This is a genomic window from Micromonospora sp. NBRC 110037 (assembly GCF_001652995.1).
GTDB classification, from domain to species: Bacteria; Actinomycetota; Actinomycetes; order Mycobacteriales; family Micromonosporaceae; genus Micromonospora; species Micromonospora chalcea.
The window spans coordinates 1434239-2338172 of record NZ_BBVA01000002.1; the positions used below are offsets into that span (position 1 = coordinate 1434239).

At 73.6% G+C, this 903934-nt stretch carries 826 protein-coding genes, 1 tRNA gene, 3 pseudogenes and 2 riboswitches (1 of these 832 only partly in view); of the genes and pseudogenes, 370 read left to right on the plus strand and 460 right to left on the minus strand.

Going from position 1 to position 903934, the window contains the following annotated elements:
• Positions 1–54 carry the 3' end of an RNA polymerase sigma factor SigJ gene (gene sigJ, locus A4R25_RS05485; protein ID WP_064445833.1) on the plus strand. It extends 807 nt beyond the left edge of the window, so the window shows 54 of its 861 coding nt (coding positions 808–861); its start codon lies beyond the left edge, outside the window; it ends in the stop codon at positions 52–54.
• Positions 55–90: 36 nt separating this feature from the next.
• On the opposite strand, the gene A4R25_RS05490 is transcribed toward sigJ, so the two are convergent.
• Genes A4R25_RS05490 through A4R25_RS05500 form a run of 3 tightly spaced genes read right to left on the minus strand, consistent with a single transcriptional unit; the run spans position 91 to position 2612 of the window.
• Positions 91–990 carry a GNAT family N-acetyltransferase gene (locus A4R25_RS05490; protein ID WP_064445834.1) on the minus strand — a complete coding sequence of 300 codons (900 nt, stop codon included), beginning with the start codon at positions 988–990 and terminating at the stop codon, positions 91–93.
• Positions 991–1045: 55 nt separating this feature from the next.
• On the minus strand, positions 1046–1369 hold the full coding sequence (locus tag A4R25_RS05495; RefSeq protein WP_043323765.1) for a nuclear transport factor 2 family protein: 324 nt from the start codon (positions 1367–1369) through the stop codon (positions 1046–1048).
• A gap of 10 nt (positions 1370–1379) precedes the next feature.
• Positions 1380–2612 carry an SLC13 family permease gene (locus A4R25_RS05500; protein WP_043323767.1) on the minus strand — a complete coding sequence of 411 codons (1233 nt, stop codon included), beginning with the start codon at positions 2610–2612 and terminating at the stop codon, positions 1380–1382.
• A gap of 108 nt (positions 2613–2720) precedes the next feature.
• On the opposite strand from A4R25_RS05500, the gene A4R25_RS05505 reads away from it, so the two are divergent.
• Positions 2721–8486 carry a TIR domain-containing protein gene (locus A4R25_RS05505; protein WP_064445835.1) on the plus strand — a complete coding sequence of 1922 codons (5766 nt, stop codon included), beginning with the start codon at positions 2721–2723 and terminating at the stop codon, positions 8484–8486.
• A 462-nt stretch (positions 8487–8948) separates the two neighbouring features.
• Here A4R25_RS05505 and A4R25_RS05510 read toward each other — a convergent pair whose 3' ends face one another.
• From A4R25_RS05510 to A4R25_RS05545, 8 genes are all read right to left on the minus strand, one after another.
• Positions 8949–10184 carry a glycoside hydrolase family 16 protein gene (locus A4R25_RS05510; protein ID WP_064445836.1) on the minus strand — a complete coding sequence of 412 codons (1236 nt, stop codon included), beginning with the start codon at positions 10182–10184 and terminating at the stop codon, positions 8949–8951.
• 113 nt (positions 10185–10297) lie between these two features.
• Positions 10298–11578 (minus strand): MFS transporter, encoded by a 1281-nt coding sequence (locus A4R25_RS05515; protein WP_064445837.1) that lies wholly within the window; start codon positions 11576–11578, stop codon positions 10298–10300.
• Positions 11575–12150, minus strand: a complete 576-nt coding sequence (locus A4R25_RS05520; protein ID WP_064445838.1) for a helix-turn-helix domain-containing protein — start codon at positions 12148–12150, stop codon at positions 11575–11577. Before A4R25_RS05520 ends, A4R25_RS05515 begins: the two co-directional genes overlap by 4 nt.
• 61 nt (positions 12151–12211) lie before the next feature.
• Positions 12212–12649, minus strand: coding sequence for a VOC family protein (locus A4R25_RS05525; RefSeq protein WP_064445839.1), 438 nt, complete (start codon positions 12647–12649; stop codon positions 12212–12214).
• 109 nt (positions 12650–12758) lie between these two features.
• Positions 12759–13250 carry an SsrA-binding protein SmpB gene (gene smpB / locus A4R25_RS05530; RefSeq protein WP_064445840.1) on the minus strand — a complete coding sequence of 164 codons (492 nt, stop codon included), beginning with the start codon at positions 13248–13250 and terminating at the stop codon, positions 12759–12761.
• The gene (locus A4R25_RS05535) at positions 13223–13897 is read right to left on the minus strand and encodes a lysoplasmalogenase (protein ID WP_064445841.1); all 675 of its coding nucleotides are present in this window, start codon (positions 13895–13897) and stop codon (positions 13223–13225) included. The genes smpB and A4R25_RS05535 overlap by 28 nt, the downstream gene beginning before the upstream one ends.
• Complete coding sequence (locus A4R25_RS05540) at positions 13894–14721, minus strand: sterol desaturase family protein (protein WP_043323784.1); 828 nt, start codon at positions 14719–14721, stop codon at positions 13894–13896. The genes A4R25_RS05535 and A4R25_RS05540 overlap by 4 nt, the downstream gene beginning before the upstream one ends.
• On the minus strand, positions 14718–15446 hold the full coding sequence (locus A4R25_RS05545) for a FadR/GntR family transcriptional regulator (protein ID WP_043330104.1): 729 nt from the start codon (positions 15444–15446) through the stop codon (positions 14718–14720). Before A4R25_RS05545 ends, A4R25_RS05540 begins: the two co-directional genes overlap by 4 nt.
• A gap of 137 nt (positions 15447–15583) precedes the next feature.
• Between A4R25_RS05545 and htpG the strand changes: the two genes are divergently transcribed.
• Positions 15584–17476 (plus strand): molecular chaperone HtpG, encoded by a 1893-nt coding sequence (htpG, locus tag A4R25_RS05550; RefSeq protein ID WP_064445842.1) that lies wholly within the window; start codon positions 15584–15586, stop codon positions 17474–17476.
• 561 nt (positions 17477–18037) lie between these two features.
• Here htpG and A4R25_RS05555 read toward each other — a convergent pair.
• From A4R25_RS05555 to A4R25_RS05565, 3 genes are read right to left on the minus strand one after another with little or no spacing between them, the layout of a single operon-like run.
• Entirely contained in the window at positions 18038–18736 is a 699-nt protein-coding gene (locus A4R25_RS05555; protein WP_064445843.1) for an SDR family oxidoreductase, read from the minus strand.
• Between the two features lie 33 nt (positions 18737–18769).
• A complete protein-coding gene (locus tag A4R25_RS05560; RefSeq protein ID WP_043323791.1) occupies positions 18770–19246 on the minus strand; it encodes a helix-turn-helix domain-containing protein in 477 nt (158 codons plus the stop codon).
• A gap of 46 nt (positions 19247–19292) precedes the next feature.
• On the minus strand, positions 19293–20855 hold the full coding sequence (locus A4R25_RS05565) for an LLM class flavin-dependent oxidoreductase (RefSeq protein ID WP_064445844.1): 1563 nt from the start codon (positions 20853–20855) through the stop codon (positions 19293–19295).
• 172 nt (positions 20856–21027) lie between these two features.
• Positions 21028–21173: riboswitch (cyclic di-AMP (ydaO/yuaA leader) on the plus strand.
• Between A4R25_RS05565 and A4R25_RS05570 the strand changes: the two genes are divergently transcribed.
• Both A4R25_RS05570 and A4R25_RS05575 read left to right on the plus strand, forming a co-directional pair.
• Positions 21172–21816: a transglycosylase family protein gene (locus A4R25_RS05570; RefSeq protein WP_064445845.1), complete on the plus strand. Its 645-nt coding sequence runs from the start codon at positions 21172–21174 to the stop codon at positions 21814–21816. (Overlaps the previous riboswitch by 2 nt.)
• A 183-nt stretch (positions 21817–21999) precedes the next feature.
• Positions 22000–22449: a YbaB/EbfC family nucleoid-associated protein gene (locus A4R25_RS05575; protein ID WP_043323797.1), complete on the plus strand. Its 450-nt coding sequence runs from the start codon at positions 22000–22002 to the stop codon at positions 22447–22449.
• Positions 22450–22544: 95 nt separating this feature from the next.
• Here A4R25_RS05575 and A4R25_RS05580 read toward each other — a convergent pair whose 3' ends face one another.
• The 4 genes from A4R25_RS05580 to A4R25_RS05600 all read right to left on the minus strand — a co-directional run bounded on the left by A4R25_RS05580 (position 22545) and on the right by A4R25_RS05600 (position 29462).
• Positions 22545–24608, minus strand: coding sequence for a M4 family metallopeptidase (locus tag A4R25_RS05580; RefSeq protein ID WP_064445846.1), 2064 nt, complete (start codon positions 24606–24608; stop codon positions 22545–22547).
• A 404-nt stretch (positions 24609–25012) separates the two neighbouring features.
• A complete protein-coding gene (locus A4R25_RS05585) occupies positions 25013–27331 on the minus strand; it encodes a transglycosylase domain-containing protein (protein ID WP_064445847.1) in 2319 nt (772 codons plus the stop codon).
• Between the two features lie 192 nt (positions 27332–27523).
• A complete protein-coding gene (locus A4R25_RS05595; RefSeq protein ID WP_064445849.1) occupies positions 27524–28189 on the minus strand; it encodes a hypothetical protein in 666 nt (221 codons plus the stop codon).
• A gap of 130 nt (positions 28190–28319) precedes the next feature.
• Complete coding sequence (locus A4R25_RS05600) at positions 28320–29462, minus strand: hypothetical protein (protein WP_231915431.1); 1143 nt, start codon at positions 29460–29462, stop codon at positions 28320–28322.
• Positions 29463–29614: 152 nt separating this feature from the next.
• Between A4R25_RS05600 and A4R25_RS05605 the strand changes: the two genes are divergently transcribed.
• The 4 genes from A4R25_RS05605 to A4R25_RS05620 all read left to right on the plus strand — a co-directional run bounded on the left by A4R25_RS05605 (position 29615) and on the right by A4R25_RS05620 (position 35213).
• On the plus strand, positions 29615–30550 hold the full coding sequence (locus tag A4R25_RS05605; protein WP_064446482.1) for a diacylglycerol kinase family protein: 936 nt from the start codon (positions 29615–29617) through the stop codon (positions 30548–30550).
• A gap of 29 nt (positions 30551–30579) precedes the next feature.
• Positions 30580–31350 carry a hypothetical protein gene (locus tag A4R25_RS05610; protein WP_064445850.1) on the plus strand — a complete coding sequence of 257 codons (771 nt, stop codon included), beginning with the start codon at positions 30580–30582 and terminating at the stop codon, positions 31348–31350.
• Positions 31351–31386: 36 nt separating this feature from the next.
• Entirely contained in the window at positions 31387–34182 is a 2796-nt protein-coding gene (locus A4R25_RS32095) for an FAD-binding and (Fe-S)-binding domain-containing protein (RefSeq protein ID WP_064446483.1), read from the plus strand.
• Positions 34183–34346: 164 nt separating this feature from the next.
• Positions 34347–35213 (plus strand): SDR family NAD(P)-dependent oxidoreductase, encoded by an 867-nt coding sequence (locus A4R25_RS05620; protein WP_043323809.1) that lies wholly within the window; start codon positions 34347–34349, stop codon positions 35211–35213.
• A 105-nt stretch (positions 35214–35318) separates the two neighbouring features.
• On the opposite strand, the gene A4R25_RS05625 is transcribed toward A4R25_RS05620, so the two are convergent.
• Together A4R25_RS05625 and A4R25_RS05630 are read right to left on the minus strand one after the other, a co-directional pair.
• Positions 35319–38303, minus strand: a complete 2985-nt coding sequence (locus A4R25_RS05625; RefSeq protein WP_064445851.1) for a glycosyl hydrolase — start codon at positions 38301–38303, stop codon at positions 35319–35321.
• Positions 38304–38563: 260 nt separating this feature from the next.
• Positions 38564–38926 (minus strand): hypothetical protein, encoded by a 363-nt coding sequence (locus A4R25_RS05630; protein ID WP_064445852.1) that lies wholly within the window; start codon positions 38924–38926, stop codon positions 38564–38566.
• 96 nt (positions 38927–39022) lie between these two features.
• Here A4R25_RS05630 and A4R25_RS05635 point away from each other — a divergent pair, with 96 nt between their 5' ends.
• Both A4R25_RS05635 and A4R25_RS05640 read left to right on the plus strand, forming a co-directional pair.
• On the plus strand, positions 39023–39643 hold the full coding sequence (locus A4R25_RS05635) for an L-threonylcarbamoyladenylate synthase (protein WP_064445853.1): 621 nt from the start codon (positions 39023–39025) through the stop codon (positions 39641–39643).
• Between the two features lie 78 nt (positions 39644–39721).
• Complete coding sequence (locus A4R25_RS05640; protein WP_231915433.1) at positions 39722–41296, plus strand: Na+/H+ antiporter; 1575 nt, start codon at positions 39722–39724, stop codon at positions 41294–41296.
• A 38-nt stretch (positions 41297–41334) separates the two neighbouring features.
• Here the strand turns inward: A4R25_RS05640 and A4R25_RS05645 are convergent, their stop codons facing one another.
• Complete coding sequence (locus tag A4R25_RS05645; RefSeq protein WP_064445854.1) at positions 41335–42267, minus strand: hypothetical protein; 933 nt, start codon at positions 42265–42267, stop codon at positions 41335–41337.
• A 116-nt stretch (positions 42268–42383) separates the two neighbouring features.
• Complete coding sequence (locus A4R25_RS05650) at positions 42384–43835, minus strand: endo-1,4-beta-xylanase (protein WP_064445855.1); 1452 nt, start codon at positions 43833–43835, stop codon at positions 42384–42386.
• 382 nt (positions 43836–44217) lie between these two features.
• Here A4R25_RS05650 and A4R25_RS05655 point away from each other — a divergent pair, with 382 nt between their 5' ends.
• Positions 44218–45063 (plus strand): S1 family peptidase, encoded by an 846-nt coding sequence (locus A4R25_RS05655; RefSeq protein ID WP_064445856.1) that lies wholly within the window; start codon positions 44218–44220, stop codon positions 45061–45063.
• Between the two features lie 52 nt (positions 45064–45115).
• Here A4R25_RS05655 and A4R25_RS05660 read toward each other — a convergent pair whose 3' ends face one another.
• Positions 45116–45448 (minus strand): putative quinol monooxygenase, encoded by a 333-nt coding sequence (locus A4R25_RS05660; protein WP_043323822.1) that lies wholly within the window; start codon positions 45446–45448, stop codon positions 45116–45118.
• A gap of 40 nt (positions 45449–45488) precedes the next feature.
• Positions 45489–46451, minus strand: a complete 963-nt coding sequence (locus tag A4R25_RS05665) for a hypothetical protein (protein WP_064445857.1) — start codon at positions 46449–46451, stop codon at positions 45489–45491.
• 165 nt (positions 46452–46616) lie between these two features.
• Here A4R25_RS05665 and A4R25_RS05670 point away from each other — a divergent pair, with 165 nt between their 5' ends.
• The gene (locus A4R25_RS05670; RefSeq protein WP_043323825.1) at positions 46617–46922 is read left to right on the plus strand and encodes a DUF1330 domain-containing protein; all 306 of its coding nucleotides are present in this window, start codon (positions 46617–46619) and stop codon (positions 46920–46922) included.
• A gap of 7 nt (positions 46923–46929) precedes the next feature.
• On the opposite strand, the gene A4R25_RS05675 is transcribed toward A4R25_RS05670, so the two are convergent.
• The gene (locus A4R25_RS05675) at positions 46930–47673 is read right to left on the minus strand and encodes a hypothetical protein (protein WP_064445858.1); all 744 of its coding nucleotides are present in this window, start codon (positions 47671–47673) and stop codon (positions 46930–46932) included.
• A gap of 72 nt (positions 47674–47745) precedes the next feature.
• Between A4R25_RS05675 and A4R25_RS05680 the strand changes: the two genes are divergently transcribed.
• On the plus strand, positions 47746–48168 hold the full coding sequence (locus A4R25_RS05680) for a thioesterase family protein (protein ID WP_043323829.1): 423 nt from the start codon (positions 47746–47748) through the stop codon (positions 48166–48168).
• A gap of 7 nt (positions 48169–48175) precedes the next feature.
• Here the strand turns inward: A4R25_RS05680 and A4R25_RS05685 are convergent, their stop codons facing one another.
• Both A4R25_RS05685 and A4R25_RS05690 read right to left on the minus strand, forming a co-directional pair.
• Positions 48176–48835, minus strand: coding sequence for a response regulator transcription factor (locus A4R25_RS05685; RefSeq protein ID WP_043323831.1), 660 nt, complete (start codon positions 48833–48835; stop codon positions 48176–48178).
• Complete coding sequence (locus A4R25_RS05690) at positions 48823–50106, minus strand: histidine kinase (RefSeq protein WP_064445859.1); 1284 nt, start codon at positions 50104–50106, stop codon at positions 48823–48825. The genes A4R25_RS05685 and A4R25_RS05690 overlap by 13 nt, the downstream gene beginning before the upstream one ends.
• A gap of 133 nt (positions 50107–50239) precedes the next feature.
• Here A4R25_RS05690 and A4R25_RS05695 point away from each other — a divergent pair, with 133 nt between their 5' ends.
• The 4 genes from A4R25_RS05695 (at position 50240) to A4R25_RS05710 (ending at position 53355) form a co-directional block, all read left to right on the plus strand.
• Positions 50240–50881: a DUF998 domain-containing protein gene (locus A4R25_RS05695; protein WP_064445860.1), complete on the plus strand. Its 642-nt coding sequence runs from the start codon at positions 50240–50242 to the stop codon at positions 50879–50881.
• A 4-nt stretch (positions 50882–50885) separates the two neighbouring features.
• Positions 50886–51173, plus strand: a complete 288-nt coding sequence (locus A4R25_RS05700; RefSeq protein ID WP_064445861.1) for a DUF1905 domain-containing protein — start codon at positions 50886–50888, stop codon at positions 51171–51173.
• Positions 51170–52012 (plus strand): Sir2 family NAD-dependent protein deacetylase, encoded by an 843-nt coding sequence (locus A4R25_RS05705; RefSeq protein ID WP_064445862.1) that lies wholly within the window; start codon positions 51170–51172, stop codon positions 52010–52012. The genes A4R25_RS05700 and A4R25_RS05705 overlap by 4 nt, the downstream gene beginning before the upstream one ends.
• A 104-nt stretch (positions 52013–52116) precedes the next feature.
• Positions 52117–53355, plus strand: coding sequence for a low temperature requirement protein A (locus A4R25_RS05710; protein ID WP_064445863.1), 1239 nt, complete (start codon positions 52117–52119; stop codon positions 53353–53355).
• Positions 53356–53358: 3 nt separating this feature from the next.
• Here the strand turns inward: A4R25_RS05710 and A4R25_RS05715 are convergent, their stop codons facing one another.
• On the minus strand, positions 53359–53904 hold the full coding sequence (locus A4R25_RS05715; RefSeq protein WP_064445864.1) for a hypothetical protein: 546 nt from the start codon (positions 53902–53904) through the stop codon (positions 53359–53361).
• A 70-nt stretch (positions 53905–53974) separates the two neighbouring features.
• Here A4R25_RS05715 and A4R25_RS05720 point away from each other — a divergent pair, with 70 nt between their 5' ends.
• Positions 53975–54553 carry a TetR/AcrR family transcriptional regulator gene (locus tag A4R25_RS05720; RefSeq protein WP_064445865.1) on the plus strand — a complete coding sequence of 193 codons (579 nt, stop codon included), beginning with the start codon at positions 53975–53977 and terminating at the stop codon, positions 54551–54553.
• Between the two features lie 25 nt (positions 54554–54578).
• Here the strand turns inward: A4R25_RS05720 and A4R25_RS05725 are convergent, their stop codons facing one another.
• Genes A4R25_RS05725 through A4R25_RS05745 form a run of 5 tightly spaced genes read right to left on the minus strand, consistent with a single transcriptional unit; the run spans position 54579 to position 61659 of the window.
• A complete protein-coding gene (locus tag A4R25_RS05725; protein ID WP_064445866.1) occupies positions 54579–57323 on the minus strand; it encodes an AAA family ATPase in 2745 nt (914 codons plus the stop codon).
• A 48-nt stretch (positions 57324–57371) separates the two neighbouring features.
• Complete coding sequence (locus A4R25_RS05730; protein WP_064445867.1) at positions 57372–58793, minus strand: hypothetical protein; 1422 nt, start codon at positions 58791–58793, stop codon at positions 57372–57374.
• An 8-nt stretch (positions 58794–58801) separates the two neighbouring features.
• Complete coding sequence (locus tag A4R25_RS05735) at positions 58802–59347, minus strand: hypothetical protein (protein ID WP_064445868.1); 546 nt, start codon at positions 59345–59347, stop codon at positions 58802–58804.
• A gap of 12 nt (positions 59348–59359) precedes the next feature.
• Positions 59360–59911 carry a hypothetical protein gene (locus tag A4R25_RS05740; RefSeq protein ID WP_064445869.1) on the minus strand — a complete coding sequence of 184 codons (552 nt, stop codon included), beginning with the start codon at positions 59909–59911 and terminating at the stop codon, positions 59360–59362.
• A 47-nt stretch (positions 59912–59958) separates the two neighbouring features.
• The gene (locus tag A4R25_RS05745; RefSeq protein ID WP_231915434.1) at positions 59959–61659 is read right to left on the minus strand and encodes a sugar ABC transporter permease; all 1701 of its coding nucleotides are present in this window, start codon (positions 61657–61659) and stop codon (positions 59959–59961) included.
• 114 nt (positions 61660–61773) lie between these two features.
• On the opposite strand from A4R25_RS05745, the gene A4R25_RS05750 reads away from it, so the two are divergent.
• Positions 61774–62703, plus strand: a complete 930-nt coding sequence (locus A4R25_RS05750) for a diacylglycerol kinase family protein (RefSeq protein ID WP_064445870.1) — start codon at positions 61774–61776, stop codon at positions 62701–62703.
• A 5-nt stretch (positions 62704–62708) separates the two neighbouring features.
• Here the strand turns inward: A4R25_RS05750 and A4R25_RS05755 are convergent, their stop codons facing one another.
• On the minus strand, positions 62709–62969 hold the full coding sequence (locus tag A4R25_RS05755; protein WP_064445871.1) for a hypothetical protein: 261 nt from the start codon (positions 62967–62969) through the stop codon (positions 62709–62711).
• Positions 62966–63364 carry a DUF2267 domain-containing protein gene (locus tag A4R25_RS05760; RefSeq protein WP_064445872.1) on the minus strand — a complete coding sequence of 133 codons (399 nt, stop codon included), beginning with the start codon at positions 63362–63364 and terminating at the stop codon, positions 62966–62968. Before A4R25_RS05760 ends, A4R25_RS05755 begins: the two co-directional genes overlap by 4 nt.
• Positions 63365–63499: 135 nt before the next feature.
• Here A4R25_RS05760 and A4R25_RS05765 point away from each other — a divergent pair, with 135 nt between their 5' ends.
• The 3 genes from A4R25_RS05765 (at position 63500) to A4R25_RS05775 (ending at position 66394) form a co-directional block, all read left to right on the plus strand.
• Positions 63500–64252 carry a dienelactone hydrolase family protein gene (locus A4R25_RS05765; protein WP_064445873.1) on the plus strand — a complete coding sequence of 251 codons (753 nt, stop codon included), beginning with the start codon at positions 63500–63502 and terminating at the stop codon, positions 64250–64252.
• A 60-nt stretch (positions 64253–64312) separates the two neighbouring features.
• A complete protein-coding gene (locus A4R25_RS05770; protein WP_064445874.1) occupies positions 64313–65611 on the plus strand; it encodes an aromatic acid exporter family protein in 1299 nt (432 codons plus the stop codon).
• 69 nt (positions 65612–65680) lie between these two features.
• Positions 65681–66394 (plus strand): RraA family protein, encoded by a 714-nt coding sequence (locus tag A4R25_RS05775; protein WP_064445875.1) that lies wholly within the window; start codon positions 65681–65683, stop codon positions 66392–66394.
• A 5-nt stretch (positions 66395–66399) separates the two neighbouring features.
• Here the strand turns inward: A4R25_RS05775 and A4R25_RS05780 are convergent, their stop codons facing one another.
• From A4R25_RS05780 to A4R25_RS05810, 7 genes are all read right to left on the minus strand, one after another.
• Entirely contained in the window at positions 66400–67026 is a 627-nt protein-coding gene (locus A4R25_RS05780) for a response regulator transcription factor (protein WP_043323860.1), read from the minus strand.
• Positions 67023–68240 carry a sensor histidine kinase gene (locus tag A4R25_RS05785; protein ID WP_064445876.1) on the minus strand — a complete coding sequence of 406 codons (1218 nt, stop codon included), beginning with the start codon at positions 68238–68240 and terminating at the stop codon, positions 67023–67025. The genes A4R25_RS05780 and A4R25_RS05785 overlap by 4 nt, the downstream gene beginning before the upstream one ends.
• 9 nt (positions 68241–68249) lie before the next feature.
• Positions 68250–68702, minus strand: a complete 453-nt coding sequence (locus tag A4R25_RS05790; protein WP_064445877.1) for an ABA4-like family protein — start codon at positions 68700–68702, stop codon at positions 68250–68252.
• Positions 68699–69631, minus strand: a complete 933-nt coding sequence (locus tag A4R25_RS05795; RefSeq protein WP_064445878.1) for a hypothetical protein — start codon at positions 69629–69631, stop codon at positions 68699–68701. The genes A4R25_RS05790 and A4R25_RS05795 overlap by 4 nt, the downstream gene beginning before the upstream one ends.
• A 105-nt stretch (positions 69632–69736) precedes the next feature.
• Positions 69737–70924, minus strand: a complete 1188-nt coding sequence (gene dinB, locus A4R25_RS05800; RefSeq protein WP_064445879.1) for a DNA polymerase IV — start codon at positions 70922–70924, stop codon at positions 69737–69739.
• 99 nt (positions 70925–71023) lie between these two features.
• Positions 71024–74209: a penicillin acylase family protein gene (locus A4R25_RS05805; protein WP_064445880.1), complete on the minus strand. Its 3186-nt coding sequence runs from the start codon at positions 74207–74209 to the stop codon at positions 71024–71026.
• Positions 74210–74468: 259 nt separating this feature from the next.
• Positions 74469–75602: an N-acetylmuramoyl-L-alanine amidase gene (locus tag A4R25_RS05810; RefSeq protein ID WP_064445881.1), complete on the minus strand. Its 1134-nt coding sequence runs from the start codon at positions 75600–75602 to the stop codon at positions 74469–74471.
• 212 nt (positions 75603–75814) lie between these two features.
• Here A4R25_RS05810 and A4R25_RS05815 point away from each other — a divergent pair, with 212 nt between their 5' ends.
• The 9 genes from A4R25_RS05815 (at position 75815) to A4R25_RS05855 (ending at position 86568) form a co-directional block, all read left to right on the plus strand.
• A complete protein-coding gene (locus A4R25_RS05815; protein ID WP_231915435.1) occupies positions 75815–76261 on the plus strand; it encodes a thioredoxin family protein in 447 nt (148 codons plus the stop codon).
• Between the two features lie 114 nt (positions 76262–76375).
• Entirely contained in the window at positions 76376–76816 is a 441-nt protein-coding gene (locus A4R25_RS05820) for a DUF4395 domain-containing protein (protein WP_043323868.1), read from the plus strand.
• Between the two features lie 41 nt (positions 76817–76857).
• Positions 76858–78648, plus strand: a complete 1791-nt coding sequence (locus A4R25_RS05825; protein WP_064445883.1) for a hypothetical protein — start codon at positions 76858–76860, stop codon at positions 78646–78648.
• Positions 78649–78940: 292 nt separating this feature from the next.
• Positions 78941–80578, plus strand: coding sequence for a serine/threonine-protein kinase (locus tag A4R25_RS05830; protein ID WP_064445884.1), 1638 nt, complete (start codon positions 78941–78943; stop codon positions 80576–80578).
• A gap of 54 nt (positions 80579–80632) precedes the next feature.
• Positions 80633–81634 carry a hypothetical protein gene (locus tag A4R25_RS05835; RefSeq protein ID WP_064445885.1) on the plus strand — a complete coding sequence of 334 codons (1002 nt, stop codon included), beginning with the start codon at positions 80633–80635 and terminating at the stop codon, positions 81632–81634.
• A gap of 73 nt (positions 81635–81707) precedes the next feature.
• Positions 81708–82712, plus strand: a complete 1005-nt coding sequence (locus A4R25_RS05840; RefSeq protein WP_064445886.1) for a hypothetical protein — start codon at positions 81708–81710, stop codon at positions 82710–82712.
• 203 nt (positions 82713–82915) lie between these two features.
• Complete coding sequence (locus A4R25_RS05845) at positions 82916–84145, plus strand: MFS transporter (protein WP_064445887.1); 1230 nt, start codon at positions 82916–82918, stop codon at positions 84143–84145.
• Between the two features lie 81 nt (positions 84146–84226).
• The gene (locus A4R25_RS05850; RefSeq protein WP_064445888.1) at positions 84227–86089 is read left to right on the plus strand and encodes a transketolase; all 1863 of its coding nucleotides are present in this window, start codon (positions 84227–84229) and stop codon (positions 86087–86089) included.
• Positions 86090–86178: 89 nt separating this feature from the next.
• A complete protein-coding gene (locus A4R25_RS05855) occupies positions 86179–86568 on the plus strand; it encodes a DUF2267 domain-containing protein (protein ID WP_043323876.1) in 390 nt (129 codons plus the stop codon).
• Positions 86569–86665: 97 nt separating this feature from the next.
• Here A4R25_RS05855 and A4R25_RS05860 read toward each other — a convergent pair whose 3' ends face one another.
• Positions 86666–87064 (minus strand): YchJ family protein, encoded by a 399-nt coding sequence (locus A4R25_RS05860; RefSeq protein WP_043323878.1) that lies wholly within the window; start codon positions 87062–87064, stop codon positions 86666–86668.
• 110 nt (positions 87065–87174) lie between these two features.
• Here A4R25_RS05860 and A4R25_RS05865 point away from each other — a divergent pair, with 110 nt between their 5' ends.
• Positions 87175–88176 carry a phosphotransferase family protein gene (locus A4R25_RS05865; RefSeq protein ID WP_064445889.1) on the plus strand — a complete coding sequence of 334 codons (1002 nt, stop codon included), beginning with the start codon at positions 87175–87177 and terminating at the stop codon, positions 88174–88176.
• 3 nt (positions 88177–88179) lie between these two features.
• On the opposite strand, the gene A4R25_RS05870 is transcribed toward A4R25_RS05865, so the two are convergent.
• From A4R25_RS05870 to A4R25_RS05885, 4 genes are all read right to left on the minus strand, one after another.
• Positions 88180–88821 (minus strand): class F sortase, encoded by a 642-nt coding sequence (locus tag A4R25_RS05870; RefSeq protein WP_064446485.1) that lies wholly within the window; start codon positions 88819–88821, stop codon positions 88180–88182.
• A 73-nt stretch (positions 88822–88894) separates the two neighbouring features.
• Complete coding sequence (locus tag A4R25_RS05875; RefSeq protein WP_043323881.1) at positions 88895–89377, minus strand: hypothetical protein; 483 nt, start codon at positions 89375–89377, stop codon at positions 88895–88897.
• A gap of 241 nt (positions 89378–89618) precedes the next feature.
• Positions 89619–90287, minus strand: coding sequence for a response regulator transcription factor (locus A4R25_RS05880; protein WP_064445890.1), 669 nt, complete (start codon positions 90285–90287; stop codon positions 89619–89621).
• The gene (locus A4R25_RS05885; protein WP_064445891.1) at positions 90284–91387 is read right to left on the minus strand and encodes a sensor histidine kinase; all 1104 of its coding nucleotides are present in this window, start codon (positions 91385–91387) and stop codon (positions 90284–90286) included. Before A4R25_RS05885 ends, A4R25_RS05880 begins: the two co-directional genes overlap by 4 nt.
• 169 nt (positions 91388–91556) lie before the next feature.
• On the opposite strand from A4R25_RS05885, the gene A4R25_RS05890 reads away from it, so the two are divergent.
• From A4R25_RS05890 to A4R25_RS05910, 5 genes are all read left to right on the plus strand, one after another.
• Entirely contained in the window at positions 91557–91970 is a 414-nt protein-coding gene (locus A4R25_RS05890; RefSeq protein WP_064445892.1) for a DUF6069 family protein, read from the plus strand.
• 178 nt (positions 91971–92148) lie between these two features.
• Entirely contained in the window at positions 92149–92556 is a 408-nt protein-coding gene (locus tag A4R25_RS05895; protein ID WP_043323886.1) for a YciI family protein, read from the plus strand.
• Between the two features lie 8 nt (positions 92557–92564).
• A complete protein-coding gene (locus tag A4R25_RS05900) occupies positions 92565–93710 on the plus strand; it encodes an RNA polymerase sigma factor (RefSeq protein WP_064446486.1) in 1146 nt (381 codons plus the stop codon).
• Between the two features lie 42 nt (positions 93711–93752).
• Positions 93753–95000, plus strand: coding sequence for an MFS transporter (locus A4R25_RS05905; RefSeq protein WP_043323888.1), 1248 nt, complete (start codon positions 93753–93755; stop codon positions 94998–95000).
• A gap of 48 nt (positions 95001–95048) precedes the next feature.
• A complete protein-coding gene (locus A4R25_RS05910) occupies positions 95049–96233 on the plus strand; it encodes a lycopene cyclase family protein (RefSeq protein ID WP_064445893.1) in 1185 nt (394 codons plus the stop codon).
• Positions 96234–96278: 45 nt separating this feature from the next.
• On the opposite strand, the gene A4R25_RS05915 is transcribed toward A4R25_RS05910, so the two are convergent.
• Positions 96279–97394, minus strand: a complete 1116-nt coding sequence (locus A4R25_RS05915; protein ID WP_197494851.1) for a serine hydrolase — start codon at positions 97392–97394, stop codon at positions 96279–96281.
• 91 nt (positions 97395–97485) lie between these two features.
• Positions 97486–98274, minus strand: a complete 789-nt coding sequence (locus tag A4R25_RS05920) for a tyrosine-protein phosphatase (RefSeq protein WP_064445894.1) — start codon at positions 98272–98274, stop codon at positions 97486–97488.
• Between the two features lie 70 nt (positions 98275–98344).
• Between A4R25_RS05920 and rnhA the strand changes: the two genes are divergently transcribed.
• On the plus strand, positions 98345–98908 hold the full coding sequence (gene rnhA, locus A4R25_RS05925; protein ID WP_043323891.1) for a ribonuclease HI: 564 nt from the start codon (positions 98345–98347) through the stop codon (positions 98906–98908).
• Here the strand turns inward: rnhA and A4R25_RS05930 are convergent.
• The 4 genes from A4R25_RS05930 to A4R25_RS05945 form a co-directional block, all read right to left on the minus strand.
• Positions 98827–99087 carry a hypothetical protein gene (locus tag A4R25_RS05930; RefSeq protein ID WP_043323893.1) on the minus strand — a complete coding sequence of 87 codons (261 nt, stop codon included), beginning with the start codon at positions 99085–99087 and terminating at the stop codon, positions 98827–98829. The genes rnhA and A4R25_RS05930 overlap by 82 nt on opposite strands.
• Before the next feature lie 73 nt (positions 99088–99160).
• Positions 99161–99415: a hypothetical protein gene (locus tag A4R25_RS05935; RefSeq protein ID WP_064445895.1), complete on the minus strand. Its 255-nt coding sequence runs from the start codon at positions 99413–99415 to the stop codon at positions 99161–99163.
• Between the two features lie 189 nt (positions 99416–99604).
• The gene (locus A4R25_RS05940) at positions 99605–100492 is read right to left on the minus strand and encodes a pentapeptide repeat-containing protein (RefSeq protein WP_064445896.1); all 888 of its coding nucleotides are present in this window, start codon (positions 100490–100492) and stop codon (positions 99605–99607) included.
• A 124-nt stretch (positions 100493–100616) separates the two neighbouring features.
• On the minus strand, positions 100617–101009 hold the full coding sequence (locus A4R25_RS05945; protein WP_064445897.1) for an SSI family serine proteinase inhibitor: 393 nt from the start codon (positions 101007–101009) through the stop codon (positions 100617–100619).
• A 410-nt stretch (positions 101010–101419) separates the two neighbouring features.
• Here A4R25_RS05945 and A4R25_RS05950 point away from each other — a divergent pair, with 410 nt between their 5' ends.
• From A4R25_RS05950 to A4R25_RS05975, 6 genes are all read left to right on the plus strand, one after another.
• Complete coding sequence (locus tag A4R25_RS05950) at positions 101420–102451, plus strand: ABC transporter permease (protein WP_064445898.1); 1032 nt, start codon at positions 101420–101422, stop codon at positions 102449–102451.
• Between the two features lie 59 nt (positions 102452–102510).
• Complete coding sequence (locus A4R25_RS05955) at positions 102511–104256, plus strand: ABC transporter substrate-binding protein (RefSeq protein ID WP_064445899.1); 1746 nt, start codon at positions 102511–102513, stop codon at positions 104254–104256.
• A 63-nt stretch (positions 104257–104319) separates the two neighbouring features.
• Positions 104320–105309: an ABC transporter permease gene (locus A4R25_RS05960; RefSeq protein WP_064445900.1), complete on the plus strand. Its 990-nt coding sequence runs from the start codon at positions 104320–104322 to the stop codon at positions 105307–105309.
• Positions 105310–105325: 16 nt separating this feature from the next.
• Positions 105326–106390, plus strand: coding sequence for an ABC transporter ATP-binding protein (locus tag A4R25_RS05965; RefSeq protein ID WP_064445901.1), 1065 nt, complete (start codon positions 105326–105328; stop codon positions 106388–106390).
• Entirely contained in the window at positions 106387–107457 is a 1071-nt protein-coding gene (locus A4R25_RS05970) for an ABC transporter ATP-binding protein (protein WP_064445902.1), read from the plus strand. The genes A4R25_RS05965 and A4R25_RS05970 overlap by 4 nt, the downstream gene beginning before the upstream one ends.
• Positions 107458–107725: 268 nt before the next feature.
• Entirely contained in the window at positions 107726–107956 is a 231-nt protein-coding gene (locus tag A4R25_RS05975) for a hypothetical protein (RefSeq protein ID WP_231915436.1), read from the plus strand.
• On the opposite strand, the gene A4R25_RS05980 is transcribed toward A4R25_RS05975, so the two are convergent.
• Together A4R25_RS05980 and A4R25_RS05985 are read right to left on the minus strand one after the other, a co-directional pair.
• Positions 107894–108601, minus strand: a complete 708-nt coding sequence (locus tag A4R25_RS05980; RefSeq protein ID WP_064445904.1) for a B3/4 domain-containing protein — start codon at positions 108599–108601, stop codon at positions 107894–107896. The genes A4R25_RS05975 and A4R25_RS05980 overlap by 63 nt on opposite strands.
• 13 nt (positions 108602–108614) lie before the next feature.
• Entirely contained in the window at positions 108615–109223 is a 609-nt protein-coding gene (locus A4R25_RS05985) for a LysE family translocator (RefSeq protein ID WP_064445905.1), read from the minus strand.
• Between the two features lie 28 nt (positions 109224–109251).
• Between A4R25_RS05985 and A4R25_RS05990 the strand changes: the two genes are divergently transcribed.
• Positions 109252–110727 carry a PLP-dependent aminotransferase family protein gene (locus tag A4R25_RS05990; protein WP_064445906.1) on the plus strand — a complete coding sequence of 492 codons (1476 nt, stop codon included), beginning with the start codon at positions 109252–109254 and terminating at the stop codon, positions 110725–110727.
• Here A4R25_RS05990 and A4R25_RS05995 read toward each other — a convergent pair whose 3' ends face one another.
• A complete protein-coding gene (locus tag A4R25_RS05995; RefSeq protein ID WP_064445907.1) occupies positions 110728–111711 on the minus strand; it encodes a YafY family protein in 984 nt (327 codons plus the stop codon).
• 45 nt (positions 111712–111756) lie between these two features.
• Here A4R25_RS05995 and A4R25_RS06000 point away from each other — a divergent pair, with 45 nt between their 5' ends.
• Together A4R25_RS06000 and A4R25_RS06005 are read left to right on the plus strand one after the other, a co-directional pair.
• The gene (locus A4R25_RS06000; RefSeq protein WP_064445908.1) at positions 111757–112233 is read left to right on the plus strand and encodes a hypothetical protein; all 477 of its coding nucleotides are present in this window, start codon (positions 111757–111759) and stop codon (positions 112231–112233) included.
• Positions 112233–112688: a hypothetical protein gene (locus A4R25_RS06005; RefSeq protein WP_064445909.1), complete on the plus strand. Its 456-nt coding sequence runs from the start codon at positions 112233–112235 to the stop codon at positions 112686–112688. Before A4R25_RS06000 ends, A4R25_RS06005 begins: the two co-directional genes overlap by 1 nt.
• Here the strand turns inward: A4R25_RS06005 and A4R25_RS06010 are convergent.
• Entirely contained in the window at positions 112663–113343 is a 681-nt protein-coding gene (locus tag A4R25_RS06010; protein WP_064445910.1) for a TetR/AcrR family transcriptional regulator, read from the minus strand. The genes A4R25_RS06005 and A4R25_RS06010 overlap by 26 nt on opposite strands.
• 116 nt (positions 113344–113459) lie before the next feature.
• Between A4R25_RS06010 and A4R25_RS06015 the strand changes: the two genes are divergently transcribed.
• The 5 genes from A4R25_RS06015 to A4R25_RS06035 all read left to right on the plus strand — a co-directional run bounded on the left by A4R25_RS06015 (position 113460) and on the right by A4R25_RS06035 (position 118691).
• Positions 113460–114947, plus strand: coding sequence for an NAD(P)/FAD-dependent oxidoreductase (locus A4R25_RS06015; RefSeq protein WP_064445911.1), 1488 nt, complete (start codon positions 113460–113462; stop codon positions 114945–114947).
• Positions 114940–115854 (plus strand): SDR family oxidoreductase, encoded by a 915-nt coding sequence (locus A4R25_RS06020; RefSeq protein WP_064445912.1) that lies wholly within the window; start codon positions 114940–114942, stop codon positions 115852–115854. Before A4R25_RS06015 ends, A4R25_RS06020 begins: the two co-directional genes overlap by 8 nt.
• A complete protein-coding gene (locus A4R25_RS06025) occupies positions 115851–116690 on the plus strand; it encodes an alpha/beta fold hydrolase (RefSeq protein ID WP_064445913.1) in 840 nt (279 codons plus the stop codon). The genes A4R25_RS06020 and A4R25_RS06025 overlap by 4 nt, the downstream gene beginning before the upstream one ends.
• Positions 116691–116763: 73 nt before the next feature.
• Entirely contained in the window at positions 116764–117414 is a 651-nt protein-coding gene (locus tag A4R25_RS06030; RefSeq protein WP_064445914.1) for a GntR family transcriptional regulator, read from the plus strand.
• Entirely contained in the window at positions 117411–118691 is a 1281-nt protein-coding gene (locus tag A4R25_RS06035; RefSeq protein WP_064445915.1) for a nitrate/nitrite transporter, read from the plus strand. The genes A4R25_RS06030 and A4R25_RS06035 overlap by 4 nt, the downstream gene beginning before the upstream one ends.
• 38 nt (positions 118692–118729) lie before the next feature.
• Here A4R25_RS06035 and A4R25_RS06040 read toward each other — a convergent pair whose 3' ends face one another.
• Entirely contained in the window at positions 118730–119143 is a 414-nt protein-coding gene (locus A4R25_RS06040) for a hypothetical protein (RefSeq protein WP_064446488.1), read from the minus strand.
• A gap of 139 nt (positions 119144–119282) precedes the next feature.
• On the opposite strand from A4R25_RS06040, the gene A4R25_RS06045 reads away from it, so the two are divergent.
• From A4R25_RS06045 to A4R25_RS06060, 4 genes are all read left to right on the plus strand, one after another.
• On the plus strand, positions 119283–120371 hold the full coding sequence (locus A4R25_RS06045; protein WP_064445916.1) for an S-(hydroxymethyl)mycothiol dehydrogenase: 1089 nt from the start codon (positions 119283–119285) through the stop codon (positions 120369–120371).
• A complete protein-coding gene (locus A4R25_RS06050) occupies positions 120368–120997 on the plus strand; it encodes an MBL fold metallo-hydrolase (protein ID WP_064445917.1) in 630 nt (209 codons plus the stop codon). The genes A4R25_RS06045 and A4R25_RS06050 overlap by 4 nt, the downstream gene beginning before the upstream one ends.
• A gap of 613 nt (positions 120998–121610) precedes the next feature.
• Entirely contained in the window at positions 121611–122351 is a 741-nt protein-coding gene (locus A4R25_RS06055; protein ID WP_176722887.1) for a hypothetical protein, read from the plus strand.
• A gap of 326 nt (positions 122352–122677) precedes the next feature.
• The gene (locus A4R25_RS06060; RefSeq protein WP_064445919.1) at positions 122678–123229 is read left to right on the plus strand and encodes a hypothetical protein; all 552 of its coding nucleotides are present in this window, start codon (positions 122678–122680) and stop codon (positions 123227–123229) included.
• Between the two features lie 51 nt (positions 123230–123280).
• On the opposite strand, the gene A4R25_RS06065 is transcribed toward A4R25_RS06060, so the two are convergent.
• Together A4R25_RS06065 and A4R25_RS06070 are read right to left on the minus strand one after the other, a co-directional pair.
• The gene (locus A4R25_RS06065) at positions 123281–124198 is read right to left on the minus strand and encodes an alpha/beta fold hydrolase (protein ID WP_064445920.1); all 918 of its coding nucleotides are present in this window, start codon (positions 124196–124198) and stop codon (positions 123281–123283) included.
• Entirely contained in the window at positions 124195–124536 is a 342-nt protein-coding gene (locus tag A4R25_RS06070) for a hypothetical protein (protein WP_064445921.1), read from the minus strand. The genes A4R25_RS06065 and A4R25_RS06070 overlap by 4 nt, the downstream gene beginning before the upstream one ends.
• Before the next feature lie 71 nt (positions 124537–124607).
• Between A4R25_RS06070 and A4R25_RS06075 the strand changes: the two genes are divergently transcribed.
• Complete coding sequence (locus A4R25_RS06075; RefSeq protein WP_064445922.1) at positions 124608–125165, plus strand: helix-turn-helix domain-containing protein; 558 nt, start codon at positions 124608–124610, stop codon at positions 125163–125165.
• On the opposite strand, the gene A4R25_RS06080 is transcribed toward A4R25_RS06075, so the two are convergent.
• Positions 125138–126568 (minus strand): MFS transporter, encoded by a 1431-nt coding sequence (locus A4R25_RS06080; protein ID WP_064445923.1) that lies wholly within the window; start codon positions 126566–126568, stop codon positions 125138–125140. The two genes, A4R25_RS06075 and A4R25_RS06080, sit on opposite strands and share 28 nt — an antisense overlap.
• 4 nt (positions 126569–126572) lie before the next feature.
• Positions 126573–126809: a hypothetical protein gene (locus A4R25_RS06085; RefSeq protein ID WP_064445924.1), complete on the minus strand. Its 237-nt coding sequence runs from the start codon at positions 126807–126809 to the stop codon at positions 126573–126575.
• Between the two features lie 137 nt (positions 126810–126946).
• Between A4R25_RS06085 and A4R25_RS06090 the strand changes: the two genes are divergently transcribed.
• Complete coding sequence (locus A4R25_RS06090) at positions 126947–128092, plus strand: geranylgeranyl reductase family protein (protein ID WP_064445925.1); 1146 nt, start codon at positions 126947–126949, stop codon at positions 128090–128092.
• 9 nt (positions 128093–128101) lie between these two features.
• Positions 128102–128893 (plus strand): DUF2785 domain-containing protein, encoded by a 792-nt coding sequence (locus A4R25_RS06095; RefSeq protein ID WP_064445926.1) that lies wholly within the window; start codon positions 128102–128104, stop codon positions 128891–128893.
• 10 nt (positions 128894–128903) lie between these two features.
• Here the strand turns inward: A4R25_RS06095 and A4R25_RS06100 are convergent, their stop codons facing one another.
• A complete protein-coding gene (locus A4R25_RS06100) occupies positions 128904–129938 on the minus strand; it encodes an NAD(P)-dependent alcohol dehydrogenase (RefSeq protein WP_064445927.1) in 1035 nt (344 codons plus the stop codon).
• A gap of 95 nt (positions 129939–130033) precedes the next feature.
• Between A4R25_RS06100 and A4R25_RS06105 the strand changes: the two genes are divergently transcribed.
• Positions 130034–130219: a hypothetical protein gene (locus tag A4R25_RS06105; RefSeq protein WP_231915437.1), complete on the plus strand. Its 186-nt coding sequence runs from the start codon at positions 130034–130036 to the stop codon at positions 130217–130219.
• A gap of 40 nt (positions 130220–130259) precedes the next feature.
• Here the strand turns inward: A4R25_RS06105 and A4R25_RS06110 are convergent, their stop codons facing one another.
• On the minus strand, positions 130260–132050 hold the full coding sequence (locus tag A4R25_RS06110) for a bifunctional UDP-sugar hydrolase/5'-nucleotidase (protein WP_064445929.1): 1791 nt from the start codon (positions 132048–132050) through the stop codon (positions 130260–130262).
• A gap of 152 nt (positions 132051–132202) precedes the next feature.
• Here A4R25_RS06110 and A4R25_RS06115 point away from each other — a divergent pair, with 152 nt between their 5' ends.
• The gene (locus A4R25_RS06115; RefSeq protein ID WP_064445930.1) at positions 132203–133105 is read left to right on the plus strand and encodes an SDR family oxidoreductase; all 903 of its coding nucleotides are present in this window, start codon (positions 132203–132205) and stop codon (positions 133103–133105) included.
• 139 nt (positions 133106–133244) lie between these two features.
• Here A4R25_RS06115 and A4R25_RS06120 read toward each other — a convergent pair whose 3' ends face one another.
• Positions 133245–133895 (minus strand): nucleotidyl transferase AbiEii/AbiGii toxin family protein, encoded by a 651-nt coding sequence (locus A4R25_RS06120; RefSeq protein ID WP_064445931.1) that lies wholly within the window; start codon positions 133893–133895, stop codon positions 133245–133247.
• Complete coding sequence (locus tag A4R25_RS06125; protein WP_043323958.1) at positions 133892–134218, minus strand: hypothetical protein; 327 nt, start codon at positions 134216–134218, stop codon at positions 133892–133894. The genes A4R25_RS06120 and A4R25_RS06125 overlap by 4 nt, the downstream gene beginning before the upstream one ends.
• 522 nt (positions 134219–134740) lie before the next feature.
• Between A4R25_RS06125 and A4R25_RS06130 the strand changes: the two genes are divergently transcribed.
• The 9 genes from A4R25_RS06130 (at position 134741) to A4R25_RS06170 (ending at position 144875) form a co-directional block, all read left to right on the plus strand.
• Complete coding sequence (locus tag A4R25_RS06130; RefSeq protein WP_064445932.1) at positions 134741–135331, plus strand: hypothetical protein; 591 nt, start codon at positions 134741–134743, stop codon at positions 135329–135331.
• Between the two features lie 302 nt (positions 135332–135633).
• Positions 135634–138957, plus strand: a complete 3324-nt coding sequence (gene fdh / locus A4R25_RS06140; protein WP_231915438.1) for a formate dehydrogenase — start codon at positions 135634–135636, stop codon at positions 138955–138957.
• Complete coding sequence (locus A4R25_RS06145; protein ID WP_043323965.1) at positions 138950–139993, plus strand: 4Fe-4S dicluster domain-containing protein; 1044 nt, start codon at positions 138950–138952, stop codon at positions 139991–139993. The genes fdh and A4R25_RS06145 overlap by 8 nt, the downstream gene beginning before the upstream one ends.
• Positions 139990–141159, plus strand: a complete 1170-nt coding sequence (gene nrfD / locus A4R25_RS06150; protein WP_064445934.1) for an NrfD/PsrC family molybdoenzyme membrane anchor subunit — start codon at positions 139990–139992, stop codon at positions 141157–141159. Before A4R25_RS06145 ends, nrfD begins: the two co-directional genes overlap by 4 nt.
• A 45-nt stretch (positions 141160–141204) precedes the next feature.
• Positions 141205–141300, plus strand: a tRNA-Sec gene (locus tag A4R25_RS31020).
• 21 nt (positions 141301–141321) lie between these two features.
• Positions 141322–142614 carry an L-seryl-tRNA(Sec) selenium transferase gene (selA, locus tag A4R25_RS06155; RefSeq protein WP_064445935.1) on the plus strand — a complete coding sequence of 431 codons (1293 nt, stop codon included), beginning with the start codon at positions 141322–141324 and terminating at the stop codon, positions 142612–142614.
• 5 nt (positions 142615–142619) lie between these two features.
• A complete protein-coding gene (gene selB, locus A4R25_RS06160) occupies positions 142620–144383 on the plus strand; it encodes a selenocysteine-specific translation elongation factor (protein ID WP_064445936.1) in 1764 nt (587 codons plus the stop codon).
• Positions 144384–144428: 45 nt separating this feature from the next.
• Complete coding sequence (locus tag A4R25_RS06165) at positions 144429–144626, plus strand: hypothetical protein (RefSeq protein ID WP_030503909.1); 198 nt, start codon at positions 144429–144431, stop codon at positions 144624–144626.
• Positions 144627–144692: 66 nt separating this feature from the next.
• On the plus strand, positions 144693–144875 hold the full coding sequence (locus A4R25_RS06170) for a hypothetical protein (protein ID WP_064445937.1): 183 nt from the start codon (positions 144693–144695) through the stop codon (positions 144873–144875).
• 5 nt (positions 144876–144880) lie between these two features.
• Here the strand turns inward: A4R25_RS06170 and A4R25_RS06175 are convergent, their stop codons facing one another.
• Positions 144881–145537 carry a hypothetical protein gene (locus tag A4R25_RS06175; protein ID WP_043323971.1) on the minus strand — a complete coding sequence of 219 codons (657 nt, stop codon included), beginning with the start codon at positions 145535–145537 and terminating at the stop codon, positions 144881–144883.
• Between the two features lie 127 nt (positions 145538–145664).
• Between A4R25_RS06175 and A4R25_RS06180 the strand changes: the two genes are divergently transcribed.
• The gene (locus tag A4R25_RS06180; protein WP_043323973.1) at positions 145665–145865 is read left to right on the plus strand and encodes a hypothetical protein; all 201 of its coding nucleotides are present in this window, start codon (positions 145665–145667) and stop codon (positions 145863–145865) included.
• Here the strand turns inward: A4R25_RS06180 and A4R25_RS06185 are convergent.
• From A4R25_RS06185 to A4R25_RS06195, 3 genes are all read right to left on the minus strand, one after another.
• Entirely contained in the window at positions 145862–146335 is a 474-nt protein-coding gene (locus A4R25_RS06185; RefSeq protein ID WP_043323975.1) for a hypothetical protein, read from the minus strand. The two genes, A4R25_RS06180 and A4R25_RS06185, sit on opposite strands and share 4 nt — an antisense overlap.
• On the minus strand, positions 146332–146541 hold the full coding sequence (locus A4R25_RS06190) for a hypothetical protein (RefSeq protein ID WP_030503913.1): 210 nt from the start codon (positions 146539–146541) through the stop codon (positions 146332–146334). The genes A4R25_RS06185 and A4R25_RS06190 overlap by 4 nt, the downstream gene beginning before the upstream one ends.
• Before the next feature lie 69 nt (positions 146542–146610).
• Positions 146611–147450, minus strand: a complete 840-nt coding sequence (locus A4R25_RS06195) for a universal stress protein (RefSeq protein WP_064445938.1) — start codon at positions 147448–147450, stop codon at positions 146611–146613.
• 128 nt (positions 147451–147578) lie between these two features.
• Between A4R25_RS06195 and A4R25_RS06200 the strand changes: the two genes are divergently transcribed.
• The 15 genes from A4R25_RS06200 to A4R25_RS06270 all read left to right on the plus strand — a co-directional run bounded on the left by A4R25_RS06200 (position 147579) and on the right by A4R25_RS06270 (position 159356).
• Positions 147579–148325 (plus strand): SAM-dependent methyltransferase, encoded by a 747-nt coding sequence (locus A4R25_RS06200; protein WP_064445939.1) that lies wholly within the window; start codon positions 147579–147581, stop codon positions 148323–148325.
• Positions 148326–148414: 89 nt separating this feature from the next.
• Positions 148415–149602: a PP2C family protein-serine/threonine phosphatase gene (locus A4R25_RS06205; RefSeq protein WP_064445940.1), complete on the plus strand. Its 1188-nt coding sequence runs from the start codon at positions 148415–148417 to the stop codon at positions 149600–149602.
• A gap of 48 nt (positions 149603–149650) precedes the next feature.
• Positions 149651–150121: a MarR family transcriptional regulator gene (locus A4R25_RS06210; RefSeq protein ID WP_043323983.1), complete on the plus strand. Its 471-nt coding sequence runs from the start codon at positions 149651–149653 to the stop codon at positions 150119–150121.
• 306 nt (positions 150122–150427) lie between these two features.
• Positions 150428–151066, plus strand: a complete 639-nt coding sequence (locus tag A4R25_RS06215; RefSeq protein ID WP_043323984.1) for a CDP-alcohol phosphatidyltransferase family protein — start codon at positions 150428–150430, stop codon at positions 151064–151066.
• Positions 151063–152019 (plus strand): DUF881 domain-containing protein, encoded by a 957-nt coding sequence (locus A4R25_RS06220; protein ID WP_043323986.1) that lies wholly within the window; start codon positions 151063–151065, stop codon positions 152017–152019. Before A4R25_RS06215 ends, A4R25_RS06220 begins: the two co-directional genes overlap by 4 nt.
• Entirely contained in the window at positions 152016–152348 is a 333-nt protein-coding gene (locus tag A4R25_RS06225; RefSeq protein WP_007071104.1) for a small basic family protein, read from the plus strand. The genes A4R25_RS06220 and A4R25_RS06225 overlap by 4 nt, the downstream gene beginning before the upstream one ends.
• A gap of 10 nt (positions 152349–152358) precedes the next feature.
• Complete coding sequence (locus A4R25_RS06230) at positions 152359–153288, plus strand: DUF881 domain-containing protein (protein WP_043323991.1); 930 nt, start codon at positions 152359–152361, stop codon at positions 153286–153288.
• A 54-nt stretch (positions 153289–153342) separates the two neighbouring features.
• Positions 153343–153723, plus strand: coding sequence for a glycine cleavage system protein GcvH (gene gcvH, locus A4R25_RS06235; RefSeq protein WP_043330119.1), 381 nt, complete (start codon positions 153343–153345; stop codon positions 153721–153723).
• A 216-nt stretch (positions 153724–153939) separates the two neighbouring features.
• Positions 153940–154392, plus strand: a complete 453-nt coding sequence (locus A4R25_RS06240; protein ID WP_030503922.1) for an FHA domain-containing protein — start codon at positions 153940–153942, stop codon at positions 154390–154392.
• A gap of 50 nt (positions 154393–154442) precedes the next feature.
• Positions 154443–155144: a MerR family transcriptional regulator gene (locus A4R25_RS06245; protein ID WP_176722889.1), complete on the plus strand. Its 702-nt coding sequence runs from the start codon at positions 154443–154445 to the stop codon at positions 155142–155144.
• 212 nt (positions 155145–155356) lie between these two features.
• Positions 155357–155821, plus strand: coding sequence for a bifunctional nuclease family protein (locus tag A4R25_RS06250; protein ID WP_043330120.1), 465 nt, complete (start codon positions 155357–155359; stop codon positions 155819–155821).
• Between the two features lie 218 nt (positions 155822–156039).
• Complete coding sequence (locus tag A4R25_RS06255; RefSeq protein ID WP_064446489.1) at positions 156040–156627, plus strand: MerR family transcriptional regulator; 588 nt, start codon at positions 156040–156042, stop codon at positions 156625–156627.
• A gap of 437 nt (positions 156628–157064) precedes the next feature.
• Positions 157065–157454 (plus strand): group 1 truncated hemoglobin, encoded by a 390-nt coding sequence (locus A4R25_RS06260; RefSeq protein WP_064445941.1) that lies wholly within the window; start codon positions 157065–157067, stop codon positions 157452–157454.
• Positions 157455–157456: 2 nt separating this feature from the next.
• Positions 157457–158617 carry a globin domain-containing protein gene (locus tag A4R25_RS06265; RefSeq protein ID WP_064445942.1) on the plus strand — a complete coding sequence of 387 codons (1161 nt, stop codon included), beginning with the start codon at positions 157457–157459 and terminating at the stop codon, positions 158615–158617.
• 55 nt (positions 158618–158672) lie between these two features.
• Positions 158673–159356, plus strand: a complete 684-nt coding sequence (locus A4R25_RS06270; RefSeq protein ID WP_064445943.1) for a DivIVA domain-containing protein — start codon at positions 158673–158675, stop codon at positions 159354–159356.
• Between the two features lie 43 nt (positions 159357–159399).
• Here A4R25_RS06270 and A4R25_RS06275 read toward each other — a convergent pair whose 3' ends face one another.
• Positions 159400–160056, minus strand: a complete 657-nt coding sequence (locus A4R25_RS06275; RefSeq protein WP_043323996.1) for an NAD(P)H-binding protein — start codon at positions 160054–160056, stop codon at positions 159400–159402.
• A gap of 80 nt (positions 160057–160136) precedes the next feature.
• On the opposite strand from A4R25_RS06275, the gene A4R25_RS06280 reads away from it, so the two are divergent.
• Positions 160137–160979 (plus strand): NAD-dependent protein deacetylase, encoded by an 843-nt coding sequence (locus A4R25_RS06280; protein WP_064445944.1) that lies wholly within the window; start codon positions 160137–160139, stop codon positions 160977–160979.
• A 59-nt stretch (positions 160980–161038) separates the two neighbouring features.
• A riboswitch (glycine riboswitch) is annotated at positions 161039–161130 on the plus strand.
• Between the two features lie 72 nt (positions 161131–161202).
• On the plus strand, positions 161203–164025 hold the full coding sequence (gene gcvP, locus A4R25_RS06285; protein WP_064445945.1) for an aminomethyl-transferring glycine dehydrogenase: 2823 nt from the start codon (positions 161203–161205) through the stop codon (positions 164023–164025).
• A 94-nt stretch (positions 164026–164119) separates the two neighbouring features.
• Here the strand turns inward: gcvP and A4R25_RS06290 are convergent, their stop codons facing one another.
• Positions 164120–164320 carry a DUF5999 family protein gene (locus tag A4R25_RS06290; RefSeq protein WP_013286363.1) on the minus strand — a complete coding sequence of 67 codons (201 nt, stop codon included), beginning with the start codon at positions 164318–164320 and terminating at the stop codon, positions 164120–164122.
• A 123-nt stretch (positions 164321–164443) separates the two neighbouring features.
• Between A4R25_RS06290 and A4R25_RS06295 the strand changes: the two genes are divergently transcribed.
• Entirely contained in the window at positions 164444–165640 is a 1197-nt protein-coding gene (locus A4R25_RS06295; RefSeq protein ID WP_064445946.1) for a chorismate-binding protein, read from the plus strand.
• 54 nt (positions 165641–165694) lie between these two features.
• Here A4R25_RS06295 and pip read toward each other — a convergent pair whose 3' ends face one another.
• Positions 165695–166642 (minus strand): prolyl aminopeptidase, encoded by a 948-nt coding sequence (pip, locus tag A4R25_RS06300; RefSeq protein WP_064445947.1) that lies wholly within the window; start codon positions 166640–166642, stop codon positions 165695–165697.
• Positions 166643–166741: 99 nt separating this feature from the next.
• Here pip and def point away from each other — a divergent pair, with 99 nt between their 5' ends.
• Positions 166742–167251, plus strand: coding sequence for a peptide deformylase (gene def / locus A4R25_RS06305; protein ID WP_064445948.1), 510 nt, complete (start codon positions 166742–166744; stop codon positions 167249–167251).
• Here the strand turns inward: def and A4R25_RS32015 are convergent.
• Together A4R25_RS32015 and A4R25_RS06315 are read right to left on the minus strand one after the other, a co-directional pair.
• On the minus strand, positions 167231–168034 hold the full coding sequence (locus A4R25_RS32015; protein ID WP_064445949.1) for a GNAT family N-acetyltransferase: 804 nt from the start codon (positions 168032–168034) through the stop codon (positions 167231–167233). The genes def and A4R25_RS32015 overlap by 21 nt on opposite strands.
• A complete protein-coding gene (locus A4R25_RS06315) occupies positions 168019–168789 on the minus strand; it encodes a TSUP family transporter (protein ID WP_176722890.1) in 771 nt (256 codons plus the stop codon). The genes A4R25_RS32015 and A4R25_RS06315 overlap by 16 nt, the downstream gene beginning before the upstream one ends.
• A gap of 174 nt (positions 168790–168963) precedes the next feature.
• Here A4R25_RS06315 and A4R25_RS06320 point away from each other — a divergent pair, with 174 nt between their 5' ends.
• Positions 168964–169743 carry an endonuclease/exonuclease/phosphatase family protein gene (locus tag A4R25_RS06320; RefSeq protein WP_064445950.1) on the plus strand — a complete coding sequence of 260 codons (780 nt, stop codon included), beginning with the start codon at positions 168964–168966 and terminating at the stop codon, positions 169741–169743.
• Positions 169744–169746: 3 nt separating this feature from the next.
• On the opposite strand, the gene A4R25_RS06325 is transcribed toward A4R25_RS06320, so the two are convergent.
• From A4R25_RS06325 to lanKC, 6 genes are all read right to left on the minus strand, one after another.
• Complete coding sequence (locus A4R25_RS06325; protein ID WP_064445951.1) at positions 169747–170613, minus strand: bifunctional 5,10-methylenetetrahydrofolate dehydrogenase/5,10-methenyltetrahydrofolate cyclohydrolase; 867 nt, start codon at positions 170611–170613, stop codon at positions 169747–169749.
• A gap of 93 nt (positions 170614–170706) precedes the next feature.
• Positions 170707–171738: a hypothetical protein gene (locus A4R25_RS06330; protein WP_064445952.1), complete on the minus strand. Its 1032-nt coding sequence runs from the start codon at positions 171736–171738 to the stop codon at positions 170707–170709.
• A gap of 40 nt (positions 171739–171778) precedes the next feature.
• Positions 171779–172777, minus strand: a complete 999-nt coding sequence (locus A4R25_RS06335; protein ID WP_064445953.1) for a tyrosine-type recombinase/integrase — start codon at positions 172775–172777, stop codon at positions 171779–171781.
• A gap of 457 nt (positions 172778–173234) precedes the next feature.
• Positions 173235–173957: a hypothetical protein gene (locus tag A4R25_RS06340; RefSeq protein ID WP_157538985.1), complete on the minus strand. Its 723-nt coding sequence runs from the start codon at positions 173955–173957 to the stop codon at positions 173235–173237.
• A gap of 134 nt (positions 173958–174091) precedes the next feature.
• Positions 174092–175357, minus strand: a complete 1266-nt coding sequence (locus A4R25_RS06345) for an MFS transporter (protein ID WP_064445955.1) — start codon at positions 175355–175357, stop codon at positions 174092–174094.
• 328 nt (positions 175358–175685) lie between these two features.
• Entirely contained in the window at positions 175686–178301 is a 2616-nt protein-coding gene (lanKC, locus tag A4R25_RS06350; RefSeq protein ID WP_064445956.1) for a class III lanthionine synthetase LanKC, read from the minus strand.
• Positions 178302–178586: 285 nt separating this feature from the next.
• Here lanKC and A4R25_RS06355 point away from each other — a divergent pair, with 285 nt between their 5' ends.
• The 3 genes from A4R25_RS06355 to A4R25_RS06365 all read left to right on the plus strand — a co-directional run bounded on the left by A4R25_RS06355 (position 178587) and on the right by A4R25_RS06365 (position 181230).
• The gene (locus A4R25_RS06355) at positions 178587–179156 is read left to right on the plus strand and encodes a hypothetical protein (RefSeq protein ID WP_064445957.1); all 570 of its coding nucleotides are present in this window, start codon (positions 178587–178589) and stop codon (positions 179154–179156) included.
• Between the two features lie 7 nt (positions 179157–179163).
• Positions 179164–180423, plus strand: coding sequence for a sensor histidine kinase (locus A4R25_RS06360; RefSeq protein ID WP_064445958.1), 1260 nt, complete (start codon positions 179164–179166; stop codon positions 180421–180423).
• A gap of 99 nt (positions 180424–180522) precedes the next feature.
• The gene (locus A4R25_RS06365) at positions 180523–181230 is read left to right on the plus strand and encodes a response regulator transcription factor (protein WP_043324014.1); all 708 of its coding nucleotides are present in this window, start codon (positions 180523–180525) and stop codon (positions 181228–181230) included.
• A 40-nt stretch (positions 181231–181270) separates the two neighbouring features.
• Here A4R25_RS06365 and A4R25_RS06370 read toward each other — a convergent pair whose 3' ends face one another.
• The 4 genes from A4R25_RS06370 to pdxY form a co-directional block, all read right to left on the minus strand.
• Positions 181271–183646, minus strand: a complete 2376-nt coding sequence (locus A4R25_RS06370; RefSeq protein WP_064445959.1) for an excinuclease ABC subunit UvrA — start codon at positions 183644–183646, stop codon at positions 181271–181273.
• 56 nt (positions 183647–183702) lie between these two features.
• Positions 183703–184116 (minus strand): VOC family protein, encoded by a 414-nt coding sequence (locus A4R25_RS06375; RefSeq protein WP_043330132.1) that lies wholly within the window; start codon positions 184114–184116, stop codon positions 183703–183705.
• A gap of 5 nt (positions 184117–184121) precedes the next feature.
• On the minus strand, positions 184122–184586 hold the full coding sequence (locus A4R25_RS06380; RefSeq protein ID WP_043324018.1) for a helix-turn-helix transcriptional regulator: 465 nt from the start codon (positions 184584–184586) through the stop codon (positions 184122–184124).
• A gap of 98 nt (positions 184587–184684) precedes the next feature.
• Complete coding sequence (gene pdxY / locus A4R25_RS06385; RefSeq protein ID WP_043324020.1) at positions 184685–185536, minus strand: pyridoxal kinase PdxY; 852 nt, start codon at positions 185534–185536, stop codon at positions 184685–184687.
• Between the two features lie 178 nt (positions 185537–185714).
• Here pdxY and A4R25_RS06390 point away from each other — a divergent pair, with 178 nt between their 5' ends.
• Positions 185715–187124 (plus strand): OFA family MFS transporter, encoded by a 1410-nt coding sequence (locus A4R25_RS06390; protein ID WP_064445960.1) that lies wholly within the window; start codon positions 185715–185717, stop codon positions 187122–187124.
• Positions 187121–187246: a hypothetical protein gene (locus A4R25_RS32020; RefSeq protein WP_255361250.1), complete on the plus strand. Its 126-nt coding sequence runs from the start codon at positions 187121–187123 to the stop codon at positions 187244–187246. Before A4R25_RS06390 ends, A4R25_RS32020 begins: the two co-directional genes overlap by 4 nt.
• Before the next feature lie 51 nt (positions 187247–187297).
• On the opposite strand, the gene A4R25_RS06395 is transcribed toward A4R25_RS32020, so the two are convergent.
• On the minus strand, positions 187298–188026 hold the full coding sequence (locus A4R25_RS06395; protein WP_043324027.1) for an SDR family NAD(P)-dependent oxidoreductase: 729 nt from the start codon (positions 188024–188026) through the stop codon (positions 187298–187300).
• Between the two features lie 75 nt (positions 188027–188101).
• On the opposite strand from A4R25_RS06395, the gene A4R25_RS06400 reads away from it, so the two are divergent.
• A complete protein-coding gene (locus A4R25_RS06400) occupies positions 188102–188935 on the plus strand; it encodes a patatin-like phospholipase family protein (RefSeq protein WP_064445961.1) in 834 nt (277 codons plus the stop codon).
• 6 nt (positions 188936–188941) lie between these two features.
• Here A4R25_RS06400 and A4R25_RS06405 read toward each other — a convergent pair whose 3' ends face one another.
• Both A4R25_RS06405 and A4R25_RS06410 read right to left on the minus strand, forming a co-directional pair.
• A complete protein-coding gene (locus tag A4R25_RS06405; protein ID WP_082930921.1) occupies positions 188942–190162 on the minus strand; it encodes an RNA polymerase sigma factor in 1221 nt (406 codons plus the stop codon).
• A 19-nt stretch (positions 190163–190181) separates the two neighbouring features.
• Entirely contained in the window at positions 190182–190574 is a 393-nt protein-coding gene (locus tag A4R25_RS06410) for a YciI family protein (RefSeq protein WP_043324033.1), read from the minus strand.
• A 90-nt stretch (positions 190575–190664) separates the two neighbouring features.
• On the opposite strand from A4R25_RS06410, the gene A4R25_RS06415 reads away from it, so the two are divergent.
• Both A4R25_RS06415 and A4R25_RS06420 read left to right on the plus strand, forming a co-directional pair.
• Complete coding sequence (locus A4R25_RS06415) at positions 190665–191129, plus strand: peroxiredoxin (protein WP_304441228.1); 465 nt, start codon at positions 190665–190667, stop codon at positions 191127–191129.
• 65 nt (positions 191130–191194) lie between these two features.
• Positions 191195–191881 (plus strand): hypothetical protein, encoded by a 687-nt coding sequence (locus A4R25_RS06420; protein ID WP_064446491.1) that lies wholly within the window; start codon positions 191195–191197, stop codon positions 191879–191881.
• Between the two features lie 63 nt (positions 191882–191944).
• Here the strand turns inward: A4R25_RS06420 and cydB are convergent, their stop codons facing one another.
• Both cydB and A4R25_RS06430 read right to left on the minus strand, forming a co-directional pair.
• Positions 191945–192943 (minus strand): cytochrome d ubiquinol oxidase subunit II, encoded by a 999-nt coding sequence (cydB, locus tag A4R25_RS06425; RefSeq protein WP_064445964.1) that lies wholly within the window; start codon positions 192941–192943, stop codon positions 191945–191947.
• A gap of 17 nt (positions 192944–192960) precedes the next feature.
• A complete protein-coding gene (locus A4R25_RS06430) occupies positions 192961–194373 on the minus strand; it encodes a cytochrome ubiquinol oxidase subunit I (protein ID WP_043324038.1) in 1413 nt (470 codons plus the stop codon).
• A gap of 177 nt (positions 194374–194550) precedes the next feature.
• On the opposite strand from A4R25_RS06430, the gene A4R25_RS06435 reads away from it, so the two are divergent.
• Positions 194551–195321, plus strand: a complete 771-nt coding sequence (locus tag A4R25_RS06435; protein ID WP_064445965.1) for a 1-acyl-sn-glycerol-3-phosphate acyltransferase — start codon at positions 194551–194553, stop codon at positions 195319–195321.
• Positions 195322–195383: 62 nt separating this feature from the next.
• A complete protein-coding gene (locus A4R25_RS06440; RefSeq protein ID WP_064445966.1) occupies positions 195384–196031 on the plus strand; it encodes a flavodoxin family protein in 648 nt (215 codons plus the stop codon).
• A gap of 73 nt (positions 196032–196104) precedes the next feature.
• Here the strand turns inward: A4R25_RS06440 and A4R25_RS06445 are convergent, their stop codons facing one another.
• Together A4R25_RS06445 and A4R25_RS06450 are read right to left on the minus strand one after the other, a co-directional pair.
• Positions 196105–196473 (minus strand): DUF4180 domain-containing protein, encoded by a 369-nt coding sequence (locus tag A4R25_RS06445; protein ID WP_043324041.1) that lies wholly within the window; start codon positions 196471–196473, stop codon positions 196105–196107.
• Positions 196466–196909, minus strand: a complete 444-nt coding sequence (locus A4R25_RS06450; RefSeq protein WP_223201060.1) for a helix-turn-helix domain-containing protein — start codon at positions 196907–196909, stop codon at positions 196466–196468. The genes A4R25_RS06445 and A4R25_RS06450 overlap by 8 nt, the downstream gene beginning before the upstream one ends.
• An 88-nt stretch (positions 196910–196997) precedes the next feature.
• Here A4R25_RS06450 and A4R25_RS06455 point away from each other — a divergent pair, with 88 nt between their 5' ends.
• From A4R25_RS06455 to A4R25_RS06465, 3 genes are all read left to right on the plus strand, one after another.
• Complete coding sequence (locus tag A4R25_RS06455; protein WP_064446492.1) at positions 196998–197765, plus strand: glycerophosphodiester phosphodiesterase; 768 nt, start codon at positions 196998–197000, stop codon at positions 197763–197765.
• 20 nt (positions 197766–197785) lie between these two features.
• On the plus strand, positions 197786–199177 hold the full coding sequence (locus A4R25_RS06460) for an MFS transporter (protein ID WP_043324045.1): 1392 nt from the start codon (positions 197786–197788) through the stop codon (positions 199175–199177).
• Positions 199178–199260: 83 nt separating this feature from the next.
• Complete coding sequence (locus A4R25_RS06465) at positions 199261–199947, plus strand: thymidine kinase (RefSeq protein ID WP_369799353.1); 687 nt, start codon at positions 199261–199263, stop codon at positions 199945–199947.
• Between the two features lie 3 nt (positions 199948–199950).
• Here the strand turns inward: A4R25_RS06465 and A4R25_RS06470 are convergent, their stop codons facing one another.
• The 6 genes from A4R25_RS06470 to A4R25_RS06495 form a co-directional block, all read right to left on the minus strand.
• Positions 199951–200409, minus strand: a complete 459-nt coding sequence (locus A4R25_RS06470; protein ID WP_064445967.1) for a hypothetical protein — start codon at positions 200407–200409, stop codon at positions 199951–199953.
• Positions 200410–200574: 165 nt separating this feature from the next.
• Entirely contained in the window at positions 200575–201564 is a 990-nt protein-coding gene (locus tag A4R25_RS06475; protein WP_064445968.1) for a tyrosine-type recombinase/integrase, read from the minus strand.
• 104 nt (positions 201565–201668) lie between these two features.
• Positions 201669–202103, minus strand: coding sequence for an Hsp20/alpha crystallin family protein (locus A4R25_RS06480; RefSeq protein WP_030504676.1), 435 nt, complete (start codon positions 202101–202103; stop codon positions 201669–201671).
• A gap of 74 nt (positions 202104–202177) precedes the next feature.
• Complete coding sequence (locus A4R25_RS06485) at positions 202178–202687, minus strand: GNAT family N-acetyltransferase (protein WP_043330134.1); 510 nt, start codon at positions 202685–202687, stop codon at positions 202178–202180.
• Positions 202684–203211, minus strand: coding sequence for a DUF2087 domain-containing protein (locus A4R25_RS06490; protein ID WP_064445969.1), 528 nt, complete (start codon positions 203209–203211; stop codon positions 202684–202686). Before A4R25_RS06490 ends, A4R25_RS06485 begins: the two co-directional genes overlap by 4 nt.
• A gap of 58 nt (positions 203212–203269) precedes the next feature.
• Positions 203270–203758, minus strand: coding sequence for a GNAT family N-acetyltransferase (locus A4R25_RS06495; protein ID WP_064445970.1), 489 nt, complete (start codon positions 203756–203758; stop codon positions 203270–203272).
• Positions 203759–203866: 108 nt separating this feature from the next.
• Between A4R25_RS06495 and A4R25_RS06500 the strand changes: the two genes are divergently transcribed.
• The 3 genes from A4R25_RS06500 to A4R25_RS06510 all read left to right on the plus strand — a co-directional run bounded on the left by A4R25_RS06500 (position 203867) and on the right by A4R25_RS06510 (position 206683).
• Complete coding sequence (locus A4R25_RS06500) at positions 203867–205408, plus strand: glycosyltransferase family 39 protein (RefSeq protein ID WP_064445971.1); 1542 nt, start codon at positions 203867–203869, stop codon at positions 205406–205408.
• 13 nt (positions 205409–205421) lie between these two features.
• Entirely contained in the window at positions 205422–206240 is an 819-nt protein-coding gene (locus A4R25_RS06505) for a TIGR04222 domain-containing membrane protein (protein WP_064445972.1), read from the plus strand.
• A 134-nt stretch (positions 206241–206374) separates the two neighbouring features.
• Positions 206375–206683, plus strand: a complete 309-nt coding sequence (locus A4R25_RS06510; protein WP_013286318.1) for a hypothetical protein — start codon at positions 206375–206377, stop codon at positions 206681–206683.
• 66 nt (positions 206684–206749) lie between these two features.
• On the opposite strand, the gene A4R25_RS06515 is transcribed toward A4R25_RS06510, so the two are convergent.
• Together A4R25_RS06515 and A4R25_RS06520 are read right to left on the minus strand one after the other, a co-directional pair.
• Positions 206750–208318: an MDR family MFS transporter gene (locus tag A4R25_RS06515; RefSeq protein ID WP_064445973.1), complete on the minus strand. Its 1569-nt coding sequence runs from the start codon at positions 208316–208318 to the stop codon at positions 206750–206752.
• Positions 208319–208374: 56 nt separating this feature from the next.
• The gene (locus tag A4R25_RS06520; RefSeq protein ID WP_064445974.1) at positions 208375–208983 is read right to left on the minus strand and encodes a TetR family transcriptional regulator; all 609 of its coding nucleotides are present in this window, start codon (positions 208981–208983) and stop codon (positions 208375–208377) included.
• Between the two features lie 327 nt (positions 208984–209310).
• Between A4R25_RS06520 and A4R25_RS06525 the strand changes: the two genes are divergently transcribed.
• Positions 209311–209847, plus strand: coding sequence for a DUF1062 domain-containing protein (locus A4R25_RS06525; RefSeq protein WP_231915439.1), 537 nt, complete (start codon positions 209311–209313; stop codon positions 209845–209847).
• 39 nt (positions 209848–209886) lie between these two features.
• On the opposite strand, the gene A4R25_RS06530 is transcribed toward A4R25_RS06525, so the two are convergent.
• Positions 209887–211074: a macrolide family glycosyltransferase gene (locus A4R25_RS06530; protein ID WP_064446493.1), complete on the minus strand. Its 1188-nt coding sequence runs from the start codon at positions 211072–211074 to the stop codon at positions 209887–209889.
• Between the two features lie 127 nt (positions 211075–211201).
• Between A4R25_RS06530 and A4R25_RS06535 the strand changes: the two genes are divergently transcribed.
• Positions 211202–211795, plus strand: a complete 594-nt coding sequence (locus tag A4R25_RS06535) for a TetR/AcrR family transcriptional regulator (protein WP_064445976.1) — start codon at positions 211202–211204, stop codon at positions 211793–211795.
• On the opposite strand, the gene A4R25_RS06540 is transcribed toward A4R25_RS06535, so the two are convergent.
• Positions 211775–212521 carry an SDR family oxidoreductase gene (locus A4R25_RS06540; protein WP_064445977.1) on the minus strand — a complete coding sequence of 249 codons (747 nt, stop codon included), beginning with the start codon at positions 212519–212521 and terminating at the stop codon, positions 211775–211777. The two genes, A4R25_RS06535 and A4R25_RS06540, sit on opposite strands and share 21 nt — an antisense overlap.
• Before the next feature lie 253 nt (positions 212522–212774).
• Between A4R25_RS06540 and A4R25_RS06545 the strand changes: the two genes are divergently transcribed.
• Positions 212775–213494 (plus strand): hypothetical protein, encoded by a 720-nt coding sequence (locus A4R25_RS06545; protein WP_231915440.1) that lies wholly within the window; start codon positions 212775–212777, stop codon positions 213492–213494.
• 95 nt (positions 213495–213589) lie between these two features.
• Here A4R25_RS06545 and A4R25_RS06550 read toward each other — a convergent pair whose 3' ends face one another.
• Positions 213590–214354 (minus strand): MBL fold metallo-hydrolase, encoded by a 765-nt coding sequence (locus A4R25_RS06550; protein WP_231915441.1) that lies wholly within the window; start codon positions 214352–214354, stop codon positions 213590–213592.
• A gap of 94 nt (positions 214355–214448) precedes the next feature.
• On the opposite strand from A4R25_RS06550, the gene A4R25_RS06555 reads away from it, so the two are divergent.
• Positions 214449–215225 carry a class I SAM-dependent methyltransferase gene (locus A4R25_RS06555; protein ID WP_064445979.1) on the plus strand — a complete coding sequence of 259 codons (777 nt, stop codon included), beginning with the start codon at positions 214449–214451 and terminating at the stop codon, positions 215223–215225.
• A complete protein-coding gene (locus A4R25_RS06560; protein WP_064445980.1) occupies positions 215222–215788 on the plus strand; it encodes a maleylpyruvate isomerase N-terminal domain-containing protein in 567 nt (188 codons plus the stop codon). Before A4R25_RS06555 ends, A4R25_RS06560 begins: the two co-directional genes overlap by 4 nt.
• Before the next feature lie 4 nt (positions 215789–215792).
• Here the strand turns inward: A4R25_RS06560 and A4R25_RS06565 are convergent, their stop codons facing one another.
• The gene (locus tag A4R25_RS06565) at positions 215793–216263 is read right to left on the minus strand and encodes a DUF1992 domain-containing protein (RefSeq protein WP_064446494.1); all 471 of its coding nucleotides are present in this window, start codon (positions 216261–216263) and stop codon (positions 215793–215795) included.
• 238 nt (positions 216264–216501) lie between these two features.
• Positions 216502–217038, minus strand: coding sequence for a GNAT family N-acetyltransferase (locus tag A4R25_RS06570; RefSeq protein WP_064445981.1), 537 nt, complete (start codon positions 217036–217038; stop codon positions 216502–216504).
• Positions 217039–217238: 200 nt separating this feature from the next.
• Here A4R25_RS06570 and A4R25_RS06575 point away from each other — a divergent pair, with 200 nt between their 5' ends.
• Positions 217239–217889, plus strand: a complete 651-nt coding sequence (locus tag A4R25_RS06575) for a LysE family translocator (RefSeq protein ID WP_043324080.1) — start codon at positions 217239–217241, stop codon at positions 217887–217889.
• A gap of 54 nt (positions 217890–217943) precedes the next feature.
• Here A4R25_RS06575 and A4R25_RS06580 read toward each other — a convergent pair whose 3' ends face one another.
• Complete coding sequence (locus A4R25_RS06580; protein ID WP_064445982.1) at positions 217944–219944, minus strand: beta-galactosidase; 2001 nt, start codon at positions 219942–219944, stop codon at positions 217944–217946.
• A gap of 115 nt (positions 219945–220059) precedes the next feature.
• On the opposite strand from A4R25_RS06580, the gene A4R25_RS06585 reads away from it, so the two are divergent.
• The 5 genes from A4R25_RS06585 to A4R25_RS06605 all read left to right on the plus strand — a co-directional run bounded on the left by A4R25_RS06585 (position 220060) and on the right by A4R25_RS06605 (position 229511).
• Positions 220060–222423 (plus strand): TIM-barrel domain-containing protein, encoded by a 2364-nt coding sequence (locus A4R25_RS06585; RefSeq protein ID WP_064445983.1) that lies wholly within the window; start codon positions 220060–220062, stop codon positions 222421–222423.
• A 48-nt stretch (positions 222424–222471) separates the two neighbouring features.
• The gene (locus tag A4R25_RS06590) at positions 222472–223671 is read left to right on the plus strand and encodes an ROK family transcriptional regulator (protein WP_064445984.1); all 1200 of its coding nucleotides are present in this window, start codon (positions 222472–222474) and stop codon (positions 223669–223671) included.
• 241 nt (positions 223672–223912) lie between these two features.
• Entirely contained in the window at positions 223913–226321 is a 2409-nt protein-coding gene (locus tag A4R25_RS06595; RefSeq protein WP_064445985.1) for a beta-glucosidase, read from the plus strand.
• Positions 226318–227337 (plus strand): LacI family DNA-binding transcriptional regulator, encoded by a 1020-nt coding sequence (locus A4R25_RS06600; RefSeq protein WP_064445986.1) that lies wholly within the window; start codon positions 226318–226320, stop codon positions 227335–227337. The genes A4R25_RS06595 and A4R25_RS06600 overlap by 4 nt, the downstream gene beginning before the upstream one ends.
• Positions 227334–229511, plus strand: coding sequence for a glycoside hydrolase N-terminal domain-containing protein (locus A4R25_RS06605; RefSeq protein ID WP_064445987.1), 2178 nt, complete (start codon positions 227334–227336; stop codon positions 229509–229511). The genes A4R25_RS06600 and A4R25_RS06605 overlap by 4 nt, the downstream gene beginning before the upstream one ends.
• Here A4R25_RS06605 and A4R25_RS06610 read toward each other — a convergent pair.
• The 4 genes from A4R25_RS06610 to A4R25_RS06625 are packed head-to-tail and all read right to left on the minus strand — an operon-like array spanning position 229508 to position 232956.
• Positions 229508–230017: an NUDIX domain-containing protein gene (locus tag A4R25_RS06610; protein WP_064445988.1), complete on the minus strand. Its 510-nt coding sequence runs from the start codon at positions 230015–230017 to the stop codon at positions 229508–229510. The genes A4R25_RS06605 and A4R25_RS06610 overlap by 4 nt on opposite strands.
• Positions 230018–230026: 9 nt before the next feature.
• A complete protein-coding gene (locus A4R25_RS06615) occupies positions 230027–230947 on the minus strand; it encodes an SDR family oxidoreductase (protein ID WP_064445989.1) in 921 nt (306 codons plus the stop codon).
• The gene (locus tag A4R25_RS06620) at positions 230944–232251 is read right to left on the minus strand and encodes an NAD(P)/FAD-dependent oxidoreductase (protein WP_064445990.1); all 1308 of its coding nucleotides are present in this window, start codon (positions 232249–232251) and stop codon (positions 230944–230946) included. The genes A4R25_RS06615 and A4R25_RS06620 overlap by 4 nt, the downstream gene beginning before the upstream one ends.
• Before the next feature lie 54 nt (positions 232252–232305).
• Complete coding sequence (locus A4R25_RS06625; protein WP_227457361.1) at positions 232306–232956, minus strand: TetR/AcrR family transcriptional regulator; 651 nt, start codon at positions 232954–232956, stop codon at positions 232306–232308.
• 73 nt (positions 232957–233029) lie between these two features.
• Here A4R25_RS06625 and A4R25_RS06630 point away from each other — a divergent pair, with 73 nt between their 5' ends.
• Genes A4R25_RS06630 through A4R25_RS06640 form a run of 3 tightly spaced genes read left to right on the plus strand, consistent with a single transcriptional unit; the run spans position 233030 to position 236270 of the window.
• A complete protein-coding gene (locus A4R25_RS06630; protein WP_064445991.1) occupies positions 233030–234382 on the plus strand; it encodes an MFS transporter in 1353 nt (450 codons plus the stop codon).
• Between the two features lie 12 nt (positions 234383–234394).
• Positions 234395–235621, plus strand: a complete 1227-nt coding sequence (locus tag A4R25_RS06635) for a hypothetical protein (protein ID WP_064445992.1) — start codon at positions 234395–234397, stop codon at positions 235619–235621.
• 58 nt (positions 235622–235679) lie between these two features.
• Positions 235680–236270: a pyridoxamine 5'-phosphate oxidase family protein gene (locus A4R25_RS06640; protein WP_043324102.1), complete on the plus strand. Its 591-nt coding sequence runs from the start codon at positions 235680–235682 to the stop codon at positions 236268–236270.
• Between the two features lie 6 nt (positions 236271–236276).
• Here A4R25_RS06640 and A4R25_RS06645 read toward each other — a convergent pair whose 3' ends face one another.
• Positions 236277–237758: a peptide MFS transporter gene (locus tag A4R25_RS06645; RefSeq protein WP_064446495.1), complete on the minus strand. Its 1482-nt coding sequence runs from the start codon at positions 237756–237758 to the stop codon at positions 236277–236279.
• Between the two features lie 224 nt (positions 237759–237982).
• On the opposite strand from A4R25_RS06645, the gene A4R25_RS06650 reads away from it, so the two are divergent.
• On the plus strand, positions 237983–238324 hold the full coding sequence (locus A4R25_RS06650; protein WP_007070998.1) for an RNA polymerase-binding protein RbpA: 342 nt from the start codon (positions 237983–237985) through the stop codon (positions 238322–238324).
• Between the two features lie 181 nt (positions 238325–238505).
• Here the strand turns inward: A4R25_RS06650 and A4R25_RS06655 are convergent, their stop codons facing one another.
• Genes A4R25_RS06655 through lnt form a run of 3 tightly spaced genes read right to left on the minus strand, consistent with a single transcriptional unit; the run spans position 238506 to position 241512 of the window.
• Positions 238506–239051: an FxsA family protein gene (locus A4R25_RS06655; RefSeq protein ID WP_064445993.1), complete on the minus strand. Its 546-nt coding sequence runs from the start codon at positions 239049–239051 to the stop codon at positions 238506–238508.
• Positions 239052–239104: 53 nt separating this feature from the next.
• Positions 239105–239896 (minus strand): polyprenol monophosphomannose synthase, encoded by a 792-nt coding sequence (locus A4R25_RS06660; RefSeq protein ID WP_064445994.1) that lies wholly within the window; start codon positions 239894–239896, stop codon positions 239105–239107.
• Positions 239897–239922: 26 nt separating this feature from the next.
• Positions 239923–241512 carry an apolipoprotein N-acyltransferase gene (lnt, locus tag A4R25_RS06665; RefSeq protein ID WP_064445995.1) on the minus strand — a complete coding sequence of 530 codons (1590 nt, stop codon included), beginning with the start codon at positions 241510–241512 and terminating at the stop codon, positions 239923–239925.
• Positions 241513–241624: 112 nt separating this feature from the next.
• Between lnt and A4R25_RS06670 the strand changes: the two genes are divergently transcribed.
• The 4 genes from A4R25_RS06670 to A4R25_RS06685 are packed head-to-tail and all read left to right on the plus strand — an operon-like array spanning position 241625 to position 247909.
• Complete coding sequence (locus A4R25_RS06670; RefSeq protein ID WP_064445996.1) at positions 241625–242941, plus strand: low temperature requirement protein A; 1317 nt, start codon at positions 241625–241627, stop codon at positions 242939–242941.
• A gap of 51 nt (positions 242942–242992) precedes the next feature.
• Positions 242993–246103, plus strand: coding sequence for a BTAD domain-containing putative transcriptional regulator (locus tag A4R25_RS06675; protein WP_064445997.1), 3111 nt, complete (start codon positions 242993–242995; stop codon positions 246101–246103).
• Positions 246104–246161: 58 nt separating this feature from the next.
• Positions 246162–247130, plus strand: a complete 969-nt coding sequence (locus tag A4R25_RS06680; protein ID WP_064445998.1) for an ATP-binding cassette domain-containing protein — start codon at positions 246162–246164, stop codon at positions 247128–247130.
• On the plus strand, positions 247127–247909 hold the full coding sequence (locus tag A4R25_RS06685) for an ABC transporter permease (RefSeq protein WP_064445999.1): 783 nt from the start codon (positions 247127–247129) through the stop codon (positions 247907–247909). Before A4R25_RS06680 ends, A4R25_RS06685 begins: the two co-directional genes overlap by 4 nt.
• A 417-nt stretch (positions 247910–248326) precedes the next feature.
• On the opposite strand, the gene A4R25_RS06690 is transcribed toward A4R25_RS06685, so the two are convergent.
• From A4R25_RS06690 to A4R25_RS06715, 6 genes are read right to left on the minus strand one after another with little or no spacing between them, the layout of a single operon-like run.
• Positions 248327–249661, minus strand: coding sequence for a glutamate mutase L (locus A4R25_RS06690; protein WP_064446000.1), 1335 nt, complete (start codon positions 249659–249661; stop codon positions 248327–248329).
• Positions 249658–250050 (minus strand): hotdog domain-containing protein, encoded by a 393-nt coding sequence (locus A4R25_RS06695; RefSeq protein WP_030502415.1) that lies wholly within the window; start codon positions 250048–250050, stop codon positions 249658–249660. The genes A4R25_RS06690 and A4R25_RS06695 overlap by 4 nt, the downstream gene beginning before the upstream one ends.
• Positions 250047–250802 carry an OAM dimerization domain-containing protein gene (locus A4R25_RS06700; RefSeq protein ID WP_030502414.1) on the minus strand — a complete coding sequence of 252 codons (756 nt, stop codon included), beginning with the start codon at positions 250800–250802 and terminating at the stop codon, positions 250047–250049. Before A4R25_RS06700 ends, A4R25_RS06695 begins: the two co-directional genes overlap by 4 nt.
• Complete coding sequence (locus A4R25_RS06705) at positions 250795–252357, minus strand: lysine 5,6-aminomutase subunit alpha (protein ID WP_043324125.1); 1563 nt, start codon at positions 252355–252357, stop codon at positions 250795–250797. Before A4R25_RS06705 ends, A4R25_RS06700 begins: the two co-directional genes overlap by 8 nt.
• Positions 252354–253925: an amidohydrolase gene (locus A4R25_RS06710; RefSeq protein WP_064446001.1), complete on the minus strand. Its 1572-nt coding sequence runs from the start codon at positions 253923–253925 to the stop codon at positions 252354–252356. Before A4R25_RS06710 ends, A4R25_RS06705 begins: the two co-directional genes overlap by 4 nt.
• Positions 253926–253929: 4 nt before the next feature.
• A complete protein-coding gene (locus A4R25_RS06715) occupies positions 253930–254991 on the minus strand; it encodes a hypothetical protein (protein ID WP_064446002.1) in 1062 nt (353 codons plus the stop codon).
• Positions 254992–255134: 143 nt separating this feature from the next.
• Between A4R25_RS06715 and A4R25_RS06720 the strand changes: the two genes are divergently transcribed.
• Positions 255135–256541 carry a KamA family radical SAM protein gene (locus A4R25_RS06720; protein WP_043324131.1) on the plus strand — a complete coding sequence of 469 codons (1407 nt, stop codon included), beginning with the start codon at positions 255135–255137 and terminating at the stop codon, positions 256539–256541.
• 59 nt (positions 256542–256600) lie between these two features.
• On the opposite strand, the gene A4R25_RS06725 is transcribed toward A4R25_RS06720, so the two are convergent.
• Positions 256601–256795, minus strand: coding sequence for a CsbD family protein (locus A4R25_RS06725; protein ID WP_043324133.1), 195 nt, complete (start codon positions 256793–256795; stop codon positions 256601–256603).
• A gap of 160 nt (positions 256796–256955) precedes the next feature.
• On the opposite strand from A4R25_RS06725, the gene A4R25_RS06730 reads away from it, so the two are divergent.
• Entirely contained in the window at positions 256956–257567 is a 612-nt protein-coding gene (locus A4R25_RS06730; protein ID WP_064446003.1) for a histidine phosphatase family protein, read from the plus strand.
• Here the strand turns inward: A4R25_RS06730 and A4R25_RS06735 are convergent.
• The 5 genes from A4R25_RS06735 to A4R25_RS06755 are packed head-to-tail and all read right to left on the minus strand — an operon-like array spanning position 257500 to position 260881.
• Positions 257500–258003: an Lrp/AsnC family transcriptional regulator gene (locus A4R25_RS06735; RefSeq protein ID WP_043330145.1), complete on the minus strand. Its 504-nt coding sequence runs from the start codon at positions 258001–258003 to the stop codon at positions 257500–257502. The two genes, A4R25_RS06730 and A4R25_RS06735, sit on opposite strands and share 68 nt — an antisense overlap.
• 59 nt (positions 258004–258062) lie before the next feature.
• Positions 258063–258278, minus strand: coding sequence for a DUF433 domain-containing protein (locus A4R25_RS06740; RefSeq protein ID WP_030502405.1), 216 nt, complete (start codon positions 258276–258278; stop codon positions 258063–258065).
• Between the two features lie 9 nt (positions 258279–258287).
• Positions 258288–259430 (minus strand): acyl-CoA dehydrogenase family protein, encoded by a 1143-nt coding sequence (locus tag A4R25_RS06745; protein ID WP_064446004.1) that lies wholly within the window; start codon positions 259428–259430, stop codon positions 258288–258290.
• Positions 259427–260536, minus strand: coding sequence for a Xaa-Pro peptidase family protein (locus tag A4R25_RS06750; RefSeq protein WP_064446005.1), 1110 nt, complete (start codon positions 260534–260536; stop codon positions 259427–259429). Before A4R25_RS06750 ends, A4R25_RS06745 begins: the two co-directional genes overlap by 4 nt.
• 9 nt (positions 260537–260545) lie before the next feature.
• Positions 260546–260881 carry a hypothetical protein gene (locus tag A4R25_RS06755; protein WP_231915442.1) on the minus strand — a complete coding sequence of 112 codons (336 nt, stop codon included), beginning with the start codon at positions 260879–260881 and terminating at the stop codon, positions 260546–260548.
• Between the two features lie 85 nt (positions 260882–260966).
• Here A4R25_RS06755 and A4R25_RS06760 point away from each other — a divergent pair, with 85 nt between their 5' ends.
• The 9 genes from A4R25_RS06760 (at position 260967) to A4R25_RS06800 (ending at position 271218) form a co-directional block, all read left to right on the plus strand.
• Positions 260967–261347 (plus strand): YccF domain-containing protein, encoded by a 381-nt coding sequence (locus A4R25_RS06760; protein ID WP_051611482.1) that lies wholly within the window; start codon positions 260967–260969, stop codon positions 261345–261347.
• 450 nt (positions 261348–261797) lie between these two features.
• Complete coding sequence (locus A4R25_RS06765; protein ID WP_064446496.1) at positions 261798–262520, plus strand: FkbM family methyltransferase; 723 nt, start codon at positions 261798–261800, stop codon at positions 262518–262520.
• Between the two features lie 228 nt (positions 262521–262748).
• Positions 262749–263750: a LacI family DNA-binding transcriptional regulator gene (locus A4R25_RS06770; RefSeq protein ID WP_064446008.1), complete on the plus strand. Its 1002-nt coding sequence runs from the start codon at positions 262749–262751 to the stop codon at positions 263748–263750.
• 117 nt (positions 263751–263867) lie between these two features.
• On the plus strand, positions 263868–265544 hold the full coding sequence (locus tag A4R25_RS06775) for an ABC transporter substrate-binding protein (protein WP_064446009.1): 1677 nt from the start codon (positions 263868–263870) through the stop codon (positions 265542–265544).
• A gap of 87 nt (positions 265545–265631) precedes the next feature.
• Complete coding sequence (locus A4R25_RS06780; RefSeq protein ID WP_064446010.1) at positions 265632–266738, plus strand: ABC transporter ATP-binding protein; 1107 nt, start codon at positions 265632–265634, stop codon at positions 266736–266738.
• On the plus strand, positions 266735–267712 hold the full coding sequence (locus tag A4R25_RS06785) for an ABC transporter permease (protein ID WP_043324151.1): 978 nt from the start codon (positions 266735–266737) through the stop codon (positions 267710–267712). The genes A4R25_RS06780 and A4R25_RS06785 overlap by 4 nt, the downstream gene beginning before the upstream one ends.
• A gap of 3 nt (positions 267713–267715) precedes the next feature.
• Entirely contained in the window at positions 267716–268762 is a 1047-nt protein-coding gene (locus tag A4R25_RS06790; protein ID WP_064446011.1) for an ABC transporter permease, read from the plus strand.
• Complete coding sequence (locus A4R25_RS06795; RefSeq protein ID WP_043324152.1) at positions 268759–269766, plus strand: ABC transporter ATP-binding protein; 1008 nt, start codon at positions 268759–268761, stop codon at positions 269764–269766. Before A4R25_RS06790 ends, A4R25_RS06795 begins: the two co-directional genes overlap by 4 nt.
• 39 nt (positions 269767–269805) lie before the next feature.
• Entirely contained in the window at positions 269806–271218 is a 1413-nt protein-coding gene (locus A4R25_RS06800) for a GH1 family beta-glucosidase (RefSeq protein ID WP_064446012.1), read from the plus strand.
• Between the two features lie 23 nt (positions 271219–271241).
• Here the strand turns inward: A4R25_RS06800 and A4R25_RS06805 are convergent, their stop codons facing one another.
• Positions 271242–272486, minus strand: coding sequence for an ROK family transcriptional regulator (locus A4R25_RS06805; protein ID WP_064446497.1), 1245 nt, complete (start codon positions 272484–272486; stop codon positions 271242–271244).
• Between the two features lie 146 nt (positions 272487–272632).
• Between A4R25_RS06805 and A4R25_RS06810 the strand changes: the two genes are divergently transcribed.
• Positions 272633–274000 (plus strand): glycosyl hydrolase family 18 protein, encoded by a 1368-nt coding sequence (locus A4R25_RS06810; protein WP_064446013.1) that lies wholly within the window; start codon positions 272633–272635, stop codon positions 273998–274000.
• 81 nt (positions 274001–274081) lie between these two features.
• Entirely contained in the window at positions 274082–275485 is a 1404-nt protein-coding gene (gene sthA / locus A4R25_RS06815; RefSeq protein ID WP_043324162.1) for a Si-specific NAD(P)(+) transhydrogenase, read from the plus strand.
• A 122-nt stretch (positions 275486–275607) separates the two neighbouring features.
• On the opposite strand, the gene A4R25_RS06820 is transcribed toward sthA, so the two are convergent.
• Genes A4R25_RS06820 through A4R25_RS06845 form a run of 6 tightly spaced genes read right to left on the minus strand, consistent with a single transcriptional unit; the run spans position 275608 to position 282823 of the window.
• On the minus strand, positions 275608–277395 hold the full coding sequence (locus tag A4R25_RS06820) for a gamma-glutamyltransferase family protein (RefSeq protein WP_064446014.1): 1788 nt from the start codon (positions 277393–277395) through the stop codon (positions 275608–275610).
• 11 nt (positions 277396–277406) lie between these two features.
• A complete protein-coding gene (locus A4R25_RS06825) occupies positions 277407–278447 on the minus strand; it encodes an ABC transporter ATP-binding protein (protein WP_064446015.1) in 1041 nt (346 codons plus the stop codon).
• Positions 278444–279466 carry an ABC transporter ATP-binding protein gene (locus A4R25_RS06830; protein WP_064446016.1) on the minus strand — a complete coding sequence of 341 codons (1023 nt, stop codon included), beginning with the start codon at positions 279464–279466 and terminating at the stop codon, positions 278444–278446. Before A4R25_RS06830 ends, A4R25_RS06825 begins: the two co-directional genes overlap by 4 nt.
• Positions 279463–280344 (minus strand): ABC transporter permease, encoded by an 882-nt coding sequence (locus tag A4R25_RS06835; RefSeq protein ID WP_043324166.1) that lies wholly within the window; start codon positions 280342–280344, stop codon positions 279463–279465. The genes A4R25_RS06830 and A4R25_RS06835 overlap by 4 nt, the downstream gene beginning before the upstream one ends.
• On the minus strand, positions 280341–281285 hold the full coding sequence (locus A4R25_RS06840; RefSeq protein WP_030502381.1) for an ABC transporter permease: 945 nt from the start codon (positions 281283–281285) through the stop codon (positions 280341–280343). Before A4R25_RS06840 ends, A4R25_RS06835 begins: the two co-directional genes overlap by 4 nt.
• Positions 281285–282823: an ABC transporter substrate-binding protein gene (locus A4R25_RS06845; protein ID WP_043324168.1), complete on the minus strand. Its 1539-nt coding sequence runs from the start codon at positions 282821–282823 to the stop codon at positions 281285–281287. The genes A4R25_RS06840 and A4R25_RS06845 overlap by 1 nt, the downstream gene beginning before the upstream one ends.
• Before the next feature lie 177 nt (positions 282824–283000).
• On the opposite strand from A4R25_RS06845, the gene A4R25_RS06850 reads away from it, so the two are divergent.
• Complete coding sequence (locus A4R25_RS06850; protein ID WP_064446017.1) at positions 283001–284629, plus strand: acyl-CoA dehydrogenase family protein; 1629 nt, start codon at positions 283001–283003, stop codon at positions 284627–284629.
• Positions 284630–284635: 6 nt separating this feature from the next.
• Entirely contained in the window at positions 284636–285460 is an 825-nt protein-coding gene (locus A4R25_RS06855; RefSeq protein WP_064446018.1) for an MOSC domain-containing protein, read from the plus strand.
• Between the two features lie 9 nt (positions 285461–285469).
• On the opposite strand, the gene A4R25_RS06860 is transcribed toward A4R25_RS06855, so the two are convergent.
• Positions 285470–286024 (minus strand): GNAT family N-acetyltransferase, encoded by a 555-nt coding sequence (locus A4R25_RS06860; protein ID WP_064446019.1) that lies wholly within the window; start codon positions 286022–286024, stop codon positions 285470–285472.
• Between the two features lie 34 nt (positions 286025–286058).
• Here A4R25_RS06860 and A4R25_RS06865 point away from each other — a divergent pair, with 34 nt between their 5' ends.
• On the plus strand, positions 286059–287267 hold the full coding sequence (locus A4R25_RS06865) for a MalY/PatB family protein (RefSeq protein WP_064446020.1): 1209 nt from the start codon (positions 286059–286061) through the stop codon (positions 287265–287267).
• 47 nt (positions 287268–287314) lie between these two features.
• On the opposite strand, the gene A4R25_RS06870 is transcribed toward A4R25_RS06865, so the two are convergent.
• Positions 287315–287893, minus strand: a complete 579-nt coding sequence (locus A4R25_RS06870) for a DinB family protein (RefSeq protein WP_064446498.1) — start codon at positions 287891–287893, stop codon at positions 287315–287317.
• Positions 287894–287979: 86 nt separating this feature from the next.
• On the opposite strand from A4R25_RS06870, the gene A4R25_RS06875 reads away from it, so the two are divergent.
• The gene (locus A4R25_RS06875) at positions 287980–288978 is read left to right on the plus strand and encodes a WYL domain-containing protein (RefSeq protein ID WP_064446021.1); all 999 of its coding nucleotides are present in this window, start codon (positions 287980–287982) and stop codon (positions 288976–288978) included.
• A gap of 17 nt (positions 288979–288995) precedes the next feature.
• On the opposite strand, the gene A4R25_RS06880 is transcribed toward A4R25_RS06875, so the two are convergent.
• The 5 genes and pseudogenes from A4R25_RS06880 to A4R25_RS06895 all read right to left on the minus strand — a co-directional run bounded on the left by A4R25_RS06880 (position 288996) and on the right by A4R25_RS06895 (position 291940).
• On the minus strand, positions 288996–289307 hold the full coding sequence (locus A4R25_RS06880) for an NIPSNAP family protein (RefSeq protein WP_043324181.1): 312 nt from the start codon (positions 289305–289307) through the stop codon (positions 288996–288998).
• Positions 289308–289330: 23 nt separating this feature from the next.
• A pseudogene (locus tag A4R25_RS06885) lies at positions 289331–289723 on the minus strand (flavin reductase family protein); the annotation flags it as partial.
• Positions 289695–290915, minus strand: coding sequence for a YeiH family protein (locus A4R25_RS06890; protein WP_082930924.1), 1221 nt, complete (start codon positions 290913–290915; stop codon positions 289695–289697). The gene A4R25_RS06890 and the pseudogene A4R25_RS06885, both read right to left, overlap by 29 nt.
• Positions 290915–291061, minus strand: a complete 147-nt coding sequence (locus tag A4R25_RS31400; RefSeq protein ID WP_166456277.1) for a hypothetical protein — start codon at positions 291059–291061, stop codon at positions 290915–290917. Before A4R25_RS31400 ends, A4R25_RS06890 begins: the two co-directional genes overlap by 1 nt.
• An 87-nt stretch (positions 291062–291148) precedes the next feature.
• Positions 291149–291940 carry a TetR/AcrR family transcriptional regulator gene (locus A4R25_RS06895; RefSeq protein ID WP_064446022.1) on the minus strand — a complete coding sequence of 264 codons (792 nt, stop codon included), beginning with the start codon at positions 291938–291940 and terminating at the stop codon, positions 291149–291151.
• A gap of 222 nt (positions 291941–292162) precedes the next feature.
• Between A4R25_RS06895 and helR the strand changes: the two genes are divergently transcribed.
• Positions 292163–294334, plus strand: coding sequence for an RNA polymerase recycling motor ATPase HelR (helR, locus tag A4R25_RS06900; protein WP_082930925.1), 2172 nt, complete (start codon positions 292163–292165; stop codon positions 294332–294334).
• A 39-nt stretch (positions 294335–294373) separates the two neighbouring features.
• On the opposite strand, the gene A4R25_RS06905 is transcribed toward helR, so the two are convergent.
• The 4 genes from A4R25_RS06905 to A4R25_RS06920 form a co-directional block, all read right to left on the minus strand.
• On the minus strand, positions 294374–295183 hold the full coding sequence (locus tag A4R25_RS06905; protein WP_064446023.1) for an ABC transporter permease: 810 nt from the start codon (positions 295181–295183) through the stop codon (positions 294374–294376).
• Positions 295180–296148 (minus strand): ATP-binding cassette domain-containing protein, encoded by a 969-nt coding sequence (locus A4R25_RS06910; protein WP_064446024.1) that lies wholly within the window; start codon positions 296146–296148, stop codon positions 295180–295182. Before A4R25_RS06910 ends, A4R25_RS06905 begins: the two co-directional genes overlap by 4 nt.
• 65 nt (positions 296149–296213) lie before the next feature.
• Positions 296214–296861, minus strand: coding sequence for a response regulator transcription factor (locus A4R25_RS06915; protein WP_064446501.1), 648 nt, complete (start codon positions 296859–296861; stop codon positions 296214–296216).
• Positions 296861–297979: a sensor histidine kinase gene (locus A4R25_RS06920; protein WP_064446502.1), complete on the minus strand. Its 1119-nt coding sequence runs from the start codon at positions 297977–297979 to the stop codon at positions 296861–296863. The genes A4R25_RS06915 and A4R25_RS06920 overlap by 1 nt, the downstream gene beginning before the upstream one ends.
• Positions 297980–298097: 118 nt before the next feature.
• On the opposite strand from A4R25_RS06920, the gene A4R25_RS06925 reads away from it, so the two are divergent.
• Together A4R25_RS06925 and A4R25_RS06930 are read left to right on the plus strand one after the other, a co-directional pair.
• Positions 298098–298931: an ABC transporter ATP-binding protein gene (locus tag A4R25_RS06925; RefSeq protein WP_064446025.1), complete on the plus strand. Its 834-nt coding sequence runs from the start codon at positions 298098–298100 to the stop codon at positions 298929–298931.
• Entirely contained in the window at positions 298928–299899 is a 972-nt protein-coding gene (locus tag A4R25_RS06930; RefSeq protein ID WP_064446026.1) for an ABC transporter permease subunit, read from the plus strand. The genes A4R25_RS06925 and A4R25_RS06930 overlap by 4 nt, the downstream gene beginning before the upstream one ends.
• 52 nt (positions 299900–299951) lie before the next feature.
• Here A4R25_RS06930 and A4R25_RS06935 read toward each other — a convergent pair whose 3' ends face one another.
• Entirely contained in the window at positions 299952–300830 is an 879-nt protein-coding gene (locus A4R25_RS06935) for an alpha/beta fold hydrolase (RefSeq protein ID WP_064446027.1), read from the minus strand.
• A 97-nt stretch (positions 300831–300927) separates the two neighbouring features.
• Between A4R25_RS06935 and A4R25_RS06940 the strand changes: the two genes are divergently transcribed.
• The 6 genes from A4R25_RS06940 to A4R25_RS06965 all read left to right on the plus strand — a co-directional run bounded on the left by A4R25_RS06940 (position 300928) and on the right by A4R25_RS06965 (position 306897).
• Complete coding sequence (locus A4R25_RS06940; RefSeq protein ID WP_064446028.1) at positions 300928–302889, plus strand: BTAD domain-containing putative transcriptional regulator; 1962 nt, start codon at positions 300928–300930, stop codon at positions 302887–302889.
• A 9-nt stretch (positions 302890–302898) separates the two neighbouring features.
• On the plus strand, positions 302899–304290 hold the full coding sequence (locus tag A4R25_RS06945) for a pyridoxal-dependent decarboxylase (protein WP_064446029.1): 1392 nt from the start codon (positions 302899–302901) through the stop codon (positions 304288–304290).
• 124 nt (positions 304291–304414) lie between these two features.
• Positions 304415–304816, plus strand: coding sequence for a YbaB/EbfC family nucleoid-associated protein (locus A4R25_RS06950; RefSeq protein WP_064446030.1), 402 nt, complete (start codon positions 304415–304417; stop codon positions 304814–304816).
• Complete coding sequence (locus A4R25_RS06955) at positions 304803–305123, plus strand: type VII secretion target (protein WP_043324197.1); 321 nt, start codon at positions 304803–304805, stop codon at positions 305121–305123. Before A4R25_RS06950 ends, A4R25_RS06955 begins: the two co-directional genes overlap by 14 nt.
• Positions 305120–306409, plus strand: coding sequence for a hypothetical protein (locus tag A4R25_RS31735; RefSeq protein WP_231915443.1), 1290 nt, complete (start codon positions 305120–305122; stop codon positions 306407–306409). Before A4R25_RS06955 ends, A4R25_RS31735 begins: the two co-directional genes overlap by 4 nt.
• A gap of 14 nt (positions 306410–306423) precedes the next feature.
• The gene (locus tag A4R25_RS06965; protein WP_043324199.1) at positions 306424–306897 is read left to right on the plus strand and encodes a hypothetical protein; all 474 of its coding nucleotides are present in this window, start codon (positions 306424–306426) and stop codon (positions 306895–306897) included.
• Between the two features lie 54 nt (positions 306898–306951).
• Here the strand turns inward: A4R25_RS06965 and A4R25_RS06970 are convergent, their stop codons facing one another.
• A complete protein-coding gene (locus A4R25_RS06970) occupies positions 306952–307743 on the minus strand; it encodes a class I SAM-dependent methyltransferase (protein WP_064446031.1) in 792 nt (263 codons plus the stop codon).
• 203 nt (positions 307744–307946) lie between these two features.
• On the opposite strand from A4R25_RS06970, the gene A4R25_RS06975 reads away from it, so the two are divergent.
• Genes A4R25_RS06975 through A4R25_RS06985 form a run of 3 tightly spaced genes read left to right on the plus strand, consistent with a single transcriptional unit; the run spans position 307947 to position 310593 of the window.
• Positions 307947–308783 carry a CPBP family intramembrane glutamic endopeptidase gene (locus tag A4R25_RS06975; protein WP_064446032.1) on the plus strand — a complete coding sequence of 279 codons (837 nt, stop codon included), beginning with the start codon at positions 307947–307949 and terminating at the stop codon, positions 308781–308783.
• On the plus strand, positions 308783–309937 hold the full coding sequence (locus A4R25_RS06980) for a sensor histidine kinase (RefSeq protein WP_064446033.1): 1155 nt from the start codon (positions 308783–308785) through the stop codon (positions 309935–309937). Before A4R25_RS06975 ends, A4R25_RS06980 begins: the two co-directional genes overlap by 1 nt.
• The gene (locus A4R25_RS06985; protein WP_064446034.1) at positions 309934–310593 is read left to right on the plus strand and encodes a response regulator transcription factor; all 660 of its coding nucleotides are present in this window, start codon (positions 309934–309936) and stop codon (positions 310591–310593) included. Before A4R25_RS06980 ends, A4R25_RS06985 begins: the two co-directional genes overlap by 4 nt.
• 1 nt (position 310594) lies before the next feature.
• Here the strand turns inward: A4R25_RS06985 and A4R25_RS06990 are convergent, their stop codons facing one another.
• Genes A4R25_RS06990 through A4R25_RS07000 form a run of 3 tightly spaced genes read right to left on the minus strand, consistent with a single transcriptional unit; the run spans position 310595 to position 315266 of the window.
• On the minus strand, positions 310595–311206 hold the full coding sequence (locus A4R25_RS06990; RefSeq protein ID WP_064446035.1) for a hypothetical protein: 612 nt from the start codon (positions 311204–311206) through the stop codon (positions 310595–310597).
• A 4-nt stretch (positions 311207–311210) separates the two neighbouring features.
• On the minus strand, positions 311211–314666 hold the full coding sequence (locus A4R25_RS06995; RefSeq protein WP_064446036.1) for a serine/threonine-protein kinase: 3456 nt from the start codon (positions 314664–314666) through the stop codon (positions 311211–311213).
• A 9-nt stretch (positions 314667–314675) separates the two neighbouring features.
• On the minus strand, positions 314676–315266 hold the full coding sequence (locus A4R25_RS07000; protein WP_064446037.1) for an SAVMC3_10250 family protein: 591 nt from the start codon (positions 315264–315266) through the stop codon (positions 314676–314678).
• A gap of 235 nt (positions 315267–315501) precedes the next feature.
• Between A4R25_RS07000 and A4R25_RS07005 the strand changes: the two genes are divergently transcribed.
• Positions 315502–315837 carry a nucleotide pyrophosphohydrolase gene (locus A4R25_RS07005; protein WP_064446038.1) on the plus strand — a complete coding sequence of 112 codons (336 nt, stop codon included), beginning with the start codon at positions 315502–315504 and terminating at the stop codon, positions 315835–315837.
• 128 nt (positions 315838–315965) lie between these two features.
• Complete coding sequence (locus A4R25_RS07010) at positions 315966–317864, plus strand: DUF2075 domain-containing protein (RefSeq protein WP_064446039.1); 1899 nt, start codon at positions 315966–315968, stop codon at positions 317862–317864.
• Here A4R25_RS07010 and A4R25_RS07015 read toward each other — a convergent pair.
• A complete protein-coding gene (locus A4R25_RS07015) occupies positions 317859–318368 on the minus strand; it encodes a hypothetical protein (protein ID WP_231915445.1) in 510 nt (169 codons plus the stop codon). The two genes, A4R25_RS07010 and A4R25_RS07015, sit on opposite strands and share 6 nt — an antisense overlap.
• A gap of 79 nt (positions 318369–318447) precedes the next feature.
• On the opposite strand from A4R25_RS07015, the gene A4R25_RS07020 reads away from it, so the two are divergent.
• The gene (locus A4R25_RS07020) at positions 318448–319179 is read left to right on the plus strand and encodes a class I SAM-dependent methyltransferase (protein ID WP_064446040.1); all 732 of its coding nucleotides are present in this window, start codon (positions 318448–318450) and stop codon (positions 319177–319179) included.
• A gap of 22 nt (positions 319180–319201) precedes the next feature.
• Positions 319202–320098, plus strand: a complete 897-nt coding sequence (locus A4R25_RS07025) for an arginase family protein (RefSeq protein WP_064446041.1) — start codon at positions 319202–319204, stop codon at positions 320096–320098.
• Here A4R25_RS07025 and A4R25_RS07030 read toward each other — a convergent pair.
• Positions 320095–320508, minus strand: coding sequence for an NUDIX domain-containing protein (locus A4R25_RS07030; protein WP_064446042.1), 414 nt, complete (start codon positions 320506–320508; stop codon positions 320095–320097). The genes A4R25_RS07025 and A4R25_RS07030 overlap by 4 nt on opposite strands.
• Positions 320509–320656: 148 nt before the next feature.
• Here A4R25_RS07030 and A4R25_RS07035 point away from each other — a divergent pair, with 148 nt between their 5' ends.
• Together A4R25_RS07035 and A4R25_RS07040 are read left to right on the plus strand one after the other, a co-directional pair.
• The gene (locus A4R25_RS07035) at positions 320657–321598 is read left to right on the plus strand and encodes a sugar phosphate isomerase/epimerase (protein ID WP_064446043.1); all 942 of its coding nucleotides are present in this window, start codon (positions 320657–320659) and stop codon (positions 321596–321598) included.
• A gap of 73 nt (positions 321599–321671) precedes the next feature.
• Positions 321672–322292, plus strand: a complete 621-nt coding sequence (locus A4R25_RS07040) for a bifunctional 2-polyprenyl-6-hydroxyphenol methylase/3-demethylubiquinol 3-O-methyltransferase UbiG (RefSeq protein WP_064446044.1) — start codon at positions 321672–321674, stop codon at positions 322290–322292.
• Positions 322293–322315: 23 nt separating this feature from the next.
• Here A4R25_RS07040 and A4R25_RS07045 read toward each other — a convergent pair whose 3' ends face one another.
• Entirely contained in the window at positions 322316–322825 is a 510-nt protein-coding gene (locus A4R25_RS07045) for a pyridoxamine 5'-phosphate oxidase family protein (protein WP_064446045.1), read from the minus strand.
• A 39-nt stretch (positions 322826–322864) separates the two neighbouring features.
• A complete protein-coding gene (locus tag A4R25_RS07050; RefSeq protein ID WP_064446046.1) occupies positions 322865–323887 on the minus strand; it encodes a LacI family DNA-binding transcriptional regulator in 1023 nt (340 codons plus the stop codon).
• 104 nt (positions 323888–323991) lie between these two features.
• Here A4R25_RS07050 and A4R25_RS07055 point away from each other — a divergent pair, with 104 nt between their 5' ends.
• The 9 genes from A4R25_RS07055 (at position 323992) to A4R25_RS07095 (ending at position 332673) form a co-directional block, all read left to right on the plus strand.
• Positions 323992–325143, plus strand: coding sequence for a Gfo/Idh/MocA family protein (locus A4R25_RS07055; RefSeq protein WP_064446047.1), 1152 nt, complete (start codon positions 323992–323994; stop codon positions 325141–325143).
• Positions 325140–326303, plus strand: a complete 1164-nt coding sequence (locus tag A4R25_RS07060) for a dihydrodipicolinate synthase family protein (RefSeq protein ID WP_064446048.1) — start codon at positions 325140–325142, stop codon at positions 326301–326303. The genes A4R25_RS07055 and A4R25_RS07060 overlap by 4 nt, the downstream gene beginning before the upstream one ends.
• Positions 326300–327139 carry a sugar phosphate isomerase/epimerase gene (locus tag A4R25_RS07065; RefSeq protein WP_064446049.1) on the plus strand — a complete coding sequence of 280 codons (840 nt, stop codon included), beginning with the start codon at positions 326300–326302 and terminating at the stop codon, positions 327137–327139. Before A4R25_RS07060 ends, A4R25_RS07065 begins: the two co-directional genes overlap by 4 nt.
• A gap of 74 nt (positions 327140–327213) precedes the next feature.
• Positions 327214–328380 carry an SGNH/GDSL hydrolase family protein gene (locus A4R25_RS07070; protein WP_064446050.1) on the plus strand — a complete coding sequence of 389 codons (1167 nt, stop codon included), beginning with the start codon at positions 327214–327216 and terminating at the stop codon, positions 328378–328380.
• A gap of 64 nt (positions 328381–328444) precedes the next feature.
• Complete coding sequence (locus tag A4R25_RS07075; RefSeq protein ID WP_157538988.1) at positions 328445–329029, plus strand: RNA polymerase sigma factor; 585 nt, start codon at positions 328445–328447, stop codon at positions 329027–329029.
• A complete protein-coding gene (locus tag A4R25_RS07080) occupies positions 329026–329838 on the plus strand; it encodes a hypothetical protein (RefSeq protein WP_064446052.1) in 813 nt (270 codons plus the stop codon). The genes A4R25_RS07075 and A4R25_RS07080 overlap by 4 nt, the downstream gene beginning before the upstream one ends.
• A 74-nt stretch (positions 329839–329912) precedes the next feature.
• Positions 329913–330710 (plus strand): ATP-binding cassette domain-containing protein, encoded by a 798-nt coding sequence (locus tag A4R25_RS07085; RefSeq protein ID WP_064446053.1) that lies wholly within the window; start codon positions 329913–329915, stop codon positions 330708–330710.
• Positions 330707–332062, plus strand: coding sequence for a hypothetical protein (locus tag A4R25_RS07090; RefSeq protein WP_064446054.1), 1356 nt, complete (start codon positions 330707–330709; stop codon positions 332060–332062). Before A4R25_RS07085 ends, A4R25_RS07090 begins: the two co-directional genes overlap by 4 nt.
• The gene (locus tag A4R25_RS07095; protein ID WP_064446055.1) at positions 332059–332673 is read left to right on the plus strand and encodes a hypothetical protein; all 615 of its coding nucleotides are present in this window, start codon (positions 332059–332061) and stop codon (positions 332671–332673) included. Before A4R25_RS07090 ends, A4R25_RS07095 begins: the two co-directional genes overlap by 4 nt.
• A gap of 49 nt (positions 332674–332722) precedes the next feature.
• Here A4R25_RS07095 and A4R25_RS07100 read toward each other — a convergent pair whose 3' ends face one another.
• Genes A4R25_RS07100 through A4R25_RS07110 form a run of 3 tightly spaced genes read right to left on the minus strand, consistent with a single transcriptional unit; the run spans position 332723 to position 336129 of the window.
• On the minus strand, positions 332723–334672 hold the full coding sequence (locus A4R25_RS07100) for a beta-propeller domain-containing protein (protein WP_231915446.1): 1950 nt from the start codon (positions 334670–334672) through the stop codon (positions 332723–332725).
• A gap of 48 nt (positions 334673–334720) precedes the next feature.
• Positions 334721–335017, minus strand: coding sequence for a MoaD/ThiS family protein (locus tag A4R25_RS07105; protein ID WP_064446057.1), 297 nt, complete (start codon positions 335015–335017; stop codon positions 334721–334723).
• The gene (locus A4R25_RS07110; protein WP_043324247.1) at positions 335014–336129 is read right to left on the minus strand and encodes a sialidase family protein; all 1116 of its coding nucleotides are present in this window, start codon (positions 336127–336129) and stop codon (positions 335014–335016) included. The genes A4R25_RS07105 and A4R25_RS07110 overlap by 4 nt, the downstream gene beginning before the upstream one ends.
• A gap of 162 nt (positions 336130–336291) precedes the next feature.
• Here A4R25_RS07110 and A4R25_RS07115 point away from each other — a divergent pair, with 162 nt between their 5' ends.
• On the plus strand, positions 336292–336702 hold the full coding sequence (locus tag A4R25_RS07115; RefSeq protein ID WP_064446058.1) for an MmcQ/YjbR family DNA-binding protein: 411 nt from the start codon (positions 336292–336294) through the stop codon (positions 336700–336702).
• 1 nt (position 336703) lies between these two features.
• Here the strand turns inward: A4R25_RS07115 and A4R25_RS07120 are convergent, their stop codons facing one another.
• Positions 336704–337240 (minus strand): GNAT family N-acetyltransferase, encoded by a 537-nt coding sequence (locus tag A4R25_RS07120; protein WP_064446059.1) that lies wholly within the window; start codon positions 337238–337240, stop codon positions 336704–336706.
• Positions 337241–337348: 108 nt separating this feature from the next.
• On the opposite strand from A4R25_RS07120, the gene A4R25_RS07125 reads away from it, so the two are divergent.
• The gene (locus tag A4R25_RS07125) at positions 337349–338227 is read left to right on the plus strand and encodes a S9 family peptidase (protein WP_064446060.1); all 879 of its coding nucleotides are present in this window, start codon (positions 337349–337351) and stop codon (positions 338225–338227) included.
• 67 nt (positions 338228–338294) lie between these two features.
• Entirely contained in the window at positions 338295–338711 is a 417-nt protein-coding gene (locus A4R25_RS07130) for an ASCH domain-containing protein (protein WP_064446061.1), read from the plus strand.
• 13 nt (positions 338712–338724) lie between these two features.
• Here A4R25_RS07130 and A4R25_RS07135 read toward each other — a convergent pair whose 3' ends face one another.
• A complete protein-coding gene (locus A4R25_RS07135; RefSeq protein ID WP_064446062.1) occupies positions 338725–339852 on the minus strand; it encodes a CaiB/BaiF CoA-transferase family protein in 1128 nt (375 codons plus the stop codon).
• Between the two features lie 111 nt (positions 339853–339963).
• On the opposite strand from A4R25_RS07135, the gene A4R25_RS07140 reads away from it, so the two are divergent.
• Entirely contained in the window at positions 339964–341364 is a 1401-nt protein-coding gene (locus tag A4R25_RS07140) for an acyl-CoA synthetase (protein WP_064446504.1), read from the plus strand.
• A gap of 9 nt (positions 341365–341373) precedes the next feature.
• On the opposite strand, the gene A4R25_RS07145 is transcribed toward A4R25_RS07140, so the two are convergent.
• Genes A4R25_RS07145 through A4R25_RS07155 form a run of 3 tightly spaced genes read right to left on the minus strand, consistent with a single transcriptional unit; the run spans position 341374 to position 344084 of the window.
• Complete coding sequence (locus tag A4R25_RS07145) at positions 341374–342474, minus strand: aromatic acid exporter family protein (RefSeq protein ID WP_030502309.1); 1101 nt, start codon at positions 342472–342474, stop codon at positions 341374–341376.
• A 33-nt stretch (positions 342475–342507) separates the two neighbouring features.
• Positions 342508–342885: a sensory rhodopsin transducer gene (locus tag A4R25_RS07150; RefSeq protein ID WP_030502308.1), complete on the minus strand. Its 378-nt coding sequence runs from the start codon at positions 342883–342885 to the stop codon at positions 342508–342510.
• A complete protein-coding gene (locus A4R25_RS07155) occupies positions 342882–344084 on the minus strand; it encodes a D-arabinono-1,4-lactone oxidase (protein ID WP_030502307.1) in 1203 nt (400 codons plus the stop codon). The genes A4R25_RS07150 and A4R25_RS07155 overlap by 4 nt, the downstream gene beginning before the upstream one ends.
• A gap of 52 nt (positions 344085–344136) precedes the next feature.
• On the opposite strand from A4R25_RS07155, the gene A4R25_RS07160 reads away from it, so the two are divergent.
• Together A4R25_RS07160 and A4R25_RS07165 are read left to right on the plus strand one after the other, a co-directional pair.
• Positions 344137–345963, plus strand: a complete 1827-nt coding sequence (locus A4R25_RS07160) for a glycoside hydrolase family 15 protein (protein ID WP_197494852.1) — start codon at positions 344137–344139, stop codon at positions 345961–345963.
• Positions 345964–346012: 49 nt separating this feature from the next.
• Complete coding sequence (locus A4R25_RS07165; RefSeq protein WP_043324265.1) at positions 346013–346750, plus strand: zf-HC2 domain-containing protein; 738 nt, start codon at positions 346013–346015, stop codon at positions 346748–346750.
• 28 nt (positions 346751–346778) lie between these two features.
• Here A4R25_RS07165 and A4R25_RS07170 read toward each other — a convergent pair whose 3' ends face one another.
• Positions 346779–347345 carry a sigma-70 family RNA polymerase sigma factor gene (locus A4R25_RS07170; protein WP_043324268.1) on the minus strand — a complete coding sequence of 189 codons (567 nt, stop codon included), beginning with the start codon at positions 347343–347345 and terminating at the stop codon, positions 346779–346781.
• A 153-nt stretch (positions 347346–347498) separates the two neighbouring features.
• On the minus strand, positions 347499–347975 hold the full coding sequence (locus tag A4R25_RS07175; protein WP_043324270.1) for a molybdenum cofactor biosysynthesis protein: 477 nt from the start codon (positions 347973–347975) through the stop codon (positions 347499–347501).
• A 91-nt stretch (positions 347976–348066) separates the two neighbouring features.
• On the opposite strand from A4R25_RS07175, the gene A4R25_RS07180 reads away from it, so the two are divergent.
• Positions 348067–349308: a hypothetical protein gene (locus A4R25_RS07180; protein WP_082930926.1), complete on the plus strand. Its 1242-nt coding sequence runs from the start codon at positions 348067–348069 to the stop codon at positions 349306–349308.
• 181 nt (positions 349309–349489) lie between these two features.
• Here A4R25_RS07180 and A4R25_RS07185 read toward each other — a convergent pair whose 3' ends face one another.
• The 5 genes from A4R25_RS07185 to A4R25_RS07205 form a co-directional block, all read right to left on the minus strand.
• Complete coding sequence (locus A4R25_RS07185; protein ID WP_043324272.1) at positions 349490–350575, minus strand: PIN domain-containing protein; 1086 nt, start codon at positions 350573–350575, stop codon at positions 349490–349492.
• Between the two features lie 35 nt (positions 350576–350610).
• On the minus strand, positions 350611–350835 hold the full coding sequence (locus A4R25_RS07190) for a DUF3040 domain-containing protein (protein WP_064446063.1): 225 nt from the start codon (positions 350833–350835) through the stop codon (positions 350611–350613).
• A 241-nt stretch (positions 350836–351076) separates the two neighbouring features.
• A complete protein-coding gene (locus tag A4R25_RS07195; protein ID WP_043324274.1) occupies positions 351077–352666 on the minus strand; it encodes a DHA2 family efflux MFS transporter permease subunit in 1590 nt (529 codons plus the stop codon).
• A 312-nt stretch (positions 352667–352978) separates the two neighbouring features.
• Positions 352979–353599 carry a DUF305 domain-containing protein gene (locus A4R25_RS07200; RefSeq protein WP_043324276.1) on the minus strand — a complete coding sequence of 207 codons (621 nt, stop codon included), beginning with the start codon at positions 353597–353599 and terminating at the stop codon, positions 352979–352981.
• Positions 353584–354333: a lytic polysaccharide monooxygenase gene (locus A4R25_RS07205; protein WP_043324278.1), complete on the minus strand. Its 750-nt coding sequence runs from the start codon at positions 354331–354333 to the stop codon at positions 353584–353586. The genes A4R25_RS07200 and A4R25_RS07205 overlap by 16 nt, the downstream gene beginning before the upstream one ends.
• Before the next feature lie 244 nt (positions 354334–354577).
• Here A4R25_RS07205 and A4R25_RS07210 point away from each other — a divergent pair, with 244 nt between their 5' ends.
• Positions 354578–356635 carry a cellulose binding domain-containing protein gene (locus A4R25_RS07210; protein ID WP_064446064.1) on the plus strand — a complete coding sequence of 686 codons (2058 nt, stop codon included), beginning with the start codon at positions 354578–354580 and terminating at the stop codon, positions 356633–356635.
• Between the two features lie 7 nt (positions 356636–356642).
• Here the strand turns inward: A4R25_RS07210 and A4R25_RS07215 are convergent, their stop codons facing one another.
• Together A4R25_RS07215 and A4R25_RS07220 are read right to left on the minus strand one after the other, a co-directional pair.
• Complete coding sequence (locus A4R25_RS07215) at positions 356643–357491, minus strand: phosphatase PAP2 family protein (RefSeq protein WP_064446065.1); 849 nt, start codon at positions 357489–357491, stop codon at positions 356643–356645.
• A gap of 74 nt (positions 357492–357565) precedes the next feature.
• Entirely contained in the window at positions 357566–359206 is a 1641-nt protein-coding gene (locus A4R25_RS07220) for an MDR family MFS transporter (protein ID WP_064446066.1), read from the minus strand.
• 121 nt (positions 359207–359327) lie between these two features.
• Here A4R25_RS07220 and A4R25_RS07225 point away from each other — a divergent pair, with 121 nt between their 5' ends.
• The 5 genes from A4R25_RS07225 (at position 359328) to A4R25_RS07245 (ending at position 365862) form a co-directional block, all read left to right on the plus strand.
• Positions 359328–359918, plus strand: coding sequence for a TetR/AcrR family transcriptional regulator (locus tag A4R25_RS07225; protein ID WP_064446067.1), 591 nt, complete (start codon positions 359328–359330; stop codon positions 359916–359918).
• 79 nt (positions 359919–359997) lie between these two features.
• On the plus strand, positions 359998–361329 hold the full coding sequence (locus A4R25_RS07230) for a low temperature requirement protein A (RefSeq protein WP_064446068.1): 1332 nt from the start codon (positions 359998–360000) through the stop codon (positions 361327–361329).
• Positions 361330–361350: 21 nt separating this feature from the next.
• Positions 361351–362415, plus strand: coding sequence for an SRPBCC domain-containing protein (locus A4R25_RS07235; protein ID WP_064446069.1), 1065 nt, complete (start codon positions 361351–361353; stop codon positions 362413–362415).
• A 261-nt stretch (positions 362416–362676) separates the two neighbouring features.
• Complete coding sequence (locus A4R25_RS07240; protein ID WP_043324289.1) at positions 362677–364104, plus strand: non-reducing end alpha-L-arabinofuranosidase family hydrolase; 1428 nt, start codon at positions 362677–362679, stop codon at positions 364102–364104.
• A 27-nt stretch (positions 364105–364131) separates the two neighbouring features.
• Entirely contained in the window at positions 364132–365862 is a 1731-nt protein-coding gene (locus A4R25_RS07245; RefSeq protein ID WP_043324291.1) for a cellulose binding domain-containing protein, read from the plus strand.
• Positions 365863–365923: 61 nt separating this feature from the next.
• On the opposite strand, the gene A4R25_RS07250 is transcribed toward A4R25_RS07245, so the two are convergent.
• A complete protein-coding gene (locus tag A4R25_RS07250; protein WP_064446070.1) occupies positions 365924–367489 on the minus strand; it encodes a polysaccharide lyase family 1 protein in 1566 nt (521 codons plus the stop codon).
• Between the two features lie 330 nt (positions 367490–367819).
• On the opposite strand from A4R25_RS07250, the gene A4R25_RS07255 reads away from it, so the two are divergent.
• Entirely contained in the window at positions 367820–369031 is a 1212-nt protein-coding gene (locus A4R25_RS07255) for a hypothetical protein (protein ID WP_064446071.1), read from the plus strand.
• Here A4R25_RS07255 and A4R25_RS07260 read toward each other — a convergent pair.
• Positions 368969–369931 (minus strand): DMT family transporter, encoded by a 963-nt coding sequence (locus A4R25_RS07260; protein WP_157538989.1) that lies wholly within the window; start codon positions 369929–369931, stop codon positions 368969–368971. The genes A4R25_RS07255 and A4R25_RS07260 overlap by 63 nt on opposite strands.
• A 40-nt stretch (positions 369932–369971) precedes the next feature.
• On the opposite strand from A4R25_RS07260, the gene A4R25_RS07265 reads away from it, so the two are divergent.
• The gene (locus A4R25_RS07265; protein WP_064446073.1) at positions 369972–371363 is read left to right on the plus strand and encodes a PLP-dependent aminotransferase family protein; all 1392 of its coding nucleotides are present in this window, start codon (positions 369972–369974) and stop codon (positions 371361–371363) included.
• Between the two features lie 223 nt (positions 371364–371586).
• On the opposite strand, the gene A4R25_RS07270 is transcribed toward A4R25_RS07265, so the two are convergent.
• From A4R25_RS07270 to A4R25_RS07300, 7 genes are all read right to left on the minus strand, one after another.
• A complete protein-coding gene (locus tag A4R25_RS07270) occupies positions 371587–375873 on the minus strand; it encodes a discoidin domain-containing protein (protein ID WP_064446074.1) in 4287 nt (1428 codons plus the stop codon).
• Between the two features lie 86 nt (positions 375874–375959).
• The gene (locus A4R25_RS07275; RefSeq protein WP_064446075.1) at positions 375960–378830 is read right to left on the minus strand and encodes a discoidin domain-containing protein; all 2871 of its coding nucleotides are present in this window, start codon (positions 378828–378830) and stop codon (positions 375960–375962) included.
• Between the two features lie 155 nt (positions 378831–378985).
• Complete coding sequence (locus tag A4R25_RS07280; protein ID WP_064446076.1) at positions 378986–380611, minus strand: glycoside hydrolase family 13 protein; 1626 nt, start codon at positions 380609–380611, stop codon at positions 378986–378988.
• A gap of 84 nt (positions 380612–380695) precedes the next feature.
• Positions 380696–381583, minus strand: a complete 888-nt coding sequence (locus tag A4R25_RS07285; protein WP_064446077.1) for a carbohydrate ABC transporter permease — start codon at positions 381581–381583, stop codon at positions 380696–380698.
• Between the two features lie 3 nt (positions 381584–381586).
• Positions 381587–382546 carry a carbohydrate ABC transporter permease gene (locus A4R25_RS07290; RefSeq protein ID WP_064446078.1) on the minus strand — a complete coding sequence of 320 codons (960 nt, stop codon included), beginning with the start codon at positions 382544–382546 and terminating at the stop codon, positions 381587–381589.
• 60 nt (positions 382547–382606) lie between these two features.
• Entirely contained in the window at positions 382607–383983 is a 1377-nt protein-coding gene (locus A4R25_RS07295; RefSeq protein WP_043324313.1) for an ABC transporter substrate-binding protein, read from the minus strand.
• 376 nt (positions 383984–384359) lie between these two features.
• Positions 384360–385361, minus strand: coding sequence for a LacI family DNA-binding transcriptional regulator (locus tag A4R25_RS07300; RefSeq protein WP_064446079.1), 1002 nt, complete (start codon positions 385359–385361; stop codon positions 384360–384362).
• A gap of 199 nt (positions 385362–385560) precedes the next feature.
• Here A4R25_RS07300 and A4R25_RS07305 point away from each other — a divergent pair, with 199 nt between their 5' ends.
• On the plus strand, positions 385561–387555 hold the full coding sequence (locus A4R25_RS07305; RefSeq protein ID WP_064446080.1) for a glycosyl hydrolase family 28-related protein: 1995 nt from the start codon (positions 385561–385563) through the stop codon (positions 387553–387555).
• A gap of 56 nt (positions 387556–387611) precedes the next feature.
• Here A4R25_RS07305 and A4R25_RS07310 read toward each other — a convergent pair whose 3' ends face one another.
• The 4 genes from A4R25_RS07310 to A4R25_RS07325 all read right to left on the minus strand — a co-directional run bounded on the left by A4R25_RS07310 (position 387612) and on the right by A4R25_RS07325 (position 391144).
• Entirely contained in the window at positions 387612–388421 is an 810-nt protein-coding gene (locus A4R25_RS07310; RefSeq protein WP_064446081.1) for a SigB/SigF/SigG family RNA polymerase sigma factor, read from the minus strand.
• Positions 388422–388563: 142 nt separating this feature from the next.
• The gene (locus A4R25_RS07315) at positions 388564–389127 is read right to left on the minus strand and encodes a GerMN domain-containing protein (RefSeq protein ID WP_064446082.1); all 564 of its coding nucleotides are present in this window, start codon (positions 389125–389127) and stop codon (positions 388564–388566) included.
• Positions 389124–390473, minus strand: coding sequence for a HAMP domain-containing sensor histidine kinase (locus A4R25_RS07320; RefSeq protein WP_043324322.1), 1350 nt, complete (start codon positions 390471–390473; stop codon positions 389124–389126). Before A4R25_RS07320 ends, A4R25_RS07315 begins: the two co-directional genes overlap by 4 nt.
• Positions 390470–391144, minus strand: a complete 675-nt coding sequence (locus tag A4R25_RS07325) for a response regulator transcription factor (protein WP_043324324.1) — start codon at positions 391142–391144, stop codon at positions 390470–390472. The genes A4R25_RS07320 and A4R25_RS07325 overlap by 4 nt, the downstream gene beginning before the upstream one ends.
• A 150-nt stretch (positions 391145–391294) precedes the next feature.
• Between A4R25_RS07325 and A4R25_RS07330 the strand changes: the two genes are divergently transcribed.
• The 5 genes from A4R25_RS07330 (at position 391295) to A4R25_RS07350 (ending at position 394418) form a co-directional block, all read left to right on the plus strand.
• Complete coding sequence (locus A4R25_RS07330; RefSeq protein ID WP_043324327.1) at positions 391295–391660, plus strand: STAS domain-containing protein; 366 nt, start codon at positions 391295–391297, stop codon at positions 391658–391660.
• 9 nt (positions 391661–391669) lie between these two features.
• Positions 391670–391981, plus strand: a complete 312-nt coding sequence (locus A4R25_RS07335; protein WP_030504078.1) for a hypothetical protein — start codon at positions 391670–391672, stop codon at positions 391979–391981.
• On the plus strand, positions 391978–392544 hold the full coding sequence (locus tag A4R25_RS07340; RefSeq protein WP_064446083.1) for an STAS domain-containing protein: 567 nt from the start codon (positions 391978–391980) through the stop codon (positions 392542–392544). The genes A4R25_RS07335 and A4R25_RS07340 overlap by 4 nt, the downstream gene beginning before the upstream one ends.
• Positions 392538–392828, plus strand: a complete 291-nt coding sequence (locus tag A4R25_RS07345; RefSeq protein ID WP_043324334.1) for a BON domain-containing protein — start codon at positions 392538–392540, stop codon at positions 392826–392828. The genes A4R25_RS07340 and A4R25_RS07345 overlap by 7 nt, the downstream gene beginning before the upstream one ends.
• A 138-nt stretch (positions 392829–392966) precedes the next feature.
• Positions 392967–394418 (plus strand): cellulase family glycosylhydrolase, encoded by a 1452-nt coding sequence (locus tag A4R25_RS07350; protein ID WP_197494883.1) that lies wholly within the window; start codon positions 392967–392969, stop codon positions 394416–394418.
• A 43-nt stretch (positions 394419–394461) separates the two neighbouring features.
• Here the strand turns inward: A4R25_RS07350 and A4R25_RS07355 are convergent, their stop codons facing one another.
• Positions 394462–395352, minus strand: coding sequence for a diiron oxygenase (locus A4R25_RS07355; RefSeq protein ID WP_043324341.1), 891 nt, complete (start codon positions 395350–395352; stop codon positions 394462–394464).
• 48 nt (positions 395353–395400) lie between these two features.
• Between A4R25_RS07355 and A4R25_RS07360 the strand changes: the two genes are divergently transcribed.
• The 4 genes from A4R25_RS07360 to A4R25_RS07375 all read left to right on the plus strand — a co-directional run bounded on the left by A4R25_RS07360 (position 395401) and on the right by A4R25_RS07375 (position 397884).
• Entirely contained in the window at positions 395401–396117 is a 717-nt protein-coding gene (locus A4R25_RS07360) for a TetR family transcriptional regulator (RefSeq protein ID WP_030504073.1), read from the plus strand.
• Positions 396114–396383, plus strand: a complete 270-nt coding sequence (locus A4R25_RS07365) for a DUF4873 domain-containing protein (protein ID WP_064446084.1) — start codon at positions 396114–396116, stop codon at positions 396381–396383. The genes A4R25_RS07360 and A4R25_RS07365 overlap by 4 nt, the downstream gene beginning before the upstream one ends.
• A 16-nt stretch (positions 396384–396399) precedes the next feature.
• A complete protein-coding gene (locus tag A4R25_RS07370; RefSeq protein ID WP_064446085.1) occupies positions 396400–397038 on the plus strand; it encodes a YdcF family protein in 639 nt (212 codons plus the stop codon).
• Positions 397039–397128: 90 nt separating this feature from the next.
• Entirely contained in the window at positions 397129–397884 is a 756-nt protein-coding gene (locus tag A4R25_RS07375; protein ID WP_231915447.1) for a glycosyltransferase family 2 protein, read from the plus strand.
• On the opposite strand, the gene A4R25_RS07380 is transcribed toward A4R25_RS07375, so the two are convergent.
• The 4 genes from A4R25_RS07380 to A4R25_RS07395 form a co-directional block, all read right to left on the minus strand.
• Positions 397844–398620: an SDR family oxidoreductase gene (locus A4R25_RS07380; protein ID WP_064446087.1), complete on the minus strand. Its 777-nt coding sequence runs from the start codon at positions 398618–398620 to the stop codon at positions 397844–397846. The two genes, A4R25_RS07375 and A4R25_RS07380, sit on opposite strands and share 41 nt — an antisense overlap.
• Before the next feature lie 4 nt (positions 398621–398624).
• Positions 398625–398747 (minus strand): ribosomal protein bL36, encoded by a 123-nt coding sequence (locus A4R25_RS07385; protein ID WP_043324353.1) that lies wholly within the window; start codon positions 398745–398747, stop codon positions 398625–398627.
• Positions 398748–398899: 152 nt separating this feature from the next.
• Positions 398900–400264, minus strand: a complete 1365-nt coding sequence (locus A4R25_RS07390; RefSeq protein WP_064446088.1) for a PHB depolymerase family esterase — start codon at positions 400262–400264, stop codon at positions 398900–398902.
• A gap of 128 nt (positions 400265–400392) precedes the next feature.
• A complete protein-coding gene (locus tag A4R25_RS07395) occupies positions 400393–401478 on the minus strand; it encodes a DUF4037 domain-containing protein (RefSeq protein ID WP_064446089.1) in 1086 nt (361 codons plus the stop codon).
• Between the two features lie 99 nt (positions 401479–401577).
• Here A4R25_RS07395 and A4R25_RS07400 point away from each other — a divergent pair, with 99 nt between their 5' ends.
• The gene (locus A4R25_RS07400) at positions 401578–402501 is read left to right on the plus strand and encodes a 5'-3' exonuclease (protein ID WP_064446090.1); all 924 of its coding nucleotides are present in this window, start codon (positions 401578–401580) and stop codon (positions 402499–402501) included.
• Positions 402502–402509: 8 nt separating this feature from the next.
• Here the strand turns inward: A4R25_RS07400 and A4R25_RS07405 are convergent, their stop codons facing one another.
• Both A4R25_RS07405 and A4R25_RS07410 read right to left on the minus strand, forming a co-directional pair.
• Positions 402510–403397: an MHYT domain-containing protein gene (locus tag A4R25_RS07405; RefSeq protein WP_064446091.1), complete on the minus strand. Its 888-nt coding sequence runs from the start codon at positions 403395–403397 to the stop codon at positions 402510–402512.
• 166 nt (positions 403398–403563) lie between these two features.
• Entirely contained in the window at positions 403564–406344 is a 2781-nt protein-coding gene (locus A4R25_RS07410; protein WP_064446092.1) for an RNA helicase, read from the minus strand.
• 86 nt (positions 406345–406430) lie between these two features.
• Between A4R25_RS07410 and A4R25_RS07415 the strand changes: the two genes are divergently transcribed.
• Entirely contained in the window at positions 406431–407195 is a 765-nt protein-coding gene (locus A4R25_RS07415; protein ID WP_043330167.1) for an HAD family hydrolase, read from the plus strand.
• Positions 407196–407252: 57 nt separating this feature from the next.
• Positions 407253–408209 carry a DMT family transporter gene (locus A4R25_RS07420; protein WP_064446093.1) on the plus strand — a complete coding sequence of 319 codons (957 nt, stop codon included), beginning with the start codon at positions 407253–407255 and terminating at the stop codon, positions 408207–408209.
• Here A4R25_RS07420 and A4R25_RS07425 read toward each other — a convergent pair.
• The 3 genes from A4R25_RS07425 to A4R25_RS07435 all read right to left on the minus strand — a co-directional run bounded on the left by A4R25_RS07425 (position 408172) and on the right by A4R25_RS07435 (position 410666).
• Positions 408172–409089, minus strand: a complete 918-nt coding sequence (locus A4R25_RS07425) for a diacylglycerol kinase (RefSeq protein WP_370446807.1) — start codon at positions 409087–409089, stop codon at positions 408172–408174. The two genes, A4R25_RS07420 and A4R25_RS07425, sit on opposite strands and share 38 nt — an antisense overlap.
• Positions 409090–409205: 116 nt before the next feature.
• Entirely contained in the window at positions 409206–409856 is a 651-nt protein-coding gene (locus tag A4R25_RS07430; RefSeq protein ID WP_231915448.1) for a fasciclin domain-containing protein, read from the minus strand.
• 111 nt (positions 409857–409967) lie between these two features.
• Positions 409968–410666 carry a hypothetical protein gene (locus tag A4R25_RS07435; protein ID WP_064446096.1) on the minus strand — a complete coding sequence of 233 codons (699 nt, stop codon included), beginning with the start codon at positions 410664–410666 and terminating at the stop codon, positions 409968–409970.
• A 184-nt stretch (positions 410667–410850) separates the two neighbouring features.
• Here A4R25_RS07435 and A4R25_RS07440 point away from each other — a divergent pair, with 184 nt between their 5' ends.
• Entirely contained in the window at positions 410851–411735 is an 885-nt protein-coding gene (locus A4R25_RS07440; RefSeq protein WP_064446097.1) for an ABC transporter substrate-binding protein, read from the plus strand.
• 260 nt (positions 411736–411995) lie between these two features.
• Here the strand turns inward: A4R25_RS07440 and tatC are convergent, their stop codons facing one another.
• The 5 genes from tatC to A4R25_RS07465 all read right to left on the minus strand — a co-directional run bounded on the left by tatC (position 411996) and on the right by A4R25_RS07465 (position 415778).
• The gene (gene tatC / locus A4R25_RS07445) at positions 411996–412949 is read right to left on the minus strand and encodes a twin-arginine translocase subunit TatC (protein ID WP_064446098.1); all 954 of its coding nucleotides are present in this window, start codon (positions 412947–412949) and stop codon (positions 411996–411998) included.
• Positions 412950–412970: 21 nt separating this feature from the next.
• Complete coding sequence (gene tatA / locus A4R25_RS07450) at positions 412971–413300, minus strand: Sec-independent protein translocase subunit TatA (RefSeq protein ID WP_064446099.1); 330 nt, start codon at positions 413298–413300, stop codon at positions 412971–412973.
• 216 nt (positions 413301–413516) lie between these two features.
• Positions 413517–413765, minus strand: coding sequence for a hypothetical protein (locus A4R25_RS07455; protein ID WP_043324371.1), 249 nt, complete (start codon positions 413763–413765; stop codon positions 413517–413519).
• Positions 413766–413775: 10 nt separating this feature from the next.
• A complete protein-coding gene (locus A4R25_RS07460; protein WP_043324373.1) occupies positions 413776–414783 on the minus strand; it encodes a YafY family protein in 1008 nt (335 codons plus the stop codon).
• A complete protein-coding gene (locus tag A4R25_RS07465; protein WP_064446100.1) occupies positions 414780–415778 on the minus strand; it encodes a YafY family protein in 999 nt (332 codons plus the stop codon). Before A4R25_RS07465 ends, A4R25_RS07460 begins: the two co-directional genes overlap by 4 nt.
• A gap of 104 nt (positions 415779–415882) precedes the next feature.
• On the opposite strand from A4R25_RS07465, the gene A4R25_RS07470 reads away from it, so the two are divergent.
• A complete protein-coding gene (locus tag A4R25_RS07470; RefSeq protein ID WP_064446101.1) occupies positions 415883–416872 on the plus strand; it encodes a cation diffusion facilitator family transporter in 990 nt (329 codons plus the stop codon).
• Positions 416873–416916: 44 nt separating this feature from the next.
• Positions 416917–418002, plus strand: coding sequence for a DUF3866 family protein (locus A4R25_RS07475; protein WP_043324377.1), 1086 nt, complete (start codon positions 416917–416919; stop codon positions 418000–418002).
• 12 nt (positions 418003–418014) lie between these two features.
• On the opposite strand, the gene A4R25_RS07480 is transcribed toward A4R25_RS07475, so the two are convergent.
• The gene (locus A4R25_RS07480; protein WP_064446506.1) at positions 418015–418563 is read right to left on the minus strand and encodes a carboxymuconolactone decarboxylase family protein; all 549 of its coding nucleotides are present in this window, start codon (positions 418561–418563) and stop codon (positions 418015–418017) included.
• Positions 418564–418802: 239 nt separating this feature from the next.
• Between A4R25_RS07480 and A4R25_RS07485 the strand changes: the two genes are divergently transcribed.
• Positions 418803–419747 (plus strand): hypothetical protein, encoded by a 945-nt coding sequence (locus tag A4R25_RS07485; protein WP_043324379.1) that lies wholly within the window; start codon positions 418803–418805, stop codon positions 419745–419747.
• Between the two features lie 7 nt (positions 419748–419754).
• Here A4R25_RS07485 and A4R25_RS07490 read toward each other — a convergent pair whose 3' ends face one another.
• The 8 genes from A4R25_RS07490 to arc all read right to left on the minus strand — a co-directional run bounded on the left by A4R25_RS07490 (position 419755) and on the right by arc (position 427678).
• Positions 419755–419973 carry a hypothetical protein gene (locus tag A4R25_RS07490; RefSeq protein ID WP_030504132.1) on the minus strand — a complete coding sequence of 73 codons (219 nt, stop codon included), beginning with the start codon at positions 419971–419973 and terminating at the stop codon, positions 419755–419757.
• A 62-nt stretch (positions 419974–420035) separates the two neighbouring features.
• The gene (pafA, locus tag A4R25_RS07495; RefSeq protein ID WP_030504131.1) at positions 420036–421394 is read right to left on the minus strand and encodes a Pup--protein ligase; all 1359 of its coding nucleotides are present in this window, start codon (positions 421392–421394) and stop codon (positions 420036–420038) included.
• Positions 421395–421543: 149 nt separating this feature from the next.
• Positions 421544–422377 (minus strand): proteasome subunit alpha, encoded by an 834-nt coding sequence (prcA, locus tag A4R25_RS07500; protein WP_043324381.1) that lies wholly within the window; start codon positions 422375–422377, stop codon positions 421544–421546.
• Between the two features lie 54 nt (positions 422378–422431).
• Positions 422432–423271: a proteasome subunit beta gene (prcB, locus tag A4R25_RS07505; RefSeq protein ID WP_030504129.1), complete on the minus strand. Its 840-nt coding sequence runs from the start codon at positions 423269–423271 to the stop codon at positions 422432–422434.
• Positions 423190–423876, minus strand: a complete 687-nt coding sequence (locus A4R25_RS30480; RefSeq protein ID WP_197494853.1) for an endonuclease VII domain-containing protein — start codon at positions 423874–423876, stop codon at positions 423190–423192. The genes prcB and A4R25_RS30480 overlap by 82 nt, the downstream gene beginning before the upstream one ends.
• Before the next feature lie 21 nt (positions 423877–423897).
• The gene (locus tag A4R25_RS07515; protein ID WP_030504127.1) at positions 423898–424104 is read right to left on the minus strand and encodes a ubiquitin-like protein Pup; all 207 of its coding nucleotides are present in this window, start codon (positions 424102–424104) and stop codon (positions 423898–423900) included.
• Positions 424105–424211: 107 nt separating this feature from the next.
• Entirely contained in the window at positions 424212–425729 is a 1518-nt protein-coding gene (dop, locus tag A4R25_RS07520; protein ID WP_036344014.1) for a depupylase/deamidase Dop, read from the minus strand.
• A 167-nt stretch (positions 425730–425896) separates the two neighbouring features.
• Positions 425897–427678 carry a proteasome ATPase gene (arc, locus tag A4R25_RS07525; protein WP_043324384.1) on the minus strand — a complete coding sequence of 594 codons (1782 nt, stop codon included), beginning with the start codon at positions 427676–427678 and terminating at the stop codon, positions 425897–425899.
• 177 nt (positions 427679–427855) lie between these two features.
• Between arc and A4R25_RS07530 the strand changes: the two genes are divergently transcribed.
• Entirely contained in the window at positions 427856–428149 is a 294-nt protein-coding gene (locus tag A4R25_RS07530) for a ferredoxin (protein WP_043324386.1), read from the plus strand.
• Positions 428150–428210: 61 nt separating this feature from the next.
• Here A4R25_RS07530 and A4R25_RS07535 read toward each other — a convergent pair whose 3' ends face one another.
• The 3 genes from A4R25_RS07535 to A4R25_RS07545 all read right to left on the minus strand — a co-directional run bounded on the left by A4R25_RS07535 (position 428211) and on the right by A4R25_RS07545 (position 430958).
• Positions 428211–428783 carry a hypothetical protein gene (locus tag A4R25_RS07535; RefSeq protein WP_043330176.1) on the minus strand — a complete coding sequence of 191 codons (573 nt, stop codon included), beginning with the start codon at positions 428781–428783 and terminating at the stop codon, positions 428211–428213.
• A 175-nt stretch (positions 428784–428958) separates the two neighbouring features.
• Positions 428959–429903 (minus strand): tRNA (adenine-N1)-methyltransferase, encoded by a 945-nt coding sequence (locus A4R25_RS07540; RefSeq protein ID WP_043324388.1) that lies wholly within the window; start codon positions 429901–429903, stop codon positions 428959–428961.
• Positions 429900–430958 (minus strand): site-2 protease family protein, encoded by a 1059-nt coding sequence (locus A4R25_RS07545; protein WP_231915491.1) that lies wholly within the window; start codon positions 430956–430958, stop codon positions 429900–429902. Before A4R25_RS07545 ends, A4R25_RS07540 begins: the two co-directional genes overlap by 4 nt.
• A 202-nt stretch (positions 430959–431160) precedes the next feature.
• Here A4R25_RS07545 and A4R25_RS07550 point away from each other — a divergent pair, with 202 nt between their 5' ends.
• The 4 genes from A4R25_RS07550 to A4R25_RS07565 all read left to right on the plus strand — a co-directional run bounded on the left by A4R25_RS07550 (position 431161) and on the right by A4R25_RS07565 (position 436940).
• Entirely contained in the window at positions 431161–432075 is a 915-nt protein-coding gene (locus tag A4R25_RS07550; protein ID WP_043324392.1) for a PD-(D/E)XK nuclease family protein, read from the plus strand.
• Between the two features lie 606 nt (positions 432076–432681).
• A complete protein-coding gene (locus A4R25_RS07555; RefSeq protein WP_064446104.1) occupies positions 432682–433365 on the plus strand; it encodes a response regulator transcription factor in 684 nt (227 codons plus the stop codon).
• A gap of 261 nt (positions 433366–433626) precedes the next feature.
• Complete coding sequence (locus A4R25_RS07560) at positions 433627–434391, plus strand: ABC transporter ATP-binding protein (RefSeq protein WP_043324396.1); 765 nt, start codon at positions 433627–433629, stop codon at positions 434389–434391.
• Complete coding sequence (locus A4R25_RS07565) at positions 434391–436940, plus strand: ABC transporter permease (protein WP_064446105.1); 2550 nt, start codon at positions 434391–434393, stop codon at positions 436938–436940. Before A4R25_RS07560 ends, A4R25_RS07565 begins: the two co-directional genes overlap by 1 nt.
• 52 nt (positions 436941–436992) lie before the next feature.
• Here the strand turns inward: A4R25_RS07565 and A4R25_RS07570 are convergent, their stop codons facing one another.
• Both A4R25_RS07570 and A4R25_RS07575 read right to left on the minus strand, forming a co-directional pair.
• Complete coding sequence (locus tag A4R25_RS07570; RefSeq protein ID WP_064446106.1) at positions 436993–437631, minus strand: HAD family phosphatase; 639 nt, start codon at positions 437629–437631, stop codon at positions 436993–436995.
• Between the two features lie 115 nt (positions 437632–437746).
• Positions 437747–438487, minus strand: a complete 741-nt coding sequence (locus tag A4R25_RS07575) for a neutral zinc metallopeptidase (protein WP_064446507.1) — start codon at positions 438485–438487, stop codon at positions 437747–437749.
• Positions 438488–438652: 165 nt separating this feature from the next.
• Between A4R25_RS07575 and A4R25_RS07580 the strand changes: the two genes are divergently transcribed.
• On the plus strand, positions 438653–439018 hold the full coding sequence (locus tag A4R25_RS07580; protein ID WP_064446107.1) for a hypothetical protein: 366 nt from the start codon (positions 438653–438655) through the stop codon (positions 439016–439018).
• Between the two features lie 9 nt (positions 439019–439027).
• Here the strand turns inward: A4R25_RS07580 and A4R25_RS07585 are convergent, their stop codons facing one another.
• Positions 439028–439207: a hypothetical protein gene (locus A4R25_RS07585; protein WP_030504114.1), complete on the minus strand. Its 180-nt coding sequence runs from the start codon at positions 439205–439207 to the stop codon at positions 439028–439030.
• A gap of 256 nt (positions 439208–439463) precedes the next feature.
• Here A4R25_RS07585 and A4R25_RS07590 point away from each other — a divergent pair, with 256 nt between their 5' ends.
• The 5 genes from A4R25_RS07590 to A4R25_RS07610 all read left to right on the plus strand — a co-directional run bounded on the left by A4R25_RS07590 (position 439464) and on the right by A4R25_RS07610 (position 442604).
• Positions 439464–439799, plus strand: coding sequence for a YnfA family protein (locus A4R25_RS07590; protein ID WP_064446108.1), 336 nt, complete (start codon positions 439464–439466; stop codon positions 439797–439799).
• Positions 439800–439871: 72 nt separating this feature from the next.
• A complete protein-coding gene (locus A4R25_RS07595; RefSeq protein ID WP_373887992.1) occupies positions 439872–440873 on the plus strand; it encodes an RNA polymerase subunit sigma-70 in 1002 nt (333 codons plus the stop codon).
• Between the two features lie 5 nt (positions 440874–440878).
• Positions 440879–441568 carry a DUF6069 family protein gene (locus A4R25_RS07600; protein ID WP_231915449.1) on the plus strand — a complete coding sequence of 230 codons (690 nt, stop codon included), beginning with the start codon at positions 440879–440881 and terminating at the stop codon, positions 441566–441568.
• A gap of 161 nt (positions 441569–441729) precedes the next feature.
• Positions 441730–442131: a hypothetical protein gene (locus A4R25_RS07605; RefSeq protein ID WP_064446111.1), complete on the plus strand. Its 402-nt coding sequence runs from the start codon at positions 441730–441732 to the stop codon at positions 442129–442131.
• A 71-nt stretch (positions 442132–442202) separates the two neighbouring features.
• A complete protein-coding gene (locus A4R25_RS07610; protein ID WP_064446112.1) occupies positions 442203–442604 on the plus strand; it encodes a hypothetical protein in 402 nt (133 codons plus the stop codon).
• A gap of 141 nt (positions 442605–442745) precedes the next feature.
• On the opposite strand, the gene metH is transcribed toward A4R25_RS07610, so the two are convergent.
• Positions 442746–446261, minus strand: coding sequence for a methionine synthase (gene metH, locus A4R25_RS07615; protein ID WP_197494854.1), 3516 nt, complete (start codon positions 446259–446261; stop codon positions 442746–442748).
• A 240-nt stretch (positions 446262–446501) separates the two neighbouring features.
• Between metH and A4R25_RS07620 the strand changes: the two genes are divergently transcribed.
• Together A4R25_RS07620 and A4R25_RS07625 are read left to right on the plus strand one after the other, a co-directional pair.
• Positions 446502–447371 carry a PAC2 family protein gene (locus A4R25_RS07620; protein ID WP_013286081.1) on the plus strand — a complete coding sequence of 290 codons (870 nt, stop codon included), beginning with the start codon at positions 446502–446504 and terminating at the stop codon, positions 447369–447371.
• Between the two features lie 115 nt (positions 447372–447486).
• Positions 447487–448278, plus strand: coding sequence for a GntR family transcriptional regulator (locus A4R25_RS07625; protein WP_064446114.1), 792 nt, complete (start codon positions 447487–447489; stop codon positions 448276–448278).
• A 427-nt stretch (positions 448279–448705) separates the two neighbouring features.
• Here A4R25_RS07625 and mshC read toward each other — a convergent pair whose 3' ends face one another.
• The 4 genes from mshC to A4R25_RS07645 form a co-directional block, all read right to left on the minus strand.
• A complete protein-coding gene (mshC, locus tag A4R25_RS07630) occupies positions 448706–449944 on the minus strand; it encodes a cysteine--1-D-myo-inosityl 2-amino-2-deoxy-alpha-D-glucopyranoside ligase (protein ID WP_043324419.1) in 1239 nt (412 codons plus the stop codon).
• A 67-nt stretch (positions 449945–450011) separates the two neighbouring features.
• Positions 450012–450830: an SCO1664 family protein gene (locus tag A4R25_RS07635; RefSeq protein ID WP_043324421.1), complete on the minus strand. Its 819-nt coding sequence runs from the start codon at positions 450828–450830 to the stop codon at positions 450012–450014.
• Complete coding sequence (locus A4R25_RS07640; RefSeq protein ID WP_043324423.1) at positions 450827–451408, minus strand: DUF3090 domain-containing protein; 582 nt, start codon at positions 451406–451408, stop codon at positions 450827–450829. The genes A4R25_RS07635 and A4R25_RS07640 overlap by 4 nt, the downstream gene beginning before the upstream one ends.
• Before the next feature lie 86 nt (positions 451409–451494).
• Positions 451495–452208, minus strand: a complete 714-nt coding sequence (locus tag A4R25_RS07645) for a histidine phosphatase family protein (protein WP_064446115.1) — start codon at positions 452206–452208, stop codon at positions 451495–451497.
• A 669-nt stretch (positions 452209–452877) separates the two neighbouring features.
• On the opposite strand from A4R25_RS07645, the gene A4R25_RS07650 reads away from it, so the two are divergent.
• Positions 452878–453471 (plus strand): hypothetical protein, encoded by a 594-nt coding sequence (locus A4R25_RS07650; protein ID WP_064446116.1) that lies wholly within the window; start codon positions 452878–452880, stop codon positions 453469–453471.
• A 56-nt stretch (positions 453472–453527) separates the two neighbouring features.
• On the opposite strand, the gene A4R25_RS07655 is transcribed toward A4R25_RS07650, so the two are convergent.
• Together A4R25_RS07655 and A4R25_RS07660 are read right to left on the minus strand one after the other, a co-directional pair.
• Positions 453528–454364 carry an undecaprenyl-diphosphate phosphatase gene (locus A4R25_RS07655; protein ID WP_043324430.1) on the minus strand — a complete coding sequence of 279 codons (837 nt, stop codon included), beginning with the start codon at positions 454362–454364 and terminating at the stop codon, positions 453528–453530.
• Positions 454361–455413 carry an LLM class F420-dependent oxidoreductase gene (locus A4R25_RS07660; RefSeq protein ID WP_043324433.1) on the minus strand — a complete coding sequence of 351 codons (1053 nt, stop codon included), beginning with the start codon at positions 455411–455413 and terminating at the stop codon, positions 454361–454363. The genes A4R25_RS07655 and A4R25_RS07660 overlap by 4 nt, the downstream gene beginning before the upstream one ends.
• Before the next feature lie 163 nt (positions 455414–455576).
• On the opposite strand from A4R25_RS07660, the gene A4R25_RS07665 reads away from it, so the two are divergent.
• Positions 455577–456545 carry an aldo/keto reductase gene (locus A4R25_RS07665; RefSeq protein ID WP_030504007.1) on the plus strand — a complete coding sequence of 323 codons (969 nt, stop codon included), beginning with the start codon at positions 455577–455579 and terminating at the stop codon, positions 456543–456545.
• Positions 456546–456615: 70 nt separating this feature from the next.
• Positions 456616–456807 carry a DUF5703 family protein gene (locus A4R25_RS07670; protein WP_043324435.1) on the plus strand — a complete coding sequence of 64 codons (192 nt, stop codon included), beginning with the start codon at positions 456616–456618 and terminating at the stop codon, positions 456805–456807.
• 54 nt (positions 456808–456861) lie between these two features.
• Here the strand turns inward: A4R25_RS07670 and A4R25_RS07675 are convergent, their stop codons facing one another.
• The gene (locus A4R25_RS07675; protein ID WP_030504008.1) at positions 456862–457515 is read right to left on the minus strand and encodes a hypothetical protein; all 654 of its coding nucleotides are present in this window, start codon (positions 457513–457515) and stop codon (positions 456862–456864) included.
• 62 nt (positions 457516–457577) lie between these two features.
• On the minus strand, positions 457578–458906 hold the full coding sequence (locus A4R25_RS07680; RefSeq protein ID WP_043324436.1) for a M20/M25/M40 family metallo-hydrolase: 1329 nt from the start codon (positions 458904–458906) through the stop codon (positions 457578–457580).
• A 127-nt stretch (positions 458907–459033) separates the two neighbouring features.
• Between A4R25_RS07680 and A4R25_RS07685 the strand changes: the two genes are divergently transcribed.
• From A4R25_RS07685 to A4R25_RS07695, 3 genes are read left to right on the plus strand one after another with little or no spacing between them, the layout of a single operon-like run.
• Positions 459034–459651, plus strand: a complete 618-nt coding sequence (locus A4R25_RS07685) for a hemerythrin domain-containing protein (RefSeq protein ID WP_043324439.1) — start codon at positions 459034–459036, stop codon at positions 459649–459651.
• 47 nt (positions 459652–459698) lie between these two features.
• Entirely contained in the window at positions 459699–460685 is a 987-nt protein-coding gene (locus tag A4R25_RS07690; protein WP_043324440.1) for a LysR family transcriptional regulator, read from the plus strand.
• A 20-nt stretch (positions 460686–460705) separates the two neighbouring features.
• Positions 460706–460942, plus strand: a complete 237-nt coding sequence (locus A4R25_RS07695) for a hypothetical protein (protein ID WP_043324442.1) — start codon at positions 460706–460708, stop codon at positions 460940–460942.
• 47 nt (positions 460943–460989) lie between these two features.
• Here the strand turns inward: A4R25_RS07695 and A4R25_RS07700 are convergent, their stop codons facing one another.
• The 3 genes from A4R25_RS07700 to A4R25_RS07705 all read right to left on the minus strand — a co-directional run bounded on the left by A4R25_RS07700 (position 460990) and on the right by A4R25_RS07705 (position 464122).
• The gene (locus A4R25_RS07700) at positions 460990–461340 is read right to left on the minus strand and encodes a DUF3140 domain-containing protein (protein ID WP_043324444.1); all 351 of its coding nucleotides are present in this window, start codon (positions 461338–461340) and stop codon (positions 460990–460992) included.
• On the minus strand, positions 461340–461510 hold the full coding sequence (locus tag A4R25_RS31405) for a hypothetical protein (protein WP_166456064.1): 171 nt from the start codon (positions 461508–461510) through the stop codon (positions 461340–461342). Before A4R25_RS31405 ends, A4R25_RS07700 begins: the two co-directional genes overlap by 1 nt.
• 62 nt (positions 461511–461572) lie before the next feature.
• Entirely contained in the window at positions 461573–464122 is a 2550-nt protein-coding gene (locus tag A4R25_RS07705) for an ATP-dependent Clp protease ATP-binding subunit (protein ID WP_064446117.1), read from the minus strand.
• A gap of 112 nt (positions 464123–464234) precedes the next feature.
• On the opposite strand from A4R25_RS07705, the gene A4R25_RS07710 reads away from it, so the two are divergent.
• The 5 genes from A4R25_RS07710 (at position 464235) to A4R25_RS07730 (ending at position 469268) form a co-directional block, all read left to right on the plus strand.
• The gene (locus A4R25_RS07710; RefSeq protein ID WP_043324447.1) at positions 464235–464612 is read left to right on the plus strand and encodes a hypothetical protein; all 378 of its coding nucleotides are present in this window, start codon (positions 464235–464237) and stop codon (positions 464610–464612) included.
• A 174-nt stretch (positions 464613–464786) separates the two neighbouring features.
• Positions 464787–465047: a hypothetical protein gene (locus tag A4R25_RS07715; RefSeq protein WP_030504016.1), complete on the plus strand. Its 261-nt coding sequence runs from the start codon at positions 464787–464789 to the stop codon at positions 465045–465047.
• 9 nt (positions 465048–465056) lie between these two features.
• Positions 465057–465935, plus strand: a complete 879-nt coding sequence (locus tag A4R25_RS07720; protein ID WP_043324449.1) for a hypothetical protein — start codon at positions 465057–465059, stop codon at positions 465933–465935.
• The gene (locus tag A4R25_RS07725; protein WP_064446118.1) at positions 465928–468600 is read left to right on the plus strand and encodes an FtsK/SpoIIIE domain-containing protein; all 2673 of its coding nucleotides are present in this window, start codon (positions 465928–465930) and stop codon (positions 468598–468600) included. The genes A4R25_RS07720 and A4R25_RS07725 overlap by 8 nt, the downstream gene beginning before the upstream one ends.
• Positions 468597–469268 carry a hypothetical protein gene (locus A4R25_RS07730; RefSeq protein WP_064446119.1) on the plus strand — a complete coding sequence of 224 codons (672 nt, stop codon included), beginning with the start codon at positions 468597–468599 and terminating at the stop codon, positions 469266–469268. Before A4R25_RS07725 ends, A4R25_RS07730 begins: the two co-directional genes overlap by 4 nt.
• An 83-nt stretch (positions 469269–469351) precedes the next feature.
• Here the strand turns inward: A4R25_RS07730 and A4R25_RS07735 are convergent, their stop codons facing one another.
• Both A4R25_RS07735 and A4R25_RS07740 read right to left on the minus strand, forming a co-directional pair.
• Positions 469352–470626 (minus strand): cupin domain-containing protein, encoded by a 1275-nt coding sequence (locus A4R25_RS07735; RefSeq protein WP_064446120.1) that lies wholly within the window; start codon positions 470624–470626, stop codon positions 469352–469354.
• A 3-nt stretch (positions 470627–470629) separates the two neighbouring features.
• A complete protein-coding gene (locus A4R25_RS07740; protein WP_030504021.1) occupies positions 470630–470932 on the minus strand; it encodes a hypothetical protein in 303 nt (100 codons plus the stop codon).
• Positions 470933–471119: 187 nt separating this feature from the next.
• On the opposite strand from A4R25_RS07740, the gene A4R25_RS07745 reads away from it, so the two are divergent.
• Together A4R25_RS07745 and A4R25_RS07750 are read left to right on the plus strand one after the other, a co-directional pair.
• Complete coding sequence (locus A4R25_RS07745) at positions 471120–471863, plus strand: PIG-L deacetylase family protein (RefSeq protein ID WP_064446121.1); 744 nt, start codon at positions 471120–471122, stop codon at positions 471861–471863.
• A 9-nt stretch (positions 471864–471872) separates the two neighbouring features.
• Entirely contained in the window at positions 471873–472682 is an 810-nt protein-coding gene (locus A4R25_RS07750) for a DUF72 domain-containing protein (protein WP_064446122.1), read from the plus strand.
• Here A4R25_RS07750 and A4R25_RS07755 read toward each other — a convergent pair.
• The 9 genes from A4R25_RS07755 to A4R25_RS07800 all read right to left on the minus strand — a co-directional run bounded on the left by A4R25_RS07755 (position 472667) and on the right by A4R25_RS07800 (position 478603).
• Positions 472667–473095 carry a DUF2267 domain-containing protein gene (locus tag A4R25_RS07755; protein ID WP_064446508.1) on the minus strand — a complete coding sequence of 143 codons (429 nt, stop codon included), beginning with the start codon at positions 473093–473095 and terminating at the stop codon, positions 472667–472669. The genes A4R25_RS07750 and A4R25_RS07755 overlap by 16 nt on opposite strands.
• Before the next feature lie 296 nt (positions 473096–473391).
• Positions 473392–474261: a DUF72 domain-containing protein gene (locus A4R25_RS07765; protein ID WP_064446123.1), complete on the minus strand. Its 870-nt coding sequence runs from the start codon at positions 474259–474261 to the stop codon at positions 473392–473394.
• Positions 474262–474308: 47 nt separating this feature from the next.
• Entirely contained in the window at positions 474309–474707 is a 399-nt protein-coding gene (locus A4R25_RS07770; RefSeq protein WP_043324464.1) for a TraR/DksA C4-type zinc finger protein, read from the minus strand.
• A gap of 182 nt (positions 474708–474889) precedes the next feature.
• Positions 474890–475519 (minus strand): hypothetical protein, encoded by a 630-nt coding sequence (locus A4R25_RS07775; RefSeq protein WP_064446124.1) that lies wholly within the window; start codon positions 475517–475519, stop codon positions 474890–474892.
• A 96-nt stretch (positions 475520–475615) separates the two neighbouring features.
• Complete coding sequence (locus A4R25_RS07780) at positions 475616–476221, minus strand: winged helix-turn-helix domain-containing protein (protein ID WP_030504027.1); 606 nt, start codon at positions 476219–476221, stop codon at positions 475616–475618.
• Between the two features lie 291 nt (positions 476222–476512).
• The gene (locus A4R25_RS07785) at positions 476513–477082 is read right to left on the minus strand and encodes a winged helix-turn-helix domain-containing protein (protein ID WP_064446125.1); all 570 of its coding nucleotides are present in this window, start codon (positions 477080–477082) and stop codon (positions 476513–476515) included.
• Positions 477083–477133: 51 nt separating this feature from the next.
• The gene (locus tag A4R25_RS07790; RefSeq protein WP_064446509.1) at positions 477134–477628 is read right to left on the minus strand and encodes a rhodanese-like domain-containing protein; all 495 of its coding nucleotides are present in this window, start codon (positions 477626–477628) and stop codon (positions 477134–477136) included.
• A gap of 38 nt (positions 477629–477666) precedes the next feature.
• Positions 477667–478119: a cysteine dioxygenase family protein gene (locus tag A4R25_RS07795; RefSeq protein ID WP_064446126.1), complete on the minus strand. Its 453-nt coding sequence runs from the start codon at positions 478117–478119 to the stop codon at positions 477667–477669.
• Between the two features lie 106 nt (positions 478120–478225).
• A complete protein-coding gene (locus A4R25_RS07800; protein ID WP_064446127.1) occupies positions 478226–478603 on the minus strand; it encodes a hypothetical protein in 378 nt (125 codons plus the stop codon).
• A gap of 70 nt (positions 478604–478673) precedes the next feature.
• Between A4R25_RS07800 and A4R25_RS07805 the strand changes: the two genes are divergently transcribed.
• Together A4R25_RS07805 and A4R25_RS07810 are read left to right on the plus strand one after the other, a co-directional pair.
• Positions 478674–479066: an ankyrin repeat domain-containing protein gene (locus A4R25_RS07805; protein WP_064446128.1), complete on the plus strand. Its 393-nt coding sequence runs from the start codon at positions 478674–478676 to the stop codon at positions 479064–479066.
• 47 nt (positions 479067–479113) lie between these two features.
• Complete coding sequence (locus A4R25_RS07810) at positions 479114–480070, plus strand: DUF3500 domain-containing protein (RefSeq protein WP_373888001.1); 957 nt, start codon at positions 479114–479116, stop codon at positions 480068–480070.
• Here A4R25_RS07810 and A4R25_RS07815 read toward each other — a convergent pair.
• The 6 genes from A4R25_RS07815 to A4R25_RS07840 all read right to left on the minus strand — a co-directional run bounded on the left by A4R25_RS07815 (position 480048) and on the right by A4R25_RS07840 (position 486891).
• The gene (locus tag A4R25_RS07815) at positions 480048–480800 is read right to left on the minus strand and encodes a class I SAM-dependent methyltransferase (RefSeq protein WP_064446130.1); all 753 of its coding nucleotides are present in this window, start codon (positions 480798–480800) and stop codon (positions 480048–480050) included. The genes A4R25_RS07810 and A4R25_RS07815 overlap by 23 nt on opposite strands.
• Positions 480801–480852: 52 nt before the next feature.
• Positions 480853–481356 (minus strand): DUF2231 domain-containing protein, encoded by a 504-nt coding sequence (locus A4R25_RS07820; protein ID WP_064446131.1) that lies wholly within the window; start codon positions 481354–481356, stop codon positions 480853–480855.
• A gap of 76 nt (positions 481357–481432) precedes the next feature.
• Positions 481433–482149 (minus strand): GAF and ANTAR domain-containing protein, encoded by a 717-nt coding sequence (locus tag A4R25_RS07825; protein ID WP_205796412.1) that lies wholly within the window; start codon positions 482147–482149, stop codon positions 481433–481435.
• Between the two features lie 192 nt (positions 482150–482341).
• Positions 482342–484636: an accessory Sec system translocase SecA2 gene (gene secA2, locus A4R25_RS07830; RefSeq protein ID WP_043324478.1), complete on the minus strand. Its 2295-nt coding sequence runs from the start codon at positions 484634–484636 to the stop codon at positions 482342–482344.
• 157 nt (positions 484637–484793) lie between these two features.
• The gene (locus A4R25_RS07835) at positions 484794–485882 is read right to left on the minus strand and encodes a zinc-binding dehydrogenase (protein WP_064446132.1); all 1089 of its coding nucleotides are present in this window, start codon (positions 485880–485882) and stop codon (positions 484794–484796) included.
• Positions 485875–486891: a Gfo/Idh/MocA family protein gene (locus A4R25_RS07840; protein WP_064446133.1), complete on the minus strand. Its 1017-nt coding sequence runs from the start codon at positions 486889–486891 to the stop codon at positions 485875–485877. Before A4R25_RS07840 ends, A4R25_RS07835 begins: the two co-directional genes overlap by 8 nt.
• Positions 486892–487093: 202 nt before the next feature.
• On the opposite strand from A4R25_RS07840, the gene A4R25_RS07845 reads away from it, so the two are divergent.
• The 5 genes from A4R25_RS07845 to ctaD all read left to right on the plus strand — a co-directional run bounded on the left by A4R25_RS07845 (position 487094) and on the right by ctaD (position 492796).
• Positions 487094–488125, plus strand: a complete 1032-nt coding sequence (locus A4R25_RS07845; RefSeq protein WP_197494855.1) for a glucosyl-3-phosphoglycerate synthase — start codon at positions 487094–487096, stop codon at positions 488123–488125.
• 19 nt (positions 488126–488144) lie between these two features.
• Positions 488145–489299 (plus strand): glycosyltransferase, encoded by a 1155-nt coding sequence (locus A4R25_RS07850; protein ID WP_064446134.1) that lies wholly within the window; start codon positions 488145–488147, stop codon positions 489297–489299.
• An 87-nt stretch (positions 489300–489386) separates the two neighbouring features.
• Positions 489387–489839 (plus strand): DUF4383 domain-containing protein, encoded by a 453-nt coding sequence (locus A4R25_RS07855; RefSeq protein WP_043330186.1) that lies wholly within the window; start codon positions 489387–489389, stop codon positions 489837–489839.
• 134 nt (positions 489840–489973) lie between these two features.
• The gene (locus A4R25_RS07860; protein WP_064446135.1) at positions 489974–490705 is read left to right on the plus strand and encodes an ATP-binding protein; all 732 of its coding nucleotides are present in this window, start codon (positions 489974–489976) and stop codon (positions 490703–490705) included.
• 87 nt (positions 490706–490792) lie between these two features.
• A complete protein-coding gene (gene ctaD / locus A4R25_RS07865; protein WP_064446136.1) occupies positions 490793–492796 on the plus strand; it encodes a cytochrome c oxidase subunit I in 2004 nt (667 codons plus the stop codon).
• 103 nt (positions 492797–492899) lie between these two features.
• On the opposite strand, the gene A4R25_RS07870 is transcribed toward ctaD, so the two are convergent.
• From A4R25_RS07870 to A4R25_RS07885, 4 genes are all read right to left on the minus strand, one after another.
• Entirely contained in the window at positions 492900–494033 is a 1134-nt protein-coding gene (locus tag A4R25_RS07870) for a SigB/SigF/SigG family RNA polymerase sigma factor (protein ID WP_064446137.1), read from the minus strand.
• Positions 494034–494277: 244 nt separating this feature from the next.
• Positions 494278–495687, minus strand: coding sequence for a hypothetical protein (locus A4R25_RS07875; protein ID WP_064446138.1), 1410 nt, complete (start codon positions 495685–495687; stop codon positions 494278–494280).
• A gap of 430 nt (positions 495688–496117) precedes the next feature.
• Positions 496118–497866, minus strand: a complete 1749-nt coding sequence (locus A4R25_RS07880; RefSeq protein ID WP_064446139.1) for a thiamine pyrophosphate-binding protein — start codon at positions 497864–497866, stop codon at positions 496118–496120.
• Positions 497859–498983: a Vms1/Ankzf1 family peptidyl-tRNA hydrolase gene (locus tag A4R25_RS07885; protein ID WP_030504049.1), complete on the minus strand. Its 1125-nt coding sequence runs from the start codon at positions 498981–498983 to the stop codon at positions 497859–497861. The genes A4R25_RS07880 and A4R25_RS07885 overlap by 8 nt, the downstream gene beginning before the upstream one ends.
• A 142-nt stretch (positions 498984–499125) precedes the next feature.
• Between A4R25_RS07885 and A4R25_RS07890 the strand changes: the two genes are divergently transcribed.
• Together A4R25_RS07890 and A4R25_RS07895 are read left to right on the plus strand one after the other, a co-directional pair.
• Positions 499126–499674, plus strand: coding sequence for a hypothetical protein (locus tag A4R25_RS07890; RefSeq protein WP_176722897.1), 549 nt, complete (start codon positions 499126–499128; stop codon positions 499672–499674).
• Positions 499675–499710: 36 nt separating this feature from the next.
• Positions 499711–500601, plus strand: a complete 891-nt coding sequence (locus tag A4R25_RS07895; protein ID WP_064446140.1) for an alpha/beta fold hydrolase — start codon at positions 499711–499713, stop codon at positions 500599–500601.
• On the opposite strand, the gene A4R25_RS07900 is transcribed toward A4R25_RS07895, so the two are convergent.
• Entirely contained in the window at positions 500582–500923 is a 342-nt protein-coding gene (locus tag A4R25_RS07900) for a DUF3817 domain-containing protein (protein ID WP_064446141.1), read from the minus strand. The genes A4R25_RS07895 and A4R25_RS07900 overlap by 20 nt on opposite strands.
• Positions 500924–501112: 189 nt before the next feature.
• On the opposite strand from A4R25_RS07900, the gene A4R25_RS07905 reads away from it, so the two are divergent.
• Positions 501113–502591, plus strand: a complete 1479-nt coding sequence (locus tag A4R25_RS07905; RefSeq protein ID WP_064446512.1) for a hypothetical protein — start codon at positions 501113–501115, stop codon at positions 502589–502591.
• Positions 502592–502603: 12 nt separating this feature from the next.
• On the opposite strand, the gene bla is transcribed toward A4R25_RS07905, so the two are convergent.
• The 3 genes from bla to A4R25_RS07920 form a co-directional block, all read right to left on the minus strand.
• Positions 502604–503530 (minus strand): class A beta-lactamase, encoded by a 927-nt coding sequence (bla, locus tag A4R25_RS07910; RefSeq protein WP_043324505.1) that lies wholly within the window; start codon positions 503528–503530, stop codon positions 502604–502606.
• 146 nt (positions 503531–503676) lie between these two features.
• A complete protein-coding gene (locus tag A4R25_RS07915) occupies positions 503677–504285 on the minus strand; it encodes a DUF6518 family protein (protein WP_064446142.1) in 609 nt (202 codons plus the stop codon).
• 50 nt (positions 504286–504335) lie between these two features.
• Complete coding sequence (locus A4R25_RS07920) at positions 504336–504626, minus strand: helix-turn-helix domain-containing protein (protein ID WP_043324508.1); 291 nt, start codon at positions 504624–504626, stop codon at positions 504336–504338.
• 66 nt (positions 504627–504692) lie between these two features.
• On the opposite strand from A4R25_RS07920, the gene map reads away from it, so the two are divergent.
• A complete protein-coding gene (gene map / locus A4R25_RS07925; RefSeq protein ID WP_064446143.1) occupies positions 504693–505466 on the plus strand; it encodes a type I methionyl aminopeptidase in 774 nt (257 codons plus the stop codon).
• Positions 505467–505484: 18 nt separating this feature from the next.
• Here map and A4R25_RS07930 read toward each other — a convergent pair whose 3' ends face one another.
• The 4 genes from A4R25_RS07930 to glgX all read right to left on the minus strand — a co-directional run bounded on the left by A4R25_RS07930 (position 505485) and on the right by glgX (position 512470).
• Positions 505485–506132, minus strand: coding sequence for a maleylpyruvate isomerase family mycothiol-dependent enzyme (locus A4R25_RS07930; protein WP_064446144.1), 648 nt, complete (start codon positions 506130–506132; stop codon positions 505485–505487).
• Between the two features lie 183 nt (positions 506133–506315).
• Entirely contained in the window at positions 506316–508049 is a 1734-nt protein-coding gene (gene treZ, locus A4R25_RS07935) for a malto-oligosyltrehalose trehalohydrolase (RefSeq protein WP_043324517.1), read from the minus strand.
• The gene (treY, locus tag A4R25_RS07940) at positions 508046–510346 is read right to left on the minus strand and encodes a malto-oligosyltrehalose synthase (protein WP_064446145.1); all 2301 of its coding nucleotides are present in this window, start codon (positions 510344–510346) and stop codon (positions 508046–508048) included. Before treY ends, treZ begins: the two co-directional genes overlap by 4 nt.
• Before the next feature lie 3 nt (positions 510347–510349).
• Positions 510350–512470, minus strand: coding sequence for a glycogen debranching protein GlgX (gene glgX / locus A4R25_RS07945; RefSeq protein WP_064446146.1), 2121 nt, complete (start codon positions 512468–512470; stop codon positions 510350–510352).
• A 543-nt stretch (positions 512471–513013) separates the two neighbouring features.
• On the opposite strand from glgX, the gene A4R25_RS07950 reads away from it, so the two are divergent.
• The 10 genes from A4R25_RS07950 to A4R25_RS07995 all read left to right on the plus strand — a co-directional run bounded on the left by A4R25_RS07950 (position 513014) and on the right by A4R25_RS07995 (position 525263).
• Entirely contained in the window at positions 513014–513232 is a 219-nt protein-coding gene (locus A4R25_RS07950; RefSeq protein ID WP_113973761.1) for a hypothetical protein, read from the plus strand.
• 94 nt (positions 513233–513326) lie between these two features.
• Positions 513327–514679 carry a glycosyltransferase family 2 protein gene (locus A4R25_RS07955; protein WP_082930928.1) on the plus strand — a complete coding sequence of 451 codons (1353 nt, stop codon included), beginning with the start codon at positions 513327–513329 and terminating at the stop codon, positions 514677–514679.
• 17 nt (positions 514680–514696) lie between these two features.
• On the plus strand, positions 514697–515704 hold the full coding sequence (locus tag A4R25_RS07960) for an ATP-binding cassette domain-containing protein (RefSeq protein ID WP_043324526.1): 1008 nt from the start codon (positions 514697–514699) through the stop codon (positions 515702–515704).
• Entirely contained in the window at positions 515701–516495 is a 795-nt protein-coding gene (locus tag A4R25_RS07965) for an ABC-2 family transporter protein (RefSeq protein WP_043324528.1), read from the plus strand. Before A4R25_RS07960 ends, A4R25_RS07965 begins: the two co-directional genes overlap by 4 nt.
• 7 nt (positions 516496–516502) lie before the next feature.
• Positions 516503–517291 carry an ABC transporter permease gene (locus tag A4R25_RS07970; RefSeq protein WP_223201086.1) on the plus strand — a complete coding sequence of 263 codons (789 nt, stop codon included), beginning with the start codon at positions 516503–516505 and terminating at the stop codon, positions 517289–517291.
• 1 nt (position 517292) lies between these two features.
• Complete coding sequence (locus A4R25_RS07975) at positions 517293–518876, plus strand: hypothetical protein (protein WP_064446148.1); 1584 nt, start codon at positions 517293–517295, stop codon at positions 518874–518876.
• Positions 518869–519750, plus strand: a complete 882-nt coding sequence (locus tag A4R25_RS07980; protein WP_064446149.1) for a TauD/TfdA family dioxygenase — start codon at positions 518869–518871, stop codon at positions 519748–519750. Before A4R25_RS07975 ends, A4R25_RS07980 begins: the two co-directional genes overlap by 8 nt.
• Positions 519747–521651 (plus strand): hypothetical protein, encoded by a 1905-nt coding sequence (locus tag A4R25_RS31410; RefSeq protein WP_064446150.1) that lies wholly within the window; start codon positions 519747–519749, stop codon positions 521649–521651. Before A4R25_RS07980 ends, A4R25_RS31410 begins: the two co-directional genes overlap by 4 nt.
• Positions 521648–523597: a TOMM precursor leader peptide-binding protein gene (locus tag A4R25_RS07990; protein WP_197494856.1), complete on the plus strand. Its 1950-nt coding sequence runs from the start codon at positions 521648–521650 to the stop codon at positions 523595–523597. Before A4R25_RS31410 ends, A4R25_RS07990 begins: the two co-directional genes overlap by 4 nt.
• A gap of 268 nt (positions 523598–523865) precedes the next feature.
• Positions 523866–525263 (plus strand): glycosyltransferase family 4 protein, encoded by a 1398-nt coding sequence (locus A4R25_RS07995; protein ID WP_064446151.1) that lies wholly within the window; start codon positions 523866–523868, stop codon positions 525261–525263.
• A 179-nt stretch (positions 525264–525442) separates the two neighbouring features.
• Here A4R25_RS07995 and A4R25_RS08000 read toward each other — a convergent pair whose 3' ends face one another.
• The 4 genes from A4R25_RS08000 to A4R25_RS31415 form a co-directional block, all read right to left on the minus strand.
• Complete coding sequence (locus A4R25_RS08000; protein WP_064446152.1) at positions 525443–526726, minus strand: citrate synthase; 1284 nt, start codon at positions 526724–526726, stop codon at positions 525443–525445.
• Between the two features lie 176 nt (positions 526727–526902).
• Positions 526903–528948: a sulfatase-like hydrolase/transferase gene (locus A4R25_RS08005; RefSeq protein ID WP_064446153.1), complete on the minus strand. Its 2046-nt coding sequence runs from the start codon at positions 528946–528948 to the stop codon at positions 526903–526905.
• Complete coding sequence (locus tag A4R25_RS08010; RefSeq protein ID WP_064446154.1) at positions 528941–530356, minus strand: methyltransferase domain-containing protein; 1416 nt, start codon at positions 530354–530356, stop codon at positions 528941–528943. Before A4R25_RS08010 ends, A4R25_RS08005 begins: the two co-directional genes overlap by 8 nt.
• The gene (locus tag A4R25_RS31415; RefSeq protein ID WP_166456093.1) at positions 530353–530511 is read right to left on the minus strand and encodes a hypothetical protein; all 159 of its coding nucleotides are present in this window, start codon (positions 530509–530511) and stop codon (positions 530353–530355) included. Before A4R25_RS31415 ends, A4R25_RS08010 begins: the two co-directional genes overlap by 4 nt.
• 179 nt (positions 530512–530690) lie before the next feature.
• Here A4R25_RS31415 and A4R25_RS08015 point away from each other — a divergent pair, with 179 nt between their 5' ends.
• Entirely contained in the window at positions 530691–531092 is a 402-nt protein-coding gene (locus tag A4R25_RS08015) for a VOC family protein (RefSeq protein WP_043324537.1), read from the plus strand.
• An 11-nt stretch (positions 531093–531103) separates the two neighbouring features.
• Here A4R25_RS08015 and A4R25_RS08020 read toward each other — a convergent pair whose 3' ends face one another.
• The 5 genes from A4R25_RS08020 to A4R25_RS08040 form a co-directional block, all read right to left on the minus strand.
• A complete protein-coding gene (locus A4R25_RS08020) occupies positions 531104–531817 on the minus strand; it encodes a helix-turn-helix domain-containing protein (RefSeq protein ID WP_064446155.1) in 714 nt (237 codons plus the stop codon).
• 103 nt (positions 531818–531920) lie between these two features.
• Entirely contained in the window at positions 531921–533144 is a 1224-nt protein-coding gene (locus A4R25_RS08025; protein WP_064446156.1) for a dolichyl-phosphate beta-glucosyltransferase, read from the minus strand.
• 3 nt (positions 533145–533147) lie between these two features.
• Positions 533148–535574 (minus strand): glycosyltransferase family 39 protein, encoded by a 2427-nt coding sequence (locus tag A4R25_RS08030; RefSeq protein WP_064446157.1) that lies wholly within the window; start codon positions 535572–535574, stop codon positions 533148–533150.
• A gap of 45 nt (positions 535575–535619) precedes the next feature.
• Positions 535620–537152 (minus strand): cell wall metabolism sensor histidine kinase WalK, encoded by a 1533-nt coding sequence (locus A4R25_RS08035; RefSeq protein WP_064446158.1) that lies wholly within the window; start codon positions 537150–537152, stop codon positions 535620–535622.
• Positions 537130–537876: a response regulator transcription factor gene (locus A4R25_RS08040; RefSeq protein WP_064446159.1), complete on the minus strand. Its 747-nt coding sequence runs from the start codon at positions 537874–537876 to the stop codon at positions 537130–537132. The genes A4R25_RS08035 and A4R25_RS08040 overlap by 23 nt, the downstream gene beginning before the upstream one ends.
• A 137-nt stretch (positions 537877–538013) precedes the next feature.
• Between A4R25_RS08040 and A4R25_RS08045 the strand changes: the two genes are divergently transcribed.
• Both A4R25_RS08045 and A4R25_RS08050 read left to right on the plus strand, forming a co-directional pair.
• The gene (locus tag A4R25_RS08045; RefSeq protein ID WP_064446160.1) at positions 538014–538907 is read left to right on the plus strand and encodes an SDR family oxidoreductase; all 894 of its coding nucleotides are present in this window, start codon (positions 538014–538016) and stop codon (positions 538905–538907) included.
• Positions 538904–539701, plus strand: a complete 798-nt coding sequence (locus tag A4R25_RS08050) for an alpha/beta fold hydrolase (protein ID WP_064446161.1) — start codon at positions 538904–538906, stop codon at positions 539699–539701. The genes A4R25_RS08045 and A4R25_RS08050 overlap by 4 nt, the downstream gene beginning before the upstream one ends.
• A gap of 3 nt (positions 539702–539704) precedes the next feature.
• Here A4R25_RS08050 and A4R25_RS08055 read toward each other — a convergent pair whose 3' ends face one another.
• Positions 539705–539929 carry a hypothetical protein gene (locus A4R25_RS08055; protein ID WP_043324550.1) on the minus strand — a complete coding sequence of 75 codons (225 nt, stop codon included), beginning with the start codon at positions 539927–539929 and terminating at the stop codon, positions 539705–539707.
• A gap of 130 nt (positions 539930–540059) precedes the next feature.
• Between A4R25_RS08055 and A4R25_RS08060 the strand changes: the two genes are divergently transcribed.
• The gene (locus A4R25_RS08060; RefSeq protein ID WP_064446162.1) at positions 540060–541010 is read left to right on the plus strand and encodes a serine/threonine-protein kinase; all 951 of its coding nucleotides are present in this window, start codon (positions 540060–540062) and stop codon (positions 541008–541010) included.
• An 80-nt stretch (positions 541011–541090) separates the two neighbouring features.
• The gene (locus tag A4R25_RS08065) at positions 541091–541519 is read left to right on the plus strand and encodes an OsmC family protein (RefSeq protein ID WP_013285994.1); all 429 of its coding nucleotides are present in this window, start codon (positions 541091–541093) and stop codon (positions 541517–541519) included.
• Between the two features lie 4 nt (positions 541520–541523).
• Here A4R25_RS08065 and A4R25_RS08070 read toward each other — a convergent pair whose 3' ends face one another.
• Positions 541524–542474 carry an endonuclease/exonuclease/phosphatase family protein gene (locus A4R25_RS08070; RefSeq protein WP_043324556.1) on the minus strand — a complete coding sequence of 317 codons (951 nt, stop codon included), beginning with the start codon at positions 542472–542474 and terminating at the stop codon, positions 541524–541526.
• A gap of 352 nt (positions 542475–542826) precedes the next feature.
• Between A4R25_RS08070 and A4R25_RS08075 the strand changes: the two genes are divergently transcribed.
• Positions 542827–543666 carry a hypothetical protein gene (locus tag A4R25_RS08075; RefSeq protein WP_181373787.1) on the plus strand — a complete coding sequence of 280 codons (840 nt, stop codon included), beginning with the start codon at positions 542827–542829 and terminating at the stop codon, positions 543664–543666.
• A gap of 10 nt (positions 543667–543676) precedes the next feature.
• Here the strand turns inward: A4R25_RS08075 and A4R25_RS08080 are convergent, their stop codons facing one another.
• From A4R25_RS08080 to A4R25_RS08100, 5 genes are all read right to left on the minus strand, one after another.
• On the minus strand, positions 543677–544150 hold the full coding sequence (locus A4R25_RS08080) for a hypothetical protein (protein ID WP_064446164.1): 474 nt from the start codon (positions 544148–544150) through the stop codon (positions 543677–543679).
• 117 nt (positions 544151–544267) lie between these two features.
• Entirely contained in the window at positions 544268–544714 is a 447-nt protein-coding gene (locus tag A4R25_RS08085; protein ID WP_030504307.1) for a response regulator, read from the minus strand.
• Positions 544715–544784: 70 nt separating this feature from the next.
• Complete coding sequence (locus tag A4R25_RS08090; protein WP_043324561.1) at positions 544785–545132, minus strand: STAS domain-containing protein; 348 nt, start codon at positions 545130–545132, stop codon at positions 544785–544787.
• Between the two features lie 77 nt (positions 545133–545209).
• Positions 545210–546256 (minus strand): B12-binding domain-containing protein, encoded by a 1047-nt coding sequence (locus tag A4R25_RS08095; RefSeq protein WP_043330192.1) that lies wholly within the window; start codon positions 546254–546256, stop codon positions 545210–545212.
• Positions 546253–548013 (minus strand): PP2C family protein-serine/threonine phosphatase, encoded by a 1761-nt coding sequence (locus A4R25_RS08100; protein WP_064446165.1) that lies wholly within the window; start codon positions 548011–548013, stop codon positions 546253–546255. The genes A4R25_RS08095 and A4R25_RS08100 overlap by 4 nt, the downstream gene beginning before the upstream one ends.
• A gap of 257 nt (positions 548014–548270) precedes the next feature.
• Between A4R25_RS08100 and A4R25_RS08105 the strand changes: the two genes are divergently transcribed.
• Both A4R25_RS08105 and A4R25_RS08110 read left to right on the plus strand, forming a co-directional pair.
• On the plus strand, positions 548271–548615 hold the full coding sequence (locus A4R25_RS08105; protein ID WP_043324565.1) for an STAS domain-containing protein: 345 nt from the start codon (positions 548271–548273) through the stop codon (positions 548613–548615).
• Positions 548616–548658: 43 nt separating this feature from the next.
• Positions 548659–549006 carry an STAS domain-containing protein gene (locus A4R25_RS08110; RefSeq protein WP_231915450.1) on the plus strand — a complete coding sequence of 116 codons (348 nt, stop codon included), beginning with the start codon at positions 548659–548661 and terminating at the stop codon, positions 549004–549006.
• Positions 549007–549080: 74 nt separating this feature from the next.
• Here A4R25_RS08110 and A4R25_RS08115 read toward each other — a convergent pair whose 3' ends face one another.
• Positions 549081–549395 carry a hypothetical protein gene (locus A4R25_RS08115; protein WP_030504313.1) on the minus strand — a complete coding sequence of 105 codons (315 nt, stop codon included), beginning with the start codon at positions 549393–549395 and terminating at the stop codon, positions 549081–549083.
• 183 nt (positions 549396–549578) lie between these two features.
• Between A4R25_RS08115 and A4R25_RS08120 the strand changes: the two genes are divergently transcribed.
• The 3 genes from A4R25_RS08120 (at position 549579) to A4R25_RS08130 (ending at position 552532) form a co-directional block, all read left to right on the plus strand.
• Positions 549579–550550 carry a DUF2267 domain-containing protein gene (locus A4R25_RS08120; RefSeq protein ID WP_064446167.1) on the plus strand — a complete coding sequence of 324 codons (972 nt, stop codon included), beginning with the start codon at positions 549579–549581 and terminating at the stop codon, positions 550548–550550.
• Between the two features lie 71 nt (positions 550551–550621).
• A complete protein-coding gene (locus tag A4R25_RS08125; RefSeq protein ID WP_197494857.1) occupies positions 550622–551410 on the plus strand; it encodes a spermidine synthase in 789 nt (262 codons plus the stop codon).
• Positions 551411–551449: 39 nt separating this feature from the next.
• Positions 551450–552532, plus strand: coding sequence for an AI-2E family transporter (locus tag A4R25_RS08130; protein ID WP_064446169.1), 1083 nt, complete (start codon positions 551450–551452; stop codon positions 552530–552532).
• Between the two features lie 25 nt (positions 552533–552557).
• On the opposite strand, the gene A4R25_RS08135 is transcribed toward A4R25_RS08130, so the two are convergent.
• Positions 552558–553856: an NAD(P)/FAD-dependent oxidoreductase gene (locus tag A4R25_RS08135; protein ID WP_064446170.1), complete on the minus strand. Its 1299-nt coding sequence runs from the start codon at positions 553854–553856 to the stop codon at positions 552558–552560.
• A gap of 92 nt (positions 553857–553948) precedes the next feature.
• On the opposite strand from A4R25_RS08135, the gene A4R25_RS08140 reads away from it, so the two are divergent.
• A complete protein-coding gene (locus tag A4R25_RS08140) occupies positions 553949–554143 on the plus strand; it encodes a hypothetical protein (protein ID WP_043324577.1) in 195 nt (64 codons plus the stop codon).
• On the opposite strand, the gene A4R25_RS08145 is transcribed toward A4R25_RS08140, so the two are convergent.
• On the minus strand, positions 554133–554648 hold the full coding sequence (locus tag A4R25_RS08145; protein WP_231915451.1) for a GNAT family N-acetyltransferase: 516 nt from the start codon (positions 554646–554648) through the stop codon (positions 554133–554135). The two genes, A4R25_RS08140 and A4R25_RS08145, sit on opposite strands and share 11 nt — an antisense overlap.
• Positions 554649–555475: 827 nt before the next feature.
• On the opposite strand from A4R25_RS08145, the gene A4R25_RS08150 reads away from it, so the two are divergent.
• Together A4R25_RS08150 and A4R25_RS08155 are read left to right on the plus strand one after the other, a co-directional pair.
• Positions 555476–556132, plus strand: a complete 657-nt coding sequence (locus tag A4R25_RS08150; protein WP_064446171.1) for a C39 family peptidase — start codon at positions 555476–555478, stop codon at positions 556130–556132.
• Positions 556133–556295: 163 nt separating this feature from the next.
• Positions 556296–558053 carry a glycosyltransferase gene (locus A4R25_RS08155; protein WP_064446172.1) on the plus strand — a complete coding sequence of 586 codons (1758 nt, stop codon included), beginning with the start codon at positions 556296–556298 and terminating at the stop codon, positions 558051–558053.
• On the opposite strand, the pseudogene A4R25_RS31740 reads toward A4R25_RS08155, so the two are convergent.
• From A4R25_RS31740 to A4R25_RS08170, 4 genes and pseudogenes are all read right to left on the minus strand, one after another.
• A pseudogene (locus A4R25_RS31740) lies at positions 557979–558179 on the minus strand (DUF6510 family protein); the annotation flags it as partial. The gene A4R25_RS08155 and the pseudogene A4R25_RS31740 sit on opposite strands and share 75 nt — an antisense overlap.
• Before the next feature lie 17 nt (positions 558180–558196).
• Positions 558197–558916 (minus strand): ferredoxin reductase, encoded by a 720-nt coding sequence (locus tag A4R25_RS08160; protein ID WP_176722796.1) that lies wholly within the window; start codon positions 558914–558916, stop codon positions 558197–558199.
• Between the two features lie 40 nt (positions 558917–558956).
• Positions 558957–559556, minus strand: coding sequence for a sulfite oxidase-like oxidoreductase (locus tag A4R25_RS08165; protein WP_043324587.1), 600 nt, complete (start codon positions 559554–559556; stop codon positions 558957–558959).
• 50 nt (positions 559557–559606) lie between these two features.
• The gene (locus tag A4R25_RS08170; RefSeq protein ID WP_064446173.1) at positions 559607–560641 is read right to left on the minus strand and encodes a TerC/Alx family metal homeostasis membrane protein; all 1035 of its coding nucleotides are present in this window, start codon (positions 560639–560641) and stop codon (positions 559607–559609) included.
• A gap of 243 nt (positions 560642–560884) precedes the next feature.
• On the opposite strand from A4R25_RS08170, the gene A4R25_RS08175 reads away from it, so the two are divergent.
• Positions 560885–562063, plus strand: coding sequence for a CaiB/BaiF CoA-transferase family protein (locus tag A4R25_RS08175; RefSeq protein WP_043324590.1), 1179 nt, complete (start codon positions 560885–560887; stop codon positions 562061–562063).
• A gap of 10 nt (positions 562064–562073) precedes the next feature.
• On the opposite strand, the gene A4R25_RS08180 is transcribed toward A4R25_RS08175, so the two are convergent.
• Positions 562074–562481 carry a DUF2267 domain-containing protein gene (locus A4R25_RS08180; protein WP_064446174.1) on the minus strand — a complete coding sequence of 136 codons (408 nt, stop codon included), beginning with the start codon at positions 562479–562481 and terminating at the stop codon, positions 562074–562076.
• A gap of 166 nt (positions 562482–562647) precedes the next feature.
• On the opposite strand from A4R25_RS08180, the gene A4R25_RS08185 reads away from it, so the two are divergent.
• The gene (locus tag A4R25_RS08185) at positions 562648–562917 is read left to right on the plus strand and encodes a DUF2795 domain-containing protein (RefSeq protein ID WP_030502657.1); all 270 of its coding nucleotides are present in this window, start codon (positions 562648–562650) and stop codon (positions 562915–562917) included.
• 297 nt (positions 562918–563214) lie between these two features.
• Here the strand turns inward: A4R25_RS08185 and A4R25_RS08190 are convergent, their stop codons facing one another.
• Genes A4R25_RS08190 through A4R25_RS08205 form a run of 4 tightly spaced genes read right to left on the minus strand, consistent with a single transcriptional unit; the run spans position 563215 to position 566123 of the window.
• On the minus strand, positions 563215–563883 hold the full coding sequence (locus A4R25_RS08190) for a hypothetical protein (protein WP_064446175.1): 669 nt from the start codon (positions 563881–563883) through the stop codon (positions 563215–563217).
• Positions 563884–563927: 44 nt separating this feature from the next.
• The gene (locus tag A4R25_RS08195) at positions 563928–564899 is read right to left on the minus strand and encodes a pirin family protein (protein ID WP_064446176.1); all 972 of its coding nucleotides are present in this window, start codon (positions 564897–564899) and stop codon (positions 563928–563930) included.
• A gap of 16 nt (positions 564900–564915) precedes the next feature.
• Positions 564916–565743, minus strand: coding sequence for a hypothetical protein (locus tag A4R25_RS08200; RefSeq protein ID WP_064446515.1), 828 nt, complete (start codon positions 565741–565743; stop codon positions 564916–564918).
• A gap of 56 nt (positions 565744–565799) precedes the next feature.
• A complete protein-coding gene (locus tag A4R25_RS08205; protein WP_043324595.1) occupies positions 565800–566123 on the minus strand; it encodes a MazG-like family protein in 324 nt (107 codons plus the stop codon).
• Between the two features lie 92 nt (positions 566124–566215).
• On the opposite strand from A4R25_RS08205, the gene gdhA reads away from it, so the two are divergent.
• Entirely contained in the window at positions 566216–567547 is a 1332-nt protein-coding gene (gdhA, locus tag A4R25_RS08210; protein WP_064446516.1) for an NADP-specific glutamate dehydrogenase, read from the plus strand.
• A 153-nt stretch (positions 567548–567700) separates the two neighbouring features.
• Positions 567701–569098, plus strand: coding sequence for an alpha/beta hydrolase (locus A4R25_RS08215; RefSeq protein ID WP_064446177.1), 1398 nt, complete (start codon positions 567701–567703; stop codon positions 569096–569098).
• Here the strand turns inward: A4R25_RS08215 and A4R25_RS08220 are convergent.
• Positions 569062–569835, minus strand: a complete 774-nt coding sequence (locus tag A4R25_RS08220; RefSeq protein WP_064446178.1) for a DedA family protein — start codon at positions 569833–569835, stop codon at positions 569062–569064. The genes A4R25_RS08215 and A4R25_RS08220 overlap by 37 nt on opposite strands.
• Positions 569836–569901: 66 nt before the next feature.
• On the opposite strand from A4R25_RS08220, the gene A4R25_RS08225 reads away from it, so the two are divergent.
• A complete protein-coding gene (locus A4R25_RS08225) occupies positions 569902–570594 on the plus strand; it encodes a carbon-nitrogen hydrolase family protein (protein ID WP_064446179.1) in 693 nt (230 codons plus the stop codon).
• 3 nt (positions 570595–570597) lie between these two features.
• Here the strand turns inward: A4R25_RS08225 and A4R25_RS08230 are convergent, their stop codons facing one another.
• The 4 genes from A4R25_RS08230 to A4R25_RS08245 all read right to left on the minus strand — a co-directional run bounded on the left by A4R25_RS08230 (position 570598) and on the right by A4R25_RS08245 (position 574293).
• Entirely contained in the window at positions 570598–572037 is a 1440-nt protein-coding gene (locus tag A4R25_RS08230; protein ID WP_064446180.1) for a serine/threonine protein kinase, read from the minus strand.
• An 84-nt stretch (positions 572038–572121) separates the two neighbouring features.
• Positions 572122–572970 carry an SAM-dependent methyltransferase gene (locus A4R25_RS08235; protein WP_064446517.1) on the minus strand — a complete coding sequence of 283 codons (849 nt, stop codon included), beginning with the start codon at positions 572968–572970 and terminating at the stop codon, positions 572122–572124.
• Between the two features lie 75 nt (positions 572971–573045).
• The gene (locus A4R25_RS08240; RefSeq protein WP_064446181.1) at positions 573046–573933 is read right to left on the minus strand and encodes a helix-turn-helix transcriptional regulator; all 888 of its coding nucleotides are present in this window, start codon (positions 573931–573933) and stop codon (positions 573046–573048) included.
• A 102-nt stretch (positions 573934–574035) separates the two neighbouring features.
• Positions 574036–574293 carry a DUF397 domain-containing protein gene (locus tag A4R25_RS08245; RefSeq protein WP_030502645.1) on the minus strand — a complete coding sequence of 86 codons (258 nt, stop codon included), beginning with the start codon at positions 574291–574293 and terminating at the stop codon, positions 574036–574038.
• Between the two features lie 227 nt (positions 574294–574520).
• Here A4R25_RS08245 and A4R25_RS08250 point away from each other — a divergent pair, with 227 nt between their 5' ends.
• Complete coding sequence (locus tag A4R25_RS08250; protein WP_043324610.1) at positions 574521–575156, plus strand: GGDEF domain-containing protein; 636 nt, start codon at positions 574521–574523, stop codon at positions 575154–575156.
• Positions 575157–575279: 123 nt separating this feature from the next.
• On the opposite strand, the gene A4R25_RS08255 is transcribed toward A4R25_RS08250, so the two are convergent.
• Positions 575280–575774: a type II toxin-antitoxin system PemK/MazF family toxin gene (locus tag A4R25_RS08255; protein ID WP_043324613.1), complete on the minus strand. Its 495-nt coding sequence runs from the start codon at positions 575772–575774 to the stop codon at positions 575280–575282.
• A gap of 146 nt (positions 575775–575920) precedes the next feature.
• Here A4R25_RS08255 and A4R25_RS08260 point away from each other — a divergent pair, with 146 nt between their 5' ends.
• Positions 575921–576433 (plus strand): NUDIX hydrolase, encoded by a 513-nt coding sequence (locus A4R25_RS08260; protein ID WP_043324617.1) that lies wholly within the window; start codon positions 575921–575923, stop codon positions 576431–576433.
• 43 nt (positions 576434–576476) lie between these two features.
• A complete protein-coding gene (locus A4R25_RS08265; RefSeq protein ID WP_064446182.1) occupies positions 576477–577691 on the plus strand; it encodes a hypothetical protein in 1215 nt (404 codons plus the stop codon).
• Here the strand turns inward: A4R25_RS08265 and A4R25_RS08270 are convergent.
• The 11 genes from A4R25_RS08270 to A4R25_RS08320 all read right to left on the minus strand — a co-directional run bounded on the left by A4R25_RS08270 (position 577637) and on the right by A4R25_RS08320 (position 607720).
• Positions 577637–579286, minus strand: coding sequence for a DUF885 domain-containing protein (locus A4R25_RS08270; protein WP_064446183.1), 1650 nt, complete (start codon positions 579284–579286; stop codon positions 577637–577639). The two genes, A4R25_RS08265 and A4R25_RS08270, sit on opposite strands and share 55 nt — an antisense overlap.
• A 95-nt stretch (positions 579287–579381) precedes the next feature.
• Positions 579382–584868, minus strand: a complete 5487-nt coding sequence (locus A4R25_RS08275; protein ID WP_064446184.1) for a non-ribosomal peptide synthetase/MFS transporter — start codon at positions 584866–584868, stop codon at positions 579382–579384.
• Complete coding sequence (locus tag A4R25_RS08280) at positions 584868–587987, minus strand: non-ribosomal peptide synthetase (protein WP_064446185.1); 3120 nt, start codon at positions 587985–587987, stop codon at positions 584868–584870. Before A4R25_RS08280 ends, A4R25_RS08275 begins: the two co-directional genes overlap by 1 nt.
• Entirely contained in the window at positions 587984–588172 is a 189-nt protein-coding gene (locus A4R25_RS08285; RefSeq protein ID WP_043324625.1) for an MbtH family NRPS accessory protein, read from the minus strand. The genes A4R25_RS08280 and A4R25_RS08285 overlap by 4 nt, the downstream gene beginning before the upstream one ends.
• A 1-nt stretch (position 588173) precedes the next feature.
• Positions 588174–589127 (minus strand): TauD/TfdA family dioxygenase, encoded by a 954-nt coding sequence (locus A4R25_RS08290; protein ID WP_043324628.1) that lies wholly within the window; start codon positions 589125–589127, stop codon positions 588174–588176.
• 29 nt (positions 589128–589156) lie between these two features.
• Positions 589157–594604 carry a type I polyketide synthase gene (locus A4R25_RS08295; RefSeq protein WP_064446186.1) on the minus strand — a complete coding sequence of 1816 codons (5448 nt, stop codon included), beginning with the start codon at positions 594602–594604 and terminating at the stop codon, positions 589157–589159.
• A gap of 29 nt (positions 594605–594633) precedes the next feature.
• The gene (locus A4R25_RS08300; protein WP_064446187.1) at positions 594634–598137 is read right to left on the minus strand and encodes a non-ribosomal peptide synthetase; all 3504 of its coding nucleotides are present in this window, start codon (positions 598135–598137) and stop codon (positions 594634–594636) included.
• A complete protein-coding gene (locus A4R25_RS08305) occupies positions 598134–600437 on the minus strand; it encodes a lantibiotic dehydratase (RefSeq protein WP_064446188.1) in 2304 nt (767 codons plus the stop codon). Before A4R25_RS08305 ends, A4R25_RS08300 begins: the two co-directional genes overlap by 4 nt.
• Complete coding sequence (locus tag A4R25_RS08310) at positions 600434–603544, minus strand: thioesterase domain-containing protein (RefSeq protein ID WP_082930930.1); 3111 nt, start codon at positions 603542–603544, stop codon at positions 600434–600436. The genes A4R25_RS08305 and A4R25_RS08310 overlap by 4 nt, the downstream gene beginning before the upstream one ends.
• Positions 603541–606987, minus strand: coding sequence for a beta-ketoacyl synthase N-terminal-like domain-containing protein (locus tag A4R25_RS08315; RefSeq protein ID WP_231915452.1), 3447 nt, complete (start codon positions 606985–606987; stop codon positions 603541–603543). The genes A4R25_RS08310 and A4R25_RS08315 overlap by 4 nt, the downstream gene beginning before the upstream one ends.
• Positions 606988–607327: 340 nt before the next feature.
• Complete coding sequence (locus A4R25_RS08320) at positions 607328–607720, minus strand: DUF2267 domain-containing protein (RefSeq protein WP_064446190.1); 393 nt, start codon at positions 607718–607720, stop codon at positions 607328–607330.
• Between the two features lie 149 nt (positions 607721–607869).
• Here A4R25_RS08320 and A4R25_RS08325 point away from each other — a divergent pair, with 149 nt between their 5' ends.
• Both A4R25_RS08325 and A4R25_RS08330 read left to right on the plus strand, forming a co-directional pair.
• The gene (locus A4R25_RS08325) at positions 607870–609984 is read left to right on the plus strand and encodes a molybdopterin-dependent oxidoreductase (protein WP_064446191.1); all 2115 of its coding nucleotides are present in this window, start codon (positions 607870–607872) and stop codon (positions 609982–609984) included.
• A gap of 95 nt (positions 609985–610079) precedes the next feature.
• Entirely contained in the window at positions 610080–610766 is a 687-nt protein-coding gene (locus tag A4R25_RS08330) for a CBS domain-containing protein (protein ID WP_064446192.1), read from the plus strand.
• Positions 610767–610807: 41 nt separating this feature from the next.
• Here A4R25_RS08330 and A4R25_RS08335 read toward each other — a convergent pair whose 3' ends face one another.
• Genes A4R25_RS08335 through A4R25_RS08345 form a run of 3 tightly spaced genes read right to left on the minus strand, consistent with a single transcriptional unit; the run spans position 610808 to position 613997 of the window.
• Positions 610808–612145, minus strand: a complete 1338-nt coding sequence (locus tag A4R25_RS08335) for a hypothetical protein (RefSeq protein WP_064446193.1) — start codon at positions 612143–612145, stop codon at positions 610808–610810.
• Positions 612142–612960, minus strand: coding sequence for a sugar phosphate isomerase/epimerase family protein (locus A4R25_RS08340; RefSeq protein ID WP_043324649.1), 819 nt, complete (start codon positions 612958–612960; stop codon positions 612142–612144). Before A4R25_RS08340 ends, A4R25_RS08335 begins: the two co-directional genes overlap by 4 nt.
• On the minus strand, positions 612960–613997 hold the full coding sequence (locus A4R25_RS08345; protein ID WP_064446194.1) for a zinc-binding dehydrogenase: 1038 nt from the start codon (positions 613995–613997) through the stop codon (positions 612960–612962). Before A4R25_RS08345 ends, A4R25_RS08340 begins: the two co-directional genes overlap by 1 nt.
• Positions 613998–614118: 121 nt before the next feature.
• On the opposite strand from A4R25_RS08345, the gene A4R25_RS08350 reads away from it, so the two are divergent.
• The 5 genes from A4R25_RS08350 to A4R25_RS08370 are packed head-to-tail and all read left to right on the plus strand — an operon-like array spanning position 614119 to position 618598.
• Positions 614119–615510: an ABC transporter substrate-binding protein gene (locus tag A4R25_RS08350; RefSeq protein ID WP_064446195.1), complete on the plus strand. Its 1392-nt coding sequence runs from the start codon at positions 614119–614121 to the stop codon at positions 615508–615510.
• Positions 615507–616466, plus strand: a complete 960-nt coding sequence (locus A4R25_RS08355) for a carbohydrate ABC transporter permease (protein ID WP_064446196.1) — start codon at positions 615507–615509, stop codon at positions 616464–616466. The genes A4R25_RS08350 and A4R25_RS08355 overlap by 4 nt, the downstream gene beginning before the upstream one ends.
• Complete coding sequence (locus A4R25_RS08360) at positions 616466–617332, plus strand: carbohydrate ABC transporter permease (protein WP_043330209.1); 867 nt, start codon at positions 616466–616468, stop codon at positions 617330–617332. The genes A4R25_RS08355 and A4R25_RS08360 overlap by 1 nt, the downstream gene beginning before the upstream one ends.
• A 22-nt stretch (positions 617333–617354) precedes the next feature.
• On the plus strand, positions 617355–617960 hold the full coding sequence (locus tag A4R25_RS08365; RefSeq protein ID WP_064446197.1) for a phosphatase PAP2 family protein: 606 nt from the start codon (positions 617355–617357) through the stop codon (positions 617958–617960).
• Between the two features lie 32 nt (positions 617961–617992).
• Complete coding sequence (locus tag A4R25_RS08370) at positions 617993–618598, plus strand: bifunctional 2-polyprenyl-6-hydroxyphenol methylase/3-demethylubiquinol 3-O-methyltransferase UbiG (protein WP_043324656.1); 606 nt, start codon at positions 617993–617995, stop codon at positions 618596–618598.
• Between the two features lie 22 nt (positions 618599–618620).
• Here the strand turns inward: A4R25_RS08370 and eccB (A4R25_RS08375) are convergent, their stop codons facing one another.
• On the minus strand, positions 618621–620003 hold the full coding sequence (eccB, locus tag A4R25_RS08375) for a type VII secretion protein EccB (RefSeq protein ID WP_064446198.1): 1383 nt from the start codon (positions 620001–620003) through the stop codon (positions 618621–618623).
• Between the two features lie 201 nt (positions 620004–620204).
• Here eccB (A4R25_RS08375) and trxA point away from each other — a divergent pair, with 201 nt between their 5' ends.
• The 13 genes from trxA to A4R25_RS08440 all read left to right on the plus strand — a co-directional run bounded on the left by trxA (position 620205) and on the right by A4R25_RS08440 (position 631552).
• The gene (gene trxA, locus A4R25_RS08380; protein WP_064446199.1) at positions 620205–620558 is read left to right on the plus strand and encodes a thioredoxin; all 354 of its coding nucleotides are present in this window, start codon (positions 620205–620207) and stop codon (positions 620556–620558) included.
• Positions 620559–620613: 55 nt separating this feature from the next.
• Positions 620614–620883, plus strand: a complete 270-nt coding sequence (locus A4R25_RS08385; protein ID WP_013285930.1) for a metal-sensitive transcriptional regulator — start codon at positions 620614–620616, stop codon at positions 620881–620883.
• 161 nt (positions 620884–621044) lie between these two features.
• Positions 621045–622442, plus strand: a complete 1398-nt coding sequence (locus A4R25_RS08390; protein ID WP_064446200.1) for an MBL fold metallo-hydrolase — start codon at positions 621045–621047, stop codon at positions 622440–622442.
• A gap of 85 nt (positions 622443–622527) precedes the next feature.
• Positions 622528–623112, plus strand: a complete 585-nt coding sequence (locus tag A4R25_RS08395) for a rhodanese-like domain-containing protein (protein ID WP_064446201.1) — start codon at positions 622528–622530, stop codon at positions 623110–623112.
• The gene (locus tag A4R25_RS08400; RefSeq protein ID WP_043324662.1) at positions 623109–624005 is read left to right on the plus strand and encodes a sulfite exporter TauE/SafE family protein; all 897 of its coding nucleotides are present in this window, start codon (positions 623109–623111) and stop codon (positions 624003–624005) included. Before A4R25_RS08395 ends, A4R25_RS08400 begins: the two co-directional genes overlap by 4 nt.
• Positions 623944–624552: a bifunctional 2-polyprenyl-6-hydroxyphenol methylase/3-demethylubiquinol 3-O-methyltransferase UbiG gene (locus A4R25_RS08405; RefSeq protein WP_043324663.1), complete on the plus strand. Its 609-nt coding sequence runs from the start codon at positions 623944–623946 to the stop codon at positions 624550–624552. The genes A4R25_RS08400 and A4R25_RS08405 overlap by 62 nt, the downstream gene beginning before the upstream one ends.
• An 81-nt stretch (positions 624553–624633) precedes the next feature.
• Positions 624634–625344, plus strand: coding sequence for a spermidine synthase (locus A4R25_RS08410; protein ID WP_043324664.1), 711 nt, complete (start codon positions 624634–624636; stop codon positions 625342–625344).
• A 72-nt stretch (positions 625345–625416) separates the two neighbouring features.
• Positions 625417–625596: a hypothetical protein gene (locus tag A4R25_RS08415; protein ID WP_043324665.1), complete on the plus strand. Its 180-nt coding sequence runs from the start codon at positions 625417–625419 to the stop codon at positions 625594–625596.
• Between the two features lie 100 nt (positions 625597–625696).
• Positions 625697–627376 carry a long-chain-fatty-acid--CoA ligase gene (locus A4R25_RS08420; RefSeq protein WP_064446202.1) on the plus strand — a complete coding sequence of 560 codons (1680 nt, stop codon included), beginning with the start codon at positions 625697–625699 and terminating at the stop codon, positions 627374–627376.
• Between the two features lie 47 nt (positions 627377–627423).
• Positions 627424–628515 (plus strand): winged helix DNA-binding domain-containing protein, encoded by a 1092-nt coding sequence (locus A4R25_RS08425; RefSeq protein WP_064446519.1) that lies wholly within the window; start codon positions 627424–627426, stop codon positions 628513–628515.
• 15 nt (positions 628516–628530) lie between these two features.
• On the plus strand, positions 628531–629046 hold the full coding sequence (locus A4R25_RS08430) for an AAA family ATPase (RefSeq protein WP_064446203.1): 516 nt from the start codon (positions 628531–628533) through the stop codon (positions 629044–629046).
• Positions 629047–629065: 19 nt separating this feature from the next.
• Positions 629066–629833: a trans-aconitate 2-methyltransferase gene (locus A4R25_RS08435; RefSeq protein WP_064446204.1), complete on the plus strand. Its 768-nt coding sequence runs from the start codon at positions 629066–629068 to the stop codon at positions 629831–629833.
• A 255-nt stretch (positions 629834–630088) separates the two neighbouring features.
• The gene (locus A4R25_RS08440; protein WP_064446205.1) at positions 630089–631552 is read left to right on the plus strand and encodes a PepSY domain-containing protein; all 1464 of its coding nucleotides are present in this window, start codon (positions 630089–630091) and stop codon (positions 631550–631552) included.
• A 141-nt stretch (positions 631553–631693) separates the two neighbouring features.
• On the opposite strand, the gene A4R25_RS08445 is transcribed toward A4R25_RS08440, so the two are convergent.
• The 3 genes from A4R25_RS08445 to A4R25_RS08455 all read right to left on the minus strand — a co-directional run bounded on the left by A4R25_RS08445 (position 631694) and on the right by A4R25_RS08455 (position 634007).
• Positions 631694–632338: an alpha/beta fold hydrolase gene (locus tag A4R25_RS08445; protein ID WP_064446206.1), complete on the minus strand. Its 645-nt coding sequence runs from the start codon at positions 632336–632338 to the stop codon at positions 631694–631696.
• Positions 632339–632377: 39 nt separating this feature from the next.
• Positions 632378–633352 (minus strand): DUF1152 domain-containing protein, encoded by a 975-nt coding sequence (locus A4R25_RS08450; protein WP_064446207.1) that lies wholly within the window; start codon positions 633350–633352, stop codon positions 632378–632380.
• 73 nt (positions 633353–633425) lie between these two features.
• Positions 633426–634007, minus strand: coding sequence for a carboxymuconolactone decarboxylase family protein (locus tag A4R25_RS08455; RefSeq protein WP_231915453.1), 582 nt, complete (start codon positions 634005–634007; stop codon positions 633426–633428).
• A 62-nt stretch (positions 634008–634069) separates the two neighbouring features.
• On the opposite strand from A4R25_RS08455, the gene A4R25_RS08460 reads away from it, so the two are divergent.
• Positions 634070–634726, plus strand: a complete 657-nt coding sequence (locus A4R25_RS08460; protein ID WP_064446208.1) for an HAD family hydrolase — start codon at positions 634070–634072, stop codon at positions 634724–634726.
• Here A4R25_RS08460 and A4R25_RS08465 read toward each other — a convergent pair.
• Positions 634723–635388, minus strand: a complete 666-nt coding sequence (locus A4R25_RS08465) for an NAD(P)-dependent oxidoreductase (protein WP_064446209.1) — start codon at positions 635386–635388, stop codon at positions 634723–634725. The genes A4R25_RS08460 and A4R25_RS08465 overlap by 4 nt on opposite strands.
• 60 nt (positions 635389–635448) lie before the next feature.
• Between A4R25_RS08465 and A4R25_RS08470 the strand changes: the two genes are divergently transcribed.
• Genes A4R25_RS08470 through A4R25_RS08480 form a run of 3 tightly spaced genes read left to right on the plus strand, consistent with a single transcriptional unit; the run spans position 635449 to position 636916 of the window.
• The gene (locus tag A4R25_RS08470) at positions 635449–635817 is read left to right on the plus strand and encodes a helix-turn-helix domain-containing protein (RefSeq protein WP_223201100.1); all 369 of its coding nucleotides are present in this window, start codon (positions 635449–635451) and stop codon (positions 635815–635817) included.
• Between the two features lie 53 nt (positions 635818–635870).
• Positions 635871–636281 carry a hypothetical protein gene (locus A4R25_RS08475; protein ID WP_043330213.1) on the plus strand — a complete coding sequence of 137 codons (411 nt, stop codon included), beginning with the start codon at positions 635871–635873 and terminating at the stop codon, positions 636279–636281.
• A 29-nt stretch (positions 636282–636310) separates the two neighbouring features.
• Positions 636311–636916 carry a YdeI family protein gene (locus A4R25_RS08480; protein WP_043324674.1) on the plus strand — a complete coding sequence of 202 codons (606 nt, stop codon included), beginning with the start codon at positions 636311–636313 and terminating at the stop codon, positions 636914–636916.
• Between the two features lie 13 nt (positions 636917–636929).
• On the opposite strand, the gene A4R25_RS30490 is transcribed toward A4R25_RS08480, so the two are convergent.
• Positions 636930–637100, minus strand: coding sequence for a hypothetical protein (locus A4R25_RS30490; protein ID WP_231915454.1), 171 nt, complete (start codon positions 637098–637100; stop codon positions 636930–636932).
• Positions 637101–637195: 95 nt separating this feature from the next.
• On the opposite strand from A4R25_RS30490, the gene A4R25_RS08485 reads away from it, so the two are divergent.
• Complete coding sequence (locus tag A4R25_RS08485; protein WP_064446210.1) at positions 637196–637420, plus strand: hypothetical protein; 225 nt, start codon at positions 637196–637198, stop codon at positions 637418–637420.
• A 14-nt stretch (positions 637421–637434) separates the two neighbouring features.
• Here the strand turns inward: A4R25_RS08485 and A4R25_RS08490 are convergent, their stop codons facing one another.
• On the minus strand, positions 637435–637899 hold the full coding sequence (locus A4R25_RS08490) for a transposase (RefSeq protein ID WP_043324676.1): 465 nt from the start codon (positions 637897–637899) through the stop codon (positions 637435–637437).
• A 113-nt stretch (positions 637900–638012) separates the two neighbouring features.
• On the opposite strand from A4R25_RS08490, the gene A4R25_RS08495 reads away from it, so the two are divergent.
• The 3 genes from A4R25_RS08495 to A4R25_RS08505 are packed head-to-tail and all read left to right on the plus strand — an operon-like array spanning position 638013 to position 640128.
• Positions 638013–638789, plus strand: coding sequence for a hypothetical protein (locus A4R25_RS08495; RefSeq protein ID WP_231915455.1), 777 nt, complete (start codon positions 638013–638015; stop codon positions 638787–638789).
• 19 nt (positions 638790–638808) lie between these two features.
• Entirely contained in the window at positions 638809–639573 is a 765-nt protein-coding gene (locus A4R25_RS08500; protein ID WP_231915456.1) for a cyclopropane-fatty-acyl-phospholipid synthase family protein, read from the plus strand.
• A gap of 57 nt (positions 639574–639630) precedes the next feature.
• Entirely contained in the window at positions 639631–640128 is a 498-nt protein-coding gene (locus A4R25_RS08505) for a YcxB family protein (RefSeq protein ID WP_064446213.1), read from the plus strand.
• An 84-nt stretch (positions 640129–640212) separates the two neighbouring features.
• Here the strand turns inward: A4R25_RS08505 and A4R25_RS08510 are convergent, their stop codons facing one another.
• Complete coding sequence (locus tag A4R25_RS08510) at positions 640213–641619, minus strand: alpha/beta hydrolase (protein ID WP_064446214.1); 1407 nt, start codon at positions 641617–641619, stop codon at positions 640213–640215.
• 164 nt (positions 641620–641783) lie between these two features.
• Between A4R25_RS08510 and A4R25_RS08515 the strand changes: the two genes are divergently transcribed.
• From A4R25_RS08515 to A4R25_RS31025, 4 genes are read left to right on the plus strand one after another with little or no spacing between them, the layout of a single operon-like run.
• The gene (locus A4R25_RS08515) at positions 641784–641978 is read left to right on the plus strand and encodes a hypothetical protein (RefSeq protein ID WP_064446215.1); all 195 of its coding nucleotides are present in this window, start codon (positions 641784–641786) and stop codon (positions 641976–641978) included.
• Between the two features lie 13 nt (positions 641979–641991).
• Complete coding sequence (locus tag A4R25_RS08520) at positions 641992–642372, plus strand: VOC family protein (RefSeq protein ID WP_064446216.1); 381 nt, start codon at positions 641992–641994, stop codon at positions 642370–642372.
• Positions 642369–642614 carry a hypothetical protein gene (locus A4R25_RS08525; RefSeq protein WP_064446217.1) on the plus strand — a complete coding sequence of 82 codons (246 nt, stop codon included), beginning with the start codon at positions 642369–642371 and terminating at the stop codon, positions 642612–642614. The genes A4R25_RS08520 and A4R25_RS08525 overlap by 4 nt, the downstream gene beginning before the upstream one ends.
• Entirely contained in the window at positions 642611–642763 is a 153-nt protein-coding gene (locus A4R25_RS31025) for a hypothetical protein (protein WP_157538993.1), read from the plus strand. The genes A4R25_RS08525 and A4R25_RS31025 overlap by 4 nt, the downstream gene beginning before the upstream one ends.
• 4 nt (positions 642764–642767) lie before the next feature.
• Here A4R25_RS31025 and A4R25_RS08530 read toward each other — a convergent pair whose 3' ends face one another.
• The 3 genes from A4R25_RS08530 to A4R25_RS08540 all read right to left on the minus strand — a co-directional run bounded on the left by A4R25_RS08530 (position 642768) and on the right by A4R25_RS08540 (position 644695).
• A complete protein-coding gene (locus tag A4R25_RS08530) occupies positions 642768–643166 on the minus strand; it encodes a VOC family protein (RefSeq protein ID WP_064446218.1) in 399 nt (132 codons plus the stop codon).
• 9 nt (positions 643167–643175) lie between these two features.
• Positions 643176–643964, minus strand: a complete 789-nt coding sequence (locus A4R25_RS08535; protein WP_064446219.1) for a hypothetical protein — start codon at positions 643962–643964, stop codon at positions 643176–643178.
• 194 nt (positions 643965–644158) lie between these two features.
• A complete protein-coding gene (locus tag A4R25_RS08540; RefSeq protein WP_064446220.1) occupies positions 644159–644695 on the minus strand; it encodes a TetR/AcrR family transcriptional regulator in 537 nt (178 codons plus the stop codon).
• Between the two features lie 67 nt (positions 644696–644762).
• Here A4R25_RS08540 and A4R25_RS08545 point away from each other — a divergent pair, with 67 nt between their 5' ends.
• Entirely contained in the window at positions 644763–645167 is a 405-nt protein-coding gene (locus tag A4R25_RS08545; RefSeq protein WP_064446221.1) for a nuclear transport factor 2 family protein, read from the plus strand.
• A gap of 20 nt (positions 645168–645187) precedes the next feature.
• On the opposite strand, the gene A4R25_RS08550 is transcribed toward A4R25_RS08545, so the two are convergent.
• The 4 genes from A4R25_RS08550 to A4R25_RS08565 form a co-directional block, all read right to left on the minus strand.
• Entirely contained in the window at positions 645188–645646 is a 459-nt protein-coding gene (locus A4R25_RS08550) for a hypothetical protein (protein WP_043324686.1), read from the minus strand.
• Positions 645647–645726: 80 nt separating this feature from the next.
• Positions 645727–646095 carry a YciI family protein gene (locus A4R25_RS08555; RefSeq protein WP_043324687.1) on the minus strand — a complete coding sequence of 123 codons (369 nt, stop codon included), beginning with the start codon at positions 646093–646095 and terminating at the stop codon, positions 645727–645729.
• 111 nt (positions 646096–646206) lie between these two features.
• Complete coding sequence (locus A4R25_RS08560; protein WP_043324689.1) at positions 646207–646905, minus strand: class I SAM-dependent methyltransferase; 699 nt, start codon at positions 646903–646905, stop codon at positions 646207–646209.
• Positions 646902–647759: a PhzF family phenazine biosynthesis protein gene (locus A4R25_RS08565; RefSeq protein ID WP_064446521.1), complete on the minus strand. Its 858-nt coding sequence runs from the start codon at positions 647757–647759 to the stop codon at positions 646902–646904. Before A4R25_RS08565 ends, A4R25_RS08560 begins: the two co-directional genes overlap by 4 nt.
• A 72-nt stretch (positions 647760–647831) precedes the next feature.
• Here A4R25_RS08565 and A4R25_RS08570 point away from each other — a divergent pair, with 72 nt between their 5' ends.
• The gene (locus A4R25_RS08570; RefSeq protein WP_064446222.1) at positions 647832–648299 is read left to right on the plus strand and encodes an SAM-dependent methyltransferase; all 468 of its coding nucleotides are present in this window, start codon (positions 647832–647834) and stop codon (positions 648297–648299) included.
• Between the two features lie 15 nt (positions 648300–648314).
• Here A4R25_RS08570 and A4R25_RS08575 read toward each other — a convergent pair whose 3' ends face one another.
• Complete coding sequence (locus A4R25_RS08575) at positions 648315–649112, minus strand: SDR family NAD(P)-dependent oxidoreductase (RefSeq protein ID WP_231915457.1); 798 nt, start codon at positions 649110–649112, stop codon at positions 648315–648317.
• A 77-nt stretch (positions 649113–649189) separates the two neighbouring features.
• On the opposite strand from A4R25_RS08575, the gene A4R25_RS08580 reads away from it, so the two are divergent.
• A complete protein-coding gene (locus A4R25_RS08580; RefSeq protein WP_064446223.1) occupies positions 649190–649594 on the plus strand; it encodes a helix-turn-helix domain-containing protein in 405 nt (134 codons plus the stop codon).
• Between the two features lie 44 nt (positions 649595–649638).
• The gene (locus tag A4R25_RS08585; RefSeq protein WP_064446224.1) at positions 649639–650136 is read left to right on the plus strand and encodes a DinB family protein; all 498 of its coding nucleotides are present in this window, start codon (positions 649639–649641) and stop codon (positions 650134–650136) included.
• 9 nt (positions 650137–650145) lie between these two features.
• On the opposite strand, the gene A4R25_RS08590 is transcribed toward A4R25_RS08585, so the two are convergent.
• On the minus strand, positions 650146–650511 hold the full coding sequence (locus A4R25_RS08590; protein ID WP_176722920.1) for an MmcQ/YjbR family DNA-binding protein: 366 nt from the start codon (positions 650509–650511) through the stop codon (positions 650146–650148).
• Between the two features lie 108 nt (positions 650512–650619).
• On the opposite strand from A4R25_RS08590, the gene A4R25_RS08595 reads away from it, so the two are divergent.
• Positions 650620–651255, plus strand: coding sequence for a hypothetical protein (locus A4R25_RS08595; protein ID WP_157538995.1), 636 nt, complete (start codon positions 650620–650622; stop codon positions 651253–651255).
• A gap of 3 nt (positions 651256–651258) precedes the next feature.
• On the opposite strand, the gene A4R25_RS08600 is transcribed toward A4R25_RS08595, so the two are convergent.
• The 4 genes from A4R25_RS08600 to A4R25_RS08615 all read right to left on the minus strand — a co-directional run bounded on the left by A4R25_RS08600 (position 651259) and on the right by A4R25_RS08615 (position 653987).
• Positions 651259–651744, minus strand: coding sequence for a hypothetical protein (locus tag A4R25_RS08600; RefSeq protein ID WP_231915459.1), 486 nt, complete (start codon positions 651742–651744; stop codon positions 651259–651261).
• A 103-nt stretch (positions 651745–651847) separates the two neighbouring features.
• Positions 651848–652432 carry an SDR family NAD(P)-dependent oxidoreductase gene (locus A4R25_RS08605; protein WP_064446226.1) on the minus strand — a complete coding sequence of 195 codons (585 nt, stop codon included), beginning with the start codon at positions 652430–652432 and terminating at the stop codon, positions 651848–651850.
• A gap of 66 nt (positions 652433–652498) precedes the next feature.
• Positions 652499–653080, minus strand: a complete 582-nt coding sequence (locus tag A4R25_RS08610) for a dihydrofolate reductase family protein (RefSeq protein ID WP_064446227.1) — start codon at positions 653078–653080, stop codon at positions 652499–652501.
• 67 nt (positions 653081–653147) lie between these two features.
• Positions 653148–653987 carry a helix-turn-helix domain-containing protein gene (locus A4R25_RS08615; RefSeq protein WP_231915460.1) on the minus strand — a complete coding sequence of 280 codons (840 nt, stop codon included), beginning with the start codon at positions 653985–653987 and terminating at the stop codon, positions 653148–653150.
• Positions 653988–654098: 111 nt separating this feature from the next.
• On the opposite strand from A4R25_RS08615, the gene A4R25_RS08620 reads away from it, so the two are divergent.
• Together A4R25_RS08620 and A4R25_RS08625 are read left to right on the plus strand one after the other, a co-directional pair.
• Positions 654099–654440: a nuclear transport factor 2 family protein gene (locus A4R25_RS08620; RefSeq protein WP_064446228.1), complete on the plus strand. Its 342-nt coding sequence runs from the start codon at positions 654099–654101 to the stop codon at positions 654438–654440.
• An 81-nt stretch (positions 654441–654521) separates the two neighbouring features.
• Positions 654522–655181 carry a Type 1 glutamine amidotransferase-like domain-containing protein gene (locus A4R25_RS08625; RefSeq protein WP_064446229.1) on the plus strand — a complete coding sequence of 220 codons (660 nt, stop codon included), beginning with the start codon at positions 654522–654524 and terminating at the stop codon, positions 655179–655181.
• On the opposite strand, the gene A4R25_RS08630 is transcribed toward A4R25_RS08625, so the two are convergent.
• The 4 genes from A4R25_RS08630 to A4R25_RS08645 form a co-directional block, all read right to left on the minus strand.
• Positions 655182–656105, minus strand: a complete 924-nt coding sequence (locus A4R25_RS08630; RefSeq protein WP_064446230.1) for an AEC family transporter — start codon at positions 656103–656105, stop codon at positions 655182–655184.
• Positions 656106–656146: 41 nt separating this feature from the next.
• A complete protein-coding gene (locus tag A4R25_RS08635; protein ID WP_231915461.1) occupies positions 656147–656602 on the minus strand; it encodes a hypothetical protein in 456 nt (151 codons plus the stop codon).
• On the minus strand, positions 656592–656810 hold the full coding sequence (locus A4R25_RS08640) for a hypothetical protein (protein ID WP_157538997.1): 219 nt from the start codon (positions 656808–656810) through the stop codon (positions 656592–656594). Before A4R25_RS08640 ends, A4R25_RS08635 begins: the two co-directional genes overlap by 11 nt.
• A 63-nt stretch (positions 656811–656873) precedes the next feature.
• A complete protein-coding gene (locus tag A4R25_RS08645) occupies positions 656874–657575 on the minus strand; it encodes a hypothetical protein (RefSeq protein WP_064446232.1) in 702 nt (233 codons plus the stop codon).
• A gap of 259 nt (positions 657576–657834) precedes the next feature.
• Here A4R25_RS08645 and A4R25_RS31030 point away from each other — a divergent pair, with 259 nt between their 5' ends.
• Positions 657835–658254 (plus strand): hypothetical protein, encoded by a 420-nt coding sequence (locus A4R25_RS31030; protein WP_146074850.1) that lies wholly within the window; start codon positions 657835–657837, stop codon positions 658252–658254.
• A 133-nt stretch (positions 658255–658387) separates the two neighbouring features.
• Here the strand turns inward: A4R25_RS31030 and A4R25_RS08655 are convergent, their stop codons facing one another.
• The 3 genes from A4R25_RS08655 to A4R25_RS08665 form a co-directional block, all read right to left on the minus strand.
• Positions 658388–659137 carry a maleylpyruvate isomerase family mycothiol-dependent enzyme gene (locus tag A4R25_RS08655; protein WP_064446234.1) on the minus strand — a complete coding sequence of 250 codons (750 nt, stop codon included), beginning with the start codon at positions 659135–659137 and terminating at the stop codon, positions 658388–658390.
• Positions 659138–659250: 113 nt separating this feature from the next.
• Positions 659251–659733, minus strand: a complete 483-nt coding sequence (locus A4R25_RS08660; protein ID WP_064446235.1) for an N-acetyltransferase — start codon at positions 659731–659733, stop codon at positions 659251–659253.
• A 43-nt stretch (positions 659734–659776) separates the two neighbouring features.
• The gene (locus A4R25_RS08665; RefSeq protein ID WP_064446236.1) at positions 659777–660403 is read right to left on the minus strand and encodes a VOC family protein; all 627 of its coding nucleotides are present in this window, start codon (positions 660401–660403) and stop codon (positions 659777–659779) included.
• A 24-nt stretch (positions 660404–660427) separates the two neighbouring features.
• On the opposite strand from A4R25_RS08665, the gene A4R25_RS32025 reads away from it, so the two are divergent.
• Positions 660428–660550, plus strand: coding sequence for a hypothetical protein (locus tag A4R25_RS32025; protein WP_255361251.1), 123 nt, complete (start codon positions 660428–660430; stop codon positions 660548–660550).
• Between the two features lie 65 nt (positions 660551–660615).
• The gene (locus A4R25_RS08670; protein WP_064446237.1) at positions 660616–661200 is read left to right on the plus strand and encodes a GIY-YIG nuclease family protein; all 585 of its coding nucleotides are present in this window, start codon (positions 660616–660618) and stop codon (positions 661198–661200) included.
• 2 nt (positions 661201–661202) lie between these two features.
• Here A4R25_RS08670 and pyrE read toward each other — a convergent pair whose 3' ends face one another.
• The 4 genes from pyrE to A4R25_RS31745 are packed head-to-tail and all read right to left on the minus strand — an operon-like array spanning position 661203 to position 662491.
• Positions 661203–661727, minus strand: a complete 525-nt coding sequence (gene pyrE / locus A4R25_RS08675) for an orotate phosphoribosyltransferase (RefSeq protein WP_064446238.1) — start codon at positions 661725–661727, stop codon at positions 661203–661205.
• Between the two features lie 19 nt (positions 661728–661746).
• Positions 661747–661920: a hypothetical protein gene (locus A4R25_RS31420; protein ID WP_166456489.1), complete on the minus strand. Its 174-nt coding sequence runs from the start codon at positions 661918–661920 to the stop codon at positions 661747–661749.
• Entirely contained in the window at positions 661917–662135 is a 219-nt protein-coding gene (locus tag A4R25_RS08685; RefSeq protein ID WP_064446239.1) for a hypothetical protein, read from the minus strand. The genes A4R25_RS31420 and A4R25_RS08685 overlap by 4 nt, the downstream gene beginning before the upstream one ends.
• Complete coding sequence (locus A4R25_RS31745) at positions 662132–662491, minus strand: hypothetical protein (RefSeq protein ID WP_082930934.1); 360 nt, start codon at positions 662489–662491, stop codon at positions 662132–662134. The genes A4R25_RS08685 and A4R25_RS31745 overlap by 4 nt, the downstream gene beginning before the upstream one ends.
• 257 nt (positions 662492–662748) lie before the next feature.
• On the opposite strand from A4R25_RS31745, the gene A4R25_RS08690 reads away from it, so the two are divergent.
• Together A4R25_RS08690 and A4R25_RS08695 are read left to right on the plus strand one after the other, a co-directional pair.
• Positions 662749–663837 carry a helix-turn-helix domain-containing protein gene (locus A4R25_RS08690; protein ID WP_373887993.1) on the plus strand — a complete coding sequence of 363 codons (1089 nt, stop codon included), beginning with the start codon at positions 662749–662751 and terminating at the stop codon, positions 663835–663837.
• Positions 663834–664409, plus strand: coding sequence for an HD family hydrolase (locus A4R25_RS08695; RefSeq protein WP_064446241.1), 576 nt, complete (start codon positions 663834–663836; stop codon positions 664407–664409). The genes A4R25_RS08690 and A4R25_RS08695 overlap by 4 nt, the downstream gene beginning before the upstream one ends.
• A gap of 76 nt (positions 664410–664485) precedes the next feature.
• On the opposite strand, the gene A4R25_RS08700 is transcribed toward A4R25_RS08695, so the two are convergent.
• Positions 664486–669321, minus strand: a complete 4836-nt coding sequence (locus tag A4R25_RS08700) for a tetratricopeptide repeat protein (protein ID WP_082930935.1) — start codon at positions 669319–669321, stop codon at positions 664486–664488.
• Positions 669322–669904: 583 nt separating this feature from the next.
• On the opposite strand from A4R25_RS08700, the gene A4R25_RS08705 reads away from it, so the two are divergent.
• Complete coding sequence (locus A4R25_RS08705) at positions 669905–670126, plus strand: hypothetical protein (protein WP_064446243.1); 222 nt, start codon at positions 669905–669907, stop codon at positions 670124–670126.
• Positions 670127–670148: 22 nt separating this feature from the next.
• Here A4R25_RS08705 and A4R25_RS08710 read toward each other — a convergent pair whose 3' ends face one another.
• The 6 genes from A4R25_RS08710 to A4R25_RS08735 form a co-directional block, all read right to left on the minus strand.
• Positions 670149–671969 (minus strand): acyl-CoA dehydrogenase, encoded by a 1821-nt coding sequence (locus A4R25_RS08710; RefSeq protein ID WP_064446244.1) that lies wholly within the window; start codon positions 671967–671969, stop codon positions 670149–670151.
• Between the two features lie 16 nt (positions 671970–671985).
• On the minus strand, positions 671986–673449 hold the full coding sequence (locus A4R25_RS08715; RefSeq protein ID WP_064446245.1) for a 26S protease regulatory subunit: 1464 nt from the start codon (positions 673447–673449) through the stop codon (positions 671986–671988).
• Positions 673450–673589: 140 nt separating this feature from the next.
• Positions 673590–674792 (minus strand): alanine--tRNA ligase-related protein, encoded by a 1203-nt coding sequence (locus A4R25_RS08720; RefSeq protein ID WP_064446246.1) that lies wholly within the window; start codon positions 674790–674792, stop codon positions 673590–673592.
• A gap of 403 nt (positions 674793–675195) precedes the next feature.
• Positions 675196–676542 carry a glycosyltransferase family 4 protein gene (locus A4R25_RS08725; RefSeq protein WP_231915492.1) on the minus strand — a complete coding sequence of 449 codons (1347 nt, stop codon included), beginning with the start codon at positions 676540–676542 and terminating at the stop codon, positions 675196–675198.
• A 194-nt stretch (positions 676543–676736) separates the two neighbouring features.
• Positions 676737–677876: an acyl-CoA desaturase gene (locus A4R25_RS08730; protein WP_043324718.1), complete on the minus strand. Its 1140-nt coding sequence runs from the start codon at positions 677874–677876 to the stop codon at positions 676737–676739.
• A gap of 14 nt (positions 677877–677890) precedes the next feature.
• A complete protein-coding gene (locus tag A4R25_RS08735; RefSeq protein WP_064446248.1) occupies positions 677891–678982 on the minus strand; it encodes a ferredoxin reductase in 1092 nt (363 codons plus the stop codon).
• 83 nt (positions 678983–679065) lie between these two features.
• On the opposite strand from A4R25_RS08735, the gene A4R25_RS08740 reads away from it, so the two are divergent.
• From A4R25_RS08740 to A4R25_RS31425, 4 genes are all read left to right on the plus strand, one after another.
• Complete coding sequence (locus A4R25_RS08740; RefSeq protein WP_064446249.1) at positions 679066–680289, plus strand: CdaR family transcriptional regulator; 1224 nt, start codon at positions 679066–679068, stop codon at positions 680287–680289.
• A gap of 106 nt (positions 680290–680395) precedes the next feature.
• Positions 680396–681391 carry a nitroreductase family protein gene (locus A4R25_RS08745; RefSeq protein WP_064446250.1) on the plus strand — a complete coding sequence of 332 codons (996 nt, stop codon included), beginning with the start codon at positions 680396–680398 and terminating at the stop codon, positions 681389–681391.
• Positions 681392–681422: 31 nt separating this feature from the next.
• A complete protein-coding gene (locus tag A4R25_RS08750) occupies positions 681423–681680 on the plus strand; it encodes a hypothetical protein (protein WP_231915462.1) in 258 nt (85 codons plus the stop codon).
• A 449-nt stretch (positions 681681–682129) separates the two neighbouring features.
• On the plus strand, positions 682130–682300 hold the full coding sequence (locus A4R25_RS31425) for a hypothetical protein (protein WP_013285860.1): 171 nt from the start codon (positions 682130–682132) through the stop codon (positions 682298–682300).
• Positions 682301–682367: 67 nt separating this feature from the next.
• Here the strand turns inward: A4R25_RS31425 and A4R25_RS08755 are convergent, their stop codons facing one another.
• Both A4R25_RS08755 and A4R25_RS08760 read right to left on the minus strand, forming a co-directional pair.
• Positions 682368–682631: a hypothetical protein gene (locus A4R25_RS08755; RefSeq protein WP_222948895.1), complete on the minus strand. Its 264-nt coding sequence runs from the start codon at positions 682629–682631 to the stop codon at positions 682368–682370.
• A 32-nt stretch (positions 682632–682663) separates the two neighbouring features.
• On the minus strand, positions 682664–684448 hold the full coding sequence (locus tag A4R25_RS08760; RefSeq protein WP_064446251.1) for an N-acetylglutaminylglutamine amidotransferase: 1785 nt from the start codon (positions 684446–684448) through the stop codon (positions 682664–682666).
• Between the two features lie 234 nt (positions 684449–684682).
• On the opposite strand from A4R25_RS08760, the gene glnA reads away from it, so the two are divergent.
• Both glnA and A4R25_RS08770 read left to right on the plus strand, forming a co-directional pair.
• On the plus strand, positions 684683–686107 hold the full coding sequence (gene glnA, locus A4R25_RS08765) for a type I glutamate--ammonia ligase (RefSeq protein ID WP_043324723.1): 1425 nt from the start codon (positions 684683–684685) through the stop codon (positions 686105–686107).
• Between the two features lie 155 nt (positions 686108–686262).
• Positions 686263–687408: a glutamate--cysteine ligase gene (locus tag A4R25_RS08770; RefSeq protein ID WP_064446527.1), complete on the plus strand. Its 1146-nt coding sequence runs from the start codon at positions 686263–686265 to the stop codon at positions 687406–687408.
• A 46-nt stretch (positions 687409–687454) separates the two neighbouring features.
• Here the strand turns inward: A4R25_RS08770 and A4R25_RS08775 are convergent, their stop codons facing one another.
• Positions 687455–688282 (minus strand): PIG-L family deacetylase, encoded by an 828-nt coding sequence (locus tag A4R25_RS08775; RefSeq protein ID WP_064446252.1) that lies wholly within the window; start codon positions 688280–688282, stop codon positions 687455–687457.
• A 73-nt stretch (positions 688283–688355) separates the two neighbouring features.
• On the opposite strand from A4R25_RS08775, the gene A4R25_RS08780 reads away from it, so the two are divergent.
• Positions 688356–689069, plus strand: coding sequence for a hypothetical protein (locus A4R25_RS08780; RefSeq protein ID WP_043324727.1), 714 nt, complete (start codon positions 688356–688358; stop codon positions 689067–689069).
• 52 nt (positions 689070–689121) lie between these two features.
• Here the strand turns inward: A4R25_RS08780 and A4R25_RS08785 are convergent, their stop codons facing one another.
• The 5 genes from A4R25_RS08785 to A4R25_RS08805 all read right to left on the minus strand — a co-directional run bounded on the left by A4R25_RS08785 (position 689122) and on the right by A4R25_RS08805 (position 696193).
• Positions 689122–691932: a glycoside hydrolase N-terminal domain-containing protein gene (locus A4R25_RS08785; protein ID WP_064446253.1), complete on the minus strand. Its 2811-nt coding sequence runs from the start codon at positions 691930–691932 to the stop codon at positions 689122–689124.
• 156 nt (positions 691933–692088) lie between these two features.
• Entirely contained in the window at positions 692089–693105 is a 1017-nt protein-coding gene (locus tag A4R25_RS08790; protein WP_064446254.1) for a hypothetical protein, read from the minus strand.
• Between the two features lie 2 nt (positions 693106–693107).
• Positions 693108–694190 carry a hypothetical protein gene (locus A4R25_RS08795; protein WP_064446255.1) on the minus strand — a complete coding sequence of 361 codons (1083 nt, stop codon included), beginning with the start codon at positions 694188–694190 and terminating at the stop codon, positions 693108–693110.
• Positions 694187–694627: a hypothetical protein gene (locus A4R25_RS08800; protein WP_064446256.1), complete on the minus strand. Its 441-nt coding sequence runs from the start codon at positions 694625–694627 to the stop codon at positions 694187–694189. Before A4R25_RS08800 ends, A4R25_RS08795 begins: the two co-directional genes overlap by 4 nt.
• Positions 694628–694630: 3 nt before the next feature.
• Positions 694631–696193 (minus strand): phenylacetate--CoA ligase family protein, encoded by a 1563-nt coding sequence (locus tag A4R25_RS08805; RefSeq protein ID WP_064446257.1) that lies wholly within the window; start codon positions 696191–696193, stop codon positions 694631–694633.
• 162 nt (positions 696194–696355) lie between these two features.
• On the opposite strand from A4R25_RS08805, the gene A4R25_RS08810 reads away from it, so the two are divergent.
• Together A4R25_RS08810 and A4R25_RS08815 are read left to right on the plus strand one after the other, a co-directional pair.
• Positions 696356–696766, plus strand: coding sequence for a hypothetical protein (locus tag A4R25_RS08810; protein WP_064446258.1), 411 nt, complete (start codon positions 696356–696358; stop codon positions 696764–696766).
• A gap of 7 nt (positions 696767–696773) precedes the next feature.
• Positions 696774–697817: a polyprenyl synthetase family protein gene (locus tag A4R25_RS08815; protein ID WP_064446259.1), complete on the plus strand. Its 1044-nt coding sequence runs from the start codon at positions 696774–696776 to the stop codon at positions 697815–697817.
• Here A4R25_RS08815 and A4R25_RS08820 read toward each other — a convergent pair.
• The 8 genes from A4R25_RS08820 to A4R25_RS08855 form a co-directional block, all read right to left on the minus strand.
• The gene (locus tag A4R25_RS08820; RefSeq protein ID WP_064446260.1) at positions 697814–698785 is read right to left on the minus strand and encodes an acetylxylan esterase; all 972 of its coding nucleotides are present in this window, start codon (positions 698783–698785) and stop codon (positions 697814–697816) included. The two genes, A4R25_RS08815 and A4R25_RS08820, sit on opposite strands and share 4 nt — an antisense overlap.
• Positions 698776–699465 carry an N-acetylmannosamine-6-phosphate 2-epimerase gene (locus tag A4R25_RS08825; RefSeq protein WP_064446261.1) on the minus strand — a complete coding sequence of 230 codons (690 nt, stop codon included), beginning with the start codon at positions 699463–699465 and terminating at the stop codon, positions 698776–698778. Before A4R25_RS08825 ends, A4R25_RS08820 begins: the two co-directional genes overlap by 10 nt.
• Complete coding sequence (locus A4R25_RS08830) at positions 699462–700391, minus strand: ROK family protein (protein ID WP_064446262.1); 930 nt, start codon at positions 700389–700391, stop codon at positions 699462–699464. Before A4R25_RS08830 ends, A4R25_RS08825 begins: the two co-directional genes overlap by 4 nt.
• 2 nt (positions 700392–700393) lie before the next feature.
• The gene (locus tag A4R25_RS08835) at positions 700394–701332 is read right to left on the minus strand and encodes a dihydrodipicolinate synthase family protein (protein ID WP_064446263.1); all 939 of its coding nucleotides are present in this window, start codon (positions 701330–701332) and stop codon (positions 700394–700396) included.
• Entirely contained in the window at positions 701329–702396 is a 1068-nt protein-coding gene (locus A4R25_RS08840) for an ABC transporter ATP-binding protein (RefSeq protein WP_043324745.1), read from the minus strand. The genes A4R25_RS08835 and A4R25_RS08840 overlap by 4 nt, the downstream gene beginning before the upstream one ends.
• Positions 702393–704351: a dipeptide/oligopeptide/nickel ABC transporter permease/ATP-binding protein gene (locus A4R25_RS08845; RefSeq protein ID WP_064446264.1), complete on the minus strand. Its 1959-nt coding sequence runs from the start codon at positions 704349–704351 to the stop codon at positions 702393–702395. The genes A4R25_RS08840 and A4R25_RS08845 overlap by 4 nt, the downstream gene beginning before the upstream one ends.
• Positions 704351–705307: an ABC transporter permease gene (locus A4R25_RS08850; protein WP_064446265.1), complete on the minus strand. Its 957-nt coding sequence runs from the start codon at positions 705305–705307 to the stop codon at positions 704351–704353. Before A4R25_RS08850 ends, A4R25_RS08845 begins: the two co-directional genes overlap by 1 nt.
• 101 nt (positions 705308–705408) lie before the next feature.
• Positions 705409–707031, minus strand: a complete 1623-nt coding sequence (locus A4R25_RS08855; protein ID WP_043324748.1) for an ABC transporter substrate-binding protein — start codon at positions 707029–707031, stop codon at positions 705409–705411.
• Positions 707032–707168: 137 nt separating this feature from the next.
• On the opposite strand from A4R25_RS08855, the gene A4R25_RS08860 reads away from it, so the two are divergent.
• Positions 707169–707900, plus strand: a complete 732-nt coding sequence (locus A4R25_RS08860; RefSeq protein WP_043324750.1) for a FadR/GntR family transcriptional regulator — start codon at positions 707169–707171, stop codon at positions 707898–707900.
• A 187-nt stretch (positions 707901–708087) separates the two neighbouring features.
• The gene (locus A4R25_RS08865) at positions 708088–709839 is read left to right on the plus strand and encodes an exo-alpha-sialidase (protein WP_157538999.1); all 1752 of its coding nucleotides are present in this window, start codon (positions 708088–708090) and stop codon (positions 709837–709839) included.
• A gap of 43 nt (positions 709840–709882) precedes the next feature.
• Here A4R25_RS08865 and A4R25_RS08870 read toward each other — a convergent pair whose 3' ends face one another.
• Genes A4R25_RS08870 through A4R25_RS08900 form a run of 7 tightly spaced genes read right to left on the minus strand, consistent with a single transcriptional unit; the run spans position 709883 to position 717627 of the window.
• A complete protein-coding gene (locus A4R25_RS08870) occupies positions 709883–711475 on the minus strand; it encodes an amidohydrolase (protein ID WP_064446267.1) in 1593 nt (530 codons plus the stop codon).
• A gap of 31 nt (positions 711476–711506) precedes the next feature.
• Positions 711507–711905, minus strand: coding sequence for a monovalent cation/H(+) antiporter subunit G (mnhG, locus tag A4R25_RS08875; RefSeq protein WP_043324754.1), 399 nt, complete (start codon positions 711903–711905; stop codon positions 711507–711509).
• On the minus strand, positions 711902–712165 hold the full coding sequence (locus A4R25_RS08880) for a monovalent cation/H+ antiporter complex subunit F (protein WP_043324755.1): 264 nt from the start codon (positions 712163–712165) through the stop codon (positions 711902–711904). Before A4R25_RS08880 ends, mnhG begins: the two co-directional genes overlap by 4 nt.
• Positions 712162–712764, minus strand: a complete 603-nt coding sequence (locus A4R25_RS08885) for a Na+/H+ antiporter subunit E (protein WP_064446268.1) — start codon at positions 712762–712764, stop codon at positions 712162–712164. Before A4R25_RS08885 ends, A4R25_RS08880 begins: the two co-directional genes overlap by 4 nt.
• Positions 712761–714332, minus strand: coding sequence for a Na+/H+ antiporter subunit D (locus A4R25_RS08890; protein WP_064446269.1), 1572 nt, complete (start codon positions 714330–714332; stop codon positions 712761–712763). Before A4R25_RS08890 ends, A4R25_RS08885 begins: the two co-directional genes overlap by 4 nt.
• A complete protein-coding gene (locus tag A4R25_RS08895) occupies positions 714329–714796 on the minus strand; it encodes a Na(+)/H(+) antiporter subunit C (protein ID WP_064446270.1) in 468 nt (155 codons plus the stop codon). The genes A4R25_RS08890 and A4R25_RS08895 overlap by 4 nt, the downstream gene beginning before the upstream one ends.
• Entirely contained in the window at positions 714793–717627 is a 2835-nt protein-coding gene (locus A4R25_RS08900) for a Na+/H+ antiporter subunit A (protein WP_064446271.1), read from the minus strand. The genes A4R25_RS08895 and A4R25_RS08900 overlap by 4 nt, the downstream gene beginning before the upstream one ends.
• Positions 717628–717805: 178 nt before the next feature.
• Between A4R25_RS08900 and A4R25_RS08905 the strand changes: the two genes are divergently transcribed.
• Both A4R25_RS08905 and A4R25_RS08910 read left to right on the plus strand, forming a co-directional pair.
• Positions 717806–718825, plus strand: a complete 1020-nt coding sequence (locus tag A4R25_RS08905; RefSeq protein ID WP_064446528.1) for a SpoIIE family protein phosphatase — start codon at positions 717806–717808, stop codon at positions 718823–718825.
• Between the two features lie 124 nt (positions 718826–718949).
• Positions 718950–720170 carry a CdaR family transcriptional regulator gene (locus A4R25_RS08910; protein WP_064446529.1) on the plus strand — a complete coding sequence of 407 codons (1221 nt, stop codon included), beginning with the start codon at positions 718950–718952 and terminating at the stop codon, positions 720168–720170.
• 25 nt (positions 720171–720195) lie between these two features.
• Here A4R25_RS08910 and A4R25_RS08915 read toward each other — a convergent pair whose 3' ends face one another.
• Complete coding sequence (locus A4R25_RS08915) at positions 720196–720426, minus strand: hypothetical protein (protein ID WP_043324761.1); 231 nt, start codon at positions 720424–720426, stop codon at positions 720196–720198.
• A 363-nt stretch (positions 720427–720789) separates the two neighbouring features.
• On the opposite strand from A4R25_RS08915, the gene A4R25_RS08920 reads away from it, so the two are divergent.
• From A4R25_RS08920 to A4R25_RS08930, 3 genes are read left to right on the plus strand one after another with little or no spacing between them, the layout of a single operon-like run.
• A complete protein-coding gene (locus tag A4R25_RS08920) occupies positions 720790–721629 on the plus strand; it encodes a rod shape-determining protein (protein ID WP_064446272.1) in 840 nt (279 codons plus the stop codon).
• 2 nt (positions 721630–721631) lie between these two features.
• On the plus strand, positions 721632–721946 hold the full coding sequence (locus tag A4R25_RS08925; RefSeq protein WP_030501973.1) for a TraR/DksA family transcriptional regulator: 315 nt from the start codon (positions 721632–721634) through the stop codon (positions 721944–721946).
• 49 nt (positions 721947–721995) lie between these two features.
• Positions 721996–722943, plus strand: a complete 948-nt coding sequence (locus A4R25_RS08930; protein WP_064446273.1) for an acyltransferase domain-containing protein — start codon at positions 721996–721998, stop codon at positions 722941–722943.
• On the opposite strand, the gene A4R25_RS08935 is transcribed toward A4R25_RS08930, so the two are convergent.
• From A4R25_RS08935 to A4R25_RS08960, 6 genes are all read right to left on the minus strand, one after another.
• Positions 722944–723492 carry an adenylate kinase gene (locus A4R25_RS08935; protein WP_043324764.1) on the minus strand — a complete coding sequence of 183 codons (549 nt, stop codon included), beginning with the start codon at positions 723490–723492 and terminating at the stop codon, positions 722944–722946.
• A 46-nt stretch (positions 723493–723538) separates the two neighbouring features.
• Complete coding sequence (locus tag A4R25_RS08940; RefSeq protein WP_043324765.1) at positions 723539–724762, minus strand: multidrug effflux MFS transporter; 1224 nt, start codon at positions 724760–724762, stop codon at positions 723539–723541.
• Between the two features lie 264 nt (positions 724763–725026).
• Entirely contained in the window at positions 725027–727171 is a 2145-nt protein-coding gene (locus tag A4R25_RS08945) for a 2-oxo acid dehydrogenase subunit E2 (RefSeq protein WP_064446274.1), read from the minus strand.
• The gene (locus A4R25_RS08950) at positions 727168–728070 is read right to left on the minus strand and encodes a thiamine pyrophosphate-dependent dehydrogenase E1 component subunit alpha (protein WP_043324767.1); all 903 of its coding nucleotides are present in this window, start codon (positions 728068–728070) and stop codon (positions 727168–727170) included. Before A4R25_RS08950 ends, A4R25_RS08945 begins: the two co-directional genes overlap by 4 nt.
• A complete protein-coding gene (locus tag A4R25_RS08955) occupies positions 728067–728306 on the minus strand; it encodes an acyl carrier protein (RefSeq protein WP_223201113.1) in 240 nt (79 codons plus the stop codon). Before A4R25_RS08955 ends, A4R25_RS08950 begins: the two co-directional genes overlap by 4 nt.
• Complete coding sequence (locus A4R25_RS08960) at positions 728303–729313, minus strand: 3-oxoacyl-[acyl-carrier-protein] synthase III C-terminal domain-containing protein (protein ID WP_064446275.1); 1011 nt, start codon at positions 729311–729313, stop codon at positions 728303–728305. The genes A4R25_RS08955 and A4R25_RS08960 overlap by 4 nt, the downstream gene beginning before the upstream one ends.
• Before the next feature lie 138 nt (positions 729314–729451).
• Here A4R25_RS08960 and A4R25_RS08965 point away from each other — a divergent pair, with 138 nt between their 5' ends.
• Positions 729452–731674, plus strand: coding sequence for a lantibiotic dehydratase (locus tag A4R25_RS08965; RefSeq protein WP_231915463.1), 2223 nt, complete (start codon positions 729452–729454; stop codon positions 731672–731674).
• Here A4R25_RS08965 and A4R25_RS08970 read toward each other — a convergent pair.
• The 11 genes from A4R25_RS08970 to A4R25_RS09020 form a co-directional block, all read right to left on the minus strand.
• Positions 731642–736969 (minus strand): non-ribosomal peptide synthetase/MFS transporter, encoded by a 5328-nt coding sequence (locus A4R25_RS08970; protein ID WP_064446277.1) that lies wholly within the window; start codon positions 736967–736969, stop codon positions 731642–731644. The genes A4R25_RS08965 and A4R25_RS08970 overlap by 33 nt on opposite strands.
• Positions 736966–741315 (minus strand): SDR family NAD(P)-dependent oxidoreductase, encoded by a 4350-nt coding sequence (locus tag A4R25_RS08975; protein WP_064446278.1) that lies wholly within the window; start codon positions 741313–741315, stop codon positions 736966–736968. Before A4R25_RS08975 ends, A4R25_RS08970 begins: the two co-directional genes overlap by 4 nt.
• The gene (locus tag A4R25_RS08980; protein WP_064446279.1) at positions 741312–743627 is read right to left on the minus strand and encodes a lantibiotic dehydratase; all 2316 of its coding nucleotides are present in this window, start codon (positions 743625–743627) and stop codon (positions 741312–741314) included. Before A4R25_RS08980 ends, A4R25_RS08975 begins: the two co-directional genes overlap by 4 nt.
• On the minus strand, positions 743624–747133 hold the full coding sequence (locus A4R25_RS08985; RefSeq protein WP_064446280.1) for a non-ribosomal peptide synthetase: 3510 nt from the start codon (positions 747131–747133) through the stop codon (positions 743624–743626). Before A4R25_RS08985 ends, A4R25_RS08980 begins: the two co-directional genes overlap by 4 nt.
• A complete protein-coding gene (locus tag A4R25_RS08990) occupies positions 747130–748782 on the minus strand; it encodes a polyketide synthase (protein ID WP_064446281.1) in 1653 nt (550 codons plus the stop codon). The genes A4R25_RS08985 and A4R25_RS08990 overlap by 4 nt, the downstream gene beginning before the upstream one ends.
• The gene (locus A4R25_RS08995; RefSeq protein ID WP_064446282.1) at positions 748779–751142 is read right to left on the minus strand and encodes a non-ribosomal peptide synthetase; all 2364 of its coding nucleotides are present in this window, start codon (positions 751140–751142) and stop codon (positions 748779–748781) included. Before A4R25_RS08995 ends, A4R25_RS08990 begins: the two co-directional genes overlap by 4 nt.
• Complete coding sequence (locus A4R25_RS09000; protein ID WP_064446283.1) at positions 751139–752494, minus strand: DUF6002 family protein; 1356 nt, start codon at positions 752492–752494, stop codon at positions 751139–751141. The genes A4R25_RS08995 and A4R25_RS09000 overlap by 4 nt, the downstream gene beginning before the upstream one ends.
• On the minus strand, positions 752491–753642 hold the full coding sequence (locus A4R25_RS09005) for a hypothetical protein (RefSeq protein ID WP_064446284.1): 1152 nt from the start codon (positions 753640–753642) through the stop codon (positions 752491–752493). Before A4R25_RS09005 ends, A4R25_RS09000 begins: the two co-directional genes overlap by 4 nt.
• Positions 753623–756268 (minus strand): amino acid adenylation domain-containing protein, encoded by a 2646-nt coding sequence (locus tag A4R25_RS09010; RefSeq protein ID WP_231915464.1) that lies wholly within the window; start codon positions 756266–756268, stop codon positions 753623–753625. The genes A4R25_RS09005 and A4R25_RS09010 overlap by 20 nt, the downstream gene beginning before the upstream one ends.
• Entirely contained in the window at positions 756265–757227 is a 963-nt protein-coding gene (locus tag A4R25_RS09015) for a class I SAM-dependent methyltransferase (RefSeq protein ID WP_231915465.1), read from the minus strand. The genes A4R25_RS09010 and A4R25_RS09015 overlap by 4 nt, the downstream gene beginning before the upstream one ends.
• A gap of 212 nt (positions 757228–757439) precedes the next feature.
• Positions 757440–758204, minus strand: coding sequence for a thioesterase II family protein (locus tag A4R25_RS09020; RefSeq protein WP_231915466.1), 765 nt, complete (start codon positions 758202–758204; stop codon positions 757440–757442).
• A gap of 283 nt (positions 758205–758487) precedes the next feature.
• Between A4R25_RS09020 and abc-f the strand changes: the two genes are divergently transcribed.
• Positions 758488–760125 carry a ribosomal protection-like ABC-F family protein gene (gene abc-f, locus A4R25_RS09025; RefSeq protein WP_064446286.1) on the plus strand — a complete coding sequence of 546 codons (1638 nt, stop codon included), beginning with the start codon at positions 758488–758490 and terminating at the stop codon, positions 760123–760125.
• Between the two features lie 16 nt (positions 760126–760141).
• On the opposite strand, the gene A4R25_RS09030 is transcribed toward abc-f, so the two are convergent.
• Together A4R25_RS09030 and A4R25_RS09035 are read right to left on the minus strand one after the other, a co-directional pair.
• Complete coding sequence (locus A4R25_RS09030) at positions 760142–761164, minus strand: sensor histidine kinase KdpD (protein WP_064446287.1); 1023 nt, start codon at positions 761162–761164, stop codon at positions 760142–760144.
• A complete protein-coding gene (locus A4R25_RS09035) occupies positions 761161–761874 on the minus strand; it encodes a response regulator transcription factor (protein WP_082930936.1) in 714 nt (237 codons plus the stop codon). Before A4R25_RS09035 ends, A4R25_RS09030 begins: the two co-directional genes overlap by 4 nt.
• Positions 761875–761958: 84 nt before the next feature.
• Between A4R25_RS09035 and A4R25_RS30500 the strand changes: the two are divergent.
• Positions 761959–762492 (plus strand): annotated as a pseudogene (locus tag A4R25_RS30500) (DM13 domain-containing protein); the annotation flags it as partial.
• Positions 762493–762534: 42 nt separating this feature from the next.
• On the opposite strand, the gene A4R25_RS09045 reads toward A4R25_RS30500, so the two are convergent.
• Genes A4R25_RS09045 through A4R25_RS09075 form a run of 7 tightly spaced genes read right to left on the minus strand, consistent with a single transcriptional unit; the run spans position 762535 to position 768369 of the window.
• Complete coding sequence (locus A4R25_RS09045; RefSeq protein WP_064446290.1) at positions 762535–763464, minus strand: amidohydrolase family protein; 930 nt, start codon at positions 763462–763464, stop codon at positions 762535–762537.
• Positions 763464–764381, minus strand: a complete 918-nt coding sequence (locus A4R25_RS09050; RefSeq protein ID WP_051610992.1) for an MBL fold metallo-hydrolase — start codon at positions 764379–764381, stop codon at positions 763464–763466. Before A4R25_RS09050 ends, A4R25_RS09045 begins: the two co-directional genes overlap by 1 nt.
• Positions 764378–765163, minus strand: a complete 786-nt coding sequence (locus A4R25_RS09055) for an ABC transporter ATP-binding protein (protein WP_064446291.1) — start codon at positions 765161–765163, stop codon at positions 764378–764380. The genes A4R25_RS09050 and A4R25_RS09055 overlap by 4 nt, the downstream gene beginning before the upstream one ends.
• A complete protein-coding gene (locus A4R25_RS09060; protein ID WP_064446292.1) occupies positions 765160–765924 on the minus strand; it encodes an ABC transporter permease in 765 nt (254 codons plus the stop codon). Before A4R25_RS09060 ends, A4R25_RS09055 begins: the two co-directional genes overlap by 4 nt.
• Positions 765921–766682 carry an ABC transporter permease gene (locus A4R25_RS09065; protein WP_064446293.1) on the minus strand — a complete coding sequence of 254 codons (762 nt, stop codon included), beginning with the start codon at positions 766680–766682 and terminating at the stop codon, positions 765921–765923. Before A4R25_RS09065 ends, A4R25_RS09060 begins: the two co-directional genes overlap by 4 nt.
• Positions 766679–767653, minus strand: coding sequence for an ABC transporter substrate-binding protein (locus A4R25_RS09070; RefSeq protein ID WP_064446294.1), 975 nt, complete (start codon positions 767651–767653; stop codon positions 766679–766681). The genes A4R25_RS09065 and A4R25_RS09070 overlap by 4 nt, the downstream gene beginning before the upstream one ends.
• The gene (locus A4R25_RS09075) at positions 767650–768369 is read right to left on the minus strand and encodes a class II aldolase/adducin family protein (protein WP_064446295.1); all 720 of its coding nucleotides are present in this window, start codon (positions 768367–768369) and stop codon (positions 767650–767652) included. The genes A4R25_RS09070 and A4R25_RS09075 overlap by 4 nt, the downstream gene beginning before the upstream one ends.
• A gap of 226 nt (positions 768370–768595) precedes the next feature.
• Between A4R25_RS09075 and A4R25_RS09080 the strand changes: the two genes are divergently transcribed.
• The gene (locus A4R25_RS09080) at positions 768596–769309 is read left to right on the plus strand and encodes a Clp protease N-terminal domain-containing protein (protein ID WP_064446296.1); all 714 of its coding nucleotides are present in this window, start codon (positions 768596–768598) and stop codon (positions 769307–769309) included.
• Positions 769310–769412: 103 nt separating this feature from the next.
• Here A4R25_RS09080 and A4R25_RS09085 read toward each other — a convergent pair whose 3' ends face one another.
• Both A4R25_RS09085 and A4R25_RS09090 read right to left on the minus strand, forming a co-directional pair.
• The gene (locus A4R25_RS09085; RefSeq protein ID WP_124778824.1) at positions 769413–769745 is read right to left on the minus strand and encodes a hypothetical protein; all 333 of its coding nucleotides are present in this window, start codon (positions 769743–769745) and stop codon (positions 769413–769415) included.
• A 104-nt stretch (positions 769746–769849) separates the two neighbouring features.
• Positions 769850–775996, minus strand: a complete 6147-nt coding sequence (locus A4R25_RS09090) for an RHS repeat-associated core domain-containing protein (protein WP_231915467.1) — start codon at positions 775994–775996, stop codon at positions 769850–769852.
• Positions 775997–776630: 634 nt separating this feature from the next.
• On the opposite strand from A4R25_RS09090, the gene A4R25_RS09095 reads away from it, so the two are divergent.
• The 3 genes from A4R25_RS09095 (at position 776631) to A4R25_RS09105 (ending at position 782348) form a co-directional block, all read left to right on the plus strand.
• Positions 776631–777863: a cellulose binding domain-containing protein gene (locus A4R25_RS09095; RefSeq protein WP_064446299.1), complete on the plus strand. Its 1233-nt coding sequence runs from the start codon at positions 776631–776633 to the stop codon at positions 777861–777863.
• Between the two features lie 277 nt (positions 777864–778140).
• The gene (locus A4R25_RS09100; RefSeq protein WP_064446300.1) at positions 778141–780330 is read left to right on the plus strand and encodes a BTAD domain-containing putative transcriptional regulator; all 2190 of its coding nucleotides are present in this window, start codon (positions 778141–778143) and stop codon (positions 780328–780330) included.
• A complete protein-coding gene (locus A4R25_RS09105; RefSeq protein WP_064446301.1) occupies positions 780327–782348 on the plus strand; it encodes a BTAD domain-containing putative transcriptional regulator in 2022 nt (673 codons plus the stop codon). The genes A4R25_RS09100 and A4R25_RS09105 overlap by 4 nt, the downstream gene beginning before the upstream one ends.
• Before the next feature lie 32 nt (positions 782349–782380).
• On the opposite strand, the gene A4R25_RS32100 is transcribed toward A4R25_RS09105, so the two are convergent.
• The 13 genes from A4R25_RS32100 to A4R25_RS09170 form a co-directional block, all read right to left on the minus strand.
• On the minus strand, positions 782381–784705 hold the full coding sequence (locus A4R25_RS32100) for a hypothetical protein (protein ID WP_064446302.1): 2325 nt from the start codon (positions 784703–784705) through the stop codon (positions 782381–782383).
• A 1-nt stretch (position 784706) separates the two neighbouring features.
• On the minus strand, positions 784707–785342 hold the full coding sequence (locus tag A4R25_RS09115; protein ID WP_176722919.1) for a response regulator transcription factor: 636 nt from the start codon (positions 785340–785342) through the stop codon (positions 784707–784709).
• Between the two features lie 119 nt (positions 785343–785461).
• Entirely contained in the window at positions 785462–785761 is a 300-nt protein-coding gene (locus A4R25_RS09120) for a YbaB/EbfC family nucleoid-associated protein (RefSeq protein WP_373888002.1), read from the minus strand.
• 54 nt (positions 785762–785815) lie between these two features.
• Positions 785816–789097, minus strand: a complete 3282-nt coding sequence (locus tag A4R25_RS09125; protein WP_231915468.1) for a right-handed parallel beta-helix repeat-containing protein — start codon at positions 789095–789097, stop codon at positions 785816–785818.
• Positions 789098–789101: 4 nt separating this feature from the next.
• A complete protein-coding gene (locus tag A4R25_RS09130) occupies positions 789102–792308 on the minus strand; it encodes a hypothetical protein (protein WP_064446304.1) in 3207 nt (1068 codons plus the stop codon).
• A 7-nt stretch (positions 792309–792315) separates the two neighbouring features.
• Positions 792316–793671, minus strand: a complete 1356-nt coding sequence (gene eccB, locus A4R25_RS09135; RefSeq protein WP_064446305.1) for a type VII secretion protein EccB — start codon at positions 793669–793671, stop codon at positions 792316–792318.
• Between the two features lie 6 nt (positions 793672–793677).
• Positions 793678–795087: a type VII secretion integral membrane protein EccD gene (eccD, locus tag A4R25_RS09140; RefSeq protein ID WP_064446306.1), complete on the minus strand. Its 1410-nt coding sequence runs from the start codon at positions 795085–795087 to the stop codon at positions 793678–793680.
• 13 nt (positions 795088–795100) lie between these two features.
• Positions 795101–799060: a type VII secretion protein EccCa gene (gene eccCa / locus A4R25_RS09145; RefSeq protein WP_064446307.1), complete on the minus strand. Its 3960-nt coding sequence runs from the start codon at positions 799058–799060 to the stop codon at positions 795101–795103.
• Complete coding sequence (locus A4R25_RS09150; protein ID WP_064446308.1) at positions 799057–799455, minus strand: hypothetical protein; 399 nt, start codon at positions 799453–799455, stop codon at positions 799057–799059. The genes eccCa and A4R25_RS09150 overlap by 4 nt, the downstream gene beginning before the upstream one ends.
• Before the next feature lie 2 nt (positions 799456–799457).
• Positions 799458–802364, minus strand: a complete 2907-nt coding sequence (locus A4R25_RS09155; RefSeq protein WP_064446309.1) for a hypothetical protein — start codon at positions 802362–802364, stop codon at positions 799458–799460.
• 42 nt (positions 802365–802406) lie between these two features.
• A complete protein-coding gene (locus tag A4R25_RS09160; RefSeq protein ID WP_064446534.1) occupies positions 802407–803246 on the minus strand; it encodes a hypothetical protein in 840 nt (279 codons plus the stop codon).
• 135 nt (positions 803247–803381) lie between these two features.
• A complete protein-coding gene (locus A4R25_RS09165) occupies positions 803382–803684 on the minus strand; it encodes a WXG100 family type VII secretion target (protein WP_064446310.1) in 303 nt (100 codons plus the stop codon).
• A gap of 38 nt (positions 803685–803722) precedes the next feature.
• Positions 803723–804043 (minus strand): WXG100 family type VII secretion target, encoded by a 321-nt coding sequence (locus A4R25_RS09170; protein ID WP_064446311.1) that lies wholly within the window; start codon positions 804041–804043, stop codon positions 803723–803725.
• A gap of 252 nt (positions 804044–804295) precedes the next feature.
• On the opposite strand from A4R25_RS09170, the gene A4R25_RS09175 reads away from it, so the two are divergent.
• The 9 genes from A4R25_RS09175 (at position 804296) to A4R25_RS09220 (ending at position 830956) form a co-directional block, all read left to right on the plus strand.
• Positions 804296–804706 (plus strand): YbaB/EbfC family nucleoid-associated protein, encoded by a 411-nt coding sequence (locus tag A4R25_RS09175; RefSeq protein WP_064446312.1) that lies wholly within the window; start codon positions 804296–804298, stop codon positions 804704–804706.
• Entirely contained in the window at positions 804703–805587 is an 885-nt protein-coding gene (locus A4R25_RS09180) for a WXG100 family type VII secretion target (protein ID WP_064446313.1), read from the plus strand. Before A4R25_RS09175 ends, A4R25_RS09180 begins: the two co-directional genes overlap by 4 nt.
• 28 nt (positions 805588–805615) lie before the next feature.
• Positions 805616–826786 carry a DUF6531 domain-containing protein gene (locus tag A4R25_RS31430; protein ID WP_197494887.1) on the plus strand — a complete coding sequence of 7057 codons (21171 nt, stop codon included), beginning with the start codon at positions 805616–805618 and terminating at the stop codon, positions 826784–826786.
• A gap of 39 nt (positions 826787–826825) precedes the next feature.
• The gene (locus tag A4R25_RS09195; protein ID WP_064446314.1) at positions 826826–827149 is read left to right on the plus strand and encodes a YrhB family protein; all 324 of its coding nucleotides are present in this window, start codon (positions 826826–826828) and stop codon (positions 827147–827149) included.
• Between the two features lie 64 nt (positions 827150–827213).
• Positions 827214–827591 (plus strand): hypothetical protein, encoded by a 378-nt coding sequence (locus A4R25_RS09200; RefSeq protein WP_064446315.1) that lies wholly within the window; start codon positions 827214–827216, stop codon positions 827589–827591.
• Positions 827588–828082, plus strand: coding sequence for a type VII secretion system-associated protein (locus A4R25_RS09205; RefSeq protein ID WP_064446316.1), 495 nt, complete (start codon positions 827588–827590; stop codon positions 828080–828082). The genes A4R25_RS09200 and A4R25_RS09205 overlap by 4 nt, the downstream gene beginning before the upstream one ends.
• Positions 828079–829002 (plus strand): hypothetical protein, encoded by a 924-nt coding sequence (locus tag A4R25_RS09210; protein WP_064446535.1) that lies wholly within the window; start codon positions 828079–828081, stop codon positions 829000–829002. The genes A4R25_RS09205 and A4R25_RS09210 overlap by 4 nt, the downstream gene beginning before the upstream one ends.
• Positions 829003–829124: 122 nt before the next feature.
• Positions 829125–830057, plus strand: coding sequence for a hypothetical protein (locus tag A4R25_RS09215; protein ID WP_064446317.1), 933 nt, complete (start codon positions 829125–829127; stop codon positions 830055–830057).
• Positions 830054–830956 carry a GlcNAc-transferase family protein gene (locus A4R25_RS09220; protein ID WP_064446318.1) on the plus strand — a complete coding sequence of 301 codons (903 nt, stop codon included), beginning with the start codon at positions 830054–830056 and terminating at the stop codon, positions 830954–830956. The genes A4R25_RS09215 and A4R25_RS09220 overlap by 4 nt, the downstream gene beginning before the upstream one ends.
• Before the next feature lie 16 nt (positions 830957–830972).
• Here the strand turns inward: A4R25_RS09220 and A4R25_RS09225 are convergent, their stop codons facing one another.
• The 3 genes from A4R25_RS09225 to A4R25_RS09235 all read right to left on the minus strand — a co-directional run bounded on the left by A4R25_RS09225 (position 830973) and on the right by A4R25_RS09235 (position 832520).
• Positions 830973–831389 (minus strand): hypothetical protein, encoded by a 417-nt coding sequence (locus A4R25_RS09225; RefSeq protein WP_064446319.1) that lies wholly within the window; start codon positions 831387–831389, stop codon positions 830973–830975.
• 73 nt (positions 831390–831462) lie between these two features.
• The gene (locus tag A4R25_RS09230) at positions 831463–831927 is read right to left on the minus strand and encodes a hypothetical protein (protein ID WP_064446320.1); all 465 of its coding nucleotides are present in this window, start codon (positions 831925–831927) and stop codon (positions 831463–831465) included.
• Between the two features lie 77 nt (positions 831928–832004).
• Positions 832005–832520, minus strand: a complete 516-nt coding sequence (locus tag A4R25_RS09235) for a hypothetical protein (protein ID WP_064446321.1) — start codon at positions 832518–832520, stop codon at positions 832005–832007.
• Positions 832521–833376: 856 nt separating this feature from the next.
• Between A4R25_RS09235 and A4R25_RS09240 the strand changes: the two genes are divergently transcribed.
• The gene (locus A4R25_RS09240; protein ID WP_064446322.1) at positions 833377–833691 is read left to right on the plus strand and encodes a hypothetical protein; all 315 of its coding nucleotides are present in this window, start codon (positions 833377–833379) and stop codon (positions 833689–833691) included.
• Positions 833692–833768: 77 nt separating this feature from the next.
• Here the strand turns inward: A4R25_RS09240 and A4R25_RS09245 are convergent, their stop codons facing one another.
• The 17 genes from A4R25_RS09245 to A4R25_RS09325 all read right to left on the minus strand — a co-directional run bounded on the left by A4R25_RS09245 (position 833769) and on the right by A4R25_RS09325 (position 849146).
• Complete coding sequence (locus A4R25_RS09245; protein ID WP_231915469.1) at positions 833769–834419, minus strand: SDR family oxidoreductase; 651 nt, start codon at positions 834417–834419, stop codon at positions 833769–833771.
• Positions 834420–834659: 240 nt separating this feature from the next.
• Positions 834660–835694 (minus strand): MBL fold metallo-hydrolase, encoded by a 1035-nt coding sequence (locus A4R25_RS09250; protein WP_064446323.1) that lies wholly within the window; start codon positions 835692–835694, stop codon positions 834660–834662.
• Positions 835695–835751: 57 nt separating this feature from the next.
• Positions 835752–836711 carry an electron transfer flavoprotein subunit alpha/FixB family protein gene (locus A4R25_RS09255; RefSeq protein WP_064446324.1) on the minus strand — a complete coding sequence of 320 codons (960 nt, stop codon included), beginning with the start codon at positions 836709–836711 and terminating at the stop codon, positions 835752–835754.
• Positions 836712–836723: 12 nt separating this feature from the next.
• On the minus strand, positions 836724–837503 hold the full coding sequence (locus tag A4R25_RS09260) for an electron transfer flavoprotein subunit beta/FixA family protein (RefSeq protein WP_064446536.1): 780 nt from the start codon (positions 837501–837503) through the stop codon (positions 836724–836726).
• Positions 837504–837511: 8 nt separating this feature from the next.
• Positions 837512–838390, minus strand: coding sequence for an enoyl-CoA hydratase (locus A4R25_RS09265; protein ID WP_051611025.1), 879 nt, complete (start codon positions 838388–838390; stop codon positions 837512–837514).
• 47 nt (positions 838391–838437) lie between these two features.
• Positions 838438–839454 (minus strand): acyl-CoA dehydrogenase, encoded by a 1017-nt coding sequence (locus tag A4R25_RS09270; protein WP_064446325.1) that lies wholly within the window; start codon positions 839452–839454, stop codon positions 838438–838440.
• A gap of 6 nt (positions 839455–839460) precedes the next feature.
• The gene (locus A4R25_RS09275) at positions 839461–840600 is read right to left on the minus strand and encodes an acyl-CoA dehydrogenase family protein (protein WP_064446326.1); all 1140 of its coding nucleotides are present in this window, start codon (positions 840598–840600) and stop codon (positions 839461–839463) included.
• 1 nt (position 840601) lies between these two features.
• Positions 840602–841852, minus strand: coding sequence for an acyl-CoA dehydrogenase family protein (locus tag A4R25_RS09280; protein ID WP_064446537.1), 1251 nt, complete (start codon positions 841850–841852; stop codon positions 840602–840604).
• A 29-nt stretch (positions 841853–841881) separates the two neighbouring features.
• Complete coding sequence (locus A4R25_RS09285) at positions 841882–842856, minus strand: NADPH:quinone oxidoreductase family protein (RefSeq protein ID WP_104113746.1); 975 nt, start codon at positions 842854–842856, stop codon at positions 841882–841884.
• A 12-nt stretch (positions 842857–842868) separates the two neighbouring features.
• Positions 842869–843657 carry an enoyl-CoA hydratase family protein gene (locus tag A4R25_RS09290; RefSeq protein ID WP_043324815.1) on the minus strand — a complete coding sequence of 263 codons (789 nt, stop codon included), beginning with the start codon at positions 843655–843657 and terminating at the stop codon, positions 842869–842871.
• Entirely contained in the window at positions 843654–844163 is a 510-nt protein-coding gene (locus A4R25_RS09295) for a MaoC/PaaZ C-terminal domain-containing protein (protein ID WP_064446328.1), read from the minus strand. The genes A4R25_RS09290 and A4R25_RS09295 overlap by 4 nt, the downstream gene beginning before the upstream one ends.
• On the minus strand, positions 844160–844621 hold the full coding sequence (locus A4R25_RS09300) for a MaoC family dehydratase N-terminal domain-containing protein (RefSeq protein WP_043324817.1): 462 nt from the start codon (positions 844619–844621) through the stop codon (positions 844160–844162). The genes A4R25_RS09295 and A4R25_RS09300 overlap by 4 nt, the downstream gene beginning before the upstream one ends.
• Positions 844622–844681: 60 nt before the next feature.
• Complete coding sequence (locus A4R25_RS09305; protein ID WP_064446329.1) at positions 844682–845479, minus strand: SDR family oxidoreductase; 798 nt, start codon at positions 845477–845479, stop codon at positions 844682–844684.
• Positions 845472–846347: an SDR family NAD(P)-dependent oxidoreductase gene (locus A4R25_RS09310; protein ID WP_064446330.1), complete on the minus strand. Its 876-nt coding sequence runs from the start codon at positions 846345–846347 to the stop codon at positions 845472–845474. Before A4R25_RS09310 ends, A4R25_RS09305 begins: the two co-directional genes overlap by 8 nt.
• A gap of 2 nt (positions 846348–846349) precedes the next feature.
• Positions 846350–847447: a nitronate monooxygenase family protein gene (locus tag A4R25_RS09315; RefSeq protein WP_051611028.1), complete on the minus strand. Its 1098-nt coding sequence runs from the start codon at positions 847445–847447 to the stop codon at positions 846350–846352.
• A gap of 14 nt (positions 847448–847461) precedes the next feature.
• Complete coding sequence (locus tag A4R25_RS09320; protein WP_205797172.1) at positions 847462–848289, minus strand: CoA-transferase subunit beta; 828 nt, start codon at positions 848287–848289, stop codon at positions 847462–847464.
• Positions 848286–849146: a CoA transferase subunit A gene (locus A4R25_RS09325; RefSeq protein WP_064446331.1), complete on the minus strand. Its 861-nt coding sequence runs from the start codon at positions 849144–849146 to the stop codon at positions 848286–848288. Before A4R25_RS09325 ends, A4R25_RS09320 begins: the two co-directional genes overlap by 4 nt.
• A 172-nt stretch (positions 849147–849318) precedes the next feature.
• Here A4R25_RS09325 and A4R25_RS09330 point away from each other — a divergent pair, with 172 nt between their 5' ends.
• Complete coding sequence (locus tag A4R25_RS09330; RefSeq protein ID WP_064446332.1) at positions 849319–850080, plus strand: enoyl-CoA hydratase/isomerase family protein; 762 nt, start codon at positions 849319–849321, stop codon at positions 850078–850080.
• Between the two features lie 4 nt (positions 850081–850084).
• On the opposite strand, the gene A4R25_RS09335 is transcribed toward A4R25_RS09330, so the two are convergent.
• Positions 850085–850900, minus strand: coding sequence for a sugar phosphate isomerase/epimerase (locus A4R25_RS09335; RefSeq protein WP_064446333.1), 816 nt, complete (start codon positions 850898–850900; stop codon positions 850085–850087).
• 82 nt (positions 850901–850982) lie between these two features.
• Positions 850983–851915 carry an SDR family NAD(P)-dependent oxidoreductase gene (locus A4R25_RS09340; protein WP_082930940.1) on the minus strand — a complete coding sequence of 311 codons (933 nt, stop codon included), beginning with the start codon at positions 851913–851915 and terminating at the stop codon, positions 850983–850985.
• A 191-nt stretch (positions 851916–852106) separates the two neighbouring features.
• Here A4R25_RS09340 and A4R25_RS09345 point away from each other — a divergent pair, with 191 nt between their 5' ends.
• Positions 852107–852694 carry a TetR/AcrR family transcriptional regulator gene (locus A4R25_RS09345; RefSeq protein ID WP_043324821.1) on the plus strand — a complete coding sequence of 196 codons (588 nt, stop codon included), beginning with the start codon at positions 852107–852109 and terminating at the stop codon, positions 852692–852694.
• Between the two features lie 54 nt (positions 852695–852748).
• Positions 852749–853825 carry a phosphotransferase family protein gene (locus A4R25_RS09350; RefSeq protein WP_064446334.1) on the plus strand — a complete coding sequence of 359 codons (1077 nt, stop codon included), beginning with the start codon at positions 852749–852751 and terminating at the stop codon, positions 853823–853825.
• Positions 853826–853911: 86 nt separating this feature from the next.
• Here A4R25_RS09350 and A4R25_RS09355 read toward each other — a convergent pair whose 3' ends face one another.
• The gene (locus tag A4R25_RS09355; RefSeq protein ID WP_064446335.1) at positions 853912–855132 is read right to left on the minus strand and encodes an acetyl-CoA C-acetyltransferase; all 1221 of its coding nucleotides are present in this window, start codon (positions 855130–855132) and stop codon (positions 853912–853914) included.
• 131 nt (positions 855133–855263) lie between these two features.
• Positions 855264–856868 (minus strand): FadD3 family acyl-CoA ligase, encoded by a 1605-nt coding sequence (locus A4R25_RS09360; protein WP_231915493.1) that lies wholly within the window; start codon positions 856866–856868, stop codon positions 855264–855266.
• A gap of 139 nt (positions 856869–857007) precedes the next feature.
• Between A4R25_RS09360 and A4R25_RS09365 the strand changes: the two genes are divergently transcribed.
• Both A4R25_RS09365 and A4R25_RS09370 read left to right on the plus strand, forming a co-directional pair.
• On the plus strand, positions 857008–858159 hold the full coding sequence (locus A4R25_RS09365) for an acetyl-CoA C-acetyltransferase (protein ID WP_064446337.1): 1152 nt from the start codon (positions 857008–857010) through the stop codon (positions 858157–858159).
• A complete protein-coding gene (locus A4R25_RS09370) occupies positions 858159–858965 on the plus strand; it encodes an SDR family oxidoreductase (protein WP_064446338.1) in 807 nt (268 codons plus the stop codon). Before A4R25_RS09365 ends, A4R25_RS09370 begins: the two co-directional genes overlap by 1 nt.
• Before the next feature lie 85 nt (positions 858966–859050).
• Here the strand turns inward: A4R25_RS09370 and A4R25_RS09375 are convergent, their stop codons facing one another.
• The 3 genes from A4R25_RS09375 to A4R25_RS09385 are packed head-to-tail and all read right to left on the minus strand — an operon-like array spanning position 859051 to position 862181.
• On the minus strand, positions 859051–860151 hold the full coding sequence (locus A4R25_RS09375) for an acyl-CoA dehydrogenase family protein (RefSeq protein WP_064446339.1): 1101 nt from the start codon (positions 860149–860151) through the stop codon (positions 859051–859053).
• Between the two features lie 10 nt (positions 860152–860161).
• On the minus strand, positions 860162–861322 hold the full coding sequence (locus tag A4R25_RS09380; RefSeq protein WP_064446340.1) for an acyl-CoA dehydrogenase family protein: 1161 nt from the start codon (positions 861320–861322) through the stop codon (positions 860162–860164).
• Between the two features lies 1 nt (position 861323).
• On the minus strand, positions 861324–862181 hold the full coding sequence (locus tag A4R25_RS09385; RefSeq protein WP_231915471.1) for an SDR family oxidoreductase: 858 nt from the start codon (positions 862179–862181) through the stop codon (positions 861324–861326).
• A 121-nt stretch (positions 862182–862302) separates the two neighbouring features.
• On the opposite strand from A4R25_RS09385, the gene A4R25_RS09390 reads away from it, so the two are divergent.
• Genes A4R25_RS09390 through A4R25_RS09405 form a run of 4 tightly spaced genes read left to right on the plus strand, consistent with a single transcriptional unit; the run spans position 862303 to position 865738 of the window.
• Positions 862303–863535: an MFS transporter gene (locus A4R25_RS09390; RefSeq protein WP_082930941.1), complete on the plus strand. Its 1233-nt coding sequence runs from the start codon at positions 862303–862305 to the stop codon at positions 863533–863535.
• A 35-nt stretch (positions 863536–863570) separates the two neighbouring features.
• On the plus strand, positions 863571–864392 hold the full coding sequence (locus A4R25_RS09395; RefSeq protein WP_197494859.1) for an SDR family NAD(P)-dependent oxidoreductase: 822 nt from the start codon (positions 863571–863573) through the stop codon (positions 864390–864392).
• Positions 864385–864978, plus strand: a complete 594-nt coding sequence (locus A4R25_RS09400) for a nuclear transport factor 2 family protein (protein WP_064446343.1) — start codon at positions 864385–864387, stop codon at positions 864976–864978. Before A4R25_RS09395 ends, A4R25_RS09400 begins: the two co-directional genes overlap by 8 nt.
• The gene (locus A4R25_RS09405; protein ID WP_197494860.1) at positions 864971–865738 is read left to right on the plus strand and encodes an SDR family oxidoreductase; all 768 of its coding nucleotides are present in this window, start codon (positions 864971–864973) and stop codon (positions 865736–865738) included. Before A4R25_RS09400 ends, A4R25_RS09405 begins: the two co-directional genes overlap by 8 nt.
• Positions 865739–865748: 10 nt before the next feature.
• Here the strand turns inward: A4R25_RS09405 and A4R25_RS09410 are convergent, their stop codons facing one another.
• Together A4R25_RS09410 and A4R25_RS09415 are read right to left on the minus strand one after the other, a co-directional pair.
• Positions 865749–866558: an SDR family oxidoreductase gene (locus tag A4R25_RS09410; protein ID WP_064446344.1), complete on the minus strand. Its 810-nt coding sequence runs from the start codon at positions 866556–866558 to the stop codon at positions 865749–865751.
• The gene (locus A4R25_RS09415) at positions 866555–867295 is read right to left on the minus strand and encodes a hypothetical protein (protein WP_051611041.1); all 741 of its coding nucleotides are present in this window, start codon (positions 867293–867295) and stop codon (positions 866555–866557) included. Before A4R25_RS09415 ends, A4R25_RS09410 begins: the two co-directional genes overlap by 4 nt.
• A 211-nt stretch (positions 867296–867506) precedes the next feature.
• Here A4R25_RS09415 and A4R25_RS30515 point away from each other — a divergent pair, with 211 nt between their 5' ends.
• Together A4R25_RS30515 and A4R25_RS09425 are read left to right on the plus strand one after the other, a co-directional pair.
• Positions 867507–868760: a MaoC family dehydratase N-terminal domain-containing protein gene (locus tag A4R25_RS30515; protein WP_082930945.1), complete on the plus strand. Its 1254-nt coding sequence runs from the start codon at positions 867507–867509 to the stop codon at positions 868758–868760.
• A 10-nt stretch (positions 868761–868770) separates the two neighbouring features.
• Positions 868771–869724, plus strand: a complete 954-nt coding sequence (locus tag A4R25_RS09425) for a zinc-binding dehydrogenase (protein WP_043324832.1) — start codon at positions 868771–868773, stop codon at positions 869722–869724.
• A 5-nt stretch (positions 869725–869729) separates the two neighbouring features.
• Here A4R25_RS09425 and A4R25_RS09430 read toward each other — a convergent pair whose 3' ends face one another.
• From A4R25_RS09430 to A4R25_RS09505, 16 genes are all read right to left on the minus strand, one after another.
• On the minus strand, positions 869730–870254 hold the full coding sequence (locus tag A4R25_RS09430; RefSeq protein ID WP_064446345.1) for a nitroreductase/quinone reductase family protein: 525 nt from the start codon (positions 870252–870254) through the stop codon (positions 869730–869732).
• Entirely contained in the window at positions 870251–871720 is a 1470-nt protein-coding gene (locus tag A4R25_RS09435) for an MmgE/PrpD family protein (RefSeq protein ID WP_064446346.1), read from the minus strand. Before A4R25_RS09435 ends, A4R25_RS09430 begins: the two co-directional genes overlap by 4 nt.
• A gap of 3 nt (positions 871721–871723) precedes the next feature.
• The gene (locus A4R25_RS09440; RefSeq protein WP_051611046.1) at positions 871724–872557 is read right to left on the minus strand and encodes an ABC transporter ATP-binding protein; all 834 of its coding nucleotides are present in this window, start codon (positions 872555–872557) and stop codon (positions 871724–871726) included.
• Complete coding sequence (locus tag A4R25_RS09445) at positions 872557–873615, minus strand: ABC transporter ATP-binding protein (protein ID WP_064446347.1); 1059 nt, start codon at positions 873613–873615, stop codon at positions 872557–872559. Before A4R25_RS09445 ends, A4R25_RS09440 begins: the two co-directional genes overlap by 1 nt.
• Positions 873616–873641: 26 nt before the next feature.
• Positions 873642–874580 carry an ABC transporter permease gene (locus tag A4R25_RS09450; protein ID WP_043324834.1) on the minus strand — a complete coding sequence of 313 codons (939 nt, stop codon included), beginning with the start codon at positions 874578–874580 and terminating at the stop codon, positions 873642–873644.
• Positions 874577–875518, minus strand: a complete 942-nt coding sequence (locus A4R25_RS09455; protein ID WP_043324835.1) for an ABC transporter permease — start codon at positions 875516–875518, stop codon at positions 874577–874579. The genes A4R25_RS09450 and A4R25_RS09455 overlap by 4 nt, the downstream gene beginning before the upstream one ends.
• A 138-nt stretch (positions 875519–875656) precedes the next feature.
• The gene (locus A4R25_RS09460) at positions 875657–877234 is read right to left on the minus strand and encodes an ABC transporter substrate-binding protein (protein ID WP_064446348.1); all 1578 of its coding nucleotides are present in this window, start codon (positions 877232–877234) and stop codon (positions 875657–875659) included.
• Positions 877235–877362: 128 nt separating this feature from the next.
• Entirely contained in the window at positions 877363–878544 is a 1182-nt protein-coding gene (locus A4R25_RS09465; RefSeq protein ID WP_064446349.1) for a lipid-transfer protein, read from the minus strand.
• A 1-nt stretch (position 878545) separates the two neighbouring features.
• A complete protein-coding gene (locus tag A4R25_RS09470; RefSeq protein WP_223201125.1) occupies positions 878546–878968 on the minus strand; it encodes a MaoC/PaaZ C-terminal domain-containing protein in 423 nt (140 codons plus the stop codon).
• A complete protein-coding gene (locus tag A4R25_RS09475) occupies positions 878965–880092 on the minus strand; it encodes an acyl-CoA dehydrogenase family protein (RefSeq protein WP_064446350.1) in 1128 nt (375 codons plus the stop codon). Before A4R25_RS09475 ends, A4R25_RS09470 begins: the two co-directional genes overlap by 4 nt.
• Positions 880092–881117, minus strand: coding sequence for a bifunctional MaoC family dehydratase N-terminal/OB-fold nucleic acid binding domain-containing protein (locus tag A4R25_RS09480; protein ID WP_064446351.1), 1026 nt, complete (start codon positions 881115–881117; stop codon positions 880092–880094). The genes A4R25_RS09475 and A4R25_RS09480 overlap by 1 nt, the downstream gene beginning before the upstream one ends.
• A complete protein-coding gene (locus tag A4R25_RS09485; RefSeq protein WP_064446352.1) occupies positions 881114–882298 on the minus strand; it encodes an acyl-CoA dehydrogenase family protein in 1185 nt (394 codons plus the stop codon). The genes A4R25_RS09480 and A4R25_RS09485 overlap by 4 nt, the downstream gene beginning before the upstream one ends.
• A 58-nt stretch (positions 882299–882356) precedes the next feature.
• Complete coding sequence (locus A4R25_RS09490; protein WP_064446353.1) at positions 882357–884054, minus strand: AMP-binding protein; 1698 nt, start codon at positions 884052–884054, stop codon at positions 882357–882359.
• 89 nt (positions 884055–884143) lie between these two features.
• Positions 884144–885292, minus strand: a complete 1149-nt coding sequence (locus tag A4R25_RS09495) for a CaiB/BaiF CoA-transferase family protein (RefSeq protein WP_064446354.1) — start codon at positions 885290–885292, stop codon at positions 884144–884146.
• Complete coding sequence (locus A4R25_RS09500) at positions 885289–886923, minus strand: AMP-binding protein (RefSeq protein WP_064446355.1); 1635 nt, start codon at positions 886921–886923, stop codon at positions 885289–885291. Before A4R25_RS09500 ends, A4R25_RS09495 begins: the two co-directional genes overlap by 4 nt.
• A 62-nt stretch (positions 886924–886985) precedes the next feature.
• Positions 886986–888557, minus strand: coding sequence for an ABC transporter substrate-binding protein (locus A4R25_RS09505; RefSeq protein WP_064446356.1), 1572 nt, complete (start codon positions 888555–888557; stop codon positions 886986–886988).
• A 396-nt stretch (positions 888558–888953) separates the two neighbouring features.
• Here A4R25_RS09505 and A4R25_RS09510 point away from each other — a divergent pair, with 396 nt between their 5' ends.
• From A4R25_RS09510 to A4R25_RS09535, 6 genes are read left to right on the plus strand one after another with little or no spacing between them, the layout of a single operon-like run.
• Positions 888954–889601, plus strand: a complete 648-nt coding sequence (locus A4R25_RS09510) for a PaaI family thioesterase (protein ID WP_051611058.1) — start codon at positions 888954–888956, stop codon at positions 889599–889601.
• The gene (locus tag A4R25_RS09515) at positions 889598–890473 is read left to right on the plus strand and encodes an SDR family NAD(P)-dependent oxidoreductase (RefSeq protein WP_064446357.1); all 876 of its coding nucleotides are present in this window, start codon (positions 889598–889600) and stop codon (positions 890471–890473) included. The genes A4R25_RS09510 and A4R25_RS09515 overlap by 4 nt, the downstream gene beginning before the upstream one ends.
• Positions 890470–891606 (plus strand): TIGR03617 family F420-dependent LLM class oxidoreductase, encoded by a 1137-nt coding sequence (locus tag A4R25_RS09520; RefSeq protein ID WP_197494861.1) that lies wholly within the window; start codon positions 890470–890472, stop codon positions 891604–891606. The genes A4R25_RS09515 and A4R25_RS09520 overlap by 4 nt, the downstream gene beginning before the upstream one ends.
• Positions 891603–892493 (plus strand): TIGR03619 family F420-dependent LLM class oxidoreductase, encoded by an 891-nt coding sequence (locus tag A4R25_RS09525; RefSeq protein WP_064446359.1) that lies wholly within the window; start codon positions 891603–891605, stop codon positions 892491–892493. Before A4R25_RS09520 ends, A4R25_RS09525 begins: the two co-directional genes overlap by 4 nt.
• A gap of 50 nt (positions 892494–892543) precedes the next feature.
• Positions 892544–893062 (plus strand): nuclear transport factor 2 family protein, encoded by a 519-nt coding sequence (locus A4R25_RS09530; protein ID WP_082930946.1) that lies wholly within the window; start codon positions 892544–892546, stop codon positions 893060–893062.
• Positions 893063–893066: 4 nt separating this feature from the next.
• The gene (locus A4R25_RS09535) at positions 893067–893936 is read left to right on the plus strand and encodes a TIGR03619 family F420-dependent LLM class oxidoreductase (protein ID WP_043324844.1); all 870 of its coding nucleotides are present in this window, start codon (positions 893067–893069) and stop codon (positions 893934–893936) included.
• 48 nt (positions 893937–893984) lie between these two features.
• Here A4R25_RS09535 and A4R25_RS09540 read toward each other — a convergent pair whose 3' ends face one another.
• The 5 genes from A4R25_RS09540 to A4R25_RS09560 form a co-directional block, all read right to left on the minus strand.
• Positions 893985–894815 (minus strand): SDR family NAD(P)-dependent oxidoreductase, encoded by an 831-nt coding sequence (locus A4R25_RS09540; protein WP_064446360.1) that lies wholly within the window; start codon positions 894813–894815, stop codon positions 893985–893987.
• The gene (locus A4R25_RS09545; protein WP_064446361.1) at positions 894812–895288 is read right to left on the minus strand and encodes a nuclear transport factor 2 family protein; all 477 of its coding nucleotides are present in this window, start codon (positions 895286–895288) and stop codon (positions 894812–894814) included. The genes A4R25_RS09540 and A4R25_RS09545 overlap by 4 nt, the downstream gene beginning before the upstream one ends.
• Positions 895285–896208, minus strand: coding sequence for an NAD(P)-dependent oxidoreductase (locus A4R25_RS09550; RefSeq protein WP_064446362.1), 924 nt, complete (start codon positions 896206–896208; stop codon positions 895285–895287). The genes A4R25_RS09545 and A4R25_RS09550 overlap by 4 nt, the downstream gene beginning before the upstream one ends.
• A 246-nt stretch (positions 896209–896454) precedes the next feature.
• The gene (locus A4R25_RS09555) at positions 896455–896925 is read right to left on the minus strand and encodes a UPF0158 family protein (protein WP_064446543.1); all 471 of its coding nucleotides are present in this window, start codon (positions 896923–896925) and stop codon (positions 896455–896457) included.
• A 66-nt stretch (positions 896926–896991) separates the two neighbouring features.
• Positions 896992–897708 carry a DUF998 domain-containing protein gene (locus A4R25_RS09560; RefSeq protein ID WP_064446363.1) on the minus strand — a complete coding sequence of 239 codons (717 nt, stop codon included), beginning with the start codon at positions 897706–897708 and terminating at the stop codon, positions 896992–896994.
• 117 nt (positions 897709–897825) lie between these two features.
• Between A4R25_RS09560 and A4R25_RS09565 the strand changes: the two genes are divergently transcribed.
• Positions 897826–898428, plus strand: a complete 603-nt coding sequence (locus tag A4R25_RS09565; protein ID WP_082930948.1) for a TetR/AcrR family transcriptional regulator — start codon at positions 897826–897828, stop codon at positions 898426–898428.
• Positions 898429–898609: 181 nt separating this feature from the next.
• On the opposite strand, the gene A4R25_RS09570 is transcribed toward A4R25_RS09565, so the two are convergent.
• Positions 898610–898978 (minus strand): helix-turn-helix domain-containing protein, encoded by a 369-nt coding sequence (locus tag A4R25_RS09570; protein ID WP_043324848.1) that lies wholly within the window; start codon positions 898976–898978, stop codon positions 898610–898612.
• Positions 898979–899042: 64 nt separating this feature from the next.
• Between A4R25_RS09570 and A4R25_RS09575 the strand changes: the two genes are divergently transcribed.
• Positions 899043–899666 carry an NADPH-dependent F420 reductase gene (locus A4R25_RS09575; RefSeq protein WP_043324849.1) on the plus strand — a complete coding sequence of 208 codons (624 nt, stop codon included), beginning with the start codon at positions 899043–899045 and terminating at the stop codon, positions 899664–899666.
• A 170-nt stretch (positions 899667–899836) separates the two neighbouring features.
• Here A4R25_RS09575 and A4R25_RS09580 read toward each other — a convergent pair whose 3' ends face one another.
• The 3 genes from A4R25_RS09580 to A4R25_RS09590 all read right to left on the minus strand — a co-directional run bounded on the left by A4R25_RS09580 (position 899837) and on the right by A4R25_RS09590 (position 902092).
• Positions 899837–900745 (minus strand): zinc-binding dehydrogenase, encoded by a 909-nt coding sequence (locus A4R25_RS09580; protein ID WP_082930949.1) that lies wholly within the window; start codon positions 900743–900745, stop codon positions 899837–899839.
• Between the two features lie 92 nt (positions 900746–900837).
• Positions 900838–901371, minus strand: a complete 534-nt coding sequence (locus A4R25_RS09585) for a flavin reductase family protein (RefSeq protein ID WP_064446364.1) — start codon at positions 901369–901371, stop codon at positions 900838–900840.
• Between the two features lie 34 nt (positions 901372–901405).
• The gene (locus A4R25_RS09590) at positions 901406–902092 is read right to left on the minus strand and encodes a DUF1684 domain-containing protein (protein WP_082930950.1); all 687 of its coding nucleotides are present in this window, start codon (positions 902090–902092) and stop codon (positions 901406–901408) included.
• A gap of 654 nt (positions 902093–902746) precedes the next feature.
• On the opposite strand from A4R25_RS09590, the gene A4R25_RS09595 reads away from it, so the two are divergent.
• The gene (locus A4R25_RS09595) at positions 902747–903931 is read left to right on the plus strand and encodes a Cmx/CmrA family chloramphenicol efflux MFS transporter (RefSeq protein ID WP_064446545.1); all 1185 of its coding nucleotides are present in this window, start codon (positions 902747–902749) and stop codon (positions 903929–903931) included.
• Positions 903932–903934: the final 3 nt, after the last annotated feature.

A 903934-nucleotide genomic window follows, 5' to 3' on the forward strand; every position in this document is an offset into this window, starting at 1 on the left:
GTGGACGTGATCGCCGATCCGCGCCGGCTGGCCGCGCTCGGCCTCACCGGCTGACCCGGAGCCCGCTCGGTCGGCCGGGACCAGGTCGGCTCAGTCGACCAGGGCCAGGTTGGCCATGTCGACCACCGGCCGGAAACCGAGGCCGGCGTAGAGCCGGTTCGACACCGGGTTGGCCTGGTCGGTGAACAGGCACACCCGCGCGCCCTCGGCCGTGAGCAGCCGGCTGACCTCGGCGACCGCGTTGCCGGCCCAGCCGCGTCCGCGCTGCTCGGGCGGCGTGTAGACCGGCCCGACCCGGGCCACGCCGAACGACGGCGGGTTGGCGGCGGTCAGGTGCACCGGAGCACCCGACCCGTCGGTCCAGAACCAGACCCGACCGTCCCGGATGCGGCGCAGCAGATCGGCGCGGTCGGGCGTCTCGTGGGCGCTCGTGCCGCGCGGGCGGCCCGCCTGCTCGTCGGCGTCGGCCATGAACGCGGCGAACCACGCCGCGACCAGGTCGACCTCGTCGGCGGTGGCCGTCCGCAACGCGCCCGGCGCCGGCGCGGGCGGCGTGAGCCGATCGAGCACGTGCAGCCGGGTGTGCTGGGCGACAGCGACCCGGCCGCCGTCGAGCCGGGCGACCTCCTCGGCGCAGGCGCGCGCGGCGGGCAGCGCGCCGTTCACCGCGCGGACCCGCTCGCCGCGCCGGTGCCACGCGCGGGCCAGCGCCTCGGCGGCCTCCGGCGGCATCGGCAGCAGGAACGCCGGTCGCGGCGGGAACGGCGCGGTACGCATCGCGGCGCCCACCACCGCCCCGGAGGCGTCCCGCACCACCAGCCACCAGTCGTCCTCGGGCAGCGCCATGCCCTCGGCGCGGCGGGCCGCCATCCGGCGCGTGACGCTGGCGACGACGGTGCTCACCACCGGGTCGGCGGCCAGGTACGCCCCGGCGGCGGCGAGGAACTCCTCCGGGTCGGCGTAGAAGCGCAGGGTGGGATCGGCGGTCATGCGGGCACGGTAGCCACTGCCCGCGGCCGGGCCGTAGCGGTTTTCCCGCCCCGGCTCAGGGTGCGATGCGCAGTCGCCGGATGCGGGTGTCGTCGTACTCCTCGAACCGGAACCGCAGCCCGGCGAACGGGCTGCCGGGGAAGTCACCGCTGATCGTGGCGGTCACGACCGTCCCGGCGGGTGTCTGCTCGACGTCGGTGATCTCGTACGACACCAGCGGCGTGCCGTCGCGCCAGGCGCGGATCTCCCCGATCCCGCGGTGGGTGCGGCCCTCGTCCTCGACCACCGCGTCGTCGGCGAACAACGCGAGCCAGGGCTCCTTGTCGGCCTGGCCGGCGAGCGCGAAGTAGCGGCGGACGATCTCGGGCGGGTTGCTCATGGACGCGATGTTAGGCGCCGGGACCGACAAGAAGCGCCGTGACGGTGGCGGTGGTGGCCAGCACGGCCAGCGCGGCGCTGGTGGCCACGAACCGGCCCAGCGGCACGGCCACCCCGGCGGCCCGGCAGCGCTCGTACCAGATCAGTGTCGCCAGCGACGCCCACGGCGTGGCCAGCGGGCCCACGTTCGTGCCGATCAGCAGCGCCAGCAACTGGGTGTGCCGGTCGGCCGCGATCACCGCCTCGCCGGCCAGGTACGCGGGCAGGTTGTTCACCGCGTTGCTGAACAGCGCGCCGACCGCGCCCGCCCGCAGCGCGCCCTCCGCGCCCGGGTCGGTGCCGATGAGCGTGCCCATCACGGAGTCCAGGCCGTACCGGCCGATGGTCTGCACCACCAGGAACAGCCCGGTCACGAAGACCAGCAGCCGCCACGGCACCAGCGCGAGCCGCAGCCGGTGCCGGGCCCGTACCGCGAAGCCGGCGACCAGGATCGCGGCGGCCACCCCGGAGGCGACGCCGATCTCCACCCCGGCGAGGATCCCGGCGACGAACAGCAGGCAGGCGGCGAGCGCGGTGCGGTAGAGCACCCGGTCCGGCGGCACGTACGGCGGCGGCGGGTCGAACGGATCGGCCCCGGCGCGTGCCGGACGCCAGTACCACCACCACAGCAGCAGCGCGGTGACCGCCACGGCGACCAGTTGCGGCCACCACATCCGGGCCGCCCACGGCACCGGGTCCAGGTCGACCCGGTCGCTGGCCAGGATGTTCGTCAGGTTGGACACCGGCAGCAGCAGGCTGGCCGTGTTCGCCAGCCACACGGTGGTCATGGCCAGCGGCGTCGGCGGCACGTTCAGCGCCCGGGCCAGCGCGATCATCACCGGCGTGAGCAGCACCGCCGTGGTGTCCAGGTTGAGCGCGATGGTGGTCACCGAGGCGAAGCCGACGCAGAGCCAGAACAGGGCCCGGAAACTGCCCCGCGCGGTCACCGCCACCCGGGTCGCGAGCGCGTCGAACACCCCGGCCACAGCGGTCAGCTCGGCCAGCACCACGACCGTGCCGAGGAAGATCAGGATCGGGATGATCCGCCGCATCGTGCCCTCGGCGTCGGCGCGCGGCAGCAGCCCGGTGAGCACGCACACCAGCCCGACCGCGGCCAGGCCGATCGCGATCCAGTCCAGCACGTGCAGGCGGCCCCAGCGGGAACGGTCGGGCACGGCGTTCGGCGGATCGCCGGGGGTCTCCACGAGTGATGATCCTCGCACATGCGGGCGTGGCGGCAGGAGCCCGACGCGGGCCCGATCCGGGCTGCCGAGGGTGTCGATCTGTTGACCGTCGGTGGCCATAATGACCACGTGGCTGTAGGCGCGCACCCCACCCGGTCCGACCGCCCCATCGACTTCTTCATCAGTTACTCACCGGCCGACGAGCGCTGGGCGACGTGGCTGGCGTGGGAGTTCGAGGCGGCCGGCTACCGCACACTGTTGCAGGCGTGGGACTTCGTCGCCGGCACCAACTTCATCGACTTCATGGACCGTGGCGTCCGCGAGGCCGAGGTCGTGGTGGCGGTGCTGTCCGAACGCTACCTGCACTCCACGTACGGCAAGCTGGAGTGGCAGGCCGCGCTGCGCGCCGACCCCGACGGCACCGGAAACAAGCTCGTCACGGTACGCGTCGAGGACTGCCCGATCGACGGGCTGCTCGCCACCATCACCTATGTGGACCTGGTCGGTGTGGACGACCCGGCGCAGGCCCGCAACCGGGTGCTCGACCGCATCCGGGAGGCGCTCGACGGCCGGGCCAAACCGATGCGGCAGCCGGCGTTCCCGCACCACCCGGCCGACCCGCACGGGGTGCTCGCCGCGCCCGCCGCCGGAGCGCCCGCGCCGCGCCGCGCCCGGCGTACCCCGATCAACCCGCCGCCGTTCCCGCCGGCCGCGGTGGCGCCGCCGACCGCCCGGGACACCGTCACCGTGCTCCAGGTCGCCGGGCCGCGCTTCGGCCGGGGCGTGATCACCCCCGGCGCGCCGGTCACCCCCGGCGAGGTGCAGGAACACCTGATGGGTGACCTCACGCTGCTGATGAACGACGGCGTGCCCCGGCCGGACCTGCTCGTCGTCGCCGGCAACCTGACCGAGTCGGGCAGCCCGCGCGAGTTCTCCGACGCGCTGAGCTTCCTCACCGGCCTGCGGGTGCTGCTCGGGCTGGAGCCGCACCGCCTGATCGTGGTGCCCGGCCCGCGCGACGTGACGATGGCCGCCTGCCGCGCGTACTTCGCGACCTGCGAGGCCGACGACGTCGACCCGCAGCCGCCGTTCTGGCCGAAGTGGCGGCACTACGCGCGCCTGTTCGACGACCTCTACCAAGGCCTCGAGGACCGGATCTTCGACAGCGAGCAGCCCTGGACGCTGTTCCCCGTCCCGGACCTGCGGGTGGTGGTGGCCGGGCTGAACTCCACCATCGCCATCACCCACCGCGAGGAGGACCGGTACGGCTTCCTCGGCGAGGCGCAGTCCAGCTGGTTCGCCCAGCGGCTGCGCCACTACCAGCAGTCCGGCTGGCTGCGGCTGGGCGCGATGGCGCACGCGCCGGGGGCGCGCAGCCCGTACGCCGACGAGGTGCCCCCGGACCCGGTGTCGCTGCGCGACCGCGGCGCGGTCAACCGGCTGGTCGGCCCGATGCTCAACCTGCTGCTCTCCGACGCCGCGCCGTCGGCCCGGGTCGACCCGGTGGTGCCGCTGGCCGCCGCGCCCCGCGACGGCCGGGCGCAGGTGCTGCGGCTCGGCGGCGACGGGATGACCCGCTGGGTGCTCGGCCGCGACGACCGCCTCGACTCCGGGGCGCTGACGGCGGTGAACTGGCCGCACGCCGAGGCGACGTTCGGCGCGGCCGGCCCGGCCCAGGTGCCCGACCCGCGCCGCCCGGTCGCAGTCGAGGGGGCCACCCAGGGCGTGGCGGTCACCGCCGCACCGGTGCAGCGCCTGCTGGACCGGCTCGCCGAGGTCTGCGAGGCCCGCTACGACCGGGTGGTGGTACGCCGCGTCGACACCGACCCGCCGCACCTCTACATCAGCTACCGCTCCGACGGCGTGGTCCGCCAGCAGCGCGTCGGCGCGCACGTGGGCACCCCCACCGCCGCCGACGTGGACGTCTTCGCCCGCCGGGTGCACGCCACCGATCCGGACATCGCCTCCGAACTGGTCTACGACGGTGACCGGGTGCCGCGCGGGCTGGCCGAGGAGGCGCAACGCCGGGGCGTGCGCGTGCTGCACCTGACCGAGTTCCAGGGCCTGCTCGACCTGCGTGACTACGTCGCGGCGCAGACCGCCCGGCTGCAGGCCGACCGCCTCTACCCGCCCGGGCAGTACGTGCCGCAGCGCTACCGCCATCTCGTCGGCGCCGACCAGCGCGTGCGCGACGACGTGGTGGACGAGCTGCTGGAGACCGTCTCCGCCCCGGACGGCCGGTTCGTGCTGGTGCTCGGCGACTTCGGCCGCGGCAAGACGTTCGCGCTGCGCGAGGTGGCCCGGCGGCTGCCCACCGCCGCGCCCGACCTGATTCCGATCCTGGTCGAGCTGCGCGCGCTGGACAAGGCACACTCCGTCGACGGCCTGGTCGCCGCGCACCTGGCCAACCACGGCGAGCAGGTGATCGACCTCAAGGCGTTCCGCTACATGCTGCGCCAGGGCCGCATCGTGCTGCTCTTCGACGGGTTCGACGAGCTGGTCGCCCGGGTCACGTACGACCGGGCGGCCGACCACCTGGAGACGCTGCTGCAGGCCGCCGAGGGCAACGCGAAGATCGTGGTGAGCAGCCGGACCCAGCACTTCAAGACCAACTCGCAGGTGCTGACCGCGCTCGGCGAACGGGTCGGCCTGCTGCCGCACCGGCGCGTGCTCGCCGTGGAGGACTTCACCCCCGGGCAGATCGAGGCGTTCCTGCGCAACCGGTACGGCGGCGACGAGCGGGCCGCCCGCGAGCGGATGGACCTGCTGGCCGGCGTGAAGGACCTGCTCGGGCTCTCCCGCAACCCGCGCATGCTCGGCTTCATCGCCAACCTGGACGAGGGGCGCCTCGCCGCGGTCGCCGGCGCGGGTGGCACGTTCAGCGCCGCCGCGCTGTATCGGGAGATCCTGGAGTCCTGGCTGGACTTCGAGGAGCGCCGCACCCAGGGCATCCCCGGCGCGCCGGTGAGCCTGCGCCGCCCCGAGCTGTGGCAGGCGGTGAGCCGGCTGGCGTTCCAGCTCTGGGAGAGCGGCGAGGCGTACCTGCGCCTGGCCGAGCTGGCCGAGTCCACCGGCCAGCTCGCCGGGCGCGCCGACTCGCGGCTGTCCGGCCCGCAGGCGGCGCACGCGGTCGGCGCGGGCAGCCTGCTCGTCCGCACCGACGACGGACTGTTCGGGTTCATCCACACCTCGGTCATGGAATGGCTGGTCGCCGAGGGCGTCGCCGAGCAGATCAACCGGGGCGAGGAACCGGCCGCGCTGGCGGTGCGGTCGCTGTCCGCGCTCGCCGTCGAGTTCCTCGGCGACCTCGCCGACCCGGCCCGCTGCACCGCCTGGACCGCTCGGGTGCTCGGCGACGAGTCGGCGGGGGAGACGCTGCGCGCCAACGCGCTGCGGCTGTCCGCCCGGCTGCGCCTGCCCGACCGGGCCGACCTGCGCGGCGCGGTGCTGCGCGGCGAGGACCTGTCGCACCGCGAACTCGCCGGCGCCGACCTCACCGGCGCCGACCTGACCGACGCGCGGCTGGTCGCCACGAACCTGACCGAGGCGCGGCTGGAACACGCCCGGCTGCGCGGCGCCCGCCTGGACCAGGCCCGCCTCGCCGGGGCGGACCTGCGCGACGCGGAGCTGGCCGGGGCGCGGCTGTTCCGTACCGACCTGCGCGGCGCGCGCGTGGGCGGCAGCAGCTGGCACCGCACCGCGCTGATCGACGTCAGCGCCGACGCGGCCATGCTGCGCGCCCCGGAGCTGCGCGGCGCCGTCGTCGCGCCGGGCCGGCCGGTCGCGCCGGGCCTGGCCCCGCCCGCGGTGGGCGTCGCCTACGGCTTCGAGGTGGGCCGGCTGCCGGTGCCGGCGGCGTACAGCCCGGACGGCGCGGTGCTCGCGGTCGGCAGCGACGACGGCGGTGTGCTGCTCTGCGACACCGCCACCGGGCTGCCGGTACGCACGCTCCAGGGACACCGCTCCCGGGTGTACGCGGTCCGCTACGACGCCGCCTCCCACCAGCTCGTCACCGGCGCGGCCGACCTCACCGTACGGCTGTGGGACGCCGACCACGGCGACGTGCGGCACGTCATCGAGGACGTCTTCACCGGCTGGGTGTGGCCGCTGCTGACCGACGGCCGCCGCGGCCGGCTCGTGGTGGGCGACGCGGCCGGCGTGGTGCGGCTGTACGACACGCGCACCGCCCGGCTGCGCCACGAGTGGCCCGGCCACGCCGCGCCGATCTGGGGCACCTCGTTCAGCCCCGACGGCCGGCGGGTCGTGGTGGCCGACAGCGGCGGCACGGTACGCGGCTGGGACATCCCCACCGGCCGGCTGGTGTTCGAGGTGCGCGAGCCGGAAGTCGTCTACCGGCTGGCGCACACGCCGGACGGGCGGCTGCTGGCCGCGGTCGGGCAGCACGGCCGGGTCTGGGTCCGCCGGGCGGCCGACGGCGAGCTGCTGCGCTCGCCGCGCGGCCACGAGGCCGACGTGTACGCCCTCGACATCCACCCCGACGGCACGCTGATGGCCACCGGCGACACGCACGGCGCGCTGCGGCTGTGGGAGACCGAGACCGGCCGGCCGGTACGGGTGCTCGGGCGGCAGCGGGGCGCGATCTACAGCGTCCGGTTCAACGGCGACGGCAGCCTGCTCGCCACCGCCGCCAGCGACGGCGCGATCCAGCTCTGGGACACCGACGACGGGCAGGTCCGGCACGAGCTGACCCGGCACCGCGGCTCGGTCTGGCCGGTGGTCTGGCGGCCGGACCAGAACCAGGTGGCCACCAGCAGCAACGACGGCACCACCCGGCTGTGGGACGTACGCACCGGGCAGCTCCAGCACACGTTGCGCGGGCACGGCCGGCGGGTCACCGCGCTGTCCTTCCGCGACGACGGGGAAGTGCTCGCCGCCTGCGGCAACGACGGCGTGATCCGGCTCTGGGAACCGCGTACCGGCCGCCTGCTGCGCCAGCTCGCCAGCCCCGCCGACCGGCTGCTGTCCGTGGTGTTCTGCCCCGAGGAGCCGCTGGTCGCCTCGCCCAGCGGCGACGGCGGCGTGCACCTGTGGAACACCGACACCGGCGCCGACGAGCGCGAGCTCAACGTGGACACCGACCACGTCTGGGCGGTCGCGTTCAGCCCCGACGGCGACGCGCTCGCCACCGCCAACGACGACGACACGGTACGCCTGTGGTACCGCCGCACCGGCCGCCACTTCGCCACGCTGACCCCGCACCGGGGCCGGGTGCGCACCGTCGCGTTCAGCCCGGACGGCGAGACCATCGCCACCGGCTGCGACGACCAGACGGTACGGCTGTGGGACGCCGCCACCGCCACCTGCCGGATGACGCTGGAACACCACACCGACCGGGTCTACTCGGTCGGCTTCAACAGCGAGGGCACGCTGCTGGCCAGCGCCGGCAACGACGGCACGGCGGTGGTCTGGGACGTGCAGACCGGCCAGCCGCGTGTCGTGCTCACCGAACACGACGGCCGCCTCTGGTCCTGCGCGTTCAGCCCGGACGGCAACCTGCTCGCCACCGCCGGCGACGACCTGGTGATCCGGCTGTGGGACCCGGTCACCGGCCGGCTGCACGGTACGCTGGCGGCACACACCCGGCGGGTCTGGTCGGTGCACTTCAGCCCGGACAGCAGCCTGCTCGCCAGCGCCGGTGACGACGGCACCGTACGCCTGTGGGACGTGGCCGACCCGGAGCACGCCCAGCTGCGGACCACGCTGATCGGGCTGCCGGACGGATGGGCGGCGGTCAGCCCGGACGGCCGGTACAAGCTGGACGGTGACCCCGGCGGCCAGTTCTGGCACGTCATCGGCACGTGCCGCTTCGAGGTGGGCGAGCTGGATCCTTACCTGACCCAGGTCCGCCGACTACCCGTGGACGCCCCCTTCTGACCCCCGCGAATCTCCCCGTGCTCTCCGCGGTGATCAAGGAGTTTGTGTCCCGATCCGCGCCCGATCCGGACACAAACTCCTTGATCACCGCCGTGGGCGCTGCCGGGAGGTGCTCGTCCCGCCGGGCCGCCGTGGGCGCCTCGTCCGAGGGCGGTCCGGAGATCTTGGTAGGAAAGGGTCCCTATGGGGGCCCTTTCCTACCAAGATCTACTGCAGTTCCGGGATGTGGTCCGCGAATCCTGGAATCCGGACACGCGTGGCTGGTGCGGGTGGCCGGGCAGGGGGCGGGTGGGCCGGCCGCACCCCATGCCCGCGATCTTGCACTTTGTGCCCGGGCGAACGGGACATTCGGGGCGCGACTCGGGCCGAAAGTGCAAGATCGCGGGTGCGGGTGCGGGTGACGCCGGGGCGGGTGAGGGCGGGGCGGGCGGGTGCGCCGCCCGCCCCGGGCCGGGACGCCGGTCAGCGGCGCCACTTCTGGTTGGCGGCGCCGGTGCAGTCCCAGATCTGCAGCCGGGTGCCGTCGGCCGAGCTGGGACCGGTGGCGTCCAGGCACTTGTTGGCCTGGGGGTTCACGATGTCGCCGGCCGCGCTGAACACCCACTTCTGCGCACCGGTGCCGTTGCAGTCGTAGAGCTGCACCTTGGCACCGCTCGCCGTGGACCCGGCGGCCACGTCGAGGCACTTGCCGAGCGCGCGTACCGAGCCGTCGGCGTTCCAGCTCCAGCGCTGGGCGGCGGTGCCGTTGCACGTCCAGAGCTGCACCGGGGTGCCGTTCGCGGTGCCGGCGCTGGCCACGTCGACGCACTTGTTGCCGTACCCGGTGATCTGGCCGCCGGTGCCCCCGCCGCCGTTGTCCCAGGCCTGGACCCGGACGTAGTCGATGGTCATGGTCTGCGGGAACGTCGTGCTGCCGTCCGGCGAGCCGGGCCAGTTGCCGCCGACCGCCACGTTCATGATCATGAAGAACGGGTGGTCGAAGACCCACCGGTTGCCGCCGATGTCGGCGGGCGTCTTGCGGGAGTACGCCACGCCGTCGAGGTACCAGGTGATCGAGTCCGGCGCCCAGTCCACGGCGAACGTGTGGAAGGCGTCGGCGAGCGCCTGCCCGCCGGGCAGCGAGGTGGAGGCGCCGACGCCGCTGCCGCCGGAGTAGCCGGGGCCGTGCAGCGTGCCCCAGACGGTCGACGGCGCGTAGCCGACGTTCTCCATGATGTCGATCTCGCCGCTGCCGGGCCACGGGTTCGTGCCGATGTCGTTGCCGAGCATCCAGAACGCCGGCCACAGCCCCTGTCCACGCGGGACCTTGATGCGCGCCTCGAACCGCCCGTACGCCTGGGCGAACGTGCCGTTGGTGAGCAGCCGGGCCGAGGTGTACTGGCAGCTTCCGTACCAGCAGTTGTAGCCGCCGGGGTTCTCCCGGCGGGCGGTGATGACCAGGTTGCCGTTGCCGTCGAGCGCGGCGTTGCGGGTGCTGTTGGTGTAGTACTGCAACTCGTTGTTGCCCCAGCCGCCGCCACCGATGTCGTAGCGCCACTTGCTCGCGTCGGGCGCGGCGCCGGCGGGGCCGTTGAAGTCGTCGGACCAGGTGACCGCGCCGGGGGCGGCGATCGCGGGGGAGTGGGGGACGACGGTGAGGGCGGCGGTGAGGCCGACCGCTGTCACCGCCAGGGCGGCGAGGGTACGGATGGTGCGCACGGGGCGCCTCCTGCGGGGTGGTGGCCGTTTCCGTCACGGCGGCCGGCCCCGCCGAACGGTTAACAAACCATACAAATAGACTTCGATGAAGGTATGAACGAAGTCGGTCGATGTCAAGAGAGCGTTTCCCGCCTGCGCTCCGAGACGGGCTCGGGCTCGCGCTGCCGCACCACTGTGGGCCGGCGCATGTCCCGCCACGGCCCGCCCAGCAGCGGCGTCAGCACCACCAGCAGGTAGCAGGCGCCCATCACGACCAGTGTGGACGTCGGGCCGAACCGGTCCGCGGCGAATCCCGCGCCGACCGCGCCGGCCGGCATGGCCGCCCACGCGCCCGCGCCGATCACGCCGTACACCCGGGCCCGCATGGCCGGCGGCACCCGCTCCAACTGGACCGCGCCCATCAGCGGGTTGAGCGCGCCGGCGGCCAGCCCGGCCATCGCCACCACGGCGGCCACCACCGGCAGCGGCGGCGCGGCGGCGAGCGCCCACAGCGGTGGGGCGCCGCACAGCGCGTACGCGGTGACGAACGTGGCCCGGCGGGGCAGGCGGTGCCCGATCGCGCTGAACACCAGCGAGCCGACCAGCGCCCCACCACCCATGACGCCCACCAGCAGGCCGAACGCGGCCGGCCCGCCGAGTTCCCGTTCGGCGACCACCGGCAGCAGCACCTGGCTCTTGGCCGCGTCGAACAGGTTCGTCACCAGCACCAGCAGGACCATGGCGCGCAGCAGCGGCTCGCGGACCAGGAAGCGCAGCCCGGCGGCGAACTGCCGCCAGTAGCCGCCGGTCTCCGGCTCGCTCCCGTCGTCGGACGGCCGCAGGCCACGCGGCACCAGCAGTGTCACCACGAGCGCCGACACGGCGAACGTCACCGCGTCCAGCGCCAGCACCGGCACCGCCCCGAACACGCCGACCAGCAGGCCGGCCAGGGGTGCGCCGATCATCCGGGCGCCGCGCGAGGTCGCGTCCTCCCACCCGGCCGCCCGCTCGATCGGCACCCCGGCCGCCGCCGCGGCCTCCGGCAGCAGCGCGGTGCGCGCGGTCTGCCCCGGCGTGTCGAGCAGTCCGCTGACGAAGACCAGGGCCAGCAGCGCCGGGAACGGCAGGCCGACGGTGGAGTGCAACAGGGGTACGGCGGCGATCGTCACGCCGGAGACCACGTCGGCGAGCACGCTGGAGCGCCGGTAGCCGATCCGGTCGACGAGCACGCCGCCGAACGCGCCGCCGAGCACCACCGGCGCGGTGGCGAACGCGCCGGCCAGCCCGGTGGCGGCCGGTGAGCCGGTCTCGGCCAGCACGTAGAGCGGCAGCGCGATGAGCGTGAGCACGTTGCCGGTCAGCGAGACGGCGTGCCCGATCAGCAGTCCGGCCAGCGGCCGGCGGTCGCGGGTCACCGCGGCCCCCGGTACGCCTGCCAGATGAGCGTGACCATCTCCGCGCCGGGCCGGCCGGCGGCGCCGCGTTCCCGCCAGCGCCGGCCCAGCTCGGACAGTTCGTCCCGCAGCTCCACCAGCTCGTCGGGGGTCAGGCGCAGCACCGTGTCGCTGCTCGTGGTGCCGCGGACCCAGGCCGGGTCGAGGTCGGCCTCCGATTCCAGGTACGCCTGGTAGCGGTCCACGTAGCGCTGCATGGCGGCCTGGCGCAGCAGGTTGCCGGCGAGCCGGCGCTCGGGGTCGTCGAGCAGTTCGAGCGGATCCCAGTCGGTGGTGGCGTGCGCGGCCCGCCACCACCGTTCGCGCCGGTCCCGGGCCAGTTCGGGGGCCTCGGTCACGAAGCCGTGCTCGGCCAGCTTGCCGACGTGGTAGCTGACCGAGCCGACCGCCTCGCCGGTCCGCTCGCTCAGCATGCCGACGGTCTGCGGGCCGCGCAGGCGCAGCTCGCCGAGCAGCCGCAGCCGGGTGGGGTGGGCCAGCGCCCGCATGGCGCGCGGGTCGCTGAGGCGCCGGTTGCCGGTTCCGTCGGTCATGCCGTCAGGCTAGACCGACAAGAAGTAATGTACAAGGAGTCTTGTCGAATCTCCTCGGGTCTCAGTCGAGGCAGAACTCGTTGCCCTCCGGATCGGTCATCAGCACGTGCCCCGCCTCCAGCGGGGGAGCGGGCTCGAAGCGCCCGACGCGCGTCGCGCCGAGCGGAACGAGCAGGTCGGCCGCCGCCTCCAGCGCCGCCGTCCGGGCCTCGCCGGTCAGGCCGGGCGCGGCCCGGACGTCCAGATGCACCCGGTTCTTGACCCGCTTGGACTCCGGCACCCGCTGGAAGAACAGTCGCGGACCGGCGCCCTCCGGGTCGACCACTGCCGAGGCGTCGTTGTGCCGCTCCGGCGGAACGCCCATCGCGGTCAGCGCCTGCTCCCACGAGTCGAAGCCCTCCGGCGGGCCCTGGACCCGGTAGCCGAGGACCTCGGCCCAGAACGCCGCCAGCTTCGCCGGGTCGGCGCAGTCGATGGTGATTTGCACGTCGCGGGCCATCTCGGCTCACCTTCCGTCGGTCCCGCCGGCGAACCGGCGGCACGTGTGATCGGTCGCCGTCCAGCCTGCCGGAGCCAGCGGACAGCGACTGTCCTCAACACGGGACGGATCAGGTTCGGCGGCCGGTGGCGCGGCCCTTGAGCCGGCGACCCAACTCCCGGGCGATCTCCTTCTTCGCGTCCCGCTCGGCCAGCGCCTGACGCTTGTCGTACGACCGGCGGCCCCGGGCCAGGCCCAGCTCCACCTTGGCCCAGCCGTCGGCGAAGTACATCGACAGCGGCACCAGCGTGACGCCGCCGTCGCGCAGCTTCTCCAGGATGCGGGCGATCTCCACCCGGTGCAGCAGCAGCTTGCGGGTGCGCCGGGGCGCGTGGTTGGTCCAGGTGCCGAAGCCGTACTCGGCGATGTGCAGGCCGTACAGCATGATCTCGCCGTCGCGCTCCTGGGCGAACGCGTCGACAAGCGACACCCGCCCCTCGCGCAGCGACTTGACCTCGGTGCCGGCCAGCACGATGCCCGCCTCGTACGTCTTGAGGATGTCGTAGTCGTGCCGCGCCTTCTTGTTCGAGGCGATCAGCTTGCGCCCGTTCTCCCTGGCCACGCGAGCAGGGTACCCGCGGGCGGCGACTCCGGGCCGGTCGCCGGGCGGGTCGCGGCCACCCAGCCGGTGGTGATCAGCAGCAGCGCCGCGCAGTAGGTGGTCATCACCAGCAGGCCCCGCCCGGGCAGCTCGATCCCGGCCGCGCCCACGCCGATGAGCAGGTCGGAGAGGAGGAAGAACGCGCCGCCGGCGGCGACAGGCGCGGACACCCCGGCCGCGGCGGCGGCCATCAGGCACAGTGCCAGGCTGTAGCCGAGCACCGGCAGCCGCAGCGGCCCGAGCATGCCCCACAGCAGCGCGTTCGCCCCGGCCCAGGCGAGCAGGTAGCCGGCCCACGCCACGACCGGCGCGCGCCGGTGCCGGACGAAGGCGGTGATGAACGCGATCTGGGTGACCAGGAAGAAGCCCATGCCGGCCAGGAACGCGGTGTCACCCTCCAGGAGCAGGGCGACGTCGCCCGCGGTGGCGGCGACCAGGCCGACCGCCACCGCGTCCACCCGGCGGCGGCGCTCCCAGAGGTACGCCAGCAGCACCGGCGCGAGCAGCGGCTTGGCCAGCCACTGGAGCACCGTCGAGTCGAGCGCGACCCCGACCAGTTCGACGGCGGCGACCAGCCCGAACAGGAGCAGCATCCAGGAGCGCCTCATCGGGCCGGCTGCCAGCCCGGGCGGCCGAACAGGTAGCCGAGTCGGTGCCGCCAGCAGTCGGCCCGGCGTACGTCGGACCAGATCGCGGCGAACTCGTGGGTGGCCACCCGCAGCGGGTTGTAGGTGCCGATGTTCTTGGTGAGGCCGTAGCGCGCGGAGGCCCGCTCGGGCTCGAACGTGCCGAACAGCCGGTCCCAGATGATCAGGATGCCGCCGTAGTTGCGGTCCAGGTACTCGGTGTTGGAGCCGTGGTGCACCCGGTGGTGCGACGGCGTGTTGAAGATCCACTCGATCGGCCGGGGCAGCACCCTGATCCGTTCGGTGTGGAGGAAGAACTGGTAGAGCAGGCTGACCGACTGCTGCAGGAAGATCATCCACGGCGGAATTCCGAGCAGGGCCAGCGCGAGCCAGAACGGCAGCGAGGTCATCGGCGTCCAGCTCTGCCGCAACGCGGTCGAGAAGTTGTAGTAGACGCTGGAGTGGTGGACCACGTGGCTGGCCCAGAGCACGCGCACCTCGTGGTGCGAGCGGTGGAACCAGTAGTAGGCCAGGTCGTCGGCGAAGAACAGGATCACCCAGGTCCACCAGTCGCCGGGGGACAACTGCACCGGCGCCACGGTCCACAGCGCCGCGAACAGGCCGACGGTGAGCAGCTTCCACGGGAAGCCGATGATCTGGCTGCCCAGCCCCATGGACAGGCTGGTGGTGGTGTCGCGCAGCTCGTAGCCGCGCTCGTCGTCGTCGGGCAGGAAGCGGTAGGAGACCGCCTCGATCACGATCAGGAGCAGGAACGCCGGGACGGCGTACAGCACGGCGGGGATCATGCGCGCGCTTCCCTTCCGGGGGTGGTGGTGGGGGTGGGGGTGACCGGCGCGGTCAGCAGCTCCCGGGCGTGCCGGGCGGCCGCCGCGCCCTGACCGGAGGCGATCGAGGTGGCGAGACGGCGGTGCCCGGCGACGTCGAGCAGTTCGGCCGCGCGGGCGTCCGGGGGGACGTCACCGACCGCGAACGTGCCGGCCACCAGGCTGTTGAAGGCGAGCTGGTAGGCGGTGTTGCCGCTGCCGCGTACGACCAGCCGCCAGATGGCGATGTTCGCCTCGTTCATCAGGTCCAGGTCGGGGGCCAGGTCGCCGTACTCCTCGGCGGCCCGGACCACGGCGGCGACGACGGCCGCGTCGCCGCGCTCGGCGCACAGCCGGGCCGCGTCGATCCCGACGCACGCCCGCATCTCCAGCATGTCGCGCACCAGCGTCTCGACCGGGAGTACGTCACCGGAGCGGGCCAGTGACAGCGCCAGGTCCAGCCCGGCGTGGACCCGCCAGTCCAGCACCCGGGTCGCGCCGCCCTGGCTGACCCTGACCAGGCCGAGCTGCTGCAGGCGGCGCAGCGCCTCCCGGACCGCGTGCCGGTTGACCGCGAACGCGCCGGCCAGCTCGCGCTCGCCGGGCAGCGTCTCGTCCGGCGCGTACCGGCCGGAGACGATCGCGTCGCGCAGCCGGCCGAAGACGTGGTCGGAGACCGAGACGCGGGGCGCGGGATCGAAGGTCATGCGCAGCAGTGTGGCCCCGTACACATCAACCCGTCAACTGGTTGTACCAGTCGAGTTCCGGGGCGGCCGGTGCGTGCCGCAGCGGTCACCCCTCGTATCCTTTCCGCCGTAGGAGCCGCCAGAGGGAAGGAGCCGGTGTGAGCGACGGGGTCGAGACGTTGGAGTTCCAGGCCGAGGCCCGTCAGCTGTTGCAGTTGATGGTGCACTCGATCTACTCGAACAAGGACGTCTTCCTGCGCGAACTGATCTCGAACGCGTCCGACGCGCTGGACAAGCTGCGGCTGGAGTCGCTCGTCGACAAGGACCTGCCGGCCGACACCTCCGACCTGCACATCGAGATCGAGGCCGACAAGGACGCCCGTACGCTCACCGTGCGGGACAACGGCATCGGCATGACCCGTGACGAGGTGGTCCGCCTGATCGGCACCATCGCCAAGTCCGGCACCGCCGAACTGCTGCGCAAGCTGCGCGAGTCCTCCGACGCCGCCGCGTCCCAGGAGCTGATCGGCCAGTTCGGCGTCGGTTTCTACGCCACGTTCATGGTCGCCGACAAGGTGACGCTGCTGACTCGCCGCGCCGGACAGTCCGGCGGCACCCGCTGGGAGTCCACCGGCGAGGGCACGTACTCGATCGAGGAGGTCGAGGACGCACCCCAGGGCACCTCGGTCACGCTGCACCTCAAGCCCGTCGACACCGAGGACAACCTGCACGACTACACCGCCGAGTGGACGATCCGGGAGATCGTCAAGCGCTACTCCGACTTCATCTCGTGGCCGATCCGGATGACGGTCGACAAGCCCGGCGAGGACGGCGCCACCACGCGCGAGGAGCAGACGCTCAACTCGATGAAGGCGCTCTGGGCGCGCTCGCGGGACGAGGTCGACGAGGCCGAGTACAAGGAGTTCTACCGGCACGTCGCGCACGACTGGGCCGACCCCCTCGAAACCATCCACATGCGCGGCGAGGGTACCTTCGAGTACGAGGCGCTGCTGTTCCTGCCGTCGCACGCCCCGCTGGACCTGTTCTCCCCGCAGGGCCGCCGCGGCGTGCAGCTCTACGTCAAGCGCGTGTTCATCATGGACGACTGCGACGCGCTGATGCCCAACTACCTGCGCTTCGTCAAGGGCGTGGTGGACGCGCACGACCTGTCGCTGAACATCTCCCGGGAGATCCTCCAGCAGGACCGGCAGATCCGGGCGGTGCGCCGCCGGCTGGTCAAGAAGGTCCTCGCCACGCTCAAGGACATGTCCGCCGAGTCGTACCGCACCTTCTGGACCGAGTTCGGCGCGGTGGTCAAGGAGGGTCTGCTGGAGGACCCGGACAACACCGAGACGCTGCTGGAACTGGTCCGCGCCGCCAGCACCCACGACCCGGCCGAGCCCACCACGCTGCGGGCGTACGTGGAGCGGATGAAGGACGGGCAGAGCGAGATCTACTACGCCACCGGCGAGAACCGGGCCACCATCGAGAACTCGCCGCACCTGGAGGCGTTCCGCGCCAAGGGCTACGAGGTGCTGATCCTCACCGACCCGGTGGACGAGGTGTGGGTCGAGCGCGTCGGCGCGTACGACGGCAAGACGCTGCGCTCGGTCGCCAAGGGCCAGGTGGACCTGGAGACCGAGGAGGAGAAGGAGAAGGCCGAGGCCGAACGGCAGGAGTTCGCCGACCTGCTCACGTTCCTCGGCGGCGCGCTCGCCGACAGCGTCAAGGAGGTGCGCCTGTCCACCAGGCTGACCACCTCGCCGGCCTGCGTGGTGGGCGACGCGCACGACATGACGCCGACGCTGGAGAAGATGTACCGGGCGATGGGCCAGGAAGTGCCCCAGGTCAAGCGGATCCTGGAGCTGAACCCGGCCCACCCGCTGGTCACCGGGCTGCGCAAGGCGCACGGTGAGGGCGGCGACACGGCCGCGCTGACCGAGACCGCCGAGCTGCTGTACGGCATGGCGTTGCTGGCCGAGGGCGGCGAGCTGGCCGACCCGGCCCGGTTCACCCGCATCCTGGCCGACCGCCTGGCCCGCGGCCTGTAGCCCGACCCGACCCGGCCCGCTTGATCGACTCCACTACGCCGAGGTGGCGGTATCTGGGTGCCCCCGATGCCTCCACCTCGGCGAGCTGGTGTCGATCAAGCGCCGGGAAGTCGATCCGGGTGGTTGTCGGGTCAGTCCTTCGCCGGGCTCGTGCGGGCGGCTGGCTGCCGCTTGATCGACTCCAGCTCGCCGAAGTGGTGGTATCAGGCGGGCTCTGACCCCGCCACTTCGCCGAGCTGGTGTTGATCACCTGGGGCGTCCCGGAATGAGGAAGATCGATCGCAGTTGGAGGGACGCTCGGGGCTCTAGATGAGTGAGGGCTCTGGCGGAGATGGTCTTGCGGGCCCGCGTCGGCGGGGCGGCCCCAATGCGCAGGTGTCGAGCGGGTGGATCTGACGGAGCGCCGCTTGGCGAGCGTCGGCTGATGTCGGGCTCTTGTCGAAGGCTGTTGATCGGCTGTGTCCGGGCGGTTGTCGTGGCTTGCGCTTGATCGACACCATTGCGCCGAAGTGGCGGCATCGGACGGGTTCTGACCCCGCCACCTCGGCGAGACGGGTCTGTTCAGGGGAGCGCGGGGTAGAGCGCTGCCACCCCACCGGACAGCCCCGCCTGGACCCGGCGGGCGACGTCGTCGGCCAGGATCTCGTAGCTGCCGGACTCGATGCCGTCGGCGGCGAGCCGGGCGACGTCGGCCGGGTGGGCCTTCGGGCCGGGCACGGCGGCGGCCATCTCGGTGTCCATGTAGCCCACGTGCAGCCCGGCGACCCGGACGCCCCGGCCGGCCAGTTCCAGGCGCAGCGCGTTCGTCATCGACCACTCGGCGGCCTTGGCCGCGCCGTACGCGCCGACGCCGGGGATCGTGAACCAGGACAGCGCCGACAGCACGTTCAGGATCGTGCCGCCGCCGTTCGCCGCGATCCGGGGCGCGAACGCGCGTACCACCGACAGCGTGCCGAGGTAGTGCGTCTCCAGCTCCAGCCGGATCTGCGCGAGGTCACCGTCGAGCAGGTCGGCGCCGGTGCTCACGCCGGCGTTGTTCACCAGCAGCGTCACGTCGCCGGCCCGCTCCGCGGCGGCGGCCACCGAGGCGGGGTCGGTGATGTCGAGGCGTACCGGGGTGACGCCGGGCAGGTCGACGGTGTCCGGGTTGCGGGCGCCGGCCCAGACGGTCGCGCCGCGCGCGACGAGTTCGGCGGCCAGGTGCCGGCCGAAGCCACGGTTGGCGCCGGTGACCAGGGCGGTGCTTCCAGCGATCTTCATGTCTCGCTCCGAGGGGTGGGGAAGGAAGGTGGGTCAGGCGGACAGCAGGCCCGGACCGGGCAGGACGGCCAGCTCGCCGGGCGGTACGTCGTGTCCGGCGTCGCAGCGCAGCCGGGCGTGCACGGCCGCGCCGCACTCGTCGTGGGTCAGCCGGACGGCCGGGCCGGCCTCGTCGGCGGCGTACGTGTCGCCCCACTGCCGCAGCGCGACCAGCACCGGGATCAGGTCGCTGCCCTTGGCGGTGAGCACGTACTCGTCGCGGGTACGCTGCCCGGGCTCGCGGTAGGGGCGCCGGTCGAGCAGCCCGTCGGCGACGAGCTGCTTGAGGCGTGCGGCGGCGACGGGCTCGCTGACGCCGACCCGCCGCGCGAAGTCGTCGAAGCGGCGGGTGCCGAACGACGCCTCGCGCAGCAGGAGCAGCGTGGTGCGGTTGCCGACCACCTCCAGCGCCCGGGCGATCGAGCAGTTGGCGGTGGACCAGGAGTCACGCTGGGCAAGGAGGTCCGTCATGGCTTCGACGGTACCCCCTGACTTAGGAAATCAAAAGTCAGCTACCTCACAGCTGGCCGGGGAAGAAGCCGTGCCGGGCCAGCGGCTCGACGATCTGGTGCTCCTCGTACGACAGGTGCGACAGCAGCGTGTCGGTGAGCAGGTCCACCGCCTCCTGGAGCTGCGTGAAGTCGCCGGGCCGGTGGACCAGTTCCACGAGCGCCCGGTCGACGCCCTCCACCACCCCGTGGATCACCACGTGTTCCTCCTCGAGGCGGTCGAGCACGGCCGCCAGCCCGGCCTCGGAGCGGCGCAGGTGCGGGAAGATCGAGGCGTCCTCCAGCCCGTGGTGCTGGGTGACCATGGTGCAGTAGGCCGCGCAGTACGCCCCGAGCGTCCAGTTGTTCTGCCGCATGGTCATCTCGTTGAGCGCCGCCCGCGCCCGGCCCGGCGAGACGGCGCCCCGCTTGACCTGTTCCAGCAGGTCGCGCACCTGGGCCAGCTCCTGGCGCAGGTGGTCGTGCACGTCCACCAGGTGCTGCCCGGCGGCCTGCCCCCGGGGTGGGTAGACCTGGCCGGCCGGAGGCGGCGGGGCGGTCGGCCGGGTCGACTCGTCCCAGGGGCGGCGCGCGCTCAGACGTACCCCCGGGTCGGGGGTGGGGGTGACCGCCAGCGTGGCCGCGCCGCCGGTGGCGGCCGTGTCGTCGGCGACCGCGCGGGCCCCGCTGCCGGGCGCGGTGCGCTCGGCGGCGACGAGCTCGCGGACCGCCGGCGCTACCTCCTGGGCGAAGATCTGGATCGCGCGCGGCTCGTCGCTGCCGAGGATGAACGTGGTGACGCCGTGCTCCAGCGTGAGCCCGGCCAGCTCCTCCACCCACTGCTCCGGCGGGCCGGCCAGGAAGCCGGCCGACGAGCGCGCGAACGTGCCGGTCACGTTGAGCATGCGGCGGATCTCGGCCGGGTCGCGCCCGGCAGCCTCGGCGCCCTCGTCCACGAGCGCGTTCAGGGCGGGCAGCTCGTCGGGGCCCTTGGGCAGGTAGGACAGGGAGGGCAGCCAGCCGTCCGCGGCGCGGCCGACCAGGCGCAGCATGCGCGGCTTGTACGCGCCGACCCAGATGCCCACCCGATGCGCGGGCGCCGGACCGCGCTTGGCGCCGACCACCCGGTAGTGCTCGCCGTCGACGCGGATCATGCCGCGGCGGTCGGTGTCCCAGACCTCGCGGATCACCCGGATCGCCTCGTCCAGGGCCTCGACCGCCGCGCCGGGGGACAGGCGCCGCCCGCCCGTCGCCTCGATCGCGTCCCAGAACGCGCCCGCGCCGAGTCCCATCTCGACCCGGCCGCCGGTGAGCAGGTCCAGGCTGGCCACGCTGCGGGCCAGCACCACCGGCTGGCGCAGCGGCAGGTTGAGCACGTTGCCGGCCAGGCGGATGCGCTCGGTGACGGCGGCCACGTAGGACATCAGCGTCCAGGTGTCCAGGAAGCCCGGCTGGTACGGGTGGTCCTGGAACGTGACCAGGTCCAGCCCGACCTGTTCGCAGAGCGTGGCCAGCGCCACCACCTGGTCGGGTTGCCCGGCGGCGGGCGTGATGAAGCCGCCGAAGGTGAGCTCGTGTCCGTGATCGGTCATCCGTCCCGCCCCTCCCGTGATCTTGCTCGGCCCTGCCACGGTAGCTCCACAGGTGGTAGCCCGGCCGGGTGAACACCGTCACAAGAAGTGGACGATCGTCGCAAACCGTCCTTAGCGTCGGTTTCGCCCGCATTCGCGGGCACCGCGGGCCGGAAACGCCAAATCCCGCCGCCGGCCCCGGTAACCGAACCTCGTGCGGGAGCGGGGGAACCACACGTTCCACGGTGCATCGTCACCTCGGGGTGAAGCCGCCACCGGCGGCCGGGCTCCTCGGCCCGAACCCGACAGCTCACCTCGTCGGCGTGGAGGAATCCACATGGCAACTGCATACTCGGCCCGAAGCCGCCGTACCGCTCTCGGTGCGGTGGTGACCGGCGCCGTCGTCGGCGCCGCGAGCCTGTTCGGCCCGGCCGCTCCGGCCAGCGCGGGCGTCAACTGGGACGCGGTCGCGCGCTGCGAGTCCGGCGGCAACTGGAAGATCAACACCGGCAACGGCTACTACGGCGGGCTCCAGTTCTCCCGCGCCACCTGGAACGGCTACGGCGGCCAGAAGTACGCCGCCCGCGCCGACCTGGCCAGCCGGTCCGAGCAGATCGCCGTCGCGGAGAAGGTGTTGCGCGGCCAGGGCATCGGCGCGTGGCCGGTCTGCGGCAAGAAGGGCGGCTCGGCGAACGCCGCGGCGACCCGGTCCGAGCGGGCGGCCCCGAAGAAGGCCACCTCGAAGAAGTCCGCCCCGAAGCGGGCCGCCACGCGCAAGACCGCGCCGGAGCGGGCCGCGACGACTGCGGCGCCGCAGCCGTCGGCCGGGACGTACGTGGTCCGGCGCGGGGACACGCTGTCGGAGATCGCCGTGGCGCAGCGGGTCGACGGTGGCTGGCGTGCCCTGCACGAGCGCAACCGGGCAGTGGTCGGCGACGACCCCGGCCTGATCTTCCCCGGTCAGCGGCTCCGTCTGCGCTGATCTGGTCCGGACGCCCGGCCGGTTCGCTCCGGCCGGGCGTCCGGCCGTCCGCGACACGCCGCGCCGCCGGTGTCCGGCCTGCTCGCGGCACCGGACGCCACCCGTGACGGCCGCTGACCGCGATTCGTCGGAGCCGGTTGCTAGGGTCACGATGATCGGCTCAGACGTGAAGAAAGCGCGGAAATGACCAACGATCCGTTCTCGGCGGCCGCGAGCATCGACGAACTGCTGACCCGCACGCAGCAGGCGCTCACCGCGATGCGCTCCCGGGCCTCGGAGCACGCCGACGGCGAGCCGGGCGACCTGCTGCGCGCCGAGGGCACCGCAGCCGACGGCCGGGTCCGCGCGGTCGCCGTTCAGGGTGGCCGGCTGGATTCCGTGACGATCGACCCGGACTTGGCCGGCGAGCCCCTCGACGTCCTCTGCGGACATGTCACCGCCGCCGCCAACGCCGCGCTGTCCGAGCTGGACGCCCGGGTCAGCGCGTCGGCGCGGGCCGACGCCGACGCGCTCGCCGCCCGGCTCGGCAGCATGGGTGACCAGGCCGAGCTGTTCGGTCGCGCGATGCACGAGGCGGCCGCGCGGATCCACCGCGACCGCGGCACGGCGTCCCAGGCCGGGCGTCCGGCCTGACCCGACCGCACGCGGCCAGGCGCGACGCGGCACCGCCCGGCACGACGAGGCGGCCGGCCGCCGGGAGGACGACGACCGGCCGCGCTACGCCACGGTCAGCTCAGGGTGACCGCGGTGTCGTCGACGACGAAGGACGTCTGCAGTGAGCTGTCCTCCACGCCGCTGAACGAGATGGTCGCCGTGGTGCCTGCGAGCGACGAGATGTCGAAGGACCGCTGCACGTAGCCGGTGGCCTTGTTCAGGTTGGAGTAGGTGGCCAGCGTGGTGCTGCCGGCCTTGACGGTGAGCTTGTCGTACGCGGTGCCGGTGGTCGTCTCCGCGCTGTCGATGTGCAGCCAGAAGCTGAACGTCGCGCGGCATCCGGCCGGGATCGTCACCGACTGACTGAGCGTGTCGGTGTGCGACGAGCCGTACCCGTCCAGCCACGCCTTGTACGAGCCGCCGTGCGCGGCCTGGCCGCTGTCGGTGGTGATGACGCCGGACGAGGCGGTCCAGCTCACGTTGCCCGACTCGAAGCCGGGGTTGGCGAGCTTGTTGCCGGAGCAGCCGCCCGACGGCGGGGTGGTGGTGGCGGTCGGCGTGGGCGTCGGGGTGCCGCCGGCGCAGGTCGGCTCACCCGACTGGGCCGGTACGCTGACCGCCGCCCAGGCCGCCTTGACCGCGTTGAACTCGGTGCAGCTGCTCGGGTAGAGGTTCTTCGCCGCCTGCAACGTCCAGACGCGGTACTTCAGGTAGGACGAGGACGACGTCTTCAGCAGCATGGCGTTGTACATGATCTTGATGGCCTTCTGGATGCCCAGTCCGCTCACGCTGCTGCTGTTGCAGGTCGAGCTGGACGGCTGCCCGTTGGTCGGGCTGCTGCCGTTGGCCAGCAGGTAGAACCAGTGGTTGCCGGGCCCGGCCGCGGCGTGCACCTCGGTCGACGGGATGCTGCTGGAGTAGCAGTTCGGGTCGCCGAGCGCCGACGGGTTGTACATGTTGCGGATCGGGCCGGAGCCGACCAGGTTGATCTTCTCGCCGACCAGGAAGTCCGGCGCGTCGTAGCTGGACGGCTCGTTGGCGAACCACTCGGTGGCCGCGCCGAACGTGTCCGCCACGAACTCCTGCGTGCCGCCGCCGGAGATGCCGCCGGGGGTGTTGTCGTCGATGCCGTGGCCGATCTCGTGCGCCACCACGTCCAGCGAGCCGATCCACTGACCGGCGGTGTTCTTGCCGATCTGCACCTGGCTGCCGTCGTAGTAGGCGTTCTGGTCGTTGAGGCCCACCCGGATCGGCCAGTAGCCGCCGTTGCCGTTGGCGCCGTTGCGGCCCAGCCACTGGGCGAGCATCTTGTGCTCGGTCTGCGCGGAGAACAGCGCGTCCACGCAGCCGGTCTCCTTGTTCGTGGCGGTGCCGTTGCCCCACACGTCGTCGGAGCCGCTGAACGTGGTGTTGTTCGCCGCGTCCTGGCAGCTCAGGTTCGTGACGGTCGGGTCCTTCATGGTGTACGTGGAGCCCGACTGGGTGGTGTTGAGCGTGAGCGGGCTGGGCCCGTTCCAGGCGCCGGTGCCGGTGCCGCGCACCACGTGCTCCTGCTTGCGCAGGACCGCGCCGGTACGGGCGTCGACGTCGACGGTGAGCCGGCTCGGGCCGTCCGCGCCGGTGCCACGTACCGTGGTCTCCCAGGCCAGCGCCGGTGCGGCGCCGAGCGTGTAGACGACGAGCGTGGTGCCCTCGACGGCGCTGACGGTCTTGAGCTGGGCGCGCGCCGTGGCCGCGGCGGCGGCCTGGGTCAGCGCGGGCGTGGTGGCGAGGGCGCCGATCGGCCGCTGCTGGGCGACCGAGGCGTACTTGAGGTTGCCGGCGGAGTCGGTGGCCAGCACGAAGTCGCCGCCGACCACGGGCAGGCCCTTGTAGGTGCGCTCGTACGGCACGTACTGGGTGCCCTCCGAGGAGATGACCGGCTTCTGGACGAACGCGTCGTCGGAACCGGCCTGGAGGTAGGCGGGGCGGTTCGCGACCAGCGCGCGGGTCGAGTCGGCGGCGGCCGCTCGGGCCTGGGCCGGGTTGGGGGCGGCGGGCCCGGGTGGCGCGGCCTGCACGGCCGCGGCGGTGCCGGCGGCGATGACGCCGGCCGCCGCCGCGCCGGTGAGCGCGGCGAGGCGAGGTGAGAGTTTCACGGAGGTTTGCTCCTGTTCTACAGGCGCGCCGCACGAGCCCGGTGGGGACGGGCGGCGCGGTGGTGCGAGGCAGGGTGACGGCCGGTCACCGGAGCTGCCGGCGTGGCTCCGGGTCGACAGATCGACCGTCGCGATTCGCCGGGGGTCGGCGGTTCGCTGGTGCACAATCACACGCCGCGCGAGCCGTGAGCAATGGGTGACCTGGGCAACGGCTGGCAGTCGGGCGTGTCGCCGCGCGTGTCGTCCCAGGCAACCATGATCTTCAATAGGCCCTGATCAGGGCGAACATCGCCGACAGTGGATGGGGGCCCGTGCAAATTGCGGACGTTGCCTATGTGCGCGAATGGCGCACATAGACGCGAGGACGCCGCCGCACGCGGGCCGCCACCGCGCGGCCGGGTACGTCAGCGCGGGCCGCGGGTCCGCGTCGGCGTGATCGTGGGCGGCGGTGGCAGCGTGGGCGTCAGCGTGGGCCGCGACGTCGGCCGCCCGGTCGGCTCCGGGCTCGGGCTGGGGCTCGACGGGGTCGGGCTCGGGCTCGGGGAGTCCGACGGTGTGGGCGCGGCGGTGGACGGCGGCGGCGCCGACGCGGTCGGCTCCGGGGTGTCGCCGGGAAACTTCGGCTCACCGAAGCGGTACTTGCCCGGGTCGAGCTTCATCGCCTCGGTGGCCTTTGTCATGAACTGCCGCCAGATCGGCGCGGCGCCGGTCGAGCCGTACACGTCGTAGCTGCCGTCGCTGGTCCGCAGCGGCTTGCCGTCGGTGGTGCCCAGCCACACGGCCGAGGCCAGCGCGCCGGTCCAGCCCACCATCCAGGTGTGCACGTTCTGCGTGGTGCTCTTCCCGGCCTGCCAGGTGCCGGTCTTGCCGGCGGAGTCCCAGCCGTTGTCCAGCTTGGCCGCCCGGACCCGGCGCAGTGTCCAGTCCAGCTGGTCGACGGCCTCCCGGTCCAGCCCGAGGTCGGTGGTGCGCAGCTGCTCGGTCCACACCTCCTCGTCGTCCTTGCTCACCGACCGGACGAAGTGTGCGTCGGCGCGCTTGCCGCCGGCTGCGAACGTGGCCATCCCGTTCGCGTGGTCCTGCACCGTGATGCCGTACTGCCCGATGCCGACCTCGGTGGAGAACCGCTTCGCCACCTCGTCGGCGGGGTCGCTGCGCAGGTCGACGCGCTGCGGTCGGGGGTTGCCCCGGACCGTCTCCCACATCGACTCCACGCCCGCCTGCCGGGCCGTCTCGATCACCTTGTCCGTGCCGAGCCGCTCGGTCAGCTCGAAGTAGGTGACGTTGAGCGAGGCGACGGTGGCCTCCCAGAGCGCGCAGTCCGGCTGGCAGGGCGCCCGCTCGGCGTTGCGGATCGGCCCGGCCGCGCTGCCCTTGGTGCGCCCCGAGGCGGGGAACTCCTTGGTGTCCGGCGAGTCGAACCGCTCCTTCACCGAGATCCCGTCGCGCACGGCGGCGGCCAGGTCGTACACCTTGAACGACGACCCCGGCGGATGCTGGCCGAAGCCGCGGGCCTGGCCGTCCTCGTCGGAGTACCAGCCCGCGTAGTCCGCGCCCGAGCCCTTGTCGCCACCGTAGTAGCCGAGCACCCGGCCGGTGCCCGGCTCCACCGCCACCAGCGCCGCCTGCCAGTTCCGCGGCTGCCCGCGCACCGCTCGCGGGGCGGTGTCCCGGCGGATGTCCGCCGCCGCCTCGGCCGCGTCCTGCACGCGCTTGTCGATGGTGGTGACGATGCGGTAGCCGCCGTCCCGGATCACCTCGTCCGGCTTGCCGCGGAACGGCTCGGTCCCGCGCAGCTCGGCCAGCACGTGGTTGACCACCAGGCCGGTCGGCCGGTCCAGGTCGGACCGGCCCGCGTCCTTGTCGATCGGCCGGACCGTGTCCGGGTACGCGAGGTCCGCCGCCTGCTGCGACGTCAGGTAGCCGAGCTTGACCATGCCGTCGCGGATGTAGTTCCACCTGTCGATCGAGTTCTGCCGGGCCAGCGCGTTGCGGCGCGGGTCGTAGCCGGGCGTGCCCTCGGGGTCGGCCGGATCCGCCTCCGGCTGCTTCACCATGGCGCAGAGCACCATCGCCTCGGCCTGGGTGAGCTGCCGCTCGGGTGGGGCGTCCCGGCGGACCGTCTTGCCGAAGTACGTCTGCGCGGCCGCCTCGATCCCGTACGCTCCCCGGCCGAACGGCACGGTGTTCAGGTAGAAGCCGAGGATCTCCTCCTTGGTGTACGCGTCGTCGAGCTTCCACGCGATGACCGCCTCCCGCAGCTTGCGGGAGTAGGTGACGCCGCGCAGGTCGGCGGCGATGCGCGCGTACTGCTGGGTGAGCGTGGAGGCGCCCTGCCGCTGCCCGCCGCTCACGTTGGCCCAGGCGGCGCGCAGCACGCCCTTGAAGTCGATGCCGCGGTTGGTCCAGAAGGTCCGGTCCTCGGCCGCCACGATCGCCTGCTTGGCCGAGTCGTTCATCTGCTCGTACGGCACGATGGTGCGGTTCTGGGCGCCCAGCTTCGCCATCGGCGTGCGGCCGTCGGCGTAGAAGACGGTCGTGGACTCGGGCAGCTTCAGGTCGCTGGGCGTGGGCACGCTGTCGAAGTAGTAGCCGCCCGCGACCAGGCCGCACCCGGCCAGCAGCACGCAGACCGCGAGGACGACCGGCAGGCGCCGCCGCTTGCGCTTCGGGCTCGCGGTCGTGGCGCCGGCCGGCCCCGGGGTCTCTCCCGTTCCTCGCACCGTTACCTCCGGTCGCTCGGCGAAGTCGTGCCCGGCTCGCAGGCTAACCGAGGTGCGGCGCCCGCACCGGCCGACGACGTCGGGGCAACGGATCAACCTCCGGCTCGACGAGGCCGAGCACAGCGACGTCTGCGTGAAGGCGGCGGGCGGGAGCCGGGGCGGCTGGGTGGCCGCCCCGGCCCGGGCAACCGGTCAGCGCGCCGCCCGGTCGGCGGCCCGGCCGTCGCGGTCCGGGCGGCCGAAGCCGCGGTGACGCACCGGCCAGCGGTCGTTGCCGCCCGCACGGAACGGCGTCGACCGCCACAGCGCCCGCAGTTCGGTGCCGTCCGGGGCCGCGAAGGCCTCCCGTGCGGTGTAGCCGAGCCGCCGCAGCAACTCCTCCTGCTCCCCGGCGCACGGGTGCGCGTAGGTGGGCAGGCTGAGGGTGTCCATCCGGCGCTGCGCCCCGGCGAGCGCCTCCGCCGCCCCGCCCCGGGGAGCGGCCAGCAGCGCCAGGTTGTTGTGCGGCTCGACCGGACGCCGGGCGGCGAGCGCGTCACCGAGGCGGCGGAACCGCTCCTCGTCCGGGCCGGCGGCGGCGGCGAGACGATCGGCGTACCGGTGGGGCGTCGGGATCGGCCGGTAGCGGTGGAACCACACGGTGGCGGCGCTGCCGTCGGGCAGCAGGAACGCGTCGCCGAACAGCAGCGCGTGTTCGGTCCAGATCCGCGCCACGGCGGCGAGGACCGGCAAACGGCGCGGCGCGTCGGGGACGAGCCAGGCCGCCAGGGCGGTGGGCATCAGGGCCTCGGCGACGAGATCGGCGATGCGGCCGATGTCGCACCACCGGGCGCGGGCGACGGGCAGGGCTGTGCTCATGAACGAACTCCTGTTTCACAGGCGTGATCGGGTCTGGTGCGGGCGCCGGACGACGGCGCCGCCGCGCAGGCGCGGCAGTCGGGCGGGACACGCCCGTGCTCCGGATCGCATGTGGTCCTGTGAAGTCCGCTCAGGCGGGTCTGGTGCCGGGCCGTGACGTGCGGGAGGCCGGCAGGCGTTCGTGCGACGGGCGCCCGTACTGGTGGGCGAGCGTCGGCAGCCCCCAGCGGCACGCGTCCGCGTCGGCCGCCTCGCTGTGCACCGCGCCGCCGGCATGGCTGGCGCCGTCGTACGGCTGCGGCGCGACGGGGGTCGGGGCGAAGTCGGCCGCCGTGCGGACAGCCTGTGTCGCGCTGCGCGCGGCGGCGCCCCGTTGTTCGACGGCGAAGGCACGCGCCACCGGGCCGGCGGCGACCGTAACGCTGTCGCCCGCGCGGGCCGGCGCAGCCGGGCGGGCCTTCACGGCCGGATCAGCGGTGCCGGCCGGATCAGCCGGACCAGCCGGATCAGCCGGGTCGGCGGGGGCTGTCGGGTCACCGGGGTCGGTCGGGTCAGCGGGGTCGGCCGGGCCCGGCTGCGACGCCGCCGGTGGGTCGAGCAGATCGGTCACCGGGCTGAGCGGGTCGAGCACCGGGTCCAGCGGCGCGACCACCGGTTCCAGGCCCCGCCAGACCGGACCGAGAATCGGGCTCAGCGGCTCCACGACCGGGGACAGCACGTCCGCGACCGGTTCGAGCACGCCCTCCGTGACCGGGCCGGTGAGCGGGCGCAGGGCCTCCGCGACCGGCGTGAGCAGGTGATCGCGTACCGGGTCGGTGGCCGGGCGCAGGCCGTCGGTGACCGGGGTCAGCACGTGGTCGCGGACCGGCGTCACCACCGCCTCGACGACGCGGCCGGTGACCGGCGTCGTGGCGGCCGGGGCCGCCTCCGGGGCCGTCGCCACGGCCTTTCCGGGCGTGGCCGTGCCGGACGTGGGCGTGCCGGGCGCGTCAGCGCTCGGCGCGGTGGCGTCGGCGGCGGGAGCTGTCGTGCCGGATGCCGGCGCGGCGGCGGGTGTGGACTCGACACCGACGGCCCCGGACGCGGGCAGGCCGAGAACCGCGCCGAGTGTGTGGGTCAGAGTCTCCACGGTGGCCGTGAGCGGCGGACGGTCGGCGGCGTGGGCGGCCGAGCCGGCCGCCACCTCGTGCGCGCCCCAGACGGCTGCCACGCCGCCGAGCAGCAAACCGAGGCGCAGCGTGTAGTACGCCACCCACCCGATCCGTCGCGTCATCGCACACCCTCCGGATCCGCGCCCGGCGGCGCGGATCATCGTCCGCACTGTACCGAACGTGGCCGTCCGGGCACAGTACGCCGCGAATCGGTTTCGGGCGCGTCGCGCCGGGCGCAGGCGTGGGACGCGCGCGCTCCGGGTACAGCGGGACCGTGAACACGAGCACGGCCGAGCGCCCGGCCACCGCCCCCGCCGCGCCCCCGGCCGGTGTGGTCGCCGTCGTCGCCCATCGGAAGAAGACGTTCGGGGGAGGGCTCGACGAGCTGCGCTCCCGGCTCGTCGCCGCCGGGGTCGGGCGGCTGCTCTGGTACGAGGTGCCGAAGAGCCGCAAGGCGCCCAAGCGGGTCCGCGCGGCGCTGGACTCCGGCGCCGAGCTGGTGCTGGTGTGGGGCGGCGACGGCATGGTGCAGCGGTGCGCCGACGCGCTCGCGGGCAGCGGCGTGCCGATGGGCATCCTGCCGGCCGGCACGGCCAACCTGTTCGCGGTGAACCTGGGCATCCCGGTCGACCTGCCGGAGGCGGTACGGATCGCGCTGCACGGCCGCCGGCGCGAGCTGGACCTGGGCCGGATCAACGGGGAGCACTTCGCGGTGATGGCCGGCGCCGGGTTCGACGGCGACCTGATCCGGGACGCCGACCGGCAGCTCAAGGGCCGGTTCGGCCGGATCGCGTACGTCTGGACCGGGCTGCGGCACGTGCGCGGCGAGTGCGTACGGACCCGGATCCGGGTCGACGGCGCGGACTGGTTCGACGACGAGGCGAGCTGCGTGCTGTTCGGCAACGTCGGCACCATCACCGGCGGCATCCCGGCCTTCGACGACGCCCGTCCGGACGACGGGGCGCTGGAGGTCGGCGTCGCCACCGCCAGCGGCGCGGTGGACTGGGCGCGCACGCTGGGCCGGATGGCCGCCGGACGCTCCGAGGAGTCGCCGTTCGTACGGATCACCCGCGGTCGCAAGATCACCGTGCGGTTCGACGCGCCGAAGACGTATGAGCTGGACGGCGGCGCGCGGGGCAAGGCGAAACGCCTCAAGGTGAAGGTGGTCCCGGGCGCGCTGACGGTGTGCTGCCCCGACCCGCCGGACTGACCGCTCCCGCTCCAGGGCAGGATGCCGGAATGCGCGACGACATCCGCGACTACCTGGCCGAACTGGTCCGCCGCTCCCGGGACGTGCTCGGCGACGACCTCGTCGGCGCGTACGCCGCCGGGTCGGTCGGGCTGGGCGTGTACCAGCCGGGGCGCAGCGACGTGGACGTGGCGCTCGTGGCCGCCGGGCCGATGCCGGCGCCGGACAAGCGCCTGCTCGTGGACCGGCTGCGGCACGGGTCGCTGCCCTGCCCGGCGCGCGGCCTGGAACTGGTCGTCTGCCGCCGGGACGTGGCCGCCTCCGGCGCCCCGGAGCCCGGCTTCGAGGTCGAGCTGAACACCGGCGCGACAATGCCGTTCCGCGCCACCTACGACCCGGCCGACCGGCCCGCCGCCGACGGGCGGTTCTGGTACGCGCTGGACCGCAGCATCCTGCGCCAGTCCGGCCTGACGCTGCTCGGCCCGCCCGCCGCCGACGTGTTCGCCGACCCGTCACCGCAGGCGCTGCGGGCGCTGCTGGCCGACGCGCTGCGCTGGTGGCTGGCGCTGCCCACCCCACCCGGCGACGCACCGGCTCCCGGCGCGGAGGACGCGGTGCTCGGCGCCTGCCGCGCGCTGGTGCGCCACCGCGACGGCGTCTGGCTGGGCAAGGTCGACGCCGGGCTGCGGGTGGCCGCCGACGACCCGGACGCCGCGCTGATCCGCGCCTCGATCGAGGCCCGCCGCGGCGGCACGCCGCCGTCCGGACCGGCCGCCCGCGCGTTCCAGCGGCGGGTGCTGGACCGGATCACCGCGAACTGAACCGCGACTACTGTGAGCCGGGGAGGTGCGGTGATCATGACGGAGCTGAGCGCGTCCACGCGGGCCGGACTGGAGTCGGTGGTGCCCGGCGGCGTGGCGACCCGGGCCGCGGACCGGCTGCGGATGGCCCACGACGCCTCGCACTATCTGCTGCACCCCGGCGCGGTGATCACCCCGGCCGACGCCGGTCAGATCGCCGCGCTGCTGGCGCACAGCCGCCGCACCGGCACCCCGCTTACGTTCCGCTCCGGCGGCACCAGCCTCAGCGGCCAGGCCGTCACCGACCGGCTGCTCGTCGACGTGCGACGGCACTTCCGCGACCTCACGGTGCTCGACGACGGGCGGCGGGTGCGGGTCCAACCGGGGGTGGTGCTGCGGCAGGTGAACGCGCGGCTCGCGCCGTACGGCCGCAAGCTCGGCCCCGACCCGGCCAGCGAGTCCGCGTGCACGGTCGGCGGCGTGGTCGCCAACAACTCCAGCGGCATGACCTGCGGAACCGAGTTCAACACGTACCGGACGCTGGAGTCGCTGGTCCTCGTGCTGCCCAGCGGCACCGTGCTGGACACCGGCGCCCCGGACGCCGACGCCCGGCTGCGCGCCGCCGAACCGGCGCTGCACGCCGGGCTGCTGCGGCTGCGCGACCGGGTACGCGGCAATCCCGACTCGGTGCGCCGCATCCGCGCCCAGTACGCCATGAAGAACACCATGGGGTACGGCGTGAACGCGTTCCTCGACCACGACGACCCGGCCGATCTGCTCACCCGGCTCGTGGTGGGCAGCGAGGGCACGCTCGCGTTCGTCGCGTCGGCGACGTTCCGCACCGTACCCGTGCACCGCCATGCCGCGACGGGCCTGCTGGTCTTCGAAACGCTGGGCGCGGCGATGGCCGCGATGCCGGCGCTGGTGGCCGCCGGGCCGGCGGCGGTCGAGCTGCTCGACGCCGCCGCCCTGCGGGTCGCCCAGCGGGACCCGAAGGCGGACGCCACGCTGCGCGGCCTGGCCGTGCGCGGGCACGCCGCGCTGCTCGCCGAGTGGCAGGAGTCCGACGCGGCGGCGCTCGCCGACCGGGTCGCCGACGCCGGACCTGTGCTGGCCGGTCTGCCGCTGAGCGCACCGGCGCGGCTCAGCGGCGAACCGGCCGCCCGGGCCGCGCTGTGGCACATCCGTAAGGGCCTGTACGCGGCGGTGGCCGGCGCGCGCCCGTCCGGCACCACCGCGCTGCTGGAGGACATCGCCGTGCCGGTCGAGGCGCTCGCCGGCACCTGCGCGTCGCTGGCCGAGCTGTTCGAGCGGCACCGGTACGCCGACAGCGTCATCTTCGGCCACGCCAAGGACGGCAACCTGCACTTCATGCTCAACGAGCGCTTCGACGGCGGTGCGGCCCCGGCGCGCTACGCCGACTTCACCGAGGAGATGGTCGACCTGGTGCTCGGCCACGGCGGCACGCTCAAGGCCGAGCACGGCACCGGCCGGGTGATGGCCCCCTACGTGCGCCGCCAGTTCGGCGACGAGCTGTACGAGGTGATGCGCGAGCTGAAGACGCTCTGCGACCCGGACGGCGTGCTCAACCCGGGGGTGCTGCTCAGCGACGACCCGGAGATCCACATGCGGCACCTCAAGACCGTGCCGACGGTGGAGGAGGAGGTCGACCGCTGCGTCGAGTGCGGCTACTGCGAGCCGGTCTGCCCCAGCCGCGACCTCACCACCACGCCCCGGCAGCGCATCGTGCTGCGCCGGGAGATCGCCGCAGCGCAGGCCGCCGGCGACACCGCGCTGGTCCGGGAACTGACCGACGACTACGACTACGACGCGGTGCAGACCTGCGCCGTCGACGGCATGTGCGCGACCGCCTGCCCGGTGCTGATCAACACCGGTGACCTGGTCAAGCGGCTGCGCGCGCAGGAGCACGGCCGGGCGGCGGGGACCGCCTGGCGCGGCGCGGCCCGCCGCTGGGGCGCCACCACCCGGGGCATGGCCCGGGGACTCGATCTGGCCGGGGCGCTGCCGCCCGCGCTGCCCGAGGCCGCCACCCGGGCCGCCCGCGCGGTGCTCGGCGCCGACCGGGTGCCGCAGTGGCAACGGGACCTGCCGCGCGGCGGCACTCCGCGCCGCCCCCACCCGGCCGACGACCCGGACGCGGTGTTCGTGCCGTCCTGCCTGGGCACGCTGTTCGCCCCGGCGCAGGGCGGCACCGGCGTGGCTGCCGCGCTGCTCACGCTCGCCGAGCGGGCCGGCGTACGCCTGCTCGTGCCCGACGGCATCGGCGACCTGTGCTGCGGCACCCCCTGGTCGTCGAAGGGACTCACCGAGGGCTACCGGCAGGTGCGCGACCGCGTCCCGCCGGTGCTGCGCGCCGCCAGCCGCGACGGCGCGCTGCCGGTGGTCAGCGACGCCGCGTCCTGCACCGAGGGCTTCGAGCGGCTGCTCGACGGCGCCGGGGACGTGCGGGTCGTCGACGCCGTCGCGTACACCGCCGGCACGCTGCTGCCCCGGCTGACAGTGCGCCGCCGGATCGGCTCGCTCGCGCTGCACCCGACCTGCTCGTCGGTCCGCCTCGGACTCGACGACGCGCTGCTCACCGTGGCCCGCGCGGTCGCCGACGAGGTGGTCGTCCCGGAGGGCTGGCAGTGCTGCGGCTTCGCCGGGGACCGGGGACTGCTGCACCCGGAGCTGACCGCGTCGGCCACCCGGGCCGAGGCCGCCGCCGTCACGGCACGCGCCTTCGACGGGTACGCCTCGGTGAACCGTACGTGCGAGATCGGGCTGGCGCGGGCGACCGGGCAACCGTACCGGCACGTGCTGGAGTTGCTGGCCGAGGCCACCTCGCCGTAGCGACGTCCGCGGAGTGCCGGCTTTTCGCGTGATCGACACCAGTTCGGGGATGAGGGGAGCGGGCGCCGTGAGCTGGGCTGGCGTACCGAGGGCTTGATCGCGGGCGGGGCGGGGACGGCAGGGCTTACGGTGCGGGAGGGGGAGTCCACGGGAGGGGTGACGCGGTGGCTGCGGGCGTGTTGTCGGGGCGGGTCGCTGTGGTCACCGGCGCGGCGCGGGGGATCGGCCGGGCCGCGGCGGTGGCGCTGGCCGAGTCGGGCGCGGACGTGGCCGGGATGGACGTCGCCGGGCCGGTCAGCCCGATCCTGGACCTCCCGCCCGCCACGCCGGAGGACCTGGCCGAGACCGGGCGCCGGGTGACGGCGGCCGGCGCCCGCTGGTCCGCGCACGTGGCCGACCAGCGCGACATCGGGGCGGTACGCGCGTTCGCCGAGGCGGTCGAGCGGGAGCACGGCGGCGTGGACGTGCTGTTCGCCAACGCCGGCATCCAAGCGTTCGCGCCGCTGCTGGAGATGACCGACCAGCACTGGCACGACCAGATCGACGTGAACCTCACCGGCGCCGCGAACGTGCTGCGGGTGTTCGCGCCACTGCTGGTACGGCGCGGCGGCGGGCGGATCGTCATCACGTCGTCCACCCAGGGACAGCACGGCACCACGAACGGGTCCGCGTACTCGGCGTCCAAGTGGGGGCTCATTGGGCTGATGAAGTCCGCCGCGCTGGAACTCGGGCCGCACGGCGTGACGGTGAACGCGGTGATCCCGGGGCTGGTCGACACCGCGCTGACCCGGCACCGGGACCGTTACGTGCAGGCGCTGGTGGAGGCGGGGAAGTCACCGTCGGGTGACCTGGCCGAGGTGGAGCGGGAAGCGGTCGGGGCGCTGCGGGCGAAGACGCCGCTGGGCGTGCCGTGGGTGGAGCCGGAGGACGTCGCGCCGCTGGTGGTGTTCCTCGCCTCCGACGCGGCGCGCATGGTCAGCGGCACGTCGTTCGCCGCGACAGCGGGCGACAGCGCGCACGTGACCGCCTGATCCCGCCGGGCCGCCGGCGACGGCGGTCGTGGCCGGGGACGCATCGAGCCGGCGCCCCGGCCACGAGGGCCGGGGCGCCGGAGTCGCGCGTTCAGGAGCTTCGGGTCAGGAACCGTACGGCAAGGTGACCGTCGAGCTGTTGCCGACGCCGAGGATCGTGGGCGCGCCGCCGATGGCGTTCCACACCTCGACGCGTACCGTGCCGCCGGACAGATTGCCCAGCGTGCCGGTGGCCGAGAGCAGGCCCTGGGTCTGCCGGTAGCGCTCCGCGCCCGGGATCGGATCGGTGGCGAAGTACCGGTAGGTCTCCACCCGCTCGACGCTGCCGTTGCCGGTCAGGTCGTAGGAGACCCGGATCTGGACGCCGTTGCCGATCGCCGTGCCGGCGTCGACGGCCAGGTCGAAGGCGGTCGCTCCGCCGGTGTACGTGCCGGTCAGCCCGGTGGCCGTGAACACCTGCGGGTTGGTCGGCGTGCCGTCGTGGTTGCCGTTCGCCGCCGCCACGTTCACCGTGCCGGCGGTGCCGGCGTTGCCGTCCAGCCCGCCGCCCGAACGCAGGTACCGGACCGGCTTCAGCGCGCTGCCCGTACCCGTCGGGCTGGGGCTGGCGGAGGTCGGCGTGGGACTCGCGGTGGTGGGGGTGGGGCTGGGCGTCGAGGTCGTCGGCGTGCCGGTCGGCACGGTCCCGCCGCCGGTGGCGTTGCCGCCGCTCCAGGTGTACGCCCCGGACGTGGCGGTCTTGCCGGCCGGCACGGCGAGCGTGACGCCGTTGGAGAACGTGACGGTGAGCGGCCGGGCGGTGATGTTCGACGCCACGTAGGTGCGGACGCCGTTCTTGACGAACACCTTCGCCAGCGGGTGGTTGGCGGTGACCGTGGTGTCCACGGTGCCGAGCGCGGCGAGGTTGCGGATCCAGTGGAACGTGTGCGCCTTGCTCTCGCCCTCCTCGCTGGTGAACCCGCTGTTCGTGCGGAAGTTGCGCAGCGCCTGCTCGCCGTCGCCGAGGGCCAGGAACTCCCAGATGATGTCCTGCCACACCGTCGGCGGGCCGCCCTTGTTGGTGACCAGCTCGGCGTAGTTGGCCTTGACGTACTCGGGGAAGTCGCCCAGGTAGAGGTGACCGCCGGTGATCGGCAGCATGTTGATGCCCTGGATCATCTCCGGCGCCGCGGAGAACCAGGTGGAGTACGACCCGCCGTCGCCCCACACCATGCCGACCGTCTTGTGCCCGAACGCGGCCGGGAAGTTCTGGTCGTACACGTCGAACCAGTACTCGGAGATGGCCGCGGACTGGGTGGTCCACAGGTAGACCCCGGCGTCGCGCACGGCGGTGTCGCCGGTGGCCTGACCCCACTGGATCAGCGCGTTGGCGAAGTTCATCCCCTCCGACGAGGACTCCTGGTTGTTGCCGGCGAAGAACGGCGCCAGGCCGGAGGCCCAGTCGTGCCCGGCGTAGATGTCGAAGTCCCGCAGGTAGGGGAAGCGGCTGTCGGCGCGGTCGTAGTTGTTGGCGTCGCGGATGAGCAGGTCGATCATGCCGCCGTAGCGGCTGTCGTCGGCCCAGCCGGGGTCGAACTTGGCGACCGTGGCGGCGGCGGCGATGAAGTAGCCGTAGTGGAAGTGGTGGTCGTTGAGGTCCTCGTCGGAGCCGTACGAGGCGGGGTAGCCGATGAGCGTGCCCCAGTTGCGGTCGTAGTAGAACAGCTGGCCGGTCTCGCCCGAGCTCGCGGTGAGCCAGTTGGTCAGCCGGTTCTTCATCGCGGTCACCGCCGCGTCGCGGACCGAGGTCTGCCCGAGCTGGTCGGCGATCTCGGCGATCCGGGCGGCCCGGCCGAGTCCCTTGCCGGCCCAGTACGTGTCGGTGCCGCTGACGCCTTCCGGGTTGCCCTGCTCGGCGTTCAGGTAGCCGGTGACGGTGGCCAGGTCGGCGCCGCTGGAGTCGCCGACGGCGGGCACCTCGGGCAGCACGCCGGTGAAGCGCATCGTGGTGGTGAACGACGGCACACCGGTGAGCACCCGCATGGCGCCGCGCGCCGAGACGTACGTCGGGGTGATCGGGGTGGCGCCGGTGAGGCTGCGCCACTGGTGCGGGTAGAGCGCCACCACGGTCTTCGTCTCGCTGCCCTCGCGGGGCGTGGTGGTGAACGCGTACGTGGTGCGCACCGTTCCCGCCGACGGGTCGTACGTGTAGCTCATCCGGGTGCCGGTGACGTGGGCGTGGGCGTACCGGCCGTAGGTGTCGGCCAGGGCGGCCCGGTCACCGCCGCCGGGCAGCACCGCCACCGAGAAGTACCCCTTGCCGGCCAGCGTCGAGCTGATGCCGGCGCCGTTGACGGTCCAGGTCGCGCCGGTGGGGGCGTACGCGACGTAGTCGTGGCCGTTGACCGTGAAGCCGATGGTGGCGCCGGAGTTGCGCCACACGGTGGGTGTCGCGGTGGCGGTGAGCTGCGCGGTGCCGCCGCTGACCGTGTAGTAGCTGAACGGCAGCCCGTGGCCGATGGTGGCGCGCATGGTGCGGCTGCCGTCGCTCCAGTCGGCGGTGACCGTCCAGTCGCTCCAGCCGGCGGCCTTGACCACCGGCGCCGACAGTCCGGGCATCCCGACGCGGACGTCCTCGCCGTACGGGTAGTGGAACTCGCCGACGCCGGTCGCGGTGCCGCTGATGGCGGGCGTGGTGGTGTACGACAGGCCGAGCCCGTTGTTCTCGGCCTTGAACGCCAGCGGGTGGGCGTGCAGGTTCTCGCTGCCGGCGCAGTTGTTGCGCTTCCAGATCAGCGACGACCACCAGTCGTTCGTGGGGATGGCGCCGGCGGGCGCGTCGGCGGTGGTGAAGATGCGCGGGTTGGTGCTGATCGCGCCGCAGCCCTTGGGCAGCAGGGCGCCGGGCGGCAGCGTCTCGGTGTAGCTGCCCGCGCCGACGGCGCCGGCGGTGGCGGTGCCGCCGCCGCCGACCACGGCGCCCAGCAGGCCGGCGGCCAGCACGGACGCGGCGACGAGGGCGGTCGCCCGCAGACCGCGACGGCGGGCCGGGGACGGGACGGGCGCGGTCGGGGGTACGGGGTCGGGAGAGAAGTCCCGCAGGAGGGTCATGGAGGTCCCCTTCACGAGGAGAAGGCGGGGTACGGAGTGGTGGTGCGGCAGTCGTGAGAGCGCTCTCTTGAGAAGGGACAGTAAGGTTCGGGTTACGGATCCGTCAATGTCTTGTTACCGAAGAGAGCGCTCTCCCGCACTCGCGATCGACCCTTCGATCACCTCACGAAGCGCGCTGACCAGGCTCGACGGTGCGCACGAGCGCCGCCCCGGGCCGAGGCGGCCGGGGGCTGCGTGAGGACGCGTGTGCCTACGCTGCGTCAGGCGGCGGTGGCGGCGAGGCTCCGCGCGTCGGTCCGTGCCGCGGCCGTGCCCGGCTCACCGGCGGCACCGGGCCGGCTGACGCCCGGCTGTCCGGCGACGGGCCGCGAGGCGGACTGCGGCGAGCCGGCGGACTGCCGGGGCGCGGCGGACTGCCGGGGCGCCCGGGCGGCGCTCAGCCCCGCCTGCGCGTTGTTCCACGCGCCGCAGGGCCAGGCGGCCCCGGCGCAGCTCGGGCTCGCGCAGACACGTTCGGCGTCGGGCTGGTGCGCGTCTGCCACCGCGGCGGCCAGGTCCCACAGCAGCGGATCGGTCACCTCCGCGGGGCGGTCGGTGACGCGGTCTGTGCTGGCTTCGGACATGATTCGGTCCCCCTGTCGTGAACGGCCCCCACATGTTTCCGGAAACCGCCCCGGCCAAACCTGCGCCCGCCAGGTCGCGGGCATAGGCTGGCCGTCGTGGCGAGGTACTACGACCTGCATCCGGACAACCCCCAGCCCCGCGTGATCCGGCAGGTGGTGGACCTGCTGCGCGCCGACGGGGTGATCGCGTACCCGACGGACTCCTGCTACGCGCTCGGCTGCCGGATCGGCAACCGCGACGGCGTGGAACGCATCCGCGAGATCCGGCGGCTCGACGACCGTCACCCGTTCACGCTCGTGTGCGCCGACTTCGCCCAGCTCGGCCAGTTCGTCAAGCTCAGCAACGCGGTCTTCCGCCAGGTCAAGTCCGTCATCCCGGGCAGCTACACGTTCCTGCTGCCGGCCACCGCCGAGGTGCCCCGGCGGTTGCAGGACCCGCGCCGGCGGGTGGTCGGGGCGCGCGTGCCGAGCCACACGGTGACCCAGGCGCTGCTGGCCGAACTGGGTGAGCCGCTGCTGTCCAGCACGCTGCTGCTGCCCGGCGAGGACGAGCCGATGACCCAGGGCTGGGAGATCAAGGAACGGCTCGACCACCTGATCGACGCCGTGGTCGACGCCGGTGACTGCGGGCTCGAGCCGACCACCGTGGTCGACCTGTCCGGCGAGGAGCCGGAGATCCTGCGTCGCGGCGCCGGAGACCCGGCCCGCTTCGAGTAACGATCACCGATTCCGCCCCGTCCGGGCGCCGTCGTGGGGCACGGTAGGGACCCGGGGGAACGGTGACGGGGGTACGGCGTGGAAGCACTCCTGCTGATCACGGTGCTCGGCGCGACAGTGCTCGTCGGGACCACGATCGGCGGTCGCTACAGCGTCGCGCCGCCCGTGCTGCTGATCGCCATGGGCGCGCTGATCGGCCTGCTGCCGCCGTTCGACAACCTGATCCTCGAGCCCGAGGTCGTGCTGGTGCTGTTCCTCCCGGCCATCCTCTACCGGGAGAGCCTGGTCATCAGCCTGCGCGAGATCCGCGCCAACCTGGTGGTGATCATCGGCCTCGCCGTCGTGCTGGTGATCATCACGATGGCCGCTGTCGCGTTCACCGCGCAGGCTCTCGGCGTGGCGGCGTCCGCCGCCTGGGTGCTCGGCGCGGTCCTGGCCCCCACCGACGCCGCCGCCGTGGCCGGCCTGGCCAAACGGATGCCGCGCGGCATCCTCACCACGCTGCGCGCGGAGAGCCTGGTCAATGACGGTACGGCGCTCGTGCTCTTCGCCGTGGCGGCCGGCGTGATCGCGGGCGGGACGGTGCCCGGGCCGCTGCTGCTCACCGGCGAGTTCATCGGCAAGTCGGCCGGCGGCGTGGCCGCGGGACTGCTCGTCGGCGCGGTCGTGGTGCTGATCCGCAAGCACGTCGACGACCCGATGCGCGAGGGCGGGCTGAGCATCCTCACCCCGTTCGTGGCGTTCCTGCTCGCCGACGCGGTGCACGCCAGCGGCGTGCTCGCGGTGGTGGTGTCCGGACTGTTGCTGTCCTACGCCGCGCCCCGGGTGATCCGGGCCCGCTCCCGGGTCACCGCGTTCGCGTTCTGGGACCTCTCCACCTTCATGATCAACGGCGGCCTGTTCGTGCTGCTCGGCACGCAGGTGCCGCGTTCACTGCGCAGCATCACCAGCCACTCGCCGGCCGCGTCGCTCGGCATCGCGGTGCTCGTCGCCCTGGTCGTGGTGATGATCCGGCTGCTCTGGGTGCACCTGTCGGTGTCGGCGCTGCAACGGGCGGACCGGCGGGAGTCGAGCCGGGCGCGGCACTTCGACTTCCGCATGCGTACCGCGGTGGGCTGGGCCGGGTTCCGCGGCGCCGTCTCGCTCGCGGCGGCGCTGGCCGTGCCGGTCACCATGCACGACGGAAGCACGGTACGCGAACGCGACCTGATCATCTTCGTCACCGTGGTGGTGATCGTGCTGATCATGCTGGTGCAGGGCACCACGCTGCCCGCGGTCGTGAGCTGGGCCGGCCTGACCGGCGACCGGGAACGCGACGACGAGGTGCGCTGGGCCCGGATCCGGGCCACCGAGGCAGCCCTGGAGGCGCTGCCCCGGGCCGCCAGCGACGTAGGTGCCACCCAGGACACGGTGGACCGGCTGCGCGCCGACTACGAGGACCACCTGGCCGCCGCGCGCGACCCCGGCGGCGAGGAGGCGGAGGGGGAGCGGCAGATGGCACGCCGGCTGCGGTTGCGGGTGCTCGACCACAAGCGGCAGGAGATCACCCGGCTGCGCAACACCAGGCAGATCGATGACGTGGTGCTGCGGCAGCTCCAGGCGGCCATCGACATCGAGGAGATCCGCCTGCTCGGGCCGGAGATGGAGGAGTGAACCGGCCGCCACCCGGAGAGGGTGGCGGCCGGCGTGGCTCAGCGCGCGTCGACAGCGACGACCGTGTACGGGGTGGTCGGAGTCGGCGGGGTGGTGAACCGGCCGTTCGGCAGGTAGAGCCGGCCGAGCGCGGCGGCCACCGTGGTCGGCACGTCGAAGCCCGGGTCGGTGATGACGCCCCGGGCGACGCCGGCCGTGCCGGCGCGGTTCAGGTCGACCACGGCGACCTGGTTGAGGAAATTCTGCACCACGTACAGCCTGCGGCCGAGCAGCAGCAGGCCGTCACCGTTGAGGAAGGTGGCGCCCGGCACGTCGACGGCGGTGGTGACGCCGGTGGCCGGGTCCACCCGGAACAGCGTGCCGGTGTTCGACTGCACGACGATCAGCGCCCGCCCGTCCGGGGTGGGCGCGATGCCGTTGAGGTTGACGCCGGTGCCGGTCTGCTGGAAGTCACCGGTGAGCGGCAGCGTGGTGAAACCGCCGGCGGGCGGCAGCGTGCCGCCGCGTCCGAGCGGCAGGCGGTAGAGCACCGGCCGGTTCGAGTCGGTGAACCAGGCGGCGTCGCGGGTGAGCGTCACGTCGTTGACGAACGTCGGCGCCTCGGCGAACCGATAGCTCGCGAGCACGGCGCCGGTGCGGGTGTCGACGACCCGGGCGTCCCCGGCGGTGCCGCCGGCGACGAAGAGCCGGCCCCGCGCGTCGACCTTCAGGCCGAGCGACGGGGTGCCGGTGGCGGGGCTGACCTGCTTGCCCGCCCCGGTGATCAGGTCGGCGCGGTAGATCTCACCGGTGGCCCGCGACCCGAACCAGGCGTAGCGGCCGGCGGCGGCGACGCCCTCCGGCTGGAAGCCGTCCGGCAGCGCGATCACGCTCGGACGGCGGTCGTGGGCGGCGGCGGGGGCCGGGGCGGCGGTGGTGACGAGGGTGGCGGCCAGGGCGACGCCGAGGACGGTCCTGATGCGTCGGTTCACTGTGGTCCTTCCGGACGAAACGGTGGAACAGGACCTGCCCCACTGTACGGTCGCCGGCCGGCGACCGCCGGGGACGCGACCCGGCACGGTGCTCCCGTGCCGGGTCGCGCCGACTGTCAGCCGGCCGCGCAGGCCGGCGTGCCGGAGGGCGCCGTGCCGGTGCCCTGGAATCCGAACTCGGTGGTGCCACCGGCACCGACCTGACGGTTGTAGTCCACGTTGCGGAACGTCACCGCGCCGGTGGTGCCGCTGGCCTGGGCGCTCCAGGTGTTCGTGACCGCCGAGCCCGACGGCACGGTGAGCGACACGGTCCACCCGTTGAGCCCGCTGGAACCCGCGGTGATCCGTACGTTGGTGACGAAGCCGCCCGGCCACTGGTTGGTGGTGATCGTGGCGGTGCAGGCGCCGGTCGGCGGCGGCGGAGTCGTCGTCGGCGGCTCACTGGTCGGCGGCGTGCTGGTCGGCGGCGTCGAGGTGGGCGGGGTGCTGGTCGGCGGCGCGGTGGTGGGCGGCGGGGTGCCGCCCTCGTTGAGCGCGTTCAGCACGGCGGTGTACGCCTGCTTCTTGTTGCCGCTGCCGTCGAACAGCAGCGGGGTGCCGCTGGCCCGCCACGAGTCGGTGTCGCGGATGCCCCACACGGTGATGCCGTTGCAGCGCGCCACGGCCAGGCAGTCCCGGGTCACGTTGCCGTACGAGGTGGCCTGGCTGCTGCCGGAGCCCTCGATGTCCAGCTCGGTGATCTGCACGTCGACGCCGAGCGCGGCGAAGTTCTGCAGCGTGGTGCGGTAGTTGCTCGGGTACGGCGACCCGCTGTTGAAGTGCGACTGGAGGCCGACGCAGTCGATCGGCACGCCCCGGGACTTGAAGTCCCGCACCATGTTGTAGACGCCCTGGGTCTTGGCCCAGCTCCAGTTGTCGATGTTGTAGTCGTTGTAGCAGAGCTTGGCGCCCGGGTCGGCGGCGCGCGCGGCACGGAACGCGGCCTCGATCCAGTCGTTGCCGGTCTGCTGGAGGTTCGAGTTGCGGCGGGCGCCGCTGTTGCCGTCGTCGAACGCCTCGTTCACCACGTCCCAGGAGTGGATCTTGCCCCGGTAGTGGGTGGCGACCTGGGTGACGTGGTTGATCATCGCGTCGCGCAACGCGCTGCCGGACAGGCTTCCCGTCCACCCGGGCTGCTGCTGGTGCCAGAGCAGCGCGTGGCCGCGCACCCGCATGCCGTTGGCCTGGGCGTGCGCGACGAGCCGGTCGCCGTTGGTGAAGTTGAACTGGTTCCGGGACGGCTCGGTGGCGTCCCATTTCATCTCGTTCTCGGCGGTGACCATGTTGAACTCGCGGTTCAGGATGCCGACGTACGTGCTGTCGGACAACTTGTTCACCGCCACCGCCGTGCCGAAGTACCGGCCCTGCTCCGCCGCCGACGCGCCGAGCGTCGTGCCGGCGCTGGCGCTGGTCGCCACCGCTATCGTGGCGGCGACCATCGCGGCCCCCGCCACCATCGCGACCACAGCGGTCCGCGGGCGTGACCGGGCTGCCGCGCTCCCGCTGCCGCGGGCGAGCACCTTGTCCATCTGAACGCCTCTCTAGCCTGTCAATGGGATCGGCTCGCCTCGGCCACCGCCCGCCACGATGTCGGCTCCGCGCGGTCGCCCGGTGGCCGCGCCAACTCGGGGAGCGACTCCCCGGCACATCGTGAGTGGATCGAAGCGAATCTCTGCCCGGAGCCTACCGGAAGCGTTCCGAAAACTTAATCACCTCGATGCATCGACATCGGGGCACGCGGTGGCGGGTGGAGGGCGGGAATCCGAGGGCGGGCGCGGGGGGACGGGCGCGCGCACCGCCGGCCGCGACTCCGGAAGTTTCGGGAATCGCCGGTTCTGCCGGTTGAGTGGATCGCGCCCGCGGGCTGATGCTGTGCCAATCGACCGTAGACGATGGAGGAGGTCCCGGAGGATGCGCCGACCCGCGCTCGTCGTACTCGTCCTCGCCGTCCTGCTGACCGGCGCTCCGGCGGTCGCCCGGGCCGGCGTCGCCACTCCACCGGCCGGGCCCGCCGCGCTCGCCGGGATCCGCACGCCCGGCACCGCCTGGGAGCACGACCCGGCCACCGGCCGGCTCACGGTCACCGCCGACGACACGGTACGCGGCAGCGAGCTGGCCGCGCTGCGCCGGACCGCGGCCCGGGCCGGCGCGGTGCTGCGCCACGAACCCGGGCGGCTGCGTACGCTCATCGCCGGCGGTCAGGCGATCTACGGCGGCGGCGGGCGCTGTTCACTGGGCGCGAACGTGCGCAGCGGCGCCACCTGGTACTTCGTCACCGCCGGACACTGCACGCGCCTCGCCGCCACCTGGTACGCCGACAGCGCCCGCACGACGGTGCTGGGCAGCCGGACCGGCAGCAGCTTCCCCGGCAACGACTACGGCGTGGTCCGCTACACCGGAACCGCCGCCCACCCGGGCGCGATCCACACCTACCCGGGGCAGGTCACCGTAACCGCCGCCGGCAGCGCGTACGTCGGGCAGGCGGTCTGCCGCAGCGGCGCCACCACCGGCGTACGGTGCGGCACCGTCACCGGGCTGAACGCCACAGTCAACTACGCCGAGGGCAGCGTCACCGGGCTGATCCGCACGAACATCTGCGCCGAGCCGGGGGACAGCGGCGGACCGCTCTACGTGGCCGCGACCGGCGTCGTCCTCGGCGTGCTGTCCGGCGGCAGTGGCAACTGCACGAGCGGTGGCACCAGCTACTACCAGCCGATCCTGGAGATCCTCGCCGCCTACGGCCTGACCATCCCCTGACCGGCCGCGCGGGCGGCCCGCCGCGCCGCCCGCGCGCAGTTGCGCCGTCCGGTCAGGCGTCGCCGGGTACGGCCATCTCGCCCAGGCGCGACCAGTCCTGCTGCGGCACCGTCACGTTGACGATCCGGGGCGTCTCGGCCAGGTGTGGCGGCAGCGTGCGCTGGGCTTCGCGGAAGTGCTCCGACTGCACGTGCGCCGCGCCCGCCTCGTCGTCGCGGAACGCCTCGACCAGCACGTACTCGGTCGGGTCGTCCAGGCTGCGGGACCAGTCGAACCACAGGCAGCCGGGCTCGGCCCGGGTCGCGGCGGTGAAGTCGGCGGCGATCCGCGGCCAGTTGTCGGCGTCTTCGGGGCGGACCCGGAACTTGGCGGTAATGAAGATCATGGGATCAGGCTACCCAGGGCCGCCGGTGACCCGCGCCCGATCAGCTCTTGGCCGCCGGGCCGAGCAGTTCGGCCGCCCGCCGGTCGGCGAACGCGGTGACCGCCTGCTGCCCGGCGCCGAACACGATGGCCAGGCCCAGCAGCGCGGCGGTGCTGCTCACACTGGTCTCCACCAGGCCGCCGATGACTAGCATGATGCCGACCACCGCCACCAGCGGGCCGACCGCGAGCTTGAGCAGCCCCTGCTGGAACGGCAGCTTGTAGGGCAGCCCGCCGGACCGGGACGTGATCATCGACGGCAGCGCGCTGAGGAACGCGCCGAGCGCCCCGGCGATCAGCACGAAGAACAGCAGCCGCCAGGCCGGTACGCCACCGGCGTCGGTCGGCGCCTCCAGCAGCCGGACGTCGTGGCTGAGCCACTGCACCAGCACCACGAGGATCTCCGCCACCAGCGCGAACACCGACAGCCCCAGCATCCGGTTGCGCAGCCGCCGCGCCGACTCGTGGAACTCGTCGGACGCGGAGTGGAAGCGCAGCAGCAGCGCCTGCACCCGGGCGCGCAGCAACTCCACGGGCACCCCGCCGGTCGCGGTGTCGAGGTCGCTGAGCACCTTGTCGTCGGCCGGCAGCACCTGCGCCGCCGCGCTGCGGTACGCCGGCAGCAGCCCGGCCAGCTCGTCCGGGCTGCGCAACCCCACCATGGCCCGCTCCACCGAGTGGATGGTCTGCCACGCGTACTCCAGGTTGCCGCCGCGCAACCACTCGACCACGCCGCTGCGTCCGAGCACCACCTCCACCCGGGACAGCTGCGCGCGCAGCGCCTCGGCCCGATCGGGGTCGCGCGCGGACAGCACCGCGAGCTGCTGGTACAGGTCGTCGAGTTTGGTCCGTACGCGGACCTGCCACACCGCGCCGGGAACCGGCGTGGCGGGCCGGGACGGCCCGCCCTCCGGCGTGTTCCGGGGCTCGGGTATGGCCTCCGGCTGGGTCTCCTGCTCGATCATCCTGCCCCACCTCTTTCCCCCACGCCGCCCGGACCTGCTACCAGTATTCGCAGGTCAGAGCCATAATGGCTAGAGCACACCGGACAGTCGACCCGGCTCGCGGAGGCGGCGGATCCGGCCCGACGGACGAGGCCGGAGCGCTCGGGCGGTCGGTAGCCTGAGCCGGTGACCGTCTACGCCCTCGCGCAGCTCACCATCCACGACCGGGCGCGCTACGACAGGTATGCCGCCGCCTTCCCGCCGGTGCTGGCCCGCTACGGCGGTCGGCTGCTCGCCGCCGACACCAGCCCGCGCGTGGTCGAGGGGGAGTGGCCGCACCACAAGGCGGTGCTGTTGTCGTTCGACAGCCGGGAGGACTTCGAGCGCTGGTCCACCTCGCCGGAGTACCGGGAGATCTCCCGGGACCGGGAGGCGGCCACCGAGGGCGTGGTCCTGCTGCTCGACGGGATCGGTCACGCCTGGCCGGCCTGACGACCGGTCAGAGCCGGTGGCGTACCCACACGTTGGGCTCCACGTACGCGGCGTGGTCGTGGTCGACGTCGACGAGCACCGGCGTCAACGCACCAGGCACCCGCACCGGCCCGGAGGTGTCGAACGGCAGCCCGGTCCAGCGCCGCCAGTCCGCGAGCGTCCCGGTCACCGTCATCGACCGGGGCGCGACCCGCTCGATCACCCCGCCCGCCCGCACGTGCACCCGCAGCCACGGATCGGCCGGCAGACCGTCGGGGCGGCGGCGGGCCGCGTACTCGGTCATCGGCACGTCCGGGGCGTCGGCCTTGCCGTTCGGGCGCACCGGCGCCACCAGCGTGTCGAACCCGGCGCGGGCCACCGCCGCGCGCATGGCCGCGAGCATCAGCCCGGACACCCCGCCGCCGCGCCGGTCCGGGCGCACGCAGATCTCCAGCGCGGACACCAGGTTGGGGGTGGACCCGGTGAGCCGGCCGAGCGTGGCCCGCTGGATCACCCGGTCCCAGCCGCCGTCGGGCAGCTCGTCCTCCGTCCAGCGCAACGGCGCCGCGTAGCCCCGGGCGACGGCCCGGCCCGGCTCGGCCGGGTCGACGGCGGCGAAGACGAACTCGGGGTACGTCTCGTGTGCGACGCCGTAGTAGAGCGCGCCCATCGGATCCCAGAGCATGAACGGCGGCCAGGCGCCGTCGAAGTCGGTGTCGAGCAGCGGCGCCAGGTCGGGCCGCTGCGCCAGGGTCACGATCTCCAGAGTCACGCCGGGGAGGCTAGAGCCGCGCGGCCCGGACCGCACGCCGATTACCGCCGCGCCGCTGGTTAGGCTGCCGGCATGGCAGATCCGTTCCGGGTGCGCGTCACCGTGCGCGGCTACGAACTCGACACGCAGGGGCACCTCAACCAGGCGGTCTACCTCCAGTACGCCGAGCACGCCCGCTGGGAGTGCCTGCGCGCCTCCGGCATCGGCCAGGACCGGCTGATCGCCGGCGGCGTCGGACCGGTCGCGCTGGAGGTGACTGTGCGTTACCTGCGGGAGCTGCGCGGCGGCGACGAGGTCGACGTGACCTGCGAGTTCCACTGGGGCGAGGGCAAGACGTTCCGGATCGGCCAGGAGTTCACCCGCGCGGACGGCACCCCCGTCGCCTCGGTGTCCGGCGTCGGCGGCCTGCTCGACCTCGCCGAACGGCGGCTGGTGCCCGACCCGCGCGAGCGGTTCCGGGCACTGGCCACCGACCCCGCGCCGATGAGCCTGTAGCGCCCGGTCAGCCCGCCGCGCGCAGGTGGGCGAGCACTGCCAGCACCCGCCGGTTGGTGTCCTCGTCCGGCGGCAGGCCGAGCTTGGCCAGGATGTTGCCCACGTGCTTGCCGATCGCCGCCTCGGTCACGTGCAGCCGCGCCGCGATCGCGCTGTTGGAGTGGCCCTCGGCGACCAGGCCCAGCACCTCCCGTTCACGGGGGGACAGCGCGCCGAGCGGGTCGCGCGGGCGGCGCAGCAGGTGCCGCACCACGTCCGGGTCGACGGCGGTGCCGCCGGCCGCCACCCGGCGCAGCGTCGCGGCGAACTCCTCGACGTCCGCCACCCGGTCCTTGAGCAGGTAGCCGACCCGGTTGCCGTCGCCGCTGTCGAGCAGCGCGGCGGCGTACCCGCTCTGCACGTGCTGGCTGAGCACCACCACGGCGAGGTCCGGGCGTTCGGCGCGCAGCGCGACCGCCGCCCGCAGGCCGTCGTCGCGGTGCTGCGGCGGCATCCGGATGTCGGTCACCAGCAGGTCGGGCCGGTGGGTGCGGACCGCGTCGAGCAGGTCCGGGGCGGAGCCGACGGCGGCGTCCACCGCGAAACCGAACCGGGTCAGCAGGCCCACCAGGCCCTCCCGGAGCAGCACCTCGTCCTCGGCCAGGACGACCCGGATCACGGACGGCACGGCAGCTCCACCCGCACGAGGGTAGGCCCACCGGGCGGGCTGGACAGCAGCAGCCGCCCGTCCACCGCCGCCACCCGGTCCGCGAGCCCGGTCAGACCGGTGCCGCGCGCCGGGTCGGCGCCGCCCCGGCCGTCGTCGCGCACCTCCACCACCAGCAGTCGTTCGTCGCGGATCAGGCGCACCTGCGCCCGGGTCGCCCCGGAGTGCCGGGCCACGTTGCCGAGCGTCTCCGAGACCACGTACCAGGCGGTGGTCTGCACCAGGTCCGGCACCGGGCGGGTCAGGTCGGCGTGCACGGTGACCGGGACGACCGACCGGGCGGCCAGATCACCGACGGCGGCGGCCAGGCCGAGTTCGGTGAGCTGCTGCGGGCGGATGCCCTGGACGATCCCGCGCAACGTCACCATCAGCTCCTTGGCCTGCTCGTGCGCCGCCGCGAGCGGCTTCGCCGCCGGGGAGCCGTCCGGCACGTCGAGGCGGGCCAGCCCGAGCTGGAGGGTGAGGCTGGTCAGGCGCGGCTGCACGCCGTCGTGCACGTCCCGCTCGACGCGGCGGCGCTCGGCCTCGTAGGCGCTCACCAGGCGGGCCCGGGACCGGGTCACCTCGCGCAGCGCCGTCCCGCCGGGCGCGTCGTCGAGCAGCAGGCGAGCCACCGCCGCCTGGGCCGCGACGAGCAGCCCGGCGAGGTAGACCAGCGCGGGGACCGCCAGCAGACCGGCGACCGCGTACGGCACCGCCTCGGCGGGGGAGTCGACAGTGGCCCAGATCAGCACGATGCGGTCCTCGCCGCCGGCCAGCCACGGACCGGCCACCAGCGCCACGTCCAGCAGCACGAGCAGACCGAACATCCCGTACGCCAGCGGCACCGCCACACCCAGCACCGCCAGGTACGCGCCCTCCCGCCACCCGTCGGCGGTGGTGAAGCGGGCGACGAGTCCCCGCCATTTCGGCGCGGTCACCGGGCGGTCGTCGACCAGGCCGAGGCGCCACCGCTCGACCGCCGCCACCGGCGCGCCGGCCAGCGGCGCGAACGCCACCACCGTCAGTGCCAGCACGGCCAGCACCGCCAGCGCCGTGGCGTCGACCGGGCGGCCCCGCCGCAGCGCGCCGGCCACCAGCAGCAGCGGCGCGGCGACCACCGCCGCGCCGAGCGCCGCCGTGCCGGCCAGGGGCAGGGTCGTGACGGCGTACGCCAGGGCCCGCCACGGCCACGCGGACAGCAGGTAGCGGCGGCGGCGCAACGCGCCGGCCAACCCGTGATCAACGGTCATGGCCCGACGCTAGCCAGGCCACACCGTGCTTCCCAGCCGGCTGGACCCCGCTTCCCGGGTAGGTCTGGCCCTACCTCGAACCGGCCCGCCACGCCCCGTGCGCCGGGGCGCCCCGAGACCGTGCACTCGTCGGGTGAGAAACCGTCTCGCGGGCGCCTGCTGGCTGCTCGCCGCCGTGTCGTTCCTGGCCGCCAACGTCCTCGTCGGCCTGGCCTGGGACCAGCCCCGGTTCAGCTGGGCCGAGCACAACATCAGCGACCTCGGCAACGTGACCTGCGGCGTGTGGGACACCAGCCGGCCGCGTCCGGTCTGCTCACCGTGGCACGCGGGCATGAACGCCGTGTTCGTCGCCGCCGGGCTGCTGCTCGCGGTCGGCGCGCTGCTCGCGCGCCGGGCGCTGCGCCCGGGCCGCGCCGCGACCGTCACCGTGGCGTCGGCAGTGGCCGCCGGGTCCGGGTACGTGCTGGCCGGTCTCTACCCGGCCGACGTGGACGAGAACCTGCACGTGCTCGGCGCGCTGCTGGTCTTCGCGCTCGGCAACGCGGCGCTGCTGGCCGCCGCGCTCGGCCGGTCGCCGCTGCTGCGTGAGCTGCGGACCGTCAGCGCGGTCCTGGGTCTGCTCGGGCTGGCCGGCACCGTGCTGTTCCTGGCCCGGGTGGACGCCGGCATCGGCGTGGGCGGCATGGAGCGTGTCGCCGTGTTCCCGCTGTTCGCCTGGGTGACGGCGGCCGGGCTGCGGCTGCTCGGGTTCCGTCGGTCCCGGCCCCTATCCTGACCGGATGGAGCTGGTGTTCAGCGGCGAGGTGTGGTTCTGGCGCGGCCCGGCGCCGTACCACTTCGTCACGGTGCCCGACGAGCAGAGCGCGGCGATCGAGGCCGCATCGGCGTCGGTCACCTACGGCTGGGGCATGATCCCGGTGACGGTCCGCATCGGCGGCACCGACTGGCGGACGTCGCTGTGGCCCAAGGACGGCCGGTACGTGGTGCCGCTGCGGGTCGCGGCGCGCCGGGCCGAGGGCATCGAGCTGGGTGACCGGGTCGACGTGCGGCTGACGGTGGACGTGTGACCGGGCCGGAGCTGGCCGAGGCGGGCCGGCTGCTGGCCGCCGCGCGCCGGCCGGTGGTGTTCACCGGGGCCGGCATGTCGGCCGAGAGCGGCGTGCCGACGTTCCGGGACGCCCAGACCGGGCTGTGGCAACGCTACGACCCGCAGGAGCTGGCGACACCGGCCGCGTTCCGCGCCGACCCGGCGCTGGTCTGGGGCTGGTACGAGGCACGCCGGCGCGGGGTGCGCCGGGCCGAGCCGAACCCGGGGCACCGGGCGGTGGCGGCGATCGCGGCCCGGCTGCCGGACACCGTGGTGATCACCCAGAACGTCGACGACCTGCACGAGCGCGGCGGCGTGCCCGCCCCGGTACGCCTGCACGGCAGCCTGTTCGCGCCCCGCTGCTCGGCCTGCGCCCGGCCCGCGCCGCTGCCGTCGGACCTGCCGCCGTCCGCCGGTCCGCCGGAGCCGCACGGCGGGGCGGAACCGCACGGCGGGGCGGAATCGCATGCGCCGGAGGCGCACGACGGGCCGCTGGACCCGCCCGCGTGCGTCGACTGCGGCGCGCCGGTGCGGCCCGGGGTGGTGTGGTTCGGCGAGGCGCTGCCGTCGGCCGCGCTCGACGCGGCGGTCGAGGCGGCCTCCGGCTGCGACCTGCTGCTGACGGTGGGCACCTCCGCGCTCGTGCACCCGGCCGCCGAGATCCCGCTCGTCGCGGCCCGTCTCGGCGCGCCGGTGGTGCAGGTGAACCCGGTACCGACGCCGCTGGACGCGATCTGCGCGGTGAACCTGCGCGGCCCGGCCGGCGAGGTGCTGCCCGCGCTGGTCCGCGCCGCCTGGCCGGACGACGCGGTCGGCTGAACTGACCGCAGGCCAAGCCCGGCGTGATCCCGGGAATCGCCCGATCGCCCGCCCTGCGCCGCCTACCGTCGGCGCAGGAGGTGGACCGGCGGAGGGCGGCGGGCGTGGGACGCGAACGGGTGCGACGACGGCCGCGCGCGCCCCGGCCGGGGCCGGACGAGCGCCGGGTCACGCCCTTCGAGATCTTCTTCGACCTGGTCTTCGTCTTCGCGCTCACCCGGATCATGGCGCTGATCGAGCCGCACCCGACCCCGGCGGGGATGGCCAAGGGCCTGCTCCTGCTCGTGCTGCTCTGGGTGGCGTGGTTGTCGTACACATGGTTGGGCAACCACACGCCCGCCGACGTCGGGGTGGTGCGCGGCGGGTTCCTGGTCGCGATGGCCGCGTTGTTCCTGGCCGCGCTCGCCATGCCGCAGGCGTGGACGCCGGGCCCGGGGCTGGACGGTCCGTTGATCGTCGTGCTGGCCTACGTGGTGCTGCGCGCGGTGCACCTGACGCTGTTCCACTGGGCCGCGGCGGGTGACCCGGAACTGCGCGCCCGGATCCGGTTCTTCGCGTGCGTCAGCGCCGTCGGCTGGGTGCCGCTGCTGCTCGGCGCGCTGCTGGACGGTGCCGCGCACGCGGCGCTGTGGGTGCTGGGCTTCGCCGTCGAGGTGGCCGGGCAGCGGCTGTCGTACGCCCGCCGGGGCGCCTGGCCGCTGCGCAGCCCGACGCACTTCGCCGAGCGGTACGGCCTGGTGCTGATCATCTCGCTGGGGGAGTCGGTGGTGGCCGCGGGAGTGGGCGCGGCCTCGGCGGTCACCGAGCCGTCGGTCCTCGCCGTGGCGCTCGTCGGTTTCGTGGTGACCGTCTGCCTCTGGTGGCTCTACTTCCGCAGCACGTCCCCGGAGGCGGCCCGGGCGCTCGCCGCCGCACCGGCGGCGCGTCGGGACCGGATGGCCGCGGACGCCTACAGCCAGACCCATCTGCTGCTCGTCGCCGGCGTCATCTACCTGGCGCTCGGCATCGAGCAGGTGCTGGAGCACGTCGCCGACCCGGAGGCCGGGCCCCGGCTGAACCGCTCGGCCGCGGTGGCGCTGTTCGGTGGCGCGGCCGTCTACCTGGCCGGACGGCTGCTGTTCCGGCGGCTGACCGGTCAGCCGGTGGGAGCGGCCCGGCTGGCCGTCGCCGGTGCGGCGTTGCCGCTGGCCGCGCTCGGGACGGCGCTGCCGCCGCCGCTGGCGCTGGCGGCGCTGGCCGGGCTGTTGCTGGTCGCGATCGCCGTCGATCGGCGCGGTGAGCCGTCCGCCGCCGGGCGGTCGGCGAATCAGCCGGTAGGCCGGGTCGCCGGGGGCGGAGGGTGAGCCTCACGCGTCGCGCGGCGCCCGCTTCGGGAAGACGGTGTACGCGACCGGCCAGAACACCAGCCAGCCCGCCATCACCACGGTGAGCCGGCCGGCCCACGCCCACAGCTCGGCGGTGCGCTCGCCGTCGCCGACCAGGGCGATGCCGCCGAGCAGCACGGCGCAGGCGACCGCCCAGCCGATCATGCCCTTGCCCCACTCGCGCCACTCGTGCCGGGCCCGCGCCATCCCGTACTTCGGGGCCCGGCGCGGGGGAGGCCCGCCGGCGAACCGGTGCGCGAACCGCTCGTCGGCCCAGCGCACCATGCTGTGTCCGAACGCCACCGAGAACCCGAGGTACGCGGCGGCGAGGCCGTGGGCGAACGTGGCTGTCGCGCCCCGGCGCAGGTCGATCATCGTGGCGGCCAGCAGCACGAGATCGACCACGGGCACGGCGATCAGCAGCGCCGCGCCGAGGCGGGGCCGGCGCAGCGGGTACCGGGCGATCAGCCCGGCGAGCAGCACCACCCAGAACGCCACCTCGCATCCGACGATCACTGCCACGAGCATGCGGCCTCCTTTTTTAGTACGCTGTGCGATAACCGTAGCAGCGTTCGTCGACCAGGTTCCGGAGGGGCCCGTGCCCAAGATCGTCGACCACGACGCGCGCCGTGCCGAGCTGGCGCGGGCGATGTGGCGGGTCGTCTACCGCGACGGCGTCGGCGCCGCCACCGTGCGCAGCATCGCGGCCGAGGCGGGCTGGTCACCGAGCGCGCTGCGGCACTACTTCACGACCCAGACCGAACTGCTGGTGTTCGCCATGGAGCACGTACAGGCCGAGGCGGCCGAGCGGATCGCCGCCGACGACCGGACCGGCAGCCCCCACGAGGTCGCCCAGCGGGTGCTGGAACACCTGCTGCCGCTGGACCGGCAGCGCGTCCGCGAGGCCGAGGTGTGGCTGCTGCTCGCCGCGCGCGCCCAGACCGACCCGGCCGCGCGATCCCGGATGGCCGAGGCGGACGACGGCATCCGCCGCGCCGCCGAGTTCGCCGTCTGCCTCCTCACCGGGGAACCGGCCCCCGACCCCGAGGCGGTCGCCGGGCTGCACGCCCTGCTCGACGGGCTCGCGCTGCACGCGCTGCTGCACCCCGAGCGGATGCCACCCGCGCGCGCCCGGGCGCTGCTCGGCGCGCACCTGGACACGCTCGCCGCGCCCTGACCGCCCCGGCCGCGTCCTGAGCGACTCAGTCGCCCGGACGCCGGCCCATCGCCGCGCCCAGCTCGGCGCGGCTGGCGATGCCCAGCTTGCGGTAGACCCGGGCCAGGTTCGCCTCGACCGTCTTCGGGCTGATGTAGAGCGCGTCGGCGATGAGCCGATTCGTCTGCCCCCGGGCGGCGAGCCGGGCCACCCGCTCCTCCGTCGCGGTGAGCGCCGTCGGGGCCGGGGTGCGGGCGCCGATGCGGCCCAGCTCCGCCCGTGCCCGGTCGGCGAACGCGGACGCGCCGAGCGCGTCGAACTCGGCCACCGCCGCGTCGAGCGCCGCCCGCGCCTCCCGCCGCCGCCGCACCCGCCGGTACGCCCGCCCGGCCGCGAGCAGGCAGCGGGCCCGGTCCAACGGCAGCACCGCCTCCGGCACCGTGGCCCGGGCCTGCGTCAGCGCGTCCAGCGCCTCGCCCGGGTCCGCGCCCGTCGCGCCGGCCAGCAGCACCCGGCTGCGGGCCAGCCCGAGCGTCGTCCACGGCCGCGGCAGCCGCGCGTGCCGCCGGGCCAGCCGGTCCAGCGCCGCGTGCGCGGTGTCCAGGTCACCGGCGCCCACGCACGCCTCGATCCAGTCCGGCTCGAACCGCTGCCCCAGCGGCTCGACGATGCCCGAACCGTCCAGGTCGGCCGCGAGCGAGCCGTACGCCGCCGCGGCCGTGACCCACTCGCCCGAGGCGAGCGCCACCAGCCCGGTGAGCTGGTGGTGCAGCCGGCGGCTCCACGCGTCGCCGAGGTCGTCGTCGCGACGTAGCCCGGCGGCGGTGGCACCCGCCCGCGCCAGCCGGCCCCGGTGCGCGTCGAGCATGCCGGCCAGCCAGCTCTCGCCCACCAGGCCGGTGCCGAGCTGCTCACCCAGGTCACGGGCGTCTGCGATGTGCGTACCGGCCTCGGCGAACCGCCCGGCGAGCAGTTCCGTCTCGCCGAGGTGGGTGAGCGCCTCGTGCCGCAGCGGGTCGTCCCCGCGCGCCACCGCCCGGTCCAGCATCAGGTGCAGCCGGGCCCGGGCCCGGTCGTGGTCGTCGACGGCCTTCCACCAGATCGCCGGCACCGAGCCGGCCAGGTAGGACGGTTCGCCGGCCTCCAGCGCCAGCGCCCGGTCGAGCAGGCCGGTCGGCGCCTCGCCACCGGCGCGTACCTCGTGGAAGAAGAACAGCAGCAGCGCGGCGGTGAACAGCGGGCGGTGGTCGTCGCGGTCGGAGAGCCGGGCGATCGCCGCCCGCGCGTGCGCCCGCGCGGCCTCCGGCTGGTCGTGGAACATCGTCAGGTGCGTGTGGATCCGCCCGGCCAGGTCCCCGTCCGGCCCGGCCGCGGCGAGCGCCTGCTCGGCCACGCGCACGGCGGTGACCAGGTCGTCGGCGCACCAGGCGACGAGGGCGCGCAACAGCAGCGCCTCACCCCGCTCGGCGCCGGTCAGCTCCTCGGCCGCGGCCTCGGCGGCCCGGCCGGCCGCCGCGTAGTCCCCGCTGTCGATGCGGCACTGCACCGCGTCGAGGCGACGCCGGTTGCGGTCGGCGGTGGCGGCCTGCGGGGTCAGCTCGGCCGCCCGGGCGTACCAGTCGGCGGCGAGCGCGGGCGCGCCGCGTATGCGCTGCCGGGCCGCCGCGGCGGCCAGGTCGGCGGCGACGTCCGCGTCCGGCGCGACAGCGCACCGGGCCAGTTGCCGGGCCCGCTCGTCGGGGTCGGCGACCGCGCGGGCGAGCACCGCGTGCAGGCGCCGCCGGGCTCCCGGCGGGATGCTCTCCCGGACCGCCGCAGCGTACCGGGGGTGGGCGAAGCTGATCCGGCTCGGCGTGACCACGACCAGCCCGGCGTCCTCCGCCGCGTCCAGCGCGCCGGGCGGCATGCCCGCCGCCGTCAGGTCCCGCATGTCCGGCACGGTCAGCAGCGCGGCCAGCCGGACCGCCTCCCGGCTCGGGCCGGGCAGCGCCCGCAGCGTCTCGGCGAGCAGCCGGCGCAGCGACGACGGTACGGGCAGGTCCTCGTCGTGCGCGGGCGGGCGGGGCAGCCGCAGCACCGCCCGGGCCAGTTCGACGGCGAGCAGCGGGTTGCCGTCGGCGTCGCGTGCCAGCCGCTCGACCAGCGGGCGGCTGAGCGTGCCGCCGAGGCGGGCCTGAAGGATGCGGTGCAGGTCGGGCGCGGGCAGCGGCGGTACGTCGGCGCGCAGCAGCGGGTGCCGGCCGGTCGGGTCGTCGTCCAGCCCGAGCGGCACCGGCGTCGCCGGGGTCTCGCCGGTGCGGTGGGTGGCCAGGACGGCGGGCCACCGGGACAGCCGGCGCAGCGCGAACCGCAGCGCCCGGGCGCTCGGCAGGTCCAGCCACTGCGGGTCGTCGACGGCGAGCAGGAGCCGGGGCGCGTCCGTGACCGCCGCGTCGAGCAGGGTGCGGGTGGCGGCGCCCACGGCCCGTTCGTCGACCGCCGCGCCGTCGTGCTCGCCGGTCAGGAGCACCATGTCGGCCGCCGCGCGTTGCGGCGCCGGCAGCCCCGGTAGCGCGTCGGCCAGCGGGCGCAGCACGTCCGCCAGCGCCGCGTACGGCAACGCGCTCTCGGCCTCGGTGGGCGCGGCGGACAGCACCCGCCAGCCGGTGCGCCGGGCGTGGTCGAGCACTGCTCGCCACAGCGTCGTCTTGCCGATGCCGCTGGGACCGTCGAGGAGCACCGGAGTGCCCGCCGCCAGGGCGCGCCACACCCGCTCGACGACCGCGTCGCGGCCGACCAGTGCGGCGTCCATGGCGGGATGGTGGCACAGCCGCGCCCCCGAACCCAGCGTCGGCGCGGCCTAGCCCGGAACCTGTCCGCATATCGAGACGGGCGGGATCACCTCCTGGTTGCGGTAGACGTCGGCGCTCCAACTCGGCCCGCTGGTCGCCGCGATCGGCGGGATCCGGGGCGCCCGGGACGGGCTGAGCAGGCTGAGGAACTTGTTGATCACTTGGACGACGGGTTCCAGGATGCGGTAGCCGATGCCGAACCTCGCCCGTACGCCGAGGCCGACGCCCCGGCACACCGCGTACGGGGCGCCGAGCGCGGACCCGATCGTGGCCCCGTACGAGGTGACCAGCTCGAACCAGATGCCGGCGGTGAACAGGAACGCGCTGATCCCCATGGTGAACCGCACGCCGTGCCGGACGACCAGCCCCATCACGCCGACCGGCACGCCGGTGAGCGAGTCGAGCAGGCTCACCCGGCGCGCGAAGCCCTCCGTCACGCGCGAGCCCACCTGGCCGTTCGCGTAGCCGAACCCGAGCTTGCCGGCGAGGGCGTACTCGCCGGAGCCGCGGAACGTGCCCAGTTTCGCGCCGAACGCGGTGGCCACCTCCAGCGTCTGGCTCACCGTGAACGACAGCGGCAGGCCGGCGACCAGCCCGATCGGGAACGCGATGTCGACCGGGACCGGGAACGTCCTGCGGTGGTTCTGCCCGCCGTCGACGCCGGCGGTGAAGTCCACCTTGATGCCGAAGCCACCGCCGATCTCCAGCTCGGCCCGGGTCACCTTGCCCGCGCCGATGGCCAGGTGGAACGACGCGGCCGGGCGGCCGACTGTGAGCGTGACGGTGCCGGCGAGCCGGACGCCGCCGTCGTCGTACGTGAAGTGCGTGCCGACGCCACCGGCGCAGCAGAACGTCCGTACCCGGTAGCCGTGGGCGCTCGCGGCGGCCTGCCCGCCCGGCGCGGGCGGCGGCTGCGCGGGCGCGACGGCGAGCGGCCGGGATCGGCCGAGCGTGCCGCCGGCCGCCGCGGCGTCCCGGGTCCACGACGGCTCGCCTGCTACGTAGACGGTCGGCTGGTCGAGGGTGACGTCGTCCCCGCCGAACGTGCCGTCGCGGATCACCTCGGTGAGTGTGACCGGGCCGATCGTGACGACCAGGTCGCCGCCTTCCTCGGCCAGGTCGAGCACCCGGCCCACGCCGCGCCCGGTGAGGAACATGACCCGGCCGGGCGCGAGCCGGTCGGCGTCGCGCGCGCCGGGGTCGAGCCGCCAGGTCAGCCCGTCCGGGCTCACCGACCGCACGGTGCGGCTGCCGCCGCCGACCAGCACCACGTCCGGTTGCAGCGTGACGTCCTTCCCGGGCGCCGGCGCCTGCCCGTACCGGGGCTGCCCGTCGTCGGCCGCGTCGGCCGGGCCGGGCGTGGGGCCGCCGCAGCCGGTCACCGCCAGCAGCGCCGCCACGCCGGCCGCGAGCAGCCGACGGCCGCGCACCGGCCGCCTCACATCCGGCCGGCGACGGTACGGGCGAGCCGTTCCAGCGGCGCCCGGTTCTCCTGCGGGTCGTTGAGCCGCACCAGCCGCACCGCGACCCACAGGTCGCCCTTGCGCAGGAAGAACGCCTCCGCGGTGAGCAGGGCCTCGTCGGCAGTGCCGGCCAGCTCACGGATCTCGTGCTCGAGTTGCCGCTCGATGTCGAGGTACTTCTTGGCGCCGTCACCCACGAACACCTCGACCTGGGCGGTCGGCCCGCTCGTCGGCCCCGTGTAGGTGCACGACTGCCCGGCGGCGACCGGCTCGTCGAGGGGCGTGCCGGCGAGACGTTCGGCGTCGGCCTTGGACACCAGCGCGCAGGCGTCCGGCCCGGCGGCGTCGTCCACCGGTTCGGCGCTCGGCTCGGCCGGCGCCTCCCCGGTCGGGTCCGCGACCGGCGAGCCCGCGCCGGGCGCGGCGGAACCGGCGGCCGGCGGTTCGTCGCCGCCGCAACCGGCCGGCGCGGTGAACAATGTCGCGGTCAACGCGAGCGCGATCAGTCGACGGGTTCGCATGCCGGCCCCCGCTCAGGCCGGGATCGCGTCGAGCGTGCGGCGCAGGATCTGCTCGTTGCCGGCGGTGCCGCCGCCGAAGCTGCTGATCGTCACCGTGTACGTGCCCTTGCCGTCGATCAGCACCGCCTCGCCGCGCACGTCCTTGACCGCGAGGTAGCCCCGCTCGCCCCGGTCCAGGTCGATGACCTTCTCGTACTGCTGGCCGGCCTGCTCGTGCTGGTAGTCGTAGGTGGCCTTGCCGGCGGTGGCCGAGGCCGTGGTGACCGCCAGCTGGGCGATGCCGTCGCCGAACGAGCAGTTGCCCTCGTCGCGCAGCTTCCGGTCGACCAGTTCGGAGACCTGGGCGGCGGTGAACGGGCACGGCGGCCGCACGTCGTCCACCGCGCCCGCGTCGGTGTCGCCGCCGTCCTCGCCCGCCACGGTGTCGGCCGCGCCTCCGTCGAGCACGTCGCCGCCGGAGTCGCACCCGGCCGGCGCGAGCAGGGCGAGCAGCAACAGGGGCAGCGCCAGGCGGGCGCGGTGGAGACGGGCGGTCCGGGCCGGTGTGAGCGCGTCAGTTGCCATGCCTGCGACGCTAGGCGCGACGTCACCGCCGGTAATCGGGGGTTTCCCTATGCGGTGACCTTGGCGGCAGGCTCGCGCGCCCCGGTAGGCGGCGTGTCCGGGCCGCCGCGCCGCCCCACCCGGACGGCGAGCCGATCCAGGTAGCCGACCATGAGCGCGACGAACAACACCACGAACAGGATCAGCATGGGCAGCGGCAGGACCAGGCCCAGCGGAAGCTCGCCCCCGGCGCCGAAGGCGCGGCCGGCGATCATCTGCACCAGCGCGGGAGCGGTGAGGCTGTCCGGGCCCCGGCCCACGAGCATCGACCACAACGGCGACTGGGCGTGTGCCAGCCAGGTCGGCAACGCGGTCACGGCCAGCATCGGCAGCGCCGGCAGCAGCAGCGTACGGCCGGCGCCGCCGCCGGAACGCCACCGCTCGTGCTGGCCCCGGAACAGCAGCGTGAACGCGAACAGCGCGGGCACCGACAGCCAGGTCGGCGGCACCAGGCCGAGGAACAGGCCCAGCTGTTCGCGCTCCGTCGTGCGTTCGAAATTGGCGATGGCCAGCGGGCCGGCGCCGACGAACAACCACGGCGCGAACGGCACCAGCAGCAGCTCGCTCCAGCGCCCCAGCGGGCGCAGCGCGCCGATCCCGAAACCGGCCAGCGCCGCGACCGTCACCGCGACGAGTGTGGACAGCAGCGGCGGCACCCAGGTGTTGGCGAACAGGTTCGCCGTCTCTACCCCCTTGGGCAGGGGCCCGGTGTCGGCGGAGAAGTTCCGCAGCCACGGCAGCGACGCCCAGACGGTCACGCCGAGGACGACGACGAGCGCGACAGCGGTCAGCCCGACGAGCAGCGGCCGGCGGCCGGTGAAGGACTCCGCCTCCCGGACGGCCGGGCCGTCCCGCCAGCCGTCGAACTCGATGCGCAGCCGGGTGGCCAGGATGAGCGCCGCCGCGGCCAGCCCGAGCAGCCCGAGCAGCACCAGCAGCAGCGTCGACGTGGCGGACCCGACACCGAAGCGCATCGTCCGGAAGGTGGTCTGCACGGCGGTGAACACCGGCGTCGCAGTGGATTCGCCGCGCGGCCCGCCGCCGGTCAGGATCACCGGGGCGGTGTAGGTCTGCAGGGCGGCGGCGAGGACGCCCAGGCCGAGCAGCCCGCCGACGGTCAGCATGGCGGGCGCGGGCCGCTGGTCGGGGTCCCGCCGGCGCAGGGCGCTCAGGTACAGCGTCGCGGCCACCGCGACGACCAGCCCGAACGTCACCTGTGCCAGCGCCGAGACGAGGAACGTCCGGGGGGACTGCAGATCCTGGGTGAGGGTGCCGTCCTCGATGCCCTCGGCGCGCCGGCCGAGGTACACCGCGACCGGCGCGTACGCGGCGAGCGGCAGCGCCAGCACGCCCCGGGTGACCAGGCGGGCGACCCGGCCGGCCCGGTCGGCGAGGACTGCGAGCAGCGGCGCGGCGAGCAGCGCCACCGCCAGCGGGATCAGGGCGAGCAGCACCGCGAACCCGACCTGCCCGGCGAAGCCGGAGATGAGGGCGGCCTCGTAGTTCGCCGTACCGGCCGACTCGCCCGAGCCGCGCGGCCCGTCACCCTGGAAGCTGCGGGCCACTGTGGACAGGGTGGGCAGGACGTACGACCAGACCCAGGCGATCACGGCCGGGACGATCAGCGCCAGCCCGATCAGGGTCCGCGCCGGGCGGTTCGGCTGGGTGTGCTGGGGTGCTGGCGCCTGCGGTGTTGCCGGCTGATTCATCGGGACATCCACCCTCGAAGATCGACGATCACGGCCGTCGCGACGGTAACCGATGCCGTCCACGTCGGCAGCGCGACCGGACCGCTGCCGGGCGGGGCGGCTACTGTCGCAACCGTGCGGAGCAAGCAGGAGCTGACCACGGCGATCCGGGGACGACGGCGGGCGGCGCTGGTGGTCAACGCCCACTCCCGCCGTGGCCGGCGGCTCTACGACACCGTCCACGCACGCCTGCGCGCGGCCGGGTTCACGCTGCTCGGCGCGTACCCGGTGGACCGGCCCGGCGAACTGGACCGGGTGCTCGCCGAGGCCGCCGACCTGGGCCCGGACCTGCTGGTCACCGGCGGCGGCGACGGCACCGTCGGCGCGGCCGCCCGGCTGCTCGCCCACCGGGACGTCGCGCTGGGTCTGCTGCCGCTGGGCACCACCAACAACTTCGCCCGCACCGTCGGCGTGCCGCTCGACCTGGACGCCGCGATCGCGGTGCTCACCGACGGCAAGGTGATCGACGTCGACCTGGGCCTGATCGGCGACACCCGGTTCACCAACCACGTCGGGATCGGGCTGTCCGCCGACATCATGCAGGCCGCGCCGCCGGGGCTGAAGCGGGCCGCCGGGCGGCTCGCGTACCCGATGACCGGGCTGGGTCTGCTGGCCCGGCACCGGCCGCTGCGCGTGACGGTCCGCGCCGAGGGACGCGAGCACACGTTCACCACCCATCAGGTGTACGTGGCAAACGGCGGTTTCCACGCCGGCCGCCCGATCACCGCCGACGCCACCGCCGACGACCGGCTGCTGGTCGCGTACCCGGTGGGTGGGCCGACCCGGCGCGGGCTGCTGCGCGAGACGGCGCGCAACGCGGCGGCCGGCCACCGCCGCACGCTCGGCGACGAGCCGTTCCTGGCGGTACGCCAACTGTGGCTGGACACCGACCGGCCGGCCCGCATCGAGGTCGACGGCGAGCCGTACGGGCAGACCCCGGTCCGCATCGGTCTGGACCCGAACGCGCTGCGGCTGATGGCCCGGGCGGACAGCCCGGACCACTGAGCCGGTCAGGCCCAGTGCTCCTCGTCGGGCAGCGGGATCTCCGTGTTCTGCTCCACCGCGTCGGCGGCGGTCAGATCGTCGCGCACCGACTCGCCCAGGCCCGCCCGGTCGCTCGGCGGGCGCAGCACGCCCTGCTCGGCCAGGTCCGCCTCGCTCGCCTCGGGCACCGCCCTGTCTACCGTGTCGGGTGGCCCGACGAGCGTCTCGTCCTGCCGCTGTTCCTGCGCGTCGGCCTCGGGCGGGCGGCGCAGCGCGTCCTCGCTCACGCGGTGCGCCGCACGTACGGGGCGCTCTGGTCGGCCACGTCGCCGTACTCGGCGGGAAGCTGCGTGACGACCTGGGTGTACGCGGCCGGGTCGACGGCGTCGCGCAGCACGTCGAACACCGCCGTGATGCCGTCGCGGGCGGCGTCCACGTCCACGTCGGCGCGTCCGCTGACCCGCTCCACGAACACGTCGAGCCCGAACGGCTCGGCCGCCTCGGCCGGGCCGAACGCGTAGGCCCGCAGCGCCTCGGGCAGCTGGTCGGCAAGGTCGCGGGCCTCCCCGCCGTCGATCCGCTCGGCCAGCGTCGTCAACGTCGCCCGGGTGATCGCCGTGGCCTGCTCCGCGGACGCGCCGCACCGCCGGGCCACCGCGCCGATGAACTGATCCTGGTCCATCTCGCCGCCTTCCTCCGCTGGGATTGCCGGATTCCCACGCTGGACGTCGGCAAACGGGTCGCGAGCCCGAGGCGCCGGCGCCGCCGGGCCGGGGGTAGCGTGCAGCCCGGAACCCGCAGCAAGGAGGCCCCGACAGTGCAGCCGACGACCGTGGACGTGCCCACCCCCGACGGAACGGCGGACGCCTACCTGGCGCGGCCGGACTCCGGTGGCCCCTTCCCGCCCGTCCTGCTGTTCATGGACGCCTTCGGGCTGCGGCCCCGGGTGGCGGAGATGGCCGCGACGATCGCCGAGCGCGGATACGTCGTGCTGGCGCCCAACCTGTTCCACCGCGCCGGACGCGCCCCGCTGATCGACCTCGGCGCGCTCGCCGACGACAGCCGCCGCGGCGCCCTGTTCGAGAGCATCGGGCCGATGATGGCCGCGCTGACGCCGGAGACGGTGGCCCGGGACACCGCCGCCTACCTGGACTTCCTCGCCGCCCAGCCGGACGTCGCGCCGGGTCCGGCGGCGATCACCGGGTACTGCATGGGCGGCATGAACGCGCTGCGCGCGATCGAGGCGCTGCCGGACCGGATCGCCGCGGCGGCCGCGTTCCACGCCGGGCGGGTGGTCACCGACGCGCCGGACAGCCCGCACCTGGGCCTCGGCGCGGTGACCGGCGAGCTCTACTTCGGGCACGCCGACGCCGACCCGTCGATGACCGCCGAGCAGATCGCCGTGCTGGAGAAGGCGCTGGACGCGGCCGGTGTCACCTACCGCTCCGAGGTCTATCCCGGCGCCCGCCACGGCTACACCCAGTCGGACACGCCGATGTACGACGAGCAGGCCACGAAGCGGCACTGGGCCGCGTTGTTCGACCTGCTCGACCGCACCTTCGGGCGCTGATCCGGGCGCCGGCCGGGCCGGGCGGACGATTCACCGGCACGGGGGCGGGTAACCGGCGACATGGCCGACCGCCCTCGCGACACCGTCCGCTCGCCCCTGGACCGGGTGGTCGAGCGGGGCGGCAGCGCCCTCGCCCGGGCCCGTGCCGAGGGCGGCATGGCCAGCCGGAACCGGATGCGCCAACTGGAGATCACCGTGGTGATCTCCGCGCAGGCCGGGCTGGCCGCGGCGCTCGCCGCGCTGCTCGCCCAGTGGCTGCTCGGCTCCGGCGGGCACGTCTTCGCCCCGGCCGCCGCGGTCGGCACCATCGCCACCGCGATCGGCCAGCGGGCCCGGCGCACGTTCGAACTGCTCATCGGCGTGGGCCTCGGCATCGTGGTCGGTGACCTGCTGCGCGCCCTGCTCGGCAGCGGCTCCTGGCAGACCGGCCTGGTGGTCACGCTCGCCATCGCCACCGCGCTGCTGGTGGCCGGGCGCGGCGGCGCGCTGGTCGGCCAGGCCGGTGGTACGGCGGTGCTGATCGCCACGCTCGCGCCGGTGCAGCCCGGCCTGGAACTGCCCCGGCTCTTCGACGCGCTGGTGGGCGGGCTGGTCGGCCTGTTCGTGGTGGCGCTGCTGCTGCCGGTCAACCCGATCCGGGTGCTGGGCAAGGCGGTGGAGCCGGTGACCGCCGGGCTCACCGCGCAACTCGACGCCGTCGCGCACGCGCTGACCCGGCGCGACGCCGACGAGGCTCAGCGCGCGTTGGAGGACCTGCGCGGACTCGAGCCGGACATCGGGCGGCTCAACGACGCGCTCAGCGGGGCCGAGGAGGTGGTGACCATCGCGCCCGTCCGCTGGCGCCGCCGGGCCCAGTTCCACAGGTACGCCGAGGCGACGCAGCACCTGGAACGGCTGGTGCTCTACGCCCGGTCGATCGCCCGGCGCTCCGCCACCGCGTTGCAGTACGACGAGCCGATCCCGCCCGCGCTGCCGGACGCGGTGGTCCGCCTCGGCGCGGCCACGCGGGAGCTGAACCGGGCCTGCCGCGGCGGCGACGACGAGGACCTGGAACGCACCCGGGAGTTGGTGCGGGAGGGCGCGGAGCTGGCCGGACGCGCGTGGTCGCAGGGGGTGCGCACCTACGGCGAAGCGATGATCAGCGACCTGCGGACCGCGCAGAGCGAGCTGCTGCGGGCCACCGGCTGCCGGGCCGAGGACGCCAACGGCAGCGTGCGCCGGGCCGCCGGCGCGGGCGAGGCCGAAGCGCGTCCGCCGATCCGGGCCCGGATGAGCCGGCCGGTCCGGCGCCGGGTGGCCGGGCGGGGCGTGCCCGGTCGGCGCCCGGACATGTTCCGCCCGCCGACCCGCGTCGGCTGAGCGCCGCCGAAGGCCACCGGGCGGCAACTGGCACCTGCCCCGGCCGGTCCGGCTCGTTAGCGTCGGCCCATGGACACCCGTCACGCCGCCCTGGTCGCGCGGTTCGCCGCGCTGACCACCGCTCACGTCGCCGACGCCTGCCTGCGCGCCGGCGTCGAGGTCCGGTGCGCTCCGGCCGCCGTACGCCCGGTGCTGCCCGGGCGGCGGCTCGCCGGGCCGGTCCGCCCGGCCCGGCACGTCGGCAGCGTGGACGTCTTCCTCGAGGCGATCGAGCGGGCCGCCGAGGGGGACGTGCTCGTCGTCGACGACGGCGGACGCACCGACCGGGCCTGCGTCGGCGACCTGGTGGTGCTGGAGGCGCGGGCCGCCGGGCTGGCCGGCCTGGTGGTGTGGGGCGCGCACCGCGACACCGCCGACCTGGTGGCGGTCGGGCTGCCGGTGTTCAGCCTCGGCGCCACCCCGAGCGGGCCGCTGGAGCTGGACCCGCGCCCGGACGGGGCACTGGAGCACGCCCGGGTCGGGTCGTTCACCGTCGGCCCGCGGGACCTGGCCCTGGCCGACGACGACGGCGTGCTGTTCGTGCCCGCCGACCGGGCCGGGGACCTGTTCGACCTGGCCGAGTCCATCCGGGACACCGAGCGGCGGCAGGCCGACCGGATCCGGGCCGGCGAGTCGCTGCGGTCGCAGGTCGGCTTCGCCGCCTACCTGACGGCCCGCGCGGCCGACCCGGCGCTGACGTTCCGGGCGCACCTGCGCGCCGTGGGCGGCGCGATCGAGGAGTGAGCCGCTCAGCCGCCGCGCGCCCACAGCGCCAGGCGTACCCGGTTGGGGCTGCCGGTCTTCGTCATCAGGCTGGTGATGTGCGTCTTCACCGTGGTCACGCCGATGTGCAGCCGGTCGGCGATCTCGGTGTTCGACAGTCCGTCGGCCACCAGGTCCAGCACGTCCCGCTCGCGGGCGGTCAGCTCGGCCGCGCGCCGGGGCGCGCCGGCGCGGGCGTGCACCGCGCGTTCGACCAGCCGGCGCAGGATCTCCGGGCTGAACGGGCTGTCCCCGGCGGCGGCGCGGCGGATGCCGTCCAGCAGGTCGGCCGGGGGCGCGTCCTTGAGCAGGAAGCCGCAGGCGCCGGCGGTCAGCGCCGGGTAGAGGTGGTCGTCGTCGCCGAACGTGGTGAGCACCATGATCCGGGTGGCGGGCCGGTCGGCGAGGATCCGGCTGGTCGCGGTGATGCCGTCGACGCCGGGCATCCGCAGGTCCATCACCACCACGTCGGGCCGTAGCCGGGCGGCGAGGGCGATCGCGTCCCGGCCGTTGTCGGCCTCGCCGACCACGTCGAGGTCGGGCTGGGCGTCGCAGAGCATCCGCAGACCGGCCCGGATGAGGTGCTGGTCGTCGACCAGCAGCACCCGGATCACGCCGGCTCCGGCGCGCCCGCGCGGGGGCGGGGCGTGTCGGGGGCGGGCCCGGCCGCCGGCAGCACGGTCCGTACCCGCCAGCCGGACCCGGTGGGCCCGGCCTCCAGCCGACCGCCGAGCACCTCCACCCGTTCCCGCATGCCGACGATGCCGTGGCCGCCGCCGGAGGGCACCCCGGCCGGCGCCGCGCCCCGCCCGTCGTCGGACACCGCCCAGTGCACCGCGCCGTCCTCGACCGACACGGTCAGCTGGGCCCGCGCCGCCGCGCCCGCGTGTTTCGCCACGTTCGTCAACGCCTCCTGGGTCAGTCGCAGCACCGCCTGGCCGCGTACCGCGTCGAGCGCGCCGACAGCCGGGTCGACGTCGGCCTCCACCACGACGCCCGCCTGCCGGGCCCGGTCCACCGCCGCGCCGAGCGCCGCCGGAAGCGCCGACGGCTCGATCGCGGTCAGGGCGGCGTCGCCGCGTACGCCGTCCGGGTCACGCAGCACCGCCACCAGCCGCCGCAGGTCGGTCAGCGCCGCCGTGCCGGTGGCGTGCACGTCGTCGAACACAGCGCCGACCCGGGGGTCCAGGTCGGGCAGCACGTGCCGGGCCACCCCGACCCGCAGCACCATCGACGCGACGTGGTGCGCGAGCACGTCGTGCAGTTCCCGGGCGATGGCGCCGCGCTCGTCGGCGCGGGCCGCCCGGCTCTCCGACTCGCGCCGGCGCCGGTCCGCCTCGGCCCGCTCCTCGGCCTGCCGGCTCAGCTCCCTCGTGGTCCGCACGACCAGCCCGAGCAGCAGGGGCAGGCAGACGGTGACGGCGAGCCCGAACAGCCCGGTCAGCGCTGTGCGGACCGGTTCGCCGATCAAATTGGTCAGGTCGACGGCGGCGAGCAGCCCGGCGCCGAGCCAGATCGTGCGCGGCCGGGTGGCCCGCATGGTCAGCTCCAGCAGCGCCCAGCTCGCGCCGACCTGGTTGATCATCACGTCGTCGACCAGCGGGAACGCCGCCGCGAGCAGCGCCGACTGGAGGAGCAGGTTCAGCAGCGGCCGGCGGTGGCACAACAGCGCCAGGAGAAACGCCGGGACCGCCAGCGCCCACTGCGTTCCGGTGGGCCCGGGGCGGCCGTGCACGCCGACGACCAGGTAGCCGATGCCGCTGAGATCCAGCAGCAGGATCCGCGCGAGCGTGTCGCGTGCGTCGAACAGCCGACCGACCCAGCCCACCGCGTCAGCCTAGGCAACCGGCGCGGCCGGGGCCACCGCGTTGGCTCGCCGCCGCCGGACGGCGCGCAGTCCGAGATGGACGGCCAGCCCGAGCGGGCCGAGCAGGACGGTGAGCAGCAGCACCGGAGCGGTGAGCAGGGCCGGCAGCCCGCGCTCCCGCGCGTCCTGCCAGATCCACCGGCCGACGAACAGGTCGAAGGCGATCATGTGGGCCCAGGCCGCCGCCGCGCCGTCTGCGGTGCCGAGCAGGTCCCGCAGCCCGTCGAGGGTGGGCGCTGTCACCACCGGCAGCACCGTTCCGAGCGACGGGAGCACGAGGACGGCGTAGACCAGCAGCACCGGCGCGACGATCAGCGGTGAGCCGACGATCCGGGCGGTCCAGGACCAGCGCGGCGCGAGGATCATCAGCGCCCAGAACGGGGCGGCGAGCAGGAACGTCAGGTCGAACAGGATCCCGGTCATCCGACGAGCACCACCCCGGCGCGGCGGGCCCGGCGCGCCAGCACCAGCGCGGAGGCGGTTGCCGTGGCCGCCACCAGCACTCCCGCCGCGGCGAGCGTGAGCGCGTCCGGGGCGAGCAGCGGCTGCCCGCGCAGGGCCTGGGCGGTCACCAGCAGCGTGAGTCCCGCGTACGCGGCCCCGCCGACGAGCACCAGCCGGGCCCGGGTCAGCCCGTCCAGCCGCCGGCCGAGGAACCGGTCGAGCAGGATCGCCAGCAGCGGCAGCGCCTGCAGCGCGTGCATCCCGACGAAGTGCCCGACGCGCAGGTCGCCGCCGGTGGTGCTCCAGCCGAGCAGCGGCAGCCCGGGACCGCCGTCGGGCACCCCGACGCTGTGCGCGCCGCTGATCCCGGCCGGCGCTCCGGCGGGCTGCCGCATGACCATCGGGAACGCGACGACCATGCCGAGCAGGGACACGGCGAGGCCGAGCCGTACCGCGTATCCGCCGGCGCGGTCCGCGAGCGACCGGCGGGACAGCACGACCGCCAGCACGAGCTGGGCGGCGAACAGCACGGTGATCGCCGCGCCCATGACGCTGTACAGCATCGCGTCCAGTGTCGTGGCGCCGTTGAAGTGGCTCGCGGTGCCGCGCAGCACCTGGCCCACGATGATCGTCATCTCCAGGACCGCCATGGCCACGATGAGTGTGGCCGCCCGCTCGGCGGCCCGGCTGCGGCGCGGCAGCAGGGACAGCATCCAGGCCAGCGTGACGCCGTAGAGCACGAACGAGATCGCGAACTTCAGCGGCTTGGCCCAGATGGGCGCGCCGGTCAGCACGCGCGGGTCGGCGACGACGCCGACCGCGGCGACGACGGTGAGCACCGCCATCGCGGACACGAGGAGCATCAGGGGGCGGTGCCATCCGGCCGCCCGGTTCCGCACGGTAGTCATGCCTGTAGATGCTGGTGGCGGACCGGGACCCGCGCGCCCGTCCGCAGGCCGCGTCCGTGACCCCGGGTCGGAGCGCGCCTCCTACCGGGGGAGGAGGCGGAGCGGTCAGTCCGGCAGCCGGGGCATCTCGACGCCCGGGTCGCGGCCGAGCAGCACCCCACGGGTCAGCGCCCGTGATCCGAAGCGGTCGCGTACCGCGTCGACGGCGGCGTCCAGCGCCGGACCCGGGTCGGCGGTGAACGGCAGGGCCAGCTGGGTGTGCCCGCCGCCGAGGTTTCCCACCGAGACGCCGAGCAGCGTGACGCCGCGCAGCGCGATCTGCGGCAGCGCGGCGCCCAGCAGGTCACGGGCGGCGTCGCGCAGCGGCGCGGTCTGCGCGGTCGGCTCGTCGAGCGTGTGCGACCGGGTGACCCGCGTGTAGTCGGCGAAACGCAGCCGCAGCGTCACCGTGCGGCCGGTGCGCCGGGCCGCGCGCATCCGCCTGGTCACCCGGTCGACCAGACCGGCCAGCACCGCGTCCAGCTCGGCGGGGGAGTGCGGGCCGCGCCCCAGCGCGTGCTGCGCGCCCATCGAGGAGCGGCGGCGGCCCACCTGCACCGCCCGGGGGTCGCGGTTGTGCGCCAGGGCGTGCAGGTGCCGGCCGGCGCCCGCGCCGAGCAGCGACACCAGCGCCGGCTCGTCCAGCCGTGCCACCTGCCCGACGGTACGGATGCCGCGTTCGCGCAGCCGGGCGGCGGTGACCGGGCCGGCGCCCCACAGCCGCTCCACCGGCAGCGGGTGCAGGAACGCCAGTTCCCGCTCCGGCTCGACCACCAGCAGCCCGTCCGGCTTGGCCACGCCGCTGGCGACCTTCGCCAGGAACTTCGTCCGGGCCACGCCGACGGTGATCGGCAGGCCGACCTCGCGGCGTACCCGCTCCCGCAGCGTGGCCGCGACGGCGGCCGGCGTTCCGGCGAGCCGCCGCAGCCCGCCCACGTCGAGGAACGCCTCGTCGATGCTGAGCCCTTCGACCAGCGGGGTGGTGTCCCGGAAGATCTCGAACACCGCCCGGCTGGCGGCCGTGTACGCGGCCATCCGGGGCGGCACCACGATCGCGTCCGGGCAGAGCCGCCGCGCCTGCCGGCCGCCCATGGCGCTGCGCACGCCCCGGGCCTTGGCCTCGTAGCTGCACGCGAGCACCACGCCGCCGCCGACGATCACCGGCCGGCCGCGCAGCCGGGGGTCGTCGCGCTGCTCGACCGAGGCGTAGAACGCGTCCAGGTCGGCGTGCAGGATGGTGGCCTCGCTCGACACCCCGCCATCCTCGCACACATGTTCGAACAGGCGCGGCTGACCTGCCCGGACGCACGCGACCGGCCGGCGGATGGCTCCCGCCGGCCGGTCGCGTGCGCCTCACCGTCCGTAGACCTCGAACTCGTAGAGCGAGAAGCCGTACGAGGTGGCCCGGGTGACGCCGTACATCCGCACGTAGCGGGCGCTGACCGGGGCGAACGTCACGTTGTCGACGCCGCCGTTGCCGGTGGTGGTGCTGAACACCGGCTGCCAGGAGTTGCCGTCAGCGGAGACCTCGATCCGGTAGCCGGTGGCGTACGCGGCCTCCCACCGCAGCACCGCCCGGCTGATCGTCCGGGCCGAGCCGAGGTCCACCCGCAGCCACTGGTTGTCGTTGTAGCTGCTGGCCCACCGGGTGCCGAGGCTGCCGTCGACCGCCTTGGCCGGGGTGTTGTTGGTCAGGAACTGCGTGCTGGACGCGGTGGCGGTACGGCCCTGCGCCAGGTTGGTCACCGTGTCGCCCCGGCGCGCCGGGAACGACACGACCTGCTGGTACGTGGGCCGGTTCTGCCAGCCGATCAACGGGTGGGTGATGCCGCCGAGCCCGGACTGGGCGATCGCGTCGGCGCACCACTGGTCCCCGGCACCGCAGGACGAGTCACCCGGGTAGACGGTGGCCGCCGGGGCGGCGGTGGCCTGGCCGAGCGTGTCCAGCAGCGCCTGCCGGCACGCGCCCAGGTTGCCGTTGCCGCAGTACGTGCGCCCGAGCCCGCCGGCCACCGGGTCGCCGAGCACCGCGCGCAGGTCCTTGTCGACGTAGCCCCACCAGCCGTACTGGAACGCCGAGCCCTTGTGTGCCTGGCCCTGCGACGCCCAGCTCACGCTGCCGTCGCGCGCCGCGTTCTGCCCACCCGAGGGCGACTCGTTGACCTGCAGCGCGTCGACCAGCGCGCCGTACAGGTCGGGGCCGAGGCCGGGCCGGAACTGCGCCGCCGCCAGCAGCGGCCACCAGGCGTCGAAGATCCGGATGGCGTCGGCGTGCTGGTAGACCTTCGAGCCCGGTGACGTCTCCACCCGGCGGGACCCGGCCTGCTGCCAGGCCCGCAGCTTGGTCACCGCGGCGGCGAGCGCCGGGTCGGTGACCGGCGTGCTGTCCAGCACCCGCAGCAGTTCGCCGAGGACCTGCTGGCCACGCAGGTCGGTGACTCCCGCCTCGGCGGTGATCCGGACGACGTCGGCGCGGCTGAGCTTGCGCTGGGCGATGGCGGCCTTCACCGGGCCGTCGAGCAGTTGACCGCGGTGCACCGCGCCGTAGCTGAAGTTGCCGTCGGCCGCGCCGAAGTCCCGCGCCTGCTTGTTGTTCCAGCTGACGTAGTAGTCCTGGTTGACCGACTGCGGGTGGGCCGACGCCGGTGCGTAGGTGGCGTCGTTGGTGTCCGGGTTCCAGCCGACCCACTCGTACGCCGGCTCGGCCTTGGCCGGCAGGTTCGGGTCGAGCGTGGCCGGGCGGACCGGGTTCGCACCGGAGTTGTAGTACGCCGCCTCGGTCGAGTTGACGTAGAACCAGTTGAACGCGTACCCGACGTTCGCGGCGGACGCCTGGAACGCCGCCGCGCTGCCCATCGCCGCCGGGTCGTTGAACGCCTGGAAGCCGATCGCCGAGTCGGCCTCGTGGCGGTAGGTGGAGCGCAGCTTCGTGAACGCGGTCGGCTGCCCGTTCACCATGCCCCGGTAGGCGACCAGCCCGTACTTGGTGCGCAGCGCGCGCAGCGTGTACGCGCCGGCCGGGGTGGAGTCGGCGAGCGTCGGCGACCACGAGTTGCGCTTCTCCAGCACCTCCATGGCCACGCACTGACCGCGGTAGAGGTAGCGGTTGGAACGCAGCGTCGGCGCGGTGCCGTCGGTGGTGCACAGCGGCACCGCGTACGTGTCGGTCAGGTCCTGGGAGGCGGAGGTGGCGCTCCACGCGTAGTCCTGGCCGCGGCCGAGCAGCACGTAGAGGTTCAGCCCGGCGAACGCCGCGCCGCGCGCGCTGATCCCCGGCCCCTGCAGTTCCTGGAGCATGAGCAGCTGCGGGGCGAAGTAGCCGGTCTGCGGGCCGAACACGGCCACCGGGTTGCCGGTGGTGGTGTGCCGGCCGGAGACCACCACCGCGTTGGACATGCCGTGCGTGCGCAGGGTGGACAGGCCGCCGAGCAGGTCCTTGGTGGCGGCGCTGTTGCCGGTGCGGGCGGCGGCCCCGCCGGTGGCGTCGTACGCGAGCGGCTCGGCGACCACGGTGCCCGCGTCCGGCAGCACCGCGCTGGTGGCGCCGGGCGGTGTCGCGCCGTACGGGAAGCTCTGCCCGTCGTGCAGCGTCAGCACGGTCTCCGGGTCGTTCTGCGAGCGGAACGCCGCCCAGACCCGGTCGCCCTCGGTCGGGCCGTACTTGGCGCGGGCGGCCACCCGGACCAGCGCGGACCGGACCTCGCTGCCGCCGCCTCCGCCGAACAGCCCGCCGATGACGCCGGCGGTGGCGATCAGGTCGGTCATGGTGAAGTGCTTGGGCTTCCCGGCGCCGGTGAGCACGTACTCGCCGGGGTAGTTGTCGTCGGCGATCGACTTGTCGATGTAGGCGTTGATGCCGGCGATGTAGTCGGCCACGTCGGTGTAGAGCTGCTGGCCCCGGGTGCCCTTGAGGCGCAGCGCGTCCACCTGGGCCTGGAGGTCCGCCTCGGTGTAGGGCGAGTTGGCCCAGACGCTCTGCTCCAGCTCGCGGTTGCCGGGGGCGCCACCGGCGAACGAGCTGACGTTGCCGCGGCCGACGTGCCGCAGCAGGTCCATCACCCAGAGCCGGTCCTGGGCCCCGGCGTACCCGGCGCCGAACATGGTGCCGCCGCGGGTGGTGCCGGTGACGTGCGGGACGCCGGTGGCCTTGTCCCGCACGATGGTGACGTCCGAGCGTGGCGAGATCCTGCTCTCGACCTGCGCGTCGGGGACGCCGAACGAGGCGTCGTTGTAGAAGTGGGCGATCTGCTCGTCGGTCAGCCCGGCGTAGTTGTAGACCAGGTTGGCGTACTCGTCGAGCTGGTCGCTGGAGTGCGCGGGCCGGGTGCCGAGCGTCTGGTGGGCGAGGATCGCCACGAGCGTGGCGTTGCCGTTCTGCCCGGGCGGCAGGATGTCGGCGCACTGGCCGAGGCAGTAGTCGTCGGGGGTGAACGTGGTGGCGGCGAGCGCCGGTGACGGCGCGATGACCGTCAGGACGCTCGCGGTGAGGGCGGCGGTGGTGAGCGCCGCGAGGCGGGCACGGATGGCGGGTAATGGCATGGCGATCCTCCGGGGGACGCGGAGTAGGGCCGTTCGGTACGCCCGGCTGACGGCGTCTCGGCCTCCGCGCCCGGGCGTCCTGCCCGGAGGTGAGAATGACTCATATCTATCTGCGGGCAATGATCGGGGCACCACCGCCGTCCGGGATAGCCGTCGTTCACCAGTCGTCAATGCCGACGTTTCGCCGTGATCCCGGCCGTAACGACGCGGTGGGGGTGGCGCCGTTGCCACCCCCACCGCTCTCCCCGCCGGTGCGCCGTCAGTGCTTGTGGAACGACTGGCGCACCACACCCCCCACCAGCGCGCACCAGGTGGTGGTGCTGATCTTGCCGTTGGGCGGTAGTCCGTGCAGGCGCTGGAGGTCCTTCACCGCCGTGCGGGTGGCGTGGTCGTACTCGCCGGTCTCGATCACCTCGGCGTAGCCCTTGGCGGCGAGCATGAACTGCGCCGCGGCCACCGGGACGCCGGTGGACTTCTGGTCCAGCTCCGGGGCGAGGGTCTCCCAGGTCGGCGCGGTCAGCGTGGCGTCGACGTCGACCGGGATGCCGTTGCGCGCCTGCCAGTCCTGCACGGCGGCGACAGTGGCCGCGTCGAACGCGCCGGTGACCGGCACGGTGTAGCCGCGGAACGTCAGCAGGCGCTGGGCGACCTGGACCACCGGGCCGCCGACGAAGCGCCAGATGTCCGGCCAGCGGCGGGCCGGCACGTCGCCGAGCTTGGTGCCGAGCTGCTTGAACACCGCGCGGCGCAGCGCCGGGAACTCCCGGTAGAACATCGCGCCCGGGCAGAGCGTGGCCCGGAAGTCCCAGTGGCCGAAGATGTCGTGGGCGTGCAGCCCGTACTGCCGGCAGATCGCGGCGCACAGCCGGGCGAGGGAGGCGAGCAGCTCCTCCGGCGGCGTCTCGGTGACGTAGGTGCCCTCGTTCTCGATGCCGATGGCCCGCCCGTTCTCGCCGGGGCAGTGCGCGGCGATCATCTGCCGGTCGCCGGCGCGCAGCCGCTCCAGGCTGCCGTGCCGTCCCTCCAGGACGTGGCCGCCGCGGCTGACGGTGAAGTGCTGCCCGGTGTCGGACCAGCCGTTGCCGTCCATGTGCAGGTCCTGGCAGTCGCGGGCGAGCTGCTTGGCGTGCTCCTCGGAGTAGTCCGTGACGTTCGGGAACGCCATGTGGTGCACGATGATCTTGTTGGTGGGGGTCGCGCTCACCGACAGCGGATCGGCCGGCGGGCGGGCGGCCCACTCGTCGCAACCGATGATCCAGTCGAGGTCCGCGCCCGGCGCGGCGTGCGCGGCGGCCGGCCGGACGAGCTCGTTCCCGACGACCGCGACCGCGGCGGCGCCGAGGCCGGCCCGCAGCAGCGTACGGCGGTCCAGCTCGGGGTGGTCGAAGTGCATTCCGCCTCCTCGATGGCCCGGCCGGGGCCGGGTGATGTAAAGGAACTCCAACGGCTGCGCGCGAGGTGGAGAATATTGCCAAGGCGGCGCGGCGCGCCAGAGGACAAAAGCGACGTTCGCCGGGCCGCTCCTACCGCCGGAGTAGGCGATCTCACGTCCGCTGACCGGGACGGACCATGTCGCGTCGTGATCGGCCGTGGCAGCCTGGACCCGTGCAGTCGCCCAGCCCGGCCGGGATTCTCGTGCTCGTCGCGGTGCTCGCGGCCGCCACCGCGTTCGGCTGGTGGCGCCGCCGCCACGACGGGCGGCTGCGCGCCGTCCGGAAGTGCCCATCGGACGCCGCCGCGCCGCACCGGGCCACCCTCACCGCCCTCGGGGTACGCCCCGGCGAGCGCACGCTGGTGCAGTTCTCCGCCCCGGTCTGCGCGCCCTGCCGGGCCGCCCGCCGGGTCCTCGCCGACGTCGCCGCCCGCCTCGACGGGGTCACGGTGCTGGAGGTCGGCGTGGACGAGCACCTCGACGCGGCCCGGGAACTGGACGTGTGGCGTACCCCGACCGTGCTGGTGGTGGACGGCGCCGGCCGCGTCGTGCGCCGGGCCGCGGGCGTGCCCGACCGCGACGAGCTGATCGCCGCGCTCACCGCCGGGGCGGCCCGATGACCGGCGTACGGCTGACCCGTCGCCGGGTGGTGGACCACGGGCGGCTCGCCGCGAGCCTCTGTGCGCCGGTCCGTCCCGCCTGACCGGCCGCCCCCGCACGAACGGACCCACCCCATGCTGCTCGATCCCCGGGGACCGCGCTTCGCCGCCGTCCTCACCACAGTCGTCCTCGCCGTCGTCCTCGTCACCGGCTCCGGGCTGCTCCTGCTCGCCCAGGCCGTCGTGTTCGCGCTCACCGCCCTCAACCCGCGCCTCGGCCCGTACGGCCTGCTGTTCCGCGCCCTGGTGGCGCCCCGGCTGGACCCGCCGGCGGAGCTGGAGCCGGTCGCCCCGGTGCGCTTCGCCCAGCTCGTCGGCCTGGTCTTCAGCGTCGTCGGCGCGGCCGGCTGGCTCGCCGGGATGCCCGCCCTCGGCCTGGCCGCCACCGGCGCGGCGCTGGCCGCGGCGTTCCTCAACGCCGCGTTCGGGCTCTGCCTCGGCTGCGAGGCGTACCTGACGATCCGCCGTCTGACCGGGCGGCCGCTGGCCGGCCGGGTGGCGGCGCCCCCGCGCTGACCGCCCGCCCGTACGCTGGCCCCGGCGGATGGGGGAGGGGCATGGCAGGTCGCGCACGGCTGGACCGGCGCAGCGTGCTCGTCGCGGCGGGCGGACTCGCGGTGGCCGGGATCGGCGTGCCGGTCGGCCTGGCCGCCACGAACGACCGGCCACCGCCGCCCGCGCCGCGCGGACGGCGGCCGATCAGCATGGCGATGCACCTGCACGCCTCGTTCAGCGAGGGCGTGGCCAGCTACGCCGCCCACCTCGACCAGGCCCGCCGCAATGCCGTCGACGTGCTCTGGTGGACCGACCACGACTTCCGGGTCGCCGCCCACGACCACCGCCGGGTCGTCCACTTCGACGGCCCGGAGGAACGCGAGGGCGGGCTGGCCTGGACGTGGCAGCCGGCCACCGAGGGGCGGCTCACCGCGTCGGCCGCCGACTTCGTGGACGTCCCCGACGCCCCCGACGGTCCCGGCCGCGCGCTGCGCCTGGTCGCCGCCGGGACCGGCGCCCACTGGTACGCGGGCAAGGCGTGGAACTGGACGCACACCTCCAACATCTCCGACACCACGCTGCACCTCGACGTACGCCCCGAAGCCGCCGGCCGGGACGCCACGCTCACCGTCGAGATCGCGCTGTCGCACCACCCCGCCGGAACCGGCCGCCCCGCCGGGCAGCTCGTGCTGCGCTACCGCCTCGGCGGCGTCGACACGGTCCGGCACTCCGTCGACGGCCGTTTCGGCACCGTGGAGCGGCCCGCCCCGGCCGGCGCCTGGCAGCGGCACACGTTCGAGCTGCTCGCCGACGTACGGCGGCTCTGGCCCGACCTGGTGGCGGGCGACAACTCGCTGCGCGGGCTGCGCCTCGGCGTCACGGTGGCAGGAGGCGCGCGCGGCGCGTACCTGGTGGACCGGCTCGTCTTCGACCGCGCCCGCCGCGCCGGGCAGGCCGGCGAGGAGATGCGCGCCGAGGTGCTGCGCGGCTACGACGGGGCGTACCCGGGCGTGACCCACCACCGCGCGTACGAGGTGTCGATGGTGCGGCACCTCAACTGGTTCGGCGGCGACGGCACGCTGCCGAGCTTCCCGTCCCCGCCGTACCGGGACAACGACGTCGAGGCCACCGAGAAGATGGTGGAGTTCCTGCACTCGCACGGCGGGGTGGTCTGCTGGAACCATCCGCTGGACACCGAACGCCGCGAGTCACTGGCCCGGCTGCTGGTCAGCCGCAACGCGCTCGGCGTCGACCTGATCGAGATCGGGCGCCGGCCGGTCGAGGACTACCTCTGGGCGTACGACGTGGCGGCCCGCAACGCGATCCCGCTGACCGCCGTGGGCGTCACCGACGACCACGACGGCACCGACTGGCGGGCCGGCCGGGACCGGAACGTCACCTCCGTCTGGGCGGCCTCGACCGGCCGTGACGACCTGGTAGCGGCGCTGCGCGCCGGGCAGGCGTGGTTCGCCGACCTGGCCGGCTACCGGGGCGCGCTGGACCTGGAACTCGGTGGCCGCAGCGGCATGGGCGCGCTCGCCGTGCTCGCCGAGGACACCATCACGGTGCGGCTGCGCGCCACCGACCTGCCCGCCGGGGCCACACTGGAGGTGGTCACCGGCGAGGTCGACCGGGCCGGTGTCGCGGACCCGACTCCGGCGGTCCGGGTCGGGCGGGTCCCGTGGCGGCAGTTGCGGGCGGGCTGGCACGACCAGCCGGTGCGCGTCGGCGCCGGCACGTACGTGCGCACCCAGGTACGCGACCGCGAGGGCGAGATCGTCGGCGCCAGCAACCCGATCTGGCTGCTCCGCACCCCTCCACCCGCAGGCATCCCCCCACCCCGCCGCTTCTGACCGCCACCCTCCGCCTGTTCCGTCGATCATGAAGTTGACGGCGATGTCGGTCCCTTTTGTCCACGCCAACCTCATGATCAACGAGGTGAGGGTGGTTGCCGGGATCTGGTACTCGTGGCGGTGTGTCCGAAACCGACCACCTACCGCGCCGCGCCGTGCCGCGCGGGCGCCCGGCCGCCGACCGGCGGCCGGAAGCAGCCGTTGCGCCGATGGCCGGCCGCCCCGGCCCGGTGAGAATGACCAGCGAGGCGGCATCCGACACCCGCCCGTGGGACGCGGTGGAGTCTGTCGCATGAGCGGCTGGGAACTGTCCGGCTACACGCCGGTCCGCCGGCTCGGCGCCGGCGCGTCCGGCAGCGTCGTGCTCGCCACCCACGACCGGACCGGCACCCCGGTCGCCATCAAGTACCTGGTCCGCGACCTGGGCGAGGACTCGTCGTTCCGGACCGCGTTCCGCGCCGAGGCCCGGCTGCTCGGCGAGATCGACGACCCGCACGTCAGCCGCCTCTACGAGTACGTGGAGAGCCCGCACGGCGCGGCCATCGTGATGGAACTGGTCGACGGCGTGTCGCTGCGCCAGATGCTGCGCGCGCACGGCCCGACCACGCCCGAGGCCGCGCTCTGCGTCCTCAAGGGCTCACTCGCCGGCCTGGCCGCCACCCACGCCCGCGGTGTCGTGCACCGCGACTACAAACCGGAGAACGTGCTCGTCACCGGCGCCGGGCTGAGCAAACTCGCCGACTTCGGCATCGCCATGCCGGTCGGCCAGGGCTCCGACACGACTGTCTCCGGCACGCCCCGCTACATGGCCCCCGAGCAGTGGACCGGCGCCCCCGCCGCCCCGACGTGCGACGTCTACGCCGCCACCGCCACGTTCTTCGAATGCCTCACCGGCCGGCCCCCGTACCAGGGGCCGGACCTGCTCTCGCTGCGCGACCAGCACGCCTTGGCGCCGATCCCCGCCGAGGCGGCGCCCCCGCCGGTGCACGAGCTGCTGCGCCACGGCATGGCCAAGCGCCCCGACGAGCGGCCCGAGTCCGCCGAGGCGTTCCTCGGCCTGCTGGAACAGGTGGCCGGCGCCGGCTACGGCCCGCAGTGGGAGGAACGCGGGCTGCGCGAGCTGGGCCGCCGGGCCGCGCTGCTGGCCGCGCTGTGGCCGTTCCCCGAGCGGGCCGAGGGGGCCACCGCCGTCGCCCACACCGCGATGGCGGACACGGCGCTCGGCGCGGGCTCCGGCCGGCGCGGACTGTTCCGCAAGGGCCGCACCCGTACCGCACTCACCGCCGGAGCCCTGGCCGCCGCCGTCGTGGCCGGCGGCGCCGGCTACAGCTACGCCGCCAACGACGGCAGCGACACCGCCGCCCCCACCGGCCCGGCGAGCGCCGCCCCGGCCACCACGACCGCGCCCACACCGGACCCGACCGCCGCCGGAACGCCGAGCCCGTCGCCGACACCCACCCCGCCCACCGCGTCACCACCGCCCGCGCCGTCCGCCACCCCGGACCGGACCGGGTCGCCGACCCGCGCCGGCACGCCCACCCCCAGCGCGTCGCGCAGCACCACCCCGCCACCGCCGGACGTGACCGCGCCGGTCGTGGACGGGGTAAGCGCCGACCCCGGCGAGCTGGACCCGAAGGGCTGCCCCTACGGCGCGAAGAGCAGCACCGTCACCGCCACCGTCACCGACGACCGCAGCTCCCCGGCCGCGCTGACCGTCACCTTCGGCTACACCCTCGACGGCGCCACCGGAACGGTCCGGATGGCCACCGCCGGCCGTGGCGTGTTCACCGGCACGCTCGGCCCGCTGTCCACGCCCAAGCGCAGCGCCCGCATCCCGATCCGGGTCACCGCCGCCGACGCCGCCGGCAACACGACCACCTCGGCGTCACCGGTGTACGTGACGCTCTACCACGACTGCACCCCTGGCTAGGAGTACGACAGTGCCCGCTGCCCAGCACCGCAGCCCGTTCCGGGGACGTCCGGCGTGACCCGGCCCGACGAGCCCACCGAGGCGCTGCCGACCCGCGCCCTGCCGGTGACCCCGCCCGGGGACGCCGATGCCGCCGAGCCGACAGTCCACCTCGTCGCGCCCCGCGCCGCCGCCGAGGCGGAGCCGACCGTTTCTCTGTCTGCGGTGAGCGGCGAGCCGACGGTGCCGCTGTCCGTGGACGACGCGGAGCCCACTGTGCCACTCGCCCGGCCGGAGGTGGACCGCTCGCCAGATGCCGAGCCGACCGTCCACCTGAGTCCGGCTCCGGCAACGGCTCCGATTCCGGCCCCGGGCACCGTGACCGGGCAGGCGACAGTGCGTCCGCGGCCGGCGCCGCCGGCCAGGGGCCCGGGCGTGGAGCCGACCGTCTCGTGGCAGCCCACCGGCGTACCGCATGGGCACCAGGCCGGCGGGCCGCCGACGGCGACGGGCGCCGGGGCGTACCCGGATCGGACCGTGGGCGCGCGGGCGCCCAGCGGCGTCCCGGCGCCCGCGCCCGGCGGCGAGTTGCGCTTCGGGCCGGGCGTGCCGGTGACGCCGCCGCCCGCGCCGCCCTGGCCGACCGCGCCCCCGATCCGGCCGCGACCGGTCTGGCGGCGTGTCGTCTCGGTGCTGTCCACGCTGCTCACCGCCGCGCTGCTGCTCACTGTCGGCCTGTACCTGTGGCAGCGGCTGCGCCCGATGGAGGTCGAGCAGGTGTCGGTGGCGGCGAACCGGCCGGCCGGTGTCGCGTGCGACGTGACGGTGGACGTGGTGGCCACGGTACGGACCAACGGGCGCGCCGGAACGATCCGCTACCAGTGGTTCCGCTCGGACGGCCCGCCCGGCGCGGTGCTCACCGCGCGGGTCGGCAGCGGGCAGCACACCGCGACCCTCACCCTGGAGTGGACGTTCTCCGGAGTGGGCACGACAGTCGGCACGGCCACCGTCAACATCATCGAACCGGCGCCGATGCAGGCCGGCACCCGCGTCAGATACCGCTGTCCCGGCGGCTGACCGCGTTTCCCCGCGCGCGGGTCCGGGTAGCCCCACCCGAACAAACCTGGACCACGTACGTGGAGGCCCTTCGATGAGAGACAACTTCGGGGACGCGGTGGGCGACGCGTTCCGTTCGGTGATGCTGTTCCTGCCCAAGGCGGTCGCGTTCGTCGCGATCCTGATCGCCGGCTGGCTGATCGCCAAGGCCGTGCTGAAGCTCGTGGACAAGGTGCTGGAGCGGGTCCACTTCGACCGGGCCGTCGAGCGCGGCGGCATCAAGACCGCGCTGGCCCGCTCCAAGTACGACGCCAGCGACATCGTCGCCAAGCTCGCCTACTACGGCGTGCTGCTGGTCACGCTCCAGCTCGCGTTCGGCATCTGGGGCCCCAACCCGATCTCCGACCTGATCGCCGGTGTGATCGCCTGGCTGCCCCGGGCGTTCGTCGCCATCGTCATCGTGGTGGTCGCCGCGGCCATCGCCCGTGCCGTGAAGGACATCATCTCCAGCGCGCTCGGCGGCCTCTCCTACGGCCGGGTGCTGGCGAACCTCGCCTCGGTGTTCATCCTGGGCCTCGGCGTCATCGCCGCGCTCAACCAGATCGGCGTCGCCACCACTGTCACCACTCCGGTGCTGATCGCGGTGCTCGCCACCGTGGGCGGCATCCTGGTCGTCGGCGTCGGCGGCGGCCTGGTCCGGCCGATGCAGAGCCGCTGGGAGAACTGGCTGACCCGGGCCGAGGAGGAGTCGCGCACCATCGCCACGCACGCCCGCGCGTACCAGGCCGGGCGCCGCGACGTCGAGGCCCGCCTGGCCGCCACCGGCCCGTACGCGGACTCCGAGCTGACCCAGCCGGTGAGCCGGGACGCCGAGGCGGACCGTACGCAGCCCGTCCCCGCGTACCCGGCCACCCCGGCCGCCGCCGGTGCGGACTCCACCGAGCCGGTGCCGGCGGAGGCCACGCAGCACATTCCGGCGTACGCGGACTCCGACCGCACCCAGCCGGCCACGCCGCGTCAGCCGACCGCCGAGCAGGCCGCGGACAGCGAGGCCACCATGGTCATCCCGCAGGCCGACGTGGAGAAGTTCCGCCGCTGACCTGGCGGCAGTGACACTCGGGGCGGGACCGCACGGTCCCGCCCCGATCTCGTGCCCGCCGGGGGACCACCGGGGCGCCTCGCGGCGGATAGGATCCGGGCATGACCTGGCGATGTTGATGCCCTACTGAGCGACGAGGCCGCGGGCCGCCGCGGACGCCGTGCATTCCGGCCGGTGTCCGTCACGTCCCGTGGGAAGGTCCCATGCTCGTCGCTCCTGCCCGCGTACCCGCGACCCGCCGCCTGGCGGCGACGCTCTACGGGTACGCGTTCCTCACCGACCTCGTCCTGCTCTACCCGCTCTACGTGCTGCTGTTCGCCGACACCGGGTTGTCGGTCGGGCAGATCTCCTCGCTGTTCGTGCTCTGGGCGGCCGCCGGCATCGTGCTGGAGGTGCCCTCCGGGGTGTGGGCCGACACGGTGTCGCGCCGGCTGCTGCTGTGCCTGGCGCCGCTGCTCGCCGCCGCCGGTTTCGCGCTCTGGGTGCTGCTGCCGTCCTACCCGGCGTTCGCCGTGGGTTTCCTGCTGTGGGGCGCCGGTGGCGCGCTGCGCTCGGGCGCGCTGGAGGCACTGGTCTTCACCGAGCTGGAGCGTCTCGGTGCGGCCGACAGGTACGCCCGGCTGATCGGCCGGGCCCGCACCGCCGAGGTGCTCGGCGCCGTCGGGTCCGGGGTGCTCGCCGGGCCGGCGTACGCGCTCGGCGGCTACCTCGCGGTCGGCGCGGCGAGCGTGGCGACCTGCCTGCTGGCGGCAGCCGTCGCGGCCCGCTTCCCGGAACACCGCCCACGATCGTCCGCGCCGGTTCCAGGTGGCGAGCCGGACGGGCCGCGCGCGAGTGCCGCGCCGGGTGACGACGAGCCCGGCTGGCTGGACAGCCTGCGCCTGGGCCTGCGCGAGGTGCGCGCCGACCGCCGCGTCCGGGCCGCCGTGCTGCTGGTCGCGGCGGTGACAGCGATCTGGGGTGGGCTGGACGAGTACACCGGGCTGCTGGCCGCCGACACCGGCATGGCCGAGGTGGGCGTACCGCTGCTGCTCCTGCTGGTCTGGGCCGGGATGACTGTGGGTGGGCTGCTCGCGCCGCTGGGCGAGCGGCTGTCCCACCGGGGGTACGCGGGCCTGCTGGTGTTCGCGGCGGGCGCGACGGCGGCCGGGGCGCTGCTGCGGCACCCGGCGGGGTTCGTGCTGCTGGCCGCCGCGTTCGCCGCGTTCCAGCTCGCCACGGTGCTCGCCGACGTGCGGCTGCAGGCCCGGATCGCCGGGTCGGGGCGGGCCACCGTCACGTCGCTGGCCGGGATGGCCACCGACCTGACCATCGTCGCCTTCTACGCCGGGTACGGGCTGCTCGCCGGCGCGGTCGGCAACCCGGCTGCCTTCGCGGTCGCGGTGCTGCCGTACCTGCTGGTGGCGCTGTGGCTGTTCACCGGTCGAGCATGAATCACCAGAAAAGGGACCAATGGTCGCGTTCGCGGCCTAGCGTGGGTCCGGAAAATCGGCGACCCCGGGGAGACGATCGCGGTGACGTTGGAAGCAGAGCGCACACTGCGCGACGAGGACCTGACCGGGCTGGCGGAGCTGGCCGCCCAACTCCGGGTGGACGCCATCCGGTGCAGCACGATGGCCGGCTCCGGGCACCCGACATCGAGTCTCTCCGCCGCCGACCTGCTCGCCGTGCTGGTCGCCCGGCACCTGCGCTACGACTGGTCCTACCCGGGCAACCCCGGCAACGACCACCTGATCCTCTCCAAGGGGCACGCCTCGCCGCTGCTGTACGCGGTGTTCCGGGCCACCGGCGCGATCAGCGAGCAGGAGCTGCTGGAGACGTACCGGCAGGCCGGGTCGCGCCTGCAGGGCCACCCCACGCCGGTGCTGCCCTGGGTCGACGTCGCCACCGGCTCGCTCGGGCAGGGGCTGCCGGTCGGCGTCGGGGTGGCGCTCGCCGCCCAGTACCTCGACCGGTCACCCGCGCACGTCTGGGTGCTCTGCGGCGACAGCGAGACCGCCGAGGGATCGGTGTGGGAGGCGCTGGACAAGGCCGGGCACTACGGGCTGCGCAACCTCACCACGATCGTGGACGTCAACCGGTTCGGCCAGCGCGGCCCCACCGAGCTGGAGTGGGACCTGGACACCTACCGGCGTCGTGTCGAGGCGTTCGGCTGCCGGGCGATCGTCGTCGACGGCCACGACCTCGGCGCGATCGACGAGGCGTACGGGCAGGCACGCGAGGCCACCGGGCCGACAGTGGTGCTGGCCCGCACGGTCAAGGGCAAGGGCGTGCCGGAGGTCGAGAACGACCCGGCCTGGCACGGCAAGGCCTTCGACCCGGAACTGGCCGACCGGGCCGTACGGGCGCTCGGCGGCCCCCGCCGGATCCGGGTCGCCGGACCGAAACCTCCCGCCGCGCCGCGCACCGCCGCCGCCGAGCACCGGCAGCCGGAGCTGCCCCGGTACGAGCGCGGGACGAAGGTGGCCACCCGGAACGCGTACGGCGACGCGCTGCGCGCCCTCGGCGCCGCCCGGCCCGACGTGGTCGCGCTCGACGGAGAGGTCAGCGACTCCACCCGGGCGGAGAGCTTCGCCGCCGCGTACCCCGATCGGTTCTTCCAGATGTTCATCGCCGAGCAGCAGCTCGCCGCCGCGGCGGTGGGCCTGGCGGTACGCGGCTACCGGCCGTTCGCGGCGACGTTCGCCGCGTTCTGGTCCCGGGCGTACGACTTCATCCGGATGGCCGGGGTGTCCCGGGCCGACATCGCGCTGGTCGGCTCGCACGCCGGGGTCGAGATCGGCCCGGACGGCCCGTCCCAGATGGGGCTGGAGGACATCGCGGCGCTTCGCGCGGTGCCCGGCTCCACGGTGCTCAGCCCGGCCGACGCGGTCTCCTGCGCGGCGCTGGTCGCCCAGATGGCCGACCACCCGGGCATCACCTACCTGCGCACCACGCGCGGCAAGTACCCGGTGCTCTACGACGACGGCGAGCCGTTCCCGATCGGCGGCAGCCGAATGGTGCGCGACGGCGGCGACGTGGCGCTGCTCGGCACCGGCGTGACGGTGCACCTCTGCCTCACCGCCGCCGACGAACTGACCCGGGAGGGCATCGACGCGCGCGTGATCGACATGTACTCGATCAAGCCGGTGGACCGGCAGCGCCTCGCCGAGACCGTGGTGGAGACCGGCGGGCGGCTGGTGGTGGTCGAGGACCACTACCCGGAGGGCGGGCTGGGCTCAGCGGTGCTGGAGGCGCTCGCCGACCTGGGCGAACCGTCCCGGGTCAACCACCTGGCGGTACGCGGGCTGCCCGGCTCCGGCACCCCCGCCCAGCAGTTCGACCGGGCCGGCATCGGCGTCGGCGCGATCGTCTCGGCGGCGCGGGCCCTGGCCTGAACGCCTGTTCGCCGGGGCCAGGTCAGCGGCGGTGTTTGCCGAGGCCGGCGGCGGGTAGCCACGCTGCCGTTGCGACGGGAGGACAGACGATGGCCGAACCGGAGTTCTACGCGCGGGTGTCCGCCCGCGCCGGCGTACCGGTCGAGACGGCCCGCGCGCTGACCGAGGCGACGCTGCGCACGCTCGCCGAACGGATCAGCGGCGGCGAGGCCGACGACCTGTCCGCGCACGTCGCGCACGAGCTGCGTCCGTTGCTGGCGCGCGCCCGGGTCGAGGACCCGGAGGTCTTCGGGTACGACGAGTTCCTGCGCCGGGTCGCCGAGCGCTCCGGCGCCACACCGTCCGACGCCGAACGGGGCGCCCGTGCGGTGCTGCAGGCGCTGCACCGGGTGGTCGGGCCCGCCCAGTTCAACCGGGCGCTGTCCCAGCTGCCGCGCGAGATCGCCGAGCTGGCCCAGCCCGCCCCGCGCCCGGCCTAGGCGAAAGGAAGGGCCCCTTGTTAACGCCTCCGGTAGAGGAAGGGCCCCTTGTTAACACCCGCCGCCGCAGGCTGCGCGCGTCGGTGCCGGGGAGGCGTCACTCGGGCAGCGCGTCCAGGTAGACCCAGCGGCCGTCCTCGCGGGCGAAGCGGCTGTGCTCGGCCAGCACACCCGCCCGGCCACCCTCGCGGTAGTGCGCCCGGAACCGGACCGTGCCGGCGCTGTCGAACAGGCCGCCCTGACCGGTCTCCACGATCTCCAGCCGGGTCCAGCGCGTGCCCGGGTCCAGCTCCAGCCGGTCGGGCCGGGTGCTGGGGTGCCAGCTGTGCCGCAGGTAGGCGGCGTCGCCGAGCGCGAACGCGCTGAACCGGGACCGCATCAGCGCCTCCGCGGTCGCCGCCGTCGCCTCGCCCCGGTGGACCGGGGCGCAGCAGTCCGCGTACGGCCGGCCGGTGCCGCACGGGCATGCCGCCGTCCGTTCACCCCGTCTCGCCATGCCGCGATTCTCCCAAGCCTCGGAGAGGTGTTAACAAGGGGCCCTTCCTCTACCGGAGGCGTTAACAGGGGGCCCCTCCTTACACCTCAACCCAGTAGGCTCCCCGGACCATGAGCGTGAGTCCGACTCAGCGTGTCCTCGACCCCGATCAGGTCCGCCGATACCTCACCGCCTCGCTCGGGCCCGGCGTCGAGGTGGCCGACTGCGGCCCGCTGACCGGTGGCGGCTTCGCCGCCGTGTGGCAGGTACGCCTCACCGACGGCCGGGACGTGGTGCTCAAGGTCGGTCCGCCGCCGCACGTGCCGCTGCTGCGCTACGAGCGGGACATGGTCGGCGCGGAGGCGCACTACCTGCGCCTGGTCGCCGACCGCGCACCGGGGGTGCCGACGCCGGCGCTGTTGCACCACGGAACCGACCCCGAGCTGGGCGACTGGCTGATCATGGCGCGGCTACCAGGTCGTACCCTCTGGGACCTGAGCCAGGCCGGCGCGGAGGTCGGGCCGCTGCGCGAGGAGTTCGGCCGCGCGCTCGCCGCGCTGCACGCCGTCACCGGCGAGCGGTACGGCTACGACGGCGACCGGGCGCACGGGGCTACCTGGCGGGACGCGTACACGGCGATGGTGGACGACATGCTCGCCGACGCCGCCGACTGGGCGGTGCCGCTGCCGGTGCCGGCGTCCCGGATCCGGGAGCTGGTGGCGCGGCACGCGGCGGTGCTCGACGCGGTACGCCGCCCGGCGCTGCTGCACTTCGACGGCTGGGCCGGCAACGTGCTCGCCGTGGACGGGCCGGACGGCACGCCCCGGCTCACCGGCCTGGTCGACGGCGAACGCTACCTGTGGGGCGATCCGCTGATGGACCTGGTGTCGCCGCTGCTGTTCCGCCGCGCCGAGGACGAGCCGGACGACCCGCTGGTGCGCGCCTACCGGGCGGCGGCGCCGTTCCCGCTCGACGCCGGGGCGCGGCGGCGGCTCGGGTTGTACCGGCTGTACCTCTACCTGCTGATGACCGTCGAGATGCCCAGCCGGAACATCACCGCCGACAACGACCCGGGCCGGGTGGCGCTGCTGGCGAAGCTGCTCGACGCGGAACTGGCCGACCTGGAAGGCTGAGCGTCAGCGGGTAGCGGTGGCGAAGACCACGATGTTTTCCGGGTAGCTGCCGGTCCGCGGGTCGAACCGCCCGCCGCACGTGATCAAACGCAGCCGCGCAGCAGCGTCGCCGCCGTAGACCCGCGCGGTGGGGAAGCGTTCCTTCGGGTACGCCCCGACGCCGTCCACGGTGAACGCCGCGGTCCGGTCGTCGGCGCGCAGCACCCGGATCGTGTCGCCGGGGCGCAGCCGGCCGAGGTCGAAGAAGACCGCCGGGCCGTGCTGCGAGTCGACGTGCCCGACCAGCACCGCGTTGCCGGCCTGGCCGGGGGCGGGACCGGGGTGGTACCAGCCGGTGACCTCCGGGCGTTCCAGCGGCGGGACCTCCAGCGCGCCGTCGGCGTCGGTGGCCACCGGCACGATCTCGGCGTCCACGCCGATGCGCGGGATGGTCACCCGCACCGGTGTGGCGCGGGGGAGCGCCGGGCCTGCCGTACCCGGTCGTTCGGTGGCGGGCGCGGCGGAGACGCCGGGCTGTGGCGGTGGCGTCGACGTGGTGCCGAGCCCGGCCGAGACCAGTCCGGTGCCGGTGGCGGCGGCGACGGTGACGGCGGTGACCACGACGGCGGTGCGCAGCCGCGACCGGCGCTGCGACTCCGACAGCATCCCACCTCCGTCCGACAGGGACGTGCCGCCCGCGCCGGGTGCTCCGGCGCGGGCGGACCGCTCGACGATCCGGTCAGGCGACGGCGCCCGCGCGGCGTCGGCGGATGACCGCGTACGCGCCACCGGCGAGCGCCCCGGCGGCCAGCACGCCCCCGGCGACCAGCACCCCGGTGTCGCCGTCGCGCCCGCCGCCACCGGCCTGCGCGCCGCCGATCGGGGTGACGGTGAACGTGGCGCTGCCGCCGTCGCTGCCGTCGCCGCACGTGGTGGCGACGGTGTACGTGCCGAGCGTGAATCCGGCGGTGAACAGCTCGGCGCTCAGGCCACCGCCCGCGGCCGCAGTGGTGGACCGGACGTTCTGGTCCCGGTCCGGGCCGGTGACCCGGAAGATCGCGTCACCGGCGTTCGGGTTGCACGTGGTGGTCAGCACGACGGTGCCGCCGACCGGGGTGGCGGCGGGTGAGACTCTGGTGTCCGCCAGCGCGGCGGCCGGGAGCAGCAGTGCGCCGAGGCCCACGCCGAACGCCGCCGATCCGAGAAATGACTGTGCCTTCATCCGCGTCTTCCCTCACTTTTCGTCCGCTGTAGGCGTGGGACGTCGTTCGGGTGGCCAACTCCGTGACGAGCACCGGTGTGGCCAACACTAGGAGGGTTGCGGCGGTCACTGGGGGTAATTGAGAAATCTTCGTTGCCGTCCGGTGTGCTCCCTGCCGCCGTCGGAGGGTGGACATGCCGGGCCAGGCCGGACGGCGAGCCGTCCCGCTTCGCCGTGTCTGGGTCCGCTGTCCGTTTCGCGCCTACCGGACGGGCGGTTCCGGCCGGACCAGCCCGGTGTCGTACGCGAGCACCACCGCCTGGATCCGGTCGCGCAGGCCCAGCTTGGTGAGGATCGCCGAGACGTGTGTCTTCACGGTGGCGGTGCTCAGGTGCAGCCGGGCGGCGATCTCCGCATTGGACAGTGCCCGCGCGGTGAGTGTCAGCACCTCCCGTTCGCGGGCGGTCAGCACGGCGAGGGCGTCACCGGTGGGCGTGGGCGCGGGAAGCCGGTCGGCGTACCGGTCCAGCAGCCGCCGGGTCACAGTCGGCGCGAGCAGCGCCTCGCCCCGGGCCACCACGCGTACCGCCTCGGCGAGGTCGGCCGGGCGGGTGTCCTTGAGCAGGAACGCGCTGGCCCCGGCGCGCAGCGCGGCGTAGACGTGTTCGTCCAGGTCGAACGTGGTCAGCATGACCACCTTGGCCGGGTTGCCGGCGGCCACCAGGTCGCGGGTGGCGGCGATGCCGTCGCGGCAGGGCATCCGCACGTCCATCAGCACCACGTCCGGCCGCGTACGCGTCGCGACCGCGACCGCCTCGACCCCGTCGGCGGCCTCGCCGACCACGCTCAGGTCGGGCCGCGCGTCGAGGACTGTGCGCAGCCCGGCGCGGATCAGCTCCTGGTCGTCGGCGATGACCACCCGTACCGTCATCGGGCCGCCTCCACCGGCAGCCGGGCGTGGACCCGGAATCCGCCGGCCGGCAGCGGGCCGGCGTCGAGTGTGCCGCCGAGCAGCCGGGCCCGTTCCCGCATGCCGACGATGCCGCGCCCGGTGGTCGTGCCGGGGCGGCGGGCGGGCGCCGGGCCGTCGTTGACGACCTCCAGCCGCAGTACGCCGTCGCGGTAATCGACGTCCACGTCGGCGCGGGTGGCATGCCCGTGGCGCAGCGCGTTCGTCAGCGACTCCTGCACGATCCGGTACGCCGACAGCTGCACCCCGCCGGGCAGCGCCTCGCCGTCGCCGTCGCGCCGCAGCGTCACCCGCAGGCCCACCGCCCGTACCGCGTCGGCGAGCGCGTCGAGCTGCGCCAGTCCCGGCTGCGGTCCGTCCGGTTCGGACCCGTCGTCGAGGGCGAGCGCGTGCAGCATGGCCCGCAGTTCGGTCAGCGCCGACCGGGCCGCCGTGTCGATCGCGGCGAGCGCGGCGCGGGCCTGCTCCGGCTGCGCGTCGAACACGTCCTCGGCGGCGGCGGCCTGCACCGCGATGACCGCGACGTGGTGCGCCACCACGTCGTGCAGCTCCCGGGAGATCCGCTCCCGTTCGGCGGCGCGTACCTGCCGTTCGCGCTCGCCACGCCGCTGCGCCTGGCCCCGTTGCAGTTCGCCGAGCGTCCAGCTCAGGCCCAGCGCGGTCACCGCCAGCAGCAGGTCCCGCCAGCCGCCGGTGACCAGCTTCCACGGCGTGGGCGCGAGCAGCAGCCCGAGCGCGACGAGCGAGTACCGGGGCGGGCGCAGCCGGGCCACGTACGCCATCGGCACCGCGACCAGGCCGAGCCAGCCGAGCTGCGGGCAGAGCGCCTCGAGGCCGACGCCGGCGAGCGCGGCGACGCCGAGGGCGTACCCCGGGTGGCGCCGGATCCACAGCAGACAGCCGGCCTGCGCGACGGCGAGGCCGACCGCGACGGCGGTCGCGCCGGTCGTGTCCGGGCCGGCGTCGGAGGCCAGCAGCGCGAGCAGGCACACGGCGAGGCTCACGGTGGCGATGCCGCCGTCGAGCAGCAGCAGGAGCCGGGACCGGGACGCGCACCTCATGTCCGGATGCTAGGCCGCGGGCGCACCGCTTCTCATCGGTCGCCAGACCGAGATCCGGGCCGGTGATCGGTCCGGCGACGGAGCCGGGAACCGCTCCGTGGCCCGATCCGCGCAGCGGCCCGCCGGACCTAGCGTCGGCGGCAGTCGTCCCGATGCCGAGGAGCCACCGATGGAAACCACGATTCCGACCGCCGCCACCCGCCCGACCCGCCGCCGGGTGCGGCTGCTGACGGTGCTCGCCGCCACCGTGGCCACGCTGCTGGGCTGGGTGGTCGCGGTGCCGCTGGCCGGGGTGGATCTGACCGCGCGCACCGGTTCGGACGTGCAGCGGGTGACGCCGGTGGCGGTGGCGGTGAGCACGCTGCTCGCCGGGCTGTCCGGCTGGGCGCTGCTGGCCCTGCTGGAGCGGCTCACCGCCCGCGCCCGGACCGTCTGGACGGTGGTCGCGGGCCTGGTGCTGCTGGTGTCGCTGCTCGGGCCGCTAAGCGGGGGAGTGGGGGGTGCGGCGACGCTGACGCTGGTGGCGTTTCACCTGGTCGCGGGCACGGTGCTGATCACCGGTCTGCGCCGCGCCGCCGCCTGACGGGCCGGGCCGCCGCGACGGGGGCAGGCGGCCCGGCCTCCAGAACTAGCCTCCTAGGATGCCTTACGCGATGTGACGCCGGAAATTCCTCCGCCACCGATGTCGAGAACGGGCAGGCGGCTTCGTCCCCGGAGTGAACGCGGCCAGAATGGGTCGCACCCTCCACGAGGAGACACAGATGAAGTACCTGCTCCTGAAGCACTACCGCGGCGGCCCGACCCCGGTCACCGACATGCCGATGATCGACAAGTGGACGCCGGAGGAGATCTCCGCGCACGTGAACTACATGCAGGAGTTCGCCGCCCGGCTGCAGGAGAGCGGCGAGTACGTCGACGGCCAGGCGCTCGCCCCGGAGGGCACGTTCGTCCGCTACGACGGCGAGGGCCGCCCGCCGGTCACCGACGGCCCGTTCGCCGAGACGAAGGACCTCATCGCCGGCTGGATGGTGATCGACGTGGACAGCTACGAGCGCGCGCTCGAACTGGCCGCCGAGCTGTCGGCCGCGCCCGGTCAGGGCGGCAAGCCGATCCACGAGTGGCTGGAGCTGCGCCCGTTCCTGACCGCGCCGCCGACCATCACCGAGTGATCCGTCCGATGGACGAGGTCGCGCTCCGCAGCCTCATCCCGGGCGTGCTCGGTGTCCTCGTCCGCCGCGGAGCCGACTTCGCGGCGGCCGAGGACGCGGTGCAGGACGCGCTGATCGAGGCGCTGCGTGTCTGGCCGGCCGACCCGCCCCGCGACCCGTTGGGCTGGCTGGTCACAGTGGCGTGGCGCCGGTTCCTGGACGCGGTCCGCGCCGACGCCGCCCGGCGCCGGCGTGAGGATCTCGTGGACGAGGAGCCGCCGCCCGGGCCGGTGCCGGCGGTGGACGACACGCTGCGGCTCTACTTCCTCTGCGCGCATCCGTCGCTGAGCCCGTCGTCGGCCGTCGCGTTGACGCTGCGCGCCGTCGGCGGGCTCACCACCCGGCAGATCGCGCAGGCGTACCTGGTGCCGGAGGCCACCATGGCGCAGCGGATCAGCCGGGCCAAGCGCACCGTCTCCGGGGTCCGCTTCGACCAGCCCGGTGACGTCGCCACCGTGCTGCGCGTGCTGTACCTGGTGTTCAACGAGGGCTACTCCGGCGACGTGGACCTGGCCGCCGAGGCGATCCGGCTCACCCGGCAGCTCGCCGCCGCGATCGACCACCCCGAGGTGGCCGGGCTGCTCGCGCTCATGCTGCTGCACCACGCCCGCCGGGCCGGCCGGACCGCGCCCGACGGCAGCCTGGTGCCGCTGGCCGAGCAGGACCGCAGCCGGTGGGACACCACGCTGATCGCCGAGGGCGTGGGCATCCTGCAGACCGCGCTGTCCCGCGACCGGCTCGGCGAGTTCCAGGCCCAGGCCGCGATCGCGGCACTGCACGCGGACGCGCCCGCCGCCGCGGAGACCGACTGGGTGCAGATCGTCGAGTGGTACGACGAGCTGGTGCGCCTGACCGGCAACCCGATCGCCCGGCTCAACCGGGCGGTCGCGGTCGGCGAGGCGGACGGCCCGCGCGCCGGGCTGGCGGCGCTCGCGGCGCTTGACGACACGCTGCCCCGGTACACGGCGGTGGCCGCGTACCTGCACGAACGCGACGGCGATCCGGACCGGGCGGCCGGCCTGTACGCCGACGCGGCCCGTCGCGCGGCCAGCCTGGCCGAACGCGACCACCTCAACCGGCAGGCGGCCCGCCTCAACTCCCGCCGCCCCGGATAAACCGGTCGGCAGGGTTCGTCGCCGCTGGTAGGTTGCCTCGCCGTGACGGGGGAACGGCTCGGCGGGCGCTTCGCCCGACTGTGGACGGCGAGCACGCTGTCCGCGCTGGGCAGCGGGACGGCGACTGTGGCCGCGCCGCTGTACGTGGCGTCGCTCACCGACGATCCGCTGGTGGTGTCGGCCGGGGCGGCGGTGTCGTGGCTGCCGTGGCTGCTGTTCGCGCTGCCCGGCGGCGTGCTGGCCGACCGGGTGGACCGGCGGCGGCTGATGGTGCTCATCGACTGGGTACGCGTCGGCGCGCTCGCCGTGCTCGCGGCGGCGATGCTCGCCGACCGGGCCGGGATCGCGCTGCTGTACGCGGTGCTGTTCGTGGTGAACACCGGCGAGGTGGTGTTCCGTACCGCCGCGCAGGCGGTGCTGCCGGCGGTGGTGCCGCGCTCGCTGCTGGAACGCGCCAACGGGTGGCTGGGCGGCGGCACCCAGGTGATGCAGAACATGATCGCCGGCCCGCTCGGCGGGTTCCTGTTCGTGCTGGCGGCGTCGCTGCCGTTCGCCCTGAACGCCGGCACGTACGCGCTCAGCGCCGTGCTGGTCGGGCTGCTCGCCGGGACGTACCGGGCCGGGCCGGCGCCGGACGGGCGGCGTTCGGCGCGGGCGGAGGTCGCGGAGGGGTTCCGCTGGTTGTGGGGGCAGCGGCTGCTGCGCACCATGACCGTGCTGATCGGCCTGCTCAACGTCACGCTCACCGCCGCCGTGGCGGTGCTGGTGCTGCTCGCCACCGAACGGCTGGGTCTCGGCTCGGTCGGCTACGGCGCGTTGTTCACCTGCATGGCAGTGGGCGGTGTGCTCGGCTCGGTGGTGGGGGACCGGCTGATCGCCGCGATCACGCCCACCTGGACGGTGCGGACCGGGCTGCTGGTCGAGGCGGGACTGCACCTGGCGCTGGCCGCGTCCCGCAGCGCGGCCGTGGTCGGGTTCGCGCTGTTCGCGTTCGGGGCGCACAGCGCGCTGTGGAACATCGTGGCGAACTCGCTGCGGCAGCGGCTCACCCCGCCCGCGTTGATGGGCCGGGTCGGCAGCACCACGTTGTTCGTCGCGGCGGGCGGAAACTGCGTCGGCGCGCTGCTGGGCGGTGTGGTGGCGGCCCGGTTCGGCATCACCGCGCCGTACTGGGTGGGTTTCGTGGTGGCGGTCGCGGTGATCGCCGCGACGTGGCGGGTCTTCGACCGGGCGACGGTGGCCGCCGCCTACGCCCAGCCGGCCCCGCAGGAGCCCGCCCCGGTGGCCTGACGCCGGGTCGGCCGGTGACCGCGCCCGCCGATGTGACAGCGTGGTCGGGTGCACGCATCCTCAGCGGTCGACGTCGACCTCGCGCTGGTCGGCGGCGGCGGCGCCGCGTCCCTGGTCCTGGCCGCGCTGGACCGCCACGGCGTGACCGGGCTGCGGGTCGCGGTGGTCGACCCGGTGCACAAACGCGGCCAGGACCGCACGTGGGCGTTCTGGGGCCTGCCCGGTGACGACCTCGACCCGCTGCTGAGCGCGAGCTGGTCGCAGGTCGACGTGGTCACGCGCGCCGGCCGCCGCGTCCTCACGCTCGACCCGCTGCGGTACGCCATGCTGCGCTCCGCCCCGGTCTACGACCGGGCTGCCGCGGCCGAGCGGCGGCTGGACGCGGTCCGGATCAGCGCTCCGGCGGGGGAGCTGCACGACGACGGTGAGCGGGTCACGGTCCGCGACCCGGAGGGGCGGGACCTGGTGCGGGCCGGCTGGGTGCTCGACTCGCGGCCCCGGCGGCCGAAACGACCGGGGCGGACCAGTTGGTTGCAGCACTTCCGGGGCTGGTGGCTGGCCGCCGACCGGCCGACGTTCGATCCGCAGCGGGCCGTTCTGATGGACTTCCGCACCCCACAGCCGCAGCGCGGCGTCTCCTTCGGGTACGTGCTGCCTGTCGACGACCGGTTCGCGCTGGTCGAGTACACCGAGTTCGGCCCGGCCCTGCTCGACGACGCGGGCTACGACACGGCGCTGCGCGGCTACGCCGACCTGCTCGGGCTGGACCTGACCGCGCTGCGGGTGCGGGAGGTCGAGGACGGCGTGATCCCGATGACCGACGGCTCGTTCGAACCCCGTCCCAGCCCGCGGGTGGTGCGGCTGGGCACCGCCGGTGGGGCGACCCGGCCGTCCACCGGCTTCACGTTCTCCGCGATGCTGCGCCAGGCCGACCAGGTGGCCCTGGCGCTCGCCGCCGGCCGTCCGCCGGTGCCCGCGCCCGCGTACCCGGGGCGGCACCTGTGGATGGACGCGGTGGCGCTGCGCGCGCTGGACCGGGGGCACGTCGGCGGGGTGGAGTTCTTCGAGCGGCTGTTCGACCGCAACCCGGCGGAGCGGGTGCTGCGGTTCCTCGACGGCGTGACCAGCCCGGCCGAGGACCTGGCGGTGATGCGGTCCAGCCCGCTGCTGCCGATGACCGGCGCGGTGCTCGGCGACGCGGCCGGCCGGCTGCGGGCCCGCCTGCGCCGCTAGCCTGCTCGCCTGCCCGGGTCGTGGCCGGCGTCTGCCTTCTCGGCGCTACCGGTGGCCGGTCGCCTCGGCGACGCGGTCGCGCACCAGCACCCGCAGCTGCTCCATCGGGTCGCCGTCGCCCGCGCCGAGCCGGTTGCGCACCGCCGCCACCGTCAACCCCAGATCCGGGTACGCGAACGCGAGGCTGCCGCCGCTACCGGCGGTGCCGAACGATCCGTCGTCCTCGACCGCGTACCCGAGCCCGAACGTGCTCTCCTGGCCGAACACCCACTCCTGGGCGCGTACCGCAGGGGCGGACACCTCCCGCATCCGTGCGGCGGAGATCAGCCGTACCCCGTCGACCGGGCCGAGCAGCGCCGCGTACATCCGGGCCACCGCGCGGGCGCTCATCGTGCCGACCGACGGCACGTCGGCGCGCAGCACGTCGGGGCGGGAACCGATGACGGTGTCGGGGCGTACCGCTGGCGGGGCGACCGCGTCGAAGTGCGGCAGGTTCGCCCCGGCCCAGGTCATCAGCGCGGACAGGCCGGCGTCCTCCAGCCGGGCCAGCCGGGCCAGGTCCGCCTCCGGTACGGCGAGGAACAGTTCCCGGTCCACGCCGAGCGGCCCGGCCACCTCGTCGGCGAGCACCCGCGACACCGGCGCGCCGGCGACCCGCCGGACCACTTCGCCGAGCAGCCACCCCCACGTCCAGGCGTGGTACGCGAGCCGCTCGCCGGGTTCCCACAGCGGCCGCGCGTCTGCCAGCAGCTCGCACATGCGCGTCCAGTCGGTGAAGTCCTCCGGCGTGACGTCGGCGGGCAGCGCGGGCAGGCCGGCGGTGTGGGTGAGCACGTGCCGCAGCGTGATGGCGTCCTTGCCGTGCCGGGCGAACTCCGGCCACACCGCGGCGAGCGGCAGGTCGTAGTCGAGCCGTCCCCGCTCGGCGAGCACGTGCACGACGGTGGCGGTGAGTCCCTTGCCGGTGGAGACCGCGTGCACGGGCGTGTCGGCGGTCATCGGCCGTCCGGTGGTGGTGTCGGCGAGCCCCGCGTGTTCGGAGACGATCGCCACCCCGTCCAGGTACGCGGCCACCTGCACACCGGCCTCCCGGCCGGAGGAGACCAGCTCGTCGATCGTGTCCCGTACCTCGGCCCGCAGGCCGTCCCACCGCGTGTCCACGATCTCGCAGCGTGCCAGACCGCCGCGCCGCCGTCGCTCGCTTTTCGGCCGCCGGTTCTCCGTCGCTGCGTGCTCGGCCGGGCGGCGGCGCTCAGCGGGCGAGTGTCGTCGGCGTGGCGCCGGTGGCGCCCTGGGTCGGCAGCGGGTCCGTGTCGCCGGTGAGCAGCCGGGCGCGCAGCGCGTCGATCGTCTGCGCGTCGACACCGAGCCGGCCGGTCACGTACCCGTGCACGGAACCGTGTGCGGCCCGCAGGTCGGCCAGCACCAGCCGGATGACCTCGGCCGGCGCCCGCCCGTACGCGGGCCAGCCCGGCGTCGCGCCGCCGTTGCGGTCCCGCCACTCGGCGACCAGCCGGTCGGTGGCGTGCTCGGTGAGCGCGAAGTCCGCGGCGATCTGGTCGTCGTCCACCCCCAGCAGGGACAGCACCAGCGCGGCGAGCAGGCCGGTGCGGTCCTTGCCGGACGCGCAGTGGAACACCAGCGGATGCTCGCCGTCCGCGATCACCTCGACCGCCCGGCGCAGCTCGGCCACGCCGTCCTCGGCCACCTCGGCGTACCGGTCGGCCAGGTAGCGCCACGGGTCCACGTCGGGATCGATGTCGGCCTGCACGTACGGCCGGTGCTCGATGCTCAGGTTGTGCCAGGTCACGCCGAGGCTTTCCGGGGCCCGGCCGCGGTCGGCGATCTCCCACGGGTAGCGCAGGTCGATCACGGTGCGGACGCCGAGCGCCGCGAACTGCTGCAGGTCGTCACCGGCGAGCTTGGCCAGCGAGTCGGAGCGGTAGAGGCGGCCCCGGGCGACGGTGCGGCCGTCGCCGGTCCGCCAGCCGCCGAGGTCACGGAAGTTGCAGAGGGTGGCGAAGTCCGGGGGAGCGGTCATACCGGCACGCTAGCCGCGCGCGGCGGGTCGGGTGGTCCCGCGTGCTCGCGTACCCGGTAGGTTGCCGGGCATGGCGGAGGCGGAGACCGGCCGGGTCGTGGAGATCTGGACCGACGGCGCGTGCAGCGGCAATCCCGGGCCCGGCGGGTGGGGCGCGGTGCTGCGCTGGGGCGGGCACGAGCGGGAGCTGTGCGGCGGCGAGGCCACCCCGACCACCAACAACCGGATGGAGCTGACCGCCGCGATCCGGGCGCTGGAGAGCCTGACCCGCCCGGTCACGGTACGGCTGCACACCGACAGCACCTATGTACGCAACGGCATCACCGGCTGGCTGAACGCCTGGAAGCGCAACGGCTGGCTGACCGCCGCGAAGCAGCCGGTGAAGAACGCCGACCTGTGGCAGGCGCTGGAGGCGGCCTGTGCCCGGCACGACGTGACGTGGCTGTGGGTGAAGGGCCACAACGGGCACCCGGAGAACGAACGCGCCGACGCGCTGGCGAACCGGGGCATGACCGAGGCGCGGAGCGGCACGGCCGCCGCCCCGCGCACGCGTCAGCGCAGCGGCCGGCCCTCCTCGATCTCCTCCGGCTCCTCGGACGGGTCGCCGGTTCCGGAGACCGCGTCGACGTCGTAGCCGGCGCGGCTGACCTCCCGCGCGGACCGGCGGTCCTCGGCGGGCAGGTCGGCGAAGTCGTCACCGGTGTCGTCGGTGGTGTGCAGGGACTCGCCCGGCGGGCGCAGGGACGCCTCGTACGCGGTCACGCCGTCGGGTTCGTCGCCGGCCGCGCGGCCGAAGGACTCTTCACTGGTCATGTCGCACTCCTGCCCGCAGCGGGTGACGGCAAACGTTCGGGTGGCCTGGTGTCCGGCCGGTGCTCGCGCCTGCTCAGCCGGCGGCGTCCCGTCCGCGGGCCGCGTCCGGGTGCGTCGGCATCGAGGAGCCGCCCGAGCTGCTGCCGGAGGCGCCACCCGCCATGCCGGAGCCGTCGTCCTCGGTCACCTCGTCCGGTTTCGGCACGCCGGGCGCGGGCGCCGGCACGTCGGCGTCCGCGGCCGTCTGCACCAGCGGCACCTGCCCGGCCTCGTCCTCGGCGTGCGCCGGATCGACCGGCTCCTCACCGTCGCGTGCCCGATATCCCACCGGTGCCCCTCCCTCGACCAACAGTCGTCCGCGACGCCTACCCCACCCCATCCCCACCAAACCCGGCCCCCTCCGCCCTCCGGCCCCCCTTCTCCCCGTTGATCAAGGAGTTTGTGTCCCGATCCGGCCCCGAACCAGCCACAAACTCCTTGATCGTCGCCCAGTGTCCGGACCGGTGGGCCGGGCGGGTCAGCGGCGGCGGCGGGGGCGTGGCCGGGGGCGGGCCGGGGTCAGCGTCAGGGACCAGTGGGCCGGGCGGCGCAGCCCCGGCGGCAGGACCGTGCGGTGGTCGCCGCGCGCGGCGTCGAGCTGCGACTGGTGCGTGAACAGGCACTCGCTCAGGTCTGCGCCGCGCAGGTCGGCCCCGCGCAGGTCCGCGCCGGTCAGGTCGGCCGCGCCGAGCCGTACGCCCCGCAGGTCCGCGCCGATCAGGCAGGCGCCGCGCAGGTTCGCCCCGGCCAGCGGCGTACGGCGCAGGTCCACAGCGATCAGCGTCGCGCCCCGGCGGTCCGGGCCGGCCTTCCCGGCGCGGGCCTGTGAGGCGGCGCGGGACAGGAGCCGGTTGGCCCGGTCCCGGTGCGCGTCGACGTCGAGCGCGAGCAGCTCGTCAGGGGTGCCGTCGGCGAGCCGGCCGGTCTCGTCCAGCGCGGCATTCAGCTCGTCGCGCAGCGGGCCGGGCGGGGTCAGGCGTACCGCCTCGGTCAGATACCAGAGCAACTCGTGCAGGGGCCGCAACACCGCGAAGGTGTCGAACATCCGCGCTGCGGTGGCCGGGTCGGCGCGCCAGTCGCGGCCGGCGAACGTGTGCCGGGTGAGGTGCTGGCCGGCGCCGAAGCAGTCGAACACGGTGCATCCGGGGAAGCCGCGTTGCCGCAGCTCGGTGTGGATGCCGCAGCGGAAGTCGGCGCCCAGGTTCGGGCAGGGCCGTCCGGCGGGCTTGTCGATGGCGAAGTCGGCGGACGCGGTGAACGCCGGCGCGACGCAGCAGACCCCGGCGCAGCGCGAACAGTCCGCCCGCAGCTCCCGCCCGCCACCGACCGTGCGCGCCTCCACAGCACCCCCGTCCACCCGCACCATTCTCCGCACCCACCCCACCCCCACCCCACCCACCCCACCCACCCCGTCGATCATGAGGTTGACGGCGACAAAACGGACGGCAACCGCCGCCAACCTCATGATCAACCAGAACCAGAGGGGAGGGTCAGAAGGTGAAGAGGGAGGCGGTGGTGCGCTGCATCAGGCAGGGGTTGGTGAACGTACGCGTGTAGGAGACCGGGCGGTTCTGCCAGAAGCCTGTGGCGCGGGCGACGACCGGGGCGTACTGGGAGGTGCACGGCGCGCCGTCCACGTCGAGCGCGTCCAGGTCGCCGTCGACGCGGGCGACCAGCCGGCAGGCGGTGATCGGGTCGGGGTGCAGACCGCCGGCCGGCCCGCAGGTCAGCACCGTGGCGCGTACGCCGGCGCCGTCGTCGACGGTGAGCAGCAGCACCGAGGGGGTCTGCGGGCCGGGGTGCGGCGCGGCGTGGGCGGGGGAGGCCGGCGCGCCGAGCGCGGCGACCAGGGCCAGTGCGGCGGTACGTCGGGCGAAGGGCATGGGTGGTCCTTCCGTCGGGGCCCCGGGGTGCGGGGCCGATGGGTGGCCCGGTCCGTCGTGCGAACCGGGCCGCCGAGAACCCTAGGTGGACGGTGTGAACGCGAAGAGTTACGAAGTGTTACACCCGTCGGCCGCGTCGCACGTTCGGTGTGACATCGGCGTACGGGAATGCCCGAACGGCTGACAACCGCTTACGCGCCTCGCGTAAACGCATTCCGAATATGCGTGACGCCTGCCTGAAAGGCTGACAACCAAATCGGCCCGTTATTGCGCCGATGCATTCCGTACGCCGGATAGTTGTCAATGGATGACAACCGGAACGGCCGTTACCGTAACGATTCTTTCCGATGCTCCGTATCCCTTTATCGTCGGGTGGCAGGGCGTTTCCGCCCCCGTCGGAGGGACTGTTCATGAGCGATCTCTCACACCCGCCGCCCCGGACCACGGCCGCCGACGCGACCATTTCCGTCCCGGAGATCCAGGCCGGCCCGGAGCCCGCCGGCCGGACCGCGGAGTTCGTCGGCCGGTCACCGAACCAGCTCGCCTGGCTGCGGCTCAAGCGGGACCGTACGGCCCGGGCCAGCGCCCTGACGCTCCTCGTCGCCGCGGTGGTGGCGCTCGGCGCGCCGCTGCTGGGGCGGCTCACCGGAATCGACCCGACCGACAAGTTCGTCGACCGTTTGAACGATTTCGGAATGCCGATCGGGTATGCCGGCGGGATCAGTTCAGATCATTGGCTGGGCCTTGAGCCGGGCAGTGGCCGGGACATCCTGATGCAACTGGTCTACGGTCTTCGAACGTCGCTGTTCATCGCGTTCACCTCGGCGCTGCTGGCCTCCGGGATCGGCGTCGCGGTCGGTGTGCTGGCCGGATGGGCCAGAGGCTGGCTGGACAGTCTCGTCAACTGGCTGATCGACCTCACGCTGGCGTTCCCGTTCCTCATCTTCGCCCTCGCGGTCATCCCGATCCTGCAGGACCGCTTCTACTCCGACCGGGAGGCGCCGTCGCCGGCGTTCCGGGTGGCGCTGATCGTCGCCACCTTCGGCCTGTTCAGCTGGACGTACACCGCGCGGCTGGTCCGCGGGCAGGTGATCTCGCTGCGGGAGCGGGAGTTCGTCGACGCGGCCCGGGCCGCCGGTGCCGGCACCGCGCACATCCTGCTGCGGCAGCTGCTGCCGAACATCTGGGCGCCGATCCTGGTCACCGTCTCGCTGATGGTGCCCCAGTTCATCGCCATCGAGGCGGCGCTGGCGTTCGTCAACATCGGCGTCACCGAACCCACGCCCGACCTGGGCCGCATGATCTTCAACAGCATCGGCTACGTCGCGAGCGACCCCTGGTACACCCTGTTCCCCGGGTTGACGATCTTCCTGCTGGTCCTGGCGTTCAACCTGCTCGGCGACGCGCTGCGCGACTCGCTGGATCCCCGCTCCACCCGGTAGTCCCCACGGCCATCACACGCCCGGCCGGCGGGGGCCGCCGGGCACGAAGGGAGCACACCGTGCGCGCACGAACCCGGACACTGACAGGTGTCCTCGCCGCGGCGGCGCTGGCCGCCGCCGGCTGCAACCCCACGCCCGACGACAGCGGCGGCGACGACCAGAAGACCAAGACCCAGAGCGGCTCGATCTCGTACGAGGCCGCCGACAACCAGGGCCCGGCGAAGCCCGTCGACGGCGCGTCCCGGGGCGGCACCCTCACCGTCATGCAGCCGGCCGACTTCGAACACCTCGACCCGGCCCGCAACTACGTCAACGTGCAGCAGGTCGCCGGCGGGATGCTCTACCGCCCGCTCAACGGCTACAAGGAGGACGGCACCGGCAAGCTGCTGCTCGTCGGCGACCTGGCCACCAACCCCGGCAAGGACGTCGACGGCGACTGCAAGGTCTGGGAGTTCACGCTGCGCGACGGCGTGCGCTACGAGGACGGCACGCCGGTGAGCAGCAAGGACGTCGCCCACGGCATCGCCCGCTCGTTCGCGGCGAACCTCAACGAGGGCCCGCACTACATCCAGCAGTGGCTCTACCCGGGCGGGGCGTACAACGCCACCTACAAGGGACCGTACGACGGCGGCAAGCCGGTGCCCGACGGCGTCACCACCCCCGACGACCGGACCATCCGGTTCACGTTCCCGCAGCCGCACTGCGACATGCCGTACGCGGCGGCGCTGCCCACCAGCGCGCCGGTGCCCGCCGCCAAGGACACCCGCGCCAACTACGATCTGCGGCCGTTCTCGTCCGGCCCGTACCGGGTGAAGTCCTACCAGCGCGACGTGTCGCTGGAGCTGGAACGCAACCCGAACTGGGACCCGGCGACCGACCCGCTCCGCAACGCGTACCCGGACACGGTCCGGATGACGTTCGGCCTGGAGCAGGCCCAGATCGCCGAGCGGCTGGTCGCCGACGGACCGGCCGACCAGGCGGCGCTGAGCTGGTCGGACGTGCCGCCGTCGGTGCTGCCCCGCACCACCGGCGCCGGCGTCGCCGACCGGGTCGTCCGCGGCCCGACGCAGTACAACTGGGTGCTGAGCATCAACACCCAGCGGGTCACCGACCTGAACGTACGGCGCGCGCTGAACTACGCGGTCGACAAGGACGCCCTGCTCAAGGTCCTCGGCGGCCAGGCCGCCGGGACACCCGCGACCACGCTGATGTCACCCACCACCGCCGGGTTCGTGCCGTACGACGTGTTCAACGCCCCGGTGACCGGCGACAAGGCGAAGACCGCCGAGTTGCTCGCCGGAAAGCGGCCGAAGCTGGTGCTCGCCCACTCCAGCCTGGAACTGCGTACCCAGCAGGCCGAGGCGCTGCGCAAGAACCTCACCGACATGGGGTTCGACATCGTCATGAAGCCGATCGACAACAGCAGCTACTACGACGAGGTGGGCCGCAAGGACAACCCCTACGACCTGTACCTCACCGGCTGGGGCTCGGACTGGCCCACCGGCTCCACAGTCATCCCGCCGGTCTACGACGGACGGGAGATCGTGGCCGAGGGCAACCAGAACCTGTCGTACCTCAACGAGGCGTCGGTCGGCGCGGAGATCGACCGGGTCCGCGCCCTGCCCGCCGCGGAGCAGGACGCCGGCTGGATGGCGCTCGACCGCATGATCATGGAGAAGTACGCGCCGGTGGTGCCCTGCTACTACGACGCCACCTACGAGCTGCACGGCTCGAAGGTCGGCAACGCCTTCCTCAGTGACGCGTTCGGGATCATCTCGCTCAACGGCATCTACGTGAAGAAGTGACAGCCGCGCGGGGGCGGCTGCCACGGCGGCCGTCCCCGCGCCCCATCCGGGGGAGGTGCTCCCGTGTTCCGTTTCGTCGTCCGGCGGCTGCTCGTCGCCGCCCTGACCCTGGTCGTCATCAGCCTCGTCACATTCGGTCTCTTCTTCGCGGTGCCGAGCAGCCCGGCGAAGGTGATGTGCGGCAAGAACTGCACGGCCGAGGACATCGCCCAGGTCGAGCGCCGCCTCGGCATCGACCAGCCGCTGCCCCGGCAGTACGCGGACTTCGTCGGCGGCGTCTTCGCCGGCCGTACCTACGGCGAGGGGGACTTCCGGCAGGACTGCCCGGCGCCCTGCCTGGGTTACTCGTTCCGCAACAACCAGCCGGTCACCGAGATCGTCGCGCAGCGCGCCCCGGTGACGTTCAGCATCGTCCTCGGCGGCGCCGTGCTCTGGCTCGGCCTCGGCATCTCCCTGGGCATGGTGTCGGCGCTGCGCCGGGGTACGGCGTTCGACCGCGCCGCCATCGGCGTCACACTGGCCGGCGCGTCCATGCAGGTCTACTTCTTCGGTCTGATCCTGCTCTACCTGCTCGTCTACTCCACCGGGCTGCTGCCGTTCCCCAGCTACACGCCGCTGACCGAGAGCCCGGCCCGGTGGGCGGCCGGGCTGCTGCTGCCCTGGATGACGCTGGGTTTCCTCAACTCGGCGCTGTACGCCCGGCTGTCCCGGGCGCAAATGCTGGAGACCCTGTCGGAGGACTTCATCCGTACCGCCCGGGCGAAAGGGCTGCCCGCGCGGCAGGTGCACACCCGGCACGCGCTGCGCGCGGCGATCACGCCGATCGTCACTATCGCCGGGCTGGACATCGGCACCAGCCTCGGCGGCACGTTCATCACCGAGACCATCTTCGGCCTCCAGGGCCTCGGCAAGGCGACAGTGGAGGCGGTGCAGTTCCTCAACCTGCCGGTGGTGATGGCGACGGTGCTGCTGGCGGCCGTGTTCATCGTGGTCGCCAACATCGTCGTCGACGTGCTGTACGCGGTGATCGACCCACGGGTCCGGCTGGGCTGAGGAGGAGGAGACGGACATGGTGGAGCTTCCGACGCCGCGACGCGGCGAGGACCCGTACCTGCGGGTCACGGATCTGCGGGTGCGGTTCGACACCGAGGACGGTGTGGTGCGGGCCGTGGACGGGGTGTCGTTCGCTGTCGAGCGGGGCCGCACGCTGGGGATCGTGGGGGAATCGGGTTCCGGTAAGAGCGTGACGTCGCTGGCGATCCTCGGTCTGCACAACGTGAAGCGGACGACCGTTTCGGGGGAGATCTCGGTCGGTGGTCGTCAGTTGGTGGGTCTGGGTGAGGAGGAGATTCGTCGGTTGCGGGGCCGGGACATGGCGATGATCTTTCAGGATCCGTTGTCGGCGTTGCATCCGTACTACTCGGTGGGTCGGCAGATCGCGGAGGCGTACCGGGTGCATCATCCGAGGGCCGGGCGGCGGGAGGCCCGGGCGCGGGCGGTGGACATGCTGGGCCGGGTGGGGATTCCGCAGCCGGCGAAGCGGTTCGATCAGTTTCCGCACGAGTTCTCGGGTGGGATGCGGCAGCGGGCGATGATCGCGATGGCGCTGGTGAACGACCCGGATCTGTTGATCGCTGATGAGCCGACGACGGCGTTGGATGTGACGGTGCAGGCGCAGATCCTGGACCTGCTTGCGGATCTGCAGGCGGAGTTCCGGTCGGCGATCATTCTGATCACGCATGACCTGGGTGTGGTGTCTCAGGTGGCTGATGACGTGTTGGTGATGTACGCGGGTCGGGCGGTGGAGCACGGGAGTGTGGAGCGGGTGTTGCGGGCGCCGCAGCATCCGTACACGTGGGGGTTGTTGTCGAGTGTGCCGTCGTTGCACGGTGACGCGGACGCGGACCTGGTGCCGATCCCCGGCAACCCACCCAGCTTGATCAATCTGCCGTCGGGGTGTGCGTTCCATCCGCGCTGCCGGTGGGCCGGCGTGAACGGTGACCGGTCCCGCACCGAGATCCCGGAGTTGGGCCCTGCTGGTGCGTCGGGTCATCTGGTGGCGTGTCATCTGCCGGTCGCCGCGCGGGAGCGGATCTACGGGGACGAGGTCGCGCAGGTGGGGGTGGCTCGATGAACGGTGTGACGAACGGGCAGGCGGCGGTGGCGGGCGACGCCGGCCGGCTCGCGGGCGAGCCGCTGCTGTCGGTGCGGGGGCTGACCAAGCACTTCCCGGTGCGGCAGGGGCTGCGCGCGCGGGGTGCGGTGCGGGCTGTCGACGGGCTGGACTTCGACGTGCGGCCCGGCGAGACGCTCGGCCTGGTCGGGGAGTCGGGGTGCGGGAAGACCACGACCGGGCGGATGCTCGTGCGGCTGCTGGAACCCACCTCGGGCAGCATCATGTTCGCGGGGCGGGACATCACCCACGGCGGGCGGCGTGAGTTGCGTGCGCTGCGGCAGGACCTGCAGATCATCTTCCAGGACCCGTACGCCTCGCTGAACCCCCGCCACACCGTCGGGCGGATCGTGGCCATGCCGTTGCAGGTCAACCGGATCACCCCACCCGGCGGCATCAAACGCCGGGTGCAGGAGCTGCTGGAACTGGTCGGGTTGAACCCGGAGCACTACAACAGGTACCCGCACGAGTTCTCCGGCGGGCAACGCCAGCGCATCGGCATCGCCCGCGCCCTGGCGTTGAAACCCAAGCTGATCGTCGCCGACGAACCGGTCTCGGCGCTGGACGTGTCCATTCAGGCGCAGGTCATCAACCTGCTGCGCGACCTGCAACGCGACCTGGACCTGGCGTTCGTGTTCATCGCCCACGACCTCGCCGTCATCCGCCACTTCTGCCACCGCGTCGCCGTCATGTATCTCGGCAAGATCGTCGAAATCGGCGACCGCGACGACATCTACACCCGGCCCCAGCACCCCTACACCCGAGCCCTGCTGTCGGCGATCCCCGACGTCTCCACGCTCGGGCCCGCCGGCCGGATCCGCCTCACCGGCGACGTCCCCACCCCGTTGAACCCGCCATCGGGCTGCCGCTTCCGTACCCGCTGCTGGAAAGCCACCGACCACTGCGCCACCGAAGAACCCGCCCTGACCACCCGGGACGACGGCGGGCAGCTCACCGCCTGCCACTACCCGGAGAGCGGACCGGTCGGCATGCCGACCGGCGAACCCGGCAGCAACGAACGCACCTGACCCACGACGGAGCCGGGGACGACCCTGCCCTGAGCAGGAATCAAGCCTGACTGTGCCCTGAGCCGGGCGCGGTCGCCCCCGGCCGCCGATGCCGGAGTCCGCGCCGGTGACGATCGCGACCCGGTCGTAGTGCCCCGTATCGCTGGGGCATGACCGCGCACTACCCGCACGCGGCGACCTCAACCGGGCGGACGACCCCGACTCGGCCGCCGGTTTCGTCGGAGGCGGTGGCTAGGGTACGGACGTGATAGCCGATGAGTCCGATGCCGTGACCGTTCGCTTCCTGCGCATGATGAGCGCCGAGCTGCACGCCGAGCGGGCGGGCGACGACTCGCTCGGCCGCACTGTCGAGCTGGCCCGGCAGTGGTGGGGCACCGCCGACGACCGGCTCGCCGACGCCCTGCGCGAGCTGCACGGCGAGCCGTCCGAGCCGGCGTCAGACGGTCCGGACGGGCACGGCGAACTCCGGGGCCTGCGAGGTGAGCAACGCCGTCCGTGACGGCACGCGCCACTGCTCGGCCAGCGCCGCCGCCAGCTCGTCCAGCATCCGGCGTACGGTCGGCGCCGCCCCGGCGTGCATCGCCTCGATGACCACGAGGACCTCGACGGTGGCGGCACGTACCGCCGAGGCGCCGCTCTGCCGGTGGCACCAGCGCCGGGCGTGCGCGTGCCCGCCCTCGTCGGCGAAGATCACCTCGCCGGGCGCGGGCTGCTCGGACTCCCCACCGAGGCCGAGATACGACTCGGTGCCGTCGGCCGGGCGCACGGTCAGGTCGCCGTCGATCCCGGCCAGGTCGAGCACGGCGACCGGGACCGCGTACCCGACGGAGAGCGCGTTGCCGAGGTCCACCAGCGGGTGCAGCCGGGGCAGGTCGCCGTCGCGGCGCAGCCGGCGCAGCAGCGACTCGGCCGCGCAGCGGTAGCGCGTCGGCGGGCAGCCCATCCGGGTGAACGCGCGCCGCCACGCCTGGATCTCCGGGAAGCCGCCCTCGGGTGCGGCGGCGAGCCGGTCCCGGGCGACGTCGAGGTGACCGGCGAGGCGCGGCGTGACGTCGGGGTCGGGCGTGATCCCGGTGGCGTGCAGGACGCCGCAGGTCAGCTCGGGGAAGGAAGACCAGATCTCGGGGGAGTGCCGGAAACGCACTGATGAACTCCTTCTAGGCGGTGAACGCGAGGCCGAGGCCCAGGGCGAGGAAGCTGCCGGCCACGGCGTGCCGCAGCAGCGCCCTCAGCCGGGGCCGGGCCAGCACGCGGCGGCGCAACGCGCCGGCGAGCACCGCGTACCCGGCGAACACCAGCAGCGTGACCAGCATGAACACCAGGCCGCAGGCGAGCATGCGGACGGGGGCGGCGGGCGTGCCCGGGGGTACGAACTGCGGCAGGAACGCCACGAAGAACACCGTCACCTTCGGGTTCAGCAGGTTCAGCAACACCCCGTCGCGGAACACCGCCGACGCCGGGCGCGGCGGCCGGTCCGCGTCGACGGTGAACGCGCCCCGGTCGCACCACGCCGACCAGGCCATCCAGAGCAGGTACGCCACGCCCAGCCAGGTCACCACCCGGAACGCCGGCGTGCCGGCGCGCAGCAACGCGGCCAGGCCGGTCACCGCGGCGATCACGTGCGGGACGAGGCTGAGCGTGGCACCGGCCGCGGCGGCCAGCCCGGCGCGGCGTCCCGCGGTCACGGCGGTGGCGAGCGTGTGCGTCACCCCGGTGCCCGGAGTGACGGCGACGACGAGTGCGGTCAGCAGGAAGGCGATGGTCACCCGTCCAGCCTCTGGCCATAATGGTCCGGTGGACAGGGCCAAAGCCGTCGTTTCCGAGAGGTCCAAATCGGTCGGCGCGGACTTCCTCCAGCTCGATGTGGGCGAGGCCCCGCCCGGCGGCCGCGCCGACTGGCTGGCCGCCCGGCTGCGCTCGGCGATCGCCGACGGCCGCGCGCCAGTAGGTACCCGCCTGCCACCCAGCCGGGTGCTCGCCGCCGAGCTGGGCGTCTCGCGCGGCGTGGTGACCGAGGCGTACCAGCGGCTGGGCGAGGACGGCCAGGTCGCCGGGCGCGGCCGGGCCGGCACCGTCGTGGTGGCCACCCCGGCCGCCGTGCGCGCCCGGCCACCCGAGCCGAGGAGAGCACCGGAGGTGTTCACCGGCCGGCCCGGCCTCGACGTCTTCGAGGCGCTGCGCGCCGCCCCCGCGCGGGTGGACCTGACGCCCGGCGTACCCGATCTGGCGGCATTTCCCCGCGCGGCCTGGCTGCGGGCCGAGCGGGCCGTGCTGCACCGGGCCACGCCCGCCGCGCTCGGCTACGGCGACCCGACCGGCACGCCCGCGCTGCGGCGGGCCGTCGCGAACTGGCTGGCCCGCAACCGGGGCATCCGCGCCGACCCGGCCGAGGTGGTGGTAGTGGCCGGGGTGTCCCAGGCGCTCGGCCTGCTCGCGCGGGTGCTGCACGAGCGGGGTACGCGCACCGTCGCGGTGGAGGACCCCGGCTCGCTCGGCGTGCGGCAGCACCTCACGTACGCGGGGATGGCGACGCCGCCGGTGCCGGTGGACGACAGGGGCCTGCGCGTCGACGAGCTGGAGCGGTCCGGCGCGCCGGCCGTGCTGCTCACCCCGGCGCACCAGTTCCCGACCGGGGTGGTGCTCGACGGTGAGCGGCGTCGCCGGCTGCTGAGGTGGGCGCGCGACGGCGGCCTGGTGCTGGAGGACGACTACGACGCCGAGCACCGCTACGACCGCCCGCCCGTGCCGGCGCTGCGCGGCATGGCCCCCGACCGGGTCTGCTACACCGGCAGCATCTCCAAGCTGCTCGCCCCGGCCCTGCGGATCGGGTGGACGCTGGTGCCGCCGTCGCTGCACGCCGACGTGGTGGACGCGAAGCGGACGGCGGATCTGGGCAACGCGGCGCTGCCGCAGCTCGTGCTGGCCGAGCTGATGGAGTCGGGCGCGCTGGAGCGGCACCTGCGGCTGCTGCGCCACCGGCACGTACGCCGCCGCGACGCGATGATCCGGGCGGTCCGCGCGTACCTGCCGGGGGCGGTGGTGCACGGCGCCGCCGCCGGGCTGCACCTGACGGTCACGCTGCCCGGCGACGTGGACGACCTGGCGCTCGCGGCGGAGGCGCTGCGCCGGGGCGTCAAGGTCCACCCGCTGTCCTGGCACGGCCAGCGTCCGCAGCCGCCGGGCCTGGTCCTCGGGTACGCGGCGACCCCGCCGTCGGAGATCGACCGAGCCCTGTCCACAGTCGCCGATGCCCTCCACGCCCTTCCTTGATCAACGAGGGAGAGGTGGGGGGTAGAGGGCGGCCAGGGCGGTGGCGGTTTCGGCCAGGCGGGCGCGCAGCTCTTCCGGGGACAGGACCTCCACGTCGGCGCCGAGCCGCAGCAGGTCGCCGTGGGCGTGGGTGAGCGACTCGATCGGGATGACCGCGCGCACCCAGCCGCTGTCGTCGGGCGGGCCGGCGCTCGCCTCGGCGGCGGCGACCACCACGTCGCTGCCGATCTCGCGCAGCCGGGCGAACCCGCGCGGCGACAGCCGGATGTGCGCCTCGTCGCGGTGCAGCCCGGCCCGGAACGCCACCACGTGGGCGCGCCACCAGGCCGGCAGGTCGAACTCGGGCCGCTCGAACGTCTCGTCCAGCGGGGCCAGGTCGAGGATCTGGTTGACCCGGTAGGTGGCCGGTCCGGCGCGGTCCGGGCGGGCGGCCACGAGATACCAGCGCCCGCCCTTGAGCACCAGCCCGTACGGTTCGAGCACCCGGATCGTCTCGCCGCGCCAGCCCCGGTAGCGCACCCGGATCCGGTGCTCCCGCCACACCGCCTCGGCCGCCTCGGCGAGGTACGGCGACGGGTCGCCGTCGGAGTACCAGCCCGGCGTGTCCAGGTGGAACCGCTGTTCCAGCCGGGCGGCCCGGTCGGCCAGCGGCGCTGGCAGCGCGGCCCGCAGCTTGAGCTGTACGGCGGTGACGACCGACTGGTAGCCCAGTTCGGCGGCCGGTCCGGGCAGCCCGGCGAAGAGCAGCCGGTCTGCCTCCTCGGCGGTCAGCCCGGTCAGCCGGGTTCGCCAGCCCTCCACGAGCCGGTAGCCGCCGTCGTGTCCGGCCTCACCGTACAGCGGGATGCCGACGGTGTGCAGCGCCTCGACGTCCCGGTAGATGGTGCGTACCGACACCTCGAGGCGGGTGGCCAGGTCGGCGGCGGTGAGCCGGCCGTGCGCCTGCAGGAGCAGCAGGATGGACAGGAGTCGACTGGCCCGCATTCCGCTGACACTAGCTGTCAGGGGACCGCCCCTACCGTCCCGATCATGGCTTTCCACGACAAGGAGCTGACGGTGCCGGGGACGATCGAGGTCGCCGGCCGGCACGTCAAGCGCTACCACATCGACCAGCCGGACCGTCGCCTCGAACCACGTGTGGTCGAGGCCGCGTACGCGTACCTTCCCAAGCTGCTGCCCGGTCCCGACGGCGGCACCCCGCCGGCGAGCTGGGTGGTGCTGCACCGGGGCGCGGACAGCGGCGCGTACCTGCTGGCGTACACCTGGTTCTTCGACAACGTGGTCGAGTGCCGCATCGCGATCGCCGGGCAGCCCGCGCTCGACTGCCCGGACGACGATCCGGCGCGCTTCGTGGACCTGGAGCGTCCCGGGGTGGGCTGCGTCTGGGAGCTGGGTGTGCTGGAACACGAACGCGCCGCCTGGATCCGGCACGTGCTCGCGCCGGACCGACCGGACCTGGCCGGCTACCTGGCCGACGCCCGGGCCGAGGGGCCGGTGGGATTCTGATGGGCGACTTCGACTTCCTCGTCGGCACCTGGGACGTGACCAACCGGCGCCTGCGGCAGCGCCATGTCGGCAGCGACGACTGGGACGAGTTCGCCGGTGTCAGCGAGGCCCGCTCGTTCTTCGACGGCGCGGGCAGCTTCGACGAGATGCGCTGCCCCGGCCGGGGCTTCTCCGGCTCGTCGGTACGCGTCCTGAACCCGGCGACCGGGCTGTGGTCGATCTACTGGATGCACAGCGCGCGGGGCGTGCTGGAGCAGCCGCCGGTGGTGGGCCGGTTCACCGGCGGTGTCGGTGAGTTCCACGCCGACGACACCGACGAGGGCCGCCCGGTGCGCTGCCGGTTCCTCTGGTCGGCGATCACCCCGGTCTCCTGCCGCTGGGAGCAGGCGTTCTCCACCGACGGGGAGCGCACCTGGGAGACCAACTGGATCATGGAGTTCCGGCGGACGGCATGACCGGCGGGGTGGTGGTCCGGTAGATCGCGGTCAGCCAGACGTCGAGCAGCACGTCGACCACGTCCCGCTCGGCCACCGCCGGGCCGTCCCCGGCGAACGTGGCGTACCAGACCCGTTCGTTCATCGAGTTCAGCGCGATCGAGAGGTCCCGGGCGGGCAGCCCGTCCGGGGCCGCGCCGCGTGCGCGTTCGGTCTCGATCGCGGCCTGCACCGCGCGGACCCAGCGTTCCAGCACCTCGGCCCAGAGCCGCCGCACCTCGGCGTTGGTGCCGCGTACCTGGGCGCAGGCGAGCACCACGTCCCGGTGCCCGCCGAACGTGGCGTGGAACCGGGCGATCAGCTCCCGCCAGTGGGCGCGCGGGTCCTCGGCGAGCCGGTCGAACACGCCGCCGGCCGCCGCGTCGGCCTCCTCGGTGACCCGGTCCAGCAGCGTGAGCAGCACCGCGTCCTTGGACGGGAAGTAGAAGTAGAACGTGGGACGGGAGATGCCCGCGCCGCGCGCCAGGTCGTCGATGGAGATGTCCCCGAACGCGCGCTGCCGCAGCAGCCGCTCGGCGGTGGCCAGGATCGCGGTCTCCCGCTCGTCGCCGGCGGAGCGGCCGGCCCGCCGCCCGCGGCTGGGCGCGGCGCCGGCCGGCGTACGGGCGGTGGTCATGTCGGCTGATGCTACACCCGCTCAACACCCTGTCGATTAAGCTCGACATGGTGTTGACTGCGCTCGACGGCGATGGATAGTGTCCGGTCCACCGCCGGTGCGAACGGGAGAAACCGATGGCCGCAGACCACGTCGACGTCCTCATCGTCGGGGCCGGCCTGTCCGGCATCGGCGCCGCCGTCCACCTCGGACGCGAGTGCCCCGGCAAGACCTATGCGGTGCTGGAGGCCCGGGGCGCCATCGGCGGCACCTGGGACCTGTTCCGCTACCCGGGCATCCGCTCCGACTCCGACATGTACACCCTCGGCTACTCGTTCAAGCCGTGGACCGACCCGAAGGCCATCGCCGACGGCGACTCCATCCGCGCGTACGTGCGCCAGACCGCCCGCGAGTACGACGTCGAGCAGCACATCCGCTTCCACCACCGGGCCGTGCGCGCGGAATGGGACAGCGCCACCGCCCGCTGGACGGTCCACGCCCGCCGCGACGACACCGGCGAGGACGTCACCATCACCTGCGGGTTCCTGTTCACCAACTCCGGCTACTACCGCTACGACTCCGGCTACACGCCGCGTTTCCCCGGCGTCGAGCGGTACGCCGGCACGCTCGTGCACCCGCAGCACTGGCCCGACGACCTGGACTACACCGGCAAGCGGGTCGTGGTGATCGGCAGCGGCGCCACAGCCGTCACCCTCGTGCCGGCGATGGCCGAGCGGGCCGCCCACGTCACCATGCTCCAGCGCTCACCCACGTACGTCGTCGCGCTGCCCTCGCGCGACCCGTTCGCCGACGCCGCGCGGCGCTGGCTGTCCCCGACGGCCGCGTACACGGTGGCGCGGTGGAAGAACGTCGCGCTCGGGGTGGCCAACTTCCAGCTCAGCCGCCGCGCCCCCGGCGTGGTGAAGCGGTTCCTGCGCCGGGCCGCGAAGGGCCGGCTGCCCGCCGGGTACGACGTCGAGCGGCACTTCTCGCCCCGGTACGACCCGTGGGACCAGCGCCTGTGCGTGGTCCCGGACGGGGACCTGTTCACCGCGCTGCGGGCCGGGCGCGCGTCCGTGGTCACCGACACCATCGACACGTTCACCGAGCACGGTATCCGGCTCGCCTCCGGCGAGGAACTGCCCGCCGACGTGGTGGTCACCGCCACCGGCCTGAACCTGCTCGCGCTCGGCGGCATGACACTGGCCGTCGACGGCGCCGAGGTCGACCTCGCCTCGACAGTGGCCTACAAGGGCATGATGCTCTCCGGCGTGCCGAACTTCGCCATGACGATCGGCTACACGAACGCCTCCTGGACGCTCAAGGCCGACCTCGTCGCCACGTACGTCTGCCGGCTGCTGCGCCACCTCGACGACACCGGCCAGCAGATCGTCACGCCGCTCGCCCCGGACACCGACGACCTGGCGCCGATCATCGACCTGAAGTCCGGCTACGTGCTGCGCGCCGTCGACCAACTGCCCAAGCAGGGGCCGCGCGCGCCGTGGCGGCTGCACCAGAACTACCCCCGCGACGTACGCCTGATGCGGCGCGGCCCGCTCACCGACGGCGTACGCTTCGCCCGCGCCGGCGTACCCGCCGCCACCTCGGGAGGAACCGATGCGTGACCTCGTCTTTCCCGGCGGCACCGCGGTGCTCACCGGCGCGGCGAGCGGCATCGGCGCGGCGCTGGCCCACGGCCTGGCCCGGCGCGGCGCCGACCTGGTCCTGCTCGACCGCGACGCCGACGGCCTGACCTCGGTCGCCGCCGCGATCTCGGCGGCGCACCCGGACCTCCGGGTCGAGACGCACGTGGTCGACCTCGCCGACGCCGAGGCCACCGAGCGGATCGCCGCCGAGATCCACCGCGCGCATCCCCGCATCCGGCTGCTGATCAACAACGCCGGGGTGGCGCTGGGCGGGCGTTTCGACCAGGTCACAGTGGAGGAGTTCCTCTGGGTCGTCGAGATCAACTTCCGGGCGGTGGTGCGCCTGACCCACGCGCTGCTGCCCGCGCTCAAGGCCGAACCCGGCGCGCACCTGGTCAACGTCTCCAGCCTGTTCGGCATCATCGCGCCCGCCGGGCAGGCCGCGTACGCGGCGAGCAAGTTCGCCGTCCGCGGCTTCACCGAGGCGCTGCGGCACGAACTCGTCGACGACGGCGTCGGCGTCACGTCGGTGCACCCGGGCGGCATCCGTACCCGGATCGCCGCCAGCGCCCGGGTCGGCAGCGGCGTTGACCGGGCCGAGTACGAGACCGGACTCAGGCAGTTCGAGAAGCTGCTCACCATCGACCCGGCGAAGGCCGCCGAGGCGATCCTGCGCGGCGCGAAGCGGCGTCGCGGCCGGGTGCTGATCGGCTGGTCGGCGAAGCTGCCCGACCTGCTGGCCCGGGTGGCCCCCGCCGGGTACGGCCGGGTGCTCGCCCTGGGCATGCGCCCGTCCCGCCCGGCGGCGACCGTCGCCGGGGCGCCGGCGCCGCGGGCCGAGACGCTCGGCGAGGAGGCCGCGCGGGAACCCGGACGTACGGCGTGACGGTGGCCCTCCCGCCGGTCGACGAGCGCACCGTCGACGGCCGGCGCGTGCGCTGCCGGATCAGCGGCGACGGGCCGCCCGTGGTGCTGCTGCACGGCATCGGCCGTACCCTCGACGACTTCACCGCCCTGCACGCCGCGCTGGCCCGCGACCACCTGGTGCTCGCGGTGGACCTGCCCGGGCACGGCGGCTCCGCGCCGCTGGACGGGCCGCACACGCTGCCCGCCCTGGCCGGCGCGGTCGCCCGGTTCCTCGACGTGGCCGGGGTGACCGGCCCGGCGCACCTGGTCGGCAACTCCCTCGGCGGGGCGGTGGCGATGCGCCTAGCGGTCGACGCGCCGCAGCGGGCGGCCAGCCTGGCGCTGCTCAACAGCGCCGGCTTCGGCCGGGAGGTGACGGTGGCGCTGCGGCTGCTCGCGATCCGCCCGCTGGCGCCGCTGCTGCTGCGCCCGCATCCGGGGATCGCCCGCCGCAGCGAGCGGGCCATCTTCTTCGACCCGGCGTACGTCACCGAGGAGCGGATCGCCACCGCTCTGGCGCTGGCCCGCCGGCCGCACGCCGCCCGGGTGATGCTGGAGCTGGTCCGCGACCTGGGCACCTGGCGCGGGGTGAAGCTGCGGTGGCGCGCCGAACTGCTCGACGCGGTGGCCGCGCTCGACCTGCCCATGCTGCTCGTCTGGGGCGACCGTGACCTGATCCTGCCTGCCGCGCACCTGGCGTACGCCGGCAGCCGGCTGCCGCACGCGCGCCGCCACCTGTTCCGCGACACCGGGCACATGCCGCAGATCGAGCGGACCGCCGAGGTGGAGGCGCTGCTGCGGGAGTTGTGGGCCTGACCCGCGGTGGTCTGCGCCACTGCCCGGGCCCGCGATCGAGCGGCGGGACGAGCCGCGGAGCAAGCTTAGATACATGACGCATCCCAGCCGGACCGCGCCGTCCGCCGCCGAGCGGGCGTACCGGCACCTCAAGCAGGCCATCCTGGAACAGGTCTACCCGGGCGGCCAGCTCGTGAGCGAGGGCGAGATCGCCGACGCGACCGGCGTGTCCCGCACCCCGGTCCGGGAGGCGCTGCTGCGGCTGGAGACCGAGGGTCTGGTCAAGCTCTACCCGAAGCGCGGCGCGCTGATCCGGCCGGTGTCGGCCCGGGAGATCGCCGACGTCATCGAGGCCCGCCGGCTGGTCGAGCTGCACGCCGCCGAGCGGGTCTGGGACCGCCGCGCCGAGTTGCGCACCGACCTGGCCCGCCGGCTGGAGGAGATGCGACGCGCGCACGCCGCCGGTGACATCAGCGCGCTCATGGACGCCGACCGCTCGTTCCACGCCGCCGTGGTCGAGGCGGCCGGCAACGAGATCCTGGCCGAGCTGTACCACCGCCTGCGCGACCGGCAGCTGCGCATGGGCGAGGCGAGCTTCCGGCTCTCACCCGGCTGGGCCGAGGTCGCCCTGGCCGAGCACGCCGGCCAGCTCGCCGCGCTCGACGGCGACGACCCGCAGGCGTGGCGCGACGCTGTCGCCGGGCACATCGACACCGCCGCGCGGATGCTCGGGACGCTGCGGTGAGCGTGTCCCGCCGGCCCGCGGCCCTGGTGTACGCGGTGGCGCTGACCGCGTACCTGACCGCCGTGTTCCACCGCAGCTCACTCGGCGTCACCGGGGTCGACGCGGCGGATCGGTTCCACATCAACGCCTCCGCGCTCGCCACGTTCTCCGTCGCCCAGCTCGCCGTCTACGCCGCCATGCAGGTCCCGGTCGGGGTGCTGCTCGACCGCTACGGCTCGCGCCGGCTGCTGCTGGCCGGCGGCGCGCTGATGGTGGCCGGGCAGATCGTCTTCGCGGTCGCCACCGACGTGCCGGCCGCCGTCGCCGCGCGGGTGCTGGTCGGCCTCGGTGACGCCATGACCTTCATCAGCGTGCTGCGCATCGTCGCGTTCTGGTTCCCCGGCCGCCGCAACCCGCTGCTGGTGCAGCTCACCGGCACCGTCGGCCAGCTCGGCGCGGTGCTCGGCGCCGTACCCCTGGTGCTGCTGCTGCACCGCGCGGGCTGGACCCCGGCGTTCCTGACCGCCGCGGCGCTCGGCGCGACGGTGGTGCTGATGATCCTCGTCGCGGTACGCGACACCCCGCACGCCGAGCACGCCACCGCGCTCGCGCCCGACCTGGCGACCGTGCGCCGCCAGCTCGCCGAGGCGTGGGCCGAGCCGGGCACCCGGCTGGGCCTGTGGACGCACTTCGTCACGCAGTTCTCCGGCTCGGTGTTCGCGCTGCTGTGGGGGTACCCGTTTCTGGTGCAGGGCCAGGGCTTCTCGCCCACGGCGGCGGCCGGGCTGCTCACCCTGATGACGATGGTGACGCTCGTGTGCGGGCCGGTGCTCGCGCATCTGTGCGCCCGCTTCCCGTTCCACCGCTCGGTGCTGGTCTTCGCCATCACCGCCGGCACCGCCGGCATGTGGGCGGTGGTGCTGGCGTGGCCGGGCCGGGCGCCGCACGCGCTGCTGGTGGCGCTCGTGGTGGTGCTCGCGGTCAACGGTCCCGGTTCGATGATCGGGTTCGACTACGCCCGCTCGTTCAACCCGGTGCACCGCATCGGCAGCGCCACCGGCATCGTCAACGTCGGCGGTTTCGCCGCCTCGATCGTGCTGATCCTGGCCGTCGGCCTGGTGCTCGACCTGGCCACCCCGGCCGGGCACGACGCGCCGCCGCTGTCCGCGTTCCGCTGGGCGTTCGCCGTGCAGTTCCTGCTCTGGGCGCTCGGCGCGGCGCAGGTGCTGCGCTACCGCAACGCCGCCCGCCGGATCGCCGCCGACCGGGCCGCCGCGACGGCCGCGGCCCCCGTCTGAGTACGCGGCCGGCCCGGAGCGGCTTCGGCGCGGGCGGCTCAGCGCCGGTGCCGCACCAGCGAGTCGAGCATCAGCGTCAGCCCGGCGCCGACCAGCCACACGTCCTTGGCCAGCCCGATGCCCTCCTGGCTCGGCCGCAGGCTGCTGCCCTCCCGCATGCCGGGCGTCTTCAGGTAGAGCTGCACCAGCCCCGCGCCGAACGCGGTGAGCGCGGCCCCGGCCAGCAACGACGGCACGAACGGGGCGAGCAGCGCCGCGCCGAGCGCCGTCTCGGCCCGGGACAGCAGCACGGCGAACCGGTCCGGCGGGATCTGCCGCAGCTGCGGCATCGCGCCGGCCGCCATGCCGTGCATGCCCGCGGCGGCCTCACCCTCCAGGCCCCGCTTGCCCAGCCCGGAGTTCAAGATGTACGCGCCGATGGCGACCCGCAGCGGCGCATGCGACAGCCTCATGATCACTCCCGTCCCACCTGGTAGAACCGGCACACCGGGTACCCGGTCATGACCAGGACAATCCGGCGGGCTTCATTGGTTCGTGGGTCATGATCAGCGGTAGGTTCGGGGTGCAGAAGCACGCAACAAGGGAGGCACTGTGAGCCAGGAAGTCCGGGGAGTCGTGTCGCGGCGCAAGGGCGCGCCCGTGGAGGTCACCACCATCGTGGTGCCCGACCCGGGACCGGGCGAGGCGGTGGTCCGCATCCAGTCGTGCGGCGTCTGCCACACCGACCTGCACTACCGCGAGGGCGGCATCAACGACGACTACCCGTTCCTGCTGGGCCACGAGGCCGCCGGCATCGTCGAGCAGGTCGGCGACGGCGTCACCGACGTGGCGCCCGGCGACTTCGTGGTGCTGAACTGGCGCGCGCTCTGCGGGCAGTGCCGGGCCTGCCGCCGCGGCCGCCCGTGGTACTGCTTCGCCACCCACAACGCGACGCAGAAGATGACGCTCACCGACGGCACCGAGCTGACGCCCGCGCTCGGCATCGGCGCGTTCGCCGAGAAGACGCTCGTGCACGCCGGGCAGTGCACCAAGGTCGACCCGTCGGCGCGGCCGGCGGCCGTCGGCCTGCTCGGCTGCGGCGTGATGGCCGGCCTCGGCGCGGCCATGAACACCGGCAACGTGACCCGGGGCGACTCGGTCGCGGTGATCGGCTGCGGCGGCGTCGGCGACGCGGCGGTGGCCGGCGCGGCCCTGGCCGGGGCGACCACGATCATCGCGGTGGACACCGACTCCCGCAAGCTCGACTGGGCGCGCAAGTTCGGCGCCACCCACACCGTCAACGCCTCCGAGGACGACGCGGTGGAAGCCATCCGCGCCGCCACCGGCGGCTTCGGCGCCGACGTGGTGATCGACGCGGTCGGCCGCCCGGAGACCTGGAAGCAGGCGTTCTACGCCCGTGACCTGGCCGGCACGGTCGTGCTGGTCGGCGTGCCGACGCCGGAGATGACTGTCGACCTGCCGCTGCTGGACGTGTTCGGTCGCGGCGGCGCGCTCAAGTCCAGCTGGTACGGCGACTGCCTGCCCAGCCGCGACTTCCCGATGCTGACCGAGCTGTACCGGCAGGGCCGGCTGGACCTGGACGCGTTCGTCACCGAGGAGATCGCCCTCGACCAGGTCGAGGAGGCGTTCAGCCGGATGCACCACGGCGACGTGCTGCGCTCGGTGGTGGTCTTCCCGTGACCGCCCGCGTCGACCACGCCGTCACGTCCGGCACGTTCTCCCTGGACGGCCAGACGTTCGACGTCGACAACAACGTCTGGGTGATCGGTGACGACGCCGAGTGCCTCGTCCTCGACGCGCCGCACGACGTCGCGGCCATCCGCCAGGTGATCGGCGACCGGCGGGTGGTGGCGATCGTGGCCACGCACGCCCATGACGACCACGTCCGGGTCGCGCCCGAGCTGGCCCGGGCCACCGGCGCGCCGGTGCTGCTGCACCCGGCCGACCGGGTGCTGTGGGACATGGTGCACCCGGGCACCGCCCCGGACGGCGAGCTGACCGACGGGCAGACCATCACCGTCGGCGGGACCACGCTGCGGGTGCTGCACACCCCCGGCCACAGCCCCGGCGCGTGCAGCCTGTACGCGCCCGACCTGGGCGCGGTCTTCACCGGCGACACCCTGTTCGCCGGGGGACCGGGCGCCACCGGCCGGTCGTACAGCGACTTCGGCACCATCGTCGAGTCGATCCGTACCCGTCTGCTGACGCTGCCGCCGGAGACGGTGGTGCACACCGGGCACGGCGACGACACCACGATCGGGGCCGAGGCGCCGCACCTGGACGAGTGGATCGCCCGGGGCCACTGAGGACCACACACCCGCGCGGGTCCGGCCGGAGCAGTCCGGTCCGGGCCCGCGTGCGGCGTCTTCCGGCCCGTCCGCGCCCGGGCGCCGCCGGGTGTCCGTCCGCTTCGGACGGATCCGGAAAACCGTGTGGGCGTCCCGGAGGGGATCGCCGCGTGGCGCTGCGCTTCCACCCGGCTTCGTGCTGCCGGTGGACGCCGAGTTCCGCGGGCCTGACATCCCGCCGCTCGAGTGCACGCCGGGTTCGCCCGAGGGACAGCAGCTGCACGCCGAGGTGATCGGCCGCGCCGCCGCGTCCGTCGGTGGTACGTGACGGACCGGGGACCGGCCGCGGTGACGCTGCAGCACCTCAAGCAGCTACGGCACGCGCTGGTCCGGTGCGGCGTCTCGCCCTGATCGTCCCGTTCCTCGCCCTTCACCCAGGATGCGGACCGGGTGCCCGGAATCGCGGGTGACCTGGACCGCAGCCTCGGCGCTGCCCGGCATTTCCGGAATGACCGACACTGCGGGCTCGTTGTGTCCCCCATACCGTCGGAACCCAAACACCTACCCGGCGGTAGTCCCCCGAGGGGCGCTCATCCCGGAGCGCGTCGTAACGATCGAAAGGGCAACCATCGTGAAGCAGCACTTCACTCGATGGCTCCCCGCCATCGCGAAGACCGCCGTGGCGAAGACCGCCGTCGCGAAGACCGTCGCCGTCGCCAAGAACCGCCGCGCCGTGCTGAGCGTGGCGGGCGTGGCCGTCCTGGGCGGGCTGGCCGTCGGCCCCACCGCCGTGGCCGCGCCCGTGACCAGTGGCCCGCACGCCGGCGCCAAGGCCGCCATCGACCTGGCCACCGGCAAGCAGACCTCGACCGAGGCGGTCAAGCCCGGCCAGACCACCGGCCTGGACAAGCTGCCGACCAGGGCCGACCGGCCGGCCAAGGAGAAGCTCGTGCCGCACGGCGTCGAGGGCGCGCAGTCGCGCATCCCGCTCGACGACGCGCAGCTCGCCAACGCCAAGGCCATCGTCGAGGCGGCCAAGGAGACCGGCGTGGGGGAGCGGGGCGCCGTGATCGGCGTCGCCACCTCGCTGCAGGAGTCGAAGCTGTACAACCTGGGTCACCTCGGCGCGTACAACGACCACGACTCCGAGGGCCTGTTCCAGCAGCGCCCGTCGTCCGGTTGGGGCACGTCCGAGCAGATCACCGACCCGGAGTACTCCAGCAAGGCGTTCTTCAACGCGCTGAAGAACGTCGGCGGCTGGCACGAGCTGCCGCTGACCACCGCCGCGCAGACGGTCCAGGTGTCCGCCTACCCGTACGCGTACGCGCAGTGGGAGGAGCAGGCGGCGGACATCGTCCAGCAGGTCTGGTGACCCACCCGTAGCGAACGGCCGGCCCTCCGGGGTCGGCCGTTCTCGCCGATCTTGGAATTGTGGTGCCTCGCATACCTCAGATACCGGACATCCTGGGCGCCACAACTCCAAGATCGGCGGGGCGGGGCGGGGGCGGGTGGGGGCGTTGTAAGCCGGTGCGCGACCGGAGTGGCGCCGGCGAGCGCCCCCGGGGAACAAGCCCGGGGCGTCGGTCGTTGCAGATGCACCCGGCACGCCCCGCGCTGCCGGATCCCCCCGAGAACTACGAGCGCCTGACGGTGCCCACGCATCCCCCCGGATGCGTCGACCCCCGAACGGAGCCCACCATGAACACGATCCTGCGCAAGAGCATCCTCGGTATCGCCGGTCTCGCCTTCACCGGTGGCGTGTTCGCCGGTCCGGTCGCCGCCCACGCGGCGGAGACCGCCAAGCCGGCCGCGGCAGCGGTTCAGGGCGTGAGCCCGCAGGGCGAGCAGTCGCACGTGGACCTGAACGACGAGCAGATCGCCAACGCCAAGGCCATCATCGCGGCCACCAAGAAGGCGGGCCTGCCCGAGCGGGCCGCTGTCGTCTCGATCGCCACCGCGCTGCAGGAGTCGAAGCTGGAGAACCTGGGTCACCTGGGTGACCGCAACGACCACGACTCGCTGGGCCTGTTCCAGCAGCGGCCGTCCAGCGGCTGGGGCACGCCGGAGCAGATCACCGACCCCGAGTACTCGACGCTGGCGTTCCTCAAGGGCCTCAAGCAGGTCGACGGCTGGCAGGACATGCCGCTGACCGAGGCCGCGCAGACCGTGCAGGTCAGCGCCTACCCCGACGCGTACGCGCAGTGGGAGAAGCAGGCCGCCGAGATCGTCGCCGAGCACTGGCACAAGTAAGAACCACCGAAAGGCCGGTACCCGGATCGGGTGCCGGCCTTTCGCGTGTTCTCAGCCGCTGTGCGTGGCCAGCCACGACAGCACCGGTTCGACCACCGACGGGTCCAGCGGCTGCTTCGCCTCGTCCCGGTACGCCCGCAGCGACGGCGGACCGGGCTGGCGCCGCAGCACGTGGGTGACGTCCGGCAGCACACCGGTCCGCACCGGCCCGCCCGCGTGCGCGGCGATGACCGGCAGGTCCGCCGGGTCGGTCTGGAGGTCCTTATCGCCGGTGAGCGCGAGGATCGGGGCGTCGACGCGGCCCAGGTCCGGCCGGGGGTCGTAGCGCAGGAACTCCCGGAACCAGCGGGCGTTGAGCCGCTGCCCGCCGACCCACGCCACGTCCTTGTCGGTGGCGAGGATCTTCTCGTGGTTGCGGGCCACCTTCGCCACCAGGTCGGTGCGGGTGAGCCGGAGCACCAGGCGTACCGGCGCGGGCAGCGTGGGCAGCAGTCGTCCGGCCTGCCAGCGCAGCACCTCGGCGCCGCTGCGCCCGGGCGCGGACAGCAGGACCAGGCCGGCCACCGGTACGCCGCGCGCGGCGAGCGCGACAGCGGTGAGCGCGCCCTCGCTGTGCCCGACCAGGAACATCCGTCCGGCGTCCACGGCCGGGTCGTCGCGCAGCGCCGCGAACACGGCGGCCGCGTCGTCGACGTTGTCGAAGAAGCCGGTACGCAGGAACTCGCCGGTGCTCTCGCCGACGCCCCGCCGGTCGTACCGGGCGACCGCGATCCCGGCCCCGGCGAGCGCTGCGGCCAGGTGCCGCTGGATGCCCAGGGGCAGGCGGCGGTGGTCGCCGTCGCGGTTGATCGGCCCGGAGCCGGGCAGCAGCAGCGCCACCGGGTGCCCTCCGGCGCCGTCGGGCAGCGTGAGCGTGCCGGACAGCCGCTGCTCGCCCGAGTCGACGACGAGCGGACGGTCGATCGTCACGGCAGCACCGCCACGGCCAGGGCGGAGGCGTCGTCGGCGCCGATGAGCAGGGAGTCGTACGCCTGGCCGGTGAGGGTGATGCGGACGGCCGGCTGGCCGCCGCGGACGCTGACGAACTCCTTGCCGGCCCTGCCGCGCCAGGTGCCGACGTTGCGCGTGCGGGGCACGCCGAGGCCGGGCGCCCGGATGCCGCGGGTGGCGCGCGCCCCGTCGGGCACGACGACGGCGCCCGCGACGGCGGAGCGGGGGAACGACAGGTCGCCGCGCAGGGCCCAGATCTTCTCGGCGGTGGTGAGCCGGACGTCGATGCGGTCGGGGGTGATGTCGATGGTGGCCATCGGCGTGCTCCTCGGTTCTGTTATCGTCGGTGAGAACATTACCGGATGCGATAACAAAAAGGGGGGCGACTGTGGCACTCGACACCGTGGAGCTGCTGATGCACCCGGTCCGGCTGCGCATCGTCCAGGCGTTCCTGGGCGGCCGCACGCTGACCACCGCCGACCTGCGCAGCGAGCTGAGCGACGTGCCGCCGGCCACCCTCTACCGGCAGGTCGCCACGCTCGCCGAGAACGGCATGCTGCACACGGTCGGGGAGCGGCGGGCCCGCGGCGCGGTCGAGCGCAGCTACCGGCTCCACGAGGCCGCCGCGTCGGTGGACCCGGACGAGGCCCGGGCCATGAGCCCGCAACGGCACCGCCAGGCGTTCCTCACCTTCGTCGCGGGCCTGCTCGCCGACTTCGACGGCTACCTCGACCGCGGCGACCCCGACCTGGCCCGCGACGTGGCCGGCTACCGGCAGAACGCGTTCCACGCCACCGACGCCGAGACCGCCGAGTTCGTCACCCGGTTCCGCGAGCTGTTCGCCGAGTACGCCGCGCTCGGCCCCGGGCCCGGCCGCACCCGGCGGCTGCTCACCACCGTGCTGCTGCCCGGCGCCGATCAGGAGCGGCCCGCCGAGCGCCGGTGACCGGCCACGATGTCCGCCACGGCGGCACCCAGCGCCAGCACGATGATCCCGGCGGCGAGCAGCAGTGAGTGGCGGAACGCCGTACCCCAGTCGCCGTGGTCGTCGGCGATCGTGGAGAAGAACAGCGCGCCCACCGCGGCGATGCCGGCGGCCGAGCCGATGCGCTGCCCGGTCTGCAGCATGCCCGCGCCGCTGCCGGCCATCGGCACCGGCACCTCGGACAGCGTGAGCGTCTGGTTCGGCGCGATCACCAGGCCGCTGCCCAGCCCCGCGACGAGCAGCGGCAGCGCGGTCCGCAGCGGCACGTTGTCGTGCGGCCCGCCCGCCAGCACCAGGTCGGTCGCGATCAGCCCGGCCACCACCGCCAGCAGCCCGATCGCGACGAGCGGACGGCCGTACCGGGTGACCACCCGGCCGCCGAGCGCGGAGGCGAGCGCCGAACCGAGCGCGAACGGCGTGATCGCCAGACCGGCCACGAGCGCGCTGTAGCCGAGCCCCATCTGCAGGTAGAGCGTGAAGATGAAGAAGATCGCGGTGAACCCGGCGAAGTAGATCAGGCCGATCAGCGCGCCGAGCGTGTACGAGCGCACCGTGAACAGCCGCAGGTCGAACAGCGGCTGGGCGCGCCGGGCGTACCGGTGCTCCCAGAGCGCGAACCCGGCGAGCAGCAGCAGGCCGACTGGGATCAGCAGCCACTTGCCCGGGCCCCGCCACTGCTCCCGCTGCACCAGCGGCAGCAGGATCACCGTCACCCCGGCGCCGAGCAGCAGCACGCCGATCGGGTCGAGGCGGCCCCGCCCGGCGGGGTTCGTCGCCCGGGTCGGCATCAGCCGCCAGCCGAGCAGCATCGCCACGATCCCGACCGGGATGTTCACGAAGAACACCCACCGCCAGCCGTGCTCCGCGCCGCCCAGCTGGATGAGCAGGCCGCCGAGCAGCGGCCCCACGGCGGTGGAGATACCGATCGTCGCGCCCAGCAGGCCGAACGCGCGACCCCGGTCGGCGCCCCGGAACAGCTCCTGGATCATGCCGCTGACCTGAGGGTTCACCACACCGGCGGCGGCGCCCTGGACGAGCCGGGCCACCACCAGCCACTCCGGCGAGCGGGCCAGCCCGGCCAGCGCGCTGGTCAGCGTGAACAGGCCCACCCCGACCACGAACGCGGTACGCCGCCCGCGCGCGTCGCCGAACCGCCCGGCCGGCACCAGCACCAGGCCGAACGTCAGCGCGTACCCGGACAGCACCCACTGCAGGTCGCTCGGTGTGGCGTGCAGCGCCCGGTCGATCGACGGCACCGCGACGTTGACGATGCTGACGTCCAGCAGCGTCATGAACGCCGCGATCAGGCCGACGCTCAGCGCGCGCCAGCGACGCCGATCGTCGTACCCGGTGTCCGGCACGATCCGATCACGCCACCTGGCGCGCGCACCACCGCGGCCCGAAGTCCAGGCCGGACATGGGGGAGTCCTCGCGGTGCAGCAGCCCTCGCTCGGTGAGCGAGTGCAGCGGCTCGCGCAGTTCCTCCTCGGTCATCCCGGTCTCCTGGGCGATCAGGTCCGGGTAGGGGACGTGTCCCTGCACCTCCAGCGCGGACACCGCCTGGTACACCCGTTCCTCGATCGCAGACAGCTGGACCTGAGGCATCGCTTCCCTCCTCGGCGTGGACCGTCCGACCCGCGGACGGCCGGCGACCGGCGGTTACCCGGACGGGCCACGATGATGCTCACCCGTTCGACTGTCGTGCCGGGCGGGGCGGCACGGCGGTGCCCTAGGCTGCACCAGTGATCATCTGGGATCTCGTCGTGGTCGGCGGTGGGCCCGCCGGACTCTCCGCCGCGCATGCCGCGGCCCGCTCCGGCGTCCGCACGCTCGTGGTCGAGCGGGCCACCCACCCCCGGTACAAGACCTGCGGCGGCGGCCTGATCGGCACCTCGCTGGCCGAGGTCGCCGACCGCCTCGAGGTGCCCGCCCACGACCGGGTCGACCGGATCACGTTCACCCGCGACGGGCGGCGCGCGTTCACCCGCCGGCACCCGTCGCCGCTGGTCACGATGATCCGCCGGGAGGAGTTCGACGACCGGCTGCGCGCCGCCGCCGTCGCCGCCGGGGCTCAGGTCCGCGAGGGCGTCGCGGTCCGCGCGGTCGAGCAGGACCCCGACGAGGTACGCGTGCGTCTGGCCGACGGCGAGGTGGTGCGCGCCCGTGCCGTCATCGGCGCGGACGGCTCCTCCGGCGTCACTGCACGCCACGTCGGTGTCCGTTTCCGCCAGGTCGACCTCGGCCTGGAACTGGAACTGCCGGTGGACGGTGCCGAACGGGAACGCTGGCGCGGCCGGGTGCTGCTCGACTGGGGGCCGCTGCCCGGCTCCTACGCGTGGGTGTTCCCCAAGGGCGACCGGCTCACCGTGGGCGTCATCTCGGCCCGGGGCGACGGCGACCGTACCCGCGCCTACCTGCGCGACTTCACCGACCGGCTCGGACTGTCCGGGGTGACGCCGGAGCACGACTCCGGTCACCTGACCCGCTGCCGCGCCGACGACTCGCCGCTGCGCCGCGGGCGGGTGCTGGTCGCAGGCGACGCGGCCGGGCTGCTGGAGCCGTGGAGCCGGGAGGGGATCAGCTACGCGCTGCGCTCCGGCCGGCTGGCCGGGGAAGCGGTGGCCGGCGGCGACCTCGGCGCGTACGCCCGGGAGGTCGGCCGGCGGCTGACGCCGGAGATGCGCGCCGGGCACCGGCTGCTGGAGACGTTCGAGCGGCGGCCCGACGTGTTCCACGCGATGCTCGCCAGCCCGCCCGGCTGGCGGATGTTCGTCCGGTTCTGCCAGGGCCGGGCGAGCTTCGCCGAGATGCTCGACCGGCGGCCGGTACGCGCCGGGCTCGCGGTGCTCGACCGTCTGCCCGCGAGGGCGCGGGCCGTGGCCGGTTAACCTGGCGCGGTGACCGACTGGGATCTCGTCTGCGGACGCGACTTCGCGGTGCCGGACGGCCGCGACCTGGACGACCTCGTCGCCGAACTCGCCGCCGCGCTGCGCGACCCCGACCCGGCGGTCCGGGACGGCGCGCCCTACGTGGTGCTGCGCACCTGGATCGCCCGGGACGTGATCGACGCCGGCCGCCGGGCGAAGCTGGGCGCGATCATGGCCGAGCGGTTCACCGACCCGGAGATCCAGGCCCGCACGTTCGCGCCGCTGGTGCTGGACATGATCGTCAGCCGGGGTGACCTCGACCCGGCCTGGCCGGCCGCGTTCCGCGCCTGGTACCCGGCCGAGACCGACCTGCGCGGGTACGACGCGACGCTCGGCTGGCTGCACGCGGTGGCCCACGGCGCCGACCTGCTGGCCACGTTCGGCCGCCACCCGTCGGTCGACCCGGCGAGCATGCTCGACCTGGCCGCGGCCCGCCTCGTCGCGCCGACCGGCCACCTTTTCGCGCAGCAGGAGGACGACCGGTTGGCCCGCGCGATCGCGCTGGTGCTGGCCCGGCCCGGCCTGTCCGGCGCCGACGCGCTCGGCTGGCTGGAACCGGTCGCGGCGAGCTTCGCCGCGCTGCCCCGGGGCACCACGCCGGCCCACGCCTCGAACAGCATGCGGACGTTGCGGGCGCTGTACGTGCTGCTGGACACCGGCATCGGGCCGAGCCGGGACGCCCCGGCGCTGCCGCAGCCGCACCGCGACGCGGTCAAGGCACGCCTGGCCGAGGTGCTCGCCCCGGTCTTCCAGCACGGCTGAACGCCCCCGGTCAGGGGACGATGACCGCCCGCCCGTGCACGTCGCCCCGGCGCAGCGCCTCGTACGCCTGCGGCGCCTCCGCGAGCGGGAACGTCTGCACGTCGGCGTGCAGCCGGCCGTCGCGGGCCAGCGCGATCACCTCGTGCAGTTCGGCCCGGGTGCCCCAGAACGGCACCGCCACAGCGGCCTCGAACGGCACGGGCGGCGGCTCGTCGGCGACCGGCCGGACCGGCAGCGTACCGCCGGCCAGGCCGACCAGCAGCAGCTGACCGCCGGTGGCGACGACCTGCCGGGCGGTGTCCAGGGTCGCCTGGGCGCCGACGAAGTCGAGCACCACGTCCGCGCCGTCCGGCGGCGGCCCGACCAGCTCACGGATCTTCTCCACCGCGTCCGGGCCGGCCTGCACCACGTGGTGCGCGCCGAGCCGCCCGGCCAGGTCCAGCGCCGCGGCGCTGGTGTCCACCGCGACGATCCGTACCGCTGTGGTGGCGAGCAGGATCTGCAACCCCATGTGCCCCAGCCCGCCGATGCCGATCACCACGCAGGTGGTGCCGGGCCGCAGCCGGGGCCGGGCCAGCTCCACCGCGTGGTACGGCGTCAGCCCGGCGTCGGTGAGCGGCGCGGCCTGGGTCAGGTCCATGTCGCCGACCGGCAGCAGCCGGGACGCGGGAACCACGACGTACTCGGCGAGCCCGCCGTCGCGGCTGAGCCCGACGCCGCCGACCGGGGTTACCCGGCAGCGGTTCTCCTCGCCCCGCAGGCAGGCACGGCACCGGCCGCAGCCGATGATCCCGTAGACCGCGGCCCGTTCTCCGGGCGACCAGCCGACCACCCCGGCGCCGACCGTGTCGACGGTGCCGGCGATCTCGTGCCCCAGCGTCATCGGGATCGGGAACACGCCGGCCGGAGCGTCGAGGATGTGCAGGTCGGAGTGGCAGGCGCCGACCGCGCCGACGCGCAGCAGCACCTCACCGGGGCCGGCCTCGGGCGTGGGCACCTCCGTGTGCTCCAGCACCCCGGGCGCTGTCATCCGTACTGCGCGCATGTCTCCTCCACCTCGTCGCCGACGGTCGTCGCGGCGGCATACCCCTGCCGTGGTGGTTGATGCGCCGACGGGACGGGCGGGCGCACAATGCGGTCATGAGTGAGCCGGCCGAGTCGTTCACCGACGAGGAGTACGCGTTCCTGCGGCACGTCCGCTTCGGCGAACTGCCGGCCCGGGTACGCCCGGAGGACCTGACGCGCTCAGTGGAGACCGAGACCCCGCCGGACCGGCCGGACCCGGTCGGCGGGGAGTCGGAGTGGCACCTGCGCGCGGGCGGCTGACGGGGTCCGGGCCACCGGCCCGGACCCCGTCGCCGCACGGTCAGAAGACCGGCACGCCGTCGCGCACCAGCTTCCAGTTGGGTACGAAGAAGTCGGCCGGGTCGATGACGCCCTTGGCCTGCGCCCAGTCGATGAGCAGCTGGCGGATCTCCTGCTGGGCGTTGTAGACCTGGGTCTTCACGATGCCCGGGAAGTTGCCGCCGCCGCTGCGCCGGTAGTTGTTCACCGCCACCACGAACCGGGCGTCCGCCGCGACCGGGGTGTCGGTGCCGGCCAGCACCAGCCGGGTGATCCGCTGGCCGACCGGCTTGGCGATGTCGATGTCGTAGTCGACGCCGGAGAACACGTCGTAGTTGTAGTCCGGCACCGCCGGGTCGCTGATCGTCTCCGGGTTCACCGGCGCGCCCGCCGGCAGCGTGACGAAGTACTTCGCCGAGTACTCCAGGTACGCCTTCACCTCGGCGCCGGTCAGCACGACCGCCTCCAGCGTGTTGTCGTACACGTAGAGGCCCGCCACGTCGCGGATGCGCACGTCGCCCTGCGGGAACACCGCGGTACGGCTGAACGGCGCGGCGATGGACAGCACCGGCAGGCCCGCGTACTCGCCGCCCGCGAGCGCCTCGGTGACGACCTCGGTCTGGACGTGGTTGATGAAGTCCAGGATCGGGGTGTCCTTGTACCGCGACTCGGCGGCCGACAGCTCCACGCTGGACTGCGCGACGACGCGGTTGACGTACTCGACGGTCTTGGCGTGCTGGCCGCGCACGGCCGCGAGCACCGCCGGGTCCTCGACCACGGTGTTGGTGTTGAGCGTGGTGGCCGACTTGGCGGTGACCGTCCAGCGGCCCTTCTCCCGGGTCAGCGTGAAGTCCATCCGGGTCAGCCGCTGGCCCCACTTCGACGGCTCCGAGGTGAGGACCCGCTCGCCGGTGGTGAGGTTGGTGACGAACTTCTCCGGCACCTCGTTGTGCGCGTGGCCGAACAGGATCGCGTCGATGCCGGGGACCTGCTCGGCGATCAGCGCGGTCGGGTTCTCGTTCGGCAGCTCCGGGCCGTAGCTGGAGGTGCCGCTGTCGCCGCCGTGCGCCGAGATGACGACCAGGTCGGCGCCGCGGCGGCGCATCTCCGGCACCCACTTCGCGGCGGTGGCGACCATGTCGGCGAAGACCAGGCGGCCCTCGACGTTGCCCTTGTCCCAGATGGCCACGCCGGGGTTGGTCAGGCCGAGGACGCCCACGCGCAGCTTCGGCGCGCCGTGCCCGCCGAGCTTGACCTCCTTGATCACGTACGGGAGGAACGCCGGCTTGCCGGTCTTCGCGTTGAGCGCGTTCGCGGCCAGGGCCGGGAAGCCGAGCTGCTCGATCCAGGTGGCCAGCAGCGGCAGGCCGTAGTTGAACTCGTGGTTGCCGAGCGTCACCGCGTCGTACTTGAGGATGTTCATGGCGCGTGCCATCGGGTGCGTCTCACCGGTGCTGGTGATCGGCTCCTGCTTGGCGTAGTACGTCGCCAGCGGCGTGCCCTGGATGGTGTCGCCGGCGTCGAGGACCAGCGTGGCCCTGCCCTTGCGCTCGGCGCGGATCTGGTTGACCAGGGTGGCGAGCTTCGCGACGCCGACGTCGTTCTGCTTGCTGTCGTCGAATTCCGCGTCCTTGTAGTAGTCCCAGTTGTAGACGTTGCCGTGGGTGTCGGACGTGCCGAGGATCGTCAGGTCCCAGGTCTTCGGTTGCTTCGGCTTCGCCTCGGCGGGCGCGCCGGCCAGCAGGGGAGCGGTCGCGGCGGCGGCCGCGACGGCCAGCACCTGGCGCCGGGAGGCGCCGGAGGAGGAAGTCATGAGGTGCCTTTCCAATGGGGGGTACGCGCCTCGTGGGCGCCGTTGCGCACCATAACCACCACATGTCGCGTGCGCCACACCGGCCCGTTTTGTTTCCCCTACGGTCACGGTGCTGCTGTTTCCCCTCCGGTCACCGGGGTAGGGGCGCAGACATGAGCGAGGACCAGTTCACCCAGCAGCACCCGGCCGAGCAGTACGGACAGCGCGAGGGACAGCCGTCGCAACAGCAGACGCCGCCCGGCAACGAGCAGGAGATGGGGCCGAAGCCCGACCACGGCGAGCAGTCGTACCGGGGCAGCGACCGGCTCACCGGCAAGCGCGCGATCATCACCGGCGGCGACTCCGGCATCGGCCGGGCCGTGGCGATCGCCTTCGCCCGCGAGGGCGCCGACGTGCTCGTCACCTACCTCGCCGACGAGGAGGAGAAGGACGCCCGGGAGACGGTCGCCCTGATCGAGCAGGCCGGGCGCACCGGCGTCGCGGTCCGGTGCGACCTGCGCGAGGAGGCCAACTGCCGTGCCCTCGTCGACCAGGCGATGCGCGACCTCGGCGGCGTCGACATCCTGGTCAACAACGCGGCGTACCAGATGTCGCAGGACAACGGCCTGCTCGACATCACCACCGAGCAGTTCGACCGGGTGTTCAAGACCAACGTGTACGCCATGTTCTGGCTCTGCAAGTTCGCCGTGCCGCACATGAAGGAAGGCTCGACGATCATCAACACGTCGTCGATCCAGGCGTTCGACCCGTCGCCGCAGCTGCTCGACTACGCCACCACCAAGGCCGCCATCGCGAACTTCACCAAGGCGCTCGCGCAGAACCTCGCCGAGCGGGGCATCCGGGTCAACGCGGTCGCGCCCGGTCCGATCTGGACGCCGCTGATCCCGGCCACCATGCCGGAGGAGAAGGTGAAGCAGTTCGGCACCGACACGCCGCTGGGCCGTCCCGGTCAGCCGGCCGAGCTGGCGCCCGCGTACGTCTACTTCGCCTCCCAGGAGTCCAGCTACGTCACCGGCGAGATCCTCGGCGTCACGGGCGGCCGCCCGACGAAGTGAGCGTCCGGTCCGGCTGCGTCTCTGGTCCCGGCTCGCCCATCCGGCCGGTCCGGCTTGTCCCGGCTCGGTCGTCTGGTCCGGCGCGACTCGGGCGTCTGTCGGTCCGGCGCGGCGCGGCGGGGTCGTCTGGTTCCGTTGCTCAGCGGGGCCAGACGACCATCCGGCGGCGCACCTCGGCGATGCGCGGCGCGTCCAGGCCGTAGCGGGTGAACCGCCGGTCGGCCAGCCCGTCCAGGTAGCGGCCGGCGGCGCGCACGTCCTCGTCGTCCAGCGCCGGGTCCACCTGCCGGGCCAGCTCCAGCAGTTCCGCCACGCTGTACCGGTCCAGGGCGGCGGAGACGTCGATGTAGTCGCGTACCTCCCGCCGGTTCACCAGCGCGGCGGTCTTGTTGGCGATCAGGTCCCGCACGTCCATCACCGGGCCGAAGTCCATCACCACCGGGCTGCGGTGCCGGTCCAGGCGGGCCAGGCTGAGGCGGATCTGCCGGCCGTCCCGGCTCACCACGAAGTCCCGCAGGTCCCGGTCGAAGCCGTCGAACACCTCGCCCAGGCCGCCCGGATCCGCCTCGGCCACCCGGTAGCCGGCCCGTTCCAGCGCCGCGCGTACCCCGTCGGCCGCGGCCGCGGCGGCGCCCTCCACGTCGGCGAACAGGTCGACGTCCTCGGTGGGGCGGGTGACCAGGCCGTGCGCGGCCCAGGCGACACCGCCGCCGAGCACGAAGCGGTGCGGGCCGGCGGCGGCGAGCGCCACCCGGGCCACCTCCCGGTAGAAGTCGTGCGGATGGGTCACGCCGGGCGCAGGCTCCGGTGCCGGCCCTCCCAGGCCAGGCGTACGCCCCGGGGCAGGTTCAACAGCGGCCACAACCGGCGCAACGTGCCCCCGTGGATCAGCTCGCGCAGATCCTCCACCCGGGTCGTCTCGCGCAGCACGTTCTCGTACATCCAGAGCAGTTCGTCCGGGTCGGCCAGGTCGAACGCGCGCTCGCTGCTCCACATGAGGCGTACCGGCAGTTCGACGATGCCGGTGGTGGGGCCGGTCAGCTCGTCCAGGGTGCGCGCCACCACGGCGGGTCGCCCGGGCCGGGCGAGGTACGCGTGCGCGGTGGCCGACATGGCATCAGGGTAACCCCAACCCGGCCCATCACCCCCCTCCCTTCCCGCCCTTGTCGCGTCGGGCGGGCCCACCCCAGCCCGTTGATCAAGAAGTTTGTGTCTGCCTCAGGCCTCACGGGTGACCCAAACTCCTTGATCAATGACCGTTCACTCGAGGCCTGATCGATCATGAGGTTGGCGGCGACAAAACGGACACGAGGTGCCGTCAACCTCATGATCGACGCTTCCGGGTCACGGGAGGGTGAGCCGGGGTGTCGGGTGGGGTGGGTGTCGGGTTTCGGGGTGGTGGGGGACACCCGGGTGGCGGAATCGGTGGCGGGGCGGGGGCGTTATACCTGGTGAACGACCGCAGCAGCGTCCCCCGGCGCCCCCGGAATGATCCCGGGGCGGCGGTCGTTGGACATGTCTCCGGCCCCCGCAGTCACGGGCAGCGAGCCGGATCCCCCCGAAGACTTCTCTGAGCGCCTGACGGTGCCCACGCACTCGCCCCCGGGTGCGTCGACCCCCGAATGGAGCCCCCTCATGAACACGATCCTGCGTAAGAGCATCCTCGGTATCGCCGGTCTGACCGTCGCCGGTGGCCTCGCCGCCGGCCCCCTCAACCACGACACCAGCACCCCCACCACCCGCAACGCCGCCGCGGTCACCACCACCCAGGCCGCGAAGCTCGACAGCGCCGCGCTGATCCCGCACGGCGTGCAGGGCACCCAGTCCCGCATCGACCTCGACGACGAGCAGACCGCCAACGTCAAGGCGATCATCGCCGCCACGAAGAAGGCCGGCATGGATGAGCGCGCCGCCGTCGTGTCCATCGCCACCGCCCTGCAGGAGTCGAAGCTGGAGAACCTCGGCCACCTCGGTGACCGCAACGACCACGACTCGCAGGGCCTGTTCCAGCAGCGCCCCTCCAGCGGCTGGGGCACGGTCGAGCAGATCACCGACCCCGAATACTCCACCACCGCGTTCCTCAAGGGCCTCAAGCAGGTCGACGGCTGGCGCGACATGCCCCTGACCGTCGCCGCCCAGACCGTCCAGGTGAGCGCGTACCCCGACCACTACGCCCAGTGGGAGCAGCAGGCCGCCGACCTGGTCGCCGAGCACTGGAACAGCTGACCCGGCGGTGACCGGGGTCACGAGGAACGAGCGGAAGAACCGTGACCCCGGTACCGTTGTGCAGAGCGTCGGTGTGTCCAGTGTCCCCGGGCCTCACCTAAATTGCCTTCGCGGAATACCGTTCGGCTGGAGCCGCGTCGCGCCACTCGCCGAGAGGCGACATGCACACCGACGCCCAGAGCCGCCCCGGCCGAATGGCCGGGGCGGCTCTGTCTGTGGGCTCGACTCGCACGCCTCCGGCGGCTGGCCTAGGGTGAGAAGGAAGAGGTGAGAGCCGTTCTCGACGCGGAGGGGGTGCCCGGGTGGGTCTGAAGACCTTCATCCAGGGGTGGCCGGTCTACCGGCAACTCACCGGCACCGATCCGCTCGGTCGCGGCGCCGCCGCCCAGTCGGCGCGCTCCGCCGCGCTGACCGCCCGCACCGAGACCGCCGACGGCATGGCCCGCTCGGTCTGCCCGTACTGCGCGGTCGGCTGCGGGCAGCGCGTCTTCCACTCCGACGGCAAGGTCACCCAGATCGAGGGCGACCCGGACAGCCCGATCTCGCGCGGCCGGCTCTGCCCGAAGGGCTCGGCCAGCAAGAGCCTGGTGACCAGCCCGCTGCGCCAGACGAAGGTCCGCTACCGCCGGCCGTACGCGACCGAGTGGGAAGACCTGGACCTCGACGTCGCGCTCGACATGATCGCCGACCGGATCCTCGCCGCCCGCGCGGAGACCTGGGAGGACGTCGACGACGAAGGCCGTCCGCTGAACCGGACGCTCGGCATCTCCAGCCTCGGCGGCGCGACGCTGGACAACGAGGAGAACTACCTCATCAAGAAGCTGTTCACCGCGATGGGGGCACTCCAGATCGAGAACCAGGCCCGTATTTGACACTCCGCCACCGTCCCCGGTCTGGGGACCAGCTTCGGTCGCGGCGGCGCCACGGACTTCCAGCAGGATCTCGCCAACGCTGACGTCATCATCATCCAGGGCTCGAACATGGCCGAGGCCCACCCGGTGGGTTTCCAGTGGGTGATGGAGGCGAAGAAGCGCGGCGCGAAGGTCTTCCACGTCGACCCGCGGTTCACGCGCACCAGCGCGCTCGCCGACACGTACCTGCCGATCCGGGCGGGCACGGACATCGCGCTGCTCGGCGGCGTGGTGCGCTACATCCTGGAGAACGAGCTCGACTTCCGGGAGTACGTGCTGGCGTACACCAACGCGGCCAACATCGTCAGCGAGCGGTTCGCCGACACCGAGGACCTGGACGGCCTGTTCTCCGGCTACAACCCGGACACCGGCTCCTACGACCACGCCAGCTGGCAGTACGAGGGCCAGGAGGACAACGCCAAGATCCGGGGTACCGGCAAGGAGCGTGACTCGGCTTCCGGGCTGGAGCACGAGTCGCACGGCGAGCCGGTGCCGGCGCAGGCCCCGCGGGACGAGACGTTGCAGCATCCGCGCTGCGTCTACCAGATCCTGAAGCGGCACTTCTCCCGCTACACGCCGGAGATGGTGGCCCGGGTGTGCGGCATCCCGGAGGAGAAGTTCCTCGAGCTGGCGCGTGCCTGGACGGAGAACTCGGGGCGGGAGCGCACCGGCGCGCTCGTCTACTCGGTCGGCTGGACGCAGCACAGCGTGGGCGTGCAGTACATCCGCACCGGCTCGATCATCCAGACGCTGCTGGGCAACATGGGCCGTCCGGGCGGTGGCATCCTGGCGCTGCGCGGTCACGCCAGCATCCAGGGCTCCACCGACATCCCGACGCTGTTCAACCTGCTGCCCGGCTACCTGCCGATGCCGCACCACGCCGACCACCCGACGTTCGACAGGTGGGTGGACAGCATCCGGCACCCGGGCCAGAAGGGCTTCTGGGGCAACTCGCGGGCGTTCGCGGCGAGCCTGCTCAAGGCGTACTGGGGTGACGCGGCGACGCCGGAGAACGACTTCTGCTACGGCTACATGCCCCGGATGACCGGCGACCACGGCACGTACCAGCAGGTCCTGAACATGATCGACGGCAAGGTGAAGGGCTACTTCCTGCTCGGCCAGAACCCGGCGGTCGGCTCGGCGCACGGCCGCGCCCAGCGCCTCGGCATGGCCAACCTCGACTGGCTCGTGGTCCGCGACCTGTTCATGATCGAGAGCGCCACGTTCTGGAAGAACGGCCCGGAGGTCGCCACCGGTGAGATCGTCCCGGAGGAGTGCCGTACCGAGGTGTTCTTCCTGCCGGCGGCCTCGCACGTGGAGAAGGAGGGCACGTTCACCCAGACGCAGCGGCTGCTGCAGTGGCGGGAGAAGGCCGTCGACCCGCCGGGCGACGCCCGCTCCGAGCTGTGGTTCTTCTACCACCTCGGTCGCGTGCTGCGGGAGAAGCTGGCCGGCTCCACCGAGCGCCGCGACCGGGCGCTGCTGGACCTGGCCTGGGACTACCCCACGCACGGTCCGCACGCGGAGCCGAGCGCCGAGGCGGTGCTCAAGGAGATCAACGGGTACGAGGTGGCGACCGGCCGCCCGCTGAACGCGTTCGGCGAGGCCCGCGACGACGGCTCGACGGCGATCGGCTGCTGGATCTACTCCGGCGTCTACGCCGACGGGGTGAACCAGGCGGCCCGCCGCCGGTCCCGCCACGAGCAGGACTGGGTGGCCGCCGAGTGGGGCTGGGCGTGGCCGGCGAACCGCCGCACGCTCTACAACCGCGCCTCCGCCGACCCCGAGGGCCGGCCGTGGAGCGAGCGCAAGAAGTACGTCTGGTGGGACCCGGATGCCGGCGAGTGGACCGGCTACGACGTGCCGGACTTCGAGAAGACGAAGCCGCCGTCGTACCGGCCGCCGGAGGGCGCCTCCGGGCCGGCCGCGCTCGCCGGTGACGACCCGTTCGTCATGCAGGGCGACGGCAAGGCGTGGCTGTACGCGCCGAGCGGCGTCCTGGACGGCCCGCTGCCGACGCACTACGAGCCGGCCGAGTCGCCGATGCGCAACCCGCTCTACGGTCAGCAGGCCAACCCGACCCGCAAGATCTACGAGCACCCGATCAACCGGATGAACCCGAGTCCGCCGGAGCCGCACAGCCAGGTCTTCCCGTACGTGTTCACGGTCAGCCGCCTCACCGAGCACCACACCGCCGGTGGGATGAGCCGTACCGTGCCGCGCCTGGCCGAGCTGCAGCCGGAGATGTTCGTCGAGGTGTCCCCGGAACTGGCCGGCGAGGTCGGGCTGGCGCACCTGGGCTGGGCGCACCTGATCAGCGGCCGCGCGGTGATCGAGGCGCGGGTGCTGGTCACCGACCGGCTCACTCCGCTGCGGGTGGACGGGCGGATCATCCACCAGGTGTGGCTGCCGTACCACTTCGGCACCGAGGGTCTGGTCACCGGCGACTCGGCGAACGACCTGTTCGGCATCACGCTGGACCCGAACGTGCTCATCCAGGAGAGCAAGGTCGGCACCTGCGACATCCGGCCCGGCCGTCGTCCCACCGGTCCGCCGCTGCTGGACCTGGTCGGCGACTACCAGCGGCGGGCCGGGATGACGCCGGACCGGAAGATCCCGCTGGTGACCACCGACGCGGCCGGCGGGGACGACGCCGCCGGCAGCACCGACGAGCAGTCGCCCGCCGCGCACCAGGACGGGGAGCCGGATGCCTGACGCCAACAGCCTGTACGGTCCGCTGGACCCGGCCCCCGACGCGGGTTGGGTCGAAGCGCCGCCCCGGATGGGCTTCTTCACCGACACCAGCGTCTGCATCGGCTGCAAGGCGTGCGAGGTGGCCTGCAAGGAGTGGAACGGCGTCCCGGACTCCGGGTTCGACCTGCTCGGCATGTCGTACGACAACACCGGCGCGTTGACCGCGAACTCGTGGCGGCACGTCGCGTTCATCGAGCAGCCCCGGCCGGCCGGGCACCGCACGCCGCCGTTCGCCGGCGACCCGACCGGCCCGGCGACCAGCCCCGCGTCCGCGGCGGTCGGCGCGGGCACGGCCCCCGACACCGGCACGAATCCCGGTCTGCCGCCGGGGCGGCCGGAGGCGGCGGCACGGATGGCGGCCGGTCCGGAGTTCCTCGGCATGCCCGGCGCGCAGCCGCCCGGGCGGGACAGCGGCGCGGAGACCCGCACCGACTTCCGCTGGCTGATGATGTCCGACGTGTGCAAGCACTGCACGCACGCGGCCTGCCTGGACGTGTGCCCGACCGGTTCGTTGTTCCGCACCGAGTTCGGCACGGTGGTGGTGCAGGAGGACATCTGCAACGGCTGCGGCTACTGCATCTCCGCCTGCCCGTACGGCGTGATCGACCAGCGCAAGGGCGACGGCCGGGCGTGGAAGTGCACGCTGTGCTACGACCGGATCGGCGCGGGCATGACGCCCGCCTGCGCGCAGGCGTGCCCGACCGAGTCGATCCAGTACGGCCCGCTCGACGAGCTGCGGGAACGGGCCGCCACGCGGGTCGCCGCGCTGCACGAGCGGGGCGTGCCGGAGGCGCGGCTGTACGGGCACGACCCGACCGACGGCGTGGGCGGCGACGGCGCGTTCTTCCTGCTGCTCGACGAGCCGGAGGTGTACGGGCTGCCGCCGGACCCGGTGGTCACCACCCGGGACCTGCCGAAGATGTGGAAGCGGGCCGGGTTCGCCGCGCTGGCCATGGCGGCGGCTGCCGTCGCCGCGTTCGTCGGAGGATCGTCGTGAGCCCGGACCGCCCGGTCGGTGACCTGTTCCGCCGCTTCCGCGAGCGCCTGTCCACGGGACCGGAGGACCGCGGCGCCGCCGAGCGGGAGAACGGCAGCCGGGCCACCGCGGCCGGTCCCGGCGTGGGACGCACCGACGCGGGTTCCCGCGACGCGCGGCTGGCCCCGCACCCGCCCCGCGACGCGGCCCCGCGCCGGCGCGGCAAGGGTGGTGGTGAGCAGCTCAACGTCCCGCCGGCCGAGTTCACCTCCTACTACGGCCGGCCCGTCCTCAAGCCGCCGGTGTGGCGGTGGGACATCGCCGCGTACCTGTTCACCGGCGGTCTCGCCGCCGGCTCGTCGCTGCTGGCCGCGGGCGGGCAGCTCACCGGCCGCCCGGCGCTGCGCCGCGCCGGCCGGGTCACCGCCCTGGCGGCGGTGGGCGCGAGCACGTACTTCCTGGTCAACGACCTGGGCCGGCCGTCCCGGTTCCACCACATGCTGCGGGTGGCGAAGGTGACCTCGCCGATGTCGGTGGGCACCTGGATCCTCAGCGTGTTCGGCCCGGCCGCCGGGCTCGCCGCGATCGCCGAGGCGGCGCCGCTGCTGCCCGAGCGCGGCGTGCTGGGGCTCGGCCGCCGGCTGCTGCCCCCGGCCGGGCACACCGCCGGTGTGGTCGCCGCCGTCACCGCGCCCGCGCTGGCCACGTACACCGGGGTGCTGCTGGCGGACACGGCGGTGCCGTCGTGGCACGAGGCGTACCCGGAACTGCCGGCCATCTTCGCGGGCAGCGCGCTGGCCAGCGGCGCCGGTGTCGGGCTGGTGGCCGCGCCCTGCGCCCAGGCCGGTCCGGCGCGGCGCCTCGCGGTCGCGGGCGCGGCGATGGAGCTGTGGGGTTCGCACCGGGTGGAGAACCGGCTCGGGCTGCTCAGCGAGCCCTACACGCAGGGCACACCCGGCAAGCTGCTGCGCGCGGGCCGCGCGCTGACCGCCGCCGGTGTGGTCGGCGCGCTGGTCGGTCGCCGCAGCCGGGTGCTGTCCGCGCTGTCCGGCGGCGCGCTGATCGCCGCGTCGGTGTGCACCCGGTTCGGGATCTTCCACGGCGGCGTCGCCTCGGCACGCGATCCGCGGTACACGGTGGTGCCGCAGCGCGAACGCGCCGACCGGCGGGCCGCCGACCAGGTCTGACACCTCCCCGGGCGGCCTCCCGTCCGCTGTGGTTGACTGCTGCGTGGAGGCGTTCAGGCGGCTGGTGCCCCTCCCGGTCTTCAAAACCGGTGTGGTCCGGGACCCGGGCCAGGCGGGTTCGATTCCCGTCCGTCTCCGCCAAACCGTTCCCGGGAGTGCGCGATGCGTGAGGTCGACCCGCGACGGCGGGTGCCGCGCACCGACGCGCTGCTCGCCGATCCCGCGCTGGCCGCCGCCGCCGTGACGCTGGGCCGCGACCGGGTCAAGGCCGCGATCGTCAGCGCGCAGGACCGCGCCCGCCGCGGCGAGCTGACCCCCGATCAGGTACGCGACGCGGCGCTCGCCGACCTGCCCGGCCGTACGCCACGCGCCGTGCTCAACGCCACCGGCGTCGTGCTGCACACCAACCTGGGCCGTGCCCCGCTCGCCCCGTCCGCCGTGGACGCGCTCGTGGCCGCCGCCGGGCACACCGACGTGGAGCTGGACCTGCGTACCGGACGGCGGGCGCGGCGCGGCCGGGAGGCGCTGGACGCGCTCGCCGCCGCGGTGCCCGACGCCGGGGCGGTGCACGTGGTGAACAACGGCGCCGCCGCGCTGGCGCTGGCCGCGACCGCGCTCGCCGCCGGCCGGGAGATCGTGGTCAGCCGCGGTGAGCTGGTCGAGATCGGCGACGGGTTCCGCCTGCCCGACCTGCTGGCCAGCACCGGCGCGCGGCTGCGCGAGGTGGGCACCACCAACCGCACCACGCGCGCCGACTACGAAGCCGCGATCGGCGAGCACACCGGGTTCGTGCTGAAGGTGCACCCGTCGAACTTCGTGGTCACCGGCTTCACCTCGGCGGTGCCGGTCGCCGAGCTGGCCACGCTCGGCGTACCGGTGGTGGTCGACATCGGGTCGGGCCTGCTCGTGCCCGACCCGCTGCTGCCCGACGAGCCGGACGCCGCCACCACGCTGCGCGCGGGCGCGCACCTGGTCACCGCCAGCGGCGACAAGCTGCTCGGCGGCCCGCAGGCCGGTCTGCTGCTCGGCGACGCCGACCTGGTGCACCGGCTGCGCCGGCACCCGCTCGCGCGGGCGCTGCGCGTCGACAAGCTCACCCTCGCCGCGCTCGCCGCCACCCTGTACGCCCCGACCACGCCCACCCGCGACGCGCTGCACGCCGACCCGGTCCGGCTGCGGGAGCGGGTGGAGCGGCTGCGTGACCGGCTCGGTGCGGACGGCTGCAAGGCCGAGGTGGTGCCCAGCGCGGCAGTCGTCGGCGGCGGCGGGGCGCCCGGCGTGGAGCTGGACTCGTGGGCGCTGAGCCTGCCCGAGCGGTACGCCGAGCCGCTGCGCGCCGGCGACCCGGCGGTCCTCGGACGGGTGCTGCAGGGCCGGCTCCTGCTGGACCTGCGCGCCGTGCCGGAGGGCGCCGACGACCGGGTCCGCGTGGCCGTGCTGAGCGTGGAGGACTGACCGGCATGTGGGTGGTGGCCACCGCCGGGCACGTCGACCACGGCAAGTCGACGCTGGTGCGGGCGCTGACCGGGATGGAACCGGACCGGTGGGCGGAGGAACGCCGCCGGGGCATGACCATCGACCTCGGCTTCGCCTGGACCACGCTGCCCTCCGGCGGCACCGTCGCCTTCGTCGACGTACCGGGGCACGAGCGGTTCGTGCCGAACATGCTCGCCGGTGTCGGCCCGGTCCCGGCCGCGCTGATCGTGGTGGCCGCCGACGAGGGCTGGATGCCGCAGTCCGCCGAGCACCTGGCCGCGCTGGACGCGCTGGGTGTGTCGTACGGGCTGCTCGCGGTGACCCGCGCGGACCTCGCCGACCCAGGGCCGGCGACGGCGCGGGCCCGCACGGAGATCGCCGCGACGTCGCTGGGCGAGGTGGAGGCGGTGCCGGTCTCCGCGGTCACCGGCGCCGGACTGCCCGAGCTGCGCGCCGCCCTGGACCGCCTGACCGCCCGGCTGCCCGACCCGGCCGCTGACGCGCCGGTGCGGCTCTGGGTGGACCGCGCGTTCACGGTACGCGGCAGCGGCACCGTGGTCACCGGCACGCTCGGCGGCGGCCGGCTGCGCGTCGGCGACGAACTGGAGCTGGCCGGCACAAGCGAGGCGGTGCGGGTACGCGGGCTGCACTCCCTCGGCGCCGCGCACACCGCCGTCGAGGCGGTGGCCCGGGTCGCGGTGAACCTGCGCGGCCTGCCCCGGGACCGCGTCGGGCGCGGCGACGCGCTGCTCACACCCGGCCGGTTCGGGCGTACCGACCTGCTCGACGTGCGCCTGTCCGGCGACCCGGCCGCCGACCTGCCGGCCACGCTCATGCTGCACGCCGGCTCGGCGGCGGTGCCCGCCCGGGTCCGGCCGCTGGGCCCGGACACGGTCCGGCTGCGCCTGGCCCGGCCGCTGCCGCTGCTGATCGGGGACCGGGCGCTGCTGCGTGACCCCGGCCGGCACCACGTCTGCGGTGGCGTCACGGTGCTGGACGTGGACCCGCCGCCGCTGCGCCGCCGGGGCGCGGCAGCGGCCCGCGCGGCCGTGCTCGCCGGGCTGGACGGGCGCCCGGACCTGCACGGGGAGCTGCGCCGGCGGCTGCTGATCCGGGCCGGGGACCTGACCCGGATGGGCGTGCCGCCGACCGCGACGCCGGTGGCCGGGCAGTGGCTGGCCGACCCGGAGCACTGGCGGGACCTGGGCCGCCGCCTCACCGAGGAGGTGACCCGGTACACCGCCGAGCATCCGCTGGCCGCGGGCGTGCCGGTCGACGTGCTGCGGCACCGGCTCGACCTGCCCGACCGCGCGCTGGTCACGGCGCTGCTGCGCCCGCCGCTGCGGCTGCGCGACGGCCTGGTCACCGCCGCCGGGCAGCACACGCTGCCCGATCCGGTGGCGCGGGCGGTGGACCGGGTCCGGGCCGAGTACGGCGACCGCCCGTTCCAGGCGCCCGAGGCGCACCACCTGGCCGACCTCGGGCTCGGCCCCCGCGAGATCGGCGCCGCCGTCCGGGCCGGCGCGCTGCTGAAGCTCGCCGAGAACGTGGTGCTGCTCCCCGGCGCCCCGGACGACGCGGTGCGCGTGCTGGCCGGGCTGCCGCAGCCGTTCACGCTCAGCGCCGCCCGGCAGGCGCTCGGCACCACCCGCCGGGTGGCGGTGCCGCTGCTGGAGCTGCTGGACCGGCGCGGCGCCACCCGGCGGCTGCCCGACGACGCCCGCGAGGTGCTCCGCCCGCCGGGCTGACGCAACAGGCGTCGCCCGCCCGCTCCGGTCACCTACCGTGACGCCATGGACCCTTCCGCGGTCTGGCGGGACAAGAACCACAAGTGGCGGATCGAGGCGTACCGCGCACCGGACCTGAGGTTCGCCATCTACGCCACGAACGGCCCCACCGAGTCGGCGCCGCTGTGGCTGTTCGGGATGGCCGCGCTGGCCCGCTGGCTGATGACCCACGCGATCTCCCTGGACGACCTGGAGACGGACTGACACCCGGACGGGGGACGGCCGCCCGATCCCCGCCCCGGGCGGCGCCGCCGGTCGTACGGTGCGGGCGTGAAGGACAGGGGACTGCGTACGTTCATCACCGTGCTGGCCGGACTGGCCGTGATCTACTTCGGCTTCTCGGGCAGCCGCGACAGCGGCGGGGAGGGCGGCGTCTCCGGCGGCGTGGTGCTGCTCGCGCTGCTCGCCTCGCTGCTGGCCTGGAACCTGACCAAGCCCGGACCGGCCAAGTAGCACTCTCAACGGGCAGTGGCGGCGCTGCGGCTCACCTCGCCGGCCGACTCCTCGCCCAGCGCCACCCGCACCAGCGCCGACGCCAGCCGTCCGAAGTCGGCCTCGCCGACCAGCCCGACCAGGTCGCCGGGGCTCGCCGGCAGGCCCAGCCGCTTCGCCCCGGCCAGCGTGCGCCGGTCGGCGTACGGGCGCACGTCCGGCCACACCGACTGCGCCTCGCGCAGGAAGATGTCCGCCCCGGTGGGGCCGATGCCGGGGAACTCGGTGAGAAACCGGCGCAGCGCGGCCCGGTCGGCGCCGGCTTCCTGGTGCAGCCGGCGCAGGTCGCCGTGCCAGCGGTCCAGGCAGAGCCGGGCGCCGGTGCCGAGCATGGTCGCGGTCCGCTCGTCGTAGCGCCGGTAGTGGCCCCGGCCCAGCGCGTCGACCCGGTCCTGCCAGCTCGCCGCCTCCATCGTCTGCGGGGTGCGGTAACCGGCGGCGAACAGCTCCCGGGCGGCGGCCACCGCCACCGACGCCCGGATCCGGGTGCTCAGCAGCGTGGTGAGCACCAGCAACTGGTAGAGCGGGCCGGGCCGGTCGGCGAGGGTGATCCCCGCCTCCTCCGCGTACGTGCGGGACTGCCGGTCCAGCAGGGCGCGCGCGACGTTGCGATCGTCTGGCATCCATCCGGCTTACCCGTCCCGGCCCCGGCCAGACCCCCGCGCCGATCCGGAATGCGCCGGGCGGCGACGGGTACGCCTGTCTGGTGCGCGGCCGACGGCCGTGCGCCCCACCGGGAAGGAGAGAGCCGTGGTCAAGCCGCAGCAGGAGGAACTGCGCCGGAACGATCTCGGCGCCACCAGCCAGGACAGCCGCAAGACGGCCACCCAGGCGGGCGGCCGTTCGCGGAGCCGGGGCACGTCGAACGCCGACGCGGGACGGCCCGTTCCGAAGGGTCAGGTGTCGCCGTACGGTCCGGCCGGTGAGCCGGTTGCCGACGACGAGAGCTAACCGCGAGCCGACGCCGGCCGCAGCCGCCGCCAGGTGGCTGCGGCCGACAGCCCGTACGCCAGGTGCGGGATCAGGTCGGAGACCCAGTCGGCGCGCCGCCAGGTACGCGGGTCGGTCACGCCCAGCACCGTCATCGAGCCGTCCGAGGTGGCCATCACCCCACCGCCGAGCAGCACCGTGGCCAGCGGCAACGGGATCCGCCGTTGTCCGGCGAGCAGACCGAACGCGGCCCCCGCGGCGATGCCTGTGGCGTACCCGAGCAGTGGCCCCAGACCGGAACGGCGGTTCGCCGCCTCGTCGCCGGGGCCCAGGTCGACGTGCGTGACGTCGGCCAGCCGTCCGGCCACCGACTCCGGGGTGCTGCTCGCCGGCCGCGCCCGCAGCGCCATGTCGAGGTAGGAGACCGCGTTGAGCACGGCGCTGCCGACGGCGCCCGCGATGGCGCCGTCGACGGCGGATGCCGCTCTCACTTCGGGTCACCCGGTTCCCGGTTGCCCTTGGGGCCGTAGGTCCGTTCGCCCCGGACCACGCCGCGTTGCCCACGGTCGTCCTGCAGGATCCGGTTGGCGACCTGGTTGGCCTCCTTGTCGGTGGCGCGCCCGGACTGCTCGACGAGGTCGCGCAGCCGTGCCCGTTGCTTGTCGTACGCGTTGCTGCCCGGACGGGGTCCTGCCATCACTGCCTCCTCGGGTCGCCGTCGGCTGACGAACCCGTCTACCCGCCCGGGCCGGGGCCAACCGTGCGCTCAGGCCGGGGCGCGGACGACAGCGACCGGGCACGCGGCGCGGTGCAGGATCCCCTGGCTCACCGAGCCGAGCAGCAAGCCGCTGAGCTCACCGCGGCCTTGCCGGCCCACCACGACCAGTTGGGCGTCCCGGGACGCCTCGGTCAGCGCTGTGACCGGGCGGGCCCGCACCGCCTCCCGGTTGATCGGCACGTCCGGCCAGCGCTCGGCGACGCCGGCGACCGACTCGGCCAGGACCCGCTCCTGCTCGTCGGCCTGCGCCGACCGGCCGCCCGGGTGGGCGTGCAGCACACGCAGCGGGGCGCCGCGGTGGGACGCCGTTTCGGCGGCGAACTCGACGGCGGCGCGGGACAGCGCGGAGCCGTCCACCCCGGCCACCACCGGGCCGGTGTCGCGGGCGGCGCCCCGGGCCACCAGCACCGGGCAGTCGGCGTACGCGGTGACCTGCAGCGCGACCGAGCCGATCACCAGCGAGGCGAACCCGCCGAGACCCCGGTCGCCGAGCACGATCAGCGCGGCGGTGGGGGACTCGCCGATCAGCACGGCGGCCGCCTCCCCGTCGATGATCTCGCCGGTGATGCGCAGCCCGCGCTCCTGCGCCTGGGCCGCGTTGACCGCGTCGGCGACCAGTTGCTCGGCCTGGTGACGCAGGCCGGCGTGCGGCGGCGCCCCGGCCGGAGCGGCCACCGGTACGCCCAGCAGCGGCCAGATGAATCCGTGGACCACCCGCAGCGGCCGGTTGCGGCGGGTGGCCTCCCGGGCGGCCAGGAGCACGGCCCGGGTCGCCGGCTCGGAGCCGTCCACCCCGACCACCACGGCCGCACCGTCAGCGGAGTTCACCAGGTACCTCCTCGTGGCCGGCGCTCCCGCGGCCAGTATCGCGGCCGGCGGGACCGGCCCGGGGCGATACCGCGCCGGTCGCCCGGTCGGTACGCTGGCGGACAGCGCCCAGGGAGGGAGGCCCGTCGATGGATCAGCCGGACGGACCGAGCACCGCCCGCATGATCGACTACTGGCTCGGCGGCCGGCACCACCGTCCGGTCGACGTCGCCGCGGCCGCCGCGTTCGAGGCGGCGTACGGGCCCTGCGCGGCGATCTTCCGCTCGCTGCGCGGTTTCCTGGGCCGGACCGTGCGCGCCATGGCCGGCGACGGCGTGGACGGCTTCCTGGTCTTCGGTGCGGGCGTGCCCACCTGCGGAAACGTGCACGAGGTCGCACCGGAGGCGACGGTCCTCTACACCGACGTCGACCCGGAGACGGTCCGGCTCGGCCAGCGCCTGCTCGCCGGCAGTGACCGCGCCGGTTACGGCTACGGCGACGCCACCGACATCGGCACCGTCGACCGGGCGCAGCTGCACCGTTTCGTGCCGGGGTGGGGGAGACGGCCGGTCGGAGTGGTGTTCCTCGGGCTGGCCGCGTTCCTGGACGACGACACGCTCGCCCGTACCCTGGACGAGTTGTACCGGGCGGTCGCGCCGGGCAGCCGGCTGGCGATCGACTTCGACAGCGAGGAGCTGGCCGGGCACCCGCAGGCGCTGGCCATGATGGGCCCGGCGTTCCGGATGCGCGCGCCCGAGCGGTTCGCGCCGCTGCTGGGCCGCTGGCGTCCCACCGACGAGGGCGTCGTGCCGGTGGCCCGGTGGCGGCCCGAGGGTGAGCCGGAGCCGGTGCCGGACGCGTTCTACGGCGCGTTGGCGCTGCGGCCGGCGGACTGAGCCGCGCCGGTCGAGGCGGGCCGTTCGGCGGTCGGGGGTCCTTCGTATGATGTTTGCTCTGTAGCAATAGTCGTCATCGGAGGATGAGCATGCCGGAGGCGTCCGGATCGGTGTCACGTGCCCTGCGCACGGCGCCACCCGACCAGCTGGTGGAGACCGCGGACGCGGTGCTGCGCCAGACGCTCGGGGCCGCGCGGGCGGAGGTGTTCGTCGCCGACTACCGCGCCAGCGGCCTCTGGCCGGTGCTCGACCCGGACGTGCCCGACGGTGGCCCGTTGCCGGCACACACCGTGGCGCAACGCTGCTTCAGCAGCCAGGAGCCGGTCCTGGACATCATCGACGACGGCCGCTGCCGGGCCTACCTGCCGCTGTCGGTGTGGGGGGAGCGGCTCGGCGTCCTGATGGTCGAGCTGCTCGGTGACCCGGACGCGGCCACAGTGGAGGCGGCGCGGGACGCCGCCGGCGAGCTGGCCGTGGCCATCCGCGCGGCCGACCGGGAGACCGACAGGTACCGCCGCGCCCGGCGGCGGGAACGGCTGAGCATGGCTGCGGAGATGCAGTGGGACCTGTTGCCGGGGCGCAGCGTGCGCCACGGCGACGCGTTGCTGGCCGGGCAGCTCGAACCGGCGTACACGGTGGGCGGTGACCACTTCGACTGGTCGGTGGACTGTGAGCGGCTCACCCTCACCGTGCTCAACGGCACCGGCAGCGGGCTGGCCGCGTCGCTGCTCACGGCGATGACGGTGAACGCCATGCGCAACGCCCGGCGTTCCGGCGGCAGCCTGGTCGAGCAGGCGGAGCTGGCCTCGGACACCATCTACTACCAGCACCGGGGCGGCCGGCACGTGGCCACGCTGCTGCTGGAGCTGGACAGCCGCCGGGGCGTGGTGCGGGCGGTGGACGCCGGTTCCCCGCAACTGCTGCGGCTGCGGGGGAGGCGGGTCACCCCGATCGCGTTGGAGCAGCAACTGCCGTTGGGCATGTTCGCCGAGACCCGGTACGACGTGCAGGAGTTCACTCTGGAGCCGGGCGATCGTCTCTTCGTGGTCAGCGACGGGGTGTACGCGGCGGAGCCCGACGGCCAGGAGCCGTACGGCGTCCGGGCCATGGCGCGCGCGATGCGGGCTACTCGGCTGCAGCCGGCGACCGAGGCAGTTGGTACGGTGATGCGCGAACTGCATGCGTACCACGCCGACGCGGATCTCCGTGACGACGCGGTCGTCGTCTGCCTGGACTGGCGCGGTTCCGGCCGGTCCGACGACGTCACGGGGCAGTGATCGGGGCGGCGGAGCGAACACGAGCGGGACGATCGCAGGGGACAGCGGGTGGAGCGACCTCCGAATCTTGCCGCGGCCATCGAGTCGGCTGCCGAGGCGCTCATCGGTGTGCTCGACTCCGCGACCTCACGGCACACCGTCAGCGTCTCGCCGACCCAGCTGCGGGTGCTGTCGCTGATCGTGTCCCATCCGGACACCAACGTGAACCGGCTGGCCGAGCTGCTGGACGTGGTCCCGTCGTCGGCGAGCCGGCTCTGTGACCGCCTGGAGGCCGTCGGCCTGCTGCGCCGGGTGGCCGACCCGCGTGACAGGCGAGAGGTGCGGCTGATCCCGACCGCGGCGGCGGACACGTTGCTGCGCGACCTGCAGCAGCGCCGGCACCGTGCGGTCCAGGCGGTGCTCGACCGGATGCCCAACCGTGCGCAGCACGAGCTGCTGCTGGCGCTCGTGGCGTTCAGTCAGGCCGCCGCGGCGGTCGCGCCGCAGGCGGGCTCCGACTCCACCGCCCGGACCGCCTGAGTCCCACCCCGGCGCTGATCCTGACCAACAGCCCGTGATGGTCAGCTAGTGTCCTAGGATGCCATAGCGGTTGTGACGGTCCCCACCCTCACAACACTGAGCAACGGCGCAGCGCGGCCAGCGGCCGGAGCGGGGGAGCCCGATATAGTGGCAGCGCAACTGAGCGGCCGGTGATCACCGGCCGCGTCGGGGGAGGTCCCAGCCCGGGATCACAGAGGGCGCCGGCGTCTGACCGGCCGGCAACGCGCACGTCCCTCCAGCGGCGGCTCGTCCGGCTGCCGGACCGTGCTGCGAAGGGAGGGTTCGGTGTCGCGTCGGCCGGCTCCAGCGGAGCACCCGGATTCCGGGGACGCCACGGTCGTGGGAGACCGCGTCCTCACGCTGCCCAACCTGATCAGCTTCGTCCGGCTCGTCGGCGTGCCGATCTTCCTCTACCTGTTCCTCGTGGTCCGCGCCGACGTCGCGGCCATCGTGGTGCTCGCCGTGGGCGGCACCAGCGACTGGGTGGACGGCTGGATCGCCCGCCGGCTGGGGCAGGTGAGCCGACTCGGCGAACTGCTCGACCCGCTGGCCGACCGGCTCTACATCCTGGCCACGCTGCTGGCCTTCACCGCGCGGGAGGTGGTGCCCTGGCAGTTCACCGGGGCGCTGCTGGCCCGCGAGTTGCTGCTGCTGGTCTCTCTCGGCGTGCTGCGCCGCTACGGCTACGGCCCGCCGCCGGTGCACTACGTGGGCAAGACCGCCACCTTCCTGCTGCTGGCGGCGTTCCCGATCCTGCTGCTGGCCGACGCCGTGCCGGACATCGGCACCGCGGCCGGCGCGATCGGCTGGGGCCTGGGCTGGTGGGGTCTGGTCCTCTACTGGGTGGCCGGCGCGATGTACGTGGTGCAGGCGAGCCGTCTCGTACGGCAGATGCGGGCGCGGCGCGCGGAGGTGGCGGCGTGACCGGGCCGGCGTCCGGCGACGCGGAGAAGGAGCGCGACCCGTCGAGCCGGGTGTACGCGCCGGACTTCCTGACCGAGCTGTTCCGCAATCCGCTGGACCCGGGGTACGGGGACGCGGCGGCGCGCCGGGCGGCGGGTGGCATGTCGCGGGTGCGGCAGGTGCTGGGCCGCCCGGTGAGCCTGCTCGTCCTGGCGGTGATCGGGTTCCTGTTCGCGGTGGCGTACCGGGAGACGATGGCGGAGGAGCCGAGCCGGGCGACGGCGCGGGCGGGGCTGATCGCCGAGATCAAGGGGCGTGAGGCGGCGACCGACCGGTTGACCGAGCGGGCCGAGCAGTTGCGCGAGGAGGTCGGCCGGCAGCGGGACGCGGCGCTGAGCGGTTCGCAGGCGTCCCGGTTGCGCACGCTGGAGGCGGGCACCGGTCTGGCTCGGGTGCGCGGTGACGGCGTGGTGGTGCGGCTGGCCGACGCGACGGCGGACCAGGACGGCGTGACCAGCGGGGACGCGGGCCCGTCCCGGGTGCTGTACTCGGATCTGCAGAAGGTGGCCAACGCGTTGTGGGCGGCGGGCGCCGAGGCGGTGGCGGTGAACGGCCAGCGGTTGACCGCGACGTCGACGATCCGGTCGGCGGGTGAGGCGATCCTGGTGGACTACCGGCCGGTGACGGGCCCGTACGAGGTGCAGGCGATCGGGCCGCGGTCGATGCGGGACCGGTTCAACGAGAGCCGGGCGGCGGCGCTCATGCGTGAGGTGGCGCGGACGACGGGGCTGTCGTTCGGGGTGAAGCGGGTCGACGACCTCACCTTGCCGGCGGCGCCGCAGCCGCGGCTACGCTACGCCGAGCCTTCGGTCAGTCCGAGTCCGCGTCCGTCGGGTTCGGGGGCCGCCGGTTCGTCGAGTCCCGGGTCGTCCGGCCCGGGTGGTTCTTCCAGCCCCTCGGGAGGTGGCCGATGATCGCGGTGCTGGCGTTGCTCGCCGGTGTGGTGCTCGGGGTGTATCTGGACCCCACGGTGCCGGCGGCGTTGCAGCCGTATCTGCCGATCGCGGTGGTGGCCGCGTTGGACGCGGTGTTCGGTGGGGTGCGGGCGAAGCTGGACCGGATCTTCGACGACAAGCAGTTCGTGGTGTCGTTCATCTCGAACGTTCTGGTGGCGGGGCTGATCGTGTACCTGGGTGACCAGTTGGGCGTGGGTGGTCAGTTGTCCACGGGTGTGGTGGTCGTGCTCGGGGTGCGCATCTTCGGAAATGTGGCGGCGATCCGTCGGCACCTGTTCCGGGCGTAGGTTTGTGGCGATGAGTGAGGAACACAGGGAGACGGGGACGGGGTGGCCGCGTCCGGTGGAGCCGGAGCGGCCGTCGGGTCCGGCGGGTGAGCCGGATCCGCGCCCGGACGCGCCCGATCCGGACGAGTTGAGCCCGTTGGCGCCGGTGGAGCCGGCGCCGGATGAGTCGTCGGAGCCGGCGGAGCGGGAGGCGGTGCCGGAGTCCGAGCCGGAGCCGGGTGCGGTGGCGCGGCCGTCGCGGTCGCGGCGGTTCTCCTCGGCGGGTCTGATGATCGCGGTGCTGCTGGCGTTGCTGGGTTTCACGCTCGTGGTGCAGTTGAAGACGACGTCGACGGATCCGACGCTCGCGGCGACGCGGGAGGAGGATCTGGTGCGGATCTCGTCGGATCTGGATTCGCGGGAGCGGCGGCTGCGTCAGGACATCGACGCCCTGGAGGAGAGTCAGCGGCAGTTGCGCTCGGGTGAGCAGGGCCGGCAGGCGGCGCTGGAGGAGGCGACGCGGCGGGCGGACGAGCTGGGCATCCTGGCGGGTACGTTGCCGGCGGTGGGTCCGGGGCTGGAGGTGCGGTTCTCGGGGCCGGCGAAGGCGGTGTCGTCGACGCGGATCCTGGACGCGGTGCAGGAGCTGCGGGGTGCGGGCGCGGAGGCGATGCAGATCCAGGGCGCTGATGGTTCGGCGGTGCGGATCATCGCGTCGACGTATTTCGTGGACGGGGCCGATGGTGTTCTGGTGGTGGACGGGCGGCGGCTGACGGGTCCGTTTACGATCATGGTGATCGGGGATCCGGCGACGATGCGTACGGCGTTGAACATTCCTGGCGGGGTGGTCGCATCGGTGCGGGACGGCGGCGGTAACGTGACCTCCGAGGATCGTGAGGTTGTGGAGGTTTCGCAGCTGCACGCGCCGATCAAGCTGGACCACGCGCGGCCGGTTTCCTGACCGGGCGCGGCCGCGCCGGTTTTTCCGGTGCACCGATGACGAAGGACGCAGTTGGTGATTCCTGAGGATCTGCGGTACACCGCCGAGCACGAGTGGGTGGTCGGTGGTGACGGTGGTGTCGTCCGCGTCGGTATCACGCACTTCGCGCAGGACGCTCTGGGTGACATCGTGTTCGTGCAGCTGCCGGATTCCGGTTCGGTGGTGGCGGCGGGCGAGTCGCTGGGCGAGATCGAGTCGACGAAGAGCGTGTCGGAGATCTACGCGCCGTTGAGCGGCACGGTGGCGGCGCGCAACGAGGCGCTTGCCGACACCCCTGAGGTGATCAACACGGATCCGTACGGTGCGGGGTGGTTGGTGGAGATCACTCCGGATGATCCGGCGGCGGTCGAGGGGTTGTTGACCGCTGATGCGTACCGCGAGCTCACCGAGAGCTGAGTTCGTGCTGTTCCGGGCGGCGGCGTGGTTCCGCGCGTCCGGTTGCCCTGCATTTCGGCGCTGGCTAGGCTCGCCCAGTCGACCGAGAACCAATAGTTTGAGCGTTGCGGAATGCGCCTTCCCGGGCACGGGGAGCCAGCCGCCGGGTGTGGTGTTGCCCGGCGGCCAGACCCGCCATTTCCTGACGCCGACCGAACAGATCCGTGAGGTGGTCCCATGACGCGCCCAGACGACGAGTTCCCCCCGCTCGACGTCACTTCGACGCTCAATCTCGGTTCGCTCGACGAAGTGCTGGAGGGGCCGGACACCGATGTGGTGCCGAGCCGGATGTCCGGTTCTTTGCCGCCGGGTATGGCGTTGCTGGTGGTTCGCCGGGGTCCGAACGCGGGCGCCCGGTTCCTGTTGGACCACGACGTGACGACGAGTGGGCGGCACCCGGACAGTGACATCTTCCTGGACGACGTGACGGTGTCGCGTCGGCACGCGGAGTTCCACCGGGACGGTGGGACGTTCACGGTGCGGGATGTGGGCAGCCTGAACGGCACGTACGTGAATCGTGAGCGGGTCGAGGCGGCGACGTTGAGCAACGGTGACGAGGTGCAGATCGGTAAGTTCCGGGTGGTGTTCATCGCCGGTCCGCGCCCGGAGGGTGAGGCCGGCCGGGGGTGAACGAGCCTGCGGCTTCGACGCCGTCCGGGGCTGGGCGGGCGCCTGCGCTGATGAGTATCGGCGAGGTGCTGGCTCAGTTGCGGCCGGAGTTTCCGGACGTCACGATCTCGAAGTTGCGGTTCCTGGAGGCCGAGGGCCTGGTGGAGCCGCAGCGGACGCCGGCGGGTTATCGCAAGTACGGCTGGGACGATGTGGCGCGGCTGCGGTTCGTGTTGACCGCGCAGCGGGATCAGTATCTGCCGTTGCGGGTGATCCGGGAGCAGTTGGCCGAGTGGGACGGTTCTGGTCCGTCGCCGGGGCGGGGGCGGCCGAATCTGGTGGCTGTGGGTCCGGGTGGTGAGGTGCCGGGCCGGGAGCCGGTGGATTCGGTCGAGTCGTCGGAGGTGCGGCTGGACCGGGCGGGGCTGATCTCGCGTAGCGGCGTGGACGAGTCGACGCTTGCGGAGTTGGAGCGGCTCGGTGTGCTGGTGTCGGATCCGCCGGGGTGGTACGACGCGGATGCTTTGATCATCGCGAGTGCGGTGGCGGGTCTGGCGGCGTACGGGTTGGAGCCTCGGCATCTGCGGGCGTACCGGTCGGCGGCGGATCGTGAGGTTGGTTTGTTCGCGCAGCTTGTGGCGCCGTTGGCGCGGCAGAGTGATCCGGCGGCGCGGGCTCGTGCGGCGGAGACGGCGCGGGAGCTGGTGGCGTTGTCGCAGCGGTTGCACGCGGCGTTGGTGCGGGTGGGGCTGCGGTCGACGTTGGGCCGGTGAGGTTGTCGGTGGAGGGCCGGGTGTCGTGGACGCCCGGCCCTTCGTCGTGGGGTGGCGCGGAAAGATCTGGTCGGGGGAGCGTGTCGTAGGCTTGCCGGGGTAAGCCCCTCCGGCGAGGCGTGGTGCACGTAGCGTGTGGGACTCCTGTGTCCTGGTCCGTGTACCGTGCAGGGAGGGGCGCGGTGCAAGGTGACGACGACACGGAGGCGGCGGTGCGCGAGCTGAGCGTGGTCGGAGTTCGGGTGGAGTTGCCGAGCAACCAGCCGATCGTCCTGCTGCGGGAGGTCGAGGGGGACCGCTATCTGCCGATCTGGATCGGCGCGGTCGAGGCGACGGCGATCGCTTACGAGCAGCAGGGGGTCAAGCCGGCCCGGCCGTTGACGCATGATCTTCTGCGGGATGTGCTGGCGGCGTTGCAGGCGCCGTTGCGGGCGGTGGAGATCACCGAGTTGAAGGACAACGTGTTCTACGCGGATCTGCTGCTGGGTGACGGGGTGCGGGTGTCGGCGCGGCCGAGTGACTCGATCGCGTTGGCGTTGCGGGTCGGCGCTCCGATTCGTTGTGCGGAGCAGGTCCTCGGCGAGGCGGGGATCGTGATTCCGGACGAGCAGGAGGACGAGGTGGAGAAGTTCCGGGAGTTCCTGGATCAGGTGCGTCCGGAGGACTTCGCGGGTTGAGGTGTGCCCGGCCGGGTGGCCGGGGTCGGCGCGGCGGTGGTTGTCACTGTGGGTGATGGCTGGCCGCCGTGTGTCGTTGGTGCCGGGCGGTCGCGCGGCGTGTCGCGGTGTCTCCTGCGGGTGAAGTGCGGGCGGCGGCGATAGGGTTGCCGTGTCGAGGGGTGCGCGTGACGGGGAGTCGGCGCGGCACCGCCACGGACGCGGGGAGGTTGGTCCGGATGCACGAGCCGCGGGATCCTGGTCCGGGTGCGGAGCAGCAGGCGGGTGTGGGGCCTGAGTCGGTCGGTGACGGTGAGGTCGGCTACCGGGGTGTGACCGCGTGTTCGGCGGTGGGCATCAGTTACCGGCAGTTGGACTATTGGGCGCGTACGGCGCTTGTGGTGCCGAGTGTGCGTGATGCTTCGGGTTCGGGGACGTCGAGGTTGTACTCGTTCCGCGACCTGGTGGTGTTGAAGGTCGTGAAGCGGCTGCTGGACGCCGGGGTGTCGTTGCAGAACATTCGGAAGGCGATCGAGGCGTTGCGGTCGCGTGGGGTGGATGATCTTGCGGGCATCACGTTGATTTCCGACGGGACGACTGTGTATGAGTGCCGGTCGCCGGAGGAGGTGGTCGACCTGTTGCAGGGCGGCCAGGGCGTGTTCGGCATCGCGATCGGTGGGGCGTTCAAGGAGATCCAGGGTTCGTTGTCGCATCTGCCGGCGGAGCCGGTGGGTGGGCAGGAGCCGGCTGCTCCGGCGGTGGAGCCGGAGGCGGACGCGGTGGGTGACGAGCTGGCGGCGCGTCGGGCGCGGCGCCGGGCCGGGTGACCTGCGTCGCGTCTCGTTGACGGGATCGCGCCGCGCCCGAAAAGGGTGCGGCGCGATTCGTGTTTTGGTGACGGGGTGTGCCGTGCGGGGCCCGGGCGGGCCCGGTCCGGTGGTCGGGCGCGGCCCGGTCGGTGTATCCGCAGGTCGCGGCTGGTCGGTGCGCAATGTCCGAAAGGGACGGTACGCGCTGTGGGTTGACCGGGGGTGCTCGGCTGACTGCGGTGTGTTCATCGTATTCGCGGCTGTTGTTGACTGTCCGTAGTTGACGGTTCTCGGGATCGGGACAGGGGCGGCGTGAAGCGTGGTGGGGGGCGCGCTATCGTCCGTTCCGATCGTCGGCGTGTCGACGTCACGGTGGAACGCTGTGTGACTTCGCGCGCCGGACGGTGAGCCCCTGACGCGGCGCTGCCCGCGGACCCCTGGTGGAAGGACCGAGCATGACGGTGACGAGCGAGACCACCCCGATCTCCCATTACGAGCGCATCGGCGGCGCGGCGGCGGTGAAGGCCGCTGTGGAGTCGTTCTACGACAAGGTGCTGGCCGATGCGGATCTCGCGGGCTACTTCACCGGGGTGGACATGGTGGAGCAGCGGCGGCACCTGGCGCTCATGCTGGCGGTGGTGCTCGGTGGGCCGAACGAGTACGCCGGCCGTGGGCTGGCCGAGGCGCACCAGCCGTTGAACATTCCGGGTGAGCACTACGCGAAGGTCGGTGAGCACCTGACGGCGACGCTGGTGGAGCTGGGCGTGCCGGCCGACGTGATCGCCGACGTGCAGGTCGTGCTCGGGCAGGTCCGCGATCAGGTCGTGTCGGCGGGGGATGCCTGAGCGTGGACGCGGCACGGCTGAAGCAGAGCTGGTCCCTGGTCGCCGCGCACGGCGACCAGGTGCCGCTCTACTTCTATTCGACGCTGTTCCTGGCGCATCCGGAGACCCGGCAGATGTTCCCGACGAACATGGCCGGGCAGCGGGATCGTCTGGTGGCGGCCCTGGGGCATGTGGTGTCCCACGTGGACCAGGTGGATCAGCTGGTCGGGTTCCTGCGGGACCTGGGCGCGGATCACCGGAAGTTCGCGGTGCGCGCGGAGCACTATCCGGCGGTCGGTGAGGCGCTGCTGGCGACGTTGCGGCATTTCTGCGGTGAGGCGTGGACCGACGAGCTGGCGGCCGACTGGACCGCGGCGTACGGCCTGGTGGCGCAGGTGATGACCGACGGCGCGCAGGCGGCGGAGTCGCAGTCGCCGCCGTGGTGGGTGGCGGAGGTGCTGTCGCACGAGCAGCGCACGTTCGACGTGGCGGTGCTGACGGTGCGCCCGCAGTATCTGCTGCCGTTCAGGCCGGGGCAGTCGATCGGGGTGTCGCATCCGGCGGTGCGGTCGTGGCGGTACTACTCGCCGGCGAACGCGCCGCGTTCGGACGGCACGGTGGAGCTGCACGTGCGGGCCGCGCCGGGTGGCGTGGTGTCGTCGCGTCTGGTGTACGGGTGCGCGGCGGGTGATCAGATCCATCTGGCGTCGCCGGTGGGGGAGCGGTTGACGTTGTGGCAGGCCGGGTCGTCGGATCTGCTGCTGTTGGCCGCCGGGACCGGCTGGGCGCCGGTGAAGGCGCTGGTGGAGCAGGTGGCGGCGGAGGGTTCCGGGCGGCGGGTCGACCTGTATGTGGGGGCCCGTTCGCGTACGGAGTTCTACGACAGTGAGGCGATCGACAAGTTGGCGGCGACGCATCCGTGGTTGCGGGTGTCGTACGTGGCCGGATCGGATCCGCAGCGGCCGGGGGAGATGGTGCGGCTGGCCGACCGGGTGCTGGCCGACGGGGACTGGCGGTCGAGGCACGTGTATGTGTGCGGGTCCGACGAGATGGTCGGTGATTCGGTGGCGGCGCTGACCGCGGCGGGTTACCAGCCGGGCCAGCTGCACCACGAGGGTTTCGGCAAGCACTGGTACGGCCCGTCCTGGCGGACGGTGGCCGAGGGAACAGAGGTGATCCGGTGAGCGCGAGGAGTGAGCCGGGGTTGCGAGCCCCGCAGTCGCGAACAGAGGTGATCCGGTGAGCGCGAGCCCGATCAGCAGCTATGACTCGCAGCACGTGTCGGGTCCGGTGCAGGTGCGGCTGACCGCGGACCGGGTGCGTCGGTGGGAGTTCGGGTCGGCGGCGTTCACACGGCGCGGGTACGACCCGGCGGACGTGGACCGGTTCCGGTTGCAGGTGGCCGACGAGCTGGATCTGCTGGCAGCGCAGGTGGGGGACCTGCGGGCGGAGAACGAGCGCCTCAACGACCATCTGGAGCTGCACCGGCACGGGGTGATCCCGAGCGCGGAGAAGGCGCCGGCGGCGCCGGCGGCGAAGGAGGTCAACCTGCTGTCGGCGGCGCAGCGGGAGGCCGAGCAGATCATCGCGCAGGCGCACGACTACGCGCGCCGGGTGGCCGAGTACGCCCGTACCCAGTACGAGAGTTACATGCGGGCGGCGGCGGAGGAGGCGAAGCAGGAGGCCGAGCGGGCGGTGGCGGAGTACCGCAGCGCCGCCGGGGGCAGCTTCGACGACTCGGTGGCGACGCGGGAGGCGTTGCGGATCTTCGGCGAGATGATGATCTCCCACATGCAGGCGGCGGCGCGGCATCTCGACGACGGTAGTGAGCAGTTGGCGCGCACGATGGAGCGGATCTCCCGGGAGTTGCCGGCGGCTGGTGGCGGCGCGCCGCAGCCGGCGTTGCCCCGGCATCAGCGGTGACCGTACCGCCCGGCCTGCGGTGCGGCGGGCCGGGCGGTACGGCTCAGGTGGTGACGGCGGTGATCGCTTCGGCGATGGGCGTGTCGCCGCCGACCAGTTCGAGGGTGTGCCCGGCGGTGCCGGGGGCGTAGAGCAGGGCCAGCAGGACCCGGGCGACGTCGGCGCGGCTGATCGCGCCGCCGGTGACGTGCCGGGCCAGCGTGATGCGGCCTTCGGGTTCGTCGTCGGTGAGCCGGCCGGGCCGCAGCACCGTCACGTCGAGGTCCCGGCCGGTGATGTCGTCCTCGGCGGCTTTCTTGGCCCGCAGGTACGCCGCCCACACGTCGTCGGTGCCGTCGGCGGGTGCGTCGTCCACGCCCATGGAGGAGACCAGCAGGTAGCGGCGTACGCCGGCTTGTGCGGCGGCGTCGGCGAGCAGCACTGCGGCGCCGCGGTCGACGGTGTCCTTGCGGGCGGCGCCGCTGCCCGGTCCGGCGCCGGCGGCGAACACGACGGCGTCGGCGCCGGCCAGGTGGGCGGCGAGGGTGTCGACGTCGGTGTGTTCCAGGTCGCAGAGGACCGGTTCGGCGCCGGCGGCACGTAGCGCGGCGGCGTGGTCGGGGTTGCGGATGAGCCCGAGCGCGGTGTCTCCGCGTCCGGCCAGTTCCCGCTCCAGCAGTTTGGCGATTTTGCCGTGCCCTCCGGCGATGACGACGCGCATGCGATCAACGTAGCCCGGCCGGGCGCGCCCCGCCGGGCGTCCGGGTGGGAGGTGCGGGTCCGGCGAGGGACCATGGACGGGTGAGTGAGGCGTTCGAGGCGTTGGCGCGGCTGGTGGCCGCCGGGGACGTGGTGGTGCTCAGCGGCGCGGGCCTGTCCACCGAGTCGGGCATTCCGGACTACCGGGGGCCCAGCGGCGCGTCCCGCCGGCACACCCCGATGACGTACCAGGAGTTCACCCGGGATCCGCTGGCGCGGCGGCGGTACTGGGCGCGCAGCCACCTGGGCTGGCAGACCATCGCGCGGGCGGCGCCGAACGAGGGGCACCGGGCGGTGGCGCGGCTGCAGGCGGCCGGGCTGCTCGGCGGCATCATCACGCAGAACGTCGACGGGTTGCACACCGCCGCCGGCGCCACCGGCGTGATCGAGTTGCACGGCCGCCTCGACGAGGTGACGTGCCTGGACTGCGGCAACGCCACCGGCCGCGAGGAGCTGCACCGGCGCCTGTCGGAGGCGAACCCGGGTTTCGACGCGCGGGTGGCGCACGTCAACCCCGACGGCGACGTGGACCTGCCGGACGAGGCGGTGGCCGGGTTCCGCACGGTCGACTGCGCGCTGTGCGGCACCGGCATGCTGAAACCGGACGTGGTGTTCTTCGGCGAGACGGTGCCCGCGTCGCGGGTGGCCGACTGTTTCGCCCTGGTGGAGGGGGCCCGGGCGCTGCTGGTGCTGGGGTCGTCGTTGACGGTGATGTCGGGGCGGCGGTTCGTGCTGCGCGCGGCCCGCCACGGCATCCCGGTGGCGATCGTCAACCAGGGCGTCACCCGCGGCGACACCTACGCGGCGCTGCGCCTGGACGCGCCGCTGGGCGCCACCCTGCGCGCGCTGGCGGACCGGTGCGCGGCGGCCCCGGCGCCGGTGTGATCGACAACCCCGGGACATGAGCCGGAAACACGCCCGCTGGTAGCGTTGGGGGTGCCGGTACCACCCACGTGGGAGAGACCGCCGATCCCGGCGGCGCCGAAGGGGCAGATTCTCCCCGGAACCTCTCAGGCAAAAGGACCACGTGGGCAGGCGCTGTGGAGCGCGTCAGCGCGACTCAGGGGGAGGCCGACCCGTCGACCTCGCCCCCCAAGGAGCGCAGCGCATGACCGCAGAGCAGTTCGCCGACCGGCACATCGGCCCCGGCCCGGCCGACGAGCGCCGGATGCTGGAGGCCGTCGGTTACGGCTCCGTCGACGAGCTGATGGACGCCGCGATCCCCGAGGTGATCCGCTGGCACGGCACCCTGGACCTGCCCGCCCCGGCCAGTGAGCGGGAGGCGATCGCCGAGCTGCGCGCCCTCGCGTCCCGCAACACCGTCGCCGTGTCCATGATCGGTCTGGGTTACCACGGCACGCACACCCCGGCGGTGATCCGCCGCAACGTGCTGGAGAACCCCGCCTGGTACACCGCGTACACGCCGTACCAGCCGGAGATCAGCCAGGGCCGGTTGGAGGCGCTGCTGAACTTCCAGACCATGGTCACCGACCTGACCGGTCTGGCCACTGCGAACGCCTCGATGCTCGACGAGGGCACCGCCGCGGCCGAGGCGATGACCCTCGCGCGCCGCGCGTCCAGGAGCAAGAGCCCGGTGTACGTCGTCGACGCCGACGCGCTGCCGCAGACCGTCGCGGTGATCACGAGCCGCGCCGAGCCCCTCGGCATCGACGTGCGGGTGATCGACGTGGAGCGTGACGAGCTGCCGGCGGAGTTCTTCGGCCTGCACCTGCAGTACCCGGGCGCGTCCGGCGCGGTCCGCGACGACCGGGCGCTGGTCGACGCGGCGCACGGCGTGGGCGCGCTGGTGACGGTCGCCGCGGATCTGCTGGCGTTGACGCTGCTGCGCCCGCCGGGCGAGATCGGCGCCGACATCGCCGCCGGCACCACCCAGCGGTTCGGTGTGCCGATGGGCTTCGGCGGTCCGCACGCCGGTTACCTGGCGGTGCGCTCCGGCCTGGAGCGGATGCTGCCGGGCCGCTTGGTCGGGGTGTCCCGCGACGCCGACGGCAACCCGGCGTACCGGCTGGCGTTGCAGACCCGCGAGCAGCACATCCGGCGGGAGAAGGCGACCAGCAACATCTGCACCGCGCAGGTGCTCCTCGCCGTGATGGCCGGCATGTACGCCGTCTACCACGGCCCGGACGGGCTGCGCGCCATCGCCCGGCGTACCCACGAGGCGGCGGCGCGGCTCGCGGCCGGGCTGCGCGCCGGCGGCGTTCAGGTCGCGGACGTCGCGTTCTTCGACACCGTCACCGCGACCGTGCCGGGCCGGGCCGCCGACGTGGTGGCCGCCGCCGCGGCGCGCAACGTGAACCTGCGGCTGGTCGACGCCGACCGGGTCGGCATCTCCTGCGACGAGACCACCACGCCCGCGCACCTGCAGGCGGTGTGGGCGGCGTTCGGCGTCGACGGGTTCGACGGCGAGGTGGACGCGGCCCTGCCCGGCGGGCTGGCCCGCACGTCGGACTTCCTCACCCACCCGGTGTTCCACAGCCACCACTCGGAGACGGCGATGCTGCGCTACCTGCGCCGCCTGGCCGACTTCGACTACGCGCTGGACCGCGGCATGATCCCGCTGGGGTCGTGCACGATGAAGCTCAACGCCACCACCGAGATGGAACCGATCACCTGGCCGGAGTTCGCGCACCTGCACCCGTTCGCGCCGAACGCGCAGACCACCGGGTACCGGGAGCTGATCGCGCAGCTGGAGGGCTGGCTGGCCGAGGTCACCGGCTACGACGCGGTCAGCGTGCAACCCAACGCCGGGTCGCAGGGTGAGCTGGCCGGGCTGCTGGCGATCCGCGGCTACCACCGCGAGCGCGGCGAGGCCCACCGCGACGTGTGCCTGATCCCGTCGTCGGCGCACGGCACCAACGCCGCGTCCGCCGTGATGGCCGGCATGCGGGTCGTGGTGGTCGGCTGCGACGCCGACGGCAACGTCGACCTGGTCGACCTCGACGCGAAGATCGACAAGCACCGGGACGCGCTCGCCGCGATCATGGTGACGTACCCGTCGACGCACGGCGTGTACGAGACCGGCATCGCGCAGTTGTGCGCGAAGGTCCACGACGCCGGCGGTCAGGTGTACGTCGACGGCGCGAACCTCAACGCGCTGGTCGGGTTCGCCAAGCCGGGCCGGTTCGGCGCGGACGTGTCGCACCTGAACCTGCACAAGACGTTCTGCATTCCGCACGGCGGCGGCGGCCCCGGCGTCGGGCCGGTGGCGGTGCGTTCGCACCTGGCGCCGTTCCTGCCTGGCGACCCCCTCGGTGCCCGCGCCGACGGGCGGCCGGCGATCTCGGCGGCCAACCACGGGTCGGCGGGGATCCTGCCGATCCCGTGGGCGTACCTGCGGATGATGGGCGCCGACGGGCTGGCCCGCGCCACCGGCGTGGCCGTCCTGGCCGCGAACTACGTGGCGGCGCGGCTGCGTAACCACTTCCCGGTGCTGTACGCCGGCAACAAGGGCCTGGTCGCGCACGAGTGCATCCTGGACCTGCGGCCGCTGACCAAGGCCACCGGCGTCAGCGTCGACGACGTGGCGAAGCGGCTGATCGACTACGGCTTCCACGCGCCGACGATGTCGTTCCCGGTGGCCGGGACGCTGATGGTGGAGCCGACCGAGAGTGAGGACCTGGCCGAGCTGGACCGCTTCTGCGACGCGATGATCGCGATCCGGGCGGAGATCGACAAGGTCGGCTCGGGGGAGTGGCCGGCGGGGGACAACCCGCTGTCCAACGCGCCGCACACCGCGGCGATGGTGTCGGCCGACGAGTGGCCGCACCCGTACCCGCGGTCGGTGGGCGCCTACCCGGCGGGCGTGGACCGGGCGGGCCGCTACTGGCCTCCGGTGCGGCGCGTCGACGGCGCGTACGGCGACCGGAACCTGGTCTGCTCGTGTCCCGCGCCGGAGGCGTTCGAGGACTGAGCGGCGAACGCCGGGGCGGTGGGCTCTCGCCGCCCCGGCCGGCGCGCCGGCCGGTCATGACCGGCGCGTACGCTCACTGACGCTGCGTGATGGCTCAGGCCACGAGAGCGTGACGGGCCGGACCCCGGTGCGGGGCGATGGTGCGTCCGTCGGGGAGCAGCTCACCGGTGTCCTCGAAGACGATGACACCGTTGCAGAGCAGGCTCCAGCCCTGCTCAGGGAAGCAGGCGAGGACGCGGGCGGCCTCGCGGTCGGTCGCGTCGGCGGAGGGGCAGGTGGGCTGGTGCTGACACATCGGGTTCTCCGGACTGTGGGGGCACTGTGTCATGGTTCACATGACCAGTGACGCACAGTACCAAGGAAAACTGAGCGGCAACGAGCAAGGATGCGTCTTGTTCACCGAGAATGGGCTGAACGGATGACCCGTAACGGGCCAGACGTTGTGGAAGCGCTCCCACAGGTGGAGGTCGATACCCCCGGCGCCCCGCCCGGATGCCGTCGCCGACTGGTCGAGACGGCCCGCCTGCACTGGTCCGCCACCGACGGCGGCGACCCCGCCGACCTGGCACAACGCTTCCTCGCCGCGCACGGCGTCACCCGCGACGACCTCACCCGCCCCGGCCGCCACGACCCCGACGACGCGGTCTGCGGCGCGGCGCTCTACCTGTCCGCCGCCGCCGGCGCGTACACCCTCGGCGTGTCGCCCGGCGCGCCGAGCCCCGCGCCGACGCTGCCAGACCTGGTCGTGGTCGTCTACCACCACACCGACCGGCCCACGCCGACCCCGCCACCGGCCCACGCCGGCGGGTGGCGGCTCGGACCGTGGCGCGACAGCTGGACCCCGGCCGCGCACGCCGCCGCCGTCGACGTGGTCCGCGCCGCCATCGCCCGCGGCGACGTCTACCAGACCAACCTCGTCGGCCACGCCGCCGCCCCGTACACCGGCGACCCCCGGCCGGCGCTGGCCCGCCTCGCCGCGCTGCCCGGCGCCCGCTACGGCGGCACCCTGCACGGCCCCGGCTGGGCGCTCGGCTGCGCCTCCCCGGAAACCCTCATCGCCGTCGAACACGGCCGCCTGGTCACCCGCCCCATCAAGGGCACCCGCCCGGCCACCCCCGCCGGCCGCCGCGAGCTGCTCGCCTCCGCCAAGGAACGCGCCGAACACGTCATGATCGTCGACCTGGAACGCAACGACCTGGCCCGCGTCGCCCGCACCGGCTCGGTGCGCGTCGACGAGCTGTTCGCCGTACGCCGCTGGTGTGACCTGTGGCAGGCGGAGTCCACGGTGTCCGCGGCGCCCGCCGACGGCCTCGGCCTGGCCGACCTGCTGCGCGCGGTCTGCCCCGGCGGCTCGGTCACCGGCGCGCCCAAACGCGCCGCGCTGGCGCAGATCGCCGCGCTGGAGCCGGTCGGACGCGGCGCGAGCATGGGCGCGCTCGGCTGGGTCGGACCCGACCGCCTCGACCTGGGCCTGACCATCCGCACCGCCGCCGCCGACGGCGACCTGCTGCACCTGTGGGCCGGCGGGGGCATCACCTGGGACAGCGACCCGGCCGCCGAGGTCGCCGAGGCCGCCGCCAAAGCCGCCCCGATCCGCGCCCTGCTCGCCGGCTGACGGCCGGCCCGCTCGCGGCGGCTCCGCCGGCCGGTAGCGGCCGTGCGCGGCGGCTCAGCCGGCGGCGAACGCGTCCAGGGCGGCGACCACCCGCTCGCCGATGCCGTGCCCGCCGCCGTGCCCGCCGGACTCCACGATCTCCAGCCGCGCATCAGGCCAGTCCCGGGTTAGCAGCCACGCGATGTCCGGCGGGCCGCTGACATCCAGCCGGCCCTGCACCAGCACCCCCGGAATGCCCGCCAGGCGGCCCGCGTCGCGCAGCACCTGCCCGTCCGGCTGGAAACCCCGGTTCGCGAAGTAGTGCGTCACCAGCCGGGCGAACCCGTACCGGAACACCGGATCGGCGAACCGCGGATCCGGCGCGTACCCGCCCGCGAGGGACACGTGCACGTCCTCCCAGTCGCACCAGTCCCGCGCCGCCCGCTCCCGCACCGCCGGGTCCGGGTCGTCGAGCAGCCGCGCGTACGCCGCCGACAGGTCACCGTCCCGGTCGGCCTCCGGCACCCCGTCACGGAACCGCGCCCACTCCTGCGGGAACACCCGGCCCATGTCCCGGGTCAACCACTCGATCTCCCGGCTGGTGTTGGCGACCACGCTGAACAGCACCAGCGCGGTGACCCGCTGCGGGTGCCGCTGCGCGTACGCCAGCGCCAGCGACGACCCCCACGACGCGCCGCACAGCAGCCACCTGTCGATCCCCAGGTGCGCGCGCAGCGCCTCCATGTCGGCCAGCAGATGCGCGGTGGTGTTCACCGACAGGTCCGTGGCCGGATCCGACGCCAGGGGAGTGCTGCGCCCACAGCCACGCTGGTCGAACAACACGATCCGGTACGCGGCTGGGTCGAACAGCCGCCGCCACCCCGCGCCCGCGCCCGAACCCGGACCGCCGTGCACCACAAGCGCCGGCCGGCCGTCCGGATTGCCGCACGTCTCCCAGTACACGCGCTGCCCGTCCCCGACGTCCAGCATCCCCTGGGCGTACGGCTCGATCGGCGGATACATGCGGCGGCCTCCCAGCGTCGGTGTCCGCACACCCTACGAGCGTCGCCGCCCCGGCGGGTGCCCCCCACCGCGCGGTAAGCAACGGATAGCCTTCCGGACATGACTATGCGCCCGATCCGGATCATCGGCGACCCCGTGCTGCGCACCCCCAGCGAACCCGTCACCAGCTTCGACGCCGAACTGCGCGCCCTCGTCACCGACCTGATGGACACGCTGCTCGGCGCACCCGGACGCGCCGGCGTCGCCGCGCCCCAGATCGGCGTCAACGCCCAGGTGTTCGTCTACGACGCCGACGGCCGGCGCGGCCACATGATCAACCCCACGTTGGAACTGTCCGACGAACTCCAGGACGACGACGAGGGCTGCCTGTCCATCCCCGGCCTGTACTTCCCGACCCCCCGCGCCCTGCACGCCACCGCCCACGGCTACGACCAGCACGGCGAACCCCTCACCATCACCGGCAGCGGCTTCCTCGCCCGCGCCCTGCAACACGAGACCGACCACCTGCGCGGACGCCTCTACGTCGACACCCTGCGCGGCGACACCCGCCGCCGGGCCCTGCGCGAGATCCGCGCCGGCCGGTTCGACTCACCCAGCCGCGGCCGCTGACGTCAACGCGCACTCGGTGAACCCGGCCACCCGGGAGAACCCCAACCGCTCGTACAGCCGCACCGCCGCCGCGTTGTCCGCCCGCACGTTGAGCGTCACATGATCCACCGACGTGCGCAGCCGCGCGCACAACGCCGCCACCACCCCCGCGCCCAGACCCCGACCCCGCACGTCCGGATGCGTCGTCACGTTCCCCAGCGCCGCCACCCGCCACCGCGGCGAGAACACGTGCACGCCCGCCACCGCCACCAGCCGGCCGTCCTCCCGCACGCCCACGTACTGGCCCGTGTCCAGCATCCGCGGATCGAACCAGTTCCCCGGATACGCCACCGCGTACAACCCGGAAAGCTCCGCCGCGTCCGCCGGCCCCAACGGCTCACCCACCGCCGGCGCCGCCGCCAACCGACCTGGATCCGTCAACGCCATCCGGTGATGCGCCGCCGCCTCCGACACCACGAACCAGCGGCCCACCACCGCCTCCAGACCGGGGGACAGGTGCGCCCACATCCGCGCCGGCAACACCGGCGCCGCCTCCGCCAGCAACCCCGCCAACTCCGGCACCCGATCCGGCGCCGCGAACGCCAGCAACGTCGGCAACTCCACCCCGTGATACAGCAACACCACCTGGTCGCCACGCCGGAACCACGACGTGTACGGCCAGAAGAAATCGTCCAGATCACCCAACTGGTACGCGTGCAACACCGGATCCCGGCCCAGCAGACCCGCCAGCACCGCCCGATCGTGCTCCGCCCGCACCGCCACCGCGATCAGCCCGCCAACCACTGGTCGTAACCCAACCGGGCCACCAACGCCAGCACCACCACCAGCAGCACCACCCGCACGAACCCCGCACCCCGCCGCAACGCCATCCGCGCGCCCACCGCCGCCCCCACCACGTTGCACACCGCCATCGCCGCACCCAACGCCCACCACACGTGCCCCGTCAACCCGAACACCACAAGCGCACCCAGATTCGTACCCGCGTTCACCACCTTCGCCATCGCCGACGCGTGCACGAAATCCGAACCCAGAATCGCCGTGAACGCCAACACCAGAAACGTGCCCGTACCCGGCCCGATCAACCCGTCGTACAGGGCGATGCCCAACCCGGCCACCGCCACCGCCACCACCACCCGCCCCGGCGTGCGCCGCGGCGACGACACCACACCCAGCGACGGCCGCGCCATCACGAACACCGCCACCGCCACCAGCACCACAAGCACCACCGGCCGGTACGCGCCACCCGGCACCGCACCCGCAAGCGCCGCACCCAACCCCGCCGTCAGCACCGCCAACCCCGCCGCCGGACCCGCCACACCCCAGTCCAGCTTCGTCCGCCGCGCATACGTCACCGCCGCCGTCGACGTACCGAAAATCGCCGCCAGCTTGTTCGTGCCCAACGCCGTCGCCACCGGCACACCCGGCGCCGCCACCAGCAACGCCGGCAACAACAACAGACCACCGCCACCCACCACCGCGTCCACCCACCCCGCGACAAGGGCAGCGGTCAGCAACGTCGTCAACGACAGGGCATCCACCGCCGCATTCTGCCCACCCCGCCACCAGCGACAACGCCACCTGTGGCAAGCCTCACCGGCCCCGACGACGCCGCAACCACACCCCCACCGACCCCACCGCCACGAACACCAGCATCGAACAGCACAACAGTCTCAGCACCCGGCAAGACTGCCACGACGACGTAGGGTGTCCAGGTGCGCCTGGCCACCTTCAACCTGCTGCACGGCCGATCCCTCACCGACGGACTCGTCGACCCCGACCGGCTCACCGCCGCCGTCACCGCCCTCGACGCCGACGTCCTCGCCCTCCAGGAAGTCGACCGCGACCAGACCCGCAGCGGCAAACTCGACCTCACCGCCCTGGCCGCCCGCGCCCTGCACGCCGACCACCACCGCTTCGCCGCCGCCGTCGTCGGCACCCCCGGAGAACAGTTCCGCCCCCTCACCCACGACGACGACGGCCACGGCGAACCCCTCTACGGCATCGGCCTGATCAGCCGCCACCCCGTCCGCTCCTGGCAGGTCACCCGCCTACGCGCCGCCCCCGTCCGCTCACCCATCTACGCACCCGGACCCGGCGGCGGCCTCATCCTGCTCCGCGACGAACCCCGCGTCGTGCTCGCCGCCGTCCTCGACACCCCCCACGGCCCCCTCACCGTCGCCGCCACCCACCTGTCCTTCGTCCCCGGCTGGAACATCTGGCAACTACGCCGCGTCATCCGCGCCCTGCGCACCCTGCCCGCACCCCGGATCCTGCTCGGCGACCTCAACCTGCCCGCCGGACCCGCCGCCGCGCTCACCCGCTGGCGACCCCTCGCCCGCCGCCCCACCTACCCGGCCGGGCAACCCCGCGTCCAACTCGACCACATCCTCGCCGACCGGCACGCCCTCGACCGGCTCCCACCCGTCACCGCCGTCCACACACCGCTGGCCACCATCTCCGACCACCGGCCCCTCGTCGTCGACCTCGGCTGACGCTCAACCCAGCCCGGCCTGCCGCCGCGCCGCGTCGACCGCGTTACGGAACAACATCGCCACAGTCGTCGGACCCACCCCGCCCACACGCGGCGTGATCGCACCCGCCACCTCGGCACACGACTCGTCCACGTCCGGCAACAACCGCCGCCCCTCGTACCGCACCCCACCACCGACCACCACCGCACCCGGACGCACATGCTCCGGCCGCACGATCCCCGGCACCCCCGCCGCCGCGATCAGGATCTCCGCCCGCCGCGTGTACCGCGGCCAGTCCGCCACCCCCGTGTGCACCACAGTCACCGCAGCGTTCGCCGTCGGCCGCTTCTGCGCCAGCAACATCGCAAGCGGCCGACCCAACGTCGCACCCCGGCCCAGGATCACCACCTCCCGGCCCGCCACCGGCACACCGTGAAACGCCAGCAACGCCTCGATCCCCGCCGGCGTACACGGCAACGGACCCGGCAACCCCAACGCCAGCCGGCCCATGTTCACCGGATGCATCCCGTCCACGTCCTTGTCCGGATCCAGCACCGCCAACGCCCGGTCGTAGTCCAGATGACCCGGGATCGGATACTGCACCAGCACCCCGTGGACCGTGGCGTCCGCGTTGAAATCCGCCAGCACCGCATGCAGATCCGCCTGCGACGCCGACGCCGGCAGATGCACGTGCGGCGACACGAAACCCAACTCCGCCGCCTGGCGTTGCTTGATCCGGATATAACCCGCGCTCGCGTCGTCGTCACCCACCAGCACCGTCGCCAGCGCCGGCGTCACCCCCGCCGCACGCAACTCGGCCACCGACGCGGCGACCTCCGACAACACCCGCTCCGCCACCGGAGCACCCGGCAACAACCGCGCAGAAGACATACGACACCTCGCCCGCAGGGGCCCAGGCGGTCGACCCCCACGACGAGCTCCCCGATGGTTCACCCATCCCCGTGCCGCCAGTCGCGTTCCCCCTCAGCCTGCCACAGCCTCCGCCGCCACCGCATCCACCACCACCTGCCACCCCGGCAACGCCGCCAGCAGACCGTCCGCCCGCCGCCGCCGATCCGCCGCCGACGCCACACCCAGATCCGCCAGCACCGCCTGGAACGCCGGCCGCAACGCCCGCTCCCGCTCCGGCGCCACCGCGCCCAACACCACATGACACCGCGCGTACGTCACCAGCACCCAGAACATCGCCTCCCGATGCCGGCCCGCCCCGATCAGCTCAACCGCACCGTCGAACACCACCGGACGCCCCGCCGCACCCAGATCCGCCCCGAACGCGAACCCCTCCCGCGGCAACCGCGCCACCTCGTCGAACACCACCGCCAACCCGGCCAGATGCGCCCGCACCCGCGCCACGTCCACACCCGCCCCGCCGCCGTCGAGCGTGTCCAGCAACCCCGGATACCGACCGGCGAACCCGAACCGCGACAACACGCGCTCCGCCCGCACGTACCGCCGCCGCACCGTCGGATCCACCAGCCCCGCCACCGCCGGCCACACCGCCAGCAACGACGTCGGAAACACCCACGCCAACACCTGCTCCGCGGTTGGCAGCTCGGCGTCGACCGCCCACAACCCGGCCTCGATCCGCCGCCGCACACCCGCACACCGCGCCCGCACCCACACCGGATCCGCGAACCCCGCCGCCACCCGCTCCCGCACCGCGCTCAACCGGCCCGACGGATCCGCGATCACCCCATCGGTACGCAACATCGGCGCGAACACCCACGACCCCAGCACATCCTCCGGGCCGCCCAACTCCGCCCACGTGATCGTGCTGACCTCCAGCAGCACCCCCCGATACACGAACTTGCCCACCTTCACGCCGGGCTCCCGGCGCACCAGCAACACGTCCACGTCCGACCACCGCGGCAACAACGCGTCGTCCGGCAACCCCACAGTCGACCCGCTGAAGAACGCCCCCTCGATCGCCGGATCGACGCGCATCCGCTCCCGTACCCACCCGGCCGCCACCGCCCGCGCCGCACCCACCCGCATCCGCCCGATCCTGCCAGCCCGGCAGACCGCCGCGCGGCCCTCACCGCCGCGGCGCCAACCCCGACAACGCCCGATTGGTGCGGTTCGCCGCCACCGCCGCCCGCTGCTGACCCGCCGTCACCTCGATGTACGTCTGCGACGACGCCAACGACGCATGCCCCAGCAACCGCATGATCTCCGCCGCGCTCGCCCCGTCCTCCGCCAACCGCGTTGCGAACGTGTGCCGCAGCGCGTGCAACCGCGCGCCCCGGGGCACCCGGTCACCGATGCCCGCCCGCCGGTAACACGACTCCACCAGGTACTGCAGCCCACCCCGCCGCAACGCCTCACCCTGGCGGTCCACCAGGAACGCAGAGTCCGGCCGCACACTGCGCGCCCCGAACCGGAGCCGCCGGCTGTCCAGATAACCCGTGAGCACCCGGTCCACGGCATCCTCGATCGGCACCGTACGCGGCCGCCCGCCCTTGCCCGCCACGTCCACCCGCCGCTCGCCGTCGCGCCCCGCCACCGACGACACCCGCAGCGCCAGCAGCTCCGACAGGCGCAGCCCCGCGCACAACGCCAGCGCCAGCACCGCCAGGTCGCGCTCCGGCCACGGGTCACGCTGCCGGCCCTCCGCGCGCGCCACCGCCGCCAGCAGCTCCTCCGGGGTGTCCTCACCCCGGAGCGGCTTGGGTCGGGGGAGCGGCGTACGGGGCCGCCCCACCGCCGGCATCGGATTGCCCGGTACGACGCCCTCGGCCACCAGGAACGTGAAGAAGCTGTTCCACGTCGACCAGGCACGATGGACCGACGCGGCCGCGCGGGGAGCGGCGAACCGCGCGAACGCCGCGCGCATCACCCTGGGGGAGAGGGAGCTGACCGCGACCCGGTCCAGGGGGAGGGGAGTGGCGTCGCCGTCGGCGGCGATCAGCTCGGCCACCGCGGTCAGATCCCGCCGGTACGCGGCCAGGGTGTGGGGGGAGGGCTTGCGGGTGGCCCGGGCGGTCAGGAACTCCTCGATCAGAGCGCCTACCGTTTCGTCCGGTTTGTCATGCATAAGGGATATTATGCATGATTCTCGCGTTCCCGCCAGGTTCCCGCCAGGAGGCTTTCCCCGGGGGGCGAGGTCGATCGGTCGATGATCAACTCCACTTCGCCGAAGTGGCGGCAACCAGGCGCTCCGATGCTGCCACCTCGGCGAAGTGGCGGCAGTGACGCCCGTCGACACTCGGTCGGTGCCAGGGAGAGCGGGCGAAAGAGGGCCGGCGCCCTCTCTGCTCCGGCGATCATGAGGTTGGCGGCGACAAATGGGACAGCATTCGCGGTCAACCTCATGATCGCCGGAGCGGTGGATGGGTTGAGAGTGCGGCGTCGCCGGGGCTGCGCCTAGGTGTGCGGTGCGACGGGGCAGCCGGCCGGACCTCCAAGTCCCGGAAGGTCAGCCGCCTCGCGAGGACGTCCGGGGAGGCCCGCCGGAGCTCTACTTGACATAATGTACATTATCGAATCACGGCTCAGGAGGGCTTTACGTCTTCGCCGAGGGTGTCCGACATGACCTTCAGAAGCGCGGCCAGCCGTGGCTGGTGACCTCCGGCCCGCAGTCTCGCGAGTGCCGCGTCCACCTCTGCCTTGACCGCCTGCCGCTGCGACACCTGCCCCGAGTCGAGCGCCTTCTGGACTCGCGGTGTCAGGTCGGCCAACAACGTCAGGGCCTCCGTGTCCGGCGTATCCGCGTCGTCGGACAGTTCCGGGGCCTGCTGCCGGACGTCCGCGAATCGCCCTGCCCCGAACCGGGCCAGGGCGTCCGCCACGTCGTCCGCCGGCTGCCGCACCTGATCGAGGTCGAGCAGCTTCAGGGCCGGCCGCCCGTCGACCGGGCTCCGGCTGGTGAGCGGACGGTCGATCGTCGCGGCGGTGGCCGGCACCAGCAGCACCTTTGCGGCTCTCTGGTTCCGGCCACGGGACGGTAGCGGCTGGTCGAGCACGACAGCGTCGATCTCGGCCCATGCCACGAGCCGGTTGAGCCCGGCGACCCGCAGGTCCAGTCCGTCGGCTCCGATGCGGAACCGGAACGGCCTGAGCTGGTAGGCGACGAACAGGCCGGCCGACACCAGCCAGAGGCCGAGAAGGATCCATCGTCCGGTCGACGCGGAAGTGTGGTACAGCAGCGGGAGCACGCCGACTCCGAAGACCGTGAGGCCCCTCCACAGCTTCTCTCGGCTCCTACGCAGCTCCATGCCGGCACCTCGTCCCTTGTGGCCTGTCCTGGGAGGGGCCCTACATGGTGGCACGGGCGAGGCGCTCTCGTGATCATCCGAACGTCCCCGGAAAGACCAGCACCTCTCCCCTGCCTGCCGGCACGAAGATCAGCTCAGACCGGCTGCGGGTCGCGGCGCTCGGCCTCGCCGGGCTCCGGGGCTTCCTCGACGGCCCGCAGGTCGGGCATGGCGCGTACGGCGGGCGCGACGGCCGCGCCGACGGCGAGCGCCAGCATGACGGCCGCGAAGCTGCCGAACACCACCGGCGCCGGTACGCGGTCGATCAGCAGGCCGGACAGGGCCGGGCCGAACGGCGCCACGATCAGCGCGATGAAGCTGGTCGCGGCGTTCGCTCTCCCCTGCAGGTCGCCGGGGGTGAGCAGGGTCTGGAGGGTCAGCATGCTGATGTTGGCGGCCGGTACGACCAGGACGCAGGCGCCGGCCAGCGCACCGAGGACCAGTCCGTTGTCGGTGGTGGCCATCGCGGCGGTCAGCACGGCGCAGGCCCAGACGACGGCGAGGATCAGCCAGCGGGTGGGTACCCGGGCGGTCAGCCAGGACGCGACGAGTGATCCGGCGACGGCGCCGAGGCCGACGCATGCCATGACGGTTCCGGCGGACAGGCCGGAGGCGCCGTTGCGGACCGGCACGACGATGATCGCCAGCAGGACGCCCGCGAACGCGAAGTTCAGGACGGCGCCGCAGAGCAGCGTGAACCGCAGCGACGGTTGCCGCCACAGGAACCGGACCCCGGCGACGGCCTGCCGGGGCAGGGACTCCCCCGGCGTGGTCGCCGACCGGCCGAGTGGGCCGCGCAGCAGGGCCACGGCGACCAGGGAGACGGCGTACGAGATCGCGTCGACGAGGAACGGCAGTGCCGGGGCGAGGCCGAACAGGAAGCCGCCGAGCGGCGGGCCGGCGAGGTGGACGACGCCGTTGCGGGTCTCGTTGAACACGGTGGCCGTACGCAGGTCCCGGGCTGGGACGACGGCGCGGGTGGCGGCTGCGGCGGCGGGTTGCAGCGCGGCGCCGAGGCCGGCGGTGGCGGCGGCGAGGACGGCGATGAGCAGGACTGGCGCGTGTCCGACGAGGGCGAGGACGGTGACGCCGGTGACGGCGAGCAGCGCGCCGGCGTCGCAGCAGAGCATGAGGATGCGCCGGTCGCGGCGGTCGGCGAGCAGGCCGGCGGGCAGGAGTACGAGGACCAGGGCGATTCCTTCGGCGAAGGCGACGAGGCCGGCGTCGGTGGCGGAGCCGGTGGTCAGCAGGACGAGCAGCGGCGTGGCGACGGCGGTGACCTGGGTGCCGAGTTTCGACGCGGTGCGGGCGACGGTGATGAGGAGGAAGTCGCGGTTGTGTCGTAGGCCGGTGGGCGGCATGGGGGCTCCGTGTGCGTGGTGGCGGGCGGGATGCCGGCTTCACCGGGCCGGGTTGACGACGGACCCGGGCGGGCGGTGGCCGCCCGCCCGGGTCGCCAGGCGGATCAGGTGTGGCTGGGGCTGGTGGCCCGTTCGCCACTACCGTCTCAGCCGTTGCAGCAGGCGATGCTGATGCTGCTGGACTGCGGCGGGACCGCGTGGCGGGTGCCGTTCTGCGTGGCCATGGCCTGCAGGTTGAGGAGCTTCGTCATGGGGGTTCACCTCCTTCTCGGGTGTGGTGGGTTGGCCGTCGGTGGTTCCGACGGGGTCTGTGGGCGCCGGGCGGGGTTCAGCTCGCGGCGAGGAGGTGGCCGTTGGGTGCGACGTGGGTGGGCGCGTCGAGGAAGGGCAGCGTCACGGCGGTGCGGTGCAGCGCGGCGTGCATGGCGGACAGGATTCCGGCGCCGCCGGCGGCGAGGTCGGTGGAGATGCGCAGCAGGGTGTCGCCGGGGAACGCGAGGTGGCCGTCGAGGGCGTAGGCGTGCCAGGCGAGGCGGGCCAGGTGCGCGGGGACGTGGTGGGGCGCGTCGTCGCGGACGAGTCCGATGGGGCCGTGCGGGGTGGCGCGGCGCGGTGGGTCGTCGGTGAGCAGGGCGGCGGTGGCGAGGAGTCCGGCGCGGCCGTGGAAGAGGCCGGGCAGCAGGACGAATTCGACGTCGATGGTGCGGCGGACGGTGGTGACGATGTCGCGCAGCCACTGGCGTTCGCCGTGGCGGAGCAGTGTGTGGGCGGCGACGGCGATGCCGGCGCTGCCTTCGTCGAGGTAGAACAGCCGTCGTGCGCCGTCGCGTACGTGGAGGTTGCCGTTGTCGTCGCGGACGGTGTGTTGCAGGTCGCGGCGCAGGGCGGTGCGGGCGGCGCGGAGCCAGGCGGGGTCGCCGGTGGTTTCGTGCAGGCGGGTGAGGAAGGTCGCGGGGCCGGACCAGCCGTGGAGCAGGCCGGGGCGGGTGGGTTCGGGTACGGGTTGCGTGGTGTCGCCGGTGAGGGTGCGGGCGAGTCGGTCGCCGATGTGCAGGGCGTCGTCGGGGGCGGGTCTGCCGGGGCGCAGCAGGGCGAGTCCGATGCCGGCGAGGCCGCTGTGCAGGCCGGGGCCGTAGCGGTGGTGCAGGCCGGTGCGACATCGGTCGAGCAGTTCGTCGGCGTCGTCGTGGCGTCCGGTGCGGTCGAGGAGGGCGGCGATGCCGGCGAGGCCGTCGTAGAGGCCGAGGTGGGCGGCGGGCAGGCGGCGGGCGGCGCGGGTGAGCCAGTCGAGGTGTTCGTCGCGTTCGGGGTAGTCGACGCCGCTGGTGACGAGTGCCCAGATGATGCCGGCGGCGCCGTGCGCGAGGGTGGCGCCGCCGTGCGGGAACTGGCCGGGGTCGCCGGGGAAGAGCCGGTCGGTGCGGTGTGGTGTGGCGGTGGCGCGGATGCCGGCGGCCAGGGATTCGATCAGCTGGCGCGGGTCGGCGGACCACTGGTGGCGGGTGACGCGGCGGCGGCCGGGCGTGGGTGGGTGCAGTGCGGTGCGCAGGTCGTCGCGGATGCGGTCGAGGTATCCGGGTGGTAGCGGGAAGCGCCGGGCGATCGTGAGGAGGTCGTCGAACTTGTCGTCGCTCAGGGCGGCGAGTGGTGTCAGTGGTACGAAGACGGCGAGGCGCAGGCAGGCGAGGGCGTAGGTGTCGACGGCGGTGCCTCGGCGGATGCGGGGGGTGGCGAATCCGGGGTCGCCCAGTGAGGGGGTGAAGTCCTCGTCGGCGAGGTACGCCTGTTCGAAGTCGACGAGCACGATCCGGCCGTCGGGGCGGATCATGATGTTGGCGGTGTGCAGGTCGCCGAAGACCACTCCCCTGGCGTGTATCCGGGCCAGGGCTGCCTGGACCTGGTCGATGACGTCGAGTGCCCAGGTGGTGTAGTCGGTGAGGTCCTGCTCGGTGGGGTCGGGGTGGATGAGTGGGTGTCGCATGGCGAGGTGGTGTTGGAGGGTGTCGCCGTCGACGTGCTCTTCGACCAGGAACTGGTGTTCCCACCAGGTGAGGCGGTCGAGTAGTTGGGGGACGCAGTCGAGGCCGGCGAGGCGCCGCAGCATGGTCTCTTCGCGGCGCAGGCGGGTGAGCGCGTCGGTTCCGGCGCCGTCGAGTCCGGCGTGCGGGCGGGCTTCGCGCAGGACGACGGTGCGGCCGTCGCGTAGGTCGGTGGCGCGGTAGACGCCGCCGGCGTTGGAGTGGTGCAGGGCTTCCTCGATGCGGTAGGGCGGTTCGTCGTCGGTGTGCGCGTCGACAGCGGCGACGGCGGCGATGTGTTCGGCGACGAAGTCGGGCACGGGGGCCCAGTCGGGCACGGTGAAGACGGGTTCGCGGCGGTCGGGGACGAGGGTTCCGTCGGGGCGTGCGACGGCGGGGACGGGCTGGTCGCCGTCGACGCACCAGAGTTCGGCGAATCCGCCGTAGCGCAGGTAGAGGGGTCCGTCGTGCCAGCGCAGGTCGCTGAGGACGTAGGGGCCGCGGTAGCCGGCGAGGCGGGCGCCGAGGTCGTCGAGGACGCGGCGCAGGGCGGTGTCGTCGGCCGGGTAGAGGGCGGCGAGTTTGCCGCTGCCGGCGCGGTGGGCGTACTTCTCGTTGTTGACCAGGGCGAGGCGGCGGCTGCGTTGGAACTTGAAGGCGACCCGGTGGGTCACGCAGTGTTCGCGTACCAGGTCGAGGACGTCGGCGGCGTCGTCGAGGTTCACCGAGACGTGGACTTTCCAGCCCTGCTGGGGCAGCTGCGCCTGCGGCGGGTGCCACATGATCCAGCCGCCGTGTTCGGCGACGCGCCAGCCGTCGGGCGGGGTCTGGTCGGCCAGCGGGAACCGGCTCGCCGTGTCGGCGACGTACGCCGGTGAGTCGACGTGGACCGGGTCGGCGATCAGGAACGCTCCGGGCGTGGGCATGGCAAACCTCGCGGCCGTGACGATGGGTTGGGTGTCCGGGACGGGTTCGGTGTGTTGCCGTCGTCGTCCGGACTGGTTCCATCGTGGTGGTAGCCGGCCGGTCCTGGCGTCCGGCCGTGGGGCGAGGTTCGGGGTCCGTCCCGGCCCGGTGGTGGACGTCGGGGGTCCGTCTGGAAGTGGACACCGGATGTCACCCGGTACGGGGACGTCCGGCGGGCCGGTGTGGACCAGAATTTCTCGCGTACGCGGGCTGTTCGCCCGCATTTCCTTCTGTGGAGGTCTGTGATGAGGACCGAGGTCCAGTCGCCGCCGGTGGTGGTGTTCCTGCAGGCGCAGCGGCCGGCGGGGTGGGTGACCGTCGCGCGTGGGGTGCCGTTGGACGGGCGGCGGTGTCTGCTGAGGACGGTGGGTGCGGGCCGGGCGCGTTCCGGCGACGCGGTGCGTCTGGTGGGGGTGGCCGGCGGGGACGCGCGGTCGCTCGGTGTCGCCGAGGTGTCGGTGTTGCACCGTGACGAGGCGGACCTGGTGATGGTGTCGCTGGCCGGCGCGACGGTTCCCGGTGGCCACGGCACGGACGCTTCGTCGGTGCGGCGGGTGCTGGCGTTGCTCGCCGACGACGCGGACGGGCGGTGGCGGGTGGCCGCGGACGCGGCGGCCGACGTCGTGGCGCCGGTCGTGCTGGTGGGGGCGGGCCGGGCGGGTGCGCCGGGCCGGACGGCGGTGCCGGTGACCACGCACCGGGTGGGCGCGGCCACGCCGTCGCCGGACGGTGACGGCGGCGGTGACGACGACGGCTCGCCGCTGTCCTGGACGTGCCGGTTGTTCGGCATCGGCTGCCCTACGGAAAACTCCTGATCCGCTGATGACGTCGGTGACCGGTGCGGTGGCGCCGTCCGCCCCGGCGCGGGCGGCGAGATGGTGGCGTCACGATCTTCTGCTGTTGCCGGTGCTGGGCCTGCTCGACCTGTTCACGGCGTCGTCCGTGGTGATCCAGAGCGAGCCGGTCGGCCCGGCCCGGCAGTGGCTGCAGGTGCTCGCCGCGGTGTTGTCGGTCGGCGCCCTGTGGTGGCGGGCCCGCGCGCCGGTGGCGGTGTTCGCGTTCGAGTGCGTGCACGGCGTGGCGATGTGGTTCCTGCTGCACGACTACCGGCCGTGGGTGGGCCTGATCGTGGCGTTGTACACGGTGGCGGCGTTGCGGCCGCTGGTGGTGTCGGCGGCGGCGTACGCGGCGGCGTGCGCGCGGAGCCTGCTCAGCGCGTTCGACTCGTTCCGGGTGGAGCCGAGTGCGGGCGCGCGGGCCGGGGAGTTCGTGGTGACCGCGTTGATGTTCGCGCTCATCTACGCGGCTGCGTGGGCGGCCGGGTCGGTGGTGCGGCGGCACCGGCGGCGGGTGGCCCAGTTGGAGCGGGAGCGGCGGGTGGCGCGGGCGGAGGCGGTGGCGTTGGAGCGTCGCCGGATCGCCGCGGAGCTGCACGACGTGGTGTCCCACTCGGTGACGGTGATGGTGCTGCAGGCCGCCGGCGCGGCGCGGATCAGCGCGTCCGATCCGGAGCGGACCCGGGAGGCGCTGCTGCACATCCAGCAGGCCGGGCAGCAGGCGATGGCGGAGTTGCGGCGGCTGCTGGCGGTCATGCGGGCCGAGTCGGGGCCGGTGGGCGACGGTGAGCCGGGTCCGCAGCCGCGGCTGGACGACATCGAGGTGCTGCTGACGTCGATGCGGTGCGCGGGGCTGACCGTGACGATGTCGGTGTCCGGCAGCCCTCGGCCGCTGGATCCGAGCATCGAGCTGGCGGCGTACCGGACGGTGCAGGAGAGCCTGACGAACACGCTCAAGCACGTCGGCCGGCGGGCCTGCGCGACTGTTCATTTCGGGTGGCAGGAGCGGGTGCTGTTGCTGCGCGTCGACGACGACGGCTCGGGCCGCGAGCCGGGCGCGGCGGCGGGGCTGTCGACCGGTAACGGGCTGGCCAGCCTCGCCGAGCGGCTGGAGCGTGTCGGCGGTCGTCTGGTCGCCGGGCCGCGTGCCGAGGGCGGGTTCCGGGTGAGCGCGACGCTGCCGGTCGCGCAGCACGGCGACCTCGTGGCGGCCTCCGGTGACGGCGGGGCGCCGGCTGTCGGGTGAACGGCGTGTCCGCTGTGCGACATCAGGGTGGCCGCCGCCGCCGGCGTCGATGATCATGTGGTGGGGCCACTGTCCCGGCCGCCGACGACGGGAGCCTTCATGATCCGGGTGCTGCTCGCCGACGACCAGCCGCTCGTACGGGCGGGACTCGCGATGCTGCTCACCAACGAACCTGACATCGAGGTCGTCGCCGAGGCCGACGACGGGGCGCAGGCCGTGGAGGTCAGTCGGCGGCTGCGCCCGGACGTGGTGCTGATGGACGTGCGGATGCCCGGCACCGACGGGTTGGCCGCGACCAGGCTGATGGCCGACGAGCAGCTCATCGACGACCCGCAGCAGCCGGTGCGGATCATCATGCTGACCACGTACCACGTGGACGAGGCGGTGCACGCCGCGTTGCGGGCGGGCGCGTCCGGTTTCGTGCTCAAGGACGCCGCGCCCGCCGAGCTGGTGTCGGCGATCCGGGCGGTGGCCGACGGCGAGGCGTGGCTGGATCCGGCGGTGGCCCGGCGGCTGCTCGACGACCTCGCCGCCCGGCCCGACCCGGGACTGCCCACCCCGGTGCAGATGCGCCGGCTCACCCCGCGGGAACGGGAGGTGCTGGTGCTGATGGCGTACGGGATGTCGAACCGGGAGATCGCCGAGCATCTGGTGCTGGGCGACGCGACTGTCAAGACGCACGTCAGCCGGGTGCTGACGAAGCTGGGGCTGCGGGACCGGACGCACGCGGTGGTGGCCGCGTACCAGTGCGGCCTGGTGGAGCCCGGCACGGCGCCGCCGGCCCGGATGGCCGGTCTGTCCCGCTGAGGTCCGCGGCGCGGCCGGGGGTCTCAGCGGGGAACGGCGGTCAGGCGCCGACGTAGTCGGCGAGGTGTTCGCCGGTGAGCGTGGACCGGGCGGCCACCAGATCCGCCGGGGTGCCCTCGAAGACGATCCGGCCGCCGTCGTGACCGGCGCCGGGGCCGAGGTCGATGATCCAGTCGGCGTGCGCCATGACCGCCTGGTGGTGTTCGATCACGATGACGGACTTGCCCGCGTCGACGAGCCGGTCGAGCAGGCCGAGCAGCTGGGCGACGTCGGCCAGGTGCAGGCCGGTGGTGGGTTCGTCCAGGACGTACACGCCGCCCTTGTCCCCCATCCGGGTGGCGAGCTTGAGGCGCTGGCGTTCCCCGCCGGACAGCGTGGTCAGCGGCTGGCCGAGCGTGAGGTAGCCGAGGCCGACGTCGGCGAGCCGGTCGAGGATGGTGTGGGCGGCCGGGGTGCGGGCCTCACCGTCGCTGAAGAAGATCTCGGCCTCGTCGACGGACATCGCGAGGACCTGGCTGATGTCGCGGCCGCCGAGGTGGTAGTCGAGCACGGCGGGCTGGAACCGTTTGCCTTCGCAGTCCTCGCAGGTGCTGGCGACGCCGGCCATCATGCCGAGGTCGGTGTAGATGACGCCGGCGCCGTTGCAGGTCGGGCAGGCGCCTTCGGAGTTGGCGCTGAACAGGGCGGGTTTGACGCCGTTGGCCTTGGCGAACGCCTTGCGGATCGGGTCGAGCAGACCGGTGTAGGTGGCCGGGTTGCTGCGGCGGGAGCCACGGATGGCGGTCTGGTCGACGCTGACGACGTCGTCGCGTCTGGCCAGTGAGCCGTGGATGAGGCTGCTCTTGCCGGAGCCGGCGACGCCGGTGACCACGACCAGGACACCGAGGGGGATGTCCACGTCGACGTCGCGCAGGTTGTGGGTGCGGGCGCCGCGGATCGGCAGCGCGCCGGTGGGCGTACGCGGCTTGTCCTTGAGGGTTGCGCGGTCGTCGAGGTGGCGGCCGGTGGTGGTGCCGCTGGCGCGCAGGCCGGCGACGGTGCCCTCGTAGCAGATGGTGCCGCCGGCGGTGCCGGCGCCGGGGCCGAGGTCGACGACGTGGTCGGCGATGGCGATGGTTTCGGGTTTGTGTTCGACGACGAGGACGGTGTTGCCCTTGTCGCGCAGTTGCAGCAGGAGGTTGTTCATGCGGGCGATGTCGTGCGGGTGCAGCCCGATGGTGGGTTCGTCGAAGACGTAGGTGACGTCGGTGAGGGACGAGCCGAGGTGGCGGATCATCTTGGTGCGCTGGGCCTCGCCGCCGGAGAGGGTGCCGGCGGGCCGGTCGAGGCTGAGGTAGCCCAGGCCGATCTCGACGAACGAGTCGAGGGTGTCCCCCAGCGCCTTGAGCAGCGGGGCGACGGAGGGTTCGCGCAGGTCGCGTACCCAGGTGGCGAGGTCGCTGATCTGCATGGCGCAGACGTCGGCGATGCTGACGCCGTTGATCTTCGAGGAGCGGGCTTCGGGGGCCAGGCGGGTGCCGTCGCAGTCGGGGCAGGTGGTGAACGTGATGGCGCGTTCGACGAAGGCGCGGATGTGCGGCTGCATGGCGTCGACGTCCTTGGCGAGCATCGACTTGCTGATGGCGGGGATGAGGCCGGTGTAGGTGACGTTGATGCCGTCGACCTTGATCTTGGTGGGTTCCTTGTGGAGCAGGTCGCTCAGTTCCCGCTTGGTGTAGTCGCGGATCGGCTTGTCCGGGTCGAACAGGCCGCTGGAGCGGAAGATGCGGCCGTACCAGCCGTCCATGCTGTAGCCGGGAATGGTGATGGCGCCCTCGTTGAGGGACAGCTTCTCGTCGTAGAGGACGGTCAGGTCGAAGTCGGTGACCGCGCCGCGGCCCTCGCAGCGGGGGCACATGCCGCCGAGGCGGTTGAAGGTGCCCTTCCTGGTCTGGGTCTTGCCGGGGCCCCGCTCGACGGTGATCGCGCCGGCGGCGCGTACGGAAGGGACGTTGAACGAGTAGGCGTTGGGCGGGCCGATGTGGGGGTCGCCGAGGCGGCTGAACAGGATGCGCAGCATCGCGTTGACGTCGGTGGCGGTGCCGACGGTGGAGCGTGGGTCCGCGCCCATGCGTTCCTGGTCGACGATGATGGCGGTGGTGAGGCCCTCCAGGACGTCGACCTCGGGCCGGGACAGGGTGGGCATGAACCCCTGGACGAAGGCGCTGTAGGTCTCGTTGATCAGGCGCTGGGACTCGGCGGCGATGGTGCCGAAGACCAGTGAGCTCTTGCCGGAGCCGGACACGCCGGTGAACACCGTGAGGCGGCGTTTGGGCAGCTCGACGTGGACGTCGCGCAGGTTGTTCTCGCGGGCGCCGAGGACGCGGATGACGTCGTGGCTGTCGGCGCGGTGCAGGCCGGTGGTGGCCTCGCTCATGATTTCTCCGTCCGGGTCGGGTGTTCCGGTCGAGCCAGCGTCCGCCGCGGGCGCCGTCAGCGCCGCTCGTTGATGCGGATGAGGTTGCCGGTGGGGTCGCGGAACGCGCAGTCGCGTACGCCGTAGGGCTGTTCGGTGGGTTCCTGGACCACGTCGGCGCCGCTGGCCGCCAGCCGGTCGAACAGGCCGTCGAGGTCGTCGGTGGCGAGGGTGAGCGCACCGTAGCTGCCCTTGGCGATGAGTTCGAGGATGGTGCGGCGCTCGTCGTCGCTGATGCCGGGGTCGACGGCCGGCGGGTGCAGGACGATGCCGGTCTCGGGCTGGTTCGGTGGGCCGACGGTGAGCCAGCGCATGGTGTCGCCCTGGCCGACGTCGTTGCGCAGTTCGAAGCCGAGGGTGTCGCGGTAGAAGGCGATGGCGGCGTCGGCGTCGGTGTGCGGCAGGAACGTGTAGTGAATGGTGATCGTCATGGTGGTCACGCTAACGGTGGCCGGCCGGTGCGGGCTTCTCGATTCCTGATCGGTCGGGTCGCCTGTTTGGTCAGGCACGGGGGCGGCTCGGCGGTGTCGGGGGCGTGACGGGCGCGGTAGGCGCTGGGCGGTTCGCCGACGAGTTCGGTGAACCGGGTGCTGAAGGTGCCCAGGGACTGACAGCCGACGGCGAAGCAGACATCGGTGACGCTGAGGTCACCACGGCGCAGCAGGGCCATCGCGCGTTCGATGCGGCGGGTCATGAGGTACGAGTACGGGGACTCGCCGTAGGTCTGGCGGAACTGGCGGCTGAGGTGGCCGGCGGACATGTGCTCGCCGCGGGCGAGGGCTTCGACGTCGAGGGGACTGGCGTACTCGCGGTCGATGCGGTCGCGGACGCGGCGCAGCCGGGTCAGGTCGCGCAGCCGTTGGGCGAACGCGGGGTCGTCGGTGCCCTGGTGCGGTGACACGTCCGCATCCTGCCTGCTGGGCGGTGGTGTCGTCCACCTGTTCGAGCGGCGAGTCGCCGCCCGGGTGCACCTGGGCGGCTGGTGCACCCGGGCGGCGGTCAGCGCAGCCGGCGGGCGGTGAACCGGGTGGGCGGCTCGGCGATGGCGTCCTGGGCGGCGACGAGTTGCAGCTCCCGGGTGCCGGCGTCGAGGGTCGCCTCGAGTACCGCGTAGATCGAGTTTGTGGTGCGTTCCAGCGCGGTCTGTGGTGAGCCGGTGGTGGCGAGGTGCGCCAGGTAGAGGGCGGCAGTGACGTCGCCGCCGCCGTTGGGGGCGATCGGCAGCAGCGGGGTGGTGACGGCCCAGGCGCCCTCGTCGGACACGGCGACGACTTCCAGGTGCCCGGCGGGCAGGTCGCCGTGCAGGACGCTGGTGACCAGGACGTGCCGGGGGCCGGTGGCGCGGACGGTGTCGACGGCGGCGAGCAGGTCGTCGAGGGTGTCGGTGGTGCGGCCGGCGAGGAACTCCAGCTCGAACTGGTTGGGGGTGACGATGTCGGCGCGGGGGACGACGGTGTCGCGGAGGTACTCGGGGATGCCGGGGCGGACGAACATGCCGCGGCCGACGTCGCCCATGACCGGGTCGCAGCAGTAGAGGGCGGCCGGGTTCGCGGCTTTGACCTGGGCGACGGCGTCGAGGATGACCGCGCCGACGGCGGGGTCGCCCTGGTAGCCGGAGAGCACGGCGTCGGCGGTGCCGAGCACCCCGCGGTCGGCGATGCCGGCGATGACGTCGGCGACGTCGGTGGGGGCGAGCAGGGGGCCGCGCCAGGCGCCGTAGCCGGTGTGGTTGGAGAAGTGCACGGTCAGGACCGGCCAGACCTCGTGTCGGAGGCGTTGCAGCGGGAACACGGCGGCGGAGTTGCCGACGTGGCCGTAGGCGACCGACGACTGGATGGACAGGATCTTCACCTGCTCATGGTCGCATCCCCGGCGAGGGCTGACGGCCCGTGGTGGGGTGATGACGGGCCGGGACCGCGGTGACCGTTCGGCTCAGGGTTTCGACCGCCGGGCGCGGGGCGGGTTTGGGCGCAGCGTGCGGTGGGGGCATGAACGGGCTGTTCTCGCCTTCTGGACGGAGGAAGCAACGATGCTTTCCGCACTCGATCGTCGGCACACCGTCGCGCCGCCGGGGTACAGCCGCTGGCTGATTCCTCCGGCGGCGCTGGCGATCCATCTGTGCATCGGGCAGGTGTACGCGACGAGCGTGTACAAGAACTCCCTGATCGCGCATTTCGACACAAGTCAGACGGCGATCGGGGTGATCTTCAGCATCGCGATCGTGATGCTGGGGTTGTCGGCCGCGGTCGCCGGTACGTGGGTGGAGGCGAACGGGCCGCGTAAGGCCATGTTCGTGTCGGCGTGTTTCTGGGCGGCGGGATTCCTGGTCGGGGCGCTGGGCATCGCGACCGGGCAGCTGTGGCTGCTGTACCTGGGGTACGGGGTGCTGGGCGGGATCGGTCTGGGGATCGGGTACATCTCCCCCGTCTCCACGTTGATCAAGTGGTTCCCGGACCGGCCGGGGCTGGCGACCGGGCTGGCGATCATGGGGTTCGGTGGCGGGGCGATGGTGGCATCTCCCCTGTCCCGGCAGCTGCTGTCGTTCTACGACGCCGGGTACGACCCGTCGGACAGCGGTTCCACCGCGTCGGGCTCGGCGCTGGTGTGGCTGTTCGTGACGCTCGGCATCGGCTACTTCGTGATCATGATGTTCGGGGTGTTCAACGTGCGGGTGCCGGCGCCGCACTGGCGGCCAGCCGGTTTCGACCCGTCGACGGTGGCGGAGAAGCCGCTGGTGACCACGGCGAACGTGTCGGCGGCCAACGCGCTGAAGACGCGGTCGTTCTGGCTGCTGTGGGTGGTGCTGTTCTGCAACGTGACGGCGGGTATCGGCATCCTGGAGCAGGCTAGCCCGATGATCCAGGACTTCTTCCGCGACAACGGGACCTCGGCCGTGTCGGTGGCGGCGGCCGGCGGGTTCGTGGGAGTGCTGTCGCTGTTCAACATGGCGGGCCGGTTCGTGTGGTCGTCCACGTCGGATGTGATCGGCCGTAAGCCGATCTACGTGGTGTACCTGGGTGTGGGCATGGTGCTGTACCTGCTGCTGGCGCTGGTGGGGCAGACCTCGACGGCGTTGTTCGTGCTGCTGGCATCCGTGATCCTGTCGTTCTACGGCGGCGGGTTCGCGACCATTCCGGCGTACCTGCGGGACCTGTTCGGCACGTTCGAGGTGGGCGCGATCCACGGCCGGCTGCTGACCGCGTGGTCGGCGGCCGGGGTGGCCGGGCCGCTGATCGTCAACGGATTCCTCGACGCGCAGGGCGAGCCGGGCACGTTGACCGCGGCGGCGTACCGGCCGGCGCTGTTCACGATGGTCGGCGTGCTGGCCGTCGGCCTGGTGGCGAACCTGCTGGTGCGGCCGGTGCCGGAGCGCTACCACGAGCCGGCGTCGGGACGGGACGGGACAGCGCAGGGGCCGACGGAGAGGAGCGGATCGTGAACGAGCACAGCGGTGGCGGGCAGCGGACCCGCCTGGTGGTGTCGTGGCTGGTGGTGTCGGTGCTGCTGGGCTACGGGGTGGTGCAGACGGTGATCACGGCGGCGAAGCTGTTCACCCAGTAGCGCAGAAGGCGAGGCGGCGGCCCGGGGCGAACACCCCGGGCCGCCGTCGTGTCAGAGCCCGCCGCCGACGCGCAGGACCGCGCCCGTGGTGTACGAGGCGTCCGGGCCGAGCAGGTGGGCGATCGCGCCGGCGACCTCCTCGGGTTCCCCGGCGCGGCCCATCGGGATCCGCCCGGCGGCGGAGTCGGGGCGGTCGGGCACGCCGGAGCGGGCGTGGATGGTGGTGCGGATGATGCCGGGGGCGACGGCGTTGACGCGGATGCCGTGCGGCGCGAGTTCCTTGGCGAGCCCGACGGTGAGGGTGTCGGTGGCGGCCTTGACGGCGGCGTAGTGGACGTACTCGCCGGGTGAGCCGAGCGTGGCGGCGACGGAGGAGACGTTGACGATGGCGCCGCCACGGGTGAGCCGCCGGGCCGCCTGCTGGGCGCAGAGCACGTACCCGATGAGGTTGACGTCGACGACCTCGCGCAGGTCGTCGACGCGCAGGTCGGTGAACGGGCCGATCGGGCTGGTGACGCCGGCGTTGTTGACCAGGCCGGTGAGCGGGCCGAGCTGGTCGGCGGCGTCGAAGATGCGGCGTACCTGGTCCGGGTCGGTGGTGTCGGCGGCGACGGTGACCGCGCGGCGGCCGGCCGCGCGCACGTCGGCGGCCACGGATTCGGCGGCGGTGTGGTCGGCGCGGTAGCCGATGACCAGGTCGTGGCCCTCGGCGGCGAGCCGCCGGGCGGTGGCCGCGCCGATGCCGCGTCCTCCCCCGGTGACGATGGTGACGGAGGTCAATGCAATTCTCCCCTGCCTTGCGGTGGGGGCGACGTTACCGTGGGCGGGACCATCCGGGGTGGAGAGGACTGTCACATGGGGCGCGCGTTGGTGCTGGGTGGCGGCGGGGTCACCGGGGTGGCCTGGGAGCTGGGTCTGCTGGCCGGGCTGGCCGGGCACGGCCTGCGGTTGGACGAGGCGGAGCTGGTGGTGGGCACGTCGGCCGGGTCGGTGGTCGGGGCGCAGGTGCGTTCGGGTACGCCGGTGACGCAGTTGTACGAGGCGCAGCTGCGGCCGCCCCGCGAGGAGGTGCCGGCGCGCCTCGGGACGGGGGTGCTGTTGCGCTGGGCGTGGGCCGGTGGGCGGGGCCGGGACGCGGCGCGGGCCCGGGCGCGTATCGGCGCGATGGCGTTGTCGGCGCGTACCCCGTCGGAGCAGTCGCGGCGGGCGGTGATCGCGGCGCGGCTGCCGTCGTCGGACTGGCCGGCGGCGCGGCTGCTGGTCACCGCCGTGGACGCGGCCTCCGGCGAGTTCGTGGTGTTCGACGCGGACAGCGGGGCGTCGCTGGTGGACGCGGTCGGGGCCAGTTGCGCGGTGCCGGGGGTCTGGCCGCCGGTGACGATCGGTGACCGGCGTTTCGTCGACGGCGGCGTCCGGTCGCCGGTGAACGCGGACCTGGCGGCCGGGTGCGAGCGGGTGGTGGTGCTGGCGCCGACCCGTGCGGCGGTCGGACCGATGCCGCGGCTGTCGGCGCAGGTGACGGCGCTGCGGGAGGCGGGCGCGCGGGTGGCGGTGGTGTCGCCGGACCGGGCGGCACGCACGGCGATCGGCCGTAACGTGCTGGATCCGGCGCGGCGGGCCGCGTCGGCGCGGGCCGGGTTCGCCCAGGCCGACACGGTGGCCGCCGAGGTGGCCGGGGTGTGGCGGTGACCGCGATCAGGAGTCGCTGGTCAGGCGCGCCAGCCGCCGGTTGAGGTAGCGCTGTTCGGGCAGGCTGCCGGTGAGCCGGGCGGCCAGCCGGTAGTGCTCGGCGGCGGCCTGCGGGTCGCCGTGCAGCTCCAGCAGGTGGGCGCGGACGGCGTGCAGCCGGTGGTGGCCGCGCATGGCCGGGTCGGTCAGCAGCGGGCCGAGCAGCGCCAGCCCGACGTCGGGGCCGTGCGCCATGCCCACGGCGACGGCCTGGTTGAGCGTGACGAACGGGCTGGGGGCGACCCGGCTCAGCATGTCGTAGAGGACGCTGATCTGCAGCCAGTCGGTGTCGTCGAACGTCGGGGCCTCGGCGTGGACGGCGGCGATGGCCGCCTGGAGCTGGTAGCGGCCCACCGGGCCGTGGGGCAGGGCCCGGCCGAGCAGCCCGACGCCCTCGTCGATCAGGTCGCCGCGCCAGCGGGAGCGGTCCTGGTCGGCCAGCGGCACGAGGTCACCGGCGGCGTCGGTGCGGGCGGGCGACCGGGCGTGGGTGAGCAGCATCAGCGCCAGCGCGCCGGTCACCTCGTGGTGCTCGGGCAGCGCGGCATGGACCTGGCGGGTGAGCCGGATCGCCTCCTCGGCGAGTGCGACGTCCAGGAGCTGGTCGCCGGAGGTGCGGGTGTAGCCCTCGCTGAACACCAGGTGGCACACGTCGAGCACGGCGGCCACCCGGGCGGGCAGCGCGTGCGGCGGCGGCATGGTGAACCGGGCGCCCGCCTCGCGCAGCGTCGCGCGGGCCCGGCTCAGCCGCTGCGTCATGGTCCGGGCCGGCACCAGGTAGGCGGCGGCGATCTGCTCGACGCGCAGGCCGGCCACCGCGCGCAGGGTCAGCGCGACCTGTGAGGGGCGGCTCAGCGCCGGGTGGCAGCACAGGAACAGCAGCCGCATCGTGTCGTCGGCGCCGGTCACCGGCGTGTCGTCGACGGGCGGTACGCGGCCGGCGTCGGGTTGCCGGGCCGCGTCGAGCCGCTCGCGGCGGGTACGGGCCGCGTCGGCGCGGATCCGGTCGATCAGCCGCCGCGCGGCGACCCGGATCAGCCAGGCGCGGGGGTCGTCGGGGACGCCGGTGCGCGGCCAGTTGGCGGCGGCCGCCTCCGCCGCGTCCTGCAGGGCGTCCTCGCAGGCGTCGGGGTGCCCGTAGCGGCGCAGCAGCGCGGCGCGGACGTGCGGCGCCTCCCGGCGCCACACGTCCGCCAGCGCTGTGGCGCTACTGATCGGAGCCGCCCGGCCACATCAGGGGCCGCAGCTCGACGGTCTCCCCCGGGCCGGCGAACTTCGCCGCGACGGCCTCGGCGCGGGCCTGGTCCTCCACGTCGATCAGGAAGAACCCGGCGAGGTGTTCCTTGGCTTCGGAGTACGGGCCGTCGGTCACCAGCGGCGCGCCGTCGCTCCACCGGTACAGCCGTGCGGTGGCGGGGTCGGCGAGCGCCTCACCGACGACGAGCTCACCGTTGGCGTGCAGCTCGGTCAGCACCTGCTCGAAGTCGGCGTTGAGCCGGTCCCGTACCTCGGCGGGCAGCTCCTGGTAGGAGGCCAGATACTCGGAGGTGGGGTGGCCCCACGGCTCCGGGTTGGAGTGGATCATGATGACGTACTTCACTGTCGGTCCTTCGCGTCGTGCGGCGGTGCCTCCCCGCCGCTCGCCGGGTACGACGGAGCCGGATCGCCGATGTCTACATATCCTCGCGTCATGAGTAACGCGTTGGGTGTCGGTGACCTGGTCGAGGATTTCACGCTGCCGGACGAGACGGGGACGCCGCGTCGCCTGTCGGAGTTCCTGGCCGCCGGGCCGGTGGTGTTGTTCTTCTATCCGGCGGCGATGACGCGGGGCTGCACGGCGGAGAGCTGTCACTTCCGGGATCTGGCGGCGGAGTTCGCGGCGGTGGGCGCGCAGCGGGTGGGGATCAGCCGTGATCCGGTGGAGCGGCAGGCGGAGTTCTCCCGCCGGCACGGGTTCGACTATCCGCTGCTCTCCGACGTCGACGGCGCGGTGGCGGACGCGTTCGGGGTGCGGCGGCGGCTGCCGCTGGGGCCGCTGAGCACGCGGCGGATGACGTTCGTGATCGGCACGGACCGGCGGGTCCTCGCCGTGGTGCGCAGCGAGCTGAGCATGAACGAGCACGCCGACGCGGCGTTGCGGGCCCTCGGGGGCTGATCATCGTGGTGTCGCAGCCGGCTGGTATCAAGGCTGCGTCAAACAGGTGTACGGAAGAGGGCGTGATGGCGGGTCAGGGTTTGTCCACTGACGAGGTTCAGGGGATCCGGGAGGCGCTCGCGGCGGGCCGCAAGCCCCGGGTGGTGTTCACCGAGGCGGCCGGGCAGATCGCCGGGCAGATCGGGCAGGTGGTGGAGCTGACCGACCCGGAGGCGTCGGAGGAGTTCGTGGTGGTGCGGTTCGGCCGCGACGAGCTGCCGTTCTCCCCCGCCGACGTGGCGGTCGCGCCGAAGGGCGCCGGGCGGCGTCCGGCCGCCGAGGCGAAGCCGGAACCGGAGCAGCCGCCGGCCGCGCCGGAGCCGGAGTTCGTGCTGGACACGCCGCGGGTGCCGGCGCCACGACGGGAGGAGCCGAAGACCGAGGCGCCGCAGGCGGAGCCGAAGCCGGCGAAGCGGGCGGTGAAGGCCGCGAAGCCGAAGACCCCGCCGGGGCTCACGGTGACGCTGGCCTACGCCGAGGGCGAGTGGACGGTCGCCGCGCAGCAGGGCACGAAGGCGCTGGCCCGGCCGTACGTGGTGAAGCCGGCCGAGGCGCTGCGGATGGTGGCGCTGGTGGACGTGCCGGGGGTGCAGGAGGCGGTGGAGCAGATCCTCGCCGCCGAGCGGGCCGAGGCGGAGCAGCAGGCGGAGAAGCTGCGCGCCGAGCTGGCCGAGATCGAGGCGCGGCTGGCGGAGCTGCGCGAGGCGCGCTGAACGCCCCGCGGGGCCGGTGCGACCCCCTCGCACCGGCCCCGCGCCCCTGCGCCCACAGGTCGATCAGTGTTGCGGAATGTTCTGTACCCCGATCCGGCGGCGGAACACCCAGTACGTCCAACCCTGGTACGCCAGCACGATCGGCGTGAAGATCACCGCCACCCAGGTCATGATCTTCAGGGTGTACGGGGTGGACGCGGCGTTTGTGGCGGTGAGCGTGCCGGCCGCGTCGAGCGTGGACGGCATCACGTTCGGGAACAGCGCCGCGAACAGCGTCGCCACGGCCAGCGCGATCGCCACGGCGGTGCCGGTGAACGCCCAGCCCTCCCGGCGTACCTTGGCCGCGGCCAGACCGCCGAGCAGGGCGAGGGCGGCACCGACGGCGAGCACGACGGCGGCGGCGCTGGAGCGGATGGTCAGCGACCAGCTCAGGAACGCCACGGCGGCCACGGCCGTGCCGACGCCGAGCTTGACGGCGAGGGCGCCGGCGCGCTCGCGGATGTCGCCGGTGGTCTTGAGCGCCAGGAACACCGCGCCGTGGGTGAGGAACAGCCCCAGCGTGGTCAGGCCGCCGAGCAGCGCGTACGGGTTGAGCAGGTCGAGCAGCCCGCCGACGTACTGGTGGTCGGCGTCCAGCGGCACGCCGCGGAAGATGTTGGCGAACGCCACGCCCCACAGCACGGCCGGGATCGCCGAGCCCCAGAAGATGGCCTGGTCCCAGCGGCGCTTCCAGGACGCCTCGGGCCGCTTGTGGCGGTACTCGAAGGCGACGCCGCGGGCGATCAGGGCCAGCAGGATGAGCAGCAGCGGCAGGTAGAAGCCGGAGAACAGGGTGGCGTACCACTCGGGGAAGGCGGCGAACATGGCGCCGCCGGCGGTGATCAGCCACACCTCGTTGCCGTCCCAGACCGGGCCGATGGTGTTGATCAGGACACGGCGCTGCCGGTCGTCGCGGCCGAGCACCGGCAGCAGCATCCCGACGCCGAAGTCGAAGCCTTCGAGGATGAAGTAGCCGGTGAAGAGCACTGCTACGAGGAGAAACCAGACGGTCGTCAGTTCCACGGTTGGGCTCCGGGGTGTCAGTAGGCGAACGCCAGCGGGCGCTCGGCGTCGTCGGTGTCGTCGTCGTCGGTCTGCGGGGTGACGTCCGGGACGCCGGCGCGGGCATAGCGGACCAGCAGCTTGAACTCGACCACCGCGAGGACGGCGTAGATGAGCGTGAACGCGGTGAAGGAGGTGAGGACCTCGGTCAGGGAGACGCTGCGGGACACGCCGTCACGGGTGAGCATCTCGCCGAAGACGATCCACGGCTGGCGGCCCATCTCGGTGAAGATCCAGCCGAAGGAGTTGGCCAGCAGCGGCAGCACGGGCATGACCAGGCCGGCGCGCAGCAGCCACTTGCTGGTGGGGGTGCGGCCCTTGCGCTGGCTCCAGAGCACCAGCAGCGCGATCGCGGCGGCGGCCAGCCCGAAGCCGATCATGAAGCGGAAGCTCCAGTAGGTGACCGGGATGATCGGGGCGTAGTTGCCGGGGCCGTACTGGCTGGCGTACTGGGCCTGGAGGTCGTTGATGCCCTGGACGGTGCCGTTGGGGTCGCCGGTGCCGAGGAACGACAGCAGGTACGGGATCTTGAGAGCGAAGATCTCGCGGCTGCCGTCGAGGCTGCCGACGGTGAGCACGGAGAACGAGGCGGGGCTCTCGGTGGTGTAGAGGCCCTCCGCGGCGGCCATCTTCATCGGCTGCACCTCGGTCATGATCTTGCCCTGGATGTCGCCGGTGAGGATCACCAGCGCCGAGGAGATCAGGACGACCCAGGAGCCGAGCTTGGTGGCGAAGCGGTACGCGCCGGTGTCGGCGCTGTCGCGGTTGCGCATCACGTGCCACAGGCCGACGGTGACCATCAGCGACCCGGCGACCAGGAACGAGCCGGCCAGCGTGTGCGGGAAGGTGACCAGGGCGACCTTGTTGGTGAGCACGGCGACGAAGTCGGTCAGCTCGGCGCGGCCGCTCTCCGGGTTGATCCGGAAGCCGACCGGGTTCTGCATGAACGAGTTGGCGGCGAGGATGAAGTACGCCGACAGGTTGGTGCCGATCGCGGCGGCCCAGATCGCGGCCAGGTGCAGGCGTTTGGGCAGCCGGTCCCAGCCGAAGATCCACAGGCCGATGAACGTGGACTCCAGGAAGAACGCGACAAGGGCCTCGATGGCCAGCGGCGCGCCGAAGATGTCACCGACGAAGCGGGAGTAGTCACTCCAGTTCATGCCGAACTGGAACTCCTGCACGATGCCGGTGACCACACCCATCGCAAAGTTGATCAGGAAGAGCTTGCCGTAGAACTTGGTGAGTTTGAGGTACCGCTCGTTGCCGGTGCGGTGCCACATGGTCTGGAGGATCGCCACCAGCACGGACAGGCCGATGGTCAACGGCACGAACAAGAAGTGGTAGACGGTGGTGACACCGAACTGCCAGCGGGCGACGTCCAACGCGTCCACCAGAAAACCCCCAGCTGTGCATACTACGAGACGTAGTAGATACTACTCGGCGTCGTAGCGAAAGCAGCAGGGCCGCAGGGCCCCACCCGGCCCGGGACCAATGACCCTGATCACCCTTGCCGGAGGACCCCCACCGGCTCCCGCCGCCACCCCTGCGCGTGCGACCATCCAGCACTGATGAACAGCACCCTCTGGCGCGCGCCGCTGCTGTGGCGGGGCGCGCAGACGCTCGCCCGCGCCGCCGTCGGGCTGGTCGGCCGGCTGGAGGTCACCGGCGACGTGCCCGACGCGCTGCGCCGCGGCCCGCTGATCCTGGCCGCCAACCACATCAGCCCGTTCGACCCGGTCGTGCTCGCCGCCGCCTGCCGGGTCCGCGACGTCGCGCCCCGGATCATGGCCACCGGCGGCCTGTTCCGCACCCCGGTGATCGGGGCGCTGATGCGCCGCGCCGGGCACATCCGCGTCGACCGCGGCACCGCCGCCGTGCACCGCTCGCTGGAGGTCGCCGCCCAGGCCGTGGCCGGCGGCTCGGTGGTGCTCGTCTACCCGGAGGGACGCATCGGGCTCGACCCGGGCATGTGGCCCGAGCGGGGCAAGACCGGTACGGCCCGGCTCGCGTTCGCCAGCGGCGCCGCCGTCGTACCGGTGGCGCAGTGGGGTTCGCACGAGGTGCTGCCGTACCGCGCGCCGAAGGGGATGCTGCGTGGGGTGGCCCGCGCGCTCGTTCGCCGGCCCGCCATCCGGGTGCACTTCGGCGCCCCGGTGCCGATCGACGACCTGCGGTCGGGCTCTCCCGGCGCGGCCCGGCACGCCACCGACCGGATCATCGACGCGATCACCGACGACCTGGTCCCGCTGCGCCCCGACGAGCCGGACCTGCCGCGCCACGTCGACCCGGGCCGGCCGGTCGACACCGCCCGCGCCCACCGCCGCCACCGCCCCGGCTGACGCATCCCGGCCCCGGAGGCGGGTATCAAGTCCCGCAATCCCGAGGCGGAGAGGATCCGGCCATGACCGCTGTTCGAGCACTCGTCCTCAACTGCACCCTGAAGCGCTCACCGGCGACGTCCAGTTCCCAGGTGCTCGGTCAGGAGGTGCTCGACGCGCTGGCCGATCAGGGTGTCGACGGCGAGATCGTCCGCGTGGTCGACCACGACGTGCGCTTCGGGGTCTCCGTGGACGAGGGTGCCGGCGACGGCTGGCCCGCCATCCGTGCCAAGCTGCTCGCCGCCCAGATCCTGATCATCGCCACGCCCATCTGGCTCGGTCAGCCCTCGTCGGTCACCAAGATGGTCCTGGAACGGTTGGACGCCGAACTGTCCGAGACCGACGACCAGGGCCGCCTGCGTACCTACGGCAAAGTCGGCGGGGTGGCAGTGGTCGGCAACGAGGACGGCGCGCACCACACCATCGCCGAGGTGCAGCAGGCCCTCAACGAGGTGGGGTTCACCTGTCCGGCCGCCGGGGCCACCTACTGGGTCGGCGAGGCGCTGCACAAGACCGACTACGTCGACGCCCGCCCCAAACCCGACACGACCGGCCGCACCACCGCCGCGCTTGCGCTCAACAGCGCCCACCTGGCCCGGCTGCTCGCGGAGCAGCCGTACCCGCCGCCGGGAACCCGCGACGCAGCCACCGCCCCCGCCCGCCCCCGTTGATCTTGCAGTTGCGGCCCGGCTGAACCCGGCAAACCGCCCCGAACGAGGGCCGCAAGCGCAAGATCGACGGGGGTCAGGGGGTGGCGCGCAGGCGGGCGTCCAGGGCGTCGAGGTCCGGTACGAACCACACCTGGTCGTGGCGGTTGGACTCGGCCACCAGCGCGCGCAGCGCGCCACTGCGCTCCATGTGGTCGGAGATGTCGCCGACAATCGCCAGGCGCAGCCGGTAGTTGACGAACTTCTGCATCACCTCGCCCGCGAAGCGGGTGCCGAGCGTGAAGAAGCCGGGGTCGAGCCGCTCGGCCGGCACCGCCACCACAGTCGCGCCGAGGAACGCCGCGCCGATCAGGTCCAGCGCGTCGCGCTCGGTGGCGATCGGCGGGCCGTCCGGATCGCAGACCAGCACCGCCACGCCGGCGCGCTCCTGCATCAGGTCAGTCACGGCCGCCGCCGAGCAGGTCGTTGCCGCCGCCCAGCACACCGTCGACCAGGCGCAGCAGGTCGGCGGTGGCGGTGAGGTCGCCCAGGATCATGATGGTCATGCGTTGCCGCTCCTCGTCGTGGACCGTCTGCACCCGCAGCGGACGGTCCGGGTCGTGGTGGGTGTTCACGCCGGCCAGCACCAGCGTCGCGAGCCGGTCGGCGGCGGTCCGGTCGACGCCGTCGAGCCGCAGGACGCTCGACACCTCCGCCGCCGGTCCGGTGGCCGCGACGGCCGGCCGGCCGGTCAGCGCGTCCAGGTCCGCGCGCGCGATCCGGTACTGCTTGCCGATCCGGGTGGCCCGCAGCCGCCCGGACCGGATGTAGCCGCGCACGGTGCGCACGTGCAGCCCGAGCAGGTCAGCGACCTGCTCGACCGAATACATGTCGTTACTCATCGCACCCTATCTTAGTCACGATAGGGAACGATAGGTAATTTCATCGCCCGGCCATGTGCGCGCCACCCGGGCCGGGCATACTGCCCGCGTGCAGCCCCGTCACGGCTACCTCGACGCGCCCGCGCCGCTGGCGTTCGCCCACCGCGGCGGCGCGGCCGACGGCGACGAGAACACCGCCGCCGCGTTCGCCCGTGCCGTCGCCCTGGGCTACCGGTACGTGGAGACCGACGTGCACGCCACCGCCGACGGCGTACCCGTGGTCTTCCACGACCCGACGCTGCGCCGGGTCACCGGCGAGCCCGGTCGCATCGCGGACCTGCGCTGGGCCGACCTGACCTCGGTGCGCGTCGGCGGGGCCGCCCTGGTGCCCCGGCTGGACGACGTGCTGAACGCCTGGCCGCAGGTGCGGTTCAACATCGACGTCAAGTCCGACGGCGGCGTGGCGCCCACGGTCGCCACCGTCACCCGGGCCGGCGCGGGTGACCGGGTGCTGCTCGCCTCGTTCAGCGACGCCCGGCTGTCGCGGCTGCGCGCGCTGGCCGGCCCGACGGTCGCCACCAGCCTCGGCATGCGCGGCGTGGCCCGGCTGCGGCTGGCCTCGCTGCACGGGCGACCGGTGCGGCTGCCCCCGTCCGTGGTCGCCGCGCAGGTCCCGGTCTCCTTCGGGCGGGTGCCGGTGGTGGACCGGCGGTTCCTCGCGTACTGCCGCCGGATCGGGTTGCACGTGCACGTCTGGACGATCGACGAACCCGCCCAGATGCACCACTTACTTGATCTTGGTGTGGATGGCATCATGACCGATCACGTCAGCGTGCTCCGCGACGTCTACCGCAGCCGCGGCCACTGGGCCGCCTGACCCCCCGAGGACGACCCCCGATGGCCGATACGGTCACCCCCGCCGTCGCCGACCCCGCCGGACCGGGCAGCACCCGCCGCGAGCGCACCGGCTGGTACTTCTACGACTGGGCGAACTCCGCGTTCCAGACCACGGTCATCACGGTCTTCCTCGGGCCGTTCCTGACCACCGTCACCGAGCTGGCCGCCGGCTGCGAACTGGGCGCGGACAGCTGCGACGGCGCGGTGTACCCGCTGGGCGTCAAGGTCGCCGCCGGCTCGTTCTACCCGTACCTGATCTCGCTGTCGGTCTTCCTCACCGTGTTCGTGCTGCCGGTGATCGGCGCGATCGCCGACCGGTCGGCGCACAAGAAGCGGCTGCTCGCCGCGGCGGCCTTCACCGGCGCCGGCGCGACCATCGCGTTCGCGTTCGTCACCGGCGAGCGCTACCTGCTCGGCGGCGCGCTGTTCCTGGTCGCGAACATCTCCTTCGGCGCCGCCGTGGTCGTCTACAACTCGTTCCTGCCGCAACTCGGCGGCCCGGACGAGCGCGACGGCATCTCCAGCCGCGGCTGGGCCATCGGCTACCTCGGCGGCGGTCTGCTGCTCGCGCTGAACCTCGTCGCCGTCACCATGCTCAGCGAGGAGGGCAACGCCCAGCGCACGCTGGACCTGGCCCGCTGGTCGATCGTGTCCGCCGGCGTGTGGTGGGCGGCGTTCACCCTGGTCCCGCTGCGCTGGCTGCGCGAGCACCCCACCGCCGCCGCCCTGCAGGCGGGCGGCAATGTGCTCACCGACGGGTTCCGGCAGCTCGGGCGCACCCTGCGCGAGCTCAAGACGTACCCGCTGACGCTGTTCTTCCTGCTCGCGTTCCTGGTCTTCAACGACGGCATCCAGACCGTCATCACCCTGGCCAGCCAGTACGGCACCGAGGAGCTGCGACTGGACCAGAGCACGCTGATCGTCACCATCCTGCTGGTGCAGTTCCTCGCGTTCGGTGGCGCGCTGGCCCTCGGCGCGCTCGCCAAGCGCATCGGCGCCTGGAAGACGGTGCTGCTGTCGCTGGTGCTCTGGACCGGTGTGATCATCGCCGCGTTCCGGCTGCCGGCCGAGGCGCCCGTGCCGTTCATGATCCTCGGCGGCTGCATCGGCCTGGTCCTCGGCGGCAGCCAGGCGCTGAGCCGGTCGCTGTTCAGCCAGCTCATCCCGGCCGGCAAGGAAGGCGAGTACTACGGCTTCTACGAGATCAGCGACAAGGGCACCAGCTGGCTCGGCCCGCTGGCGTTCGGCCTGGTGTTCCAGCTGACCTCGTCGTACCGGGTGGGCCTGGTGTCGCTGTTGATCTTCTTCGTGGTCGGCTTCGCGCTGCTCGCCGCCGTGCCGATGCGCCGGGCCATCATCGCCGCCGGCAACACCCCGCCCCGGGTGCTCTGACGGGTCGATCATCGCGGACCGGATCCGGCGGCGTCGATGGACTAGGCTGCCCCGACGTGACCGACGACGCCGCCCCGACCTGCCTGGCCCGTCCCCTGCCGGGGCCGGGCGACGACCGAGCCGCCGGCTGCGCCGCCGCCCGCGGCGTCGACGGCCGGCCGCTGCACGCCGCCGCCCTGAAGTTCTTCTGGGGGCCGATGGACTGCGGCAAGTCCACCATGGCGTTGCAGATGAACCACAACCACGCCCGCCAGGGCCGCCGCGGCCTGGTCACCACCCGCATCGACCGCTCGCTGGGCCCGCAGGTCACCACCCGCATCGGCCTGGCCCACGAGGCCGTCGAGGTCACCGACGACCTGGACCTGCGCGACCTGGTCCGCGACGCCTGGGCCGAAGGGGTACGGGTGGACTACCTGATCTGCGACGAGGCGTCGTTCTACAACCTCGAACACGTCGAGCAGATGGCCGAGCTGGTCGACCGGTTCGACGTCGACGTCTACGCCTTCGGGCTGGCCACCGACTTCCGCTCCTGCCTGTTCCCGGCCGCGCAGCGGCTGTTCGAACTTGCCGACGAGGTGGCCCGGATCCAGGTCGAGGTGCTGTGCTGGTGTGGGCGGGAAGGGCTGCTCAACGCCCGGGTCGTGCAGGGCGCGGTGGTCCGCGAGGGCGCCCAGGTCGTCATCGGCGACACCGTGGATACCGCCGACGTGCGCTACCAGGTGTTGTGCCGGCGGCACTACCGCTCCGGGGACCTCGGCCCCCGCGCCTGAGCCTCAGAACGGGTCCCCGCACACCCGCCACGACCCGCCCTCCGACACGATCGGCAACTCACGTTCCTCGCTGCCGCCGCCGTCACGGTTGATCCGCACGATCACCGTCCCGGTCGGCTTGCCGGAGCGGGTCGCCACCGACACGTCGACGATCTCGTAGCCGCTGACCTGCGGCGGCGTACGCACCCAACTGCCGAAGCCGGCCTTGCTCCACCTGCCCCGGGCCTCGGCGCACAGCCGCTCGTACGCCGCGTCGGTGTCCCCGGCGGCGACGTCGCGGAAGAACCCGTCGGCGGTCTCCCGGACCGGCCCGTCGGACTGGAGCACCACCTGCGCGTTCCACACCGCCAGCCCGGCCACCCCGATCAGGCAGGTGCCCACGCCGAGACCGGCGATCAGCACGCCCGCGCGTAGCGGCCGGCGCCGCCGGGCCGTGTGGTGCCACTCCTGCTGCCTGCCCATCACCGTCGACGGTAGGCAACCGGAACGCGCCGCGCAGGCGGTTGCGCCGCGCGCCCGTGACGGGCCGAAGATGTCAGGGGGCGGCGGCAGACTGCCGGTACGCCCGATCGGGCAGCCGTTCTGCCTCTGCCCCCGCCCGCAGGGCTGACCGGTCCGCGCGACGGCTCAGCCGCGACGGCGCGCGCGGGCCGCCCAGATCGCGTACGCCGGATCGCGGTCCAGGTTGTGCCGGTCCCGGTCGTAGCGGCGGGTGGTACGCGGATCGGCATGCCCCATCGCGTCCTGCACATCCTCCAGCGGCACCCCCTCGGAGCGGGCCGTGGTGGCGAACGCGTGGCGCAGCGAGTGCGGCGACAGTTTCGCCCAGGCGGCTATCCCGGCGCGCTGCGCGAGGCGGCGCACCAGCCGGAACACGGCATGCCGGTCCAGCCGGCCGCCGGTCGCGGTGACCAGCAGCGGACCGGTCAGCTCCGGCACCGTCACGCCCTGCGCCTCGGCCCGCGCGGTCAGGTAGGCGTCGAGGGCGTACGCGGTGCCCGGGGTGAGCGCGCGCCGGCGTACCTTGCCGCCCTTGCCGACGAAGCGGACGCTGCGGTGACCGCGCTCGGTGCCCAGGTCGGACACGTCCAGCGCGACCAGTTCCCCCACCCGCAGCCCCAGGTCGGCCAGGAGCGCGACGGCGGCCCGGTTGCGGGCGGCGGTCGGGCCGGTGTCCGTCTCGGCGGCGGCGATCAACGCGTCGACCTCCTCCGGCGTCAGGCCGACGGTGGCGGAGTGGTCCCGGTCCACCCGCGGCCGGTCCGCCGCCGACACCGGGTTGGCGGTCACCGCGCCCAGCTTGGCGAGGAAGTCGTACCAGCTCGACAACGCGGACAACCGGCGCGCCACGGTGGCCGGCGTGAGCGTCCGGCCGTCGCGCCCGCGCGGCGTGGACTCCAGCTCCCGGCCGTAGGCGTTGACGTCGAGGAAGGTGGCCCGCAGCGGGTCGAGCCCCCGCTCGGCGCACCAGCTCAGCCAGCCGGTGACGTCACGGCGGTACGCGTCACGGGTGTGCTCGGACAGCCGCCGGTTGCGCAGCCACGCCTCGGTGACGTCGGCCGGGCCGGCGGGCAGGGCGGCGGTGCGGGCGCGCGGCAGCACCTCGGGGCGAAGCATGTGAGAAAGGCTCTCAGCCCGCGGATGGTTTGGCGATCAGGCGCGCTGGTACGACAACGCGGGGTCGGCCGGCGCTCCGGCCTCCCCCGCGTCGGCGTGAACGATCAGGCGGTGGTGAGCTGGCGGCGGCCGTTGCCCTCGGCGGGCGTGGCCACGGTGATCCGGCGCGGCTTGGCGCGCTCGGCGATCGGGATGCGCAGCGTCAGCACGCCGTTCTCGTAGCCGGCCTCCAGCCGGTCGGTGTCGAGCGTGTCGCCCAGGAACAGCTGCCGGGTGAACGTGCCCATCGGACGCTCGGCGGCGACCAGTTCGACGTTCTCGCCGCTGGGGCGACGGCGCTCGGCGCGGACGGTCAGCACGTTGCGCTCGACGGTGCAGTCGATGCTGTCCGGGTCGACGCCGGGCAGGTCGAACGCCGCGTAGAAGTGGTCACCGTCGCGGTAGGCGTCCAGGTGCATCACGGCGGGCCGGGCGGCGGTGCCGAAGAACTGCTCGGCGATCCGGTCGATCTCGCGGAACGGGTCGGTACGCATCAACATGGCTCTTGCCTCCTCGGTTCTCCTGGCCCAAGGTCTCAAGTTGAGTCTTGGTGACTCAAGTTCCTGGTTCTGTTTTAACGCGCCCGCGCCGCGTCGTCAACTCGCGCCGGCAGTGACTTCTCGAACCAGTGCTGCGCGTACGGGCCGCTGGTGAAGGCGGGGATCTCCCGGTAGCCGTGCCGGGCGTACAGGGCCCGCGCCTCGACCAGGTCGGAGCGGGTGTCCAGCCGGATCCGCGTCTCCCCGCCGCCGACGGCGTACGCCTCGACCGCGGCGATCAGCGCCGCTCCACCACCGGCGCCACGGTGCTCCGGGCGCACGTACACCCGGGTCAGCTCGGCCCAGTCCGGCTGCCACCGCAGCCCGGCGCACCCGGCGAGGCGACCGTCGCGGCGGGCCAGCACCAGCAGCCCGCTCGGCGCGACCAGGTCGTCGCTCGGGTCCTCGGCCAGCGCGGCGTCCACCTCACCCGGCTGCTCCGGACGCCCGTACCAGCGGCGCACCATCTCCGCCATGTACTCGCGCAGCACCAGCGTCGCGTCCGGCTGCTCCGGGCGTACGACGTGCGTGCTCCAGCCGCTCACGGCCCGGTCCGCCAGTAGACGCCCTGCTCACGGGTGAGCAGCATGTCGTCGATCAGGTAGCGGCGCAGCGTCACGTGGTCTGCCTCGCCGCCCTCGCACCACCGGCGCAGCGCGTCGTCCACCTCCCGCTCCGGATAACGAAGTCCCGGCTCGAAGGTGCGTTCGGTGATGTGTTCCAGCAGCACGCGGCGGCGTCCGCGCTGCGCGGGCAGCCGGGTCAGCGCGCCGTCGCGCAGGAACGTGCGCAGGATCATCTCGCGCGGGTTCGCCGCCGGGGCTACCGGCGACGCCGCCCCGGCCCGGGCGAACTCGCGCAGCCGCTCGGCGTCGACCCGCAGCCCGCCCCCGTCGTCGGCGAGCACACCGGTGTCGGTGAGACGGCGTACGGCCACCGCGGCGTCGCGGGCCGGCAGCCCGGTGCGGGCCACCACGGCAGACAGGTCCCGGGCACCGAGCACGATCGCGGCGAACACGGTCCGGCGGCGCTCGTCGGCGAGCGCCCCGGCGAGGGCATGAGCGGTCATGGCGGGCAGCCTGTCAGCAACCCACCCGGTCCGGCCAGGCGTTTTCCGGCCGCCGATGTCACAGCCGCCGGTGCATGACGTGCAGCCCGACCCGGCCCAGCGTCGGGTGGGCGAACGACTCCGGCACGGTGCCGATCACCGTGAAGCCCAGCCGCCGGTACAGCTCCACCGCCGCCGTGTTGGTCTCCACCACGGCGTTGAACTGCATCGCGGCGAAGCCCTGCCGCCGCGCCCAGTCCAACGCGTCCTCGCACAGCGCACGGCCCACGCCCCGGCCGCGCGCGTGCGCCGCCACCATGAAGCTCGCGGTCGCCACGTGCGACCCCGGCCCGGGCCGGTTCGGGCCCATCTTCGCGGTGCCGCGCACCGTGCCGTCGTGGTCCACCGCGACCGAGGTACGCCCCGGCGGCCGCTCCACCCACACCTCGCGCGCCGTCTCCGGCGACCATTCCGGGTCGTACGCGAACGTGTCGGCGGCGGCCACGACGTCGGCGAAGATCGGCCAGACCTGGTCCCAGTCGGCGTCGGCGTAGTCACGAATCCTCATCGCCGGGCACGCTAACCGTCGCCCCGGCCGTCCGGCCACCGGTTTCCGTCCACCCGGCCGAGGGTCACGGGGCATCGACGGCCCACCGGTGCGGTCCATCATGGGCAGGTGGCCGAATCAGTCGCCGACGTCGATCGGAGCCAGGCCGCCGCGCCCGGTGGCCCGCCGCCCGCCGGTCCGCGTACCGCAGCGCCCATGGTGGTGGGCGCGGTCCTCACCGTCGTGCTGCTGTCGCTCGCCGGCCGCTACGGCTACCACCGCGACGAGCTGTACTTCCTGCTGTGCGGCCGGCACCTCGACTGGGGCTACGTCGACCAGGGGCCTCTCGTGCCGGCGCTGGCCCGGCTGGCCGACACGATCGCGCCGGGCAACCTGGTGGTGCTGCGTACCCCGTCGGCGTTCATCGGCGGCGCGGCGGTGGTGCTGGTCGCCGCCATCGCCCGGCAGTTCGGCGCCGACCGCGTCACCCAGACGGCCGCGGCGGTGCTCGCCGCCGCCTCGGGCATCGTGCTGGCCGGCGGCCACCTGCTCAGCACCACGAGCGTCGACCTGCTGGTGTGGCTGGCCGCGGCGCTGTGCGTGGTGCGGATGCTGCGCACCGGCGACAGCCGGTGGGCGCTCGGCGCCGGGCTCGCGCTCGGCGTCGGCCTGCTCAACAAGCCGCTGCCCGCCCTGCTCGGCGTCGGCCTGGTCGCCGGGGTGCTGATCGCCGGGCCACGCCGGCTGCTGAGCGACCGGTGGGTGCTCGCCGGCACGGGCGTCGCCGTGCTGCTCGCCGTGCCGTACGCGGCGTGGCAGGCCGCGCACGGCTTGCCGCAGCTCGACGTCGCCGCGTCGATCGCCGACGGCGACAGCTCCTACAGCGGCCGCATCGACGCGCTGGTGCTCCAGTTCCTGATCATCAGCCCGTTCGCGGTTCCGGTGTGGGTCGCCGGGCTGGTCGCGCTGCTGCGCCGGCCGTCCTGGGCGGCGTACCGGTCGCTTGCCTGGGCGTGGCTGGTGGTGGTCACGATCGTGGTGGTGGCCGGCGGCAAGGGCTACTACGACGCGCCGCTGCTGCTGGTGCTCACCGCCGCCGGGGTGGTGCCGGCCGTCGTGTGGGCGCGGCGGGGCACGCCCCGGGTCCGGCAGGCGCTGCTGGTCACCGCCGCCGTGCTGATGGCCGCGAGCAGCGCGGTGCTGCTGCTGCCCACGCTGCCCGCCGACCGGCTGCCCGGGTTCGTGGTCGCGGCGAACTACGACGCGGGCGAGACCATCGGCTGGCCCGAGTTCGCCGACTCGGTCGCCGCCGTGCACCGCGCCCTGCCCCCGCCCGAGCGGGACCGGGCGGTGGTGCTGACCGGCAACTACGGCGAGGCCGGCGCGCTGGCCCGGTACGGGCCGCAGCGGGGACTGCCCCGCGCGTACTCGGGGCACAACAGCATGGCCACGTTCGGCCGGCCGCCCGACGACGCCGACGTGGTGATCGTCGTCGGCTGGTCCCGCCCGGACCGGTTGCGCGCCTGGTTCACCGAGGTCACCGAGGCCGGCCGGGTCGACCAGCGGGTCGACGTCGACAACGACGAGAACGGCGAGCCGATCTTCGTCGCCCGAGGGCTGCGCCGCCCGTGGTCGCAGATCTGGGACTCCGAGGTACGGCACGGCTCCTGACATACTTGCCGCCATGCTCTGGGGAGTCAGCGGGTCGATCTTCCTCCTCGACTACCTCGGCGCGGTCGCCGTGGCCGTCGCGATCGCGATCGCGGTACGCGAACTGACCGGCCGCCGTACCCGGGGCGCGACGCCCGACCGGGTCGAGCTGGCGTACCTGACCGACCGGGCGCTGCTGGCCTGCCAGCTCGGGGTGGCCGCGCTGCGCCGCGCCGGTGGCGTCGAGATCGGCGAGCTGGCCACCCTGCACGCGCAGGGACCGCCCCCGCCCGGTTCGCCCGCGCTGGTGCGCGCCCTGCACAGCGCGCTGCGCCGCCCGCAGACCTGGGCCGCGGTGCTCGCCGACCCGGAGGTGGGCCGGGCGCTGCGCCGTACGGTCGGGCGGCTGGTCCGCGACGGCTGGCTGCTCACCCGCGCGCAGCGACGGCGGATCGCGCTGGGCACGGTGCCGCTGTTCGCGGTCGCCGCGGTCGGGCTGACCCGGCTCGTGGACAGCGCCGTCGAGGGGCGCTCCGCCGGTGGTCCCGCCTCGGTCGCCGGGCTGCTGCTCTGCTGCCTGGCCACCGCGCTCGGCGGCTGGTGGCTGACCGAGGTACCGGAGACCGGGTCCGCCGCCCGGCGCCTGCTGCGGCGGCTGCGCCGCGAGCACGCCGACCTCGACCCCGAGCGCCGCCCGGTCTGGCAGGGCCGCGACACCGACACGCTGCTCACCGGAATGGCGCTGTTCGGCCCCCGCCCCCTGCTCGCCGTGGACCCGGCCTTCGCCGTCCAGGTGGGGATCGACCCGGACCGGGACCGCCCGCGCCCCGACCGCAAACCCGCCCGCCGCTGACCGAACCTCCCATTTCGCGTCGATCATGAGGTTGACGGTGTCCGGCGCCCGGTTTGTCCGGTACAACTTCATGATCGACCCGGCGGTGGCAGGCCCGCCGGTTTCCTTGTCTTGAGGGGCGGGAAGGCTCGGGCATGGCCGAGACATTCGTGAGCGAAGACCTGAAGACACTGCAGGCGATTGCGCGCGGGGCCGGGATACAGGAGGTCGACCGCCTGTCGCCGGACCAACTGGTCGAGGCGCTGCGCCGCGCCGGGGTGACCGACGGTACGCAGGACCAGTGGCCGCCCCAGCCGATCGAGGACCCGGCTCACCTGGCCGGGCTGCCCCGCAGTTCGCTGAAGCAGGGCGACGAGAGCACCGGCGGCCGGGCCGCCGAGGAGTCGATCGGTGCCATGCCCGGCGAGTCCGGCACCGAGATCAACGACCGTACGGAACGCTGACCGCAATCGCACAAGGGGCCGCCCCCGGTGACTCCCGGGGGCGGCCCCACGCTCGACCGTGCGGGGTCAGTGCATCCCGGCGGCCGCCGCCTCCTCACGGACCCGGCGCTCGTCACCGCTGAGCGTGTTCAGCGGCTTCTCCTTGATGAACAGCACGACGACCAGGGCGAGCAGCGCGAACGGCGCGCCGATGAGGAACATCTCCGACGTGGCGGTGCCGTAGACCTCCTGCACGATCCGCAGCACCGGCTCCGGCAGGGCCGACAGATCCGGCACCTCGGCCGATCCGCCGCCGGTGGCCAGCGGCCCGAGCTTCTCGGTGGTCAGCGACGTCACCCGGTTGGCCAGGACGGCGCCGAGCGCGCTGACCCCGACCGCGCCGCCCATGCTGCGGAAGAACGTCAGCACCGAGGTCGCCGCGCCCAGCTCGGCGGCGGGCACGTCGTTCTGCGCGGCCAGCACCAGGTTCTGCAGCAGCATGCCCACACCGACACCCAGCACCGCCATGTACACCGAGAGCATCGGCACGCTCGTGTTCGCGTCGATGGTGCTCAGCAGCAGCATGCCGACGGTCATCACCGCGGCGCCGGCGACCAGGAACATCTTCCACCGCCCGTACTTGGTGATCAGCTGACCCGCCACGGTCGAGGAGACCAGCAGGCCGAGGACCATCGGCAGGCTCATCAGGCCGGCCACCGTCGGCGACTTGCCGAGCGAGGTCTGGAAGTACTGCGACAGGAACACCGTGCCGCCGAACATCGCCACGCCCACCAGGATGCTGGCCACCGTGGTGAGGCTGACGGTGCGGTTGCGGAAGATGCCGAGCGGGATGATCGGTTCGTCGGTGCGGGACTCGACGAACACGGCGAGCGCGAGTAGCGCCAGCCCGCCGCCGACCAGCAGCGCGGTCCAGCCGGACGCCCAGTCGAACTTGTTCCCGGCCAGCGACGACCAGATCAGCAGCGTGGACACACCGGAGGTGATCAGCAGGGCGCCGAGCCAGTCGATGCGGACCCTGCGGCGGACCACCGGAAGGTGCAGCGTCTTCTGCAGCAGCGCGATGGACAGCAGGCTGAACGGCACACCGATCAGGAAGCACCAGCGCCAGCCGAGCCAGGACGTGTCGACCAGGACGCCGCCGATCAGCGGGCCGGCGATGGTGCCGACACCGAAGACCGCGCCGAAGATGCCGGCGTACCGGCCCAGCTCACGCGGCGGGATCATGGCCGCCATGACGATCGTGGCGAGCGCGGTCATGCCGCCCGCGCCGATGCCCTGGATGACCCGGCTGAGCAGCAGCACCTCGACGTTCGGGGTGAATCCGGCGACCAGCGAGCCGACCACGAACAGGCCGAGGGACGACTGGATCAGCAGTTTCTTGCTGTAGAGGTCGGCCATCTTGCCCCACAGCGGGACCGTCGCGGTCATCGCCAGCAGCTCGCTGGTGACGATCCAGGTGTAGACGGTCTGGCTGCCGTTGAGGTCGGCGATGATCCGGGGCAGCGCGTTTGCCACCACCGTCGAGGCGAGGATCGCCACGAACATGCCGACCATCAGGCCGGACAACGCCTGGAGAACCTCCCGGCGTGACATCCGCGTACCCGTCTCGGCGGGCGGAACAGTGGCGGTGGTCATCGAACTCCTTGTCGTGTGCGCGGGCGGGCGGCCGCGGCCGGTACGGATGGGAGGGGTCAGGAAGGATCGGGCAGGCCGGCGGCGACGGCGGCGAACGCCTCGGCGGTCAGCTCGCGCAGCGTCGTCGTGTCGGGTCGCTCGACCCACTGCATCAGGGCGGTGCGCAGAATCGCGCCGGCGACAGTGGTGACGAGCGTCGGGTGGCCGTGGCACGGGTCGAGGCCCAGCCGGGCGGCCACCGCCGCGACGATCACCTGCTCGGTCTCGGCGTTGCCGCTGATCAGACGCGGAAGAAGCGACGGGTTTGCCGCGATCACCCGCAGCCGCAGCAGCCACACCTCCCGGTCGGCCTCGACGGCTTCGACAACGTCGTCGAAGGCCAGCCGCAGCGCGTCGAACGCGGACACCTCCGGCGGTGCGGCGACGATGTGGGCGGCCAGCACCTCGCGGTCGGTCGGCTGGTCGCCGAGCAGCGCCTCGTCCTTGCTGGGGAAGTAGTTGAAGAAGGTGCGGGCCGACACGTCGGCGGCCTCGCTGATCTCCTCCACCGTCACCTGGTCCAGGCCGCGCTCGGCGACCAGGCGCAGCGCGGCGGCGCTGAGGGCGGCGCGGGTCTGCCGCTTCTTGCGGTCGCGCAGGCCGGGGCGGCTCTGATCCGTGGTCACGCCACGACCCTACGAGCGATCTTGCAGGGACTGCAAACTTTTAGTCAGTGAAGTGATGCGTGACGCAGCGGTGCCGGAAAACGGGTTGAGAGCGGTTCCGCACGTCCCGTACGTTTCCCGCACTCCTGTCGCAGCGAAGAAGGACGATTCCGCGTGACCCCTCCTGCTCTCTGACCCTGACACGTTCCCCACGCCTGTAGCCGTCGCCTGCGCGACGGCTCCCCGGGCTGCCCTCGCGCGCCCGGCCACAGCGTCCGAGGCCGCGCGTAATCGGCCTCGCGTCAGGTCTTCAGAGATCAGGTCTCCATGTCATCCCAACCTCATATCGTGCTGCCCTGGGTCGTACGCCGGACCCGCCTTCCGCTGCTGTCGCTGCGCTGCGTCATCTGCCGGGCGGAGACGGCCACCGCCGCCCGGGGCCGGTTCCGCGTCAACGCCAATGGCAAGCTGCTGGACGTCTGGCTGCTGGTGCACTGCGTGTCCTGCGGCCGGACCAGCAAGCTCACCGTCCGTGAGCGGGCGGCGGTCAGCTCGTTCGATCCCACCGATCTGCACGGCCACCAACTCAACGATCCCGACCTGGTGGCGGCCACACTGCTGGACCCGGCGTTCGCCCGGCGCTGCCACTTCACCCTCGACTGGACCGGAGCGTGGCGCCTGGACGCGCCGGTCGTACCGCTCGACGGGTGGCCGGTGCAGGTGAACGTCACGTTCGACGACCCGGTGCCGGTGCGCCCGGACCGGCTCATCGCGCACCGGTTCGGCCTCACCCGGTCCGAGGTGCTGCGCCGGGTCAAGTGCGACATCCCGCTGAACCGTCCGACGAGCACCGCATTCACCTTCACGGTGCTGGCGGAGGACTGACCGGGCGTGGTCGCGGCGGCATCCCGCCGCGACCACGCCTCACCCGCCGCTCGCGGCGCCGCCCCGTACCGCGGCCAGTTCGGCCTCGATCAGGTCGGCGGCCCGGTCGGCACCACCGGCGGCGCGGGCCTGCCGCTTCAGCTCGGCGCTGCGGGCCACCACGGCCGGGTCCGACGTGAGGGCGAGCAACGTCTCGCGCAGCTCCGCGGCGGTGACGGTGCCCGAGTCGACGACCCGGGCGACGCCGAGCGCGGCCAGCTGCTCGGCGTTCGCGAACTGGTCGGCCGCCTGCGGTACGGCGATCATCGGCGTCCCGCAGTAGAGACCTTCGCTGCTGCCGCCCATGCCGGCGTGGGTGACGAAGGCATCCGCCTGCTCCAGTACGGCCAGCTGCGGCACCCACCGGTGGACCTCGACGCTGTCCGGGACGGGACCGAGTTCGGCCGGGTCGACGTGCTCGCCGATCTGCAGGACGGTGTGCCAGCCGGGCAGGTCGCCGAACGCGGCGACGCAGCGGCGGTAGAACTCGGGCTGCCGGGTGAAGGCGGAGCCGAGCGAGACGAGCAGCACCTTCCCGGCGTGCTCCGGTCGTACCCAGGAACCCTGCTCGGCGCGGTCGCCCAGCACCGGGCCGACGAAGCTGTAGACCGACCGGTCCACGCGGTCGGCGTTCGGCTGGAGCGCCTCCGGCGGCAGGACGAGGCTGCGGGGCGGCCGCCCCTGGAACGCCATGCTGTCGGTGACCGAGGAACCCTCGGCGGTCAGCCATGCGGTGAACCGCCGGTAGTAGTCGGCGCCGCGCGGATCGGCCCGCATCGCCTCCACAGCGGATGCCATCTCCTGCTCGTAGCCGTCCCAGGCCACGAACGTCGAGGACAGTTGAACGGCCGGAATCCCCCACTGTTCGCCGAGCAGCCGGGCCGGCGCGCCGGCGATGTCGTAGAGGAACAGGTCCGGCCGGTCGTCGGCGTATGCGGCCCGCAGCTGCGGCAGCATGGCGATCGCGTCGTCGAGGAAGAGCGTGAGCTGCGCGACCGGGTCGTCGATGCCGGCGCCGCCGTCAGCGGGCAGCGTCGAGGCGTACGGCTTCAGCTCCGCCCCGGTGGCCCGGATGACCTCGGCGAAGGCGGGGTCGTTGGCGTACGTGACCCGGTGGCCGCGCCGCACCAGGGTACGGATGATCTCCAGGCTCGGGTTGACGTGGCCGTGGAACGGGATGCTGACCATGGCGATGTGCGGCAAGTGATCTCCTGATCTCTGCTGAGACGAGACGTCCCGTCTCGCTTGCCCAGCAGAGCATGGCACGACCACCTCCGTCAAGACGATACGTCTCGTCTCGCGGTAGGCTGCCGCTGTGACTCCGCAGCCCACCCGCCGCAACGAGCAGTCCCGCCGCGCGATCCTCGCCGCCGCCCTGGAGCTGCTGACCGAGACCGGCTATTCGGCCCTGACCGTCGAGGCGATCGCCGCCCGCGCCGGGGTCGGCAAGCAGACCATCTACCGCTGGTGGCGCGGCAAGGGCGCGGTCATCCTGGACGCGCTCGCCGACGACATGCCGGAGGTGATCGCGCTGCCCGACACCGGTGACCTGCGGGCTGATCTGCGTGCGGTTCTCCGGGCTACAGTCGCCGAGTTCGCCGATCCCCGGCTGTCCGCCACCACCCGTGCCATCACCATCGAGACGCTCGCCGACGAGGACCTGGCCGCCCAGGCGCGCGACCGGCTGCTCCGCCCTCAGTTGAACGCGGTCCGCGCCCGGCTGGAGGCCGCCCGCGAGGCCGGCCAGGTACGCCCCGACGCTGCCCTGGACCTGGTGGTGGAGCTGCTGTTCGGTCCGCTGTACCACCGCTGGCTGCTGCGCAACGGCCCGCTGACCGACGACTACGCCGACGGGATCGTCGACCTGGTCGTCGCCGCCGTCACCCCGTCAGCGCGCACCAGCGGCTAGCCAGTCGTCGAAGCTGGTCGGCGCGATACGCGCGCCGTCGCCCGGCAACAGCACGTCGCCAGACATCGACGTGCCGAACACGCCGGACCACGTCGGGACGAGCCGGACCCGGCGACCCCGCGCCTCATTGGTACGCCGAGCCATGTCCACGAGGTCCTCCGTCGCGGGCCCGGCGATGTCCACGTGGCGCCCCCGCGGTTCGCCGACGGCGACCTCGGCGAGGATGTCGGCGACGTCCCGGGGTGCGATCGGTTGCACCAGCAGCGGCGCGACGGTGGCGACGCCGTCGCGTTCGGTCCAGCTCGTGACCATGGCGGCGAAGTCGTGGAACTGGGTGGCCGGAACGATCGTCCACGGCACCGGCCCGCATTCGACCAGTCGTTCCTGCTCCCTCTTGCCCGCGTAGTGGGCGTTGTCGTCGACCCGGTGGATGCCGACGATCGACAGCAACACGTGGTGCCGCACGCCGGCGCGCTGTTCGGCTGCCAGCAGGTTGCGGGTGAGGCCACCGAGGTACGCCGTCGTCTCGGAACGCTCCCCTGCCGCCACATTGGTCGTGTCGACCACCGACTCGACGCCGGCGAGCGCCTCGTCCAGCCCGTCGCCCGTCATCACGTCCACGCCCAGCGAGCGGCTGATGCGTACGACGTGGTGACCCTGCCGCTGCAGCGCGGCGACGGTGAGGGCCCCGATGCGGCCCGTCGCTCCGGCAACCGCAATCCGCATTGCCATCGACCTCCTCCCGGACGCGATCGCCTCACCGTAGTCGTTCGAGGACCGAGAGGTGGTCCCCCGCCGCGCATCTCGCGCCACACCCACCGCGCGCACATAACTGTCATTATGGTGTAGCGCCGATTCGTCCTATTTGACCGGCCAGGAAGGTCGATTACTGTTACCGGTAATCCGATAATAGTCGCGGCACCGACAGTGTTCGGCGAGCCGAACACCGTCGGCTCCCGGCCTGCTCGACAATCCACGGGTGACGACGACATCCCCCGCGCGCCAGATGGCCGGCTCACCTCCCGCACTGCACTACTACGTGCTGCACGACGCCGCCGGCGCGCCGGAAGGACTGCTGGCCGAGGAGTTCCTGCTCGCGGCGGACTACTCCTCCGCCGGCCTGGTGAGCGGTGGTTGGATCCGGTCCGAGGGGCGTTGGCACGAGGCGTCGGCCACCAGCCGGCGGCTACGTGCGGACGCCGGGTTACGCGAGCGGGTGACGCCCGTCGACCGCGGCGCGGCGGCGGCGCTCTATCGAGATCTCTGCGGCGCGGACCTGCCGGACGAGGACACGCTGCGGGAGTGCTTCGGCGCCCCTCCGGCTCAGCCGCCCCCTCTGCGCCTGGGCGACTCCGGTCCCCGGCCGGGGTTCCGCGAGACGCGCGTCTACCGGATCCTGTTCGCCGGCGAGTTGAGCCCGGACGGTCTCACGGCACTCGGCGAGGCGTGGCAGATGCCGATCACCGGCGACCCGGCGGATCCCGGCACGCGTGTCCTGGGAGCGGCGCGCCGACAGGTCCGCGGCGACGCCTTCCGCTGGGATCTGCGCCGCGTTGCCGCGGGTGCCGCCTGGGGACTGGACGTGACCTGCGACCTTCTCGGCGACCGCGATGAGGCCGTCGGTGTGCTTCTGTACGGTCTGACGACTCGGATGCGCGAGCAGGGGATGCTTCCCGTCACCGTCGACCGGTTCCGCTGACGCCTACCTCGCGAACAGCCTGGTCACCTCGAAGGGCTCGGGGAACCGTACGGGGATCCGGGCCTCCGCACTCCTGCGGTCGAGGAACGCCTTCGTCACGGCGAACCTGTCGAAGACGGGCGGCAGCGGGCGGAGCCTGCGGTCCAGCGACACGAAGAAGTTGTCCCAGTGGATCGGCACGATGAGGCCGGGCGCGTCGCTTCCACCACGTGCCGCCAGTAGTCGTCCTGGAACCGCCGCGGCTGAACACCCAGAGCGCCTGTCGCGAGGTAGAGGACGTCGACGTCGAGCCCGTCGAACTTGCCGGGTACGAAGTTGGCGCTCGGATGGATCAGCAGCGAGCCGCCGGGATGGGTGATGAGGAAGGAGAAGCACCCGCCGTCGCGGTAGCTGCTCGCCCTGACCGGTGGGACGAGCGGTTCGTCGATCGTGCCCGGGAACCTGTTGCCGGGGCTGTGGACGGCGGCGAGCACACGCACGGTGAACGCGCCGACCGTGTGCTCGCCGCCGTCCGCGATGCGCGTCATCGACTCCTCGGCGAGGCCCGCGCCACGCCCCACGTTCAGGGTCGACTCGGAACCGAAGAGCCTGCCCCCGAGATGCTTGACGACCTCGGGGGCATCCATGGCGTGGTCGTAGTGGGAGTGGGCGACGAAGAGCGCGTCGAGACGGGTCACCCCGGCCCGGGCGAGAGCACTGGTGATCCGCCCGAGGTCGGGAGCGACGCGACCGAACGCGACGCGGAGCAGCGAGGGCCTGCTCAGGAAGCCGTCGATCAGGATGCCGGACGTCCCGTCGGACAGCCAGACGGTCGTGGTGCCGAAAAAGATGGCCTCGACAGACGTCCCGCTGGAGTCCATGCGCAGATGGTAGTGCGCCCGTTCTCGCGCTGGTGGCTGTCCGAACGGCGCCGTGAGGGCCGCAGCCGAAGGCGCCCGTCGATAGGGTGACCCGATGGACGAAGACGCACGACGCCGGCACTCCTCGTCGTTCGGCGCAGCGGCCACCGCGTACGCCGAACACCGTCCCGACTACGCGCGGGCCGCCCTGCGGTGGGCGCTCGAACCCGCACCCGGCGCGCGGGTGCTCGACCTCGGTGCGGGCACCGGCAAGCTCACCGCCACGCTGGCCGAGGTGAGCGACGACGTCACGGCCGTCGAGCCGGACCCGGCGATGCTCGCCGAACTCCGCCGCACCCTGCCTGGCGTACGGGCGCTGTCCGGCAGCGCCGAGGCGATCCCGCTGCCGGACGCCTCCGTCGACGCCGTGGTCGCCGGCAACGCCATGCACTGGTTCGACATGGCAGTGGCCGGGCCGGAGATCGCCCGCGTCCTCTCCCCCGGCGGTGTCCTGGCCGGACTGTGGAACGTCGTGGACGACCGGGTCGACTGGGTCGCCGGGCTCGCGACGGTCAGCGGCAGCGCCGCCATCGGCCCCCGGGACACGCCCGCGAGCTGGCGCGACGCCACGGCGACCATGCACCTGCCGAAGACCGGCGAGGCCCGGTTCGGCTCGCCCGAGCAGGCGGAGTTCCCGCACGGGCAGCGCCGGACCGCCGACTCGCTCGTGGCGACGCTCGCCACCCGGGCCGGGATGCTGGTCATGCCGGAACGGGAGCGCACGGCGGCGCTCGACCGTATCCGCGCGTACCTGGCGAGCCGGCCGGAGACCGCCGACGGCGAGTTCACGCTGCCGATGCTCACCTGTGTGCTGCGCGTGCGGCGATTGTGAACGGCGCGGACCTCCGCGCCGCCGCCGCGGCGACGACCGCCGTGCTGCGGCCCGCCGCCGGCCGGGACTGGACGGTACGCGCGGGAGACCTGGACTGGTCCTGCTGGACCACCGCCGCGCACATCGCGCACGACCTGATCGCGTACGCCGGTCAGGTGTCCGGCCGGCCCGACGGCGGCTACCTCCCGTACGACCTGCGGGTACGCGCGGACGCCGCGCCCGCCGAGGTGCTCACCGTCGCGGCGGCCGCGGCCGGGATCCTGGCCGCCACTGTCGACGCCGCGAGCCCGGACGACCGGGCGTGGCACTTCGGCCCCTGCGATCCGGGCGGCTTCGCCGCGATGGGCGTGGCCGAGATCCTGCTGCACACACACGACCTGACCCGAGGGCTCGGCCTGGACTGGTCGCCACCCGCCGAGCTGTGCGCCCGGGTGGTGAGCCGGTTGTTCCCGGATGCGCCCGACGGCAGGCCGGCGCCGGTGCTGCTGTGGCTGACCGGCCGCGCGCCGCTCGACGACCGGCCACGACGCACCTCGTGGACCTGGCAGGCGGCGCGCCCCTGAACGCTCAGCGGCGCCACCAGCGCCAACGACGGCGCGGACGGGCCGACGCGGCACGGGGTGGCTCCGGCGTCGTGACGACCGGCGCGGCCCGTTCCCGATCGGCACGCCAGCCGCGCACCGCGTCCTCGACGTTCACCGGGCGGACCACCACACGTGGCCCGGTCGGGGTACGCAGCCAGGCCACCACCTCGGTGTTGAGCGCCGCCACGTACGACCGGACGGCTTCCTCGGTGGGCAGGTCACGCAGCTCGACCGGAAGCTGTTCGATGCGGCGGCGCAGCTGCAGCGGCGTGGGCAGCAGCAGGTCGGACGGGATCTGCTCGCGCTCCATGAAGCTGCGGATCCACCAGCCCTCGTCGTAGGGCGTGTCGCGCCCCGGGATGGGCTTGCCGGCGCCCGGCAGGTTGTCGAACTCGCCGCGTTCCTGGGCCGAGCGGATCTGCGCCTCGACCGCGGCCTCCCAGGCTGTCGTCACCGCCGTCACCTCCCGTACCCACGGTAGCCGCCGCCGTCCGACAAGAGTCAGCGTCGCGCGGGGCCGGGCTGTTCCCGCGCGGGCCGCCGCGTAGCGTGCCCCCCGGGGTGAGGGGGCGCCGGCGTGCGCGACTGGCTGATCGGCCTCGCTGTGGCGACGGCCTGCCTGGTCGGGAGCTGGGCGGTGCTGCTGCGCCTGCTCGGCTCATGATGAGAGCAGCGGCGGGCCGGACCCGGCGTCAGGGCAGGTGGCGGACGTGGCGGTGGCCGTCGCGGGGAAACGGCGCGCGGGCCGGCAGGACCTCGGCGAACGCGTACCCGCTCTTTTCCGCCACGCGGCAGGACGCCGGGTTGTCGACCTGGTGCAGCAGCTCCAGGTGGGTCAGCCCGGTGGCGGCGAACCGGGCGAACGCCCATCCGGTGACCGCCTCCACCGCGCGTGGCGCGACGCCCCGGCCCCGTGCCGGCGCGGCCGTCCAGTAGCCGACCTCGGCGGCCGGGCGGCCCGGGCGGACGTCCTTGAGCACCACACAGGCCGCCACCCGTTCCTCCTCCAGCACCGCGAACATGAACCGGTGCCCGGCGGCCCAGCCCTGGTGGCTGCGGCGCAGGAACACCCGCGCCTGCGCCGGTCCGGTCACCGGATGTCTGGTCCAGGCACGCAGCACCGGATCCCGGTACGCCTCGATCAGCGCGTCGGCGTCGCCGTCGCGCCACGGTCGCAGCAGCAGACCGGGCGCGGTCGCGGTCGCCGGCGCGGACAGCACGATCGACATGCGACAAGTATCCCCACCGCCCCCGCCCCGCGCTGACCCCCCGACTCCGGCGATCATGAAGTTAGCGGCCGTCGGTGACCGATTTGTCGCCGTCAACCTCATGATCGCCGGAGTGGGAGCAGGGGTGAGGGCGCGGCGGGGCGGTGGGTGTCGGCGGGTGGGCGTAGGGTCCGGTTCACGGTCGGCAACGGGGAGGCGACATGGTTACAGTCGGCGCGGTGATGGGGATCGCCCTGGTGGCGCTCGGTCTGGTGCTCACGCCCGGGCCGAACATGGTCTACCTGGTGTCCCGCTCGGTGACCCAGGGGCGGCGGGCCGGACTGGTGTCGCTGCTCGGCGTGGCAGCCGGGTTCCTGGTCTACCTGGCCGCCGCGGTGGCCGGCATCGCCACCGTGTTCGTGCTGGTCCCGCCGCTGTACACGGCGGTGAAGCTGGCCGGCGCGGCGTACCTGCTGTGGCTGGCCTGGCGCACGCTGCGCCCGGGCGGCACGTCGGCGTTCACCCCGACGCCGTTGCCGCCGGACCGGCCCCGGCGCCTGTTCACGATGGGCCTGGTCACCAACCTGCTCAACCCGAAGATCGCCATCCTGTACGTGTCGCTGCTGCCGCAGTTCGTCGACCCGGCGCGCGGGCACGTGGCGGTGCAGAGCCTGCTGCTGGGCCTGACCCAGATCGTCGTGGCGCTCACCGTGAACGCGCTGATCGTGCTGAGCGCCGGTTCGGTGTCGGCGTTCCTCACCCGGCGGCCGGGCTGGGCGCGCCTGCAGCGGTGGGTGATGGGCACGGTGCTTGCCGCGCTCGCGGTGCGGATCGCCGCGGACCGCTCCCGCGCCGCCGTCGCCACCCCCTGACCGGGGTACGCGCACCCAAGCCGTCCGTCACGAACGCATGCCGCCGGGGCGGCGTCACGACGGCTCCTCGCGCACGACCGCAACACCACCCGGCGGCACCGTCAACGAGCCGTCGGCCGTCGTGCCGGTCAGCAGGTCGAGCCCGGTGACCGGCACCCGCTGCGGCCGGTCGGTGTGGTTGAGCAGGTAGAGCAGGCCGTCGTGGCGGCGTACCGCCTCGACGCCCTCGGGCGCTCCGGGACAGGTCGGGGTCACACCGGCGAGCCCTGCTGCCTCGGTGAGCAACCGCCGATAGGTGTCGTCGTCGGGGCGGGTGGAGACGTACCAGGCGTGCGCGTCGCCGATCCGGTGCCGGGTGATCGCGGGACGGCCGTCAAGCACTCCCCCGGCGTACGCGCTGATCGTCTCCGCGCCGGCCGGGTGCACCGTCTCGGACCAGATCCGGCCGGTCCCGCCGCCGGTCAGCGGCACGTGTTCGTCGTCGGCGAGCGGGTGGAACTCCTCCACCCGTACGCCGAGCAGGTCCCGGTACGCGCCCGGGTAGCCGCCGAGGCGTATCCGGGCGTGCTCGTCGGCGACACCGCTGAGCCAGGTCACCAGCAGGTGCCCGCCGGCGTGGACGTGCCGGCGTACCCAGTCGACTGTGGCGTCCGAGGCCAGGTAGAGGGCCGGGAGCACGAGCAGCCGGCAACCGTCGAGCGGGGCGCCGGGCGGCACCACGTCGGCGGTGACGCCCGCGTGCCACAGCGCCCGGTGCGCGGCAGCCGCCTCGCCAGGGTGGTCGAGTCCGGCGCGGGGCATCCCCGGGTGCCGCAGCGCCCAGCCGCTCGCCGCGTCGTACGCGATGGCCACCGCCGCCTCGACGCGGCCCGGCGCGGTCCCGGCGAGCCGGGCCAGCGCGGCGCCCAGGTCGGTGGCCTCGCGGAACACGCGGGTGTCCGCGCCGGCGTGCGACACCACCGCGGAGTGGAAGCGTTCCGCGCCGCCGGCTGGGGCGCGCCACTGGAAGAACATCACCCCGGCGGAGCCGCGTGCGACGTGGGCAAGACTGTGCCGGGTCATCCGGCCGGGTTCCTTGGTGTGCATCCGCCCGGCGACGTGGATCTGGTTGGGCGCGCTCTCGGCCAGCAGCCACGGCGCCGGCCGCCCGGCGCCGTGGCGGGCCCAGCCGCGGGCCACGTCGGCGGCGAACGCGGTCTGCTCCTGCGCGTCCGAGCCGACCGCGGACGGGTAGTGGTCGATCGCGACCACGTCCACCTCGCGCGCCCAGCGGGCGTGGTCCACCGGCACCCAGTCGCCGAGCACGTAGTTGGTGGCGACCGGCACCGAAGGGTTCGCCGCCCGCAGCAGGTCACGCTGCTCGGTGTACGCGGACAGCAGCGTGTCGGACCAGAAGCGGCGGAAGTCGAGCAGCTGGCCGGGGTTCGCGAGATATTGCGTGGCGCGGGGCGTGCCGACCTGCGCCCAGTCGGAGTAGTGCTGGCTCCAGAAGCTGGTCACCCAGGCGTCGTTGAGCGCGTCGAGGTCGCCGTAGCGGGTGGTGAGCCAGTGGCGGAACGCCGCCTCGGTGTGCGGGCAGTGGCAGGTGGTGCCGTACTCGTTGTGCACGTGCCACAGCGCGAGCGCCGGGTGGTGCGCGTACCGGGCGGCCAGCACCTCGGCGATGCTGCGGGCGGCGTCGCGGTACGTGGGCGCGGCGGCGCAGTAGGTGTCGCGGCTGCCGTGGGTCAGGCGGACGCCGTCGGCGGTGACCGGCAGCGCGTCCGGGTGCCGCAGCGAGAACCACGGCGGCGGCGACGCGGTCGGGGTGGCCAGCGCGGCCCGGATGCCGTTCGTGTGCAGCAGGTCCAGCACGCGGTCGAGCCAGTCGAACGTGTGGCGGCCGGGTTCGGGTTCCAGCCGGGACCAGGCGAACACGCCGACGGTGACCAGGTTGACCCCGGCGGCGCGCATCAGGGCGACGTCCTCGCGCCACACCTCCGGCGGCCACTGTTCCGGGTTCCAGTCGCCGCCGTAGCAGAGCCGCCCGTCGCTCCACGGCGCTTTAGTTGTCATCCCGGCCAAAATAGGAACAGGTGAGAAGGAAAGTCAATGGCGTCGATCATTGACAGTTAGTTGGGCTTCCAAAGAAACTGGCGGGACCGCCCGTGGACGCCGCGAGGAGACGCCCATGCCGTACCGCCCGCCGCTGGTCCCGTACGAGACCTTCGTGGCCGACCCGCCCGACCTGCCGGTCCGCGCCCCCGGCGAGGAGGGCGCCGACGACGTGCTGCGGGCCGAGGTCGCCGCAACCGACGCGCACGGGGTCACGCTCACCGCGACCTGCGCGTCCGGCCGCACGCTGGTCACGCGCGTCGAGGCCGCCGGGGACGGGATCATCCGGGTACGCCTCGCCGACGACCCCTCGGTACGCAGCCGGTCCGCACCGGCGCTGACACTGGTCCACCCGCAACCCCACCCGGCCACCGTGACCGTCGCCGACGGGCAGGTCCGGGTGGCGGCCGGTGGCATGGTCGCCGAGCTGAGCCTGGACCCGTGGGGACTGCGGTTCCACACTCTGGACGGACGACTGCTGCTGGCCTCCGACGCCGGCACCCGCGACATCAGCGGCCGCCGCCGCACGCTGCCGCTGGGCCGTTCCACAGTCGACGGGGAGCCGGTGGCCTGGCACGAGAGCTTCGTCGCGCCGGGCGACGAGCGGTTCGTCGGCTTCGGCGAGAAGTTCACCCCACTGGACAAGCGCGGCCAGCGGCCGCTGATGTGGAACTTCGACGCCTTCGGTGGCGAGTCCGACCGGTCGCACAAAAACGTGCCGTTCTACCTGTCCGACCGCGGCTACGGCGTACTCGTCGACAGCGGGCTGCCGGTGCAGTTCGACATGTGCGCCAGCACGCACAGCAGCGTGCAGATCCTCGTCCCGGACGACCTGCTCGACTACTACGTGCTCGCCGGACCCACCCCGGCGCAGGTGCTCGACCGGCTCGACGCGCTGACCGGCCGGCCGTACCTGCCGCCGAGGTGGGCGTTCGGCGCGTGGATCTCCTCCGGCTTCTTCCCGGACAGCCAGCAGCGCGTGCTGGAACGGGCCCAGCGCATCCGCGCGGACGACATCCCCTGCGACGTGCTGCACCTGGACTGCTACTGGCAGGTCGCCGGACACTGGTCGGACCTGCGCTGGGACACCGACGCCTTCCCCGACCCCGACGGCATGCTCAAGGACCTCACCGAGCAGGGCTTCCGGGTGTGCCTGTGGATGAACCCGTACCTGATGACCGGCAGCCCGCTCTACGCCGAGGCCGAGGCCGCCGGCTACTTCCTGCGCCGCCCGGACGGAAGCACGTACGTCGCCGACACCTGGCACGGCAGCTACCCGGCCTGCGCGATCGTGGACCTCACCAACCCGGCCGCGGTGAGCTGGTTCCAGGACCTGCTGCGCCCGCTGCTCGCCCAGGGCGTCGCCGTGTTCAAGACCGACTTCGCCGAGGGCGTGCCCGCCGATGCCGTCGCCCACAACGGCATGACCGGCGTCGAGCTGCACAACGTGTACGCGCTGCTGTTCAACGACGCGGTCGCCGACGTCACCGAGGAGGTGGCCGGGCACCGCACCGTGTGGGCGCGCTCGTCGTACCTGGGCGGCCAGCGGCACAGCGCCCAGTGGAGCGGCGACGTCAACGCCACCTGGCCCGGCATGGCCAGCACGCTGCGCGGTGGTCTGTCCCACGGGCTGTCCGGGGTGCCGTTCTGGAGCCACGACACCGGCGGCTTCCACGGCACCCCCGAACCGGACCTGTACGTGCGCTGGACCCAGTTCGGCGCGCTCTCACCACTGGTACGGCTGCACGGCACCACCAGCCGGCTGCCGTGGGAGTTCCCGCCCGAGGCGCAACGGCACGCGGTGGACGCGCTGCGGCTGCGCTACCGGCTGCTGCCGTACCTCTGGTCGGCGGCAGTGGACAGCGCCCGCACCGGCAGCCCGATGATGCGCGCGTTGCTCGTCGACACCCCGGAGGACCCGGCCGCCTGGACCGCCGACCTCCAGTACCGCCTCGGCCCGGACCTGCTGGTGGCGCCGGTGCTCGACAGGTCCGGCGAGCGCACCGTCTACCTGCCGACCGGCGACGACTGGCTGGACGCGTACACCGGGCAGCGGCACACCGGCGGACGGCACCTGCGGGTGAGCGTGCCGCTGGACCGCCTGCCGCTGTACGTGCGGCACGGCGCCCTGATTCCCACGGTGGCGCCCGCGACGACGGTCGGAACCGGCCCGTTCCGGGACGTCACGCTGGTGGCCTGGGGCGGCGTGGACGGCGTGAGCGTGGTGCGCGACCCCGACGGCGACACCACGGTCACCGCCGTGCGCGACGGCGACACGCTGCGGGTACGCGTCGACGGGCCGCTGGACGTACGGCGGGTGAGCGTGGTCGGCACGGACCCGCCGCGCCGGGTGGTGCTCGACGGCGAGCCGGTCCCGGTGACGCCGTTCGTGCCGTGGTTCCCCGGCCGGGCCCACCCGGCCGGGATCGCGCCTATTTAGTTTAAGCTTTAGCCGAACCCAGGGCCGGGCGCAGGAGGCGGGCAGTACGTGATCAGCATCGACCGGCCGACGGCCGACCTCGGCGACGTGCGGGTGACGAACCGGGCCGCGGTGCTCCGGCACGTCCGCCGCCACGCCCCCTGCTCCCGGGCCGACGTCGCCGCACGCACCGGGCTGAACAAGGCCACCGTCTCCAGCCTGGTCGGCGAGCTGATCGAACACGGGCTGCTGCGCGAGACCGGGCTGACCGAGAACCGGGTGGGCCGCCCCGCCACGATGCTCGTCCTCGACGGCGCCCGCTACGTCGGGCTCGGGCTGCGCGTCGGCGCGGACGAGCTGGTCGCGGTGGCCGCCGGGCTGGGCGGCGACCCGGTGCTCACGTGGCGGCGCGCGTTCCCCGCCGCCACCGCCGGTGCCGAGGAGACGGTGAAGGCGCTGGCGGCGCTGACCCGCCGCGCCGTCACCCGCGTCACCGGCGCCGAGCGCACCGTGCTCGGCCTCACCGTGGCCGTGCCCGGGCTGGTCGACGCCGACGGCGACGTGCCGGCCGCACCGGCGCTCGGCTGGCGCGGCGTACCGCTCGCCGCCGCGTTGCGCCGCGCCCTGCGTGATCCGGGTTTCCCCCTCACCGTCGACAGCGAGGCCAACCTCGCCGTCCTGGCCGAGCAGCGGCACGGCCCGTACGCCGGCACGGCCGACCTGGTGCACCTCACCGGCGGGCCGGTGATCGGCGCGGGCCTGATCAGCGGCGGGCGGCTGCTGCGCGGCAGCAGGGGCTTCGCCGGCGACATCGGGCACCTGCCACTGGCCGCCGACGGCCCGCCCTGCGCGTGCGGGCGGCGCGGCTGCCTCACCGCGCTGCTCGGCGTGGACGCGGTGATCGGCCGGCTGCTGCCGGACGCCGGCCCGGTCACCGACCACCTGCCGGAGATCGAACGGATCCAGGCGCTCGCCCGCGCCGGGGACGAGCCGGTACGCACCGGGCTCACCGAGATCGGCCGGCTGCTCGGCCAGGCGGCGTCGGTGCTGGCCGGGCTGCTCGACCCGGAGGTGGTGGTGGTCGGCGGGCACCTGGCGGCGCTCGCGCCGTGGCTGCTGCCGGCCGCCCACGCCGAACTCGCCGCCCGTACACCGGTCCCGCCCGGCGTACGGCTGGAGGCCAGCACGCTCGGGTCCGCGGCCGGCGCGCTGGGCGGGGCCACCGCGGCGCTGGCCACAGTGGAGGCGGGACGCCTGCCCGCCGGGTGACCCCTTGACCGCACCGGCCGGAAGGTGTCAACCTCGGTAGCGCCGCGTTCCGGGACCGGGCAACCTGCGAAAGCGGCGTGTTTTTCGGCGGTTGTCGAAGCGCTTCACCACCGCTCCGGGCCGACCCTGCCGACACCGACCACCACCCTTTTTCGCGTACGCGCCGCCCCGTCACCGGCACGGTCGTCGAAGCGCTTCGACGGCTGGGCGACGGCCCGTACGCCGACCGGAGGCGCCCACCATGACCGACCCCGTCCCCCACCGTCTCGACGACCTGCTGGCCCGGCTCACGCTGCCGGAGAAGCTCGGCCTGCTGCACCAGTGGCAGGCGCCGGTGCCCCGGCTCGGCCTGCGCGCGTTCCGCACCGGCACCGAGGCGCTGCACGGCGTCGCGTGGCTCGGCACCGCCACCGTCTTCCCGCAGGCGATCGGCCTGGCCGCGAGCTGGAACCCGGACCTGATCCGGGCGGTCGGGGCCGCCGTCGGCGACGAGGTACGGGTCAAGCACCGCGCCGATCCGGTCCGGGTCGGCCTCAACGTGTGGGCGCCGGTGGTCAACCCGCTGCGCGACCCGCGGTGGGGACGCAACGAGGAGGGCTGGTCCGAGGACCCGTGGCTGACCGGCAAGCTCGCCACCGCGTACGCGCTGGGGCTGCGCGGCGACCACCCGATCCGGCTGCGCACCGCGCCGACGCTCAAGCACTTCCTCGGCTACAACAACGAGACCGACCGGGCCACCACGTCCAGCGACCTGCCACCCCGGGTGCTGCACGAATACGAGCTGCCGGCGTTCCGCGCCCCGCTGGCAGCGGGCGCGGCGGTCGCGGTGATGGCGTCGTACAACCTGGTCGACGGCGTACCGGCGCACCTGAGCCCGCTCATCGAGGGCGAGCTGCGCGGCTACGCCGACGACGACATCATGGTGGTCGGCGACGCCGGGGCGGTCGGCAACATCGCCGGAGTGCAGGAGTACCTGCCCGACCACGTGGCCGGGTTCGCCGCCGCGCTGCGCGCCGGGATCGACAGCTTCACCGAGGACGACGAGGACAGCGCCCCCACGGTGGAACGCCTCACCGAGGCGCTGGCCCGCGGCCTCATCGAGCCCTCCCACGTGGACCGGGCGGTACGGCGGATCCTGTCCGTCCGGTCGCGCCTGGGCGACCTGGACCCGGATCCCCACGACGACGTGCCGCCACACACGCTCGACAGCCTCGCCCACCGGGAACTCGCCCGCGAGGCCGCCCGCCAGTCGGTCGTGCTGCTGCGCAATGACGGCCTGCTGCCGCTGCGCCCCGGCACCCGGGTCGCGGTGCTCGGCCCGCTCGCCGACACCGTGCTCACCGACTGGTACAGCGGCACCCCGCCGTACACGATCAGCGCCTACGCGGGGCTGCTCGGACGGCTGCCGGAGGTGACCACCCACCCCGGCACGGACCGGGTCACGCTGCACGTCGGCGACCGGGCGGTACGCCTCGACGGCGACGGCCCGCTGGCGCTCGGCGACACCGCGGCCGAGTTCGAGGTGGTCGACTGGGGACAGGACGTGGTGGCGCTACGCGCCGTGGACACCGGCCGGTACGTCGGCGCCGACGACGCCGGGGCCCTGGTTGCCGACCGCGAGGGACCGGGCGGCTGGGTGGTACGCGAGACGTTCCGCCTGGACCACCGGCCCGACGGCACGGCGCTGCTGCGTCACCTGGCCACCGGACGGCACGTCGGCGTCGCACCTGACGGGCGGCTGAGCGTCGCCACCGGCGACCCGGCCGTGTTCACCGTGACGCTGCGCGCCGACGGGGCCGCCGACGCCGCCGCGCTCGCCGCCGCCGCCGACGTGGCGGTGGTGGTGCTCGGCAACCACCCGATGGTCAACGGCCGGGAGACCGAGGACCGGGCCGACCTGGCGCTGCCCACCGGCCAGGAGGAGCTGCTGCGCGCGGTGCACGCCGCGAACCCGCGTACCGTGCTGGCGCTGACCAGCAGCTACCCGTACGCGGTGGGCTGGGCGCAGGAGCATCTGCCGGCGGTGCTGTGGAGCGCCCACGGTGGACAGGAGCACGGCAACGGGCTCGCCGACGTGCTGCTCGGCGCCGCCGACCCGGGCGGGCGGCTCACCCAGACCTGGTACGCCGACACGGCCGAACTGCCCGACCTGCTCGACTACGACGTCATCGGCGCGGACAGCACCTACCTCTACCACCGGGGTGAGCCGCTGTACCCGTTCGGGCACGGGCTCAGCTACGCCGAGTTCGACTACGCTGACCTACGGTTGAGCACCGCCACGGCACGTGCCGGCGAGGAGGTGGAGGTGAGCGTCGAGGTCACCAACACGGGCCGCCGCCCGGGCACCGAAGTGGTGCAGCTCTACACCCGGCAGCGGCGTTCCCGGGTCAAGCAGCCGCTGCGGCAGCTGCGCGACTTCGCCCGCGTCACGCTCGATCCGGGCTGTGCGGCCCGGGTGACGATGCGCCTGCGTACCGCCGATCTGGCCTGGTGGGACGAGACCCGCGCGGCGATGGTGGTGGAGGACACCGTCCACTCGGTGCTGGTGGGCCGGTCCGCTCGCGACATCCGGCTCGTCGGCGCGCTCGCCGTGACCGGAGACGCCACGACGGTCGCCCCGGCCGACCGCAGCTGTGGAGCCGCCCGGTGAGCGGGCGCGTCCCCGGCGAGCAGGTCACCATCGCCGACGTGGCCCGGCACGCCGGAGTGGCCGCCAGCACCGTCTCGTACGTGCTCAGCGGCAAACGCACCATCTCGGCCACCACCCGGGGACGGGTCCTCGACAGCGTCCGCGCGCTGGGCTACCACCCGCACGCCGGGGCGCGCGCCCTGGCCAGTCGCCGCGCCAACGTGATCGCGCTGGTGCTGCCGCTGCGTACCGGCATGCAGGTGCCGGTGGTGATGCGGTTCGCCACCGCAGTGGTCACCACCGCCCGCCGCTACGACCACGACGTGCTGCTGGTCACCGCCGACGAGGGCCCGGCCGGGCTGCACCGCATCGCCGGCAGCGCGCTCGTCGACGGCGTGCTGCTGATGGACGTCGAGCTGGAGGACTCCCGGGTGCCGCTGCTGCGGGAGCTGGCGCTGCCGGGTGTCCTGATCGGGCACCCCGCCGACAGCACCGGGCTGGCCTGCGTGGACCTCGACTTCCGGCGCGCCGGGGAGCTGTGCGTGGAACACCTGGCCGCCGCCGGGCACCGGCGAATCGCGCTGCTCGGCGCGCCCGCCGCGGTCTACGACCGGGGCACCGGGTTCGCCCACCGCACCCGCGCCGGGGTACGCGCCGCCGCCGGGCGGCTCGGCGTCGACGCGGTGACCCGCTCCTGCGAGGAGGGACCGGCTGCGGTACGCCGCGACCTGGAGGCGCTGCTCGCCGACCACCCGGACGTCACCGGCCTGGTGGTGCAGAACGAGTCGGCGGTCGGGCCGGTGCTGGCCACGCTGCCGCTGCTCGGCCGCCGGGTGCCGCGCGACGTGTCGGTGGTCGCGATCTGCCCGGACGAGCTGGCCGAGCAGTCCGGGCTCACCTGCGTACCGGTGCCCGCCGAGGAGGTCGGCCGGCAGGCGGTGGCGTTGCTGATGCGGCGGCTGAGCGGCGAGGGAGTGCCCGAGGTGACGTTGCTGGAACCGCACCTCACCGTGCGGGACACCAGCGCCCGCCGGTGACCGTGCACCGCGTCCACGACACCGCGCCGGCCGCCGACTGGACCGACGCGTTCCTCACCGGCAACGGCGAGCTGGGACTCATGGTCCACGGGCAGCCGTACGCGGAACGGATCGTGGTGAACCACCACCGGCTCGTCCTGCCGAACGGCACCCGGGACGCCCGCGCGCCCGAGCTGGCCGCGCTGATGCCGGACATCCGCGCGCTGGTGCTCGCCGGGCGCCGTGCCGAGGCCGCCCGGCTGCTCACCGGCGGCCGGGAGCTGGAGTGGACCCAGTCGTTCCACCCCGGGTACGCGCTCACCGTCGACGCACCGCCGGGCCCGGTACGCGGCTACCGGCGCGACACCGACTTCACCACCGGGGAGGTGGAGGTGCAGTGGTCGGGCGGGCGGCGGCGTTGCTTCGCCTCCCGCGCCGACGGCGTGGCGGTGCTCCACCTCGACCAGGGCGACTGCGTGGTCGGTGTGACCGGTGAGCTGCCCGGCCGGCCCGCCGACGTGGTGTACGAGCAGGCCGCGTACCGCCGCGACGGGCTGGTGTTCCTGCGGGTACGCGCCCGCTACCCGCACGCCGGCGGCGCGTACGGGTTCGAGGGGTTGACGCTGCTGCGCGGCGACGTGAGCGTCGACGGCGACCGGGCGCGGGTACGCGGACCGGCCCTGCTCACCACGCTCGTCGACCGGCCCGACGCGCCGCCGTGGCGTACCCGGGACTCGGAACGGCGGCTCGCCGCGCTGGCCGGGGACTACGACGCGCTGCTGGCCCGGCACGCGCCGCGCCATCGCGGGCCGTACACCCGGGTCGGCCTGGACCTCGGCGTGCCCGCCGCCGACCGGGCGCTGCCGGTGGGTGAGCTGCTGGCCCGGCAGGCCGCCGCGCCGCACCGGCTGGACCCGGCGCTGCTGGAGCGGCTGTTCCACTCCGGCCGGTACCTGCTGTTCAGCGCCAGCGGGGTGCTGCCGCCCCGGCTGACCGGGCTGTGGCTGGGCTCCTGGGACGCGGCGTGGGCCGGTGACTTCACCACCGACGCGAACCTGAACCTCCAGCTCGCCGGGGCGAACGTGGGCGCGCTGCCGGAGGTGACAGCGGCGCACGCCCGGCTGGTCGCCGCGCAGGTGGCCGACTGGCGCGCCAACGCCCGAGCCGTGTACGGCGCGCGCGGGCTGCTCGCGCCCAGCCGCACCGACGGCGAGCACGGGCACCTGTTCCACGTCCACCCCGACTGGCCGTTCACCGCGTGGCTCGCCGGCGCGGACTGGCTGCTGCACCCGCTGCACGAACACCACCTGGTCACCGGCGAGCCGCTGGGTCCGGTGGCCGGCTGGCTGGCCGAGGTGGCGGACTTCTTCGCCGACGTGCTCACCGATGTGGACGGGCAGCCGGCGCTGGTGCCGTCGTACTCGCCGGAGACCGGCCCGTACGACGACACCGGCCGGACCGCGCCGGTCGCGGTCAACGCCACCATGGACGTCGCCGCGGCCCGGCACGCGCTGCGGCTGGCCGCCGAGGTGACCGGCGAGGACCGGTGGGCCGGGGTACGGCCGCCCGGCTACCTGGTGGACGGGCGCGGCGCGCTCGCCGAGTGGGCGTGGCCCGGCAGCACCGGCGACGAGAACCACAGGCACGTCAGCCACCTGTATCCGGTGTGGCCGCTCGACGAGATCAACCCGGACGACACCCCGGAACTGGCCGCCGCCGCGCACCGTGCGCTGACGCTGCGCGGCGACGAGGACGGTTCCGCGCACGGCAGCCTGCACCGGGCGCTGGCGGCGGCGCGGCTGCGCGACGGCGACCTGGTCGCGGCGAACCTGGGCAAGATCCTCGGCGCGGACATGTTCTTCCGGTCGCTGATGAGCGCGCACAACCCGGGCCGGAGGACGTACAACGCCGACGCCGCGCACACGCTGCCGGCGGTGCTGATCGAGTCGCTGGTGCAGTCCCGCCCCGGGGTGCTGCGGCTGCTGCCCGCGCCGCTACCTGAACTGCCCGCCGGGACGCTGCGCGGCGTCACCTGCCGGGGCCGGGTCACCGTCGAGGAGCTGACCTGGGCGCCGGGCCGAGTCCGGGCCCGGCTGGTGTCGCCGGTGGCGCAGCGCGTGGTGGTGCACGCGCCCGGCGACCGCCGTGCGGTGGATCTGGCGCCGGACCGGCCGTGCGAGATGGCGTTCGGCTAGAGGTTGTCGGGCTGGTGCAGCGCCGGGTGGCTCTCGCCCGGCGCGGTGAACCACGGCGGGGCGTCGTCGGTCAGGGCGGTGCCGATCCGCAGCCGCGCCCAGTCGTCCAGTTCGGGTAGCGCGTCCGGGGCGAACCAGGCCACCGCCAGCGACTCGTCGCCGTCGGCCGTCGGCGCGCCACCGATCGCCCGGCAGCGGAACCAGACGTTCAGGTATTCGCAGGCGTCCCCGTTGGGGTACACCACCGGGTGGGTGGCGACACCTGCCAGCCGGTCGATAGCCACCTTGACGCCGGTCTCCTCGTGGACCTCGCGCACCAGCGCGTCGGCTGGTTGCTCGCCCGGGTCGACGGTGCCGGCCGGGATCGACCAGCGGCCGTTGTCGCCCCGGCGGGCCAGCAGCACCCGTCCCGCGTCGTCGGTGACCACGCCGCTGACGCCGTACAGCATGAGCAGGTCGTGGCCGATGTGGCGGCGCAGCCGGGCGATGTAGGGCGAGACGGCCATGCGCGCACGCTACCCGCCGGCCTGCCGGTGCCGCCGGACCATGCCCTCGGCCAGCGCCGCACCGTCCAGGTCACCGGCGGCCAGCCTTCCGGCAACGGTACGGCGCACGATCCGGTCGGCCAGCGCCGGAGCGTGCCGGGCCAGCGCCAGTTCGATCCGGCCGCGCCGGGTGGTGGCCACGTCCCGTGGCGCGCGGCGGGCGGTCGCGGCGCGCAGGATCGCCGCCACCACTCCCTCCACGGGTTCCGGGCGGGACACTCCGCTCAGCGACAGCCCGGCCGCCACCGTGCTGTCGTGGATCGGGGAGGCGACCATGCTCGGGTAGACCACGCTGACGCCGACGTGGGTGCCTACTTCGTGGCGCAGCGCGTCGGCGTATGCGACGAGCGCCCGCTTGCTGACCCCGTACGCGGCTGCGAGGGGCAGCGGCAGCACGGCCATCCGGCTGGCCACGAAGATCACCCGTCCGCGGGCGGCCTCCAGGGCGGGCATCGCGGCGGCGGTGGTACGCCAGGCGGCGAGCAGGTTCACCTCGATCTGGCGGCGTACCACCTCGTCCGGCGGCAGCTCGGCGGGTGCGGGCCCGCCCACACCGGCGTTGTTGATGAGCAGGTCGAGTCCGCCGAGCCGGTCGATCGCGGCGGCCACGGCCGGTGGCGTCGCGGCCGGGTCGGTCAGGTCGACGCCGAGCACCGCAGGGGTGGCATCGGGGTCGGCGTGCAGGTCCAGCCCGACCACGTGCGCGCCTGCGGCGGTGAGCGCGGCACCCAGGTGCTGCCCGAACGTGCCGCGCGCGCCGGTGACCAGCACGCGTCGTCCGGCCAGGGCGCTGCGGCCCGGCGTGCCGGATCCGGCGGCCGAGCCTCGGCCTGCCGCGCCGGATCCGGTCCGCTGCGCGTCCTCGGCCGGGGGCCGTCCCGGGGCGTTCATCGTGCCGCTCCGGCGCGGCGCCGGCCGGCGGCCAGTTCGCGGCCCAGTTCGGCCAGGTAGACGTCGAAGTCGACGCGCATGTGCGGTCGGCGTTGCCCCCACCGGGCGGTGGCGGCGCGCAGCTCGTCGCGGCAGGCGGCGGCCTGCCGGGCCGCGTCCGGTGGCGTCCAGGTGCCGGCCAGCCGCGCGGCGACCAGCCGGGCCTGCGCCTCGACCAGGGGGAACGCGGCGCCGGTGGACTGCATGAGCCCGACGAATGCCAGCCCGGGGGCGTCGAGGTGGAACACGTGCCGGTACAGCGGAAGCCGGTCGGGGCCGTCGCCGAGCAGCGCCGGGTCGAGGAACGGCATCTCGACGCGGTAGCCGGTGCACCAGACGACCAGGTCGATCTCGTCGTGGCGGCCGTCGGTGAACTCGACCCGGTCGCCGTCGAAGCGGGCGATGCCGGGCCGGGCCTGGATGTCGCCGTGGGTGAGGCGGGACAGCAGCGCGTCGGACAGCGTCGGGTGGTCCTGGAGGAAGCCGTGCGCCGGTGCGGGCAGCCCGTACCGGGTGGGCGGGCCGACCGCGGTGGTGATCATGGTTTGGCTGATCCGCTGCCGCAGCCGCCACGGCAGCCGGCGGGCCAGCGCGCCGTTGAGCGTGTCCGACGGGCGGCCGAGCAGGTACTTCGGCACCACCCAGACGCCGCGGCGCAGCGACAGCAGCGTGCGTGCGGCGGCGTACGAGGCGTCGACGGCGATGTCCATGGCGGAGTTGCCGCCACCGACGACGAGGACCCGCCGCCCGGCGAGCTGTTCCGGCCCTCGGTAGTCGTGGCTGTGCATCTGCTCGGCGGCGCACTCGCCGGGGTACGGCTCGGGCCGCTTCGGCACCCGGTTGTGTCCGTTGGCGACCACCACCGCCTCGACGTCGACAGCGACCGGGCCGTCCGGGCCGGTGGCGCGTACCCGCCAGCCGTCGCCGGTGCGGGTGACCCGCTCGACGGTGTGGCGCAGCCGTACCGCCTCGCGCAGGCCGAACCGGTCGGCGTAGTCGGCGAGGTAGCCGGCGACGCGGGTGTGGTCGGGGTAGTCGGGCCAGTCGGCGGGCATCGGGTGGTCGGCGAACTCGGTGCGCCCCTTGCTGGTGTTCAGGTGCAGCGTCCGGTACGCGGGCGAGCCGGGTGCGCCGTACACCCAGAGGCCGCCGAGCGTGTCGGCCGCCTCGAACGCGACGGCCGGGACGCCGGCGTCGGCGAGCGCCTTGAGCGTGGCCAGCCCGGCGGCTCCGGCGCCGACGACGGCCACCCTCGGTGTGGCCATACCCGCCTCCTTAATCCAACGACCGATGGATAATCCCCGGAGTGCGGGCCGGCGTCAAGGCCGGGCGCCGCCGTACAGCGCGTCGAGGAAGCGGTGCACGAACGCCCGGAACTCCCGCCGCTCGCGCGCGCCCGAGCCGGTGCCCGCCGCCAGGGCCACCACGTGCCCGTGCACCGTCCAGACCAGGGAACGCACCGTCACGTGCGGCGTCGGCTCGGTCAGCGCGCCCGCCTCGGCCGCCGCGACGAGCAGCTCCTCGACCAGCCCGTACAGCGGCGCGGCGTAGCGGCGGTCCAGCTCGCCGTGCCGCTGCGGCTCCAGCCAGCGGCGCAGCCACAACGCGGTGGTCTCCGGCCGGTCCTCCAGGAAGTCGACGAACACGTCCAGCAGGTCGTGCAGCGCGCGCAGCGCGTCGTGCGGCCCGGCGGACAGGGCCGCCCGGGCGCGCTCCCCGGCTGCCTCGATGACCTCCCGCTCGGCGCTGAACACCCGGGCGAAGCAGGCGTCGTAGAGCTGCGCCTTGGTGCCGGTGTGGTGCACCACGGTGGCGGCGTCCACCCCGGCCGCGGCGGCGACGTCGCGGACGCTGACCGCGTCGAAGCCCCGCTCGGCGAACAATGCGGTGGCGGCGGCGAGCACCAGGTCACGGGTCGGGCGCTGGTCGTCGCGGCGTGGCCGACCGGGCCGGCGGCGAGGCATGGTCATCCGGCCATTGTTCCCCCTACAATCCAGCAACCGTTGGATTGGGGGCGGCGTGCCCCGAGGACAGGAGGCCGCGATGACCGGGCTGGATCAGCGCTCCGACGCGCTCACCCTGCCACGCGGCCCGCTCGCCGGGTTCGCCACCGGCTCACTCGGCATGGGCGTCTGGGTGACAGTGCCCGGGCTGCTGCTGCTCTACTTCCTGACCGACGTGCTGGCGGTCGCCCCGTGGCTGGCCGGGCTCACCCTGCTGCTGCCGAAGATCGCCGACGTGCTGCTGCACCCGTGGATCGGGCACCTCTGCGACGTCGAGCAGGCCCGCCGGGGTCACCGCCGACGGCTGCTGCTGGCCGGGTGCGCGCTGCCGCTGGCGTTCGCCGCGCTGTTCGCCGTGCCCGGCGGCCTCACCGGCGCCGCCGCGGCCGGCTGGGTGGCGGTGTTCTTCGTCGCCGGCAACCTGCTGTTCGCCGCGTACCAGGTGCCCTACCTGGCGACCCCTGCCGATCTGCGGATCGGCTACCACGAGCGGACCCGGCTGATGGCGTTCCGGATGGTGGTGCTGACGCTCGGCATCCTGGTCTCCGGGCTGCTCGCGCCGCTGCTGGCCGGCGGCGACGACGCCACCCGCGACGGTTACCTGCTGATGGGCGTGGTGCTGGCGGCCGGGATGCTCGCCGCGATGCTGGTCGGCGTCGCCGGGATCGGCCGGTTGCGCCGTACCGCCGCCGACACGGCCCCGCCGCACGGTCCGGGCGGGTGGCGGGCGCTGGCCGCGAGCCTGCGGGACCGGCAGTTCCGCTGGCTGGTCGGCGCATACCTGGCCATGTCCACCACCACCCACCTCGTGCTGGCCGGCGTGCCCTACTACGCCGAGTACGAGCTGGGCCGCCCCGGACTCACCACAGTGCTCGTGGCCGCGTTCGTCGCGCCCGCGCTGCTGGTGACCCCGGTCTGGCTGGCGGTGGCGCGGCGGATCGGCAAGCAACGCGCCCTGCTCGCCGCGCAGGCCGCGTTCGCCGCCGGGTCGCTGGTGCTGGCGATCGGCCGTCCCGCCGGACTGCCGGTGCTGGTGGCCGCCGTGGCGGTGCTCGGGGTGGCGTTCGCCGGCATGCAGTTGCTGCCGTTCTCGATGCTGCCCGACGTGATCCGCGCGGGCGGCGGCGCCGAGCGGGCCGGCACGTACACCGGGGTGTGGACCGCCACCGAGGCCACCGGCGCGGCGCTCGGCCCGTACGCGTACGCGCTGTGCCTGACCGCCGGCGGGTTCGTGGCCTCGACCGCCGGGCAGACCGTGACCCAGTCCCCGGCCGCGCTGGACGCGCTGCGCTACGGCTTCGGGCTGCTGCCCGCCGCCGTGATGGTGGTAGCGGTGCTGTTGCAGCGCCGCTACACCCTCGACGGCGCGGCCCGCGCCGACGCCGCCGGATAGACTTCGCCCCCGATGGACGCCGAGCCCGCCACCGACACCCGACCCTGCGCCCACTGCGGACGCGACGTGCCGCAGCGCGTCGGCGCGGGCCGCCCGTTCCGCTACTGCCGGGACAACGACGGCGCCTGCCAGCGGGCCGCGCGCAACTCGCGGATGCGTCACCGCAACTCCCCCGGCCTGCCCGGGCAGGTGGCGCGCACCTGGGAGGCGGTGGACCGGCTCGACCAGATCGTCGAGACCCTCACCGAGGCGCTGCACGCCGAGCTGTCCCCGGCGGGTGTGGAACGCCAGCTCGCCGAGCTGCGCGCGGAGACGTCCGCGCAGGTGGCGGCCGCGCACGCCGAACGCGACGAGGCCCGCCGCGAGACCGAGGACGCGACCGCGGCAGCGGCCCGCGAACGGCAGCAGGCCCGCGCCGCGTACGCCGAACGCGACGCCGCCGCCGACCGGGCCGAGCGGGCAGAGGCGGCGGCCGCGACGGCCGCCGAGCGGGTCGCCGCCGCCGAGGACGCCCGCGACGCGGCCCGTGCCGAGGCGGGCGCGGCGCAGGCGCTGCGGGTGCAGGCCGAACGCGACCGCGACGCCGCCCGGCACGACCTGCGCACGGTACGCGCCGAACGCGACGCCGAACGCCGCCGCGTCGCTGAGCTGACCACCGAACGGGACACCGCCCGCGCCGACGCCGAGCGGGCCACCCGGTCCGCCGCCGAGGCCCTGGACCGGGCCGAACAGTCCCGCGCCGACGCCGACCGGGCGCGCGCCGACGCGCAGGCCGCGCAAGGGCGGGCCACCGAGGCCGAGCGCGCGGCGCGGACCGACGCCGAACGCGCCGACGCCGAGGCCACCGCCGCGCGGGCGGCGCGCGCCGAGCGGGACCGGGCCGACGCGGTACGTGCCGACGCCGAGGCGGCGCTGGAGCGGGCCCGCGCCGAGGCGAGCGCGGCGATCGAGGCGGTCCGCGCCGAGGCTGCCGCTGCCGTCGAGCGGTTCCGGGCCGATGTGGCCGCCGCGGTGGAGCAGGCCGCGGCCCGTACCGCCGAGCGGGACGCGCTCGCCGCGGAGCTGGCCGACGTGCGGCGTGCCGCGAGCGCCGCCGAGGCGCGGGCGGCCGACCTGGCCGCGCGCACGGCCGTGATCGAGGCGGACCGGGACGCCGCGCAGCGGCGCGCCGGGCAGCTCGCCGACCAGGTCAGTGACCTGGCGACGGCGCTGGCGCGGCTCGGCACCCGCACCGGCTGACCGCCACGGGCTGGGAAGGGGGCAGCGCCGGACCCGTGCCGGCGGCGAGGATCGGGGCATGGGAAAGACATACGAGCGCATCGACGGCCGGCTGCGGGACTTCATCGAGGCGCAGCCGATGTTCTTCGTCGCCACCGCCCCGCTGTCCGGTGACGGCACCGTCAACCTGTCCCCGAAAGGGCTGCGCGGCTGCTTCGCGGTGCTCGACGAGCACACGGTGGCGTATCTGGACTTCGCCGGCAGCAACGCCGAGACCATCGCCCACCTGCGGGAGAACGGCCGGATCACGCTGATGTGGTGCGCGTTCGCCGGCCCGCCGAACATCGTGCGGGTGCACGGGCGCGGCGAGCCGGTGTTCCGCGACGACCCGCGCTGGCCCGGCCTGCTGCGGCACTTCCCCGACATCGACCCCGGCCCGCACGGCCTGCGGGCGATCATCGTGGCGCACGCCGAGCTGATCCGCGACACCTGCGGCTACGCGGTGCCGTTCATGACCTACGACGCCGACCGCGACCTGCACGAACGCCGGTTCGCCCGGGAGGACGACACGTCGCTGAGCGCGTACTTCGCCGGCAAGGACCACGTCGCCACCAGCATCGACGGGCTGCCCGGCCTGCCGCTGCCACTGCCGCCCACTCCGTCGGTGTGAGCCAGGTCAGTGGATGCCGGCCATCAGGGTCCGGATCTGACGGGTGAACATCACCGCGGCCAGGCCCAGCACCACCGAGGCCAGCCCGAAGGTCAGGAAGTACACCGGCTGCGACCAGGCGCCGGCCAGCCGGGCCACCTGGCCGCCGATCGCGTCGCCGACGGCGGTGGCGAGGAACCACAGGCCCAGCATCTGACTGGCGTACTTGACCGGGGCCAGTTTCGTGGTGGCGGACAGGCCGACCGGGCTCAGCGACAGCTCGCCGGCCACCTGGATCGCGTACACCGCGACCAGCCACAGCGGTGAGACCAGGTCGCCGCCGACGGCGGCCCGCGCGGCGGCGGCCATCAGCACGAACGACAGACCGTTGAGCACCAGGCCGACCGCGAACTTCGTGGGCGTGGACACCCGGTGCCCGAGCTTGAGCCACAGCGCGGCGGCCAGTGGCGCGCCGATGATGATCAGGATCGGGTTCACCGACTGCAGCCAGGACGCCGGGAACGTGAACCCGCCCACCGAGCGGTCGGTCTGGTCGGCGGCGAAGATGTTCAGCACCGATCCGGCCTGGTCGTAGATGAGCCAGAACGAGGCGGCGAACACGAACAGCCACACGTACGCCTTCATCCGGCTGCGTTCGGTGCCGCTGATCTCCCGGTCGGTGAGGATCCGCGCGAAGTAGCCGACTGTCACCAGCACCGTCACCACGGTGAGCAGGTTGACCACGGTGTCGACGGTGAACCAGCCGGCCAGCAGCAGCACCAGCAGCACCGCGAGCAGAATCCCTGTGGCCACGCCGATGCGGGTCAGCGCGCGTCGCCGGTCCGCGCCGAGCAGTGGGTCCGCCGGGCGGGCACCGGCGTCGCCGAGGTTGCGCCGGCCCAGCACGTACTGGAGCACGCCGAAGGTCATGCCGACCGCTGCCGCGCCGAACCCCAGGTGCCAGTTGATCTTCTCGCCGAGGAAGCCGGTGATCAGCGGCGCGATGAACGCGCCCAGGTTGATGCCCATGTAGAAGATCGAGAACCCGGCGTCGCGGCGCGGCGAGTCCCGCTCGTACAGGTCACCGACCATGGTGGAGATGTTCGGTTTGAGCAGGCCGGTGCCGAGCACGATCAGCGCCATGCCGGCGAACACGCTCCACCCGGCCGGGATCGCCATCACGTAGTGGCCGGCGGCGATCACCACGCCGCCCCACAGCACGCTGCGTCGCGCGCCGATCAGCCGGTCCGCCACCCAGCCACCCGGCAGGGCCATCAGGTAGACCATGGCGTTGTAGGTGCCGTACACGGCGTTGGCGCTGGACTCACCGATGTCGAGTCCGCCGTCGGCGACCGCGGCGGTCAGGTACAGCACCAGGATCGCCCGCATGCCGTAGAAGCTGAACCGCTCCCACATCTCGGTGAGGAAGAGCGTGGACAGCGCACGGGGATGACCGAAGAAGGTCTTGCCCGCGGGTGGCCGGGCCCCGACCGGCGCGTCACTGCTCATCGTCACCTCCGGCACGCAAACAGGTGGGTAACATCCCCATTGACAGGCGAAACACTCCACCGATTCGGCCCGGCCGGGGACGACCCCGCCGGGCAGCTGTCATGGCCGGTTACCCTTGGTTCTTCCGACCCGCGTACGGCCCTGCCGACGTGGGTGGGGAATGGGCGAACGGTGACCGGCCGTTACACCTGAAGACCAGCACCACGGACGAGGGGAAGTCGATCATGGGCGAGCGCATGCTGCGCGGTAGCCGGCTGGGCGCGGTCAGCTACGAATCCGACCGCAACACGGAGCTCGCGCCGCGCCAGACCCGCGAGTACCTCTGCGCCAAGGGCCACCAGTTCGAGGTGCCGTTCGCCGTCGACGCCGAGGTCCCGACGACCTGGGAGTGCAAGTTCGACGGCAGCGTCGCCCGCCTGGTCGACGGCACCGAGCCGGAGCAGAAGAAGGCCAAGCCGCCGCGTACCCACTGGGACATGCTGCTGGAGCGGCGCTCGATCGCCGAGCTGGAGGACATCCTCGCCGAGCGGCTCCAGGAGGTCCGGACCCGTCGCGGTCGCGCCTGAGCATCTCCCGCATTACCGAAAACGCCCCCGGGATCACCCGGGGGCGTTTCCGTTGCCCGGGCGGGGCGCGGTCGCCACTTCGGGGTGGTGGCGGGGTCGGGCGCGGTCTGATGCCACCACCTCGGCGAAGTGGAGTCGATCAAGGCCGTGGCGTGGCACCGCGTGGGCGCAGCGCAGCGCGTCAGCGGTCTACGATTTCGCCCTCGATGGCCTTGCCGGGGTCGGTGACCGGCTGGGGCGACGGCGAAGGCGCAGGACCCGGCGACGGTGACGGCGCGGTCTGCTGGGTCGGCTGCGGCGCGCCCCGGTACACCCGTACCCGGCGTGGCCCGAACAGGTCACCGGCGACCATCGACGACACCCGCCGCTCGGTGGCCCGGCGCACCCCGCCACCGGCCAGCCGGCGCATCGGCGGCAGCAGCAACAGCAGGCCCACCACGCCGCTGACCAGGCCCGGCATCGCCAGCAGCAGCGCACCCAGCAGCCCGACCAGCCCGTCGGTCACCTCGGGGCCCGGTGGACGGCCGGCCTGCGCCGCCGCGCGGAATCCGCGCCACGCCCGCATGCCCTCGCGGCGCAGCAGCACCAGCCCCAGCAGGGACGCGCCGAACACCAGCAGCACCGCCACGCCGAACCCGACAGCCCGGCCGACCAGCACGAAAACGGTCAGCTCCAGCAGCGCCAACAGCAGCAGGGCCGGTGGTACGTACTTCAGTCCTCGGCGCATCTCACCTCATCCGCCCGGGGTCATCACGCCCCTCAAGCATGACACGCCTCGGCTCAAGGCCAGCGGGCGAGCGCGTCCGGGCGGGCGGACGCGGTCGCCAAACGGTCCCGTACTCCCCACCGGGTGACCCGCCACAGCGCCTCGGCCACGATCAGCGGGCTCATCTTGCTGTCGCCGTGTTCCCGCTCGGCGAACGTGATCGGCACCTCCACGATGCGTACCCCGGCTCGGTGCGCCAGCCGGGACAGCTCGACCTGGAAGGCGTACCCCTGGGAGCGCACCGAGTCCAGGTCGATGGCGTCCAGCGCGCTGCGCCGGTACACCCGGTAGCCGCCGGTGGCGTCGCTGACCGGCATGCCCAGCGCGAGCCGCGCGTACAGGTTGCCGACCCGCGACAGCAGCAGCCGCTGCCACGGCCAGTTCAGCACCCGCGCGCCGCGCGTCCACCGGGAGCCGATCACCACGTCGGCGTCGCGGGCGGCGTCCAGCAGCGCCGGCAGGTCCTCCGGCGCGTGCGAGCCGTCGGCGTCCATCTCCACCACGGCGTCGTAGCCGCGTGCGCGGGCCCAGGCGAAACCGGCCAGGTAGGCCGCGCCGAGCCCTTCCTTGCCTTCGCGGTGCAGCACGTGCACCCGCGGGTCGTCCCCGGAGAGCCGGTTCGCGATCGCGCCGGTGCCGTCGGGGCTGTTGTCGTCGGCGACGAGCACGTCCACCCCCGGCGCCGCCGCACGTACCCGGGCGACGATCCGCTCGACGTTGTCGGCCTCGTTGTAGGTGGGGATGACCACCAGGACCCGCCCCACCCCGGGGTGGCCGGCCGTCCGCCTGTCGGCTGTCACCGCCACCGTCGCACCGCCTCCCGCTCGTCGGCTCAGCCGGGAGCGACCTCCCGGCGGCGGCGCAGCACGGCCGCGCCGGCCAGGGCCGCGACCGCCAGCGCCGTGAGCGCCACCTCCGGCCACACCCCGGCCGTCGTCGCCGGGGTACGCCCGTTGCCGAGTTCCATCTGCCGCACCACCACCGCGGCGGTGTTGAACCCGGTCGCACCGTCTACCCGCCCGTCGGGGGTAACGAACCCGGACACCCCGACCGTGGAGGCCATCAACGCGGCCCGGCCGTGCTCCACCGCCCGCAACCGCACCATGGCCAGCTGCTGGCGGGCCTCGGCCACGTCGAACGTGGCGTTGTTCGTCTGCACCACCAGCAGCTGCGCGCCGCCGGTCACGGTGTCCCGGACGATCCCGTCGTAGGCGACCTCGAAGCAGATCACGTCGCCGAGGACCGCCGCGCCGGCGTCGACCACGCCGGGCCGGTCACCGGGGACGAAGTCGGAGCTGACCCGGTCGACCTGCGAGCTGACCATGCGGGCGAGGGATCGCAGCGGCACGTACTCGGCGAACGGCACCGGATGCCGCTTGACGTACGTCTGGTCCAGGTCGACGCCCGTGCCGGGCCGCCACAGCAGCCCCACGTTGCGCACCTGCCCCGGTTCCGGGCCGGCGAGCACCGCGCCGACCAGGATCGGCGCGCCGATCGCGTCGGCGGCCTGCCCGATCCGTTCCCCCGCGGCCGGGTTGCGCAGCGGGTCGATGTCGCTGGAGTTCTCCGGCCACACCACCAGGTCGGGGCGGGGCTGCCCACCCTCGGTGACCCGTTCGGCCAGCTCCAGCGTGGCGTCGACGTGGTTGTTCAGCACCGCCTGCCGCTGCGCGTTGAAGTCCAGCCCGAGGCGCGGCACGTTGCCCTGCACGATCGCGACGGTGACGGTGCCGTCCGCGCCGCGTACCTCGGCGGGCACGGCCGGTCCGGCGGCGAGCAGCGCGACCAGCGCGGCGGTGAGCCCGGCCACCGGCCGCCACTGCCCGGGCGCGCGACGCCAGTCCCGCCACGCCACCGCGACGAGGATCCCACCGGCGACCGCTACCGCGAACGTGACCAGCGGCGCGCCGCCGAGCGCGGCCAGCCGCAGCATCGGTGACGTGTCCTGGCTGAACGCCAGCCGCCCCCACGGGAACCCGCCGAACGGGGTCCGGTCGCGCAGCGCCTCCTGCCCCACCCACAGCGCGCCGGTGAGCAGCGGCCACGCCGCCCGGTGCCGGTCGGCCAGCGGCGACACCCAGGCGGTGGCGGCGCCCAGCAGCGCCAGGTAGGCGGCCTGCAGCAGCGACAGCAGCGCCCACGGCAGGTAGCCGGTGTGCAGGTTCGTCCACTCCAGCAGCGGCGCGAACAGAGCCACCCCGGTGAGGAAACCCAGCCCGGCGCCGGCCCGCAACCGCCGCCGGTGCGCGGCGGCCGCCAGCAACGCCACCCCGACCGGGGCGAGGGGCCACATCCCGTACGGCGGGAACGCCAGCAGCAGCGCCACCCCGGCCAGTACGGCGGCCGGCACGGCCAGCGTCAGCGGCAGGGGACGCGCCCCGTCGGCGACGGTGCGCGACTGCTCCTGCTCCAGCGTCGTCACCGGCTTCTCCCCACGATCACGGGCCGAAGGCTACCCGCCCGTACCGGCCGTCGGCCCGCGCCCCTGCGCCACCGATCGGGCAACTGCGCCTCGGCGGGCGGGGCCCGCTGCCATGCTCGGCAGCATGAACGCTGAGCGGGGACGGGGTCGTGTCCTGCCGACCGCGCCCGGCTCGCGCGTCACCCGGGTGGAGTTGTTCTACGACCTGGTGTTCGTGTTCGCGTTCCTGAACGTCACGAACGTCCTCTCCGAAACCCTGAGCGGCAGGTCGTTGCTGGCGGGACTGCTGTTGCTGTTGCTGCTGTGGTGGTGCTGGGTGTCCTTCGCCGCCCTGGGCAACGTCGTCCGCACCGACCAGGGGGTGATGCCGCTTGTCGGCTCGGTGACGGTGGCCGCGCTGTTCGTGCTGACGCTGAGCACACCGTCGGCGTTCGCCGAGGAGCAGGCGCAGCAGCAGTCCGGTCCGCCCGGTCTGGTCTTGTTCGCCTGCTGCTACCTCATCATCCGGGCGGCCCAGGTGCTGGTGTTCCTGGCCCGCAGCAGCCGCCGCGGACGGACCGCCCTGCGCCTCGGTCTCCCACCGCTGACCAGCGTGGCGTTGATCCTCGCCACCAAGGCACTGCCCGAGTCACCCCAGCAGCCCTGGGGGAGGTGGCTGCCGCTGGCGCTGTGGCTGGCCGCGGTCTCCGTCGAGTACACCTCCGGGGGCCTCGCCCCCAGCGCCGGGCTGACAGTCGTGTCCGCCGCCCACTGGGCCGAGCGATACGCGCTGATCCTGCTCATCGCGCTCGGCGAGTCGATCATTTCGCTCGGGCTGGGACCGAAGCTGAGCGCCGGCTTGCCGGCCACGTGGCCGGTGATCGTGGCGTCGGTGCTCGGCGTCACCATCATCGCGTCCCTGTGGTGGCTGTACTTCGACACTCTGGCACCCGCGCTGGAGCAGCGGCTGCATCGCACCCGCGACGTCCGGGCACGGGCGGCGCTCGCCCGCGACGCCTACGCCTACCTGCACCTGCCGCTGATCACCGGGATCATCCTGTTCGCCCTCGGGCTCAAGCGCTACCTCACCGTCATCTCCCACCCGCACGGCGATCCCTGGTGGGAACACGCCGCCGAGCTGGACAGCCGGGTGCTGTTCGCCGGGGTGGTCATCTACATGTTGGGACTGCTGGCGCTGGCGGTGCGGGCGACCCAACGGATTCCGGCGGTCGCCACCTGTGTGGTGCTCGTGCTGGCGGTGGGGCTGCCGTGGGCGGGCCGGCTGCCGGTGGTGGCCGCTCTGGCGATCCTGGCGGCGGTCAGCGTCTTCCTGGTGCTGTTCGGTCTGCGCGCGGGTGACCCGTGGCGTCGTCAGGTGCGCCGGACCGCGTTGGACGAGCAGGTCGCCGCCGAGCGGGAGCAGTCCGAATGGCGCCGGCGTCACCTGTGACCGGCGGGTGGGGAGTGTGGGCGGTACCGGCGACAGGCGACAATCGGGCCCATGCGGTTCGGTGTGCTCGGCGCGACCCAGGCGTACGCGGCCGACGGCAGCGCGCTCCCGGTCGCCGGTGAGCGGCTGCGTGCCCTGCTGGTGCTGCTGCTGCTCGACGCCGACCGCACGGTGCCGCCGCGGCGGCTCATCGACGGCGTCTACGGCGACCGGCCGCCGGAGCAGGCCGCGAACGCGTTGCAGTCGCAGGTGTCGCGGCTGCGGCGGCTGCTGCCCGGGGCGCGCATCGAGTTCGGTCCGGCCGGTTACCGGCTGGCCGTCGACCCGCAGCGGGTGGATGTGCACCGGTTCACCCGGCTGGCCGGGGCGGGACGGGCGGCGCTGGCCGACGGTGATCCGCGCGGCGCGGCGGCGCTGCTGCGCGACGCGCTGGACCTGTGGCGCGGTGAACCCCTCGCGGATGTCGCCGGGGCGCCGTTCGCCGACGTCGAGGCGGCCCGGCTGCGCGAGCTGCGCCTGGCGGCGATCGAGGACCGGGTCGAGGCGGACCTGGCGCTCGCGCCGCCCGGGGCGCCGCTGATCGCCGAGCTGCGGACCCTGGTGGCGGCGCATCCGCTGCGGGAGCGGCTGCACGGTTTACTGATGCGCGCCCTGCACGGCGCGGGCAGCCGCGCCGAGGCCCTCGCCGCGTACGCCGACGCGCGCCGCGTGCTGGCCGAGGAGCTGGGCGCCGACCCGTCGGCGGAGCTGGTCGCGTTGCACGCCACGCTGCTGCGCGACGACCCCGCGCCGCCGGCGCGGCTGCCCGCCCCGCTGACCAGCTTCGTCGGCCGGGAACGGGAGTTGCGGCGCGTCGAGGAGCTGCTGGCCTCGGCGCGGCTGGTGACGTTGCACGGCCCCGGCGGCGCCGGGAAGACCCGGCTGGCCACCACCGCGGCGTCCCGGCACGACGGGCCGGTGTGCCTGGTGGAGCTGGCCGCTGTCGCGCCCGGCTCGCCTGTGGCGCCGGCGGTGCTGACCGCGCTGGACCTGCGCGACGCCGGGCTGCGCGCCCCGGGCGGGCCCCGGGACCTCACCGACCGGCTGGTGGCGGCGCTGGCCGGCCGGCGTCTGCTGCTGGTGCTGGACAACTGCGAGCACGTGATCGACGACGCGGCCCGGCTGGCCGCCCGGCTGCTCGCCGCCGCTCCCGGGCTGCGGGTGCTGGCCACCAGCCGGGAGCCGCTGGGCCTCACCGGTGAGGCACTGTGCCCGGTCGGTGGCCTGGCCGTCCCGGACGCGCCGAGCGCACCGGAGACGGCGGCCGCGTACCCGGCGGTGCGGCTGTTCGCCGACCGGGCCGCCGACGTGGCGCCCGGGTTCACCCTCGACGCCGACACCACCCCGGCGGTGCTGCGGATCTGCCGTACCCTCGACGGGCTGCCGCTGGCCCTGGAGCTGGCCGCGGCGCGGCTGCGGGCCCTGCCGGTGACGCAGGTCGCGGCCCGGCTGGACGACCGGTTCCGGCTGCTGCGCCGCGGCGACCGCGCCGCCGCGCCCCGCCACCGCACGCTGGAGGCGGTGGTGGGGTGGAGCTGGGACCTGCTCGACGCCCCGGAGCGGCTGCTGGCCGCCCGGATGAGCGTGTTCGCCGGCGCCGCCGACCTGGCCGCCGTGCAGGCGGTGTGCGGCCCGGACGCCGCCGACGTCCTGGACACCCTCACCGGCCTGGTCGACAAGTCGCTGGTGGAGGCGGCCGGCGGGCGCTACCGGATGCTGGAGACGATCCGCGAGTTCACCGCCGCCCGGCTGGCCGAGCACGGCGAGACCGGGCGGGTGCGCGACGCGCACGCCGCGTACTTCCTGGGTCTGGCGCAGGCCGGCGACGCGGGCCTGCGCGGCGGCGGCCAGGAGCGGTGGCTGCGCCGCCTCGACGCCGCCCGCGACGACCTGCACGCGGCGCTGCGCCACGCGGACACCGCGACCGGCCTGCGGCTGGTCGCGGCGCTGGCGTTCTACTGGTGGCTGCGGGGCCTGCGTGGGGAGGGCGCGGCGCCGGCCCGGCGGCTTGTCGACCGGCTCGGCGGCCCGCCCGACGGCCTGGCCGAGGAGTACGCGCTGGCCCTGCTGATCGCCACGCTCGCCGGTGGCGGCGAACGCAGCGAGGTCGACGCCGCGTCGCGGATCCTGTGGACCATGGCCCGGCCGCCCCGGCATCCGTTCCTGCTCTACCTGTCCGGCATGGCCAGCGGCCCCCCGTCGCCGCAGGACGCGGCGGCGCTGCACGAGCGGGCCGTCCGGGACCGGCTGCTCGGCACCGACCCGTGGAGCCGGGCGCTGGGCCGCCTGGGCACCGCGATGGTCGGTCTGCTGCACGGCCGTCACGCCCAGGCCCACGCCGACCTCGACGGCGCGCTGGCCGGTTTCCGGGCGCTCGACGACCGCTGGGGCATGATCGTGACGCTGTCCACCCGCGCCGAGGCCGCCTACCGCACCGGTGACGTCGCGTCGGCGGCCGCACCGATGGCCGAGGCGCTGGAGCTGGCCGAGCAGCTCGGCTCCACCCTGGACCTGGCGGAACTGCTGCGGACCCGCGCCGACGGGCGGCTCGCCGCCGGTGACCTGACCGGCGCGGCCGAGGACTTCCGGCGGGTGCGGCGCATCGCCGGTCCGGCCGGCGCGCCGGAGCTGGTCGCCGCCGCGTACCTGGGGCTCGGCGAGATCGCCCGCCGTGACGGCGACCCGCAGCGGGCGCGGACGTTGTGCGAGCGGGCGGTCGCGGAGTGCCCGTCGGGCTGGTTCGGCGCCGATGTGGTGCGGCTCGCGGCGCTGGTGACGCTCGGGCAGCTCGCCGACGCCACCGGCGACCCGGCTACGGCCCGCGCCCACTACCGGCAGGTCCTCACCGCCGGCGTCGGTGTGTGGGACGTGCCGGTGGTGGCCGCCGCCGCGGACGGGCTGGCCGGGCCGCTGCTGCGCGACGGCGACCCCGAGTCGGCGGCCCGCCTGCTGGGCGCGGCGGCGGCGCTGCTCGCAGGCACCGGCGCGGCCGACGCCCCGGCCGGCACACCCACCGCCGTCGAGCTGCGGGAACACCTGGGTGAGGCGGCGTTCGCCACCGCGTACGCCGGGGGCGCGGACCTGCCCCGGCAGCGGGCGCTGGCGCTGGTCGACGGGCGCTGACCGGCCCGGTGCGCGCGCGGTGCGCGCCCGGTCAGCGGCACCGGTGACGCTTGCCGGCATGAGCGACGACACGACGGCCGTGCTGGCCGACGGGATACGAAAACGGTACGGCCGCACCACCGCCCTGGACGGCTTCGACCTGGCCGTGCCGGCCGGCACGGTGTACGGGGTGCTGGGCCCCAACGGCGCCGGCAAGACCACCGCGGTGCGGATCCTCACCACGCTACTGCGCTTCGACGCCGGCCGGGCCCGGGTGGCCGGGCACGACGTCGCCTCCGACCCGGACCGGGTGCGTGCGGCGATCAGCCTGACCGGGCAGTACGCGGCGGTCGACGAGGTGCTCAGCGGGCGGCAGAACCTGGTGCTGTTCGGCCGGCTGCGCCGGCTGTCCGCGCGGCGGGCCCGCGACCGCGCCGAGGAACTGCTGGACCGCTTCGGCCTGACCGAGGCGGCCGACCGGTCGGCGGGCGGCTACTCCGGTGGGATGCGCCGCCGCCTGGATTTGGCGGCCAGCCTGGTGGTGCCGCCGCGGGTGTTGTTCCTCGACGAGCCGACCACCGGCCTGGACCCGCGCAGCCGCAACGGTCTGTGGTCGGCGGTGCGGGAACTGGTCGCCGACGGCACCACGGTGCTGTTGACCACCCAGTACCTGCAGGAGGCCGACCACCTCGCCGACCGGGTGTGCGTCATCGACGCCGGCCGGGTGGTCGCCGAGGGCACGCCGGAGCGGCTGAAGGCCCGTATCGGCGCGGACCGGCTGGAGCTGGTGGTCCGCGACGCGGCGGACCTGCCGGCCGCGGCCGCCGTGGTGGAACGCGCCACCGGCACGGCGGTGACGGTGGACGCCGAGCTGCGCCGCGTCGACGCGCCGGTGACCGACCGGATCGCCGTGCTCATGACCGTGCTGCGGGCCCTGGAGGACGCCGGGGTGGCGGTGGAGGACGTGCTGGTGCGCCGGCCGACGCTGGACGAGGCGTTCCTGCGCCTCACCGGCGCCGACGCGCAGCGGGTGGGGGTGGCGTCGTGAGGGCGCTGACCGACGGGTGGCTGATGGCCGGACGGAACATGCGCCACGTGGTCCGCGCCCCGGAGGAGATCATCCTCTACTTCAGCCTGCCGATCATGTTCGTGCTGGTGTTCGGCTACGTGTTCGGCAGCGGCATGGCCGTGCCGGGCGGCGGCAACTACCGGGAGTTCCTGCTGCCCGGGGTGTTCGTGATGACGATGCTCTACGGCCTCGGCGCGACCGCCTCGGCGATCGCGGCGGACGCCGGCCGGGGCGTGGTGGACCGGTTCCGGTCGCTGCCGATGGCCCGCTCGGCGCTGCTGTCCGGCCGCGCCGGCGCCGACCTGGTACGGGCCTGTCTGGAGATGACCACGCTGGTGGTGTGCGGGCTGCTGGTGGGCTGGCAGTGGCGCGACGGCGTCGGCCCGGCGCTGGCCGCGGTGGCGCTGATCCTGCTGCTGCGCGTCGCGATGACCTGGGTGGGCATCCTGTTCGGGCTGCTGGTGCCGAACCCGGACACGGTGGCGGTGGTGGTGTTCCCGCTGGCGTTCCCGCTGACCGCCCTGTCGAACGTGTTCGTGGCGCCGGAGCTGATGCCGGACTGGCTGGGCGCGATCGCCGCGTGGAATCCGCTGTCGGCGACGGTGGCGGCGGCCCGGGACCTGTTCGGCAACCCGGGCCTGGGCGGCGACTCGTGGCCGGCCCGGCACGCGCTGGAACTGGCGGTCGCCTGGCCGCTGGCGCTGATCGCGGTGGCCGCCCCGGCGGCGGTGCGCCGCTACCGGCGGCTGGGTCACTGACACGGGGAACATCGGGGGGATGAAATCGGGGCGCGGCCGAAGCCGCGCCCCGATGCTCCCAGGCCCTTCCCGGCCGGTGGGGCGAAGACGATCGGCGCCGACCTTCGGACCGACCCGACGTGGACTGGCTGCCCCCGCCTGGCCGTTGTCTACTGGCCGTGCCTCTCACCTTGCCCGTACACCGGTAACCGCGGCCGGTTCGCGCCGCCCCGCCGACCCCCGCCCGCTGGACCTGGCCGCCGCAACCTTCCGGTCGCTCGGCCAGCGGACGAAGGGACGAAGCGAACAACAGCCGCTTCCCGTGGTAGGACTCAAAGACGGTACGGCGTGGACCCCCGCCGCTGTCAACCCACCCGGGCCTGTCGTGTGTTGCGACACGGCGTGTCGCGTCGGCGCGTCTCGATTCCTGAGCGCGGTTCAGGTGCCGAGGTGGTGCCGCAGCATCGCCGCCGCCGCACCCGGATGATCGTCGGCGAGCAACCCGGCCGCGGCCAGCACGTAGTCCACGTCGACGACCGGGCGGGCCGCCCGCGGCAACGCCCACCCGCCCGCGTGGTCGGTGAGCACCGCGTCGAGCACCGCCGCCGCGTCGCCCGGTTCGGCGTGCCGCAGCACCCCGCCGGAGCCGACGAGCAGCTTCACCTCCCGCAGGTCCCGCCCGGCCCGCTCCCCCGTCGCCGCCCCCCGCGCGTGCCGCCGCAACGCCACAGTCGCGGCGAGGGCCGCGATGCGCCGGTCCGCGGCCCGGTCCGCGTCACCGGCGGGCAGGAACCCCGGGTCGGCGGCCCGTACCGCCGCCGCGGCCGCCAGCTCCGCCTCGCCGGCCGCATCGAGCAGCCGCTCCTCGACCGCGGCGCGCACCACACCCGGCGCGCTCCACCGCATACCCAGGTCACCCTCGACGGTACGGGCCCGCCACAGCGTCCCGGCGACCTCCTGACTCGGGCCGCTGTCCCGCTCGTCGGGCGTGAGCACCGAGTACACGTCGGTGGTGGCGCCACCCACGTCCACCACTGCGAGGTCACCGCCGAGGGTGCCGGCAAGCACCTCCACACCGGTGAGCACCGCGTCCGGGGTGGCGGCGCGGACCAGCCGCGCGAACCGCGTACCCCGGGACAGCTTCTTGCCGCCGATGACGTGCCGCAGGAACACCTCCCGGATCGCCGCCCGCGCCGACGACGGCTCCAGCACCCCGATCCGGGGCAGCACGTTGCCCGCCACCGTCACCGGCACCCCCGCGCCGGCCAGCAGCGCGTGCAGCTCGTCACGCACGTCGGCGTTGCCCGCCAGGACCACCGGCACCCGCAAGCGGGCCTTCGCCAGCCGCGTCGCGTTGTGCGTCACCGTCTCGGCATCGCCGCCGTCGGTGCCGCCGACGAGCAGCACCACGTCCGGGCGGACCGCCCGCAACGCCGCCACGTCCGCCCCGGACAACCGCCCCGCCGCCACGTGCACCACGTTCGCGCCCGCCGACAGACCGACCCGCCGGCCCGCCTGAGCGGTGACGAGGGGCTCGTAGCCCACCACCGCCAGGCGCAGCCCACCCCCGGCCGACGAACACACGTACCAGGGCGCCTCAGCGACCCCGGCCGACGCGGTGGCCGCGCCGACCGCGGCGTCCAGGCCGTGCAGCACGTCGGTGCCCACAGTGGTGGGCGCCGACGCCGCCGCGACCAGCCGGCCGCCGTCGAGGTCCACCACCGCGGCCTTCGTGTACGTCGACCCGACGTCCGCGCAGACGACGACGCTCATGGCCGTTGCGGGACGACCACCGTGCCGGTCGCGGTGACCGCCACGATCGGCTCGTCGAGCACCTCGGCGGCCGACTCGCCCTTGTCCGGGCGGCCCCGGCACACCACGGTCGCGGCGAAGTCGATGGTGCGGCTGCGGGTGCCCACCCGGGTCACCGTCGCCGTCACCTCCAGCACGTCACCGGCCTTCATCGGCGCCCGGAACTGCACATCCGCGTACGAGGCGAACAACCCCTCGTCGCCGTCGGTGCGGATGCACACCTCGGTCGCCACGTCCCCGAACAACCCCAGCGCGTACGCCCCGTCGACCAGGTTCCCCGCGTAGTGGGCGTGGGAGTACGGCACGTACCGGCGGTGGGTGACTGTCAGACCGACACGCGGATCGCTCATGCGACGTTCGCCTTCCTGGAGGTGATCAAAGCGTGGACGAGGTAACTGGCCACCTCGCCCGGGGTGGTGCCACGCCCGAAGATCCGGTCCACGCCCAGCTCGCCGGTCATCGTCTCGTCGAACCGCGGCCCACCGACGATCAGCAGCGGCCGGCGCCCGGCCGGCATCGCCTCCCGGAACGCCGCCGACATCTCCCGCGTGTTGTGCAGATGAGCGTCGCGCTGCGTCACCACCTGCGACACCAGCACCGCGTCGGCGCGCTCCCGCCGGGCCGCCTCGACCAGCTCCGGCACGCTCACCTGCGCGCCCAGGTTCGTGACCTTCAACTCCCGGTAGTACTCCAGGCCCTTCTCCCCGGCGATGCCCTTGACGTTGAGGATCGCGTCGATGCCCACGGTGTGCGCGTCCGTGCCGATGCAGGCGCCCACCACCGACAGCTTGCGGCGCAACTGCCGCTTCACCACCGCGTTGACCTCCTTGGCCGACAGCAGCGGATAGTCACGCTCCACCACCTGCACCTTCGCCAGGTCCACCAGGTGGTTCACCCGCCCGTACACCACGAAGAACGTGAACCCGTCACCGATCGGTTTGGCGTGCACCAGCATCGCCGGGTCCATGCCCATCTTGTTCGCCAGCTGCACCGCCGCGCCCTCGGCCCGCTTGTCGTGCGGCACCGGCAACGTGAACGACACCTGCACCATGCCGTCACCGGTCGTGTCCCCGTACGGCCGCACAACCGTCTTCTCACTCATGGGGCTGCTCCAGGATCTCCGTGGCCGGGTTGTAGTAGTCCGCCTCGTGCCGGGCCACGCCGTCCAGGCCCTTCCCGCGGTCCGCCGGCCGCTTCATGATCCCGAACGTGCCCTCGGCGATCGCCGTCAGCAACGACTGGTCCCCGATGCGCTCCAGCAGGTCCACCGCCTCACCGAGCACCCGGTGCGCCCGCGCCTGGATGAACCCGCCCGGCGCCGGCACGAAGTCCTCGTGCAACCCGCCCGCCGCGCCCAGCACGTACCGCACGTTCTGCAGCGCGATGTCCCGGTCCGACAGCCACGGCGTCACCACCGCCTCGGTCATCATCCCCACCAGCAGAATCCCCTGCCCGGTCATCGTGCCCACCAGGTTGAAGAACCCGTCCAGCAGGTTGCCCCGGAACACGTCACCGGTCATGTGCTTCGTCGGCGGCATCCACTTCAACGGCGCGTCCGGGAACAACTCCCGCGCCAGCAGCGCGTGCGCCAACTCCAACCGGAACGACTCCGGCACGTCCGGGTTGATCTCGAACGCGTGCCCCAGCCCCAGCTGCCAGTCCGCCAGCCCTGCCTCGTGCGCGAAGAACTCGTTCAGCAGCTGCGACACCGTAACCGTGTGCGCCTCGTCCACCGCGTCAGCGGTGGTCAGGTAGTTGTCCTCGCCGGTGTTGATGATGATCCCCGCCCGCGCGTGCACCTGCCGCGAGAACCGCTGGTCCACGAACGTGCGGATCGGGTTGATGTCGCGGAACAGAATCCCGTACATCGAGTCGTTGAGCATCATGTCCAGCCGCTCCAGGCCGGCCAGCGTCGCCATCTCCGGCATGCACAGACCCGACGCGTAGTTCGTCAACCGCACGTACCGGCCCAGCTCCTTGGACGTCTCGTCCAGTGCCGCCCGCATCAGCCGGAAGTTCTCCTGCGTCGCGTACGTGCCCGCGAACCCCTCCCGGGTCGCCCCCTCCGGCACGTAGTCCAGCAGCGACTGCCCCGTCGACCGGATCACCGCGATCACATCGGCGCCGGCCCGCGCCGCCGCCTGCGCCTGCGGAATGTCCTCGTAGATGTCACCCGTGGCCACGATCAGGTAGATCCACGGCCGACGCGCCGGATCCCCGAACCGCTTCACCAAGCGGTCCCGCTCCGCACGCCGCCGGTCGATGCTGCGGATCCCCGCCGCGACCGCCTTACGCGACGCCCGCCGCGCCGCCGTCGCCGCCTTCCCCGACGGCTGCGCGAACCGCACCGACCCGGCCGCCGCCTTCTGCGCCAGCAACGTCACATCGGCGATGCCCTCACGCGCCAGCGCGTCGAACACCGGCGCCGCCACCCCGTGCCCCAGCCCCACGTCCGCGACCACCGCGTCGACCAGCCGGTTCACCCACGGAATACCGTCCGGGTCCGCGCCGGTCACCCCGGCCAGCCGCAGCACCGCCCGCTCCACCGACACCGTGGTGTGGCTACGCGCCAGATCCACCACCGGCTGCCCGGCCCGGCGCGCCAACTCCCGCGCCCGCGCCACCAACGCCGGATCCAGCCCAAGCTTCCCTGTCACGAAGACCCTTCCTGATAGATCACGTCACCGCGCAACACAGTGGCCCGGCACACCGGCAGCGGCGTCGGATCCTCCGGCCCCCGCAACTCCGGATCCTCGGCCAGCACCACCGGAAGCCCCCGCTCCACGCCCGCCGGGGTGTCCCACACCGCGAACGTCGCCGGCGCCCCCAACGCCAGCACACCCTCGTTGTCCAGGTGCACCGCCCGCCACCCGCCGCGCGTGTGCGCCGCGAACGCCGCCCGCACACTCATCCGCTGCGCCGGGTTGTGATGCGCCGCCGCCGCCCGCACCGACCCCCACGGATCCAGCGGCGTCACCGGCGAATCCGACCCGAACGCCAACGCCACCCCGACACCGTGCATCGCGCCCATCGGATTCGACTCCAGCGACCGCGCCAACCCCAGCCGCGACTCGTACATCCGGCCCGCGCCGCCCCACAACCTGTCGAACGCCGGCTGCATCGACGCCACGATCCCGTACTCCACGAACCCGGCGATCAACGCCTTGCTCATGATCTCCGCGTGCTCCACCCGGTGCCGCGCCGCCCGCAACCGGTCCACACCCACCGACCGCGCCGCCAGCCCGAAACCCTCCAGCACCGTGCCGATCGCCGCATCCCCGATCGCGTGGAACCCGCCCTGCAACCCGTGCGCCGCACAATCCAGCAGATGATCACGAACCTGCTCCGCCGACACGTACCCGTGCCCGCACGCCCCCGCCTCACCGTCCAGGTACGCCGCCGACACGTGCGCCGTCCGCGACCCCAGTGCCCCGTCGGCGAACAGGTCACCACCCGCGCCCACCGCGCCCAGCTCCCGGGCCTTCGCCGCACCCAGCAGCTCACCCCAGTACCCGTACACCTCCGGCACCCCGGCCCCCGAGACCGCCAGCAGCCCGGTGAAGTCCTCCTCGTCGGAGATGTCCGGCCCACCGCACTCGTGCACCGCCGCGACACCCAGCGACGCCGCGTGCGCCAGGGCCCGCCGCTGCGCCGCCACCCGCTGCGCCCGCGAAACCGACGCGAACGCCGCCGCCCGCACCACATGGTGCGCGTCGCGCCGCAACCACCCCGACGCCTCGTACCCGGCCGCCGACACCACCTCCGGGCACGCCGCCAGCAACGCCGCCGACACCAGCGCCGAATGGATCGACGCCTGCGACAGATACACCCGCCGCCCACCGGCCGCCCGGTCCAGCGCCGCCGCATCCGGCAACGCCGGATCCGCCCAGCCCGACTCGTCCCAGCCGTGCCCCAGCACCACCGCGTCACCCGGCAGACCCGCCGCGAACGCCGACACCGCCTCCAGCAGCCCACCCGCCGACCGCACCGCCGACAGATCAAGCCCCGACAACGCCAACCCGGTATCAGTCGCGTGCACGTGCGCGTCCACGAACGCCGGCGTCACCAGCGCACCGCCCAGCTCCACCACCCGGTCCGCCCGCGGCGCCTCCGCGTCCGTGCCCAACCAGGCGATCCGCCCGTCCCGCACCAGCAGCGCCGTCGCGCTCGGGTCGGCCGGACAGTGCAGCACTCCACCGCGATACAGCGTCGAGGGGTTCGTCATGGTCTCAGTCTGCCGCCAGACGCGCCTCGAACAGACCGCGCACCCCCGGCTCGGTCCGCAACAAATCCAGCGCCAGCGCCGCGTGCCCCGGCACGTACCCGTTGCCCACCAGCATCGTCACGTCCGCCGCCAGGCCCTCCGCACCAAGCGCCGCCGCCGCGAAGCTCGTCGCCATCGAGAAGAAGATCACCGTACCGCCGTCCGCCGTGGCCAACACCGCGCCGTGCTCACACCCCGGCACGTCCACGCACACCACAGTCACGTCCGCCGGCACCCCCAGCGCCGTCGTCACCGCCGTCGACAGCCCCACCGGATCCCGCGCGTCGGCCAGCGCCACCACGTCGGCCAGCCCGGCCGCCGCCAGCGCGTCCCGCTCCGCGGCCACCGGAACCACCCCGACGGTACGGGCGGCGCCCGCCCGCCGCGCCGCCGCCAGCGACAGCGACCCGCTCTTGCCGGCCCCACCGATCACCGCCACCGACACCGGACGCGGATCACCCTCACGTGAGCGCCGCGCCACCTGCTCGGCCACCACCCGCGCGGTGAGCGCCGGCGCCCCGCACACGTCCAGCACGGCGAGGGACAACTCGGGGTGCAGGTCCGCCGGCAGCACCGCCGCGATCGACCGCGCGAACAGGATCGCGTACCCGTCGCACGGCACCTGCTCGCTGCGCCCGTCCCAGCGGGCCAGCCCGTCGAGGATCGTCAGCGGCGTCAGCGTCAGCGACACGAGCGTCGCCACCCGGTCGCCCGGCTTCAGCCCCAGCGGCGACCGGCGGCCCGCCTCCTCGACGGTGCCGATCAGCATCCCGCCGGAACCGGTCACCGGGTTCTGCATCTTCCCCCGGGTCGACACGATCTCCAGCACCTCGGCGCGGACCTTCTCCCCGTCGCCGCCGTGCTTCTCCGCCAACTGCCGGAAGCTCGCCGCGTCCAGGTTCAGCCGCTCGACCCGGATCCGCACCTCGTTCGCCGCGATCCGCGGGTCCGGGTCCAGCCGCCAGGCCGCCTGCGGGAGCACCCCCGCCGGTTCCACGACTCGGTGCAGTCCCACCGGTGACGTCACGCCGACCCCCTATGTCCAGCCGCCCGAACCCCTGGTCAGGACTCGCATCGCGGGAAAACTTACGGCAGACTAATTTCTTCACCGCAGATTTTCCAGTAGCCTACGCATCCGTTGATCAACCCGCACACTGACGAGGAGGGGCCGTGACCCAGACCCAACCGGTGGAGACCATCCCGACGCCCCGCCACGCGCCGGTCGCCGTCCCGGCCGCCGGACAGCCCTACGAATACCGCCGCGCGCCCCTCGTCGAACCCGACTGGACCCGCTTCCCCGGCTGGCGCCACGTCACCCGCGACCAGTGGGAGAGCGCCCAGTGGCAGCGGGTCAACTGCGTCAAGAACATCAAGCAGCTGCGCGCCGTCCTCGGCGACACCGTCGACGAGACCTTCTACGCCGACCTGGAGGCCGACCAGAAGGCCCTGGCCACCATGTCCATGCTGGTGCCGCCGCAGATGCTCAACACCATGGTGCCGTTTGAGCCGATGAGCACCGAGGCGCTGCTCGCCGACCCGATCCGCCGCTACATGATCCCGGTCGCCTCCGACCGCCGCACCGACTGGCCGTCGCACCCGTACGCCAGCCGCGACAGCCTCCACGAACACGACATGTGGGTCGCCGAGGGCCTCACCCACCGCTACCCCACCAAGGTCCTCGCCGAACTGCTCTCCACCTGCCCGCAGTACTGCGGCCACTGCACCCGCATGGACCTCGTCGGCAACTCCACCCCCGCCGTCGACAAGCTCAAGCTCACCCTCAAGCCCGTCGACCGCTACGACGCCCACATCACCTACCTCAAGGCCCACCCCGGCGTACGCGACGTGGTCGTCTCCGGCGGCGACGTCGCCAACGTGCCGTGGCGCAACCTCGAGTCGTACCTGATGCGCCTGCTGGAGATCGAGACGATCCGCGACATCCGGCTCGCCACCAAGGCGCTCATGGGCCTGCCCCAGCACTGGCTCCAGCCCGACGTGGTCGAGGGCCTGGAACGGGTCGCCCGCACCGCCGCCCGCCGCGGCGTCAACCTGGCCATCCACACCCACGTCAACCACGCCCAGTCGCTGACCCCGCTGGTCGCCAAGGCCGCCCAGACCGCGCTCGACGTCGGCGTACGCGACGTACGCAACCAGGGCGTGCTCATGCGCGGCGTCAACGCCACCAGCGCCGACCTGCTCGACCTGTGCTTCGCGCTGCAGGGCGAGGCGGGCATCCTGCCGTACTACTTCTACATGTGCGACATGATCCCCAACGCCGAGCACTGGCGGGTCCCGGTGTGGCACGCCCAGCAGCTCCAGCACGACATCATGGGCTACCTGCCCGGCTACGCCACCCCGCGGATCGTCTGCGACGTGCCGTTCGTCGGCAAGCGGTGGGTGCACATGCTCACCGACTACGACCGCGAGCGCGGCATCTCGTACTGGACGAAGAACTACCGCACCTCGATCGAGTCGGCCGACCTGGAGGCGCTGAACAAGCGCTACGCCTACTACGACCCGATCGACACGCTGCCCGAGGCCGGCCAGGCCTGGTGGCTCGCCCACCGCGACGACTGACCCCGGACACCCGAACGGCGGGCTACCTCTGCGATGAGGTGGCCCGCCGTTCCGCGTACTCACTTGTTGAAGGCGTCCTTGACGTCGCGGCCCGCCTGCTTGGCGTGCTCCCCGGCCTGCCGGGCCCGGGCCGCGCTCTGCTCGGAGGCGCCCTCGGCCCGCAACCGCTCGTTGTCGGTCACGTCGCCGATCCGCTCCTTGGCCATTCCGCTCATCTCCTGGGCCTTGTTCTTCGCCTTGTCGGTGAAGCTCATGTCGCCCTCCTCGTTCCGGCTGAGCGTTGCCCTTGTCGCGTCCCCGGTGACTGTCGGGTGAAACGCTGTTGTGCTGCGCACATCGCGTAATGCGTCCTAGGACAATAGGTTGAAGGCTGGACGCCCGGCCGACGCCGACCCACCGTGGTTGACTGGGCCGGTGAACGAGATCCTGCTGATCCGGCACGGCGAGACGACCTGGAGCGCCGCCCACCGGCACACCTCGTACACCGACCTGGAGCTGACCCCCGACGGCGAGCGGCAGGCCCGCGCGCTGGCTCCCCTGCTCGCCGGCCGGCGCTTCGCCCGGGTGCTGTCCAGCCCCCGGCAGCGCGCCACCCGCACCGCCGCTCTGGCCGGGCTCGCCGTCGACGCGATCGAGCCCGATCTCGCCGAATGGCACTACGGCGAGTACGAGGGACGCACCAGCGCGGACATCCAGACCGAGCGGCCCGGCTGGTCGATCTGGACCGACGGCGGCCCCGGCGGGGAGTCACCGGAACAGGTGGGCGCCCGCCTGGACCGCGTGCTGGACCGGGTCGCGACGCTGCTGGAGCAGGGCGACGTGGCGCTGGTCGGGCACGGCCACAGCCTGCGGGTGCTCGGGGCACGCTGGATCGGGCTCCCGCCGTCGGCCGGCGGGCTGCTGCGGCTGGACACCGCCACGCTCAGCGTGCTCGGGCACGAGCACGGCCGGCGGGTGATCAGGCGGTGGAACCTGCCGGCTCCGCCGACGGGCGCGGACGACCCCGGCCGGTCAGCTCGCCACTGATCTTCGGCGGCCGGTTCTCGTACGGCGTCGACAGCACCACGGTGGTGCGCGTGGTGACGTTCGCCGAGGTGCGGATCTCCTGCAGTACCCGCTCCAGGTCGGCCGGACCGGCCACCCGCACCAGCAGGAGATAGAAGTCCTCCCCCGCCACCGAGTAGCACGAGTCGATCTCGGGCAGGTGGGCGAGCCGCTCCGGCGCGTCGTCCGGCTGGGACGGGTCGAACGGCCGGATCGCCACGAACGCGGTCAGCGGCAGGTCCAGCGCCTCGAACGACACCCGCGCGGCGTACCCCTTGATCACCCCGCGCTGCTCCAGCCGGCGGACCCGCTGGTGCACGGCCGACACCGACAGGCCCACCCGCTCGGCCAGGTCCGTGTACGACAGCCGACCGTCCCCGGTCAGCGCGGCGACGATGGCGCGGTCGATCTCCTCCACGCGCTGCACAGTAGCCGGTAAAACGCTCTCCCGCCGCACCCGGCCCGCCGTGGTGACGCTCAGCGCGCCGTCCGGTCGCGTACCGCGTCCGCGGCGTAGTTCAGGACCTCCGCCATGTCCTCCTCGTCCAGGAACGGCAGGTCGGTGAGGATGTCCGTGACGGACATGCCCTCGGCCATCATGGCCAGCAGGGTGGCCACGGGGATGCGCGACTGCCGCACGCAGGGCGCACCCCCCATGACGTCGGGGTCGGCGGTGATCCGGGGGAAGGTCACCGCGACAGGCTAGCCCTTGGCCAGCGCGCGCGAGATCACCAGCCGCTGGATCTGGTTGGTGCCCTCCACGATCTGCAGCACCTTCGCCTCACGCATGTACCGCTCGACCGGGTGGTCGACGACGTACCCGGCGCCGCCGAGCACCTGCACCGCGTCGGTGGTCACCCGCATCGCCACGTCGGTGGCGAACAGCTTCGCCTTCGCCGCCTCGATCGAGTACGGGCGGCCCGCGTCGCGCAGCCGCGCGGCCGCAAGCGTGAGCGCCCGCGCGGCGGAGATCTGGGTGGCCGCGTCGGCCAGGTTGAACCCGAGCCCCTGGAAGTCGATGATCGCGCGGCCGAACTGGCGCCGCTCCCGGGCGTAGCCGACCGCGTAGTCGAGCGCGCCCTGGGCCAGGCCCACCGCGCACGCGGCGATGCCCAGCCGGCCCGAGTCCAGCGCCGACATGGCGATGGTGAACCCGGCGCCCTCGCCGCCGATCAGCCGCTCCGCCGGCACCCGGGCGTCGTCGAACGCGATCTGCGCGATCGGCGAGGCGTGCAGACCCATGGTGCGCTCGGCGGCCTGCGGATGGATGCCCGGCGTGGCCCGGTCGGCCAGCAGGCAGGAGATGCCCTTCGGGCCGGGACCGCCGGTGCGGCAGAAGATGTTGTAGAAGTCGGCGACCCGGGCGTGCGTGATCCACGCCTTGGTGCCGGTGACCACGTACTCGTCGCCGTCGCGCACCGCCCGCGTGGTCAGGGCCGCCGCGTCCGAACCACCCTGCGGCTCGGAGAGACAGTACGCCCCGAGCAGTTCCCCACCGATCATGTCCGGCAGCAGTTTGCGCTGCTCGTCGGTGCCGAACCGGGCCACCGGATAGCAGGACAGCGTGTGCACGCTGACCGCCTCGGCCACTGCCAGCCACCGGCTGGCGAGGATCTCCAGCACCTGCAGGTACACCTCGTACGGCTGGGCGGCGCCGCCGTGCTCCTCGGCGTACGGCAGGCCGAGCAGCCCGGCGCGGCCCAGCGTGCGCAGCACCTCCCGGGGGAACTCGGCGCGGGCCTCGAAACCGGCGGCGGCCGGGGCCAGCTCCCGGTCGGCGAGTTCGGTGGCGAGGTCCAGCAGGTCGTGGGCCTCGTCGGTGGGCAGGATCCGGTCGACGTTCATAGCGCGATGAGCTCCGTGGGGGTGGTGTTGAGCCGTTGCCCGCCGTCCGTCGTGCAGACGACGATGTCCTCGATCCGGGCGCCGTGCCGCCCGGCGAGGTAGATCCCGGGTTCGACCGAGAAAGCCATGCCGGCCTCGAGGGGCCGGGGGTTGCCGGTCACCACGTACGGCTCCTCGTGGCCGTCGAGGCCGATGCCGTGACCGGTGCGGTGCAGGAAGGCGTCGCCGAAATCGGCGGCGGTGATGACGTCGCGGGCGACCGCGTCGAGGGCCTCGGCGGTCACGCCCGGCGCGACGGCGGCCACGGCGGCGCGCTGCGCCTCCCACAACACCGCGTAGTAGTCCACGAACTCGGCCGGGGCCGGGCCACCGGCCACGTACGTGCGGGTGCAGTCGGAGCGGTAGCCCGACGGCATGGTGCCGCCGATGTCGACCACCACCGGCTCGCCGACGCCGATCGGGCGGTCCGAGACACCGTGGTGCGGGCTCGCGCCGTTCGGGCCGGCGGCGACGATGACGAAGTCGACAGTGGCGTGCCCGGCGGCCCGGATCGCGGCGGCCAGGTCGGCGGCGACCTCCCGCTCGGTGCGGCCGGGACGCAGCCACTCGGCCATCCGCCGGTGCACCGCGTCGATCGCGGCGCCCGCCTCGGCCAGCGCGGCCACCTCGGCCGGCGACTTGCGGATCCGCATCTCGCGCAGCACCTCGGAGGCGAGCCGCTGCGCCGCGCCGGGCAGCACGTCGCGCAGCGCGAGGACCTGCTGCGCCCACATCCGGTCGGCCAGCCCCACCGCGCGGACCGGGCCGGGCAGCGCCGCGCGCACCAGCGGCCACGGGTCGGCGCCGTCGGCGTGGTCGACGATCCGGTACCCGGTGCCCGGCGCGGCCTCGGCGTCCGGCCGCTCCAGCACCGGCACGATCAGCGTCGGCTCACCCTCGGCGGGCAGCACCAGGCAGGTCAGCCGCTCCCCCTCGCGGGCGTCATAGCCGGTCAGGTAGCGCAGGTCCGAGCCCGGGGTGAGCAGCAGCGCATCCAGGCCCGCCGCTGCGGCGGCGCGCTGGGCCTCGGCGAGTCGCCCGGCCGGGTACAGATCGTCGGTTCCCACAACCGAAGCTTAACGGTCGTTTGGGCCAGCGCGGGAGTCCGGTTGATGCTCGCACACACCCGCCATCCGGTCCGCCTCGACCTTCGTCATCCCGGATGCCTGCAACAACTCCCCCACCACGATCAGCAACTGTGACGCCACGATCGTCCCGGAGAAGCCGAGGCCCGCCGCCCGGGCCCGGCCGGCCTGCTCGGCGGCCTCCCGCGCCCGGGCCCGCGCGATGTCCGGCAGGCGACCGGCCAGGAAGTCGCGGTGCAGCAGCGCCACGATGAAGTACCGGCGCAGCCGCTCGTACGACTCCCGGAACTCCCGGCGCGCCGCCGGAGCGACAGGGGTCACAGGCACGACGGCTCGGGCTCGATCACGCCCTCCTCTACCCGCCGCTCGCGCCGGTATGCGCGCGCTTGCGGGCACGAGCGACCATGGAGTGGTGATCCGCTTTCTGCTGAACCTGCTGTGGCTCGTCTTCGGCGGCGGCTTCGTCCTGGCCCTCGGCTACGGCGTCGCCGCCCTGGTCTGCTTCGTCCTGGTCGTCACCATCCCCTTCGGTGTCGCCTCACTGCGCCTCGCCTCGTATTCGCTGTGGCCGTTCGGCCGCACCATCGTGCGCAAGCCGGGCGCCGGGCTTCCCTCCGGCCTGGCCAACGTGCTCTGGGTAGTGCTGGCAGGCTGGTGGCTGGCCCTGTCGCACATCCTCGCCGGCGTCGCGCTCTGCGTGACGATCATCGGTATCCCGTTCGGCGTGGCGAACTTCAAGCTGGTCCCGGCGGCGCTGTGGCCGCTCGGCCAGGAGGTCGTCGAGAACCCGTAACCCCTCCTCGCCACGCGGGTCCACCCGCCACTGGAACGCCATGGGTGTCTCCGGCCCTGTTTGACACCCATGGCGTTCCACTCCACGACGGTTACGCGGCGAGTTGACGTTCGCACCCGAGGACGACCGCCACGATCTCGGCAACCGAGATCGGCGTCCCGCGCCACGGGACGGCTTGGAGATCTTGGTACGCAGTCGCCCCTCCGAGGGCCATCTCGTACCAAGATCTCGCAGGTAACGAACGCGAGCGCCGAAGGCGCGCCGCAGCGGCCAGCTCCCCGTTCGCGGTGAGCGGCCGGCCTCACCATCCCTACAGCATCCTAGGAGGATGGGGTGTTGGCGGGCGCTGGCCGCCGGAAGGATGCGAATGCGGCTCGCATCAACGCCTCGCTGGCTAGCGTCGGGAGGGTGCGGGACGGGGTGATCGAGACACTGAAGGCGGACCCGGCGATGTCGGGACTGCGCCGGTCGCTGGACTTCTACCACGGCGACCCGGCGCGCGACGCCGCGCTCGACCGGTTCTACGCCCCGCTCGTCCGCGCCGGTGACCTGGTCTTCGACGTCGGCGCGCACGTGGGCGACCGGTTGGGCAGCTTCCGCCGGCTCGGCGCGACGGTGGTGGCGGTCGAGCCGCAGCCGCTGTGCGCGCGGGCGCTGCGCGAGCTGTACGCGGGCGACGAACAGGTGACTGTGGTCGAGGCGGCGTGCGGGCGTACCGCCGGGCCGGTGCGACTGCACGTGAACTCGGCCAACCCGACGGTCTCCACCGCCTCCCCCGGGTTCGTCCGCGCCGCCGACGGCGCGCCCGGCTGGGCGGGCGAGACCTGGGACGCGCAGATCGTGGTGCCCGGCACCACGCTCGACGCGCTGATGGCCGCGTACGGCGTGCCGGCGTTCGTGAAGATCGACGTGGAGGGCTTCGAGGACGCCGTGCTGGCCGGGCTGAGCCGGCCGGTCCCGGCGCTGTCGTTCGAGTTCACCACCATCGCCCGGGTGGCGGCGGCACGCTGCCTGGACCGGCTCACCGCGCTGGGGTTCACCCGCTTCACCGTGGCGATCGGTGACGAGACGACGTTCGCGCTGCCGGGCTGGCGGCCGGCCGCCGAGGTGGCCGCGTACCTGGGGACGCTGCCGGACGAGGCCAACTCCGGCGACGTGTACGCCCGCCCCTGAACCTCCACTTCGGACCGGCGACGGACGGGCCGGAAGGCATCGACCCTGCTCATCGCGCGGATCGGCGCAGACGCAGCCCGGGCGCTTTTTTCACGGCTCGAACTTAGCTATACATCGTTACCCATCTGTGATTGACGTGACCCGCGCCACTTGGGTTGACTGCCACGGAACCGCTTCCGCAACCGGTTCCGGAACATCCCGCTCATCCCTTCGACCCGGGAGCGCCACGTGCCGATCACGATCGCCGACGTCGCCGCCCGCGCCGGGGTGAGCAAGACGACGGTGTCCCGGGTCCTGAACGGCAAGGGCGAGGTGCACCTGCGCACCGCCGACCGGGTGCGTGCCGTGATCAGCGACCTCGGGTACGTGCCGAGCGCCCGCGCGGTCGGGCTGGCCCGGGGGCGTACCCGGGTGGTCGGCATGCTGGTGCCGGCGCTGACCTGGCCCTGGATGGGCGAGGTGCTCCAGGGCGCGGCCGACGTGGTCGAGGCCGCCGGCTACGGCATGCTGCTGTTCACCTGCACCCACGGCGACGAGTCGATGCGCCGCTTCGCCTCCCAGGTGTCGGCCAAGTCGTTCGACGGGCTGCTCGTGGTCGAACCAGAGGGGACGCTGGACTACATCACCGAGCTGCACCGGCGCGGCCTGCCGGTCATCCTCATCGACGACCGGGGACACCAACCCGGCTTCCCGTCCGTGCGCACCACGAACGAAGCGGGGGCGCGGGCCGCCGCGACGCACCTGCTGGCGCTCGGACGGCGGCGGCCGCTCGTCGTCACCGGCCTGCGCCGGTTCGGCTGCACCCGGGAACGGCTCGCCGGGTTCGCCGGCGCGTACGCCGAAGCCGGCCTGGCGATCGACCCGGGCCGGGTGGTCGAGGGTGACTTCACGTTCGAGTGCGGGCGCGCGGCGGTGCGGCGGCTGCTCGCCGACGGCGTACCCTTCGACGCCGTCTTCGCCCACAACGACCTGTCGGCCGCCGGCGCGCTGCAGGCGCTGCGCGACGCCGGGCGGCGCGTCCCGCAGGACGTCGCGGTGGTCGGCTTCGACGACCTGCCGCTGGCCGGGCACACCCACCCGCCGCTGAGCTCCGTGCGCCAACCGCTGCGGGAGATGGGTACGGCCGCCGCCCGGCTGCTCATCGCCCACCTCGCCGGCACCCCGCTGCCGGAGGGCCCGACCGTCATCCCCACCGGCTTCACCACCCGCGACTCGACCGGCGTCACCTGACCCACCCCGCCGTACCCGGCGACCACGCCGGCGGGCCCGCCCGCCGGTGGCTCCACCGCACACCCTCCATCCACCACATCCCGCCCGAGGAATGCGGGACCACCGAGGGAGACCTCCATGAGAAGACGGCAACTCCTCGCCCTCGCGCTGGCCGGCGCGATGGTCACCACCGCCGCCGCGTGCGGCGACAGCCCGAACGCGAACAAGAAGAGCGGCCAGGCCGCGACGGTGCTGAGCGTCGGCATGCCCAGCGGCCCGCAGGCCGAGAACAACAACCCGTTCCTCACCACCTCGGCCGCCGCCTCGCTGGGCTACCGGTGGCAGATCTACGAGCCGCTGATGATGTGGAACCCGGTGAAGCCGGCCGAGCCGTTCAAGCCGTGGCTGGCCACCAAGGCCGAGTGGTCGTCGGACTACAAGTCGGTGAAGGTGACCATCCGCGAGAACGCGACCTGGTCGGACGGGCAGAAGGTCACCGCCGAGGACGTCGCGTTCACCTACAACCTGGTGAAGAAGTTCCCCGCCATCAACGACCAGGGCGTGCCGTACACCGACGCCGTCGCCAGCGGCAACGAGGTCACCATCTCGATGGCCAGCCCGCAGTTCGTCAACCAGCAGAAGGTGCTGTGGCGGGTGCCGATCGTGCCCAAGCACCTGTGGGAGAAGATCGCCGACCCGGCCAGCGACCCGGTGAAGCAGCCGGTCGGCAGCGGCCCGTACACGCTCAAGTCGTTCACCCCGGCGAGCATGACGCTGGCGGTACGCGAGAGCGGCTACTGGCAGGACCTGCCGAAGGTGAAGGAGCTGCGGTACACGTCGTACACCGACAACAGCGCGCAGACCACCGCGCTGGCCAACGGCGAGGCGGAGTGGAGCTTCGTCTTCATCCCGAACTACCAGACCGTGTTCGTGGCCAAGGACCAGAAGAACCACAAGATGTGGGCGCCTCCGGTGCTCGGCATCCACGGTCTCTACCTGAACACCACGAAGAAGCCGTTCGACGACCCGACGCTGCGCAAGGCCATGAACATGGTGATCGACCGGGCGGACATCTTCACCACCGCCGAGGCCGGCTACTTCCACCCCGAGGTCAAGAGCGTGACCGGCCTGCCCAGCCCGGCCGGTGACTCGTTCATCGCGCCCGAGTACAAGGGCCAGGAGCACAAGGTCGACGTCGAGGGCGCCAAGGCGCTGCTCACCGGCGCCGGCTACAAGCTGGACGGCAACACGCTGAAGGACCGCAGCGGCAAGGCCGTCACGATCCGGCTGACCGACCCGGCCGGCTGGTCGGACTACCAGACCAGCCTGGAGATCGTGAAGGGCAACCTGGCGAAGATCGGCATCGCGGCGACCATCGACAAGGCCAACCAGGACGCCTGGTTCCGCAACGTCGAGCAGGGCAACTTCGAGGCCACGTTCCGGTGGACCGAGAGCGGCGCCACGCCGTACGACATCTACCGGACCATCATGGACGGCCGCGTGCTCAAGCCGATCGGCACCGCCTCCCCGGCGGGCAACTTCGGCCGGTTCGACAGCAAGGAGGCCACCGACGCGCTGGTGTCGTACGCCAACGCCACCGACGACGCCACCCGCGCCACCGCGCTGGCGACCCTGCAGAAGATCTTCGTCGAGCAGATGCCGATGATCCCGGTCGGCGCGGACAACATCGGCGGCGCGTACAGCACGAAGAACTGGGTCGGCTGGCCGGACGACTCGAACCCGTACGGCGCTCTCCAGCCCACCCAGCCCAACGCGGTGGACGTGGTGCTGCACCTCAAGCCGGCCAACGGCTGACCCGGCGCCGCCGGCCCGGCCACGATCGCCCGGCCGGGCCGGCGGCGCCCGCCCCTCGCTACCGGCAACCCCAGACAGGAATTCGGCATGACGTTGACCGAGAGCGCACCGGCGCCGGCCGACGAGGTGGTGCTGGAGGCCGTCGGCCTGACCAAGCACTTCCCCGTCCGCCGGCGGCTGCGTGACCTTCTCTCCCGGACCCCGGCGGTGGTGCACGCCGTCGACGACGTATCGATCGAGTTGCGCCGTGGCCGGGTGACCGCGCTGGTCGGCGAGTCCGGCTCCGGCAAGTCCACAGTCGCCCGGCTGCTGGCCCAGCTCTACCCGCGCACCGGCGGCGACATCCGGCTGCACGGCCGCTCGACCCGGGTACGCGGCGGACGCCGGTTCCGGGCGTACGTGCGGCGGGTGCAGCTGATCCTGCAGGACCCGTTCGCCTCGCTGAACCCGGTGCACACGGTCCGTTACCACCTGACCCGGTCGCTGCGCATCCACGGCAACGCCGGTACCGGGCCGGACGGGCTGGACAAGGCGCTGGCCGACCTGCTGACCCGGGTCAGCCTGACCCCGCCGGAGCGCTACCTCGACGCGTTCCCGCACGAGCTGTCCGGCGGGCAGCGCCAGCGCGTCGCGATCGCGCGGGCGCTCGGCGCGGACCCGGAGGTGCTGCTCGCCGACGAGCCGGTGTCGATGCTCGACGTGTCGATCCGCCTGGGCGTGCTCAACCTGCTGCAGGACCTCAAGGACCGGCTCGACCTGGCGATCCTCTACATCACCCACGACATCGCCTCGGCCCGCTACTTCGCCGACGAGACGATCGTCATGTACGCCGGACGGATGGTCGAGGGCGGCGACAGCGAGACCGTCACCCAGCGCCCGGCCCACCCGTACACCCGGTTGCTGATCGAATCGGCGCCGGACCCGGAACGGATCACCGGCGCGGGCGGCGACGGCGCGGCGGCGGGCGAGCGGGGCCACGGCGAGCCGCCGAGCCTGATCCGCCCGCCGGCCGGCTGCCGGTTCCACCCGCGCTGCCCGGCGGCCATGCCGCGCTGCGCCACCGACCTGCCGCCGCCGATACCGGTCGACGACGCGCCCGGGCACTGGGCCGCGTGCTGGCTGTTCGACGCCGAGACCGTCACGGCGGAGAAGGCGGAGAACGCGGAGCAGGCCGGAACGGAGACGGCCCGGTGAGGTTCCTGCTGCAACGGGTGGCCTTCTACCTGTTCACCGCCTGGGCGGCGATCACGCTGAACTTCTTCATCCCGCGTATGGTGCCGGGCGACCCGGTCCAGTCACTGATCTCCCGCAACCAGGGCCGGATCAGCGCCGACGCGATCGCGTCGCTGCGGGTGCTGTTCGGGCTGGACTCCGACCGCTCGCTGTGGGAGCAGTACGTCGCCTACTGGGGACAGCTGCTGCGCGGCGACCTGGGACTGTCGTTCACGTTCTTCCCCGCGCCGGTGTCGGAGGTGATCGGCAGCAGCCTGCCGTGGACGGTGGGCCTGGTCGGCGTCACCACGATCGTCAGCTTCCTGCTCGGCACCGCGCTCGGCGTCGGCGCGGGCTGGCGGCGCGGCTCCTGGATCGACGGACTGCTGCCGGCCACCACGTTCCTGTCCTCGATCCCGTACTTCTGGCTGGGCCTGGTCGCGATCGCGTTGTTCGCCGGGCCCGGCAGCTTCTTCCCGTCCTCCGGCGGCTACGAGCCGGGCCTGGTGCCGGCGTTCGACGCGTACTTCATCCCGAGCGCGATCCAGCACAGCATCCTGCCCGCGGCGACCATCCTGGTGTCGTCGATGAGCGGCTGGATCCTCAGCATGCGCAACATGATGGTGACTGTCGCCAGCGAGGACTACATCACCGTGGCGCACGCCAAGGGGCTCTCCGAGCGCCGGGTGGCGCTCAGCTACGCCGCCCGCAACGCGCTGCTGCCGAACGTGTCCGGGTTCGCGTTGTCGCTCGGTTTCATCGTCGGCGGCACGCTGCTCGTGGAGATCGTCTTCTCGTACCCGGGTCTGGGGTTCCAGCTCTTCCAGGCCGTCGGGTCGAAGGACTACCCGCTCATGCAGGGCATCTTCCTGATCATCACGATCTCGGTGCTGGTGGCGAACCTGCTCGCCGACGTGGCGTACCTGCTCCTCGACCCGCGGACCCGAAAGAGCTGAGCGATGACACTCTCCCCGTCCAGCATCGAGCAGGTCATCCCCGGCCAGGGCGCGATGGCGCAGCCCTCGGCCCGGGCCCGCCGCCGCCGGTTCCGCTTCGTCGCCAACGGCAAGGCCGCGACCGGCCTCGCCGTCCTCGGGGTGTACGTGCTCCTGGCGGTGATCGGACCGTGGATCGCGCCGTACGACCCGGACGCGCGCAGCGCCGACGTGCTGCAGGCCCCCTCGGCCCGGCACTGGTTCGGCACCACCCACCTCGGGCAGGACATCTTCAGCCAGATCCTGGTCGGCGCGCGCAGCGTGATGGTGGTGGGCCTGACCGCCGGCGTGCTCGCCACGATCCTGTCCATCCTGATCGGCGTGACCGCCGGTTACCTGGGCGGCGCGGCCGACGAGGGCCTGTCGGCGGTGTCGAACGTGTTCCTGGTGATCCCGGCGCTGCCGCTGATCATCATCGTCACGTCCCTTGTCGACCAGGCCAGCGACACGCTCGTGGCGCTCATCATCGGCCTCACGTCGTGGGCCTGGGGCGCCCGGGTGCTGCGCGCCCAGACGCTGTCGTTACGCCGCCGCGACTACGTCGAGGCGGCGCGGGCCACCGGCGAGCGGACCTGGCGGATCATCGGCTTCGAGATCCTGCCCAACCTGACCGCGATCATCGCCTCCGGCTTCGTCGGCACCGTCATCTTCGCGGTCATGTCGGAGATCACCCTGGCGTTCATCGGCGTCTCGTCGGTCTCGTCGTGGAACTGGGGCACGATCCTGTTCTGGGCGCAGGGACAGCAGGCCCTCGCGCAGGGCGCCTGGTGGTGGTTCGTGCCGGCCGGGCTGGCCATCGCGCTGCTCGGCACCGCGCTCGCGCTGATCAACTTCGGCATCGACGAGTTCGTCAGCCCCCGGCTGCGCACCGGCGGCCGGACCCGGATCCGGACCGCCGACGGCCGGACCGTCGCGATGCGCGTCGGGTTCACCCCGGTGCTCGCGCCGAACCCGGCGCCGGTCCCGATGCGGCGGCCGGCGGACCCCACCCGAGAGGACGCGACCTCATGAGCGACCAGGTGCTCCAGATCCGCGGGCTGTGCGTCGACTACGGCGTCGGCGCGGACGCGGTCCGCGCGGTCCGCGACGTCGACCTGACACTGCACCGCGGCGAGGTGCTCGGGCTGGCCGGGGAGAGCGGCAGCGGCAAGTCCACGCTCGCGTACGGGCTGACCCGGCTGCTGCCCCCGCCCGGCGTGGTCAGCGGCGGCCAGGTCATCTACCACCCGGCCGACGGCCCGCCGGTCGACGTGCTCACGCTCAGCCCGGCGAAGCTGCGCGAGTTCCGCTGGGCGGAGACGTCGATCGTGTTCCAGGGCGCGATGAACTCGCTGAACCCGGTGCACAAGGTCTCCACCCAACTGCTCGACGTGATCCGGGCACACGAGCCGAAGAGCACGGCGGCGAGCCGGCTGGCCCGGGCGAAGGAGCTGCTGCGCCTGGTCGGGATCTCCGCCGACCGGCTGGACAGCTACCCGCACCAGCTCTCCGGCGGCATGCGGCAACGCGTCATGATCGCCATGGCGCTGGCTCTGGAGCCGCAGGTGGTCATCATGGACGAGCCGACCACGGCGCTGGACGTGGTGATGCAACGGCAGATCCTCGGCCAGCTCGCCGAGCTGCGCGAACGCCTCGGCTTCGCGGTCCTGTTCATCACCCACGACCTGTCGCTGCTGGTCGAGTTCTCCGACCGGATCGCGATCATGTACGGCGGCCGGATCGTCGAGGAGGCGCCCGCCGCCCGGCTGTACGCCGAGCCGCTGCACCCGTACACCGAGGGGTTGCTGCACTCGTTCCCGGCGCTGCACGGTCCGCGCCGGGAGCTGACCGGCATCCCCGGCTCCCCGCCGGACCTGCGCGCCATGCCGTCCGGCTGCGCGTTCCACCCCCGCTGCCCGAAGGCGTTCGACGGGTGCGACGAGCAGGTGCCGGTGCTCGGCGCGCCGTACGTCGACGACCCGGCGCGGGCCGTCGCGTGCCGGCTGCACCCGGCCGTCGCGCCCCTGTCCCGCTGACCCGCCCGACACCACCACCCGCTACCCGCGAGGAGAGCCATGGACACCGACCTCACCCGCCCGTCGTCAGTCGCCGGCGCGGACCCGATCGACACGCTGCCGCCGACCTTCCGGTGGGGGGTGGCGACGTCGTCGTACCAGATCGAGGGCGCGGTGGCCTCCGACGGCCGTACGCCGTCCATCTGGGACACGTTCTGCCGTGTGCCGGGCGCGGTGGCGAACGGCGACAACGGCGACGTGGCGTGCGACCACTACCACCGGATGCCGCAGGACGTCGCGCTCATCGTCGACCTGGGGCTGGACACGTACCGGTTCTCGGTGGCCTGGCCGCGGGTGCAGCCGGGCGGGCGCGGCCCGGCGAACGTGGCCGGGCTGGCCTTCTACGACCGGCTGGTGGACGAGCTGCTCGGCCGCGACGTCGAGCCGTGGGTGACGCTGTACCACTGGGACCTGCCGCAGGAGCTGGAGGACGCGGGCGGCTGGCCGAACCGGGACACCGCGTACCGGTTCGCCGACTACGCCGAGCTGGTCTTCGCCGCGCTCGGCGACCGGGTCCGCACCTGGACCACGCTCAACGAGCCGTGGTGCTCGGCGATGCTCGGGTACGCCTACGGCGACCATGCCCCCGGCCGGCGGAACCTTGGTGACGGCATCGCCGCGGCGCACCACCTGCTGCTCGGGCACGGGCTGGCGACGCGGCGGCTGCGCGAGGCGGCCACGGCGCCGATCGAGCTGGGCCTCACGCTGAACCTGGCCACCGCCGACCCGGCGACCGACAGCGCCGCCGACCGGGACGCGGCGCGGGCCGCCGACGGGCTGGGCAACCGGCTCTACCTGGACCCGGTGCTGCGCGGGGAGTACCCGCAGGACGTGATCGCGGACCTGGCCGCCGAGGGCGTGCGGATTCCGGTGGAGGACGGCGACCTGGACGTCATCGCCACCCCGATCGACGTGCTCGGCGTGAACTTCTACTTCGGGCAGCTGCACTCCGGCGTGGACGAGCAGGGCCGCGACCGCGACGACGACGGCAAGCCGGTACGCCGGGTGGTCCGGCGTGACCTGCCACGTACCGCGATGGACTGGGAGATCGTGCCGGAATCCTTCACCGACCTGCTGGTGCGCCTGCACCGCGACTACCCGGGCACGCCCATGGTGATCACCGAGAACGGCGCGGCGTTCGACGACGAGCCGGACGCAGACGGGTTCGTCGCCGACGACGACCGGGTCGGCTACCTCGCCGAGCACCTGCGGGCGGTGGCCCGGGCCCGGGCGGCCGGGGCCGACGTGCGCGGCTACTTCGCCTGGTCGCTGCTGGACAACTTCGAGTGGGCGTACGGATACGACAAGCGGTTCGGCATCGTCCGGGTCGACTACGACACGCAGCGCCGCATCCCCAAGCGCAGCGCGCTGTGGTACCGGGACACCGTGCGGCGGGTACGCGGCCGGCGCTGACGCCGGCGTGGGGGCCGGGCCGGTCAGTGACGGCGGGCCGGCCCCCACGCCGGGGACGGGCGGGCGGCCGGGTCGCGGGGCACGCCGCCGTCGCGCAGCAGCCGGGTCATCGGCAGGGTGGCCGCGCCCATCGCGACCGCGTCCGGTCCGAGCCGGCACAGCTCGATCGAGGTCTGCGCGTACGGCTGGCGCAGCGCGTGCCGCGCGGTGGCCTCGCGGATCGCGGGCAGGTGCCGCTCGCCCAGGGCCAGCCCGGCCCAGCCGCCGAGCACCACCCGCTCCGGGTTGAACAGGTTCACCAGGTTCGCCACCCCGGCGCCCAGGTAGCCGACCGTCTCGTCGATCACCTTCGCGGCGGTGCCGCTGGTGGAGCGCAGCAGCTCACCGAAGGCGGTCTCCTCGTCCGCGCCCGGCGCCGGGCGGCCCCGGTTGGCCTGGCGGAACCGGTCCAGCACCGCCTCCGCGCCGACGTACGCCTCCAGGCAGCCGAGGTTGCCGCAGCGGCAGCGGCGGCCCCCGTACACGATGGTGGTGTGGCCCCACTCCCCGGCGCTGCTGTGCGCGCCGCGGTAGCCGACGCCGTCGGCGACCACGCTCGCGCCGACGCCGGAGCCGACCAGCGCGACCACCGCGTGCCGGACGCCGCGGCCGGCGCCGAACCACATCTCGGCCTGGCCGAGCGTCTTCGCGCCGTTGTCCACGTGCACCGGTACGTCGCTGCCGGCGCGCAGCATCGCGCCGAGCGGGACGCCGTCCCAGCCGAGTGTCTGGGCGTGCACCACGGCGTCGGCGGTGCGCTCGACCGTGCCGGCGACGGCGACGCCGAAGCCGAGCACCGCGGCCGGGTCGACGCCCGCCTGCTCGGTGACCGCGGCGAGGCCGTGCCGCAGGTGGGCGGCGACCCGCTCGGGGTCGGGCCCGGTCGCGGCGATCGGGTACTCGGCCTTGGCCAGCGCGGTCATGCTCAGGTCGAACAGCTCGACCTGGACGCGGGTTTCGCCGACGTCGGCGCCGACCAGGTAGCCGTAGCCGGGGGCGACGCGCAGCAGCACGCGGGGACGGCCGCCGTCGGACTCGACCGAGCCGGCCTCCTCGACCAGGCCCTCGTTGATCATCTCGCCGACCAGGTTGCTGACGCTGGCCAGGCTGAGCGCCGTGGACTGACCCAGCTCGTGCCGGCTGAGCGGGCCGTCCAGCCAGATCCGGGTCAGCAGCACCGACCGGTTGGCCCGGCGCATGTCGCGCACCGTGGTGCGTCTGGCGTCCACGTCCGCCGCCGTCCCTTCCCGGCCGCCCACGGCGACCTGCGTTCGTCTGCGTTCACGCCGTGAACCAAGCGGTGACAGCGTACTGCGCATTTACACTTAACAAAGTTAACTGATAACCTCCGGCGCATCGATGAGGAGGTATGTCAATGCGACTCGGACGCGGGATGACCGCACTGCTCGGTGGCGTCGCGCTGCTCGCCGCCACCGCCGCCGCCCTGCCCGCCACCGCCGCCACCACGACCGGCGCCGTCGGCGCGCTCGTCGCGTGTGACGCGCCGGCCTGGGCCGAGGGCGTCACCTGGACCGCCGGCAGCCGGGCGACCTACGGCGGCCGGCTGTACCAGGCGCTCGTCACGCACACCCCGCCGGCCGGCGCGGGCTGGAACCCGGCCGCCGTGCCGGCGCTCTGGACCGACCTCGGCGCCTGCACCGGCGGCACGCCGTCGCCGAGCCCCACCACCCGCCCGCCGTCGCCCACGCCCTCCGCCTCCCCTTCCCCGAGTGCTTCTCCCACGCGGACGCCGACCGCCTCCCCGACCCCGACGACGCCCGGTGGTGACACCTGCGCGCTGCGGTCCCGGCCGACCGGGAAGGTGCTGCAGGGCTACTGGGAGAACTGGGACGGCGCCGCCAACGGTGTGCACCCCGGCCTCGGCTGGATCCCGATCACCGACTCCCGGATCACCGGCCACGGCTACAACGTGGTGACCGCCGCGTTCCCGGTCATCCGCGCCGACGGCACCGTGCTCTGGGAGGACGGCATGGACGCCGGCGTCAAGGTGCCCACCCCCGCCCAGGTGTGCCAGGCCAAGGCCGCCGGACTCACCGTGCTGCTGTCCATCGGCGGCGCCACCGCCGGCATCGACCTCAGCTCCAGCGCCGTCGCCGACCGGTTCGTCGCCACCGTCGTGCCGATCCTCAAGCGGCACAACTTCGACGGCATCGACATCGACATCGAGACCGGCCTCACCGGCAGCGGGAACATCAACCAGCTCTCCCCCTCGCAGGCCAACCTGATCCGGATCATCGACGGGGTGCTGGCCCAGATGCCCGCCGGGTTCGGGCTCACCATGGCGCCGGAGACCGCGTACGTCACCGGAGGCAGCGTCACCTACGGCTCGATCTGGGGCGCGTACCTGCCGATCGTCAAGAAGTACGCCGACAACGGGCGGCTCTGGTGGCTCAACATGCAGTACTACAACGGCTCGATGTACGGCTGCGCCGGTGACTCGTACCCGGCCGGCACCGTCGCCGGTTTCGTCGCGCAGACCAACTGCCTCGACGCCGGCCTGGTTATCCAGGGCACCACCATCCGCGTACCGCTGGACCGGCAGGTCCCCGGCCTGCCCGCGCAGGTCGGCGCCGGCGGCGGCTACATGAGCCCGGCGCTGGTGGCCCAGGCGTGGAACACCTACCAGGGCCGGCTGAAGGGCCTGATGACCTGGTCGGTGAACTGGGACGGGTCGAAGGGCTGGACGTTCGGCGACAACGTCCGCTCCCTGCAGGGCCGCTGACCCGGCAGGGCTCCGCGTTCCACCCCCGGCGCGGAGCCCTGCCGCTGGCGCGGGTTGCGAGACCCTGCGAGGCTGGCGCTCGTGTATGACTACGACCTGCTGGTGCTGGGCTCCGGACCGAGTGGACAGAAGGCGGCGATCGCCGCTGCCAAGCTGGGCCGCCGCGTCGCCATCGTCGATCGCCGCGACATGCTCGGCGGAGTGTGCATCAACACCGGCACCGTGCCCTCGAAGACGCTGCGCGAGGCGGTCCTCTACCTGACCGGGCTGAGCCAGCGCGACCTCTACGGCAGCAGCTACCGGGTCAAGGAGGACATCACCGTCGCCGACCTGGCCGCCCGCACCCAGCACGTGATCACCCGGCAGACCGACGTGATCCGCGACCAGCTGGCCCGCAACAAGGTCGCGCTGATCACCGGCACCGGCCGGTTCGCCGACGCCCACTCCGTCTGGGTGGACGCCGGCTCCGGCCGGGAGACCCGGATCAGCTTCGACAAGGCGGTCGTCGCCGCCGGCACCCGCCCGGCCCGACCGGACAGCGTCGACTTCGACGACCGGACCATCGTCGACTCCGACGGCGTCATCAACCTGCAGGCCGTCCCGCGCAGCATGGTCGTGGTCGGCGCCGGGGTGATCGGGATGGAGTACGCCTCGCTGTTCGCCGCGCTCGGCACCAAGGTGACGGTGGTCGAGCGCCGCCCGCGGATGCTCGACTTCTGCGACGAGGAGATCGTCGAGTCGCTGAAGTACCACCTGCGGGACCTGTCGGTGACCTTCCGCTTCGGCGAGGAGGTGGCCGCCGTGGAGAAGCACCGCACCGCAGCGCTCTGCGTCCTGCGCAGCGGCAAGAAGATCGTCGCGGACACGGTGATGTACTCGGCCGGGCGGCAGGGACAGACCGACGACCTCGCGCTGGACGCGGCCGGGCTCACCGCGGATCACCGCGGCCGGATCGCGGTCGACGCGAACTACCGCACCGCCGTCGACAACATCTACGCGGTGGGCGACGTGATCGGCTTCCCCGCGCTGGCGTCCACGTCGATGGAGCAGGGCCGGCTGGCCGCCCAGCACGCCTGCGGCGAACCGGCCCGCGGCATGTCCGACCTGCAGCCGATCGGCATCTACACCATCCCGGAGATCAGCTTCGTCGGGAAGACCGAGGAGGAGCTGACCGAGGCGTCCACTCCGTTCGAGGTGGGCATCGCCCGCTACCGGGAACTGGCCCGGGGGCAGATCGTCGGCGACTCGTACGGGATGCTGAAACTGCTCGTCTCACCGGAGGACGGGCGGCTGCTCGGGGTGCACGTGTTCGGCACCGGCGCCACCGAGATCGTCCACATCGGGCAGGCGGTGATGGGCTGCGGCGGCACCGTCGACTACCTGCTGGACGCGGTGTTCAACTACCCGACCCTCGCCGAGGCGTACAAGGTGGCCGCCCTGGACGCCGCCAACAAGATCCGCAACATAACCCGGATCAACGACTGACCCCTGCTGCCCCGCCCTCGCCTTGTTGATCTTGCACTTGCTGCCCCGGGAGCGCCCGTTATGACCGCTGTGCCCGGGCCGCAAGTGCAAGATCGACGAGGGAGGGAGGGGCGCGGGAGGGGTCAGCGGCCTACGGCGTAGCCCTGGGCGCCTCGGGGGTTCGCCGCTGCGGACAGGACTCCGGTGCGGGGGTCGCGGGTGACCGCGCACATGCGGCCCAGGCTCCACGGGTCGGACAGGCGGACGGTGTGGCCCCTCGCGCGCAGGCCGGCCAGCACATCCGCGTCGATCCGGTCCTCCAGCACCAGCACGCCGGGCTCGACGCCGCGCGGGTAGAACGACGCCGGGAAGCTCGTGGTGTGCCACGTGGGGGCGTCGATCGCCTCCTGCAGGTCCTGCCCGCCGGCCAGGTGCCGCAGCAGGAACAGCAGCTGCCACTGGTCCTGCTGGTCGCCGCCCGGCGTGCCGCACGCCATCACCGGTTCGCCGTCGCGCAGCACGAGCGTCGGGCTGAGCGTGGTACGCGGACGCCGCCCCGGCCGCAGCGTGGACGCGAGCCCCTCCTCCAGCCAGCACATCTGCAACCTGCTACCGAGCGGGAAACCCAGTTCCGGGATCGTGGGTGAGCTCTGCAGCCAGCCGCCGCTTGGCGTGGCGGAAATGATGTTGCCCCACCGGTCCACCACGTCGACGTGGCAGGTGTCGCCGCGGGTCACGCCGTCGGCGCGTACCGTGGGTTCGCCGGTGCTCGGGTCCTGCGGGACGGCCCGGCCGGCGGCGTGGGTGTGCAGGTGCGACGGCAGCCGGGGCGGGCTGCCCGCCGGGCTGCCGGGACGCAGCGTCGTGTCGGCGCGGTCGCCGACCAGCGCGGCGCGGGAGCGCGCGTAGTCGGCCGACAGCAGCGCGGAGCCCGGCACGTCGGTGTCGCCGTACCACGCCTCCCGGTCGGCGAACGCGAGCTTCAGCGCCTCGGCCTGCGCGTGGATGCCGTCCAAGCTGGACGGATCGTAGACCGCCGGGTCGTCGAGCGCGTCCAGGACGGCCAGGGTCTGCAGCAGCACCGGGCCCTGCCCCCAGAAGTCGGTCTTGGCGATCGTGTGCCCGCGCCAGTCCAGCGTGACCGGCGCCTCCCAGGTGGCCGAGAACCCGGCCAGGTCGTCGCCGGTGACCAGCCCGGCGTGTGCGCGCCCGCTGGAGTCGCGGAACGGCAGCCGGCTGAAACGGTCGATCGCCTCGGCGACGAAACCCTCCCGCCAGGCGCGCCGGGCCGCCTCGATCTGCGCCTCCCGGTCCGCACCGGCGGCCCGTCCGGCGTGGACGAGGCGGCGCAGCGTGTCCGCGTACGCCGGGTTGGTGATCATCTCCCCCGGCGCGGGTGGGCGGCCGTCGCGCAGCCAGAGCCGCGCGGAGGTCGGCCAGTGGTCGGTGAACAGCGACCGGACCCGCGCGACTGTCTGCCCGGCCGCGCCGACCAGCGGGTGACCGGCGGCGGCGTAGCCGATCGCCGGTTCCAGCACCTCGGCGAGCGTGCGGGTGCCGTGGTCGCGCAGCAACAGCAGCCACGCGTCGACAGCGCCGGGCACCACGGCGGCGAGCGGGCCGGCGCCGGGCACAAGGTCCAGGCCCAGCGACCGGAAGTGCGCGACGGTGGCGGCGGCCGGGGCCGGACCTTGGCCGCACAGCACCCGCGGCGCCGGGTCGGCGGCGGTGGCGAGGATCGCCGGCACCTCGCCGGCCGGGCCGTTGAGGTGCGGCTCCACGACGTGCAGCACGAACCCGGCCGCGACGGCGGCGTCGAACGCGTTGCCGCCGCGCTCCAGCACGCCCATCGCGGACTGGCTGGCCAGCCAGTGCGTGGACGAGACCATGCCGAACGTGCCGCGCAACGTCGGCCGGGTGGTGAACGTCATCGGCGGTGAGCCTACGCCGTGCCGGCGACGTCGGCGCGGTCCGTCGCGCCGCCCTCCTCCCCCGGGCTGCCGTCGCGCTCGCCGTCTAGCGGGAACAGGCACGCGGCCTCGTGGCCCGGACCCACCTCGGCCAGCGCCGGATCGGTCTCGGCGCACGCGGGGCGGGCCTGGGGGCATCGGGTACGGAAGCGGCAGCCGCTCGGCGGGTCCACCGGGCTGGGGATGTCGCCGGTGAGCACGATGCGGCGGCGCTGCCGCTCGACCCGGGGATCGGCCACCGGCACCGCCGACAACAACGCCGCCGTGTAGGGGTGCGCCGGGCGTCGGTAGATCCGCTCCGGTGGGCCGGTCTCCACGATGCGGCCCAGGTACATGACCGCGATCCGGTCGCTCATGTGCTCCACGGCGGCCAGGTCGTGCGCGATGAACAGGTAGGTCAGCCCGAGGTCGCGTTGCAGGCGGCGCAGCAGGTTCATGATCTGCGCCTGGACGCTCAGGTCCAGCGAGGCGATCGGCTCGTCCAGGACGATCAGATCCGGCTCGCCGGCCAGCGCCCGCGCCACGCCGACGCGCTGGCGCTGGCCGCCGGACAGCTCGTGCGGATGCCGGCCGGCCGTGTCGGCGCGCAGGCCGACCAGGTCCAGCAGTTCGGCCACCCGCTCCCGCCGGGCGGTGCGGGACGTGGCGAGCCGGTGCACGACAAGGGGTTCGGCGATGCTGTCGCCGACGGTGCGGCGCGGGTCCAGCGACGCCTGCGGGTCCTGGAACACCATCGCCACGTGGCGGCGCGTCGCCCGCAGGCGGCGCCGGGACCAGCGGGTCACGTCCGCGCCCGCCACCCGGACCCGCCCGGCACTCGGGTCGACCAGCCGCAGCAGCGCCAGCCCGGCGGTGGACTTGCCGCTGCCCGACTCGCCGACCAGCCCGAGCGTCTCGCCCCGGTGTACGGCGAGCGTGACGCCGTCCACGGCGCGGACCGTTCCGGCCGGGGTCGGGAAGTGCACGGCGAGGTCGTCCAGCTCGGCGATCACGTCGGGGGTGTCGTCGCTCATCCGGCCTCTCCACTGTAGAAGGTGCGGACCGTGTGCCCGTCGCCGACCGGCGTCAGCGGCGGCAGCTCGTGCTCGCAGCGCGGGTCCGCGCGGACCGGGCAGCGCGGCCAGAACGCGCAGCCGGCCGGCAGGTCCAGCGGGCTCGGCGGCGCGCCGGGGATGGCCACCAGGTCCTCGCCGCGCCGGGACGGGTCGGGCCGGGCCGCCAGCAGCGCCCGGGTGTACGGGTGGGTGGGCGTGTCGAACACCGCGTCGACCGGGCCCTGCTCGACGATGCGTCCCCCGTACATGACCGCGACGGTGTCGGCGATGCCGGCGACCACGCCCAGGTCGTGGGTGACCCAGACGACTGCGGTGCCCAGCCGCGCCTGGAGGTCGGCGACCAGCTCGATGATCTGCGCCTGGGTGGTGACGTCCAGCGCGGTGGTCGGCTCGTCGGCGATCAGCAGGTCCGGCTCGCACGCCAGCGCCATGGCGATGGCGACGCGCTGGCGCATGCCGCCGGAGAACTGGTGCGGGTACGCGTCGACGCGCCGCGCGGCCGACGGGATGCCGACCAGCTCCAGCAGTTCCACCGCCCGGTCGCGGGCGGCGCGGCGGGTCAGCCCGAGGTGTTCCTCGGCCGCCTCGGTGACCTGCCGGCCCACCGGCAGCACCGGGTTGAGCGAGGTCATCGGGTCCTGGAAGACGAACCCGACGTGCCGGCCGCGCAGCCTGCGGCGGCGGTCGTCGGGCAGCGCGGTCAGCTCGTGGTCGAGCAGCCGCACCCGGCCGGTGACCGTGGCGGCGCGCGGGGCCAGGCCGGTGGCCGCGAGCAGGGTCATGCTCTTGCCGCTGCCGGACTCGCCGACCAGGGCGAACGTCTCCCCCTGCCGTACCTGCCAGGACACGCCGGCCACGGCGCGGGCCGGGCCGCGGCGGGTGCCGATCGTGACGGTGAGGTCGTCCACGGACAGCACCGTCGAGTCGGTCCTGGGGCGCTGGCGCTGGCTCGGCATGCGTTCGGTGCGCTCGCTCATGGGGTGCTCCGGCGGGCCTCGGCGAGGGTGAGCTGGCGCGGGTCGAGCACGTCCCGCAGCGCGTCGCCGACCAGGTTGAACGCCAGCACGGTGAGGAAGATCGCCGCGCCCGGGAACACGCCCAGCCACCAGGCGTCGGTGACGAAGCCGCGCCCGTCGAACAGCATCCGGCCCCAGGCCGGTGCGGGCGGCTGGATGCCGAGGCCGAGGAAGGACAACGCGGCCTCGGAGAGGATCGCGAACGCCAGCGACAGCGACGTCTGCACGATCAGCGGCGCGGCGATGTTCGGCAGCACGTGGCGGCGCATGATGCGCAGGTCGGACGCGCCGATGGACACGGCGGCCCGGACGAACACCTGCTCGCGTACGGACAGCACGCCGGCGCGGGTGATCCGGGCGAAGATGGGTGTGTAGACCACGCCGATGGCGACCATGGCGGTGAGCAGGCCGGGGCCGAGCACCGCCACGATGGCAACCGCCAGCAGCAGCACCGGGAACGCGAACAGCACGTCCATGCAGCGCATGAGGATGCTGTCCAGCCAGCCCCGGTAGTAGCCGGCGAGCAGCCCGAGCGTCACGCCCGCTACCAGCGCGATGCCGACGCTGACCGCGCCGACCTGCAGTGACACGCGGGCGGCGACGAGCACCCGGCTGAGCACGTCGCGGCCCAGCTCGTCGGTGCCGAACGGGTGCGCGCCGCTGGGCGGGCGCAGCATCTGGTCCACGTCGACGTCGTTGACGCCGGCCGGGGCCAGCCACGGGCCGGCCACGCCGACCACGACCAGCAGGACGAGCACGATGGTGCCGCCGACGGCGAGCGGGTCGCGGCGCAGCGCGTCCAGGACGCGGCGTCCGGTGCTCTCGGTCGTGGCGCTCACTTGACCGTGATCCTCGGGTCGAGGCGGGCGTAGAGGATGTCCACCAGCAGGTTTACCAGCAGGAACAGGGCGGCCACCAGCAGCACCGCGCCCTGCAGGACGGGATAGTCGCGGGCCTGCACGGCGTCGAAGGTGAGCCGGCCGATGCCCGGCCAGGCGAACAGCACTTCGATGACGATGACGCCGCCGAGCAGGCTCGCCAGTTGCACGGCGACCACAGTCACCACCGGGATCAGCGCGTTGCGCAGCACGTGCCGCACGATCACCACCCGGTTGCGCAGCCCTTTCGCCTCGGCGGTCCGCACGTAGTCGGCGGAGAGCACCTCCAGCACCGAGGAGCGGATGAACCGGGTGAGGATGGAGGCGGTGACCAGGCCGACGGTGACCGCCGGCAGCGCCACGTGGGTGGCCCACCGGCCGGGGTCCTCGGTCAGCGCCACGTAACCCGACGGTGGCAGCCAGCCGAGCACCCCGGCGAACAGCAGGATGCCCATGATGCCCATCCAGAAGTCCGGCACCGAGACGCCGAACTGGCTGAACACGCGGGCGGCGTGGTCCACGGCGGAGCCGCTGCGTACCGCCGCGACGATGCCCAGCGGGAACGCCACCAGCAGCGCGAACAGCACCGCGGTGACGGCCAGGGACAGCGTGGCGGGCAGCCGTTCCAGCACGATCTGGCTCACCGGCTGGCCGGTGCGGAAGCTGACCCCCAGGTCACCGGTGAGCGCGTGCCCGAGGTAGCTGGCGTACTGCACCGGCAGCGGCTGGTCGAGGCCGGCCCGTTCCCGCAACGCGTCGTACGTCTCCTGGTCGAACCGGGTGCCGAGCGCCACCCGGACCGGGTCGCCCGGCACGAGTTGCAGCAGCAGGAACACCACAAGGGTCACGCCGATCAGCACGACCGCCGACTGGAGTGCCCGCCGCAGGACGAAGCGGGCCATCACTTGGCCAGGGCGACCGACCGGAACCGGATCGCCCGGTCGGTGCGCACCTCGTAGCCGGAGACCTTCTTCGACCAGCCCTGCACCACGTCCGGGTTGTAGAGGTAGAGGTAGCTGGCGTCGTCGACGATCTGCTTCGCCGCCTGCTCGTACGCCTGCTTGCGGGCGCCCTGGTCGGTCTGGGTGCGCGCGTCGTCCAGCAGCTTGTCCACCGCCGGGTTCTTGTACTTGTGGAAGTTGAACGTGCCGCCGCTGTGGTGCTGGGCGTAGTAGAACTCGTCCGGGTCGATGTTGCCGAGCCAGCCCAGCATGAACCCGTCGAAGTTGCCCTTGGCCTGCTCGTCGAGCCACTGGGCGAAGTCCAGCGTACGGATCTTCACGGTGATGCCGACGTCCTTGAGCTGGGCGGCGATGACCTGGGCGGCGCTGACCGTCTCCGGGTACTCGCTGGTGACCATCAGGTCCATGGTCAGGTTGCTCACGCCCGCCTGGCCGAGCATCTGCTTGGCCTTGCCCGGGTCGTGGCTGTAGGGCGCGTAGTCGTAGTAGAACGCGCTGTCCTTCGGGATGGCGGTCTGGTTCACGGTGGCCAGGCCGAACTTCGCCGCCTTGGTGATCGCCTCCCGGTCCAGGGCGTACCCGATGGCGCGCCGCACCTCGGGGTTGTCGAACGGCTTGCGGGCCTCGTTGAGCGCCACGTACCAGTAGTCGGTGGAGGCCGCCGACTTCACCACCGGGTCGTCGCCGTCCTGCAGCGACTTGACCTGCTGCGGCGGCAGGTTGTCGGTCCACTGCACCTGGCCGCTGCGCAGGTTCTGCAGCGCCACGGTGGGGTCCTTGACGAAGGTGAACGTGACGCCGTCGAGCTTCGGCTTCTCACCCCAGTAGGCGTCGTTGCGCACCAGCTTGATGCTGTCGCCGGAGGTGTAGCCGGCCACCGTGAACGGGCCGCTGCCCACCGGCGCGGTCTTCACCTTGCCGGACTCCACGTTGGACTTCTCCACGATCGCGACGCCCTTGAACCCACCGAGGTTGGCGAGCAGGTTCGGCGTGGGCGCGCTGAGCGTCACCACCACCGTCGCGGGGTCGGGCCCGGTGACCGACTTGACGGTGGCGAACTTGTACGCGTTGTTCAGCTTCTCCTTGATGATCCGCTCGAAGGAGTAGACGACGTCCTCGGAGGTCAGCGGCGACCCGTCGGAGAACTTCACGCCCTCGCGCAGCGTGAACGTCCAGGTGAGCTGGTCGTCGCTGGTGGTCCACTTGGTCGCCAGCGACGGCACCATCTTCAGGTCGGCGTCCGGCTCGACGAGCGTGTCGTAGACGTTCTCCAGCACCTGGAAGCTGTAGTAGGCCGAGGTCTTGTGCGGGTCGAGCTGGTCGGGTTCGCCGCCGATCGCGGCGTTGAGGATTCCGCCTTCGCCGCCGGCGTTCCCCCCGCCGCCGACGTCGACCGCCTCGCCGCCGGTGCATCCGGACAGGACGCCGACGGTGAGGATGAGTGCGGCGCCGAACGCGCCGAGCTTGTTCCTGGACACAGGCCCCCCTTGCCACTTCCCGGACAAAAGAAAGTTTCGGCGAGTCTTGTCTCCGAGCCGGATGATGTCAAACGAATCCAGCCAAAATGACTGGTCGATCGGTGTTGCCGGTGCGGAGTGAACGGTGGTTCAATCCGGGCCCCGACCCGATCCGCCACCGCGCTGGGAGTTGCCGCCGTGACCACACACGAGGTCGTCAACCAGGTCCCCCCGATGGTCGGCCACGACACCGCCGACGACCCGGCACTGCGCGACGGCGTGACCCGGGAGGGCGCCGAATGGGCGCTGCCCGGGCTGCACGAGCTGGGCCGTCTCGCCGGTGGTGAGGAGGCGGCCGAACACGGGCGGCTCGCCAACGAGCACCCGCCGGTGCTGCGCACCCACGACCGGTACGGCAACCGGATCGACGAGGTGGAGTTCCACCCGTCCTGGCACGAGCTGATGCGTACCGCCGTCGGGCACGGCCTGCACGCCGCGCCGTGGACCGACGACCGACCCGGCGCGCACGTGGCCCGGGCGGCCGGCTTCTACCTGTGGCGGCCCGACGCCGGGCACGGCTGCCCCGTCTCGATGACCTACGCGGCGGTGCCCGCGCTGCGGCACAGCCCGGAGCTGGCCGACCGCTACGAGCCGCTGCTCACCACCCGCGATTACGACTTCGGGCTGCGCCCGCCGCAGACCAAGCGCGGCCTGCTCGCCGGCATGTCGATGACCGAGAAGCAGGGCGGCTCGGACGTACGCGCCAACACCACCACCGCCCGGCCCGAGCCGGACGGCAGCTACCGGCTCGTCGGGCACAAGTGGTTCACCTCCGCGCCCATGTGCGACCTGTTCCTCACGCTCGCCCAGGCGCCCGGCGGCCTCACCTGCTTCCTGGTCCCCCGCGTGCTGCCCGACGGCGCCCGCAACCCGATGCGGCTGATGCGGCTCAAGGACAAGCTCGGCAACCGCTCCAACGCCTCCGCCGAGGTCGAGTACGAGCACGCGGTGGCGTGGCGCGTCGGCGACGAGGGCCGGGGCGTGCGCACCATCATCGACATGGTCAACCTGACCCGGCTCGACTGCGTGATCGGCGCGGCGGCCGGGATGCGTCACGGCGTGACCACCGCGGTGCACCACGCCACCCACCGGCGGGCGTTCGGCAGCTACCTTCTCGACCAGCCGCTGATGCGCAACGTGCTGGCCGACCTGGCCGTGGAGTCCGAGGCCGCCACCGTGCTGATGGTCCGGCTGGCCGGCGCGACGGACCGGTCGGCGCGCGGCGACGACGGCGAGACCGCGTTCAAGCGCCTCGCCCTCGCAGTCGGCAAGTACTGGGTGTGCAAACGCTGGCCGGGGCACGCCGCCGAGGCGCTGGAGTGCCTGGGCGGCAACGGCTACGTGGAGGAGTCCGGCATGCCGCGGCTGTTCCGCGAGTCGCCGCTGAACTCGATCTGGGAGGGCTCCGGCAACGTCGCCGCGCTGGACGTGCTGCGCGCGCTCACCCGGGAACCGCAGGTCCTCGCCGTGTACGAGGCGGAGGTGGCCGCCGCGGCCGGCGCGGACGCGCGACTGGACGCCGCGGTGCGCCGGGTGCGCGACGAGCTGGCCGACCACACCGACCTGGAGCTGCGCGCCCGGCGCGTGGTGGAGCGGCTGGCGCTGGTGCTGCAGGGCGCGCTGCTGGTACGCCACGGCCACCCCGCGGTCGCCGACGCGTTCTGCGCGTCCCGGCTCGGCGGCGACCACGGCCAGGCGTACGGGACGCTACCCGGCGGACTGGACCTGTCCGCGATCATCGACCGCGCCACCCCGAAGATCGGCTGAGCGGCGATGACGCGTCTGGTCTCGGCCCACCTGTATCCGGTCAAGTCCCTCGGCGGCGTCGACGTCGACCGGGCCGTGGTCGAGCCGTGGGGGTTGCGTCACGACCGCCGCTGGGTGGTGCTGCGCCCCGACGGCGGCAAGGTGGGCTCGACCGCCCTGCCGGCGCTGCTCGGCCTGACCGCCGCGCCCGGGCCCGGGTCGCTCACGCTCACCGCCCGCGACGGGTCGTCGCTGACAGTCGCCGAGCCGGTGGACGGGCCGCTCGTCCCGACGGACGTGTCCCGGCTGGACACGGTCCGGCTCGCCGCCGACGAGGCCCACGACTGGCTCTCCGCGCGGCTGGGCCGTCCGGTGCGGCTGGCCTGGCTGGACGACCCGCGCCGCCGCCCGATGTCGGCCGAGCACGGCGGCCGGCCCGGCGACCCGCTCAACCTCTCCGACGCCGGACCGCTGCTGGTCGCCACGGCGCCGTCGCTGCGGCGGCTGCGGGACTGGATCGTCGAGGGCGCGCTGGAACGCGGCGAACCGGCCCCGGAGCCGCTGGCGATGGCCCGGTTCCGGCCCACTGTGGTGCTCGACGGGCCGTTCGAGCCGTTCGCCGAGGACGGCTGGACACGGGTGCGCATCGGCGCCGTCGACTTCCGGGTCTCCGAACGCTGCGACCGCTGCTCGGTGACGCTCATCGACCCGCAGACCCTCGCCAGCGGGAAGGAACCCATCCGCACGCTGGCCCGGCACCGGCGCCACGACGGCAAGACCTGGTTCGGCATCCGGCTGGTCCCGGAGACCACCGGCGAGATCCGCGTCGGCGATCCCGTCACCGTCTCCTGATCCGGCCGCTCAGCGGCCACGCCACTCGTCGGCCAGGATCGCGTGGACGAGCTGGTCGGCCCACCCGCCCCGGAACCGGTAGCTGCGCACGTGCCGCGCCTCCCGCCGCATCCCGAGCCGGGCCATCAGGCGCGCCGACGGCTCGTTGTCCGCGTGGCAGCGGGCCACCACCCGGTGCAGCCCGAACTCGCCGAAACCCCAGTCCAGCAGCGCCCCGGCCGCCTCCGTGGCCAGCCCCCGGCCGCCGTGGTCGGGGTGGAACACGTACCCCAGCTCGGCGGTGCGGTCCGCCGCGCTGCGCCACACCAGCTCGACCGCGCCGATCATTCGCCCGTCGCGCACCACGGCGAGCGTCAGGCAGTCGCCCTCCGCGCGCAGCGCGTCCTCGCCGGCCATCGCGGTCACCGACGCCAGGGACTCCGCCCGGGTACGCGGGGCGGCGCCCGCCATCCAGCGGACCACGTCCGGACGGCGCTGCCAGGCGTGCACGTCGTCGAGGTCGTCGAGCATCACCGGGCGCAACAGCAGCCGGGCCGTGCGCAGCGGGTACGCCGGGTGGGCCATCGGGCGATGGTAGGAGGAACCTAGGGTGAGCCGCATGGTCGTTTCCGCCGACGACGGCAACCCACTCACCCAGCTCACACTCGACCAGCTCCGGGCACGCACCAGCGTGAAGTGGCGGCTGTACCCGCCGGACGTGCTGCCGCTGTGGGTCGCCGAGCAGGACGTGCCGCTGGCGCCGCCGGTGGCCGAGGCGCTGCGCCGCGCGGTCGACCTGGGCGACACCGGCTACGCGTACGGCACCGCGTACGCCGAGGCGGTCGGCGGGTTCGCCGCGCAGCGGTGGGGCTGGGCCGACTTCCCGGTCGGCCGGACCACGCTGGTGCCCGACGTCATGATGGGCACGGTCGAGGTGCTGCGCCTGGTCACCGGGCCGGGCGACGCGGTGGTGGTCACTCCCCCGGTCTACCCGCCGTTCTACGCGTTCGTCACGCACGCCGACCGGCAGGTGCTCGAGGCGCCGCTCGGCGCGGACCTGCGGCTCGACCCGGCCGCGCTGGAGGAGGCGTTCCGGCGCGCCCGCGCGATCGGCGACCGGCCGGCGTTCCTGCTCTGCAACCCGCACAACCCGACCGGCGTGGTGCACCGGCCCGACGAGCTGGCCACCGTCGCGGAGCTGGCCGCCCGGCACGGCGTCCGGGTGGTCTCCGACGAGATCCACTCGCCGCTGGCGCTACCCGGTGCGCGGTTCACCCCGTACCTGACGGTGCCCGGCGCCCAGAACGCGTTCGCGCTGCTGTCGGCGTCCAAGGCGTGGAACCTCGCCGGGCTCAAGGCGGCGCTGGCCGTTGCCGGGCCGGACGCGGCCGACGACCTGGCCCGGATGCCGGAGGAGGTGAGCCACGGCCCGAGCCACTTCGGCGTGCTCGCGCACACCGCCGCGTTCCGGGCCGGCGGGCCGTGGCTGGACCGGCTGCTCGACGGCCTGGACGCCAACCGGGCACTGCTCGGGTCGCTGCTGGCCGAGCACCTGCCGGCGGTGTCGTGGCGGCCGCCGGAGGGCACGTACCTGGCCTGGCTGGACTGCCGCGCCCTCGGCGTGCCCACGGAGGCGGGCGACGGCCCGGGGGTCGCCAGCGATCTGGACGGACCGGCGCGGATGTTCCTCGACCGGGCCCGGGTGGCGCTCAGCTCCGGGCACGTCTTCGGCGCCGGCGGCGCCGGATTCGTCCGGCTCAACTTCGCCACCTCCCCCGCCGTGCTCACCGAGGCGGTCACCCGGATGGGCCGGGCGGCGACCGGCTGACGGCCGGGCCGGCACCGGCGCCCCGCGGCGCCGGTGCCCCGGCCGGCTCAGGTGGTGGTCTGCCCGTCGATGCTCTCGCGCAGGATGTCCGCGTGCCCGGCGTGCTGGGTGGTCTCGGCGATGACGTGGATCAGCACCCGCCGGATGCTGCGGACCGAGCCGGGCTCGTTCCACGGCGCGTCCGGCACCGGCCAGGTCGCCGACAGGTCCTCGACACCGGCCACGATCTCCTCGGTACGCGCGGCGACGCGCGCGTAGCGGTCCAGGATGGCCGGCAGCGTGTCCCCGGGCAGCATCTGGAAGTCCCGCCCCCGCTCGATCGCCCACTGCGGCAGCTCGCGGGCCTTGCCGGCCATGAAGTCCTCCCAAGTGACGCCCTCGGGCATGGCGAAGGACATCGCCGACGGGCCTTCGACCACGAACCGCAGCCACGCCTCCTCGGTGGACGCGACATGCTTGATCAGGCCGCCCAGGCAGAGCGCGCTGACCGTCGGCTTCTGCCCGGCCTGCTCGTCGGTCAGGCCGCGCACCGTGTTGGTCAGCATGTTCCGGGCCTCGGCGAGCTCGGCCAGCAGGTCGGCCCGCTCGGCGTCGAGGGTGGTGGAGGTCGTGGTCGTGCCGGTCATCGTCATCTGTTCCTTCCGGTCCTGATCGGGTACGGGCCCACACTCGCAGGCATAGCGGTCAGGATGTGTCCTCTTCTGCGGGCAGAATGCATGTCGTGCCGACGACTTCCGCGCGACTGCTCTCCCTGCTGTCCCTGCTTCAGGCCCGCCGGGACTGGCCGGGCGCGCTGCTCGCCGAACGGTTACGGGTCAGCACGCGTACCGTGCGCCGCGACGTCGACCGGCTGCGGGAGCTGGGCTATCCGATCGAGAGCACCAAGGGCCCGGACGGCGGCTACCGTCTCGGCGCCGGCTCGGCGCTGCCGCCGCTGCTCTTCGACGACGAGCAGGCGGTCGCGCTCACCGTGGCGTTGCAGACCGCCGCCACCGGCGTGACCGGCATCGAGGAGGCCGCCGCGCGGGCGCTGACCACGGTCCGGCAGGTGATGCCGCCCCGGCTGCGCCACCGGGTCGACGCGCTGCGGGTGATCGCCGTGGAACGGGCCGGCACGCCCGCCGCGGCCCGCGTGGAGCCGGGACTGCTGATGACGCTCAGCGCCGCCGTGCACGCCCGGGAGGAGCTGCGCTTCGACTACGACTCGGTGTCGGCGTCCGCTCCCGACGCGCCGCCGCGCCGCGCGCAGCCGCACCACCTGGTCACCTGGGGCGGGCGCTGGTATCTCGTGGCCTGGGACCTGGACCGCGACGACTGGCGCACGTTCCGGGTCGACCGGATCAGCCCGCGTACGCCCACCGGCCCCCGGTTCACGCCCCGCGAGCTGCCCGGCGGGGACGTCGCGGCGTACATCGCCGGCCGGTTCAAGGGCGCCACCGGGCCGGGTGACTGGCCCTGCCGGGGCGAGGTGATCCTCGACCTGCCCGCCCGGACGGTCTCCGCGTGGACCCGCGACGGCATCGTCGAGGAGCTGGGGCCCGATCGCTGCCGTCTGACCCAGGGCGGCTGGTCGTGGGCCGGGCTGGCCGCCCTGCTCGGCCGCTACGACGCCGACATCGAGGTGGTCGGGCCGCCCGAGTTGCGGGAGGCGTTCGCCCGCCTGGCCCGCCGCTACGCCGCAGCAGCGGAGGGCCCGAACCCGCCTCGGTAGCCGGGCCGGCCGGGGTGTCAGTCGGTGGGCAGGAGGGGGCGCATGAACGTGCGCTCGTACCGCAGGACGCAGCCCGACTCGTCGCGGATCCGGTCGGCGGCGACGAACTCGGGGTCCACTCCGAACCGGGCACGATACTGCTCGTACGCCGCCAGGCTCTCAAAGCTGAACAGCGCCTCGGCCCGGTCGCTGGCGCCCTCGGCGGGCAGGAAGTAGCCGTGGTGCACGCCGCCGTGCCGTGCCACCAGCCGCATCCAGGTGCGGGCGAAGCGCTCGAACGCCTCGATCTGTGCGGGATCGATCGTGTAGTGCACGACGCAGGTGATCACGCGGCCACGATAGCGACGGTAGGTCAGGCGGCGCAGCGGCGGTCGCCGGGGTCGGTCGTGTCGGCCAGGTCCGCGTACCGGCCCCGGTGGTAGAGCAGCGGCGACCCGACGTCGGCGTGCCGCAGCAGCTCCGGCTCGGCCAGCACGACGGCGTGGTCCCCGACGACGACCCGGTCCACCACCCGGCACAGCAGCCAGGCCAGTGTGTCGTCGAGGACCGGCACCCCTTCCGGGCCGGGCCGCCAGCGGGTCGGCTCGGCGAACCTGTCGATCCCGCTGGCGGCGAACGTCCGGGCCACCTCGTGCCGGCCGTGCCCGAGCAGGTGCACCGCGACGTGCCGGGCCCGGGACATCACCGGCCAGCTCGACGAGCCCAGGTCCAGCCGGTCAGACCGTGAAGCCGTGGAACAGCACCGACGCCAGCCCGAGCGCGAGCACCAGGTTGAACACGGTGGCCGCGCCGAACACGGTGACCGGCCGCCAGCCGGCCTCGCGCAGCGACGACACGCGGACCTCCAGGCCGATGCTGACGAAGGCCACGATGAGGAACCAGACCCGCAGGTCGGTGACGATCGCCAAGGTGGCCTTGCCGTCCGCCCCGGCGACGTCGAGGTACCAGGTGGCGATCACCGAGGCGGCGACGAACCCGAGGACGAACTTCGGGAACCGCCGCCACAGCTCGCCGAGCCCCGGCCGCGGGGTGTCCGGGCGGCGCTCCACGCGCAGCGCGAAGTACGCGGTGAGGGCCACCGCGACCACGCCCATCAGCGCGTTCTGGGTGACCTTGACGATGCTGGCGATCTGGAGCGCGTCCTCACCGGCGAGCGCGCCCGCCGCGGTGACGGCGGCGGTGGTGTCGATGTTGCCGCCGATCCAGGCACCGGCGACCGCGTCGGAGAGGCCGAGCACGTCGGCCAGCCACGGCAGCAGGAAGATCGACGGCAACGCGAACGCGATGACCAGGCTGGCCGTGTACGCGAGCTGTTCCCGGCGTGCCCGGACCGCGCCGGCGGCGGCGATCGCGGCGCTCACCCCGCAGATCGACACGGCCGAGGCGAGCAGCGCCCGCAGTTTGTCGTCCAGGCCGAAGCGCCCGGCCAGCCACCAGGTGAACAGGAACACGCCGCTGATCAGCAGCAGCGCCTGGGCGATGGCGGGACCGGCGGCGCTCGCGATGACGGCGAGGTTGATCGAGGCGCCGAGCAGCACCAGGCCGGTCTTGATGAAGAACTCGGTCCGGAACGCGGCGGAGATCCGGTCGCGCAGGCCGGTCACGGTGACCACCAGGTTGCCGAGCAGGCCGAGCAGGATCGCGTAGACCGGGTACTCGATCGCGGCGGCCACCTCCTCGACCGCGCTGCCCTCGGCCCAGACCGGCACGTTCTGTTCCAGGTAGCGGGTGAGCGCGGCCAGCCCGAGCACCACCAGCAGACCCACGGCGGTCCAGGCCCAGAACGCGCCGGAGCGCAGGTCGGCCGGGGGCGGCGCGTCCGCGCGCGTACCGTCCGGTCGGTCCACTGAGGTCGCGGCGGCTGGGGCGTCCGCGGTGGAGGCCGCGGACGGCCCGGCGGCGGTGCTGCGAACGGCGGGCTCCGGTGCGGCGGCCATCACGGCACCAGCCCGGCGGGGATGGCGCCGACCAGCACCAGGAGCAGCAGCGCGAGGCCGAGGACAGTGGCGGCCCAGTCCTCGCTGAAGGCGAGCCGGGACGTGCCTGCGGTGGGCGGTTCGGGTGGCGTGGGCGCGTTGCTCATGGAGGGCTCCTACGGGTACGCGCGGGCGAGGGAGGGCAGCCGAGGGCTCATCGACCCCACGGAGAGTTTCCTACTTAACAAGTAGGATTACAAGGTCTTCCTGGGCTCCGGCTCACCCGCGGCACGTTCGGCGACCACCACCGAGATGCCGTCGAGCACCCGCTGCAGACCGAACTCGAAGGCGTGATCCGGCCCGTACGCCGCGCCGTGCGCCATGCCCGCGGCCGTGCCGACCCGCGCGGCGAGCGGGAAACTGCCGGCGGTCATGAACTTCTCCAGCCAGGGCCCGTGCGTCTGCCACCACTGGTCGTCGGTCATCCCGGTCTCACGTTCCAGCTCGGCCACGTCCAGCGCGACCCGCGCCGCGCTCTTGGCGTGCCCCAGCACGAGCGTGAGCACCGCGTCCATCTCCACGTCGTCGAGCCCGATGTCCGCGACGGCGCGCAGCTCGTAGTCGTACTTCGCGAGCACGTTCGGGCCGAGCACCGGCCGGGTCGTCTCGGCGCGCAGCAGCCACGGGTGGGACCGGTAGAGCGCCAGATTGTCCCGCGCGATCCGTTCCAGCCGGCCCCGCCAGCCACCCGGCACGTCGGCCGGGCGTGGAAGGTCACCGAGAACGGCGTCCACCATGACGTCGAGCAGTTCCGCCTTTCCCGGCACGTACGTGTAGACGGACATGGTGCCCACGCCGAGCGCCTCGCTGACCCGGCGCATGGTGAGCGCGTCGATGCCCTCGGCGTCGGCGATCTCGATCGCGGTGCGCACGATCCGGTCGACGCTGAGACCGGGACCGGCGCCACGGCTGGCCGGTTCCCGGGTGCGCCAGAGAAGGGCCAGGCTGCGGGCGGGATCGGCCTTGCGCCGGCGCTCCTTCGACATGGTGCCGTCATCCTACCGGCCACGCCGGTCGCGGCCCGTCGGCGGGACGCCGGGCAAAAGCCACGAGAATTGTTCGGGCAAAAAGAATGGCGGGTTCTCCCGCCACTACCAACATATAGCGCACCCCCGGTCTTGCGGCAAGCCCCGGGTGGTGGCGCAGAATTGCCGGCCGTAACCCATTGCCGAGGCATTCGAAAAGCCGCGAAGAGCGGAGGCTCGGCCGTGCCCGTGATCGGAGACGAGTTGAATCTGCCTGCCACCAGCGTTTTCGATCTTCCCGAGCGTCTGTCGGCCAAGGCCGACCCGGATCTGATCGCCGCCGACGAGCGGCACTTCGCCGTCATCGCGGACAGCCTGCGCCGCTCGATCGCCGAGTTGACCGACCGGCTCGACGCGACGCGCCGGTCCGCCGGCGGCCGGGGCCGGCAGGCCGTCGACCGGGACCAGGAGGTCCGGCGGCTGAGCGCGCGCCTGCGTACGCTGCGCCGTTACGGCCTGGACCTGTGCCTGGGCCGGATGGTCGGCGCGGACGGCGGCGAACCGGTGTACGTGGGCCGGCTCGGCCTGACCGACGGCGCGGGCGGCCGACTGCTGCTGGACTGGCGCTCCCCCGCCGCCGAGCCGTTCTTCGGCGCCACCCACGCCGACCCGATGGGCCTGGTCAGCCGCCGCCGGTACCGGTGGAGCCGAGGGCGGATCACCGACTACTGGGACGAGGTGTTCACCGCCGACGCTCTGGCCGGGCACGCCGCGCTGGACGACCAGTCGGCGTTCATCGCCAGCCTGGGCGCGACCCGGTCGGCGCGGATGCGTGACGTGCTCGGCACCATCCAGGCCGACCAGGACGCGATCATCCGGGCCGGTTCCCGGGGCGCGCTGGTGGTGGACGGCGGTCCCGGCACCGGCAAGACGGTGGTGGCGCTGCACCGCACCGCGTACCTGCTGCACGCCGACCCGCGCCTCGGCGAGCGCCGCGGCGGGGTCCTCGTCGTCGGGCCGCACCAGCCGTACCTGAACTACGTCTCCGACGTGCTGCCCAGCCTGGGCGAGGAGGACGTGCAGATCTGCACCCTGGCCGACCTGGTGCCGGAGGGCGCGGCGGCGGCGCCGGAGACCGACCCGGAGGTGGCCCGGCTGAAGGCGTCGGCGGACGTCGTGCGGGCTGTCGACGCCGCGGTCCGGTTCTACGAGGAGCCGCCCGCGACCGGGATGACTGTCGGGGTCGGGGACGCCGAGCTGCGGCTGACCGCCGACGACTGGGCGACGGCGTTCGAGGCGGCCGGCCCGGGCGTCGGGCACAACGAGGCCCGCGACGACGTGTGGGAGGAACTGCTCACGATCCTGGTGGAGAAGTACCGCGGGGACGAGCCGGAGGAGGCGGTCCGCCGGGCACTGGGACGCGACCGGGAACTGGTGACCGCGTTCGGCCGGGCGTGGCCGCTGCTCGACCCGCTCGACGTGGTGGCCGACCTGTGGTCGGTGCCGGCCTACCTGCGCCGGTGCGTGCCCTGGCTGAGCGTCGAGGAGATCCGTACGCTGCGGCGGGCCGACGCCCGGGCCTGGACGGCCGCGGACCTGCCGTGGCTGGACGCGGCCCGGCGGCGGGTCGGCGACCCGGAGGCGTCGCTGCGGCGGCGCCGCGACGAGGCGGTGCTGGCCGCGCAGCGCGCCGAGATGGACACGGTGGTCGACGCGCTGATCGCGTCGCACGCCTACGACGACGGCGAGGGTCTGATGACCATGCTGTACGGCGAGGACATGCGCACCAGCCTGGTCGACTCCAGCGCGTTGAGCGTGGCCGATCCGGACCTGCTGGCCGGGCCGTTCGCGCACGTGGTGGTGGACGAGGCGCAGGAGCTGACCGACGCGCAGTGGCAGATGCTGCTGGCGCGCTGCCCGTCGCGCAGCTTCACAGTGGTCGGCGACCGGGCGCAGGCGCGGCACGGGTTCACCGAGTCGTGGCCGCAGCGGCTGACGCGGGCCGGGTTCGACCGGGTCGAGGTGGCGACGCTGACCGTCAACTACCGCACCCCGGCGCAGGTGATGGCGGCGGCCGAGCCGGTGATCCGGGCCGTGCTCCCGGACGCCAACGTGCCCACGTCCATCCGCGACGGCGCCCCCGTGCGGTACGGCGACCGCGCCGAGCTGCGCGCGGTGGTGGACGGCTGGCTCGCCGCCCATCCCGAGGGCGTCGCGTGCGTCATCGGCGATCCCGGGTTCCCGGCGACGGACCGGGTCCGGTCGCTGACGCCGGAGCTGGCGAAGGGGCTGGAGTTCGACCTGGTGGTGCTGGTCGACCCGGAGTCCTTCGGCGACGGCATCTCCGGCGCGGTGGACCGGTACGTGGCGATGACCCGGGCCACCGGCGAGCTGGTCGTGCTCACCGGGCCGTGACCCGTGCCCCGGGGGCGACGCACGCCCCCGGGGTCCGGCTCAGCGGCTGAGCGCCCGGTAGCGGCGCAGCGACAGCGGCAGGAACACGGCGATCAGCGCCAGCGGCCAGAGCACCGCCAGCAGCGGGTGATGCGCGGCCACCCAGGAGTCGCCGCCCCAGCCGGGGTTGCCGAACAGCTCCCGGGTGGCGCCGACGGTGGCGGACAGCGGGTTCCACTCGGCGACCGCGCCCAGCCACGCGGGCATGGTGGACGGCGCCACGAACGCGCTGGACAGGAAACCGAGCGGGAACTCCAGCGTCTGCACGGCCGTGACCGCGCTCTGTCCCTTCACGGTCAGGCCGAGGAAGACGCCCACCCAGACCAGCGCGATCCGCAGCAGCAGGATCAGCCCGAACGCGGTGAGCGTGTCGCCGAGGTCGCCGCGTGCCCGCCACCCGACGGCCAAGCCGACGAGCAGCATGACGGCGAGCGTCACCACCGCGAACATCAGGTCGGCGACAGCGCGGCCGAGCAGCGGCGCCAGCCGCGACACCGGCATGGACCGCAGCCGGTCGGTGACACCGCGCTCCAGGTCCGCCGCGACCGCCATGGTGGTCATGCTGATGCCGAAGACCATGGTCATGGCGAACATGCCGGGCATCAGGAACTCGCGGTAGCTGCCGCCGCCTGGTACCTGGAGCGCGCCGCCGAACAGGTACGCGAACATCAGCACCATCAGGATGTCGAAGCCCAGCGAGCCGATCAGCGGGCCCGGCTCGCGCCGCCAGTGCGCCAGCGCACGCCCGGTCAACGTCAGGCCGTCACCGGCCAGCGACGCACGCCGGGCCGGGTTCACCGTCGCGGTCACGCGGTCACCTCCACGCCGGTGCGGGCGGCTGACGACGTGGCGGTGAGCTGGAGGAACACCTCGTCCAGAGTGGGCCGGCGCAGCGCCACGTCGGCGACGCCCACGCCGTCGGCGTCGAGTGCGCGCAGCACCTCGGTCAGCGCGCCGGCCCGGTCGCCGACCTGGGCGCTGACCGCCCGCCGGTCCGGATCGACAGCCGGTTCGGAGCGGGCCACCGCGCGCAGCCGACTCGCGGCGGCGGCGAGGTCGGCGGCGTCGCGGACGACCAGTTCGATCCGGTCGCCGCCCAGGCGGGACTTGAGCGCGTCCGGGGTGCCCTCGGCGATCACCCGCCCAGCGTCGAGCACGCAGACGCGGTCGGCGAGCTGGTCGGCCTCGTCCAGGTACTGCGTGGTCAGCAGCACCGTGGTGCCGCCGCGCACCAGGTCCCGTACCGCCTCCCACACCTCGTTGCGCCCGCGCGGGTCCAGCGCCGTGGTCGGCTCGTCCAGGAACAGCACCGACGGCGCGAGGATCATCCCGGCGGCCAGGTCGAGGCGGCGGCGCATGCCACCGGAGTACGTGCGTACCGGCCGGTCGGCGGCGTCGGCGAGCCCGAACCGGTCGAGCAGTTCGGTCGCCCGCCGCCGCGCCCCGGCCCGGCCCAGGTGGAACAGGCGGCCGAAGATGACCAGGTTCTCCCGGCCGCTCAGCGCCTCGTCCACCGCCGGATGCTGGCCGACCAGGCCGATGCGGTGGCGTACCCGGTCGGCCTGCCCGGCCACGTCGTAGCCGGCGACCTCGGCCCGCCCGGCGTCGAAGCGCAGCAGCGTGGCGAGGATGCGTACGGCTGTGGTCTTGCCGGCGCCGTTCGGGCCGAGCAGCCCGCACACGGTGCCCGGTGGCACGCGCAGGTCGAATCCGTCCAGCGCCACGTTGCCCCCGTACCGCTTGCGCAGGCCCTCCGCGAGGATCGCGTGTTCCACGTCTGTCCCCCTCCGTTGACGACAGTCACTAACGTACAACGTACGGTATGGCGTCCGCCAACGGTTCAGTCGACCACGCGGTGCTCCCACGCCCAGACCGCGATCTCGGTACGGTTGCGCAGGCCGAGCTTGGTCTGCACGGCCGAGACGTGGCTCTTTACGGTGCTCAGCGAGATGAACAGCTCCGCGCCGATCTCCAGGTTCGTACGGCCCCGGGCGATCTCGCGTACCACCTCGATCTCCCGCTCGGACAGCGCCGGGCGGCGCTCGTCGCGGGGCGGGGCGGGCGGGGCCAGGTGCCGCAGCAGCCGGACCGTCACCGACGGGGACACGAGCGCGTCGCCCTGGTGCGCCGCCCGCACCGCCTCCACCAGCAGCGCCGGACCGGCGTCCTTGAGCAGGAACCCGGCCGCTCCCCCGCGCAGCGCGCCGTAGACGTACTCGTCCAGGTCGAACGTGGTGACCACGACGACCCGCAGCGGATCGGCCACCTCGGGCCCGGCGAGCGCCCGGGTCACCTGGAGGCCGTCGAGCCGCGGCATCCGGATGTCCACCAGGCAGACGTCCGGGCGCAGCCGGCGGGCCTGGGCGACCGCGTCGACGCCGTCAGACGCCTCGGCGACCACTGTGATGTCGGGCTGGTCCTCCAGGATGAGCCGCAACCCGCCGCGGACCATCGCCTGGTCGTCGGCGAGCAGCACCCGGATCGCCATCACGGCCTCCCGCACGGCACGGAGGCCCGCACCGACCATCCGCCGTCGGGGCGGGGACCGGCGCGCAGCGTCCCGCCGAGGGCCTCGACGCGCTCACGCAGGCCGACCAGGCCGTATCCGCCCCGGTGTTCGGCGGGCCCGCCGGGCGCGTCGTCGGTCACCTCGACCACCACCGCGTCCGGCTCCCGCGCCACGTCCACAGTGACCTGCCCGGCGTGCGGGGCGTGACGGGCCACGTTGGTCAGCGCCTCCCGGACGATCCGGTGCACGGTGCTGGTGACCTCCGGCGGCCAGGCCGTCTCCCCCGGTAGGCGCAGCCGCACCGGCGGGCCCTGCCGGCGGAACCGCTCGACCAGCTCCTCGATCTGCTCGGTACCGGCCGAGGCCGGCGGCGCGTCATCGGTGTCGCGCAGCACCCCCACCACGCGGCGCATGGCCCGCAGCGCCTCGCCGCCGGCCTCCTCGATCCCGGCCAGCGACTCCGTGACGCGCGCCGGATCCCGCCGTCCGACCAGGTGGGCGGCCTGCGCCTGCACCACGATGCCGGTGACGTGGTGGGCCACCACGTCGTGCAGCTCCCGGGCCAGCTCCAGTCGCTCGTCGCGGCGTACCCGCTCGGCAGTGGCCCGGGCCCGCTCGTCGAGCAGCCGCAGGCTCAGCCCGGTGGCGACCCCGCCGAGCCAGCACAGGCAGCTGAGCGCCACCACCCCGGACCCGCCCGCGCCCGGTCGGGCCACCGCCCACGCCCCAGCCGCCACCACGAGACCACCGGCGGCGATCAGGCCGGCGGGCAGCGGCGGCAACGCGCGTACCGCCGATCCGACCAGGACCGCCGACGCCAGCGCCAGCGTGGGCCCCGGCTCGGTCGGCAGGTCGAACAACCGGGCGGCGGCGACGGCCGACCCGGCGACGACGAGCCCGGCAGTGGCCGTGACGACGCGCTGCCTGTCGCGTACCAGAGCCAGCACGCCGACCACGACGGCGGCCGCGCCGCCCACGAGCCAGTACCGCAGGCCCCAGCTCGCGGCGATCGCGACCGCCTGGACGCCGATCGCGGCGAGCAGCACCACGGCGAGTCCCGCCGTCGCCGCCACCCGGGGGAACCGTTCACCAGCCATGCCCAGCACGCTAGGAGATCGCGGGCCGCCGCGAACCGGCCGAAAGTAGGGTCGGCCGCGCGCCGGACCGTGCTCCGGACCGATGCCCGCCGGTCCCGCCGTGCCCAGGATGAGCCGCATGCATCCACCACTCGCCCTGCACGCCGAGCGGCTGACCAAACGGTACGGCCGCCGCACCGCGCTTGCCGACTGCGACCTGAGCGTGCCGCGCGGCCACGTGGTCGGCCTGGTCGGCCCCAACGGCGCCGGCAAGTCCACGCTGCTGCAACTCGCCTGCGGGCTGATCGCGCCCACCTCCGGCACGTTGACGGTGCTCGGCGCACCACCGGCCGCCGACGCCGCGCACCTGGCCCGGGTCGGATTCGTCGCCCAGGACACACCGGTCTACGCCTCCCTCACCGTCGCCGAGCACCTGCGGATGGGCGCCTGGCTCAACCCGTCCTGGGACGCGGCGCTGGCCCGGCGGCGGATCGACGAGGTCGGCCTCGATCCGGCGCAGAAGGCGGGCCGGCTCTCCGGCGGCCAGCGGGCGCAACTGGCGTTGGCGCTGGCCGCCGCGAAGCGCCCCGACCTGCTCATCCTCGACGAGCCGGCCGCCGCGCTGGACCCCCTCGCGCGCCGCGAGTTCATGCACGGCCTGGCCGGCTTCGTGCGGGAACTCGGCGCCGGCGCGGTGCTCTCCTCGCACCTGCTCGGCGACGTGGCGCAGGTCTGCGACCACCTGGTCGTGCTCTGCGCCGCCCGGGTCCAGGTGGCCGGGCCGGTCACGGACCTGCTCGCCACCCACCACCGGACCGCCGCCGCGCCCGCCGGGGCCGAGGTGGTCTGGGCCGAGCCCGGCCGCGTCGTGGTCCGGGGCCCGGCGGTACGCGACGACGCGCCGGTCACGCTGGAGGAGCTGGTGCTGGCGTACCTGTCCCGGGCCGCCGCCCACCCGGTGGTGACCGGATGATCCGGATGACGCTGCGGCAGTTCCGCCTCCCGGCGCTCGCCGGCGCGGTCCTGCTGGTGCTGGCCGGGGCCTACCTGCTGCGCCTCGGCGCGGACATCCGGGCCGTGCCCGACCCGGCCCGGCTGCCCGACCGGTACGCGCAGACCATGCTGTTCCTCGCCGGTGGGTTCGCGCTGCTGCCCGCACTGATCGGCGCGTTCTGGGGCGCGCCGCTGGTCGCACGGGAACTGGAGCAGGGCACGCACCGGCTGGTGTGGAACCAGAGCGTGCCGCGCCGCCGCTGGCTGGCGGTCAAGCTCGCCGTGCTGTCGGCCGCCGCCGCGCTCGTCGCCGGGCTGCTCGGCGCGCTGCTGACCTGGGCGGCCTCGCCCGTCGACCGGGTCGCGGGCGACCGGTTCAGCACCGTGCTGTTCGGCGCGCGCGGCGTCGCACCGGTCGGGTACGCCGTGTTCGGCCTCGTCCTCGGCGTCGTCGCCGGGCTGCTGCTGCGCCGCACCCTCCCAGCCATGGCAGTGGTGTTCCTGGCCGTGGTGCTGGCGCAGCTCGCGGTGCCGAACCTGCTGCGCCCGCACTACTTGCCGCCGGAGCGGGTCACCGTGCCGATGACCGCCGACACTGTCAACCGGGCCCGCAACCTCGGCAGCATCACCGGCTCGCCGGTCGTCGGCGGACTGGACGTGCCGGGCGCCTGGGTCACCGACATCAGCCCGCTGCGTACCGCCGACGGACGGCAGCTCTCCGACGCCGTGTTCGGCACCTGTTTCCGCGACCCGCCGCGTACCGGCGCCACCGGCACGTTCGGCGACACCGCGGTCTGCCTCGGCAAGCTCGACCTGCACGTGGACCTGGCCTACCAGCCGAACCACCGGTTCTGGACGTTCCAGTGGATCGAGCTGGCGCTGCACCTCGGCGCGGCCGGTCTGCTGGCGGCGCTCGGCCTGTGGCACGTCCGGAGACGGGCCGGCTGAGCGGACGGGGGCGGCCGGTCCGGGCGCGTGGCGCGCGCCCGGACCGCCGTACCTAGCGCTTCAGCAGCGCGCGCAGCGCCTCGGCGATCTCGCCCGGCGCCTCCTCGGCCATGAAGTGCCCAGCGGTGGTGGTGCGGTGCTCCAGGTCCGGCGCCCAGGCCCGCCACACCGCCGCCGCGTCGTAACCCAGCGCGGCACCCCAGTCCTGCTGGATGACGGTGACCGGCATGGCCAGCCGCCGCCCGGCGTCCCGGTCGGCCCGGTCGTGCGCCACGTCGATCCCGGCCGACGCCCGGTAGTCGGCGACGATCGAGTCGACCGCCTCCCGGGAGGCCCGCAGGTACTCGGCGCGCACCTGCGCCGGCATCGCCGCCGGGTCACCCGCCCAGGCGTCGAGGAAGTGCCCGAAGAACGCGTCCGCGCTGGCCGCGATCATCTGCTCGGGCAGGCCGGGCGGCTGCGCCATCAGGTAGAGGTGGAACGCCACCGACGCGTGCACGCCGTGCAGCACGTCCCACATGTCGAGGGTCGGCAGCACGTCGAGCGACGCCAGGTGGGTGACCGTGTCCGGGTGGTCGAGGCCGGCCCGGACCGCCACCAGGGCGCCCCGGTCGTGCCCGGCGAGCGCGAACCGCTCATGTCCGAGCGCGCGGGCCAGCGCCACCACGTCGGCGGCCATGGTCCGCTTGCTGTACGTGTCCTCGGTGTCCGCGGCCGGCTTGTCGCTTTCGCCGTAGCCGCGCAGGTCCGGGCAGATCACCGTGTGCTCGCCGGCCAGGTCGGCGGCGACGTGCCGCCACATCAGGTGGGTCTGCGGGAAGCCGTGCAGCAGCACGACCGGGCTGCCGGAGCCGCCCACCGCCACGTTCAGCGTCACGCCCTCGGCGACCGGAACGCGCTGGTAGTCGAATCCCGCGATGGTGGTGCTCATCTCGATCCCTCTTTCGTCTCGTCGTACCCGACCAGCGTGGCGGCGCCCGATGAGCAACCGATGAGCGCGATACGGTGACCGCTGTCGAGGAGGGTCGGTGCCTGTCGGTTTCGGTGTGCTGGGTCCGGTCACGGCCTGGGACGACGCGGGTGAGCCGGTCGACCTGAAGGGGCCCCGGCACCGGGCCGTGCTGGCCCGGCTGGTCGCCGCCCGGGGCCGGGTGGTGCCGGTCGGGCAGATCGTCGACGACCTGTGGGACGACCCGCCGGCCGGCGCGGTGGGCGCGGTCCGCACGTTCGTCGCGGCGCTGCGCCGCCGCCTGGAACCGCGCCGTCCGCCACGCGAGCCGGCCCGGCTGCTGGTCACCGAGGGACCGGGGTACGCGCTGCGCGCCGACCCGGGCGCCGTCGACGCCTGGCGGTTCGAGGACACCGTCAACGCGGCAGCCGACGCGCTGCCCCGGGCCGCGCTCGACCGGCTCGACGAGGCGCTGGGCTGGTGGCGCGGACCCGCGTACGCCGACTTCGACCAGCCGTGGGCGCACGCCGAACGGTCCCGGCTCGACCAGATCCGGCTCACCGCCGTCGAGCGGCGGGCCGAGGCGCTGCTGGCACTGGACCGGGCCGCCGACGCCGTACCCGATCTCGACGCGTACGTCGCCGCGTACCCGTGGCGGGAGGACGGGTGGGCGCTGCTGGCGTCGGCGCTCTACCGCGCCGGGCGGCAGGCCGACGCGCTCGCCGTGCTGCGCCGCGCCCGGGAGCTGCTGCGCGACCAGCTCGGGCTGGACCCCGGACCCCGGCTGCGGCGGCTGGAGACCGACCTGCTGCGCCAGGCCGAACCCGAACCGACCGGCGCGGCGCGCGTCTGGGCCGAGACCGCCGCGGCGTACGAGCGCAGTGTGGTGCCCGGCGCGCGGGCCCGGCTGGAGTCCACTGTCGGGCTGCTGCGCAGCCTCGCGGTGACCGGGCCGGGCGGACTGGAGGCCGCCCGGGACCACCGCGAAGCGGCTATCAGCGCCGCCGAGCAACTGGGCGACCCGGAGTTCACGGCGCGGGTCATCGGCGGGTACGACGTACCCGCGATCTGGACCCGCTCGGACGACCCGGCGCAGGCGGCCCGGGTCGTCGCGGCGGCACAGCGGGCGCTCGCCGGGCTGGGCCCGGACGCGCCGGAGGCGACCCGCGCCCGGCTGCTGGCCACCGTCGCGATCGAGTCCCGAGGTACGGCGTCACCCGGCCCGGCGCAGTCCGCGCGGGAAGCGGAGGCGATCGCCCGGCGGGTGGCCGACCCGGCGCTGCTGGCCCAGGCGCTCAACGGCGTCTACATGCAGACGTTCCAGCGGGCCGGGCTCGCCCCGCAGCGGGACGCGGTCGGCGTCGAACTGGTCGCGCTCGCCGCCCGGCACGGCCTGGCCACAGTGGAGATCCTCGGGCACCTGATCCGCGTGCAGGCGCGCAGCGCGCTCGCCGACTTCACCACCGCCGACGCGCACGCCGACGCGGCGGACCGGCTCGCCGCCCGGCACGAGAGCCCCCTCGTCGGTGTGTTCACCGGTGGCTACCGGGCCATGCGGACCGCCGCCACCGGCGCCGCGTACCCGGATGCGGAGGCGGCGTACCGGTCGTGGGCGACCGGGCTGGCCGGCTGCGGGATGCCCGGCGTGGAACGCGGGCTGCTGCCGCTGGCGCTGCTGTGCCTGCGGGTGTGGCACGACCGGCCCGCCGACTTCCCGGCCGACACCGACTGGGGCCCGTACGCGCCCTGGACGCGCCCGCTGCTGCTGCTCGCCGCCGACCGGCGCGACGAGGCAGCCAGGGCGTTGCGCCGCACCCCGGCGCCGCCGCGTGAACTGCTGCAGGAGGCGCTGTGGTGCCTCACCGGCCGCGCCGCTGTGGCGCTCGGGGACCGGGACGCGACGCTCCGGGCGCGCGACGCGCTCGTCCCGGCGGCGGGCGAGGTGGCCGGGGCGGGCAGCGGTCTGCTCACCGTCGGGCCGGTGGCCGCACACCTGGACCGCCTCGACGCCGCCCTCGAAGGGAGCGGCGACCGGGGCTAGGGTGCGGCGATGGACGAGCTGAGGCACCTATTGCGGCGCGCCGCCGACCATGCGGCTGACTACCGGCTGTCGCTGCCGGACCGGCCGGTCGGCGTACCCGTGGACCAGGCCGCGCTGACCGAGGCGTTCGCCGGTCCGTTGCCGGACGCGCCCACCCCGCCCGGGCAGGTCCTCGCCGACCTGGTGCCCGCCGCCGAGCCGGGCCTGGTCGCCACCGCCGGCCCCCGTTACTTCGGCTTCGTCGTCGGCGGCGCCTCGCCCGCCGCCACCGCCGCCGACATGCTGGCCGTCGGCTGGGACCAGATCGCGTTCAACGCGGTCACCTCCCCCGCCGCCGTGGCCGCCGAGACGGCCGCCGGCGGCTGGCTGAAGGACCTGCTGGGCATCCCGGCGACCGCGTCGGTCGGCTTCGTCACCGGCGCGCAGGCGGCGAACACCGCCGGGCTCGCCGCCGCCCGCCACCAGGTGCTCGCCGACGCCGGCTGGGACGTGGAGCGGCGCGGCCTGTCCGGCGCGCCGGCGGTACGCGTGTTCGCCGGGGCTGAGCGGCACGCCACCATCGACAGGTCGCTGCGCCTGCTCGGCCTCGGCACCGACGCGCTGCACGCGGTGCCGACCGGCCCGCAGGGCGCGATCGACCCGGACGCCCTGGAAGCCGCGCTGCGCGACGCCGGTCCCGGCCCGACCATCGTCTGCCTGCAGGCGGGCAACGTGAACACCGGCGCGTGCGACGACCTGCGCCGGGCCTGCGACCTGGTCCACCGGTACGGCGGCTGGGCGCACGTGGACGGCGCGTTCGGGCTGTGGGCGGCTGCCAGCCCGTCGACCCGGCACCTGGTCGACGGACTGGAGAACGCCGACTCGTGGGCCTGCGACGGCCACAAGTGGCTGAACCTGCCGTACGACAGCGCGTTCGCGTTCTGCGCCCGGCCCGACGCGCATACGGCGGCCATGTCGCTCGCGGCCGCGTACCTCGTGGGTTCCGGTGGTGTGCCGGCGGGCGCGGACCTGACCGCGGAGTCCTCGCGCCGCGCCCGGGGTTTCGCGGTCTGGGCGGGCCTGCGGGAGCTGGGCCGCGACGGCGTCGGCGCGCTTGTCGAGCGGTGCTGCGCGCTGGCGCGCCGGTTCGCCGACGGGCTCGCCGGAGCCGGGTTCGAGGTGGTGAACGACGTGGTGCTCAACCAGGTGCTCGTCGGGTTCGGCGACGACGCGCGCACCGACCGGGTGGTGGCCGCCGCGCAGGTCGACGGGACGTGCTGGGTGGGCGGGACGACGTGGCGGGGGCGGCGGCTGATGCGGATCTCGGTGTCGAACGCGACCACGACGGAGGCGGACGTGGACCGGTCGGTGGCGGCCCTCATCCGGGTGGCCCACCGGGACGGCGGCGACATGGTTCACTGAGGACGGTTACCGGCCGCGGCGGCAGTTGCCTGGCCGAACCGCTTCACATGCCTCGGCGGGGCACACACGCAGCGCGATCGGTTGGTAGCGTGGCGCTCACCACTGTCCCCTGGGGAGGGTCGTGATGTGGGCGGACGAGGCCGCGCTGGACGCGGCGGCACGACGGCTCGACGAGTGGGAGTCGTCCCTGGCCGATCGGGCGGCACGGGCCCGCGACCTGTCCGCCCGCACCCAGACGCTGACCGGCATCGCGCGCAGCGCCGACGGTCTGGTCGAGGTCACCGTCGACTCGTCCGGGCTGCTCGCCGACCTGCGGCTGGACGAACGCGTCCGGCAGCACTCCGCCGCACACACCGCCCGGCAGATTCTCGCCGTCACCCGGGACGCCCGCGCCGACCTGCTGCGACGGCTCACCGAGGCCACCACCGCGGCACTCGGCGCGGACGACCCGGCCGGGCAGGCGATCGTCGAGTCCCACCAGCGGCGGCTCGGCCCCGACCCGGGCATGCCGGATGCCGCCCGGTGACGGCCTCCAGGTCGACCCCGACGACCTGACCGCGCACGCCGCACACCTCCGCCGCTGCGCCGACAGCATCGACACCGCCCGGCAGGCCGGCCAGCACGTCAGGCTGGGCGCCGACGCGTACGGGCAGCTCTGCGCGATCATGCCGGTCCTGCTCGACGGTCTCCAGCGGACGCTCACCGACGGCATCGGCACCGCCGCCACGTCGGTCCGCGACACCGCCGGGAAGCTGCGGTCCAGCGCCGAGCGCTACCGCGCCTCCGACGCGCACGCCGCCGACCTGCTCGACCGGGTACGGCAGCGGCGGTGACCACGAACCCACTGGTCGCCGCCGCGGCGGACTCCGGTCCGAGTCCCTGGGCCGGCGTGTGGATCTGCGAGGACATCGAACTCATCGCCCAGGGCGTCCGCACCGGCAGCTGGATCGACGGCAGCCTCGGCGTGGTCAGCGCCGGCCTCGACGCGCTCGCGCTCGTGTCCGACCCGGCCGGAGCACTCCTCCAGTACGGCATCGCCTGGCTCATCGAACACGTCAAGCCGCTCAGCGAAGCCCTCGACTGGCTCGCCGGCGACCCCGCCGAGATCACCGCGCACGCGCAGACCTGGCGCAACGTCGCCGCGTCCCTGCGCGAGGACGCCGCCGATCTGGCCCACGCCGTACGCACCGAGGTCGCCGGCTGGACCGGCGCCGCCGCCACCGGCTACCGGCGCTGGGCGGGCGAACAGCAGCAGGCAATCACCGGGCTCGCGCAAGGCGCCGAGGCGATGGCCGCGATCACCGAAGGCGCCGCCGGCCTGGTCGCGGCCGTGCGGCTGCTGGTCCGCGACGCCATCGCCGCCTGCGTGTCCCGCCTGATCGTGTACGCGGCCGAACTGGTCGCCACGGCGGGGCTGGCGACGCCGCTCGTGGTGGAGCAGGTGACGACGACAGTGGCGTCGTGGGCGGCGCGGATCGGGAGGTTGCTGCGGGGGTTGCTGGCGAGTCTGCGGCGGCTGATGCCGGAGATGCGGCGGCTGGGTGAGCTGATCGGGAAGCTGAAGGAGGCACTGAGCCGCCTTCTGGGTCGTCGCTCGCCTGAGGCTCCGGGTGGCGGATCCGCCAAACCGGACGGACCGCACGGGTTGAGGCCCACCGACTTCGATCCGGGCCGACACCACGGCCCACTCGGCGACGAGTTCCGCCCGGGGGTGCACGATCCGCGCGGGTTGTTCGAGGACAAGGAGCGGGCCATCGCGGACCGCCTCGCGGTCGAAGGTGACATGGTGCACCCGAGAGAACGAATCGACGACGCTCACAAGATGAAGAATCCCGATGCGATGGTGCGGACTGGTCCGGAGGATCCCGGCGTGATCACCGAGTTCAAGACACTGGTCGGGTCAGGCAGCAGTAGCGTGCGGCGGAATATCCTTGAGGCGGGTGAACAGGCAGGATCGGACGGGGTCGCGGTTCTCGACGGTCGTAACGTCGGTTTGACCGAGGAGGATGCGCGACGAGGCTACGGCCGGGCGGCAGGACAGGCCCGTGTTCATGACCAGCAGATGCCGGCGACTGTGCGCATCATTCTCGGCAACGGCCACATCATCGATCTTCCCTAGGAGCCGGGCGGCGCATGTCCACCTTCGAGCACATCTTCATTCACACCGACCTGGCCCCCGAGGGTGTGGCGGCAGAGCTCGCCAGCCGCATGCACGTGGAGTTCAGCCGAGACGACGAGGGCAAGGTGTACCTCAGTCGGCCGGCCTCGGACGGGCGGCCCGGCGTCGTCGGCGGCGAGTTGTCCGTCAACCGTTACAGCTATCCGCTCGACGAGCCGGAGGAAGAGTCCGTCATCGACGGGTACAGCGTCGTGTGGGACGTCGGATACAGCCGACGGGACGGCGAGGTGCAGCGTGACGAGGCGCGACGGTTGTTCACCGAGTTGACCGCGGTGAGCCCTTGGCCGGTGCTTCTCCTGCACGGCCTGGACCTGCTTGTCGCAGCCTGGGAGCCCCGGTCGGGTTACCGGGACTTCCCGCCCGGCACCACGCCCGACTTCATACACCGCGCGCTCTGGGAGAAGCACCGCCGGCCGTCGGCGGGTTGAACGGGCTGGTGGTGCGGCGTCGTGGGCATCGTGCTGAACCCCGTCGGGAATCGGCTACGAGCCGAGGATCCCGCACTGCAGCCGGACGGTGACGCGCTCGGTCACCACGTCCACCCCGCCGAGAGCCTCGCGTACGTCGGCGGCGAACTCCGCGCGTTGATGCAAAGTAGGCAGCCGTTCGGCCGACATAGCGGAGAAGACACCGCCGACCATGTCGTCGACAGTGAGCGGGGCGTCGTACCGCACCGACGTCTCCTCGTACCGATATCCGGCCCCCACGAGCGCCTCCCGGTTGCGCCGACGCCCATCCTCGTCGGTCTGGCATCTTCCGGTGACCGGGTAGCCGACCATCCGCTCCAGGCATCCGCGCAGCCCGATCGACCACTCGGTGTCCTGCATCCACAGGGGTTCGCCGTTGGTGACGACCGCGATGCCACCGCCGGAGCGCAACAACGGCCGTGCCGCCTCGAAGAGGGCGTCGCGGTCCATGAAGTGAATGGCGACGGCGACGGTCAGCGCACCGACACTCCCCTCGCCGAGCAGCCGGGACAACGCGGGCACGTCACTGTCGCCGCCGAGCACCCATGTGGCGTTGGCGGTCCCCTGGTCCAGGGCGGCACGCCGGGCGATGGCCAGCATGTCCGGTTCCTGGTCCATGCCGACGACAGCGCCCACCCGGTCGGCGAGCGGGATGCTCAACTGACCGGTGCCGCAGCCGAGGTCGACGACGGTGTCGTCAGGACCGAGACCGAAGACTGCCGCCAGCGCGTCGACCGCCTCGGGCGGATAGCCGCGCCGATGCCGTGCGTAGTAGGTCGCCACCTCACCGCCGAAGCCCGTCGCCATGCCGGCAGCCTGCCCGCCGCGACCGTCGCGAGGCCAGCCGTTCTGCTCAGGGCACGCCCTCGAAACGCCGCGACCGCCGCGCCTGTCCCCCGTGCGAGCTACCCGCAAGTGTCCACCGCGCGGTGACGTTTCCCGGCCTGCGAATCCATAGCGTTCCAGGTGAACCGCGGCGCTCCGGCCGCGGACCTTCCGAAGGAAACGTCATGCGTGTGGTGAAGCAGTTCCTGGCCGTCGTCGCGGTCAGTGTCGTCGGCAGCCTGGCGGTCGTCGCGGCACAGGACAACGCCGGGCTCAGCCTGATCCTCGGCGCCGCGACCGCCGCGGCCGCGATCATCGTGTACGGGTGGGTGGTGCGTCGTACCGAACGGCGCGAGGTCACCGAGCTGGCCCGGAACGGCGCGGCCGCCCGGCTCAACCGCGGGGTGCTGATCGGGTTCGCCATGTTCGCGGCGGTCATCGGCAACATCGCCCTCATGGGCGGCTACCACGTACACGACATCGGCTCGGTGTCCGGCGCGGTGGGCATGGTCGGGTTCATGGCCGCCGCGGCGGTGACCGAGGAGCTGATGTTCCGCGGGCTGCTGTTCCGCCTGGTCGAGGAGCGGCTCGGTACGTGGCTCTCGCTGCTGCTGACCGGCGTACTGTTCGGCCTGATGCACCTGCTGAACCCGGACGCCAGCCTGTGGGGTGCCACCGCCATCGCGATCGAGGCCGGGTTCATGCTGGCGGCCTGCTATGCCGCGACCCGCAACCTGTGGGTACCCATCGGCCTGCACTTCGGCTGGAACTTCGCCGCCGGCGGCGTCTTCGGCGTCGTCGTCTCCGGCAACGGCGAATCGGAAGGGCTGCTGGACGCCACCACGTCGGGTTCGACGCTGCTCAGCGGCGGCGACTTCGGGCCGGAGGGCAGCCTCTACACGGTGGCTGCCGGGGTGGCGCTGACAGTGGTCTTCCTCTGGCTGGCGCACCGCCGTGGTCACATCGTGACGCGGCGCCGCCGCGCGGCCGAGGCCCCGGCGGAGAGCGTTACGGTCTCCTGATGATCACCCGACGGATGCTCCAGGACTCGTGGCGGCGCTGGCCCGTCACGGTCCGGGATCTCCCGCTGGCGCTGGTGATCGCGCTCGCAGCAGTGACCCCGCCGCTGCGCGGCATCGGTACGCAGCTCGGCGATCTGCCCGCCCGGCCGTTCGACGCGCTGACAGTCGTGGTGATCGCCCTGGAGTGCCTTCCGCTGGCGCTGCGCCGCAGCCGCCCGGCGCTGTCCCTCGCCCTGGTGTCACTCGGCTTCGCGCTCGACCAGGTGCGCGCGTACCACACCTTCGCGGGCGCCGCGCTCGCCGTCGCGCTGGTGAGCGCGGGCGCCAACCTGGACCGAGGCCGCCGTACGACGGTGCTCGCCGGCTCCCTCGCGTACATCGGTCTGGCGGTCGTGCTGGATCGGCAGGGGTCGACCGAGGGCGTGGTCGGGTTCACCACGTTCTACCTGCTGCTGGCGCTCGCCTGGGGCACCGGGGCGTGGCTGCGGCAGGACCGCGCCGCCGAGACCGAACGCCGCCGGCACGTCGCCGACACCGCCCGCGCCGCCGAACGCGCCCGCATCGCCGGTGAACTCCACGACGTGGTCACCCACCACGTGACGGCGATGGTGGTGCAGGCCGAGGCGGCCCGCTACCTGACCGCCGCGCCCGACCGCCTCGACACCACACTGACCGCCATCACCGACACCGGCCGCCGTGCCATCGGCGACCTGCGGCTGCTGCTCGACGTGCTCAACCCCGACCACGGTACGGAGCCACGCGCACCATCGGTCGGCGAGCTGGACACCCTGGTGGAGCAGACCCGGCAGGCCGGGCAACCGGTGGAGTTCACGCAGCAGGGCACCCCGGCGGAGGTGACCGGCGGCGCGGAGATGGCCGCGTACCGGGTGGTGCAGGAGGCGCTGACGAACGCCCTCAAACACGCGCACGGCCGCCCCACCGCTGTCCACGTACACCATGGAGACCGGGAGATCACGGTGGAGATCAGCACGGACGGCCCGGGCCCGCGCGCCGCGGGTCCGGGCGGAAGCGGACGCGGCCTGGCCGGGCTGCGCGAGCGCGTCTCGTTGCTCGGCGGCGAGTTCGACGCGGGACGCCGGGCGGGCGACGGCTTCGTCGTCCGGGCGCGCATCCCCACCGGGAGCGCGTCGTGACCGCGCCGATCCGGGTGCTGGTCTGCGACGACCAGGCGCTGATCCGTACCGGATTCACCACCATCATCGACGCGCAGCCGGACATGACGGCGGTGGGCGAGTGCGGCGACGGCCACGCCGCGGTCGACCTCGCCGGCCGCCTGCGGCCCGACGTGGTGGTGATGGACGTACGCATGCCGGTGCTCGACGGCATCAAGGCCACCCGCCTGCTGGCCGGCGCGGGCGTCGCCCACCCGGTCAAGGTGCTGGTGGTGACGACGTTCAACCTCGACGAGTACGTCTACGAGGCGCTGCGCGCCGGCGCGAGCGGGTTCCTGCTCAAGGACGCCCCGCCGGCGCAGCTGCTGCACGGCATCCGCACCGTCGCCTCCGGCGCCGCGCTGCTGGCGCCCGAGGTGACGCGGCAGCTCGTCGGCCGGTACGCGGCGCGGATCCGCCCGGCCGAGGGCGCACCTGCGGACGTGGGGCTGACGCCGCGTGAGCTGGAGGTGCTGCGGCTGATCGCCGACGGGCTGTCGAACAGCGAGATCGCGGCAAGGTTGGTGATCAGTCAGGAGACGGTGAAGACGTACGTGTCACGGATCCTGACGAAGCTGGATCTGCGGGACCGGGTGCAGGCGGTGGTGTACGCGTACCGCACCGGCCTGGTCACCTGATCTACCCGCCAGGAACCGACACACCATCGTCGTCGAGAGGTGAGCCGTCCAGGGCGCGATCGGTCTCCGCGGCGGTCAAACGCACGATCACGTCGCCGTCGGAGGTCGGGAAGCGGGTGAAACGCAACAGGACGAACCCCGAACGGTTGCTGCCCCGCACGCCGTTGCCGAGGGGCATCGTGTGCACACCCTCGACAAGCCATTGATAGAGCGGCTGCGCGTCCGTGTCACGCCAGCCCTTCAAGCCGGCGTGGTGAACCGCCAGGGTCAGCTTCTCCGCCAGGTACTCGGGGTCGCAGACGCTGGTGATCGTCAGGTCGAGTTCCGCGAACCGGTGTGCCGGCCCGAAGTGCCACAGTGCCCGCACCTCGCGGACCCCCGGGGTCAGCGGCCGTCCGACGAACAACCAGTCGTACGCGTCCAGGAAGGGTGCGTGGCGCTTGAGCCAGCTCTCCCTGTCCTGCTCCCGCACGACCCAGGGCAGAGGGATCTCGTTGAACTCGTCGGTCCACACGACTTCGGGAATCTCCCAGGCGTCGAGCCAGGTTCTGACGCGCTCGCGGTTGGCCAGGAACGCGGCTCGCAGTTCATCGCGCTGGCGCCGTCCCCTCATCGGATCACTCTCCGTAGTCCCAATCGAGGCCCCAGATGCGGACATTGCCCTGGTGGTCGCCGGTGACGACGGTGCCGAACGCGGCGTCGACGCGTATCGCTGTGACCTGGGCGTGGTGACCGTGCAGTGAGCGGATCCGGCGTCCGGCGCGCAGGTCCCAGACGTCAACGGTTTGCTCTCCCGGGTCTCCGGCGACCGCGAACCTCCCGTCGGGCGACACCACCACCTCCTCGACCCCGGAGAGGCGTCCAGCCGGGTCGTCGAGAGCCCTCCCGTCGAACACCAACTCTCCGCTCGTGGCGTCCCAGACGACGAAGCCGGTCAGCCCGGCGATGACGGCGAGCCGACGGGAGTCCGTGAAGGCCAACGCCGCCGACGAGCTGTGCTTGACCCGGTCGAGCTGGTACGACGGGCGCCTGTCACCCGGTCGCCACGCGGTCAGGCGGGTCATCCCGGCCAGCAGCAGCATCCCGGAGGCGAACCGGATCTCCGTGTGCGGGTCGACGTCCGCAAAGGTCTTCACGGGCTTTCCGGTGTCCATCGACCGGACCTCCACGGCGGCCGTGTCGTGGGTTCGCAGCTGCACGGCGATCGAGCGGGACGCCTCGTCGGCCGTGACGCCGACGATCGTGCCGGGTCCGGTGCGGACCGTCGCGACGCAGGCAGCCGCCTCCAGCGACCACACCGTCGCCAACCCGTGGCCGAAGCCGACCGCCAACAGGTCGCCCGTGATGTCGAGCGTGGTGTTCCCGTCGTCGCGAGGCAGGGCGCCGGCGACCTTGAACCGGGGCTCGAAGGTCCTGGTGTCGTGGCAGGCGACCGATCCGTCGGAGTAGCTGATGATCATGTCCCGGCCGCCCCTGGCGAAGGACAGGCTGGTGGCGGGGTTCCGCCGCTTGGTGACCGCGCCTGCCTTCTCCAGCGTCTCCAGGTCGAAGATCTCGACCTCGTCGACATTGGCCGGGAAGGCGAACAACCGGCCGGAGGCGCCGATGTCGAAGGTGCCACGGGTGAGCATGACATCGGACAGCTCCTGCTCCAGCCAGATGCCGGTCAATCCGGTGCGCCGCAGGTTCCGGCCCAGGGCCCTGGAGGCCCGGCGTAGCCGCGGATGACGTTCGTGGCCGGGAACGGCACGCGCCTCGCGGATCGCGTCCGCTGCGCGCCGATCCTCTCCGGCCGCGATCATCGCCTCGACGCGTTCCATGACCTGGTCGAACGCCCGCTCGTCGCGCGCGAGGGCACCGACCGGGCGGGGCGGCGCGTACGACCGCGGAGCGAGGTGTCCGCTGAGTGGCATGGGAAGTCGGGAGAGCGAGGTCTGGCCACTGTAGCCGTGCGATTCGGCGATGACGGCGTAGCCGCAGTCCCCGCTGAACGCCGTCGCGTCGCGGCGTGAGCCCCGCGCCCAGTCCTTCGGGAAGGTGCGGACGCATCGGCGGATGGCGAGTTCGAGGACCTGAAGGTCTCCGGTCCCGGGGTCGAGCAGAGCCCAGCCGGCCCGGCCGGAGACGCCGAGCATGCGGTATCCGGTCAGCCAGGGGATCTCCCACCGTCGCGGTTCGTCCCAGACCCGCATGTCCACCACTGTCAGGGACTGGTAGCCGGTTCTCAGGACGGTCGACCCGTCCGGCGCCAGGGCGACCTTCTGGCCGTCGCCGTCCATCTCGTCGGTGGGTATGTGCAGGCCCCGCATCCTCGTGTCCCGCAGGGGCCACCACTGCTCCACACGGTGGTCGACGGCGGAGCCGGGACGACCCAGTGAGGCGGAGACGCAGACCTCGGCGTCCGGGCCGAGGATCACCCGGGTGACAGTGCCGTCGTGGGGGCGGATGCCGGCGACCGGCTTCCACGCGTCGGTGCGGAAGACGAGGACGCGGCCGTCGCCCGTACCCACAGCCGCGAAGCCACCCTCGGGGCTGAGCGCCACGGCTGTTCCTCCGTCCAGCCGGCCTTCGAGGTAGGCCGTGCCGCCGGCGAGCAGCCACCGTTCGACGCGGGAGTCCTGGTAGCAGACGAGGATCCGCGCTCCGGCGTGGTCGATCGCGACGTCGACGGGAGCCGGGCCGGAGGCGGCGAGTTCCGCGACCACCCGGCCCGCGAAGGCGTCCCAGACCCGCACCCGCCCTGACCTCTCGGCCACCACCACGTGTTTCGCGTCGTGATCGCAGGCCATCGCGACGACCTGGCCGGACAGCTGCCCGAACACCTCGAGCGTGCCCCTCGGCTCCAGTCGGGCACAGCGCTCCCGCGCGGCCGCGATCTCCGGCGATCCCGGATGCTTGCGGTCCGCCTCAGCCAGGTGCCGGGCCGCGAGGACGCCGTCACCGCGTTCCATGTGCACCATCGCGGCCAGGTAGTCCGCCTCCCAGGAGTCGCCCGTGGCGCGCAGTTCCGACAGGAGGATCTCGTCGGTGACCAGGCCGTCGGCCCATTTGAGGAGCCCGTGGTTGTAGACCGCGCGGACGTTGTGCGGGTCGATCGCCTTGGCCCGCTCGAACATCTCGATCGCGCGGCGTTGGTCGCCGAGGTCCCACAGGGACAGCGCCTTGTTGGACAAGCCGTCGGCCTGGAGAGACGGCGACACCTCGTCGGGGCGCGGGTAGGGACCAGATGCGCAGTCCGCGTAGACGCTGAGCAGGACGGCCTCCGCCTCGGCGATGTCGCCGATCCTCGACCGGGGGTCGCGCACCAGGCAGCCGGACAGGAGGTCGCGCAGCGGCCGCGGGAGATCACCGCGTAGCGACGCCAGCGCATCCGCACCGTCGTGTCCCCACTTCCAGAGCCGGCGCCCGTGCAGCAGCTCGATCACCGTCAGCGCCCAGGACCACATGTCGCTGGCCCGGCCGATCCGGCCCTCCGGATCGACCTGTTCCGGCGAGCAGTACTGCGGTGTGAAGCCGCCGAGCGTCGCGTACGAAATCTCGTCGCCACCCTGCGGGGGCGCGGAGACGGACGCCTTCGCCTTGGCCGTGCCGAAGTCGGTCACCCTCGCCGTCTCGCCGTCGTACATGACGTTTGAGGGCTTGATGTCCTGATGCACCAGGCCTGCCGCGTGCGCGTGGCCGATGCCGCGCAGCATCTGGATCGCGACGTCCAGGGCCCGCGGGAGGTCGCGGCACTGCCCGTCCCGGACCGCCGCGGTCAGGTCACCGCCCGCGACCCATTCGGCGAAGATCACCGGGTACGCGCCGACGCGCTGCACGTAGTTGCAGCCGACCACGTTCGGATGGGGATCGAGATCGGTCCAGGCCTGCGCCTCCTGCGCGAGCAGATCGAGGATCCCGGGCGCCGCTGCAAGGTCGGGGCGCGGCGTCTTCACCGCGAGGTCGACGCCCCAGGCGAGGTGATGGGCGCGGTACACGAACCCGGTGCCGCCGGTCTCGACGACCTCCTCGATGCGGAACGTGTCGAGGACGGTCTCCCCCGGCCGCCACCGGATGACCTGCCCCGCGTCCACGCCGAGGCCCTAGTCGACGAGCGCCACGTAGATCGGGCTACCCAGCAGCGTGCCGTCCGGGCCTGGCTTCTCGGCCAGTCGCTTCGCGACGAACTCGACCCGTTGCGCCGGCCCGGGGAGCGCGGCCCCGATCTGCGCCAGCGACTCGTGGAAGCGCTCGTCGTCGAACTCGCCCGGGTCGGCTCGCAATTCCTGGAGCTTGCGGAACAGGTACGGCGGGACCGATCCGACCGGTTCGGCGTCACCTCCACCGACCACGTGCGACGCCGACCCGCCGAGGACGATGACCTGGTCGTCGAGCATCCCCGCGAAGACCACGATGCCGGCGGTGGGGAAGACCTGCCAGCGCATCTCCAGGCAGGCCTGGACGTAGGGGCGTTCCTCGTCCGCGGCGCCGATCTGGTCGGCGTCCTGCAGGTGCCGGATGACCTTCTCCAGCTTGTCGAGGTCGTGGCGCTCGGGCAGGACCGCCTTGCGGCTGTAGCGGACGATCTTCAGGTCCACGGCGAGCTCGGTCTCGTGCTGCGCGGAGGAGGCGACCTGTGCCGCAAGGAGCCCGATCTTGAGATGCGACAGGTAGAGGTAGTACTTGAGGCTCAAGATGCACTCCGGTTACGGGGAGACGTCCGAAGCCCACCCTACGTGGCGCACGCTCGCGCCGCCGACCCTCGATCGACGATGATCGGTGTCCGCCACGCCACCAACCACGACATCCTCCCCTTCGCCGACGCCGGCACCGCCACGGGGGAAGCCGCGGAGATCCGGGCGCTCGCCGCCGCAGGTAGTGGGGCGAAGCCCGTTCTCGGGCTACCGAGAGCGGTGTCAGACTGCGGGGATGGAGGACTTGACGGCCCGCGTTCGGGCGTTCGCGGAGGAACGAGACTGGCAGCAGTTCCACACGCCGAAAAACCTCGCGATGGCACTGGCCGGCGAGGTCGGGGAACTGGTCGCCGAGTTCCAGTGGCTGACCCCGGAGCAGGCCGCCACGGTGATGGACGACCGCGAGGCGGGCGCACGCGTGCGAGCGGAGATCGGCGACGTCATGATCTACCTGACGAGGCTGGCGGACGTCCTCGACATCGACCTGACGCAGGCCGCCCTCGCCAAGTTGACCGAGGTCGCCGTCCGCTATCCCGCCGAGGATGTCAGAGGCTCCGCGGCCAAGCGGTAGCAGGGCGTGCCATGCGGATGATCTCTCCGCTACAGTCCACCCGTACAAGCGCGTAACGACGGGCTTCCGGTCGTCGCCGGACACGCCCCCCATGCGCACGATCATTTCGTGCTGCCCGGGGGCAAGTCGTGTCAGCCTTTCGCACCTCCGCCGACGGACTGCTGCGCTACGCGGCCGGTGGCGCCCTCGCCGACCGGATCGCGGAGCACATCGGGCACAACGTGAGCGCCTCCGAACGGCGGTCCTGGGAGCGGAGCCTGCCGGTGCTAGCCCAGGATCTCGCCGACGCGGGTCTGGGCCAGGTCGAGATGCTGGTGGAGTACCAGCTCCCGCTGACCAGCAAGCGGATCGACGTCGTCCTCGCCGGGACACATCCGAGGACGGCCGAGGACTCCTACGTCGTGGTGGAGTTGAAGCAGTGGTCGCGGGTCGAGTCGTACGAGGGGTCCGAGAGCCTGGTCCTGGTCGAGCACGCCGCCACCCCTCGGCTGCATCCAGGCGTGCAGGTCGAGGACTACTGCGGATACCTCGCGGACTTCCTCGGGGTGCTCGCTCATTCGCACAACCCGATCGTCGGGGCCGCCTACCTGCACAACGCCGTCGACCGCGACATCGACGACCTCTTCGCCCGGCGAGCGACGGAGCAGAGCCGGATCTTCACCAAGCAGCGCCGCGGCCGGTTCCTCGACTACCTGCGCAGCCACCTGGCCCCCGGCTCCGGCGCGGCCGCCGCGGATCGCTTCCTCACCAGCTCGGTACGCCCCAGCAAGCGCCTGTTGTCCTACGCCGCCGCCGAGCTGAAGGACCGGTCCCACTTCACCCTGCTCGACGAGCAGCGCCTGGCGTACGAGCTGGTGCTGCACGCCGTGGAACGTGCGCGCAGCGCCGACCGCAAGTCGGTAGTGGTGGTGGCCGGCGGGCCCGGCAGCGGCAAGAGCGTCATCGCACTCTCGGTGCTCGGTGAGCTCGCCCGGCAGCAGCGCTCGGTCATGCACGCCACGGGCTCCCGCTCGTTTACCCAGACGCTGCGGCGTTACGCGGGCAAGGGCTCCACCCGGTTGAAGAACCTGTTCGGTTACTTCAACAGCTTCATGACCGCCGAGCGGAACGGCCTCGACGTGCTGATCTGCGACGAGGCGCACCGGATCAGGGAGACGTCGGTCAACCGGTTCACGCCGAAGGCGAAGCGGGACCGTGCCCGGCCGCAGATCGATGAACTCATCGCCGCGGCCCGGGTACCGGTCTTCCTGCTCGACGAGCACCAGGTGGTCAAGCCGGGCGAGCTGGGGAACGTCGACGTCATCTCCACGTACGCGAAACAGCTCGATCTGGACATCGAGGTGGTGTCACTGCACGACCAGTTCCGGTGCGGCGGCAGTGAGGCGTACGAGGAGTGGGTCGTCGACCTGCTCGGCCTCGACGGCGGCAAGCCGTCGGTGTGGGCCGGAGACGGACGCTTCGACCTGCGGCTGGCGGATTCGCCGGAGGAGATGGAGGCTTTCCTGGCCGCGAAGCAGGAAGCCGGGGAGACGGCGCGCATGTCGGCCGGCTACTGCTGGCCGTGGAGCGATCCACGGCCGGACGACTCGCTGGTGGCCGACGTACGGATCGGTGGTTGGGCGCGTCCCTGGAACGTCAAGAGCGACCGCAGCGTCGGCGACGCGCCGGGCAGCGCGTTCTGGGCCACCGACTCGCACGGTTTCGGCCAGGTCGGTTGCGTGTACACCGCACAGGGCTTCGAGTACGAGTGGTCCGGTGTCATCCTCGGACCCGACCTGGTCGCCCGGGGCGGACGGCTCGTCACCCAGCGGGCGGAGTCGAAGGATCCGGCTTTCCGTAGCCGCAAGTCGCTCAGTGACGCGGAGGCGGACCGCCTGATCCGTAACACCTACAAGGTGCTGATGACGCGAGGCATGCGCGGCACGATCCTGTACTCGACGGACGCCGAGACCCGTGCATGGCTCGGCTCGCTGATCCGCGTGGAACGCGGCCTCGAGACGATCTACGAGCGGCTCGGCGGTTCATAATTCCCTGGGAATTGCCGGTTCGGGGCACGGCCGGGTCACCGGTCGCGGGCCCCAGTCCGGCGGCGGTACGACGGCGAGCTGCGGCTCCCCGCTGATCGGTTCGAGCGCGTGCACGATCCGCAGGTCCCCGTCGGCGGCGGCATCCTCGTCGGTCAGCACCCGGCCGCTGCTGCCGTCGGTGCTCACCAGCACCCACCGGTCGGGGTGGATACCGCCGTCGTCGACGAGCGCCCGTACGCCGAACTCGCGGGCGAGGGTGACCGCGAGATCACGCTCGCCGTGGTCGGTGGCGGCGGCCAGTTCGGTGTCGCCGGTGAGGATCCAGCCGAATCCCTCGTCCGCGTCGGGCGGCGTCAGCATCGCCACCGGGCGCGGATCGTCCACGGCGCGGTCCTCGACCCGCCCGACGTACACGCTCTCCGGCGCGACGCCGTACTCCGTCAGCAGGAACCGGCGGAGGGCGTCCGCCGGCAGCTCGGCCTCGAAGTGGATCCGATATCGCACCCCTGCCCCTCTCCGAAGCCGAGCCCGATCCGCCACAGTGTCTTGCCTCGGCGGCCCGCCGGGGAGTTGGCTGTCGAGTATGGCCCGCATTGCGTACCACGACGCTGACGCCGAGGCGTTCGCCGCGACCCGGCACCTCACCGACGACGGTCTCACGGCCTGGCGGGCCGCCGTCGCCCGGCATCTCACCCCGCGCTCCGGGATGCGACTGCTCGACCTGGGTGCCGGGACGGGTAGCTGGGCACGCGCGTTCACCGACTGGTTTCCCGGCGTCGAGGTGGTCGCCGTCGAGCCGTCGGCGGCGATGCGCGCCCGCTGTGTGTTCGCGCCACTCGTCGCAGGCGACGCCGGGCACCTCCCTCTGGCCGGCGGCAGTGTCGACGGCGCCTGGCTGTCCACGGTTATCCACCACGTGCCCGACCTGGCCGCGACGGCACGCGAGCTGCGCCGGGTGCTGCGTCCCGGCGCCCCGGTGCTCATCCGGTCCGCGTTCGCCGGTAGGCACGAGGCGATCACGCTGTTCGACTACTTCCCGGAGGCGGTCCGCGTGCTGGACACGTACCCGAGCATCGCCGACGTCGGGGCCGCCTTCGCCGCCGCCGGCTTCGCCACCGCGGCGGTCGAGGCGGTCCCGCAGGTCACCGCACCCTCGCTGCGGGAGGCGGCGGCCGGCCTGCGCCGGGAGGCGCACACGCCGCTTCAGCTCATCACCGATGCGGAGTACGCCGCCGGCATCCAGCGGCTACGCGAGGCAGCAAGGACGGTCGACGGCCCGGTCGTCGACGCCCTCGATCTGCTCGTGCTGCGCTGAAACACGCGGTTAGGGTGAAGTGATGGATCATCGTCAGTGGACGGTCGTCGGCGCGCCGTCGAGCGCCGGCGCGCACACCCCGGGTGTCGAGCGCGCCCCGGCCGCCCTGCGCGCCGCCGGCCTGCTCGACCTGCTGCGCGACGGGGCGGACGTCGAGGACTGCGGTGACGTGCCGGGCTTCCGGTGGCGGCCCGATCCGGCGTACCCGAGGGGGCAGAACGCGGGCGCGGTGGCCGCCGTCGCGTCGGCGGTGGCCGACCGGGTCGCGGGCGCGCTGGGCCGCCGCCGCGTGCCGCTGGTGCTCGGCGGCGACTGCACAGTGACGGTCGGCCTGGTCGCCGGGTGCGCGCGGGCCGGGCTGTCGCCCGCGCTGGTGTACGTGGACGGCGGCCCGGACCTGTACACGCCGGTGACCCGCGCCAACGGCAACCTGGACGCGATGGGGCTGGCGCACATGCTCGGTCTGCCGGGGACGCTGCCCGAGGTGGCGGGCGTCGGACCGGTGGTGCCGCTGCTGTCGCCGGAGCGCGTGGTGGTGTACGGCGACTCGCTGCCCCGGGGTGACCACGAGCGGGATCTGGTGGCGGAACTGGGGCTGGCGTACGTGCCCGCCGACGAGGTGCACGCCGACGCGCGGCCGGCGGCGCGCCGGGCCCGATCGGTGGCCGAGGCCGCGGCCGACGGGTTCGTGGTGCACTTCGACGTGGACGTGCTGCGTTTCGTGGACGCGCCGCTGGCGGACGTGCCGGAGCCGTCCGGGCTGAGCCTGGACGAGGCGGCGGCAACGCTGGCGGAGCTGGTGGCGAGCCCGAAGTTCGCCGGGTTGTCGGTCACCGAGATCAACCCGCACCATCTGCCGGACGACGAGCTGCTCCCCCGGTTCGCCGGTGTGTTCGCCGGGGCGCTGACCGAGGGCTAGGCCGTCTCCGCGAGGTGCAGCGGCAGCACCTTCGCCGCGCTCACCGCCAGGTCGCGGTCGAGCACCTCGTCGCGGGGCACGAAGAGCATCGCCTGTCCCTCACCGAGCACCACGTCCTCCTGGCGCGCGTCGGTGGTGCCGCGGAAGACGTACACGGTGACGGTGTGCGCAAAGCCGTCCTCGTGCGGGCGGGGACCGCTCCACAGCAGGTGCAGCTCCCCGGCGGTCAGCCCGGTCTCCTCCAGTAGCTCGCGCCGGGCGGCCTGCTCCGGTGTCTCGCCGGGTTCGATGCTGCCGCCGGGCAGGCTCCACTGGTACGGAGACACCGGCGCGTTGCCGTCGCGGTGCTGCATGAGGATCGCGCCGGTCCGGTCGACGAGCAGGACGAGGGCGACGTCGTATGCGGCCACTCCCCGAGCCTGCCACGCGGCACCGGCGACACGCAGCCCCCCACTTTCTGCAGCATCGACCGAAAGTTCGATTCAGAGCACCAGAAGCCATAGACATATCGACATAGCTTTTGTAGCGTCAGCGCGCAGGCGACGAAGGAGTGCGACCATGTGCTACGGACATGACGGACACGCCGCGCTGCAACAGTCACTTGACCGGCGTGGCCTGCTGCGCGGCTCCCTGGCGGCGCTCGCCGGGATCGGGCTCGCCACCGGGCTCGGCGCGACGGCCGCCCAGGCCGGCGGACACCACCACGGCCGGCGTCCGGTGCCGAAGGAGTTGATCAGCCTCCAGCTCTGGACGGTCCGCGACGCGCTCAACGGCTCCCCCGGCTACGACGCGACGCTGGCGCACCTGGCCCGCATCGGCTACCCCCGGGTCGAGCTGGCGCTCGGCTACTTCGGCCGTACCGCGCGGGAGCTGCGCCGCTTCCTGGACGGCATCGGCGTCAAGGCCAGCTCCAGCCACGACGGCATCGCCGCCGACGCCGGCGCGCTGGAGCAGAAGATCGCGAACGCTCGGACGCTGGGCCAGCGGTTCATGGTGGTGCCGTACCTGAACTCCGACCGCGAGGACGACTGGAAGCGCTGGGCGGAGCAGATGAACGTCGAGGCCGCCGCCGCGCGCAGGGCGGGCCTGCGGTACGGCTACCACAACCACGCGCACGAGTTCACCATCGACTTCGGCAACGGCCGGCGGCCGTGGGACGTGCTGACCGAGGAACTCGACCCGCGCCTGGTGCACCTGGAGATCGACATCTACTGGGCCGTCACCGGCGGCATCACCTCCGGCGAGGGCGTCGACGACCCGGAGGGCTTCACGCTCGACGTGATCCGCTCCGCGCCGCAGCGCGTGTTGCAGTACCACGTCAAGGACCGCGACCCGGCCACCGGCGACATGGCCGACCTGGGCACCGGGATGATCGACTTCGCCCGGATCTTCCGTGGGCACCAGGTGCTGGAGTACATCGTGGAGAACGACACGCCGGACGTGACGCCGCAACGGACCGCTGAGGTCGGCTACCGCTACCTGCGCCGCCTGCGGTTCTGACCCGCGGCGGGGCACGGACGGCCGCCGGGCGTGACACGCTCGGGGGTGGCCGCGCCGACCGAGGGGGTACGCGATGACCGACGAGCCGGACGACGTCCACTACGACCACCTCTACCGGGACACCGAACGGCCGCCGTGGGAGATCGGCGGTCCGCAGCCGGCGCTCGCCGCGGTCCTCGACACCGGGGTACGCGGGCCGCGCGTGCTCGACGTCGGCTGCGGCACCGGCGAGTTGGCGCTCGCGCTTGCCCGCCGCGGTCTCGACGTGACGGGTGTCGACATCTCGGCGGTGGCGATCAATCAGGCGCGGGCCCGGGCCGCCCAGGCGGGACTGCCGGCGCGTTTCGAGGTGTGCGACGCCACGGCGATCCCGGTGCCGCCGGTGCCGTACGACTCGGTGTTCGACTCCGGGCTGCTGCACTCGCTGGACCGGCGGGGCGCCGCCGTACGCGACTACCTGGCGCTGCTGCCGCGCCTGACCGCGCCCGGCGGGGTGGTGTTCGTGCTGGCGGTGTCGCCGGAGGCGGGCCAGGGCTGGGGTCTGGACGCCGACGCCCTGCGCGCGGCGCTCCCGGAGCCGCTGTGGTCACACGTCACGGTGGAGCGGATCGACGTGCTGGCCCGGGTCGAGGGCGCGGACCTGCGGCTGGCCGGCAATCTGCTGCGCGCCACCCGCTCCCCCGTCGGTCCGTAGCGGGACCGGTCCGGCGGGCGGCGTCAGCGGTGCCAGTGCTGACGTGGGGCGTAGCCCTCGCGGCGCAGCCAGTGTTCGGTGTAGACGATCCGGTCGGCCTCGATCACGACGAGCGGGTCCTCGGGCGGCTCGGACAGCGACCGGCCGCGCTCGGCGTGTTCGCTCTCCCAGCGGAACGCGGCCCAGTGGTGGGCCCGGTCCGGATGCTCCGGCCCGAGCACCCGGGCGGTGCCGAACACCTGCGCGCCGCGGCTGCTGGCCAGCCCGACCAGCGGCGCGAAGACGCCGACCGACACGCGCGGGTCGGCGGCGATGTTGCGCATCTTCGGCGAGCGCGGCGCGGCGGTGAACATCAGCGTGAAGCCCAGCGGGTAGTAGCGCACCGGCGTGGCCAGCGGGCCGTCCGGACCGACTGTGGCGAGCACGCACATGTTCTGCGACGACAGCAGGTTGAGGATGCGTTCGGCGAGGCGGTCCCGGTCCAGCTTCCTCGTCGGCGCCGGCCCGGTCAGCCAGGGGTTCGTCAGCGGCACGGGGCATCCTCGATCATGACGGCACCCTACCGGCCGGGTTCAGGCGCGGGCCGGCGCGGTGCTGGCCCGCAGCACCACCTCTGCGGGCAGGCGGGTGATCCGCCGGCGGCGGCCCGGGTTCTCGGTGAGCGCCAGCTCCATCGCCTTCTCGCCGAGCTGGCGCAGCGGCAGCGCCACTGTGGTCAGCGGTGGGGTGAGGTCGCGGACGATCGGGATGTCGTCGAAGCCCGCCACCGAGATGTCGCCGGGCACGGACAGCCCGTGGTCGCGCAGCGCCGCGTACGCGCCGACGGCCATCACGTCGGTGAGCGCGAACACGCAGGTGGCGTCGAGGCCACGGCCGAGCAGCTCGGTCATCGCCTGGTAGCCGCCGTCGCGGGTGAACTCCGCCTCGGCCACCGCCGCCGGGGACAGCGTCACGCCAGCGGCGGCCAGCTCGTCGCGGAACCCGCCGAACCGGTCGGCGACGGTGGTGAGCTCGGACGGGCCGGAGAGCACGGCGAAACGGCGGTGCCCGAGGCCGAGCAGCGCGCGGGCCAGCGCGGCGGCCCCGGCCCGGTTCTCCGGCAGGACGCTGTCGACCTTCAGGTTGCGGTGCCGGCTGACCACGGCGACCCGGCCGCCGCCGTCGAGGTAGGGCGTCAGCTCGGCGGCCAGCGCGCGATCCCAGCGCGGGTCCTCGAAGCCGGAGCCGATGAGCAGGATGGCCGGGGCGCGTTCGGCGCGCAGCATCGACACGTACGCGATCTCGCGTTCCGGGTCGCGGAACGTGCTGGCGAGCATGACCAGCAGGTCGTTGTCGGCGGCGACCCGCATGACGCCACCGGCGACGGCGGCGAAGTAGGGGTCGGTGACGTCGTGGCAGATCACGCCGACGCTGCGGTGCGACGCGCCGGCCAGCGCGCGGGCGTGGGCGTTCGGGGTGTACGCGAGCCGCGCGGCGGCGGCCAGGACGCGGTCGTGCAGGTGCGGGGTGACCCGCCGCCCGTTGAGCGCCCGGGAGGCGGTGGCCAGTGAGACGTCGGCCGCTCTGGCCACGTCTTCCAGCGTCACGTGCGGCATCGATGAGTCTCCCTGCGGAACGTCTTGACCCGGTGTTCCGGCGTGGCTACGGTAACACCCTGAAAGCGCTTACTGAAAGCGCATTCACCGCTGGGAGGGGCACAGTGGAGCGCACACCCGTCGGGATCATCCTCAACGGCGTCACCGGGCGGATGGGCTACCGGCAGCACCTCGTCCGGTCCCTGCTGGCCATCCGCGACCAGGGCGGCGTGCCCGCGCGCGACGGCAGCCGGATCTGGCCCGAGCTGACGCTCGTGGGCCGCGACGCGGGCCGCCTGGCCGAGATCGCCGAGCGGCACGGGCTGTCGGCGTACACGACCGACCTGGACGCGGCGCTCGCCGACGACGCCCACCAGATCTACTTCGACGCCCAGGTGACCGCCGCGCGGGAGAAGGCGATCCGGGCGGCGATCGAGGCCGGCAGGCACGTCTACACCGAGAAGCCGCTCGCCGAGGACTTCCTCGCCTCGCTGGAACTGGCCCGGCTCGCCGCCGCCAGGGGCGTCCGCAACGGCGTCGTACAGGACAAGCTGTTCCTGCCCGGCCTGCGCAAGCTCAAGCGGCTGGTCGACGGCGGCTTCTTCGGCCGGATCCTGTCGGTGCGCGGCGAGTTCGGCTACTGGGTGTTCGAAGGCGACTGGCAGGCCGCGCAGCGTCCGAGCTGGAACTACCGCGCCGAGGACGGCGGCGGCATCACGCTGGACATGTTCCCGCACTGGCACTACGTGCTGGAGCAGATCATCGCCCCGGTCACCGCCGTCACCGCCGTCACCGCCACGCACATCCCCGAGCGCGTCGACGAGAACGGCGGCCACTACCGCGCCACGGCCGACGACGCCGCGTACGGCATCTTCGAACTCGCCGGCGGCATCGTCGCGCAGATCAACTCCTCCTGGGCGGTGCGCGTGCACCGGGACGAGCTGGTCGAGTTCCAGGTCGACGGCACGCACGGCAGCGCTGTCGCCGGGCTGCGCGACTGCCGTATCCAGCACCGGGGCACCACCCCGATGCCGGTGTGGAACCCGGACCTGCCGGTCACCGAGCCGTTCCGCGCGCAGTGGCAGACAGTGCCGGACAACGGCGAGCACGACAACGCGTTCAAGGTGCAGTGGGAGGCGTTCCTGCGGCACGTCGTCGACGACGAGCCGTTCCCGTGGGACTTCCTGGCCGGCGCGCGCGGCGTGCAACTGGCCGAGGCCGGGCTGCGCTCGGCCCGGGAGGGGCGGCGGGTGCAGATCGAGGAGATCCCCCGGTGAGCACGCGCATCATGCTGCCGGCGCCGGACGGCGGCTCCGAGCGGCTGACGCTACGGGAACCGCCCGCCTGGCAGCGGCCGTCCGCGCCGCCGGCCAGCCGGATCGCGTACGCGGCCGCGCACGTCGTCGCCGACCCGTACGCCGACAACTCCCCCGGCCGCCCGGCGGGCCTGGACTGGGACGCGACGCTCGCGGTGCGGCGCGACCTGTGGTCCTGGGGGCTCGGTGTGGCCGAGGCGATGGACACCGCGCAGCGCGGGATGGGGCTGGACTGGACGGCCAGCCGCGAGCTGATCCGGCGCAGCGCCGCCGAGGCCGCCTCCTGCGGCGGGCGGATCGTCGCCGGGGTGGGCACCGACCAGCTCACCGGCGTCCCGCGCACGCTCGACGAGGTCGTCGCCGCGTACGCCGAGCAGCTCGCGGTCGTGCAGGGGTACGGCGCCACGCCGGTGCTGATGGCCAGCCGGCACCTCGCCGCGCTCGCCACCGGCCCGGAGGACTACCTGCGCGTCTACGAGCGGGTGCTGCGGGAGGCCGGCGCGCCGGTGGTGCTGCACTGGCTCGGCGACATGTTCGACCCGGCGCTGTCCGGCTACTGGGGCTCGACCGACCTGGACGAGGCCACCGCCACGTTCGCCGCGCTGGCACACGCCCACGCCGACCTGGTCGACGGCGTGAAGATGTCGCTGCTCGACGCCGGGCGGGAGGTGCGGCTGCGGGAACTGCTGCCGCCGACGGTGAAGGTCTACACCGGCGACGACTACCACTACCCGGAGCTGATCGAGGGCGACGGGAAACGGTTCAGCCACGCGCTGCTCGGCGCGTTCGCGGCGATCGCCCCGGCCGCGTCGGCCGCGCTGGCCCGGCTCGACGCGGACGACAGGGCCGGGTTCCGGGCGATCCTCGACCCGACGGTGCCGCTGTCCCGGCACCTGTTCGCCCCGCCGACGCCCTACTACAAGACCGGCATCGCGTTCCTGTCCTGGCTCAACGGCCGACAGCCCGGCTTCACCATGGTCGGCGGCCTGCACGGCGGGCGCGGCGTCCCGCACCTGGTCGAGGCGTTCCGGCTGGCCGACGCCGCCGGGCTGCTGCTCGACCCCGAGCTGGCGGCACGGCGGATGCGCGCGTACCTGGACGTGGCGGGCGTGCCCGGATGACCACCGATGCGCGGCTGGCGAAGCTGTCGCTCAACCAGCGCACCACGCAACGCTGGTCGGTGGCGCAGGCGGTCGACGGCTGTGTGCGCGCCGGCATCCCGGCGATCGGGCTGTGGCGCGAGCCGGTGGCCGAGATCGGCGTACCGGCCGCGGCGCGGCTCGTCACCGACGCCGGGCTGCGGGTGTCGTCGCTGTGCCGGGGCGGGTTCCTCACCGCCGCCGACGACGCTGGACGGGCCGCGGCCCTGGCGGACAACCGGCGCGCGATCGACGAGGCCGCCGCGCTGCGCGCCGCCTGCCTGGTGCTCGTCGTCGGCGGGCTGCCGCCCGGCTCCCGTGACCTGGCGGGCGCCCGGCAGCGGGTCGCCGACGCGCTGGCCGAGCTGGCCCCGTACGCGGCTGCGCGCGGGGTACGCCTCGCGCTGGAGCCGCTGCACCCGATGTACTGCGCCGACCGGGCCGTGCTGTCCACGCTCGGGCAGGCCCTCGATGTGGCCGAGGCGTTCCCGGCCGAGCAGGTCGGCGTCGTGGTGGACACGTTCCACGTCTGGTGGGATCCGGACGTGTGGCGGCAGATCGCCCGGGCCGGGACGCGGATCGCGAGTTTCCAGATCTGCGACTTCCTCACCCCGCTCCCGGCCGACGTGCTGCTGGGGCGCGGCATGATGGGCGACGGGCACATCGACTTCCCGCCGCTGCGCCGCGCGGTGGAGGCCGCCGGATACTCGGGCGACGTCGAGGTGGAGATCTTCAACGCCGAGGTGTGGGCCACCGACCCGGACCAGGTGCTCGCCACCATGACCGCCCGGTACGTGGATCTCGTGCTCACCGACTGACTCAGTGTCACGAGTCCGGCCTGTCGGATAAATCAGGTGGCCCGTCCCCCGGATCCGGGGGCAGGATCGGGATCATGGCATCCCCGCACCTCACCACTCCGATCACCTCCGACCTGCTGCGCGGCGCGCTCGACCTGGAACAGACCGCCGACGGGGTGCTGCCGCACCGGCTGCCCGCGTGGGCCCGGGCGCAGAACATCGACCCGCAGCTGACGACGGCGGAGGCGATGCCCTCGGGCGTACGGCTGGTGTTCCGCACCCGCGCCACCACCGTCGAGCTGGACGTGCTGCCGATGAAGATGGTCTACCGGGGCACCGGGCCGCGTCCCGACGGCCGCTACGACCTGGTCGTGGACGGCCGCCTCGCCGGTCAGGCCACCGCCGGTGGCGGCAAGGTGCTCACCATCGACCTGGCCACCGGCACGTCCGGCATCGAGCCCGGGCCGGTCGGCACGGTGCGCTTCACCGACCTGCCCGCCACCGACAAGGAGGTGGTGATCTGGCTGCCGCAGCGGGAGATCACCGAGCTGGTGGCGCTGCGCACGGATGCGCCGGTCGAGCCGGTCGACACGGGTGACCGCCGGGTGTGGCTGCACCACGGCAGCTCGATCAGCCACGGCTCGGACGCGGAGAGCCCCACCGGCACCTGGCCGGCGGTGGCCGCCACGCTGGCCGGCGTGGAGCTGGTCAACCTGGGGTTCAGCGGCAGCGCGCTGCTCGATCCGTTCACCGCCCGCGCGATGCGCGACACCCCGGCCGACCTGATCAGCGTCAAGATCGGCATCAACGTGGTGAACGCCGACCTGATGCGGCTGCGCGCGTTCGGCCCGGCCGTGCACGGCTTCCTGGACACCATCCGGGAGGGGCACCCGCACACGCCGCTGCTTGTCGTGTCGTCGATCCTGTGCCCGATCCAGGAGGACACGCCCGGCCCGGGCGCTGTCGAGTTCGTCGACGGGAAGGTGCGGTTCCGGGCCACCGGCGACCCGGCCGAGGTGGCATCCGGCCGGCTCACGCTGCGCGTCATCCGCGCCGAGCTGGCCCGGATCGTGGCGTCCCGGGCCGGCGCGGACCCGAACCTGCACTACCTCGACGGGCTGGAGCTGTACGGCGAGGCCGACTACGCCGAGCTGCCGCTGCCCGACGAGCTGCACCCCGACCCGGCCGCCGACCGCCGCATCGGCGAGCGGTTCGCCGCGCTGGCGTTCGGACCGAAGGGACCGTTCGCCGCCGCGCAGTGACGGACACCCGCCCACGGCGCGGTGTGACCCAGGTCACGCCGCGCCGTGATCCGTCGGAGGGGCCGTGAACGACCATCTAGGCGTGGGAGGAAGCAAACAGGACGAGGAGCGGCTGCTGCGGCGGGTCGCACGCGGCGACCTCGACGCGTTCGACGAGCTGTACCGGCGTACGTCGCCGTGGCTCGCGATCCGGCTGCGGCGGCGCTGCGCGGACGACGGCATCGTCGCCGAGGTCCTCCAGGACACGTACCTGACGGTGTGGCGGGCCGCCGGCTCGTTCTCCGGCATCCGGCGCTCCGGTGGATCGGACGCGCCGGGCGGTTCGGCCGCCGGCTGGATCTGGACCATCGCGGCCCGGCGCCTGGTCGACGCGCTGCGCCGCCGCGCCCGCATGCAGGAGGTGCCCACCGACGTGCTTCCGGTACGCAGCGCGCCGGCCGCCGAGGACGAGGCGCTCGCCGGGTCGTTCGGCTCGGAGGTAGGAGCCGCGCTGGACGCGCTGGCCCCGGAACTGCGGGCGGTGCTCGCCGCGATGGTCCTGGACGGACTGACCGTCCGGGAGACATCGGTCCTGCTGGGGGTGCCGGAGGGCACCGTGAAGAGCCGGGCGCGGCGTGCCCGCAACGCGCTACGGGAGGCACTGGCATGACCGCTCACGTTCCCCCGCCGGCACTGGTCGCGTACGCGGCGGGCAGCCCCGACGACGCTGCCGCCTGGACGATCGAGGTGCACCTGGAGGGCTGCGCCGAGTGCCGCGACCGGCTCGGCGAGCTGGCCGCGCCGCCGCTGCGGGCGCTGCTCGGCGACGCCCGGGAGGCGATCCTGGCACAGGCCCGCACCGGGCCGCGACCGGTGCCCCGGCGACCGCTGCGACGGTGGTGGCTGCGCTGGACCGACTGGTCGCTGCTGGCCTGGGCGGCGATGACGTGCACGGCGATCCTCGCCGCGGTGCTGCTGGACCGCAACTACCCCGAGCAGCCCTCGACGGTGCTGCTGCTCGCGCCGGTCGCGCCGCTGGCCGGGCTCGCGGTGGCCTGGTCCCGACGCGCCAACCCGAACTGGGAGGTGGTCGCCGGCACCGCCCGCGCCGGGCTGGAACTGCTGCTGCGCCGTACCCTCGCGGTTCTGCTCCTGGTCGCGCCCGTGCTCGCGGTGGCCGGGCTGGCGGTCGGCCGCAACCCCGCGCTGTGGCTGCTGCCCTGCCTGACGTTCACCGCGGCGACGCTGCTGCTCGGCAGCCGCGTCGGCGTGCCGCTGGCCGCCGCCGTCCTCGGCGGCGGCTGGCTCACCGCGGTCGCGGCCGCGTCGTTCACCGGCGACGCCGACGCGGCCCGCGCCGCCGCCGTCACCGAAGCCCTGCTCCGGCCCGCCACCATGCCCGCCTGGGCGGCGGCCGCCGCCGTGCTCACCGCGCTGACCGTGCTGCGCGCCGACCACCTGCGGCGGCCCGCCGGCTGACGCCGGCCCTCCGGAACCACGCCACGGCGCCCCGCCGGCGCCGCGGACGACCCTGCCCCGAGAAGGAGACGACATTGGTACGCGCAGTGAGCGCCGACGAGGTGGCGCCGACCCGGCACGCCTGGCGGATCGAGGCGGTGGGACTGTCGGTGAAGGCCGGACGGCACCTGGCCGTCGACAACCTCGGCCTGACGCTGGGCAGCGGCGTGCACGGGCTGCTCGGCCCCAACGGCGCCGGCAAGAGCACGCTGATGCGCGCGCTCGCCACAGTGGTCAAACCACACGGCGGGGTGCTCCGGCTGCTCGGCGCGGACGCCACCGCGTCCCGCGAGCTGCGGCCGGTGCGCCGCCGGCTCGGCTATCTGCCGCAGCAGTTCGGCTACTACCCCCGGTTCACCGTCCGGGAGTACGTCGAGTACGTGGCCTGGCTGCGGGAGATGCCGGCCTCGGCGGTGCCGGGCGCGACCCAGCGGGCCATCGACCGGGTACGCCTCACCGACCGGGCCGACGCCAAGCTCAAGTCGCTGTCCGGCGGCATGCTGCGCCGGGCCGGCATCGCCCAGGCGATCGTGAACGAACCGGACCTGCTGCTGCTCGACGAACCGACAGTCGGCCTGGACCCGGAACAGCGGGTCGAGTTCCGTGAGCTGATCCGCGAACTCGGCGCGGACGCCTGCGTGCTGGTCTCCACCCACCTGGTGGAGGACGTGGTGGCGGCCTGCTCCGACGTCATCCTGATGGACCAGGGCACCCGCGTGTTCCAGGGCCTGCCCGCCGACCTGGTCCGCCACGGCGAGACCGGCGGTGTCGGCGACAGCCCCGCCGAGCGCGGCTACTCGTACCTCCTCCAGCAGCACCGGAGCGCCCGATGATCCGACAGGTACGCGTCGAACTGCGCCGCTCCAACGCGCCGGTCGTGGCGGTGCTGCTGATCGCCGTCGGCGTCCTCGGCACCGCCAGCATGTACGACTTCTGGCAGGGACAGTGGCTGCGGCTGGGCTACGTGCACGCCTCCAACGTCTTCCTGCTGATGCCGCTCGCGCTCGCCGGTGGCGCGGTGCTCGGCCGCCGGGACCGCCGTACCCGCGCCGACGAGCTGATGAACAGCACCGGCCGGCCCCGCTGGCAGCGCGCGCTGCCCGCGATGACCGCGCTCGGCGTCGCCGTCGCGGCCGCGCACCTGCTCGTGGTCGCCGCCAGCGCGGCGGTGATCGCCACCGGCGGCACCTACCTCGGCCTACGCGGACTCGCCGGGCCGCTGATCGACGTGCTGGTGCTGGTGGGCGCGGCCTGGGTCGGTGTGGCAGCGGGCCGGCTGTGGTCCTCACCGCTGCTGCCGCCGCTGCTGGCCGCCGCCGGCCTGGTGGCGCAGGAGGGCACCGCCATGCTCGGCGGTCCGGGCAGCACCAGCCGGCTGTCGAACGCCTCCCTGATGATCTCCTGGCCGCCGGACACGCCGTGGGAGACGCTGTCCGACCGGCTGCTGCTCAGCCGCCTCGCGCTGGGTGTCGGGCTGGTCCTCGCCGGACTGCTGCTGACGGCGGGCCGGTCGTGGCCGCTCCGGGCCGGCGCGGCGGCGAGCCTCGCCGCCGGTGTCGCGGGACTCCTGCTGATCAGCACACCGGGTCCGGCCGGCATCTGGCAGCTCGACCAGTCTGCGCGCCGTTACGTCTGCGCCGACGGCACGCCGCAGGTGTGCGTCACCGCGATCAACGCGCACCTGCTGCCCCAGATCACTCCCGAGGCCCGCCGCGGGCTCGACGCGCTGGCGAAGCTGCCGAACGCACCGACCCGCGCGGTGGAACTGCGGCTGGACACCATCGGCAGCAACGACAGCGAGCAGTGGCACCGGCCCAAGCCGGCACCGGACAGCGTGCAGTTCCTCCTGGAGGTCGACCCGGACAGCGGCCGGGTCGCCGACGTGGCCGAGCGCATCGCCCTGGGCGGCGGCACCATGTGGTACGGCTGCGGGCGCAGCGGCGACGACATCGCCCCGGCGATCGCCGCGGCCTGGCTGCTCGACGCCGAGACGGTGCGGCTGTGGGACTCCTGGACCGGATACCGGTACGCCGACGAGAAGCAGGAGGAGATCCGGGACGGGGTGCGGCAACTGCGCGCGCTGCCCGAGCCGGAGCAGCTGCGGCGCATCACCGCGCTGCGGGACGCCGCCGCGCGCTGCGAGCCGGACCTGATGCCGGCGCTCACCGGACGGGCCGCGCCGTGACCCGCTGGCTGCCGCTGTACGTGCGGTCCCGCCGGCTACCCGCCGCCCTGGCCGGATCCGCTATCGCCGTCGCCGTGATGGCCGTCGCCTGGGCCGGCTTCACCGACCGCCCCGAGGTGCCCGCCGGCCTCGCCGTGCTCACCACCGCCCTGGCGGTGGCGCCGCTGGGGCCGACGCTCGCCGGCACCGACCCGGCGCTGGAACGGACCGCCGCGTGGCAGTGGGCGCCGCGCCGGGCCGGGCACCTGCTCGGGTACGCCGCGGCGGTGGTCGGGCTGCTGGCCGCCGCCCGCGTCCTCGGCGTCGACTTCGGACCGCTGTCCGTGCTGGCCCGCAACACGGCCGGGCTGATCGGGCTGGTCGGCCTCGGCGCGGCGCTGGCCGGCGCCCGGGCCGCCTGGCAGGCGCCGACCGCCTGGGCCGCCATGGCGTCCTTCATGGCCGCGCCGGGCGGGCCGGAATGGCGGCAGGCGGCGCTGTGGATGGCGCAGGAGCCGGGCAACCGAATCGCCGCGGTCACCGCCACGACGTTCCTCCTCGGCGGCGTCGTCGCGTACGCGGCGCGGGTGGGACCGCAGGTGGCGGCGGCCGAGGCGGCGCTGGAACAGTGACGTGCCGGGCCTCGTCGCACGCCTACCGCGCGGCGAGGCCCGGCCGCTGTCAGCTCAGCGGCACCCAGGCCAGGCTGGTCATGCCGGCCAGGGCGGTCGCCTTGAGACCGGCGTCGGAGACCGTCCAGAGCACGCCGTCGATCATCAGCGAGCGGCGGATCGGCGTCCGCTCGCCGCCGTCGGCCAGGCTCCCCGGATGGTCCACCGCGCCGGCCACTGTGAATCCCTTGTCGCCGAGCCGCAACGCCAGCACACCACCGAACGGCGGGCGCTTCGTGCCGTCGGGCCCATCGGTGTCCACGCCCGACTGCATCACCGGGATCACCACCAGCCGCTCCGGCGGCCAGTAGAGGAACGCGTGCGGGTCGTGCTCCGCCTCCGACCAGCCACGGGCGACGTGGTGCTGGGCGATCCGGGTGGGCCGGGCCGGGTCGGCGACGTCGAACAGCGACACCTGGGTGCCGGTCACCTGCCCCTGGCCGGTCGCGTCCTGGCCGACGCCGATCAGGCGGCCGTCGCCGGCCGGGTGCAGGTACGCCGAATACCCGTTGATCTTCAGCTCGCCGGTCACCCGGGGCGCGGCCGGGTCGCGCAGGTCCACGCCGTACAGCGGGTCGGTCTGCCGGAACGTGACCACGTATCCGGTGCCGCCGACGAACCGCACCGCGAAGATCCGCTCGCCCTTGCCGAGGCCGGTGACCGCGCCGACCCGCTTGAGCGTGGGACCGTCGGCGCGCAGCACGTAGACGCCGGACTGGGAGGACCTCTCCCGCCTCCACGTGTCGCCGCTGGTGGTGGCGACCCGCAGGTGACCGTCCCACTCGGACAGCGCGTACTGGTTGATCAGCCAGCCGGGCACCGACCCGGCGGCGACGAAGCGCGGCGTGCCCGCGGCGGTGTCGAACTGATAGATCTCGGTGCTGACGTCGCGCGCCTCCGGTGACGCGGCGCGCCACGTCCGCCAGCGCTGGTCGGCGGCGACGTAGAGGCGTCGACCGTTGCTGTACACGGTGTCGCCGTCCGCGAACACGGTGACCGGGTCACCGGCGCCGAGCGCGGGCGCGCCCAGGTCGAAGCTGAGCACGGTGAGCGTCGAGGCGGCGGAGAAGCCGGCCGGCCGGCTCACCCGATCGCAGCCGACCCGACCGCTGCCGACAGTGCGGACGCTGTCGCGGATCTCGTAGCGGGGCAGCCAGTCGTCGAGCGTGGCCTTGTCGACGACCGCGCGGTTCGCGGCGATCCGCTGCGCGTCGGTACGCTCCCCCGGCTGCTGCGGAAACTCGAGCCGGTGACCGGAGCTGATCACGATGCGGGCGGTCGCGCCGACCTGCCGTGCGTCGACCATCCGGCCGTCGATCCGGTACTCGCCGACGACGCGCGGCGCTGCGGCGAGGTCGACCAGGACCAGCCGGGCCTGCCCGACCACGCCGGGTGCGGGACGCCGACCGGGCACCGTGGACTCGGGGGCCCTTCCGGCGCGCAGCAGCACGAGCGCGCGGTCCCCGTGCAGCAGCAGGCTGCCCTCCTGCCCGGAGAACCGGTCGGCGGCCGGATCGAGCGCCAGCCGGCCGGTCTGCCGGCGGGTCGCCGGGTCGACGACCGTCAGCACGCCCCGGCCGTACGTGACGATGCGCCGGCCGTCGGTCTTGACCAGGTCCGGCTCGTCCACGCCGGCCTCGTGCACGTTCGTCCCGGAGAAGTCCGGAGTGGACGCCGGCCCGGCCGCCTTCTGGGCGCCGCTGTCGGCCCCGGCCTCCGCGCCGAACCGGAGCAGGTCGCGGCCCGGCCCGAGACCCCACGGTCCCACCGCCGCCCGAGCGGCCGCCCGGATCTGCCGTAGCGCCTCGTCGCAGGAGTCGAACGCGACGAGCCGCAACCCACCGGCCGGAACGGGCCGGCCGGTGGGCGGCGGATCGGCCGAGGGTGACGCGGTGCAGCCACCGAGGGCCAGCGCGGCGGCCATCGTCCATCCGATCGTCCGGAATCTGCGAAAGGTCATGGGCCGTCAGACGTGGCCGCGGCGAGCACGGTTCCCGGCCGAACGCGCTCAGCCGCCGGCCATCGCGCCGAGCACGATGAACGGCTCCTTGCCCTTGACGACCTCCTCGGGCAGCGGATCGTCCGGCGACTCGTTCGACAGGTCCAGCTCGCAGGCGTAGAAGCGGACGAACGGCCGGCGCTTCCCGCTGTGCCGGTCGCGGATCGTGCCGAGCAGCATCGGGTACGCGGCCTCCAGCGCGTCGAGCACCTCCCGCTGGGTCGGCGGCCCGGCCACCTCGACGCGTACCTCGCCGGTGACGTGCGCCAGGTTCTTCAGGTGCGCCGGCAGCACCACCCGGATCACGGCAGCACCTGGACCTCGACCGAGAGCACGGCCGGCAGGTCGCGCACGATCGGCGCCCAGGTGTCGCCGCCGTCGGCCGAGTGATAGACCTGACCGCCGGTGGTGCCGAAGTAGATCCCGCAGGGGTCGAGCGTGTCGACGGCCATCGCGTCGCGCAGCACGTTGACGTAGCAGTGCGACTGCGGCAGCCCTTCGGTCAGCGGCTCCCAGTGCTCACCGCCGGTACGGCTGCGGTAGACGCGCAGCTTGCCCTCCGGCGGGTAGTGCAGCGAGTCGCTGGTGATCGGCACCACGTAGACCGTCTCCGGCTCGTGTGCGTGCACCGCGATCGGGAAGCCGAAGTCCGTCGGCAGGTCGCCGCTGATCTCCCGCCAGTTGCCGCCGGCGTCGTCGGTGCGCATGACGTCCCAGTGCTTCTGCATGAACAGCGTGTCCGGCCGGGACGGGTGCTGGGCGAGGCGGTGCACGCAGTGCCCCACCTCGGAGTCGGTGTCGGGGATCTCGCCGGAACGAAGTCCCTTGTTGATCGGCAGCCAGCTCGCGCCGCCGTCGTCGCTGCGGAACGCGCCCGCCGCCGAGATCGCGACGTAGATCCGGTCCCGGTCGGCCGCGTCGAGGATGATCGTGTGCAGGCACATCCCGCCCGCGCCGGGCTGCCAGGACGGGCCGGTCGGGTGCTGCCGCAGCGCGGTCAGTTCGGACCACTTCTGGCCGCCGTCGGTGGACAGGTAGAGCGCGGCGTCCTCACCGCCCGCGTACACGGTGTCGGGGTCGTGGCGGGACGGCTCCAGGTGCCAGATCCGCTTGAACTCCCACGGGCGCGGGGTGCCGTCGTACCAGAGGTGCTGCCCGACCTCGCCGCTGTAGGCGAAGTCGTTGCCGACTGTCGTCCAGTTCCGGCCGCCGTCGTCCGAACGCTGGATCAGCTGCCCGAACCAGCCGCCGGACTGGGACGCGTAGAGCCGGTCCGGTTCGACGGGTGAACCTGTGAGGTGGTAGATCTCCCATCCGCCGAAGTGCGGTCCGTCGACGGTCCAGTCGTCGCGCTTGCCGTCCGACGTCAGAATGAACGCGCCCTTGCGCGTGCCGACAAGTACCCGTACGCCGCTCATGTTTCGTCCTCCATCCAGGTGTCTTCCCTGCACTGACCGCGGGCCTCGCCGAAACTCATCGTCGTGGTACTCCCAGGCTTGACATTTCTCCGCCGGACGCGCGGCGACCGGGCGCCACGCCGGTACGGCGGGAATGTCGGGGGCTGCGGCTAGCGTGCGGGCATGACCGGTCCCGGAGACGTTCCGCCCGAGCACCTCGACCGCCTGCGCCCGGTCTGCCTCGGCCTGCCCGACGCCTACGAGGAGCCGGCCTGGGTGGGTGTGCGGTGGCGGGTGCGCGGCCGCACGTTCGCCCACGTGCTCACCGTCGACCCCGGCCACCAGGCCGCGTACGCGCGGGCGGCGGCGACCGACGAGCCGGTGTGCGTGATGACGTTCCGCTCCCCCGGCGACGAGATCGCCGGGCTGCTCGCGGCCGGGCCGCACTTCTTCAAGCCGGACTGGGCCGCCGACGTGGTCGGCCTGCGACTCGACGCGGACACGGACTGGACCGAGGTCGCCGAGCTGCTCATCGAGAGCTACTGCGTGCTGGCCCCGAAGAAGCTCGTGGCGCTGGTCGACCGGCCCGGTTGAGTCAGCCGAGCTTCTTGCGCAGCGTCTCGAACGCCAGGTCCGGCCGCAGCGGCACGCCGAAGCGCTCGTCGCCGTACGGGAACGGGCTCAGCTCGCCGGTGCGGACGTAGCCGCGCCGCTCGTACCAGGCGATCAGGTCGTCGCGCTGGACGATCACGGTCATCCGCATCTCACCGGCGTGCCACTGCTGCGTCGCGTACCGCTCGGCCTCGGCCAGTAGCTCCCGGCCCAGGCCGCCGCCCTGCCGGCCGGGGGCCACCGCGAACATCCCGAAGTAGACGTGGTCGTCGCGGCGTTCCAGCTGGCAGCAGGCGAGCAGGTCACCGTCCTGCTCGGCGACCAGCACCACGCCGTCCGGGGCGGTGACCGCCGAGGCGACCATGTCCGGGTCGGTGCGCTGCCCGGCCAACAGGTCCGCCTCGTGGGTCCAGCCCTGCCGGCTGCGCTCACCCCGGTACGCCGACTCGATCAGGTCGACGAGGGCGGCCACGTCGCCGGGGCGGGCGACCCGGACGGTACGGGATGCGGGGCTGGTCATGGCGGTTCTCCACGGTCGCGGCTGCGTACCTGGTCAGCGTACGCACGCGGGCGTTGCGGGCGGCGGCCGGGACCACGGGGCGGGACGGCTGGTGGTTCACTGCCCGGCATGGAGACGACGATCGGCACGGCGGGCCTGCCCGCGGTCCTCGACCTGCCGGCCGCGCCGGTACGGGGAGGCCTGGTGGTGCTGCACGGCTCGCACGCCGGGCAGCGTTCCCATTTCCTGTACGCGCACCTGGCCCGGCTGCTGCCCAGGGCCGGGATCGCGGTGCTGCGCTACGACCGCCGCCCCCGCGTCGACGGGCACGACGTGCCGCTGGCCGACCAGGCCGAGGACGCGGTCGCCGCGCTCACCGAGCTGCGCCGGCACGTCGGGGCGGTCCCGGTCGGGTTGTGGGGGTTCAGCCAGGGCGCGTGGGCGGCGGCGCTGACCGCCACCCGGCACCCGGTCGACTTCCTGGTCCTGGTCGGGTGCAGCGGGGTGAGCCCCGCGAGGCAGATGCGCTACGGCACCGCTGAGCAGTTGCGCCGGCACGGGTACGGGCCGGCCGACGTGGTTGAGCTGACCCGGCTGCGCGCGCTCGCCGAGGACTATCTGCGCGGTGACGTGCCACGCGCGGTGGCGCAGGCGGAGCTGGACGTCGCCGTGCGCCACCCCTGGTTCCCACTGGCGTCCCTGCCCGAGGAACTGCCCGCCACGCCCGGCACGTGGACCGACATGGACTACGACCCGGCACCGGTGCTGGCGCGGCTGACCTGCCCGGTGCTGCTCTGCTGGGGCGAGACGGACGCCTGGATCCCGATCGAGGACAGCCTCGAGGTGTGGCGGCGGGCGGCCCGCGACGCCGAGCTGACGGTGGCCCGGCTGGCGGGCTGCGACCACGCGCCCACGCTCGGCGAGGGTGAGGACCTGGACAGTGTCAGCCCGCAGTACGAGCGGGTGCTGTTGGGCTGGCTGGACCGCCTGCTGCCGCCGGCCGGCTGAGCGGGCTGCCGGTTCCGCCTCCAATTCTCCGCGCGCCGCGCCGCCGCCGACGGCTAGCCTGCCGGGCATGGATGCCGCGCTGCCCACCTTCGAGTTCGCCTTCCCCGGCCCGCTGCGCGACCAGCTCGTCGCCGCCGTGCTCGACGGGAGCAAGACCACCACTACCGCGCTGGTCCAGGACTACGAGATCGACGGCGAGCCGCTGCCGGCCGTCGGTACCCGCTCGGCGGTGATCGACTCCGACGGCCGGCCCGTGGCGGTGATCGAGCTGGTCGAGGTCCGCGTCGCCCGCCTCGGTGACGTCGATCTCGACCACGCGCGGGACGAGGGCGAGGGCTACGAGTCGGTCGCCGCCTGGCGGGCCGGCCACGAGCAGTTCTGGCACGGCGAGGACTACCGCGGCTGGCTCGGCGACCCCACGTTCACCGTCGACGACGACACCATGGCCGTGCTGGAACGCTTCCGCCTGGTCGAGACGCTCTGACCGCGCGCCCGGCTCAGGGGGCGGCGAGCCAGGCGCGCAGCTGGTCGCCGTGCTCGTCCAGCTCCGGGGGCGGCAGCTCGTAGCGCGGCGGGGTGCCGGACAGGCCGATCGGGTTGCGGATCCCCGGCACGCCGCCGGTCGTCACCACCGGCTCCAGGCCCAGCCCCTGCGCCAGCGCCACCCCCTCGGCCACCGAGTTGATCGGGCTGCACGGCACGCCCGCCGCGCGCAGCTCGCCGAACCACTCCGCGCTGCCGCGCCGGGACAGCGCCGCCACCAGCAGCGGCCGCAGCTCGTCGCGGTGCGCGACGCGGTCGGCGTTGCGCCGGAACCGCGCGTCGCCGGCCAGTTCCGGCACGCCCAGCACCCGGCAGAGGGTACGGAACTGCGCGTCGTTGCCGGCGATCACCACCAGTTCGCCGTCGGCGGTGGGCAGCGGCTCGTACGGCACGATGCTCGGATGCGCGTTGCCCATCCGGTGCGGCTGCGCGGCCCCGGCCACGTGCGCGCTGGTGTGGTTGACCAGCCCGGACAGCGCCGAGGAGAGCAGGTCCACCGTGACGTGCTGCCCGCGCCCGGTCGACTCGCGGTGCCGCAGAGCGGCCAGGATCCCGACCGCCGCGTGCAGCCCGGCGATCACGTCGAACACCGCGACACCGGCCTTGTAGGGCGGGCCGTCCGCGTCCCCGGTGAGGCTCATCAACCCGGCGGCGGCCTGCACCATCAGGTCGTACCCGGGCAGGTCGGCGCCCCCGGCAGCGCCGAAACCGCTGATCGAGGCGTACACCAGGCGGGCGTTGCGGGCGGTGAGCGTGTCGTGGTCGAGGCCGAAGCGGCGCAGCGCGCCCGGACGGAAGTTCTGGATCAGCACGTCGGCCCGGTCGGCCAGCCGGTGCGCCAGCGTCAGGTCGCCGGGGTCGGTCAGGTCGAGCACCAGTGAGCGCTTGTTGCGGTTGACCGCCAGGTAGTAGGTGGAGACGTCGTCGCGGACCGGGGGCCGCCAGCCGCGGGTGTCGTCGCCGCCCGGCGACTCCACCTTGACCACGTCCGCGCCGAGGTCCGCCAGGAGCATCGTCGCGTACGGCCCGGCGAGGATCCGGGAGAAGTCGGCGACCAGCACCCCGTGCAACGGACCCGACATGCCGACCCCTCTCTCGCCGCCGACCACGATGACACATTCCTGACGGCCCACCCGGCCGGGGTGGCCCGTCCGGCTACGGTCACGTCAGGGACGTACCGGAAAGGGGTGCCCGTGCCGCTGCTCAGCCGGCTCGCCGAGGCCACCGACGGGCGCCCGGGCGCGATCCGGGTGCAGGACCGCTCGCTGTCCTGGGTGGAGCTGCGCCGGGCGGCCGCCGCGGTCGCCGACGACCTGCGCGGAGCGGCCCGGGTGGCGGTGCCCGCGACGGCGACTCTGGAGACGGTGGTCGGCGTGGTCGGCGGGCTGCTCGCGGGCGCGGCGGTGGTGCCGGTGCCGCCCGACGCCGGGCCGATGGAACGCGACCACATCCTGCGCGACTCCGGCGCGGAGGTGCTGCTGGCGGCGCCGGGCACGCGGGAAGCCCATTCGCCGCCGCTCGTGCCGCTGGATCTGGCCCGGCGCTCGGACACCAGCCATCCCGAGCCCGACCCGGCGGCCACCGCGCTGATCCTCTACACCAGCGGCACCACCGGCGCGCCCAAGGGCGCGGTGCTGTCCCGCCGCGCGGTCGCCGCCTGCCTGGACGGGCTCGCAGACGCCTGGGCCTGGACACCGGACGACGTGCTGGTGCACGGGCTGCCGCTGTTCCACGTGCACGGGCTGGTGCTGGGCGTGCTCGGCCCGCTGCGCGTCGGCAGCCGCCTGCGCCACGTCGGCCGTCCCCACCCCGAGCGGTACGCGGCGGCGGGCGGCTCGCTGTACTTCGGCGTACCCACGATCTGGTCGCGGATCGCGGCGCAACCCGCGGCGGCGCGGGCGCTGCGCGGCGCCCGGCTGCTCGTGTCCGGCAGCGCGGCGCTGCCCGATCCGGTCTTCGCGGCGCTGGCCGGGCTGACCGGGCACCGGCCGCTGGAGCGGTACGGCATGACCGAGACGCTCGTGACGGTGAGCGCCCGCGCGGACGTTCCCCGGCGGCCCGGCACCGTGGGTGTGCCGCTGCCCGGCGTGCACACGCGGGTGCGGGACGAGCACGGCGACCCGCTGCCGGCGGACGGCGCGGCCATGGGTGAGCTGCAGGTACGCGGCGGCACGCTGTTCGACGGTTACCTGAACCGGCCGGACGCCGACGCGGCCACCCGCACCGCCGACGGCTGGTTCCGCACCGGCGACGTCGCCACGGTCGACCCGGACGGCGTCCACCGCATCGTCGGCCGGGCCGCCACCGACCTGATCAAAAGCGGCGGGTACCGGATCGGGGCCGGCGAGGTGGAGGACGCGCTGCTGGCCCACCCGGGTGTGCGGGAGGCGGCGGTGGTCGGCACGCCCCACCCCGACCTGGGGCAGCAGGTGACCGCGTACGTGGTCGGCGACGGCGTGGCCGAGGCCGAGCTGATCGACTTCGTGGCGCGGCACCTGTCCGCGCACAAGCGCCCCCGGCAGGTACGGCTGGTCGGCGCGCTGCCCCGCAACGCGATGGGCAAGGTGCAGAAGACCCTGCTGACCGAGGCGTGAGCGGCCCTCTCAGCGGGCCGCTGCCGCGCGGCGGACCTGACGGCGGGCCTCGTCCGCCGGCACGCCTGTGGCACGCAGCAGGTCGTTGGCGACGGTCCGCAACTGCGAGACCACGATGGTGCCGGAGAAGCCGATCTCCTGCCGGCACGCCTCGCCCGCGTCGCGGACCGCGCGCAGCACCCGCTCCCGGGCGGCGGCCGGCTCCTCGGCGGCCAGGAACGCCCGGTGCAGCAGCCGGATCGCCTCGCTGAAGTGCTCCAGCGCGGCGGGCAGGTGCGGCGGCACCGGCTCCCGGTCCCGTAACGCGGTGCCGATGCGGCGCACCATGCCCCGGCTGTTGCGGAACGCCCGGTCCAGGTGCTCGGCGCCGTGCCGATACGCGGCCAGGGCGCGTCGTCGCCGCCAGCGCACCGGGGAGAACCGGACCACCTCGTCGGCGGCGCCGACCATCTCGTCGATCCGGTCCAGTTCCGTCTCGGCGGCGCGCATCCGGGCCAGCACCTCGTCGGCCGCGCGCACGTCGGCGTGTGCAAGCGCCTCCGCCGACGCGGTCATCTGACTGGCGAACGTGTCGAGCGCCGGGTCTGCCACGCGGCGGACCGCGCGCAGCGGGTTCAGCGGCGCGATCACCAGCACCACGAGCAGGCCGACGGCGCCGCCGACGAGCGCGTTGAGGGTCCGGGGCAGCTCCAGGTCGGGCGACACCGGGGTCAGCGTGGCGACCAGCACCGCCGTACCGCCGGCCTGGGTGACGAGCGCGCCGGTACCGCGTACGAGCACCGCCGCGGAGACCGCCAGGAACACGATCACGCCGGTCTGCCACGGCCCGGTGCCGAACAGATGCACCAGCAGGTCACCGACGACGATGCCGAGGACCACCCCGACCACCAGCTCCACGGTCCGCCGGGTGCGGTTGCCGAGCGAGGCGGCGATGACGCTGACCGCCGCGGCCGGCGCGAACGTCGGGTCGGGGTTGCCGAGCACCTCGCGGGCCACCGTCCAGGCCAGCGTGGCCGCGAGGCCGGCCTGGACCGCCACGATGAAGTACGTGCCCAGTCGCCGGCGGCTGGACCGCCCGGCGTCGCGTACCCGGTCGACGGCATCCCGCATGCGGCCGGGTACCCGCGGTCGCCCGCCCGAACCTCACCCGGGGTACGCCATCGTGCCGGTCAGCGCCACCACGCCGGGCAGCCGGGTGTCCTGGCGCAGGAACTGCACCACCACCGGGACCGGGGAACGCAGCACGCAGCCGTACGGGCGGTCCAGTCGCACCGCCTCCGGGTCGATCAGGTCGTTCACCCGTACGTGCCGGATCCGGCGGGCGCCGACCAGTAGCCGGTACGGTCCGACCGGTTCGACGTCCTGGTAGTAGAAGTCCAGCTCCAGCTCGGCGTCCTCGTCGGCGGCGTTGAGCACGCAGAGCTGGTCGAAGGCGGTGAACGCCGGTTCCGGGCCGTGCGCGGGGAACGGCACGTGCCCGCCCGGCACCACCCAGACCCGGGCGCCGACCGGCGCGCTCACGACTCCTCCAGCAGCCGGGCCAGGTCCGGGGTGAGGAACACCCCGTCCGGGTCGAGCCGGCGGCGCACCGCCTGGAAGTCGTCCCAGCGGGGATAGAGGGGACGCAGCTCCCGCGCGCCGAGCCAGTGCTTCTTGCCCCAGTGCGGGCGTCCGCCGTAGTGCCGGAACACCGCCTCCATGTCCCGGAAGTACTCGTCGTACGGCAGCGAGGTGTTCTGCAGGCAGGCGATCGTGGTGGTGGGGCGGCCGTAGGCGTTGCTGAGCCAGATGTCGTCGGCGGCGATGGTGCGGACCAGGACCCGCCAGGCGGCCACCCGGCGGTGCCGGTCGCGCACCCGGCGGCGCACCTCGGCGAAGCAGGCCGGGAACGCCTCCGACGGCAGCATGTACTCGATCTCCTCGAAGCGCAGCTCCCGGTGCCGGGGAATGGTGCGGTGGGTGGGCCCGACCTGGCTCTGCCGCGGCTCGCCGTCCGGCAGCCGGGGCTGTGCCCGGTCCGGCGCGGCGTCCGTGTCGGTGCGGTTGATCACCCGGATCTGCGTCTGGTCGCTGCGCGGGTACCAGTAGAAGTCCATGTTGCGGTTGGTGTGCTGCAGCACGGCGAGGTGGTCCAGGGTCCAGTCCAGGTGCGCGCACCAGGAGCGGCGGTGCAGTTGGTAGGTCGGCTGCACGTCGAGCGTGACCTGGGTGACCACGCCGAGCGCGCCGAGGGAGAGGCGCACCGCCGGCAGCAGCTCCGGGTTGCGCCGCGCGTCGACGTCCAGCACGTCGCCGGTGCCGGTGACCAGGCGCACGCCGGTGACCTGGGTGCTCAGGTTCCCAAATCCGATGCCGGTGCCGTGGGTGCCGGTGGCGGTCGCCCCAGCGATCGACTGGTAGTCGACGTCGCCCAGGTTGTCCATGGCCAGCCCGGCGTCGTAGAGCCCTTCGCCCAGCGCCCGCAGCTTCGTGCCGGCCCACGCGGTCGCGACCCGCCCGTCGTCGGAGATCACCCCGGCCATCCGGTCCAGGCTCAGCAGGATCCCGTCGGTACGCACCAGCGGGCTGGACGAGTGCCCCGAGCCGACCGGCCGGACGGTCGCGCGCGTGGCCCGGGCACGGCGCACCAGGTCGCACACCTCGGCCTCGTCGGCCGGCTCGGCCCGGTCCGCCGGTGTGAAGCGGAGACTGCCGGACCAGTTCACGAACTCGCGTGTCACAGCGGCCCCTCCCCGGCCCGCTTACCCGTGCCCGCGCCGGGTAGTCACCGCCGTGTCCGAGCCGCCGCTGTCGTTCCCGCCGATCGACGCGTACGCGTTCCTGTCCGACACGCACACCACGGCGCTCGTCGCACCGGACGGGGCGGTCGAGTGGTTCTGCGTACCGGACGCGGCGGGCGACGCGGTCGCGGCCCGGCTGCTCGACCGGGACACCGGCGGCCGGTTCACGCTCACCGTCGCCGGCTGCCCGGCGCCGCGGCGCCGCTACCGGCCGGACACGCTGGTGCTGGAGAACGACTGGGCCGCCCCGTCCGGCGCGGCGGCCGGCGAGGACCTGCTCGCGGTCCGGCCCGGCGCCGCCGACCGGCCGATCCACGCCGAGCGGGCGCTGGTGCGCCGGCTGCGAATCACCGACGGTGTGCTGCGGGTCCGCGCCGAGCTGACGCCCCGGCCCGGGTACGGGGCACGCCCGGTGCGCTGGCGGCGCGACGGTAACGGCTGGCACGCCGACGGCACGCCGCTGCGGCTGCGCACCGACCTGCCGGTCACCGTCGAGGACGGCACGCTCGTCGCCGAGGCGGAGCTGCGCGCCGGGCAGGACGCGACGCTGCTTCTCGGGTACGCCGACCCGGTGCCCGCCCTCGCCGACGCCGAGGAGCTGACCGAGCGGACCGCCGACAGCTGGCGGGCGTGGTCGGCGCGCGGCGACTACACGGGCTTCGCGGCCGGCGCGGTCCGGCACAGCGCCCTGGTGCTGCGCGGCCTGTCCTACGACGAGACCGGCGCGCTGCTGGCCGCCCCGACCACATCGCTGCCCGAGGAGATCGGCGGGGTCCGCAACTGGGACTACCGCTTCACCTGGCACCGGGACGCGGCGCTGCTGCTGCTCGCGCTGTTCCGCCTGGGCCACGCCGAGGAGGGCCGCCGCTATCTGCGGTTCCTGCTCGGCATCTGCGCGCGGCAGCATCCGCTCGCGCCGCTCGTCGGCATCCACGGCCACGCCACCGAGGAGCGTGAGCTGCCGCACCTGTCCGGCTACGCCGGCTCGGCGCCGGTGCGGGTCGGCAACGAGGCGGCGAACCAGATCCAGTTCGACACGTACGGGCACATCCTCGACGCGGCGCTTGCCTACCAGCTGCTCACCGGCGAGCTGACCGGCCCGCAGTGGGCGCTGCTGCGGCGGCACGTCGAGACCATGGCGGAGCGCTGGCGGGAACCGGACCACGGGGTGTGGGAGATCCGCGGCCCGTGCCGGCACTACGTCTACTCGAAGGTGATGACCTGGGTCTGCCTGGACCGGGGCATCCGCCTCGCCGGGCTGCTCGGCGACGGCGCCGCGCCGGTGGACCGGTGGCGCCGGGAACGTGACGCGCTGCACGCCGAGGTGCTCGACCGCGGGTACGACGAGCGCGCCGGCAGTTTCGTCATGGCGTACGGCGGGACCGAGCCGGACGCCTCGCTGCTGCGGATGCCGCTCGTCGGGTTCCTGCCCGGCGACGACGCCCGGGTGGTCGCCACCGTCGAACGGATCCGCGCCGACCTCGCCGTCGCGCCCGACCTGATCCGGCGCTACCGGGCCGACGACGGGCTGCCCGGCACCGAGGGGGCGTTCCTGCTCTGCTCCTTCGAGCTGGTCTCGGCGCTGGTACTGGCCGGCCGGCACGGCGAGGCGCGGGACATCTTCGACCGGCTGGCCGGCCGGGCCGGGCCGCTCGGCCTGCATCCGGAGGAACGCGCGCCCGACGGCACGGCGCTGGGCAACTTCCCGCAAGCGTTCACCCATCTGGCACTGATCGAGGCTGCGCTGAACCTGGACTCGGCGGGCGACCGGGACGCGCTGCACGCGTGGGCGGAACGGTCAGCGGCCGCGGCGGCGTGACCGGCACCCCGCCGGGAACCAGCGCGCCGGTCCGGACGACTATCCCTGTATGGCGTGTGAGCAGTGGCGGGAAATCCTGTCGGCACAGCTGGACGGTGAGGCGTCCCGCTCGGAGATCGAGGCGGCCGAGGCGCACCTGACCGGCTGCGCCGGCTGCCGGGGCTGGTTCGACTCGGCCGCGGCGGTCACCCGGCGGGCCCGTACGCAGCTCGCCCCGCGCGTACCCGACCTGGTCGACGCGGTGCTCGCCGCCGCGCCGCCGCCCCGGCCGAGCCGCCGCCAGCGGATCGCGCTCGGACTACGCGGGGCGCTCGGGTTGCTCGGCGCGGTGCAGCTCGTACTCGGGCTGGCCCAGATCGGCCGGGAGGCGGTCGTCGCGCACGCCCACACCTCCGGCCAGCACCTGTGGCACGAGTCGGCGGCGTGGAACGTAGCAGTCGGCGCCGGGTTCCTCTACGTGGCGGCACGCCGGACCACGCCGTCCGGCCTGCTGCCGATGCTCAGCGCGTTCGTCGCCACGCTGGTGCTGCTGTCGGTGAACGACCTGATCACCGGTCAGGTCGCGATGACCCGGCTGGTCAGCCACGGCTTCCTGCTGGTCGGCTGGGCCGTGATGCTGGTGCTGTCCCGGCCGGGCTGGCGCCCCGGCGACACGCCGCCCGGGCGGGGCCGGTCGAGCGGATCGCGGTGGGCGCTGCGCACCGAGGAACCGGCCGCGCCGGCGCCGCTGCGGCTGGTGCAGCCGGGCCCGTACCCCGCACAGGCCCGCAACCGGCGCGCGGCCTGAACCGCCGGACGGCCGGGGCCCGCGGGTGTCAGCGGGCGCGGCGGTCACGGACGTCGCCGGACCAGGCGGCGGCCAGGTCCTCCCGGGCGCGGGCGACCCGGGACCGGATCGTGCCGACCGGGCAGCCGCACACCTCGGCGGCCTCGGCGTAGGACAGGCCCAGCACCTGGGTGGCCACGAACGCCTCCCGGCGGTCCGGGGCGAGCGCCGCGATGAGCCCGCGCAACACCACCCCGTCGTCCCCGCCGCGGGTCACCGCCCCGGCCGCCTCGGCGGCGGCCTGCCAGTCCGCCAGCGCGGCCGTGCGGGGCCGCGCGGTCGCCGCCCGCACGTGGTCCACCGCGACCCGGCGGGCGATGGTGAAGACCCAGGTACGCGCCGACGACCGGCCCGCGAAGCCGGGCAGGCTGCGCAGCGCGCGCAGGAACGTCTCCTGGGCCAGGTCGTCGGCCTCGGCCGGCCCGGCCAGGTGGGCGAGGAACCGCCACACCGGCGCCTGGAGGGCACGGACGAACGCGGCAGCGGCCAGCCGGTCACCACGGGCGGCGCTCCGGGCCCACCCGGTCACCTGCTCGTCGTCGGCGTCCGGGCTCATCCTCGGCCGGCCCGCGGGCCCGACATCGTCATGCCCGACGGTACGGATCCGCTGCCCGCTCGGTTCATCCCTGGCGTCCCTCCTGCCACCGGGCCTGACTGTCGGCGACCTCCGGTTGGTCGGCCGGCGGGCGGGAAAAGTTCCCGAACCGGGTCAGTCGTCGTCGACGGAGACGGTGACCGGCCCGACCCGCAGGACGCCGTCGGTGAGCGGCGCGCAGCGCACACCGCCCCGGCGACGCATCGCCTTCCAGGTGCCGGGCGCGACCACCACGTCGAGCCAGGCGCACGGCGGCGCGGCCCGGTGCACCCGCAGGCGGACCGGACCGTCGCCGGAGTCGAGCGTGAGCACCCGGCCGACCAGCTCGTCCACCGGGATGCCGTCGGTCAGCACGTTACGTCGCAACTGGGTGAGGTCCGCCCCGGGCGGCAGCGACTCCCGCGCGATCAGCGTGACGCTCGCCTGGCGGTGCGCCGGGCGGCCGAAGTAGCGGTCACCGACGATGCCGAGACCGGCGCGCACCTCCACCCGCTCGACCAGTTCACCCGGCGGCGCGGGGGCGGGCCCGTCCGCGGGGCGGCCCACGTACCGGTGCACGGGCGAGGCCAGCAACTGGACGATCCGCGGCATGCCCCGAAGTGTAATCGCGGGCATACCACCGCCAAACCGGACGATAGCCGCGCTCACGTATCCGCGGCTTACGCAGGGCGTTGTACCAGGTGTGACGGCGAGGCGACCCGACGCGATCGGGGCTCATCCCCGGCGGCGGCTGGCCTGGGCGCGGCGCGAGAACGAGCGCCGGCGCCAGGCGTACGAGACGGCGGCGCGGGCCTGGCGGCGGCGCGCGGAGCACCTCGACCGGCTGCGGATCGAGGCGGCCGGCTTCCACGGGTGCGTCCTGGCCGGCGCCCCGCTACCGGTGCCACTGGACGACGGAGAGGTCGTCTACCGCATCCTGCCCACCGTCGACCTCGTCGAGGCCGCGGCCCGGCACCTGCCCGGACTGCCGGTGCCGGGCGGCACGCTCGCCGGATGTCTCGACCCGGCCGAGGGCCCGCTACCGGCCGGGCTGCGCGTGATCGCCAGCGGCGCCGCCGTGGTGACCGACCGGCGGGTCGCCTTCACCGGGCCCGGCGTCGGCCGGGAGTGGCCCCTGCGGACTCTGCGCGGACTCGGGCACCACCCCGGCCGTCCGGTCACCCTGCTGCACGGCACGGACGGCGGCGCACCGGCGGGTCTGCGCGTGCCGGCGCCGGGCGCGGCGAACGCCCGGTTCTACCTCACCCTGGCCCACGCCGACGCCACCGGTACGCGCACCGCGGTGGTGGAGGACGTCGAGGCGCTGTGGTCCGCCCACCGGGCCGCCCGGCCCCGCCCACCCCGGCCACTCGGGCCGTGGGACGCCCCCGCCGAACGGGCGCTCCCCCAGCGGCTGGCCGCGGCGGGCGTCGCAGCGATGGCCGTACTGCTGGGCGTCACCTCCGCCGGCACCTGGACCGCGACCGCCGGGCAGACCGACCCGGCAGCCCGAACCGCGACCCACCCGGCGACCGCACCCCCACCGGCCGTTTCGTCAGTGCCGCCCGTGGCGACCCCGGTCAACCCGTCGTCTCCCCCTGCGTCCCGGCCGCCCCGGCCCGCGCCGCGACCTCCGGCCGCCGGTTCGGGTGATCGGGTCCCCACCACCGCGCCACCTGCCGCCGGATCCCCGTCGACGCGCGTGAGCGGCCGTACGCCCGTGATCGTCGAATCGTCCGGCCCACCCGCCGCCGGTCCGGCGACGCCGGCGCCGAGCGTGAGCCCGACGGCTGATCCGGTTCCGACCGGCGAGCCCGATCCGACAGCGGAGCCGAGCCCGTCCGCCGCATCCGCCGAGCCGAGCGTCCTGGACCTGGTGGGCCTGCACCTCGGCCTGGCTGTCGGTTCCGGCGCAACAGCCCAGCAAGACGCAACCCTCCCCTGACCCCGCCCCACGCTCGCCGCTCTCCCACTTCCCCGCCGTCCCGCCCTCGCGGTCACCCCGCCTCACCCTCGCCGTCGATCTTGCACTTCGCGCCCCGCAGATGCCGGATTAATCCCGCTTTAGGCGGGCCGCAAGTGCAAGATCGCGGGAACGAAGGGCGAGGGGCGGGTGGGGTGGGGGGTCAGGGGGTGTGGGGGGTCAGGAGGTAGTCGCCGTCTTCTGGGCTCCAGCGCAGCTCGACCGCGCCGCCCGTCGCGGCCGCCTTGCAGAACTGCAGGAAGCTGCGATATCCGAGCTTCTTCTCGCTGAAGTCGGGCCGGGCGCGCCGGAGCTGGTCCTTCAGCCCGGACAGCGCCACCGCGCCGCCCTCGCCGGCCAGGTCCACCACCACTGATCGCAGCAGCCCGAACGCGACGTCGCGGTCGCCCTGTTCCGGAAGCGACACCTCCGGGTCGCCCTTCGCCGGCCCCGCCGCCAGCTCCACCACGTTGCGCGCGGCGAGGTGGCGCAGCAGCTCGCCGAAGGTACGGAAGCCGTAGTCGGACTCGCTGAACGTCGGGTCCTTGCGCAGCAGCGCGCGCTTGAGCGCGGACGCGGTCACGTCACCGCTGGAGCTGCCCTGCATGCCGGCCACCGTCTGTACGAGCTGGACGGCGAGCGTGTCGACGTCCCGGGCCCGCCCCTCCTCGGCCGCAGCGGCTTCCGGCGCGACCTCCGCCACCGGTTCCGCCACCGGCCCGGGCGGCGCCGTCCGGGCCGGACGCGACCGGCGGGCGGACGGCGGCGGCACGTCGACGCCTTCGAGGCGGTCGTAGTAGAGGAACTCGTCGCAGGCCGGCGGCAGCAACGCCGAGGTGGACTTCTCCACCCCCACACCGATCACCCGCTTGTTGAGTTCGCGCAGCTTGTGGACCAGCGGAGTGAAGTCGCTGTCGCCCGTGCAGATCACGAACGTGGAGATGTAGCCGCGTTCGAACGCCAGCTCGACCGCGTCCACCGCCATCTTGATGTCCGCGGCGTTCTTGCGGGAGGCGCCCATCCGCTGCGGGATCTCGATCAGCTCGACGTGCGACCGGGTGAGCATCCGCCGGTCCTCGTCGAAGTACGACCAGTCCGCGTACGCCCGGCGCACCACCACCCGCCCCCGCTCGGCGAGCGCGTCGGCGATCGGCCGGAAGTCGAACGCACCACCACCGTGGTGGTCGCGTACGCCCAGGGCCAGGTTCTCGTAGTCGAGGAACAGCGCGATCCGGTCTTCGTGATCCACACTGGCAGCCTAGCCCGGCCGGACCGCTCCGCCGGTCAGCGCCGCTCGTCGCGGTAGACGGTCTCGCGGCGGGCCAGCCGCTGGATCGCGTAGCTGCTGACCAGGAGCAGCAGCGCCAGCACCACCTCGACGCCGGCGACGGTGCCGCTGGCGACGGTGAGGCCGAGCAGCAGCAGGATGAGCCCGACGACGGCGAGCAGGCCCGCGAGCAGCATGCGGTTACGCCGTCGCGCCGACCGCTGCGCGTCGTCTGCGCTCACGCTGCCCGCCTCTCCCCGGCTCCCTGTGCCGATCGTAGGCGCTCGTCACGGCCGCGGTGGCGGGTTGGCCCCGCCGGCACGGCCCCGGTGGCGAAAGCCACGCCGACACGGCCGGGCGGGCCGACAGCGCGAGCACACCGGCGGGTGGCCGACAACGCGCCCACCCGGCACGGCGGGCGGCACCGCACCGATGTGGCGCGGGGCCGGACGCTCAGGCGTCCGGCCCCGGTCACGGCGGCGGTCAGTGGATCGGCAGCGCCATCGGCTGCTTGTCCTCGCCCGTCTCGCCGTCGAGCAGGTGCGACGGCTCACGCCGGCGCGGCAGGAAGGCGGCCGGGACGAAGGTGAGCAGCACCAGCCCGAACGCGACCCAGAACGTGGTCGAGAAGGCGCCCGCGGCGTAGTCGAGCCCTCGCTCGATGAGCGACGGCGGCACCGGGAACTGCTGGATCAGCTCGGGCCGCTGCTGTGCGGCGATGGCGAGCTGGGATTCGGTCAGCGGGGCGCCGGTGCCCGGGTCGGTCACGCCGGGGATGGGCCGCGAGCCGTTCAGCTCGCTGGTGAGGATGACCGACATGATCGCGGCGCCGATCGATCCGCCGATCTGCTGGAGGATGTTGACCAGCGTGGAGCCGCGCGCCACCTCGGCGGCGCTGAGCGTCTTCAGCGCCGAGGTCATGATCGGCATCATCGTGCCGCCCATGCCGAGGCCCATCACGAACAGCGAGCCGCAGAGCAGCCAGTACGAGGTGTCGGTGCCGAGCTGCGTGAAGGTGAAGAACCCGGCCGCGATGAGCACCAGCGCGAAGGGCACCGTCCGGCCGACGGGCACCCGGTCGGCGAGCGTGCCCGCGATCGGCATGGTCAGCATGGCGCCGATGCCCTGCGGCGCGATCAGCAGGCCCGCGGCGAGCGTCGTCTCACCCCGCACCTGCAGGAAGTAGCTCGGGAACAGCAGGCCCGCGCCCATGAACGCGATGATGAACACGAACATGGTGATCGAGGCGATGGTGAGGTTGCGGTTGCGGAACAGCCGCAGGTCGAGCAGCGGATGGCGGGGCCGGAACGAGTAGGCCACGAAGGCGACCACGAGCGCGCCGCCGGCCAGCATCGGCAGCCAGACCTTGGTGTCGGCGATCGTGCCGGTCTCGGGCAGCGTGGAGATGCCGTACAGGAACAGGGCCAGACCCGGCGACAGCATCAGCATGCCGAGGAAGTCGAACGCCTGGGACGGCTCGGCGTTGTCCTTCGGCAGCGCGAGCTGGGCGTAGATCAGCGCGACCACGCCGATCGGCAGGTTGATCAGGAAGATCCAGTGCCAGCTGGCGACGTCGATCAGCCAGCCGCCGAGGATCGGTCCGGTGATCGGGCCGAGCAGCATCGGGATGCCGAGCACTGCCATCAGGCGGCCGATGCGGTGCGGGCCGGCGGCCCGGGTCATGATCGTCATGCCGAGCGGCATGAGCATGCCGCCGCCGAGGCCCTGGACCACACGCCAGGCGATCAGCTCGCCGATCGAGTCGGCGGTGGCGCAGAGCCCGGAGCCGATGGTGAACAGCGCCAGCGCCACCATGTAGAGGCGTTTCGTGCCGAACCGGTCGGCGGCCCAGCCGCTGAGCGGGATCACCGTGGCCAGCGCGAGCGTGTAGCCCGTCATGGTCCACGCGACGCGCGCGTACGAGGCGTCGAACTCGCTCTGGAACGTCGGGAGCGCCACGCTGACGACTGTCACGTCGAGGATCGACATGATCGCGCCGAGCACGACGACGCCGGCCACCTTGAGCACCGCGGCGTCGAGCTTTGTCGACGTCGCGACGGGTTGCTGGGTCACTAACGGTCTCCTGGATCCGGTTCGGCTGCCGAAGGCGGTGGGGGTCGCCACGCACCGTCCGGGCGCGGGCGGAACGCGCGGCGGGGCGACGTCCGGCGGGAAGCCTAACCACGACCGGCGACAGACCGGGGCGGATTATGCCGACGGACGAGGCGTCCCGGGCCTGCGCACGGCCGTACGGCGGGCCGGCGGCTCACGGAAAAGGGCGGTTGCGCGCCGATTCGTGAACCTCGGCGGGCCGGTGGGCGCGACGTCGACGTGACGAAGGTCATGGCGCGTCCGGGCAGCTCCGGGGCGTGCGGGCGCGCCGTTTCAGCCCATCCGGCCCATCAGTTCGATCTCCGCGGTCCGGGAGCGCTCGATCCGGCGGGCCAGCTCGCGTACCCGCTCGCTGGTGCCGGCGGCGACCTGGGCGCGGGCCAGGTCGGCCGCGGTGCGCTGGTGCCGGCTCAGCACGTCGACCAGCACGCGGTCGGCGTCGGCGGGCGCGGCGGCGCGCAGCCGGGCCAGTCCGGCGGCGGCGTCGCTGTGCCCGGAGTGGTCGTGCCGGGCGGCCGCGGCGGCGGCCGACGGCCCGGCGTCGCGCAGCCATTCGCGCATGGTGGCCAGTTCGTCGGTCTCGGTGGCCCGCACGGCGGCGATCAGCGTGCGGATCCGCGTATCGGTGGCGCGGTCGAGACCGAGCCGCACGATCTCCAGCGTCTGCTCGGTGTGGGCCACCATCATGGCCAGGAACAGCGCGTCGATCCCGCTGACCGTGGTGTCCGGGGCCGAGGCCGTGGCGGACGGGACCGGCGGGGACGGATCGGCCGCGGGCGGGCCGCCGCAACCGGCCAGGGTCAGCATCACGCCGAGCAGGGCCGCGGACGCGCGGCGGAGCCGGGGACCGGCCGGCTCCGCCGCGCGGGTACGCGGGCTCAGATCTGCTGCCACAGCGCCGGCACGTTCGGCGGCTCCCAGCCGGCGATGGCGGTGTGCGCCTGGCGGCAGCGGTAGCTGCGGCCGTCGTAGGTGACCGTGTCACCGACCTGGTACGCCCGTCCGGCCGTCCACGTGCCGCCCGGCGCCGGCGTGCTGGTCCGGGTGGGCGTGGGCGAGGGCGCGGGGGTGGTCGGCGCCGCCGTCGGCGTGGGCGACGGGGTCGGGTTGCCGCCACCGCCGCCGATCTGCAGGTCGACGCAGGAGTAGAAGGCGTTGGCGGTGTCGGAGATGTTCCAGATGGCGAGCAGTTTCTGCCGGCCGGAGAAGCCGCCGAGGTTGACCGTGTGCGACACGGTCGCGCCGGGCTGACGGCCACCGCCGTCGACCACGGCGACCCGGGTGCCACCGATCCAGTACTCCCAGTTGGCGGTGGCGTGGCGGGCGGTGTTGACCCAGGTGAACGTGACGGTGCTGCCGACCGAGGTGGCCGGCCAGTTGCGGCTGTCGTCGTTGAGGACCGCGAACTGGGCGATGCCGGCGTGGCAGCTGCGCAGGCCCTTGGGGCCCTCCACGCTCTGCGGCTCGTACTTGATCTGGCCGCAGTCGGGCACCCGGTTCTGCGCGCACAGCGCCTGGCGGCTGGGCGGTGAGGAGACGTAGCCGTGGGCCTGCGCGGGCGCGGCGAGCGCCAGCGTGCCGGTCACGGCGCCTGCGGTGAGCAGCGGGAGGGTGATTCTTCGACGCATGGTGGCAACTCCTTCGGGGGGAACGGAAGGTGCCCCGAACATAAATTAAACATTGTTAACAGTAAAGACTCCTGTCTATAAATTAAGCCCTGCACTCCCCGACGCCGGGCGTATGATCCTCGTCGATGGCTCGCCGCGCGGAGCCGATCGTCGTTCCTGGGCATCCCGCCGCCGCCAGGCGTCCGGGAGGACGACGCAGACCGGGCATCGCCTCGTCGTCCCACTCCCCGGAGGACACCCCCGCATGAGGAGAACCACCGCGTTCGCGGCCAGCCTGCTCCTGCTCGCCACCGCGCTCAGCACCGTCGGCGGACCGGTCGCCGCCGCCGACCCCACCGACCCGGTCACCGTCACCGTGAACACCCGCGCCGGGCTGGCCACGGTCCCGGAGACCGCGCTCGGCGTCAACCACGCCATCTGGGACTCGCAGCTCGGCAGCGCCGAGACGTCCGACCTGCTCAAGGCCGCGGGTGTGAAGATGCTGCGCTACCCCGGCGGCTCGTACGCCGACATCTACCACTGGGAGACGCACACCGCGCCCGGCGGCTACGTCGCGCCGAACACCGACTTCGACACGTTCATGGCCGGCGCCCGCCGCGTCGGCGCCCAGCCGATGATCATCGCGAACTACGGCACCGGCACGCCCGCCGAGGCCGCCGCCTGGGTCCGGTACGCCAACGTCACAAAGGGCTACGGCGCCAGGTGGTGGACCGTCGGGAACGAGAACTACGGCAACGGCCACTACGGCTCGGCCTGGGAGGCCGACGACCACCCGGACAAGAGCGCCGCCCAGTACGCGCGGCTGGTGATCGAGTACGCCGACGCGATGAAGGCGGTCGACCCGAGCATCAAGGTCGGCGCGGTGCTCACCATGCCCGGCAACTGGCCGGACGGGATCACCGCCGGCTCCGACCCGGGCCCGTGGAACCAGACCGTGCTCTCCCTCGCCGGCCCGAAGATCGACTTCGTGGACGTGCACTGGTACCCGGGCGGCAACGCCGCCGACTCGCTGGCCCGGACCAACCATTTGCCCGACGCGGCCTGGCTGCTGCGCCAGCAGATCGCCAGGTACGCCGGCCCCGGCGCGGACCGGATCGGGATCAGCTTCACCGAGCTGAACGTGGACGCCGGCCGCACCACCGCGCCCGGCGCGCTGTTCCTGGCCGACGCCTACAGCGGCCTGCTGGAGCAGGGCGTCTTCACGGTGCAGTGGTGGAACGTGCACAACGGCATCGGCACCGTCTCCGAGGTGGCCGGGCAGACCGACTACGGCGACTTCGGGATGCTGTCCAGCGGCAACTGCACCAGCGACGGTGAGGTGTGCCAGCCGGCGTTCAACACCCCGTTCGCGCCGTACCACGCGCTGTCCATGATGAACCTGTTCGCCCGGCCCGGTGACCAGCTCGTCCGCGCCGGGACCGACGAGCCGCTGGTCGCCGCGCACGCGGTCCGGCGGCCGGACGGCAGCGTCGCGGTCCTGCTGCTGAACAAGGACCCGGACAACGCCCACCCGGTGGCGCTCGACTACGCCGGTTTCACCCCGGCCGACGAGGCCCCGACAGTGCACACGCTCGCCAACGGCGCGACCGGGATCAGCACCGGCCGCTCGGGCAGCGCCACCGTGCGCACGCTGCCGCCGTACTCGCTGACCACGCTCGTGCTGCGACCGGCCGGCAGCTCGGCCGGGCGGCCCGGCGCCCCGGGCCGGCCGACGGCGGGCGCGGTGACCGACCGTGCGGCGACCATCTCCTGGCCGGCGGCCACGCCGGGCGCGTCCCCGATCGCCAAGTACGAGGTGCACCGGCAGTACGGCGCGGTGAGCGAGCAGCTCGGCGAGACCGCCGGCACGTCGCTCACGGTCGGCAACCTCGAACCGGGCGCCCGCTACACGGTCAACGTGCTCGCCCGGGACACCGCCGGGCGGGTCTCCTGGTCGTCCCCGCCGCTGACCTTCGCCACCGGCAGCCCCGCCGAGAGCTCCTGCGCGGTGCGGTTCAACGACGACAACGACTGGGGCAACGGGTACGTGGCGAACGTCGAGGTGATCAACACCGGCGCGAAGGCCATCGACGGCTGGACGCTGACCTGGACCTGGCCGACCGACTGGCAGCAGGTGAGCAGCGGGTGGAGCGCCACCTGGGACCAGCAGGGCCGCAACGTCCGGGTGACGCCCACCGCCGACAACCGGCGGCTCGCCGCCGACGGCGGGAGCACGACCGTCGGGTTCGTCGGCGCGTACAGCGGGCCGAACGTGCCGCCGGGCGCGTTCCGCCTCAACGGGACGGTCTGCACGCTGCGCTGACCGGCCCTCAGCCCCGCCCGGGAGGGCGCAGCCGCGCGTCGGCCGCCGCCGGGACCCGCGGGTTCCGGTGGTGGCCGGCGCGGCGCGGCGCCGGCACCACGTGCGGGCGCACCGGTCCGGCTGCCTCGACGAGCGCGGGCCGGTCCGGCGCGGGCCGGGGCAGCACGGCCAGGATCGCCACGAGCAGCGCGACCGAGACGAGCCCGTCGAGCCAGTAGTGGTTGCCGGTGACCACCACCACGAGCGCTGTCGCCAGGGGGTGGAGCAGCCAGAGCCAGCGGAGGCGTCCGGTGGTGACCGCCATCAGCGCCAGCGCGATCGCCAGCGCCCAGCCCACGTGCAGCGACGGCATGGCCGCGTACTGGTTGCTGAGCTGGTCGGTGTCGGGCGGTCCGTAGACGCTCGGGCCGAACCGGGTGCCGGTGTCGACCAGACCGGTGAGCTCGGTCAGCCGGGGCGGCGCGAGCGGGACGCACACGTGCAGCACCAGCGCCACCGCGGTCAGCGCCGCCAGGGCGCGCCGCAGCCGCAGGTAGTGGGCCGGGCGGCGCAGCCAGAGCCAGACCAGGCAGAGCACGGTGGCCGGGAAGTGGACGAAGGCGTAGTAGCTGTTCGCCAGCCGCATCAGGATCTCGTGCGACAGCAGCGGCCCCTGCACCGCCGCCTCGGCGGGCAGGCGCAGCAGCCGCTCCAGCCGCCAGATCCACTCGCCGTTGGCGAGCGCCACCTCGGCGTGGTCGGCCACCACCTGCCGGCCCGCCTTGTAGGCGAGGAAGAGCACGGCGACGAGCGCCAGCTCACGCGCGGCCCGCCGCCATGCGGCCAGGCGCGGCGGCGCGGCCCGCGTGATGTCCACGACTCCTCCTTCGGTGCCTCCCGGCACGGATCAGGGCCGCCGCCGGGGTCGGCGACGGCCCTGGGGGTACGGGCTCAGCGGCGGGCGCGTTCCTCCCGCCCGGCCGAGTCCACGCTCACCTCGTCGAAGGCGGGCGCGCCGTCGACGGCGTCCGCTCCCACCGCCACCGACCGGCCGGTGTCCGGCAGGTCGAGGCTGGAACGCAGGGTGACCGGGCGCAGCAGCAGCGCCGCCACGATACCCACCACCGCGATGGCGGCCGAGATCAGGAAGATGTGCCCCGTTGCGTCCCCGTACGCGGCCCGCACGATCTGCCGGACCGGCTCGGGCAGCGCGTCGAGGTTGAGCGTGCTGCCGCCGCCTCCGCCGGTGGTGGGGATGCCGGCCGCGGCGAGGTCGTGAGTGATCCGGTCGCTGACGCGGCGAGCGAGCACCGCGCCGAGCACCGACACGCCGATGGTGCCGCCGAGCGAGCGGAAGAACGCGACGCTGGCGCTGGCCGCGCCGATGTCCTTGAGAGCCACCGTGTTCTGCACCGCGAGCACCAGGTTCTGCATCGTCATGCCGACGCCGACGCCGACGATGAACATGGCGAGGCCGACGAAGACCAGCGACGTCTCGTGGTCGATGGTGCCGAGCATGGCGAACCCGACGACCAGCACGACCGCGCCGAACACGATGTACGGTTTGATCTTCCCGGTCGCTGTGATCATCCGGCCGGCCACGATCGAGGAGATCAACACGCCGACCATCATCGGGATGGTGAGCAGGCCGGCCTCGGTCGGGCTGTAGCCGCGGCCGATCTGGAAGTACTGGCCGAGGAAGACCGCGCCGCCGAACATCGCCATGCCGACCGCGAGGCTGCCCAGGATCGCCAGGGCGGTGGTGCGCTCGCGGACGATGTGCAGCGGCACCACCGGCTCGGCGGCCCGCGCCTCCACCCAGACCGCGAGCGCGAGCAGCAGCACCGCGCCGCCGACCATGGCCCCGGTCTGCCAGGAGGCCCAGGCGAACGAGTCGTCGACGAACGAGATCCAGATCAGCAGCACGCTGACGCCGGCGGCGATGAGCGTGGCGCCCAGATAGTCGATCTTGACGTTCTTCCGGCGCACGGTGGGCAGGTTCAGGGTGACCTGGAGCAGGAACAGCGCGACCACCGCGACCGGTACGCCGACGAAGAAGCACCAGCGCCAGCCGAGCCAGGAGGTGTCCACGATCAGGCCGCCCAGCAGCGGGCCGCCGACGGTGGCCAGCGCCATGACGCCGCCCAGGTAGCCGTTGTAGCGGCCCCGCTCACGCGGCGGGATCATGGCCGCGATGGCGACCTGGACCAGCGCCTGGAGACCGCCGACGCCGATGCCCTGGAACGCGCGGGCGGCGATGAGCTGCCCGGCGCTCTGCGCGAAGCCGGCCGCGATCGACCCGACCAGGAACACCACGATGGCGATCTGGATCAGCAGCTTCTTGTTGAACAGGTCGGCCAGCTTGCCCCAGATCGGGGTGGTCGCGGTCGCGGTGAGCAGGGTGGCGGTGACCACCCAGGTGTACTGCGTCTGCGATCCGTTCAGCGCTCCGATGATCTTCGGCAGGGCCGTCGAGACCACGGTGCTGCTCAGCATGGCCACGAAGAGCACGAGCAGCAGACCGCTGAGCGCCTCCAGCGTCTTCCGCTTGCTCATCGGGGCGGCCTCAGCCGTCACGGTGGGTGCGCTCATGCGCGCGTCCTCCAGATGTGTCGATGCGGGTTGGCCGCTTCGTTGCCTCAAGCAATCAACACTAAACCTTGCCCGTCGGGCAACTTTGCCCATTGAGAAATGGGTCACCTAGGCTTGTCGCATGGAGGAGTGCACCGGGCTGCGCGAGCGGAAGAAGGCGGCCACGCGGCAGGCGCTGCACGAGGCGGCGCTGTCGCTCGCCGTCGAGCACGGCCCCGACCGGATCACCGTCGAGGCGATCGCCGACGCCGCGAACGTCTCCCGGCGCACGTTCTCCAACTACTTCAGCGGCAAGGAGGAGGCCCTCTTCCACGGCGACACGCTGCGGCTGCGCCGGCTCCTCGCGCTGGTCGCGCAACAACCGGCGCAGCTGCCACCGTGGGCCGCGCTGACCCGGGCCGCCCTGGCCCAGGCCGAGGACGGTTACGACGACCCGGCCGAGCCCTGGCTCGACCGGCGCCGGCGACTGCACGGTCACCCGAGCCTGGCCGCCCACCAGGTCACCGCGTACGCGGCGCTGGAGCGGGAGATGGCCGCGGAGCTGGCCCGCCGGCTGACCGGACCGGACGCGGCGCTGCGGGCCCGGATCATCGCCGCGACGTTCCTCGCGTCCCTGCGGATCGCCGCCCACGAGTGGCTGGAGCGCCCCGGGCGCCCGTTGCGCGACGTGCTGCGCGACGTGCTCGCCCTCGCCGCCCCCACGGCGGGCTGAGCGCGCCGCTCCCCATCGGACCGGTGGAATGGCCGGCGAAAGCAGCATCCGGCCTGACCTGGGCTGACACACTCGCCCGGTGGGTGGCGACCGGTGGCGCAAAGGGCTCGGGCCGGCGACCGGCGTCGCCCCCGCCACCCGGGTCGACCGATTCGAGATCTTCTTCGACCTCGTCTTCGTGGTGTCCTTCTTCATCATCACGCGGGCCACCGCCGCCAACGTGACCCCCGGGGAACTGCTGCACGCGCTGCTGGTGCTCGCCGTGCTGTGGTGGTGCTGGGTGGTGCACAGCGCGGTGGCCGCCCGGCTGCGCCTCGGCGAGGGCTTCGTGCCGATCCTCATGGTGGTCGGCATGATCGCGCTGTTCACGTTCGCGCTCGCGCTGCCGCAGACGTTCGGCGACCTGGACAAGGGCAGCGCCGGGCCGATCCTGGTCACGATCAGCTACGTGGTGATCCGGGCCGTGCACACCGCGCTGTACTGGTACGCCACGCGCGACGACCCGCCGGCCCGGCACAAGCTGCGGCTGTTCCTGCCCGAGGCGCTGGTCACCGCCACCCTGCTGCTGGTGGCGGCGCTGCTGCCGCCGCGCGTGTCCCCGGAGGTCGGCCCGTGGCTGCGCGACGGACTGTGGATCGCCGTGGTGGCCATCCAGTACAGCAGTGGCCTGCTGGCCGGCACCGACGGCTGGAAGATCACCTCGGCCGAGCACTGGACCGAGCGGTACGACCTGATCCTGATCATCGCGCTCGGCGAGTCGGTCATCTCGGTCGGCGTGGGCGGCAACCTGCTCGGCCAGCCGGTGACCTGGCCGGCGATCCCGGCGGCGATCTTCGGCATCCTGTTCACCGCCGCGCTCTGGTGGGCGCACTTCGACATGATCGGCCCGGCCGCCCGGATCGCGCTGCACGCCGCCCAGGGTCACGCGCGGGTGGCGCTTGCCCGCGACGCGTACGCCTACCTCTACCTGCCCATGATCGCCGGGGTGATCCTGTTCGCGATCGGCGCCGAGGAACTGGTCCGCATCGTCACCGACCCGGCCGGCGGCCCGATGGAGCGCGGCCACGGCCCGGCGGTGCCGCTGCTCTTCGGCGGCGTGCTCGTCTACTTCGCCGCGAACATGGCGTTCCAGTGGCGCGCGCTGCGGACGCTGTCCTGGACCCGGGTCGGCGCCGTGGTCCTGCTCGCCGTGGCGCTGCCGGTCGGGCGGCACCTGCCGGCGCTCGGCGCGCTGGGTCTGCTCACCGCGATCTGCGTGGCGCTCGTGGCGGCCGAGCTGGTGATCTTCGCCGATTCCCGGATCGCGTTGCGCCGGCTCATGCACGAGGAGAAGTCGAGCGCCGAGGAGAGCGAGGCCGCCTGGCGGGCCCGCTGGCACGACGGCGGCGACAGCGCCCCGCACCGACCTTGACACAGGCCCTAGAGTCTCCGCGTGATCGAGATCGTCACCGAGGTCGACCTGTTCCACCCGCCCGCCCGGACCTGGCGGGCGTTGACGGAACGCGCGCTGCTGGCCAAGTGGTTCACCGACAGCGCGCCCGGGTCCGACCGGTGGATCCTCGCCACCGCCGCGCTGCCGGGCTACGACACCGACACCGAGGTCGAGACCGTCGAGCTGCGCGCGCCGCACCGGCTGGTCGTCCGCTGCCGGGAGGCCGACCGGGCCACCCGCCTGGCCTGCGACCTGGCCCCCACCGCACACGGCACCCGGCTGTCCGTACGCGAGGTGCTCGAAGAGGGCGACTGGGACGCCGACGCCCGCGCCGAGCAGCACGAGCAGGCGGTCACCGGACGGCTGCCGGCCATTCTGGACTGGCTGGCGTTCCAGAACGTGGACCTGCGCCGGGCCGAGGGCGGGCTGACCGCCGAACTGCCTGTGGTCCGGCTGCTCGGCGACGAACCCCGCCGGCCCGGACGGCGCCGGGCGCTGCTCGCGGCGGGCGCGGTCACGCTGCTGGCCGCGGCAGCCGGAGCAACGGTATGGACCACCGGCGACGAGCCGCCCGCCCCGGCCGCGCCGGCCCCCACGACGTCACTCGTCATGCCGTCCACCGCGACGCCCTCCGCGCGCCCCACGACCGCGCGGCCCACGCCCAGCGCCAGCCGCCGCAGCGAGTCACCCTCGCCGACGCCGTCACCCACCCCCAGCCGTACGCCGAGCGCGACGCCCTCGACCGTGGCGGCGACGCCGCTGAGCGCCACCTACGAGACGGTGAACGACCGGATCTTCGGCTACCGGGGCGAGGTGGTGCTGCGCAATCCCGGCCCGTCACCGCGTCCGGGCTGGACGGTCACCGTGACGCTGCACGAGGGCGCCACTGTGGGCAGTGTCAGCGGAGCCGAGGCCACCCAGGACGGCACAGTGGTCACCTTCACCGGGGGCGCGTTGCCGGGCGGCGAGTCCGCCACCATCCGCTTCGACGTACGCGACCCGGACCCCCAGCACGACGCCCCCGTCGCGTGCACCGCCGACAACACCCCCTGCACCCCCGCCTGACGCCCCCATCCCTCTCCCCCTCCCCTTTTACCCCGTTGATCATGAAGTTAGGCCGCGGATTTGTCCGCATTGGACGCGGTCAACTTCATGATCGTCGCGTCCGGGGCGGGCGGGTGGGGGCCGCGCTGATTCGGTGCGTGCGGAAATGGGTTGTTGAGCGCATGGGAGCGCTCCCGTAACATCCCTGACGCGGCTGTTAACGCTCACAAAACAATCGCCACCGCCAATGCCAGAGCCGCCGCCCCCGCAGGAGGTCAATTCATGTCCAGATCCAGGTCAGTCAATGCCATATTGGCGTCGGCCGGCGCCGCGCTGCTCGCGTCGGCGTCGGTCGCCGTGGCGCAGCTGCCCGCCGGGGCCGCCGCCGCGGGCTGCTCCGTGAACTACGCGATCTCGTCGCAGTGGCAGGGCGGCTTCGGCGCCAACGTCACTATCACGAACCTCGGCGACCCGGTGTCGAGCTGGACGCTGACGTGGTCGTTCGGCGCCGGGCAGACGGTGACCCAGTCGTGGAACACGAGCCTGACCCAGAGCGGGTCCGCGGTCACCGCGCGCAACGTCGACTACAACGGGTCGATCCCGACGAACGGCAACACGTCGTTCGGCTTCAACGGCTCCTGGACCAGCAGCAACCCGGTGCCGACCAGCTTCGCGCTCAACGGCGTGAACTGCACCGGCGGCACCACGCCGACCGGCGGCCCGACCGGCTCACCCACCACCGCGCCACCCACCACGGCACCGCCGACCACGGCGCCACCCACCACTCCGCCGCCGGGCAACACCTGCAGTCTCCCGTCGTCGTACCGGTGGTCCTCGACCGGCGCGTTGGCGCAGCCGCGGTCGGGCTGGGTGTCGTTGAAGGACTTCACGGTGGTGCCCTACAACGGGCAGCACCTGGTCTACGCCACCACCCACGACACCGGCACGAGGTGGGGGTCGATGAACTTCGGTCTGTTCTCCAACTGGTCGCAGATGGCGTCGGCCAGCCAGAACGCGATGTCGTCGGGGACCGTGGCGCCGACGTTGTTCTACTTCGCGCCGCGCAACATCTGGGTGCTGGCGTACCAGTGGGGACCGACCGCGTTCTCCTACCGCACCTCCAACGACCCCACCAACCCCAACGGGTGGTCGTCGGCGCAGCCGCTGTTCACCGGCAGCATCTCCGGCTCCGGCACCGGCCCGATCGACCAGACGCTGATCGCCGACGACCAGAACATGTACCTGTTCTTCGCCGGTGACAACGGCAAGATCTACCGCTCCAGCATGCCGATCGGAAACTTCCCCGGCAGCTTCGGCTCCAACTACACCACCATCATGTCCGACTCCACGAACAACCTGTTCGAAGCCGTACAGGTCTACAAGCTGCAGGGCCAGACCCGCTACCTGATGATCGTCGAGGCGATCGGCTCGCAGGGCCGCTACTTCCGGTCCTTCACCGCCACCAGCCTGAACGGCTCCTGGACCCCGCAGGCCGCCACCGAGTCCAACCCGTTCGCCGGCAAGGCCAACAGCGGCGCCACCTGGACCAACGACATCAGCCACGGCGAACTCATCCGCACCACCGCGGACCAGACCTTCACCGTCGACCCCTGCAACCTCCAACTGCTCTACCAGGGCCGCTCCCCCAACTCCGGCGGCGACTACGGCCTCCTGCCCTACCGCCCCGGACTGCTCACCCTCCAGCGCTGAGCCGGACCGTCCAGGAAGGAAGGTCGCATGAGAAGGCACAGAACGACCCGTACCGCGGTGTTGTCGGCCGGCGCGGTCCTGCTGGCGTCCACCGCGATGGCCGCGGCGCTGCCGGCCGGAGCGGCAGCCGCCGGATGCGCGGTCACCTACGCCGTGTCGTCGCAGTGGCAGGGCGGCTTCGGCGCGAACGTGACGGTCACCAACCTCGGTGACCCGGTCAACGGCTGGACGCTCACCTGGTCCTACGCCGCCGGCCAGACCGTCACCCAGGCGTGGAACGCCACAGTCACCCAGAGCGGAGCGGCGGTGACCGCCCGCAACGTCGACTACAACGGGTCCATCCCCACGAATGGCAGCACGTCGTTCGGGTTCAACGGGGCCTGGACCAGCAGCAACCCCGCGCCGACGAGCTTCGCGCTCAACGGGGTGACCTGCACCGGCGGCACGACGCCCACGTCGCCGTCCACCTCGCCGTCCACGTCACCGACGAGTTCGCCGACCACCTCGCCCAGCACCCCGCCGCCGACCGGGGCGGCGGACATCACCGTCAACACCGCCAGCCGCTACCAGACGATCGACGGGTTCGGCGCCGCCGTGTCGATCTGGGGCGGCGCCTGGTCGACGGCCGAGACGCAGACGCTCGTCGGGCTCGGCCCCAACCAGCTCGGCCTGTCCATCGTGCGTACCGGCATCTCGCCGGTGTCCGGCGAGTGGGGCACCCAGGTCAGCGCGCTGCGCACGGCGAAGTCGTACGGGTCGAACGTGAAGATCATGGCGTCGCCGTGGACCGCCCCGGCGGCCTGGAAGACGAACAACAGCCGGATCAACGGTGGCAAGCTGCGCACCGACTACTACGACGACTACGCCAACCACCTCAACAGCTACGTCCAGTACATGCGCAACCAGGGTGTGACGATCGACGTCACGTCCGTGCAGAACGAGCCGGACTGGCACCCTGACTACGACTCGATGGACTGGAGCGGCACCGAACTCCAGACCTTCGTGCGGGAGCAGGGCGCCAAGGTGCAGAACACCAAACTGATGGTCGCCGAGGCGGTGAACCTGAACTACGGCTACACCGACCCGACGCTCAACGACGCGGCCGCCCGCAACAACATCGGCTACATCGGCGGGCACCTCTACGGCACCGAGGCGTCCGGCCGGCTGAAGCCGTACACGCTGGCGCAGCAGTACAACAAGCCGGTGTGGATGACCGAGTGGAACCTGCACGAGGCCGACGGCGGCGGCTCCAACATCTGGGGCAACCCGGCCAACGCCGCGGCGTGGAACGAGACGCTCGACGACATCATGCGCACCGTGCACAAGTCGATGGAGTCGAACTGGAGCGCGTACGTCTGGTGGTACGGCAAGCGCTACTACTCGTTCATCGGTGACGGCGAGTCCGCGTACGGCACCGTGGCGGGCGCGCCGCTCAAGCGCGGGTACGCGTTCTCGCAGTACGCGAAGTACGTGCGGCCCGGCTACCAGCGGGTCGCCCTGACCAAGAGTTCCAAGGCGTCGCCGCTGGAGGTGACCGCCTATTCCGGCGACGGGAAGGTCACGCTGGTGATCCTCAACCGGTCCACCAGCGCGGTGAACAACGCGATCATCCAGGCGCCGCAGAACGTCAGCCGGGCGGAGTACGTGGCCACGTCGCAGAACGCGAGCGCGGCGAGCCAGCCGGTCGGCGTGAACGGCAACCAGGTCACCGTGAACGTCGGCGCGCGGAGCATCTCCACCGTCGTGCTCACCCTCTGACCGGGGACACGCAACAAGGGCGGGGGCGGCCGGATCGGCCGCCCCCGCTCGTGTGTGACTGCTAGCTGGCGTACGTCTCGAACTCGCCGACTCTCGGCGTACCGTTGGAGCTGTTGATCTTGAAGTTGATCTTCTTCAGCGAGGTCGCGCCGAAGGTGATCTGGCCGGCCCCGTTGCCGGAGGCCAGCACCGCGCCGGTGTCGTTGTTGACGAGCTGCCAGGACCCGATCGAGCCCGAGGTGCCGGACGGCTCGCGGATGACCACGCGGGAGACGGTGGTGGCCGAGCCCCACTTGATCGAGACGGTGCCGGTCGACCCCGACGGCGACCAGTAGGTGCTCAGGTTGCCGTCGCGCACGTTGCCGTAGCTGGTGCCGTCGGCCTTGCTGGACCCGTCCGCGCCGGCGCCGGAGACGAGGCTCAGGTTGGTCCCGCCGGACGGCGGCGGGGTGGTCGTCCCGGGCGGCGGCGTGGTCGGTGCGGGCGTGGTCGGCCCCGGCGTCGTCGGCGCCGGGGACTGCGGCGTGCAGTTGCCGTCGGACACCCGCAGGCCGGTGTTCGCGCCCGCCGTCTGCCGCACGATGTCCGGCACACAGCTCGCCGCGTCGAGCCGGTACGAGTACGGGACGCTCACGGTGGTCGTCGAGGTCACGTTCGGACCCGCCGGGTAGTTGTCGCTGCCCGGCGAGGACCAGGTCACGTTGTCGAAGATGTTGCCACTGACCTGCCAGGTGCCGCGCTCGCTGGTGTAGAACGTGCCGAGCACGTCCTTGGAGTTGCGGAAGTAGTTGTTGTCCACCTTGGCCCGTGCGCCGGCCCGGGAGTTGATGCCCGACTCGTGCAGCCCGTTGTAGTGGTTGTTGAACATGTGGGCGATCCCGCCGCGCAGCAACGGCGTACGGGAGTCGATGTTCTCGTACAGGTTGTGCTCGAACGTGATGTAGCCGTTGCCGCGGTCGCTCTCACTCGATCCGATCAGGCCACCGCGGCCGGAGTTGCGCAGGATGCTGTACGACAGCGTCACGTACTGGGTGTCGTCCTTCATGTCGAACAGGCCGTCGTAGCCCTCCGACTCCCCGCCGGACGCCTCCAGCGTCACGTGGTCGACCCAGACGTTACGGACGCTGCTCTCCATGCCGATCGCGTCACCACCGTTGGAGGTGGGCGAGCCGGACTTCTTGACGTTGCGCACCGTCACGTTGCGGATGATGATGTTGCGGGAGTCGCGGATGTGGATGCCGAGCTGGTCGAAGACGGCGCCGCTGCCCACCCCGATGATCGTGACGTTGCTGATCTGCTTCAGCTCGATCACGCCGTCGGCGGTGTTGCAGCTCGATCCGGAGACCTTGCTGGTGTTGCCGTGGTTGATGGTCCCGGTCACCTCGATGATGATCGGGGTGCTGCTGCTGGCCCGGCCGCAGAGCGCGGCGTGGATGGCGGTGCCGGTGGTGGCGCGTACGGTCTGCCCGCCCGCGCCGCCGGTCGTGCCGCCGTTCTGGGTGGCGTAGCCGGTGGCGCTGCCGGCCGCCGCCGACGCCTGCGGGGACGGCAGCGCCACGGCGACGGCGATACCGACGACCGCCGTGGCCAGTGCCGCGTGGAGTCGCAGCGCGACTGGTCTTCTCATGTCGCCTCATTCCTTTTTCGAGCACGCGGGAATTGCCGCCGAGCCGCGGCAGCAACCGAATGGGAATAGTGCGGAGCCGCGACGCGATCAGGCGCGTCGCCGGCGGATGTCGTTCATCTGCGATGCCCGGGCCGCAAACGAAACATCGATGTAACGCGATCGTATGAAAGCGCTTTCGCTCAGGGCAAGAGGTAGCGTTTGCAGGTTTTTTGCACTGCTCAGGGCGGCCGGACGCCGGGGACGCCACCTTGACGGGCGGCGAGATCGATGGTTGCCTGCACCTCACCCTCGCATCGACATCCGTCTAACTCTGCCCCCACGAGGAGCGCCATGTCCCGATCCCGCAGGACCTGCACCCCGGCGGTCGTCGCCGGCGCGGTCGCCGCCGTCCTGGCCGCCTCCCCGGCCCCCGCCGCGCCCCTGGCGGCACCGGCCACCGGCAACACCTGGAGCGCCGACCTGGCCGTAGTCGACTCCGACGACGTCAACGTCCGCTGGACCGGCACGGAACTGCGCCTCGCCGACCCGGCGTACCGGCCCGCGGCCCGGCGCGGCATCGCGGCCGAGGGCACGCTGCTCGTCGCGCCGCATTCACTCGCCGCACCGGCCAACCGGGTCCGGGCCGACGTCGTCGCAGTCCCCGCCCGCGACGGCGCCGTCGAGGTGGCGGCGCGCGGCTGGCGATCGGGCGCGTGGACCGAATGGCGGGCCGTGGCCGGCGCCGCCGTCTTCGACCAGCCGGTCACCCGGGTGCAGATCCGGGTGGTCCTCACCGCCGACCAGCCGTCCGCCGCGCCCAGCCTGCGCACGGTCCGGCTCACCGCCGACTCGGTCGCCGCCGTCACGGCCGCCACGCCCGGCCTCACCTACCGGGTGTACGCCACCCGCGAGGGCCTGGTCGGCGGCACCACCGCCAACGGGCACGTGATCGTCTCCCGGGACCACTTCGTCGCGCTGCCCTCGTTCCGCGGACTCGCGCCGAAGAACACCGGCGACTACACCGTGCGGGTCTGCACCACCACCCGCAGCCGCTGCGAGTACGCGCCGGTCTGGGACGTCGGACCGTGGAACACCAAGGACGACTACTGGAACCCCAGCAGCACCCGGGAGATGTGGAAGGACCTGCCGCAGGGCCGGCCCGAGGCGCAGGCGGCGTACCAGAGCGGCTACAACGGCGGGCGGGACCAGTTCGGACGTGTGGTGGGCAGCCCGGCCGGCATCGACCTCGCCGACGGCACGTTCTGGGACGGCCTGCTGCTGACCGACAACGCCTGGGTCGACGTCGCCTACCTCTGGACCGGCACCGGCACCCGCGGCCGCATCGGCAGCGGGCCGCTCAACATCCGCTCCGGTCCCAGCACGAGCAACCCGGTCGTCGGGCTGGCCGCCACGTACGCCGACGTGCCGATCGAGTGCTCGGTCAGCGGCCAGTCGGTGAGCGGCCCGTACCGGACCACCACCCAGTGGAACCGCCTCGCGTCAGGACACTTCGTCAGCCACGCGTACGTCTCCAGCGTGACCGGCACCATCGCGCCCTGCTGAGGGCGACCGGCCCGGGGCGCGCGACGGTGTCGCGCCGCCCCGGGTGCGCTGGATGAGCACGACGCAGGCGAGCACCGCGCCCGCCACCACGAGCGCGCCGGGCGTGACCGCCTCGCCGAGCAGCAGTGCCGACCAGATCAGCGTGAGCACCGGCTGGACGAGCTGGATCTGGCCGACCTTGGCGATGCCGCCCCGGGCCAGCCCGGCGTACCAGGCGAAGAAGCCGAGGAACATCGACACCACTGTGAGGTAGCCGAACCCGGCCCACGCGGCGATGCCGCCGTGCGGCGGGTGGACGAACGCGGCAACCGCCGTGACCGGCGCGGTGACCGGGAGTGACAGCAGCAACGCCCAGCAGATCGTGCGGGCGCCGCCGAGTTCGCGGGCGAGCCGGCCGCCCTCGGCGTACCCGAGTCCGCAGAGCACCACGGCGGCGAGCAGGTACAGGTCGGCGGGCGCCAGCGTCCCGCGGATCGAGCCGCCGGCGGCGAGGAACGCGAGCACCAGCGCCAGTCCGGCGACGCTGGCGATCCAGAACAGCGGCGGCGGCCGTTCCCCGGCCCGCAGCACCGCGAACACCGCCGTCATGGCGGGCAGCACGGTGACCACCACCGCGCCGTGCGCCGATGTCTGTGTGGTGAGCGCCAGCGAGGTGAACAGCGGGAAGCCGACCACGACGCCGAGCGCGACGATGGACAGCCGTCGCCACTGGTCCCGGGTGGGGCGTGGGGCGCCGGTGAGCCGCAGGTAGGCCCACGCGAGCAGCGCCGCGCCGACGGCCCGTCCGAACGCGACGAACCAGGGGTCGAGTGTGTGCACCGCGACGCGGGTGGCCGGCAGCGACATGCTGAAGGCCAGCACGCCCAGCGCGCCGAGGGCGACCCCGCCGCCCGCTCCCACCGTTACCCTCGTTGGTGCAGTAGCGCTACTCTGTGCCGTCATGAATGATGGTAGCGCTATCGAGCGTGTCGTCCGGCATCTGGGTGCGCTGGCGGCGGACGCCGTCCCCGGCACGCGACTGCCGTCGGTACGGGAGCTGACCGCCCACCATCACGTCTCCCCCGTCACCGTCGCCGAGGCGACCCGGCGGCTCGTCGCCGACGGCCTGATCGAGACACGGCCGGGACGTGGCGCGTACGTGTCGAACCGGCGCGCCGACCCACCACGGCCGGACCTGTCGTGGCAGACCGTCGCGCTGGGCTCACGGCGCGACGGCGAGGAGGAGATGCAGGCGCTGCTGTCGCTACCGCCGTCGGGCGCGATCCCGCTGACCGGCGGCTACCTGGACCCGGACCTCCAGCCGGCCGCCGCGCTCGGCGCGGCGCTCGCCCGCGCCGCCCGGCAACCGGCGGCGTGGCAGCGCGGCCCGGTCGAGGGACGCGCCGACCTGCGCGCCTGGTTCGCCCGAGCGGCCGGCGGGGGCCTGCGCGCCGAGGACATGGTGATCTGCCCGGGCGGGCAGGCCGCGCTCTCCACCACGCTGCGGGCGCTCACCACACCCGGCGACACGCTGCTCGTCGAATCCCCCACCTATCTGGGCGCGCTCGCCGCCGCGCGCGCCGCCGGACTGCGGGTGGTGCCGGTGCCCGCCGACACCGACGGGGTACGCCCCGACCAGCTCGCCGCCGCGTTCGCCCGCACCGGCGCCCGCCTGTTCTACTGCCAGCCGCTGCACGCCAACCCGCACGGCGCGACGCTCTCCCCCGCACGGCGCGCCCAGGTCGCCGAGGCGGTACGCGACGCCGGGGCGTTCCTCATCGAGGACGACTACGCCCGCGACCTCACCATCGACGGGGAGGCCCCGCCACCGCTGGCCGCCGACGACCCCGACGGGCACGTCGTCTACCTGCGCTCACTCACCAAACCGGCAGCGCCCGGCCTGCGCATCGCCGCGCTCGGCGCGCGCGGACCGGCCGGAGCCCGGCTGCGCGCCGCCCGCCTGCTCGACGACCTGTTCGTCGCCGGGCCGCTGCAACAGGCGGCGCTGGAGTTCCTGACCGCGCCCACCTGGGACCGGCACCGCCGCAGCCTGCGCGTACAGCTGCGGGCCCGCCGGGAGGCGCTGCTAGCCGCACTGAACCGCCACCTGCCGCAGCTGGCGCCGCGCGACGTCCCGCGCGGCGGCCTGCACCTGTGGGTACGCCTGCCCGACAACACCGACGACGTAACGGTGACCACGGCTGCCGCGGCAGCGGGGGTGACAGTCTTCCCCGGCCGCCCCTGGTACGCCGCCGAACCCCCCGCCCCGCACCTGCGCCTCACGTACGCCGCCGCCCCACCCGAGCAGATGGACGAGGCGATCCGCCGCCTCTCCACCGCCCTCCCCCACTGACCGGCGGACCTACCTCCCCCGTCGATCTTGGACTTGTGGTGCCACAGCTTGTCGGCTTCGCCCCACTATCAGAGGCGCCACAACTCCAAGATCGCCGTGCCGCCCTCGACGCCCGCCCCGTCCCGTCCCGCGATCTTGCAGTTCGCGCCCCCTGATACCAGGAGTAATCCGGCATCGCGGGGGCCGAAAGTGCAAGATCGCGGGGGTGGGAGAGGCCGCGAGGTTAGTTGCGGGTGATGGTGAAGGTTGTGGTGGTGTTCTTGATGTCCTGGGCGTTGTCGGTCAGGCGGAGGTTGGTGAAGGTGGCCGCGCCGACCGCGGGGCCCTGACCTGCCTCGGGCATCTCGTTGACCCAGATGCCGAAGCCGGACTTCGCATCGAACGCGTCACCGCTGCGCCGCGCGCCGGAGATCGATACGTTCGTCAGCACCGTGTCGGTGATCGGGTTCTCCGGCTGGCTGCCGTTGTACTTGGTCTGGAACATGATCCCCGAGTACGTCGGATCGACGATGTCCACGTCGCTCACCCGGATGCCACGGAACTCCTTGGACGCGGAGAACAACCACATCGCCGGGAACGTCTGCGCGCCCCAGAAGTGCCCGCCGGAGCGGATCAGCGAGATGTTCTCGAACCGGGTGGGCGGGCTGGCGCCGAACCCGACGAACGGGTAGCCGAAGTCCAGCGAGCTGATCGTGATGCCCGAGTACGTGAGCTGGTCGGCGATGTACAGGTTGCGGAACACGTTGTCGTAGCCGCCGTACACCGCCAGCCCGGCTGCCCGCCAGGTCAGCGTGGCGGTCAGGTTCTCGAACACGTTGCCGTGGTTGCCGCCTGAGCCACCCTGGTCGGTGGCGGAGAACAACGCGAACGCGTCGTCGCCGTTGGACCGGCCCTCCGAGTTGGTGACCAGGTTGTTCGTGCTGCCGTTGGTCATGTTCACGGCGTCGGCGAAGGTGTTGCGGAATCGGCTGTCCCGGATGGTCAGCCCGTCCACGCTCACCCCCCAGTACGCGCAGACGGTGTGCTCCACCCAGACGCTGTCCAGCGTCAGGTCGTCCACGTCCTTCAGTTCGCCCCACACCTTGCCGGGACCGTCGATCCGGTTGGTGTAGTTGCCGAAGAACGCCAGGTGGGCGAAGGTCGAGCCGCTGGCCGAGGACTCGACCCGGAAACCGGCGTCGGTGTTCTGCTGGTTGCGCGGCGTCTGGAACCGGGTGAACCACATGCCGGCGCCGACGACGTTCACCGCCTTGCCGTACACCTGGAACTTCTGCGCCGTCTCGTACGTGCCGGCGGGCAGGTAGACGCCGACCAGCGTGCCGGTGGTGTCCATCCGTACCGCGTCGAGCGCGTTCTGCACGTCGGCGTGGCTGAACCCGGTCGGAACCTTGTAGCGGGCCGGGTCGGGGTTGGCGCGCGGCGACACCAGTTCGGTGTCGACGAAGTCGATCGCGTACGTGGTGCTGTTCGCCGGGTCCTTCTGGAGCCGGATCCGGCTGCCCGCCGGGACCGTGGTGTCGAGCAGCACGTTCGCCTCGTCGTACAGGTGCCGGGGCGCGCCCGCGCTCGGCGAGTCGCTGGGACCGGCCTCGGCGCCGTAGAGCCAGATGTGCTTCGAGGTGAGGCTCATCGGCTTGTGCAGCACACCGTTGACGTACACGTTGATCGTCGAGTCGATCCCGCCGCCGCCCGGCGCGTCCGGGATGGAGTAGCGGGCCACCAGGGCGTTCGCGGCCGAGCGGGTGGTCCACTCGACGTACGCGCCGGTGGTGTTGAGCGTGACCGCGCGACGCCCGGACGCCTCCCCGGCGAGGTCGCCGATGGTGCGGTTCGGGCCGATGACCTGCGCGCCGCCTCCGGTCGTGCCGTCCTCGGCCTCGTACGCGTCGTACGGCAGGTTCGCCCCGCGGCCGACGAACAGCGCCCGGTCGCTGGTGTTGTTCTGCCGCTTCACCGGCAGCTCGTTGCCGTCGTCTGCGAGCACCACCCGCACCGTGTACCGGCCGTTGGCGGCGGTCCACGTGCCGAGCGACACCGGTCCGGCGGTGGCACCGGCCGCGATCGTGCCGCTGTACGAGCCGGTGAGCGTACGGACCACCGCCCCGGACTGGTCGCGCACTGTCAGCGTGATGCCGTGCGCGCCGCTCGCCGACGCGATGGTGCCCTGGTTGCGCAGCGTCACCGCGAAGGAGACGGTGGCGCCGGCGCTCGGCGTGCCGGGTGACCAGGTGACGGCGGAGGCGACCAGGTCGGAGCTGGCGACCGGGCTGACGGTCAGCGGGGTCGGGCTGGTGTGGGAGTTGTTCGCCTCGTTCTGCTCGATCACCGCGTTCGACTCGTCGACCTTCGCGGTGAGCTGGTAGCTGCCGGCGTCGCGTACGCCGATGGTGGCCGAGACGGTGCTCGACGCGCCCGCGGCGAGCGCGCCGACGGCGGCGGTGCCGACCTTCGTCGTACCCAGGTAGAGGTTGACGTCGGTGGCGGCGGAGGCCGCGGTGCCGGCGTTGCGCACGGTGGCGGACAGCGTGATCGCGTCGGTCTCCACCGGCGCGGACGGCGCGGCGGTGACGGCCGTGACGGTGAGGTCCGGGTTCGGCGCCGGGACGCCGATGACCTGGAGTTCGGCGACCTGGCCGTTGGCGGAGCCGGAGTTCGCGGTGAACTGGAGCCGGACGTCGGCTGCGGTCGCGGAGACCGGGACGGTCACCGTGTTGGCGCTGTTCGGGTTGAAGGAGTACGTGGCGGAGCCGACCAGGCTGGTGAACCCGGACGCGGACTGCTCCCGCCCGAGCACCTGGAACGTCTGGGTGCGCGCGCCCCACGCCGGGTCCGGGTTGAGCTTCACGACGACGGCGCTGATCGCGGCGTTGGCGCCGAGCGCGACGGTGAGCGTGCTCGGGTACGCGCCGGGCGCGCCCTCCCAGTACGTGGTGACGTCGTTGTCGACGGCGTTGGCGGCGGCGAACACGTGCACCATCGACGACGCGGTGGCGGGCTTGCCGACCGCCAGGTTCGTGCCGCCGGTGCTGCTGCCGGTACGGGTGACGGTGTTGCTGTTCGCCGACACGTTCCCGGCGGCGTCGCGGGCCCGCACGTGGTACGAGACGGTCGCGCTGTCCGGCTGGCTGTCGGTGTAGGTGAGCGTGGAGCCGCTGACCGTGGTGCGCAGCGTGCCGTTGGCGTACACCTCGTAGCCGGTGACGCCCACGTTGTCCGTGGACGCGGTCCAGGTCAGCCGGATCTGCCCGCTCGCCGGCTGGGTGTAGGCCAGGTTGCCGGGCGCGGTGGGCGCGACAGTGTCCCCGGTGTTGCCGGTGCGGGTGACCGTGTTGCTGTTCGCCGACACGTTCCCGGCCGCGTCCCGCGCCCGCACGTAGTAGGAGACGGTGGTCCCGGCGGGCTGGGTGTCGGTGTACGTCAGCGTGGTGCCGCCGACGGTGGTGCGCAGCACGCCGTTGGCGTACACGTCGTAGCCGGTGACGCCCACGTTGTCGGTGGACGCGGTCCAGGTCAGCCGCACCTGGTCGGTGGCGGGCTCGGTGAACGCGAGGTTGCCGGGCGCGCTCGGCGCCTGGGTGTCGCCGGTGACCGGGCCGTAGACCTCCAGCTCGCCGAGCTGCCCGGCGGGCCAGGCGCTGTTCGCGGTGAACAGCAGCCGCACGTACCGGGTGGACGCGGTGGGCACGGTGACCGTCACGGTGTTGCCGCCGCCCGGGTCGAACGCGTACGACGCGGACCCGACGAGCGTGCCGAACGCAGAACCGTTCGTGCTGCCCTGCACGGTGATCGTCTGGGTGCGTGCGCCCCAGCCGGACGGCAGCCGCAGCACCAGCCGGTTGACGCTGGTGGCGGCGCCCAGGTCGGCCTGGATCCACTGCGGGAACGCGTTGTTCGGGCTCTCCCAGTACGTGGCCGCGTTGCCGTCGTTGGCGTTGCCCGCGCCGTACACGTCGGCGTGACCGCTCTCGGTCATGGTCCGGCCGAGCGCCAGGTTGGTCGAGGAGGTGGCCGCGCCGTACACCTCCAGCTCGGCGAGCTGAGCGGCGGCCCAGCCGGTGTTCGCGGTGATCACGACCCGCAGGTAGCGGGCGTCGGTGGCGGTGAAGCCGAGCGTCACGGTGTTGGCGGCGGCCGGGCTGAACGTCCGGGCGGCGGACGCGACGACAGTGGTGAAGCCGCTGCCGTCGGCGCTGGCCTGCACGGACAGCGTCTGGTTGCGGGCCTCCCAGGCGGCAGGGAGCTTCAGCACTACCTGGTCGACGGCGCGGCTGGTGCCGAGGTCGACCTGCGCCCACTGGGGCAGCGCGCCGCTGCTCTCCCAGTAGCTGCCCTGGTTGCCGTCGGTCAGGTTGGCCGCGACGTAGGGGCCGTTGACGCTGCTGGCGGTGGCGGTGCGCCCGGCGGCGAGGTTCGGGCCGCCGGCGGCGAGGGCCGGTGGGGCGGGGGCCGCGGTGACGACCAGGCCGATCGCGGCGAGCACCGCGACGATTCCGGTACGGAGTCTGGACATGGTGGACGGACACCTTCTTCCCGGGGGAGGTGGAGAGGCGTTCGGGGGTGCGGTGGCGCGGCGGGGATGGTCCCCGCCGCGCCGGGTCAGGAGGCGTACACCTCGAACTCGGACAGCTGGCCGGCCGGCCAGCCGGTGTTGCCGGTGAACGTCAGCCGCACGAAGCGGCGGTCACCGGCGGGCAGCGCGATCGACACGCTGTTGCCGCCCGCCGGGTCGAACGTGTAGCCCGCCGCCGCCTTCAGCGTCGAGAACGACGAGCCGTCGGTGGAGCCGAGCACCGCCACGGTCTGGGTGCGGGTCTGCCAGGCCGCCGACGGGGGCAGTTTCAGCACCACCCGGGCGACCGGCCGGGCGCTGCCCAGGTCGACCGTCACCGACTGGGGGAAGGCGTTGTTGGCGCTCTCCCAGTAGGTGTTCGCGTTGCCGTCGACGGTGTTGGCGGCGCCGTACACGTCGGCGTGGCTGGTCTCCGCGACCGGCCGGCCCGCCGCCAGGTTGCCGGTCGGTGGCGCGGTGGTGGGCGGCGGGGTCGTGGTGGGCGGCGGTGTGGTGGTGCCGCCGCCGTACACCTCCAGTTCGGCGAGCTGGCCCGCCGGCCAGCCGGTGTTGCCGGTGACGGTGACCCGGACGAACCGCCGGTCGCCGGACGGCAGCGCGATCGGCACGGTGTTGCCGACGGCCGGGTCGAAGACGCGGCCCGCCGACGCGGCGAGCGTCGTGTACGAGGAGCCGTCGGTGGAGCCGAGCACGGACAGCGTCTGGGTACGCCTTTCCCAGCCGGGCGGGAGCTTCAGCACCACCCGGTCGACGGTGCGGGACGTGCCGAGGTCGACGGTGAGCGACTGCGGGAACGCGTTGTTGGCGCTCTCCCAGTAGCTGGCCGGGTTGCCGTCGACGGCGTTGCCGGCGGCGTACGTCTGGGTGGTGCTGGTGGCGGTCGCCGGGCGGCCCAGGGCAAGGTTCCCGCCGGCCGGCGGCGGTGTGGTCGGCGGCGCGGTGGTCGGCGGGGCCGTCGTCGGCGCTGCCGTGGTCGGCGCCGGGCTGGTCGGCGGCGGGCTGGACGGTCCGTTGCCCCACTGCGGCTGCGGCCACGGCCCGCAGTACGGGGTGGGCGTGTACCAGCCGGAGTTGCCGGCGCCCTGGGTGATCTGGAAGCCGCTGCCGACGCAGTTGTGGATCGGGTTGGACTGGGCGATGCCGGTGGCCCGCACGTTGGTGAACCGGACCTGGCTGGGCGCCTGCACCTGGAGCGCGTACGTGCCAGCACCGTCGATGCGGACGTTGTCGAACGAGATGCCGCTGGTCTGCCCCTCGATCCAGTGCAGCGCCGCGTACGAGCTGTCCAGGATGTCGGTGTCGGTGACGTTGATCGTGGCGCCCTGGATCGGCTCGTTGAGCGCGGAGAACCAGATCGCGCCCACGCCGAACTGCCAGTTGTAGTCGGAGTTGCCGTTGCGGATCAGTGTGTTGCGGGCCACCGTGATCGTGCCGGCCACGGCGGTCGGCCCGGTGACGCCCGGATAGCGGTTCGCCACGTGGATGCCGCCGCCGTTGGTGACCGAGTCGGCGGTGACGTTGTCGGCGATGGTGATGTCCCGCCCGCCGTACGTGACCAGGTGGTTGGCCAGGATCGTCACGCCGATGGTGTTGCGGGTGAAGGAGTTGCCCACGTTCGGCACGCTCTGCGCCCACATGGCCAGCGCGTCGTCACCGGTGTTGCGGACGAACGTGTTCGTCACCGTGGAGTTGGTGACGCCCCAGTGGAAGTTCACCCCGTCGGCGGTCTGGTCCAGGATGCGGCTGTTGCGGATGGTGAAGTTGTCCATCGGCCCGTCCATCCAGGCGCCGACCTTGGTGTGCTGCAACCACAGGTTGTCCACCACCGAGTTGCTCATCGCGCCGCCGATGGCGTTGACCTGGTCCTCGTCGACGCGTTCCCGGATGTCGCCGATGATGGCGAAGTCCCGCAGCGTGACGTTGCGGCTGGGCCCACCGGCCTCGTGCGGACGGATCTCGCCGGAGTAGCCGCCGCCCGGCACGTACTTGCCGTAGATGCCGGCGGCACGTTTACGGTCGGTGGGGTGCCGGCCGCCGAGCACCGAGTACCAGGGCCCGGCGCCGCGCAGCGTCACGCCGTCGACCACCACGTGGTCCCAGAGCGTGAACGTGCCGGCCGGGATCCACACCGCCCGGCCCTGCGCCTTGCCGGCGTCCACCGCGGCCTGGAACTTCGCCGTCGAGTCGGTGGCTCCGGTCGGGTCGGCGCCGAAGTCGGTCACCACGTCCAGCACGCCGGACGGCTTGGTGATCTGCGCGCCGACCAGCTCGAAGTCGGCCAGGTCGATGGTGAACGTGGGTGACTGGGCGGTCGAGGACACCTGGAGGCGGATCTTCGTGCCGGCCGGGTACGTGGTGCCGAACATGGTGCGGGTCTCGTCGTAGAAGTGGTGCGGGTTGGTGTCGCCCGGGTTGTTGTTGAACGGGTAGCCGCCGTAGTACCAGCCGTACCGGGAGGTGACCGGCACCGCCTTGACCAGGGTGCCGTTGGCGCGCAGGTCGATGGTGGCGTCGCGGCCGGTGCCGGCGGCGTTGTCCGGCAGGCTGTACCGGAACGTGACCGCGTTGGCGGGGGCGGTGAGCGTGAACTCGACGTACTCGCCGACGGCGTCGAGCGTGACCGCCTCCCGGCCGGACGCCTCGGACGGCAGCGTGCCGTAGCGCCGGTCGGGGCCGATCTTCGTGCCGTTGTGGGTGGCCTGTTCGGCTTCCTGCTCGCGGAACGGCACGGTGGCGCCGCGTCCGGTGATGTCGAACGGGGACAGTCCGGCGGCGTACGCCGGGGTGGCGGTCGTGGTGAGCGCCACGACGACGAGTGTCGAGGCGGCGAGCGCGGCGGCGGCCAGGACGGCCACGCCGGTGCTGCGGTGGCGGTGCGCGGTGCGGTGCTCGGCCATGCGGGGTGTGCTCCCTTTCGTCGGTGGCCAGATCCCCCCCGTGCGGCGTTGCCTCTCCTTCCTCCTCCCCAGGTGCGCGGCGTCTGTGGCGGCCGGGACGGGCCGCCGGGTGGTTCGGCGGCGCCGGCGGCGGGACGGGGCCGCCGGCGCCGCGGTCAGGCCGATCGGGTACGCAGCCAGACCGCGGTGTCCGGTGGCAGCCGGTCGTCGTCGAGTGGGCCGCTGGCGAGCAGCAGCTCGTCGTGCGCGGGCAGCGGCACGGCGGCGTCGCCGAGGTTGACCAGGCAGGTGAAGCCGGGTTCGCGGGCGAACGCGAGCACGCCGTGCGGTGCGGGCAGCCACGCCAGGGTGCCGTCGCCGAGCGCGGGTTCGGCGCGGCGCAGCGTCAGCGCGGCCCGGTACAGCTCCAGCATCGAGTGCGGGTCGCCGGTCTGGGCGCGGACCGTGCGGTCCTTCCAGTCGGCAGGTTGCGGCAGCCACGGCGCGGCTGCGGCGCCGTCGGGGCTGAACCCGAACGGCGGCGTGTCGCCCTGCCAGGGCAGCGGCACCCGGCACCCGTCGCGGCCGGGGTCGACCCGCCCGGACCGCTCCCACATCGGGTCCTGCCGCAGCTCGTACGGGATGTCCTCGACCTCCCAGAGGCCCAGCTCCTCGCCCTGGTAGACGTAGGCGGCGCCGGGCAGCGCGAGGGACAGCAGCGCGGCGGCGCGGGCCCGGCGGGTGCCCAGTTCCAGGTCGGTGGGGATGCCCTCGCGCTTGGCGGCGAAGCTGAACCGGGTGTCGGCGCGGCCGTACCGGGTGACGTGCCGGGTGACGTCGTGGTTGGACAGCACCCAGGTGGCGGGCGCGCCGACCGGGGCGTGCGCGGCCAGCGTGCCGTCGATGCTCTCCCGCAGCGCGGTGGCGTCCCAGGCGCAGCCGAGGAAGTCGAAGTTGAACGCGGTGTGCAGCTCGTCCGGGCGCAGGTAGTTCGCGAACCGCTGCCGGTCGGGCAGCCACACCTCGCCGACCAGTGCGCGCCCGCCCGGGTACGAGTCGGCGATGCGCCGCCAGGCGCGGTACACGTCGTGCACGCCGTCCTGGTCGCGGAACGGGTGCGGCCGGTCCGGGTGGACCTCGGGCAGCGTGCCGTCCTTGACGAGCAGCCCGGCCGAGTCGATGCGGATGCCGTCCACGCCCCGCTCGAACCAGAACCGCAGGATGTCCTCGAACTCTTCGCGGACCCGGGGGTGGTCCCAGTTGAAGTCGGGTTGCTGCGGGGCGAACAGGTGCAGGTACCAGTCGCCGGGGGTGCCGTCCGGGTCGGTGGTGCGGGTCCAGGTCGGGCCGCCGAACTCGCCGGTCCAGTCGGTGGGCGGCAGGTCGCCGCCGGGCCCCCGGCCGGGGCGGAACCAGAACAGGTCCCGTTCGGGCGCGCCCGGCCCGCCCGCGAGCGCGGCCTGGAACCACTGGTGCGCGTCGGAGCAGTGGTTGGGCACCACGTCGACGATGCTGCGGATGCCGAGCGCGTGCGCCTCGGCGATCAGCGCCTCCACCTCGGCGAGCGTGCCGAAGACCGGGTCGATGTCGCGGTAGTCGGACACGTCGTAGCCGGCGTCGGCCATCGGCGACGGATACCAGGGGCTGAACCAGATGGCGTCGACGCCGAGCGCGGCGAGGTGGTCCAGGCGGGACCGGATGCCGGCGACGTCGCCGATCCCGTCGCCGTTGCCGTCGGCGAAACTGCGCGGATAGACCTGGTAGATCACCGCGGAGCGCCACCACGGGCTGTTGTCGGCCATGGACACGGGCACCTGCTTTCTGCGGGGTCGGTTCTGCGGCGGCGGGCTGGGCGGCCGGCTTGCGGCGGGCCGCGGTTCGCCCGGTCAGCCCTTGAGGCCGCCGGTGGTCAGGCCGGACATGATGTTGCGCTGGAAGATCAGGAACAGCACGACGGTGGGGATGGCGGCGATCACCGACGCGGCGATGACCACGTTCATCGGGGTGCCGCCGGCGAAGGCGTAGATGCCGACGCTGACGGTCCGCGTCTCCGGCGACGGCATGACCAGCTTCGGCCAGAGGAAGTCCTTCCAGACCGCCGTCACCGCGAAGATCGCCACCACGCCGAGGATCGGGCGGGACATCGGCAGGACGATGGACCAGAGCGTGCGCAGCGGGGAGGCGCCGTCCATCACGGCGGCGGCCATCAGGTCCTCCGGGATCGAGTCGAAGAACCGTTTCAGCAGGAAGATGTTGAACGCGTTCGCCACCAGCGGCAGCCAGATCGCGAACGGCGAGTCGAGCAGGTTGACGTGCACGATCGGCAGGTCGATCACCGTCACGTACTGCGGGACGACCAGCACCATCGCCGGGATCATCAGCGTCGCCAGCATCATGCCGAGGATCAGCCTGCCCAGCACCGGACGCAGCTTCGACAGCGCGTACGCGGCGGCGGTGTCGAACACGAGCTGGAACACCACCGCGCCGGTGGCGTAGTAGAACGTGTTGAACAGCAGCTTCGCCAGATCCAGGTTGGTCCAGGCGTCGACGTAGTTACCCGGCTGCGGGTCGCGCGGGAACAGCGTCGGCGGGGTCTGGGCGATCTCCTGGCCGGACTTCAGCGCGCCGGTGACCATCCAGTACAGCGGGCCGAGGAACACCAGCGTGAACCCGGCCACGACCACGGTGAGCACGGCCCAGTAGAGGACGCGGCCGCGACCGCGGCGCAGTTGGGCGTGGGAGATGAGGGTACGGGTGGTGCTGTCGGCGGCCATGTCCTAGTCCTGTTTCGCGGTCAGTCGCAGGTAGACGGCGGAGAACCCGGCCAGCACCACCAGCATGATCACGCCGAGCGCGGCGGCGCCGTTGAGGTCGTTCTGGAAGAACCCGTGCTGGTAGATCAGGTACGCCACCGAGGTCGCCGAGTCCTGCGTACCGGCGCCGTTGGCGAGGATCAGCGGCTCGATGAACAGCTGCATGGTGGCGACGATCTGGAGCATCGCCAGCAGCGCCAGGATCAGCCGGGTCTGCGGGACCGTCACGTGCACGATGCGCCGCCACACCCCGGCGCCGTCGATCTCGGCGGCCTCGTACAGCTCGCCGGGGATGTTCTGCAGCGCGGCCAGGTAGATCAGCACGGCGCCGCCCATGTTCATCCAGGTCGACGCGATCACCATGGCCGGCATCGTCATGGTGGGCGACTGCATCCACTCCGACGTGGGCAGTCCCAGCGCGGTGAGGACCGCGTTGAACAGCCCCGCCTCGCTCGGGTCGTAGGCGTAGAACTTGAACAGGAACAGCGCGGACGCCGGCGGCAGCATCACCGGCAGGTAGACGAGCACCCGCAGGTAGCCCTTGGCGTGGCGCAGCTCGTTGAGCAGGATCGCCACGAAGAACGGCACGGCGTAGCCGAGCACCAGCGCCAGGCCGGTGAAGACGAACGTGTTCTTCCAGGCGGTCCAGAAGCTCGGATCGGCGATGATCCGGCTGTAGTTGTCCCAGCCGACCCAGGTGGTCTCGCCGCGGCGGGTGCGCTGGAAGCTCATCACGACGCCGCGGACCATCGGGTACCAGGAGAAGACGGCGAAGCAGACGACAGCGCCGATGAGGAACGTGTGCCCGGTGAGGTTGTCCCGGACCTTGCGGCCGAGACCGGCGCGGCGTCCGGCGGTACGCGACGACGGCGGCGCGACGGGGCCGGGACGGCGGGTGGCACCGGGGGCGGTGGTGAGCGCCAAGGCGACTCCTGCGGTGCTCGGGGAGGTGGGGCCGGTGCGCCGGCCCCACCTCCGGTCGGGTCAGCTGTCGGCGGCCAGCAGCTGGTTGACCTTGTCCTCGGCGGTCTTGAGCAGCGCGTCGATGTTCGCGTTCGGGTTGGTCAGCACACCGGACATCGCCGCGTCGAGCACCGCGTAGATCGCCTGCGCGTTGCGCGGCTCACCCTTGATCGGCACCGGGTTGGCCTCGAAGACCGCGAAGTTCGTGGTGTCCACGTTCGCGTTCGCCTTGCGCAGCTCCAGTTCCTGCTTCTGCGCGTCGCTGCCGTTCGTGAACAGCAGCGGCTGGGGCAGGCCGACCGGGTAGTTCTGCGGCTTGGCGCGCACGTAGTCGAACTGGCCCTTACCCGGGGTGAGCTTCTGGTAGGCGAGCCACTTCAGGCCGGCCTTGACCTGCTCGGGGCTCAGGCCCTTCTTGAAGAAGTAGCCCTCGCCGCCGCCCAGCGTGGCCTTGGCCGGGCCGTCCTGGCCGGGCAGCGGGCCCATCGCCCAGTCCTGGTACTTGCCCTGGAACTGGCTGACGATCGCCTGGGTCGCGTCCGGCGCGCCGATGAACATGCCGACCTTGCCGGCGCCGGCGTTGGTGAGCAGGTCACCCCACTGGAGCAGCTGCCGGGCACCCATGCTGTTGTCGCCGTAGCGCATGTCCTTGAGGTTCTGCAGGACCTGCTTGCCCATCGCGTTGTTGAAGTCGGCCTTCTTGCCGTCGGCGCTGAGCACCTGCCCGCCCTGCGAGTAGAGCAGCGACGTGAAGTGCCAGCCGCCGGTGTTGCCCGCGCTGTACTCGGCGTACCCGGCGATGCCGTCGCCGAGCGCGGAGATCTTCTTGGCCGCGGCCCGCACCTCCGGCCAGGTCTTCGGCGGGTTGTTCACGTCGAGCCCGGCCCGCTGGAACAGCGCCTTGTTGTAGATCAGGCCCATCGAGTAGTTCTTCACCGGTACGGCGTAGAGCTTGCCGCCGTCGGTGAAGACCTCCTTGAGCGCCGGGTCGACGCTGTCCCAGGTGGGGATGGTGTCCTTCGTGGCGTACTGGCCGATGTCCATCGCCTGGCCGGAGTCCAGCACCTGCTGCAGGTCGGTCATGTAGCCGTAGAACACGTCGGTGACGGTGCCGCCGGCCAGGCGGGCGGTGAAGTCCGGCGGGTTGTTGCACTGCTCGCCGACGCTGACGCTCTTGACGACGATGTCCGGGTTCTGCCGCTGGAACTCGGCGACGTCGTCGTTCCAGTTCTTCAGCAGCTCCTTCTGCGCGCCGACCGGCTGGCAGTCGACGGTGATGGTGACCTTGCCGCCGGCGTCGCCGCTGTCGTCGCTCTTGGTGGAGCACGCCGCAAGGCTGAGCCCGAGGCCGGTCGCGAGCGCGAGCGCCGCGACCTTCCGATACTGCGGTACGGACATCTGTCCATCCCTTCGGGAACGGGTGTATCCATGGCCTTCACTGATGTGCGGTGACCGCGCGGCTGCCTCTGGTGGTGGAACGGCAGCCGGCACGCGCCCTGCCTCCGGAAACCGCGCCCCGGGTCAGGTGTGAGTGGAGTCACTGTAGCGACGCGAACCGAACCCAGCAAGATGCCGACTGACAAACGCAAGAATTCGACTTGGTCTCGGAAGGACGCAGCTCCAGTCGGCCGCATCCGTCGATCTTGGAGTCGTGGCGCCTCAGATACCGGCATCAGTGCCGCATTCCGGGCACCACCACTCCAAGATCGACGGATGCGGTGGGGTGGGGTGAGGCGGCGTGGGGGGCGGCGTGGGGGCGGCGGGGGCCCCGGGGTCAGCGGCGGGGGGCGGGGGCGGTGGAGCCGCGTACCACCAGCTCGGGCTCGAACAGCAGCTCGTCGTGCAGCACCCCGGCGCCCTCGATCTGGGTCACCAGCAGGTCCACGGCGGCCTGGCCCATGGTCTCGATCGGCTGGCGCACCGTGGTCAGCGGCGGGTCGGTGCAGGTCATGAACGCCGAGTCGTCGAAGCCGACCACCGAGACGTCGGCCGGCACCGCGCAGCCCAGACGCCGGGCGGCCCGGATGGTGCCCAGCGCGAGCACGTCGCTGGCGCAGACGATGCCGGTCGCGCCGCGCTCGATCAGCTTCGTGGCGGCGACCCGCGCGCCCTCCATGGAGAAGCTGGACCGCTCCACCATGGACTGGTCCTCGCCCCAGCCGGCGGCCCGGACCATGGCGTCGAGCTTGCGGCGCGAGGGCACGTGGTCGGCCGGGCCGAGCACCATGCCGATCCGGTCGTGGCCGAGCGAGCGCAGGTGGCCGTACGCCTGCTCGACGGCGACCGCGTCGTCGGTGGACACGCGCGGGAAACCCAGCTCCTCGACGCCGGCGTTCACCAGCACCACCGGCAGGCCCCGGTCGGTGAGGCGCCGGTAGTGCTCGTGCGAGGCGTCGGCGAGCGCGTACGAGCCGCCGGCGAAGATGACGCCGCTGACCTGGTGGTCGAGCAGCATCTCCACGTACCCGGACTCCGGTACGCCGCCGATGGTGCGGGCGCACAGCGCCGGGGTGAAGCCGCGCTGCGCGAGCGAGCCGGTGACCACCTCGGCCAGCGCCGGGAAGATCGGGTTCTGCAGCTCCGGCAGCACCAGGCCGACCAGGCGGGCGCGCTCGCCGCGCAGCTTGCTCGGGCGCTCGTAGCCGAGCACGTCGAGGGCGGTCAGCACGGCGGTCCGGGTCGCCTCGGACACGCCGCCGCGGCCGTTGAGCACCCGGCTCACCGTCGCCTCGCTGACGCCCGCCTTGCGGGCCACCTCGGTCAGGCGCTTCGTCACGGCGGCAATCGTACGTCGGATTCTTGCAAGAAATGAACAACCGGAGCGGTCAGTTGTTGCCGTCGGACGCGGCAATGGGCCCGAAAGATGCGAGCAGCTTGATGCTTGAAAGGCAGCAGAGGGCCGGAATAACATGAGGTCCCTTGTCGATGGCCTGCGCCGCCGAGGCCACCCGTCCCCCGAGAAAGTGGGTGCTCCGATGTCGCGGAGCGTGCCGAGGATCCTCGCGGCGGCGCTCGCCGCCGCCCTGCTCGTACCGCCCGGCGCCGCCACGGCCGGCCCGCCGCGCGGACCGGCCCCCGTGGTGACCCGCGCCGGGCTGGACCCCGCGCTCGTCGCCGGTCGCGGTGCGACTGTGGACTACGTCGAGCAGGAGGCGGAACACGGCCGGACCACCGGCACCGTGATCGGGCCGGACCGGTCGGCGTACACACTCGCCGGTGAGGCGTCCGGCCGCCGGGCCGTGCGCCTGCTGCCCGGCCAGCACGTCGAACTCACGCTCCCCCGGCCCACGAACGCGCTGACCGTGCGCTACAGCATCCCGGACGCGCCGGGCGGCGGCGGGATCACCGCGCCGCTGCGGGTGTCCGTCGGGCACGCGCCCGCCCGCACCATGACGCTGACCTCGCAGTACGCCTGGCTCTACAACCAGTACCCGTTCACCAACGACCCCGGCTCCGACCTGCTGCACCCGGACTGGTGGATCACCGAGTGCGCCTGCGTGCCGGCGGCCACCACGCCCGCGCCGGTGATCAGCAAGCCGTTCCGGCCGCACCACTTCTACGACGAGCAGCGGCTGCTGCTCGGCCGTACCCATCGGGCCGGTGAGGTGGTCCGGCTGACCGCGCCGCGCGGCACCGCCGCCGCGTGGACGGTGATCGACCTGGTGGACGCGCACCTGGTCGCGCCGCCGCGCGTGGTCCCCCGCGCGGTGAACGCGCTGTCCTTCGGCGCCGACCCGACCGGCCGGCGGGAGTCCGCAGACGCCCTCGACCGGGCCGTCGCGTACGCCCGGCGGGTGGACCGCCCGCTCTACCTGCCGCCCGGCACCTACCAGGTCAACCGGCACATCGTCGTGGACGACGTGACGATCGCCGGTGCGGGCAGCTGGTACACGATCGTGCGGGGACGCGAGGTCACGCTGGACACGCCCGCGCCCGACGGCTCCCGGCACACCGGCGTCGGCTTCTACGGCCGCGACGCCGCCGACGGCGGCAGCAGCGAGGTGCACCTGTCCGGCTTCGCGATCGAGGGCGACGTACGCGAGCGGATCGACACCGACCAGGTCAACGCCATCGGCGGGGCGCTCAACCACAGCACGATCGACGGCCTCTATCTGCACCACACGAAGGTCGGCATGTGGTTCGACGGGCCGATGACCGGGCTGCGGGTCACCAACACCGTGATCGCCGACCAGATCGCCGACGGGCTGAACTTCCACACCGGCGTCACCCGCTCCTCGGTGACGAACTCGGTGGTCCGCAACAGCGGCGACGACGCCCTCGCCATGTGGTCGGAGGGCACGGCGAACGCGTCGAACACGTTCGCGTACAACACGGTGCAGTCGCCGGTGCTCGCCAACGGCATCGCGCTGTACGGCGGCGCGGACCTGACCGTCGCGCACAACCTGATCGCCGACCCGGTACGCGAGGGCAGCGCGATCCAGGTGGGCTCCCGCTTCGGGGCGGAGCCGTTCACCGGCCGCCTGCGGATCACCGGCAACACCACGGTCCGGGCCGGCACGTACGACCTGAACTGGAACATCGGCCTCGGCGCGATCTGGTTCTACGCGCTGGACCGCAGCATCGACGCGGACATCCTGGTCAGCGGCGACGCGTACCTGGACAGCACCTACAACGCGATCATGCTGGTCAGCGACTGGCCGGTGAAGGACAGCGTCCGCATCGACAACGTCCGCTTCCGGGACATCCGGGTCGACGGCGCCGGGACGTCGGTGGTCAGCGCGCGTACGGCGGGCGGGGCGAGCTTCGCGAACGTCGACGCCCGCAACGTGGGCGCGGTCGGCGTGAACAACTGCGGGTCGTTCCACTTCACCCCGGCCGGGTCGGAGTTCGCCCTGACCGACCTCGGCGGCAACGACGGCGGCTGGCTGGCCCCGTGGCTGCTGCCGAACACCATCACCTGCGACGACCGTCCGCCGCTGGTGCCGCCGCCACCGCCGTCGCGCTGGTGACACACGACGCGACCCCCGCCGTCACGGGCCGGCGGGGGTCGCGGTACGTGTGTGGCTCAGGCCTCGGTGAGCTGGCCGCGCAGCTTGGTCAGGGCGCGGGCGAGCAGCCGGGACACGTGCATCTGGGAGACACCGACGCGGGCCGCGATCTCGCTCTGGGTCAGGTTGCCGTAGAAGCGCAGCGTGAGGATCTTCTGCTCCCGCTCGTCGAGCGAGGCCAGCGCCGGGCCGAGGGAGGCGCGCAGCTCGGCCAGCTCGTACTCGTTGTCCTCGGCGCCGAGGGTGTCGCCCAGCTCGGTGGCGCTGTCGCCGTCGCCGATCGGGGTGGACAGCGACACCGCGTTGTAGGCGCGGGCGCCTTCCAGGCCTTCGAGCACCTCTTCCTCGGTGACGTCGAGGTGGGCGGCGATGTCGGCGACGGTCGGGGCCCGGTTGAGCGTCTGGGTCAGCGTGCTGTTCGCCTCGGAGATGCGCAGCCGCAGCTCCTGCAGGCGGCGCGGAACCCGGATGTTCCAGGTGCGGTCGCGGAAGTGCCGCTTGATCTCGCCGAGGATCGTCGGGATGGCGAAGCCGGCGAAGTCGACGCCGCGCGAGGCGTCGAACCGGTCCACCGCCTTGATCAGGCCCAGCGCGGCGGTCTGCGCGAGGTCGCCGGCCGGCTCGCCGCGCCCGCTGTAGCGGGCGGCCAGGTGGTTCGCCAGCGGCAGCCACGCCTCGATGACCTGGTTGCGCAGGGCGGCCCGCTGCGGGTGGCCGGCGGGCAGCGCGGCGAGCGCCGCGATCAGCTCGCTGGCACGGGACTCCTCACCGGTCTGCGGCGCGCGCTGCACCTCGGTCGCGGTCGATGCCATGGTCATCGTGGTCATGCTGCCCTTCCTGTCCTCGGAGAACGGGTGGCCTCCCACACCGGTCGTGCCAGCCACACTAGACCAAAGGCCATGGCCAAATCAACCGAACGGACGATGGAGATTTAGTGTCATATCCGGACATAGAGGCGAGCAACGGCGATCAGCGTGGCATCAACGGGCGGTAGTCGGCAGCCGTGAGCGGCAGCACCGAGAGGCTTCCGTCCGCGCGCGGCACCTCTAGCGGCTGCCCGCCGCGGCGGAACGCGACGCTGTACACGTCCGGTCGCTGCGTGAGGCTGCACACGATCTGCCCGAAGGCCAGCACCTCGTCGTTGCGGCCGGTCTCCTCACCGGCCTGGCGCACGTCGACTGTCGCCACGGTGCCGGCCAGCGTGGCCCCGGCCACCGCCACCGTGCCCGGCAGCGCCGTGGACAGCCCCTGGCGGCGCTCCCCCGGACCGGGACCGGCCAGCAGGTGCTGAAGGTGCGTGTCCACCCCGGGCAGCCCGTCCACCCGGCGGTTGACCACGACCAGGCCGTCGTCCCGGACGAAGCAGAACGGCTCGTCCACCCGCCCGTCCCCGTCGGCGGTCGAGGACACCGCAGGCGTCGGGAAGGCCCCGGGCGGCGTCTGCACGAGCCGGGGCTCGTCGTCCACCGGTACCCCGCAGCCGGCGAGCAGCGCCACGGCGAGCAGGGCGGGCGCGAGCCGCCGCCGGCTCACCGGAGCGCTCCGGGCAGCTCGACCCGGAAACGGGCGCCGGGCGCGCGGTCCAGCACCCGCGCCGACCCGCCGTGCGCGTCGGCGTGCTGCGCCACCAGGGCGAGGCCGAGTCCGGTGCCGTCGGTGCCGGCGCGGTCGTGCGCCGCCCGGCCCCGCACGAACCGGTCGAAGATGATCTCCCGGTCGCCCGGCGGCACGCCCGGTCCGTCGTCGTCGACCTCCAGCACGCCCACGCCGTCGCCCCCGCCCAGGCGTACGGCGACCGGGCCGCCGCCGTAGCGCTCGGCGTTCTCCACCAGGTTCAGCAGCGTCTGCGCGAACCGGCGCCGGTCGACCCACCACTCGTGCGGGACGTCGCCTGCCACCTGCACCAGGCTCTCCGGCAGCGATCGTTCCCGGCAGGCGGCCCGGGCCAGCTCCACCACGTCGACCGTCTCGCGGTGCGCCGGCTGCTCGGTGCGGGCCAACTGGATCAGGTCGTCGACGAGGCGCTGGAACCGGGTCACCTCGTCGGCCACCAGGCCGGCGGCGGTGGCGGTGCGTTCGTCCTGGTGCTCGCGGCGGCGGTGCAGCACGCTCGCCGCCGCGGCCAGCGTCTGCAACGGCGAGCGCAGCTCGTGGCTCACGTCGGCGGCGAAGCGCCGGTCCCGCTCGATGCGGTGCACCAGCTTGTCGACCATCTCGTTGAACGAGCTGGACAGGCGGGTGAGGTCGGGGTCGGTGGTCGGATCGAGCCGGGTGGCGAAGTCCCCGCCCGCGATCCGTTCCGCCGCGTCGGCGACCGCTGTCAGTGGCCGCAGGCTGTGCCGGGTGGCGTACCAGCCGAGCGCCGCGCCCGCCCCGGCCACCATGATCGCCACGGCGATCAGCGCCAGGCCCACCACCTGGAACGTCTCCTCGACCTCCCGCAGCGAGGTCAGCTCGTAGTAGCCGAGCGCGCCGGGCAGCGGCACGCCGACCAGCAGCGCGGGCTGCCCGTCGAGGCGGATCCGCTGCACCGCGGGCTTGCCGTCGGCGACCATGCGCTGCAACTCCACCGGCACGGAGCTGGCGCCCACGTCGGCGGTGCGGGCGTACCAGCCGTCGGGCAGGTGCAGCAGCGGGCGGCGGGCGCTGCCGGTGTCGAGCGAGCGCAGCACCGCCACCACGTCCGGCGTGCCGGTGTCCAGGCCGGAGCGGACCACCGCCGCGTCGTAGTAGGCGGCCCGCACCGCGGTGCGCTCCCGCTCGTCGAGCAGCGAGCGCCGAGTCAGGTCGTACGAGAAGAGGGCCATCAGCGCGGACAGCAGCAACGCGCCGACGGCGAACGCCGCGGTGACGCGGGCGCGCAGTCCGGGACGGGTCATCGCTGCAGCTTGTAGCCGAGGCCGCGGAGGGTGACCAGGTGGCGGGGGTTCGCCGGGTCCGACTCGATCTTCTGCCGCAGCCGGCCGACGTGCACGTCGACGAGCCGCTCGTCGCCGGTCTCGTAGCCCCAGACCCGGCTGAGCAGCTGCTGGCGGGACAGCACGCGGCCGGCGTGCTCGGCCAGCTCGCAGAGCAGCCGGAACTCGGTGCGGGTGACCGGGACCGGCCGTCCGGAGCGGCGCACCTCGCCGGCCTCGGCGCTGATCTCCAGCTCGCCGAAGAACTGGGCGGGGGCGGGCCCGGACACGGTGCGGACCCGCCGGCGCAGCGCCCGCAGCCGGGCCGACAGCTCCTTGATCGCGACCGGCTTCACCACGTAGTCGTCGGCGCCGGCCTCCAGCGCGGCGACGATGTCGTGGGTGTCGTCGCGGGCGCTGATCACCACGACCGGCACGTCGTCGTCGCGGCGCAGCTGGCGGATGCAGTCGAACCCGTTCATGCCGGGCAGCATCAGGTCGACGAGCACGTAGTCGGACGGCTTCTCCCGCTGCCGTCGCAGCCCGTCCTCCGCGGTCGGGGCGCCGTACGCCTCGTAGCCCTCCTCCTCCAGGGCGAGCTGCAGCGCGAGCCGGATGCGGTCGTCGTCCTCGATCACCAGTACGGCCGTCATATGGGCATCATGACCGGCCCGGCACGGGTAGCCCAACCGCGTGGGCCGTTCGTGGTTTTTGTCATCGAACCGTCATACAACCGTCCGGGGACCTCCAAGATCGCTGCGCAGAGTGGGGATCGACACTGAACCCGCCACGGAAGCGACCTGATGCCCGCTACCCTGCCGTCCCCGCCGGAGTCCGCCGTGCCGCACGTGCGGGTGGACATCACCGACGAACTGGACCTCGCCGGGCTGCCCGAGGTCGCGCACGTGCTGGACCGCATCCTCGCGCTGCGCCCCCGCGAGCTGACGATCGACCTCGCCGGGTGCCGACATGTGGACGCCGCCGCGGTCGCGCTGCTGCTGGACGTGCACCGGCGGCTGGCGCGGCAGGACGGCGTGCTCACGCTGAGCAACCCGCACCCACGGATCCGGCGCATCCTGCAGACCTCCGGGCTGGGCGCCGTACCCGTCGTCGACACGCCCCGTCCGGCCGCGCGCGGCCGGGCCCGGGTCGCGTCCGCACCCCGCTGAGGAGGGGCCGTGACCGGAAGCACGCTCGTCGGAGCACTCGTGGTGGGTCTCGCCGTCGGTGGCGTGGGCCGGCTCGTCGTGCCGGGACGCAAGGCCGTCCCGGTCTGGCTGACGCTGGCGCTCGGCGTGGCCGCCGCGCTGCTCGGCGCGATCGTGGTCGGGCTGGTGGACCGCCGCCCCGACGCCTCGCCGCTGCTGTCCCTGGTGACGCAGACCGCGTTCGCGGCCGTGGCGGTCGTGCTGGCGGTGGTGACGGCGGGCGGCACGGGCGCGGACCGGCAGGCGCCCGATCCGGGCGCCCGACGGAAGGAGGAGGTGTGACAGTCGTCCCCGCGGACCACCTGATGATGCTCATCTGCGACGGCTGCGGCGACAGCGTCACCGGCGCGGGCGCGACGCTGCCCGACGCCGAGGTGGTGTGGACGCTCGTGTTCGAGCACGACTGGGTCGGCTCGCCCTTCGCGTCCGGCCCGCACCACTGCCCCCGGTGCAGCGTCCGGGCCACGGTCGCCGAGGACGGCCTGGGCACCGAGGACCTGGAGCAGGTGGCCGGCACCCCGGCAGCCGCCGACGTCGATCCCGCCGAGGCGGTACGCCGGGCGCTCGCGGAACGCTCCGTGCGCGGCGACCGCGAACTGGTCGACCTGTCCGCGCTCGAGGTGATCGACTCGGCCGGGCTCGGCCTGCTGGTGCGCGCGCACCAGGACGCCCGGCGCGACGGACGGCGGCTGTGCCTGCTGTCGCCGTCGCGCTTCGTGCTCACCGTGCTGCACACGATGCGGCTCGACGGCGTCTTCACAGTCGTCGACGGCCGCGCCCCGGCGCCGGGGCCCGCGTCCCGGCGCGCGGTAATGACCGAACAGAAGGAGCCCTCCCCGTGGTGATGCCCTGGCCGTACCCCGAGTTCCCGTACACCGGCCGTGAGCCGGAGCCCGACGACGCGGACACCCGGCTCGCCTCGCTCGTCGCCCAGCGGCTCAGCGCCGACTGGACCACCCGGCGGCAGCAGATCACCGTCACGGTGCAGAACCGGGTGGTGATCCTCGCCGGCCTGGTGGCCGATCCGGAAACCCGCCTGGTCGCCGCCGAGCTGGCCTGGGACGTGCCGGGCGTGTTCGACGTCTGCAACGCGCTGCGGCTCTACGGTGGGCGGCGCGGCGGCCGCTGAGCCACCGGCTGTTGCACGGATCGACATCCGCCTCTACGCTCGCCCTGGGAGCGCTCCCCCAAGCCGCCGCGTCGGGCTTTCCGGGCAGGTTCACGACGGGCACCGTCCGATCACCATCAAGCGATGGGACCTTCCCGTATGTTCTCGATTCCCCGCCCGTCCCGGCGGCACCTGCTCGTCGGCGGCGCGGTCGGCGCGCTCGCCCTGGCCGCGACGGCCGTCCTGCCGTCGCCGAACGCGATGGCCGCGACCGGCTGTGCCGTCACCTACACCACCAACTCGTGGCCCGGGGGCTTCACCGCCACCGTCGCGGTGACGAACCTCGGCGACCCGGTGAGCAACTGGACGCTGGGCTTCACCTTCCCCGACGGGGGCCAGCGCGTGGTGCAGGGCTGGTCGGCCACCTGGCAGCAGAGCGGCTCCTCGGTCACCGCGCGCAGCGCGGACTACAACGGCGCGCTCGGCACCGGCGCGAGCACCACTGTGGGCTTCAACGGCTCCTGGACCGGGTCGAACCCGAGCCCCACCTCGTTCACGCTCAACGGCACGGTCTGCACCGGCGGCACCGGCACGCCCCCGCCGAGCACCCCGCCGCCCAGCACGCCCCCGCCGCCGACCACTCCCCCGCCCACGACGCCGCCGCCGACCGGCACCACCCCGGTCGCGATCAACGGCCAGCTCCAGGTCTGCGGGGTCAACCTCTGCAATCAGTACGGACGGCCGATCCAGCTGCGCGGCATGAGCACCCACGGCCTGCAGTGGTTCGCCAACTGCTACACCGACTCCTCGCTCGACGTGCTGGCCGACGAGTGGCAGTCGGACCTGCTGCGCATCTCGATGTACGTGCAGGAGCAGGGCTACGAGACCAACCCGGCCGGCTTCACCGCCCAGGTGAACACGCTCGTGGACAAGGCCGAGGCCCGGGGCATGTACGCGCTCATCGACTTCCACACGCTGACCCCCGGTGACCCGATGTACAACCTGGACCGGGCCAAGACGTTCTTCGCCAACGTGTCCGCGCGCAACGCGGCCAAGAAGAACGTGATCTACGAGATCACCAACGAGCCCAACGGGGTCAGCTGGTCCACCATCCGCAACTACGCCGAGCAGGTCATCCCGGTGATCCGGGCCAACGACCCGGACGCGGTGATCATCGTCGGCACCCGCGGCTGGTCCTCGCTGGGCGTGTCCGACGGCAGCAACTCCGACGAGATCGTGAACAACCCGGTGCGGGCGCAGAACATCATGTACACGTTCCACTTCTACGCCGCCTCGCACCAGGACAACTACCGCAACGAGGTGCAGCGGGCCGCCTCCCGGCTGCCGCTGTTCGTCACCGAGTTCGGCACCGTCACCTACACCGGCGACGGCGCCGTCGACGTCGCCAGCAGCAACGCCTGGCTCGACCTGCTCGACCGGCTGAAGATCAGCTACGCCAACTGGACGTTCTCCGACGCCCCCGAGGGTTCGGCCGCGCTGCGGCCGGGCACGTGCGCGTCCGGCTCGTTCAGCGGGACGTCGGTGCTGACGCAGTCCGGCGCGTACATGCGCGACCGGATCCGCACCCCCGACAACTTCCCGACCTCCTGACCGGGCGGCCGGCGGCGATCCTTCCCCTTCGGGTCGCCGCCGGTCAGCCCTCGATCAACCCGGCCCGGCGCCACAGCAGCCGGCCCGGCCCGGCCACCAGACCCAGTTCGGTCAGATGCTCGGCGATCCGCTGCGCCGACCAGCGCAGCGTGGCCCGCCAGTGCGGGTTGGCCCGCGCCGCGGCGTGACCGGCCGCCGGGTCGATCCCGACCGACGCGTACGCCCGCGGGTGCACCAGCCGCCGCGTGATCGAGTACGCGGCCCGCCCGATCACCAGCCGCGCGTACGTGAGCGCGACCGGCCCGGCCGCCTCCACCTGCCGGGCCAGCTCGTCGCGGGCGAAGCGCACGTGCCGGGCCTCCTCCACCACGTGGATGCGCGACACCATCCGGATCAGCGGCTGCAACGACTCGTCGGCCATGATCTCGCGCTGGAACGAGTCGAGGATCTCCTCGGCGATCAGGATGGCCGCGTACATCTGCGGGCCGGTGGCGGTGGCCTTGAGCCAGCGCCCGAGCAGGTGGTCGACGGGCTCGGCGCGGTAGACGGGCGCGCCGGTGGCCTCGATGAGCCGGCCGAACATGATGGAGTGCCGGCACTCGTCGGCGACCTCGGTCAGCGCGTACTGGGCGTGCCGGCTGGTCGGATCCGCGTCGTAGTAGTGCCGGATCAGCATCTGCATGAGGATCGTCTCGAACCAGATCCCGGCGCTGGCGGCGCTGGCCACCTCGTGCTTGGTCAGCTCGACCCGCTGCTCCTCGGTCAGCCCGTCCCACAGTGGCGTGCCGTAGAGGCTGCTGCGCGACGGCGGCAGCCAGTACGCGCCGGGCACTGGCGGCGCCGACCAGTCGACGTCCACCAGGGGGTCGTAGCTGGTACGCACGGAGGCGGTGAGGAGGCGGGCGGCTACCGCCTCGCGCGGGAATCCGGCCATGACCCCTCCATATTGACGTAACTTCCAGTAACTGTTACGAGTGGTAGCATGCGACGCACCACCACCGATGTCAATGGCCCCGACCCCTCGCCGGAGCCGTCCCCGCCACGGTCCGGAGGGCGGCGTGACCGCTGGGCGGAGCACCGCGAACAGCGCCGCCAGGAACTGATCGCCGCCGCCGTGCAGGCGCTGCTGCGGCACGGCCCGAACGTCGACATGGACCAGGTCGCGGCCACCGCCGGGGTCAGCAAACCGGTGCTCTACCGCTACTTCGCCGACAAGGCGCAGCTCTGGCTCGCGGTCAGCGAGGTGGTCGCGGCGCGCGTGGTGGCCGCCGTCGCGCCCGCCGTGGAGCAGGTCCGCGAGGAGCGGGCGCTGGTCGAGGCGACGATCGACGCGTACCTGAGCGTGGTGGAGTTCGAGCCCTCGCTCTACCGGTTCCTGGTGCACGAGTCCGGCCATCCCGGCATCCAGCAGGTGGTCGCCGGCACCAGCCGGCAGGTGGCCACCGGGCTGGCCCGGGTCATCGGCGACCGGCTGCGCGCGCTCGGTCTCGACGCCGGGCCGGCCGAGCCGTGGGCGTACGGGCTGGTCGGGTTCGTGCAGGCGGTCGGCGACTGGTGGACCACGCACGGGCAGCCGATCCACCGGTCCGCGCTCACCGAGTACCTGACCACGCTGCTGTGGAGCGGCATCGAGGGGGTCCGCCGGGGCGCGGACCTGCCGCCGGAGCTGACCCGCGCGCACGAACGGATCGACAGGTGACCTGGCAGGGCACGGCCGAGATCGCCGGCACCCCGGTACGGCTGCACGCCGGCGGCCGGTTCGAGCCGGTCGACGGCCGCTACCACTGGGCCGGGCGCGTCGAGCCGGAGCCACGCCTGGTGCGGCTGCTGCGCTCCGGCCGCCGCGACGTGGAGATCCGCATCGGCGAGCGCGTCACCCGGGCCCGGCTCACCGAGGTGGACCCGTGGGGCGGGGTGCGCGTCACCGGCGTCGGCACGCCGCCCTGGCCCCCGGAGGAGGAGTGACACGTACGGTGAGGGAATGACACCGACCGCCACCGTGCTGCTGGTCTTCGGCCGTGGCGTGGTGGCCGGCGACGACGGCTACCGGCTCACCGCCGAGAGCGTCGCGCGCACCGAGGCCGCGGTGGCGTACGTCCGCGCGCACGCCGACGAGTTCCGCCGCGCGCCCGGCGCCCGGGTCGTGTTCACCGGCGGCTGGCCGCACGGCCCGGCCGGGGCGCCCGGTCCGCCGCCCGGATTCCGGGAGGGCGAGCTGATGCGGGCGCTGGCGCGCGAGGCCGGCCTCGACGCGTACGCCCGGTCGGCGGCCGAGACCCGGTCCCGCACCACGCTGCAGAACCTGGCGCACACCGTGCAGGACGGGCTGCTCGGCTCGGCCGAGTTCACCGCGCGGCGCCCGCTCGGGCTGGTCACGCACCCGTGGCACCTGCCCCGCGTCCGGCTGCTCGCCGCGCGCGTGCTCGGCCTGACCGGCCCGGCGCTGGCCGACGTGCCGGTGACCGCGCCCGACCCGGTGCCGGCCCGGCGCGAGCGGGCCGTCCGGGCGCTCAGCCGGCTCGGCTATCTCGGTGTGCGTACCCCGGAGGCGTCGCTGCGCCGCGAGCGCGCGCTGACCCGCGCGGCCGACCGGATCGGACGCCTCACGCCCCGGCGGTGATTCGCGGTCGCGGGCCCGGGGTACGACGCTCCTCGATCGACCCGGCGGACCGTGCCGGCGGGCGAGTCCACCCCGGGAGGTCCAGTGATCGTGCTCGTGCCCGTGTACCGGCCGGGTGACCGGCTTCCGCCGCTGGTCACCGACCTGCGGGCCGCGCTGCCCGGGGCGCGGGTGCTGGTCGTGGACGACGGCAGCGGCCCGGCCGCCGCCGGGGTGCTGCGCGCGGCCCGCGACCGGGGCGCCGAGGTGCTGCGCCGCCGGGTCAACCGGGGCAAGGGCGTGGTGCTGCGCACCGGTTTCCGGTACGCCGCCACGCGCCACCCGGGACACGATGTGACCTGTGTGGACGCCGACGGTCAGCACCGCGTGGAGGACGTGTGCCGGGTGGCCGGGCGGATGCGCGCCACCGGCGCGATGACGCTCGGCGTGCGCCGGTTCGACGGCGAGGTGCCGGCGCGCAGCCGGTTCGGCAACGCCGCGACCCGGGTCGCGTTCCGGCTGGCGACAGGCCGGGACGTGCGGGACACCCAGACCGGGCTGCGGGCGTACCCGGCCGGGCTGCTGGACTGGCTGGTCACCGTCCCCGGCGACCGCTTCGAGTACGAGATGGACGTGCTGCTGCGCGCGGTGGGCGCCGGGCTGCCGGTCGAGCAGGTGGACATCGCCACCCGCTACCACGCGGGCAACGCGGGTTCGCACTTCTCCGCGCTCGCCGACTCGGTGCGCATCTACCGTCCGCTGGTCGGCTTCGCCGCGGCCCGGCTGACCGGCGGTGCCCACCCGGGGCGGGTCCCGGACGCCGCCGTCACGACGTCGCGTCCCACACCTGCGACTCGAACTCCCTGAGCTGCTCGCGCAGCGACGGCGGGCACGTGGTGCGGTACGGGTGCCCGTCGTCGGCGGGCACCGCGCGGACCATCTCGTCGATCATCTCCTGGGGGTCGCGCTGGTGGCCCAGGTAGTCGCCGAAGTCAGGGCGCGGCAGCAGCGCGGTGGACTCGTCCCACCACTGGGACATGGTCTCCACGCCGGTGTCGTTGTAGCCGGTCCGGTACGGGCCGGGGTTGATCACCGCAACGCGGACGCCGCGCGGTTCCAGCTCTCCCTTCATGGCCCAGGCGAGCGCCTCGATCGCGTGTTTGGTGGCGGCGTAGACGCCGATGAACGGCCGGGTTCGTACGCCGACCGCCGAGGACACCCAGACCACCTTGCCGGCGCCCCGGGCCAGCATCGGCGGCACCAGGTCCTGCGCCAGGTGCAGGTGGCCGAAGACGTTCACGTCGAACGAGCGGCGGACCCGCTCCATCGGGATCTCCACCACCGCGCCGGCCTCCTGCAGGCCCGCGTTGAGCACCAGGATGTCGACACGGTGGCGGGCAGCCGCGGCCCGGTCGGCCGGGTCGGTGACGTCCAGCTTGATCGCGTCCAGCGCGACGCCGGCCCGTTCGGCCTCGGCGCGCAGCTCGCGGACCTGCGGCCAGATCTGTGCCGCGGCGATCACGTGGTGGCCGGCGCGGGCCAGCCCGAGCGCCGCGCCCCGGCCGAGCCCGCTGCCGGCCCCGGTGATCAGGATGTCCGCCACCGGCTCAGCCCTGCCGGGCCTTCTGCCGCCGGTCGGACTTGTTCAGCACGAACAGCTTGCCCCGGCGCCGGACCACTATCGAGTCGGCCTTGCGCTTGAGTGCGCGCAGGGAGCTTCGGACCTTCATATCCGCTCCTTCGGTTCCCGCCGGTGTCCGTCCGGTACGGGTACCCGCCGCGGCGGTGCTCATGCCCGGTCCCGCGTGGTCGCCACCGCTTCGCCGAGGTGGCGGCATCACCGTGTCCGGGATGCCGCCACCTCGGCGTACTGGCGTGCGGATCAGGCGGCCGTGCAGGGGCTTCCGTTGAGCGTGAACGAGCCGGGTTTACCGGCGTTGCCGGTGTGGGTGGCCTGGAAGCCGATGTCCACCGAGCCGCCCGGTGCGATCACCGGGTTGTAGGAGACGTTGCGGGCGGTCACCGCGCCGCTGGTGGGGCTGTAGGTGGCGTTCCAGCCGCCGGTGATCGTCTGGCCGCCCGGCAGCGTGAACGCGAGGCTCCAGCCGTTTATCGCCGTGGTGGACGTGTTGGTGATCGTCACCGAGGCGGTGAGGCCGTTGTTCCAGGCGTTCACCACGTACCCGACCCGGCAGGCCCCCGACGGCGGCGGCGTCGTGGGCGGCGGCGCCGTGGTGGGCGGGGGCGTCGTCGGCGGGGGCGTGGTGGGTGGCGGCGTGGTGGGGACGGCCGTGGTGGGCGGCGGGCTGGTCGGCGGCACGGTGTCCAGGCCGAAGAAGCGGATCGCCTGGGCCGCGTCCACCGGCAGGTTGTGCGTGACGCCCTGCATGCTGATCGCCTCGACGGTCGCGGTGCCGCCGGTGCCGCCGTAGCGGGTCCGGGTGTAGCCGGACTGCGGGCTGTCCGTGTAGTCGGGCGTCTGGCTCAGCCCGTGCACGTTCGTCCACTGGTCGATCTGCTCGCCGAAGTTCGGGTAGCGCAGCGTCTCGTCGTTGGTGCCGTGCCAGATCTGCATCCGCGGACGCGGGCCGGTGTAGCCGGGGTAGGCGTTGCGCACCAGGTCGCCCCACTGCTGCGGGGTCTTCAGCACCTGGCCGTTGGCGCACTCGCTGTTCCACTCCGAGCCGTTCGTGGTGGCGAAGCAGCCGAACGGCACCCCGGCGAAGGCCGCCCCGGCGCGGAACACGTCCGGGTAGTCGCCGAGCAGCACGTTCGTCATCATCGCGCCGGACGAGGTGCCGGTGGTGAAGATCCGCTGCGAGTCGACCGGGTAGCGCTGCCGCACGTAGTCCACCATGGACTTGATGCCCACCGGGTCGCTGCCGCCGTCGCGGCGCAGCGCCTGCGGTGAGGACACGTCGAAGCACTTGCTGCTGCGGGTCACCGACGGGTAGACGACGATGTAGCCGTACCGGTCGGCCAGCGACGCGAACTGGGTGCCGGAGTACATGGCCGGGCCGCTGCCGGTGCAGTAGTGGTTCACCACGAGCAGGCCGGGACGGGCCGCGACGGTGTCCGGGACGTACAGGTACATGCGCAGGTTGCTCGGGTTGGTGCCGAAGTTCGTCACCTCGGTCAGCGCGGCGGCCGAGGCCGGCCCGGGGACGGCGAGCGCCGCTCCGACGGCGAGCCCGGCGGCGGCGAGCGCCGCGCCGAGCAGCCGGAGTCTGCTCCTTTTGGACAGCATGCTGTTCTCCTCGGTGGTGGGAACGCCGCACGGAGCGGCGTTCTCGCCGGCGAGGCGCCTGCGACGGGCGGCCCGGACCCTCGGAGACGAGATAGACAGTCGCGGATCGATGCGACTCGAATCGGAGTCTAGGCCGCGCCCGGCGGACGGACAACCGCCGCGGCCACCCGGCGGGCGCGGTCCGGGTGGGTGAGCACGTCCACGCTGTCGACGTACTGGTCCACCGCGCCGATCGGCGGCCGGTCGCGCAGCCGCGGGTCGGTGATCGCGGCGCGGAGCGCCTCGACGAAGCGGCCCGCGTCGAGCACCAGGAACGGCCGGCCGTGGAAGGGCCGGGCGGCCGGATCCACAGCCGGCGCCAGCGCGACGTCGTTGGTCCAGCCGGCCACCGTCTCCAGCGCCCGGACCAGGCCCGGCTCGCGGACCGCCCACTCGCCCGGACCGAGCGCGGCGGCGAGCCCGTCCACCACCGGCGCCGCGCCCGGCAGCGTCGCGAACACCGTGCCGAGCCATTTCGCGTACGGGGGCCAGCGGCGACGCAGCAGCAGCCCGAGGCGCATCAGGTCCCGGGCCAGCCCGGCGGTTACCACCCGGCTGCCCAGCTCGTCGCCGACCTCGGCGCACCGGCCCGCCAGGTGCTCGGCCTGCGCGACCCGCTGCCACCCGGCCGCCAGCACGTGCCGCCACACGTCGTCCGGATACCAGGCCAGCGCGGCGCGGGCGGCGGTGAGCGCCCCGTCGAGCCCGTCGTGGAACACCGCTCCCCCGGTCAGCTCCGCCAGCCGCTGCGTCGGTGTCGCCAGCCAGTCCGCCACCGACATGCCGGCGCGCGGGTCGGCGCCCAGCCGGTCCCGCCACCACGCGCCCAGCTCGTCCACGCTCACGCCGTGCCGGTCGCCGTCGGCGTGCACCGTGCCGAGCCGTACCGCCGGGCCACCGGCGTACCGGGTCGGCCAGCCGAGGAACCGCGCCGGCAGGTCCGCGTCCAGCGCCGCCCGTACCGGCGCCACGTCGTGCGCGCTGTCCACGAAGACCTGGGTACGCGGACCCCAGTCGTGGTCGGTGGAGCGGGGCGTGTCGAGGCCGAGCAGCTCGGAGCCGCCGTCGAGCAGACCGGCGGCGTACCGCAGGCCGGGCAGCCGCCGCGCCAGCAGCGGACCCACCACCTCGTCGTGGAACCGGCGGGCCAGGGTCAGGCCGGGTACGAAGCTCACCCCGCCAGTCTGCGCATCCGGGGACCCGCGCGCGCCCGGGTTTCCGCTCCCGCGGTCGCCTCCCCCATCTCGTCAGAGGGCTGTGGAAGGCTTGTCGCCGTGGCACACCGACAGCCGATCCTCCTGATCGACTCCCCCAGCCTCTACTTCCGCGCCTACTTCGGCATTCCCGAGTCGGCCGCGAAGACCAGCGACGGCCAGCCGGTGAACGCCGTGCGCGGCTTCCTCGACATGCTCGCCCAGCTGGTCCGCACCCGCCGTCCCGACCGGATGATCTGCGCGATGGACCACGACTGGCGGCCGGCGTGGCGGGTCGAGCTGCTGCCGTCGTACAAGGCGCACCGGGTCGCGCCCGAGGGCGGCGAGGTCGTGCCGGACACGCTGTCCCCGCAGGTGCCGATGATCCTCGAGGTCCTCGACGCGCTCGGCATCCCGGTTGTGGGCGCCACCGGCTACGAGGCCGACGACGTGCTCGGAACGCTCTCGGTGACCCAGCCCGGCCCGGTCGAGGTGGTCTCCGGCGACCGCGACCTGTTCCAGCTCGTCGACGACGCGCGCCCGGTGCGGCTGCTCTACGTCGGGCGGGGCGTGGCCAAGCTGGACGACTGCGACGACGCGGCGGTGCGGGCCCGCTACGGCGTGCCCGCCGACCGGTACGCCGACTTCGCGGCGCTGCGCGGCGACCCCAGCGACGGCCTGCCCGGCGTGGCCGGGGTGGGTGAGAAGACCGCCGCCCGGCTGATCGACCGCTACGGCGGGCTCGACGGCATCCTGGCCGCGCTCGACGACCCCGGCTCCGGCTTCGCCCCGGGGCTGCGTGCCAAGCTCGACGCCGCCCGCGACTACCTGGCGGTGGCGCCGAAGGTGGTCCGGGTCGCCACCGACGTGCCGCTGCCCGAGCTGGACCCGACGCTGCCGACGTCGCCCGCCGACCCGGAGCGGCTGCTGGAGCTGGCGCAGCGCTGGAACCTGGCCGGGTCCTGCCGCCGCCTGGTCGACGCGCTGGCGGGCGACCGATCGTGATCAGTTGATCACGAAGGGCGGTCGGTGCTCCGGCGGCTCGGGAACTGGGCGCCGGGCTGCGCCAGCGTCGACCGGGCACGCAGGCCCACCGGGTCCGGCGCTGGCTCGGCGGCGACCGTCCGCGGCGCGTCACCGAGCCGCGAGCTGACGTACGCGGCCCCGGCCCGGTCGTCGTCCGAAGGCGCGGCGAGCAGCGCGTAGACGAGCCCCACCACGCCGAAGACCACCGCCAGCACGATCGGCACCAGCAGTCCGCTCACCTCGGTGCCGGAGGCCGGGCCGCGGCTCTCGTGCAGGTGCACCGACAGCGCGCTCATGCCGGTGAAGTGCATGCCGTTGACAGCGATGCCCATGACCAGCGCCGAGGCGGCGATGGCGAGCCCGCGCCGGACGGTCATCGCCAGCCAGAGCGCGACGGTGGCGGCCACGATCGCGATGACCACCGACAGCGTCACCCGCAGCGGGTCGTAGCCGAACGAGCCGTCCAGGCGCATCGCGGCCATGCCGGTGTAGTGCATGGCGGCCACCCCGGCGCCGGTGAAGAACCCGCCGGCCAGCAGACGCGGCGCGGCGAGCCGGCCGGTGCCCACGATCGCCAGCCCGATGCCGACCGACGCCACCGCGATCGCGGTGCTGGCGGCCGTCAGCGGCACGTCGTAGCGGATCCGGGTGCCGGAGACGGCGAACCCGAGCATCGCCATGAAGTGCATGGCCCAGATCGCGGTGCCACCCAGCGCCCACGCGGCGAGCAGGCCCCACCAGGCGCGCTGGCCGCCGCTGGTGGCGGTCCGGATCCGCCCGGCGCAGACCAGTCCGAGCGCCGAGCCGAGCACTGACAACGCGTAGCTGAGCGCGGGTGTGATCCACCCGTACTCGAAGTGATTGATCTCGCCCACGACGCCCTTTCCTCACCATCGACGCAGCGCGACCCACGGCGCCCCGGGGCAATGATGGGATAGGCCCTGACCAGGGCATGCATCGACCCCCCGACAATTCGCGGGGTGTCAGCGCGGTGACGCAGCGATGCGTCGGTTTCCGGAGATCGGTGACCGAAAGTGACCGTTAGGCGGAGGCGTGGTAGGCCAGCACGCCCCGGTTGACCGCCGCGATGGCCTGCCGTGCGGTGCCGCGCAGCTCGGCCGAAGCGCCACCCGAGTCGGCGACCTGCCCGAGCAGGTCGACCACCTGTCGCGCCCACCTGACGAAGTCGCCGGCCGGCATCTCCCCGTCGATCTGGTGCCCGCTGGCGAGCACCTTGGCCAGCGCCTCGCCGCGCGCCCACCGGTAGATCGGCCAGGCGAACCCGAGATCCGGCTCGCGGGTCACCGCCAGGCCGCGCGCCGCCTCGTCGGCCTCGATGTCGCCCCACAGCTTGAGCGTCTCGTCGACCGCGTCGGCGACCCCACCACGCGGCAACGACGCCCGCTCGTCGACGTCCCGCCGGGCCTCGAAGACCACCACCGACACGGCGGCGGCCAGCTCCGCCGGGGACAGGCCGTCCCACACCCGGCGGCGCAGGCACTCGGCCACCAGCAGGTCCGCCTCGGTCCAGATCCGGGCCAGCATCCGGCCGGCGTCGGTGACCTCACCGTCGGCGGCCAGGTAGCCGCGCGCGGTGAGCAACGCCACGATCCGGTCGAAGGTACGGGCCAGCGAGCCGGTCCGCCCGGACACCCGCTGGCGCAGCTCCTCGGTGTCGCGTTCCAGCCGGCGCCGCCGCTCCGCCCAGCGGGCGTGCTCCTCCCGGTCCGGGCAGGCGTGACACGGGTGCGCGCGCAGCTCGACGCGGAGCTGGCTGAGGCGGTGGTCCTCCCCCGCCGCCTGACGGGACCGGCCACCCCGCCGGCCGCCGTGCCGGTCCAGGCCGGTGCCGCTGACCGCCGCCGCCAGGTCCCGCCGGGCCGCGGGCGAACGGTGGTTGAAGTGCTTCGGCACCCGGATGCGGGTCAGCACCTCCGCCGGGGTGGTGAAGTCACCGGGGGTGACCCGGCCGGCCCAGCGGTCCTGGGTGAGCACCAGCGGCCGGGGCTCGCCGAACCCGCCGGTGGCCGGGTCCAGCACCACCGCCAGGCCGGCCCGCCGCCCGGACGGCACCCGGATCACGTCACCGACCCGCAGCCGCTCCAGCGAGGCGACAGCCGCCGCCTTGCGCTGGCTCTGCCCCTGCCGGGCGATGGCGCGTTCCCGGTCGGCGATCGCCACCCGCAGCGCGAAGTACTCGTCGAAGTCGCCGTGGTGGCAGGCGGCCTCCGCGCCGTACGCCTCGATGGTCTCGGTGTTGCGCTGCACCTGCCGGGCCAGGCCGACCACCGACCGGTCGGCCTGGAACTGCGCGAACGAGGACTCCAGCAGCTCGCGGGCCGGCGCCGCGCCGACGCTGCCGACCAGGTTGACGGCCATGTTGTACGACGGCCGGAAGCTGGAGCGCAGCGGGTAGGTGCGGGTGGAGGCGAGCCCGGCCACGTGCCGGGGGTCGGTCTCCGGCGACCAGACCACCACGGCGTGGCCCTCGACGTCGATGCCCCGGCGGCCGGCCCGGCCGGTGAGCTGGGTGTACTCGCCCGGGGTGAGGTCGACGTGCGCCTCGCCGTTGAACTTGACCAGGCGTTCCAGCACCACGCAGCGGGCCGGCATGTTGATGCCCAGCGCCAGCGTCTCGGTGGCGAAGACGGCCTTGACCAGCCCGCGGACGAACAGCTCCTCGACGACCTCCTTGAACGCGGGGAGCATGCCGGCGTGGTGGGCGGCCAGCCCGCGCTCCAGCCCGTCGAGCCACTCCCAGTAGCCGAGCACGGACAGGTCCTCGCCGGGGATGGCGGTGACCCGGGACTCGACCACCCGGCGGATCTCGGCGCGTTCCTCCGGGGAGGTCAGCCGCAGCCCGGCGGCCAGGCACTGCTGCACTGCGGCGTCGCAGCCGGCCCGGCTGAAGATGAACAGGATCGCCGGCAGCAGCCCCTCCCGGTCGAGCCGGTCGACGATGTCCGGGCGCATCGGGCCGCGCCAGCGTGGGCCGCGCCGCCCGCCGCCGGGGCCGGCGCTGCGGCCCTCGCCCAGCTCCAGCCGGCGCATCGTGTCCCGGGTGTAGCGCAGCAGCTCCGGGTGCACGTCGTGCTTGCGGGCCGCGTCGGCGTCGTGGAACAGGTCGAACATCCGCTTGCCGACGAGCATGTGCTGCCACAGCGGCACCGGGCGGTGCTCGGAGACCACCACGGCGGTCTCGCCGCGTACGGTGACCAGCCAGTCGGCGAACTCCTCGGCGTTGGAGACGGTGGCCGACAGCGACACCAGCGTGACCGACTCGGGCAGGTGGATGATCACCTCTTCCCAGACCCCGCCACGGAACCGGTCGGCCAGGTAGTGGACCTCGTCCATCACCACGTACGCCAGGCCCTCGAGGGTGGCCGAGCCGGCGTAGAGCATGTTGCGCAGCACCTCGGTGGTCATCACCACCACCGGCGCGTCGCCGTTTATCGCGTTGTCGCCGGTGAGCAGGCCGACCTGCTCGGCGCCGTAGCGGTCCACCAGGTCGTGGTACTTCTGGTTGGACAGCGCCTTGATCGGCGTGGTGTAGAAGCACTTGCGGCGGGCCGCCGGCGCGTCGCCGCCGGGCCGTCCGCGCAGCGCCAGGTGCACCGCGAACTCGCCCACCACGGTCTTGCCGGCGCCGGTGGGCGCGCAGACCAGCACGCCGCTGCCCCGCTCCAGCGCCTCGCACGCCTCGCGCTGGAAGTCGTCGAGATCGAACCCGAGATCCAGGGAGAATTCGTCCAGGGCCGGGAAGGCGGAGGCCTGCGCGGCCCGGCGGCGCGCCGCGGCGTACCGCTCGGCGGGGCTCGACATGGATCCAAGATTAATCGGTACGGCCGACGAGTACCGGTCAAGGCCATCCGGCAGGACGGTCGGAGCGGGTCGGTAGGGTGCACGACGTGCCGGACCGTACCGAACTGCCCCATGCCGCCAGCGGCGCCGACGACGTCGTGGGCCCGCGCCCGTCCCGCCGGCCCGTGGAGGCGGTGCTCTTCGACTTCCACGGCACGCTCGCCCAGGTGGAGGAGCCGCTGACCTGGGTGCTCGCCGCGGCGTCCGCCTGCGGCGTCGAGCTGGACCGGATCCGGGCCACGTCGCTGGCCGACCGGCTGCTCACCGCCGGGCGCGCGGGTGGCCCGCTGCCGGCCCGGGTGCCGCCCCGGCTGGCCGAGCTGTGGGCCGACCGCGATCTCTACCCGCAGGCCCACCGGGGCGCGTACACCGGGCTGGCCGAGACGGTGGACACCGGCATCGACGGGTTCGCCGACGCGCTCTACGAGCGGGTGCTGGTGCCCGAGGGCTGGGTGCCGTACCCGGACACCGAGCCGGTGCTCGGCGCGCTGCGCTCCGCCGGGGTGAAGGTGGCGGTGGTCAGCAACATCGGCTTCGACCTGCGACCGCTGTTCGCCGCCTGGGATCTCGACGGGCTGGTCGACGCGTACGCGCTGTCGTACGAGGTGGGGCGCTGCAAGCCGGACCCGGGCATCTTCCTGCGCGCCTGCGGAATGCTCGGCGTCGACCCGGAGCGCACGCTCATGGTGGGCGACACCCCGGCCGACGCGGGCGCGGTCGCGGCCGGGTGCGGGGTGCTGGTGCTGCCGTGCGCCGACGCCGGCCGCCCGAACGGGCTCGGCGCGGTGCTCGACCTGGCCGGGGTCGGCTGAGCGCACACCCCGCCAGCGGCGCGAACCCGTCCCGGCGCACCGGCTACGGTCAGGGGCATGACCGGTGTCCACCCCTTGCCGCCGCGTGCGCCGGGCCGGCTCGGCGGCGTCGCGCTGGTGCTCGGCGGGGCGCTGTCGGTGCAGTTCGGCTCCGCGCTGGCGGCGCTGCTCTTCCCGCGTACCGGGGTGGCCGGGGCGGTGACGCTGCGGCTGACCATCGGCGCGCTGGTGATGCTCGTGGTGTGCCGCCCCCGGGTGCGCGGGTACGGGCGCCGGGACTGGGCCGCAGTGGTCGCGTTCGGGCTGGCCCTGGCCGGCATGAACTCGATCTTCTACCAGGCGATCGAGCGGATCCCGCTCGGTCCGGCGGTGACGCTGGAGGTGCTCGGCCCGCTGGCGCTGTCGGTGTTCGGCGCGCGCCGGGCGGCGGCCTGGTTCTGGGCCGCGCTGGCGCTGGGCGGGGTGGCGCTGCTCGGGCAGGGCGGGTTCGACCGGCTCGACCCGGTCGGCGCGGCGCTGGCGCTGACGGCGGGCGCGATGTGGGCCGCCTACATCGTCTGCTCGGCGCGGATCGGCGCGCGGTTCCCCGGCGCGGACGGGTTGGCCCTCTCGCTGACCGTCGCGGCGCTGCTGACGCTGCCGTTCGGGCTGGCCGACGGCGGCGGTCGCCTCGCCGACCCGGTGGTGCTGGGGCTCGGTACCGGGCTGGCGCTGCTCGCCTCCGTGCTGCCGTACAGCCTGGAGCTGGCGGCGCTGCGGCGGCTGCCCACCGCGACGTTCGCGGTCATGATGAGCCTCGGCCCGGCGATCGCCGCGGTGGCCGGCTGGCTGGTGCTCGGCCAGGCGCTGCACCCGGTCGAGGTGCTCGCGATCGGGCTGGTGGTCGCCGCGAGCGCCGGCGCGGTCCGCGCCGCCGCCCCGTCCACCGCGCCGCCGCCCGTTCCCGGCCCACCGGACGCCGAGGGCGTGGCGGCGGTCAGCGCAGCAGCCGCAGCGCCGCCGGCACGGCCGTGACGGTCACCGGCAGGTCGAGGGAGCGTTCCCCGTCGGCGTACGAGGTGATCCCCTCGGCGGCCAGCTCCACCGTCCGCGCCCGGTAGACGCGCGCCAGCGGGTGCGTGACATGGGTGCCCCGGTAGATCTGCGGCTTGACCCGCATCAGCGTGCGCCTGTCGAACCGCCCGCCCACCACCACGTCCAGCAGGCCGTCGTGCGGGTCGGCGTCCGGGCAGATCCGCATGCCGCCGCCGTAGCTGGCCGTGTTTCCCACCGCGACCAGCACCGCGTCGACCTCCTGCGCCACCCCGTCGAGAACCAGCCGGTAGCGGCGTGGCCGCAGCCGGGCCAGCTCGACCACTATCGCCAGGTCGTACCGGCGCGGGCCGCGCGGCCAGCGCATCCGGTTGGCGCGTTCGTTGACGATCGCGTCGAAGCCCGCCGCGAGCACCGCGCCGAACCAGCGGTCGGCCTCGCCGGGCCGGGACAGCCGCGCCAGGTCCACCGACCGGGCACGGCCGGCGGCGAGCGCGTCGGCGATCACCTCGACCGCGGCCACCGGGTCGGCCGGGAAGCCGGTGTCCACCGCGAAGTCGTTACCGGTGCCCGCCGGTACCGGCCCGAACGGCACATCGGTGCCGGCGACCGCCTGCAACGCGCGGTGCATCGTGCCGTCGCCGCCCACCGCGACAAGCGCCCCGGCGCCGCCGGCGACCGCGGCGTGGCACGCCGCCTCCGCCTCCTCGGGGGTACGCGCGCGCAGCAGCTCGACCGGGCGGCCCGCTCCGGCGAGGCGCTCCAGGATCCCGGGCAGCAGACCGCGGTGCCGCCCCCGGCCGGCGGTCGGGTTGGCGAGCACGGCGACGGGGCCGGGCGGGACATGATCGTGCGCGGTCACGGCGAGCACCGTACGGCACCGCTCACGCCGCCCACCAGAGCCAGGTCACACGGCGGGTGGGCGGCACACGCCGACGGCGCCCGGCAGGGGGTGCCGGGCGCCGTGGCGGGGGTGGATCAGGGAAGGTCGATCGGGCGCAGCACCCGGTCCACCGCGTGCGCGATCTGCTTGTTGCCCTTGTTGATGTCGTACCGCACCACCTTGGCGTTGCGGTCGCTGGTGTCGGCGTCGACCAGGCGCACCTCGCGGCCGTACCAGCAGCGCTTCACGTCCACCTCGACGGTGGCGCCGAGCGCGGTGGTCAGGTCCGCGCCGTCCGCCTTCAGCGCCGCCTTCCGGTCGATCGTCGCGCCCGGCACGACGTGGTAGAGCAGGACGTCCTCCACCGTGTCCACGCCCAGGCCGGCGACCGCGTCGAACGCGGCCTTCTCCCCGGGCAGCTTCTTCGCGGCGGTGATGTCCCGGACCAGCTCGCGGAACGCGTAGTCGTTCGGCACGAACGCGGTCAGCGCGACGGTACCGTCGGTGAGCACCTTCACCGGCGACTCCGGCTTGGCCTGCAGCACCGTCAGGACCGCCTTGGTGAGCACGTCGAAGTCCCGCGAGTTGCGGTCGAAGCCGCTCTTGTCCGCGGTGAGCACGGCGGCCAGCGACCGCGTGCCCGGCTGCTTGGCGCCGGCCTGGGCGGGCACGGCGACGGCGGTGGTGGCCACCGCCGCCGCGGTGGCGCCCACGGCCAGCCGGGCGGCGAGACGAGCGATGTTCATCGGGGAGCCTTTCGTCGAAGCGACCAGGTCCGTGACTGTCGTCACGACCAATGCTTCGCCCGCACCGTCCCCGGTGGATGCAGCCGGATCGATGGTGTTTTCGCGGCCGCCTCAGCGCACCACCAGCCGCTTGCTCACCGACGGCACGCCGTCGCCCTTGACCTTCAGCGACCAGTCCCCCGCCGCGCCGAGCGTCACCACCGTCTCGGCGGTGCCGTTGGCCTCCGCCTTCATCTCCGCGACCCGCTTGCCGTCGGGGTTGAGCACGTACAGCGTCCGGGCCCCGGCGGTCTTGTTCGTCACCTTGAACGCCAGCTTCTCGCCCGGCTCGGCGATCAGGGCGTCCACCCCGGTCATCGCGTCGTCGGTCAGCTCGATCGTCACCGACCGGTCGTACGCCACCTCGGCCGCGGCGCTGGCCAGGTTGCCGTCGTCGGACACGGTGATCTTCGTACGCACGCCGTCGCCCTGCCGGCCGGGCTTGCAGGCCACCTCGTACGTGCCGGTCTGCAGCGAGGCACGCAGGTCGCCGGTGCGGCCCGCCGGCACGTCCGCCACCTCGGCGATCACCTTGGTGAAGGCGTCGCCCTCGCGGCCGTAGACGTAGACCCCGGTGGCCTGCTGACCCCGGTTGGTCACGGTGAACGTGACGGTGCCCGGGGTGAACAGCGTGGTGGTGACCTCACAACTGGTGTCGGTGGCGGTCACCGGCACCTGCTGGCCCTTCGGCGCGGGCTCGTCGTCACCGCAGGCGGTGAGCGCGGTGGCCGCGCAGAGGACGGTCAGGACGGCGGCGGTACGGCTCTTCATCGGGTTCTCCGGAGCGCAGGTCAGACGGACTGACCGGAACGGGGCGCCGACGCACCCCGGCACACCGCCCGGGGGGCTCGGCGGAGTCAGCAGAGTCTAAGCGGGTACGGCGTCGCGGCAAGGCCCGAGGGCGGCCCGATGTGCCCGCGCACCGGGCGGTCCGCGGGACCGGCATGATGGCGGCATGCGGCTGGTCTCCCTGCTTCCCTCCGCCACCGAGATCGTGTACGCGCTGGGTCTCGGCGACGACCTGGTCGGCGTCACGTTCGAGTGCGAGGTGCCCGCGTCGTACCGGGCGGGCACCACTGTGGTCGTCGGCGGCCGGGACACCCGGGGCATGAGTCCCGGCGACATCGACGCCTACGTCAGGGCGCAGGTCGCGGCCGGGGCCGACCTGTACACGCTGCACGCCGGTGCGCTGGCCGGGCTGGACCCGGACCTGATCCTCACCCAGGACCTGTGCCGGGTCTGCGCGCTGCCCTCGGGCCGGGTCGCCGACGCGGTGGACCACCTCGGGTGCCGGGCCGAGGTGCTGTCGCTGGACCCGTACACCCTGGACGACGTCCTGGAGTCGATCCGCGCGGTGGGCGCGGCGGCCCGGGTGCCCGACCGTGCCGAGGCCCTTGTCGACGGCCTGCGCGCCCGGCTCGCGGCGGTCCGCGCGGCGGTGGCCGGCCGGCCCCGGCCCCGGGTCGCGGTGGTCGAATGGGTGGACCCGCCGTTCGGCGCGGGACACTGGATTCCCGACCTGGTCGACGTGGCCGGCGGCGAGCCGGTGGGCACCCATCGCGGCGCCCGGTCCGGCCCGACCACCTGGGACGCCCTGCGTGCCGCCCGACCCGACGTGGTGCTGGTCGCGCCGTGCGGCTTCCACCTCGACGGCGCGGCCGTGCAGGCCGCCGGCGTGGCCGGGCACTTCCCCGGCGCGCAGGTGTGGGCGCTGGACGCGGACGGCCTGATCGTGCGCGCCGGCCCGCGCCTGGTCGACGGCGCCGAGACCATAGCCGCCATCCTCCACCCCGACGCGCTCCCCGCCGCCGCTCCCAACGCAGCCCGCCGCATCACCTGACCCCCCGGCCCCGGCCCGGCCCCGGCCCCGGCCCCGGCCCCGGCCCCGGCCCCGGCGATCTTGCACTTCCTGCCCGGGCAAAGTGCGGAAACCGGTCATCCGAGGGGCAGCAAGTCCATGATCAACGTAAGGGCGGGCCGTCGCGCGGGCATCGAGTTCAAGGTCGGCGGAGGGCACTCGGCGCGGCGGCGAGGGGCGGCTGCGGAAACGCGGACGCCGCCCCCGTGAGGTGGGGACGGCGTCCGGGTGAGTGGGGTCGGTCAGGTCATGTCGTCGTAGCGGCGTTCGATCGGCTTCGGGGCGACGACGGGCTCGGGCGCCCCGATCGGCTCGGACGCCTCGATCCGGCCCCCGGCGGGCACCGGCTCGGTCGACAGGTCCAGCGGTGACACCTCGTCGTCGGCGATGCCGGCGTACACCTCACGCCCGCGACCGCGCCGCTTGTCGTTGATGAACGCCACCCCCACCGCGGCGAAGTAGAGCGCGCAGAGGCAGATCGCCAGCGCGGTCATGCCGAACGGGTCGGGCGTCGGCGTGACCACGGCGGAGAACGCGAAGAACACGAACACCGCCACCCGCCACCAGCTGAGCAGCCGCTTGGCGCTGGCCAGGCCGACGAAGTTGAGCATCAGCACGATCAGCGGGAACTCAAACGCCACCCCGAACAGCAGGATCAGGTTCGTGACGAACCCGACGTAGCGGGTGATGTCGAGAGTGGTGGTCACGTCGCCGCCGCCGGAGACGTTGAGCAGGAACTCCAGGCCCTTGGACGTGACGAAGTACGCCAGCACCGCGCCGGCCGCGAACAGCGGGGCCGCCAGCGCGGTGAAGAAGTACGCGTACCGCCGCTCGTGCCGGTGCAGGCCGGGCGCGATGAACGCCCAGAGCTGGTAGAGCCAGATCGGCGCGGCGATGATCAGGCCGACCCAGAGGGCCACCTTCATCTGCAGCAGGAACAGGTCGGCGGGACCGAGCTGGACGAAGTTGCAGTTGCCGTCGATCAACCGCGCCTTGGGCAGGTCGCAGTAGGGCTTCTGCAGGATGTGCAGCACCGGCCCGGACAGCCAGACGCCGAAGCCGAAGCCGACCAGGATCGCCAACGACGCGCGGAACAGCCGGTTGCGCAGCTCACGGATGTGCTCCATGAGCGTCATCGAGCCGTCGGCGGCCCGCACGAAGTTGCTCGGGCCGCGCTTCTTCAACCCGAAGGCCACGGTGGTTGGGGCCCTCTCGGATCAGTTCTCGCGGACGCGCTGCACCGGGTCGGCCGGCGGCGCGACCGGCTGCTGCGGCTGCGGCGCGTACGGCTGCTGCGCGTACGGCTGCTGCTGCGCGTACGGCTGCCCCTGCACCGGCTGCTGCGGCGGGAGCGGCTGGTAGCCGGCCTGCGCGTCCGCCTTCTCGGCGAGGTTACGGTCGTCGTCCTGCAGGCTCTTGGTCTCGGCCTTGATGATCCGCAGGGATCGGCCCAGCGAGCGGGCCGCGTCGGGGAGCCGCTTCGCGCCGAACAGCAGGATCAGCACGACCACGAGTACGGCGATGTGCCACGGCTTGAGGGCACCCATGGGAAGCTCCAGTCGCTCTGTGTCGGTGAGGGTGGGTCGCCGCCCATCGTACGTGCGTCGCAGCGGCTTGCCACCCCGGTGGGCCTGCTGGTGCGGGCCCGATCGGTGAAGTTTCGACCAACCCGAAGTGTCCCGTCAACCGTCCAGGTCCGCGCATTTCTGCGCGCAACCGCCCGGTTACGCGCAAACGACGCTCACCGGGCCGGGGGCCGTCGATCAGTCGCCGCGCTTGGCCTTGATCAACGTCATCCGCTCCTGCGCGACGACGATCCGTTCCTGGAGCGACTCGGCCCGCGCCTGCAGCTGTTCGGCGGCGGTCCGCAGCGACTCCGCCTCGGCCGCCCGGCGCTGCAACGCCAGCGCGGAACGGCGCAGCCCGGACAGGCGGCTCACCACCGGACGGACCGCCAGCGCCAGGACGACAAGCGCGAACAGCACGACTCCGAGCACGATCCACTTCACCACGGCGGTCAGCCTATCGGGTGACGCCGGCGGCCGCCGGGTCGGCGGTGCCGGCCGGGGTCGCGTACGCGTCGAGCGCGGCCACGGCCTGGGCGCGTACCTGCTCGGCCAGCTCGGCCGGGGCGACCACCGTCACCTCCGGGCCCAGCCCGAGCACGAACCGCCGGGCCCACCCGAGGTCGGTGACGCGCAGCGACACCAGCCACTGCTCGCCGTCGGCCTCGACGCGCTCGCACGGATAGTATTCGGTGATCCACCGCTCGCCCCGACCGATCCGCAGCGTGATCAGCGGCAGGTCGGCCGACGGGCGGAACACGCCGTCACTGAGGTCGTGCGGGCGGGCCTGCGGCGGCACGACCGCCTGCTCCGGCAGCTCGGCCACCGCGTCGATCCGGTCGGCCCGGAACAGCCGCACCGCCTCGGCACGGCGGCACCACGCCTCCACGTACGCCCGGCCGCCGACCATCAGCATCCGCAGCGGGTCGATGGTGCGCTCGGTGGTCTCGTCCCGCGCCGCGGTGTAGTAGGTGATCCGCAGCGCCCGGCCGCGCTCGACGGCGGCGCGCAGCTCGCGTACCCGGGCGCTGTCGCCGGGCAGGCGGACCTCCACCGGCGCGCCGGCCAGGTCACCGGCGGCGTTCTCGATCTTGGCGAGCGCCCGCTCGACCGCCTCCCGGTTGGCCACCCCGGGCGTCTCGGCGATCATCCGCAACGCCACCACCAGGGCCAGCGCCTCGTCGGGGGTGAGCCGCAGCGGCCGGTCGATGCCGGCGTCGTAGGTGATGGTGACCCGGTCGCCGTCGAACGCCATGTCGATCAGGTCACCGGGGCCGTAGCCGGGCAGCCCGCACACCCAGAGCAGTTCCAGGTCCTCCCGGAGCTGCTTCTCGGTCACCCCGAGGTCGTGCGCCGCCTCGGCGATCTCGATGCCGGGGCGGGCCAGCAGGTAGGGCACCAGGTTGAGCAGCCGGGCCAGCCGGTCGGCGGAGGCACGGCCGGCGCGGGCCGCCGGGCGGGTCACCGGGCACCCCCGGCGGTCGCCAGCTCGTCGTGCCGGGCGGCGACCTCCTTCAGCCGCTGGATGACCGCCTCCCGCACCTCCGGTGGCTCCAGCACCCGCACGTCCGGGCCGTACCCGACGATCTGGCCGGCGAGGTAATCGGCGTCGGCGTACGGCAGCACCAGCCGGTCGCCGTCCGGGCCGGCCTGGCACTCCACCGCCCAGCGGCGCAGCCCGGCGGCGCGGCCCGGAGTGGCCAGCACCGTGGCCCGGCCGGTGCGCTCCACCGGCCCGGACCAGCGGGCCACGTGGCTGATCAGGTCGACGCCGACGGGCGGCTCGTAGGCGCCCGGCTCGCCGGTCGCCCGGACCGCGCCGACCACCCGGGACAGCCGGAAGCAGCGGGTCGCCGCGCGGTCCAGGTCGTGACCGACCACGTACCACCGGCCGCGCCAGCAGACCACGCCCCACGGTTGCACCCGGCGGCGGGTGGGCGCGTCCCGGTCCGGCACCCGGTAGTCGAAGCTGACCTCGCGGCGGTCCCGCGCGGCGGCGGTCAGCGGCGCGAACGCCGGGTCGACCGTGACCATGGGCTCCAGGCCGAGCGTGGCCTGCGGGTCCACGTCGATGCCGGCGGCGCGCAGCTTCGCCAGCCCGGACGACGCGGCGGCGGCCAGCCCGGCGTGCTGCCACAGCCGCGCGGCGATGCCCACCGCCGCGGCCTCGTCCGGTTCGAGCGGAATGTCGGGCAGCGCGTAGGCGCGCGGCGCGATCCGGTAGCCCGGCTCGGCGTCGAAGACGCTCGCCGTGCCGGTCTCCAACGGCACGCCCAGCTCACGGAGCTCGGCCTTGTCGCGCTCGAACTTGCGCTGGAACGCCTCGTGGTCCTTGGCGTCGTCCGGGTCGTGCTCGTAGCCGGGCACGGTCGCGGCGATCTGCGCGGCGGTCAGGAAGCGTCGCGTCGACAGCAGGCAGATCACCAGGTTGACCAGGCGTTCGGTACGGGTCCGGGACACGTGCAAACGCTAGCAGCCCGCGCATGGCGCGCGGGCACCCGCGCGGCGCGGCGCAGAGGTCTTCCCGACCGGCGACGGGCATCGACCGGTCATAGGGTGGGCGCATGGTGGAAGCGGAGGTCAAGACCGAGAGCGTCGGCACCGTCGTGGTGGCCGGCGCGGCGAACCTCGCCATCGCCGTCGCCAAGCTGGTCGCGGGCCTGATCTCCGGCTCCGCGGCGATGCTCTCCGAGGCCGCCCACTCGCTCGCCGACACCACCACCGAGGTGCTGCTCTATCTGGCGCTGCGCCGGGGCGCGCGGCCCGCCGACACCCGGCACCCCTTCGGGTACGGCAAGGAGAGCTACGTCTGGGCGTTCCTCGCCGCGCTGTTCACCTTCGTCGCCGGGGCCGGCTTCGCCATCACCCACGGCGTCACCACCATCCTGGTGCACGAGCACAGCGGCGAGTACCTCGTCGCGTACGTGGTGCTGGCGGTCTCGTTCGCGATCGAGTCGGTGTCGCTGGCCCGGGCGGTGCGGCAGGTGCGCGGAGAGTCGCGCCGCTGGGGCACCACCCCGCGCCGCTACCTGCGCCTGACCGCCGACACCACGGTCAAGGCGGTCTTCCTGGAGGACAGCGCCGCGCTGGTCGGCCTGCTGATCGCCGCCGCCGGGCTCACCCTGTCCCACCTCACCGGCGACGAGCTGTACGACGGGATCGCCTCGATCCTCATCGGCGTGCTGCTGCTCGTGGTCGCCGTCGTGCTGGCCCGCAGCAACATCTCGCTGCTGGTCGGCCGTTCCGTCTCCGACCGGCTGCACCGGCGCATCGAACGGGAGCTCGCGGACGTGCCGACGGTGGACCGGATCGACACGCTGATGACCATGTTCCTCGGCCCCGACGACATCCTCGTCGCCGCCAAGGTCGACTTCCACGACGACGCCACCGGCGCCGACATCGAGGCCGCCGCCGACGAGGCCGAACGCCGGCTCACCGGGCGCTTCCCGGAGATCGCGTTCGTCTTCCTCGACCCCACCCGCTCCCGCACGGCCGGGCGGCCCGCCCGCACCACCCAGGACGAGACGGGTCGCCCGCTCGACGGCGACACCTGACCCGCCCCCGGCCCGCCCGCACCCCGGCCGATACCGTGCACCGCATGGTGCGATGGCGGTCCGGCACGGTCACGGCGGTACGGCGACGGTGGTCCGGCGCCGTCGAACTCGACGTCGACCTGCCCGACGGCGTCCGGATGCGCGCCCTGGCCTACCCGGCGCTGGTCGGCGAGCCCGAGCCCGGCGACCGGGTGCTGCTCAACGCCGGGGCGCTGCTGATGGGCCTCGGCACCGGCGGCTACGCGCTGGTCGTCGCGCTGCCCGACCGGCTGCCCGCCGACCCGCCGCAGGCCGGCGACAGCCGCGACGCCGGCCACCTGGTCAAGGCCCGCTACACGCCGCTGCAGCCGATCCTGCTGGGCGTGGACGAGGAGGCGTCGCCTCACCACGAACTGCTCGCCGCCGCCGAGTCGGTCGACGGCATGCCGGTGGTCACCGCCGACCTGCACTCCGCGCTGCCGGCGATCCTGGCCGGGGTACGCGCCGACGCGCCCGACGCCCGGGTCGCGTACGTGCTCACCGACGGCGGGGCGCTGCCCGCCTGGTTCTCCCGCACCCTGGCCGGCCTGGCCGGTCACCTCGTGGGCACGGTGAGCGTGGGCCAGGCGTTCGGCGGCGACCTGGAGGCGAGCACACTGCACAGCGGCCTGCTCGCCGCCCGGCACGTACTCGGCGCGGACCTGACGATCGTCGCCCAGGGCCCCGGCAACCTCGGCACCGGAACCCGCTGGGGCTTCTCCGGCGTCGCCGTCGGCGAAGCCGTCAACGCGGTCGCCACGCTGGGCGGGCGCCCGGTCGGCTCGCTGCGCATCTCCGACGCCGACGCCCGGCCCCGGCACCGTGGCGTCTCCCACCACAGCCTGACCGCGTACGGCCGGGTCGCGCTGGCCCCCGCGGAGCTGGTGGTGCCGGACGGCCTCGACCCCGCCCTGGCCGCGGAGGTCGCCGCGGCGCTCGCGCCGCTGGCCGACCGGCACACGATCGTCACAGTGCCCACCGACGGCCTCGACGCGGCGCTGCGGGCCGGCCCGGTCGGCCTGTCCACGATGGGCCGGGGCCTGGACGCCGACCACGCCTACTTCCTGGCCGCCGCTGCCGCCGGCCGCCACGCGGCCCGCCTGCTGGGCTGAGCCCCGCCGCCCTCAGATCGCCAGATAGCCGTTCGCGACCAGGTGGTCTGCGGCCCGCGCGAACACCTCGGGATCCTGCGGCGTCCACGTGCCCAGCCCGTCGACGTAGCGGTTGAACATGCAGAACGCCGCCGCGATCAGCACCGTGTCGTGGATCTCCAGGTCGGTGGCGCCCGCCGCGCGGGCCGCCTCCACCAGCTCGGTGGTGACCTCCCGGCCGCTGCGCCGGACCGCGGCGGCGATGTGCAGCAGCGCCCGCAGCTTCGCGCCGACCGGCGCGGTCGCCACGTCCGCGCGCACCCGGTCGACGAACTCCATCCCCGTGGGCAGCTGCGCGGCGGCGAACGCCGCGTGTGACGAACAGCAGAAGTCGCAGTCGTTGAGGCCGGAGACGTACGCCGCGATCAGCTCCCGCTCCCCCGGCGTCAAGGTCGGATGCGGAGCGCGCAACAGCACCTCCGCCAGCTCGCCCAGCGGCTTCGCCGTCTCCGGACGGAACCGCAGCGGCCCCTGGATGCCCGGATAGGCCTTCTCGTCCAGCCCGAGATCGATGTGTGCGATGACGTCACGCTCCCCTGTCCGTGCCGGCCCGGTCACGCCGGCGGCCCGCCGTCCAGAGTGCCGCCACCCCCGCCGCCCGGGCCAGACACCGGAGACAGGTCAGCATGATCGAAGAACCAGGGCCCTGCGCGGCCTCCCCATACTGTCCGGGAAATCGACTCCGGCCATCCCGTCACCGCCGTCCGCGCCAGGCAGCCGCGCGGGAAACGCGGCTGGCCGCCGTTAGGAGGCGACCCCCCATGGCACTGCGACAACTCCCGAACGCGGCCCCCGACGCCGGGATCTCCACCCACCGCCCGCCGCATCCCCTCCGACTCGCCCTGATCAGCGCGGCGGCCGGCGTGCTGCTGGCCGTCCTGTGGTCCTTCGAGCTCGTCGACAAGGTCATCGGCGACAACGTCGCCAACACCGTGCTCGGCCACGACGCCAAGGAGACCGCCATCACCGGCGCCGTCGCCGGGATGCTCTTCGCCTTCGTCTCCGGCTTCGCCGGCACCTTCACCGCCTGCAACATCGCCGTGGCGGCCTCGGTCGGGCCGATGAGCCAGGTCTCCGGCGCCGACCCCGCCGGCGGCACCCGGTCCGCGCTGCGCGCCCTGCTGCGCCCGGTCGGCTGGCTCGCGCTCGGCATGGTCGTCGTCTCGGCCGCCTACGGCATCATCGGCGTCCTGCTCGGCGACCGGCTGCCCCAGCTGTCCACCGAGACGGTCGGCACCGTCCCGGTACGCCTCATCCAGTCCTCGGTCGTCTTCGGCGTCATCGGACTCGCCCTCACCTACCTCGGGCTCGCCGCGCTCAAGCTCGTGCCGGACATCTTCGCGCACCGGCCCGTCGCCCGGGTGATCACCATCGGCGCGCTCGTCGGCGGGTTCCTCGTCGGCCGCCCCTACCCGATGTTCAACAAGCTGTTCCACTGGGCCGTCGACACCGGCAACCCGCTCTACGGGGCGCTGGCGTTCACGCTGCAGTCCCTCGGGAACATCCTGCTCGTCACGGCCGTCTTCGCCCTGGCCGTGGCGATCAGCCGCGGACGCTTCCTCGCCTGGATGGCGGACCCCCGCCGCGCCGCCGCCGTCACCGGAGCGCTGCTCGTCGCGCTCGGCGTCTTCACCGTCATCTACTGGGACATCCGGGTGCCGGCCATGTTCGGCTTCGGCTGGTTCCCCCGGATGCCGTACAACTGAGCCGAACTCAGCCGAGCAGCAGGATCAACGCCAGCCACCCGCCGACGATCAGCACCAGCGCCGCCGCCAGCACCCACGTCGGGACCGTGTAGTCACCGCGCCGGTTGCGCTCGATCTCGGCCCGGATCTTCTCCCGGCGGCGATCGATCCAGTTGAGCTTCTCGCCGCCGTCGCGGCCGGAGGACGTCTCACGGTCGGGGCGACCGGCGGATTCGGAAGTGTTCATCGCGACGACAGCCTACCCGTGCCACGGGCGGCCGGTGCCGGGCACCGGCCGCCCGTGGGCGGTCACATGCTGGCGATCAGGCGCTCCACCCGCTCGTCGTAGGCCCGGAACGGGTCCTTGCACAGCACCGTGCGCTGCGCCTGGTCGTTCAGCTTCAGGTGCACCCAGTCCACCGTGAAGTCACGCCGCTTCTCCTGGGCGTGCCGGATGAACTCGCCGCGCAGCCGCGCCCGGGTGGTCTGCGGCGGCGTCTCCTTCGCCTCGAAGATCTCCGGGTCCGTGGCCACCCGGTCCACCTCGCGGCGACGCTCCAGCAGCCCGTACAGGCCGCGCCCACGCCGCAGGTCGTGGTACGCCAGATCCATCTGCGCCACCCGCGGGTGCGACAGCGGCAGGTCGTGCTTGCGCTGGTACCGCTCGATCAGCTTCAGCTTCGTGACCCAGTCGATCTCCCGGGCCACCGGGTCCAGGTCGCCGGTCTCGACCGCGCGCAGCACCCGCCCCCACAGGTCGACCACCCGCTTCGCGGTCTGGTCACCGCCCCGGCGCTCCACGAACTCCGTCGCCTTGGCCAGGTATTCCTGCTGGATCTCCAGCGCCGAGACCTCCTTGCCGGCCGCCAGCCGCACCTTGCGCCGGCCGGTGATGTCGTGCGACACCTCGCGGATCGCCCGGATCGGGTTCTCCAGCGTGAGGTCCCGCATCACCACGCCCGCCTCGATCATCCGCAGCACGATGTCGGCGGTGCCGACCTTCAGCAGCGTGGTGACCTCGTTCATGTTCGAGTCACCGACGATCACGTGCAGCCGGCGGTACCGCTCCGCGTCCGCGTGCGGCTCGTCCCGGGTGTTGATGATCGGCCGGCTGCGGGTGGTCGCCGACGAGACGCCCTCCCAGATGTGCTCGGCCCGCTGCGACAGGCAGTAGACCGCGCCGCGCGGCGTCTGCAGCACCTTGCCCGCGCCGCAGATCAACTGCCGGGTGACCAGGAACGGGATGAGCACGTCGGCGAGCCGGCCGAACTCGCCGTGCCGGGACACCAGGTAGTTCTCGTGGCAGCCGTACGAGTTGCCGGCCGAGTCGGTGTTGTTCTTGAACAGGTAGATCTCACCCGCGATGCCCTCGTCGTGCAGCCGCTTCTCCGCGTCGACGAGCAGCCCCTCCAGGATCCGCTCACCGGCCCGGTCGTGCGCCACCAGGTCGGTCACCGAGTCGCACTCCGGAGTCGCGTACTCCGGGTGCGAGCCCACGTCCAGATAGAGACGGGCGCCGTTGCGTAGGAACACGTTGCTCGACCGGCCCCACGACACCACCCGCCGGAACAGGTACCGCGCGACCTCGTCGGGGGACAGTCGGCGTTGCCCGCGATAGGTGCAGGTGACGCCGTACTCGGTTTCGAGGCCGAAGATTCGCCGCTCCATGATGAGACATTAGCCGCCCGGAGCCTCCGATGGGCATCGCCGACGCTCACCGCTTGCGATCTTCCCCGCGCGGACCGCAAAGCCGGCGGCCTCCCGTACGCGAAAGACCCCGCCACCGCGACGCGGCGACGGGGTCTTTCGCGTAGGTGTCACTCGGCGGGCTTGTCCTCCGCGTTGCCCTCCAGATCGGCCGAGCCCGCCGACGTGGTCGGCTTCTTCGCCTCCTCCGTCGGCACCGTCGGCGTCTTCGCCCGGCCCGGCGCGGGCGCGGTGTCGGCCTCCGCGTCACCGTCCAGCAGCGCGGTCAGCGCCGCGCCGGTGACCCGCCGGAACGTACGCCCCACCCGGCGCCGGTCCAGGACCGCAACCTCCAGCTGGTTCGCGGCGATCGTGCGGGCCGCGCCGCCCTCGCCGCCGACGCTGCTCAGCGCCTTCATGGCGGCGCGGACCGCCTCCGACAGCGACATCTCCGGCCGGTGCTCGTTCTTCAGCACCCCGCTGATCGCCTCGGCCTGGCCGCCCATCGCCATCCGGCCCGGCTCGTCGTTCACCGAACCGTCGTAGGTCACCCGGTAGAGGGAGTCGTCCTCGGGCGTGGCGCCCACCTCGGCCACGCAGATCTCCACCTCGAACGGCTTCGACTGCTCGGTGAAGATCGCGCCCAGCGTCTGCGCGTACGCGTTCGCCAGGGCCAGGCCGGTCACGTCCCGCCGGTCGTAGCTCAGGCCGTTGAGGTCGGCCATCCGCACGCCCGCGCGACGCAGGTTCTCGAACTCGTTGTACCGGCCGACGGCGGCGAAGCCGATCCGGTCGTAGATCTCGCTGACCTTGTGCAGCGTGCTGGACAGGTTCTCGGCGACGAAGAGCACCCCGCCGGCGTAGCTCAGGACCACCGCGCTGCGGCCCCGGGCGATGCCCTTGCGGGCCAGCTCGGAGCGGTCGCGCATGATCTGCTCGGGCGAGGCGTAGAACTGCATGGCCACGGCGGCGGTTCTCCTTCTGCGGGACTGCTGACTCGGTGGACGGTGGGATCGGCCTCAGCCGCCGGGGTTCTCCATCCGGCCGGCCACCACGCTCTCCGCGATCGCCGCCGTCTCGGCGTCGGTGAGCCGGTGCGTGCCCTCGGCGGTAGCGGTCATCACGACCGGGTAGATCCGCCGGGTCAGGTCCGGACCGCCGGTGGCGGTGTCGTCGTCCGCCGCGTCGTAGAGCGCCTCGACCGCCAGCCGCGTCGCGTCCTCGACCGACAGGCCGGTCCGGAACCGCTTCTTCAGCGCCGACTTGGCGAACAGCGAGCCGGAGCCGATCGCGTCGTAGCCGGTCTCCTCGTACGGGCCGCCGGTCACGTCGAAGCTGAAGATCCGCCCGGCCCGCGCCGGGTCGCTCGCCGCCAGGTCGAAGCCGGCGAACAGCGGGACCACGGCCAGGCCCTGCATGGCCGCGCCCAGGTTGCCGCGGATCATCGAGGCGAGCCGGTTGGCCTTGCCGTCGAGCGAGAGCATCGCGCCCTCGATCTTCTCGTAGTGCTCCAGCTCCACCTGGAACAGTCGCATCAGCTCGATGCCGATGCCCGCGGTGCCCGCGATGCCGACCAGCGAGTACGCGTCGGCCGGGTGCACCTTCTCGATGTCGCGCTGGGCGATCAGGTTGCCCATCGTGGCGCGCCGGTCGCCGGCCATGACCACGCCACCGGCGGCCGAGATGGCCACGATGGTGGTCGCGTGCGGCGCCATGTCGGCGGCCATGCCGGGCGGCAGCGGCCGACGGCCGGGCAGCATCTCGGGGGCCACCTTGCTCAGGAACGCTGTGAAGGAGGACGTCCCCGCGTTGGTGAACACATCTGGAAGACGCCCGGATGGATCAAAACCCGCTGCCACGTGGTTCCTCTCAGGTACGTGATCGCCCTGGCCAGGACGTCGGCGTTGTCCTTGAACTGGCCAAGACCACCGTTGCAGTTGAAGCAGAGTATCCCGCGCACCCATCCGGTGCGATGATCGTGGTCCAGATGTTCCGGATCGGGGCGCCGACAGATCGCGCACACGCCGCCCTGCTCGGCCAGGAGCTCCTGGAACTCCTTCTCCCCGACCCCGTAGCGGCGGCGCAGGTGGTACTCGCGATTGCCGCCGTAGAGTCGCTGCTTGGTCTCACGAGTCCGGAGGTTGTGGCACGGCTTGCAGTAGGTCGCATAGCCCGTGCTGTCAGAGCGGTTACGAGGGAAGTCGGCTAGGGGCTTGACGGTTCCGCAGTCGGCGCAGAAGCGATGGCCGTCCGGGACTTCCCTCGGCGTTTTCACCTCACGGTCGTACCGCTGCTTCACCCGCTTCGCATAGCTCGCCTTCGAGCGAGCGTTGAAGCAGGGCTTGCAGTAGCTGCCGCGGCCGCTGGGACGTTTGCTGCTCGCACAGAACTCATCGAGCGGCTTCCAGTCACCGCAGTCGCGGCAACGACGTCGGCCATCCTGATCGTCAAGGGGAACCGGCATGTCCGTTTCAGCCCTATTTGATCACTGACCTCCCTTTTGTACGTATCCCCTCACGAACTCCTCTGCGTTCTCCTCCAGGACGGAGTCGATCTCGTCGAGCAGGTCGTCGACGTCCTCGGTGATCTCGGCGTGCCGCTCGGCCACCTCGGGGTTCGCCTCCGCGGTGACCTCGTCGACCTCCTCGCGGGACTTGCCGGACTGGGTCTGCCCACCCTCTTGGGTCGCCATGGTGGTGCCTCCTCCACGATCGCCTGCGATCAACTTACCTCGCGGGAGCGACGAAAGGCCCGCCGCGCGCCCGGTTCCGGCACCCGACGGGCCTTCCGGCATCCGGGTCACCCGCCGGTGAGCGTCTCCAGCAGATCCTTGGCGCTCTCGCAGCGGTCGAACAGCTCACCGACGTGCGCCCGGGTGCCCCGCTCGGGTTCCATCATCGGCACCCGCACCAGCGACTCCCGGCCCACGTCAAAGATGACCGAGTCCCAGCTCGCGGCGACCACCTCGGAGGCGTACTGCGCCAGGCAGCGGCCCCGGAAGTAGGCCCGGGTGTCCTCCGGCGGCTCGGTCATCGCGGTGCGGGTCTGCTCGTCGCTGAGCATCGTCTTCATCGAGCCACGCTGCACCAGGCGGTGGTAGAGGCCCTTCTCCGGCCGCACGTCGGAGTACTGCAGGTCGACCAGCTGCAGCTTGTGCGAGCCCCAGCCGAGCTTCTCCCGCTCCCGGTAGCCCTCCAGCAGCCGCAGCTTCGCCACCCAGTCCAGCTCGTCTGCGCACTCGAACGCGTCGCGGCCGAGCCGGTCCAGCACGCTCTCCCAGCGGCGCAGCACGTCGGCGGTCTGCGCGTCCACGTCCTTGCCGTAGCGGTCGTCCACGAAGGAGCTGACCCGTTCCAGGTACGCCCACTGCACGTCCAGCGCGGTGAGCTTGCGGCCGTCGCGCATCCGCATCAGGTGCTTCAGCGACGGGTCGTGGCTGACCGCGCGCAGCTCCCCCACCGGGTCGGCGATGCCCAGGTCCGCGCCGAGCGCCTTCTCCTCGATCATGGTGAGGATCAGCGCGGTGGTGCCGACCTTGAGGAACGTGGAGATCTCGGAGAGGTTGGCGTCGCCGATGATGACGTGCAGCCGGCGGTACTTGTCGGCGTCGGCGTGCGGCTCGTCGCGGGTGTTGATGATGGGCCGCTTGAGCGTCGTCTCCAGCCCCACCTCGACCTCGAAGAAGTCGGCCCGCTGGGAGATCTGGAAACCGGTCTGGCCGCCGTCCTGGCCGATGCCGACCCGCCCGGCGCCGCAGACGATCTGCCGGGTGACGAAGAACGGCGTCAGGTACGCCACGATGTCGGCGAACGGCGTCTGCCGGCGCATCAGGTAGTTCTCGTGCGCGCCGTAGCTGGCGCCCTTGTTGTCGGTGTTGTTCTTGTACAGGTGGATCGGCTGGGTGCCCGGGATGGTCGCGGCCCGCCGGGCCGCCTCGGCCATCACCCGCTCCCCCGCCTTGTCCCACCGGACCACGTCGAGGGGGTTGGTCACCTCGGGCGTGGAGTATTCCGGGTGGGCGTGGTCGACGTAGAGCCGCGCGCCGTTGGTGAGTATGACGTTGGCGAGGCCGAGGTCCTCGTCGGCGAGCGCCTCGGCCGGGTCGTACGCGGCGCCGGAGTAGGTGAACCCGCGCGCGTCGCGCAGTGGCGACTCCTCCTCGTAGTCCCAGCGGGCCCGGCCGCCCCGGTTGAGTTCCGGCCGCGCCCCGTAGGCGTTTACCACCTGGGAGGAGGTGACCATCGGGTTGGCTCCGGCCTGACCGGGCACGGAGATGCCGTACTCGACCTCGGTGCCCATGATCCTTCTGACGCTCATCGACCTGCCCGCTCCCGCTCGCCGTCCCGGTCCCCGTCATGTCGAGCGTAGTCGGCGTGACGCGCCGAGGGGGCGTGGCGGCAGCGCCGGGTCCGGTGTGGCGGCTTCCCTGCGTACGCGCGAAGGCCCGTGGCGGGTGCGCCACGGGCCTTCGTCGCAGGGTCGGACTACAGGTACTGGCCGGTGTTGCTGGCGGTCTCGATGGACCGTCCGGCCTCGGCGCCCTTGCCGCCGGAGACGAGCGTGCGGATGTAGACGATCCGCTCGCCCTTCTTGCCGGAGATGCGGGCCCAGTCGTCGGGGTTGGTGGTGTTGGGCAGGTCCTCGTTCTCCCGGAACTCGTCGACGCAGGCGTCGAGCAGGTGCTGCAGGCGCAGCCCCTTGCGGCCGGAGGTGAGGAACTCCTTGATGGCCATCTTCTTGCCCCGGTCGACGATGTTCTGGATCATCGCGCCGGAGTTGAAGTCCTTGAAGTAGAGGACTTCCTTGTCGCCGTTGGCGTAGGTGACCTCGAGGAAGCGGTTCTCCTCGGTCTCGGAGTACATCCGCAGGACCACCGCGTCGATCATCGCCGCGACGGTGGCCTGGGCGTCGCCGCCGTGTTCGGCCAGGTCGTCGGCGTGCAGCGGCAGGCCGGCGAGGATGTACTTGGAGAAGATGTCCTTCGCCGCCTCGGCGTCCGGCCGCTCGATCTTGATCTTCACGTCGAGCCGGCCGGGACGCAGGATCGCCGGGTCGATCATGTCTTCCCGGTTGGAGGCGCCGATGACGATGACGTTCTCCAGGCCCTCCACGCCGTCGATCTCGCTGAGCAGCTGCGGGACGATGGTGTTCTCCACGTCCGAGGAGACGCCGGAGCCGCGGGTGCGGAACACGGAGTCCATCTCGTCGAAGAACACGATCACCGGAGTGCCCTCACCGGCCTTCTCCCGTGCCCGCTGGAAGATCAGCCGGATGTGCCGCTCGGTCTCGCCGACGTACTTGTTGAGCAGCTCCGGGCCCTTGATGTTGAGGAAGAAGCTGGTGTGCCGCTCCTTGCCCTCCCGCTCGGCGATCTTCTTGGCCAGCGAGTTGGCCACCGCCTTGGCGATCAGCGTCTTACCGCAGCCGGGCGGACCGTAGAGCAGGATGCCCTTCGGCGGCCGGAGCTGGTGCTCACGGAACAGGTCGGAGTGCAGGAAGGGCAGCTCCACCGCGTCGCGGATCTGCTCGATCTGCGCCTGGAGGCCACCGATGTCCTCGTAGTTGACGTCGGGCACCTCCTCCAGGACCAGTTCCTCGACCTCGCTCTTCGGGATCCGCTCGTAGGCGTACGCCGAGCGGGGCTCGATCATGAGCGAGTCGCCGGCCCGGATCGCGCTGCCGATCAGGGTCTCGGCGAGGTGCACGATCCGCTCCTCGTCGGAGTGCGACACCACGAGCGCCCGGTCACCCGGCGCGCCGTCCGGGCCCGCCAGGATCTCCTTGAGCATCACGACCTCGCCGACCCGCTCGAAACCGAACGCGTCGACGATGTTGAGCGCGTCGTTGAGCAGGACCTCCTGGCCACGGCGCAGCTCGTCGGCCTCCAGCGACGGCGAGACCGCCACCCGGAGCTTGCGCCCGCCGGTGAACACGTCCACCGTGCCGTCGTCGTGCTTGGCCAGGAAGACGCCGTAGCCACTCGGTGGCTGGGCGAGCCGGTCGATCTCCTCCTTGAGCGTCACGATCTGCGCGCGAGCCTCCTTGAGGGTGCTCACGAGCCGTTCGTTGTTCTCGGTCAGCCGCGCCAACTGGGCCTGGGTGGCCGCCAGCCGCTCTTCGAGCTGCCGGACGTGTCGAGGGCTTTCGGTCAACTTGCGCCGCACCAGAGCGAGTTCCTCTTGCAGGAACGCGACCTGCGTGGAGAGATCGTGGGCTTCCTTTTCCCACCGTGCGGCGCGCGAGTCCGCGTCGTCGCTGCGTGCCACGTCCCACCTCCCCGGGGGGCTTGAACGTTCTGACCTAACACTAGCCGCTATGAGCCCGATTCGGTCCACAGCAACGCGCTCGTCACCGAAGCTTGATCGCGAAGGGCTGGTCGCGGGGTGGGTACGGGCGTTCGGGTACCGTCGGAGCGTGGGACGGGAGAACATGGGGGGTGCTTCGTGACCGACGTCGCGACCGACCAGTTGCAGGTCTGGGTCGACCAGGACCTCTGCACCGGTGACGGGCTCTGCGTGCAGTACGCGCCGGAGGTCTTCGAGTTCGACGTCGACGGCCTGGCGTACGTCAAGGGCCCCGACGGCGAGCTGCGGCAGGCCCCCGGCGCCCGGGTGGACGTGCCGGAGCACCTGCGCCTCGAGGTGATCGACTCGGCGAAGGAGTGCCCGGGCGAGTGCATCCACGTGGTGCGCGGCAGCGACGGCGTGGAGGTGGCCGGCCCGGAGGCCGACGACTGAGGCCCGGACAGCTGCACGGCGGGCCGGGGACCACACGTCCCCGGCCCGCCGTTCGTCCGCCTCAGAGCAGGGGCCGGCCGACCACCGAGGCGACCAGCCGGGCGAACTCCTCCAGCCGGGCGATCTGCCCCGCCCCGCCGTCGTCGAGGGTCTTGCCGAAACGCAGCGCGTCGTGCCGGGGCGCGCCCGCCACCTCGTCGCTGGGCGGCGCCTCGTCCAGGGAGCTGAGCAGCAGGTACACGTCGATGCTGTCGACCCGTACGGTGCCGTTCTCGGCCCGCATGAGCCGCCGCCGGCAGCCGACCTCGGTGACGGTGGACAGCGGCACCACCCGCAGCGACGAGGTCATCGCGCCGGGCGGCCCCTCCCCCGGTGGCACGTCCTCGCCGTGCCAGAGCACCAGCCGGCTGCCGTCGCAGACGACGACCTCCTGCCACACGCCGTTCACCTCGTTGACGAACCGTTCCAGCGTGAAGCCGAGCACGGAGGCGCCGCGCAGCACGCCGTCGAGCGCCTCCAGCGCGATGTCCGGGTCGCGCAGGTACGCGCGGGCGGCCGACTCCAGGTCGGTGTAGGGCGACCAGTCCGGGAAGACGGCGGGCAGGTCACCGTTGCCGTAACCGGGGTTGCTCACGCCGCCTCCCACCGGGCCGCGCCGCCGTGCTGCCACCGGTCCAGGTCACCGGCACGGGCGCGCCGCCCGACGCGCGCCCCGATCCGCTCGCTCATGCCACCGTCTCCACCCGCTCAGGTGTCGTGCCCACCGGCACACATGATCCGCCCGTACGCGCGCGCCCGCGCGTCGGGGGTCAGGACTCCTGCGGCTCCTGCTCCGCGCGGGCCGCGGCGGCGGCGCGCAGGGCGTCGCGGCGCTGCGCGTACGCCTCGGCGCCCTTGCTGGGCTTTCGGCGGCGCGGCGGCGCGGTGACCCCGGGGGCGAGCTTGCGGGCGGAGACCAGGAACGCGGTGTGGGCGATCATCCGGTGGTCCGGGCGGACCGCCAGCCCTTCGGCGTGCCAGTCGCGCACCAGCGACTCCCAGGCGCGCGGCTCGGTCCAGCCGCCACGCTCGCGCAGCGCCTCGACCAGCTCGGACAGCTGCGGCGTGGTGGCCACGTAGCCGATCAGCACGCCGCCGGGCACCAGCGCCCGCTCGACCATGTCGAGCATCTCCCACGGGGTCAGCATGTCCAGGATGATGCGGTCGAAACCGGTCTCGGCGCAGTCGGCGACGTCGCCGACGTGCAGGTTCCAGGCCGGGTGCGGGCCGTTGAAGAACGCCTCCACGTTGCGGCGGGCGATCTGGGCGAAGTCGTCGCGCAGCTCGAACGAGTGCAGCTCGCCCTCGGTGCCGACGGCCCGCAGCAGCGAGCAGGACAGCGCGCCGGACCCGGCGCCGGCCTCCAGCACCTTGGCGCCGGGGAAGATGTCGCCCATGGCGACGATCTGCGCCGAGTCCTTCGGGTAGATCACCTGGGCTCCGCGCGGCATGGAGAGCACGTAGTCCGACAGCAGCGGCCGCAGCGCCAGGAACGCGGTGCCGCCCCCGGCGGTGGTGACCACGCTGCCGTCGGGCAGGCCGATCAGGGTGTCGTGCTTGAGGATCCCCCGGTGGGTGTGGAACTCCTTGCCGGGCTCCAGCGTCACGGTGTGCATCCGGCCCTTGGGGTCGGTCAGCTGGACCCGGTCGCCCGGCCGGAACGGCCCGCGGTGGACCGGGGGCAACGCCGGGACGGTGGAGATCTCTACGGTCACGTGTTCGTCTTCCGTTTGGGTTCCAGGAGCTGGGCGAGATCCGCGATGTGCAGCACGCCGACCACATCTTCGCCTGCCGTCACGACGTACTGCGCGCCCGGGTGGGTGCGTACGGTCTCCAGGACCCGCTCGCCGTCCGCGCCGACCGGCAGGGCCGGCACCGCGGACAGGTCGCGGGCCACCTCGTCCACCGCGACCCACGGCCTCCGTTCCGGGGGTACGGCGGCGGCGCGCGCCGGGTCGACCACGGCGACGGTACGGCCGGCGGAGTCGACGACGCCCAGCGCCGCGTGCGGGGTGGCCACCTCGTCGCGGCGGCGCTGGGCCTCGGCCAGCGGCGTGCCGGTGGGCACCGGCAGCAGCGGGCGGGCCAGCCGGGCCAGGTCGACCAGGTGCAGGCGCCGGCCGATACGGGCCAGCCGGATGGACTGGCCGGCGCCGCGCCACAGCGTCAGCGCGACGAGCAGCAGCAGCGGCAGGGCCAGCGGGGCCAGCGCCCGGCGCATGGTGAGCACCACGACCAGCGCCAGCGTGCCCAGCGCGACGGCCCGGCCGACCCAGCCGGCCACCTCGGTGCCGCGGTGCCGGTCGCGGGTGAGCGCCCACACCGCGGCGCGCAGCGCCCGCCCGCCGTCCAGCGGCAGACCGGGCAGGCTGTTGAAGATCGCCACCACGACGTTGCTGACCGCGAGCTGGAAGGCGAGCTGGTGGCCGAGAGTGCCGGCGGGCAACGCGAGGGTGGCGGCGACCGCGCCGGCGCCGAGTACGGCGGACACGGCCGGCCCGGCCAGCGAGATCAGCAGCTCGATCCGCGGCGTGGGTGCGTCGCGGTCCATCTCGGTGTACCCGCCGAGCAGTTCCAGCGTGATCCCGCGCACACCGATGCCGTAGCGGCGGGCGGTCAGCGCGTGCCCCAGCTCGTGCAGCAGCACCGAGCCGAGCAGCGAGACCACGAAGCCGAACCCGACCAGGTAGCCGCCGAGCGGGCCGAGGTCGAGCTGGCGGCGGGCCAGCGCCGCGTACAGCACCGTGACGACGACGGTGAGCAGCAGCATCGAGGCGTCGACGCGCAGCGGCACCCCGAGCACCCGGCCGAGGCTGAGCCCCGGCCGGCGGGATCCTCGGCTCCGCTGCTGCACCGGCCCGATGCTACGTGAGCGTGCGCGGCGGGCCGCCGCGGTCACTGAGAGGGAGATCCGATCATGCTCCGGTGCGGCGACGGTGGCGGTGTCACAGGCGTGGCCTAACCTTCCGGGCATGACGGCGGAACCGATGATCGACAGCCACGGCGACCAGACGGCACCGGCGCCGGTCACGGTGCGGGCGTCGCTGTCGCCGTCCCGGGCGGCCGACTTCAAGACCTGCCCGCTGCTCTACCGGTTCCGCAGCATCGACCGGCTGCCCGAGCGGCCGACTGTCGAGCAGGCCCGGGGCACGCTCGTGCACGCCGTGCTGGAGCGGCTGTTCGACCTTCCGGCCGCCGCGCGCACCCCGGAGTCGGCCGGTGATCTGGTCGCGCCGCAGTGGGACCGGCTGGTCACCGAGGAGCCGGAGCTGGCCTCGCTGTTCGCCGACGGCGACACCGCCGGTCCGCAGGAGTTCCTCCGGTCGGCGACGGCGCTGCTGGACGGCTACTTCGCGGTGGAGGACCCACGCCGCTTGGAGCCGGCCGAGCGCGAGGCGCTGATCTCCGCGGTGGTGGACGACGAACTGCTCATCCGGGGTTATCTCGACCGGCTCGACGTGGCGCCCGACGGCGCGCTGCGAGTGGTCGACTACAAGACCGGCGGCGCGCCGCGCGAGGCGTTCGAGGCGCGGGCGCTGTTCCAGCTCAAGTTCTACGCCCTGGTGCTGTGGCGCACCCGGGGCGTGGTGCCGCGGGTGCTGCGCCTGCTCTACCTCAAGGACGCCGAGGTCTGCGACTACGCCCCCGACGCCGACGAGCTGGTGCGCTTCGAGCGCACAGTGGTGGCGCTGTGGCGGGCGATCGAGCAGGCCACCGCCCGGCAGGACTTCCGGCCCCGCCCGAGCCGCCTGTGCGACTGGTGCAGCCACCAGGCGCTGTGCCCGAGCTACGGCGGCACGCCGCCGCCGTTCCCGGTGGCCGCCGCCGCGCCCGACCCGCTGGTGGACGCCCGCTCCCGCCCGGTGGCGCCCGGCGCCGACGAGTAACCTCCGTTCCCGCCCGAGGCGGGCAGAGCGCCGTGGAGGGGACCGACCACACCGCGGTGGCCTGCTCGGTGGTGGTAGAACTGACCGCCCGCCCCCGCCGCCGGCCCTTCCGGTCGGGGATGACCGGGTACGCGCACCACTTCGGCGAGGTGGCGGGGTCGGCGGGGGTGCGATGCAACCACCTCGGCGCAGTGGAGTCGATCATGCGGGCGGGCGTGCACCACCAGCCGGGACGGGTTCGCCGAGCGCGGCGCGCGGCGCTCCCCGGGCCGGGTGAATCCGGCGCCGGATCGCCGTGGGACGAATCGGGTATCGGATCGTCCCACGGACGATCGCGGTGCCGGGCCACCGTGGAGCGCCCGCGAGCCCGGCACACAGACCGCCCACGATCCGCGCGGACCCGGCGCGCAGAGCGCCTGCGATCCCGCGCGGGCCTGAGCGCGCGGAGCCCGGCCAACCTGCGGGATCGGGGCGGCCTGATCGGCGACCGCGCGACCGGTGACCTCTACGGTGGTTACCGCGGCCCGGCTCACGCCGGGCGGATCGCGCGCGTGCCGGCGCCGACGGGTCCCGGCCGGACCGCCGCCCGGACGACGAGGGGGACGCATGACCGACGGGGCCGTGTCCCGGCCGGTGCGGGTTCTGCTCGCCGACGACCAGCCGCTGCTGCGTACCGGATTCCGGATGGTACTGGGCGCGGAGGACGACCTGGACGTGGTGGGTGAGGCCGGCGACGGCGCGGAGGCGGTGGACCTGGCGCGGCGGCTGCTGCCCGACGTGGTGCTGATGGACATCCGGATGCCGCGGATGGACGGGGTGACCGCGACGCGCGCGATCGTGTCCGCGCGGCTACCGGTTCGGGTGCTGGTGCTCACCACGTTCGAGCAGGACGAACACGTCGTCGGGGCGCTGCGGGCCGGCGCCAGCGGGTTCCTGACCAAGGATGTGCCGGCCGAGGACCTGGTCGCGGCGATCCGCACGGTGGCGGCCGGGGACGCGGCGATGTCCCCGCGCATCCTGCGCCGGCTGCTGGACCGCTTCGCCGAGCTGCTGCCCGATCCGGCCGCAGCGCCGGCGCGGGCGCTTGATCCGCTCACCGACCGGGAGCGGGAAGTGCTCACCCACATGGCGCGCGGTCTGTCCAACGCGGAGATCGCCCGGGTGCTGTCGGTCAGCGAGACGACTGTGAAAACCCATGTCGGGCATGTGCTGACGAAGCTACGGTTGCGCGACCGGGTCCAGGCGGTCGTGCTCGCGTACGAGACGGGTCTGGTTCGTCCGGGGCGGTGAGGTGGCCCGGGTCACCTACCGTGACCAGCGGCGGGGCTGATGTGTTGACCATCACGCCGGGTGAGGCTCTAGCGTCGGCGTCGCCTGCCGGTCAGGGGTCACCCTGAGCCCGGATGGGGGTCGACCCTCACCGGAAGATCGGCACGGATTCCACCCCAGGTCGGAGGGCTTTCGGGCTCGCGACCCCGAGGATGGATTCCGCCGCACCGACCAGCGGGGGCGGTGCGGCATTGAGAACGACAGACGGAAGAGGTACATGACGTGACCGCGACGGTAGGCCAAGAGCAGGCCGCGGCCCGGGCGAACGATGTGTGGAAGGTGTACGGCAGCGGCGAGGCGCAGGTCGCCGCGCTACGGGGGGTGAGCGCCGAGTTCGAGCGCGGCCGGTTCACCGCGATCATGGGGCCGTCGGGTTCCGGGAAGTCCACACTGATGCACTGCCTCGCGGGTCTGGACACGGTGACCAAGGGCACCGTGATGATCGGCGACACCACTGTGACCGGTCTCAACGACGCCGGTCTGACGAAGCTGCGCCGGGACAAGGTCGGCTTCATCTTCCAGCAGTTCAACCTGCTGCCGACGCTCACCGCGCAGGAGAACATCCTGCTGCCGCTGTCGATCGCCGGGCGCAAGCCCGACCCGGCCTGGTACGACGTCGTGATCGACACGGTCGGCCTGCGGGAGCGGCTCGGGCACCGCCCGGCGCAGCTCTCCGGTGGCCAGCAGCAGCGCGTGGCGTGCGCCCGGGCGCTCGTGGCCCGCCCCGAGGTGATCTTCGCGGACGAGCCGACCGGCAACCTGGACTCCCGCTCCGGCGCCGAGGTGCTGAAGTTCCTGCGCAACTCGGTACGCGAGCACGGCCAGACCATCGTCATGGTCACGCACGACCCGACCGCCGCCGCGTACGCCGACCGGGTGGTCTTCCTCGCCGACGGGCAGATCGTCTCGGAGTTGATCGAGCCGACCGCCGAGACGGTGCTGGACACGATGAAGAAGCTGGACGCCCCGGTCGAGGTGGGCAACTGATGCTGCGGGCAACGCTCAAGAGCCTGCTGGCGCGCAAGCTGCGCCTGCTGCTGTCCGGGCTGGCGGTGGTGCTCGGCGTCATGTTCGTCTCCGGCGCGTTCGTGCTCACCGACACGCTCGGGCGTTCCTTCGACGCGGTCTTCGCCGACGCGTACGCCGAGGTCGACGTGAGCGTCGAGGCCAAGCCGAAGATCGACGTCTCCACGGCGGAGGGGATGCCGCTGAGCACCCCGATGCCGGCGTCGGTGCTGGACCGGGTCAAGGCGGTGCCCGGCGTCGCCGACGCCGAGGGCGTGGTGGCCGCCGAGGGCGCCCGGATGATCGGCAGCAACGGCAAGGTGGTCACCTCGTTCGGCCCGCCGCAGCTGGGCCAGAACTGGCTCGGTGAGAGCGACCTGCTGGAGCTGCGCGAGGGCCGCGGCCCGCAGGCCGACGACGAGATCGTGATCAACGCCGCGCTGGCCGAGGCGGGCAAGGTCAAGGTCGGCGACCGGGTCGGCGTGCTGACCCTCGCCCCGAAGAAGGAGTTCACGCTCGTCGGCGTGTTCGGCTACAGCGGCGGCCGGGACTCGATCGGTGGCGCGAACGAGGTCTACTTCACGACCCCGGTGGCGCAGCAGCTGATGCTGGGCAAGCCGGACGTGTTCAGCAACATCAGCGTCCAGGCCGCCGACGGCACCACGCCGGCCGCGCTGCGCGACGAGCTGGCCCGCACGCTGGGCGCCGACTACCAGGTCAAGACCGGCGAGCAGCTCGCCGCCGACGCCTCGGCCGGCCTCAAGGAAGGGCTGTCGTTCTTCAACAAGATCCTCCTCGGGTTCGCCGCGGTGGCGCTGCTGGTCGGCACGTTCCTGATCCTCAACACGTTCTCGATCATCGTGGCGCAGCGCACCCGTGAGCTGGCCCTGATGCGCGCGATCGGGGCCAGCGGCAAGCAGGTCATCGGCTCGGTGGTGCTGGAGGCACTCGCGGTCGGCCTGATCGCCTCGGTGCTGGGGCTCGCCGCCGGCATCGGCGTGGGCGCGCTGCTGGCGTACCTGTTCGGTCAGCTCGCCGGGGGTCTCACCCTGGCCGGGCTGGGCGTGCCCGCCTCGGCGGTGATCGGCGCGTTCGCGGTCGGCATGCTCATCACTGTGGTCGCCGCGCTGCTGCCGGCGCTGCGCGCCTCGCGCATCCCGCCGATCGCCGCGATGCAGGACGTGGCCACGCCGGACCGGCCGCTGACCAAGGTCACCATCGGCGGTGCCGTGGTCACCGGCATCGGCGCGGTGCTGCTGTTCCTCGGTCTCGGCGGGCACGCCGGCGACAGCACCCTGGCGACCATCCTCGGCGGCGTGCTGTTCGCGTTCATCGGGGTGGCGCTGCTGACCCCGATCATCAGCCGGCCGGTGGTCTCGCTGCTCGGCGCGATGTTCTCCTGGTCGGTGCCGGGCAAGCTGGGCCGGCTCAACTCGGGCCGCAACCCGCGCCGTACCGCGATCACGGCCGCCGCGCTGATGGTGGGCATCGCCCTGGTCACCGGCGTGACGGTGATCCTGGACTCGGCCAAGGGCAGCATCGGCGCGCTGGCCGAGGACACCATCAAGGCGGAGCTGGTGATCTCCGGGTCCACGTCCGGGCCGCGTCCGGCGAGCTTCGACCCGGCGGTCCTGGAGAAGGCCGCGGCGATCCCGGGCGTGCAGATGGTCGACGGCGAGTACGGCGACATGGCAGTGGTCGGCGGCGAGCGGACCTGGGTGGCCGTGTCGAGCAACGTGGCCGCGCTGCAGCAGATCTTCGGGGCGAAGGCCGCCGCCGGTGACATCAGCAAGCTGGCGCCGGACCAGATGCTGGTCAGCTCGGACACCGCGAAGGCACGCAACCTCAGCGTCGGTTCGACGGTGCCGGTGCAGCTGTCCCGTGGCGACGCCCGCACCTACACGGTCAGCGGCATCTACGAGAGTTCACAGCTGACCAACCCGGTGACGCTGCCGCCGCAGGCAACGGCGGACTTCGCCATCCCGCAGCCGATCCAGGGTTTCCTGCAGCTCGCCCCCGGCACGTCGGTGGACGCGGTGCAGCCGCAGATCGAGCGGCTGCTGGCGGACAGCCCCGAGGTGTCGGTGGCCGACCGGGCCGGGTTCATCGAGCAGCAGACCGGTCAGCTGGACTCCCTGCTCCAGATGATCCAGATCCTGCTGGCGCTGGCCATCGTGATCGCGGTGCTGGGCATCATCAACACGCTCGCGCTGTCGGTGCTGGAACGCACCCGGGAGCTGGGTCTGCTGCGGGCGATCGGCCTGCGTCGCGCCCAGACCATGCGCATGATCACGGTCGAGGCGGTGGTGATCTCGATCTTCGGCGCGCTGCTCGGCGTGGTGGTCGGCACCGGTCTCGGCGCGGCGGTGGTGGAGGCGCTCAAGGACGAGGGCATCACCGACCTGATCCTGCCGTGGGGTCAGATGGTGACGTTCCTGATCCTGGCCGCGATCATCGGCGTGGTCGCGGCGGTGCTGCCGGCGATCCGCGCCGCGCGGATCAACGTCCTGGGCGCCATCGCCCACGACTGACGTGAAAGGAAGGGCCCCTTCTTAACGCCTCGTGCATAAGAAGGGGCCCTTCCTAACGGTTGAGCAGCGCCGCGAGCAGCTCCAGGTCCGCCCCGAGCAGGCTCTCCATCTGGTGTACGCCGTCGGCGGGCGCCAGCGGCACCTCGGCCGGAACGGCCAGCACCGCCGCACCGGCTGCCAGCGCGCTCGCCACTCCGGTCGGTGAGTCCTCGATCGCCACGCACCGCTCGACCGGTACGCCCAGCAGACGCGCGGCGGTCAGGTACGGCTCCGGGTGCGGCTTGGCCGCGTCCACCTCGTCGCCGCAGACCACCGCGTCGAAGCTGTCCCGGCCCAGCGTGTCCAGGGCCACCTCGACCAGGGACCGGCCGCTGGAGGTGACCAGCGCGGTGGGGATGCCGGCGTCGCGTACCGCCCGCAGCAGCGCCAGCGCGCCCGGACGCCACTGCAGCCCGGTGCGGAACAGCTCCAGGATCCGGGCGCTGATCCAGTCGGCGCTTTCCTGCACGTCCCGCTCCGGCTGGCCCAGGTCGTCGTGCACGATCCGCATCGCGTCGGCCATCCCGGTGCCGACGATCGCGCGGCGGGCGTCGTCGGACAGGACACCGCCGTACACGGCGGCCAGTTCCTGCAACGCGACGTCCCACAGTTTCTCGCTGTCGACCAGCGTGCCGTCCATGTCGAAGAGCACGGCGGCGGGGTGCTTGCTGCTCAGCGGGGGCCTCCTTCGATACGGGTACCCCGCCGATCCTGCCAGCCGCGCCGGGCCCGCCCGTCACCGTCCCCGCCCCTGGTGACCCGCGGCATCACCCGAGACCGCACGCGCCCAGCGACTTCTCGTATCCCCGGAAGAACGAATCGCTGCGCTGCTCGGCGGTGCCGTGCGAGCCCTCGGCGAACCACGGCTGGTCGGGGTCGTCGCCGACCGCCAGCAGCCCTTCCCGGAACTCCTCCAGGTCGCCGTCCTCCAGCTCCAGCACCCCGGCGCGCACGCTGTCCCCGAGGTACGCCCCGGCCATGCAGTCGGCCTGCAGCTCCTGCTGGATGGTGAAGTTGTAGCGGATGCCGAGCCGCACCTGCATGCCGTGGGCGTACTCGTGGCCGAGCAGGTAGAACAGGAACGCGTCGCCGATCTGCCGGAACGCCGCCACCGACCAGTTCACGTCGTAGGCGATGAAGTCGCCGGCCGAGCAGTACACGGCGTTGTTGCGCGGCAGGCCCTGCCCGGCACAGGCCACCTCGCCCTCCCGGCTGTAGGGCACCACCCGCCGGATCGGGGTGAACCGCTGACCGGAGGCGCGGAACTGCTGCGCCCAGTAGCGTTCGGCCAGCCGGACCGCGTCCTCGATGTCCTGCTTGAATTCGGCGACGCTGGTGGTGCCGTCCGCCCGGGTGGTCTGCGACTCGGGCTGCCCGCTGCTGCGGGGTGCGGGCTGCTGCGGCTCGCCCTGGTCGACGCCGCCGGCCATGCAGCCGGCCGCGACCAGCGCGGCCACCACCAGCCCGGCGATCGGCCCGCGCCCCTGACGTCCCGCCCTGTCCCCCACCATGACCTCCCGGTTTTCGTACCCGTGTCCCGCAGCAGTACCCCCGGCGGACGCCGGTGATGCTCACCGGCTCACACGCACGGCCGCCGGGAAACGTTCACCAGGCGACGGCGTCCCGGGCGCCCACGCCGGTCGCGCTGGATCGGCCCGGGTACCGTCGCCGGGATGGAGCCGCACCCGTCGTACGCCGGAATTGTCTACTGGCGACGTAGCCTCTGGAACGGCCTGCGGTGCGTGCCGGTGCTGATGACCCTCGACGAGGGCTGGCTGCGGGCCGGCGACCGGCGCGGCGCGGAGGTGTTCGCCGCGCCCGTCGGGCAGGTCGAGGCCCGGGGAACGATCTTCGGCACGATGCTGCTCACCGTCGGCGGCCACCGGTACGCCCTGGTCGGCGTGGGCGCCACCGTCTCACCGTCACCGAGCAGGGAACAACTGCGGCGGCTGGACGAGCTCAGCGCCCGCGCCGAGCCGGTGCCGGACCTCGCGTCCTGGTGGGAGACGCTGGCGCGGGCCGGCGTGACGGTGCGCTGAGCGGCGTGGTCAGTCCAGGCCGCGCATGATGTGCGGCTCGCCGTCGTCGTCGCCGAAGCAGCGGTGCAGCACCTGGGCACGCGCCCACAGGTCCAGGCTGCTCGGCGGTCCGACCGGCCCGGTGCCGGCGGGCACGCTCAGCACGGGAGCCGGGTCCGGCGGGACCTGCGACGTCACCTCGTCGGTCATGTCCGCCCCTTTCGTCGTACCCATGCTCGCCCTCGGGCGTTTCCGCCACGTCAACGCCGACGGCGGGGGCGTGGACGCGCCGCCTGGTCCGGCGTCGGCCCGTACTCCGGTGACGGTAGTCCGCCGGGCCGCCAAGCACAGCCGTATTCCCGACGTCGCCGCAGGTGGCGCTGGTGATCACGCCTGCGGACCGGGCGGGCCGCAGGTGTCGCCGCGCCGGGCGTCGCGACCCTCGCGCCCGGCTACGGTCTGACGCATGACTGTCGTCCGGTCCATCCTGCTGTTCCTGCTCGCCGCGCTCGCCGAGATCGGCGGCGCCTGGCTGGTGTGGCAGGGCTGGCGGGAGAACCGCGGCCTGCTCTGGGTCGCCGCCGGGGTGATCGCGCTCGGCGCCTACGGATTCGTCGCCACGTTCCAGCCGGACCCGAACTTCGGCCGCATCCTCGCCGCCTACGGCGGCGTGTTCGTCGCCGGGTCGCTCGCCTGGGGCATGGTCGTCGACAAGTTCCGGCCCGACCGCTACGACCTCGCCGGCGCGGCCATCTGCCTGGTCGGCGTCGCGATCATCATGTACGCGCCGCGCGCGAGCTGACGGCGCGGTGATGAGTTTCCGCGCCCGTACCCGTCACACCTGCGACAGACCACGACGAGGCGGGAGGATGACGTGATGGGTGCGGAGCCACGGCGGGCGGAGCTGGGCGTACGCGATCTGGGTGAGGTCGACGAGCCGGCGTTCGCCGGGCTGGCGCAGCGGCACCGGCGGGAGCTGCACGTGCACTGCTACCGGATGCTCGGATCGTTCGAGGACGCCGAGGACACCGTCCAGGAGACGTTCCTGCGCGCCTGGCGGCGGCGCGAGACGTTCGCCGGCCGCTCCACGTTCCGGGCCTGGCTGTACCGCATCGCCACGAACGCCTGCCTGGACCTGCTGGCCAAGTGCCGTCCCGAGCCGGCGACCGGCGGCGAGGTGCGGTGGCTGCAGCCCTACCCGGACCGGCTGCTCGACGAGCTGCCCGCGACCGGCGCGGACGAGCCGGAAGCCGTCGCGGTGGCGCGGGAGACGATCGAGCTGGCGTACCTGGTCGCGGTGCAGCACCTCGCGCCACGCCCGCGTGCCGTGCTGATCCTGCGCGACGTGCTCGGCTGGCCCGCCAAGGACGTCGCGGAGCTGCTCGGCGACTCGGTCAACTCGGTGAACAGCGCGTTGCAGCGCGCCCGCGCCGGCATGCGGGAACACCTGCCCGCGCAGCGGCAGGACTGGACCGGCGACGAGGCGGACACCCGCACCCGCGAGCTGGTACGCCGCTTCACCGACGCCGCCGTCGCCAAGGACGTCGCCGCTCTCGCCGCCATGCTGCGCGACGACGTGCGCTGCTCGATGCCCCCCACCCCGGGGCTGCAGATCGGCCGGGACGCGGTGGTCGCCGACTGGGTCGCGGACGGCTTCGAGAGCCTGGGCAGCATGCGGGCCGTGCCCACCGCCGTGAACCGGCAGCCCGCCGTCGCGTTCTACCTGTGGCAGGAGAGCGACGGCGCGTACCTGCCGCTCACCGTCGACGCCCTGCGCGTCACCGGCGGGGCGATCACCGAGATCGTCACGTTCCACGCCGACCAGTTCCCGCGCCTCGGGCTGCCCGGGCGCCTGCCGGCCGACCGTACCCCGTAGTGCCGGTGCGGACGCTCGCGCTGCCCGGCGGCGCGCGCGTCGCGGTGGTCGCGGCCCAGTGGCAGCACGCGTACGGCGTGGTCACACGCGGACGGGTGCAGCTGGAGCTGCGCGACGGCGCGCCCGGGCCGGTCCTGCGCCGCGACGCCGGTTTCTGGCTGCGCGACACCGGAGTACGCGCGCTGCGCAACCCCGGCCGCCGCACCGCGACGGTACGAGTCCTGACCCCCGACTTCTGGAGGAGCGACATGATCAGCAGCACCGGCACCGGCGTGGGCTCTCGCCGTTCGCACGGCTTCCGGCGGCTCGCCGTCACCGGCGTCGTCGCCACACTCGTCGCGATGACTGCAACCACGCTCGGCGCGGCGCTCGCGCGGGCCGCCGGCGTCGACTTCGCGATCCCGGACGGCGGTGACGAGGCCATCCCGCTCGGCGGCTTCACCGTGGTGACCGGATTCTTCTCCCTCGTCGGGGTCGTCATCGCCGCCGTACTGCTGCGGTTCAGCGCGCGTCCCGCGTCGCGGTTCGTGTGGACGGCGGTGGCGCTGACCGCGCTGTCGCTGGCGCCGCCGTTCCTCGTCGGGGCCGCCGCCACGACGAGCGTCACGCTGGTCGCGCTGCACCTGGTCGCGGCCGCGGTGATGATTCCCGCCCTGACGCGAAGCCTGCGCGCACTCCCTCCGGGACGTGCCTGAGAGCTGCCCGGCCGTCCGCGAGGGAGGGCGGCGTGGGCCGGGCCACAGAACATTATCGATTCGCAGGGTTCGATCGAAAACGTGCGGGCACTCCGATATGGACCGAACGCCGGGCGCCGCCAGTCGGCGCCCGGCGCCACGTTCGACCGAGAGGTGACACCATGACCTTCCGCGCCAGGCTCGTCGGAGCCGCACTCGTCGGGACGCTCGCCGCCGGCGCATCGGCACTGGCTGGGGCCTCCGCGGCCAGCGCGCAGGCCGAACCCTGCGTTCAGCGCATCGCCGTGGTGAACAACGCCGCCTTCGTGATGTCCTTCAGTGTTCAGGCGAGCAACGGCCTGGAGACGGCGAACACCGACAACTACCCGATCAACCAGTCGCGGACGATCGATCTGACCACCACCGCGCTGCCGGTCGGCGCCGACGTCCGCCCGGTGGTGGACGCGGTGGCCGGCGCGACGCGGACCCCGAGCAGCTTCGTGTCGTACTGCGAGAACGGGCAGACCGCCACGTACTCGGTGACCGGGACGACGTACGACTACTCGGTCACGCTGATCGGCTGACCGGCACGTCGACGCTTCGGGGCGTCCGCCGTCGCGGCGGGCGCCCCGCGCTCGTGCGCTACGTTGATCGGGTGCCCGTACCCCGGCTGATTCCCATCGCGCACGAGCCCGGCCACCGGACGGACACGATCGGCCGCTACGACGAAGGGCTGTTCCTCGCCTCGGCGTGGGACCACCACGCGTACGTGCACCTCTTCGACCACCACGGGACGTACCGGAGCTCGACCATCACGCGGGTTCCGGATCGAGGCGCGCTGAGCGAGGCACTCGACGGGCTGCTCGCGAGCCTGCCCGGCAGGTCGTACGGCGACATCGCCGTACAACTGTTCCAGACCCGTCAGGACGGCGTCGTGTTCGGTCTGGTCGACGAGTCCGGCGACCGGGCGGGCGACGGCAGCCACGTCGACTGGGTCGAGCTGTATCCGGATCGCCTAGGGTTCCACGAGCCGTGGGACGGCCTCTACGACACGTGACGGCACACCGACCACATGAGTAAGGGCGGCGTTGTTCCGCCGGTTCGAGGCTGCATGGTCACGGTTCGGCACCGTTGGTCCACCTCTAACGGCTGGAGCTTGCCGTAGGCGCTCCACCGGAGGTCAGAGCGCCTACGGCGATCACTTGGCGTTGAAGTAGTTCGCCTCCGGGTGGTGCACCACGATCGCGTCGGTGGCCTGCTCCGGCACCAACTGGAACTCCTCGGACAACTGCACCCCGATCCGCTCCGCGCCCAGCAGCTCCACGATCTTCGCCCGGTCCTCCAGGTCCGGGCAGGCCGGGTAGCCGAACGCGTACCGGCAGCCCCGGTAGTCGGTGCGTAGCAGACCCGCCAGGTCGGCCGGGTCGTCGTCGGCCACGGTGCCGCCGCCGGGCAGCACCAGCTCGGCGCGGATCCGCCGGTGCCAGTACTCCGCGAGGGCCTCGGTGAGCTGCACCGACAGGCCGTGCACCTCCAGGTAGTCGCGGTACTCGTTGCCGGCGAACATCTTCGCCGTGTACTCGCTGATCGGCTGCCCGACGGTGACCAGCTGCAACGCCACCACGTCGAGCTGGTCGCCCTTGGGCCGGAAGAAGTCGGCCAGGCACAGCCGCCGCTCCTGCCGCTGCCGGGGGAAGGAGAACCGGGCCCGCTCGCTGTGCCCGTTCTCGTCCAACACCACCAGGTCGTTGCCCTCGGAGTACGCCGGGAAGTAGCCGTACACCACGGCCGCCTCCAGCACCTGGTCGGAGATCAGGCGGTCCAGCCAGTACCGCAGCCGGGGCCGGCCCTCGGTCTCGACCAGTTCCTCGTACGACGGGCCCTTGCCGCCGCGGGCGCCGCGCAGCCCCCACTGGCCCAGGAACGTGGCCCGCTCGTCCAGCAGCGCCGCGTAGTCGGCCAGCGGCACGCCCTTGACGACGCGGGTGCCGAAGAACGGCGGCTTCGGCACGGCAACGTCCACCGCCACGTCGGAGCGGACCGAGGCGTCGTCCAGTTCGGGCAGGGCCTCGCGCACCTGCGCGCGCTGCCGCTCGCGGCGCTCCCGGCGGGCCGCCAGCGCCGCCTCGCGCTCCGGGTCGACCACCGGCGCGCCGCCGCGCTTGGCCGCCATCACGCGGTCCATCAGGGACAGCCCTTCGAACGCGTCGCGGGCGTAGTGCACCTGACCCGGGTAGATCGAGCGCAGGTCGTCCTCCACGTACGCGCGGGTCAGCGCCGCGCCGCCGAGCAGCACCGGCCAGCGCTCGGCCACGCCGCGGGAGGCCATCTCGGCCAGGTTCTCCTTCATGATGACTGTGCTCTTGACCAGCAGGCCGGACATGCCGATCGCGTCGGCGCGGTGTTCCTCGGCCGCGTCGAGGATCGCGTTGATCGGCTGCTTGATGCCGATGTTGACCACGTCGTAGCCGTTGTTGGACAGGATGATGTCGACCAGGTTCTTGCCGATGTCGTGCACGTCGCCCTTCACCGTGGCGAGCACGATCCGGCCCTTGCCGTCGTCGTCGGTCTTCTCCATGTGCGGCTCCAGGTACGCCACCGCGGTCTTCATCACCTCGGCGGACTGGAGCACGAACGGCAACTGCATCTGGCCGGAGCCGAACAGCTCGCCGACCACCTTCATGCCGTCCAGCAGCAGGTCGTTGATGATGGACAGCGGCGTACGCCCCTGCGCCATCGCCGTGTCCAGATCGGCCTCCAGGCCGTTGCGCTCACCGTCGATGATCCGCCGCTTGAGCCGCTCGTCCAGCGGCAGCGCGGCCAGTTCCTCGGCCCGGGTGGCGCGCGCCGACGCCGCGTCCACGCCCTCGAACGCCTCGATGAACCGCTGCACCGGGTCGTAGCCCTCGCGGCGCCGGTCGTACACCAGGTCGAGCGCCACCTCGCGCTGCTCGTCCGGGATCCGCGACATCGGCAGGATCTTGCTGGCGTGCACGATCGCCGAGGTCAGCCCGGCCTGGGCGCACTCGTGCAGGAACACCGAGTTGAGCACCTGCCGGGCCGCCGGGTTGAGGCCGAACGAGACGTTGGAGATGCCGGCGGTGAAGTTGACGCCCGGATAACGGGCCGCGATCTCCCGGATCGCCTCGATCGTCTCGATGCCGTCGCGGCGGGTCTCCTCCTGCCCGGTGGCGATCGGGAACGTCAGCGCGTCGATGAGGATGTCCTCCCGACGCATCCCCCACCGGCCGGTCAGGTCGTCGATCAGCCGGGAGGCCACCCGTACCTTCCACTCGCGGGTGCGGGCCTGGCCCTCCTCGTCGATGAGCAGCGCCACGACGGCGGCGCCGTGCTCCTTGACCACCGGCATGACCCGCGCGTAGCGGGAGTCGGGGCCGTCGCCGTCCTCGAAGTTGACCGAGTTGACCACGCACCGGCCGCCGAGCATCTCCAGGCCGGCCTCGATCACCGCCGGTTCGGTGGAGTCCAGCACGATCGGCAGCGTCGACGCGGTGGCGAACCGGCCGGCCAGCTCCCGCATGTCCTGCGTGCCGTCGCGGCCCACGTAGTCGACGCAGAGGTCGAGCAGGTGCGAGCCGTCCCGGGCCTGGCTGCGGGCGACCTCCACGCAGGCCTGCCAGTCCCCGGCGAGCATGGACTCGCGGAACGCCTTCGAGCCGTTGGCGTTGGTCCGCTCCCCCACCATCAGGATGCTGGCGTCCTGGGCGAACGGCACGTGGTGGTAGATCGAGGAGACGCCGGCCTCCGGCTTCGGCTCCCGCGCCACCGGCGCCCGCCCGCCGAGGCGCTCCACCAGCACCCGGATGTGCTCCGGGGTGGTGCCGCAGCAGCCGCCGATCAGGCCCACGCCGTAGTCGGTGACGAACCGCTCAAGCGCGTCGGCCAGCTCGTCCGGGCTGAGCGGGAAGTACGCCCCGTCGGCCGTGAGCACCGGCAGGCCCGCGTTCGGCATCACCGAGATCGGGATACGCGAGTGCTGCGCCAGGTAGCGCAGGTGCTCGCCCATCTCCGCCGGGCCGGTCGAGCAGTTGAGCCCGATCAGGTCGACGCCGAGCGGCTCGATCGCCGTCAGCGCCGCGCCGATCTCGCTGCCCAGCAGCATCGTGCCGGTGGTCTCCACCGCCACCTGACAGATGATCGGCACGTCCCGGCCCGCCTCGGCGCGGGCCCGCTTCGACCCGACCACCGCCGCCTTGACCTGGAGCAGGTCCTGGCAGGTCTCGATGATCAGCGCGTCCGCCCCGCCGGCGATCAGACCGGCGGCGTTCTCCTGGTACGCGTCACGCAGCGAGGCGTAGCTCGCGTGCCCGAGCGTGGGCAGCTTGGTGCCCGGACCCATCGAGCCGAGCACGAACCGGGGGTGCTCCGGCGTCGCGTACTCGTCGGCGGCCTCCCGCGCGATCCGCGCGCCCGCCTCGGACAGCTCCCGGATGCGGCCGGGGATGCCGTACTCGGCGAGGTTGGGCAGGTTCGCGCCGAAGGTGTTGGTCTCCACGCAGTCCGCGCCGGCTGCCAGGTAGGCGTCGTGCACGCCGCGGACCACATCCGGCCGGGTCACGTTGAGGATCTCGTTGCAGCCTTCGAGGCCGTCGAAGTCGTCAAGGGTGAGGTCGGCCGCCTGGAGCATCGTCCCCATCGCGCCGTCCGCGATCAGGATCCGATCGGCCAGGAGGTCACGCAACGAAATAGGCACATGGCCCAGGTTAGTGCGCCCGAGTACGGCAGACTCACCCGAACCGGGCCTTCCCACATACTGCCCGGCGGACCGCGTACGCCTTTGCGCCGGTTCGCCCGGGTGGTCGGGCTCGGCGACCGGCGCGGCCGACGGGCCCGCTCCGGCGGCGGCACGTAGGCTGGCGGACGTGAAGGACAACAGGGGTGCGACAGTGCGACGGGGCGACGCCGCGCCCGACGAGCAGGGTGAGGTGACGGCGTGACCGAGTTCGACGGGCTGCCGGTACTGCGCTCGCCGGTCGCCATCGCGGCCTTCGAGGGCTGGAACGACGCCGCCGACGCCTCCACCGCCGCCGTGGAACACCTGGAGCAGGTCTGGCAGGCCCGGGAGGTGACCGAGCTGGACCCGGAGGACTTCTACGACTTCCAGGTGAGCCGCCCGACGATCACCATGGCCGACGGGGAGACCCGGCGCGTCGAGTGGCCCACCACGCGGTTCATGGTGGCCAGCCCGGAGGGCACCGAACGGGACGTGGTGCTGATCCGGGGCATCGAGCCGAGCATGCGCTGGCGGACGTTCTGCGAGCAGGTGCTGGAGATCTGCCACAGCCTGGAGGTCGAGCGGGTGGTGCTGCTCGGCGCGTTGCTCGCAGACGTGCCGTACACCCGGCCGCTGCCGATCAGCGGCAGCGCGTCGGACGCCGACGCCGCCAAGCGCTACCAGCTCACCCCCACCCGGTACGACGGGCCGACCGGCATCGTCGGCGTGCTGCACGACGCCTGCACCCGCGCCGAGGTCGACGCGGTGTCGTTCTGGGTGCACGTGCCGCACTACGCCAACAACCCGCCCTGCCCGAAGGCCACGCTGGCGCTGCTGCACCGGGTCGAGGAGGTACTCGACCTGCCGGTGCCGATGGCCGACCTGGCCGAGGAGGCAGCCGAATGGGAGCAGCGGGTGCGCAGCGCCGCCGAGCAGGACGCGGAACTCGGCGAGTACGTGCGTGAGCTGGAGGAACGGGTCGGCGACGCCGGCATCACCCCGTTGACCGGGGACGAGATCGCCCAGGAGTTCGAGAAGTACCTGCGTCGCCGCGGCGGTTCCGCCGGGCCGACAGCGGGTTCCTGGTAGCCGTTTTCCGTCGAAGCCGGGTCCCCCTGCCGGGGCCCGGCTTCTGCGTGTCCGGGGTGGCGCGGTCACACCCTCTAGGGCATCCTAGGAACCTAGCTGTTCTGAGGAGGCCCGGATGCAGATCAACCCCGGCGCGGCCGAGTTCCCGCACCGGCAGATCGCCGCGCAGCTCAAGGCCCAGGTGCGCCGCGGCGACTGGGGCCCCGGCGAGCGGCTGCCGTCCATCCCGGCCATCGCCGAGATGTTCGGCGTGGCGAAGCAGACCGTGCAGCGCGCCGTCGACCAGCTGCGGGTCGAGGGCATCCTGATCACCAAACCCGGCTCCGGTACGTACGTCCGGGGCACCCGGCGCCGCCTCAACCGCCTGTCCCGGGGCCGGTACGGCGGCTTCCGCGGCTACCACACCGACCTGGCCGCCCGGTACCGCCAGCAACTCGTCTCGGTCGGCCGCTCCCCCGCCCCGGCCGAGGTGGCCGACGCGTTCGGCGTCGCCGACGGCACCGAACTGCTCTGCCGCCGGCACCTGGTACGCACCGACGACTCCCCGGTCGAGGTCGGCGCGTCCTGGTTCCTGCCCGCCGACACCGCCGGCACGTCACTGGAACGCGCCGAGGCGTTCGGCCGCCCGCTCTACCAGGAGGCCGAGGAGGTCACCGGCCGGCGGTACGTCACCGCCACCGACACGATCAGCGCGCGCCAGCCCAGCCGGGAGGAGGCGGAGATCCTCCAGATCCGCCCGGACACGCCGGTGCTGCACCTGCTGCACGTGGCGTACGACGAGCGACGCAAGCCGATCGAGGTCGCGCAGGCGACCTGGCCCGGCCCGATGACCACGCTCACCGAGGAGTACAGGATCCCCGCCCCGGCTCCCGACCAGGACCCCGACCCCGGCCTGGTCCTGGGCTGACCGCTTTGCCCCCGCCCCGGCGATCTTGCACTTTCCGCCCCGGCAGACGGCGCATTTCCGACGCTCCAGGGGCCGCGAGTGCAAGATCGCCGAGGCGTGCCGGCGGGGCCGGCGCACACATGCTCCCGGAACGGCCACGCCCGGGCGGAGCCCCCCGGGTCGGGTCGTGCCGGGTGGAACACCGTGGGTGTCAAACCGCCCTCGAGACACCCGTCACGTTCCACCCGCCCGCCGAGCGACGCGATCTTGCGGTTTCGAACCCCGCAAACTGGGGCGAAACGGCGAGAAGGCCGGCCGCAAGTGCAAGATCGGCGAGGCGAGGCGAGGCGGAAGCGAGGCGAGGCGAGAGCGACGCGAGGACGAGGCGCGGCGCGGGGGCGGGGACGGGTGAGCGAGGGACGGGTGCGCGGGCGGCCGGGCGGAACGGCTACAGGGCGATGCCCAGGAGCGCGTCGACCGTGTCGGTGAACAGCACCGGGGCCTCCGGGTCGTCCGTGACGCCGTTCAACGCTCCGTCGGCCCAACGGTCAGCCGCCGCCAGAGCGCCCGGCGTGTCCAGATCGTCGGCCAGGCGCTCGCGTACCTCGGCCAGCAACGCCGCCCCCGACGGCCCGGCCGGCGCGGCGGCGGCCCGCCGCCAGCGGCCCAGCCGCTCCCGCGCCTCGGTGAGCAGATCCTCGGTCCAGGAGCGGTCGCTGCGGTAGTGGCCGCTCATCAACGCCAGCCGCACCGCCATCGGGTCGACCTTGTCGGCCCGCAGCCGGGACACGAAGACCAGGTTACCCTGGGACTTCGACATCTTCTCGCCGTCCAGGCCGATCATGCCGGCGTGTACGTAGTGGTCGGCGAAAGGCGCCTCGCCGGTGAGCCGCTCGGCGTGCGCGGCGGAGCACTCGTGGTGCGGGAAGATCAGGTCGTTGCCGCCGCCCTGCACGTCGATCCGGTCGCCGAGCAGGTTCAACGCGATGACCGTGCACTCGATGTGCCAGCCGGGACGGCCCGCGCCGAGTTCGCCGCCGGGCCAGGACGGCTCGCCCTCGCGGGCGCCGCGCCACAGCAGCGGGTCGAGCGGGTCGCGCTTGCCGGCGCGCTCCGGGTCGCCGCCGCGCTCGGCGAACAGTTCGAGCATCTCCTCGCGGGACAGGTTCGACTCGTAGCCGAAGCGCGGGGCGGCGGAGATGTCGAAGTAGACGTCGCCGGTGCCGTCGTCGAGCCGGTACGCCGCGCCGTCCTTGAGCAGCACCAGCACCTTCTCGGCGATCTCCGGGATCGACTCGACGGCGCCGACGTAGTGCGCCGGCGGGATCATCCGCAGCGCCTCCATGTCCTCGCGGAACAGCGCGGTCTCCCGCATGGCCAGGACCTTCCAGTCCTCGCCGTCGCGCTCGGCGCGTTCCAGCAGCGGGTCGTCGATGTCGGTGACGTTCTGCACGTACCGCACGTCGAGGCCGGCGTCGCGCCACATCCGCTGCACCAGATCGAACGCGATCATGGTGGCGGCGTGCCCCAGGTGCGTGGCGTCGTACGGGGTGATGCCGCAGACGTACATCGAGGCCGCGCCCTCGGGCCGGCTGGGATGGGCGCCCTGCCGCGCCGAGTCGTACAACCGCAGCGGCACGCCCTCGCCGGGCAGCCGCGGCACCTCGTGTCCCGCCCAAGACTCCATGACGGCCAGCCTAACGATCCGTCAGACGCTCGGGTGCCGCCCTACGGGTGATCAACGCGACAGCGGCTCACATCGGCGGCCAGGGCATCGCCGGCCACTCCTCGGGAGGCAGCGGGAACCGGCCGGTCCCGCGCAGCCGCTCGACGCGGGCCGCCAGCGCCGCCGTCTCGCCGATCGTCAGGTGCTCGGCGAGCTCCTCGCCGAGCGGGCCGCGAAGCTGACCGGCCAGGCCGTCGAGCATCTCCACCGCGTCCGGCGGCAGCTCGCGGCCGGCCCAGCCCCACAGCACCGTACGCAGCTTCTCCTCGACGTGGAAGCTCACGCCGTGGTCGACGCCGTAGATCCGGTCGTCCGGGCCGACGAGCACGTGACCGCCCTTGCGGTCGGCGTTGTTGATCACCGCGTCGAGCACGGCGAGCCGGGCCAGACGCGGGTCGTCGGCGTGCGCCAGCGCGTACGCGGCGCCGTCGTCGTCGCGGGCCGCGGCCACCGGGAACCAGCGCGGCGGGATCTCCCGCGCCGGCACGAACCCGACCAGTGGCTCGGCGTCGTCCGGCTCGTCGATCCAGAGCTGGCAGGAGCCGGGGCCGAACGGGCCGTCCCGCAGCACCGTGGGGGGCACCAGGTCCCAGCCGGTGGCCCGGGACACCAGGTAGGCGGCCACCTCGCGGCCGGCGAGCGTACCGTCCGGGAAGTCCCACAGCGGGCGCTCACCGCGTACCGGCTTGTAGACACAGTGGGCGGTGACGTCGCCGAGCGCGACGACGGCGCGCAGCGTGGCGTTGGAGGCGTCGACAAGCCGCCCCTCCAGGGTCAGCTCACCGTCGGCGAGCAGCCGCAGCGCCTCGGCGCCGTCCTGTCGGGGCTGCAGTTCCGACGACGTCACCGGTGATAGCCGTTGTTCCGGGGGCAGAGGTGACCGGCCGGGTCCAGCGGCTGCCCGCACAGCGGGCAGGGGGGACGGCCGGCGTTGACGACGCGCTTGGCCCGCTCGATGAACTCGCGGGTCGCCTCCGGGGTCAGTCGGACCCGGAGCCGGTCGAGGTCGTCGTCCGGCTCGTCCGGTTCCTCGTCGGCGTCGTCGTCCGCGTCGCCCAGCTCGACCTCGACTTCCGCCTCGCCCACGGCGATCGCCTCGATCACCACTGTCGCGGTGTCCACGTCGAAGGCCAGGCCCAGCGTGCCGACGCGGAACTCCTCGTCCACCGGGGTGTCGAGCGGCTCGTTGTCGCCGCCCGTCGGCGGCGCGGCCTCCGGCAGCTGCACGCCGAAGCGGCGCTGCGCCTCGGCGAGCAGCTCCTCGAGCTTCTCGGCGAGCAACGACACCTGGACCTTCTCCAGCGACACGCTGACCAGCCGGCCGCCGCCGCGCGCCTGGAGGAAGAACGTGCGCTCCCCCGGCGGGCCGACCGTACCGGCGACGAACCGCTCCGGCGGCTCGAAGGCGTGCACCTGGTGCGTCATACCCACGACCCTATCCGGCGCGTGGAAGTGCCGCGCAGCCCACCGACGCCGAATCCGCCCAGAGCGAACGCGCCGCGCCGGGCCGGCTATCCGGCCGCGCCCGCGCCCCCGCCGACCGCCGCGTCCGACTCGGCCGGCCGCGCCGCGCGCCGGCGCCGCTTGCGCGGCGGCGGGACCAGCGCCGACAGGTCGCCGCCGGTGTCGTTGAGCCGGACCAGGAACGGCCGCAGCGGCGTGTAGCGGATCGCGGTCACCGACGCCGGGTCGGCCACGATCCGCTGAAAAAGATCAAGGTGTACGCCGAGCGCGTCCGCCACGATCGCCTTGATCACATCACCGTGGCTGCACGCGAGCCAGACCGCCTCCGGTCCGTGCTCGGCGGTGACCCGCGCGTCCCACGCCCGTACCGCCGCCACCGCGCGCGCGGACATCGCCGCCATCGACTCCCCCTGCGGGAACGCGGCGGCGCTCGGATGCTGCTGCACCACCGGCCAGAGCGGCTCCTTCGCCAGCTTCTTCAGCGACTGCCCCTCCCAGTCGCCGTACCCGCACTCGATCAGCCCGTCGTCCACGACCGGTTCGGCGTCCGGCAGCGCCAGTTCCAGGGTCTGCCGGCAGCGGATCAGCGGGCTGGTCACCACCGCCGCGAGCGGCAGCCCGGCGAGCCGCCCGCCCACCGCCGTCGCCTGCGCCCGGCCGGTGTCGTCCAGCTCGACCGGTTGCCGCCCAGCCAGGCCGCCGTCGGCGTTCGCGGTGGTCCGGCCGTGTCGCAGAAGCAGAAGGGTCGCCACGCAGACCACCCTAGGCGGTACGCCCCGACGTTGATCGTCCCGCCACGACGCCGACCTTCCCCGCCCTCACACCCCGTCCCCGCCCTCACATCCCGTCCGCGTCGATCGTGATCGCCCGTCGCATTGCGCAGCTCGTTCGTCTCGCGCGGCACTCCGCCGGAGATCTTGGAAGATTTGGGCCCCTATGAGAGCCATTTCCTTCCAAGATCTCCTGAGGTAGCGGCGCACGCCGGAGATCTTGGTACGTTCCCGCCCTTGTAAGGGCCGCTCCGTACCAAGATCTCCGGCCAGCCCTGCCGTCGGCGACCCGACCTCCCACACGATCATGAGGTTGACGGTGACAAACCGGACACGAGGTGCCGTCAACCTCATGATCGACGCTTCCGGGTCACGGGAGGGTGAGCCGGGGTGTCGGGTGGGGTGGGTGTCGGGTTTCGGGGTGGTTGGGGACACCCGGGTGGCGGAATCGGTGGCGGGGCGGGGGCGTTATACCTGGTGAACGACCGCAGCAGCATCCCCCGGCACCCCGGAATGATCCCGGGGCGGCGGTCGTTGGACATGTCTCCGGCCCCCGCAGCCACGGGCAGCGAGCCGGATCCCCCCGAAGACTTCTCTGAGCGCCTGACGGTGCCCACGCACTCGCCCCCGGGTGCGTCGACCCCCGAATGGAGCCCCCTCATGAACACGATCCTGCGCAAGAGCATCCTCGGTATCGCCGGTCTGACCGTCGCCGGTGGCCTCGCCGCCGGCCCCCTCAACCACGACACCAGCACCCCCACCACCCGCAACGCCGCCGCGGTCACCACCACCCAGGCCGCCAGCAAGCTCGACAGCGCCGCGCTGATCCCGCACGGCGTGCAGGGCACCCAGTCCCGCATCGACCTCGACGACGAGCAGACCGCCAACGTCAAGGCCATCATCGCCGCCACGAAGAAGGCCGGCATGGACGAACGCGCCGCGGTCGTGTCGATCGCCACCGCCCTGCAGGAGTCGAAGCTGGAAAACCTCGGCCACCTCGGTGACCGTAACGACCACGACTCGCAGGGCCTGTTCCAGCAGCGCCCCTCCTCCGGTTGGGGCACGGTCGAGCAGATCACCGACCCCGAATACTCCACCACCGCGTTCCTCAAGGGCCTCAAGCAGGTCGACGGCTGGCGCGACATGCCCCTGACCGTCGCCGCCCAGACCGTCCAGGTCAGCGCGTACCCCGACCACTACGCCCAGTGGGAGCAGCAGGCCGCCGACCTGGTCGCCGAGCACTGGAACAGCTGAGACAAGCGAAAGGCCGGCACCCCGAACATCGGGTGCCGGCCTTTCGCATGACAGCGTCAGGTGGCGCTGATCGTGCCGGTGGCCAGCAGGCAGATCACCAGGCTGCCCAGCGCGACCCGGTAGAGCACGAAGACGTACAGCGTGTGGTGTGCGACGTAGCGCAGCAGCCAGGCGATGGCCGCGTACCCGACGGCGAACGCGATCAGCGTCGCCACCACCATCTGCGCCACGCTCGGCGCGGCGGTGCCGGGCGCGGACGGCTCGAAGACGTCCGGCAGGCTGAACACGCCGGAGATCACCACGGCCGGGATGGCCAGCAGGAACGAGTAGCGGGCCGCGGTCTCCCGGGTCAGGTTGAGCAGCAGGCCCGCGGTCAGCGTGCCGCCGGAGCGGGACACGCCTGGTACGAGCGCCGCGGCCTGGGCGAAGCCCATCACCACGCCGTCGCGCATCCGGAAGTTCTCCAGCGTACGGGTCTGCCGGCCCCAGTACTCGGCGAAGGCCAGCAGCACGGCGCCGATGATCAGCGTGCAGGAGATCAGCCAGAGGTTGCGGCCGGCGGTGCGGATCTGGTCCTTGAAGATCAGTCCGAAGATGCCGATCGGGATGGTGCCGACGATGACGTACCAGCCCATGCGGTAGTCGAGGCTGGAGCGCACCGAGCGGTCGAACAGGCCCAGGCACCAGGTGCGGACGATCCGCCAGATGTCCTTGGCGAAGTAGATCAGGACGGCGGCCTCGGTGCCGAGCTGGGTCACCGCGGTGAACGACGCGCCCGCGTCCCGGCCGAAGAACAGCTCCGAGGTGATCCGCAGGTGCCCGGACGAGGACACCGGAAGGAACTCGGTCAGCCCCTGGACCAGGCCCAGGACGATGGCCTCGATCCAGGTCACTCCCCGACTCCGGACAGCTCCAGCGCCTCGGCGACGGTCCGCAGGGTCTGCACCCCGCTCTCCCGGTCGGCCACGAACAGCGACACCGACAGCGTGGTCACGCCCGCGGCGGCGTACTCCCGCATGCGCTCGGCGATGCGCTCCTTCGGGCCGAGCAGCGAGGTGCGGTCGATGAACTCCATCGGTACGGCGGCGGCCGCGTCGCGCTGCCGCTTGGCCAGGTAGAGGTCCTGGACCTCGCGGGCCGCGTCGCCGTAGCCCATCCGGGTGGCGAGCTGGTTGTAGAAGTTCTGCTTGCGGCTGCCCATGCCGCCGACGTACAGCGCGGCGTACCAGCGGACCAGCTCGGCGCAGGTGGCGACGTCGTCGCCGACCACCACCGGCACGGACGGCACCACGTCGAAGCCGGCCAGTTCCTTGCCGGCGGCGGCGCGGCCGGCCCGGACCGAGGCGAGGTGCTCCTCGGCGAACTCCGGGGAGTAGAAGACGGCCAGCCAGCCGTCGGCGATCTCGCCGGCCAGCTCCAGGTTCTTCGGGCCGACGGCGGCCAGGTAGATCGGGATGTGCTCGCGCGGCGGGTGGAAGCCCAGCCGCAGCGCCTTGCCCGGGCCGTCCGGCAGCGGCAGCGTGTAGTGCTCGCCGTCGTACGCGACCTCCTTGCGGGCCACCGCCAGCTTGACGATGTCCACGTACTCCCGGGTGCGGGCCAGCGGCTTGGCGAACCGCACGCCGTGCCAGCCCTCCGAGACCTGCGGGCCGGACACGCCCAGGCCGAGCCGGAACCGGCCGCCGGAGATCGTGTCGATGGTCGCCGCGGTCATCGCGGTCATGGCGGGCGAGCGGGCCGGGATCTGCATGACCGCCGACCCGACGTCGATCCGCTCGGTCTGTCCGGCGATCCAGGACAGGATGCTCGGCGAGTCCGAGCCGTACGCCTCCGCGGCCCACACGACCGAGTAGCCGAGCCGGTCCGCCTCCTGGGCCAATGCCAGGTGGTCGAACGGCGTGCTCCACGCCGTTTGGTATCCGAGGTTGAGCCCGAGTCGCACTGATCCTCCCGCCATCCGCACCACAGGTCGCATCAGGTTACGCAATGAGCGTGGCGCCCTCGACGTCCGGCTCACCCGAACATGTCACACCGGTCTGATGTCGCGCGGGAACTTGACTGCGGCGAGGATATCCGTGACGCCGGGTTCGAAATAAGGTTCACGCATGCAACAGCGACCGCTCGGCCGAAGCGGGCTGGCGGTATCGCGGCTCGCGCTCGGCACCATGACCTGGGGACGCGACACCGACGCCGACGACGCGGCCGCCCAGCTGAAGAGTTTCCTCGACGCGGGCGGCAACCTCGTGGACACCGCGGACGTGTACGCCGACGGCGACGCCGAATCGGTGATCGGCTCGCTGCTGGGCAGCCTGGTGGACCGCGACGAGCTGCTGATCGCCACCAAGGCGGGGCTGCGGCCGGGCAGCCGCCGCCGGGACGGCTCGCGCGGGCACCTGCTGCGCACGCTCGACGCCTCGCTGCGCCGGCTCGGCACCGACCACGTCGACCTCTGGCAGGTGCACGGGTACGACCCGGACACGCCGCTGGAGGAGACGCTCTCGGCCCTGGACCATGCCGTGTCGAGCGGGAAGGCCCGCTACGTCGGCGTGTCGAACTTCTCCGGCTGGCAGACCGCCCGCGCCGCCGCCTGGCAGGCCGCCTGGCCGGGGCGCGCCCCGGTGGTCGCCGCGCAGGTGGAGTACTCGCTGCTGGAGCGCGGCGTGGAGCGGGAGGTGCTGCCCGCCTGCGCCGGGATGGGGCTGGGCGTGCTGCCCTGGTCGCCGCTGGGCCGGGGCGTGCTGACCGGCAAGTACCGCAACGGCCGCCCGGCCGACTCGCGGGCGGTGTCGCCGCACTTCGAACGGTTCGTCGCCACCTACCTGGAGCCGCGCTGCTCCAGCATCGTGGAGGCGGTCGCCATCGCGGCCGGCGGGCTCGGCGTGTCGCCGCTGGAGGTGGCGCTGGCCTGGGTGCGGGACCGGCCCGGCGTGACCGCGCCGATCCTGGGCGCCCGGACCGTCGGGCAGCTGCTCGGCGCGTTGCAGGTGGAGCGGATGACGCTGCCGGAGGAGATCGTCACGGCGCTGGACGACGTGTCGGCGGTGCCGGTGGGCTACCCGGAGCGCGACGGATGAGCCGCGGCGGGGCGGTCCGGGTCACCGTCAGGGGGTGGCGGAGGGCCCGCGACCTGGGCAGCATAGGGGCATGGACTACGAATACGCGCCGCTGCGGTTGCCTTCGAACGTCGATCGGCTGACCGCCGCGGCGCAGCTGGCGATCCAGGCCGAGTTCTCCGGCTGGGAGCTGGCCCGGGTGCGGCTCTACCGGGACGGCACGCGGCAGGTGGTGCTGCGGCGCCGCCTGGTGAACAAGCCGCAGCCGGGCCTGTCGTACTGACGGGCCCGTCCCCGGGGCCGCGCGACGCGGCGCCGCCCCGGGGACGCGCACGGCCTAGTGCGCGTGGTCGTGCTCCTCGTCGAGCTCCATGAACGGGTGCTCGTCGAGCCGGCCGACCAGCCGGTCGTCGGCGGCGGGCTGGAACGGCCCGACCGGGTCGTCGTCGTCGAACGACTCCAGGTCGACCGGGGTGCCGACCTCGCTGACCATGACCACGCCGTCGAGCGGCTCCAGCTCCGGCACGTCCAGCGCGGACAGCGAGCCGTCGCCGCTCTGCAGCAGCTCCAGCACCGCCTCGCCGACGCCCTCCACCGGGGCCGGCTCGTCGTCCTCCGGGGTGCCGTCGCGGCGGGCCGCCTCGGCGGCACGCAGCAGCGCGGCGACGCTCGGCACCCGGTAGTCGCGCCGCTGCCGCACCGAGATGACCCGCGGGTGCGGGTCGGTGGGCTCGCCGCCCTCCACGGCGCCGAAGCGCTCGTCGGCCTCGTCCGGGTCGATCGACTCCACGTCCCAGGGCGTCACCTCGCCGAACGCGTCGAGCAGCTGCTCGTCGTAGGCGAACGAGGCGTTGTTCAACGCGACGTACGCCTGCCAGACGGCGTCGTCGTCGATCCGGCCCTGAGCGGCCCGGACGGCGGCCAGGTGGGCGCGAGCGGCGTCGATCACCCGCTCGAGGGCGGCATCCAGCTCACCGTGCTGGTCGGTCATGTGTGGCAGTCCCTTCGCGATGGGGGGAGGGTTCCGTGCCGACGGCGCCGCTGTGGGCGCGGTCAGCAGGTACGCAGGAAGCGGTCCAGAACCCGCACGCCGAACTGTAGTCCGTCCAGCGGAACCCGCTCGTCGATGCCGTGGAACAGGCCGGAGAAATTGAGGTCGGCGGGCAGCCGCAGCGGCGCGAAACCGAAGCAGCGGATGCCGAGCCGGGAGAACGCCTTGGCGTCGGTGCCGCCGGAGAGCATGTACGGCACCGGGTGGGCGCCGGGGTCCTCGGCGCGCAGCGCGGCCGACATGCCCGCCACCAGGTCACCGTCGAACGTGGTCTCCAGGGCCGGCTGGCGCTGGACGTACTCGATGGCGATGTCCGGCCCGACCAGCTCGCGCAGCTGCCGTTCCAGCTCCTCGCTCTGCCCGGGCAGGCTGCGGCAGTCGATGGTGGCGGTGGCCCGGCCGGGGATGACGTTGTCCTTGTAGCCGGCGGCCAGCCGGGTCGGGTTGGCGGTGTTGCGGATGGTCGCGCCGATGATGTTGGCGATCGGGCCGAGCTTGGCGATCGCGGTCTCCGGGTCGTCCGGGTCGATCTCGATGCCGAGCACGTCGGACACCTCGGCCAGGAAGGCGCGTACGGTGTCGGTCATCACCACCGGGAAGCGGTGCCGGCCGATCCGGGCGACCGCCTCGGCCAGCGCGGTGACCGCGTTGTCGTCGTGCATCATCGAGCCGTGGCCGGGCCGGCCCTTGGCGTGCAGGCGCAGCCAGTCGATGCCCTTCTCGGCGGTCTCGATCAGGTAGAGCCGGCGCTGCTCGTCCACGGAGTAGGAGAAGCCGCCGACCTCGCCGATCGCCTCGGTGCAGCCGTCGAACAGGTCGCGGTGCCGCTGGGTGAGGAAGTGCGCGCCGTAGTCGCTGCCGGCTTCCTCGTCGGCGGTGAACGCGAGCACGATGTCGCGCCGGGGGCGGACGCCGGCGCGCTGCCAGCCGCGGACCACGGCGAGGACCATGGCGTCGAAGTCCTTCATGTCGATCGCGCCGCGGCCCCAGAGGTAGCCGTCGCGGATCTCGCCGGAGAACGGGTGCACCGACCACTCGTCCGGGTCGGCGGGCACGACGTCGAGGTGGCCGTGCACGAGCAGCGCGTCGCGGCCCGGCTCGGTGCCGGGGATGCGGGCGACCACGTTCGCCCGGCCGGGGGCAGACTCGTGGATCTCGGCGTCGACGCCGGCCTCGGCGAGCTTCTCCGCCACGTACTCGGCGGCGCGCCGCTCCCCCACGCTCGTGTCGTTGTCGCCGGTGTTCGTGGTGTCGATGCGCAGCAGGTCGCGGCAGAGGTCCACGACCTCGTCGGTGGCGTCGGGCCGGGCGGGGAGGGCGTCGCTCGTCATCGCTTCCTTATATCAGCAGGCGGGGTCGTCGCGGCCGTCGGTGCGCGCCGCGGTTTCGTGGATCTCCCGGCCGGGTACCGGCGGAGGCGCCCGGGACATCGACCCCGGCCGTCACGAGGAGGGCCCCATGACCGTCCCGCTGCCGCCGCTGCCGCCCGCCGCCGACGACGCGTACCGGCCGGGTGGGCGAAGCGTGGCCGACCTCGTGGACACCGAGCACCGGGCGCTGCTGGGGCTGGCCGACCGGGTCAGCGACGCGGCGCTGACGGCGGCCGAGCGGCGCGACGTGCTGGACGTGCTGACCGCCGCGGTGTCCCGGCACCTGTCGGCCGAGGAGCAGTATCTGTTCCCGGCGGCCCGGGCCGCCATGCCGGACGCCGTCGAGCTGGTGGAGCGGGAGATCGAGGCCGACGCCGGGCTGCTGACCGCGCTCAAGGAGCTGTCCGGCGCGGACGACCCGGCGGTCGCCGACGTGGCCGAGCGGGTGCGCCGGCACGTCAGCCGCGTCGCCGCGCTGGTCACGCCGCTGCGGGAGGTGGCGAGCGACGCGGAGCTGATCCGGCTGGGCAACCGGTGGGAGATCGCGGAGGAGGCGGCGCCGACCCGGCCGCACCCCGGCACGCCGGCCACCCCGCCCTGGAACAAGATCGTCGAGCCGGCGGTCGGGGTGCTCGACAAGGTGCGCGACGCGGTCTCCGGACGGCGTACCCGGCTGAGTGACCTGGAACACCGCCGCCAGAGCTGAGCCGATCGCCCCTTTCGCGTATCGGTTCGTGGTCCTACCGTCACGGTATGGATCTGGAGCTGCGACACCTGCGTGTGGTCTGCGCGATCGCGGAGACGGGGAGCGTCACCAAGGCCGCCTCGGCGCTCGGCCTGGCCCAGCCGGCGTTGACCGCCCAGCTTCAGCGGATCGAACGGGCGCTGGGCGGGCCGCTGTTCGAACGGGACCGCCGCGGCGCCCGCCCGACCGCGCTGGGCGAACTGGTGCTGGACCGGGCGCGGGTGCTGCTGCCGGCGATGAAGGGCCTGCGGGACGAGGCGGCCCGGATGGCCGGCGCGGGCGACCCGCTGCGCCGCTACCGCTTCGGCGGGGTGAACAGCCCGATCATGGGCCGGCTGGTGCACCGGCTCGCCGCCGAGCGGCCGGACGCGCAGATCACCACGTACGCCTCGTGGTCGGTGGACGAGCTGGCGCAGATGGTGGCCGGCGGCCGGCTCGACTTCGCCCTCACCGGGGTGTGCGGCGACTCGACGCCGTCGGCGGGGTTCGGGCTGAGCTGGCGGGAGGTGGCGGTGGAGCCGATCTGCGTGCTGCTGCCGCAGACCCACCCGCTGGCCGGTCGCGCCGAGATCGACCTGGTCGACCTGAGTCACGAGCGGTGGGTGGCCGCGCCGGGCGACGGCTGCTTCGGCGACTGCTTCGCCGCCGCGTGCGCCCGCGCCGGCTTCACCCCCAAGAAGGTGTACGAGGCGGACGTGCGGGCCGCCCTGGAGCTGGTGGACGCGGGCGAGGCGGTGGCGTTGTGCCAGGCCACGTTCCGGCCGGTCGCCGGGCTGGTCACGCGGCGGCTGGCCGGTTCACCGCTGCGCTGGCGGCTGCTGCTCGGCTGGCACCCGGACGTGCCGGCGGCCGCGGTGGCCGACCCGGTGCTGGCGGCGGCGGTGGCGGCGTACACGGACGCGCTGGCCAACCATCCCGACTATCTGGGCTGGTTGCTGGCGCACCCGGAGTTCGGCGTGCAGCCCAACGGCACCGGCGGGGTGCGAATCGCCTGAACCCGGGTAACACCGGCGACATGACTGATCTGTATCCGGCCGCCGACCAGCGGGAGCTGCTGCGTCAGGCGGCCACCGCGCACACCACCGCCGCCGCCGAGGTGGAGGCGTTCCTGCGGCGGCTGCCGGAGGTGCCGGACCCGGCCGACGTCACCGAGTACGCCAACCTGCTCAGCCGTGCGGAGCGGGCCCGGGACGACCTGCTGGCCGCGGCGGACGCGGCCGGGCTGCGGCTGCCCAGCCTGGAGTCGGAGTAGACGCCGGCGCCCGGGTGGGTGACCCGCCCGGGCGCCGGCGTACCGGCTCAGCGTTCGATCAGGACGTCGTGGCCGAGGTCGAGCAGGGCGTGCCGCCACTCGTCGTCGGCGTTGCCCCGGCGTGGCCGCTGCGCGGTCAGCTCCCGGATCCGGGTGATCGCCTCGCGCATCACCTCGATGTCCTCCGGCGTGAGGTCCACCTTGCGCTTGCGCAGCACGGCGAGGATCTGCCGGCCGGGTTCGGGCAGGTCGAGGTCCGGGCCGGGGCCGAACGCCTCCTCCCCCGAGCCGCGGGTCAGCAGCCACTGCCGCAGCGTCTCGGAGGACACGTTCACCTCGGCGTGGAAGTCGTCCCAGATCACCTCGACCTCGGGGTCGAGTCGCGCCTCGCGTGCCATCACGCCTCCTCTGCCGGCGGCGGCCCGGATGCCGGCTCGCCCTCGTTCGGTGTGTGCTGCTTCAGGCCCTCCGGCGGCACCCGCACCCGGGACGGGTTCGCCGTCGGGGCCGCCTCGATCGGCTCACCGGCCCCGATGTCGCCGTCGGGGACCTCCTCGGGTTCGGTCATGTCCGCCCTTTCGATCCGTCGGTGACGAGGCGGTCCGGCCCGTGGGAACGGACCGTCGCCGGTCATCGGGGATGAGACGTGGTGGCTGCCGCGTGCCCGCGTTCACCGGCGGTGACGTCGAATACCAGCTGGTCGTCGCGGGCGTCGACAATGACCTTCTGCCCCGGGGATATCTCGTTCTCCAGCAGCATCCGGGACAGCCGGTTGTCGACCTCGCGCTGGATCACCCGGCGCAGCGGGCGGGCGCCGAACTCCGGCTGGTAGCCGTGCTCGGCGAGCCAGTCCACGCCGGCGGTCCTGAAGTCGACCTGGATGTCCTGGGCGTGCATGCGGCGGCGGGTCTCCTCCAGCAGCAGCCCGGTGATCTGGCGCAACTGCTCGGCCTCCAGCCGCTGGAAGATGATCACCTCGTCGATGCGGTTGAGGAACTCCGGGCGGAAGTTCTCCTGGAGCCGGCGCATCAGCCGTTCCCGCAGCTCGTCGCTCTCCTGCTGGCCGGGCGCGCCGCTGGCGAAGCCGACGGTGCGCTGGGCGCCGGTGATCAGCTCCGAGCCGAGGTTGCTCGTCATGATCAGCACGGTGTTCTTGAAGTTCACCGTCCGGCCCTGGCTGTCGGTGAGCCGGCCGTCGTCGAGCACCTGGAGCAGGATGTTGAACACGTCCGGGTGTGCCTTCTCGATCTCGTCCAGCAGCACCACCGCGTACGGGCGGCGGCGGACCGCCTCGGTGAGCTGGCCGGCCTCCTCGTAGCCGACGTACCCGGGCGGCGCGCCGACCAGCCGGCTGACCGTGTGCCGCTCCTGGAACTCGCTCATGTCCACCCGGACCATCCGGTCCGCCTCGCCGAACAGCGCCTCGGCCAGCGCGCGGGCCAGCTCGGTCTTGCCGACGCCGGTCGGGCCGAGGAACAGGAAGCTGCCCATCGGCCGGTTCGGGTCGGCCAGCCCGGTACGGGAGCGGCGCACCGCCTCGGAGACGGCGCTGACCGCGTCGTCCTGGCCGATGATCTTCTCGTGCAGGTGCCCCTCCAGGCGCAGCAGCCGGTCGCGTTCCTCCTCGGTGAGCTGGGTGACCGGGATGCCGGTGGCCCGGGAGACCACCTCGGCGATCTCCGTCGGCCCCACCTCGGGCACGTGGTTGGGTCCCTCGTCGCCGCGGGCGCGGCGCACCTGGTCCTCCAGCTCGGCGACCCGGTCGCGCAGCGCGGAGGCCCGCTCGTACTGCTCGTCGGAGACCGCCTGCTCCTTGTCCCGGCGCGTGTCCTCGAGCTGCTGCTCCAGCTCGCGCACGTCCTCGGCGGGAGTGCGCGTCCGCAGCCGCACCCGCGCGCCGGCCTGGTCGATCAGGTCGATCGCCTTGTCCGGCAGGAACCGGTCGGTGACGTACCGGTCGGACAGCTCACCGGCGGCGATCAGCGCCTCGTCGGTGAACCGGACCTGGTGGTGCGCCTCGTACCGGTCGCGCAGCCCGCGCAGGATCGCCACGGTGTCCTCCACGCTCGGCTCGGGCACCAGCACCGGCTGGAACCGGCGGGCCAGCGCGGCGTCCTTCTCGATGCTGCGCCGGTACTCGTCGAGCGTGGTCGCGCCGATGACCCGCAGCTCGCCGCGGGCCAGGGCCGGCTTGAGCATGTTCGACGCGTCCATCCCGCCCTCGCTGCCGGCGCCGCCCGCGCCGACCAGCGTGTGGATCTCGTCCAGGAAGATGATCAGCTCGTCGCGGTGGGCGCGGATCTCGTCGATCACCTTCTTCAGGCGTTCCTCGAAGTCGCCCCGGTAGCGGGTGCCGGCGACCAGGCCGGACAGGTCGAGCTGGATCACCCGCTTGCCGATCAGCGTCTGCGGCACGTCGCCGTCGCAGATCCGTTCCGCCAGCCCTTCCACGATCGCGGTCTTGCCGACACCGGCCTCGCCGATCAGCACCGGGTTGTTCTTGGTCCGCCGGGACAGGATCTCCACCGCCTGCTCGATCTCGTCGGCGCGGCCGATCACCGGGTCGATCTGGTCCATCCGGGCCAGCTCGGTGAGGTCCTGCCCGTACTGGTCGAGGGTGGGGGTGCCGCGGTCCGGGCGCGGCGTGCCGGCCGCGCCCCGCTCGGCGCTGGCCGCCTGCAACGACTCCGGCTGGATCCGGCCGGCGGCGAGCATCCGGCCGGCCGGCGACTCGGGGTTCAGTGGCAGCGCCATCAGGATGTGCTCGGGACCGATGTAGTTGGCGCCCATCGCACGGGAGAGCTGGTGCGCGTCCAGCAGCGCCCGCTTCGCGGCCGGGGTCAGCGACAGGTTCGGCGGCACCTCGCCCCGGGGCGCGCCCTCACCCCGCCCGCCGAGCGCGTTGACGAGCGTGTCCGGGTCGGCGCCGGCCCGGCGTACCAGGTCGCGCAGCGGCTCGCGCTGCAACGCCGCCCAGAGCAGATGGTCGGTGTCCAGGTCGTTGCTGTGCTTCTGAGCGGCCCGGCGGGCCGCGTCGGCGAGCATCTCCCGGGCGTCGGCGGTCATCAGTCGGGTGATGTCGACCCGGTGCGCCGGTCGGCGTCCCCCCTCGCCCCGGCCGAAGTATCGGGCCAGGAACTCGTCCCAGGGGTCGTTGCCGAAGTCACCCGGTCCCATCATCATCGTCCTCCGCAGTCGGTCGGCACGACCGGTACCCGGCACGCGCGGCACGGTCGGCGGTGGCTACCCGGCGGTCGGCGCGACAAACGCGACCGGATGGCAGGCTGAGGGCATGGAGAGCAGACCGCTGCTGGTCGTGGACGGCGCGAACGTGGTGGGCTCGCGCCCGGACGGCTGGTGGCGGGACCGGGCCGGCGCGGCCGCGCGCCTGCGCGACGCGCTGGCGTCCGTCGGGGAGGCGGGCCTGCCGCCGGAGCTACCCCCGCCGGTGCAGGTGGTGCTGGTGGTGGAGGGCGCGGCCCGGCACGTCACCTCGGCGCCCGGCGTCGAGGTGGTGTCCGCGCCCGGCTCCGGCGACGACACGGTGGTGGAGCTGGTGGCCGCCGCGCCGCAGCGGCGGCGGGTGGTGGTCACCGCCGACCGGGAGCTGCGCGAGCGGGTGACCGCGCTCGGCGCGGAGGTACGCGGCCCGCGCTGGCTCGGCCGCTAGATCATCCGGTTCCGTCAACGGGACCGGCGGGCTCGCCGACGGGACCGGCGGCGAGGTCTTCGCGCACGTCAGGGCCACAACCGGACACGCGGGCGACAACCGCCTGAGGGTGGATGCTCGCCCACTCGTTCCGATGGGTTGTAATGGAGATCTCTTTTGCCCCCAGGAGGTTCCGTGGCGAGCGTCGCCGAGCTGAAGGCCGCCATCGATGTCGCGCTCCAGCAGATCGGTGACGGCCAGACAGCGGTGCAGGCAGCGGGCGAGAAGCTGGCCGAGGCACAGCAGACCCTGGCCGGCGCGCTGGAGGGCAGCGGCCACGAGACGGTCGAGGCGGCCCAGGCCTCGCTGACACAGGCCAGCCAGGAGCTGGAGGAGTGTCTCGCCGCGACACTCGTCGCGGTCGAGCAGGCGCAACTCTACGTCGCGACGCTCTGAGGCCGGGCCGTGTCCATCGTCGAGGACATCGGCGCCCAGGTCCGCGCCGCCGCCGAGGACCTGCCGCTGGCACAGCTCGCCGCCGCGCTGGAGAAGCTCGGCCAGGCGCAGGAGCGGCTGCGCTGGGTACGCCAGGAGTCGGCCGACCCGATGGGGGTGCCGGAGCTGTCCTCGGCCACCGAGCACGCCGAAACCGCCGGCTACGCGCTGCGTGTGGCGCAGGAGCAGCTCACCGCGTACCTGGCCGCGATCGGGCTGGCCCCCGACGGCGCGCCGCCGGCCCCGCCGGGCGAGCGGCCGCCCAAGCACGACACGCCGCGCGGCGAAGCGCCGCCCGCGCCGGGCGCCGCGCCCGAGCCGGGCGAGCAACCCGCGGTACGGCGCTGGTGGGCGGTACGGGTGGCGGAGCTGACCGGCGGCCGGGAGGGTACGCCCGACGAGCCGGACGAGCGCGTCGGGGACTCCCGGGAGCTGCTGCGCCGGGTGGTCGCCGGGGTCCGCTCCGGTGACCGGGACCGCCTGCACCGCGACCTGCGCGGCGCGCACGCCGACGTGGGGCTGGGGCTGGCCGCGATCGCCCCGCCGCTGCTGCGCGAGCTGGCCGGTGAGCTGCTCGGCCACCCGCCCCGCGCGGACGACCTGCCCCGGCTGCGCGGCGCGCTGGAGTCCCGGGTCCGTGACCTGCTGCCCGGCCTGCCGCGGCCGGTGCTGGACACGCTGCTGACCCGGGTGTGCCGGATGCCCCCGCCGCGCCGCGACGACGACGCGGAGCAGCCGCACGCGGCCGACCCGGCGGTCACCGCCGGCGTGCTCACCGGCGTGCTGCTCGACCGGCTCGGCCGGGACCTGCCGAAGGACACCGACGAACGGGAGACGTCCCGTGGCTGACGTCCGCACGCAACTGGTGACGCGGGTCCGGGGGATGCTCTCCGAGGCCCTGGGCGCCACCCGTACCCGGCTCGCCGCCGCCGAGGCGGAACTGACCGCGAGCCGGGAGCGGCTGGCGCGTACCCGCAAAGCCGCCGCCGCAGTGCCCGCCCGGGTGGGCGCGGCCCGCGACCGGCGCCTGGCCGAGATCGACGCCCGGCACACCGCCCGCCTCGCGGAGCTGGCCCGCCGGGCCGCCGCCGCGGCGCAGCGGGAGGCGCCGGGCGCGGCGTCCGCGCCCTGGGACCGCTGGCAGGCCACCCCCGCCGGCCGGTCCGAGCCGCCCGGTGCGTTGCGGGTCGGCACGGTACGCCTCGACGGCGCCGAACCGGTGCCCGCGCTCGTGCCGCTGCTCGACGCCGGGCACGCGCACCTGGCCGGCGGCGACCGGGACGGCCTGGCGGCGGTGGTGCCGGCGCTGCTGCTGCGCTCGGTCGGCCGCGCCGACCCGGGCGCGGTGCGGCTGTACGGCTACGACCCGGAGCACCTGGGCGGCGGGCTGGCCGGATTCGCCCCGCTCGGCACCGCCGGGCTGCTCACCTTCGTCGGACCGGGTGGCCTGGGCCGGCTGCTGGACGACCTGGTGGAGCAGATCCGCCGGATCAACGCCACGGTGCTGGCCGGTGAGTACGCCTCGCTGCGCGACCTGGCCGCCGCCACCGGACGCCGCCCGGAGCCGTGGCGGGTGGCGGTGCTGCTCGGCGGTGACGAGCTGTCCCGGCACGAGCGCGGCCAGCTCGACCGGGTGGTACGCACCGGCGCCGCGTGCGGCGTGCACCTGGTGGTCCGCGGCATCGAGCTGCCCGACGACCCGACCGTCACCCGGATCGTGGTCGAGCCGGACGACGCCCGGGTGGCCGGGCTGCCGGTGCGGCTCGACGCGCCGCCGCCGCCCGCGCTGGTCACCGAGACCTGCCGCGCGGTTGCCTCCCGGGTCGCCGCCGGCCCTCCCCCGACGCCGTTCACCGACCTGCTCCCGCCGCCGGACGAGTACTGGCGGGAGGACTCGTCGCACGGGCTCAGCGCGCCGGTCGGCGAGGGCCCGCACGGGCGGCAGGTTCTGCTCACGCTCGGCGACTACCCGCCGCACGCGCTGATCGGCGGCCCGTCCGGCACCGGCAAGACCAATCTGATCTTCGCCTGGATCGGCGCGCTCGCCGCCCGCTACTCCCCCGCCGAGCTGGAGTTCTATCTGCTGGACTTCAAGGAGGGCGTGTCCTTCGCCCGGTTCGCGCAGGGCCGGCGCGACCCGAGCTGGCTGCCGCACATGCGGCTGGTCGGCATCAACGTCAACACCGACCGGGAGTTCGGCCTGGCGCTGCTGCGCTTCCTCGCCGAGGAGCTGCGCCGCCGCGCCGACGCGGCGAAGAAGCACGAGGTCACCAAGCTCGCCGAGCTGCGCGCGGTAGACCCGGACGGGCACTGGCCACGCATCGTGGCCGTGGTGGACGAGTTCCAGGCGCTGCTCGCCGGCCGGGACGTGGTCGCCCGGGAGGCCGCCGACCTGCTGGAGGACCTGGCCCGGCGGGGCCGGTCGCAGGGCATCCACCTGGTGCTCGCCTCGCAGGACGTACGCGGCATCGAGGCGCTGTGGGGGCGGCCCGCGCTGGTCGCCCAGTTCACGCTGCGGATCGCGCTGCCGAAGGCGCTGCGCATCCTGGCCGAGCGCAACGACGCGGCGCAGTCGCTGCCCCGCCACCACGCGGTCATCAACGCCGAGTCGGGCCTGGCCGAGGGGAACGAGGTGGCCCGCATCCCGTCGGCCAGCGACTGGGAGACGTGGAGCGAGCTCCAGCACCGGCTGTGGCGGATGCGCCCGCAGGACGCCGCGCCGGCCCGGCTGTTCGACGGCGACGCGATCCCGAAGCTGGCCGACGCGCCGGACTTCCGCGCGCTGACCGCGCCGGAGCAGGGCGTCCCGCGCAACCCGGTGGCGCTGCTCGGCGAGATCATCGACGTGCAGGCCCGCTCGGCGGCGCTGCGGCTGCCCCGCGCCCCGGGCCGCAACCTGGCGGTGCTGGGCACCCGGGTGGACGAGGCGTGCGCGGTGCTCGACGCCGCCGCCCGCTCGCTGGCCCGGCAGTACCCGCCCGGCGCGGCCCGCTTCTCCATCGCCTGCCTGGACCCGGACGCCGACCCGGCCGCCCGCGCGCTCTACGAGGACCTGGCCGGGGACGCCTCCTGGTACGACGAGGAGACGGTGCCGGAGCTGATGGCCGAGGCAGGTGACGGGCTGGGCGCGCCGGGCGCGCCGCGTACCCCGCACTTCCTGCTGCTGTACGCGGTGGACGCGGCCGCGGCGGCGCTCGCCGGCAAGGCCGGTACGCGCACCGGGCTGGAGCAGCTGCGCCGGATCCTGCACGACGGGCCGGAACGGCGTACGCACGTGCTGGCCTGGTGGCGGGGCGTGGCCCGGATGCGGGCCGACCTGGGCGGCGCGGGCGCGCGCACGGATCAGATCGGCGCCTGGGTGGCGCTCGACGTGCAGGGCGGTGAGCTGGGCTCCTCGCTGTATCCGGGCAGCGGAGGGCCGGACTGGTATCCCCGGCCGTGGCGCGGTCTCTACTTCGACCGGGCGGTGCACCGCACCGGACAGGTGATCATCCCTTATGGTCCGTCCCGATGAACGAACCGGTTACCAGTGAGACGTACAGCGCGCAGATCCGCCGGCTCGCCGAGCTGACCGCCCGGGTGGCCGCCCAGCGGGCCGAGGCGCACACCTGGTACGACCAGCAGGTGGCCGCCGCGGACCGGGCGGTCGCCGAGGCCACCGAGCAGATGCGGCAGGCCGAGACGGAGGTGGCCGAGGCGTCCCGGATGGTCGAGCGGGTCGACGGCGAGGTCACTCACCTGTGGACGCAGTTGCGGGCCCGGCTCGGTGTGGGCGCCCGGCGGCTGGGTGACCCGCCCGGCCCGGTACGCGGGGCCGCCGGTGACCCGGTGCCGCTGCTGCGCGCGGTCCGGGACCTGCTGGAGCGCACCGGCGCCCCGGGTGAGCTGCCCGGCTCGGTGAATCCGCTGCTGATCGCCTGCGGCATCGGCGGGGCGCTGGTGGCGTACGCGCTGGGGGTGGCGGCGCGAGCGCTGGCGGCCGGCGCCAGCGGTGACCTGGCGGTGGGTCTGCCGGTGCTGGCGCTGGTGGTGACGCTGCTCGGCCCGGTGATCGGGCTGGCGCCCGCACGGCTGCTGGCCGACCGCCGCCACGCCGTGCTGACCCCACGCCCGATGATCCTGGTGGCCGTCTCCGGCCTGGCGACGACCCTGCTCCTGCTGACGGTGACCTACACCCGCTGACCGCCGCCCCTCACCCGCCGCCGATCATGAGGTTGGCGGCGCGACACGCCGTCGCGCCGCCGGTCAACCTCATGATCATCGGGTCAGGCGGGAACCAGGACTGCCTCCTTGAGCAGTCGGCGGGCCAGCACCAGGCGGTCGGCGTCGTCGTCGAGGCCGGGCAGGTCGCCGACCCTCGTCACCTCGCCGGTGAGCAGCGCGCGCAGCGCCGCCTCGCAGGTGCCGGGCAGGGTGAGCGTCCGATCGGGCACGCGCAGCGTCACCCGTCCGTCGGCGGCCGGGGTGAGCTGCCAGCGCAGGCCGCCGCGCACCGCGACCTCGCTGTCCGCGTTCAGCCGGGCCAGCGCCTCGGCTTGGGCCAGCGGCCGGATCGGCGCCGGGCGGGCGGCCGGCCAGACCCGGGCACGCAGCCGGCCGGCCACCGCCGCCGGGTCGGCCCGCAGCAGCCAGTCGCGCAGCGCCTCGACGGTCTCGGTCAGCTCCGGCTCGATCGCGTCCGGGTCGGCCAGGTCCAGCCCGAACGGCAGGCTCGCGCGCAGCCGCGCGTCCTCGGCGGCCAGCGCGAGCAGTTCCTCGACCACCGCGTACCGGGTCAGCGCCCGGATGCCCACGGTCAGGTGCAGCGAGCTGGACTCCTGCGCCTGGGCGCTGTGCAGCCAGCCGCGCGGCAGGTAGAGCGCGTCGCCCGGAGAGAGCACCACGTCCAGCTCGGGGCGTCCTTCGGCGGTCGCGGAGACCTCGTCGGCCCGGCCGCCCCAGGGCTGGCGCTCCAGCGGGTCGGCCAGCACCGGCGGGTGGATGCGCCAGTGCTTGCGTCCGTCGACCTGGAGCACGAACACGTCGTGGGTGTCGTAGTGAGTGGCGAAGCCCTGGCTGCCCGCCGGGGTCAGGTAGGCGTTCACCTGCAACGGCTGGGCCAGCGCGGCGCCCAGGTCGCGGGCGAAGTCGACGATCGCCGGCCAGGTGCGGTGCAGGCCCTGCAACACCAGCGTCGCGCCGTCGGCGTAGAGCGCCAGCACCTTCTCGTCGAGGACCTGGTCGCCGATCTCGGCGCCCGCGCCACCGCCGCCGGTGTACCGCGCCGCCGGCACGAGCTGGCCGTCCTTGGCGACCCGCAGGAACGGGGTACGCAGGCCGCGGCGGCTGAGCAGCTCGTCGGCGTCGGCGGGGCTGAGCAGGTCGGTGAAGCCGTCCGGGCTGGGCAGCTCCGCGGCGCGGGACAGCAGCGGGCTTCGCCCCCAGTGGTCGGCGGCGAACTTGGCCGGCTCCACCGTTACGCACCGGGCCAGCGCCTCGGCGGCGGAAAGCGGAACCGCCGGGCGGCCGTGGCCACCCGGCGGGTCGACGTGCGTGCTCATGTGTCAGGCGCTGCCGTCGGCGCCGCCGTCGTGCTGACCGGGGGTCGCGCCGCCGTCGGCCGGGCCCTCCGCGCTGCCGTCCGCGCCACCGTCGTGCTGACCCGGAGTCGCGCCGCCGTCGGCGGGACCCTCGGCGCCGCCGTCCGCGCCACCGTCGTGCTGACCGGGGGTCGCGCCGCCGTCGGCCGGGCCCTCCGCGCTGCCGTCCGCGCCACCGTCGTGCTGACCCGGGGTGGCACCGCCGTCGGCGGGGCCCTCCAGGCCGCTGCCGCCGCTGCTCTGGATGTCGTCGTCGTTCAATGCCATGGGTGCTCCCTCGGTGTGCCGCCCCGCGTGGTGCCGGGGTCCGTGTGCAGCGGGTGGTACCCCACGCCCGATCTTCTCTAACCACACCGTAGACGCCCGGACACCGTCGTACGGACGGTTCGCGGGGCAAGCGTCCGGGACCGGCGGATGCCAGGATGGCGGGAGGACGACGTGCGAGGAGGTCCACGTGACGCAGCCGGAGCCGCTCACCCCACTGGCCGAGGACTGGCAGCGGGCGCTCGCAGTGGTGGCGCACCCCGACGACCTGGAGTTCGGCGCCGCCGCCGCGGTGGCGCGCTGGACCGCCCAGGGCAAGGAGGTCGTCTACTGCCTGCTGACCAGCGGCGAGGCGGGCATCGACGGGATGACGCCGGAGCGCGCCCGGGTGGTACGCGAGGAGGAGCAGCGCGCCTCCGCCGCCGTGGTCGGGGTGTCAGTGGTCGAGTTCCTCGGCCTGCCCGACGGGCTGCTGGAGTACGGCGTGCCGCTGCGCCGGGCCATCGCCGCTGTGGTGCGCCGGCACCGGCCGGACGTGGTGCTGACGAACAACTTCCGGGAGACCTGGGACGGGGCGTACGCGCTGAACCAGGCCGACCACATCGCCTGCGGCCGGGCCACGCTGGACGCGGTCCGCGACGCCGGCAACCGGTGGATCTTCCCGGAGCAGCTCACCGACGGCATCCAGCCGTGGTCGCGGGTCCGCGAGGTGTGGGCGGCCGGGTCGCCGGCCGCCCGGCACGGGGTGGACGTGACCGACACGTTCGACAAGGGCGTGGCGTCGCTGCGGGCGCACGGGGCGTACCTGACCGGACTCGGCGACGGCGGTTTCGACGCCGAGGAGTTCCTGGAGGGCATGGCCCGGCCGGCCGGGCACCGGCTCGGCGCGCGGTTCGGCGCCACGTTCGAGGTGTTCCAGATCAACCTTCAGTAGGGCGCGGCGATGTTCCTGGTCGGCACGTCGGGCTGGCAGTACCGGGACTGGCGGGAGCGGTTCTACCCGGCCGGGCTGCCGCAGCGGCGCTGGCTGGAGCACTTCGCCTCGCGGTTCGCCACGGTCGAGGTGAACAACGCGTTCTACCGGCTGCCCGAGCGGGACACGTTCGTGGCGTGGCGGGAGCGTACGCCCAGCGACTTCTGCGTGGCGGTGAAGATGAGCCGCTACCTGACCCACGTGAAACGGCTGCGCGACCCGGCCGAGCCGGTGGCCCGGTTCCTGGACCGGGCGTCCGGGCTGGGCGACCGGCTCGGGCCGGTGCTGGTGCAGCTGCCGCCGACGCTGCGCGCCGACCCGGACGCGCTGGCCGACGTGCTGCGCCGGTTCCCGGCCGACGTGCGGGTGGCCGTCGAGCCGCGGCATCCGTCGTGGTGGACCGAGGACACGAGGCGGGTGCTGGAACGGCACCGGGCCGCGCTGGTCTGGGCCGACCGGCTCAGCCGGTCGATCACGCCGCTGTGGCGCACCACCGACTTCGGCTACCTGCGGCTGCACGAGGGCCGCGCGCGGCCGTGGCCCCGCTACGGCCGGGCCGCGCTGGCCGGCTGGACGCGCCGGCTCGCCGAGGCGTTCGGCGACGGCGAGCCGGCGTACGTGTACTTCAACAACGACCCGGGCGGCGCGGCGATCGTCGACGCCGTCGCGTTCGCCGGGCTGGCCCGGCGGGCCGGGCTGCCGGTGTCCCGGACGCCGTCGGCCCGCCCCGCCGAGGGGGCGGGACGGGCCGGGCCAGCGCCGGGTCAGGGAATGAGCTGACGCAGATCCTTCGGCATGGTGGACTTCACGTCCTGCCACTCGCCCTGGGTGACGTGCCGGCGCAACGTGTCCAGCACGACCTGCACCACCCGCTGCGCGCCGCCCTCGACGTCGTACGGGAAACCCTGGCGCACCTCGTACAGGAAGTCGTCCCGGTTCAGCTTGATCGGCACGTTCTCCGGCTGCCAGCCGTCGAAGTAGACGCCCCGCACCAGCACCGGCAACTGCTGGGCGAACTCGACGCTCTCCTGCACCGGCATCCGGTCCCGCAGCAGATGCAGCACCGTACGCAACGCGGCGTAGGACTGGTTGCGCTGCTCCTTGGGCCAGCCGTACGCGGACTCGATCTCCTTGAGGATCACGTTCGTCTTGTCCAGCGAGGACTCGAACGCGGACAACATCTGTTCGGCCATCAGGATCACCCCCGTGCGTCGGTCTCCCAGCGTCGGTCTTCGGCGCGGCGCGGCGGTCCGCTGGGCCCCCGCCACAGCCGGGTCGGACGGAACCGGCCGGCCCGTTCGGCCCGCCGAGGCGCCTCGGAGCTGCCGACCACGTGCAGTACGCCACCGCGGCGCCGATCCGCCACCACCCGTACCGTCATGACCCACCTCCTCGTCGCGGCGCCTCCGCCCGGCCGGCGGAGCGCGTCCACGGTCATGCTGCGGCGCGGACGGGTGAGCCGGCCTCACCCGGAGCGGGTGAGGCCGGCTCAGGCGCCCAGCAGGTCGGCGAGGGTACGGGCGTTGCGCTGCGCGTTGTCCCGGTAGCAGTTGTTCATCAGGACGTGTGTCTGCTCGGCCTCGCCGGCCAGCTCGCGCAGTTTCGGCGCCCAGTCGCGCAGCTCCCGCTTCGAGTAGTCGTAGCCGAACTTCTCGTGGATGTCCTTGCTGGTCCACTTGTCGCTGTGCCCGTGGAAGCGGACCATCGCGAGGTCCGCGGTGGCGGCCAGCACCGGCGGGACGGACGACTTGTGTCCCTGCGGCATGTCCACGCAGACGAACGGCAGCGCGTGCTCACGCAGGAAGCCCAGCGTCTCCTCGGCGTTGTCGCCGTCGAACCAGGAGGCGTGCCGGAACTCGAAGACCGGGCGCAACGGCACGCACCGGCGGGCCACCTCCAGCAGGTACTGCTTGTTGTCCCGCTTGATGGTGAACCAGGGCGGGAACTGGAACAGCAGCGCGCCCAGCTTGCCCGCCTCGACGAGCGGGTCCAGGGCGGACAGGAACCGCGTCCACACCTCCTCGTACGCCTGCGCAGGCAGGTCGTCCGGGTAGACGTTGCGCTTGTCCGTGTCCGGGCGCAGGTCCTTGTAGAGCGCGGAGACGCGGGTGGGGTGGCCGGTCAGCAGGCTGAACGCCTTGACGTTGAACGTGAACCCGGCCGGGGTGCGTTCGGCCCACAGCCGGGCGGTGCGCTCGGCCGGCGGCGAGTAGTAGGTGGCGTCCACCTCGACCAGCGGGAACTGCCGGGCGTAGTAGGACAGCCGGCGCTCCGGCGTGTCGGCGCTGTCCGGATACCAGCCGGAGTCGAGTAGGGTCCGGTCGGTCCACGAGGCGGTGCCCACCTTGATCTCACCCATGGTGGGAGTTCATCGCGTCGGCGGACCGACCGGCAACCGCATCGGCGTCAGGCCGCCCGCCGCTCCCGGGTCTGCTTGCAGGCCACGCAGGAGGTGGCGGACGGGAAGATCTCCAGCCGCTCCACCGGGATCGGCGCGGTGCAGCCCTCGCAGAAGCCGTAGGTGCCCTCGTCCAGGCGGGTCAGCGCGTGCTCGAACTGCGCCCGCCGGTCCAGGATGGTGCGCAGCAGCGACTGCGCGGTGTCCCGCTCGGCGGTCTTGGTGCCGCTGTCGGCCTGGTCGTCGCCGGCGGTGTCGCCGACCTCGACCAGCCGCAGCACGTGGCTCTGCGCCAGCGTCTGCTCGTACTCGGCGGTCAGCTCGTCGTACCGCGACCGCAGGGACTGCCGGATCTGGTCGACCTCCGCCTGGGAGCGGCCGGTGGCTGTCGTGTCGTGGACGAGCATCGCTGCCTGCCTTCCTACGTCCTCATACCGGACCGGGGCGGCCAGCGCCCCGGACCCCGGTCCGACTGTGGATGCGCGGGCGACGAGATCACCCGTGCTCTGTGAGCCGGGCGATTACCCCCGCCCACGGCGGGCCAAACCGGCTGTTTCCTGAGTGTTTCCGGTGAGTCCGTAGCCGCTGGTCAGGCCGCCTCGACCAGCGCGGGGCGGCGCGGGTCGTCGGCCCGGACCACCACGTCGGCGAAGGACGCGGGGTCGACCTCGTCGGCGTAGCGGGCGAAGGCGGGCAGCGTCCAGCGCAGCGCCGGGTCGGTACGCCGGTCCAGCGCCGCCGGGGACAGCACGAGGTGGACCGTGACGTCGAACGGCAACGCGCCGCCGAGCAGCAGCGCGCCGCTGACCACTACCACCCCGTCGGGCGGCAGATCCACGTACGCGGCCCGGCTGGCCCGATCGGCGGCGGCGTCCCAGAGCGACGGCAGCAGCCGGCCCGAGCCGTCCGGGCCGGCCGGGTCGAGCACCTCGCGGCGCAGTCCGGGTTCGTCGAGCCAGCCCTCGTAGTACGCGTCGGGGTTGGTGCGGCCGTGCTCCAGGCGGACCGAGGCGGGGCGGAGGAAGTCGTCGGCGCGTACGTGCAGCACCGGCCGGCCGGCGGCGCGCAGCGGGGCGACGAGGGCTTCGGCGAGCGTGTCCGGTGCGGCGGCGGGCGGGCCGTCCACGGCGACCCGCAGCCGGCCGGGCGTCCCGGTGCGGGCGAGACGCCCGGCCAGCTCGGTGACGAGCCGGTCGGGGCTGATCGGGCGCACACGCATCGGACCATCGTGCCGCGCGGGCGGGCGGGTCACCACCTGATCCCTCCGGGCGGTCGGGGCTCCGTCCGGCGACGATCGGCGCGTGGGTGTCCCGGGTCAGCCGGTGCGGTCGATGGTGACGCGGGCGTCGTCGGCGAGCCGGTAGCCGACGCCGTAGACGGTGGTGACCAGCGGGACGTCCACGCCGACCTTGCCGCGCAGCCGGCGGACGTGCACGTCGACGGTGCGGACGCCGGCGTGCTCGTACCCCCAGACCGCGTTCAGCAGTTGCAGGCGGGTGAACACCCGGCGGGGGTGGGCGACCAGGTGCAGCAGCAGGTCGAACTCCAGCCGGGTCAGCGGCAGCGGCTCGCCGTCGCGCAGCACCGACCGGGACGAGGCCAGGATGTGCAGGGTCGGGATGGTCGGGGCGAGCGGCCGGGACGGCGCGCGGCCGGCCGGGACGGCGTCGGGCCGGCGCTCGGCCGGAACCGCGGCGCTGACCACCGCGTCGCCGCGTTCGAGCATCTCGCGGGCGGCGTCGAGCAGCCGGCGCGCGGCCGGGGTGAGCGACTCCTCACAGGCCAGTGGGATGTTCAGGGTGACGGTGAGCATGGGCGCGGCGGTGTTGGCGGGACGACGCTGGCCGCCGGGGGGACGACCGGGGACCGCGGGTTGGGACGTATGCCATCCGGCGCGCGACGAGGCGGGGCTGACCGACATGGTCCTCCTTGGGCTGGTCCGGGTATCTCCCCACGGCCCGGGACGCCGCCTCATCGATGCTTCCCGGCGTCTCTGCGAGGGTCAAGAGGCGGCTGCGTTGCATGAATGTGACATTTGACGAACACATCGGAGCCGTGCGCTCGCTCTGCGTGCGAGGCCCGTTGATTACAGCAGAGCGTCGTTTCGGGCTGGTACGGGGGGTCTCCCCGGCGGTTCACAATGGCGGATGCGTCCTGAACGTGAACGCGGCGCACCCGGTTCTCCGGGTGCGCCGCGTGCGGGAAGGGCGGGTCAGGCGTCGCGGTCCACGGTGATCGCGGCGTCGTCGGCGAGGCGGTAGCCGACGCCGTAGACGGTGGTGACCAGCGGCGTGTCCGGCCCGAACTTGGCCCGCAGCCGGCGGACGTGGACGTCGACGGTGCGGGCCACGGCGTGCTCGTAGCCCCAGACGTTGGCGAGCAGTTGCAGCCGGGTGAACACCCGGCGCGGGTGCTCGGCGAGGAAGAGCAGCAGGTCGTACTCGATGCGGGTGAGCGTGATCTCGGTGTCGCCGAGCCGGACCCGGCGGGTGCCGGTGAGGATGCGCACGCCGCCGCCGGCCGGTGGCGGTGGCGCGGCGGCGGCGCGGCGCAGGTCGAGCACGGTACGGGCGACCCGGTGCTCGTCCGGGCTCACCAGCGCCTCGCCGGAGGCGGCGAGCTCGTCCAGCAGCTCGGCCAGGCGGGCCAGGCCCGGCGTCAGTGGGCCGGCGCCCAGGTCGAGGGTGATGGTCACGGTCGGCGCGGTACGCGGCCGGGGCGGCACTGCCCGGTCGGGGCGGCCCGATCGGGCCGGACGGGTGGTGAGGGCGACGACGGACATGGGAGCCTCCTGTGCGGGCGGTCGCCCCGCCCCGCCGGTGCGGCGGGACGGTCAGCGGAGCGCCCCACCGGCGGTGACCGGGGGCGCGGCGGACGAGGGTCGGGTCGGCGGGGTGGGACCGAGCGTGGGCAGGCCGGCGATGTGCCAGGCGGCGAAGCCGCCGACGACGTCGGTGGCCCGGTGCAGGCCGATGTCCTGGAGCGCGGCGGCGGCCAGCGACGAGGTGTAGCCCTCCTGACAGAGCACGATCACCGGCACGTCGTAGTCGACAGCCTGTGGCAGCCGGGCCGCGCAGCGCGGGTCGAAGCGCCACTCCAGCACGTTGCGCTCGACGACGAGCGCGCCCGGCACGGTGCCCTGTGCGGCGCGCTGGGCGGCCGGGCGGATGTCCACCAGCAGCGCCCCGGCCCGGCACGCCAGGTGCGCCTGCTCCGGATCGAGGCGGCGCAGGCGGGCCCGGGCGGCGGCGAGGATCTCGTCGATGCCCCGCGAGCCCGGCGGCGGAGCCGGACAGCGCTCGGTTGCGGTGGTGGGGATCTGCGCCATCGTGGCGTCCTTCCGTTCGTCGGGGTTGCGGGGGTGGGTCACCAGGCCACGCCGGCCTCGGCCACCTCGGCGACCCGGAGCCGGCCGGCGACGAGGCGGTAGCGGGTCATCCGGGTCAGCGCCGGCCGGTAGACGTGCACGCTCACGGCGGGCTGGTCGCCGTGATTGGTGACCTGGTGCACGTGCCGTACGCCGAAGCGCCGCCCGGCGCCGGCGGCGAGCCGGTGCGGGCGCAGCCGCGCGCCGCTGACCGTCTCCTCGGTGAGCACGCCGGCCACGACCAGGAACGCGCCGGCGCTGCCGCCGTGGTCGTGCAGGCCGGTGCCCTGTCCGGGCAGCCAGCTCAGCGCCCACACCTCGTGCTCGTCGCCGGCGTCCAGGCGGGCGTACCACCGCTCGGACGCGTCGAAGCACAGCGGCACCGGCCAGCCGTCCGGGTCGGCCCAGCGGGCGGCGACGGCGAGCAGATCGGCGGGAGCGGTGCTGGTCATCGGCGGGACGTCCTCACGGTGCGGAGCGGATGTACCCGCACAGCTTAGACGGCAAAGCCTATCGGTTAAGTAGGTAATACCAGATGCTGGGACGCCGGCCCGCGGCTCAGCGCAGGACCGGCGGATCCACCTTGTAACCGGGCACCGACGGCCAGCGGACGGTGAGCACCGTGGACTCCCGCTCGGCGTACCAGGAGTGGTCCACGCCCCGGCCCCACACCACGTAGTCACCGGGCGCGCGCAACACCACCGTGCGGTCCGGCAGCTCGATCCGGAACGCGCCGCTGATCAGCACCAACAGGGCGGTACGCCGCTCACCCGTGGCCCACCGGGACCGGCTCTCCCCCGCCGGGTGCACGCCCCACTTCACCTCGACGTCGGTGCTGTGCCGCACGTCCCCGGCCGGCTTGAAGTGGCCCAGCAGCCAGCCCGCGTCGGTCGCGCCGTCCACCGCCGCGTTGCCCACGTACACCCGATCGTCCATGCGCGCGCCTCCCGTGCCCGGCTGCGCAAGCTACCAGGCGCGTCCGGCCGCGACGCCATAGCCTGGGCGGATGCCCGACGAACTCGACGACGAGACCATCGCCTTCGCCCACCGGATGTTCGACCTGGCCCGGGCCGGCGCCACCGAGGAACTGGCCGCCAACGTGGACGCCGGGCTGCCGGTCAACCTCACCAACGCCAAGGGCGACACGCTGCTGATCCTCGCCGCGTACCACGCCCACCCGGACACGGTGGCGGCACTGCTGGCCCGGGGCGCCGACCCGGCCCGGGTGAACGACAGGGGGCAGACCGCGCTCGCCGCGGCGGTGTTCCGGCGTCAGGAGGCGGCGGTCCGCGCGCTGCTGGACGCCGGCGCCGACCCGGACCACGGCGGCCCGTCGGCGGTCGAGACCGCCCGGTTCTTCGAGCTGCCGGACATGCTGGCGCTGCTGCGCCGCGAGTGAGCCCCAGGCGGTATACAGAGACGGTGGAGGATCCCGTACCCGAGCAGATGCGCGCGGCCGCGGCGGCGTTCCTGGCCGCGCTGGACGAGCCGGCCCGCGACGCCGCCCGGCACGCCTTCGACGACGAACCGGCCCGGCGCTGGCTGGAGTACCGGCCACGGCCCCGGCCCGGCGTCGCGCTCACCGGCCTGGACGTCGACGCCCGCAAGGCCGCCCACCGGCTGCTCGCCACCGCTCTCAGCCCGGCCGCGTACGCGCAGGCCATGACCGTGATGGCGCTGGAGGAGGTGCTGGACCGGGCCGAGGACTGGCGGCGCGGACGGCACAGCGGCGACTACTGGGTGGCCGTCTTCGGCGACCCGGACCGCGACGACGACTGGGCCTGGCGGTTCGAGGGACACCACCTGTCGGTGAGCATGACCGTCGCCGACGACCGGGTCTCCCCCGCGCCGGTCTTCCTCGGCGCGAACCCGGCCACCGTCCGGCACGCCGGCCGCCCGGTGACCCGGCCGCTCGGCCCGGAGGAGGACCTGGCCCGCGAGCTCCTCGACGCGCTCGGTCCGGGCGGCCGGTCCGCCGCGATCATCGCCGACGAGGCGCCCGCCGACATCATCAGCGCCACCCGGGCCACCGCCCCCGGCCGGCTCGACCCGCCCGGCGTACCCCGGGGGCGGCTGCGGCCGACCGGCCGGGCGCTGCTGGACCGGCTGGTCGCGCTCTACCTGGACCGGCTCCCGCCGGAGCTGGCGGCCCGGGAGGCCGACCGGCTCGACGGCGGCGAGCTGCACTTCGCCTGGGCCGGTCCGGTCGAGCCGGGCCGGCGGCACTACTACCGGGTGCAGGGCGAGGACCTGCTGATCGAGTACGACAACACCACCGACGACGGCAACCACGCGCACACAGTGCTGCGCCGCCCGGCCGGTGACTTCGGCGCCGACGTGCTGGCCGCGCACCACGCCGCCGCCCACCGGCCCGGCCCGCTCAGCCCCGGCGCGCCTCGATGAGGAAACGGCGGGCGTACGCGACGAACGGTCCGTCGGCGCGGATCCGCTCGTCCAGGCGGCGCAGCTCGTCGGTGTAGCGGCCGACGGTGAAGCCGGGCACCGTCCAGACCACCTTGCGCAGGAACCAGACCACCGCGCCGATGTCGTGGAAGACGGTACGCAGCGTGGCCTCGCGCAGGTCGACGACGTTCAGCCCGGCGGCCCGCGCGTCGGCGACCGCCACCTCCGGGTGGCGGTGCTCCGGCGGCGGCAGCGGCCCGAGGATCGCCTCGCTCAGCTCCCGCATCGTGCCGGGGCCGATCTGCTGGGACAGGTAGGCGCCGCCGGGCCGCAGCACCCGGGCCACCTCGTCCCACCAGGTGTGCACCGGGTGACGGCTCACCACCAGGTCGAAGGCGGCGTCCCGGAACGGCAGCGGCGGGCGGTCGCCCACCCGCACCACTGTCGCGCCGAGCGGGCGAAGGTTGCGCCGGGCCACCGGCACGTTCGGCGGCCACGCCTCGGTGGCGACCAGCAGCGGCGGCGGCGCGGGCACCTCGGCCAGCACCTCTCCCCCGCCGGTGTCGATGTCCAGCGCCGCCTTCACGGCGGCCATCCGCTCGCCGACCAGTCGCGCGTACCCCCAGGGCGGGCGCTCCTCGGTGGCGCGGCCGCGCAGCCAGTCGAAGCCCCAGCCCTCGACCGGCGCCGCCTCGGCTTCGGCTACCAGTTCCTCGAACGTCCCGACCATGCCCGCGAGCCTGCCGCTCCGCGCCGACCGCGGCAACGGAATTCGGCCGGCGTCAGTACGGGCGCGGGCGGGCGATCTCGACTGTGGAACCGGCGGGCACCTCGGCGAACGGCTCGAACCCGGCCGGCTCGGTGACCCGGTCGAACTGCTGCATCAGCCGCGCGCCCAGGGCCACCCCGACCGCGCCGACGGCGAGCGCCACGAGTTCCGCGGCGAGCAGGACACCGGTCGCGCCCCGCTGCGGCGCGCTCGCCCGGATCAGGCAGGAGAGCAGGAACAGCGCCGCCATCACGGCGTTGACGAGGTTGAACATCAGCACCGTCCGGCTGGTCCGGCCGGCCCGCACGTCCCACAGGTCGACCATTCCGGCGACGGTGGTGAGCCCGGCCGCGACGAGCGCGGCCACCGCGGTCCAGTAGCCCACCTCACCGAGGAACGCCGGGCCGCCCGCCACGTCGGCCAGGTCGAAGACCGCGGCACAGACGAACAGGCCGAACGGGAACGTCACCAGCATCGGTTGGATGGGGTGCCCCTGCACCCGTAGACGGCTCTGCATCGCTTCCTCCCCAGGTCCGCGCAGCTCACCAGTCCAGAGTGCTACCCGAGGCGCCGCGAGGCGAAACGACTGTCGCTCAGTTGTCCCGGGGCCGTGAGACGGTCAGCACGAGCCGCTCGGCGACCTCGCGCAGCGGGATGTCCAGCGAGGACGCCGCGCTGCGCAGCACCCGCAGGGCCTCCGGGGCGGGACAGCCGCGCTGTGTCATGATCACGCCGACGGCCTGCCCGACCACCCCCTCGGCCAGCAGCGTGTCGTCGAGCTGACCGGCGCGGGTGGCCGCCCGCTCGCGGTCGCGCGCGGCGGCCAGCAGCAGCCCGGCGTGCTCGGCCAGGAGCATCGCGGTGAGCTGGTGCCGGGGCGTCAGCGCGTCGGGCGAGTCGGCGTAGAGGTTGATCGCGCCGATGACCTGTTCGTCGATGTCGACCGGCGCGGAGATCACCCCGTGCACCCCCAGGGCGCGGGCCCGCTCGTTCCAGACCGGCCAGCGCGGGTCGCCGGACAGCCCGCCCGCGGTGATCATCTCCCGGCGGCGGATCGCGGTCATCGCGGGCGTGTCCGGGCCGTGCCGCAGGTCGTCCAGCTCGGCCCGCTCCGGATCGGAGGCGGCCACGCCGGCGGGCTCACCGGCGCGCAGCGCGGTGAAGCCGCAGCTGTCCACGGCCGGTACGGCGTCGCGGGCGATGCGGACCAGGCGGTCCAGCGCCTCGTCGAACCCGGCCGCGCCGATCAGTCCGGCGGTCAGCTCGCGCAGCAGCGCGGCGGTCTCCAGCACACCAAGGTTGTCGATCATGGGTTGGCGCGTGTCGAGGTTCACCGGGCCGTGGCCTCCACCGTCCACCCGATGTCCCCGCTCCGCGCCGTTGCCTGTCCCATGTCCGTCCCTCCTGTGGCCGGGCCTCGGCCTACTACCCTCCCAGACCGCGGGCGAAACCGCGCAAAAAGGCCCCTCCCGGTCGCGCCGGGAAGGGCCTTTCCGCGCGGGTCAGCGCGACCCGGAGATGAGCCGCCGGCCCACCGAGGCGATCAGCCGGTCCAACTCCGAGCCGAACGGGTTGTCGTGCACGAGGTACGTCCAGGTGGCGCTCGGCCGCACCAGCTTCGACGAGTCCGGCTCCCAGCCCTCGTCGAACTCGGTCTCCTCGAACGTGGCCACGGTCCGCGTCTCGATCTCGGGCACCAGCGCGTTGAACGCCGGCACCGCGCTGCGGTGGAACTCGTCGAGCGGGTCGAGCCGGCCCAGCGCCCGCAGGTGCACGCCCTCGCGGACCTCGGACAGCTCGGCCAGGTGGTCGGCCCAGAGCCGGTCCAGGTGGTAGAGGGCGATCTTGCGGGCCACGTCGGCGAGCAGGTCCTCGTCCATCTCGCCGGCCTTCTCCGGCACCCGCTCCAGCAGCATCAGCGCGGCGATGTCGCTGGTCAGCAGCCGCTCCCGGCGCTCGGCGAGCGCCTTGCGCTGCTGCTCGATCACCTGGCTGTAGCGCCACGTGTTGCGGTGGATCTCGTGGTTGACGCCCTCGGCGACGCGCTGGGCGTGCTCCACCGCGTAGTCGACCTGCGGGTCGGTGACCAGGCCGTCGGCGTTCATCCGGGGCGAGGCCGGCACGGTGTCGCCGGCGTGCCGGACCACCAGGTCGTCCTCCAGGCTGACGAAGAACACCGACCCGCCCGGGTCGCCCTGCCGCCCGGCCCGGCCGCGGAGCTGGTCGTCGACCCGGCGGCTGTCGTGCCGGCCGCTGCCGATCACGTAGAGACCGCCCAGCTCGGCCACCCGGTCCCGGTCGGCCTGGTCGCTGCCGCCCAGCCGGATGTCGACGCCCCGGCCGGCCATCTGGGTGGAGACCGTCACCGCGCCGTACGCGCCGGCCTCCGCGATGATCCCGGCCTCCTCGTCGTCGTTCTTGGCGTTGAGCACCACGCACGACACGCCGGCGGCGTTCAGCGCGGCGGCCAGCCCCTCGGACTCCTTGACGTCGAGCGTGCCGACCAGCACCGGCCGCCCCGCCTCGTGGCAGCGCGTGATCTCGTCGACCAGCGCCTCCTCCTTCTCGGCGCGGGTGGCGTAGATGCGGTCCGGCTCGTCCTCGCGGACGCAGGGGGTGTTCGGCGGGATCACCGCGACCTCGAGGCCGAAGAACTCGCGGAGCTGGTCGCCGACGAGCACCGCGGTCGCTGTCATCCCGCAGACCGTCGGGTAGAGCGCGATGTACGCCTGCACGGTGATCGTGCCCAGCACCTCGCCCTCGGCGGTGGCGTCCAGGCCCTCCTTCGCCTCGACCGCGGCCTGCAGCCCGTCGGGCCAGCGGCGGCGCTGGGCGACCCGGCCGCGCATCTCGTCGATCAGCTCGACCGAGTCGTCCCGGACGATGTAGTCCACGTCGCGGTGCAGCAGGGCGTGCGCGTGCAGCGCCACGTTCACCGCGGAGAGCTGCCCGACGTGCTCCTCGTCGTACAGGTCGATGCCGCCGAGCTTGGCCTCGACGGTGGCCAGGCCGACCGAGGTGAAGGCGACGCTGCGGCCGTCCTCGGCGACCGTGTAGTGCTTGCCCTTGCGCAGCCCGCGTACGAGCGCGGCGGCGGCGTGCACCGGGTCCTGCTCGCCGCCGACCGCCCCGGCCAGCACCATCGGCACCCGGGCCTCGTCGATCAGGATCGAGTCGGCCTCGTCCACGATCGCGGTCTTCAGCGGCGGCTGCACCCGGTCGGCCAGGTCGGTGACGAGCTGGTCGCGCAGGAAGTCGAAGCCGGCCTCGCTGACCGAGACGTAGGTGACGTCGCAGGCGTACGCGGCGCGCCGCTCGTCGGGCGTGGACGCCTCGTTGACCCAGCCGACGCTGAGCCCGAGCAGGTCGTAGACCGGCGTCATCCACTCGGCGTCGCGGCGGGCCAGGTAGTCGTTGACGGTGAGCACGTGCACCGGGCCGTTGCCCAGCCGCACGTGGCCGTACGCGGCGACGGTCGCGGTGAGCGTCTTGCCCTCACCGGTGGCCATCTCGGCGACCTTGCCGGACAGCAGCGCCATCGCGCCGAGCAGCTGCACGTCGTAGGGGCGCTGGTCGAGCCCGCGCCGGGCCGCCTCGCGCCCGATCGCGCAGATCTCCTCGTACCCCGACGCCTGGCCGGCGGCCTCGGTCAGCTCGGCGTCGGAGAGCTTCTCCAGGTCAGCCTCGCGCGCCTCGATCGCCGGCAGCAGCTTCTCCAGCGGAGCCAGGTCGACAGTCGTCCCCGGGCGCTGGAGGAACCGGCGGAACCTGGTCTTCAACCGTTGCGACACACCCATGAGCGGCAACGGTACGCGAACCGGAGCCGATTGTGACCCCCGCCCGCCGCGCGCCGGGTTCCGCCCGCCCCGTCCGCTTCCGTCGATCATGAGGTTGGCGGCGTCCGGCGCCCGTTTTGTCGCCGCCAACCTCATGATCGACGCCCTGAAAAGGGGGTCAGGGGGTCAGGATTGCCTGGATTTCTGTGCGGCGGCGTTGGGCCAGGTCGGTCAGCAGGGCGGGGGCCTCGTCCAGGGGGACCACTGCCGAGATCAGGTGCTTGCGGATCATGTCGCCGTACTGGCGCAGCAGCTCCACCATCTCCGCGGACAGCCGCTCGCGGTCCCAGGTGGGGGCCAGGCCGCGCGGCACCCGGCCGATCTGCGCGCACCGCAGCGACAGCCCGTTGTGGTGGAACTCCTCGCCGAGGCGGACCGCGTCCGCACCGGCCTGGTAGAACGCCAGGTCGACCACCGTGCCCTGCGGTCGCAGCAGGCGCAGCGCGAGTTGCAGCGCCCAGTCCTGGCCGCGGCACTGGAAGACCACGTCCGCGCCCCGGTCCCCGGCCGCGTGGTTCCACCGGGTCTTGAGCACCACCGCCGGGTCGTCCGCGTCCGGGTCGAGCGTGTCCAGGCCGAGCGCCTCGGCCACCTGCCGCCGGGCCGGCGTCGGGTCGACCACGACCACCGAGGCGGCGCCGTGGCGGCGGGCGAACAGCGCGGTCAGCAGCGCCACCACGCCGCCGCCGACCACCGCCACCCGGCGACCGCGTACGCCGTCGCCGAGCGTGCGCACGTCGGCGCCGCACAGGTCGGCGGCGGCGTGCAGCAGCCCGTTGGCGCAGATCGGGCCCATGTGCGCGACGTACACGCCGAGCAGCGGGTCCAGGTCGTCGGGCAGCGGCACGAACCGCTCGGTGAGCGGGTCGGCGACCCAGCCGCTGCGGTGCCCGTACGTCATGGCCCCGACCTCGCCCACCGCGACGGCCGGGGTCCGGCTCTCCACCACCCGCCCGACCTGCATGTAGCCGAGCCGGGTCACCGGGTACGGCGTGCTCGCCCCGCCGGGCCGGAACAGCCCGAGCGCGGCGTCCCAGGTGACGTGCAGGTACGGGTTGGTGCCCTTGACGAAGCTCAGCTCGGTGCCGGCGGACACGCCGCTGTAGAGCGTCTCCACCCGGAACGTGCCCTCGCGCAGCTCCGGCGCGTCCAGTTCGGTCAACTCGACCCGGCCCGGGCCGCCGACCACCACCACGCGATCACGCATCGACGCCCACCCCCGCGTCCGCGACGGGCCGCCGGGCCGCCGGGCCGTTCGGCAGCGCCACCGGCCGGCCGGTACGCGCCGACTCGGCCACCGCCAGCGCCAGCCGGTGGGTGCGCAGCGCCTCGGCGTACGGCACCCGGACGTCGTCGCCGAGACCACGAACGGCGTCGACGAAGGCCCGGTCGACGGCGATCCGCGCGCCGTCCGGGTCGGCGGGCAGGTGCCGCTCGCCGTCGCCGTCCCGGACGGTCAGGCCGTCCTCGGCCAGCCACAGCGCCAGCCCGTCGGCGAGGATCTCCACGCCGGCCCGGTGCTTCCAGCCCAGCACGCACGACGCGGCGAGCGTGCCGACCGCGCCGGAGCCGAAGCGCAGCGTGGCCGCGGTCACCGAGTCGATGTCGGCGCCGTCGACCGGCGGCGGGCTGCCGTCGCCGTACGCGCTCACCTCGACCGCCTCGCCGGCCAGCAGCCGGACCAGGTCCAGCACGTGCGCGGCCTGCTCGACCACCGGGCCGCCGGAGCGGTCCCGCCGCGCCCACCAGGCCACCGGCGGCACCTTGTCCAGCCAGGCGCCGTTGACCATCCGCACCGGGCGGCCGGCGAGCAGCCGCCGCGCCTCCGCCACCACGTGCAGGTAGCGCCAGTGGTGCCCGACGCCGGTGAGCAGCCCGCGCTGCTCCACCAGCGCCGCGACCCGCTCGGCGGTCTCCAGGTCCAGCGCCACCGGCTTCTCCACGAACATCGGCACCCCGGCGGCGACCACCGCCTCCTCGACCGGGCCGTGGGCGAACGGCGGCACGCAGACGTACACCGCGTCCGGTCCGGCCGCGAGCAGCTCCTCCACGTCGCGGAACACCCGGCCGCCGTACGTGCCGGCGAGCGCCTTCGCAGCGTCCGGCGCGACGTCGGTCACGCCGAGCAGCTCCACGTCCTCGAAGCCGGTGAGCACCCGGGCGTGGCGTTGCGCCACCCCGCCGGCTCCGACCAGACCCACCCGGCAGGTACGCATCCGACCAACCCTCTCGCCACGACTGGAAGACTGCGGTCACCACTCCCCGCGGCGGCCGCGCCCGAAACGCCGCCGAGGGGCGCAACGCAACGTTCATCTGCCCGGAACCGCCCGGTACGCACCTGGTGATCAGGTTGTCAGGCAAGATCCGGTTAGCGCGGATGCGGGATTGGGAAAACCATGGTTCGCGATTCCACCACTAATGGGGGTGCCCGTGCGGGAATCAGATTCGACCGTCTCACCTGTGGTGGAGGCGTGGGCCACGTACCGCACCAGCACCGCCGCCGACTGGCCGGCGCAGCGACTGGTCCGGGCAAAGGGAAACAGCCGGGTCAGCGTGGTGCTGCCGGCACGGAACGAGGAGGCCACAGTCGGCGCGATCGTGGCGACGGTCCGGGAGCACCTGATGGACCGGGTGCAGCTGGTCGACGAGCTGATCGTGGTCGACTCCCGGTCCACCGACCGGACCGCGCAGGTGGCGCGCGCGGCCGGCGCCGAGGTGGTCAGCCAGGACGCGATGACGCGCGGGCTGCCCCGGCTGACCGGCAAGGGCGACGCGCTCTGGGCCGGGCTGGCGGCGGCCGAGGGGGACGTGGTCGCGTTCGTCGACGCCGACCTGCGCGAGTTCCGGCCACACTTCGTGACCGGGCTGCTCGGGCCGTTGCTCACCGATCCGAGCGTGGACTTCGTCAAGGGCTTCTACCACCGGCCGCTGGTCGGCGCCACGAGCGTGGAGCCCGACGGCGGCGGGCGGGTGACGGAGCTGATGGCCCGGCCGCTGCTCAACCTGTTCTGGCCGGAGCTGGCCGGCTTCGTGCAGCCGCTCGCGGGCGAGTACGCCGGTCGCCGCCAGGTGCTGGAGCGGGTGCCGTTCGTCACCGGGTACGGGGTGGAGACAGCCATGCTCATCGACCTGCTGGAGCTGGTCGGGCTGGACGCGCTGGCCCAGGTCGACCTGGGCGAGCGCAAGCACCGGCACCAGGACACCGCGGCGCTGGGCCGGATGTCCGCGCAGATCATGCTGACCGCCTGGTCGCGGCTGCAACGGCGCGGCTGGGCGGCGCCCGGGGTGATGCCGGGCGCGCTGCTGACCCAGTTCCGCCGCGGCGGCTCGGAGGCGCTGCCCAACCTGGACCGCGAGGTCGTGGTCAACGACGTGTCGGTGCAGGAGCGCCCGCCGCTGGCGCAACTGCGGCACCGCATCCCGCGCCGCCGCCGGGTCGCGGCCGCGTGAGCGCGAGGAGGAACAACGCATGACGCTCACCGTGCTGATGAACGCCGGTCCGTGGCTGTCCGTGCCGCCGCCCGGCTACGGCGGGATCGAGAACGTGGTGGCCACGCTCGTGCCGGAGCTGCGCCGGCTGGGCGTACGGGTGGTGCTGGCCTCGGTGGAGAGCAGCACGCTGCCGGTGGACGAGAAGATCGCGGTCTTCCCGGACGGCCAGTTCCACGCGCTGCAACGGCCGTACAACCAGGTGTGTGGCGTGTCCCAGGCGCACCTGTCCGGGGTGGTGCGGGCGCTGCACGCCCGCGACGACATCGACCTGGTGCACGACCACGTGGAGGCGGTCGGGCTGGCCACGCTCGCGGCGATGGGCCCGGACGCCCCGCCCGCGCTGCACACGTTGCACTGGGACCTGGCCAAGCACCCCGAGCTGTACGGCAACCTCGACGGCGGCGACCGGGTACGGGTCAACGGAGTGTCCGCGTCGCAGCTGGCCCGCGCGCCGGAGGCGCTGCGCGCGCACGCGGTGGGGCACGTGCACCTGTCCACCCCGCTCGCGGTGGACGCGGACCGGCACGCCTCGGTGGCGAAGGGCGACCACGTGGTGATCCTCGGCCGGATCAACCCGGGCAAGGGGCAGGACCTGGGCGCGCGGCTGGCCCACGAGGCCGGTTTCCCGCTGGTGCTGGCCGGGCCGGTCGGGCCGTACCACCGGCCGGAGGATCTCGCCGCGGCCGGCGACGAGGCGCGGCAGAACCCGGACGTGCGCTTCTTCCACGACCACGTCGCGCCGTACGTCGACGGCGACCGGGTGCGCTGGGTCGGCACGGTGGCCGGGCGGGACCGCGACGACCTGGTCGCCTCGGCGCGGGCGTTGCTGTTCCCGCTGCGCTGGGAGGAGCCGGGCGGCACCGCTGTGGTCGAGTCGCTGGCGCTGGGCACGCCGGTGGTGGCCACCGCCCGGGGCTGTCTGCCGGAGCTGGTCGAGCACGGCCGCACCGGCCTGCTCACCGGCGTCGAGGAGGAACTGGGCGACCTGGTTCTCGCCGCCGGCGGCCTGGAGCCGGACGAGTGCCGGCGCGAGGCGGCCCGGCGGTTCACCCCGGCCCGGATGGCGCAGCGCTACCTGGAGCTGTACGAGCGGGTCCGCCAGGGCGCGGCGCAGCCGTTGCAGCCCGCCTGACGTACGCCGCCGGCCCGGCGTTTGCCCGCGCCGGGCCCGGGAAACCGTCGCTCCCCGCGTGGCGAGGAGGCCGGCGTGACGAACTCGATGGCGCACTCCCGGGCGCGCCGCAACCCGGCCGACGGCCGGGCGCCGGTGCGCCGGATCGCCTCCGGGTTCGCCGTGCTCCTGCTGCTGCTCGGCGCGCTGGGCTTCGTGCCCGGCATCACCAGCGACTACGCGGACCTGCGCTTCGCCGGCCCGGGGTCGGGCGCCCGGCTGCTGGGGCTGTTCCAGGTCTCGGTCGTGCACAACCTGGTGCACCTGGTCCTCGGGGTGGCCGGGCTGGCGCTGGCCCGTACCGTCGCCGGGGCCCGCGCGTTCCTGGTCGGCGCCGGGGCGGTCTACCTGGCGCTGTGGCTCACCGGCCTGGCGGTCGACCGGCGCGACGCGGCGAACGTGCTGGCGGTGAACCGCGCCGACGCCTGGCTGCACCTGCTGCTGGGCGCCGCCATGCTGGTCCTGGGGCTGCTCGCGTCGCGACGCGGCGACCGCCGCTGACCTGCGCCCCGGCGGCCCGGATGCCCGGTTTCGGGGGCCGGGGGCCCGGGTACGTCCGTAGTCCTCCGGCTGCGGGAGGCGGCGACCGCCGCGGCCGGGCGACCCTCCCCGACGAAACGGAAACGAGGACGGCGATGGTGACCCGGATCAGGTGCGAGGTCCGCGACGAGTCGCCGGTCACTGTCGTACGGCTGGCCGGCGCGCTCGACCTGGGCACGATGCGCGCGGTGCACGAGGTGCTGGACCGGTGCCTCGCCGCGCAGCCGGACGCCCTGGTGGTCGACCTGGAGGAGATCGAGGTCGGCGAGCCGCTGGCGCTGTCCGTCTTCGCCGCCGCCGCGCGGCGCGCAGCCGACTGGCCGGCGGTGCCGATGGTGCTCGCCGCGCCCTGCGCCGAGACGGCGGCCTGGCTGAACGAGACCACCGCCTGCCGGGTGGTGCCGGTGCGCCGGGACTGCGCCGAGGCGGCGGCGCTGGCCGGCGCGGATTCGGCGCCCCGGCTGCGGGCGCGGCTGGAGCCGGTGGCCGGGGCCTGCCGGCGGGCGCGGGAGCTGGTCACCGAGGCGTGCGGCAGGTGGAACGTGCCGGAGCTGGCCGGCCCGGCCTCGCTGGTGCTCAGCGAGCTGGTCGGCAACGTGGTGCGGCACGCCGGCACCCCGATGCAGGTGACGCTGACGCTGCGCCGGCCGTACCTGCGGGTGGCGGTGATGGACGGCAGCCCGGCCGACGCGCGCGCCGCGAGCAGCCGCGATCCGCGCGCCGAGGGGGGCCGCGGGCTGATGCTGGTCCGCGAGCTGACCCAGCGCTGGGGCAGCACTCCGGTCGGCGCCGGCAAAGTCGTCTGGGCCATGCTCCCGGCTAATTGACCGAATTCTCCGCTCTCGCCTGGTTACATGGGCAGAGGGCCGGGTACGCCCGCCCGTCCTGTCTGTCGTCACACGGGGTGAGATGCCATGCCCAAGCGGGTAGTCACGGAACCGGCACGAGACCGGGGGCCCGCGATCCTCGCGCCGGCCCGGTTCGGGGGATTCCCCGGGCCCGTACGGGAAGCGGTGAAGGGCAACGCGCTGTGGCGGTTGCTGCGCACCACCGACGCCAAGCAGATCGGCCTGCTCTACCTCGTCACGTCGTTCGCGTACTTCATCGTCGGCGGGATCCTGGCGCTGGTCATCCGGGCGGAGCTGGCCCGGCCGGGGATGCAGATCGTCTCCCCGGAGCAGTACAACCAGATGTTCACCATGCACGGCACGGTCATGCTGCTGCTGTTCGCGACGCCGCTGTTCTTCGGGTTCGCCAACTACCTGGTGCCGCTGCAGATCGGCGCCGCCGACGTGGCGTTCCCCCGGCTGAACGCGTTCGCGTACTGGCTCTACTTCCTGGGCGCGCTGATGGTCGTGGGCGGGTTCGCCACCCCGGCCGGCGCGGCGGACTTCGGCTGGACCGCATACACGCCGTTGAGCACCGCGCAGCACTCCCCCGGCGTCGGCGGGAACCTGTGGGTGGTCGGCCTGGCCGTGTCCGGCCTGGGCACGATCCTCGGCGCGGTCAACCTGATCACCACGATCGTGACGCTGCGGGCCCCGGGCATGACCATGTTCCGGATGCCGATCTTCACCTGGAACGCGCTGCTCACCAGCGTGCTGGTGATCTTCGTGTTCCCGCTGCTGGCGGCCGCGCTGATGGCGCTGGCCTCGGACCGGCTGCTGCACTCGCACGTGTACGACTCGACGACCGGCGGGCCGATGCTGTGGCAGCACCTGTTCTGGTTCTTCGGCCATCCCGAGGTCTACATCATCGCGCTGCCGTTCTTCGGCATCATCACCGAGATCATTCCGGTGTTCTCCCGCAAGCCGATCTTCGGCTACACCGGCCTGGTGCTGGCCACCATCGCCATCACGGTGCTGTCGATGACGGTGTGGGCGCACCACATGTTCGCCACCGGGCAGGTGCTGCTGCCGTTCTTCAGCATCCTGAGCTTCCTGATCGCGGTGCCGACCGGCGTGAAGTTCTTCAACTGGATCGGCACCATGTGGAAGGGACAGATCACGTTCGAGACGCCGATGCTGTTCGCCGTCGGCTTCCTGGTGACGTTCCTGCTCGGCGGCCTGACCGGGGTGCTGCTGGCCAGCCCGCCGCTGGACTGGCAGGTCACCGACAGCTACTTCGTGGTGGCGCACTTCCACTACGTGATGTTCGGGACCATCGTGTTCGCCGCGTTCGGCGGGCTCTACTTCTGGTTCCCGAAGATGACCGGGCGGCTGCTCGACGAGCGGCTGGGCAAGATGCACTTCTGGACCATGTTCGTCGGCTTCCACGCCACGTTCCTGGTGCAGCACTGGCTCGGCAACGAAGGCATGCCCCGCCGGTACGCCGACTACCTGCCCGGTGACGGCTTCACCACGCTGAACACGATCTCCAGCATCGGCTCGTTCGTCCTCGGCGCGTCCACCCTGTTCGTGATCTGGAACATCTGGAAGTCGTGGCGGTACGGCGCGATGGTCACCGTGGACGACCCGTGGGGTTTCGGCAACTCGCTGGAGTGGGCCACCACGTGCCCGCCACCGCTGCGCAACTTCGACCGGATGCCGCGCATCCGCTCCGAGCGGCCGGCGTTCGACCTCAAGTACGGCCCGCTCGTCTCCGACCTGGGCCGCGACCTGCCGCAGCGCACCACCAAGCCGCCGCAGAGCTTCCGCGAGGAGCTGCGCCACGAGCGGCACCTGCCGGAGTCCCCGTCGGCCGGCGGCGCGTACGGGGCGCCCGAGGCGGTGGACTACCAGCCCGCTCCGCAGTCCGGCGCCCGGCCGGTGGAGGTGCCGGTGCCGGAGGAGGTACGCCGGCCCAGCTTCGAGGAGACCGACGAGCCGGAGGACAGCGCGCTCAACGCCGAGCGCGACGACCAGCCCAACGACAGGTGGCGGCACCCGCGCGGGCACGGGGACACCCCGGAGAACTGAGACACCCGACGGGGGCCGGCGCCGTGCGGGTGCTGGCCCCCGTCGCGTACGCCGCGCGCCGGCTCCCGTGGTGGGAGCCGGCGCGGTACGTGCGTGCGGCGGGTCAGTCGGCGGCCGGCAGTCCGGCAGCGGTCAGCGAGCGGCGCACCGCCGGCTGCACCCGGGTCAGCCGCAGCGGCACCCCGGTACGCGCGGCGGCGTCCCGCCCGGCCATCAGCGCGGCGATCCCGCCGGCGTCGAAGCCACCCGCGCCGACCAGGTCCACCACCACCTCGCGGGGCTGCCCGGTGACCGCCTTGAGCACGGCCCGGCGCAGCTGGTCCGCGCCGGCCCGGTCGACCTCGCCGCCGACCTCGACCACCACCCGGTCGCCGTTCTGCTTCACCGAGATGCGGGCCTTCGCCGGCTCGGCCTCGGCGGCGCCGTTCTGCCAGGGCGGCGGCGCCTCGGCCAGCATCGCCTGACGCAGCCAGGTCAGCGCCCGCGACAGCAGCCGGGACACGTGCATCTGCGAGATGCCGAACCGGGCGGCGATCTCCGCCTGGGTCTGGTTGCCGTAGAAGCGCATCGCCAGGATGCGGCGCTCCCGCCAGGGCAGCCGGTGCAGCAGGCCGCTGACCGTGACCCGGTCGTCCACCGACTCCAGCGCGTGGTCGGACTCGCCGACCAGGTCACCGAACTCGGCCGAGCTCTCCCCGCCGACCGGCGCGTTCAGCGACGCCGGGCTGTAGCCGGCGGCCGACTCCAGCGCGGCGAGGATCTCCTCCTCCGGCGTCTCCAGCCGGGCGGACAGCTCCGCCACCGTGGGGGCGCGGGACAGCTCGCTGGTGAGCGTCGCCGTGGCCTGCCCGACCTCGAGGATCAGGTCGCGCAACCGGCGCGGCACGTGCACGCCCCAGGTGCGGTCACGGAAGTGCCGTTTGATCTCGCCGACGATGGTGATCGCCGCGTACGCGGTGAACGAGCCCCGTTCCGGGTCGTACCTGTCGACGGCGTTGACCAGCCCGAGACGGGCCACCTGTTCCAGGTCCTCCAGCGGCTCGCCGCGTCCCCGGTAGCGCCGGGCCAGCCGGCCGGCGAACGGCAGCGCGAACCGGACCAGGTCGTCCCGCGCCTCCTGCCGCCGTTCCGGTGGCAGTCCCTCGATCCGGGCCGCGTACGCGAGCGCCGCGGCGTCCAGGTCCTCCAGACCCCGGTCGGTGGTCGGTGGTGTGGGTGTGGTGGTCTGTCCGAACATCCGCGCCCCCCTCGCCGAAGGTCCCCGCCCGGTCGTAACCGGTCGTGCGCGTGGTCGGACCACGCACCGGGTGAGGAAGTTGGGTTACGTGACGGAGTACGTCGAAGGCGGTGGCCGTCCGCCGCACGGCGTCGTGGGCCGTTCCGCGGCGAGCGGTCTTCCCGCTCCGTAGGTACTCAATCACGGACCGCAGGATCGCGAGGAAGTTTCGCCAGGTTGCCCGGCAGCCGGTCCCGGCGGCGGTTCAGCAGACCAGCAGGCCCTGGTGCGCGCCCGCGTCACGCAGCGCGGTGAGGGCCTCGGCCGCCCGCAGCGGCGGCGGCGTGGGCAGGTCGCAGGGCTGGTTGCGCAACACCTCCGTGGCACGTCGGGTGGGTACCGAGGCGACCGGGTAGCCGCGGGCGGCACCCCGGTCCAGGGCCCGCCGCTTGCGCCCGAAACCGGCCACCGCCAGCCACTGGGGCAGGCCCGCGTGCGCGGGCGAGCGCAGGCCGGGCGGCTCGGGCAGCACGTCCACCGAGCTGAACGGCTCGCTGCCGGCCAGCCACCACTCGACGCCGGCGACCCGGCGCGCGGTGGCGTTCTCGCACCAGTAGGGCACCAGGCCGGCCCGCAGCACCTGCCCCGGATCGAGCAGCCGCCCGCACTCCACCACCAGCCGGTCCCCGGTCTTGCCGGCCCGCCGCAGCCAGCGCCGGTACAGGTCGGCGGTCACCGCGCTCAGCGCGTCCGGCTGCGGCACCACGACCCGGTGCAGCGGGTGCCCGTGCCGGTCCCCCGCCGATCGGGCGTCGTGCTCGAAACCGGACTCCACACCGTGCTCGGCGAACGCGCCCGCGACAGTGACCTCCGGCGTGACCCAGCGCGACTCGTCCCCGCCGGCGGCGCGCAACACCTGACCCAGCGCGCGGGCGTCCGGGTGGAAGTCGACCGGGTCCAGCCCGCCGGCCGGGCAGCCGGTCTGGAAGCTGTGCCCGTCGCCGCCGTCGCGCACCGGCCAGGTGCGGGCGTCGTGCAGCAGCAGCACCGGCGCGGCCGGTTCCAGCCGGTCGGCCAGGAAACGCGCGTACGCCTTCGGCAGCGTGCGCCAGCGCACCGCGAACGTCACCACCGCGCCCGCCGCCGCGCCCCGGCTCGCCGGGCAGTGCACCTGGCGTACGTGCACGCGCGGATTGGCGTCGAGCAGCCGGGCGGCCAGCGTGGCGCCGTGCGCGTACGCGGCGTCCGGGCGGTCCACCGCCCCCCGGCTCCACCGGGCGGTGATCTCGAAGCCGGCCGGCAACCACGGCACGCCGAGCGCCACCGCGAGGTGGGCGGCGGCGCCGTGCGGTGAACCGAGCACCACGCCGGGCCAGCGCCGGTCCGGGTACTGTCCGGTGAACCATCCGGCCACGCGCTCGGCGTCCACGGCGGCGATCTGGGCGGCGGTGAGCGCGGCCCGCCCGGCGGCCCGCGACGCGGCGGCCCGGCGTACCGGCTCGGGCGCGCCACCGAGGCGCGACAGCGCGCCCGGGTGGCCGAGGTCGCCGCAGTCGTCGCCGCGCAGCGCCCGGGCGGTCGCGGCGACCAGGGTCCGGGCGGCGCTGCCGGCCGCCACCACCCGCTCGGCGGGCAGTCCCGCGCCGCCGGCCCGTTCGACTCGTTCGCTCACCACGCGGCCCGGCTTCCCGTCCCTCTGGGGTCTAAACGGGGCATCTCCCCACGGGGCAGGACCAAGGCCCGCCCGGTGGCCGCACCGCCCGCGGCACCCAGGTACGCCGTCGCGCCGCGCGCCCGCCGTCACGGGCGGGTATGGGCCGGACCGGGACGGGCACTGCACGGCGCATGCCCGACGACGGGAGCACCCCGGCGGCGACCATCACCCCGTACCGGGACGGACCGCCGCGGGAACGCAACGACTTCGCGCTGGTCACGCCCGAGTATCGAGACGTCTCCGGGCCGCCCGGCGACCGCGAGCGCTGCCCCCCTGCCACCTCCCCCGCGATCTTGCACTTCGGTCCCCGGAAAACCGTCCTGAACCGGGCACTCGGGGGGCCGGAACTGCAAGATCGCGAGGGAAGAGAGGGTGGGCCGCCCGGATGCCGCTAGACGATCTCGTCGGCCGCGATGGCCTCGGTCTGGATCACCCGTTCCCGCACCCGGCGGGCGGCGTCCCCGTCGGCGACCAGGCCGCGCAGGTCGGCCAGCGCCGGCTCGGGCACGTCGAGCGGCGTGGACGGGTCCACCACCGCCTCCAGCACGGCGGGCCGGTCGGCCGCGAGCACCTCGTCCCAGGCAGCGCCGACCAGGTCCGGCCGGTCCACCCGTACGCCGTGCAGCCCGAGCAGGCGCGCCCACCCGGCGTACGGCACGTCGGAGCGTCGTCGCCCGGGCGTACGCCCGCCGCCCACACCGGACTGGTCCCGGTTGTTCAGCACCAGCACGATCAGCCGGGGATCGCGCCACCGCGTCCAGTGGTGTGCCACCGTGATCAGCTCGGCCAGGCCGTTGAGCTGCATCGCGCCGTCGCCGAGCAGCGCGATCACCGGCTCGTCCGGGCGGGCCAGCTTGGCCGCGACCGCGTACGGCAGCGCGCAGCCCATCGAGCCGAGCGTGCCGCACAGCCGCGCCTGCACCCCCGGTGGCAGCTCCAGGTGCCGGGCGTACCAGTAGACGACCGAGCCGACGTCGACGGCGACGGAGGCGTGCCGGGGCAGCCGGGCGGACAGCTCGTGGAGCACCAGCCGCGGGTTGACCGGCTCGGCGGGCGTGGCGGCCCGCTCGGCGGCGGTCTCCCGCCACCGGTCCACCATCTTCTCCACCATGCCGCGCCACTCGCGGTGGGGCTGGTCGGGCACCCGGGTCAGCAGTGCCCGCAGCGTCTCGGCGGTGTCGCCGACGAGCGGCACGTCCACCGGGTAGCGGGTGCCGACGCGCCGGCCGTCGATGTCGATCTGGATGGTGCGTACCTGGCCGGGCATCGGGAACCAGTCGGTCCACGGATCGTTGGTGCCGATCATCAGCAGCGTGTCGCAGCCGCCCATGAGTTGCGCGGCGGCGGTGGTGCCGACCTCGCCGAGCACGCCGGTGTGGAACGGCAGCCGCTCGTCCAGCACCGGCTTGCCCAGCAGCGACGTGGCCACGCCCGCGCCGAGCCGGTCGGCGAGCGCGACGATGTCCTCGGCCGCGCCGTGCGCGCCCTGGCCGACGAGCATCGCCACCCGCTGCCCGCTGCCCAGCAGCGAGGCGGCGGCGTCCAGGTCGGCGTCGTGCGGCAGCACCCGGGCCAGCGGCTCGCCGGGCGTCGCGGTGACCACTCCGGCGGTCTGCGGCAGCAGGTCCGGTACGGCGGTGACCTGCAACGCGCGCGGCAGCACCACGCAGGTCGGGCTGCGCGTCGCGGCGGCGGTACGGAACGCCTGGTCCAGCAGCGCCGGCACCTGCTCCGGGCGGCGGCCGTAGCGGACGAACTGGTTGCACACGTCGCCGAAGAGCCGGCTCAGCCCGATCTCCTCGTGCGCGCCGCCGAGCGGGCCGGTGACGTCCTCGCCGACGATCGCGACGACCGGCTTGCTGTCCAGCTTGGCGTCGTAGAGCCCGTTGAGCAGGTGCACCGCGCTGGGCCCCTGGGTGGCCAGGCACACCCCGACGCCGCCGGTGAACTTCGCGTGCCCGGTGGCCATGTACGAGGCGGTCTCCTCGTGCCGGGCGGGGACGAACGCCGGGTCCCCGCCCGCGTCGTCGAGCGCGCCCACGAGCGGGGCGATCGCCGCGCCCGGACAGCCGAAGACCCGCGGCACCCGCCAGGCCCGCAGGCGTTCGACCACCAGGTCGGCGACGATGCGCTCAGCCATTACCCCGCCCGGGCGTGCTCGCGTCGACGTAGCGCAGAACCGCGCCGACCCCGTCGGTCAGCTCCGGCGCCTCCTCGGGCGCGAGCACCGTCAGGTCCGCGTCGGTGCCGATCAGCGCGCGCAGCAGCGCGGCGTCGGCGCGTACCCGCTGGGGGTCGGCCACCGACATGTCCGACAGCTGGCCCGGGTCGGTGGCGATCTCGGTCGGCTCGGGGCCCACCCACAGCTCGCCGTCGGCGGACGGGTCGTCCACGATGAGCATGGTGTCGACCTGGTTGCGTTGCAGCGCGGAGACCACGGCGTCGAGGCCGGCGCCGACGTCCTCCTGCACGCCGAAGCGGTCCAGGGCGGCGGTGACGCGCCGGTCGGCGACCTCGGCGACGGTCTGCGCCGTGATGTCGTCCATCAGCGTGTCGTCCGCGCCGACGTCGCGGGCGCCGGCGTCGGTGCGGACCAGCACGTCCTGCCACCGTTCCGGCAACTGGGCGGCGATCATGCCGGTGGCGCGGATGTCCCCGGCCACCACCACGACGTCCGCGCCGACCCGCTCGGCCAGGTCTGCGGTTGCGGCGGCGGCGTCACCGGCGTTCTGGTGCCACGCCTCCATGGCGGCGCGCTGGTAGCGGGACTGTGACCAGCCGCCCGGCTGTACGCGCCGCAGCTGCCGGCTCTGTCCGCCGGTGACGTGGGCGCGGCGCGGCACGCCGCCGGCGCTGACCGCCATCGCGTCCGCGCCGGTACGGTCGGCCAGGACCCGCACCCAGGCCACCTGTTCGCCGCGCTGGGCCACGAGCGGCATGGTGTGCGGCAGGGCCGACCAGCTCGCCAGGTCACGCAGCGGCGGCGCGGACAGGTACTCGGTGAGCACCACGCGGCCCCGGGTGGCGAACACGGCGATCCCGTAGTCACCGGGCATCGGCTGGTGCCGGCGGACGACCTCCTCCACCGCCTCGACGGTGACCGGGTCGGCGCCCTGGCTCAGCAAATCGCCCTTGAGGGCCCGCCAGCGCAGGTCGACCTGCGCTCGCGCGTCCTGGGTGTCGCGGGAGGCGTCCATGTACACCGAGCACCAGGGCCCGGGACGGTTGTAGAGCGGGCGCAGGAAGGACAGCTGCATGCTCGACCCCTTTCCGGCTCGGCCGCACGCATACCCGCGCCCCGGCGGAGTTCACCTGCCGGCCGCCCGGGCGTGACCGGTGTTCATTCACGTCGTTCAACTCCACGGGTCGATACCATCTGTGCACGGATCGGAACTCTCGGTGGTGAACATGGACACGGAGCTGCATACCCGTCGCGTCGTCCACCCGGCGGAGCGCGTCGTCACCGGACGTCTCGTCCGGTTGATGGAGGGCTACGCCCGGGAGGTACGGGTCGGGCAGCCGGCGCTGGTCGCGGTGCTGACCGCCGCGGGGGTGGTGGGGCTGCTGCTGAAGGTGGTACGCGCGTTGCTCAGCAGCGGTGGCGGCGGGGCCCGGCGCAGTTTCAAGGAGCTGAAGAAGGGGCCGGAGTTCCTGGTCACCCCGGTCCGGGTCCGCGACGCCGCCGGCCGGCTGGTCGAGGTCGAACTGCACGGCCACCTGCCGCAGAGCGCGCTGCACCCCGGCGACCACGTCCAGCTCACGCTGCGGGCGCAGCGCGACGAGGATCTGCCGCCCCGGATCGAGCGGATCGTCAACCTGACCACCGGGCAGCTGCTCACCCCGCGCACCGCCACGCTCTGGTCGCACCTGGGTCCGGCGCTGCTGCTCCAGGCCGTGCTGGGCGCCGTGCTGCTGTTCGGCGTGGCCGCCTGCTCCGCGCTGACCTAGGTTTCCCCGTCGCCGGTGGCGGGCACCGCTGCGGCCATGTTCGCCGGATTCACGCTCACCGAGATCGACGCCGGCGCGGTGCGCCTGCGCGTACGCCACGGCGGCTCCGGGCCGCCGGTGGTGCTGCTGCACGGGCACCCGCGTACCCATGCGACCTGGCACCGGGTGGCGCCGCGGCTGGCCGCGCGCCACACGGTGATCTGCCCGGACCTGCGCGGCTACGGCGGCTCGTCGAAGCCGCCGAGCGACCCGGAGCACACCGTCTACTCCAAGCGGGCGATGGCCGCGGACGTGGTCGGGCTGCTCGACGCGCTCGGCCACCGCCGGGCCGCCGTCGTCGGACACGACCGCGGGGCGTACGTGGCCATGCGCACCGCCCTGGACCACCCGGACCGGGTGAGCCGCCTGGGTGTGCTGGACGGGGTGCCGATCGGTGAGGCGCTGGCCCGCTGCGACGCCCGGTTCGCCGCCCGCTGGTGGCACTGGTTCTTCCTCGGCCAGCTCGCCAAACCGGCCGAGCGGGTGATAAACGCCGATCCGCACGCCTGGTACGGCGGCTCACCGGAGGAGATGGGCGAGCAGGCGTACGCCGACTACCGCCGCGCCATCCACGATCCGGCCACCGTGCACGCCATGTGTGAGGACTACCGGGCCGGGCTCGGTCCGGACCGGGCGGCGGACGACGCGGACCGCGCCGCCGGACGCCGGATCGGCTGCCCGGTGCTGTTCGCCTGGTCCGAGCGCGACGACATGGTCGACCTGTACGGCGACCCGGCCGCGATCTGGCGGGACTGGGCCGACGACGTGCGGACCGCCTCGATCCCGTCCGGGCACCACATGGCCGAGGAGGCGCCGCGGGAGCTGACCGACGTGCTGGCCGGTTTCCTCGCGGAGGACCTTGCCTCGGTCAGCGACCGGCGGGGGTGAGCGGTCGCGCGACCGGGGCCGGCGCGTCGAGCAGGCCCCGGCGGCGCGCCCAGCGCTCGAACAGCACGGTGGCGAACGGGGGCACCGCGCTGACCAGGGCCAGCCCGGTCTGCACGAGCGTCCAGCGGCGCCGCCGGGCCACCACGAGCGTCAGCAGTCCGTAGACCACGAACAACGCGCCGTGGATCGGGCCGAAGATCTTCACGCCGATCTCGTTTCCGGGCGGCCCGTACTTGACCGCCATGCCGGCCAGCAGCGCCGCCCACGAGCAGCCCTCGGCGAACGCCGCCACCACGAACGCCCGGATCCACCCGTCGCGCATCAGCCACTCCCCTTCGCGCCGTCGGCGGCCATGCTAGCCGCCCGGGCCGGGCGGCCCGGACGGAACCCGCTGCCCCGCGACGGGGATCACCGGGGCCGCCACGGGGTACAGAAAAGGGTCTGGCGGACCTTTCCTGACCCGCCACTCCGTGCGAGGTTGGGGAGAACCAACGGTGACAGGGTGGTGACCATGGGCGAGGACGTCGGCGTGCGTACCTTCAGCCGGGAGGACCGGGCCCGCTATCGCGAGAAGGTCCGGCGGTGCCTGGACGTGTTCGCCGAGATGCTGCGCGAGTCCCGGTTCGACGTGGAGCGGCCGATGACCGGCCTGGAGATCGAGCTGAACCTGGTCGACGACGACTTCGACCCGGCCATGCGCAACGCCGACGTGCTGGAGGCGATCGCCGACCCGGCGTTCCAGACCGAGCTGGGCCAGTTCAACGTCGAGATCAACGTCGAGCCGCGCCGGCTGGCCGGCACCGGCACCGCCGCGTTCGAGGAACACGTGCGGGCCAGCCTGAACGCCGCCGAGTCCAAGGCCCGCACGGTCGGCGCGCACATGGTGATGGTCGGCATCCTGCCGACGCTGCGCCCGGAGCACCTGACCGCCGAGACGCTGTCGGCCAATCCCCGGTACGCGCTGCTCAACGAGCAGATCTTCGCCGCCCGGGGCGAGGACCTGCCGATCGCGATCAGCGGGGTGGAGCGGCTGGCCACCACCGCCGACACGATCACCCCGGAGGCGGCCTGCACCAGCACCCAGTTCCACCTCCAGGTCAGCCCGGCGCAGTTCGCCGACTACTGGAACGCGGCCCAGGCGATCGCCGGCATCCAGGTGGCGCTCGGCGCGAACTCGCCGCTGTTCTTCGGCCGGGAGCTGTGGCGCGAGACCCGGGTGCCGCTGTTCCAGGAGGCCACCGACACCCGGGCGGAGGAGATCAAGGCCCAGGGCGTACGCCCGCGGGTGTGGTTCGGGGAACGCTGGATCACCTCCGTGTTCGACCTGTTCGAGGAGAACGTGCGCTACTTCCCGGCGCTGCTGCCGGTCTGCGACCCGGAGGACCCGGCCACCACGCTGCACAGCGGCGGCGTGCCGAAACTGGCCGAGCTGCGGCTGCACAACGGCACCATCTACCGGTGGAACCGGCCGGTCTACGACGTGCTGAAGGGCCGCCCGCACCTGCGGGTGGAGAACCGGGTGCTGCCGGCCGGGCCGACGGTGCTGGACACCGTCGCCAACGGCGCGTTCTACTTCGGCCTGGTCCGGGCGCTCGCCGAGTCCGACCGTCCGCTGTGGTCGCAGATGTCGTTCAGCGCGGCCGAGGAGAACTTCAACGCCTGCGCCCGGCACGGCATCGACGCCCAGGTGTACTGGCCCGGCCTGGGCTACCTGCCGGTGACCGAGCTGGTGCTGCGCCGGCTGCTGCCGATGGCCCACCACGGGCTGGACCGGTGGGGCCTCGACCCCGCCGAGCGGGACCGGCTGCTCGGCATCGTCGAGCAGCGCTGCCTGACCAGCCGCAACGGCGCGACCTGGCAGGTGGAGACGCTGCACCGGCTGGAGTCGGCCGACCACCTGGACCGTCCGGCGGCGCTGCGCGAGGTGGTCCGCCACTACGTCGACCTGATGCACAGCAACCGGCCCGTGCACGAATGGCCCATCCCCTGAGCCGGCCTCCCGTCAGCGCAACGCGGTCACCGTCGCCCGCGCGGCCTGGGCGACCAGGGTGTCGTCGGGCTTAGCGTCGCGGCTGCCGCGACTGGACATGACCGCCAGCACGATCGGCGCGGAGTCCGGCGGCCACACCACGGCGATGTCGTTGCGGGTGCCATACCCGCCGGTGCCGGACTTGTCCGCCACCTGCCACCCGGCCGGCACGCCGGCCCGGACCAGCCCGCTGCCGGTGGTACTGGCCCGCATCCAGCTCAACAGCAGGTCCCGGTCCGCGGGCGGCAGGGCCTCACCCAACGTGTACGCCCGCAGCGAGCCGGCCAGCGCGCGGGGCGTGCTGGTGTCGCGCTCGTCGCCGGGCGTGGCCGCGTTGAGTTCCGGCTCGGTACGGACCGGCCGGGTGACCCGGTCACCGACATCCCGGAGCGCCCGCGCGAAGCCGGCCGGGCCGCCGAGCGCGTCGAACAGCAGGTTGCCGGCGGTGTTGTCGCTGTACCGCACCGCTGCCTCGGCGGCGTCCCGCAGCGTCATCCCGGTCTCCACGTGCCGTTCGGTCACCGGTGAGTGCGCCACCAGGTCGGCGCGCCGGTAGCGGACCACCCGGTCCCGGTCGGCGTCGGACGTGGCGGCCAGCATCGCGCCGGCGGCGAGCGCCTTGCACGTCGAGGCGTACGCGAACCGCTCGTCGGCCCGGTGTGCGAGGGTGCGGCCGGTGCCGGTGTCGACGGCGTAGACGCCGATCCGGGCGCCGAAGCGCCGCTCCAGCGCCGCCAGCTCGGCCGGCGCGGGCACCGGCTCGGCGTTCGGCGTCGCCGACGTGGCGGGTGCGGTCGGGGCGCTGGTGGGCGGCGCGGCTTCGGGCCGGTCCTTTGTGCAGCCGGCCACCAGGGCCGTCGCCGTGAGCATCGCCGCCGTGAGCACCTGCCGTCGGATCATCCGTTTCCTCCCCCGTCATCCGGACCACGCCGTTCTCGGGTCATTGTCGCCGATCCCGGTCGGGCCGGTGGTCCGCCGCCTCGGCCGACGCGGTGGCCCGCATCCTCGGCCGGCGGGGTGGCTCGCAGCCTCGGCGGCGGGGCAGGTCAGCTCCCCGCGACGGCGGCGAACGTGAGCGCGCCCGCCGCGGCCAGCGGCAGCGCCACCGCGGCGGCCAGCAGCCGCACCCGGGCGGACCGGCCGATCAGCACCACGAGCAGCGCGGCCAGCCCGAGGTCGATCGCCACGTTCCACCAGGCTCCGGGGTAGGACCCGGACTTCAGCGCGAACCGCAGCGCCTCCTCCACGAACACGGCCACCGGCAGCGCGGTCCCCACGACGCGCCGCCATCCCTCGGTCCGCGCCCAGATGCCGGCGACGCCGAACACCACGCCCGCCACCACGCCGAACGCCATCCAGACGAACGAGGTGAGCGCCCAGATCACGGCGAGGTCGTCGCCCTGGAGCAGCGTCGCCGCCAGGTAGTAGCTGGGCACCGCGACGATCAGCAGGACGCTGGCGGCCACGGCGGCACGCACCGCGCCCGACCGGATCCAGCAGCCCAGCGCGAACGCGGCCACCGCCCAGGTGGCTGTGGAGTTGCCCAGTTCGGCGAACGGGAACGGCACCCACTTGATCCAGACGAAGTCCAGGAAGCCGAGCAGGAAACCGGCGACGGGAACGACAAGCGCGACGGCGCGACGCGAGGGTGGCATGCGCGGAATCTTACATACTCGGTATGCTCGACCCCGTCGAGAGGGCTGCCCTACGAGGCGAGGCGCCGCTCGGACGGCGCGAGACGCGCCACCTCGTCGGAGTGGTTGATCTCCGACCAGACCGCATCCAGGGAGAGGCCGAGGACGTCGGCGATGGCGGCGATGGTGGGAAACGCCGGGGTGGCCACCCGGCCGGACTCGATCTTGCGGAGCGTCTCCGGGGAGACACCCGCGTCGAGCGCGGTGAGCAGCATGGATCGCTCACCCCGGGCGCGGCGCAGGAGCGCGCCGAGGCGCTGCCCGCGCTCGACCTCGGCGGGAGTGAGGGGCAACCGGACCATGCCGAGATTCTAATACCGGGATAACATGACCGGGATACTTATTGGTCGCGTGAGGAAGGCGCCCGCATGATCGAGATCCTGAGCCCCACCGACGTACGGCGGGCGCGGGACACCGGCGCCCTGGTCGCCCACATCCTGCAGACCCTCCGGAGCAGCACCACCGTCGGCACCAACCTGCTCGACATCGACAGGCAGGCCCAGCGCATGATCGTCGAGGCCGGGGCGCAGTCCTGCTACGTCGACTACGAGCCGTCCTTCGGGCGCGGGCCGTTCGGCCACTACATCTGCACGTCGGTGAACGACGCGGTGCTGCACGGCCTGCCGCACGACTACACGCTCGCCGACGGCGACCTGCTGAGCCTCGACCTGGCCGTCAGCCTCGGCGGAGTGGTGGCCGACTCCGCGATCAGCTTCCTCGTCGGTGACGCCCGGCCCGCGGAGAGCGTCGCGCTCATCGACGCGACCGAGCGGGCGTTGCAGGCCGGGATCGCCGCCGCCGGTCCCGGCGCCCGGATCGGCGACCTCTCGCACGCCATCGGATCGGTCCTCACCGCGGCCGGTTACACGGTCAACACCGAGTTCGGCGGGCACGGCGTCGGGTCGACGATGCACCAGGACCCGCACGTGTCGAACACCGGCCGCCCCGGACGCGGGTACAAACTGCGCCCCGGGCTGCTGCTGGCGCTGGAGCCGTGGGTGATGGCGGACACCGCCACGCTCGTCACCGACGCCGACGGGTGGACGCTGCGCAGCGCGACCGGCTGCCGCACCGCGCACAGCGAGCACACCATCGCCATCACCGACGACGGCGCGGAGATCCTGACGCTGCCGAAGCCGTGACCCGGGCACCCGCCGTGGTCACACGGGCGTGCAGCGCTCCCGCAGCGTGGGGACACCGGGCCCGGTGAGGTCGTCGCAGTACGCGGCCCGCCCGGCCATCGCCATCGTCAGCGCCAGCGTGGTGCCGCTGACCAGCGGGCCGTCGCCGGCGGTGAACGGCCCGTCGGTCGCCTCCACTCGCAGGCCGTCGATCGCGCTGCGCCCGGCCACCGTGAAGTCCCGCCCGGCGTAGAACCGGGCGACCGGCGTCACCGCCTCGACCGGGGGCGTCCGGGCCAGGCCGAGCGGCCGCCGGATGTCCTGGGCGTGCACCACCACCTCACCGAGCCACGCCTCGGTCGGGCCGAACGTCGACGTGGTGCTGCCGATGATCCGCCGGAACCGATCGAGCGTCTCCCCCGGGTCGGCGCCCCGGTGCTCGGCCAGCCGGCGGTCGTTGTGCAGGTCGAAGTCGAGCCGGGCGCCGAGCACGCTGGCGACCCAGCGGGCCCGGCCGACGCTCGCCGCCGCCGACATGTGCGCGAGCGTCTCCTCCACCGTCCACCGGCCGCACAGCGAGGGTCGGGCCCACTGCGCCGCGTCGATTCCGGCGAGGTCGTCGGCCAGGGCGGCGCGCTCGGCGTGCGCGAGCGCCCACAGCTCACGGCGGGTCAGCGTGTCGGACATGAAACCTCCAGGGGCCGGGTCGTCGGAGTTAGGACCCCGCCCCGTCGACGAACTCACCGCTCCCACCCCGCCGATCTTGGAGTTGTGGTGGTTCGCAAACCCGGCATGCGCGACCTTCGAGGCGCCACAACTCCAAGATCGGCGCCGAGGGCCGGAGGCCCGGGAGCGGGGCCGCGGGAGCGGTCAGAGCGCCGCGATCGCGGCCGACTCCGGCGGCAGCTCGATCCCGTCGCGCATCACCGTGACGCCCTCGGACGTGGCGAGCAGCACCCGGCGTACCACCCCGGGCAGGTTGATCCGCTGCGCCCGGCCGGCCAGGTTCGCCACCACGAGCGTGTCGCCGCGCCGCATCACCAGGAACCGGTCGCCGTGGCGGACGTCGACCCGGTCCAGCCGGGGGTCGGACAGGTCGGCCCGGGAGCGGCGCAGCGCGATCAGCCGCCGGTAGAGGTCGTACGTCTCGCGGTGGTCGGGCTTGTCCAGCTCGGCCCAGTCCAGCCGGGACCGCAGGAACGTCTGCGGGTCCTGCGGGTCCGGCACGTCGTCGGTGGCCCAGCCGTGGTCGGCGAACTCGCGTCTGCGGCCGGTGGCGACAGCCGTCGCGAGTTCCGGCTCGGGGTGGCTGGTGAAGAACTGCCACGGCGTGGCGGCAGCCCACTCCTCCCCCATGAACAGCATCGGCGTGAACGGCGCGGTCATCAGCAGCGTCGCGCCGACGCGCAACAGGCCGGGCGACAGCGTGGCGGAGATCCGGTCGCCGGTGGCCCGGTTGCCGATCTGGTCGTGGTTCTGCAGGTACGCCACGAAGCGGTGGCCGGGCGTGCGCTGCCTGTCGACCGGGCGGCCGTGGCTGCGGCCGCGGAAGCTGGACCAGGTGCCGGCGTGGAAGAACCCGCCGGTCAGCACGTCGGTGAGGCACTCCAGGGAGCCGAAGTCGCCGTAGTAGCCCTGCCGTTCGCCGGTGAGCAGCGTGTGCAGCGCGTGGTGGGCGTCGTCGTTCCACTGGGCGTGCAGGCCGTACCCGCCCGCCTCGCGCGGCGTGATCAGGCGCGGGTCGTTGAGGTCGCTCTCGGCGATCAGCGACAGCGGCCGCCCGAGGTGCGTGGACAGCGCCTCCACCTCGGCGGCCACCTCCTCCAGCCAGTGCACGGCCCGGCCGTCCGGCATGGCGTGCACGGCGTCCAGCCGCAGCCCGTCGACGTGGTAGTCGCGCAGCCAGCCCAGCACGCTGTCGGCGATGTAGCGGCGTACCCCGTCGGAGTGCGGGCCGTCCAGGTTGACGGTGCGGCCCCAGGTGTTGCTCTGCTCGGTGAGGTACGGCGCGAACCGCGGCGCGTAGGCCCCGGAGGGCCCGAAATGGTTGTAGACGACGTCGAGGATCACCCCCAGGCCCTTGGCGTGGGCGGCGTCGACGAACCGTTTCAGGCCGTCCGGGCCGCCGTACGGCTCGTGCGGCGCGAACCAGCAGACGCCGTCGTAGCCCCAGTTGTGCTCGCCGTTGAACGCGTTCACCGGCAGCAGCTCGACCATGTCCACGCCGAGGTCGACGAGGTGGTCGAGCCTGGCGATCGCCCCGTCGAACGTGCCTTCCGGGGTGAACGTGCCGATGTGCAGCTCGTACAGCACGCTGCCGGGCAGTTGCCGGCCGGTCCAGGCGGCGTCGGTCCAGGCGAACGCGGCGTGGTCGTAGAGCCGGCTGGGCCCGTGCACCCCGGCCGGCTGCCAGGCCGAGCGGGGGTCGGGCAGCGCCTGGGCGTCGTCGTCGAGCAGGAACGCGTAGTCGGTGCCGGGCCCGGCGCCGGGGACCTCGACCCGCCACCAGCCGTCCGGCGCCTGACGCATCGCGTGGTCGGCGACGCCGGGCAGGCGCAGCCGCACCCGGGCGGCCTCGGGCGCCCACACCGTGAACTCGGTCATGCGGCGGCCTCCACAGAGTCGGTGGGTGCGAGGAGGGCGACGGGGTAGGTGCTCAGCAGATCATGAAGGAGCAGCTCAGAACCACTGTAGACCCGTCCGGTGAACAAGTCGGTGCACTCGTGAACGGGAAGTGACAGCGCCGTGTCCCGCCAGCCGCCGGAGCGGGCCAGCCGCAGCGGCAGCCGGGTCGCCACAGCGACCGCCCCACCCCTGTCGAAGGCCACCGCGTGCGCGGCGGCCGGGCCGCGCGCGGGCACCGGCCGGTAGCCGCCGAACAGGTCCGGGCGGTCGCGGCGCAGACGCAGCGTCCGGGACACCACGAGCAGCTTGGCCGCGCCGTCGGCGGCCACCGCGGGCCGCCAGCCGGCGTCGAGCCGGGCCAGCAGGTCCCGGCGTACGGCGAAGTCGACCGGCCGCCGGTTGTCCGGGTCGACGAGCGAGTTCTCCCACAGCTCGGTGCCCTGGTAGACGTCGGGCACACCGGGCATGGCGAGCTGGACCAGCTTCTGCCCGAGCGCGTTCGACCAGCCGGGCGGCGTGATCTCGGCGGCGAACGCGGTGATCTGGGCGTGCAGCTCCGGGTCGTCGTACATCCGGTCGACCAGGGCGTGCAGCTCGTGCTCGAAGCCCGGGTCCGGGTCGGCCCAGCTGGTGGTGACGGACGCCTCCCGGGCGGCCTTCTCGGCGTACCCGTGCAGTCGTTCCCGTTCGATCGGCCACGCCCCGACGGCGGTCTGCCAGAGCAGGTGGGCCAGCGCGGGGTCGGCCAGCGGCGCGCGCGACATCCAGTCGGTGACCCGTTCGGCCCAGCGGCCGGGCAGCTCGGACAGCACCGCGAGGCGGGCGCGGACGTCCTCGCCGCGCTTGGTGTCGTGGGTGGACAGCGCGGTCATGCTCGCCGGCCAGCGCACGTGCCGGGCGGCGGCGAAGCGGTGCAGCTCGGCCGCTGGCACACCGAAGTGGGCCGGGCTGCCGCCGACCTCGTTGAGCGCGACGAACCGGCTCCACCTGTAGTACGCGGTGTCCTCCACGCCCTTGGCCATCACCGCGCCGGTCAGCTGCGGGAACCGGGCGGCCAGCTCGTGGCCGGGGTCGCGCAGCCGGGCGGTGACCTGGTCGAGCACGCCGGTCAGGTCGGGACGGCGGCGGCCTGCCTCGCTGCGGGCGGCGGCCAGGTGCCGGGCGCCTTCGGGCGGGTATCCGCGGTAGACCGGGAAGCACGCGGCCAGCTCGGCCAGGGCGGCGCGGACCTGCTCGCCGGGCAGCTCCGGCACGAGCGCGGCCAGCCGGGTCAGCTCGGCGGCGAGCAGCCGGGTGGCGGCCTCCAGCTTGGTGGCGCGCGTCAGGTCCGCCCAGGACGTGTGCCGGCCGGTGAGCCGGCCGTCGAGCGCGGTGAAGTCCGCCTCGGCGTCCGGGTCGACGAACAGTCCGGACACGGCGGCCAGCGCGTCGTAGCCGGTGGTGCCGTCGACCGGCCAGTCCGGCAGGTCCTCGCCGTACTCCAGGATCTTCTCCACCACGAGCCAGCTCTGCGGCGCGGCGGCGCGCAACCGGGCCAGGTAGCCCGCCGGGTCGCGCAGCCCGTCCGGGTGGTCGACGCGGATGCCGTCGACCTCCCCGGCGTCGACCCAGCGCAGGATCTCCGCGTGGGTGGCGTCGAACACCTCCGGGTCCTCCACCCGCAGGCCGGCCAGGTCGGACACGGCGAAGAACCGGCGGTACGTCAGCTCGGCGTCGCCGCGCCGCCAGTTCACCAGCTCGTAGTGCTGCCGGTCGTGCACCTGCCGGGGCGTCCCGTCACCGGTGCCGTCGGCGACCGGGAAGCGGTGCTCGTGGTAGCGCAGCTCCCCGTCGACGAGCTTCAGGTCGTCGAGCGCGTCGGCGCTGTCGGCGAGCACCGGCAGCAGCAGCCGCCCCCGGTCCCAGTCGATGTCGAACCAGCGCGCGTACGGCGATTCGCGTCCCCGCCGCAGCACGTCCCACCAGGCCGGGTTGGCCTCGGGCCGGGCGACGCCGGCGTGGTTGGGCACGATGTCCACGACCAGGCCCAGCCGGGCCGCGCGCAGCGCCCGGACCAGCCGGGCCCGGGCGGGCTCGCCCCCGAGCTGCGGGTTGACCGCGCGGTGGTCGACCACGTCGTAGCCGTGCGTGGAGCCGGGCGTGGCGGTGAGCAGGGGCGCGGTGTAGAGGTGGGTGACGCCGAGCGCGGCGAGGTAGCCCGCCAGCTCGGCCGTGGCGTCCAGGTCGAAGCCGGGACGCACCTGGACCCGGTAGGTCGAGCGGGGGGTGTCGGGCATGGGTCAGGCCGTCCTCTCCAGGACCAGCAGCGAGCGGTCCGGTACGCAGACCGTGCCGCCCGCCTCGACCAGTGTCGTCTTCTCCGGGTCGGGTTCCGCGGTGCTGATCACCAACTCCCACCGGCTGCCGAACTCCTCGCCGGGCAGCGTGAAGTCCAGCGGCGCGTCGTGCGCGTTGAACAGCAGCAGGAACGAGTCGTCCCGGTGGCGCTGGCCGTACTGGCCGCGTTCCCCGATGCCGTCGCCGTTGACGAACAGGGCCACCGAGCGGCCGAAGTCGTTGCCCCAGTCCTCGCCGGTCATCTCCCGGCCGTCCGGGGTGTACCAGGCCAGGTCCGGCAGTCCGGAGCCGGCGGCCCGGCCGCCCACCGGCAGGCCGGTGAAGAACCGGCGGCGGCGGAACACCTGGTGCCGGTTGCGGAAGTCGGTGAGCCGGCGGACGAAGTCCAGCAGCTCGTCGTCGGCCCGGTCCCAGTCCACCCAGGCGATCTCACTGTCCTGGCAGTAGGCGTTGTTGTTGCCGCGCTGGGTGCGGCCCAGCTCGTCGCCGTGGCCGAGCATCGGCACGCCCTGGGACAGCATCAGCGTGGCCAGGAAGTTGCGCCGCTGCCGGGCCCGCAGCGCGCGTACGCCCGGGTCGTCGGTCTCGCCCTCGACGCCGCAGTTCCAGGACCGGTTGTGGCTCTCCCCGTCCCGGTTGTCCTCGCCGTTCGCCTCGTTGTGCTTGTCGTTGTAGGAGACCAGGTCGGCCAGCGTGAACCCGTCGTGGCAGGTGACGAAGTTGATGCTGTGGAACGGGCGGCGGCCGTCGTCCTGGTAGAGGTCGGCGGAGCCGGAGATGCGGGAGGCGAACTCGGCGAGCGTGGCCGGCTCGCCGCGCCAGAAGTCGCGTACGGTGTCGCGGTACTTGCCGTTCCACTCGGTCCACTGCGGCGGGAAGTTGCCGACCTGGTAGCCGCCGGGGCCGACGTCCCACGGCTCGGCGATGAGTTTCACCCGGCCGACCACCGGGTCCTGCTGCACCACCTCGAAGAACGTGGACAGGCGGTCCACCTCGTAGAACTCGCGGGCCAGCGTGGCCGCCAGGTCGAACCGGAAGCCGTCGACGTGCATCTCGGTGACCCAGTAGCGCAGCGAATCCATGATCAGCTGAAGTGAGTGCGGGCTGCGGACGTTGAGGCTGTTGCCGGTGCCGGTGTAGTCGACGAAGTAGCGCCGGTCGTCCTCGGAGAGCCGGTAGTAGCTGGGGGTGTCGATGCCCTTGAAGCTCAGCGACGGCCCGAGGTGGTTGCCCTCGGCGGTGTGGTTGTAGACCACGTCGAGGATGACCTCGATGCCGGCGGCGTGCAGCGCCTTGACCATGCCCCGGAACTCCTGCACCTGCTGGCCCAGGCGGCCCAGCGCGGAGTAGCCGTGGTGCGGGGCGAAGAAGCCGATGGTGTTGTAGCCCCAGTAGTTGCGCAGCCCCAGGTCGGCCAGGCGGTGGTCGTGCACGAACTCGTGCACCGGCATCAGCTCCACCGCCGTGACGCCGAGCCGCTTGAAGTGCTCGATCATCACCGGCGAGGCGATCGCCGCGTACGTGCCGCGCAGCTCCTCCGGGATGCCCGGATGGCGCATGGTCAGCCCGCGCACGTGGGCCTCGTAGATCACCGAGTGGTGGTACGGGGTGCGCGGCGGCCGGTCGTTGCCCCAGTCGAAGTACGGGTTCACCACCACCGACTTCGGCATGTACGGCGCCGAGTCCTCGGTGTTCATCCGGTCCGGGTCGCCGCCGACCTCGTAGTCGTACACCGACGGGTGCCACATGATCTCCCCGTCGACCGCCTTCGCGTACGGGTCGAGCAGCAGCTTGTGCGGGTTGCAGCGCAGCCCCTCGGCCGGGTTCCACGGCCCGTGCACCCGGTATCCGTAGCGCTGGCCGGGCTCGACGCCGGGGATGTAGGCGTGCCAGACGTACGCGTCGACCTCGCGCAGCTCCACCCGGCGCTCGGTGCCGATGTCCCACTCGTCGAACAGGCAGAGCTCGATCTTCTCCGCCACCTCGGAGAAGATCGCGAAGTTGGTGCCCATCCCGTCGTAGGTGGCGCCGAGGGGGTAGCTCTCGCCCGGCCAGACCTGCATGTCGCTCCTTCGGCCCATGATCGTGAGCGCAGCGGACAGGGGGCCGCCGATGCGCACGCCGGTGATGCCCAGTCGTACGCCTCGTCAATCCACCCGTTCGGACGGTAACCGAAATCCGCCCTCGTGGGGCCGGATGTCACGTTCGGGCCCGCCTGCGGCGATCGGGGCCACCCGTCCCGGCATTCCATAGCCGGGGTCGGCGAATAAGCAGGTCACTTCACAATAGAGGGTCGCCCGCATTCATTGACACCTTCCCCTACTTTATCTTCTCGTTACATCGGCTTCACGCGATCGGAGAAGGAGGCAATTGATGCGGTGATTCATCGTTCGACCCCACCTGACCTGGGCGTCTCGAATAGTGGATCCCGGAACTACGCCGCGTCACCGCCCGGAATCTTTCCGTTCCCAACCGGCCTTCACCTGCGCGAATTGACGGTTCCGCCTCGCTTTATCTCCCTGTTACATCAGCGCGGTGCGAATCCCGCCAGGACCGGCCTACGCTTCGTTCCACTGTCCACATCGATCCGAAAAGAGGATGAATCGATGGGTGAAAGCAGGAACTTGTCGATCGACCTGTCCGACCTGGACACCACAGCGGTCTCCTGGTCGGGCGCCGGCGACGAGGCGTCGGCAGGGCTGTACGCCATGCCGACGGGCGGCGGGATCACGCTGACCGACCCGTCCGCCATGGGCAAGGGCTCCTGCGGCGGCGCCGCGTGCCAGGGCCGGCCGATCCAGTGGTGCTGCGTCAACTGCCACTGATCATCGCGGAGCCGCCGGCGATCGCCGGCGGCTCCGTCCCATCGTCAGCGCGGCCGGTGGCCCGGCTCGTGGGACAAGCGGAGAGGTACGTCAGATGAGCGTTGAACCCGGTCGAGCCGTCGAGCTGAGCGTGGTGATCCCCACCCACGCGGACGCCCCCTGCCTGGAGCTCACGCTGCGGTCGCTGCGGCGTCAGACGCTGGACCCGGACCGCTTCGAGGTCATCGTCGTCCGCGACGGCGGGGACGGCAGCCAGTACTCCGGCATCGCCGACGCCGGCAAGGGGCTGCGCCTGCACTTCGTCGAACGGCCCGAGCGCGGCGGCCGGGCGGCGGCCCGCAACGAGGCCGCGCGCCGGGCGACCGCGCCGCTGCTGTTGTTCCTCGACGCCGACTCGTACGCCACGCCGGACCTGCTGCGCCGCCACCTCGACCACCACCGCGACCCGTCCGCGCCGGCGGTGCTGATGGGCCGGCGCGACGAGACCGGCATCGAGCACGTGCACGCGGCGCTGGCCGACCAGCCGACCATGCCCGTACCCCGGCTGCGTGGGCGCGGCGGCGGCGACATGCGGTTCGGGACCGAGGAGGGACCGTCCGGCGACGACTGGCTGCTGGCCGGGTGGCTGTTCTGCTTCACCCACAACGCCTCGGTGCGCCGGGACGTGTTCGAGGCGGTCGGCGGCTTCGACGAGGGCTTCGGCCTGCGCTGGGGCCTGGAGGACATGGAGCTGTTCTACCGGGTGCACGCGCACCTCGGCGTACTCAACCGCAACTTCGCCTACGACGACCTGGCCGCCGTCTACCACCTGCCGCACCACCGCAACGTCATCCAGAACTGGAACGACTTCATGGACAACCTGGATCGGGTCGCGCTCAAGTACCCGGTCGTGGAGTGGGAGTTCGCCGGGCCGGTGGACGTGGCCCGCGCGGCCGAGCGGGTGGTGCACTACCGCCGGGCGATGGACGACTGCGTACGCCGCTCCTGGTGCCGGATCGGGCCGGCGGTGCAGCGGCTCGCCGGTCGCCTGCCCGGCGACCGGGTGCTGTGGGTCGGCACCGGCAGCGCCGAGGCCGGGCTGCCCGACGGCGCGCTGACCTACGACTACGGGGCGCCGGCCGGTCCGGCCAACTTCCACCTGGTCGGGATCAGGCCACCGGTCGCCGCGGACAGCCTGGACGCCGTGGTCAGCGTCGACTTCTGGCGGTACCTCTACTGGGAGGACCTGTGCCAGTTCGTCAACGTCGCCGGTGCCCTCGCCGACGAGGTGCACCTGGTCTCCACCGGCGCGGAGCTCTCGGCGCGGTTCGACCCGGACCCGGCGAGCCTGGGCTACCTCGGCCGGGTCATGGGCGCCGCGTTCGAGACCACCCTGACCGAGGTCGACGGCCTCGGCACGGTGCTGCGGCTGCGCCCGCACCACCGTGCCGCCGTCGCGGCCGGCTGACCGGGACGACAACGCCGATGCCAGTGATCGAGGCCAGTGGCCTGACCAAGCGGTTCCGGATCGCCGACAAGCAGCCGGGCCTGCGCGGCTCGCTGCGCCACCTCGTACGGCCACGACACGTCGAGCACGTGGCGGTCGACGGCGTCGACCTGTCGATCTCCTCCGGCGAGGCGGTCGCGTACGTCGGGCCCAACGGCGCCGGGAAGTCGACGACGGTCAAGCTGCTCACCGGCATCCTGCACCCCACCGCCGGGCGGGTACGCGTCTGCGGCCTCGACCCGCACCGCGACCGGCACGCCAACGCCCGCAACATCGGCGTGCTGTTCGGCCAGCGCAGCCAGCTCTGGTGGGACCTGCAGGTCCGCGACTCCCTCGCGCTGCTGCGCGACATCCACCGCATCCCCCGGGCCCGGTACGCGGCACGCCTGGAGGAGTTCGACGCGCTGCTCGGGCTCGGCCGGCTGCTGCCGGTGGTCGCCCGGCAGCTCTCGCTCGGCCAGCGGATGCGCGCCGACCTGGCCGCCGCGCTGCTGCACGCACCGCCCGTGGTGTTCCTCGACGAGCCGACCATCGGGCTGGACATCGTCGCCCGGCAGGCCGTCCGGGACTTCCTGCGGGCCCAGCGCGCGAGCGGGACCACGGTGCTGATGACCACGCACGACATCGGTGACATCGAGCAGGTCTGCCGCCGGCTCGTGATCATCGACGGGGGCCGGATCATCTTCGACGGCTCGATCGACGCCGTCCGCCGGCTGGTCGCCGACCAGCGGACCGTGCACCTGACGCTCGGCGCCGACTGGCACGGCGACCTCGACGCCGACCTGCCGGGCGTCCGGCTGGTCCACGACGGGTCGGCACGGCAGATCGCCGTCACGTTCGACCACGGCGCGTACGGCGCGGGCGAGATCGTCTCGGTGGTCGCCCGCCGGGCGCCGGTGGTGGACATCCGGATCGACGAGCCGTCCATCGAGGACGTGGTGCGCCGGGCGTACGCCGGCGAGCTGAGCCCGTCGGTGCCGGCATGAGGGCGTACCTGACGCTGGCGCGGATGTCCTGGTCGACGCTGCTGATCTACCGGGGCGAGTTCCTCCTCCAGCTCACCGGGGTCGTGGTGCAGACAGTGGCGCTGTTCGCGGTCTGGCAGGCCGTCTTCGCCGGCGCGGCCGGCGGCGAGGTGGGCGGATTGTCCTGGGAGCAGATGAAGGGCTACCTGGTCGTGGCGTTCCTGACCGGGGGGCTGCTGTCGAGCTTCACCGACGCGCAGATCGCCGGCCCGGTGCTGCACGGCACCGTGGCGCTCGACCTGGTCCGGCCGATCGACTACCAGCTCTCGCGTTTCGCGCTGTCACTCGGATACGTCGTCGGTGAAGTGCTGACGGTGGCGGTGATGGCGGCGACGCTGGTGTCGGCGTTCGGCGGCGCCGCGCTGCCCGCCGCCGGGCAGGCCGGGCTGTTCCTGCTCAGCCTGCTGGCGGTGGTGCCGCTGAAGTTCGGCCTGGTCTACCTCGTCGGGCTGCTGTGCTTTTGGACCGGCAACTTCCACGGGCTGAGCCTGTCCCGGGTGGCGGTCACCAACATCCTCTCCGGGGCGCTGGTGCCGATCGCGTTGTTCCCCGGCTGGCTCCAGGTCGTCTGCCAGCTCTCCCCGTTCCCCGGCATCGTCTCCACCCCGGCGCTGATCTACCTGGGGCAGGCACGTGGCGCCGAGGCGGTGACGCTGATCGGCGTACAACTGCTCTGGGTTCTGGTGTTGTGGGGCGCGGCCCGGCTGCTGTGGTCCGCGGGCGTGCGGCGGCTGACCGCGCACGGCGGGTGACCGGCCGATGATGCACGAGGCACGGATCTACCGCCGGCTGCTCGGCGCGCATCTGCGGGCGGTGCTCGAGTACCGCGCCGACGCGCTCCTGACCATCGGGGCGACGGTGCTCGGTCAGCTCGCCGGGCTGGTCTTCGTGGTGATGGTGTTCCGGCAGGTGACCGCGCTCGGCGGGTGGACCCGCTGGGAGGTGCTGTACGTCTGCGCCATGGTGATGCTCGCCGAGGGCGTCGGCTCCCTGCTGTTCGAGGGGACCTGGCATCTCGGCGGCCTGGTCAACCTCGGCCTGCTGGACTACCTGCTGGTCCGGCCCTACCCGGTGGTGCTCCAGGTCACCGGCAACGCGGTCGGGTTCAACGGCCTCGGCAACGTCGGTTTCGGCGCGGCGCTGCTCGGCGCCGCGGCCGTCCACCTCGACCTGGCCTGGACGCCGCTGACGGTGCTCTGGGCGGTGGTGCTGCTCGCCAGCGGAGTCCTGGTCAAGCTGGCGGTCAACCTGGCCACCAACGCTGTCGTCTTCTGGCTGCTGAGCCCGTCCAGCTCGCTCGCGGCGAGCGTGCACACCCTGGGCGACCTGGCCCGCTATCCGCTGACCCTGTACGGCACCGGCCTGCGCTCGCTGCTGACGCTCGTACCCGTCGCGTTCGTCGGCTACTTCCCGACGGCCGCGCTGCTGGACAAGGGCGCCTCGACCACGGCGGGCGCGCTCACCCCGGTCGTCGCGGCGGCCTGCGCGGCCGGGGCGTGGGCGGTCTTCCGGGCCGGGTTGCGCCGGTACGAGAGCGCGGGCAGCTGAGATGGCAGCCACGCGGGCCGGCGTCGCCGGCCGGTACCTGGCGGCGGTGCGGGACGACACCGGGCAGCCGACGGCGTACCTGCCGCCGTGCGGCAAGCGGTACCCGGGCGCGACCCGCCGGCCGCTGCGGTGGCCCGGCCCGGGGTCCGTGCCGCTCGGCGACGGCTGCCTCGACCGGCTCAGCGCGATGCTGCTCGGGTACGCGCCACGCCGGGCGGAGACGATCACGCTGGCCGGACTGTCCGCGTTGACCGGCGCCCCGTCGGACACGCCCACGCCGTCGCGGCTGCTGCCCGGCTGGCACACGCTGCGCCGGTCGGTGCCCTCCGGCGGGGCGTTCCACCCCAACGAGATCTACCTCGCCTGGGCCGGCTCCCCCGACCTCGCGGCCGGCGTCTACCACTACGACCCGCCGCACCACTGCCTGGAACTGCTGCGCCCGGGCAGCCCGGCCGCCCGGCTCGACCGGCTCCTCGGGGTCGCGGCGGCGCCCCGGCACGCGCTGCTGCTGACCCACCGGCCGTGGAAGAACACCAGCAAGTACGGGGCGTTCGGCTACCGGCTGGGCATCGTCGACTCCGGTGTCCTGCTGGCCCAGCTGCTCACGTCGCCGGTGGACGCGACACCGCGCCTGGACCTCGATCCGGCGCTCGCCGGTGAGCTGCTCGGACTCGACGCCGAACTGGAGGCCCTCTACGCGGCGATCGAGTTCCCCGCGCACGCGGACGTCCCCGGGACACCGCTTGCGTCCGGCGGGCCGCCCCCGGCGACCGGGCTGGACCACGACCGGCTCGGCCACGAGGCCGCCCACCCGAGCGCGGTGGCGCTGCACCGGGCAAGGTACGACCGGCACGCCGACGCCGAGCCACCCTCGGCCGGCCGTCTTCCGGCCGACGGCGTCCCGGCCCAGCGCCTCCCGGCGGACCGCCTTCCGGTGGGTCCGGCGGCGGGCCGGGCGCTGGACCTGCCGCCGGCCCGGCCGCTCGACCTGGTCGCGGCAGCCGCCCGCCGCGCCTCCGCCGCGAACCTCGGCCCGGGGCTGACCGCCGGGCAGGTCGCCGACATCCTGGCCTGCGCCGCCGGCCGGGCCGGTTCGCCGGCCCTGGCGGCGCTGGCCCGGCAGCCGCTGTACCCGGAGCTCTGGTGCCTCGCCCGGACCGTCGACGGCATCCCGGCGGACGCGTACCGCTACCAGCCGCACCACCACCGGCTGGTGCCGACCGGGCCGCCGGGAGCGGCCGACGACGCGGCGGCGTACCCGCACCGGGTCGACCGCCGGATGGTCACCCGCGGCGCGACCCTCTACCTGGTGCACGCCGGGAGCCGGCCCGTCGACCAGCTCTCCCCGGCCTCGTTCCACCGGCTGCACCTGCTCGCCGGTGTGGCCCTTCACCTGGCCGGGCTCGCCGCCACCGCGACCGGCGCGGCGAGCCGGGCGCTGGGCGGCCTCACCGCCGACGCCGTCGCCGCCCGGCTCGGCCTGCCGGACGGGGCGTCCCCGCTGACACAACTGCTGGTCGGCACGCCCGCGCCGCGTCCCGGGGCGCTGGCGGCCCATCTCACCGAAGGGAACCCTCATGGCTGAACAGGACGTTCCGGCGCTCGTCGGCACCCCCACGCCGGACGCGGTGCTCGCGGCGGTCGCCGAGCACGGCGCGGTGCTGCTGCGCGGCGGGTGGCGGCACGAGGACTACGTCGCGCTCGGCGACGCGCTGATGACCGCGTCGCCGTACCAGGGCGGGTTCCACGACGAGCGGGACGTGATCGGCGGTGACCCGACGACGACCACAGTCACCCGGGGAACGCAGGGCATGCCGCTGCACCGGGAGGCGTCGTACGCGCCCGGCGCCCCGGACCTGCTGATGTTCCGGTGCGAGCGGCCCGCCGCCGACGGCGGGGCCACGACGCTGTGCGACGGTCTCGCGCTGCTGGCCGCCCTGCCCGCCACGGTCCGCGCCGCCTGCGAGGAACTGACGCTGCGCTGGGAGAGCGAGCTGCCCACACCGGTGTGGCAGCGGATGTGCGGCACGACCGACCCGGAGGCGGCGGAGCGGATGCTGCGGCAGTGGGAGCCGTACCTGCGGCCGTGGGAGTCGATCCACATCGACGTGGACGAGGACGCGATGACTGTCGGCTTCGGCACCCGGTGCACGCCACCGACCCTCTTCGAAGGTGTGCCGGCGTTCTGCAACTCGCTGTTCATCAGCCGCCCGCAGCCCGGCGAGTACCACGACCGGCGGCTGCGGGTGCGCTCCGGTACCGGCGCGCCGGTGCCCGAGGACCTCGTGGCCACCGCCGCGGACGTCGCCGCGCGGCTGACGGTGGCGGTGCCGTGGCGGTCCGGTGACGTGCTGGTCGTGGACAACTCCCGGTACCTGCACGGCCGGCAGGCGTTCACCGACGCCGGACGCGCGGTCGCGGTGCGGATGGGACACCTGCGGAAGGAGACGGCCGCGTGAGGGTCAAGCTCCGCGACGACCTGATGTACGTGCCGGTCGACGACGGCGTGTACCTGGAGACGGGACTCGCCGGCACGCACCTGGCGGGCGCGTCGGCGTACGGCCTCGTGCAGCGGCTCGCCCCGCATCTGGACGGCACCCGCACGGTGGAGGCGCTGACCGCGGGTCTGCCCCCGGCGCAGCGGCAGCTCGTCACCGACCTGGTCCGGATGCTGGTGCGGCGGGGCATCGCCCGCGACCTCGACAGCGAGCCGCCACACACGTTGCGGGACTGGGAACTCGACACCTACCGGGACTCGATCGCGTTCGCCGAGCACGTCACCGACGCGCCGCTGAGCCGCTTCGAGGCGTTCCGCGACGGGCGGGTGCTGCTCGTCGGCGCCGGCGCCGGCATGCTCGCGCTCGTCCAGACGCTGTTCGAACTCGGGCTGCGTACGGCCTCGCTGGTCGAGACCACCGAGACCGGCACCGAACGCGACGGCTTCCGGCGGATCGTGCAGCGGCGTCGAGCCGAGGATCCGACGACCGGGCTGACGCTGCTGGACGCGGCCGCCGCCCTCGACACCGACGAGGGGCTCGCCGGCCTGCTGACGGGGTACGACGCGGTGCTGCACTGCGCCGCGCGTCCGATGGCCGGGCGGGCGACGCGGCTGAACCGGGCGGCCCGGGCGATCGGGGTGCCGGTCCTGCACGCGGTGCCCGGCGGCGCGGAGGCGTGGATCGGCCCGACCGGCGGCGGCGTCACCGGCGGCTGCTGGGAGTGCGGCCTGCTCAGCCGGCAGGGCGCCGGGCTCCCCCCGGGTGACGCCGACGAGCCCGACACGACGTCCGAGTGGCTGTCGGCGCCGGTCTGCGGCCTGATCGGCGCGGCGCTCGGGTTCGCGTACCTGCGCCACCGCGTGGGAGCGGAGACCACCGCCACGAACCGGATGACCCGCGTGGACCTGGAAACCGCTGTGACCAGCGAGCATCTGCTCGACGTGCACCCCCGCTGCCGCTCCTGCCGGCCCCCGGCCCCGTACGCCGATCTCGCCGCGCACGTCGACGCGATGGCCGCCCGCACGCCGGTGGGCGTCGAGGAGTTCGTCGCCCGGATGCCGTTCCTGGTCGACGCGCGGCTGGGCCCGCTGCTGGCCATCGACACCGGCGCCCACTCGCAGATCTCGGTCAGCTGCGTCGAGGCGACGGTCGTGGACCTGGCCGGCGGCGCACCGCGGCTGCTCACCGCCGTCGGCGCAAGCCGGGAGCAGGCGCTGCTGCGCGCCGCCACGGCGGCACTGGAGACGCTCGCGGCGCGGGCCTGCGCCGGCGACACCGCCACGGTGTGGTGGGACACCGCGCGTGGCGCTGTCGTCGACGCACAGCCGGACGGCGTGGTGATCGCCGGCGGTCACACCTGGGCGGAGGCGCGCGGCCGGGCGATCCTGAAACTGCGACGCGCGGCCGCGACCCCACCCGAGGTCGCCGACGGTGGGCCGCCCGGTGGCTGGCTCGACCGGGCGCGGTGGCCGGAGCCGACCCGCGTCATGGCACACGAGCTGGCCCTCCTCGGCCACGAGCCGCGGGCGTGGCACGACGGATCGAGCACCCCGACCGTGTTCGTCGCCGTCGGCGGCGGATGGGTCGCCCGCAGCTGCGCCACCGACACGGACACCGCCCTGGCGAACGCGATGCAGGCGGCGGTCGCCGTCCTGACCGGACGCCGCCCGGACGGCGCCGAGATCGGGCCGGACGTGGGCGGCCACGACTGGGATACGGCGCTGCCGCCGCTGCTGCGCGAGCTGGCACGGGACGGACGGTCGCTGCTGGTGCGGCCCGCCGACTCGCTGCCCGGGGCGCAGCGGGTGATGCCGTTCATGATCAGGGCGGCGTGGTCGCCACGAGCGGGGAGCAGCGCATGACCGACGTCACGACCACACCGGCCGTCCCCGCCCCGTCCGACGTGGCGCCGCGTCCCGGCCTGCGGATCCTCGGCGTCGGCGCCCTGCGCCGGGCGGTGGAACAGGCGCTGGGCGCCGCCCCGGTCACCGACGTCGACGTCTTCGTCGTCGACGGGCCACCGGAGGACGTCGACGTGGCCGCCCGGGCTGCCGCCGACGCCGGCCGGTCCTTCCTGCCGGTGTACACCACGCCGCGCGGCGTACGGATCGGACCGTTCGTCACACCCGGCCGGCCGGGCTGCCACCACTGCCTCCAGGTGCGGCAACGCCGGGCGCGGACCACCGGGACACCGCACCGGTCCGCGCTGTGGCAGGGGCTCTACGACGGCACCGTGCAGCCCGCCCGGCCCGTCCTCGGCCCGCCGGTACGCGCCGCGGTCGCCGCGCTCGTGGCCGACGAGCTGAGCCGGGTCGCGCAGGGCGGCGACGGCCGGTGCGCGGAAGCGGTGCTGGAGGTCGCCACGGCCTCGATGGCCGTCAAGCGGCACCGGTTCGTCCCCGAACCCGGCTGCCCGGTGTGCGGCCCGTTGCCGGACGACGGCCCGGGCGCCGGCACCTTCACGCTGACGTCCCGGCCGAAGCGGGCACCGGACGACTACCGGGCCCGCAGCCTTCCCGACGAGCACCTAGCCCTGCTGGCGGCGCTGCACGACGAGGAGACCGGGCTGCTGTCGTCGATCACCGTCCACCACAACCATCCGATGGTCCTCGCCGGCGCGATCGGTGGCCCGTTGTGCTGTGGTGAACTGGCCGGCTACGGCCGGACCTTCACCTACCCGGCGAGCGTGGCCGTCGCCGTCGCCGAGGCGCTGGAACGGCTCGGCGGCAACGTGCCACGCGCCCGCCGTACCGTCACCCGCGCCTCGTTCCGCGAGCTCGGACCGCGGCGGGCCGTCGAGCCGACGGAGTTCGGGCTGCCGCCCGCGCCGCCCGACGACCACGCGGTCGCATACGACCCGGACCGGCCCGTGGAATGGGTGTACGCCTACTCGTTCCGGCGCGGCGGCCCGGTGCTGGTGCCGGAGACCTTCGCCTACTACGGCTCGCACGGCACGGGTTTCGGTCCGGAGTGCTCAAACGGCTGCGCGCTGGGCGCGAACCTCGAAGAGGCGATCCTGCACGGCATCTTCGAAGTCGCCGAACGGGACGCCTTCCTGTCCACCTGGTACGCCCGGCTACCGGTGCCGCGCGTGGACCCGATGACCTCCGCCGACCCGATGACCCGCGTGCTCGTCGACTGGATCCAGCGCACCACCGGCAGCCGCCTGGACGTCTTCGACATCACCATGCCCGAAGGCGTCCCGGCGGTCTGGCTGATGCTCGTCGACGAGGAGGTGCGGCCGGGACGTCCCCGGGCGTTCTGCGGCGCCGGGGCGCACCTGGACCCGGAGCGCGCCCTGTGGTCCGCGCTGGTGGAGCTCGCCAGCGTCGCCGAGGCCACCCGGGAGATGGTCGCCGAGGACACCACCGCCCCCGGCCTGGTCGCCGACTCCGACCTGGTCCGGACCATGGAGGACCACCTGCTGGCGGCGGCCGACCCGGACGCCTGGCCGCGCTTCGCGTTCCTGTACGAGCGCGACGAGATCCGGTCCATGGCGGAGGCGTTCCCACCGGCGGCGCGCTACCGCCCGGCCGCGGACCTGCTCGACGACCTGCGGCACGTGACCGGCCGCTACCTCGACGAGGGCCTGGACGTGGTGGTCGTCGACCAGACCGCCCGCGAGCAGGAGGCCGTCGGCCTCACCAGCGTGAAGGTGCTGATCCCGGGGCTGCTGCCGATGACGTTCGGTCACCGCAACCGGCGCGTCGACCTGCCCCGGCTGCGCGAGCTGCCGGTCCGGCTCGGACACCGGGCCGAACCGCTCGCCCCGGAGGAGATCAACCCGTATCCGCACCCGTTCCCGTGACCGTCCCATGTGCGCGGAGGCGTCGGAGAGTGATGAGGATCGCTCACCGCGCGCGAGAGGATCCGGCACAGTAGGTTGGCAGGGTGACTGGACGGTTCCGGTTGCCGATCGACGTCAGCACCCTCCCGGTGGCCCGCGATCGGTATCCGGCCAGGCCGTCGTCGGCGAGCTGGTGCCGGCGCCCGGCCGGCCGTCCGGTCGCTCCTGACCACCGCTCGACGCCGCCACCGCTGCCGGCGTGCCTCACCCTGCATGGACGGAGATCGACGTGACCACTCTGCGGGTCGGCGCGCAGCCCGCCACCGCGACGGACCGGCTCCACCGGCCCACTCTCACCTCCCGCCCGGCCCCGCCGTCGCCGGCCGGGGCCGGGCCCCGGACCCGGCGCATCCTGATGCTGTCGTGGGAGTACCCGCCGGTGCTCGTCGGCGGGCTCGGCCGCCACGTCCACGCGCTGTCCGTGGCGCTGGCCGCCGCCGGGCACGAGGTCACGGTCGTCACCCGCCACGCCGAGGGCGCTCCCCTGGAGGAGTACGCCGACGGCGTCCGTATCGTCCGCGCCGCTGAGGACCCGGTCACCTTCCCCCTGGCCACCGGGTCACTGCTGGCCTGGACGATGGCGTTCAACCACACGCTGACGCGGGCCGCGCTGCGCGCCGCCTCGTCCGGCGCCTACGACGTCATCCACGCCCACGACTGGCTCGTCGCGCACACCGCGATGACGCTGCGCGAGCACCTGGACGTGCCGCTCGTGACCACCATCCACGCCACCGAGGCGGGCCGGCACCAGGGCTGGCTGCCGGAGGAGATGAACCGCACCATCCACGGCGTCGAGCACTGGCTCGCCGGCGAGTCCGGGCGCGTGATCGTGTGCTCCGGCTACATGCGCGACGAGGTGGGCGCGCTGTTCGGCGTGGACGCCGCCCGCGTCGACGTGGTGCCCAACGGCGTCGAGCCGCACCGCTGGCGGGTGCCCGCGTCGGCGGTCGCCGCCGCCCGGGCGCGGTTCGCCGCCGACGGCCCGCTGGTCACGTTCGCCGGCCGCCTGGTGTACGAAAAGGGCGTACAGCACCTGCTGGCCGGGCTGCCCCGGCTGCGCGACCGGCACCCCGGCCTGCGCGCGGTGATCGTCGGCGACGGGCCGTACCGGGCGGACCTGGAGGCCGAGGTGCACCGCCTCGGGCTGGGCGGCACAGTCAGCATGCCCGGGTTCCTCGGCGGCGCCGACCTGCCCGCGGTGATGGCCGCCTCGGACTGCTTCGCGGTGCCCAGCATCTACGAGCCGTTCGGCATGGTGGCGCTGGAGGGGGCCGCCGCGGGCGCGCCGCTGGCAGTGGCCCGCACCGGCGGCCTGGCCGAGATCGTCGAGCCGGGCGTCACCGGGATGACGTTCGCCCCGCACGACCCGGACGGGCTCGTCGAGGCGGTGCACGCGCTGCTGTCGGACCGGGACCGGGCCCGCGTGCTCGCCCGGCGGGCCCGCGCCATGGTCCACGAGCGGTACGGCTGGGCGGCCATCGCGTCCCGCACGGCTGCCGCGTACGCCGCCGCGATCGCCGGCGACCCGTCGTTCACCGCCGCCCGCGCCCAGCACCGCATGACACACGGCCGGCCCACGCCGCGCGTCCCCGAGGGCAACCTCCTCACCGCCGCCGGCCTGCGGTGAAGGAAGGGCCCCCTGTTAACGCCTGCGGTAGAGGAAGGGCCCCTTCTTAACGCCCCGCACCCCCGCGCACGCGACGAAGGCCGCCGACCCTGCTCGGGTCGGCGGCCTTCGTGGCCCGCGTGTTAAAAGGGGGCCCCTCCTCTACCGGAGGCGTTAAGAAGGGGCCCTTCCTTGCACGCTCAGCGCTGGTCGGCGGGGACGTACGCCCGCTCGGTGGCGCCGGTGTAGATCTGCCGCGGGCGACCGATCTTGGTCTCCGGGTCGTTGATCATCTCGCGCCACTGTGCGATCCAGCCGGGCAGGCGGCCCAGCGCGAACAGCACCGTGAACATCTTCGTCGGGAAGCCCATGGCCTTGTAGATCAGGCCGGTGTAGAAGTCCACGTTCGGGTAGAGCCGGCGGGACACGAAGAAGTCGTCGGCGAGCGCGATCTCCTCCAGCTGCACCGCGAGGTCGAGCAGCGGGTCCGGCTTGGACATCCGGCCGAGCACGTCCTGGGCGGCCTTCTTCACGATGGCGGCACGCGGGTCGTAGTTCTTGTAGACCCGGTGCCCGAAGCCCATCAGCTTCACGCCGTCCTGCTTGTCCTTCACCTTCTGCACGAAGGAGCGGACGTCGCCGCCGTCGGCCTGGATCTTCTGGAGCATCTCCAGCACGGCCTGGTTGGCGCCGCCGTGCAGCGGGCCGAACAGCGCGTTCACGCCGGCCGAGACCGAGGCGAACAGGTTGGCGTTGCTGGAGCCGACCAGCCGCACGGTGGAGGTGGAGCAGTTCTGCTCGTGGTCGGCGTGCAGGATGAACAGCATGTCCAGCACCCGGGCCACCACCGGGTCGACCTCGTACGGCTCGGCCGGCACACCGAACGTCATCCGCAGGAAGTTCTCGACGTAGCCGAGCGAGTTGTCCGGGTACAGCAGCGGCTGCCCGATCGACTTCTTGTACGCGTACGAGGCGATGGTCGGGACCTTCGCCATCAGCCGCACCGTGGACATCTCCACGTGCTCGGAGTCGAACGGGTCCAGGCTGTCCTGGTAGAAGGTGGAGATGGCGCTGACGGCCGAGGAGAGCACGGCCATCGGGTGCGCGTCACGGGGGAAGCCGTCGAAGAACCGGCGCATCTCCTCGTGCAGCAGCGAGTGCCGCCGGATCCGCTCGCTGAACTCCGACAGCTGCGCCTGGGTCGGCAGCTCGCCGTAGATCAGCAGGTAGGAGACCTCCAGGAAGGAGGACTTCTCGGCCAACTGGTCGATCGGGTAACCCCGGTACCGCAGGATGCCGGCATCACCGTCGATGTAGGTGATGGCGGACGAGCAGGACGCGGTGTTCACGAAACCGGGGTCGTACGTGGTCATCCCGGTTTCCTTGAGCAGCTTGCTCACCCCGATCCCGGCGGGGCCCTCAACCGCGGACTGCACCGGCATCGACAGCTGCCCACCGGGGTGGTCGAGCTTGACTTCCGTCATCTGTTCCTCGCTTCGCCGGCAAGATCTTCGTTGAATTGCCTTCGCTTCTACCGTAATCACGGCGCGGAGAACACCGCTCGTCATGGTTTCGGGGTGAGGTGTGCGTCACCTGTTTCCCGGCCAGGCGGTCCGGAAACCGGTTGGGAGCGCGACCATGGGCGCCGGCCAGGGGCCCGTCACGACAGCGTGAGCCGCCGCAGCGCCCCGTCGTCGCCGACCCGGTAGAGGTCGAGCCGGTTGGCGCCGGCGGCGAAGAGCCGGTCGTCGGGGAGGAACGCCGCGAACCGCCGGCCACCGGCGTCCGGGGGCACCACCGGCGCCACCGCCCCGACCGTGCCGTTCACCGCGACGGCGAGCCGTGTCCCGTCGGGCACGTCGTCCGGGACCGTCCCCCAGACCAGCGCGGGCAGGCCGCCGCGCGCCGGGTCGACCGCGTCGAACGCGTCCCGGTTCGCCACCGTGGCGGACCCGCCCATCGGCACGTTCCCGACCCGGGTCCCGACGAGCGGATCAGCGGCCGGCGGCGGGAGCGGGGCGGGCACCCCGCCGGTGATCGTCACCGGCTGGCCGGGGCGGTCGTAGAAGCGTTTGTCGGCTCGCTCGCGCGGAGCCGCCTTGGCCGACCGGCCGTCCATCTGCCAGGGCACCCGCATGTGGGTCTCGTCGGCGATCGTGGGCAGCAGGTCCACGTGCTCCCAGTTGCGGTCGTCCACCCGGCCGGCGCGCTGGCCGGGTTCCTTGACGAACATCGGCACCCAGGCCACCTCGTTGGCGGCGTGCTCGATGGCGTCCATCCCCCGCCCCTGCCAGTCCCGCCGGAAGCTCACCCCGTGGTCGGCGGTGACCACCACCAGCGCCTTGTCGTAGAGGCCGGTGGCGCGCAGCGTCCGCAGCGTCTCGCCGATCAGCCGGTCGGTGTAGCCGAGCTGGGCCAGGTGCCGGGCGCGGGCCAGGTCGACCCAGCCGGTCCCGTCGTTGGGCAGGTCCTCCGGCGCGAAGTAGTGCGCCCCGGACGGCAGGTACGCCCACGGCGAGTGCGGCATCAGCAGGTGCAGGAAGTGCAGCGTGGGCCGGGGGTCGGGGCGCAGCCCGGCCAGGAACGAGGTGAACCGGGCCGGCTGGTTGTCGTCGAGGGTGTCCCAGCGGAACTTGGGGTCGTCCGGCACCGGCTCGGCGGCGTCCAGCCCGGCCTCGGCGGCGGTCCGCTCGCGGTAGGAGTCCTCCGGGTCGACGCGGCTGTCCACCGGCGCGGCGATCCGGCCCATCAGCTTGCCGCTCTCCCGGACCAGCACCCCGAGCCCCTGTTCCGGCGTGGTGGCCTGCTCGCAGCGGCTCGGCGGACAGAGCCGGGTGATGCTCTCCTCGGCCTTGATCCGGTAGAGGCCCCCGAGCGCGGTGAACAGGTTGTCCGGGTACTGCGAGTAGTGCGGCGCCGCGCCCTGCTCCGGGTAGCGCCCGGTGAGCATCGCCGGCAGCGCGTAGGGCGTCCAGCCGCTGACGCCGGTCGCGTTGGGGTACCACGTCGACCCGGCCGCGAGCGCGGCGAAGTTCGGGTAGCGTTCGGCGTCGATGCGTCCGTCCGGGCCGAGCAGCGAGACCAGCGGCAGCTCGTCCAGCACGATCATGACCACCGGCGGGTGCGCGCCCGCGCCGGCGATCCCGGCCGCGCCGCCCTCGCCGCGCGGCAGCACCACCGCCGAGGCGGGCGAGGCGAACAGGAACAACCCGACGAACACCAGCGGCCCGGCGGCGGCCACCCGCAGCACCCGCCGGGGCGCCCGCCACCGCCGGTGCGCGGCCGCCCCGGCGGCTCCGGCCACACCGGCGGCGACGAGCAGGGGTACGCCCCGGAGCGGCGTGACGTGCCGGCCGGCCTGGACGGCCAGCGCGGCGAGCAGCAGGCCGACGAAGGTGGTGTGCACGGCGGCCCGGATAAGGCGTCCGGCGGGCACTGCCAGCGCGCCGAGCAGCGCGAACGGTACCGTCGGCGCGAGCGCGATCAGGGCGACCAGGAGCAGCACGTCGCCCCGGGACGCGCGGTGGAACAGGAAGAAGTCGGGGCTGCGGCCGAGCACGTCGAGCAGCGGCTGGGTCACCACCAGCCCGACCAGCGCGGTCACCTCCGCCAGCCGCGCAAGCTCGGACCGCCACCAGGGCGGGCGTTCCCGCCGGTCCGGGCCGGCCGTGTGGTCCCGGGGTGGCGCGAGGGTGCGCTCAGCCACCCACCACCACCTGGTAGAGCGTCCGGGTGCCGGACGGCAGCTCGGTGCGGGCGACCACCCGGCCCCGGCGGGCCAGCAGCGCCTCGAAGGCGTCGCGCCGGTAGTCCGGGAACAGGCCGTCGGGCTTGTTGGCGAGCAGGCGGCGGGCCATCGGATCGTCCGGGTGGACGAACTCCACCACCAGGCTGCCGCCGGTGGCGGTGAGCGCGGTGAGCTGGTCCAGCACCTCGGGCAGCGGCACGTTGCGCCCGATCGCCAGGTGGTGCACGACGGCCAGGGCGAGCACCACGTCGGCGCGGGCCCGGTCGGCGAACGCGGCCCGCTCGACGCCGCGCCAGCCGCCGCCGGGCGACGGGTCGGCCAGGTCCATCACCAGCGGCAGGATCCGCGTCTCGCCCTCGTCGCGCAGCGCGCGGTAGAGCGTGTCGACCACCGCCGGGTCCTGCTCGACCGCGACGACGTGCGCGGCGTGCCGGGCGGCGATGCGGGCGTACCGGCCGTCGTTGGCGCCCAGGTCCAGCGCCGAGCCGCCGCCGGTGGCGGCCACCGCGCGGTCGACGAACTCCTCCTTGGCCTGCCGGTCCGGCACCGAGTACGCGCAGGTGCGCTGGTAGTCCGCCCAGTGGCTGTCGCCGGGCCGGTGGTCGAGGCGGCGGACCAGTTTCGTCAGCCCGCGTACCGTGGCCAGCGCCAGTTCGCGGGAGAAGCCGGCGGCGCGCAACTGGGCGCGGACGTCGGTGGTGCTCGCGGCGGAGTTGCGGGCCTGCATCGCGCCGTGCAGGTGCACGTGGGTGGGCACGCCGGCGCGCCAGCGCCGGGCGCCGCCGAACAGCCGGCGCATCTGGTCCGGCTCGACGCCGTCGACGCGGGCCCGCAGGAACGGCTGGAAGTCCAGCCCGAGGTGGGCCTGGATCAGCAGCGGGTAGAGCAGCGTCTGGCAGAACTGCCGGTAGCCGGCCCAGGGTTCGCCGTCGCGCAGCGCCTCGAACGAGCCGACGTCGATGAAGACGGGTCGCGCGCCGCGCCACTGCACGTTGTACGCCGAGCCGTCCTTGGTGGTGAAGCCGGCCTCCAGGGCGGCGCGCAGCACGTCGAGGTGCAGCAACGCGGCGTCGCGCAGCATCGCGTACGACCACTCGTAGGGGTGCGAGACGAACGGGATCCGCTCGTGCCGCAGCACCGCCGCCCACTGCGTGTCGACGGGGGTCGGGGTCAGCTCCTCGGTGGCGACGATCTGCCCCCGCTCGGCCGCGCGGCGGAAGAAGTCGGTGACGGACAGCGCACGCCAGTCCCGGGCGGAGCGCTCGTCGAGCCCGCGCAGCACCTCCTCGCCCCGGTGGAACACCCGGTTGCCGGGGTCGCGGAAGGAGCCGGGCTCGACGCGGACGCCGGTGTCGGGGACCGTCACGCCGTGGGGCCCTGGTCGCTGGGCTGACGGCGGAACCGGGACACCAGGCGGCGCCAGTAGAGCTTGGCGGCCACGGCCACTCCGGCCACGCCGCCGACCACCGCCTGCACGATGAGACTGCCCGATCCCGCGTCCAGGTAGGCCAGGTGGGTCACGGCTGCTTCCTTCCGTCGCCGGTCGTCAGTGCGCGCCCGGAATGCGAGCTTTCGTGCTTCGCGCCGGACTTGTCCCCCACCGTAACGCCTCGGGCGTCGCACGCGGGGCCACACCGGCCACTCGTCCCCCGTCCGATCCGTTCAAGACGGGCCGGACCGGTCGCGCCTACCGTGACGCCATGACACCGCAGTTCGATCTGGTCGGGGCCGTGGTCACCGACATGGCCCGCACACTCGACTTCTACCGGCGGCTGGGGCTGCCGATCCCGGCCGGCGCCGAGACGGAAGGGCACGTGGAGGTCACCCTGCCGAACGGCGTACGGCTGGCCTGGGACACGGTCGAGGTGATCCGCAGCTTCCACCCCGACTTCGACCCGTCCGGCGGCAACAACCGGATGAGCCTGGCCTTCCGGTGCGCCGACCCGGCCGAGGTGGACCGCTGGTACGCCGAGCTGACCGCCGCCGGCCACCACGGGGAGCTGCCCCCGTGGGACGCGTTCTGGGGCCAGCGGTACGCGGTCCTGCACGACCCGGACGGCAACGGCGTGGACCTGTTCGCCCCGCTGCCGGCGGGCGACTGAAAGGCGGCCGGTCAGGCGGTGGTCGGGGCGAGCAGCCGCGACGGGGGCAGCCCGGCCAGCTCCCGCACCTCGCGGGTCAGGTGGGCCTGATCGGCGTACCCGCTGCGCGCGGCCACCTCGGCGAGCGGCGCGCCGGCGCGGGCCAGGTCCAGCGCCCGGCGCATCCGCAGGATGCGGGCGAGCGTCTTCGGGCCGTACCCGAACAGGGTCAGGCTGCGGCGGTGCAGGGCCCGCGCGCCGAGGCCGACCTCGGCGGCGGTCGCGGCGACGGTGGCCCCGGCGGCCAGGCGGGCGGCGACACGCGCGCCGACCGGGTCGGGGCCGCCGGCCGCACGCAGCCGGTCGCGGGCGACCCGGGTGAGCACCCCGGCGGCGCTACCGGCGCCCGGCGCGGCCAGCGCCGCCTCGACCCGCTCGGTCACCTCGGCGGCGGCGCGGCCCCACAGGTCGGCCAGCGGGACGCGGCGGTCGCGCAGTTCCTCGGCGGGCACGCCGAACACGGCCGGGCCGGTGCCCGGCGGCAGGCGCAGCCCGATCCACCGGTCCCCCGGCGCGGACCGCGACAGGTGCGCGGTGCGGTCCGGACCGGCCACCAGCAGCCCGGACCGGCTGGACCAGAGCAGGTCCAGGCACCCGTCCGGCAGCACCCGCGTCTCACCCCCGCCGGACACGCTGCCCCACAGCACCGCGCCCGGAACCCCCGCCGCCCCCCACTCCCGGTACACACCCCCAACCCTGCCACCCGCCCCGTCGATCATGAAGTTGACGGCACCGGCGCCCGGCGCGTCGCGCCGCCAACCTCATGATCGACGGGGTGTTCGGGGTGGGTCAGGGGCGGTGGTGCATGGCCAGGCGGAGCAGGAGGAAGCGCAGGGCTGTCGCGGCCAGGTTGGCCGCCACCAGCACCACCAGCTCCAGGCTGCGGCTCGGGCGTGTGGCGGCGTGCAGCAGGGCCAGTGAGCCGCTGGTCAGGGCCAGGCCCAGCGCGAACGCCAGCAGGCCCTGGAGGTGGTGGCGGCCGGCGTGCCGGCGCCCGCTGACCCCGAACGTGAGCCGCCGGTTGGCCGCCGTGTTCGCCACCGCCGTGAGCAGCAACGCCAGCAGGTTCGCCGGCTGCGCCCCGAGCGGTCCGCGGGCCAGCAGGAACAACAGCAGGTACGCGAGCGTGCTCGCCACGCCCACCGCGGCGAACCGGACGAGCTGGCGCGGCAGTCCGGCCGGCACGCGCGCCGGCGGGGCCGGCAACGGTCCCCGGCCGAGCTGGGCGCGCAGCTGCGCCAGCGGCAGCGCCCCGGTGGCCAGCGCCCGGCCCAGCCGGCCGATGCCCCGCAGGTCGGCCAGCGCGGTGGCGACGATGTCGACGCGGCTGTCCGGGTCGTCCACCCAGTCCACCGGCACCTCGTGGATGCGCAGCCCGGCCCGCTGCGCCAGGACCAGCAGCTCGGTGTCGAAGAACCAGCCGGTGTCGCGTACCAGCGGCAGCAGCCCGGCCGCCACGTCGGCGCGGATCGCCTTGAACCCGCACTGGGCGTCGGAGAACCGCGCCGCGAGCGTGCCGCGCAGCAGCAGGTTGTAGCCGCGCGAGATCACCTCCCGCTTCGCGCCCCGGACCACCCGGCTGGTCCGCGCCAGCCGGGTGCCGATGGCCAGGTCCGAGTGCCCGGAGATGAGCGGCGCCACCAGCGGCAGCAACGCGGCCAGGTCGGTGGACAGGTCCACGTCCATGTACGCGAGCACCGGCGCGGGCGAGGCCGACCACGCGGCGCGCAGCGCCCGCCCACGGCCCTTCTCGTCCAGCCGCAGCACCCCCACCTCGGGCAGCTCGTCGGCGAGCGCCCGGGCAACCTCCGGGGTGCCGTCCACGCTGGCGTTGTCGGCCACCGTGATCCGGAACGGGTACGGAAAGTGCGCGGTCAGGTGCGCGTGCAGCCGCCGGACGCAGGGACCGAGGTCGGTCTCCTCGTTGTAGACCGGGACCACCACGTCCAGCACCGCGCTGCCGGCGGCGGGCCGGGCCCGCACGGCGGCCCGGGGCGCGTACGTGTCAGTCATCGCTCAGCCCTGCTTTCCGCTGCTCAGGTCGTACACGGTCACGCCGTCGACGGTGGTCGCGGTGAAGTTCTCGGCGACCCAGGCGGCGATCTCGGCCGAGGCGTTGCTGCCGCCGTTGGCCCGGAACCCGCCGCCGCCGAGGAAGTAGTGGATCCGCCCGTCGGCGACGTACCGCTGGAACTGGGCGAGCGTCGGCGACGGATCGCTGCCGTTGAAGCCGCCGATCGGCATGACCGGCCGCCCGGTGGCCAGCTGGTAGCCGGAGGCGTTGTTCGAGCCGACCGTGGCGGCGACCCAGGTGTAGTCGTCGGCGTCGGCGGTGAGCAGCGCGGTCATCTCGGCGCTCGGCTCGCGGGCGTCGAGCAGCCCGCCCATGCCGCCGCCGCGCTGCCCCCGGCCGTCCGGTCCCGTGCCACCCTCCGGACCGGCGCCGCCGTCCTGACCGGTGCCGCCGGGCGCGCCCGGAGCCGAACCACCGCCCGGGAAGCCGGGGAATCCGCCGGCGTTCGCTCCGCCGCCCGGGCCGGTGCCGTCCGGACCCGTGCCGCTGGAGCCGGTGCCGTTCGGGAAGCCCGGGAAGCCCGGGAACTGCCCGTTCCCGCCGCCCGGGCGACCGGGGAACTGCCCGTCCCCGCCGCCCGGCATCCGCCCACCCGGGCCACCCGGGCCGCCGAAGCCCCCCGCTCCGGCCGGTCCGGCGCTCGGAATGGCGCCGCTGTGCGGGGTGGAAGCGGTCTGCATCGCGTACGCGGCCGGCCCGGCCAGCGCCACCGCGATCCCGGTGACGGACAGCACCGGCATCAGCCACCGCACGACCCGCCCGGCAAACCCGCCCCGGTGCCCCGCCGCCACACCCATGCCGGAGTTGACCAAGGAGTTTGCGTCAGCCTGAACGCCGTTCCCGGACACAAACTCCTTGATCAACGGGGTGGGCGGGGAGGCGGGAGGGGGCGGGGAGGCGGGAGAGGGCGGGGTGGGCGGGACGGGCCGGCGGGGGCCGGTGGTGAGGAACGCCGGTGCGGCCAGGAGGACGGCTGCGGTCAGGCCCACTGCGAGCACCGTGGGGCGCAGCCAGGGGTACCAGTCGGGGGTGCGGCCGAGCAGGTGCCAGGACCACCAGGCGGTGACCGCCAGCGTGGCGGCCAGGACCAGCGTGGCGGCGAACCCACGCCACCGGGCCGCTGCGGCCGGGCCAGGTGCAGCCGAAGCAACGCCGGCACGGGCCCGCCACAGCGCTGTGACGCCGATGCCGACCAGCGCGCCGACCGCCGGAGCCAGGGCGACCGTGTAGTAGGCGTGGAAGATCCCGGACATGAAGCTGAAGATCAGTCCGGTGACCAGCAGCCAGCCGCCCCAGAGCAGCAGACCGGCCCGGGTCCGGTCGGTACGCGGTGCCCGCCCGGCCAGCCACAGCCCGGCGACCAGCAGGATCAGCGCGGCCGGCAGCAGCCAGGAGATCTGCCCGCCGACCTCGGTGTCGAACATCCGCAGCAGCCCGGTCTGACCGGAGAACGGTCCACCGCCGCCGGGCCGTCCGCCGCCACCGCCGACGCTGCCCACCTCGTCGCCGGTGATCCGGCCCAGGCCGTTGTAGCCGAGCGTCAGCTCCAGGATGCTGTTGTTCTGCGAGCCGCCGACGTACGGGCGGGCGCTCGCCGGCACCAGTTCGACGATCGCCACCCACCAGCCGGCGGAGACGACCACGGCGAGCCCGGCCAGCAGGAGCTGGCGGATCCGCCGTCCGAGGCCGGTCGGCGCGGCCAGCAGGTAGACCCCGGCGAAGACCGGGATCACCAGGAACGCCTGGAGCATCTTGGTGAGGAAGCCGAACCCGACGAGCACGCCGGTCAGCGCGATCCACCGGGTGCTCGCCGTCTCGACCGCGCGCACCGTCGCGTACGCGGCGGCGACCAGCAGGAACACCAGCAGCGCGTCCGGATTGTTGAACCGGAACATCAGCGTCGCCACCGGGGTGAGCGCGAGCACCGTCCCGGCGAGCAGTCCGGCGGCCGGGCCGTACCAGCGGCGGACCGTCACGTACAGCACGCCGACCGAGGCGACGCCGAGCAGCGCCTGCGGCACCAGGATCGACCAGCTGCTCAGGCCGAAGATCCGCACCGAGAGCGCCATCAGCCAGAGCGAGGCCGGGGTCTTGTCCACCGTGATCGAGTTGGCCGCGTCGGACGAGCCGTAGAAGAACGCGGTCCAGTTCTGCGACCCGGCCTGCACGGCGGCCGAGTAGAAGGCGTTGGCCCAGCCGGAGGCGCCCAGGCCCCACAGGTAGAGCAGCGCGGTGGCGGCCAGCAGGCCGAGCAGCGCCGGGCGGGCCCAGCGGTCGGCGCGGGTCTCCTCCGGTACGGGCGCGGGGGCCGGCTCGGCGCCGGGTGGACCGGCCGTGGGCGGGGTCGGCAGGCTCTCGGTTCTGTCCATGCCGGCAAGCCTCGGAGCGTCCGCTGGCCCGCTGCCGTGAGTGACCTATGCGTCTGCTGTGGATCCGGGCAGCCAGACCGTGAACGCGGTGTGGCCGGGCCGGCTGACCACGTCGACCCGGCCGTGGTGGGCCTCCACCACGGCGGCGACGATGGCCAGGCCGAGGCCGGTGCTGCCCTGCGCGCGGGAGCGGGAGCTGTCGCCGCGGGCGAAGCGCTCGAAGACCTCCGGCTGCAACTGTTCCGGGATGCCCGGTCCGTCGTCGGTGACGCGCAGCTCGACGCCGCCGGCGGCGGGCGCGAGCCGGACCGTGACGGTGGTGCCGGCCGGGGTGTGCACCCGCGCGTTGGCGAGCAGGTTCGCCAGCACCTGGTGCAGCCGGTGGGCGTCGCCGGTGACGGTGAGCGGCTCGTCGGGCAGGTCGAGCTGCCAGCGGTGGTCGGGGCCGGCGACGTGGGCGTCGCTCACCGCGTTCACCGCCGTGGCGGTCAGGTCGACCGGTTCGGCGGCAAGCGGGCGGCCGGAGTCCAGCCGGGCCAGCAGCAGCAGGTCGTCGACGAGGCTCGTCATCCGGGTGCTCTCCGACTCGACGCGGCGTAGCGCGTGCGCCACGTCGGGCGGGACCTCCTGGCGGCCCCGGCGGGCCACCTCGGCGTACCCCCGGATGGCCGCGAGGGGGGTGCGCAGCTCGTGGCTGGCGTCGGCGACGAACTGGCGTACCCGGGTCTCGCTGGCCTGCCGGGCGGAGAGCGCGGCGGCGACGTGGCCGAGCATCCGGTTGAGCGCGCCGCCGACCTGCCCGACCTCGGTGCGGGGGTCGGTGTCGGCGGCCGGGACCCGCACCGACAGGGCGACCTCACCGCGATCGAGCGGCAGTTCGGTGACCCGGGCGGCGGTGGCGGCGACCCGGTTGAGCGGGCGCAGCGTGACCCGGACGATGAGCAGACCGAGGGCGCCGGCGATGACCAGGCCCGCGCCGATCACCCCGGCCTGGGCGACGATCATCCACATGACGGTGTCGTCCACCTGGGCCGTCGGGATCGCGAGGACCAGCACGTCGCCGTCGCCGCGCGGCGAGGGCAGCGCGACCGCGCGGTAGTCCCCCCGGTCCCCGACGACGACGGTGCGCGGGCGGTCGCCGACGGGTACGCGGGCCAGCGCGGTCAGGTCGGCGGCGGGCACCTCCTCGCTGCCGCCGCTCTCGGACCGGACCCGGCCGACGGGTTCGGCGGCGCCGGGCACCCGGACCGCGATGGAGCCTGGCGGGAAGCCGCCCGGGGGGTCCGGCGCGACCTCGTCGGAGTTCGGCGGGGTGGGCCGCTGGTCCGGGCGCGGCGGGTCGATGCCGCGCCGGGCCCAGCGTTCGAAGTCGGCGGGCCGCCGGTCGCCGAAGGTGAGCTGGTTGTCGATCTGGTTGATCAGGAAGTGCCGCAGCGCGACTGTGGTCAGGCCGCCGATGCCGAGGCTGACCAGCGCGAGCAGCGCCACCACGGAGAGCACGAGCCGGCGGCGCAGTGACCAGCCGGCCAGGCGGCGGCGCAGCCGGCCGCGGGCGTCACTCGGCGGGCTTGAGGACATAACCCGCCCCGCGCAGCGTGTGGATCATGGGCGCGCGGCCCGCGTCGATCTTCTTGCGCAGGTACGAGATGTACAGCTCGACCACGTTGGCCTGGCCGCCGAAGTCGTAGTTCCAGACCCGGTCGAGGATCTGCGCCTTGCTGAGCACGCGGCGCGGGTTGCGCATCAGGTAGCGCAGCAGCTCGAACTCGGTGGCGGTGAGCGTGATCAGGTCGTCGCCTCGGCGTACCTCGTGGCTGTCCTCGTCGAGGGTGAGGTCGCCGACGGTGAGCACCGCCTCCTGGCGGGCGGCGACCGCGAAGCCTGAGCGGCGCAGCAGCGCACGCAGCCGGGCGATGACCTCCTCCAGGCTGAACGGTTTGGTGACGTAGTCGTCGCCGCCGACGGTGAGCCCGGCGACGCGCTCCTCCACGGCGTCGCGGGCGGTCAGGAACAGCACCGGCACGCTCGGCGACTCCTCGCGCAGGCGACGCAGCACCTGGAAGCCGTCCAGGTCGGGCAGCATCACGTCGAGCACCACGGCGTCCGGGCGGAACTGGCGGGCGGTGCTGATCGCCGCCATCCCGTTGCCGGCGGTCGCGACCTGCCAGCCCTCGTACCGCAGGGCCATGGCGAGCAGATCGGTGAGCGTCGGCTCGTCGTCGACCACGAGCACCCGCACCGGCTCGCCGTCCGGTCGGTGCAGCTCGATGCGGCCCTGCGCGGCCTGCCCGTTCATGACCATGCCCCCATCGTGGGCGGACCCGCTGTCGCCGGGCTGTCCCGATCCTGTGTACCAGCTGTGCGCGCCGGCCGACTTCGAATCCGGGCAGGTCCGGCCGGGTCTTCCACACCCGGGCTACCCGGTGGTAACTTCCCGGCATGTCCATCGACGGTCGTTTTTCCGGCCGGTTGGCCGGCAAGGTGGTGCTGGTGACCGGCGCGGCCCGGGGCATCGGCGAGCACACCGCCCGCCTCGCCGCCGCACGCGGCGCGCGGTTGTCACTGGTCGGGCTGGAACCCGACCGGCTCGCCGCGCTCGCCGCCGAGCTGGGTCCCGGGCACGCCTGGTTCGCCGCCGACGTCACCGACCAGCAGGCGCTGGCCGAGGCGGTCGACGGTACCGTGGCGGCGCTGGGCGGGATCGACGCGGTGGTCGCGAACGCCGGGGTGGCCAACCGCGGCACGATCGCCGTCGGCGACGTCGAGGCGCTGGTGCGTACGGTCGAGGTCAACCTGATCGGGGTGATGCGCACCGCCGCCGCGACCGTGCCGGCGCTCGTCGACCGGGGCGGCTACCTGCTGATCGTGTCCTCGGCCGCGGCGTTCGCCGCGCTGCCCGGCATGGCCGCCTACTGCGCCTCCAAGGCCGGCGTCGAGCAGTTCGGCAACGCGATCCGCCTGGAGCTGGCGCACCGGGGCGTGGCGGTGGGCACCGCCCATCCGTCGTGGGTGGACACCGACCTGGTCCGCGAGGCGCGCGCCGACCTGCCGGCCTTCGAAACGGCGCTGACGAAGCTGCCGTGGCCGCTGCGGCGTACCACGACGGTGGCCGAGTGCGCCGAGGCGTTCGTCCGGGCGATCGAGCGGCGCAGCCGCCGGGTGTACGTGCCACGCGCCGTCGCCGGCGTGCAGGCCGTACGGTCGGTGCTGGTCAGTCCGCTGGCCGACCGGCTGGTGGGCCGCACCGCCCGGGCCACCGTGCCGCTGATCGAGGAACAGGCCCGCGCGTTGGGGCGGGGCTTCGGCCCCAGCACGCCGCAGGGACGGCCGTGACCGCGCCGGTGGAGGTCGTCTACGAGCGGCGCGGCGCCGGGCCCACGCTGGTGCTGCTGCACGGCATCGGTCACCACGGCGGCGCCTGGCGGCCGGTACTGGACCGGCTCGCGCAGGCGCACGACGTGATAGCCGTCGACCTGCCGGGCTTCGGCCGCTCCCCGGTGCCCGCCACCGGGCTGCCCGCCGACATGCCCGGCCTGACCGCGGCCATGGTCGAGCTGTTCGCCGCGTTCGGGCTGGAGCGCCCGCACGTCGCGGGCAACAGCCTCGGCGGGGCGATCGCGCTGGAACTCGCCGCGCTCGGCGCGGTCTCCTCGGCCACCGCGCTGTCCCCGGCCGGCTTCTGCACCGCCCGCGAGCTGCGCTGGGCGCTGACCGTGCTCGCCCTGCACCGCAACGCGGCCCGGCTGCCCGAGCCGGTGCTGCGCCGCCTGTTCGCCGCGCCCGCGCTGCGGATGCTGGCGATGGGCATGATCCTGGCCCGGCCCAACCGGATGACCCTCGACGACGCGGTCGCCGACGCCCGCGCGCTGCGCCAGGCGCGGGCGTTCCGCGCCGTCGCGCGCGCCGGCCGGGGGTACGCCTACGCGGGCGCGCCGACGGTGCCGGTCACCGTGGCATGGGGCACCCGGGACCGGATCCTGCCCTACCGGCAGGCGGCGCTGGCGCGTACCCGGCTGCCCGCCGCGCGGCACCTGGACCTGCCCGGCTGCGGCCACGTGCCGATGCACGACGATCCGGAGCTGGTCGCCTCGGTCATCCTCGGCACCACCGGCGTCCGGGCGGGCTGAGCCTCACTCGGTCGCGCCGAACGGGAACGTGTGCACGTACCGCATGGTCCAGCCGCCCGCCGCGGCGTGCTCGTCGCGTTCGTAGAGGTGGTCGGCCACCCCCTCGGCCGGCTCCTCGGGATGCCGCAGCACCCACCGGGGCGGTGGCCCGCCGTCCGGCCCCGCGGGCAGGTCCCGGGTCAGCTCGTCGGCCGGACCGCCGACGAACCGTACGCGCACCGAAGCCACCGCTGTCCTCCCTGTGTCGACCCCTCGCCGCGAAGCTACCCCGCCGGAATGGAAACCCCCGCCGGTTTGCACAGCTCCGGGGCCGGGTAGCGGGACCGGAGGGCACACCGGACGAGGCGAGGAGTGGGCGATGCGGACGCTGGGCGGGCGGTACGAGCTCGAACAGCGGGCCGGCCTGGGTGGCATGTCGGAGGTCTGGCGGGCGCACGACCGTGTGCTGGACCGGACCGTCGCGGTGAAGCTGATCTCGCCCCGGCTCGACGGCGAGGCCGGCTCGGTGGAGCGGATCCGGGCCGAGGCGCGCTCGGCGGCTCGCCTGGTGCACCCGAACGTCGCGAGCGTGCACGACTTCGGCACCGCCACGCTGCCCGACGGCCGGCCGGCGCCGTACATCGTGATGGAGCTGGCCGAGGGCGAGACGCTCGCCGCGCACCTGCGCGCGGGGCCGCTGGACTGGCGGATCGCGGCGCGGGTCTGCGCTGAGGTGTGCGCCGCGCTCGCGGCCGCGCACGCGCACGGCATCGTGCACCGGGACGTGAAGCCCGCGAACGTGATCCTCACCCCGTGCGGGGTGAAGGTGCTCGACTTCGGTATCGCCACCCCGGCCGGCGCGCCGGACCACACTCCGGACGGCGTGGTGGTGGGCACCCCCGCCTATCTGGCGCCGGAGCAGCTCGACCGGCAGCCCGCCACCCCGGCCGCCGACATGTACGCCCTCGGCGTGCTGCTCTACTACTGCCTCACCGGTCACCTGCCGTACGAGGCGGACAGCACCACCCGGCTGCTCGGGCCGGGGGGACGCCGGCCCGAGCCCCGGCCGCTGCCCGACGTTCCCGGGCTGCCGCCCGAGGTGGCCGACCTGTGCCGCAGCTGCCTCGACGCCGACCCGGCGGCCCGGCCGACCAGCCCGATGGCCGCGCTGCTGCTGGCCGAGGCGGTGGACGCCCGGGTGTACGTGCCGATGAGCGCGGTGCTGCCCCGCCAGCGCGCGGAGCAGGTCTCGCCGTGGACCAGCCGGGCGGCCGCCGAGGCCACCGAGGCGATGGCCGTCGACGCCGCGCCGAGCGGCCGGGTCGGCTGAGCGCTCCTACTGCCCACCCGGGCGCGGTTTCGCTGCTCGGGGTCCGGGAACGCGGTCCGGTGAGTGACGGGAGGAACGCGATGCCGGATCCGAGTTCCTGGCTGGCCGAGACGGCCACGGCGACCGCGGCGGGCGGTCACGTACGCACCGACGACGGCGGTCTCTCCTCCGCCCTGGCGTCCCCGCTGGCGCCGCACTGCACCGGTCTGACGCCGGAGCAGCTCCTGGCCGCGGCGTTCGCCTCCTGCCTGCACCACGCGGCTGTGGAGGCGGCCGGGGAGATCACCGACGAGGCGCACACCGTGCAGGTGACCGCAGAGGCGAAACTGGGCCGCGACGACGACGGCCGTTACCGGGCCGACGTGCACGCCGAGATCTCCTCGGCGGGACTGACCCGGGATCAGCTGGCCGACCTGGTCGCGTACGCCGACCGGCTCTGGCCGTTCTCCAGCGGCGACCCGAGCCGGCACCGGCTCACGGTGACCCCGGCGGAGAACGGCCGGCACTGAGCGCTCACCAGCGGAAGCCGGCGGTCACCGCGCGGTGGTCGCTGTCCGGGGTGTGCAGCACCCCGGCAGTGGTGGGGGTGAGTCCCCGGTAGAGGACGTGGTCCGGTCGGGTCACCGGTAGCTCCGCCGGCCAGGTGAAGCCGAATCCCTGCCCGGCCTCGGCCTGAGCGTCGCGCAGCAGCCGGGTCAGCGGGTCGAAGACCCGGTCGGTGGTGGCGGTGTTCAGGTCGCCGAGCACCACCAGCCGCTCCGCCGGGTCGGCGCGTACGGCGTCGGCCAGCGCGGCGACGGTCTGGTCCCGGGTGGCGGTGTGCCCGGCGCGCGCGGAGCCGAGGTGGACGACGTACACGGTCAGGTCGCCCCGGGGGGCGGCCACCACGGCGCGCAGCGCGCGGTCCCAGCCCAGCCCGGTGTCGATGCCGTGCGCCTCCCGGATCGGCCACCGACTCCACAGCGCGACCGTCGACACCACCGCGCGGTGCGGGTACCGGCCGGCGAGGACCGGCGCCACCCGGTCACCGTCGGCGACCTCCTGGAGCCCGATCAGGTCCGGTCCGTCGCCGGCGAGCGCGCCCACCGTGGCGGCCGGGTCGGGGTTGCCGACACGCAGGTTCTGGCTGGCCACCCGCACCGAGGCGCCCGCCGCGCCGGCCGCCGGGGGCAGCCACGCGCGCCCGTACAGGCCGGCCCAGACCAGCGCCGGCAGCAGCACCGCCAGCAGCGCCGGGCGGGAGCGGCGCAGCAGCGCCGCGAGCGCGAGCACCGGTACGCCGAGGCCGAGCAGCGGAACGGCGCTGTCCAGCAGGCTGCCCAGCCCGTGCACGTTCGGCACCGCCCGATGGCCGGCGAGCAGCGCCGCGAGCAGCCCGGCGCAGGCGATGACGACGAGTCCGCGCCGCCTCCGGCGGCCGGACGGCTCTCCGGGGCCACGCTCGTCGGCCTTCTGCTCGGTCACCGTCGGAATCGTAACGAGCGTCCGGGTCGCCGCGCCGGGGCCTCACCATGATCCACAGCTACCGGGCGCATCCGGCGTGGTCGATGCCGGTGGTCGACGGACCGCCGCGCCGGGCGGGTCGGCCGACCAGGCCGGCCTCCCCCGAACGGTGGAGGCCGGCGCGCGAGGCGGGACACGCGCGCTCGCGTCCGAATTCCGGTTCTTAAACCGACATGAGGCATCTTCCGGGTACGCGCGGTTCACTCGATTCATGATCTCCCGCACGGATTGTCGGCCGCGAATCCGGCAGATTGTGGCGCATGCCACCAATCACCCCGATGGCAACGGCCCGGAAGCTCTCTAGCCTCGGCGGGTGCCTCCCGACCACCCCTCCCACCAGCCGCTGCGCGCCAACCGCCCGGTTCGCCGAACGATTGACCCGGCATCAGCCGAACGGAGAGTGGGGCGTCACCGCGCCCCGGAGCCGCCCCGGCGCGGCCCGGCCCGCTCCGTACCGGGCCGGATCGCCGTCGCCACCGGCGTCACCTGCTGCCTCGGCCTGATCGGCGTCGCCGGCGTCGGCGAGACCGGCCCCGCGCGGCTGGACGTACGCGAGGCGGTCGCCGACCGGGCCGCCGCCGAGCAGCGGGCCTCCCGCGACTTCAGCCGCCTAGCGCCACCAGCCGCCGCCGCGCCGGTCCTGCCGGCCCCGGCCGTCACGCCGAGCCCGTCCGCGTCGACGAAGAAGCCGCCGCGCAAGCCCGCCCGCCCGAAGAACCCGCGGCCGGTCGCCGGGCTGGACCAGCGGCAGATGAACAACGCGAAGATCATCGTGGACGTGGGGCGGGACATGGGCATGCCGCGCCGGGCGCTCGTCGTGGCGGTGGCCACCGCGATGCAGGAGAGCAACCTCTACAACCTGGCCAGCGACGTGCTCCCGGAGTCGTTCGACCACCCGCACCAGGGCAGCGGCTCCGACCACGACTCGGTCGGGCTGTTCCAGCAGCGCCCCAGCAGCGGCTGGGGCACCGTCGCACAGCTCATGCGGCCCTCGTACGCGGCCCGCGCCTTCTACACCGCCCTGCGCGAGGTGCCCGGCTGGGCGGACATGAGCGTCACCGCCGCCGCCCAGGCGGTGCAGGTGTCCGCGTACCCGGACGCGTACGCCCGGCACGAGGACCGGGCCGCGACGATCGTGGCGGCGCTGACCTGACCCGGACCGGTCAGGCGGCGCCGGGCCGCACGCCCGCGGCGGCGGTCGGGGTGTCCACCGGCACCCGCTCGCCGCGCGCGCCGGCCAGGATCTCGTCCACCCGGGACTCGCGGCGACGCCGTGCCAGCAGGGCCGCCTCGAACTCGCGGCGGGCCCGCAGAGCGTCGGCGTACGCCTCCTCCCGCAACCGGCGGGCCTCCTCGCGGGCGGCCTCCAGCTCGGCGCGGGCGGTGGCCAGCAGCTCGGCGGCCTCCCGCTCGGCCGGCGACGGGCGGGCCGCCTCCGGGCCCTCGACCGGCGCGGTCCGCCGGTGCAGGAAGTCGCACAGGTGCAGGGCGTCGGACCGGATCTGATCCCACTCCCGGCCGGCCCCGGCGGCGCCCTCCGCCCGCGCCGCCAGCCGCCCCAGCCGCAGGCTCAGCTCGTCGAGGCAGGAATCCACCTGACGCCTGTCGTATCCGGTCTCCACCACCGAGAACCTCATGCGTCGCCCCCCAGGCAGCCGGTGTTCGTCCCCACTGCCGATCCTGCGGGCCGGTCGCTCACGGGCGGGGCCGTTCCCACAAAATGTTCAGGATGCGGAGGCCCGGACTTCCCGCACCTACTGGTGCTTCGGGAGCACGACCACCCGGCCGAAGAACTCGTCGATGCGGCGTACCACGTCGTTGAAGTCGTCCAGGTCGATCGGCTTGGTCACGTACGCGTTGGCCTGCAACGTGTAGCTGCTGACCACGTCGGTGTCGGCGTTGGAGGTGGTCAGCACCACGATCGGGATGGTCCGCAGGCTCTCGTCGCCCTTGACCTCGCCGAGCACCTGCCGCCCGTCCATCCGGGGCATGTTCAGGTCCAGCAGGATCACGTCCGGACGCTGCGCCTCGGCGTGCCGGCCCTCGCGCCGGAGGAACTCCATCGCCTCCTGACCGTCGGCGACCACGTCGATGACCTTGTCGACGTCGGAGTCGGCGAGCGCCTCCTCGATCATCAGGACGTCACCCGGATCGTCGTCCACCACCAGGATGCGAACCGGGCTCGGGCTGCTCTGACCCATCGTCTTACCTGCTTGTCTCGAGGAGGGCGGCCGGCCGCACGGCCGGTTGCTGGCGGGGAAATGTACCGGATCAGGAGGCGGCCGGCGCGGCCGGGTCGACGGTGTCACGGGCGTACCGGAGCACCTCGGCCAGCCCGGTCACCTGCAGCACCCGGGCCACCCGGCCGGTCGCCCCGGTCAGGCGCAGCCAGCCGCCGTCGGCGGCGACGAGATTGTCCCCGCGCACGAAGGCGGCGATGCCGGTGGAGTCGCAGAAGGTCAGCTCGGCGAGGTCGAGCAGCAGCTCGCGTTGTCCCTCGGCGATCAGCCGGTCGATCGCCGAGTTCAGCTCGGGGGCCGTGCCCAGGTCGAGCTCACCGGCGAGCCGGAGGCAGACACCGCCCCCGTCCCGCTGGGCGTACGTGACGGTGAACGTCACCCTGGCCCCCCTCGCTCCCCACCGCAGGCGAACGCTTGCAGTAGTGCAAGTATATGGGACGGCCCACCCGGGTGCCGTCAGCGGCCCGCCGCAGACAGGCCGCCGACCAGAGCCCGGGACCGGTCGAGGAAACCGGCCGCGCGCGGGAAGTCGCGCAACTGCTGTCCATAGTGCTCCAGCGTCAGGCCGACCGCCCCCGCCGGCACCCCGCGGCTGACCAGGATCTCCACCAGCCACTCGACGAACGCGGTGAACAGCGTCCCGTCGTCCACATAGAGCGCGGCGGCCAGGAAGTCCACGATGTAACCGAGGTCGCTGATCGTGGAGTCGAGCTGCGCCGGGGTGTAGCCGGACACCGACGGCACCCGCTCCCGCAGGTCGGCCAGGGCGCTGTCGATCAACTCGCCGCGCCGCTTGACCAGGCTGGCGTACTCGTCGTCGGCCAGGTGGTCCAGCCGGGCCGGCGGCGCCGCACGCAGCGCCCGCTCGTCGGCCACCAGGTCGGCCGCGGCCGGCGCGTCCGGCGCCCACGGCACACCCAGCACACGCGCCCAGCGGCCGTCCTCGCCGAAGCCCCGGCCACCCACCACCACCGGCACGTCAGAGCGGCGGCACGCCTCCACCATCCGGTGGGCGTGCGGCAGCCGCATCGGCAGCGCGCAGGCCAGCGCCACCGCCTCCGCGTCGTAACGGTGCAGGTAGGAGACCAGGTGGGCGGCGGGCACGCTGGCGCCGAGGAAGACGACCTGCCAGCCGCGCAACCGCAGCACCTCGGCCACCAGCCGGGCCGGCAGCGCGTGCCACTCGCCGTCCATGCAGGCCATCACGATCCGTCCCCGCGTCGGCCGGGGATCGGCGTACGCGGCCACCGCCGCCACCACCCGCTCGCTGATGTGCGTGGCGGCGTGCTCCTCGGCGACGCTCCACTCGTTGCGCGCCCACCGTTCGCCCACCTCGGCCTGCGCCGGCGCGACCAGGTCGAGCAGCACCCGCTCGGCGGGCACGCCCGCCTCCAGGAGCCCCACGGCCACCGCCACGGCGGCGGACTCGTCCGCGTCGGCCAGGCACTCCAGGTAGCGGGCGAAGGCGTGACCCGCATCGACCCCGACAGTCGGCACTGTCACGCGGACCACTCCCTCGTCAGCTCGGCCGCGGCCGGTTCCGGCACCGCGTGCAGGTGCCGGGGCGCCCGCCCGGCCGGGCCGGTCGCCCGCAGCGCCAGCACCGCTATGTCGTCGTGGTCGCCGTGCGCGAGCCAGTCACAGGTCACCTGCTCGACCCGTTCGGCCAGCGCGGGCGCCGGCATCCGGTTACAGCCGGCCACGGCGTTGAGCAGCCGCTCGGCGCCGAACTGCTCGTCGCCGCGCCGGCCGCCCCGCGCCTCGGTCACGCCGTCGCTGTAGAAGAGGCAGGTCTCCCCCGGCGCCAGGCGCACGGTGACCTCGCCGATGCGGGGATCGGGCACAACGCCGATCAGCATGCCGCGCAACGGCACCACCTCGACGTCACCGGACTCCCGCAGCACCAGCGGGGGCAGGTGCCCGCCACCGGCCAGGGTCAGGGTCTGGCCGCCGTCGCGGTGCGGACGCGCCACGCCGAGGACCATGGTGGCGAACCGGCCCTGCCCGTGTGCCTGGGTGGTCTCCAGCAGCGCGTCGTTGAGCAGCTTCAGCAGCCGCCCGGGCTGGCTCTCGACCCGGTGCAGCGCCTGCAGGCACTGGCGCAGCTGGCCGGTGAAGACGGCCGCCTCCACGCCCTTGCCCGACACGTCACCGAGAAAGAAGACCGACCCGCCGTCGGTGAGCTGGTGCGAACCGTAGAAGTCGCCGCCGATGCGCAGGCCGGCCTGCGCGGGCCGGTACGCGGTGCCCCACTGCACGCCGGTCGCGGGAGCCGGCTCGACCGGCAGCAGGCTGGCCTGCAGCGTGTCGGCGACCTCGGCCTGGTCGCGGTAGAGCAGAGCGGTGGTCAGCGCCGCGCCGGCCCGTGCCGCGAACGCGCGGATCAGGTCCACATCGGCCTCGTCGTACCAGCGGTCGGCGCGGCGGGCCACCAGCAGCGCGCCGGCCGGCGCATCCCGGCCGGGCAGCGGCACCACCCGGGCGACGGCGCCGGAGGTGTCCAGACCGGGCAGCCAACCCGCCTCGGCGGCCTGCTCGACCAGCCAGTCCAGCTCGTGCGGCTCGGCGCCGGACAGGCCGGCCTCGATGGCCACGGGCAGCGCCGGGGCGGGCAGCACGCCGCTGTCCACCACGGGCGCCTGGTCGTCCGCGCGTACCGCCCGCCACCACCGGGACCGGCCGGAGCGGGGGGCGAGCACCAGGACCGCCACGTCGGCCGTCGTCGGCACGGCGAGGCGGACCACGGCCGCGGCCGCCCGGTCGGGGTGCAGCGGGTTGCCGAGCTTCTCGCCGACCACCGCGAGGAACGCCGAGCGGGCCCGCTCGGCCAGCAGCGCGTCGGCCCGGCTGACGCTCTCGGTGACGTCCTCGACGTACCAGCAGCGCCGGTGACCGGACAGCGCGACCGGCCGTACGCGCAGCCGTCGCCCGTGGTGGGTGAACTCCGCCGGGCCGTCGCCGCGCAGCGCGTCCACGCCCGCCGCGGCGAGCAGCTCTCCGGCGGTCACCTCGGGGACCAGGCGCTCCGCGACGGGGCTCACGTGCCGCACGACACCGTCGGCGTCGCAGACGACAAGGCCCTCCCGGAAGTGCTCGACGACCTCGGACCAGTCCGGGACGGCGGGGCCGCGGTCGGCTGCCAGCGGCGGCAGGGCAGGCGTCGCCGCAGCGGCGGCGGACCACGCCGGGACCCGTGCGGCACTCGGCGTGGAGATCCGTCCGTCGCCCGGGTCGGCACCCCTGACGTCGGCAGCAGTCACCAGCTGAGCCCCACTCTCCTCGTCGGCACCCCCGGGGCGCCGCACGGCGCCTGTGGCCACATCTCTTCGCCCCACACTACGCCGGTATGCCGGTACCGCCACCCAGCCGACGCTGCTGGGGCGGCCCGCGCGCGCCCAGCGGGGCGGTGCCGCTGTTGTTACGATCCAGGCATCCCTGCCCGACCGGCAGCGTGCGGAAAGGCGTGATGGTGGTTCCTCAACGCAGAAGGTCCGAGGCGACCCCGCTGAGCATCTCCGTGGATCGTTCCGACCCTGCCGTCCCGGTGATCGGCGTCGGCGGCGACCTGGCCTACGCCACCGCGGCGCCGCTGCGCGCGGAGGTCGACCGGCTGCTCGCCGGGCGTCCCGCGACGCTCGTGCTCGACTTCGCCGACCTGCTGTTCCTGGACAGCACCGGCCTGTCCGTGATCGTGCACGCCTGGCGGGAGGGGCAGCAGGTCGGCACCCGGATCGAGCTGCGCGCGGTCCCGCGGTTCCTGGAGACCATTCTCGACCTGACCGGCGTCACCGGCCTGCTCGACCGTGCGCCGGTCGACGACCGGACCGGGCCGCCCGCCACGGGTTCGGCCGCCTCCGCGTGACCCCGGGGGTTTCCCGCCGGGGTCCGGCTGGGAACATGGGAGCGTGCCCTCCCAGATGCTGACCATCGAGGTGGACCGGCTCGACGCCGGCGCCGTCCGGGTGCGGCTGGCCGGTGAGCTGGACTACGACACCGCCCCGGAACTGGTCGAGGCCGTTGCGCGGCTTCGCCGCGACGGCTGCCAGGAGGTGGAGCTCGACTTCGGCGGCGTGGTCCTCTGCGACTCCTCCGGGCTGAGCGCGCTCGTGGTGATCCACCGCTCCGGCACCGGCGCGGTCCGGCTGCGCAACACCAATCCGCAGGTACGGCATCTGCTGGACCGCACCGGCCTGGCCGAGCTGCTGGCCGCCCCGCCCCGCGACGTGACCGGCGACGCCCGCGAGGTGGGCTGACCGCGCGGCACGCCGTTGCCGGGAAGGGGTGGCCCCCGGCCCTGGGACCAGGGGCCGGGGGCCGGGAGGATGGCTCAGGCGGCGGGCGCGGCCTGCCGGCGCGGGCCGGTGGTGTGCGGCTCTCCCACGATCGGGGCCTCGGCGTCCTCCGGCGCGCCGGAATCGGGCGTCTGGAACAGGTAACGGACGAAGTCTCCGGTAGCACCGTCGTCGTCCGCGCCCGGCCACTGCCCGACGCAGTCGACGCCGATCACCTCACGCCCGGTGCCGTCGTGGTGCTCCAGCAGCGCCCAGAGGGTCACCGGGTAGCAGCGGGTGACGTCCGGGCCGATCCGCCAGCGGGCGTACCACCCGGGACGGGCGGGGACGATCTCCACGATCCGTTTCATGTCGACCTGCCCTTCCGCGTGCGTCGGAAGTTGTCCGGTCCATCCGATCCTGCCGCCCGCCGGGGTGAGCGCTCCTCACCCGCAGCGAGTGAAGCCTCCGCCGGGCGGGCCTCCCGTTAGCTTCCCGGCAGCGCCGGGAACGCGGTCGGCGCAAGCGCAACCGACCAGGAACGAGGTGCGACGATGCGCAAGCAGATGGAGGGCGACAACCAGCGCCGCCGGGCTCTCGCCCGCGAGGCCCGCGAGCGAGGGCTGCGGCCGAGCCAGACCGGCGCCAGCCTGAGCGCGTCCAAGCAGGTCACCTCGCTGGACCGGCACGACCGGTCCGGCCCGCCGCCGGCCGGACGGCACAAGCCGGACACCACGCGCGGCGGTCCCGCGCCGCCGCCGGTCGCCGTCGCGGAGCAGCAGCGCCCGCTGCCGGACCCGACGCCGTCACCCGGGGTCTCGATGAGCTACCGGGATCTCGTCGACGACGTGAGCCGGCGCGCGGGGGTGGACTTCACCACGGCCAAGGTCGCCGCGGAGGGCACCGTGCTGGCCCTGGCCCAGGCGCTGGACGAGGTGGAACGGGAGCGACTGCTGGAGGCGGTGCCGCTGACCCTGCACGACGTGGTGCCGGTCTACGGCATGGAACCCCGCCGCGACCTGCCCGGGTTCCTGGCCGAGGTCGGCCGCTACAGCCGCCTCACCCCGGAGCAGGCGCGCTACCAGGCCGAGGCGACGCTCGCCGCGCTCAATGAGGCCGACGCGGAGCTGGTCGAGTCGCTGCGCGTACCCGACGAGTTGCGTGACCTGCTCGGGCCGACCGACTTCGGCGGCGGCCTGGTGGGCGCGTCCTCGGCCACCGCGCCACTGACCGAGCCGGAGCTGCGTGACGCGCTCGCGGCGCTGCCCTACTGGTCCAGCGACCGGCGGTCGCTGGTGCGCACGATCGAGTTGCCCGGCGGCAACCTGGACCGGGTGCTCGACCGGCTGGACCAGCTCAAGTCCGAGGCCGGGCGCGCGCCGCAGATCGGGCGGCCGGACCCGGACAACGCCGTGCTGACGGTCCGCACACAGCAGGTCGACGGCGTGACCGCGGCGGACGTCGACCTCGCGCACCGGGTGGACGCGGCAGTCGACGAGGCCGGCGCCGGGATGGCGGCCGGCTGACCCGGCGGCGGAACGGTCCCGGTCCCCCGCGGGCCGGGGCCATCCGTGGCCGGGCGGTACCGTGTCCCGCCGTGGATCACGACGACACCGAGACCCTGGAGATCGTGGTGGACCCGGCCCGCCCGTCCGGGCGCACGCTGCTGGCTGACGGGGTCGAGCAGTCGTACGTGGACGTGGCCGACGCCCGGTACCTGCACTTCGAGTACGTGCGGCGGATCGCCGCCGCGATCGACCTGGCCGCCCCGCGGGGCGCGGCGCTGACGGCGCTGCACCTGGGCGGGGGCGCGCTCACGCTGCCGCGCTGGCTCGCGCGCACCCGGCCCGGTTCCGCGCAGCGGGTGATCGAGCGGGATCCGGGCGTGGTCGAGCTGGTCCGGCGGAAGCTGCCGCCGCTGCCGCCGGAGGTGGTGGTCGCGATCGGTGACGCCCGGGAGGCGGTCACCGAGGCGCCGTCCGGGGCGTACGACGTGGTGGTGGCCGACGTGTACCGGGCGGCCCGGATGCCCCCGCAGGTGGCGGCGGTCGAGTTCGCGGCGCAGGTGGCCCGCGTGCTGCGCCCGGACGGCATCTATCTGATCAACCTCACCGACCTGCCGCCGCTGGCGCACACCCGGGGGCAGGTGGCCACGCTGCGGGCGGTGTTCGCCGACGTCTGCCTGGTGGCCGACCGGCGGATGCTGCGCGGACGGCGGTACGGCAACGTGGTGCTGGCCGCATCGCCCACGCCGGGACGGCTGCCGGCGCGCCGGCTCGCCGCCCGGGCCGCCGCCGATCCGGTGGCCGGAACCGTGCTGCACGACGCGACGCTCGACGCGTTCGCCGCCGGCGCCCTCCCGGTCACCAACGCCGACCTGGGCTGAGCCGGGTTTTCCGGCCCGCGCGGCGGGTAGCCGCGCCGGATGAGCACCGCCGACGACCGGTCCACCGCGCGCCGGACGCTTGTCGTGATCGGGCTGGTCCTCGCCACGGTGGTCGGGCTGGCGCTGGTCTGGGCGACCCGGCGGGTGCTGATGTGGGGTCTGGTGGCGGTGTTCTTCGCGGTCGCGCTGAAACCGCTCGTGGACCGCCTGCAGCGGCGGGTACGCCGCCGCGCGCTGGCCACGCTGCTGGTGTTCCTGGCCGCGTTCGCGCTGTTCGCCGCGGTCGGCGCGCTGATCCTGGTGCCGCTGGTGGACGAGGTGGCCCGCTTCGCCGACCGGTTGCCGGAGCTGGTGCGCGAGGCCCAGGCCGGGCGGGGACCGGTCGGGCGGCTGCTGGATCGCTTCCACCTGCTCCGGTACGCCGAGCCGGGCCAGCTGCGCCGGTTCGGCTCGCGGCTCGGCGACCCGACGGTCGGGGTGGTCCGCAGCGTGGCCCAGGCGGTGACCGCGCTGGTCACGGTGGTGGTGCTGGCGTACCTGATGGTGCTGGAGGCGCCGAAGATCGTCGCCGCGACGCTGCGGCTGGTCGGCGACGGCCCGGCGCGGCGGCTGCGGCGCATCGGCCGTGACTCGTCCCGGATCGTCACCGGCTACCTCAGCGGCAACGTGCTGATCAGCGTGATCTGCGGCGGCCTGACGTTCGTCGTGCTGTTCCTGCTCGGCGTGCCGTTCGCCGCGGTGATCGCGCTGACGGTCGCCGTGGTGGACCTGATCCCGCTGGTCGGCGCCACGCTCGGGGCGATCGCCGCGGCCGGGGCGGGATTCGTGCACTCCCCCACCGCCGGCATCGTGGTGCTCGTCTTCTTCGTGGTCTACCAGCAGGTGGAGAACCATCTGCTGCAGCCGGTCATCATGGCCCGCGCGGTGCGGCTCAACCCGTTGACGGTGCTGGTCAGCCTGCTGCTGGCGGTGGAGCTGGGCGGCCTGGTCGGCGCGCTGCTGGCGATCCCGGCGGCCGGCATCGCGCAGGTGCTGCTGCGCGAGTTCGTGCCGGCCGGGCGGCAGGCCCTGCCGGAGCCAGCCGACGGCGAGCCGGCGCAGCGGCCGCCGGCCGGCGGGTGAGGGCCGGCCGGCGGGTGCGCGGCGCTCAGCGCCGCCGGGCCAGCTCCGGTGACTCGCTCTCCAGCGGCACCGCGTTGGCCGGGACCAGGCCCAGTTGCACGGCGGGGCGGGGCAGCGTCGCGTCGAGCGCCCAGTCCGCGGCGACCCGGGGCCGGTTACCGGGCATGGCGAGCAGGTGGTAGCCGCGGGTGACGGCCTTGGCCGGCAGCCCGGCCAGCGGGACCTTCAGCGGGTTCGCCGCCGCGTCCTTGCCGCCCAGGTCCACCACCCAGCCCAGGTCGTGGTGCTTGTACGACTTGCGCACGCCCTGACCGTAGGAGGCGGCGATGTTGTGCGCGGCCAGCTTGCCCTGCCGCTGGGCGTGCTGCGCGGTCATCGCGCACACCTGCCCGGGGCGGGTCGGATCGGGCACGGCGGCGGCGTCGCCGCAGGCGAACACCTCCGGGAAACCGGGGACATTGAGGAACTCGTCGACCACCAGCCGGCCCTTCTCGGTGCGCAGCCCCAGCTCGGCCACGAACGGGTCGGGGCGTACGCCGACGCACCAGACGAGGCTGCACGTCGGGACGTACTCGCCGTCGGTGAGCATCACCCCGTCCGGGGTGGCCTCGGCGACCGAGGTGTTCATCCGCACGTCCACGCCGCGCTTGCGCAGCACCCGGTCGGCGGTGACCGACATCCGGCGGTCCAGTTCGGGCAGCACCCGGGGCGCGAGGTCGAGCAGCATCCAGCGCGGCCGGACCTTCAGGTGCGGGCGCTGGGCCATCAGCCGGTCGGTGAACAGCTGCCCGTGCGCGGCCACCTCGGTGCCGGTGTAGCCGGCGCCGACCACCACGAACGTGGCGCGGGCCCGCTGCTCGGCCGGGTCGTCGGTCAGCTCGGCCAGCTCGATCTGCCGGACCACGTGATCGTGCAGGTACAGCGCCTCGGGCAGGCCGCGGAAGCCGTGGGCGTACTCGGTCACGCCGGGAATCGGCAACAGCTTGTTGACGCTGCCGACGCTGAGCACGAGCCGGTCGTACGCGAGCTGACCGTGGTCACCCTCGATCGAGCGGTAGCCGACCCACCGGTTCTGCAGGTCGACCCGGTCCGCCTCGCCGACCACCACGCGGACGCCGTCGAGCGTGCCGGCGAGCGGCACGGCGATCCGGGTCGGCTCCACCACGCCGGCCGCCACCTCGGGCAGCAGCGGCAGGTAGAGGAAGTAGTCGGTCGTGTTCAGCAGGACGATCTCGGCCCGGTCGCGGGCCAGTCGGCGCAACGTCTTGGCCGCGTGGTACCCGGCGAACCCGGCCCCCACGATCACCACACGTGGTTTCGTCATGCCTGCTGCCGTTCCCGGGCAGACCTGCGACAAACGTACCCAAGATCCATCCATCAGCGGCTATTTGGACATTCCTCGCGACCGACGCGAGGATGTACCGCCTCCGCCGCGGGGTGCTGCCGGTCGGCGACGTCACCGAGGTGACCGTCGACCTGTCCAAGGACAACGTGTTCTTCGGTGTGCGAGCGGTGGACCGGGCCGGGCACCACAGTCCGGTCGCCTTCCCGAAGCCGGGCAGCTGGGGCTGCTCGGTTCGGCGGTGGCGCGGCTCGGGCGTCAGGCGGTGATCGCCCAGCGTTCGTGGTCGCGCCACGCGCCGTCGATGAACAGGTAGTCCGGGGAGAAGCCCTCCAGCCGGAAGCCGAGCCGACGCGCCAGCCGCTTCGACGGCTCGTTGCCGGGCTGGATGTTCGCCTCCAGCCGGTGCAGCCCCAGCGGCCCGAACGCGTACCCGATCACCAGGCGCACCCCGGCCGAGGCGTGCCCGGTCCCGGCGTACGGGCGGAACGCCGCGTATCCGAGGTAGCCGCCGCGCAGCGCGCCCCGCACGATGCCGCTGATGTTCGCGTACCCGGCGATCTCACCGCTCTCCCGGTCGCAGAACAGGAACCCGGAACTGTCCCGCCGCCGGATCTTGCGTAGGTACGCCGCGTACAGCTGCGTGTCGTCCGGCGCGGACAGCCACGGATGGTGCAGATCACGGCTGCGCCGGGCGGTGGCGACGAACTCCGCCTCGTCGGCGGGGCGGGGGCGGCGGATGGCGACGCGGCCGTCGCTGCGCAGATATCGCACCGTCCCACTCTCGGCCACCGCCCCCACTCCGCCCCACCCGGGTCAGCTCCGCCACCCGCTGTCCTACTCACCGGGAGCGCTGTTCCACCTCTCAGGACCACAAGAGATCTTGGAAGGAACGCGCCCCTACAGGGCCCATTTCGTTCCAAGATCTCGCCCAGCACGAGGTCTCGTCCCGATCGGCAAGACCGCCAATCCGCCCTTCGGACGCGCCCACGCCCACGCGATCTTGCAGTTACCGCCCAAGGCTTGCCTGTTTTGCGAGGTTTGCCGGGGCAATAAGTGCAAGATCGCGCACACATGGTGGATCTTGAGGGCTCTTGAGCTAGCGGACCCGTCGGCGATGTGCGGGCCGGGTCGTTTGGCGGTCGGTGTCCGGTTCGCTGTGTTGCGGGACTGTGGTCGGTGCCACCGTCAGGGTGGAATCGGTGGCGGGCGCGGGGCGTTGTACATGGCTGGCCCCGGGACACCGGGACGAGCGCCGAACATTAGCCGCCCGGCACCCCCGCGCGGATCGCCAGGTCAGGGAATCGGCCCGGCCCGGACGTCGTTACATCCCCGAGCGACGGGCACGCCGCCGTCCCCGGGAATGGCCCCGGTCCCTTCGTGGTTACATCCCCAGACCCACGCCACCGGTCACCCCCCGGCTGGCAGCCACGGTCGGCGGGAATCATCCCCGGCCCGCAGGTCGTTACATCCCCCGAGCCGCGACGAGCAGGCCCCTTACGGGTCGCCCGCGTGCCAGCCCGCTCGACGGGCGCCCCCCAAGACTTTCCCCCTTCGCGGCACCCCCGCCGCGTATCCCCCATTTCAGGGAGGCAACCATCATGGCTACCACTCTGCTGCGCAAGACCGTTCTGACCGCTGCCGGTGTCGTCGCCACCGCCGGTGGGATCGCCGGCCCCGCCGTCGCCGCCCAGGCCACCCCGGCCGAGCGCGCCGCCGCCCAGGTCACCACCGACCGCAAGGGCCACGGCGAGCGGGAACTCGACGTCCGCTACGAAGCCCAGCCCAACTTCTACTTCTGCGGCCCCGCCGCCGCCCGCAACGCGCTGAGCGTGCAGGGCAAGAACATCGACGTACACGCCATGGCCGAGGAGATGGGCACCACCGAAGCCGGCACCAACTCCATCAACGACATCACCCCCGTGCTGAACAAGGAGACCGGTAAGGACGTCTACAAGTCCACCGAGATCCCCGTGGACAAGGCCCGCGACCGCGACAAGGTCGACAAGCTGCGCGCCGACGTGGTCAAGACCGTCGACGACGGCCGTGCCGTGGTGGCCAACATCGCCGGCACCGCGACCGACACCGACGGCAACGCCCACTCCTTCGAGGGTGGCCACTACATCAGCGTGGTGGGCTACCGCGACGGCGGGAAGGTCGTGACGATCGCCGACTCGGCCAACCCCAACCAGGCCTCCTACCGGATGGACGTGGACGAGCTCGCCCGCTGGATCGCCAGCCGCGGCTACAGCTCCTGACCGATGACGAAGGGCCCGACCTCCACCACGGGGTCGGGCCCTTCGGCGTATCCAACGGCTGCCGTCCGGTCACCTCGTCGTCACGCCGGCGTCGTCACCCGGACGGGTCGCTCCACCACGCTGGGTCGCGCCGGATCGCCCGGGCGAGCGCGAAGGAGCAGCAGTGACAGCCGAGGAGGCGACGAACCGCCCCGACGTGAGTGTCGTCGTACCGGTCTACAACACGCTGCGCTACCTGCGGCAGTGCCTCGACTCGCTGCTGCGGCAGACGATCGGTCCGGACCGGATGGAGATCGTGGCGGTGGACGACGGGTCCACCGACGGCAGCGGCCGCCTGCTGGACCGGTACGCCGCGCGGTACCCGGGCACCGTACGGGTGGCGCACCAGCCCAACTCGGGTGGTCCGGCCGCGCCGTGCAACCGGGGACTGGACCTGGCCACCGGCCGGTACGTCTTCTTCGTCGGTTCCGACGACCGGCTCGGCCCGGAGGCCCTCGAACGCCTGGTCGCCGCCGCCGACCGGTACGGCTCGGACGTGGTGCTCGGCAGGGTGGTGGGCGTCAACGGCCGGCACGTCTTCTCCGACGTGTTCGCCGACGGCAACGCGGTCGACGTGAGCCTGTTCGACTCGGCGCTGCCCTGGTCGCTGGCGAACACGAAGCTGTTCCGGCGCGAACTGGTCGACCGGCTGGGGCTGCGCTTCCCGGAGGACATGCCGGTCCTCAGCGACCAGCCGTTCACGCTGGCCGCCTGCTACCACGCCCGGCGGATCTCGGTGCTGGGCGACTACGACTACTACCACGCCGTGCGCCGCCTGGACGCCCGCAACATCACCTACCACAGCCGGGTCGAGCAGCGCCTGGTCAGCGTGGAGCGGCTGTTCGCGTTCGTCGCCGGCCTGATCCCCGCGGGACCGCGCCGGGACGCGGTGCTGTGCCGCCACGTCGGGCTGGAGCTGGCGAACCTGGTCGGCGACGACTTCCGGCACCTGGACCGGGCCACGCAGGAACTGGTGCACAGCAGCGTCGCCCGGCTGGTGCGGCAGCACGTCACTGACGGCGTGCGGGACCGGCTCGGCATCGAGGCCCGGCTGCGGCTGGGCGCGGTGACCGCGGGCGGGGTCGACGAGTTGCTGGCGGTCATCGAGCAGGACACCGGCCTGGGCGTGCCGGCGACGGTCTTCGCCGGGGACCGGTGGCACGCGGGCTATCCGGGCGCCCCGGCCGGCTGGTCGGACGTCACCGACGTACGCGCCGCCTGGCTGGCGCGGCTGGACGCCGTCGACGTGAGCTGGACCGACGGGGACACGCTCACGGTGACCGCGCGCAGCCCGTACCCCCGGTTCGCCGCGGAGGCCGGGCCGGTGCGGCTGCTGGCCGGTGCGGTCGTGGGCGCCACCCGGGTCGACGCCGGCGACCCGACCGGCCGCACGGTCCGCACGGAGTTCCCCCTCGACCGGCTCCTGGCCGCGAGCCGCGCGGGCGGCCGGCGGCATCCGGTACGCGCCGAGGTGGACGGCGGCCACGGGCGCGGCGGGGCCGCGGTGCGCGCGCCCCGGCTCGCCGCCGGGCGGCCCCGCCTGCTGCGGCACGGCGCCCGCCTGTACGCGGTCGCGGCCACCGTCGACAGGCGCAACGGTCAGCTCGTCCTGTCCGTGGTGCCGGTGACCGTCGGGCAGCTCGTCGGGCGGCTGCGCCGGCGCGGCCCAGCCGCCGCACAGACGTCAGCGCGCAGCCCGGCCGCCGCGCAGACGTCAGGGCGCGGCGCGGAAGGCCAGCTCGGCCGGCATGGGCACCTGGAGGTACGTGGTGCCGCGCAGGTCCAGCCAGGCCCGCTGCGGCGCGCGGACCAGGCGCACCATCACTCCGGAACAGGCGGGACATCGCCCGACCAGGCCCGGGGCGTGCGAGTAGACGTGTAGCCCGGCCATCGGGCCGGTCATCCCGCAGGTGTCGCAGCGCCCGGTGGTGGCGCTCAGGTCGACGGCGAACACCTCGCGCAACGGCCCGTCGAGCATGTTGCCATCCAGGTAGGACAGGTCGGTCATCCGCTCTCCTCGGGTCGTCAGCCGGTCGGGCCGAACCGTTCGGTCCGCACGCGCCGGGTCGGGTGGCCCAGCCCCACCAGCAGGTCGGCCACTGTCTCCACGAATCCGGTGGGGCCGCAGACGTAGCAGAGCGGCTCCAGGTCCGGCGGCCAGCCGTGGCTGTTCACGTCGGCGAGGCCGATCCGGTGCGGCTCGCCGCGCCAGCCGTCGGGCGCCGCGCGGGTGTAGACGTACGCGACGTCCAGGCCCTGGTCGTCGCGGGCGCGGCGGCGCAGCTCGTCGGCGTAGATGACGTCGTCCGGGGTGCGCACCGAGTAGACGAGCCGGAACGGGGTGCGGCTGCCGGCGGCCCGGCGCGCGCGGATCATCGCCATCAGCGGCACCACTCCGGATCCGCCGCCCACCAGCAGCACCGGCGCGGTCTCGTCGGTACGCCAGACGAACCAGCCGCCGACCGGCCCGCGCACCTCGATCGGGTCGCCCTCGGCGTAGGTGTCGGTCAGGTACGGCGACACCTCCCCGTCGGGCACCCGCTGCACCGTCACCTCGATCCGCTCACCGTCGGCCGGGCCGGCCAGCGAGTACGACCGGGCCGCCTGGTAGCCGTCCTCGGCGGTCAGGCGCAGGTCGACGTGCTGCCCGGGCAGGTGGCCGGGCCAGCCGGGCACGTCCAGCACCAGCGTCTGCGCGGTGGGCGTCTCGATCCGCCGCTCGACCAGCCGGGCCACCCGCCACATCAGCGGCGCGACGCGGCGGCCCTGCGCCTGCGCGGTCACCTCAGTCGCCCTGGTAGCGCTGCTCGCGCCACGGGTCGCCGTAGTCGTGGTAGCCGGCGGTCTCCCAGAAGCCGGGCCGGTCGTCGACGAGCAGCCGGATGCCGTGCACCCACTTCGCCGACTTCCACAGGTACAGGTGCGGCACGAGCAGCCGCGCCGGGCCGCCGTGTTCGGCCGGCAGCGGCCCCCCGTCGTACGTGTGCACCACCCAGGCCCGCCCGCCGCGCAGGTCGTCCAGCGGCAGGTTGGTGGTGTAGCCGCCGTAGGAGTGCGCCAGCGCGTACCGGGCGGTGGTGTCGACGCCGTCGAGCAGCGTGTCCAGGGAGACGCCCTGCCAGGTGGTGCCGAGCTTGGACCAGCGGGTGACGCAGTGCAGGTCCACCGTCGGCGTGTCCTGCGGCAGGCCCATCATCTCGTCCCAGGACCAGCGGTACTCCGCGCCGGTCTCGCTGGTCAGCACGAACTCCCAGGTGTCGAGCGGCACCCGCGGCGTCGGGCCGGCGGAGAGCACGGGAAAGTCCTCGGTGAGGTACTGCCCCGGCGGCAGGTCGGTCGCGGACGAACGGGGCCGGCCCTGGAAGCCCGGCGAGACGATTCCCACCCGTCAGTCGTACCACCGCCGGCCGTGCCGGGGCAGCGGTTCCCACCGAGTCAGGCGCCGCCTCCGCCCTGCACCTCGTGCACGACGGTGCGCTGGCCGTCGCCGCTGTTGCGGGTGGCCCGGAGGCTGGTGATGGTGACGATCACCAGGACGCCGATGATCACGCCGAGCGAGGCCAGCGTCGGAATCTCCGGCACGCCCTCCCAGATGCCGTGCGCCCAGTGCAGGCCCAGCTTGAGGCCGATGAACGCCAGGATGACGGCCAGGCCGTAGCTGAGGTGCACGAGCCGGCTCAGCGCGGCGTGCAGCACGAAGTAGAGCGCCCGCAGGCCCAGCAGCGCGAAGGCGTTGGTGGCGAAGACCAGGTACGGGTCCTCGGTGATGCCGTAGACGGCGGGCACCGAGTCGACGGCGAACACGATGTCGGTGGCCAGCACCGCGACCACGACGAGCGCGAACGGGGTGAGCGCCCGGCGGCCGTTCTGCCGGATGGTCATCCGGGTGCCGTGGTATTCGTCGACCACCGGCATGACCTTGCGCAGCAGCCGCACCGACCGCATCTTGTTGATGTCGACCTCCTGCTCGTGCCCGCTGAGGGCGTCGCGCAGCAGCTTCACCGCGGTGGCGACGAGGATGAGCGCGAAGAGCAGGAAGGCGAAGTCGAGCGTCTTGAGCGCGGCGGCGCCGAGCGCGATGAACACACCGCGCAGCACCAGGGCGCCCGCGATGCCGTAGAGCAGCACCCGCTGGGCCAGGACGGAGGGCACCGCGAACGCGGCGAGCAGCAGCATGAAGACGAACAGGTTGTCGACCGACAGCGACTTCTCGACCAGGTAGCCGGTGAGGTACTCGATGCCCTGCTGGCTGCCCCAGCGGGACCAGATCCAGGCGCCGAACGCCAGCGGCAGCGCGATGTAGAAGGCCGACCAGCCCAGGGCCTCACGGATGGAGACCTCGTGCGGCTTGCGGGTGACCAGGAAGTCGAGCACCAGCAGCACGAGCACGCCGACGATCGTCACCGCCCACAGCGTGGGCGTGCCGACCGACGACAGTTCGGCCGCAGCCAGCGGGGACAATTCGGGCATGGAACCTCCTCGAACACCGTGTCATGTTCGAGGTCTCCTTCACCCACGTTTCCGTGGGCAACCACCCGGGGCTCGCCTCGGCGGCTTGCCGTACTGACCGGAATGATTTTTGGGAAGTACTCCCCTCGCCTGGACAAGGCTAGGTCACCGCCGGACCGGACGCCAAGTCGGGACACGGATGCTTGCCCTGGTCAACAGACTGGGCGGCGGCTCAGGGCATGGCGCCTGGTCACCGCGGCCCCTATGGTGACGCAGGTGACAGTCCAGGGACCGCTGACCGGCGTACGGGTGATCGAGCTGGCCGGGATCGGCCCCGGGCCGTTCGCGGCGATGATGCTGGCCGACCTCGGCGCCGACGTGGTGCGCATCGACCGGCCCGGCGGCGGCGGGTTCGGCGCGTTCCCGGGCGACCTGCTGAACCGCAACCGCCGCTCGATCGCGGTGGACCTGAAGCAGCCCGCGGGCCGTGACCTGGTGCTGGCGCTCGCCGCCCGGGCCGACGCGCTGGTGGAGGGCTTCCGGCCCGGGGTGACCGAGCGGCTCGGCCTCGGCCCGGACGACTGCCTCACCGCCAACCCGCGCCTGGTGTACGGGCGGATGACCGGCTGGGGGCAGGACGGCCCGCTCGCGCACAGCGCCGGACACGACATCGACTATCTCGCGCTGACCGGGGCGCTGCACGGGGTGGGCCGGGCCGGTGAGCGTCCGGTGCCGCCGATGAACCTGCTCGGCGACTTCGGTGGCGGGGGCATGATGCTGGCCCTGGGCGTGGTCGCGGCGCTGTACGCGGTACGCGGCGGCGCGCCCGGCCAGGTGGTCGACGCCGCCATCGTGGACGGCGTCTCGGTGCTGGCCACCCAGATCCACGCGCTGCGCGGCATCGGGCTGTGGCAGGACCCGCGCGGTGTGAACCTGCTCGACGGCGGCGCGCCCTTCTACGACACGTACGAGTGCGCCGACGGGCGGTACGTGGCGGTCGGCGCGCTGGAGCCGCAGTTCTACGCCGAACTGGTCCGGCTCACCGGTTTTCCGTTGGACGGCGACGACGGCCCGGACAGCGGCGACGCGCTGGACCGGGACGACCCGGCGAACTGGCCGGCGTTGCGGGCCGCCTGGGCGCGGCTGTTCCGCACCCGTACCCGGGACGAGTGGACGCAGCTGCTGGCCGGCACTGACGCCTGCGTGGCGCCGGTGCTCGACTGGGCCGAGGCGCCCGAGCACCCGCACCTGCGCGCCCGGGACACCTTCGTCGCGCCGGACGGGGTCACCCAGCCGGCGCCCGCGCCGCGTTTCTCGGCCACCCCGACAAGTGTGCGGCGCCCGCCGCCGGGGCCGGGCGAGCACACCGACGAGGTCCTCGCCGAGGCGGGGGTGGACGCCGCCCGGATCGCCGCGCTGCGGGCGGACGGTGTGATCGCCTGATCGTGGGCGGTCAGCGCCGGCGCGCGGCGGCCGGGGCGAGCGCCGGTTCCACCATGTCGCGGTAGTCGCGCGGGAACTGGACCACGACGTCCTGGAACTCGCCGCCGCCGATCGCCTCGCGCATCGTGGTGAACACCGCGCGTACGGCGTCGCGGGCGGTGTTCTCGTCGCAGTCCGCCCGGCGGGCGACCCGGGCCACGAACTCCGCCGCGCCGAACCGCTCGGCCGCCTCGTCCCGCGGGTACGGGCTGAGCAGCCCCTGCAGCGGTTTCGGCAGTTGCGCGGCCAGGTCAAGCACCTCGCCACCGGTCAGCCGCTGCGCGAACGTCTCCAGGGTGGCCGCGGTGAGCGTGGCGGCGCGGTCCTCGCTGGTGCCGGTGAGCCGGGCGACCCGGCCCACGAACGTCAGGTAGTGCATCGGTGGTACCCCCTTCGGTGCGCCCAGCGCGGCTACCCGCCCCGGCGCGGCGGAAACGGTTGCGACGGGGCGGCAGGTTTTCCGGTGGCGGCGGGCGTGAGCGGCGGCGCGGCGGGTAACCGCCGCCCGGTCGTGACCCCAACTACTGCCGCGAGGAGCCCGACTGATGGCGAGTTACTCGGATGTCCTGGAGTACCTGTCCGCGCTGGACTACCCGGCCGGGAAGGACGACGTCATCCGCGAGGCGGAGCGGGAGGGCGCGCCGCCGGACGTGTTGCGGGCGTTGCGCGCGCTGCCCCCGGTGGACTACGCCAACGGCACCGAGGTGGCCCGCTCGGCCGGCATCGACGCGGCCCCGGAGGTGAGCCGCTCGCAGCGCGCGGCGCAGGCCCGGGACAACCACCCGCGCGTGTCGCAGCACCTGCGCGGCATCTGAGCACGGCGGGAGAGCCGGCGGGCGACACGGCCGCCGGCCTCTGCGCGTGCGGAAAAGCTGGGCTCCTCTGTGGCCGGTCGCGCAGCCCGGACAGGCGAGCGCCCCGGGTCACGAACCGCGACCTGGGGCGCCACGCAGCACCTGTCCCCCGCGGTTCACGCCCGAACCGGGTCGCGACCGCGAGGCGGTGAGATGTTCGCCCGAACCGGGCGGGCATCGCTGCCACGATCATCATACGACGCAACATCAGCCGAACGGGTGAGATTCGCGGAACTGTGTCCGGGCGCACGTACGCGCTCAGGCGGTCACCTCGGCGTACCGGCGTTCCAGCTCCACTCGCGCCAGCGCTCCGACCAGCCACGACAGTTGTTCCGACTCACCACTGCCGGCCAGCCCGGCGAGGTCACCGGCGGTACGGCCCAGGCCGAGCCGGCGGGCCGCCGCGAGCGCTCGACGGTCGGCCACCGGCGCCGCCTCGCGCCACAGCGCCTGCGCCTCACGCAGGAACAGGTCGCACACCTCGTCGTCCACTCCGGGCAGTGCGGTCAGCAGCCGCCGCTCCCCCGCCGGGTCCTGACGCGCCGCGGTGCGCAGCCGGCGCAGGTCGCCCCGGTACGTGTCGACGACCGTGCGGGCCAGGTCGCCGAGCGTGTCGGCGAGCCCGGCCAGGTCGCCGCGCAGCCCGGCGGCGCGCAGCACGCGTACCCGGTCCTCGTGGCGCGAGCGGGCCATCCGCGCCGCCGTGTCCCACCCGGCGTCCCGCAGCGCCGTGGCCGCGTCGATCGCGCGGTGGAAGTCGCCCCGGCGGGCCAGCAGGACGGACAGGTAGAGGACCTGGAACAGCTGGGCCGGGTTGTTCGTCACCCGGAACCCGAAGCACTCGGCGAACCCGCGGCCGTCCCCGGCGAGCCGGCGGGCGAGCCGCTTCTTGTCCGCGACGTCGCGCGGGGCGGTCTTTGTCGGCATGCCGCCGACTACCCAGGCGACGGCCCGGCATTCGGGTACGACGGTCAGCGGGACACGCCGCCGCTGCGGTCGCGGGCCTTGAGCCGGGTGGTGGGCAGCGCGGGCGCGGGCAGCGGCGGCGCCGCGTCGTCGGCGACCACGCCGAAGCGGCGGCCGGCCATCCAGTCCTCCCGGGCGGCCACCACCTCCTCGTGCGAGCGGCCGACGAAGTTCCACCACATCACCAGCGGCTCGTCGAACGGAGTGCCGCCGAGCAGCAGCAGCCGGGTGCCCGGTTCGGCGCTCAGGGTCAGCGCGCTTCGCCCGAGGCCCAGGTAGAGCAGCGCGCCGGGGGCCAGCGCCACGCCGTCGCAGTCGGCGGCGCCGGACATGGCCAGCAGCGCGTACTCGAAATCGGGGCGCAGCGGCAGCGTGGCCGGCGCCGCGCCGCGGGCCTCGAGCTGCGCGCCGACGAGCGGGGTGTGCACGACCGCGGGCGAGCGTTGCCCGCCGAACTCGCCGACGAGCACCGTGACATCCAGGTCGCCGTCGCGCCGGCGGGGCAGGTCGGCGTGGTGGGCGAAGTCCGGGTCGCCGGCCCGCGCGGGGTCGGGCAGCGCCACCCAGAGTTGTACGCCGTGCATCAGCGGCGGGTGCACCAGCGGGGAGCGCTCGGAGTGCGCGATGCCGCGCCCGGAGGTCATCACGTTGAGCTGGCCGGGGCGGATGGGCTGGACGTTGCCGAGGCTGTCGCGGTGCAGGATCTCGCCGTCGAGCAGCCAGGTGACGGTCTGCAGGCCGGTGTGCGGGTGCGGCGGCACCTCCATGCCGGGCCGGTCGGCGACGTCGTCGGGCCCGAAGTGGTCGACGAAGCACCAGGCGCCGACCATCCGGCGCTGCCGCTGGGGCAGCAGCCGGCGCACCGTGGTGTAGCGGCCGAGGGGGACGTCGTGCCCGGGCAGCAGCACGCTGCCCGGGTCGGTCGGGCCGACGCCGGGCGGGAGCGTCTGCGCGGGCAGGGATTCGGTGCGGTCCACCGCCCCGACTGTACGCTCAGTCCGCCGTGACGCTCACCGCGTTCGCGCCCGCCGCCAGATCGAGGTAGAGCCGTTCGGCCGCCCGGTCCCAGCCCGGTGAGCTGACCAGGTCACCGGCGGCGATCCCGCCGTGCCGCTCGTCGTAGACGGTCAGCGAGCCGGCCCCGGCGGCGACGCGCACCCGCACCGGCGGCCCGCCGGGCACGGTGACGGTCAGCTCGCTGACCCCGCCGGTCATCCGGACGGTGAGCGACCCGTTCAGCCGGGGCAGCAGCAGCCGGGTCCGCGACGCGCCGCCGACCAGGTCGATCCCGGCGAGCCGGGCGTCGCCCAGGTCGAGCCGCTGCTCGCTGACGCCGCCGACGAGCCGTAGCCGCCAGGTGACCCGGGAGTTGAGCACGACGTCCACGGCGGCCGGACCGCGACGGCCGTTCTCCTCGACCCGCAGGCGGACCCGGTCGCCGACCATCTGCGGGCGCGGCGTGACGCCGCCGTCCTCCGGCACGTCGATGCGGTAGAGGTCGTCGCCGAGGTCGGCGGCCCGCAGGGTGAACCTGGTCAGACCGTCGGCCAGCTCGAACTCGGCGCGCTGCCGGCCGCCCCGGGGCTCGGCGAGCGTCTGCGCTCCGGCGGCCTCGGCCGCGCCGACACCTCCGGCGCCGGTGGCGGGCGACGGCGGCGCGCCGCCGGAGAAGACCACGCCGAGGCGGCCCGGGTTGGACAGCGTCACCGCCACGGCCACCCCGCCGAGCACGACCACCAGCGCGGCGGCGGCGGCCAGCAGGCGGGCCGCGCCGGACCAGCGGGGTCGGGTCCGGCCGGGCTCATCCTCGGATGTGGTCATGGTCATCCCCTCTCGCCGGTCCCCAACGGGTCATACGTGTCCGTTTCCCGGTCGGTTCACTCCTTTTCCGTGGCAGCGGTACGGGAGCGCACCTTGTCGGCGCACGTGGTCAGCACGGCGTGGGCGTCCAGGCCGAGGCTCTCGATGGCGACGAGCGCGGTGAACGCCACGTCGGCGAGTTCGGCGGCGACCTCCTCGCGGGTGTGCGTCACCCCCTTGCGCGGGTTCTGCCCGAGCATCCCGATCCAGGCGGCGGCGACCTCGCCGGCCTCCTCGCCGATCTTGAGGATGCGACAGGTCAGCTCGGTGTCGCCGCGGCCGTTCGCGGCGTCCAGCCAGGCGCGCGCGTCCCGCGCCGTTGTCCAGATGGTGGCGTCCACGGCGACCAGTGAACCTGATCGCGCAGACCGTTCGTATCCTGGGGCGACGCAGGCCAGCAGGTCTGCGGCCCAGGCGAGAGGAGGTGCCCGTGATGCCGGAGACCGTCGAGTCGGTGTTCGCCGGCGTGGTCGCCCGGAACCCGGGAGAGCCCGAGTTCCACCAGGCGGTCCGTGAGGTGCTGGAGAGCATCGGTCCGGCCCTGGCCCGGCATCCCGAGTACGCCGAGGTGGTCGAGCGGATCTGCGAGCCCGAGCGGCAGGTCATCTTCCGGGTGCCGTGGGAGGACGACCAGGGCCGGGTGCGGGTGAACCGCGGCTTCCGGGTGGAGTTCAACAGCGCGCTCGGCCCGTTCAAGGGCGGGCTGCGCTTCCACCCGTCGGTCTACCTGGGCATCGTGAAGTTCCTCGGCTTCGAGCAGATCTTCAAGAACGCGCTGACCGGCCTGGCGATCGGCGGCGGCAAGGGCGGCGCGGACTTCGACCCGAAGGGTCGCTCCGACCGCGAGGTGATGCGGTTCTGCCAGAGCTTCATGACCGAGCTGTACCGGCACATCGGCCCGCAGACCGACGTGCCGGCCGGGGACATCGGGGTGGGCGGCCGGGAGATCGGCTACCTGTTCGGGCAGTACAAGCGGATCACCAACCGGTACGACGCGGGCGTGCTCACCGGCAAGGGCCTGGCGTACGGGGGCGCGCAGGTGCGCCGGGAGGCGACCGGGTACGGCGCGGTGTTCTTCGCCGACGAGATGCTCCGCCAGGCCGGGGACAGCCTGGAGGGCAAGCGGGTGGTGGTGTCCGGCTCCGGCAACGTGGCCATCTACGCGATCGAGAAGGTGCACCAGCTCGGCGGCACGGTGGTGGCGTGCTCCGACTCCGGCGGCTACGTGGTCGACGAGAAGGGCATCGACCTGGCGTTGCTGCGGGAGCTGAAGGAGCAGCGCCGGGGACGGCTGGCCGAGTACGCCGGGCACGCCCGCAACGCCGTGGCGGTCCCGGACCGCAACGTCTGGGAGGTGCCCTGCGACCTGGCGCTGCCCTGCGCCACGCAGAACGAGATCGGCGGCGCGGAGGCCGCCGCGCTGGTCGCCGGCGGCTGCGTCGCGGTGGTGGAGGGGGCGAACATGCCCACCACGCCGGAGGCGGTGCGGATCCTCGGCCGGGCCGGGGTGCGGTTCGCGCCGGGCAAGGCGGCCAACGCCGGCGGCGTGGCGGTCAGCGGGCTGGAGATGCAGCAGAACGCCAGCCGCGACACGTGGACGTTCGGCGAGTCGGAGCAGCGGCTGCGCGAGATCATGCGGGACGTGCACGACAGGTGCTGGGCGACCGCCGAGGAGTTCGGCCTGCCGGGCGACTACGTGGCCGGGGCGAACATCCAGGGGTTCCGGCGGGTGGCCGAGGCGATGCTGGCGCACGGCGTGGTGTGAGCGGCACGCGGGACGGGCGCTGACCGAGCGGTCGGTCAGTGATTGACAGCTCTCGACGCCCGGCCTAGGTTCAGGGCGCTACCGGCCGGTAGGCATCCGTCCCGCGTCGTCACCCCCGTCCCGGGGTGGCACCGTCCCCCCGGGGGAGCAGCGATGCAGCCCTCACCCGTGCGCCGCCGGCTGCTCGCCGTCGGCGTGGCCCTCACGTTGACGCTCGGCCTCACCGGCGCGGCCCCCGCCGCCGCCACCGGACGCGACGACGGCAGCGGCCCGCTGCCCGGCTACACCATCGTCAACCCACCGCTGCCGCCACTGGTCGTCGGCGGCGCCGCCACCACCGTGCGGCAGGGCGTGCACGCCAACGCCGGGTACGTCATCGAGATCCCCGAGCACTGGAACGGCGACCTCGTCATGTGGGCGCACGGCTACCGCGGCCAGGGCACCGAGCTGTCGCCGGAGCCGCCCGGCTTCGACCTGCGGCAGCGCCTGGTGACCCAGGGGTACGCGTGGGCGTCGTCGTCGTACGACCGCAACGGCTACGACGTGCGCTCCGGCGTGCGCAGCACCCGCGCCCTGGCCGACCTGTTCAGCCGTACCGTCCGGCGCCCGCACCGGGTGCTGATCGCCGGGGTGTCGATGGGCGGTCACGTCATCGGCCGCTCGCTGGAACAGTACCCGGGCTTCTACGCCGGTGCGCTGCCGATGTGCGGGGTGCTCGGCGACCAGGAGCTGTTCGACTTCTTCCTGGACTACAACCTGGTCGCGCAGGCCCTCGCGGGGGTGCGCGCGTACCCGACGCCGCCCGACTACCTGACCTCGGCGGTGCCCCGGATCCAGGTCACGCTCGGCCTGGCCGGACTGGCTCCGGGCGGCCCCGACACCACCAACGACCTGGGCAAGCAGCTGCGCGCGGTCACCGTGGAGCGCTCCGGCGGGCCGCGGCCGGGCGCCGACGCCGCGTTCGCGGTCTGGAAGGACTTCCTGTTCGGCATCGCGGTCAGCGAGGCGGACGGCTCCCCCGCCCGGCGGCCCGGCCAGCTCGCCACGAACCTGTTCACCAGGTACGCGCCGAACCAGCCGGTCGACCTGAACGCGACGGTGCAGCGGGTCGCGCCGGAGAACCTGCGCCAGCGGCTCTCGCCGAGTCTGACCGAGGTGCCCCGGATCGCCGGGCGGCCCACCGCGCCGGTGCTGAGCCTGCACGGCCTCGGTGACCTGTTCGTGCCGTTCGGCATGGAGCAGGCGTACGCCCGGGACGTGGCCCGGCACGGCCGGTCCCGGCTGCTGGTGCAGCGGGCCGTGCGTACCGCGCAGCACTGCGAGTTCAGCCCGGCCGAGGCCGGCGCCGCCTGGGACGACCTGACCCGCTGGGTCCGCACCGGCAAGCGCCCGGCCGGCGACGCGGTCACCGACCGGCGCGCGGTGGCGGCGCCGGACTTCGGCTGCCGGTTCAGCGACCAGGCCGCCCGGGCCGCCGGGGCCGGCACCCGCCCGCTCTATCCGCCCTGCCCGGCTCAGTCCTCCTCGCGGCCGTACCAGCCGCCGCGGTAGACGGTGCCCTGCCGGGCCGACTCCGGCGCCGATTCCGGCGTCGGCGCCGCCTCCGCCGCGAGGGCGCTCCGGCGCGAGCGGCGGACCCGGCTGACCACGAACCAGCAGAACCCGGCGACCACGGCCACGATCACGATCTTCTGGAACGTGCCCGCGTACGCCTCGACCACGTGCCACTGCTCGCCGAGGAAGTACCCGGCGAGCACGAACGTGGTGTTCCAGATCAGGCTGCCCAGCGCGGTGTAGAGCAGGAACACCGGCACCGGCATGCGTTCCACCCCGGCCGGAATGGAGATGAGACTGCGGAAGATCGGAATCATCCGGCCGAAGAACACCGCCTTGACGCCGTGGCGCAGGAACCACGCCTCGGTGCGGTCCACGTCCTCCAGCTTGATCAGCGGCAGCCGCTCGGCCAGGGCGCGCATCCGGTCCCGCCCGAGGGCCGCGCCGATGTAGTAGAGCGCCAGCGCGCCCACGATCGACCCGATCGTGGTCCAGACGATCGCACCGACCAGGCTCATCCTGCCCTGGCTCGCGGTGAAGCCGGCCAGCGGCAGGATCACCTCGCTGGGAATGGGCGGGAACAGGTTCTCCAGCGCCACCGCGAGGCCGGCGCCGGGACCGCCGAGCCGTTCCATCAGGCCGGTGACCCAGCCGGTCACTCCGTCACCGGACGGCTCTGCCGCCCGCGCGGCGCTCACCCGGGGGCCGGCGAGCAGCTGTGCGTTTCCGATCATCCGACCAACGTTACGGGGCGAAGCTGCGGACGACCACGCGTCATGGAAACCATTATCGTGTACGCCATGCGTACGCCGTTGCGGATCGCCGTCGCCCAGCCGCTCACCCGCTCCGGCGACGTCGCGGGCAACGCGGCACGGCACGCCGACGCCGTGCGCGCCGCCGCGGCCCGCGTGGTGCTCTTCCCGGAGATGTCACTGACCGGGTACGAACTGGACGCCGCGCCGCTGGACCCGGACGATCCCCGGCTCGCGCCGCTGCGCGCGGCGTGCGCCGAGACCGGGACGCTGGCGCTGGCCGGCGCGCCGGTGCCCGGACCGCACATCGGGGTGCTGGCGGTCGACGCCGAGGGCGTGCGGGTGGCGTACCGGAAGATGTGCCTGGGTGGCGCGGAGCCGCAGCACATGCGGCCGGGCCGGGAGCCGGCGGTGCTCGATGTGGACGGCTGGCGGCTGGGCCTGGCGGTGTGCAAGGACACCGGCACGCCGGAGCACGCGGCGGCGACGGTGGCGCTCGGCGCGGACGCCTACCTGGCCGGGGTGCTGGAGTCGGCCGACGACGCGGCGGTGCCGGACGAACGCGCCCGCCGGGTCGCCGCCGCGCACGGCGTGTGGGTGGCGACGGCGAGTTTCGCCGGGTCGACAGGGGGCGGGTACGCGCGCGCCGCGGGTGGTTCGGGGATCTGGTCACCGGCGGGTGAGCCGGTGGCCCGCGCCGGCACGGACACCGGCGAGGTGGTCACCGCCACGCTGCGGTGACACTCAGCCCTCGTCGCCGCCGCGCAGCCGCTCGTAGCCGTCGAGCAGCTTGCGCAGCGCGGTGGCGGTGACCGGGTCGATCTTGTCGTCCTCGGCGGCGTCGTCGATCTTCTCGCGCAGGTCCTCGACCCGCTTCTCCCGGTCCTTCGGCTTGCCCCGGTCCAGCTCGGCGACCTTCTTGCGCAGGTCGTCGGCGACCTTGCGCTCGATCAGCCCGATCGACTCGGCCCGGTCGAGCAACTCGTCGAACCGGTCGCCGAGCTGCCGCAGCGTCACCGGTTCGGCCGCCGTCGACGGCGGCGCCGCGCTGCTCGGCTCGGGCGCGGGCGGCTCGGCGGCGCCGGTCGTGGGGCCAGTCGTGGGCGCGGCGGCCGGCGGGGCGCCGGAGCCGTCACCCCACACCAGCGAGCCGACCACCGCGAGTAGCAGCACCACGGCGCCGGCGACCAGCAGCCCGAACAGCCGGTTCGAGGAGACCGCCGGACGCGGCGGCGCGCCGGGACGCCCCGGCGCGACCGGGCGGGCCGTGGCGGCCGGAACCCGCTCGACCAGGGTGGGCGAATGCGTCACCGGCGCCACGGTGGGCAGGATCGCGGTCGGCGGATCCACCGGGCGGCCCGCGCCGAGCCGCTCGGCGAGCCGGGCCGCGCTCGGCCGCCGCGCCGGGTCCACGTCCAGGCAGGCCAGCACCAGGTCGGCGATCTCCGGCGGCAGGCCGGGCACCCGCGGCAGCGGCACCGGCGGCCGGGTGCGCCGCACCTCCAGCACGTCGTCCCAGCTGCGCACCGGCAGCGGGGCCCGGCCGGTGAGGCTGCGGTACAGCAGCACGCCGAGCGCGTACACGTCACCGGCCGGATGCGCCGGGCCCGGGTCGAGGCGTTCCGGGGCGAAGTAGGCGGGGGTGCCCATCAGCAGCACACCGGTCTGCCCGGTGACCGGATGCGGGCCGGCGGGCGCGGCGATGCCGAAGTCGAGCACCTTCGCGCCGGTCTCGGTGAGCATCACGTTCGCCGGTTTGATGTCGCGGTGCACCACGCCGATGCGGTGCGCCGCGGCCAGCGCCCCGGCGACCTGCCCGGCCGTGCGGACCGCGTCCGGCCAGGCCAGCGGCCCGCCGGCCAGCCGGTCGGCGAGCGTCTGCCCCTCCACCAGCTCCATCACCAGGTACGGGACCACGACGCCGCCCGCAAGCGTCGCCTCGGCGTAGTCGTACACCTGGGTCACGTGCGGGTGGGTCAGCCGCGCCGCCGCGCGGGCCTCGCGCTGGATGACCGCGCGCAGTTGCGGGTCGGCGGCGAGCTGCCCGGCGAGAACCTTGACCGCGACGGGCCGGTGCAGCACCTCGTCGTCGGCGCGCCACACCTCGGACATCCCGCCGAGGCCGATGCGCTCACGCAGGACGTAGCGGTCGTGCAGGCGCAGGGCGGGCGTGAACGGCGACATAATTCACCAGGCTGCCATGCGCGGCACCGGCCGCACCAACCCGCGCCCCCGTTTCGTCCGTGTTCCGGCGTTCTTCCGCCCGAGTCAGGGCTTGCGGGCGACCCCGCCGTACATGCTGACGTCGACCACGGACGGCCGCGGCTCCGGCTCGCCGTCGGCGCGCCACTCGGCCACCGAGCAGATGCCCGGCTCGACCAGTTCGAGGCCGTCGAAGAAGCGTACGACCTCCTCCCGGCTGCGCAGGTTGATCACGCCGTGCGGGCCACCGCCCCGGGCCGCCGCCTTCGCCTCGGCGGCCACCTCCGCGGGAAGGTAGTCGTGGGTGGCGTGCGAGGCGGCCAGGTAACTGCCGGCGGGCAGCGCGTCGAGAAGCGTGTCGACCAGCGCGTACGGGTCTTCGCCGTCGGGCACGAAGTGCAGCACCGCCAGCAGCATCAACGCCACCGGCTGGGACAGGTCGAGCGTGCGGCGCAGGTCCGGGTGGGCCAGGATCCGCTCCGGGTCGCGCAGGTCCGCGTCGAGGTAGGCGGTGACGCCGTCGGCCGAACTGGTCAGCAGCGCGCGGGCGTGGGCCAGCACGATCGGGTCGTTGTCGACGTACACCACCCGGGCGCGCGGGTCGATCGCCTGCGCCACCTCGTGGGTGTTGTCGGCGGTGGGAATGCCGGTGCCGATGTCCAGGAACTGCCGGATGCCCGCCTCACCGGCCAGGTGACGCACCGCGCGGCGCAGGAACCGCCGGTTCTCCAGCGCGCTGATCCGGATGGTCGGGAACCGGGCGGCCATCGCGTCGCCGGAGTCCCGGTCGGCCTGGAAGTTGTCCTTGCCACCGAGCCAGTAGTTGTACCGGCGGGCGGGGTGCGCCACTGTCGTGTCGATCCGGTCGCCGAGCGGCCCGGAAACGGGCGCCGTCCCTGCTGCGTCGCTGGTCAAGGCCACCTCCACGACTCGGGTCCCACCGTCCACTGTCTCCGGTGCGGATCATGGTACTGCCCGGCGCCGGTCCGGTCAGGCCGGGTACAGCTCGTCACGGAGGCGGGCCAGCAGCTCACGGGTGCGCTCCGGCGGCGCGGCCTCCACGCACAGCCGTTCCATCGCCTCGGCGTAGAACTCGAGGTCGTCGCGCTTGTCCAGGTAGATCGCGCTGGTCAGCTGCTCGATGTAGACGATGTCCGGCAGGTCCGCGTCGCCGAAGCGCAGGATGCTGAAGGCCCCGCTGGCCGCGGCGTGCCCGCCGGCGGAGAACGGGACGATCTGCAGCCGTACGTGCGGCGCGGCGGTCGCCTCGATCAGCGCGTCCAGCTGCTCGCGCATCACCGCGGCCCCGCCGATCGGGCGGCGCAGCGCCGCCTCGTCGAGCACCGCCCACAACTGCGGCGGGTTGCTGCGGCGCAGCAGCTCCTTGCGCTGCATCCGCAGCTCCACCCGCCGGTCCAGCTCCGCCGCCGACGCGCCGCGGTGCCCGAGCAGGATCACCTGCCGGGCGTACGCGGCGGTCTGCAGCAGCCCGGGCACGAACTGCACCTCGTACGTGCGGATCAGCGCGGCGGCGGCCTCCAGGCCCAGGTACGCCTGGAACCACGCGGGGAGCACGTCACCGTAGCGGTGCCACCAGCCCGGGCTGTTCGCGTCCCGGGCGAGCTTGAGCAGCGACTCGCGTTCGCCGGCGTCGGTCACGCCGTAGAGCGTGAGCAGGTCGGCCACGTCGCGCTCCTTGAAGCCGACGCGGCCCAGCTCCATCCGGCTGATCTTCGACTCGGAGGAGCGGATCTCCCAGCCGGCCGTCTCCCGGCTGACCCCGGCCCTCTCACGGAGCCGCCGCAGCTGCCCACCGAGCAACATGCGCAGCACGGTGGGCCCGCTTGTCGGACCACCCTCGACGGGCACCGTCACCACCTGACCGCCCTCGCATCCCGACTGCCCCGGCCGGGCGCCCCCCGGCCGACGAGTAAGCATGCCATGAACCGACAGTGAGGTGAACTCCTCCGGAGCGGTTAATCAGTCCCGTGTGCGGGACGGCGGGATCAGGTGGTCGAAGTCGCCGTCGCGCGCGCCGAGCACGAAGGCGGCGATCTCGTCCACTGTGTAGATCAGCGCCGGGCCCTCCGGGTGCCGGGAGTTTCGGACCGCGATTCCGGTGCCACCGGGCAGCTCGGCCAACTCGACGCAGTTGCCGCTGGGGTTGCTGCGACGACTCTTCGACCAGCGCATCGGGGGCAGCTCGGGCACGGGCACACCGTTCGGCGGTTGTTGCATGGGCGTCCTTCGGGATGAGCCAGCCGAGGCCGCGGGGAGGAGCGGTGGGTGGCGACGTCTGTCGACTGAGGAGTGAGATGCACGTGCATCTGCTATTGCATCTGCAATGGACGGAGAGCATGATAGCCGAAACGTACGGTGTGCCGGGTCGCTCACATTCGGTGACCCGAACCCGGCCTCCGGATGCCGCCGCGCGCGGCTAGGGGACTGCGGTGAGGAGGACGCGCGTGCCGGATCCGATGACCGTCGCCTCCGGCATATCCGCCGCGGGGGCCCTCATCTCGGCCTGGCAGTTGCGCCGCCGCGCCGTACGCGCCGAGGCCGAGATCGAGCTGCTCCAGGCCGAACTGGCCGCCGAACGGCACGCGGCCAGCCACGACCCGCTCACCGGCCTGCCCAACCGCCGCGCGTTCTTCCGGCTCGCCGCCACCCTGCTCACCGACCCGGCCGGCCAGCCACTGGTAGCGGTCGTGCTCGACCTGGACAACTTCAAGCAGGTGAACGACCGCTACGGGCACGCCGCCGGCGACCAGGTGCTGATCAGCGTCGCGCAGCGGCTCGCCGCGTTCGCCGGCAACAACCTGGTGGCCCGCCTCGGCGGCGACGAGTTCGCCGGCCTGCTGGCCAGCCCCACGGCCGACCGCCGGTGGATCGAGCACGCCACGCGGCGGCTCTGCGAGGCGCTCGCCGCGCCCATCCCGCTGGGCGCGCGCAGCATCCAGGTCACCGCCTCGGTCGGGCTCGCGCCGGTGCACTGCCCGACGCAGCTCACCGACGCGCTGTGCCGCGCCGACGCCGCCATGTACGAGGCGAAGACGCTCGGCGCGGCCCGCCCGACCCGGCAGCTCGTCGCGGAGTACTGACCGGCCCGGCCCAGGGCGCCCACGTGCCCGGCCGGTCCGTGTGCTCAGCCAATCAGCGTGGCCGGTCGGTCCGCGTTCCCGGCCGGCGCGGCTACCTGACTGGCGCGGGTCCCGGGCGCGCGGTCAGCGCCAGCCGTAGCCGGCGCGCAGCGCCTGCCCGACCCGGTCGAACCGTGGCCGGTCCAGCACCGCGCCCTCGCGGCGGATGCTGTCCTCGCGCATGGTGAGCACCCGGTCCAGGCGCACCCAGGAGGGCCGGTTGTCCCGGTCCCACTCCCCCGGGCCGAGCGCCAGCCAGTGCCGCTGGCCGTCCCGGTCGCTCTGGCTGGACAGCATCAGCCCGAACAGGGTGCGGCTGTGCCGTCCGACCACCAGCACCGGGCGGTCCTTGCCCTGGCGGGGGTCGTCCTCGTAGGGCACCCACGTCCAGACGATCTCGCCCGGGTCGGCCTGGCCGTCCGGCTCCGGCGCGTACGACAACTCGCGGCGCTGCAGCGCGTTGACCTGCCGGCGGCGCGCGACCTGAGCCGGGATCGGCGCGCCCGGGCGGGGCGGGGCGGGCACAGCCCGGGTGATCCGGCCGAGCCGCGACGCCACGTTCTTCAACAGACCTGCCACGGCGGGCAGCCTATCGGCCGGGGTACGACCGCCCGGGAATCGGGTCGCCCGGTCGGGTGGACGGTGCCGTGCGGGATGCCCCTGTTAATAGGGGGCCCCTCTACTACCGGAGGCGTTAATAAGGGGCCCTTCCTTACGCTGGGGGCGTGCGGCTACCCGATGATCTGCCGGTGTTCGAGCGCAGCGCGGTACGGCTGGTGGTGCTCGACGCCACCGACCACCTGCTGCTGTTCCACACCCGCGACCCGGACCACCCCGACCTCGGCGTGTGGTGGGAGCTACCCGGCGGCGGGCTGGACCCGGGCGAGACCTACCGGGAGGCGGCGGTCCGCGAACTGCGCGAGGAGACCGGCATCGCGATCGGTCCGGACGAGGTGGGCGCGCCGACGTGGCGGCGGCGGGCCAGCTTCCGGCACCGGCAGCGCCGCCACCTCCAGGACGAGGTGATCGTGGCGGTACGGCTGCCCGGCCCCGGACCGGACGTGGACGAGGCGCTGCGGCTGGACTACGAGGTGGAGGACTACTTCGGGTTCCGCTGGTGGCCGCTGGCCGAGGTGCTCGCCGAGCGGCCGCGCTGCTATCCCGGGCGGCTGCCCGAACTGCTGCCCGCGTTCCTGGCCGGCGAGGAGATCGACGAGCCGTTCGAGCTGTGGTCCTGAGCGCGGGCGTGCCACCCGGCGCGTGAGCGGGCAGAGTGGAGCCGTGACTCCCCTGCACGCACCACTGGCCCGTTACGCCGAGCGGCTGCACCGCGCCGCCGGCGACACCCACCACGTCGCCTCGCCGCTGGGCGCGTGGCTGCTGCTGGCGCTGACCGGCCCGGCCGCCACCGGCGAGACCCGGGCGGCGCTGGCCGAGGCGCTCGACGCCGACCCGGACGACGCCGCCGCGGAGGCCCGGGCGCTGCTCGCCGCGCCGCACCCGATGGTCGCCGCGGCCACCGCGCTGTGGGAGCGCGCTCCCGCGCCGGAGCTGACCGCGTGGCGGGCCGCGCTGCCGGAGAGCACCGAACGCGGTCCGCTGCCCGACCAGGCCACGCTGGACGGCTGGGCCCGGGAGCGTACCGGCGGGCTGATCGACAGCTTCCCCGTCGACGTCACCCCGGACACGCTGCTGCTCCTGGCCAACGCGCTGGCCACCCGCGTGTCGTGGGCCGACCCGTTCGACACCGTCCCCGGCGCGGAGCTGGGTGCGGACAGCGCCTGGTCGGGCCGGCTGAGCCGGGTGCTGCGTACGCCGCCGTTCGGGCACCGGTGCTGGGTGGCGGCCACCGACCGGGCCGGTGACGTGGCGGCGCACGCGGTGCCGGCCCGCACCGGCGACGACGGCGCCGGAATGCTCGTGGTGTCGGTGGCCGCCGCGCCCGACGTGCCCGCCGCAGACGTGCTGGCCGCCGCGCAGGAGCTGGCGAGCGCCGCCGCGCTCCTGCCGGACGCCATGCCGGGCCGCCGGTCGCTGTTCGACCTGCCGCTGGGCGAGACGCCGCTGTGGACGCTGCGGGAGGAGCCGACCCGGACGTACGCGGACGACGGCCGGGAGGAACGCGCCACCGCGGTGCTGCCGTGCTGGTCGGCGCAGAGCCGACACGACCTGGCCACGCCCGGGTTCGGCTTCGACGCGGCGGCGCAGGCACTCGGCGAGCTGCTGGGCCTGGCCGGGCCGAGGTTCGACGCCGCGCAGTCCGCGGTGGCCCGGTTCGGCCGCTACGGCTTCGAGGCCGCCGCGGTGACCGCGTTCGGCCGGGCGACAGCGCTGCCGCCGGAGGGTGTCGCCCGCGTCGCGGAGCTGCGCTTCGGTCACCCGTACGCGGTGGTCGCGGTGACCACCGACCCGGCCGGCGGCCCGTGGCACGCGCTGCCTGTCTACTCCGCCTGGGTGGCCGACCCGGAGGAGCTGCCCGCCGACGAGGCCGGATAGGCGGGAAGCGCGCTCGCGAGCTGGTCCAGTCCCAGCGAGCCGAGTTCCAGCGCCCGGTTGTGGAACGCGCGCCGGTCGCCGGGGAACGCCGCGCGTCCGTCCCGCCACACCCGCTCCCCCACCTTGTAGGTGAGCGCCTGCCCGGGCCGGCCCAGGTACCGGGCCACTTCCAGTGGCGCGTACGGGCCCTGGTGGCAGCGGTCGCGCAGCAGGTCCAGCGCGGCCTGCGGCGTCCACGGCGTGCTGCCCGACGGCTCCGGCAGCTTCAGGTGCAGGCCGATGTCGAGCACCACCCGGGCCGCCCGCAGCAACTGCATGAACAGGTGGCCCAGCCGGGCGCCCGGCTGCTCGTAGAGTCCGAGTTCGTCCATCAGCCCTTCGGCGTACAGGGCCCAGCCCTCCTGGGCGCCGGAGAGCCCGCCGAGCAGGTTCAGCCGCTGCCCGGGGCCGCCCCGGCACGCCTCCGAGCCGAGGTGCAGGTGGTGGCCGGGGACGCCCTCGTGGTACGCGGTGCTGTACGCCCACCAGGTCGGAAAGCGCTCCTGACCGTCGGGCAGCAGCCACGAGACCCGGCCCGGCCGGGTCAGGTCCCGCGACGGCGCGATGTAGGCGGTGCCGCCCGACGTGGTGACCCGGGACTCGATGCGGCGCAGCGGCGCGGGGATGTCGAAGTGCGTGCCGTGCATCCGCTCGGTGGTGGCCTCCAGCAGCTCCTGGAGCCAGGCGGCGAACTCGTCCCGGCTGCGCAGCACACCTGGCGCGTCGGGGCGGTCGAGCCGTTGAAGCACCTCGGGCACGGCGCCACCCAGGGTTTTCGCCTCCGCGACCAGGTCCGCCTCGATGGCGGTGAACTCGTCCCAGCCCCACTCGTACAGCTCGCGCAGGTCCGGTTCCGTGCCGAGGAAGGTCCGCACCCAGAGGGCGTACCGCGCCGGGCCGAACGCCTCGTCGTCGCGCGCGAGCGGCGCGAGGTCCGCGGTGAGCGTCGTGGCGAACCTCCGGTACGCCTCCCGCGCGTCCCGCGCCGCCGCCTGCAACGACGCGCGCTGCGGGCCGTCGCCGTAGCGCTGCACGAGCGCCGTGTCCTCGTCGATCCAGGTGCGGCAGCGCTGCGTCACCAGGTCCACCTGGCGTCGTGTGGGCAGGTGACCGCGTTCGGCGGCGACCAGCAGGCTGCGGGCGTACCCGTCGAGTGCCGCCGGGATCGCGGCCTGGCGCGCGCCGACGCGGGCCCAGCCGTCCTCGTAGGCCGCGCGCCCGGCGTCGCGGCCCGGGACCGCTGATTCGACGCACTGGCGGATGAGCTGGAGCGGGCCGGTGGCCGCGACGTGCAGTTCCCGCAGGTCCTCCCCGGCGTCGTGGAAGGCGATCCGGGCGCGCAGCCGTTCGGCGAGGTGCTCGTGCAGCGGGCTCGGGGCGGGCAGCGCCTCGATCCGGCGCAGGGCGCGCGCGGCGAGATCGGCGCGGGCCTGGTGACCCTCCGGGCTGTAGTCGGTGAGCCCGTCGACGTCCTGCTCACCGGCCTCGACCACCGCCACACACGGATCGAGGCGCCCCATCTCCCGCAGCAGCGCGTCGGTGACGTCCTCGCCCATCGCACCGATGCTACCCCCGGTGATCAAGGAGTTCGTGCCGGCCGGAAGGCCCGGAAAGGACACGAACTCCTTGATCAACCGGATGGGGGGCGGGGTCAGACCGAGACGAGCTCCTTCTTCTCCGCCTTGGCGGCCAGACGCTTCTCACGCTCCTGGGCGCCGATCAGGTCGTCCGGCAGGGAATCCTCCACCTCGATGTCGAAGCGGCGCAGCAGCCGGATCGCGAACCCGCCGAGCGTGACCAGGACCAGCGCCGCGCCGAAACAGATGTACGCGAACCCGATGCCCCGGCCCGGTCCGGTGCCGATCACCGCGCCCACCGTGCCGGCCAGCGCTCCGCCGGGCGCGAGCATCGGCTCGAACAGCGCGGTGGCGCCCGGCGCCAGCAGCGCGAACCCGATCGGCAGCGTGGACCAGGAGATGGTCTGGTTGAGGCTGAACACCCGGCCGTGGAAGCGCTGCGGCACCTTCACCTGGACGATCGTCGCGTAGATCGACTGCGCGGTGGTCATCGACATGGCCAGCCAGCAGAACCCGACGCAGATCATCGCCACCGAGGCGTCCAGGCCGATCAGCATGCAGCCGATCGCGGTGCCCAGGTTGCCGATCAGCACGCCGATCATGCGGCGCTTGCGCGGCCCGCCCCACAGCGACATGAGGATGCCGCCGAGCACCGCGCCGACCGCCTCGGCCAGCGCGACCTGGGCGACCTGGGTGGGGCTGCCGAACGACAGCACCAACGGGGTGATCAGCACCAGCGCGGGCGCCAGGAAGATGTTGCCCAGCGCGAAGTAGCCGAGCATCAGCCGGAATCCGCGGTGCCGCCAGGAGTAGCGCATGCCGTTGGCGATGGCCACCAGCAGCCGCTCCCGGGGCCGCCAGCCGAGCGCGTCCGGGAAGCGGACCACGGCGAGCGTGAGCACCGCGAGCACGTAGCTGGCCACGTCGACGAGCAGGATGCCCTTCAGGTCGATGGTGGCGAGCAGGCCGGCCGCGAACGCCGGCATGAGCAGCGTGGCCACACCGGTGGACAGCTGGGTGATGCCCATGGCGTGCCCGAGGTAGCGCTTGGGCACCAGCTGCGGCACCGCCGACTGGAACGCGATCCGCTGGAACGACCCGGCCACCGAACTCAGTGCCACCAGCAGGTAGATGTGCCAGAGCACCAGGTTGTCGGTCCACAGCAGGCTGGCCAGCACCAACTGGATGGAGCCGGCGAAGCAGCTGGCCGTCATCATGATCCGGCGGCGGCTGACCCGGTCCACCAGCGCGCCGGCCACCGGCAGCATGAGCACGCCGCAGATCAGCGCCAGCGCCCACAGCAGACCGAGGTCGGCCACCGAGCCGGTGCGGTTGAACAGCCAGATCGGCAGCGCGAACGCGGTCAGCGCGGAGCCGGTGCTGGAGACGAGCTGCCCGACCGTGATGGCCAGGAAGCGGCCCATGCTCGGCTTGACCGCGGTGCTGGCCTTGCGGGCCACGCCCACGCGCAGCGTGTCCGCCACCGCCCAGCCGGCGTCCTCACCCCGCGCCTGCGGGCTCAGCGCGCCGATGTCACCGGCGACCACCGCCGGGTGCGCCTGCGTGACGATCTCGGCCAGCTCCTCGGCGCGGTACTTCAGGAAGAAGTGACCGGCCTGGTCGAGCACGACCAGCCCGAGCGTGTCGCTGAGGAACTGCCACTCGGTGTACCGCTCGCGGTAGTAGTCGGTGACCGGGTCCTCGGAGCCGACCACCGAGATGATCGGCGCGCGCAGCTTCGTCGCCTGCTTGTCCAGCAGCCGGGTGAAGTACTCCTCCGAGGCGCGGGAGTCGGCCCGCATGTTGCTGATGATCCGGTCGGCCTGCTCCGGGTCCAGCTCGTCGGTGTCCACGCCCATCGACTTGAGCCAGCTCGCGTAGTGCTTGTTGCTGCGCAGTTGCTCCAGCTTGTTGCGGGCCGCCGAGAAGACGCCCTTGGGGCGGGCGAACGGGAACATCGCGCCGATGTAGACGGCCTCCAGGTCCCGGCCGGCCGCCTCGACCTTGCGGGCCACCTCGGCGACGATCGCGCTGCCCACGCCGCAGTGGCCGTACAGGGCGATCGGTCCCTCGACCCGCTCCAGGATCTCGTCGGCGACCCGGCTGGTCAGCTCCTCGAACGGCAGCGCGTCCTCGGTGAGGCCGACGTCGTGGCCGGGGATGGCCAGCGACCACAGCCCGTACCCGGCCGGCAGCGCGTCGGCCAGCGGCTGGTAGACGATGGCGCTGCCGCCGCCGTACGGCACGCAGACGTACGTCAGCACCCGCTTGCCCGCCGGGATCGGCTTGGTCAGCTCGTAGAGCAGCCGGCGCGGCCCCTCCTGGGCGGCGTCGCCGGAGATGAACGCGGCCAGGTCGCGGATGGTGCGCTGCTGGAACAGGTCCATCACGCCGACCGCCCGGCCGCCCAGCTCCGCCTTGCGGATCTTCGCGACCACCTGGGTGGCGAGCATCGAGTGCCCGCCCAGGTCGAAGAAGTCGTCGTCGATGCCGAGCGTGTCCACGCCGAGCACCTCGGACCAGATCGCGGCCAGCGCCCGCTCGGTGTCGTCGCGCGGCTCGACCAGCGCCACCGACGCCTCGCGGGTGACCACCGGCGCGGGCAGCGCCTTGCGGTCCAGCTTGCCGTTCGGGGTCAGCGGCAGCGCGTCGAGCGTGACGAACGCGGCCGGCACCATGTACTCGGGCAGCGTGTCCTTCAGCGCCGCCTTCAGCCCGGCGTGCTCGGCCGCCCCCACCAGGTACGCGGTGAGCCGCTTGTCGCCCGGGCTGTCCTCCCGGACGATCACCGTGGCCTCGGTGACGCCCGGCTGCTCGCGCAGCGCGCTCTCGATCTCGCCCAGCTCGATGCGCAGGCCGCGCAGCTTGACCTGGTGGTCGATGCGGCCCAGGAACTCGATCACCCCGGCGCCGTCCGGGCCGATCACCCAGCGGGCCAGGTCGCCGGTGCGGTAGAGGCGGGCGCCCGGCTCGGAGGAGAACGGGTCGGGGACGAACTTCTCCGCGGTCAGCGCCGGCCGGCGGTGGTAGCCGCGGGCCAGCCCGACACCGCCGATGTGCAGCTCGCCGGCCACCCCGACCGGGCACTGCGCGCCGGACGGGTCGAGCACGTGCAGCCGCAGGTTGGCGATCGGCGCGCCGATCGGCACGCTGGTCACCTGCGCCAGCCGGTCCGGCTCGCACGCCCAGGCGGTCACGTCGATGGCCGCCTCGGTCGGGCCGTACAAGTTGTGCAGGCCGCACCAGGGCAGCCGGGCGGTGAAGTCGGCCGCCGAGGCCAGCGGCAGTTCCTCGCCGGAGCAGATCACCCGGCGCAGCGCGGTGGCCGCCTCCACGCCGTCCTCGGCGAGGAAGACGGTGAGCATCGACGGGACGAAGTGGGCGGTGGTGATCCGCTCGGACACCAGCAGGTCACGCAGGTAGCCGGCGTCCTTGTGGCCGCCCGGCTTGGCCAGCACCAGGCGCGCGCCGGTGCGCAGCGGCCAGAAGAACTCCCACACCGACACGTCGAAGCTCGCCGGGGTCTTCTGGAGCACCGCGTCGTCGGCGCCGAGGCGGTACGTCTTCTGCATCCAGTCGAGCCGGTTGACGATGCCCCGGTGCGTGTTCGGCACGCCCTTCGGGCGGCCGGTGGAGCCGGAGGTGTAGATGACGTACGCCAGGTGCTCCGGCCCGGCGGCGGGCGCCGGATCGGTGTCGGGCTGACCGCTCCACACGGTGGCGTCGTCCAGTTCGAGCACCGTGGCGCCGGTGTCGGGCAGCACGTCGCGCAGGTGCGACTGGACCAGCACCACCGGCGCGTCCGCGTCGCCGACCATGAACGCGAGCCGGTCGGCCGGGTACTCCGGGTCCAGCGGCAGGTACGCGCCGCCCGCCTTGAGCACACCGAGCAGGCCGGCGACCAGTTCCACCGAGCGTTCCGCGCAGACCCCGACCAGGGTCTCCGGGCCGACGCCAGCCGCGCGCAGCCGGTGCGCGACGCGGTTGGCCTGCGCGTTCAGCTCGGCGTACGTGCGGCTGTGGCCGTCGATGGTGACCGCCACCGCGTCCGGGGTGGCCGCGGCGCGCTCCTCGATCGGGCCGTGCAGCGTCTCGGCGCGCGGGAAGTCCGCGCTGGTGTCGTTCCAGGCGGCCAGCAGCTCCCGCTCGGCGGCGGGCAGCAGCGGCAGCCGGGAGACCGGGGTGTCCGGCGCGGCGACGACCGCGTCCAGCAGGGCGGTCCACCGCTGCGCCATCCGCTCCACGGTGGCCCGGTCGAACAGGTCGGTGTTGAAGACCAGCTTGCCCCAGAGCCCGTCGACGGTCTCGACCGCGTGCAGCTCGAAGTCGAACCGGGTGGCCCGCAACTCCATCGGGGTCCAGGTGAACGTGACCTCGTCGGTACGGGACACGCCGGTGAACCGGCCCATCTCGTAGTTCTGCAGCACGAACATGGCCTGGAACACCGGGGAGCGGCTGACGTCGCGCGGCAGGCCCAGCTCGTGCACGACCTTGGCGAACGGCACCTCGGCGTGCTCGAAACCGTCCAGCACGGTGCGGCGGGTGCGCTCCAGCAGCTCGGCGAAGGTCGGGTCGTCGCCCAGGTCGGCGCGCAGCGGCAGCATGTTGATGAACATGCCGACGAGGTTCTCCAGCTCCGGCGCGGACCGTCCGGCGACCGACGCGCCGATGGCGAAGTCGTCCTGGCCGGAGTGCCGGGCCAGCAGCACCTGGTACGCGGCGAGCAACGTCATGAACAGCGTGCCGCCGCTGTCGCGGGTGAGCGTGTTGAGCGCCTCGGTGGCGGCCGGGTCGAGCTGGAACTCGACGAAGTCGCCCCGGTAGGTCTGGGTGGCCGGGCGGGGCCGGTCCAGCGGCAGTTCCAGCGGGGTGATGCCGGCCAGCCGCTGCTTCCAGTAGTCGACGTGCGCCCGCGCCTGCGGGCCGTCCAGCTCCTGGGCCTCCCAGACGGCGAAGTCGCCGTACTGGATCGGCAGGGCGGGCGGCTCGCCGCCCCGGTAGAGCGTGATCAGGTCACGCAGCAGCACGTCCACCGACCAGCCGTCGCCGACGATGTGGTGCTGGGCCAGGAACAGCACGTGGTCGTCGGCGGCGAGCCGGATCAGCAGGGCCCGCAGCAGCGGCCCCTCGGCGAGGTCGAACGGCTCGGCCGCCGCCGCCTCGACCAGCACCTGCGCGGCGGCCTCGTCGGGCGCGTCCACCACCGTCAGCGGCACGTCCGCGGTGTCCGCGATCACCACCGTGGGGCGGCCGTCGGAGTCGGCCGGGAAGCGGGTGCGCTGCGACTCGTGCCGGTCCGCGAGCGCGGTCAGGGCGGCGCGCAGCGCGTCCACGTCGAGCGGTCCGCGCACCCGCAGCGGCACCGCGATGTGGTACGCCGCCTCGCCCGGGGCGAGCTGGTCCATGAACCAGACCCGCTCCTGGGCGTAGGACAGCGGCACCTCGGCGCCGGCCGGGCGGGGGGTGATCCGGGCCGCGGTTGCGGTCTGGCGGGCGCGTAGCCGTCGGGCGATCAGCGCCTGCCGGGCCGCCTCGCGGGCCGGATCCTTCAGGTCGGTCATCAGTTGGTTCCCTCTTCCGCCGCGAGCAGCGCGGCGACCTCGGTGTCGGAGAGACCGTCGAGCTCGGCGGCGATCCGCTGTTCGATCTGGGCGGCCAGGTCCGCCACCACGGGGCTGCTGAACAGCGCCCGCATGGGCAGCTCCACGTCCACCTCGGCGCGGATGCGGGCCATCGCCCGCATGCCGCGCAGCGAGTTGCCACCGAGGGCGAAGAAATCGTCGTGCGCGCCGACCTTCTCCACCTGGAGGATGTCGGCGTACACCTCGGCGACCAGGGCCTCAGCCTCGGTGCGGGGCGCGACGTAGCTGTCCTGCGCCGTCTCGGCCGTCGCCGGGGCGGGCAGCGCGGCGCGGTCCAGCTTGCCGTTCGGGGTCAGCGGCAGCGCGTCCAGCCGGACCAGGGCGGCCGGCACCAGGTGCGCCGGCAGCTCGCGGGCCAGTTCGGCGCGGACCGAGTCCTCGTGGGCCGGGCCCACCAGGTAGCCGACGAGCATCGGCTCGCCGCCGTCGGCGCGGACCGCCGCGGCGGCGGCCCGTACGTCCGGGTGGGCCAGCAGCGCCGCCTCGACCTCGCCCAGCTCGATCCGCATGCCGCGCACCTTGACCTGGTCGTCGCGGCGGCCCAGGTAGTCCAGCGTGCCGTCGGCGCGCCAGCGGGCCAGGTCGCCGGTGGCGTACATCCGGGCGCCGGGCGGGCCGTACGGGCAGGGCAGGAACCGCTCGGCGGTCAGGCCGGGCCGCTCGTGGTAGCCGCGGGCGAGCTGCGTGCCGGTGACGTACAGCTCCCCCACCACGCCCGGCGGCACCGGGCGCAGCGCGGTGTCGAGCAGCAGCGCCCGGGTGTTCCAGGTGGGCGTGCCGATCGGCACCGGGCCGGCCGGGACCGGCTCGCCGGGGGCGATGCGGGCCGCGACGCAGCCCACAGTGGCCTCGGTCGGGCCGTACTCGTTGATCACCGCCACGTCGGGGTGCGCGGCCCGCCAGGCGGCGAGCTGCTCCCCGGTCAGCGCCTCGCCGCCGATGACCAGGTCGGTCGTCGGTGACAGCTCGCCGTCGAGCAGCGGCAGGTGGCTCGGCGTGACCTTGAGGAAGGTCGGCCGCCCACCGGCGCGGGCGGCGGGCTCGTCGATCGCGGCGAGCCGTACCGTGCCGCCTGCGGTGAGCGTGCCGAGCAGGCCGGTGACGGTGAGGTCGAACGAGGCCGGCGAGTGCAGCAGCGCCACCCCGGAAAGCCCCGGGTAGGTGGCCCGGGCCCAGGCCAGGTACGCGGTCACCGCCCGGTGCTCGACCACCACGCCCTTGGGCCGGCCGGTGGAGCCGGAGGTGTAGAGCACGTACGCGGGGTGCTCGGGGCGCAGCGGGGCGCCCCGGTCGGCGTCGGTGAGGTCGTCGCCGGGCTGGTCGGAGCCGACCTCGCCGTCGAGCACCAGCGCGTCGCCGGGCACCAGGGCGGCGGTGTCCGGGTCGGCCACCACCAGCGCGGGCGCGGCGTCGGTGAGCAGGTACGCGATCCGCCCGGCCGGGTACGTGGTGTCCACCGGCACGTACGCGGCGCCGGCCTTCAGCACGGCGAGCATCGCCACGACGAGGTCGCAGGAGCGGGGCAGGGCCAGCGCGACCCGGGTCTCCGGGCCGGCCCCGCGCGCCACCAGCAGCCGGGCCAGCCGGTTCGCGGCGGTGTTCAGCTCGGCGTAGCGCAGCGTCGCGCCGTCGCAGACCAGCGCCGGCTCGTCCGGGGTGGCGGCGGCCTGCCGCTGCACCTCGTCGACCACAGTGGTCGCCGGCACGTCGTGGGCGGTGTCGTTCCAGGCGCCCAGCACCAGGTCATGTTCGTCGTCGGTGAGCAGCGGCAGCGCGGCGACGGTGCGCTGCGGCTCGGCGACGGCGGCGGCCAGCAGCCGCACGTAGCGGCGCACCACCGCCTCGGCGGTCTCCCGGTCGAACAGCTCGGTCCGGTAGACCAGGCGGCACTCCCCGGTGGTGATGTCGAAGGCCAGGTCGTCCTTCGTGGTGCCCAGCTCCACCGGGTCGAGGCCGGAGTCCGGAATCCAGTTCAGGGCGGTCTGGAAGATCGGCTGCACCGACGGGTCCCGCTGCGGGTCGACCGCCTCGACGATCTTCTGGAACGGCGCCTGGCCGTGCTCCATGGCGTCGATCAAGCCGTTGCGGATCCGGCCGAGCAGCGCCGCGAACGCCGGGTCGCCGGAGACGTCGCAGCGCAGCGCCACCGGGTTGACGAACATGCCGATCAGCGGCGCCAGCTCCGGGTTGTCGCGGCCCGCGGTGGCCACCCCCACCACCACGTCGGTGTCGCCGGAGATCCGCGACAGCAGCGCCGCGAAACCGGCCAGCAGCACCATGTACGGGGTGGCCTGCGCGCCGGTGGCCAGCGTGCCGATCCGGTCCAGCAGCCCGTCGGGCAGCGTGAAGCGCACCTCGTCACCGGCGAACCCGAGCTGGCCCGGACGGGGCCGGTCCAGCGGCAGGCCGATCACCGGCGGCGCTCCGGCCAGGTGGCCGGTCCAGAAGGCGAGCTGCCGGTCCAGTTCCTCGCCGGTGAGCTGCTGGCGCTGCCAGACCGCGAAGTCGGCGTACTGGATGGGCAGCTCGGGCACGGCGGGCTCGGCGCCGGTGCGCGCGGCCTCGCAGAACGCGACCAGTTCGTGGTGGAACAGCACCGCCGAGTGGCTGTCGAAGACGGCGTGGTGCGCCACGAACGCCAGCGCGAGCCCGTCCTCCATGCGGATCAGCCGGGCCCGCCACAGCGGCGCGGCGTCCATCGGGATCGGGGCGCGCGCCATCTCGCCGCGGATCCGCTCGAACTCGCCGCGCTGCTCACCGGCGGGCAGATGGGTGACGTCGGTGACGGGCAGCGGCGCCGGCTCGTGGGCGCGCACGACCTGCACCAGCGCGCCGTCGTCGACCCGCAGGTGGGTACGCAGCGCCTCGTGCCGGGCGATCACCCGGTTGACCACGTCGCCGGCCGTCTCGGCGTCCACGTCGGCGGGGAACATCCACGGGAAGGAGACGTTGAACACCGGCGACCCGGCGTCGAGCTGGTTGGCCATCCACACCCGCTCCTGGGCGTAGGAGGCCGGGAACGTCCACTCCTGGGTCATGAGAGGGCCTCGCGCACCGAGCGGGGACGCATGTCGGTCCAGACCTCGTCCACGTGGGCCAGGCACTCCTCGCGGCTGCCGGCGAAGCCGGTGTCGTGCCAGCCGGCGGGCAGCTCGCGGTCGGCCGACCAGATCGAGTACTGCTCCTCGTCGTTGCGGACGACCAGGAATCGGGATTCGGCCATGTCAGTTCGCTCCTGCGGTGTCGGGGGTGTGCGGCTCGGCCATCGCCACGGCGATCTTGCGGGGGCCGGTGAACGGCTCCCGGCCGTGCGCGGCGGTCATGTTGTCCACCACCAGCACGTCGTCGCGCTGGTAGTCGAAGCGGACCGTGGCCGCCCGGTAGGCGGCGCGCAGGTGGTCCATCACGTCGGCGGGGATCTCGCCGCCGTCGCCGTAGTAGGTGTTCGACGGCAGCCCGTCGGCGCCGAACATGGCCAGCAGCCCTTCCTGGTAGTCCTTGGGCAACGTGCTCAGGTGGAAGAAGGTGGCGTGGTTGAACCAGCGCGGGGTGTCCGATCCGGGCCGGTGGTGCACCACGTCCCGGACCGCGCGGGTACGCAGGCCGTCCTTGCCGACCCATTCCACGGTGATCCCGTTGTCCGCCGCGTACGCCTCCACCTCGGCGCGGCTCTCGGTGTTGAACACCTCCTGCCAGCGGGTGCCGAAGTCGCCGTGGAAATTGCGCACCAGCATCCAGCGGCGGCGGACGAACTCCTCACGTACCGCCGGGTCGATCAGCTCGTACACCCGGCGCACGTCGGCCAGCGGCGTGGCGCCCTGGCTGTCCGGCGGCGTGACGCAGTAGAAGAACAGCGTCAGCGGCCAGCGCGCCTGGTACGAGTTCTCGTTGTGCAGGAAGATCTCCTCGTCCGGCGGGTAGTCGGTCGAGGTGTAGACCCGGCCCTTGATCGAGTGCCGGGGCGAGGAGCGCTCGGTGTAGGTCAGCGGCTCACCGGCCAGCGCCCGTACGGCCTGGTCGAAGCCGTCCACGCCACCCACGTCGAAGCCGCGGAACAGCAGCCCTCCGCTGGCGACGAGGGTGTCCCGCAGCTCGGCGCGCCGGGCGGCGATGAGGTCGGTCAGCGGCCGGCCGTCGTTCTCGACGACCACCGGCAGCGTCGCGGTTGTCTCGCTCATGGTGCGGTGTCTCCTTGTTCCGTCGGATGTCAGCCGCGGGGCAGCCGCGGGATGGCCGGGATCGCCGCCGGGGCGGCCGGTTGGTCGGCGGGCGCCTCGGCGCGCAGCTCCTCGATCCGGGCGGCCAGGCCGGCCACCGTGGGGGTCTCGAAGAGGCTGCGCATCGGCAGCCGCACCCCGGTCGCCTTGCGCATGGCGGCGATCAGCTGCACGGCGACCAGCGAGTTGCCGCCGAGGGCGAAGAAGTCGTCGTCCACGCCGATGTCGGTGACGCCGAGACCGTCGCGCCACACCTGGGCGATGGTCTTCTCCAGCTCGGTGCCCGGTGCGGCCGAGCCGCCGCCGGTGGCCGCGGTCGCGCCGGCCGCCGCGTCGGTCTCCTCGGCGATGCTGTCGGTGGTGACCCGGGCGGCCCGGCGACGGATGTCGGCGACGGTGCGGGTGGCGATCACCACCTGGGCGCCGAGCCCGGCGGCGAGGCTGCGCCGGAACGCCTCCGCGCCGTCGACCGGGCGGATGTCCTCGGTCACCGGCGCCGGGGCGTCGGCGTCCGCCGGGGCTTCGGCCAGGTTGCCGGTGACCGCGTCCTGGTCGACCCGGCGCAGCACGAAGTCGCTGATCGCGACCAGTTCCCGCCCGTCCGGGTCGCGCAGCGACAGGTCGGCGGCGACCACCTCGTCGGTGGCGGCGGGCCGGTGCCGCAGGTGACTGTGGAACGTCGCCGGCAGCGCGCCGCGCACCACGATCCGGCCGTACGACAACGGCAGGTAGGTGCCGGAGCCCTGGCCGCGGCCGAACGCGGTGGCCACGTCCAGCAGCGCCGGGTGCAGCCCCCACGAGGGCAGGTCGCCGAGCGCGGCGGCGGGCGCCTGCACGCGGGCCAGTTCCTCGCCGTCGGCGAGGTGGTGCTCGGCCAGCGCCGCCCAGCGCGGGCCGAACGTCAGCATGCTGGTGCGTCCCCGGCCGAACGAGGCGTCGTCGTCGACCCGCCGTCCGGCCACGGCGGGCACGGCGGCCGGCGGGGCCGCCTCGGTGGTCCACCCGGCGCTGCCGCGTACGTGGGCGCGCGCCTGGCCGGCGGCGAGGCTGGCGACGGTGAAGTCGGTGCCGTCCTCGGTCGGGGTCAGCTCGACCCGGTACTGGGCCACGGTGCCGTCCGGCACCGAGAACGGCTCCAGGAACACCACGTCACGCAGCTCGACAGCGGCGTCAGGCCCCGGCGCGGGCAGCGCGGCGGCCACCGCCGCGCGTACCGACTCCAGGTGGGCGGTGCCCGGCACCACCGGCACGCCGCCGATGCGGTGCTCGTCGAGCAGCCAGTGGGTGTCGGCCGCGACCAGGCCGTGCAGCACCGTGCCGTCCGGCCCGGCGACCATCGTGGTCAGCACCGGGTGCGTGACCGTGGTGGTCACGGTGTCCCGCCCGGCGGCCCGGAACGCGGTCGGCGCGGCGGTCTCCACCGCCATGCCGACCTCGGCCCAGCCGCCCCAGTTCTGCGACACGACCGGGGCGCGGAACCCGGTGCCGGAGCGCGCGAAGGCGTCCAGGAAGTTGTTCGCGGCGCAGTAGTCGACCTGGCCGAACCCGCCGATCACCGCGGTGATCGAGGAGCACAGCACGACGAAGTCCAGCGGCAGGTCGCCGAAGACCTGGGCCAGCGCGAGCGTGCCGGCCAGCTTCGGGGCCAGCACACGCTGCGCCTCGTCGCGCTCCTTGATCTCGGCCATGCCACCGCCGGGCAGGCCGGCGGCGTGCACGATGCCGTCGAGCCCGCCGAACCGCCGCTCGGCCTCGTCGCGGACCCGGCGCAGGTCGTCCGCGTCGGTGACGTCGGCGGCGAGCACCAGCACCTCGGCGCCCGCGGCCTCCATCCGGCGGATCGCCGCGATGGCGCGTCCGGCCCGGTCGGCGCCGCCGTGCACCGCCAGGTGCGCGTCCCACTCGTCGCGCCCGGGCAGCCCGGAGCGGGCCAGCAGCACCAGCTTGGCGCGGGCCCGGCGGGCGAAGTCCTCGGCCAGGGTGACGCCGATGCCGCCGAGACCGCCGGTGATCAGGTAGCGGCCCTCCTCGCGCAGCACGCCCGGCTCCGCCTCGGCCGCGACGCTCACCTGCTCGTAGCCGCCGAGCCAGCGGCGGTCGCCGCGCAGCGCCACCTCCGGGTGCTCGGCGTCGACCGGGCTGCGCAGCTCGGCCACCAGGGCGGCCACGCCGCGCGCGGCCGGATCGGTGTCCAGCAGCCGCACGGTCAGGTCGGGCAGCTCGGCCGGGAGCACCCGGGCCAGGCCGGCCAGCGTGGCGTGCTCGGGGCGGACGAGGTCGTCGCCGCGTACGTCGCCGATGCCGGCGGTGACCAGGTCCAGGCGTACGCCCGCCTCGTCGGCGGTCACACCGGCGCCCGCGAGCGCCTGCACCAGGTGCAGCGCGCCGAAGAAGCCGCGCTCCTGCGCCGCCCAGGCCGCCGCCGGGTCGGTGCCGGCCGGCTCGCCGTCGAGCGCGAACGCGTGCACGATCCGGCGGGGCACGTCGGCGCCGAGCGCGACCAGAAGCTCCTCGGCGTCGGCGCGTACGCCGGGGCGCAGCCGGAAACCGCTCGCGGTGGCGGTGAACGCCTCGCCGGCGCGTACCTCGACCGGGTCGTCGCCGGCGGCGCGCAACGCGGCCACGAGCGCCTCGCCGCGCGGACCGTCGGCCAGCACCAGGCAGCGGCCCAGCGGCTCCACGGCGCGCGCCGGGGCGGCCTGGCGCCACACCGGCACCGCGAACCACTCCGGCAGCGGCCGCGGGCCGGTCTCGACGGGCGCCGCGGCCAGTTCCTGCTCCGGGTCCGGGTCGATCCAGTAGCGGCGCCGCTCGAACGGGTACGTGGGCAGCGGCACCCGCCGCGCCGCCGGGTCGGCCGCAAGGCGCACCGGCACCCCGGCGCACCAGAGCGCGCCGGCCGTGCCGAGCAGCGCGGCCAGGTCACCGGTCTGCTCGCCCGCGCCGGGCAGGCTGCCCAGCGGGGTCAGCGCGCGCTGCGCCTCGCCGGCCTTGGCGACCTGCATCCGGGCCAGGTTGGCCAGTTGCCGGCCGGGGCCGCACTCGACGAGCGCCCAGGTGCCCTCGGCGAGCAGCGTGGCCACGCACGCGCCGAAGCGGACCGGGCGGCGCAGGTGCGCGGCCCAGTACGCCGGGTCGGTGGCCTGCGCCTCGGTGATCCAGGTTCCGGTCACGTTCGACAGGAACGGCACCGCCGGGGCGCGCAGCGGCACGGTGGCCATCAGCGCGGTGAACTCGTCCAGGATCGGGTCCATCATCGGCGAGTGGAACGCGTGCGAGGTGCGCAGCAGCTTCGACTTGTTCTTGCCGCCCAGGCTGACGGCGAACTCCTCCACGAGCGCGGTCTCGCCGGCCACCACGCAGGTGCCGGGGCCGTTGACGGTGGCCACCGACAGGCCCTGAGGCAGCCGGTCGGCCACCGCCGACTCGTCGAGCGTGACCGCCAGCATCGAGCCGGCGGGCAGGGAGTGCATGAGCCGGCCCCGGGCGGCCACCACGCGCAGCGCGTCCGCGAGGTCGAGCACGCCGGCGAGCGTGGCGGCCACGTACTCGCCGATGGAGTGGCCGATCATCGCGGCCGGGACGACCCCGGCGGCCCGCCACGCGACGGCGAGGGCGTACTCGACGGTGAACAACGCGGGCTGGGTCCACCGGGTCTCGGTGAGCTTGTCCGCCGCGTCCGGGTCGCGGCCGAGGATCAGGTCCCGGATGTCCAGGCCCAGCTCGGGGCGGAGCAGGTCGGCGCACTCGTCCACGGCGGCGGCGAACGCCCGGTCCTGGGCGTACAGTTCGGCGCCCATCCCGGCGTACTGCGAGCCCTGGCCGCTGAACAGGAACGCCACCCGGGGGGCGGGTCCGTCGGCGACGCCCCGGTGGCCCTTGCGCCGCTCGCGCAGCGCGGCGGCGGCGGACGCCGGGTCACCGGCCACGACGGCGGCGCGGTGGGCGTACGTCTGGCGGCCGACGCGCAGCGTGTGCGCCACGTCGGCGAGCGCCACGTCGCTGCCGCCCTCCAGGTGCTCGGCGAGCCGGCGCACGGCGACGTCCAGCGCGGTCGGCGTCTTCGCCGACACCTGGAGCAGGTGCGCCGGGCGGGCCGGCGGCTCGTCCCGCTCCGCGGCCGGCGCCTCCTGGAGCACGACGTGCGCGTTGGTGCCGCCGATGCCGAAGGAGCTGACCCCGGCCCGGCGCGGCCCGCCGTCGGTGTCCCACTTGGTCAGCGTGTTCGCCACGTAGAACGGGGTGTCGGCGAAGTCGATGGCCGGGTTCGGCGCCTCGTAGTTGATGGTCGGCGGGATCAGCCCGTGCTCCATCGCCAGCACCGTCTTGATCACGCTGACGATGCCGGAGGGCTGGCTCAGGTGGCCGATGTTCGACTTCACCGACCCGATGCCGCACCAGCCGCGCTCGTCGGCGTCCTTGGCGTAGACGGCGGACAGCGCGGCGACCTCGATCGGGTCGCCGAGCGCGGTGCCGGTGCCGTGCGCCTCGACGTAGCTGATGCTGCGCGGGTCGACGCCGGCGAGCGCGACGGCCTGGGCGATGGCCTCCGTCTGCCCGTCGATGCTGGGGGCGGTGAAGCCGACCTTCCCGGCGCCGTCGTTGTTGATGGCGTTGCCGAGCACGACCGCACGGATGTGGTCGCCGTCGGCGATCGCGTCGGAGAGCCGCTTGAGCAGCGTCACGCCGACGCCGCTGCCCCACACCGTGCCGTTCGCTGCGGCGTCGAACGGCCGGCACCGCCCGTCCGGCGAGGTGAAGCCGTCCATGCCGAGGTAGCCGACGTGCGGCAGCTCGATGTTGACGCCGCCGGCCAGGGCCATGTCGCACTCGCCGTTGCGCAGCGCCTCGCAGGCCAGGTGGAACGCGACCAGCGAGGTGGAGCAGGCGGTGTGCACGGTCATGCTGGGTCCGCGCAGGTCCAGCCGGTACGACACATTAGTGGCCACGTAGTTCGGCGAGTTGCCGGTGGCCAGCGACACCGCGCCGTGCGGGTTCCCGCCGACCCGCTTGTTGCGGTACACGTTGCGGTGCAGGTACGTGTTTCCGCCGGTGCCGGCGTACACGCCGACCGCGCCGTCGTAGCGGCCCGGGTCGTAGCCGGCGTCCTGCAACGCGGTGTAGCAGGTCTCCAGGAACAGCCGGTGCTGCGGGTCGGTGATCTCGGCCTCGCGGGCGGTCATCCCGAACAGGCCGGCGTCGAACTCGTCGTAGCCGTCCACCAGCGGGGCACGGTTGACCCAGCCCGGGTCGTCGACCTCCTGCGGCTGCGCGCCGCGGGCGAGCTGCTCCTCGCGGGTCAGCTCGGTCGTCGACTCCACGCCGTCGACCAGGTTGCGCCAGAACTCGTCGACGTCGGCCGCGCCGGGCAGGCGGGCGGCGAGCCCGACGATGGCGATGGGCTCGACGCCGTCGTCGGCGGGAATGTCGTTCTGCATGGGGGTTCCTTCATTCACAAGGGATCGCGTCACGGGTGAGGTCGGCGTGGCGGCGGGGTTCGGCGGGCGCGGCCCCGCCGCGCGGCGGCGCGCAGCGCGGCGCGGGCCAGTTCCGGCCGGTCGGCGGCCCCGTCCAGGCTGGCGGCGAGCGCCCGCACGGTCGGGTGGCGGAACAGGTCGAGCATGGTGATCGAGCGGCCGGTGGCCTCGGTGAGCCGGGCGTACACGGCGGCCAGGGCCATCGAGTGGCCGCCGATGTCGAAGAAGTTGTCGGTGACGCCGACGGTGTCCCGGCCGAGCACGTCGCGCCAGATGCCGGCGATCAGCTCCTCGGTGCCGGTGAGCGCGTCCGAGCCGGTGGGCAGCGGCGCGCGGGCCGGTTCGGCGGTGGCGACGGTCATCGCGCCGAGCGCGGCCACACGCACCGCCGGGCGGGGCAGCTCGGGCGCCACCTCGGCGGCCGGCGCGTCCGGATCGGCGGCGAGCGCGCCGACCAGGGCGGCCAGGTCGGCCAGGAGCGCGCTGATCCGCTCGGCGGTGAACAGGTCCGGGTTGTGCACCACCTCGACGCCGGCCCGCCCGTCACGCTCCACCACGTAGACGGTCAGGTCGAACGGCGAGCCGGGCTTGGGCACCGACACCGGCTCGGCCGCCAGGCCGGTCAGCGCCAGCCGGGGCGGGGCGAAGTTGAGCACGTTGAACAGCACCTGCACCAGCGGGGCGCGGGAGGTGTCCCGGCCCACGCCGAGCGCCTCCACGATGCGTTCCAGCGGCGCGCCCGGGTGGGCGGTGACCTCGTGCAGCTCGGCGGCGGCCCGGTCGACCTGCTCGGCGAAGCTCGCGCCACCGGAGCGGACCCGCACCGGCACGGTGTCGATGAAGAACCCGATCACCTCGTCGAACGCGGCCAGCCGCCGGTCGGCGACGATCGCGCCGAGCACGTGCTCGTCGCCGCCGGTGACCCGGCGCAGCAGCTCGCCGAACGCGGCCAGCAGCACCGCGGCGACTGTGGTGCCGCGCCGCGCGGCCAGGTCGCGCACGTCCCGGTCGGCGGCCTCGTCCAGCCGTACCGCGGCCTCCGCGCCGGCGTACGTCTGCACGGCCGGGCGGGGCCGGTCGCGGGGCAGGTCCAGCACCGTCGGCGCGCCGGCCAGGTGCGCGGTCCACCAGGCCAGGTCGGTCTCGCCGCGGCGCCGGTCCCGGTCGGCGCGCCACACCGCGTAGTCGGCGTACGTGGCGGGCAGCGGCGGGCGGCCCGGCACGGACCGGCCGAGCGCGCGGGCGTACGCGAGCGCCAGCTCGTCGTAGAGCAGCGCCTCGGACCAGCCGTCGAAGACCGCGTGGTGCACGGTGACCGCGAGCACGTGCTCCTGCGCGGCGAGCCGGTACACGGTCACCTGCCAGGGCGGGCCGGTGGCCAGGTCGAACGCGTGCCCGGCGCCGGCCGCGAGCATGCCGGCCAGCTCGGTGTCCGGGTCGGCGGCGGCGGTCAGGTCGACCACCGGCACCGCCACGTCGGTGGGTTCCTCGCGGACCGCGTACGGCACGCCGCCGTTCTGCGGGATCCGCCAGCGCAGCACGTCGTGCCGTTCGGCGACGGCCCGCAGCGCGGCGCCGAGCGCGGCGACGTCCAGCGGCCCGCGCAGCCGGTGCGCGACGGCGATGTTGTACGGCGCGCTGGACGGGGCGAGCTGGTCCATGAACCACAGCCGCCGCTGCGGCGGGGACAGCGTCGGCGGGTTGCCGGTGGTCAGCCCGTCGGCGTCGGCCGGGTCGGCGGCGCGGACCCGGTCCACCAGCGCGGCGAACGTGCGGTCGGCGAACAGCACCCGGGTGTCCACCTGCCGGCCCAGCTCCGCGCGCAGCGCCGCGACCAGCCGCATCGCGGCGATGGAGTTGCCGCCGGCGGCGAGGAAGTCGCTGTCCGGGGCGGGCGCGGCGCCGAGCAGCCGGGTCCAGACGCGCCGGACCGCCGCCGTCACCGGGTCGTCGTCGGCGGACGCGTCGGCGACTGCGGCCGGGGTCGCCGCGGCCAGTTCGCGCAGCGCCGGCCGGTCCAGCTTGCCGGTGACCGGGCTGACCGGCAGCGCGTCCAGCCGCACCGTCCGGGCCGGCAGCATCGCGGTGGTCAGCCGCGTCTGCGCGTACGCCCGCAGCTCGTCGTCGCCGGGCGCGCCGGCCGGGGTGAGGAACGCGACCAGCTCGGCGCCGGCCGGGCCGGGCACCGCCTCCACCGCGACGCGCTCGACGCCGGGGCAGGCGGCCAGCACCGCCTCGATCTCGCCCAGCTCGATGCGCTGGCCGCGCACCTTCACCTGCCGGTCGGCGCGGCCCAGGTAGACGATCCGGCCGTCCGGGCCCTGCCGGACCAGGTCGCCGGTGCGGTAGAGCCGATCGCCGGGGACGTCGCCGAACGGGTCGGGCACGAACCGCTCGGCGGTCAGGCCGGGCCGGTTCAGGTAGCCGTCGGCCAGGCCGGGCCCGCCGATCAGCAGCTCGCCGGTCTCGCCCGCCGGCACCGGCCGCAGGTCGGCGTCGACCACGTACGCCCGGTGGTTGGGCAGCGGCCGGCCGATCGGCATCGGGTCGGTGTCGGCCGGGGTGAGGTCGCAGGTGACCGCCAGCACCGTGGTCTCGGTGGGGCCGTAGCCGTTGAGGAACCGCCGGCCCGGCGCCCAGCGGGCGACCAGCTCGGCCGGGACCGCCTCGCCGCCGCAGAGCAGCACCCGCCATGACGGGAACCCGGCCGGGTCCAGCAGCGACAGCACGGTCGGGGTGATGAAGCCCCAGGTGACCTCGTGCTCGGCGACGAACCGGGCGAGCCGGACCGGGTCGGCCCGGTCGTCGGCGCCGAGCAGCTGCACCGCGCCGCCGAGCGTCAGCGGCACGAACAGGTCCATGGTGGCGGCGTCGAAGCCGAGCGAGGCGATGCCGAGGCTGCGCACCGAGGCGTCGGCGCCGGTCAGCGCGCTCACGCCGGTGACGAACTCGACGGCGTTGCGGTGGGTGGTCAGCACGCCCTTCGGGCGGCCGGTGGAGCCGGAGGTGAACAGCACGTACGCCGGGTCGCCGGGGCGGGCCGGGCAGGGCGCGAGCGGGGCCGGGCCGGGCAGGCCGAGCGCCGTCACGCCGGGCTCGTCGCCGAACTCGGCCGCCGCCGCGTCGCCGACGACGACCCGGACGCCCGCGTCGCGGACGATGCCGCGCAGCCGGGCCCGGGGGCCGCCCGGCTCCAGCGGCACGTACGCGGCGCCGGCGAGCAGCACGCCGACCACAGTCGTCACCAGGTCGGGGGTACGCGCGCCGCACACGCCGACCCGGTCGCCCCGGCCGACGCCGTGCTCACGCAGCGCGGCGGCCACCCCGGCGGCCCGGTCGACGAGCTGCCGGTAGGTGAGCCGGGTGTCCCACTGGCGCACCGCCACCGCGTCCGGGGTGCGGGCCGCCTGCGCGGTGATCAGGTCGGCGAGGGTGGCGTCCGGCCAGGGCAGGTCGGTGCCGTGGACGGCGCTGACGGTCAGGGTGTCGGTCACCGGAGTGCTCCAAGGTGCTCGGCCGGGTCGGTGATCTGGAGGCGCAGTTCGCTGACGTAGCCGCGGCCCTGGGCGTCGGGCACCCAGGCCTCGGCGGGGGCGGGCAGCAGTTCGGAGACCACCACCGGCACGTCCGGCCCGGTCCGCAGCGCGGCGTCGACCATGGCGCACAGGGACTGCGCGTACAGCGGCCCGGTCAGGTCCACGTAGCAGGGTTTGATCTCGGTGCCGACCTTGACGAAGACCCGCTCGGGCAGGCCGGTCTCGGCGCGCCAGCGGCGTACCGCCAGGTAGCGGGCGGACTCGTCGGGGTGGCCGCCCAGCCCGCACGCCCCGGCCGTGGTGCGCCAGGTGCGCCGTGCCACCACCAGCCGGTCGATGGTGATCCGGGGCGTGTACGCCGCGGCGCCGAGCAGCTTGAACGCGTCGAGCAGCAGCGAGCCGAGCAGCGTGGCGAAGACCTCCATCAGCGGCCAGCGGGCGCCGTCGGGGAAGACCGCGGTGAGCGTGTCGCCGGTGCGTTCGACCAGCACGGCGGTGGCCGGGACCAGGCGGTCCACGTCGGCGCCGTGCGCCGTGTCGATGCCGAGCTGGCGGTCCGCCGGGCCGGTCAGCGCGTACGTGGTGCGGGTGGTGCGGCGGGGGAAGCTGTCCGGCCACAGCACCCGCAGCCGGACCGGGCCCAGGTCGGCGTCGAGGTCGGCGCGCAGCGCCGCCGGGTCGGGGTGGAACGGGCTGAGCACCGCGCTGTCGAACGCGACCGACGCCGGGTGCAGCTCGCCGAGCACGAGCAGGAAGTCGCCGCGTTCGACGGCCTCCGGCGAGGCGGCGCACAGCTGCACGTCCGGGTTGTGCAGCCGGGCCGACGGCCAGCCGGGTCGGGTCGCCGGGAACAGTTCCCGGACCCGGTCGGTCAGGTCCGCGGCGCGCAGCCGCAGCTCCGGCTGCCCCTCGGGCAGGTCGGCCAGGCCGAACAGCTCGGCCCAGCGTGCGGTGAGCGTGGCGCCGGCCCGGCCGATCGGGCCGTCCGGGGAGACGAGCGTGCCCTGGGCCAGCAGCCACAGGTCGGCCAGCCGCACGGGGCCGTCGGCGGCCAGTTCCTCGTGCAGTTCGGTGAAGACCTCACCGCAGCGGGCGGCCACCTCGCCGGTGAACCAGCGGGCGGTACGCAGCACCACGGCGAGGGGCTCGGCGAGCGCGTCGATGACCGCCGACCCGATGCGGAACTCCAGGTCGCGGGCGGTCTCCTCGTAGCAGACGGTGCGGGCGGCGTACATCTGCCCGCTGTGCCGGGTGGCCGGTCGGCCGGTGACGGCGGTGAACTCGGCGTTGAGCGCGGCGAGCGCGGCGCCGAGCCGGTCCGGGTCGCCGGCCGACGCGGCCACCTCGTCGCGGGCGGCGCGCAGCCGGCCGAACTCGGCCGCTGTGGCGGCGCGGACCGGCTCGTCGCCGATCGCGGCGATCCGCGCTTCGAGCACCAGCTCGGCGTCGGGCGCGATCGGCAGGTTCGCGCCCCAGCTGAGCTGGCCGCGCTCGACCCACCGGTCCAGCAGCAGGTAGACGTCGTCGGCGCTGTGCACCTCACCGGCGTCGCACAGCCGCTGCGCCAGCTCCACCGCGGGCGTACGCCCGTCGCAGGCGCCGAGCACCAGCGCCTCGACCGGGGTCAGCGCGATCGGCGGGTGCAGCGGCCAGCGCAGCTCCCGGCCGGCGACGGTCAGGTGCGGTTGCAGGGCCGGCGCCCACCAGCGGCGCACCGCCAGGTCGTCGGCGAGCCGGTCGGCGTACGCGATGAGCGCCCACGCCTCGAAGTACACCCGCCGCCCGTGCACCAGCGCGGCACCGGGCACGGTGTGCACGCCGGGCCGGGTGGTGTCGAACGTGCCCCAGCAGACCGGGCCGAAGAAGCCGATGGTCTCGGCCTTGCCGCAGTAGCGCTGCCAGTAGCGCAGCAGGCTCAGCTCGCGCTTGCGGCGGCGCACGTTGCGGACCTGCGGGTCGGTGCGCAGCAGCCCGTCCAGCGCGATCAGCATGTCCGGGTTCTGCCAGGTCACCGCCTCGCGCAGCAGCAGGTCGGCGGCCAGCTCGCCGGCCACCGCGGAGGACTCGGCGAACGCCTCTCGCAACGTCTTGTCGAACACCTCGGCGCCGGTGTCGCCGGCGAGCAGCGCGTCCGCGACGGCGGCGCAGTCCGGCGCGGCGAACCGGTCCAGCCCGGCGGCCGGGAAACCGGCGGTCCGCAGGACCACGTCACGCCACACCGACCAGCCGGTGTCGCCCAGGGGCACCAGATGGCTCACCGGTGGTCCTCCCGCCGGGCGTCGGTGATGTGCAGGCGCAGCTCGCTGAAGTAGCGGCGGCCCTGTCCGTCGGGCACCCACGCCTGCTCCGGGGCGGGCAGCATCTCGCTGACGGTGAACGAGACGTCGTCGCCGCCGTCGACGCGGGCGGCGCGCGCCATCGCGCAGAGCGTGGTGGCGAACGCCGGCGCGGACAGGTCGACGAAGCAGGGCTTGGTCTCGGTGCCGAACTTGACGTACACCTGTTCGGGCAGGCCGAGGCGGCGGCGCCAGTCCCGGACGGCGAGGAAGCGCTCGCGCTCCCCGTTCGGGACGGCCAGGCCGCTGGCGCCCACTGTGGTCCGCCACGTCTGCCGGGCCAGCACCAGCCGGTCCACGGTGATCCGGGGCGTGTACGGCGCGGCGGCGACCAGCTTGAAGCCGTCCACGGCGTGCGCGCTGAACGGCTCGGCGAAGATCTCGGTGAGCGGCCAGCGCTGCCCGTCCGAGGCGGTCGCCACCAGTTCGCCGTCGACGTCGTCGACGACCAGGTCGACTGTGGGCAGCACGCGGGCCGGGTCGGCGCCGGGCGCGTCGAGGAACGCCAGGTGCCGGTCGGTCGGGCCGGTCAGCGACTCGGCGGTACGGCTGGTCCGGCGCGGCCAGTCGGCCGGGAACAGCAGCCGGACGCGCCGCTGCCCGAGGTCCGCCGCCAGCGCGTCGCGCAGCCGCTCCACGTCCGGGTGCGACGGGGTGAACACGGCGCAGTCGAACGACGACCAGGCGGCGTGCAGCTCGCCGAGCACCACGGTGTAGTCGCCGCGCCGCAGCGCGTCCGCGTCGGTGGCGCAGATCTGCAGGTCGGGGCTGTGGATGGCGGCGTTGGACCACTCCGGGCCGGCGCCGGGGAACACCGCGTCGATCCGGTCGGCGAGGTCGGCCGCGCGCAGCCGTACGTCGGTGCTGCCGGCGGGCAGCGTGTCCAGGCCGAACAGCCCGGACCAGCGGGCGGCGAACTCCGCCGCCACCGCGTCGACGGGCCGCTCGCCGTCGCCCCAGAACATGCCCTGGGCCAGGAACCACAGGTCGGCCAGCGGCACCGGGCCGCCGGACTCGGCGCGCAGTTCCTCGTACAGGCCGCGCAGCACGTCGAGGTAGGCGCGGGCGAGCGCGTTGGCCAGCCAGCGGGCGGCGCGCAGCAGCACGTCCAGCGGGGCGGCCAGCTCGGCCAGCAGCGGCGCGCCGAAGACCACGTCCAGGTCCCGGGCGCTGTCCTCGTAGCAGACCGTGCGCCCGGCGTACATCTGTCCGGCCCGGCGTACCGCGGGCACGCCGGTCAGCTCGGTGAACGTGGCGTCGAGCGCGTCCAGCGCGGCGCGCAGCCGCTCCGCGTCCCCGGCCGCCGCGGCCACCTCGTCGCGCGCGGCGCGCAGCCGGTCGAACCCGGCGCGGGCGGCGGCGCGGGCCGGCTCGTCACCGATCGCCTCGATCCGGTCGGCCAGCACCCGTTCGGCGTCCGGGCTCACCGGCAGGGCCGCGTCCCAGGTGATCAGTTCCCGCTCCACCAGGCGGTCGAGCAGCGCGTAGCCGTCCTCGGGGCGGCGCAGCCCGATCGCCGGGTCGGCGACCAGGTCGGCGGCGGGGCGCCGCCCGTCGGCCGCGCGCAGCAGCCCGGCCTCGACCGGGGTCAGCGTCAGCGGCGGACGTCCGGGGCGCAGCACGGCCCGGTCCCGGACCGCCAGGTGTGGCCGGAGCATCGGTGGCCACCAGCGGCGGACCGCCAGGTCCGCGCCGATCCGGTCGGCGTACGCGGTCAGCGCCCACGACTCGAACCACACCCAGCGTCGGCGGGTCAACCGGTCGCCGGGGTTGACCCGGGCAACTTCCGGCTGTGCCGGATCGACTGTGACCCAGCAGCTGGGCCCGAAGAAGCCGACCGTCTCGTTCTTGCCGCAGTAGCGCTGCCAGTACTTCAGCAGCGCCCGTTCCCGGTCGCGGCGGCGTACGTTGCGGGCCGCGTCGGCGCCGCCGCGCACCAGCCCGTCGAACGCGACGAGCGCGCCCCGGTTCTGCCAGGTGACCGCCTCGCGAAGCAGCGGATCGGCGGCCAGCGCGCTGAACCGCTGCGCGCCGGAGCGCAGCGCCTCCTCGAACTCCTTGTCGAACCGGTCCGCGCCCGCGCCGGTGGCGAGCAGCTCGTCGGCGGCGGTGGCGGCCCGGGGCGCGCTGAACAGCTCCAGCCCGTCGGCCGGGAACCCGGTGGTACGCAGCACCGCGTCGCGCCACACCGACCAGCCGGTGTCGCCGAGGGGGACCCGGTGCGCGGCGCCGGCGGTCCCGCGGCCGGCGGCGCGCACCGGGTCCGGACCCGCGTCCGGCGTGCCGGCGCGGGGGTCCGAGAGCGCGGCGGTCAGGTCGGCGCGGATCAGCGCGGCCAGCTCGGGCAGCCGGTCGTGCAGGAAGAAGTGCCCGCCGTCCAGCTCGTGCAGGGTGAACCCGGCCGCGGTGTGCTCGGCCCAGGCCGCGTTCTGGTCCCGGGTGACCGCCCGGTCGGTGCGGCCGGCGAACGCGACGATCGGCACCGGCAGCGGCTCGCCGGGCACGTGGCGGTAGTCGTCGACCCGGCCGAAGTCGGCGCGCAGCAGCGGCAGCAGCAGTTCCACCAGCTCCGGGTGGTCGAGCAGTTCGGCGGGGAGGCCGCCGCCCTCGCCGAGGCGGCGCAGCAGCTCGTCGTCGCTCGCCCGGGACAGCCCGTCGAACGGGCCGGGGGTGCGTACGTGCGGGGCGCGGGCACCGCCGACGTAGAGCCGCAGCGGCAGCGGGCGGCCGGTGCGGCGCAGCTCGCGGACCACGTCGAAGCCGAGCCGTCCGCCCATCGAGTGGCCGTAGATCGCGTACGGGCGGTCGGCCCGGGAGGCGATGGCGTCGGCCACCTCGGCGACGCTGAAGCGCGGGTCCTCGGTGATCCGGTTCTCCCGGCCGGGCAGTTGCACCGGCGTCACGTCGACGCTCTCGCCGAACTCGGACGCCCAGCGCCGGAACGCGCTGGCGCCCGCACCGGCGTAGGGCAGGCAGAACAATCGCACCGGGGCCTCGGGTCGGCTTCCGGCGGAGACGAACCAGTTCACCGCGGACCTTTCTGCACGGGGTCGATCCAGTGCCGGCGGCGCTGGAACGGGTAGGTGGGCAGTCCGGTGCGACGCACCGTGCCGTCGGGGTGCAGCTCGTGCCAGTCGACGTCACGCCCGGCGACCCAGTCGGCGGCCGTCTCGCGCAGCGGACCGCCGTCGCCGGCGATCCGGGCGTCGGTGTCCAGCAACACGTCCAGGGCGGACAGCGCGGCCGGCAGGTCGGCGGCGACCACCGCCGCCCGGTGCGCGAACGCCCGCCGGCCCAGCGCCAGCGTGGCGGCCACGTCGGACAGTGCCGGGGCGGCGCCGGCCAGGTGGGTCCGCAGGCGGGTCAGCGCGGCCCGCAGCGCCGCCGGGGTACGCGCGGAGACCGGCAGCAGCCACGGCCCCTCGCCGGGCGGGTCGGCCGGCTCGGCCGGTGGCGGCTGTTCCACCACCACGTGCGCGTTGGTGCCGCCGAGGCCGAACGCGCTGACCCCGGCGACCCGGCGCGCGCCGTCCGGCCAGTCCCGCGCCTTGGTGGGCACGTAGAACGGTCCGGCCGTCAGGTCGATCTCCGGGTGCGGGCGGGTGAAGTGCAGGTTCGGCGGGATCACCCCGTGCCGGACGGCGAGCACCGTCTTGATCAGCCCGGCGATGCCGGCGGCGGCGTCGAGGTGACCGATGTTCGTCTTGACCGAGCCGAGCGCCGTGGACTCGGCGGGCGCGGCGCCCGCGTACACCTCGTGCAGCGCCGCGACCTCGATGGCGTCACCGAGCGGCGTGCCGCTGCCGTGGCCCTCGACGAAGCGGACCTCGCCCGGCGCGACCTCGGCGGTGGCGAGCGCGCCCGCGACGGCGGCGGCCTGCCCGGCCGGGCCGGGCACCGCGAAGCCGGCCCGGTCCGGGCCGTCGTTGGTGACCGCCCAGCCGGGCAGGATCGCGTAGATGCGGTCGCCGTCGGCCTGCGCGTCGGCGAGCCGGCGCAGGGCGACCACGCCGGCGCCGGAGCCGAAGCCGGAGCCGGCGGCGGCCTCGTCGAAGGCGCGGCACCGGCCGTCGGGCGAGACGAGCCCGCCTGCCCGGTGCCGGGGCCACATCACGGTGGAGCCGCCGGCCAGGGCCAGGTCGCACTGGTAGTCGGCGAGGCTCTGCGCGGCCACGCACACCGCGACGAGCGAACTGGAGCAGGCGGACTGCACGGCCATCGCCGGGCCGGTCAGGCCGAGCCGGTAGGCCACCTGCCCGGGCAGGTGGTCGGTGAGCTGGCGGCCGACGAGCCGGGCCTCCCAGTCGTCCGGGTCGACGTCGCCGACCACCGCCGGGTTGTCCATCAGGTGGAACAGGAAGTAGCGGTTTGCCGAGGTGGCGGCGTAGACGCCGACCAGCCCGGGGAAGCGGGCCGGGTCGTGCCCGGCGTCCTCCAGCGCCTCCCAGGCGGTCTCCAGGAACAGCCGGTGCTGCGGGTCGGTACGGGCGGCCTCGTCGGCGCCGAAGCCGAAGAACTCGGCGTCGAAGTCGGCCACCCCGTCGAGCCGGCCGGTGGCGCGCACGTGCCGGGGGTCGGCGAGCAGGCCGGGCCCGACGCCGAGCGCGGCCAGTTCCTCGTCGGTGTGGTCGTGCACCGAGTCGACCCCGGTGCACAGGTTCCACCAGTACGTGGCCACGTCGGGCGCGCCGGGGAACCGGCCGGCGAGGCCGACCACGGCGATCTCGTCGCCGGTGTACTCGCGGGCGGCGCGTACCGGCGCGGCGGGCGCGGGCAGCACCGGGGCGCGGACCGCCTCGGGCGGGGCGTCGAGCAGCGCCGCCTGGGTGGCGACGGTCGGGTGGTCGAACAGGCGCAGCATCGGCAGGCGGACGCCGAACCGCTCGGCGAGGCGCTGCTGAACCTGGCCCAGCAGCAGCGACTGCCCGCCCACGTCGAAGAAGCTGTCGGTGCGGCCGACCGCGTCGCGGCCGAGCACCGCGCACCAGATGTCGTGCACGGCGCGCTCGGTCTCGGTGGCCGGCGCCGCGTCGGCGGGCACCTCGGTCACCGGGTCGGGCAGCGCCCGCTCGTCGACCTTGCCGGTGACGGTGAGCGGGAACTCGTCGACCACCACCGCGCGGGGCACCGCGTAGTCGGGCAGCTCCGCGGTCAGGGCGGCGCGCAGCGCCGCCGGGTCGGGGCGGGCGCCGGCCGGGCGGGCGTACGCGAGCAGTTCGCCGTCGCGCACGATGGCGCGGACGCCGGCGACGCCGGGCTGGGCGGACAGCACCGCTTCGATCTCGGTCAGCTCGACCCGGTGTCCGCGTACCTTGACCTGACGGTCGAGCCGGCCGAGGCAGACCAGTTCCCCGCCGGGCAGCAGCCGGCCGAGGTCACCGGTGCGGTACGACGGCACCCCGTCGGCGTCGACGCCGAACCGGTCGCTGTCCTGGTTGAGGTAGCCGGGGGCGAGGTGCCGGCTGTGGACGACGATCTCGCCGGTGTCCGGGGCGAGGTCGAGCCGGTAGCCGGGGAACGCGGTGCCGACCGGCAGCGGCCCGCGGGCGTCCGGGTCCACCTCGGACAGCGGCAGCAGATGCCGGGCGGCGAACGTCATCTCGGTGGCGCCGTAGCCGTTGACCAGCACGCACTCGGGGGCGAACCGGTCCCGGCCGCGGGCCGCGTCGGTCCAGGTGGCCTGTTCGCCGCCGAGCAGCACCGCCCGCACCGTGGCCAGCCGGCGCGCGCCGAGCGTGTCGAGCAGGAAGCGGTAGACGGTGGGCGTGCAGTGCAGCACGGTGGCGCGGTGCCGGTCGAGCTGCTCGACGGCGTACGCGAGTCCCTGGCGGCGCAGGTCGACCGGGACGACGGCGGCGCCGGTGAGCAGCGCCGGGTAGAGGTCGGGGATGGCGGCGTCGAAGCTGAACGACGCGAGCAGGCTGAGCCGGTCGTCCGGTCCGACGCCTAGTGCGGCGATCTGGTTGTCGACGACGTGGGCCAGGTTGCGGTGGGTCTGCCCGACCGCCTTGGGCACGCCGGTGGAGCCGGAGGTGAACAGCACGTACGCCAGCGCGTCCGGCTCGGCCGGAACCGGGCGCAGCGGGGCCGGCGGCACCTCGTCCAGCGGCACGACCGGACGCTCGCCGGCCAGCGCCGAGGCCAGGTCGCGGTGCTCGGCGGCGCACGCGACGGCGGTGACGCCGGCGGCGTCGACCATGTGGCGCAGCCGGGCGACCGGGAAGCCCGGGTCCAGTGGCACGTACGCGCACCCGGCGGCCAGGGCGCCGAGCAGCGCCGCGACGGTCGGTGCGCCGTGCGCGGTGAGCAGCGCGATCCGGTCTCCGGGACGCAGGCCTGCGGCGGCGAACACGGCCATGTGCCCGCCGGCCGCCCCGGCCAGCTCGGTGTAGGTGACCTCGTGGGTCTCACCGAGAAGTGCCGGACGTCCGCCGTGTACTGCCGTGATCGCGCCGAAACGATTGATAATCATCGGCTCCGCCATGTCAGGAAGCGGGATACGCTCCACAGAGGACAGGCACGCAGCAATCGACGAATGTGATCATTGATCCCCCCCAGGACTTCACATTGGAAGCAGAATATTGCTCAATCACCGCACCGGAAGAGCATCGATGCGGCTTGAGCCGAAGGGAGGAAGACGTCCTGGAACCTCGGACGGAGGAATCCGTCCGATCATCCCTCTAGCGCGTAGACGTTTTACAGCGTACGCGAACGCCGACGAGTTATTTTACGGTGAAAATACTTTCTGGCAGTCGAATCTTCGTCGGAGCGGCCCCGGTGCCGCAGCTCAACCCGGATCGCGGGGAGCCTGCTCAGACATCGTAGGGTGGCCGCGGGATCGGGTCCACCATCGCGTCGAAGCCCTTCGGAAGCTGCGCGACGAGGTCCTGGAACTCCCCCACCGTCACCGTGTCGCGCAGCGTGGCGAGCACCGCCACCGCGCCCACCTCGGCGACCGCCGGATCCACCGCCGCACGCTCGGCCACCCGGTACAGGAAGTCCACCGCGCCGCCGGTCACGGCGATCCCACCCGGCTCCAGATAGCCGCCGACGTCGTCCGGCAACTGCGCCGCCAGGTCGGCCGTCTCGTCCGCGGTGACCCGCTCGGCGAGGGCCTGCAACACCGCCCGGGAGATGGTCGCGGCCTCGTCGGACGGCAACTCGGACCGCCGCGCCACCGCCTCGACGAACAGGGGGAACCGCATCCCACCCCTCCCCTCGCCGCCGGCGGGCACCACGCCCGCACCGGTCGGCCCCGGCGGGTACCCGCCCCCACCCCGGCCAAACGCCCCCGGCCCGCGGCCGGTCACCACGAGTGGCTGCCGCACCACGAACCGGGAGTAACATCCGGCCCATGGCCCCCGTCACCACCCACCCCGGCGCCTGCCCGCTGGACTGCCCCGACACCTGCGTCTGGCAGCTCACCGTCTCCGACGGCGTCGCGGTCGGGCTGCGCGGCGACCGTGACCACCCGTTCACCAGGGGCGCGCTCTGCGGCAAGGTGAACCGCTACCTGGACGCGGTGAACGGGCCGGACCGGCTCACCACGCCCTGGGTCCGCACCGGCCCGAAGGGCGCGGGACGGGTCGCGTACCGGTCGGCGAGCTGGGACGAGGCAGTCGAGCGGGTGGCCGCCGGACTGCGCGCGAGCATCGAACTCCACGGCCCGGAGTCGGTGCTGCCCTACTACTTCGCCGGCACGATGGGCCTGGTCCAGGGCTGGACCATGGGACCCCGGCTCTTCGCCCACCTGGGCGCGTCCCGGCTGGACACCACCATCTGCACGGCGGCGGCGCGGGCGGCGCTGCGCTCGCTGTACGGCGCCTCGGTCGGCTTCGAACCGGAGTCGATCGTCGAGGCGGAGCTGATCGTCCTCTGGGGCGCCAACCCGCTGGTGACCAACCTGCACCTGTGGCCGTTCGTGCAGCAGGCCCGCGAGCGCGGCGCGTACGTGGTGACGATCGACCCGCTGCGCACCGACACGGCGGCCCGCAGCGACGAGCACGTCGCGCCGCTACCCGGCACCGACGCGGCGCTCGCGCTCGGGCTGATGCGCCACGTCCGCGACGCCGGGGCGGCCGACGAGGCGTGGCTGGCCGCGCACACCACCGGCTGGCCGGAACTGGCCGCCCGGCTCGACGACTGGCCGGTGGAGCGGGCCGCCGCCGAGTGCGGCCTGCCGCCCGAGGTGGTACGCCGCCTCGGCGAGCGGATCGCCACCACCCGGCCCACCGCAATCCGCGTCGGGCTGGGCCTGCAACGGCACCACGGCGCCGGGCAGGCGATCCGCGCCATCTGCGCGTTGCCGCTGGTCACCGGCGACTTCCGGTACCCCGGCGGCGGGGCGCTGGTGACCACCAGCGGCCACCACCGGGTCGACAACGGTCCGGTGATCCGGCCCGCCGGCATGCCGGCCCCACCGGCCCGGACGCTGAACATGAGCCGGCTGGCCACCGTGCTCACCGGGGAGGCCGACCCGCCTGTCACCTCGCTCGTGGTGTTCAACGCCAACCCGGCGGCGACCGCGCCGGACCAGGCCCGGCTGCTCACCGGGCTGGGCCGCGCCGACCTGTTCACAGTGGTGCTGGAGCAGCGCTGGACCGACACCTGCGACTACGCCGACGTGGTGCTCCCGGCCACCATGCAGCCCGAGCACCTGGACCTGCAGACGTCCTACGGGCACCACTACACGACGTTGAACCTGCCGGTCACCCGCGCGCCGGGCGAGGCGCTGCCGAACACCGAGATCTTCCGGCGGATCGCCGCCGCGCTCGGGATCGACCACCCGGCGTTCTCGGACAGCGACGAGGACCTGGCCCGGCAGTTGCTGGCCGGCGCGCCGATCACGTTCGAGGAGCTGCGCGAACGCACGTACGCGCGGCTCACCGGCGTGCCGGTCGGTTCCGCGCCGTACGCCGCTGGTGGTTTCCCCACAGCGGACGGGCGGGCCCGGCTGCACGACCCGGCGCTCGCCGCGCTCGGGGTGGACCCGCTGCCCGGGTACACGCCACCGGCCGAGGCGGCCGACCCGGAACTGGCCCGCCGGTTCCCGCTGACGCTGCTCACCCCGGCCAACCGCTACCTGATGAACTCCACGTTCGCGTCGCTGCCCTGGCACACCCGCCGGGCCGGGCCGCCGCGGCTGCACCTGCACCCGGCCGACGCGGCGGCGCACGGGCTCGCCGACGGCGACGCGGTACGTGTGCACAACGACCGGGGCGCGTTCCTCGCCGCGGTGGCGGTGGACGAGGCGGCCCGGCCGGGGTGCGCGTTCACGTACAAGGCGTACTGGGCGGGGCGCAGCCCGGGGCGTTCCACCGTCAACGCGGTCACCGGCGTCCGCGACACCGACCTGGGCGAGGCGCCGACGTTCCACGACTGCCGGGTGGCGGTCGAGCCGGTGCCGGCCGCCCTGCTGACCGCCGAGCCGCCCCTCGACGAGGTCGCCGAGCCGGCAGCGGCTGGGTGATTCGGGACCTCCGGCCCCCTGACCTGGTCATTGCGCCCCTGCTCCTCCCCCGTCGCCGCCGCCTAGCGTCGGGGGCGGACACAGGGAGGTTCGCCATGCGTACGTGGCAGGTGCAGGACGTGATGACCAGGGACGTGGCGTCGGTACGGGAGGGCACGGCGTACCGGGAGATCGTCGACGTGCTGACCGACCGGCACGTGACGGCGGCGCCGGTGGTGGACGAGACCCGGCGGGTGCTCGGCGTGGTGTCCGAGGCGGACCTGATGTACAAGGTGGAGCTGCTGGGGCAGCCCCGGGAGCGGCGGATCCTGCCCGACCGGCACCGCCGCGAGGCGCAGGCGAAGGCCGGTGCGACGCTCGCCGCGGACCTGATGACCGCTCCGCCGGTCACGATCACGCCGGACGCCACGATCGTGGAGGCGGCCCGGCTGATGGACACGCGCGGCGTGAAGCGGCTGCCGGTGGTCGACGACCTCGGCCGCCTGGTCGGCATCGTCACCCGCGGTGACCTGCTCAAGGTGCACCTGCGCCCGGACGCCGGCATCCGGCGCGACGTGGTCGAGGAGGTGCTGTGGCGCAGCCTCGGCGTCCGCGACGGCGTGGTCGACGTGACGGTGCAGCGGGGCGTGGTGACGCTGACCGGGCAGGTGGAGCGACGTTCCACGGCGCAGCTCGCGGTGCGGCTGGCCCGGCAGGTCAGCGGCGTGGTAGAGGTGGTCGACGCGCTCGGCTACGCGATCGACGACGCCCCGATGGCGGCCCTGCGCGTCGGCGTCGCCTGAGCCTGGCCGGCCCGCGTCGGTCCACCCGGCGTCCACCGGTATCACTCCTGGGCGAGCGCGTCCAGCACCAGCGCGGCGGTCCAGCTGAACGCCGGCGAGCCGAGTCCGGCGCCGGTGTCCGGGTGGAAGTACTCGTGGCAGCCGGCCCGGTCGACCAGGTCGAGCAGCGACTCGCGCAGTCCGGCGGCCAGGTCGGCCCGGCGGTGGGTACGCAGACCCTGCCAGAGCAGCCAGCCGGTGTTGATCCAGCTCGGCCCGCGCCAGTAGCGCAGCGGCTCGAAGTCCGGGGCGGTGCGGTCGTACGTGGGCAGCGGCCGGTCCATCCGGGCGGCCAGCCCGAAACGCGGCGAGCACGCCTCGGCCAGCACCGCCGACACCTGCGCGGCGGGCAGCTCGGGCAGCGCCAGCGGCATCAGCCCGAGCACGGTACGGGCCGGCACGAGGCGGTCGGCGCGCACGTCGCGGGGACGGAACGTGCCGGTGACCGGGTCCCAGAGCCGGGTGACCATCGCCTCGGTGATCCGGGCCCCCCGGTCCCGGTGCGGCCCCGGGTCGGCGCCGATCACCGAGGCGATGCGCGCGAGGGCGTACTCGGAGACGCCGAGCGCGGCGTTCACCAACGGGCACTCCACCAGGAACGGGTGCCGCCCGAGCAGCCCCTCGTCCCGGTAGCGGCCGGCCCGGTACGACTCCACCAGCGCGACGTAGCGCGCGTAGTCCAGGTCGGTGGGGCGCTGCGCCGCGTCGGCGTGCGCGGTGTCGTGCCGGCGGTACGCGCGCATCACCGCCTCGTCGGCGGGCACCCCGGCCAGCGGCGCGTCCCAGGCCGGGCTGTTGTCCAGTCCGGACTCCCACGGGTGCACGATCGCGGCCAGCCCGCCGCCGCCCGCGTCGCGCCGCCCGGTCAGGTAGCGCTGCTGCGCGACGAGCCTCGGGTAGAGCCGGCGCAGCGCGGCCACCGACGCCTCGGAGGAGGCGCGGCGGTGCACCAGCCAGGCGGCCGGGGCGTGCACCGGCGGCTGGACGATGCCGGAGGTGGCGCGGGCCGGGGCGCCCTCGGCGCGGGCCGAGTCCCAGAACTGGGGCCCGGGGAAGTACGGCCCGGCACGGGAGGCGGGGTTGAACACGATGTGCGGCACCCGCCCGTCGATCCACTGCGCGGCGAACAGCGTCCGCAGCTCCCGCCAGGCCCGGTCGGGGCGGACGTGTGCCAGGCCGATCGCGATGAACGCCGAGTCCCAGCTCCACTGGTGCGGGTAGAGCGTGCGGGAGGGCACCGTGTGGTCCTGTTCCCAGTTGGCGTCCAGGGTGGCCAGCGCGAGGCGGCGCAGCCGGGCGTGACGGTCGGCGTCGGCGCGTACCCCGGTGGTCAGCGTCATGCGGCGGCCCGCCGGGGACGGGCCTGGGCCAGCGCGGTGGCGGCCTGGCGCAGCGCGGCGACCGGCTCGCCGCGCAGCCGGCACTCCAGCGCGAGCCAGCCGGTGTAGCCGATCGCGTCCAGCGTGCCCAGCAGCGCCGCCCAGTCGAGGTGCCCCGCGCCGGGCTGGTGCCGGTTGGAGTCGCTGACCTGCACGTGCCCGAGGTACGGCGCGGCGGCGCGCAGCGCGGCGTTCGGGTCGTCCTCCTCGATGTTCATGTGGTACGTGTCGGCGGCCACCCGCAGCGCCGGTGACCCGACCGCGCGGCACAGCTCGACGGCCTGGTCGAGCCGGTTGACCATGTGGTCCTCGTACCGGTTGAGCGGTTCCAGGAACACGGTGACCCCTTCGGCGCGGGCGTGCCCGGCCAGCTCGCCCAGGGCGTCGACGAGCACCCGCCGGTCGTCGTCGGCCGAGCGTGGTGGTTCGAACGGGGGCAGCCGGCGGGAGAACATGCCCCACGCGGCAGGGGTCATCGCGCCGACGCCGCCCAGCTCGGCGATCACCGAGAGCTGGGAGCGCAGGTTGTCCACCGCGTCGCGGGAGCGGCCCGGGTCGAAGTCGCCGACGAAGTGGTCCATCTCGACGCAGACGGTCGGCATGACCACGCCGGCGGCGCGGGCGCGGCGCAGCTCCGGCAGCCGCCCGGCCAGCGCGAGGTCACCCCGGCCGCGCAGCTCGATGCCCTGGTAGCCGAGGGAGACGGCGAGGGCGTACTTCCCGATCAGGTCGGCGCCGGGGAGCAGCTGCTCCTGGCAGGCGAGCGGAATGTCCATCAGAACCTCAGCACCACTTGGAGGACGTCACCGTCACCGCGGTCGAGCAACGCCAGCGCGTCGGCCACCGCGCCCGCGTCGACGACGTGGCTCACCAGCGGCAGCGGGTCGACGCTGCCCTCGGCCACCAGGTCCATGAACGTGTCCGCGATCCGGGTCCCGGACCACCGGCCGGCCGTGCCGGGCGCCGGGTCCGGCCCGGAGACCTGGGCGGCCACCAGCTGGATCCGGTTGTGGTGGAACTCCTCGCCGAGTTCCAGCCCGTGGGCGTACCCCTGGTAGAAGCCGGCCGCGACGACGCGGCCGGCGTGGGCGGTGGCCCGGATCGCCTCGTGCAGCGCCGGGTACGACCCGGACAGCTCCAGGCACACGTCGGCGCCCCGGCCGCCGCTCTCGGCGCGCAGCGCGGCGGCGGGCGACTCGGCGGCGGCGTCGACCGTCCGGCGGGCGCCGAGCCCGGTGGCGTGCGCGAGCCGCCCGGGCATCCGGTCGACGGCGACCACGCGGGCTCCGGAGAGCACCGCGAGGCGCGTGCCGAGCAGCCCGATCACGCCCTGCCCGAAGACGCCCACCCAGTCGCCCAGGTGCAGGTCACCGGCGAGCACGGCGGTCAGCGCGATGGCGCCGGGGCGGGCGAAGACGGCGGCGAGCGGGTCGATGCCGGGCGGCAGCGGATGCGCCGCCGCCGCGGGCAGCACCGCTTCGGCGCGGTGCCCCCAGATGCCCCAGACGAGCTGGCCGGGCCGCCGCCCGGCGACGTCGGGGGCGACCTCGACGATCTCGCCGACCTCCTCGTAACCGAAACCCACCACCGGGTACGCGGACCCGGCCTGGCGGGGCACGAACATGCGGGCGCCGGCGTCCCAGTCCTTGCGCAGTCGCGGGTTGCTGCCCCGGTAGAGCGTCAGCTCGGTGCCGGCGGAGATGCCCGAGTAGTGGGTGCGGACGCGGACCTGGCCCGGACCGAGCCGGTCCGCGGGGCAGGGCTCCAGGCGTACGTGCCGGGGCCCGGCCAGAGAGACAACCCAGTTGCTCATGGCGTCGCTCCGAAGAAAGTGCCGACCTCGATTCTAACCCAAAAAATGGGCATATGTGATTACATTGACGAATCGATGGGTATTAGCGGCAGGCCGTACTCTTTCGAGAGGAGTGCCACCGATGTCATCACCCTCCACACGGCGGCTCGCAATCAGCCTGATCCTGGCACTGGCCGGGACCGGCGTGGCCGCATGCAGCGACGACGGGCAGAAATCCGACAGTTCCCGGATCACCGTCTGGAGCCTGGAAGACGTGGCGGACCGGGTCGCCGCCACCAAGGCGATCATCGCCGACTACACCGCCAGGACCGGCGTCCAGGTCAACCTCGTCACCGTCAACGAGGACCAGTTCCCGTCCCTGATCGCCTCCAGCGCCGCCGCCGGCGACCTGCCCGACGTGGTCGGCTCGGTCTCGCTCGCCGGGGTGCGCACGCTGTCCGCCAACGAGCTGGTGGACGCCGACGCCAACGGCGCCGTCGTCGAACGGCTCGGCCGGGACACGTTCACCCCGCGCGCGCTGGAACTCACCAGCGACGGCGGCACGCAGCTCGCCGTACCGAGCGACGGGTGGGGCCAGCTGCTCGTCTACCGCAAGGACCTGTTCGACGCCGCCGGCCTGCCGGCGCCCGACACGTACGAGAGGATCGCCGCCGCCGCGGCGAAGCTGAACACCGGCGGCGTCGCCGGCATCACCGCGGCGACCGCCCCCGGTGACGTGTTCACCCAGCAGACGTTCGAGCACCTGGCGCTGGCGAACAACTGCCGGCTCACCGACGACTCCGGCAAGGTCGTTCTCGACTCCCCCGAGTGCGTCGAGGCGTTCCGCTTCTACGGCGACCTGATGCGCAACAACTCGGTGAAGGGCGCCCAGGACGTCGACACCACCCGGGCCACCTACTTCGCCGGCAAGGCGGCCATGCTGATCTGGTCGCCGTTCATCCTCGACGAGCTGGCCGGGCTGCGCGCCGACGCCCGTCCCACCTGCCCGCAGTGCCAGTCCGACCCGGCGTGGCTGGCCAAGAACAGCGGGTTCGTCACCGCGATCAAGGGCCCGAACGGCACCGAGCCCGCCCAGTACGGCGAGGTCAGCTCCTGGTCGGTGCTCGACGGCGCGGCCGACCCGGCGAAGTCGTTCGTGGAGTACATGCTCTCCGACGGCTACCCGCGCTGGTTCGGCATGTCCCCCGAGGGGCGCTTCCCGGTGCGCACCGGCACGCCGGAGGACAAGCAGAAGTTCCGCACCGCCTGGAACACCAGCCCGGCCGGCGTGGACACCAAGAAGCCACTGTCCGAGGTCTACGGCGGGGACGTGCTCGCCACGCTGCGGCGCAGCCCCGACACGTTCCAGCGCTGGGGCCTGACCGAGAACCAGGGCAAGCTCGTCGGCGCCATCCTGGGTGAACTACCAGTGCCCAAGGCGCTCGCCGACGTCGTCGGCGGCAAGTCCGACGCCCGCGCCGCCGCCGAACGCGCCCGCAAGGACGTCGAGGCGATAGCCAAGGGCGTCAATTGACCACCACCGCGCCGGAGGCCGGCCGCTCCCCCGCCCCGGAGCGGTCCCGCCGACCCGGCCGACGCCCGCTGACGCTGCGCCGCCGCGAGTCCCGCGCCGGGCTCGCGCTGGTCGCCCCGACCCTGCTCGTCGTGCTCGCGGTGATCGGCATACCCATCGTCTGGACGGTGGTGCTGGCCTTCCAGCGGGTACGCCTGGCGACGCTGCGCAAGACCGGCCTGTTCGGCGAGCTGACACTGGACAACATCGACCGGGTGCTGCACACCCCCGGGTTCGCCGACACGCTCTGGACCACAGTGCTCTACAGCGTCGGCGGCACCGCCGGCTCGATAGTGGTGGGCCTGGTGGCGGCGCTGGCCGTACGCGGGCCGTTCCGGGGCCGCACGCTGGTCCGCGCGTCGATGCTGCTGCCGTACGTGGCGCCGGTGGTCGCCATGACGTTCGTCTGGCAGGTGATGCTGGACCCGCAGCTCGGCATCGTCAACGACTGGGGCAAGCGCTTCCTCGGCTGGGATCAGCCGGTGCCGTTCCTGTCGCAGGAGTCCACCGCGCTGTGGACGGTGATCGCGTTCGAGGCGTGGCGCTACTTCCCGTTCGCGTTCCTGTTCCTGCTCGCGCGGCTCCAGGCGGTGCCCGGTGAGCTGGAGGAGGCCGCCCGGGTCGACGGCGCCACACCCACGCAGCGGTTCCGGCACATCCTGCTGCCGCAGCTCATGCCGGTGATCGCGCTGATCGGCGTGCTGCGGTTCATCATGACGTTCAACAAGTTCGACGACGTCTACCTGCTCACCGGCGGCTCGGCCGGCACCGAGGTGGTGAGCGTTCGCGTCTACCAGTTCCTCACCGCCCGTACCGACATCGGCGCGGCCGCCGCCCAGGCCGTCGTGCTCGCCGTGGTGCTGCTCGTGTTCGTGGCGATCTACCTGCGCTTCTTCGGCGCGCGACGGGAGGCGTGATGGACCGGGACCGGATCGAGACGGTCAGCCTGCGCTGGCTGCGTCGGCTGGTGATCGCCGGGTTCCTGGTGGTCACGCTGCTGCCGTTCTGGTACATGCTGGTGCTGTCGGTACGCCCGATCGAACGCCTGCTGCTCGACCCCGGCTCGCTGTGGGTGCCGTTCGGCGAGCTGACCGTCGCCACGTACGCGGAGGTGCTGAAGTCCGTCTCCGACGGCGGCCAGGGCTTCCTCACGTTCATCCGCAACAGCGGCCTGGTGGCGCTCGCCGCCACCGCGCTCACCCTGGTGATCGCCATTCCCGGCGCGTACGCGGTGTCCCGCCTGCGGTTCTTCGGCCGACGCCAGGTCAGCGCGCTGTTCCTGGCGGTCTACCTGTTCCCGTCGATAGTCATCGCGATCCCGCTGTTCGTGGTCTTCACCCGGGCCGGGCTGCGCGGGTCGCTGACCGGCCTGGTGCTCGTCTACATCTCGCAAACCCTGCCGGTGTCGGTCTACATGCTGAAGAACTACTTCGAGACCATCCCGGTCAGCCTCGAGGAGTCGGCGGCGATCGACGGCGCCGGCCGGCTCGGCATCATCCGCCGGGTCAGCCTGCCGCTCGCCGCGCCGTCGGTGATGGCCGTCGCGCTGTACGACTTCATGATCGCCTGGAACGAGTACCTGTTCGCGCTGCTGTTCCTGGTCGACCGGCCCGACCGGTGGACCGTGTCGCTGGGGCTGTCGCTGCTCGCCGACGGCGTCGAGGTGCCCAAGACCGTGCTGATGGCCGGCTCGGTCATCCTCACGCTGCCGATCGTGGTGCTGTTCTTCGCCGGGGAGCGAATGCTCACCGAGGGACTCACCAGCGGGGCCGAGAAGGGCTGAGCGTCCGTGCCAGGATGATCGGGTGCGAGCATCACGGGAGGACCGACCGGCCGGCACCCGACTGGCCCGGCTGCTCACCGAGGCGCTCGCCCCGACCGTCCTGGTCACGGCGCTGCCGCTGATCGCCGCCGCCCGGGTCAGCCGCTCGGCGGGCCAGTTCCTGCTCTGGGGCGGCATCGCGCTCACGTTCTGCGCCGTCATCCCGATCGGCGTGCTCGTCCACGGCGTACGCCGGGGGCGGCTCACCGACCGGCACGTCGGCGACCGCACCCAGCGGGCCCGGCCGCTGTCGATCGGGCTGGCCTCGGTCGCGGCCGGGTTGCTGATGCTGGCGGCGGTCCGCGCGCCCGCCGAACTGTTCGCCGTGATCGTGGTGGTCTTCGTGGTCGGCGCGGCGTGCGCGCTGGTGAACCACTGGTGGAAGCTGAGCATCCACGCGGCGGTCGCCGCCGCCGCCGTCGCCGTGCTGGTGCCGCTGGCCGGGCCGGCGGCGAACCTCGGCTGGGCGCTCGTCGCGGCGGTCGGCTGGTCCCGGGTACGGCTGGTCGACCACACCTGGCCGCAGGTGCTGGCCGGCGTCGCGCTCGGCGGACCGCTGGCCGCCGGCACGTTCCTGGCGCTCGCCTGACCCGCCGCCACAAGATCAGCTACGGTGGCCTCATGGGCAAGCCGACCCGCTGGGTGACCGACACGAAGCCCGGCCACTCGCAGTGGTACGTGGACCGCTTCCGCCAGCTCGCCGCCGAGGGTGCCGACCTGTCCGGTGAGGCGCGGCTGCTGGACGCGCTCGTACCGCCGGGCGCGCGCGTGCTGGACGCCGGCTGCGGCACCGGCCGGGTCGCCGCCGCGCTCGCCGCACGCGGGCACGACGCCGTGGGCGTGGACGCCGACCCGACACTCGTCGAGGCGGCCCGCGCCGACCACCCCGGCCCCCGCTTCCTGGTCGCCGACCTGGCCGAGCTGGACCTGGCCGCGCAGGGTGAGGCCGAGCCGTTCGACGCCGCCGTGCTCGCCGGCAACGTGATGGTCTTCGTCGCCCCCGGCACCGAACGCGACGTGCTGGCCCGCGTCGCCGCCCACGTGCGCCCGGACGGCCTGGTGGTGGTCGGTTTCGCCACCGACCGGGGCTACCCGGTCGGCGACCTGGACGCCGACGCGGTGGCCGCCGGACTGCGCCCCGAGCACCGTTTCGCCACCTGGGACCTGCGCCCCTGGCGCGACGACGCCGACTTCGCGGTGAGCGTGCTGCGCCGCCCCGCCGACTGACCCTTCTCCTGCCGACCAGGGCTCACGCGGGTGCGGCGACGGTGCGGGCGGCCTCCGGGTCGAGCGGGCTGCCCGCCGGCAGGAGGTCCACCAGGCCCGCCGGCAGCCGCGCCGGACGCACCCCGGCGTAGCCGAGCATGCCCGGCACGTCCGCGCCGGTCAGCGCGTACCGCCGCCCCAGGTCGGTGACCACGCAGACCGTGCCGCCGCTCGCGCCCGGCGCGGACACCGCCTCCACCAGCGCGCCACGTCCCGGCTCCACCAGCACCTCGTCGGCGAGCCCGGCCCGGCCGCCGGGCGTCCGCGTGGCGGCGGCGAGGTCCGGCGCGGTGACGCCCACGCGGATCTCGCGTACGCCGGCGTCGTCCCCGGCCCGCGCGCAGATCGCGCCGTTCTCGGCGGCGGCCAGCCGGGGCGGTACGGCGGGCGGCGCGGTCGGCCCGCCGGGCACCAGACCGGGCAGCTTCGGCAGCGCGGCGAACCGGCCGAGCGTGATCGGTTCGGGCTCCCCCTGGCCGGTGCGGGCCAGCAGCAGCGCCGCCTGCAACTCGGTGATGCCGGCCAGCCCGCCGCGCTGCGCCACCGCGTACTGCCGCCCGCCACCGGAGTTGCGCACCAGGTACACGTCACCCACGCTCGCGCCGGTGACCCGCTCGGACGGCTCACCGAGGGCACCGACCGGCGGCGGAACCAGGTCGGCACCGGCCGGCAGCGTGTTGAGCAGCGCCGCCGCGACCGGCACCGCCCGTTCCCGCGTGGCGGCCAGCGCGGCGAGCACCCGGTCGGTGTCGCGCAGCAGGTAGCGCCGGTCGTGCCAGAGCAGGTGCAGGCCGCCGTCCGGGTGCCGTGCCAGCAGCCCCTGGTCGCCGAGCGCCCGGCCGCCGGTGGCCTGCCGCCCGATCAGCAGCACCGACCGGGCCGCGCCGCGCCCGGTCTCGCCCTCATCCGTGGAGCAGAGCGTCCACGCGTCGCGGACGAGCCGGTTCGGCGCGGGCAGCGAGTCCGGCGCGTCGGCGATGCCCAGCGGCAGACCGCGCGGCACCCCCTCGATGGCACGGCGGCCGACCAGCACCGTCTTCGGCTGCTCCGCCCCGATGATCAGCAGCGCGGAGGCGTAGTTCAACACCGGGTGCAGCTTCTCGTCGCGGTAGACGAACCGTGCGCCCGACTCCTTCTCCACGATCACCGCGCCGGTCTCGCGCCACGAGTCACCGCCGCCGGTGAACAGGCCGTAGAGGGCGACGCCGCCGAGCGCGATCGCGGCGACCAGGACGCTGGCCAGACCGGCGCCGGCCAGCCGGCGGAACGGGGACTGCGGCGGGTCCGTCTCCCGCATGACGAGCGCGGCGACCGCCCGCTGGACGGTGAACTGGTACGAGTGCAGCTGGTCCTGCCGCGACGCCATCGTGTCCCTTCCCGCCGGGATGGTCGGCGCACAGGATAAGCGCTCCGTCGATGCCCCGGCGACCCTGCGTGTCCCTCACCGGCCCGGACCCCACCACCTCCCCGAGCTGGAGTCGATCAAGGCGGCCAGGACCACCCCACCCGGAATGGATACCCCCGGGGGTGTGTTACACATGCAGAACCCGAATCAACGGAGGTACCGATGGCCAGCGTGGCGTTGACCACCACCGACTTCGCGGAGACCGTCAACCGGGACGGCATCGTCCTGGTCGACTTCTGGGCCGCCTGGTGCGGTCCCTGCCGGGCGTTCGCGCCGGTCTACGAGAAGGCCAGCGAGCAGCACCCGGACATCGTCTTCGGCAAGGTCGACACCGAGGCGGAGCCCACCCTCGCGGCGGCCGCCCAGATCCGGTCGATCCCGACGCTCATGGCGTTCCGGGACGGCATGCTGGTGTTCGCCCAGCCGGGCGCTCTGCCGACGGCGGGGCTGGAGGAGCTGATCCGGGCCGTGCGTGACCTCGACATGAACGAGGTCCGGGCCCAGGCCCGCGTCTGATCGGGGTGGCGACAGTGGTACCCCCTGGGGTATGTTCGAACGCAGGAGGTGGGACGTGAATCTTCGACCCGAGATGACCGGCGAGGCGCTGACCCGGCTGAAGCGTGCCCGGGGGCAGCTCAACGCCGTCATCGAGATGATGGAGAACGGCGAGGACTGCCGCGCCGCGCTGACCCAGCTCGCCGCGGTCTCCAAGGCCATCGACCGGGCCGGCTTCAAGATCATCGCTTCCGGCATGCGCTACTGCGACGCCGCCCGCCAGGCCGGCGAGGAGCCGGAGATGACCGAGGAGGAGCTGGAGAAGCTCTTCCTGTCCCTGGCCTGACGGCGCCCGACCGACCGACTGAGTCCCGCCCGCCCGACCGGCTGAGCCCCGCCCGCGCCGTGTGACCACGGCGCGGGTGGGTAGACCACTGCCCGGAGAACCCGGGCCGCAGACTGTCCCACACATACCCCCCGGGGTATATAGGCAATGAGAGGAACGACATGACTCTCGACGTGTCCGTCATCGCGACCTCCTCGCTCGGCGACCGCAGCTACCTGGCCTCCGACGGCCGGGTGGCGATCGTGGTCGACCCGCAGCGCGACATCGACCGCATCCTCTACCTGGCCGGCGCCAAGGGCGTACGGATCACCCACGTGGTGGAGACGCACATCCACAACGACTACGTCTCCGGCGGCCTGGAGCTGGCCCGGATCACCGGCGCGCAGTACCTCGTGGCCGCCGCCGACACCGTCGAGTTCGACCGCACGCCGGTCTCCGACGGCGACACCGTGCCGGTCTCGGACACCATGCGGCTGCGGGTGCTCGGCACCCCGGGCCACACGTTCCACCACCTGTCGTACGTGCTCGACGAGCGCGACGGCGACTGGACGCCGGCCGGCGTGTTCACCGGCGGCTCGCTGCTGTTCGGCACCACCGGCCGCACCGACCTGCTGGGCCAGCAGTACGCGCACGAGCTGGCGCACCACCAGCACGCCTCCGCGCGCAAGCTGGCCGACCTGCTGCCCGACGGCGCGCAGGTGTGGCCCACGCACGGCTTCGGCAGCTTCTGCTCGGCCAGCCAGGCCGACGCCCCCGAGTCGACGATCGGCCGGGAGAAGCAGGCCAACCCGGTGCTGCGGCTGGCCGCCGACCAGTTCGTCACCGAGACGCTGGCCGGGCTGGACGCCTACCCGGCGTACTACGCCCACATGGGCGTGGCGAACGCCGCCGGTCCCGCCCCGGTGGACCTCACTCCGGTGGCCCGCGCCGACGCCGACGAGCTGCGCCGCCGCATCGCCGCCGGCGAGTGGGTGGTCGACCTGCGCCACCGCAAGGCGTACGCGGCCTCGCACCTGGCCGGCACGGTCAGCCTCGGCCTGGACGGGCCGATGTCGACATGGCTCGGCTGGCTGATCGACTGGGGCGTGCCGATCACGTTCCTGGCGCAGACCCCGGAGCAGGTCGCCGACGCCCAGCGGGAGCTGGTCCGCATCGGCATCGACCGCCCGGCCGCCCAGGCCACCGGCGAGCCCGAGCAGTGGACCGGCGACCCGTCGCGGCTGCGCGAGATGGCCGTGGCCGACTTCGACGCGCTGGCCGCCGCGCAGGCCGGGAAGACGCCGGCCGGGCTGCCCGAGCCGCAGGTCGTCCTCGACGTGCGGATGACAGGCGAGTGGACGGCCGGGCACATCGACGGCGCGGTCCACGTGCCGCTGCCGGACGTGCCGAAGCGGCTCGCCGACATCCCCGCCGGGACGGTCTGGGTGCACTGCGGCTCCGGCTACCGGGCCACCGCCGCCGCGTCCCTGCTCGCCAACGCCGGCCGCGACGTGGTGCTGATCGACGACTCGTACGGCCGGGCCGAGGCGGCCGGCGTACGCATGGCGCCCAGCGCCTGACCTCTCCCCGAGCGCCCGGCCGGCGTGCCCCTGCGCCGGCCGGCGTTCGACCCTGCCCGAAAACACCCGCTGAAGGAGACAGAGCATGACCACGACCACCCCCACCACCATCGACGCGGCGACGCTGCGCGAACTGATCGCCGCCGGCCGTACGCCCCGGATGCTCGACGTGCGCACGCCCGGTGAGTTCGAGGCGGCGCACATCCCCGGCGCGTACAACGTGCCGCTGGACCTGCTCCGGGAGCACCGCGCGGAGCTGCGCAGCCACCTGGACGAGGACGTGGTGCTGATCTGCCGCTCCGGCGTCCGGGCCGGCCAGGCCGGTCAGGCGCTCGGCACCGTCGGCCTGCCCAACGTCAAGGTGCTCGACGGCGGCATGCTGGCCTGGCAGGCCACGAACGCGCCGGTCAACCAGGGCCGGGCCCGCTGGGACCTGGAGCGCCAGGTACGTCTCGTCGCCGGTTCGATCGTGCTCGCCGCGATCCTCGGGTCGGTGTTCGTGCCGGGCCTGAAGTGGGTCGCCGCGTTCATCGGCGCGGGCCTCACGTTCGCCGCGCTCACAAACACCTGCGCCATGGGCATGCTGCTGAGCAAGCTGCCGTACAACCGGGGCGCGAGCTGCGACCTGGACACGATCGTGGGGCAGCTGCGCGACGGGAGCCGCAGGTGACCACCCTCGCGCTGACGCTCGCCGGCGCGGTGCTGATCGGCGTGACGCTGGGTCTGCTCGGCGGCGGCGGTTCGATCCTCGCCGTGCCGCTGCTGGTCTACGTCGCCGACCTGCCCGCGAAGGAGGCCATCGCCACCTCGCTGCTCGTCGTCGGCGTGACCAGCGCGGTGGGCGTGCTGCCGCACGCCCGCGCGAACCGGGTCCGCTGGCGCACCGGGCTCATCTTCGGCGTGGCCGGCATGACCGGCGCGTACGCGGGCGGCCGGCTGGCCGAGTTCGTGCCGGCGAGCGTCCTGCTCACCGGGTTCGCGCTGATGATGCTGGCCACCGCGGTCGCGATGCTCCGGGGCCGCCGGTCCACCGAGGGCCGGTCGAAGCCGCACGAGCTGCCGATGCTGCGGGTGGTCGGGGACGGCGTGGTCGTCGGGCTGGTCACCGGCCTGGTCGGCGCGGGCGGCGGCTTCCTGGTCGTACCGGCTCTGGCCCTGCTGGGCGGCCTGCCGATGCCGGTGGCGGTCGGCACCTCGCTGGTCGTCATCGCGCTGAAGTCGTTCGCCGGCCTGGCCGGCTACCTGTCCAGCGTGCAGATCCACTGGGGGCTGGCCGGCGCGGTCACCGCCGCCGCGGTCGTCGGCAGCCTGCTCGGTGGCCGGCTCGCCGGGCGGATCCCGGCCGACGTGCTGCGCCGCGGCTTCGGCTGGTTCGTCGTGGTGATGGGCGTTTTCGTGCTCGCCCAGCAGCTGCCGCTGATCTGGGGACTCACCGTGGGAGCGCTTGCCGCGGCCGGTACGGTCACCATGGCGGTGTGGGCCCGCCGAGGAAGGGGACACAGTGGACAGCAGCACCTGGGACAGCCGGTACGCCGACACGCCCGGGCTGGTGTGGAGCGCTGAGCCCAACCGTTTCGTGGTCGAGTCGGTCGCCGGGCTGACTCCCGGGTCGGCGCTGGACATCGCGGCCGGCGAGGGACGCAACGCGGTCTGGCTGGCCGGTCAGGGCTGGCGGGTGAACGCGGTGGACTTCTCCACCGTGGCCGTCGAGCGGGGGCGGCAGATGGCCGCCGCGCGGGGCGTCACAGTCGACTGGCGGGTAGCGGACGTGACCGCGTACCGGCCGGTGCCGAACAGTTACGACCTGGTGCTGATCAGCTACCTGCACCTGCCCGCCGCCGAGTTCGCCGGCGTGCTCGCGGCGGCGAAGTCCGCGCTGCGCCCCGGCGGCACGCTCGTGGTGGTCGGGCACGACCTGGCCAACCTCACCGGTGGCACCGGCGGCCCGCAGGACCCCGCCGTGCTGCTCACGCCCGAGGCGGTGGTCGACGGGCTGGCCGGGCTGCGGGTCCAGCGCGCCGAGACCACCCGCCGGCCGGTCCCGACGAGCGACGGCGGCGCCGTGGACGCGCTGGACACGGTCGTGGTGGCCACCCGCCCCGCCGACTGAGCGCCACGCGCCGTGGTTTCGCCGGGCCGGGCCGGCACCGGCCGGTAGCATCCGGGGACGGATCGGCGGAGAGGACACCGGGTGGGCGCGCGCTTCGAGGAACTGGCCTGGCGGGAGACGCCGATCGGCGAGATCAGCCTGCGGCGGCGGCGCGACCCGGCGCTGGGCGCCGAGGTGTACGAGGTGAAGCTCGATGACGAGTACCTCATGTCCAGCGCCTTCCCGGTGGCGGAGATCGAGCTGGCCCGGCTCGGACTGGCCGCGCTGACCGGCACGGAGCTGGACGTGGTGGTCGGCGGGCTCGGCCTCGGCTACACGGCACGGACCGCGCTGGAGGATCCCCGGGTGCGTTCGCTGCTCGTGGTCGAGGCGATCGAGGACGTGATCGACTGGCACCGCCGGGACCTGCTGCCGTTCACCGCCGGGCTGGCCACCGATCCGCGTACCCGGTTCGTCCGGGCGGATTTCTTCGCCGCGGTCGCCGACGGCGGTTTCGACCCGGACGAGCCGGGCCGCCGCTTCCACGCGGTGCTGCTGGACGTGGACCACTCCCCCCGTCAGGTGCTGCACCCGAGCCACGCCGCGTTCTACACGGTCGACGGGCTGCGCCGGCTGGCCGCGCTGCTGCACCCGGACGGGGTCTTCGCGCTCTGGTCGAACGACCCGCCGGACCCGGAGTTCCAGCGCACTCTCACCGCTGTGTTCCCGACCTCGGTGGCGCACGTCGTCCGGTTCCCGAACCCGTTGCAGGGCCGGGAGGCGGCGAACACCGTGTACGTGGCCCGGCACTGATCCACCGGGCCACGCATGGCCGTAGGGCCAGCGGGAAAGCGGGCGGCCGACCGTACGACGGGAGGCTGGGACATGCGTGCGTTGCTCTGGGTGGTCGGCGTGGTCGCCGGTGTGATCATCCTGCTCGGGCTGCTGCTGGAGGCGGTCCGCTGGCTCGTCATCATCGGCGTGATCGCGCTCGCCGCGGTGATCATCGTCGGCATCGTGAAGGGCCGGCGGGTGGTGCACCAGCATTCGACACGCCGGCACTGACCTGCGCAGGTGTGACCTACCCGGCAACCTACGTTAGCGTAGGTTACCGCCCGGTCACGTTAGGCTGGGGTCGTCATCCGCGCGACGAGGAGTAACGGCGATGGACGCGACCGCCCAGCGACCCTGGACCCGTAGCTACGCGCCGGGGGTACCGGCCGAGATCGCCGAGCCGGACGGCTCGCTCGTCGACCTGCTCACCGAGGCGGCCGGGCGGTTCGGGCCCCGGGTCGCGCTCGACTTCTACGGCGCCACCACCACGTTCACCGAGCTGGCCGACCAGGTGTCCCGCGCCGCCGAGGCGCTGCGCCGCCTCGGCGTCGGCCCGGGCGACCGGGTGGCGCTGGTGCTGCCGAACTGCCCGCAGCATGTGGTCGCCTTCTACGCCGTGCTGCGGCTCGGCGCGGTCGTGGTCGAGCACAACCCGCTCTACACCGCCGACGAGCTGGACCGGCAGCTCACCGACCACGGCGCAGGCGTCGCGATCGTGTGGGACAAGGTCGCGCCGCTGGTGGCGGGACGCGGCGCCGTGCGTACCGTGGTGGCGGTCGACCTGACCGCGGCGCTACCGCGGCTCAAGCGGTGGGCGCTGCGGGCGCCGCTTCCGAAGGTCCGCGCCGCCCGCGCCGCGATGACCGCCCCCGCGCCCGGCGCTCTGGCCTGGTCGGACCTGGTCGCCGCGGCGGGGCCGCTGCCCGCCGGGCATCCCGCGCCGGAGGCCGGCGACGTGGCGTTGCTCCAGTACACCGGCGGCACCACCGGCGAGCCCAAGGGCGCGGTGCTGACCCACCGCAACCTGCGCGCCAACGCCGCGCAGGGCCGGGCCTGGGTCCCCGGCCTGCGCGACGGCGAGGAGACCGTGTACGCGGTGCTGCCGCTGTTCCACGCCTACGGGCTGACGCTCTGCCTCACCTTCGCCGTCAGCATCGGGGCCACCCTGGTGCTGTTCCCCCGCTTCGACGCCGACCAGGTGCTCGACGCGGTCCGCCGCCGCCCGCCGACGTTCCTGCCCGCGGTGCCGCCGGTCTACGCGAAGCTCGCCACCGCCGCCCGCGAACGCGCCGTCGACCTCACCTCCATCCGGTACGCGATCTCCGGCGCGATGTCGCTGCCACCGGCCACCGTGGAGCTGTGGGAGCAGGTGACCGGCGGCCTGCTGGTCGAGGGGTACGGGATGACCGAGACGTCCCCGATCACCGTCGGCAACCCGGTCGCGCCGACCCGCCGGCCCGGCACCGTCGGCGTGCCGTTCCCCTCCACCGACGTGCGCATCGTCGACCCGGAGGACCCGAGCCGCGACCGCACCCCGGGCGAGGCCGGTGAGCTGCTGGTCCGCGGCCCGCAGGTGTTCTCCGGCTACTGGCACCGGCCGGAGGAGACGGCGAAGGTGCTGCTGCCCGGCGGCTGGATGCGCACCGGCGACATCGTCACCATGGACGCCGACGGCTTCATCACGGTGGTCGACCGGATCAAGGAGCTGATCATCACCGGCGGCTTCAACGTCTACCCGTCCGAGGTGGAGGAGGCGTTGCGCCGCGTCCCCGGCGTACGCGAGGCCGCCGCCGTGGGAATGCCCACCGACGACGGCGAGGAGGTCGTCGCCGCGGTGGTGGTCGACCCGGCGGTGGCCGCCACGCCGGAGGCGATCCGGACCTCGTGCCGCACCCACCTGGCCGGCTACAAGGTGCCGCGCCGGGTCGTGATCGTCGACGAGCTGCCGTACTCCCAGATCGGCAAGATCCTGCGCCGCGAGGTCCGCGAACGGCTGCTCGCCGCCCGCTGACCCGTCGGACCGCGGGAAGTGTCGGTGCCGGCGCCTACGCTGTGGCGATGGTCGACAGACGTCAGGTGCTGGCCTTCCGCGTGCGCGCCCAGCAGCTCGACCGGGCGCAGGGCTCGCTCGCCGACACCGCCGTGCTCGACATCGGCGTGCAGGACACCGGCCCCGACGGCGGCCGCTGGGCGCTGGCGACGCGCGGGGTCGACGTGACCTCGCTGACCGGTGACGACGTGGTCATGCTCTGGACCGTACGCGGCGCCCCACACCTCTACCGCCGCGCCGACGTGGGCGCGGTGGCCGTCGCGGTCGAGCCGTTCTCCGACGCCGACGCGGGCAAGCGCATCTACGACGCGACAAAACCGTTGAAGGCCGCCGGCATCGGCATCGTCGCCGCGCTCGACGAGGTGGCCGCCCGGATGCGGGAGATCGTCCGCACGCCGACGGTCAAGGGCGAGGTCTCCGGGCGGCTCGCCGAGGTGATGCCCGAGCCCTACCTGCGGCACTGCCGGCCGTGCGACGCGATCCACCTCTACGAGATGCCGTTCCGGCTCGCCGCCGTACGCGCCGGGCTGGAGCTGCGCCTCGACACGTCACCGCCGGTCCTGGAACGCATCCGCGGGTTCCATCCGGCCGCCGCGCCCGGCGACCGGTTCGAGCTCATCCGCGCCTACCTGCGGCTGCTCGGCCCGGCCACCCCGAAGCACGTCGCCGACTACCTCGACGCCCCGGTCAAGGAGGTCAAGGCCCGCTGGCCGGGCGACGCGGTCGAGGTGAGCGTCGACGGTGAGACGCGCTGGCTGCTCGCCGCCGACGAGGCGGCGCTGGCGTCGGCGGACGCCACGACGACCCGCCTGCTCGGCCCGTTCGACCTGTTCCTCCAGGCGAAGGACCGGGCGACGCTCGTGCCGGACGCGGCCCGCGCCAAGGAGTTGTGGCCGGTGCTGGGCCGCCCTGGCGCCGTGCTGGCCGACGGGGAGCTGGCCGGCACGTGGCGGCCCCGCAAGTCCGGCCGGTCGTTCACCGTCGCCGTCCAGCCGTGGCGAAGGCTCACCGGCAGCACCCGCGACGCGGTGGTCGCGGAGGCCGAGCGCCTCGCCGCGTACCGGGGTGTGCCGCTCGCGGGTGTCGACTTCGCCGCGTGATGGCATCATGATCGCGTGATCGTCTGGCTCAACGGCGCGTTCGGTGCCGGCAAGACGACCACCGCGCGGCTGCTCACGGAGTCGCTTCCGGACGCGCGGCTGTTCGACCCGGAGTTCCTCGGCTCGATGCTCACCGCGTTCGTCACCCCGCCGACCGGCGACTTCCAGGACCTGCCCCTGTGGCGTCACCTCGTCGTGCAGACGGTCACCGGCCTGGACCGGCACCACCCGGGCATCTGGATCGTGCCGATGAGCCTGCTCGTCCCGGCGTACCGCGCGGAGATCCTCGGCGGCATCCGCGCCGCGGGCGTCGACGTCCGCGAGGTCGTGCTCACGCTCCCCGAGGACCGGTTGCGGGCCCGGATCGACGCCGACCAGGTCGAGTCCGGCGCGCGCGGCTGGCGGCACGACCACGTCGCCCGGGCGCTGGACACGTTCGCGTCGGTGACCGACGCCCACCTGATCGACGCCACCGTCCCGCCCGAGCAGGTGGCCGACGCCGTCGCCGCGCACGTCACGGGCGCAGCCTGATCGTGGGAGGATGCTCGGCATGCCGGATCGCGCGTTGAGCTTCGGAGCGGCGGCGCAGGCGTACGAGCGGTTCCGGCCCGGCTACCCCGAGGAGCTTGCCGACCTGGTGCTGGCGTACGCGGACCGGCCGGTCCGGACCGCCCTGGAGATCGGCGCCGGGACCGGCAAGGCCACCCGGCTGTTCGCGCGGCGCGGCATCGCGGTCACCGCCACCGACCCGGATTCCGCGATGCTCGCCGAACTGCGCCGGCACGTCCCGGCCGGGGTGCGGGTCCGGCAGGCCGCGTTCGAGCAGTTGCGCGCCGGCGAGCACCACGACCTGGTGTACGCGGCGGCGGCGCTGCACTGGACCGACCCGCACCGGCGGTGGGAACGGATCGTTGGGCTGCTCGCGTCCGACGGTGTGTTCGCCTCGTTCGGCGGACCGCTGCGGCTGGCCGACCCGGCCCTGCGCGACGGGGTGGCCGCGGCCCGAGCCGAGTTCATCGCCGACGACGAGATCCCGTCGCCGGACGGGACGCCACCGGAGGCCGGCATGCAGTGGCCCGGCACGGAGCTGCGCGCCTCCGAGTGGTTCACCGACGTACGCCAGTCGGAGATCGCGCGGCGGATCACGATGAGTGCCGACGACTTCGTCGGTCTGCTGTCGACCGTCTCGGCCTACCTCGAACTGCCGCCACATGTCCGTGAGCAGGTGTTCCGCCGCGTCCGGGATGTACTGCCCGGCACGGTCGAGGTCACCGCGGACGTCACGGTCCACCTGGCGCGGCGGACGTCGCAGCCCTGATCAACCGGCACCGGGTGATCCCTTGACGGCACCCCTGGCGCGAGTCGGCCCGCCACGGCGCCCCTTCGCCGCCGTCGGCACGCGGAGGCGTCCTGGCACCGCGCCGGACGACAACCCGAAGATCTACGCGGACGAGGGAACTTCCTGACACACCTGACCGACTACTCGATCGGGACACGGCAGCCGGGCAGCCCACGGCTCGACGGGCACGAGCCACCCCGAACCAAAAGCCGATATTTTCGATCGGAGTAGTCGATGTCCGTCACCGAACTGTCCGGCGACCCCGCGCCGGACACCTCCACCGCCGCGCCGGCCGCTCGGCCGGGCCGTCAGCCCACGCCGTTCGCCGCGCTGCTGACCCGGCTTCATTTCTACGCCGGCATCCTGGTTGCCCCGTTCCTGCTGGTCGCCGCCCTGACCGGCCTGGCGTACACCATCACCCCCCAGCTGGACCAGGCCCTCTACGGCGACCGGCTGACCGTGGCCACCGTCGGTGACCAGCCGAAGACCCTCGCCCAACAGGTCACCGCCGCGCGGGCGGCGCACCCCGACGGCACCATCGCCGCCGTGGCACCCGGCACCGGCGACCGGACCACCCAGGTGGTGTTCTCGCTCGAGGAACTCGGCGACAAGCAGCACACCGTCTACGTCGACCCGTACACCGGCGAGGTGACCGGGCGGCTCACCACCTGGTTCGGCTCCACCCCGGCCACCACCTGGCTCGACGACCTGCACCGCAACCTGCATCTCGGCGAGGTCGGGCGGCACTACTCCGAGATCGCCGCCAGCTGGTTGTGGGTTCTCGTTCTCGGCGGGGTAGTCCTGTGGTGGCGCCGCCGCAGCGCCACCCGCGCCCGGACGACACACCTGCTCGTACCGGACCTGACCGCCCGCAAGGGAGTTCGCCGTACCCGGGGCTGGCACGCCACCACCGGTGTCTGGCTCGCGGTCGGCCTGCTGTTCCTCTCCGCCACCGGCTTGACCTGGTCCCGGTACGCCGGCGCGAACTTCAGCACCGGCCTGGACACCCTGCGCGCCGGCACTCCGGAACTCTCCACCACCGTCGACGGCGTGGCCCCGCCCGCGGGCGGCGGTGAGCATCAGCACGGTGGCGCGGCGACCGGCACGGCGGACAATCCGGCGTCCTACGACAATGTGCTGGCCTCCGCGCGCAGCGCCGGACTCTCGGGACCGGTGGAGATCAGCCCCGCCGCGGAGCCCGGCCTGGCCTGGACCGTCGCCCAGGTCGACAACGCCTGGCCGGTCGCGAAGGATCGAATCGCCGTCGAGCCCACCACCGGCGCGGTCACCGCCCGCAGCGACTTCGCCGACTGGCCGCTGCTCGCGCAGCTCAGCAGCCTCGGCATCCAAGCCCACATGGGAATCCTGTTCGGGCCGATCAACCAGATCCTGCTCGCGGCGCTCGCTCTCGGTCTGCTCTGCGTCATCGTCTGGGGCTACCGCATGTGGTGGCAGCGCCGCCCCACCCGCGCCGGCCGTCGCGCCCCGCTCGGCTCACCGCCCGCCCGAGGTGGCCTCCGCGGGCTCCCGTGGTGGGCGCTGCTGCTCGGCGTACCGGTCACCCTGGCACTCGGCTGGGCACTGCCCTGGTTCGGCGTCACCCTGCTCGGCTTCCTCGTCGTCGATCTCGTCCTCGGCCTGCTCGCGCGTCGGCGCCGCCGGCCCCTACCCGTCTCACCCGCGCCGGCCGGCATCTGACCCCGGTGGCTATCCGGCCGTCACCGCCTCGGAGAGACCGGACAGCCGCCGTGAACCCTCAGTCGCGGATCCGCGCGGCGCCTCGCCCCTCCTGATCAGCATGTCGTCGGGAGGGGCCGGACGGATCACGGCGAGGCGGGATCAGGACACCAGGTAGGCGGTCAGTCGGTCGGCGAGCGGGCCCGGGCGGCTGAGCGCTACCGCGTGGCCGCCGTCGATCTCGTCCGGCACCACGCCGAGCCGGTCGGCGGCCACCCGGCGCTGGAAGTCGGCGGGGAAGAACCGGTCGTCGCGGCCGATGAGCACCCTCGTCGGCACGGCCGGCCAGGCGGCGAGCGGCCACGGCTCGTCCCACTCCGCGCTGACCTGCTCCCGGCCGTGCGCGGGCGCCTCGGCGACGATCCCGGCCGGCACGCCGTTGTAGAACTGCTGTTCCTCGCTGAGCCCGTCCGGCTCGCGGTAGCCGGTGTTGCCCCACCAGTCCCCCGGCCTCTCGCCGGGCCGCGGAATCATCGGGGTGAGCAGGACCAGGAGGCGCACCGGCAGCCGGTCGGCGACCAGCGGTGCGGTGAACGCGCCGTACGAGTGCCCGACCACCACGAGGTCGTCCCGGTTGCCGACGGCGTCGATCACCGCCTGGTGGAAGTCGGTGAACCCCGCCGACCGGTCTCCGATCGGCAGCTCCGGCACCACCGCGTCGTGACCCCGGGCGGCCAGCTCGGGAACCAGCAGGTGCCAGTCCCACGCGCTGCCCCCGCCGCCGTGGATGAGCACGAACGTCGTCATGCCCGGACCCTCCCACACCGGTACGACAAGCCGTGACTGTCAGTGCGGATACGCCCGGGGCACGCGGGCGGCCCGCAGCTCGTCGCGGAACGCCTCGATGCGGGTGATGACCTGGCGCCGCCCGATCGTGTTCTCGATCCGGTCGAGGTAGAGACAGCGGGCGGCGAGCCGGGGCAGGTCGACCGAGAAGTAGATCGCCATCAGGGGGTTGACGAACAGGTCGCCGTCGCCGGTGCGCCGACTGAACCGTACGTCTCCGAACGCGCCGCCGGTGGCGGCGGCGATCTGCCCCTGGACGATGCTCGGCCGGTGCGGGGTGGCGGCCTGGGCCTGCGCGACCGCCTCTCGGTAGAGCACCGCCTCACGGCTGGAGCCGGGAATGGACAGCGCGCCGAGGTAGCCGCCCTCCCGGTCGAGGGCGGCCAGGTTCTCCAGCACCTCGACGTGGTTGACGCCGTCGTGCGCGTCGATGCCGAAACCGAGGCTGCTCACCAACCGGATCGGCACGTCCAGCCCGGCCACGGCGGCCAGGCTGGTGATGTCCTCCACCGGGGTGCCCAGGCCGCTCTCGTCGCCGCGCAACAGGATGTCGGTGCCGCCGTCGACGAGCACGATCGCGTCGACGTCGAGCCGGTCGACCAGGTGCCGGTACGCCTCGCGCAGCGTCTGCACGCCCAGCGGCGGGAAGGCGTACACGGTCGACGGCAGGTCCCGGCCCGCCAGCCAGCGGGCCAGGTGCCCCTCCGGGAAGTACCAGTCGGGGCTGAGGGTGTCCGGCCGGATCGCCGCGACGTGCTCGTCCACCCACACCTGCCGGTCGAGCAGTTCCAGCTCCGAGAAGGAGAGGCTGGCCAGGTGCACCCGCTTGCCGGCCTGCCACAGGGCCAGGGCCAGCGGCAGGCCGGCGTAGACGTCGAAGCCGCCACCGGCGCCGGCGATCAGGACGTCGCGCGCCGGAGCCAGTGCGGCGAACAACGGCGGAACGGCCAACGTGTACGCGGCGGTGTCGGTCACCAGATGATGATCTCCGCTCGCGCGCGGGCTCGCTGCCCCGTGGCCGGCCGGTCGAGGGCCGGGACCCGCTCGTTCAGGCCGGGCGGCCGAACGTGACCGCCTCCCGGACCAGCTCCGGCGCGTTCTCCACCAGTTGCACGTCCGGCCGCGCGCCGAGCGCGTCGTTCACTGTGGAGAAGGCGAGCCGGAAAGCGATCAGCGTGGTGGCCTCGAAGATCTCCCGGTCGTTCAGGCCGGCGTCGCGCAGGCGTTGGGTGTCGGCCTCGGTGGTGGCGTTCGGGTCCGTCACGACCCGGCGGGACCAGTCGGCCAGCGCCGTCTCCCGCTCGGACAGGGCCGCCTCGTCGCCGCGCAGAACCGCGGCGGCGGTCTCCTCGTCGCTCATCCCGGCCAGCCGCACGCCCCAGGCCAGCGAGCAGTACGAGTCGCCCCGCGCGGCGGCGGTGGCGGCGACCAGCACCGCCACCTCACGCGCGGACAGCGTGGACGCGGACAGCAGTTCGGCGCGCGTGTTCTGGAACGACATCAGCACGTCGGGTCGCCAGCACCAGACGCGGGTGAGGTTGTTGACGTAGCCGTCGGAGGAGAGGTCGTCCTCGTACGCGGCTTTCGCCGCCGGGCTCTGCGGCGGTTCGGGGAGGAAGGCGGCGCTCATGCGGGCAGTCTGCGCCACCCGGGCGCCCCCCACTGGCTGATCAACGACAGTACGATCCGCTGATGATCCGGGCGGTCTTCTTCGACGTGGGCGGGACGATCCTCGACGAGACGCGCGAGTTCGCGACGTGGGCGGACTGGCTGGGCGTGCCCCGGCACACGTTCTCCGCGGTCTTCGGCGCGGTGATCGCCCGAGGGCTGGACTACCAGGAGGTGTTCCGGGCGTTCCGGCCGGACTTCGACCTCACCGCCGAACTCGCCCGCCGGGTCGCGGCCGGTGACCCGGAGTCGTTCGGCGAGGAGGATCTGTACCCGGACGCGCGGGCGTGCCTGACCGCCCTGAAGGACCAGGGTCTGCGCGTCGGCCTGGCCGGCAACCAGCCGGAGCACGCCGAGGCGACGCTGCGGACGCTGGACCTGCCGGTGGACGTGATCGGCACGTCGGCGGCCTGGGGCGTGTCGAAGCCCGCGCCGGAGTTCTTCGACCGGGTGGTCCGCGAGAGCGGCGGCGACGCGGCGGCGATCCTGTACGTCGGTGACCGGCCGGACAACGACGCCGCGCCCGCGATGGCCGCCGGCATGTCGGCGTGCCTGATCCGGCGCGGACCGTGGGGGCACATCCTCGACATGCCGGACGTGGCCGACCGGTGCCTGTTCCGCATCGACTCGCTGCACGAGCTGCCGGACCTGGTGGCGCGGCACAATGCGGCGGGCGGCTAGGCCGGGGCGTCACCGGTCACGGAGACCCGCGTCCGATGGTGGCGCGGCGACTCGATCTCGTCGACCACCGCCACCGCCAGATCGGCGTACGACAGGGGCGCCGACGCCGGGGCGCGCTCGCCGCCGAGGCGGTACCGGCCGGTGCGGGTACCGGCCACGTCCAGCGCGGCGGGTGGGGTGAGCACCAGCCAGTCGACTGTGGTGTCCGCCGCGCGGAGCCGGTCCAGGCCGGCGGCGTGGCTGAGCGCGAACGGCCGCAGCTCGGCGGGCAGCACGGCCGGGTCGTCGTAGAGGGGCCGGCCGTGCGCGTCGATCAGGGTGGCGAACAGGCCGATCGCCACGAGCCGGGGCACGTCCGCGCGGGCCAGGCCGTGCAGCAGCGCGTCGGCTGCCCGGACGAAGAACTCCGGATCGAGGCCGGCGGCGGCGAGCGCGTCCGGCCCGGAGGCCGGGCTGACCGCGTGGACGACGGCGTCGTGCCCGTATCCGATCGAGGTGACGGCCTCCGGGTCGGTGACGTCGCCGCGTACCGCGGAGGTGAGGTCGGGATGGCGGGCGGGGTCACGGACGACGGCGGTGACGCGGTGGCCGCGGCGGTGGGCCTCGGCGGTGACGGCGCGGCCGGCCCGGCCGCCCGCGCCGAAGACGGCGATGCTGGTCATGGCGCGACGGTAGGACGCGGGGTGCCGGTTACCGCAACGGTACCGGGTTACGCTCGGGCGGTGACGCCGCTCGATCCGGACATGTTCCACCCCGCCTGTCCGTCGCGGATGATGCCGTTGCAGATCGGCGACAAGTGGACCGCGATGGTGGTGCTGTGCCTGGAGCACGGGCCGCGCCGGTTCACCGAGTTGCGGGCGCCGCTGCGCACGATCACGCCGAAGGTGCTGGCCGAGACGTTGCGGGCGATGGAACGCGACGGGCTGGTCACGCGGACCGCCTACGACGAGAACCCGCCGCGCGTGGAGTACGCGCTGACGCCGCTGGGGCGAAGCCTGCTGACGCTGGTCGCGGCCGCCCGGTCGTGGAGCGAGGCGCACCTGGACGAGTTGCTGGCGGCCCGCCGGTCGCACGATTCGCGGACGTCGTGACGGCGCCGGCCGGCACCGGGCGTGGCGGACTGCGGAGGTTCGTTGCGAACGTGATGACGAACGTGCTCGCGAACCTCATCGCGGCGGCGATCATCTACGTGCTCGCCGCGGCCGCCGGGCTGCTCCCCCGCGACCCGGCGCTGATCCTCGCGGCGTTGTTACTCGTCGGCCTCGCCGCTGCCATGATCCTGATCTTCCTGATCAGTACGAACGCCTTCGCCGACAAGGAGGACATCCTCGGCGGGTGGATGGCGATCTCCCTCGGTGCGCCGATCCTGACCGCGGCCGTGGCGTACGCGTTCCGTGAGGGCGATCCGGCGGCGGGGGTCGCGGGCGGGCTGATGGGCGCGGGGCTCACCGGCGCAGGCGTGGCTTTGCTGGTGGCCGGACGGCGGCTGCGGCGGGCGGCCGATCCGTCGCCCGACGGCGAGCAGCAGGCGGCTGAGCCGCACGCCCGGCCTTAGCGTCGTACCCGTGGCATAGCCTTCCGGCCATGGGAACCGCCGAGCTGGACGAGCTGATCGTGCCCGACGCGGAGGCGCTGCGCGCGTGGTTGTCCGCCCACCACGACACGTCGCCCGGCGTCTGGCTCGCCCTGACCCGCAAGGGCGGCACGCTCACCACACTGACCTGGCAGCAGGCGGTCGACGAGGCGTTGTGCTTCGGCTGGATCGACGGGCAGGCCCGCAAGCGTGACCACGAGAGCTCCTGGATCCGGTTCACCCCGCGCCGGGCCCGCAGCTCCTGGTCGCAGCGCAACGTCGCGCACGTGGCCCGGCTGGAGGAGCAGGGGCGGATGACACCCGCCGGCCGCGCGGCGGTGGAGGCCGCGAAGGCGGACGGCCGGTGGGCCGCGGCGTACGCTCCTCCGTCGGAGGCCGAGCTGCCGGCCGACCTGCTCGCCGCCGTCGCCGCCGAGCCCGCCGCCCAAGCCATGCTCGACGTCCTCACCAGCGCCAACAGGTTCGCGCTCATCCACCGGCTGAACGCGGTCAAGCGCGCGGAGACCCGGGAACGCAAGATCGGTGAGTTCGTCGCCATGCTGGCCCGCCACGAGACGTTCCACCCGCAGAAGGCGAAGCCGCCGGCCACGCCGTGACCCGCGTCCCGGCTCACGAGTGGTCCCGGACGAACGCGCGCAGGAGCGCGGCGCACTCGGCCGCGTGGGTCTCCACCAGCAGGTGGCCGCCGTTGAAGAGGTGCGCGTCCATCCGGTCCAGCGCGCGATGCTGCGCGAGCACCTCGTCCACGTCGAAGTAGGCGTCGTGCCGGTCCCACAGCACGAGCGCCGGGGGTTGGTGGGCGCTGTGGTACTCGGCGACCGGCGGGTCTGACCGGGCGTACGCTCGAACGAGCCGACGGTGGGAGGTCGCCCGCGATGATCCCGTTGCTGATCCTGCTCGGGCTTCTCCTCGGACGCTGGTGGCGGTTGTCGCTCGTCGCCGCCGCGCTGGGCTGGCCGGTCCTGCTGGTCGCGACCGGCGTGACGGACGTCGGCGCGGGGCTGCTCGGCGCGGCCGTGCTCGCCGCCGCGAACACCGGTGCCGGCGTGCTGCTCCATCAGGGGGCCCGCCTGGCGATCCGCAGGCTTCGGGCGTCCTGAGCCGGGCACCGGCGCTACACGGCGCCGCCGGTGTTGCGGATCATCCGCCGGAGCACCTTGAGGGTGGTGACGTAGTCGGCGTCGTCGACGCCGTCGTGGATGCGGGCCCGGATCCCCGGCGCGTGCTGCTTGAGGCGGAGCCGGGCGTCCTCCCCCGCCTCGGTGATCCGTAGCCGGCCGTCCGCGTCGCGGGTCAGCCAGCCGCGTTCCCGGAGCACCTCCGCCTCGGCGTCCAGGTCGTCCTCGGCCCGTAGATACGAGCGCATCGCGTGTCGCAGTTCGGGGACGGTCAGTCCGCCGCCGCCGGGCAGGAGGTCGTTCGGGGACAGGTTGCGCAGCAGCCAGAACTGGGGCTGGGTGAAGCCGTGCGTGGCGTGCTGGGCGCGGGTGAAGGCGATGAGCGACTCGTACGCGACGCCCGTCCAGTAGGCGGCCGGCTGGCCAGCGAGTTCGGCGTCGGACAGGTGCTGTGTGGTCATGATGCTCTACCTCCGGCGGTGGTCGGGTGAGCACGACGCTAGGACCTCAACCACGCTTCAGATCAAGCCGCGAGGGACATCGCGTTCCGGTCGGCCCGGGCATGATGAGGCGCATGCGGGTAGCGATGGCGACCGACGCGGGACATCCGGGCCGTACCAATGAGGATTTCGCCGGCGCCGTCCCCTGCGGCCTGGTCCTGGTCGACGGCGCGGGCGGCATCACCGGCGCGGACGAGGTCTGCCGTCACGGCATCGCCTGGTACGCGACCCGGCTCGGCGGCGCGCTGCTCGGCGCGCTGGCGCAGGAGCGGAGCCTGCGCGACGTGCTGGCCGAGGGCATCGAGCGGGTCACCGACCAGCACCGTGACACCTGCGACGTCGCCCACCCGATCAGCCCGTTCGCCGCGGTGGCGATGCTGCGGTTCTCCGGCGGGACTGTCGAGCACCTGGTCCTCGGTGACGCGGTCGCGCTGGTCGGCCGGGCGGCCGGTGATCCCGTCGTCGCCCACGATCCGCGTGAGGTGGTGATCGCCCGCGCCTTCGAGGAGCGGCTGAAGGACGTGCCGGAGGGCGGCGACGAGTACCGGCGGCTGCTGATGGAGCTGCGGTCCCGCCGCAACAGCCCCGGCGGCTTCTGGGTCGCCAAGGACGATCCGGCGGTGGTGGCCGAGGCGGTCACCGGCGAGTGCCCGGCCCACGACGTGACCGGCGCGGCGCTGCTCAGCAACGGCGCGAGCCGTCTCGTGGACACGTTCGGCCTGACCGACTGGCCGGGGCTGTTGCGCCTGCTGGAGACCGCCGGCCCGGCCGAGGTCATCGCCCGGGTTCGGGCGGCGGAGGCAACCGGGGGCGTCGCCACCGACGACGCGACGATCATCTGCCGCGCCTGACCGGCACGACAATCCGGCTGTGCTCGTGTTGACTGCGGCGATGGACCGTCAACGGCTCAGCAGCATCGCGCACTCGCACCACCCGATCGCGGCGCCGCTCTCCGGCGTCAACGTCAACCGGCTGCTGCGCCGGGCCGGTCGCCGGCCGGCGGCCCGGATCCTCGACCTGGGCTGCGGGGAGGCCGCCTGGGCGTTACAGGCCCTCGCGCACCACCCGGACGGGCACGCCGACGGCGTGGACCTCAACCCGTACGCGCTGGAACGCGCCACGGAGGCCGCCGCCGTGCGCGGCCTCGCCGACCGGCTCACGCTGCACGAGCGCGACGCCCGGTCGTACGTGCCGGACGGCGACTACGACCTGGTGCTCTGTGTCGGGTCGACGCACGCGTTCGGCGGGTTCGGCGAGACGCTGGAACTGGCCGGGCGGCACGTGAACGCCGACGGCGTCCTGATGGTGGGCGAGGGATTCTGGCAGGTGCCGCCGACGCCGCAGGCGCTGGCGGCGCTGGGCGCGAAACCCGACGACCACACCGACCTCGCCGGTCTGGTCGCGGCCGCCGAGCAGGCCGGCTGGACCCCGGTGTACGCGCACGTCAGCGACGCCGCCGAGTGGGACGACTACGAGTGGTCGTGGACCGGTTCGCTGACCGAGTGGGCGCTGGACAACCCGGGTCATCCGGATGCCGCCGGCGCGCTGGCCGCCGCCCGGGAGCACCGCGACCAGTGGCTGCGCGGATACCGCGGCGTGCTGGGGTTCGTGACGCTGGTGCTGCGCCGGATCTGACCGGCCGCCGCTGCGGGTCCGGCCCGGGACAGGCGGGCGGGGCACTATCGTTCGGGCGTGCAGATCCGTTTCGCCGTACCGGCCGACCCCGCCTATCCGGCCCGCGTGGCCGCCGCGCTGGCCGCCGCCCGGCTGCGCCGCTTCGGCTACATCGGCGCGGTCCTCGCCGCGATCGGGGTGATCGGCTGGGTCGCTTCGCAGGCCTCGGAGCGGGGTGGCCGCTTCGCGTCGCTGTGGACCGCGTTGATCGTGGCCGGCGTGCTGTCGATGCTGTACGCGCCGTGGGTGCGGTGGCGGGCCCGGCGCCGCTCCGGCGGCTACGCGGTCGAGGGCGGCTACGACATCGACGACCGCAACATCATGATGCGCAGCGGTTCGGAGTCCGGCGGCATCGCCTGGGACGGCGTCGAGCGGGTCACCGAGACCCCGGATTTCTGGATCGTGTACGTGGGACGGATGCCGGCCACGGTGATCCCCCGGTGGCTGATGTCCGCCGAGGACGCCGGGACGCTGCGCGCCTTCATGGCCGGACGCGGACTGCTCGGCGACCGTTGACGAGGTTCTGATCGGCTGTACGTGTTGCGTCGCCGGCCTGTCCGGCGGTCGCGTCAACCTGCCGCACCGGCGGACCCGCAGCGGTCAGCTCGCCGAGCATCGTGTGCCCGGGGCGGGCACGGTCAGGTCGACGAGGTACCGGTCCACCACCGCAGTCGTGCAGTCGGTGCGCTGGTAGGTGCCGTGGCCCCAGCCCTCGTAGGTGACCAGGCGTCCGTGCCGGCCGAGTTGCCGGGCGACGTTCACGGCCCAGGCGTAGCCGGTCCGGGGATCGTGCCGGGCGTTGAGCAGCAGCAGCGGCGTGCGGGTGTGCACGTTCAGCTCGTGCGGCGGGTTGCGGACCGGGGACGGCCAGCCCAGGCACGTCTGCACGGCCAGCAGGCCGGCGCCGTACCGGACGTCCGGGGCGACGGCCCGGGCGTCCCGGACCACGCCGGCGTACGCGGCGTAGTCGCTTACCTGCGCCGGCCAGTCCGCGCAGAACGCCGCGACGGAGACCGGGAGATTCACCTGCGGTGGCGGCGTACCGGCGGCCATGTCCCGCACGATCACCGCGAGTTGCGGCCAACGCGGACCGGCGAGCAGGCCGAGCGCCACAGCGGTGACGTCGAAGGCGGTACGGGGGGCGTACTCGCCCCGGTCCGCGCGGGCCAGCGCCTGCGCCCAGACCGCCCGCACGTCGCGTGCGTGGAGCACGCACTCCGGCGACCTGTCGCACCAGGACACGAACTCGTCGAACGAGTCCTGCAACGCGGCGGCCTGCGTCCGCACGAAGGAGCGCACGTCGAGGCTGTGGTCGAACACGCCCTCCAGCACGACAGCCCGCACGCGGCCGGGGTACCGCTCGGCGTACTGCTGGCCCAGCAGCGTGCCGTACGAGCTGCCGTGGAAGGACAGCTGCCGCTCCCCCAGCGCCCGCCGCAACGCGTCGAGGTCACGGACGGTGCTGAGCGTGTCGGCGTGGTCGAACACCGGGCTGGTCGGACGGCACCTGCGCCACAGCGCCTGGTTGTAGGCCACCGCGGCGTCGAAGTCGGCCTGACCGGTCAGCGGGACGGCCGGCTTGCGCAGCGCCGGATCCGGGGCGCAGACCGGCGCGGCGGTGCGGGCGACCGTACGCGGGTCGAAACTGACCAGGTCGAACCGGTCCAGCAACTCGTCGCTGAACCGGTCGCCCTTGCGGATCCGTTCCACTCCCGAGTCGCCGGGGCCTCCCGGCCCGAACACCAGCGTGCCCACCCGCTGCTCCGGCAGGCGCGCGGACCGGCGTGCCACGGCGAGGTCGACCGTCGGACCGTGCGGCCGGGCCCAGTCCACCGGCACCCGCAGCCGGGCGCACCGCACGCGTTCATCCGGCGGGACGTCCGGCAGGTCGTCGGCGCACTCGCTCCACACGAGCCGCTGCGGCGGAAGCCCGGCGCGCGCCGCGCCGGGCAGTCCCGCCAGGACGGTGAGCGCGGCCAGAGCGACGGCCACGGTACGTCGGAACACGGCACCTCCCGGTGTCTTGGATGCCTGTCGATTCTTCAGCGGCGTCCCACCCGAGTCCCATACGGAAACGCCCCGATATGCCCGTCGGGTCTTTCCCCCATTCCGTCCCTGACGGGCCGAAGGACGGGCAGGCGAGCCGCACCGTGGCGGTCTAGCATCGGGCGATGACGTCGTCCCTGGACCGCCTGCCGAAGATCAGCGCGCCGGCCACGCGGGCGCTGACCGCGGCCGGCTACACCACGCTGCGCCGGCTCGCCGGTGTACCGCGCGCGGAGCTGGCCCGCCTGCACGGCATGGGACCGAAGGCGCTGGGCGTCGTCGAGGCCGCCCTCGCCGAGCACGACCTGCGGCTGAGCTGACGAGGCGATCGCGATGCCGCTCGGCAGGCTCCACCACCTGATCGTCGACTGCCCGGATCCGATGACCGAGGCACGCTTCTGGAGCGCGGTCCTCGGCGACCCGATCACGTACGCGGACGACGACTTCGCCGTGGTGTCGGCCGGTACGGCGGCGTCCGGGCTGGCGTTCCAACGCGCCCCCGAGCTGACGCCGCCGACGTGGCCGGAGCCGGAAGTGCCGCAGCAGATGCACCTCGACGTGATGGTCGACGACCAGGAGGCGGTGGGTACGGCGGTGCTCGCGCTGGGCGCGCGGCGGCTGGCGGGCGACCACGTGTACGCCGACCCGGCCGGTCACCCGTTCTGCCTGATCCGGCGCCCGACCTGGGCGCCGCCGGTCGGCGGGCTCGCGTGACCGACGACCGACGCGTACGCCGGGTCCGCCCATACCACTGGGGTGCCGTCTACCTCAGCGACGCCCTCTGCGAGACCGACTTCGACATCGACTTCCACGCCGGGGACGCGCCGGTGTTCGCCACGACGCACCACGTCGCGGTCGTGGTCGCCTCCGCCGCCGTGGCGGACGAGGGAGAGGCAGATGTCACCCTCGACATCCGGGTGACGTCGCAGCGCGTCACGGGCACCCGCACGAGGTGACACTGGACGTCCCGTCCGGACGGCTCTACGTCGGCGACGCCGACGACAACGACGAGATCGAGTTGGCGCCGGGCCGCTGGCTGCTGCAGTTCGCCGTGGACGACGCGACGGAGGCCCGGCACGTCGAGCTGGTGGTGTCACCGCTCTGACCGGTCACGGCCTCTCCTGGTAGGAGATGAACTCCAGCAGGCTTCCGTCCGGGTCGCGGAAGTAGACACTCGTCCCGGCGCCACCGGCGCCGGCCCGCCGGACCGGTCCGGTCTCCACCTCGACGTCGTGCCGCCGCAGATGCGCCACCGCCTCCTCGATCGGCCCGGCCCAGACGAAACAGATGTCGCTGTTGCCCGGACGGACGGGAATCCGGGCCACGTTGCCGCCGAGGTCGAGACCCGGCCCGTGCACGCTCAACCGGTGGGGGCCGATCCGGAAGGCGACGCGGTCGCCGCCGACGCCGATCACCTCGGCGCCGACGACGTCGCGATAGAAGTCGGTGGCGGCCCGCCAGTCGGACACGGCGATGACGACGTGGTCCAGTCCGGTCACGGGCGCCATGCGATCACCCTACGGACCGGACGGCGTCCCCTCCCCCGGATCCGCCGAGACCGCCACCGGCGGGCCCGCCTTCAGGTGCCGGGCGAAGAACCGGTTCGCGGCGTCCCCCTCGAACCACGGCACGCCGGTGTGCCCGCCCATGTTGGCGTGCAGCGTCTTCTCCGACGAGCCGAAGGCGTCGAACAGGTCCAGTGCCATCCGCCGGTCGTTGCCCTCGTCGTCCCACTGCAACAGGACGTGCAGCGGAATGGTGACCCGCCGGGCCTCCTCGATGATGGCGCGCGGCACGAAGCTTCCGGCGAACAGGAGCGCGGCCACGATGCGCGGTTCGACCACCGCCAGCCGTACGCCGATCGAGATCACCCCGCCGGCGTACCCGACCGGGCCGCCGACCTCGGGCAGCGCGAGGAGTGCGTCCAGCGCGGCCCGGCACTCCGGTACCGCCTCCTCCACCAGCGGCAGGACGAGCCGGTCGACCACCTCGTCGGCGACCCGCTCGCCGGCTGCCAGCGCCCGGCGCAGGTCGGCGCGGGCCCGCTCGGCGGCGGCGGACGCGGGCCGGTCGCCACCGCCGGGCAGTTCGATGGTGGCGGCGGCGAAGCCCTGTTCGACGCAGCCCTGCGCCCGGGCCGCCAGGCGGGGATACATCCGGCGCAGTCCGCCGGGGTGGCCGAGCAGGATCAGCGGGGCCGGCGCCGACGTGGAGGCGGGCGTCCACAGGATGCCCGGGATCTCGCCGAGGGTGAACTCGCGTTCGCGGACGCCGTCGGCGAGGCGCTGTTCGGAGGTGAAGCGCATGGTCGTGCCTTTCGGGAGTGCGACGGCGCTCCCGGACGACCTATCGCCCGGCCGTGACCCCCGAGGGGAGCACCCATGTCGATACTGCGGTCACGGGTACCACCTCCCTCGTTCTCCGGCACGGCCACCGGCAAGGTAACAGCGCTCGCCGGGCGGGCCAACCGGTTTATCGCGGCGTGATCCGCGCCGGACCGTCAGCCGCGCTCGAAGCCGGCGAAGACGACCGCCAGCGTCCGGGCTTGCAGGTGCTCGTCCCATCCGCCGTGCAGCGCGCCCTGGCACATGCCGGTGAGCAGCGCCATCACCTCGGGGAGCCGCACCGAGTCGGCGACGGTTCCGTCGGCCCGGGCCTGTTCCAGCAGCCTGCCCACCGCCTCCTCCAGGTGACCTACCGCTTCCGGAAGCCGGATGTCCACCCCGGATCCGGCGAGCAGTTCGACTGCCGTCTTCTTCGCGGCGGCCTGTGCCACCGTGTGTCTGAAGAACCCGAAGAGGTCGTGTCGTCCCGCCTCCTCGGCGAGCTGCGCGAGCAGTCGCTTCATGAGCGCGGCGAGCAGGTCCTCCTTGGTGGGGAAATGACGGAAGACCGTGCCGATGGCGACGCCGGCCCGGCGGGCCACCTCCTCGGTGGAGGCCCGGGCGCCGAACTCGGCGAAGACCGCCTCGGCGGCGTCCAGGATGCGTACCCGGTTGCGTTGCGCGTCGGCGCGCAGGGGCGGACCCTCTACCAAAGTGAGTCTCCACTCATTATTCTCGGAGCCACAAGTCGAGTCATGACTCATTATCGCGGAGGCCGACGTGACACCACAGCAGATCTTCGAGAGCATGCGCGCCAGGTGGCTGGCGAACCTGCCCACCTTCGAGGCGGATTCGCTGGCCGACGACGTGGTGATCGAGACGCCCTTCGCCGCGCCCGGCCACCCGACCCGCACCGAGGGGAAGCAGTCCGTTCTCGAGTACACGCGAGCGGGCCGGGCGTCCTTCCCGGTGCGGTTCGACGAGTGCCGCGGCGTGGTCGTACACGAGACCGCCGATCCCGAGGTGATCGTGGTCGAGTACGAGCTCGTCGGCACGCACACGGTGACCGGGGTGACCGCGTCCGCGCCGTTCATCGGGGTGTTGCGGACCCGGGACGGCAAGCTGGCCCACTGGCGCGAATATCAGCACACACTCGCCATCGCCGGGGCCGCCGGCCCGGCATGAGCCGGCATCAGCGCCGCGGCTCAGGTGGTCGGTGTCGGCGACGGGGCGAACGGCCACGGCTGCGGCCCGAACAGCGCCGTACACGCGGACAGGAGCCCGCGCTGCGCCTCGGCCATACGCGCGTCGACCGGGCCGGTGTCCTCGTTCGGGTCGTTGCGGACGAACATGTCCCCGGATTCCTTCGCCGCCACCGCCAGCCGTTCGCCGGCGTCCCGGACGCCCGGGTCGGCCGCCTTGCGGGCACGCATGGCGATCGGCGAGTTCGAGGTGAAGCGGACGTCCTGCTGCTCGACCACCCGGGCCACCATGTTGCACGCACCGGCCGCGACCTTGTCCGCGGGCGCGGTCGAGCCGGCCTGAGGAGCGGCCGAGGCCGACGCGGACGACGACGGGGTGGCGGACGTCGACGGCGTGGGTTCCGAGGGCGCACACGCGGAGACGACGAACAGCAGGGAGAGCGCGGCGAGTTCACGTTTCATCGCACGAGGCTAGCGATCATGGTAGGCATGGCCTCCGTCCGGGTGCCCCGCCCACCGTCGTCGCGTCGACATCGGACCGGTCAGCGGCCCGCCGCGCGGAGCATCGCCTCCGTCTCGGGGTCGGGCATGACCTCCCGGACCTCCTGGGCGCAGCGGCACGAGACGGCGATCTTGGCGGCCCACTTCAGCGCCTCGTCGCGTGAGGCCACGTCGAGGACCACGAACCCGCCGATGACCTCCTTGGTCTCCGGGAACGGCCCGTCGGTGACCACCCCGTCCGTGTCCACGATGCTGGCCTGCTGGCGTTCGAGCCCGGTGCCGTACACGAACACGCCAGCGTTCACGGCCTCCTGGATGACCGCGTGCGCGTCCTTGCCCACCTGGGGGATCTCCTCCGCGGGGATGTGGTCCATCGCGCCGTCGTTGAATGAGATCAGGTACCGCGGCATGCCATGACTCCCTTGTCCGGGCGGCCGGTCCGGCCGCCTCTCACCCGTCCTACGAACGAGCCGACCCGGATCCGACGTTATACGCCGCTCGACGTTATGCGCCGCTCGGATTCAGTGCGCTTCGAGAACGAAGAAGATGAAGCAGAGGAAGGCCGTACGGCCGTCGAGTTCCGGGGGCAGCAGCTCGCGCGGCGTGTCGGGCGAGAACGGCGGTTCGCTGATCACCGAGAGCCGGAAACCCGCGTCGGTGAACGCCGCCGTCATCGCGTGCAGCGGCCGGTGCCAGTAGGTGAGCGTGGCGCGCTGCCCGTCGAAGTCGTACTCCTCTGACCAGCTCGCGACGGCGAAGTAGTCGGCGTCCGGGAACGCCACCTCGTACCCGATCGGATGGTTCACCGACACCAGGAGCCGGCCGCCGGGACGCAGCACACGGCGCAGCTCGGCCAACGGCGCGGTCCAGTCCTCCAAGTAGTGCAGCACCAGCGACACGATCACGTCGTCGAACGCGCCGTCGGCGAGCGGCAGCGGCGCGCCCAGGTCGGCCACCAGCAGCGTCGCGTCCCCGCCGAGCCGCTCGCGGGCCAGCTCCACCATCGCCGGGCTGCCGTCGAAGCCGGTCACGACGGCCCCGCGCGCGGCGAGCGCCTCGGACAGCGGGGCGGTGCCACAGCCCGCGTCGAGGATCCGCCGGCCCCGCACGTCCCCGGCGAGTTCCAGCATCGCGGGCCGCTCGTAGTAGGCGTTGAACAGGCTGGACTCGTTCTCCGCGGCGTACCGCTCGGCGAAGCCGTCGTAGTGGTCCGGCCTCACCGGGCCGCCTCAGCGGGTGGAATGGGCACGGCGGTGCCGGTCACCGCGATCCCGGCGCCGGGATCGGCGGGGATGCCGACGGTGAGCAGGCTCGGGCGGCCCATGTCCTCGCCCTGCCGCACGGTGACTGTGGCGGGCGGCCGCACCAGGCCCATCTCGCGCAGGTAACCGCCGAACGCGGCGGCCGCCGCGCCGGTCGCGGCATCCTCGACCACGCCGCCGGGCGGGAACGGATTGCGCGCGTGGAACACCAGCGGGGACTCGCGATGCACCAGGTCGATCGTCGTCCAGTCCCGCTCGGCCATGAGCGCGCTCAGCGCCGCCATGTCGTAGTCCAGGTCCGCCAGGCGCTGCCGGGTCGCGGCGGCCACGATCGGATGCCAGGCCCCGGCGTACGCGACACGCGGCGGCAGCGTCGCGTCGAGATCGTCCGGCGACCAGCGCAACGCGGCGAGCAGCGCCGCCAGGTCGTCCGCGCCCAGCGGTACGGTGCGCGGCGCGACGCTGGTGAGCGTGGCGGTGGTGGTGCCGTCGGCCTGCGCGCTCGTGGCGACCTCGACCAGTCCGGCGCGGGTGTCCAGGTGCAGCGCGCCGGGGCCGTGCCGCTCGGCGAACGCGACCGCGGACGCGATCGTCGCGTGCCCGCAGAACGGCACTTCCGCCTTCGGGCTGAAGTAGCGCACCGTGAACCGCCCGCCCTCGCCGGGCAGGAGGAACGCCGTCTCGGAGTAGCCGACCTGCGCCGCCACCTGCTGCATCTCCGCGTCATCCACCCCGGTGGCGTCGAGCACGACACCGGCCGGGTTGCCGCCGGCCGGGTCGGCGGTGAACGCCGCGTATCGGAGAACGTCCATGATCATGAACCTAGCGCCGGTGGCCCGGCTCGTGGGCCCCCGTGACGAGCCACGCGGAACTACTCTCCGGGCATGCCCAGCTTCGAGATCACCCCCATCGGCACGGTCCGCAACGACCGGACGGACATCCAGCACAGCGACAACTGGGGCGCCGTCCGCAGCACGATCGTCGTCGACGAGCGCTTCGGCGAGGCGTGCCTGCAGGGCCTGGAGGAGTTCTCGCACGTGGAGGTCGTGTTCGTCTTCGACCGGTTCCCGGACGGCGGCGACCACCGCGAGCCCCGTCCCTACCGGGGCCGGGCCGACCTGCCGCCGATGGGCGTGTTCGCCGGCCGTGGTCCCCGTCGGCCGAACCGGATCGGCGTGACGTGCTGCCGCATCGAGTCGGTCCACGGCCGGGAACTGACGGTGGTGGGCCTCGACGCGGTGTCCGGCACGCCGGTCATCGACCTGAAGCCGGTGCTGGTGGAGTTCGTCCCCACGAACGTCCGGCAGCCGGAGTGGGTCAGCAGCATGATGTCCGACTACTTCCGGCCGTAGCGTCGGCGCGGCGCCTCACCGCAGCAGCCTCTCCGTGAGGTCCATCAACCGCTCGGCGTCATGAGGGTCGAGGGTCGGGAAACCGGGCGGAAGTTGCTTCCCCCGGTCGACGGCGGTCACCGGCGCGGTCGGCGGCGCGTCCAGGAACCGGTGAATCGGCGCCACCGCGTCCGCGACGGACCGGGCGGCGACCGCCGCCGCCACCGCGAGCAGCCCCCTTACCACGAACGGGAGCGCGCTACGGTCACCGCTCCTGGTGAACCCGGGATGGTAGAGCACGTATCGGGCGCGGCTGCCGGACCGCTGGGCGAAGCCCACGCCGAGCAGGTCGTTGGCCCGCCCGGCCTGCAACTGGGCGGCGACGGCCGAGTAGCCCTCCCCCATCTGCGGATCGGCCCAGCGCACCTCGCCTCTCGTGACCCCGACACCGGCGACGTTCACGATCACCGGCGCGACCGCCCGGTCCAGGGCCGGACGCAGACCGAAACTGAGCAGGTAGCGACTGACGTAGTAGAGCGCGAACGTACGCTCCAGTCCCTCCACCGTCTCGACGCGACGCGGCGCCACCGCGTTGGCGAACAGCGTCAACGCGTCCACGACCTGGTGCTCGCCGAGGATGTGCTCGATGACCTGCCGCGTCTCGGCCGTGCTGGACAGGTCGACGGGAAGGAAGGCGATCAGGCCGCCGGCCATCGCCTCGCCACGTGCACGGTTGCGGCCGAGCACCAGGACGCGGTCGCCACGTTCGGCCCGCCCCAGGGCGAACGCACGCCCCATTCCGTTCGTGCCGCCACTGACCACCACGACGCCCACGTCGCCCCCTTATCGTGTGCTCATCGACCTGCCCCATCCTGGGCAGCAGGCCGGCGGAGGCGAAAGAAGGCACTTTCATGTCCACAGGTGACACCGATGTGAGTGCCTCGCTGCTCGATCATCGGCTGCCGGTGCCGGTTCCGGCCGGCGAGTACGACCGCTGTCCGGTCACCGACCTGCTGCGGCGGGTGAGCGACAAGTGGACGCTGTTGCTGATCACCCTGCTCGGCCGGCATCCGCACCGGTTCAACGAGTTGCACCGCGCCGTGGAGGGCATCAGCCCGCGCATGCTCAGCCGGACACTGCGTGCGCTGGAAAGCGACGGCCTGGTCGAGCGTGAGGTGTTTCCGACGGTGCCGCCGGGCGTCGAGTACCGGCTGACGCCACTCGGTGTCAGCCTGCTGGAGCCGCTTTCCGCGCTGGCCGACTGGGCGGTCGCTCACCACGCCGAGATCGTCGCGGTTCGTCAGCGACCCGCCTGATACACCCCGCGCTCATCCGGCCGCCGATCTGGAATGCTGCGTCCATGCCGTCCTTCCCGCCCACCTTCTCCGCCGAAGTCGTCGCGCAGCCGGTCCAGGCCCAGTTCGAGGCGTTTCTCGACGAACACCGCGACGCGCTCGACCGCTGCCTGGACGGACTGACCGAGGAACAGGCGCGCCGATCGTTGGTGGCCTCCCGCACCACGCTGCTGGGTCTGGTGAAGCACGCCACCTTCGTCGAGAAGGTCTGGTTCGACGAAGCCGTCACGGGTCGGTCTCGCGCCGAGATCGGCATCCCGGAGCGGTCGGAGGACTCGTTCCTCCTCGACGACGGCGACACGATCGCCGGGGTCCGGCAGGCCTACCGCGACGCTCGGGACGCGTCACGCCGGGCGACCTCCACGCGAGGTCTGGACGACATGCTCACCGGGCACCGACGGGGGCCGCTTCCGCTGCGGTGGGTGTATCTCCACGTCCTGCGCGAGTTCGCCCAGCACTGCGGGCACGCGGACATCCTCCGGGAGCAGATCCTCGACGGATAGCGTGCGGGGTCACGCGCCGGGTTCACCGGTGAGCGAGCCGGGGGCACGCATCCGCCACGCGTCGGTGACGAGTTCCGTCAGACGCTCGACGCCGACGCGCGCCAGCCGCAGCATGACCAGGGGCAACCCGTCGTACGCGGGGGTGGTGAAGAAGAGGTCGGGCTCGCCGAGGAGCAGGGCCTGTTTCTCCGCCTCGTCGCCCACGTACAGCACGGCGATGTCGGTGCGGATGCGCCGCGGCTTCCCGGGCGTACGTTCGGGATAGGACCAGACGAACCCCTTGCCGGCGACCCGGAAGTCGAAGCCGTCACTGTCGATCTCGACCACGTCGGGCAGCGACAACGCCACCCGACGCACGTCGTCCGCGTCAACCATGACGGTCACCCCGGGACCCCGCCTTCCGCACCGGCACAGCCTAGCCACCGCGCCGCCCCGCAGCAGTCAGGTCCGGGCTGCGGCGCCTTGCCGCCGGGTGCGATGGTCGTGGCGGACATCGAAGCGTCTCGGCTGCGGGGGTGGAGCGACGTGAGTACCGACATCTGGGGTGGGGTGGAGATCCGGCCGCACGGTACGGGTTCGCCGTGGGAGCTGACCGACATCAGCCTGCGGGAGGTCTCCACCATTTACGACGCCTTCGGCCTGCTGTTCGGTGTGCGCAACTTCGCCGGGTTCGAGCCGGTCGCGCCCGGCCGTGGCCTGCCGGACGACGTCAGCGCGAGCCTGCGCGCTCGTCACTTCACCGAACGCCATCACGACCCCACCTGGGTGTCGTGGGCGGAGGTGGCACGCATCGACTGGAGCGCGCCATCGCCCCGGGTGGACGACCGGATCCACGTGTACGACCTGACGGCCGAAGGACCGCGCTACCGGAGCAAGGCCACCCGGCACGGGCGATCCTGGCGCGAGGTAGCCGGCGAGCACGCGGATCACCGGGGCAGCAGTTACCCGGAGGGCACCGAATGGCGCTCGGGAAACGTGATGTGGCGGGTGGAGCGCCTGTCCAACAGCGATGCGCTGCAGCGTGACCCGGCGCTGCGCGCGGTGCTGGAAGGCATGCGCGAGCTGGCCGAACGGCACGGCGAGGACAACGTACGACTCGTCGTCTGGTTCGACAGCTGACGCCTACCCGTACAGGTGCACGCGGTGGTCGACGTCGCGGTCCGGCGCGCCGAAGGATGCCACCGCACCGTGTCCGACGTGCACCAGCCACTCCTCGTAGTGCCAGCTCGGATCGCACCCGCAGCCGGTGAACCGGAAGTTGGCCCGGTAGCGGCCGACCTGCCCGGGGGCGAGCGTGAACAGCCGTGCCGACGCCGACGGGCGCGGAAACGCCGCCGACCCGGGCAGCCGGTCCACGACGATGCACGCCTGGTCACGCCCGAGCCAGAGCCCGGCCTCGCGGGTCAGCGCGACGTCTCCGGCGCGTACCCCGTCCCGGTGTTTGTAGCCGGCTGCCCGGTCGGCTAGCACGTCGTGGACGACCACCTCGCCCTCCGGCAGTGCCCGGGGCAGCGGCATCGCCCGGACCAGTCCACGGCGGGCGTTCGCCGCGGGCGCGCCGCGGGCGTCGGCGGTCCACCGGACGCGGAACCGCTGGATGAGGATCACCGCCCAGGTGTACCCGCGCTGCCCGGCGCGCGCCAGCGGAAAAGGGAGAACTCTCCCCCGCCGCAGCCGTCCTTCCGGTCATCACCCTGGCCGTTCCCGATGGTCAGATGGTGAATCCGCCGTCGACGTTCACAGTCGCGCCGGTGACGTAACGCCCGTCCGGGCCGGCGAGGAACGCCACCGCGGCGGCCACGTCGGCCGGCTGCGCGTAGTGGCCGAGGGCGGTGAACCCGTTGATCGTGTCCGCGTTCGGGCCGTCGGCCGGGTTCAGCTCGGTGTCCGTGGCGCCGGGGTTCACCAGGTTCACGGTGATCGCTCGACCGCCGAGTTCGCGCCCGAGCGCCTTGGTCAGACCGATCAGGGCGGTCTTGCTCATCGCGTAGAGCGAGAAGCCCGGGAAGACCGCCCGCTCGGCCGTGTTGCTGCCGATGTTGACGATCCGCCCGCCCGCCGCCATGTGGCGCACCGCGGCCTGCGAGGCGACGAACGGTGCCCGGACGTTCACCGCGACTGTCTGCTCGAACTCGTCGAGACTCAGCTGCTCCAGTTGTCCGAGCAGGAACGCGCCCGCGTTGTTGACCAGGATGTCCAACCGGCCCAGTTCCCCGGCCGCCCGGGCCACCGCCGCGCCGATGCCACGGCCGCCACCGGTGACGAGAGCTACCTTGCCGTCGAGTGCGTTGTTCACGGGAGGAAGCCTGGTTGACGTCGGGCCGTCTGTCCGGCGGGGATCGGACGCCGCGTTCGCGCTCGGTCAGCGGCGCACCCGGTACCGCAGGTGAAGCACCCGCTCGCCCGGGAGCACGACGTCCGGATCCTCCAGCAGGTGCTGCGCGTCGACCGACCCGAAGAAGCGCTTGCCGGAGCCCAACACGACGGGTACGACGTCCATGCGTACCTCGTCGACCAGGCCCGCGGCGAGGGCCTGGCCGCCGACGTCACCGGCGGCGACCTCGACGATGCGGTCCCCCGCAAGTTCCTGCGCCCTGGCCACTGCCGCCTCGACGCCGTCGACGAAGTGGAACGGCGCGCCGGGGTTCCAACCCTCGGGCGGCGGCCGGTGCGTCACGACGACCACGTGGGCGATGCCGCTCGGCGGCGTCCCGTCCCAGCCGTCGGTCCGGTCGAACACGTGCCGGCCGACGACGGTCACCCCGATCCGGTCCCAGTACGGCCGGACGTAGTCGTGGGACGTCTGCGACACCCGCAACGCGCCGCTGTCGTCCAGCGGAACGTCACCGCTGGTCAACCAGTCGAACAGCGGCCCGGGCTGGTCGTTGTCGTCCGCGACGAAGCCGTCCACCGACACCGAGCTGTACAGGACCACAGTGCCCACGCCGGTTCTCCCCTTCCTTGGGTGGTCCCCAAGTTAGCGGGTCGCGGGCCGCCGTTCTTGTAGGAAATCAATCGGCCGGCAGTGACCAGCCGTCGATCACGTGGCCGGGGTGTTCGCGCAGGAACCGCCGCCGGACCTCGACGTACCGGGTGGGTGTGAGGCCGGTGAAGGCCCGGAACTCGTGGCCGAAGTGGGCCTGGTCGAAGTAGCCCGCGTCGCTTGCCAGCTCGCCCCAGTCGACCGGCCGGGTGGGGTCGATCGCGAACACGGCGGCGGCGAAGCGGTAGGTGCGGGCCAGCCGCTTCGGTGTGACGCCGACGAGTTCCTTGAACCGCTGCGTCAGATGGGTGCTGCTCACGCCGGCTGCCGTCCTCAGGTCGCCGATCGGCACCGCGCCGCTGGTCGCCGCGATGACGCCGCTCGTGTGCCGGACCAGCCCCAGCCCGGTGGTCTCGGACAGCCGTCGCCTCAGCTCCTCCTCCAGCAGCGCCAGCATCTTGTGCGGCCCGTCGGCCGTGGCCAGCCGGTCGCGCAGGTCGGCGACGGCGGGCCGGCCCCAGACCTGCTCCAGCGTCACCGGCCGGTCGCGCAGCTCGGCCGCGGGCACCGGCAGGAACGGCGCCAGGCCCCACGGCTTGACGTGTACGCCGACGGACCGGGTCGGGCGCGGGTAGCCGAACTCGAACGCGCGGGTGGGCGTGGTGATCACGCAGCCGTCGGCGTACCCGGTGGTCTCGACGTCGGTGCCACCGCGGACGCGGAACGGCGCGCCGAGGTTGACGATGAGCAGCGCCGCCGGCATCGGCGGCAGCGTCAGCCGGGGGTACGGGGGCGTGCCCTCCAGGTAGTAGAGGTCGTCGATCAGCTCGTCCAGCGGCGGTCGCGGCACTCTGGACACGTACTCCACGCCCACAGCATCGCGGACGCCCCGCCGTCGTCACCGACGCCCCGCCGGGGCCGATTCTGCTGACCGCGAATAGGTCGTCACGATGCCTTGTCCACCGGCCATGCTGGCTCGATGGACTCGCCGCTGCTCACGAACCTCTACGCGGCCTTCAACAGGCGTGACATCCCCACGCTGCTGGCCGCCATGACGCCGGACGTCTCGTGGCCCAACGGCTGGGAGGGAGGCGTCCTCAGCGGCCGGGACCAGGTAAGTGCCTACTGGCGGCGGCAGTGGGACCAGCTCGAACCCGTCGTCACACCGACGGCGTTCCGCACGGAGCCGGACGGCCGGATCGCCGTCACCGTTCATCAGGTGGTGCACGACAAAGCCGGAACGAAGCTCGCCGACCACACCGTCACGCACGTCTACCGCCTCGACGACGGCCTGGTGGCGGCGATGGAGATCCGCGAATGACGCGACGCGCGTGGCGATGAGTTTCGATGCGGTGCCCGGTCTGCATTCCCGTGCACCCAGCCGCTACTACCGGAGGTAGGCGTGAAGCTTCTTCTCACATCCGCGGGCGTCCAGAATCCGAGCATTCACGATGCGCTGGTCGGCCTGCTGAGCAAGCCGATCGCCGAGTCCCACGCGCTCTGCATCCCCACGGCCGCCTACCCGATGGGCGGGCCGGCCTCGGCCTGGCGTTTCATCACCGGTCAGACGCCGTTGCCCATGACCGGGCTGGGCTGGAAGTCGCTGGGCGTCCTGGAGCTGACCGCGCTACCGAGCATCGGCCAGGAGCGGTGGGTCCCCTGGGTCCGCGAGGCGGACGTCATCCTGGTGCACGGCGGCGACGCGACGTACCTGTGCCACTGGATGCGGCAGTCCGGGCTGGCGGACCTGCTGCCGTCGCTACCTGACACCGTCTGGGTGGGGTTGAGCGCGGGCAGCATGGTGCTGACCCCGCGCGTCGGGACGGACTTCGTCGAATGGCAGTCCGCGCCTGACGACCGCACGCTGGGGCTCGTCGACTTCTCGATCTTCCCGCACCTGGGCCTCGAACCGGACAACACCATGGCGAACGCCGAGAAGTGGGCGGCCGAGGTCGCCGGTCCGGCGTACGCGATCGACGACCAGACGGCGATCACAGTGGTCGACGGCACGGTCGAGGTCGTCTCCGAGGGGCAGTGGAGGCGGTTCCCCGCCGAGCGGTAGCTACCCGAGCAGCGCCGCCGCCGCAGCCAGCGTGGCCAGCGACAGCGTCGTCGTCACCACCACCGCCCGGTTGGCGACCGCCTCGCCGACGCCGTACTCCTGGGCGAAGATGAACGTGTTCTGCGCCGTCGGCAGGCCCGCGCACACCACCACGGCGAGCAACTGCGGCGCGGACAGGTGCAGGGCCAGGCCGGCCGCGTACGCGATGACAGGTTGTGCGACAAGCTTCAGCGCGCTGATCGCGGCCAGCTCTCCGGGCCCGGTCGGTTCCGCCCGCGACGGTGCCGCGGGGTGCAGCGACGCGCCGAGCGCGACCAGGGCGGCGGGCGCCGCGGCGCCCGCAAGCAGCGTCAGCGACGCGGCGGCCGCCGCCGGCAGACGCACACCGGCAGCGGAGCACGCGACACCGAGCAGCGACGCCAGGATCACCGGATTGCGTACGGGCAGCGAGGCAACCCGGCGCACCCGGACCCGCCCGGCCGGGTCGCTGCGCCGGTCCAGCACGACCACGATCACGGGTGCCACCACCAGCACCTGCAGCAGCACCACCACCGCCAGGAACGACACGTCGCCGAGAACCTGCGTCGCGATCGGGATGCCGAGGTTCGCCGAGTTCACGTACCCGGCGGCCATGCCCCAGATCGGCCGCTCGCCGGGCTTACGACCGAACAGCCGGCTCGCGCCGGCCCACCCGAACCCGACCACGGCGACGGTGCTCACCCCGAAGGCGAGCAACGAGCGGCCCGCGAACCCGGACAGCGGCATCCGGGCCAGTGCCAGGAACAGGGCGGCCGGCATCGCGAGCTGGAACACGAACCGGCCGAGCACCGACGCCGCGGCCTCGCCCAGCAGGCCCCAGCGACAGGACGCGTAACCGACAGCGGTGAGGATCCAGATCGGTACGAACGCCGACACCAGGCTCATGCGGGCGTCACCGGAGGGCGGGCGTTCGGTAAGCCACGCGGTCAGCCTCGCATCCCGTCCGGAACGAGCAAACGGGGTGCGGCACCGTAGAGGGCGACGAGGACGCGGTCCCGCAGGATCTCGTACTGCCTGCGGCACCGGACGGGTGGGCCCGGCGGGCGTTGCTGAACCTGACCGCCGACGACGACTTCCGACGGCTGGAACTGGTCGGCAGTCAGGTCCACCTCGCGGCCGTCGGCCAGCCGGTTCCAGTAGTGGTGGCCGACCTTGGTGTCTCCGGCGTGGACCTCGCCGAGGATCAGCTCTCCGCCGAGCAGGTCCTGAATGATCAGCGCGGTCACCCCGCACTGCCCACGGGCTGGGTTGCCGGCGTGCCAATCCTCCAGGTCGTGCGGGTCGCAGGTGTCCGCTCCCCAGCCGGCGCGCAGCACCGGCCGCAGCATCTCCAGGTCGATCGCGAGCGGGACTGATCTTTGGTCGTGCTCCTCATACGTCACTCGGGAAGGGTCGGCCCTCGACCGGGTCGAGAGTCAAGAGATCCGACCCGTTCGACCCGGAAGGCGGCCTGATCACTTCGGACAGGTCGATGGCATCCGCGATGCCCTGGACGACCTTCAGCTCGCTTCGAAACAGCCGCTCACGCACGGATGCTGGCTGCTCGGTGAGCATGTCCGGCACACGTCCGTCGTTCGGTACGAACACCATCGTCCCGGAGTACTCACGGCAGCTCGATCACCACGCCGAGCCGACACCGCGCTCGTAAAGACGTCAGACGGTGCGTAGCAGCGGTACCTGTAGGAGTAGATCCACCGGCACATGCATCGGCGTTCCCAGCACGAGCCCCCTTCCCCGGGCTGCCAAGCGGGCCGCCATACGGATCTGCCGCGAGTTGCGTGCCGTGGCCGGCCACTGCCGGACCCCCGGCATCACCGGCGTGCCTGGCATGCGAGCGCGATGGGCGGGGCACTCCTCGGCCAAGGCGCGGACCTGGTCGGCTTCCAACTCGAACGCTTCACGGCTGCCGGTGAGCACCAACGTGTCGGCGGCGATGTCCCACCGCAGATGATCGCGGAACTCTCGATACCGGACTCGCCGGTGATCGGCGGTCAACCGCGCCGGCCACGCCTGAGCGGGTAGCACCACGGTGTGTGGCCGGCCGGTCCCCAACCGGGAGCGGACCTGCTTCCACCGCGACAGCGGGAACGCGAGGCGGTGATGCAGCAACACCAGGTCGAGCGGGCGCCCCCAACTGTGATGGTGGGGACGTGTCGCGACGAAGGGGAAGATAGACCATCGTGTGCGGCGACCGGGCAGCCAGTCCCACGCCAGAGCGAACAGCGTCGCTGTTTCCTTGTCGAGGCAGAACTGGGCTCCAAGAGGGCCCTCGTACAGACCGGCGAACCCCGGCGGTCGTGCCTGCCGCATGACCCGGTACCGATGGCGCCCGAGGTGAACGGTGCTGACCATCACCGGCCATTCGCGTCCGCCCAACCGTCGACCCACTCCAGCAACACCCTTCGACCCTCGTCGTATCGCTGTCCTGTGACCATTGTCGCCAGGCCCGGCACGACACGGCGACAGAGTTACCTGACGGCGGGGAGCCCGGCTCAAGACCGGGGGTGTACTCATGCCGCCGACGTGCCGCACCAACCGTCCGAATACTTTCGCGCCCGAGCCGCCGGACGTAGACGGAAGCTGTTTCGAGGGTCAGCGCCAGTAGGGTCAGCGGGTGAGCAGATCGTCCGGACGTGCCGGGACCTTTCGCACGCTGTACCACGGGCAGGCCAAGGCCGACACCTCACGAGGTTACGGCCTGTTCCTGATTCGTCGATCGGGATCGTGGGCGCAGCACTGGGCATCGATCAATGCCGGACGGCAGCCTGTCCCACCGCCGCCGCCGGTAGACCTCGCGAAGGAGACGGTCGTCATTCTCTCGGTCGGGGACCGTCCTGTGCTCGGCTATGACGTCACGATCGAGGACGTGACAGTGCGAGAGACGACTCTGGTGGTGACCGGCGTCGAGAGGCGTCCCGTGGGCGACGTGACGCTGGACATGGCGTGTTCACCGGTGCACATCGTGGCGGCACGATTCGGACCCGAGGCCTTCGAGGACATGCTGCTGAACCTCCGTATCGTGCCTGCGGAATGACGTGAGCCGGTGATGTGGGGGGCTGTACCGCGCCGCCTGCCGCTTCCCCGCCTGTCTCACCCGTCCGGGTCTGTCGACGAGCGGATGGGACCACGGTGGGCGGCACCGGGCTGACCTCGCCGGGATGACGGCGTCACTTCCAGGTGATCGTGGCCTTTGCCCGCCAGAGATCCAAGACGGCCGCGTCCCCGCGTAGTTCGAGGCGCTCGGTCCCACTCCGGTTCCACAGCAGGAGGTAGAGCTCGGACGCAGGTCCCACGACGGTCAACTGGGCCGGCATCTCACCGGCTACCAGGCGGCGCCCGGCCGGCTCGATGGAGAGCGTCCATCCCGCGTCGATATCAGTCGGCACAAGAGCCATGCTGACGGGTGGATCGGCCACCAGAAGCCCACCGGGCCGCCCGAAGAAGCCATTGAGCAGTTCGTCGATGCCGTCAGCGGCGAAGGAGGGGGCCCAGGAGGGAACCGTTGAGACAGCCGACTCGGCATCGGCACGGTGTACCGCGGTTTCGTGAGCCTGGCGACGTGCCCAGAACGCCAACGGCGAGGGCGCGGGCAGAAACGTCCAGCATTCAACGCTCTCGTCAGCCGCTGCCAGCGTGTCCACGAGTGCGCGGTGGCCCTCCCGAAACCAGTCCAGCAGCTCGTCGTCCTCGACTGCGGCGAAGAACTCCGCCTCCTCGCGACTGGAGTAAGGCTGATGGCGCCCCGTGATGACGTGGCCCGTGGCCCAGCGATGGACGCCGCTGACATGGCGCAGCAGATCACGGACCTGCCATCCAGGGCAGGTGGGCACGGGTGCGTCCAGGCCCGCCCGGTCCGCCGCCTCTGCCAGTCGGGCGCCTTCCTCATCCAGCGCGGCAATGTGCTCGGCGATACGCATGACGGGAGCGTCCCACGCACCACCGACCCTCTACCAGGCGGAAAGGGCCGGCGCACCCTCGTACTCCGCAAGCAGCTCCCGCCGCCGCGTCGCGCAAGGCCACGGCGCGACGTCTAGGCCCTGTCTCCCGGATCTTGGAGGGTGGGGTCGAAGGTGAGGTTGAGTAGTTCCAGGCCGGTGACGGGCTTGAAGCCGATCTCGGTGTAGAGCGCCAGGGCGGGGATGTTGTCGGTCTCGGTTTGGAGCGACACGCGATGCGCGCCGGCGGCACGGGCGTTGCGGATGACGTGCTGGAGCAGGGCCTTCGCGATGCCGCTACGGCGATGGTGCGGGGCCACGTAGAGGTCGCGGATCGACCACGAGGTGCCCAGCCTGAGCGATGCCGGCGTGACCGTGACCGTGATGAAGCCGCGGACGTGATCAGCTCGGATGGCGGCAGCGGCGGAGATCCGGTGTTGTGCGATCTGGTCCTGCAGCCAGGAGCGGGTTGTCTCCGGGGCCGACGGTTGGCCGTAGTGCACCCGGTAGTCGTCGAACAGAGCAGCTACCTGATCGAACGCCGGATGGGCGGCGCCTATGGGCACGACCGTCGTCATGCCGTCAGTGTGGCCGATGGTCCAGCCTTCGAGAGGGCCACCACTATCGGCCGACCCAGGTGGCGACGCACGCTTCATTGCCCTCGACGTCGGCCAATACCCACCACTTCGGTGCGTGCGCATCGGAGACCAGCCGGCCACCCGCAGCCAACGCGGCGGCGATTCGGGCCTCGGCCTGATCATGTGGGACGGCGACATCGAGGTGCATGCGGTTGCGTTGTGGGCGCCCGGCGTCCATCGGCTGCAGCCCGAAGCCCGGACCCCGACGCGCCGGGTCGGCCAGATAGTCGTCGTCGATCTGGCGGTAACCCAGCAGCGCCCGCCAGAACGGCAGCACGTCCGCGCCGACCAGCGCGTCGAGAGTGACGTTGACGAGCTGCACGGCGGTCGGGTCGGCGGGGATGTCCAGATCCCTGGCGGCAGCCGAGATCCGCCGGGCCAGCGCGACGTCGCGCGACAACAGGGACACCGTGACGCCGACATGACGCAGATCGACGTTGACGTACTGCTGCTCCGCGCCACCGGCGAGCCGGCCGATCTCATCGACGAACGCTATGCCCTTCGTTAGCGAGCCGGTGCGGAAATACGCCGAGACCACGTGGTAGAGGCAGCGCCAGTCCTCGACACCGTCGGCCGCGTGGAACTCCCCGGCCGTGATCTGCACCGTCATGCCGGCGAACCTAGCATCGGCTGCGTGACGCAGCGCACCGTCGCGCTCGCACGCACAGGCCGGCAGCGCACTCCTGTGCCGCAGATCGGGCGGGCGCTCGGTCCCTCGGCACCGCCGGCTGAGCAGGTCATGAAAGTCGCCTGCTGATCACCCTGCCGGTGTCCAGGTGCGGAGCGCATCCCCACCCGATCTCGACCGGTCGAGCGCCTAGGATGGTCCCGGTGACCTTCCCCGAACGGCGACCCGCCGACGTCCCGACCGACGAAGAGCGGGTCGACGAGGCCCTGCGGTTGCTGACCGGCCCGCCGGTCGCGCTCGACGTCGCCGTCAAGCGGCTCGCCCGTGGTGGCGGCGTCTACGCCTGGTGGGCTGCTCCTTCGGTCCTCCCCGACCTCCCCGGACCGCCGAACGACACCGATCCGTCATGGCGGATGCTCTATCTGGGCCGGGCCACCAGCCTGCGGGGCCGGATCCTGCGCAACCATCTACGACGGTCGGGCAGCTCGACGCTGCGCCGCACGTTGGCCGGTCTTCTCGTGTCCGAGGGCTTCCGGACCACTTGGACCGACCGCGTCGTCCTCATCCCCGAGGACGAGAAACGGCTGACCGCGTGGATGCACGAGCACCTGCGCCTGACCTGGGCGGAGGATGCCGAGCCAACGGTCATCGAGGCCGAACTCGTCCGGCGTCTGCACCCGCCGCTCAACGTCCACGGCGTCGACCCCGAGCACATCCAGGCGGCAGTGGTCGCCGCCAAGAACTCGTACAACGCCAGCAGCGGCCCGGAGCAGCCCTAGCTTCACGCCGTCAGCGATGCCTCAAGATCACGACGGGTGAGGGCGGCGCGGAGGTGCAGCCCCTCGGCCGCCAGGTTCTCCCGGCCACCCTGCTCGCGGTCGATGGCGCAGACCACCGTCTCGACCTGGGCACCGACGGACCGTAGTTGTCCGCACGAGGTCAGGAGCGCGCCTCCGGTGGTCACGACGTCCTCGACCACCACGACCCGCAGACCGCTCACGCGACCGCCCTCGGCCAGTTTCGCGGTCCCGTACTCCTTGGCCTGCTTACGCACGAAGACCGTCGGCAGCCCGGTCAGCTGCGACATCACCGTGGCGATCGGGATGCCGCCCATCTCCATCCCCGCCAACACGTCGCACTCCGGAAGCAGAGCCACCATCGCCTCGGCGACCTCGCGCAGCAGCTCCGGCTTCCCCTCGAACAGGTACTTGTCGAAGTACTCGTCGCTGACCTGCCCGGATCGGAGATGAAACCGGCCGGTGAGGTGGCAGGTGTCGTAGACGCGGCGCGCGAGCGGGTGAGTCACCGGCCCACTCTCGCACCCGTCACCCGATTCGGCGGATGCGTACCCTTGGACGCTCGTTGCGCAGGTGCCCCAGCTTGTGCTGGCGGACCTGCTCCTCCCACACCTCCTGGTCGTACTCCGGATCCGGCGCCGTCCACCGGTGCGACCCGTCGCTGTAGTGGAACTTCTCGTCCCCGGCCCGCAACACGCTCACCGCAGCCACCCCAGGAACCGCCGGTACAACGTCCCGGCCGGCGCCCAGCTCAGATCCGCCGTCGCCCGCACCAGCTGCGCCCCCAGGTACACCGCCAGCGACACCGGCGCGCCCTCGTACTCCGCAAGCAGCTCCCGCCGCCGCGTCGCGCACGGCCACGGCGCACCGCACCCGCCGCACGTCCAGACCGGCAGCACCGGCCCGTGGGTGCTCACCCGCGCACCCCCAGGAAGCGGGCGACGCTCGCGCGCGCCTGCCGGCTGGTCGCCCACGCGACCTGCCAGCAGGGGTACGGAGTCAGCCGCGCCCACCACAGCCGACAACCCACGCACATCCCGTCCAGACCCCGTACATGCACCGCCAGGATCGCCTGTTCCGCAGTCCTCACTGGTCCTCCTGCGGCGGCCAGTGACCGCGATTGATCGGTACGCGGTGGCGGTTCCGGCACGGCAGGTCCGCACCACAGCGGCACACCCACCGCCACTTCCGCCACGACCATTTGGGGCGATGCCGACGTGCGAGCGTCAAAGCAGCAGCGATCACGTACTGGTCGTAGGTGACTCGTCTCCACGGTGGTGTCCTCTCCCGCATCGCCGTTTCCTCCGCAGGGCAGCGGAATTCGACCGGCCACGAATCGCGGACCGGATCTGGAACGTTCGGTAACTGCGACGCTACGATCACGGCGTCGATCATTGGACTCACCAGCGGTACGAGTGAGCCGACCAGGAACGCCACCTCGCGGTCCGCGTCCGGCGAAACGTCGACCACCGGTCAACGTAGGGATGTCAGTTGGCAGGTCACCGCAGTTCCACGCCGCATCGAGGCGAGGTGACGGGCTATCTCCTGAAGCTCGTTCGGGAATCCGTGCCGCTCACCCAAGAACAACTCGCCGCGCATCTGGACGTGGACCGGGTGACCGTTCAGAGCTGGGAGTCGGGGCGCAGACCGTTCACCGCCGTGCCATTCGGTCAGGCCGTTGCGATTCGCCAGCGGCTCGGACGGCTCGGAGCGAACACGAAGCTGCTGGCCGCTCTCGACGATGCCGCCGAGGCAGACCTCATCCTTGCGGCGCTCCTCCGGGACGACGCCGGCCGATCCCCCATCGCCGAACAACCTCTCGGCTGGTCGGTGCTGACGCACCGTCTGACCGACCTGATCCTCTGGAGCGTTCTCGGACAGACGCCGACCTTCATCAGAAGCCTCCCCACAACCCGCCGACGCGGCCCCGTGGCGACCGCCCCGCTCCTGTCCGCCGACGAGAGACGGGCCTTCTTCGTACGCCTGCGCGTGCTCGCTGAACGCTCCGCCTTCGAACGCGACCCGGATGTCCTGCTGCACCGGCAAGCCTGCTTCCTTGCCGGCATGGATCCCACAGGCGCGTCCGCGTCATGGATCGCCGAAGGCACCACCCGGACAACTCGCCAGATCACCCGCTTCCACACCTGGTCACCGCTGTGGCCCGACATCCGGTCGATGGTGACTTCCCTCGCGAACCAGGGAGACCCCGAGCCGCTGAGAGACTTCATCACCCGCGCCCACCCGGACGATGCCTGCGAGCGGGCCGCCCTCAACTACTCCGCCTACTGGGTCGGTGAGATTCCGTACCGGCATCGCGACGACTCGTTCATGCCCACTGCTCTCGGCGACTGGCGAGGAGTCGTACTGTTCCGGCACCTGGTTGACCGCCTCACCATCGGCCACCCGTTCGTCGACCTCAACGTGCACAACCTCTGGGCTCTACTCATGGCGAGGCGCGGTCTCACCCACGATGACCTCGCCACCGGGCAGGCACTGGCCGACCGGTGCGCCGCGCTGCTCGACAGCGACCAGGTATCCACGCAGTCACGACAAGAACTAACGTCTATCCTCTACAGCCTCCGTGCTGACGGAGTCACCGGTACAGGGACGGGCAGATGAGCGAGGACCAGGACGCCGCAGGAGCCATGAGCTTCATCTTTGAGGCCGGCGTGCTCAAGCGCGCCGCCCGTACCGGCTGGTGGTTCGCCGGCGTGAAGCACCCCGAGTCGATCGCCGAGCACTCGTTCCGCACGGCGCTCATCGGCATGATGCTCGCGGCCATGGAGGGCGCCGACCCGGCTCGCGTCTCGATGTTGTGCGTCCTGCACGACACTCAGGAAACCCGGATCACCGACATCCCGCACATCGCCAAGCGCTATCTCACGGCCGCGCCCAACACCGCCGTCACCGCCGACCAGGTAGCCGATTGCCCACCCGCCGTTGCCGATGTGATCAACGCTGCCGTCGCCGAGTACGAGGCCGGCGAAACCTGGGAAGCCATCGTGGCCCGCGACGCGGACAAGTTGGAGTGCCTCGTCCAAGCGGTCGAATACCGGCACCAGGGAGTCGCAGACGTTCAGCGCTGGATCGACAGCTCGCGGGCGGCACTTAAGACAGCGTCCGCTCATCGCCTCGCCGACGCCGCCCTCACCGGCGCACCGATGGCGTGGCTGAGCCCACCGCACGCGTAACGCAGTTGCCGAACGACGACCTTCCCATCTAGCTTTCCGCGTCGCCTGTCGCACACATTCTCTCGCTGGGCGTGGGTCATCTTCGGTGACGGTCCTCTGAACGTCGATGATTCGGCGCGTGGCCGACAGGACCGGTGCTGATTGCGAGGTTGCCCGGCCGGATTACTACCTCGCCGGTGGGCCCGGATGTGATTTGTCCCAGCCCTGCCTGAAGGTCGGCTTCGAAGCCCGGTAGCTTCAGCCGTATGAGCGACGGTAGGAGCACGGCGACCGCGACTAGCCCTACCAGGATGGGCGTGATGGTCGTGATCATGACGACCGTGACGCGGCTCGAGAGGAAGAAGGCGGTCCACATCACGGCGAGCAGGCCCAGGGCGACAGTAGCCACGGTGGCCGTACCAAGCGCGGCGGTGCGGGCTGCTCGGTTCTCCCGATCGAGCAGCTGCACCACCCGCTGCGCGTCCACGTGCCCCTCCTCGATGCTCAAGCAGCGGTTCAAGTGCCGCAGCGCTTGTCGCCGCGAGTGGGCATCGCCCAGCGCGCCGGCTGTAGTCGTCGCACCCAGCCGTACCTTGCACACGGCCGCAACGTAGTAGGGGTCGGGTTCGTTGGCGGGCGCTTCTTTGATTGCTTCGATGGCCTCGGCGTATGCCTCGGCGAAGACATCGTCGTTCTGTGTCGCGTCCGCCTGATGGAACAGCAAACGCGCTAAGGCCAGATGCAATCGCCAGGGTGTAGCCGCCGTGCGTAGTCCTTCCCGCAGTACGTCCTCCGCCTCGCGCGGTTGACCCAGCGTGGCCAAAGCCTCTGCTAGCCCGAGTGCCGCAACCTGAATCGACGGGTCCACGCGTAGTACCGTTCGGAATTTTCGGGCCGCCTCCTGCGGTGCCTTGGTCAGCAGATGGAGGTGTCCCAGTTCGACCTGAGCCGCCGCGTTGTATGGGTCTTGTGTGATGGCGATGCGCAGGTGCGCTTCTGCTTCCTCGTATCGACCGAGCTGCGTGTACAGGGCGGCAAGGTCCGTGTGGCTGCCTCTGTATGGGTCAACATCGAGCGCCTTCGCTAGATGGTACTCGGCCGCGGGCAGCCGGCCGAGCCGGTAATCGATGACGCCTGCGCACACCAGCACTGCGGCGTCCTGCTGCTCGTCGAGCAGCTCAAGGCACATCTGCTCGGCCTCTTCCCACTGAGCTCGTTCGTCGTGCCGTACCAGCGCCCATGCGCGAGCCAGCCGGTATTCGCGGTCCTTTGGCATTAGTGCGATCGCCCGGCCGAAGTGCTCCTCGGCGGCCGTGTAGTCGCCACAGGCGAAGTCGACCCAACCCAGCCCAGCGATTGACTCCGCACGTTCATCGTCCGACAGCGCCTCGCGCTCGAGCCGAGCGAAGGACGCTCGTGATTCTGGCAGGCGTCCTGAGTCGTGCTGGATCCACGCCAGTTCTACCGTCAGTGCACGCAGATGTGGCTGCTCCCGTACCACGGGGGCGATTAACCGTTCGGCCTCTGTATAGCTGCGCAGTGCCCGAAGCGCTGCTGATTGTCCGATCAGCGCACGGGGATCGCGCGGGTTGCAGCGCGCGGCGGCCTCGTAGCAGGCGAGCGCCTCCCGTGGTTGAATGCGATCTTCGAAGACTTGTCCCAGGCTTATGTGCAGTGACTCGGCTGTCGGCCGCAACATGATCGCTACGCGCGCGCACTGCTCGGCGTCCAGATGCCGTTGAAGTCGCTGAAGTGCAGCCACCCGGCGTTCGACTACCTGCGCATGGCCCGGGTCGATGGCCAGTGCTCGGTCAAGCACCTCCAGAGCCCGCCGGTCCTCAAACCGGGCAGCGTGCAATTGCGCCAGTTCGACGAGCACTTCCACGCTGTCTGGTCGAACGTCGACTGCTCTTTGGGCTGCTGCCAACGCACCCACCAGGTCGCGCGACACCCGCATGACCCGAATCTGTGCCGTCAACGCCGACTCGTTGCTTGTGTCGAGGGCGAGGGCGTCGTGCACGGCGGTCAATGCATCGCTCCAATTGCCCGTGTCTTCGGCGATATTCGCTAGTTCGAGGCGCAGTGCCAGCGAGTCGGGTCGTTGGGTGATTGCTTCCCGGGTGGCCTGCTCAGCTTGGTCGAAGCGTCGCAGCTGTCGTAGTTCGGTGATGCGCCATGCGAGGGCCCATTCATGCTTCGGGTCGATCGCGAGGGCTTGCTCGAAGGCGCCGAGGGCGCGCTCGTAGTCGTGCTGGTCGTCATACAGGTAGCCGAGTCGAAGGTGCAGCGCCAACGAGTCGGGTCGTTGGGTGATTGCTTCGTGGGCGGCCTGCTCGGCTTGGTCGAAGCGTCGGAGCTGTCGTAGTTCGGTGATGCGTCCTACGAGGGCCCATTCATGCTTCGGGTCGATCGCGAGGGCTTGCTCGAAGGCACCGAGGGCGCGCTCGTAGTCGTGCTGGTCGTCATACAGGTAGCCGAGTTCGAGGCGCAGCGCCAGCGAGTCGGGTCGTTGGCTGATTGCTTCACAAGTGGCCTGCTCAGCTTGGTCGAAGCGTCGCAGCCGCCGTAGTTCGGTGACGCGCCATACCAGGGCCCATTCATGCTTCGGGTCGATCGCGAGGGCTTGCTCGAAGGCGCCGAGCGCCTGTTGGTAGTCGTAAAGCTCGTCGTACAGATAGCCGAGTTCAATACGCAAATTGGGCGTGTCGGGGCGTTGGGTGATTGCTTCGTGGGCGGCCTGCTCAGCTTGGTCGAAGCGTCGCAGCCGCCGCAGTTCGGTGATGCGCCACTCGAGAGCCGTCTCGTGCTTCGGGTCGATCGCGAGGGCTTGCTCGAAGGCGCCGAGGGCGCGCTCGTAGTCGTAAAGCTCGTCGTACAGATAGCCGAGTCGAAGGTGCAGCGCCAATGAGTCGGGTCGTTGGGTGATTGCTTCGTGGGCGGCCTGCTCGGCTTGGTCGAAGCGTCGGAGCTGTCGCAGTTCGGTGATGCGTCCTACGAGGGCCCATTCATGCTTCGGGTCGATCGCGAGGGCTTGCTCGAAGGCACCGAGGGCGCGCTCGTAGTCGTGCTGCTCCTGGTGTAGGTAGCCGAGTTGGAGGCGCAGCGCCAGCGAGTCGGGTCGTTGGCTGATTGCTTCACAAGTGGCCTGCTCAGCTTGGTCGAAGCGTCGCAGCCGCCGTAGTTCGGTGACGCGCCATACCAGGGCCCATTCATGCTTCGGGTCGATCGCGAGAGCTTGCTCGAAGGCGCCGAGGGCGCGCTCGTAGTCGTAAAGCTCGTCGTACAGATAGCCGAGTTCAATACGCAAATTGGGCGTGTCGGGGCGTTGGGTGATTGCTTCGTGGGCGGCCTGCTCAGCTTGGTCGAAGCGTCGCAGCCGCCGTAGTTCGGTGACGCGCCACTCGAGAGCCGTCTCGTGCTTTGGGTCGATGGCGAGGGCTTGCTCGAAGGCGCCGAGGGCGCGCTCGTAGTCGTAAAGCTCGTCGTACAGATAGCCGAGTTCAATACGCAAATTGGGCGTGTCGGGGCGTTGGGTGATTGCTTCGTGGGCGGCCTGCTCAGCTTGGTCGAAGTCTCGCAGCCGCCGTAGTTCGGTGACGCGCCATACCAGGGCCCATTCATGCTTCGGGTCGATCGCGAGGGCTTGCTCGAAGGCGCCGAGGGCGCGCTCGTAGTCGTGCTGGTCGTCATACAGGTAGCCGAGTTGGAGGCGCAGCGCCAGCGAGTCGGGTCGTTGAGTGATTGCTTCACAAGTGGCCTGCTCAGCATGGTCGAAGTCTCGCAGCCGCCGTAGTTCGGTGACGCGCCACTCGAGAGCCGTCTCGTGCTTTGGGTCGATGGCGAGGGCTTGCTCGAAGGCGCCGAGGGCGCGCCCGTAGTCGTGCTGGTCCTGGTGCAGGTACCCGAGCTCCAGGTACAACTCGGGTACTTCCGGCCTCCGAGCAATAGCTTCTTGAGCAGCCTGCTCCGCTTCCCTCCACCCGTGCATACGTCTGAGCGCTGTGGTGCGCCACTCAAGCGCTTCGGCATCAGTCGGATCGACTGTGAGGGCTTTATTGAACGCGGCTAGAGCCTCTTCGAGACGGTGTCGATCACCGAAGACCCAACCCAGTTCGATCCAAAGCCGAGGATTTTCGGGTCGACGGTCGAGGTTCTCCTCGGTGAGCCGCTGGGCCTCGTCGAGCCGGTGCAGACTGCGCAGTGCCTCTAGTCTTGTCTGCAGTGCCGGCACCTCCATGCGCTCGTCAGTGACCTCGCTCAGTCCCGCGAGTACACACTCAAACTGATAGCGGTCAAGCTGACTTCGCGCATACTCGATCTGAGGCATGCCGGCCAGCTCAGTCATGGCGGCCAAGGCCTCGACCTCGTCGAAGCGGCGAGCGCGGCGGAGCCCATATAGCAGCCAGCGCAGTGCTCTGGGGTCTTCCGAATCGAGTGTGAAGGCTTCCCGGAAGTAGGGCAGCGCCTCTTCGAATCTGTACTGGTCAAGTAGGAAACGCCCGGTCGCGATGCGTACGAGGGCATTACCGAAGAAGCGCTCACAAAGATCCGCAGTCAAAGCCGCGGCGTCGTCATAGTGCCGGCCTCGGCTCAAGCTCGCGATCAGCCAAGCGGACACGTCAGGGGATCCATCGTCCAGCTCGTACGAACGACGAAGTACTTCGGCCGCATCGTTAGGCCGGTGCAGGGCGAGCAGTATTCGCCCATGTGCGACCACGAGTGCTACGGGTGGATCGGACATCTGTGCCAGCGCATCTTCGATCAGCCGCAACGCTTCGGCGCCTCGTAGGGACCGCCGAAGATCGTCAACGCGCCGCACCAAGTCGTCTACCGACCGGAGGAGGTCATCAGGGCAGGTTGGCTCGCCCGTTGCTCGGTCGGTGGAATGTTGTGCTTGAACGGGTACAGCGTCAGCCAGCCGCTTCTCAAACATCGGTATCTCCTCCGTCCGCCCCGAAACGGCGAGGCGACAGCCAATAATTCACGCTGCCGAATAGAGACACTGTCGGGTACGCGACCCGCCGCGTCAGAGGCTGAGGTGCAGCAACTACCGGTGCTCCCAGGCCGCCAGCTGCCGCATGCCGCCCGGAAGATGTCGGAGCCTCGGGACGGCGACCGTCGAAGCGTCTGCTGGAAATGTCAGCGACCCGCATCCGGTGGACATGTCGGTACCGCAGCGCGGGTTGCCTCCCCGTGAGTGGTGCGCCACACCACTCCATGGCCGTCTCTTGCCACAGCACGGAAATGACTGGTCGTCTGCATGACACCAGGCCGTCCCTGCGCGTACTGACCGACAACGACACTGTCGGCTGGTCAAATTCTCGCCGGTTCACGGACGAGGGCCAGGCGGCGCGCATCTGCCGCGAGACGTCCCTCACGACTCGTAATCGGGTCGCGGTGGCGGCATCAGGACGGTTGAGAAGCGCCCACCTCGGAGGGCCGTCGGTCGGCGTACGCTTCGCGGAGCAGACCTCATACGTGAGACGGTCGTCATGCTCTCGGTAGGCGACCGTCCTGTGCTGGGCTACGACGTCACGATCGAGGACGTGACAATGCGGGACACGACCCTGGTGGTGACCGGCACCGAGAAGCGCCCCTTGGGCAGCGTGACGCTCGACATGGCGTGTTCGCCGGTGCACATCGTGGCGGCAGGCTTCGGGCCCGAAGCCTGTGAGGACGTACTGCTGAATCTGCGTATCGTGCCCGCAAGAATTGACGTGATCCGATGGTGTGGGTGACAACGAAGGACTTGTCGACTGCTCAGAACCAGCTCTCGCGCATGTCCAGCGTGGTCCGGTCCAGCCCTTCCAGCAGGTCGAACTGCGCCCCCACCTTCGGCAGCTCCCACCTGTAGAAGTACCGCGCCGCCTGCCTCTTCCCCGCCAGGAACTCCCCCTCGGCCCCGTCCGGCGACCCCAGCGCCTCCACCGCCAGCACCTGCTCCAGCCACATCCACGCGATCACCACGTGCCCGACCGCCTCCAGGTACACCGAGGCGTTCGCCAGCGCCAGCTCCGGGTCGCCCGACGCCCACAACCGCCGCGTCACCACGGCGATCCGGTCCACCGCCGCGCCGAGCTGACCGGCCAGCTCGGAGGCGAACCCCTCGGCCTTCCACGCCCGGGTCACGGTGCCGCGGATTGTCTCCAGCAGGAGTTCCAGCGCGGCGCCGTCGCGCATAATGACCTTGCGGCCGAGCAGGTCGAGGGCCTGGATGCCGTGGGTGCCCTCGTGGATGGCGTTGAGCCGGTTGTCGCGCCAGTGCTGCTCGACGTCGTAGTCGCGGGTGTAGCCGTACCCGCCGTGCACCTGGATGGCCAGGTCGTTGGCGGCCAGGCACCACTGCGCCGGCCAGCTCTTGGTGATCGGGGTGAGCAGGTCCAGCAGCAGTTGCGCCCGTTCGCGGTCGGCCTCGGCGGGCGCGGTCTTCTGCTCGTCGAGCAGCCGTCCGCAGTAGAGCACCAGCGCGAGCGCGCCCTCGACGTAGCTCTTCTGGGCCAGCAGCATCCGGCGTACGTCGGGGTGGGCGACGATCGGCACCTGCGGCGTGGTGGGGTCCTTGTCTGCGACCGGCCGTCCCTGCGGGCGCTGCCGGGCGTACGCGACGGACTTCAGGTACGCGGTGTAGCCGAGCGCCGTGGCGCCGGCCCCGATGCCGATGCGCGCCTCGTTCATCATGTGGAACATGACCGCGAGCCCCTGGTGCGGCTGCCCCACCAGGTAGCCGACCGCCCCGGCCCGCCCGTACGGCCGGTGCACGCCCTCGCCGAAGTTGAGCAGCGTGTTGGTGGTGCCCCGGTAGCCGAGCTTGTGGTTGAGGCCGACCAGCACCACGTCGTTGCGCGGCCCGAGGCTGCCGTCGTCGTCGAGCAGCACCTTCGGCACGATGAACAGCGACAGGCCCTTCACGCCGGCCGGCGCGCCGGGGATGCGCGCCAGCACCAGGTGGACGATGTTCTCGGCGAGTTCGTGGTCGCCGCCGGAGATCCACATCTTGGTGCCGACGATCCGGTACGTGCCGTCGTCCTGCGGCTCGGCCCGCGTGGTGAGGTCGGTCAGGGAACTGCCGGCCTGCGGTTCGGACAGGCACATGGTGCCGAAGAACCGGCCCTCGACCATGGGGCGTACCCAGGTGTCGATCTGCTCGGCGCTGCCGTGGGCGAGCAGCAGGTTGGCGTTGCCGAGGGTGAGCATCGGGTACGCGGACGTGCCCACGTTGGCGGCCTGGAACCAGGCGAACGCGGCGGCGGCCACCACGTGCGGCAGTTGCAGCCCGCCGACCGACTCGTCCATGGTGGCGGCGAGCAGCCCGGTCTCGGCGAACGCCTCCAGCGCGGCCTTGACCTGCGGGATGGTCCGTACCCGCTGCCCGTCGAACGTGGGCTCGCCGGTGTCGGCGGCCCGGTTGTGCGGGGCGAACCGCTCGGCGGCCACCTGGGCGGCGAGGTCCAGCACCGCGTCGACGGTCTCCCTGGTGTGCTCGGCGTAGCGGGGGCGCTCGGTCAGCCGGGTCACGTCCAGCCAGTCGTGCAGCAGGAACGTGAGGTCGCGGCGGGACAGCAGCAGATCGGACGAGGACAACGTGGACTCCTTCCGGTCAGCCGCGGCGCAACCCGGCGACGGCCTCCCGCACGTCATCCTGACCGATCGGAGCCGGCGGCGCACCCTCCGCCGCTTCCCGGAGCGCCTTGGCGAGTTGCACCCGGCGCAGCGCCTCGCGAAGGTCCGCGCCGGTCAGCCCGGCCGTGTCGGCCGCGAGGGCGGCCGGGTCGAGGTCGTCGGCGAACATTGTGAAGCCCGGCCGTTCGTGCCGGTCGATCAGCTCGCGGATCATCTTGGTGAGGATCTCCGCGCGTCCGTTCTCGTCCGGCGCCGGAATGGCGATCTTCAGGTCGAAACGGCCGGAGCGGATCAGCGAGGCGTCGACGCGGTGCGGGAAGTTGGTGGTGGCGACCACGATGACGTCGGGGTTCTCCTCGAACAGCGTGTTCATCTCCTGCTTGAAGATGCCCGCTACCGCGTTGACGGCCTGGCTGGCCGCGTCGCCGCCGGCGCCGGCGTAGCTGATGATCGAGTCGAACTCGTCGAACAGCATCACGGTGGGCCGCCGGTAGCGGCGTGCCTCCCGGAAAATGCGCTTGATGTTGCGTTCCGAGCCGCCGAGGTACTTGTCCAGGATCTCCGGGGTGCGGATCTCCACGAAGTCCGCGCCGATCTCGTTCGCGAGGGCCCGGGCCAGCATGGTCTTGCCGGTGCCGGGCGGCCCGTACATCAGGATGCCCTGCGGCCGGCGCGCGCCCCAGCGGGCCATCGCCGCCGGGTGCCGGAACGACACCGCCACCTCCCGGAACTGCGCGACCACGTCGGGCAGGCCGCCGACCTGGTCGAGGGTCACGGTCGCGCTGCGCGGCCCCGCCGCCGCCGTCACCGGTCGCCGCCCCACGACGTACGTCCGTCCGCGCAGCACGGTCGGCTCGTCGCTGTCGCCGGACAACTCGCGTACGGCCTGGAGCAGCAGGCCGAGCATCGCCGTCAGGTGCGCCGGACCCACGTCGGCGCTTGGTACGTCGGCGTGGATGCGTACCGTGCCGTTGTCCTGGTCGACGCGGGGCCGCAACCCGGCTTCCCGGGCCGCGCGCAGCACCTCCCGGCCCGCCTCGTCGCCGGGCGGCGCGGCGAGCGTGGCGACCGGCCGCGGCCAGATCCGCCGTCCGGCCTCCGCGGCCATCCGGCCCACCGCGGCGGCCGGGCCGTCGCCGCCGCGGGCGGCCAGCCGCTCGGCGAGCAGCACGCCGACCGGCCCGGCCAGACCGAGAGCGAGCAGGCCCGCCGGGGTGCTCTCCACCCGCAGGTACGCCTCGAAGCGGTGCGCCGGCGGCCCGTGCGCGGTGTCGGCGCGCACGGTGCAGAGCACCTCCCGCACCGGGGCCGGGAAGTCGCCGTCGACCAGCAGCTCCACCGGCCCGTCGACGGCGGCGGCGAGCAGGCCCGCCGCGTCGGCGATGCGCACCTCGGCGCCGAGCAGCGGCACCGTCTCCTCGTCCGGCCGTACCTCGGTCATCGGCTGCCCTCTCCTCACGGCGGCGTCCGCTTCCCTCGCGTCCGCCTCCGAGTCTGGCACCGGCCCGGCCGGGCGGCCACCGCTGAGCCGGCTGCTGCTCCCCGGCTGGTGCCCGCCCGGCCCGCTCCCCCGGCCGCTGCTCAGCTCGTCTCGGCGAGCAGGCCGTCGACCAGGTCGCGGGGCAAGCCGTGGGTGTCGTGCAGCCAGTGGTAGTCGTGCTCGGTCAGCGGCCCGCGCTCCCGTACCCGGTCCACGAGCGGCCGTCCGCGTCGCAGCAGCCCGCGGAAGCGACGTTCCTCGTCCACCAGCGTGGCGTGCAGCGAGCCGACGTCGACCGGTCGCTCGCCGGGCGGCGTGCCCGGATCGGGCAGCTGACGGAAGCGGCGCAGCGTGTCCGCGTACAGCTCGGGCGGCAGCCCGTCGAGGCTGCGCGCCGGGTCGTCGCGCCACAGCACCGTGAGCGCGCGGCGCAGCAGCCGCCGCAGCACGTACCCGCGGCCGGTGTTGCCGGGGCGTACCCCGTCACCGAGCACGACCACCGCGGACCGCAGGTGGTCGGCGACCACGCGCAGGTCCGTGCCGCGCAGGCCCCAGTTGCCTACCTCGTCCACCCACCGGCGCAGCCCGTCGCCGGTGAACACGGACCGGTCGCCGCGCAACACCATCTCCAGCCGTTCCAGGCCCATGCCGGTGTCGATGCTGGAGTGCGGCAGCGGCGTGAGCCGCCCGTCGGGGTGCCTGTGGTAGCGCATCTGCACGTGGTTCCACACCTCCACCCACCGCGCGTCGCTGCTGGGCGTGCCGGTGGGCGGGCCGTCGCCGGTCCACACGAAGATCTCCGAGTCCGGTCCGCAGGGGCCGGTCGGGCCGTTGGACCACCAGTTGTCCTCGCCCAGCGCCTCCACCGGCACACCGAGCCTGGTCCAGGTGTCCCGCGCGGTGTCGTCCGGTCCTTCACCGTTGCCGCCGCCGAAGACCGTGGCGTGCAGCCTCTCCACCGGGATGCCGAACCCGTCGGTGAGCAGGTCGAAGCCCCAGCGCAGGCTGGTCGCGATGTCGTAGTCGCCGAGCGACCAGGAGCCGAGCATCTGGAACACCGTCAGGTGGGTGTCGTCGCCGACCTCGTCCAGGTCCGTGGTGCGCAGGCACCGCTGCACGTTCGCCAGTCGCCGCCCGCCCGGGTGCGGGCGCCCCAGCAGGTACGGCGTGAGCGGGTGCATGCCGGACGTGGTGAACAGCACCGGGTCACCGGGCGGCGGAATGAGTGAGCTCTCCGGCGCGCGCTGATGGTCGTGCCGGTGGTAGTGGTCCAGGAACGTCCGGGTGATGTCGTCGGGTGTCATGGCGGATGCCTTCCGGGTACGGGTGACCGGACGGCCCGCCGCGCGCGTTGGCGTCGACACGACGACGCCGGCGGACCGTTTCCGGTCGCCGGCGTGGGTGTGGGGCAGGTCAGGCGGCGGCAACCGGCGAGCGGGAAGCTCGCGCGGCCGCGGCGGTAAGACTGCGCCTGCTCTGCATACCTCGACGCTAGCCCGGCCGCCCCTGTCCCGCCCACCCCTTTTCCCCCGCCCCGCCCTCGCCCTCGCATGATCAACACCACCCCCCCGAAATGGCGGGGTCACCGGCACTCGGATCCCGCCACTTCGCCGAGCTGGAGTTGACCATGCCTCCCGAAGGGCGGGTGGAACGCCATGGGTGTCAAAACGGGCCGGAGACACCCGTGGTGTTCCACCCGGGCGGGCGTCAGCGAATGGGGGTGAGCAGGCGGCGGTAGAGGGCGTCGAGGCGTTCGGCCTGCGCCTCCCACGTCCACCCCGGGAGCGGGGAGTCCTCACCCTCGTACGCCGCGCGGTAACGGGCCGGATCCGCGAGCACCGCCCGCACGGCATGGGCCAGGTCGGCGGCGTCGCGGGCACGGAACACCTCGCCCTGCCCGGTGGCCCGGACCGTCTCGGCCATGGTGCGGACGTCGCTGACCACGATCGGCAGCCGCGCGTGCGCGTACTCGAAGAACTTGGTGATCAGCGCGATCTCGTGGTTGGGCCAGTGGTGCAGCGGGATCAGCCCGATGTCGGCGGTGGCGAGGAACGCGACGAGCTGGCGGTGCGGCACGTACGGCAGCACGTGCACCCGGTCCCCCACCCCGTGCCGGGCCGCCCGGGCGACGACCTGGCGGACGTAGGCGGCGGCCGGGTCGGCGACGACAAGCGCCAGGTGTGCGCCGGGCAGCAGCGGCAACGCCTCGACCACCGTGTCCACGCCGCGCTGCACGGCCATCGCCCCGCTGTAGACCAGCAGCGGCGTGTCCGGTGGCAGACCGCAGCGCTTCCGCAGATCGGGAGCGGATGTCTCCGTGGTGGCGGCGATCGGGGCGTTGAGGATCACGGTCGGGCGTTCGGGCAGGGCGTGGTCGCGTACCAGCAGGTCGGCGAGCGTGTCGGAGACGGTGACGACCGCGTCGGCGTGACCGACGTACTCGCGGACGTAACCGAGGTGGGCGGGCAGCCAGCGGGCGTTGTCCCGACGCGGCCGCGCGCCGGGCAGCCACTCGTGCGCGTCCCAGACCAGCTTGACGTCACGTCCGGCGGCGCGGGCGCGGTCGACGGCGCGGGCGGCCACGCCGAGCATCCGGAAGTCGTGCGCGTGGATCAGGTCGGGGCGCAGGTCGTCGACGACCGGTCCGGCGACCCGTTCGTAGTCCCAGAGGCCCGGCTCCAGCCGCCGCCAGGCCCCGTCGCGCAGCCGGGCCCGCCAGAAACGGACCTCGGCGTGCTCGACGGGCCGGCGGGCCAGCCGCGCCGCGTGCAACGGCAGTCCGCCCCGGGCCACCAGCCGAGCCCGCAGACCGGACACACCGCGCAGACCGGACACGCCGCGCAGCCCGGAGCCGTCGCGTGAACCAGCGTCACGGCCCGAGGCGGCAACGGCGGCGAGCGGCAGGACGCGTACCTCGGCGTCGCCGAGACGCCAGCGGCGTTCGGCGTCGACGTGGGCGCAGCCGATCAGCGTGACGTCCCAGCCGGCGTCGGCGGCCGAGCGGGCCGCCTTCTGCACCCGCGAGTCACCCTCGACCGCGTTGTCGACGAGCATGACCACGCGCCGGCGGAGTCGCATCGTCGAACACCCCTTCACCCGTACACCCGCAACGGGCGCGAGTGTACGGGGACGCGGGGCTGTCACGACGGCCGCGAAACCCGCTCTGAGCTGGGCGGATTCCGACTGTGCAGCGGCTGGTCGGGTGCCGGCCGGTGGAAGTTCACCGGCCGTGCACCGAACGGTCGCGGTCAGGCCGTGCCGGAGGAGACCAGCGGGGCCGGGGCGACCGGCTGCCGGCTGTCGTTGCGGTTGGGCAGCGACAGGCGGATGACCTTCCACCACGCGGAGGCGACCTGCTTGGGCAGGGGGCCGGTGGTGTAGTGCAGGCCGTACCTGTCGAACAGCGCGCGTACCTGCGGCGCGATCTCCTGGTAGCGGTTGCTGGGCAGGTCGGGGAAGAGGTGGTGCTCGATCTGGTACGACAGGTTGCCGGTCATGATGTGCAGCAGCCGGCTGCCGCTGATGTTGGCCGAGCCGAGCATCTGGCGCAGGTACCACTCGCCGCGCGTCTCGCCCTCGATGGAGGTCTTCTCGAACGTCTCCACGCCGTTCGGGAAGTGCCCGCACATGATCACCGAGTGGCTCCACACGTTGCGCAGCAGGTTCGCGGTGAACGTGGCGGCGAGCGTGGTCAGGAAAGACGGGCCGGACAGCAGCGGGTGCACCACGTAGTCCTTGAGCACCTGGCGGCGGATCTTGCGGCCGACGGCCCGGGCCTTGGCGCGGAACTTCGGGTCCTTGAGCTTGCGCTGCTTGAGGTGGTCGCCGAGTTCCATGTCGTACGCGGCGATGCCGTACTCGAAGAACATGGCGTTGATCAGGTTCCAGAGCGGCTGGCCGAGGTGCATCGGGTGCCACGGCTGGTCCTCGTCGACGCGCATGATGCCGTACCCGAGGTCGTTGTCCTTGCCGACGACGTTGGTGTAGCGGTGGTGCAGCTCGTTGTGCGACTGCTTCCACTGGTCGGCCGGGGAGACGTGGTCCCACTCCCAGGTGGTGGAGTGGATCTTCGGGTCGCGCATCCAGTCCCACTGGCCGTGCAGGACGTTGTGCCCGATCTCCATGTTCTCCAGGATCTTGGCGACCGTGAGGCCGGCCGTGCCGACGATCCAGGCCGGCGGGAACAGCGAGAACAACAGCACCGCGCGACTGCTCATCTCCAGTGTCCGCTGGGTCTTGACCACCTTGCGGATGTAGCGGGCGTCCCGCTCCCCCCGGTCGGCGAGGACCCGGTCCCGGATCGCGTCCAACTCCTTGCCGATGATCTCGATGTCCTCGGCGCTCAGGTGGGCGATCGGGTTGACGGCCTTCTTCTGGATGACGGTCACGTGGGTGGCTCCTGTCAGAGATCGATGTCGCAGGTACCGGCGGCGGCCGACACGCACGTCTGGACGAGCACGCCGTCCCCCGGTACGGCAGTGGTGACGTCGCCGTTGCGCAGGTCACGGACGGCGCCCTGGCGCAGCGGTACGACGCAGCCGAAGCAGATGCCCATCCGGCACCCGGAAGGCATCAGCACTCCGGCGTTCTCCCCCGCGTCGAGCAGGGTGGTGGCGCCGTCGGACTCGACGGTCACCCCTGCTCCGGTGAAGGTCACCGTGCCTCCCTCGCCCGGTGTGATCACCGTCGGGCGGAACCGCTCGGTGTGCAACCGTTCGACGAGGCCGTTCGAGGACCAGTACCCCTCGACCGCGTCGAGCATGCCGATCGGGCCGCAGGCCCACGCCTCGCGGTCGAGGTGGTCGGGCACCAGGGCGGCGAGTTCGGCGACGTCGAGCAGGCCGTCGGTGTCGGTGTGCCGCTCGACCAGCCGCAGCGCGCCGCGGTCGGCGAGCGCGCGCAGTTCCGTACCGAAGATGACGTCGTCGCGGGTGGGCGCGGAGTGCACGAGCACCACGTCGGCCCGGTCGGCCAGCCCGGAGCGCAGCATCCCCATGACCGGGGTGATGCCGCTGCCCGCGGTGAGGAACAGGACGCGCTCGGGCGTCGTGGCGGGCAGCACGAACTCGCCCTGGGCCTGGTCGAGGTGCACGATCGTGCCGGGCCGGAGCCGGCGTACGAGGTGGTTGCTGACCTTGCCGTCGGGGATGGCCTTCACGGTGACGCTGATCCGGCCGTCGGCGGCGTCCGGCGCGGAGGTGACCGAGTACGCGCGCCACTGGCGCACGCCGTCAACGTCGACGCCGAGGCGGATGTACTGCCCGGGCAGGTGGCCCTGCCAGGCGCGGCCGGGCTGGATCACCAGCGTGGCCGCGTCCCGGGTCTCCGGGCGGACGGCGACGATCCGGCCGCGCAGCGGGGCGCCGGCGCGCAGCGGGGCGATCAGGTCGAGGTAGTCGTCGGGCAGCACCGGCGTGGTGACCGTTCCGGCCAGCCGCAGCAGCCTGTCCCGGAAGGTGACCTTCTGAGGGCGGCGGGAGGCAGTTGTGGTCATATGACCAGCGTGACCGCCCGATCGCATAACATCTTGACCAGCAAAGGTGAAAAGGTCGCGGGTTTTTGTTCGGAGGGAACAACATGACGTTGGAGGCCGGCACTGGGCAGCGCGCCGCGCACCTCAACCTCGAGGCCGGCATGGCCGCGACGCTGCGCGACCGGCTGCCGATGGTCGCCGAACGGACCGTCTCCGCGATCACCGCCGAGGTGCCGGACTACTCCGGCGCGCTCACCGGCGCCATGCGGGCGAAGATCGAAAACGCGGTACGCATCGCGCTCGGCACGTTCCTCCAGCTCATCGAGGGTACCCAGGCGTTCGACCCGAGCACTCCCCTGGCCCCGGCGCTGGAGGCCGCGTACGCGCTGGGCAGCGGTGAGGCCCGCTCGGGGCGCAGCATGGACGCGCTGCTGGCCGCGTACCGGGTGGGCGCCCGGGTGGCCTGGCGTGAGGTGTCCACCACGACGGTGCGCAGCGGGCTCGCCGCCGAGACGGTGGCCGAGTTCGCCGAGTTGATGTTCGCGTACATCGACGAGCTGTCCGCGGCGAGCGTGGCCGGGCACGCCGACGAGCTGGCCAGCGCCGGCCGGATGCGCCGCCGCAGCCTGGAACGGCTCACCCAGCAGTTGCTGGCCGGTGAGCCGGAGGAGTCGCTGCGGCGCAGCGCGGAGCGCGCCGACTGGCCGCCGCCGCAGACGCTGACGGTGGTGCTGCTGCCCCGCCGGCACCTGCGCGCCGTTCTGGCGCTGCTCAGCCCGCACACGCTGGAGAGCGGCGAGGACCTGCCCGGCATGAACCCGGTCGAGGAGCTGGCCGTACTGCTGGTGCCGGACATGCACGGCGGCCGGCGCCGCCAGCTCACCCGGCTGCTGCACGGGCACCGGGCGGTGCTCGGCCCGGCCCGCCCCTGGCACCGGGTCGCCGCGTCGTACCAGCGGGCCACCCGGGCGCTCGCGCTCGGCCTCGGCGAGCCGGACGCCGGACCGGTCGACACCGAGCGTCACCTGGCCACGCTGCTGCTCAGCATGGACCCGGAGGCCCTGGCCGACCTGCGCGCGCAGGCCCTCGCGCCGCTGGCCGCGCTACCCCCGGCCACCGCGCACCGGCTGGCCGAGACGCTGCGGTCGTGGCTGCTGCACCAGGGACGCCGCGACGACGTGGCCGCCGACCTGTTCGTGCATCCGCAGACCGTCCGCTACCGGATGGGCAAGCTCCGCGAGCTGTTCGGCGACCGGCTGCTCGACCCCGCCGCCGTCCTCGACCTCACGATCGCGCTGGCCGTACCCCCGGAGGCGGACGCCGTCTGACGTCGCGCCGGGGCGCACGGCCCGGTGCGGCCGGGACCTCCGGCCCTGTCCGCCCGCCACGGCGGCGGGCAGGGTCGGAAGGGGACGAGCAACCAGGAGGGCCGCCATGACCAGCGCACCGACCCGCACCGACCAGGACCCGAGGGTACGGGTGCTGGAGGCGGCCGCCCGGCAGTCCCTGCACGCCCCGTCGGTGTTCAACACCCAGCCCTGGCGGTGGCGGATCACCGCCGACGCGCTGGAGCTGCGCGGCGACCCGGATCGGCAGCTCACGCATACCGACCCGGACGGCCGGCTGCTGATGCTCAGCTGCGGCGCCGCCCTGCACCACGCGCGCGTGTCACTGGCGGCGTTCGGCTGGGCGGCGGTGGTCGAGCGGCTGCCCGACCCGTCGGACCCGTCGTTGCTGGCCCGGATCCGCACGACCGGCCCGATCGACCTGGACGTGCCGGCGGGCCGGCTGGTCGACGCGATCCCGCGCCGCCGCACCGACCGGCGGGCGTACGGCGACCGGCCGGTGCCGGAGGCGGTGCTGGCCCGGCTCGGGGAAGCCGTCGAAGCCGAGGGCGCCCACCTGCACGTGGTCCGGCCGGACCAGATGCCGATGCTCGCCGTGTCCACCGGCCGCGCCGCCGAGGCGGAGCTGGCCGACCCCGCGTACCGGGAGGAGCTGAACCGGTGGACCAACCGGCCGCCGGGCAGCGGCGACGGAGTGCCCGCAGCCACCGCCGTGCGGCCCTCCCCACGGCGGGTGCCACTGCGCGACTACGCGCCCGGCGGGGCGGCCGGCCTCAGCGCGGGCACGGACTTCGACCGCGGCGCGGCGTACCTGATCCTGTTCGGTGAGGACGACGAGCCGGCCGCCTGGCTGCGCGGCGGCGAGGCGCTGTCGGCGCTGTTGCTCACCGCCACCGCCGAAGGGCTGGCCAGCGCGCCGCTCAGCGACGCCGTCGAGCTGGCCTGGCCGCGCCGGATGATGCGTGACCTGCTCGCCGGCATCGGCAGCCCGTACCTGATCGTGCGCGTCGGCTGGGGCCCGGAGGCCGAGCTGCCGCCGGCGCCGCGCCGCGCGCCGGGCGACGTCATCGAGGTGGTGGACTGACTCCGGCCTCTACGACTTCGATGCCCGCCGCATGTGGCTGATCGACCTGGACGAGTACCGGCGGGGACCGCTCGTGCTCGACTCCGGCCGGCTGCCCGGGTCCCGCCGCTACCTGTCGCCGGAGGAGCTGACCCGCGGCGCGACCGTCGACGACCGCCCCACGGCCCACGCGCTCGGTCGCACGCTTCGCCACCCGCTCGACGGCCTGTCCGGCTGGCGGAACGCGCGGTCGTCGCCCGGGCCACCCGCGCCGATCCGGCCGCGCGGCACGCCACCGTGGCCGCCCTGATCGGCCCCTTCGGCGACCCGAGCCCAGGCCAGGTGGTGACTGTCCGTCACCTCGATTCCGACGCAGCGCATCGTCACAGTGAGTGAGGAGCGGCTTCCCGGACGAATGCACCACCTTTCCGCGCACACTGCATCTGAGCAGCCAAAAGGCTCAACTGGCCGTTGACGATGCTGTTGCCTCTCCGCCGACTTTGCTCTGCAGCCTCATACGCGGCGGTAGCCGTGAGTCACCGTCGCGTCGATGGCTGCAGAGCAAAGTGGCCCGAGGTCAACCATGCGGGCTCAGCTTCGGCGCTACCGTACGTGACGGCGAGGGGGTCGGCATGTCGGGACGACCAGGGCCGGGTGCGGGGCGGCCGTCGGGCGGAAACCCGCTCCCGGGGCCCGTCCGGCGCATAGCGTGGGGCGAGGTGGCCTGCCCGGGGCGCCGGTGAGCGGAGGGAGAACGCGGTGACTGAGCCGGAGGAGGAGCAGGAGAAGACCCGCAAGACCGATCGGGTGCTGTTCTCGCCCGACGGCGACCCGCACCACACGCTGGCCGAGGCGCCCCAGCCGGACGAGCACCTCCCGCCCACCGTCACCCGCGACGGCCACACGGACGTGCTCGACGACGAGCAGTGAGCGCACGAACCCGCCCGGCCGACCGGGCGGGTTCCAGCCGCCCCGGAGGGCGGCCACGGAAGCAGCCTCAGACCGGCGGGATGCCGGAGCGGCCGATGTCCGACATGTCGTCGCCGATCTCGGTCCGGGTGCCGGCCACCGGCCCGGCGGTCGCCCCGGTGCGGTCCTCGATGCAGGCTTCACCCAGCCCGTGCATCAGCTCACCCACCGCGGCCAGCGCCGCGCCCTTGTCCGGGCAGGGCTGCCCGGTGGCGAGCACCCGCCCGTCGCCGCCGACCACGGTGAACCCCACGGTGCCGTCGGCTTCGCTCTCGATGACGAACTTCACCATGCTCCTCTCGCCGCCCCGGGCCGGGCGGCCCTTCAGCTCACGCCGTGCGACTGCAGCCACAACTCCAGCAGGCCCAGTTGCCACAGCTTGTTGCTGCCGGCGGCGGCCTGCGCCCGGTCCGGCTCGGCCAGCAGCTCGTCGACGTACTCCCGGCGGAACAACCCGCGCCGGCGTGCCTCGGGCGCGCTGAGCGCCTCGACCACCAACTCTCGCACGGGCCCGTCGACGTTGCGCAGCGCCGGCACCGGGAAGTAGCCCTTGGGCCGGTCGATGACCTCGGCCGGCAGCACTTCCCGGGCCACCTCCTTGAGCACGCCCTTGCCGCCCTGGGCCAGCTTGTGCTCGGGCGGGCAGGCCGCGGCGAGCGTCACCAGGTCCTGGTCGAGGAACGGCGTCCGCACCTCCAGCCCCCAGGCCATGCTCATGCTGTCGACCCGTTTGACCGGGTCGTCGGGCAGCATCAGGTGCGTGTCCAGGCGCAGCACCGCGTCCACGGCGGTCTGCGCGCCGGGCGCGGCCAGGTCCGCGGCGACCAGCTCGCCGCTGGCGTCGCGCTCACAGGTGTACGCGGGGTCGACCACCCGGTTCAGCTCGGCGTGATCGCGGTCGAAGAACGCGGCGCTGAACTCGGCTGCGGCGTTCTCCCGCGCCGCGTCGGCCAGCCGGTGGTGGTAGCCGTAGCCGGCGAACACCTCGTCGGCGCCCTGGCCCGACTGCGCCACCTTCACGTGCCGGGCGACCTGCTCGGAGAGCAGGTGGAACGCCACCACGTCATGGCTGCCCATCGGTTCGGTCATGGCCGCCACGGTGGCGCGTACGGCCGGGCCGAGATCGCCGTCGGAGAGCTGGATGCGGTGGTGGTCGGTGCCGAACGCGCGGGCGACCAGGTCGGAGTAGTGGAACTCGTCGCCGGCCTCGTCGCCGCGGCTGTCGAACCCGATGCTGAACGTCTGGAGGTGGTGCTGCCCGGCACCGTCGAGCAGCGCGACGATCATGCTGGAGTCGAGGCCGCCGGAGAGCAGCACCCCGACCGGCACGTCGGCGACCAGCCGGCGGCGTACGGCCGTGCGCAGCGCGTCCCCGACGGCGGCCCGCCAGTCGGCGGCGTCCATGCCGTCGTGGGCCCGGTCGCGCCGGTACTCGGGCCGCCAGTAGACGCGCTCGCGGCTGTGCCCGTCGGCGTCCACCACCCGGACGGTGGCCGGGGGCAGCTTGCGGATCCCGCGCAGGATCGTGCGGGGGGCCGGCACGATCGAGTGCCAGGACAGGTAGTGGTGCAGCGCGACCCGGTCGATGCCGGTGTCGACGTCGCCCCCGGCCAGCAGCGCCGGCAGCGTGGAGGCGAACCGGAGCCGGCCCGGGGACTCGGCGAGGTAGAGCGGCTTGATGCCGAGCCGGTCGCGGGCCAGCACGAGCCGGCGGCGACGCCGGTCCACCAGCGCCACGGCGAACATGCCGACCAGGTGGTCGACGAACCGCTCCCCCCACTGCGCGTACGCCACCAGGATCACCTCGGTGTCGCTGGTGCTGTGGAACGTGTGCCCGGCGGAGATCAGTTCGTCGCGCAGCTGCGGATAGTTGTAGACGCAGCCGTTGAACACGAGCGCCAGGCCGAGGTCGTCGCGGACCATCGGCTGCGCGCCGGCCTCGGACAGGTCGATGACTGTCAGCCGGCGGTGCCCCAGCGCGATCCAGCCGTCGTCCCACGCGCCCTCACCGTCCGGGCCGCGTGAACGCATCGCCGCTGTCATCCGGTTCACCGCGTCGGTGTCGGGGGTGGCCCCGTCGAACCTGGCCTCACCGCTGATCCCGCACATCTCAGCGCCCACCGGTCAGTCGCGGAGCACCCACCATGCCAACCTCCCGCCGCGTCGTCTCCCCGGGCGGTCCGCCGGGTACGGCGACTACCCGGCCTGTGGCGAAGGAAACCCGGATGGGCGGTTGGCGAGCCGGGCACGGCGCGCCGTCGTACGGTGGCGGTACGGGCCATGTCCCCGGGCGGTCCGGCCACGGGACGTGGCCAGGATCAACGACGCCTGCCAGGAGGACGTGTGTTCGCCAATTCCGAGGAACTCCTGCGATACCTCACCGACGAGGACGTGAAGTTCGTCGACGTACGTTTCTGTGACCTGCCCGGCGTGATGCAGCACTTCAACCTGCCGGTCGAGTCGTTCGACGACAGCGTGTTCACCGACGGCCTCGCCTTCGACGGCTCCTCGATCCGCGGCTTCCAGTCGATCCACGAATCGGACATGCTGCTGCTGCCGGACGTGGCGACCGCGTTCGTGGACCCGTTCCGCGCGCAGAAGACCGTCGCGTTGAACTTCTTCGTCCACGACCCGTTCACCAGGGAGGCGTACTCCCGGGATCCGCGCAACGTGGCGAAGAAGGCCGAGGCGTATCTGGCGGCGAGCGGCATCGCCGACACCGCGTACTTCGGCGCGGAGGCGGAGTTCTACATCTTCGACTCCATCCGCCACGAGACCTCGGCGCACCAGTCGTTCTACTACATCGACTCGATCGAAGGCGCCTGGAACACCGGGCGGATCGAGGAGGGCGGCAACCGCGGCTACAAGACCGCCTACAAGGGCGGCTACTTCCCGGTGCCCCCGGTCGACCACTACGCCGACCTGCGCGACAGCATGGTCCGCCGGATGGTGGACGCCGGTTTCACAGTGGAGCGTTCGCACCACGAGGTGGGCACCGGCGGGCAGTCGGAGATCAACTACAGGTTCTCGACGCTGCTGCACTCGGCCGACGACCTTCAGCTGTTCAAGTACCTGATCAAGAACGAGGCGTGGGCGCACGGCAAGACCGCGACGTTCATGCCCAAGCCGGTGTTCGGTGACAACGGCTCCGGCATGCACACCCACCAGAGCCTGTGGCGCGGCGGCGAGCCGCTGTTCTACGACGAGACCGGCTACGCCGGCCTGTCCGACACCGCCCGCTGGTACATCGGCGGCCTGCTGCACCACGCCCCCTCGCTGCTGGCCTTCACCAACCCGACCATCAACTCGTACCGCCGTCTCGTCCCCGGCTTCGAGGCGCCGGTCAACCTGGTCTACTCCCAGCGCAACCGCTCCGCCTGCACCCGCATCCCGGTGACCGGCAGCAACCCGAAGGCCAAGCGCGTCGAGTTCCGCGTGCCGGACCCGTCCAGCAACCCGTACCTGGCGTTCGCCGCCATGCTCATGGCCGGTCTCGACGGCATCAAGAACAAGATCGAGCCGCCCGCCCCGATCGACAAGGACCTCTACGACCTGCCCCCGGAGGAGTGGGGCGACGTCAAGCAGGTGCCCGGTTCCCTCAGCGAGGCGCTGGCGGCGCTGGAGACCGACCACGACTACCTGCTCGACGGCAACGTCTTCACCGCCGACCTGATCTCCACCTGGGTCGACTGGAAGAACGCCAACGAGGTCGACCCGGTACGCCTGCGTCCGACCCCGCACGAGTTCGCCATGTACTACGACTGCTGAGCGACGTCCTGCTGAGCGACCCCACCGCCCCCGCGCCACCCGCGGGGGCGGTGGTCGGCGGAAACAGCCTCGGGACGGCCCCCGGCCTCGTACCGTCGAGACATGATCCCGCCTCACGACGAGCTGCCGACCGTTCCGTGCCGGTGGAGCCGTCGGTGAGGCCGCGGCCCACCACCACCGCCACCACCCCGACACCGGAGATCCCCACCGTCCTGACCCTCGGGGTGGAAGAGGAGTTCCTGCTGCTGGACCCCGTCACCGGCGAGAGCATGCCGGTCGCCGACCGGGTCCGCGACGCGCTCTCCGGGACCGCACGCGAGCAGAGCCGGCAGGAGTTCCGGCACAGCATGGTGGAGATGGTGACCCCGGTCAGCCCCGACCTCGGTCAGCTCCGCGAGCACCTGGTCACGCTACGCCGGGCGGCCGCCCGGGCGGCCGACGCGGCCGGGGCGCGCCTCGTGGCGGTCGGCGCCACCCCGGTCTGCGAGGCCCACCGCACGGTGCCCGACGAGCAGCGCTACCACGACATGTCCCGCCGGTTCGGCCCGGTGGCCCACGACCCCGCGGTCTGCGGCTGCCACGTGCACGTCGGCGTACCCGAGCGGGAGCTGGCCGTGCAGGTGTGCAACCACCTGCGCCCGTGGCTGCCGGTGGTGCAGGCGCTCACCACCAACTCGCCGCTGCACGACGGGCGGGACACCGGGCACGCCAGCTGGCGCTCGATGCAGTTGGAACGGTGGCCGAGCATCGGGCCGACGCCGCACTTCCACTCGGCCGCCGACTACGACGCCACGGTCCGGGACCTGATCACCGCCGGCATCATGCTCGACGCCGCGATGGTCTACTGGTACGCCCGCCCGTCGGCGGCGTACCCCACAGTGGAGATCCGCGTCGGCGACGTCTGCCCCACAGTCGACGACACCGTCCTGATCGCCGGGCTGGTCCGGGCGCTCGTCGCCACCGCGATCGACGACATTCGCGACGGCGTGCCGGCCCAGCGCATCCGCGACTGTCTCGTCGCCGCCGCGCACTGGCGGGCCGCGCACGACGGCGTGGACGGTGACCTGGTCGATCTGCGTACCGGGCGGCCCCGGCCCGCCTGGGACCTCGTCGACGACATGCTCGGCTTCGTCACGCCCGCGCTGACCCGCCACGGCGACTTGGACCTGGTCCGGCGCGAGATCGACCGGGTGCGCCGCGAGGGCACCGGCGCCACCCGGCAACGTCAGGTCATGGCCGACACCGGCGGTGACGTCCGTGTCGTGCTCGCGCACCTGGCCGCGCAGACCGTCGCGGCCTGAGATGAGCGGCCCGGCCGACGACACGCCGGACCGGGCCGGCGGCCGGTCAGCGCAGCCCGGCGAACAGGTCGTCCTCCGGCGTCGGCGCGCCGGTGGTGTCCCGCACCCGCACGAACGTCTCCATGCCCATCAGCTCGGTGAACCGCTCCTGCCCGAGGCGCAGGAAGAAGATGTTCTCCGCCTGGCTGGCGTGCGCGGCGAGCGACGCGAACTTCTGCCCGCCGTAGCCGCTGGTGTTGACCCAGGTGGTGATCTCGTCGTCCGGCAGGCCCAGCGCCGGCATCTCGTCGGTCGCCTCCGGCTCGGGGAACTCCACCCCGATCTCGCGCATGACGGTGCCGAACTGCTGGAACGCGCTGCGCGGCACGGTGGTCCAGTAGACCTTGGCCGGGATGCCGGTCTGCTCGACGGCGGCCATGGTGATGCGGTGGGCCTGGATGTGGTCCGGGTGGCCGTAGAAGCCGTTCTCGTCGTAGGTGACGACGACGTCGGGACGGTAGCGCCGGATCAGCTCGGCCAGCCGGCCGGCCGCCTCGGCCACCGGCGTGTTCCAGAACGCGCCGGGCGCGTCGTTCGTGGCCCAGCCCATCATCCCGGAGTCGCCGTAGTCGAGCGTCTCCAGGTGGGTCACCTTGAGCGCCTCGCAGCTCGCGGCCAGCTCGGCGCGGCGCATCTCGACCACGGCCTTCGGGTCGTGCCCGGGGTCGCCCGGCTTGGTTCCGCCGGGGCCGTCGCCGCACCCCCCGTCGGTGCAGGTAACGAGCACAGTGGTCACGCCCTCGGCCGCGTAGCGCGCCAGGATGCCGCCGGTGCTCGTCGCCTCGTCGTCGGGGTGCGCGTGCACCGCCATCAGGGTCAGGGATCGATCGGTCACCCCGTCACCATACGAGCATCGGCCGACGAACTAGCATTGCCCGGTCCGCAGACGGCGACGGAAGCGAGGCGCGATGGGTTGGCTCCAGCGGTTGCTCGGTGGCGGACGGGTCGAACTGGACCCGACACGTCAGCAGGAGCTGCTGCGGGACGTGCGGCAGTCCTACGGGGCGCACGCCCGCCTCCGGTTCCCGGAGCAGGCCGACGCGATCACCCGGCTGCTGTCCGATGACGACGGTCTCGTGGTGGCCGCCGGGATCGTCTGCGAGGCCGCCGACCAGGCGCACGCCGACCTGCTGGGCCAGGCGCACGAGGTGTTCCGGCGTACCGGCCGGCGGCTGCTGGTGCACCGCCGCAACTACCGGCCCCTGTGGAAGGAGGCCGGGCCCGCGCTGCGCTGGCCGCTCGGCGCGCTGCCCAGCGGGCTGCACCCGTACGCGCAGGTGGCCGGCGCCGTGGCGGCGGTCGGCGGGCGGGCCGACCGGCTGGACAAGGTGACCGATCCGCAGCCGTTCGTGACGCGCCTGTTCGAGGTGCTCGACCTGACCACGGCCGGCTGGGAGTTCGGCCGGGTGCGTGTGGACACCGACAGCGCGTCGCTGGTGGAGCGGCTGATGGGCACCGGCGCGCGGGTGCTCGCGACGATGGACGACCCGCCCCGGCTGCCGCCGGCGGTGCGGGAGATGATGCGCCGCAACCACCGCATCGCCGTGTACGACCCGGCCGGTCCCCGGGTGGTCGGCGAGTTCAATCTGGGCGCGCGGCTGCGCGAGACGCTGCTGGCCTGACCGTCGGCACGCCCCGCCCCGGCCGGGTTGCCGCGGCGGGGCGCGTCAGCGGTCAGGTGGTGGTGCAGGTGAGGTTCGTCGGCGGGTTGTTGGTGCCGCCGGCCGTGCCGATGAAGCCGAACGTGGTGGAGCCGCCCGCCGGCACCGAGCCGTTGTAGTCGACGTTGCGCACCGTGACGTTCGCGCCGCTCTGGGTGTGCGTGCCACTCCAGATCTGGTTGATCACCTGACCGTTCGGGAACGTCCAGGACACCGTCCAGCCGCGGATCGCGGTGGCGCCGGCGGTCACCGTGACCTCGGCCTGGAAGCCGCCGGACCAGGAGCCGGTGATCGCGTACGTGGCACGCGCGCCGGACGGCGCCGGGGAACTGGTGGTCGGGGTCGGGGTCGGTGACGGCGTGGACGTCGGCGTCGTTGTCACTGTCGGCGAGGGGGTCACGCCCGGCCGGACCGCGCGGTAGGTGTGGCCGGCGCGGACGGTGAGCGCCACGACGTCGGACTCCGGCCGGGTGGTGGCCGGTGTGCTGCCGTCGGTGACGTCGGTGAGGGTGAAGGCGCCGGTGAACAGCCGGGACCGCAGTCGCAGCGTGCCGTCGCGGTCGGCGCGGACGCTGATCTCGTCGGCCTGGCTGTTGCTCCAGGTCAGCGCCACCGTGTAGCCACCCCGGCCGCGCAGTCCCGCGACCTGCCCGGCGGGCCAGGCGCTGGGGAGCGCGGGCAGCAGGTGCAGCTCCCCGGTGTGGCTGTGCAGCAGCATCTCGGCGATGCCCGAGGTGGCGCCGAAGTTGCCGTCGATCTGGAACGGCGGGTGCAGGTCGAACATGTTCGGCGCGAGCCGGTCGGTGCGGACCAGGTCGCGCAGGAGCTTGTGGGCGCGGGCGCCGTCCTCCAGCCGGGCCCAGAAATTGATCTTCCAGGCGAGGGACCAGCCGGTCCCGTCGTCGCCGCGCAGCTCCAGCGTCTTGCGGGCGGCCTCGTACAGCGCCGGGGTGCCCCGCCTGGTGATCTGGTTGCCGGGATGCAGCCCGTACAGGTGGGAGACGTGCCGGTGGGTGCGCTCGGTCTCGACCCAGTCGGCGAGCCACTCCTGCACGTTGCCCCGCGAACCGACGCGGCTCGGTGGCAGCCGATCCTTGGCCGTACGCACCTGGGACCGGAACGTGGTGTCGACGCCGAGCACCTCGCTCGCCCGGGCCGCGGCGTCGAACAGGTCGCGCAGGATCTGGTTGTCCATCGTGGGTCCGGCGCAGACGCTGGCGTTGGCGTGGTGCGCCAGCTCCGGCGAGTTCGACGGGTTCGTCACCAGGTAGCCGAGCGTCGGGTGGGCGACCAGGGTGTCGAGGAAGAACTGGGCGGCGCCCTTGAGCGCCGGGTAGTTGGCCTGGAGGAAGCCGAGGTCGCCGGTGAACAGGTAGTGGTCCCAGATGAGCGTGCTCAGCCAGGCCCCGCCGGTCTGCCACATGCCCCAGAACGCGCCGTCCACCACCGATGCGCCCCGCCAGGCGTCGGTGTTGTGGTGGGTGACCCAGCCACCGGCGCCGTACTGTGCCTGGGCGACCCGCGCGCCGGTGACGGTGAGGTCCTTGACCATGTCGAAGACCGGCAGGAAGCACTCGGACAGGTTCGTGGTGTCGGCCGGCCAGTAGTTCATCGGCAGGTTGGCGTTGACCGTGTACTTCGAGTCCCAGGACGGCGTGAGCGAGTCGTTCCAGATGCCCTGCAGGTTCGCCGGCTGGGTGCCCGGCCGCGACGAGGAGATCAGCAGGTACCGCCCGAACTGGAACAGCAGCGCGGCGAACTGCGGGTCGTTCGTGCTCGCGTGCTGCGCGATCCGCACGTCGGTGGGCTGGTCGGCGGCGGCGGTGCGGCCCAGGTCGATCGTGACCCGGTCGAACAGCGCCTGGTAGTCGGCGCGGTGGCGGGTGCGGAGCTGGTCGACGTCGACGCTCTTGGCGGCGTTCAGCCGGTTGCGGGCGATGCCCTGGTAGTCGCCGTTGACGGTGCGGTAGTTGACGTAGCTGGTGCCGATCGAGATCAGGACCGTCACGCTGGTCGCGCCGGACACCCGCAGCGTGCCGCCGGAGCTGCTCACCGTGCCGCCGGTGACGGCGGCGTTGGCCAGCGCGAGGAACCGCACCGAGCCGTTGACCCCCTCCATCGAGCCGGAGATGCCGTCGAGCGCGACTGTCGCGCCGTCCGGGCTGGACACGGTGGTCCGCTGCGGGCTGTCGAACGCGGCGGAGAACGTGATCGCGTTCGCCCGGTCGGCGGTCAGCCGGAGCACTATCACCTGGTCGGGCGCGCTGGCGAACACCTCCCGCTGGTACCGGACACCGTTCAGCACGTACGTGGTGGTGACGGTGGCGGTGGTGAGGTCCAGCGTCCGGTTGTACTGCGTCGCCCCGCTCGCCGACCCGAAGGAGAGCCGCAGGTCGCCGACGGTCTGGTAGGCGAGCTGACCGCCGGGGCTGCCCATCATGGTCTGGTTGATCAAATCCTGGGCCGAGGTCCACTGGTCGGCGAAGACGCGACGCCGGATCTCGGCCAGGTTGGCCGCGCCCCGGGTGTTCGCCGAGTCGTACGGGCCGCCGGCCCAGACGGTGTCCTCGTTGAGCTGGAGCCGTTCGGTGTCCACGTTGCCGAACACCATCGCGCCGAGCCGCCCGTTGCCGATCGGCAGGGCGCGCAGCCAGTCGGTGCCGGCCGGTTCGTCGTACCAGAGCGCCAGGTCGTTCGCGGCGAGCACCTGCGCCGGCGCCGCCGAGCCGGCGCGGGCGGCGGCGCTCCAGGCGGCCGGCACCAGCGCGGCGCCGGTGCCGGCCGCTGCGGCCTTGATGACGTTGCGTCGTGTCACTTCAGACATGCTTTTCTCCCAACCGCGCGGATCAGAGGCGGGTCCGGATGCGCGGCGCTGCCCTGTTATCGCTAACAGATTGCGCCTCGCACACCCGGACGCCGCGTTCCTGCCACTCCGCGCCCAGGGCTCCCGACCGGGCGACACGTCGGCCAACATGGACTCTCATGGATGAAGTGACATCGCGTCAAGGGGTGTTACCGCTAACAGACGCGATCCGTGGCGCACTCGCCGGGCCGAGCGGGGCGCGGGCGCGGCCGGCCGGCCCACCCGGGCCACGTGCACGATCCGCTCCGGCGCCACGTCCAGCAGCGTGCCGAGCGCGCCACGGGTGGCTGCGACGTCGACGAGCTGACTGAGCGGGTGCGCGGCCAGCCCGGCCGTGTGCAGCGTCAGCCACATCCGCATCAGCACGCGTCCGAACTCGACCTGCCCGGCCGCGTCCAGACCGGGCGGCGCGATCAGCGCCAGCACCCCGCCGCCCTGCGCCAGTGGATCACCGCCCGCGGTGGCGAGCAGCCGGGGCAGCCCCAGCGGGCGCAACGCCGGGTACGCCGCGAGCGCCGCCCGCAGTCCGGTGGCCGCCGCCCGGCCCAGCCCGAGGCAGCTGTCACTGAGCCCGTCGCTCCGGTAGCGCGGGCACGCCCGGTCCAGGCGCAGCCAGCGGCGCAGCTCGGCGACCACCGACGGGTCGGCGTACACGTGCCGGTCGGCCGTGCGCAGCAGCGCGCGCAGCCGCCCGGCCGCCGGCACCACGCGGGCCGCGCCACCGGCCCGGCGGGCGACCGCGTCCACGGCCGCGACCACGTCGGCGTCCGGGCCGCCGGTGAACCGGCCCCGGTGGGTACGCCGGTCCCACACGTCGGCGGCGCGAAACGGCGTCCGGTACGGCTGCCGGGCCGGACGCAGCCGCCCCACCCGCCGGTCCGACTCGTCGTGGTCGGCGGCCCAGTCCAGCCGCAGCCCCGCGTCGGCGGCGACGATCAGGCAGGTCTCCACGAACGCGCCGAGCGACAGCCGCAGGTCCCGCCCGGTCGGGTCGCCGGCGGGCAGCGTGTCGGCCGGGTCCCAGCCGACGGTGATCGCCCAGCGCTCGTAGCGCAGCCGCCACGGCTGGGTGTTGTGCGCGCTCGGCGCCCGCCAGCACAGCGGCTCCAGCGCGCGGAACGCGGCGAGGTCCATGCTCACCGCTCCCTGGCGTAGAACGTGTAGCCGTGCAGCGGGCGTCCGCCGAGGCGCCGGTACTGGGCGGCCGACGCCGGGTTGTCCCGCCCGACGTACGTGCTGCGCAGCGCCGTGTATCCGCCCTCGTGCAGGTTGCGGTGCAGGTGCTCGGACAGCAGCCGCTGGTAGCCGCGCCCCTGGAACCGCGGCACCACACCCTTGACGATCAGCACCGCCTCCCGGCGGTACCGGCGGCGGGTGGCCAGCAGCCGCAGTTGGTTGACCGGGTTCAGGTCGCCGCGCACAGCGACCAGGAAGTCGCTGATGTCCGGTACGCAGAGCACGAACGCCACCGGGTGCCCGTCGCGGGTCAGGTAGAGCAGCAGCGAGTCATCCAGCAGGTACGCCAGCCCGTCGGTCTGCCGCCGCAGCTGCGCCGCCGAGATCGGCGTGTAGTAGCCGAGCTGGGCGAAGGAGTCGTTGAGCATCCCGCGCAGCAGGCCCAGCTGTTCGTCGAGCCGCCGGCTGTTCCCCCGGTGCAGGTCCAGCCGGGAGCCGTCGGGCTGGACGCCCAGCGCGGGCGGCGGCCCGGTCGGTGGCGGCACCGGGCAGATCCAGGTGTCGGAGACGAACCGCCCGGTGAACCCGTTCTCCTCGTAGGCGTCCGGGTAGTACGGCGGGTTCCACGCGCTGTCCACGAAACCCCGGTCGGCGTACCCGGAGGTGATCACGCCACCGGCCTGGTTGGGCAGCAGCGCCACCGGCCCGAACAGCAGGTCCCGGCCGGGTGTGGCGTACGTGGCGATCGCGTCGAACAGCGGCCGGGCGGCGTGCGGCGTGAACTCGGTGAGCCCGAACAACTGGCACCGGCGGCCGAGCTTGGCGTCGAGGTCGGCGTCGGTGTGCAGCGTGGTCCGCCCGACCACCGCGCCGGTGGCGTCGCGCAGCACGTACATCGGCACGCCGTCGCGCCACCAGCGGCGGATCTGCTGCCGGGGCGTCGGCACGTAGCGGGACTCGTCCGCGTACAGCCGGTCGGTGAGCGCGAGGAAGTCGCGCAGGCCGCGCCGGCCGGTCACGCGCTCGAACCGGTGGCCGGTCACCGGCGCACCGCCGGTCCGGTGGTCTCCGCGCCCAGCGGCGTGAACCGCTCGATGTGGCCCATCGCGCCGTCCTCGGCCCGCCACGCGCCGTTTGAGTAGCCGTCCGGGGAGGCGGTGTAGAGGCGGATGAACCCGGCCGTGGCGTTGCGGTTGCCGTCGGTCAGCCACATCATCAGCTTGCGGTGGTGCCGGGTCCGGGCGAAGCGCAGCAGCGCGTCGCGGTCGGTGAAGAACGCGATGGTGCCGAGCGTCAGCGGGAACTGCCAGTAGACGGTGTGCCAGCAGTAGCCGGACATCCGGCGCATGTCGCGCACCATCCGGATCCAGTCGGGGGCCAGGCGCAGCAGCACCAGCGGGTTCGCGTACCGGGTGCCGCCGATGAACATGGCGCCGGCGCGGGCCTGGGCCGGGGCGCGGGAGAAGTCACGGGTACGCATCGCTCACCTCACCAGGTAGACGTTCTTGATCTTCTGCATGGCGGCGAACGGGCCGCAGTCCGGTTCGTGCAGTTCCACCCGCAGGTCACCGGCGGTCGGGTCCTCCACCAGGGACTGCGCGAAGTCCCGCGACACCGAGGTCAGGTGCGCGCGTACCCCGTCGCGGCAGGCGTCGGCGAGCGCCGCGCGGGCCGCGGCGTCCAGCGGGCGGCGCAGCTCCACGTGGATCACCGGCCGGGTCTCCAGCGCCGCGTCCTCGTGCAGCGTGAGACAGAACCTGTTGATCTCGGCGGCGTACGGGTTGCCGGTGTAGAGGCCGTACTCGACGTCCTGCGGGTAGAGGTTCGCGCCCAGGTAGGACACGGTGGAGTCGCTGCGGCCGAACAACAGCAGCAACGGCAGCGTCATCCGCTCCTCGGCCACCGCGGTACGGAACTCGGCGCGGCGCACCGGGTCGGCGTGGGCCAGCTCGACGATCCGCCGGTACGGCACCAGCAGCGCCTCGTCGCCGACGTTGTAGCGCAGCCGGGGCTGGAGCACGTGCGGGCCGGTGACGGTGCAGAGCAGTTCCCGCCGCTCGTTGGTCTCCAGGTAGGTGGCGAACGGGTTGTACTGGAACACCATCGGCAGCCGCTGCTCGCCGCGGCCCAGCAGTTCCGCGCGCAGTCCCGCGTCGGTGCGCAGCCGCCGCCGCAACCAGACCGTGAACCGGGTCTCCGCGCCGATGCCGATGGTCAGGTCCGACGCCCCGTACGCCGACCGCACCCGCACGAACCGCTGCTCCAGGTAGTCGCGCAACGCCTCGGTCATCCCCTCGCCGCCGCAACTGGCGAAGATCCGGTACCGCGACCACGGAAAGTCCTCGGCGTCGAGCCGGTCCCGCAGGTGCTTGAGGAACGGCGGGTACGCGGTCACGAGGTAGTCGTGGCCGGGGCCGAACTCGCGCAGCGTGTCGACGATCTTCCCCAGGTCGGGGCCGGTGTTCTTCACCGTCGCGATCCGGGCCATCGCCGCGCCGGTCGTGGTGCCGGTCGCCCAGGCGCCCATCGAGTACGCGTTGATGACGAACGGTCGGCGCATCGGGAACGCCAGACCGGTGTACCCGGCGATGTCGCGGTGCACCGCCCGCAGCTCCCGCTCGCCGCGCGGCCAGTTGAACGGCCGCCCGGACGAGCCGGCCGACTCGTCGACCACCACGCCCCGCTCCGGCATCCGCCCGTCCCGGCACCGGGCCGAGGCGTCGTACGCCATGACGTACCCACGTTTGTCGGTCTCCGGGAAGTCCCGCAGCCGGCGGCGCAGCCCGCCCGGGCGGGCCCGCAGGAACGCCTGGTACGCGGGCACCCGCCGGGCGGCGCGGACGCAGGTGGACCGCGCGTTCGCGGCGGCGAGCCGGTCGAGGACCGGGTGGTGGCGCCGGGCCAGCCACCTCCAGCCGGCGGGGTGGTGGGCGATGAGCCGGGCCAGCGCGGCGACCGCGCGGCCGGCGGGGGCCAGCGCGGCCTCGGCGGGCAGCGGCGTGTCGACGGTACGCAAGGCGGCGTGTCGGTGCAGCGTCTCGGCCATGACAAGGATCCTGTCGACGCCGCGACGCGGACACATGAGCGACGGGACGGTACTGCGCTGAGTACCCGTACCCAGTCGCGAAAGCTGCCCGGGCTGGCCACGCTCAGTCACCATGGCGACACTCGCCTGGTGCGTCGTGCCTGGTCCGGTGACACTTCGCCCATGACAGACGGCAAGCGTGAGCGCACGAACGAGCGCTTCGAGAAGGTGGCCGAGGAGACCTCGGAGAGCGTGACCCACGCGGCCACGGTGCTGGAGGAGGAACTCGCGGCGGGGCTGGCCGGCGCACGGCGACTCGAGGAGAAGCTGACCGAGAGCCGCCGGGTCGACCCGGAGGCGTTCGACGAACTCGTCGCGCGGGTCCGCACCGACGGGCACGCCCTGATCGACACCGTGGTCGGGCAGCTGAAGATGGCCGACGACCAGCGCGGTGAGGTGATCCGGCGGTACACGTCGGACGCGCACGACGCGCTGGACACCGTACTCAATCTGGCGCGGCTGGCCCCCGAGGTCGCAAACGGGCTCGCGGACCGGCTGGCGTCGCCGGCCCCGAAGCGGCCGACGGACCGGTAGCCGCGCGATGGCGCCGACCGCCGGGGTGGCCGGCGGGCACGTGGAACGGATGCTGGAGCGCTATCGCGGGCTGGCCCTCGGCGCGCTGCTCGACGACGTGCCCGACGGCGGCCCACGCTACCTCTACGACCTGGTCGCGGAGTATCCGCGCCGGTGGGGCAAGGGGCTGCGCGCCGCGCTGTGCCTGGCCACGTGCCGGGCGTTCGGCGGCGGCGACGCGGTGGGCCTCAACGCCGCGGTGACAGTGGAGCTGTTCCACAACGCCTTCCTCATCCACGACGACATCCAGGATTCCAGCGAGCAGCGGCGCGGCGGGCGGACGCTGCACGCCGAGTACGGCGTGGGCGTGGCGCTGAACGTCGGCAACATGACGAACCTGCTGGCGTTGCGGCGGCTGGCCGCGAACCGGGCGGCGCTCGGCTCCGGGATCGCCTGGCGGCTGTTCACCGAGACCGAGCTGATGATGCGCCACTCGCTGGAGGGGCAGGCGATCGAGATCGGCTGGATCCGCGACAACGTGTGCGACCTGGACGCCGACGACTACTACCGGATGTGCCTGAAGAAGACGTCCTGGTACACGTGCATCTACCCGTGCCGCACCGGCGTCCTCGTGGCGACCGGCCGGGAGAACGCTGTCGACGTGCTGGACCGGTACGGCTGGTATCTGGGCGCGGCGTTCCAGATCCAGGACGACGCGCTCAACCTGACCGGCGACTACGCCCGGTACGGCAAGGAGATCGCCGGTGACCTGTGGGAGGGCAAGCGGACGCTGATCCTGATCGACTTCATGCGACGGTGCACACCGGAGGAACGCGAGCGGCTCGTGCGATTGCTGAGCCGTACCCGCGCGCAGCGCACCGACGCCGAGGTGCGCTGGCTGCACGGGCGCCTGCTCGCGTACGACTGTGTGGAGTCGGCGCGGCGCAGCGCCCGGGATCTCGCGCTCGCGGCCCGGCGTGAGGGTGAGCGGGCGCTGGGCGCCGCCGCCGACACCGAGGACGGCCGTTTCCTGCTGGAGCTGACCGACTACGTGGTGGAACGGGCCCGTTAGCCGCCCAGGATCCCGCGCAGCCAGGTGAGCTGTTCGCCCTGGTGTGCCGCCTCGCCGCCCTCGTGGTCGTTGAACTCGTACACCCGCACGTCCTTGTCGCCGCCGTAGCGGTGGTAGGCGGCGAAGCAGGTCGACGGCGGGCAGACCTGATCACGCAGGGCGATGGAGAACAGCGCCGGCGCGGTGGCGCGCGGCGCGAGCACTGCGGCGTCCAGGTAGGACAGCGTGCGGAACACCTGGTCGGCGCGATCGCGGTGCAGCGCGAGGTACTCGACGACCTCGGCGTACGGGCTGTCCGGGCCGGCGACGCGCACGCCCCGGCGGATGTCGCACAGGAACGGCACGTCCGGCATGACGGCGGCGACGTCCGGGCACAACGCGCCGACGGCCAGGGCGAGGCCGCCGCCCTGGCTGAAGCCGGTCACCGCCACCCGCGCCGGGTCGACGGCCGGGTGCCGCCGGGCGGCCTCGGCGAAGCGGACCGCGTCGGTGATGAGCCGCCGGTAGTAGTGCTCGGCCGGGTCGGCGACGCCCCGGGTGAGGAAGCCGGGCACGGTGCCGGCCGGGTAGGGGTGCGGGTCGGGCGTGCCGCCGGTGGCGGCGCTCCACCCCTGGCCGCGGCTGTCCATGATCAGGTGCGCGAAGCCGGCCGCCGCCCAGAACAGCTTCTCGTGCGGCAGGCCGCGGCCCCGGCCGTAGCCGAGGTACTCGACCACGCAGGGCAGCGGCCCGTCGGCACCGGCGGGCAGGTGCAGCCATCCGCGTACCGGCTCACCGGCGAAACCGGGGATCGTGACCGCGTACGTCCGGATCTGGGTCAGCCCGGTGTCGACCGGCTCGTAGACCGCCGCCGCCGGGTCGCCGCCGCCGTCGAGCGTGCGCGCCCAGAATCCGTCCAGGTCCGCCGGCACGTCCAGCTCCGGCCGGTACGCGAGGCAGCCGGCCAGGTCGAGGTCGGTCAGCGGCACGACGCGGCCTCCCGTACGGCGGACGCGAACCAGCCGGTGATGGTGCTCGGGTGGGTGATGGCGGTGCCGACCACCACCGTCCACGCGCCCGCCCGCAGCGCCTGCGCGGCCTGCTCCGGGGTGTGGATGCGTCCCTCGGCGACCACCGGGACGTCGACCGCGGCGGCGAGCCGGGCGACCAGGTCCAGGTCCGGCCCGTCGCCCTTGGTGGTGTACGCGGTGTACCCGGAGAGCGTGGTGCCGACCAGGTCGGCGCCGGCAGCGGCGGCGGCGATGCCCTCGTCGAACGTGGAGCAGTCGGCCATCACCAGCGCGCCGGTGCGCTCGTGCACGGCGGCGATCGTCTCGGCGAGCGTACGGCCGTCGGGGCGGGGCCGGGACGTGCCGTCGAGCGCGACGACGTGCGCCCCGGCGTCGGCGACGGCCAGCGCGTGTTCGAGCGTCGGGGTGATGAAGACGTCGTCGTCGCCGTCCTTCCAGAGCCCGATCAGCGGCAGGTCCACCGCCGCGCGGATGGCCGCGATGTCCGCCAGGCCCTGGGCGCGGATGCCGGCGGCGCCGCCGCGGGCGGTGGCGAGCGCGACCCGGCGCATGGTGTCCGGGTCGCGCATGGGCTCACCCGGGTACGCCTGGCAGGAGACCACCAGGCGGTGGCGGAGCTGGTCGACGAGGGAGTTCATGAGACCTTCCAGGCGAGCGAGGCGGCGCCGAGCAGCGGCGCGTCGGGGCCGAGGGTGGAGGCGAGGACCGGCACACCGGCCAGGGCGGGCAGCGTCTCGGCGGGCACCGCGTCACGCAGCGCCCGCCACCACGGCTCGCCGAGGCCGGTGACGCCGCCGCCGATCACCACGGCGGCGGGGTCGAGCACGTTGACCAGGCCGCCGACGGCGGACCCGACGGCCGTGCCGCCGAGCCGGACGACGTCGCGGGCCGTCTCGTCGCCACCTGCCGCGAGCGCGGCGACGGCCCGCAGGTCGGCCACCGGACGGCCGGTACGCCGGACGTACTCGGCGGTGAGCGCGGGCCCGGCGGCGATCGCCTCCAGGTGCCCGCGCCCGCCGCAGGTGCAGGGCAGCGTTCCGGCGTACGCCGACGGCTGGTGCCCGGCGTGCCCGGCCGCGCTGTGCGCACCGGCGAGCACTGTGTCGCCGAGGACGAACGACGCGCCGACACCGGTGCCCACGGCGACGTAGAGCACCGTGTCGTGCCCGGCCGCGACGCCGTGACGCGCCTCGCCCAGCGCGTGGGCGTGCACGTCGTTGACCACGGTGACCGGCACACCGAGACACCGAGCCAGGTCGCCGCGCAGGTCCGTGCCGGCCCAGCCGGTCAGCACGTCGGTGGCGGACAGCACCAGGCCGGAAGCGCTGTCGATGACGCCGGCGCTGCCGACGCCGAGCGCCCGTACGACGTCCGGCGCGTCCGCCCGCAGCTTCTCGACCAGGCCGGCGGCGGTGTCGAGCACCGCTGCGGCGCCGGAGCGACCGGGTGTCGGCGCGGTGTGCCGGCCGACGACCTCGCCGGCGGCGGTGACCAGCGCGGCTGTGGTCTTGGTGCCGCCGATGTCGAGCGCGGCGACCAGGCCGGTCGTGCTCACCTCGGGCATGGTCAGAGCAGCCCGGCCAGTTCCAGCTGGGTACGCACGCGGCCCGTCTCGGCGTCGTCCAGCGGCCGCAGCGGCAGCGACACCGCGTTGCCGGCGATGACGCCGAGCAGGGACAGCGCGGTCTTGAACGCGCCGACGCCCCGGGTGGCGCCCGCCGAGGTGGCCGGGTCGGCCGCGTCGACGATGCGGAACAGCCGGGTCAGGCGGTCCTGTTCCCGGCGGGCCGCGGCCCAGTCGCCGGCCAGGCAGGCGCGGTGCAGCCGCACGTATCCGGCCGGGTCCACGTTGCCCAGTCCGGGCACCGAGCCGGAGCCGCCCGCGAGCATCATCGCGTCGACCACGACCTCGTGGCCGGTGAGCAGGCTGAAGTCGCGCTCCGGCGCGTGCTCGGCGATGGCGAGCGCCAGCTGGCGGAACGCGACGTCGTCGCCGCTGGAGTCCTTGACGCCGGCCAGCACGCCCTCGGCGGCGAGGCGGGTCAGCAGGTCGACGGAGAGCTTGCTGTGCACGCAGACCGGGATGTCGTACGCCAGCAGCGGAAGCTCGACCGCCGCGGCGACGGCGCGGAAGTGCCGCTCGATCTCGTGCGGGCCGACGATGGCGTAGAACGGGGCGGTCACGACGAGGCCGTCCGCGCCCAGCCGGGTGGACGCCTCGGCCCGCTCCACGACCCGGCGGGTGGTGGGTTCGATGCAGCCGGCGAGGACCGGCACGGCGCCGCCGGCGGTCTTGACGATGGTCTCCAGCGCGAGGTCCCGCTGCCGGTCGGTGAGGAAGACCGTCTCGCCGGAGCTGCCGAGGGCGAAGATGCCGTCGACGCCGGCGTCGAGCAGCCATTCGACCAGCCGTTCCAGGGAGTGGACGTCGACCTCGCCCTCTTCGGTCAGGGGGGTGACGGCCGGCGGCACGACTCCGGCGAACCGCGGGGCTGGGGTGGTCACAGGTTCTCCTCGACAGACTCAGTTGTGGTGCGGCCGGTCGCCGAGGTGGCGAGCGCGACCAGTTCGGTGTTGGCGGTGCCGGCGGGCACCGGGTGGTGGCAGCGGAACTCGTGGCCCGCGCCCTCGGCGGGGCGCGGCGCGGGCATGTCCACGGCGCAGCCGTCGGTGGCGGCCCAGCAGCGGGTCCGGAACGGGCAGCCGCTCGGCGGCCGGGTCGCCGACGGGACCGGGCCGACCAGCGGAATGGGCTCGATCGGTGAGAGCAGGCCCGGCGTGGCCGAGAACAAGGCCCGGGTGTACGGGTGCCGGCCGCCCTCGGGCAGCAGGTCGGCGGGGGTCTGCTCGACGATGCGGCCCAGGTACATGGTGACGACCCGGTCGCTGACCCGCTTGACGGTCTGGATGTCGTGCGACACCAGCACCATGGCCAGGCCGAGCCGGTCCTTGAGGTCCAGCAGCAGGTTGAGGATCTGCGCGCGGACCGACACGTCGAGCGCGCTGGTCGGCTCGTCGGCGATGACCAGCCCCGGTTCCAGGGCCAGCGCGCGGGCGATGGACACCCGCTGGCGCTGGCCGCCGGAGAGCTGGCTGGGCAGCACGTCGGCGACCGAGCGGGGCAGGCCGACCAGGGCCATCAGCTCGGTCACCCGCTGCTCGCGCTGCTGCCGGGTGCCCCGGCGGTGCACGTCGAGCGGGTCGCGCAGGATGTCGCGTACCGGCATCCGGCGGTTCAGTGAGGTGGCCGGGTCCTGGAAGATCATGCCGACGCCGGCGCCGATGTGCTCGCGCCGCTCGGTGGCGGTCATCGACCACACGTCCTTGCCGGCGAAGGACACCGTGCCGGCGGTCGGCCGTTGCAGGCCGACGAGCACCTTGGCGAGGGTGGACTTGCCGCAGCCGGACTCGCCGACGATGCCGACCGTCTCGCCGGCCCGGATGACCAGGTCGGCGCCGGTGAGCGCGTAGACCTTCTCCCGGCTGAACATGCCGCCGCCGCGCGCGGCGTGCACCACGTGCACGTCGCTCAGCTCGGCGATCGGCCGGTGCTCGGCGGTGGCGCTCATCGGGCCGGCTCCTTCTCGCTGACGGTGACGGCGGGGTGGTGGCAGGCGTACCCGTGGCCGTCCGTGCCCGCCATGGTGGGCGCGGTGTCCCGGCAGATCTCGGTCGCCATCGGGCAGCGGTCGGAGAATCGGCAACCCTTCGGGAAGTCGGCCGGTGAGGGCACCACGCCGCGGATCTGGGTGAGCCGTTCCGCGCCGGTCTCCAGGGACAGGACGGAACCGAGGAGCCCGCGGGCGTAGTGGTGGGCGGGCGCCTCCATCACGTCGGCGGTCACGCCGGTCTCCACGATCTGCCCGCCGTACATCACCACGACCCGGTCGCAGACGTCGCTGACCAGGGCGAGGTCGTGGCTGACCAGGATGAGGGCGAAGCCGAGCCGCTCGCGCAGCTCCAGCAGCAGCGCCATCACCTGGGCCTGCACGGTGACGTCGAGCGCGGTGGTCGGCTCGTCCGCGATGATCAGCTTCGGGTCGCGGGACAGCGCCATGGCGATCACGACGCGCTGCCGCTGCCCGCCGGACAGCTCGTGCGGGTACGCGGCGAGCGTGCGCCGCGGGTCCAGCCCGACCAGCCGCATCAGTTCCTCGGCCGAGCGGGTGCCGCCGCGGCGGATCATCTGGGCGAGCTGGGCGCCGACGCGCAGCGCCGGGTTCAGCGCCGACAGCGCGTCCTGGTAGACCATGGCGATCTCGCGGCCCATCAGGGCGCGGCGGCCCTTGGCGTTGAGTTTCAGCAGGTCCGTGTCCTGGAAGCGGATCTCGCCGCGTACCCGGGCGCCCTGCGGCAGCAGGCCCATGACGGCGAGGACGCTCAGCGACTTGCCGGAGCCGGACTCCCCCACCAGGCCGACGACCTCGCCGGGGCGTACGTCGAAGGTGAGCCCGTCGACGATGTCGACGCCGCGGTGGCGGCCCTCGAAGCCGATGGACAGGTCGCTGACCTGAAGGACCGGCTTGCCCTGCGGCAGCGGGCGGGCGCGCTCACGCAGCCGCTGCGCCGCCTCGGCCAGGCCGGGCAGCTCGACCACCTCGCCGGTGCCGGGCTGCGCCTGCTCCAGCGCGTCACCGCTGGTGGTGGACGTGGCGCGGCGCGCGGCCGGGGCGGCCCAGGCGTCGGACATGCCCTCGGAGAGCACGTTGAGCGCCAGCACGGTGAGCAGGATCAGCAGGCCGGGGAAGAACGTGGCCCACCAGCCGCCGATCTGCACCATCTCCTTGCCGAAGGCGATGACCGAGCCCCACGAGGAGGCCGCCTCCTGCGGGGCGAGGCCGCCGCCGATGAAGGACAGGGACGCCTCGAAGACGATCGCGTCGGCCACCATGACGGTGACGAAGACGAGGATCGGGGCGGCGCAGTTGCGCAGGACGTGCCGCCAGAGGATGTGCGGGCGGCGGGCGCCGATGATGCGCTCGGCGGCCACGTAGTCCTCGCCGTACTGGGACAGCACGTTGGCGCGGACGATGCGCGCGACCGACGGGGTGAACACGAACCCGATCGCGATGACGAGGACCAGCAGGCTGTTCTTGCCGAACGAGATGATCAGCAGCGCGGAGAGCACGATCGTGGGGAAGGCCATGACCACGTCGAGGCAGCGCATGACGACCTCGTCGACGACGGTGCGGCTGCTGCCGGCGAGCGCGCCGAGGATCGCGCCGAGCACCAGCGCGATGCCGGCCGCGCCGAAACCGACGATCAGGGAGCGCCGGGTGCCGGCGACCAGCCGGGAGAAGACGTCGCGGCCGAGTTTGTCCAGGCCGAACCAGAAGTCGCCGTTCGGGCCGGTCAGCGCCGGTCCGAGACCGGTCTGGGTGGGGTCGTGGCGCAGCAGCAGCGGGGCGAGCACGCCGACCACGACGATGAGCGCGACGAAGCCGAGCGCGAACCGGGCCGCGAGACCGAGCCGGGCGAAGGCCATGCCGGGGCGGGACAGCCGCGTGGTGAGGGACCGGCGCATCAGTGGCCTCCGCGCAGTCGGGGGTTGGCGAAGAGGTAGAGGATGTCGACGACCAGGTTCACCAGGACGAAGCACAGCGCGATGGTGAGCACGGTGCCCTGGGCGAGCGCGGTGTCGTTCTGCTGGACGGCGCTCATGATCTGGGTGCCCATGCCGGGCAGCGAGAAGATGGCCTCGATGACGACGGTGCCGCCGATGAGGTAGCCGATCCGCAGGCCGAGCGCGGTGAGCGGGTTGACCAGCGCGTTGCGCAGCACGTTGCGGCCGATCACCACGCGCGGTGGCAGTCCGGCGCCGACGGCGGTGCGGACGTAGTCCTTGTCGAGTTCCTCGACCATCGACGTGCGGACGATGCGGGCCAGCGAGCAGCCGACCGGTACGGCCAGCGCCAGCGCGGGCAGCGCGAGGGACTGCAGCCAGAGGCCGACCGAGTCGGCGGGGTTGACGTATCCACCGGTCGGGAAGATCGGGCGGCGGACCGAGAACTCCTGGATGAACAGCAGGGCCAGCCAGAACGAAGGCGTGGCGATGCCGGCCATGGAGACGATCCGGATGACCTGGTCGGGCCAGCGGTCCCGGTACAGGGCGGCCGGGATGCCGAGGGCCAGCGCGATGACCAGCGCGCCGACGACGCCGAGCGCGGTGAGCTGGATGGTCAGCGGCAACGCCATGGCGATCTTCTCGGCGACCGGGACCGACGGCGGGAACGTCATGCCGAGGTCGCCGCGGACGAGGTCGCCGAGGAAGTGCAGGTAGCGCAGCGGCAGCGGGTCGTTCAGCCCGTTCGCGGCGCGGAACGCCTCGACCTGCGCCGGCGTGGCCTGGTCGCCGAGGACGGACAGCGCCGGGTCGATCGGGGAGAACTGCATGATCACGAAGACGAAGAGCGTGATGCCCAGCACCAGGGGGATCAGCGTCAGGAATCGTCGTGCGACCAGGTTCAGGACGGTCAGCATGGATTCTCTTTCTCGTGGCGGGGCGCCGGGGCGTCCCGTCCGGCCGCACGGGTCACGTGCGGCCGGACGGGACGGAGGCGGGGGCGGAGCCCCGAGTGGGCTCAGCCGGTCCGGCCGGTGCCCAGGAAGTACAGGCCGGTGGTCGAGGCGCCCGAGAAGCCGTCGAGCTTGGCCGGGTCGTACGCGGTGACGACCTTGGTGTGCAGGATCGGGTAGAGCGGGGCGTCGTCCGCCACCATGTCCAGGGCCTGCTTCCACAGCGCCTTGCGGGCCGCCTCGTCGGAGGTCTGCGCGGCCTTGTCCAGCAGGTCGCCCATGGCCTTGCGGTTGGCGTCGCTCCAGCGGTAACGCTGGCCCGGCCAGGTCTCGCCGAAGTAGTACCAGCGCATCAGCAGGTCGGTGTCGACGCCGAAGACGCTCGGGTCACCGGTGGCCATGAGCACCCGGAACGTGTCCTTGGGGACGATGTCGCCGTAGATGGCCGAGGACGGCACGGTGTTGAGCGTGGCGTTGACGCCGATCTTCTTCCACTGCTCGATGACCAGGGGGGCGACGTCCTTGACCACCGAGTTGTCGGTGGTGTCGAGCCGGAACGACAGGTTGGTGACGCCGGCCTCCTGGAGCAGGGCCTTGGCCTTGTCCGGGTTGTAGTCGTAGACGGTGGCGGCCTTCTGGTACGCCTTGTTGCCCTCGTCGAGGTAGCTGGTCGCCGGGCTGCCGTAGCCGTTGAGCGCGGTCTTGATGACCGCGTCCTTGTCGATGGCGTAGTGCAGGGCCTGGCGGACGCGCTTGTCGCTGAACGGCGCGGCGGCGTTGTTGAACATGAGGAAGACCTGGTTGAAGGCCTGCTTCACGTCGATCGTGTACTTGTCCTTGAGCGAGTCGACGTTCAGGTACGGCACGGCCTCGATGGCCTGCACGCGGCCGCCCTGCAGGTCCGACACCCGGGCCGACGCCTCGGTGGTGGTGTTCCACGTCATCGTCTCGACCTTGGCCGGGCGCGGGCCGTTGTAGGTCTCGTTCTTGCTCAGCTTGATGCCGGATTCCTTGGACGCGCTGTCCACCTTGAACGGGCCGGACCCGATCGGCGCGGTGTCGAACGCCTTGGCCGCTGCCGCGTCACCGGTCTTGGCCTTGGGCACGACCTTGATGACCGAGATCCGCTCGCTGAACAGGGCGAACGGGTACTTCAGCTTGAACTCGACGGTGGCCGCGTCCTTGGCGGTGACGCTGTCGAGGAACGAGACGAAGCCCTGCATCAGCGGCGGCGCCTTCGGGTCCGCCGGCTTCAGCACGCGGGTGAACGACCAGGCGACGTCCTCGGCGGTGACGGGGGTGCCGTCGGAGAACTTCGCGCCGTCGCGCAGCGTCACGGTGTACGTGAGGCCGTCGGCGCCGGGCGTCGGGTCGCTCTTGGCCAGCGCGTTGTAGGGTTCCCGCGTGATCGGGTCGAGGTCCACGAGACCCTCGAAGACGTGCTGGTTGACGGCGGTCGCCACGGCGGAGGAGGCGTTGCCCGGGTCGAAACCGCTGGAGAGCGTGAACGCCAGGGTGGCCTCGATCGACGTGCCCGCCTTCCCGCCGCTGACCGCGTTGGTCGAGGCGGGACCGCCGCTGCAGGCCACCAGCCCGAGGGCGAGGGTCGCTCCGAGGGAGGCGACGGCCAGGGGGCGGACGCGGCGGCGCGGCACGCGCCAGCTCCGCGACTTACCGGTGGTGCTCACGTAGATGCCTCCATAGGCTCTTCATGCGCTCGCGTCGCCGCTCGCGCCGGGGATGTGAAGTGTAAGGTGTATGACGTCTGACGTCTGATGCCGGTAGGGTGAGGGTGTCAGATTCGGGAACGAAGGGCAAGGGGCAGATGACGACCATTGACGCCAGTCCGCTACGCGGCGCCGAGCGGCCGAGCCCTCGCCGGCAGGAGGTCGCCACCAGGATCAAGGAGTACATCCTGCACAACCGCCTCAAGCCGGGCAATCTCCTGCCCACCGAGACGGAGCTGTGCGAGGCGGTCGGCGCCAGCCGCTCCAGCGTCCGCGAGGCCGTCAAGATCCTCTCCGCGCTCGACATCGTCGAGGTGCGCCACGGCCACGGCACGTTCGTCGGCCGGATGTCCCTCAACGCCCTGGTGGAGAGCCTGACGTTCCGGGGCCTGCTCAGCGGCGAGGACGACCACCACGTACTGGCCCAGGTCGTCGACATCCGGCAGACGCTGGAGCAGGGGCTGGCGGCCACCGTCATCGACGCCCTGGACGAGGAGCACCGGTCGGAGCTGTCCGCGCTCGCCGACGAGATGCGCAGCCGGGCGGCACAGGGCGAGGACTTCCTCGACGTCGACCGGGCCTTCCACCTGAAGCTGATGGAGCCGCTCGGCAACGACCTGCTGGTCCAGCTGACCGAGGCGTTCTGGCAGGTGCAGGCCATCGTCGCGCCGACCCTGCGCACCGAGCCGGAGGACCGGGTCATCACCGCCCAGCGGCACCAGGCCATCGTGGCCGCCCTCACCGCCGGGGACGCGGCGGCGCTGCGCTCGGCCATCGCCGAGCACTACGCGCCCATCCGGGCGAGCATCGCCCGCGCCGCCCAGGCCTGACCCGGCAACCGGACACCGGCAGGCCGGCCGCGGACCGGCCGGCCTGCGCGCGCCCTTTGTGCACGGTCCACATCGTCCGATTCCTTGACGGGTCCCATCGATCGGCTTAGCGTACGTACCCAACATCGGACGTCCGACGTCTGATGCTATCGCTCCGATCCCCACCCCCGTCCGGAAGGAATCCCCCGTGCCCCCTGTCCGTGCGATACCACGCCGGGTGACCGCCGTACTGGCCGTCCTCCTCGGCCTGCTCACGGTGCTCCCCGCCACCCCGGCCCAGGCCGCCCCCACCGGCGTGAGCGCCACCGTCGGCGCCGACTGCACCACCGGCCGGCTGCTCCTGCTTCTGGACAACCGCAGCACCACGGCACAGACGTACACAGTCACCTGGCCCGGCCGGTCCGGCTCGCCCTGGACCCGCACCGTCGCGGCCGGCAGCGGCGCCGAGCTGTACTGGACGCTGTCCCCCGGCACGCCGTACACCCTGCGCACGACGACCCCGACCGGCCTGGACGACACCACCTCCGGCCTCTTCCACTGCGGCACCGGCATGTCCGCGCTCACCAGCTTCGACTGCACCAACGGCCGCCTCCAGCTCGCGCTGGAGAACCGCACCACGACCGCCCGGGACTTCACCGTCACCTGGCCCGGACGCACCGGCTCGCCGTGGACCCGCACCATCGCCGCCGGCGGCAACTACCTGCACTACTGGACCGTCGGCGCCGGCGCCCCGTACACGCTGCGGGTCACCGCCCCCGGCATCGACACCACGCTGCGCGGCACCACCTCCTGCGACCTGGCCACCGGCACCCCGCAGATGACCAGCACCACGCTGCTCACCACGCAGACCGTGATCCGCGACCTCAACGGCACGGGCGGCCGGTACGACGGCACCGTCGCCTCGGTCCGCATCCCCGGCCTGGCCGTCACCAACAACGGCACCGTCATCGCCGTGGCCGACGCCCGGGTGAACGGCTCGTACGACCTCGGCGGCGGCACCAACAACATCCAGATCGTGATGATCCGCAGCACCGACGGCGGCCGCACCTTCGAGCAGCCCCGGGTCATCCACGCCCCGCCCACCACCAGCGAGGGCGTCGGCGACCCCAGCCTGCTCGTGGACCGCGCCACCGGCGTCGTCTACTGCTTCTTCACCTACTCCCCCCGGCCCGGCATCAGCTTCTGGTCCGGCGGCTCCGGCCTCAACACCGCCGACGACCCGAACAGCATGCACCTGCGCTACATCACCAGCCGGGACAACGGCGCCACCTGGAGCGCCCCGGTGGAGCTGAACCCGGCCGTCAAGGACCCCACCTGGCGGCAGGTGTTCTTCTCCTCCGGCCACGGCATCCAGACCAGCACCGGACGCCTGATCCAGCCGATCGCCTACCGGGACTCGGCCGGCACCAGCCACGCCGCGAACATCTACAGCGACGACAACGGCGCGACCTGGCGCCGTGGCGGATCCGCCGGCGGGAACATCAACGAGAGCAAGGCCATCGAGCGCGGCACCGGCGCGATCGTGCAGAACATGCGGCACAACTCGACCCGCAGCCGCTTCTACGCCACCTCCACCGACGGCGCCGCGACGTTCGGCCCGGCCACGGCGAGCGCCCTGCTGCCCGACCCGCTCTGCAACGCCGACGAGATGTCCTACCTGCGGCCCGCCGAGGTCGGCGCGAACCGGGCGCCGGTGCGTACCCGCACGGCCTTGTTCAGCAACAACGCGCACCCGAGCGCGCGCAACGACCTCACCGTACGGCTGTCCACCGACGACGGCGCGAGCTGGCCGGCGCGGGCACTGGTCAAGCCCGGCGGCGCCGGCTACTCGACGATGGCGGTGCTGGCCGACGGCACGGTCGGCAACCTGTACGAGGTGGGCGACACCGGCGGCATCTACTTCGCCCGGTTCAGCCTCGGCTGGGTGAAGGGCGCCTGAGAGCCGTGTCCCGCCCGGACAGCGGCGTCCGGGCGGGACACGGTCAGCGCTGCCAGCGCACCACGCCGCCGACCACGGTCAGCGCCACTGTCAGGTCCCGCAGTCGCGCCGGCTCCACCCGGTACGGGTCGGTGGGCAGCGCGATGAAGTCGGCGAGCATGCCGGGGCGCAGCCGCCCCTTCAGGTGCTCCTCGTAGGAGGCGTACGCGCCGGCCCCGGTGAAGCAGCGCAGCGCCGTGTCCAGGTCGAGCCGCTCGTGCGGGTCGACGCCGCCGGGCGGGGTCCCGTCGGGCTGCTGCCGGGTCACCGCGGCGTGCACGCCGAAGAACGGGTCGGGGTCCTCCACCGGGGCGTCCGACCCGAACGCCACGACGGCCCCGGCGTCGAGCAGGCTGCGCCAGGCGTACGAGGCGAGATCCCGGCCGGCGAGCATCCGGCTGGTCAGCGGAATGTCGCTGGTGCAGTGGGTGGGCTGCATCGAGGCGATCACCCCGGAGCGGGCGAGCAGCGGCACGTCCTCGGGCAGCAGGTGCTGCGTGTGCTCGATCCGGTGCCGCAGCCGCGCCGCCGGGCCGGGCCCGGCCGAATCGCGCCAGCGCGCGTACGCCCGCAGCACCATCCGGTTCGCCGCGTCGCCGATGGCGTGCGCCGCCACCGCGATGCCGGCCCCGGCGGCGGTGGCCAGCAGCCGCTCGAACTCCTCGGCCGGGGTGACGGCGATGCCGTGGTTGCCGGGCTCGCCGTCGTACGGCTCGCTCATCAGGCAGGTGTGCGAGCCGAGCGCGCCGTCGGTGAAGATCTTCACCGGGCCGGTGCTCAGCCACCGGTCCCCGTCGCCGGTGGCCCAGCCGCTGTCGATCGCCTCGTCCAGCGCCGTGGCCGGGATCGTCTTGTGCACCCGCAGCGGCAGCTCGCCCCGGGCGTACAGCGTCTCGTAGGCGGCGCGGGCGTCCTGCCCGTCCAGGTCGTGGATGCCGGTCAGGCCGGCGGCGAGCAGCCGGGGCAGGTGGACGCGCAACTGCGCGACCAGGTCACCGGCGTGCGGGGAGCGCACCACCGCGTACGCCGCGTCGGCGGCCGCCTCGCGCAGGATGCCGGTCGGCTCGCCGTGCTCGTCGCGTGCGATCTGCCCGCCGGGCGGGTCGGGGGTGGCGGCGTCGATGCCGAGGCGGGCCAGCGCGGCGCTGTTCACCCAGATGGTGTGGCCGTCGACGCTGGGCAGCGCGGCCGGGCGGTCCGGGCAGACCCGGTCCAGGTCGGTACGGGTCGGCTGCGCCGGCCGGGTCCACCTGTTGCTGTCCCACCCGCCACCGAACAGCCAGGCGTACGGCGGCAGCGTGGCGGCGTGCCGCGCGATCCGGGTCAGCGCCTCGTCCAGGCTCGCCGTGCCGCGCAGGTCCACCTGGTCCAGCCCTCGTACGTAGGACGCGGCGTGGATGTGACTGTCGATCAGCCCGGGCAGCACGGCCATCCCGCCGAGGTCGATCCGGCGTGCGCCGCCGCCGGCCCGGTCCCGGCACTCGGCGAGGTCGCCGACGGCGACGATCCGCTCGCCGCGGACCAGCATCGCCTCGGCGTGCGGGCGGGCCGGGTCGAGCGTGTGGATGCGGGCGTTCTCGTAGACCGTGCCGCTCATGGGCTCCCTGCCTCGACGCTGGGGCGGAGTCTCAGGACGTGCGGGCCGGCGACGTGTCCTGCGGCTCGCCGGCCCGGTCCGCCCGGATCCGGTCGATGTCGCCGGCCAACTCGTCGGTGATCAGCAGGTCCCGCCGGATGTCGTCGTGCGGGTACGCGGTCCGCCCGACCATGTGCGCGGCGACCGGGGCGGTGGCGAGCTGGAACAGGCCCACCAGGACCAGCGTGGTGATGTCCACCCCGGTACGCAGCCGCAACGCGCAGCCGAGCAGCACCAGCAGCAGCCCGAGCACCTGCGGCTTGGCCGCCGCGTGCATCCGCGACAGCACGTCCGGGAAGCGGATCAGCGCGATGCCGGCGGCCAGGCAGAGCAGGGCGCCCGCGATCAGGCAGACGCCGGCGACGGTGTCCAGGATCGTGTCGAGCGTCATTTCGGGTTTCTCCGAGCCGCGAAGCGGGCGACGCTCACCGAGCCGACGAACCCGACCAGGGCGAGGACCACGAGTACCGGCAGCGCGGTGGCGTCCCGGCTGTACGCGGCCTCGGTGGCGATGGCCGCGACCGCGACGGCGAGCAGCACGTCGGTGGCGACGGCCCGGTCGAGGATCGACGGCCCACGGATGATGCGGACGAGGGTGAGCCCACCGGCCGCGACGAGCAGCGCGGTGACGATCACGGCGACGACGGTCACGTCGGTGCTCCTTCCAGCTCGACCGACCCGGACGGGCCGGTGGGTGCGGATCGACGGATCAGGTCCAGTTCCTCGGCCGAGCCGACGGCGGCGACGATGCGCCCCTCCAGTTCCAGCACGCTCTGCCGGAAGCGCTCCACCTCGTCGAGGCTGCGGATGCCGATGACGTGCACGTAGAGGGTGCCGGTACGCCGGTCGGCCTCCAGGATCAGGCTGCCCGGCACCAGCGACAGGGCTTCGGCGTTGAGGGTGAGGTTGAGGTCGGTGTTCACCCGCAGGGGCACCGCGATGATCGCCGAGTGCGGGTGTCTGGACCGGACGGCCAGCCAGGCGATCTGGACCGACGCGACAACCAGGTCGCGCAGGAAGCGGGCCAGGAATCTCAGCAGCGGCACCGGCCGGATCCGGCCGGCGAAGGTCACCGGGGGCAGCGGGAAGACCACGAGCAACACGGCGGCGACCACCAGTCCGCTTATCACGTTCGCCCAGCTGAAGGTGCCCCACAGCAGCACCCAGACGGTGACCAGGCCGGTCACGGCGATCGCGCGGTTGCGCCAGCGGTCGCGGGGGGTCAGCGGCGCTTTCGGCTGACTGGTCACGGCGGTCCCTCCGGGAACACGGCCTCCACGTACGGGGCACGGCGCAGCAGGTCGTCGGCGGCGTCGGTGCTGATCTCGAACAGCGGCCCGGCCACCACTGTCAGCGCCAGCCCGAGCACCACCAGGGCGGCGGTCGGCACCGTCATCAGCCGGGGCAGCACGGCCCCGGCCGGCGAGGCGCCCTCGTGCGGCTGCTCGGCGCCGCCGGTGCGGGCGGCCCGGTCGGCGTCGCCGGGTTCCGGCATGTCCGGGTGCGGCGCCCGCCAGAACGCCAGGTTCCACACCCGGGCGATGGCGTAGAGGGTGAGCAGGCTGGTCAGCAGCCCGCCCGCGACGAGCGCCCAGGCCAGGAACCCGCCGTCGTCCACCCCGGCCTGCACGAGGCCGAGCTTGCCGAGGAACCCGGAGAACGGTGGGATGCCGGCCAGGTTGAGCGCCGGTACGAAGAACAGCAACGCCAGCAGCGGTGACAACCGGGCCAGCCCGCCGAGCCGGTCCAGCGCGGTGCTGCCGCCGCGTCGTTCGACCAGGCCGGCGGCGAGGAACAGCGTGGTCTGGATGGTGATGTGGTGCACCACGTAGAAGATCGCCGCGGACAGGCCGAGCGGGGTGGTCAGGCCGACCCCGAACAGCATGTAGCCGATGTGGCTGACCAGCGTGAACGACAGCAGTCGTTTGATGTCCGACTGGGCCACCGCGCCGAGGATGCCGACCACCATGGTCAGTGCCGCTATCACCATGAGCAGGTCGGCGGTGCGGCCGCCGGGGAACAGCAGCGTCTCGGTGCGGATGATCGCGTACACGCCGACCTTGGTGAGCAGGCCGGCGAAGACGGCGGTCACCGGGGCGGGCGCGGTCGGGTAGCTGTCCGGCAGCCACGCCGACAGCGGGAACACCGCCGCCTTGATCCCGAACGCGAGCAGCAGCATGCCCTGCAGGACCAGGCGCATGTCGTCGGGCAGCGCGTCCAGGCGGTCGGCGAGCTGGGCCAGGTTCAGCGTGCCGGTGGCGGAGTAGACCAGGCCGATCGCCACCAGGAAGATCAGCGACGAGAGCAGGCTGACCACGACGTACGTGGTGCCGGCCCGGATCCGCGTCTCGGTGCTGCCGAGCGTCAGCAGCACGTAGCTGGCGACCAGCAGGATCTCGAAGCCGACGTAGAGGTTGAACAGGTCGCCGGAGAGGAAGGCGTTGCACACGCCGGCGGTCAGCACGAGATAGGTCGGGTGGTAGACCGACAGCGGCGTCTCCTCGTTGCCGTCGGCCATGCCCTGCCCGATGGAGTAGACGAGCACGCACAGGGTGACCGAGGCGGACACCACGAGCATCAACGCGGCGAGCTGGTCGGCGACGAGCACGATGCCCATCGGCGCGACCCAGCCGCCCACCTCGACCACGAGCGGGCCGTCCAGCGACGACTGGACCAGGAGCAGTGCCGCCACGGCGACGGTGGCGGCGAGCACGACGATGCTGACCCAGCGCTGGGCGCGGGCCCGCCGGGCGAGCAGCAGCGTGAGGGCCGCGCCGAGCAGCGGCATCACCACCGGCAGCGGGACGAGCCAGGTCATCGGCCGCCCTCCGCCTCGGCCAGGACCCGCGCCTCGGGGCCGCCGTCCGCGGGGCCGCCGTCCGCGGTGTCGGCGTCGGCGGTGCCGGGGCCCTCGTCCCGGTCGGCCAGTTCCATGATGCGGCGGTCCTCGACGTCGTCCTGCACCTCGTCGTGGCCGTTGAGGTGCCAGCTGCGGTAGGCCAGCGCGAGCAGGAACGCGGTCATGCCGAGCGTGATCACGATCGCGGTCAGCACCATGGCCTGCGGCAGCGGGTCGGCCATGTCCTCCTGGGCGGAGGTGCCGACGATCGGCGGGCCGCCGGCCCGGCCGCCGGTGAGCAGCAGCAGGTTCGCGCCGTTGCCGAGCAGGATGACCCCCATCAGGACGCGGGTGAGGCTGCGTTCCAGCAGCAGTGTGACCCCGGTGGCGAACAGGACGCCGATCACCAGGATGTAGACCAGGTTGGGAATGTTCGGGCTCATACCAGCTCCTCTTCCCGTACGCCGGCCGGCTCGGTCTCCTGCTCGTCGTCCTCCTCCTGGCGGTCCATCTCGGCGCCCAGGCTGCGCAGGATGTCCAGCACCAGGCCGACCACGATGAGGTAGACGCCCACGTCGAAGAAGACGGAGGTGACGAAGTGGACGTGGCCCAGCAGCGGGAGGTGGAAGTCGAGCGTCGCGCTCTGCAGGAACTCGCCGCCCAGCAGCATCGCGGCGACGCCGGTGCCGACCGCGACGAACAGTCCCGCGCCGAGCACGAAGCCGGCGTCCACCGGTGCGGCGCCGTTGAGTTCGGTACGCCCGCCCGCCAGATACCGCACCGCGAGCCCGAGACCGGCGACCAGCCCGGCGGCGAACCCGCCACCCGGCGCGTTGTGGCCGGAGAAGAGCAGGTAGATGGAGAACAGCAGGATGGCGTGGAAGAGCAGCCGGGTGACGACTTGGAGGATCACCGACTGCTGCCGGGACGTCGCGCCGCTGGTGAGCCAGCGTGGGCGCGACGACTGCTGCCGGCCGACGCCGGGGATGCCGCTGCGCAGGTCCAGGGCGCGGGTGCCGCGGAAGATCAGGCTGGCCACACCGGTGGCGGCCACCACCAGCACCGCGATCTCGCCCATCGTGTCCCAGGCCCGGATGTCGACGAGCGTCACGTTGACGACGTTCTTGCCGCCGCCGTAGGAGACCGCCTCGTCCGGGAAGCCGACCGAGATCGGCGTGGCGACCCGGCTGCCCGCCGCCACGTACGCCATGCCGGCGGTGACCACGCCGACGGCCACGCCGAGCGCCACGCGGAACTGCCGGGTGGCACGGATCGGGCGGGCCGAGAACCGGCGCGGCAGGCGGCGCAGCACCAGCACGAACATCACGATCGTGACGGTCTCCACCAGGAACTGGGTGAGCGCCAGGTCCGGCGCGCCGTGCAGGATGAACAGCAGCGCCGTGCCGTAGCCGGTCACCCCGACCAGGATCATGGCGGTCAGCCGGCGGCGGGCGCGTGCGGCGACCAGCGCGGCGACCACGACGACCGCTCCCGCGACGGCCTGCAGCGGGGTGTCCCAGAGCTGGAACCGCTGCGCCCAGGGCAGGCCGGCCAGCACCGCCCCGCCCGGCAGGATCACCAGCACCAGCAGGATGACGCCGAGGTAGAACGGCAGGGATCCGCGCTGGGTGGCGCCGGTGAGCTCCACCGCCGCGCGGTCGACCGCGCTCGCCAGCCGCTCGTAGCCGGTGGCGCCGTCGAAGGGCAGCCGCAGCAGGCGCGGGCGGCGGCGCTGCAGCAGCAGGAACAGCCCGACGCCGCCGGTGACGGCCAGCGCCGACAGGCCGAGCGCCGGCGTCAGGCCGTGCCACAGCGCGAGGTGGTAGCCGGGGTCGGCGGTCGGGAACTGGTCGGCGTACGGGGCGAGCACCCGGTCCACCGCCGGAGCGGCGATCCCGACCACGAGGCCGGCGAGGGCGAGCACCGCCGCCGGGCCGAGGAAGGCCGGCTCGATCCGTTCGACAGGGGTGTCGGGCACGTCGGGCTTGGCGGCGAACGCGCCCCAGAGGAAACGCAACGTGTACGCGACGGTGAGCGCCGAACCGGCCACCACGCCGGCGAGCACCAGCAGCTCGACCGGCCCGCCGTGCAGGAACGCCTCCAGCGCTGCCTCTTTGGCCACGAAGCCGAACAGCGGCGGCAGCCCGGCCATGGAGGCGGCGGCGAGCCCGGCGACCGCCGCGAGCACCGGCGCACGGCGGCCCAGCCCACTCAGCTCGCGCAGGTCCCGGGTGCCGGTGACGTGGTCGACGACGCCGACGACGAGGAAGAGGGTGGCTTTGAACAGGGCGTGCGCCAGCAACATCGCGGCGCCGGCCAGCGCGGTGTCGCGGGTGCCCGCGCCGAGGATCACCATGAGCAGGCCGAGCTGGCTGACCGTGCCGTACGCCAGCAGCAGCTTGAGGTCGACCTGCCGCAGCGCCGTCCAGCCGCCGAGGAACAGCGTGATCAGGCCGCCGCCGAGCAGGATGGCGCGCCACGCGGTGGCCTGGCCGACCGCCGGGCCCATCAGCGCGGCCAGGAACACGCCCGCCTTGACCATGGCGGCGGCGTGCAGGTAGGCGCTGACCGGCGTGGGCGCGGCCATCGCGCGCGGCAGCCAGAAGCTGAACGGGAAGATCGCCGACTTGCTCGTCACGCCGAGCAGGACGAGCACCAGCGCGGCGGTGAGGTATCCGCCCTCCGGCAGGTTCCCGGCGATCTCGGACCACCGGTACGAGCCGGCGTGCTGGCCGAGCATGACGAACCCGGCGAGCATCGCCAGGCCGCCCAGCGTGGTCACGAGCAGCGCCTGCATCGCGGCGCGCCGGCTGGCCCGCTTGGTGGGGTCGCTGCCGATCAGCAGGTACGAGAAGACCGTGGTCAGTTCCCAGAACACGTACAGCAGCAGCAGGTCGTCGGAGACCACCAGGCCGAGCATCGCGCCGGCGAACGCGACGAACACCGCGGCGAACCGGCCGAGGCTCGGGTCGTCGGAGTGGAAGTAGCGCGCGCTGTAGACGAGCACGAGGGCGCCGACGCCGCCGACGAGCAGCACCAGCAGCCAGGACAGCGTGCCCATCCGCAGCGCCAGGTCGAGGCCGAGCTGCGGCACCCAGGTGACCGTCTCGACGACCGGCCGGCCCGCGCGGACCTCCTCGGTGCGGGTCAGTGCCCAGACTCCCGCCGCGGCGGGAACGGCGGCGAGGACGTAGAGAGCGCGTCGACCGAGTAGGCGTACCAGCACGGGGGCGATCACGGCTGCGAGCGCATGGACCGCCACCAGAACCAGCACACACACTCCTCAAGATCGACGCTCGGTACGTCAACCCTAACTGGCCAGGCGGCACGACGGTATGTCGAGAGAATCACGCGCTCGTGTCGTGTCGTCCGGGTCCCGCACAGGGTAAGGAGTGAGGTTGGGTCTCGGCCGGTACGGCGGGGGCCCCGATAGAGTGGTGGGCGTGCTGCCGATGCGAGCCGCCCTGGCGGGCACCACCGGGAACGCGGTGCTGATGGGCGTCGCCGAGGTCGGCACCCCGATCGGCTGGGTGCTGCTGCCCGGCCTGCTCGGCGTCTCGGCCCGGCCCCGGGTGGCGGCACTGGTGTCGGCGTGGGCGGGCGTGCTGGTGGTGGCGTCGGTCCTCGTACCGGTGATCCCCGGCCACCGCAGCGACCCGCAGGCGCTGCTCGCCTCCACGCTCAGCCTGACCGCTGTGCCCCTGCTGGCGTGGGCCCGCCGACGGACCCGGACCGCGTCGGTGACGCGCGCCGCCGGGCCCACGGACGTCGCGGTCTTCACCGTGCCGGCCGGCCCGGGAAGCGCCGCGCTGGCGGTCTGCGGCTCGCCCGGCGAGATCGGCGCCGCCGTCCCGCTGCGCGGCGGCGGGCTTCTCGCCCTGGTCGGCACCGTCACCGGCGCCGCGCTGGACACGCCCGCCGGGCGGCGGGCGATCGAGCAGACGTTCCGCCGGCACGCCCGGCCGGCAGCGTCGCCGCAGCGCCTCGCCGGGGTGCTCGACCAGGCGGTACGCGACCTCGCCCCGGCGGGTCACCTGCGCGCCACGATCGTGCGTGTGGACCGGTCCGGCGCGGTGGAGGCGGCGCGCTGCGGCTCGCCCGACCTGATCACCGTCGCCGCAGACCGGGCCGCCCTCGCCGGAGTGCCGGCCGGTCCGGCGCTCGGGTCCACTCGACCGGCCGGGTCCCCTGCCCGGGCCGGCTCTGCTGCCCGGACTGGCTCTGCTGCCCGGGCCGGGTCCGCGTCACCGGGCGGGGGCGCGACGCCGTCGCCGGTCACCGGCCGGCGGGTCGCCGTGGTCGCCGCCGCGTTCGCCGACGCGCACGGCGAGCGCTGGGTGCGCGTACTCGATCAGGTGGCGGCCGACGACGACCCGGCGGGGGCGGCGCGGCGCCTGACCCGCGGCCCCCGGGGTGGGCGGCGGACCGGTCCGGCGCTCGTGGTCGACCCGGGCCCGCCGTCGCGGGCATGACGCCGGGCGCGCCCGCTCCCGGACGGACCGCGCGGGCCGGTCGCGCCCGACGGCGCCGGACCCCCGGCCTACGCTGGGCGCAGTGGGCCGGCATCGGGTGCCGGCCCGGCACGGGGAGACCGCGATGACCGACAACGTCCGCCGGCCGGCGCCGGCCGCGGGCGGCGAGGACGAGCAGTGGCTGGCCGAGGTGGCCCGCGCGGCGAGCGCCGACGCCGGTGGCGTACCTGTGGAACTGCTCGGCGACTACCTGCGGCTGCTGACCGACGCGGCGGTGACCGGCCGCCGTCCGCGCCGCGCCGAACTCGACGCGGTGGGCGCCCTCGGCCGGCGCGCAGCCGAGCAGGGGGTGTCCGCCGGACGCGCGGTACGCCTCTACCTGTCCGCGGCGCGGCGGGTGTGGCGGCAGTTTCCGCACCTGGACCGCTCCGACGACAGCGAGGCGGTGCGCGCCGCCGCCGACGCCGTGCTGCAGGTGGTCGACACCGCCGTCGCCACGCTCGCCGAGGGCTACGCCGTGGCCAGGCGGGAACTGGTCCGGCGGGAGGAGTCGCTGCGCCGGGAACTCGTCGACGACCTGCTGCGCGGCGACTCCGACCTCGGCGGGCTGGTGGAACGGGCCGAGCCGTTCGGGCTCGACCTCGCCCGCGTACACCAGGTGGCGCTCGCCGCGCCCGGTCGCCGCCTGCCGGACACGGAGGCGGCGATCAGCGCGCTGGAACGGGCCGTGTTCGACCGGCTGGGCGACCGGGACGTGCTGGTGGCCACGAAGGAGGGGCTGCTCGTGGTGATCGCCCCGGCCGACCCGGTGGCCACCGACCGGGGCCGCGGGCCGGCCGGCAACCTGGGCACGCTGATGCACGGCGAGCTGGACCGCCTGGTGCGGGGCCGGCCGTGGCAGGTGGCGGTGGGCCGCCCGCACCCCGGCGTGTACGGCATCGCCCGCTCCTACGAGGAGGCGCGGGAGGCGCTGACCACGGCGCGGCGGCTGCACTCCGAGACGTCCGTGATCGACGCGCACGACCTGCTCATCTACCGCGTGCTGCTGCGCGACCAGCCGGCCATGGTGGACCTCGTCCGGGCGGTGCTGACGCCACTGGCCCAGGCGCGCGGCGGCGCCGAGCCGCTGCTGGACACGCTGAACGAGTACTTCGCCTGCGGCGAGGTGAGCACCGAGGCGGCCCGGCGGCTGCACGTCTCCGTCCGCACCGTCACCTACCGGCTGGCCCGGGTCCGGGCGCTGAGCGGGTACGACCCCGCCGACGCACGGGACCGGTTCACGTTGCACGCCGCCGTCCTCGGCGCGCGGGCGCTGGACTGGCCGCGCAAGCCGCTGCCGGCGTGACGCTCAGGCGCTGTCGGCGTGACGCTCAGGCGGGAACGGCCACCAGTTCCGGGAAGCCGAGCAGGTTCGCCAGGGCCGACGCCTCGTCGCGGGTGAGGCTGAGAGCCACCATCCGGTCCGGGTCGTCCGGGTCGTCGTGGACGATGTCGCGCCGGCCGCCGGTCTGGTAGTCGATCACTCCGATGCGGCGGCCCTCGTCGGTGGTCAGCGTGTGCCGGACCCCGATGCCGGGGAGGATCGTGCGTTCGATGATCACGGGAACCTCCTCACGTCAACCATAGCTCCGGGGGGTACCCGGACCGGTTGTCCAGTGACCGGCAATCATTCGGCCCTTTGTTGGCCGGTCGTGCGCAATGCCGAGCGCCGCATTCCGGGCGAAGCTGGAGGTCCGAGGCGGTACCCGAGTAGCGAGGAGGTGGTGACCATGACCCGCACGTCGATGGCTTCACCACCGGTGTTCGCCGGTTTCGTCGCGTCCCGGTCCGCGAGCGGCGACCCGCGGCGCGCCTGAGCCCCGGCCGCCGGCGCCGTCGAGCGAATACCGGCCCCGGCCCCCGGCCACGCCCCTCCCCCGCACCGTCCACCGCCCGGTTGGGCACCTGATCCGAAAGAGGTCGGTATGCCGCATCCCGTCACCGTCGTCCGTTCTCCGGCGCGTACCGGTCTGCTGATCGGCCGCTCCCACACCACCCGCCCGCCGGTGGGCGCCGACGCGGCGCCGATCGCCGTGGACCTCGGCAGCAGCCTGCTGCGGATCTGGCTGGGTCCGGGCCGGACGCTGAGCGTCCCGCTCGGTCACGGCCTGCGCAGCCCGGTCGTGCGGCGCGGACGGATCGTGGACGGTCCGGCCTGCGTCACCGAGCTGCGACGCATCCTGCGTGACCACCGCGCGGCGGTACCGGTCGGCGCGCTCGTGGTCGCCTGCCGGCCGGTGCTGGCCGCGCCGGCCGAGCAGGAGGCGACGCGCCGCGTGCTCGCCGCCGTCCTCGCGCCGTCCCGGCTGCTGTTCCTCGACAGCGTCCGGGCGGGCGCCATCGGCGCCGGCGCCGCCGCCGGCACCCTGCTGCTCGCCGACATCGGCGCGCAGCTCACCGAGGTGGCGCTGCTGGAGGACGGCCGGGTCGTCGCCGCCCGCCGCGCCGAGGTCGGCACCCGCGACCTGAACCACGCGACGACCGCCGGCATGCTCGCCGACGCCGCCGCCCGGCTGGTCCGTGAGCTGCGGCAGGACCCGGCGCTGCGGCCCCTGGTCCGCACCGCCCTGGCCCGCGGCGCGATCGTCATCGGCGACGGCGCGACCCGGCCGGACGTGACCGCGCGCCTGGTCGCGAGGCTCGGCGCCGCCGTCCACCGCGCGGCCTCACCCCGGACCGCCGCCCTGACCGGCGCCGGCATGGCCGCTGTCTCGGCCCTGCGCCACCCGCACGACACCCAGCGCCGCCCGGAAAGGAGCGCCTGATCATGACGCACGCCCTGAACGACCGCACGGACACCCTGCGGGAACTGCTGGACCGGCAGTTCAACGAGTACACCGACCAGCTCACCGAGCTGACGCTGCACACGCGGCAGCCCGACCACGGCGGTCACGACCCGGACACCCTGCGCCGGCTGATCGAGGCCGCGCGCCAGGGCGTCGCGGACACCGCCCAGGCGCTCAAGCGCATGTCCGACGGCACGTACGGCGTCTGCGAGCGCTGTGGCCAGGACATCCCGACCGCCCGCCTGGAGATCCGCCCCGCGGCCCGCTTCTGCGTGCCGTGCCAGCAACGGCGCTGAGCACCGCACGGGGCTGTCGGCGCGCGCGCCGGCCGGTAGCGTCGTCCCCATGGACGTGGACGACGTCGCCGGCCGGCTCGGCGTGCCCGCCGAGGAGATCGACCGGGTGCGCCGGCTCGCCGGCGACCGGCCTTCCGCGCCGCTGCCCGCCCGGGCGGACGCGCCCGCGCTGCTGCGGCGGCTCGCGGTGCGCCCCGACGACGCCGCCGAGATCATGGCGGGCTGGCCGGACCCGGAGTCCCCACTGTGGACCCCGGAGCTGCGCTGGCTGCTCGACCGCTCGATCGCCCTGGTCCGGGCCGACCTCGGCGGCTTCGCGTGGCTGCCGCCGGGCCCGGCGCTGCCCCGCGACCGGGGACCGGCCTGGCGGCACCTCTACGCCTACGCGTACCTGGCACTGGTCGACGTCGTGCGGGCGTACCACGACGACCACGGCGTGCCCGACGAGGTTTCCTGGGCGACGCTCGCCGACCTGGGCAACAACCTCGCCGTCGACCGGCGGATGCACGGTGAGGGCTGGCCGGTCATGCAGGCATGGCTGACGCTGCACGCGCGCGGCGGCCTCTACGAGCTGGGCCGCCTGCAGCACCAGCGCGGCGACACCGGCGCCCTCGACCTGCACATCCCCGACTCGGGGCCGCTGACCCCGGCGGCGGTCGACGCGTCGCTGGAGCGGGCCCGGGCGTTCTTCCCGCGCCACTTCCCCGACGAGAGCTACACCGCCTTCTCCTGCGGCTCCTGGCTGCTCGACCCACAGCTGAGCGAATACCTACCGGAGGACTCCAACATCGTCCGGTTCCAGCGGCGGTTCACGCTGGAGCCCTACCAGCAGATGGACGGGCTGGACGGCGACGTCGAGGTGCTGCGCTTCGTCTTCCGCAGCCTGAACACGCCGCTGGACCGGCTGCCCCGCCGCACCGTCCTCCAGCGCGCGGTCATCGACCACCTGCGGGCCGGCCGCCACTGGCAGTGGCGTCGCGGCCGTTTTCCGATGTAGTCACGTCCCGCGCCGGTCCGGCACCCGGCTGCCGCGCGCCAGCCAGTCGTCGAGGGCGGCCGGGTCGGTGAACAGCAGCACCGGCGGTCCGGCCGGGTCGGCCGCCCAGGCCCGCAGGCGCCGGCGCGCCCGGCCGAACCCGGTGACGTGCCACACCAGCACCGAGTCGAGGGACAGCACGCTTCCCCACGACTCCCGGTTGCCGTTGCAGATCTCCTCGCCGCTGGCCAGCCGCTGCCGCGTACGCCGCAGCAGCCGCCGGAACGAGACCCCGCGCGGGTAGTCCAGGCCGATCACCAGGTCGGCGCGGCCGAGCACCACGTCCCGCCAGCCGTGGTAGGCGCCGTCGAGGATCCAGCGGTCACGTCGGCAGATCTCCGCGATCCGCCGTCGCTGCTCGGCGACCGGCACCTCCACCCAGCCCGGCTCCCAGAGCAGATCGTCCACCGGATACCAGGGCAGGCGGTAGCGCTGCGCCAGCAGCGCGGCCAGCGTCGACTTGCCGGACCCGTGGATCCCCTCGACCAGGATGCGGGCCGGGGCGGTCATGGCAGCAGCGTAGGCGCTGCCCGCATCCCGCGCGCCGGGCGGTCCGTCAGTGCGCGACCGCGACCGCCGGATCCGCCTCCAGGCCGGCGAGCTGCGACGGCCGCACCACGACCAGCAGCACCGCCAGCGCCGCCACCATCCCGCCGGCCACCACCAGCGCCATCGCCACCGCGCCGGTGCCGAGCACGCCCACCAGCGGCGCCGCCACCGCGCCCACGCCGAACTGCACCGCGCCCAGCAGGGCGGACGCGGTGCCGGCCGCCTCGCCGTGGCGGGACAGGGCCAGCGCCGGGGCGTTCGGCATGGCCAGACCCGCCGCCGCCAGCACCAACCACAGCGACACCAGCAGCGCGGGCAGCCCGCCGAAGCCGGTCGCGGCGAACACCAGCAGCGCCAGCCCGGCCACCGTGCCCCCCGCCAGCGAGGCCACCAGGATCCACTGGGAGGAGTAGCGGCGCAGCAGCCGCACGTTGTACTGGGTCGCGCCGATCAGGCCCACCGCGCCCGCCCCGAACGCCAGCCCGAACTCCTGCTCGTTGAGGCCGTACCCGTCCTGGAGGACGAACGACGAGCCGGCCACGTACGCGAACAGCGCCGCCATGGCCAGGCCGGCCACCAGGACCAGGCCGACGAAGACGCGGTCCCGCAGCAGCCCGCCGTAGTTCATCACTGTCGCCACCACTCCGCCGCGCTGGCGGCGCGCGGGCGGCAGCGTCTCCGGCAGCGCGAGCGTGGCCAGCACGACGAGCAGCACCCCGAAGACGGCCAGGACCACGAACACGCCACGCCAGTCCGTCCACCGCAGCACACCGCCGCCGAGCGTCGGGGCGAGGACCGGCGCCGCGCCCATCACCAGCAGCAGCCGGGACAGCATGGTGGCGAACGCCGACCCGCTGAACAGGTCGCGCACCACCGCCATCGCGACCACTGCGGTCGCGGCGACGCCGAGGCCCTGCACGACCCGCAGGACGCCCAGGACGGCGACGTTCGGGGCGACCACGCACAGCGCCGAGGCCACGATGTGCAGCAGCAGACCGGCGATCAGCGGACGGCGCCGCCCGACCGCGTCCGACAGCGGCCCGATCAGCAACTGGCCGACGGCGAGCCCGGCGAGCGTCCCGGTGAGCGTCAACTGCACCGCCGCCGACGTGGTCGCGAAGTCCGCCACGATCGCGGGCAGCGCGGGCAGGTACATGTCGATGGTCAGCGGACCCACGGCGATCAGCGAGCCGAGGACGAGCACGAGCCTCAGGCGCTGGCTGCGGCTCATCAGGTCACCCGGGGTGGGCGTCGGGGTGGCATCGGTCGTCTGGGGCGTCCCGGCCCGGTCGTGCGACCGGGCGCGGGAGGGTGCGGCACTCACACAGTGAGTCAAATGCGCCCCCGGTGATCACATTCCCGTCTCGGCGAGAGGTAACGCAGGTCACGCGCCTGCCCACCGGTGCGGCACGCCGCCGGGGCCGACGTCGCTGCCGGCGCCGGACGGGGACGAGGCGGCTGCGACGACCGCACGGCGGCCGATCCGGGGTGCCGGTCAGCGTTGCAGCACCTCGCCGAGCGCAGCCAGGTACGCCCCGGCCTGCGCCCCGTTCACGAGCCGGTGGTCGTACGCCAGCCCCAGGTCCGCCACCGCCCGCTCGCGTACCCCGCCGTCGCCGTCGAGCACGACCTCGCGGTGCACGTCCGGCACCGAGAGGGCGCAGGTGACGCCGGGCGGGATGATCGGCCGGGACACCGTGACGCCGGGTGTGTCGTTGAGCGCGACCAGGAAGTTCATGCCGGCCATGTCCTCCTCGCGGAGCCGGCCGCGCAGCGCCTTCATCCGCAGCGCGACCACGGCGTCAGCGAGGTCGCCGAGGTCCAGTCCGGCCGCGTCGCGGATCACCGGCAGGAACAGTCCGGTGCCGACGTCCACGGTGAGCCCGATCGACGGCGCTTCCGCGTCGACCACCAGCCCGTCGCCGGTGAGCCGGGCGTAGAGGGCACCGAACCGCTCGTGCAGCGCGGCCACGGCGGCGATGACGACCTCGGTCAGGCCGACCGTGGCGCCGGTCTCGTCGGCGGCGCGGCGGGCATAGGCGAGCGCTGCCGTCACGTCGACGCGCACGGCGGTGAAGGCCACCGGGATCTCCCGGTGCGAGGTGGACACCACGTCGGCGATGCGGCGCTGCGCCGGTGGCAGCGGCCGTCCCGGCGTCGCCGTCCGCGTCCCCACGGCCTCCACCTGCTCCGGGTACGCCGCAGCGGGCGAGCCCAGCGGCTCTGGCGGGGCGGGCACGGCCGACTCGGGCAGGATCCGGCCGATGGGAGCGCCCGGGGCGCAGTCGGCGCCGGCTGCCACGTCCTGACGCAGCACGCCGGCCCGCGTCGCCGCGAGTTCCTCGATCGCCTTGGACGTCTCGACCGCCGCGACCGGCTCGCCGGCCTCCACCGTGGCGCCGTCCGCGACCAGCCATTCCAGCAGCACGTAGCTGTCGTCGTTGGGGTTGAGCCGCGGTACGTCCACCGGGACGCCCGCCTGCGCCGCCGTCGTCGGAGCGGAGGGCGGCGGATCGACGGGTGACGGATCGGTGCGCGGAACCGGAACCGCGCCGGGCACGCCCGGAGACACGCCGGCCGGAGTCGCCGGGGCGTCAGCCGGTCCGCCCCGGTCGCCGGTCGTCACCGGCGCGGCGGGCAGGCGCATGATCCGGTCCAGGATCGCGTCGGTGCCGAGCAGCACCGCCTGTTCCAGGTGCGGCGCGGACGGGATGACCCGGTCGGCGGAGCTGACCAGCTCGACCGGGCCGCGCAGCAGCGGCCACGCCTCGGCGTGCAGGCGGGCCGCGACCTCGCTCCCCCACGTGCCGCCCGCGGTGCTCTCCTCGGCGACGATCACGCCGTGCGCGCCGGCGAGCAGGTCGCGCAGGCCGTCCACGTCCACCGGGTAGAGCCGCGCCGGGACCAGCACCTCGACCGTACGTCCCCGCTCGGCGGCCCGCGTGGCGGCGGCGATCGCCCGGTTGGCGACCCCGCCCGGCGCGATGACGAGCGTCGGCGCGCCGGTGGCGTCCGGGTCGTGGACGCGGGCCCAGTTGCCGTCCGCGCCGCGCAACTCGAAGGCGAGGCGGTCGTCGACGCGGCCGTCCACGTACCGCCGCTGAGTGTAGAGGATCTTGTCCTCGAACAGCATCGCCGGTTCGTCGCGGCGCAGCGCGGCGGCCAGCACGTCGGCCGCGTCGTGCAGCGGGGACAGCTCGTACAGCGCGAGGTGCGGGATGCCGATGAAGTGCTTCTGCGGGCTCTGGCTGTGCGTCGCGCCGTAGCCGCGCCCGCCGCCGACCGGGCAGCGGATCACCACCCGCATCGGGGTGCGCTCGCCGTACATGGCGACGGACTTGGTGATCAGGTTGAGGATCGGGTCGAAGGCGAGACCGGCGAAGTCCCCGAACATGATCTCGACGATCACTGTGTCGCCGCACAGCGCCAGGCCACCCGCGACGCCGGTGATGCCGTTCTCGCTCAGCGGCGTCGACAGCACCCGGTCGGGGTAGGCGGTGGAGAGGCCCTGGGTCACCTTGAACGCCCCGCCGTACGGGTCGGCGACGTCCTCCCCCAGCAGCCAGGCCCGCTCGTCGGCGGCGAACAGCGCGTGCAGGGCACGGTTGAGGTTGCGGCTCACCCGTTCCGCGCGCGTCACGCCGCCGCTCCGCGCGCGAGCGGCCGGGCCAGCACCTCGGCCGAGACCTCCGCGACCCGCTGCCGGGCCCGCGCGTCGGCGGCCGCGAACCGCTCCGGGTACGCCTCGGCGTACCGCTGGAGCCAGTCGAGGCGGCGCAGCCGGTCGAGTTCGTCGGCGGGCCGGGTGTCGTCGCCCTTGCTGTGCGGGCCGAGCCGGACCGTGTGCTGCACGAGCACGTGCGGCGTCCGGGTGGCGCGGACCCGCTCGACGTGCGGCGCGGCGGCGGCGCGTACCTCGGTGAGGTCGAACGAGCCGGACTCGCTGACGGTGATGCCGAACCCGGCGACCCGGCCGGCGATGGTGCCGGCGAGCTGCGCGGTGGTCGGGGTGGACTGGGCGATCCGGTTGTGCTCGACCACGACGAGCAGCGGCACCCGCCACAGCGCGGCCATGTTCAGCGCCTCGTAGACAGCACCCTCGCCCCAGGTCCCGTCGCCGATGTACGCCACCACGATCGCGTCCTGCCCGGTGCGGTTGAGGTGCAGTCCCACGCCGACAGCGGCGGGCAGGCTCTCCCCCTGCACGCCGGTGGACAGGAACCGGTCCCGGCGCAGGTGCTGGCTGCCGCCGTACCCGTGGCACACCCCGCCGTCGCGGCCGAGTAGTTCCGCCAGCAGGCCCTCCGGGTCGCCGCAGTGCGCCAGGTAGTGCCCGTGTCCGCGGTGGTTGCTGAACACGAAGTCCCCGGTCAGCAGTGGGGCCAGCGCTACCGGGACGTACTCCTGGCCGAGGCAGGTGTGCGTGGTGCCGGCGAGGTGACCGTCGGCGTACAGGCGCAGCAGGTGCTCCTCGAATCGGCGGATGAGCAGCCCCGCGTCGAGGTCGGCGTCGTCGAGCGGGGCCGGCGCGGCGCTCACTCCGGCACGCCCCGCTGGGCGAGCAGCGCGCGCAGGTCGCCCACCGACCGCACGGTCCGGATCTCCCGGGGCGTCAGCGAGATCCGGTACGCGTCCTCGACGGCCACGACGATCTGGAGGTGACGCAGGCTCACCCACGCGGCGGTGGTCGCGGGACCGGTCTGCGCGTCGACCTGGTCGACGGGCAGTTCCAGCACGTCGGCGACGAGCCGCACCAGCCGGCTGGACATGCTCATACCTCGATGATCGTACAGGCCCAGTGGGTGCCCCGGCCCAACGAGATCAACGCGACCCGGTCGCCGTCGCGCAGCTCACCGGCGTCGAGCAGGCGGCTCAGCCCGAACAGTTGGTCCGCCGCGCCGAGATGCCCGTACTCGGCGGCCAGTGCCCGGTTGGTCCGCTCCGGCGGCACCTTGTGGGCCTCGGCGAGCGACGTCATGGCGCGTTCGTTGTCGGCGACCAGGATCAGCCGCGCCAGGTCGGCGACGGTGACGCCGGCCCGCTCGCAGGCGCGTTCGGTGACCCGCACCATCCGCTCGTCGAGGTGGCGGGCGTACTGCGCGAACTGCTCGGGGTCGTAGTCGAAGAACTCCATCACGTGCCACACGTCGCGGGCGGCCGGCGGCTCGGCGCCGGGTGCGAACGGCGCCGCGGCGCCACCGCCGTCGAGCCGGTAGAACCCGGCGTAGCGGCCGTCGGTGGCGGCCTCGGTGACCTGCCACCGCAGCCGGGGGTGCCCGCGCCGGGCCACTGTGGCCACCGCGCCGTCGGAGAACACCATCGGCTGGGTCTCCATCCGGTTCCAGTACGCCTCGCAGGTCCGGTTGGCCGCGATCACGAGCGCGGTGTCGTACTCCGGGTGGGTGGCGAACTTGCCGGCGACGGTGTCGAGGCTGAGCACGCCGGTGGTGCACGCCTGGGTGAGCAGCACCGCTTCGGCGCCGGCCGCGCCGAGCCGGTACGCCAGGTCGGCGGCGGCGTCCCAGTAGAGGTGTTCGGTGAGGTCGGTGACGGCGAGCACCAGCAGGTCCACCCGCGCGGCGGGCAGCGTGGCGGCGTCCAGGGCGCGGCGGGCGGCCCGCTCGGCGAGGTCGGTCAGGCCGACGTCCGGCGCGGCGCGGTGCACCCGCCGGTAGCCGTAGCCGAGGACGCGGTTGACGTCGTCGGTGTACTGCGCCACCACGTCGGCGACGGGCGCCGGGTCGCCGAGCGCCTCACCGAAGGACACCAGCCCGAAGCTCATGCTCGACCGTCCCGCCGCAGATCCGCCGCTGCTTACCATTCCCCCATGCCCCGAGAGCATCTCACGTCCCTGCCCGGAACCCGTTGGCACGTATGGCGTTCCGCGTTGCTCCGGTCGGCCGGTTTTCCAGCCGGCGGGATGAGCCGGTTCGCCGCTCCGGCGCTCGCGGAGGCGGCCGACCGGCACCTGCGCGGGGACGACGACGCCGCGGAGTTCGCTGCGGCGTTCGACGCCGCCGCTGCCGACCTCGGGCAGGCGGTCTACGGCATCGCCTGCGACGACGCCTTCCGTACGGCGCTGACCTGGCAGAACCCTGCGGTCCTGCTCGCCGTCGACGCGATCCGGCGCGACGGCCCGCACGCCCCGCGCAACCTGCGCCGGCGGCACCGGGAGGAGGTCGTCGCGAAGTACTGGCAGCGGTACTGCCTGAAGAACGACACGGTGGGCTTCTTCGGCCCGATCTGCTGGACCGAGCTGGGCGGCAGCGGTCCGATCGCGACGGTGCGTCCCGGCGCGGCGTTGACGCGTACCCGGAAGGTGTTCCTGGAGCGGTGGGGCCTGGACGCGCTCGCGGAGGCCTTCGCCCGCGTACCAGGCGTGCGGGACTGGCTGCCGGTGCGGCTGGCCCCGCACCTGAGCCTGCGCGACCGGGTGCTGCGGCGCCCGCACCATCCACCGCAGACGCTCCCGGCGGCGACCGCCGCGCTGCTCACGCTGGCGCGGCGCGGACCGCGCGTGGCCGACCTGGTCGCCGCGCTGCTCGCGGACCCGGCGAGCGGCTTCCGCCGGGCCGCTGACGTGCACGCGCAGCTCGACGACCTGGCCGGGCGCGGCGTGCTGCGGATCGGCTTCGACCTGCCGGTCGACCTCACCGCCGAGGACGCGTTGCGCGAGCAGCTCGCCGCGATCGGCGACGACACAGTCCGCGAGCGGGTGCTCGGCGACCTCGCGACGGTGAGCGACCTGCGCGACGCGGTGGCCGCCGCCGACGGCCCGGACGCGCTGGCCGCGGCGATGTCCGCGCTGGACCGGCGGTTCGTGGAACTGACCGGCCGGGACGCGCGGCAGCAGCCCGGCGAGGTGTACGCCGGGCGCACGCTGTGCCACCTGGAGACGGTCCGCGACCTGGACGTCCGCTTCGGTGACGCGCTGCTGGCACGGCTCGCGCCGCTGGAACCGCTGCTGCTGTCGGCGCGGTGGCTGACCGCGGCGATCGGGCAGGCGTACGCCGACGCGCTGGCCGCCCTGTACCGCGACCTGGCGGCGGAGTCGGCCACCGCGGACGTGCCGGTGACCGACCTGTGGTTCCTGGCGCAGGCGGTGGTGTTCGGGGCGGACCCGCCCGCCGCCGCCGTCACCGCCGAGTTCCTGGCCCGGTGGTCGACGGTGCTCGGCCTGGCCGACGCCGACACCGACGCCCGGGAGCTGCGGTTCGACGCCGCCGCGCTGACCGAGCGGGTCGCCGCCGCGTTCCCCGCCGACGCGCCCGGCTGGGCCGCCGCCCGCATCCACAGCCCGGACGTGCACGTGTGCGCGCCGGACGAGGCGGCGCTGCTGCGCGGCGACTTCACAGTCGTGCTCGGCGAGCTGCACGTGGCCCTGGCCGCGTTCGACACGCACTTCTTCGCGTACGGGCACCCGGACCCGCAGCGGCTGCGCGACGGGATGCGCGCCGACCTGCCCGGCGGCCGGGTCCGGCTGCTGCCGCCGGTGGACTGGCCCCGGCACACCGCCCGGATCGCGGAGTGGCTGCACGGGCCCGCCGACGCCCAGCTCGGGTTCGTCGACGCGCCCGGCGCCGACCCGGACCGCCTCGTGCCGATCACGACCCTGACCGTGCGGCCGGACGACGACGGCGCTCTTTCCGCGCACGCCGACGACGGGCGGCGGTGGCCGCTGCTGGAGGTGTTCGCGCCGCTGTTCGACTACCAGGTGTTCGACACGTGGAAGCTGGCCGGCAACGCCGGGCGCACGCCGCGCGTCACCGTCGACGACCTGGTGCTGGTCCGCGAGACGTGGCGCACCACTGTGGGCGAGACCGGCCTGCACACGGTCAAGGGCGAGCGGGAACGCTACCTCGCGGTACGGCGCTGGCGGCTCGCGCTCGGCCTGCCCGAGCGGATCTTCGTGCGGGTCGACACCGAACTCAAACCCAGCTACGTGGACCTGACCAGCGGCGTCTACACCCGGCTGCTGTGCACGCTGCTGCGCGGCGCGCACGCCAAGGGCGGCGACGGCGTCGGGCTCACCGTCACCGAGCTGCTGCCCGGCCCGGACGACGCCTGGCTGACCGACGGGGCCGGCCGGGCGTACGCCTCGGAACTGCGGCTACAGATCGTCGACCCGGCGCAGGTGCGGTAGCCACTCGGTGGCGTCCGCCGGCGCGTCGGGGGTCTCGGTGTCGAACCGGCGCAGCCGGCGTACGCCGTAGGCGCCGAGCGCCACCACGGCCAGGGCCAGCCCGGACACCACGAACGCGAACCCGAGTCCCCGGCCGGGGCCGGTGCCGATCAGCGCGCCGACGCTGCCGGCCAGCGCGCCGCCGGGGACGAACATCGGTTCCAGCAGCGACCCGCTCAGCGGCACCAGCACGGCGAAGCCCAGCGGCAGCGTCGCCCAGGTCAGCGTCTGGATGATCGCCAGCACCCGGCCGTGGAACCGCTGCGGCACCTTCACCTGGATGATCGACAGGTAGATGCCGTTGTGCAGGCCCAGGCCCAGCCCCACGCCGAAGCTGCCGAGCGCCACCAGCAGCAGGCTCGGCCGGACGCCGCTGAGCACCAGGCTGACCGCCACGCCGAACGCGATGGCGATCAGCGCGGGCATCCGGCGCCGGGTCGGGCCGCCCCACACCGCGATGGCGAGTCCGCCGAGGACGGCGCCGAGCGCCTCGGCGAACGCCACGGTGCCGACCTGGCCCATCGTGCCGAACGCGAGCACCATCGGCGGCACCAGCAGCAGGCTCGCCAGGCACAGGTTGTAGAGCGAGAAGAAGCCCAGCATGGCCCGGAAGCCCGGCTCGGCCCACGTCATCCGCGCGCCGCCGATCAGCTCCGCCAGGAACGGCTCCTTGCGCCGCCGGCCGAGCAGGTCGGGGAACCGCACGGCGGCCAGCACACCGATCGCCACCACGTAGCTGACGATGTCGATGACCAGGACGCCGGCCAGGCCGATCGCGGCCAGCAGACCCGCAGCCAGCAGCGGCACCGCGAGCGAGCTGAGCCCGACCGCGAGCTGCGCGATGCCGTTGGCGTGCCCCAGATAGCGCTTCGGCACCACCTGTGGGATCGCGGCCAGGTAGGTGATGCGTTGGAACACCGACGCCGCGCCGAGCACGCACACGAGCGTGTAGACGGCCGCCAGCCCCAGCCGGTCGGTCCAGAGCAGCAGCGCCAGCAGCGCCTCCGCTGTCACCGCCGTCGCGCACGCGGCCAGCAGCACCCGGCGCCTGTCGAACCGGTCCGCGACCGCGCCGGCGACCGGCAGCGTCAGCAGCGCTGGCAGGTACGCGATCACCCCGGACAGGCCGAACCACAGCATCGAGCCGGTCTCCAGGTAGACCCAGACCGGCACCGCCCACTGGGTCAGCGCCGACCCGGTCGACGAGATGAGCTGGCTGGCGGTGATGGCCAGGAACCGGCGTACGCCCGGTTGCACGCCGGTCTCGGCGGTGACCGGATCGGTGCTGGTGGCCGCCAGTGCCCAGCCGTCACCGGCGAGCTGTCGTGGCGCGGCGGACGGCGCGGCGGACGGCTCGGCGAGCCGGGGATGGGTGCGGGTGAGCACCTCGGCGAGCGCCTCGGCCCGCTGCTTGACGAAGTAGTGCCCGGCCTCGTCCAGCACCACGAGCGCTGTGGACTCGCCGAGGAAGCTCCACTCGCGGTACCGCTCCTCGTAGTACTCGGTGAGCACGTCGTGGGTGCCGACGACGGAGATCACCGGTGCGGGCACCCGGACCGGTTCGCCGTCCAGCCACTCGGTGAACCGCTCCTGCGCCTCGGCGGCCTCCCGCCGTACGTGGTGGACGAACCGGTCGACCTGCGCCGGGTCCAGGTCGGCCAGTTCCGCGCCGATCGAGCGCAGGAACGTCTCGTACCGCCGGTCCGCGCCCCGGGAGTCGGCCCAGTCGACGAGCCGGCCGAGCATGTTGTCCGGGCGGGCGGTCGGGAACACGCCCCCGGCGTAGATCGCCTCGATGGGACGTCCGCGCTCGTGCAGCCGCCGGGCGATGCCGGTCAACAGCGCGCCGCCGACGCAGTGGCCGTACAGGACCAGCGGGCCGTCCACCCGCTCCTGGATCTCGGCCACGCACCGCTCGACCAGCTCGTCGAAGGGCAGCTCGGTGTCGCGGACGCCGACGTCGTGGCCGGGGATCGCCACGGAGAACAGCGTGTGCCCGGCCGGCAGCGCGTCCGCGAGCGGCTGGTAGATGCTGGCGAGCCCGCCGCCGTAGGGCACGCACACGTACGAGCGCACCCGCTGGTCCGCCGGGACCGGCCGGGTCAGCTCGTACAGCAGCGGGCGCTGCCGCTCCCCGTCCGCCGGGGCGTCGATCAGCGCGGCCAGCCCCTGCACCGTCGGGTGCGCGAACACGTCCATCACGCCGACGTCGACCTGCCCGTACGCCTCGCGCAGCAGCGCCAGCATCCGGATCGCCAGCAGCGAGTGACCGCCCAGCTCGAAGAAGTCGTCGTCCAGGCCGACCTCGGGCACGCCCAGCACGTCGCGCCAGGTGGCGGCAACCGTCTGCTCGACCGGGGTCACCGGGGGACGGCGCTGCGCGGGGGCGACGCCGGACGAGGGTGCGGGCAGCGCGGCGGTGTCGAGTTTGCCGTTGGCGGACAGCGGCAGCGCGTCGAGCGTCACGAACGCCGACGGCACCATGTACTCGGGCAGCCGCCGTCTCAGCGCCGCCCGCAGCTCCGCCGGGTCCGGGGCCTCCCCCGTCAGGTACGCCACGAGACGCTGCTCGGCGGGCGTGGCGCCGCGCACGACGACGGCCGCGGAGCCGACGCCGGGCTGTTCGCGCAGCACCGCGGCGATCTCCCCCAGCTCGATCCGCAGGCCCCGCAGTTTCACCTGGTCGTCGATGCGGCCGAGGAACTCCAGCGTCCCGTCGGTACGCCAGCGGGCCAGGTCACCGGTGGCGTACAGCCGGCCGCCGGGCTCGCCGAACGGGTCGGGGACGAACGCGCCCGCGGTGAGTCCGGGGCGGTTCAGGTAGCCGCGGGCCACCTGAACGCCGCCGAGGTGCAGCTGCCCGGCCACGCCGACCGGCACCGGGCGCATCGCCTCGTCGAGCACGTACGTGCGGACGTTGCGGATCGGCCCGCCGATCGGCACCCGGGTCACGCCGGCCAGCGCGTCGGGCGTGGCCGCCCAGGCGGTGACGTCGATCGCCGCCTCGGTCGGTCCGTACAGGTTGTGCAGCGCCGCCGACGGGATCGCGGCCACGGCGCGGCGGGCCAGGTCGGCGGGCAGTTCCTCGCCGCTGCACACGATCCGCCGCAGCGACCCGCAGCGGGCCGGGCCGGCCGGGGCGGCCGGGGCGGCCGTGGACAGGAACGCGTCGAGCATCGACGGCACGAAGTGGACCGTGGTGACCCGCTCCCGCTCGATCAGCTCCCGCAGGTACGCCGGGTCGCGGTGCCCGCCCGGCGCGGCGAGCACCAGCCGCGCGCCCACGAGCAGCGGCCAGAACACCTCCCACACCGACACGTCGAACCCGATCGGTGTCTTGTGCAGCACCGCGTCGTCCGGTCCGAGCGCGAAGGCGTCCTGCATCCAGTCCAGCCGGTTGACGATCGCGGCGTGCTCGTTGACCACGCCCTTCGGCCGTCCGGTGGAGCCCGACGTGTAGATCACGTACGCCGCGTTCCCCGGCCCGGCGGCAGTGCCGGCGGCGGTGGGCGGCCGGTCCGGCGCGGTCAGCGGCAGCACGGTGCCCGGGACGGTCAGCCCGTCCGGCAGCTCGTCGGCCAGCAGCACCCCGGCGCCGGCGTCGGCGAGCATGAAGGCCAGCCGCTGCGGCGGGTGGTCCGGGTCCAGCGGCAGGTACGCCGCGCCGGCCCGGTGGATGCCGAGCAGCCCGGCGATCAGGCGGCGGGAGCGGGGCTCGTGGATCGCGACCACCGACTCCGGTCCCACGCCGTGCGCTACCAGCCGCGACGCCACCTGCTCGGCGGCGTCGGACAACTGCGCGTACGTCATCCGGGTGTCGCCGTCGACCAGCGCGACCGCGTCCGGCGTGCGCCGGGCCTGGGCGTCGAACAGCTCCGCCAGCGTGGTCCGGCGAACCGGGGCGGCGGTGGCGTTCCAGCCGGTCACGACCGCCGCGTGCTCGGTGTCCGGCATGACCGGCAGCGCGCTCACCCGGGTCCGGGGCGCCGCCACCGCGGCGGCGAACAGCAGCAGGTAGCGGTCCGCGAACGCCTCCATCGCGGCGCGCTCGAACAGCGCGGTGCGGTACTCCAGCCGCAGCTCGTCCCCGGCGATCTCCAGCGACAGGTCGTCCATGGCGCCGCCGAACGCCTCGCCCCGGCCGGTCGGCAGGTGGTGGAACGTGAGCTGGTAGAGCGGCGGCACACCGGGGTCGCGCCGTACCGCCAGCTCCTCGACGAGCTTCTGGAACGGCATGTCCTGGTGGTCCCAGGCGTCGAGCACGACCCGGCGGACCCGGCGCACGAGCGTCAGGAACGGTGGATCGCCAGACACGTCGACGCGCAGCACCAGCATGTTCATGAACATGCCGAGCAGCGGTTCCAGCTCGGCCCGGTCCCGGCCGGCCACCGGCATGCCGACCACCACGTCGTCGCTCCCGGACAGCCGGTGCAGCAGCGCCACGTAGGCGGCCAGCTGCACCATGAACGGAGTCGCGGCGGCCTGCTGGGACAGCTCCGGCAGCGCCGCCGTCACGGGCCCGGGCAGCGTGCGGCGGACGTCGGCGCCGTCGAACGTGAGCGTCGCCGGGCGCGGCCGGTCGGTGGTCAGCGCGTGCACGGCGGGCAGGCCGGTCAGCTTCTCCCGCCAGTGGTCGCGCAGCTCGTCCCACCGGGGGCCGTCGAGGCGGTCGCGTTCCCAGGCCGCGTAGTCGGCGTACTGGATCGGCAGCTCGGGCAGGTCCGGCGCGCGGCCGGCGACGGCGGCGGCGCACAGCTCGGTCAGCTCGGCGCGCAGGTGGAGCAGGGACGTGCCGTCGAGGACGACGTGGTGCCCGGCGAACAGCAGCCACCAGGTGTCCGGGTCGAGCCGCAGCAGCCGGCCCCGCCACAGCGGGGCAGCGTCCATCGGCAGGTCGAGACCTGCGTACTCGGCGACGATCCGGGCGCGGGCGGCGTCCCGCTCCGGCTCGGGCAGCGCGGACAGGTCGGTGACCGGCAGCTCCACCGGGACCGTGGAGTGGATGTCCTGGTAGAGCCGCCCGTCGTGCAGGCGCAGCGTGGTGCGCATGGCCTCGTGCCGGTCGGTGACCGTCCGCAGCGCGGCGAGCGCCTGCTCCGGCCCGGCGCCCGCCGGCAGGGTGACCGCGTCGGTCATGGTGAACAGCGGCTGCCCGGGGCTGAGCTGGGCGGTGAACCAGACCCGCTCCTGGGCGTACGAGGCGGGAACGGTGTAGACGTCGTCCACAGGCGTGACGTCGTGGCGCGACTCGGTCATCCCGGCCGTCCCGGTCGGCGCAGACGCGGGATGGGCGCCTCGGCAGGTGCGGAGGCGGACGGGGCGGCGCGCAGCGACTCGATCCGGGCGGCCATCGCCGCGACGGTGGGCGCGTCGAACAGCACCCGCATGGACAGCCGGGCGCCCACCGCCTGCCGGATCCGCAGCACCAGCTGCGCGGCCACGAGCGAGGTGCCGCCGAGCCGGAAGAAGTCGTCGTGCGGGCCGACCTCGGCCACGCCCAGCACGTCACGCCAGATCCGGGCGACGGTGTCCTGCAGGTCGCCGTCGGCGGCGGTCACCGTCGAGGCGGTGGCCGCCGTGGTCGCGGCGAGCCGCCGCTCGTGCCCGGCGACCGCCCCCACCGTGTAGGCGCCGATCGCCACCGAGCCGGTCCGCCCCTCGGCGAGGACCCGGCACGCCGCGCGCACCGCGGCGTCCGGGGCCAGCCCGTCGTGGTCGGGTACGCCCTCCTCCCGCCACGCGCCCCAGGCCACCGACAGCACCGGCGCCCGCCAGCCGTGCGGGCTGCGCGCGTACGCGTCGAGGAACGCGTTGGCGGCCGTGTCGTCGGCGCGGCCCAGGCCACCGGCGAGCGCGGTCACCGAGGAGCTGAGCAGCACGAAGTCGAGCGGCATGTCGCCGAAGACCGCGCGCAGCGCCAGCGCGCCGGTGACCTTCGGCAGCAGTTCGGCTGTCGCCTCGGCCGGCCGCGACCCGGTGGACAGTCCGGTGTCGGGCAGCCGCGCGGCGTGCACGATGCCGTCGAGTCCGCCGAGGTCGTCCTCGATGTCGGCGCGTACCGCCCGCAGCGCGTCCACGTCTGTCACGTCGGCGCGCACGTGGCGGACCTGCGCCCCGGCCCGTTCCAGCGCCTCGACCAGGTCCGGCCGGGCGGTCCGGCCGACCAGCACCAGCCGCGCGCCCCGGCGGGCCAGTTCGGCGGCGAACGCCCCGCCGATCCGGCCCAGTCCGCCGGTGATCAGGTAGCGCCCGCCGTCGCGCAGTGCCGACCCGGTACGCCGGCGCGCCGGCGCGGCCGTGAACCCTCGTGTCCAGCGGCGCCCGCCCAGCCGCAGCGCGACCGCCTCGGCCCGCTCGGCGCCGAGCAGTTCGTCCGCCAGCGCGTCCGCGCCCGGGTCGGCCGGGTCGGCGTCGACCCAGTGGCAACGCAGTCCCTGACGTTCCAGCGGCACCGAGCGCACCACCCCGGCGACTGTGGCATGTTCCGGGCGCAGCAGGTCGGATCCGGTCACGTCGGCCGTCCCGGCGGTCACCACGTCCAGCGCCACGTCGGCGGCAGGCAACGCCTCCAGCAGCGTCAGCAGCGCGAGGTACCCGTGTTCCTGGGCCGCCGCCACGGCGTCGGCGTCCGGGCCGGCCGGGTCGCCGTCGAGCGCCCACGCGTGCACGATCCGGGCGGCCCGGCCGTCGTCGGCGCACTCGTCGAGCAGGCGCTGGTGGTCGGCGACGCTGGCCGGGCGCAGCCGGTAGCCGTCCGGGCGGACCGCGAAGGCCGGTCCGGGACGTACCACCCTGACGTCCACGCCGCGCTCGCGCAGCCGGTCCGCGAGCGCCGTGCCGCGCTCCCCTGCGGCGAACAACAGCAGCGGGCCGGGCGCCTCGACGGGAGCGGCGTCGGGCAGTTGACCCCAGACCGGCACCTCGACCACGCCGTCGTCGTACCGCTCGTCGGTGGCCGGTCCGGCGGGCGCGGCCGCCGGCTCCGGGTCGATCCAGTGCCGGGCGCGCTGGTACGGGTAGCCGGGCAGCGGCACCCGGCGCGGCGTGCCGGAGGCGGGCAGTCGCACCGGCACCCCGGCCGTCCACAGCCGGCCCGCCGCCTCGTACGCGGTCTGCCTGCCGGTCAGCCGCTCCCCCGGCGCGGGCAGCGTGCGCAGCGGCGCCCGGGCTCCCGCCGGCAGGCTCAGCCGGGCCAGACCGGCGAGCTGCCGGCCGGGGCCGCACTCCAGCAGCAGCCAGTCGTCGGCGGCGCCGGTCGCGGCGAGCGCGGCCACCGTGGCGCCGAACCGCACCGGCCGGCAGAGCTGGTCGGCCCAGTACGCCGGGTCGGTGATCTGCTCGTCGGTGAACGGCGCGGCGGTCGCGGCCGAGAACACCGGCAGGTCCGGCGCCCGGCGCGGCACCGCCGCCACGAGCGCCGCGAACTCGTCGCGCACCGCCGTCAGCAGCGGCACGTGCATCGCGTACGGCGACCGCAGCGGCGTGCAGCCGATGCCGCGTTCGCGCAGGAGGACCTCGGCGGCGGCGACCGGTTCCGGCGCGCCGCCCACCACGCAGGTGTGCGGGCCGTTGCTGATCGCCACCGCGACACCGTCGGGCAGCAGCGGCGCGATCTCGTCGGCGCCGCGCTGCACGGCGAGCATCCGGCCCTCCGGCGCGGCCTGCACGAGGCGGCCCCGGGCGGCGGCGAGCCGCAGCGCGTCCGGCAGGTCGAACACCCCGGCCACCGTGGCGGCGACCAGTTCGCCGACGGAGTGGCCGATCATCGCGGCGGGCGTGACGCCCCAGTGCCGCCACAGCGCCGCGAGCGCGTACTCGACGGCGAACAGCGCGGGCTGCGCCACCGCCGGTCCGGCCAGCCGCTCGTCCGCGCCCGGTCCGGCGTCGAAGATCATCTCGCCCGCGTCCCAGCCGAGGATCGCGGCGCACTCGTCCACGGCGGCGGCGAACACCGGCTCGGTAGCGGCCAGGTGCGCGCCCATGCCGGGGTGCTGCGCGCCCTGCCCGGGCAGGAGCAGGCCCACCCGGGGCGGCGTCGCGGCGTCCCCGGCGGCCCGGCGCTTCGGGTCGGTGAGCGCCGCCGCCGCCCGGGCCCGGTCGACAGCGACGACGGCGGCCCGGTGCCGGTACGCCGGCCGGCCCTCCCGCAACGTGTACGCCACGTCGCGCAGCCCCACATCGGGCCCGCCGGTGAGCCGCTCGGCCAGCCGGGCACAAGCAGCGGCCAGCGCGTCGGGCGTCGCGGCGGACACCTGGAGCAGCTCGCCGCCGCCGTGATCCGGCTCCGGGGGTACGCGCGGCGGCGCCTCCTGGAGCACCAGGTGCGCGTTGGTGCCGCCGAGGCCGAGCGAGCTGACGCCGGCCCGCAGCGGCCGCTGGTCCTCGGGCTCCCACTTGGTCAGCGTGGACACCACGTAGAACGGGCTCGCCTCGATGTCGATGTCCGGGTGCGGCCGGTCGTGGTTGACGGTGGGCGGGATGAGCCGGTGCCGCATCGACAGCACGGTCTTGATCAGGCCGATCACGCCGCCGGCCGCGCTGAGGTGACCGATGTTGGCCTTCGTGGAGCCGACCCCGCACCAGCCGCGCTCGGCGGTGCGCCGCCCGTACGCCGTGCTCAGCGCCGCCAGCTCGATCGAGTCGCCGAGGACGGTGCCGGTGCCGTGCGCCTCGACGTACCCGACCGAACGCGGGGCGACGCCGGCCACCGCGAGCGCCTGCGTGACCACCTCCACCTGACCCGTGACGCTCGGCGCGGTGAAGCTCGCCTTGGCCGAGCCGTCGTTGTTCACCGCGTTGCCGATGACCAGCGCCCGGATGTCGTCGCCGTCGGCGAGCGCGTCGGAGAGCCGCTTGAGCACGACCACGCCGACGCCGCTGCCGTAGACGGTGCCGTCGGCGTCCGCGTCGAACGGGCGGCAGTGCCCGTCGGCGGAGGTGTAGCCCTCGTCGGCGACGTACCCGACGCCGTGCGGCAGTTCCACGCACACGCCGCCGGCCAGCGCCGTGTCGCACTCGCCGCTGCGCAGCGCCTCGGCGGCCAGGTGCACCGCGACGAGCGACGACGAGCAGGCGGTCTGCACCGTCATCGCCGGGCCGCGCAGGCCGAGCCGGAACGCGACGGTGCTGGCCAGGTAGTCCGGCTTGTTGCCGAGCGACACGCGCAGCTCACCGGCGTCCGCGAGCGCCCGCGGGTTCCGCCGGACGTTGAGCCACTGGTACAGGTCGGCGTTGCCGCCCGCGTACACGCCGATCTCGCCGTCGTAGCGGGCCGGGTCGCAGCCCGCGTCGGTGAGCGCGGCGTGCGCGTGCTCCAGGAACAGCCGCTGCTGCGGGTCGGTCAGCTCCGCGTCGCGGGGGCTCAGCCCGAACAGCTCCGCGTCGAACCGGTCCACGCCGTCGAGCACGGCGGCCACCGGCACGTACGCCGGGTCGTCGAGCTGCTCCGCCGGGACGCCCCGGGCCAGCAGCTCCGCGCGGGTGAACCGGGTGAGCGACTCGGCGCCGACGACCAGGTTGCGCCAGAACTCCTCCGCCGACGCCGCCCCCGGCACGCGCAGGCTGAGCCCGACGATCGCGATCGGCTCCACTGTCTCGTTCACGCCATGACCTCCGGCTCGGCCGAATCGCTGATGTGCAGGCGCAGTTCGCTGACGTAGCGGCGGCCCGCGCGGTCGGGCAGCCACGCCTGCCCGAGCGCGGGCAGCAGCTCCGACACGGTCACCGTCACGTCGTCGCCGCCGGACCGCCGGGCGGCGCGCAGCAGCAGGCAGAGCCGGTTGGCGTAGAGCGGGCTGGTCAGGTCCACGTAGGTGGGCTTGAGTTCGGTGGCCACCCGGACGAAGACCCGCTCCGGCAGGCCCAGCGCGGTCCGCCACCGGCGTACCGCGAGGTAGCGCCGCGCCTGGTCGACGGCGTCGGCCAGGCCGGTCGCCCCGACCGTGGTGCGCCAGGTCTCCCGCGCCAGCACCAGCCGGTCGACTGTCACCCGGGGGCTGTGCGGGCGGTCGGTCATCAGCTTGAACGCGTCACCGGCGTGCACCGCGATCAGGTCGGAGAACACCTCGACCAGCGGCCAGCGCGTGCCGTCCGGGCCGGTCGCCACCAGCACGCCGTCCACCTCGGACACGATCGCCGCGTTCGCCGGCACGAGCCGGTCGCGCGGCGCGCCGGGCGCGTCGGCGAACGCGAGCCGGTGGTCGTCCGGCCCGTGCAGGGACGCGGACAACCGCCCGCCGACGCGGGGGAAGTCGACCGGGTAGAGCGGGCGCAGCCGTCCCGGGCCCAGGTCGGCCGCGTACGCGCGCCGCAGCCGGTCCACGTCGGGGTGGCAGTGGGTGAACAGCTCGGCGTTGAACGTGGCGTACGCGGCGTGCAGCTCGCCGAGCACCGCCCCGACCTCGCCGGCGGCCAGCGCCTCGGGTGACTCGGCGAACAGTTGCAGGTCGGGGCTGTGCACCCGGCCCGCGCTCCAGCCGGGACGGCCGGCCGGGAACGCGTCGGCCACCAGGGGCGCCAGCTCGGCCGCGGCGAACTCCACCCGGGTCGTTCCCTCGGGCAGTCCGGCCAGTCCGAGCACCCGCTCCCAGCGGGCGGCGAACTCGGCCGCGACCCGGTCCACCGGCCGGTCACCGGGCCCGAACAGCGGCCCCTGCGCGACGAACCACAGGTCACCGAGCCGGACCGGCCCGTCGCCGCCGAGGTCGTCGTACAGGTCGCGCAGCGCGTCGCCGTACGCCGTGGCCAGTTCGGCGGTGAGCCAGCGCGCCGCCCGCAGCGGCAGGTCCAGCGCCGGGGCCAGGGAGTCGAGCAGGCCGCCGCCGACGGTGAGGTCCACGTCGCGTGCGGTCTCCTCGTGGCACAGCGCCCGCCCGGCGTAGTTCTGCCCGGCCCGGCGGCGCGGCGGCAACCCGGTGAGCGCGGTGAACTCGGCGTCCAGCGCGGACAGCGCGGCGGTGAGGGCGGCCGGGTCACCGGCGGCGTCGGCGACCCGGGTGCGGGCGGCGGCCAGCCGGTCCAGCCCGGCCAGCGCCCGCGCGCGGCACTCCCGGTCACCGATCGCGGCGATCCGCTCCCGCAGGTGCTCCTGCGCGGCGAAGCCCTGCGGCAGGTCGAAGTCCCAGCGCAGCAGCCCTCGCTCGACGAGCTGGGCCAGCAGCAGGAACCCCTCTGCGGCGCGGCGCACGCCGGTCTGCCCGTCGCGCACCAGGTCGTCGACGACGTCCCGGGCCGGGCGGGTGCCGTCGCACCGGCACAGCGCGATCGACTCGCTCAGCGACACCGGTTCCGGGCGCTGGGCCGGCCGGTGCACGACCCGGTCCGCCAGGTGGACGTGCGGCGCCCGGACCGGGGCCAGCCACTGCCGGACCTGCGGGTCGGCGGCCAGCCGGTCCGCGTACGCGGCGAGCGCCCAGTGTTCGAGGTGGACGGCGCGGCGGCGGAGCAGTCCGGGGCCGGGCACGGCGGTGACGCCGGGCGCACCAGGTGCCACGGTGCCCCAGCACACCGGCCCGAAGAAGCCGATGGTCTCGCACTTGGCGACGTAGCGCTGCCAGTACCCGGCGACGACGTTCTCCCGGCCCCGGCGGCGCACGTTGCGGGGTGCGTCCGGGCCGTCGCGGAGCAGCCCGTCCAGCGCCACCAGCGCCTCCGGGTTCTGCCAGGCGACGGCCTCGCGGAACAGCGGGTCGGCGGCGATCCCGCACAGCGCCGCCGACGACGCCCGGACGGCGGTGGCGTACGCGGCGCTGAAAGCCGTCTCGTCCAGCTCGCCGGACAGATGCCGGTCGGCGGCGTCGGCGCAGTCCGGCGCGGCGAACCGGTCCAGTCCGTCGGCGGTGAACCCGGCGCTGCGCAGCAGCACGTCCCGCCACACCGACCAGCCGGTGTCGCCGAGGGGGACCAGGTACGTCACCGCGGCTCCTCCTCCACCACTGGGCGGCGCTGGACCCGCTGGCGGCGTAGCGCGCCCCGGCGCGCGGCCCGTGCCACCGCCTCGTCCTCGGCGTCCTCGCCGGACGAGGGCGCACCGAGGCTGTCCAGGTGCGCGGCGAGCGCGCGGACGGTCGGGTGGTGGAACAGGTCCACGACCCGCAAATTCGTGCCGAGCAGCCGGTTGAGCTGCCGTTGCACGACCGCGACCGCGAGCGAGCCGCCGCCGACGTCGAAGAAGCTGTCCGTCGCGGCCACCTCCGGTACGCCGAGCACGTCGCACCAGACCGAGGCGATCCGCCGCTCGGTGGCGGTGGCCGGGCGGGCGGCGGGCACCCCGGCGCGGCCTCCGGCCCGGTTCACCCGGGCGGCCCGGGGCACGTCGTCGGCCGTTCCGGCCGGGACGGCGGTCCAGGCGGGCAGCTCGGCCACCGGCCGCTCCGGGTCGGCGACGCCGGCCCGCAGCAACCGCTCGACGTCGGCGAGCACGTCGGTGATCAGGGCCTCGCCGTAGACGTCCGGGTTGAAGACGATCTCCACGCGCAGCCGCCCGTCCCGGGTGATGCCGTAGAGCGTGAGGTCGAACGGTGAGCCGGGTGCGGGCACCGGCACCGGCTCGGCGGACAGCCCGGCCAGGTCCAGCCGGGGTTCGTCGAACGTGTACATGTTGAACAGCACCTGCACCAGCGGGCTGCGGTCGAGCAGGCCGCCCAGCCCGAGGCCGCCGACGATGCGTTCGACAGGCGCCTCCGGGTGGGCGAGCGCGGCGAGCAGTTCCTCCCAGGCGGCGCGGACGTGCGCGGCGAAGCCGGCCCCGGGCGTCCGGCGCAGCCGCAGCGGCGCGATCTCGATGAAGAAGCCGACCATCGCCTCGAAGTCGGCGGCCCGCCGGTCCACGGTGGGGGTGCCGACCACCAGGTCGGGCAGGCCGGTACGCCGGGCCAGCACCAGCGCGAACGCGGCGAGCACGGCGGCCGCCGGGGTCGCGCCGAGCCCGGCGGCGAGGTCGGTGAGCGCGGCAGTGGCGGCCCGGTCCAGCCGGGTACGCACCGTCGCGCTGGTGTACGTCTGTTCGGCCGGCCGGTCCCGTCCACCGGGGAGCCGCAGCACGACCGGCGCCCCGGTCAGGTGGTCCAGCCACCAGTCGAGGTCGGCGGCGGCGCGACGCCGGGCACGGTCGGCGCGCCAGGCCACGTAGTCACCGTACGTGGCGGGCAGCGGCGGCAGCGGCGGCCCGTCCCCGAGCGCGGCCCGGTACGCGGCGGCCAGGTCGGCGTAGAACAGCGACTGCGACCAGCCGTCGAACACGGCGTGGTGGGCGTAGACGGCCAGCACGTGCTCGCCGTCGCCGGTGCGGATCAGCTCGGCCCGCCACAGCGTGTCGGTGCCCAGCGCGAACGGTGTGGCGGCGCTCGCCGCGAGGTGGCCGGCGAGGTCCGTGCCCGGGGCGAGGTCGCGTACCGGCAGCGGCACCGGTGTGGACGGGTCGGCGACCGCGTACGGCACGCCGTCGCGCTCCGGGATGCGCCAGCGCAGGATCTGCTGCCGGTCCGCGACGGCGGTGAGCGCCGTGGCGAGCGCCGCCACGTCGAGCGGGCCGGTGATCCGTTCGGCGAACGCGACGTTGTACGCCGACGCGGCGGCCGGGAAGTAGCGGTCGAGGAACCACAGCCGCTGCTGTGCCGGGGACAGCGCCGGTGGCCGTCCCCGGACGACCGGGGCCGGGCCGGTTCCGGCGGCTGCGTCGGCGCGGGCGGCGATGCCGCGTGGCGTCCGCCCGACCAGCACGTCCTCGATGGCGAGGTCGCGGCCCAGCCGCTCGCGCAGGTCGGCGACCAGCCGCATCGCGGTGATGGAGTGCCCGCCCTGGTGGAAGAAGTCGTCGTCGCGGCCGACCGCGGGCACGTCCAGCAGCGCCGCCCACGCCTGCGCGACGAGGCGTTCGGTGTCGGTGGCGGGCGGCTCGCCGGACGGCACGGGAGCCGGTCCGGCCAGGTCGAGCGCGGCCAGCCGCTCGGTGTCGATCTTGCCGTTGATGGTGATCGGCAGCGCGGGCATGGTGTGCATCCCGGCCGGTACGGCGGCGGGCGGCAGCAGCCGGGCGCAGTAGTCACGCAGCTCGGCGGTGTCCAGGCCGGTCGCCACGTACGCGACGAGTTCCTGACCGCCGGCGCCGGCGCGGACCTGGACGCTGGCCAGGTCGACGTCCGGGTGGCGGCGCAGCACCGCCTCGACCTCGCCCAGTTCGATCCGCTGCCCGCGGATCTTCACCTGCCGGTCGGCCCGGCCGAGGAACTCCAGGCTCCCGTCCGGCAGCCACCGGGCCAGGTCACCGGTGCGGTAGAGCCGCTCCCCGGGCTTGCCGGAGAACGGGTCCGGGAGGAACCGTTCCGCCGTGCGGGCGGCGTCGAAGAGGTATCCGCGGCCGAGCCCGGGCCCACCGGCGAGCACCTCGCCGATCTCCCCCGGGCCGACCTCGCGCAGCTCGTCGTCGACCAGGTGGATGCGGTGGTTGGCGGCGGGCCGGCCGATCGGGATGGGCCGGGTCCAGTCGCCGCTGCCCTCGAACCAGGTCACCAGCACCGTCGCCTCGGTCGGGCCGTACACGCTGATGAAGCGGCGCCCGCCGGCGGTCCAGCGGCCGACCTGTTCCGGGCCGGTGGCCTCGCCGCCGGTGACGACCAGCCGCACGCCGGGCAGCCGGACCGGGTCCAGCAGCGGCAGGATCGGCGGCGGCAGCACCACCACGTCGACCGCCTGCTCGGCACAGATCCGGTAGAGCCGGGTCGGGTCGGCCCGCTCGGCGTCACCGGCGAGCACGACGGTGCCCCCGGCGGCGAGCGGGGCGAGCATGTCGACCACCGACGCGTCGAACCCGATCGAGGCGAACGCCAGGCACCGGGTCGCCGTGTCGAACCCGGAGAACTCCGCGATCGAGGTGACCTTCTCGGTCAGCGCCCGGTGCTCGATCACCGCGCCCTTCGGCTGCCCGGTCGACCCGGACGTGAACATCGCGTACGCGGTGGTGCCGAGCGTCGCCGGGGTCGGCTGCCAGGGCGCGGTGCCGGTGGGGACGTCCAGCACGGTGCGTCCGGTGAACGCCTCGGCGGCGGGCGTTCCCACGACGACGCGCAGCCGGGCCTCGGCGGCCAGCTCGCGCAAGCGCCCGGGCGGCAGCGCCGGGTCGAGCGGGACGTACCCGGCGCCGGCCGCCTGCACGCCGAGCAGCGCGACCACCAGGTCCGGGCGACGGTCCACGCAGACGCCGACGAGGTCGTCCGCGCCGATGCCGTGGGCGCGCAGCGACGCGGCCAGCGCGGCGGCCCGGCCGACCAGGCCGGCGTAGCTGAGCGTCAGGTCGCCCTGCACCACGGCCGGGGCGCCGGGACGCCGCCGGGCGTGCGCCGCGACCAGGTCGGGCAGGCACACCTGCGGGTAGGGCAGCTCGGGACCGACCTGCTGGTCGCGCTGATCGTCGCGGACGGTCATCGTCGGGCCTCGATCCAGTGCCGGGTCCGCCGGAACGGGTAGCCGGGCAGCGGCACCCGCCGGCCCGGCGGGACGGCCGGCTCGTCACCGGCGCGCCAGGCGCGGACTGCGGCGTCGTCGTCGGAGGCCGGGTCGCCCGCCGCGAGCGCGGTCAGCCGGCGCACCGCCTCCCCCGCGTCGGCGCAGGCGACCGCGTCCCGGTATGCCAGCCGCCGCCGTCCCACCGCGAGCGTGTGCGCCACGTCGGCCACCGCCAGGTCGCCGTCGGCCAGCCGGAGGGCCAGCCGCCGGGCCAGTTCCCGCAGCGCCGCCGGGCTGCCCGCGGACAGTCCCAGCACCACCGGGCCGGGTGCCCCGGCGTCCGGCGCGTCCGTCGCGGGCGCCGGCTCGACCAGCACGTGCGCATTGGTGCCGCCGAGACCGAACGAGCTGACGCCCGCGCGCCGCTCGTAGGCCCACGGCCGAGTCTGCGCGTCCACCTCGGCGCCCGCGGCGGCCAGGTCGACGTCGTCGTGCGCGCCGGTGAAGTGCGCGGTACCCGGCACCTGCCCGGTGCGGACCGCGTACACGGCCTTGATCAGGGAAATCACGCCCGCCGCGGCGTCCAGGTTGCCGAGGTTGCCCTTCACCGAGCCGAGCAGCAGTGGGCCGCGGGCGCCCCGGCGTACCCGGGCCAGCGCGTCCACCTCGATCGCGTCGCCCACCGGCGTGCCGGTGCCGTGCCCCTCCAGGTAACCGACGTCGACCGCGTCCCAGCCGACCGACGCCAGCGCCTCCGCCATCACCGCCGCCTGCCCGGACACGCCCGGCACGGTGAAGCCGGGCCGGTCGGCGCCGTCGTTGTTCACCGCCCACCCGGCGAGCACGGCGTACACGTTGTCGCCGTCGGCGCGGGCGTCGGCGAGCCGCTTCAGCACCACCGCCCCGGCGCCGTTGCCGAACACCTGCCCGGTGGCGGCGGCGTCGTACGGGCGGCACACCCCGTCGGTGGCCAGCAGCCCGCCCGGCCGCAGCCGGTAACCGGCCTGCCGCGTCGAGACCACCGCCGCGCCGCCCGCTATCGCCACGTCGCAGCGGTAGTCCAGCAGGCTCTGCCCGGCCTGGCACACCGCGACGAGCGAGGTCGAGCAGGCGGTCTGGACCGCCACGGCCGGGCCGGACAGCCCCAGCGCGAACGCGGTGCGCGTCGGCAGGTAGTCGCAGCCGGAGCCGGTCAGCGCGTCGTCCCAGTCCTCGGCGAGCGTGCCGGCCGCCGGGGCCAGCGCGGGGTTGCCGAGCAGGTGGTGGTGCAGGTAGCGGCTGGGCGCGCATCCGGCGAACACGCCGATCTGGGCCGGGTCGCGGTCCGGGTCGATCGCGGCGTCCTCCAGGGCGTGCCAGGCGACCTCCAGGAACAGCCGGTGCTGCGGGTCGAGCAGCGCCGCCGCCGCGGCGGGATAGCCGAACAGGTCCGCGTCGAAGCCCTCCAGGTCGTCGAGCCGGCCGAACGCCGACACCCAGTCCGGTCCGCCCGGCGCGCCCTCCCCGGCCGGGACCCGGCGCACCGAGTCCACCCCGGACAGCAGGTTGCGCCACAGCGCCGGTGCGTCGTCCGCGCCGGGCACCCGGCAGGCCAGGCCCACCACCGCGATCCGGTCGTCCTCGCTCACGCCCGTCCCTCCCCGCCGCCGGCGGCCCGCGCGGCGGCACGGCGGGCCATCCGGCGTCCGACCGCGGTCAGCCGGCCGTCCTCCGGTACGCCCGCGGCGTCCCCGGCCGTCTCCAGGTACGCGGCCAGCGCCGCCACCGTCGGGAACTCCACCAGCCGGGCCAGCGGCACCCGGCGGCCGAGGTGTTCCTCCAGGTACCCCTGCACCAGGGCGAGCTGGAGCGAGTGCCCGCCCGCCTCGAAGAAGTTCACCAGGCGGCCCACAGTGGTCAGTCCGAGCACCGTGCGCCAGCCCGCCGCGATGGTCTGCTCGACCGGCCCGGCCGGCGGTCCCCCGGCATCCGGGCGGTCGGCGGCCGGCTGCCCCGCGTGCGGCCCTCCGGCGGCCGGGTGGCCGGCGTCCGGGTCGGGCAGGGCGGCCTGGTCGAGCTTGCCGGTCGGGCCGATCGGCAGCTCCGGCACCGCCACCACCGCCCGGGGCACCATGAAGTCCGGCAGCACACCGGCCAGCCGTTCCCGCAGCGCTCCCGGCTCGACGACCGTACCGGCGGCGCCGACCACGTACGCGACGATCTCCTGCTCGCCCGCGCCGGACGCACCGCGTCGCGCCACCACCGCCGCGTGGGCCACGCCCGGCAGCGCCGCCAGGCACGCCTCGATCTCGCCCAGCTCCACCCGGTAGCCGCGGATCTTCACCATCCGGTCACCGCGGCCCAGGTAGACGAGCGTGCCGTCGGGCAGCCGCCGCGCGATGTCACCGGTCCGGTACGCGCGCACCCCGTCGTGCTCGGTGAACCGGGCCGCGGTCAGCTCCGGCAGGCCCAGGTAGCCGAGCGCGACGTGCGGGGTCCGCACGACCACCTCGCCGGTGAGGCAGGCGGGGCGTCCGGCCGGGTCGGTCAGCACCACCTCGACGCCCGGCAGCGGGTGCCCGATCGGCACGACTGCGCGCCCCGGGTCGGCGTCCGGCGGCAGGTGGTGCTGCGCGGCGAAGCTGATCTCGGTGGTGCCGTACCCGTTGACGAACACCACGCCCGGCGCGAACGACCGCCGGGCCAGCGTCACGTCGTGCCGGGTGACCTCCTCGCCGCCGAGGACGACAGCGCGGACCGACGGCAGCCGCCCGTGCTCGCCGAGGCTCGCCATCACGTACCGGAAGACGGTCGGGGTGGAGTGGTAGACGGTGACGCCCCGGTCGGCGAGCGCACCGGTGAGGTGGCCGAGGCCGTGCGTGCGGACGTCGACCGGGACGGCGGCGGCGCCGGACAGCAGCGCGCCGAACGTGTCGGTGACCGCCATGTCGTAGCCGAACGAGGTGAGCACGCTCGTGCGGTCGTCCGGCCGGACGGCGAAGTTGCGCACGTGGTTGCGGACGCCGAACAGCACGTTGCGGTGGCTCTGCACCACGCCCTTCGGCTTCCCGGTGGACCCGGAGGTGTAGAGCACGTACGCCGGGTCGTCCGGGCGCGCGGGCCCGGCCGGCACCGGCACGCCGGGGTCGCCCCGGCGCAACGACACGACCGGCAGCTCCAGCCCGGCGTCGGCCGCGAGCGTGGCGGCCCGCCCGGCGTGGCCGGGGTCCGCGACGATCGCCCGGACGCCTGCGTCGCGCAGCATCGCGGCCAGCCGGGCCGCCGGGTACGCCGGGTCCAGCGGCACGTACGGCGACCCCGACGCCAGCGCCGCCAGGATGCCGGTGATCGTGGCGACGCCGTGGCGGCACAGCACCGCCACCGGCGCCGTGACGTCACCCGGCCCGGCCAGCGCTTCGGCGGTCGCGGCGACTGCCGCGCCGAGTTCCCGGTAGGTCACCGTCGCGTCGTCGGCGAGCACCGCCGGCCTGTCCGGGTACGCCCGCACCGCCGCGGCGAACGCGGCCGGGATGGTGTCGCCGCGGACCCGATCGGCCTCGGTGCCGTCGCCACCGTGCAGCCGCCACAGGTCCGGCGCCGGACGCCGCTCGTAGCGGGCCGACGGCAGCAACCCCGCCGACGAGGCGGCCGGGTCCAGCGTGGACAGGACGTCGGCCAGGTCGGCGCGGAGGTCGTCGGCGTACGCGGCGGGCAGCCCGGAGACGGTGACGCCGGCCAGGTCGGGGCTCACCTCGACGGTGGCGTCGACCGGGTGGTCCGGCGGCGCCGGGCACAGCGACCGGCACAACTCCCGGATCGGCGCGTCGGCGGTCAGGTCGAGCGTCACCGGGTCGTCGCCGTGCCGCAGCGTCACCGCGGGGGCTCCGGTGTACCGGCGTACCACCAGGGCGGTGGCGGTGAGGACGACGGCGGCCGGGTCGACGCCCGCGGCGCGCGCCCCGGCGGCGAGCCGCGGCGGCAGGCCGAGCGGCTGCGGAGACGGGCTCACCGCTGGTCCAGGACGGCGGCGACCACGTCGGCGAGCGTGGACACCTCGGCGTCGGCCTCGGCGATCCGGAAGTCGTCGCAGTAGCTGCCGGTGCCGTGCACCACGATCTCGTGCCCGGCCGGCACCAGGCCCCGGTCGACGGCGTTGCAGACGCCGGTCAGCGCCATCAGGATCGACCACTCCCGCAGCCGGGCCGGGTCCTCGGGCAGCGTCAGACCGGCGGCGGCGAGCCACTGCCGGGCGACCGGATAGCGCCGCACGCACTCGCGCCGCGACACCACGATGCCGTCGCCGCCGTGCCGTTCGATGAGCGCGTTCATGGCCGGGGAGGTCACCGGGCGATGGGTGTAGAACGTCGGGTCGAGCACCTCGGCCGGGTCGTCGGTGACGGCCGGGAAGCGCAGGTCGGCGTCCTGCGTCCAGACGCCCCGGCTCTCGTCGAACGTGTACGCCGGGCAGTGGTCCCGCTCGAACGAGCCGTGGCGCAGGCTGAGCACCATGTCCGGCGTGCCGAGGTGCTGCACGAGCAGGAAACCGGGCCGGTCGGCCGGGTCGGCGTCGCCGGCCGCTTCCAGCACGTCGCGGCCCAGGTTGTAGCCGAGCAGGCCGAACGCGCTGGACACGGCGTGCGCGTGCCAGCGGGAACCGGCGGCGGGCGACACGTCGGCTTCGAAGGCGGCCCGGGCGGCGTCGGCGACCAGGTAGTTGCGCAGATCGAGCGTGTACCAGAGGGTGACGCCGCGCTTGTCGTACGCGGTGGCCGCGTACTCGTCGACGAACGCGCGGCCGAGCGCCTTCACGCCCTCCGGGTCCGCGCCGGTGTACCGCAGCAGCGGGTTCACCGCACGGGTCGCGGGATCGTCGGCGAGCGCGTCGTGGCGGAACTTGTGCCGGGTCGCCGCCGGCGCCAGAACCACGATGGACAGCTGCTCCGGGGTCACCAGCCCGGCCGCGTACGCGCGGGCCACCGAGTCGCGCAGCGCGACGCCCTTGTTGCCGGAGGTCGGGGTGACGATGCACAGCCGCTCGCCGGTACGCCGGATGTGCTCCACCGCGCGGGCGACGATCACCATCGAGGCGAACGTCTTCGTGGTCCGGGTGCCCGGGTTGGCGGTCAGGTCGAGCATCGTCAGGTCGTGCCCGCCGTAGTGGCCCAGCGGGGACCAGCTGACCGTGGCGGCGGCGTAGAACTCGCGTACCTGCGGGGTCAGCTCGGGCAGGTCGAAGCCGGGCGCGAAGCCGGGCGTGCCGGGCGCGTCGCCGGGGACCGCGCCGCACTTGCGCACCGCCGACGCGACGACGTCGTAGTAGTCGGTGATCATGTTGCGGGTGGCCGGGGTGGTCACGGTCATCGGGCTTCCTCCAACACACTCCGGGCCGGCGCCGGCGGCACCGTTCGCAGATGGTCACGCAGGGCGGTGAACCGGCAGGCGATCTCGGGCAGCTCGCTCGCGTGCCAGCCGCCGGCCAGGTCCGGCCGGTACGCCGCCAGTGCCGCCCGGGCGCGCTCCGGGTAGCGGACGTGGCCGCCGCCGACCTCGACGCCGTCGCGGCGTCCGGCGGCGGTGTTCCAGGCGACCGCCTGCGCCATGGGCAGCTCGGCCGGCAGCCGCAGCTCGGTCCGGCCGCCGGTGAGCCGGACCGGATAGCCGCCCGGCAGTCCCAGTGGCCCGGGCAGGCTCGCCGTCACCTCGTCGCCGGTGGCGAGCGCCGCCACCAGGGCGGCCCCGGCGTGCCCGGCGAGCGCGTTCAGCTCCGGCCGGGGCAGCGCGCGGTAGCCGGCGAGCAGCCCGGTGACGTCCGGGACGGGCCGGCCGTCCAGCCAGGCGCGTACCTCGGCGGTGTCCTCGTCGTCCGGGCCGGGCGCGGCGAGGTGGGCGTGGTGGCCGAGCACCGCCAGGCGGCGCTGGCCGGGACGGCCGAGCGCGGCGTCCAGGCACGCGGCGAGCGTCGCCACGTTGCCGATGCCGCAGCGCACCGGCAGGTCCCGTGCGGCGAGCAGCGGGTTGACCGCGTCCGGGAACGCGCCGTTGACGAGCGTCGCGCCGGGCGCGCCGCAGGCCAGCGCGGCGGCCAGCCGGGACACCAGCTCGGCCTGCAATGCCAGCGTCACGCCGAAGCCGGCCGCGGCGATCAGGTCCGTCCAGGCCGACGGCGCCGCCGCCCGCTCGTACGGCGACTGCGCGGACGCGGCGCAGACCAGCACGTCGGGCCGGAGCCGGGCCATCGAGGCGGCATCGGCGGCGTACCGCTCCCCCGGGTCGGCGCCGGGTTCGGCGGTGAACGGCCGGGCGGTGACGGCGACGGGGGTTCCGGCGACTGTGGCGCGCACCCGCGCGGCGCGGGCGAGCGCGAGCGCCGCGTCCGGGTCGCGGGCCAGGACCGTCACGCGCAGCGGCGCCGGGGTGGGCGTCGCGGCCAGGGCGTGGCACAGCGAGCGGGCCAGCCGGCCGGCGCCCACCACGACGACGTGCCGCGTGTCAGCGGACCGGGCTGACATCGCGTCCCGCCTCCGTGACCCGGTCGACCCAGTCGGCGAACGACCCGGCGCGCAGGCAGCTCGCCGGGGACACCTCCAGCCCGGCCATCTCCCGTACCCGCAGCGCAATCCGCAGCGCGGTCAGCGAGTGCCCGCCGAGCGCGACGAACGTGTCGTCGTCGTGCACCGCGTCGACGCCGAGCGTGGCCCGCCACGCCTCGCGCAGCCGGTCGGTGAGGGCGCCGTCGCCGGGTTCCGCAGCAGGCCCGGTAGGCCGGGGCGGTGGTGGTGGCAGCTCCAGCCGCGCGACCTTGCCGTTGGGCAGGCGGGGCAGCCGGTCGACCAGGACGATCTGGTCCGGGCGCATCGCGGGAGGCAGCGCCGAGGCTAGGTAGCCCTGGAGCAGCCCGGTGGTCAGCAGGTGGTCGGCGGGCTCGTCCCGGGGCGTCGCCGCGGGCGGCGGGTCCTGCGGCCGTACGGCGTAGACGTAGCTGACGTCGGCGTCCGCGCCGACGTTCCAGTCGCCGATGTCGTTGACCTCGAACCCGGCAGCGCACAGCATCTCGCGCACCAGCGGGGTGGTCACGCTGCTGCGCTCGACCTCCAGGCAGACCTGGCGGATGCGGGGCCAGTGCTCGGGGCGCAGCCCGCGCAGCACGCTCAGCTCGGCGCCCTCGGTGTTGATCTTCAGCAGGTCGACGCGGTCCAGCCCGAAGCGGTCCAGCAGGTCCGACAGCGTCACCGTCGGCACCACGTGCGCCACCGGGGCGAGGCGGCGGCGGGCGTCCGCGAGTAGCGCCGCCTGTTCGGTCTCGTCGGCGTCGCCGCCACCGTTGCGGTAGTGCGACCGGACCAGGTCGGAGGCGACGCCGGCCCGGTCGGCGCCGAGGCCGGACAGGTAGCTCAGCTCGGGGAACGAGGTCAGCTCGGCGGTGCCCGCCGCGTCGGTCACGGCGGCCTCGACGACCGACGCCGACCCGGCGTAGAGGCCGAGGTTGGCGCGCAGGTACGGCAGGGTGTCCGGGTTCGGTTCGACCGCCACCAGTCGCACGTCGCGCGCCTGCCGGGACGCCCAGAGCGAGAACAGCCCGATGTTGGCGCCGACGTCGACGACCACGGCGCCGTCGCCGACGCGGACGCCGAAGCGGGCGTACTCGGCCTGGTCGAAGATCTGCCGGTAGAGGAAGACCGCCTCGTCCGGCGACGCCGCGGTGACCGCCATGCCGTTCGGCAGCGGGAAGCGCGGCAGCCCGCCGACCGCCGGGGCCTGCCGGGGCTGCGGCACCACGTACCCGACCAGGCGGGGGCCGTCGTCGGTGTCCGGGACCGTCACCACCACCGCGTCGTGCACGGCCGGATGCTCGCGCAGCACGGCGGCCACCTCGCCCGGCTCCACCCGGACCCCCCGGATCTTGACCTGGTCGTCGGCCCGGCCGCGGAACTCCAGGAAGCCCTGCGGCGCGATCCGCACCAGGTCGCCGGTGCGGTAGAGCCGCGCGCCCGGCCGCGCCGGGTCGGCGCGGAAACGTTCCGCCGTCCGCTCGTCGTCGCGCAGGTAGCCCAGCCCGACCGCGACCCCGCCGATCCACAGCTCGCCGGTCCCGCCCTCGGGCACCGGGCGCAGATCGTCGCCGAGCACGTGGGCGGTGACGCCGTCGATGATCCGGCCGATCGGGGCGATGCTGCCCGCGTACGGCTCGGCGCAGTCCCAGTAGGACACGTTGATCGACGTCTCGCTCGGGCCGTACCCGTTGAACAGCCCGCACGGCAGCACCTCGCGCAACCGCCGGACCAGCCGCATGTCCAGCGCCTCGCCGCCGCACAGCACCCGCCGCAGCGTGAGGCAGCCCGCGAACTCCGGCACGTCGAGCACGTGCCGCAACATGGTCGGTACGAAGTGCGCGGTGGTGACCGCCTCCCGCTGGATCAGCCGGACAAGCCCGAGGCTGTCGAACTGCAGGCCCGGCCCGGCGACGACCACGGCGCCGCCCGCGATCAGCGGGGAGAGGATCTCGTGCACCGACGCGTCGAATCCGATCGACGCCTTGTGCAGCACCCGGTCGTCGGCGCCGAAGCCGAACCACTCGTGACCCCAGGCCAGCCGGTTGACCAGCCCGGCGTGGTGCAGCACCACGCCCTTCGGCCGGCCGGTGGAGCCGGAGGTGAACAGCACCAGCGCGGCGTGCTCGCCCGGCGGCAGCCAGCCGGTGCGATCGGTCAGGTCGGCCGTCGACCCGGCCCGCGCGGTACGCACGTCCCGCCACCCGGTCGACGCGGGCGCGGCGACGGCGGGCGGACGGTCGGCGTACAGGACGAGCCGGGGCGCGGCCGCCGCGAGCATCTGCTCGGCCCGGCCGGAGGGCAGCTCGGGGTCGACCGGCACCGCCACCGCGCCCACCGCGAGCGTCGCCAGCAGCGACGTCACATAGTCGGCGGACCGGTGCAGGTAGAGACCCACCAGGTCACCCGGCCGCACGCGGGCGCGGCGCAGCAGCTCGGCCGTCGCGCCGACCCGCTCCCACAGCGCGGTGTAGCTCAGCTCGCCGTCCGGGCCGACGATCGCGGGCCGGTCGCCGCCGGCGCCGGCGGGCCGGTGCACCAGGTCGGTCAGGTAGCGCGGGCCGGTCAGGTGGCTCGGGCCGGTCACGGCGCTACCTGCGCCCTCGTCGCGACCGCGACGATGGCCATCCGGGGCACCTCGGCCACGAACTGCCCGTCGGCCCGGTAGACCAGCGGACGGGCCGGCACGTCATCGCGGCCGATCCCGGCCAGGTAACGGGTGTGGTCGAAGTGGCGGGTCAGCAGCTGCCACACCTCGTCGTCGGTGAGCGTCGCGAAGTAGTCGCGCACGCCGTACATGTCGCCGACGTAGTCGCGCATGCCCGCGGACGCGGACTCGGCGCTGTCGGCGCGCACGATCAGCGGGTCGTACAGGTCGAGGACGCGTACCGGCAGCCCGGCCGCGGTGAACAGGCCGGTCAGCTCGGCGCGGCTGAAGTGCCGGTAGTCGTGGCCGCCGGCGGCGTGCGGGTGCACCACTTCGCCGAAGAACCCGGCCATCGGGCTGGACTCGTCGAAGTCGTGCAGCACGATCCGGCCGCCGGGTCGGACCACCCGGGCCGCCTCCGCCACCGCCTGCGGCCGCCGGGCCGCCGGGATGTGGTGCGTGCCGTACGCCAGCAGCACCGCGTCCACGCCGGCGTCGCGCAGGAACAGGAAGTGCGCGGCCTGGCGGACGGCGGGCAGGCCGTGGGCGAGCGCCTTGTCGACCATGTGGCCGGACAGGTCGCCGGTGATGAATGCGAGTTTGGACTCGAAGCAGGCCGACTGGCTGCCCGCGGCGCGGGCCACCGTGCCGTCGCCGCCGAGTACGTCGAGGATCAGCGTGACCGGAGCGGCTGCGTCCGGCGTGGCGAGGTCCAGCAGCCGCCGCATACCGGTCCAGCGGACGAGCGTGTCCCGCTGAGCCCGGCGATAGGAATCGCCCCGGCCGGTGGAGTCGGTGTCGAACTCGCTGACCGTGCCGGCCAGTTCCGCGAGGGCCGCGTCCGCGCCGGGACGGCCGAAGTCGAGCAGCTCGCGCAGTTGCGGGTGGAGGGTCGCCACGGTGTGCAGGTAATCGCGTAGGACCAGGGACGGAAGGTACGGCCGGCTCATGAACACCTCGGCGCACGCGACAGTATGCCGCCTCGTCAGCGACGTCCCTTCGGCGAACGGATGGCGAACTTTAACACCGCTTCTCGGCCACTCACCAGGTCGAATACCGGACATTGTGGAAGGTCCGGCGCGGGTACGAGTCCTTACCTGCTCTTTGTCGCTTATTCCGCCACAGGGGTGTGACTGACGACGATGTGTCGCATTAGGTCGATGATTTCCGGCAGATGGTCGGTAAGGAAGAAATGCCCGCCGGGAAACACGTGCCATCGCGGCTCGGTGACACATTCCCGGGCCCACCCCGCGGCCCGTTCCGGGTCCACGTGCTCGTCCCCGTCGCCGAGCAGCACGTGCACCGGCACCTCCAGCGGCGGCCCCTGGCGATAGGCGTACCGCTCGGACAGCGCGAAGTCGGCCCGCACCCCGGGCAGGATCAGCTCCATCAGGTCGCGGTCGGCCAGCAGCGCAGCCGGCGTGGCCCCGAAGTCGCGCAGCGCGTCGATGAGACCGGCGTCGTCCAGGTCGTGGACGCGCCGCCGTACCAGCCGGGTCCCCGGCGCCTCCGCGCCGCCGACCAGCAACGCCAGCGGTGCGGGCGCGCCCCGGCGGCGCAGCTCCCGGGTCACCTCGAACGCCACCAGCGCCCCCAGGCTGTGGCCGAACAGCAGGAACGGCCCGGACGCCCGCTCGGCGACGGCCGTCGCCAGCGCGTCCACCAGCTCCGCGAGGTCGTCCACCGGTGGCTCGTGCAGCCGGACGCCCCGGCCCGGCATCAGCGCGACCTGCACCAACAGCTCCGGCGCGGCCAGTTCCCGCCACTGCGCAAAGGAGGCGGCGACGCCGCCGGCGTACGGGAAGACGAACACCTGGGCGTCGCCGGTCGAGGATCCGGCCGGCCCGAACCAGCGGCTCGCAGTCACCTGGGACATGGCCAGGAGCATAGGGCGCACGGCGCGGCGGACCGCCGCGCGGACGCCGGTCCGGCACGCCCGCGCCGGGCACCGGCCGGTGCTACGGTGGACCGGAGTGATCCAGTGGCGATCAGGCAGGCAGGGAGACCAGACATGGCGGGTGACGACGACATCTCCGGGTGAGACCGGACATGTGACCGACCACAGGCAGGCGCCGTGGTCGCGTCGTCGTACCCCGAGACCGTGTCCCCCGCCGGGCGGCTGAGGTCCGCCCGCCCTCATCTTCGAGGTCGTCTTCCTGATGTCCGATTCCTTCGTCGTCTGCTCGAACCTGACCTTCTCCTGGCCGGACGACACTCCGGTCTTCCAGAACCTCTCCTTCACCCTCGGCGCGGGCCGGACCGGCCTGGTCGCGCCGAACGGCGCCGGCAAGAGCACGCTGCTCAAGCTGATCGCCGGTGAGCTGCGGCCCGCCGCCGGGTCGGTCACGGTGCACGGTGTGCCGGGCTACCTCCCGCAGAGCCTGCCGCTGTCCGGCGACCTGACCGTGGCGCAGGTGCTGGAGATCGCCCCGCTGATCGCGGCGCTGCACGCCATCGAGTCCGGCGACGCCGACGAGCGGCACTTCACCACCATCGGCAACGACTGGGACATCGAGGAGCGCACCCGCGCCCAGCTGGACCGGCTCGGCCTCGGCGACCTCGCGCTCGACCGGCGGCTGGACACCCTCAGCGGCGGGCAGGTCGTCTCGCTCGGCCTGGCGGCGCAACTGCTCAAACAGCCCGACGTGCTGCTGCTGGACGAGCCCACTAACAACCTCGACCTCGACGCCCGGCACCGGCTCTACGACGTGCTGGAGCAGTGGACCGGCTGCCTGCTGCTGGTCAGTCACGACCGGGCGCTGCTGGACCGGATGGACCGCATCGCCGAGCTGGACCGCGGCGAGGTGCGGTTCCACGGCGGGAACTTCACCGCGTACGAGGAGGCGGCGCGCGCCGCGCGGGAGGTGGCGGAGAAGAACATCCGCAACGCCGAGCAGGACCTCAAGCGGGAGAAGCGGGAGCTGCAGGAGGCCCGCGAGCGGGCGGCCCGCCGGGCCGGCAACGCCGCCCGCAACCTCAAGAACGCGGGGCTGCCGAGGATCGTCGCCGGCGGCATGAAGCGGGACGCGCAGGTGGCCGCCGGCAAGGCGAACGAGATGCACTCCGGGCGGGTGGACGACGCCCGGGCCCGGCTCGACGAGGCCGAGCGGGCGCTGCGCAACGAGCAGAGGATCTCGGTGGAGCTGCCCGCCACCGAGGTGCCGGCCGGCCGCACGCTGCTCACCGCCGAAGGAGCGCAGATCCGGTACGGCGACCGGCAGCTGTTCGCCACCGGTGGCGTCGACCTGACGATCCGGGGACCGGAGCGGATCGCTCTGCTCGGCGGCAACGGCGCGGGCAAGTCCACGCTGCTGCGCCTGATCAACGGCGACCTGGAACCCGAGCAGGGCCGGATCAGCCGGGCCGACGGCCGCATCGCGTACCTGTCGCAGCGCCTCGACCTGCTGGACTCCGACCGTACGGTGGCGGAGAACCTGGCCGCGTTCGCGCCGCAGGCCCCGGATGCGCAGCGGATGAACCTGCTGGCCCGCTTCCTGTTCCGCGGCCCGCGGGCGCACCTGCCGGCCGGGGTGCTCTCCGGCGGCGAGCGGCTGCGGGCGACGCTGGCCTGCGTCCTGGGCGCCGAGCCGGCCCCGCATCTCCTGCTGCTCGACGAGCCGACGAACAACCTCGACCTGCTCAGCGTCGCGCAGTTGGAGAGCGCGCTGAACGCGTACCGGGGGGCGCTGCTCGTGGTCAGCCACGACGAGCGGTTCCTCGCCGCGATCGGGGTCGACCGCTGGCTGCGGCTCGCCGACGGGCGCCTGACGCAGACCGGTCCCCCGAACGCCGCCTGACCGGGCGCGGCGGCTGTCAGGCGGGCGGGAGGCGGACGACGAACCGGCAGCCGCCGGTGACGTTGTGCGCGTGCACCCGCCCGCCGTGCGCCTCGACCAGGCCGCGCACGATCGCCAGGCCCAGCCCGCCACCGGCCGGCGCCGGCTGGTCCGCGCCGGCCGGTGTGCGGGCCCGGGTCCCCCGGAACGCCACGTCGAACACCCGGGGCAGGTCCGCCTCGGGGATGCCGCCGCAGGTGTCGGAGACGGCGAACCACACGTCGCCCTCGTCGTGGCCGGTGTCGACGCGCACCGTGCCGTCCGGCGGCGTGTACCGCACCGAGTTGACGAGCAGGTTCGTGACGACGCGGGCGAGTTCGGCCTCGCCGGCCCGGACCGTGGGCCAGCCGGTCTCCGGGGCGAGCACACGCACCCCCCGGTCGGCGGCCAGCGGCGCGGTGGCGGCGATCGCGTCGGAGACGACGTCGCCGAGCGGCACCGGGGACAGCGCGGGCCGCAGCGCGCCCGCGTTGATCCGGGACAGCTCGAACAGGTCGTCGACCAGCCGCGTCATCCGGTCGGTCTCGACCCGGACCCGGTGGTGGTACTCGGCCACCGTCACCGGATCGTCCACCACCCGGTCCTCCAGCGCCTCCGCCATCGCCCGCAGGCCGGCCAGCGGTGTCCGCAGGTCGTGGGAGACCCAGGCGACCAGTTCGCGGCGGCCGGCCTCCAACTGCCGTTCCCGCTGCCGGGCCTGGTCGGCCCAGACCGCCGCCCGCGCCAGCCGGCGGGCGAACGCCACACCGACGGCCAGGCTGACCGCCGCGGACGCCGCGACCGTCACGAGAACCACCTGCAGGTCGTGCGCGGACAGGAACATGGCCTGCGCGACAGCGGTGACGCCCGCCGTCACCGAGGCGATCGTGACCGCGAGCAGCACCGCGATGTGCGCGAGGATCGACCGGCGGCGCACCAGCCGCAGCGCGCCCACGCCGAGCGCGCCGACGACCGCGCCGGCCAGCAGGGCGTAGGACCCGATGACCAGCAGCTCGCTCACCGGGACTCCAGCGGCTCGTAGCGGTAGCCGACGCCCCACACGGTGACGATGCGGCACGGCTGCGCCGGGCGGTCCTCGATCTTCTCCCGCAGCCGCCGGACGTGGACGGTGACGGTCGACTGGTCGCCGAAGCGCCAGCCCCACACCCGGTCCAGCAGTTCGGCCCGGGACCACGCGCGACCCGGGTTCGCCAGCAGGAACGCGAGCAGGTCGAACTCCCGCACGGTCAGCGCCAGCGGCTCCCCGCCTCGCTCGGCGACCCGCCGGCCGGCGTCGACGGTCAGGTCGCCGTCGCGCAGCACCCCGGCCGGTCCCCGGTCGTCGCGCGCCGTGCGCCGCAGCACCGACCGGATGCGCAGCACCAGTTCCCGGGGGGAGAACGGCTTCGTCACGTAGTCGTCCGCGCCGACCTCCAGCCCGGCGACCCGGTCGGCCTCGTCGCCGAGCGCGGTGAGCATGACGACGGGCAGCCCCGGCAGCCTCCGCCGCAGCCGCCGGCACACCTCGATGCCGTCGAGGCCCGGCATCATCAGGTCGAGGACCACCAGGTCGGGCGGCTGCTCCCCGGCCGCGACGAGCGCGTCCGCCCCGTCGAAAGACAGCCGGACCCGGTAGCCGTCCTGTTCGAGATAGCGGCGGACGACATCGCTGACCGTCCGGTCGTCGTCGACGACGAGCACGTAGCGCTCCATGGGCCCGACGCTACCCATCGGCGTCCCGGCGCGGCGGCCCGCGGTCGGGCCGTAAGCGGACGGAAAGATCCTCCGGCCGGGAACGGCCCTACGGTTCACGGCATGGGCAGAAGACGTGTGGTGTTGTCGGTGCTCGCCGTCGTGGTGGTCGCCGGTCTCGGGGTGAGCCTGTACCTGTTCCAGCCGTGGCGGCTGGTGACCGACCGCGAGGTGCGCGAGGCGCTGCCGTCGGTGACGGAGCCGCCGACGGCCGGCACGAGCGGCCCGCCGGCCACCGGCGGGCCGCCCGCCGACGTGGTCCTGGCCGCCGGTGACTTCGTCACCCACGAGCACGACACGTCCGGCCGGGCGCAGCTGGTCCGGCTCGCCGACGGCCGCCGCCAGTTGCTGCTGCGGGGCCTGAACACATCGGACGGTCCCGACCTGCGGGTCTGGCTCACCGACCGGAAGGTGCAGCAGGGCCGCGCGGGCTGGCAGGTGTTCGACGACGGCCGCTGGGTGGAACTGGGCCGTCTCAAGGGCAACATCGGCGACCAGGCGTACGACATCCCGGCGTCGGTGGACCTGGACGGGCTGCGCAGCGTGTCGATCTGGTGCAAGCGGTTCGCGGTGTCGTTCGGCGCGGCCCCGCTGGCCGGCCGTGGCGGGGACGGGATCGGCGCCGGCCTGATCGGCGCGTCAGCCGCGGCCCAGCAGGCGCAGCGTGTTGCCGCCGGCCACCAGGGCGCGCTCGTCCGGGTCGAGGCCCGCGCCGCGCAGCGCCGCCTCGACCCGCTCCCGGGTGGTCTCCCGTTCGGCGACCGGCCAGTCCCCGCCGACGACCACGTGGTCGACCCCGAGCAGGTCGGTGGCGAAGCGGATCGCCGACGGCGCGAAGCCCATGGTGTCGGCGTACACGTGGGCGCGGCGGCCGGGCGCGCTGAGCAACGCGCCCTCGTCGGTGGCGGCGGCGAGCGCCAGGCCGGCCACCCCGAGCATCGGGAAGACCACGTGCAGGCCGGGCAGCGCGGCCAGGGCGCCGCCGGTGAGCAGGGACAGCAGCGCGGCGGCGTTGATCGTGCCGCGGGCCAGCGACGTGCCGAGCCGGCCCAGGCCGGCGAACTCGGCGGTCAGCGTGGACCTGCTGATCGGATGCGCGAAGACCGGCACACCCAGCTCGGCCGCGGCGGACAGGGTGGGACGGGCGGCCGGGTCGCCGAGCAGCCGCCCGTCCGCGGCGGCGCAGTCGACGACGACGCCCGGCAGGCCCAGCTCGAGGACGGCCCGGACCACCTCCCCGGCGGCCGCGTCGCCGCCGAAGGCGTCGATCGTGGCGAGCCCGGCGAGGCGGCCCGGGTTCGCGGCGACCACGGCGGCCAGGTGGTCGTTGAGCCGCCGCAAATCGTCCGGCCGCGTCCGTTCGCCGTGCGGGGTGACCATCGCCGGCGGGGCGCTCAGGACGCGCAGGTCCACGCCGTGCCGGCCGGACTCGGCGAGCAGGCCGTCGAGGTCGGCGACGCGCCGGGCCGTGTCGGCCCAGCGGGCGGCGAGCACGCCGGTGGCGTTGTGCGGCAGCACCGCGGGATAGTCCGGACAGGCGTGGTGGGTGTGGAAGTCGGCGATGAGCATCAGACGTCGAGGAACGTGTAGGTGAAGCCGCGCTCGGCCCGGCGCACGTACCCGGCCGCGGGGAACGGGAAGTGCGCCGGCACGAGCAGGTCACCCGAGTCGGCGGCCCGTTCCAGCAACCGGCGGCGCTGGTCGGCGGAGTCGCCCGGCACCACGCAGTAGCGGATGCTCCACTCCGGCCGTTCCAGCTGGACGCCGTGGTGCAGCATGTCGCCGGCGAACAACGCCCGCTGCCCGGCCGACTCGACGACCAGGTAGACGTTGCCGGGCGTGTGACCGAACGCGGGCACCAGGTGCACGTGCGGGGACAGGACGTGGTCGGCCTCGATCAGGTCGAGCACCCCGGCGTCGCGCAGCGGCAGGATGCTGTCGGCGATGTAGTCGCCGGTACGCTGCATGGCCCGCGCGCCGTCCGGGCCGGTCCACCAGTCGAACTCCTCCCGGACCACAAGGTACCGGGCGTTGGGGAAGGTCGGCTCCCAGCCGCCGCGGCCGTCCGCGCTGGTGGCGAAACCGACGTGGTCGACGTGCAGGTGGGTGAAGACGACGGTGTCGATGTCGCCGAGCGACACCCCGGCGCGGGCGAACTGTTCCAGGAACGGCCGGTCCGCCCGGTCGAACACGCCGCCGTTGCGCGGTTTGCCGTTGCCGCCGCCGGCGTCGACCAGGATCAGCCGGTCCGGCGTACGCAGCAGGTGGGCCTCCTGGTTGAGCAGGATCCGGCCGTCGTGGGTGAACGGCTCCCGGGTGTAGAACGCGCCGTCGGTCCACGACTCGGTCGCCAGCTGCGGGAAGAACTCGGCCGGGTCCACGAAGTAGTCGACCTCGCGGATCGGGAAGACCTCGACCTCACCGACTCGGAAGGACCACAGCGGGCCCTCGCCGCCGCCGGTGTCGGTCCATCGGGCGTTGCTCATACCATCTCGCTCTCGGGGGTACGGCGGACCTGCGTCCACACTCGGGTGCGCAGCTCGCCGAAGCGGGCGGAGGAACGGGTGCCGATCTGATCCCGGTCGGCGGGCAGGTCGACCGGGATGTCGGCCTGGACGCCGGAGACGCCGGCGCCGAGCACCACGACGCGCTGACTGAGGTAGACCGCCTCGTCGATGTCGTGGGTGACGAACACGATGGTCATGCCGTAGCGCTTCCACAGCGTGGCCACCAGGTCCTCCAGGTCGGCGCGGGTCTGCGCGTCGACGGCGGAGAACGGCTCGTCCATCAGCAGCAGCCGGGGCCGGTAGGCGACCGCGCGGGCGATCGCGACGCGCTGCTGCATGCCGCCGGAGAGCTGCCAGGGGTACGCGTCGCCGGCCGCGCCGAGTCCGACCGCGTCGAGCGCGTCGGCGACGAGTTCCCGCCGCCGCGCCCGGCTCAGGTCCAGGTGCCGCAGCGGCAGCTCGACGTTCTGCCGGACCGTCTTCCAGGCGTACAGGCTGCGGCCGTACTCCTGGAAGACGACGCCGAGGCCGGGCGGCGGTTCGGTGACCGGACGGCCGCCGAACCGGACCTGCCCCACGGTGGCCGGCAGCAGCCCGGCGACGATCTTGAGCAGGGTGGTCTTGCCGCAGCCGGACGGGCCGACGAGCGCGACGAACTCGCCCTCGGACACGGTCAGGTCGATCGCGGTCAGCACCTCGACGGTGCGTTCCCGGGCCCGGTAGGTCTTGCCGATCCCGGCGATCTCGAGCAGGGAGGTCATGGTCGCTCCGTGAGTTGTCCGGTGTGGCCGCGATGCCAGCGCAACGCGCGCCGCTCGACGAGCTCGAAGAGTTTGGCGAGCCCGAACCCGAGCAGGCCGATCAGCAGCACCCCGCTCCACATCTGCGGGATGGCGAAGCTGCGCTGGAACTGCACCACTGTGAAGCCGAGCCCGTCGGTGCTCATCAGCATCTCGCTGACCACCATCAGGATGATCGACAGGCCGAGGGCCTGCCGGGCGCCGGCGAAGATCTGCGGGCTCGCACCGCGCAGCGCCAGCAGGTGCCGGGTGCGGCGCGGCAGCCGGTACGCCGCGGCGGTCTCCAGCCCGACCTCGTCGGCGGCGCGGACGCCGTCGGCGGTGTTGAGCAGGATCGGCCAGACCGCGCCCACAGTGATGACGACCAGCTTGGTCGTGTCGCCGATGCCGACCGCCACCAGCAGCACCGGGATCAGCACCGGGGCGGGCAGCACCCGGAAGTACGCCAGCAGCGGGCCGGTCAGCGCGCGGGGCACCGCCCACCGCCCGATCACGAAGCCGAGGACGACGCCGGCGGCGAGCGCGATCGTGTAGCCGGCGGCGAGGCGCCACAGACTGGGCACCACGTCGCGGGCGAACGTGTCGGAGAACCACACGTCCCGGAACGCCTCGACGATCGTGCGCAGCGGCGGCAGGAACACGTTGGTGCTGCCGTCGCTGGCCACCCACCAGGCGGCCACGAGCGCCGCGGGCAGGCCGAGCGCGTACCCGAGGGCCTTCATGCCAGGGCCTCCCGGCGGGTCGCCACGTGCCAGTGCAGCAGCCGCCGCTCGGCCAGCCGGGCGAGCTGGTCGAGGCCGATGCCGAGCCCGCCGGTGAGCAGCACCAGCGCGTACATGCCGGTGGACTCGCCGGACTCCTGGCTGCTCCAGATCATCTCGCCGAGCCCGGCGGCGCCCATGACCAGCCCGCCGGTCAGTGCGAGGGCCAGCGCGACCGAGACGATCAGGCGCAGCGCCGTGCCCAGGTACGGCAGCACCGTGGGCCAGGTGACGTGCACGATCCGGGCCAGCCGGCCGAGCCGGAAGGCGCGGGCGGTCTCGACCGCCACCCGGTCCACGTCACGCAGGCCGTAGAGCACCTGGAACACGACGATCCAGAAGCAGGACACGGCGACCAGCAGCACCGTGATCTGCCGGACGTCGAGCACGAGCACCAGCACGGGGATCAGCACGATCGACGGGACCGGCCGCAGGAAGTCGAGAGTGGAGGAGGTGGCCCGGCGCACCTGCGGCACCGAGCCGAGCGCGAACCCGGCCAGGATGCCGGCGGCCAGCGCGATGACCAGGCCGACCGCCACCGCCGCCAGCGTACGGCCGGTCGCCGCCCAGAACCGTTCCTCGGTGAGCAGGCGCAGCGCCTCCGGAACCACGGCGCTCAGCGGCGGCACGTAAGCCGGGTCGAAGAACAGGCGGGCGAGGATCTCGTAGGCCGTTGCAGCGCCCGCCAGGCCCAGGGCGCCGAGCCACCCCCTTCTCACTTGAGGATCAGTTCGTCGAGGTCGGGTGTGGTGGTGATGAGCCCGTCGCGCTGGGCGTAGCCGGCGAGCTTCTCGGCGGCCTGCCGGCTGACCTCGTCACGCAGGCCGGTCAGGGTGATCTTCGCGGCCACCTCCGGCTTGATCTCGGTGAACGTGGGGATCTTCGCGCGCACCTCGTCCTCGTGGTCGCGGGCGTACGCGTACGCCTCCCGCACCGCGTCCCGGAACGCGGTGACGGTCTTCGCGTTCTTCGAGGTGTAGGAGCCGGCCGCGTACCAGGCGGAGACCGTGAGGTCGGGCGCCAGGTCGGTGAAGCCCCAGCCGACCGGCACCGCGCCCTGCGCCTTGGCCGCCGACAGGAACGGCTCGACCACCCAGGCGCCGTCCACCCGGCCGGTGCTGACCGCGGCGGGCGCCTGCGGGAAGGGGATCTCGACGAGCTTGACCTTCGTCGGGTCGCCGCCGTCGGCGCGGACCGCCTCGCGGGCCGCCGCGGCGGCGATGTTGGTGAGGACGTTGACCGAGACGGTCTTGCCTTCGAGCTGCTTGGCGCTGGTGATGCCGGAGTCGCCCTTGACCACCAGGGCGCCGTAGTCGGCGCCCTCCTTGCCGGTGGACGCGGACGCCGGCACCACTGCCTTGACGTCGAGGCCCTTGGACCGGGCCACGATCAGCGTGGTGAGGTCGCCGGTGGCGAAGTCGACCTTGCCGGCCAGCACGGCCGGCACGGAGGTCAGGTCGGAGGTCTCGGTGTCGACCTCGACCTTGAGGCCGTGCTTGGCGAAGATGCCGCGCTCCTGGGCCAGGTAGATGGGCGCGAGGTGGCCCAGCGGCGACGAGGCGAGCCGGACGGTGGTGAGGCCGTCGGCGCTCGCCGCGGCGGGCTCGTCGTTCCCGCCGCAGGCGGCGAGCGACGTGGTGAGCAGGACGGCGGCGAGGGCGCCGGCGATCCGGCGGCTACGGGTGGTCATGCGGTCGGCTCCTCAAAGCGCAGGCGCAGGTCGAGGTCGTGGACGTGGTCGGGGAACGGCGCCGGGCCGCCGAGCGGCTCGGCGCCGATGCTGGAGACGGCCGCCTCCTCGATCGCCACGACGAGGCTCGCGGCGTGCCGGGCGGAGTCGCCGGCGACGAGCAGGCCGTGGTTGCCGAGCAGGATCGCGTACGTGCGGGGGTGCGCCGCGAACGTCTCGGCGATCGACCGCACCGCCTCCTCGGTGCCGCGTGGCGCCCACGGCGCGACCGGGATGTCGACGGGCTGGCCGTGCACCAGCAGGGCCTCGTACCGGGCCGGCAGCGACACACCGGCGAGGGCGTAGCTGGTGGCGTACGGCGAATGGGTGTGGATGACGGCGTTGACGTCGGGCCGGGCCTGGTAGACGCCGATGTGCATCTTCAGGATCGCGGCCACCGACGGGCTGGGCGTTCCGTCGTGGACGGTCCCGTCGAGGCCGACCACGACGACGTCGTCGTTGACGGTGCGCAGCGCGGGCGCCGCGACCCGCAGGTCGTCGGCGGGCCACGGGCGCAGCAGTTCCCCGGCGTTGACGAGGAGGCGGTCGTCGTGGCCGGGGATCCGGACGCTGATGTTGCCGTGTCCGCTGGCCGACATGGCCGAGGCGGCGAAGAGCTTGTTGATGCCGGCGGTCAGGTCGACGCGGGCTTTCTGGACAGGGTCGTGCTGAGTCATGGCGTGTCGGGCCTTAAGGAGTCGGCCGTGCCCAGGAGGGCACGACGAGGCGACGTGTGCGAAGCGAGCCGGTGGGGCTCAGCGGCGACAGAGCGCGCTGGAGGTACGGCCCTGGTCGAGGGCTCGTCGGGTGGTCAGCAGCGCGGGCATAACCCTACTATAACCCTAGGGAATGTAGGCGATCAAGGGGTGCCCGGCCCGGCCCCCGCGTGACAGGATCGGTCAGGTGCCCAAGGTCAACGTTTATCTACCCGACGCCCTCGCCGACCGCGTCCGAGACGCCCGGCTGCCGGTCTCCCGGATCTGCCAGACCGCGCTGACCCAGGCGCTGGACGGCGCCGTGGGCGCGACTCACGAGACACCCACCACCCGGGCGCTGCCCGCCGGGCTCACCCTGACACCGCCCGCCAACCACCACGTGGCGGCGATCCTGCACCAGGCGTACGCCCTCGCGTCCGCCTCCGGCGCGGGCACGGTGGAGCCGGTCCACCTGCTGCGGGCCTTTCTCGACGAGGGCGAGAGCCTGGTGTTGAACACCGTCGAACTGCTCGGCTTCCCCGCCGCCACGATCCGCGCGGCCCTGGGCGAGACCCCCGCCGTCACGGCGACGCCCACCGAGCCGGCCACCTCGCCGGCCACCCGGGCGGTGCTGGCGGCCGCCGCCGAGCAGGCCACCGCGCACGCCTCGGCCGTCACCACCGGCAGCCACCTGCTGCTCGGGCTGCTGCGCGACGACGGCGAGGCGGGCGCCGCGCTGCGCCGCACCGGGGTGAGCGCCGTCGTCACGCCCGCCGCGCTCTCCGCCCTCTACTACGGCGTCGCGTTCGGGCGGATGCTGCCCGGACGCGACGCCGACACGACGGTCCTGCGCGTGATGATGCACGACGTCCTCGACCGCCTCGACCGGCTGCAGAAGCGGCTCGACGCGACCGACGCCTGACGGCGCCGGGCGGAACGTCGATGCTGAGCGCGCGGGCGCCGGCCGAGACGCGACGCGGGTGCGGTCGACGACCGCACCCGCGCCACTGCCTCTGTCCTCCCCGTTACCCCTCGAGCTGGTACAGGGTGGTTCCCTCGTCAGCACCCACCGGCGCCCGGCGGCACCGGCGAGCTTCTTCCGGGCGTGGCGGCCAGTCCCGGTAGGGCAGCAGGGTCAGGCGCCACGCCAGCCGTGCGGTCAGGAGCAGACCCAGCGGCGGTAACAGCCAGGCGACAGCGTCGCGACGGCGGTAGGAGACCAGCGGGGCGACCGCGACGACGAACAGGGACGGAACAACCACCCCCAGCACGTCGCTCAACGGGCCGCTGCCGAACACCGGATCGTAGATCAGGGCCTCCAGCGACACGTATGCGAGGAGCACCAGAATCAGCACCACTCCGGTCAGGGCCACACGGGCCCTCGGTGAGCGAGGGCGTCGAGGCTCAGGAGCGTCACCCTGAACCGTCGGCGAACCCGTCGTGGTCGTCCTCCTGGCCATCATCACGTCCAATAGTATCCAGTGTGGTAATTACGATAGTGATTCGACCGGTAGGTCAGCCACCAGCCGTAGAACCACGGCGTGATCCACTTCGTGTACTTGTACCGGTACTTGATCCGTGCCCGATACTGATAGTCGGTGTAGGTGAAGCGCACGGAATACACCTTGAAATCGCCCCAGCCGTACCTCTTGACCACGACGCAGTTCACCCGCTCCACGTCGCGGGTCCGGTACTGCATCTGCATCCGGTGGAAGTCCAGCCACGCCTCGTCGCCGATGACGTCCATGAGCGCACGACCGAGCCAGTTCAGCTGGCTCTCGTACCAGGGAGACGTGTACAGGACCCTCGACCACCGGATGTACGACGCACGGTATCCCGTCCAGGCCCAGCCGGGGATGTAGCAACGGCACACGGCCAGGCCGGAGGTGTCCGACTCGTTGACCGGATCCTGATTCGCGTACTCGTACGCGTTCGCCGACCCCGCGTAGACCCGGTCGGCCGTCAGGAAGCGCCCGGTCGCCGGGTTGAACAGCCGCACGCCCATGAGCACGAGGCCGGCCGGGTTCCCCCCGTCCCGGAAGGCGGCCCCCAGCCAGCCGTAGCGGCCCGCCGACACGCTGCCGGTGCGCGCCATCCCGAACTCGTCGGTCTCGTGCACCGCGGAGATGCCTGTCGCGGCGCCCTGGATGGTGGCGACGAAGTCGCCGTGCAGGTTGCGCAGCTTCCAGTCGACGGTGCCCGAGGCGCCGAGATAGATGCCGACGGCATCACCGAGACCGGAGAGGTTGCGCGTGTACGACGTGCCCTCGGAAGTCCAGCTCGGAGCGTCGCTGTCGTCGGCGTAGTGATGCGTCTGCACCGTCACGACCGCGCCTGACGTGGTCTGGACCCTGCGGAACCTCGTCAGCATGACGTCGAGGGTGTACTCCGCCTGCGTGGTTCCCGCGACGATCTGCCGCACCATGTCGTTCGTGTAGTAGCCGACCGTCGCGGCGGTGCCGGTGGTGGTGTCGGCGGCCGCCACCGCTGTCGTACGACCCAGCAGGTCGTACGACGTGCCCGAGGAGATCAGCCGGTCCGCGTCGTCGTACTCCCAGGTCCGGGTCGACGCTGCCGTGCTGCTCTGGCACACGCCACCGCCACCGGCGGCGTAGTTGTCCCGCTGGGTCCGGTTACTGGCGTTGTCGAACTGGTAGACCCGGGTGGAACAGGCGCCCGAGACGGTGTCGCGGACGGTCGACAACCGGCTTGCCTGGTCGTAGTCGTAATGCTGCTGGGAGAACGTCGACGTGCTTCTCCGCTGCTGCTTGTGCGGGCTGAACGCCGCCGTCTCCCGGTAGACGGTGCAGTCGGCCTGCCCGCAGCCGGGGCGGCGGTAGGAGACCTCCACGGTGTTACCGGCCTCGTCGCCGGCCGTCTCCGCGACGATGCCGTTCGGCCACGTCTCGCTGATCAGCTCGCCGTCCGGGTCGTACTGACCGGTGAACGTCCCCGCCTGGCTGTCGATCAGCTTCGTCGCCAGACCGCGAGCCTCGCCGGCTGTGCCGTACTCGAACGTCTGAGTGGCCTTGCCGTCGTCGGCGACGGCCACCCGCGACATCACGTCGTACGTCCTGGTGGACACGTTGCCGTCACTGTCCTGGTAGGAGGTCTCCCGGCCGAGGTTGTCATAGCCGCGGACCACCTCCGCGAGGACTGTGGACCCCGACATCGACTGGGTACGCGCCAGCAGGCCGCTCTGCTGGTGGTACTCCAGCCGGGACGTGTCCACCGTCGTACCGAGACCCGCCGCGGTCGTGACCGTCGTGCCCCGCACCCGCCCCGCGGCGTCGTACGTCACCGTCGTGGTGCGGAGCTGGGCACCCGCCTTGGTCTTCTCGACCAGGGTACGGACCTGCTGGTACAGGTCGTAGGTGCGGACCGTCACCCGCAGCGGAGCCGAGGCCGGCGACGTGCCGGCGTGCTCCGTCCGGCACAGCAACCCCGCCCATTCGGCACGGTTTCCGCATTCCGGGTACGTCGAGTTGGCCGCCGAGGTGTAGTACGTGCTGGTCTTGGTGGCCGCGGTGGTGTCGACGCTTCCGCCTGACGGCATGGTGCTCGACGTCACCCTTCCCGCGGAGTCGTATCGGGTCCACGTCGTCAGATCCAGACCGTCCGGGTCGACGGTCGATCCGATCGCCTTCCGCAGATCCCAGTCGTACTGCGTGGTGGTGGTGCGCACGTCGGCGTCGACGGTCTGGCCGGCGTTGACGTAGCTGACGGAGGAGCTCGTGGTGGTGGTCAGGTTGAAGGGGATGTCGGTGGCGGGCGCGCCCTCGTCGTACGTGTGCCGGCTGTGTGCCCGGCCCCGGACGACGACGTTCGACGACAGCAGCACGTCGTGCTCAGGTCCGAACGTCTCGACGAGCTGCTGTCCGTCCTCGGAGTAGACGCTGACGGATGAGAGCGAGGCGGCTGTCGCCGCCTCCACCGTGGCGGTGTCGGACGCCGAGGCGTCGAGGGCGCGACGGCGGTTGCCGGCACTGAGTTGACGTACCGTGTTGCCGTAGTCGTCGTACCAGGTGGTGGTCAGGTGTCCACCCGGCTGCGCGACGTTCACCATGCGGGCGTTGGCGTCGAGGTACGTCACCGAGGCGCGCTCGTAGGAGGCGGGTAGCGTGCCGGTCGCCGGGTTACCCGTCGGCAGTTGGGTGGGTGGGAACACCGCTGTGGCATCCGTGGGCTGCTCGGTCTGACCCCACCGGTTGGTCTGGGTGGGCGACAGGTCGTACGGCGCTCCGCTGCCGGAGACCGGCACTCGGTAGACGACCGTCTCGACCGCCGTTCCCGCCGTCAGGGCCGAACGAGTGACCTTCGACAGCCGGCCCGCTCCCGGGTCGTCCGGCAGGGTCGTGTAGGTGAACTGCCAGGGTTCCAGCGCCGGCGGCGCCAGCGAGGTGATGACTCCGTTCGAGTCGTAGGCGTACGTGGTGCGCAGTGAGTGGGCGCCACTGCCGTCGGTCCAGTCCACGCGGGGGTCCCACGCGGCACGAAGACGCCCGGCGCTGTCGTAGGAGTAACGCGCGAGGGTCACCGTGCGCATCGCAGGGGTGGCGAGGTCCGGATCCCACGCGGTGAGGCTGATCTGCGTCACCCGCCCGGTGTAGTCGCCCCAGGCGCCGTCGGCCGTTCCCGTGGCGGTCGTACCGGTGGCATAGGTGAAGTTCAGCGCCCGGCAGCCACGCACCAGGGTGGTACAGGTGACGCCGTCGGCCACGGGGGCGAGCACCCGGGTCGGCCGCATGACGTCCTGCCCGCCGACGGTGACCTTCTGCCACGAGTACGTGGTGGTGGTCCCCGACCCGGGCGACCGGGAGGCGGTCGGGGTGAACACGCCGGCCGGGTCGGTCGAGCTCCGCCCGAAGGTCACCACGTTCCCGTTGCCGTCGGTCAGCGTGTAGACGTTACCCGTCGTGCTGTAGGTCAGCTTGTAGGACTCGGCGCCGATCTGTGGCTCGAACGTGGTGCCGGCGCTCGTCGCCTTGGCGAAGCCGATCGTCGAACCGTCGGGCATCCCGACCTGGACGATGCTGCCGTACACCGTCAGCCGGGTGTACGGCGCCTCCGAGGTCGAGACCGCCGTGCTGGAGACCCAGCCGGGGCCGAACATCGGATCCACCCCGCCCGGCTGGCGGCTGTTGTAGGTGCGGGTGACCGAAAGGTCGTTCACCGAGGCGTCCTGCTGGCTGATCTGGTAGTTGCCGGTGACCAGGTTGACCGAACCCGGACCGACCTGAGCGGTGTCGGCGGAGGCGAGGTTCCGGTCGAACCGGAACTTCACGTTGTCGGCCGGCGCCCCGTTGCTGCTCAGATTGAAGTAGGCGCGCACCTGTACCGGCCCGTCCCGCGGGATGCTCGCCGGGTCGACCGAGGCGAGGGTGGCGGCGACGTCCCAGTTCAGTTTGGGGGCCACCCCTGCGGAGAGGGCGACGGGCCAGGTGACGGCGCCACCGCCGGCGGCGTAGGTCACGTGGGCGGCGGGGATGGCGACCCAGGCGTCCGAGCCGGCACGCCGCCACTGGTACGTGGCGTCCCCGAACGACGGCGCGGCAGTCGAGCCGAGCGCCACCCTGGCCCCTGTGACGTCGCCGACCTTCGGCGAGGTGACCGCGCCGTTGCCCACCTTGAACGGGTAGCTGCGCACCTCGGTCACGTTGTTGGCCGAGTCGCGGGTACGCGCCCACACGTTGTGCCAGCCCGGTGTCAACGGGGTGATGCTGACCGTCGCGCTGGCGCCCGGCGTCGCGGTGTTGACGACCTTGTTCAGGGTCTGCAGGTCGAGGCTGTACTCGTAGGCCGCCGCGTCGGCGACGCCATTGGCGTCGAAGGTGAAGCTGCCGGCGACGTTCGCGTCACCGCCCCACTGGTTCTCCGGGTACGTGGTCGAGCTGACGATCGGCGGGCTGCCGACCGAGGTGTCGACGGTGAACTCGCAGAATGCCGACCAGGCGCCGTTGACCGTCCCGTCATTGCCACGAACCCGCCACTTGTACGAGGTGTTGTGGGTCAGGGCGGCGGACGGCACGGTGGTGGCGAACGTCGAGCCGGAGGCGGCGGTACCGGTGATCGCGCTGCCGAGCTTGGTGGTGCCGGCCAGCGTCCACCACTCGAACTCGGCCTTGACCGTCGACCCCTCGGCGTCGGCGACGACCGACCGAAGCTGCGGAGTCGCGGTGTTGACCTTCGGCCGGGAGGCGCCGGTCACGCAGGCGGTGGCCGGCACCGTGGAACGGGTGCCGACGGTCGGGTACGAGTTGTAGTTCACCACCGCGTACGGCACCTGGCTGCTGTCGGTCGCGTTGCGGGAGCGGAACTGCTTGAAGCTGTTCAGGCTGGTCTCGTCGGTACCGCGGACGCCCATGTAGGCGGTGGACTGGTTGGCGTTGGCCGCCCGCTGGAAGAAGGACGTGCCGCTGATGCTCACCCAGCCGTCGGCACATGCCGTGCCACCCTTGGTCTGGTTGGAGGTGGCCTCCTGCTGCACCCAGGTCGGCTGGGATCCCCACCGGGTCGCCGAGGAGGCGGCACCCGTGGTCCAGATCTCCCACGAGGTGGCGGTGCAGGTGTGCGACCAGAAGTTCCAGAAGTTCACAGTGGCCGAGGTGATCTGCTTGCCCTTCAGGGCGGACACACCCCAGTGGACGAATGACCGGGCCTTGACGTTGGGCGAGCCGGACAGAAGACCGAGCTGAAGATCGTTCGCTCCGCCCCGGTCGACGTTGTCGCCCTCCTTCACATACGTGTCGAACGTCGTGTAGAGCGGGTTGATCTGCGGGTCGATCGTCACCGGGTACTGGGTGGCCGGATCCTTCAGCCACGCCAGGTCCGGGTTCAGCCGCATGACCAGACCGCCGGTCGCACGGGCCAGGCGGCTGGCGGGCCGCTCCGACTTGGCCGCCACGACCGCCCGCCGGACCGGTTCGTCCGTGCCGGGAGTCCGCCGGGCGTCCCACATCTCCGGCGCCGGTACGGCAGCGACCGCCCGGCCTCTGGCGTCCTTGAGGACCAGTCCGCCCGAGGTGTCCTGGGTGAACGAGGAGAATCCCTTGCCGGTCAGCGGAAACGTCAGCGCGGGCAGCCGGTCCACGGCCTCCCGGTTCTTCACCGTGAGGAACTGGGCGAAGCCGGTCCGGGTCGCCTCGACCACCAGATCGACACCGGCGGCCACCTCCGGATAGGTGGCGCGGTTGCCGGTCAGCATCGGCGCCGGCAGCGCACCCGGCCAGCCCATGGTCAACCGGCCGTCGCCGACGCCGACCGCGGCCAGCTCACCACCGTCCTTGCGGGCGCCGGAGATCCGCAGATCCGCGGGGTGCGCCCGGGGCCGCACGGAGCCGTCCGCCGCCGTCTGGAGTGTGAGGTCGACCGGAACCCACGTGTCGTTCTGCCGGATCCGCACCGGGCCGGCGTGAACCTTGGCCTCGACATGGCCGTCGGGATGGGCGACGTACTCGGCGGTCTCCGTGGTCATGCCGGTGACGCGGACCTGCTGGCCCGTCATCCGTGCGGTGACCAGGGCGGCCATCTCGTCCGGTCGTTCCAGCACCTCGGCTGGCGCCTTCGGCGACGGAGCCGCCTCGGCCCGTCCGGCGGGGACGTCGCTCATGGTGACGGTCAGTACGGCCACCATGGCGAAGGCCGTCAGGCGGCCCCATCGGGCACTTCTCGGGTTGGCGCAGTCCTTGACTGCACCGGATTTCGGCACGCGCGCAGGAGCCACTACTGGCCCTCCCCCGTGTTAGACGGCCTATGGAAAGGCGAACAGTACGGCGCGCAGGAAATTGACGTCAATGAAAACTTTTCGTTATACCACCGGGCGCACGAAGGCAAGGCGCCCGTGCGTAGGGATTTGAGCGCTTCAGGCGATTGCGACGAGTTGAAGCGGCCGGTCCGGATTCGTCTGTTGCGGCGCGGAGGGGCGGGCAACGCCGGCACGACCACCGGGCGGGCGAACGCGATCCGGAAGACCGATAATTCGGCAATTGAGCCGGGTGGACGCCTCGGCGTATTAGGCGTTCCTCGATATGTGCCGACGTACCCGGAAAGGCGAAGCGAGTCGAGAGGATCTCCGCCTCTCGGAGCGGACCGCGGCATGCGTCACTCAGGCCGCCGCCCCGGTCGACCAGCGCGAAGTCGCGTCCACACAGCGGACGTTACATTGACACTTTTCGTTACGCCGGTGATAGTAACCGCACACCGACACCACCAAGGGCGCCTACGCGTCAGTCGCTGGAGGACCCATGAGAAGGAGATCGAGAATCTACGCGGGACTGGCCGCCGCCGTCGTTTTGGCCGCCTCTGTGACCATGACGTTCGGCGCGGCGCCCGCGGGTGCCGCGATCGGCGGCTCCGGCCCCTACCCCGCCGACTACGAAACCTCGTCCACCCTGGCCAACCACACCATCTTCCGGCCCCAGACCCTCCCGTCCGAGCGCCTTCCCATCCTGGTGTGGGGCAACGGCGCGTGCTCCGCCAACGGCCTGTCCCAGGGCAACTTCCTCCGTGAGATCGCCTCCCACGGCTTCCTCGCCATCGCCAACGGCGCGCCGAACGGCTCCGGCTCCACCAACGCCCAGATGCTCACCCAGTCCATCGACTGGGCGGTGGCGGAGAACTCCCGGTCGGGCAGCAAGTACTTCAACCGGCTGGACACCACGAAGATCGCCGTGGCCGGCTTCTCCTGCGGCGGCGTGGAGGCGTACGCCGTCTCCAACGACCCGCGCGTCACCACGACCGGCATCTTCAGCAGCGGGCTGCTCAACGACGCCGACGACTACCAGTTGCGCCGGCTGACCAAGCCCATCGCGTACTTCATCGGCGGGCCCAGCGACATCGCCTACCCCAACGCCATGGACGACTGGGGCAAGCTGCCGTCCGGGCTGCCCGCGTTCATGGGCAACCTGAACGTCGGTCACGGCGGCACCTACGACCAGCCCAACGGCGGCGAGTTCGGCCGGGTGGCGGTGCTCTACCTGAAGTGGCGCCTGAAGGGCGACGTGGGCGCCGGGGCCAACTTCGTCGGCCCGGACTGCGGCCTGTGCCGCACCCAGTGGACGGTCCAGCAGAAGAACCTGACGCTCGACCCGCCGCCCACCACCACGCCACCCCCGACCACGCCACCCCCCACCACGCCGCCGCCCACGACTCCCCCGCCCACCACGCCGCCGCCCGGCGGAGGCCCGTCCTGTTCGGCCGCCTACGTGGTGCAGGACCAGTGGAACGGCGGGTTCGTCGCCACCGTCACCGTCACCGCCGGCACCACCGCGCTGACCGGCTGGCGCGTGACGCTCGCCCTGCCGGGCGGCGCGTCGATCAGCTCGTTGTGGAACGGTGTGCCCAGCGGCACCAGCGGCACCGTCACCGTGGCGAACCAGAGCTACAACGGGCAGGTCGGCGCGAGCCAGACCACCACCTTCGGATTCCAGGGCGCCGGCAACGGCAGCGGCGCCACCGTCACGTGCGCCGGAAGCTGAGACGCGACTGACACGGCGGCGACCGGCCCGGCGGGAGGTGAGTAACGTCTCGCCGGGCACCGGGCGGGTGCCGGGCCGCCGGCACGGCCGGTGCGCGCCCGCCGCCGGAAGGCCCCTGCTAGCGCGATCGGCAGGGGCCTTCCGCGATCGCGCGGCGCACCGGAATGCCATGTGCCGTAAGGGTTCCGGCCATGTCGACGAAGTTGACATAGTGGATGGGTGAGCTAGGGTTCCGCCCGGATGGTTGTCACCGGGACAGGGTCACCACGAGGACGGCATGACGGCACAGTGCAGTGGCTTCGACATCCGCTTGCTGGGCCCCCTCCGGGTCACGTACGCCGGGCAGGAACTGACGCTGCGGTCGGCCCAGCGCCGGGCCGTCTTCACCGCGCTCGCCCTCACCCCGCAGCGGGGACTGTCCAAGGACGAGCTGATCGCCGCCGTCTGGGGCGACCGACCGCCGGCCAGCGCGCAGGGCAACCTCTACACGTACGTCTCCGCGCTGCGCCGGGTGCTCGAACCCGATCGCGACCGCTGGTCCTCCGGCGGCGTGCTCACGTCCGAGGGTGGCGGTTACCGCCTGCACGTCGCGGCGGACGCCGTCGACGTCCACCGCTTCGAGCGCCTGCGCGAACGCGCCCGCACGCCCCGCGCCGCCGGTGACGTGGCCGGCGAGCTGGCCGCGCTCGACGCCGCGCTCGCCGAGTGGCGCGGTGACGAGGCGCTGGTCGGCGTCCCCGGGCCCCGGGCGGCCAGCCAGCGTGTCCGGCTCGGCGAGCTGTACCTGACCTCGGTGGAGCGGCGGGCGGAGCTGATGCTGGGCCTCGGGCGCGCCGCCGAGGTCGTCGACCGCCTGCTCTCGCTCGTCGAACGCCACCCCGGCCGGGAGAGCCTGTACGCGGTGACCATGCGGGCGCTCGCCGCGCAGGGCCGCACCGCCGACGCACGCGCGCTCTACGCCACTCTCCGGGACCGTCTGGTGGCGGAGTCGGGCACCGAGCCCGGCGCCGCCGTCCGCCAGATCCACGAACAGATGCTCGGCACCGATCCCACCGCGACGCGCGGACACATCCCGGCGCCGCCCTCACTCCCCTGCTTCCAGGGGCGTAAGGCTGCGCTGGCCCGGCTGCGGCAGGCGGTCACCGCGCTCGCGGCCGGGCGCGGGGGCAGCGTCTGGATCAGCGGCGAGGCGGGCATCGGCAAGTCGGCACTGCTCGCCGAGGGGCTGCGCGACGCGGCGCCGCTCGGCGTCCAGGTCGGCTGGGGCGTCGGCGACGAGCTGGCGTACCGGATGCCGCTGAGCATCATGCTGGAGTGCCTGTCGCTGGGCGACGACGCCGGCCTGCCCGCCTCGCTGCACGACTGCTCCGGCGGGGCGCCACCGACCATGACGGTCGTCGACACGGTCCAGCGGTTCGTGGTGGCGCGCTGCGCCGAACGGCCGCTGCTGCTCGTCCTGGACGACCTCCAGTGGGCCGACGACCTGTCCCTGCTGGTCTGGCACGCGCTGCACAACCTCACCGGGCGGCTGCCGTTGCTGCTCGTCTCCGCCTGCCGCCCGGTGCCCGCCGGCTACGAGGTGCGGCTCCTGCGCAGAGTGCTGCCCCGCAACGGCACCGCGCTCGTCGAACTCGGCCCGCTGGACGACGACACGGCGACCCGGCTGGCGCGTTCCTGGACCCGCCCGCCCGGCCCGGGCGCGGACACCGTACGCGCGCTCGTCGCGGCCGCCGCCGGCAATCCGTTCTATCTCCGCCAGCTCGTGCTCGCCGACCGCGACGGCCGGACCGCCGACACGCCCGGGCCCGAGCTGACCGAAGCCGTCAACCGGCACCTGCAACCGCTTGCCGACGACACCCGGCAGCTGCTGCGGGCGATCGCGTTCCTGGGCAACAACTATCTGGTCACCGACCTCGCCGCGGTCACCGGCAAGTCGGCGCCGCAGCTCGTCCCGGCGGTGGAGGAGGCGCTCGCCGCCGGGGTGCTCGTCGAGGACGGCCGCCGCCTGCGGTTCCGGCACCCGGTGATCCGCCGGGTGCTGCGCGGCGCGATCCCGACCGCGCTGCGGGTGCTGATGCACAGGCAGTTCGCGCAGCGGATCGCCGAGGCCGGCGGCGACCTCGGCCGGGTCGCCGGCCAACTGCTGGCCGGGCCGGTGCCGGTCGACGCCTGGGTGCAGGGGTGGCTGACCGCCCACGCCGCGCAGCTCAGCGCCGCCGCCCCCGCGCCGGCCATCGCGGTGCTGCGGCACGCCGTCGCCTCACCGGGCCTCTCCGCGTCGTCCCGCGAGTTGCTCACCGCGCAACTGGCCCGGGTGCTGCACCGCTGCGGCCTTCCCGCCCGGGCCGAGGCGACCTGGGTGTCGGCGCACACCGGGGACGCCGCGACGCGCGCCGAGATGAGCCGGATCGCCGGCTCCGACGACCCGCCCCGCAGCGCCGGGCAGGCCGTCGTCGGCCGCTCGTGACGGACCTGCGCGTCAACGTCCTGGGGCCGGTACGCGCCTGGCGCGGCGAAGCCGAGATCGACCTGGGACCGGCCCGGCGGCGGGCCCTGTTCGCGATGCTCGCCGCCAACGCCAACCGGCCGGTCACCCGGGGCGAGCTGATCCGGGCGCTGTGGGGCGGCTCCGTGCCCCGCGCCGCTGCCGGCAACGTCTACACGTACGTCTCCGGCCTGCGGCGCAGCCTGGGGACGGCCGGCGGGCGGCTGCTGTCCGGCCGGGCCGGTTACACGCTGCGCCTCGACCCGGGCGCGCTCGACGCCGACCGGTTCGTGTCGCTGTGCGAGGCGGCCGAGGCGCCGGCCGCGGGGGGCCGGCCCGGCGAGGCGGTGGCGCTGCTCGACGAGGCGCTCGCGCTGTGGCACGGCGACGCGTACGCCAACGTGGCCGCGCTGTTCGCGGAGCTCGACCGGCACCGCCTGGCGGAGCTGCGGATCGCCGCGGCGGAGCGGCGGGCCCGGCTGATCCTCGACGGTGGGTGTGACGAGAGCCCGATCGCCGACCTGACCGCCCTGGTCCGCGACCACCCGCTGCACGAGCCGTTCCACGAGCTGCTGATGCGCGCGTTGCACCGGGCCGGTCGCGGCACCGAGGCGCTCGACGTCTACCACGCGGCGCGCCGGGTGCTGGCCGACGAGCTCGGCGTCGAGCCCGGTACGGCGATGCGCGAGCTGCAGAGCCGGATTCTCACCGAGTCGGGACCGACCGCCGCGGTCGCCGTCGTCGCCCGTCCGGTCGCGCCGCGTCGCCGCCGCCTCGTCGGACGCGACGGCGAGCTGGAGCTGCTGCGCGGCCTGCTCGGGACGGCGCGCGAGGGACGCAGCGCGATCGTGTGGATCGAGGGTGAGCCCGGCATCGGCAAGTCCGCGCTGCTGGACGCGGCGCTGCACGAGGCGCGGACCCTCGGCCTGCGGGTCGCGCGTGGCGTCGCCGAGGAACTGAGCAGCCGTATCCCGCTGCACGTGATGCGGGCAGCGCTGGGCGAGGAGGCGGTACCGCACGACGAGCCGGGCGCGGCGCTCGACCGGGTGCTCGCACACGTCCGTCGGCTGACCGCCGCCGGTCCGCTGGTGCTGGCCGTCGAGCGCCTCCAGTGGGCCGACGAGGCGAGCCTGCTGGCCTGGGAACGGCTGGCCGCGCTGACCCGGTGGCTGCCGTTGCTGCTCGTCGCGACGACCCGGCCCGAGCCCGGCCGCCGCGACCTGGCCCGGCTGCGGCGGGGCGTGGCGACACGTGACGGGCACCTGATCCGGCTCGCTCCCCTGCCCCGGGCGGACATCGAGCAGATCTTCGGCACCGCGGTGGGTGTCCCGCCCGGCGCCACGCTGCGGTCGCTCGCGCCGCTGACCGGCGGCAACCCGCTGTACGCGCGGGAGCTGGTGAGCGGTCTGGTGGCGGAGGACGGCGTACGGGTGGTCGACGGGCTCGCCGAGGTCGACGCGCGGGCCGACGGCATGCCGCGCTCGCTCGTGGACACCGTCCGGGCCAGCCTCGACCACCTCTCCCCCGGCGCCCGGGAGGCGCTGCGGTACGCGGCCCTGCTCGGCGACGAGTTCGCCGTCGCCGACCTCGCCGCGGTCACCGGGCGGACGCCGTTCGACCTGATGGCCGACCTGGAGGAGGCGGTCGCCGCGACAGTTCTCGTGGGCGCGGGCCGCGAGCTGGCGTTCCGGCAGCCGGTGCTGCGGCGGGCGCTCGCCGGGAGCATCCCCGCCGCGCTGCGGCCGACCCTGCACCGGTACGCGGCACAGGCGCTCGCGGACAACGGCAGCGCCGCCGCCCGGGTCGCCGGACACCTGCTCGCCGGGCCGCCCGAGGTCGACGACTGGCAGGTGGGCTGGCTCGTCGCGCACAGCGAGGAGGTGTTCCGGCAGGCGCCGGGGCCGGCCCGCGAGTTGTTCCGCCGGGCCCTGGCGAGCGGCCGGTGCGCGCCGGAGCAGCGGGAGACGCTCGCCGCGTTCCTGGACGGCCTGGGCGGCTAGCGCCGTTCCTCGACGGCCTGGGCCGCTAGCGCTCAGCGCAGCCCGGGGACGCCGACGAAGCGGCGCGCCGCGGCCGGCGGGACCGGCGTGCCGGGGCCTGCGCCGCCCGCGACGTGCCGGTCCAGGGCGGCCAGGGCCAGGGCGTCGTACCGCGCCCGCCCGTCGGCCGCCGCGTCACCGGCGGACAGCTCACGCAGCAGCAGCCGCCCGGGAGCCCCGGCGGCCGGCTCCCGCACCTGGAGCACCGCGAAGGCCGTGCCGGGCAGGAAGAGGACGCGGGACGGCACGCCGTCGCCGGTCTCCAGCGCGCCCGTGCACCGGCCGGTGGCCGACCAGATCAGCACCTCGACGTCTCCCGGCAGGTCGGCGGGCGGTTCGGCGAGCGCGTTGGTGAACCCCCAGTCGGTCAGCACCCGGCGCTGCGCGATCCGGCGCAGGTCCGCCCGGGTCAGGTCGGCGGCGGCGTACGTGACGCCACTGTGCACCGGCAGCGGGCGCGTACCGGCGGCCACGCACCTGGCGAACGGCACGTGACCACCCGGCTCGGCGGACCGCAGCGCCTGGTCGACGCCGTCCCCCGCGGCGGTCAGGTAGAGGCGGACCGCTGTGGCGTACTCCAGCGCGTCCGCGCCGTCGGGCAGGGCCGGGTGCGCCGCGAGCACGCGGGCGACGTCGGCGGCGAGCGCGGCGATCTGGCGCCGGAACGCGCGGCGGAACCAGGCCCGCTCCTCGTCGAGGTCGGGACCGGGGCGTACGCCCCGCGCCTCGTCGACGGGGGTGCGCTGGAAGCGGGCGGGCGCCACCGTCGGGCGGTGCACCGGCAGCGCCATCGTCGGAGCGCTCGCCCAGGTCACGCCCCCGCCACCCGCCCCGGCCACGCCGAGGAAGGCCGCCTCCGCCCCGGCCAAGGCGGAGAAGGCCGCGGCCGCTCCGGCCACGGCGGGACGGGGCGCGTCTCCTCGGGACACTGCGGGTCGGGCCGCATGTGCGTCAGTCACTGCGGACACGGCCACCTCGGGGGCCACCGGCGCGGCGACCGGGCCGGCCACGGTGAGGTCGACCGGCGGTGGGGCGGGAACCGGGGGCACGAGGGCCTGAACCGCCGCGTGCCGGCGCGCCCCGTGCGGCGGGGCCGGTTCCCGGGCCGGCGCCACCGACGAGGACGGACGCACCGCCGTACGCCCGCGGGTGGCCGGGTCGAGCCGTGCGGCCAGGTCGGCGGCCAGTTCCCGGTGGCGGTCGGCCACCGCCGGCGCCGGGTCGTCCACGACCAGCCGGGCCTGCGCCGGGTCCAGCGGGACGGCACGGATCCGGTCGGCGTCGCGGGACGGCAGCGGAGCACGCAGCCAGAGCCCGGACGGGATCACCTCGACCACCGCGTCGTGGGCGTACTGGTAGACGCCGGGACCGACCGGCTCGCCGAGTTCCGCTGGCGCGCGGTGGCTGAGGATGCGCGGCGTCGCCGCCGCCCCGAGCGCCGTCCGGGGACCGTACGCCAGTTCCCGCGCGAAGACCTGCCAGCCGGGACCACCGTCGGCGGTGACGGTGAACATGGCCGGGTCGTCCGGGCGGCCGGTGGGCACGCCGGTGAAGACCCGCACCGCACAGCCCAGCACCTCGGCGAGCGCCTGGCCGAACTGCTCGCCGTCGGGCAACGCTACCGGCCCGTACTGGATGAAGCGGGCGTGCTCGCGGCCCTGCGGCGCGAGTCCACGCCAGAACCGGGCGACGTCGTCGAGCCGCAGCGGGGCGGTGCCGGGGCAGCCCACCAGGACCGGCATCGCGTGCGGCAGGCACGCCATGGCCGAGGTCAGGCGGCCGCCGTGGGCGGCGATCGTCGCCTCGTCGCGGCTGTCGCGCAGCCAGACGCCACCCGGCAGCGGCTCCACGGCGCAGGTGGAGCTGATGGTGAGGTGGTCGGTGGCGGCGCCGTCCCAGGCCGGCGCCGGATAGCGCTTCGACTGCCAGGCCGGCGCCCGGCCCCGCCGGTAGCAGACCCAGCCGCCGAGGTCCGTGCCGTGCACGAAGAGCAGCCCCGCCGCGCCCGGGATCATCCGCCCGAACGGCGCGATCACCGGTCGTCCCAGCCGGTCGGAGAGCCACTGCCCGGCGAGCGCCCCGGTCTCCGGGCGCGCGCCGCAGACCACCAGCCGGATGCCCCGGCGCAGGCGCTGCCGGCGCAGCTCGGTCGCGACCGTGTCCCAGACGTCGAAGGGCAACTCGTGCTGCAGGTCGAGGATCACGATGTCGTTGTCCGGATCCGGGTCCACCGACAGCGCGACCGTACGGGCCTCCGGGCTGATCCGTTCCCGGGGGTGCAGCACCAGGGCGTTCCCGACGGTGTGGCGGGTGATCACCTCAGATCATGCCGGAGCGCAGGGCGTAGGCGACCGCGTGCGAGCGGTTGCGCAGCTTCAGGCGGTGGTTGAGGCCGTAGATGACGTTCTTCACGGTACGTTCGGAGTAGCGCAGCTCGTCGGCGATCTCGTTGGTGTCGAAGCCCTCGGCCATCAGCCGGAGCACGTCGATCTCGCGCGCGGTGAGCCCCGAGGCGTTGAGCCCGTTCGGGTTGAGCACGTCGCGCTGGAGCCGTTCGATGTGCTTGAGCAGTTCGCCCACCAGGTTCGGGGGCAGCACGCCGCCGCCGGAGGCGGCCGCCAGCACGCTGTGCGCGAGGCGTTCGGCGGTGACCGCCGCGCGTGGCAGGACCGCCACCACCCGGCACTCCACGGCGGTCAGCAGCTCTTGCTCGCTGATGTCGGTGGTGATCAGCACGACGGGCGCGCCGATCTCGGTCGCGGCGAGGCGCAGCATGGCGATCACGTCGGTGGTGAGGCGGTCCGCCGCGACGATCAGCACCTGCGCGCGGGTCCGGTCCGCGCTGTCCAGCAGCGTGACGTCCGACCGCGACCGGAGGTGGGCGGTCAGCCCGGTGTGGGTCAGCGGGTCCGGCGCGTGCACAAAGACGGCAACTTGCTCCACAGCCATCTCCATCACTGTCAGTAGGGGCTGACAGTCTCGTGGAGACTCCTTCAGGAAATCTCCACAGTGGTGCCGCGAGGCGCGGCAACCCGTGAAGATAGGCACGTAATCGCTGGTCAGACTTTTTTCAGTCAGTGAAGATTGATTTCGACGGGACCCATCTTCTCCGTGGCGAGCTTCCCGGCGTTCGCGCCAGCGGCTTGGATCGCCTCCATGATCGCCGTTTGCAGTGACGCGGCGTCACGCTGCTCGTACACCCGGGGGTCGACCCGGACGGCCTGGACCTTGCCCAGGCCACTGGCCATGACCACGACCGTGCCGTCCTGGGAGCGGCCGGTGACGATCGCCTTCTCCAGCTCCGTCTGCGCGGCGCGCATCTGGTCCTCGAGCCGCTGCGCGTTCTCCATGAACTCCTGGAACGAGGGCGGGATCGGCTTGGCTTCGGGCTGCATGCGAGGACCTTTCTACGGGAAGCGGGCGTACCGTCAGCCGACGGCGGCCAGGCCGCCGAGACGCTCGCCGACCGCGGGCGGCGCCACGGCCAGGTCGGCGAGCGCGAGCGTGCGGGAGCCGGTGCGCCGGGTCAGGGCGAGCGAGAACTGGTGGGCGGCGTGGACGGTGCGCCCGGGCAGCTGACCGGCCATCCGGGCCAGCGCCTCCCGGACGTCGTCGGGGACCTCGTGGCCCCGCCGCACCAGGTGCCGCAGCACGATCTCGGCCAGCTCGTCGGTGCTGAGCTCGGGCACCGACCACTGCTGGCCGAACACCTCGTTCACCGCGGGCACCGCGGCACGCAGGCTCGCCAGCGCCGGCTCCTCGCCGGTCAGCACCACCACCGGGTCGCCGAGCCGGGAACGCATCTGCGCGACGAGCGCCTCGGCGATCTCCGGCGCCACCCCGGAGCCGTCGTCGACGTAGTCGAGCTGGAGCACGCCCCCGGCCGCGTCGTCGAGGACCGCGGTCACCAGGCTGGCGGCCTGCCCCGGCCACTGCGGCGCCAGCTCCCGGCGGGTGCTCACCCGCACGAGCTGGCCGACCGGCACCAGGCCCAGCTCCGACAGGCAGGCGGCGTAGAGCCGGGCGTACTCGCCGCGGCCGCTGCCGGCCGCGCCGCCGATCAGCACGTTTCCGGTACGGCCCGGGCCCCGCCTGCGGTTGCGTCCCTCGCACAACTGCAACAGCGTCTGCCCGGCCGCCTCCTTCACCCGCTGCCCGCCGACCAGCCCGCAGATCCGCTTCCAGCTGCGGGCCGCGTTGATGGCGCCGGTCGGGTCGGTCGCCGCGTCGGGCTGCTCACCGGGCTCGACCGGCAGGTCCTCCAGCAGCGCCAGCTCGGGCTCGACGTCGGCGGCGGTGAGCCGGTTCAGCTCGTTGTCCTTCGTCGGCGGGTGGGCCGCCAGCCGGGACGCCTGGTTGTTGATCAGCGCCTCGAACAGCTTGCGGGCGACCCGGCCGTTGCCGAACGTCGCGTTCCTCGGCACCCGGGTGAAGTACGCGGTCAGCGCGTCAACCGCGTCGTCGGTCAGCTCGTAGTAGTGCTTGCTGACCAGGTTGGAGGTGATGGTGACCAGTTCCTCGACGGAGTAGTTCGGGAACTCGATGGTGCGCGTGAAGCGCGACGCCATACCGGGGTTGGAGGCGAGGAACTGCTCCATCAGCTCCGAGTACCCGGCGACGATCACCACCAGCTCGTCGCGGTGGTCCTCCATCATCTTCATCAGCGCGTCGATGGCCTCCTGCCCGAAGTCCGGGCCCGAGCCGCCCGAGCCGCTGGACAGCGTGTACGCCTCGTCGATGAACAGCACGCCGCCGAGCGCCTTGGTGACCAGCTCGGTGGTCTTGATCGCGGTGGAGCCGATGTACTGGCCCACCAGGTCGGCCCGCGCCGCCTCCACCATGTGGCCCTTGGACAGGATGCCCAACTCCTTGAGCACCGAGCCGTAGAGGCGGGCCACTGTGGTCTTGCCCGTACCGGGTGGGCCGGCGAAGACCAGGTGCCGGCTCATCGGCGGCATCGGCAGCCCCATCTGGAGCCGCACCTGCGACATCTTGATCAGGTTGATCAGCGCGGTGACCTCCTGCTTCACCCCGCGCAGACCGATCAGGCCGTTCAACTGGCGCAACGGCTCGCTCAGCTCGTCGCCGCCGCTCTCCTCGGCCGTACCGTCGTCGCCGGCCGGCGGGACGGGCGCCGGGCCGGGGACCGGCGGCGGCGTGGCCTGCTGGCGGCCCACCGTCAGCGCGTCGACGGTCAGCGTGGCGCCGGGCGAGCGGCGCACGTCCTCGCCGCCGCTGTCGCGCACCACGCAGCGGGTGAGCGCCACCGGCTCCTCGGTGTCCACGCCGATGCCGGCCGCGCCACTGCCCAGCACTTCGCCGTCGGTGACGGACCCGTGGGACCCGGCCTCGAAGACCACACCGTCCGCTCGGGCGTTGCGCACCCGGACCTGGGTGACCGCCGCCGCGCCGGTCACCCGCAGGCCGTCCCGGGCCGCGTCGGCGATCTCGCTGTCGCCCATCTGGAGAGCACCCTCGACGAGTACGCCGGAGCCCCGCAGCAGGGCCGCGCGCAGCGTCAGGTCGGCGCCGGCGCCCACCCGCACGCAGGCGGCCCCCGTACCGGTGAAGCGGGCTTCCCGCACGACGGCCCGCGCGGGACCGGTGAGCGCGAGCGCTGTCGCGTCCCCGGCGTCGACGGCCAGGTCGGTGCCCTCCAGCGACGCGCCGTCCTGGACCAGGACCCCGGCGCCCGCGGTGATCTCGGCCCGCAGCCGCTGCAGCACGACCGTCGACTCACCGGCGAGCACGGCGACGTGCTCCCGCGTGCCCCGGACCGTCAGCCCGAGGAAACGCGGTGCGCCGCCGCTGACCGCGACGCCGACCGGCGAGTCCAGGACCGTGCAGTCGGTGAACGTCGGCCGCCCGGCGCCGAGCACCTGCACGGCGGTGTGCCCGGCCCCGCCGAACACGCAGTTGCGGAACGACGGCGACGCGCCCTCGGCGATGTGCGCCGACTGCACCGCGGCGCCGGTGAACGTCGAGTCGCTGATCTGCACGTCGGCCTCGCCGCGGACGAAGACGTCGACGTTCCCGCTTCCGGTGACGGTCAGGCCGCGGATGCGGGCCCAGGCCCGCTGCTCGACCACGAGAGCCGGCTTGCCCGCCCCGGCGATCTCGCACTGCTCGACGGTGAGCCGGGCGTCGCCGCCCACGCAGACGCTGTTCGCGCCGGCCGTGCGCAGGCGGCAGCGGCGCAGCGTCAGGGCGCTGCTCTCCCCGGCCACGACACTGCTCGTGGCGACGTCGTGGACGACGGTGTCCTCGATCGTGCTGGACCCGGCCGACATCACCACCACGCCCGCGCCGGCCGAGCTGGTCACGTCGCAGCCGCGCAGCGCCACGGTGCCCTGCATCCGCGCCAGCAGCGTGACCCAGGAGGAGCCGCTGACCCGGCAGTCGTCCAGCGCCACCTCGCCCGCGTACACGTCGACCGCCGCCAGCGTCGTGTCGGCGCTGCTGAGCGTGATGCCGCGCAGCTGGGCGCCCTCGCCACGGACGACGAGGACGCTGCCCTCCTCCACGTGCACCTCGACGGTGCCGGGCTGGACCGCGCTGATCGTCACCCGGTCGCCGACCACCAGCTTCTCGACGTACCGGCCGGGGTGGACGTCGATCGTGGCGCCGGGCTCGGCCCGGGACAGCGCCGAGCCGATGGTCGGATAGGAGCCCGCCTTACGGTCTCCCACCACGAGAACCTGCCGACTCACGGCGTCACCCCTTCCGGTCCAGTCCGGGCAGCACCCGGAGGCGGCCACGGGCCCCGGCGCCGATCCGCTCCCGGGGCTCGGCCGTGGCCCACCGGTCCAGGCTGCGCCGCAGCGACGTGACCGCCAGCTCGTCGAGCGACACCCGGTTGGAGTCGACCCGGCCGGTGTCGTCGATCTCGTTGGCGCCGATCTCCCGCAGCAGGACCGCGCCGCGCTCGCCCGCCGCGGGCCGGCGCTGGTCCAGCACCTTGAAGTTCGTGCCCGGAAGGAACAGCACCCGGTCCTCGACGTGCTCGTCCCCCTCCGGCTCCAGCAGGCTGGTACGGCGGGCCGTCATCGACCAGATCAGCACGTCGGTGTCGCCGTCCTCGGTCGCGCACGGCTGGGTGAGCGCGTTGACGAAGCTCCAGTCGGTGACCAGGCGGCGGTCCTGGTAGAGCTCCCACTCCCGGTCGGTCGGGGACAGCCGGTAGACGGTCGTCCCCCGGAAGGACGGCATCCGGGAGACCCCGGCGACCACGCAGCGCGCGAACGGCACGTGCGGGCCCTTGCGGCCGGAACGCAGGCCGGCGTCGACGCCCGGGCCCCGGCCGGTCAGGTAGAGCCGCAACGCGACCGAGTCGGCGAGCACGTCCTCAGTCGACACGCCGGAGCCCTGCATGCCCGGGTGCTGCGACATGATCCGGGACACCGAGCTGGCCATCACGTCGAACTCGCGGCTGAGCGTACGGCGCAGCCAGGCCCGCTCGTCGGCGAGCCCCTTCTTCTCCGACAGCAGCGCGCCCGCGCCGGCGGAGGGGACCGGCTGCACCCGGGCCTCGGCGCTGTCGACCGGCTCGGCCTCGCCGGGCGGCCCGGCCTCAGCGGCCGATGGTTCGACCTCTCCCGGCGCGGTCGCCGGAGCCGAGGTAGTGGCCGGAGTCGCCGCTGCGGGAATCGGATCGACGGCGTGGACCGTCAGCGACGGCACGGTGGGCGCGACCGGCCCGGGCGCCACCGGTGGCGGCGTCGCGAGCGCCTGGCCGAAACCGGCCGGCATGGTCGGCGGCTCCGGCTCGCCGAAGCCGGCCGGCATCGTGGGCGGCTCGGGGATCGGGTACGCGCCGGGCGCGGCGTCCTGTCCGCCGGCCGCCGTGAGCCCTCCTCCGATGGCCTCGGTGTGCGCCGACGGCTCGGCGCGGACCAGCGGATCGGCGTGCTCCACCGGCTCGGGCGGTCCGGCTCGCTCGGCCAGGGCGACCGACCCGACCGGCGGGACCGGCCCGAGCGACCCGACCGGCTCGACGGGCTCGACGGGCTCGACGGGCTCGACGGGCTCGACGGGCTCGACCGTTACCACCGGATCGGCGGCGACGATCGGCTCAGGCAGCGCGGGCCGCCCGTTCTGCCCCGCCGACTCCCCCGAGCCACCGGACGGGACCGGACGGCCGGCGGGGACCGGCCCGGCCAGGGCGGCAGGCGGGACGGGTGCCGGGCCGGCGGCAGCGGGCACGGCGGGGGGTGGACCGGAGACGGCCCGCTCGCCAGGGACGGCCGGCAGCACCGGCTCGACCGGAGGCGGCACCACGGGCGGCGCCGGCAGATCCGACGCGAACGCCACGGGTGGCGGCGGCAGCTCCGACCCGGACGGCACCACGGGAGGGGCCGGCAGCTCGGACGCGACCAGCAGCACCGGCGGAGGCGGCAGCATGGGGAACGCCGGGACCCCGGGCGCGACCGGGCGCGGCACCGCCGGAGGCGGCGGCAGCGTGGGCGTGCTCGCGAGCGGGTCCCGCTCGGACGTCACCGGCGCGGGACCGGCGACCACCACGCTGTCCGCCGACGCCGGGGCGACCGGCGCGGGCGGCGCCACCTCCACGTACGCCGGCATCGGAGCGGGGCCGACCACCACCGCGCGCGTCTCCGCTTCCAGGTCGACGACCACCTGCGCCCGGCTGGACGGCTTCGCACCGGGCACGAGCACCGACGCCGGCATCAGCGTCCGGGCGGTGCCGGCCATGCCGTCCACCCGTGCGGCCAGGTCGGCCGCCAGTTCCCGCATCCGCTCGGCGGCGGCGTGGACGGTGTCGTCGAAGACGAGCGTGCCGCTGCGGGCGTCGAGCATCGCGGCCCGAACCTGCTCGGCGTTCTTCGGCTCGGCGGTGGCCCGTACCCAGAGCCCGCTCTGCACCACCTCGACCACCGCGCCCGGGGCGAACCAGTAGACGCGGGGCGCGAGCTCCTCGGCGCCGGTCAGCGGCGGACGGTGGCGCAGCACCGTGGGACGGCGGGCCCGCGAGTTGGGGTGCGCCCGGGGCGAGTAGGACAGTTCCAGCGCGTACGGGGCCCAGCCGAACGCGCCGTCCGGCAGCACGGTACGGATCTCGTACTTCTGCGGGCTGCCGATCGGCACGCCGGTGTAGCAGGTGACCTCGGTGTTGAGCAGGTCGGCGAGCGCCTGCCCGAACGCCTCGCCCTCCGGCATGCGGATCTCGCCGAACTGCACGAAGCGCACCCGCTGCCGGTGCTCCTCGTCCAGTCCGCGCCAGAAGCGCACCACGTCGTCGAGCGACAGCGGCGGTGTGCCGGGGCAGCCCAGCAGCACCGACATGGTTTCCGCCTGGCACGGCACGTACGCGGTCAGCCGCCGCCGCTGCGGGTCGACCACCTGCGGGTCGCGGTTGCTGTGGATCCAGACCCCGGCCGGGATCGGCTCGATCTCGGCGACGGCGCTGGACGGGCGGGTGTCGACGGCGGCCCGGTCCCACGCCGGCGTCGGGTAGCGCTTCGCGTCCCAGGCCGGCGGGCGGCCGGGCCGGAACCGCACCCAGCCGCTGCCCGGTACGGAGTGGACGAACAGCGTGCCGGCCGAGCCGCGTACCAGGTCGCCGTCCGGGGCGATGACGGTGCGGTTGAGCCGCTCGGAGAGCCACTGCCCGGCCATCGCCGCGGAGTTGCCGTGCCGGCCGCAGGCGACCAGGCGGATGCCGCGGCGGCGGCGCGGCAGCACCCCGGCCATCGACTCCCACGCGCTGATCGGCATGCCGTCGCCGAGGTCGAGCACGACGACGTCGTTCTCCGCGTCCTCGATCATGGACAGTGCCAGCGACTGCGCCTCGGGGCTGATCGCGTCCTCGGCGTGCACCACGAGTGCGTTGCCGACCGTGTGCTGCACGACGCCGCCGGGGCGGTCCTTGCCGCCGCCGAACAGGTCCCGGATCCGGGTCGCCATGGTCGACCTACCCCACTTCCGCGGCCGCGATGGCCCTCAGGCTCAGCGCCGGGCCCTGCGGCAGCAACGCGAGCAACTCCTTCGGGAAGGGCACGTGCGGGACCCGGTCGAGCTTCAGCGCCTTCGCCGAGTCCTGGTCGCCGACGGGGTACGCCTTTCCGTCGTCCGCGATGTAGGTGGGCAGGGGGGCCACCCTGTCCGAGTCGAAGGGCGCCGGGAGCACGGCCATGCCGCTGCCCGGCCGGGTGCGTACCGACGCCTGCCCGGCGGGGCCGACGCCGGAGCGGTCCAGCGGGACGAGGACGGCGGTGCTGGCGAACCGCGTGCCGTCCACCGCGCTCTGCCGCAGGCACAGCGCGTTCGGGGCGGGCTCCTGCGGGGTGAGGCCGGTCAGGTCGGGCAGCCGGGTCAGCAGCGACCGGTCGGTCGACATGCGCGCGGCGGCGAGGTCGGCGGCGGTCAGCTCGATCGCCTTCGCGCCGGTGGTGGCCGTGGCGAGCAGGAACTCGGTGCGGCTCAGCGGGGCCAGGCCGTCGCTGCGCAGCACCAGCAACTGCTCCGCGCCGGTGTCGGGCTGCTGGCGGAACAGCGTGCCGACCGGGTACGTGCGGTCGCCGACCCGGCCGGACCGGCCCTCACCGGGGATCGTGGCCGGCGTCAGGGCCGGCCCGTCGGGCAGGAAGGCGAGCCAGTTCTCCGGCGCGGGCACCCGGCGGGTCGTGGTGGCGCCGAGCGCGACGAGCACGGCCGGGTCGCCGACCCGGAACTTGCGATCGGCGGTCACCAGGTAGGTCGGCCCGGCGGCGTCGCGGACCACCACGAACCGGTCGGCCGGTACCGCGGTGGCTTCCGCACGCGGGTCGAGGTTGAGGCCGAGCCGGTCGCCGGGGGTGTCGGCGACCGATCCGGGCAGGCAGGCGAGCCACGGCCCGGCGACCATCGCGCCGGTGGCGATCGACTGCGGCGCGCCGTCGATGCCGATGGACGGTCCGCGCGGCACGTCCTTGATCGACTCCTGGGAGATCAGCTTCACGGTGGCGGAGCCGCCCTGGATCAGCATCGCCGAGGTCAGGTTCGGCGTCGGCCGCAGCATCCCGTCGAGGTAGACGTATCTGGTGCCGCTCTCCTTCTCCACCAGGATCACGCCGGCCTTGGTGTACGCCTTGCTGCCGCCGGGCACGATCCAGCCGTAGACGGCGAACCCGGCCACGACCAGGACGCTGATGAGCACGCCGAAGGCCAGGCCGGTGACGGCGCGCCGACCGGGGATCTCCGCCGTCGACGGGTCGCCCTGCACCAGGGCGGAGCTCAGCCGGCCCATCATGAACTGGTGGGCGTGCACATGGTCGCGCTGGGTCTGCACGGTCGGCTACCCGAACAGTCCGCGGGCCCAGGCGTAGAGCCCCAGCACCTGGGCGAGCACCGGCAGCACGACCAGGCCGGTGGCGACGTCCAGCCCGCCCGCGGTGTACTCCCAGAACGGCAGCATGCGCCGCGGCCACGGCCGCAGCGCGGCCATCACCAGCGGCACCAGGAGGGCGACGAGCCCGCCGAGCAGCACGTACCGGCCGGTCGGGGCGAGCGTGTCGGAGAACATGAGGGCCACCATGAGATAGCCGACGGTACCGGCCGCCACCAGGGCGATCCGCTGCCAGAAACCGAAGAAGGTACGCGAGCGCAACAGGATTGCACTCGATGTCACGAGCACCAGCGTCCAGCCGGACCAGCCCGGTACCTGCATGGTGTGGTGCAGCAGCACCGGCAGGACCAGCGCGGACGCGGTCATGCAGGCGGTCAGGTAGGTGTCCGCCTCGTCGGCCCGCGCCTTGACCAGGTCGGAGTCCTCCGGCTCGATGTCGTAGGACATGTCGGCGCCGGTCTTGGGCAGCTGCGGGCCGCGCAGCCGGGCCAGCTTCACCGCCGCCCGGGGCGCGATCACGATCAGCACGAGGATCACCGAGACGGCGACGGCGGAGACCTTCGGCGCGGTGAGCTGGAACCCGGCGCCGGCCAGCAGCACGAGCACCACCATCGCGGCGGTCAGCGCGACGATCAGCAGCGGGGCGTACGGCATGACCGGCGTGACCGTACGCTGCGCCACGAGCAGGAACGCGGTGACCGTGACGATCGCGACGGCCGCGGCCAGCGCGGCGTCGCCGTTCCAGGCCACGCCGTCGGGGTCGCCGTCGACGGCGCTGGACGCGGCGACCGCCGCGAAGAACGCCGCGCCGCCGCCGAACAGCAGCGGGAAAGCGCCGTCGGTCTGCTGGCGGGCGCTGACGATCGCGGCGGTGAACAGGCCGGCGGCGAGCACCGCGCCGGCGATCACCTGGGGCAGCACCGGGCCCCGGTCCACGAGTACGGCGGCGATCAGGCCCATCGCCACCAGGGAGAGCACCAGGAACAGCACCCGACGGTACTCCGGCTGCCACCTGTCGGCCCGCCGGTTGACCACTGTGGCGACGCCCTCGGCGAGATCGTCGAAGTCGAGTTCGGGCAGCGGGTCCTGCGCGGGGCGCAGGTGCAACTCCTCGCCCTCCAGCCAGTCCAGGCTCTCCGGCGTGCCGGACAGCTCGAACGGCGCCTGGCCGAGGCGTTGCAGCACCCACGACTCGTCGGGCACGTCGCCGTCGGGAACCCGGGACAGTTCGGTGGTGTGCCGCACCAGTAGCGGCATCAGGTTCGCCACCGGCATCCGGGCCGGCACGGCCAGGTCGGCCCGCCGGGCCGGGCCGACCACGGTGATCCGGCACAGTTGGTCGTTCAGCGCTGCGCTCACCAGCGAGCCTCTCTCATCGGGCCGTGTCCGACACGAAACCGGTCTGCATCAGACGTACGCCGCGCCGGGTGACGAGCTGGGCGCGCCCCGGCGGCAGTTGGCGGGCCTTCGCCTCGCCCAGGAACTTGCCCTCCTCCTTGGGGTAGGAGAAGAGCGTGGCGGGCGTGCCCAGCTCCCACATGCGCCGGATCACCGGGTCCATCATGGCCCGCATCGCGCCGGAGGTGCTCCGGGCCACGATCACGTGCAGGCCGATGAAGGTGCCCTGGGCCAGCAACGGCAGGAGGGGGTCGAGCGTCGAGCCCATGCCGGTGCCCTTGGTCATCAGGTCGTAGTCGTCCACGATGACGAACAGCTCCGGCCCTTCCCACCAGTCGCGTTTGCGCATCCGCTCCGACGAGACGTCCGCCCCCGGCAGCCGCCGGTTCATCGAGACCGACGTCTGGCCGGCCAGCTCGAACATCTTGTCGCCGGTGAACGCGAAGCCCACCTGGTACGCGGCGCCGATCGCGGTGTCCAGGTCGCGCCGTGAGTCACCGAGCACGACCTTCGCCCGCTCCGGCGGGTAGTGCTGCTGGATGGCCCGCAGCACGAGCCGGAGCATGTTGGTCTTGCCGGTCTCGCTGTCGCCGAAGACCAGCATGTGCGGGGTGGCCATGAAGTCGTGCCAGACCGGGGCGAGACGCTGCTCGTCCTGGCCGATGACGACCTTGAACTCGGACTCGGGCGGCGGCAGCGTCTCGACCATCAGGTGCGCCGGGAGCATCCGTACCGGCGGGGCGGTCGGGCCGGGCCAGAACGTGCCGATCTCCTCGACCACCGACTTGGTCGCCTCGGCCAGGTCGCCCACCGCGGAGCTGCCGTCCATCCGGGGCAGCGCGGCCAGGAAGTGCAGCGCGCCCCCGGTCAGGCCGCGACCGACCTGGTTCGGCACGGTGGCCGCCTTGCGGGAGCCGTGCTCGGACTCCATCGCGTCGCCGAGCCGCAGCTCCAGCTTGGTGCCGAGCAGGTCCCGCATCCAGGTGCGCAGCTCCGACCAGCGGGTCGCGGTGACGATCACGTGCACGCCGAAGGACAGGCCGCGCGAGGCGAGTTCCTGGAACTTCTGCTCCAGCTCCTGGAAGTCCTGCTTCATCGTGTACCAGCCGTCGATGACCAGGAAGACGTGCCCGAAGCTGTCCTCGATCACCCCCTCGGCGACCTTGGCGAGGTAGCTGGACATGGAGTCGAGCCCGTGCCGGGCGAACTCCGCCTCCCGCTTCTCCATGACCTGGAGGACCTCTTCGACGGTACGGACGACGCGGTCGCGTTCCATCCGGGTGGCGACCGAGCCGACGTGCGGCAGGCCGGAGATCGAGGCGAGACCGCCGCCGCCGAAGTCGAGGCCGTAGAACTGCACCTCGCGGGGCGTGTTCGCCAGCGACAGCGCGAGGATCAGGCTGCGCAGCAGCGTCGACTTGCCGCTCTGCGGGGAGCCGGCGATGCCGACGTGGCCGTCCGCGCCGTTGAGGTCCACCACCAGCAGCTCGCGCAGCTGCTCGGCGGGCCGGTCCACCACGCCGACCGGCACCCGCAGACCGCCCTGGACGAGCGGGTCGTCGATGGTCATGCCGCGCACCGGGTCGGGCAGCACGCTCGGCATAAGCGAGTCCAGGCTGGGCGCACTGGACAACGGTGGCAACCAGACCTGGCGGGCCGGCGGGCCGGAGCCGGCGAGCCGGTCCAGCAGCACCTCGACCAGGCTCGGCCCGCCCGCGTCCACGCCGGGCTCCTCGGCCTGCTCGGCCGGGCGGTCCCGGCCGGGGTCGTGGCGCGCGGCGACCTGCCGGGTGGTGAACGGCACCACGTCGGCGGCCAGCTCGTCGTCGGCGTCGGCGACGCCGCTGAGGCGGCCGGTTCCGGTGTACGCGCCGGAGACGTACGCCGCCTTGAAGCGCACCAGGTTCGTGGTGTCGACCTTCAGGTAGCCGTTGCCGGGCTCGGGCGGCAGCTCGTACGCCGCGCCCACGCCGATCACCGACCGGGACTCCATCGAGGAGAACGTGCGCAGCGCCAGCCGGTACGACAGGTGCCCCTCGACCCGGTTGATCCGCCCCTCGTCCAGGCGCTGCGAGGCGAGCAGCAGGTGCACGCCGAGCGACCGGCCGAGCCGCCCGATGGAGACGAACAGGTCCATGAACTCGCTCTTGCTGGACAGCAGCTCGCTGAACTCGTCCACGATGATCAGCAGCACCGGGAACGGCACGAGCTGCGCGCCGTTGCCGCGCGCCTTCTCGTAGTCGAACAGCGAGGCGTAGCCGCTGGCGCGCAGCATCTCCTGCCGCCGGGTCATCTCGCCGTTGAGCGCGTCCTGCATCCGGTCGACGAGCGGCAGCTCGTCGGCCAGGTTGGTGATCACCGCCGAGGTGTGCGGCAGCTTGTCCATGCCGAGGAACGTGGCGCCGCCCTTGAAGTCGACGAGCACCAGGTTGAGGATCTCCGAGCTGTGCGTCGCGGCTAGGCCGCAGACGAGGGTACGCAGCAGCTCCGACTTGCCCGAGCCGGTGGCGCCGATGAGCAGGCCGTGCGGTCCCATGCCGCCCTGCGCGGACTCCTTCAGGTCCAGCTCGATGACCTCACCCTCCTCGGTGACGCCGATCGGCACCATGAGGCGGTTGCGCTGCGGGGTCCGGGTCCGCCACAGCGCCTGCACGTCGAAGGTCATCGCGTCGCGGATGCCGAGCAGCGTGGTCAGCTCGAAGCTGGTGTCCAGCGGCTCGTCGGAGACCTCCAGCGTGCCGCTGGTCCGCTTGGGCGCGATGATCCGGGCCAGGGCCTCGCACTGGGTCTCGTCGAGCCCGTCGCGCCTGGCCGTGCCGGTCGTCGCGCCGGCCGGGAACTCCACGGTGTCATCGGTGACGGTCAGCCTCAGCACCTTCGGGCCGCCGGGCATCGCGCCGGTCAGGTCGAGCAGCACCACGTTGCGGATGCCCGCGCCGAGCAGGCGGGAGCTGTCCGGCAGGTCCACCAGGTGCGCGACGATCACCAGGAACGGCTCGCTCGTGGTCGGCTTCACGGCCCGGTCGTGGTCGCCCCGGTCGGTGATCTCGGGGCCGAGCATGTCCATCAGCGCGTCGTGGCTGCCGGCGAACATCCGGACCGGGCCCGCCGCGTCGTACGCGGTGGGGTGCGCGTTGTGCGGCAGCCACTTGACCCACTCCCAGGGGCCCCGGTGCACCTCGGCGGCGAGCACGGCGATCCGCAGCTCGTCCGGGGCGTGGAAGGTGGCCAGCTGCGCCACCATGGCGCGGGCCAGGTCGATCGCCGGGTCGATGGCGCCCTCGAACTCGACGCTGGTGAAGCTCGGCAGTCCGACGGAGGTGGGGATGCCGGACACCGTGCGGTACGCCTCGGAGAAGCGCCGCAGCGAGATCGACGACAGCGGCTCCAGGTCCTCGATCGGCTTGGTGGAGGGCGGGTTGAACTTCAGCATCGCGGCCTGCCGGCCGAGACCGATGCGGACCCGGCCGAAGTCGTCGTGGCTGGGCCGGCGCTCCCACAGCCGGCTGCCCATCGCGATCGACCACAGCCAGCCCGGCTGCGGGTTGTTCCACAGGACGTGCCGGCGCTGCTGGTCGGCCGCGTCCCGGGCCTGCTTGCGCAGCTGCCCGATGTAGCGCAGGAAGTCGCGGCGCTCGCCGCGCATCTTGCGCTTACGCTCGGCGGCCGCGCGGCCGATCTGCATGACGCCCATGAGCAGCATGCCGCCGGCCATCGCGCCGCCCATCACGTACATGATCGGGGCGCGGTTGTAGAGGCCGAACATGGCGAGCATCGCGCCCATGCCGAGGCCCATCGGCACGACCATCGCGAACGAGCGGAAGTCGAGCGGGGCCTCCTCGGCCATCAGCGGCGGCTCCTGGAGCTCGATCGAGCCCTCCGGCGCCTCCGGGCCGGTGGCGCGGGGCGGGCGCTTGACGGTGACCGTACTCATCCGAGCCGCCCCACCCCGGCGTCGTCGCCACCCCAGGCGGTGTTCTCCTGGCGCAGCAGCTTCACGGCGTACCGGTCGTTGCGGTAGCGCTCGGTCACCTTGACGTCGTCGTCCTCCTCGGCCTGGCGCTTCTTCTCCTTCTCCGCCCGCTCCTGCTCCTCCTTGCGGCGCCGCTCCTGCTCGGCCCAGAACGCCTCGGCGCGTTCGGCCTCCTCCTTCTCCGCCGTCGCGAGCGCCTCCATGAACTCCGCGTCGCTGGCCGCGGGCTCGCCGCAGCGGCGCATCTTGTCCAGGTCGGCGCTGAAGAAGTCGGACGTGCCGTCGGCCGGCCGGGTCGCCTTCGCAGGCGGGACCCGTCGCCACACGGCACGCCGGGGCCCCGGTGTCTCGGACATGCTCACCTTTCCGTGCCCTGGTCGGCGGGCGCGCCGGTCAGCCAGTCGGCGTCGCTGAGGTCGTCCCACCCGGCCTTGTCGTCCGGGTCCTCGTCCGGCCGGACCAGCGGGACGTGGTCGTCCGCCGGGTGGTGGCGGGTGTCGCCGTCGCCGCCCCAGACGGAGTCGTCCTCGCGCAGCCCCGCGGCGGGGTCGGCGCTCTCCGCGGGCTCCCGGTCCTCGTCGCGGCCGGAGCGACGCCGCAGCGTGCCGGCCCGGGCCGGGTCGGCGGGGCCGCCCGCCCGTGGGCTCCGGCCGGCGAGACCGGCCACCGCGCCCGCGGCCGCCGGCCCGAGCGCCCCGGGGAGCACGACGGTCTCGACGTCCGCCACCGGGACGCCGCCGCCGGTCTTGCGGCGCGCCTCGTCCGGTTCTCCGCCGCCCGCCTCACCGGTGGGCGGCTCCACCGCCGTCGGCGCCTCCATCACTGTCGGTGGCGCGACCGCCTCGGGTACGGACGCACGCGGCGGCTCGGCGCCGTCGCGCGATTCCCCCGCCGCGACGTCCGCGTCCGGCGAGCAGCCCGCTGCTGCGGCCGGGGTCCGGCCGGCCTCGCCGGGCCGGACCGGACCGGACGCGCCGGGCCTGGCCGGGGGTGTGGTTCCGGCGGGCGTGGGCGGCAGCGTCCCGACGGCCACCGGCGTCGCCTCCGTCCGGCCGGGCAGGACCACCACCTCGGGTACGGCGACCCCGTCGGTGGACGAGTCACCAGCGACCGGCGGCGGCACGTCCGGCGCGGATTGGACCGCCGTCTCCAGTCCCGCGCCACCGGCTCCCGCGCCCGACGGCGCGTCCGGCGCTCCGGTGTCCGGGGCCGGCGGGCTCCAGTCGCCGGGATCCGCCTCGATCAGCCCGGAGGCGTCCGGCGCGTCCGGCACGCCACCGGCGGGCGCACCCGTGCCGGGGGCGCCTGGCGCTCCGGGCATCATCGGCATGCCGGCCGGCGCCGCCGCCACCGGCGAGTCGACGCCGACGTCCGAGGCCACTGGCAACGTGGCGGGAAGCTGCGGCCCGTCGACGCCGCCGAGCCCGTCGCCACCGGCCGGCGCGCCCCCGGACCCGTCCGGCACGCCGGCGTCGACGCCGGGCCGCCAGTCGTCGGCGTCGCCGCTGACCAGCCCTCGGGCGTCGGGCGACTCGGTGGCGCCGGAACCGTTCGCGCCTCCTGCCGGACCCGGCATGCCGGGCATGGCCGGCATGGGCGCGCCCAGCCCGGCGCCGCCGGACGACACGCCGGACGGCGCGCCGGGAACCTGCACGCCGTCGAACCCGGGCGACTGCCAGTCGGCCGCGTCACCTTCCACCAGGCCCTTGGCGTCCGGCGCCTCGGGAACGGCGGGTGCGCCGCCGCCACCGGCGCCGGGAGCACCGGCGCCGGGCATGCCCGGCATCATCGGCGACTGGAAGCCGCCGCCACCGGGTACCGCGCCGCCCGGGGCGGCCGGGATGTCCACGCCGCTGATCGCGCCGGGAGTGAAGTCCTTGCCGTTGCCCAGCAGCCCGTTCGCGTCCGGTTTCTCCGGCAGGCCGGGGCTGCCGCCGGCGCCGTTGCCGGCGCCGCCGGGTGAGCCGAGTCCCGGAACGCCGGGCGGGGTGAACCCGCCGCCGGCGGCGCCCCCGCCGACTCCGCCTCCGGGCTTCGGACCGCCGACCTCGCCCGGGCCGGAGAACGACGGCGGCTTCACCGAACCGCCGCCGCCGAGATTCGCCGAGCCCGGTGGCTTGATCCCCGGCGGCACCGCCCCGGGGACGAACCCGCCCGGTACGCCGCCGCCGGGCAGCCCGCCGCCGATACCGCCCGGGCCGTTGAACGCCGGGGCGTCGAAGCCGGGCAGCCCGCCGCCGACGCCACCTCCGCCCGGGGTGGGGCCGCCGATCTCGCCCGGGCCGGAGAACGACGGCGGGGTGACGGTCCCCGGGCCCTGGCCGGGACCCGGCCCGCCGATGCCGCCGAGGTTCGGCGGCGTGATCGTGGGGACGGTGATGTTCGGCGGCGCGGTGAGGGGCGCGGTGGTGATGCCGCCGATGGAGGGCGTGGTGAACACCGGCGGGGTGAGCGTCGGAGGCGCCGACAGGTTCATCGTGGTGATGTTCGGCGTCGGGAACGGCGACGTCGCAGGCATGCTGATGCTCGGCGTCGGCATGGTGACCCCGGCCGTCTTCGCCTTGTCGGTGGTGATCCGGTACTGCTCGGCGACGGTGTGGACGACCTCGGCCATCTGCTGCGCCATCGGCTTCTCGTACTCGGTGCCGCTGATCGGCACCGGGCCGCTGCCGCTGCCGACGCCGTTCTGGGAGGCGATCCTCGCCCACTCGCCGTCCAGGTAGGCGATCGTCTGCTGGGCCCAGGAGAGGTGGTTGGCCGCGTCGTAGAGCTGCGACGGCAGCGACGTGAGGTTCGGGGAGGAGTTGATGGCGTTCGACGCGGTGTCGGAGTCCGGGACCTTGCCGCCGGCGAGGTGCTCGGCCTGCTTGCCGAGCAGGTCCGCGTAGAAGTTCATCTTGTCGCGGAACGCGCTGGCCGCGGGTCCCTGCCACGCCTTGTCGTCACCGACCATCGAGGCGACAGCGGTACGGATGGTCTGTTCCAGCCAGATCAGCAGGTCCTGCGTCGCCTGGAACGCCCGCGCCGCCTCGACCACCGACGCGACGTTGACGCGGGAGGCTGCGTACTGCAGTCCCGCCTCGCTGAACACCGCGGCGCCCCCGTTGACCGCGGCCTCGAGTTTGCGCCAGCCCCGGGTCTCGGTCGCCCAGGTCCGGTAGTCGTACAGGTCACCGACGGGAATCACCTTCGGCGGGAAGGTCCCTGCCTCCTCCGCGGGGTCGTTCCACCCGTCGAGTTTGCTCTCACCGAGACCGTTGCCCATGCCCCGTCCCTCTTCGCGAGCGGCGAGAACCGCCCGGCCGCGCTAGTTGCCGTCGGTCTTGATGATCTTCTGGCCGTACGTGCTCAGGTTGTCGAGGCCCTTGAAGGAGTCACCCATGACCTCGTTGAGCTTCTCCGTGGTCAGCGAGTTCAGCTCTTCGAGGTTCTTGTACTGGGCGGCCATCTTCAGCAGGGCGTGCTGCACGGCGAGGAGGGCCGTGTTCATGTCGACGAGCATGTCCTTCGTGTCGCCCTTGACGCCGCCGTCCTGGGCGGTCGCCCCGACCACCGCCTGCCGCAGCACCTCCGCGCGGGCGAAGGCCCCGGGCCGCGGGTCGACAGCGTTCAACTGGTCCACGGTGGTGAGCAGGATGTTCCCGGGACCGGTGATCCGGCCCAGCACCTCGTTGGCGAACCACTCCAGCGCGGCGGTGTTCACGGCCACGCCGCTGGTCGAGGCGGTGTCACCCTTGAACGTCGGGCTGATGCCCGGCGGGGTGAAGCCCGAGTTCGTCGGGGTCTTCGTCTCGTCGATCCAGTCGGGCTTGTCGGTGAACGCGGGCGGCTTCACGTTCGACGGGTCGGTGATGTTGGCCTTGTACTCCTTGACGAGGTTCCGCCAGCCGTCGATGTCGAGGATGTTCTTGTCGTACCACTCGCGGGCCTCGATCCACTCCGGGTGCTCGGCGCGGACCTCGTCCTTCCACCTGTCGAAATCCACGCCGGTGCGCCGGTTCTGGTGCTTGTTGTAGAAGGCCATCCAGGAGTCGTACGCCGCCTGAGTGGTGCCTTCCGGCTTCCCGATGGCGGCGTCGCCCATGCCGTAGGCGTTCATCGCGGCGATGGCTTCGGGGCTGGCGTATCCCCAGTCAATGCGGGCCAAGGAGATCACTCCACTCGAGAGTCGACGGCGGCGGGACGAAGGCGCAGACCCCAGCGGCCCGGGTCGTCTAGCTCACCGGGCCGGGGACGGACGACGGAGACTGCCGCGCCGCGTCCGCGGCAGCCGCCCGGCGGATCAACCGCCGCGGACGTCGTTCCAGATCATGGCGTGACGCTGCTCGGTGGTGCCGTAGTTGTCCGAGATCCGCAGCAGCGTCTGCCGGGCCTGCTCCAGGTAGCCCACCATCGAGTCGGCCGCCTGGTTCCAGGCCACCTTCGAGACGTGGTACTGCTGCTGGGCGGCACCGGTCCACTGGGCGAGGCTCGCCTCGACGGTGCGCTCCATCTCCTCCAGCGACGACTGGATCTGGCCGTTGATGCGGTGCATGTCGGTCAGCACGGCGTCTGCCTGCACGAAGTCGAAGGTGTAGTTGGACACGTCAGTCCTCTCGGGAGATCAGGGATCGGGGGTACGGCTCAGATGCCCGGCAGGGCCGCGCCGAAGGAGCTGGCCACGCTCGACGCCTCGTCCTCGGCCGCCTGGTAGCCCTTGGTGGTCACGCCCATGACCTCGAGCATGTTCAGCAGCTCGTTGATGACCCGCTGGAACGCGTTCTCCCAGTTGTCCATGGCCTGGTTGAAGCCCTGCGACGCCTGGCCGGTCCAGGAGGAGATCAGGACGGCCATCTGCCCGTTGACCGCGCGCAGCTGGCTGGTGAACTCGGTGGCCTTGTCGGAGAACTCCTGGGCAGCCCGCTGCATACCCGCTTCGGTGGTGCTGACGCTCGGCATCGTCACGGCCGGACTCCTCATGTCAGGGAAAGGTGGCAGGGAAGAGTGTTGATCCGCCGCCCCGTGCGGGCGCAACTTCGTCGCGCCGCCATGTCCGAACGTCACCCAACATTGCACGGCAGCGCCCCCGCGCCCGGCGGCGACGGCCGGGAGGCCGGGAAAAGTGGTTGCACTTTCATGCACTGATGCCCGGCCGGAGTTCCGGCGCGACGGCCGCGCCGTCTTCACTTGACGGCGACGTCGAGGGAGTGGTCCGTCGTGAACTACAGCGAGCGCATCGAAGGCCTGTTCCAGGAGTACGAGCGGCAGCGCAACAGCCTCACGGAGATGCAGGCCCGGATGAGCGCGCTCTCGGCCACCGCGTCGTCACCGCGCCGCGAGGTGAGCGTCACCGTCGGCCAGAACGGCGTGCTCACCGACATCCAGTTCCCCACCGGCGCCCACAAGCGGCTCACCACGGCCGACCTGACCCGGCTCGTCCTCGACACCTACGCCGACGCCAAGGAACAGGTCATGAACCAGGCGGCCGACGTGCTGGCGCCGATGCTGCCGGACGGTGTCGACGCCCACAAGCTGGTCCGGGGCCAGGCCGGCGCCGACGCGTTCCTGCCGAAGGAGCCGCGCATGGTGACGAGCGTGCGGGAACTCCTGACCCGGGGACCCGAATGACCGGCAACAATCCCGGCGGCCGGTTGTGGGTCGACCCGGACGGTGTGGAAGGGCTCGGCAAGGCGTACGAGTCGCACGTCCAGCTCTACGAGTCCTACCTCGCCCAGGCGATCGCGCTGCGCGCCCGGTACTCCAACGCCTGGGGCGACGACGACATGGGCAAGGAGTTCTCGGAGAAGTTCCTGCAGGGCATGGACAACCTCGAAGCGATCATCGGCGGCGTCAAGGGCACCCTGCACTACACCGCCGAGGGCCTGAAGGAGAGCGGCCGGGCGTACCGCGAGGCCGACGAGGCCGCCGCCGACGTGAGCCGGATGTTGGCAAAGGACTTCGACGGCCTGCGGCGCCCCGCGTACCCGATGCGGGCGGCGGCCACCGGCGACGTGCCGGAGCCTGCCGCGGAGGGTGAGCCGCGCCGGCCTCATCTGCTGTCCCGCCGCCGGGCGGCCGGCGAGCCGGTCCCCGAGCAGGCCAGGCTCCTTCCGCGGCAGCAGGGCACGCCGCTGCTGCCGGTGGAGCCCGCCGAGCCGCTGATCCCGGTCACCGCCGCCACGCCGGCCATCTCGTCCTACTTCTCCAAGCCGGAGTACGCGACCGCGCACGTCGGCGGCCGGCCACTGCCCGACGGGTACCGGCTGATCGCGCTCAACCCGTTCGCCGACGGCAGCACCCGGGTGGACGCGAACCTCTACGACTCGATCACCCCGCTGGCCGGAACGCCTGTCACCACCCCGGACGGCAGGGAGATCGATCCCGGACAGGGCCGATTCTTCGTCGTCAAGGAGAACCCGGCCGCCGACCCCACCGTCCCCGGCTACCAGCCGCTGTACCTGAGCTACGCGCCGGACGGCACGCCCTCGCCGATCATCACCGGCGCCTGAGCCACCCACCACCCGTCGCCGGTAGCACATGCCCGACTTCCACATCCCCAACGACCCGCAGTGGCAGTGGGCGTACGACCTGATCCTCGTCGCCGTCGGTGAGGAGTACCCGAAGGCCGACCCCACCGCCCTTCGCGCAATGGGCGACGAGTTGTACGCGCTCAGCAGCACCATCCTCAACGGGATGGGCGCCACCGCCAACCTCGGCTACGGGCTGGCCGGCAGCCTGTCCGGCCCGGCGATGGACGCGTTCCAGCAGTACCAGGTGGGCATCACCAAGAACGTGCCGGCCGGCGGCAACATCGCGCTGGCGCTGGGCGGATCGGCGTACAACTTCGCGCTGGACTCGGAGAACACCCAGTACAACATCGTCATCGCGGCCTTCACCCAGGTCGTCGAGATCGCCATCGCGCTGGCCTCCGGCTTCGGCGCGGCGGCGGTTCCCGCCCTGATCAAGATCGGTCAGGAGATCGTCAAGGCTCTGATCGACCTGTTCCGGCAGCGCCTGCGGCACATGCTGATGCGGCTGGCCTGGGAGGCGTTCCAGGAGGGCCTGGAGGAACTCTGGCAGAGCGCCGCCGCCCAGGTGACCCAGATCATCGAGGGAAACCGCAAGTCCCTCGACTACAAGGACCTGGCGATCTCGTTCGCCGGTGGTGCCTTCATCGGCGCGGGCGTCAGCGGCGTACAGATGATCGGCGGCAAGTTCTTCCCGAAGATCAACGACAGCATCCTGTCCCGGGAAGGGTTGTCGGCGCTCGCCGAGACGCTGTTCGAGGGCATGTTCACCATGATGGTCGGCGGCGGTGGATTCAACCCGTGGGCCACCATGTCCTCCTCGCTGATCGGCGGGATGGCGCACCACTACGCCACAGTGGTCGGCAACAGCTACGGCCCCGGCGCGGGCGCCAAGGCGCCACCGAAGATCGAGACGAACAGCCTCACCACCACGCCGTCCACGCCGCCGCCGACGAGCGTGGACGGACCGCTCGTTCCCCCGCCCGTCGGCTCCCCCACCGGGACGGGCGCAGGTCACGGCGGCGCCGGGAACCAGGGCGTCGGTGGGCTGCCCGCCGACGGCTCCGGCGCCGCCGGTGGCGCCGCCGGCGACTCCGGTCCGGGCCGTTCGGTCGGCGGCATCCAGGGCTCCGGGGGTCAGGGCTCCGGAGGTCAAGGCGCCGGGAGTCAGGGCGGCGCCGGTCAGGGTCCAGGTAGTCAGGGGCCGGGTCAGCAGGGCGCGGGAAGCCCGGGCGTCCAGGTGGGTGGGGGTTCGGCCCCCGGTGGGCAGACCGGCGCTGGAAGCGCGACGGCCGGTGGGCAGAGCGGCGCCGACGGCCCGGTCGCGAGTGGTCAGGGCGCGGGTCGCGACGGCACCGGCAGCCAGGGCGCCGGCAACCCCGCCGGGACCGGCAACACGGCCGGCGGGACGGAGGCCCCGGTCTCCACCGGGGACAGGTCCGCGCGCGGCGACTCGACGGGTACTGCGACCGCAAGCCCGTCGACCGCCACCGGCGCGCCCTCGGCCGCCCCCGCGACGGTGGTCACCGACGCCGCGACGACGCGCGACGGCACCCTGGCCGGACCGGACGTCTCGACGTCGGGTGGTGGGCTGCCCGGGTTCGACACCACCACGCCGTCGACGTCGGCGACGCAGCCGCCCGCCACCTCCGGCTCCCCACCGGGAGCCCCGGCCGGACCGACGCCGTCCACGACCGCGCCGTCCCCCGCTACGTCCTCCCCGGCCACGCCGTCGGCCGCCCCGCCCGCACCCGCCACCCCTACGTCCTCGCCGAACCCGCCGTCGGCGGCCACGCCCGCGGCGGGGCGGACCGACAGCACCGGTGCCGCGCCTGTGCTGCCACCGGTACGGGAGCAGGCGGGCGGCGTCTCGGTCGAGGTCGCTGCGGTCGGCGTGCCACCGGCGACCGGTCCCGCAGGGGGCATCGACGCGCCGGCCACCCCGGCACCCGCGACTGCGGCGTCCACACCGACCGGGCCGGTGGTCACCACCGACGGTCCAGCCGTCACCGTGGAGGGTGCGACGACCGCCCACGCCCCGGTGGGCGCGGACCACACCGGCGGCCGGGACGACCTCGCGCAGGCAGGTTCCCACCCCGGCCCGGCCCGGACCGGCGACCCGGGAACGACTCAACCCGTCACCCCGGCTACCGGAACGCCCGGCCGGGCCACGCCGAGCCCGCAGTTCCAGCGGGCGAAGGCGAACGCGGAGCCGCAACGGCTGCGCACCGAGCGGTACGTCCCGTGGAAGGACACCGTCGTCCCCGGCACGCACCTGCTGCGCGGCGAGATCACCACAATCGACTTCACCACGCGGGAGTTCACCGCCGACGGACGCGACTACCGGTCGTTCGACGTACACCTGGATCTGGTCTCGAAGAACGACCGGATGTCCCCGCAGGAGCTGCGGGACTTCGCCGACGCCGTGCAGCGCACCGTCGACGAGATGGTCAACGACAGGTACACGCTGCCCGACGGGCGGCTGCTGCACATCGACCTGATCGTCGACACGCCGCCGTGGCGCGACGGCATGACCCGCGACTGGCAGGCCGATCCGCGCCGCAACCCGCCGGTCGAGGTGACCTCCGAGACCGGCGTCCGCTCCGACCAGCATCTGTGGAACACCGGCGACCGCCTGAGCGTGATGGTGCACGAGGTGATGCACTACCTCGGCGCCAAGGAGGGTCACCAGGCCGACGAACACCTGCTCACCACAGTGGACCGTTCGGGTGTGATGGGTCTCGAGGTCGACGTCCTGCCGACGTCGTCGGAGCAGGCCGCGACCTCGACCGGGCCGGTCGACTACCTCACCGCCGAGGATCTGGCGACGATCCACGACGCCGCGCTGACCGCGGGACCGGTACGCGAACTGCCGATCCCATCGGCGACGCGCGAGCAGGCGCCGGACCCGTACCCGAATCCGCAGGTCCCGTCGCGTGCGCCGGCCCCGACACCGTCAGAACCGCAGGCCGCTCCGGTTCCCCCACCGCCGCCGCCGCCACCGCCGGTCGCCCCGGTGCCCCCGCCACCACCGCCACCCATCGCCCCGGTGCCGCCGCCTCCCCCCGGGGTGCCCGGCCCTCCGCCACCACCGGCCGCGCCCGGCCGCCCGCCGCGGCCGGCCGGAGCGCCGACCCGGAACACCGCCCCACAGCGGGCGGACCTCTCCGCTGCCACACTGCCACCCCGGCAGCAGCCCGTGCCGACGGCGGTCGGGCGAGCGCTCACCGACAAGTACCAGATGGTGCACGTCCTCGACCAGGGCTCCCCGGGCCTGGGCCACCAGGCGGCGACGGTCGCCATGCTCGACGGGCTGGCCGCGACCGGCTACCAGGGCACTGTGGTGCTGACCTACCCCAGCAACAAGACGCCGTACTACGCCGGGCAGCTCGGCCGGCAGGCCGACTTCGACAGCCCGGTGGGCTCGTACGACCTGTTCCACCGCGAGTGGACCGGTCGCCGGGGCGGGATGAACGTCGTCATGCGTCCGCAGCAGAAGCCCGTCGACCCGGGCGAGGGGCGGATACAGACGCCCGCCGACGACCTACGCAAGGAGCGGGACTGGAAGGAGAGGCAGTGGCCCGGCGCCGGCGGCAGCGATCTGCCCGACTGGCGACGGGAGCTGCAGCCGTCGTTCCGGAAAGAGGCGGAGACAACCGCTCAGGAAGTCGGCCAGGGCCTGCGCCTCGACCTGGTCCGCGCCGAAACGCTACCTCCGGGCGCCGTCCTGATCGTTCTGCCGGCCGTCGACGCGAAGAACAACGACGGCTCGGAGGTAAGCGGGGAGAAGAAGGAGGAGTGGTTCCAGGAGAACTGGGAGCGTGGGCTGCGCACCGCCCACAACGGCAAGCACGACGTGCTCACGCTCCAGCCGTTCCTGTGGGACAAGTTCCCCCGTCAGTTCCGCAGCGCGGACGGGACGGTCAAGAATCTGGACGAGATCCTGACCGGTGTGCCGACCTACCGTGGCCGGCCACCGGCCACCCCGCCGCCGGCCGCCGCCGAGGTCGTCAGGGCCACCGGCGTTCCCGGGGCCGACGCTCTCGCGAACCTGGTCGACGACCCGGGCACCGACGTGGTGCTCGTCTACTACGGCATGACCGAGGCCACTCCTGAGCACAGGGACGTGGTCGGCCGGCTCGCCGTCGCCGCCCGGCCCGGCCGGCCGACTGTCGTCCTGGTGGTCGGCGACGCCGACCGGAGCTTCACGACAGGCAACCCCGACGTCCACGTCGCGGCGCTGCCCCGCGTCTCGCCGGAGCAGATGGCCGGGCTCCGCGACCGCGCCACGCTCGTCGTCACCGAGGGCGCCAACACCTGGCAGGAGTCCCTCGCGGCGGGCAAGCCCACGCTCTCGGTGACCGCGTCCGCGGGTGACACCCGGCCGTGGGAGCACGGGCCCGCGTCGGTCCGGACCGACTCCGGCGAAGGCCGCGACCGGCTATTGGCGGCGTCGGAGTACCTGCGGCACGGCGGCGATCCCGCCACCCTGCGGGACTTCGTCCAGGACGACGACGGCAGCGTCCGCACGTACTTCGACGGGTGGCAGCAGGCCCTCGGCCAGACCGGCTCCGACCAGGTCGACCAGGCCCTCGCCACGGTCACCGGCCTGAAGTTGGACCCGGAGGCCCGCTCGCGTGAGGCCGCGCCGGGCGCGCCCCCGGTGGACACCACCGCCCGCACGGCCGGGACCCCGCCGGCCCGGCTCGACGTACCCAAGACCCGCGACGAGATCGCCCGGGCGCGCCACGAGCAGCGCGACACCGCGCCGCGCCGGATCGCGAACACCAGCGCGTACGACGTGATCGTCCGCGACCCGAGTCCGGACACCCGGGTTCCGGACGTGGTCGCGCGCTCCTACGAGCGGGCCGGTCTGCCCCTTCCGGCGGCCGGCCGCCCCCGCCTGCGCCTCGAAGCGGTCGACAACCGCATCGCGTACGACCACCGGGTGCTCGACCTCGGCGACCGGAACGTGCAGGACTTCACGGTCAAGGTCTTCCTGGACGCGCGCGACGCCACGGCCGCCGCCGCCCGGGACGAGGTCGAGACCCGGGTGACCGAGGCGGTCGACCGGATCTACAACCAGGGCTTCCGCATCGGTGACCGCGACCAGCTGAACGTCACCGTGGAGTTCGTGACCCGGCCCGGCGAGGCGCACGCCGTCGTCGCGCTGCACGGCACTCCGTCGCCGACCACGCAGACCACCTGGTCGACGCATTCGTCCGACCTGGACCTGGCGCACGAGATCGGGCACTTCCTGGGCCTGCGCGACGAGTACGCGATACCGGGCAGGGCCCTGGAGCGCGCGTTGGTCCGCGACGACAACTCGCTGATGGCGACCACCACGCCGCAGCCCGGCAACGAGCCGCGGCTGCTGGCCCGCGGCGTCGAGCGGATCGCCGGCCTGCGGCACGACGTGCTCTCGCCCGATCGCGGCGCGCTGCCGCCACGGACGCGGCCGGCCCGGTTCGAGCCGGTACGGGTGCCCGGCGGCCGCAACGCGCGGTTCGACGAGCTGACCGGGCACACCCGCGACGTCGACCCGGGCAACTACCGGCAGGCGACGATCGACCTCAAGACCGAGGCGACGCCGATCGGGTTCGTCGTCAACTCGATGCTCCCGGCCGCCGACGTCGACCAGATCCCCGAGGTGGTGCGTGCCGTCACCGAGGGCCTCGCCCCGGGCACCCGGGTCGCGTTCGTCTTCGGCGTCAACACCACCGCCGAGGTGCCGGACCTGGCGTTCCGGGACGCTGTCGCCCGGGCCGCCCGGCTCGCCGAGAGCCTCGACGTGCCGGTGGCGGTGAACGGCTACGCGGTCGGCACGAAGAACGACAAGTTCCCGTACGGCCGCACCCGCAACCAGGTGCTGCGCGATCCCGACACGGTGGCCGCGATCCAGGGCCTCGCGCAGGGCGGCCCGGACGGCGCGGACCGCCGCTACCCGTACGTCTCGATCCAGGACTTCGACCGGGGCGCCCGGACGGTCGCCGACGGCACCCACGTCTTCGACCGCGTCGACCGGGCGACCCGGTTCGACCCGGAAGCGACCGGGCAGCAGGCGGACTCCCCGGCCCGGCCCTTGATGATCTCCGGCGGTTACCGGGTCGGCGACGCCGCGGATCTGGTCCGGCGGACCCGGGAACGGCTGGAACGACGCGCCCGCGACCACGAGGCGAGGATCGCCGAACTCGCCACGCGCGACGACCGGGAGGCGCGCAAGGAACTCGGGATCGAGCGACAGAAGCTGGCCGCCGTCCACGGCGGGCTCGGCAAGCTCGCCACCGAGGCCGGGCAGGAGAAGTTCGTCCGGGACTTCGCCACGGCCGTGGACGAGGACATGCGCTCCCGGGACCGGCAGGCCACCGTCCACCCCATGCTCCCGTACTCGCCGGAGCCGAACCTCTTCGTCGACGGCCTGCTCGTCCTCGGCCGGCCCGAGGTCCGGTTCGGTGACGCGGGCGCCGAGTTCCTCCTGCTGGCCGAGAGCCTGCACCAGGCGTACGGCGACGAGCTGGCCGTCGCCCACGGCGCGGCGACGCCGGCCGGCCTGCCCCCGGACGTCCTCACCACTGATGTCCAGGTCGAGTCGCAGAACAACAGGCACCCCGACCGCGACCTGGGGTTCATGACGGACTTCGTGGGCGCCGCCACGCCCACCGACCTGTCCCGGCTGGCGGCCGACTTCGCCGCCGGCAACTTCCTGCCCCAGTCGCACGCCGTGCCCACGAACGCCAACCGGCAGCTGTTCTACACCGAGGGCACCGGCTTCAAGGAGTACCGGGCCGAGCTGCGCAAGCCCGACAGAGCCGCCGGCAAGCCGTTCGCCGCCCCCACCGACGTGACGCCCCGCCGTGCCGGGGTGGCGCGTGCCCCGGGCGAGCCGCCGCGCACGTGGCAGGAGTCGCTGACGCCGGAGCAGCTCCAGCAGCTCGGCGCGCAGCCGCACAACCGGCTCGTCACCACCGTCTCGCTGCCGCCGCCCGGGTCCGGTCCCGCGCCGGAGCCGAGCGGCGAGTTCACCGTCGACCCCGACCTGGACCCGTCGAAGCCGGCCCGGACCGTGGGCCTGCCGACCAGCCAGCGCCTCGTCGCCGCGCACCTGGTCGCCACGTCCAACGACTCCGGGACCATCCAGCAGGAGTTCGCCGCCGCCACCGCCATCGCCGATCGTGGTGGGCTCAGCCGGCAGCCGGGCTCCCTCTACGACGCGATCGCCGCCGGGCTGCCGGGCGCCGACGCGGACACCCTGCGGATCGACACCCTGCGGGCGGGCCGGGACACGATCGTGCTGGACGACGCCGCCGCGATGCGGCAGCAGCGCCCGTACGACAACGGGCACTTCGTACGGGCGGCCCTCGCACCAGACCCCGGCACGCAGCGCCGCGGCGCCCCGATCGACGACGCCGAACGGCAGCGGATCGGCAACGCGCACGACGTGGTCGAGTTCGCCGCCGCCCGGGGCAGCCGGGTGCACCTCACCGTGCACGACGGGGCGGGCGGCCCGGTCCGGGAGTATCAGGTGCGCGGCGCCAAGCCGCAGGGCCGGCTGGCGCTGGTCCGCACGATCGACGCGTGGGGCGGGGTCACCTACGCGCCGTACGTGCCCCCGCCGCCCCCGGCGGCTGACACCGGCGACGACAGCGACAGCGAGTCCGGCGACTTCGGGATGTTCGGCGACGACGGCCTCGCCACGTTCGCGCCGACCGCCACCACGACAACGACCACGACCACGACCACGAGCGCCACGACCGGCGGCGCCGTCGACTCCGGCCTGGTGTTCGCCGCGCCCGACGACCGCGCCACCAGGTCCACCGCCCGGGACTTCCCGGACCGGCCCGACCGCTACCACGTGTTCGGACACGGCGAGACGGACGCGATCCGGGTCGGCGACGCCCGGATCACCCCGGCGCAGCTCGCCGCGCGCATCCGCGAGGACCACGACCGCTGGCAGGGACGCCCGATCGTCCTGATCGTCTGCGACAGCGGCACCGACCGCCGGGACGGCTTCGCCGCGCAGCTCGCCCGCGAACTGCCCGGCACCAGGATCATCGCGCCTGGCGGCGTGGTGTGGGCCGGGTCGACCGGACACGCGATCGTCACCGGCAGCGACAGTCGCGGCCCGGACGGCGAAGCGCTCACCCCGCCGACCGGTGACACCCGGTTCGTCGAGTTCGAGGCGTCACCCACCGCCCCCGCCCGGCTCACCGTCACCGAGTTGTCGCACGTGCTCGACGCGTACACCCCGGTCGGTCAGGTCGACCCCGACCGGACGGCTCGGTCCGTCGCGCAGCTCTCCGCCTGGGCGCGGTCCGACGCCACCGAGGTCGAGACCCGGACCCGGCCGGCGCTCGACGCGCTCGCTCCGGCCCTCGACGACGCCGGCCGGGCCGACGCCACGCACCGGCGCGCCGCCGGGCTGCACCACGACGCGGCGAACCGGGTGGCCGACCTGTCGGAGAGCCAGCTCCAGCTCGACCAGCGCGCCGACGAGGCACCGAAGCTGGCGCGGGCCGGCGTCGACGCGGCGGCCCGGGCCGGGGACACGGCCGACGCGCGGCGGCTGCGCGAGATCGCCGGCCGGACCGAGGAGCACATCCGCGACCGGGACGCCGGGGTACGCGCCTCGCTCGCCGCCTCGGCCGCCGAGGTGGCGACCGTACGCGACCTGCGCGACGACGCCGCGTGGGCCGAGTCGACGGCGGCGCGCGCCGACGCGGACCTGCGGTTCCTGCGGGAGCGGCACGACCGGCTCGCCGCCCTGCGGGCGGAGGCCCGGCACTGGGCGGATCACGCCGCCCGGGCGGCCGCCGACGCCACCGCGGCGCTCGGCCTCCCGCCCGGCCCACGACGGGACCTGGCGCTCGCGGACGCGCTGCTGCGGGCGTACCCGGCGGTCAACGCGACCGCGCGGCGACGCGCCGACCTCGACCGGATCACCGCCGAGCTAGCCCCGCTCGGTGACCTGCCCACCGCGGTCCGGGACCGGCGCGACGCCGCCGCCCAGGCCGAGCGCCTGGTCGCCGACGTGGCGTCCCGGGCGCCCGGGGCGTACGGCGCGCACACGGCCGCGCTGTCGCACATGGACGACGCCCACGACTCGCTGACCGGGTCGGAGGAGCGACTCAACGACGTCTACGACCTGGCCGAGCGGCTCGGCGTGCCGCCCCGGACCCCGTCGCCCGCGCCGGCCGGCACGCCGGACGCGACGACGCCGCAGGAGGACGCCGACTCCGACCTGGAGCCACCGGCCGACCTGCTGGTGGAGACCGCACCGGCGGGGCTGGCGCCGTTCTCTGCGCCGGAGGCCGGCACCGACGCGGCCACGACGGGCGAGGCGACCCCGGCCGAAGCCGGCCCGGAACAGATCGGCACGGCGCTGACCACCGAGGGCGAGACGGCGCTGCCGTCACCCGAGGCGGTACGCCGGCGCCTGCCCACCTACCTGCGGGACAGCCGCACCCTCGGCCTCGCCGAGCAGCTACGGGCCACCCGGGACGCGACGCTCGGCGCGGCGCTGCGGACCCTCGACCCCCGCCTGCCGGCCGACGTCGTCGCCGCGGTGGAGGCCGACAGCCGCGACGACATCGACCAGTTCCTCGGCGCGGGCCGCCCCTACCCGGTCACGGTCGGCGGCCGCCCCGCCGAACTGGTGGTGACCGCCGTCCTCGACTGGGACCGGCTGACGGTCGACCGGGTGCACGACGACCCGCGCAAGGTCACCACGAAGACCCGGGAGAACCTCACCCACACGCTGCGGCACACCCGGGACCGGCACGTCGAGCCGAAGGCGACTGTCACCGCGCTGCCGGGCGTGATCGTCGGCGCGGGCGGCTCGGTGCCGACGGCGCCCACCACCGAACACTCCACCGCCCACAAGAGCACCTACACGTCCACCACCACGGTCAAGGTCAGCGACCTGGCCGAAGTGACAGTGCCGATCCGCTTCGTCGCCCGGCTCGTCCGGCCCGGCCGCCCCGACACCGGACCGGTCCAGGCCGCCGGCACCGTCGCTCTCGCCGTACCGACCGGGTTGCGTCCGGTCGGCGCGACCGCGCCGTCGGCCGCGGGCCCGGCGCTCGACGGACCGGTCCCGGCCCGGTTCGCGGTGGAGAGCGTACGCAGCCGCCCGGCCGATCCGGGCGCCACGTTCTTCGAGCAGGTCGAGGCGATCCTCGCCGAGGACGGCATGGGCGACCTGGTCCGCATCGGCGCGCCCGGCCGTCCGGCCGTGCAGAAGCTGCTCAGCGACGCGGCGTTCGCCGGCAAGCTGCCGACGACGGTCGTCACCGACCCGGCGAACCGGCACGACGGCTGGGTCCGGTCCGGTTCGCTGCCGCGCGGCGCGCGCACCGGCTGGCGGCGCTTCTTCCCGGGCCGCAGCCAGCAGGTCGAGGTGCGCCTGGTCGCCCGCCGCGTCGAGCAGGTGGAGAGCGTCGACGGGATCACGCACGTCGACACGTCCGCGCTCGCCGCCGAGAGCACCGGCGGCGCCACCGCCAAGCGGCTGTGGGGTGTCTGGGGCACCGCCGGTCCCGGTGTGGACGCAGGGCCGCTCAGCCTGGTCGTCGCGCCCCGGGTCGGCGGCAGCCGGGAGTCCGGCGTCAGCCGGACGATCACCGAGCGGACCGGCGCAAAGCAGACCGTGACGGGCACCGCTCCCGCCGTGCGGTACCGCGTCGAGTACGGCGTCCAGGTGCGCGTCCTGGGCCGTCCGCCGCGGATGCTGGCCGGCTCCGTCGAGGCGCTCCAGTGGACCACCCGCGACCGGCTGCCGGGCACCGCGCTCGACCCGGGCGGCCGGGAATGGCACGGACGGCGCGGCGCCGCCCGGACCCACTTCGCGCCGGCCCGCATCGAGCGGGGCGAGTCGTTCGGCGGCGCGTACCTGACCCGGTTCGGCGACCAGGGGCTCTACGAGATGGTCGCCGAAGCGGTGCGGTCGGTGCCCGGTCACGACCGGTTCCGCCTGGCCACCCGGGACGAGATGCTGCGGCACTTCGACGACCCGCGGCTCGCCGACGGGCTGACCCCGCAACTGCAGGCGGCGCTGAGCCGCGACGCGGACCTGCGTACCCAGCTCTCCCCCGACCAGCTGCGCCACCTGGCGGACCGGATCGTCGGCCCCGGGCTGAAGATCCCGCTGATCCGCACCGGCACGTTCCACGACCACGTCACTGTGGTGACCATCCGGGGCACCCTCGGCGACGTGTCCGACGGCGACCTGCTCGACCACGACAAGGTCGGCGCCGACGCCAAACAGGACGCCCGGTCCACTGTGACCGGCGGGCGCGACCGCAGCACGTCGGCCGAGATCAGCCTGGAGCCGCGCATCCTCGGCCCGCTCGGCCAGGCCGCCTCGGCGATGATCGGCGGCCCCCGCGCCGCCGTCACCTGGAGCGCCGCCGACGAGAGCGCGATCACCGGCCGGCAGGCCGCCGAGAGCAGCCACGGACCGGCGCTCGACGACAAGGGCAAGCCCGCCGGGGTACGGCTGCGCCAGTTCGCCGCCACCCTCGACCTCACCGTCACGACCCGGTCCAGCGTGCGGGTCAACCAGGCGGGCCGGCAGCTGTCCGTCGGGGCGTACGGCCGGGACGTGCCCACCGTCGTCGCGACGTCCGAGCAGCGCCCCCGCACCCACCGCCTCGACGTGCGCATGCTCGTTCCCGAAACGCGGGTCTCCCGGCAGCGCCCCGCTCCCGAGCCCGGCCCCGCCGTCCGGGACGAGCAGACCATCGCGTACCCGCCGCCGCTGAGCCGGATGACCGGCGGACCGCACGACCTCGACGGACGCCGGGTGGAGTCCTTCGTCGGCGCCGGCCGGCTGCAAGAAGCCGTGGTCGACACGCTGCACGAGGCCAGCGGCGACGACATCTACACCGCCGAGGACGGCCGGATCTCCACAGTCGTCGCGGACGAGCTGTCGCCGGAGCGTCTCACCGGTGACGCCGAGCTGTTCAGCCGACCGCTGGCGCTGAGCAACCTGTGGCACGGCCGCCGGGCCGCGGACGCCCGCGCCGACGTGCGGGTACGGCTGCGACCGACGAACCCGGTGGTGCTCGACGACGCGGACGAGTTCGCCCGGATCAAGCGGACCTTCGCCAGCGGCACCGCGCGCAAGACCACGCACGGACGCTCGGTCGAGCTGAGCCTCTCCGCGACCGGCGTCGCCACGGTGAGCGGCCCGGCCGCCGAGCACGGCGGCAGCACCGGCCGGCCGGCGGGCGCCGTCGTCCTGTCCGTCACGCCGTGGCGGCGCGCCTGGGGCCGGATCAGCGAGCGCAGCGTCTCGGGGATCTCGAAGCTGCGCGTCGGCGGCCGGCCCGAACGCGAACTGCTGGTGCGGGTCGACGTGGAGGCGGAGGTGGTCGCCGAGGCGCGGCACGACATCAACCTGCTTCCGCTGGGCCTCTGGCCCGCCTCCCCGGCCCGCCGCGCCGGCCGGCGGCTCACACTGCCGGGCGCTGTCGTCATGCGGATGACGCCGGCGGAGCTGAAGCGGCTCCAGGACCGCGACCGGGTCCGCCGGCACCGGAGCGCCGACGTGCGGCTGCAACTGCGGCACGCCGAGAACGCCGAGACGGTCCGCGCCGACCAGCGCGAGCAGCGCGCCCGGATGGCGCGGGCACAGGCCACCGAGCGCGGGAAGCTGCTGCGGCGGCAGCACACCGAACGCCGCGACGCCTCCGACTACGTCGACCGGGTACGCCGGCGCCGCGAGGTCGGCGAGGCGGAGCGGCGGCTCGTCGACCAGTCCTTCGCCGCGCTGCAGGAGCGGCACCGGCGCGAGCTCGCCGAGCTGACCGCGACGCACGACGAGGCCACGCAGGCGCTGCTTCAGGCGCAGGAGCGCCAGCGGGCCGTACAGGCCGAGCACCAGCGGCGCGAACGCGAGCTCGTCCGGCAGGAACAGCAGCGGCAGGACGAGGCCGCGGCCGACCCCGGCACCCCGGACGACACGGAACAACCCGCGTTCCGGCCGGGACCGCAACGCTCGTTCGGCATCGGCGGCGCCACCACCCACGTCGACCTCACCGACCGCATCCCGCACCTGCGGCGGGCCCTGGCCCGGGCGGCCGGCGAGGAACTCGCCCAGGCGATCCTGCCGTCCACCCAGGACCGCAGCCCGTTCGACCCGGTACGCGGGCTCGGCAGCTCCGGTTTCCTCGGCGCCGCCCACCTGCACCTGGCGGACGCGCTCAACGGCGGCCGGAGCGAGCCGATCCGGGTGGAGCGGCGCTTCCGGGGCTCCACCTACCACGTCACGCTCACCGCCGAGCCGATGGGCGAGCCGAGCTTCACCGGCATCGAGGTGGTCGACGAGCTGTCGGTCACCGACCGCTCGGTCGTCGGCGAGGCGCACACCCGCACCACCTCCCGGACGGCGGCGCAGGTGACGCTGACCGCCCGGGCGCAGGGCACCGAGGCCGAACGGGTCGAGGACGACGCCACCCGGACCACCGGGCACGGCCCGGCCTCCGGCACCGTCGCCGCCGGTCTCACCGGCACCGCCGCCCTCGACAACCGGGCCACCAAGGCGACCGAACGCGCCGGCCGCACGTACGAACAGACGCTCACCGTCTCCGGGCCGGTGCCGACGTTCCGCGGGGCGGTCCGGCTGACCATGACCGTCACCGGCAAGGGGCTGCCCGAGGACGGCGTGTCGATCCGGGCCGTCCGCGACGTCACCACGTACTCGGCCACGCCGGGCCGGTCGCAGGCCGTCTCCGAGCCGGTCACGGCGGTACCCGCCGGGCAGACCACCGATGCGGGGCGGCAGGTGTGGCGCGCCGCCACCGGCTTCGATCCGCTGCCCGAGCCGGGCCGCTTCGCCGTCGAGGACGTCCTGGTCCGCCTGCCCGACCTGCACGAGGCGGCCCGGCAGGCGCTCGTCGCCTCGGGCGTCGAACCCGGCCGCGACGTCACCGCAGCGCTGCGCGACGCCCTGACCGTCACCCGGATGAAGGCGCTGCCGGCCATGCTGGCCGGCGCGTTCCCGCTGCCGATGCCGGCCCGGCTGGGCCGCGACCTGTTCCTCGACGCCCGCCTGGTGGCCCGCCCGAAGCTGCTGCGCGCGGACGCCACAGTGAAGATCGGCGGCTCGGCGAAGCGCAGCGCCGACACCGAGTACGAGCAGACCAGCGCTCATTCGTTCGCGCTGAGGACGGCCGGGCCGCTGGTCGTCGGCGGCGTCGGTCATCCGGGCGGCGCGAGCAAGGTCGGCGAGCGGGACGCCTTCAACGCGGTGAACGCCGCGACCCTCGTCGAGCAGCAGCTCTACCGCACCGACCCGGCCCGCCAGGTGAAGGACGAGGGCAAGGTCGCCGTCAGCACGACCGGCAAGCCGACCCGGCGCACCGATCCGGACGACAAGCTCACCGCGGCGGTGGAGTACGACGTCGAGTTCCGCTTCGTGGCGCGTTCCCGCGACGCCGCCGGCAAGCACCGGGGCGGCGCCGAGGTCCGGGTGCCGGGCGGCTACGTGGTCCGGCTGGACGAGGAGGCGGCCCGCACCGTCACCGGCCGGGACCTCCCCCCGGGGCTGCGCGCGTCCGCGCTCGCCGTCGCCGACGCGGCGAAGACGCTGTCCGAGACGACGGCCCGCCGGGACGGCCTGACGTCCCGGGCCGACGCGGACCCGGAGGACGTCGCCGCCGCCAAGCGGGCCGTGACGGACGCCGAGCGCGCCTGGTGGGACGCCCACCACGCGCACGAGGCCGAGGTGACCCGGCCGCCGGAGCCGGTCCCGCCGGAGGACGTGCCGGCCGAGGACGTCGCCACGCCGACCGCGCAGACGCCGCTCGTCGGCGACCCGGTCGACGTCGCCACCGGCCGGGTGATCTACACCGAGGTGGACGCCCGGCTCCCCGGGCTCACGCTGGAGCGGACCCACCGATCCGACTACCGCCAGGGCCGCTGCTTCGGCCCGGCCTGGGCCTCCACCCTGGACCAGCGCGTCGTCACCGACGCCACGCACGCGCGGTTCCTGGCCGCCGACGGCTCCGTCCACACGTACCGGCTGCCCGCCGAGGGCGACGAGGCCCGGCCGGTCCTGGGCCCGGGCGGGCCGCTGCGCCGGCTGACCGGCGGCGGCTGGCTGCTCACCGAGCCGGGCCGGTGGCTGCTGTTCGCCCCGGCCACCGGGCACGGTGACTCGTGGCTCAGCGACGTGGTCAGCGACGACGTCGGCTGGCACGTCGAACGCGCCGCCGACGGCACCCCCGAGCTGCTGACCTGCACCTCCGGCGTGGTCGTGGTGCCGCACCTGGCCGGCGGCCTGGTCGTCGGCGCGCACGTACGGGCACCCGGCGACACCGCCGCCGAGGCGCTCCACCTGCCCACCTTCGGCTACGACGACCGGCGGCACCTGGTCGAGGTACGCAACTCCTCCGGCCACGCCACGCGGCTGCGCTACGACGAGGCGGGCCGGCTGGTGCGCTGGCAGGACCGCAACGGCGAGTGGTTCGGCTACGACTACGACGAGGCGGGCCGCTGCGTGCGGGCCGGCGGCGCCGGTGACTGGCTGCGCTACCGCCTGCGGTACGACGACGGCGTCACGTCCGTGACGAACTCGCTGGGCCAGGTGACCCGGTACGAGATCAACGAACGCCGCCAGGTCACCGCGATCGTCGACCCGCTGGGCGCTACCACCCGGCAGGAGTGGGACGCGGCGAACCGGCTGCTGTCGCGCACCGACCCGCTCGGGCGCGTCACCCGGTTCGACCACGACGCGCGCACGGTCACCCTGCCGGACGGCTCGACCCACCGGGTCCCGCCGCCCCGGCCCGCGCCCGCGGGCGGCATCGAGTTCGACGCGCTCGGACGGGTCCGGGCGACCCGGGCCCCGGACCGGGCGGTCACGACGTACGGCTGGACCGCCGAGGGGGACCTCGCGTGGCGGGTCCGCCCGGACGGCTCCACGCAACGGTGGTTCTACGACGGTGAAGGGAATCTGGTGGACGTCATCGACGCCTCAGGAAGGGCGGTGAGCTTCGAGTACGGCCCCTTCGATCTACCCACGGCCCGGGTGGATCAGGCGGGGAACCGCACCGAGTTCACGTACGACACGGAACTACGGCTCGTCGGGGTGACGAATCCGGCGGGCCGGACGTGGCGCTACGAGTACGACGCGGCCGGCCGCCTGTGCGGGCAGACCGACTTCGACGGCCGTACCCAGCGCTACGAGCACGACGACGCGGGACAGCTGATCGCGCACACCGACGCCGCCGGCACCGTCACCCACTACCGCTGGGACGCGCTGGGCCGGGTCGTCGAACGCCGGGTCGGTGACGCCGTCACCCGCGTCGAGTACGACGCCGACGGCCACGTGGCGGCCGTGCTCAGCCCGGACGCGCAGGTGCGGTTCACCCGGGACGCCGAGGGCCGGGTGCTGTCCGAGACGATCAACGGCCGGACGGTGCACACGTCGTACACCGATTCCGGCGCGGTCGCGACGCGCACCACGCCGTCGGGCCGGTCGAGCCGGTGGACGTTCGACGCCGCCGGCCGCCCGGAGCGCCTGACCGCCGGGGAGCACCTGCTCGGCTTCACGCACGACGACGCCGGCCGGGAGATCGGCCGGACCGTCGGCGGCCTGGTCGCGCTGCGGCAGACCTTCGACGCGGCGGGCCGGCTCACCGGGCAGCAGATCGCCGACGCCGCCGAGCGCCGCTACAGCTACGACGCCGCCGACCGGGTCACCGCGATCGCCGACTCGCTCGCCGGTGACCAGTCCTTCACCGCCGACGACACCGGCCGCATCCGGGCCGTCGACGGGGACGTCCCGCAGCGGTACGACTACGACGAGGCCGGCAACCTGGTCGGCGCCGGTGGCGGACGCTGGGAGTTCACCGGCACGATGCTGGTGCGCTCCGACGACGCGACGTTCTCCTACGACGCGAAGGGGCGCCTCACCGGCCGGGTCGACGCCGCTGGCGCGTGGCGCTTCGAGTGGGACGCCGAGGACCGGCTGGTGCTGGCCGTCACCCCCGGCGGCGACCGCTGGCGCTACCGCTACGACGGCTTCGGCCGGCGCATCGCCAAGCAGCGCCTCGGCGACGGCGACCGGGTGCTGGAGGAGGTGTGCTTCGCCTGGTCCGGCGACCTGATGCTGGAGCAGACGCACCGCGACGTCACCGGCGCGACCACCACGACCACGTGGGACTACCGGCCGGACGCGCCGGTGCCGGTCGCGCAGACCGACGGCGGCACGCTCCGCGCGGTGATCACCGACAGCATCGGCACCCCGACCCACCTGGTCGAGCCGGGCGGCGGGCTGCGCTGGTGGTCGCGGGGTGACCTGTGGGGACGCGGCGCGGACCGCACCGTGACACCGCTGGCCTTCCCCGGCCAGTACGCCGACGCCGAGACCGGCCTGCACTACAACCGGTTCCGCTACTACGACCCGGCGACCGGCCGGTACGTCAGCCCCGACCCGCTCGGTCTGACCGGCGGCCCGAACCCGACGGCGTACGTCGCCGACCCGCTGACCGTGGCCGACCCGCTGGGTCTGACCAGTTGCACGCCGGCCCCGGCTACGCCCCACCCGATGGCCGCGGTGGAGCCGGCGCTCGCCGTTCCCTCCGCGCAGACGCCCAGCAGCCTGCCCACGACCGCGGCGCCGCCCCCGCCGAGCGCGCTGTACGGCATGCCGGTCTGGGTGCGGGAGACCAGGCGCAACGCGGACGGCACCGTCACCCACGTGTACGTGGAGCGCGACACCCCGTCGCCGCCGCCGTTGAGCACACCGGTCGGTCAGGTCACCGCGCAGGCCCAGGCCTGGTTCGACACCGTCGGTTTCGCCCCGCAGACGGCGCTGGCCGACACGTCCTCGACGGCGCACCAGAGCTTCGAGAGCATCCGCGCCGACATGTACGCGCGGACCGGTCACCGCCCGCGTACCGGTCCCCGCAGCAACCGCGAGGGTCACTTCAACGAGCCGATGATCGGCAGCCGCCCGTACAACCATGCGGACGGGACGAGCGGCCTCGGCGACCGGATCGGCGCGGAGTCCGACGGCGGCCGCCGTACCGCCGGCCAGATCGCGAACTACCTGCGCGGCTTCACCGCCCTGGAGTCCATCGAGAGCACCGCCGGGCGGGAGTTCGCCACAGTTGTCGCGTTCGCCGAGCAGGCCCGTGGCTACCGCCAGGAGCGGCACGAGGCGGCGAACGCGCTCCAGGAGATCCACTCACTGGCCCGGAGCGGGCGCGCACGGCGCTACTGGGGGGACGTCGGTCACTGGTACGGCCCCGCCCGTCGTGGCTACGCCAGCGAGGAGGACTACGTACCGCCGTCGGAGCGCCCCCGGCCAGATCAGCTGATCACCGGTGAACGCCGGCCGCAGCGGACCGCGGCCCGCACGTTGGCGGTCGACGGCGAGCCCAGCGGCAGCCGCGACCGCAGCGACAGGTCACGCAGCCCGCGGGACCGGAGCCGTCCCGGCGGCAGCAGCCACCGGCGCGGCGGTGGCCAGGCGTACGGCTTCCAGGGGCCGCAGAGCGCTCCCGCGAGCCTCGGCGCCGCCTCCGCCACGCCGTCGGCGGACACCACGACGCCGCTGGCCGAGCAACTGGCAGCCGCGCAGGGTGACCCGGCGGCGCAGTCCCGGATCCTCGACACCTTCCGGGACGCGCTGTCCCGCGACGTCCCGCTGAGCAACGGGTCGACGCTGCGGATCCTGGCGGCCAACTCGCACGGCGGCACCGCGAACACCGCCGCCGACCTGGCGACGCTCGACGACGCGGACCGGGGGCACCTGCGGCAGATCCACCAGGGCCGGGACGCGGCCAACCAGAACGACTGCGTCACGCTCACGATGGCCGTGGACAGCTACAAGCAGTCCGGGCTGATCACCCAGATCCCGCCGCAGACGCACCCGAGAGCGCTCAGCGACATCCAGAAGCAGTACCCGGGCCGCACCACCGAGGAGGTCGGCACCCTCCAGGGCCTGATGGACGCGCTCGGCGCCATGCCGAACGGCACCAACGGCATCGTCGGCTTCCGCACCGACGGCCCCGGCGCCGTCGGCCACGTGGTCAACGTGTCGAAGGACTCGCAGGGCCGCGTGACGTTCGAGGACTCGCAGGTGCCGGGCCTGGCCACGCTGCCGCAGATCGGCCCGGACGGCTCCGTCGTCCTGATCCGGACCAGCGACCCGCAGCCGGCCCCGTCCTCGGACGTGGACATGGCCTCGGTCCGCGACGCCGACTCCGACGTCGACATGGCGTCCGTCCGCGACACCGACTCCGACGTCGACATGGCGTCCGTCCGCGACACCGACTCCGACGTCGACATGGCCGACTTCTCGCCGACCACCGAGACGTTCGCCGGGGTGGCGCCCGAGGCGGTGGCGAAGACCACCGCGCAGACGCCCACCGTGGGTGACCCGATCGACGTCACCACCGGGCGGATGATCCTCACCCACACCGACGCGGTCCTGCCGGGGCTCACGCTGGAGCGGACCTACCGCTCCGACTACCGGTGGGGCCGGTCGTTCGGCCGGGCCTGGGCCTCCACCCTGGACCAGCGGATCATCGTCGACGGCGAGCAGGTCCGCTACCTGGCCGCCGACGGCTCGCTGCTCACCTACCCGCTGCCCGCCGAGGGCGAGGTGGCGCAGCCGGAGACCGGCCGGACGCTGCCGCTGCGCCGGCTGGTGGGCGGCGGCTGGCTGCTGACCGATCCGACGTCCGGCCGCAGCCTGCTGTTCGCCGCGGCGTCGGACACCGAGTCGCTGCTCACCGACGTCACCGACGGCGGCGTCAGCTGGACGATCCAGCGCGACCGCCGGGGTACGCCGACGCAGCTGCTGTCGTCGACCGGGGCCACCATCGCGTTCACCTCGTCCGCCGGGCTGATCACGATGGTCTCCCTGCCCAACGCCGCCGGTGACCTGATGGCGGCGTCGCGGTTCGGCTACGACGGTGACCTGAACCTGATCGAGGTGACGAACTCCTCGGGCGACCCCGAGCGCTTCACGTACGCCGACGGGCGGCTCGTGCGCTGGGAGGACCGCAACGGCGAGTGGTACACGTACACCTACGACGAGGCCGGCCGGTGCGTCGCCACCGACGGCAAGGGCGGCTACCTGCGCTACCGGTTCGACTACCAGCCGGGCCGCACCGTGGTGACCGACTCGCTCGGCGCGGTGCGCGTCTACGAGCTCAACGACCGCTTCCAGGTGGTCGCCGAGACCGACGCGCTGGGCGCGACCACGCGCAACGTCTGGGACGAGGCGTACCGCCTGCGGTCCACGACCGACCCGCTGGGCCGCACCACCTCCAGCGAGTACGACGCGCTCGGGCGGCTGGTCGCGGTCACCCGGCCGGACGGCAGCCGGTCCACCACCACGTACGACGACCTCGGTCGTGCGGTGTCCTGGACCGACTTCGACGGGAGCACCCGCAACCGTCAGTTCGGCCCGGACGGCCTGATGGTCGCCGAGGTGGACGCCGCAGGCGAGGTGGTCCGGTACGAGCAGCCGGCCGCCGACGGCCGGGGCACGACCACGCACGTCGGCCCGACCGCCGTCGTGCGCGACCCGGCCGGGCAGATCACCTCGGTGAGCACCGGGCAGGGCGAGACGGAGTACATCTATGACGCGCTCGGCCGCCTGTTCAGCATCGAGGACGACAACGGTCTGACCGAGTTCGGCTGGACGCTGGAGGGCGACCTGGCCTGGCGGGAGAACCCGGACGGCTCGGTCGAGGAGTTCCGCTACGACGGCGAGGGCAACCTGGTCGAGTGGGTTGACGCCACCGGCCGCCGGACGATCCGCGAGTACGGCGCGTTCGACCTGGTCACGGCCGAGATCGACGACGAGGGCAACCGCACCGAGTACGCGTACGACACCGAGCTGCGGCTGATCCGGGTCACCAACCCGGCGGGCGCGACGTGGACGTACACGTACGACCCGAACGGCCGGATGGTGTCCGAGACCGACTTCGACGGCCGCACCCAGCGGTACGTCTACGACGCCGCCGGGCAGCTCGTCGAGCGCACCGACGCGACCGGCGCTGTCACGCACTACGCGTACGACCTGCTCGGCCGGGTCGTGGAGCGGCGCACCGGCGAGGCGGTGACGCGGTTCGCGTACGACGCGGCAGGCCGGGTCGTCCCCGCCGGGGACGACGACTCGCAGATGCGGCTGGAGCGTGACCCCGTACCCCGGCGCTGACCCACTGCCCGACCACCATCGACAGACAAGGACAACCTGATGGACGCCGACGACGCCCGCACCCGGGCGCAGGACGCGCTGCGCCGGCTGGAGAACCCGGCGCAGCCGCTGACGCTGCTCGCCCCGGACGCCCCGGCCGAGTACGCCTGGTGCTGGGTGTACCCGTTCAACACGGTCCGGGCCACCGAGACCGGCAGCATCATGGACACGCTCGCGGTGGGCCCGCTCGTGGTGCCGAAGAACGGCGCCGAGCCCTGGGTGGCCCCGTCCGGCCCGCCGCTGGAGCGGTGGCTCAACGAGTACGCCGCACGCGAGGGGCTGCCCCCGGTGCCGGTTCCGGCCGCGCCGGACCCGTTCGCCTGAGCCCGGACGGTCCGCCGCGACCGGCACGACTGTCGCGGCGGACCGCCCGCCACCTGGAGGAACCATGACGGACCGGCCTTCCCCGCCCGGACCACCGCTGGCCGATCTGCTGCACCGGATGATGCGCGGCGACGAACCGGTGGAGCGGATCGGGTCGGCGCTGCGCGACGCCCGGCTCGACCTCGCGATGAACGGCGACGGCCGGCCGCTGGTCGTGCGCTCCTTCGACGACATGCCCTGCGTGGTGGTGGCCACCTCGGCGGCCACGCGCGCGGACACGTTCGCCCCGCTGTGGCGCCCGGTCGAGCTGGCCGAGCTCGCCGAACTGCTGCCCGACGGCATCGACCTGCTCGTCGACCCGGACGGTCCCGAGCCGGTACGGCTGGCCGCCGCGATCGTCTGGCACGCCCTGCTGCCCGCCGACGAGGAGGCCGCCGGGTGAGCGACGCCGAGTTCCTCCTGCTGCTCGATCCGGAGTGGACCGACGGCGAGGACGACGAGCCGCCGTTCGAGGCGGTCGTCGGGATGTGGCCGGTCGGCCCGGACGGCGAGGTCGGCCGGTTCCGGAGCAACCCGGAGTACCGTCCCCGCTTCCCGGACTCCCCCACCGACCCGGCCGACGCCCTGCTGCGCCTGACCGCGGCCGGCGAGGCCGAGCCGGCAGACCTGCTCACGGTCCTGCGGGACGCCACGTTCCACCTGGCGACGAACGGCGACGGGCGGCCACTCGTCGTGCCCGATCCCGAGGACGGGAGCTGCGTGGTGGTCACCACGAGCGCGGTGCACCGGGAGCGGGTGCCGGCGCCCGGCTGGCGGCTGCTCGACCTGACGGAACTGGCCACCGCGGTCGGCGCGTACGACGCGCTGGTCAACCCGGGCGGCCCGGCGCCGGCCCGCCTGTCCGCCGCCTTCCTGTGCGAGGCGGCGCCGTGAGCGCCGGGACGCTGCACCTGCTCCTGCTGCGCGCCGCGGGCCGCGTCCCGGACGACGACCTCGTCGCACTGCGCGCGCTGCTCGCCGACGGCGACCGGGGCGCCTGCGCGGCCCGGCTGCTCGGCGCGTTCCCGCAGTCCGCGGCGGAGATCGCGGCGCTGGCCACGCTGCTGCCACCGGAGACCCCGTTGCCGCCGGACCCGGCGGCCGACGAGGACGTGGACACCGAGCCGCGCACCCTGTTCGTCCCGTTCCCGCCGGCCGACCTGCCGCTGTACGCGACCGCCGCGCCGCTCGTCGTGGACGAGACTGCGGGCGGAAACGTGGACGACCTCGACCGGGCCCTGCTCGACGTGCTGGACCCGGCGCACACCGCCGGGGTGTGGCGCTGCTGGCGGATCACCGCCGGGCCGGGCGACACGGCGAGCGCCGTGCGCGTCTACCTGGTCGAGGCGACACTGCCCGACGACGAGCTGCCCGACGTCGCCGACCGGGGACAGCGGGCGCTCGGCGCCGCCGGTCACGCCGTGCCGGTCGAGGTCTACCGGCCCGGCCTGCCGCTGCCCGCGTACCAGTGGGCGGCCCGGTCCCGGTCGGCGCTGATCTGGGCCCCGCGGCCACCCGGCGAGGTCCGGGTGGCGGCCGACGGAGACGGGCGGCTCCCACTGGACGACGACGAGATCGCGCCGTTCGTCACCTACCTGCGGTCCGCCCCCGCGCTGACCGCGCGCCTGCGCACCGACGGCGCGTGGATCTGGCCGGCCGACCTGGCCGACCGGGTGCTCGACGAGGGCGCGCTGGCCGACGAGGGCCTGCGCCGGCACCTGCGGCTGCGCCGGGCCGAGCCGGGGCCGCCGGCCGACGCGGTCGCCGTGCACCGGGCGCTCGCCGCTCTGGTGCGCGCCGGCTGGCCGCGCTGATGCACGAACGGCTTCGGTCGGGGTGTCCTTAGGGCACGACCGTCCGGCCGGACCGGCGCCCACGGCACCCGGCGTGGTCGAATGCGCCGAGCGCCGCCGACGAGGACGCGAGGAGGCCGGGAATGACGGAGCAGGAGCAGCTGCACATCGCGCTGCTGCGCCTCGGCGGGCAGGTCCCCGACGCGATGCTGGCCGAGGCGCGGCTGCGGCTCGCCGACACCGGCACGGTGGCCCTGCCCGAGCCGCCCGGGGCCCTCGACCTGGCGTTCACGTTCGCCTCGGCCGTACCCGATCCGCGTGTCTTCGGTGGACGGGTGCCGCCGCTGGCGGACCTCACCGGCCGCGAGGGCCTGATGGACGACAACGACCGGGTCGCCGTCGCGGTGGTCCGGCGGCAGCCCGACGCCGTGGCGCTGTGGCGCGCGTGGCGGATCGCCCCGGAGTGGGCGGCCTCGGTGATCCCGCCCGCGCCGGTGTACGTGCTGGAGGCGAACGGGCCGCAGGCGGTGACGGCGGCGAACGTGATGCGGGCGCTCGCCGGGGCCGGGCTCACCGCGCCGCTGGTCGAGGTGTACCGCTCCGGTGACAAGCTTCCGCCGTACGCCGCGGCGGCCCGCGCATCCGGCGCGCTGCTCTGGGCCGACCGGGACGCCGAGCCACTGCGGATCGCCCGGGTCCACGACGAGGTGGACGACGACGGGGCCCGCTTCGCGCCCGACCGGGAGCGGCTGTCGGGCCCGGAACTGGCCCGGGTGGCCGCGTACCTCGACGCGGGCACCCCGGTGCTGGCCACCACCGCGCGGGGACCGGACGTGGTCCGGCCCGAACGCGGCCGGGTCGTGCCGATGACCTACCGCACGGACGGCCGCTGGCTGTGGCCCGAGTCGGTCGCCTACTACCTGCAGGCGTACGGGCTGGCGCCGGAACCGGACCTGCTGGCCCACATCCGCTCGCGCGGGGATCTGCTGCCGGTCACCGATCCCGCCGACGAGCACCGCGCGCTGGCCCTGCTGTTCCAGTCGTACGCCCTCGTGCCGGCGGCGCCGGACGCATGACGATCTTCGTGGCGATCGCGTCGTACCGGGACCGGGAACTGGTGCCGACGGTGCTGGACTGCCTGGCGAAGGCGGCGCGCCCACAGGACGTCCGCGTCGCGGTCTGCTGGCAGCACCTCGGCGACGAGGACATCTCCGCCATCCGGGACCTGCCCGGCGTGGACGTCCAGGAGTACGACGCCCGCGACAGCCGGGGCGCCTGCTGGGCCCGCGACCAGACGTTCCAGCGGTACCGCGGTGAGGACTGGCTGTTGCAGGTCGACAGCCACACCCGGTTCGCGCCGGACTGGGACACGCGGCTGATCCGGATGGCGCGGGAGACCGGCGCGGCGAAGCCGGTCCTGACCGCGTACCCGGCGAGTTACGAGCCCGAGCGGGAGTTCACCGGCGACGGCGTGCCGGCCGAGATCGTGGTCACCGACTGGACGGCGTTCGGCATACCGGTCTTCGGTCAGCGTCCCATCGAGGGTGCGGCGCCCGGCGTACCGCCCAAGCCGGCGCTGTTCCTGGCCGCCGGTTTCCTCTTCGCGCCCGGCTCGTTCGCCGTCGAGGTGCCGTACGACCCGGGCATCTACTTCCACGGTGAGGAGATCACCCTGGCGTTGCGCGCCTACACGTGGGGCTACGACCTGTTCCATCCCACCGAGGTGCTGGCGTGGCACTACTACATCCGCCAGGACAAGCCGCGGCACTGGAGCGACCACGTCGAGTCCGACTGGGCCCGCTACGAGGAGCTGAGCCGACGGCGGGTGCTCTACATGCTGCACACGCCGCCGGTCGACCGGCTCGGCATCGGCCCGGTACGCACGCTGCGGCAGTTCGTGGAACACACCGGCTGCAACTTCACCCGGCGCACCTGGACCGACATGCTGGCCCAGGAACTCGTGCTGCTCTTCTGACATTCCTGTCGGCCGGCTACCGGGCGAGCCGGTTCCGCTCGTAGTGGCCTCTGAAGTCGAAGAAGCGCAGCCCGTCCACAGTCGCGTCGGCCGCGATCTGCTCCGCCGTCCAGACATGGTCGGAGTAGTCGTCCATCGCGACGCCGCCCCGACCGAGCAGCGTCAACGTCAGGCGACGGACCTCCACCGTCCCGTCGACCCGGCCCGAGACGTCGACCTGCACCGCCCACCTGGGCCGGTCACCGCGGGCGCGGCTCAGGGCCCGCACCGCCGCCGGCTCCCAGTCCGCGTACAGGTGCTCGTCCTCGTCGGTCAGATCCGGGTACAGGCATCCGTCCACCAGCCACGGATGTCTCTGATCCGGCGACAGCCGGTCGAGCAGGGCGACGACGGCGGCCTGCTCCATGGCCGGGAAGACGAAGACGGTACGCACGCCACGAGCGTCGCACGCCGCAGCCGATCCGAAGCGCCCCGCCACTGCGACCTGCCGGCGTGCGGGCAGGCGTTCAGCCGTTGCTGGGACTGGAGATCCCGCGCCTCGCGAAGGACTCGGCGACCTCGTCGAAGGCCGCGACGGCCAGCTCCGGCCGCGCGGCGGCCTCGGCCAACGGCAGCTCCACCTGAGGGTCGTAGCCGGACAGACCGGTGACCGCCTCGACGACCGCGCCGAGCTGGTGCACCGCCGCGACGACGGCCCGGGCGTCACCGCCCCGGTACCAGTACGGCACGGTGACACTGACCTCGTCCGCGTAGTAGCTGACCTGGACGCCGGTCGGCTCGTGCGTCAGCTCGTAGTTGTCGGTCCCCTCGAACACGGAGACCTCACCGAGCACCTGCCGCGCCGCCGCCACGATCCGGTTCCACGCCTCGGCGCGCGAACGCTCGTCGCTGTCGGCCTCCGCCGCCGCCTCCAGGGCGTCCTCCCAGGACTGGTCGTCGCCTCGGGGTACGAAGATCAGGTCATAGCTCATGACGAAGGACCGTACATCCAGGCGCTTTGATGCGCCGGTCGACTCCGCCTACTGGTGATCAGGATGACCTGGACGAGTCAGCACATCGTCCAGTCCTCGACGGTCAAGACCAACTCCTCAGCGCGAGTGGTCGAGATGCGATGTCGTTTGGCGATATCCGCCAGCACCGCTCCCTCGCTGACCTCGACATTGTCCTGTGTTGCTTGGTTGAACTCCCCGCTGAGCCCGTATGCCTGCGCGGACGGGACTCGACACTTGTCCGGCTGGCTCAGCTTGTCGCGGACGATGGCCTGGTGGAGCTGGTAGCCCTGCCAAGAGGCGGCGTCCCCTTTGGCGGCGTCCGCCCAACGCCCCTCAGGCGCCCATTCGAACGCCGCGTAACTGGGCGACACCTCACGTCGGTCGTATGTGATCACGATCGACAGCGCCTGCCATCCCTGCCCTCTGTGGTTCTCCACGATACGTGTCGCGACGTCGATGACCTGCTGAACGCTGACGGGGTAGACGTGCAGTTCCACCCGCAGGGCTAGACGGCGAGCGCCGGAGCCGGAACTGACGTCTCGGCGCTCGAAGATGTCGTAGGCAGGCAGCACTTGCCTTGTACTCGCTGGGCGACTCGCCCCTACCGGTGGCGTGGAAGGCGGCGTGGCCGACGGGGTAGGCAGAGCGGTGGTGCGAACCGGCTCGGGCGTGCGCGTACTCGGTGCTGGCGTTCGCTCGATGGTAGGGGAGGCTGGGGCAGGTTGCGAAGGTGACGCCCCGCCGAGGAGAAGGCCGACAGCGGAGAGAGCACCTCCGCCGATGCAGCAAAGGAAGAGACCACCGACAACTGCCACCGACAGGACGATCCCTACCCTCATGCCCTTCCCGGGAGCCCTGGCCGCATACTGCGCCGGGGGTCGCCCTGAAGGCGTCGCCGCGTCGGTTCCAAGCGGATTAACGAACGGATCCGGCGGATCGGGCGTCTGCTGCACGGCAGCTCCAATGGGAGGGCGTACAAACGATTGTCGACACCGCCGCGGTCCCTTACGTTCCACCGAACAGTGGAACTACGAACTGGCTGAACGTTCACGGCTGCGAAGTGACACCCGAGCGTAGGGTCCCGCAGCTACCGGAACGCCTTGCGCTCAGAATAGCCGCCAGCACCTGGAACGAACGACGTCCAGGAAGCGGTCGCCAGCGGCAACGAATCGAAAACGCCACGTCCAAAGGGATGCGTCTCACGTGATGCTTGGCGAGCCTCCGGCTCGCTCTGCCGATGCGAGTGCCTCCTCGGTCTGTCGCACGACAGCGGCATCGGGTATCGGCATCTGGGCCGGACTACGGCGCAGAAGCGGAGCGGCGATGTCCTCGGCAGGTCACGGGCGACGCCGATCTGCCCGTACGGCCGCCCACGGCGACCCGTTCGAAGGGTCGATCACGATATATGCGGGTGCCACGCTGGCGGGCATGCCGAGCGAGCAACGGGAACAGTGGGTCCGGATGGCACGTGCCGCACTGATCATCGCCGCGATGCGACGGTCGCTGCTGACCTACGGCGAACTGGGCCAGGCGATCGGCATGGCCGGCGTGGATCTCCGCAACCAGATGCGCCACGTTCTGGCCCGGGTGGCCGAGGAGTGCACCGCCGCCGGAGAGCCTTCCCTACCTGCGCTGGTCGTCAATGCCACCACTGGTCAGCCAGGCTCCGGCTGGATCGACGGCGCGGTCCGCTGGCACGCGGAGGTGCAGAAGCTGTTCCGGCACTGGAACTCACCGCGCTGAGCCGGTCCCACTTCTGTTGGCGCACCGGCCCTCCGCGCCCACGTGAACGCACCCTCAGTCCCACGTAGCGCGCCGGTTCACTGACCGTTACTCGTCCGTGTTCGCCACTCGTCCAGGCGCGTACCGGCGATGCGGGCGCCGTCGGCGGGAACCAGCGAGCGTTCGGCCACCGCGGCACCGAAATAGCGGGCGCCGGGATCACCCACCACCGAACGAGTATCCCGCTGAGCGTCGAGGACGGATCGTCCCAGTTCGTCGAGGCGGAACTGCTCCGGGCCGCCGACCTCGACCACGGCGTACGTCGGCGCGCCGACCACGACCTCGGCCACTGCGGCGGCGACGTCGTCCGCTGCCATCGGCTGGATGAGCACCGGCGCGAGGTGCACGGTAGCGCCGTCCGTGGCGGCGTCGACGATGCCCTGGAGGAACTCGAAGAACTGGGTGGCGTGCACGAGCGAGTACGGGAGCCCGGACGCCGCGATGAGCTGCTCCTGGGCGACCTTCGCCCGCATGTATCCGCTGTCCGGAAGCCGTTCGGAACCCACGACGGACAGCGCCACGTAGTGACCCACCCCGGCGTCCGCGGCGGCGGCGAGAAGGTTGCGCGTGGACGTCTCGAAGAACTCCAACGCGGCGCTGCCCTCCAGCGACGGCGAGTTCGACACGTCGACGACGGCGCTGGCGCCGGTCAGCGCCTCCGCCACTCCTTCGCCGGTCAGCGTGTTCACGCCGGCCTTCGGCGACGCCGCCACCGCTTCGTGGCCCTGGCATCGAGGATCTTCACGAGCTTGGAGCCGATGAGCCCACTGCCACCGATGACGACGACCTTCATGATCGAGCCCCTCCCTGGTCGGCACTGGCTGATTGGCGCTGCCACCAGTAGGACGGAAACCCTGCGCGGACGCAGGAAATTCGCCGAGAACAGCTCGACGGAGATCGTCCGGCTTCGACTGGAAGATCCCGGGCGGTCACGCCGGGGCGTAGCGGCGCACTCCGTCGACGTCGGCAGCCTTCAGCCGCCCCTGCGCCACCAGCAGGTCGAGGTGGGCGGCCGTCTCGGTGACGGCGAGCATCTGGTTGAACAGGTCCAGGTCGGCGAAGGCACGCTCCCACCTGGTCCAGGTCAGTTGACCCGCCGCCTCGTAAGCCGTCGTCGCGTCACGCACGACCCCGCACGCCTGGTCGAGTCGCTTCGCATGATGGTGCAGGAGTTCGTCGACGCGCGCGTGGACACTCGGGCCGACCGGGCCGTGCGCGGGCAGCATCCGCTGGTCGGGCAGAGACCGGACCAACCGCAACGAATCCAGGTAGTCCCCGAGTGGCAGCGCCGCGGCCGCCGCCTCGAAGCCGATGGACGGTGTGATGTGCGGAAGGACGTGGTCGCCGGTGAACATCAGCTCCGCGTCGCGATCGAGGAAGACGACGTGCCCACGGGTGTGTCCAGGGGTCGCCACCACCCGCAGGGTCCTGGTCGGTAGGACGACGTCGGTCCCCCCGGCCAGCCAGTCGTCCGGTGCCGCCCAGTCCGTCGGATCATGCCGCGCCGACTCGGCCCGCGCGCGCAGCGCTTCGACGATCTCGCCCGCACCGCATCGCGTCAGCGCCTGCCAGTGTTCGGACATCGGCCGGTGGCCCGGAGTCGACAGCTCGCGGATAGAGGGTTCCTCGCCCTCGCCGAGGCTCACCGTGGTGCCGAACTCGCGCCGTACGGCCACCGCCATCGCGTAGTGGTCGCGGTGCACGTGCGTCACGAGGAACCGGCGCACGTCCGCAAGGCCCGCGCCCAGTGCAGCCAGGGCCGCATCCAGTGTCTGCCGGGCCGCCGTGATGGCCCAGCCCGAGTCGACCAGCACGAGGCCGTCGTCACCGGCCAGGGCGTACACGTTCACCGATCGCAGACCGTCCTGCGGTAGCGGCAGCGGAATGCGGTACACACCGGCGGCCACCTCGAACACGCCCGGACGCGTCCAGTCCGACGTCACGTCATCGGGCTCGACCCGCATCGCTGCTGCCCCCACCATTCGCCGTCCTCCATCCAGAGCATGACCGACACGACTGTGTCACTTGCGCTTGCGGATCTCCTCGGCGGCCTGGGGGACGACCTTGAACAGGTCGCCGACCACGCCGTAGTCGGCGAGTTCGAAGATCGGCGCTTCGGCGTCCTTGTTGACCGCGACGATGGTCTTCGAGGTCTGCATGCCGGCCCGGTGCTGGATCGCCCCGGAGATACCGAGGGCGACATACAGCTGCGGAGAGACGGTCTTGCCGGTCTGGCCGACCTGGAACTGGTGCGGGTAGTAGCCGGAGTCGACCGCCGCGCGGGACGCGCCGACCGCGCCGCCGAGCAGGTCGGCGATCTCCTCGACCAGCTTGAAGTTGTCCGCGTTACCGACACCACGCCCGCCGGACACGACCACGGACGCCTCGGTCAGCTCGGGGCGGGAGCCCTTCTGCTCGGCGACCCGCTCGACGACCTTGGCGAGCTTGTCCGCGTCGGTGACCGACACGGTGAGCTGCTCCACCTCCGGGCTGGCGGCGGCCGGGGCCGGGTTGAGCGAGTTCGGCCGGACGGTGACCAGCGGCAGGCCCTTGGTGACCTTGGACTTGACGATGGTGGAGCCGGCGAACGCCACCTGGGTGGCGGTGCCGTCGGCGGCCAGGGCGACCACGTCGGTCAGGATGCCGTTGTCCAGCTTCACCGCCAGCCGGGCGGCGATCTCCTTGCCCTCCTGCGACGAAGCCAGCAGCACCGCCGCCGGCTGCACCCGCGCGACGAGGTCGGCGACCACAGTCGCCTTCGGGGCGACCAGGTAGCCGTCGATCTCCTCACCCTCGGCCGCGTAGATCTTCTCCGCGCCGTACTCGCCGAGCTTGGCGCTCAGCGCCTCGGCGGCGCCGGCGCCACCGAGGACGACGGCGCTCGGGGTGCCCAGCTCGCGGGCGAGGGTGAGCATCTCGAGGGTGACCTTCTTGACGCCGAACTCCCGGGTGGCTTCGACGACGACGAGAACCTCAGACATGTCAGTGACCTCTCACACGAACTTCTCGGAGGCGAGGAACTCGACCAGCTTCACGCCGCCGTCGCCCTCGTCGGTGATCTTCTCGCCGCCGGAACGCGGCGGGCGCTTCGAGTGCTCCACCACCGCGCTGGTGGCGCCGTCGAAGCCCACCTCGGCCGCGGCCACGCCCAGGTCGCCCAGGGAGAGCGTCTGCACCGGCTTCTTCTTCGCGGCCATGATGCCCTTGAACGACGGGTACCGCGGCTCGTTGATCGTGTCCCACACGGAGACCACAGCCGGGGTCGAGGCGGTCACCACCTCGTAACCCTCCTCGGTCTGCCGCTCCACCGTCAGGGCCGACCCGTCCACGGTCAGCTTCCGCGCGCCGGTCAGCGCGGCCACACCCAGCCGCTCGGCGATCATGTGCGGCATCACCTGCACCCGCCCGTCGGTCGACTCCGCACCGCACAGAACCAGATCGGCGCCCAACTGCCCGAGCGCCGCGGCGAGGACCTTCGAGGTCGCCACCGCGCAGGAACCGTGCAGCGCGTCATCCACCACATGCACGGCCTTGTCCGGGCCCATCGACAACGCCTTACGGATCGACTCGGTCGCCCGGTCCGGACCCATCGTCAGGATGGTGACCTCACCACCATGCGCTTCCTTGATCTTCAACGCCTCTTCGATGGCGTACTCGTCCATCTCATTGATCACGTTGTTCGCCGAACCGCGGTCGACGGTGTTGTCGTCAGAACGCAGGCTGCGGTCCGCGCCCGAATCAGGCACCTGCTTGACGAGTACGACGATATTCATCGCTTCGATCACCCTTCCTGTCTCGCGGCGTCACGCATGCTCCGGGCGTCCTGGCCACCGAGGGAGTCACTGCCCACCTCGGCATTGTGCGCGTGAGCGACGTGGTGCAGCCCGAACACCGAATCCATTCCGTCCCGCAGGCCCATGAGGTCCTCGGCCTGGTTGACCGCCTTCTTGGTCAGCGCGAGACCCAGACGCGGCATCTGCGCGATCCGTGCGGCGAGCCCCATGACCTCCGCCTCGAGCTCGTCTCTGGCGACCACCCGGTTGACCATGCCCAGCTCCGCGGCGCGCGCCGCCGGCATCCGGTCGCCGGTGAAGAGGAACTCCTTGGCGAAGCGCGGACCCATCACCCACGGGTGGGCGAAGTACTCGACGCCGGGGATCCCCATGCGGACGACCGGATCGGCGAAGAACGCGTCGTCCGAGGCGACGATCAGGTCGCACGACCAGGCGAGCATGAGGCCCCCGGCGATGCACGCTCCCTGCACCATCGCGATCATCGGCTTGGGCAGCTCACGCCAGCGACGGCACATCCCGAGGTACACCTCGGACTCCCGGGCGAACCGGCTGTCGGCCCCGGCCTTGCCCACATGGTCCCACCACAGTCCGGCCCGCCGGTCGAACGACGAGTCGATGTCCCGGCCCGGCGTACCGATGTCGTGGCCGGCCGAGAAGTGCTTCCCCGCGCCCGCCAGGACGATGACCTTCACCTCGTCGTCCGCGGCCGCGCGGTAGAACGCGTCGTCGAGCGCGTAGGTCATCGCCGAGTTCTGCGCGTTGCGGTACTCCGGCCGGTTCATCGTCACGACGGCCACCGGCCCCCGCGTCTCGTACCGGACGACCTCCGCCGCCGCCTGCGGGTCCACGCCGCTGGTCTCGCTCATCTGGATCTCCTTCTCACGAGTCGGTGTACGTCGTGCGGGGCCGGCGGTCAGGACGCGGGGCGCACGCCGGTCAGGCCGACACCGAGGTCGTCCAGCAGAGCCGACCGGTGCCAGGCGGCGCTGCCCCACGACGACTCCAGAGCCCACGACCGCTTGAGGAACAGGTGCAGGTCGTACTCGGTCGTGTAACCGATCGCGCCGTGGCACTGCAGGGCGGCCCGGCCCACGACGTGCGCCGCCTCGGACGCCAGCGCCTTGGCCGTCGCCAGGGCGCGCAGCCGGCCCGGAAGGCCCGCGGCCAGTTCGAACCCGGCCGTCGCCACCACCGGTACGGCGAACTCCAGGTGCAGCAGCGCCGTGGCGAGGTGGTGCTTGACCGCCTGGAAGCTGCCGATCGGCACCCCGAACTGCTCCCGGGTGCGGACGTGCTCGACAGTGAGGTCGAGCATCCGCCGGGACAGCCCGATGAGTTCGGCCGAGGTCGCCAGCACCCCGCGCTCCCAGGCCAGCCGCATCACCTGCGGGTCGTCCACCGCCGCCACGAGCCGCGCGCCTGCGTACCCGGTCAGGTCCAGCGCGACGTCCACCGACGGCGACGTCGAGACCGCCGCGTCGGACACGTCGAGAATCTCGATGCGCCCCGTCCCACCGAAGCCGCCACGCAGCACCAGGTCGACACCGGAACCGAACGCGACATGCCCGGTCTCCGCAGGGTCGGCGCCGACCGTGAGGCCCCCATCGACGAGCTTCGCCAGCAGGTCCGGAGCGCCCGCGGCGAGCACCGCCGGGGCGACCGCGAGGGTCGCCGTGAGCGGCAGCGGCGCGGCGGCGTACCCGATCTGCGCGAAGACCGACACGAGGTGGTTCTCGTCCAGGCCCAGCCCGCCGTCGTCCTCGGCCACGAGCAGCCCCGCAACGCCGAGACCGGCCAGGCTCTCGGCCAGTGCGGCCACCTGCGCCGATCCGGCTCCGGCGCGTACCGTCTGCGGCGGGCACCGGTCGGTGAGCACCTGACGGACGACCGCCTCCAGCTCCCGCTGCTCGTCACTCGGAGCGAAACGCACGCCTGATCACCTCCTCGGCAGACCGAGCAGGCGCTCGGCGATGATGTTGCGCTGGATCTCGTTGGTGCCCGCGTAGATCGGACCCGACAGCGAGAACTGGTAGCCGCGGGTCCACGGCCCGTCGACGAGCGCGTCCGGGCCGAGCAGTTCCAGCGCCGTCTCGTGCAACGCGATGTCCAGCTCGGACCAGAAGACCTTGTTGAGGCTCGAACGCGCGCCAGCCGGACGACCCTCGACGATGTCGGTGACCTGAGCCAGCGTGAACTGCTGGTAGGCGTGCGCCTGCATCCACGAGCGCGCCACCCGGTCGCGGAGCAGGTCGGTCGCCGCCTCGCCCCGCTCGCCCGCGAGCGCCACGAGCGCGGCTGCCGCCTTGAGGAAACGCCCCGGTGAACGCAGCGTCAGTCCCCGCTCCGAGCCGGTCGTCGACATCGCGACCGACCAGCCCTGGTCGACGCCGCCGAGGACCGCCGAGTCCGGTACGAACGCGTTCTCGAAGAACACGTCGGCGAAGCCCTCGTCACCGTCGAGCCGGTCGAACCCGCGCACCGTCACGCCCGGGGTGTCCAACGGCACGAGGAAGTACGTCAGTCCGCGGTGCCGCTGCGCCTGCGGGTCGGTACGGAACAGCCCGAACAGGTGGGTGCAGAACGCGCCCCGGGTCGACCAGGTCTTCTGCCCGCTCAGGCGCCACCCGCCGGCCTGCTCGTCCCGCACCGCCCGGGACGTGATCCCGGCCAGGTCGCTGCCCGCGCCCGGCTCGGACCAGCCCTGGGCCCACAGGTCCTGCGCCGCCGCCATCCGCGGCAGCAGCTCGTCCTGCTGCTGCTTCGTGCCGAACTCGAAGATCGTCGGGGCGAGCAGGAAGATGCCGTTCTGCGTCACCCGCTGCGGCGCGCCGGCCCGGTAGTACTCCTCCTCGAAGATGAGCCACTGCCAGATCGAGGCCTCGCGGCCGCCGTACTCCTGCGGCCACGACACGACCGACCACCGGTCCGCGTGCAGTGCCCGCTCCCACTCCAGGTGGGCGGCGAAGCCCGCCGCGGTGTCCCCGGAGGGCAGCGGCTGCCGCGGTACGTTCGCGGTGAGCCAGTCGCGGGCCTCCGCACGGAACTGCTCGTCCTGTGCCGACCAGGTCAGATCCATCTCAGTCCCGTCCCGTCCCAGCGGAAACCGTCGCCGGCGTGTCGTGGTAGCGGCGTAGTTGCGTACGCGCCACCGTGCGCAGGTGCACCTCGTCCGGGCCGTCGGCGATGCCGAGGATGCGGGCGCTCGCCCACATCCGGGCGATCGGGAAGTCGTCGGTAACCCCACCGCCGCCGTGCGCCTGGATCGAACGGTCCAGCACGTTGCGGGCGACCCGGGGCGCGACGACCTTGATCGCGGCGATCTCGGTCGCGGCGCCCTGGATCCCGACCTGGTCGATGAGCCACGCCGCCTTGAGCACGAGCAGGCGCGCCTGCTCGATCTCCATGCGGGACTCGGCGATCCAGTTCCGCACCACGCCCTGGTCGGAGATCGGACCGCCGAACGCCTCGCGGGCCGTCGTCCGGCGCACCATCAGCTCGAGGCCCCGCTCGGCCATGCCGACGCAGCGCATCGCGTGGTGGATGCGGCCCGGGCCGAGGCGGGCCTGGGCGATGGCGAAACCCTCGCCCTCGGCGCCGAGCAGGTTCGTCACCGGCACCCGCACGTCGTCGAACCGGATCTCGCAGTGGCCGTGCTGGTCGTGGTAACCGAAGATCGGCAGCGAGCGCAGAATCGTCACCCCGGGGGTGTCGACCGGTACGAGGATCATGGACTGCTGCCGGTAGACGGCCGCCTCCGGGTCCGTCTTGCCCATCAGCACGAGGACGGCGCAGCGCGGGTCCGCGGCGCCGGTCGTCCACCACTTGCGTCCGTTGATGACGTACTCGTCGCCGTCACGCACGATCGAGGTGGCGATGTTGCGCGCGTCGGAGGAGGCCACGTCCGGCTCGGTCATCGAGAAGCCGGAGCGCATCGTGCCGTCGAGCAACGGGGCGAGCCACCGCTGCTTCTGCTCGGGCGTGCCGAACATGTGCAGCAGCTCCATGTTGCCGGTGTCCGGCGCGGCACAGTTCATCGCCTCGGGGGCCAGGTAGGGCGAGCGTCCGGTCTCCTCGGCCAGGTAGGCGTACTCGACGTTGGTGAGGCCGGACAGGTCGGGCAGGAAGAGGTTCCACAGCCCCAGCGTGCGCGCCGTCGCCTTCAGCTCCTCGACGACCGGCGGCAGGACGTGGGACACCCCGCCGTTCTCGCGGGCCGCGGCGGCGAGCTGGGCGGCGTACACCTTCTCGGCGGGGTAGACGTGCTCGGTCATGAACGTGCGCAACGTCGCGAGCAGTTCGCTCGCGCGCGGGCCGGGGCCGAGGTCCATCCGGGTCAGGTCGGTCGCGTCAGCCACCGTCACTCCTTGCCTGTGCTCGTGCGGAGGGCGATCTTGCCGCGCGCGCCACGATTCAGCACCGTGCCGAGCGCGCGGGCGGCCTCCTCCAGCGGGAAGACCTCGCTGACGTGCGGCCTCAGCCGGCCGGCGGCGATCCACTCCAGCACCGTCGTCATGTTGGCGGCGTTCGCCGCCGGGTCGCGCCTTGCCCAGGCGCCCCAGAGGACCCCCAGCACCGCGCCCTCGGTGAGCAGCAGCCGGTTCAGCTTGACCTGCGGGATCGTGCCCGCCGCGTAGCCGACGGTGAGGAACCTCCCGGCCCACGCGAGGGCGCGCAGCGCCGCGGTGGCGGCGTCGCCACCGACGGGGTCGTAGACGACGTCGGCGCCGGCGTCGCCGGTCAGCGCGCGCACCGTCGCGGTCAGGTCGTCGTAGCCGATGGCGTGGTCGGCGCCGTGCGTCAGGCACAGCTCACGCTTGTCCTCGCTCGACGCGGCCGCGATCACTGTCGCGCCGAGGGCCTTGCCGATCTGCACGGCGGTGAGGCCGACGCCGCCGGAGGCGCCGAGCACGAGCAGCGTCTCGCCGGCGGCGAGGCGGGCCCGGTCGACGAGGCCGTGGTAGGACGTGCCGTAGACCACGGGGATCGTGCTCGCCTCGACGAGGTCGACGCCGTCGGGCAACGGGTGGACCATGCGCGCGTCGACGAGCACCTGGGTGGCGTAGCCGCCGATGCCGCAGAAGCCGACGACGCGGGTGCCGACGGGTGGGCCGGTCACCCCGTCGCCGAGCGCCGCGACCGTGCCGGCGACCTCGCAGCCGGGCACGAACGGCAGTTCCGGCTTGGTCTGGTAGGTGCCGGCGACGATGAGGCCGTCGGGAAAGTTCACCCCGGCGCCGGCGACGTCGACGAGCACCTGCCCCGGTCCGGGCTGCGGCTGCGGCCCGTCGGTGACCGTGAGCACCTCGGGACCGCCGAGCTCGCGCACCACCATCGACCGCACGGCTCAGCCCTCGCTGCCCGGGCGCGCCGCCTTGTCGGTGCCGGCGAACTCGTCGCGGATCCGGTCGGCGACCCCGGTGAGGTTGAGCTCGAAGGTGAAGCCCTGCTCGAAGCGGTAGCTGCGGTTGACGTCCCACAGGTCGATGCCGTTGAGCGAGGCCTTGGCGGCGCGGATCACCGTGGGGTCCTTCTCGGCGATGCTGGTCGCGACGGCGAGCGCCGTCGCGCGCAACCGCTCCCGGGGTACGACGCTGTGCACCGAGCCGTACGCGTGCAGCTCCTGGGCGGTGGCGGTGGCCGAGGTGTAGACCATGGCGCGCATCCGGTGCTGGGGCACCATCCGGGACAGGTGGGTGGCCGCGCCGAGGGCGCCGCGGTCCACCTCGGGCAGGCCGAAGGTGGCGTCGTCGGAGGCGACGATGACGTCGGAGTTGCCGACCAGGCCGATGCCGCCACCGAGGCAGAAGCCGTGGACGGCGGTGACGACCGGGACGGGGCACTCGTAGACGGCCTTGAACGCGGCGTAGCAGCCGCGGTTGGCGCCGAGCAGCGCGGTGAAGCCGTCGGTGTGCTGCATCTCCTTGATGTCGACGCCGGCGTTGAAGCCGCGGCCCTCGGCGCGCAGCAGCACGACCCGCACCGACTCGTCGGCGCCGGCGGCGTCGAGGGCGGCGGCGAGCGCGAACCAGCCGGCCACCGGCAGCGCGTTGACCGGCGGGTTGTCCACGACGATCTCGGCGATCCCGTCGGCGTGCACGGTCGTCGTCACCGACGGGTGGCTCGTGGGGTTCATCCCTGCTCCTCGGTGGTCTCGGGCCGCTCGCCGGCCTCGACGGCGACGTCGAGGGGCAGCACGAATGTCGCCCACGCGGTGACGGCCTTGTCGCCGCTCTGCCGCCGGCAGGTCAGCTCGACGTCGACGCGGCCCTCACGGCCGTCCTCGCTTTCGAGCACGTAGGTGCGCAGCGGAACGCCGTCGAGGGTGAGGACGTCGCCGGGCCACACCTGGGCCAGGAACCGGATGCGGAAGTCGCGCACGTTGGGGCCGCCGAGCCAGTCGGTGGCGTAGGTGCCGAGCAGGCTGGCCTGCCACATGCCCACCGAGAAAGGGCTCGGGAACCCGGCCGCCTTGGCGAAGACCTCGTCGTGGTGGATCGGGTTCATGTCGCCCGAGGCACCCTGGTAGCGGACGAAGTCGGTGCGGGTCACCGGGCCGTACGTGCGCGCCGGAGGCGTCGCCGGGACGGGCAGGACGACCTCGGTCGTACGGGGCCCGGCGGTTGCCGTCGTGTCGCTCATGCGGACGCTCCGTCCCCGGTGACCGGCGGGCGGGCCGTCTCGACACCGGTGAGCTTGGCGCGGGCGACGAGACGCCCGGTCTCGTCGTGGAAGTCGGTGTACATCACGGCGAACGTCATCTCCCCGCCGCGACGCCCCACCTTGGTGTAGATCTCGCCGATGCGCGACTGGCAGGTGAGCCGGGTGCCGGCGCGGGGCGGCTCGCCGAAGAAGGTGTACTGCTGCTCGGCGTGCAGGCCGCGCTGCTGGTCGAGCTCGACCGCGGACCACGGGTTGGAGTCCTCGCCCTGCCAGAAGAACGTCGTGGTGAGGAACGTCGGCTGTACGACCGGGTTCTCCTCCCGCAGGTAGTCCGCGTCAGCCGCGCCGGTGGCCAGCGCGAACTCGCGGATCTTGCCGCGTTCGACGTCGAGCCGGAAGGGGGCGCCGGTGACGCCCTGCGCGTCGGGGTTGGCCACGACGTGCTCCTTTCGTTGTTCCGCTGCGAGCCGGCACGGTCGCCGGCGCGCAGCCGGTGGTCACGGGTGCTGGCTCGAGACGGACACGACCTCGCCGGTCATGTACGACGAGTAGTCACTGGCGAGGAAGACGATCACGTTGGCGATCTCCCACGGCGTCGCGGCCCGGCCGAACGCCTCCTGGGCCGAGAGCTGGGCGAGCAGCTCGTCGCTGGTCACCTTGGCCAGATGGGCGTGCATCGCGATGCTCGGGGACACCGCGTTGACCCGGATGCCGTGCTCGGCGACGTCGAGGGCCGCGCAGCGGGTCAGCGCCATGACTCCGGCCTTGGCCGCGGCGTAGTGCGCCTGCCCCTTCTGGGCGCGCCAGCCGATGACGGAGGCGTTGTTCACGATGACCCCCCTGCCGGCCGGGATCATGTGCCGCAGCACCGACCGGGTCGCCTTGAATGTCGAGGTCAGGGTCACCGACAGGACGGAATCCCACTGTTCGTCGGTCATGTCCTGCACCGCCGCGGTGCCGCCGAGGCCGGCGTTGTTGACGAGCACGTCGATGCCGCCGAACTCGGCGGCGACGGTGTCCATGAGGTGGTCGAGCTGGGCCTGGTCGGTGACGTCGCAGGGCACCGCGAGCGGCCGGGTCCCGGTGAGGCGCTCGATCTCGTCGGCCGACGCGGCGAGACGGCGCTCGTGGCGGTCGCTGACGGCGACACGCGCGCCTTCCTCCGCGGCGCGGCGCGCCGTGGCGAAGCCGATGCCGGTGCCGGCCGCGGCGGTGACGAGCACCGAACGCCCGGAGAGCAGCCCGTGGGCCGGGCCGGCCCAGTCGGCGACGTCGGTGTGACCGGTGTCAGACACGGGCGGCCATCTCCTTCGCGATCTCCTCGACGGTCCAGCGGGCGCCCTTGTCGATCGTCCAGTCGTAACTCCACGGCGCGCAGCGGCGGATCTCGCCGCCCTTGGCGTAGTACACCTCGCCGGTCACCGGCACGTCGGCGGTGAGCAGCCAGGCGACGAGCGGGGAGACGTTGCCCGGGTGGTAGACGTCGAACACGGCGGGGTCGGCCGGGGCGGCGACCATCTCGCCGATGCCAGGCAGGTCCTGGGTCATCCGGGTACGCGCGACCGGGACGATCGCGTTGACGCGTACGCCGTAGCGGCTGATCTCCTGGGCGAGAATGACGGTGAGGGCGGCGATGCCGGCCTTGCCCGCGCCGTAGTTCGTCTGCCCGACGGCGCCGATGATGCCCGAGGTCGACGAGACGTTGACGATCGAGGCGACCGGCTGGTTGCCGGCCTTGGACTCGGTGCGCCAGTGGTCGGCGAACACCCGGCACGGCGCGAACGTCGCGCGGAGCTGGCCACGGATGACCGCGTCCCAGTCGTCCTCGCTCATGTTGACGAACATCCGGTCCCGCAGGATGCCGGCGTTGTTGACGAGGCCGTCGACGCGTCCGTAGGTGTCGCGGGCGAGCGCGAGCAGCTCGCGGGCGCCCTCGGTGGTGGCGACGTCCGCGGTGCTGGCCACGGCCCGCCCGCCGGCGTTCGTGATCTCGGCGGCGACGGCCTCGACGACAGAGGGGTCGCTGCCGGTGCCGTCGGCGGCGGCGCCGGTGTCGGCGACGACGACCGAGGCGCCTTCGGCGGCGGCGAGCAGGGCGTGCTCACGGCCGAGGCCGCGGCCGGCACCGGTGACGACGACGACGCGTCCCTGCAGTGCTCCCATGACTACTCCTCCTTGTGCCCGGCCGGGGTCGACGCGACCGGCGCGGGCACGCCGAGCCGGTCGAGGGTCCGGGTGGCCTCGTCGATGATGCGGTCGATGAGCTCGGCGACGCTCGGTACGTCGTCGATCAGTCCGACGACCTGGCCGGTGGCCATGACGCCGAGGTCGGTCCTGCCCTCCAGCAGGGCCGACCGGTAGAGCATCGGAGCGTTTGCCGCCATGACGACCTGGCTCCACGTCAGGTCGTGGGCCTTGCGCATGGCCAGGCCCTCGCGGACCATGTCGCCCCACGGCGTGCCGGACAGCTTCTGGAAGGCGAAGGCGTTGCGTACGGCCCGCAGCAGCCGGCCGGCGGCGGAGGTGCGTTCCAGCTCGTCAATCGTGCCGGCGCGCAGCACGCGCTGCGGCACGCCGTCGACCTGCAGGGTCAGCACGGTGTCGTTGACCGTCTTGGACAGGTAGACGTCCTTCACCGACGGCTGGACCGGCGAGTCGCTGGTGAGCAGGAAGCGGGTGCCCATGGCGACGCCCTCGGCGCCGTAGGCGAGCGCGGCGACGAGGCCGCGGCCGTCGAAGAAGCCGCCGGCCCCGATGACCGGGATGTCGACGGCGTCGACGACCTGGGGCAGCAGCAGGCTGGTGGGCACCCCGCCGGTGTGGCCGCCGCCCTCACCACCCTGCACGATGACGGCGTCGGCGCCCCACGCGGCGACCTTCTCGGCGTGGCGGCGCGCGCCGATCGACGGTACGACGACGAGGCCGGCGTCCTTGCACCTGGCGATGAGTTCCTGCTTGGGGGCCAGCGCGAAGGACGCGACCTTGACGCCGGCCGAGATGAGCAGGTCGATGCGCTTGACGACGTCCGGCTGGTCGGCACGGATGTTGACGCCGAACGGCGCGTCCGTGCCGGCCTGGATCTGCTCGACGGCCTCCACGAGCTCGTCGTAGGAGAGCAGGCCGGCCGCGAGGATGCCCAGTCCACCGGCGTTGGCCGTCGCGGTGGTCAGGCGTACGTCGGAGACGTAGCCCATGCCGGTCTGGACGATCGGGTACCGCACCCCGAACAGGTCGGTCGCCCGGGTACGCAGCGTCGGGTGCATCCCGCGGCCCTGACTCATGCCGGGATCTCGCGGTCGCGCAGCGAGCGGGGGTCGATGACCTCGCGGATGAGGCGCAGTTCCTCGGCGCTCGGCTCGCGGGTGGCCGGGACCTCGCCCTCGACGTGCACGGCACAGCCGGTGGCGGCGTGGAACTCGTCGAGCGTGACGCCGGGGTGCAGGCTGAGCAGCCGCATCGTGCCGTCGGGGCCACCGAAGTCGAGGACCGCGAGGTTGGTGACGACGCGCCGCAGCTCGTGGTGCGCGATCGCGGCCGGGCCGGCGGCCCGGGCGCTGTCGGTGCCGACGCCGGAGATCATGTCGACGGTCCGGACGAAGCTGCGCGTGGAGTGGTTGGGCACCCAGTAGCTGGTCGGGTGGTAGATGCTGTTGCCGGGGGCGCCGCGTACGCCGAGCAGCTGGACCTTGGGCCGGGTGTAGTCGCCGATGGCCGAGATGTTGGTGTTGCCGTGTCCGTCGATCTGGACCGGGATCATCATGACGTGCCGCTTGCCGTGCCAGACGAGGTCGAAGATGGTGCGGAACGGGCTCCAGCCCTCGATGACGACGCCCTCGGTGGCGTGCGGGTCCGCGCCGATCTCCCAGGAGCCGGAGACGAAGTGGGCCTCACCGTCGGTGAGCAGCAGGTCGGGGGCGACGGTGAGCCGGGCGAGGCGGACGCCGATGGCCGGGATCGTGCCGAAGGCGCTGGCGATGGACTCACCGTCGCCGGCGAACGTGTCCGCCACGGCGACCGCGCAGTACTCGGCGCGGGTCACCGGCGCGTCGGCGGTGGTGGCGCTGCCCGTGGGCTGGTCCACGGACTCGGTGGCGGCGCTGCTCATGCGACCTCCTCGGCTCGGGCGGCGACGGCCGCCTGGTAGTCATCTTCGGTACCGGACAGGTACCGCTGCTCGAACTTGGCCCAGGCCTGCGGGTCGCCGGCGGCCTTGACGTACTCACGCTGAAAGGCCTCGTCGCGCTCGTAGTCGGGGGCGCAGGAGGTGAAGTGCGCGCCGTTCGGGGTCTCGACGACACCGGCGACGAGCTGGCGGTTGATCTTGATGGTCGCCGAGTGCCCGGCGGCGCTCAGCTCAGCCGTGGGCACGATCCGCTCGCAGGACATGAAGGCCTGGTCGGCGGCGAGGCAGTAGAGGTCGTCGAAGTACGGGTCGGGCCCGAGGAACTGGCCGTTGCCCTGGGCGTCGGCGCGGTTCATGTGCACGAGGGCCGCGTCGAGGCGCAGCGGCGGCATCGCCACGAGCTGCTCGGTGCCGTACGGGTCCTGGACGAGCTTGAGGTCGGGGTTGTGCTTCAGGACGTCCGACCCGAGCCCGGCGCGGGTCGGCAGGAAGGGCAGGCGGATGCCGGCGGCGTACAGCCCCCACTGGAGCATGCCCTCGTCGTACTCGGCGATCTCGACGGCGCCGTTCTGCCGCGCGGCGCGGAAGTGCGGGTCGAGGGCGATGCTGTCGAGGGAGACGAAACCGAAGACGACCTTCCTGACCTTGCCGGCGGCGCAGAGCAGCCCGACGTCCGGCCCGCCGTAGCTGACCACGGTCAGGTCCTTGAGGTCAGAACGCAGGATCTCGCGCACGAGGGCCATGGGCTTGCGCCGTGAGCCCCAGCCCCCGATGCCGATGGTCATCCCGGATTCGAGCCGCGACACGACGTCGCGGGCGGTCAGAGTCTTGTCGGCCATGTGTCCCTCATCGTTGCGTCTGTCGGAGCACTGCCCGAGCGGTGGTGAGCAGCGCGAAGGGCGAGTCGCGTGCCGGGCATCCACGGCCGGGTCGCCATGTAGCAAGCGCTTGGTTGGTACACTAACAGCCCCAGGGGAAGGGTCAAGACCCTGTGGCCAAGGAGGGCGGAAGATGGACACCGTGGTGCGCGAGCGCGTCGACGCGGTGGGAGTCGTCAGGATCAATCGGCCGCAGGTGCGCAACGCCCTCGATCCCGACACCCTCCTGGCGATGACCGACGCCCTGCTCCGGTACGACGCGGACCCGGGCGTACGCGCGATCGTGCTGACCGGCACGGGCGAGTTGTCCTTCAGCGCGGGGATGGACCTGCGCGCCGCGGCCGAGGGGCGCCTGGTCGACGTGGCCCGCAGCCCGCTGACGCTGCTGCGCGGCGGCTACCGCAAGCCGGTCATCGCCGCGGTCAACGGGCCCGCCGTCGGCGGCGGCTTCGAACTCGCCCTCGCCTGCGACCTCGTCGTCGCGGCCGAGCACGCCTACTTCGCGCTGCCCGAGGTGGGGCGCGGCATCGCCGCCACCGAGGGCGGCACCGACCTGCCGCGTCGCCTGCCGGTCGCCGTGGCCCTGGAACTCGGGCTGACCGCCGAACCGCTTGCCGCGGCCCGGGCCCACGAGCTGGGGCTGGTCAACGCTGTGGTCCCCGCCGACGAGGTTCTGCCGCGCGCGCTGCATCTGGGCGCCCGGATCGCGACCCACTCCCCCGCCGCGGTGCGGGCGACCAAGCGGCTCATGCACCTGAGCCTGGACCCCCGCGTGGGCGATCTCGCCGCGGTCAACCGGCTCGCGACCCTCGAACTGCTCGCCGGCCCGGACGCGGCCGAGGGCGCGGCCGCGTTCGTCGCCAAGCGCGCGCCGCGATGGGCGGACGCGCCCTGAGCGCTCAGGGACGCGCCGCCGCGATCTGCGCACGCGTCCACGCGACCGAACGGGTCAGCGCCGGCTCGGCGCCCTCGGCCTCGACGGCCGGGCCGAGCAACTCGACGTCGACGACGCCGGTGTAGCCGGCCCGCAGCACGCTCGCCAGCAGACCGGCCATCGGCAGGTCGCCGTCTCCGGGCACCCACCGGTTCGGGAACGTCGAGGTGCCGACCCGGAAGTCGGACACCTGCAGAATCTCGACCTGGCCGACCCGGTCGCGGATCAGCTCCGTCAGGCCCCGCTCCTGCCAGCAGCAGTAGAGGTCGAGGCAGATGCCGATGCCGCAGAGGTCGGCCAGGGCGACGGCGTCGCGCGCGGTGTGGGTGAAGCTGAGGTCGCACTTGACCGGCAGCGTGTTCTCCACAGCGAGGCGTACCCCGTGTTCGCGGGCGGTGGCCACGACCGGAGCGATCCGCTCGGCGAACCGGCCGGCCGCCTCCTCCCACGTCAGGTGCGCCGACGGGCCCGAGGTGAGGTAGACGAGGTCGGCCCCGAGCCGGCCGGCGTCCACGACGCCCTGCTGCAATGCCGCGACCTGCTGCGCCCAGCCCGGCTCGTCGTCCGGGTGGGCGGTGAAGCTGTGCACGAGGTAGCCGAGCCGTACGTCGTGCCGGGCGAGCAGGTCGCCGAGAGCGGCCACGCCGAAGGAGGCGGCCTTGCTGCGCTGCAGGCCGACGAGGTCGGCACCGGTACGCCGGTACATCGCGACCTCCTCGGGCAGGGCCCAGGACATCGCGGCCATGCCGCTGACGCAGACCGGGTTGGTCGTGGCGGACATCGGGCTCCTGTCGGCTCGGCGGTCGTCCGGAGGGTCGGACGTCGGGTCGGTCTCGGACGTCGGGTCGGCCTCGGACGTCGGGTCAGTCGAGGTATTCGATGCGCGCCCGGCGTACCCCGAGGGGCGCCAGGTGCGGTCGCAGCCGCGCCGTGACGGCCTCGGCGATGCGCTCCGGGGTCCACGCCGTGTCCCGCAGCACGGGCTCGGCGAGCGCCGGGTGGGTCGTCAGCATGAGTTCGGGACCGTAGGAGCGCAGCACCTGGCCGGTCAGTTCGGCGCTGAGGTCGGAGAGCAGGTAGAGCAGCAGCGGCACGTTGGCCTCGGGCGCGATGCCCGCGTTCTGCCCGCTCGGTACGCCGCGGAACCGCTCGAGCACCTCGGCCATCCGGGTCTGGGCGTTCGGGGAGATCGCGTTGACGCGGATCCCGGCCTCGGCGAGTTCGGCCGCCCAGGCGTAGGTGAGCGTGGCGATCGCGGCCTTCGTCGCCCCGTACACGGCCGTCTCGGCACGGCCCATCTGCTCGCCCGAGGTGACGTTGACCAGGACCCCGTGCCCCTGGATACGCATGGCCGCGATGGCGGCGTCGCCCCAGGCGACGGCGCCGAGCACGTTGACCTCGAGCATCCGGCGCACAGTGGCCTCGGACTCGGCGCCGGCGCGGGCCATGGCGAAGACGCCGGCGTTGTTGACGAGGCCGTCGAGCCTGCCGTGCTCGGCGAGGCAGTCACGCACGACGTCGTGCGCGCTCGCCCAGTCCGCGACGTCGGCGACCCGGATCGAGCCCCGGCCGTCCGCCGCAGCGATCTGCCCGCTGAGCCGTTCGAGTCCGTCCGCGTCGACGTCGACCGCGACCACGTGGCCTCCGGCCGCGGCGATGCCGCGCGCGTACGCCGCCCCCAGCCCGCCGGCGGCGCCGGTGACGAGGACGACACGGCCGGCGAGCAGGCCGGCTGCCCGGTCGGGCCGGGCGGCGGGCGGACGCCCGGACGGGACGGCGGGAATCGGGTCGGGCATCGGGCAGCCCCTCTCGGCTGATCGGGATCCGCAGCGGGCTCCGGGCACCGAACGAGCGCTTGGTTGGCCGCCACCCTAGGCATTGCGAGCACCCCGGTCAAGGGAGGCTGGCTTTATCATGCTGAAGGCATCGAAGTGATATAAAGCAAGCGCTTGACCAACACATTGCTCGAGGAACCGGGAGCACCCATATGTCGACGACCCAGGACCGACGCTCGGTCATCCTCGACAACGCCGCCCACCTTTTCGCAGCCAAAGGAATCGATGCCACGACCGTCCGCGAGATCGCCGATTCGGTCGGGATCCTCTCCGGCAGCCTGTACCACCACTTCAAGTCCAAGGACGAGATGGTCAACGCGATCATCTCGGACTACCTGACCGACCTGACCTACCGCTACGGCGAAGTCCTGGCGTCCGAGGAGAAGCCGGCGACCCAGTTGCGCAAGCTCGTCACCAGTTCGCTGGCCAACATCGAGGCCCACCCGCACGCGACCGAGATCTACCAGAACTCGAGCGGCTACCTGCCCAAGATCGAGGGCTACGAGCACATCCGCGAGGCGGCCGCCACGATCCAGCGGGCCTGGATCCAGGTGCTCGAGGCCGGTATCGCCACGGGCGACTTCCGCAACGACATCCCGGTACGCGTGCTGCACGGCATGCTGCGCGACGCGCTGTGGCTCTCGGTCCGCTGGTTCAAGCCGACCCCGTCGTACTCCATGGCGAACTTCGCCGACGACTTCGTCTCGGTGTTCCTCGACGGCATTCTCGCCCGCGACTGAGCGCGGGCAAACCAAGCGCTTGCTAGGGTGGTGCCCGGAAGAGGAGGCGCCCCCATGACGGCAGCAGGTCACGCCCGGACAGGTCCGGCCCCGATCGAGCCCACCCGGCACGCCGGGCTCCCGGCGGGCGTCGACGCCTGGCTCGGCCGCGCGGTGCCCGAGCTGCAGGGCAACCTCCGGCACGAGGTCATCGCCGGAGGGCGCTCCAACCTGACCTACCGGACCACCGACGCGGCCGGCCACGTCGTCGTGCTGCGCCGTCCACCGCTCGGAAACCACCCGGCCACCGCGCACGACGTCCTGCGCGAGGCGCGAATCCTGCGCGGGCTGCACGGCCACCTCCCGGTGCCCCGGGTGCTCGCGGTCGAGGAGACGGGCGAGGTGGCCGGCGCGCCCCTCGTCGTACTCGAGCACCTCGACGGCGTGATCCTGCGCAGCCCCGCCGACGTCGAGCGGCTCACCACCGAGGCCGACCGCGCGCTCATCGGCCCCACGCTCGTCGACGCTCTCGTGGCCCTGCACCGACTCGCCCCGGAGGTCATCGGACTGGGCGGCCTGGCCCGCCGCCGTGACTACCTCCCCCGGCAACTCGGACGCTGGCACGAGAACTGGCAGCGGAGCAGGATCCGCGACCTGCCCGACCTGCAGACCGCGCACGAGCACCTGGTGGCCGCGGCGCCCGGGCAGTCCCGCTCGGGGATCGTGCACGGCGACTTCCGCCTGGACAACTGCATGCTCGACTCGCGATGGCGGGTCCAGGGCGTACTCGACTGGGAACTCACCACCGTCGGCGACCCGTTGGCCGACGTCGGCCAGTTGCTCGTCTACTGGGCGCAGGCCGGCGACACGGCCCGCGCGCTGCACGACCCGGCCACGGTCCGGCCCGGCTTCTCGACCCGGGACGAACTGCTCTCCCGGTACTGCCTCGCCACCGGCACCGACTCGGCTCGGATCGACTACTTCGTCGCCTACAACTGGTGGAAGACCGCGTGCATCCTCGAGGGCGTGTACACCAGGGTCACGCAGGGCGCGATGAGCGGCGGCGACCGCACCGCGGCCTCGTTCGCTGAGCAGGCGGCCGCCGTCGCCGGCCGGGCGGCGGCCCTCGCGGCGGCGCTGCCCCGGCACTGATCCGCGCCCGGCCGTACCCACTCGGCGTGATGGCATGAGCCGGCTGTCGACGTCCCCGGTTCGACCGGGGACGTCGACACACCCGCCTAGGAGAGCCGCTCGATGACCATCGCCATGCCCTGGCCACCGGCCGTGCACATGGTCTCGAGGCCGAACTGGCCGTCCCGCGCCCGCAGCCCGTTGATGAGCGTCGTCGTCATCCGCGCTCCGGTCTGACCGAACGGGTGGCCCAGGGCGATCGCGCCGCCGTGCACGTTGACCTGCTCGGGGTTGGCCTTGAGGTCCGAGATGGAGGGGACGACCTGAGCGGCGAACGCCTCGTTGAGCTCGACGAGATCGATGTCGGCCATCGAGAGCCCGGCCAGCGCGAGGGCCCGCCTCGACGCCTCGACCGGGCCGAGACCCATGATCTCCGGCGAGATCGCCGAGACACCGGTGGACAGGATCCGGGCCAGCGGCGTGACGCCGAGTTCGGCGGCCTTGCGGCTGGACATGATGATGAGGGCGGCCGCGCCGTCGTTGAGCGGGCAGCAGTTGCCCGCGGTCACCGTACCGTCGGGCCGGAAGGCCGGTTTGAGGCCGGACAGCGACTCGGCCGTCACTCCGGCGCGAGGGCTGTCGTCGGTGGCCACGACGGTGCCGTCGGCGAGGGTCACCGGCGTGATGTCGGTGGCGAAGAAGCCCGACTCGATCGCGGCCTGGGCCCGCTGCTGGCTCGTGGCGGCCCACTCGTCCTGCTCGGCGCGGCTCACGCCGCGGTGGCTCGCGACGTTCTCCGCGGTCTCGCCCATCGCGATGTAGACGTCGGGCAGTTCATTCGCGTCGCGTGGGTCGGTCCACGGGCCGGCGCCACCCCGTCCGCGGGTGGCGGTGCGCTCCCCCGCCGCGGCGAAGATCGGGTTCTTCGTGTCCGGCATGCCGTCGGACTTGCCGGCGGCGAAGCGCGAGACGGCCTCGACCCCGGCGGAGACGAGCACGTCGGCCTCACCGGAGCGGATGGCGTGCAGCGCCATCCGGGTCGTCTGCAGGCTCGACGCGCAGTACCGCTGCACCGTCGTCCCGGGAACCCGGTCGAGCCCGAGTTCGACAGCGACGACGCGCGCGAGGCCCCAGCCCTGCTCGCCGGCCGGCTGCGCGCAGCCGAGCATGAGGTCGTCGATCTGGGTCGGGTCGAGCGCCGGCACCTGGGCCAGGGCCGCCTGGACCATCTGGGTGGCCAGGTCGTCGGCCCGCATCGAGGCCAACGACCCCTTGAAGGCCCGGCCGATCGGCGAGCGCGCCGCGGCGACGATGACTGCGTCCTGCATTGGTGTCCTCCGGTTCTCGGGCTGGCGCCCGTGACGGCGGTGCCGTCGGTGTCAGGTCTGGTCGGGGCGTCGGGCCTGCCGGCGAGCAGGGCACCGGGGCCGGTGCGCCCGCACGAAGCGCAACGCCGGGCTCACCCGGTGAGCTTGAACTTCTGGATCTTTCCGCTCGCGGTTCGTGGCAGCGCCGCAACGACGGTGAAGCTGCGCGGGCGCTTGAAGTTGGCCAGCCGCTCCCGGCACCACGCCTCGAGCTCGTCGGCGAGCGCCGACTCGTCACCGGTCCAGGCGGGAACGGTCTGCACGAAGGCGCTGCCGACCTCGCCCATCCGCGCGTCGGGGACCCCGACGACCGCGACGTCGAAGACGGCGGGATGTTCGGACAGCACCCGCTCGACCTCGGCGGGGTAGACGTTGAAGCCCCCGACCATGTAGACGTCCTTGATCCGGTCGGTGATGCGCAGGTAGCCGTCCTCGTCGACCCAGCCGACGTCACCGGTGTGCAGCCAGCCGTCCTCGTCGATGGCCTGCGCCGTGGCGTCCGGGTCCTCGAAGTAGCCCGCCATCACGTTGTAGCCGCGCACGAGGATCTCGCCCGACTCGCCGGCCGGCAGCGGCTGTCCGTCGAGACCGGCGATCCGCAACTCGGTGCCCGGGATCGCCCGCCCGCAGCTGGTCGAGATCCGTTCGAGGCCGGCGTCGGGCGGGCACACGGTAGCGGTGCCGCACGTCTCGGTCAGGCCGTAGGCGGTGATGACGTCGCGGAAGCCGAGTTCCTCGCGCATCCGGCGCAGCAGCGGCACCGGCACGATCGTGGCGCCGGTGACGGCCAGGCGTACCGAGCTGAGGTCGTACCTGCCGAGGTCGGGGTGTTCGAGCAGGGACGTGTAGACGGTGGGCGCGCCGGGGAAGACCGTGACCCGTTCCTGCTCGATGAGACGCAGCACGGTCTCGACGGCGAACACGGCGACCGGGATGATCGTGGCGCGTGTGAGGAGGCAGGCCAGGATGCCGGCCCGCCAGCCGAAGCTGTGGAAGAACGGGTTGACCATGAGATAGCGGTCGCCTCGCCGCAGCCCGACGAGTCGGGCCCACTCCCGGTCGACGCGAAGGTTCGAGGCGTGCGAGACCATCGCGCCCTTGGGGTAGCCGGTGGTGCCGGAGGTGAACAGGATGTCGGACACGTCCTCCGGGGCGAGGGCGGCGATCCGTTCGTCGACGACTCCGGGGTCGACCTGGTCGGCCAGCGCGGTGAAGCCCGCCAGGGACCACACGCCGTGATCGGTCTGCTCGCGGCCGGTGGCGGACAGGTCGACGACGGTACGCACCGAGGGCAGCAGTGGCACGGGGCGGCCGACGGCCGGTGACGACCCGTCACCGCGCAGCGCGGCCAGGTAGTGGGAGTCCAGGAAGGCGTCGTCCAGGACGACCATCGTGGCCCGGACCTTGGCGATGACGGACCGTGCCTCCGCACCACGGAAGCGGGTGTTGACGGGGCACAGCACGCCGCCCGCGGCCAGCACGCCGAGGGCGCTGACGACCCAGTCGGCGCTGTTCGGGGCCCAGACGACGACGCGGTCCCCCGGCTCGAGACCGTGCGCGACAGCGGCCCGCGCGAACCGGTTGACGGCCGCGTCGAGCTCGGCGAAGGTCATCCGCACGTCCCCGTCGACGAGGGCCTCCAGCTCGGCGGCGTCCTGCGCGGCCTGCCGCAGCAGGGCGGGGATCGTGGTCAACACGTCACTCACGCACATCTCCTCACGCGGAGCCGGTCACTTGTCGGAAACGAAGCACAGACTACCAACCAAGCGCTTGCTAGACTAGCGGCAGCGACGCCGGCGGCACCGACCGGTGAGGCATCTGAAGGAAGGGAACCCGGTGGCAGAGGCATACATCGTGGACGCCGTCCGCACCCCCGTCACGCGACGCGGCGGCGCGCTCGCCAAGATCCACTCCGCCGATCTGGGAGCCGCCGCGCTCACCAGCCTCATGAGTTCCTCGGGGATCGACCCCGGCGCCGTCGAGGACGTCGTGTTCGGCTGCGTCGACACCATCGGCCCACAGGCCGGTGACATCGCCCGCACCGCCTGGCTCGCCGCCGGCCTCCCGCAGCACGTACCCGGCGTCACAGTGGACCGGCAGTGCGGCTCGAGCCAGCAGGCGGTGCACTTCGCGGCCCAGGCCGTCATGGCCGGAGTCAACGACGTCGTCGTCGCCGGGGGCGTGCAGAACATGAGTGCCATCCCCATCTCGGCCGCGATGCTCACCGGTCAGCAGTACGGCTTCGACGACCCCTTCTCCGGGTCGATCGGCTGGCGCGAGCGCTACGGCGACGAGCAGATCTCGCAGTTCCGCTCGGCCGAGATGATCGCCGAGAAGTGGGGCGTCAGCCGGGAGGACATGGAGCGATTCGCCCTGCGTAGCCACGAGCGGGCCCTGCGGGCCATCGCCGAGGGCCGCTTCGGCCGCGAGATCCGCGCCGTCGGCGACGTCGACACCGACACCTGTCCGCGCGCCGACACGAGCCTGGAGAAGATGGCCGCCCTCGACCCGCTGACCCCCGGCGGCCGGGTCACCGCCGCCGTGGCGAGCCAGATCTGCGACGGCGCGGCGGCCCTGCTCGTCATGAGCGAGCAGGCCGTGGCCGAGCACGGCGTGACCCCGCGCGCCCGGATCCACCACCTGTCGGTACGCGCCGACGACCCGGTGCTGATGCTCACCGCCCCGATCCCCGCCACCGCCCACGCGCTCGAACGCACCGGAATGTCGATCGACGACATCGACCTGTTCGAGATCAACGAGGCGTTCGCCTCGGTCGTGCTCGCCTGGCTCCAGGAGACGGGGGCCGACCCGGAGCGGGTCAACGTCAACGGCGGCGCGATCGCCCTGGGCCACCCGCTCGGCGCCACCGGCGCCCGGCTGATGACCACCCTCCTGCACGAGCTCGAACGCACCGGCGGCCGCTACGGCCTGCAGGTGATGTGCGAGGGCGGCGGCCAGGCCAACGTCACGATCATCGAGAGGCTCTGATGACCCACTCCCCCGCGACGCCCGGCGGCGTCGACCTGACCGGCCAGGTCGCCGTCGTCACCGGAGGCACCCGTGGCATCGGCGCCGAGATCACCCGCGCCTTCCTCAGGGCCGGGGCGCGGGTGATCGTGTGCGGCCGCAGCGAGCCCGAGGAACTGCCCGGGATCGATGGACGCACCCCCGTCTTCGTCCAGTCGGACGTACGCGACCCGGAGCAGGCCAAGGCCCTCGTCACCGCGGCGGTGGACCGGTTCGGCCGGCTCGACATCCTGGTCAACAACGCCGGTGGCGCACCGAGCGCCGACACCGCGACGGTGTCCCCCCGCTTCGTCTCGGCGGTCGTCACGCTCAACCTGCTCGCCCCGTTCTACGTCGCCCAGCAGGCCAACGAGGTCATGCAGCGTCAGGGCAGCGGGACGATCATCAACATCGGCTCGGTCGCCGGAGCCAACCCGGCCCCGGACACCGCCGCGTACGCCGCGGCCAAGGCGGGCCTGACCATGCTGACCCGGTGCCTCGGGCTCGACTTCGCGCCCGCCGTACGGGTCAACCAGGTGACTGTGGGTCTCGTGCAGACCGAGCTGTCGCATCTCTACTACGGCGACGAGGCGGGGCAGGACCGCGTGGCGCGGACCATCCCCATGCGGCGGATGGCCACCCCGGCCGACATCGCCGCGGCCTGCCTGTTGCTCGTCTCGCCGCTGTCCGCCTACGTCACCGGCACCGAGATCGTCGTCGACGGTGGTGGGGAGATCCCGTCGCGGCACCTGGCCGCCCAGCCGCCCGGCGCCGGTCCGCTCGGCTGAGCGCGCGGGGCATGTACGGCGGAGGGGCCGCACCGGTTCGGTGCGGCCCCTCCGCTCCTGCCTGCCGTGGAGTTCGGCGCCTCGCTCAGAGGCCGGCGAGCGCCGCCACCTCGGCGCGGACCGCCGCCGCAGAGCCGGCCAGCAGCTGGGCCGACTTGCCGCGCTTGAAGAACAGGTGTGCGTGGTGTTCGAAGGTGAACCCGATGCCGCCGTGCAACTGGATCGCCTCGGCCGCGACGGTCATCAGCGTGTCGGCGCACACGAGCTTGGCCAGCGCCGCGTCGTGCGAGCGGGTGGCGGCCCCGGTGCGCAACGTCGTGACGAGGTGGTCGGCGGTGGCCCGCGCCCCGGCGACCGCGACGGCGAGGTCGGCGCAGCGGTGCTTGAGGGCCTGGAACGACCCGATCGGGCGGCCGAACTGCTCCCGCACCTTGAGGTAGTCGACGGTGAGGTCGAGGCAGGCGCGGGCGGCGGCCGCCGACTCCAGCGCGAGCATCGCGCGTACGTGGTCCAGCAGCACCCGGGCACCGTCGCCGCCGGGGGCGTCGACCCGGGTGGCGGCGGCCTCGCGCAGGCGCACGGTGCTCAGCCGACGGGTCTGGTCGAGCGTCATGTGCGTCCGCACGTCCACCCCGTCGGCGGCCCGGTCCACCGCGTAGACGCCGAGCTCACCGCCCTCGTTGCGGGCGGTGACGAGAACGACCCGGGCGGCTTCGGCCCCGGCGACGAGGGTCTTCGTCCCGGTCAGCGCCCACTCGTCCCCGGCGCCGGTGGCCCGGGTGGCGGTCTGCCCGAGATCCCAGCCCGCGCCGTCCTCGGCGAGCGCGACGGCCAGGGTCAGCTGCTCGTCCACGACGCGTGCCAGCAGGGGCTCGGCGCTCGGGCCGAGGGCGCGGGCGGCGAGGATCGCGGTGAGGCTCGTCGCGAGCGCGCCCGGCACGAGCCGGGCCCCGAGCTCCTCGATGACGGCGGTCGCGGCGGGCACGTCCAGGCCGAGGCCGCCGAGGTGCTCCGGCACGACGAGGCCGAGCAGGCCCAGCTCGGCCGTGAGCAACTCATGCAGCAGCGGGTCGTAGCCCCGCTCCCCGACCATGACCTCGTGGGTTCGGCGCAGGTCGGCCTGCCCGTCGAGCACCTCGGCCACGGAGGCACGGATCTCGGCGAGGTCCTCGGGCGTTCCGGTCATCGTCCTCACCTCATCGGGGCAGGCCGAGCAGGCGCTCGGCGATGATGTTGCGCTGGATCTCGTTGGAGCCGCCGTAGATCGTGTTGGCGCGGCTGAAGAGGAAGTGCGTCTGGGCGTCGTCCAGCTCGTACCCGGGCCCGGTGAGCAGCGCCCCGGCCCCCTCGACGTCGACCGCGAGCTCACCCAGCGAGCGGTTCCACGTGGCCCACTGGAGCTTGGAGATCGACGCCTCCAGACCGGACAGCCCCTCACCGGCGGACGCGAGCAGCCGCACCGCCGAGTGCCGCATCACCTCGAGCCCGATGTATGCGTCCACGAGGCGGTCACGCAGCGCCGGCTCCTGCCAGGCGCCGTTGGAGCGGGCCCGGGCGATGACGGCGTCGAGGCGCCGGCGGAAGCCGATCTGCTGGCCGAGGGTGGACACGCCCCGCTCGAAGCCCAGCGTGCCCATGGCGACCTTCCAGCCCTCGCCCTCGGCGCCGACACGGTGCTCGACGGCGGCGACGGCCTCGTCGAAGAAGACCTCGTTGAACTCGCTCGTGCCGGTCAGCTGGGTGATCGGGCGCACCGTCACGCCGGGCTGATTCATCGGCACCAGCAGGTACGACAGGCCCGCGTGGCGGGTCGAGCCGGGATCGGTGCGGCACAGCACGAAGCACCAGTCGGCCAGGTGCGCCAGCGAGGTCCACACCTTCTGCCCGGTGATGACGTAGTGGTCGCCCCGGCGTTCGGCGCGGGTGCGCACCCCGGCGAGGTCCGAGCCCGCGCCGGGCTCGGAGTAGCCCTGGCACCAGATGTCCTCACCGCTGGTGATGCGGGGCAGGAAGCGGGCCTTCTGCTCCGGCGTGCCGAACGCGAGCAGGGTCGGGCCGAGCAGCTGCTCGGACATGTGCCCGAGCCGGCCGGGCGCGCCGGCGCGGGCGTACTCCTCGTGGAAGATGACCTGCTGGGCGAGGGTCGCCGGGCGACCGCCGTACTCGGTGGGCCAGGAGAGGCCGATCCAGCCGGCCCGGCCCAGGTGGCGCTCCCACTCGCGGCGCAGCTCGTGCGCCTCGTGCTCGCGTCCCTCGCCGCCGGTGCCGACCGCCTCGGCGAACGGTCCGGTCAGGGCCTCCCGGAGCCAGCCGCGGATCTCGGCCCGGAACTGCTCGTCGCTCACCGGCGCACCCATGTCAGGCACCGTAGACGGGGGTCGGCGGCTCGGAGCGGGCGATGAGGTCGGCGACCACGTCGGTGAGCTCCTCCGGTTCCCATCGGCCGCCCTTGTCGGCGGCCGGCCCGTGGCGCCAGCCGTCGGCGAGCGAGACCTCGCCGCCGGCGACCTCGAAGACGGCGCCGCTGACGGCCCGCGCGGCGTCGGAGCCGAGCCAGACCACGAGCGGGGAGACGTTTGCCGGGTCCATCGCGTCGAAGCCCGTCTCGGGGGCGGCCATCGTCTCGGCGAAGACGGCCTCGGTCATCGGGGTACGGGCCGAGGGGGCGATCGCGTTGACGACGATGCCGTACCGGGCCCACTCGGCGGCCGCGATCTGGGTCAGCGCGGCGATCCCGGCCTTGGCGGCGCCGTAGTTGCCCTGTCCGACGCTGCCCATGAGCCCCGCGCCGGAGGACGTGTTGACCACGCGCGCGGCGACCGGGCGGCCGGCCTTGGCCTCGTCCCGCCAGTAGGCGGCGGCGTGGCGCATCGGGACGAAGTGTCCCTTGAGGTCGACCCGCAGGACCAGGTCCCACTCCTGCTCGCTCATGTTGACAAGCATCCGGTCGCGGTTGATGCCGGCGTTGTTGACGAGGGTGTGCAGCCCGCCGAAGGTCTCGACCGTCTCGCGCACGAGGCGCTCACCGTAGGCCCAGTCGCTGACGTCGCCGGTGCTGACGACCGCGCGACCGCCAAGCGCGCGGATCTCGTCGACGACGGCCTGGGCCGCCGCCCGGCTGCTGTCGATGTCGTTGACGACGACGTTCGCGCCCTGCCGGGCGAATTCGAGGGCGTGGACCCGGCCCAGCCCCTGTCCGGCACCGGTCACGATCACCGTTCGTCCTGCGCAGAAGCCGCTCACGGCACGCCCTTTCACTCGAGGTACGGGAAGAAAACCACACCCGGCACTAGCTATGCAAGCAAGCGCTTGGTAGGGTCCCGGAAACGACAGAAGGATGGCGAAAGACGTGAAAATGTTCTCGGCCCTGCAATTCCGAGACTTCCGCTTCGTACTCCTGACCCTGGTGTTGTCCCAGGCCGGCTACTGGGGCTGCAACATCGCCTTCCAGTCGGTGCTGATCGAGAGCGACGCCACCCCGGCGACGATGGGGGCGCTCTTCTTCTGTCTGCTCGTGCCGTTCACGCTCTTCTCCATCCCGGCCGGGGTGCTGGCCGACGCGGTCGACCGGCGGCGGCTGCAGATCGGCGTGCTCCTGGCGACCACCGTCCTGGCCGGGGTCTGCGCGGCGACGATCGCGGCCAGCATCGTCGCCCTGCCCGTGATGCTCGGGCTCGCCTTCCTCGCCGGCACCGGAATCAGCTTCCTGTCCCCCGTGACCCAGGCGCTCGTGGCAAACACCGTCCCGGCCGAGGCGCTCGGCCATGCCGTCCCGATCCAGGCGGCCGGGCTCAACCTCGCCCGCTCGATCGGCCCCGCGGTCGCCGGGCTGATCCTCGTGGCCTGGGGACCGCTGGGCACGTTCGTGATGTACGCGACGCTCACTCTCGCCGCGGCCGCCGCCGCGGTAGCGGTCCGCACCCGGCGCATCCCGCCGGCCGTCCGGGTGGCCCGGGAGAGCCTGACCACCCAGGTACGCGCGGGGATCCGGCACGCCCGCGAGCGTCCCCCGGCCGCGCTCTGCCTCGTCATCGTCGCGGTGAACGCGTTCTTCGGGTGCGCCTTCACCACCCAGCTCCCCGTCCGGGCGGCCGCGACCACTGACAACCCGGACCCGGTCTTCCCCGTGCTCGTGGCGCTGACCGGGCTGGGCTCGCTCCTCGGCATCCTCGTCGTGGCCCGCCTCTCCGAGCGCATCGCCACCGTGTGGCACGCCGCTGTCACCCTCGTTCTGCTCGGCCTGAGCAACGCCCTGCTCGGCGCCGCCACGACGGTGCCCGTGCTCGCGGCGGCCGCGCTGCTGTGCGGCACGTTCAGCATCGGCGCCATGGTGACCCTGCAGACGGTGGTCCAGAAGGTCGTCGACGACGCGCAGCGCGGCCGGGTGATGAGCCTCTACTTCCTCGGCTGGGGTGGCATGCCGTTCGGCGCCCTCCTGCTCGGCGGGCTGAGCACGTGGCTCGGCTCCACGACCGCGTTCCTGCTGTACGCCGCCGCATGCCTGGCCACGGCCGCCACCGTGCTCCTGTGGTTGCGCCGCGGACGCGCCGACCCCCTCCCCGCGACCTGACCTCCCCCGGCCCTCCCACCTCCTCAGGAGTTGTCGTGACCGACCAGTCCTCCCCGACCGCGCCCACGGCGGCACTGCCCGTGCCCGCCGACTTCGTCCACCGCGCCGGCGTCGCGCTCGTCACCGGCGGCACCGGCGGCCTCGGCCGGGTCATCGCCCGCGAGCTGGCGCGCCGAGGGTCGGCGGTGGCGATCACCTACCGCAGCGACGCCGACGCCGCCCGGCAGGTGCTCGACGAACTGCCGCCCGTCGCGTCCGGCACGCACTCGGCGCACCACCTCGATCTCACCGACGCCGAGGCCACCGCCGCGCTCGTGGCGCAGCTCACCGGAAGCCGCGGGCCGCTGCACACGGTCGTGCACGCGGCCGGGCCGCACGTGCCCATGCGGCACCTGTCCACAGTGCGTCCCGAGCAGTTCGCCACTCAGGTCGCAAACGACACGACCGCCTTCTTCACGCTGGTCTCGGCCTGCCTCCCGGCCCTGCGGCAGAGCCGTGGCAACGTCGTGGCGATCACGACCGCGGCGACGACGCGCTACCCCGCCCGGGACGGCCTGTCCGCCGCGCCGAAGGCGGCGGTCGAGGCGCTCGTACGGGCCTTCGCCAACGAGGAGGGCCGCTTCGGCATCCGGTTCAACTGCGTCGGGCCGGGCATGCTCACCGACGGGATGGCCGAGCGGCTGATCTCCTCCGGTGACCTCGACGAGCGCGCCCTGGCCGTCGCCCGGTCCTCGACTCCACTGCGGCGGTTCGGCAGTGCCCTCGACATCGCCGAGGCCGCCTGCTTCCTGGCCAGCGACCGGGCCGGCTTCATCTCCGGGCAGAAGCTCGACGTCGACGGAGGCTTCGGTGTCTGAGCCGTCGCGGTCCCTCCCGGTCGAGCTGGACGCGCTGCTCGCCGAGCGGGCCGTCGAACGGGCCCTGCTGCGCTATGCACGCGGGATCGACCGGATGGACCGGGCCCTGGCCGCGAGCGCCTTCCACCCGGACGCCCGGATCACCCTCGGCGGGACCACCGCCGACCGGGACACGATGCTGGACACGGTCTTCGCGCTCGTGGCGCGGCGCACCATGACGATGCACTACCTGACGAACATCCTGGTCGAACTCGACCCAACCGACCCGGACCGCGCCCGGGCCGAGACGTACGGCATCGCGTTGCAGCGCAGCACGTCCGAGCCGCCACGCGGCAACATCATCAGCGGGTTCCGCTACGTCGACCTGGTCACCCGGCGCGCGGGCGAGTGGCGCGTGCAGAAACGCCGCACCGTCTCCGAGTGGCAGCGGGTCGACGACCTCGCCGGCCAGTGGCCGATCCCCGAGGCGGCACTGCGGGGAGCCCGCGACGCCTCCGACCCGATCAGCAGCCCGTGGCCGCCCGGCGGCCCGGCTGCGGAGGCCGGGCCGGACCCGGCCGGCGAGCCCGGGCGCCCCTGTGGGTGACCCGCGGCCGGGGGTCGGCGCCGGCGCGCCGCGGCTCGGCTTCCGTACGGGCGACGTCGTCGTCGTGACCGGGGCCGGCTGCGGGATCGGCGCGGCGACCGCGGCAGCAGCCGCCGCCCAGGGACTCGTGGTGTCCGCCTGGGACCTCGACGCCGCCGCACTCACGGCGGTGAGCGCCGCCGTGAGTGCGGCGGGCGGGGTGGTCGACCCGCACGTGGTCGACGTCGCCGACGAGGCGGCCGTGTGCGCGGCCCTCGCCGCGACTTGCTCGGCGTACGGGCCGGTGCGCCACCTCGTCAACAACGCCGGCCCGTCCTCGGCGACCGAACTCGACTTCGACCACGCCGTACGGCTGTGTGTCGGCAGCGTACGGTCGGTGACCCGGGCCTGGCTCGAACAGGCCCCGCCCGGGGCGACCCTCGTGAACACCGCCTCGGTCGCCGGCACCGTCGTGGGCACCGCCTCCGACTGGTACAGCGCGGCGAAGGCAGCGATCGTCGGCTACACCCGGCACCTGGCCGCGCACCGGGCCGACGTCGTACGGGCCAACGCGGTCGCACCCGGCATGGTGGACACCCCGAGGTTGCGGGGCTTCGCCGGGTCCCCGACGGGGCAGTCCGTGCTGGCCCGGGTGCCGAGCCACCGGATGGCCACACCGGACGAGATCGCCTGGCCGATCCTCTTCCTGCTCTCGCCGCTGGCCTCGTACGTCAACGGGGCGGTGCTCGTCGTCGACGGCGGGTGGACCGTCACGCAGTGAACGCGGCCGGTCAGCTCGGGTCGGGGCCCGGGCCGCCGAGCATCGCCCGCATCCCGCCGTGGTTGCCGGCGACGAGGGCGGCCCGGTCCGGTCCGGAGCGCCGCGCGGCGATCTCGGCCTGCTGGCGCACCACGTGCACCGGGCCTGCGCCCAGGGCCGCCAGCCCCTCGGCGGCAACGTCAGCCGGGTCGGCCGCGCCGGTCAGGTCGAGGCCGGCGCGCGCCATGGCGGGGGTGGCAGTGAGCCCGAGCACCAGGTGCAGCACGTCGACACCCACCTGCCGCAGCTCGAGCCAGAGGCCCTCGGCGAAGATCCGGGTGAAGGCCTTGGCGGCGGCGTAGACGCCGATGTCGGCGTGGCCTAGGTAGCCGGCCGAGGAGCCGACGACGAGGATGCCGCCGCGGCCGCGGGCGGCGAGCCGGGCGCCGAGCTCCCGGCAGAGTTCGAGCGGGCGGGTGACGTTGAGATCGATGACGGCCCGGACCCGGGCGAGGTCCGCCTCGACGAAGCGGCTGCGGTAGGTGTTCGCGCCCGCGTTGAGGACGAGCAGGCCGAGGTCGAGGTCGGCGACGGCCTCGACGATCCGGGCGGTCGCGTCCGCGTCGAGCAGGTCCAGGGCGAGCACGCGGCACGGGACCCCGTGCGCCCGGACCCGGTCGGCGGTCTCCCCGAGCGGCGCGGGCTTGCGGGCGACGAGCACGATGCCCAGGCCGGCCCGGGCCAGCTGCTCGGCGAACGCGGCGCCGACCCCCTCGGAACCGCCGACGACCAGGGCCCAGGGCCCGTAGCGCTCGAACAGTCCGGCGGTGGCCTCGCTCATGCCACCCGGTCCGTCGCCGTGGCGGGCTCGTCGAACCAGTCCCACTCCCAGGGTGTGATGGTGGCCAGGGGCCCGGTGAACAGCGGGGTGGCCGTGCCGGCGAGCGCCGTGGGCGGGGCCGCCGGCGGGTCCGCGGCCAGGGCCCGCGCGAACTCGACCGGGTCGGCTTCGAGGTAGGTGAGCCGGATCCGCACGACGGGTCCGTCGGGGCGGCTGCGGCTCGGGGCGCTGCGGAAGGTCCACACGCCCGCGACGCCGTCGCGCGCGAGCAGGTCGGGCACCTGCGTCTCGTGCTCGAACCGGGACAGGTCGGCCACGTCCGGGCGCTGGGACGTCTCGACCCGGCTCACCTCGACGTACACCCCGCGGTGGGGCCGGAACGGCAGCGCGGCGAGGGTGACGAGGGCCCGGGGTGCGACGTGGCCCTGGACGGGCCGGAACATCCGGGTCATCGGCCGTTCGGTCCAGGCCAGCTCCGGACGCCGGCCCTGGTGGATCGCCCGGTCGCCGAGGTCCGTCCACTCGGCGACCGCGTCCGCGGCCGGCTCGGCGAACCAGTACATCGCCATGTACTGGCTGCCGGCGAGGGCGGGATCGGGGTAGCTGCCGAGCCGCTCGCACGCGGGCGTACGCACCCAGCGGTCGCCGTGCACGACCCCGGGCAGGGCGAGGTTCTCGGGGCGGTGGTCGAGCTGATGCCAGGCGTTGTAGTCGCGATGGCGGGCGGGGTCGGTCACCTTCGGAAACGAGAAGAAGGCTCGGGTGGCTGTCGCTGGGGTGCTGGGGAGCATCTCGGCCCTCTTCGCGGGTCGGGGCGCTGGTGACGCACGATCGGTCCGGTGTCGCCGCCGGGGCGCGGCCGGTGTTTCGAGCCTTGACCCTAGGGCAGCGCCGGTCATATGGTCAAGCAAGCGCTTGGTTGACACCGTTGTCCGCAAGAGGAGCCCCATGACCGGCAGTGACGCGGATTTCCGCGCCCGACTCGACGCTCTGATCGGCCTCACCGACCCGCCCCGCCGGGCCAAGGACGCGATCACCGAAGCAGCCATCCGCATCTGGTGCGACGCCGTCGGCGACGAGAACCCCGCGTACCAGGACCCCCGGTGGGCCGCCCGCTCCGTCTGGGGCGGCATCGTGGCCCCGGCGACCTCGCTGAACATGTGGACCCTGCCGGGCAACAGGCGCGCTCACCGCCACGCGGAGAGCCTCGACCGGGTCAACGAGGTCCTCGCCACGCGCGGGTTCACCTCGGTGGCCGCGGTGCAGACGGAGCACACCTACGTACGCCCGCTGCGCCCCGGCGACCACCTGGAGCAGTTCCCCTCCATCGGCGCGGTCTCCCCCGAGAAGTCCACCCGGCTCGGCCGGGGCCACTTCGTCGACCTCGTCAGCGACTACCGCACCGTCGAGGGCGAGCCGGTCGGCCGCGTCGTCCTGCGGATGCTCCGCTGGAACCCGGCGACCCGGACCGAGGGCCCGGCGTCATCAGGGGACCGCCTCGCCCGCCCGGTACGCCCGGCCGCCGCCCCGGTCGACCTGCCGCCGGCCGGCACCACCGGCACCCTGACCGCTCACCTGCAACCCGGCTACGCCGCCGCCCCGCTCGACGAGCGCCCCTACCTCGTCGGCAGCGCCGAACTCGCCGACGGGACCCGCTTCACCGGGGATGTCGCGTACCTGCGCCCCGACCTCGTGCACGACGGCATGCCGGTCGTCGTGGCGCACCGGCGCACCCGCGACGGTGCGATTCTGCCGGTGCTCACCGCCCCCCGGCCGCAACGCCGCACGAGCACCCGTACCGGGGCCGAGGTGAGCATCGGGCAACGCCTCGCGCCCTGGCCGATCCCCGTCACCCAGCTGTCCATCGCGGCGCTGGCGACCGCGACCTTCGACTTCAACGACGTGCACCTCGACCGCGACGCGGCCCTGGAACGGGGCGCCCGCGACGTCTACATGAACATCCTCGGCTCCAGCGCGCTGGTCAACTGCTACCTCACCGACTGGGCCGGACCGGAGGCTCGCGTCGTCGACTTCCGCACCCGCCTCGCCGCGCAGAACCACCCCGGCGACACCTGCACCCTCGACGGCGTCGTCACCGGCCTGAATCCGGCGGACGGGGGATCGCACGTCACCGTCGACGTCCGCGGCACCAACAGCCTCGGCGACCACGTCATCGCCTCCGCCACCATCGCCCTGCCCTGAGAGGAATCGCGTGCTCGCCAGCTACGTCGTCGACTCCGGCTCCCCCGACAGCCTGCGCCTCGGCCAACTCGACGCCCCGGCGCCCGGCCCCGGTCACGTGCTCGTGCGGGTCCAGGCGGCAAGCCTGGACCGGGTCGACACCTACATCCGTCGCGGCACCCACGGGATGGCGGTCACCGGCCCGACCATCCTCGGCCGGGACGTCGCCGGCACCGTCGTGCGGACCGGTCCGGGCGTCACCGGCTTCACCGCCGGCGACGCGGTCGTCGGGCTGACCACCGGCGCCCACGCCGAGTACGCCGTCGTCCCGGCCACGCACTGCTTCCCGCGCCCGGCCGCGCTCGACGCCGTCCACGCCGCGGCGGTGCCCACCGCCGGACGCACCGCCTACGACGCGGTCGTCAACCTCGCCGGCGTACGCCCCGGCGACCGGGTCCTCGTCGTCGCCGCCGCGGGCGCGGTCGGCACCTTCGCCGTCCAGTACGCCCACCACCTGGGCGCGCGCGTCTTCGGCACCAGCGCCCCGGCGAAGGCCGACGCGGTACGCGCCCTCGGCGCGCTCGACGTCGTGGACCACTACCGCCCCGACGTCGTCGAGTCCCTGCGTGCCGCGCTGCCCGGCGGCGAGGTGGACGTCATCGTCGAGTCGGTCGGCGGCACCCTCTGGTCCGACGTGCTCAAGGTCCTCGCCCCCGGCGGCCGGCTGGTCACCTGCGGCGTCACCGCCGACAGCCACGCCCACCTGCACCTGGGTCGCCTCATGGTCAAGGGCTGGACGCTGCGCGGCATCGGCCGGCCCGGGCCCGAGGCGGTGGCCGGCCAGCTACGCGAGGCGCTCACCCTCTCGGCCGTGACCGCCGCCCCCGCGATCGCCGCGACGTACCCGCTCGAGCAGGCCACTGTCGCGCACGACCGGCTGGAGGCGTCCGAGTTCGTCGGGCGGATCGTCCTCACCACCGGCTGAGCCGCTCAGGCGAGCGGCTCCCCCGAGACGGCGGTCAGGACGACGAGCGGGAGCTGCCGCCCGAAGCCGGCAGCCCGTTCGGCGTAGCGTCCCACGTTCGGCTTGCGCGCCACGACGTGCGCGAACAGCTCCGGGTCGCGCTCGCCGTCGGTCACCCGCGCCCGCACCGGGACCGTCCTGCGCCGCAGGACGATCCAGCACAGTTCGTGGTGACGCGCGTTGACCACCCAGGCGGGGTCCTTGGGGCCGCCGCCCTTGGAGCCGACGACCACCAGATCCTTCCCGTACGGTACGTAGGGCAGCGCCGCGTCGCGCAGTTCCCCGGAGCGACGGCCCACAGTCGTCAGCAGCAGCGTCGGGTGGTACGGGAACCTGCCCGCCAGCGCGTACTGCAACGACACGAGCGAGAACCCGGTCCGTCGCACGAGAAAGCGGTCGAACGCCATCCCGCGCGGCCCGCGGATGACGATCAGCCACGACCGGCCGTACGAGGCGAACGACCTCGTCTCCGCGCCGATCCGTCGGCTCACCGCGCACGCGCCAGCAGCGGCGACAGCGTCTCGGCGACGTCGGCGACGTCGTCGATGCCCCGGACCACCTCGACGAGCCGCTCCTGCGCGCCCGCGTCGAGGATCCCGTCGCAGAACGAGGCCAGCTTGCCGGTCACGAAGTCCCAGTCCGCCCGCGTCGTGTCGTCCCACGGGTCGCCCTGGGCGAAGTCCGACTCGACCACGTACTCCCGGCCGCCGGCCCGGATCGTCAGCGCGCCCCGCGTCCGGCGGATCTGGCCGCCCGGGTGTTCCCTGAGGTCGGCCTCCCACTCCGCGTAGAGCACCGGGTCGGGCGCCGTCGTGATCCGGCGCGCCAGGTCCCACACCGCCGGGTCGGCCAGCCGCTCGGGGTCGTACCACTGCGGTCCCGGTGCGTGCCCGAGCAGCGCCAGCGCCGCGGCGTACGGCATGTTGAAGGCGCCGTCCAGCGGCGCGACGGCGGTGTCCGGGATCCGCGGGGCCGGCTCCCGGAACTGCAACGTCCGGTAGGCCGCCGGGCTCAGCCGGATCTCCATGGACTCGATCTGCGACACCGGCACCCCGTGGGTGCCCGGGAACGCGCGGATCGCGTCGAGCGCCGCGTGGGTGAAACGGCACGTCGGGTACGGCTTGAGCGACGTCTCGGTGATCCACCACTTCGACCCCAGGCCGGCGACCATCTCGTGCCGCTCGCCGCCGAGGAAGCCCATCGCCTCGATGAAGCCCGGGGTGCGGTCCAGCACGTCCAGGTCGCCGGTGTAGCCCTCCTCGGCCAGCGCCGCGCCGAGCATCCCGGCGTGCGCGATCGCGCCGTACGGACCGTACTTGAACGCGTTGAACGAGCGCCGCTCGGCCATGTAGGAGTTCTTCGCCGGCGGGGCCAGCCAGGCGACCAGGCCGAGCGCGTAGGTCAGCCGCTCCGGCTCCCAGCCGCCGACGACAGCGCACGCCGCGGCCGCGCCCATCGAGGCGTACCCGTGCGACGACAACGGCGACCAGCGGAACTGGCCGTCCTCGAAGGCCATGAGCGAGGTCGACAGGTTCAGCCGCGCGTTGATCTCGAACGCGATGATGCTCGCGCGCAGCAGGCTCGCGCCGTCGGCGTGCAGCCGCTCGGCCTCTGCCAGACCGGCCGCGACGCCGAACACCGCGAAGTGCGCCGAGTTGAAGAACGTGTCGTCGGCGTCCAGCGCGTTCATCATGTCCGCGTTGGCGTGCGCGGCGTTGATCGCCGCGACCCGCTGCTCCAGCCCGAACACGGTCGCCTCGGCCGGGCCGCCGAACCGGGCCGCGACCCGCTGGACCATGCGGCTGCGCCGCAACCGCACCGCCGCCAGCCCGCAGACGAGCGAGTCGAGCAGGACGAGCTTGCCGTAGTCGCGTACCGACTCGGGGATCTCCTCGTCGCGCGTCGTCGCGAACCGCGCCAGCAGCTGCGTCCGGGTCGGTTCCGTCGTACCGGTCACCGTTCAGCCCACCCTTCCCGGCGCGACGAGCCGGTTGCCCTGCGCGTCGCGCGGCAGCGGCACGGGGATCGCCGCGAGCAGCTTCTTCGTGTACTCCTGCCGCGGGTTGGCGAAGATCTGGTCCGTCGTGTCCGTCTCCACCACCTCACCTGCGGCCATCACCATGACCCGGTCGGCGATGACCTCGACGAGGGCCAGGTCGTGACAGACGAACAGGTACGCCAGACCCAGCTCCTCCTGCAGGTCCCGGAGCAGGTTGAGCACCTGCGCCCGCACCGACACGTCGAGCGCCGCGACCGGTTCGTCGCACACGATGAGGCTCGGCTTCATCGTCAGCGCCCGGGCGATCGCGACCCGCTGCAACTGCCCGCCGGACAGCTCGGCCGGGTAGCGCTCCAGGTAGCGCGAACCGATGCCGACCTTGTCGAGCAGCTCGACGGCCTCCTTCTCCCGCGTGGCCCGGTCCTTGTCGGTGTGCACGAGGAGAGGTTCGGCGACCGCGTCCCTGATCGTCATCCGCGGGTCGAGCGAGCTGTACGGATCCTGGAAGATCATCTGCATCCGCTGGCGCAGCGCGCGCAGTTGCTTCGGCTTCGTGGCCAGTACGTCGATCCCGTCGAAGGTCACCGAGCCGGAGTCCGGCTCGATGAGGCGCAGCACCATGCGCCCGACCGTCGACTTGCCCGCGCCGGACTCGCCGACGACGGCGAGGCACTCGCCGCGCTCCAGGGTGAAGCTCACCCCCTTGACCGCGTTCAACCATTTCGTACGCCGGCCGAGCCAGTCCCGGCCGGCGCTGAACGACTTCGTGAGGTTCTCGACTTCGAGCAGGCTCATCAGACCGTCACTCCATCCAGAGAGAGCTCCGCGGCCCGCACGCACCGCGCATGGTGCTCGGCGGCGCCGTCGAGACGGACCAGGCCGGGGTGGGCCACGTCGCACCGGCCCGGCACGGCGAACTCGCACCGGCTGCTGAACCGGCACCCGTGCGGCCAGGCGCCCGGCGCCGGGATGCCACCGGGGATCGCGCGCAACCGCCGGTCGGTGCTCAGGCCCGGCTTCGGGATCGAGCCGATCAGGCCGGACGTGTAGGGGTGCCGCGGGTGGAAGAACAACTGCTCCGAGGGCGCGTTCTCGGCCACCTCGCCGGCGTACATGACCACGACGTCCCGGCACAGCTCGGCCACCACCGCGAGGTCGTGGCTGACGAACAGCAGCGCCACCCCGGTCTGCTCCTGCAGGTCGCGCAGCAGTTCGAGGATCCGTTCCTGCACCGTCACGTCGAGCGCCGTCGTCGGCTCGTCGGCGATGAGCAGGCGCGGGTTGCACGCCATGACCATCGCGATCATGACGCGCTGGCACATGCCGCCGGAGAACGCGTGCGGGTAGTCGTCGATCCGCTGCGCCGCCCGCGGGATCTGCACCATGTCGAGCATCTCGACGGCACGGGCCCGGGCTTGCTTGCGGTTCATGCCCAGGTGCTTGCGCACCGACTCGGCGATCTGGTCCCCGACCGTGTACGCCGGGTTGAGGCTGCGGATCGGCTGCTGGAAGATCATGCCCATGCCCGGGCCGCGCAGGTCCCGCCACTGCTTCTGGGTGCCCGCGGTGAGATCCACGCCGTCGAAGACGATCCGGCCCGAGGCGATCCGTCCTCCGGTCGCCCCGGTCAGGCCCATCACCGCGATGGAGGTCACCGTCTTGCCCGACCCGGACTCGCCGACCAGGGCCATCGAACCGCCCGGCTTGAGCGAGAACGAGACGTCCTGGACGGTCGTCTGCCAGCCGCCCGAGGGCGAGGGGAACTCGACGCTCAGGTTCTCCACGCGCAGCAGGTCCGCCGTTCCGCCGGTGGCGTCGGTCCTGGTGCCGGCGGGCGCCGTTTCACGTGCCATGTCAGCTCCTGGTGGTTGCCGGACGGTCAGTTGCCCGAGCGGGTGCGCACGAGGGCGCGACGGACGCCGTCACCGACGTAGGTGAAGGCGAGGACGGCGAGGAAGATCATCACGCCGGGCGGCCACACGAGGTACGGCGCGAGGCGCATGTTCGACGAGGCCGTCGAGAGCATCGAGCCCCAGCTGGCCGCGGGGGCCTGGACGCCCAGCCCGAGGAAGCTCAGGCTCGCCTCGGCCGCCACGGCGGTACCAAGCGACACCGAGATGACGAGGATGATCGGCGGCAGCACGTTGGGCAGCACGTGCCGCACCGCGATCCGCAGGGTGCTGCAGCCCAGGGCGATCGAGGCCTCGATGTAGGTCTCGTGCCGCACGTCCATCGTGCCGGCGCGGGCCACCCGGAAGAAGCGCGGGGCCATGACCAGGCCGATGGCGAGCATCGCGTTGGTGATGCCGGCGCCGAGGACCGCGACGATGGTGATGGCCAGCACGAGCGACGGGGCGCTCATCAGCGCGTCCATGATGCGGGTCAGGATCGCGTCGACCCAGCCGCCGCGGTAGCCCGCGATCATGCCGAGCGGCAGACCGAGGACGAGCGCGACGGCCGCGGCCTGCAGCGCCGCCCACAGCGAGACCCGCGCGCCGAAGATGAGCCGGCTCAGCACGTCCCGGCCGTAGTCGTCGGTCCCCAGCCAGTGCTCGGCGTTCGGCGGCCGGAGCCGCAGCAACAGGTTCTGCACGTCGGGGTCGTACGGTGCCAGGGCCGGGGCGAAGATCGCGATGAAGGTCAGCACGAGCAGGAAGACGCCGGCCGCGATCGTCGCGGGGCGGCGCACGATGCTCTTGAGGATGCCGGGGGCGGCGACCGGCTCCGGTTCGCCCGTGCCGATGGCCGCCGCCGGCACCTCGGCGAGGCCCGAGTCGTTCCCCGGCGCCGGAGCCGAGGGGGTCTGGTTGGCGCTCATGACCGCACCTTCGGGTTGAAGTAGCCGTAGGAGATGTCGACGATGAGGTTGACGAGCACGACGACAGTCGTGCTGAACAGGACGAAGCCGAGCAGCACCGGGATGTCACGGCCCTGCACCGCCTCGATCGCGGTACGACCGAGGCCCGGCATGTTGTAGATCATCTCGATGGTCACCGACCCGGCGAGGACCTCCGCGACGCGGAAGCCGAGGACGGTGACGACGGGGATGCATGCGTTCTTCAGGGAGTGCTTGAACACCACGCTGGATCGCGACAGTCCCTTGGCCTCGGCGTTGAGGACGTAGTCGGACTTCATGACCTGCCCGAGCGCCGAGCGGAGTTGCAGGGTCACCTCGGCCGCGGGTAGCAGGCCGAGGGCGATGCCCGGCAGGACGAGGTGCGACAGCCACGGCCAGAAGCCGTCGGCCAGCGGTTGATAGCCGAACGCCGGAAACATCTGCAGGCCCACCGCGAAGACCGAGGCGAGCACGAGGCCGAACCAGAAGCCCGGGATGGCGATCGCGATCGAGGCGAGCCCGTTGACGAACCGGTCGACGATGCCACCGGAGCGCAGCGTGGCCACGAGGGCGAGGGTGGCCCCGAGCACGACGGCGAAGATCATCGCGACGAGCACCAGCGACATCGTCGTGGCCATTCGCCGCGTCAGCAGCTCGATGACTGTCTGATCGGACAGGAAGGACGTGCCGAGGTCGCCGCGCAGGACGTCGCCGACCCACATGGCGTAGCGCACCAGGACCGGAGCGTTGAGGTTGAGTTCCTCGCGGATCGCCTCGACACGTTCCGGGGTCGGCTCGTCGCCGGCCAGGACGACGGCCGGGTCGCCCGGAGCGAGTTCGATCAGGGCGAAGACGAGCAGCGGGACGACGAACAGCAGGGGTATTGCCGCGAGCAAGCGCCTGCTGGCGTAGCGGATCATGTCCTACCTCGACTCTGAGCGTGTGCCTGGGACTGCGCCTCGCACGGCCTGGTGCCGGCAAGGCCGGTGGTGTCGCCGCCGGCCCCCGCCGCAGCGGGTGGTCCGGCGGCGACGCCACCGGTGGTCAGGAGCGACCGGTTACTTCTTGACGGCGATGTGGCGCAGGTCCCAGATGCCGATGTTCGACATCGGGATGTTGTCGGTGCCGACGATGTTCGCCTTCGAGACGTTCGCGTTGGTCTGGTTGCACAGCGGCACGAACCAGGCCTGCTCGAGCGTCGTCTTCCAGATGTCCTGGTACAGCGGGGCCCGCTTGTCCATCGGCAGCGTGGGGTTGGCGGCCTCGGCCGCCTTGCCCGCGATGAGCGAGGGGTCCGCGGCGAGCTTGTACGTGTTCAGCATGTAGGTGTTCACCGTCGCCGCCGGGTCGGCCTTCGGGCTCCACGACGTGCCGACCATCAGCTCGAAGTCGCCGGCGATGAAGCGCGGCTCGTTCTCGGTGTTGGGCACGGGGTTGAGCGTCGCGTCGACGCCGGCGGCCCGCAGGGACGCCTGCACGACGTTTGCCGGCTGCTCGGCGTTCGTGCCCGCGGCGAAGGTGACCGACACCTTGGCGCCGCCGGCCTGCTGCACGAGGGCCTTGGCCTTGTCCACGCTGAACTCGTACGGGTAGGTGTAGCTCGGGATGCGGCTCGGGTCCGTCTCCGGCACGACCTGGCGGGTCGGCGTGCAGTAGCCGCTGAAGAGCGCGCTGATCGCCTCCGGGTCGACCGCGTGGGCGATCGCCTGGCGGACCTCCGGCTTGACGAGGTCGCCCTTGTTGGCGCGCAGGTAGATGCCGACGACGTTCTTGAACTTCACCTGGTGCTGCTGGAGACCGCTGCCCGGGGTGACGATCTTCTCCACCGTGGCGATCTCGCCGGCCGAGCTGAGCGGGGCCAGGTCGACCTGGCCGCTCTGCAGGCCGTTGAGGCGGGCAGCGGCGTCGGGCACCCGCTGCAGCTCGATGCCGCCGAGACGGCCGACGTTCGGGTCCCAGTAGTTGTCGGCCCGCTTGAGGACGAGCTTCTCCTGGGGGACGAGCTGGGTGGCGATGTACGGGCCGGACCCGGCGGTGCCGGGATTGTTCTTGATGTCGGCGCCGTCCTTGATCGCCTTCGGGCTGACCATCATGCCGGCCGTGCCGGTGAAGGACGCGGGCAGCTGGACGCCCTTGCCCTTGACCAGCTTGAGGCGCGCGGTCGTCGCGTCGACGACCTCGACCGACTCGATGTCGGCGAGGTCGCTCTTGAGGGTCGAGCCCTCGAGCGTCTTGCCGCGCTCGATGTTGACCTTGACGGCCTCGGCGTCGAACGGCGTGCCGTCGTGGAACTTCACGTCGTCCCGGAGCTTGAGTTCCAGGACGCTGCCGTCCTCGACGAAGTTCCACTCCTTGGCCAGGCCCGGGACGATCTTGTCGTCCTTGTCCAGCATGGTCAGCCGGTCCCAGACGAGGAACAGGTAGCCCCACGCGCCGTAGCTCGTCTGCAGGGCCGGGTCGAGGTCGCGCAACGGACCCGCCGACGCGAACTTGAGCACTGCCGACGTGTCGATCTCGCCCTGCGCGGCGCTGCTGCCGCTGCCGGAGTTGTCCGGCGAGCTGCAGCCGGCCAGGGCGAGAGCCCCGATGCTGATCAACGCGACCACACGTTTGCGGGCCGTTATGGTGACGCCCATTCTCATCCTTCCTAAACACGAGCCGAGTCGTTCCGGCTGATCAGAGGTGGTGTTGTCCCTTCCGGCCGCTGCCGGGCGGGATCCGTGGGTCGCTGACGGCCTTCGGAGCTGTGGTGGTGGCCGGCGTCTCAGCCCTCCGCGGAGAGGATCAGTGCACTGGTGGGAACGCCGACGCCCGCCGTCACCAGGACGTTGCGGACGCCGTCGGGCTGGTTGGTCGAGGTGCCCCGGACGAGGCGGACGCCCTCCGCGACACCGTTCGTGCCGTGCAGGTAGGCCTCGCCGATCTGGCCGCCGTGGGTGTTCGTCGGCAGCGAGCCGGTGACCTCCAGGTTGCCATCGGCGATGAAGTCCTTGGCCTCACCGCGACCGCAGAAGCCGTACTCCTCGAGCTGGTTGAGCACGTACGGCGTGAAGTGGTCGTAGAGGATCGCCGCGTCCATGTCGGCGGGACCGAGCCCCGACTGGGCCCACAACTGCCGGGCGCAGAGCTCGACCTCGGGGATCCGGGTCAGGTCCTCGCGGTAGTAGCTGACCATCTGGTACTGGTCCGGTCCCAGGCCCTGGGCCGCGCCCCGGATGTAGACCGGGGTGACGGGCAGGTCCTTGGCGCGTTCGGCGCTGACGACGACCATCGCCTGACCGCCGTCGGTCTCCTGGCAGCAGTCGAACAGGTGCAGCGGCTCGGCGATCCAGCGCGAGGCCTGGTGCTCCTCGAGCGTGAGCGGCTTGCCGTAGAACCACGCCCTGGGGTTGTTCGCGGCGTGCTTGCGGGCGAGCACCGCCACCCGGCCGTAGTCCTCGCTGGTCGCGCCGTACGTGTGCATGTAGCGGCGGGCGAACATCGCGGTGTGCTGGGCCGGGGTGAGCAGGCCGTACGGGTTGACCCAGGAGCGGTACTCGTTGTCCGAGGTGGCCTGGGTCTTCGCCGGCGGAGGTCCCTGCCCGAAGCGGACGCCGGAGCGCTCGTTGAAGGCGCGGTACGCCACGACGACGTCGGCGAGCCCGCTCGCGACGGCCATGGCGGCCTGCTGAATGGGTGCGCAGGCGCCGCCGCCGCCGTAGGGGATCCGGGAGAAGAACTTCAGCTCCGGGATGCCCAGGCTGCGGGCGACCATGTTCTCCGGGTTGGTCTCCATGGTGAAGGTCGTCATGCCGTCGACGTCGGCTGGGCTCAGGCCCGCGTCGGCCAGGGCGGCCGAGACGGCCTCGACGGCCAGCTGCAGCTCGCTGCGGCCGGAGTTCTTCGAGAACTCCGTCGCGCCGATGCCGACGACAGCGGTGCGACCCGACAGGAAGGTGGACGTCACGTCACTGCTCCGATCCGCGGGGCAGGCGCACTGTCACCTCGGAGACGACGTGCCCGCCCTTGCTGTTCATGCCACGCACCGCGACGCGCACGGTGTCCTCCTCGACGCCGACGACCTCACCGGTCAGCCGCATCACGTCACCCGGGAAGTTCGGCACCCCGAGGCGGGTGCTCAGGCGCACCATGCGCGCGGCGGGGCCGGCCCAGTCGGTGACGTAGCGGCCGACGAGCCCGTTGGTATGGTTGATGCTCATGTACGTGTCGGGGGTGCCGCGACGCTGGGCCTGGGCCGGGTCGTGGTGCACGTCCTCGTAGTCGCGGGTCGCGAGCGCGCCGGCGACGATGACGGTCCGGGTCAGCGGGATCTCCAGCTCCGGCAGCGTGTCGCCGGGGCTCACCTGCTCGATGGTGATCTGCGTGCTCACAGCTGCTCCCCCTCGCCCACGAGGTCCGCGAGCTGCTGCAGGTGCCAGGCTCCGGAGCCGGCGGTGTTGGCAAGCTGCGTGGTCCAGAGCATGTAACGGTGGATCGGATAGGTGACGTCGGCACCCATGCCGCCGTGCACGTGCTGCACGGTGCGCGCGACGCGGTCGCCCGCCTCGGCGGCCCAGTACTTCGCGACGTGCACCGCCGCCCGGGACGGCCGCCCGGTCGTCTCGCGCCAGAGCGCGTTGAGGTAGGTGACCTCCATCGCCTCGGTGTCGATGTGGCAGTCGGCGAGCTGGTGGGCGACGGCCTGGAAGGTCGCGATCGGCACACCGAACTGCTCACGGCCCGAGGTGTAGTCGGCGGCCTGGCGTACGGCGGCCTGGCTGATGCCGCTCTGCAGAGCCGCCACGGCGGTCCAGACCTGGCGCAGCAGCCAGTCGAGCCGGTCCTCCTCGGGGCCCTCGGCGAGCAGCGCCGCGGCGGCGCCGTCGAAGTGCACGTCGGAGGCGAGTCCGCGGTCGGTGCGCTCGAAGGTGTCCCGGCGTACCCCGGGTCCGGCGGTCGGCACGAGGTACAGCCCGACCGCGCCCGCCTCGTCGGTGGCCGGGACGACGATCGCGTCGGCGAGGTGCGCCGAGCGGACGCCGACGGCGGTGCCGCTCAGGGTGACCCCGTCACCGCCGGGCTCGGCGCCGGACCGCGCGCGGACGCGGGCGCCGTACGGCCGGGCGTCGGTCAGGTCGTCGACGGCCACGGTGAGGACCGCGTCCCCGGCGGCCACGCGGGGCAGCCACTCGGCCTGCTGCTTGGCGTTGCCGTAGCGCAGCAGCGGCAGGACGCCGCCGACGAGGGTCTCCCACAGCGGGACGGTGCCGAGCGTGCGGCCCTGTTCGACGAAGACCCCGGCGACCTCCCACAGGCCCAGCCCGGCGCCGCCGTGCTCCTCGGGCACGGGCAGCCCGAGGATGCCGGACTCGGCCAGGTCGCGGTACAGGACGCGGTCGAAGCGGTCCGGCCCGGCCTCGATGTCGAAGAGCCGCTGCGGGTCGCCGTTGCGCGAGAACACGTCGCGCGCCAGGTCGTTGACCGTGACCTGCTCCTCGGCGAGCTGGAAGTCCATCAGTTCCCTTCCTCTTCTGTGGGCTCCGATGCGGAGGTCGCGGCCCGGAAACGCGGCAGCGTGAGGTTCTCGTCGTAGTCGAGCCAGTCGACCTGCACGGGCATGCCGATCTCGACCTCGCCGGCGTCCCCGACGAAGTCGGCGACCAGACGGGTGCCCTCTTCGAGGTCGACGAGCACGACGGTGAGCGGGTAGTCGTACCCGGGCGCCTTCGGGTGGTGGCTGACGACGTAGCTGTGCACGGTGCCCCGGCCGCTCGCCTCCACCTCGTGCCACGCGTACGAGTGGCAGGACGGGCAGATCGGGCCGGGCGGGTGGCGCAGCGTGCCGCAGTCGGTGCAGGCCTGGATGACGAGGCGACGCTGCGCGGCGGCGGCGAACCAGAACGCGTTGTCGCGCAGGATGAACGGCTTGTGCCGCAGCGCCGGGTCGGCGGCGGCCGGCGCCGCGGGCTTGGCGCCGGACGGGTCGAAGCGCAGGATGCGGAAGCGCTGGCGGGCCACGACCTCGTCGTTCTGGTCGGTGTAGGTGCGCAGCGTCGTGATGAAGTGGCCGGTGCCCAGCCCGGTGGTCTTGCGCGGGGAGACGTCCTCGATGACAGTGGTCATCTTGATCTCGTCGCCCAGGCGCAGCTCGCGCACGTACTCGTGCTCGTCGTTCGTCGCGACGACCCCGACGAAGCCGGCGTCGGCGAGCAGCGCGAGCAGCCGGGCCATCGGGGTGTCCGGCGCGGCGCCCGCGGCCGCGGCCGTGTGGGCCTTGTAGCCGACCATGAGCCAGGTGGACAGCATCGGCGGCGGGGCGACGACGCCCTCGCGGCCGGTGTCCCGGGCGGCCCGGTCGTCGACGTAGACGGGGTTCTCGTCGCCCATCGCCTCGACGAAGTGCCGGATCATCGCCTGGTTGACGGTGTCCTGGGCGTAACGGGTGGGCGTGGCCTCGAGGCCGACGAACTCGCGCAGACGGGCGAGGAAGGCGTCCTGGTCGGTGGCGTCGGAGGCGGGGGCCTGCGTCGTGGTGCTCATGCGGAACGCCCCTTCCTCGGCATGCCGAGACCGGCGACCGCGATCATGTCGCGCAGCACCTCGTTGGTGCCGCCGCCGAAGGTGTTGATGTAGGAGCCGCGGGTGTACGCCTCAAGCTGCCCGCCGAGGACGGCGTCCGGCGCGCCGGATCGCCGGGTCGCGCGGGGCCCGACGACGGAGACGAGGTTGCGGCAGACCCGGTCGTGGGTCTCCGTGCCGTAGACCTTGGCGACCGACGCGGCGGCGGGCGCCGGGTTCTGACCCTCCCCCACGACGGCGATCTTCCAGTTGAGCAGGCGCATCGCGGTCAGCTCGGCGTAGTCGCGGGCCAGTTCCGTGCGCACCCACGGCTTGTCCAGGACGCGGTTGCCGTCGGTGTCGGGCTCGGCGGCCCACGCGGCGACGTCGGTCCACAGCTGCTCGGTGCGCCCGCCCATCGCGGCCAGGCCCACCCGCTCGTGACCGAGCTGGCCGGTGATGAGGCGCCAGCCGCCGTTGACCTCGCCGACGAGGGCCTCGGGGCCGACGCGTACGTCCTCGTAGTAGGAGGCGTTGGTGTGGGTGATGCCGCTGGTGGCGATCGGCGTGCAGCTGAAGCCCGGGTCCGACGTCGGCACGATGAGGATGGTGATGCCCTTGTGCTTCGGGGCGGCGGGGTCGGTGCGCACGGCCATCCAGACGAAGTCGGCCTGGCTGACACCGCTGGTGAACACCTTCTGGCCGTTGATGACCCAGCCACCGTCGGGCGTCGCCTCGGCCCGGGCGCTCAGCGAGGCGAGGTCGGTGCCGGAGCCCGGCTCGCTGTAGCCGATGGCGAAGATGACGTCGCCGGTCAGCATGCCCGGCAGGTAGGCGCGCTTCTGCTCCTCGGTGCCGTAGCGCATCAGCATCGGGCCGATGTTGTTGATGGTGACGAAGGGGAACGGTGCCTGGGCGCGGTTGATCTCGTCGAAGAGGATGTACTGGTCGATCGCCGGGCGGCCCTGGCCGCCGTACTCCGTGGGCCAGCCGAGTCCGAGCAGGCCGTCCTTGCCGATCTGACGGATGATCTCGCGGTAGGCCGGGCGGTCCTCGTTGGTGCCGCCGAGCGCCTCGCGGACCTCGGGCGTGAGCAGGCGCGCGAAGTAGGCTCGCAGCTCCCTGCTCAGCTCTCGCTGCTCGGGCGTGTACTCCAGGTACATGGATGTTCCTCATTCTCGGGGCGTGGGCGCCAGTCGGTGTGCCGGGCGGGCCGGCAGGTCAGGGGGCCGGCAGGAGCGCGGCACGTCCGTTGTCGGCGAACTGCTTCTCGAGGTCCCGGACGTCCGCCTCGGTCAGCGGGCGGTACGCGGTGGACGCGCCGTCGCGGACCCAGACGGGGTCGGTCGTGACCCAGGCGGTACGGCGCAGGATCTGCTTGGCGACCTTGCCGTTGCCGGTGCTGGGGATCTGGTCGACGATCCGCACGAAGCGGGGCCGCCACTTGGTGCCGAGGTCGGCCTGCTCGTCGAGGAAGGCGGTGAACGCCTCGGGGTCGAAGGTGGCGCCGCTGCGCAGCTGGATCACGCACATGACCTGGTCGCCGGTACGCGGGTCGGGCACGGCGAAGACGGGGGCGACCGCCACCCGGTCCCAGCGCTCGATGATCCGCTCGGCGGGGCCGGCCGCGAAGTTCTCGCTGTCGACGCGGATCCAGTCCGAGGAGCGGCCGGCGAAGTAGAAGTAGCCGTCGGTGTCGCGGTAGGCCAGGTCCCCGGACCAGAAGTCCTCGCCGCGGACCCGCTCGGCGGCGGCCTCGGGGTTCTTGTAGTAGCCCTCGAACTTCGCCGCCATGCCGACGCCGACGAGCTGGCCGATGGCCTCGTCGGCGTTGAGCAGCCGCCCGGTCCCGTCGAGCCGGGCCGGCGGGCACTCCAGCCCGGTCTCCTCGTTCATGACCTTGATCTCGGCGCCGGCGACGGCCACACCGAGCGCCTCGGCGGGCGTCTCGGGGGTGCGGTTGATCCGCATGACGCCCTCGCTGGAGCCGTAGCCCTCGGAGATGACGACGCCGAAGCGCTCGGCGAAGCGGGTGATGTCGGCGGCCGAGGCCTCGGTTCCGACGGCGCGCCGCAGCGTGCTCGTCGCGTCGCGGGGGTCGACCGGCCGGGCCAGGATGTAGGCCAGTGCCCGGCCGACGTAGTTGAAGTAGGTGACGCCGTGCTCGTGCACGTCGCGTACGAAGCCGGACGCGGAGAACCTGCGGACCATGCAGATCGTCGCGCCGCAGACCATGGCGGGGCCGAGGTTGAGCATGACGGCGTTGCCGTGGAACAGCGGCATCGCCAGGTAGCTGACCGAGTCGCGGGTCAGCTCGGTGCGGGCCAGCAGCGCCTCGGAGACCGCGGCGAGGCGCCCGTGGGAGCAGATGACCGCCTTGGGGGCGCCGGTCGAGCCGGAGGAGAACATGAGCAGCAGGTTGGCGCGCGGGTCGACCTCGTCGGTGGGTACCGGCGCGCCGGCGTGCCGGGCCAGCCAGGCGGCGTACTCCGGGGAGTCGATGTTGCGCACCTGCCCGGCGGGGATGCCCAGGTCGAGCCCGTCGACGAGGCCGGCGAGGCGGTCCTCGGTGAGGAGCAGGTCGGTGTCGGTGTGCCGCACGTCGTGGGCCAGCTCGGCGCCACGCCGGGTCGGGTTGATCCCGACCACTGTGGCGCCGGCCAGCGCGGCGGCACAGATCCAGTACACGTAGTCGGGGGTGTTCTCCAGGAGCAGCCCGATGTGCAGTGGCCTGCCGTCGGGCCGGGGCACGTCGTCCAGTGCCGCGGCCCGGTCGGCGGCCTCCTGCACGATCCGGCCCCAGGTGATGGTGCGGCCTTCGAAGAGCAGGCCGGGGTGGTCGTCGCCCGTGCGTGCCCGCACGATGTCGGCGAAGACGGCGGGTCCCGAGTTTCGGGCCACCGGGGCCTGAGTCGTCATTGACGTTTGCTCCGTCTCGTCCGTCGTCAAATGCGAATCACCAAACAAGCAAGCGCTTGGTCGAAGCGTAGAGTGAGGCTTGCCGCAGGTCAAGGCCTTGACAACGCTTCCCATGGGCTGCTCGCGGCGAGCGCCGAGCGCACCCGGTCGGTGTCCTCACCACGCCGGCGCGGGGCCCGTGGGACCCCCGCGGGTGTACGCGAGAAACGGGGCGTCGGGGCCGGCTGGGCGACCCCCTCGACCTCGACGACGGCGCCCCGGGCCCGCATCTGCGGGTGCTCGGCCGACTCGGCGATGTCCAGCACCGGATGCACGCACGCGTCGACGCCCTCGAAGACGCCGGTCCACTCCCGCCGGGTGCGGCCGGCGAAGACCGACGCGATCCGCTCGGCCCAGCCGGCCCACCCCGACTCGTCGAACTGCGCCGGCCCGTCCTCCGGATCGAGGCCGAGGGTACGCAGGAACGTGCGGTAGAACTTCGCCTCGATGGCCGCCACGGACATGAACCTGTCGTCGGCGGTGCGGTACACCCGGTAGAAGTGCGCCCCGCCGTCGAGGTAGTTCGTGCCACGGGTGAGGTTCCAGGCGCCCCGCGCGAGCATCGAGTGGATGACGACGGTGAGCAGCGCGCTGCCCTCGAGCATCGAGGCGTCCACGACCTGCCCACGCCCGGAGGAGACACGCTCCTGCAGTGCGGCCAGCACGCCGAAGGCCAGCATCATGCCGCCGCCGGCGAAGTCGGCCAGATACATCGGCGGCACGACGGGGCCGGTGTCGGGCAGGCCGATCGTGTCGAGCACCCCGGAGACGGCGATGTAGTTGAGGTCGTGCCCGGCGGCCGCGGCGAGAGGGCCGTCCTGGCCCCAGCCGGTCATCCGCGCCACGACCAGGCGCGGGTACCGCTCGGTGAGTTCGGCCGGGGCCAGGCCGAGACGTTCGAGCACCCCGGGCCGGAACGGGTCGAGCAGCACGTCCGCGTCGGCGAGCAGCCGGTGCACGAGCGCCCGGTCGGCCTCGGACTTCAGGTCGAGCGTGACTGTCGTACGGCCCCTGTCGATCGCGTTGACCTGCGCGCGCTCCCGCCGGTCGGGCTCGCCGGGCGGGTCCACCCGGACCACCTGGGCACCCATGTCGGCGAGCATCATCGTCGCGAACGGCACCGGCCCCTGCCCACCGAGTTCGAGGAGCCGCAGGCCGGCCAGCGGCCCTTCGAACCGCTGGCCGGGGACGCTGTTCACGCCTGCTCCTGGGCGCCGGCCGGGACCGGGAGGCCGGTCACGGCACGGGGGTCGGTGCTCCACGTCCGCGCGGTCACGCCCTCCTCGCGCAGGACGCGCTTGAGGACCCGCCCGACGGCGTTCTTGGGCAGTTCGGTGCGGACCTCGATGTGGGAGGGCACGGCGTACCGCGGGATGCGCGGGTGCAGCCACTCGAAGAGCTCCGCGGGGTCGATCTGGGCGCCGGGCGCGGGCACGACAGTCACCTTGAGGTCGTCCTCGGCCAGCGGGGAGGGGACGGCGTGGACGGCGACCTCCCCGACGGCCGGGTGGGTCGCGACGACGCCCTCGATCTCGAAGCTGGAGATGTTCTCGCCGCCGCGGCGCAGGTAGTCCTTGCCCCGGTCGACGAAGTAGAGGTAGCCGTCCTCGTCGAGACGACCGTAGTCACCGCAGTGGAACCACAGGCCCCGGAAGACCTCCAGCGTCTTCTCCGGCTCACGCCAGTAGCCGTTGAACATGATCGCCGGACGGTTGGGACGGGCGACGATCTCGCCGACCTCGCCGACGGGCAGCGGGTTGTCGTGCTCGTCGACGATGCGTACCTCGAAGGAGTCGTTGATCTTGCCGGCGCTCCCGGCCCGGTAGCCCCCGGGTGGGGTGAGGGTGATCAGGCAGGCCTCGGTCAGGCCGTAGGCGCCCGAGCCGACCCGTTCGACGCCGAAGCGCTCCGTCCAGCGAGCGGCGAGCTCGGCGGTGACCGGCGAGCCGGACACGACGCGCAGCCGGCCGAAGGCCTCGCGGGTGGCCTCGGAGTCGGGGGCGCCGGCGATCATCGGCAGCATCGAGCCCATGAGCGCGGCCATCGTCGCGCGGCTGCGCAGGATCTCGTTCCAGAAGCCCCGGACCGAGAAGCGCGACGCGAGGTCGATGGCCGAGCCGAGCTGGAGCGAACCCATCACGTGCCCGACGGCGGCCATGTGGAACAGCGGCATCGCCGTCCAGAGGACGTCGTCGGCGCGGCGTTCGAGGTTCTCGTGCATCTGGCGGGCCATGTTCGCCACGTAGCCGTGGCTGACCATGCACGCCTTGGACGGCCCGGTCGTGCCGGCCGTGTAGATGAGGTGGCTGGTGGCGTACGCGTCGAGGTCCGGGGTGGTCGTCACCGCCGAGCCCTCAGCGACGGCGGCGTCGAAGTCCACGACCTCGGTGGCCCAGGCGGGCGCCGGGCCCGAGGCGGGCCGGATGGGGGCGCCGACGAGGACCGGCACCCGTAGCTCCGTGCCGATGAGGGCGTCGTCCAGGACGGGCACGAACTCGTCCTCGACGATCATCGCGACCGGGTCGGCGTCGAGCACCTGGTGGGCCAGTACGGCGCCGCGGTTGCTCGTGTTGAGCGGGACGACGAAACCGCCGCGAAGCGTCGTCGCCCACCAGGAGAGCAGGGCCAGGCGGCCGTTGCGGGCGAGGACGACGACCCGGTCGCCGGGCGCGACGCGGTCGGCGAGGAACCCGGCGAGGCGACGCGACGCGGCGTCGAGCTCGGCCACTGTGAACGGGGCGCCGGCGAGGGTGAGGGTCAGGTCCGGCTGCTCGTCGAGCAGGCGGGACAGGGCGGGCAGGAGCGGGGTGGCTGCGGTGGGACGGTTCACTGGCTCTGGCTACCTTTCTTCGGGTCGGCCGCGCGCGGTGGCGGACGGCGGGGACCTGACGCTCAGCCCTTCGTCATCGCGACGGTCCGCAGGTCGAACAGGCCGAGGTTGGTCCACGGCAGCTGCTCGGCCCCGACGACCTTCGGGGAGGCGATGGTGGCGCTGGTGAGGTTGCAGATCGGGATGAACCACGCCTCGCTGAACAGCCGCTCCCACAGCTGGTGGTACTGCTTGGCGCGCTCCTCGACGCTGGAGCGGGGGTCGGCGGCCTTGGCCGCGATCGGGCCGATGACCTCCGGGTCGGTGGCGAGCTTGTAGTTGCCGAGGAGGTAGTTGTCCACAGTGCCCGCCGGGTCGAGACGCGGGTTGAACGTGTTGGACACCTCGAGCTCGAAGTCGCCGGCGATGAAGCGGGCCTCGGTCTCGGAGTTCGGCGTCGGGTTGAGCTTCGCGTCGATGCCGGCCTGGGACATGGCGGCCTGGATGGCGGTGGCGGGCTGCTCGGTGTTGGTGCCGGCGGAGAAGCTGATCGACACCTTCGCCCCGCCGACCTCGGAGATCAGCGCCTTGGCCTTGGCCAGGTCGAACTCGTACGGGTAGGTCGCCGCCGGGTCCTCCCACGGGCTGTTCGGGTAGATGCTGCGGGTGGGCGTGCAGGTGTCGGCGAAGAGCGCGCGGATGGCGGCCGGGTCGACCGAGCGCGCGATTGCCTCACGGACCCGCTTGTCCTTGAGGTCGCCCATGTTGGCGCGCAGCAGGATGCCGAGGACGTTGCGGAACGGGCGGGTGGTCACCTTGAGCTGGCCGTCCTCGCCGAGCTGGCGGGCCTGGGTGATCTCGTTGGCCGAGGAGACGAAGCTGAGGTCGGTCTGACCGCTGATGACGCCGTTGAGCCGGGTGGCGCCCTCGGGGACCCGGGTGATCTCCATGCCGGCGAGGCGCCCGGCGTTGGGGTCCCAGTAGGTGCCCTCGGCGCGCTTGACGACGTACTTCTCGTTCGGGATGAACTCGGTGACGACGTACGGGCCCGAGCCGGCCTTGCCGGGGGCGCGCTTGAGGTCGACGCCGTCGGCGATCGCCTTGGGCGAGACCATCATCCCGGCGGCGGTGGCCAGGGCCGAGGGGAGCACGGCGCCGGTGCCCGGCTTGAGGTTGAGGCGCACGGTGTGCGCGTCGACGACCGTGACGCCGGTGATGCTGGCGAGGTCCTGCTTGATGGTGCTCGTGGGCAGCGTCTGGCCGCGCTCGATGTTGACCTTGACGGCGTTGGCGTCGAACGGCGTCCCGTCGTGGAACTTGACGTCGTCGCGCAGGGCGAGTTCGAGGTGGGAGCCGTCCTGGGCGTAGGTCCACTTCTTGGCCAGGCCGGGGACGACCTGGTCGGTGGAGTCGACCATGGTGAGCCGGTCGTAGATCAGCGTGAGGTAGGGGTAGCCGCCGGGGGCCGGCTGCGCCGGGTCGAGGTTCTGGAACGGCGACGAGGCGCTCACCCGCAGGACGGCGTCGGGGTCGATCTCACCCGTGGTGGCACCGGGGTCGCCGGTTCCGGTGGCGGAGCAGGCTCCGACGACGAGGGTGGCGGCGAGCAGGCTCGCGGCGACGGCGAGGCGTCGGCGGCGCGGGAGGCGAGACACAATGGTCCTTTCCTGACCTTCGGCCCGAGAGCGGGAGCGGCTCCGCGAGTCACCCGGCGGGTTCCCGGGGGCGGCCGGGCCGTTCGGCGGCGGCCGTGCGGGCGCGATGGTCATGGAGGTGATGGATGGCGGCGCTGGTGTGGAGCGCCTGTCCGGAACTGATCGGCATCCGCGCCCGAGACTGGCGGTGTTGCGGCCGTTCGCGATCCAAACAAGCGCTCGATTGGGAACCGTAGGTGGCAGCGTGCGGGCACGTCAATAGGCGATCGGCAGCATGATCGACAAGGGGGCGGCGCGTAGCGGGCAACCGTTGCCAGCGCGCGATCAGGTCGCTAAGGTGCGCATCAAGCAAGCGCTTGGTTGCTTGATGTCCGGCCGGCCAAAGGAGTCCGCACGGTGGAAGCCCCCCTCGCCACGGCACAGCCCCGCGACACCGGCATCGACGCGGTCGCCTCGGCCACCCGCCGGCTCATCGACGCGATCACGCGCGCGGGCGGCGCCGTCGACCCCGACGCCGACGCGATAGTGGCCGACCTCGACGCGCTCACCGCCCGGATCGACGCCCACGCCCCGGACCTCGCCGAGCGGATCGCGACGATGTGGCGCCAGCCCGGCCCGGGCCGCTTCGACCCCGCCGGCGGCACCGAGAACCCGCTGTCGCCGCCGGTGTCCCTCTGGGTCGAGCCGGACGGTTCCTTACGCGGGGAGGTCACCCTGAGACTTGCCTTCCAAGGGCCACCCGGGCACGTGCACGGCGGCACCTCGGCCATGCTCATGGACCACGCCCTCGGCATCGCCAACGCCCGCGCCGGATACGCCGCGGTGACCGTCGGGCTCGACATCTCGTTCCGCGCGGCCATCCCGATCGGCTCGACGATCACGATCCTGGCCCGGCACGACGGGCGCGACGGACGCAAGGTGCGCAGCTCCGGCGAACTGCGCGTCGGGGACCTGACGTGCGTCACGGCCACCGGCACCTTCGTCCTCATGGACGACCCGTCCACGCGGGAGAAGTTCCGCCGAGCGTCGCGGGAGCAGGCATGAGCACCGATCCCCATCCGAGCAGCGCCGCACCCGGCCCGCTCGCCGGCCGCGGCGCGCTCGTCATCGGCGGGGGCGGCGGCTTCGGCCGCGCCATCGCCGCCGCGCTGGCCGCCGACGGCGCCGCCGTGACGATCATGGGACGGACCGAGGCGACGCTGCGGGCGGCGGCCGGGACGGTCGCCGCAGCCGCCCCCGGAGCACCACCGGTACGGATCAGCGCCGGCGACTCCACCCGCGAAAAGGACGTGGCAGCAGCGGTCCGCGCCGCCGACGAGACCCCGCTGGCCGCGGTCGTCACCACAGTCGGCGGCGGCACCTTCCGTCCCCTGCTCGCCCTCGACGCCGAGACCCTCGAACACGACTTCCGGCGCAACGTCACCACGGCGCTGCACGCCATCCGGTACGGCGGGCAGGCCCTGGCCGCGCGCGGCGGGGGTGCGATCGTGTGCACCTCGTCGAGCGCGGGCGGCCACTCCTTCCCGTTCATGCCGTCGTACTCGGTGAGCAAGGCCGCGCTCGAAGCGCTCGTCCGGGTCGCCGCCGACGAACTCGGCCACCTCGCGGTACGGGTCAACGTGGTACGCCCCGGCATCGTCGCCACCGACGGCGAGAACCCGGGCCGGCTGCTGGCCGACCCCGAACTGGCCGCCGCGACGGTCGCCGAGAAGCCCCTGTCGCGGATCGGGCGCGCCGAGGACGTCGCCGCCGCGGTCCGCTTCCTCTGCGGTCCCGGCTCCTCCTGGATCACCGGCGCGTGCCTGCCCGTCGAGGGCGGGGCACACCTGCGGCGCGCGCCCCGGCTGGAGAAGCTCGCCCGGATCGTCAACGGCGACGAGGTCGTCGACGCCACCCTGGCGGGCCGCATCCCGTGACGGCGCCACAGACACCCGCCACCCGGATGGAGCTGACCACGACGCTGCCGCCGACGACGGCGCTGCGCGAGGTGCCCGCGGTCGTGGCGCGCATCGAACGGCTCGGCTTCGACACCGTGCACATCCCCGAGACGACGCACGACTCCCTGGCGGTCGCGCTGCTCGCGGCCGAGCACACCAGCCGGATCACCGTACGCACCAGCATGACGCTGGCCTTCCCTCGCAGCCCGATGGTGACCGCGTACGCCGCGTGGGACCTCGCGCGGTTCTCCGAGGGCCGCTTCCAGCTCGGTCTGGCCACCCAGGTACGCGGCAACATCGTCGGGCGCTTCTCGGTGCCGTGGGAGCGGCCGGTGGAGAACCTGCGCGACTACCTCGCCTCGATCCGGGGGATCTTCGCCGCGTTCAGCACCGGCGAACCCCTGGAGCACGAGGGCAGCCACTACCGCTTCACCCGGCTGCAGCCGTACTTCAATCCCGGCCCGCTGCCGACCGCGGCCCCGGCGCTGTACACCGGCGGGGTCAACCGGCGCGTCTGCGAGGTGGCCGGCGAGCTCGCCGACGGCTTCGTCACCCACGCGACGAACTCGCACCCGAGTCACCTGCGCACGGTCGTACTCCCCGCGCTGCGCGCCGGGGCCGAACGGGCCGGACGCGCCGGGATCCCGCGGGTCGTCGTGGTGTCCAAGTCGATCACCGGGCCGACGCCGGCCGCGCTCGCCGCGAGCCGCGACTCCGCCCGCCAGGAGCTGGCGTTCCTCTTCTCCACTCCCGCCTACCGCACCACCCTGGACCGGCTCGGCCTGGGCCGGGTCGGCGAACGGCTCGCCGCGATGGCCGCCTCCGGGCGCTGGACCGGACTCGCCACCGTCCTCGACGACGAGACCCTGGCCGCTCTCATCCCGCACGGCACCTACGCCGAGCTGCCGGACGTGCTCGGGCAGGCGTACGGCGGCATCGCCGACGGGCTCGGGCTCGGGCTGCCGCTCGACCCGGACGACGACGAGGACTTCGGCGCGTTGCTCGAACGCCTCCGGCTCATCCCGACCAGTGCCGCGGCCACCATCCCGCCCGCGAACGCCGGCCCCACCAGCGCGACGCGCGGCGTCGCCGGATCGGAGACCCTGTCATGACCGCACGCATCGGGCTGCTCACCCCGGTCGTCGTCCAGCATCCGCGCACCGCGGCCGCCTGGGAACGGGACGTCCTGTCCGGCCCCGACGTCGGCGGCGCGCTGCTGGCCGTCGCCCGCGCCGCCGACGACCTGGGCTACCACCACCTGACCTGCAGCGAGCACGTCGCCGTGCCCGCCCCGATCGCCGCCGAGCGGGGCGCGACGTACTTCGACCCCGTGGCCACGCTGTCGTTCCTCGCCTCGGCGACGCGCCGCGTCCGGCTCGCGACGAACGTCGTCGTCATCGGCTACCACCATCCGCTCGCCCTCGCCAAGACCTACGGCACCCTCGACCTGCTCAGCGGCGGCCGCGTCGTCCTCGGGATCGGGGTCGGCAGCCTCGAAGAGGAGTTCGACCTGCTCGGCGCCGAGTTCGCCGGGCGCGGCGAGATCGCCGACGAGGCGATCACCGCCCTGCGCGCGGCGTGGGGCAGGGCCGTGCCGCACCACGAGGGGCCCCGGTTCACGTTCACCGACTTCGTCGTCGAACCGCACGCGCCGCGCACCACGGTGCCGATGTGGATCGGCGGGCGCACCCGCCGCTCGCTGCGCCGCGCCGTGACGTACGGCACCGGGTGGGCGCCGTTCGGCCTCGGACCGGGGGAGCTGACCCGCATCTGGGAATCCGTGGAACGCCCGGACGGCTTCGACCTCGTGCTGCAGATTCCGCCGCTGGACCCGCTCGGCGACCCGGACGGCTCCCGCGCGCACCTGCGCATGGCCGACACCGTCGGGGCGACCGCTGTCAACGCGAGCCTCGTGGCCACCTCGGCCGCCCACCACCTCGAGCAGATGGCCGCGCTGCGCGAGCTCGCCCCGGAACGCTTCGAGACGAACCCGGCCTGACCGGCCGCCGACCGGTTCATCCGACGAGACCCGATCGAAAGGAACCCACCATGAGCGACTCGCAGCCCGACCGGCTCGCCCTGCTCGAGGCTCGCCTCGAACAGGCCGAACGGCGCCTCGCCGCAGCCGAGGACCAGCTCGCCCTCTGGCGGATCGTGGCCAGCTACGGCCCCGCCGTGGACAGCGGCTCGGCCGAGATCACCGCCCAGTTGTGGACCGAGGAGGGCGTGTACGACACCTTCCCGGTCGTGCTCAATGGCCGGGACGCGCTGCGCGGCATGGTCAACGGTGAGCGGCACCAGGCCCTGATCAACAACGGCGCCGCCCACCTCATGGGGCTGCCGCACATCGTCGTCGACGGCGACCGGGCCGTCGTGACGAACTACTCGCAGCTCGTGCTCAGCGCCCCCGACCAGAACGGCTACCGGATCTGGCGTACCGGCTCCAACCGGTGGGAGTTCACCCGCACCGACGAGGGCTGGAAGGTGACCCACCGCTGGAACCGCCAGCTCGACGGCACCGACGAGGGCCGCGATCTTCTCGCCCGCGCCGTCGAATCCGAGGCCTGAGGCCGTGCGCATCGGCCTCAGTTCCCCGGTCCTGGCCGACTCCGGGCCCCGGCCCCCGTGGGAGGCCGAGGCCGGGGTCGCCGAGTTGCGCACCGTCTTCACCACCGCCGACCGGCTCGGGTACGAGTTCTTCACCTGCCCGGAGCACGTCAGCGTGTCACCGGGGCTGGCCCGGGGTGAACGCTTCTACGACCCGGTCGCGACGTTCTCGTACCTCGCGGCGATCACCGAGCGGATCCGCTTCCTGCCGTACGTGCTCGTGCTCGGGCTGCACCATCCGCTCGAGTTGGCCAAGCGGTACGGCACGCTCGACCACCTCAGCGGCGGGCGGGTCGTCCTCGGCGTCGGCGTCGGCAACCTGGAGGAGGAGTTCGCGCTGCTCGGGCGTCCGTTCGCCGACCGTGGGCCACGGGCCGACGACGCCCTGCGGGCGCTGCGGGCGTCCCTGTCGGTACGGCTCGCGACCTACCACGGGGAGTACTACCACTTCACCGAGCAGGTGATCAGCCCGCACGCGGTTCAGCAGAAGGTCCCGATCTGGGTCGGTGGCCACAGCAGGCGTGCCCTCCGGCGCGCGGTCACCCTGGGCGACGGGTGGGCGCCGGCCCCCGTCACGTATCGCGGGCCGGACCTGGAGACGCTGCCGCGGATGCTCGCCGAGCACGACCTGCCGGAGGGGTTCGACGTCGTCATCACGCCTCCGGCCCGCCTCGACCCGACCGGCGCCCCCGAGGCCGCGCTGGACCTCGTCGGCCGGATCGGCGAGGCGGGCGCCACCGTGGTCAACCTCGTCGTCCGGCACCGTGACCTGGCCGAGTACCTCGACCAGCTCGCGGCGGCAGCGGAGCTCTTCGGTCTCGACCGCCGCGACTGAGCACTGCCGTGGACGCCGGGACCCGGCGACGAGCCCCGGCGTCCACGGTCACGCCTCGTTCGGCATGTTCGACCAGCCCTTGCGGTCGGCACGCGCGTACCAGCCCGAGGCCGCCAGGGTCCCTCCGTCCACGGGGATCGTGTGCCCGGTGACGAAGCGGGCGTCGTCGCTGGCGAGGAACTCGACCACGGCGGCATAGTCGTCGGGCTCGCCGAAGCGTCCGACGGGGATCCACGTACGGATCAGCTCCGGGTCGCGTCCGCGCAGCATCGCCGCGGCCGGTGTCTGGGGCGTGTCGGCGAGGTCGGGCGCGATGGCGTTGACCCGTACCCCGTGACCGGCGACCTCGACGGCGAGGCTCCTGGTGAAGGCGCTGACCCCGGCGTTGTAGGCGGAGTACGGGGCGCACGCCGGGATGCCCCGGAAGGCCTCGACTGTCGAGTTGTTGACGATGGCGCCACGGCCCCGATCGACCATGCCGGGCAGCAGCGCATGCGTCATCGCGAGCACGTGCCACAGGTTGATCTCGTAGAGCGCCTGCCACTGCTGCGGGGTCGAGTGCAGGAAGGTCTTGGCGGCCGGGCGGAAGTCGCCGACGTTGTTGACGAGCACGTCGACCCGCCCCGAGTCGACGGCCGCCGCGGCGGCGACCGCGTCGGCGACACCGTCGGCGGTGCGTACGTCGGCGAGGACGACCTCGACCTCGCCGCCGGCACTCCGGATGTCGGCGGCGGTGCCGGCCGCCGCCTCCCCGTCGATGTCGACAAGGACGACGTGGGCACCAGCGGCGGCGAGACGGCGGGAGATGCCGCCGCCGATCCCGAGGGCGCCGCCGGTGACGACAGCGATCCGGCCCTCGAGCCTGCGGGTGGCGCTCATCTGCCGGTTCCTTCCTCGTCGGCCCGGGTCACGGAGACGCGGTGGCGTTCGATCCAGTTGACGGTCACCGCGCGACGGGTGAACGCCCATCCTTCGCCGGTACGCGCGTACTCGTCGTCGTAGTGCAGGAACCAGACCACGTCCGAGGGCCCGTCGCGACCGGGAAGCAGGTGGTGGGCCGTGCCGCGAACCCGGCCACGGGCCCCGGTCGACGTCGGCAGGTAGCGCGCCCCGGCCACCACGTGAGTCGTCGCCAGGGTGCCGGCGAGCGCCCCTAACGCGGCCACGACAGCGGCGCGGCCGACGTGGGGCACGTGCGGGCCGAGGTGCGCCGGCGGCTCGGGAACCACCAGGACGCCGTCTGGGACGAACAGCGCGCCGATCGCTGCCGCGTCGCGGTCGTCGGCCGCTGCGGCGTACGTCTCGGAGAGCGCGCGCAGCGCGGTGAGGTCGGCCGCGCCGAGGCCGGTCACGCCGCGCGAGCGGTCGCCGCGCGCACGACCTGGACGAGCTCGGCGACGGCGCGCTCGCAGTCGCCGCGGGTGTAGCCGAGCAGCGCGGTCTCGGCCGGATCCGGCTCATAGGCGAGGACGTTTCCGCGACCCTGGACGATCATCGAGTCGGGCATGAAGGGGTGCGGCTCGTCGCGCTCGGCGATGGTGCGGTTGCCCCCGGCCGCGTCGACCAGCAGCTGGAAGAACTGCGTGAACGTCAGGTTGGCGTCACCGACGAGGTAGGCCGCGCCCGCCGCGCCACGGTCGAGCGCGCCGCCGATCGCCTCGGCCAGGGACCGGGCCGACATGTAGTTCGTGCCGCCGGCCGGCGCGTGGTCGGGGATCTGCGGCTCGTTGCCGGCCGCCCAGGACACCATGCGGCGGTAGCGCTTTGCCATGACGCCGGGGATGGCACCGATGATCGAGGGCGGGTTGAGAGTGCAGACAGTGAAGGAGTCGTCAGCCAGCGCCCGGGCACCCTCGTCGGCGTCGCGGCGGGCGGCGACGTAGGCGCTGGAGTCGGCCAGGTCGGGTCGCAGGTGGTGGTAGTAGCTGCCGACCTGGACGAAACGGGAGACGCCCGCGCTCTTGGCGAGGGCGGCGAAGGCCGGCACCCCCTCGCTCTGGGTCTCCTTCCAGAACGTGGCCTCGTCCGCGTCCCGGGGCAGGTGGCGTACGTCCTGCCCGGCGGCGAAGACGACCGCGTCGAAGGGGGCCAGGTCCTGGCGGGTGAAGGTCTGGCGGGTGTAGTCCCCGCGGAGGACGGGCAGGCCGGCGACGGGTGAGTCCGCGTCGACCGTCCCTCGGGCGGCGACGGTGACGTTGTCTCCCCGGTCGCGCAGGTGAAGGGCGGTGTGGACCCCGATCATGCCGGTTCCACCGACCACGAGTACCTCCATCGCGAGGTCTCCTTGCGTAGTGAGGCGGCTCCCCCGGCGTGAGTCTGGGAGCCGGCATGACGTCCGTATGAACCAACCAAGCGATTGGTAGGTTAGCACGAGCAAGCGCTCGCCGCGCCAGGCGTCGCCGCGCCGACATCGACCTGCGACTCAGCCGCCCGCGACATGGCGGACCGCCCTGCCCCGAGAAGTCGAATAGGCTCGATCAACCTGCTCTGCTGCCCCCGCCTCTTCGGACTGCTCGACTCACGGCACGTCCGGGTCAGGGTGCTCGGTCCGACAGCGGCTCGCGGCAGCGTCATCGATCAGGCATCTGTCGAGCAGCCAGTCAATGGCCCGGCGGGTTGCCCGAGCCTGGTGGAAGGCGTGCCAGACCGTCAGCAGGTGCGGATACTCGTCGTGCAGTTCGTCCCTGAACCGTCGGAAGGCACCCCTGCCTTGGACGGCCCGCAAGAGCCTGCGGCCCGCCTGCTCGTCGCTGACCCGCTGGGCAAAGTCGACCATGTCGCGGTGCCAGACGGAGGGCGGCAACGCCTCGATCGGAACCAGATCGAGTTCATCGAGGTCGATCGGCGTCTTCCCGTCGATGCCGCCGTCAGCCGTCCACATCACGATCTTCCCGCTGGCCGGATCGATGAGCCAGCGGTACTCGTACGCGCTCTGGTCCTGCAGCGCCGTGGCGATCTCTTCGAGATCGAGGTGGCGTACGTCGAGCATGATGTCCACTCCCGTTGCCGTGGTCGCCGGCGACCACGGTAGGTGCTCTTCCCTCTCGGCCGCGAACTAGAGCGCGGCGGTGTCCCGGTAGCTGCGGCGACAGATGGACACCCCTGCGGAGATGAGGCCGATGAGGATCGGGTAGACGGCGCAGCGCTCGACGAGGCCGACCAAGACGTTGGTCCCTGACCCGGCGACGGCGAGGAAAGCCGCCGTGGAGACGAGTCCGAAGGCGCCGAGCATGACCATGGCCTTCCCGGGCTTCCTGCCGATGCGGAGGTCTCGGTACATGCGCCCGAGCACGATGATCAGAATGTTGCCGCCGACGATGGCGGCCATGGCGCCCAGACCGTGGAAGTCGACAGTGCCCTGCCGGTCGGCTTCGCCGTCGCCGGGGAAGAGCGCCAGCACGACGCCGCCGGCACCGACCAGGGTGGCCATGCCGAGCAGGACCCCCCGGCGCCAGCCTCGCAGGCCGTTGAGCAGGGCGACACCGATGAACACCAGGACTCCGAAGAGGAAGAAGCCGGTGTTCATGACCCACCAGAGGGGCGAATACATGTACTGGCCGAACGCGGTCAACGGGCCGTGGACTCCGAGGTCGCTGATGTAGTGGTAGGTGTAGCTGTAGGGCGGGCTCCGCCAGGCCGCGGCGGCGACGAACTCGAGCAGCAGAAAGATCGCTGCTGCGGCGGCGAGCGCTGCCCCGGCGGGCCGGCGCTGGCCGCTCCGGTACGCCGCAGAGACGGTTGCCTTCGGCGTTGCCTTCACCAGTTGTGTCATGGCCGGGAGCCCTTCGGCGAGGTCGGCAGGGGCAGAGGAGCCTGGTATCACTACGGAAGTGTAGTGATACCAGTTTTGGTGTCAATACCATCATGGTCAGAGTTGTACGATGACGGCATGGCAAGGGAGCCGAATCGAACTGGGCGGCGCGAGCGCAAGAAGGCCATGACCAGGGCCGCGATCCTGCGAGCTGCGCAGGAGCTGTTCCTCGAGCGCGGCTTCGACGCGGTGAGCGTGCGGGAGATCGCCGACCAGGCGGACGTCTCCCCCACCACTGTCTTCGCCCACTTCCCCCAGAAGGAGGCACTCCTCTTCCACGAGGAAGACGCGCAACGCGAGCGACTCGTCGCCGCCGTGCGCGAGCGGCCGGCCGGCCTCTCGATCTCGGAAGCGCTGAAGGCCCACTACCGCTCCGAATTCGTCGCCATGTGGTCCGGCGAGGAAGCGCCGCTCCGCCGCCGGGTCATGTCGCTGATGGAAGCCACACCGGCCCTCCAGGAGTACGCCTCCCGGATGTGGCTCCGCCATGAGGACGCACTCGTCGCAGCCATCACCGAGGATCTCGGCCTGTCCCAGCCGAGCGACGACATCCGGATCTACGCCCGGTTCGCCCTCCAGATCCAGCTACTCGTGACGAGTGACACCGATCCGATGCTCGACGCGGGATTCCGGATCCTCGATCAGGGCTGGAGTGAGCACGACCCGGCGCGAGGCACGTAGCGTCCACGCCAATGGGCGTATGGAAACCTCACGGCCCCGTCACGGTGACGGGCTTCCCGTTGAGTCCTGGCCCACGTCACCAAAGAGCGCATTGAACCGCCGGTTGAGGTCATCGCCGACCCCGACGACTCCGGGCGGTTCAGTGGGTGGGGTACGCGAACGGCCAGGGCCGTTCGCGGTGCTACGACGCGCCGAGCCGCTCCTGCGCCTCGAACAGTTCGTCGCCATGCTCGGTGACCCAGGCGCCCAGCGCCCGCATCGGGCCGTCGGCGAAGCTGCGGCCGAGATCGGTGAGCGCGTAATCGACCCGGGGCGGCGCCTGGGGGAAGAACCGCCGCTCGACCAGGCCGTTGCCGACCAGCCTGTGTACGGCCTCGGTGAGCGCCTTGTCGCTGATTCCTCCGATGCGTGCCCGCAGTGAGCGGCGGCGGAGGGCGCCCTCGGCCAGCGCGGCCAGCACGACCGCATCCCACGTGTGCGCGAACAGGTCCGTCGCCATCCGCATCCGGCAGTCGGCTACGAGTTCCTCGCAGAGGTCGCCGTCACCCATGCGCCCATCCTGGCACGCCCGACATGCACCATCCGGTGCGCGTCGGCCTGCCTAGCGTGACGGTATGCGTATCGGAATCCTCGGCACCGGCAACCTCGCCACGGCACTGGCCACCGGCTGGGCCCGGGCCGGACACGACATCATCATCGGGGGTCGCTCGACGGCCGCCGCCGAAGCGATCGCGAACCGGATCGGCGGCACCGCGCGGCCCGTGCCGACGGTCGCCGCCGGCGCCGACGCGGTTCTGCTCGCGGTCCACTGGGACGGCGTCACCGAGATGCTGACAGCGGCCGGCGGGCCCGCCGGCGCACTGGCCGGCCTCGCCCTGATCGACCCGACGAACGCCGTCGAGCACGGTGTCGGCACCCTCCGGACGGAACCCGCCCGGTCGGCCGCCGGCCACATCGCCGCCCTCGCACCCGGCGCGCACGTGGTCAAGGCTTTCCATCTCTTCCCGGCCGACCGGTGGGTGACGCCCGATGCCGGACCGGTCACGGTCGCCATGTGCGGTGACGACGAGCGCGCACTCGATGTCGTCGGGTCGCTCGTGCGAGACGTCGGTGGAGTTCCCGCGGTCCTCGGAACGCTCGACCGGGTACGACAGTTGGAGGAGGTCGCCGGCTTTGTCATCGGGCTGGCGTTCGCCGGGGTCGACCCGCAGTCGGCGATTCCGTCGGTTCCCCGCTGACATGTGTCCGACAGGCCGCTCGTGGAGGCGGACGGTCCCCGCCGGGAGCGCCGTCTGCTCTCCCACCCGTCGATCTCCCACTTGCCCGATCCGAATGTGTCCGGCGGGTCGACCTAGACCCGCTCCGGGCCGGGACCGATCCGCCGGGCACTCACCGCTGCGCGTCACAGTCAGTCCAGATCGAGCAGGACCTTGCCCGGCACCCGTCGTTCCCGCAGCGCCTCGATCGCGCCCCCGAGGTGACGCCACGATCCGCGCCAGCCGATCGGCGCCCGCAGCGCCCCCTGAGCCACGAGGTCCACCAGCAGCACCAGATCGGCGGCCGGGGCGGTGGTGTCGCCGAAGGACCGCAGCGTCCGGGACGCGCCCGGGGCGAAGGTCGAGTTCACCGGAAAGACGGCCGGCTCACCGGAGGCCCAGCCAATGCTGTGCAGCACCCCGCCCGGCGCGAGCAGACCCCACGCGGCCACCAGCTGGGCGCCTCCCACGGTGTCCAGCACCACGTCGACCGGGTCGCCGACACCCTTCAGGCCGACCACCACCTCGTCGGCCCCCAGCGCCGCCAGCCCGTCGCCCCGGGACGCCGACCCGACCGCGGCGATCACGTACGCGCCCCCGTGCCGAGCCAACTGGACGGCAACTCGGCCCACTCCCCCGGACGCCCCGGTGATCAGTACGCGACGCCCGGGCAGCGGACCGGACTCACGCAGCGTCCGCAGCGCGGTGAGGCCGACCATCGGCAGCGCGGCAACCTCGGACAGGTCGACATCGGGGGGCACCACCGCGACGCTGTCCAGGTCGAACACCGCGAGTTGGGCCCACGCGCCCGGTCCGAAGGCGAGCACCCGGTCGCCCACCCGGGGACCGGTGCCGCTTTCGGCGGCGCGCAGCACCTCTCCGGCGGCGTCGTGCCCGAGCACCTGTCCGGCCGGCCAGAGGTCGAGGTGACGGATCTCGCCGTTGTTGACGGCGGCATGCCGCACCTCGACCAGCACCTGCCCCGGCCCGCATTCGGGCTCGGGGACATCGGTCACCCGGAACCCGTCGACGGTGCCCGGAGCGGCGACGATCGCACGCATACGACCTCCTTCGGTCCTCGCCAGGTTCCCGACAGGTGGCCCACAGTGGCGACCCTGTCGACGACGACCGGCGCAAGACGCCGGCCCGATGGTCAGGCGGCGGCGCGACGGGCCGTGCCGTCCGGAGCGTCCGCGAGACCGGCGTAGCGACCCCGGTGGTAGAGCAGCGGGGAGCCGACATCGGCGTGCCGGAGCAACTCCGGCTCGGCCAGCACGACCGCGTGATCGCCGACGACCACCCGGTCGACGACCCGGCACGCCAGCCAGGCCAGGGCGCCGTCGAGGATCGGCAGTCCGTTCGGCCCGGGCCGCCAGCGGGTCGGAGCGGCGAAGCGGTCGATGCCGCTCGTGGCGAAGGTATGGGCCAACTTGTGCTGGCCGTGTGCGAGCAGGTGCACCGCCACGTGCCGGGCCTGCGCCAGCGTCGGCCACGTGGACGAGCCGAGGTTCAGGCAGAACGAGACGATCGGCGGCGTCAGCGACACCGACGTGAACGATGTCGCGGTGAAGCCCACCGGCGGCGCACCGGGGGCGGTGACCACAGTGACGGTGCTGGCCTGGTGGCGCAGCAACCTGCGTAGCGCGTCGGCGTCGGCGTCCATCGGGTCGTCGGCGGACGAGGTCATGGGCGTTCCTCCCGAGTGGTGTGGGCGCGGAGCGCTAGGAACGGGCGGCGGGGTCGGCCGCCAGCCGCTCGTACGGGATCTTCTCCCCGGCCTCGACGGCGACCGGCAGCCGGTTCTCCGTCGGTGGCAGCGGGCACGTCGCGAAGTCGGTGTACGCGCACGGCAGGTTGACGGCCCGGTTGAAGTCCAGCGTCACCCGGCCCTGCTCGTCCGGCGCGCCGACGGCCAGCGACACCGACAGGCTGCCGGACGTCACACCGTTGAACGCGGTCAGGCTCAGCGGCAGCCCGTCGACGCAGAACTCGATCCGGCCGGGCGCGTCGTAGACGTGCTGGAGCCCCTCCACGGCAGCGCCGACCGTGGTGGGCCGGGGACGCTCGAACGGCACGAACCGCCCCTGGAGCACCCACCGCTCGGCGGGCGGGAAGGTGGCGGTACCCCGGTAGCGCGTCCGCAGCGGGTGGTCGGGGCGTCGGGGTCGGAGGATGTCGCGCCCACCCCGCCGGGCCACCTCGAGGACACCACCGTCGATCTCCACGGTGATCCCGGCGCGCTCGGCGATCACCCCGAACTGATGCCTCTCCCGGATGCGCCGGCCGTCGACGACGATCTCCTCGTCGTCGGCGAGGGTCACCACCGGCCCGTCCGTCCCGGTGCGCCACTCCCCGGGCACACCGGGGAACCGCTGCGGCTCCGCGGTGAGCCAGTGCAGTCCGGCCACGGCGAGGAAGCCGTGGCGGTCCGCCCGCGCCTCCTCGTGCCGGCGGTGCCACTCCTGCCAGTCGTCGGCGAACTCGCGGGTGGGTCGTGCGGCGTCGGGGGTGCGGGTTCACTGTTCATGACGGATCCCTCTCGTTGACGTGCGGCCGCTCGGAAACGGGCGCGGAGGTGCCGGACGCGAGCCGGCGGGACGAGGACCGAGAGGCAGCGAGCGCCCGCTCAGGCCGGAAGGGTCGCCACGCGACAGAGCTGCGCGGCGACCCGCATCAGGTCGACGACCCGGCGGGAGGTGAACAGCCGAACAAGCAGCATGGATCAATTTTCCTACTGAGCAAGTAGGATTTCAAGCCCCGGAGCCACTCAGCATCGCGTGGCCATCGCAACGTCTACCGGAATGGGCCGAACCAGGCAGCTGTCGCGCGGCCTGCCTCATCGAAAATGGATGTGCGGGAGCCGGGCAGCCATCGGTAAAGTGGCGTCCATGTCGAGCCCCGAGTCGGACACTTCGGGGGCTTTCGGCCACGCCGTCAGCCCCTGAACCACTGAGGTTCCAGCCTCCCGCCCACTACCGCATGCGTGCGGGCGGTTGTTCGACCCCCGGGTTGGCCGTGGTGACGAGACGCCTTCTGTCCGTTTCATGCCTCGGAGCAACTCGATGCCTTTCGCCCTCCATCTGCTTGCCCTCGCCGTCTTCGCCATGGGCACCTCTGAATTCATGCTCGCGGGCCTTGTGCCCGACATCGCCACGAGCCTCGATGTCTCCGTCGGGTCCGCCGGGCTGCTCACCTCCGCCTTCGCGGTCGGGATGATCGTCGGCTCACCCCTCATGGCTGCCTTCGCACGTCGGTGGCCGGCACGGACCACGCTCCTTGGATTCGTGGCGATCTTCACTCTCTGCCACGTCGTCGCCGCGGCAACCCCGTCCTTCTCCGTGCTGTTCGCAACCCGTGTCCTGGCTGCGGTTGCCAACGCCGGCTTCCTGGCCGTCGCCCTCACCACCGCGACCGGTCTCGTGGCCCCGAACCAGAAGGGGCGTGCCTTGGCGGCCCTCCTTTCCGGTACGACGATCGCTGTCGTCGCAGGCGTGCCGGCGGGCGCGCTGCTCGGCACCGCGATGGGGTGGCGAGCGACCTTCTGGGCAGTCGCGCTGCTGTGTGTCCCCGCCGCTGTCGGCATCCTCGCGGGGATCCGGCCCCGCTCGGAGCCGACAGCGGAAGGGCCCGCCGCCGGCGCGTCCCTGGCCTTCGAACTCGCGCAACTCCGAAAGCCCCGACTGCTCGTGGCAATGCTGCTCGGAGCGTTTGTCAACGGCGGGACCTTCGCGGCGTTCACCTTTCTTGCACCCGTCGTCACCGAGACCGCAGGACTGGACGAGGTGTGGGTACCGCTGGCCCTGGTCGTGTTCGGCATCGGATCGTTCATCGGCGTCACTGCCGCCGGGCGGCTCTCCGACCGGCGCCCTCGTCCGATTCTCGGAGTGGCCGCTCCCCTCCTGTTCCTGGGGTGGCTGGCACTCGCACTCGTCGCCACACACCCCGTACTGCTGCTGATCCTCGTCTTCGTCCAGGGCATCCTGGCTTTCGCGGTGGGTAGCACGCTCATCGCGCGGGTGCTCTACGCAGCATCCGAAGCGCCCACCATGGGAGGTTCCTACGCAACCGCCGCGCTCAACATAGGAGCCGCCGCCGGCCCGGCAATTGCGGCCCTGACGCTGTCGGATTCCAGTGACCTCGGTCCCGTGTGGGTGGCTTCTCTCCTGACTGGGCTTGCCCTGCTCATGCTGCTTCCATCGGTGGGGCTGATCGCGCCACGGAACCGGAGTGGGAAGGTCGTCCGGTGACTC

What these genes read in the sequence shown, in the direction of transcription:
- A4R25_RS05490 (WP_064445834.1), bottom strand. Translation starts at nt 990, where the DNA reads ATGACCGCCGATCCCACCCTGCGCTTCTACGCCGACCCGGAGGAGTTC.
- A4R25_RS05495 (WP_043323765.1), bottom strand. Translation starts at nt 1,369, where the DNA reads ATGAGCAACCCGCCCGAGATCGTCCGCCGCTACTTCGCGCTCGCCGGC.
- A4R25_RS05520 (WP_064445838.1), bottom strand. Translation starts at nt 12,150, where the DNA reads ATGACCGACGGAACCGGCAACCGGCGCCTCAGCGACCCGCGCGCCATG.
- A4R25_RS05525 (WP_064445839.1), bottom strand. Translation starts at nt 12,649, where the DNA reads ATGGCCCGCGACGTGCAAATCACCATCGACTGCGCCGACCCGGCGAAG.
- A4R25_RS05535 (WP_064445841.1), bottom strand. Translation starts at nt 13,897, where the DNA reads ATGAGGCGCTCCTGGATGCTGCTCCTGTTCGGGCTGGTCGCCGCCGTC.
- A4R25_RS05540 (WP_043323784.1), bottom strand. Translation starts at nt 14,721, where the DNA reads ATGATCCCCGCCGTGCTGTACGCCGTCCCGGCGTTCCTGCTCCTGATC.
- A4R25_RS05545 (WP_043330104.1), bottom strand. Translation starts at nt 15,446, where the DNA reads ATGACCTTCGATCCCGCGCCCCGCGTCTCGGTCTCCGACCACGTCTTC.
- A4R25_RS05555 (WP_064445843.1), bottom strand. Translation starts at nt 18,736, where the DNA reads ATGAAGATCGCTGGAAGCACCGCCCTGGTCACCGGCGCCAACCGTGGC.
- A4R25_RS05560 (WP_043323791.1), bottom strand. Translation starts at nt 19,246, where the DNA reads ATGACGGACCTCCTTGCCCAGCGTGACTCCTGGTCCACCGCCAACTGC.
- A4R25_RS05565 (WP_064445844.1), bottom strand. Translation starts at nt 20,855, where the DNA reads ATGACCGATCACGGACACGAGCTCACCTTCGGCGGCTTCATCACGCCC.
- A4R25_RS05570 (WP_064445845.1), top strand. Translation starts at nt 21,172, where the DNA reads ATGGCAACTGCATACTCGGCCCGAAGCCGCCGTACCGCTCTCGGTGCG.
- A4R25_RS05575 (WP_043323797.1), top strand. Translation starts at nt 22,000, where the DNA reads ATGACCAACGATCCGTTCTCGGCGGCCGCGAGCATCGACGAACTGCTG.
- A4R25_RS05595 (WP_064445849.1), bottom strand. Translation starts at nt 28,189, where the DNA reads ATGAGCACAGCCCTGCCCGTCGCCCGCGCCCGGTGGTGCGACATCGGC.
- A4R25_RS05600 (WP_231915431.1), bottom strand. Translation starts at nt 29,462, where the DNA reads ATGACGCGACGGATCGGGTGGGTGGCGTACTACACGCTGCGCCTCGGT.
- A4R25_RS05610 (WP_064445850.1), top strand. Translation starts at nt 30,580, where the DNA reads ATGCGCGACGACATCCGCGACTACCTGGCCGAACTGGTCCGCCGCTCC.
- A4R25_RS32095 (WP_064446483.1), top strand. Translation starts at nt 31,387, where the DNA reads ATGACGGAGCTGAGCGCGTCCACGCGGGCCGGACTGGAGTCGGTGGTG.
- A4R25_RS05625 (WP_064445851.1), bottom strand. Translation starts at nt 38,303, where the DNA reads ATGACCCTCCTGCGGGACTTCTCTCCCGACCCCGTACCCCCGACCGCG.
- A4R25_RS05630 (WP_064445852.1), bottom strand. Translation starts at nt 38,926, where the DNA reads ATGTCCGAAGCCAGCACAGACCGCGTCACCGACCGCCCCGCGGAGGTG.
- A4R25_RS05650 (WP_064445855.1), bottom strand. Translation starts at nt 43,835, where the DNA reads ATGGACAAGGTGCTCGCCCGCGGCAGCGGGAGCGCGGCAGCCCGGTCA.
- A4R25_RS05655 (WP_064445856.1), top strand. Translation starts at nt 44,218, where the DNA reads ATGCGCCGACCCGCGCTCGTCGTACTCGTCCTCGCCGTCCTGCTGACC.
- A4R25_RS05660 (WP_043323822.1), bottom strand. Translation starts at nt 45,448, where the DNA reads ATGATCTTCATTACCGCCAAGTTCCGGGTCCGCCCCGAAGACGCCGAC.
- A4R25_RS05665 (WP_064445857.1), bottom strand. Translation starts at nt 46,451, where the DNA reads ATGATCGAGCAGGAGACCCAGCCGGAGGCCATACCCGAGCCCCGGAAC.
- A4R25_RS05680 (WP_043323829.1), top strand. Translation starts at nt 47,746, where the DNA reads ATGGCAGATCCGTTCCGGGTGCGCGTCACCGTGCGCGGCTACGAACTC.
- A4R25_RS05690 (WP_064445859.1), bottom strand. Translation starts at nt 50,106, where the DNA reads ATGACCGTTGATCACGGGTTGGCCGGCGCGTTGCGCCGCCGCCGCTAC.
- A4R25_RS05700 (WP_064445861.1), top strand. Translation starts at nt 50,886, where the DNA reads ATGGAGCTGGTGTTCAGCGGCGAGGTGTGGTTCTGGCGCGGCCCGGCG.
- A4R25_RS05715 (WP_064445864.1), bottom strand. Translation starts at nt 53,904, where the DNA reads ATGCTCGTGGCAGTGATCGTCGGATGCGAGGTGGCGTTCTGGGTGGTG.
- A4R25_RS05725 (WP_064445866.1), bottom strand. Translation starts at nt 57,323, where the DNA reads ATGGACGCCGCACTGGTCGGCCGCGACGCGGTCGTCGAGCGGGTGTGG.
- A4R25_RS05735 (WP_064445868.1), bottom strand. Translation starts at nt 59,347, where the DNA reads ATGCGAACCCGTCGACTGATCGCGCTCGCGTTGACCGCGACATTGTTC.
- A4R25_RS05740 (WP_064445869.1), bottom strand. Translation starts at nt 59,911, where the DNA reads ATGGCAACTGACGCGCTCACACCGGCCCGGACCGCCCGTCTCCACCGC.
- A4R25_RS05745 (WP_231915434.1), bottom strand. Translation starts at nt 61,659, where the DNA reads ATGAATCAGCCGGCAACACCGCAGGCGCCAGCACCCCAGCACACCCAG.
- A4R25_RS05760 (WP_064445872.1), bottom strand. Translation starts at nt 63,364, where the DNA reads ATGGACCAGGATCAGTTCATCGGCGCGGTGGCCCGGCGGTGCGGCGCG.
- A4R25_RS05770 (WP_064445874.1), top strand. Translation starts at nt 64,313, where the DNA reads ATGGCCGACCGCCCTCGCGACACCGTCCGCTCGCCCCTGGACCGGGTG.
- A4R25_RS05775 (WP_064445875.1), top strand. Translation starts at nt 65,681, where the DNA reads ATGGACACCCGTCACGCCGCCCTGGTCGCGCGGTTCGCCGCGCTGACC.
- A4R25_RS05790 (WP_064445877.1), bottom strand. Translation starts at nt 68,702, where the DNA reads ATGACCGGGATCCTGTTCGACCTGACGTTCCTGCTCGCCGCCCCGTTC.
- A4R25_RS05795 (WP_064445878.1), bottom strand. Translation starts at nt 69,631, where the DNA reads ATGACTACCGTGCGGAACCGGGCGGCCGGATGGCACCGCCCCCTGATG.
- A4R25_RS05805 (WP_064445880.1), bottom strand. Translation starts at nt 74,209, where the DNA reads ATGCCATTACCCGCCATCCGTGCCCGCCTCGCGGCGCTCACCACCGCC.
- A4R25_RS05810 (WP_064445881.1), bottom strand. Translation starts at nt 75,602, where the DNA reads ATGCACTTCGACCACCCCGAGCTGGACCGCCGTACGCTGCTGCGGGCC.
- A4R25_RS05820 (WP_043323868.1), top strand. Translation starts at nt 76,376, where the DNA reads ATGCTGCTCGATCCCCGGGGACCGCGCTTCGCCGCCGTCCTCACCACA.
- A4R25_RS05825 (WP_064445883.1), top strand. Translation starts at nt 76,858, where the DNA reads ATGGCAGGTCGCGCACGGCTGGACCGGCGCAGCGTGCTCGTCGCGGCG.
- A4R25_RS05830 (WP_064445884.1), top strand. Translation starts at nt 78,941, where the DNA reads ATGAGCGGCTGGGAACTGTCCGGCTACACGCCGGTCCGCCGGCTCGGC.
- A4R25_RS05840 (WP_064445886.1), top strand. Translation starts at nt 81,708, where the DNA reads ATGAGAGACAACTTCGGGGACGCGGTGGGCGACGCGTTCCGTTCGGTG.
- A4R25_RS05845 (WP_064445887.1), top strand. Translation starts at nt 82,916, where the DNA reads ATGCTCGTCGCTCCTGCCCGCGTACCCGCGACCCGCCGCCTGGCGGCG.
- A4R25_RS05855 (WP_043323876.1), top strand. Translation starts at nt 86,179, where the DNA reads ATGGCCGAACCGGAGTTCTACGCGCGGGTGTCCGCCCGCGCCGGCGTA.
- A4R25_RS05860 (WP_043323878.1), bottom strand. Translation starts at nt 87,064, where the DNA reads ATGGCGAGACGGGGTGAACGGACGGCGGCATGCCCGTGCGGCACCGGC.
- A4R25_RS05865 (WP_064445889.1), top strand. Translation starts at nt 87,175, where the DNA reads ATGAGCGTGAGTCCGACTCAGCGTGTCCTCGACCCCGATCAGGTCCGC.
- A4R25_RS05870 (WP_064446485.1), bottom strand. Translation starts at nt 88,821, where the DNA reads ATGCTGTCGGAGTCGCAGCGCCGGTCGCGGCTGCGCACCGCCGTCGTG.
- A4R25_RS05875 (WP_043323881.1), bottom strand. Translation starts at nt 89,377, where the DNA reads ATGAAGGCACAGTCATTTCTCGGATCGGCGGCGTTCGGCGTGGGCCTC.
- A4R25_RS05880 (WP_064445890.1), bottom strand. Translation starts at nt 90,287, where the DNA reads ATGACGGTACGGGTGGTCATCGCCGACGACCAGGAGCTGATCCGCGCC.
- A4R25_RS05885 (WP_064445891.1), bottom strand. Translation starts at nt 91,387, where the DNA reads ATGAGGTGCGCGTCCCGGTCCCGGCTCCTGCTGCTGCTCGACGGCGGC.
- A4R25_RS05890 (WP_064445892.1), top strand. Translation starts at nt 91,557, where the DNA reads ATGGAAACCACGATTCCGACCGCCGCCACCCGCCCGACCCGCCGCCGG.
- A4R25_RS05895 (WP_043323886.1), top strand. Translation starts at nt 92,149, where the DNA reads ATGAAGTACCTGCTCCTGAAGCACTACCGCGGCGGCCCGACCCCGGTC.
- A4R25_RS05900 (WP_064446486.1), top strand. Translation starts at nt 92,565, where the DNA reads ATGGACGAGGTCGCGCTCCGCAGCCTCATCCCGGGCGTGCTCGGTGTC.
- A4R25_RS05920 (WP_064445894.1), bottom strand. Translation starts at nt 98,274, where the DNA reads ATGACCGCTCCCCCGGACTTCGCCACCCTCTGCAACTTCCGTGACCTC.
- rnhA (WP_043323891.1), top strand. Translation starts at nt 98,345, where the DNA reads ATGGCGGAGGCGGAGACCGGCCGGGTCGTGGAGATCTGGACCGACGGC.
- A4R25_RS05930 (WP_043323893.1), bottom strand. Translation starts at nt 99,087, where the DNA reads ATGACCAGTGAAGAGTCCTTCGGCCGCGCGGCCGGCGACGAACCCGAC.
- A4R25_RS05940 (WP_064445896.1), bottom strand. Translation starts at nt 100,492, where the DNA reads ATGGTGCGGGTGGACGGGGGTGCTGTGGAGGCGCGCACGGTCGGTGGC.
- A4R25_RS05945 (WP_064445897.1), bottom strand. Translation starts at nt 101,009, where the DNA reads ATGCCCTTCGCCCGACGTACCGCCGCACTGGCCCTGGTCGCCGCGCTC.
- A4R25_RS05950 (WP_064445898.1), top strand. Translation starts at nt 101,420, where the DNA reads ATGAGCGATCTCTCACACCCGCCGCCCCGGACCACGGCCGCCGACGCG.
- A4R25_RS05965 (WP_064445901.1), top strand. Translation starts at nt 105,326, where the DNA reads ATGGTGGAGCTTCCGACGCCGCGACGCGGCGAGGACCCGTACCTGCGG.
- A4R25_RS05970 (WP_064445902.1), top strand. Translation starts at nt 106,387, where the DNA reads ATGAACGGTGTGACGAACGGGCAGGCGGCGGTGGCGGGCGACGCCGGC.
- A4R25_RS05995 (WP_064445907.1), bottom strand. Translation starts at nt 111,711, where the DNA reads ATGCGGGCCAGTCGACTCCTGTCCATCCTGCTGCTCCTGCAGGCGCAC.
- A4R25_RS06000 (WP_064445908.1), top strand. Translation starts at nt 111,757, where the DNA reads ATGGCTTTCCACGACAAGGAGCTGACGGTGCCGGGGACGATCGAGGTC.
- A4R25_RS06005 (WP_064445909.1), top strand. Translation starts at nt 112,233, where the DNA reads ATGGGCGACTTCGACTTCCTCGTCGGCACCTGGGACGTGACCAACCGG.
- A4R25_RS06010 (WP_064445910.1), bottom strand. Translation starts at nt 113,343, where the DNA reads ATGACCACCGCCCGTACGCCGGCCGGCGCCGCGCCCAGCCGCGGGCGG.
- A4R25_RS06015 (WP_064445911.1), top strand. Translation starts at nt 113,460, where the DNA reads ATGGCCGCAGACCACGTCGACGTCCTCATCGTCGGGGCCGGCCTGTCC.
- A4R25_RS06020 (WP_064445912.1), top strand. Translation starts at nt 114,940, where the DNA reads ATGCGTGACCTCGTCTTTCCCGGCGGCACCGCGGTGCTCACCGGCGCG.
- A4R25_RS06030 (WP_064445914.1), top strand. Translation starts at nt 116,764, where the DNA reads ATGACGCATCCCAGCCGGACCGCGCCGTCCGCCGCCGAGCGGGCGTAC.
- A4R25_RS06040 (WP_064446488.1), bottom strand. Translation starts at nt 119,143, where the DNA reads ATGAGGCTGTCGCATGCGCCGCTGCGGGTCGCCATCGGCGCGTACATC.
- A4R25_RS06060 (WP_064445919.1), top strand. Translation starts at nt 122,678, where the DNA reads ATGAACACGATCCTGCGCAAGAGCATCCTCGGTATCGCCGGTCTCGCC.
- A4R25_RS06070 (WP_064445921.1), bottom strand. Translation starts at nt 124,536, where the DNA reads ATGGCCACCATCGACATCACCCCCGACCGCATCGACGTCCGGCTCACC.
- A4R25_RS06085 (WP_064445924.1), bottom strand. Translation starts at nt 126,809, where the DNA reads ATGCCTCAGGTCCAGCTGTCTGCGATCGAGGAACGGGTGTACCAGGCG.
- A4R25_RS06100 (WP_064445927.1), bottom strand. Translation starts at nt 129,938, where the DNA reads ATGCGCGCAGTACGGATGACAGCGCCCGGGGTGCTGGAGCACACGGAG.
- A4R25_RS06105 (WP_231915437.1), top strand. Translation starts at nt 130,034, where the DNA reads ATGAGTGAGCCGGCCGAGTCGTTCACCGACGAGGAGTACGCGTTCCTG.
- A4R25_RS06110 (WP_064445929.1), bottom strand. Translation starts at nt 132,050, where the DNA reads ATGACTTCCTCCTCCGGCGCCTCCCGGCGCCAGGTGCTGGCCGTCGCG.
- A4R25_RS06115 (WP_064445930.1), top strand. Translation starts at nt 132,203, where the DNA reads ATGAGCGAGGACCAGTTCACCCAGCAGCACCCGGCCGAGCAGTACGGA.
- A4R25_RS06125 (WP_043323958.1), bottom strand. Translation starts at nt 134,218, where the DNA reads ATGTCGGCCACCGCGCACGCGTACCTCGCCCGGCCCGGGCGACCCGCC.
- A4R25_RS06130 (WP_064445932.1), top strand. Translation starts at nt 134,741, where the DNA reads ATGAACACGATCCTGCGTAAGAGCATCCTCGGTATCGCCGGTCTGACC.
- A4R25_RS06145 (WP_043323965.1), top strand. Translation starts at nt 138,950, where the DNA reads ATGCCTGACGCCAACAGCCTGTACGGTCCGCTGGACCCGGCCCCCGAC.
- selA (WP_064445935.1), top strand. Translation starts at nt 141,322, where the DNA reads ATGCGTGAGGTCGACCCGCGACGGCGGGTGCCGCGCACCGACGCGCTG.
- selB (WP_064445936.1), top strand. Translation starts at nt 142,620, where the DNA reads ATGTGGGTGGTGGCCACCGCCGGGCACGTCGACCACGGCAAGTCGACG.
- A4R25_RS06165 (WP_030503909.1), top strand. Translation starts at nt 144,429, where the DNA reads ATGGACCCTTCCGCGGTCTGGCGGGACAAGAACCACAAGTGGCGGATC.
- A4R25_RS06175 (WP_043323971.1), bottom strand. Translation starts at nt 145,537, where the DNA reads ATGCCAGACGATCGCAACGTCGCGCGCGCCCTGCTGGACCGGCAGTCC.
- A4R25_RS06190 (WP_030503913.1), bottom strand. Translation starts at nt 146,541, where the DNA reads ATGGCAGGACCCCGTCCGGGCAGCAACGCGTACGACAAGCAACGGGCA.
- A4R25_RS06200 (WP_064445939.1), top strand. Translation starts at nt 147,579, where the DNA reads ATGGATCAGCCGGACGGACCGAGCACCGCCCGCATGATCGACTACTGG.
- A4R25_RS06205 (WP_064445940.1), top strand. Translation starts at nt 148,415, where the DNA reads ATGCCGGAGGCGTCCGGATCGGTGTCACGTGCCCTGCGCACGGCGCCA.
- A4R25_RS06225 (WP_007071104.1), top strand. Translation starts at nt 152,016, where the DNA reads ATGATCGCGGTGCTGGCGTTGCTCGCCGGTGTGGTGCTCGGGGTGTAT.
- A4R25_RS06230 (WP_043323991.1), top strand. Translation starts at nt 152,359, where the DNA reads ATGAGTGAGGAACACAGGGAGACGGGGACGGGGTGGCCGCGTCCGGTG.
- A4R25_RS06240 (WP_030503922.1), top strand. Translation starts at nt 153,940, where the DNA reads ATGACGCGCCCAGACGACGAGTTCCCCCCGCTCGACGTCACTTCGACG.
- A4R25_RS06245 (WP_176722889.1), top strand. Translation starts at nt 154,443, where the DNA reads ATGAGTATCGGCGAGGTGCTGGCTCAGTTGCGGCCGGAGTTTCCGGAC.
- A4R25_RS06255 (WP_064446489.1), top strand. Translation starts at nt 156,040, where the DNA reads ATGCACGAGCCGCGGGATCCTGGTCCGGGTGCGGAGCAGCAGGCGGGT.
- A4R25_RS06260 (WP_064445941.1), top strand. Translation starts at nt 157,065, where the DNA reads ATGACGGTGACGAGCGAGACCACCCCGATCTCCCATTACGAGCGCATC.
- A4R25_RS06275 (WP_043323996.1), bottom strand. Translation starts at nt 160,056, where the DNA reads ATGCGCGTCGTCATCGCCGGAGGGCACGGCAAAATCGCCAAACTGCTG.
- gcvP (WP_064445945.1), top strand. Translation starts at nt 161,203, where the DNA reads ATGACCGCAGAGCAGTTCGCCGACCGGCACATCGGCCCCGGCCCGGCC.
- A4R25_RS06290 (WP_013286363.1), bottom strand. Translation starts at nt 164,320, where the DNA reads ATGTGTCAGCACCAGCCCACCTGCCCCTCCGCCGACGCGACCGACCGC.
- A4R25_RS06295 (WP_064445946.1), top strand. Translation starts at nt 164,444, where the DNA reads ATGACCCGTAACGGGCCAGACGTTGTGGAAGCGCTCCCACAGGTGGAG.
- pip (WP_064445947.1), bottom strand. Translation starts at nt 166,642, where the DNA reads ATGTATCCGCCGATCGAGCCGTACGCCCAGGGGATGCTGGACGTCGGG.
- def (WP_064445948.1), top strand. Translation starts at nt 166,742, where the DNA reads ATGACTATGCGCCCGATCCGGATCATCGGCGACCCCGTGCTGCGCACC.
- A4R25_RS06325 (WP_064445951.1), bottom strand. Translation starts at nt 170,613, where the DNA reads ATGTCTTCTGCGCGGTTGTTGCCGGGTGCTCCGGTGGCGGAGCGGGTG.
- A4R25_RS06330 (WP_064445952.1), bottom strand. Translation starts at nt 171,738, where the DNA reads ATGCGGGTGGGTGCGGCGCGGGCGGTGGCGGCCGGGTGGGTACGGGAG.
- A4R25_RS06335 (WP_064445953.1), bottom strand. Translation starts at nt 172,777, where the DNA reads ATGCATGACAAACCGGACGAAACGGTAGGCGCTCTGATCGAGGAGTTC.
- A4R25_RS06340 (WP_157538985.1), bottom strand. Translation starts at nt 173,957, where the DNA reads ATGGAGCTGCGTAGGAGCCGAGAGAAGCTGTGGAGGGGCCTCACGGTC.
- A4R25_RS06345 (WP_064445955.1), bottom strand. Translation starts at nt 175,357, where the DNA reads ATGCCGCCCACCGGCCTACGACACAACCGCGACTTCCTCCTCATCACC.
- lanKC (WP_064445956.1), bottom strand. Translation starts at nt 178,301, where the DNA reads ATGCCCACGCCCGGAGCGTTCCTGATCGCCGACCCGGTCCACGTCGAC.
- A4R25_RS06355 (WP_064445957.1), top strand. Translation starts at nt 178,587, where the DNA reads ATGAGGACCGAGGTCCAGTCGCCGCCGGTGGTGGTGTTCCTGCAGGCG.
- A4R25_RS06360 (WP_064445958.1), top strand. Translation starts at nt 179,164, where the DNA reads ATGACGTCGGTGACCGGTGCGGTGGCGCCGTCCGCCCCGGCGCGGGCG.
- A4R25_RS06365 (WP_043324014.1), top strand. Translation starts at nt 180,523, where the DNA reads ATGATCCGGGTGCTGCTCGCCGACGACCAGCCGCTCGTACGGGCGGGA.
- A4R25_RS06370 (WP_064445959.1), bottom strand. Translation starts at nt 183,646, where the DNA reads ATGAGCGAGGCCACCACCGGCCTGCACCGCGCCGACAGCCACGACGTC.
- A4R25_RS06375 (WP_043330132.1), bottom strand. Translation starts at nt 184,116, where the DNA reads ATGACGATCACCATTCACTACACGTTCCTGCCGCACACCGACGCCGAC.
- A4R25_RS06390 (WP_064445960.1), top strand. Translation starts at nt 185,715, where the DNA reads ATGCTTTCCGCACTCGATCGTCGGCACACCGTCGCGCCGCCGGGGTAC.
- A4R25_RS06400 (WP_064445961.1), top strand. Translation starts at nt 188,102, where the DNA reads ATGGGGCGCGCGTTGGTGCTGGGTGGCGGCGGGGTCACCGGGGTGGCC.
- A4R25_RS06415 (WP_304441228.1), top strand. Translation starts at nt 190,665, where the DNA reads ATGAGTAACGCGTTGGGTGTCGGTGACCTGGTCGAGGATTTCACGCTG.
- A4R25_RS06420 (WP_064446491.1), top strand. Translation starts at nt 191,195, where the DNA reads ATGGCGGGTCAGGGTTTGTCCACTGACGAGGTTCAGGGGATCCGGGAG.
- A4R25_RS06435 (WP_064445965.1), top strand. Translation starts at nt 194,551, where the DNA reads ATGAACAGCACCCTCTGGCGCGCGCCGCTGCTGTGGCGGGGCGCGCAG.
- A4R25_RS06440 (WP_064445966.1), top strand. Translation starts at nt 195,384, where the DNA reads ATGACCGCTGTTCGAGCACTCGTCCTCAACTGCACCCTGAAGCGCTCA.
- A4R25_RS06450 (WP_223201060.1), bottom strand. Translation starts at nt 196,909, where the DNA reads ATGAGTAACGACATGTATTCGGTCGAGCAGGTCGCTGACCTGCTCGGG.
- A4R25_RS06460 (WP_043324045.1), top strand. Translation starts at nt 197,786, where the DNA reads ATGGCCGATACGGTCACCCCCGCCGTCGCCGACCCCGCCGGACCGGGC.
- A4R25_RS06470 (WP_064445967.1), bottom strand. Translation starts at nt 200,409, where the DNA reads ATGGGCAGGCAGCAGGAGTGGCACCACACGGCCCGGCGGCGCCGGCCG.
- A4R25_RS06475 (WP_064445968.1), bottom strand. Translation starts at nt 201,564, where the DNA reads ATGCTTCGCCCCGAGGTGCTGCCGCGCGCCCGCACCGCCGCCCTGCCC.
- A4R25_RS06480 (WP_030504676.1), bottom strand. Translation starts at nt 202,103, where the DNA reads ATGTTGATGCGTACCGACCCGTTCCGCGAGATCGACCGGATCGCCGAG.
- A4R25_RS06490 (WP_064445969.1), bottom strand. Translation starts at nt 203,211, where the DNA reads ATGACCGCTCATGCCCTCGCCGGGGCGCTCGCCGACGAGCGCCGCCGG.
- A4R25_RS06495 (WP_064445970.1), bottom strand. Translation starts at nt 203,758, where the DNA reads ATGAGGATTCGTGACTACGCCGACGCCGACTGGGACCAGGTCTGGCCG.
- A4R25_RS06505 (WP_064445972.1), top strand. Translation starts at nt 205,422, where the DNA reads ATGCTCTGGGGAGTCAGCGGGTCGATCTTCCTCCTCGACTACCTCGGC.
- A4R25_RS06510 (WP_013286318.1), top strand. Translation starts at nt 206,375, where the DNA reads ATGGCCGAGACATTCGTGAGCGAAGACCTGAAGACACTGCAGGCGATT.
- A4R25_RS06515 (WP_064445973.1), bottom strand. Translation starts at nt 208,318, where the DNA reads ATGACCACCGCCACTGTTCCGCCCGCCGAGACGGGTACGCGGATGTCA.
- A4R25_RS06530 (WP_064446493.1), bottom strand. Translation starts at nt 211,074, where the DNA reads ATGGTCAGCATCCCGTTCCACGGCCACGTCAACCCGAGCCTGGAGATC.
- A4R25_RS06540 (WP_064445977.1), bottom strand. Translation starts at nt 212,521, where the DNA reads ATGCGGATTGCGGTTGCCGGAGCGACGGGCCGCATCGGGGCCCTCACC.
- A4R25_RS06550 (WP_231915441.1), bottom strand. Translation starts at nt 214,354, where the DNA reads ATGGACTCCAGCGGGACGTCTGTCGAGGCCATCTTTTTCGGCACCACG.
- A4R25_RS06555 (WP_064445979.1), top strand. Translation starts at nt 214,449, where the DNA reads ATGGACGAAGACGCACGACGCCGGCACTCCTCGTCGTTCGGCGCAGCG.
- A4R25_RS06570 (WP_064445981.1), bottom strand. Translation starts at nt 217,038, where the DNA reads ATGTCGATCGTGCTGTCCGCGCCGGCGACCGCGACCGCGCCCGGTCTG.
- A4R25_RS06575 (WP_043324080.1), top strand. Translation starts at nt 217,239, where the DNA reads ATGGTTACAGTCGGCGCGGTGATGGGGATCGCCCTGGTGGCGCTCGGT.
- A4R25_RS06580 (WP_064445982.1), bottom strand. Translation starts at nt 219,944, where the DNA reads ATGACAACTAAAGCGCCGTGGAGCGACGGGCGGCTCTGCTACGGCGGC.
- A4R25_RS06585 (WP_064445983.1), top strand. Translation starts at nt 220,060, where the DNA reads ATGCCGTACCGCCCGCCGCTGGTCCCGTACGAGACCTTCGTGGCCGAC.
- A4R25_RS06595 (WP_064445985.1), top strand. Translation starts at nt 223,913, where the DNA reads ATGACCGACCCCGTCCCCCACCGTCTCGACGACCTGCTGGCCCGGCTC.
- A4R25_RS06610 (WP_064445988.1), bottom strand. Translation starts at nt 230,017, where the DNA reads ATGGCCGTCTCGCCCTACATCGCCCGGCTGCGCCGCCACATCGGCCAC.
- A4R25_RS06615 (WP_064445989.1), bottom strand. Translation starts at nt 230,947, where the DNA reads ATGAACGCCCCGGGACGGCCCCCGGCCGAGGACGCGCAGCGGACCGGA.
- A4R25_RS06620 (WP_064445990.1), bottom strand. Translation starts at nt 232,251, where the DNA reads ATGGCCACACCGAGGGTGGCCGTCGTCGGCGCCGGAGCCGCCGGGCTG.
- A4R25_RS06625 (WP_227457361.1), bottom strand. Translation starts at nt 232,956, where the DNA reads ATGACCATGCCTCGCCGCCGGCCCGGTCGGCCACGCCGCGACGACCAG.
- A4R25_RS06630 (WP_064445991.1), top strand. Translation starts at nt 233,030, where the DNA reads ATGACCGGGCTGGATCAGCGCTCCGACGCGCTCACCCTGCCACGCGGC.
- A4R25_RS06635 (WP_064445992.1), top strand. Translation starts at nt 234,395, where the DNA reads ATGGACGCCGAGCCCGCCACCGACACCCGACCCTGCGCCCACTGCGGA.
- A4R25_RS06640 (WP_043324102.1), top strand. Translation starts at nt 235,680, where the DNA reads ATGGGAAAGACATACGAGCGCATCGACGGCCGGCTGCGGGACTTCATC.
- A4R25_RS06645 (WP_064446495.1), bottom strand. Translation starts at nt 237,758, where the DNA reads ATGAGCAGTGACGCGCCGGTCGGGGCCCGGCCACCCGCGGGCAAGACC.
- A4R25_RS06650 (WP_007070998.1), top strand. Translation starts at nt 237,983, where the DNA reads ATGGGCGAGCGCATGCTGCGCGGTAGCCGGCTGGGCGCGGTCAGCTAC.
- A4R25_RS06655 (WP_064445993.1), bottom strand. Translation starts at nt 239,051, where the DNA reads ATGCGCCGAGGACTGAAGTACGTACCACCGGCCCTGCTGCTGTTGGCG.
- A4R25_RS06670 (WP_064445996.1), top strand. Translation starts at nt 241,625, where the DNA reads ATGCTCGGCAGCATGAACGCTGAGCGGGGACGGGGTCGTGTCCTGCCG.
- A4R25_RS06675 (WP_064445997.1), top strand. Translation starts at nt 242,993, where the DNA reads ATGCGGTTCGGTGTGCTCGGCGCGACCCAGGCGTACGCGGCCGACGGC.
- A4R25_RS06680 (WP_064445998.1), top strand. Translation starts at nt 246,162, where the DNA reads ATGAGCGACGACACGACGGCCGTGCTGGCCGACGGGATACGAAAACGG.
- A4R25_RS06690 (WP_064446000.1), bottom strand. Translation starts at nt 249,661, where the DNA reads ATGAGCGTCGTCGTCTGCGCGGACGTCGGGTCGACGTACACGAAGGCC.
- A4R25_RS06695 (WP_030502415.1), bottom strand. Translation starts at nt 250,050, where the DNA reads ATGAGCGATCCGCGTGTCGGTCTGACAGTCACCCACCGCCGGTACGTG.
- A4R25_RS06700 (WP_030502414.1), bottom strand. Translation starts at nt 250,802, where the DNA reads ATGAGTGAGAAGACGGTTGTGCGGCCGTACGGGGACACGACCGGTGAC.
- A4R25_RS06710 (WP_064446001.1), bottom strand. Translation starts at nt 253,925, where the DNA reads ATGACGAACCCCTCGACGCTGTATCGCGGTGGAGTGCTGCACTGTCCG.
- A4R25_RS06725 (WP_043324133.1), bottom strand. Translation starts at nt 256,795, where the DNA reads ATGAGCTTCACCGACAAGGCGAAGAACAAGGCCCAGGAGATGAGCGGA.
- A4R25_RS06745 (WP_064446004.1), bottom strand. Translation starts at nt 259,430, where the DNA reads ATGAACGTCGACCGGATCCTGCCCACCGACGAGGCCCACGACCTGCTG.
- A4R25_RS06765 (WP_064446496.1), top strand. Translation starts at nt 261,798, where the DNA reads ATGTCGGGACTGCGCCGGTCGCTGGACTTCTACCACGGCGACCCGGCG.
- A4R25_RS06775 (WP_064446009.1), top strand. Translation starts at nt 263,868, where the DNA reads ATGAGAAGACGGCAACTCCTCGCCCTCGCGCTGGCCGGCGCGATGGTC.
- A4R25_RS06780 (WP_064446010.1), top strand. Translation starts at nt 265,632, where the DNA reads ATGACGTTGACCGAGAGCGCACCGGCGCCGGCCGACGAGGTGGTGCTG.
- A4R25_RS06790 (WP_064446011.1), top strand. Translation starts at nt 267,716, where the DNA reads ATGACACTCTCCCCGTCCAGCATCGAGCAGGTCATCCCCGGCCAGGGC.
- A4R25_RS06795 (WP_043324152.1), top strand. Translation starts at nt 268,759, where the DNA reads ATGAGCGACCAGGTGCTCCAGATCCGCGGGCTGTGCGTCGACTACGGC.
- A4R25_RS06800 (WP_064446012.1), top strand. Translation starts at nt 269,806, where the DNA reads ATGGACACCGACCTCACCCGCCCGTCGTCAGTCGCCGGCGCGGACCCG.
- A4R25_RS06810 (WP_064446013.1), top strand. Translation starts at nt 272,633, where the DNA reads ATGCGACTCGGACGCGGGATGACCGCACTGCTCGGTGGCGTCGCGCTG.
- A4R25_RS06820 (WP_064446014.1), bottom strand. Translation starts at nt 277,395, where the DNA reads ATGACGTTCACCACCCGGCCGACGTTGCGCGGCACGTTCGGCATGGTC.
- A4R25_RS06825 (WP_064446015.1), bottom strand. Translation starts at nt 278,447, where the DNA reads ATGAGCGACGACACCCCCGACGTGATCGCCGAGCTGGACGACCTCGCC.
- A4R25_RS06830 (WP_064446016.1), bottom strand. Translation starts at nt 279,466, where the DNA reads ATGAGCGAGCGCACCGAACGCATGCCGAGCCAGCGCCAGCGCCCCAGG.
- A4R25_RS06840 (WP_030502381.1), bottom strand. Translation starts at nt 281,285, where the DNA reads ATGGCCCGCTTCGTCCTGCGGCGGGCACTCCAGTCGGCGGTCGTGCTG.
- A4R25_RS06855 (WP_064446018.1), top strand. Translation starts at nt 284,636, where the DNA reads ATGACGCGTCTGGTCTCGGCCCACCTGTATCCGGTCAAGTCCCTCGGC.
- A4R25_RS06860 (WP_064446019.1), bottom strand. Translation starts at nt 286,024, where the DNA reads ATGGCCCACCCGGCGTACCCGCTGCGCACGGCCCGGCTGCTGTTGCGC.
- A4R25_RS06865 (WP_064446020.1), top strand. Translation starts at nt 286,059, where the DNA reads ATGGTCGTTTCCGCCGACGACGGCAACCCACTCACCCAGCTCACACTC.
- A4R25_RS06870 (WP_064446498.1), bottom strand. Translation starts at nt 287,893, where the DNA reads ATGACCGGCACGACCACGACCTCCACCACCCTCGACGCCGAGCGGGCC.
- A4R25_RS06875 (WP_064446021.1), top strand. Translation starts at nt 287,980, where the DNA reads ATGCATGTCGTGCCGACGACTTCCGCGCGACTGCTCTCCCTGCTGTCC.
- A4R25_RS06890 (WP_082930924.1), bottom strand. Translation starts at nt 290,915, where the DNA reads ATGGCCGCCGCACCGGAGCCCGCCGTTCGCAGCACCGCCGCCGGGCCG.
- A4R25_RS31400 (WP_166456277.1), bottom strand. Translation starts at nt 291,061, where the DNA reads ATGAGCAACGCGCCCACGCCACCCGAACCGCCCACCGCAGGCACGTCC.
- A4R25_RS06895 (WP_064446022.1), bottom strand. Translation starts at nt 291,940, where the DNA reads ATGTCGAAGGAGCGCCGGCGCAAGGCCGATCCCGCCCGCAGCCTGGCC.
- A4R25_RS06915 (WP_064446501.1), bottom strand. Translation starts at nt 296,861, where the DNA reads ATGGCGATCCGGGTGCTGCTCGCCGACGACCAGGCGATGGTCCGCGGC.
- A4R25_RS06920 (WP_064446502.1), bottom strand. Translation starts at nt 297,979, where the DNA reads ATGGCTGGTGAACGGTTCCCCCGGGTGGCGGCGACGGCGGGACTCGCC.
- A4R25_RS06925 (WP_064446025.1), top strand. Translation starts at nt 298,098, where the DNA reads ATGCATCCACCACTCGCCCTGCACGCCGAGCGGCTGACCAAACGGTAC.
- A4R25_RS06930 (WP_064446026.1), top strand. Translation starts at nt 298,928, where the DNA reads ATGATCCGGATGACGCTGCGGCAGTTCCGCCTCCCGGCGCTCGCCGGC.
- A4R25_RS06935 (WP_064446027.1), bottom strand. Translation starts at nt 300,830, where the DNA reads ATGAGCACCACCATCGCGGGATTCGACTACCAGCGCGTTCCGGTCGCC.
- A4R25_RS06945 (WP_064446029.1), top strand. Translation starts at nt 302,899, where the DNA reads ATGGACGAGCTGAGGCACCTATTGCGGCGCGCCGCCGACCATGCGGCT.
- A4R25_RS06950 (WP_064446030.1), top strand. Translation starts at nt 304,415, where the DNA reads ATGTGGGCGGACGAGGCCGCGCTGGACGCGGCGGCACGACGGCTCGAC.
- A4R25_RS06955 (WP_043324197.1), top strand. Translation starts at nt 304,803, where the DNA reads ATGCCGCCCGGTGACGGCCTCCAGGTCGACCCCGACGACCTGACCGCG.
- A4R25_RS06965 (WP_043324199.1), top strand. Translation starts at nt 306,424, where the DNA reads ATGTCCACCTTCGAGCACATCTTCATTCACACCGACCTGGCCCCCGAG.
- A4R25_RS06970 (WP_064446031.1), bottom strand. Translation starts at nt 307,743, where the DNA reads ATGGCGACGGGCTTCGGCGGTGAGGTGGCGACCTACTACGCACGGCAT.
- A4R25_RS06975 (WP_064446032.1), top strand. Translation starts at nt 307,947, where the DNA reads ATGCGTGTGGTGAAGCAGTTCCTGGCCGTCGTCGCGGTCAGTGTCGTC.
- A4R25_RS06980 (WP_064446033.1), top strand. Translation starts at nt 308,783, where the DNA reads ATGATCACCCGACGGATGCTCCAGGACTCGTGGCGGCGCTGGCCCGTC.
- A4R25_RS06990 (WP_064446035.1), bottom strand. Translation starts at nt 311,206, where the DNA reads ATGAGGGGACGGCGCCAGCGCGATGAACTGCGAGCCGCGTTCCTGGCC.
- A4R25_RS07005 (WP_064446038.1), top strand. Translation starts at nt 315,502, where the DNA reads ATGGAGGACTTGACGGCCCGCGTTCGGGCGTTCGCGGAGGAACGAGAC.
- A4R25_RS07020 (WP_064446040.1), top strand. Translation starts at nt 318,448, where the DNA reads ATGGCCCGCATTGCGTACCACGACGCTGACGCCGAGGCGTTCGCCGCG.
- A4R25_RS07025 (WP_064446041.1), top strand. Translation starts at nt 319,202, where the DNA reads ATGGATCATCGTCAGTGGACGGTCGTCGGCGCGCCGTCGAGCGCCGGC.
- A4R25_RS07035 (WP_064446043.1), top strand. Translation starts at nt 320,657, where the DNA reads ATGTGCTACGGACATGACGGACACGCCGCGCTGCAACAGTCACTTGAC.
- A4R25_RS07040 (WP_064446044.1), top strand. Translation starts at nt 321,672, where the DNA reads ATGACCGACGAGCCGGACGACGTCCACTACGACCACCTCTACCGGGAC.
- A4R25_RS07050 (WP_064446046.1), bottom strand. Translation starts at nt 323,887, where the DNA reads ATGCCGCACGTGACGCTGGAAGACGTGGCCAGAGCGGCCGACGTCTCA.
- A4R25_RS07065 (WP_064446049.1), top strand. Translation starts at nt 326,300, where the DNA reads ATGACCACCGATGCGCGGCTGGCGAAGCTGTCGCTCAACCAGCGCACC.
- A4R25_RS07070 (WP_064446050.1), top strand. Translation starts at nt 327,214, where the DNA reads ATGGCATCCCCGCACCTCACCACTCCGATCACCTCCGACCTGCTGCGC.
- A4R25_RS07080 (WP_064446052.1), top strand. Translation starts at nt 329,026, where the DNA reads ATGACCGCTCACGTTCCCCCGCCGGCACTGGTCGCGTACGCGGCGGGC.
- A4R25_RS07090 (WP_064446054.1), top strand. Translation starts at nt 330,707, where the DNA reads ATGATCCGACAGGTACGCGTCGAACTGCGCCGCTCCAACGCGCCGGTC.
- A4R25_RS07100 (WP_231915446.1), bottom strand. Translation starts at nt 334,672, where the DNA reads ATGACCTTTCGCAGATTCCGGACGATCGGATGGACGATGGCCGCCGCG.
- A4R25_RS07110 (WP_043324247.1), bottom strand. Translation starts at nt 336,129, where the DNA reads ATGAGCGGCGTACGGGTACTTGTCGGCACGCGCAAGGGCGCGTTCATT.
- A4R25_RS07115 (WP_064446058.1), top strand. Translation starts at nt 336,292, where the DNA reads ATGACCGGTCCCGGAGACGTTCCGCCCGAGCACCTCGACCGCCTGCGC.
- A4R25_RS07120 (WP_064446059.1), bottom strand. Translation starts at nt 337,240, where the DNA reads ATGACCAGCCCCGCATCCCGTACCGTCCGGGTCGCCCGCCCCGGCGAC.
- A4R25_RS07125 (WP_064446060.1), top strand. Translation starts at nt 337,349, where the DNA reads ATGGAGACGACGATCGGCACGGCGGGCCTGCCCGCGGTCCTCGACCTG.
- A4R25_RS07130 (WP_064446061.1), top strand. Translation starts at nt 338,295, where the DNA reads ATGGATGCCGCGCTGCCCACCTTCGAGTTCGCCTTCCCCGGCCCGCTG.
- A4R25_RS07135 (WP_064446062.1), bottom strand. Translation starts at nt 339,852, where the DNA reads ATGTCGGGTCCGTTGCACGGGGTGCTGGTCGCCGACTTCTCCCGGATC.
- A4R25_RS07145 (WP_030502309.1), bottom strand. Translation starts at nt 342,474, where the DNA reads ATGCGGGATGCCGTCGACCGGGTACGCGACGCCGGGCGGTCCAGCCGC.
- A4R25_RS07165 (WP_043324265.1), top strand. Translation starts at nt 346,013, where the DNA reads ATGGCGTGTGAGCAGTGGCGGGAAATCCTGTCGGCACAGCTGGACGGT.
- A4R25_RS07170 (WP_043324268.1), bottom strand. Translation starts at nt 347,345, where the DNA reads ATGAGCCCGGACGCCGACGACGAGCAGGTGACCGGGTGGGCCCGGAGC.
- A4R25_RS07175 (WP_043324270.1), bottom strand. Translation starts at nt 347,975, where the DNA reads ATGCCGCGGATCGTCCAGTTGCTGGCCTCGCCCGTGCACCGGTACGTG.
- A4R25_RS07205 (WP_043324278.1), bottom strand. Translation starts at nt 354,333, where the DNA reads ATGCGTCGAAGAATCACCCTCCCGCTGCTCACCGCAGGCGCCGTGACC.
- A4R25_RS07210 (WP_064446064.1), top strand. Translation starts at nt 354,578, where the DNA reads ATGAGGAGAACCACCGCGTTCGCGGCCAGCCTGCTCCTGCTCGCCACC.
- A4R25_RS07220 (WP_064446066.1), bottom strand. Translation starts at nt 359,206, where the DNA reads ATGAGCGCACCCACCGTGACGGCTGAGGCCGCCCCGATGAGCAAGCGG.
- A4R25_RS07225 (WP_064446067.1), top strand. Translation starts at nt 359,328, where the DNA reads ATGGAGGAGTGCACCGGGCTGCGCGAGCGGAAGAAGGCGGCCACGCGG.
- A4R25_RS07240 (WP_043324289.1), top strand. Translation starts at nt 362,677, where the DNA reads ATGTCCAGATCCAGGTCAGTCAATGCCATATTGGCGTCGGCCGGCGCC.
- A4R25_RS07245 (WP_043324291.1), top strand. Translation starts at nt 364,132, where the DNA reads ATGAGAAGGCACAGAACGACCCGTACCGCGGTGTTGTCGGCCGGCGCG.
- A4R25_RS07250 (WP_064446070.1), bottom strand. Translation starts at nt 367,489, where the DNA reads ATGAGAAGACCAGTCGCGCTGCGACTCCACGCGGCACTGGCCACGGCG.
- A4R25_RS07255 (WP_064446071.1), top strand. Translation starts at nt 367,820, where the DNA reads ATGTCCCGATCCCGCAGGACCTGCACCCCGGCGGTCGTCGCCGGCGCG.
- A4R25_RS07265 (WP_064446073.1), top strand. Translation starts at nt 369,972, where the DNA reads ATGAATGATGGTAGCGCTATCGAGCGTGTCGTCCGGCATCTGGGTGCG.
- A4R25_RS07270 (WP_064446074.1), bottom strand. Translation starts at nt 375,873, where the DNA reads ATGTCCAGACTCCGTACCGGAATCGTCGCGGTGCTCGCCGCGATCGGC.
- A4R25_RS07275 (WP_064446075.1), bottom strand. Translation starts at nt 378,830, where the DNA reads ATGGCCGAGCACCGCACCGCGCACCGCCACCGCAGCACCGGCGTGGCC.
- A4R25_RS07280 (WP_064446076.1), bottom strand. Translation starts at nt 380,611, where the DNA reads ATGGCCGACAACAGCCCGTGGTGGCGCTCCGCGGTGATCTACCAGGTC.
- A4R25_RS07285 (WP_064446077.1), bottom strand. Translation starts at nt 381,583, where the DNA reads ATGGCCGCCGACAGCACCACCCGTACCCTCATCTCCCACGCCCAACTG.
- A4R25_RS07295 (WP_043324313.1), bottom strand. Translation starts at nt 383,983, where the DNA reads ATGTCCGTACCGCAGTATCGGAAGGTCGCGGCGCTCGCGCTCGCGACC.
- A4R25_RS07305 (WP_064446080.1), top strand. Translation starts at nt 385,561, where the DNA reads ATGTCGCGGAGCGTGCCGAGGATCCTCGCGGCGGCGCTCGCCGCCGCC.
- A4R25_RS07310 (WP_064446081.1), bottom strand. Translation starts at nt 388,421, where the DNA reads ATGACCACGATGACCATGGCATCGACCGCGACCGAGGTGCAGCGCGCG.
- A4R25_RS07320 (WP_043324322.1), bottom strand. Translation starts at nt 390,473, where the DNA reads ATGACCCGTCCCGGACTGCGCGCCCGCGTCACCGCGGCGTTCGCCGTC.
- A4R25_RS07325 (WP_043324324.1), bottom strand. Translation starts at nt 391,144, where the DNA reads ATGACGGCCGTACTGGTGATCGAGGACGACGACCGCATCCGGCTCGCG.
- A4R25_RS07330 (WP_043324327.1), top strand. Translation starts at nt 391,295, where the DNA reads ATGCCCGCTACCCTGCCGTCCCCGCCGGAGTCCGCCGTGCCGCACGTG.
- A4R25_RS07350 (WP_197494883.1), top strand. Translation starts at nt 392,967, where the DNA reads ATGTTCTCGATTCCCCGCCCGTCCCGGCGGCACCTGCTCGTCGGCGGC.
- A4R25_RS07355 (WP_043324341.1), bottom strand. Translation starts at nt 395,352, where the DNA reads ATGGCCGGATTCCCGCGCGAGGCGGTAGCCGCCCGCCTCCTCACCGCC.
- A4R25_RS07360 (WP_030504073.1), top strand. Translation starts at nt 395,401, where the DNA reads ATGCGACGCACCACCACCGATGTCAATGGCCCCGACCCCTCGCCGGAG.
- A4R25_RS07370 (WP_064446085.1), top strand. Translation starts at nt 396,400, where the DNA reads ATGACACCGACCGCCACCGTGCTGCTGGTCTTCGGCCGTGGCGTGGTG.
- A4R25_RS07385 (WP_043324353.1), bottom strand. Translation starts at nt 398,747, where the DNA reads ATGAAGGTCCGAAGCTCCCTGCGCGCACTCAAGCGCAAGGCCGACTCG.
- A4R25_RS07390 (WP_064446088.1), bottom strand. Translation starts at nt 400,264, where the DNA reads ATGCTGTCCAAAAGGAGCAGACTCCGGCTGCTCGGCGCGGCGCTCGCC.
- A4R25_RS07410 (WP_064446092.1), bottom strand. Translation starts at nt 406,344, where the DNA reads ATGTCGAGCCCCGCCGAGCGGTACGCCGCGGCGCGCCGCCGGGCCGCG.
- A4R25_RS07420 (WP_064446093.1), top strand. Translation starts at nt 407,253, where the DNA reads ATGACCGGTGTCCACCCCTTGCCGCCGCGTGCGCCGGGCCGGCTCGGC.
- A4R25_RS07430 (WP_231915448.1), bottom strand. Translation starts at nt 409,856, where the DNA reads ATGAACATCGCTCGTCTCGCCGCCCGGCTGGCCGTGGGCGCCACCGCG.
- A4R25_RS07435 (WP_064446096.1), bottom strand. Translation starts at nt 410,666, where the DNA reads ATGAAGAGCCGTACCGCCGCCGTCCTGACCGTCCTCTGCGCGGCCACC.
- A4R25_RS07440 (WP_064446097.1), top strand. Translation starts at nt 410,851, where the DNA reads ATGCGGCTGGTCTCCCTGCTTCCCTCCGCCACCGAGATCGTGTACGCG.
- tatA (WP_064446099.1), bottom strand. Translation starts at nt 413,300, where the DNA reads ATGGGTGCCCTCAAGCCGTGGCACATCGCCGTACTCGTGGTCGTGCTG.
- A4R25_RS07470 (WP_064446101.1), top strand. Translation starts at nt 415,883, where the DNA reads ATGGTGGAAGCGGAGGTCAAGACCGAGAGCGTCGGCACCGTCGTGGTG.
- A4R25_RS07475 (WP_043324377.1), top strand. Translation starts at nt 416,917, where the DNA reads ATGGTGCGATGGCGGTCCGGCACGGTCACGGCGGTACGGCGACGGTGG.
- A4R25_RS07485 (WP_043324379.1), top strand. Translation starts at nt 418,803, where the DNA reads ATGGCACTGCGACAACTCCCGAACGCGGCCCCCGACGCCGGGATCTCC.
- A4R25_RS07490 (WP_030504132.1), bottom strand. Translation starts at nt 419,973, where the DNA reads ATGAACACTTCCGAATCCGCCGGTCGCCCCGACCGTGAGACGTCCTCC.
- pafA (WP_030504131.1), bottom strand. Translation starts at nt 421,394, where the DNA reads ATGGAGCGGCGAATCTTCGGCCTCGAAACCGAGTACGGCGTCACCTGC.
- A4R25_RS30480 (WP_197494853.1), bottom strand. Translation starts at nt 423,876, where the DNA reads ATGCCGGTTCCCCTTGACGATCAGGATGGCCGACGTCGTTGCCGCGAC.
- A4R25_RS07515 (WP_030504127.1), bottom strand. Translation starts at nt 424,104, where the DNA reads ATGGCGACCCAAGAGGGTGGGCAGACCCAGTCCGGCAAGTCCCGCGAG.
- dop (WP_036344014.1), bottom strand. Translation starts at nt 425,729, where the DNA reads ATGAGCGTCAGAAGGATCATGGGCACCGAGGTCGAGTACGGCATCTCC.
- A4R25_RS07545 (WP_231915491.1), bottom strand. Translation starts at nt 430,958, where the DNA reads ATGCTGCTGCTCACCGTCGTCGTCACGGTGCTGTACGCGGCGCTGGCC.
- A4R25_RS07550 (WP_043324392.1), top strand. Translation starts at nt 431,161, where the DNA reads ATGACGGCGGAACCGATGATCGACAGCCACGGCGACCAGACGGCACCG.
- A4R25_RS07555 (WP_064446104.1), top strand. Translation starts at nt 432,682, where the DNA reads ATGACCGACGGGGCCGTGTCCCGGCCGGTGCGGGTTCTGCTCGCCGAC.
- A4R25_RS07565 (WP_064446105.1), top strand. Translation starts at nt 434,391, where the DNA reads ATGCTGCGGGCAACGCTCAAGAGCCTGCTGGCGCGCAAGCTGCGCCTG.
- A4R25_RS07580 (WP_064446107.1), top strand. Translation starts at nt 438,653, where the DNA reads ATGGAGCCGCACCCGTCGTACGCCGGAATTGTCTACTGGCGACGTAGC.
- A4R25_RS07585 (WP_030504114.1), bottom strand. Translation starts at nt 439,207, where the DNA reads ATGACCGACGAGGTGACGTCGCAGGTCCCGCCGGACCCGGCTCCCGTG.
- A4R25_RS07590 (WP_064446108.1), top strand. Translation starts at nt 439,464, where the DNA reads ATGACTGTCGTCCGGTCCATCCTGCTGTTCCTGCTCGCCGCGCTCGCC.
- A4R25_RS07605 (WP_064446111.1), top strand. Translation starts at nt 441,730, where the DNA reads ATGACCTTCCGCGCCAGGCTCGTCGGAGCCGCACTCGTCGGGACGCTC.
- A4R25_RS07625 (WP_064446114.1), top strand. Translation starts at nt 447,487, where the DNA reads ATGCAGATCAACCCCGGCGCGGCCGAGTTCCCGCACCGGCAGATCGCC.
- mshC (WP_043324419.1), bottom strand. Translation starts at nt 449,944, where the DNA reads ATGGAGTCTTGGGCGGGACACGAGGTGCCGCGGCTGCCCGGCGAGGGC.
- A4R25_RS07640 (WP_043324423.1), bottom strand. Translation starts at nt 451,408, where the DNA reads ATGACGCACCAGGTGCACGCCTTCGAGCCGCCGGAGCGGTTCGTCGCC.
- A4R25_RS07650 (WP_064446116.1), top strand. Translation starts at nt 452,878, where the DNA reads ATGAACACGATCCTGCGCAAGAGCATCCTCGGTATCGCCGGTCTGACC.
- A4R25_RS07665 (WP_030504007.1), top strand. Translation starts at nt 455,577, where the DNA reads ATGCAACAGCGACCGCTCGGCCGAAGCGGGCTGGCGGTATCGCGGCTC.
- A4R25_RS07670 (WP_043324435.1), top strand. Translation starts at nt 456,616, where the DNA reads ATGGACTACGAATACGCGCCGCTGCGGTTGCCTTCGAACGTCGATCGG.
- A4R25_RS07675 (WP_030504008.1), bottom strand. Translation starts at nt 457,515, where the DNA reads ATGACCGACCAGCACGGTGAGCTGGATGCCGCCCTCGAGCGGGTGATC.
- A4R25_RS07680 (WP_043324436.1), bottom strand. Translation starts at nt 458,906, where the DNA reads ATGACGAGCGACGCCCTCCCCGCCCGGCCCGACGCCACCGACGAGGTC.
- A4R25_RS07685 (WP_043324439.1), top strand. Translation starts at nt 459,034, where the DNA reads ATGACCGTCCCGCTGCCGCCGCTGCCGCCCGCCGCCGACGACGCGTAC.
- A4R25_RS07690 (WP_043324440.1), top strand. Translation starts at nt 459,699, where the DNA reads ATGGATCTGGAGCTGCGACACCTGCGTGTGGTCTGCGCGATCGCGGAG.
- A4R25_RS07695 (WP_043324442.1), top strand. Translation starts at nt 460,706, where the DNA reads ATGACTGATCTGTATCCGGCCGCCGACCAGCGGGAGCTGCTGCGTCAG.
- A4R25_RS07700 (WP_043324444.1), bottom strand. Translation starts at nt 461,340, where the DNA reads ATGGCACGCGAGGCGCGACTCGACCCCGAGGTCGAGGTGATCTGGGAC.
- A4R25_RS31405 (WP_166456064.1), bottom strand. Translation starts at nt 461,510, where the DNA reads ATGACCGAACCCGAGGAGGTCCCCGACGGCGACATCGGGGCCGGTGAG.
- A4R25_RS07705 (WP_064446117.1), bottom strand. Translation starts at nt 464,122, where the DNA reads ATGATGGGACCGGGTGACTTCGGCAACGACCCCTGGGACGAGTTCCTG.
- A4R25_RS07710 (WP_043324447.1), top strand. Translation starts at nt 464,235, where the DNA reads ATGGAGAGCAGACCGCTGCTGGTCGTGGACGGCGCGAACGTGGTGGGC.
- A4R25_RS07730 (WP_064446119.1), top strand. Translation starts at nt 468,597, where the DNA reads ATGAACGAACCGGTTACCAGTGAGACGTACAGCGCGCAGATCCGCCGG.
- A4R25_RS07735 (WP_064446120.1), bottom strand. Translation starts at nt 470,626, where the DNA reads ATGAGCACGCACGTCGACCCGCCGGGTGGCCACGGCCGCCCGGCGGTT.
- A4R25_RS07740 (WP_030504021.1), bottom strand. Translation starts at nt 470,932, where the DNA reads ATGGCATTGAACGACGACGACATCCAGAGCAGCGGCGGCAGCGGCCTG.
- A4R25_RS07750 (WP_064446122.1), top strand. Translation starts at nt 471,873, where the DNA reads ATGTTCCTGGTCGGCACGTCGGGCTGGCAGTACCGGGACTGGCGGGAG.
- A4R25_RS07755 (WP_064446508.1), bottom strand. Translation starts at nt 473,095, where the DNA reads ATGGCCGAACAGATGTTGTCCGCGTTCGAGTCCTCGCTGGACAAGACG.
- A4R25_RS07765 (WP_064446123.1), bottom strand. Translation starts at nt 474,261, where the DNA reads ATGGGTGAGATCAAGGTGGGCACCGCCTCGTGGACCGACCGGACCCTA.
- A4R25_RS07770 (WP_043324464.1), bottom strand. Translation starts at nt 474,707, where the DNA reads ATGCTCGTCCACGACACGACAGCCACCGGCCGCTCCCAGGCGGAGGTC.
- A4R25_RS07775 (WP_064446124.1), bottom strand. Translation starts at nt 475,519, where the DNA reads ATGCGTGTGCGCCCGATCAGCCCCGACCGGCTCGTCACCGAGCTGGCC.
- A4R25_RS07780 (WP_030504027.1), bottom strand. Translation starts at nt 476,221, where the DNA reads ATGTCGGTCAGCCCCGCCTCGTCGCGCGCCGGATGGCATACGTCCCAA.
- A4R25_RS07785 (WP_064446125.1), bottom strand. Translation starts at nt 477,082, where the DNA reads ATGTCCGTCGTCGCCCTCACCACCCGTCCGGCCCGATCGGGCCGCCCC.
- A4R25_RS07790 (WP_064446509.1), bottom strand. Translation starts at nt 477,628, where the DNA reads ATGGCGCAGATCCCCACCACCGCAACCGAGCGCTGTCCGGCTCCGCCG.
- A4R25_RS07795 (WP_064446126.1), bottom strand. Translation starts at nt 478,119, where the DNA reads ATGACCAGCACCGCTCCCGCCGATCTGCTCGCCGTCGCCGCCCGCTGG.
- A4R25_RS07800 (WP_064446127.1), bottom strand. Translation starts at nt 478,603, where the DNA reads ATGGACGATCGGGTGTACGTGGGCAACGCGGCGGTGGACGGCGCGACC.
- A4R25_RS07805 (WP_064446128.1), top strand. Translation starts at nt 478,674, where the DNA reads ATGCCCGACGAACTCGACGACGAGACCATCGCCTTCGCCCACCGGATG.
- A4R25_RS07810 (WP_373888001.1), top strand. Translation starts at nt 479,114, where the DNA reads ATGCGCGCGGCCGCGGCGGCGTTCCTGGCCGCGCTGGACGAGCCGGCC.
- A4R25_RS07815 (WP_064446130.1), bottom strand. Translation starts at nt 480,800, where the DNA reads ATGGTCGGGACGTTCGAGGAACTGGTAGCCGAAGCCGAGGCGGCGCCG.
- A4R25_RS07820 (WP_064446131.1), bottom strand. Translation starts at nt 481,356, where the DNA reads ATGCAGAGCCGTCTACGGGTGCAGGGGCACCCCATCCAACCGATGCTG.
- A4R25_RS07825 (WP_205796412.1), bottom strand. Translation starts at nt 482,149, where the DNA reads ATGATCGACAACCTTGGTGTGCTGGAGACCGCCGCGCTGCTGCGCGAG.
- secA2 (WP_043324478.1), bottom strand. Translation starts at nt 484,636, where the DNA reads ATGGGTGTGTCGCAACGGTTGAAGACCAGGTTCCGCCGGTTCCTCCAG.
- A4R25_RS07835 (WP_064446132.1), bottom strand. Translation starts at nt 485,882, where the DNA reads ATGCGTGATCGCGTGGTGGTGGTCGGCGGCCCGGGCCGGGTCGAGTTG.
- A4R25_RS07840 (WP_064446133.1), bottom strand. Translation starts at nt 486,891, where the DNA reads ATGCGTACCTGCCGGGTGGGTCTGGTCGGAGCCGGCGGGGTGGCGCAA.
- A4R25_RS07845 (WP_197494855.1), top strand. Translation starts at nt 487,094, where the DNA reads ATGGGGGTGCCCGTGCGGGAATCAGATTCGACCGTCTCACCTGTGGTG.
- A4R25_RS07850 (WP_064446134.1), top strand. Translation starts at nt 488,145, where the DNA reads ATGACGCTCACCGTGCTGATGAACGCCGGTCCGTGGCTGTCCGTGCCG.
- A4R25_RS07855 (WP_043330186.1), top strand. Translation starts at nt 489,387, where the DNA reads ATGGCGCACTCCCGGGCGCGCCGCAACCCGGCCGACGGCCGGGCGCCG.
- A4R25_RS07860 (WP_064446135.1), top strand. Translation starts at nt 489,974, where the DNA reads ATGGTGACCCGGATCAGGTGCGAGGTCCGCGACGAGTCGCCGGTCACT.
- ctaD (WP_064446136.1), top strand. Translation starts at nt 490,793, where the DNA reads ATGCCCAAGCGGGTAGTCACGGAACCGGCACGAGACCGGGGGCCCGCG.
- A4R25_RS07870 (WP_064446137.1), bottom strand. Translation starts at nt 494,033, where the DNA reads ATGTTCGGACAGACCACCACACCCACACCACCGACCACCGACCGGGGT.
- A4R25_RS07880 (WP_064446139.1), bottom strand. Translation starts at nt 497,866, where the DNA reads ATGGCTGAGCGCATCGTCGCCGACCTGGTGGTCGAACGCCTGCGGGCC.
- A4R25_RS07885 (WP_030504049.1), bottom strand. Translation starts at nt 498,983, where the DNA reads ATGCAGCTGTCCTTCCTGCGCCCGCTCTACAACCGTCCCGGGCCCTGG.
- A4R25_RS07895 (WP_064446140.1), top strand. Translation starts at nt 499,711, where the DNA reads ATGTTCGCCGGATTCACGCTCACCGAGATCGACGCCGGCGCGGTGCGC.
- A4R25_RS07900 (WP_064446141.1), bottom strand. Translation starts at nt 500,923, where the DNA reads ATGCGCGACGGGTGGATCCGGGCGTTCGTGGTGGCGGCGTTCGCCGAG.
- A4R25_RS07905 (WP_064446512.1), top strand. Translation starts at nt 501,113, where the DNA reads ATGGGCGAGGACGTCGGCGTGCGTACCTTCAGCCGGGAGGACCGGGCC.
- bla (WP_043324505.1), bottom strand. Translation starts at nt 503,530, where the DNA reads ATGATCCGACGGCAGGTGCTCACGGCGGCGATGCTCACGGCGACGGCC.
- A4R25_RS07915 (WP_064446142.1), bottom strand. Translation starts at nt 504,285, where the DNA reads ATGCCACCCTCGCGTCGCGCCGTCGCGCTTGTCGTTCCCGTCGCCGGT.
- A4R25_RS07920 (WP_043324508.1), bottom strand. Translation starts at nt 504,626, where the DNA reads ATGGTCCGGTTGCCCCTCACTCCCGCCGAGGTCGAGCGCGGGCAGCGC.
- map (WP_064446143.1), top strand. Translation starts at nt 504,693, where the DNA reads ATGATCGAGATCCTGAGCCCCACCGACGTACGGCGGGCGCGGGACACC.
- A4R25_RS07930 (WP_064446144.1), bottom strand. Translation starts at nt 506,132, where the DNA reads ATGTCCGACACGCTGACCCGCCGTGAGCTGTGGGCGCTCGCGCACGCC.
- treZ (WP_043324517.1), bottom strand. Translation starts at nt 508,049, where the DNA reads ATGACCGAGTTCACGGTGTGGGCGCCCGAGGCCGCCCGGGTGCGGCTG.
- treY (WP_064446145.1), bottom strand. Translation starts at nt 510,346, where the DNA reads ATGCCCGACACCCCCCGCTCGACCTACCGGGTCCAGGTGCGTCCCGGC.
- glgX (WP_064446146.1), bottom strand. Translation starts at nt 512,470, where the DNA reads ATGCAGGTCTGGCCGGGCGAGAGCTACCCCCTCGGCGCCACCTACGAC.
- A4R25_RS07950 (WP_113973761.1), top strand. Translation starts at nt 513,014, where the DNA reads ATGGGTGAAAGCAGGAACTTGTCGATCGACCTGTCCGACCTGGACACC.
- A4R25_RS07955 (WP_082930928.1), top strand. Translation starts at nt 513,327, where the DNA reads ATGAGCGTTGAACCCGGTCGAGCCGTCGAGCTGAGCGTGGTGATCCCC.
- A4R25_RS07960 (WP_043324526.1), top strand. Translation starts at nt 514,697, where the DNA reads ATGCCAGTGATCGAGGCCAGTGGCCTGACCAAGCGGTTCCGGATCGCC.
- A4R25_RS07965 (WP_043324528.1), top strand. Translation starts at nt 515,701, where the DNA reads ATGAGGGCGTACCTGACGCTGGCGCGGATGTCCTGGTCGACGCTGCTG.
- A4R25_RS07970 (WP_223201086.1), top strand. Translation starts at nt 516,503, where the DNA reads ATGATGCACGAGGCACGGATCTACCGCCGGCTGCTCGGCGCGCATCTG.
- A4R25_RS07975 (WP_064446148.1), top strand. Translation starts at nt 517,293, where the DNA reads ATGGCAGCCACGCGGGCCGGCGTCGCCGGCCGGTACCTGGCGGCGGTG.
- A4R25_RS07980 (WP_064446149.1), top strand. Translation starts at nt 518,869, where the DNA reads ATGGCTGAACAGGACGTTCCGGCGCTCGTCGGCACCCCCACGCCGGAC.
- A4R25_RS07990 (WP_197494856.1), top strand. Translation starts at nt 521,648, where the DNA reads ATGACCGACGTCACGACCACACCGGCCGTCCCCGCCCCGTCCGACGTG.
- A4R25_RS08000 (WP_064446152.1), bottom strand. Translation starts at nt 526,726, where the DNA reads ATGACGGAAGTCAAGCTCGACCACCCCGGTGGGCAGCTGTCGATGCCG.
- A4R25_RS08015 (WP_043324537.1), top strand. Translation starts at nt 530,691, where the DNA reads ATGACACCGCAGTTCGATCTGGTCGGGGCCGTGGTCACCGACATGGCC.
- A4R25_RS08025 (WP_064446156.1), bottom strand. Translation starts at nt 533,144, where the DNA reads ATGACTGACACGTACGCGCCCCGGGCCGCCGTGCGGGCCCGGCCCGCC.
- A4R25_RS08030 (WP_064446157.1), bottom strand. Translation starts at nt 535,574, where the DNA reads ATGGACAGAACCGAGAGCCTGCCGACCCCGCCCACGGCCGGTCCACCC.
- A4R25_RS08035 (WP_064446158.1), bottom strand. Translation starts at nt 537,152, where the DNA reads ATGTCCTCAAGCCCGCCGAGTGACGCCCGCGGCCGGCTGCGCCGCCGC.
- A4R25_RS08040 (WP_064446159.1), bottom strand. Translation starts at nt 537,876, where the DNA reads ATGGTCATGAACGGGCAGGCCGCGCAGGGCCGCATCGAGCTGCACCGA.
- A4R25_RS08045 (WP_064446160.1), top strand. Translation starts at nt 538,014, where the DNA reads ATGTCCATCGACGGTCGTTTTTCCGGCCGGTTGGCCGGCAAGGTGGTG.
- A4R25_RS08060 (WP_064446162.1), top strand. Translation starts at nt 540,060, where the DNA reads ATGCGGACGCTGGGCGGGCGGTACGAGCTCGAACAGCGGGCCGGCCTG.
- A4R25_RS08065 (WP_013285994.1), top strand. Translation starts at nt 541,091, where the DNA reads ATGCCGGATCCGAGTTCCTGGCTGGCCGAGACGGCCACGGCGACCGCG.
- A4R25_RS08080 (WP_064446164.1), bottom strand. Translation starts at nt 544,150, where the DNA reads ATGAGGTTCTCGGTGGTGGAGACCGGATACGACAGGCGTCAGGTGGAT.
- A4R25_RS08085 (WP_030504307.1), bottom strand. Translation starts at nt 544,714, where the DNA reads ATGGGTCAGAGCAGCCCGAGCCCGGTTCGCATCCTGGTGGTGGACGAC.
- A4R25_RS08115 (WP_030504313.1), bottom strand. Translation starts at nt 549,395, where the DNA reads ATGAAACGGATCGTGGAGATCGTCCCCGCCCGTCCCGGGTGGTACGCC.
- A4R25_RS08120 (WP_064446167.1), top strand. Translation starts at nt 549,579, where the DNA reads ATGCGCAAGCAGATGGAGGGCGACAACCAGCGCCGCCGGGCTCTCGCC.
- A4R25_RS08130 (WP_064446169.1), top strand. Translation starts at nt 551,450, where the DNA reads ATGAGCACCGCCGACGACCGGTCCACCGCGCGCCGGACGCTTGTCGTG.
- A4R25_RS08135 (WP_064446170.1), bottom strand. Translation starts at nt 553,856, where the DNA reads ATGACGAAACCACGTGTGGTGATCGTGGGGGCCGGGTTCGCCGGGTAC.
- A4R25_RS08140 (WP_043324577.1), top strand. Translation starts at nt 553,949, where the DNA reads ATGTACCGCCTCCGCCGCGGGGTGCTGCCGGTCGGCGACGTCACCGAG.
- A4R25_RS08150 (WP_064446171.1), top strand. Translation starts at nt 555,476, where the DNA reads ATGGCTACCACTCTGCTGCGCAAGACCGTTCTGACCGCTGCCGGTGTC.
- A4R25_RS08160 (WP_176722796.1), bottom strand. Translation starts at nt 558,916, where the DNA reads ATGTGGCGGGTGGCCCGGCTGGTCGAGCGGCGGATCGAGACGCCCACC.
- A4R25_RS08170 (WP_064446173.1), bottom strand. Translation starts at nt 560,641, where the DNA reads ATGCCCGAATTGTCCCCGCTGGCTGCGGCCGAACTGTCGTCGGTCGGC.
- A4R25_RS08175 (WP_043324590.1), top strand. Translation starts at nt 560,885, where the DNA reads ATGGTGACGCAGGTGACAGTCCAGGGACCGCTGACCGGCGTACGGGTG.
- A4R25_RS08180 (WP_064446174.1), bottom strand. Translation starts at nt 562,481, where the DNA reads ATGCACTACCTGACGTTCGTGGGCCGGGTCGCCCGGCTCACCGGCACC.
- A4R25_RS08185 (WP_030502657.1), top strand. Translation starts at nt 562,648, where the DNA reads ATGGCGAGTTACTCGGATGTCCTGGAGTACCTGTCCGCGCTGGACTAC.
- A4R25_RS08190 (WP_064446175.1), bottom strand. Translation starts at nt 563,883, where the DNA reads ATGCCGACAAAGACCGCCCCGCGCGACGTCGCGGACAAGAAGCGGCTC.
- A4R25_RS08200 (WP_064446515.1), bottom strand. Translation starts at nt 565,743, where the DNA reads ATGACCACATCCGAGGATGAGCCCGGCCGGACCCGACCCCGCTGGTCC.
- gdhA (WP_064446516.1), top strand. Translation starts at nt 566,216, where the DNA reads ATGCCGGAGACCGTCGAGTCGGTGTTCGCCGGCGTGGTCGCCCGGAAC.
- A4R25_RS08215 (WP_064446177.1), top strand. Translation starts at nt 567,701, where the DNA reads ATGCAGCCCTCACCCGTGCGCCGCCGGCTGCTCGCCGTCGGCGTGGCC.
- A4R25_RS08220 (WP_064446178.1), bottom strand. Translation starts at nt 569,835, where the DNA reads ATGATCGGAAACGCACAGCTGCTCGCCGGCCCCCGGGTGAGCGCCGCG.
- A4R25_RS08225 (WP_064446179.1), top strand. Translation starts at nt 569,902, where the DNA reads ATGCGTACGCCGTTGCGGATCGCCGTCGCCCAGCCGCTCACCCGCTCC.
- A4R25_RS08230 (WP_064446180.1), bottom strand. Translation starts at nt 572,037, where the DNA reads ATGTCGCCGTTCACGCCCGCCCTGCGCCTGCACGACCGCTACGTCCTG.
- A4R25_RS08245 (WP_030502645.1), bottom strand. Translation starts at nt 574,293, where the DNA reads ATGCAACAACCGCCGAACGGTGTGCCCGTGCCCGAGCTGCCCCCGATG.
- A4R25_RS08270 (WP_064446183.1), bottom strand. Translation starts at nt 579,286, where the DNA reads ATGGGCGAGGACGTCACCGACGCGCTGCTGCGGGAGATGGGGCGCCTC.
- A4R25_RS08275 (WP_064446184.1), bottom strand. Translation starts at nt 584,868, where the DNA reads ATGACCGACCTGAAGGATCCGGCCCGCGAGGCGGCCCGGCAGGCGCTG.
- A4R25_RS08280 (WP_064446185.1), bottom strand. Translation starts at nt 587,987, where the DNA reads ATGACCCAGGAGTGGACGTTCCCGGCCTCCTACGCCCAGGAGCGGGTG.
- A4R25_RS08285 (WP_043324625.1), bottom strand. Translation starts at nt 588,172, where the DNA reads ATGGCCGAATCCCGATTCCTGGTCGTCCGCAACGACGAGGAGCAGTAC.
- A4R25_RS08290 (WP_043324628.1), bottom strand. Translation starts at nt 589,127, where the DNA reads ATGAGCGAGACAACCGCGACGCTGCCGGTGGTCGTCGAGAACGACGGC.
- A4R25_RS08295 (WP_064446186.1), bottom strand. Translation starts at nt 594,604, where the DNA reads ATGCAGAACGACATTCCCGCCGACGACGGCGTCGAGCCCATCGCCATC.
- A4R25_RS08315 (WP_231915452.1), bottom strand. Translation starts at nt 606,987, where the DNA reads ATGATTATCAATCGTTTCGGCGCGATCACGGCAGTACACGGCGGACGT.
- A4R25_RS08320 (WP_064446190.1), bottom strand. Translation starts at nt 607,720, where the DNA reads ATGCGGTTCCCCCTGTTCGTCGAGGCGGTGGCGCGGCGGTCCGAGTTG.
- A4R25_RS08325 (WP_064446191.1), top strand. Translation starts at nt 607,870, where the DNA reads ATGGCCCCCGTCACCACCCACCCCGGCGCCTGCCCGCTGGACTGCCCC.
- A4R25_RS08330 (WP_064446192.1), top strand. Translation starts at nt 610,080, where the DNA reads ATGCGTACGTGGCAGGTGCAGGACGTGATGACCAGGGACGTGGCGTCG.
- A4R25_RS08335 (WP_064446193.1), bottom strand. Translation starts at nt 612,145, where the DNA reads ATGACGCTGACCACCGGGGTACGCGCCGACGCCGACCGTCACGCCCGG.
- A4R25_RS08340 (WP_043324649.1), bottom strand. Translation starts at nt 612,960, where the DNA reads ATGGACATTCCGCTCGCCTGCCAGGAGCAGCTGCTCCCCGGCGCCGAC.
- A4R25_RS08345 (WP_064446194.1), bottom strand. Translation starts at nt 613,997, where the DNA reads ATGAGCAACTGGGTTGTCTCTCTGGCCGGGCCCCGGCACGTACGCCTG.
- A4R25_RS08350 (WP_064446195.1), top strand. Translation starts at nt 614,119, where the DNA reads ATGTCATCACCCTCCACACGGCGGCTCGCAATCAGCCTGATCCTGGCA.
- A4R25_RS08360 (WP_043330209.1), top strand. Translation starts at nt 616,466, where the DNA reads ATGGACCGGGACCGGATCGAGACGGTCAGCCTGCGCTGGCTGCGTCGG.
- A4R25_RS08370 (WP_043324656.1), top strand. Translation starts at nt 617,993, where the DNA reads ATGGGCAAGCCGACCCGCTGGGTGACCGACACGAAGCCCGGCCACTCG.
- eccB (WP_064446198.1), bottom strand. Translation starts at nt 620,003, where the DNA reads ATGGCGTCGCGGCAGGACCAGCTGCACTCGTACCAGTTCACCGTCCAG.
- trxA (WP_064446199.1), top strand. Translation starts at nt 620,205, where the DNA reads ATGGCCAGCGTGGCGTTGACCACCACCGACTTCGCGGAGACCGTCAAC.
- A4R25_RS08390 (WP_064446200.1), top strand. Translation starts at nt 621,045, where the DNA reads ATGACTCTCGACGTGTCCGTCATCGCGACCTCCTCGCTCGGCGACCGC.
- A4R25_RS08395 (WP_064446201.1), top strand. Translation starts at nt 622,528, where the DNA reads ATGACCACGACCACCCCCACCACCATCGACGCGGCGACGCTGCGCGAA.
- A4R25_RS08415 (WP_043324665.1), top strand. Translation starts at nt 625,417, where the DNA reads ATGCGTGCGTTGCTCTGGGTGGTCGGCGTGGTCGCCGGTGTGATCATC.
- A4R25_RS08420 (WP_064446202.1), top strand. Translation starts at nt 625,697, where the DNA reads ATGGACGCGACCGCCCAGCGACCCTGGACCCGTAGCTACGCGCCGGGG.
- A4R25_RS08425 (WP_064446519.1), top strand. Translation starts at nt 627,424, where the DNA reads ATGGTCGACAGACGTCAGGTGCTGGCCTTCCGCGTGCGCGCCCAGCAG.
- A4R25_RS08435 (WP_064446204.1), top strand. Translation starts at nt 629,066, where the DNA reads ATGCCGGATCGCGCGTTGAGCTTCGGAGCGGCGGCGCAGGCGTACGAG.
- A4R25_RS08440 (WP_064446205.1), top strand. Translation starts at nt 630,089, where the DNA reads ATGTCCGTCACCGAACTGTCCGGCGACCCCGCGCCGGACACCTCCACC.
- A4R25_RS08445 (WP_064446206.1), bottom strand. Translation starts at nt 632,338, where the DNA reads ATGACGACGTTCGTGCTCATCCACGGCGGCGGGGGCAGCGCGTGGGAC.
- A4R25_RS08455 (WP_231915453.1), bottom strand. Translation starts at nt 634,007, where the DNA reads ATGAGCGCCGCCTTCCTCCCCGAACCGCCGCAGAGCCCGGCGGCGAAA.
- A4R25_RS08460 (WP_064446208.1), top strand. Translation starts at nt 634,070, where the DNA reads ATGATCCGGGCGGTCTTCTTCGACGTGGGCGGGACGATCCTCGACGAG.
- A4R25_RS08465 (WP_064446209.1), bottom strand. Translation starts at nt 635,388, where the DNA reads ATGACCAGCATCGCCGTCTTCGGCGCGGGCGGCCGGGCCGGCCGCGCC.
- A4R25_RS08475 (WP_043330213.1), top strand. Translation starts at nt 635,871, where the DNA reads ATGACGAACGTGCTCGCGAACCTCATCGCGGCGGCGATCATCTACGTG.
- A4R25_RS08480 (WP_043324674.1), top strand. Translation starts at nt 636,311, where the DNA reads ATGGGAACCGCCGAGCTGGACGAGCTGATCGTGCCCGACGCGGAGGCG.
- A4R25_RS08485 (WP_064446210.1), top strand. Translation starts at nt 637,196, where the DNA reads ATGATCCCGTTGCTGATCCTGCTCGGGCTTCTCCTCGGACGCTGGTGG.
- A4R25_RS08490 (WP_043324676.1), bottom strand. Translation starts at nt 637,899, where the DNA reads ATGACCACACAGCACCTGTCCGACGCCGAACTCGCTGGCCAGCCGGCC.
- A4R25_RS08495 (WP_231915455.1), top strand. Translation starts at nt 638,013, where the DNA reads ATGCGGGTAGCGATGGCGACCGACGCGGGACATCCGGGCCGTACCAAT.
- A4R25_RS08515 (WP_064446215.1), top strand. Translation starts at nt 641,784, where the DNA reads ATGACGTCGTCCCTGGACCGCCTGCCGAAGATCAGCGCGCCGGCCACG.
- A4R25_RS08520 (WP_064446216.1), top strand. Translation starts at nt 641,992, where the DNA reads ATGCCGCTCGGCAGGCTCCACCACCTGATCGTCGACTGCCCGGATCCG.
- A4R25_RS08530 (WP_064446218.1), bottom strand. Translation starts at nt 643,166, where the DNA reads ATGGCGCCCGTGACCGGACTGGACCACGTCGTCATCGCCGTGTCCGAC.
- A4R25_RS08535 (WP_064446219.1), bottom strand. Translation starts at nt 643,964, where the DNA reads ATGCGCTTCACCTCCGAACAGCGCCTCGCCGACGGCGTCCGCGAACGC.
- A4R25_RS08550 (WP_043324686.1), bottom strand. Translation starts at nt 645,646, where the DNA reads ATGAAACGTGAACTCGCCGCGCTCTCCCTGCTGTTCGTCGTCTCCGCG.
- A4R25_RS08555 (WP_043324687.1), bottom strand. Translation starts at nt 646,095, where the DNA reads ATGCCGCGGTACCTGATCTCATTCAACGACGGCGCGATGGACCACATC.
- A4R25_RS08565 (WP_064446521.1), bottom strand. Translation starts at nt 647,759, where the DNA reads ATGGACGTTCTCCGATACGCGGCGTTCACCGCCGACCCGGCCGGCGGC.
- A4R25_RS08570 (WP_064446222.1), top strand. Translation starts at nt 647,832, where the DNA reads ATGCCCAGCTTCGAGATCACCCCCATCGGCACGGTCCGCAACGACCGG.
- A4R25_RS08580 (WP_064446223.1), top strand. Translation starts at nt 649,190, where the DNA reads ATGTCCACAGGTGACACCGATGTGAGTGCCTCGCTGCTCGATCATCGG.
- A4R25_RS08585 (WP_064446224.1), top strand. Translation starts at nt 649,639, where the DNA reads ATGCCGTCCTTCCCGCCCACCTTCTCCGCCGAAGTCGTCGCGCAGCCG.
- A4R25_RS08590 (WP_176722920.1), bottom strand. Translation starts at nt 650,511, where the DNA reads ATGGTTGACGCGGACGACGTGCGTCGGGTGGCGTTGTCGCTGCCCGAC.
- A4R25_RS08620 (WP_064446228.1), top strand. Translation starts at nt 654,099, where the DNA reads ATGGACTCGCCGCTGCTCACGAACCTCTACGCGGCCTTCAACAGGCGT.
- A4R25_RS08630 (WP_064446230.1), bottom strand. Translation starts at nt 656,105, where the DNA reads ATGAGCCTGGTGTCGGCGTTCGTACCGATCTGGATCCTCACCGCTGTC.
- A4R25_RS08640 (WP_157538997.1), bottom strand. Translation starts at nt 656,810, where the DNA reads ATGGTGTTCGTACCGAACGACGGACGTGTGCCGGACATGCTCACCGAG.
- A4R25_RS08655 (WP_064446234.1), bottom strand. Translation starts at nt 659,137, where the DNA reads ATGCGTATCGCCGAGCACATTGCCGCGCTGGATGAGGAAGGCGCCCGA.
- A4R25_RS08660 (WP_064446235.1), bottom strand. Translation starts at nt 659,733, where the DNA reads ATGACGACGGTCGTGCCCATAGGCGCCGCCCATCCGGCGTTCGATCAG.
- A4R25_RS08665 (WP_064446236.1), bottom strand. Translation starts at nt 660,403, where the DNA reads ATGACGGTGCAGATCACGGCCGGGGAGTTCCACGCGGCCGACGGTGTC.
- A4R25_RS08670 (WP_064446237.1), top strand. Translation starts at nt 660,616, where the DNA reads ATGGTCCCGGTGACCTTCCCCGAACGGCGACCCGCCGACGTCCCGACC.
- A4R25_RS08695 (WP_064446241.1), top strand. Translation starts at nt 663,834, where the DNA reads ATGAGCGAGGACCAGGACGCCGCAGGAGCCATGAGCTTCATCTTTGAG.
- A4R25_RS08700 (WP_082930935.1), bottom strand. Translation starts at nt 669,321, where the DNA reads ATGTTTGAGAAGCGGCTGGCTGACGCTGTACCCGTTCAAGCACAACAT.
- A4R25_RS08715 (WP_064446245.1), bottom strand. Translation starts at nt 673,449, where the DNA reads ATGACCGAGGTACGGCCGGACGAGGAGACGGTGCCGCTGCTCGGCGCC.
- A4R25_RS08720 (WP_064446246.1), bottom strand. Translation starts at nt 674,792, where the DNA reads ATGACACCCGACGACATCACCCGGACGTTCCTGGACCACTACCACCGG.
- A4R25_RS08725 (WP_231915492.1), bottom strand. Translation starts at nt 676,542, where the DNA reads ATGCTCGTCGACAACGCGGTCGAGGGTGACTCGCGGGTGCAGAAGGCG.
- A4R25_RS08735 (WP_064446248.1), bottom strand. Translation starts at nt 678,982, where the DNA reads ATGACCACAACTGCCTCCCGCCGCCCTCAGAAGGTCACCTTCCGGGAC.
- A4R25_RS08740 (WP_064446249.1), top strand. Translation starts at nt 679,066, where the DNA reads ATGACGTTGGAGGCCGGCACTGGGCAGCGCGCCGCGCACCTCAACCTC.
- A4R25_RS08745 (WP_064446250.1), top strand. Translation starts at nt 680,396, where the DNA reads ATGACCAGCGCACCGACCCGCACCGACCAGGACCCGAGGGTACGGGTG.
- A4R25_RS08750 (WP_231915462.1), top strand. Translation starts at nt 681,423, where the DNA reads ATGTGGCTGATCGACCTGGACGAGTACCGGCGGGGACCGCTCGTGCTC.
- A4R25_RS08755 (WP_222948895.1), bottom strand. Translation starts at nt 682,631, where the DNA reads ATGGTGAAGTTCGTCATCGAGAGCGAAGCCGACGGCACCGTGGGGTTC.
- A4R25_RS08760 (WP_064446251.1), bottom strand. Translation starts at nt 684,448, where the DNA reads ATGTGCGGGATCAGCGGTGAGGCCAGGTTCGACGGGGCCACCCCCGAC.
- A4R25_RS08780 (WP_043324727.1), top strand. Translation starts at nt 688,356, where the DNA reads ATGGGTTGGCTCCAGCGGTTGCTCGGTGGCGGACGGGTCGAACTGGAC.
- A4R25_RS08785 (WP_064446253.1), bottom strand. Translation starts at nt 691,932, where the DNA reads ATGTCTGAAGTGACACGACGCAACGTCATCAAGGCCGCAGCGGCCGGC.
- A4R25_RS08790 (WP_064446254.1), bottom strand. Translation starts at nt 693,105, where the DNA reads ATGGACCTCGCCGCGTTCCGCGCGCTGGAGCCGCTGTGCTGGCGGGCG.
- A4R25_RS08800 (WP_064446256.1), bottom strand. Translation starts at nt 694,627, where the DNA reads ATGCGTACCCGTGACTTCTCCCGCGCCCCGGCCCAGGCCCGCGCCGGC.
- A4R25_RS08805 (WP_064446257.1), bottom strand. Translation starts at nt 696,193, where the DNA reads ATGGCCGAGACGCTGCACCGACACGCCGCCTTGCGTACCGTCGACACG.
- A4R25_RS08810 (WP_064446258.1), top strand. Translation starts at nt 696,356, where the DNA reads ATGACAGACGGCAAGCGTGAGCGCACGAACGAGCGCTTCGAGAAGGTG.
- A4R25_RS08815 (WP_064446259.1), top strand. Translation starts at nt 696,774, where the DNA reads ATGGCGCCGACCGCCGGGGTGGCCGGCGGGCACGTGGAACGGATGCTG.
- A4R25_RS08825 (WP_064446261.1), bottom strand. Translation starts at nt 699,465, where the DNA reads ATGAACTCCCTCGTCGACCAGCTCCGCCACCGCCTGGTGGTCTCCTGC.
- A4R25_RS08830 (WP_064446262.1), bottom strand. Translation starts at nt 700,391, where the DNA reads ATGCCCGAGGTGAGCACGACCGGCCTGGTCGCCGCGCTCGACATCGGC.
- A4R25_RS08840 (WP_043324745.1), bottom strand. Translation starts at nt 702,396, where the DNA reads ATGAGCGCCACCGCCGAGCACCGGCCGATCGCCGAGCTGAGCGACGTG.
- A4R25_RS08845 (WP_064446264.1), bottom strand. Translation starts at nt 704,351, where the DNA reads ATGCGCCGGTCCCTCACCACGCGGCTGTCCCGCCCCGGCATGGCCTTC.
- A4R25_RS08850 (WP_064446265.1), bottom strand. Translation starts at nt 705,307, where the DNA reads ATGCTGACCGTCCTGAACCTGGTCGCACGACGATTCCTGACGCTGATC.
- A4R25_RS08860 (WP_043324750.1), top strand. Translation starts at nt 707,169, where the DNA reads ATGACGACCATTGACGCCAGTCCGCTACGCGGCGCCGAGCGGCCGAGC.
- A4R25_RS08870 (WP_064446267.1), bottom strand. Translation starts at nt 711,475, where the DNA reads ATGAGCGGCACGGTCTACGAGAACGCCCGCATCCACACGCTCGACCCG.
- mnhG (WP_043324754.1), bottom strand. Translation starts at nt 711,905, where the DNA reads ATGACGCTCGACACGATCCTGGACACCGTCGCCGGCGTCTGCCTGATC.
- A4R25_RS08890 (WP_064446269.1), bottom strand. Translation starts at nt 714,332, where the DNA reads ATGACCTGGCTCGTCCCGCTGCCGGTGGTGATGCCGCTGCTCGGCGCG.
- A4R25_RS08895 (WP_064446270.1), bottom strand. Translation starts at nt 714,796, where the DNA reads ATGAGCCCGAACATTCCCAACCTGGTCTACATCCTGGTGATCGGCGTC.
- A4R25_RS08905 (WP_064446528.1), top strand. Translation starts at nt 717,806, where the DNA reads ATGCGAGCCGCCCTGGCGGGCACCACCGGGAACGCGGTGCTGATGGGC.
- A4R25_RS08910 (WP_064446529.1), top strand. Translation starts at nt 718,950, where the DNA reads ATGACCGACAACGTCCGCCGGCCGGCGCCGGCCGCGGGCGGCGAGGAC.
- A4R25_RS08920 (WP_064446272.1), top strand. Translation starts at nt 720,790, where the DNA reads ATGCCGCATCCCGTCACCGTCGTCCGTTCTCCGGCGCGTACCGGTCTG.
- A4R25_RS08925 (WP_030501973.1), top strand. Translation starts at nt 721,632, where the DNA reads ATGACGCACGCCCTGAACGACCGCACGGACACCCTGCGGGAACTGCTG.
- A4R25_RS08930 (WP_064446273.1), top strand. Translation starts at nt 721,996, where the DNA reads ATGGACGTGGACGACGTCGCCGGCCGGCTCGGCGTGCCCGCCGAGGAG.
- A4R25_RS08935 (WP_043324764.1), bottom strand. Translation starts at nt 723,492, where the DNA reads ATGACCGCCCCGGCCCGCATCCTGGTCGAGGGGATCCACGGGTCCGGC.
- A4R25_RS08940 (WP_043324765.1), bottom strand. Translation starts at nt 724,762, where the DNA reads ATGAGCCGCAGCCAGCGCCTGAGGCTCGTGCTCGTCCTCGGCTCGCTG.
- A4R25_RS08955 (WP_223201113.1), bottom strand. Translation starts at nt 728,306, where the DNA reads ATGAGCATGTCCAGCCGGCTGGTGCGGCTCGTCGCCGACGTGCTGGAA.
- A4R25_RS08960 (WP_064446275.1), bottom strand. Translation starts at nt 729,313, where the DNA reads ATGAGCTTCGGGCTGGTGTCCTTCGGTGAGGCGCTCGGCGACCCGGCG.
- A4R25_RS08965 (WP_231915463.1), top strand. Translation starts at nt 729,452, where the DNA reads ATGAGCCGGTTCGCCGCTCCGGCGCTCGCGGAGGCGGCCGACCGGCAC.
- A4R25_RS08970 (WP_064446277.1), bottom strand. Translation starts at nt 736,969, where the DNA reads ATGACCGAGTCGCGCCACGACGTCACGCCTGTGGACGACGTCTACACC.
- A4R25_RS08985 (WP_064446280.1), bottom strand. Translation starts at nt 747,133, where the DNA reads ATGACCGTCCGCGACGATCAGCGCGACCAGCAGGTCGGTCCCGAGCTG.
- A4R25_RS09000 (WP_064446283.1), bottom strand. Translation starts at nt 752,494, where the DNA reads ATGACCGTGACCACCCCGGCCACCCGCAACATGATCACCGACTACTAC.
- A4R25_RS09005 (WP_064446284.1), bottom strand. Translation starts at nt 753,642, where the DNA reads ATGTCAGCCCGGTCCGCTGACACGCGGCACGTCGTCGTGGTGGGCGCC.
- A4R25_RS09020 (WP_231915466.1), bottom strand. Translation starts at nt 758,204, where the DNA reads ATGTCCCAGGTGACTGCGAGCCGCTGGTTCGGGCCGGCCGGATCCTCG.
- abc-f (WP_064446286.1), top strand. Translation starts at nt 758,488, where the DNA reads ATGTCCGATTCCTTCGTCGTCTGCTCGAACCTGACCTTCTCCTGGCCG.
- A4R25_RS09035 (WP_082930936.1), bottom strand. Translation starts at nt 761,874, where the DNA reads ATGGGTAGCGTCGGGCCCATGGAGCGCTACGTGCTCGTCGTCGACGAC.
- A4R25_RS09045 (WP_064446290.1), bottom strand. Translation starts at nt 763,464, where the DNA reads ATGCTCATCGCCGACTTCCACACCCACCACGCCTGTCCGGACTATCCC.
- A4R25_RS09050 (WP_051610992.1), bottom strand. Translation starts at nt 764,381, where the DNA reads ATGAGCAACGCCCGATGGACCGACACCGGCGGCGGCGAGGGCCCGCTG.
- A4R25_RS09055 (WP_064446291.1), bottom strand. Translation starts at nt 765,163, where the DNA reads ATGACCTCCCTGCTCGAGATCGCCGGGATCGGCAAGACCTACCGGGCC.
- A4R25_RS09060 (WP_064446292.1), bottom strand. Translation starts at nt 765,924, where the DNA reads ATGAAGGCCCTCGGGTACGCGCTCGGCCTGCCCGCGGCGCTCGTGGCC.
- A4R25_RS09070 (WP_064446294.1), bottom strand. Translation starts at nt 767,653, where the DNA reads ATGACCACCCGTAGCCGCCGGATCGCCGGCGCCCTCGCCGCCGTCCTG.
- A4R25_RS09075 (WP_064446295.1), bottom strand. Translation starts at nt 768,369, where the DNA reads ATGACTCAGCACGACCCTGTCCAGAAAGCCCGCGTCGACCTGACCGCC.
- A4R25_RS09090 (WP_231915467.1), bottom strand. Translation starts at nt 775,996, where the DNA reads ATGAGCGACGTCCCCGCCGGACGGGCCGAGGCGGCTCCGTCGCCGAAG.
- A4R25_RS09095 (WP_064446299.1), top strand. Translation starts at nt 776,631, where the DNA reads ATGAGAAGGAGATCGAGAATCTACGCGGGACTGGCCGCCGCCGTCGTT.
- A4R25_RS09100 (WP_064446300.1), top strand. Translation starts at nt 778,141, where the DNA reads ATGACGGCACAGTGCAGTGGCTTCGACATCCGCTTGCTGGGCCCCCTC.
- A4R25_RS09115 (WP_176722919.1), bottom strand. Translation starts at nt 785,342, where the DNA reads ATGGAGATGGCTGTGGAGCAAGTTGCCGTCTTTGTGCACGCGCCGGAC.
- A4R25_RS09130 (WP_064446304.1), bottom strand. Translation starts at nt 792,308, where the DNA reads ATGGCGACCCGGATCCGGGACCTGTTCGGCGGCGGCAAGGACCGCCCC.
- eccCa (WP_064446307.1), bottom strand. Translation starts at nt 799,060, where the DNA reads ATGAGTACGGTCACCGTCAAGCGCCCGCCCCGCGCCACCGGCCCGGAG.
- A4R25_RS09150 (WP_064446308.1), bottom strand. Translation starts at nt 799,455, where the DNA reads ATGTCCGAGACACCGGGGCCCCGGCGTGCCGTGTGGCGACGGGTCCCG.
- A4R25_RS09155 (WP_064446309.1), bottom strand. Translation starts at nt 802,364, where the DNA reads ATGGGCAACGGTCTCGGTGAGAGCAAACTCGACGGGTGGAACGACCCC.
- A4R25_RS09180 (WP_064446313.1), top strand. Translation starts at nt 804,703, where the DNA reads ATGACCGGCAACAATCCCGGCGGCCGGTTGTGGGTCGACCCGGACGGT.
- A4R25_RS31430 (WP_197494887.1), top strand. Translation starts at nt 805,616, where the DNA reads ATGCCCGACTTCCACATCCCCAACGACCCGCAGTGGCAGTGGGCGTAC.
- A4R25_RS09195 (WP_064446314.1), top strand. Translation starts at nt 826,826, where the DNA reads ATGGACGCCGACGACGCCCGCACCCGGGCGCAGGACGCGCTGCGCCGG.
- A4R25_RS09200 (WP_064446315.1), top strand. Translation starts at nt 827,214, where the DNA reads ATGACGGACCGGCCTTCCCCGCCCGGACCACCGCTGGCCGATCTGCTG.
- A4R25_RS09215 (WP_064446317.1), top strand. Translation starts at nt 829,125, where the DNA reads ATGACGGAGCAGGAGCAGCTGCACATCGCGCTGCTGCGCCTCGGCGGG.
- A4R25_RS09220 (WP_064446318.1), top strand. Translation starts at nt 830,054, where the DNA reads ATGACGATCTTCGTGGCGATCGCGTCGTACCGGGACCGGGAACTGGTG.
- A4R25_RS09230 (WP_064446320.1), bottom strand. Translation starts at nt 831,927, where the DNA reads ATGAGCTATGACCTGATCTTCGTACCCCGAGGCGACGACCAGTCCTGG.
- A4R25_RS09240 (WP_064446322.1), top strand. Translation starts at nt 833,377, where the DNA reads ATGCCGAGCGAGCAACGGGAACAGTGGGTCCGGATGGCACGTGCCGCA.
- A4R25_RS09250 (WP_064446323.1), bottom strand. Translation starts at nt 835,694, where the DNA reads ATGCGGGTCGAGCCCGATGACGTGACGTCGGACTGGACGCGTCCGGGC.
- A4R25_RS09255 (WP_064446324.1), bottom strand. Translation starts at nt 836,711, where the DNA reads ATGTCTGAGGTTCTCGTCGTCGTCGAAGCCACCCGGGAGTTCGGCGTC.
- A4R25_RS09260 (WP_064446536.1), bottom strand. Translation starts at nt 837,503, where the DNA reads ATGAATATCGTCGTACTCGTCAAGCAGGTGCCTGATTCGGGCGCGGAC.
- A4R25_RS09265 (WP_051611025.1), bottom strand. Translation starts at nt 838,390, where the DNA reads ATGAGCGAGACCAGCGGCGTGGACCCGCAGGCGGCGGCGGAGGTCGTC.
- A4R25_RS09275 (WP_064446326.1), bottom strand. Translation starts at nt 840,600, where the DNA reads ATGGATCTGACCTGGTCGGCACAGGACGAGCAGTTCCGTGCGGAGGCC.
- A4R25_RS09280 (WP_064446537.1), bottom strand. Translation starts at nt 841,852, where the DNA reads ATGGACCTCGGCCCCGGCCCGCGCGCGAGCGAACTGCTCGCGACGTTG.
- A4R25_RS09285 (WP_104113746.1), bottom strand. Translation starts at nt 842,856, where the DNA reads ATGGTGGTGCGCGAGCTCGGCGGTCCCGAGGTGCTCACGGTCACCGAC.
- A4R25_RS09290 (WP_043324815.1), bottom strand. Translation starts at nt 843,657, where the DNA reads ATGAACCCCACGAGCCACCCGTCGGTGACGACGACCGTGCACGCCGAC.
- A4R25_RS09295 (WP_064446328.1), bottom strand. Translation starts at nt 844,163, where the DNA reads ATGAGCGACACGACGGCAACCGCCGGGCCCCGTACGACCGAGGTCGTC.
- A4R25_RS09310 (WP_064446330.1), bottom strand. Translation starts at nt 846,347, where the DNA reads ATGGGAGCACTGCAGGGACGCGTCGTCGTCGTCACCGGTGCCGGCCGC.
- A4R25_RS09315 (WP_051611028.1), bottom strand. Translation starts at nt 847,447, where the DNA reads ATGCACCCGACGCTGCGTACCCGGGCGACCGACCTGTTCGGGGTGCGG.
- A4R25_RS09320 (WP_205797172.1), bottom strand. Translation starts at nt 848,289, where the DNA reads ATGAGCAGCGCCGCCACCGAGTCCGTGGACCAGCCCACGGGCAGCGCC.
- A4R25_RS09325 (WP_064446331.1), bottom strand. Translation starts at nt 849,146, where the DNA reads ATGGCCGACAAGACTCTGACCGCCCGCGACGTCGTGTCGCGGCTCGAA.
- A4R25_RS09330 (WP_064446332.1), top strand. Translation starts at nt 849,319, where the DNA reads ATGGACACCGTGGTGCGCGAGCGCGTCGACGCGGTGGGAGTCGTCAGG.
- A4R25_RS09335 (WP_064446333.1), bottom strand. Translation starts at nt 850,900, where the DNA reads ATGTCCGCCACGACCAACCCGGTCTGCGTCAGCGGCATGGCCGCGATG.
- A4R25_RS09340 (WP_082930940.1), bottom strand. Translation starts at nt 851,915, where the DNA reads ATGCCCGACCCGATTCCCGCCGTCCCGTCCGGGCGTCCGCCCGCCGCC.
- A4R25_RS09345 (WP_043324821.1), top strand. Translation starts at nt 852,107, where the DNA reads ATGTCGACGACCCAGGACCGACGCTCGGTCATCCTCGACAACGCCGCC.
- A4R25_RS09350 (WP_064446334.1), top strand. Translation starts at nt 852,749, where the DNA reads ATGACGGCAGCAGGTCACGCCCGGACAGGTCCGGCCCCGATCGAGCCC.
- A4R25_RS09355 (WP_064446335.1), bottom strand. Translation starts at nt 855,132, where the DNA reads ATGCAGGACGCAGTCATCGTCGCCGCGGCGCGCTCGCCGATCGGCCGG.
- A4R25_RS09370 (WP_064446338.1), top strand. Translation starts at nt 858,159, where the DNA reads ATGACCCACTCCCCCGCGACGCCCGGCGGCGTCGACCTGACCGGCCAG.
- A4R25_RS09375 (WP_064446339.1), bottom strand. Translation starts at nt 860,151, where the DNA reads ATGACCGGAACGCCCGAGGACCTCGCCGAGATCCGTGCCTCCGTGGCC.
- A4R25_RS09380 (WP_064446340.1), bottom strand. Translation starts at nt 861,322, where the DNA reads ATGGGTGCGCCGGTGAGCGACGAGCAGTTCCGGGCCGAGATCCGCGGC.
- A4R25_RS09390 (WP_082930941.1), top strand. Translation starts at nt 862,303, where the DNA reads ATGGCGAAAGACGTGAAAATGTTCTCGGCCCTGCAATTCCGAGACTTC.
- A4R25_RS09410 (WP_064446344.1), bottom strand. Translation starts at nt 866,558, where the DNA reads ATGAGCGAGGCCACCGCCGGACTGTTCGAGCGCTACGGGCCCTGGGCC.
- A4R25_RS30515 (WP_082930945.1), top strand. Translation starts at nt 867,507, where the DNA reads ATGACCGGCAGTGACGCGGATTTCCGCGCCCGACTCGACGCTCTGATC.
- A4R25_RS09440 (WP_051611046.1), bottom strand. Translation starts at nt 872,557, where the DNA reads ATGAGCCTGCTCGAAGTCGAGAACCTCACGAAGTCGTTCAGCGCCGGC.
- A4R25_RS09445 (WP_064446347.1), bottom strand. Translation starts at nt 873,615, where the DNA reads ATGGCACGTGAAACGGCGCCCGCCGGCACCAGGACCGACGCCACCGGC.
- A4R25_RS09450 (WP_043324834.1), bottom strand. Translation starts at nt 874,580, where the DNA reads ATGAGCGCCAACCAGACCCCCTCGGCTCCGGCGCCGGGGAACGACTCG.
- A4R25_RS09455 (WP_043324835.1), bottom strand. Translation starts at nt 875,518, where the DNA reads ATGATCCGCTACGCCAGCAGGCGCTTGCTCGCGGCAATACCCCTGCTG.
- A4R25_RS09460 (WP_064446348.1), bottom strand. Translation starts at nt 877,234, where the DNA reads ATGGGCGTCACCATAACGGCCCGCAAACGTGTGGTCGCGTTGATCAGC.
- A4R25_RS09475 (WP_064446350.1), bottom strand. Translation starts at nt 880,092, where the DNA reads ATGGACTTCCAGCTCGCCGAGGAGCAGGTCACGGTCAACGACCTGGCG.
- A4R25_RS09480 (WP_064446351.1), bottom strand. Translation starts at nt 881,117, where the DNA reads ATGAGCACCACGACGCAGGCCCCCGCCTCCGACGCCACCGACCAGGAC.
- A4R25_RS09485 (WP_064446352.1), bottom strand. Translation starts at nt 882,298, where the DNA reads ATGTACCTGGAGTACACGCCCGAGCAGCGAGAGCTGAGCAGGGAGCTG.
- A4R25_RS09490 (WP_064446353.1), bottom strand. Translation starts at nt 884,054, where the DNA reads ATGACGACTCAGGCCCCGGTGGCCCGAAACTCGGGACCCGCCGTCTTC.
- A4R25_RS09515 (WP_064446357.1), top strand. Translation starts at nt 889,598, where the DNA reads ATGAGCACCGATCCCCATCCGAGCAGCGCCGCACCCGGCCCGCTCGCC.
- A4R25_RS09525 (WP_064446359.1), top strand. Translation starts at nt 891,603, where the DNA reads ATGACCGCACGCATCGGGCTGCTCACCCCGGTCGTCGTCCAGCATCCG.
- A4R25_RS09530 (WP_082930946.1), top strand. Translation starts at nt 892,544, where the DNA reads ATGAGCGACTCGCAGCCCGACCGGCTCGCCCTGCTCGAGGCTCGCCTC.
- A4R25_RS09540 (WP_064446360.1), bottom strand. Translation starts at nt 894,815, where the DNA reads ATGAGCGCCACCCGCAGGCTCGAGGGCCGGATCGCTGTCGTCACCGGC.
- A4R25_RS09550 (WP_064446362.1), bottom strand. Translation starts at nt 896,208, where the DNA reads ATGGAGGTACTCGTGGTCGGTGGAACCGGCATGATCGGGGTCCACACC.
- A4R25_RS09555 (WP_064446543.1), bottom strand. Translation starts at nt 896,925, where the DNA reads ATGCTCGACGTACGCCACCTCGATCTCGAAGAGATCGCCACGGCGCTG.
- A4R25_RS09560 (WP_064446363.1), bottom strand. Translation starts at nt 897,708, where the DNA reads ATGACACAACTGGTGAAGGCAACGCCGAAGGCAACCGTCTCTGCGGCG.
- A4R25_RS09565 (WP_082930948.1), top strand. Translation starts at nt 897,826, where the DNA reads ATGGCAAGGGAGCCGAATCGAACTGGGCGGCGCGAGCGCAAGAAGGCC.
- A4R25_RS09570 (WP_043324848.1), bottom strand. Translation starts at nt 898,978, where the DNA reads ATGGGTGACGGCGACCTCTGCGAGGAACTCGTAGCCGACTGCCGGATG.
- A4R25_RS09575 (WP_043324849.1), top strand. Translation starts at nt 899,043, where the DNA reads ATGCGTATCGGAATCCTCGGCACCGGCAACCTCGCCACGGCACTGGCC.
- A4R25_RS09580 (WP_082930949.1), bottom strand. Translation starts at nt 900,745, where the DNA reads ATGCGTGCGATCGTCGCCGCTCCGGGCACCGTCGACGGGTTCCGGGTG.
- A4R25_RS09585 (WP_064446364.1), bottom strand. Translation starts at nt 901,371, where the DNA reads ATGACCTCGTCCGCCGACGACCCGATGGACGCCGACGCCGACGCGCTA.
- A4R25_RS09595 (WP_064446545.1), top strand. Translation starts at nt 902,747, where the DNA reads ATGCCTTTCGCCCTCCATCTGCTTGCCCTCGCCGTCTTCGCCATGGGC.